This window comes from Sporosarcina sp. FSL K6-2383, from assembly GCF_038618305.1.
GTDB lineage: Bacteria > Bacillota > Bacilli > Bacillales_A > Planococcaceae > Sporosarcina.
Genome location: NZ_CP152017.1, coordinates 1,287,591 through 2,210,336, shown reverse-complemented (window position 1 = coordinate 2,210,336; position 922,746 = coordinate 1,287,591). Strand labels below are relative to the sequence as shown.

Below are 922,746 nucleotides of genomic sequence, written 5' to 3'. Positions count from 1 at the left end.
TGGAAAAACGGTTATACGATTTACAGTTATCTCGTCAAATTACTATCCAAAGTGCACCGCAAATACGAATGATTCAACAGACGAATCAGACGCTTGCAGAGAAAATCCAGTCATCCATTATGACATCCATTCCACTTTGGAAAAACCAAATTGCGATTGCACTGACTCTAAATCGCCAGATGAAGGCTGTCGAGTCACAGAAACTGGTCACCCGAACGACGAATGATTTACTACTAAAAAACTCAGAAATGCTTAAAATCAATTCGATTGAAACTGCCAAAGAAAATGAGCGTGGAATTATCGAAATTGATACACTCAAGCAGACACAAGAAAACTTAATTCAAACAATTGAAGAAACACTTCTAATTCAAGCAGATGGTCGTGCCAAACGGAAATCAGCTGAAATTGAAATTGCACGAATGGAAGAAGAACTGAAGCAGCGCCTTCTTGGCGTTCATGAAAAAATCCAAAACCGCCCTTCATAAGGCGGTTTTGGATTTTTAACTTCATTCAGTAAATGCAGTTGTACTGAAAGCGAAGCGTCAGTTACAGAAGTCTCCCACTTCTATAAGTGGCGAGATGAATGCGAACTAGATTTGTAATTCGGTGGGGGGGCCAAACCACGGCTGAATAGGGGAACTCAGACTATGTTCTCCGCATCCTGCGGCAACGTCTGAGTGACCAACATCCTGTTGGCCCAAATCCTCCGGCGGATGTCACGGATTTTGAAAGGAGTGAATTGAGCAAGCTCAATTCAAAATCCGGACGCAATCACGCCGAGGCGTGATTGATTTGTTTAGCACATCATTACGTGTTTCGAATGACGATTGCCAGTAACTTTCTCAGTATACGTAGTGTCTGATCAGCAAAGCCTTCTACTGAATTAGATGATGCTGTTTTATTGCCAAACATCATGGCAAATAAGGCTTTCTGATCCCCTGTTGGTTCTTCTGTCGATAAAAACAAATGAATAACAGAAATACCTTTTTTCTCCGTTTCCATCACAGCTTCTGCTGTATCAAGAATTCCATTTCGATCATAGCCAAAAGCGGAAGGTTCTCCGTCTGAGAAAACGAGTAAAAATTTATGCTTTTCCTGTCTGGTGTCTAACTGGTCAGCCATCCAGCGAATAGCAAAGCCATCACGATTATCTTCATTCGCATCGAAGGATAAGATGGACATGCCATTATCTTTGTCACGATCTGCAAATGTATGCATGAGGCCGAAGACATTGGGCTGGATTTCTTTTGAGGCATGGTAGGCATCCTCGTAGTATGATGAAATTTCATGACTCACGCTGAGTTGGCGAAGTACATCATGGAATAACAATACAGCCTGCTTCGTTTCATCCAATTTATCGAGCATGGATGCAGAGCCATCGACGAGTAGTCCAAACACTGCATCTAAGTTGATAGAAGGAGCATTTTTTCGATAAAAGGGTTTAGGACGTTCATCCACCACCATCGTTGTCAATTTCGTCGAGAGACGTCCTTTCATAAGCCGCTCCCGTTTAGAATCCTCTTTCAAATCGATTCGTTTCTTCATTTCCTCCACAAACGAACGAACATACGGTTTCTGTTCTTCTCGCCAAATCAGCAGTTTATGACGGTTTTCATGCTCATTATCTACTTCTATGCGCAACTCTTCATAGACTACGTTAAGATGCTCTTTACCAAACATCTTACCTGCCTTTAGCTTATTCTCCCGCTTGTCAGTTTTATCACTTTCCTCATCTGTCCATCGCTCGTTGTCATTGCCTTCCGAATCACCTGAGCCTGTTTCTTCTATGTCGGCATCTTCATTGCCAGGTGTTGCATCGTTTGCATCACTCTTACCCGAACGACCATGCTCAAGTTCGTATTCAAGATGGACACCTGATTCACTTTCATTTTCCCGATGCCATGAGCGAAATACTTCTTCAATTGTTTCTTTTGGACCTTCTTCCCCTTTTTCAGCATCAGCCATTCCTTTATGATAATGAAATACTGTATTTTCTTCGGTAATGGAATCCCCTGCCGAGTAATACTGATGGATAAGGTCTTTGTCGATGGATCTTTCGATAATCCCAACAATCCTGCTGGCAATAAACGTATTTTCTTGCGTATTTTTCACATCGTAAGTATGCTGTAAAACAGATTGGATAAGCCCAATATCAATGACTCCCCAGTCAATAGATGTATTGGCAAACATTCCTTCGTGAAGCGAAACAAATAACTGATTCATCATCGCGTCAGCAAAAAAGCTTTTTTGTAAATTTGAAGACAGCATATTATGATGGAAACTCACATAGGCTTCCCTTCTAATATCAAATGAAGTTGCTGTTCCTGGTCTCTCTTTCGTAATCGCATCAATGAGTCGAAATTCCTCCAGCAACAATAAAAGCTCCATCGCAAATTTCCTGAGTGGGTGCGAGCAATATTGATCTGAAAATGTAAGCCAAGTGCGAACATCGAACCGTTTCCAATACCCCACTGTCAATAAATAAATATCAGAAAGCCTGCCTGCATGAATCACTTCTTCCGTTCGATGGCGCCAAAAAACACTCATCGAAATAATGCCTTCCTGCGGACGAAATTCAAGTAATTTCCGTTCAGTTAACTCAAGAAAGGGTGCATCTGCAAGCGCTCTTCCCAATCGCTCGTACAGTAAAAGCGTCTTGGCATCAACCGTTTCATCATTAAATTGAATGGTTCGATTCATCTTCACCATCGCAATCGCCTCATTTCACCCAAGTATCCACTAATTCCATAACCAGCCTTCGTTCAATTTTATCATCTAGCTTTTCCGCAATGGCATACAGAACTGCACGTTTCACAGGGATATGTTCGGCGAGCCCCATTGCATCAAGTAGACTTCGAACAGATGCGGCTTCATCAGATAACAACCCGTTCATCACTTGTTTTTTTAAATCATTGCCAATCTGAAAAAATGTCTCAACAAGTTGTTGTGGGGCGGTTGGATAAGTATCTATCATGACCGTTTTCAATTGTTCTCCTGTCAAATAAGGAACTGTGAACGACACAAAACGGTTTTTCAATGCTTCATTCATTGGGGATGTTCCCACATATCCTTCATTAATCGCTGAGATAACAGTAAAGTTTTCATGTGCGTAAATGACTTCACCTGTAAATGGATTCGTTAACATCCGGCGATGGTCAAGCACGCTGTGAAGAATCGGCAATGTTTCTGGTCTTGCCATATTAATTTCATCAATATATAAAATATGCCCTTTTTTCATTGCTTGGACAACAGGACCTTCAACGAATTCGATAACAGTCTCCCCGTCTTTGCTAATGATTGTTTTGAAACCAAGCAATGATTCGGCATCGAGATCGACAGAACAGTTGACGCTTTGCATCGGTTGCTGAAAATAATGCGAGATGGTTTGTGCTAGTTTTGTCTTTCCAGAACCTGAAGGTCCTTTTAATAACACAGGTTTTTTCAAGGAAAGTGCAACAAGTACATCCTCCCACAGATGAGCGTCAGGCGAGACATAGCCACCTTGTTGGATTAACAGCTGCGCAGCTGACTCATGATTTTCCTCTGATCGACGTGCATGTTCTTTTTCTATTAATGCATTCATCTAAAAAATTTCCTCCTTATGAAAAGCCCGATACAGTTGTATCGGGCTTTTCGGTTTATTCAAAATAAGTTTTGTAATAGCCGCCGACTTTGCCTGTGTTATCCAAAACGAAAATAAATTCTTCTGTTTCGTTTTTCACTTCGTATTCTTTACCTGGAGTTAATACATTATTCACGACATATTTTGCAGCATCTGCATGTTTGCAGACGACTGTTCGAATTGCCGGAGCAGTTGTCCAATCTTTGAATGTCATTGTTCATCACGCCTTTCAGTTAAAATAAATAAGAAAAAAACGACCCGCAACGAAAGCGGGCCGATTAGATTAAGGCCTACTATATGCCTAAAAGTTATTAAGAACCAAGAAGAAGATCTTCAGGATTTTCGATTAATTCTTTAACCATTTTTAAGAAGCCAACAGAATCTTTCCCATCGATGACGCGGTGGTCATAAGAAAGTGCCACATACATCATTGGACGGATTTCGATATTATCTCCGATTGCTACTGGACGTCTTTGGATTGTGTGCATGCCAAGGATTCCGACTTGCGCACCATTCATAATTGGCGTTGACATCAATGAACCGAATACACCACCGTTTGTAATTGTGAATGAACCGCCTGTCATGTCTGCCATTGTCAATTTGTTATCGCGTGCTTTTTTCGCAAGTTCGACAATTGTTCCTTCGATTTCAGCGAAGTTTTTACGGTCTGCGTCTACCACGTTTGGCACGACAAGTCCGCCATCTGTTGAGATTGCTACACCGATGTCAAAGAAGTTTTTCAAAATGATTTCGTCGCCATCGATTTCCGCGTTGACGTATGGATATTTCTTAAGTGCTGCAACAACTGCTTTTGTAAAGAATGACATAAATCCAAGACGAACATCGTTTTGTTCGAAGAATTGGTCCTTCTTACGTGAACGAAGTGCCATCACATTTGTCATGTCGATTTCGTTAAACGTTGTTAGCATTGCTGTCGATTGTTTAACTTCCAATAGACGTTTAGCAATTGTTTGGCGACGGCGAGTCATTTTTTCGCGTGTAACACGACCATCGTCTTGAGTTGCAACAGACGGTGCTGGAGCTGCCACAGGCTGTGCTTTTGGAGCAGTACCGTGTGCTTCTACATCCTGTACACGAACCCGTCCCATTGGATCTACTGGTGAAACAGCTGCAAGGTCGATTCCTTTTTCGCGTGCCATTTTACGAGCTGCCGGGCTTGCGATTGTGCGGTCAGATGCAGTTGCATCTTCTTCAACTGCCACAGCTGCAACTGGTGCTGCTGGTGTTACTGGCGCTTCAACAGGTGTTGCTACAGGTGTTGCTGCTGGTGCGCCAGATCCTGCGCCAACAATTGCGATAACTTGACCAACTTGAACTGTATCGCCTTCTGCTGCAAGAAGTTCTTGAACGACACCGGCCTCTTCTGAAATCACTTCAACGTTTACTTTGTCTGTTTCAAGTTCAACGATGAATTCACCTTTTTCAACAGTGTCACCTGGTTTTTTCAACCATTGTGCAATGCTTCCTTCTGTAATCGATTCTGCCAGTTCTGGTACTATTATCTCTGCCACAATAAATTCCTCCTCTAATCTACCTTAAAAAGGCGTAAAGCTGTTTTTTTCTAATTATCTATTTCATATAATTACTTTTTCAATGCTTCATCAAGAATACGTGCTTGTTCAATTTTATAAGATTCTCCGTCACCTTCTGATGGACTAGCACGATGAACGCGCCCGACGTAAGAAATATCTTTATCGCCAGCAAGGTCCTTAATATAAGAAAATGCAAATTTCCAAGATCCCATATTTTTCGGCTCTTCTTGTACCCAAACTAATTCTTTTGCATTCGGATAACGGGAAATGATGTCCGCAATTTTATCGGATGGGAACGGGTAAAGCTGTTCCACACGAACGATATGCAAGTGATCAAAGCCTTTTCCATCCTTAATACGTTCAGCAAGATCAATCGCTACTTTCCCACTTGCGAATAAAATCTTCTCAACCTTCGTCGCCTTCTTGCCTGTTCCAGGCTGTTCAAGAACAGTTTGGAAATGGCCAGCAGTTAAATCGCTCACATCCGCACCAACAAGTGGATGGCGGAGTAAAGATTTAGGCGACACAATAACGAGTGGACGCATAGATTTTTCGCCAAGCATTTTAGCTTGTCTGCGAAGAATATGGTAATAGTTCGCAGCACTTGAAAGGTTTGCAACAGTCCAGTTATTTTCCGCACAAAGCTGTAAGAAGCGTTCGAGTCTTGCACTTGAGTGCTCAGGACCTTGCCCTTCTGATGCATGCGGCAATAGCAATACGAGTCCAGACTGTTGACCCCATTTCGAATAACTAGACGAAACGAATTGGTCGAACATCACTTGTGCCATGTTGGCAAAATCACCGAATTGTGCCTCCCAAACCGACAATGTTTTTGGATCCTCTAAGTTATAACCAAATTCATAACCAACAATTGCAGCTTCTGTTAATGGACTATTGTAAGCGACAAACGATGCATTAGCACCGCTAATATGATGCAAAGGAACAAGCTCTTCACCAGTTTTTTCATCATGAAGAACAAGATGGCGATGGGCAAATGTTCCACGTTGGACATCCTGACCAGTCATACGAATCGGGTTTCCATCTTGGAGAATAGCACCAAAAGCCAGTGTTTCGGCATGTGCCCAATCAATTTTCCCTTTGCCATTGAACGGGTCTTCACGGCGTTTTAAGATGCGTGTCAATTTACCGAACACATTGAAGCCTTCTGGATATGCCAAAAGCTCTTCGTTAATACGACGAAGCCTAGATTCGTCTGCACCAGTTTCTAAATCTCTTGGATAACCGGCCAGCACTTCTTCTGGTGTCGCATTTGACAACGCTTCTGTTTGAGCAGACGGCTCTTTCACTTTGTCATATGCTGTTTGCATCGTTGCGATTACTTTAGCATCTAGTGCTATCACATCTTCTTCTGTTAGTACGTTAGCCTCTACAAGCTCTGCTCCGTATAAAGAACGAACCGTTGGATGCTCATGAACAGAATGGTACGTGACAGGATTAGTAACGAGTGGCTCATCCATTTCATTATGCCCATAACGGCGATAGCCGAGAAGGTCTATTAATATATCTTTGCCAAACTTTTGACGGTATTCAAATGCAAATGCCGCTGTTGCAATGACTGATTCCGGACTGTCTGCATTGACGTGTAAAATCGGTACTTCATAGCCCTTTGCTGCGTCTGAAGAATAGTATGTAGACCTTGAATCATAATATTCTGTCGTAAAGCCAATCATATTGTTGGCAATGACATGAATGGATCCACCTGTTTTAAATCCGCGTACACGGCTATAGTTAAATGTTTCAGGAACTATTCCTTGTCCTGGGAATGCTGCATCTCCATGAATGAGTACGGCATAAGCAGTTTCCGTATTTTGCTTTGGAATCCCCGTTTGAGCTGTATTTTCCTGCGCGGCTCTCGTTTGACCCGTAATAATTGGATTGACAACTTCCAAGTGGGATGGGTTATAGGCAAGATAACGTTGCATACCTGTTTCCCCATTGTAAAGTGCACCCATATGGTATTTCACATCTCCAAACCAACCACGCGTCACTTCAAGTGAACCGTCCGTTGGCATGAATGGAGCATCTGGAACACCTGCAAATTGTGCGAACATCATTTCATATGGCTTATTTAAAATATGTGTGAGTACATTCAAACGGCCACGGTGAGCCATTCCAATTAATACTTTTGTCATCTTCTCTTCTTCAGAACGACGAACAAGTTCATCTAGGAAGACAACGAGAGTATCTAATCCTTCGATAGAGAAGCGTTTTGCACCAACGAATGTACGGTGAATGAATTTCTCGAAGCCTTCAATTTTTGTCAATCTTTCGAGCAAAGCTTTTTTGTCGTCTACAGATAGTTGAGTAGATACATTGCCACTCTCAATCTTCGCTTGAATCCAATTTCTTTCTTCTTCATCAATGACATGATCAAACTCATAAGCAATTTTTCCGGTGTACAATGATTTCAAATAGTTAACGGCATCAAGGCCGTGTGCTACATTTGGCGGAGTTGTAATAAAGAATAGAGATGCTGGCATTGCCCGCAAGTCATTATCCGTCAATCCATAATAAGAAGCTTCAATTCGTGTCGAATCCTTTGGACGATCGTTAAGCGGATAAATATCTGCCGCGAGATGCCCATATGTACGAATTGCATCCTGCAATTTATAGGCAGATAGTACTTTACTGAAATCAGCTGGTGCAACCGCTCCGATGGCTTCAGTTTGTTTCCCCTCGTCAATGATAGGCGCACCGAAACGTCGGAACATGTCCGCAAGTTCAGCGTCCACAGACTCAGGTGATACTTTGAACACTTCATACATTTCCATTACATACCCAAGGTTTGGACCCGAAAATACTGCATACGGGGAACGATGGTAGTCAACATTGTTCGACATGTAAAATGACCTCCACATTTGCCTACTGGCATATTGTGATTTTATTTTTTATCCTTATTAATATTACCACGCAAACTCTTTAACTGAAAGGGTTTAGCGTCAATTGTGAAACTTTTGTGCCCGGGACTACATTACACCTGTTTTAAATTACTTGCAACCTATTAATTTTTGTGACTTTATAGAGATTTGTCTGTTCAACTAATTTCGATACAACAAAATCATTTCCACCATCTCTTCGGGTGTTTTTGGTAGCAAAGACTTCTTCATTTTTTCAATTAATTGTTGTTCAGTCTCTAGTAAAACCGAGAATTTTGTCGATAAAGTCCGATTGGTAATTTCCTCTTCTTGGAGTACATGCGCATAGCCAAGCTTTTGAAAATGAGTGGCATTCAAAATTTGATCGCCTCTACTTTTCACAGCTGATAGTGGAATAAGCAGCATCGGCTTCCGCAAAGCCAACAATTCAAAGATAGCATTCGATCCTGCTCTTGATACGGCAAAGTCGGATGCGGCTAAAAGATCCGGTAATCCATCTGTCACGTATTCAAATTGTGTGTAACCCGCCATACTTTCTAACTTGTCATCCACATTATCTTTTCCACAAAGATGAATAACATCAAACTGCTGTAAGATTGCTACTAAATCTTTCCGAATGGCCTCATTAATAACTGCCGAACCTTGGCTCCCTCCCATAATCAGGAGAACTGGTTTATTTCCGGATAAACGAGCGAGCTGCAATCCGTCTTCCCGTATCCCCTCAAATAATTCCGGTCTAATAATTGCTCCAGTACAAGTCGATTTTTCTGCTGGCACATAGTCTAATGTTTGTTCAAAAACTGTGAAGATTTGATTGGAAAATGGTAGCGCCAGTTTATTGGCAAGACCAGGCGTCAAGTCCGATTCATGGACAACAACTGGAACTTTTGCTAGTTTGGCAGCAAGAACTACTGGTACTGAAACGAATCCGCCTTTTGAAAAAATAATTTCCGGCTTTACTTTTCGAATAATTGCTAATGCTTGCATAATGCCTGCACCTACGCGAAACGGGTCCGAAAAGTTTTTCATAGAGAAATAACGCCTTACTTTCCCACTTTGAATAGCATGATAGATAACCTCGGGATGTCCATTGCCAATCAATTCCTTTTCGATTCCAGTATGCGAACCTATGTAATGAATTTCATATCCTTTTTCTTCGAATACAGGAATAAGCGCTTGATTCACGGATACATGCCCTGCCGTGCCGCCCCCTGTTAATAAAACTACCGGTCTTTTCATGACCTTTCACCTCATTTACATTAATAAATAATTGAATAAGATACTTCTTTGCTATTATAGCAAATGAATCATGATACAATGATAGCTATCTGTAGAAAAGGATGATTTATTTGGAAAACACACTTACTCTTCGAAAAAAACCGTTTAAACTTGCGACAATTGTCATGCCGATACTAATTACCCAAGTTGCTCTATATATGATGACGTTTTTCGATATTTTAATGACAGGTCGTTACGATACATACCATCTTGCTGGCGTTACCATTGGATCGTCTTTCTGGGTTCCTGTCTATACAGGGCTTGCTGGGATTTTAATGGGGCTCACACCAATTATCGCCCAACATATAGGGGCACGCCAGCGTGATGAGGTTCGACCTTCTGTACAACAAGGTCTTTATGTTGCAGTCGCACTTGCAGCGATTGTCTATGCCATCATTGTATTCGCCGTTACACCTGTACTAGAAGTAATGCCACTCGAAGAACCGGTTCGCATTGTGGCGGCAAATTATTTGAAAGGAATGAGCATCGGTCTTTTTCCACTATTTGCTTATACTGTATTGCGTTCGTTTTTCGATGGATTCGGTGCAACGCGGGTGTCGATGTTTATCATCCTGCTATCCGCACCCATTAACATCGTCCTTAACTATCTGCTCATTTATGGTAGTTTTGGTTTTCCAGAGCTCGGAGGTGCGGGGGCTGGCTATGCATCAGGGATCACCTATTGGTTCGTATTCTTTATCGCCTGTTCAGTCGCCTGGATACGCAAACCATTTAAAGAATTTACACTATTTAAGGGGTGGGAAAGGATTTCTTTTTCAAGATGGAAAGAAATCCTGTTCATCGGCGTACCAATCGGCATTTCAATTTTTGTTGAAACGAGTATTTTTTCTGCTGTCACATTAATGATGAGTAATTATTCAACAGCAGTCATATCTGCGCATCAGATTGCACTGAATTTCACATCGCTGTTGTATATGATTCCACTTAGTATTTCGATGGGTGCAACCATTCTCGTTGGACAAGCTGTCGGCGCCGGGCAAATGCGCGATGCTAAGCAATATAGCTTTCTCGGCGTCGGGTTGGCCATTGCATTCAGCTTCCTATCGATTGGGATTCTGTTAATATTCAGAGAACCGATTGCTTCCCTTTATACGACAGATGCGAAAATCATTGCATTGGCAATACAGTTCTTTATCTTCGCTGCGTTGTTCCAATTTTCGGATGCGATACAAGCTCCAGTTCAAGGAGCATTACGCGGCTATAAAGATGTCAATATGACGTTCGTTATGGCGATCATATCATATTGGGTACTCGGTTTGCCGATTGGTTATTTGATGGCGACGCACACTGATTTAGGGCCCTATGGATACTGGGTTGGTCTTATTGCTGGTCTAACTGTCGGAGCGATTACACTAACAATTCGACTTATCTACATTCAAAAAAAGAAATTCAATTAAAAATAAAACCCGCGAAGTGAAGCTACATATGCATCGCGGGTTTTGTGCTGTTCAATTCAATATACCAGTTCTTGTGATTTTCGCCTCGACCCTTACATGGATATCGAGCTCAGAAAACGTATCTTGCCATTTTCCCTTTTTCCATAGTCGAGGATGGAAGGCGCGGACAGTTCTGCCAAAGCCGACAGGGTCACTTTTCGCTTCTTGTAATTTTTTAATCACTTCGTTGAAATCCTTTGACAGCTCTTCCGAAAGGAATTTTTCTACTTCCTTCCTTGTTTTCTCTTTATCCAGATGATTATAGGCAAATTCATTGACACTGAATTTCATTTTATATGTCGCATTAATCTTACTGTCCTGTATGTCCCATTTCTTGTCGTATGTGACTAGTGTCACAGTAACCGGATATATTTTACTATCTTTTTTCCACTCATATGTGAACATCGCATACTTTCCAGGTCTCTTCTTAAGAATTTGAACGGTCATCGACTCCTTCGCGTCCAATGTGTGACCTGAAAAAACTTTGTCACTGAACAAAGCGACTCCTGCGACTTCAGGTGTCCCTGTCGTTTCGGACATTTTCATGTAAGGCAACTGAAGGTCAATCGCTTCGTCCAATAGTAATCGTGTAGCTAACTGGATATCACCGTCCGGAATAACGGAGGAATATACAGCAGTTTTCAAATTTTCATCATAGTAATCGGGGAGCTCTTTGCCCATATTTTCTGTCTTCTCCATATAAGGAGCCATTTCCCCTTCCACCACCACGAATCGACTGCTCAACCGGGTACTTGGCATTCTGTAGGCTACATCGAAGGTCTCCGTGAGATTCGTCTTAACAGCTTCTGTAGTGAGAAGTACGATTAGCACTTGTGAAGGATCGAGTGCTTCACTCGTCTTCCGATTTGCATCGAGCCGGGCTTCCTCTACGGAAACACCACTTCCTTCAACAGTCGTAAAACCGATGCTATCTGGGGCGGCGACGACAGCATGTGTAAAGTATCCTGTCCATTTTCCAGGTTCCCCCTCATACCCGATGATCGGAACGATGGTAATATCCTTGTATAGCCGTTCATCCCAACATCCTGCCAGTAAAAAAGAACAGGCGATGGAAATCAGTGTGATTTTCTTCATTTTGATTTCCTCCGATTCGTATTGATGACGATGAACGGAATGAGTATGCCAAAAACAAGATACACATAAATGATAATATCATTTAGTTTTTCGATAGCTTCTTTGGATAAAAAGAGCAATGGTAATAACACGAGTAGTACGTGCCAAATGATTGTATCCCTTTTGTGATGCTCGTTTGTATGAAGCCGGTGAACATACATTGCAGCAAAGGAGAATATGGTCACGGTAACAATGGTCCAAACCGTCCAAATGTATAGAAAAAACAAGTCGAGACGCTCAGCAAAAGTCACTTCTTGGGCTTTCAATAGAAATAAAAGCGGTTCAGGGATTCTTTCTAATCCGGGAAGTGTGAAATATAAGAGCATTAATATGATAGAGAAAAAAAAGAAGATCAGCCACACCAGTTGGTAGACAAATAACGGAAAGCCTTTTATTTTCTGTTTTATGTCAACATGCTTTCTGAAAAACAAATACAATTCAATGCCTATGAAAGCAATCTGTGCTTTGAGAAGCCCTTTAGCCCATTCCCCACCCTTTGATTCCCCCACCGGAAAAAGATTTGTCCACACCAGATCTTTCCAAGCAAACTGTAGGAAAATTAAAAATAGAATGATGAGTGGAATCAGCATAACTGACAAATTGATGACTGTTTCCGCCCTGCTCAAATTTGCATACAGAGATACACTTACGAGTATTGTGATGACAATGATTTGTGGTGTTTCTGGGAACCCCCATACCGCTAATGTATAATCAACATATGCAAGATAAACGACGGTCACAAAAAGCCAGTATCCTTTGTACAACCATCCAACAAATGGACCAATCGTAAAGTGTCTGTAATTTTGTTCATAGAAGAGCAACATCATGTAATGAAAAGCACCCGCAACGAGAAAGATAAGCCATGCATCCCTACCAGATGCATTTATAAATGGGGCTGGGAAGGAGAAGAATGACGACCCTGTCTGGATAATAAAAAGAAGGAGGAAAAACTGATTTCTTGATAAATTGAAGTTCAAGTTTTCTCCACCTTCTTCTGCTTGCTACCACCATGTGTAAATGTTTGTTGTTGTTTATGATTTTTATAATAGGGGATCCTAAAGAAAACATTTTTGAATCTCGATGGGTCAAAGGGTACGACCGGTGACAAATAGGGTTGATTCAGCGAAGACCGATTCATCATATGAATAAATAAGATGAGTGTCCCAATGGCAATGCCAAAAAAACCAAAAAAAGTGGCTGCAAGCATGAACGGAAATCGGATAATCCGTATGGTCGTGTTCATTTCGACACTCGGCACGACAAAACTTGAAATTGCAGTCATCGCTACGACGACAACCATCAAATTCGACACAAGACCCGCATTGACAATCGCATCCCCGATTACTAAGCCCCCGACTATCCCGATTGTAGGACCAATCGGTGCCGGTAACCGGATTGTCGCTTCCCGGATGATTTCTATGAATATTTCCACAATCAGTGCCTCAATAATTGGACGGTACGGGATAAATTCAACAGCTATTTTTACTTTTCTAGCTATATCAAACGGCAAAATTTCCGAATGAAAACCGACCACAGCAATATAAAATGCAGGCAGGAAAACGGCCACCAGGAAACTAGACATCCTAAGAATACGAAAGAAAGTACCGACCAAGACGCGCCCATTAAAATCATCCGGCGACTCGAAAAAAGAAAAAAATGTAACTGGTGCAATGAGTGCTGAAGGAGACTGGTCGGTGAAAATAACGATTTTTCCTTCCAGTAAATTCGCAACAACACGATCCGGCCTTTCCGTATTCAGAAACTGCGGGAAAGGAGACCAAACTGAATCCTCCAAATAATCTTCGATTTGTCCGATACTGTATATTTTAGGTGTATCGATATTTTCAATGCGTGTTTTAACATCCCCTACAACATCTTTTTCGGCGATTGAATCAATATAGAGATACGTAACTTTCGTATTTGTGTCTTTCCCGAGCCGCACATCTTTCACAACTAAATTCGGTATGAATAGATGTTTTCGAATGAGAGAAATATTTTTGGAGGTGTCTTCCACGAAGCCTTCATGAGAACCACGAATGACAAGTTCATTGCTCGGTTCAGACGTTGAACGTACTTCAAAAGAGGGAATTGTAATAATCATTAGCAGATTCGTTGATGGAAAATAAACTGCAACAAATCCGTTTGTAACGCTCTCAATCAATTTTGAGGCTGAAAAGGCTACTACACTTGAGGCTGCTGTTCCCTCCCAATTTGGAAGATCGGCAATGGAGCGATGACGAAGAATTTCAATTTGTCTGTTCACATCGCTGCTTTCCGTCAATGTATTGAAAAAACAGATAGTCGCAACTTCATCTTTCCAAGAAATCTTCCTTACAATCAAATCTGCGGAATTATGAAATAAATTTTGTATATATAAAATCAAGCTATCATTCGATTTTACTTCATCCAAAACATTCACCTCTTGAGAAAGTATGCGCTACGCAAAAATGTTTTAAACGTTCTCTATAAAGAGGTTAGCCATCAAAAAAGAGCCATCCTCTGTCCCGGAACGATTCCGGGACAAAGGATGACTCCTAAATTATATTTATTTTTGAATGAATTGTTGTGTCCAGTAGTTACCGTTTTTATCATAACCAATACCGATGTGTGTATATCCAGGCGTTAAAATATTTTGTCTATGTCCTGGAGACTCCATCCAGCCTTTGACAACTTCCTCAGCTGTACGTTGACCCATTGCGATATTTTCAGCTGCTGCTTTGTACGTGACACCATTAGCCTTCATTTGATCAAATGGAGATCCGTATGTTGGGCTTGTATGTGAAAAGTAATTTTTTGAAGCCATATCTGCTGATTTCTGACGTGCAGAATTCATCAAGTTTTTGTCAGTTTGTAGTGGTTTAAGACCCGCTTTTTGTCTTTCTGCATTTGTTAAGTCTAGAACCGCTTTTTCAATGGCTGAAATAGATGCATCTTGTGGTGTTTCAACTGGTTTCTCCGGTGTTACCTCACTAGGTTTTTCCGGTGTTGGTGCAGGTGTCGGCTTAGTCTGCGCTGGTTTTTCAACTGGCTTAACTGGAGCCGGCGACTCTACTGGCTTACTTGGAGCTGGTACAGTACCCTTCGTCTGTTTGTCTGAAAACTTTTTCCAATGGTTGCGATAGCTATCGATCATCTTCTTATTTGTTTTCGTATCGTAGAGTTGCCCCTTCCATACATAACATTGGAATGGTGAACTTGTCACCTGTACCTTATTTGCTGAATATGAAGCTTCTACACTATTGTTGTTCGGCAGTAAGAGCGCCGAACCGAGCATGAGTACTGCAATCGTTTTTTTCATCTCATTACTCCTCCCTTCGCAAACTATCATACCGTCTGTGAGATTCAGAATTACGGATGTTCTTTCCAATTAGCCCAGTTCTGTAATGAATTGCTTTGTCAAAGAGTCTATTCAACTAAGATTTGGATACTTTTGGTCAACTCTCTTTATATTTCATCCAAATTGGGGTTGACGACCTCATATGATACGTTGTCAATTCCTTCCCCAATGATGACAAGACGTGGCTCCATCTTGACGTATTCAGGTAACCAATTCACCATACCATAAGCATATTGGAATAAATAAGGATTTTTAACTCCCTTAACTGGGACATAGCCCTTCATTCGGTACACCGTATCTGGCAAAGTTCTAATCCAATTTTCAAAGTCTAATTGATCAACACTTTCCGAAAAAGTAACGAGTTTTGACATAAGCGGAAGGCCTTTCCCAGAAATAATAGGCTGATTGTTAGTTTGGTGAGGACCTTGCAATGTTTTTTCGATAAATGAAAAGGCAATTTTCCCACCTGTCGTTTGAACAATAGGAGCAGAAGTATTGAAGTTAGACAATTCAAATGTGACTGTCGCCATTTCTTCGTCTGTCAGAAGATCTGCTTTATTCGCAACAAGTAGATGTGCATGACGAATTTGTTCCATAAATAGCGCTCGTATTTGTGGAGATAGCTTGTCGCGTTCTAGCCAGCGCTTAGAATCTGCGACGGTGACAATTCCTTTAATCGTCAGTCGATCGGCAAATAATGGTGAATAGATCGCATCTAGTGCCTCTACAGGATGAGCTGCACCCGTCGTTTCGATTAAAATAACATCAATATCTTCATTTTCTTCGAGTAGCCCTTGGAGCTGCGCCTCTGTCTTTTCTGAGCCTGTACAACAAATACAACCTTCTAATAGTTCTTTAAGAGGGATATCACCTTCCCCAGCGACCGAATCTGAGTCAAATGGCAAAGCCCCGAATTCATTCATTAGTACTGCTGGCTTCTTGCCTTGTTCTTTTAGTTGTCCAATTGTATGGAGTAATAGCGACGTTTTGCCACTGCCGAGAAAGCCACTAAATAAGTACACATCAACCATTAAAATCCCTCTATTCATTATAAAAAGCGTCCATCCTTTTAAGGCTGGACGCTTTTTAATTATTGTCCTAATTTTTCAAGCAATACTTCTTTTGCTTTCAGTAGCTGTGGATCATCTACTTTAATTTTTGTCCGTAGTTTATTCATCAAACCTATTGTTGTTTCTCCAGCTAAAACACCATTTACTTCTAACTTGAGATCTTCTTGCAATTTTTCAACAGCCTCTGTTGTTTGTTCATCAAACTGCCCATCGACTTCGCCTGGTTCATAACCAACTGCTTCTAGCATTTCTTCCGCTGCTTTAGTTTGAGCGTTGTTCATGCCTTCCTTCATTTCTGCCGCCGGATCGAGGAATGGCAGCATGGCATATGTTGGATACGGTACACTAATCGTAGGTTCAATTCCTTTTTTGTGTATCCAATTCCCGTTTGCTGTTAGCCATTTCGCCGTCGTTAGTTTTAAGTTGGAGCCATCTGTAAGATTTTTCGGTGATTGAACGGTTCCTTTACCGAATGTTGTCACACCAACTAGAGGTACATCCGCAGATTCCTTTAATGCCCCTGCTAATATTTCAGAAGCCGAAGCACTTCCTTCATCAATGACAAGCGTCACGGGAACCGTAACTTTTCGATCACCCATCGCAGTATAGATGATTGGTTTAGACCCTTTTTTCTCGTATTGGAATAAATTCTTGCCATTTTCTACGAATAAATCAGAGATTTCTATTGCAGCATCTAATATGCCGCCCGGATTTTGACGTACATCGACAACTAAGCCTTTCATCCCTTGTGCTTCCATATCGTCGAGTGCAACAAGCAACTCGGCGTAAGTGCCTTCTGAAAAGCTCGTAATATGAATATGCGCAATACCATCTTCTAACATTTCGGTATAAACTGTTTCTATAGGTATGACATCACGAACAATTTTCACATCGACAGGTTCAACTGCTTCTCCGCGTCTAATCGTTAAGGTTACAGTTGTCCCTTTTTCCCCTCGAATGAGTAGTACCGCTTCAGATGATGATAAGCCTTGAATACTTTCACCATCTACAGCAATGATGAGATCATTTGGCAAAATACCTGCATGTTCTGCCGGCGAATTTTTAATAGGAGACACGACGTTGATATACCCGTTTTTCTCCTGAATTTCGGCACCAATACCTTCGAAGCTTGATGAAATGCTTTCATGCAATTGACGGGCTTCTTTTTCATTCAAATAGTCAGAATAAGGATCGCCAAGTGCATCAATCATTCCATTGATCGCCCCGTCAATAATAGCTGTTTCATCTATATCAGCATAGTAATTTTCCTTCATTTCATCATACGTATCGTAAAGCTTTTGAAATTCTTTGCGGTCTACAACTTTTGGCTTTTGTGGATTAACAACTTCGACCACTTTTTCATCACCTGTCGTTAGCACAAAAAACGTGATAGCTGCCGTCGCTAGTACAAGGCCAAATACGAGCATGACGAAGGAAAATGGTTTTAAATTAATCGTTCGTTTGGCAGGTGGCTGCTGCGGTGAATGTTGTTCATCACTGTGTTCTAGTTCAAGATCAGTTTTCTCTTTGTCATCCATCCTATTTCCCACTTTCCATACTTCTTAATCAATGACGCTTCAGCATAATTGCGTCCAGAGGTATTATCAGGGAAGAATTGAACTGCATTCCTCCCTGATAAGAGTTAGTTCAGAAAAGGACCGCTCTAGTGCGGGCGGCCCTTTCTTACAATCAGTCTTGAATTGCTGCCTCTAACGCTACGATAATCATATCGTTAAATGTCGTTTGTCGTTCTTCTGATGATGTCGCTTCCCCTGTGAGGATATGGTCGCTCACTGTTAGAATCGCAAGTGCTTGACGACCAAATTTCGCTGCAAGCGTGTATAATGCCGCAGCTTCCATTTCCACCGCCAAGACACCATACTGCGCCCATTTTTCGTGTTGTGCATGTTCATTATAAAAAACATCTTCTGTAAAGACGTTCCCTACTTTTAGCTCCAAGCCTTTTTCAAGACCTGCTTGATGCGCTTTCAATAATAGATCAAAATCAGCAGTTGGCGCATAGCTGACGCCATTAAAGATAATATCATTCATTTTAGAATCCGTAGATGCACTTTGCGCAAGAATTACATCACGCACGTGTACATCCTTCTGGATAGCACCGCAAGTTCCGACGCGAATCAGTTTTTGAACGTCATATTCTTGCATTAACTCGGTTACATAGATTGAAATAGAAGGTACACCCATTCCAGTTCCTTGCACGGAAATACGTTTGCCTTTGTACGTGCCTGTATAACCGAACATATTCCGAACATCATTGTATTGTGTGACATCCTCTAGAAATGTTTCAGCAATGTATTTTGCACGAAGTGGATCTCCTGGTAGTAAAATAGTATCTGCAATTTCACCTTTTTTTGCGTTAATATGTATACTCATTTTATAAAACCTCGCTTTCAAATTTTCTTTTCTCATCATACCGTCAAATAAGCCATTATGCAAAGAAGATGGCACCTTTTCTTCTATCATATGTACATGATATCATTCATTATTGTTGAGGAAAACGTTCTTCATACAATCTATATAATTCATCGAAAATGGCGGATGGCATTTGCGAATCCGCCTTTTCTTCGATATAGCGTGATAATGTGTCAAAGGACTTTTCTTCCCTTGGAAAGCTTAAATCATTGAACATACTTTCCGCAAAGAGAGCATTTAAATCTCCTTTTACCCCACCGCGGAATGAAAGAACAAAACGGTAAAAAGATCGATTCATCTACTCATTCCCCCTACTTTTAGTCTTGAAATTGTTGCGTATAGGCTTCGTACCCTTCTGCTTCAAAACGGTCAACAGCGACAAAGCGCAGCGCAGCCGAATTTATACAATAGCGCAGTCCATCTTCGCCCGGTCCATCTGGAAATACATGACCAAGATGTGAATCTGCTGTTTTACTGCGCACCTCTATCCGGCGCATACCATGACTACTATCCACATGTTCAATGACTTCTGGCGCATCGATTGGTTTCGTAAAGCTTGGCCACCCACATCCTGCATCATATTTATCCTTCGAGCTAAATAATGGCTTGCCTGATACAATATCTACATAAATGCCTTCTTCGTAATGACTATCGAATTCATTACGAAAAGGTGGTTCTGTTCCGCTTTCCTGCGTCACATAATACTGCATATCCGTTAATGTCTTTTTCAACTGTTCTTTCATGCTTCTTCACCCCAATTGTCAATTTTGAATTGTTCTCGGCCTGAACCAGTTGCATAACGGTTGTAGTGAGTAGGATTTTTCATGTAATAATCTTGATGTCCTTCTTCCGCCGCATAAAATGGCTTAGCTGGAAGGATATCTGTCGCAATCGATTTAGCGAATTTATTCTCAACCTCTAGTGCAGACTTGGATTGCTCCGCCAGCTCCAATTGTTCGGTTGTATGATAATAAATTGCCGTTTGATATGACTCTCCACGGTCGAAAAACTGTCCTCCACTATCAGTTGGATCTATTTGTCGCCAAAATATATCTAAAAGCTCACGATACGAAATAATTGTATCGTCAAATGTAATTTGAACCGCTTCTCGATGTCCAGTTGTGTTTGTACAAACGAGCTCGTAGGATGGATTAGCAATATCTCCACCTGTGTAGCCTGAAACAACAGACACAACGCCTTCATAACGGTGAAATGGTTTCACCATGCACCAAAAACAACCACCTGCAAATGTTGCGACTGACTGTGTCATTCATAGTCCTCCTCATTCATTCGGAATAATAATTTCTAAAATAATCTCATCTTCTGCCAAGTTAAATGTTTTTGCCCTCACTTGTAAATTACCTGAAACAGGGATTTCCGACAAATTGATAAATATTTCTTCTTCCTTCGGGCGAACACTCATCCAAGTGGGGAGCTTTACGGAATCCTTTAATACTTTTAAAATGGCAGAAGGTAGTATGTTTAACTTGCCAATCTCCATCTTCGAAAGCTTCAATATTAAATTACCATCATCATGTACAAACGGATCAAAGTGCATAATGACTGGGAATGTTAACGAGAACATTGTCATTTCCGAGAATAACAGTACCTCGTCATCCACTTTCATCGTTACCGGAATCGGCTCACCTTTCATCGCTTTACGAATATATGTATTAGCGATACCCTCTAAGTTCTCTTTCGTTGCGTTTACAGTTAAGACATTGTCGGTCATGTTCAAGGCATTCATTTCTGGAAAAGGTACGGATTCATTAGAGCTGCTAACGAGTACAATAACAGCAGAAATACCTGCTGCGACAAGACCCGCTAGTAAAAAAAAGCCTACTTTCCATTTATTCATCTTTCTCAGCTCCTACATATCCATTTCCCCATCAGATAGTTCTAGCAAACCACATTTTTTCAATTGTTCAACATAACGTGCCGCCATTCTATCATAGCCTTTTGCATTCGGATGAAAGAAATCGGTGTGGTACACCATGTTTTCGTTAGAATCAAATAAATCAATAACAGGCACGAAACAGGATTTACTGTCTAGCGTTGAACGAACTTCAATCGCTTCGTTCCAATCGTCTATAATTGTTACAAATTCATTTGCTTCATCCGTTACAAGTGTCGTTGGGTTGTAAAGACCTGCCACGACAATGATGACATCATTATTTAAAGCCCGAATGATGGAAAATACTTCATCCAATCTATTTTCAAACTTGCCGAGCTCTATATAAAAAGGCTCTATCTGCAGATTGAAAAGATTGGATTTAACTACTTTCATCATATCATTGCCGCCAATCGTTAAATAAATCATGTCAGCTCTTTTGACAGCTGATTGTATGTCTGGCTCCTCAAGCTGTTTAATTAGCTGGTCACTTCTTCGACCGCGCTTGGCCAAATTGGCGACATCGATTTCTTTTACGCCACGCCACTCAATCATTTCACTTGTCACTCGGCCAAAATAGCCTTCCTTTTTCCGTTCGTCCCCAACACCTTGCGTTAACGAATCACCCAACCCAACGACATGAATTCGTTTTGGGATGAAATAGCCTGGAATGTCCCATGCTGTAAATGCAATGTTTTGCCGTTTTGACAAGGTATCTGGTACTGATACGATGTTTTGTTGGCAACCTAACAAAAACACCGAGAAGGCTATCATGATTATGAACACTCTTCTCATCAGTATTGTTCCCCTTTTCTCTTATAAAGATTCAATTATTTCACTCCGTGTAGTACATAAAACCAATTGCGCCTTCACCAGTATGTGTGCTAATGACAGGTGTAGCAAATGTCAGTTTAACGTCTTTGACACCCGATTCTTCAATCAATTTTTTCAGGGGCTCTGCCATCGCCAAGCCATTAACATGTGCAATGCCGACGCCGCGCACAATTTTACCAGTCGTCTCTTCTCTGAAAACTTTAAACAAATGGGCAACCACTTGTTTATGGCTACGCGCTTTGGCAACAGGTGTATAAACACCATCTTGTAGCGTAGCAATCGGTTTAATATTGAGTAACGAGCCAATCATTGCTTTTCCTTTACCGATTCGTCCACCTTTGACAAGGTTGTCTAGCACATCAACAACAACAAAAAGGGTTGTCTTTTTTCGTATACTAGTCAAGCGTTCGACGATTTCTGCAACTGGTTTTCCTTGCCCGGCCATTTTTGCCGCTTCCAACACTTGAAATGTTAAGGCATGTGTAATATACATCGAATCAATAACCGTCACTTTTGACTGGGTCATATCGGCAGCTACTTGTGCAGACTTTACTGTGCCGCTCATACCACCCGTCATATGAATGGAGATGATTTCACTACCGTCCTCACCTAATCGGTCATACAACTCTTTAAAAGCACCTGTTGCAGGCTGTGAACTTTTAGGCAACTCTACTGTATCCCTCATCATTTCAGCAAATTTATCTGGTTGAATATCAATCCCATCGATATACGTTTCACCATTAATAAGTATCGTTAATGGGACAATATGAATCCCATATTGTTCTATATCCCTTTTTTCCAATTCTGCGGTTGAATCTGTCACAATATAAACTTTTTTCATAACACGAGCTCCCCTCTAATAGTAGCAATCTTTAATTTATTTTAGTATAGTAAAATAAAGGAGGTTATTTTTTGACCACTGCATATGATTTTAAAAATTTCCGGGAAGAATTGTGGAACGCAATTACTCACGGTTTTGGCTTTATGCTCAGTATACCTGCACTTGTGTTCTTGATCATTGTTGGTGTTCAGCACGGGACGGCGGTGCACATTGTCAGCTATACTGTCTTTGGTGTATCTATGCTACTCTTATTTCTTATGAGTACACTGCTCCATAGTATGCCTGTCAAATTTAAGCGCATCTTTTCCATACTTGACCACTCCGCCATTTATATCCTCATTGCGGGGACCTATACACCGTTTCTCCTTGTCACCATTAAAGGTGCACTCGGATGGACATTATTCGGTATCATATGGGGTTTAGCGATTGCTGGTATTTTGTTCAAAGTATTTTTCATTCATCGATTTGAGTTTGTTTCACTCATCTTTTACATTGTAATGGGCTGGCTCATTTTGATTGCGATAAAACCGTTATTCGTTCAGCTAACGATTGTAGGCTTTTCACTGCTAGTAGCAGGCGGCCTACTATACACAGTCGGCTCCATCTTTTATGCTTGGCGAAAAATTCCGTACAACCATGCAATTTGGCATCTATTTGTGATAGCGGGTAGTGCTTCCATGTATTTCTGCGTCCTCTTGTATACTTGAGGACGTTTTTTATATTAAGGCACTAGTTGCATCAATTCAATTGACTGTCTAATTTTCGTTTCTGCATGATCGACGAGTTGCTTTCTTGTCATCAACTGAACTGTTTCAGCATCAATCGGTGGCAAAATATTCACCTGTATACGTGCAGGTTGAATTTTATTGTTATTTTTCTCCATAATTGCTGAAGTTCCGAGCAATGCAATTGGAACAATCGGCACTGTAGCATCTTGTGCAATCTTTGCAAAGCCTGACTTAAACTCTTGAATCCCCGCACCTTTACTGCGCGTGCCCTCTGGAAAAATGATAATCGTATGGCCTTGACGTAGCTTACCTACGGAGTCCTCGAGTACATTCATCGCACTTCTTCTATCAGATCGGTCGATAAAGACACAATTCATCTCGTCCATCCAATCATTAATAATCGGTAGCTTCTTCACTTCCACCTTGGAAATAAAGCCAAAAGGTTTTGGAATCGCACTTATCAAAACAGGAATATCAAAATTCCCTTCATGATTACTAATCAATAGCACTGGTCCTGCTGGCAAATGTTCCGTCCCTGTAACTGAAATAGTACTCCCGGTTCTTTTCATAATGCCTGTTGCCCATATTCGAGGGACCTCGTCGACGTATAAATCCCTCACTTCAGGATCTAATTCGCGACTTAATTTCTTCACTTTCATCAGTCTTCGAATCGTAAATGGCAAGTAGCCAAAAAGATACGAAAACGTTCGGATTGTTTTTAACATGTTAGTTCAAAGAATTCCTTTCGTACACGAGGAATGAATACGGTATTCCATCTGTCGTGATGTGATCTTCTGATGTTGAAATAAGTTTCCATTCAGCTCCGTACTGTGGGAAAAAAGTATCTCCTTCAAACTTTTTCTGAATTGCAGTAATGTATAGTCGATCCGCGATGCCCATTGTTGTTTGGAAAATTTCTGCTCCACCGATAATCATTACTTCGCCCGAAAACGCTTGACCTTTCGCAATGGCTTCCTCTATGTCATGGACAACAACAGCGTCTTGCGCCGTGTACGTAGCGTTACGCGTCACAATAATACTAAGTCTGCCAGGTAATGGTCTCCCAATCGAATCGAATGTCTTGCGTCCCATGACCATCGCCTTACCCATCGACATCTTTTTGAAATAAGCAAGATCTTCGGGAATATGCCAAGGTAGTTCGTTGTTTAAACCAATGACTCGGTCAGGGTCATGTGCGACAAGTAATGAAATCATAATATCCTGCTCCTTTTTAGATAGCTTTCGGTGCTGTAATTTTAGGATGAAATTCGTAATTTTCTAGTTCGATATCGGTTGTTTCTAATTCCAAAATGGATTTATCTCCAATATTCAACTTCAATGTTGGCAATTTTTTCGGCTCACGTAATAACTGTTCATTGACCTGATCGATATGGTTGGTGTAAATATGTGCGTCGCCAAGCGTATGAATAAACTCCCCAACGCCAAGACCACATTCGTGAGCGATCAAATGAACGAGCAGCGCGTAGGAGGCAATATTGAACGGTACTCCTAAGAAAATATCTGCGCTACGCTGGTACAGCTGGCAAGATAGTTTACCATCCGCTACATAAAATTGGAAAAGCGCATGGCAGGGTGGTAGTGCCATATCCTCTACTTCTGATGGATTCCAAGCCGTGACAATATGACGCCTTGAATCAGGATTGTTTTTAATACCTTCAATCAAATTCGAAATCTGATCAATTGCGCCGTCCCCAGTCGTCCAAGAACGCCATTGTTTACCATAAACTGGCCCAAGATCAGCGTATTTGTTTGCGAAATCATCGTCTTCTACAACACGTTTTTTAAATGCATCCATTTCAAGTTTGTAAATTTCCGCAAATTGTTCGTCCTTTGCAGCACGATGTCCGAAATCCGTCATATCAGGACCCGTATATTCAGCACTGTTCACCCACTGCTCAAACGCCCATTCATCCCAAATTGGATTACGGTCTTCAATTAGTGCTTTAACATTCGTATCGCCCTTCAAAAACCATATTAATTCTGAAGAAATTAAGCGAAATGCCGTCTTTTTAGTTGTCATCAAAGGGAAACCTTCATTCAAATCGAAGCGCATTTGATAACCAAACACACTTACGGTTCCAGTTCCTGTGCGGTCTTCTTTTTTTGTGCCGGTTTCAAGAACATGTTTACATAGCTCAATATATTGTTTCATAAAACTTCCCTCCTAATACATGTGTTTAGTATAGCAAAGAAAATCATATGAAGATAATAAAAAAACCTCCTAAGTGGTTAGTTATGATAACCACTTAGGAGGAGTGTTTTTTGACCATTGGATGTCTCCGATTGAATGATGAGCTACAAATCCATCATCGGCAATATGGTAATGGAAATTATAGAAATAACCATCTTGTGGACGATTTTCAGTTCGTACATGAAAACGAATGACATCTTGAGCATTTTCTAAATCGTAAATATTGAAAATTTTCTCGGCGTAATCGCCTGCCGGTTTTTCAGTAATCGCCAATCGACGCTTATGTATGTCTCCAGAACTTGCAAACGTCATGTTAATGGCTTCTTCGATTTTCGGGAAAATAATTTCATCAAATTCATCAGCAATGACCGGACCGATTTTCGATCCGAATTTTACATATGCTAATTCTTTTGCGGTGGCAATGAGAGATTCTTCTGCTGATACAACCGGTTCTTCCGATCGTTCATAGACAAATGCATCTGCTATATCGATTGAATAATCAGCATTTTTCGGTGGTTGCTCTGCGTGTTTTGTTTGGTCTTTATCCTGTAAGCTTGTCCAAAATTGGTGGTTTGGTGAAATTGCGCCAAGTGTTAAAAATGCAACCGCGACAATAAGTGTTTTCTGTAACCATTTTTTCATCAACAATCACCCGCAATTGTGTATATTTTTAAAACTAGTAGACTATCTATTAGACGAAATGATATTGAAAAGGTTTCTTCTTTGTTACTTTCATTGTACAATAAAACTGAAGATAAATGTACGTTTTTTTAAAGGAGGGTATCACTGATGGATATAACTTTGCTAATTGGTATCGGAATGCTCGCATTAATTTTATATTTGAGTTCTTTAAGCTTTACTCACTAATAATCAAAAACGCCGTCATCCCCGATTTGGAGGATGTGACGGCGTTTTTATTTTTCAATAAAACCAAAATGAAATTTAGTATTTGGTCTAATTTTCTGTTCTAGTTTAAATTGCTCAAACACTGGCGAATCAAACCGATCTTTAACAACAACTCGCCGTCGACAAACACGCTGTGCTTGCTCCATCCACTCTTGTGTAAGTAGGCTATGGACACCAACTTGCCGCAGCGCAGTGAAATTAGACGACTCCGTAATCGGCGCATGGAACATGGGATCGATATAGACAATATCCCAAGAAGCATCGGCTTGCTCGCGCAAGAACTTCACTGCCTCTGAATGGATGACGTCAATTCGCCCCATCGCTTGTACTAGTTGTGTCGAATCCGTTAAAAATGTTCGCAAACCACGCCCTGTTATAAATGCGACGGCTGGGTCTGCCTCAACACCCGTAACCTTACCATTATCCCCTGTAATGGAGGAAGCAATTATACTATCCGAAGCTAACCCCAATGTACAATCGAGAAAAGAATCACCATGTTTCAATTGCGACACTTCAACTAAAGGGTCCGACTCACCTTTCAGTAAACGTTTTAATCGAAAACCAGCTGAATTTGGATGAAAGAAAAAGGGCTCGTCCATACCCAACCGATACAATTCGAAGCGATCCTTGCCCGCAACGATGACATCTGACTCATAGTCCTGCTGCAATCGAATAACTGACCGCTTCTTCCGTTCGACAACGGGATATCCTAGAATAGATGCTGCTTGTGCCGCAAGTTGTTCGGACTGTTCATCAAATCGTCCGCCTGTTGTAATAATGACAGTCACTTTTGACAAACTTGTCCAATTACTTCTGTAAGATGGCCTTTAATTTGTTCCATCTCAAAGTTCTCAATCTGTTCCCGTGGGATAAAGTACGCAAGCGCTCCGTCTTTCCACAATGCGATAGAAGGCGAGCTTGGTGGCACCTCTGGGAAATACGCGCGCATTCTTTCGGTCGCTTCTTTATCTTGCCCCGCAAAAACAGTTAATAAATGATCAGGCTTGTACTCTGCTTCTACAATCGCCTCTCTTACTGCGGGCCTCGCAAGACCTGCCGCACAGCCACAAACTGAATTAATAACGACAAGTGCCGTTCCTTCAAGTGCTGTCATCGTTCCTTCAACGTCCTCAGCCGTTGTCAATTCAGTAAAACCGTTGCTCGCAAGCTCTTCACGCATCGGTTTTACGATGCCTTTCATGTACTCATCGTATGCATTCATGTATAAATCCCCCTTCAATTCATTAAAAGATAAATAATAATTTCTTCTGTACGTATTCATTCTACAATGTCTGTGGAAGATTTTCACCGATTGTAGCTTTCCTGCAAGAAAACGGCAGGCACTCATCTGAGCCACCTGCCTTTTTTCGTCAAAGCCTCACTTTACTTCTCCAAGCAATCCACGATCAAGTGCTACAAACAAAATTCCGATTGCATCTGAGTCTGTCAACGTTCCTTCGGATAGCTTTTCACGCCAAATTGGAGACAGCGCGCCTTCTTGCTTATTTTCTAGTCTAATTAACACATCAAGAGTTGAGTTAATAATAATCTGCATAGATGGTTGATAGAGGTGATTTCCACTTTGTTTATACTGTTCTGCGACTTGTTGTTCTTGTACAGATTTTAGTTGCAACTTAAAATAGACTGCTAGTCCTTCCGCAATCGCTTCCCCCTGCGCCTGTAAGTAGTTATCGTCGCGTAATTTAGAAATGTCGATTGTCGAATCCATAAAGCCACCTTCTGTTAAGAACGCAGGCATGGCAGACTCACGTAGCACGTGGAAATTCGCTCTTTTCATACCACGATTGCTAATACCCATCGCCATGACAACACGCGGATGGATAGCTCCTGCGATTTCAAGCGATTTTGGATTGGCCGTTGGGTTGTCCATCGTATACGTCTCAATACCGCTATGCTGACCCCATTGACCGTTCAATGCATTATGGTGAATGGAAGCGTAGACATCTGCCTGCCATTCATTCGCCTGCTTTGTCCTTGTTGCCAGCGGAACATCTGTCTTTCCTGTTGGATCATCGACACGTAAAATGTCCACATTCTCATAGGTTTGTAATTTAGCTATCGCATATTGGGCTACCTTATTGTTAAATGACCACTCCCTTTCGTCATCGGGTGAACGCTTCCCAGGTGTATGAAAGCCATGTCCTGCATCGATTACGATTTTAACCATCTTATTTCCCCCCTCCCTTTATTAGCTTTCAAAAAAGTACTGGCGTATATACTTTTTCTCTTTATATTATTCACGCTAAATTTTTGAATGGCGGCACTTGTCCGATTATGACAGGAATCAATTACGTTTCAGCTAAACGGTTCTGGTTAACTTTGTTTTATCAAAGGGTAATCCTATCCGTTTCCGATAAAAATTGAAGTGATGCTCGACATGTGTCAATAAGTTCTTATTTTTGTCAAACAACCTTAAACTCTCCTCATAATGCTCCCGTCTAACTTCTGTTTTCAAAGACCACATAATTGAATGAAGATGAGGATCTACTAGCTCGTAATTTCTTTTCATAATCGACTCAATCTCAAAAAGCATTTCTTTTGTAATACCATCATATCCATCTCCAGGCACGGTTGCGGAAACAAGTATTTTCAAAATTGGAGTATAAACTTTTTTCAAAATTTCTGTCGTATATTTAACAGATTCATTGCGTATCTCTTGTCTTAATCGAAAATGGTAATTAAAAAAGCTTGTTATGACAATTGTGATGGAAGAACTAACTAAAGCAATGATGACTTCTCGCAACTCTGCTCACATCCTTTTGCTTTATCTTATTCGGTTAGCTGCGAAAGAATGAAAACAGCCGCCTACTCCATTGAGTAAGCGGCTGTCTATTAGATTTCTTTCAAAGTTTTTCTCGCTAGTCCGATATAGGCAAGAACTGCGATTAAACTTGCCGTGAAAATGATAACCCCCATCGGGATCGCCGTCTCTTCACCTGCTATTCCTACAAGCGGCGCTGTAATCGAACCGAGAATGAAAGGTAGTAAACCGAGCAATGCAGAAGCACTCCCCGCAATATGTCCCTGTGACTCCATCGCCAATGAAAAGGAAGAAGTTGAAATAACGCCGATTGAAGCCACGAAAAAGAAAATTGGTACTACAATCGTAAGGAACGGCCCATTCAACAACACCGCAAGTAGTAGCAATGTGCCTGAAGTAATAGACATCAACAAACCAATTTCTAAAAATTTCTTTTCAGATAATACACCCGTTAATCGTCCCACCATTTGCGTTCCCAATATCAGTCCAAGTCCATTCATCCCAAACAGTAAACTAAAGGTCTGCGGCGAAACGCCGTAAATATTTTGGTAGACAAACGGTGTCCCAGCAACATAAGCAAATATACCAGCCATGATAAAACCTTGTGCCAGCGCAAAGCCCATGAATTGTTTATTTTTAAGTAAAGACAGAAAATTTTTCAACATCTTGGATATGCTGCTAGGTGCACGCATTTGCTCGGGATTTGTTTCGTCCATTCTCCACAATACAACGACAAATAGTAAAAAACCGATTGCACTCAGTACAGCAAATATACCCGTCCATTCTGCAAAAGCAAGAATTCCACCACCAAAAATCGGGGCGAGAATAGGTGCTAAGTTATTAATCAACATAAGCAAAGCGAAAAACTTCGTCAGTTCCCTTCCACTATAAACATCCCGAACAACCGCCCTCGAAATGACGATTCCTGCTGATGCTGCAAACCCCTGCATAAATCGTGCGACGATAAAAAATTCAATGGACGGCGCAATTACACATAAAAAAGAAGCAACGAAATAAACCGCAAGTCCAATCAGTAATGGCTTCTTCCGCCCGTGAACATCGCTCATTGGTCCAAGTACGAGCTGGCCTAATCCAATTCCTAACAAACAGGCGGTTAAGCTAACCTGCACTAAGGATGCAGTTGTATCAAAAGCACCTACAATTGTAGGGAATGAAGGCAAATACATATCAATCGATAATGGTCCCATCGCCGCTAGCATTCCAAGTAATACCGCAAAACGAATTCTTTTTGACCCTGTTACTGGTTTCATCAACTAAAAACAACCTTTCTACTGCTAAAAATCAATTCGTGAATGACCACGATTTCGGAGTATAAGTCTCCTACTCTATCACCTGAATGTTCAATTATGAAAGAAGACCGATTCACAACGTTGTGTCCGTTGCGAATCGGCCTCATTTGTATCATCATTATTTTTATTCGTTCGGCGAGACCATGCGTGCTTCCGTCATTTGCTTCCAAACAGACCCTTTGGCGTCTTCGCCTTCTGCAATGCGCGCAATCGCCATACGTATTTGAAGCTTCACTTCAAATTCAGTATCATTTTCAGCATCTTTCAAAGCGGGTAATGCCGTCTCAGTCCCCGTTTCATAAAGGAACATCGCCGCCCGCCAACGGACTAATTTATTTTTATCGTTCAATGCTTCGATTGCCGCATTTTCAAAACCTTCAAAGCCTAAATCACTCATGCAATCTCCCGCTGTTCGACGCACTGCCCAGCTCTTGTCTTTTAGCGCTCGTTCGACATAAGGGATTACTGCTTCGTCTTCAATCATCCCCAAGTAAACTGTTGCAAGGCGTCTAATTGACATCTTATCATCTTCCAGTGCCTCGCCAAGAAGTGGTGCATCAGACATATCTGGATCTGGCATTTGGTCGAGCAATTGGAATCTTGTTTCCCATTCATCCACCGCAAATTCCTCAAGCGATACTTTTTTGCCACGCTGTCCAGTTACCGTTTGTCCTTCAGTAGACAAACGAATAATTTCCTGTAGGCGTTCCTCTGGGTAGGCAGCCTCAATCTCTTGAATAACTGTCTCACCAATTTCAGCTTTTTCCCCGTAACGAATACCATAATCAGCCCATTTACGCAGTAAAATATAGTTTTCAACTTCTGTGCTATGCACAGCTTCCATCGCTTTGACAAAGCGTTCGCTCAGCCCGAAACGTTCCTCAGAAGCGCTATCGAATACTTTCACTTGGAGAGGAACGTCTTTATACGTTTGCACATGGACGTACACTTCACCGTAGCTATCGTCAATTTCCGCTTCAGCTTCCGTTTCCGCGCCTTGTTCTTCATTAAAAACAGCTTGTACATCCGCAAGAATGGATTCCCAAGCAACATTGCCAATTCGTTCAACGGCCATAAAGTTCATGACATGGTAAATCCCTTTAATTCCTGTAATGTTCAAGAGCGCTGCAACTGGATGTGGCGCTGTCGCAGCATCCTCTTTTTTAAAATTAAGCCCAGTGCCTTTTGGCAACTCCGTATCGAGCACAATTTTCATAGAGTTTGGACTTGGTGTTGGTTCAATCGTTACAATATTCACTCGTATTGCCTCCTTATTAAGATTCAGCTAGTTCTTGTAAATAAGTCCAACGTTCCACTAATGTTTCGTATTTTGCATTTAATTCATCAAGCGATGCCGTTAACACACTTAGTTTATCGTAATCAGAACCAACAGCAGCCATTTCTGCCTCGTTTTTTTCAATATCCGTTTCAACTTTCTCAATATCCACTTCAATGGTTTCCCATTCCTTTTTCTCTGCGTAGGTCATTTTCTTCTTTACCTGCTGCGATACTGGCGTAGGTTCAGCTGGTGCAATTTCTACGACTGGTTTCGACTTCACGACCTCTGGAGCCACATAGGTTTCTAGGAAATCGGTATAGATGCCGAACCATGTATCGACGTTGCCCAATCCATCCAACACCCAGAGTTTGGTTGAAGTACGGTCTAGGAAAAACCGGTCATGCGAAATGGTAATGACAACCCCAGGGAATGTATCGATGAATGTTTCCAAAACAGATAGCGTCTCCAAATCGAGGTCATTGGTCGGCTCATCCAGTATCAGGACGTTCGGTTGTTCCATGAGCAATTTCAAGAGATAAAGGCGTTTGCGCTCTCCACCCGATAATTTACCAATTGGCGTACCATGCGCTCTCGTTGGGAATAAAAACCTTTCTAGCATTTGCGAAGCTGAAATGCGCACTCCATCCGCATCTTCAATATCATTTGACGTATCTTGAATATATTCGATAATCCGTTTCTTTTCATCCATTAACGGCGCATGTTGTTGGAAGTGAGCAATTTTCACCGTTGTTCCAACATCAATGACGCCACTATCTGGTTCACTTTTCCCGGAAAGCATATTCAATAATGTCGTTTTCCCTGCTCCATTCGGTCCGACAACGGCTATACGGTCACCTGATTGTAGAATACTTGAAAAGTTATCAATGATTGTTCGTCCATCAAATGTTTTTGAAATCCCAATCGCTTCAATCACCTTTTTACCTAAACGCGTGGATTTCAGTGCCACATCCATTTCTCCAACGCTGTCCTCTTTTTTAACTTTCTCTGCTAATTCGTCGAAGCGACCAATCCGTGCTTTTTGCTTCGTCGACCTTGCTTTCGCACCACGACGAATCCATTTCAATTCAGAGCGGTACTGATTGCGGAGCTTATCGTCTGATGATGCCGCCATTTCTGCACGAATCGCTTTTGCTTCAAGATAATTTCCGTAGTTACCTGTGTGAGCGTATAACGTTTTGTCTGCCAATTCATAAATATTAGTTGATAATTCATCCAAGAAGTAACGGTCATGCGTGACAAAAATGACAGCGCCTTGTTCGTTTTTTAAGTACTCGGACAGCCACATGATTGAATCGACATCGAGATGGTTCGTTGGCTCATCGAGTAGCAATAGATCTGCAGGCTCAATGAGAACTTTTGCCAATGCGACACGTTTTTTCTGTCCGCCCGACAACTCGCCAACCTTCTTATCGAATGTTTCAATACCTAACTTCGATAAAATCGTCCGTGCTTTAGAGTTAATATCCCAACCAGATAGATCATCCATTTGGTTTTGGAATTTTGAATATTGGTCTTGATTATATGTCGATTCAGGATCTGCTGACAAAGCTTGCAATGCGTGCTCGTACTCCAAATTGACCTTGATAATCGGCGCATCACTCATAAACACCGTTTCCATCACCGTCAATTGTGGATCGAATTCGGGCTCTTGTGGTAAATAAACAATACGGTATCTGTTCGGATGGTCCGTTGAAATCGAATCAGCCTCTTCCACACCCGCAAGGATAGACAGTAACGTTGACTTACCTGTTCCATTAATACCAAGCAAACCAACTTTTTCTCCGCTTACAACTGTAAACGCTATATCTTTAAACAATGTTTTCTCCCCAACGGTCTTCGTGAGGTTTTCAATAATCAATTGACTCATAACAACACTTCCATTTCTAATAACAACATTATTCTATCATAGCCGATTTTACTCTATTTTTAAAAGGGTATGTCCTATTCCTTGTAACTTACAGTATGAAAAATGCAAGTTACGTGAGATGCATTGTTCTGACTTGCGCCAAATGGTACGATTCTATCCATAAGATTCCAACTAAAGGATGTGAGTATCATTCGTTTGATAATTAATGAATCCAAGAGCTACGAAGAGGTTGAAATCACGATTAATTGTTCGCATATTGACAATCAGCTAGCACGACTCATTAAACAAATTCGCCAAACAAGTATTACATTAACGGGTACAAGGGAGAACAGGACGTACTCGCTCCTTGTAGATGACTTGTATTATATCGAAACAGTTGATAATCAAACTTTTATTTACACAGAAAAAGAAGTGTATGAATGTGATTTGAAACTGTATAAGATTGAGCAAAAATTAAGCAAGACACACTTTATTCGTATCGGTAAGAACCTGATTGTCAATACAGCACATATTGATAGTGTTCGTGCATTGCTTAATGGCAAGTTTGAAGCGTCTTTGACAAATAAAGAAAAAGTAATCGTCAATAGACATTATGTAAAAGATTTTAAAGAAAAATTTTTATCATAAGGAGGAAACCCTATGAACTTATTAAAACATTACATTTCTACAAGCTGTATTTCATTCACATTCAGTTGTCTATTTTATCTTCTTTTTAGTTTGTTAACTATTTTCCCCACTATGAATGAGGCACTGATTATTCATATGCTGTTTATTTCAATTAGCATCAACGGTCTAATCTTTTTTACACATCGGTTACCCATTCAGAATTCACTTCTTTTACGATTCATCGAATTACTTGATGTCATCATTGTTCTGCTTGTTGCCGGTGCACTGTTTAACATTTTTCCATTCACTTGGCATGTGACAACGTTCGTTGTAGCGACTGGGGTCTTAACTTATTTCATTGTCATCATTGTTATATTTATGGGGAATCAAAAAAGTGCTATACAAATTAATGCTGCCATCGCACGTAAAAAAGGAGGGGCATCTATTGGCTAACATTATTGAGGTAAATGGATTATCTAAGTCATACGGAAAAGTAAGAGCTGTCAACGACATCAGTTTCTATGTAGAGAAAGGATCCCTCTTTTCATTTTTAGGAACAAATGGTGCTGGTAAATCGACGACTATTTCTATCCTCTTGACACTCCTCCAGCAAGACGAGGGGCATGTCACTATCAGTGGTTATACTGTGGGCAAACACGACCAAGCCATTCGCCAAGAAATCGGCGTCGTATTTCAGGACAGCTTGCTCGATCCCTTATTGACCGTCAAAGAGAATTTAGCGATTCGTGGATCCTTTTACGGAATGACGAAGCAAGAACGTAACGCTGCGATTCAAAATGTCATGGAAATCGTAGACGTAACCCCCTTAATAGACCGTCCATACGGAAAATTATCTGGCGGACAAAAACGACGAGTGGACATTGCGCGCGCTCTCATTCATAAGCCCCAAATATTAATATTGGATGAACCAACAACAGGACTCGATCCAGAAAGTAGAAAAAACATCTGGGAAACCATACAACAACTACAAAAGAAAACAAGCATGACTGTTTTTTTAACAACACACTATATTGAAGAAGCAGCGAACTCAGATTATGTAGTTGTCATGAAAGAAGGTAGCATAGTGGCAAAAGGAACACCTGAGCAGCTGAAAAATGACTATTCTACACATCTGCTGACAATTTCTACAGAGAAAGCAGATGAACTGCGTAGCCTACTTACACTAGATGGACTAGATTTCACCGAAGAAAGATCACTTTTGCATCTCCCGCTAAGCCATACAACGGACGCAATACCGATTTTAGCGAAATTCACACCTTTCATCTCTTCATTTGAAGTAAAGAAATCTAGCTTGGATGATGTCTTTATCGCCATTAATGGAAAGGATGTGAATCACGATGTTGGCATTCGCTAAGCGAAATATTTTATTATACTTTCGCGATAAAGCTACGGTCTTTTTCTCATTGCTTGCGGTCATTATTCTCGTCGCTCTATATGTATTATTTTTAGGTGACATGACCGCAAAACAACTGCCTGACTTTCCAGCCAAAAGAGCATTGCTCATGTCGTGGTTCATCGCCGGGATGCTTGCCATAACTTCAATGACAACGACGCTTGGTTCTTTCGGAATTCTAGTCGATGATCGAGCAAATAAAACCTACATGGATTTTTATTCGTCCCCGATTTCTCGGACGAAATTAGTTGGTGGTTATATTATGAGTGCGTTAGTTGTGGGCTTCATCATGTGTCTTTGTACACTGATTGCATCGAATCTATTTCTTGTTGCGACCGGAGAAGCAATGCTGTCATTCGGTAGTATGATAGCTGCAATCGTCGTGATTATCTTAGCGGTGTTGGCAAGCGCATCAATGGTTCTTTTGTTAGTTTCTTTTTTCAAAACCTCCAATGCATTTGCTGCTGCAAGTACAGTTGTCGGGACGCTACTGGGCTTTTTAGCCGGAATTTATATTCCGATTGGGAGCTTACCTGAATACCTGCAAACAATCGTCAAGTTATTTCCCGTATCCCATTCGGCCGCACTGTTCCGGCAAGTACTCATGGAAACGCCTTTGATGAATTCATTTGCTAATGCACCTGCGGAAATAAAGAAGGACTTCCTAATCAATATGGGTGTATTTTATAAGATAAATGGTGAAAAAGCGTCAACGCTATTCAGTGCTTTCTATCTTGGTGCTACGACCCTTGTGTTTTTTATGCTGTCACTGTTGGTTATGAAAAGAAAAAATAGATGATGAAAAAAGCTTGCTTATGCCAGGATTTCTCCTTCGCTTAGGCAAGCTTTTATTCACAAAATTAATTCACCAAACGTCCTTGCATACCTTGTGCTTCCCAATAAGCACCACGAACTTGGACTTTCAAAGTCATTTCAAGTTTCTATTTTTCAACAAACAAATAACACCGAAAGTACAGACTGACGCTAAAAGAGCAACCCATCGAAATTCAATAACAGGCTTAAACATTACTTTTTCAGATGTTATTTCATAGACACCTACCGGTTTAATGGCGATATAGCCACCGCCGCCTTCCCCTTGAGATTTCTCACTTTCTCCGGAGTAACCGCCACCCCCACCCACAGCATAAAGAGCTTTAGCAACGGGCAACACTTTTTTATTTGCCAGTTCGATAGGTTCACCATAAACGAGTGAAACATCCTTATGACGAGCAAATTTCTCGAAGATTACTTTGCTTGGTGATTTGTATTCCACTTGATTCGTTTTCATTATTCCTTCCCCTTTCGATTCGCACTATTGCATTATTTCGATAATAACCTCTCAAAATCCTATGTGTTTCATTAAACAATAATGCCCGGTGTCCAACATCAACTACTAATAATTATATTTCCACTTTTTATCACGAAAAGAAAAAAGCTTACTTACACCAGGTTTTCTCCGTAGCGTAAGCAAGCTTTTATTCTCCTAACCCTTAATTTAGCAGTCTCACAGTCCGTTCATTCCGGATAAATAGACTCTCACTTCATACGGTCGAAGCGTGATATCCTCAGTAAGTTGACTTGGAGCATCATCATAATTGTTTAGCACCAGTTCAACATCACAATCTGGAAGATTGAGCTGGTGTATTTCCTCCTCATTACCACGGAAGTTACAAAGCACGACAGCAAACTGTCCTGACATCGAACGCGTATATACATAGACGCCCGGATGATCCTCATGCTGCACACTATAGTCTCCGTAGACAAATACAGGATTTTCTTTACGTAATTGAATCATTTTTTTATAGAAATGATAAATGGATTGTTCGTCTTGGACTTGTGCAGCGACGTTAATTTCCATGTAATTTGGGTTTACTTTCATCCATGGCGTCCCCGTTGTAAATCCACTATTTAGTGTATTATTCCATTGCATAGGAGTCCTTGAATTATCACGTCCATTACTCCAAATCGCCTCCATTACTTCTTCATGTTGACGTCCCTTGGCCATTTCTATTTCATAAAAGTTCTTCATGCCTACATCGTCGTAATCCTCAATGGAAGGAAATTGAACGTTTGTCATACCGATTTCCTGCCCCTGATAGATGAATGGTGTTCCTTGCATAAGAAAATAGCAGGCGCCCAACATCTTCGCACTTTCGCTCCAATAGGTTTGAACATCTCCCCAGCTCGAAACGCTACGCGGTTGATCATGATTTTCTAAGAAAAGTGCATTCCAACCTTTCCCATGTAACCCTGTTTGCCATTTAGATAATGTTTTTTTCAGCGCAATGACATCGACAGAGTCATTAACTTCCTTATTCCATAATCCTAAATGCTCGAATTGGAACACCATATTAAAGTGACCGTCGTCTTCACCAACCCACTCTTCTGCCTCGTCCACGCCGACACCGTTCGCTTCCCCAACCGTCATAATATCGTACTTTGAAAAAGTTTTTTCTTTCAGCTCCTGCAAATAATCTTGAATTCCAGACTGATTTGTATGCATATCGAAGGCAGCTACATATTGCTCACCCGTAAGATTCGGCATATCTGGCAAAGCTTCTCGCTTCTTAATATGACTAATCGCATCGACTCGGAAACCGTCAATCCCTTTATCCAGCCACCAATTGACCATCGTAAACAATTCTTCCCGCACTTCAGGATTTTCCCAATTCAAGTCCGGCTGCTTGGTCGCAAATAAATGAAGATAATACTGTTCTGTTAATGCATCAAGTGCCCATGCACTCCCCGAGAAAATACTTTCCCAGTTATTCGGCTCTTCCTGCCCTTTGCCATTCTTCCACATATACCAATCCCTTTTAGGATTATCTATAGACGATCGTGATTCAATGAACCAAGGATGTTCATCACTCGTATGATTGATGACTAAATCTAAGATGAGCTTCATCCCACGTGCATGAACTTCCGACAACAAAGTATCAAAATCGTGCATAGACCCAAACTCACTCGAGATATCCTGATAATCGCTAATATCATAACCATTATCCGCATTTGGAGACTTGTAAAATGGGCATATCCAAATAACATCTATCCCTAATTCCTTCAAATAATCCAGTTTTGAAATAATGCCGCGCAAATCACCAACGCCGTCCCCATTACTATCTTGAAAACTTCTTGGGTACACTTGATAACTAACTGCTTCTTTCCACCATGTTTTTTTCATAACAATCATTGCTCCTTCTGAATCCTGCCTCCACGCATCGGATTTGTAATTATGCCAATTAGCCCTTCGTTCCTCCAGCGGTCAATCCTGAGACAAAGAACCGTTGGAATGCCAGGAAAAGAAGTGTAATTGGAATTGCGATTAAAACCGAACCCGCGGCAAACGTCGTAAATTCATTGCCAAATTGTTTTGCTACTAATTCGAATAACCCTACACCCATCGTGAATTTCTCTTCTGTTCGCAACATAATACGAGCGAGGATAAAATCCCCAAACGGAGCAATGAATGAAAAAAGTGCAACAACAGCAATAATAGGTTTCGCAAGCGGTAATATGATCTGTAAAAAGATACGCATATGTCCGGCCCCATCCATTCTCGCGGATTCATCCAAATCCTTTGGAATCGTATCCAAATAGCCCTTCATTAGCCATGTATTCATCGGTATCTGTCCACCAACATAAATGAGAATTAACCCTAAATGAGTGTCAATAAGACCAGTTCTTTGCGCTAAAACGAAAATCGCTATCAATGCCGCGAAGTTAGGAATCATCTGAAGCACCAAAAAAGTTAGCAATCCATTTTTTCTTCCAATAAAGCGATAGCGAGAAAATGCATAGCCTGTTAACGAAACAGCGATGACGGATAACACCATCGTGATGGTACTGATTTTTAAGGAATTGATGTACCACAAAATATAATTTGACTTCTCTAAATCAAACAAGCCAACATAATGCTTCGTTGTCGGATTTGTGGGAAACATAGAAGAACCCGAAAGACTTTGCCCTGGATTGAAAGAAGAACCAATAACCCAAAGCAGTGGATAGATAACGACAACTGCTGCAATAAGTAGAATAAGATATGAAGCTGTTAGTCTAAGTATTTTTTCAGTCTTATTACTCATTACATCATATCCTCCTCTTTAAATGAATTGGTCCTCTTGAACTGCCATAATGCAACTACTATAACGATTAGGGATAGCAGCATGGTAATCGCAGCTGCTTTACCATATTGGCCAGAAGTCATTGTTAATTTGTAAATCCATGATATTAAAATGTCGGTTCCTCCAGCGTTTTGCCCTGGTAACGCAGGTCCTCCACCATTAAAGAGGAAGATGACATTGAAGTTATTGAAGTTAAACGTATATTGCGTAATAAGAATCGGTGCAGTCGCATACAGTACCATCGGCAAAGTAATATTGCGGAACTTCTGCCAAATCGATGCCCCGTCAACGTTTGAAGCCTCGTATAATTCATTCGGAATTGACTGAAGCACTCCAGTCGTCATCGCAAAAATGAATGGGAAACCTAACCATGATTGAATCATAATCAAGGCAACACGAGTCCATAATTCTTCGGTCATCCAAGGTATAGCATCAATTCCAAGGAAATTTAATATACCCGTATTGATCACACCGAAGGATTCATTGAACATGCCGGAAAAAACCATAATGGATATAAACGCCGGTACTGCCCAAGGAAGAATCAAGATTGTACGGAAAACCGCCTTACCTTTCAAATCCTTTTGGTTAACCAAAACAGCTAAAAAGATTCCTATGGCAACTTGCAATGTAGTTGCTCCAAACGTCCAAACAATTGTCCAGCCAAGCACACCAAAAAAAGTTGTTCTCCACAAATCCAATGCAAAAATATCAATATAGTTCTGGATTCCTATCCAATCTACTAGTTTAGCAGGCGGTGTATGATATAAATCATAGTTCGTAAAAGATAGTAAAATAACAAAAATGATTGGGAAAATAACGACAAAAATCAGTAATAAAAAACCAGGTGAAATCATTAAATACGGAAAACCTGAATCCAATAGATTATGGTACTGCTCCCTTACACCATTTAACGTAAATCCTTCATCTCGCTTTTTTCCATTTGTATATGCATCATACAAATTGAATGCATAAATACCAAGGCCAATTGTAGCTACAAGTAACGCGATAATGCCATCAATGAGTAAAAAAATAGAATGGTCGAGCTTTGGAATCGTTCCTAATGTGATTAATCCCCAAAAACCCCAGTTCAAAGTTTGTGAAAAGCTACTAAAAAATGCCGCTGCTAAAACGAAAAGGATGATTCCTTTCATGTACTGCTTATTATAAAATTGTCCGAAACCTGGAATAATTGATAATAAACTAGCGTTTCGTTTGTGTTTTGTTACAACTTTGGTATCCATCGCATATACTGCCTCCTTCTTTCCTATGAATAAAATCAATGCCATTCTTGGTGCAACCGTTTGCCTTGAAACCTATAGATAGGCAAAGCCATGCTTCCAAAATGGAAACATGCCTTCACCTACTATCATTGTCTAGCTCTATTGGCTCCGGGATAAGTTAGTCTAGTAGGGAGGGATCGAACTGACTCCCTCCTTCTGATGATTATCATCTACTGAACACACTTATGCTATTGTTATTCACTTGGGTGATTTGTTTCAATATTCGTACTGATTGTTTTAACTGCATCATCCATCGCAGCTTGTGGTTCTGATTTCCCTGTAGCAATTACCTGTAAAGCAGAGCCAACCGGTTCCCAAACCTCGCCCATCTCTGGGATATTTGGCATTGGTACCGCATACTGAGATTGAAGTGCAACTGCTTTAGCACCTTCATTTTCAGCAATAATTGGATCTTCGATCAATGTTTTGATAGGTGGAATTTCTTGAGTTGTTTCAAAGCGAATTTTTGCATTTTCCTCGTTTGTCAACCACTCGATTAGTTTTGTTGCCCAATATTCATGCTCTGTAAAGGATGTTACATGCCAGCCCTTCACGCCCATAAATGTCTTCATATGTTCGCCATTCGGAAGCGTTGGCATAGCCGCAACTCCAATGTCGATTCCAGCGTCAGTCATACCTTGGAAAGCCCAAGGACCATCCATAACGGAAGCCACTTTTCCTTCATTGAAAAGACCATCTTTCGCCGAACCGCCAGTATCTCCAATGATTCCTTTAGGGAACAAGCCTTCGCTATACCATGATTGAATATATTCTGCACCTGCAACTGCACCTTCGTTGCTTAAACCAATATCATTTCGGTCAAGTGCACCGTCATTATCCTTGAATACATAACCGCCCATACCGCCAATTACGCCGTGAGCAAAGTAAAAGTTATCCCATAATGCTAGGAAGCCGAACTGTTTACCATCGTTAAATTCTGTCGCAAACGCGTGTAACTCATCCATTGTTGCAGGTGCTTCCGACATTAACGCTTTGTTGTAGATGAATACAGGTGTTTCTGTTGCTTTTGGCAATCCATACAACTTACCGTCATATCTCTGTGAACCTACTGATGACTCAGTGAACTTAGCAAGCACATCATCAGCCACATCAATTTCCTGAATTAACCCCTCTGTCACGACCTGACCAATCTGATCATGAGGCAATGTCACGACATCGGCTCCAGTTCCAGATGGTCCATCAAGACGTAGCTGATCACGCATTTTATCAGCCATATTGAGTTCTTTAAATTCAACTTTAATGCCATATTCTTTTTCAAAAGATTCGATTGCTGGTGTTAAACCAATCGATTTGTCAACATCTTCCCATACAACAAGTTTTTCTGGTTTTGCAGGCTCTTCAGTTTCCGCATCACCTTGTTCTTCGTTCCCCTTAGCTGCGTCTGTCGTATCAGTACTTTCGGCTTCGGGCACCTCTCGATCTGGCCCGCATGCAGCGAGTAAACCAATGATTAGTACAAGCATAGCTAGAAATGTTAACTGTTTTTTCATTTCTTCTACCCCTCCTTAGAATGTCAATACCTTTACTAAAGTTGTACAACCGTTTGCATTAGTTTCCGTTGTGAGCAGCATTTGAATACACATCATCGTTCGTACATTACACATAATAACAAAAATACCGAAAACGCATTCCAATGAAACCGGTTGCATAACTTATGAACCTATTATACATTTAATCTCCAATTACACAATCTTTTTTTATATATTTTTAAAATATTCCGGTAAAACGTCGTGTAATTTATAGTCCTCTACTATTCTAAGTTGTGATTTGATAGATAGTTCTCCATCACTTTCTTTGTTTTTAAGCGCAAATAATAACTAGCATGGTCAATCGACTCTTTTGACGATATTGTTCCATCCGCAACCGCATGTAATTCGGTAAAAAGTGGCGCTAATAGCTCCCGACTCTCTTCATCTATTGCACCTGAAATGAGAATAATAGGCTTCTCTTCCCTATTCGCGACTTGTGCTACGCCAAAGGGTGTTTTACCCGATAACGTTTGACTGTCCGTTTTCCCCTCGCCTGTCAGAACCAGATCTGCTTCCGTTACATGTTCAGCAAACGAAATCGCATCTAACACGACTTCAATCCCGCGCCTCATCTCACCTGGAAATAATGCTTGAAAAGCTCCCCCCGCTCCTCCAGCTGCACCTGCACCTTTTCTTCCTTGCAATGAAATACCTGTAAACACTTCTACTACCAATGCCAATTTCGTCAAATTGTGATCTAGCACGTCTACCATTTCAGCTGAAGCACCCTTTTGCGGACCAAAAATAGCTGAAGCACCATCAGGTCCAACAAGCGGATTTTCTACATCACAGGCGATTAAAAAGGTACTTTCAGAAATCCGCTCATCGAAATGAGTTTGATCCATTGAACTTAGCCTATTCAGCGATCCGCCACCTTGTAGTAATTCAGCGCCATTGGCATCCATCAACTTCATGCCTAACGCTTGCAACAGGCCAGCCCCGCCATCATTTGTCGCACTGCCGCCGAGCCCGATGATAAATTTTCGAAAACCTGCATCTAATGCGTGGATAATTAGTTGGCCTGTACCAAACGTAGAAGTGATAAGCGGATTTCTCTCCTCTTCAGTCAATAGCATCAAACCAGACGCTTCCGCAATTTCAATGACACATGTCTCCCCATCCCCAAGGACACCATAACTAGCCTTTACTTTACGACCGAGCGGATCTTGAACAACAACAGTAACAGTCTTTCCGGCAGTTGAACCAACCAAACTGTTCATCGTTCCTTCCCCACCATCAGCCGCCGGAAGCATTACTATCTCAATTGCAGGATCAACGTCACGAATACCATCTGCCATCGCCCGCGCTGCTTGTATAGCTGTCAAACTCCCTTTGAATGAATCAGGTGCTAGTACTATTTTCAACATATATACCTCCTCCAACGTGTTACAACAATTATAAGTAAAGCAAAACCTTTATTCTTAAATCTTCTCTCATATTTTAAGGCCTTTCGATAGCAAAATCATCATTGAACGATCATGAATTTCAATTGCTTGATCAATCAACTCCTTATTATTAGGTAAGAACTTAAAAGACTAACCGTTCAGATTACATATTTCTTCTCCGGTTTTGCAATCAAATAAATAGCTATTAAGGTGATAACAATTCCCACAAGATGGGTATAGGTTATTTCTTCACCTAAGATATTCACTGACAGAATGACACTACTTATTGGTAAAACGCCGGTTAATACGCCAGCTGTACTAGCAGGAACTTTTGAAAGACCTTGGTACATGAGAATAAAAGCAATGACAGTTACAACTATACCAAAATAAAATACTAGCCCCCACTCTTCAATAGATACTTCTTCAAACTTAAATTGATTACCCTCATAGAGGGCAAAGGGTAAAAATAGTACAGCACCAAAGATACTGACAATCGTTGAAATAGCAAGTGGACTAACTCGCTGTGCTATAAACTTCCCAAATATAATAAAAAAAGCTTCACTAATAACAGCACCGAAAATAAGTATATTCCCAAATAAAGGGGATGTTCCACGTTCAACGACTGAAAAAGATCCGAAAATATTGATTGTTAATGTCCCCAACACCGCCAGCAAAATTCCTATTATAACTTTTTTAGTCAGTTTTTCTTTAAGAAAAAAGAAGGCAAGCACCCCTGTGACTGCTGGAATCGTACTTGTAATAATTCCACTTTCAATAGCTGTGGTTATTTTAAGTCCATATAAGATGAAAATATTAAACAAAAATACACCAGATAATGCTTGTAAAAACAGGATCAATAAATCTCTCTTGGTAATAGAAGGGAACCCTTCGAATTTTATCAATATCGGAACTAAAATAATGGTTGCCACAAGGAATCTTAGTTCGGATGCTAAGAACACAGGAAAACTTTGAACGATCAGTTTACCTGCTACAACGGAACTTCCCACAATAATCATAGCCAAAATGATTTTTAATCTTGGGATTAATTGTTCGTTCAATAGGATTTATTTCTCTCTGTTAAAGATGGGTTAATCATCAGCATACATCTCCTTTTTACTAGTTAATCAACTTTAACATGGTAAAATGGTTTATATCAGTACCACTTAATACAACTTTTGATGGTACCACTTTTATTTATGAAAGGGGAAATTATGAATATGCTTTGGATACCCATTGATCGGTCATTAGATATACCTTTAATTAGACAAGTCTACCAGCAAATACGAGAACGAATTTTAAATGGGCAGCTAAAATCAGATGAAAAACTACCATCTACACGTGAACTATCTGCTGAGTTAAAAGTCTCCAGGAATGTAATTTTAGAAGCTTATGATCAATTATTGGCCGAAGGTTTTTTAGTTTCACGGAGGGGTTCAGGGACATTTGTTGCTAGAGGGGCCTTTTTAGAACAGCATGAAAAAGCTCTTTCATTTCCTCCTTTAGATTGGTGTGAAGATAACAAAAAAGATGATAACCTCATCAACTTTCGTTCAGGTATACCAGCATTGGATTTATTTCCACGTAAGACATGGGCAAAGTTATCTTATACGATATGGAATGAAACATCACCTTCTACATTTGGATATGATATTCCAGAAGGACGCCCGGAATTAAGGCAGATTTTATCACAATACTTGCTAAAAACAAGAGGTGTTGACTGTCATCCAAATCAAATTGTGATTACTTCTGGTGCAACTCAAGCTCTGACACTTGTTTCTAAATTACTTTTATCGCCTGAGGATACAGTGATAATGGAAGATCCAATCACTAATGATATTCAAACTATATTTAAAACTTCAGGGGCTACACTTTTCCCCGTGCCTGTTGATGAATATGGAATGGAGACATCTTTACTTCCATTAAACAACAATCCAAAATTTATCTTTATTACACCTTCACACCAGTTCCCGTTAGGAGGAACGTTACCCATTCAACGACGGATTCAATTGATTAACTACTCGAGACAAACAAATTGTTATCTAGTTGAGGATGATTATGACAGCGAGTTTCGATATGAAGGTTCGCCTGTAAGTTCATTACAAGGATTAGAGTCTGACCGTGTGTTATACATTGGTTCTTTTAGTAAAATCTTATCACCAGCCCTTAGAATAGGATATTTAATTCTTCCTTTACACCTCATTGAAAAGTGTCGCAAGCTAAAGTGGTTTTCGGATCTACATACCCCTTCATTAAATCAGCTTATCCTTGCCCGTTTTATTGATGAAGGCTATCTGGAACGACATATTACGAAGATGAAGAAGATTTATAAAAACCGAAGAGACTTCCTCATTCATTGTTTAGAAACAACTTTTTCAAATAAGGTTAATATTTACGGTTATTCAACAGGCTTACACCTAGTTATTGAATTGAATGAAGCCCACTTTACAAAAGAATTACTTGATTGGATTGAACAGTTTGGAGTTAAAGTATCCCCTGTAGAAGACCATACTATTGAAAAAGGAAAATATAATAATCGAATTATTTTGGGTTATGGGCACCTGAAAAATGAAGAAATAAAAGAAGGTGTGACAAGACTACATAATGCGATATATAGTTTAAAATTCAAAAATTAAAGCCGATTATCCCTCGCTATTTATGTGAGTGTCTAGGTATAAACATAAACGGGTACGAACATTGACATCTACATAAAATCATGAAAAAAAGCCTTCAACCGATTTTCCGATTGAAGGCTACATACTTTTCTACCACATATAACTGACTGAGTAGTGCCTGAGTCGCACGAGTGGCACTGTGGCATCGGAGCACACGTACTATTTCTTCTCAACCACAGCTTTCCCTCCAGAATACAGTCCACTCGCAGATAGCCCCATCATCACCCCGACAAGTATCCCAGCTTTTATATCTTCTGGATAAACATAAAAAATGCCCCCAACAATACCAAAAACTAATGCCACAGGCGGCAACAATCGTTTCTTCATCCCATACATCTTCAACAACTCCACCATGCCGATAATTAGCGGGATTAGGACAACATCATATATTTCCAATCATACTCCCCCTTTCTTCACTCTATGAATAAATAGTTGAAGACATGTGCAAGGCTCTATTAAACTTTTCTTATATAACTAATTATTATCTATCGAATAATTATTATTTATTATCTAAATATTTATATTATAAGGAAACATTGTAATACCAACGTTATTACAAATAATCACGTTTTCATTAATTATTTTTGACAATTGAAAACGTTTAATTGTATTATAGTAAAATATGAAGGAGGCATCATGATGTCACAGCTAACAAAAAAACAAATCGTGGAGAGCGTCCCGCAAAAAGGTTTCTTCGGACACCCAAAAGGATTGTTCACATTATTCTTCACGGAATTCTGGGAACGCTTCTCGTATTATGGAATGAGGGCTATCCTCGTTTTCTATATGTACTACGAAGTGTCCAATGGTGGACTGGGGCTAGATAAAACAGTCGCATTGTCCATTATGTCTATCTACGGTTCCTTGGTTTATATGTCAGGAATTATTGGCGGTTGGTTAGCCGACCGGATATTTGGTACATCGAAAGCGGTATTCTATGGTGGTATTTTCATCATGCTCGGGCATATCGCGCTTGCAATTCCCGGCAACATTACATTATTTTTCATCTCAATGGTACTTATCGTTATCGGGACAGGCTTATTAAAACCGAACGTCTCCAGTATGGTAGGTGATGTTTATTCGGAAACAGATAATCGTCGCGACTCTGGATTCAGTATTTTCTATATGGGTATCAACTTAGGAGCTTTCATTTCTCCACTAATTGTTGGTGAATTGATGAAAACAAGCTTCCACCTTGGTTTTGGTGTCGCTGCAATTGGGATGTTTATCGGATTGGTTGTCTTTGTCGTAACCAAGAAAAACAGTCTCGGTCTTGCAGGTACGCAAGTCGGCAACCCATTAGCACCTGATGAAAAGAAAAAAATCTATTCGATTATTGGAATATCAACTGTTGCGCTCGCCATTCTAATTGCTATCGCGATTCCAAAAGGCTGGCTGACATTCGATTCATTTATCGCTATTGTCGGGATACTCGGCTTCCTTATTCCAACGATTTATTTCATCGTTATGTACAGAAGCCCGAAAACAACCGCAGTAGAACAGTCCCGGATTATTGCATTTATCCCACTTTTCTTGGCATCCGTCATGTTTTGGGCAATTGCAGAGCAAGGATCGACCATTTTGGCACTGTATGCAGATACACGAACGAATCTTAATATTTTCGGCTATCAAATTTCACCAGCTTTTTTCCAATCATTTAACCCGTTATTCATTATCACACTAGCACCCGTCTTTGCTTGGCTGTGGATGAAGCTCGGCGATCGCCAGCCGTCAATTCCAAAGAAATTCTCATTAGGTCTACTATTTGCCGGTCTATCGTTCATCGTCATCTTGGTACCTTCGTACTTTGGTGGGACAGATACACTTGTTAACCCAATGTGGCTCATTTTAAGCATCTTCATCGTCGTCTTGGGTGAATTATGCTTATCACCTGTCGGACTATCCGCAACGACGAAGCTAGCACCAGCTGCATTCTCTGCACAAACGATGAGCCTCTGGTTCCTATCGAACGCGGCAGCACAAGGATTGAATGCACAGCTCGTTAAATTTTACTCACCTGAAACTGAAATGATGTATTTCGGAATTATCGGCGGAAGCGCGATTCTACTCAGTATCATCATATTCGCCTTGTCCCCTATCATTCAGCGTTATATGAAAGGTGTTCATTAAGTGAATCAAATAAAACAAGCAGTTCCGTCATCATCGCGGAACTGCTTGTTTTTATGAACATTAACGCGGAATAAGTTTTACCCAGCCCTCCGCCGCGTCCTGAATTATTATTATTTCGATATACCATTTAACGAGTTGAGTGTTTTTTCGAACAATAGTTTTTTTATCGCTTTTAAAATGGTACGATGGTTATATTATCATCTATAAAAGTATAAAGAAAAGGGGCTAAATTATGATACTCGGATTAACGATTATTTTAATACTCGTACTGTTTCTACCATTTACAGTTAAAATTGTCGAACGTAATTTAGAGGTTTTTCTGTTTATTATGGGAATTGCAGCTGTCGTTGTAAGCCAAGTGCTCGACAAAGGCCTTATCTTCAAAGCGTTGGAGGATCCCTTACATATTACATTAGCGGTTATTATCGCAGGAATATTATTCCGTTGGTTCCAAAACCCCATTGAAAAAGGAATACTTGGGATGAGTAAGGCCATGCCAATGCGTCTGTTTTTGGCGTTAATTGTAATTGTTCTTGGGCTCGTCTCAAGTGTAATTACTGCAATCATTGCAGCAATTGTTCTTGTGGCAGTTGTCAGCGTTTTACATCTTGATCGAAAATCAGAAATTCGTTTAGTTATTTTAACGTGTTATTCCATTGGTCTTGGCGCTGTTTTGACACCGATTGGCGAACCACTTTCCACAATTGCCACAAGCAAACTTAATCAGGATTTCTTCTATTTATTTAGACTTTTAGGTACAGATATTATTGTCGGAGTGATTGTATTCGGGGTACTAGCCGCATTGTTGATCAAACCAGAAAAGAAAATTGAACAATTGGCAGAATATCAAGGGACGGAGTCGTATCTCGAAATTATTATCCGCGGCTTTAAAGTATACCTATTCGTCATGGCACTTACTTTTCTCGGTGCCGGCTTCGAGCCATTCATTGAAAAATATTTACTAAGCCTTCACCCGTTTGTTCTATATTGGATTAACATGATCTCTGCGGTGCTAGATAATGCGACGTTAACAGCTGCTGAAATTAGCCCGACGATGGACAATTCAACAATTCGGGCCATCTTACTCGGACTTCTCGTTAGTGGCGGGATGCTAATCCCAGGGAATATCCCAAATATTATTGCTGCTGGTAAACTTAACGTCAAAAGCATTGAATGGGCACGCTTCGCAGTTCCAATCGGCTTGATTGCAATGGTTGCCTATTTCATCGTCATCGTTATACAAACTAATTAAATTCTTTAATATAACATAGATATGCTTGAAAATGAGAGGTGATTTTATTGGACATACAACAATATTTGGAGAGATTCAATGCACCTTCATCAAAAGAGGTGTCTCTCTCCCAATTAACTAAGTTACAACATCAGCACTTACACCATGTTCCATTTGAAAACCTGGATGTCATTCGAAAAGTACCTATCTATCTTAATGAACAAAGTATTTTCAACAAAGTTGTTCGGGAACATCGCGGAGGCTATTGTTATGAATTAAATGGGCTGTTCCATATGTTATTAACCGAGCTTGGGTATGATACTTATCTAGTTGCAGCAACCGTACTAAGACCTAATGGTCAATGGGCGAAGGCAGACACACACGCTACTATCATTGCTCATCTCGACCAGCCCTATCTTGTCGATGTTGGTTTCGGTGCCGCTACGCCCCGCACACCTATTCCATTGGATGAAAGTGAACAAACCGATATCAATGGGGTGTATAAGGTGAAACAGGCTACTGAAAACTCTTTTGATTTGATCCAAGAAAACAAGGCAGGAAGTCGAACATTATATCGTTTTCATGACTCAAAGAAAAACCTTGTTGACTTCCATGAAGGCTGTATCTTCAACCAAGTCGCAAAAGAATCTACTTTTACGCATCATGATATCGTCTCTATAGCAACTGATATTGGACGAATTACATTAGCTGACCATACAATGACTACTGTAGAAAATAGGGTTCAGACAACTTCTGAACTTTCACCAGAAGACAAATTACACATATTACAAACCATCTTCAAAATTCATATATAACAAAAAAAGTGTAAAGAATGAATTATACCTCATTCTTTACACTTTTATTTTCGGTTTATTTTTTCTTCGTCAATCTTCCAATTGCGAATGCCCCTGCTGCTAGTCCAATCATTGTGTTCGTTTTTTTATTGAATACTTGTTTCACAACAAGGTTCAAGTTTTGTGGTCTTTCAGCAAGCCGACGCATGAAATAGCCATACCAGTCTTGTCCAAAAGGTACATACGTACAGAAGTTATAACCTTCTTTTGCTAATTGAAGCTGCATATCTTTTCTAAAGCCATATAACATTTGGAATTCAAACTTCTCATTCGGGATGTTATTTTGCTTCACGAACAGTTTAATATGGTTGATGACATTATGATCATGCGTTGCAATTGATGTAAATTTACCATTCAATAAATGCCATTCAATCAACTTAATATAGTTTTCATCAATTTGTTGTTTTTCTTGATACGCCACATTCGCAGACTCTTTATAGGCACCTTTTACAATGCGAAGGCGGAAATCTTTATACTTATGAAGGTCTTCTTCTGCCTGGAAGAAGTAGGCTTGAATGACTGTCCCTACATTATTATAGTCCTTTGAAAGTTCTTCCATAATATCGAAAGAAGGCTGTAAACGTGCGTGATCTTCCATATCGAAGTTAACAAAAATATCATAGCTGTTTGCCTTGCTAACGATTTCCCGCAAGTTTTCTAAGCAGAAATCATAGTCAATATCTAAACCGAGCTGTGAAGGTTTTAACGAAATATGCGCGTCAACCCCATTTTCACGAATCGCTTCAATAACCGCTAGAATTTGTTCTTTCGCAGCTGTTGCCTCCGACTTTTCAAAGACGAATTCTCCAAGATTATCAACCGTACAAGAAATCCCATGAGCGTTCAGTTCTTTAATGCTTTGAATCGTTTCTTCCACGTTTGTTCCTGCTACGACATTTTGTGCACCTAGCTTTAGGCCATATTTTTTAGCAGCACCATTCAAAAGTTGATTTTGAGATAAACCCATAAAGATATCTTTTAGCATGTTATTAGCTCCTCATTACGATTTTATATTTTAATTATAACATATCCTCGCTAAACTTTTGCAACAAAACATACCTATTTCGCCATGCGATATCTGCCTATATTTAATCACTTTTGACTAAAACTAAAGCGCCTTTCCAACCTACTTTGCCATACTTCAACAAGCACACTAATACCCCAATACACAAAGCCAACAAGAATATATACCGTCAAATAGTCGAATTCTCTTCCACCGACAATTTTAGCCCGTTGAAACAGTTCAGGCACAGTAATCATCGCAGCTAACGACGATGCCTTAATCAGGTCCAATAGCACGTTGGATAAAGGAGGAATTGCAATACGTGTCGCTTGCGGCAAAATGATCGACCACATCGTTTGCCAATATGACATACCAAGCGCCGTAGCCGCCTCCCATTGACCTTTTTCGACTGAATTTAGCGCAGACCGATTGATTTCAGCCATATAGGCGGATGAATGTAAGCTAAAGCCGATTAATGCCGCCGTTACAGCAGTAAACTGAATGCCGATATTAGGTAAACCAAAGTAAAGAAGAAACAGAAATACGAGCATCGGCGTGCCACGCATATAAGAAATGAATAACCGCGCTGGCCATTTGATGATGTGCCATTTCGAGTTTCGTCCAAGCGCAAGGATGAACCCAATAACAAGCCCAATTGACATACCCCCGAACGAAATCAAAATGGTGTAGCCTATTCCCTGTAAAATATAAGGTAATGATGTAATCGCCAGTTGTAAGTCGAAGATGTTGCCCCAGTCAATCGCTCCCACCTTCCAAACCGCCTTTCCAGTTACTCAAAATCAAAATCTTGTTCAACCGAAACATCTTCTCCACCAAAAAATTGCTTCGACAGTTCAGAAACGGTTCCATCAGCATGTAAATCAGCTAACACATTATTCACTTGCTCCAATAATTCTTCATTATCTTTTTTCATAATAATTGCTTGGACATTTGGGTGATATTTAATCGCTGGGTGAATCATAATTTCAAATTCTGGGAATGCGGCAAGCGCGAGCTTTTGTAAATAGTAATCATTTAAAATGACATCCGTACGACCCAAGTCAACATCACGCAAGTAGACATCATTTGTCACATTGTCATAAATGACCTCTTCCGCACCATAGTCACGTCCAACTTGCATATAAACAGACGTCGCAGCCCCAGCCGCTTTTTTTCCTTTTAAATCTTCTAAGGATTCGATACCAGAATGATCCGATTTACGGACGATGGCTGTCCCGTATGAATACTTGTAAGGCTCAGAAAATGTGAATTTCTCTTGACGTTCTTCTGTAATTTCAATATCATTTACCGCAAGATCCACTTGCCCACTATTTAAAGATGTAAGCATACCATCTAAGCCCATCTCTACAAATTTAACATCCAATTCTAAACGTTTACCAATCTCTTTCATAATTTCAACTTCGTAACCTGTTAATTCGTTCGCCTCACTATCATGATAAGAAGCTGGATAGAGTGTTCCTGATGTTGCTACAACCATTTCACCATTTTCGGTGATTTTATCCCAAACAGAGGAAGCTTCTTTTTCCTTGTTCGTATCGTTCCCAGTACTTGATCCACAAGCAGCTAGAACAAGCATTGCTAAAAGTAATGATAAAGACATGGTGATGTGACGAAGGTGACTAACTTTTGTCATGTGTATTCTCCTTTTTAAAAATAGTATGGTACAAATAATTGTCCACTGAAAATTATAATGTATTCCGATAGAAGATGTAACTCTTTTGCTCCTATTAGAGTAGCTGCATTATTAAGAATTGAGCGTCGTTTTCTCCTTATTGAATTAACGCCCAGTTGTTTTTAATGATTTGAAAATAATCTTTCAAACGTAATAAAAAGAAATCCCCAGCAAACGTTTTTTCGCTTTTGCAAGGGGATTTCTTTTTTATAATTTAAATTGACCTACTGACTGTTCAAGTTCCTGCGCCATCTGACTTGTCTCACTTGAGCGTATAGCAACTTCTTCAATCGATGCTGTCGTCTCTTCAACAGCCGCTGAAATATTATTTGTGGAGTCATCAATGACATGAATCGATTGTGCCAACTGATTGATGAGTGCCACAACACGATCTGAACTTTCTGCTTCAGCTGTCGCCAATTTTGAAATCATCTCAATTTCGCCAACCGTTTCTGCTACAGCATCTGAAATATGACCCAACGATTGCGCTGTTAAACGTACTGTTTTTGTTCCAGATTCAACAAGCTTTGTACTCTCTGATGTAGAAATGACAACTTGCCCGATAATTTCTGAAATCCCTTGCACAATTTTTTCTACTTCCAGTACTTCTTCATTGGATTGTTCAGCAAGCTTTCGTACTTCCTCAGCAACAACGGCAAATCCTTTACCATGCTCACCAGCACGTGCCGCTTCAATGGAGGCATTCAAAGCAAGTAAATTTGTTTGCGATGCAATACCCGCAATGGTTCCTGTAATAGCTTGAATTTTCGTTGTAGCTTCAATCAGATTCTGAATGGTATTACCGACTTCTAAAGACGATTTGCGAATTTTTCCAATATCACTACTAATATCATTCGCACGCTGCTGTCCTTCTTCGGCAATCCGCATCGTCCGATGAGAGTTTTCTACACTTTGTTCTGCTTTCATTTTGGAATCCTGTAGATCGTCCGCTAACGATGACAAGATAGCTGCTGCATGTTCTGCATTCGTTGTACCATCAGAAATCGAGGAGGCTGTTTCCCCCATGTTATATGAAACTTGTTCAGCTGCACGCTGCATTTCATTCAACGAAGCAGCTGTTTCAATAGAGTTATGTGTCAATTGAACGGCGGTTGTTTGCACTGTGCCAATCATATTGCGCAAATTTGTCGTCATAACATTCAATGTCTTTCCAAGATCAGCAATTTCATCATTTCCCTTGACTACTGTATCCTCAATCGCAAGGTTGCCGTCAGCAATCTTTTTTGCATGAGTAATCAGATCCGATATCGGTTTCGTTTTCCTTCTGATTAGGTATAGTGTAACAAGTGACGCAAAAATCATTGGAATCAGGCTAATCAGAATACCATTTCTCACAACTTCCCATGTTCGTTCTCCCACAATCGCTCCGTCAAAATCAATAACACTAATGGCTATAATTTCCCCAGTCGGATCATGGTTCTCAAATATTGGCGCATAACCTGATAAACGTTCCAGTCCTTTAAATTCGTATAGCTCTGTGTACGTCGAGTGCTTCTCTTCCAACAGCATAGCGAGAGCTTTTGCGTCTAACGGAACTGAATCCCCCGGTTTAAGTCCTTTTTCACGTAAGTTATCATCGAGGGCTAAAATTTCACCATTTAAATCAAGAATATATTGTGTTTCAAAGATGTTTTTATGCTCAATCGTCCAATTCAATTGCTTACCAACCTCATCCATTATTTGAAGGTCGCCATCGAGCATTTTTTTCACATCATCCGAGCTAATCAAACCAGTAGTAATGTTCGCACAACCATAAGCTTCGATACCTGCTGCATCATATAATTTATCATAAGCTGTTTTATAAGTTGCAATGGATGTAATCGCTAACATCGCAATCATAATTCCGACAATAATTGCACCAAGTTGCACCGTCAATGTATTCTTCATTTTCTTTCCCCCTACTTAAACTTACTGCTAGGTAAATATTACCTACACCAAACTCCAATAATACTATATATTAAAGTAGAAACAAAGCACTAAGTTTCGAAGTTTTGATGAACACTCATAGAGCGACTGCTATTCTCGTGATAATCATCTGTTCTAGCGCTTATCTTGTGTCTCATATTCCCTACAATAGATTAAAATAAACAATCCTATTAAATTTCCCCCTACGTTTCGGGACGACTCTCGCTAGATTGAAGATAGTATCTTTGTACAACAAATATATATGTTAAACTGGGTTAAAAGAAAAGAGGTGATAGAGTGTATGTATTTATTGTCAATCCAAATGCAGGGAAAGGTCACGCTATGGGATTGTGGAGTGAAACAGAACCTATTTTACGACAACGCGGTATCGATTACCGTGTACTCATTAGTAGCTCAGAAACCGATGCACAAAGCTTTATTGAACTACAATTGAAACGTAATACACTTAAAGCCATTGCGGTTATTGGCGGAGACGGAACGGTGGGCTCCGTCGTTCAATGCATAGCGAAGACGGCAATTCCCCTCGCAATCCTGCCAGCAGGCTCCGGCAATGACACAGCACGCATGTTTAGGCTAACGACGCAGCCTGCCCGATTTATCGAGCAATTGCTAGCGCATCAAACAACAGCAATTGATTTACTGAACGTTAACGGACGCTTAGGAATTACAGTCGCCGGCGTTGGTATCGATGCCATGATTGGGCAGCGTGTCAATCAATCTTGGTACAAGCCTATTCTCAATAAGTTCGGAATCGGCTCTTTCGCCTATACTATTGCTACCGTATTAGAATTACTATCCTTTCAGCCTTTTTCAAGTCGGGTGACAATTGACGACACGTACTACCCTTTGAATACTACTTGGTTAATTGCATGTGGCAATACATCCTCCTATGGTGGTGGATTAATCGTTTGCCCTCAAGCAAAGCCAACTGATGGGCAGTTTAACTTAACGATGCTCCATGATGTCGGGCGCATGAGAATTCTATTGCAACTTTTCCCAGCTCTCTTGCGTGGACAACCAGTTAATCATAAAGGTGTAACTTACATAGAAGGAAAAGAACTTTACATACATACGGATCGACCTGTTGCTGTCATTGTAGACGGAGAAATCATCACCTCCACTCCGTTAATGATTTCGATTCAAGTGCAAGCACTCACACTAGTTCTAACAACGTAATATAATCGTTATTTCCGATTATTTCAAACACTATAGTGTTAATTGTTAGAATGTTGTGTTATGATTTAAAAATGTTCAAATGATTAATGGAGGTTATTGACAAAACTATGAATCTTACTCACACAGAACCTAAAACCTTTCATGTAGAAGAAATTCTTATCGCCAACCAGTTATTAAAGGATGTCGTTGCCCATACACCATTACAGAAAAATGAACGACTATCTGAAAAATACGATTGCCATGTATACGTCAAGCGAGAAGACTTGCAGCATGTGCGTTCTTTCAAACTGCGTGGCGCTTACTATAAAATTCAAAGCATTGAAACGGAAGCACGTGAAAAAGGTGTTGTCTGTGCTAGCGCAGGCAATCATGCGCAAGGTGTCGCCTATGCCTGTGCACAATTAGGTATTGATGCGAAAATCTTCATGCCTCAAACAACGCCTAAACAAAAGATTAACCAAGTAAAAATGTTCGGTAAAAATGTCGTTGAAATTGTTCTAGTCGGTGATACATTCGATGACACTTCTGCTCACGCTACTAAATACGCGAGTGAAAACGATCGGATCTTCATCCATCCTTTCGATGACTATGATGTTATCGCAGGACAAGGAACAGTCGCAGTTGAAATGATGAATGATATCGAAGAACCTCTCGACTTTGTATTCGCCAGTATTGGCGGCGGAGGTCTGATGGCGGGTTTAAGCACCTATATTAAAAATGTTTCGCCTCATACACGTATGATTGGTGTAGAGCCTGAAGGTGCTGGCAGTATGAAGGCCGCATTTAATAATGGAGAAGTCACTGTTCTTGATAAAATCGACAAATTTGTAGATGGCGCTGCTGTACAATGTGCAGGACGATTAACGTATGAAATTTGCCGCAAATATTTGGAAGATATCGTGCTTGTTCCTGAGGGTAAAGTTTGTTCGGCAATTTTGAGTTTGTACAATGAGTATGCGATTATTGCTGAACCAGCGGGAGCCTTACCGATTGCAGCACTCGATTTTTACAAAGATGAAATTAAAGGGAAATCGGTTGTTTGTGTCATTAGTGGAGGGAACAATGATATTGGTAGGATGCAAGAAATCAAGGAGAAATCATTACTGTACGAAGGTCTTCTCTATTACTTCATCGTCAACTTCCCGCAGCGCGCAGGAGCTTTACGCCAATTTTTAGATGAAGTCCTTGGACCAGATGACGATATAACTACTTTTGAATATACGAAGAAAAATAACAAGGAAAGCGGTCCTGGACTAGTCGGCGTTGAAATCAAACGAAAAGAAGATTATCACGGTCTCGTTCAACGCATGAATGACTGCGGCTTCTCCTTTAAAGAAGTTAACAAGGATAGCACATTATTTGATCTACTCATCTAAATAACCCCGGTAATCGACGTGATAAAAATCGTTGATCACCGGGGTTATTTTATTTTCATTCAGCAGAAAAGACCTACTGAACGAAAATAAAGCCTCCGGCGGATGTCACAGATTTTGAGAGGAGTCAATCGAGCAAGCTCGATTAAAAATCTGGACTCAATTACGCAGAGGCGTAATTCATTTTTTAGAGCTTGCAATGACAGTCGCAATTCGATCTAAAATGGGTACCGTACTAACTGTTTGGTCTTGTGTCAACACACTAAAAATTAGTAATTCACCATCCGAGTTTTGTGCATAGCCTGCCAGCGCACTAACTTTGTTCAAGTTCCCAGTTTTTGCAAACACCTTTCCCTTTGCCGGTGCTGCTGTTAAACGACTTTTCAATGTTCCACCAATTAAGCGTTCAGGCGAACCTGCAACTGGCAATGCCTGCGAGAACGAGCTATACCACGGTGCTGTACGTACTTGATAGAGTAACTCTGTCAATTGCGCAGAGGTGATTTTATTAGCATGTGACATGCCTGAAGCGTCTTCAAATATCCATTCGTTCGTATCTAAACCAACAGACTGTGCATAATCCTGCATCACCTGTAGACCAGCACCCCAGCTCCCCTCTCCATATTGCTTTTTCCCCATCGCCTTTGCTAGCACTTCCGCATGCGAATTATTGCTCAGTTTCATAAATGGTCGCATTAAACTTTTCAGCGGCATTGAATTTTTAACGACTAGCACTTGGCTGTTCACCGGTGTTTTACCACGAATTGTTTTAGATGAAGGAATAAATGTTATTCCTTTCACCGCTAATGATTTTTTGAAAACATCGAGTGCATAGGCGGTTGGATTGGACACCGTTACCCACTCTCTCTTACCTGTAGAGCCAATCGGCATATTGCCCGTAATGACAATTTTGTTTGTCTTGTACTGGCGTTCAATCTTCACCGTATTTTTATAGCCTTTGGGAACCGTTTTAGCACGATTGACAACTTGTACAACAGCTGTTGCTGGTGTCAAGGTGACTTTGGGCACTTTCCCACGTGTAGTAGGCTTCGCCTCAACAATAACAGTCCCTGCATCATAGTCAGTGTTCGGAGAAACCGTTAAAGCAGAAATTTGCGCTGCATAATAATAGGTCTCATCCATTTTGTCAATACTTGGTGACAGACGAACCGTATCAAACCAGGTATCATCTCCTACTAAATTACCGGCAACTCTTTTCACACCTCGTTTAGCTAGTTGGGTAGCTAAATGATCAAAATCACTTTTCAACAACGTCGGATCGCCTGTCCCACGAACATAGAGATTGCCCTTCAATGTCCCCTTTGCCACTTTTCCATTCGTCAATACTTCAGTTTTAAACTGATAATTTTCACCCAATGTTTCAAGTGCTGCTGCCGCTGTCAATATTTTCAACGTCGATGCCGGCGTAATGGCTTGATCTGCGTTGGATTGATAAATGATCTCTCCAGTGGATGCTTTACGAATCACTACACTGCTCGAGACTCCCTTCATCTTGTTATCCAGTAGAATGGCATCAACAGAGCTTTGCAAACCTGAATAAGCAATTGCTGTCTTGGCCGCCGCATGCTCTGTAAAAAAAGTAAAGGTCATCCCCATTACGAGTGTGAATGCTAGAAATATTTTTATAAATTTCTGTTGCAACAAAATTTCTCTCTCCTCTCAAAACTTGAATATGATAATAGTGTAGCATCTAATTTATCCAAAGTTAACAATTTTAGAATTTTGCGAAAAGAATAGATATTATGTTATCCTTAACATAGATTTAAAACAAATATGTACAGCTTGTAGGATTGTAGTATGAGCTAAAACTTACTATTCATAACAACTTCCTCTCATTTAGGTAGTTATTGTTCTCATTTGAAAACTTATTTTTGCAGTTACAAGTCTATTTTATTGGTATAACTATTCTTTATTTGTTATCATTATCATGTAAGATTTAAAACAATCTGAGGAGTGATGTTAAATGACTGAAAATCAAAAACCAAAATTAACAACTGCAGCTGGTGCACCCGTCGTAGATAACCAAAACTCGATGACTGCCGGCCCAAGAGGTCCAATCCTATTACAAGATGTTTGGCTACTAGAAAAGCTTGCTCACTTCGACCGTGAAGTAATTCCTGAGCGCCGTATGCACGCGAAAGGTTCAGCAGCATACGGTACATTTACCCTCACACATGATATTTCACAGTATTCAAAAGCTAAAATCTTCTCTGAAGTCGGTAAGAAAACAGATATGTTCCTCCGTTTTTCGACTGTTGCTGGCGAACGCGGTGGTGCTGATGCAGAACGTGATATTCGTGGATTCTCTGCACGCTTCTATACAGAAGAAGGGAACTGGGACCTTGTTGGAAACAACACACCTGTATTCTTCTTCAGAGATCCAATGCAATTCCCTGACTTAAACCACGCAGTTAAACGTGACCCACGTACAAATATGCGTAGTGCAAATAACAACTGGGACTTCTGGACATCACTACCTGAAGCACTTCACCAAGTAACAATCGTCATGAGTGATCGCGGACTTCCAAGTTCATATCGTACAATGCACGGTTTCGGAAGCCATACATTCAGTATGATCAATGAACAAAATGAACGTGTTTGGGTAAAATTCCATATGCGTTCACAACAAGGCATCGAAAACCTAACAGATCAGGAAGCTGAGGTCGTTGTTGGGAAAGACCGCGAGAGCCATCAGCGTGACCTTTACGACAACATCGAAAACGGTAACTTCCCGAAATGGAAAATGTATATCCAAGTGATGACAGAAGAACAAGCAAACAACATGCCTTACAATCCATTTGACCTAACAAAAGTTTGGTATAAAGAAGACTTCCCACTTATTGAAGTTGGCGAATTCGAACTAAACCGTAATCCAGATAACTACTTTGCTGAAGTAGAACAAGCTGCTTTCACACCAGCAAACGTTGTACCTGGTATTAGTTTCTCACCAGACCGAATGCTACAAGGGCGTTTATTCTCATACGGTGATGCGCAACGTTACCGTCTAGGTGTAAACCATCACCAAATTCCAGTCAATCAGCCAAGATGCCCTGTTCATAGCTTCCACCGTGATGGTGCTATGCGTGTCGATGGTAATCATGGCAGTAGAATGCATTATGAGCCAAACAGCTATGGTGAGTGGCAAGAACAACCAAGCTACAAAGATCCAGCACTTGATCTATTTGGTTCAGCAGATCAATGGAACTTCAGAGAAGACGATGACAATTACTTCGAGCAACCAGGTAAATTGTTCAATCTGATGAGTCCAGAACAACAGCAAGTGTTGTTCGAAAATACTGGACGTAATATGCAAGGCGTTGACAAGCATATTCAACTTCGTCATATTACCCACTGCTTTAAAGCAGACCCAGCTTACGGACAAGGTGTAGCAGATGCACTTGGTATCGCTTGGAGCGAAGTAGAAGCTGCAGCAACATTCGAAGCAAAATAAGTATTTTAGTATACGGGAGGAGTAGCCAAATGTGGCTACTCCTTTATTATGGTCAGAAGATATCGTTTGATAACTGTAGAAGTCCTCTGAGCCAGGGGGCCTGAAGTGCTCTGTTTTGCTTGGCGGTGGGTCAGTTTGTGGAATTGGTAGTCCAGTTTCGGATAAAGGTAGTTCAGTTTCTCAAATCGGTAGGACAGTTTTGCCGAGGTAGTCCAGTTCGCTGAATTGGTAGTCCAGTTCTGGCTAAAGGTAAACCAGTTTCCTGATTTCGTAGCTCAGTTTCACGAATCTAGTCCAATTCATTCTATTCCACTCTTTATTCCTCGGAAATTACGAGTATTTCCGGGGAAATCGCGTGAAATACGTAAATTCGCCATAAAAATTATCAATATGAGAAAATAATCCGCTTCATCCCCCTCTATATTAAAAATTGCGACAACTTTAATGACTTTTTCGTTAGCTATAGTTAGAATAGATATAGCATAATTGATTATTTCAGGGGGAAATAAAATGACAATCCAATTCACTGCACATAAAGAATTTTTCACATTCCATGATCCCATGCAAGACCAAAAGCTCATTGATCGTCAAACAGAAATCCGTCAAGATCCACTTACGGGTGAAACTTCACGTATTATTTTCGACCCTGGCGCTCCGTTCATCCCAACAGATTATACAGAACTTGCAAAAGAAACTGCTGGCAGTAAATGCCCTTTCTGCCCTGAAAATGTCCAATCATTTACACCGACATTTCCTGAAACATTAGTGACAGGAGGACGATTCACACAAGGCGAAGCAGTCGTTTTTCCAAACCTGTTCCCATACAGTAAACATAATGCCGTCGTTCGCATGTGTGATCAGCATTATATAAAGCTCAATGAATTTACAGGTTCGATGATTGCCAATTCATTTTCTGCCGCGCATGATTATTTGAAAAAAGTCATTGCGCAAGATTCGAAAACAACATATACCTCCATCAACTGGAACTACTTACCACCATCAGGAGGTAGTATTTTGCATCCGCATATCCATGTATTAGCATCCGAACAACCAACGAATTATCAGGCAACAACATCAAAAGCAGCCAGGCAATTTCATGATACACAAGACCAAAATTTCTATGCTGCATTAGTTGAACAGGAGCGCAAAATCGGTGAACGTTTCATCGGAACTGCAGGAACGATTGACTGGTTACATGCGTTCGCACCAAAAAGTCACACCGATTTTATCGGGGTATTCAACGCGACTTCTCTTGAGGAATTAAACGCTAACAACTGGCAACACCTTGCCGATAGTATCACACGCTTCTTCCGTTATTTTGAAACAATCGGTATCACAAGTTTCAATCTCGCACTCTTTATTCCCGTTTCGCAAAATGGCGCTGAACGGGTTCATATCCGACTTGTCCCCCGCCTAACCATTGGCGGACTTCAAACAAGCGATATGAATGTCTTTAACTTCTTGCATAATGAGCCACTGTGCTTAAAAGTTCCAGAACAAATTGCAAAAGAGGTAGCTCCTTTTTTTGCTGTATAACTAAAAAACTGCAGATAGACAACAATTACGCTGTTGTCTATCTGCAGTTTTACGTTAAAATAGTAGGAACAGAAATGGTAGAAAGAATATCAATACCACAATAACAATCAAGGCAGATGGAATCACAACTGTCCAAAAACCCCGCCATCCGGATATTCTATGTGCTTCCGCAACAATCATTACCGTAATGATAAAACTCCATATACCTATCACAATACCAATAAATCCACTGAAAAATTGCCAAATTAGCCGCCAACCTGAGACACTAATATCTTCCAAAAATAATGATTTACCCAGTATAAGGAGATCTGGAATCCATATAAGTCCTCCGATTATGACAGGTATACATGATAGCGCATACGCCATTTTCAGTTCCGCAAAAGTTCCTGTACCGCCAAACCATGTACCAACCATCGTAGCAAGCCCGGCACCAATCCACCAACCTATTAATCCTAATACAGGACTTAATACGATCAACCAGATAATAAAACCAGATGCTGGAATAGTAGTGTCCAGATTATTTTGCGTCATCACGTTCAATACATCAAACAAACTAGCAATTAACACTAACATAAGGGCATACTTCATCGTTTTATGGTCAATTGCATAGCGTACAGTTTCTCTTGGTTCCAGCCAAATAGACTTCCATAAATTCCGTTGTTCTTTCTTATCCAATATTTCATTTCCCTCGCTCATATACAAACACCCCTCTATCACTACCTATTCTACGTATAGTAGAATAAATAAGTTTCATCGAAAATAAAAGGATGCAGAAGTGAATCACCTCTACATCCTTACTGCCACTAATTGCTCAACCATTTTTATATTTCGATTATAACCTTCTGCTCTACTAATCCCTTTGATGAGCTTATTTCTTTTCAATTGCCTTCAACTGTTCCAGTTGAACCAAGCCCTTAATCTCACTACTTTGAACATAGCCAGCTTCCTTACTAATATCAGCCATTTCTTGAATGACCTGCTCATTGACAGCTGTTGTTACTTCAAGATGTGAAAAAGCCACCTGTAATTCTTCTTTATTGATTTCTTTTCCAGTCAAATCCTTAATATGTTTAATGACCAGCTCCTGGCTTTCCTCCGGATTTTGTTTAATAAAATTAACTGCTTTAGTATGTGCTGTTAAATAAGCTGTTAGAAACTTCTCATTGCTCACAAAGTTTTTAGTAGCCGCAACAACTGTATTGGTCGATTCTTTACCCCAAGCAAATGACTCCCAATCTAGCAATAGCTTACCATTCGCCTGTGTTTCTAAAATATAGCCCCATGGCTCTTGCGTCGCTGCCGCATCCACCGATTTTTGAATGAACAGCGTCGCTGTATCCGCAGGTGCAGCCGCGAATAATTCAACTGTTCCCCCATTCGATGTTGGTTTCAACCCTACATCATTCAGTGCTTTACGCAGCATGACGTCTTGTGTACTACCAATGACAGGAATCGCAACTTTTTTACCATCTAAATGTGCAAGATCTGTAATATTGCTATGTTCACTGGCAACAAGCACAGCCCCACCATTGACAGCACCCGAAATAATATGGTAATTCGGATCTTTCACATATAAGTTTAATAATGGACCCGGTCCGACAGTGCCGACATCAATTGATTTAGTCACCATTGCTTCCGTGAACAATCCACCGTTACTCACTGTTTTCGTGTTAATTTTAATATCTTCACCGAATTCTTCAGCAAAATAACCTTTTTCCAAAGCAACGATTGTTGCCATATGTGTTAAGTTCGGAAAATAACCGATATTCACTTCTTTACTGCCAGCTGCACCTTGATTTCCTTTACCACATGCTGTCGCAAAAGCTAATACCAGTATAGAAATAAATCCAACTCTCCATAATTTACGCTTCATTTTTCTCTCTCCCCCGAATGGTATCATTCAACTAATTCCCCACTTCTTCTGAACATTACGCTCTAATCGTAAGAATACTAGATTATCCATAATGGTACCGATAACACCAATGATAATCATGACAGAAATGACTAAATCCATCTGACCAAGCGACCTTCCAGTTTCAAGTAGGTGGCCTAAACCGCCTCCACCACCTAGAAGCTCACCAGCCATTAACGCACGCCATGAAAATGCCCAGGCAATTCGTAAACCTGATATAATTTGTGGTACGGAGGCAGGCAAAATTACTGTTCGTAAAAAATGAAAGCCACTTGACCCTAATGTTTTGGCAACCCGCTGATACAATGCTGGTACATTTTTAAAACCACTTGTCGCACTAATCGTCATCGTCCATGTGGCTCCAATTGTAACGATAAACAAAATCGAAAAGTTATTTAAACCAAACCAAATAATGGCGAGTGGAAACCACACAATACTTGGAATGGATTGAAGAGCTGTTATTAAAAATCCGAGTGTATCCTCGACTAGCTTAGAACGCCAAATTAAGTAACCTAGAAATACACCTATGACTACGGCAATCGAAAACCCAATCAGTAGTCGAATCATACTGGTGACAATAGCTACCGTGATTTGCCCACTAATGATTCCTGAAAAAAGCGTTTGAAGGACCTGGGTTAGCGTTGGAAACATAAAATCAGGCAAGCTTGATAATCTAGATGTTACTTCCCATATCACCGCTAGTAGCCCGATGAAGAGGGTCCGTCTCAAAAATGTAGTCATCCCCCATTTCCTCCTTTAACACTTTCTCTATTTCACCCTGTAACTCCGCCAAGATGACCTTCTCTAAACGAAATGTCACGTCATTTGGCGTGACACCATCTGTTGACGTTTTTATCGTATGCGTCGATTTAATTTTTCCAGGCCGTGTTTCAAAAACAACAATTTTTTCAGATAATAAAACCGCTTCACGTATATTATGTGTGATGAAAAAAATCGTCACTTTCGTTTTCCGCCATATTTCAAGCAATTCATGATGCAAGACCATTCTCGTTTGTTCATCAAGAGCTGCAAAGGGTTCATCCATCAATAAGACTGCTGGTTCCATAACGAGCGCACGAGCAATGGACACACGCTGCTTCATGCCGCCTGAAAGCTGATGAGGATAGGCATCAATATAATTACTCAAATGCACCATTTTCAACATATCTTTCGCTTTATCCTGTGCTTCGTTTTTAGCCATCCCTTTCAACAACAGACCATATGTCACATTATCCAAAACAGTAAGCCACGGGAATAGCCCAGCTTCTTGGAAAACAACGACGCGATCAGGTCCTGCATCTGTCACTTTCTTTCCCTCAATTCGAATTTCACCTTTGTCAGCCTTTTCAAGGCCTGCAATGAGATATAGTAGCGTTGACTTTCCACAGCCAGATGGACCAACAATCGAAATGAACTGACCTTTTTCCACCTCTAACTGGATATTATCCAGCACTTTCACTTGCCCTGTTTCAGCATGCGGAAAACTTTTTTCAATGCCATCAATTGTTAAATACATAGGAATTCTCCTTCCCTTTTCAATACCAACTAAATTGATATGTTTTATATCTTTTGTATATAATCGCTTACTTCCATACCGTTTGTCAACTATTATTCTTAAAACCTTCTATATTTTTTGAATCATAAAAGAAATCTAGATAAATTTATACGTAAACACAAAAGACGCTAGAAAAACACTGTTTAGTGCTTCTCCAACGTCTTATGGGTCTTATTATTCAACACTTTATTACTTAAATAAAAGAACGGAACTGATAATACAGTAATTACACTTATAACAATAAATACCATTGCACCTGCACCAAAACTATCCAATAGAAAGCCGCCTAAACTAGGTCCCGCAATTTTACCAAGCGAGCTTACGCCAGACAATGCAAAATACGTACCTTTTTCATGATCCTCACAAATTTCATCAATATGCACATCGACCATCGTAAACACTAGTACTTCCCCTGCTGTAAAAATAACCATTGAAAAAATCAGAAGTACAATACTTTCGCTTTGACCAAATAAAAACAATCCTAACGATAAACATAAACTTCCAATGATTAAACATGTAGTTGTACTAATGACTTCACCTAATCTATAAACAAAGTATTGAATAACAAGTACAGTAATAGCATTCGTTGTAATGAGCCAAGCAAAATATTTCAATGCAAGTTCATAGTCAAATGTAATCCCTAAAAACTGACTAAACGTGGAATCAAATTGGCTGTAACCAAAGCTAATAAATATTAAAGCAACTATAAAAATAGTAAATCCGTAGTCCTTCCTAAAAACATAAAATGATTGAAAAATGGATACTTTACCTGATTTCTCTGGCACTTTTTCAATAGGATATTTTTTAAATAAAATTGTAAACGTAAAGATATTAATAAGAAAAATAAAACCAACTGTAAAAAATAATAAATCAGTACCAAATTGCTGAAAGAAAACAGATGTAAGTGGAGCTATCGCAGCCGAAATATTGATTAGGAAGTAGCGAATATTAAAAATAAACTTCCTGTTTTCAGGTTCCGTATAAAAACTTAGTAACACACGATATGTCGGCTCTACAACGGCTTGACCAAAACCTAGGATAGCCGCAAACACAATAAATCCAGTATACTGATCAATAAAAGGAAAATACACATAACTACCAAAATAAGCTAGCAAGCCAATAAGGATAACCTTGTTTTTTGGATATTTATCTATGTATGGCCCAATAAAGAAACTAACAATCAACCTAGAAAGTGCCAGTGTAGAAATAATCGTCCCTATCTGAATACCTGTGTAACGAAAATCTTCTAACAAAAACAGAGTAAGATAAGGCAGTACTAAAAATGTTCCAAATCTAGCAATAAAAACACTAGCCAGAATTGTAGATGTTACTACATTAAATTTACTTCTCACATAATACCTCCAGCCATTTAATAAACACTTCCTAAATATACGCTTCTAAAAATACCTATGCAATCATTTTTCTGTATTATGAAAAAACCCTTCGCCCTATTTTTAAGGCAAAAGGTTCCGATTTCAAGTTGTAAATAAATCACTTGATAAGTATCGTTCACCAGAATCCGGTGCAATGCAGACAACCGTATCATTCGGCGTCAACCGTTTAGCAACGGCTAGAGCGGCGTAAATAGAGGCCCCTCCGGAAGGACCGATGAGAACCCCCTCCTGTACAGCAGCACTACGTACAGTAGCATATGCTTCCTCGTCTTTAATCTGGAATATCTCATCGTAGATCTCCGTGTTTAACACAGAAGGGATAAAGCCAGGACTTGTCCCAACAAGTTTATGTTTGCCTGGCTCTCCGCCTGATAAAACCGGTGACCCGGCAGGCTCCACAACATGAACAGTAATACTGGCATCATGTTCTTTCAACGCTTCACCCGTCCCCGTCACCGTGCCACCTGTTCCTGATGTACAGACAAAGGCGGTCAGTGTTCGGTTCACAGATGCCAAGGCTTCAATAATTTCCATAGCCGTTGTCGTCCGATGCGCGTCTGGATTAGCTGCATTTTCAAATTGCATTGGAATGAAACTATTGTCAATTTGTGAAGCTAATTCATTAGCCTTGGCAATGGCTCCCGGCATTCTTTCTTCACTTGGTGTCAGAACAACCTCCGCACCATATGCCTTCATCAAATTTATACGTTCGATTGTTGCATTATCCGGCATGACAAAAATTGCTCGATAGCCCCTCGCTGCTGCATTCATCGCTAAACCAATTCCAGTATTGCCCGAAGTCGGTTCAATAATCGTAGCACCGGCCGTCAATTGCCCACTTTTTTCTGCTTCAACAATCATATTAAAGGCTGCTCGGTCCTTCACACTTTTACTCGGATTAAAATATTCCAACTTTACATAGACAGCCGCCCCATTAGGATCTGCAATTCGATTCAATCTGACTAATGGTGTATGACCAATCAGTTCAGCTATATTATTTACGACTCTCATCGCCATCATCCTTTCAAACTTATCGTTATCTTTTTATTATAACAAATCAATGCACTTAATTCCTACCTTTTCAGTTCACTATAAATCAATTACGCAAGGAAGAATTTGAATCACGAATAGCCGGTTTACTTGGTATCGAATTTCACCATGTAAACCGGCTATATATAGAAGGTAGTCAGATTCAAATAAGCTGATGATGACTCTTTTTTTCAAAGTCACCTAGCATCTCAAGAAACACTTGCTGCATATTATGTGATTGTCGATACGTTTCGTCTGTAACAACTTTCAATAGACGTAGCTTCGTTTGTTCGTCAACTACAGTATTTTTCACTCGATCACGGGCTAGTGCAAGGAAATCTAAATAAGCCTTATATGAGTCGTCATATTTTTCAAACAACTCATCACGAATAACTCTTGCCAATGTAGGACTAGCCCCGTTGGTTGCTACAGTAATGGTTAAATGACCACGCTCTAGCTTGGCAGGTACTTGAAAATCACTTAACGTCTGACTATCCACGACATTAACAAGCTGATGTTCCCCAGCTGACGAGGCAACAAGCTCATTGACATGCGACTGATTCGTTGCGGCAATAACCACAACGGCTAGTTGGAGATCCCCTGGCTCATAAACTTTATTCTTCCACGTAATTTGATCGTTCAAAAACAATTCCTCCATTTTCGAATGAAGGGCAGGGCTAATTACTGTTACATGAGCCCCCGCTTGCAATAAGCTAAGCGTCTTCCGATAAGCAATGATGCCGCCCCCTACAACGACAGCTGCTTTGTTTTTCATATTCAACATCATTGGATATGTTCCCATTACTAAAGCCACCTATCGTTGCAGAGTTACGATAACGAACTACGCATTTGTACTAACTACCTCATCATGAAAATCCATTCCATTATGAACAGCTTTAACATGGCCAGCACGGATAACGAAGTCACCAAAATGCTCGCCTTCCAATCTTTCTTTAGCATATTGGGTTAGCAATACTTGAAGGATAGCCAAAATCTCTTCCTCCCCAATATTTTCACGATAGATTTTGTTCAAGCGATCTCCGGCAAAACCTGCACCTAAATACATATTGTATTTGCCAGGGGCTTTTCCTATAAAAGCAATTTCCCCTAACGCTGGACGCGAACAACCATTCGGGCATCCTGACATGCGAATAATAATCTCTTTGTCCCGTAAGCCCGATTCATCTATAATGACATCGATTTTGTCCAATAGCACAGGTAAATAACGCTCTGCTTCTGCCATTGCTAGCCCGCAAGTCGGAAATGCAACACATGACATAGAACTGCGTCGCAGGGCAGAATGGTGAGCACCATCCGTCATATTATGCAGCTCTAGCAACTCCACAATCTTCTTCTTTTTCTGGCTCGTCACATTGCTAATCACAAGGTTTTGGTTTGGGCTCAGTCTGAAATCTCCCGTATGGATTTTAGCAATTTCGCGTAGACCCGTCATTAATGGATAATCACCCGTGTCACGAACGCGACCATTTTCGATAAACAGCGTATAATGCCATTTGCCATCATTGCCTTTAATCCAACCGTAGCGATCACCATTATGCTCAAAGTGATAAGCACGTGCCGCCTCAAGATCCCAGCCTAAACGGTTATTGAGCTCATTTGCAATCCACTCCAACCCTTTAGCATCGACCGTATACTTAAAACGAGCATTTTTTCGGACAGAACGATTACCATAATCGCGCTGAATTGTAATTACTTTTTCTGCGACTTCAATAATTTTATCGGGCGTACAGAAGCCAATGACTCGCGCCAGTTGCGGATAAGTCGCTGTATCTCCATGCGTCATCCCCATACCGCCGCCAACTGCAATATTGAAGCCTACTAACTTATCCTCTTCTAAAATAGCAATCAAACCTAGATCCTGTGAAAATACATCGATATCATTATTAGGTGGAATCGCCAAGCCTATTTTAAATTTACGTGGTAAATACAGCTCACCGTACATCGGCTCGACTTCTACCTCTTGACTTTTGACCACTTTTTCGCCATCCAACCAAATTTCATGATACGCTTGTGTCCGTGGAGATAGGTATTCACTTAATTCAGCAGATAATTTATACACTTCTGCATGAATGTCTGATTGATAAGGGTTCGGATTACACATGACATTACGGTTAACATCGCCGCAAGCTGCTAACGTATCCATCAAAGATGCGTTAATTTCCTGAATATTTTTCTTCATATTCCACTTTAAAATACCATGCATTTGGAATGATTGGCGCGTCGTTAATTTCAATGTACTATTGCCATATTTATTGGCAACGTCATCCATGACCAGCCATTGTGCCGGTGTAGCAATCCCACCTGGTGCACGCACACGCACCATAAATTGATACGCAGGCTCTAACTTTTGGCGCTGGCGCTCGTTGCGTAAATCACGATCATCTTGTAAATAGCTACCATGGAATTTCATCAGCCGATTATCATCATCATTAATACCTGAGCTGATTTGTTCTACAAGCGATTCTGCAAGTGATCCCCGTAAATAGTTACTTTCTAGCTTAATCCGCTCGACATCACTCGGTTTACCTTCTTGCGGCGGCAGTACGATTTTTTTCGTCATCTAGCTTGCTCCCTTCACACTACACTCAATATACATCTCGCTGATAGCGTTTTTGTTGTTGCATCTCTGCTAAATAATCCGCAGCTTCCTTGGCATTCAAGCCGCCTTCATCTTGCAAAATCGTTTCCAATGTATCATGGACATCTGCGGCCATATGCTTTTCATCACCACAAACGTAAATAACTGCTCCCTCTTCTAACCACTCGAAAAGTTCCTGACTTTTCTCTAGCATGCGGTGTTGTACATAAACTTTCTCATCTGTATCACGTGAAAATGCAACATCTATTTGTGTCAAGACGCCATCTTTCGCCCAACGTTGCCATTCCGTCTGATACAGGAAGTCCGTCACATAATGCTGATCGCCAAAAAATAACCACGTTTTCCCTTCAGCGCCAATCTCCTCGCGCTCTTCCAAGAATGCTCGAAACGGAGCAATACCAGTTCCCGGCCCAATCATAATCATCGGTGTGTTAGGATCTGCTGGTAATCTAAAGTTTTGATTGCTTTGCACATAAACAGGTAAACGATCACCAGCTTGTGCACGTAGCGCAAATTCACCTGAGCAAACGCCAAGTCGCCCGCGACCATGTGCTTCATAACGAACTGTTCCTATTGTCAAATGTACTTCATCTGGATTGGCTTTTAGACTACTCGCGATTGAATAAAGACGCGCAGGCATCTTGCGTAATATTGCGATAAATTCACGTGCAGGAACTTCCCATGGTCCAAAATCACGAACAACATCCAACAAATCACGACCGTATATATAGTCTTTCAATTGTTGCTCCTTACCATCTGCTATTAGTTCCTTAAAAGCAATATGTGAAGTTAACTCTGCTAGCTTTTGTAGCAATGGCTTTGTGAGCACCGTAATTTCAAAGTTAGATAGTAGCGCTTCACGTAATGGACGGAAAGTTCCTTGTCGGTTGACCGCAACAGGGTCTTCAGCATTCCAATCCAATTCTGCGATTAAGGCATCAACTAGCTCAGGCTCATTTTGCGGATAGATACCTAAGCTGTCGCCAGGTTCAAATTGTAAATTTGAGCCCTCCAATGACAATTCAATATGGCGTGTTTCCTTATTCGAGCCGCGTCCATTCAAGTTTAAGTTTTCAAGGATTTCTGCACGGAATGGATTTGTACGTGAGTACTCTTCCTGCTCTATTGCTCCTAAACTACTCGTACCGGGGTGATTAGTCGTCGATTGACTGCCTTGCAGGTCATTTAACTCTAATAAAATAGTTGCAAACCACTCCTCCGCCGGTTCATCGAAGTCTAGATCACAATCGATACGTGGGGTCAGTTGTTTCGCGCCTAATTCGAGTAAACGCTCATCAAACTCTTTTCCCGTGTGACAGAAATAATCATATGAGCTATCTCCTAAAGCGAGGACAGAATATTGGAGATTTTCTAACTTAGGCGCACGATTACCCAAAAGAAATTCATAAAAAGGCAACGCTGTATCTGGTGGATCCCCTTCTCCTTGCGTACTGACAATCAGCAGTAAATTGTCGATTTTCTTTAAGCTATTCGTCTTGAAGTCACTCATTGACGTTAGTGTAACCTTAAAATTCTCTGCTTGTAAATTTTTTGTCAACTTGCCTGCAAGCGCCTGCGAATTGCCTGTCTGTGAACCAAAAAGAATCGTTACCTCTTTCGTACTGACCTTTTTGACAATTTCCTGAGCCTCTAAAACAGCTGTACTACTTGAAGACTCGGCTGTTTGTTGCCCAATTTGTCGGGCACTTAAATAGCCGCCCAACCAAATTTGCTGGGTTTCCGTTAATGCTGGCAACAACTGATTGAGAAGTTCCACCTGCTGCTCGTTAAACGGACTATTCATTACTTGAAGAGTCATTGTATCCACCTCACATTTTAATAGTGTCATGCTTGATCATCATTTAAGCCTAATTTTTTCGTTTTTCTCAATTTGAATAACAACATTATCTTGGACAACCAATGTAATCGAACCATAATTCATCGTCTTCAACATCTCTTGTACTTTGTCAATCGCGAGTTCTACATTGCCTTTTTGATTCCCCATCGTTGGTTTCATCCTTTCAGCAAGCACTAGATTGCCTGCAATATTGCTGGCGTTGCAAGCAAGTCATTCACTCGTTCAACAAGTACATCTTGAACGTATTTGTGATAACCTAAATTTTCACAAAGAATAATCTGTTGGTCGCTCGAGGAATGCTTGGCAATTGTTCTTGTGATACCATTCATGAGAATTCCTGAGAATAATAAATAAGGAATGATAAAAACCTGCCGCTGTGTCGTTTGTTGTAATTGCTCTAAGGCTTCATCAAACGAAGGAGCTGTTCCGTACAGAAAACAAACATCTACTTTTTGAAAGGGGTACTTGTTCGCAAGCAGTTGTGCAATCTCCGTTAAATCGCGCTTTACGGCTAGATCACTGCTGCCCCTCCCTACTAGTAATACCTGCGCTTCTTCGTCAATCGGCATCTGCTGCTCAATCACTCGATCATATAAGCTATCCACAATTTTAGGATGAATACCAAATGCTTTGCCGTATGTAAATTCAAAATCAGGATACATGACTTTACCTACTTCAATTTCAAAGGGAATATCCTCATTAGCGTGATTCGCTGTTAACAATAGGATAGGAACAACGGCAATTTTAGTTGCGCCACGCTCCACACACTTAATAATTCCTTCATCAACGCTTGGTGATGCCAACTCCAAAAAACAGATTTCTTGAATCGGAACGTCTATCATTACTTTACAATTCTCGATAAATTGAATTGCTTCCTCAACACCCGCCTGAATTCGACTACCATGGCCAACATATAAAACCGCCTGCATATTGCTCCCTCCTTATATAGATAATTCTTTCAGCATGTCTGCATTCAAATTATTTTGTTCAAACCACTGAATCTTATCGCGTAATTTGACCACTTCTCCAACTACAATCATGCTCGGATTTTTAATATCAGATTTTTTCACAATGTCAACAATTGTAGCAAGTGTGCCTGTTACTGTTTGCTGCTCTTCCGTCGTTCCCCAGTGGATCAGAGCAACTGGCGTACTAGCGGCTCTACCATGATTGATTAGTTGCTCACAAATATAAGGAAGGTTACCCACTCCCATATAAATTGCTAGCGTATCAATGCCTTTCGCCAAGCTTTCCCAGTGAATAGAATCACTTTTCCCAGCACGCATATGCCCCGTAACAATAGCAAAGCTAGAACTCAACTCACGATGCGTCACCGGAATACCCGCATAGGCAGGCGCTGCAATTCCTGCTGTAATGCCCGGAACCACTTCAAAGGGAATACCGTGATCCACAAGAGTTTCAGCCTCTTCCGCACCTCTCCCAAAAATAAAAGGATCGCCTCCTTTTAATCGCGTAACTATCTTCCCCTGCTTCGCATACTTCACTAAAAAGTGATTAATCGTCTCCTGAATCATGGCATGATAGTTTGGTAGCTTACCGCAATAAATCAAATCGGCCTCGGGCTTCGCATAGCTCAACAGCTCTTTATTAATCAAACGATCATACAATATGACATCTGCCTCTTGAATACATCTCAACCCTTTAACGGTGATCAAATCAACATCGCCAGGTCCAGCTCCTACTAAATAGACTTTTCCCATCTTCTTCTCTCCTCTCACCGTTTTATTTCACAACAAATTTACGAATGAACAACCTGTTTCTGCAATCCGTCAATCAGTACTTCAATTACTTCCGGACGACTAAACGTCGCAGGTGGTTGCTCACCATTGCGCAGCATTTCCCTTACTTTCGTCCCCGACAAAATGACATGGTCACTGGCATCATGTGGACATGTTTTCGGCGTCGCCATGCTCTCACACTTCTTGCAGTAAAAGCTATGTTCGAAAAATAATAAGGTTATCCCTAGTTCTTCGGCTGTAAAATTACTAAATATTTTCTGCGCATCATAGGTGCCGTAGTAATTACCAACCCCTGCATGATCCCGTCCGACGATAAAGTGCGTGCAACCAAAATTCTTTCTCACCATCGCATGAAATACAGCTTCACGTGGCCCTGCATAACGCATTGCCGCTGTAAATACACCTAAAAACACATGATCTTTTGCATAATAGTTTTCTAGCAATACTTCATAGCTTTTCAATCGGACATCTGCTGGCACATCATCCGATTTTGTTTCTCCAACTAATGGATTTAAAAACAGCCCGTCAACAATTTCCAATGCCGTTTTTTGAATATATTCATGCGCACGATGAACAGGATTTCTCGTTTGAAAACCAACAACTGTTTTCCAGCCCAATGCCTGGAACTGTTCACGCGTTTCAGTAGGGTCAAATAGATAATCTGAAAACTCGTTCAACGGACGTCGCTGAATGAGCGTAATCTCTCCCCCTAGATAAACATTTGGTCGCTCAAACAACTTCTTAACTCCCGGATGTTCGCGATCCGTCGTTTGGTACACTAATGCAGCTTCTTGTTCTTTATCAGGTGTGAAAATATCCGATACTTCAAGCACTCCATAGACAACGCCATCTCTTACTAACTTCACAACATTGCCAATCGTAATGTTCTTCGCATTTTCTTCCGTCGTTGGCAATGTAATCGGAATCGTCCACGGCTCACCTGTTGTCAATCTCATTGTTGTAACAACAGAATGGTAGTCTGCCTCAGACAGAAAACCGCTTAAAGGACTGTAAGCACCCGTACCTATCAAATCTAAATCACTACTCGATATCTCATCTAACTCAACGATACTGGTAATCACTTCTAGTTTATAATTAGGATCCCAACGATTAATCAATACTCCACCATGCGGTTGACTCAAAGCCATTATAATTCCCCCATTAGATTCGTTAATTTTTATGCAAGCCACATTCTGTCTTCGTTTGATCAGCCCAGCGGCCTAATCTTGAACCTGTCGTAGTATCTCCAGGCAATGTACAAGGTGCACAGCCAATACTTGGATAGCCCTGATCATGCAGAGGGTTATAAGGCAATTGATGTTGGTCAACATATGCCCAAATATCCTCCCATGTCCAATGAATCAGCGGACAAATTTTAACTGATTGGAATGTTTCGTCTTTATTGATGAAATTCGTCTGACTTCTTGATGGAGATTGCTCCCGCCTGAGTCCTGACAGCCAAGCTGCTGCACCGCTTAACGCTTCACGAAGTGGTATCACTTTTCGTAGATAACAACAACGATCCGGTTGTCTTTCCCATAGCTTATCACCTAGTTTTTCCGCTTGTTGCTCGACGCTATCAGCTGGTTTTTTCAATTCAATTGCCAATTGCGGATAACTTTTTCGCACCTCGTCAATAAGGGCATACGTTTCCTGAAAATGAAGCCCTGTATCTAAAAAAACAACTTTCGCTGTCGGTTTAATTTGCGAGATTAAGTCTATCATCACAATTCCTTCAACACCGAAGCTACAAGCATAGACCAGTTCATCATCATACTCCCCATACGCCCAACGTAAGGCATTTAAAGCACCCTTCGTTTCATTATTTATCTCTAAATCCTGATCCGTTTCTACCCATTCCGTATATGTCAGCTTTACCATAGCCAATCCCCCTTCCTTTATGATTTAAAAAGGCGACTTTAATCCGTCTCCGATTAAAATCGCCTCTGGCTATCCAGTCAGCTAATGATTATTGATTATAATATCCTTATAATTCCTATGTGTCAAGTAGGTTTTAAACTATTCTATGCCCTTTATCTCAAAATGTTGCAACAATATCTACTTTTCAGATATAATTGTTATCCTTTAGATAAGCAATAATAACCTCAACGGATGCTTCAATACTCAATTGGTTTGTATCAATGATGATTTCAGGTTGACTCGGCTCTTCATATGGCGCATCAATTCCTGTAAAGCCTTTAATCTCACCTGATCTGGCTTTCTTGTAAAGCCCCTTTGGATCGCGTTGTTCACAAGTTTCTAAGCTAGCCCTTACATAGATTTCGATAAACTCATCAGCTTCCACCAACTTACGCACCTGATCACGATCTGCTAAATATGGGGATATGAATGCAGTCAACGTAAACAAGCCTGCATCTACCATTAGCTTCGATACTTCGCCGATTCTTCGAATATTTTCTGTTCGATCCTCTGGACTAAATCGTAAATTATTATTCAAACCATACCGTACATTATCACCATCTAGTCGATACGTGTGAAGACCTTGTGCAAACAACGCAGTTTCTAAAGCGACAGAAATCGTTGACTTCCCAGAGCCAGATAATCCCGTAAACCATAAAATTGCACTTTTATGCCCTTTTTGTTGCTGACGATGTTCTTTCGTCACCTCTGATTCATGCCACACAATATTCGTTGATGCTGTCATTATTTCTCCCCCTTATTTGTCAGTAAACTATTTTATATGTACTTAACAGTAAGGAGAATAACGAGAAATGTCAATCATTTTTCAGACTATTTTATAATTCATATCTGTTTAATATGCTTTAAGTTGAAAAAACCGATCAAATGGCTTCTCAACCACTTAATCGGTTTTTCTTTAATTAAAAATCGGTAATGTCACAATAATCATCGCTAAAAATAATATGGCAACATAATTCACTGAAAACAGAAACATCATATGTGCCCATTTTAAATCATTCTTTGTTGTGAAGCCTGTGAAGCTGGCGATTAGCCACGCTACATTCAACAATGTAGCAATGACGATAAAGACAACTCCCAATGAGCTTAAAAAGAATGGGAACGGTAGCAAACAAGCTATATAGACAGTAATTTGCCGCTTCGTAAATGCAAGACCATGAACAACGGGTAGCATGGCGACCTTAGCAGCTTTATATTCATCATACTTCTTCATAGCTATGACGAATGTATGGGGCATTTGCCACACAAATAAAATAAGTGCCAGCACAATCGGGACAATATGATAGCCGGGAGCGATAGCCGTCCAACCAATTAGTGGTGTCACTGCTCCTGACACACTGCCGATAACTGTATTCAATGTGTATTTTCGTTTTGACCACATTGTATACAAAATGACATAGACAAACCAGCCAATAAATGCGTAAATAACGACTTCAAACGTTGTAAAAAATAAGATAATAAAACCTATGATAGATAAGGCAATCCCCAATATCAAAACTGTCTTCAAAGATATATGTCCGGTTACGGTTGGACGATTTTTTGTTCGCTCCATGACAGTATCTATATCAACATCATACCAATTATTTAATATGAGCGCACCAGCCATCACAAGCGTACTTCCCGCCATTGTTAACAAAAAGACAGCCCAGTTTGCTGCGAGTGTCGTATTCGAAAAGTGCAACGCCAACCAAAAACCAGTCAATACTGGCAAGACATTTGCAATCAGGACAATTCCTTTAAACAATGATTTTAAATCAGCAATTTTAGTAGCTATCGTTCGTTCATTCGACAATATAGCTTTCTCTACTTTCCGTTGAGAAGGCATCACAACTTTAGTCATCTATTTTTCTCTCCTCAAAAACGCCAGATACTTTTCCAATGAAATGAATATTTAAATTCTCGGAACACTGACATGCTTGACTTCATTTTACTATTACTCTTCAACTATGACAAAGAAAATTGCACTGTAAATTGAAGCGAATGTGAAGTTATCGTGAAAAAGTTCAAAATTCGTCACTTGATTTATCAATTCCATAAACTTTCACTATCAAATAGTCTCCTATTCATTTTCATCAAGTACAAGAGACCTAAGGACACAGTATAGGATATTTAACCATTTCATGATACAATCGAATTACTAAAGGTAGATGAAGGAGATGTCTTCATGGAGGATAACAAAGGTATATTACTAGAGAGTGGGACAAATGAACTTGAAATCGTAGAGTTTGAAGTAGGAAACAGCAAATTCGGCATCAACGTTATTAAGGTGAAAGAAATTATTCAACCGTTTCCAATCACTTTTATCCCCCATGCACACCCACATGTAGAGGGGATTATTCAATTGCGAGGTGAAGTATTACCCGTTGTCGATATGGTCAAAGTACTTGGCTTGACCACTGACAACCGGCATGCCGAGCAGAAATTTATCGTTGCTGAATTTAATAAACAAACGGTCGTTTTTCATGTAGACAGCGTATCCCAAATCCACCGAATTTCTTGGGAGCAAATTGAAAAACCTTCTGAAATGTATCAAGGTGGTAATTCACAAATTATTGGTGTCATTAAATACCAAGGCGAAATGATTTTGCTACTCGATTTCGAGAAAGTTGTCTTGGACATTAACCCAGACACTGGCATTAATGTCCAAGCAGTGAAAAAACTTGGTAAACGGGAGCGCTCTGATAAGAAAATCGTCATCGCAGAGGACTCACCACTCCTTCGTCAGCTATTGTCTGACACACTGGCTGAAGCCGGATATGTCAATCTTGAGTTTTTTGAAAATGGTAAAGAGGCCTTTATTCACTTAGAAAGTCTTGCCGACAAGGGTGGCAGTATTAGTGATCACGTCCAGTTTGTTATTACAGATATCGAAATGCCACAAATGGATGGCCATCACCTTACTAAAAAAATTAAAACACACCCGGTACTATCCAAGCTACCTGTTGTCATTTTCTCAAGCCTTATCACAGACACCTTACGTCATAAAGGCGACCAAGTTGGGGCAATTGAACAAATTAGTAAGCCTGAAATTGCAGAGCTGATTTTGAAAATTGATCGCCATATATTATAATAAAAATCCAGCCTCTCAAGTGAGAGGCTGGATTTTTTTATTACCTTCTTGTCGCGGCAGTTGCCCATGTGTTTTCAAGCCACTTATCGAAATCAGCGCCCTTATCACCTTCATACGTATCATACAGATCTAATCTCATCTTTTTCAATTTTTCTTTAAAATCTTCATACGTATGATCCGCAGGCAAACTCTTCTTAATTCTTGACCATACTTTATTTGCATCTTTAATCAGTTCATGTTCATTTCTTGTTGGCAATTGAACATCTTCTCCAAAGTTTTTAAGCTGGCGATAAGCCGCCTCTTGCACTTTATAGACAGCATCATTGTTCATTCTATAGACGAGTACATCTATAATTCGTTTATGCTTCCATTTGCCCAACTCTTCGACTGCATCAAAGCGTTCTCTCCAATTTGATGCTCGGTTGATTGATTTCTTTAATTCCTCATAATTGGGTGGCATTTCATTTTTAATTGACAACTATTCCAATCTCCTTCTTTAGCTACATATCGTACTACTTATGAACCCATTTTCCGACGTGCACTACTTACTTTTTTAGCTTGTTGACTTTGCATTTTCTTTGCAGATGAGCCTGCATTTCCTTTAGCATTATTAGTAGCCGTATTATTTTTCTTTGCTTCTAACTGTTTTTGAATTGCTTCTTTTAAACTCATTTTCTTCTGTTCAGTCATTGTATATCCCCCCATTGTTTCTTTATTATACTCGAAATTTGATTAATTCATAGATAATACTTTTTTTGCGTCCTCACGTAATGTTTCTAAACGCTTGCGATCCTCAATTCGTTGCATCGATTGTTCTTCTTTTACTTTTTTATATTCATCAATACCCGAAACAATGGTATCCCACATGTTTTCGATTGTTTCCATTTTAATGCTGGCACTACCCGAACGTTGAGCGATTTCAACGCTTTGTTTCATAATATCACTTGTAACATCCTGTAGCATCTGGTTGGCTCGGTCTTCAAAGGCATTTAAAGAATCGGAATGTACTTTTTGACGCTTAGCGCTAACCGTATTAATAATTCCCATTTTAAAAATCGGAATCGTCGTTACGAAAGCACTATTGATCTTAGCGACTAAATCATTATTCCCTCTTTGCATTGTTTTAATTTGAGGAGCAGCAATAACGGCTACCATTCGCGCCTTTTCTAAATCATCAATTTTACGCTCTAATAGTTCTTTGACACCTACTAAATTTTCAAGCTCCATGCGAGCCATTTGATCGCCACTATCCACTTTTTGCTGGCAGTGTGGGATTAAAGAATTATTAACTTCTTCTAGCTTCATTTCAGCCGCAACTACATATTTCTCTAATTCGAAATAGTATTCAACATCTTCCGCATAAAGACCTTCTAACTCACGATTGGATTGCTTTAGTTCTTCTTCAATAATGGCGAATTGACCGTGAATTTTTTCAATCTCGCCGCCCAAAGTTTGATACTTTTTAAACATCGCTTCCGCCTGTTGCTTAGCACGTTTAAAGAGTTTATTGAAGAAGCTAGGGTCTTTCGTAATTTCATTGCGATCAAATCGCTTCATTAATTTCTCCAACTGATTCAGTAATTCACCAGAGTCATCTAATTTAGACATCGTCATCGTGTTTAAAATCCGATCAGAAAAGCGTGACAGTCGATCTGCTGGCTCTCGTCCTAGTGACAACAATTCCGTTTGATCTCGAATGTCCATCTTGCTGACAATTTGTAACACCTGTGGCTCTTGGCGCATTTGAAGTCGCAATTCGTTAGCAGATTGTTCATTTAACTCTTCTTTTTGCAGTACAACTGGCATCGTCATAATAAAATCTCCTATCTATTTATAATCAAAAAATATTTTTAATGAATTTCTTAAATATTGATTGTTCTTTCGGTTGATACTGCTGATATTCTTGACCAAATACCATATCCTCCAACCAGTGAACATCGTAATTTTCAGGGTTTATATATTCTTCAATATCAGTATGCCCAGCTGGGTTATAAAGGATAATATCCACACCAAACCGGTTAAGGAATAATAGCAAGGCCGCATCTTCGCGCGATGGTGCACCATTGTTCTCCATATTATATAACACAAGTCGCGGCACTTCTTGTGAATAATCAAATCCTTGTAGTAATTGTAAAATTTCTTCTGATAGCATACTTGCTTGTTTAAAAATGAATAACTGTAAATCATACAATGATTCGTGATCCAATTTATGTAGCCTCGGCTGCTCACAGCATTCTTTTATTGTATAGGCAATGGCATTTTGTAGGCCAGCATATAAATGTCCGTAACGCCACCAATTACTTTTCACCATTTTTTCAGGGGATAATAGCCCCTGACGATCCAATGACTGCTGATAATGAAAATGATAATTGGCTTTCGTAGTTGTCGCATAAGGGAATTGCAAAATGCTTAACGCATTCGATTCATTTGTCAGCTGATGCATCCGGTCCCAGTAATCATCCCGGTCACTTGATACACCCTTTATTTTGGCAAATACAACGGGGATCGACACGCGATTTTCTTCGATTTTGAAATCAGGTCGAATCATCGCCTTCTCTTTCGAATAAATAAAAATATCGTCATAGGTCATACGCAAAGTGAGTGCAGTGGGAATATACTCCCTAAATTGCCACGGCTTATAGACACCTGACTGATGATCATTCATCATTTTTTCTAGTTGTTTATTAGCACGATACGCTACAGTGGTTTCACGATCCCTAATTTGCGTTGGAAAAGGCTGCAATTGTCCTTTATCCGGATAGCTGTAGACGACTGAAAATTGATTATCTGAATCTATTTCAGCAAACGAATCCTGCGCTCCTGGATGAAAAATAACTACATCGCATCCGAACTCCATTAACAACAGCAAAAAATATTGTTGACTGCTCGATAACTCCCCGTACCAAACAACTTTGGGGAAATCTTCACCTATGACAAGTGATTCAGACCACTTTTCCCAGTGATTTTTTAACCACTTGACAATATCTATCAAAAACCGGCGAAACTCTGGCGACTGCAAGCCACTATTTTGATGCTGTTGGAAATGATTAACGACTTTTATTGTCGATAATTGCACATGGCGGTTAATCGCAGGGTCCTTATGTTTTGGGATTAAGTTTTTGCCATACATAAATGCAATGAGTCGATTAATCGACAAACCCTTCGGTTCTTTTTGATGCATTTGAAGAATTTCCTGGATCGCTTGAAAATCCTGTGTTTCAATGGTTTTATCTAACTCCTCGCTCAGCACGTGAATGAAGGGCTTGTGATGCATATCAAATAAAGAATTATAATATTCATCCTCCACTAAAGGAACACCTAAAACGCGAAGTCCTATTCTGTTAAACCGAAAAGTCGAGTCATCCACAACATAGGATGGTCGATCTCCTACAGTGGCAATAAACACAGCCAACCAATCCGTTGTTGAAGTATATAAAATAGGTTCTATTTGCAAATTGCTCACCTAACGCCCTCCCTTCCTCAGAGACATAACGCTTACTTCTGTATTGTCATTTGTAAAAGCTGTCTAAGTAGTTCATCCGCAGAATTAGCCCCTTTACCTTTCAACCAAGTCACCATCGAATCATCGCCGTACTGCCTAAACAATTCTCCATGAGCTGGGCTGTAGCTAATTCCTGCTTGTCTAAGCATATCATAATCCATCAATGAATCTCCTGCCGCAACATGTATGTCATAATCCACACAACTTTTCAGATACGTCACTGCCGATGCTTTGTTTAGTTGAATCGGAAGGAAATATAGTTTTCTACCTTGTAGAAACAGTTTCCAGCCAATCGTAGCCAGTTTTCTTTCAAAGTCGATGAGCTCTCCAAAAGGAACGTTTTGTTCATTGATGTGGAACATATAAAAAAACTCATCAACCACATGTTCTTTTAAGACCCAGTCATTATGACGTATTTCAGCAAATAGCTGTAAAAAATCTTCTTTTGAAACAGAGGTTGTAGTTATTTTTTCTTGAATCTTTCGGCCCCATTCGATATCTAGTTGGCCATCCACTTGAATAGTTCCACCATTGCTCATAATGGCATATTTCGGTTGAAGCCATTGCTGAAAAGCTGCAATTCGTTCGTATTGATAAATGGCCCTTGTCGTAACAGGTACAAATAGATGATTTTCATGAAACTGTGAGAGTTTTTCAATAGAATACTGCGACATAAAACTAATTGCTTTTTCACCTTTATATTCAACAGCCGTAACGATATCATCAATCGGATATTTTTTCATCATACTCACTGAATAAAGTAAAGTTCGATCTAAATCAGATGTAAATAAAATCAAAGCTACACTACCTTTACAACTCTTTAATAATGCCGCAACAAGAATACGACATTTCCGTAAATTCTTCAACAGGGACGTTACGATCTTTAGCAAGAAGTAAAATATGTGTTAAATCACTGGAAAAGTTGGGATTGACTAAGATTTTCCACGGCACTCTGCGCAATAACACACGTGTCGTTTCCCCAATCCCTGGTTTGATGAAATGTTGATTATCAATATCGAATTCCTCTTGGATTCGTTCAACAGATTGTATGCCTAGCCACGATGGCCGTGAATTCTCTTGCGTGATAGACGCTAATGTTTTTTCAACAGCTTGCTGCACGTCAGCAAACGTCCGTTCAATCACATCGACATACAAGTTCGATACATCCACACCTGCTAATTCCTCGTAATATTTAGCGCCGTGAAAATCACCCTTCTCCATAAAATTATAATTTAAGACAGTTCGGCTGACTAGCCCAGAAACGGTTGAATTTAAACACGCAGATGGGATTAAAAAATCATCCCTCGTTCCGTAAATACTGACACAATGTCCAGGATCGGCTAATACAGCTAAATTTCCATCTATTTTATCAGGGTGGGTCGCGTTATAGCGCAAACAAGCTTGCTCTAATTCACTCGTAATCGCACCTTTACCTGTCCAGCCATCGACAAACTGAATTTTCGCACCCGGATGATGCTCGAAAATATACTGGATAGCCGTTTCATCAATCCCTCGTCCTCTAATAATAGAAATCGAGTAATGTGGGATAGAAATCCCATACTTGAAGCGGAAATATCTTTTGATAAGCACCCCAATCGGTGTTCCTGCTCTTGCAAGGCTAACAATTACCAACTGCTCTAAGCCATTGCGTTCTCGTATCTGCTCTGCAACTACACCAACGGCAATCCCAATTCGGTTTGCATACATGTCTAATGTACTGTGAAACAAGGTAATATAATCTTGCGTCGGTTGATATTCAACAGGGAGCATTTCTGAATAATGCGTGCCTGTTTGAATAAGACCTTCCCGTTCCTCTGTATTTTTTTCCATGACATACTGGCCAATATCACGGAGTAAAAAAATAACATCATCCGAGTTGTAACTTCCCATCTTGTCCGGCTTCACTTTAGATGTCAGCATCTATTTTCTCTCCTTTCTATATTATTGGCTCTGTCATAGTGACAATTGTAATATGCGAAATCTCTGTTTTCTTTAATTCTTTCAGCAATGAGTCAAATTCATTTTTCTTCGATATTCTTTCTGCAAAAACAAATAATTCATCATACTGATTCGCTGTAATATTGTATAAATAATTTGTCAAACCTGCATTTTCTGGGCTATCAAAAACAAATTTATTCCGGATTGTATAGTCTTTTTTAACTGTTGGATGAATCGGACTGCGAGTCGTCGCTTGAAAATAGACATTCGGTCCCATAGAAGAGGCAACCTGCATGGGTACATACATGAATTCCCCAGTTCCGATAACTAACGTCTTAGCTCCTTTGCGTCGTCCCTTTAGTTCGCTCGCTACCAGCTGAAGCTGTTGATGAAATAAGCGATCCTCCTCAATTGTATGACCAAATCGTCCTGTCATTGCTAAGTAAGGTGCATCATTTCGGCGACTATTTACGCAAATTGACGTCACATTTTCTATAAGATCAGGGTTTAAATAATCATTCATCGACAAATAAGTAATCCTCGGGACACTTTCCATAACTTCCTCAGCAACATCTTCAGTTAAAACAGGCTGCCCCGTAACAGAAATAGTTCCATCTATTAGCGTAACTGCATGAATGGTAATATCTAATTCTTTCTCCAACTGGCGATATCTTTGACGATGTTCAATAGAACGCCAATCCAAAATTGAGACAACCGTAAAGACTTTTTTCAATGGGTATGCAGCGACAATTGTTTGAATAATATTGATAGCAGTCTTTCCTGTTGTAATTTCATCGTCCACTAATACAACTTCACTATCGTCCTGAAAAAAACGTGCGTCACGTGCATAAACCCGGTGACTCGTAGCATGTGAATGCTCTTCTTCAAAGTTGATTACAGAAGGACGTTCATTGATTTGCTCCCTCGTCGTGTGTATATATTTCGCATTATTTTCAAATGTACTAAAGACGGCATGACCAAGAGCAGTAGCTGTTTCTGCAAAACCAACGAATGTAGTAGGCTTTAACAAAGGGATTGGTTCATCGCGAAGCAATTGTAGTAGCTGATCTGTTTGCTCATTTGTCTGAATGGCTTGCGCAATTCCCGAAGCGCGAGGGTCTTGAATCCCGTGAACGACTTCCTGATAACGCATCGCTAGGAGACTGCCAACTAGCAACGGGATATGTGGATTGACGGCGAGATGCTTTCCGAGTACTTTACTAACAAACAGAAAACTTCTTTTTTTATTAATACGGGTCGCCATTTGAAATAGCTCATCTAATGGGAAATGATATGGATTTTTATGAACCGCCACTTCAACTGTTAAGTCATCCAATACATGATAAGTGGCTTTTGTTGCAAGAATGCTCGATGTCATACCTTCACCTCGTAAAATTCCTCTTCAAGCTGTGTATCCATAATAAGGCTTGTAAAATCTTGGTCTTCATTATAAACGCCAAAAATCCGTGCCTGTAGCAGTATTCGTTTTGCCCAATACAAATGTGGCTTCATTTCATTCATTTTATTATTGTATTGACTTTTTAACACACCTAATTGACCTTCACTGTTTGCAATAATACTCAATGCGTCCGAGTACTCTTCATGGCTAACCGTGTACAGTGAGTGCACTGTTTTAATATGAGACGGGTGAATAACTGTTTTCCCAACGATACCGTTCAAACGATCTAATAACACTTCGTTGATCAAACCATCGATATAATGATTGATTATTTCTGTGCGTTTTTGCATCCCCGTTCTTCCATAGCGATCTTGGAAAGGCGTCATACGAAGTTTCGATTTCAAAATGCGTTGATCCTTCGAAAAGTATTCCCATACAGGGCCCGAAACGATATAGCCGCTTTCTTGTCGGTTAAATAGATTCAGGATATCCGTTAAACAATCTCGTATTAACGCAACATCATAAATCGTCGTATCCACATTTCTGCGAATGCCAAATAGACCACAAAAATCAGTAGCTCCTATGCGAACATTTAGAATATAGTCCCGGTAGGCGTCTATTAATTCCTTCAGCTTCAATAACGTTGCAATTCTGGTTTCCTTGTAGATAATGTCAGAGGATTCTAAAATAGGCATACCGTATAGCAACATGCCATCACGGTTGTTTGCTTCGAGGATGGCTAAGTATTTTTTTCCAGTTTCATAAGAAAACTTTGGAAAAACATAACCTGTTAATACACGTTGATAGTTTCCAAGCTCTGTTGTTATTCGTTGCATTTGCTCTGGACTTCTAAGACGTACAAAAATGAGTGGTAAATCGTCAATCGTAATCAATTGTTTGTCGAGGGCGTCAGATAGTATTTGGATTTGATCAAACAGATTACGCTCTGCCTCCTGCAGCTGATCGTCCCCCACGGCATCTTCCAAGTCGATCACCATTGACGTAAGTTCAGCAAGCTTTTTGTCAATTAAATCCTGGGCGATGCTCTTTTTTAAAGCAGGCATATAAAGTGTTGCACCGAGCGCATAAGAAAGCGTTTCCCTGTCTGTGAATTTTGTAAAATGCTCTGGCTCTTGAAAGAAAATCTCTTGTCTTCTTTCAAGTGTTTCGTAATCAAAGTGTTTCATATTTATCCCCTCTCGCAAGTATGTTAACCGCTTTCACTTCAATTAATAAAAAAGGGCTACTGCTTGTACAGTAGCCAGTTTAAAAAAATATTATTTTTCATTTTCCTCTTTTGTTGCAGTTGTTTCTTGCGTAACAACTGTGATCTCATTTTGTGCTTTCTTTTTATTGATAAAATGAACAACAAAAGTTGCCGCAAATGCGAAGATTAGAATTGCGAAGAATGCATAATGATGAAGATCATAGCCAAACGCACCAGCAAACATTTTCGCTGATATAATTCCAATTAAGATAAACGCGGTGCTTTCAAGCTCAGGCACCTTTTCAATCAATGTTAAGAATACCCCGGCGATTGTACGCATCATGAGAATTCCAAGCATACCACCGACTAATAGCACCCAAACTTCTTCGGATACAGCAAATGCAGCTAAGATTGAATCCACAGAAAATGCAATATCCATCAGCTCAACTGAAACAACAGTTGCCCAAAACGTACCAAATACACGAACCATCCAAGATTTTTTGTTAAACTCTTTACCTTCGTCCTCGTCCGCAGCCTTATTTCGGAAGTGGGAAATAACAATCCAAGCTAGATAGGCAGCACCCAAGACTTTAATGAATGTGAATTTAACAAGATAGACACCAACCCCTATGAAGACAAAACGGAAGAAATAAGCACCAAACATACCATACATCAGGGCTTTCTTACGCTGTTTCTCTGGTAGGTGTTTAACTAATACAGCTAAAACAAGTGCGTTATCTGCTGATAACAATCCTTCAATAATGATTAATGTACCAATAAGCCCCCAACTGACTGGGTCCGATAATACCTCTACCCAATGAGCAAAATCAAAAAATAAGGCATACGTACTTAATATCTCATTAATAACATCCAATTTCAGTTTCCTCCAAAAAAATTCCAAATTTAACTAGAGGGGTTGTGCCCTCTAGCATTACATTCCTTATGCATCCAGTCCGTAAGCATGAACTAAAGATTGCAGTCCACCTTGATAGCCTGACCCAACTGCATTAAATTTCCAATCATTCGCATGCCTGTACACTTCACAAAATACGACTGCCGTTTCAACACTAAAGTCTTCACCAAGATCATAGCGAAGTACTTCCGCTCCCGTATCTTCATTCACAAGTCGAACATAGGCATTCGAAATTTGACCGAAATTTTGACGGCGTAGTTCTGCATCGTGAATCGTTACTGTAATCGCCACTTTATCGACATCTTGTGGCACTTTTGACAGAACGACGCTAATATACTCGTCATCACCATCTCCCTCACCAGTTCGATTATCACCCGCGTGAACAACAGAGCCCTCAACGCTTTTCAAATTATTATAGAAAATAAAATCTAGTTCAGAACGACATTTTCCAGTCGTATTTAACAAAAATGCAGATGCATCGAGGTCAAAATCTTGCCCGCCATCGAATTGTTTAACATCCCAGCCTAAGCCGATACCAATTTTTTGTAAAGTAGGATCATTTTTTGTTAAGTCTATGCGCTGACCTTTACTTAATTGAATTGCCATAAGTGATATCTCTCCTTCTATTTATGCAAACATTTTTGATGACCTTTTATCAATCACGCCTCGGCGTAATTGCGTCCAGATTTTGAATTGCGCTTGTGCTCGCAGGATGCGAGTATGCAACCTTTACCGCAGGACGCGGTGAACTTAGGTTGCCTTTCCCTAACTCCCTTCAAAATCTGTGACATCCGCCGGAGGCTTTAACTTGATTCAGCCGAGGTTTGAACCCCCACTGAATTGAATGCATTTTAGCATTCATCCCGCCACTTATGGAAGTGGGAGACTTCTGCTGAAGCAAGTTAAAATCAGCCTACTTGCAGACCAAAATCATTACATAATGCAGCTAGTCCACCTTGATACCCTGAACCAACAGCACTAAATTTCCACTCGCCATTATGGCGATACAATTCACCAACAACAACAGCTGTTTCAATACTGAAATCTTCTCCTAAATCATAACGAACCAGCTCCGCATTCGAATCTTCATTCACAATACGGATAAATGCATTAGAGACCATACCAAAATTTTGGTTTCTTGCTTCAGCATCATGAATCGTAACTGCAAAAGAAACCTTTTCGATATTTGCAGGGATATTATTGATGATGATTTTCACTTGCTCATCATCCCCATCCCCGTCACCCGTTAAGTTATCACCTGAGTGAACAACCGCACCATTTGCACCTGTTGTATTATTGTAAAATATAAAGTCTTCCCCACCCGAAACTTTGCCGCTAGCATTTAACAAGAATACAGATGCGTCTAGGTCAAAATCTTGTCCACCATCGTATTTATTAACGTCCCATCCAAGACCAACGACTAATTTAGACAAGCCAGGATTCGTTTTTGTTAAATCAACCTTTTGACCTTTTGCTAAAGAAATTACACCCATTTAAAAAACCTCCTAATTAGTATAGTTATCCTATCTGTATTTCAGTTATTAAATTATTGGAATCTCTTACTGATTTGCGTTAAGTTTTGATCTGTCGTCCCATCTCCAACAGCACCAAATTTCCATTCTCCACTATGACGATAAATTTCGCCTGTAACAAGTGAGGTTAATCCACCATAATTTTCGGATAAGTTATAACGTACTAATTCGCTGCCTGTTTTCGGATCGACTATACGAATATATGCGTTTTGAAGCATACCAAAATCCTGTTTTCGTTTCGCACAATCATAAATATTAACGACGAAAACAAGTTTGTTTATACGAGTAGGAACTGAATTCAATTCCACCATGATGACTTCATCGTCACCATCGCCGTCACCTGTTGTATTATCTCCAGAGTGAACAACAGATTGACATTCACTTTTCAAATTCCCAAAATAAACAAGGTCATTTTTATTAATGAATTTATCATCCGTTAACATAAACACCGATGCATCACAGTCAATATCCGGTGCAGATTTAAAAGCAGCAAAAAGCCCGCCACCTTTCGCTTTTACTGGGTCCCAGCCTAAGCCCACTTGAATACGATTTAAACCTGAGTTCCCTTTAGTCAAATCAATTCTTTGACCCTTTTGTAAACTAATAGCCATTGGTTTCTTCATCTCCTCATTCAAATATTGAACTACATATAGTCATTGAAATTTATCATACCAAGCAATCTTTCTTAGAGCAAACACTAGGTTTAAATTAGGATAAGCATTTATATATACGTTGCTCGTTCAAAAAAGTTTCATATTTAATTAGAACGTTTCATAATTTTCTCATCGGATTCAGTTTTTCAATGGAACAAATCTACCACTAACTCAAACTGCCTGTTAAATAAGTAAGTGTGCTATTCATTACTTAAAACGAAAGAAAAAGAAACTGATTCGTTTTTGATGTCTCCAAACATTCCTCAGAATGCTTTTTTCATAGAAAAAAAGTGCTGTTGCAGCCATCTGTAAGCCCGCCCATTCCAATAGAAAAAATAACTGACCTTGCCACCCTGCTTCATCATTTTTTTTGCGAGCTCCCTTACTTCTTTCTGCTCATTCACCTTACAATCTGATAAATAAACACCCAATAGGCCACGATTAATCAATTGATGAAATTTTCGATCAGGTAAGACACGCGTGTGATTATCGGCCTGCTGCAAAAAATAGACAAGACGATGACTGAGCTCTTGATTATTCGTATAATAAAAACAAAAATTCAAGTCCCCCTCCGTCCGATCCTCATCTTGGTCAATAAAATAATCCAATAAAATATGCAGCCCTTGAATGTATGGAAAATAACCATTTCGAATTACATCCGCATAGGTCGCTTTAAAATCACTGCGCAACGCATAAGATACAAGACAAAAAATACCTAATGTAGAACCTGAACTAGCTGAAAATTCATACCAGCTCATCTCAGGTAACTTATGTTTGTTCTTTTCATGCCAGCTTTTTAATCGTTCTTCACGCTCTTCTACACTAACATGCTTATGAATTTGTAAATCACAATAATATTGGCACAGTTCATGTAAATTAGGCATGATTATTGCATAATGTGGCACAGTACGTAATACGAACTGGCATGTCTGCACAAGCTCTAGTAAATAACCACCGTCATCCTGATCATCGCGAAAACGATAATAGGATTGTGGCAATGCATCAACAGTTAATGCATCCTTCATGGATTCATGCAGAGCCGTAAAATCTTGTGGGTCGAGTGATGTGCTTCTATCACATAAATTGTCTAAGTAATCACTGATGGTCTGATAGGCAACGATAAATAAAATGGCCGCATTTCTTTCTCCGAGTGCTGTCAAGGCCATAATCGCACCACCTTCACAGTGGAATTTTTTATGCTCAATACTCGCTAACGCCTGCTCTCTCAATTCCCTATTCGGAATAGCCTGCGCTCTTTTTTTCCAATGCGTCAGTTCCTCATGAACAGCAGGCATAATATGTCGATACACTTGGTTCATTAATGAAAGTGAATGTACAGGCAACTTCATTTCCAACACCTCATTTTCTGCTACAAACTAATTCATAGCGGCTTCTGAAGAACCTAAGTTTACGATTAGACAACCGTTTCATACTAACCCTACAGTAATTAGAATATATTGAAAAGTAGTACTTGAATTATTATTTTTCAAAATAATATTGACAGGAGAAAGTTATACTTTATATTTATAATTGAATCTACTTTATAATAGCTTTACTTCTGTCTAGGGGGACTTGTACCGTTGATTCAACAAATTGAATCTCAAAATGAGAGGCGTGATGATTGGGTTGGAAAATAAGCTGAAACTGTATGGCTTTAACAACCTCACCAAAACACTTAGCTTCAACATCTATGATGTAAGCTATGCAAAAAGTGAGCGAGAGCAAAAAGATTATATTGCCTATATTGACGAGCAGTACAATTCTGAGCGACTAACGAACATCCTGTACACCGTAACAGAAATCATTGGAGCACATGTACTCAATGTGAGTAAACAGGATTATGACCCCCAGGGCGCTAGTGTAACTATCCTTATATCGGAAGAGGCTATTCCAGTTGGTTTGATTGATGAGTCTTGCAACCGTGGCGAGGTCGATATATTAAAGACACGCGATACCGTAGTAGGTCATCTAGATAAGAGCCATGTAACGGTGCATACGTATCCAGAGTATCATCCAGATAACTCAATTGCCACTTTCCGTGTTGATATAGACGTTTCAACATGCGGTGAAATCTCTCCTTTAACCGCTTTAGATTATTTAATAGGAAGTTTTGATTCTGATATCATTACGACAGATTACCGTGTCCGTGGATTTACACGTGATGAACGAGGACGTAAATTATTTATCGATCACAAAATGACTTCCATTCAGGATTATATTGACGCCAACACCCTACAAAAATATGATGCGATTGATGTGAATGTCTATCAATCGAATATTTTTCATACAAAACTACTTATTAAAGATATTGATTTGCAAAATTATTTATTCAACACAGATGTCTATGAAATACCGCCAAAGGAAAGACTTCATATTACAAATAACTTGCGTAAAGAAATGATTGAAATCTTTAGCGGTACAAATATATATGAAGATGCGGAGCCATCAAAATGACGGAATACTCACAAAACAAAGTCCCGATCATGGAAGCCCTAAATCAGTACAAAGCAAAGCGGGTCGTCCCTTTCGACGTACCTGGTCACAAACGTGGACGAGGTAACGAGGCACTAGCTGGCTTTTTAGGGGAGCAAGCCTTGAGTATGGATGTTAACTCCATGAAACCATTGGATAACTTATGCCATCCTGTTTCAGTCATTCGGGAAGCCGAGGAATTGGCGGCTGTGGCCTTCGGTGCCAAGCACGCCTTTTTCATGGTAAACGGTACAACTTCAGCTGTCCAAGCGATGGTAATGACAGCATGCAAAGCCGGAGACAAAATTATTATGCCGCGAAACGTTCACCGCAGTGCCATTAATGCACTAATTTTAAGTGGCGCTGTTCCCGTCTATGTCAATCCTGGCGTCAATAGCGAATTAGGTATTCCTTTAGGCATGTCCGTACATGAGGTGAAGCAGGCGATTTTGGCGAATCCAGATGCCAAAGCGATTCTCATTAATAACCCTACCTATTATGGAATTTGTTCAAATTTACAAGCCATTACCGACCTTGCCCATCAACATCATATGCTCGTCCTTGTCGATGAAGCACATGGTACTCACTTTTATTTCGGTGAAGATCTACCTGCATCTGCTATGTCAGTTGGCGCTGATATGGCATCAGTTAGTATGCATAAATCCGGTGGTTCATTGACACAGAGCTCTTTTCTCTTGATTAATAATGGCGTCAGTGAAGGATATACTCGCCAAATTATCAATTTGACACAAACGACGAGTGGTTCTTACTTATTGCTTTCTTCACTAGATATTTCACGAAGGAATCTAGCCCTCAACGGGAAAGAGATCTTCCGAAAAGTTACCGAAATGGCCCAATACACTAGAGATGAAATCAATAAAATCGAAGGCTACTATGCTTTTTCAAAAGAATTACTAAACGGAGATACGATTTTTGACTTTGATGTTACAAAACTATCTGTTCATACACTTAATATCGGACTTGCCGGCATTGAAGTATATGACATTCTTCGGGATGAATATGATATTCAAATTGAATTTGGTGATATTGGTAATTTATTAGCTTATATTTCCGTTGGTGATCGACAGCTTGATATCGAGCGATTAGTCGCTGCTCTCGCGGAAATAAAACGGAGATATGCGAAGGATAAGACTGGGCTATTTGACCATGAATATATTAAGCCCCAAGTCGCTTTAACGCCTCAGTATGCTTTTTATGCACCGAAGGAAAAGATGCCGATTGAGGAAAGTGCAGGTCAGATTTCAAGTGAATTCGTTATGTGTTATCCGCCCGGAATTCCGATTTTAGCACCAGGTGAACGGATTACAGACGAGATACTGGATTATATTCGCTATTCTAAAGAAAAAGGCTGTTTCTTAACGGGAACTGAGGATAGCAAAATTGATACGATTAATATCGTGAAGGAGCGCTAACAATGAATGTATGGTATACAGAGGATCATTCGCCAGGTGTTCGTTTCTCGATGAAAGTGGAACAACATCTTTATTCTGGGCAAAGCGAGTTTCAAAAAATCGACATTTTACAGACGACTGAATTCGGCAAGCTACTTACTCTCGATGGATTGGTCATGGTAACTGAAAAAGATGAATTCATCTATCATGACATGATTGTTCACGTCCCAATGGCTACTAACCCAAAGATTAAAAAGGTACTAGTCATTGGTGCAGGTGATGGTGGCACAGTTCGAGAGCTGACAAAATATGATTCCATTGAGCAAATTGATATGGTCGAAATCGATAAAATGGTCGTCGATGTCTGCATGGAATATATCCCGCAGACCGCTTCAAAATTGACTGATCCACGCGTCAATTTATATTTTGAGGATGGCCTCAAATTTGTACGCAATAAGGAAAATGCCTATGACCTAATTATCGTAGACTCAACAGATCCATTTGGACCTGGTGAAGGGTTATTTACAAAAGAATTTTACGGCAACTGTTACAAGGCATTGCACGAGGACGGCATTCTAGTCAATCAACACGAAAGTCCCTTTTATAGTGAAGATGCACTGGGTATGCAAAGAGCACATCAACGAATTGTAGGATTTTTCCCGATTTGCGAAGTGTATCAAGCGCATATTCCTACCTATCCTTCTGGACACTGGCTGTTTGGCTTTGCATCTAAAAAATTCAATCCGATTCAAGATCTAAATGCGGCAGCATGGAATGACCTTGGCTTGAAAACAAAGTATTACAATACGGACATCCATGTTGGCTCGTTTGCTCTGCCTAACTACGTAAAGGAGCAATTAGAAGATGTTGAATAAAAACATAGAGACCTTTCTCGGTTGTGACAATGACTACGAAGAATCTAGCTTGGTCATTTTTGGGGCTCCTTTTGACTCGACAACCTCCTTCCGACCTGGGACACGCTTTGCTAGCAAAACGATGCGCAGTGAATCGTTCGGAATCGAGACGTATAGCCCCTACCAAGATAAGGATTTAGAGGATATCCCCGTCTTTGATGGCGGGGACTTAGAACTGAGTTTTGGCAATACCGCCAAAGCATTGGCTCAAATTGAAGAATTTACAGCGAAAGTACTTGCGGATGACAAGCTCCCTTGTATGATTGGCGGCGAACATTTAGTGACGTTAGGCGCCATTCGTGCTGTCGCTAAAAAACACCCCGATTTGCATGTCATCCAGTTTGATGCGCATGCAGACTTGCGTGAGGACTATCTAGGCGAATCACTATCTCATGCTACCGTCATTCATAGAGTGTGGGACTTACTAGGAGACGACCGGATTTTCCAATTCGGAATTCGCTCTGGAGATCGCAGTGAATTCAGATGGGGACAAGATCATGTCTTTACCAATAAATTCAACTTCAATGGATTAGAAGAGGTTGTTAAACAACTACAGGGCAAATCGGTTTATTTAACGATTGACCTAGACGTACTGGACCCTTCTGAATTCCCTGGAACTGGTACGCCTGAAGCAGGTGGCGTTAGCTTTATGGAGCTATTGCAGGCGATGCTACAAGTGACTGAGTTGAACATTGTTGGCTGCGATATTAACGAGCTGTCCCCTATCTATGATCAAAGTGGCGTGTCGACAGCCGTCGCATGCAAAGTGTTAAGGGAATTGTTGTTGGCAGTTAAGTCATAATAGACAAAAGTATATACCTATATAAATTTAGCGAAGGCGCCTAACAGGGGTAGCCGAAGTAATAAGACTGGCGGCGAAGCTGCTTGACTTATTGCGGGAGGCATCCCCTAGCGCCGTAGCGGGTTAAAAAGAATTCTCTACTGCAACATATCTAAAAAATACATGAATATGGTGGTGTTTACCTATGGGTAAAGCTTTAATTATTGGTGCTGGCGGAGTTGCTGGCGTTGTTGTGCATAAATGTTGTCAGGTTCCTGACGTATTCGAAGAAATTTGTATCGCAAGTCGTACAATATCCAAATGTGATGCATTAAAAGAAAAATTAGATGGCGGTCGTACTAAAATCCAAACGGCTCAAGTTGATGCAGACAACGTAGAAGAACTCGTTGAACTCATCAATCGCTTCCAACCTGATATTGTCATTAACGTCGCATTACCATACCAAGACTTAACAATCATGGACGCATGTTTGGCAACTGGCGTTGACTACATGGACACAGCAAACTACGAGCCACTCGATACCGCTAAATTTGAATATAGCTGGCAATGGGCATACCGTGAAAGATTTGAACAAGCTGGTATTACAGCTCTACTTGGTAGCGGGTTCGACCCGGGTGTCACAGGTGTCTTTTCTGCTCATGCACTCAAGCACCATTTCGATGAAATCCACACGATTGATATCGTCGATGCCAATGCTGGCGATCATGGTTATCCGTTTGCAACAAACTTTAACCCAGAAATCAACATCCGTGAAATCACAGCAAACGGTCGTTACTGGGAAAACGGCAAATTTATCGAAACACCACCACTTTCCGAAAAACGTGTCTATAATCTGCCAGAAATAGGACCAAAAGATGTCTACCTTCTCTACCATGAAGAGTTAGAATCCCTTGCTGAAAATATTACAGGCATCAAAAAAATCCGCTTCTGGATGACATTTTCTGAAAAGTACTTAACTCACTTACGAGTACTTGAAAATGTCGGCATGACTTCTATCAAACCAATCGAATTTGAAGGTCAGCAAATTGTTCCATTACAATTTTTAAAAGCTGTGCTCCCAGATCCAGCATCTCTTGGGCCACGTACAAAAGGGAAAACAAATATCGGCTGTATTTTCCAAGGTATCAAAGATGGCAAAGAAAAAACGTATTATATCTATAATATTTGCGATCACCAAGAATGCTATGCAGAGGTTGGCTCACAAGCTATTTCATACACAACAGGCGTTCCTGCAATGATTGGCGCTATGATGATCCTAACCGGCAAATGGAAAAAGCCAGGCGTGCATAACATTGAAGAGTTCAATCCAGATCCATTCATGGATGCACTGAACCAATATGGACTACCATGGCAGGAAAGCTTCAATCCTGAATTGATCGACTGAGGAGGACTAGCAAGTGAATATCGATTTAAACGTACTCCCCTCTCCTTGCTATGTAGTAGATGAGGCGTTGCTTATTAAAAATATGGAAAAAATGAAATCCGTCATAGATCGCACTGGCTGCAAGATTCTACTTGCACAAAAAGGTTTTTCGATGTTTTCTGTCTATCCATTAATGGGACAATACTTGAATGGCGTCACGTCCAGCTCCGTACACGAAGCAAGACTAGGCTTTGAAGAAATGGGCAAGGAAGTTCATACCTATGCCCCTGCTTTTTCAGAAGCTGAGTTTGATGAAATTCTGTCATACTCAGATCATATTGTCTTTAATTCTTTTCAACAATGGAATCAATTCAAAGACAAAGTGAAGAATCATTCCAAAGAAATTAGTGTCGGACTTCGCATTAATCCGGAGTACTCTGAAATTGAAGTCGATATGTACAACCCATGCTTTGCACACTCTCGATTCGGGGTCACATTGAACAATTTCGAACCCGACCAGCTTGAAGGTATTGATGGATTGCATTTCCACACGATGTGTGAGCAAAATTCCGATACACTATGGCGGACAATCCAAGTCGTTGACGAGAAATTTGGGGACTACATTAAAAACATGAAGTGGATTAACTTTGGCGGTGGACATCATATTACGCGGGATGATTATGATGTTGAAACACTGATTCGGTCGATTCTTTTTATGAAAGACAAGTACGATATTGACGTCTATTTAGAGCCTGGTGAAGCTGTTGCCTTAAATACAGGCTATCTCGTCGCAACCGTTTTAGATACGCTCGATAATGGAATGCCGATTGCCATTTTAGACACTTCAGCAGCGTGTCATATGCCTGATGTCTTAGAAATGCCTTACCGTCCTGAAATTATCGGTGCGGGAATGCCTAACGAAAAAACTTATACGTATCGTTTTGGCGGACCTACTTGTCTTGCAGGCGATGTCATTGGTGATTATTCTTTCGATCAACCTTTACAGCCTGGCGACAAACTGGTATTTTGCGATATGGCTCACTATTCCATGGTGAAAAACAACACATTTAACGGTGTTAATCTACCTGCTATCGTGTTAAATACAGTGAACGACGACGTGAGAGTTATTAAGCAATTTGGGTACGAAGATTTTAGAAATCGTTTGTCTTAACAGTAAATGCCTTCCCAACAATCTTATTTGATTGTTGGGAAGGCACTTTTTTTCTAATTTAGTACTTTCATTTTCACTTTCTTAACGCCCCACTCCATTGCTTGATTATAAGACGGGATAAATACATCGATTTTATTCCCTTTAATGGCTCCACCCGTATCGCCAGCAATCGCTTCCCCATACCCTTCCACCCACACTTTTGTCCCAAGCGGAATCACCCTCGGATCGACTGCGATCACCTTATGATTGGGATTCGCACGTAGGTCAATACCATAGGCTGTTGTGCCGGAACAACCTTCGCAGTAAGCGGTATAAGCTGTTGCTGTCACAAGTAACTCTTTACCATCGTTATTATCGTAAACAGATTGCGTTTGTGGCGGAACGACAGCTGTTTGTACATTTCTTAACACTGGTACAACTACTTCATCCGCCACCTCTTCTCCACTGACAATTAATTCATCTCCAGGGTGAATTAAAGATCCAGTCAAATCATTCCAATCCATGAGTGAGCTTAACGATATATCATGATTACGCGCAATCCGATATAAGTTATCTCCTTGGTTAACCGTATATATGTCCGGCTCTGGTTGTAAGTCCACAAAATCATCTGCCACGAGATAATCCCGAAAAGGTTCTTCATTTTCTTGTGAGCTTGTATCATCTGAAAGTAAGTGTAAAAGCATATACTCTTCTCCTTGTATAAACGAAGTTGAAAGAGCCGATGCCGATGCGGCCGAGTAGGTCGAAACTACAAGAAACATTGCTAGCAAAAGAATCTTTATTTTCTTCAACATAAATCTCTCCTTTACAGTCTTGTGACAACTTCTAATCTGCTATCACTCATTTGTTTGACCAAGTATTGCCCTGAAACTAGGAAAAACAAACATTCCAAATAAATAAAAAGATACTCTGTTGCCAAACAATGAATATTTGTTTAACAATAGGGAATCTATATTTCGAAAAAAAATTTCAATAAAATGTTAAAAAGTTCTTGTTAATGGAATACACTTTGCTTTATTATAAAAAAATAGTATGTAAGCTTTCATACTAAATGACGATTAAGGAGAGTGGCATGATGAGGAATTACACCAAAGAAGACATTCGAAAATTTGTAAAGGATGACAACGTAAATTTTGTCCGCTTACAATTCACGGATATTTTAGGAATGATAAAAAACGTAGAGATTCCCATCAGCCAGCTCGAAAAGGCACTAGATAATAAGATGATGTTTGATGGGTCATCTATTGAAGGATTTGTTCGAATCGAAGAATCGGATATGTACCTTATACCTGACCTTAACACATGGATGGTATTTCCTTGGCCATCAGGTAAAGGTAGGGTTGCACGACTCATCTGCGATGTATCGCTTGCTAACGGATTACCATTTGCAGGAGATCCCCGCGGTAATTTAAAACGTATATTGAAGGAAATGAAGGAGCTTGGGTTCACAGACTTCAATCTCGGACCAGAGCCAGAATTCTTCCTTTTCAAGCTTGATGACAATAAGCAACCCACAATGGAATTAAACGACAATGGGGGTTATTTCGACCTATCCCCTATGGATCTTGGGGAAAATTGTCGACGTGATATCGTACTGGAGCTTGAGGAAATGGGCTTTGAAGTGGAAGCCTCTCACCATGAATGCGCACCTGGACAGCATGAAATTGACTTTAAATATGCAGATGTACTGACTGCCTGTGACAACATCCAGACGTTCAAACTTGTAGTCAAAACCATTGCACGTAAACATGGCTTGCACGCAACATTCATGCCTAAACCAATTTTCGGCGTCAATGGCTCAGGTATGCATTGCAACGTATCCCTATTTAAAGATGGCAACAATGCCTTCGTTGATGAAGCAGGTGAACTGAAGCTGAGTCAAACTGCTTATCAATTCATGGCTGGTATTCTCGAACATGTTCCTGGTTTTACAGCTGTGACGAATCCGACCGTCAACTCATACAAACGGCTCGTCCCGGGCTATGAGGCACCCTGCTATATCGCTTGGTCCGCTCAAAACCGTAGCCCACTTATTCGGATTCCAGCATCTCGAGGGATTAGCACACGTATTGAAGTTCGTTCCGTTGACTCCGCTGCGAATCCTTATCTTGCAATGGCTGCGATCCTAAAAGCTGGCCTAGACGGCATCAAACGTAAACTCACACCACCAAAGCCTATTGATCGTAATATTTACGAGATGAAGCCTTCTGAGCTGAAAGAACTCGGTATCGGTACATTACCGACGGACCTTGACCACGCGCTTATCGCACTCGGCAAAGATGACGTTATTCAAGAGGCACTTGGCAAGCATATCTTTGAGAATTTTATGGAAGAAAAGAAAGTAGAATGGGAGAGTTATCGAATTACTGTACACCCTTGGGAAGTTGAACATTATATGAAGATGTATTAATGAAAAATGAAAGAAGCTAGGTTCTCAGATATGAACCTAGCTTCTTTCATATTATCTGTTGAAGTATTCACTTAAACTGCCGCTTCCATTAATAACTCTAGATCCTGTTTCGAGAAATGATAGTTTTCATTACAAAAATGACATTGTGCTTCTGCCTGTCCGTCCGTCTGAATCATATCTTGAATCTCGGCGTTGCCTAAACTAATAATGGCATTTGAAATTCTCTCTTCGGAGCATTGACATTGGAATTGGACAGTAACTTTCTCTAAAAATTTCACATTTCCGGCACCTAATACTTGTTCGAGTATTTGTTCAGGTGTCATTCCCTGCTCCACCATTGATGAAATAGGTGTGATATCTTTCAAACGTTCTTCAATCATCTGGATGGTAGCATCGTCTGTTCCAGGCATCAATTGAATGATAAAGCCCCCTGCCGCTTGAATCGTTTGATCTGGATTGACTAAAACACCTACTCCTACTGAGGAAGGTACTTGCTCTGAATGGACAATATATGATGTGAAATCCTCGCCTAACTCACCTGACACAAGAGGTACATAGCCAACAAAGGGCTGTTGTAATCCAATATCCTTTGATACTGTAAGTAGTCCATCTGTTCCAACAGCCCTTTTCACGTCTAATTTACCTTGATCATTTAAATCAAAATGAGTTTGGGGATTTGTCACATAGCCCCTCACTTCTCCTTTGGTGTTTGCATCGACCAAAATCGTGCCGATTGGACCGCCACCGTTAATTTTTATCGATATTTTCTCTTCGCCCTTCAGCATAGCACCGAGTATGACACCAGCTGTCATCGAGCGCCCAAGTGCTGCAGATGCAGTTGGCCATGTTTGATGGCGACGCTCCGCTTCTCCGACAGTTTCTGTAGTAATTGCCGCATAGGCCCGTACTTGATTGTTATAAGCAGTTGCTTTTACTAAATAATCTTTCATTTCTATTCTTCCTCTCTTTTCCTACAATAACTCCTGTGCCAGTAAGCGATATACATTCAAACGCTTCTCTTGAGAATGAGGAATACTACAAATCATTGCTTCCTCAAATCCATAACGTTCTTGCTCTTGCTGTAATCGTGTTGCAATTTCTTTCGAAGATCCTACTAAGTGGATTTTACGACTCTCTTGAATCATCATTCGGTCCATTTCTGTCAACGGATAATCTCGCGCTTCTTCCGGCGTCAAAACTGTCCCGATTCTGCCTGTCATAAACAGTAAACGCCAAATATCTTGAGGTTTTGCCTCAAACTCAGCTTCTTCTCTTGTTTCTGCCGTCGTCACCATATAAGTAACATTGATTTCCGGTTTCTCCAAAAACGGTGAAGGTTGAAAGTTCTTCTTATAAGCCCCCAAAATCGACTCAGATAGCTGGCCGTTAAAAAACTGTGCAAAGGAATAGCCAACGCCCATACGCCCTGCTTGAATGGCACTATTGCCACTCGAACCTAATAGCCAAGCTTCAGGCAAAACAACTTGAGATGGCGTAGCAATTGTTTTATTGTATAGACGATCGCCTGGCACTTCATCGTTGATTAATTGCAAGGCTATGGAAAATTTTTCATACATATTGTTGACCATTGGAGGACGCCCTTCAGATAGAGCATAGATGGAATCATTATCCCCTCCGGGAGCTCGACCCACACCAAAATCAATACGGCCTGGTGAGAAGGCACTCAATGTTTTAAATACTTCAGCCAATTTTAACGGAGAATAATGCATCATCATCGTGCCACCAGTACCAATCCGAATTTGTTTCGTCTTGGCCGCTAAATGTGCCGCTGTCACCTCAGGAGCTGAACTTGCAAAGGTATCTGTCCCATGATGCTCTGCCATCCACATACGACGATAGCCTAGTTCGTCTGCCAAAACAGCCAATTCTTCTGCTTTTTTCAAAGCACCTGCTGCAGTATTGCCCTTTGTAATGGGCGCCTGATCCAAAACACTTAACCTCATGTCGTTAACTTCCTTTCCTGCTGTACTTTTTCTGGTGTTACATCATTTCCAAGTGGATCCAGTACAGTTATGCCCGAAACGGTATTGAGAACCTGTCCTCGAATTTCTCGTAAGTAATCTTGTTGCAACACCGTTTGTTCAACCATTTCAGCATTGGTCAAACCTTCTTGTCGCTGTTTTTTTGCTAATTCATTAATGCGATCTAATCCTTTAATCATCTATATGCCACTTCTTTCATCGTGTATTTGTAGAGAAATGAGGCACCACATATTCGCCTAATTCTTGAATCACTTCTGCTGCCGGGCGCTTACTATTTTTCAAACCAAACATGACATGATTTACGCCGGCATCCTGGTAAGCATGCAAATAATCGATTAAAAACTTATAACCCGATCTAAATCCACCCTGTATCGGTTTGGGTGCTTCATTTGGATTCTCTGATAAGTCTATTGCCAAAGCTTGCGCAAACGGTTTGAATCCCCCAGCTGCTTCTCGCCATTTTTTAACAAGTTCACGCTGCTCATTAACTCCTTGGGAATAAAATAACCAACCATCTGTATGCTTGGCTAGCCATTCAATCGTTTGGCCAGAATACCCTGTACCTAAAATCGGAATGTCCGATAACATTGGTTTGGGAACAATATCACCTTGAAGCATGTCAACACGTTCAGTCTGAATATGTGGAAATGATTCTTGCCAGACTTTTTTCATTACGCCTATAGATTCTCTAAATAACGCTGCTTTTTCGTTAACATCCACTTTAAATACCGGGAATTCAATAGGCCGGTCACCCGTTGCAACACCTACTAGCAATCGCTGACTAGATATTGTATCCAGTGAGGCAGCTGACTTCGCTACGTGAAGCGGATGACGTAATGTCGTCACAATACTCGAAGTACCGAGTGCAATCCGCTCCGTATGTGCTGCTACGTACGCAAGAAAGACCCATGGATCGTATAGTGCTCCAACATCACCAAAATTCGAATCGTAAAGTGGAGAATCTCTAACAAATAAGGAGGCGAACCCTAGACTTTCCGCTTTTTTCGCAAGTAGCATTTGCTCATCCAAATCCATCCTTGGGAAGCTTCCTTTATAAGACTCCAAAGGAAAGAATAGCCCCAGCGTTAATGCATTGTTTTTAAAAGTTCCTGCAAAACCATGATGTGTTTGAAAATTATTCATATATTGACTCTCCTATTTCCTTATAAAACCATTCTTTCTTTTACCCATTCTTTCAATCCATCCATTTTTCCAGGAAAACGATTCGTTGTTTCGGTGTAGAGAGATGCAATGGTTTCACGCTTCAACACCGTTTTCCAAGTTGATTCAGCTTCATCCATTAAATCCGTCAACAAACAGCATTCTTCTTCTTTTTCCAGTTCAAGCATGTCATCGAGAATCCCACTCGGAGAATAAAGAGATTGTTGACCTTCTATGGCAAGATAAACATCATATACTCGAATCTCTTCAGGTTTTTTCTTTAACTTAAACCCACCCTTTACGCCTGCAACAGAGGTAATTAAATCTGCACTCACTAGTTTTCTCAACAGTTTTTGAAAATAAGTCGGTGAGGTTCCCAACTGTTGGCTTATTACTTCTCCTGGTAATACCGCTCGATCTGGCAACATATTTAGGATTAGAATAGCGTAGACTGACTGTTCAACACCTGTTTTCATTTGCATGATGCCCACCCCCTTTTCAAAAGATATTTTTAGTATTTCTCGTGCACAACTAACCTGGATATTAATTATCCAGGTTAGTTTAACTTATCGAAATCTAAAAGTAAAACTTTTTGTCTTATCTGTTAGCAGTCAGAAAATTACCTCTTTCCAATTCTTTAATTTCTATATACACATACAAAAAAATCCCCTCGCTTAAATTTCACGAAGGGATTGACTGAGCTTATTTACTTATATTCTTATACAGTAGCCGGTTGAGCAGCCAATGCTTTTGCGACTTCAGCTACTTTTTCAAGGCCTTGTGCAACGATTTGTTCTGCTTGATCTGGCATAGCATTATGCCCTTCAATGATAACTTCTTCAACCGACATACCGAACACGCCGCCAAATACATTACGCATATACGTTGCCGACATTTCCATTGGTGCCATTTCAGGTGTTGAGTAGATACCGCCACGTGCATTGAGAAGGATTGCTTTTTTCTCTGTCATCAGGCTGATCATTTGACCTTCAGCGCTATATTTAAATGCATATCCTGCTTGATATACATAATCAATAAATGTTTGTAGTGGTGCTGGAATTGTTAGGTTCCACAATGGGAATGCGAAAACAACTACATCAGCAGCAGTTAAAGCGTCCATTGCTTTTTGTTTAGCCGCAACAAGGCGTTTCTCAAGGTCAGATAGTTGTTCACCGTTTTGCATTTTTCCAAATGCGTTGAACAAGTCTTGACCGAAGTAAGGCATATCTTCTGCAAAAACGTCAAACGTAGTGATGTTAAGATCCTTTGCATTCTGGATGTTTTCCATAAATGTTTCATACATTTTGCTTGAGATTGCTTCTGAAGCTGGGCGGTTATTTGCTTTGATTACTAAAATATTCATTATGACTTTCCTCCAAGTTGTTTTCTTTTTTGTGTCTATCTATTTACTATGGACGACAAGAAGTTATTCTAGCATACCCATTACCTTGAAATCTAGCAATTTGACTTCGAACTTTTTAAACCTTTGCTTTATAACCCCCCCTCTGAAGACAGGAATAAAACTAACATTCATTGGGAGCGATATTATTTTTAGAAACGGCTAGCTTTGGATATAATTGAAAGAAGCTAAATTCGTAGATGCACGACTATACGAGGAGGAATTGCGATGCATGTTCTAATTGAATGGACTTATAAAACACCAAGAGGCACAGAAACTATTTTTCGCTCCGAAGAAATGCGTGCATCAAAGGCTTTGCTATTTGCGGAAGACATAGAGCGAACTGGACGTGCCAAAAGTATCCTATTTACAGACCAACTCGATACCATATGGACGGTTAAAGAGATGAGACATTATTTGAAAGAAATTGAAACGGAGCCACATAACATTACAGTCTATTTCGACGGTGGCTTCGACCGCGAGACGAACAAATCCGGGATGGGCTGTGTCATTTATTATGACCAGAACCGCAAGTCTTACAGGCTACGGCGCAATGCCCCTTCTGTCGAACTCACATCAAATAACGAAGCTGAATACGCAGCGCTATATCTATGTCTACAGGAGCTTGAGCTATTGAATGTCCATCATCTGCCCGTCCGATTTATTGGCGATTCACAGGTCGTTATCAACCAATTAAGTGAGGAATGGCCGACACTAGAAAATAACCTGTCAAGGTGGGCAGACCGAATTGAAGCCAAACTAAAAGACCTCAAGATCCAAGCAACATACGAATTAGTCGGGCGAAAACGAAACGCAGAAGCAGATCGTTTAGCAACACAGGCACTACACGACATCTCGATTACTGCAACGAGTGAAATTGTAGAGGATTAGCATCATCCAGTAAAAAAAGTGGAAGGAACCAAGGAGTTGTTAATGGTTTTTGACGAAGAGCTTACGATTCGCGTCAATGATGAAGCATATGCCGTAAGAAGTGGTGATTCCATCCGATTTAAGGCTGACAGGCCGCATAGCTATGAGAATTCGGGGGATATCCTAACGCGATTGAGTATGGTGTTGTAGTATCCAAATTAAGAAAAGAGCCATCCCCTAAGTCACTGACTGTTGGGATGGCCAATTTTTTAAAAAGAAAGATGACTGTTGCAGTAATCAATCATATACTTCGAAAATAGCAAAGTTGCGTCCATTCGCTCCCTATCAGAAGGAAATCTCTCCCTATCCACACTTTTCCGAATATCTATAGCTTCCTTTATAATCGGATGCCATTCCTCCGGCATATGGAGCAAAGCGTATTCACCAGCACCCAGTTTTGAAATAATAGCGTGCTCCTTTAGCGTATAGTATTGGCGTAAAATGCCAAGAACGGACCATTCGATTTCAACATCAATTTCCTCGGTTGTAAATTGAAACATGTTCTCCATGGCTTGTTCGATTTTTTCAATCCGGCCTACCCAGTACGTCTTCATATTTTCCACTACATATTCAACCAGATGCTGTGGGTCGATTTCAAAATTGAGCGCGGTTGGTTGTGGACCAATCATGCTAATCCCATGCTTTTTCAATATCCACCATGTAATCGCGTTAAAATGAGCTCCATAACTCAACTTACCCTCATTATAATAAGGGTAATTCGTATCTATAGCATCTACTACACCAATATCCTCCCACATCAAATAGACGCCATCCATCTCTGGCTTTGGATAAGTACCTGCTATTCCCCTATGGATTTCAGCTAATATCTCGGCCTCTCCCTCTGACAAACGCCGATTGATAATGGCAATAAAATCAATATCACTTGAATTTTCCACATAAGCATCCAATGCAATCGAGCCTTGTAAATAAAAACCTTCAAGCCTATTTGGTAAACGAGCATGGAACAAGGTAATATATTCGTCTAAGACAGTTTGCACGATGACTGGTATTTCTCGCATTAAGCTCTCTCCCATTACTTCTGATACTTTAGATAGACGATTAATCTATCGGAAGGTTCGAATGAATAGCTTCTTGCTACATAAAAATTCCCTATTTCATGTAAAAAGAAGCCAAGTTATGAGTGATTTCAGCTAGTCCTCATTTAGCTTTCAAACTAAAAAGAATCAGTACAATTCCAGCAAACAGACAAATCATTCGAGTCGCCGAAATCTTTTCCGCTAGGCCAAATAATGCAATTCCTGTCGTAATAATTAACACAACTGGCCCCACTAGAGCAAGCAGCGTATTAATATAAAAGGCTTTTTCTAAATCGTTAAATTTATACATCAGCATGGCGGCGGTGATATCTACACTTCCAGAAAAAATTCTCAATATAATTATGATAAAAAGAGCTTTTTCAACCAATAAACCTGACTTCCTCCCCTGAAGTTCTTCTATTAATCACAAATTTTTGAATCACATAGTATTAGCTATAGCGTATGTAAGGCATTCCCTTTTTATTATAAATGTCTTGCAAGACAAATTATTACTCCAACTTGAGTTAATGGGCTATTTTAATTATAATTAGTAGCAATCTTAGCCAACCTATCTTGTGAGGAAATCATTAAAAAGCAGTATAATTTCTAAGATGTTCAACATTCGATTGTAGAAAGAGGTATTCTAGCTATGGAAGAACACACGGATCTAAAACAAGCCGGCTGGAACGACAGTCATCGTTTATGGCCATTACCACATTTACCTTGGACGATGCAGCAGACTTGGAACGATCTTTTGTTTGCGCATTATCCGATTAAACTCGAAGTCTTACAAAAACTCGTACCTGCTATTCTGCCCTTGGATTCTTTTAACGGCATGGGCTGGATTGGTATTGTTCCATTTCATATAACGGATATTCGACTGCGTGGCCTCCCCCCTATTCCAGGAGTTGCCCGATTTCCTGAGCTCAACGTTCGGACGTATGTAACAATTGATGGCAAGCCAGGGGTTTATTTCTTTAGCCTGGACGCTGACAACCGGCTTGCTGTCGAGGTGGCCAAACTGTTCTATCACTTGCCCTATATGAATGCTGACATGATGGTGAGACAGAATGGGTCAACCATTGATTATGAAAGCAGGAGAAGAAGCGGGAATGATGCCAATTTTGAGTGCAGCTATCGACCCATCTCTGAGCCATATTACGCAGTTAAAGGGTCCTTTGATGAATGGATGTCCGAGCGCTATTGCTTATATACACTAAACAATAAGGGTGCGCCCTTCCGCTGTGATATTCTACATCGCCCCTGGCTACTACAGCATGCAGAGGCGGAATTTAGCCAGAACACGATGCTGTCCAAGCAGGGCATTCTGGTTGAAAGTGACCAACCTCTCTTACACTTTTCTAAAAAGATAGAGGCTCGCATGTGGCCTTTGGTTCGTGCTTTGGGTTAATCGAGCTTCTCTACTCTTATCGTATCATCTTGCGCAATAGAACATTCTACGAAGACATCATCAGTAGCAAGTGAGCATTTCATGAATCAAAAAAAGGACTGCTCGGTATGTCGAAACTTTATCGACATACCGAGCAGTCCTTCAGCTAATGTATGAGAACCGTACACTAATAAGAAAATGCATTCTCTTCGAGAAAACCCAAATAGCTTGCAAAAATAAGTCTGCATCAACATCGATTTATGAGAAGTTGATGCAGACGATTTGTCATTTACAGCTTCTTCACAAACTCCGTCTTCAACTGCATAGCGCCAAAGCCATCGATTTTACAATCAATATCGTGATCGCCATCAATCAAACGGATACTTTTCACTTTTGTACCTGCTTTTACGACATTTGAGCTACCTTTTACTTTAAGATCCTTGATAACTGTTACAGAATCGCCATCATTTAAGATATTGCCATTGGCATCTTTGTAAACCTTTTTCTCTTCTACCTCTTCTGCTGCTGATTCTAACGTCCATTCATGCGCACATTCTGGGCACACAAAAAGGTTGCCATCCTCGTATGTATATTCTGAATTACACTTTGGGCAATTTGGTAATTTTGACATAATTTCAATTCCTCCATTCATTCGTGTATATTATAACATAAAAGATGCGCCATTTCTTGAAGTGCAACAGCTTAGCTACGCTTCCCCTTCACATGAACCCATATCATAAGAGGTATTAGCAATAAGGCTAAATACATGCCTACAAATCCTAAAATCGCATAGCTTGAAAACGCCACGATGAGTCCTGATAATAAGCCACCCGCTGTCCCAGCTAATGCCACCCATACATCAACAGTTCCTTGTGTTTTTGCACGTGTTTTCATATCCGTCGAATCAATAATAATAGCCGTCCCGCTAATTAAACCAAAGTTCCACCCAAGTCCAAGCAATATGAGTGCAAAGGCTAGCCAAAATAGAGATCCACCCGGTGCTAAGGCTGCAACGACACCTGCCACAGCTAATGTCACACCCGAAGCAATGACCATAAACGTACGACCGATTTTATCGACCAATATGCCTGTCACCAACGACGGCAAATACATGGCGGCAATATGGAGACCAATGACGAGACCGACCGCACTCAATTGCGCACCATGATTTTGCATTTGAACGGGTGTCATCGTCATAATTCCGACCATCACGGCATGTGAGAGAATAAGAACTAGTGCTCCAACGACAACACCGACACGATTCACCTTACTTTGTAGCACCTGATGTCCATCATTCACCTTGTTCTGCCTTTGTTTATCCTTCTCTATAGCGATTGCTCTTGCCACTAAAAATGGATCAGGGCGTAAGTATACTAAAAAAATTAGACCTGCGATAAGATAAGCAACTGCCGCTAAGATAAATGGACCCGCTAAAGCTGGCATACCAAGTGTCAACGCGAATTTCCCCATCGGTGTGACTAAATTCGGTCCTGCCACCGCCCCCAATGTCGTGGAAACCAGTGCGATACTAATAGCTGTTGCCCGTTGTTTCTCACTTGCTAAATCAGTTCCAGCATACCGTGCTTGTAAATTAGTTGAAGTACCAGCACCATACACAAATAACGCTAAAAATAATAACAAGACATTGTCAATCGTCGCTGCAAGCACAACCGCAAGGGCCCCTATTCCCCCGACGATAAATCCAAAAGAAAGCCCATATCGACGACCAAAGCGCTGTGAAATCCGCCCTACTAAAAAAGCGGCTAACGCTGAACCAAGTGTAAATAATGCAGTCGGCAGTCCAGCATAACTTGCACTCCCTAACATATCCTTCGCAAGGAGTGCGCCGACTGTAATCCCAGCGGCAAGCCCAGCACCACCGAAAATTTGCGACATGATGACCACAATGAGTGAGCGCTTATACAACTTTTGTTGAGCCTCAGCTGAATGGAGATAGTGCTCTACTTCAGTAGAATTTTGTTGCTTCATTCCTTTTTCACACCCCTTTAGTCGCTAGCATTAATAAGTTACTTGTTTCATAGTACCAGACAAGCGAAGAAACCCCAATCACAATTGATTCAATTTCCCTATATAAATGTGATACTCACTATAAATAAATGAATATGCTACAATCAAGAAAATAACAACAGAGGTGAACGCTATGTGTCGCAATATTAAAACCTTATTTAACTTTGAACCTCCAGCTACTGATGATGAGATTTATGCCGCTTCCTTACAATATGTGCGTAAAATCACAGGTTTCAACAAAGTATCGAAGGTAAACGAGGACGCTTTTAATCTGGCTGTAGAGCAAGTGGCAATTGCTACACAACAACTACTTAAGACAGCTGTCACCAATGCAGAGCCCCGTAATCGAGAAATTGAAGCGGAACGTGCACGGGCTCGTTCTGCAAAAAGATTTGGAATCGAGTAAGAATACTTTGCATGCAAAAAGAAATAATTCCTATCCTCATCCACAAAATATCTATATAATAGTTACAGATTCGGCGTGTCCTGATTTGGGGCAGTAAGAACTATTCTTAATGAAGGAAAAGGTGTTTATTAGATGAGTTTATTGACAGTAGAAAATTTAAGCCATGGCTTTGGAGATCGTGCAATTTTTGAAGACGTATCTTTCCGATTATTGCAAGGGGAGCATATTGGTTTAATTGGTGCGAATGGTGAGGGTAAATCGACTTTCATGAATATTATTACACGTAAGCTAGAGCCTGATGCAGGAACGGTGAACTGGTCGAAACGCGTACGGGTTGGTTATTTAGATCAGCATGTTGTATTAAAACAAGGAATGACCATTCGCGACGTGCTGCGAACAGCTTTCCAATACCTCTATGACCGAGAGGCTGAAATGAATGCACTCTTTGAAAAGATGGCAGAAGTAGAACCAGACGAGCTGGAAGCACTTCTAGAGGAGACTGGCCAAATTCAAGAAGAGTTATCGCATAATGATTTTTACATCATTGATTCAAAAGTAGAAGAGGTAGCGAACGGACTTGGATTGAACGAATTCGGTCTGGATCGGGACGTTCATGATTTAAGTGGAGGTCAGCGGACAAAAGTACTGCTCGCCAAGTTATTATTAGAGAAACCCGATATCCTTCTGCTAGATGAGCCGACAAACTATTTAGATGTCGAGCATATCAACTGGCTGCGTAATTATTTGCAGAACTATGAGAATGCATTTATTTTAATATCCCATGATATCCCCTTCTTGAATAGCGTAATTCAGTTGATTTATCATATGGAAAATCAAGAAATCACTCGTTATGTTGGGGATTATGAGGAATTTGTGCGCGTTCATGAGATGAAAAAGCAGCAGGTTGAAGCTGCCTTCAAGAAGCAACAAAAGGAAATCTCGCACCTCAAAGACTTCGTAGCACGTAATAAAGCAAATGCGGCGACGAGCCGAATGGCTATGTCCCGTCAGAAGAAGCTAGACAAAATGGACATTATCGAATTAGATGCAGAAAAACCGAAACCTCAATTCAATTTTAAACTTGCACGGACTCCAGGCAGATATTTATTCCAAACAAAAGAACTTGTCATTGGCTATGACGAACCGTTGTCGAGAGAGCTAGATTTGACGATGGAACGCGGACAGAAAATTGCCTTGTCTGGTGCCAATGGTATTGGTAAAACAACGCTACTGAAGAGTATTCTTGGAGAAATCCCTTCCCTCGCTGGCTCCGTTGAACTTGGTGAGCATTTGGAAATTGGTTATTTCGAGCAGGAGACGAAATCGGATACCAACAATACATGCTTGGAAGAAGTATGGGAAGAGTTTCCGCATTTCACGCAGTATGAAGTGCGCGCTGCTTTAGCAAGATGTGGTTTAACAACGAAGCATATTGAAAGCAAAGTAAAAGTGTTAAGTGGTGGAGAACGAGCAAAAGTACGTTTGTGTAAATTAATTAATCGCGAAACAAATCTGCTCGTTCTTGATGAGCCGACCAATCACCTGGATAAAGATGCAAAAGATGAATTGAAACGTGCTTTACAGGAATACAAAGGAAGCGTTCTGCTCATTTCACATGAGCCTGATTTTTATGAAGGTCTTGTGACTGGTGTTTGGAATGGTGAAAATTGGACGACTAAAATGTTTTAATCCACTACGAAAAACCATCCGAAAGTTTTCACTCGGATGGTTTTTGTATAATTACGGTGAATATCCATTTTACATAGAGTCAAACAACACATTATTCGTTGGGCTTAAAATCAATTGATTTTGCCTGATACATTTTATCTTTGAACATATACGTAATTTCAATAATCCCTATATAGCCAGATGGAGAAATGATTCCCCCCACTTTTGCAACAAGCTGATTGTCTTTGATTTCAAAGTCAACACTATTACCAAAGTATATATCACTAAATAAGACTTCAGGTTGAATTCCTAACGATTTTATATCAATTACGTATTTCTTGTCATCAATACTAACAGTCGCTTTGTTGGGTGATAGCTCGGTCTTCACATTTTTCAACACGATTGCAATGGGATCATCAACAAGCACCTCAACGGGTCCATCAAAAAACATCTTACCTAATCGTTGATCTTGTATATGGAAAACATGAACTTCTCGTTCTAAAACCCCAGTACCAGTACCTCTAGTTAAAATTATGATTAACTCTTTCTTTCCGTCTACATTGATGTTCTCATAGATAATTTCAGGATGCCATGCAGGACTTGTTGTGTTTATCCAGAATGGTCTTGACATAATAACACCTTTAAAATCAATTTTAAAATCTGTATATACGTCATTCATATTCATCCTTGTAGCATAAAGGATAATATCCCCTTTTTCTGACTTAGTTATTTCATCATACTCTACCTTTATTGCTTCATCTTTTGTTATAGCAAAGCCGACTTCAAAAAAATAGGATTTAAAAAGGAAGATAATCATGCCGATTAAGAAGACTACATACATTTTTCTCATGATTGATTGAACCTCCAAAGCGATAACTTTGTTTAGGTTTTCCAAAATGGAATAAATGATACATACTGTTCAAATCCACACAACAACAGAACGTACGTTCAACCCACCTTCGTCAAACTATGCATCAATTGTTTTAATTGATAACGAAACCCCATCTGAAAGTTATTACAACTTTTAGATGGGGTTTTCGTCTACTTTTTATATTTCGTTGCCATCAAGATAATCCACTAGTTGGCTGCTCAAGCGTTCCCAATCACTGACGATTACTTCAATAATGCGATAAGACTCTTCCGCAATGGCTTTGTTCGTATTTTTATGCGCATCATAGGTGATTAAAGCCTTCCATAAAGCCCACCCTCTCGCTCGATTCCATGTTTCTTCATCCATCTGCAATGTGTTCTTAAATATCTTTCGACTCTCATTATCAAAAAAGGTCCAGGCCATCGCCGCATCACAAGCCGGATCTCCTACACCTAGTATTCCAAAATCAATAACGGCACAGAGCTGTCCATCTTTCACCAATAAATTCCCCGGTGCGATATCCCCATGAACCCAAACGGGCTCTGCTTGCCAAGTAGATGCCAATGCCCATTGCCATAACTCTTTCAATAACGATTCGTTAAACATATCACGATTATTGTCAATGGCATTCCTAGCCTCTTCGTCGTAGACAGCTATCGAGCCACCCCTATAAAAGTTATGCTCGCCAGCTAAAGGACCTCCGCTTGCATCAATCGATTGTAAGGCTAATAAAAATGCTCCTAAATCTGTTGCCAACTGATTCAAATCAGTTACATTTTCTAGCGACAAGGCTTCTCCCTCTATCCACTGATTCACAGACCAAGGCCATGGATAAGCCTCACTCGGTTCACCTTTCGCTATGGGTGTAGGAATAAGCAAGGTAAGTTCTTTACTTAGCACGGGTAACCATCGCTGTTCTTTCCCTACTTGCGGAACATAAGACGCCGCGCTCGGTAACCTAACACTCATCTGCTCACCTAAGTGGAACGTTCTATTGTCGTTGCCACTGTGTTTAACAGGTTTAATCGTTAAACTAGCCCATTCGGGAAATTGTTCGGTGATTAATCTTGTGACTACATCGACGTTAATTGGATGCATGGTGTACCCCCTTCGTAAAACCGCAATAGCACCAATAATAGAAGATGCAACAACCAATCCCATTTGAAGAATAGGCAGCATTCTGCTGATTTTTATGAAGGCCTTGTGACAGGCCGATAAGATGGCAAAAATTAGACGATGAAAATATTTTAACCTACTATGAAAAGCAGCACTGTTATTGAGTGCATTTTTGACCAATTTGAAAAGAGTCTAATCAGATCTGCGCTCAGCAATTATACGCCCCTTTGGTTTTCAACTACCAGAGGGGTATATATTGGAAATCACTTATAACAGCCCAATCTCTTTTAAAGCAAACTCAATTCCCTCTTCACTCGACTTTTTCGTTACAAAATTAGCAGCCGATTGTACTCTTTCATTTCCATTCCCCATCGCTACTCCCAGACCTACAAACTCTAACATATCAATATCATTCTCTCCATCTCCAAAAGCAATCGCCTCTGATTTATCAATATCAAAGTATTCCAGTACTTTTCGAATAGCTACCGATTTTGAGACCTCTTCTTGCAATACATTCAACACAAAAGGATGCCACCTTAAAAATGTTAAATGAGGAAAGTGAGAGCTATATTTTTTCACTATTTGATCAGTGGCATACAAACACATTAAATAGACATCCTGACGATATATTAACTCGTCTATTGTAGGGTACTCTTGTAGGAATAATGTTTCCTTCAAGGCCTTTAGAATTTGAGGGTTCTTTACTCCATTCATATAGAATTCTTCAGTATAAAAAGACAGTCCATGATTCTCAGCTTTCGCAAATTCAAATACATCCTGAACGTTCCGTTGATCCATCGCCATTTTATGTATGACCTGCGATTTGTGCTTAGCATAGCCTCCATTCGCTGTAATAAACGTGTCGATTCCTAATTCCTTAATATCTTGACACATCGATAACGGCCGCCCCGTTGCCGCCCCGTTGCCGCCACGACCTTCATTCCTTTTTCTTTTAATGCAAGAATAGCTTCTTTGGTTTTAGTTGAAATACTACCGTCTTGATGATTCGTTATCGTTCCATCGACATCAAAAAACGCAATTTTATAGGTCATTTTTTTCTCCTTTTTAAGTTCCTGCGATAAGACACCGACTATGGTATATTTCTTTCTTGAAGTCGGCATTGCCCCTATTTCTCAGGACTTCGACTTGACTTAATTAACCAGCTCTACCTTACAAACCTCGTTACTCAATTTTCACTAACATGGAAATCTTCTTTTATGATGGAATACATATACAAATCATCGAATTTACCACGTGCAAATTCATAATGCCGCAGCAATCCCTCTCTTATAAAGCCTTGCTTCTCTACTAATTTTTGTGATGGTACATTCACTGGTTCAATTAAAGCCTCTATTCTTTCTAACTGCAAGTGATGATAACCATACTTCACAACAGCTTCCAATGCCTCACTAGCAATTCCTTGTCCCCAGTGATCCTTGCTTAATTCATACCCCACTTCTGCTCGATAATGTTTGGGAATCCTATTCAGAAAGCCACAGCTCCCGATCACCTTGCCAGAATCTTTTAGAGTAATCCCCCATCTAATTCCAGTGCCTTCCTCGTATATGGATGTATACCACTCAATTTCATCCCACACGTCTTTTACTGTTTGGAAAGGATCTAGTCCCATTGGTTTCACAACATCTTCATCAGATAGGTAGTCAAACATATCAGCGGCATCCGTTGTTGTGACTTGTCTTAACATTAATCTTTCAGTTTCAATAATAGGAAACTCTTTTTTCATTGACTCGCTCCCTCTTTAACATCATGCTACAAACAAATCATCGACCCTGCGGCACCACCTTCAATCCCATACCAACTATACAATCTAAAGAACAGCTGGACTCGGTATTCAACAGACCAAGTACAATAAACGCACTCAAACTCGCGAAAGACTTAACAAAAGTGACCATTTTTACGGATAGGGTACTCGTATGCTAGTAAATTATCATCGATAGGAATCATGGGTTGGATTAAACAAATCTTCCTCTGCATTTCTGACAACCGAAAAGTGTTCAACATTGTAATGCCCATGAAGAGTTTTATTATGATGTTTTATGATTTGCTCAGCACTTAAAACATCATTGTCTGTTGTCGAATGTCCATCACCCACTAAAGTAACATCAAAACCACTAATCGTGGCAGTTCTAACAGCACTATCTATACAGTGCTGCGTTGCACAACCCATAACAACAATGTGTTCGATTTCTTGGGATTGTAAATGATTTAGAAGTTCCGTTCCATGGAATGAATTCGTCGCCGCCTTATCAAAAATCACCGCTTCTGTTGGCACATTAATTTCATTGTGAACTTGAAATCCTTCACCTTGCCCTCCTGCAACATCGAGATCCCTTATACAAATAATTAAAACATTACGTTCTCTTGCTTTTTCAATCACTAGATTGATATTCCTAATAAGTTGTTCTTTATTAAAAACAGCACTTTCCTCCTGATTTCCATCCATTAATTCTTGTTGAGCATCGATAATTAATAATGTTTGATTCACAATATTTTTCCCCTTTCAGATGTAAGGAAATGCTATTGACCTTAATCAGTAAGACGTTTTCCCCTTATACATTTTCACGCGACCATATTTTTTGTTTGTCATGATACCTACTCTCTAAAAAAATATTCGTCAAAAATTTATCCCACTGTTCAGAAAATTAATTTTAACATATTCCTCTTAAAGGTGATACCATATCAAGAAAGTTGGATAGCTAAATAAGGAAAACACCCTTAGATAAAAATTATCTAAGGATGTAAACGACGGTACTATACTTAAATGCTTTTGTAGAGTTAGAAAAGTTGTTTCATTTCAAAAAAACAAATCGATTAGATTCGCTTCCCCATTCTTTTATTCCTTATTAAACCACAGTGGATCGTTATCATCAACATCACCATTGTAATTAATTAGAACTTCTTCTCCTGCTTTAATATCCGTATGAGCAAAGAAATCAAATGTCTCATTTTTAAAATTAATCTCATACGTTGCATTCGGTTCATAAGAATGATTAAATAACATGCCGTAACCTAGAAGGATAGCAGATCGCCCCAATCCATACTCAAAAGCGTAATCTGCAAGCGTTGTTTTCTCAATGTATTGATGCTCGTCATTTGGATAAGAAATGACAGGTGCTTCATGTAAAAGTTCTCCTTTTTTATAATCACATGTTGCAAATACGCCTCTATTGAATTCTCCATCACTTACTGAAGACATTTTTACCTCAATCATGTTTTTCGCCTACTTACTTTTATATTGTTCTTTAACTATAACATTAAATTGAATATTGAGCTCCTTTTTAAGGCGATGTTCAATAACTTTATTATCACGAACAATACTGTAAAGTGATTACAGCCACGAGAATGTACCACTTGTGACATATTTATTACCACTGAATGCCAAGAGATTTACCACGCAATGTTACCTCGTGTACCAGAACACTGAACTGAATACTAACTGAAGAGATAACGTTTTTTTAATTAGCATGATTACAAAGCGATATGCGCTGTTTAACAACTTGACACCGAGCCTCCACCGGCATGAGTCCCAAGCCATGAAACCAGCAACACATGCTGACTTGTCCACCAAGACTATCATGCCCGTAACTCTCTGTAAAGTTGTGAGCCTAGAATCGGTTGCCTCCCCCAGCCCTTATGTAGCCTGTATTCACGTCTGCTGCACAAGGAGCAAGTATTTAAAATGTCGCAATGGTAACTACTTGTCATTCGGTGGCACAAAACACGGCAGGGGTGGTACATTTCATTGGCTGTAATCAATCAACTGCTTCCATGGTCGAAGACCTTGCCGTCAGATTGCCACGTTCCGAGTAAAAACTAAATAAAGCCCCCTGAAATGACAGGTGGGCACTATTTCACACTTACGTTGATCGTACCAAGGAGGTGCTACGTTTGGATATGCGTTGTTTGATTAGGGACTTACAGTTAAAATTGAGATAACGTCAGAAGTACGCTATCTTTCGATACCAAGCATAAAAAAGCCTATTTTCTCCGTAAGCGTCAATATAGAAGTCAAATATACAATTTTCAAAATTAATATCATACGTCGCATTAGGTTCATACGAATGATTAAACAGCATACCATAACCAAGAAGGATAGCAGATTGACCTATCCCACACTCAAAAGCTTAGTCACCGAGAACGCTGGCAATTTATGTTATTTTTTTATACATCACGATATGTGGACCGATAGGAGGATATTCAAAAACTTCTCCATATTCTTTAAAACCTAAATTACTATAATATTCTTGTACTGTTGTTCTTCCTTTGCACCATAAAAAGTCAACACTTTGTTCTTTTAATAAATTTTCAGCGTAGTTTACGACTGCCCTTCCAGCACCTAACTTTCGAAACTCATCAAGAGTAGCCATTTGCCTTAAGCGATATTGTTTTTCAATAGGAAAATCAGAATTCTTGTCGACAATAAATGATGCAATACTTATTAGCTTTCCTTGATAAAATGCCCCAACATGAAATGTATAATCTTTATGGTCTGAATCATACTTGCAGTCCTCAATTGTTTGGTGTGGACGTAGGACAGTATGTCTAAGATTGTAAGTCATTTCAGGTCCAATTTTTCTAACTTCAAACATTTCTCCGCTCCTTTTTGCAAATTTTTATTAAATAGACAATTATCCACTTTTTACAACTTCTCTGTTTCTAGTTTCTCAGTACTCAGAATATAAAACATTTTACTAATAAGCATAACTTTCATTCAAGAAGTATTAACGCATATTTACTCTTCCAGTTATTGGTATAGTTCGTATACGTGGATGAACAAGACATACAACTGGTAAGCAAATATAAGTGTAATGCTGCTACCAACACAAAGTAAATTCCTGCCAAGGAACCATTTTTCCCACCTCTTTCTTAATTAATTAAAATAAATTCTTCCACTAGCAACAACAGATACTACATTTTTAACCCAAAAAGTTATAACACCCTCAAACTGGGTTTCTTCATTTGCATTCTTCAATCTCTTCACTGTTTCATCAATTTCATATGTGTTTTCATTAATGTAATGGTCAACTTAAGTCTTTGGTCACACTCATAGTTTAGTTCCGCAACAGATACTGTCAAATCTAATCACTTTGGAGTTTGTATAATTTAAATTTTTCTATTAAAAGTCACGTTTAAGAATAGAAGATTTTTTTCTTTCCCATAAAATCTACCTCCATTTTTAAATTACTAGAAAATACTAACATTACAAATTATAACACATATATAAAATTCGTGAAGTAGTTGAGCGAAGGTTTAGACGATTCTATACACTCTTTTTCAGACTATAAAGTAAGCCCGAATTATAAAAATATGCCTAGCTTTACGGTCCGCATGACAAATAGCCGTCTATGACGATTTTTCAAATCGAATAGACGGCTGATTTTATAGTTTGCTACATATTGATTAGATGGTCTTTGACCAGGGTAAGTACTGATCTAAAATCTCAGGATTTTGATGGATATTGAGATTTGGTAAATCCGTCTGTAGCTTCTTTATATATTCATAGAAAAAGATACCATTACTCTCTGCTGTCTCTGCTAGACTTAAACAAATAGCGTTTGCCCCCGCATCGGCCTCGCTAACGGAATGTATCCAATTTTTGAAAGGTGCAAAAGCCAGCGCAATCGCCTATAGAATCGTGGAAACTGCTAAAATAAATCATTTGAATCCGCTAATTTACTTAACCTATGTATTTGAACAGTTAACTTAATAGATCTGACGGATTCTGAAGCGCTCGATCAACTGCTTCTATGGTCGAAGACCCTTCCGGCAGTTTGCGAGGTTCCAAGTAACATAAAATAAAGCATATAATAAGCGCCCTCTGAAAAGTAGGTAGGCGCTACTTAACACTTACTTTGAAGCGAGTGTTTCAAACGATAACAACTGTTATGTTATGGGTGCAGCATCTATTTTTTCAATATTTTTCGAGCCAAGTATATATACTTTGAACACAGATATTATTTTAGCACTCCAGGCTGTGACGCTAGATTCATTACTTTCTTTAAATGCTTCAATCCCGCGCGTGCTTCATAGCTCGCCGTTCATCTCTTGTCATGAAGAAAACTCCTAACCACAGAACAATTTTATTTGACCAAAGTATATCTATCGTTCCTACGGAACGATAAAGTTTTGCGATAACAACAATAAAAAAACTCTGCCCTATTAAGAATAGTGTTGAAAGAGTATTCAGTAAGTAAATTTTGTTTTTATATTCAATTTAAATACTTTTTAAATTTATCGGAAAAGTGAGCTGACGCTAGAAACTTATCCACAGATTCCAACTTTTTTTGTACAGTTCCAACTTTTTTTGCTCTATACAAATACATTTCCAACGACCAAGCCTCATTCCACCGTAACTGACTTAGCCAAATTCCTCGGCTTATCAACGTCACAGTCTCTTTGAAGGGCAGCATAATAACTGATAAGTTGCATGGGTATCACTGCTACAATCGGGGCTAGCAATTCATGAACTTTAGGTAGTACAAAGCGATCTCCCTCTTCTTCCAGCCCTTCCATTGATAGAATGCAGGGAATTGCTCCTCTTGCAACAACTTCTTTGACATTCCCACGAATATTCGGGCTCACTGCTTGTTGTGTGGCTAATGCAACGATGGGCGTCCCTTGTTCGATCAGGGCAATCGTTCCATGCTTTAATTCTCCACCTGCAAAGCCTTCTGCTTGAATATAGGAGATTTCTTTGACCTTCAGTGCACCTTCCAAGCTAACATAGAAATCTAGACTTCTACCGATGAAGAACGCATTTCGTGACACTGCTAAAAATTCATCTGCGATTTGCGCCATTTCTTCTTTTGAATCTACAAGTGCTTGAATAGCGTTTGCAGCAATCGCAAGCTCTTTCTTCAGCTCAATCATTTCGGTTTTTCCTTTTCCTCGAGCTACAACATCAGCAACAATGGCTAGAACAGCAACTTGTGCAGTGTAGGCTTTTGTCGAAGCTACTGCAATTTCTGGACCTGCGTATAGCAATAATGTATGGTCTGCTTCACGGGAAAGTGTCGACCCAGGAACGTTAGTTAACGTGATAGTTGGGTGGCCAAGCGCTTTCATTTTCACCAATACTTGACGACTATCTGCAGTTTCACCTGATTGGGTAATGAACAGAAATAAAGGTTTTTCCGATAGCAGAGGCATATTGTAGCCAAATTCACTTGATATATGCACTTCTACTGGAATACCTGATATTTTTTCGAAATAATGCTTGCCAATCAAACCAGCATGATAACTAGTACCTGCTGCAATTATATAAAGACGATCTGCTCCCTTACATTCACTGACAATTGCAGCATCCACTGACAGTTCGCCTTTGTCATTTTCATATGATTGAATAATCTTCCGAATAACACCTGGCTGTTCATCTATTTCCTTCAGCATAAAATGAGGATAGGTACCCTTCTCAATGTCGCTCATGTCAAGCTCGGCTACATATGCTGTTCGTTCTATTTTTGTACCATCTAATGTCATGATATCAATCATGTCTTGTCGAACAATGACGACTTCCTTATCATGTAGTTCTACATATTGATCAGTTACTTGCAGCATCGCCATTGCGTCAGAGGCAACAACATTGAAGTTTTCACCTATACCAATTAGTAACGGACTTTTATTTTTAGCAACGAATATAGTGTTTGCTTCTTCAGCATCCAGCATAGCAATCGCATATGATCCATGCAGTAAGGATAACGTATGACGGAAAGCTACTTCAGTTGTCATACCGCCTGTCACGAATTTTTCTATCAGCTGTACAATAACTTCTGTATCTGTATCAGAATTCATTGAAATACCTTGTAAATATTGCTTTTGTAAAGAACTATAATTCTCAATCACACCATTGTGCACAAGGGTAAACCGACTGGATGCACTTTGATGAGGATGTGCATTTGTTTGATTGGGAACGCCGTGGGTTGCCCAACGTGTGTGACCAATGCCGGTTGACGCTAAAATAGTTGTATCAACAGCTACACGCAAGTCTGCAATACGTCCTTTTTCCTTTATAACAGTAATACCTTGTTCATTGCGAAGTGCGATACCCGCTGAATCATAGCCACGGTATTCTAATTTTTCAAGTCCCTTTAATAAAATTTCCTTTGCATCTACTGTTCCAATATAACCAACAATTCCACACATGTCTTTTCCTCCGATGTTTGCAAAATTAGCAACACTTAACTACACCCCAGCTACATGAGCGAAGTGCACTTGCGTATTACTTAAGAACTTTGCCTTTTTGCTTCTTTGTCCGTTCAATTACTCAAACGATTTGCTAGCAAAAATTACAACCGGGCAATTGCGATCGGGAGGCTTCCGCCGAAGATTCGATACTCCTCCACCTCGTCTGCTGAAAATAGATATCGTCCGATTTTTTCAGCACTGGCGCTTTAACTGTTTTCCGATTTACGTTTAACGCGTATTGTTCACTCCTTTCCACGCGGTGACCACAAGGCTTTCCATTCAAAGCAGTTACGGATCAACTTTATTATTTTACTGAACTTGTTATTTCCTTGTCAATAAATAACAAGAAAAAAATAGAATACGAGATGATTCCCTTCGAATTTTTGCCACACTTATTACAATATGCAATACTAAAGTAACATGACAATAACGCAGGACCGTCCACTAAATACGCGTTCAATATGCGACTCTACACATCACAAAAATACCAGCTCAACAGCAATTTACATTTGCCGTGATCTGGTATTTTTCATACTGCTGTAGTAGCCTATTCCTTACTATTTACGTAACTGCATAAGCTCACTTTTCACTCCAGTAATAACCGCCTCATCAATCGGATGCATAAAGCTTCGATTTACGCGAACGGCCGAGCCAAAATGAACCTCTTCCAACCCTGTTGCCTTCACTAACACTGATAACGTTTCCGGACTCATGCCATTGCCCGCCAAAATACGGACTGATGTATTACGGGACTTGTCCACCAATTTTTTCAACTGTTCAGCAGCTTCTGGTGCTGGCGCTTGTCCCCCGGAAGTTAAAATCCGCTGAATCTGCGGGAAACTAGCAATGACCTCTATTGCCTCTAACTGGTCATCAATATCATCAAAAGCGCGATGGAACGTGACTTTCATCTCTCCCGCTTCTTGCAGTAAACGTGATAAGGCTTCCGCATTTACTTTATTGTCCTCATCAAGTACGCCAATCACAATACCTGCGGCTCCAGCCTTCTGAATGTACCTAATATCTGCCAGCATAACCACCAGATCACTTTCAACATACTGAAAAGTTCGGCTATGTGGTCGAACAATGACATGAACTGGTATATCGACCGCTTGCACAACAGCTTTCACCAAACCTAAGCTCGGCGTTAGTCCTCCTTCAGACAAGGCTGCACAAAGCTCCAATCGATCTGCACCACTACGCTCCGCAGCAATTGCATCTGCTACACTTGTTGCAATAATTTCTAGCATCATATTTATTTTCCTCCTTTGAATAAATGCACTACATGAATCCTACAAATAATAACTCAACACAATTAATTCACCCCTACTCCCCATCACTCGGACACCATTGTCAACAAACCCACATTTTATATACAATGCCTGTGCTGGCTCATTTTTCACATTGACGGCTAGGATAATCTCATTAATGCCTACAAAATGTTCAGTGACAAATTCCGGTATAAGCAACAATGCCTGCTTAGCATAACCCTTTCGTTGATGATGAAAAGCAGTTGAAAACGTTCTAATCAGTATAGCATTTGCATTGTTTGAGTAAGGCTCAACTCCCTCACATGTATGTAAAGCAAAAAAGGTGACAAATTGGTCGTTTTCAAGTGCTAAAATCGGATAGTGGTTACCCTCTGTCTTTGAAAATTCAATAGATTCCTTTGGAATTCCCGTAAACTGGAGCTGTTCATTCGTTAATGTATATGATTCAATATGTTTATCCAGCTCTGATTGATAAAAATGTAGTTTCATAGGGTTTAATCCTTTCACAATGTAGATGAGATGATAACAATGCTTTTTCATGTTATTATATCAGCAATTATCGGATTAATCTTGAAATATATTTACTACAAAGAAAATACGACTCTACATTTTCACTTTTCGGATAATAAAACATCTCACTCAACTGAATTGCTCCAGTGAGTGAGATGTTATCCAATTATTCCTTGCCAGTATAATACGCACTTAAATCACTATAATATTTATTCAAAGAAGAAGTAGAAACTTCAAACCACTCAGCAACTTCTTTAATAGTCAGGGGAAGCGGTTCAAATAAGCCGTTTTCCTGACCAAAACGAATCGCTCCAGCGGCAATAGCTACCTCTTTACGAGCATTCGGTTGCTGCTCCACCAAATAATCCTCTAGTACTTCGATCAATTTGTCGGTCTGTCGCTCATTTTTCTCTAAAAAATCGATGGCTTCGAGTAAAACACCCGCCTCGAAATTGGTAAACTCTCCTCCACCATAGCCATCTTCACCGAGTAGTTGCCAAAGTGCAATGCCGTTTTCCTTTAAAAATGTAGCAACGGACTGTTGCTGTGCTTCAAACTGCTTCACAAACTGCCCAAACACTGAATCATGATCAGTTGGGAAAAATATTAAGCTCGAAATTGCTAAATAATGATTGTCCTTCATTATTCCATCTGGCAAGATGAAACAATATAGATGTACCCCTACTGGTACTGGTTTTTCACTTTCACGTCTTAACAGGATTGTTTCATCCCCGAAAATACTTTTTACAGTTAGGTAAATCTCGTCTACTGCCATAACTTCTCCTATGAAGGCACGAGGATTGTTCCATGTTTCCAAAACCTTCAAGACGGATGGACGAACAATCTTCTTACGCTGCTTGTCCAAATACACTGCCCAAATCTCTGGTTTATGATGGAAAAAGAATTCATCCACTGCAATCGCTTCAATCATTTCTTCTATTAAATAGCTTTGCAGGGATTCCTTCCACTTATTCGCGACCTGTAAATAGTCACTCACGTCACGTCTTTCAGGATACTCTTCATAAAAGACTTGCAAAACTCTTTCCAACTCTTCTATCTGTACTTCTTCTATTGAAAAAGCTGCCTTCGATTCACAGCATTTTTTATACTTCTTGCCACTGCCACATGGGCATGGCTCGTTACGTCCTACCATACAAACACGTCCTTTAACTATGAAAATCAATAGTTTAGTGTAACATGTCTTTACATAAAAGATAAGAGACAAAATACACTTTCTATGCTATTTACACAATCATACTTTACAAAAATATCGTACAATAAAAAAACTCCCTCCACAATAATTCATCATGGAGGGAAGTTCGGGGATGGTTTTCCATTACAATCCCCTCATCTTAAAAGGAAAACCAGGCATGATTCTTGGCCCTGCAAAGTGCTAACTTCTCGAAATTTAATCCCTTGGTACAAATGTTTTACAATCCGTCTCTTCACTACTCATTGCCTTTTTTCCTTTTTGGCTAACAACATAAATAGATTTCGCACTGCATTTATCCCCAGCGCTCCAAAACTTACAGTTATTTACTTCGCATAGAATTTCTTGAGCCATCGTATCACACCTCCTTGTCATTAGGATGAACAAAATCGGAAAGAATGATACTTTTTTAAAATTGACTATTACTTGCTGACAGCTTCGCCCTCTCGTCTAAAGAAGCCGAAAATCCCAACTGTTTGAACAATATTTGTAAATGCATTAGGATCGACTTCCTTAATAATTGTTTCCAAATCATATAATTCATAACGCGTAATCACAAGGTATAACATGCTTTTATCTTCTTTTGAATAGGCACCTTTCGCCGGAAGAATCGTAATACCTCGCACTAATTTTTGATGAATCGCTTGCTGCAATTCGTCCGCTTTAAGTGTAACAATCATGGCTGTCACTTTTTCATGACGTGTATGAATCATATCGATAACTGCCGTTGTTACGTATAATGTTAACATTGTATATAATGCATTTTCAGGCTCATAGATAATTCCCGCTAACGCGATAATCACACCATTAAGGAGTAAGAAATACGTACCAATCGGTTTATCTTGTAAACGTGATAGGACCATCGCCACAATGTCCATGCCGCCTGTAGAAGCACCCAACTTTAATGATAAACCGACACCAACACCCGCAATGACACCACCAAATACCGCATTTAAAATAATATCATTTGACACGGATAGCACTGGCAATATCCCCATAAAAATTGTTGCAAAAATAACAGAAACAATGCTATAAATGGTGAACCCTTTTCCAACTTTAAACCATCCCAATATAAAGACAGGAATATTGAATAACAACAATAGGATCCCCGTACTAACACGGATACCTAAAAAATCTGCAAACACACTAGATGTCAGCTGCGCTGCACCCGCAAAGCCACTCGCATAGACATTAGCATTAATCAAAAAGAAATTGAGTGAGATCGCCAATAATAAAGAACCGAAAATAACAACAAGTATCCGTTTTGCCTCGATAAAAAACATATAGACCTCCTACTCGTATGAATAAAGCAACGTTTTCGATGAACTAAACAACACTTTGCCCAAACTACGTAACATTTTCAGCAATTGCTCAACTATTCAACCTGCCTGTGTCGTTATTTATTATAGCTATTATAGCCATATTCAGCAAAATAAAGAAGATATCTTTCCCAATAGTTCATCATTTGGGAAAGTATCTTCTCATTCTTTATGCCATTTTCAACAATGCCTGTTCCCCAGTCATCCCTACATGAATGCCCAGTCGTTCTGCTTCCAATGTAACTGACTCTAGTGGAGCTTGCAGCAATTGCTCAATTGTCTTAACCCCAACTGCCCGCCCCGCAATGATTTTTCGGTCTTGTAGCTGTGTGTTTAGTAGCCCAACATCCAACGCGCCACACATAATATATCCATTATCATTAGAGACTGTTAATAAAGTCGTTTTCGGTAAACGCACTGTCACCGCCGTAAATGAATGACCTTCAATGTCAACAGATGCCGATGAAACCATCTTACCCGCCCCTTTCCTTTCTATACATATGGAAAGGGCTCGTAAGATGTTCATCTGTTACAAACGCATATCAAATAAGCGCTCTCGTTTAACATCATCTGTATCTCTAATCGCAGTAGGCTCAGATTTTTTCCCCTGATAATAATCGACTTCTGCTTTTCCAACTGCCTCTAAATATAATTCACCTAGTACCTGATCACCTTTATCATAAATCATAAGCGCCATTGATTTTTCACCGGCAATAATCGCCTGTACTTCCGTTTTAGTTTTAGCATTTGCCAGTCTCCTACTAACAGATGCACGCTTTTCATTTGCCTCTTCTGCTTTTCTTAGCTTTTCAGGATCAGTTGCACGCAATTTTTCCCGTTCATCTTCAGTTATCATTTCACCACGCGCAATTTTCTTAGCTGTTTGATCGGTAGCTAACTTTTCTACTGCTTTTTTCTTATCCTCCAATAATCTGCGCATTTGTTGCATTTCAGGAGATTGCTCAATAGATTTCTCTTTAAACAATTTATTGTTAGACTTTAACGTACCTTCAAAAGACTTTTTTTGGTGATCAATTAAACCTTTAACCATTTTCACATAAGTTGGACTTCCATTGATTTTCATACTTTCACCCTCTCGCATATAAAGTAACGTGACACTCTTATATACAATATCGGTTGTGTAAATTGTTTTTTCAGCATCAAAGCATTATCCCCGACTTTTATCCGGTGACACCAGAGCATATCTTTCCCATCTTCTGCTTTTCCAGCGGAAGTACATGATAACCGCGCGTGTCCACTCATCCGCTGTAATCGCTAGCCAAACACCGACGAGGCCCATATTTAATTCGAACACTAAAAAATAGCCCAACGGCAAACTCATCGCAATCATTGAAAATGCCCCGATAATCACAGGATATTTCGCATCGCCAGCTGCACGTAACGAAGAAATAACGATAATATTAATCGTCCGTCCTGTTTCTAGTAAAATGCTGAGCACTAATACAGATGCTCCTATTTTAATAATGTCCGCATTATCCGTAAATAACCCCATTAATGGGTAGCGGAATAGGATGACAAGCATTACCATCGTGACTGTAAATAGGAGCGCCCACTTTACACTGGACCAAACACTTGTATAAGCATTTTCTTTTTCATTGCCACCTACAAAACGACCAACGATAATCGCAGTTCCCATACCGATTGCAATAGCAAATAAATACGTGAACATGGAGATATTCACTGCGTACTGCCTTGCCGCTAAAGATTCTGTTCCTAAATACGTCACATAATATAAAAAGACAATCTGGCACCCTTGGTACATAACTTGTTCGAATGCAGAAGGTATCCCAATTTGTAATATTTTTTGAATATATTTTTCGATAATGTAATATAATAGCGCCACTCTATACGGTACTCCATCACTCGATAAAGCAACCAGAAGAATACGAGCAATGCTAGGAAACGACTTGCAACAGATGATATAGCTGCACCTTGTACGCCTAATTCAGGAAAACCAAATTTCCCGAAAATCAGTGCGTAGTTCCCCACTACGTGAAAAATATTCATTCCCACTGACACATACATCGTTTGTTTCGTAAAACCATGTACGCGAATAATTGCTGACAAGGAATTGATAATCGCTTGTAAGAAAATCCCTCCACCTACGATGACTAAGTACTTCGAAGCATGCTCTAAAACATCACCTTGTAAATTCATAGCAACCATCATATGCCTTGAAAATACGACGAAAATAACGCTCATGATTAGTCCAAAAGTTAAGTTCAACGTAACCGCTAATGCTGAAATTTTAGAAGCCTCAAGGTATCTTTTTGACCCTAGATATTGTGCTACAACAATTGCCGCCCCGTTCCCAACAACTTCAAGAATGAGAATAGCAATATGCACATACTGATTTGCCGCTCCAACGCCTGATACCGCGTCATCAGACACAGCGCTTAACATGAATGTATCCGCGATACCCATTAACATAAAAAGAAAAACTTCCAAAAAAATTGGCCACGTTAGATGAAATAAGTTCAGCTGTTTTACGGGACCTTTTTTTGCTGTGCCTGTTGCCATTCAAACGCCTTCTTTTCTCTATACAATTTTCAAATAAGCTTTCGCAATTCTATATTTTTTTGTTCCTTTACCTCATCAGATGCTAAATCATACTTCTTTAACAAATGGAAAACTTCATTTAACATCACTTGATCCAGTGATTCATCTAAAAACAGCTTACACTGTTCATATATGTCTTGTGGCAAAAATGTACTTTGTTCACTTAACTTATTTCTCACATCCTCAAGTGAATGATCTATTGTACATTTACTCATTACGGTATCCCCCATTTCAATAAAATATTGCTTTCATTATATCATGCTAGGTCTTTTTCAAAAAAGTTCGGGTAACCTCATGTATAATAGAGCCATACAATCGATTACATTGACAAATGGGATGTGATTCCTTGAACGACAAAGAACTGGAAGAAATAGATGATGATGAGCTACAAGAGCTTGTGTTAGAGGCGCAGCGACAGGCACTTGCTAACGCTGGGCAAGAGCCGCACAAGCCCAAACACCCTTTCCCTAAATGGTTATTTTGGCTAATTGCGGTGATGATGACCGTCAATACATTTGCAGTAATTTTTGAGGTCTTTTCAATTCCAGCGATTGAATTCGTCAAAGCCTCTGCACGATTATCGGCGCAAGATGATATTGCTACCTATAAAAAGTCCGTAGTTGTCATTACAACAGCCGACAGCAAAGGTACAGGATTCGCTATTTCCAGCGATGGAATCCTTTTAACAAATCATCATGTGGTCGAAGGAAATAACAAGGTAACAGTTTCTTTTCCAGATAAAGGTCTGTTCACCGCCGATGTCGTCCATACATACCCGTCCATCGACCTCGCTGTATTGCAAATAGATGGTGAAGATTTGCCTTATTTGGAGCTAGCGGACCACACAACATTTACAGATGATGAGCCTGTCTACTTTATCGGTAATCCTTTAAAATTTACAGGCATCGCGAATGAAGGAACCATTATTGATTATCACCAATTAAGTGATTGGAATGAACCGGTCATAATGATGAAAGCACCCGTTTATCGTGGGAATAGTGGAAGTCCTGTCCTCAATCACGATGGTCAAGTGATTGGAATTGTCTTTGCTACGTTAGATCATGAAACATACGGCAAAGTTGGACTCTTCGTCCCAATTGATGCGTACTATAACCAGCTGCTGGATGAATGAAAAGAGACTACCCACTATGAGAAGTCTCTTTTCCGATTTCATCAATCACGCCATAGTGTGATTGATAAATGGATTTAAAAAACAGGATATTGGTTAATCAGAAAAATAATTCTCCCGCCATTCCTTCAGTTCTTTTTCATTTAATTGTGCTTCGAGCGTTTTATCCCAATGCCCTAACAACGTATTCCAAACTCGTGCATACAGCACGTCTTCAGCCTTATTGTACAGTCGAAATTCAAGACAAAGCACATCGTCCGTTTCAACATTTGTAGCAGATACTATTTTAGAGATGACAATTTGAGCATTTCCTTCACTCGACTCTATCCCAAGTGATTGCAATGCGCTGATCGCATCTGTTTTGGCGAGAGATTTAACTGTCCAATCGGCAAATTCCTTATGATAGCGGTACGTTTCTTGTCCTTCCACTCCTGAAAGGCTCTCAACATCCCCCTTCAGAAAAGCTGCATGACACGGGCTATAAAGCGCCTTCCTCCTACCATCCTCCGGCTGATGTACAAAAATTCCACTTTCCAGCTGCTGCACTCCCGCTTCAGTCAATTCAAAAGAATCTACCTCAGTGTCAATCACGCCCGTCCTTGACATCTTTTCAATCAAATCATTGATAAACAGCTGTTCAACTAGTAATATGTCACTTAATTCTTCTGCATCAGCAATCGCTTCCGTTTGAAAAGCCAGTAGCATCATCTTCATCAAAATATCCATTTGTGTTCGCTTCACCGTTTGAAATGCAATTTCAATGGTATGAACAGGTAAGTCCCATGATAAAGAATCTAAAATCTTCACATTCAAGTCTTGCTTTAACTCTTTCGTTAACTGCCGTTTTAATTCTTCCATGCAATCTCCATCCTTGTTTCAGCCATTCAGTTATCTTGTATTCTACCATATAGAAAACCACCAAAGGAAAATCCATTCCCATGGCGGTTTACCTATTACTTATTTAATGCGTAGTTCTGTATCGCAATCGAAGAAGTGTGCGTTTGTTAGATTAAATGCAAGGTCAGCTGTTTGGCCAGCAACTACATTGAAACGTGCATCGACACGCGCTACAAAGTCTTGATTATCCACTTTTGAATACATAATAATTTCTGCACCCATTAGTTCAGCAACTTCAACAACTACCGAAATCTTCGTTTCAGGAGAAGAGTCAATGAATAGTGGTTCATCATGAATATCCTCTGGACGAATGCCGAGAATCACTTCTTTTCCAACATAGCCTTGGTCACGAAGCACTTTCAATTTTCCGCCTGGAACAAGAACTTTTACATCACCCATAACAAAATAGTCACCTTCAAGCTTACCATTTAAGAAGTTCATGGCAGGAGAACCGATAAATCCGCCTACAAACACGTTATTCGGCTCATCATACACTTCTTTAGGAGCTCCTACTTGTTGAATAATACCATCTTTCATAACAACAAGGCGTGTAGCCATTGTCATTGCTTCTGTTTGGTCATGCGTCACATAGACTGTTGTTGTTTGTAGACGACGGTGTAATTTTTGAATCTCTGCACGCATTTGCACACGTAGCTTGGCATCCAAGTTCGATAACGGCTCGTCCATTAGGAATACTTCAGCATCCCGAACAATCGCACGCCCTAGGGCAACACGCTGACGTTGACCACCTGATAGCGCTTTCGGTTTACGTGTTAACATATCTTCTAGCCCTAAAATTTTAGCTGCATTGTCCACACGTTTTTTGATTTCGTCTTTTTTCAATTTACGAAGTTTAAGGCCAAATGCCATATTATCGTAAACGTTCATGTGTGGGTATAGTGCGTAGTTCTGGAAAACCATTGCGATGTCACGATCTTTTGGTGGTACATCATTCACTCGTTTGCCACCGATAAAAAGATCGCCATCTGTTATTTCTTCCAAACCGGCAATCATTCGAAGTGTTGTAGATTTACCACAACCAGATGGACCTACCAATACTAGAAATTCTTTATCACGAATTTCCAAGCTAAAATCTTTTACAGAAACAACATCTTTATCATAGACTTTTCTAATATTCTTTAATTCCAAATCTGCCATTTTCTTTTCCCCCTCAGTATGTAAGTGCTTTCATTTACTATTAACAGCATACAATAGTTTAACTATTTGAGTAATGGTGAATATGCACAAAGATTCACATCGTCTTCGTGCATATTAACATATAGGGTTACTTTTTCGCTAATAATGCCAAATAAACAGTCATCGCTTGGTGAAATTGGCGAATATCTATACCCGTCTTCTCGAAAAAACGATCTAGTCGATATTGTAAACTGTTGCGATGCATATGTAAGGCCTTTGAGGTTTCCGATAAATTCAAATTACATTGCACAAACATCTCAATCATTTTTAGCGTTTCTTCATCATCCCTATATTCTTGTAAAATTGTTTGACTCATATCAGAACGGAAGTCTTGATCTGTTTGATGAAGTAGTAAGTAAGGGACAGCATCTATGTAGGTAACAACTGCCTTATTTGAATAGTTAAATACGCTCTTAGCCGCATCGAATAAAGAATGATAATGTTGAGCAATTCCCTCTCCGCCTTGTCGATAAGGACCAACAAAGAAATTGATTTTAACATATAAATCACTCATTAATAGGTCGATGATTTGTTCATAAGAAGTACTTTCTTCAACTGTTGCTTGTTCCTCAATAATAATGCCTTCATAGCCATTAGCCCATAAAATAGGAGCAGGTTTAGTAAAAAACTCCTGTACCGCACTCTTAAAGACAATCGGATCAACTTCATTTTTTTTAATCGAAAAGTAAACAAAACGATATGGGTTTTCCCATTTCAAGCGAGCTTTCGTATCAGTCTCATGGATAGCTGCACTCCACTTTTGTTCTTCATCCGTAGGTATCGGGATATTAATGTTGTAAGGAGTTAAAAAAGTGGCCAATAGGGATGCATCTTTTGTAGCCAGCTCATCTTCATGTATACCAATAATGTCATCATTCACAACAAACCACTTATATGTAAGATTTACATAATCCTGACCTTCCGTATACACAACGAGGGAAGGGTAGATTTTACGCAGTTGATTGATCATTGAAATACCTCCTTCTTTTCAAGAGAACTTTTGAAATATTTTTTATATTAATTTTACCATACTAATTCCTCCGTTCATGAATGATTGAATATAAAAATACCGAAGGGGATTTTACCCTTCGGTATTTTTATGATGAATTGCCACTTAATAGGCACCACTAATTTCCTTATGAACTTCATCCTTATAAAATTGTGCCAGCCTATTCATTTCTACTTCTGTAAAGCCTTCAACATTAACTGTCTGCAAATTATCTTCTACTTGAGCAACATTTTTGAAGCCTGGTATGACAGAGGAAATTGCTTCATGTTCTAAAATCCACTTCAATGCCGCCCGTGTCATATTTCCTCTATTTCCAGCAATCCAATTCACTTTGCTACTTAATTCCACACCCTTTTCAAAATCTATACCTGCAAACGTTTCTCCGATATTAAACATTTTTCCATGACGATTAAAATTTCGGTGATCATCCTCTTCAAACTTAGAATCCACATTAAATTTACCCGTTAACAGACCACTTGCTAATGGAACACGTGCAAGGATACCTACGCCCCGTTTCCCCGCTAGCGGTAATAAGGCTTCTATCGGCTTTTGGCGAAACAAGTTAAAGATGACTTGTAATGTTTGAACGTTTGGTTGTTCAAGGCAAAATAATCCCTCTTCAACCGTTTCTACACTCACACCGTAATGACGAATTTTCCCCTTTTCTTTCAAACGGTCCAATACACCAAACACTTGGCCATCCTTCAATATTTCCATCGGGGGACAATGGATTTGAAATAAGTCAATTTGCTCACGATTGAGCCGTCTTAAGCTATCCTCACAATACTTCGTCACCGTTTCCAGAGAATAAGTTTTAGGATCATGTATATCCCCTGCACGACAAAATTTTGTCGCAATATGAATATCGGTATGTTTCCCTCGTGTCGCTTTTGCTAAGAGCTCCTCACTATGACCATCTCCATACACATCTGCTGTATCGAAAAAGTTTACACCATTACCAATTGCATAATCCAGAGCTCTTAGCGCCTCTTGATCATCTGTTTTTCCCCAAGATCCTCCGATTGCCCAAGTCCCAAAACTTAGTTCACTTATCTTTAAACCCGTGTTGCCCAGTTGACGGTAATTCAATTTCAACACTTCCTCTTGTAATATTTCAAAATAAGGAGTCCTTATTAGTTTCTATTTTCATTAAGAAAAGCCAAAGATTAATGGCTTTGGCTTCTATAACTATATAACTCTATTTATTTTTATTGAGCACGTCAAATGCAACCGCACCTAATAAAACCAGACCTTTAATCGCTTGTTGCCAATCAATTCCGATACCCATAAGAGACATCCCATTATTCAATACTCCCATAACCAGTGCACCAATGACAGCACCGAAAACAGTACCTATACCACCCGTAAAGGACGCACCACCAATTACTGCTGCAGCAATTGCATCTAACTCAAACAAATTTCCTGCTTGTGGTGTTGCAGCATTTAATCGACCAGCGAAAATAAGTCCGGCAAGCGCAGCCAATGCACCCATATTAATAAAAACAAGAAACTTAGACCTCTTAGTTTTAACACCCGATAATTGCGCGGCTTTCGCATTACCACCAACAGCATAAACGTGTCGTCCATGTGCTGTTTTATCCATAAGAAAAGTATAGCCTATTACTAGCGCGACCAATACTATTAAAACGTATGGAATCCCTTCATAAAGCGCTAATACATACGTAAATAAGTTAATAATAGCTACTAATACTGCAAGCTTTGCAATAAATAATGGTAAAGGAATTATCTTAAAACTATACTTGATATCAGTTTTACGATGTTTCAACTCATTAATAATAAAGATAGCCGAAAATACAATTCCAATCAAAATACTAAATAGGTGGATATCGTCTCCTCCAAAAACATTCGGGACAAAGGATGAACTTAAATTTCGAAAACCATCTGGAAACGGCGCTAATGTTCGTCCTTGTAATACGACCAACGTGAATCCTCTAAAAATTAACATTCCAGCTAGAGTAACAATAAACGATGGTATATTTACATAAGCTACCCAAAATCCTTGCCAAGCTCCGATCAATGCTCCTAGAGCCAAACATAATAAAATCGCAACATAGACTGGTATATCAAAAGTTACAAGTAATACCCCAGAAACGGCTCCTATAAATGCAGCTACAGATCCTACAGATAAATCAATTTCACCAGTAATAATAACTAACATCATCCCAATAGCAAGTACTATTATATAACTATTTTGCATAATAATGTTTGTCACATTTAATGGCGTTAATAGAATCCCTTCCGTTAATATTTGAAACAGTACAATGATGCTAAATAATGCAATAATCATTCCGAAACGGCGCATATTACTTTTTAGAAGGTGCTTAATCTCTTCCATTTTTACAACCCCTTACTATCTGTCATGTATGTCATTAAGTTCTCTTGGTTAGCATCCACTTTATCTATTTCTCCTGTTACTTTTCCTTCATTTAACGTATATATTCGATCACACATACCTATTAGCTCTGGTAATTCTGAGGAAATAATAATAATACTTTTACCTTTTTCAGCCAGTTCATTAATGACCTTATATACCTCAAACTTCGCGCCAACGTCAATTCCCCGAGTAGGTTCATCCAAAATTAAAATATCTGGATTTGCATATATCCACTTCCCCAAAACAACCTTTTGTTGATTTCCCCCACTAAGATTCATGACTGTTTGATTAATCGAAGGCGTTCTAATATTAAGTCTTTCCTTGAGTGACTCCGCTTCAGTAATTTCCTTTCTTCTATTTAATATTCCTTTCTCCAAAATTCCATCTAAATTTGCCAATGTTAGATTACGTTTTACATCATCTATTAAAACAAGTCCGTACTCTTTTCTATTTTCTGAAACGTAAGCTAAACCACCCTTAATAGCTTGATCGACATTGTTAAAAGTTACTTTTTCACCATTTTTATAAAGCTGACCTGTTATTTTTCTACCATAGCTCTTTCCAAAAACACTCATTGCCAATTCCGTTCTTCCTGCTCCCATCAGTCCAGCTATACCGATTATCTCCCCCTCTTTTACATTCACATTTACATTATCCAATACTTTTCTCTCTGAATTAATAGGATGGTAAATTGACCAGTCTTTAATTTCAAATACAATATTTTCTTTAATATTACTAACTCGGTCTGGAAATATATTTGATAAATCTCGACCAACCATGTCCTTAATTATTCGATTCTCTGTAATTTCATGTTCCTTCATGTCATATGTATCAATTGTTTTTCCATCACGCAATATCGTAATACTGTCAGATACCTGCAGTAATTCTTTCAATTTATGGGAGATTAAAATAGAGGTCATACCTTGATCTTTGAATTCAAGTAGTAGTTTTAAAAGGTTGGCACTATCTTCCTCATTTAAGGCAGCTGTTGGTTCATCTAGAATTAGTAATTTCACTTTTTTAGAAAGTGCTTTTGCAATTTCCACTAATTGCTGTTGCCCTACACCAATATTTTTAATTTGCTCCTCTGGATCTACTTTCAATCCAACTTTTTCAAGCAATACCCTCGTGTCAACAATTGTTTTGTTCCAATTAATAATCCCGTTTTTCGTTTGCTCATTACCCAAAAATATGTTTTCAGCAATTGTTAATTCTGGAATTAAGGCTAGCTCTTGATGGATGATAACTATCCCAAGGTCTTCACTTTCATTAATGTCTTTGAATTTACAAAGGTTATTTTCGTAGGTTATATCGCCAGTGTAGGAGCCGTGCGGATGTACTCCACTTAAAACTTTCATTAGTGTTGATTTTCCTGCTCCATTTTCACCAATTAATGCATGTATCTCGCCTGATTTGACTTCTAAATTTACATCATTTAGTGCTTTGACACCCGGAAACTCTTTTATTATATTAGTCATTTTTAATATAGTTTCGGTCATTACACACACACCTTTACTGATTTTTTATAGAAATTTAGCAGTGTTGAGCATAAAAACACTGCTAAATTCTATACGTAAAATTATTTTAAATCAGCATCTGAAAAATATCCTGACTCAACAAGAACCTTTTGATAGTTACTTTCATCTACAGATATAGGTACTAACAAGTATGACGGGACAACTTTTTTCCCATTATCATAAGTTTCCGTATCATTAATTTCCGGCTCTTCTCCTTTAAGCACAGAGTCTGCCATGTCAACTGCCTTCTCTGCCAACGCTCTTGTATCCTTAAAGATTGTTTGAGTTTGTTCCCCAGCAATAATTGATTTAATAGAAGCAAGTTCAGCATCTTGCCCTGTAACAATTGGCATTGGATTATTACCTGAACCATAACCAACAGCTTTAAGTGAGGAAATAACACCACGACTTATACCATCAAACGGAGAATAGATAACGTCAATTTTCTCTCCAGAGTAATGAGCACTTAACAAATTATCCATCCGTTCCTGCGCCAATGAACCATCCCAACGTAATGTAGCCCCTTGTTTGAAATCAGTTTGTCCACTACGAACAACTAGTTTACCTTCGTCGATATAAGGTTGGAGTATCGACATTGCGCCATCCCAGAAGAAATAGGCATTATTATCATCGGGAGAGCCAGCAAATAGTTCAATATTGAAAGGACCCGCTTCATTTTCTAATCCCAATTGTTCTTCAATATACCTACCTTGTAATACACCAACCTCAAAGTTATCGAACGTAGCATAGTAACTCACATGATCACTATTCATGATCAAGCGATCATAAGAAATTACTGGAATCCCCTGGTTTTCAGCCTTATTCAATACTTCTGTAAGTGCTTCACCATCAATTGATGCGATTACCAGAATATCTACTTTCTTTGTAATCATATTTTCAATTTGAGCAACCTGATTTTCCACAACATCTTCTGCATATTGCATATCGACTTTATAGCCTAACTCTTCAAATTTCTCCTTCATATTATCCCCATCTTTTACCCATCTTTCAGAGGATTTTGTTGGCATTGCCAACCCAACAGTCTTTTTATCTCCCCCGGCATCCTTATCTCCATCATTTCCACAAGCGACTAAAGAAATAGCCAGAATTAACATCAACACAATCCAACTAAGTTTTTTCATTCTTCTTCCCCCCTCATTTTGTCTTAGACTTCACACAAAATCACCAATAGATAGCGCTTACATATACACTTGTAAATAGCCCTATCAAATACAAGGTTGTCCGTATAACAAATATGAAAGTGGTCCCCCTTGTACGTATAACTACTATAATACAAGTAAATAACTTTTGCAACAAAAATTTAAAGTTTTCACCTTATTTTGTTTTCTTGAAAAACATCAATATAGTGCAAATGAAAATGACAGCTTTTAAGATGATGTTAAAGCATAAATAAACATCATCATATTTCAACTGTCATTGCATAATTTCATCTTATTTAAATTTAGTATATTAAAATCCATTATTATTCATCTACAAATGATTTACTTTCTTTGTCGAACTTCTAACCATAAGCTCTGGCTCATATATTTTTGAATTTGCATTAAAAGTGTCTACATTGCTATTTCTCGACTTAACTAAACCGATGATTGTATCAGCAGCAAACACGCCCATCTCGCTTTTCGGATGCATAACAGAAGTTAACTTCACTTCTGATATATCCGCTAATAAGGAATCATCATGTCCTACAATAGATATATCATCTGGCACTTTAATATTTTTCATTCGTAATAGGTCCATGAATTTCATTGCTAGCTCGTCATTGTAACAAACTAAACCCGTAATAGATTTATTATTTTCGATTAGGATCTTCTCTAATTCTTCAACAGGTTTTGTATCTTTTTCCTCCGTATTATAAGTGATAATGTATGAAGGATTTATTGGTACATTATTTTGCCGATGTGCCTTCAAAAAACCTTTCATTCGCTTTATCCCTTGTGTATCATCAGTTTTAAAACAACCCACAATCTCTTTATGGCCTAATTTAATTAAGTGCTCCGCTTGTAAAAATCCACCTTTTTCATCGTCCATTACAATACTTATCGGCTCTAATTCATCATAGTAAGCGTTAATCATAATGTAAGGAATTGAAAGATGTTCAAGGTTTAAGTAATAAGTAATATTAGGGTTTGAATATGCACTTTTAGTCGGCTCAACAATAACGCCGTCAAATTGTTGAGACAGTATTTTTTCTAATATATTTCGTTCATTCTCATGATTATTATTTGTACTAAATATACTAACTTGATACCCCTCATCACTGAGCCTAGATTCCGCACCTCTTATAATAGATGGGAATATGTAATCCGAAAGATAGGTTGTGACGATTGCAATACTTTTTTGAGAACTTACTCCTTGGTTATTAGTCATTTTGCTTCTATCTGCACAAAACGTTCCAGAACCTTGCTCCCGATACAACCATCCCTCAAGTACTAAATCTCCAATAGCCAGCCTAACTGTATGGCGGCTGACACCAAACTCTTTCATTAATTCGCTTTCTGAACTAATTTTTTGATTTGGCGTGTATGTCCCATCAATAATTTTCGATTTCACTGCTCTTTTCACCATATTATATTTAGTTGTCATCTTTCACACCTCAGATTCACGTCAATTTGAATAAAATCAATTACGCCTCAGCGTAATTGCGTTGGGATTTTGAATTGTGCACAGCACAATTAACTTCCTTCAAAATCCCTAACATCCGCCGGAGGCTTAACTTGAGTCAGCAGGGAGTTTGAACTCCCTCTGATTGAAATACTTTTCTGGCATTCATCCAGCCACTTATAGAAGTGAGGGACTTCTGCTGAATCAAGTTAAAATAACTCATTCGTATATGTTAAACATAACATACTCATTACTGGTTTCACATTATTTCATTTATCTAAAACACAAAGACTTGCCATTAACAAGGCAAGTCTTTGTGTCAAACTGGGCCTTACTGCCAAACTGCCGCGCCCAACTTCAATTGACTTCTCAACTGTCTGACATTCGTATCCTTATCAATCACAACACATTCAATATTAGCCATATCCGCAAACTCATATAATTGTTCTACCGTAACATTTAAAGAAAATACAGTATGGTGTGCTCCCCCCGCATAAATCCATGATTCAGTTGCTTCAGCAAGCGAAGGTTCTGGTTTCCACAACACTTTTGCTACTGGTAAATTCGGTGTTTCTTCTGTCGTATGTTGTGCTTGCACCGCATTGACAACAAGACGATACCTGCCGCCTAATTCGATAAGCGAAGCAACAACTGCACTTCCGCTTTGTCCATCAAATACGAGCCGAGCTGGATCCTCTTTACCACCAATACCAAGAGGTTGAACAACAATTCGAGGCTTCGTTGCCGCAATTGTCGGACAAATTTCCAACATATGTGAACCTAATACCATTTCATTTTCGGGCTCCAAATGGTACGTATAATCTTCCATAAACGAAGTCCCTTCGTTATTGGCAATGACTTTCATCATGCGTAACAAGGCTGCCGTTCTCCAGTCTCCTTCTCCCGCAAAGCCATAGCCTTCTGCCATTAAACGTTGAGCCGCGAGTCCTGGTAGCTGTTTCATGCCATGCAGATCCTCGAAATTAGTTGTAAATGCATTATAATTGCGGGCTGATAAAAATGACTTCAATCCTAATTCAATGCGAGCTTGTTCTAAGATAGAGTCTCTGACAGCACCCGGCTCACTTGCTTCCGCAGGTAGTTCATATAACGTTTCATACTCTTTATACAAATTAGCAATGGCATCATCCGATACTGTCGCCATTTCCGCGACTAAATCTCCAATACCGTAATAATCTACTGTCCAACCAAACTTAATTTGCGCTTCTACTTTGTCACCATCAGTTACAGCAACGTTACGCATATTATCACCAAAACGCGCCACTCTAATGTTCGTACCTTCTGTCACAGCAACTGCCGTGCTCATCCAGCTAGCTACTTTTTCTGTCACGTCTTTATTTGACCAATGACCAACAACCACTTTACGCGAGATGTTCATACGTGTGCCGATAAACCCATATTCACGGTCCCCATGTGCAGATTGATTGGTATTCATAAAGTCCATATCAATTGCTTGCCAAGGAATATCGCGATTAAATTGCGTATTCAAATGAAGTAATGGCTTTTGCAAGGCAGCCAGACCCGCTATCCACATTTTTGCCGGAGAAAATGTATGCATCCATGTAATAACACCTGCACAATTTTCATCACTATTTGCTTCTAACATTACTTTCCGGATATCATTGGCATTCGTTAAAATTGTTTTAAACGCGATATTGTATGGAAGATTTCCATTGTCATTTAACTGTTTCGTAATTTCTCTTGAGTTATTTTCCACTTCCAGCAACGTTTCTTCACCATAAAGGTTCTGACTTCCTGTTAAAAACCAAAATTCATAGGGTTTAATTGCTAGCATCGTTATTCCTCCAATTAGTAGATTACTTTACTTCAGATCGAATGGCACGCAGTCGCTTCATTACATCATTTTCTCCACGACCAAAATACTCATGTAAAATCGAATACTCTTGATAGATTTTTTCATAGACAGCTACGTTTTCCGGAATCGGTGTAATGACCTCATCTTTAATACGTGCCATTTTCTTTGTCGCATCTAATATAGAATCAAATCCACCATTCGCAGCACCTGCAGCAACCGCACCAAACATCGCCGCCCCTAACGCTGGCGTTTGGAACGAGTCTGCCACTTTAATCACACGATTCGTAACATCCGCATAGATTTGCATGAGCAACTGATTTTTATGTGGCAATCCTCCACAAACGTATAGCTCATCGACAACTAATCCACTATTCGTAAAAGCATCGACAATTTTACGCGTACCAAATGCCGTTGCTTCTAATAGCGTTCGGTAAATCTCTTCTGGTTTTGTTTGCAACGTCATTCCAAGAAGTAGCCCGCTTAAATCAGTATCTACTAATGTAGAACGATTGCCATTCCACCAATCTAGCGCCAATAATCCAGTTTCACCCGGTTGATAGGCAGCCGCTTTTTTCTCTAGCGACTGATGAATATTGAGTCCTTGTTCTGCAGCTTCTTGTTCAGCTGAAGCTGGGACAGCATGATTGACATACCATTCAAAAATATCTCCAACTGCTGACTGACCTGCTTCATAGCCATAAAACCCTGGAATAATGCCGTCTTCAACGACTCCGCACATCCCCTCTACTTCCTTCTCTTCTTCACCTAGCAACAAAGAACAAATAGAAGTACCCATGGTCATCACAAGTTTCCCTGCCTCAGCTACCCCCATCGCCGGGACAGATACATGGGCATCAACATTGCCGACGGATACAGCCATTCCCGCATTTAATCCAGTTATTTTAGCCATCTCTTCTGTCAGTTCGCCAGCCTTTGTCCCAATAGAAACGACTTCACCGCGAAGTTTCGTATCCGTCAGATATTCTAAACGAGGATCGAGCGCTTTAAAGAACTCTTTACTCGGATAGCCATCTTTTTTATGCCAAATTGATTTATAACCTGCCGTACAGCTATTACGCACTAAATTGCCCGTTAATTTTGACGTTACCCAGTCAGTCGCTTCAACAAAGCGATCTGTTTGCTCATAAATTTCTGGTGCTTCATTTAAGATTTGCCAAATTTTTGCGATCATCCACTCTGAAGAGATCTTGCCGCCATATCTTTGTAAAAAAGCTTCTCCTCTTTGTTCTGCAATCTCATTCAATTTGTTAGCTTCATTTTGTGCCGCGTGATGTTTCCAAAGCTTTAACCAACTATGTGGATTGTCTTTTAACGCTGGATTATTCGATAAAGGCTCACCTTGTTCATCAATCGGCAACATCGTGCACGCCGTAAAATCGATGCCTAGTCCAACGATATCATCTGGATTGACACCCGATTGTTGCAAGACCGCCGGAATGGAGTTCTCTAACACTTCAAGATAGTCTTGCGGATGTTGTAAAGCCCATTCATAGCCCAACTGAATAGCCGTTCCAGGCAGTTTTTCATCTATTACACCATGGCGATAAGGTGTGACATGGTCAGCAACTTCCTGCCCGTTTGCTAATGAAACAAGTACTGCACGACCAGATTGCGTTCCATAATCGACACCAATCGCATATTTCTCAGTCATTTGTTAACCCCCTCAATTCTTTTGTCCGTAATAAGCTTTCGCTCCATGTTTTCGAAGATAATGTTTATCCAACAATGTTTGGTCCATTTCAGGTGTGTTTGGATTCAATTGGTACGTCTGTAAAGCCATTTTAGCGACTTCTTCTAACACAACCGCATTATGTACTGCCTCCTCAGGGTCTTTCCCCCAGGAAAAAGGTGCATGACTATGAACTAGTACGCTTGGTGTTTCATTTGGATTGATGTCTGTAAACGTTTCAATAATGACATTACCCGTTTCATGCTCATAAGAACCATTGATTTCATCCTCAGTCATCGCTCGCGTACAAGGTATTGTGCCATAAAAGTAATCCGCATGTGTCGTTCCTAAAGCAGGTAGACTTCTTCCTGATTGAGCCCAACTTGTTGACCAAGGCGCGTGGGTATGAACGACGCCACCAATATCAGGGAAATTTTTGTATAAGACAATATGAGTGGGCGTATCAGATGATGGTTTTAACTTACCTTCTACTACATTCCCGTCAAAATCTACAACAACCATATCCTCTTTTGTCAACTCATCATAAGGTACACCACTTGGTTTAATGACAATAAGACTATCTCCCCTACTGATACCGCTTACATTTCCCCATGTAAACGTAACTAAATGATGTTTAGGCAATGCTAAATTCGCATCTAGCACCTGCTGCTTCAACTCTTCCAACATGTGTACTCCCACCTTTCCAGAACCAATATGTACGTACATCTTATTGTACTTGTTTTCATAATAATACAAAACGTACGTACAATCAATGAAATTATACTTTTTTACAGATAAATTTGAATATCTAAGCATTAAATACGCGAGTATACTTAAATAGTACGAAAGCATTTTACAGCAGCTCCAACTCATCAATAAGTTAAACATTATATGGCATATCTTCACTTCACCTAATCGAGTCAATTTCATAATTGCTTCTTCTTCGAGTAAAGACGAATGATTTTAAAAATTATCCTGCTATTATTCGTCAATATAGAGGGCCACTCTCGTTGATTGTAGCGTAAGGTGGCGACTCCAGCGGGAACAGCGCGAGCTGAAGACCCTGCTGGAAGAGCCGTGACGAAGAACGGCTTTTGCGACCGAAAAGCAAAGCGTTTGGGAGCACCTGGGTAGATGCCTTAATTTCTACAAAAAGACGTAGAAATATGGCAAATCGAACCCTAAGCTGTTCGATTGGCTGATGCCGTGCCCGCGTAAAGCGTCCACCTGAAGCGGAAATCAACATTGTTCGTGTTACCTGCTTAATTTTTCTATTATGAAATTGATTCAATCTACAAACAAAAAAATAACATCTACGTACTCATCACACTTAACTAAGTGCAATTGTACATAGACGTTACCTATTGTTATTTATTTCACTATCAAATCTTCACTTCTTGCCCATTTTCAAGATCGAGGGAAATTCCATTATGAGAAATAGTTAACCCCTCTCCCTCAACAACTAAATAACTAACCGCATCTCTTTCTAGGTGAACCTTTAGCAATCTGCCTTGGTATTGCAGATGAAATTCGAGGGAATTCCATTCATCTGGTAGTGCTGGCGCGAAGGATAGTCCACTTTCTTTCACACGAAGACCAACAAATCCAAAGACAATGGCAAGCCATGTACCGCCCATATTCGCCATATGCAAACCGTCTTTCGTGTTTCCATGTGTGTTATCTAGATCGAGTCGAGCTGTTTCATTAAAATAATTATAAGCTTTCTCTTTATAGCCTAATTTAGATGCCATAATGCTATAGACACAGCTAGATAATGATGAATCATGTGTCGTAATTTCCTCATAGTAATCATAAGAATTTTGCATTGTTTCAAAATCCTGTTCGTCCTCTAATAGAAAATGCCCCAACACAGTATCTGCTTGTTTACATACTTGATACCTATACAATGTTAACGGATGATAATTCAACAGAAGTGGGAATTTATCTTTTGGCGTATTTTCTAAATCCCAACGCGCCTTTTGTAAAAAGCTATCGTCTTGTGCATTTATTTTGTATGTTTCATCATAAGGGAGATACATCTTCTCACCTGCATCCGACCATTCCTCTACTTCTAGTTCTGTCAGTTCTAATCGGTTAACTAATTGTTGGAGATCGTTGCTATCCTTTTCTTTTAGATGACGATATACCTTAGCAGCCCAAAGTAAATTATGCTTGGCCATGACATTCGTATAGTAATTATTATTCACAATACATGTATACTCGTCCGGACCTGTTACACTATCAATTCTAAATTGACCTTCATGCATATGACCTGTATCCGCCCATAAACGAGCTGTTTCAAAAAGAACTTCAGCCATATAATCCTTTAAAAACATCTCGTCCTGCGTGACTAAATAATATTGAATATAGCTATACGCCACATCTGCACTAATGTGATACTGAGCTGTGCCTGCCGGGAAAAATGCTGAGCTTTCCGGTCCCGTAATCGTTCGCCATGGGAATAGAGCGCCTTTTGTATGCCCTAAATCCTTGGCTCTTGCTCTTGCACTATCTAAAATGGAATAGCGGTGTAACAATAGATTTTTTGCAATTTCAGGATTAGTCATTAAGAACACCGGGAACATATAAATTTCAGTATCCCAGAAATAATGACCTTCATAACCTTCACCTGATAATCCTTTTGCCGCAATATTGCTAACCGGATCTTTTCCAACAGACTGCAATAGTTGGTACAAGTTAAAGCGAATTCCTTCTTGCAAACGTGCATCTCCATCTATCGCTACATCCGATTTGCTCCAAAAACGATCTAAATAGTTTTTTTGCTCTAGCAGAAGTTCCTCAAATTTTGTTGCTGAGAGTTGCTGTTGAACTGCAACTGCTTTATCGACAACAGCTTCACCATGTCGTAGTGTATCCGTATACACACTATACTTGGTAAAGTGAATCGTCTCATCGCCTTCAAATAGATAGGTTTGCTCCACACCACTATCTGTTGTATTACTTTCATACTGATAGTTTTCAGGTGATACCTGCGACGAAGCTACACAAGCCACTTCCAGTTCCGTTTCATATGTGCGGTTTTTGACAATAATCCATTGCTCCTGCTGTCGAGCTTCTATTACATGGAGCCGCTTCGCATGACCCGAAGCAATTCGTGGATCCGTTTTATCGACAAAATTAGAAACGTCACCATTCACAGTTGAAATCACTTTAATTTGTTGAATCGGACTTACAGGAACGATTTTAATATCAACCGCAAGTAATTCCTTTGTGATAAAAGAAACGAGCCGTTTAAAGTGGAGCCGAACTTCACGCCCTTTCGATGATTTCCAATGAATGATGCGTTCAGCAAATCCTTTATCCATATGCAATTTCCGTTCAAAGTGAATGACTTCCCCTTCGAACAAAGAGAAGACTTCATCATCTAGCCAAATTTGTACCGATTGCCCATCAATTATATTGACTATTTTTTGCTGTATGTCAGGGAATCCATGTAACTTCTCCCCGTATTGCAATTCTATTTCATCATGAAAGGCATTTATGTATGTCCCTCGAATCGATTTATATGTCTGTGGATAGCCTTCTTCAAAATTCCCTCGTACACCTAAATAGCCATTTCCCAAAGACAACAGGCTTTCATTTTGCAAAAGACTGTCATTATCCAGCTCTGACTTCGTTAATGTCCAGCTCATGCTTCTCACTCCCTATTTCTTGCTCGTTTTTCTTTATAACAGTTAATAATTTCCCCAAAAATCAACTGGGAAGTGTCGACTACTAAATAATCTGCTTTGCCCAACTGTTCAGCTGACCCGACACCTACTGAAAACATCATTGCACCATTAATTGCCTCTACCCCAGCTTCTGCATCTTCAATTCCGATGCACTCTTCATAGGATACTCCTAAGAAATCAGCAGCCGTCGTAAACGTTTCAGGGTCTGGCTTACCTTTTTTCACCTGTGATGCATCGACAATATAGTCAAAGTAATGTGCAAGTCCAAGCTTATCTACTATATTTTTCGCATTATTACTCGCTGAACCGAGCGCGATTTTTATTTGATGCTCTTTATTTTTTTGTAATAACTGCTCGATGCCAGGTAAAATATCATCTGTATTAACGGTTTCCACCAACTCTAAATAATGGCTATTTTTTTGATTAGCCAGTCTGTCCTTTTCATCACTTGCTAACGCCAAAAGAGAAGGCTTTAAAGCTAAAATTCTCTCCAAAGACTCCATGCGGCTAATTCCTTTCAGCTGTTCATTAAACTGACGGTCAATCGTTATCCCGAGTTCCTCCGCCAGTTTTTTCCATGCCAAAAAGTGAAATTCTGCCGTATCTGTAATGACGCCATCCAAATCATAAATAAAAGCCTTTGGGTATTGTGACAATGTTCTCTTCCTTTCCACTCAGATCATTCGAACGCTTTGTCGTTCCATTAACTGATGTTCCACATAGACATGCTGTCGTTCCAGCTTATTGTCTATCAAATCTTGCAGTAATAATGCAGCCACCTTGCCAATTTCCATAAAGTTTTGTCGGATAGTTGTCAACTGCGGCTGCGTATAGGCACTAATGACCAAATCATCAAACCCCGTCAGCGAAATGTCCTCTGGAATCCTTAAACCGGCCTCATTGATTGCCTTCATGACGCCAAATGCCATTAAATCACTAAAGCATAAGAAGGCAGTCGGTTGTTTCGTTCGCAAATATTCCTTCGCCACTTCATATGCATTTTGCTCAGAAAATTGAGCGTAAAGCACTTTATCATCACTTAATTCCAATTCTTTTGCTTTAAAAGCTTGCTGCACGCCTTTCATACGCTGTACATTGACATAAGTTTCCTTCGTCCCAGCCACAACGACTATGTCACGATGATTATGTTCCAATAAATGAGTAGCTATTTCCTTACCAGCAACCGCATTATTAATCGACACACTGCCGATCAAGCCATTATCCGTTTCCGTCATAATATCGAGTACCACACACGGTATATTCGTTGTGATCAATTCCTTATAATAAGAATCATCTATCCGAATTCCCTGCAACAATGCCCCCCCAATATTGCGTTCACGGCAATATTGAACATAGCTTTTTTGCTTTTGCTCCTGCGAATCAATTAAGTAGATCGACAGTTCAAACGGACTCGCAGAAACTGCGGAATAAACCCCTTTGAATATATCAAATGCATTATTATCCTTTTCATTGTCATTAAAAACACCTGATGAGATTAAGCCAATAGTCATTTGTTTTTTTGACGATAGATTTTTAGCGATGACATTCGGTGTATAATTCAATTCTTTTGCAATTTCAAAAATCCGTTTCTTCGTTTTCTCACTGACATCTGGATAATTATTAAATGCTTTTGATACAACACCAATGGATACGCCTGCTCGCTTCGCAACATCTTTTATCGTCGTCACTTGACCGCTCCTTCTCCAATTCCTTTAATAATATGCTTTTGTGCAAGCACATAGAAAATAACAACTGGAATAATGGTTAGCATCAGACCTGCCATCGCTAAATTCCACTTAATCGTAAACTCACCAAAAAAGTAAAAAGTAGATAGAGGAATCGTTCGCAGCCCTTTATCCGTCAATGTTAAAGAGGGTAATAGATAATCATTCCAAATATTAATGACGTTTAAGATCATCACCGTCACCGTAATTGGCTTGAGCATCGGGAAAATGATTCGCCAAAACACTCCGAACTTTGAAGCACCATCTATTGTTGCCGCTTCCTCTAATGTAATCGGAATGGACTTAATGAAACCGTGATATAAAAAGACCGAAATACTTGAACTAAATCCCACATGCATGAAAATTAACCCTTCGCGTGTATTGAACATCGGAATATGTAGTTCATTCGTGATCGTCCCCATTAATTGCATTAAAGGCATCATCAATGTTTGAAAAGGAATGAGCATAGTCGCAATAAATGTCATGAAAATAATTTTACTGAGCGTATTATCTGTTCTAGCTAACATCCAGGCAGTCATGGAAGATAGTACAACGATAATGAGGACTGAAAGTATAGTAATATACAAAGAATTCCCGAGTGCGCTTAAAAAACCCATTTTTTCCATCGCTTCAGCGTAAAATTGAAAACTAAATTTCTCTGGCAATGCTAGCGCATTGTCATAGAGTTCTTGACGACTTTTAAAGGAGTTGACAATGATGATATAAATAGGAGATAAGAAGAAAAGAGCTGCAAGAAAAAGTAATACTTCCTTTGAGTACTTACTAAGCATTTTCATCACATTTCTACCTCCCTTTTCTTCGTAATATACACTTGAGTCAGCGTAATAGCTGCAACCACAAAGAAGAAAATAATTGCTTTCGCTTGACCAAATCCATAATTACCATAACCAAAAATTTCATTATAAATATTCATCGCGAACATTTCTGTCGAATTTGCTGGACCGCCACCTGTTAACGACAAGTTGACATCGTAAATTTTAAAGGCAGAGGATAATGTTAAAAATAGACTAATTGTAAATGCAGGCATTAGTAAAGGAACTGTAATTTTTTTGAAACGTTGCCAACCTGTTGCTCCGTCGATTTTGGCTGCTTCAATAACATCGTTTGGAATGCCTTGAATTCCCGCGATGTAAATGATCATGACGTATCCCGCCATCTGCCACGTAAAGACAAATACCATTGCGTATAAGGCGTAATCCATATCCATCAGCCAGTTGAAAAATAATCCGTCTAGCCCTGTGATACTACCGATTAGCGTAAAGACATCTAAAAATATAAATTGCCAAATATAACCAAGAATTAATCCGCCGATTAAATAAGGCATAAATATCATTGTTCGTGCCGCATTCGCTATTCGAAGTTTTGATGTTACAAGCACTGCAGCTGTAAGGCCAACGATATTCACTGAAATAACAGCTAATATTGTAAACAATGTTGTTATCCATGTAGATTTAAGAAAACGTGCATCGTCGAATAGACGTAGGAAATTGTCTACCCCTACAAACACTTTGGGATTTGCCGCAATTCCATCCCATTCAAAAAAAGAGTAATAGATCCCTATTATAAAAGGAATGATTACTACTGTCGTAAAAATAACTAATAATGGAGCAGTAAATAACAAATACCAGCCTGTATTTCCTTTTTTCATCACGAAAATCACCGCTTTCTCGTAGATATACTAGCTAAACTTATGAGTAGTAATGTGAGTCCAACGAAATTACCTTCTAGAGAAGAAATCCCTATTTCATAGGAATCCTTTGTCTGTAAAGAATTACTGGGCATACTTCTCCAAGTATGCCCAGCTATTCACCGTCTGTTTATCATTATTTTACTGCATTTTTCCAAGCGTCGTCTAACTTGTCAATCAATTCTTTCCCTGTCATATCTTTAGACAAGAAGAATTCTTGTGCAGCAGGTGTAAAATCATTTGGAACAATATTCGCTGGGAAGTAGTTTTGTGCCCAAGGAATCGTTTGTCCTTTATTCGAAGCATCTAACACATCTTGTGATAGTGGATCTAGATCACCAGCGTCAATATTCGTTAATGCCGGTACAAATCCGAACTCTTCTACAATATAACGGTGACCAATTTCACTTGTTGACATCCAATTTAAGAAGTCATTGGCTGCTTTTACTTCAGCTTCGTCTTTTGTACCATTAATTGCCCAGTTATTCCCCACACCGACAGCCATTTTGTCATTGCCCAATAATGGGAATGGTAGCATACCTACTTCAAAATCGAAATCGAATTCTGAAAGCATTCCGTAAGCCCAGTTTCCTTGGTGAATCATTGCTGATTTACCCGCTGCAAAATCACCGATTTCTTTATCATACGTTACATCTAGTGGACTAGGTGTATTGTTTTTAATTGTTTCCATGAAATCCCCAAACTCTTGGAATTCCTTTGTATCTGCCATCGTTACTTCACCACTTGTTAATTTGTCGATAAACGCGTAGTGGTCTGGTTGGATAGAGAATGGATAGTTACTAATATGACCGATTAAGAAATAAGCGTCTTTTGCAAGACCAAGTCCGTTAATGCCTTCAGCATTAAATTTCTCCATTGTTTTCACAAAAGATGCATAGTCAGCTACATCTTCCGGCTTCACTAAATCTTTGTTATACACTAAGCCAAATCCTTCAACACCGTATGGAACACCGACAATTTTGTCGTCAATCTTCAATTCCATACCCGGAGCAATATAGCTCACGTACTCTTCAGACGATAAATCATACACATACGATTTCAATTTTTCAGCTTCCAATACATGTTGAAGGCTAAAAATAGATGGTCCTTGGTTACTGTTCAAACGAATTTGTAGTTGTTGGAAGTAGTCATCACCTGTTGTTCCCCAAACTTCTACTTCAACGCCTGTTTCTGCTGTATATTCTTTTGCAAGCGCTTCTAGCTGATCAGAAATTTCAACTTTACTTTGGAAGATTGTAATTTTTTGATCAGTTACCTCTTCCGGCTTGTCAGTGCCCCCAGTGCTTTCTTTGACCGGTGCTGTTCCTTCATCCTTCGTGCCACCACCACATGCAGCTAAAAGAAGTAATAATGCGATAAGTAACAGACTACCAAATGTTCTTTTTTGTAATTTCATGTCAATTCCTCCCCTTCTATTTTGAACTTCTATAGTGAATAAAATGAGCAAGTCATTTTATAACTACCAAAATGGTTAACACTTAATAGGTACTTCTACATAATCATCACATATATACACTGTTCCATCCGTTTCAAACTTGATTTGTTCGTTGTTGGTTACATTGACAGTCAACATAGATGATGTGATAACAATCTTGACAGGTTGACCACGCCACTGGATTGTAAACGCCATCTGTTGCCAATGCTTGGGTATTCTTGGGTTTATATGCAGTTTCCCATCAACAAGTCTGATGCCTGCAAAACCAAAGATTGCCGATTTCCAGATCCCACCGACAGAGGCAGCATGAATGCCATCATCAGATGTATCCATCAGTGGGCCCAAATCGATTTCACAAGATTTTTTAAACAAGGAGTAAGCTAAATCTGTCTTGCCGAGATCATTGGCAAGTATGGCATGTGTTACTAAGCTAAGTGATGAGTCATGCAATGTGCGCGGTTCATAGTAATCGAAATTAGCCTGTTTAACAGCCTCTGAAAGGCGAACATCTTCCTGTAAAAAAGTTTGTTGTAGTAAGTAAAATAGTATCAATGTGTCTGCCTGTTTTGTTACTTGAAAAGAATTGATTTGCTCAGGATTATAATCTCGATAAATCGTCCTTACCTGTTGCTGGTTTTTATACTTTGTTAGGTCAATTTCCGTTAGCTGCAAATAGGTGTCATCCTGTGGAATAACTAAATCCTCTTCACGTGGATTTGGTAAAAAAATTTGCTCTACTTTTGATCGCCATTGCTCGTAAGCATTCGTTAGATCTAGTGCTGTCGTCATTTGTTGAAGAAGAGCTGGATTTTCATGCTCAATCTTTTCATAATAGCGAATTGCAAGTTTCATATTAAAATAGGCCATATAATTCGTAAACGCATTATTATTGACATGTTCCTTGTATTCATCAGGACCAATGACATTCGAAATCTCGTAGTGCTGTTTCTCTTCGTGCCATTCAAGACGGCTCGCCCAAAACCTTGCCGTATCAAATACCATTTCATAACCGTAGTGTTCCATGAATAACTGATCACCTGTCACACTATCGTATTGATAAACAGCAAATGCTATATCTGCTGAAATATGCTGTTCTATAAATCCCGACCAAATTTTCGTTTGTTCGCCAGTTACAATATCAATATCTCCCCATACGGGCGTTACTTCACCATCCGTCGGCCAAGCCATTTCCCACGGATACATCGCACCTGTATAGCCATTATCGGCAGCTTTCTTCCGAGCTCCTACTAGACCATGATAGCGATAGAGTAACAGCGATTTTGCAACTTCTGGGTTTGAGAAAGTAAAAAAGGGTAGAATGAATAATTCTGTATCCCAAAACGAATGCCCTTTATAGCCTTCTCCACTCAATGCTTTCGCAGCAATCCCCATTCGATCATCATGTGCAGGTGTCATAATCGTTAAATGATAGAGTGAAAAATGCATGGCTAGTTCATCAAAGTTATCATCACTCATAATTTCAATATTATAAGCATTCCAGATTTTGCTCTGCCACGCTTCTTGATGCGAAAGGAATAGTGAATCATAGCCTTTAGCTGCACAATTTTTTAATTCTTGTAAGGAAAGGTTGCGTAGTTGCTGAAGATTGTACTGTGCATTGTCAATTTCCTTATCCCGGCTCGTATAAACCGTCGTTAACTTTTCCATGATGAGCGTATCAGTTGGCTGGAGATTAACGTCATATGTCAGCCATACTTTTCGCCGGCTCATGTTCATCTCAGGAATGTCAGGGCTTTCTACACCGTTTATAAGTATGTTATGAGTCGTATTTATCACAATATCAATATTCGATTCACTTGTTGTTTGGATTAACTGTATAAAACGATTGTCAAAGATCCTTCGTTCCCCTTCAATGCAATGTTGTGAGCCGGAATTAGTCATTTGGGCATTGATACCTGAGTCGAATGCAATGTGAACAGGATGCGTGAGACTTTCAATTTCCATTGTCATGCCGATTAAATGCAGATCATCTAGCGAGACAAAGCGTTTGAATAGAAAACGCAATTCTTTCCCTGCAGGCGAAGTCCATTCAAAGCTTCTTGTCAGCTCAGCCGTTTTTAAATTTAATTGGCGTATGTATTCCTTTGTTTCTCCAAATTCAAGACTAAATCGTTCTCCATCTATACGTAGATCAATCATTGTAATATCTGCTAAGTTCGGTAACTCAGTTACTTCATTCTCCTGCGCTTTATTAAACGTACCACTTACAAACATATTCCTTGTTTCTTTACTATATGGCTCCTCCATTGCAGATCGCAATCCCATATAGCCATTGCCGAGATACATGATTGCTTCATTTTTGCCAAGTGTATCAGGAGAAAAAGCTATTTCTGAAACAATCCAGTTTTTAAGCTCTTCTTTCCCCCGCGAATAGTCCATCATGTTATGGCTGCCTCCTTTTACGAAAACGTTTTTGTTACAGAGTAAAAAAATCTATTTTGGTTACGTTATCTATTTAAAATTATTTACGAAAACGTTTTTGTTTCGGATTAAAAAATAATAGTTATACTTTGGTTGCGCTTACACCGATAGTATAGATGATGATTTTCTTATTGTCAATCACTTTTTTATTTTTCGATAAACTAAAAAAAGAACGCCTATATACATTTGTAAACAAGCGTTCCCTATAATATATTATTATTGTTCGTCAACAAACCCTGGTTTTTTTAGCATTCTAAAGATATTTTTCTTATACTCTTCTACCCCTGGCTGATCAAAAGGGTTTACCCCTAGCAAGTATGCGCTCATCGCACAGGCAGTTTCAAAGAAATAAATAAGATAACCGATATGATAAGCATCATGCTTGCCAACTTGGAGTAGAATAAGAGGAACTCCACCCGCTTCATGCGCTTGCATCGTTGCTCGCAATGTAACTTCATTAATTTCATTCATTGTTTTATCGGCAAGATAGTTCAATCCATCTAAATTATCAGTAGATGTAGGGATTGCACTGTCTTCTACGGATTCCACAAATTGAACAAATGTTTCGAATAGCTCACGTCGCCCATCTTGCACATATTGTCCCATCGAGTGTAAATCGGTTGGATACGCTACAGATGCTGGGTAAATCCCCTTGCCATCCTTACCTTCACTTTCGCCAAAGAGTTGCTTCCACCATTCGTGGAAAGTTGCAAAGCGTGGAGCAAAGCTTGCTAAAATTTCTATATTGAATCCCTCATCTAACAAATGATTACGTAGTGCTGCATATTGATATGCACTATTTGAGGAAATATCCGCAGTAGAAAACTCTTGTACAGCGTCTTTCGCTCCTGCAAGCAATTGCTTAATGTCGATTCCTGCTACTGCAAGCGGTAGCAGTCCTACGGGTGTAAATACTGAAAAACGACCGCCTACATCATCTGGCACAACAAAAGATGCAAATCCTGAACGATTGGTCAACTCTCTCAATGCTCCGGCTGATTTGTCCGTAATTGCAACGATTCTTTCGCTGGCTGAAGTCCCATAACGCCCCTCCATATACTCCAAAAGGATTCGGAAAGCAATTGCCGGTTCTGTCGTTGTTCCTGATTTTGAAATAACGATAACTGCAACTTCTTTGTCACTGATATACTGTAACAATTGTTTCATATACGTGCCACTTAAATTCTGACCCGCGAAGATGACTTCAGGGTCATCCCCACTTTTTTCAAAATAAGGAGAGAGTGCATCTTGAACTGCTTTTGCACCCAGATAAGATCCCCCAACACCGATGACAACAACCACTTCAGCAGCTTTTCGTAGCTTTTCTGCTTCCGCTAAGACACTTTCCAAATCATTTTCCAATGCATCATTCGGAAGATTACGCCAACCTAAAAAGTCGGCACCTTTAGATGTTCCGTTAGCCATATCGCTATGAAACTTTTTCACTCGTTCTCCAAAAACTTTCTCCAACTCACTTATCGCCGTCAGCGACTGATTAAGTGCTACAGGTGATGCCATTTCAACATTCCTCATTTCATTTCATAATGATCCAGCTATGACTTTTTCTACTATCGCCATGACATCCGTTTTGATTGCCAATAAACGCTCGTCACTTTCTGCTTGTGTGTCTGCCTTTACACCAAAATAAAACTTAATCTTAGGTTCTGTTCCAGATGGACGGATGGCAAACCATGTCCCATCTGCTAGTTTAAATTTTAACACATTTGCTATAGGTAAATCGAGTGAATGCTGAATTCCTGTCTTTACATGGAAGACATAGCCAGCCGAATAATCTTCAATAATCGCTATCGGTTGGACAAACCCACTTTCAAATGATGCCGTACGGAAATAGTTCATGATTTCGTCAATCTTTGCCATTCCTGTTTTCCCTTTTAGCTGAATTGACTCTAATTCTTCCAGATAAAATCCATATTGTTCAAACAATGCATGTAACCCTTCCAACAGGGTTTGGCCATTTGCTTTGTAGCGAGCAGCAACAGAGGCTATTAAAACTGAAGCCTGGACAGCATCTTTATCCCGAACAAAATCACCTATCAAATAGCCGTAGCTCTCTTCGTAACCAATTAGAAAAGTTGATGCTGCATTTCGTTCAAAATCCAACACTTTTTCACTAATAAATTTAAACCCTGTCAGTACATTTTGCGTTTGAACACCATAGCTGTCTGCAATTGCACGACCGAACTCTGATGTAACAATTGTTTTAAGCACAACACCATTTGTCGGTAGTATACCTCGCTTCAATTTGTCCTCCAACAAGGCATGGACAAGTAATGCACCAATCTGATTGCCTGTTAAAAAAACATAATTATTTTGTGCATCCCGAACAGCCACACCCATTCGATCCGCGTCTGGGTCTGTAGCAATGAGTAAATCAGCTTTCACCTTATGACCATATTCCAACGCTAAGTCAAAGGCTTGTGCCTCTTCAGGGTTCGGGTACTTGACGGTTGTAAAATCAGGATCCGGAATGGCCTGCTCATTAACCATCGTTACATTAGTAAATCCAGCAACCTCCAGCCCTTTAGAGACTAGTTTTCCACCAGCTCCATGAAGTGGAGAGTAGACAATCGTTAATTGTTTATCGAGCTCACCATTTAATAAAATTCTATCCAATTGCTTTAAATATCGATTACTCATATCGTTATCCAAATAAGTCAATAATCCTTCTGATAACAGACTGGCTTCTTCCATGACCTCTACTGAAAATAGATTCTTAATACTCTCCGCATAAGCCGTAATCGCAGTTGCCGCCTCCAATGTAACTTGTCCACCGTCTTCTCCATACACTTTAAATCCATTATATTCCGCTGGGTTGTGACTTGCCGTAATCACAACACCCGAAAATGTATTCAACTCCCTAACCGAGTAGGATAGTAATGGAGTCGATTGAAGTTCATCAAACAAAAAAGAGCGAATACCATTAAATCCAAGAACTTTCGCCACTTCAAGACCAAATTCAGCCGATAGATGCCTAGAATCATAAGCAATGGCGACACCCCGATTTCTAGCGGCTTCCCCATGACCTTTTATATATAAAGCAAGCCCTTGTGCCGCTTTCCTCACCGTGTAAATATTCATCCGATTTGTCCCAAAACCAAGTTCACCACGTAGACCTGCTGTACCAAATGATAAGTTTTTATAAAAACTATCTTCTAATAATGCTTGATTATTTTCTTCATTCAACAACTGTTGCTTTAGTGTCGCTTCTAAGTTTTCTTGATGTAACCATTTTGCTGCCTCTACTTGCCATGTCATACAAAAAACCTCCTAAACAATATGTAGGGTATATTATACAGGTTCAAATAAATCAACCAATAGTAGTGACACAGCTCCTAACAGAGTTGAATCTTCACCAAGCGTCGTAATGACTACTTTGGTTTGCTTCGCCTGTGGCGTCAAGGCCCGCTTTTCAATCGTTTTTACTATTTCCGGCAAAATAAGTGACCTTGATTTTGTAACCCCGCCACCAAGCACGATTTTTTCCGGGTTAATAATATGGATCAGATTAGTCAAGCCAATCCCAATAATCTTTCCTGTTTCCTTAAAAAGAGCAGCAAATTCCTCATGTCCACCAATGGCATGCTCATACATTTTTTCACCTGTTAACTGCTGTTTCATACTACTTTCTTGTGCTATCGTTTTTTGGGCTCGCCTGACAATCGCAGGACCTGTTATAAATGTTTGTAAACAGCCTCGATTACCGCATTCACACACTTCCCCATGCAGATCAATCGTCATATGCCCCACTTCACCTGCAAGATCTTGTGCCCCGTGATAGAGCTTTCCATCAATGACAAGCCCAGCACCTACACCACGACCAATGTTGACAGCTAACATACTATCGACTTTATTTTGATTACCAAACCAGGATTCACCTAGTGCCATTGCTCTGGCGTCATTCTCCACTTTAACACTTAACATAAATTCTTTTTCAAGTTCTTTTTTAATTGGGATATTTGTCAAACCTAAAATAGGTGCAACTAAGGATGTACCTGTTTCCACTTCCACAACCCCATGCATCGCTACTCCAATTCCAATGATTTCCCCCATAATCATTGGAGTAGATTGCATACATTCATGAATACAATCTTTTAAAATCGTAAGATATTGTTCATTTGTAATCGGTACTGTCAGCTTACTTGAAGAACGCTGAATAATACTACCTGTTAAATCAACAAGAATACAGTCAATTTTTGCCGGTCCAGCATCCACTCCAATAACGTAAAAAGCCCGATGGTTAATGAGCAACATTGTTGGCTTTCGACCACCCTGAGATTCACCAAGTTTACTTTCAATAACAATTCCCTGTTCAATCAATTCTTTTACATTACTACTTACCGTTGGGGGCGTTAGTTTTGTATCCTTCGCAATTTGTGCTCTAGAAATAGGTGAGTCTGTCCGAATTTTATTAAGTATAATCGATTTATTAACAGACTTCATCCATTGGAATGTACCTGGTCGCATCAGAAAACTCCCTTCTTTCAATCTAGTGTTTACCTATTATGTAGAAACGCACGGTGCCTGCGGACCACAATCCAACTCCGATAATTAATTAACTTAATTAAATGATATCACATCTTCAATACAAAAAAGATAGCCCGTCATTCAAAATTCGAATAACAAGCTATCATTTTTTACTTGATTCAACTTTTTAAACTGAAGACACTTATCTCTTCATTAACCCATATTATTTTATTTCGCGCACTTTTCAACACTTTTAGCCTTTAACAGACCCTGCCAACAAGCCTCTGACAAAGTATTTTCCTAGGAAAATATAGACCAATAAAGTCGGTAAAGCTGCAAGCAATGCGCCAGCCATTTGTACATTCCACTGGACAATTTGACTGCCCGATAAGTTTTGCAACGCAACCATGACAGGTTGCTTCGTGCCCGTAGTAATCGTTACAGCAAACAAGAATTCATTCCAAATATTCGTGAACTGCCAGATTGCTACAACAACAAAACCCGTTATAGATAGAGGGATAATAATATGCCTAAAGATACCTAAAAAGTTTGCGCCATCTATTTGCGCAGACTCAATCAGCTCATCAGGAATACTTGCGTAAAAATTTCGGAACATCAGTGTCGTGATCGGTAAACCATAGACCACATGAACGAGGATGAGCCCAGGAATCGTATTATAGAGCTCAATCGTCCGCAAGAATTGAATCAATGGAATTAAAATACTTTGATAAGGAATAAACATTCCAAATAATATAAACGTAAACAGCGCATCCGATCCTCTAAACTTCCACTTTGATAATATATAGCCATTCATAGCGCCCAATAAGGCAGATAACAATGTGGCAGGGATGACCAAGTAAAAGCTGTTCAGTAAGTTCGGAGCTAAGCTGTCGAAAGCCAACTTGTATGAACTAAAATCGAGTGCTGTTGGTAATGCCCACATTTGGTCAATCGACACCTCTTGAATTGGCTTGAGGCTCGTGACAATAATGACATAAATAGGTGTTAAGAAAAGGAGTGACACGATGATTAATAAAGCATATTTGATGAAGCTTGATATTCGGATAGAAGCCATTAGTTATCACCCTTTCTACTATTCCATAGGTATGGAACAATAAATATGGCTACTAACAGCAACATAATGATTGCGATGGCAGCGCCATTTGCATAATAATTTCCTCTAAATGTCGTTTCAAACATATACAAGCCAGGTACATCTGTTACAAAATTAGCACCTGAACCTGTCATCGCATATATCAAATCGAATATCTTCAACGAAATATGCGCCATAATAATGACAACACTCATGGTGATTGGGAGTAGTAGCGGTAAAACAACTTTCATATAAACTTGAAACTCCGTTGCTCCATCCATTCGAGCCGCTTCTCGTAACTCATCGCCAATACCACGCAATCCTGCTAAATACATCGCTAGCGAAAAGCCCGTCATTTGCCAAACTGCAGCGATGACAACTGCGATAATGGCAGCAGGTAAGCCAAACTCAATGCTACCCCATTTAAAGCCTGCTAAAATAGTCGTATCCGTATACCATTTAGGCTGTATACCAAACAAATTAAAAAATTTATTAAAGCCAGTCGATGGATGCAATAACCATTGCCATACCACACCTGTGACAATAAAGGACAATGCCATCGGAAATAAAAAGATGTTTCTAAATATAGATTCTCCTTTTGTCTTCTGATCAAGTAAGATGGACAGCACTAAACCGAGCAAAATGACGACAGCAATAAATAAAATCGTGAAAAATAACGTATTTCGTAAATCTGCCCGAAAGCGGAAATCATTAAATAAGTAGAGATAGTTTTTTAGACCTGCAAATGAAAAGTCAGGCACAATGGTATTATAATTACTTAATGAGATATACCCCGTCCAACTGATAAATCCATAAACAAAAACAATAATAAAAATGATGGAGGGCAGTAAAAAGACCATTGCTGTTAACTGATCTTTTGAAAGTTTCTTTTTTCTCTTGCTCTGCATTTCTTTCTCCATATTACATCCTCCTCAGTTTGAGGCTTCCATCATGCTAAAAAAATAAGGTGCCGCCAATCAAAAGGCAGGCACCCTCATTTTTTTACATATCTGGTGCTGCGTTTTGTAGGGCATCGACAAAGTTTTGTACATCTCTTTGTGTCACAAAAATATTGACCGCTTGGTTCGCTTTTGTGACGAAGCCTTCAGAAGCAGCTGACCCGTGTGCAAGACTCGGGAACAAATTCGCTGTTTTGAAATCTTCAATCGTATCCTTCCCATAGGCATCATATTTAGAAGGATCTGCATCGACCCGCGCTGGGATAGAACCCTTTAGAGGATTAAATGCATCTTGACCTTCAACTGAGCCAAGTACTGTTAAGAATTGTTTTGTAGCCTCTACATTTTCAATGCCTTTTGGCAAACCAAATGTGTCTGTAATAACTGCAAAGTCACCAACTGTACCTGGAAATGCAAAGTAACCAAAATCTTCATTTGTTACAAGCTTTAAGTCATTGACGAAATAACCTTTCGCCCAATCTCCCATATTAATCATCGCTGCTTTTCCTTCAGCCACTAGCTGAGCGGAGTCTTGCCAGTTACGTGAAGCATGGTCTTCATTGACATAGTCAAGAATTTCTCCGAATTTCTCCGCTGCTGCAACAACTCTTGCATCAGTGAAATCAATTTCACCAGCGAATAGTTTAAGATAATCATCTCTTCCCAATTCAGCAGCTAAGACGTTTTCAAAAATTTGTGTCGCTTCCCATGATTCTTTATCCCCCAGTGATAGCGGGACAACGCCAGCAGCTTGTAATTTGTCAGCTACTGCAAAAAACTCATCTAATGTTGTCGGAACTTCAATTCCGTGTTCCTTGAATACTTCCATGTTATAGAAGATGACATTTCCACGGTGAACGTTAACCGGAACCGAGTAGATATTGTCGCCATTGCTGACCATTTCAATTAATGCATCCGGGAATTTATCCATCCATCCATTTGCTTCGTATAAGTCATTGAGTGGAGCCATTTTGTCAGCTGCAACCCAACTTTTGTTCAATTCTTCCCCACCATGTACTTGGAAAGTTGACGGTGGATCATTCCCTTGCATTCTTGTGGCGAGCACTGCTTTCGCATTTGTTCCCGCTCCACCAGCGACTGCCGCATTTTCTATTTTGATTTCAGGATGAAGCTCGTTAAATAGGCTAATCAGTGCAAGAAGTCCGTCTTCTTCTCCCGCACCTGTCCACCAACTAAAGATTTCGACTGAACTCTCCTCACCCTTGTCCGCTGAAGTATCCTTAGGCTTGTCAGTTGAGCCCGGATCCGAGGTTGACTCTTGATTTGAATCTGATGTACAAGCTGATACGACAAGCGCAAGTGCGAGTAATACAAATAAGCCAAAAAACTTCTTCATAATGCTACCCCCTCTTTTCTATTGATAACGCTTACATTTAATATTGTATGATGATTCTGATATATCAAGTTATAAAAAACCTGTACTTTTTTACGTTTTCCTTCACTTTTCAAAGATACTATCTTGAAATTGTCTTGGTGAGCTATGAAAATACTTTTTAAACACTCGACTAAAGTAGTTAGGATCTTTGTAACCAACCATGAAACTAATTTCTTTTAGTGAATAGCAATTTTCTTCAATGAATGATTTAGCACTTTCCATTCGTGTTTTCGTTAAAAATTCAATAAAAGTTTCATCAAACTCTTCTTTAAAAAGATTAGAAAAGTAGTTAGGACTTAAATTGACAAAATCCGCCACCTCCTCTAGCGTAATATTTTTTGCATAACGTGCTTCTATATAGTCCTTTGCCCTCATCATTGATTGTTTGGAGTGGCAATAATCGTTCATAATCATACAGCAGACATTCAAATACGTATGCCAATCCTTGTCAGACTGTAAGGAAGAAATAGAGCTACGTACTGTCGAAATATTGCGCTTCGAAAAAATATTTTGTATCCGAAAATATAAGTTTTCCTTATCCGCAATAGTTAATAATACTTGGTTGTCTGAATAGGTCATAATAGTTTCATCATAATTGCCCTTCTCTACACCTTGTGCAATTTCGGCCACAACATGTACATGCCCATTATACTGAGGATTTTCCTGTAAAAAGCCATACGTACTTTTATGATTCTTTTTCAGCTGAAAGCTCGCCGTGTAAGCTTCGCGATATGATAACGATAGACTGTCAAGCGAGTCGAATGCATGTCCAATACCAATAAATAAAGGAGCACTTAGCCCCATTTGGATATTTCTTACCGCATTTAGTTGCTCTGCCTTTTGGATTAAATCGTCGGAGAGCACTAGGACAACAATCACATCATTTGCTTCATATAGAATGAATGGATGATGAAGCTGCCTGTCAAACTGCTGTCTGATTTGCAGCACATCATAGGTCTCATCAGCACTAAACACCAAAAAATAACTAGCCTTCATTGTCGGGTATAGTTGCTTTTGCAAGTCAACTGTTTCTTGATCTATCAATTGCTTTATCAATCTCCTGATGAACCTTTCTTTTAGCAATTGCCGTTTTTCCTCTTCAATTGTCTCTTCATGTGAAATTTCTTTCCGCACACGAAGCAACGCATGACTGATTTCCTCTTTTTTCCCCGGCTTTAATAAGTAATCCTTAATACCATATTGCATAGCCTGTTTAGCATATTCAAAGGTATTATAGGCCGATACTAAAATGAATTTAACAGAAGGTTGTGCGGCGTAAATCTGTTCGATTGCCTCCAAGCCATTTATACCAGGCATTTTGACATCCATAAAAATAACATCCGGCTGCATCTTTTCGGCTAGCTCAATCGCCATGCGCCCATTTACTGCCTCTCCCACAACGTCCATATCACTAAAATTCTCGCGGATAAATTTCTTCATCGCCTGGCGTTCAAGTAGCTCATCATCAGCGATTAAAATTCTCATCAATATCCCCCTCAAACATTTTAGGTAATAGCAAACGGACCATCGTCCATTGCCCTTTTTCAGATTCAATTTCCACCACATGCTTCGTTTGATAAAACAGCTGTAAGCGTCGAATAACATTCGCCAATCCGATACCTGTTGAGTGCCCTACATGGTCATCTCTAACTGCCACGGGCGATAATAAATCTGCAATTTTTCCGGGTTCTATTCCTCCGCCATTATCTTTTACCTCAACGATGACCTGATCAACGATTTGTCGAACTGTAATAGCAATCATTCCCCCATCCTCACGTTCCTCAATACCATGAATAAATGCATTTTCAACTAATGGCTGCAGCGTTAAGCGCGGTATTTTCATAGCCAGGCAGGTTTCGTCGACTTCTGTGATAAATTGAACACGCTCGGAAAAGCGACTTTTTTGTATATTAAAATAGTCTTCAACAATCGCCACCTCATCTCCCAACGTCACATGTTGATCAATTTCACCTAGACTATGTCGCAATACAGCCGCGACCGAATCGATAAGACCCGAAGTAGCATCTGCATCCTCTAAATATGCCATTTTTGATACAGCATTCAACGTATTAAACAAAAAGTGCGGGTTGATTTGATTTTGTAAATGCTTTAACTCCATCTCTTTCAACAATTGATCTAATTCAGATTGATCCCTTATTTCCTGCACCAAGCCATGGATATTAGAGCGCATATGATTAAAGGCGTCTCCAAGTACCCTTAACTCATCATTCGATTGAACTTCAATCGGCGTTCCAACCAAATCACCTTTAGCAACTTCCTTCGCTGCTCGAGATAGCTTATTCAACGGACTCGTGATGCCGTTAGCAAACCACAGCGCAAAAAAGATAGCAAGCACAATCGTCATTAAAAATAAATAGAAAATAAATGTGACAAAGTTTCCATTCCGTACTTGTAAATCTAAATAGAAAGACTGATAAGCTGTCAATTCAACATCTATTAGCTCAAGAGCCGATTCTTGAATGTAACCGGCAGCAATACGGGCTTCCTCCAGATGAGCTGTATACTTTTCAATATCCCCTTTCAATACAAATCCTATGGTCAGCTCACTCTCATGTAAAAATGTATCGATTAAATTGATATAATTTTTTACTTTGATCTTTTCGATATAATCGAATGCCTCTGCAAGTTTTTCTTTGTCAGTGGCAAGTTGCTCTTTTTTTGCAAAGTAATCTTCAGCATTTTCCTCCTCCGGCTCAATAACATACCGTTGAGTAAACGCATACAATTCATTGGATTTTTGAGAGATCGAATTGAGTAAAAGAAATCGTTGAAAGCTATTATCGTAGTTATTAATAAGCTCTTTTGAACTGACAAAAATAGAGATGGCGGTCACCTGAAATAATATGACGAAAACAAAAAAGTATATGAATAACTTACCGCGAATAGTTTTCATCTATCGTCCTCCCGCAGAAATGTATCGGAGTTCTCTTTCTCTACGACGATTGTTCTCGTGAAAATTTCATTTTCCAATAAGCTATGCTGTTGCAATTGAATCATCACTTCAATAGCCTCAAAGCCCATCTCCTTTGGATATTGAGCGATTGTCGCATTGATTTCCCCCTTGCGGATCAACGCTAATGTTTCCGGCAAAATATCAAAAGCTGTCATATAGACATCCTTATTCGGAGCAATTTCTTGTAACCCTTCTACCATTCCAATACCATCTAAGGCACTAAGCCCTACCAAGACTGTAATGGAGGGATGTTCCCTTAACAAAGAGTACGTTGCCTGAGCTGCCCCAATTTGAGTAATATTGGATTCCTGCATTCCGACAATATGAATACGTCCTGTTGTTTGAATCGCTTCCTTAAACCCTTCCAGCCTCTCTTGCTGATTAATCGAATCAAAGCGACCTGTTACAATGCCTACATATTGTTCTCCAGTCGTATTGTTAATCACCGTTTCCCCCGCAAGCTGACCAGCATAGAAATTATCCGTTCCTACATAAGCTTTTCGTGCGCTGCTTTTAACATCGGTATCGACAGTTAAAATAGGAATTCCACGTTCCACACTTTTTTGCACTAGATCCACAAATCTTTTCCCTTCAACACCTTGTGTAATAATGCCGTCCACCTTCACTGAAACCATTCGATCTATTAACTTGAGTAGTTGATCATTATCAGCCTTTAGCGGACCAACATATTCCAAGTAAATATTATGCTTAGCCGCCGCCTCTCTTGCCCCCTGCTCAATAAGGCGCCAGTACTCATTATCAATTTCCTCGGAAACTAACGCAAAATGATAGCGGTAATCATTCGATGGGACAATCTTTTCCTCGATATAAAAGGTTTTATAGCCATAAATATTCATACCAATAAAACTTATAACGAAAAGAGTTCCTCCAAGAATCAACAATATAATTTGGGGGGATTTTTTCATGATACACCAACTTTACTTAATATTCTCTCAATCTATTGTCTAGCGAATTGTGACTTTTGGCAAGCATTCATTCAAAAAAAAGGAAATAGCCCTCCTATATTATTCAACCATAGGAGGGCTACTCAAATAAAATCAGCTATCAAATTTAAAATAGATATCTTGCCAAATAAATGACTAGTGAAACTGTAATTGCACTAATTAATGTAGAAAATAAGACAATTTGTGCTGCAAGATCAGGATGATTATCATATTCTTGTGCAATTACCGCACTGTTTACCGATGTAGGCATTGCCGATCCAATCAATAAGGCCTGTGCTACGATTCCATCCACTTTGAATACCAATATAATAGCTAAAGCAATCATGGGCCCTACAGCTAATCTAAGTAATAAACTATAGTAAACTGAGGATAATCCTGCTTTAAATTTAATCTGAGCGACTTGAGCACCCAGTGTAAATAAAGCGAGTGCAATCATAGCGTCAGCAATATAATTAGCAGGCACCCAAATAAATGACGGCACCGTAATATTGAATACATTTGTGGCCACCCCAGCCAACATCGCATAGAGCACCGGCATTTTGAAATAACCAAGTGCAGCCTTCAATTTCCCTACTTGCACCGCTTGAAGTGAAAAAATACCATATGAAAACAGAAAGATATTTTGTAAGGTCAGCATAATCACTTGAATTGACATGGCTAACGGATCACTTTTGAATACTAAATCATTTACGGGAACACCGTAATTACCCGAGTTAAAAAACATGACACTGTTTGAAAAAGTTGTCTTTTCTCCTTTTTCCAACCGGATTACTTTTCCCACAAAGTGGGATATACAATAAAGAAGCACGACATAAAGTATGAAAAAGAGCAATATATTTCCGAATAAGCTTGCAGAAATTTGTGTGCTATGTAACTTAACAAAGATGAACCCCGGTACGAGAAAGTAAATATTCAATCTAGCTAATGTTTGTAAGTTTAGACTAAATTTCAATTGCATTATAAATCCAATACCCATAATCACAAAAATAGGTAACAAAATCTCTTTTAAAATAACAAATAATTCTACCAAGTAGCCCCCTACCTTCTAATTACTCCTTGAGTTGCATCCACACTTGTTCATATACTTTTTTCAACGGTATTTGATGCTGTTCAGCAATTTTTTTACACTCTTCAAATTCTGGAGAGCTTTGAATGACCTGTCCATCATAAATACCTTCCTTCACCGTAACTGTTCCCCACTTCGTCGTTACGGTTCGAAATCTTCTTTCAAGACGATGCACAGATAACGGATAATAGCGTATACCTAATGTCGTCGTTTGTGTAAATAATATATGCTTCATTTTCTCAAGATTTTCTTGTGAACAAAGCAATTGAAGCAGCGTTCCTGGTCTGTTTTTCTTCATATAAATGGATGTATAGTAAACATCATTTGCACCAGATTCAATGAGTAAATCCATCAGATAACCAAGCACTTCTCCTGAAATATCATCCAGATTTACTTCCATTTTGAACATTTCGTGATCGATGTGTTCATGATTTGGAGGATGCTTGGAAGCCATCATTATCAGCCCTCTTCCTTCTGTTGTGCCAAACGATGAATTAAAACTGCACTGAATGCCCCACCAAATCCATTATCAATATTGACGACACTAATGCCGGAAGCACAGGAATTCAACATCGTTAACAGGGCAGCCATGCCATTAAAGCTTGCGCCATAACCAACACTTGTTGGTACAGCAATTACAGGATGTGAAACGAGTCCGCCTACTACACTAGGAAGGGCACCGTCCATTCCAGCCACCACTATAGAGACTGTCGCCTGCTGAATTTCTTCTATATTATCAAATAAGCGATGAATACCAGCTACACCCACATCATAAAATCGACGGACTTCACAACCGAATGCTTCAGCAGTAATTGCAGCTTCTTCAGCGACAGGTAAATCTGATGTACCTGCACATACTACTGCAATGTACCCCATTTTAAATTCTGGTTTTATTTTCCGCTCGGAATAAATAATTTGTGATTGCTCATCGTATAATAAGTCGGTATGCTGTTCGAGCACTTCCGTCGCTTTCCCTTTCGGCATACGTGTAACTAATACAGCATTCCCTTTTGCTTTAATCGCTGTAATAATCGCAATAATCTGCTCGACAGATTTCCCCTCACCATAAATCGTTTCGGGAAACCCTTGACGCTTCTCGCGATGATGATCAACTTTAGCAAATCCTAAATTTTCGTAGGTAGCTAACTTTGCCTTCGCCTCTTCTACGCTAAGTACCCCTTGTTGAACTTGTTTCAAAATGTCTTCCATCTACTCCACTCACCTTGCCCTGTTTAATTTTGGTCAAAAGTACTTAGCTAAATCCCTAGAAATATTCACATATTTCTTAAACGCTTCTGCGTATACATTATGATTTTGTTGGTTGGGTTTAATAATTGCTTCAATCGGAATATTTTTCCTGATATCTTCAAATGAATCTACTTTTTCAATGGCGACTAATGCCGTCCATGCCGCTCCCCACGCCGCGCTATGATGGCTTTCTGAGAGATAAACTTCTTTTCCGAAAACATCAGCCAACATTTGTACCCAGAGTGGAGATCTAGCGAGTCCACCATTGACAAAAATCTTCTCTGGTTCCCCTGCTTGGCGTTCCAATGCTTTTCCAATATGATATAGATTATACGTAATCCCTTCCAATACCGCACGAACTAAGTGTTCTTTTTTATGTGTAATTGAAAGTCCAAAGAAGTTGCCTTTTGCCTCCTGATTCCATAGTGGTGCCCGTTCTCCATTAATATAAGGTAAAAATAACAAACCTTCTGCCCCTGGAGAAACTTGTTCCGCTTCAGCAGTTAATTCTTCAAAACTTCCTTCATACTCAATTAGTTCCTTCAACCATTGCAAGGCAATTCCACCGTTATTTGTAGGACCACCGATAATTGACAGGTCTCTTGTAAATGCATAACAAAAAGTCTCTTGCTGCTCACTGACCTGAAAGCCAGTAATCATTTGTCGTATCGCGCCACTTGTACCCGCAGATATCGCCACTTCACCTGGAGAAATCGCACCACTTCCAAGATTCGCTAATTGACCATCTGCAGAGCCAATAACAAATGGCATATCACTTGAGATTCCCATCTCATTTGCGATAGCTTTGTCGATTCCAGTTAATATTTCCGTTGGTGGAACGATTTCGGACAACTGCTTGTTATCAACCCCAGCAAGCGCCAATGCTTGTTCATCCCAATCGAATGTCTTCATATTAAATAGGCCTGTTGCAGATGCCATCGAATAGTCAATAAGTCTGCGACCAAACCACTTTTGAATGATATATTCTTTTGCCGACATAAAATAGGTTGCTTGCTGATAGGACTCAAAAGCTGTTTCCTTCATCCACAACAATTTACTGAATGGCGACATCGGATGATTGGGTAACCCCGTTTTAGCATAGATCTCATCACCATTTGCTTTCTTTAATGCTTTCGCTTGCAAATTACTTCTGCCATCCGCCCAAATAATCGCTTGTGATAAGGGTTCGTAATTCGTATCTACGCAAATAAGTGAATGCATAGCACAAGAAATACCTAACGTTAACAGTTCTTCTGATTTAATATTCGCCTTGTTAATGACATCCTTAATTGCCCCGACAGAAGATCGTTCCATTTCAACCGGATCTTGTTCAACCCAGCCTGGATGCGGATAATGGGACGTAATCATTCTTTCCGCTTCAGCCACTAATTTACCGTTCAATTCAAAAATTACCGCTTTAGCACTTGTTGTACCAATATCAAGTGCAATTACAAGTTCCCTCGACATGTCTACTCTTCCTTCCTATGTAAAAAAGTCATTTAATATAGAAAAAGCTTTGGATTCTCCTCCAAAGCTTTTCTACTTATCTCATAACACCGCTTAAATCGTCATACTTCCAAATCCGCCATCCACTCGAATAAGCGCTCCTGTAACAAAACTTGATGCACGCTCAGATGCAAGCCAAATAACCGTTCCACCCAATTCTTCTGGTTCACCGAATCGATTCATAGGCGTATGGCCCATAATCGATGCAATTCGATCTTCACTTAAAATTTTACGATTTTGTTCTGCTGGGAAGAATCCTGGAATAATCGCATTGACCCGAATGCCATGAGGCGCAAATTCACGCGCTAAAAACTGTGTCATGCTATTAATACCCGCCTTTGAAACAGAGTATGTAAATACTTTTGACAATGGCGTTGTCGAAGACACAGATGATATATTAATAATGCTTCCTGTACGTTTTTGTTCAATCATACGCTTCGCAAATACTTGCGTTGTTAACACAATTCCTTTTAGGTTAACATCCATAATATGATCCCATTCTTCTTCTGGAATGTCGAAAAATGGTGTCGGGCTATTTGTACCAGGAGCATTCAATAAAATATCCCAGCCGCCTGACCACGCCTCAATTTCCTTGGCAACATTTTCTAACGATTCTTTTGAAACGACATCTGCCTGAAAGGCCTTGGCAATTCCGCCGCGTTCTACAATTTCCTGTGCTACTTTCTCAGCTGTTTCTAGATTACGACCAACAATTGCTACTTGTGCGCCTTGATCTGCTAATCCATTAGCCATTGCTGATCCAAGTACACCATTTCCACCTACAGCAACTGCTGTTTTCCCCGTTAAATCAAATAAGTTTTTCAATTATATTCCTCCTTGATATTTCAGACCAAATTTCCGTTTTCATCAAACTTCAGTTCATATAAGTCTGTTATTGGTGTTAAAAAGTCATTGCTTTCTACCTCAGTTAACAATGCTTCTGATACTTCAATCTCACTCAGTTCTAGTGTGTTCTTAATGCGAACCATTTTAACTGTCGTAAAATCCAAAATATTACATGTTTTAATGGCTGCTTTCAACGCTTGTTGATCATTTTCCAATGTTGTTGCTGCCTTTGTTGGGGCAACAACTGTTGAAGTAAGCCCGTTCGCATAAGTAGCCGCCCAATCCGTCTTGTCAATTAAACGACGTGTCGTAAAGTCAGCCGTTCCTACGCCATTCGCATTTCCTTCTGTTTCAGGTGTCAAATCTAGTACAACCATTTTATTGACGACAGGTCCACCATGCGCATACGGTGTTGGATAACGCCCCGTGATATTTGGATCCATGCCATCTCCACTAATGTTCTTACCAATTTCATCAATGACAAGCACATCAATATTGGCAAAATCAATTTTCGGTAATAAGCTTTTAGCTAACTTTTGTAATTCTGTTTCTTTTTCTTCAATTTCATGCGGCAACAATACTTCAACTCTCGCAACTTTATCAAAAGCATTTTCAATGGTTCCAACGCCAAAAAGGATGGGCATTTTTTCAATAATCATAGTAGACATTTCGATAATATGTTTTCCCATATGCTCAAAGCCTAATTGATGGCAGGCTTCAGCACCCTTTTGTTTTCCTAGCCCAATCGCAATCATTTTCATAATGCCACTCTCAACCGTTCCTCTGAAAGCCGTATGCGGTTTTATCCGATTGATAACGACAATCCCGTCAGCTTGCGAAGCGAGTTTATCAATGTAAACTGGTAAACCATTCGGTAATTTCCCAATTTCAATTACTTCCATTGAAGAACGAATTTCTGCATGAACAGTTTCTTCCGTGACACCCAAATGTGCTAACACAGCTGTTTGTCCTTCGGCAGATGCGCCTCCATGGCTTCCCATACTCGGTACGATGAATGGCTTTGCACCAAGCCCCTGCAAAAATTTCACCGTGCGTGCTGTAATCTCAACAATCTGGTCAACGCCCCTGCTTCCGACAGCTACAGCTATTTCCATTCCAGGTTTAACAGTTTGTCGAATTCGTTCTTCCTCCAACAATGCTTGCAGTTGCTCACCAGCATTGTCCAATTGTTCTTCATTAAAAGTTTGTCTTACTTTCACCATCTTCGGCAATGGAATATCTTTTAACAATTGTTGAATAATATCCATTCAATTCACTCCTATTTATTATGATAAAAAATATGCTTAGTTGGATGAAAGCCCTTCCAACCTTTAATTTGTTTAACGACCAAACTAATAACTAATTATAGAATAGCATTTAACTGAATTTTCGTCAATAATCATTTCTTTTATAAGAATCCCATTTTCACTTTTCATTTAGTTGGTACAGTTTTCGAAATCATACTATAATTAAGTCACAGATTTTCCAACTAGGAGTGACCTAATATGAATCAAATGGATATTTTTTCAGCGAGTTTTAAAATACATCATCTTACTAATTTAAATACATATATCTTAGATCGAAACGGTGAATTTGTTTTTCATCATGAGATTATTTCTATTCCCGCTTTCATGCCTGGGTCTAAGGATGAGGATATATTCAATTTTTATAATGAAATGACACAGAATAATCAATTGTACATTTTTACAAACGAATGGGGCTTGTATTACTTAGGTTATTCTTTTTCACTAGAAGCTGATTACAGCATCATGATTGGTCCCTATCTTCAGTTAACGCCTAATCTACATCATTTAGCGAAAACATACCAACTGAATCATAATAACAGTGAAGATTTAAGTATTTTCTGCAATCAAATTCAGCTAGTAGGAGCGGAAAAGGCGTTGAGTTTCGCTAGCCTACTCCAACTTTTCAATATAATTGTAGAAAAAGATGTACTGCCAAAACAGATTGAACAAAACAAAGATCATGCCGAAAGTAATAGTTCAAATCAGCAATATAATATCATTGAGGATGTCGGTAATATCGTTGATTTAAGATATAAAATAGAAGCAGATTTCTTACATGCAGTTGAACTAGGCGATAAGACTAAAGCCCTTGAATTATTTGGCCCTGACAACTTGTTATTCTCCTTTTCCGAACGTTTTCCCAATCAACCTTTACGCAGACTTAAAAACTTAATCATTGTTATTAACACGTTATTACGTACAGTAGCCGTAAAAATGAAGGTCCCGCCAATTCTAATTCACCGAACATCTGAAAAATTTGCAGTTCAAATTGAAAATAAAACTCGATTAATAGAATTACGGCAATTACAAAATGAAATGATTGAAGAATACTGCGAATTAGTAGTCACAAATTCATTCGTACATTACTCAAAAATCATACAAGAAGTTATCGCCTATATTATGACTAATTATAATAAACGAATAGATATTAACGAATTAGCATCCCTTAACTTTACACACCCTAGCCATCTTTCTCGAAAATTTAAACAAGAAACAAATTTAACAATTACAGCCTATCAGCAACAAATTAGAATGCGCCAAGCAAAATACTTACTCAAAAATGAAAGCTTACCCATTGAAGAAATTGCTTGGAGAGTCGGATACGAAGATTCTTCTTATTTTTCAAGAGTCTTTAAGCAGGAAACAGGATATACACCATCGCAGTTTAGAACCATATAAAAAATGCCAGCCCCATATATAATTGGAGGCTGGTATTTTATTAAAAAACGAAGTTAGTCGTTTCCTTTTTCACTATTTTTCTGATATAGCATATCTAATTTATTCGACATTCTTTGTTCAGCTAAATCAATAGCAAGCTGATTCGTACGTTTCTTGTTCAATGGATAGAAAAATACTAGCATTAAAAACATCAGGATAAATGTAACCGCTGGCACTAAAGTAGCTAGCGTGTAAATCCCATTTAGTGTATCTTGCGTTTGTACATCTAGACCTGAATTATAGCCCACTGCCGCGATTGCGAAACCACCGAGGCCACCTGCAATAGCTTGACCCACTTTACGGGCAAATGAATAGATCGAATATACGGTTCCATCTTCTCGTAAACCTGTTAAATATTCATGATAATCGATCACATCTGTTACAAATGCCCAAATGACTAAGTTGAAGAATGCATAGCCAAACATCGCTATCGTCAATAAGCTAATGAATTGAGTAGTTGACAAGTTGGGCAAGAAATATAACAACGAGTAGATAACTGCTGAAAGTAACGCTCCTGCTGCAGCAACCTCTTTCTTACCAAACTTATTAACTAGAGCTCGCACCATCGGCATGGCGACAAATACAGTACCTGTTTGTAGAAACCCTACCATGCTTAATGCTTTTGCGTTACTAAAATACTCTTTGAACAAGAAGACATTCACTGCACCAATAAGCATAAAACAAATCATAAACATAAGTGAGATGATTAGAATCCAAATTAATGGTTTATTTTTCACAAGACCTTTTACAGTCTTACCAAAATTCCCTTTTTCTTTTACTCTTACTGGCGCGATAATACGTTCAGTCGTCATTTTATAACAGGCCATATAACAAGAGATAGAGAGGACACCAAAAATGATTGCTCCTAATAGAAATCGATTTGCATCTGCATCATTGTCTACAAACAAAATCAATGGTCCAGCTACATTAATGATTAAACCTGCTAAGTTAGCACCCAAAGTTCTATACGTAGATAATGTTGTCCGTTCAACAGGATCAGAAGTGATGACGGAAGCCATGGAACCATAAGGAATATTGACTGTACTATATAAAGTTCCCCATAGAATATATGTGACAAAAGCATAAGCCAGATAAAATCCATTAGTCATACCTGGGATATACACGAACATTAAAATACCAGAAATAACGAGTGGAAAAGACATTCTGAAAATCCAAGGTTTAAATTTACCCGCTTTCCCAGCATTCCTAGTATCTATAAAGCGTCCCCAAGTTACATCAGCAATGGCATCCCATAATCTTGCAATTAAAAACAATACCCCCACAGTCGCTGGGTGTATGTGTAAAATATCCGTATAATAAATCATTAGGAATGAGGCTACTAGAATGAAGAAGAAATCATTCCCAAAGTCACCAAACATATAGCCCACTTTATCTCTCATCCCGAATTTTCTGAATTCGGAATTTGTAGCAGTCTTATTTAATTGTGCAGCTTGTTTCATCATTTTTTCCTCCATTGCTTTAAAATTGGAATTCAGCAAATTCTCTTAGAAGTAAATACCACTATGGGATTCTTTAAACAATACAAAAATTTCTACCCATTTGATGAACGCGCTTCCAATCACAGGTTTAAAACCCAATATTGCAACATCCCTCTTCATGACTAGGAAGTCTTCTTTATCAATCTACCTAGTCATGAAGCTGTGTCTATTACACATTATAGGGATTATATTTTCTAGTTCAGTTTAGAACCAGTCTGCATAACCTAGTTTCCTCAAATTATCTGCTGATGTTTTCAAGCAGTCCAATGGATCACGGCCATACGTATCATCTTGTTCGACTAAGAAATACTGTGCGCCACTAGCAAGTCCAGCTTCAATAATCGCTGGTATATCTAAGTTCCCTTCACCGACTTCTGCAAATTCAATCAGATTAGTAAATTTAGCAAAGAATTTACCCATGTCTTTTAAATCATCTTCATTTATATCAAGTTGTCCGATACGATAATCTTTCAAATGTAAAAGAGCGACGCGCCCTTCATATTCTTTAATAAACTCCACAGGGTTTACACCGGCTCTTTGGATCCAGTGAACATCTAATTCAAAACCAAGTGTAGATGTATTATGTTTTATCAAATCCAGCAAATATTCACCATCATACTTTTGGAATTCAATATGATGCGTATGATAATATAATTCGATTCCCTGTTCAGCTAGTCTCACGGCCATTGCTTCTGCCCTTGTGATAAACTCCATAATTTTATCTTTATCACCCATTACCGTAAGCGGAAGCATACCAATCCGAATAAAGTTACAATTCAGCGTTTTGCAATCGCTAACAATTTTATCAAAGTCATTCGTTAATGTTTCACCTGGAGCCCCTGGCAACATTGGATCTAAGCCAGCTGAAATGGCAGCAATTTCTATATTAAAATCTTCACTAGCTCTTTTTAACTCCGCCACATTTTCTGTTGTCATTGGAATTTGTGATACTTCGACAGCTCCATAGCCTAGCTCATGTAACTTTCTCATTGTTTCATATGCCCCAAGTTCTACAACTTTATCTTTAAGCATCATCATTTGGACGCCAATTTTACCTTTTTTCATTGTTGTACCTCCGCTCTTATTTCAGATGATTTACGTATTGCGCCAATCATTTCCATGGAAGCCTGCGCATCCTTTACGTGGATATAATTATCAGTGTCATTTTCTATGCATGTATAAAAATGATTGATCAGCTTTGCATGACTTGCACCATAGTAAAACTTCGATCCGGGAAGTTTTGTATCTTCTATCACTTCCACTTTCTTACCTTCATCATTTTCTGTAGTTAATATACTATCCTTAATCGTTAGCTTCCCTTTTTCCAGAATAACCTGAAACTCGACGGAAGAATTTGTTGCATTTGTGACAGTTGCAAAAAACAATCCTGTCGCTCCGTTCTTAAACTGAATATTAGCCGTAGCAGTATCCTCGACGTCATAGCCATAATCAAATAGATTGTCGATTGATCCCCTAATGGTGTCAATTTCTCCACCTATCAGCTGCATTAAATCTAGTGTGTGGATTGCCTGGTTAATCATGACACCTCCACCGGCTCTCGCCATAGTGCCACGCCAAGGCTTAGTATCATAATAAGCTTTTGGCCTAAACCAAGTAACCAAACCTTTTAAGCCGATAACCTTTCCATATGCACCGCTGTCAACCATCTCTTGCAGTTTCTCAACTGTCTCGTTAAAACGATTTTGAAAGGATACACAGATTTTAACGTCTGGATGTGCTTCTTCTAATTTAACTAAAGCCATACCCTCTTCAGCATTACGTGCTAATGGCTTTTCTTGAAAAACGTGAACACCCTTTTCAACGCAAGCTTTTGTTGCACTATAATGAAGGTCATGTGGTAAACAAATATGGACACAATCCAACGTTTCATGTTCGAGCATTGTATGATAGTTCGAATAAAAATTTACTTCAGGTACAGTACCTTTTAGCGATTCATCGATATCGCACACTGCCACTAATTCGACATTAGGATTGGCTTGAATAGCTGGAATATGAATATTTGAAATATCACCAAGTCCAATAACCGCAATTTTTAGCATTGGCCTTACTCCTTTATAAATAGGAACTTGTGATTCTAGTAATCAAAAGTTCCTATTTTCAATTTATTTTTTTATCGGATTAAGCTTTTCGTGTTCAATCTTTTTGTTTAACTCAGCTAGGTATAACTCTTCGTCCAACGGTAGTTCTACTTCTTTTTCTAACCAGCTTGATAGATGGATTGCGTTTGCTAATGCTACACCGTGAATCCCATCACTACCCGGAGCAAGCAATGGCGTTCCATCTAGTACGTTTGCTGCGAAGTTTTCCAGCACAGCAATATGTTGGCCACCCCATACACTTTCGAACTCTAAAACTTCTTCGCTGTATATATCAGCAACGTCTCCACCCATAAATATTTTCATAACATCGCTCATATCCATGGATGCGCTCATTTCAGCTTCAGGTGTTTTGAGTCGTTTAATCGTTACTTTCTTGCTATCATCGACAACGATTTTTCCTTTATCTCCTAAAATCTCAAAACGATCTGTCCCCATAATGTCATGTGTACATGTCACAAATACGCCTGTCGCACCATTACCATAGTCAAGAATTGTCGTCACTTCATCTTCTACTGCGATATTTCTTTGATAACCGTATTTCACGTTAGAGTAAACTTTCTTCGGCATACCTGCAATCCATTGAAGCAAGTCCAGCTGATGCGGAGCCTGATTGACAAGAACACCGCCACCTTCACCTTCCCAAGTCGCTCTCCAAGAACCGGCATCATAGTAACCTTGTGGTCTCCACCATGTTGTAATAATCCAGTTCGTACGGCGGATTGCACCGATTTCACCATTATCAATAATTTCTTTTACTTTTTGGTACAGTTCGTTCGCTCTTTGGTTAAACATAATACTGAATGTTAGCTCAGGCTTTGTAGCCGCAAATTCGTTTAATTCTCTAACCTGTTTCGTGTAAACACCAGCTGGCTTTTCTAACAATGCATGGATGTCTCTTTTTAGTGCTTCAATCCCCATTTCAGGATGTAGGTTATGCGGTACACATGTAATGATTGCGTCCACGTCACCACTTTCAAGCATTTCTATATAGTTTGTATAGAAAGGAACTTCTGGATATTTTTCCGCAGCAACTGCTTGTTTTTCAGGATCAATGTCACAAATCGCACCAATTTCTATTCCACTTACTTTTCCTTCTGAAATGAAACCTGCGTAAGTACCGCCTTGCTGACCCAAACCAATAATACCTAATCTTACTTTTTTCATAATCCATTCTCCTCACATATTTTTATAGTTGTTGACAGTGAAATTATCTTTTAATACGGGATAAAGCCCCATTAACTAAACAATCGAACTTGAAAGTGCTTACATTTTTTATATTAGTTCAATTCAGAACAAATTAACAGGATTAAAATTGCATATCAAGGAGTAGAACAACAAATTAGATTCGATTTATTGTTGTTCACTCAATCGTTGCTTAGGAAAAAAATCCACCTTTCACAAATTTTTATGTTAACTACTCAATTATAACTTGGATCCAAATTTCAGATAACGTAGGATATTTACTTAAACGATATTTTTTTTACCATCTAACATAAACTAAGGTTTTCTTGCCAGAACCGTGCTATATTTCAGATAGAAGACCTCGTATAACTTGGCAACAGCATTACATTTTGGTCGATGCCTTTGCCCTACATTAGTTAAAACGAAATATAGGAGGAATGATCATGCAATTAGGTGGATTTTCTGGTGGAATTCTTTCACTTTGTAATTGGTTCGCAAGACTTGCCTACATCAACATATTATGGATTTTATTTAGTCTAGCGGGACTAATTGTTTTTGGTTTTTTCCCTGCAACAATCGCTATGCTCGCAACACTAAGGCAGTTTTTGCAAAAGAATGACCCGCCCGTATTTAAAACATTTTGGAAATATTATAAAGCTGAATTTTTTGCTAGTAATAAGCTTGGGGCTATTATTGTGGTCATTGGCCTTATTCTTTTTACAAATATCAACTTTTTACAATCAATGGATAATAAGTTATCAGAAATGTTCTATTACTCAACCATTGTATTGAGTTGCATCTACTTGCTGTCAATTTGTTATCTGCTCGCATCCTATGTCGAATTCGAACAAAATTTAAAGACACACATCAAAAACTCTTTATTGATAATGGTATACAATCCGCTATCAAGTCTGTTTATTATTTTTGGTTTTACAATTGTCTATTATGCAGTCACCACTTTATCTGGACTAGGTTTCTTTTTCAGTGGCAGCCTGTTAGGACTCGTTATCCTTTCTTCAACTTCACTTACTTATCGGAAAATCGAGCGTAAACAAGCGAATTTACAGACGGAAGAAAAAACTGCATAGTTCTTTACGTTAACAAACATCCCCCTTTTATCCTAAAGCAATAGGAAGAATTTACTCACACTCCCCTGCAAGTAAATTCTCCCTATCGCGTTTTATTATTTGAATTGTGGAATATTTTTCAGGATACCTCGATTATTTAATAGCTTCTTTATATTTATAAGATTTAGGCGACATTCCAAATTGCTGCTTAAATGTTTTCAAAAAATAGCCTTTGCTATCAAAACCGACCTCTATCGCAATCTGCTCAACAGATCTAGTTGAATTGTCCAACAATTCTTTTGCCTTCTCCATTTTTATTCGCGTTACAAATTCAACAAAACTTTCACCCGTCTCCTTCTTAAACAACCGACTAAAATAACTTGCATTCAAATGAAGAAGATCTGCAACATCTTTTAATGCTATTTTTTCATTTAAATGTGTTCGAATGTATATTTGTGCCTGAAGAATGTATTCATTTTTAGGTGTTGCATCAATTTGTTCAACACGATCCATTAGTTTTATCAATATATCTGTCACCAATGATTGTAAATGTTCAAAGGTCTCGACATTTTGCACAAGTTGGTCCGTCATCGTCATAAAATTTTCTTCTTCACTATAAACCTGCGTATTTAAAAACATATTTATATCTAGAACGAGTTTAATTGCCCAATCTTTCACGGCAGCTGGTGCAAACTGTTCTATTTTTATCCTTGCAATATAGCTCTGAATATATTCCTTAACTCGTACCTCTTCCTTATTCATAATCATATGCCTTAGTTCTTGAAGGACATCGATATAATCTTGGAAGATTGACTCTTTTGTATACACAATCGGTTGATAGTATTGAATTGTTCCATGTGGATAATAAAAACGTTGCCCCTTATTATTCAACAACGACTTCATCGATTCGACTAACCCTTGACGCAACAGATTTTCGCCAGCAATAACGGAGGTGACACTAACTTTTAAAAACGTACTCATTTTACTTTGCATTTCTTTTACTGCTTGTTCAACAAGTCGCTGCATGTCCAATTGTTTTGTCTTCATCAACGGAAACATAACGAGAAATTTCCCGTTTAAAAAGAAAACTTGAATATCCTTCTGAAATTCTGCTAGCACTTCTTCGATTACATTATTAAAACTAAATTGTAGTAATATTTCTTTTCCATACCGGTCAATTGCATCCTGGTATTGATCAATAAAGCAAAGCACAACCGTGTATCGCTCAGAAGAAAAGTCCATGTCCAATAAATCCTCTTGCTCACTCCACCAATTATCATCTTCAATATATTGATCTTCCATCAGCTTTTCAATAAATGTTGTTTTTAATGACATATTATTTTGTTTTAAAAACTGTGTGATTTTCACATGACGATGCTTTGCTTGAAATTCATGATCCATTGCTATTTTAAGCCTTTCGAGTAACTCAACGACTTTCTCTTCCTCTATGGACTCTTTTAAAATATAATCAAATACTTCTAATTTTAATGCTTTTTGTGCAAAATGAAAATCATCATGACAGGACAAAATAATATTGTACGAGTTAAAATCCTCTTCTTTCAATTTGGAGATTAATTCTATCCCATTTAATCTGGGCATTCCAATATCCGTAATTAGAACATCATATTTGTTTTCTTGTAAATATTCATATGCTTGTAAACTATCATTAAAAGCTGCCGTCACATGAAATCCATATTGCTGCCAAGGTATTATTTTTTCCATAAACTCTGTTACTAGTACATCATCATCGAGCAAAACTACTTGGTACATCGATTGTCACAACTCCTTCTCAATCGGGATATAAAAGGTAAAGGTGGTCCCAACGCCTACCATACTCTCTATCTCCAATTTGAAATCATCACCATAAATAATTTTCATTCTTTGGAATACATTCAGTACACCGATACCATTAAAGGAGCGAGTATTTTTACTTTTTTCTTGATTTTTGGGAGCAAAAGCTTCTCTTTTTAAAGCTTCTAAGGTCGTTTCATCCATACCACTTCCATCATCCGTTACTTGCAACTGCAATAAATTATTGTCTTTTAGAGTCGCTACAATAATGATGATACCTTCGTTTTGATTATATCCATGTATAAAAGCATTTTCAACAATTGGTTGTAAGAAAAATCTAGGAATTTTGATTTCTTCGACTTTTCCGGTGGTAATAACTTCTAATTCGATATCATCTTGATGTCTAAAATTCATAAGCTGCAGATAATGCCTTACAATGGTTATTTCTTCACTTAACGGGATAAATGCATTGTTCCGATTAATCGTCATTCGAAGTAAAGCAGACAAAGAATAAATCAACTGAGCACTGTCTTTATCACCACTTAATCGAATTTTTAATCGAATCGAATTTAACACATTAAAAAGAAAGTGTGGATTGATTTGCGCTTGCAGCATTTCGAGTTCTGCCATACGCTTTTCTTCTTCACGTTCTTTTACTTGCTCAATCATCTCTTCAATTCGATCAAGCATATTATCAAAAGAATGAGCTAATTTTGCCACATCACTATTTCCGGCCACATTTGCTCGAACATCCAAATTCCCCTGTTCAACCGATTTAGTAACGAAACTTAATTTTGTTACAGGTTTCGTTATTTCACGGATTAAAATAATTAATGCCAATAGAAACAGCAGCAACAAAGCTCCTTGAATAAGAATTGTTGTTCTTGTCACAGTATTGATCGTACCGATTGTTTCTTTATAGGGAACTAAACTTACTAATCGCCAATTTGCATAGGAGACGGGATAAGAAACGAGTAGATGATCCTCATCATTATATTCAACAATCTGGTGCTCTTTACTCGTGATATCATATGACAAATGACTCCCGATTTTCTCAGTGTCGAGACTAGAATAGATCTTGCCCTTATTATCAGTCAAAAAGAACTCTGCTTCTGTATCGTTTTTAAAATTATTGAAAAACTCTCGAACTTCTTTTTCCTCAATACTTATAATTAGATAGATATTCGAGTGATTTGATCCCTTAATCGTTCTTGCCATACTAATTAAATAAGGGTTCGATTCCTTGTCTGATTGAATATAGGTTGGATGTACGCCAATCCAATTCGTCTGATAAAACTGCAAATCTTTTAATTCCGTAAACCACGGTTTATCTCGAAATGTTAGTGGATTATTTTCAGATATTGGATAATTCGTATAGTACAAACCATTTTCGAAAAGAAGCGTCACATATGTATAAGAAAACATGTCCGTAATGTCTGTCAACATCTTTGAAACTTGCAAATAATGTAGCGCATTTCCAACGTTAGCAGATTCCGGTGATTGTAGATCAAACGGCTTGTTAGATTTTAATAAACGATTAAAGTTTGTATCGAATTGAATAAAATTGGATGTATACATCACATCATCAAGGATTCTTTTCATGCTCATTTCAATCATACTTAACGTATCCTTTGATTGTTTTGCTGCGCGTACTTCTAAAACGTCTTTCGTAAAATAATTAGAAACTATATAAGTGCTTATCCAGGGCAATAGAATACAAAGAATAATAGCAACCAATAGTCGACTGCGCAACGTCATTTCTTTTAATCTTCCCACTATTCTCTTCACTTTTATCACTAGCCCCTTTTCAAAAGGTAAAAATAGAGAGGGAACTGTATTGTCCCCTCTCCATTCATCATATTCTATTTATTGATTTGCATCAACGACGGCTTGAATCCTTTTCTTAACATTTTCCATCGTCTTATCTAAATCCTGTTCTCCTAGTAGATACATCTCAGCTTCCGCACCATATTCTCCATTTACCTCTGTAATATACGGTGCTGGTGCAAATGTTTTATTTGGTTGAAGAGAAGTCAACGAATGTTTTAATGATGGTAAATGGATAGCTTCAGGATTTGGAGTTCCACTTACTAAAGTATTTAGCACTGCGTCTAAGTCAGCCTCTTTCCAAGAAGGTGTCCACACACCTTGTTCTACAATACCTTCTGTCGACATCCAACGCATAAAGTCATATGCCTCTTGTTTATGGTCAGAAGTCTTGGAAACACTGAGTAAATCACCTGACATAGTTGTAAAGTTTGTTCCTTTTTCATTTTGTGGCCATGGCGCCCATGCAATTTCAAAGTCTGGTGTGAATTCTCCCCACTCCGTAATCATGAAACTAAAAGTCGGAATCATACTTGCTTCTTGTGAGAAAAATTGCTGACGATAATTTAATTTTTGCGAGAATGTTTCAAAGTATGGAACAGATGATTTGTCTACTTGTTCTAGTTGATAACGAAGCTCCAGTGAATCCCGTAGCAATGGATCCTCCGCATTCGATGAACCATCTTCTTTTAGCAGTAACGTTTCTTCTGCTTTACTGACTAATTTCAACGCTGAATATGTCTCGTGCCATGTGTGTAAATAAGAGCCATAATGTTCATCAGTCGTCAATTTCTTTGCATAGTCACGATAGTCATCCCATGTCCATTCTGTCGGGATTTCTAAGCCTGCTTCATCTAAATGACCTTTATTCATCATAATTAGGCCAGAAATATTTTTCATTGGCAAACCATAATATTCGCCATTTACTGGTGCATATGCATTATTATAAACCTCATTAATGTCAATGCCTTCTGCAGCCAAAAATTCATCAATTGGTGCTACTAGGCCAGCGTCAATTCTTTTTGCGAGATCGTTTGGATTATTAAACATGATAATATCAAGCTTTTCTCCTGCCGATGCCATCAAATCTAATTGTTTAAAATAATCTAGAGCAGTCATGTTATCGACTAGTGGTATCGATTCAATCTTTATCCCTGGATGTTCAGCCTCATATTTATCAATGACAGGCTGCCATTTTCCTACACCTTCATTAATCCAGTGTACAAATTTTAATGTGATTTCCTCTTCACCTGACTTACTAGCACCATCGCTAGATTTGTCCCCTGCGGAGCTGTCACCTGCTTTATCCCCAGAACATGCTGCTAAAACAAGCATTGCGATAAGTGTAACTATCCATACTAGACCCCGTTTTTTCTTCAATACAATTGCCCCCTCTGTTGTTAGATTAGTATATGAAACCCCTTTTTTCAAAAAAGGTTAAATATCAGTATTTTATCCTTTTACGCCGCCAAGCTGAATGCCTTCGATAACATGTTTCTGCCCAAGGATAAAGATGATTAGTAATGGAATTATCGCGGATACAGATGCTGCCATCATCAACGAGTAAATACTACCATGCTGATCCGCAAAGCTTTGTATCCCAAGTTGTATCGTATAGAGTTCTTTTGTTCTCAAGAAAATTAATGGATTTTGGAAATCATTCCATGTCCAAATAAAACGCAGGATAGCATAGGTTGCGATTGCTGGTCGGACGAGTGGTAATGCAATCGATGCAAAAATACGGAAATGCCCGGCCCCATCCATTCGTGCGGATTCAATCAGCTCATTACTGATGCCTAGATAGAATTGGCGTAACATAAATGTACCGAATACACTGAAACTGTTTAATAGAATCAGACCCATATGTGTATCATAGAGTCCCAGCCATCTGAATAACAAAAACTGTGTAACGAGTAATGTTTGCGGCGGAATCATAAATGTCGCTAATATGATTAGGAACAAGAAATTTGAACCTCTAAAATTAATTTTAGCAAAGCCGTATGCAGCTAAAGATGACACGGTGACAGAAGTAATTGTTGTTAACACTGTCACCTTGATTGAGTTCCAATAGAGTAAAAGAAATGGCATTGTCCCTGTCCAAACGCTCTTATAGTTCTCAACAGCATTCCATGTTTCTGGAATCCACTGTATCGGATAGGTTAGAACATCCGTTTCAACTTTAAATGATGCAGAGATCATCCAGATAAATGGCATTAAGAAAACTATACCTAATATCGCCATGATGATTGTCACAATTAATTTTTTTATATCGATTCCTTTTGTTGTTGTCATCATACTGCCCCCCCTTTGAATTAATAGTTTACCCATTTCTTCTGAACGATGAATTGAATATAAGTAATAATGAGTATTAGGATAAACAATACAAGCGAGATCGCTGATGCATAACCTGTTTTCAACTCGAGAAATGCTTGTTGGTACAGATAGACGACTGGTGTTAGCGTTGAATTTGCTGGTCCACCACCTGTTAATACAATGATTAAGTCAAACACCTTAAAGCTCGAAATAACACCTGTAATTAATAGTAAAAAGGTTGTCGGTGATACTAATGGAACTGTTATTTTAGTAAATTGATACCAAGCTGACGCTCCGTCCATCTGTGCAGCTTCATACAATTCTTTCGGAATATTTTGTAGTCCTGCTAAATAAATGATTAAGTTAAAACCAATCCCTGTCCAAATCATGATGAGCATAACTGAAGGTAATGAAAATGAAATATCTGCAATCCACCCTGGAGGGTTTTCAACACCTAATGACATGAGCACTTGATTAATCGGTCCTTTGGATGGATGGAATAACACTTGGAACACTACCGCTACCGCAACAACACTGGAAATAAACGGCATGAAATAAATGACTTTAAACATATCTTTGAGATAAACATACTTATTAATGACTACTGCAAGTCCTAATGAAATGATGAGCATAATAGGTACGGCAAGTAACAAAATAAAGTTGTTGACTAGCGCTTTGTGAAATAAGTTATTGGTTAGCAACTTTTGGAAATTTTCGAACCCTACAAATTTAGCGCCATCATAACCAGATACAAAATTCCAATTTGTAAAACTCAATGCTAATGATGAGATGATTGGAAATAAGACTAATACAGACGTTCCTATAAACATGGGTGCAATGAATAAATAACCTGCCACATTCTCTTTCCAACCACCAAAAGGAGTTTTATTACGTCTTTTGGATTTTTTGCGCATTTTATTGGGCTTTGTTTTGACTTCTGCTGATTGCGCATTTGATACGCTTTGCATCGCGTTCACCTCAGTTTCTTTATGTTAGGGTTAATTATAGGGAGTGTAATCGCTTTCAACAATGTACTATCTTTACCCTATTGACAAAATCTTTACCTAATTGAGATATCTCTCCGCATTTAATTTTACGTTTTTTGTTCTATAATCCTATATCTATCTACAAATAAGTACATTCACATCTATAAAAAACTGGCTTGTTCACTGGATTATTTCTGGTTTGCTTTTGGCAAATTTATTCATGACATCATTACCGTGGAGTGAGTGTATTTAGAAATGACTTCGTCATTTCTAAATACACTCTTTTGGTAATCTTGTTATGAATAATCGCCTGTTGCATTCCAGAAATGTTTTAGTGAAAAATGCCGTTACTTGGAAAAGAAAGAATAGATAACTTTCTACAAGAATGTAAGTGCTCGAAGATACAATTTCGGGCACTTTTGCACGTTGTACAAAGTGTCTCCATTTTACTTTTTGAAAGGTTTATAGAAAAAGTTATAACTCCTTCAAATAACAATGAAAGACGCCATGACGAAAGCTTCAGCAGCCAAAATTGTATCTTTGGCTGCTCACTCCAGTTAAGAAGTCTTCTATTCTCTCATCCTTAAAAGCATTTGCACTTCGTGTACTTGTATTTTTAGAAAGCGACGGATGAACGATCACCATACAATTACCGAAAAAACGAATAGGGATGCGACGAAGTCGCATCCCTATTCATAAAATTACAAGGTTATTGTTATAGAGGTCGTTCAATCCAAAAGCGACCACAAACAGCTATACACGAAGTTCCTAATGTTTAATTAAGAATGCAATAGACGTGGTTTACTTAGATACAACTATTGCTTGTTCTTGTGCAAGTAAGCATAGTTCGGCTGCTTTAAAGGCATGAGCCTGCGTCATTGCTTTTTCTGTGCGATGAATACAATCTAAAATAAGTTCCCCAAAGAAAGGAAATCCAACCTCACCTGATAACTTATAATGTTTCTCGCCATCTTTATTCACTAAGAATAGATGATCTCCTGTTGCTTCCCTTGCAACATCGACGTATTTACGGATTTCAATCGTTCCTTCTGTTCCCGTAATAAACGTCCGTCCATCTCCCCATGTACTTAACCCATCTGGCGTAAACCAGTCCACTTTGAAATATTGTGTTGCGCCATTGTCACCAACTAATGTGGTATCACCATAATCCTCTAATTCCGGATATTCAGGGTTATTATAGTTCGCTACTTTACTATGCAATATTTCAGCATCCTTACAATCTGCGTAATATAAGAACTGTTCAATTTGATGGCTCCCAATATCGCATAGAATTCCACCGTATTGTTCCTTATTAAAGAACCAATCTGGTCGACTTGAAGCATTTAAGCGATGTGGGCCAAAACCAGTCACTTGAAGTACGCGACCAATTGCCCCATCTTTAATCAAGTCGCCGGCGAAAACTGCCCCTTCAACATGGAGACGCTCACTGAAATAGACCATATATTTTTGTCCAGTTTGTTTGACAACCTTCTTTGTTTCTTCTAATTGAGCCATCGTTGTAAATGGTGTTTTATCTGTGAAGTAATCCTTACCAGCTTCCATTACCCGATTTCCAAGTGCACTGCGCTTAGATGGGATTGCAGCAGCAGCCACTAACTTAATCGTTTCATCAGTTAAAATTTGTTCGAGCGAATCTGTTACCTCGACGTCGGGATATTTTTCAACGAAGTCTGCCACTTTTTTCTTATCAGGATCATATACATATTTCAATGTAGCACCTGCTTCTACTAGACCATTACACATCCCATAAATATGGCCATGATCAAGCGCAGCAACTGCAATCACAAATTCCCCCTCTTTTACAACCGGATTTGGCTTACCCTTTGGCGCATATGTCATTCCATCCTTACTCATCATTCATCTACTCCCTTACTTTTGATTAAACCGAATTTTTCGTCAACCATTTATTTTGTTTATCCGACAAATTAATTATTTATCTATAGTTAGATTATATGTAAACGCTCTACTTTTCAAGTTTTTTATTACTCGGTGTCCAATTACAGACTTGATACACAAATATACCCCACTACAATTAAGTAGCAGGGCATATTTGATATTTCCTGAAAATTATTGTGCTAATTTTGATTCTAACACTTCTTCAGATAACTCTTCGTTCATGCTTCCTGTGCGGTATCCACGTAAATCCAATGAAACATATGCAAAACCAAGTGAAGTAAGTTTTAGTTGGATTTGATCGCGATGCTTCACTAATTCCGTGATTTCTTCTGGTGTGACTTCAATGCGAGCAACATTGCCATGATGACGGACACGTACTTGAGCAAATCCAAGTTTAGCCAAAAAGATTTCGGCCTGATCGACTTGTTCAATTTTATGCTTATCAAGCTCAATACCGTAAGGAATTCTTGATGCAAGGCTGCAAGATGCAGGTTTATCCCAAACTGGGAGTCCTAATTGACTTGCAAGTTCACGAACTTCATGCTTAAATAATCCGACTTCTTGAAGCACACTACGTGCCCCTGCCTCTGTTCTTGCTCTCATTCCTGGGCGGAAATCGTCTAAGTCGTCCATAATCATGCCATCTAGCACATACGGATAACCTAACTCCCCAGCTAAATCATTGAGATGAGAATAAAGCATTTTCTTACTGTAATACCAGCTATCAGGCGTGTTCGCTGCAATGTCTGGATTTTCTAATTCTTTAATTTCTGTTTTGTATACTTGAACACCCATGTCTTTAGCCAATTGGACTGCATCCTCAAATTCCTGTTTGCGGAACAATTCTGATGCAACAACAACAGCTAGAACTTGGTCGCCAAGCTCTTCCTGTGCACGTTTCAATACTAATGCACTGTCAACACCACCGGAAAAAGCGACGATAACGCGTCCCATCTCTGTAAGTACTTCACCAAGATGACGGTTCTTGTCATTCATTACTTCGCTCATGCTCTTTCGCCTCACTTTTCTTGATTTTTATAAGATTCTACCGTAACCTTACTTTTCAAAGCTCAAATTGTCAATCAAAAATAGTTTTCATTTTAACTAGCTACTCCTGTATATGGAGTAGCTAGTTAAAATTTTATTCTTGACTTCACAGTCCTAGTAGATCGATATGCTTCCCGATATGGTTAACGAGTGCCGCCCGATAATCTGCTTCATGTACATCCAGTGTTTTAAATAATTCATCTCTAAATACAAATTCACCTTTTTTATCTTTTGCAGTCAAAATCAAACCATATGTGACGTGAAACAGCTGGCGTGCCGCATCATTATTCATATATTCCACAAGCTGATTATCCGCAACACTTTCAAGTGAAACAACGCTGTCTAAGTCAGGTGTTACATGGTAGTATTTCAGCGCTTCTTCAAAGTTTTCCAGTGCAAATTTATGCATACGTCTATATAAGCCAGGATTTGTAACCGCGATGACTCGGATAGCTTCAAGCCAGTTTGTGCCAGCCGTTTTTACATGGAAAATTCCTTTTGTATATTTCGCAATAATTGGGAACACCTTAAACTTATCGCTGCCGGAGTGGATACTTAACTTATACCCGAAATGCTCAGCAATTAACGCATGTTCACGCAATTCAACTTCAAATTGAACTACGTCTCCGATATAGTCAATTCCTTTTTGGAATTCTCCACAGAATCTCGGAGCAAGACTGACGACTGTCACGCCTCTTTCGATCAGTTCATTAGCAACGAAGAAATGAGAAATCGGTGCTGTAACAGTTTCCGTTTCATCAATTGAAATTTCAAAGTCAATCGCACGGTCTTCTTTACTGATGTACTCATTGTAAACATGTGTTGTGTACGTAATAGCTTCATCATACAGCAAGATGTTTCTCATTAATGAGGTTTCATCGAAAGATAAAGATAGACCGTTCACTTCAAAAGTTTTATTTAAATATTTCTCAAAATATACTTGTTTAACGTCTTCTGGAACTTTAGCAAACTCTTTTGCAATGACTTCATCGGTTGCTTCCTCGATTGTTTTGTCGATTTGATCTGAGCAATCCAAAGTAATCATGGATACACCAAGTGATAAGGCATATTTAATGTCTGATTCAAGCTTGATATGATCGCCGTCTGCACCGTATCCGCCTGTATAACCTTCTTGGAAAACCGCATATGCAGCGGCATCTAGCATATCAGTCATGGAGCGATTTGTTAGTGTCAACTCACGAATACTTTGTTGGGCAAGCACTGGTTTTATATTTCTTCCATTGACCGTTTCAATATGTCCAGGGGATGCTAAACCTAAGCGATCTCCTAAACCTATCGTTGCAATTTTTGTACCAAATGCTTGCGGAGCCGTATAAGGGAAATAGCGATTCAAAACAAGTCGGTTTCCATAAGTCAATGAACATACTTTTCCTTTTCCTTCAACATTTGTCCCTGCTAATTCATCGTAAATGGAACCGCTTCCAGTTGCTAAAATAAATTTTTCACCGTTCACTTTAACCATCAATAAATGGACATTTTCATGATTTGTATACGATTCTTGATAGACCGTCACTTGCTCCGTTTGAGCTGCTACTTTTCCTTGTTCTAATAACTCAATCGTTGGCAATAATTGCTTCATTCTAATCAATCCTTTGTATTTTATTTGAATTATTTTTACTTGAGTACTAAACTATTCGAAAATCAATTGCCATACTACACCCTCTCAATAAGAGAGCTTTTTATCTACTTTTTTTATGAATACGATACGTATAACAACAAAATAACAACGTTGTTATTTTCATGATAATTGATTTTCAAAGAAAGAGCAAGTAATTGTTATACTTTTAATCCGTAGATTCTAAAATATCAATCTATATTAATCTTTCTAGTTGAAATAACAATCAAAGATCATTACACTCAAAATAACAACGTTGTTACTTAGAGCGATTAATTAATGAGATGGGGTTTGTTTCTTGCATTCATCGGGTCGGTTATCTTATGGACAGCTAAGTGCTTTTTTTATTCCGCTAGGTGTCTCGGCAAGTTTAACTTCAATTACACATGTGATTATTAACGGTACATTAAGTAGAGGTGAGCATGCTGCTTTTATTATCGCTTGTTATGCAATTGCAATGTCCTTATTCAGTATTCTAGAAAGACCGATGATTGTGTTCCGACAAACATCCTCAGCATTGGTCACTGATAAAAGGTCATTTAAATTAGTAAGCATATTTTTTATTTATGTCTTAGTAGCCACAATGTTAATCAGTGTAGTTATTGCATTTAGCCCATTAGGTCACTGGATTTATACAACCATTTTCGGAGCAACGGCGAATATGGTCGGGGCAGTTTCACTAGCTTTTAAAGTTATTATTTTAGTCATTATTTTCTCTGGAATCCGCGGCTTATATCAGGGCATTATCATTACACAACTAGCGACGAATTGGTTAACAATTGGCGTTGTCGCTAGACTGATTGCGATGTTTATAACTGCTTATTTAATGGTAAGTTACGATTTCATTACGAGTGCCAGTGGAGCGATTATCTTTCTTGTAGGAATGCTCATTGAATGTCTAGTTAGTATTTACAAAGGGGATTCACTGCTAAGAAATGGATTAGATCCAGTCGATTCTCCCCCATTGGTCAAAGCAGATATTTCAAAATTTTATTTTCCGTTGATGTACTATTTTCTTATGCAAACGATTCTTACTCCCGTTATCTATATTTTATTAGCGAAATCGGGTAATATCGAAATGAGCATTGCATCATTTGCCTTAGCGTTTAGTATTACCAATTTGATTTTAGGATTTTTCATGTACACGCATCAATTAGTGCTACAATTTTATGCTGTGAACAAACAAAAAGTCGTGAAATTCGTGATTTTTGCTAGTATCATTCCGACGTTATTATTGTGCCTATTATGCTACACTCCCCTTGGAATGGCATTTATGCAAGGTGTTATGGGTGCTGATGAAGCCTTATCCTTAGCAACAATTACAGTATTGAAATTCTTCATCATAAAAACACTTGTTTTTCCTTGGGTTGATTTTCTCAATGGATTTTTGATGCTTAGACGACAAACAAAGAAAATGCTTTTTGCTCAAATGGCAAATTTGGTTGTTGTGGTTTCGACGATGGTAATACTCATTCAGCTATTTCCTCAGTTAAACGGAGTGAACGGTGCGATTGCAGCATCCTTGGGTGAGCTAGCTGGGCTAGTGATTGTTGGAATCATCATTTACCGAATGAGTGACCATTTCAAAAACAAGAAACTTCTGAGTGAATAATTTCTAATCTACTGCAAGGGGTATCCCACTATAAGGATACCTCTTCTATCATTTTACATAGCTAGATAGACTACAATTCAATTCTTTAATTTCCTGATAAACTAACCTTGCCATTTCTTTTGCCCCTTGTTCAGTAAAATGGGTACAATCCGTTCCATTCACGGTTATCATATACAGTTCTTTTGCACGATCGTAGCCAATGGATGAAAGGTAATCAATACTTTTTGTCATCAGATCAATGATGAATACATCATTAGCTTCTGCAACTTCTTTCATCGCGTTGCAGTAATCCCCAAAATCCATCAAAAATTCTCCATTCACATAATGAAGCCTACCAACTGGAGTAACTAACAGCGGAATCGCCTTTTTAGCTCTCGCCTTATCAATATATTGCTGTAAGTATATTTTATAATCATCATACGCTTCCGTATAACGTTCTGGACGATTTTTCGTTGAATCATTATGCCCGAACTGAATAAACAAATAATCGTGTTCTTCGATTGCATCCATTATAGGATCGAGCAACCCTTCTGTAATGAATGTTTTTGAGCTTTTCCCTCCCACTGCATGGTTTTCAATCATCACTTCAGCTGTTAAATAATCCGCTATAAATTGCCCCCAGCCGGCTTGCGGGTATTCACTAGCATCGTAATTCCGTACAGTTGAATCTGCTGCCAAATAAATGCTTATTTTTTTCTTCAATATGAATCACCTTCCTGTTTAAAAAAATTATAGCATACCTCTTTTATATACTACTTTAGCCCCCATCTACACTGTTTTCCTTGTAGTGGGGGCTAGGGCTTTGAACATTAGATCCATCACGCCCCGGCGTGATTGCGTCCGGATTTTGAATTGAGCTTGAGACCTACAGGATGTAGGTCATGCAGTCGCTGCGACAGGACGTCGCGAACTTAGACAGCCATCCTTAACTCCCTTCAAAATCCGTGACATCCGCCGGAGGCTTGGGCCGACAAGACGTTGGTCATGCAGGCGTTGCCACAGGACGTGGCGAACTTAGCCTGCGTTCCCCCATTCTGCAGGTGTTTGAACCCCACTGAATTACAAATCTAATTCACATTCATCTCGCCAATTATACAAGTGGGAGACTTCTGTAGCTGACGCTTCGCTTTCAGTACAAAAGTATTTGCTGAATAAAGTTAAAATTGAATTAAATCGTCTAACTTAACTGCTTGGCCTGTTTTCAATGAAATATTGCCTGCAATTCCAGTTAGAATTGATGTTGCCCCATCTATATGAGAGGCAGCACGATTGAATTCATCTTCTGTTGGCGTACCGAAGAGATCTTGCAATAATATCGGATCCCCTCCACCATGTCCGCCTTCCCCTTCAATGATTTCTACTTCATAAGGCTCTCCGAACATCGGTAACACCCTTACTGATTTTTCCTTTAACTTGCCTTCATCTTCTTTCGAACCGCCAGAGTTAATATACGATTGTTCACGAACTTCTACTTCAATTCTCCCTTTACTGCCATTAAAGGACACAATAAACCCTTCCCAAGGCAAATAAGCATTGAGTGAATATGTTAAAATCGCTTTGTTTTTATACGTCACCATTACACCTAATGTGTCTTCAATATCAATGCCATCCCCGAAAACACTTTGATCGCGTTGATAACCATCATCTTTTTCCGCATCTAAGTAAAGCGACTTCAAGTGAGGATTGTCCTCCAACTGAATGGCGAAAGGATCATTTTTGGCATTTTCACTGCCATGTGCACGCTGGTAAAACTTTGTTTCTCCTCGTTTTTCAGCATTTTCTTTGCCGTAAAAATGTAAACCACCCGTAGCGTAAACCGTTTCAGGTGTTGTATTTAACCAAAAATTCACTAAATCAAAATGATGTGTGGATTTATGAACGAGCAAGCCGCCACTATTCGCTTTATTACGATGCCATCTACGGAAGTAATCCGCGCCGTGCTGCGTATCCAATGCCCATTCAAAATTAACAGAATAGACATCCCCAATAACACCGTCTCGAATAAGCTCTCTAATTTTTGTATTATGCGGCGCGTAGCGATAGTTAAACGTGACACGTACTTCTTGACCTGTTCGCTTAATCGCATCAATAATTTCCTGTGTCTTCTCAGCATCTATCGTCATTGGTTTTTCAGTAATGACATCACAACCTAGCTCCAATGCCCTAATAATATATGTATGATGCGTGCGATCCACCGTTGTCACAATGACGATATCTGGTTTTTCTTTCGCGATCATCGTTTCAAATTCACTAGCTAAATAAGTTGCAATTTGAGGATGATCATACTTTTCTTCCAATAAACGGTTTGAGTAATCCATTCTTGTTTGATTGACATCACAAAAAGCGACTAACTGACAAGTATCCTTAAAATCCCTTACCATTGCCCCGTAAAAAAATTCCGCTCTTCCACCTGTACCTACTAATACATACTTTTTACTCATTTCCCCAGCTCCCATATCTTTTTTTGTCATTATGCTTCTACAGATTGTGTCTCTATTCCTTCTTCCTTTCCTATTGATTGCGTTAACTCCATCTTCCGAATTACCTTATACACAAGCCACATCATCATATACGATAAAAGGCTAACACTGAAAAATGGAATAATTCCTGGTATTGAGATGCAAAGGTAATACAGAGCTACAATCCCGGCCATTAAGATAAAAGTATAATGCGGATACGATATCCCAATTAACAGTGCATACTTAATGTATAGTCTTTTACTCCAATCGTAATGTACATAAATCGGGAAAATATAGAGTAACAAGACAACATACAAAACCCCGCATAGAAATAAAGCAATTCTCAATAATGTAAATAAACCACCTGTTGGTGAAAATGCCAAATCAATATAAATAATGTAACCGATTACAAAAAGCATTACACCAAATAATGTTGACTTGAAAAACTCTTGGCGATAAGTCTTCCAAAATGTTTTAAACACAGGAATATCCTTATCCCCCATCACCCACTTACGAGTCACCGTAAACAATGCAACAGTAGCAGGCATAAATCCAAAGATCCCCAGTCCGAGCAGCGTGAATAAAATCCACAATAAATTTACATAAGCCATTCTGGTAATCATTTCACTAACTCTTAAAAAGCGTCCAGCTATGCCTTCTAACTCCATTTCAATCACCCCTTCTACTTCTATTCTTGAACAAGTCCCTTCAAAACTGAAAAGGCCATTTCTTTATTCTTTGTGTATTTAGGAATAATCGCAACAAGTTCAATCGGATCAGAACCAACTTCATATTTCTCCATATAATTGATGTGGATTGCGTTAGGATAAATTTGTTCTATATTCACCTCTTCATCAGCTGCTTCCAATGCCACTATTTCAAAATCAGTTAATGCAACTGTGTTGCTGTCATCTCTAAAGTCATCTAATGCGTGAAGCTCTTTGGAATCATATGCTGTTGCCAATAGTTCTCGATCCATAATTAAAATATCTCCCGCGTGGCGAACAATTTCTATCATGAGCCTTTCAGCTACAGATGGGTACAATACAATCTCAACGTTTTCCAACTCAAGCTTCATATCCGCCTGCATATCTGTCAAGGTTTCCCTTGATATATTCGAGAAAACGAGAATTTGAAACTCTTCATTATCCGTCTGCTGTTGACAGCTTACTAAAATAATTAAACAAGCAAGCGCTATAAATACAACTACTGGCCTCAAGTTATTTTTTTTCATCATACTCAACATTGCCCCTCATTTTCATTGTTGGCTCTCATTTTAGCGCAACTTACCTATCACATCTATAATCATCTAAACTGGTTAACTAGAAAAAGTGAATCACTTTTCTATTTAAAACAATATCAGTACATTGTTATAAAAGAAGACTAAAAATGCACACTGTATTTCAGTAATCCATATGTTATAATTAAGTTTACTTGACAAACTAATTCTTCTAAAAATAATTAAATATGATTCATATTTAAATGTTTCTGAACAAAGGAGACCATTTGATGAAAAATCGAAAGAAAATTTATACGAAGCTATTGACTATTGTCACAATCTTAGCAACACTCCCCGTTATTATAGTCGGTTTATTTTCTTACTTAAAATCAGCGGAAATTATTCAATCCAATGTTGCCGAAGAAAAACAACAAAGCATCTATCAGATTCAAACTAACTTTGAACAAGTTTTGCAAACAGTCGATCTCTCTGTTACGACATTTGTAACATCACACCAACTAAATAAAACATTGAAAGAACCATTAACAACTTATCAATTTCAGCTCTATCATCAAACAAAAAAAGAAATCAATCAGCTACAACGATCCGATAGTGGAGTTTCTAACTTTTTATTGGTCAGTCTTGAGCAAGGGTGGCGTATCAATAACAACGGCCTTAGAAGATTGGGAGAAGGACAGGCCAACGATATTATTGAAAAGTATTCTGATTTACCTTATAAATCCTCTTGGATAATCGAAAAAGAAGATCAGGTTTTGTATGACTCAAGTGAAGGTAATTCATGTAATCATTATATTAGTCTCGTAAAAAAGTTGCCCCTTAATTCAAATAAAAAAACTGGAATTGCCATTGCCTATGTACCTGTTTGTGATTTCACAGATATGCTAACGAGTCATTTAGAATCAGAATCCTTAATGGTTTTAGATGAAAATTATACCGTCATTGCACATAGTGATTCTAAAGAAATTGGCACCAATTTTTCAAGCCAATCCTTTATCTCAGAACTAAATGAGCTTCAAAACAATAAAGGACAGTATGATATCGCACTAAATGGAAGCGATTACAAGGTTACCTATAGAAAATCTGCCTATAATAACTGGACCTATATTTCTATGATTAAGATTAGCGAATTAAATAAACAGTCAAATTCAATCGGCTGGTTTACGCTACTCATTAGTACTGTCATTTTACTTGGTGCCATTCTACTTTCCTTAATCGCATCACATAGACTTTACGCACCGATTAATCGCATAACCTCTACGCTTTCGAATTCACTTTCAAGTATCTCTCAAAGCGGTAAGAAGATTGATGAGTTTAGTATGATAGAAAGTCAAATTCAACATGTACTCGAACAAAATGATGAGTTAGAATCTAGGCTCCACGGGCAAATTGTACAGTTAAAACAATTCTTTATGGCTCGCCTTCTACAAGGAAATATTAGCAATGAAGAATTGCCAAATAAGCTGCAATCATTTGGGTATACACAAAGCTGGAAAAGGTTTTCGGTGCTTACACTTCAAATTGATTCGGTAGAAGATACAGAATACAATATCGACAATGAAGAAATCTTATTATTCACGGTGAATACGATGATTGAAAAATTAATTCCGTCAAATAAAAGAATGACCCCTATTGTCATAAACAAAACACAAGTAACACTATTTTTGGATGATGAAATAGAAGACAGACACTATGCAGAATCGCTTACTACGATGATTAAAGATATTAAATTAGAAGTACTAAATGATTTAGGTATATCAATCAGTGTAGGTATTAGTCAGACATACGAGGCCCTGACGGATGCACATGAAGCATTTAAAGAAAGTCGTGAGGCACTTAGGCATGTGCTTAAATTTGGGCCGGGCTCCATCATTTTTTATGAAAACCTACAAAGTGACTCTAGCTTCTTTACATTTTATCCAAAGCATATTGAAAATGAACTATTTAACGCCATTAAAATGGGAGATAAACTTGAAGTCGATCAAAATTTGGATAAGCTTTTAGAATCTCTATTCAATGAAGAATTAAGTAATACACAACATGAAATTGCCATTGTACGCTTACTCACGAATTTAATAAAATTGACTGAAACACTTGGTGTAAACGTCTTAAAATATGATGGTCATAAATCTTTATTCAATCAACTATACGAATTTAGAACGCTTCCTGAAGTAGTCAATTGGTTTAAAAATCTAATCATTTATCCGATGATGGATGAGTCTGAAGAGCGAACACAGTCTCAATACAAAAATATTTCAGATGAGATTATTCACATCGTTCAACAAGAGTTCGATTCGGATTTAACGTTGAATTATATTGCCGATAAGCTACATTACAATGCAAATTATTTAAGCAGCATCTTCAGAAAAGAAACAAATACATCATTTAGTGATTATTTGGCGTTATATCGAATTAATGTTGCGAAGAAATGGTTAGAAGAAACGAATAGCACAGTGAAAGAAATCGCTGAAAGACTAAATTATAAAAACTCACAAAATTTTATTCGATCCTTTAAAAAGGTTGAGGGAATAACTCCTGGAAAGTATCGTGAAGATAAGCAAGGATAGGTTTTCAAGTACACACCAGGTGCTTTAGGTTCACTTGCTTTTGGTTCGCTTTGGATTGAACGACCTCTATACAATATCCGTGATGTTTTTATGAATAGGGATGCGACTTTGTCGCATCCCTATTCATTTCTTTCGGTAATTGTATGGTCGTCGTTCATCCACCGCTTTCCAAAAACGTAGATACATGAAGTACAAATACTTTTGGGGATGAGTGAATAGAAGACTTCTTAACTGGAGAGAGCCGCCAAAGATACAATTTTGGCGGCTGAATGTTTCACCATGGTCTTATCCTTTATTATTTCAGGAAGTATAGAGCTTGCTAAAAGTAAAGTAGACACACCTTGTATAACGTGCAAAAGTTCCCGAAATTGTATCTTCGGGAACTTACATTCTTATGGAAGGTTATCCATTCTATTCTTTCCTTTTCAAGCAACGGCATTTTTCACTAAAACATTTCTGGGATGCGACAGGCGATTATTCATAACAAGATGACCAAAAAAGCATGGCTAGAAATGAGGAAGTCGTTTCTAGCCATGCTTTTTCTGTGGTAATTATGTCTTGAATATTTCGCCGAAAGTAAATCAGAAATAGTCCAGCAAAAATGGGGTTCAAGCCTTTGCTGAGCAGCAATTTATGCAAGCAAATAGTTAATCAACAGATATGTCAATTATTATGCAATTGATAGTTGACGGATTAGCCATTCAAATGATTTTTCTCCGCTTATTTCGTGTCCGCCCTCGAATATATGCGAGGAAAACGATGCTTCTGTATCTAACGCTTTATAAATATTCGCTAGTCTCTCGATCGCAACTAACGACTCTTTCATTGGAAAAAGATGATCGGTCGTACCTGCTTCAATAAATAAAGGCCTTGGTGCGATTAATCCAATTAAATCAGGCATTTCAGTATACATTAATAGCCCCGGTATATAATTATCCAAACAGTGTCTTCTATCCATAATACTGCCTTTAAATGTGCTGGTATAACCACTTATAACTGTAGCTTTTATTCGTTCATCCAGAATAGAGGTAAATGAAGCAACAAGCCCCCCACCAGATATCCCGATACAACCAATTTTCCCTTCATCCACTTCCTCAAGCGTTTGTAAATAATCGATGACACGTCTGCACTCTTGTACCCTGAGACCTGCCAGTGTCTTTCCAAGTAAGAGTAATTGGCTTGCAATCATATAGCATGAGTTGTCTGTAGGAGAGCCATTCCCCTGATCAGACTGTAATTTACGATCTCCGAAGCCAATTAACTCAGGGACAATGACAACAACACCTTTTTTGACAAGCTCAATTGCAAACTGCTTATGATAGCCTTGATTTTTTCTTTTCGAACCATCTGGATTTAAGCCAACAGCCTCTTTACTCCCATACCCATGTCCATGAAGTGCGAGTACTGCCGGCAATTTAGTCTCTTCCCTATTTTTAGGGATTAATAGATACACAGGCATTCTCAACGAATCGATCGTTGAAAGTTCGACCCGTAATCGAAGATAAGAGCCCATATCTGCTTGTTCCACTAACAGAGGTTCTAAATTTTTTTTCTTTTCTTCAAAATTTCCTAATAATTGTTGGAATTTATTTTTCAAATCTAACTTCGCTGCTTTTTCGTTCACATTATTGTGAGATTTCATACTTTCCTGATACAAACTATTCAAATATTGATCGGCAGACCACATCTAGTATCCCCCTCTCACAACCAGCTGAGTCCATTTATTCTTTTACAGAACCCAGCAAGGCTCCCTTTGCAAAATGCTTTTGTAAAAATGGATACACTATCAGAATTGGAATCGTAGCGACAACGATAACCGCCATTTTTACTGATTGGGATGGTGGTGGAACATCTGAGTACTCCGCACTGTCAAATGAAATCCCAGTCGCTAACACAACAATTTGGCGTAGAAGAACTTGCACTGGCCATTTAGCTGCATCACTTAAATATAAAATAGCGTGCATATAAGTATTCCAGTAAGTTACGCCATAGAAAAGTGAAATTGTTGCAATTGCTGGTAACGAGCAGGGAATCACAATCCGAAACAGCACAGCGAAATCACCAGCACCATCAATTTTTGCTGACTCTTCCAATCCGGAAGGTAGGTTTTGGAAAAACGTTTTTAATATAATCATATTAAATACGTTAATAGAAACTGGGATAATTAGAGCTGCTAACGAATCCAATAAGCCCGTTTTTTGTACGATGATGAACGTTGGAATGATTCCTCCGTTAAAGAGCATCGTGAAGATAATGAAAAACATAATATATCTTCGACCAGGTAAATCTTTACGCGATAGCCCATATGCAGTCATAGTAGACAGAAGCATACTCCAAGTCGTCCCTACGACAGTTACAAAAATAGAAACTCCAATAGATTTTAGAATTGTATCTGTAGAAAATATATATTTATAGGCGCTTAATGTGAACTTGGTCGGAAATATCAAAAAGCTTCTACTTGCTATTTCTGCACCTGTTGCAAATGAACTACCTAAAACGTGAATGAAAGGTAGTACCGTTACTAAAGCAATGATTGTTAGTATTGCCGTATTCGTAAAATTAAATAACCGACTACCAACTGATTTGTCTTGAATCATGGGTACACCTCCTTAAACCATTAATAAATGCCTTCTTCTCCATTCTTTTTCGCCAACCAGTTAGCAAAAATAACAAGTACAAGTCCTACAAATCCTTTAAACAACCCAACCGCGGTTGCATAACTAAATTGACCTTGTCGTAACCCTGCTACATAGACGTATGTATCAAAAATTTCAGCTACATGACGATTTGTCGAATTCAATAATAAGAAAACATGTTCAAATCCCAGTTCTAATACATCACCTATTTTAAGAATAAGAAGGATGACAATGACACTTCTAATGGCCGGGAGCGTAATATGCCACATCTGCCTGAATCGATTAGCACCATCCATCTTCGCAGCTTCATATAATTGCGGATCCACTGAAGCAACTGCTGCAAGGAAAATAATTGTTCCCCAACCAGCTTCACGCCAAATCACTTGTCCGATGTACATAGGACGGAACCACTTGGAATCCAATAAGAAGTTAATTTGTTCTGATCCCATTGATTTCAGCAAGCCGTTTATAATTCCACCATCCATCGTAAACAAAACATAACTGATGGAAACAACAACAACCCATGACATGAAATGCGGTAAGTAAATAAACGTTTGAACAAGCTTTTTATATCTTTCGTTCATTAACTCATTCAACATTAAAGCGATAATAATCGGTATTGGGAAATAGATAAGAATTTGCAAACCGAATAGTACGAGCGTATTCTTTAAAATCATCCAAAAATCCGAAGAAGTAAACAATCGTTCGAAATGCTTTAGCCCTACCCATTCACTTCCGGCTATCCCCAAGTAAGGTTTGTAATCCTGGAAAGATATAATCATTCCAAACATAGGAATATATTTATAGATAAATAAATATAACAAACCAGGAGCAATCATTAAGTAGAGCATTTTATGCTTTGCTAATCTTTTTCGTAAGCTCTTTTTCTCTATCGGCTCACTTTTCTTGGCTCGAGTAAATAAACTGCGAGTACGAGCTACAATTTTTTTTCTTAAGCTCTTTCTCACAATCGGTTTACTCGTCGATTCCGAAACAGTAATCTGATTACTCATTGTTATCACCCTTTCTGAGGTAGGTAGAATTCTTACCTTTTCATATATATCTACCTTATCAAACAACATATTGTACATATGTTTTGAAAAGGATTTCTTTCATACTAAGGGGTTATATTATCGCAACAAGGAGGGATTAAAATCCCTCCTGTGCGACTCCATTAATTATCTTGATGCATTAAACTCTTCAATAATTTTGTTTCCGCCTTCAGATTTCCATTTTTCTACTTCCTTATTAAATCCAGCTTCATCAATTCCGCCTAGCATATAGTTATACGTCGCATCATTAATGATAGCTTGTAAGCGATCTCCATCTTGAATATACGTTTCTGAATCTAATGTAAGCGTTGGATCTTGAATTAAGTGACTATCATTTTCCAAAATTAATGTCTCAGCTTTTTGACGTGGTTCATAATCAAAGCGTGACTCGTATCTTCCGTTTGTTTCTGCTTCACCAATTCCTAGCATATTGTACGCAAATACTTCTTTATTGATTTTATCTTGATCACTATCAATTACTGCATAACCATCTACAATTGAATAGTGCTCACCTTCTACACCCCATTGAACAAGGTTAGAAAGTTCTGGTGTCATCATCAAATCGAAAAATGCTAAAATATCTTTCAACTCTTCTTCTGTTTTGATTGCAGATTTAGGAAACAGGATTTCGTTGTTATATCCTGGATTCGACCATACAGTAAATTCACCAGTAGGACCTGCAACGTAGTTGTGTACATCAAATTCTAAATCTGGGTTAAGCTCAATCGCATCATTGTACAACCCTAGAATGTCAACCATTGCACCGATATAAATACCAGCTGTACCGTTTTTCAACAATGCCTGCTGATCTTCTTTACTTGTTACAGGGAAATCTTGGTTCATATACTTATCATCGCGTAAATCTTTTATAAAGTTCATGGCACTCATATACTCCGGGAACATGAATTCAGGTAATAATTCACCGTTTTGCTCTCCCCAGTTATTTGGTGTTCCGTACCAAGATGCAATCGTTTTAAATGCACCGTAGATTAAATCACTTCTATCTGTTAAGCCGATTGTGTCATTTTTACCATTTCCATCAGGATCGTCTTCAGTAAACGCTCTTGCCATTTCATAAAACTCATCTACTGTTTTTGGTGCTTCTAAACCAAGTTTATCAGCCCAATCTTTCCGATAAATCATTCCTTGACGTGAGAGTGGTCGACCTTGGTAAAGTGAGTATACTTTTCCGTCTACCATTGTATTTTTAACGACTTCATCTTTTAATTTGCCTAGGTTGCTAAATTCACTGAGGTAAGGTCCGATTTCCCAGAACTGTCCATCACGAATTGCACCTTTAAATTGATCTACTTGATCCGATCCCATCGTTACAGCTTGAGCAAATGTTCCAGTAGCAAATGCAGTGTTCAGTTTATCACTGTAGTTATTGTCTGGAACCCACTCCATTTTGATTTCTACATTTGCGGCTTCTTCTACTAATTCAAGTATTTTCTCACTCGGTACTTCTGCAGTGTGAAGTTTTGTCATAATAGAGATTTTCGTTTTCTCTTTGTCTTTTACGACAGCGTCCCCTTTATCGCTCGAGGAGTCCGATGAAGCGCTTTCATCTTTATCATCGTTATTACTACACGCAACTAATACCATCAAAACCAACAGCATCGAAAATAAAGCCATAAAACCTTTTCTCAAGTTCATATTAACAAACACCCCTTCTTCTATTTTTTACTACACATTTAGCATAGATTATGAATGCCTATATCGTATATAATCAATTTCTTATACTCCTCACAAACCCAGCTACACCAACATGAAAACGCTTCCATCATAACATACTGATTATTCTTTATATAGGTAATTTGCTTCAATAATGAAAACGTTGTTATTATATGTTACATTAAGAATACATACTACATATCAAAGCAGGTGATGAATTTTGAACGTAACCATCAAAGATATTGCGAAAGTTGCCAAAGTGAGTTATTCCACTGTGTCAAAGGCATTAAATAATAGTCCCTTAGTTAGGGAAGATACGAAAAGAAGAATCGTCGAGATTGCAAAAGAATTAGGTTACGAGCCTAATTTTGCCGCACAAAGACTTGCTTCTAAACAAACGAGAATTATCGGGCTCATTTGGCCAACAATTGAACGGGTTGTCCTATCAACATTGGTGACAAAAATTAGTGATAAGATTAACGCAACACCTTACTCCATGATTCTATCTGTCGATCCTGTACAAATAGCTTTAGATACATTTAAAAGATTTCAAACAGATGGTATCATTTTATTTGAAGAGAATACGGATATATCTATTGATACAAGTTCAATTCCATTGCTTTCCTATGGAGTTGCAGGTAAAGAAAACTCCCCTTATCCGATAATTGATGCGAATCATGAGCAAGCCATGTATGAAGCGGTACATTACTTAACTCAATTAGGTCATACAAATATCGTTTATATCGGGGACTTATCATCTACTGACCCAATGCAAATCGAGAAATACAATGGATTTAAGAAGGCAATGACTCTATTTGGTTTGCCAGGAGACAATGATCAGTTAATCGATACGGCTGGACTGAATGCATACGATGGTTATCTCGCAACCTTAAAAACTCTTGCCAATTCTACTCACCCTACAGCGATTGTTGGGGGGAGCTTTGATATTAGTGGTGGCATTATTCGGGGCATTAAGGAGAGAAACCTAAAAATCCCTGAAGATATCTCCATTATTAGTTATGATAATATTCCCCAAATGGCCGATATTGAAATCCCATTAACCTGTATTGGTGTACCGGTTGATACACTGGCGACAGAAATAGTTACAACTATAATCAAGTTCATTGAAGAGAAGGATGTACACCCCCTTGTGAAGAAACTGACACCAATTCTAAATGAAAGAGCTAGTTGTGCGGCTAAAAAGTGAGTTTCGTTTTAATAGTAAAAACTGAAAAACTAACTACCTTTTTAGATGAGTGGTAGTTAGTTTTTTCACTTTACTAAAGTTGTCCATGATTATTTTTTCCCTTTTTGCAAATAATCATGAATGATTTCCTGTTGAATGGCTGGATGACAAGTTATTGTAGATTCATTTGTCAACAAAGTAACGGGTGCCCCGTCTAAATTAGTAGTGACAGCACCAACTTCCTTCGCAAGAATAATACCTCCTGCAATATCCCATGGTGCAAGATTCATTGTTAAATATCCATCTATAATTCCTTCAGCGACATAGGCAAGCTTTAAAGCTGCTGAACCATAAGTTCTTGAGCCACGTATTTTCTTGACCAGTTGCTGCATAGTCCGCTCATCCATGACACTATTTTCGCATAACCAATGATGATTGAAGCCGAGCATTGCCTCGTCAAGTACCAATTCTGGCTTTAAAGGTGGTAACTTTACATTATTTTTATAGGCTCCTTCATTTCTTTTAGCACTATACAGAATATCAGCCATGACATCGTAAACAAAGCCAATCTCACCAATTCCTTCTTGAAAGATACCGATGGAAATAGCAAAGTTCCTCTTTTGCTGTACAAAGTTCATTGTGCCATCTATTGGATCAACAATCCATACAACCCCATCCAATGATGTGACATCATCTCCATAGCCTTCCTCACTAAACAACAGATGATGCGGATACGTTTTTTTGATATTTGTAGCTAAAAAATATTCCGTTTCTTTATCCATCGTCGTAACAAGATCTTTTGGGTTAGACTTCGTATCAATAATGAGTGGATCATTAATTTTTGTACGAATGGTTTCGCCAGCCTTTAAGATCCATTCTTTTGCATGCTGAAAAATGTCATCACGCAGGTTTTTATCCATGTAACTTCCCTCCCCTATGTTAAGCTCGTTTGTATTTCTCCTTTAAAAACGCAATGCTATTATTAATATAGGGCTCTCTTGTGTTCTCCAACAATACATTGATATACGGTTTCCTCGGCTTTATTAATTTGAAGATTGCATCATAATTTAGTAGTCCTGTACCTACTGGCACCATTTTGATCCAATCGTCTTCAATGATAAAATCTTTGGCGTGCATAATGACCATTCGATCGCCAAAAAGATCCATCGCTTCTTGAAAAACTTCTTCCTGCCTATGATAGTTTGTCGGATTCAAGAAATTTGCCGGATCAAAGATGACTTGAAGATTTGGCGAATCGATGCTATCCAATAGTCTTTTTAATACTTGCGGAGAATGAACAGGATGATTAATGCCTCCTTCTATAGCAACAATGACACCAAATTTCTCCGCTTCTGCCACCAATTCGCTAACGCTCTCTACTACATCTAGAAAAGGTTGTTCTTCGTAATTGTCTACCGTATAGCCTGTTTTTTCATAGACATTACCGGTTTCAGTACCAACAATACTACAACCAAAATCCCTTGCAAAGCGAATATGCTCTTTAAATCGATCCAATTCTTGTTTTCTTTTGTCTTTATCAGGATGGATCATGTGAATATAGCAGCCTAACACAGCTATTTGAACATCTTTCTTCCGAAATGCATCCCCGATATGGCGAGCAAAGCCAGGGCTTAAACTGCCAACACTCGTATTCATCTCTGTAAAGGATTTGCCTAGCGCTAGCTGCACAGATGTTAGTCCCTTACCTGCGATTTCTTCTACTAGCCCCTCTATTGTCGTCTGATTTTCAATATCATGTGCACGAATCCCTAAATTCAATTCCATGTTTATCCCCTCTTTACTAGTTTTATATACGTAATACGCCGTATCACTACCAGTGATACGGCGTATTTGAAGAATATTATCTCGACAACCATCCGCCATCGACAGCAATAATGGAGCCATTCATATAATCAGACGCCTTACTTGCTAAGAACACGACCGTTCCCATTAAGTCTGCTGGGTCGGCCCAGCGTCCTGCTGGAATGCGTGCCAATATTTCACTATTACGTTTTTCATCTGCACGAATAGGGGCAGTATTTGCTGTTCTTACATAGCCAGGTGCAATCGCATTTACTTGAATTCCATGTTCCGCCAATTCATTGGTGAATGCTTTCGTTAGTCCGACAACACCATGCTTACTCGCCGTATAAGGAGGGACAAATTTCCCACCTTGGAATGATAACATGGAAGCAATATTAATGATTTTACCACTCTTTTGTTTAACCATTAAGTGAGCAACTTCCTGACTTAAGAAAAACATGGAATTGAGATTGAGTTCCATTACAGCATCCCAATCTTCACCCTTGTATTCAAGTAGTGGAGCGCGTCGAATTGTTCCAGCGTTGTTGACTAAAATATCCACTTGTCCATAGATTTCTTGACATTTAGCAACTAGTTCTTTCACTTTTTCTCTATTTGTCAGATCCGCCTGGAAAAACTCAACTCTACGTCCTTGTTGTTCGATTAACGCTCGCGTTTCATCCCACTCATCGCCATGTGTCACAATGAATAGATCTGCACCGGCTTTAGCAAGTGCAACTGCATATCCTTGGCCTAATCCTTTGTTTCCACCCGTCACAATGGCAACCTTGCCTGCCAAAGAGAAAAAATCTAGTGAGAATTCATTTAACTGGTTCGTCATGCGTATAGTCCTCCCTAATTAACTTCGTTTTATCTCAAATCTGCCATCGCGACATGGTCCATATCGTCATATGTGATATTCTCTCCACACATGCCCCAAATAAATGTATAGTTACTCGTTGCAGTTCCAGTATGAATCGACCAGCTTGGTGAAATAGCCGCTTGTTCATTTTTCATCACTAAATGTCTCGTTTCATCTGGTTCACCCATGAAGTGGAATACTCTTGTTTCTGGCTCCATATCGAAGTATAAATAAACTTCCATCCGGCGCTCATGCGTATGGCAAGGCATTGTATTCCAAACACTTCCAGCCTGCAACATTGTTAAGCCCATTTGCAACTGGCAGCTTTCACAATTATTCGGATGAACATATTGATAAATTTTACGAACATTTAATGTACCTGGCTCACCCATTTCAAGCGGTTTAATATTATTAATATCAATTTTCACCGTTGGGTACGTATGATGTGCCGGAGCAGAGTTAATGTAAAACTTTGCAGGATTACTCGCGTCCTTAGAACGGAATAACACTTCTTTTGTTCCTCTCCCAACATATAATCCGTCTCGACCAACCATTTGGTACTCCTCACCATCTAAGATGACAGAGCCTTCTCCACCAATATTAATAATGCCTAGTTCACGACGTTCAAGGAAATAAGTAACCCCTAGTTCCTTATCTAGCTTAATTGTTAACTCCTCATTCGTCGGCGTAACGCCGCCAAAAATCATTCTGTCTACGTGCGTATACGTTAAATGAACCTTTCCAGCTTCAAAAAGTGTTTCGACAAGAAAATGCTTTCTCAACTCATCTGTATTGTATCTCTTTATTTCTTCTGGGTGATTTGCATAACGTGTTTCCATTTTCCATCCTCCTATTTTATAAATCATTTTAATCTTATAAGTTAACGAATGATACGACCTGAGCCGTTTTCAATAAAACCATTAATTTCATCTACGGAAAAGACATTACAATCTCCATGCACAGTATGTTTTAATGCAGACGCAGCTGTTGCAAATGAAACAGTTTGTTCAGGAGATTGCCCATTTAGTATTCCATGTAAAATCCCTGCGGCAAAAGCGTCCCCCCCGCCGACACGGTCGACAATGGGTTCAATATGATGCTCTTTGGAATGATATAAAATCGCATCTGTATATAAGTTGCCTTGTAATGTATTGGCAGAGGCAGAAATCACTTGTCGGAAAGTCGAACTCATATACGTAATGTTCGGGTACATTTCTTGTATTTGCTCGTAATAGTATTGCAGCTTCATCTCTTTGCTTAGCGAAACAGGAGCCTCTGCAATTCCAAGTAAATGAATCGCATCCAATTCACCGCAAGAACAAATATCGACATACGGTAAGAGTGGTTTAATAGCATCCGCTGCTTCCTTTTGATTCCACAGTTTTGAACGATAATTAAAATCAAAGCTTGTCATCACACCGTGAGCTTTTGCTCTTTGTAACGCTTGTAATGTTAACTTTTGTAAGGTAGGAGATAAAGCAGGTGTAATACCCGAAACATGAAAAAGGTTTACCCCCTGAAAGATTTCATCGAAGTCGATTTCCTCTTCTGTCAGTTCAGAAATACTAGAATATTTCCGGTCATAGACGACCTGCGCACTTCTTTCTCCTACCCCACTTTCTAAATAGTAAGTGCCTAATCGTTCACCGCCACGCAAGACATGACTTGTGTCAACACCATACAGGCGCAAATGTCTTTCTGCTGCATGACCGAGTGGGTTATTCGGCACTTTACTTACAAAACGGACAGTATGACCAAAATTGGCTAATGATACTGCTACATTTGCTTCAGCACCACCATAGTGCATCGTTAGCTCACTCGCTTGAACTGCCCGTACTCCAATTCTAGTAGAAAGACGTAATAAGATTTCTCCAAACGTAATTATTTTTTTCATCCTTACGCCTCTCTAGCTTGTTGTACTTTTTCAACAAACTTTCTTGCGTCTATTGTCATTTTTTCAAACTCACCCGTTTTGGCATGTGCTACTAAACTGCCGCCTACACCTACAGCAACGCAACCATTTTTAATCCACTGCGCTACATTTTCCAGATCTACTCCACCCGTTGGCATAATATTCACTTGTGGGAGTGGAGCCTTCACACTTTTGACCCAATCTGGCCCAAAAGTGTTTCCAGGGAATAATTTAATAATATCAACGCCTGATTTAAGTGCTTGCTTCATTTCAGTAATCGTCATACATCCTGGCATATAAGGAATTTGGTACAGATTACATAACTCAGCAGTTTCTTGGTCGAAAGTTGGACTGACGATGAACTCAGCTCCAGCTAAAATAGCAATTCGCGCTGTAATTGCATCTAAAACTGTACCCGCCCCAATAACAACGTTGTTATTTTGTTGGTAAAGAGCCACTAATTCGCGAATGATTTGATCTGCACCCTGCACGGTGAAAGTGATTTCAATTCCTGTAATTCCGCCTTCTATACACGCTTCCGTGGTGTTCATCGCTTCTTCTTTTGAAGTCGCTCGAACGACAGCAACGACGCCACAGCTCGTAATCTTATTCAATACTTTCAGTTTATTCATAACAAACCTCCCGATATATACTCTCTTCGTTTGAAATAATTCAGTGATTGTTATTTCAAAACTTTCAACCTAATTGTATAGATTATAGTAAGCGTTTTCAAGGCATATCATTCTAGTTTGCTCTTAATAGTGAATAATTGAGTCAATCCCAATGAAATGATTATATGGTTATTCATGTTACGACCGAAAAGTATGCCGTTCTATCATGAAATATCATGTACAGCCATACAAGCTAAGATAAAGGCACCCATTCCATGCAAATCATTCTCTGAAGTCGGACGCGATACATAATACTCATATTCTCCAGCAGAAGTTCCAATACAAATGCCACTTAACTCGAGCCTTTGATCATCAACTTTCACCATATGTTCCAGCAAGCCATTATATGCTTTTTTCACAACTTCTTGATAAGTATCCTCTACATAACCCGCTTTTAATGCTTTTGCAATCGTATAGATAAATAACGCCGAACAAGAAGACTCTAACCAGTTATCCTCACGGTCTCCTTTATCTACAATTTGATACCATAAACCTGAGTCTGCATCTTGGTGCGAAACAATTGCAGGGATAAAGCGTTGTAATTCTTCGACCCACACTTCCTGACCATGTTTTTGTCCTTCTATCTGTTCTAATAAATCAATGAGTGCTGTTCCATACCAACCGACTGACCGGCCCCAAAATTCTGGCGAGCATCCTGTTTCTTTGTTTGCCCAAGGCTGAATTTTCTTCTCGTCCCACGCATGATACGGAAGGCCAGATTGTGGATCCCTCATATGTGATCTCATTAATTTCTCTTGCAGCAATACAGATTGAATAAGCTCTGGTTCTTGGAATTGTTTATCATACATGAGCATGAATGGCCCCGCCATAAACAATCCATCTAACCACATTTGATAAGGGTATTTATCTTTATGCCAAAAACCACCCTCAAATGTTTTGTTAATTGTATGCAGTAGATTTCTCAATTTTTTCGCTGCAATCATATATTTGCGATCTTTCGTTTCCTCATACAAAGGAAATAGTAAAATACCTACTTGAATCGAGTCCAGCTCATCCCTTGCAAACAAGAAATTCCCTTCATCATCTAGTAAGTTATCAACATAGGCCTTTGTGTAATCAAAATAATCCTGCTTCCCTGTTGCTTCCCAAACACGCAACATACCATACAAAAAAACACTTTGGTGGTAATGCCACCTATTAGCTGGTGGTAGCTCTGCTGGACTATATGTGTTCATAATTGTCTGACAGGCTTTTTCTGCAATAAATAATGGATTATTCTGTGTCATAATTAACATCTCTCCTTAAATTTTTTGTATATATTAAGGTGAACGGAAGAATTCTATCAATAACGTCCGGCACTTGGAAAATGCCTTCGCGGAGATTAATTGAAATCATCAGTTCACCAAATATAGCAATAGATCATAAAAGAATGTAGGCAATAATTGTTCCTATCCCACCGAGCAGGAGCGCAAACGGTAAATTATTTAAAGTGATTCGATAGGGACTTTGATTGGTATCCATTGCCGTCAGTGTTACAACTAATCCATATGTCCCGACTGTCAATGTAGCAATCGCACTTGTTACCATGACAATTGAGAGACTTAGCGGATTATACACATCAAGCAAACTTCCGATTAAGCCTGTCAATATCCCAATTGTTGCAATCGGGTGAATCCCGAACAGACTTAGGAAGATAAAAATAACTTGAATTAGCAGAAAGACTACTAATGGATACTGTGCAACGAGTAGAATTGGCTTCTCAATGACTTCTAAAAATGAAGAGTTGCTAATACTATTTGAGAAAAAGGATAGTGAAATGAATAAGATAATAAAGTTTTGCATTGTATTCGCTTTCATTTTCCAATTATGCCAACCGATGACCCAAAAACTTCTACCCCTTTTTATGATTGTAGACCATATTAGCGTAAAGGGAAAGATGAGAAGTGTCACAGTCAATATGAAATCGATTTCAAAAAATGTACCACAGACAATAACTAGGGCTAAAAATAGCACTAGTGCACTTGCCAGGTGAGCAATTTTTTTAGCTATCCCTTTGACATTCATTTCCCTAGACTGTTCACCGCTTTGGTTTGCATACGCATACTTTCTGAAATGATAGCGGCCCCACAAAGCGTCAAGTATAAATGTTAGCACCGCAATTAATAACAACCAAGGGAGTATAGCTACGTAAGAAACGCCAGTTACAAAAATAGATAGGACGACTAGTATTTCAAGTGGGCTCCATAGTAAGGCTAAGGAAAACCCTCTCAATGTTGATGTACTGATGAATGAATCTCGCACTTTTTTATTGAAATGCGCTAAATTATCTTTCAGCACGTCCTGTGAAATGGTAACCGCCGATAAATTTAAAAATGCAGCTAGCGTAAACGTTGTCGCTGAACCACGCGTATACATTTTGCCCACATCTGATACATTCGCCTTCATTAAGCTGTTTAAGCTCCGGTCAAACCGACCACTTCTAACAACACTATTCATCCACGGTAACATCGCTAAAAGTGTGAGTAAGGCTATATTAGCCGTTAAAGCGCTAGGTATAGCCAAAACTGATTGTCCTGATGTAGCATATAAGCAGCCTCCTATCACAATGAAGGAGGCACTTAGTATTCTAAATAATTTCGATGCACTCGCAAAAGAAATGACTAACATGACTAAAGCTAATAAGCCAATCACATAATTCAAACGATCGCTAGCGATAAATATATTGGCGATGTGAAGGACAAATACGAATGTGTAAAAAATATATACATACTGAAATACCGAATGCAGTTTCATCTTTACCTCCAAAAACGCCATTCCGTTATTTACCTAATTATTCAATGGTGATAGTTATTCTTCTCCGATAATCACTCGGAGTACATTTGGATGCTTTGGAAACGTTTTAGTACCTGCTCCGTAGCCAATGGATTGAACCTTCATAGCGGGTAATGTACAAAATGCTTCGGCAAGTACCGCTACAATGGCTGCTCCTGTAGGTGTTGCTAACTCCCCTTTGACTTGGCTTTCTGCAATAGGAATACCGAGTAAAATTTCTAATGTAGCAGGTGCTGGAACTGGATAAATGCCATGATCAATATGAATTTTCCCCGAACCAACTGGAACGGCAGATGATTTAATACGGTCTATTTGCAGTTGTTCAAGAAGTATAGCTGCACCTACAATATCGATAATCGAATCCACAGCTCCTACCTCATGAAAATGAACGTCTTCAAGTGCTACACCGTGGATTTTCCCTTCAGCTTGTCCTATCTTCTTGAAAATGCTGAGCGCATGTCCTTCCACTCGATTAGAATAACCTGCCGATTGAATAAGCTCAACAATTTTTTTATAAGAACGATGATCATGATTATGGTTGTGATGATGACGGTCGCTATGTTCATGGCCATGGTCGTGACTATGTTCATGACTGTGATTATGCCCGTGGTCATGATCGTGGCTATGTCCGTGATTATGATTATGCCCGTGGTCATGAGCATCACTCGTTAATAAAACATCAAACTTTGTACTAGTAATGCCGTTTTTCACGACTTTATTGAATGTTAATTCATACTCATTTTCCATATTCAGTTTTTTTAACTCCGTTTCTAAATGAACAGGATCCCCTCCTGCATCAATAAGGGCCCCAATAACCATATCACCACTAATTCCTGAAAAACAATCGAAATATAATGTTCTCATACGTAACATTCCTTTCTATGCTATAATAAATTAACTTCGCAATTACTTTGTCCACACAACAAAGTAATTTTTATTACACTAAATAAACCATTTTTGCATTCGTATAATTATAATTAATTCGGGGGTAAATAGATGATTACTGGCGACGGTGCTTACATAAAAAAAATCAATAGAAGTATTATTTTAAGTAAAATAGTTGAGCATGGCATGATATCAAGAGCTGACCTATCCAAAATTACCGGATTAAACAAAGCTACTATTTCAATTCAAGTTGCCGATTTACTCAGTGAAAACTTAATTTGTGAAACAAGACTGGAGCATAATGTCGTAGGTAGAAGACCGATCATGCTTTCGATAAATAAAGATGCAGGCTATGTGTTAGGCATCGACCTAGACTATAACCATATCCAGTATATGGTTTCCGATTTAGGTGGTAATCCTGTCCAACATGACTCCATAGAGTTGGAAATCGATAGTTATGAAGAGTTAGTACATTTACTTATTAAGCAAATTAAAAAATATAAAAATGATTATTCAAAAAAACATTATGGTTTAGTTAGTGTAATGATTGGGATTCACGGGACAGTAAATAAAGATGAGAGCATCTACTTTGTACCTAGTCATCAATGGCAAAATAAATCCTTGAAAACCGATCTTATGAAAGAGCTAGATATGGACATATCCATTCAAAATAACGCAAACTTATCGGCTTATTCCGAACGTGTCTATAAACACCATGAGAGTAATCATTTACTTTGTCTTCTCTTCTCTTCTGGAATTGGATCGGGAATAATGATTGATGGGAAACTCCATAAAGGATTTCACGGCTACGCCGGAGAAATGGGCCATATGATTATTTCCAAGGATGGAGAAGCCTGCCGATGCGGTAACAGAGGTTGCTGGGAGCTCTACTCATCTGAGCCTAGCCTACTTGCACGTTTGGCAATGCAGTTAGGTGTTCCAAAAGTAACACATGATGACATACAATCCCTACTGGCCAAGCAAGATCCCACTATTCTCCAACTAATGAAACAATATATCATCGACCTTTCAATCGGTTTAAATAATATTATCAATATCTACAATCCAGAAACATTGGTGTTGACGAGTGAACTGTTAAAAATGTATCCAAATGCAATCGAGGAAATTAAAAATAATTTGAATTCCGCAGTAAGTCAATATGGTGAATTAGTAATCTCCGATTTTGGGAATAGTTCCTGTGCCCTTGGTGCATGTGCACTAGCGATTCAGCGTTTTCTAGAGGTACCGGAGCTCATCTTAACACTGACAGAGGATACTGTTTTAGTCAAATAGGTATAAAAAAAGATCTCCCTATCCATGGGAAAGAGAGATCTTTTTTTTATTTACTTTACTACTTTTTATTTAGAACCAGTTCGTATGGAAAGTTCCTTCTTTGTCTTTACGTTGATACGTATGAGCGCCAAAGTAATCGCGTTGTGCTTGAATTAGATTTGCAGGCAGATTTTCTGAACGGTAGCTATCATAATAAGCAATTGCACTTGCGAAAGAATGAACAGGAATCCCTTGTTTAACCGCAACAGATACGACTTCGCGTAATGCTGATTGGTAACCTTCTACAATTTCTTTAAAATAACTATCTAATAATAAGTTTTCTAAATCAGGTTCTTGGTCATAAGCTTCTTTAATATTTTGTAGGAACTGTGCACGGATAATACAACCCCCACGCCAGATCATTGCAATCTCTCCATAATTCAAATTCCAATTACTCTCCGCAGATTGTGCACGCATTTGAGCAAATCCTTGTGCATAAGAACAAATTTTACTCATATACAATGCTTTACGAACTGCTTCTATGAGTTCCTCTTTATTGCCGTCATATTGGCTTACTTGAGGTCCAGACAATACTTTACTTGCACGGACACGCTCTTCTTTCATCGAAGAAATACAACGTGCAAATACAGACTCTGTGATTAACGGAAGTGGAACACCTAGATCTAAAGCATTTTTACTCGTCCACATGCCTGTTCCTTTTTGACCTGCTTTATCTAAAACAACATCTACAAGTGGTTTACCTGTTTCTTCATCTATCTTTGTAAAGATCTCTGCAGTAATGTCAATTAGGTAACTATCTAATTCACCTTTATTCCATTCTGAAAATACTTCATGAAGTTCTTGTGCATCCAACTCAAGGACATTATCCAAAATCGCATATGCTTCAGCAATCAATTGCATATCTCCGTATTCGATACCATTGTGCACCATTTTCACATAATGACCTGCACCATCAGGACCGATATAGGTACTACAAGACTTCCCATCTACTCGTGCTGCAATCGAATCAAAAATGGGTGCAACTAAGTCATAGGCTTCTTTTTGACCACCTGGCATAATAGAAGGACCTTTTAGTGCACCTTCTTCCCCACCAGATACCCCTGTTCCGATGAAATGGATACCTGTTTTCTCTAGCTCTTTATTACGACGAATCGTATCTTCGAATAGCGTGTTCCCACCGTCAATTAAAATATCGCCCTTTTCAAGATACGGCTGCAATGATGCAATTGTTGCATCTGTTGCAGATCCAGCTTGAACCATTAGCATTATTTTACGGGGTACTTCTAATGAGTTAACAAACTCCTCAATGCTCGTAGCACCAAAAAAGTTCTTGCCTACCGCTTCATTTGCTAAAAATTCCTCTGTTTTTGAAGTTGTACGATTGTAGACAGAAACAGAGTTCCCTCTGCTCTCGATATTTAACGCTAAGTTTTTTCCCATAACCGCTAGGCCAATGACACCGATTTGTTGTTTCGACATTTTTTTCTTCCTTTCTATATTTCGAATTTACAACGCTGTTAAACAAGTAGATCATTCTTAAAGTCTAAAATAACGCTTTGCATTATCATAGCAAATGTTTGTCACATACTTCTCTAATAATGCCATATCTTTCGGTACTTTACCTTCTTCTACCCACGTTCCAAGTAAATTACACAGTATCCTTCTGAAGTATTCATGTCTTGGGAATGAAAGGAAACTTCTCGAATCCGTTAACATGCCAATAAAATTGCTAATTAGCCCAATATTAGCTAATGTTTTCATTTGGTCTTCCATGCCATCGATGACATCATTAAACCACCAAGCGGTTCCAAACTGAACCTTCCCTGCAATTTCAGAGCTTTGATAATTACCCGCCATGGAAGCTAACACAGCATTATCATTCGCGTTTAAGCTATACAAAACGGTTTTAGGTAATTTATCTTTGCTTTCTAACGCATTTAAAAAATTAGAAAGTTTATTGGCAATAAGCAGGTCACCTATTGAGTCAAAACCGGTGTCTGGACCAAGTAGATTCAACATTCTTGTGTTATTATTTCTCAACGCACTTAGATGAAGTTGCATTACCCAGCCTTTGTCAGCGTATAATTCACCTAGTGTTAGTAATGTATATGTTTTATATTGCTCAATTTCTTTTGCAGTCAGTTTTTCACCTTGTAAGCGTTTCTGGAAAACGGATGCTGCTTCCTCTTTTGTAGCCTGCTCGTAAAACATAACATCAATACCGTGGTCGGAACTTCGGCAACCATGCTCATCAAAATAATCGACTCGGCTTATGAAAGCATCTAATAGTGCATCATACGTTTCAATCGTAGAATTTGTTGCCTGCTCCAATTTCCCTACCCATGATAAAAACTCATCTTTTTCAATATTCAACCCTTTATCTGGTCGGAATGAAGGCGATACAGTAATTTCAAATCCTTCTTTATGTAACGCTTTATGGCTTGCTAAATCGTCTGTTGGATCATCCGTTGTTCCAACAAATTCAACTTTATCTTTTTTTAGAAGTGATCGAATGGACATTTCCTTTGTCGCTAACTTCTTATTTGCTTCTTTCCAAATAGCTGGTGCTGATTTTTCATCCAAGACCTCATCTATATCAAAATAATGAAGGAGTTCTAGATGAGTCCAGTGATACAATGGATTGCCAAATGTGTTTGGAACGGTTTTAGACCACGCTAAAAATTTCTCATATCCACTTTTATCTCCTGTAATATAAGCTTCATCAATGCCATTAGCGCGCATCGCTCTCCATTTATAATGATCCCCACCTAGCCAAATGTCAGACAGGCTTGTAAAATTCTTATCTTCTAAAATTTCTTTTTGATTTAAATGGTTATGATAATCGATAATCGGTAAACCTTTAGCCGTACCATGAAATAGGATTTTTGCTGTTTCATTGAATAGTAAAAAGTCATCTGTAATAAATGTTTTCAACGTAATCATCCTTCCATCCTTATTAGTTTGTATGGCAAACAAACTGAATAGTATCTATCATATATAATAGATGTAAACGTTTTACTTTACAAGTCTTTATCAAACCTTCGAAGTATTCTTGCTATATCTCCATGAAATAACAAATATATTTAACTTTATATATGAGTCAATTTCATAATTGGACAACTTAATTTAAAACCCGAACAAGGTTGATTTCCGCTCCAGACGGACGCTTTCCGCGGGCACGGCTTCAGCCTCCTCGCCGCTGCGCTTCTGCGGGGTCTTCAGCTCGTGCTGTTCCCGCTGGACTCGCCGTCTTCCGCTCCAATCAACGAGAGTAGGATATCGATTTAACAAGTATTAAAATAAATAACTATATAATCGTTCGCTTTTCCAGTCAAAACAAGTAATTATGAAATTGATTCATATTGGATTGCATATTTTTAGAGTACTCCGACATACTGTTTTCATGAAAGACATACCTTTAACTATACTTCTCTATAAAACCATAAACAGCTCCTAAAAGATTTGCATTTTGACGAAATTTACACGTATTAACATGCGGTTTAATCTTTGCAAGATTGATAGTAGTTATTATTTTATCGAGTTTTTCATCTATTTTCACTATTAAATCTTCCCGTGCACTTATTCCTCCACCAATTAAAATAATTTCAGGATCATAAATATACTGTAAGTTATAAATGCCTATCGCTAATAGATGATAAAATTCATCGATTGCCTGCTTACAATCTTCGTCCCCTGAATCTGCTAGCATAAAGATTTTTTCACCGGAAAGTGAATTCATATCTACCTTTTTTTTCTGAGCGACTTTTTTAACAAGTGCTTTTGTAGACGCTACTCTGCTCCAAACATCGTCACTCCCTTTGACATCAGATGTTAACAGCATATAACCAAATTCCCCGCCATGTAAGTTGGCTCCTTTATGCAATAGACCATTTTTAATGATTGAACCCCCAATTCCTGTACCAATTACGATGACAAGAACATCTTTTTTCCCTTTAGCTGAACCATCCCATAGCTCCGAATAGGCAGCACAGTTAGCATCGTTTTCAATAAAAACTGGTAATTTCACATTTTCCCCAATCAACTCCTTAATATTGGGTCCATGTAGATAGCGTACTGCACTTGAACCATAAATAATTCCTTCGTCAGATACAGCTCCAGGGCAACTCACTGCTACTCCAATCACTTCTTGATGAGAAAAACAAACTTCCTTAATGAAGTTTAATAATTCATCTAGAGTACCTGGTGTTTTAACTGTATTTGTTTCCAGAATTACTGCATTTTCACCAATTACCCCATACTTTAGAAATGTTCCACCAATATCAAAAGATAAGTATTTTTTCATTGTTTTATCCTCCACATTTTTATTTATTAGTTATACATGGCAAACGATACTAATATAAAAATATTTCGTTGCCTCTTCGAGATGACAACGAAATATTTTTATATCTTGCTCTTTTATTAATCATTAAATAGTTAGAAATGCCATTCATACTTTGAAAATCATTTGATGAAATTATCATCTACAGCCTCAAACTGTTCCGTTTCTATTAGTTGCTTATACCAGTAAGCAGATTTTTTCATGGCACGATTCCTATTATTCTCCAAATCAATCTCAACTAATCCATACCTGTTTTTAAATGCATTCATTGGTGAAACATTATCTGAAAAAGCCCAAAGCATGTAGCCAATACAATTTGATCCAGCTTCAATTGATTTCAATAACCACTTCAAATGGTCACTGATAAATTCAATTCTATAATCATCTTGAATCACATTTTCTTTGTTTTTGTACTTATATTCATCTTCCACACCCATACCATTTTCGGCGATAAACCATTCGATATTACCGTATTCTTCTTTCATTCGCATGCCCATATCAAACATAATTTTCGGATATATTTCCCATCCACGAAATGGATTCATTTTTCTACCTGGAAGATCGAACTTGTCATAGTAATATTCAGGATGAAACGGCGTATCTTCATTCCAAGATGAAGAACGAGACTTTACACGGGCTGGAAAATAAAGATTTATCCCAACATAGTCTACAGTATTCCCCTTTATCAGTTCCAATTCTTCTTCAGTAGAATCAAATGTAATATCATGCTTTTCCATTAGCTCAAACAACTCTTCAGGGTACTCTCCTTTGATAGCTGGATCCAAGAATACTCGATTGAAAAACAAGTCATGAATTCTTGCCGCCTTTTGATCATGTTCTGCTGATGAACGGGCATATGTGACCTCGGGGTTTAAAATAACTCCTATTTTAGATCCGGTCTTTTCCTTTAAACCCATTTCCTTAAATAGTTTAACTACTTTAGCAGTGGCTAATCCTTTGTTGTAGTTCCACTGCATCCACTTTTTAGTATTTTGTTCAAATGGCCAACGGATGGCGTCTAAATATACACGAGTTTGAACAACTACTGGCTCATTAAATGTAAACCAATGCTTCACACGGTCTCCATAGCGCTCAAAAACTTTTTCTGCATATTTAACAAATAACTCCACAACATGTTTAGATCCCCAACCACCATAGCTCTCAAATAAAACTCCTGGAGTTTCATAGTGTTCCAAGCAAATCATTGGCTCAACGCCACTAGCAATTAGTTCATCGATAACGTTATCGATGTAACTCGCGTATTCTTCATCGACTTCTGCATTTTCATAATCGACTAAAAAACGGGACCAATTAATCGACGTTCTAAAATGTGTAAGCCCAATTTCTTTCATATACCCTATATCTTCTTTGTAACGATTACGAAAATCTGTGGCAACTGCCGGACCATATCCTTCATGCCAGACATGTTTATTGTTTTTGTACCAGAGGTCAATATATGAATCTTGAAATTCCTTTTTACCTGACCATCCTTCTGTTTGCCAAGCCGATAGCGCTGCGCCAATCATAAAATCTTCTGGTATCTTAACTGTAATAGTGCTCATCTTTGTTTTCCCCCCGATTTTGTCTTGAGTGAATTTTATACTGAAATATTTTCATTCACGTAACTTCTTATTTTGTCATCATTAGCTTTCGATATGTCATCGGTGTCAGATTTGTAAATTCTTTGAACACTTTAACAAAGTATTTATACTCCTTGAAACCAACAAGTTCTGCTATCTCATGCACCTTAAATGGCGTTTCACTAAGTAATTTTTTTGCTTCTTCTATTCTTAAATCATTTATATACTCATTGAAACTTTTACCTGTCTGTTGATTGAATAGGGAACTGAAGTAATTCGGCGAAATATTTATAATATCGGCTACTTCATGTGCTCTAATATTGGATTTATAGTATTCTTTTATATATTCTTCAGCTTTTCCAATCAACCAGTCCGTTTTATCATTATTTTTCAAATTTAACTGACCGATACTCGTGGAAGAATGAACGATAATAACATTCTCTTTTAGATCCAAATGACTTATCATATCGGTTAATTTCTGCTCGTTTCCTATTTCTTGTGTTAATTTAACGACTCTACTCACTAGCTCTTCTATGTTAACCGGCTTTAATAAGTAGTCCTTTACACCTAGTTGAATCGCTTTTTGAGCATAGGAGAATTCATCATAACCACTAACCATTATCATTCGAATCGTAGGGTAATGTTGATGAATAAAGGCAGCCAATTGTAGACCGTCCATATTTGGCATCCTGACATCAGTGATAACAAGATCGACATTCCCATGATTTTGCACTTTTAGAATCGCATCTTGACCATCATGAGCAATATCAACCACTTCAATATTGTATTTCTCCCATGGAATCGTATCTCTTAAACCGCGACATATAATGGGCTCATCATCGACAATTAGCATTTTGAATATCATGGGTTATTCACCTAATCCTCTTTTATGAGTACTTTTAAATTATCTCCATCAAGAAGTGGAAGAACTAGCCGAAATGCTGCCCCTTCTTTCGTTTCTAGTAAGATCAGACTATACTCTTCCCCAAAGGCAATATTTAAGCGATCCCTTAGGTTTTTTAAAGCATATCCGGTAGATTCACCAGATGTAGGTTGGAATCCCCAGCCATTATCAATTACATCAATCCACAATTGATTATCTACTTGATAACATCGAATGTTGATAATCCCTTGTTTAAAATAATTATTAAAGCCGTGCTTAATACAGTTTTCTACTAACGGTTGGATAATTTGTTTCATAATAAACTTTTCTTTAACCTGATTATCTATGAATATACTGAAAGCCAAACGGTCTCCTAAACGACTTTTTTGCAATTCAAGATAAGCTTTTATATATTCAATCTCTTTTTCCAAGGGTATCCACATTTTCCCGTTATTTAGATTCATCCGAAAAACTTTAGAAAGCCCTTCAATTAAATTTCCAGTTTCCATCGCATTTTCCAAACGTGCTGTCCAGCGAATCATATCTAAAGTATTATAAAGAAAATGTGGATTTATCTGACTTTGAAGTGCTTTTAATTCAGATTCTTTTTGTTTAATTTTCAGTTTATATTCTATATCAATAGATTTTTGTATTGTTTTCACCATTTTATTAAATTGCATTCCCAATATACCAATTTCGTCTCTAGTTTTCACATCCACACTAGCCAAAAAATTTCCCTTTTCAACTTGCATTGTTTGCCTTGTCAATTCTGTTATTCGCTTGATATAGGATCGATAGAAACCTATAAAAGCAATTATTCCTAATACCAAAAGTAGAACTATCATATTTTTTATAGAAGCCCGAACGGCATAAAGTTCCTTTACAAGTTCTCCCTCGTCTACAACTGCTACAGATAACCAATTCGTACCTTCTAGTTTCTTTTTAACACTAAGGTAGCCACTTTTATCTTTTTTATAACTATAAGCTGAATCCTTACCATTTATAACCCAATCTTTCAGCTCTTCATTTGGATATTGCTTGCCAACAAGTGATTGATCGTAATGAAGAACAACATCTCCTCTTGTCGACAGCACAAAATAGTTCCCTTGTTGTAGAGGGCGTTTTGCTTTAATATCATTAAATAGTATTGATTGGTCTATGCGGATTCTTACCCCTCCGATAGGTTCGTTAATGTGATGAAGATCATTAATAACTCTAGTCAAACTAATGATATGTTTTCGACCACCCCAGCCACTAGTAACCTCGTATGAGTCACTCCATACTGGAATTCCTTTCCCCTGAATAGCTGTCTCATTCGAAATTTGCCCTTTTTCTGTAATTGGCTCACCTACCGTTATCATATTGCCGTCTTTCCCCATTAACGAAACTGAAGAAATGTAATCACGAGACATAAGTTGGAAAGTGAAATAACCATTTATTGATTTGATTGCATTTTTATATTCAATCTGGGACAAATCTTTTTGGGATGTCTTAAAAAAGGTTCGAAAGCTTTCATCATAAATCATATAAGAAGTCATACTTTCAAGTTCTGTTATGATTGATGTAATATGCTGCTCATTCTTATCAAGTCTTTCCACTATATCTTCTATCGCTTGGTTTTTTAGAGCTATAGTTGTTTGATAATAAATAAATAAACTAAATAAAACGGTTGGTAGTGTTATTAACACTAAAAAAAGTACAACAAACTTCTTCTTCAAGCCCCAGTTTTGCAACATTATACATCAACCTTTACCATTTGCTCCCTTCAGCTTACCCTTTTACAGCACCTGCTGTCATACCTTTTACGATTTCTTTTTCCAAAAGTAAATAAAAAATAACGATTGGAACTAACGACATCGTCAATCCTGCCATTTGTGCTCCATAATTAGTTGTAAATTGACCAGCAAAGTTCGCTAATCCTAATGGCAAAGTTTGTAATTCAGGATCATTAATCAATACTAAAGCAAATGAAAATTCATTCCAATTATAAATAAAATTAAGTATAACGACAGTTGCTAAGGCTGGACGAGACATAGGCAGTATGATTGACCAGAATACACGAAATATCCCACAACCATCCATAATGGCTGATTCTTCTATATCCTTTGGAAACGCCTTCATAAAGCTTGTTAAAATAAAGATCGTAATCGGTAAATGAAACGCGATATATGGAAATATCAATGTTATCGGAGTATCAAGCAAACCAAGATTTCTCATTAATATAAACATAGGTACTAATGTTGCATGTATAGGTATTAATAATCCAAAAATGAAGAAGCTATAAATAAACTTATTCATTTTGAAAGTAAACCTAGATAAAAAATAGGAAGCTAATGCTCCTAGTAAAACAGTTATGCCTGTAGCGGTAATGCAAATAAAGATACTGTTTTTAAATAAAACCCCTAAATTAGCAATATCCCAAGCATTTATGTAATTTTCCAAAACAAATACCTTTGGAAAGCCGAATTGGTTTACAACGAACTCACTTTCCGACTTAAATGAGTTAATGACCATCCAAACAATCGGATAAGCATTCACTAAAGAAAATATACCTAGTATAGTGTAAATAATAGTGTTTTTTATGCTTTTTTTCTTACTAGTTAAATCCTTTGTCCTTGTATCTTTTTTGGACTTTACAACTGTTTCCACTATAATTCCTCCCCCCTTATATCATTTTACCCTTAAACACTTTTGTGACGATAAATATTAAAATAAGACTGAAGAAAAATATAAATACAGAAACAGCACTACCATATCCGTAATTTAGTTTACTAAATGTCTCATTAAACATATATAACGCCATAACTTCTGTAGAATGTGCTGGACCACCATTTGTCATTACATAAATTAGATCGAATGTTTTCAAACTACCTGATATACATAAAATCACTGCAACGATGATTGTACTCCAAATCATCGGTATTGTAATTTTAAAAGTAGTTACCCATTCTGAAGCACCATCCATTTTTGCAGCTTCTAATACTTCCTCCGGGATATTTTGTAAGGCAGCTAGGAATATAATTAAGTAAAGCCCAATAAATTGCCAAATGATTGTGACTAGAACTGCAAACATGGTCCATTTCGTATCGCCTAGCCAATTTTGAGTCAATCCATCCAATCCAACAGTTCTTAATAATTCATTAAGCATTCCATTTTTGGAATTATAAATAAGACTCCAAGTTAATGAGATAACAACTGTAGACAAAACAACTGGCAAAAAGCCAATTGTTCTAAAAATCCTAACACCTTTTAGTTTTCTATTTAATAGAAGTGCTATGAATAATGCTATTGGAATTTGCCCTAAAACAGATGCTGTAACTACATAAACGTTATTCTTAACCGAACTCCAAAATAAGGGCTCTTGAAATAACCTTTTAAAATTATCAATCCCCACAAATGTCATATCAGAGATGCCATTCCATTCCATTAAAGAATAATAGAAGGATTGAATAATCGGTAATATCGCAAACAAAATATAAAGTACCAAAGCTGGTAGCAATCCAATAATTATGGCTACCTTACTTTTCTTAGTTAAGTGCAAGGTCTCGCCTCCTATAATTCACAGGTCGCCGAAAATGGCGACCTGTACAATTTCCGCTTTATTACTACTACTTCTTTTTCTCCCATTCTTTTTGCATTTCCTTAGCTAATTCCTCTGGTGTTTTTTCACCTAATGTAATTGATTGGAGCCCGTTATTAATCATATCTGTTAATTCTGGTGTCAGGGTTGCATCATACACTGGTGACAAACCACCCTGTGCATAGCTATTTGCATCACGAAAAACTTGAGGTATACTATCATCCATTTTCACATCTGCCGGAACAATAATATTTGCTTTTACAAGTTGCTGATACAGCTCATCGCTATAGTAGTATTTCAAAAATGTAAAGGCTGCCTCTTGCTCTTCATCGCTTAAATTACTATTAACTGCAATTCCACCACCTGCGACACCTGATATTTTTGAAGCGTCTCCCTCTCCACCTTCGAATGTGGGAAATGGAGCGACTCCTATATTATCTAAGTTTTCTACACTCCCAATAATTGGACCAAGCGCCCATGATCCTGCAAAGTGCATTGCCGTTTCTCCTTTGATAAATTCACTTCTTGACTGTGCTTCATCAATCGTATTCATATCTTCATTGAATGCATTTAATTTAGTCAATTCATCTATCACAGATAGGGACTTAATGAATTGTTCATTTTCAAAAGATACAGTTCCATTTAATGCTTCTTTCAAAAAGTTGCTCCCAGTATGACGATCAGCAATAGTAGAAATATATACGGATTGCAAAGGCCAAATTGATTTGTTACCAAGTGCAATTGGAGTAATATCTTTGTCGTTTAGTGCTTGTATCAGCTTTTTCAACTCTACATAAGTAGATGGGAATTCATCATATCCAACTTCTTGTAACAAATCTTTAAAATAGTAAATCAAACTCGTTTCACTAATATTAGAAGGTATCGCGTAGTAATTTCCATCTAAAGCATAATCCTGTAATATAGAATCTGGAATTACTCCATCCCAATGATCAATGATCGAATTAAGCGGAAGTAATGCGCCACCTTCCGCAAGCGGAGCAGTTCGAGCCCCCGGCCAGACCCGCATCATATCCGGAAGTTGTTTTCCTGCGGCTTGCGTTCTTAGTTTTGTTTCATATTGATCATGTGGAATACTTTCTACTTTAATTCGAATGTCCTTATGTTCTTCATTAAACTTAGCAATAATTTCTTTATAAACTGTATTTTCCGGTCGATCTTCAGTCCAATCATTCCAAAGCGTCAATTCAATTACACCATCTGTAGAGGAATCTTTATTACTGCCACAGGCTGCTAAACTTAACACCATGAATACCCCAAATATTATTAATCCAATTCTCTTCACAAAACTTCTCCTCCTTAATGTAAGCGCTTAAATAGATTTTAACGCTTTTTCTATTAATTTATATCCTATAAACCTATGAATTCATCCAATATTCTCTGAATACTAATTTCTCTCATAGTTTAACTAGTCTGAAAAGCATGTTTTGGAGTTGCTATATAGCAAAATCAAGATCAAATTGTTTGGCACCGCCCAAAATGGCTTGTGATATATGTATTGCTAACCATCAAAGGACACTCTTCTTGATTCATAGTTACATAGACATGGTTTGATTTCAACTTAGCACGAAAATATTTCTTTATGAGTCCATTTGGGAAGCAACCACTATCATATTTAAGCAGTATTGAATATTCACTCAAAGTAGCGTATACTCTACTTAATTAAATTAATTTATTAACTTAAGAGGAGGTATAACTTTGAAGCTGGATTTACGGAAAGAGTTTCAAACTATTTTTGACAGCACTGAAATTCCACGTATATTTTTTGCACCCGGTCGCATTAATTTGATTGGTGAACATACAGATTATAACGGTGGCCACGTCTTCCCTGCCACGATTTCATTTGGTACATATGCACTTGCACACAAACGTGATGATCAAAAGTTACGCTTTTTCTCACTAAATTTTACGCATACTGGAATTATTGAATGTGATCTTAGCCATTTAGCTTATGACGAAGCGCATGACTGGGCGAACTTCCCTATTGGGATGATTAAGTTCATGCGTGACAGCGGATTTATAATTTCTTCAGGGATGGACATTTTATTTTTCGGAGACATCCCCAATGGTGCTGGGTTGTCCTCCTCCGCTTCAATTGAAATGGTCACTGGCGTTTTGTTGGAAGGATTATTTGACCTAGAAATAGATCGTGTCAAGATGATTCAGCTTGGGCAGCAAGTAGAAAATAATTATATTGGTGTCAATAGTGGCATTATGGATCAGTTTGCAATTGGAAAAGGAAAAAAAGACCATGCAATTCTATTAAATTGTCAAACATTAGATTATCAATATGCGCCCATCCAATTGGAAGACCATGTGATTATGATTATTAACACGAATAAGCGACGTACTTTAGCTACTTCAAAATATAATGAACGACGGACACAATGCGAACAAGCATTAGCAGACTTGCAACGGGAACTTTCAATTGAAAGTCTAGGTGATTTAACAAAGGAACAATTCAAACAACATATGTACTTAATTCAGAATAAAACAAACCTAAAACGTGCAAAGCATGCAGTCTATGAAAATCATCGGACGTTAGAAGCTCTGCAGCAGTTACAACAAGGACATATAGACGCCTTTGGTCAATTGATGAATCAATCACATCTTTCACTTCAGCTAGATTATGAAGTAACAGGTATTGAGTTGGATACAATCGTTCATACGGCATGGGAGCAACCTGGCGTGATTGGGGCCCGTATGACAGGTGCTGGATTTGGTGGCTGTGCAATTGCCATTGTTGAAAAGGAGCAAGTGGAACACTTTAAGAACACTGTCAATACTATCTATCATCAAAAAACAGGCTACGAAGCAACTTTTTATACCGCGACAATTGGGGACGGGGCTAGAGAACTTATTGAAGGAGTGATTTAAATGAGTGTATTAGTTTTAGGTGGAGCAGGCTATATTGGATCACATGCGGTTTATCAGCTAATGGACCAGCAATTGGATGTTGTCGTTATTGATAATCTCCAGACAGGTCATAGAGAGGCTGTCCATCCTGGTGCAACCTTTTATGAAGGGGATATTCGTGATATTGCCTTTATGCGTAGTGTCTTTACGAAGGAATCCATTGAAGCCGTTGTCCATTTTGCAGCGAATTCCCTTGTTGGTGAATCTATGGAAATGCCACTGGAGTATTTTGATAATAACGTTTACGGCACACAGGTTTTATTGCAAGTGATGCAGGAATTTCAAGTGAAGAAAATTGTTTTTTCATCGACAGCAGCTACTTATGGGGAGCCTGAAGCAGTGCCGATTACAGAAGACATGCCTACTAACCCGACAAGTACATATGGGGAAACGAAGCTGACGATGGAAAAAATGATGAAATGGTGCGAGCAAGCTTATGGCATTCACTATGTCGCCTTACGCTACTTCAATGTTTCAGGTGCACGTGAATCTGGGAAAATTGGAGAAGATCATCATCCCGAGACACATCTTGTTCCAATCATTCTCCAGACAGCGCTCGGACAACGAACACATATTACTATTTTCGGGGAGGATTATGATACGCCAGATGGTAGCTGTATTCGTGACTATGTACATGTAGAAGACCTAATCCAAGCGCATCTTTTAGCCCTTCAATACTTAAATAATGGGGGGAAAAGCGATATTTTCAATTTGGGGAGCAATCAAGGCTTTTCTGTTAAAGAAATGATTGAAACAGCACGCGCAGTGACGGGCAAAGAAATCCCAACACAAGCAGGTGTGCGTCGCGCAGGTGATCCAAGTATTTTGATCGCTAGTTCTGAAAAAGCTGCTTCCTTATTAGGATGGCAGCCAACACGCACTTCTATTGATAAAATTATTCAAGATGCTTGGAACTGGCATGTCAATCACCCCACCGGCTACCAAAAGGACGTGACAAACGAATGATTTATCAACAGATTACGGGACTTATTCGACAAGCACTTCAGATCGAGCTAATTGAATATGCTGACCAAATCTACGCCACAAACCAGGTGCTTGCCTTACTCCATCTCAAAGCAATGCCGGCACAAATTGAAAATTCGATAGACGATACCATTCCCAATTTACTTGAACAAATCATTGATTATGCTGTTGAACAGGGTATCATTGAAGATGTCTTTGATGACAGAGAAATCCTATCCGCCAATATCATGAATTGCTTTGTGGCAAGACCTTCTGTTATTAATAACATTTTTCAAGAGAAGTATCGCCATTCCCCACAACAAGCAACCGATTATTTTTATGCATTAAGTAAAAATAGCAATTATATTCAGATGAACCGAATCCAAAAGAATATCCAATTTAAAACTGATACAATCTACGGTAAATTGGATATTACGATTAATCTATCAAAACCTGAGAAAGATCCAGAACAAATTAAACGTGAGAGCCAATTAAAGCATACGGTGAATTATCCAAAATGTCTCTTATGCATCGAAAACGAGGGCTACGCAGGTCGAACTGGTTATCCCGCACGCGCCAATCACCGTGTGATAAAAATATCACTCACTAATGAAAACTGGTATTTACAATATTCACCGTATGTCTATTATAACGAGCATAGTATTTTGCTAGCTGAAAAACATCGTGATATGAAAATTGGTAAAGCGACTTTTGAGCGATTGCTTCATTTTATCAGCAAGTTTCCACATTATTTTATTGGTTCAAATGCTGATTTACCGATTGTCGGTGGATCTATTTTAAGCCATGATCATTATCAGGCTGGTAGATATGACTTTCCAATGACTGCTGCCGCCACTGCTTTGTCGTTCGAACTCGATCATTTCTCAGATGTATCAGCGACTATTTTGGAATGGCCACTAACGACCATTCGCTTACAAGGTGTCAGCACCGAGTCATTGATTGAAGCGGCAGACCATATCCTCTCAATCTGGAAAAATTACAATGATGAGCAAGCAAGTATTAGTGCTTTCAGTGGAAATACGCCACATAATACCATCACACCGATTGCCCGTATGCGTGATGGACAGTTTGAACTTGATTTAGTGTTACGTAATAATCGAACAATTGATGAACATCCATTAGGGATTTTCCATCCACATGCTGATGTTCATCACATCAAAAAAGAAAATATTGGGCTGATTGAAGTGATGGGGCTCGCTGTTCTACCCGCTCGTTTGAAGGATGAATTAGTAGAAATTAAGGCATTTTTACAAGATCGACCAAGTACTGTTGCCCCCTACCATCATCAATGGGCGGACCAGCTTAAAGAAAAATATGGACTGTTGGGTGATCTTGTACAAATTGATGCATTTTTAGAACAAGAACTAGGAGCTAAATTTGCTAAAGTACTTGGAGATGCGGGCGTCTTTAAAGATAACCATGCATGTGAACGATTTATCAACAGTATCAATAAAAGGGCGGACGATTGAATGAATATAGACATACAAAACACCGTGAATAACTGGAAATTATTCACACTAACCAATCAGCAGAACATGAGCGTCAGCTTGCTAAACTATGGTGGCATCATTACTGCTATTAACGTTCCAGATCGTCATAACAACATCGAGAACGTCGTACTAGGTTTCAAAAACCATGCAGACTATACCCAGAACCTTAACTTTCTTGGTGCGATTATTGGTCGTGTAGCAGGAAGAATTCAAGCAGCTACTTTTGCCATAGAAGATCAATCCTATAGATTAGAAGCAAATGAAGAAGCCCATCATTTACATGGCGGTGCTGGTGGGTTGCATCAAGTCATTTGGACAGCTGCCCCCTTTCAAACAGAGGATACAGTAGGAGTGGCTTTGTCACATACGAGCGTAGACGGTGAAGGAGGCTATCCGGGGACAGTGGAGATTACTGTTACTTATACATTGACCAATAACAATGAGCTAATTGTCGATTACGTGGCAACTTCCGATAAAAATACTGCACTTACTTTAACCAATCACTCATACTTTAATTTATCTGGGAATATAGGACGGACGATACACGACCATCATGTCACAATCGCTAGTGATGAATTTATTGAACTCGATAATGAATTAATTCCAACGGGTAACAAGCTCGAGGTCACGCATACACCATTTGATTTTCGGACTGGGCAATTGATTGCCGATGGGATTGACTCCACATTCTCACAAAATATCATAGCAAGTCATGGTTATGACCATTATTTTATTTTGAATCCTCAACAACAGGAAGCAATTTATGTTAAAGACGAAGTCAGTGGGCGTGTTATGACAATCAAGACCAATCAACCGGGTGTAGTCATGTACACAGCCAATAATCTGACTGAAGGGCTGGAGCTAACAGAGGGCACATCTAAACGATATGACGGCATTTGTTTTGAAACACAAGCCTCCCCCGCTTCCTTGCATCATGAAGGCTTTCCAACTGTACGGCTAGATGCGCATATCCCCTATGATAAACAGACCGTGTTTTCATTTGGCGTGCTACTAGATTAGATTGCTCAAAATGGACATAATCAATTACGCCTTGGCGTAATTGCGTCGGGATTTTGAATTGAGCTTGAGACCAACAGGATGTAGGTTATGCAGTCGTTGCGACAGGACGTCGCGCACTTAGACTTCCTTCTTGACTCCTTTCAAAATCCCTGACATCCGCCGGAGGCTTTATCTGAGTTCAGCCGGGGTTTTCTGCTGAACTCAGACAAAAGCGTAAAATAGTACCTACCTATTTTACGCTTTTTCTTTTGATAACACTTTCATAAATGCATCATATGTTTTCACATTAATTAACTTTTCGACAAGTGAACTATCATGAATAATTTCCCCTAGCAAATCATACATCCCTTGTAAATCTTCTTGACTATTCTTTTTCACACTGAGTAAACAAATAAATTGTACAGGTTTACCATTCCACATAACGGGTTTTGTTAATGTACAAACCGCTAGAAAGGTTTTATCCGAATTGGGTGTTATAGGATGTGGAATCGCCACTAAATTTCCAAATGATGTCGGTGCTACTTTCTCTCGCTCATAAATTGCATCGAGAAATGTTCCATCAACTAATCCTTTATCCAATAATGCAGTATGCAAAAATTCCAATGTTTCTTCTTGGGATACAAAACTTTTAGTTAAAAACATAAGCTCCTCTTGGAAAAAAGCGTTAAACTTTTGCTTTGAATGCACGATAAATTGTTCTATTTTTCTTATATCTGTATCTCCTAAAATAGCGTTAACGATAATAACAGGGACTGGAAGCTGTTCTTGAATTGGAATAGAACTTACGATAAAGTCAATATCCAGTAAATTATATTGATGTAGCTTATAATATTCAGTAGTGCCTACAAGCTCTAGTCCTTCTCCGAACTGATTCTTCAATTTATAGTAAATTAATTGTGCAGTTCCTAATCCTGAAGCACAAACGATTAAACATTTCTTTGGACCAATCTTCGATTTCCTTCGTTCAATGGCAGCTCCTATGTGAAGCGCAAGATAGCCTATCTCATTCTCGTCAACTTCCATGGCAATCTGCTCATTGATAGTTGCCCCCGCAATAACCCCAGCTTCAAAAGCAAGGGGGTAATTTTTCTTAATATCTTCAAGCATTGGATTCCTAACATTCATACCATATTTAAAACGATTGACTGCAGGCTTTAAATGTAAGCTTAATGCGATAATAAGCTCTTGATCCTCGCTCACCCCTAGGTTTAGCTTGGACTCTATTTTGTCCAACATTTTTACGACTACCTTTGAAATATCTTCCTCTACAACTTCTTTAATAATCTTATTCGTAGCATTCATTTGTAATAAGATTTTCGTACCTAGTAAGTGTAGTGCGATATATGCCGTTTCTTCTTGAGGAAACTCAACTTGAAACCGCTCCTCAACTTTCCTAACAATTTCGCTAGCCACCTGATATTCCTTTTGTCCAAGTATTTCATCTAGATCCGTTTTATATAAAGTAATGTGATAGCCATCTTTTATTCTTTTATAGGCGATAGCCATATGAATCACTAGATTATTAATCGCAATATCCGACACAGTAATTTGATGAATATTGATTTGACTTACAATGATTTCTAATAAAGAATCCAATTCCCCTTGTGATAGCAGCGTAAAGTGAGAGCCGAATAGTTGCCGAGCTATCCCCTCTCTTCGCTCAAATATATATTCAGCCATACAAAAACGGAGCTTTAATTCATCGGCACTGACTTTCAATCCATAATTAGGACGTGCTTCTAAACGAATGTCATACAATGACAGCTTGTTTTTAACATGCACTAAATCATTTTGAATGGTCGATTTGCTAACGTACATTTCGTCAGCTAGATCATCTAGCTTAATGTATCTCTCACTTAAAAGGAAGCGCTTTATGAGATAAATAATTCGCTCCTCTGGTAATTTAGGAATCACTTTTCCAAGTGTAGAATCATCGCCAGAAATTCTTTTTAAATAGCTACGAAATAATTGCTCATCTGTAATCCTTAATTTATATCCTTGCCCCATTATCGAATCAATATTCGCTCCATTATCGACGAGCAATAAATCAAGGGTTTTTATGTCTTCTCTTATTGTCCTAGAAGTAACTTGGTTGATAGTTGCCAAATATTTACCTGTAATAGGTGTTGCTACGGCTACCAATTCTCGAAGGATTGTTTTTATTCTTAAGGTCAACATCAAAGCCAACTCTCCTTACTAGTGAAGCTAAAAAGGCTTTGACCTACAAGTAAGTCAAAACCCCTCCAAAGCTCACTTAATCACTGTACCGAAGGATTATGAAGCTTGAAAATTATTGATGGCTCATAATCCATAATTAGAAACCATTATTTTCGGAAACAGTTTTTATCCAATGGGCGCTCTTTTTAGGAGTTCTTTTCTGTGTTTCAATATCTACTGAGATAAAGCCATAACGATTTTTATAAGCATTCATCCATGACCAATTATCCATAAATGACCACATGTGAAAACCTCGAACATTACATTGCTCTTCGATTGCTTTATGCAACCATTTCAAATGACCACCAATGAATTCAATCCGGTAATCATCCTGAACTTCACCATCGACTATAAACCGTGACTCGTCTTCAACACCCATTCCATTTTCAGCAATAAACGACTCGACATTTCCATAGTTTTCCTTTAGGTTCATCATTATATCATAAATGCCTTTTTCGTATATTTCCCATCCACGGTACTTATTCATTTTCCTACCTGGCATTTCATAATTATCAAAGAACCAATCAGGCATAAATGGACCGTCTGTGTTAGGTAAATGTTCCTTTGCTTTCACTCGTCGTGGTTGATAATAGTTTACGCCAAGAAGATCGACAATCCCTTCTTTTAATAATTTGCTATCACCTTGTTCCGTCACAGGCAACTGATCGTGTTCTCTCAGTATATCAATCAACTCAGCTGGATATTCTCCTAATACGGATGGATCTAAAAAACTACGATTGAAGAATAAATCAGCTCGATTGGAAGCCTGTAAATCAGCCGGATTCTCACTTCTCGGGTAAGATGGCGTTAAATTTAAAACAATCCCAATTTGCCCCTCTTCAAATGAAAATGTGCGATATGCTCTTACAGCTTGAGCATGAGCAATCATCGTATGATAAGCCACTTGGACTGCACGCCTTGCATCAACAACATTAGGATAGTGGAAATCGTACAGATAGCCTCCCTCAACCGGAACAATTGGTTCATTGAACGTGAACCATTTTTGCACGCGATCACCAAATAGGCGGAAACATTCTTTAGCATAGTCTGTATAAGCCTCGACAACTTCCCTATTTTCCCAACCACCTTCTTCTTGAAGTTCCAGTGGCATATCAAAGTGATAAAGAGTAACAAATGGCTCGATATCATTGGCAATCAATTCATCAATGACATTATTATAGAACTGTACAGCTTCGGCATTTACCTTTCCACGTCCAGTTGGAATTAAGCGGGACCATGAAATAGACATTCGAAATGTATTATGACCAATTTCTTTCATCAAACGAATATCTTCTTTATACAAATGATAGAAATTAGAAGTAGACTCAGGACCAACATTATCGAAAAAACGATTCGGTTCTGTTTTATACCAATGATCCCATATATTTAGTCCCTTTCCTCCTTCATTTGCAGCACCTTCAATTTGTGTTGCTGACGTTGCGCTTCCCCACCAAAAACCTGTCGGGAATTTATATTGTACTGACATGCGAATACCTCCATTATTTATTGCGATAAATTTCAACAATTTCTATTGCTAAATCTCTAACAGTCATCGCCGTCATTAAATGGTCCTGAGAATGGATAAGCATCACAGTGATAGGATTCTCTTCACCACTAGCTTCTTTTTGCAGTAATTTAGTTTGATAGCTATGCGCCTTCCCCAACTCTTCTCCAGCTTCTTCGATGAGACGATCAGCCTCTTCAAAGTTTTTTTCCTTCGCTGCTTGTATAGCTTCCATTGCACTCGATTTTCCATTCCCAGCATTTAAAATGATTTGGAATGCTATTTCTGTTATTTTATCCATAGGTTACTCCTTCTTGAAACGATTCCGTAATTTTCCGTTTCACTGTAATCTCTAGCAATGGCGTCAACTGGGGCACCGATGCGAATTAAGACTAATCATGTTTTTTCAAACTTCCTTAATCGCGGGAGGCATCCCCAGACGCCAAGCATTGGTGTAAGGTTCTTTATTTCACCTTAATATCGTAATTATTTTTGAACTTGTTCATTTTCATAGTATTTTTTGTCCATGATTCGTAGGAATGGCCACCAAATAAGCATAACAACAAATAGATTAAAGGCTTGTAACACTCCACCCTGCCATGCATTTCCTGTTGCCAAGAATCCATTCAAAATCGGTGGTGTTGTCCAAGGTACGATAATTCCTGCTGGTGGTGGAACTAATCCTGTTGCCATGGCAAAATACGTAGTTAATGTGACAACAACCGGCGCTACTAGCCATGGAATCACTACTAAAGGATTCAAAATGATAGGTAGCCCAAAGATAATCGGTTCGTTTACATTAAAGATACCCGAAGGTGTTCCTAATTTAGCTAACTCCTTCAATTGTCTACTTCTACCAATTATGAAGATTAGAATAATGACAGCTAATGTCATACCTGATCCGCCCATTCCAACTAGGAATGAATCTATGAATTGCTTTGTAATAATATTTGGTAATTCTGTTCCCGCTTGGAACGCAGCTAAGTTTTGTTCATTCAATGTATACCAGATTGGATCGAAAACAGAGTTTACAATAATTTGACCATGTAAACCGAAGAACCAGAATACTTGAATGAGTAGCACTGCAACAATTGTAGCAGGTAATCCACTTCCTAAGACAGTTAACGGTCCTTGAATGACAGTATAGATAAAGTTCTGTACCGTTTCAAATGTAGTATAACTAAATAGAATTCGGATGATTAAAAATATAGTTAATGTTAACGTAACGGGAATTAATGCACTGAATGATTTTGCTACAGCACCAGGAACACCCGGGGGCATTTTAATTGTCCATTCTTTTTTAACAAAGAAGCGATATAGTTCTGCTGAAATAAAGGCAGTAAATATTCCTAAAAACATCCCCTGAGCCCCGAGGCTTGCAGTCGGGATAACACCTGAAACACCGTCTAAAACTTGTGGTGTCATAATAAGTACAGAGGCTAATGCGATCACACCACCATAAATGGCTTCACCTTTGTAGTGTTCAGTTAACTTATAACCGATACCTACAATAACAAATAGTCCCATTAAACTTAATGTCGCAGCTGAAGCTGGCCCCAAAGCATTTTGATAGGCTGTTAATGCTTCTGCACTTATCACTTTATCAAGAAACGGAAGATTTGCAATAACAACAAATATCGATCCGAAAATAATCAATGGTAAAGCTATCATAAATCCGTCACGCAATGAAGTTAAATAGCGATTATTATTTAGTTTATCTGCTATTGGAAGTAAGAAGTTTTCCAAAAAGCGCATAAATTTATTATTTTCCATCCTGCTCTCCCCTTTATCTGTTAGATTAGTTTTCCATCAATTCTAGCGCTCTATTCAACACTGCTTCACCGTCTAATCTGCCATATGCTAATGTATCAATGACTTCTAACGGTATTCCTTGCTCTTCTGTAACACTTGAAAACTTTTTCTTCAAAAATCTCATTTGCGGACCAATTAATAGAACATCAGCCTTTTCAATTTCCTTCATTGCCTTGTCCTGTGAAACTGCCCAAATATTCACTTCAATTCCTTTGCTCTGTGCAACCTCCTCCATTTTCTTTACGAGTAGGCTTGTAGACATCCCTGCTGAACAAGCTAATAAAATGTTTTTCATCTAAAACACCTCCCTTTCTCTACCAATTAATTGAACATACTATGATTATAGATTGCGAGCGCTTACAACTACACATACTGTTTTTCCATTAGGTGGAGGAAAAGAGTAAGTATTCTAATTTTTAAAGTTGCTAATGAAGAACTACTATGACACAATAATAACGAATCATAATTCTAAAGCAGTATTTATTTACTAAGAAGAGGGGGATTGCACTATGAAATTTGGTATCATCGGAACGAATTGGATTACAGATCGTTTCATTGCAGCAGCTAACGCGCATCCCGAATTTAGCATTGGCGCAATTTATTCAAGAGCTGAGGAAACGGGCAAACATTTTGCAGATAAATATGACGTCAAAAATGTCTATACGGATATGGAAAAGATGTTTCAAAGTGGAGATATTGATGCTGTTTATATTGCATCGCCGAATCTTTTTCACGCAGAGCAAAGTATTTTAGCTATAAAAAACGGCATTCATGTCCTTTGCGAGAAGCCTGCAGTAACATCCGTAGATGAAATGGATCAAGTCATTCAAGCTGCGAAACAGTACCAAACAACGTATATGGAAGCAATGAAGTCGACTGTTACACCAACGTTTCTCAATTTGAAAAAGCATTTGCATAAGATTGGTCCACTCCGCCGATTTGTTTTTCATTATAACCAATACTCCTCACGTTATGATAAGTACAAGGATGGGATTATTGAAAATGCCTTCAAGCCTGAGCTTGGTAATGGAGCGAGAATGGATTTAGGCGTCTATACAATTGCCCCGCTGATGCACTTAGTTGGCGAGCCGAATTCTGTGCTGAAAAATGATTATTTATTGTCAACGGGTGCGATTGGTCAAGGAAGTATGATTTTAGTGTATGAGCAATTTGAAGCAGTGTTAATGTACTCTAAAATTACAGACTCCCATTTCCCGAGTGAAATACAGGGAGAAGATGGTGTAATTGAAATTGATCAAATTAGTGACCCAAGCCATATTTTGATTAAATATCGAGATGGACAAACTGAGGATATTTCCGTCCAGCATGACTATGATTCTATGTATTATGAAGTTGCGGAGTTTATAGCTTGTGTGAATAACAAGCAAATTGAATCTACGATTAATACGCATGAGATCTCCCGTGCTGTAGCAAAGTTACTGACTCACTAATCTCCTCAGCTAACAATAAAAAAAGTCGTCATGTATGAATCTTAAACTCATACACGACGACTTTTTAGATTATGCAGCCATTATTCAATACTTACACTATTTCCTGTTTCGGCAGCTTCGATAATGCCTAAAACTACTTTTAACGAGGCTAATGCAGCTTGCCCTGTAACAATAGGTTCTTGATCCAAACGGACACTGTCAATGAATGCATTAATCACACCACTATTCATTTGGTTATCATTCGTCTGGATAGTTTCAAGCTCGTAGTTGATCCTTCCGCCATTGTTCATGATTACTTCAATTTGATAGTCAGGATTATTATAAATCTTCAGTATGCCATTTTTGCAGTAAATCGTCGTACTATTATCTTCTTCACCGTAATATGTCCATGAGAAGGTTGCTGTTCCGATTCGTCCTTGTTTTGTTCTTAGTAGACAAACCATATTGTCACATACTTCGATTGGGTTTCCGTCTTTATCTACTTTATCAAGTGCTCCTTGCATAGCGTTTACCTGTTCAATTTCATCATCTAGTAAGTATTGCAGTAAGTCTAATTTGTGGATACCTAAATCACCTGCTACTCCAAAGCCCGAACGATCTTTTTTAAAGAACCAAGTGGAGTTTGTTTTATTAACCCCCCATTTCTCCGGTCCTGAATGTCCGAATGTTGTTCTAAACGTGAGCACATCCCCTAGCTGATTGTTCTCTATAATTTGTTTCGCCATTTGATGCGCACGAGTCAAACGCTGATTATGATCAACCATGAGTTTTTTTCCTGAAATACGCTGGGCTTCGATTATTTGTTCTGCATGTTCAACTGTTAAAGCAATCGGTTTTTCACATAATACATGCTTGCCACTCAGCAATGCTCGAGAAGAAAAAACATGATGGGATTCATTTGATGAGCAATCGCTAATTACTTGGATTGTAGGATCATTCAGTAGCTCCTCTAGGGTTTCTGCCACACTTCCCCCAAATAGATCAGCTAATGCCTGAGCTCGCTCCCTATTTCTATCATAAAAAACAATTTCACTTACAAAGGGATTTGCTTTATATTCCGGCGCGTGGCGCAGCTTAGCGATTGAGCCACATCCAATAATTCCAGCTTTTATCTTCAATTGAATCGCTCCCTTCTTATTCTCTCTTTTGGAATACGACTGCGACGATAATGATTAGTCCTTTTACAAATCCTTGAAGATGTGGAGAAACGTCCATCAAGTTCATCATATTATTTAAAATACCTAAAATGAGTACCCCAAAAAATGTACCAACAATCTTTCCACGCCCGCCTGTCATTCTTGTCCCTCCAATAATGACTGCGGCAATTGCATCCAATTCATAGGACATCCCGGAACTAGAAGAGGAGATAGAATTTAAACGTGATGTTTCGATAATTGCTGCCACACTGACTAACAAGCCTGCCAAACTATAGACTCCGATTTTTACACGATCCACTCTAATTGCCGATAAAAGAGTCGCTTTTTCATTACTTCCGAGTGCATATACATAACGTCCAAAGCGTGTTTTGTGCATTAAGATGTAGACGAGAGCAGTCATAATTAAGAAAAAAATTATTGGATATTGAATCGTCCCTAGTTTACTATTGGCAATAAGTGTGAAGTTTGAAACTTCTCCCGAGATGCTTCCTCCATTAGCTATATACAAGGCAATGGAACGTGCCGCTGCCATCATTCCTAATGTTGCAATGAATGATGCAATCTTCCCTTTGGCAACCATTAAACCATTTAAAAATCCTGCGAAGATTCCCATTGCAAATGCCACTACAATAGCAATTAGTATACTGCCAGATGCATTTAACGCAAGAACAGTCATTACTCCTGTCAATGCGAGAACGGATCCCACCGATAAATCAATGCCCCCCGAAATCATGACAACCGTCATACCTAAGGCGATAATTCCAATGATTGAAACTTGCATTAAAATATTAAATTGATTATTAATATCGAGAAATCGTGGACTTATAATAGATGCAGCTATAAAAATAATTAAAAATGCGATAATGACGCTATACTCTGACCATATCCAGGACAGCTGGTCCCTTAGTTTGGATTTATTGGATGTTGGATTACGTTCTTTTAATTCGCCATTAGCCATTAATATCAGCCTCCCTCTTTGAGCCAGTAGCATAACTCATAATTTGGTCCTCTGAAGTTTCTTCCCCTTTAAATCGGGCTGTTATTTCACCTTGGTACATCACATATACATGATGACAAATTTTCAATATTTCTGGAACTTCAGAAGAAAGGATGATGATGCCTTTTCCTTGCTCAGCTAAACTAATAATATGCTGATAAATCTCTTGTTTCGCACCAATATCTATCCCTTGTGTCGGATTATCAAAAATCAGTATATCTGCATCCACTTCAAGCCATTTGGCAATAATAACTTTCTGTTGATTACCTCCACTTAATTTATCAATCGTAATTTTAGGGTTATGGACCTTAATATTCAATTGTTGTTTGTATGATTGGAATTTTTCTAATTCTGTCTTTCCTTGTATAAAACCAGATCTTTCGAAATGCCCTATTGAAGATAGACTCATATTATGTAAGACACTTAAATCTTTAATAATGGCATTTTCTTTTCTATCCTTTGGGACAAATCCTATACCTGCTTCCAATGCTTTACTTGGATGATCAATTTTTATGAGTTGATTCTTGATTTTTATCTCACCTGTATATTTTTTCCGATAGCCAAATATACTTTCAAACAGTTCTGTTCTCCCATCCCCTGCCAAACCTGTAAAACCAACAATCTCCCCTTGTCGTACTTGGAAGGAAATATTTTTAAACAATCTATCACTTGTAAGATTGTTTACTTCAATTACTCTGGGTCCTAATTCATGTCCTTGTGTGAATCGATCTTCTGAAACAGATTTACCGACCATTAATTTGGTGATATTATCTAGGTTTTCATCTTTGATAGAGCCATTGCCCACTACTTCCCCATCCCGTAACACCGTATAGCGATCACAGATTTGCTGAATTTCCTTCAGTTTATGGGAAATGTAAATAATCGAAACCCCTGCTTCTTTCAGATTTTTCATTAAAGAAAATAACCGTTCAATCTCATGATCAGCGAGTGCTGACGTTGGCTCATCCATAATAATCAGTTTAGAATTATGCAGTAGTGCTTTGGAAATTTCAATCAATTGTTTGTATGAGGTATCCAAATTCCGTACGTACTCTTTAGGATTAATATCTACGCCTAATTTGGAAATAACTTCACTTGTTCGTCTACACATTTCTTCTACTTTTAAAAAGCCGTATCGAGTGCATATCTCTGAGCCCAAAAACATATTTTCATAGACTTTTAAATCTGCTACCACATTTAATTCTTGATGAATAAAGCTTATGCCATATTGTTGAGATATCCTTGGATTTATCATTTTCACTTTGTTACCATTAATCTCTATAGTGCCTTTATCCGTCTGATGAACGCCACCCAATATATTCATGAGTGTAGATTTTCCTGCACCATTTTCGCCAAGCAAAGCATGAATTTCACCTTGTTCTACTTGTAAAGATACACCCTTTAATACCTGGACATTTTGAAAAGATTTTTCAATATGGTTCATTGTTAACAAAGAAGAATTCGACACTTAATGCCCCTCCCTTCTACAAGTAAGTATTGAATCCATGTACGAACTGACTGTATGCACCTTAGTGCCATAAGTCTAAGCTGGTTGCTAGACTTATGGCTGAAGGCATTCCGAAAGCAAATAAAAAACTACTTGAATTCAACTTATTAAATGCGTTAAAATTTGGATTCTGGATCGTAATAGTCATCAACATTGTCTATTGTTACTTGCGTAGCGTCTATGATGACCATTGTTTCTCCTGGATCTTCACCCTTCGCTATTTGCCCAGCAATCTTAATCCCTTCCATCACCATTGTTGGTGAGTATAAAAATGTAGCCTTTATTAAACCATCCTCTTTCATATTGGTGAAAACTTCTTTAGCTCCAGCTGCACCTGTTATGAATTGGATATCCTCACGACCAGCTTCTTTAATTGCTTGGAGTACACCTAGTGCCATTCCATCATCCTGAGTGAAAACAGCGTCTATTTCTGGTTGGGCTTGCAATATATTTTGCATTACCGCTAATGATTTTTCAGTTGAAAAATCTCCACTTTGCGAAGCAACGATTTCAATTCCTGGCTCCCCTGCCATGGCTTCTTTAAATCCTTTACCACGTTGTTCTGTTACAGAACTTGGAGGACCTGTAATTTCAACAACCTTTCCTTTACCGTTTAATTGTTCAAGGAAGTATTTACCTGCGTTAACGCCAATTCCTTCATTATCACCCTTTACAACGACGGTAGCAGCATCATTTTCTAATTCTCGGTCAATAATAACTAATGGGATACCAGCATCCTTTATTTTTTGACCAATTGGAGTAAGTGCCGCCGACTCAATCGGAAGCATCACAATGACATCTACTTTTTGGGCAATGAGATCGTCAATATCATTTGCTTGTTTATTTGGATCTGCTGCATTTGTCATGACATAGTCAATGCCGTCACTTTCTTTCAGCTCTTTCGCCTGCTTTTCGGCACTATCAATAAGTGCACCCATCCAGCCATGCGTCGCAGATGGCAATGAAATCCCGATTTTAAGATTTCCTTCTCCACTATCCCCTTTATCGTTACAAGCTGATAAAGTTAGCGCAGTTACTAAAGCTACACATAAAAAGATTAATTTCTTCAACAAAATCCCTCCTCTTATTTTATAGGCTTTCCAAAAATGTAATCGATATCATTTACAATTAAGGTTAGCGCTCTAGTATTAATCGTACTTGTTTAATACCAGAGCGCTACTCTTAGTAACTTCTATCCTGACGTAGATCCGCGTATCACCAACTCATGATCTAAAATCACACTTTCTACTTGTTCTCCTTTAATTTTTTTAATCAACATATTTGCAGCCGTTGTTCCCATTTGATACATCGGTTGAGCAATTGTTGTTAGCGTAGGATGTGTCATATTTGAAAAATCAATTTTGTCGAACCCAATGATTGCAATATCATTCGGGACATTCAACCCCATCGCATTTATTTCTTTTAATGCCCCGATGGCTAGCAAATCCGATACAGCAAAAATAGCAGTCGGTCGATCTTCCATCGCCAATATTTTTCTCATCGTTTGTTGACCGTAGTCAAATCCTATCCCCTTATTTTGATAGATATACTCTTCCTTTACTTCAATACCATGTTGTTCTAGTGCTTTTTTATAGCCCATTTTACGTTGCCTTGCATATAAATATGTTTCATCTGAATTAATCAACGCAATTTTCTCATGCCCTAGTTGAATTAAATGATTAACTGCTTGATAAGCGGCACCCTCATTATCAATCGTTACGTATGGAATTCCACTATCTAACGAATATTCACTACATTGGATAATCGCATGCCTTTCAGCCAGTTTTGTTAAGGTTTCTATGTTGACAGCCGGATCCATCGAAATAATACCATCAGCCATTTTTTTTCGAACTAAATTAAAATAGATATCTTCTCTTGCAGAACTAGAATCAGTTTCACATAAAAGAATATTATGATTATGTTGAATCGCAGTACTTTCAATACCCTTAATTATTTCGAAATAGAATGGATTTGAAATCTGGGGGATTAGAATTAACAGTAAACGACTTTTCGAATTCCTTAAATTCCGACCTAGCATACTTGGTTCATAATTCAATTTTTCAATTGCAACTTCTACCTTCATCCTCGTTTTAGCCGTTACAGAATTTTGTCCATTTAACACTCTTGAGACGGTTGCTACGGATACTCCGGCCTCTTTTGCGACTTGCTGAATGTTCGCCATCTTGATTGTCCTACTTTCTTCAAATGTAATCGATTACATTTTGAATGATAGTATATTATAAATAATCTGTCAAGTGTTCTAAAATAAGTTTCAAGCCTCACTATAGTTGAAAGTAATTAAAGAAGGACCATTAAAAAAAGTTATGCTGTATGAAGATTGAACTCATACTGCATAACTTTTTTAGTTCGAAAATCTTTAATAATGAATCAAAACTGTACGGCCTTCCCTGTTTCTGCCGACTCGTAAATAGCGTTGACGATTTTTTGAATGATAAGCCCTTGTCCAGGTGTACTTAATGGCGTCGTCCCTTCCAAACAACACGCAACAAATTGGTTAATTTCAAGTTGATGTCCGTTTGTTTCCGGTAAATAAGCAGGTGTACTATCAATAAGTGTATTGTATTTCTCCTGATATATTTTCAATGGAAAAATATCAGCTCCCCCTTTATTGCCCATCAAAGACACTTGCATCGTATCATCATTTTCAACGTTTGCTGCAAAAGCTGCCTCCAATGTTAAGGTGGCACCATTTTTGAATGTCACCATTCCCACAGCCATATCCTCGACAGTATAGTTTTCATGATCCCACTCACCAAATAGTCCAACACCCTTTTTATGACCAATCTGCTGATGTGTTTTTCCCAATACAACGTCAGGCTCTGGGTAGCCCATGAGATAGAGTGCGGTATCTAACATATGCACGCCAATATCGATTAACGGACCGCCGCCTTGCAGGTCCTTATTTGTGAATACTCCCCAGCCTGGAATCCCTCTCCTACGAATCGCATGAACACGTGCTGAGTAAATATCGCCCATTTCTCCTGCATCGATAAATGATTTTGCGATTTCCACTTCAGGACGATAGCGATAATGGAAGCCGTACGTTAAAATTTTTCCAGCATCATTCGCTACCTTCACCATTTGTTCCGCCTCCTCCACAGTCATCGCAGGCGGTTTTTCGCATAGCACATGACAGCCCGCTTCAAGCGCCGCAATCGTTGCTTCAGCATGAAATTTATTTGGCACACAAATACTAACGGCATCCACTTTTACTGTTGCAAGCATTTTTTGGTACGAATCATAGACATGTGGAATCGCAAACTTATCCGCAACTTCCTGTGCCCGTTCGACCGCAACATCAGCAATCGCAACGATTTCTACCTTGTCCCCACTAGCCAAATAACTAGGTATATGTACATCTCTTGCAATACCACCCGCACCGATAATTCCTACTCTTAATACAGTCATATAGAACACTCTTCTCTTTGTTAGATTAAAACTACTGAAAAAAGTTGTGTTGTATGAATTTTTTCATACAACACAACTTTACTTATTTATGATTCAAGTTACACCCACCACATATCCGCTGGTTGATCCTTGATCAAAACCGTTTTCAAATTCGTGACAGCGCGTGAAAATCCTTCGTCAATCGACATTAATGGATCCTCATGCTCAATGCTGACTACATAATCATAGCCATACGTGCGTAACGCACTCATCATATCAGACCATTCCTGGATACTATGCCCACAACCTACGGATCTAAAAGTCCAGGCACGTGTTTGCACATTTCCATAAGACTGCATATCCGTTAGACCATGCATATTGACATTGTCTTGATCAATAAACGTATCCTTCGCATGGAAATGGTGAATGGCGTCTTCTTTACCTAAAATTTTGATAGCTGCCACAGGGTCAATCCCCTGCCACCATAGATGACTCGGATCCAAGTTCGCTCCGATAGCAGGTGATGTCGCTTCTCTTAATTTCAGTAACGTATACGGTGTATGTACGGAAAAACCACCGTGCAACTCAATACCAATTTTCACGCCATGCTCTTCCGCAAATTTCCCTTGCTCTTTCCAATAAGGAATCAGTTTTTCTTCCCATTGCCAGTTATAAATATCTGTGTACTCCGTTGGCCACGGGGAAACCGGCCAGCTCGGCTGCTTAGAATCCTCATGCGCTCCGGGCGTTCCTGAAAACGTGTTGACGACTGGGACACCTAATAGACTTGCTAGCTTCACCGTCTTAACAAATATTTCATGCGCCTCTTGCGCCACTTGTTGGTCAGGTGAAACAGGATTACCATGACAGCTAAACGCGCTAATCGTTAATCCGCGTGATTGCACTTTATCCAAATAGTCCTTACGCTTGTCTTCGCTAGCTAATAGCTCATCTACATTACAATGAGCATTGCCCGGATAGCCACCCGTCCCAATTTCAATTGCTTCTACACCTGCATTTTTCACATGATCCAACATGTCTTCAAATGATTTTTCTGAAAATAACACTGCAAATACGCCTAATTTCATGAATGATTCCCCCATCCGTTATATTTTAGCGAACTGTTTTTTCTCCATTGATGCCAACGCTGCAAGAATAACCTCCAGCGATCTCATACCTTCTACTCCATTAATAAGTGGCTCCGTATTTTGAACAATTGATTCTATAAAATGCTCAATCACATGTGTCGTCGTTTGACCGTCTTCTGCATTCGATTGAATCGCACCTAATGCGTAGTTTACGACTTCCCCATTTTTATATTGGACGATTAGTGAATAGTCTGGATCATCCTCTAAACGTAATATAGCATGTTCACCGTAAATAATCGTTGAATTATCCTCTTTTGCTGTGTAAGCCCAACTTGCTGCCAGTGTACCGATCACACCACTCTCAGATTTTAAAATACAAACCGCATTGTCATCGACATCTGTATTTTCCTTCGCACTTGTTTCGATAAAACCAGCGACCTCGACGAACTCTTCACCAAGTAAATAACGGAGTAAATCAGCCTTATGTACACCTAAATCACCCATTGCACCTATAAAAGCCTGTTCTTTTTTGAAGAACCAGCTATTTGCACCGTCTCTACTCCACTGCTCAGGTCCTCCATGACCAAAAGCCGTTCTAAAGCTATAAATTTTCCCGATTTCTCCACTGGCAATTAACGCCCTAGCCTTCGCATGTGACGGCACAAAGCGTTGATTATGGGCAATCATTAGCTTTTTGTCATTCGATTTAGCTGCTTGAATCATAGCTTTTGCTTCTTCTTTTGATGTTGCCATTGGCTTTTCACATAATACGTGACAGCCTGCCTCTAAAGCTGCGATAGATACAGGTGCATGTAAATAGTTTGGTAAACACACACTAACTGCATCGATTTGTTCAACTTCAAGTAGTTTTTTATAATCTGTATAAGCTGTAGCACCGTATTGCTGAGCCGTCTCTTGTGCTCGTTCTTCAACAATGTCACAAACTGCAACAATCTCTACTGCCGAATGATTATCATATTCCCCTAAATGTCTAAATTTCGCAATGCTTCCACAGCCAATTACTGCAACGCGTAAAGTTGTCATTTGTTTCACTCCTCTTGGTGTTATTCATTATGATTCGCAATTTTTTCTAACGGCTTTGCATTACCGTAAATCGGTGTTGGTGAATTTGAATTCGCAGCCCATTTCACTGCGTTGCGAATGACCGTTTGTACATCCTCATTGTAATATGTCGGATATGTTTCATGTCCTGGACGGAAGTAGAAGATCTTTCCTTTGCCACGTTTAAACGTTGCCCCGCTTCTAAAAATTTCTCCACCTTCAAACCAACTCACAAACACTAACTCATCAGGTGCTGGAATATCAAAATGCTCGCCGTACATTTCTTCTTTTTCAAGTTCGATATACTCGCCAATTCCGGCTGTAATCGGATGACTAGGGTCGACTACCCATAAACGCTCTTTCTCATCGGCTTCACGCCATTTTAAGTCACAAGTTGTGCCCATTAACGTTTTGAAAATTTTAGAAAAGTGTGCAGAGTGTAGAACAATGAGTCCCATGCCTTCCAGTACGCGCTGCTTCACTCTAGTTATCACTTCATCATGTACTTCATCATGCGCAAGATGTCCCCACCAAATGAGTACATCTGCAGCTTTCAGTACTTCTTCCGTTAAACCATGCTCTATTTCATCTAGCGTTGCAGTTGTTACCTGATTATCATCTTGACGTAGAAATCCCGCAATCGCCCCATGAATCCCTTCCGGGTAAATCTCAGCGACCGCTGGATTTTTTTGCTCATGACGATTTTCATTCCAAACGACAATATTCATAATAACTTCCTCCTTGTTTTATTGCACGAATTTAAGCAATCGGTTGCATTTTCGAATGAAATTTCGTATTTCCCCTAGTCACAGAGGTAAACACGAATTTCTTTCCACAATAACGGTTGGAATGATAACACTTTTTTTAAACATTGTTGGCTCTTTTACCAATTCGATTAAGCAATTCGCTGACTCATAGCCTAACTGAAAAATTTGAGTATCTACTGTTGTTAGAGATGGATTAGATACCTTAGCTATGACAGAATCATTAAAAACAATCATGCTCATATCATCAGGTACTTTAATTCCTCTTTCACTTAAAGCTGTTAGCACAATTAATGCATTTAAGTCATCCGACACGACTAATGCAGTTGGCGGTTCAAGCAAATCTAATAATTCGCCAATGATTTGCCTCCCATGGTTAGGGTTGAATGCTATATTTTTAATATAACTCTTCGGAACGGTAAGGTCTCTCCCTTTAATTGCCTGACTAAAACCGTTAAGCCTTGCTTCACTTACTTCAAACTGTTCATCTTCTCCAATAAACGCAATTTTCTCATGACCCAAGTTCAGTAAAAAGTCCGTTGCTTCTTTTGCTGCTTGAATATTATCATTATCGACAAACATAATTTTACTAGATTCAATTAGTGGTTTACCGATGACGACGAAAGGAATGCCCGATTCAATTAAATAAGGGACTACTTTATCCTCTTTTTTGGAATATAAAACAATCATGCCATCTACTCGTTTTCCACGGACCATCTTGACTGTATCATTAAAAATTTCTTCCTCAGATTCCCCTGTCGTTAAACTGATACTGAAATCATACTTACTACATAATGCACTTATTCCTCTAATAACTTCTGGGAAAAATGAATTATGCATAATCTCTGACGTCGAGTTTTTCATAATAATCCCAATCGTTTTGGTGGATTGTGTCGCGAGCATTTGTGCACTGTAATTCAGATGGTAGCCCATTTCATCCATTACTTTACGCACTTTTTGCTTTGTTTTATCACTAATATGCGGACTATCCGAGAGGACACGTGAAACCGTAGATGGGGCTACCCCCGCCCTTGCTGCAACATCTTTAATCGTCACTGACATAACTCTACATCCTTCGTCTAATTTATTTAACAGCACCTTCTGATACGCCTTCAATAATTTGTTTTTGCGCAAAGAAATAACCGATAATCACTGGAATGATTGCGATTGTCAGACCAGCTAACGCTAAATGCCATTGTTTCGTATATTGACCAAAAAATAAATACATTTTTAAAGGAATGGTCGCACTTGAATCTGCCAAGATGAGTGAAGGGAGTAAATAATCATTCCAGATCCAGATAACATTCAGTATACCAACTGTCACTGAAATAGGCTTTAATAATGGAAAAATAATTTTCCAAAATACTTGGAATTTATTCGCACCATCAATAATAGCAGCCTCATCCAACGAGCTCGATATACCTGTCATGGCACCATGATACAAGAATATGGATAGACTTGATCCAAATCCTAGATACATAAAGATCAAACCTGTTTTATTAAGCATATCTGCTTTACCAAAAAGTGAAACGAGTGGAATCATCACTGATTGAAATGGAATGAGCATTGCAGCAACAAATACTAAAAAGATAATACCACTCAATCGACTCTTATTACGCGCCAGTGCATAGCCTGCCATTGAGGAAAAGATAATAATGACACTGACACCTAGAACGGTAATAAGTAGCGAGTTGAAAAGTGACCTCATAAAATCTAAGTCGGCAAAAGCCTTCACAAAATTATCCATCGTGTATTCTTTTGGTAATCCAAGTACATCCGTAAAGATTTCCCTTTTCGTTTTGAATGCATTGACAATCATTAAGTAAAAAGGAGATAGCCATAATAAAGCAAGCAACAGGCCAAATAACTCAATGAGATACAAATTACGTTTACTTCGCTTCATTACAAGTCTACCTCCCGCTTTTTATTATAATAAACTTGTGTGATGGCAACGGCCGCTATAATGATGAAGAAAATAACTGCTTGTGTTTGAGCATAAGCCATTTTATTTTCGGTAAAAGCCGTTTTAACAATACTCATCGCAACCATTTGTGTAGAATTATAGGGCCCACCATTTGTCAACGACAAGTTTTGATCGTAAATTTGAAATGAGTTGGACAATGTTAAAAACATACTAACCGTAAATGCCGGTGCAACAAGCGGAAAAGTGATATTCCTAAAGCGCTGAAAACTAGATGCACCGTCAATTTCCGCAGCTTCTAATAAATCCTTTGGAATGTTCTCCAAGTAAGCAATGTAAATAATCATAATGTACCCTGCCATTTGCCAAGATGTCAAAATGACTAATCCCCAGAAACCAGTTGCGGTCGTAGATAACCAACCTGTTAATGCTTCAATTCCAAGTAAATCTCCTAAACTACCAAAAACGCTGATGAATACAAACTGCCAAATAAACCCTAAAATAAGGCCGCCAATTAAATTCGGCATAAAGAAAACCGTTCGCATTAAACTACTTGTCTTCATCTTCCGAGTAACAAGTAAAGCGAGACCTAATCCTAAAAAGTTAAGTAGTATAACGGAAGTTATTGCAAACTTCGTCGTAAACCAGATCGACGCTCTAAATTCGGCATCTTTAAATAAGGTGATGTAATTCTTAAAGCCGAGAAATTCAGTAGCCACCATCCCGTTCCAATTGGTAAAGGAGTAAATAAAACCATACACAAACGGCACGATAATGACGATTCCCAAACTTAAAATGACTGGCATCAAAAATAACCAAAATGAAACATCACGGTTACGCATAGCTGGCACCTCCAATATGTAGTACAGCTAACAAAAACTTTTTCATCGTTTTTGTTAGCTGTATTGTGCTATCTTTATTATATACGCCACGATAGCTTTAGTATCTCAAACTTATTTTCGTTCTTCTTCCCATTTCGCTCTTGATTGTGTCATGACTTCGTCCCACTCTATTCCACCACTTAAATACTTTTGTATATTTGCACCTAGTGTTTCTTGATTCCATCCGGTTGGGCTTGCTTGATATACCCATCCTTCAATGGTATTTCCCGCTTCAGCATATTCATAGATTTTTTGTGAAAGTGGATCAGAAATTTTAGTTGCATCATACCCTTTATATGCTGGAATAAATTTAAAGTCTTCTAGTACAGCAGTCTTTCCTGTTTCAGATGTATACATCCAATCTAAGAAATCTTTACTTGCCTGTACCTTTGCTGGATCACTTTTGCCGTTAACAGCCCAGAACATTGGTACGCCTGCTGGAATCTTACCTTCAAAGCCCTCAACCGGAACCGGAAGAATACCGATACCGTTTTCCGCTAGCTCTGAATCCATGTCATAAACAGAATTATAGACCCAGTTTCCTTGTTGGATCATTGCTACTCTTTCCAGTGAGAATAATTGCTCAACTTGCTGAGAATAGTCCAAGCTCAGAACTGGCTGAACAGAATATTTGTTTTGCAAGTCAAGATACCTTTTCAACTCATCGCCTTTTTCAAATGCAATCGTCTCAGCTTTATAAGCCTCTGAAATATCATTATTGAATTCTGGTGCGATAAACATATTTGAAATGTGATCGCCTAGAACCCACAGTTCTTTTGCTGGTAACGCGAATACTGCATCAATACCTAAATCAGCTTTTTTACTATCTAGTAATTCAACCGCTTCCTCCAAATCAGCAAATGTAATAATTTCATCCGGGTTAATACCGGCTTTATCTAAAATAGCTTTGTTGAAAATTAAACCGTAACCTTCCTGGTTAAATGGTAATCCAAGAACTTTATCACCATCTTGTACTGCAGTTAGCGTTCCGTCTAGAGATGCAGCAACCGCTGCCGTGTCAGATACATCTGCTAAGTACTCTTTGTATTCTTCAACAGCTGATGGTCCACCTACGTTAAAAATGTCTGGCTCTTCACCAGAAGAAAATGATGTTTTTAAACTTGCACCATAATCATTTCCGCCTCCGACAGTTTTCACATTAATTTTTACATTGGGATTTTCTTTTTCATAAACTTTAACTAAACTTTCAAATTGATCTTTAATCTCTACTTTAAATTGAAATATATCTATTGTTACCTGATCACCGCTAGCTGTTTCCTTATCCGAGTTCCCTGTTTCTCCATCTTCCGCTGGTGTACAGCCAACTAATGCGAAAATAGACAGGAATATTACAGACAACATGCCAATCAAATACTTTTTGTTCTTCATACAATCTCCCCTTTTCTTTAAAATGAATACGGTTGCACAGTTTCAAAGAAGTAATTTCTAGACAGTACTTTCATTCTAGAAGCGCTTTATGAAACCGGTTGCATTGAATTGCAATTCCAGACTAACACGAAATGTAGATTTGTGCAATACAAATATTTATTGTTTTCTGATACATCTATTCGAATGGGTCTAGAAACTACAGAAATCTTATGCTACAGTTAATTTGCTAACTTGTTAAAATAATGAAGAATAAGGTGATTGCGATGAACGTATTAGCGATTGATATTGGTGGTACAAATATTAAAATGTGTCTAGTGGACAATAATGGACAGGCTTCTGCATTTAAGGAAATTGAATCTGGAGCTATAAAAGGTGGGCAATACTTAGTCGACAATCTGATGCAGGTAATTGCAGAGACGTATACAGCGTTTGATGCCATTGGGATTAGTACAGCAAGTCAGGTAAACAGCGAAGAAGGAATAATTATTTATGCGAATGAAAACTTCCCCGGCTATACAGGCATGAATATGAAAGCGATTTTTGAGGGGCGTTTTGATGTTCCTGTAAAAGTTGAAAACGATGTCAATGCAGCAGCTCTGGGAGAAAATTATTTTGGAGCTGGTCAATCATTTAAAGATTTCTTATGTTTGACGTATGGAACAGGTATTGGAGGCGCAATCGTCATTGATTCCACAGTTTACAAAGGGATGAATGGCATTGCAGGTGAATTTGGACATATGATGCTACACCCTGGTGGCGAGAAATGCAATTGTGGTTGTATTGGTTGCTATGAAATGTATGGCTCTACAACAGCTCTAGTAAAAAAAGCGTCGGAGCTGGACAGTAAATATAGCAACGGTCGCATGATTTTCGAAGGTATTGAGCAAGGCAACCAGCAGCTAGAAAATGTATTGAATGATTGGGTGCTTGAAGTAGCCAATGGACTTGTTTCACTCATTCATATCTTTAATCCACCAGCGATTATTATTGGTGGCGGTGTGATGGAGCAGAAAAAACTCGTGGCTGCTGTTTCTAAAAAAGTACAACAATTGGCGATTAGCAGTTTTTCTGACGTTCAAATTATTAGTGCAAGTCTTGGAAATAAGGCTGGATTACTTGGAGCAGCATCTTTGCACTTGTACGAGTAATGGCGTTTGCAGCTTAGAGGAGGTGCACAAGTATGACTAATCATTCTGGGTTAATGGGTGGTTTGTTTGCTATCAGTGAATGGATTATGAAGTTTTCTCTTACAAATCTATTCTGGATACTATTCAACTTACCCATCGCCTTTTTATTATTAAATCTATTATTCGTTGAAAAGCTAGAAGAAGTATTGTTCTTTCTTATTCCTTTAGCACTTTTGATGCCTATGCTATTCTTCCCCGCGACTACCGCGATGTTTGCCGTAGTTAGGGGTTGGATTATGAAAACCGAGGATAGCGAAAAGCTTTTCCGACCTTTTTTACGTTTTTACAAAGAAAACTATAAAAGAAGTGTAGGAAATGGATTATTCGTCACACTGATTTGGCTCATTTGGGCAGTCGACCTTTACTATTTCTTAGATAAAAATAAAATAATGGTTATTGTTTTTATCGTGTTAGGAATGCTACTATTCGTCTTCACAATCAATCTTTTTTCCGTAACTGTTCATTATCATATGAAATGGCTACCTTCTTTAAAAAACACGTTTTTTATAACGATTGGAAGCCCACTATTATTTATTGCAGTCGCTTTATGTAGTGGCATCATACTCTATATAAGCTTTAACGTCTTTACATTTTTATTACCCTTTCTCACTGGTTCACTCATTGCTTTTCTATCATTTTCCGCATTTTACCGGAATTTCTTAACGCATACCAAAAAAGAAGAGGCGCCAACGTCTACAGAACTGTAGATGCTGGCGCTCTTTATATTTCATTATACTGTCTAAAGCCGTTATTCTTTTTAATATTCTCTAACAGACGACCATACATCGCTCTCGAGCTTGGATGCTTCGTTCTCATAGTAAACATTTCAGAACTTCCTATAATAATAAGTAGCTCACGCGCCCGCGACAACGCTACGTTTAGCCGCCTATAATCGCGTGCGAATCCGATGTCGCCGCCCTTTTCCCCATGATTTCTCACGAAGCTTAAAATGATAATATCCATTTCCATCCCCTGGAACTTATCGACAGACCCTGTTCGGCAATGCAAATGCTGTGGCACTAAGTCCTGTTGAATTAAGCGATCGATACGCTTCACCTGTTCCCCGTAAAAACTAATGACACCGACACTTTTTTTATCTTCTGGCTTCATCTTACCTTCTATTTTTGCCTTGTCAGTAGCTTGTTCCAAATCGACTAATACATTTTTAACCATCTTTAACTCGGCTTCGTTAAAACGACTTGTTCCGCCCTTCACCTTTTCCTCAAAATACGCTGGTTTATTGGGCATATCAAACCAAAGAAGATGGTCTTTCCGTTGAATATAACGAGAATCAATCATATGATCACGTACCGTATCAGAATCCGGCAATCCACATTGCAAACTGTAATCGCCTTCTTCATAAAAAGGCGTGATTGTCTGCATAATGCTTTCATGCATTCGATACTGAATACCAAGCATTGTCTTATTTTGCTTCGGTAATGTTCTGAATAGACGCTCGAATAACGACTCATTCAGCAATTTTTCAAATTCCTTCTTCTCTTCCTGCATATCGATTTCTTCAAGGAATTCCTCCATCGTTTCCTGTCCAACGAGTGGGGGTAACTGATGATGATCCCCTACTAAAATAACCTTTTTACCTTTTAACATCGGCAATAGTAACTCAGGCGGAGTTGCCTTTGATACTTCATCAATAATGACGACATCAAAGGTTGGATATTCTTCCATAAAATCGCGTCTTGCTGACGCCACACATGTTGTACCAATGACGTTAGCATGTTTAACATATAGCTTTCGTATTTCATCCAAATCATAGTCATTGGCTTCTGTCAGCAGGGATAGCCATTGCTGTTGTAAAGCCTGTTTAATTGGCAAACCACGTTGTTCTTTCTCCAATTCCTTCAGCTCGGCCAGTGCCGCTTCCATAATTGCAACTACTTGGCGATACTCCACTTCAGGCTGCTCTTGCAAAATTTTTGCCAACACTTCAAGTCGCTGTTGCGGTGCCACTAGTTCTTCATTCAAGCTAATTTTTTCATCAGCCAACTTCTTTAACATTGATGTATTGTTTATCAGTTCTTCAGTAGTTAACTGAGCCGCAGTCTGTTGTTGCTTCAACTCAGATCCAGTGGTCTCTACTGTTACCTTCGTTCGTTGGTAAGCAGCATACATTTTTTCTTTTTCCATCATTTCTGCCTGCATATCACTTAATACGGTTATTTCATCAACAACACCAAGTTGCTCCAACAATTTCATGCTCGCTTGTTGAAGATCAATTAGCTTCAGCCGCTGTCTGTCACATTGCTGTTGCATGACCGCTGAATTCTGTTCAACAGTTGTAATATCTTGCTGTAAAGCGTGAATGATTTCCTGTCGAATAGTCATAAATAATGCTTTCGATTGACCAAGTAGCCCATTTTGCTTTTCAAAGCCTGCTAGCTTTATCGAGGTAAAACTTTTTTGTTGACGCAGCATATGTAAAGCGATCGCAATTTTTTCAAGGTTTTCATATTTCTCAGCTGAGTAGCTTTTAATGGCTAGGCTCTGCTTCGTTGTCGATGCAACAAGGAATCGTGCGATATTATCAACCAGTCCATTGATTTCCGCTACTGTTATATACGAACGACTTACCGTTTTCTCGCCTGAATGCTTCAAAAACCCATGCTCTTTTAACAAATCCTCTATCATCTTAATCGCAGTGGACAACCTATTAGCGAGTTCTGCCCATTCTGTATAGCCATCCTCTGATTGACTAGCGGCAATATCGGCAAGTAACTGATTTAAATCGATTATCTTTGGCTTCGTCCCGTACGGTACGTCAACTCCTACCTCAGCTAGCCGTTGTTCGAAAATAACTAGCTCCATGATCCCTCCAAGTTCATTGACCAAATGCTGGAGCTTGTCTGTTTTTTGGCGGTTTACCGTAAGGTTCTGTTGGGTCGCCGCAAGGGATTGCTGGGTTTCGTCTACTTTTTGCGCCGTTTGACGATAGTCAATGTCACCGCATAGCTTCAGTAGTTGTTGTTGCAATTTATCAATTTGTTCAGTAGACTGCATCCCACTACTTTGTGATTGCAAAAGCTGTTCCAGTCGTTGGATTTCAGTCGTAGCTTCTTCGACTATTTTTTCTAACTCCGATTGACGCTGCAATAAGCCCTCGCGCTCTGCGGTAATAGCATTCATTCTTATTGTCAGCTGACTAACCTGTTCAGAAAGCGTTCGTTGTTCAACTTCAGTCGCCTGCTTCAACCGTACTTTTTCCGCAATGACAGTTAATTGCTCTTGTAATTCTATTTGCTCAGCCACACCACGCCTGATATCCTCTGTCAGTTGCGCTTCTCTTTCACTATGTGCACGCAGTTGTTCATTGACGGCATCTAAGGTCTGATCTTTCCAATTAAGCGCCACGTTTTCTTCGATGAATTTCTTTCCTTCTTCTTCAATGCTCTCTGTTCGACCATAGCGTAAAATTCGAATGTCTTGGTGCGACAATAAGCGGCCAAGCGCATTATCGACAGCTAAATTCGCTTGAGAAGCGACCAGCGTGCGTAGTCCAGCCTTAACATTTTGATGGCAAATTTCAGAAATCACCGTTGTTTTCCCTGTTCCCGGAGGCCCTTGAATCACATATAAATCATGCGAGGTCATAGCTCCAGTGACGGCTTCCCTCTGGAATTTATTTAACTCATTATGAAATTCTAGTTGCTGCTGTTGCTTGGAAATACGGACAGTTGGTCGCTCTTCAAATAAAACTTTCTCCAAATTGGCGTTAGCAGCTAGACCATCCTGCAAATCCTTGAAGCCCTTACGCAGTCGTCTCACTTGGCTTAATTCCAAAAAGTTACTGAATGTCACTGCCTTGAACGATTGAGGCTGCCATTTATGCTGTCTTGCCAGCTCCCTGTAATGGCGATTCAGTTCAATTTCGATTAGACTTTTCGAGCGATCGGCATTCAGTACACTCCCAATATCCTGTGAAGTCCCTGCCATCTTGGCGCTGAAGCCTTTAATCGCATGCCAATCAGGGCCTTTTAAATCATTGCACACTAAGCGGAGCTTACTAAAATCCTCGCTAAAACTGGCACGCGAAAAAGCCGATGTCACATCTGCAACATCTGCATTGCGTTCCTGTATCCGTAAATAGCCTTCCCAGCTAGAAATTCTTTTCTTCACATACTCAGAGCGCTCTTCTGCAATCGGTAGCTCCCGAAGACTCGTATACAAGTCAACAGGCATCGTCGCTCCCGTATTACGACCGAGCAGGAACTTTAAACGAGTTGGTAAACGGCGGTTGGTGCGGACGACTTCCTTACGGCCTCTGACGTGAAAACCTGTAGCTAAAAAACCATCATGCTGATATACACATTCCATGACAGCCACCTTGCCTTGTAGCCGTTTTGCAAGCACTTCATTCGTATCGTTGTCAAAGAAAAATGAAAATGACATATTGCCTTGTTTATTATTGGGCCGTTTTTCAATATAGATGTCAAAAGCATCCTGTAACGCAAAAAAAGCATGTTCTCCTGTTACGATTTGCGCCATTCCTTTACGCGCGTTCTCCGTCATGCCGAGGCCACAGCGCAACACTTGTTGTTTAGTTAATTGTCGGGTCACAGGAATGCCTTCTTTCTACAACAAACAGAAGTCAGCCTCCCTTTACATCTGAGATGACTGACTTTGCATTATTTTTATCGTTTCCTTTTATACAAGCTAATGTTCCTATTATAGTGTATTTCGAATGAAATGTCCCGTGATTTTGGATTCCCGGCATGGTATCATTACAATTAGATTAGTGATTATATAGCTGGGAGCGAGCATTTTGGATAAAAAACAACAGCAATTAATGGCATATTATTATACTAAGTTTACAGAACAGACTTTTGACGAAAAAGACCTGTATAGTTTTTTAATGATTGTTAGAAACGATGTGCATGATAATAATGTAATTCAAGAGATTAGTAACTTTCTACTCCAACGGGAAAATAACACAGGCTACGTCAAGGATTATCTTGAAGAATGTAAACAAATTATTACTCATTTAGAAAAGACAAAGAACAGAAAAAAGATTGAAGACCTGTTTTCATTTAAAGAAATTCGAAATAGCTTTAACGCATTATTCAGTAGCTACGGTTTTGACAAGCTATCGAATGAAATCATCAATGACTTCATTTTATGTATCATCTCTTTATTACAAAGCGTAGCATTGGTCTCCGGAACGTTGAAAAAAGAAGTCGGGCATTTAAGTTTTGCAGCCTCGAGTAAAGAAATCTTTTTAATGGGGAATATGAAGACACTTAGCAATGGTCGCTACATTCCTGTGACGTTTCCTGTATTGTCTGTGAAGAATATATACGAAAATATAACGCCGCAGGACAGCAATGACACGCCTTATCTTTTCAACGATGCACTCATCGAAGTTATCAATGTAGAGGGACAGTTAGTGATCTCATTTCCTGATATTTCATAAGAAAAGAACCAAGTACCGAAACCATTCAGTGCGTTATGGACTTGGTTCTTTTCATTATTTTGTACTGCTCTTTTTATTTTTCGCGACCTTATCTGCTTTTTTATATTCTTCTTGGTAGAGCACTTCTTGCGCTGAAGATAATCCATTATTTTTATTGGTCATTTGTTCATGCGGAGGCTTTTTCTCGCTCATTTACGAAAGCTCCTTCCCGTAATTTTTTACCTTATAGTTCTACAAACACTTACCTATTTAGTATTTTTCTTTTTCGCCGCATTTTCTAGTTTACTTTTTGGTGCCTCCGCGAATTCCGTATCCGTATATCCTTGCGGCGTTACACTAATCGCTTTCTTTCCCTTATCAGCATTATTATTTTTCGCCATGTGCTTCACCTCCAACTAGACATTTCAACTCACGCTGTAGTATGTCCAAACGGGACGAATGCACTCCTGTATTTTTACATAAGCGATTCAGTTTTATAATAGAACAATTAACCTTAAAATCCGAACTAGGTTGATTTCCGCTCCAGACGGACGCTTTCCGCGGGCACGGCTTCAGCCGCTTCCCTCGCTATGCTTAGTCCAGGGTCTTCAGCTCGCGCTATTCCCGCTGGAGTCGCCGTCTTGCACTTCAATCAACAAAAGTAGAATTTTATATTTATTAACAAATAAATTAGTATTCATACAAATATGTGTCTTTTTAATTGGAATAGGTAATTATGAAAATGTTTTAAGTAAACAGCTACCTTATATTCAACAGAAAAATAAAAGGTTAAAGATTCCTTAATATAACTAAAATGCGATTTGAATTTCACTCCGCCCACTTTAACATCACTTATTTTCCATTTAGCAAAATAAATAAAATTACTACACCCAAAGCCATGTTAAGACCAAGAAATCCTCCTACTATCATATATAACTTCTTGAACAAAAATCCCCGATGGTCCATTTGTTCTTTTGATAATGTTTCAATCATAGTTCTATTCTCATTGACATTGCTAAATAATTCTTTAATTGACTTATTTGATTCATTCATGTATTTTTCATATTTTTGATCAAAGCCCGAAAGATCATCCAATGTATTTTTTTGTAATTCTTCTAAGGACTTTTGTTTGTGTTCAATTCCTTGTAGAATTGATTGGTAAAGTGATAATTTTGTCGTTGCAAGTTCTTGATGTGCAACCATATTGTCTTTCGATTGATCCATAATATCGGTCGTTCTTGTGATTTCATCTTGGAATCGTTCAATCAATTCCAAGTATTCGGACGCCTTCTTAATGCTTTTTAATTCTTTTCCAAAGTCTTCAATATATTCTTCAAGTAGTTCTATCTGATCTAAATCTCCCATGGGTACCCTCCTACTTTTTGATTCTGTACATTCGTATGAAGTGTTTGTATCATGTGACGATAGCTAATCGGGTCTTCAAGGACTGCGTGAATTTCCTTTAAATCATTCATCGCTTCAAATCCGTTTGAAATCAGCACGTCACTCAATTGATCTCGCTTTTCATTGTCATAATACGAATTAAATGTATGCAAAATAGATATGAGTATTTTCCTTCTTTTCACCATATCCATTTTTACAATATCCCGAATGGCAGAAGCCATCCGTTTCCTCCCATCTATAGTTTCAAAGCGACCTTGTTGTAATTCCAGCATACCTGATATTAAATTTAATGCTGGGTCATGATTATTATCCTCTAAGAAACGACTACATGTAATAGATAAATTTTTAAATGAAGCAATTGGCCTTGGCTGTAGTTTTTTTCCCTCTTCTTCAATAAAAAATATTTCGAACCATTTTTCAAGATTACTCTCACTTGCTACTATTTTCTCTAAAAAGTAGACATCATCATTTCTCTTAAAATATGTTTCAATTTTTTGTTGCAATGCAGCACTATCAGTAAATTCATCTGCGTACTGTTTCATTAAAAGTAAAGAACGTTTTCGCGAATAACTAACATTATCGTTATACCATTTTAAAAGTACATATAAAATTCTTTTCAAAAACGGCTCTTCACTTCCATAGAAATATTCAATTGTTTTATTAAAAACGTCCTCCTTAGATTCTTTCATTTCAAATGTGAAATTATACTCGTATTTTTGAATATGACGCTCCAGAGTCTTAATAACTGACTGCTCTGTCCACTCTGTCATTTCTACTTCAATTCTTTTCTTATTCCAATCAATAGTCCAATCCTCTACTACCCCAATAAGTGCTAAACGATAAATAAAACGCTCTTTCTTCCCTAAATCAAATTCATCAAAATAAGGAATGTCAATCGATTGATTTACATCCAAAAGGTAATTAACAAAAAAATCAAAAAGCTCATCAACTTCAACTTGAATATCCATCAAGGAATTCTTTAAGAAAAACAACGAAGTATTTAAATCTCCCGACATTTCTTTCTGATATTTTTCTAGTTTATTTAAATCTGTTTCAGTACCAAATATATCTTCTATTTTCTGATCATCTAATATATCAGGACTATATAAAATAAAGCATTCAGATGGTTTTTTGTCCCGCCCAGCTCTACCTGCCTCTTGATAAAAAGACTCCAATGAACTCGGAATTCCATAGTGAATCGTTCGTCGAATATTGCTTTTATCAACGCCCATTCCGAAAGCTTTTGTCGCAACAAGTACATCTATTTTATTATCCATAAATAATTCCTGAATCTGTTCTTTATGCTTATTAAAGTTATTAGACTCAAATTTTTTAGGTTTTCCTCCTGAGTAAAAATTCGTCGAAAGACCAGTATTTTTACTAATCAAATTGCTTAATTCGAAGCAACCACTACTCCCATTAATTACTGAAGTGAATACAAGAGTTGGCCCTTCAACAGTACTTTCTACTTGATTTGAAACACCTACTAATTCCAATAGCTCTTGCGATTTCTTTGCCTTTGCAACATTCTTTATATCAAAAGTTAATTCTTTACGAGTAAAGTCTGATATTGTTTTTACGTTATGCGATTCAATTTTTAATTCTGTCATAATATCTTTCAATACTTTGGAAGATGCAGTTGCTGTCAATGCCAAAAAGCGAGCAGATGGTGCAAAACGGCGTATTGTATCCGCCAATATCAAATAAGAGGTTCTAAAATCATGACCCCATTCAGATAGACAATGAACTTCATCAATTGTAGCTAAGGCAATTGCTTTTGTACGATTGATGAGTGACAATTCATTACGGAATTTCTGTATTTGAAAACGTTCAGGAGAGATAATAATAAATAAGTACTTACCTGCACCGAAATCATGTAGTGCCCTACTTGATTCTTCTACCCTCAAATCACTATTAATATAGGTGGCGTGAGTAATATGATGCTTCGTTTTCATATTTCGTATTTGATCCAACATCAGGGATTTAATTGGCGCAACTACGAAACTAATAGCGGGTTGTAATAGTGTACAAATTTGATATGTTAGCGATTTCCCTCCACCCGTAGGCAATAGTCCAACAGTGTCCTCTCCGTTGAGAGAGTTCACGATTATTTCTTTTTGGCCATCACGAAATTCTGAAAATCCAAATAGATTTTCCAAGATAAACTCTAATTGAACAGGATGTGAGTCCTTCCCTATCTCATATGTGACAGGCTCATTTGTTTTTACTCTATAGTAATTGGCATTATCATCAAAATCCGTTCTAATCGTATAGACATTCTCTTTGTTTATTGTCTCGTCCCATCGTTTGAATAGGTTAAAGTCTATATTGATGTGCTTCTGATCTAAGGGAAAATCTTCTTCCCTTTCAAAAATGGTGATATGAACTTTAGGTAACGAAATTTGAATATTTAAGAGTGCAGCCACATTATCAAACCAATTTTCTAAATCTTTTAATGCTATTTCCAAATACCGTTCAGCACCTTTTGCAAGTATATTAAACCTCCATACACGGTTGGTAAATGAAATAACTCCTCGATCCAATAATTCTAGTATTAAAACTTGAATACGGGCAATTGAGGTAAGTAGAATTTGTGTTTCAATCTGTGAATGTGGTGTTGCCAAACCACTCCCATAGTGATTAATGATTTTTTTATTTTTTATATACACCTTACGAAAAGCCTTTTTAAAAGGTTCATAATTTTTGTTACGAATATCATCAGTATTAATTCGAATAACCGCAATGCCATTTCGTTCAAATAATTTATCACGCTTATTATCTAACTCTTTTTGAGCAATATCTTGGTGTCCACTCCCATCTACTTCAATGACTGTTTTAAGCAATGGGATGTAAAAATCAACTTGTTGTTCATGGAATGCATCGCTTACTTCCGGCAAAATGTCTTGAACTTTATATTCTGCAATCGTTAAGTTCTTAATAAATCCAACACTTTTTAGTATTTCCGATAAATCACTATAAAGCTCATCGGCGGGATAATCTGCACGACTGATATCTCCCTTTATTGTTTGTGACCAATTAAGATCTTCATTTGACAAAAAAATAACTTCAGCAAGTGTATCAAGATAATTTCGATTAAGTAGTAGCTCTTTACGAATATAAGAAGAGGCAATAGTTGGATTGCCACGTGTCAATAAATTTTGTACAATTCGTATAAGGTTTGTATAAGCACCACTGTTGGGATACTCAGGTAAATTCGTAATAATAAAATTTGAATTTGACTTGCAATAATTGGCTGTGAATTTCTTCAATAGACTCAATCCCCTAACTTTATTATCTTCATAGAAATTTTGTCACTTCTATAAAATTTAATTCATCAAGTACTTCGGTTTTTGAAATCTATACAAACATTTTTATACTTAAAACCTTCGGAAAGTTTCGTAGTTCTATTCTACCACAACATTCATTTGTTTTATTACTGCAGGTCACTTTCGTTATCATCTATCTTACTGAAAAATCGAATGGTTGCTCGTTTACTCAATTAACTTCCAGGGGTATAATATTCTAATCTCGTTGATTGTAGGGGAAGGCGGCGACTCCAGTGGGAAAATCTTGAGCTGAAGACCCTGGACTGAGCACAGCGAGGGAAGCGGCTGAAGCCAAGCCCGCGGAAAGCGACCGACTGAAGTGGAAATCAACCTTGTTCAGATTTCAAAACTTATTGTTTTATTTTAAATGGATTCAATGTAGATATTCATTTCAACCTAGCTATTTCTCCTTGTGTTAGCGAACGCCATTGACCAAGCGGTAATGTTCCTAACGATAATTCCTTGATTCTCACACGTTGCAACCGTGTGACCGTATATTGAAAGCGTCGGCACATGCGTCTAATTTGTCGATTCAACCCTTGTGATAACGTAATTTTAAAACAATAATCATCTAGTTGAACAACTCGGCAAGGCTTCGTTTGAACATTCCCCTTTTTTCTAGGATTGTAAATGTCAACGCCACTCGCCATATCTTCTATAAATTCAGGTGTTATTTTTTTATCGACCGTCACAATATAATCTTTTTCATGCTCATTTTCTTCCTTTAACAGCTCATTGACAATGCTGCCGTCATTCGTCAGTAAAATTAAGCCCTCAGATTGCTTATCGAGCCGCCCAACGGGAAAAATACGTTCCGGATAATTAACAAAATCAATAATATTCCCTTCAATTCCACTCGCCGCCGTACAAGTTACATCAGGTGGCTTATTGAGCATTAAATAAACATCATTTACTTTCGCTTTAATAAGCTGCCCATCCACTTCAACGCGATCTCCTTCACTCATCACATAACCAAGTTTAATTTGCTCTCCATTCACCGTCACTATCCCTTCCTTAATTAACTTATCCACCTTACGTCTCGAACAAAATCCTGAAGCACTAATAAATTGATTCAATCGCATAACTTTTCCTCCATTTATAGCTTACGTAACAAAACCACTATACCTTTACATAGGGCTTAGTGGTTTTGGTCGCTATATTCTTTTTTCTATTCGCAAAATCCAATTCGATAATAACGGAAAATACGTTTTGATATTCATTTGGATTTTAATCGCTACTTCTTCGTTATATGTACGGACAGTTAGATTCCTATCGTTTACCATCTACAATGCAAGAATCGTTTCTTCATCATCAAATAGCGTTATTTCCCGACAGCTTCGAATGACGCCTTTTGGTGAGCCAATATCTATGCCCTCCATATCATACAAATATTGTTTGGCCGCTTTCCAAGATGCCTCAAATGTGAATTCAAATCGTTGAATTAGCGCATCTCGTTCTACATCGTCCGGATGTTCAATCACAACAAGTTTCTGTAAGGAAGCTAATGCTTTTTTGGCAGATACTATTCGTTCTTGTAGTCTTTCCAAATGACTCCCTCCCTTTTGACATTTTGAATTAAAGCCGAACTTGCATCTGCAAGATTAACAATATCTACATTGTATGGAATAATGGATTCTTCAATCCGATCATGTAACTCCAACCACTTTGAAGGGGAAAGCTGATGACGGGATTCCACAGCTATATCAATATCCGAGCTTTGCTTTTCTTCATTTCTCGCCCATGAACCAAACAAGTATACTTTCACATCTTCATTGCACAAAGTTTGATCAATAATATTTTTTAACTCGCTCAAAATTTGCCCACGTAACTCCAGCCGAGTAGCCATTTCCCCCACCCCTTTCAATTATCATAGCATAGTTCCAATTTGGAACATCAAAAGTCATCAATCCAACGTATAATACCCCTTGCACCATAAAAAAATAAACGAAATGGCAAAAAGATTAACTCGGGAATCCAAAATACTATATCAAAAAGGAAATCAGCTTTTGAATAAGGCTCATTATTGTTCTTTCTTTTCTTCTTACGTCGCAATGTGAACAAAAGATCATCCACCTTTCATTTCGAATAAAAGCATTGCCGAGAAAATCATTTCAAAGTTAAGAGCTCAAACAATATGCAGGAATCCATCCTACCTCCCCATTATTTCTCTTAATAAGCGTATACCCTTCGCATGTGTCATCAACAATAAACACGCTCTCACCTTTTTCCACTGATAAAAAGGTTATACTTAGGTCATCTTTACAGTATGGCTGCCCATCTTCAACAAGTAGATATTCATTTTTAATCCATTGCTGAATACCGAGATTACTATTTTCGCAAAGTGTAAAAAACTCTCCCTGCTCTATTATTTTCATTTGGTAATTCGGATAAGTAACGGTTCCAATTCTTTCCGTTGGGTCCACGTGATCCTGTTGCACAATCATTTCATGCGTTAACTCATCAACATATGTATAAGAATAAGTGCCATTCTCAATAATTAGGGCATTTAGCTGACCATCTACTTTTATTTGGTTTCCGCCATCCAACGCAATCATATGTTTTTTTAGATCAATCAATGGATTATGTGAACTAATTTGTTTTGCTCTATAATTCACGACTGGCCAGTGTCCTACAATAACTGTTTTATTGGCCTGGTGCCCTTTTTCATAAAATGCAGATGCAGATAAAGCAAATTGTTCATCTGTCAGCTGCCAATCTTTAATATCTTCAATGCCCGCATGAATGATAATAAAATCATCCGTTTCAAATGCCGCCGGAAGTGCATCAAGCCAATCTAGTTCTTCCGAAAAATAGTGTTGGTAAAAATGGGCTAGCTCTTGTAGGTCAGCAAAGTCTTCCAATGATTTACCACATTTTGAAAGCATCTCGTTTAAAATAGAATCCTTTCGTCTATCCATATACGAAATAATTCCTTCATCTCCGTTGTATACATATCTAAATACAACATCACAATTTCCTTTTGTGATAAAGACATTCGTTGACTCTTCGGACATGTTGCGCACATAGTCAACCACCTCTAAACTTGCCGGTCCTTTCTCACACAAATCTCCATTAATGAACAGGTAGTCTTCGGATGTATACTGTAATTTGGTTAATAATTTCTTGAAAAGCTGTAGATTCGCGTGGATATCTGAAATTACAATCGAACGTTTTGTTTTATCTAACTGCAAATGTTTTACTTCAATCAAAAGATCATCTCCTGGCTAGTGCTGCAGATGCAAAATAGGAATAACCGCTACGAGATTGAATTCTCCTGCTCTCATAGCGGTTATTGGTATTGATTCAAAACCTATGCCTGGTGCTTTTCTAAAAACTCCAACATCAAACTATATACTTTAATTTCGTTGTCCTTTTTCGAGAAGCCATGTCCTTCATCCTCTAGAACAAGATACTCAATATTGCGACCCATTTCCTGTAATTTGGCAACAATTTGGTCTGATTCTTCTTTTACGACACGCGGATCTTTTGCTCCTTGGATGACGAGCATTGGCTTGATCATGCCATCTAAATACGTAACAGGTGAATCTTTGATAAAACGATCTTTATCGTGCTCAGGATCTCCAAGCCAGCGTTCCATGATTGGCTTCCAATGTGGAGGCACAGAATTGACGAATGTAAATAAATCAGATGGCCCGAAAATATCAACAACTGCTTTGAAAAAGTCCGGATGACGACCATGTAAGAGCAGTGCCATGTATCCGCCATAGCTACCACCGACAAGGAATAGCTTATCCCGATCCGTCAATCCATTGTCGAACAACCACTCAATTCCAGCAACACAGTCGAGCCGTGGTCCTTCACCCCAATCTTGTTCAACCAGTTTTGTGAACGCCGATCCGTAGCCTGTGCTCCCCCTGAAATTCGGCGCAAAAATCGTATAGCCTCGATTGATGAAACATTGAAACATCGAACGGAACATTTTTCGCTCCGCTGCCTGCGGTCCACCATGTGGCCAAAAAATCGTATAACCATTATCATTTTCAGGCTTCGCTTTGAATAATAAAGCCTCGATTTCCATTCCATCAAATGATGTATACGAAACAATATCTGGCTCCACCATATCTTCCTGGCCTAAACCTAAAACACGGTTATTCGTCAATTGCTTCCATTCTAGTCCATTTGCTGATTGATAGATATTATGCGGTATCGTCGCGCTTCGTCCTAAAATATAAAGCGTTCCTGATTTAGCCACATGGATTTGTTCAATAATATCAACAGGTAAGGAACATTTCTCTAATTTATCTTCAGAAATGACGTATCGATATAAGACATCCGTAACACCTTTGACAGTCGTTAAATATAATACATCATTTCCTTTATCCCAACTAATAGATTGAATGCCTTCACCTTCGATTGCTAACACTTTTGAAAACACTTTTGATGTCAAATCGAACTTGGCCAAATACAGATCGTCGCTATCGTAATCAGTCACAAAGTAAATGGTGTCATTATCTGTAAAGACTGGTTCATATGCAACATGAATCTTCTCTGGATCTGGTGTAAGGTTGAATGTTTCCTCTCCTACCTTCACAAAGCCAACGACATACGTATTCGCAAATGCTCGTAAATAGACAGATGCTTGTTCATTCTCGGATACTGCTGCTAGTTCAGTATGAGATACCTCTCCAACGTTTAACAACGTATCTCCTCCGTTTTCCAGTTCACGGACGTGCGTATTTAAAAAGGATGGGTTCTCTTCAGAAGTCACATAGTAAAGACGTTTGCCATCTTTACTTAAATGGCCGAAATAATACTTTTCAGATGCAACGCCTGTTATTAGTGGCTCTGGTAATCCACCTTCACTTGGAATCGCATAAATTTGATAATTCTCATCCCCATCTTTATCAAATCCCGCAAGTACATAGCGATTTTCCGGATCAAATTTGATAAAATTACAAGATTCATCCCGATGAGCAAATAAATACGGATACGTGTCAGGCAAATCCATCGCCCATAAATTCATTTTCCCATTCAAGTTGGCATTAAACACTAATCGCTTTTCATCACTACTCACCGCAAAGTTTGTAATCGTGTACGTACGGAAAAATTGTTCAACTGTTGGTTTTGGGAAATTAATCATTGTTTGCCCCCTAATTAATAATCAATGCTTTCATTTTATCCCATTAATACATGTTCTGTCTAATAAGATAGAATACTTGAAGTTTTCTACGATTTAAAAATCTTACAGTGTATAGACAGCCAAAAAATTTCGTTTCTCAAAGTACTTGTTTTCTAGCTATTCGAGACTATAATTCAATACAGAAGATAAAATTATAAAAAGTGTGGAGATCATATGCGGACTTATAATGAAAAAATCAGTATTTATCATGGAATGGCATCGACGATTGCATTAAACTTCTCAAATAACTTCTTTCCGATTTTTGCGATTACCATTTTAGGCGCGACAAATTACCAAGTTGGGCTTATCAGCTCCCTTCCCCCATTGATGGCATTGCTGATGACAATTCCAGCTGCTATTTTACTCAACCGGGCCCACGCACAGAAAAAGCTTGTCGCGATGTCAGTCTTACTTGCACGTTTAATGTTTTTATTCATCATTTTCCTTGTCTATTTACCATCTACAACACTTCAAGCATGGACATTTCTCATCGTGATTGCTGTTATGAGTATGCCGAATACTGTCGCCAACATCGGATGGCAAACACTGATTGGGGGCTTAGTTAGTGATTCAAGACGAGGAGCATTTTTTAGTGACCGTAACCGAATGCTCACGATAGTCGGCCTTATTTCAACGCTGTTGATCGGGATTATTATGAAAGATATGTCTGACAATGTCACGGCTTATCAAGTATTATTCGCCATCGCCTTTTGTTTTGGTTTAGTAGAAGTATTTTTATTGATGAAACATGAGGAGGAGCCCGTAAAACGGGATGGGCCAATCGAAAAAAAGAAAGCGATGGATTGGTCCATTTTTCAGAACTCCCGCTATGTATCCTTTTTAGTTGCTGCCCTATTTTTTAACTTTACGTGGCAAATGGCATGGGGGATTTTCAATATCTATCATGTTCGTATCGTAGGTGCAACGATTTTTTGGATTAGCATGTTTTCTGTCGGTAGTATGCTCATGCAAATTTTAACGTTTCCCCTTTGGAAGAAATGGGCAGAAAAAAGATCCAATATCCAAGTGTTCGTTTGGGCAGCTATTGGTATGGCAACGACTCCGTTTTTAACGATATTGTCTACAAACTTGTATTATCTAACACTTGTGCAAACAACATCAGGCTTTTTCTTATCAGGAACTATACTCATTTTGTTCAATTTACTGCTTGAACAATCACCAGAAGCATCAAGAACGTATTGCATCACGACCTATAATGTTTTGCTCGCGGTCATGGCCTTTATCGCACCGCAAATCGGGATTTGGTTACTGGAAATGTGGGGTGTTGAAATAGCAATGACCATCAATTCCGGGTTACGCTTTTTAAGCGCTGCTCTCTTCTTCATTGTGTATATTCGGTTTGCTCGGAATTCAAAGGCTTTAAATAAATAGATAAAAAAGCAAGGTCAATTTTTCGACTTTGCTCTTTTTATAATTATACTAGCTTACTCATTCCATAAGATAAGTAATTAGAACACCAAGAATGAGTCCAACTAAGATAGCTGCACCGTACAATAATGCTCGCTTCAATACTTCATCCTTTCTATTTTGATGTTTCTCTAGTTTATGGATGAAGTTAGAAACATATTCGCAGGCAAAAAAAGACGCATCAAGCTTCAGCAATAGGCTGTAACTTGATGCGTCTCATTTACTTATTCAGCTTTTTCCACTGTATGAATCGTCACACCATTTTTTAACGTATTGCCAATTGTACAGGCTCTTTCAACTGAAATGATTAATTTCTGCTTATATTCCTCAGTGAAATGTTCAGGAAATGCGATAGACACATCAAATTTTCCGAAGCGCGTTGTAATATTTTCCTCTTTAGAAGCCACTACCTCAATCGAAATATCCTGATCTTCCACTACAATATTGTCTCGCTCAAACATTTTTTGCAGCGAAATAGACACACATAACCCTAATGATGCTTCCAACAATTCTCGTGGAGATAGTCCATTTAAATTAGGTGCTAAGCTTCCTTCTAGCTGCAATCCAGCCTCGTTATAGATGCCATTTACGCCATTAATCTTATTGATAATTGTCAAAATAACTTCCTCCCATTATAATATACACCTTGATTTCGGAATGTATATTCAAAAAAATATTTTCATGCTGCGAAGAACTTGATTTATCAGCTTATTATCAGTGCTCGTTAGACATGCATAATTATTGATTCACAGGAACGAAGGATAACGGAGCAAGCCGTCAACTCTTTTGCGACTAATTCCAATCGTATTACTTCTTTAATTATCCTTAATTAATTTATCTTGAATTAAATATAAACATAACATCCATTCATTTAATCTGTCAATTCTTTAGTCCCTGTTAAATAATATCTAAGTAAAAACGGATACGGGTGCTTTCTATACCGTATGTCATGATGGTTATTAAGAAAACCGACCTTTTCTACTAGTTCCACCAATACTTCATTTCTTTAAATGTAACATCCCATAACTTTACATTCCCTTTAATTGTTATTGTAAGTTCATTTACCTCATCCATATAAGATTCGGAAGAGCCTTTATTAGAATGGGTTTCTACCTCTTTCCCATCAACAGAAATAATTATCATACCATCATAGTCACTAGCATTATCAGGAATCCCATAGTTTAAAGAAAGCACAATGTCTTTACCATCAAATGAATAGGTAAATACTTCCACGCCATCACCTTCGCTACCATACAAGTTTATTTTTGGTTCAATTTTTTCATGGTCAATTTCGAAACTTTGGAGATATTTATCCATCTGTACATTTCTGTTACTATCCAGTTCATTTAAAGCCATAATCGGCCCTTCTATTTTTGTGAAAGATTTGTTTAGCAATTCCGAGAAAACCATTACCCCTATTGAAAGGATAACAACGGACATGGCCGTGACAACAAGTTCTTTTCGAATTCCCTTGAAACGAAATCCAATTTTGTATGCACAAAATCCTACTGCTGCACCTAATGAATTCACTATTACATCATTTATATCAAAACTACCGAGAAAAGTTAGCATTTGCACGGTTTCTATTATCAGGATTGACAGGAGAAATAATGAGATAAACCTAAAAAAATTACAGCGATATAGCATAGGAATCAGTATACCAAAAGGTATAAATCCTGCAAAATTACCAAAGGTGAAAAATCGAAAATATTTCAAATCTGAAATGGCTGGAATATCTAAATAAATTATATTTGGAATTAAATTAAATCGATATTCGTGAATGCTTATTGCTGCACCAGGTCTACCAACACCAAAAAACAGAAAGTATAATATCAAAGCTGTATAAATTATTAATATGGTGAAAATTATCTTATGTTGTTTTGTTCTCATAATTTCTCCTGTCTTTATAAATAATATATAGCACTTATTAATATAGCATTCAGTATTGTGATTGCAAATATTAGAATAAAAAGACTATATAATTATGTTTTACTTTTTACAGTCTACTTACATTTAAGAAAGTACCTGGTGAAAAAGTGCGTACTTACAAAGAATAAATATTGCCGATATACTCAAAGAGCAAAACCACAACAATTAAGGAGGAAACACATTTATGAAAACACTTGTGATTGTAGCTCATCCCAATATAGAAACATCTGTAGTAAATAAACGGTGGATAGAAGAACTTAAACAATATCCAGAGAAATATACAGTGCATGAGTTGTATAAAGATTATCCAGATGGAAAGATAGATATTGAAAAAGAACAAAAATTAATTGAATCACATGGCAGTCTGGTTTTACAATTTCCTATCTATTGGTTTAACTGCCCTTCTGTTTTGAAAGAATGGCTGGATGAAGTTTTTACTTACGGCTGGGCGTTTGGTTCAAATGGTGGTGATCATTTGCAGAATCGTAAAGTGGCTTTAGCCGTTTCTGCTGGAGCAAAACAATCCGATTATAGTGAAAACGGGAAATATCGGCATACGTTGGAACAAATATTAATTCCGTTTGAAACAACACTATTTTATTGTGATGCTGATTATCGCTCAATCTATGCGTTTTATGGAAATGAGGGAGCTACTGAAGAGGATATCGAGCCAGAGAAAAATGAATTAACGAAAAGTGCAAGAGGGTTAGTAAAATTTATAGACAATTTATAGATGCTTAAAAAACCTATCGTATTATAATGGAAATAGTGAAGGGCTGTTACAAAAGGTCATAAAAATGACAGGTGGAACAGCCCTTTTTCTTACGTCTACATTAATAGCTCGGTCGGCAAACAATTTATTTAAGCCCAATAAGTGGTATAGACTGTGGCTATTGGCCCGACTACTACTTGCTAATGTTTGGATTTGAAAAAACTTATTTGACTAATTACCGATTACTTTCTCCCCATTGACACATCATATCCACTACTGGAATCAATGATCGACCACGCTCAGATAACGAATATTCAACTTTGGGAGGTATCTGTGGGAATTCCTCACGTATGACTAAGTCGTCAGCTTCCAATTCTTTTAACATAACGCTGAGTGTTTTAAAAGATATAGTATCTATATTTCGTTTTAACTCGTTGAACCTAATGACTTTATTTTCATATAGCCAATATAAAATGAGTATTTTATATTTACCCCCTATTAAGGACAACGTATAACCAAATCCAGTATTCGGTAAGTCAACACCCGACGGTAAACAAGTTTTGACCGTTTCACTTTGCATATAGTTACTCTCCCTCCTTTGATTGATTAGTAAAGATGACAAGCAACTTTATGCTTTGGATGAATTTCCTTGTACTTAGGAACAACCGTTTTACAAATATCCATCGCAAAAGGACATCTTGTGTGGAATGTACAGCCCGATGGAGGGTTTAATGGCGATGGAATTTCACCACGTAAGACAACTCGCTCCTTGATCTTCGTTCGATCCGTACTCGGTACTGCTGAAAACAGCGCCTGCGTATAAGGATGTAGTGGTGTGGCAAACAAGCTATCCGTGGGTGCCTCCTCCACAATATTACCTAAATACATGACGCCAATGCGATCAGAAATATGGCGTACAACACTAATATCATGAGTGATGAACAGATAAGTCAGCCCGAATTCTGCTTGCAATTGCTTTAACAAATTAATAATCTGCGATTGAATCGACACATCTAACGCCGAAACTGGCTCATCACAAATAATAATTTTCGGGTTAACAATTAGCGCACGTGCCAAACCTAATCGTTGCCGTTGACCGCCCGAAAACTCATGTGGAAAGCGGTAATAATGCTCCGGCTGTAGACCAACCTTCTGTAAAATATCAAATACATGCTGGCGTCTCTGCTGCTTATCGCCACCAATTCCGTGAATAATCATCGGCTCTTCTAACATTTGTCCAATTCGGATGCGTGGATTTAAAGAGGAATATGGATCTTGAAAAACCATCTGTAAATCCTTACGAATTCCCCGTAGTTCTTTTTTTGACAAACTAAATATATCCTGTCCTTGATACAATACTTGTCCATTCGTTGCCTCAGTTAAACCAAGAACTGTACGTCCTGTCGTACTTTTTCCACAACCAGATTCGCCAACAAGGCCATACGTTTCCCCTTCATACAATTGGAAGGATACATCATTGACAGCTTTAACATGGTTTTTCACGCCGCCTAAACGTCCCAACTGACTCATCACCGGAAAATACTTTTGGAGGTTGTGCACATCAAGTATTGGTTCTTTAGTTACTATTTCATTCTGACTCATGTGTCACGCCCTCCAACTGATTGATTTTTTCATAATGCCAACATCTCACTCTATGATCTCCCTGATGTATCCGCAATGCCGGTTCCTCTTCTCTACATAGATCATCGGCAAATGGACAACGTGCCGCAAAACGACAGCCTTTTGGCACATTATTCAACGAAGGAACGGTACCTTCGATGACATGCAATTCTTGTGAGCGATCGCCTTCCAATAGCGGAATGGATTGTATTAAACCTTTCGTATAAGGATGTAAAGGCTTCGTAAAAAGACTTTCCGTATCAATTTCCTCAACAATTTGCCCCAAGTACATCACCATTACTTTTGAACAAATTTCAGCCACTACACCTAAATCATGCGTGATGAATAGCACGCCCATACCGAGCTCTTGATTGAGATTTACGATTAAATCTAAAATTTGTGCCTGAATTGTTACATCTAAAGCTGTCGTTGGTTCATCAGCTATTAAAAGCTTTGGCTGGCAAGACAACGCCATTGCAATCATAACACGCTGCTGCATACCTCCTGATAATTGATGTGGATATTCATTAACACGTTGCTCGGGCGAGGGGATTCCCGTCAGCCGTAGCATATCAACTGCTTTGGCATAGGCCTCTTTTTTCGTTATTTTTTGGTGCAATAAAATCGATTCTCTTATTTGGTCACCAATTGTATACACAGGATTTAATGAACTAAGTGGATCTTGAAAAATCATTGAAATATCATTCCCCCGTACCTTTCGCATACTGGATCTTGATAATTTCAATAAATCCTTCCCTTCAAAAAGAACTTCCCCTTCATATTCCACTGTATTTCTTTCATCAAATAAGCGCATAATCGATTGGGACATCACACTTTTCCCACAGCCAGATTCGCCAACGACACCGATAATTTCACCCGCATTGACACGGAAGCTAATGTCATCGACAGCCGTTACTTGTCCCCTATCTGTGTAAAAATGCGTCCTTATATTTTTCACTTCCAAAAGGGGCTCTTTCTCCATGGATGTACGTACCTCCCTCTATCAAATAATCCTTATTTTTTATTTTTCTTAGACGTATGTGGGTCGATGAAATCGCGTAAACCGTCCCCTAACAGATTCAGTCCTAAGACAGATAGCACAATAATAGCCGCTGGGAATACAACCATCCACCACGCTTTAAAAATTACCAATTTACCAGCGAAGAGAATATTTCCCCAGCTCGGCTCTGGAGCCGGGATTCCCGCGCCTAAGAAGCTTAGCGCCGCCTCAGAAATAATGGCTTCCGCAAAAACAAAAGTAGCTTGGACAACGAGCGGTGAAATCGTATTCGGTGCAATATGTCGCCAAATGATACGCATCGTACTCGCACCTTGCGCATGCATGGCCTCAATATATGTTTGCTCTCGAATAATCAATGCCGAAGACCGCACAATGCGCGCAATATTCGGCGTAAAAACAATTGAAAGCGCGATAATGACATTTGTAGAAGACGGACCAAGTGCCGCCATCAAGGCAATCGCCAATAAAATACCAGGGATTGACATGAGACCATCACAAATCCGCATCAAAATATGATCTAGCAAGCGATAATAACTTGCATATAAGCCAATGATTAAACCAGCAGCGGAGGAAATAACCGTTACTGCAAGCCCTACCCCCATAGACACCTTGGCACCGTAGACAATTCGCGTCAAGAGATCTCGCCCAAATTCATCAGTCCCTAGCCAATGCACTGCGCTTGGCGCTTGTAAACGTTCCGTGACTTTCATTTCATAGGGGTCAAAAGCCATTAAATAAGGGCCGATAAGCGACATAAATGCAAATACAATAAAAATAATGCCCCCGAAAACCATTAATTTATTCGTCAACAGTCGCCTCATCATTAATTGGCGCTGTTGTTTTTTTAATCTTAATGCCACTTGCTGAATATCAGCAGCTTTGTTTGCAGCAGACATATGTATTCACCCCTACTTCCTCTCTAGCCTGACTCGCGGATCCACAATCCCATATAACAAATCAATGACAAGATTGATGGTTACATAGATGAGTGAAACGAATAACACAACGCCTTGAATAACAGCAAAATCCCTGCGAACAATAGAATTTATAATCAATTGACCCAATCCAGGAATATTAAAAATCGTCTCTACAACTACTGCTCCTGTCACCAGCGTTCCAAAAGATTGACCTATGACTGTTAAAATCGGCAGAAACGCATTACGCAGTGCATGTTTAAGCACAACTTTATATTCATAAACCCCTTTAGAACGAGCCGTCTTAATAAAATTCGCATCTAGCACTTCTAGCATGGATGCTCGCGTCATACGTGCCACAAGTGCCGCCTGAATAGCTCCCAAAGAAATCGCCGGTAAGATCAAGTACTGAAAATGCTCCCATAACCCTTTACTCAAAGGCTTATAGCCCGCAACTGGTAGCCATTGTAAGTAAACTCCGACAAATAACATCAGTAACAAAGCTAGTAAGAAACTAGGCACCGCCATACCTATTAATGACACACCCATTAGTGATTGATCGACCATCGTGCCTCGTCGATACGCCGCAAAAATACCAATCGGAATCGCAATAACAAGTGCAACAATTTCAGCCAAAATTGCAAGCGATGCTGTCGGACCCAAATGACTCCAAATTGCCTCTGTAACTGACTCTTTCATAAAATAAGACTGTCCAAAATCCCCCTGTAGCACACCCGAAACCCACTGGATATACTGTTGATACAACGGTAAATTAAGCCCCATTTGTTCGTTTAACTCCGCAATTTGTTCTTGCGTCGCTTCAATGCCTAAAATAGTAGCAGCTGGATCGCCCGGTGTTAAATGGATGATAAAAAAAATAGCAATCGATACGACAAAAAGAACCGGAATGAGCGATAAAATGCGTTTTAGTATGTAAATAATCAAGACGAACCCCCTCTTCCCATTACTTCAATAAAAAACGGAATCCTCCATCACTAAAATCGCAATGGAGGAATCGTCTTATTTAATCACTTTTGTATTCCAAATAATCGGTGCTTCAAACACAGTAAAGCCTTCCAATTCATTGGTCGAAGCAATTAGACTCTTATAATGTCCAATGACAGACGACGGTAAGTACTCATATAAATACCCTTGCAGCTCATCCCACTTCGCTTGCGCTACTTCTGGAGATTCCGCCGAGCGAATCGCCGTCAATAATTCAGTGATTTTCGGGTCTTTCGTTCCTGCCCAGTCAGGTGTAACCGCTAATAATTGTGGCGGTGTCAACTGATAGCCTGTGCTCGCTACAAAAATATCCCATTTGGCAAAATCATTTTTCCGCTCAAGAAATGTTGGAAAATCGAAATTCTCTACTTTGACATTGACACCCATTTGACGAAGCTGCTCTTGAATGACAATCGTCGCTGTATACATTTCCCCGTAATCTTTCGTTGTCAGCAATGTTACTTCTTCACCATTATACCCAGCATCTTGCAGCAATTGTTTCGCTTTTTCGACATCGCCTGCATTATAAATCCCTTCACCCGCATTAGTAGCCCACTGCGTTTGGTTTGGGTTCATATATCCTGGATTAAGTGAGAAAAGATCCGCATCTGCAAAGCTTGCCAATAGAATTTCATCCATTTTCAATCCAGTTGTAATGGCTTCGCGGATTTTCACATTCGACAATAAGCCTTCATTCGTATTATAAAAAGCAGTTAATGCACCACCATCATACGAATGGACTTTAACATCATTAGAGCTATTCAATTGCTCATAACTTTCCAATGGAATACTTTCTGCAATATCATACTGCCCTGTTTGAATCCCCGCAATTCGAGTTGAATGATCTGTTACAAAATGATAATAAACATCTTCAACAAATGCTTCCTTCTTTCCTGACAGACCACTTGCTTCAGCTTCTACTGCTTGATACTCTTCATTTTTAACAAGGTGAATGTATTGGTCTTGTTTCCATTCTTCAAATTGGAATGGGCCTGTCCCAATATATTCATTGACACCTTCAGCACTAGCCGCCGCCACGATGTCAGCTGGCATAATGGCCGGGAATTGCGCTTTCGTCGCAAGGATAATTAACACATCTGATGTTGCCTTTTCAAGTGTTAACACGACAGTTGTTGGATCTTGAACTGTAAATTCTGCATTTGTTAACAATGATTTAGCACGTGATGATGTCGTCACCCAACGATTCATAGAAGCGACAACATCCTCTGCCGTCATCTCTTCCCCATTATGGAATTTGACTCCTTCTCGCAGTTTGAACGTATAGATCTTGCCGTCCTCACTTACCTCTACTGATTCAGCAAGCATCGGAACGGGTTCATAGTTCGCATTTAACGTATACAAGGTTTCGAATACATTGCCTGCAATATTGAGTGCCACTTGCGACACAGTCATCGATGGATCTAATGTAGGTGGCTGTGCAGTCACTGCCACATTTATTTCAGATTTATATTCTGTATTTCCCGCATCTCCCGGGCCTTCTGATTTACTATTTTTATCAGCTTTATTGCCGCATCCCATCAAGGCGATGACCACAACAAATAATGCTAATACTAGACTGATTTTCTTTGACTTCATTTGTTACTCCCCCTAAATTATGCGATTTCGTCGTTGTAGCATTTCCATTTCTTTGCAGGCTCCTACTGTCTTTATTGGAAATAAAATCAATTCATACTGTACAGGTTTGTTTTGTATGATATGAAGAATACTAACGTAATCGATATACGTTGTCAATGCTTTGACTTGATTCAAAAAGAATGATTAATTCGAAAGATTCTACACTTAATTATAGATGATAGACATTGTAAGAACAACTTTTGGATTAGTGTCGAAAAATGAAATTTAATCATCTAAACAAAAAATCAGCCATTTACGTAAATGACTGATCTTCCTCTACATATTTACATAGTAATAAGCCGCCCTTATATTTCAATAACGACTGGCAGAATCATCGGTCTTCTTTTTGTTCGCGAATAGAGCAGTGTTTCAACCGACTTTTTTATATGTTGTTTCAGATTAATTCTTTGGTTTCTATCAGCACTTTGTATTTTTTTAATGGTTGTACTGACTAGCTGATTGACCTCTCGCAACAATGCCTCCGAATCGCTACCGTATACGAAGCCACGAGAGATTGCATCTGGATCAGAAATGAGCTGGCCATCCGTTTTATTCAACGTAATGACAATGACTAGCATCCCCTCTTCAGATAACAGTTTTCGATCACGTAATACGATATTTCCAACATCTCCAATCCCCATGCCGTCTACGAAAATATTACCCGATTGGACTTTCCTTGTTTGACGAGCAACTTGATTCGTAATATCAACGACATCTCCATTATTAATAATGAAAATATTTTCTCTTTGCACACCAACGGATTCGGCTAATAAGCGATGCTGATACAGCATTCTGAATTCTCCATGGATCGGAATGAAATATTTCGGTTTCATGAGAGTTAACATAAGCTTCAGTTCTTCCTGACAGGCGTGACCTGAAACATGCATACCTGTAACTGTTCCTGACCCATAAATCACTTTGGCTCCTAAAATAAATAAATTATCGATGATACGCGCCACACTTTTTTCATTCCCCGGGATTGGTGTTGAAGCAAAAATAACTGTATCTTCAGGCTCGACTTCTACCTCCCGAAAATTTGAACTCGACAAGCGAGAAAGTGCTGCCATTGGTTCTCCTTGGCTCCCTGTACAAAGTATCACAACTTTCTCAGGATCCATGCCCTTGATTTCATTCTTCTCGATTAACATCCCTTCCGGAATCTTCAAATAGCCGAGTTCCGATGCAACCGCAACAACATTCACCATGCTTCGCCCAAGCAAGGCAAGTTTACGGTTTGTTTTTTGTGCTGCATTTACTACTTGCTGGACACGATGGACGTTAGAAGCGAAGGTGGAGATGAATACCTTCCGACTCGCTTGGCGGAAAGCTTCTTCAATATGCCCCCCTACAAGCCGTTCGGACGGATTAAAACCTGGGCGCTCCGCATTAGTGCTTTCCGATAATAAAAGTAAGACACCCTTATGACCGATTTCGGCCATTTTGTGAATATCCGGATAATCATTATTCACCGGCGTTAAATCGAACTTAAAATCACCAGTATGGACGACTGCCCCCTCTGGCGTATGAAATACAACGCCTAGACAATCCGGAATACTATGGTTTGTTTTGAAAAATGTTAGTCTCACTGCACCAAACTCTAGGTCCGACTCATCATTTACTAAAACTAGCTCAGTTGACCTAAGAAGACCATGTTCTTTTAACCGAAGCTGAATTAAACCTAGCGTTAATCGTGTTGCATAAATCGGTATATTTAATTGTTTTAGAAAGTATGGGATACCTCCTATATGGTCTTCATGCCCATGTGTAACAAGTAATGCACGAATCTTATCCTTATTTTGTTTTAAATAAGAAATATCTTGGATAATTAAATCGATACCAAGTAGAGTTTCATCAGGAAACTTAGACCCACAGTCGATCACAAAGATATCGTCTTCATATTGTAAAACATACATATTCTTGCCGATTTCATTAATACCCCCTAATGCAAATACGGATAATTTATTGTCAGTTTTAGTCAACGGTAAAATCCTCCTACTTTGAAATAATAGTCAAAGTATGCCCAGCAGGGATTTTTTTATGATTTTATATTCTTGAAAAAAGACCGTAATAAACGATTGAACACCTTCTACCCAAAAGTTATTTATTCGGAATAATACAACATTAAATATTTTGTATTATTTAAGACTTTGGTATTGATTTCACTCTCATCTATCTATTAAAATAGAATTAATGATAGCCATACTATCATTTTCGGTAAAATAATTTATCATTTGATAATAGGAGGATTAGCTATGCCAGCAAAAAAACCTGCACAATGGAATGAAGAAGTAGATGTAGTTGTTTTAGGTACAGGCGGCGCTGCATTTGTATCAGCCATTTTAGCTGCTGATCAAGGCGCAAAAGTGTTAATGCTAGAAAAAACACATCAGGTCGGCGGAACGACTGCTTTCTCTGGTGGAATACCGTGGATTCCAATGAACCGCTACATGAAAGAAGCGGGCATCGATGATAGTCGTGAAGCAGCTATCGCATTTATTAAACGCTTAACACTAGGCAAAGAACCTGATTCAAAATTAATTGACGTATTTGTTGATAATGGACATGTCATGATCGATTATTTACATGAAAATACACCATTACGTTTTGAAATGCCTGAAGGCTATTCTGAATACTATGCACATCTTCCAGAAGCCTTGCACAAAGGAACACGTTCAATGGATCCAGTACCATTCGATTTAAATACAGTTGGCGAATGGGGTCCACTTGTCCGTCAAAACCCGGTTTTCCCACCCCTTACGTTAGCTGAGGGTGGAGCAGTTGGCGGAATCGACTTCGCTAAACTTGGTGAGCGCATGGAAAACAATATCGTCACAATGGGGCGTTCTCTTATCGGAGCACTATTAAAAGGTGCGCTTGATCGCGGTATCGACATCAAAGTGAGCACTCCAGGTACAGAACTTGTACTAGACGATGACGGCAAAGTAATTGGTGTGGTCGCTGAAAATGCAGATGGAGAAAAAATCTTCATCGGCGCTCGAAAAGGTGTTGTACTCGCATCTGGTGGCTACGAATGGAACCAGGAATTAATTAAAACATTCCTAAAAGGTCCAATTACTCACCCAATGTCACCTCCAGGTAACGATGGAGATGGCTTAATCATGGCAATGGAAGCTGGAGCTGCTCTTGGCAACATGAGTGAAGCTTGGTACTACCCAACGATGCAAGATCCAACGTTTGAATATGAGGATCATGTCATGAATCAAACAGGTGGCGGACGTTTCGGCCCGAACAGCATCATTGTTAACAAATATGGGAAGCGCTTTGTACACGAAGGCACAACGTACAATGATATGCCTCGTGCTACTTTCGAATTCGATGCTGCTAAACTAGAATATCCGAACGAGGGACCTGTTTGGATGGTATTCGACCAACAGTTAAAAGATAAGACGATGATTATTACGATGATGCCAGGTGAAGAAGCTCCTGAGTGGGTAGACCAAGCCTCTTCTTTACGCGAACTTGCTGAAAAAATCGGTGTAGACGCTGATGGCCTAGAAGCATCTGTTGCACGTTGGAATGATCACTGTGACAAAGGGGAAGACCCTGATTTCCATCGTGGAACGACTCATTTTGAAAATATTTTAGGTGGCGGCGGAAATGCTGAAGCTAACCTTGGAAAAATCGAAAAAGGACCATTCTATGCAGTCCCTGTATATGCAGGTGCACTTGGCACAAATGGTGGCCCTCGCATTAACGAAAAAGGCGAAGTAATGAGCCTTCGTGGAAAAGCAATTGACGGCCTATACGCAGCGGGTAACGCAGCGATGAGTATCCTAGGACCTGTCTACCCAAGTGCTGGAGGTACAATCGGGCCTGGTATGACAATGGGTTATATCATCGGTAAAGAAGTCGGTTCAAAAGCTGCACGTGAAATTTAATTTTCAAACAATAATCTTAACTAACAAGAAAAGTGAGCGTGACTAATTATGCCTAACGGAACACATACAGTAGAACTTCAAGTACCTATCGAAAACATCTGGAATTTCGTCAGTGATATGAATAAATGGGCACCGTTAGTACCTGGTTATATCGAGCACGAAATTTTAAGCGACAAGCAGTCAACTTGGAAATTTAAGGGCGATTTAGGCTTCATGAAAAAAACAGTTAAACTTCAAATTGATATCCAAGAATGGATCGAGCCATCAAAAGTAACTTTTGATTTAAAAGGTTTGTCGGATAACTTTACAGGCGGCGGTTATTTTATCGCTGAAAAGATTTCAGATTCCTCTACAAGCATGGCTGGTCACTTAGACATTACAGCAGGCGGTATGATGGGTGCGATGGTTAACACCATTCTGAAAAACTTTGTGCCTGAAACTGCGCAACAATTAACTGAAGCAATTGCTGCGAAAATTAATGAAATTGAAAGTGTCAACGTTTAAGACCACTAACAATTTTAGTTAAGGAAAGCGTAAGCGCCTAGGCCAGGAGTCTGGACAGTAAGAAAAAAGACTACACAAGAGATTAATCTTGTGTAGTCTTTTCTGGTTTTAAATAATCGAGAAAGATGTTTTTAACAAGAATTGCTTGTTCAATCGGTAAAATGACGAGATTTCCCATCCTTACACTTTCAAAAAATGAAAGCTTTCTTGTAAAAAGACCAAAAATATTTGAAATCGCGCCTAATGTTTCCTCTATAGAAAGATCTTGCCGAATTGATAAGTCTTCTTTGCCCTCTTTAATAATGTCCGAAATAACATTTACAATATCCGAATAGGCTCTATGATAGTTCGCTATATCTTCCATTGGTTCTTGTGAAAAAGCAGCATAGACTTCAAATGCTTCTAGCAACTTCATGCTATCCATCAATTCTGGCTTCGATGTCCCAAGATAATGATCCAGCAGCATCTCAAATTTTTGTAAGCAGTTACCCTCGCTCGCTAATATGTGTTCAAATGCCGGTAGCCTACCTTCCAGGATGTCTACCATGACAGCAATAATCAACTTGTTTTTTTTAGGGAAATAACGAAAAACTGTTGCTACCCCAAGTTCCGCTTCATCTGCCACGTCTTGCATCGTCGACCATTCAAATCCTTTACGCGAAAAAACTGAAAATGCTGCCTGTAAAATATGTTGTGATCGACGTTCTTTAAAAGTCATTTTTTCTCAAATCCTTCAGTGAAAATTAAAGTTTTTTAGAAAAGAGTTGTTCCCCTATCTATTCTATATGCTTTAATGTATTTTACCAAGTAATTAGCTAAACTGCATCACGTGATAAATAAGAGATAGAAAATCCCTTATCCAGCTGTATGGATAAGGGCATGAAAGTTGTTTATATTTTTATAAATTGTCAAGCTGAGATAGCCCAATCTATTGTATAATCTACAATCGTTAAACGTTTTTATAATCCGCTTCCACAGATAACAATGTATCTTCAAGGAAATCCATTAGCTATTCCTTTTGCTGCTCCAAATACTCAATTGCTTTTTTCAATCGTTGTAAACCTTCTACTACCTTGGATCGAGGGCAGCCTACATTCATTCTGATAAAGTGCTTCCCTTCATCCCCATACGTATCCCCAGACATAATCGCTACTTTGCCATGGTGAACAAGTGCAGCTTGCAACTGTTCGCTTGAATAGGGCAGCTGTGATACATCAATCCAAGCGAGGTAAGTAGAGTCGGGTATCGTCAAATGGAGAGTCGGTAAATGTTCAACTAAAAAGTCTTGAATGGTTTGCAAATTGACGTGAAGATAGCTAACTAATTCGTCTACCCAATCTTCGCAATCATTATACGCAGTCATGGTAGCAGTAAGCCCAAGCACGCTAGCACTTGATAAGCCATCCTTATTTTTTAAAGCTAACAGAAATTCTTTTCTAATCTGTTCGTCAGGAGTAAGCAGATAAGAACCACCCAATCCAGGTATATTAAATGTTTTACTTGCCGAAGTACAAATGCACACTTTGCTCACATCTATCGCAGCATCTGTAATTGGGATATGGCTATTTCCTCCATGAATGATATCCATATGAATTTCATCAGAAATAATATAGACATTGTACTGATTGCAAAGCTGAACTATTTTTTCTAGTTCAGCTCTTGTCCAAACACGACCTGAAGGATTATGTGGACTACAAAGAAGTAGCACTTTTGCTTTTGAATGCGATAGCTTATCAGCTAGATCGATAAAATCAATAGAATATTGTCCATCCTGGTAGATCAATTCATTGCGTGAAATGATACGATTATTGTCTTGAATCGTTTTATAAAAAGCGTCATAGGCAGGTGTTTGGATGACGATATGATCCATTTCATCTGTTAATAGCCCAATCATTTTTGAAATAGAATAGATAACAGAGGGACTATAAATAATCCACTCTTCTTGTATCGTGCTTGAAAATCGTCTTTGGTACCAGCTACGGATAGACTTTTTATAGTCATCATGATTCCAGCGTGTATACCCAAAAACACCATGTCGTAGTCGTGCTTCAAGTGCTACTAATATCGCTTCCGGTGAACGAAAATCCATATCAGAAATAGAAAATGGCAAGAGGCCCTTTTCGCCAAATCGATCTTCAATATAATCCCACTGTGTACAAAATGTACCCTGTCGATCAATCACTTCGTCAAAGCTCTTCATCTTTTATCACCTACTTTTAGATAATCTTCTCAATTTGTGATTTTAATATCCCTACTTGCGGGCCAATCACAACTTGCACATTCTGTTCATCTAGTTTTACAACTCCAAGGACTCGGCATTGTTCTTTCAATACCTTCTCATCGACCTTGTCCATATCTTCCACAACAAGACGCAAGCGAGTCACACAATTATCCAGTGATTGAATATTTTCTTTGCCGCCTAATGCTCGTAAAACCTGTTCAGCATAACTCGATCCATCATTCGCAGTTGAGCCTGCTTCTTCCTCAGGATTCGCCGCTTCACGCCCCGGTGTTTTTATATTAAATTTCGCGATTGCATAGCGGAAAACAATATAATAGATTGCAAACCAAATCGCACCTACTACGAGTACAAGATACCATCTCGTATTCACCCCTTGCATCACACCGAAAATCATGAAGTCGAGTATGCCACCATCCGTATTTCCAATGGTAACCCCTAACACGCTCATAACCATAAAACCTAAACCTGTCAAAAATGCATGAATCACAAATAATGCAGGTGCAACAAATAAAAATAAGAACTCAATTGGTTCAGTGATGCCCGTTACAAAAGTAGCAATCACACCGGAGATTAATAAGCCCTTAATTTTCTTACGATTTTCTGGGCGAGCTGTATGGTAAATCGCAAGGGCTACAGCTGGTAATCCAAACATAAAGGTTGGCATTTTTCCTTGTGATAAAAATGCCGTTGCCGAAGGACTGATTCCTACTCCACTTTGCAACTGTGCGTAAAAGATATTTAAAGCACCAGAGATAGTTTGACCATTGACTACTTCTGTACCACCAGCCTCAGTAAAACGAATCATCGCCACTAAGATATGGTGTAGCCCAAATGGTAGCAAAAAGCGTTCACCAGCGCCGAATAAAAACGGACCAAACATACCCGCCTTTTGAATAATTGTTCCAATGCCCGTAATACCTAGCGCAAAAACTGGCCAAATCATCGGAATAAGAATACCCACAATCGACACAGTAAGTGCTGTGATAATCGGTACGAAACGCGCTCCGCCAAAAAATGCAAAAGCATCTGGTAACTTAATTGCATAGAAACGATTATGTAATAGGTAAACGATTATACCGACGATAATACCACCTAGTACACCCATCTCTATTGTCTGAATCCCCATTACCATTCCTTGACCTGCCTGACGTAATTGATCAGCATCCACTAACTTTCCAGTTTCTGATAAATAAAAATTAATTGATAAGTTCATGATCACATAGCCGATAAACCCTGAAAAAGCAGCAACACCTTTTTCATAGCGAACAAGCCCCATTGGAATTGCCATTGCAAACAAAACTGGTAGGTAAGTAAATGCAAAGCCCCCAATAGTGCTCATAAAGCTAAATAACACTTGTAAAATAGGATGTCCCAAAAATGGAAAAGCATCAATCGTAGAAGGACTAGTAAACGAGCTACCTATCCCCAAAACAAGCCCCATAAATGCTAACAAAGCAACCGGTAGCATAAATGTTTTCCCAAGACCTTGGAAGAATTCCCATAATCGAGATTTCATAGATCTATTTTTCATCATTCATTCTCCTTTTCGAATAGAAGTTGTATTCAATTATCAGTATACTTTGACTACATTTTAGTAAGCAAGCGCTTCCAAGTCTTTGTACGTACATACATTTTTTGTACACACACTCTCTTTTCTACCCAATTAAACCACGCCTGTTGATTAACTAAACATAACTTACTCAAACGCAAAGCACTCTATATTCAACCGTCTTGGATCATTTTGGATTGAACGACTTCTATACAGTACTGTACTGTATTTATGAATAGGGACGCGGCGAAGTCGCATCCCTATTCATTCTTTTTGGTGATTGTTATGAAGGTGGTTTTCAAGCCTTTGCTTACTTGCGATTTACACAAGGAAATAACTAGTGAACAGACGCACAATTAAACAAGAAAAAAACCGTAGAAGTAATTCTACGGCTTTACTTATTTTTAAACTGATCAAGATACGTTAGAATGATAAAATCTAAAAGCATGCTTAACGGAAATCGTGAGCTCATATCTAATTCTCCATAATAACAGTTCGTTACGTGTGCTTGAAGGGAGATATCTGCTAGTTGTTGTAATCTATTTTTTTGTTGACCAGTAATCGCAATCATCTTCACATTTCTGTCCTTCAATAAAGAAGCGTACTCTAGCATATTGATGGTTTCTCCACTATAGGAAACCAAAATCGCCAAATCTCCTGTCGTTAAACTATTGGCAACACTCCGTAGCTCATCCCAATCTTCTCGAGCACTCGTTATTTTCCCCGAAAACATGAGCTTCCTTGCCGCATCAATGCAAACTGGAAGAGAATTCCCCATTCCAATGAACTCCACATGGGTGCTTTCATGAATACATTTTGCAACTTCAGTTATTAGTTCCTCATTAACCAACTGCAAAGTACTTGTCATTTCATTTTGGATTCTACTGATATGGTCAACTAAAACACCAGCATTCGATGAACCACTCAGCTCTTTTTCTTGACCAACTTCTTTACTTAAAGAATATTTCATATCTTGAAAACCACGAAAACCTAGCTGCTGACATGTCCTACTAATAGTGGCCGTAGAAACAAAGAGCTTTTTTGCTAGCTGATCCACATTCAAATCTACAACTATTTCCGGATAGTGCAAAATGTAATCTAACACTTCGATTTCCAAACGACTCAAGCGCTCACGATGTTGGGTTAACCGTTTTAAAAAAATTTGCAAGTCTATCACCACTTATCAGTTGAATTTCATTTATTTAGCCCAAGCCTTTTTTATCTGTGGCTTACTTTAAAGTTATTCTCTCATCATCCGTTTAGAAGGCGAAGTGGACACCCTAAAAATCTCGCTAAAAATATATGGTCATAAATCTTAACCCTTTTAAATTTTAGCTTCGCCAACTCATTCGTGTGATACTATCATTTCTAAACTTCCTTCAATTTCATAATTCGTAATCTTTGATGGCAACATAAAGTTATCCCCTTTTTCAAGCGGGAATGAATGACCATTAACAGTGATTTCCCCCGTACCATTCACAATACTAACTAGCAGATAATCCGTTTGTAAAGGCATCGCGACCTTGCCAGCCAACTTCCAATGGTAGACTGTGAAATACTGTTCCTTTACTAATTGCACAGTCACTAAATCATCAATTGTCTCCTCTACTTTCTGCGTTGTAGTTGTAGAGTGAGGATAATTCGTTACGTCAATTGCAGACTGAATATGGAGTTCACGTGTTTGTCCTGCATCATCCTTGCGGTCATAATCATAGACACGATACGTAATATCTGAGCTTTGTTGGATTTCTAGAATGACAATCCCCTTACCAATCGCATGGATCGTCCCACTTGGAACATAAAAGAAATCACCTTTTTTCACGGGAACGTTAATGAGTAAATCATCCCATTCGCCAGCATCTACCCGACGCTTAAACTCTTCTTTCGTGTTGGCACGATGACCAAAAATAATTTCGCTATCCGGCTCACAATCCAACACATACCAACACTCCGTCTTACCATATGGTTCATTTTCTACTTTTCTAGCATACTCATCATTCGGATGGACTTGTACTGACAAATTATCATTGGCATCCAATATTTTCACCAATAACGGAAAGTCACCATCGGACGTTTCTTTACCAAATAATGATGGGTGTTCTTGCCACGCCTGTGCTAAGTTTTCCCCCTGTAATGGACCATTGAGGATCGTAGATGGACCGTTTTTATGAGCTGAAATCACCCACGCCTCACCCGTTAAGTCATTTGGAATCGCATATCCAAACAATGTCTGCAGTTTACTCCCACCCCAAATACGTTCTTGAAATACTGGTTTCAAAAAAATGGGTTCTTGATACATCTTGAATTCCTCCATAAAAAATAATATTTATTTGATAATATCAATAAAATGCTTTAAAATCCTGGCGGTTAACCCCCAGATAGTATATTGCTTATAGTCAAAAAACCATTCCTCCATTCCAATACTTCTCCACTGATACTGGGTACCATTCATGATTTTATCAAAGGGAAAGTTGGATGCAGGCGTTGCTTGAACGGAAACGACATGCATATACGGCTCATAATTCAAAAGCCATTTAATCGGAACTGTAAATACCTCTTCCACTTCTTCAGTATTGTAAGAATGAATAATTTCACTATATTCGATAATCGCTACAAATGGGTAAACTACAAAGGCAGGCGAAGCAATGTAGGGACTTAATTGTCTAATGACTGTAACCGTTTTAGGATCAACACCCAATTCTTCATGCGTTTCCCGTAATGCCGCTGCCAATGGCGTTGGGTCTGTGATGTCGATTCGACCTCCTGGAAAACTAATATCCCCTGGCTGTCTACGCATCGTGAATGAACGAATTTCGAAAAGGATATGCCATTCTCCATCTACCTGCACAATTGGGATTAGCACAGCCGAACGAAAAGCTGTTTCCTCCCCTATAAAATGAAACTCATTTTCTTTTAACTGCTTCAATTTATCTAGGAACACAGAAATCCCCTCACTTTAACAGTTGTACTCCTATTATCCTATCACTTAATGGATAGGGGAAGAAAGTATTATTACTATTTCCATCAGCTTTTGGATGAGCACGTATTTTTGGATGGAAATCTAGAATCACTTTATGAGTTCCAATTATTCGCAAACGTGAGGTTGCATAACTTGTCGTGGATGTTGTGTATTTCGGGATGCCCATTTATACTACATTACAAGTAAAGTTTTTAATTTGTTGGGAGGTGGAAGTATGAAACTAGGGGCATTTTCTGTAAGTCTTAGTGTAAAAGACATTCACAAATTAAAAATGCCAGTGTTAGTGGCATTTTAAGTGATATAGATTTTTATTTGGAATCCTTTTTCGGAGATGTGGATTGATCAACAAATTGATCGACTTGTAAAGTCAGTTCTTCTACCAGCTCTTTAAGTAACTGTTTTTCCTCAGCTGATATTTTCCCTTTTACATCATCTAAATCTACCCCGTTTTTACTTAGAGTATTACTTACTATTAAATCAATAACCTTGTCGGAAATTGCATTCGTCTTTTTAGGTAAATCGCTCAAGCTACCGCTCCTTCTTGTGATATCTCTCGTATTATTTATATGCAACTATCAATTAAAAGGAGACGTGGAATATTTTCGTATTCCCACCCACTTTTATATCGGAATTACATTATAAATAATATTCAACGCAACAAAGAAATTTATTTGTTGCGTTGGTGAAAATTCACCATAAATTTTTCAGTAAATATTCTTTTGAAGTTAATACACCGTAGTTCTATTTGATATAGCAGTAAATTATAGAACATCTAACTTCGCTACTAAAGTAACAAGGATTTGAAGTAATGCTTGGATGTTTACTGCCAAGTCAGTATCGGTTGTTGTAACTGTTATATTTCTTGATCCCTCAACAATCGTTTTTTGAACGTTTCGTTGTTTTGTTTTTATAAATTGCTTCATATCTTGTGCGACCGCTTTGCCTTGAACTGTATCTCCGATAGTAATGCTAATGACTGCTGCAATAGCGGCTTGAATTCCTAGTTGTAATGACAATGCTGCTTGTGTATCTGTTGTGTGTATATCAATATGTTCGGAATCCTTTACGACGATCCATTCATAAGATTGCTGCTTATTAGATACTGATTGTTCTCCATTTTGTTGAACATCCGCGCTGTTTCTTCTATTGTTATTGCAATGATCTAATGCCCTCCATTTGTTTCCACTCATTTTTTCCACCTCTTTTCGTTGTTAAATCTATTACACCTCGCGCCTAAAGAAGCAGGACATGCAGTTGGGGTTTGAACCACAATGAATTGAATGCTTGTCCAGCATTCATCCCGCTACTCATGGAATTTGGGGACTTCTGCAACTGACGACTCACTTTTGGTACAAAAACGTTTACTGAATCAAATTAAAGTACATCTAACCTAACTACTAACGAAACCAGCACTTGTAACAATGCCTGAATATTCACAGCCAAGTCTGTATCAATAGTCACAACATTAACGTCATTCGAGTTATCAATATAGATCCTTTGTTTATTCGTTTGTTCGTCATTAAATTGCTGAAAGATGTCTTGTGCAACAGCCTGTCCCCGATCAGAGTCACCAATTGCGATACTTACAACTAAAGCAATCGCAAGTTGTAAGCCAACTTGAAGAGATACCGATGCTTGCGTATCTGTTGTTTGAACGCTAATGTTGCAAGAATCCTTAATCCATATGACTTCATCGGAATTTTGATATACGGATGCAAGTTGATCGATGTCCTCAAAAACCATCGCATCATTAAAGTCATTGTAAGGATTATCTTCCAGCGTCCTCTCCTCAGAATGATAGTTGTTACATCGATTGCAGTTTTTTACTGGACCCATATTTTCATAACTACATCGTCTACATTTCCAGCTACTCATTTCATAACCTCCTCCCCATTTATTAGCCAGATTGAAATATGCTTTACAACCTTGCTTCTCTAACATATGAACAAATTTATTATTGAAATAGTTTATTTGACTATAGGCTGTCCAATTATTCACTTGCTTCTTTATCAGGGACCTTGAGTTACCCATACATCTTTGATACATTCGTCGTTTTAAGAATCACTCCCAGCATATGCAATCATCCTTTCATTGCCGATAGGTATAGAATAAGAGGTAAGTAAAAATAGTTTGACCGGAAAAGGATAAAGAGAGTGTAAAGAAACCCATTTAGAGTACTCATACAAATCCAAATTATGTGAGTACCTCTTATCGATAAAAAAACGGTACCCGTATCCAAAACAATTCGAAATTGTTTTGGATACGGGTACCGTTCACTAATTTTTATGAATTAAAATCATATATTTGACCTTTAATCAGATAGGCCGCACTTTCAGCGATATTTGTCATATGGTCTGCCGTTCTCTCAAGAAAACGATTGACAAATAATAATTGCACAAGCTGATTTGTGTCTTCTGGATGTTCACTTAGATAAGTAGTCAATTCTTTATAGGTTTCATCACTATATTGGTCCACTTCATCCTCTAAGTTGCCAACTTCTTTAGCAAGTGCGATATTTTCCTCTAAAAAAGATTGGAGTGCTTTTCGGAGCATTTCAATGGATAATTCTTTCATCTTCTCTAGATGCGTAATGTCCAATAAAGATTTTGTATGACCAATTTTAATCGTTGCTTTGGCAATATTCACGGCGAAATCCGCAACTCGTTCAATTTCAGACGAAATTTTAAGTACACCAATAATCTGGCGTAAATCCCTTGATATAGGTGCTTCTTTCGCCATTATCCAGATAGCAAACTGGTTAATTTCCGTTTCCAGATTATCAACTGTTGTATCGCCCTCAATAACTTTTAAAGCTCTCTCAATATCTTGCGTTTTCAAAGCTTTAAAGGATTTCTCTAGGGCAGTAATGGATAGTTCACCCATTTCGGTGATTTTACTTTTTAATTCCTCTAAGTTTTTCTCGAAGTTTTCACGCATAGCCATTAGTTACCCCCCTATTATCCGAATCGACCCGTTACATAATCTTCAGTTCTTTGATCTTTTGGTGTGGAGAAAATGTTATCAGTATCATCGTATTCAACAATTTCACCATTTAAGAAAAACGCTGTTTTATCAGAGATTCGTGCAGCTTGTTGCATGTTATGAGTAACAATAACAATTGTGAACTCTTTTTTCAAGGTTGAGATGAGTTCTTCTACTTTTAACGTAGAGATTGGGTCTAGTGCAGAAGTAGGTTCGTCCATTAATATAACATCTGGTTTCATCGCAATTGCACGTGCAATACAAACACGTTGCTGCTGACCGCCAGACAAACCTAGTGCTGATGTTTTAAGACGGTCTTTTACCTCGTCCCAAATCGCTGCTCCACGCAAACTCTCTTCCACAATTTTATTTAATTCTTTTTTATTTTTTATGCCTTGTCCTCTTGGACCATAAGCAACATTATCATAAATACTCATCGGGAATAAATTCGGTTTTTGAAAAACCATTCCCACTTTTGTACGTAATTTGATGACATCATTTGAATGATAAATTCTTTCATCATCAATGACTACTTCACCTGTAATTTTCACACCATCAATTAGATCATTCATGCGATTTAATGTTCGTAAAAAAGTTGATTTACCACAACCTGATGGACCGATTAAAGCAGTAACCTGTTTTTCATGAATAGCAAGATCTACACCAAACAGCGCTTGTTTCTCACCATAGAATAAATTTAAATCTTTCACATTAATTTTCGATGTACTTTCTTTAAGTTTCTCCATATGCGATAATACCTTCCCTACTTGGTTTTATTTGATCGTTGATGTATGTGACGACCTTCTTATTTGTTGGTCGCTTTATTTAATTTTTTCGAAATATACGTTGCTGAGAGGTTAATGGCTAAAATAATAACGATTAGGACAATGCCAACTGCCGCAGCTAATTCAATGTCTCCCGATTCTTGCGTAACTAGATAGGAATGTACTGTTAACGTTCGAGCTGATGAAAAGATGCCCTCCGGCATGGCAGCAACAGTTCCAGCAGTTAAGAAGATGGCAGCTGATTCTCCAACAATTCGTCCAATAGAGAGGATGATACCAGATAGAACTCCCGGCATTGCAGTAGGTAAAATCACCTTGTATAAGGTTTGTAGCTTCGTGTTGCCAAGTGCTAACGAACCTTCCCGATACGAAGTCGGCACTGTTTTTAATGCTTCTTCTGTTGTCCGAATGATGACAGGTAAAACAATAATCGCTAAGGTTAATGATGCAGCAATAATAGACATCCCTAACTTTAACGTTGTTACAAAGAATACTGCACCAAAAAGACCATAAATAATCGAAGGAATTCCTGTTAAACTTTCTGTTGCAAAACGTATAATTTTTACTAATCGTCCTTGCTTAGCATATTCTTGCAAGTAAACGGCCGCTAAAATTCCAATTGGTGTGGCGATGACTAATGAAATAACAATTGTGTAGACAGTTGTTACAATCATTGGCCAAATCCCACCGCCTCGAGTTGGTGAATAATCGCCAAAAATGAAGTCGAAACTTATTAAACCAAATCCTTTATAAAAGATAAATCCTACAATCATGACGAGGACAGCAACCGATAAGAAAGCTGATAACCATAAGAATCCACGTAACAAGTTATCTTTAAATTGTCTCATCTTAATTGCCACCCTTCGCACTTATTTTTGCTAATACAAAATTCAAAATTAATATAAATGAGAATAAAACAATTCCCGTCGCAAATAACATTTCTTGATGGGTACCGAAGGCATAGCCCATTTCCAATGCAACATTTGTCGTCAGTGGACGAACACTGTCTGTTAGGCTTGTAGGCACGATTAAACTATTACCTGCTACTAAGATAACTGCCATCGTTTCTCCGATTGCTCTACCTAAACCTAATACGATTGCCGTCATAATTCCCGATTTAGCTGCAGGTACAATGACTTTGAAGATGGTACCGATCTGGGATACACCAAGTGCTAGTGATCCCTCGCGATATGTTTGAGGAACAGCACGAATCGCCGTCTCTGCTACAGTCACAATTGTTGGTAACATCATGATGGCTAGTACAAGAATAACAGCTATTAAGCTCTGTCCTTTCACTAAACCAAACGTATCTTGTAAAAATGGAACAATGATGGCAAGGCCAAATACACCATATAAGACAGATGGGATACCCGCTAGCAATTGAATGGCTGGCGAAATTATTTTAGCTACCCTTTTAGATGCAATTTCTGCTAAGAAAATAGCTGTAAATAAACCTATAGGAACCCCGATAATTAAGGCTCCAATTGTTGCATAAATGGATGCAACAATCATTGGAAAAATACCGAATTTATCTTCACTTGGTACCCAATCAGTACCGAAAATAAAGTCTATAAAGCTATAGCCCTCTGCTACAAAAGGATGAGCTCCTTTGTAAAAGACAAATCCAATAATTAACAATAAAGTTATGACTGAAAGAAGTGCACAAATCATGAAAATTTTTGAAGACACTTTCTCCAACATATACTTCCTTTTATTCACTTTACCAATTTCTACGGCCTGCTTATTAGTTGTTAGGATAGACACACTTTATTCCTCCAAAATCACGCTCAAAATTATGTTTTGTCATTCTTTATTTTATAGGAATGGCTCCTGCTTCTGCTGCAATGAGTTGTCCATCTTCACTTAAGATAAAATCTATAAATCGTTGACCAGCATCTGTTAATTGACCTTCTTTATAGACAAATAAGAAGGGTCTAGACAAACTGTATTGTTCTTTTAGTACATTTTCTGCATTTGCTGCCACTCCATTAATATCGATTGTAGAAATGGATTCATCGATATATTCAAATGAAATAAAGCCCACTGCATGTTTATTGTTCCCAACTGTTGTTTTAATATTGCCGTTACCACTTGCGATAATTGCATTTCTGATTAATTCACCAGAGCTGTAATCTACAATTTCTTGGAAAGCATCACGCGAACCTGAACCATCCTCACGAGAGACAACAACAATTTCTAAATCATCTCCACCAAGTTCTTTCCAGTTCGTCACTTCACCAGTAAAAATCTTCTTTACTTGCTCCATCGTAAGATCTTTTACTTTGTTAGTTGGATGAGTCACGACTACAATTCCGTCGTAAGCAATAACTACCTCATTCAATCCACTAGCTACTTCTTCTTCCTTTAAATCACGTGAAGACATGCCGATTTCAGACACTCCACTGATTGCGTTGGTAATACCCGCAGATGAACCAATTTGATTGACTTCAATATTTGTATTATCTTGCTCTGAATATTTGTGAGCTAATTTTTCAGCAAGCGGTCCTACGGATGTTGATCCTGAAATAGCCACTGTTGTGTTGCTACCTTTTGACGATTGTGCGGTATTATCATCGCTTGTACATGCTGAGAGTACAGTAAGTAGAGACAGCATTAGAAATCCCATTTTCACTTTTTTCAAACTGATCATTTGGTACCTCCAAGATAAATAGGTTATGTATATTAGCATAAAGAATCATTCCGACAACGCTCGGCGCTTGGGGATGCCTTTGCTGTGGGTTATCTAGAATCATTAGTTCAGTAAGAATAAAGTCTTTTCTATGTCGCATTTTGTCTACTACTAGAATAAATTCCTTATGTAAATTATCGACTGGTTTCTTGTAAAGGTTTTGTAAATTTCGTTAAAAGCAAGCTGGTTTATATTAATATTTGTAAATTTTCAGTGTTTAACAAGATAGCTTAGGGTGAGTTGAAATTGAAACTTTAATACCTACTATTTATCCTTGAAATAAAATTAGGCTACCTAACACCTATAAAACAGGGTGTCATGGTAGCCTAATTTAATTTGTGCATTATTCAAAATTGGCGCAAAAACGCCACTAGATCCTGATGATTCTCAGGCGTGACACCATGACCGTCATTGTATGACTTAAAGGTCACATTGGCATCTAGCGATTCAAAGTACTCCTTACTCTCCCTCCCCCAATGTGGCGGAATGATGTAATCATACTCTCCATGTGAAATAAAGATGTTCAAATGATCGACTGCACGAATTTCATAATCCGTCTTCACAAAATCTGGCACATAGCCACTCAATGCTACAACGCCACGTATTACGTCGCCCATTGTTACCGCTAAAGACTGAGCAAGGATCGCACCCTGACTAAATCCAAGTATGTAGATTTGCTCCTCATCTAGCCCAAATTCCGCAATCGCCTCGTGAATAAAAGATTGAATATACGTTAGCACTTCATCAAATACCGAGCGAATCGGCTTTCCTATCTCTTCAATTGTAAAATAGGAATAACCCGGTTTCGATACAATAGGACCACGCAAACTAAATATATGGTGGCTATCTTTAAAATCTTGGACAAGCTGTGGCAAATCCTCTTCGTTACTCCCCATGCCATGTAATAAAAAAATAGCAGGTTGCTTTCCCGACTCCGCTGTTGGTGTTGTATGCGTAAATGTAAATGGTGATTTCACCAAGAACACTTCCTTTCTAAATTAAAGTATGTCTATTTTATCATGAAATTAAGATATCTGGCTCTACTAACACTCCAATTAGATAGGAGGATTGAAATGTATAGATACTTTCTTCAAGTATTACTATGAACAAGATATTCAAAATTGAATTAGCAAATGTTTTAGTATTGAAAGCGAAGTGTCAGCTACATAAGTTACCCTTTGACTGCCCCACCGGTCAAACCTGCGATAATGAAGCGCTGCATGATTAATGCTATGACGAGCACAGGCAATGTGATGATCACAGATGCAGCCATTAAACCTCCCCAGTTAATGTCGGAATAGGAAAGGAAATTAAATACCGCGATTGGCAGGGTTTTGGTCTTTTCTCCCGCAAGAATAAGCGAAAACATAAAATTGTTCCACGAAAAAATAAAGGCTAGAATAGAGGATGTGATTATTCCAGGACCAGAAATGGGTAAAATTACTCGAAGAAAGGCACCCGTAGTCGTACAACCGTCGATTCTCGCTGATTCTTCCAATTCCCCCGGCATACTTTCGAAAAAAGGAATCATTACCCAAATGATGAATGGCATCGTTACGAGCGTATGACTAAGCGTCAAAGCTGTATATGTATCGATGAGTTCTAGCCTTGAAAAAATGATAAACCAAGGAATCAAGAACGAAATTCCTGGAACAATTCGAGCAATTAAAATCAACAAACCCAGTCCGTTTTGTTTATATTTTGCAATGGCATAAGCGGCCGGTAATCCAAGTAAAAGACCTAAAAAGGTGGATGCCACTGCTATAAGAAACGAGTTAACGATGAAATCCATAAACTCATATTTAGTAAATACGCTTATATAGTTATCAAAGTTTGGCGTAAAACCGAAGAGATTGGATGTATCCAAAATCTGTTGCTGGGTTTTAAATGAAGCCAAAATCATCCAAAGAAACGGCAAGATGAAGAGAATTAGAATGACGTAAATTGCTATATTCGTAGAAATCAATTTCATCGTGTTTTTCTTCCGTTTATTCATAATGCAGCACCTGCCTTTTTACGTAAGGAGATTACCAGAATACTAAGAGAGAGAACAATCGCAAAAAACACCATCAATAAAGCGGATGCCTTCCCGATTTGGAAATATTGAAACCCTAACACATACCCGTAAATATTCAGCGTTTGGGATGAGGTTCCCGGTCCCCCTTGCGTCGTCGCATAGATAATATCAAATGTTTTCAACGCATCAATTAAACGAAGTAGTACAGCTGAGTAAATAGCCGGCTTCAATAACGGCAGAGTGATATTCCAAAAAACCTGAAAACCGCTAGCCCCATCCACAATGGCCGCTTCATAAGGATCTTTAGGCAAGGAAACTAGACCTGCAAGGACGATAAGGGCAATCATCGGCGTCCATTCCCATACATCAATCAGGATTAAGGACGGGATTACAAGGTCGGGGGATGCAAGCCATTCCTGTACCGGCAAACCGAGTGCCTGCAAAAAGATATTCGCAACGCCAACATTAGGTTCGTAAATCAAGACCCAAACTAAGCCAACAGCCACTGGTGTCGCAATCATAGGAAGAAGAAAAAGTGTCTTGACAAGGCCCTTACCAATAATATGTTTGTTCATCAATAGAGCAAGGAGAATCCCGAGCACCGTCTGCACCCCGACAGCAACAACGGTAAAATAAAACGTAATCCAAAGCGACTCACGAAACAGCTCGTCTTTAAAGAGAGACATATAGTTATCGAGGGCGACCCATAAAGGAGGCGTAATATTCGACATGCTCCATTCATGGAAACTTAGCCAAAACGTATAGCCTATCGGAAAAATCATCATCAAGCCAACAAATAAAACCGCCGGCAGAGGGTAAATCCATTTCACATTCTTGTCAATCCAGTACAACATTCAACTTCCCCCTTTCTTCGAAAGTTTATTTGGTAGATAAAAAGAGGAGGATGACTTCCAATTGTCAGCAAAGGAAACATCCTTTAGCAATCGAAAATCATCATCCATATTGCTGTTATTCTTTATCTAGAATGGCTTGGAACGCCGCATTGGACTTATCTGCAGCGGCTTTTACATCTTTACCTTCAATCGCAGCATTGATGACATCACCAATCGCATCACGTGCCTCACCTACGTTAATGATGGCTGGACGGTCATATGGCACGCCGTGTTTGTTGTTTTCCACAATCGCTTCTGTTAAGTCTTCCGGAAAATGAGCAACACCTTCTGGCATTTCCCAAACCGATGTGAGAGCCCCTGTGATTCCGTCGGCCTGAAGATCCAACACGATATCTTTACTCGTAACCCATTTCACGAACTGCCATGCAGCATCTTTCTTTTCAGAGTTGGCACCAATGGCGATAGCCCAAGCTGGAGGGGCTGCCACTTTATTTCCACCAGGGCCGGCTGGGAACGGTGCAAAACCAACTTCCTCAGCTACCCCTGACTTCGAGGGATCCGTTGCATTTGTATAAAGGGCAGATGCATCTGTATAGAAAACTGCTTTTCCTTGCGTGAAGACAGCCATCGCTTCCGGCCAGCTCATATTCAACGTTCCAGGAGGACCATAATCTTTTAACAACCCACCGTAATATTCAAAGGCTTGGATTGCTTCAGGTGTATTCAAAGTCGCTTGTCCATCCTCCATGAAATCAGCGCCATGGCTGTAAAGGAAGCTTGAAAACTGAGTAACCGCTGGAGAACGTTTCCCACGTGCGACAAACCCATACAAGCCGTTTTGAGGATCACTCAATTTCTCCGCCTGTTCTTTCAATTCATCCAACGTCTTTGGTGGTTGAAGACCTGCCTTTTCTAAGATATCTTTACGGTAGTATAAAACCGTCGATTCAGTTACAACTGGAAGCCCGTACAGGTTATCCCCGTTTTTCACACTGCCAAGAGCGGACGGAACAAAATCATCCGTGGAATTCCCCTCTTGAGAAACATAGTCATTCAAAGAGGCAAAGTACCCATTCTTCTCAAACTGTTTCCCATCTTGAAGTGGACGGAACAGCACGACGTCGATACTCTTTGCGTTTGCCGCAAACTCAACAGAAGTCTTTTGGGATAGCTGATCTTCGAAATAACTGTCTACTTTCACCGTAATGCCTGTTTCCTTTTCAAAATCAGGTAGCATTGGCATAATGGCTTCGGTCCATGGGTGATTAGCAGCAACCAATCTGATTGTTTGAGGCTCGTTCCCAGATGACTTTTCTCCGGTAGTCACTTCATCTTCTTTTTTGTCACCACTACAAGCAGCCAGAGCAGCGCTTACCCCGATCAGAGCCACCAGCGAGAAACCGACCTTCTGAAAGCAATTCCATTTTTTCTTCATTACAATCCCCCTCACTATTTTTATATTTAGATACTTTCTAAGAGCCTCCATTCACTCAATCTTCCTACAATCAATAAATTACTTTGACGTTTCAAGTTATTTCTAGATAATGGTCTTGAAATCATTTAAGCAATTCCCCTTATAGCTTGATTATATGAGTAAGACTATTTTCCAGTTTACGACTGACCGCCATCCCTCTTTGGATAGTATGTTTTACTTTCACTGCTTAGAATCTCCAGCCCATAAAACAAATCCGACGATGACCCAACATAATGGGATGTCTCTTAGCTTGAAAGTATCGATAAAGTTGTCCGATACAACCTATCGGCCGAAACATCTTCTAGCGCGCGATTGTAATAATCAAGGTTTTAGACCTGCTTGGCATGCGAAAATAAAAACATGAAAAAAAGAGCAATCCATAAGTCAAAAAACTTAGGGATTGCTCTTTTTAGTTAGTCAAGTTCAACCTATTTCAGTAGGTCATCTTCCAAAATCCATGATTAATAAGATGTACTTACTTTTCGTGATTGTCCTCTTTTTGCTCATTTGGTTCATCGCTGCCACGATAACGATGGTAAGGGAGAAGGTTCCAAATCCGCTCTTGGAAATGCTCATCAGTGAGCACCTTCGGAATGTCCGCAAGAATCTTTTTAGCGACATCAAGTTCGCTTCGGGAATCTTCTTTATCCTGATATAAGAATTCATCGGAAGCGGTAGCTGATGCTTGAGTCACTTTCTCCTCCAAATCCTGAATGACCATCTCCTGATGAACACGCATTGACTCCCGGGCATCTGCAATCCATTCTGGCTGTAAACTACGATTGACATCACCAACACTACTAAACTCATCAAAAATGTCTCGATAGATTCGATCCGCATTGGTCCGGACATCCAAGTTCGCCGCTTCCAAATCAAGGTTCGTTAGTTCCTCTACTGTCAAAGGTGTAATGCGCTTTCTTCCACCGAGCCTTGTCCTTTCTAAATAGAAAGGGAATATACTTTTAAGCGTTTTGCCGACTGGTGAAATGGATCTTCCAAACTCATCAAGTCCTTTCGGCTGAACTCCTTGTATCGCAATGCGAGCTGATTCAGGACGCACAATTTCCTTCGGTGGCATAATCCCATGGCGAAGCATTTCCCGTATACCCGTACCAGAAATATTAATCCGATACTGTTCATCATGCGGACAGGACTGCCCTGTAGCTGGGCTATCACAACGTGTGCAGTAAAAGACTTCATGAAACAGTCGAATCTCTATCCCTAACTCTTCTGGTTTAAACTCGTCAAATATACTATGACTCGCATACTTATCATAATAATCGCCAATTCCTGCATGATCTCGCCCTATGAGCGCGTGCGTACATCCATAGTTTTTCATTATTAAGGCATGTAAAACAGTCTCCCGTGGCCCTGCAAAAATATACGTTACCCGCAAAGGAGCGAGAATCGAGCGGCCTTGCGGATAATACGTATCCAAAACGCTTCGATAAGACAACATACGGAATTCATGACGGGTATACTCACGTTTGGCCATCTCGACTAAAGGTTGAAGAAGCAAGCCATCTAATTCTTCTAAAGCGTTCTTATGAATATACTCATGGCCTCTATGCAATGGATTGGCTCCTGTTATAAAACCTGCCGCAGTGCGAAACTTCTTCTCCTCATAAAATGTATGCCACGTATCTTTTGGTTCCAGGCGAAGCTTCTCAAATGGTCCCCAATCCATTCGCCGCAATAATCGAATAGGCCCACCTAAAGAGACATCGCCCATTCTTCTATAAATTGCATCTACCCCTGGGTGGTTTCGATCAGTCGTACCGAAAAGAGATGACGCACGCTTTTCCTTATCATATTGAAAAATATCTTCTATTTGCAAAATAGCAACAGGCTCATTGTTTTCATCCGCAAGTGTCACCTCATCCCCAAGCTTAAGTGACTTCACGATATCTTGGTTCCGATTACCGATTGGCGCAAAACTTAGCGGCGCAGGCCATATGATGCCATTGGTTAACCGCCCTGTCGCAAGAACGGAGTTATAATCTGGCTCGTTCATAAAGCCCTCATTCGGAGACAAAACCCCTGTCGCAATCATTTCAAGCGTAATTGAAGCCTCCATGTCTACCATAATCGTTGGTAGTTGCTTGGCTCTGACAAGCTCTTCTTCTCGCTCTTTTCCCGTCACTACTTTATCCACCAATTTGCCCCCATGAGGCTGTTGTGGATAGTTCAAGAACTTGTTTTTCACTGGCACATTTACCATCCCATTCCCTCCCACTTTTTAAATATTTATCTACATACGGAAAACATTTAGCACTTTCAATATTACTATAAGCTTATATTCATAAAAATCAAATACTCTGACACTTACACTATTATTCAAGCCATTCACACTTATATGGATGATTTTAGTTCACGCTTAGCGATCAATTACTTTTTCACCCCAAAAGAAAACTTGCCTTATCTTTCAGTCTCGGTAATCTCTAAGCTAGGAATACCTTCTACGGCTAGGAAGTTGGCATCCAACCCCCTCTCTAGCCTGCCAAAGCAATCTCCTTTGCCTAGGATTTCAGCCCGATGCGCAGTAAGCATTGCCAAAATTCTAGTACATTACTTGAAACAAATAAGACTTTTCCGACTTTCAAAAGAATAATGGAATTATCGGCATCATAAGTAGGCTTACTGTCGTCCTATTTGTAAGAACTCATAAGAAGCGAGTGGATGATATGAAAAAGAAGATAGTCATTGCTGGTGGAACGGGCTTTATAGGACACTATTTTGAGGAGAAGTTTGCGGACTTAGGATATGAAGTAATAATCATTTCAAGGCAACCACAACATCTTTCTTGGACGGATGAGGCAAGTATCGTGAAGGCTCTGGAAAATGCAGAAATGCTCATCAATCTTGCAGGCAAGTCCGTCAACTGTCGCTACACCGAGAAGAATAAGAAAGAAATCATAGATTCCAGAACAGAAACTACTCACATTCTCGGTCACGCACTGTTAGCTTGTAAAAATCCACCCTCTTTATGGATTAACTCAAGTACTGCAACGATTTATCGACATGCGCAAGATCGTCCTATGACAGAAGCGAGTGGTGAGATTGGAACTGGTTTCTCCGTTGATGTGGCTAAAGTTTGGGAGGAATCCCTATTTAGTTTCGACCTTCCTCAGACAAGGACAGTCGCCTTAAGAATAGCCATCGTACTTGGTAAAGATGGCGGAGTAATGGAGCCTTACCGTAACCTAGTTCGCTTCGGCCTCGGTGGTGTACAAGGAACAGGCAACCAAATGTTCAGCTGGATTCATGTAGAAGATGTATTTCGGATTGTACTATTTCTTCAAGACAATAAACAGTTGGACGGAGTTTTTAATTGCTCAGCTCCTCAGCCTATCTCAAATCGAGAATTCATGTCGCAGCTGCGAAAATCGATGGATCGAAAGATAGGCCTCCCATCACCGAAATGGATACTTGAAATGGGTGCGGTCTTTATGCGAACCGAAACAGAATTGATTTTAAAAAGTCGTTGGGTTGTTCCGGAGAGGTTGGAAAAGGAAGGGTTTCAGTTTACATTTTGTGTAATCGAGGATGCGCTTCAAGATATATTAAAAGGCTAGGAGTAGGAGGATGCAATAGCGGGCAAGGTGTCAACACAATTAGAGTAGTGAAGGTTCTAAAACAATTTCGAATTGTATTAGAACCTGTTACTACAAATTAATTCTAAACTGCCAGTTACCACCAAATACGCATGTCAGGTAGAAAATGCTTCATTCAATATCCTCTACAATTCAAAAAAACAGCCCACACCAGTAGAGAATAGTTTGATCCTTTCACATCATTGTCCCTCTATGGAATACATTAAAATCATTTCTATTACAACAATCATACTAAATACAATAGCCAGTTTACCTTTTCCTTACACAAATAGAGCCGTAATCGCAAGTACAAATACGATTATTTGAAGTAGTATTCGAATAGGAATAGTTACCGGGAAAGTCGCTTTCGAAGCAATGCAAGTTCCCCAAAATATTGCAACCGCTAGTGGTGTTCCAATTCCGAGTATCGTATTGATGAGCCATCCTTTGTTCATGTGAAAACCCCAGTAAGAAAAAGCACCGAGCACACATAATTCCATAACAAAAAACAACCTAAATACTGTATATTTGAATATCAATATCCCTATTGACCTTCTAGCATTCTCTCCATAATCTTCATGTATTCCTCTAGTTGATCGGAAGGTTGAAACACTGTATTTCCATGACACACTTCTAGCCGCTTTGGTTTTAATTGGCTTATTATACTAGCACTTGCTACAGCTTGTTTCATATCTGCTGTGAACGCAGGCATAGGTTGCTTGAGCTTCCCCTTTTTAGATGTAAACAGATCTCCAGCTAATAATACTTGGTCTTGTTCATGGTAATAGGCGACGTGACCTGGAGAATGCCCTGGTGTGAAATAAGGGGTAAGTCCCCCGATTTTCTTTAAATTCCCTAAGCCATCTTCTAAAAGGGGGTTGGTTAATGTCTTTGGTAAATTGGTTTCCAACTTTTTACGTTTTGGGTAAACGACTTCGCCCTCCATATAAGGGATTTCAATTTGATGAGCATACACCGGAACTTTATACTTTTTCAAAATTCCCTTTACTGCCCCGACATGATCAGAATGTCCATGTGTTAAAAGTATTCTCAATAAAGGACCGGCATTTAATCGTTCCATAAATTGAATGATGCGGTTTGTCATCATTGGCATTCCTGCATCTACTAATGTAATCCCTTCCCCATCCTTTACGACCCATACATGAATAGGAATGATCATCCAAGTTTTCAGACACCATATATGCTCAGAAATCTTTTTCACCTGCATCGTCATACCCCCTTACTTTAATTTTTCTTGGAAACCTAAAAGTAAAATTTCTATTGCTAGATTAAATGTTGGTCTCAATCGTTCCATTAGTAAATCATGCGGTTCATGCTGATAAGAATAGGTACTCAATACTCCATTCAATTGGTAATAATAAATTCGAGAAAATGCCAAAAGTTGTTCCTCATTCGAAATAGAGAGATTTTCTTGAATGATAGATTTCAATAGATTAAATATTTCTATTCGAAGCTGATTGACCTCTAATTCAGGCTTTTCATCCACTCTCGATGATTTAGCATTGAAAAAAACATCATACATACTGCGGTTCTTCAAACAAAAGGACATGTATTCTAAACTTATTTCTTTTAGCTTGCTTTCGGGTGATAATGAATCCAACTTTGAGATAGCCTGTAATTTTTGATGTAACTGATGCAATGGTGGCAAAGACAACTGGTGAAGTAATGTTTCCTTATCCCTAAAATATAGATAAATCGCTGTATGTGAACAGCCCGCATTCTTTGCAATTTCCCGAATCGTTACGGCATCATATCCTTTTTTCGCAAATAAATTTGCAGCAGATTCCAAAATCAACTTTTGGGTTTCCTCTGAACGTTGCTCCTGTCTACTTTTCATATTATATGACCTCTTTCCACCAAACTAACCACTGGTTATATTATAACCAGTGGTTAGTTTGATGTCAAAAAAAGAGCAGCTCATAAGTAGAAGATGTACTCTGCAAAAAAAGATGATTAAATTAACGATATCAATCTTGTAATGAATGGAAATTATGAAATAAAGTCTTTTCAAGCATGCTGCTTGCTAAGCGACACCCCTTTTGAAACAATAGAATGGAAATGATACAAAGAAAGGAAGTCATGGCTGATGAAAGTATTGTTAATCGGGGCAAATGGACAGATTGGTAAACATGTTGTCAAACTACTGCAAGAAAGCAATGAACATACTGTGCGAGCAATGGTGCGAGATGAGGCTCAAGTTGCCGTTCTTCAAGAAAAAGGGATAGAAGCGATTGTAGCTAATTTGGAAGGTTCTGTCGATGAAATTGCCAATGCTGCACAAGGCTGTGACGCTGTTATTTTCACGGCTGGTTCGGGTGGTCATACAGGTCCAGATAAAACGTTATTAGTTGATTTGGATGGGGCAGTAAAATCGATGGAAGCTGCGGAAAAGGTCGGTGCAAATCGGTATGTGATGGTAAGTGCAATTCAGGCACAAAACAGGGAAAGCTGGGCAACCAGTCCAATCAAACCCTATATGGTTGCAAAACATTTTGCAGACAGAGCACTTGTTGGTAGTAAATTAAACTACACAATTGTTCGTCCCGGTGGCTTAGTAAATGAAGCCGGAACTGGAAAGGTTTCTGCGGGAGAGAATTTACAACGGGGATCTATTTCACGTGAAGATGTCGCAAAAACACTAGTTGCAGCACTAAATGAGAAAAACACCTATAAACGTTCATTTGATCTTGTCACCGGTGAAACAGCCATTCCAGACGTATTGAAGAATCTATAAGTAAGCCGTGAGGTTCTAACACAATTCGATAGTGCGCTAGAACCTCAAATTAATTGGGAATGGCGTTCACTTTTAATAATTTCCCCCATCAACTTCATTTTAAATACATATCGTTTCGCAAAGTCTGGTTCGTTGTCACTTTGTACTTCCACATGAACCAACACCCACTTTTCCTCCCCATCCTTTAGATATACTTTGGCCAGTTGGTCGGTTATTTTCCGTCCTTTCTTTTATAATCTGCTGAAATAGCTCTTGCTGCAAAAAATCCGCCTCTCTCATTCAATCAAAGTCACTCATTGGAACTAATCTGCCTTTGTTATCAAATGTCCCCACCCATATGTTCAATCAATTCATTTCTATCATTTCTTCAAAAATACTTGCAGGTTACGCTACGTCACCATTTAATCTAAATACATACCACTAAGTATTTGGAGGAATCGAATTGAACAATCAAAAATCATTTTTCACTCAGTCACCCTGGTCGTGGAAGGAATTTATTCAGCTTCTGATTCTTGTGTTAGTTTTAGTACCTTTTTTCGTTGAGTATTTATTGATGAATTACTTGTCGGAGGCATTTCAAAATGACCTGTATGCCGGAACTTTAGTTGGTTTTATCATGTCTATCATTTTTATGTCGGGGCTTTATTTTATTGCGTTAAAGCCTAAACGACTCTCCTGGCATGATGTGGGACTAAATCGTTTCCCTTTGAATTATTGGGGGCCGATTGCTGGATGGACAATTATTAAAATTGTCGTTAGTATTTTGTTAGTCTTAGTCATGGAACTAATGGGGATAGGCGTGGAGAATAGTAAAACAGAGAGTATCCAATCTCACATGACACCTTTAACTTTCCTGATTGCTTTTGTGTCAGCATGTATCATTTCACCTATATACGAAGAGATATTTTATCGAGGGTTTCTTTATAGACTGTTGAGAAGTAAACTTGGTATTGCTGCTGGAATGCTCGTTAGTTCTTTTATTTTCATGATTGTTCATCTTCCAACATATAACGTCTTGCCAGTCACCTTTGTATCTGGATTAGTCTTTTCTTGGACCTATGAAAAGACGGGTTCTGTGATTCCAGGCATGATTATTCATGGCACCTTTAATGGAATTGCTCTTATACTCACTGCCTTTTCATGAATAAACACCACTTGCAATCGCAAGCGGTGTTTACTCATTTTTCGACTTGGAGAGCCTGCTCGATATATTCGATGATGGCGGGTTTAATTGGATAGAGCCTTAAATCCGCTGATGCTTTTTCAGATTTTCTAACTTCCCAGAACTTATCCATCAGTTGCTGATCTCCCTGAAATGTTTCTTCTGACAGGATAGTAATATCCTCCATAATGAGCTGCATGTCTACCGATTGTGGAGACACCTCCCTATCCATACACATTTCAATTCGTTTCATTATATTCACCCACTTTTTTGTGGTTGAATCGTCATTTTCAAGTTTGGGTAGTTGCTCTCTCAATAGTTGTTTTTCATCTTCCGTAAAATATTGTTGCCAATCACGTTCATGTTCTTGATGGACAACTAAAGAGAGCAGGTCTTCCCAATTGATGGTTCCTTCCAATTTCAAAATATTTAATAAGGAAGTTGTATGTTGAATCGATTTTTGTATGCTGTCTACTTGTTCTTCCAATAAAGATTTATGTACCAATAAGATGGATGTAATCGATTTTTCCGTTACGATTTTTTTACTGTCTTCAAGGGAGAGTGACAGTGATTTCAAAAGTAGAATTTTTTCTAGTGCTAAAATATCTTCCGGCGAATAAAACCGCTTGCCTCCCTCCCCTTTCTTGGAAGGTTGGACAAGACCAATCTGATCATAATACCTTAGCGTTCTGACGGACACTTTTAAACGTTTCGACAATTCTCCTGTTGATAAATAGGTCATCATATACCCCCTAGTCTTTATACGGATCAAGCTCATTAGCACCTGCCATACAAACACCAACTGGTTTAAGGACATGTAGAATATCAATCGTATCTTGATGTGCATCCAGTACAGTTTGTAGTTTTCGATACACAAATGGACTTTCGTCCGTTCCTCCCCCGCGTAGCATGACGCCATATTCTTTCACTGCATCATCCATTTGCTGCTGGGATATTGCCCCGCCAGAGCGAGTACGCTTTTTCCAATTCATCTTCCCAGCTGCCCGCGTACGACTCATAATCCGACCTGCACCATGAACCGTACTGTAAAATGCTTGTTCATTGTCTTCACAATCTTTCCCTTGCACGATTACCGAAATATCTCCCATACTGCCTCCGATAAAACCTAACTGTCCCGGCGCAGAAGGCGTTGCCCCCTTCCGAACAACGACAGTTTCTTTCCCTTGGTGCGTCTCTTTCCATGCATAATTATGGTGATTATGCACTTCAAATAACGCTTTAGCTCGCAGCGTATGAAGTACTTGGTCGATGACATAATCCCTTCCTGCATACGCATATTTTCCGGCCAACGTCATCGCTCGATAATACATATCGCCTAGCTCACTATCCAAATCAATCAATGTAGGAGCTTGCTCCATTGATTCACCGGGGGCACGGTCTGAAAACCCACGATCATTAGCTAAGTTTAAAAACCCACTCGCTGTCTTATGGCCAAATCCCCTACTGCCGAAATGGTTGGCGATCCATAAATCACCTGTCTGTTCTTCGACGAGAAGATCGACATAGTGGTTACCAGAACCGACTGTCCCTAACTGATCGATGGCCAACTTTTTTAGAGTATCATGTTCATGTTTACCAATCTGACTAAAAACATTCCAGTCCGGATCATCAAACAACTCATGGTCTACCGGTTTCTTGTTCTTTCGACCAATACCGAAAGAAATTTTTCCCGCAATTTCATCCATCACACTCGGAAGAATATTTTTAATCTCTTCGTACTTAATATTCGTTCTAACAGCCTTATTGCCACAAGCAATGTCATAACCGACGCCAGATGGAGATATTTGTCCATCATATACAACAACTCCGCCTACTGGCTGACTATAGCCATAATGTCCATCCGCACACAACACGCCACCGATAACATTTCCAGTTTCCAAGCAATTTTGAAACTGACGTAGTGTATTGTCTTCGTGTTCTCCAAAAATGATTGTTTGCATGAAAGCATTCCTCCATTCATTTGAGCACTAAGCTCCCTTTACTTAAATTCTCTATAATTCAAGTATATAACAGATTTAGACTATATACACCTGTTCTTCTAGACAAAATATGCGTATTCTTATGATTATGAATATAATAACAGAGAAACTTATAACTCATTTCATTCGTGTATGCGTTCTTTTTTTGTAATCAATTATAGAGATTCGGCATGGACGACTGAAAGGGGGCTTGGATATGAACACTACGGATTCACAATATTCTAACCAAGAAAAGCAAGTTCACTTTTTTAATGAATCCTTTCAACATCTACGTAGACCATGTTCGAAATTGTCTTTGAACCCTACATTCGCATGACAAGGGGTTTTCATTTCCACAAAAAAAGCATCCCGAAGGATACCTTTCATTACTTTTTCAACGTATGCTTTTTACCTTTCACATCCACAATGTCAATTCCAGTGTCTGTTACTGTCATATCTTTCGCTTGAACGCTTGTTAGCCTTGTCGATTTGCCATTAATCAAATCATATTTAAAGACACCCTTTTTATTGAAGTAGTACATTGCAGAATGGTCGTATTTAACAGATTTATTGTCTTGGCTGATGGTTGGCTTTTTTATGTATCCGCCAACATCTTCAAAGATAACACGTGTATTGATTGTAGCTTCTAATTTCGGGTCGCTTCCATTCAACTTAACTGAATAAAAGTCCAGCGGCTCATCAATATTGACTGTTTCATCGAAAATCTGGTTTAAATCAGTTGATTTTTGCTCAACTGTATAGTAAATTCTATCGTTCCATACATACACATTTCGATTAGCACCAGAATTAAACTTACGTCCCTGCAAGTCAATCTCTTCGTATTTTCCTTCATTTGTCGAAGTCTTCATCAGGCCGTATGATAGAGGGAGATCAGTTGCCTCACCAACACTGCTCCAATATGGAATGAACAACTCATTGTTGTATAAGACAATCGGGAACCCATCTTGAAGTCTCACCTGATAGAGAGCATCAATATAAGAGAAGTTCGTTTTGGAAAGCATTACAACCTCTTCTTTTGTCTTTTGGTTGATTTTAACAAGTTTAGAACCTTTAATCGTGTACAACCATCCATTTTGCTCTATTTCAGTTCCTTTTTGACCAACGTAGGATTTATAAGAACTTACTTTCATCTTATCATCAAGCGCTCTAACGAGGAACGAAGAAAATTGCGCTCGTGTTACTGAATCCGCAGGCTTGTATGTACCATCTGGATAGCCACCTGTAATTCTATTCTTCGCAATGCTATTGATATCTGAGGAGAACCCATTTAAAGGCGATACATCTACAAAGGTTGCCTGTTTTTCTAGCGGTAAATCAAACGCCCTCCTTAAAACTGCAGCCATTTGCCCCCTTGTTGTTGGTTCGTTCGGACGCATATAGCCATTGTCCCCACGTAGAATACCCTTTTCACTAACCGTTGCCATAACTTTATAATAACCAGATTTATTCGTCACGTCTTTGAAGTTAACTGTTGGATTGTCAATCAATTCATAATCCAATGCCTTCACTAACATCGATGATACTTGCGCTCGTGTAATTGGCTGATTCGGCTTGAATGTCCCATCCTCAAAGCCACCGATGATATTTTTTTCATACAAATACATAATATCATTCTTTGCTCCGATTCCTTCTAAGTCCGTAAACCGCTCTTTTGCCTCGACCTGCATGCTAGGAATCATAGTGGCAGTAAGTAATAATGTACCTAGTGTTGTAGCCATAATTCTTTTCATTTTTTCATACTCCCTCTTATAGTGATTAAAAATGGGACCAAATTCTAATAAAACTCGAAATTATATTGGAATCAGCACCCAAAATTTAGTGAATGAAAAACCAGGTTGATGTCCCTATATCGTAAGCGGTTGGTTGACGGCTACTTCTTCTGGACAACTACCAATCTGGTTTTCAAAAATTACGTCGGGGTTCCCATCCCCTTCGCTATTCTGCTATCACCCAACGATCTGAGCCCGCATCCCGCTTCATCGTAAATACCCGATCTACTACCCCTTCTCGCCCATATTGGTAGCGGATTTCAACCTCATTGTCAGAAACAGGAGTCGTTTTTCGATAAGATGCCTCTACAAACAGTTCACCCAACCGGCTAATTTCTGTAAACCCAGGCGTTTTCGGCAAATTGCCGAAGCCCAACAGATCGTCATATAAATACAAATCAAAATATTGCTCCGGTGTATAGTCACCCGTCAGCTGTCCAGATAAATAATCCATATAAATCGAATGGGTGCGCTCTACCGTTGCTACGCCTACAACTTGCCCATAAATTTTATGCACAGGCGTAATCGTTGCCCCCTGCACCGTTTTACTTGCAGGGAAATGGTTCAATAAAAAATATTCCCGTGCATTCAACAGCTGGTCGTACCCCCCTGCAATCGTGATTCCCTGTTTTTCATAACGATCCATAATGTCAGATGGTAACGGTTTTCCGTTTATCTCCATCTTGCCGTTTTTCAGCACGACACGATCCCCCGGGACCGCAATTACCTCATAATAGACATCCATATAGGTCGGTAAATGGCTTGTCGTATTAGTCATCGTGCGTACAATATCGCCCGCCTCATAGACAACCTCATCGAATAAATTCACTTTACGCTCAATGACCGTGTGCATTGTTTCCGAACTCCCTTGTAGTGAAAACGTTTCTTTATCCACATAATACAGACCATCGACTTCTTCAAAATGCGGAAGTGTCGCAAATTCCTCATAATCAACGGCTGACAGTTGCTGCTTCTTCTGCAGTGCAGAGATTTGCGCCAAATCATCCAGCGGATCATATGGAATGCCAGGCCCCTTATCTGAAGAAAGATAATTCGTAGGGTCAATTGTGAGAATAAGAAACAGTGCTACTATAGGAAGCGCCGCCGAGACAAACAGCACTTGCCAAGAAAACGTTTTAGCCGGTTTCTGTAAACGTTCATGCACACGCTGCTTTATCCGCCTTTCCTGCTTCGATGTATCACCCATCATTTGATCGAGCTTACGTTTGAAATCGCTCAATTGCTCACTCCCTCCCCGTCCTCTTCCTCAAAAAATTCCTTTAGCTGCTGCTTTGCCCTTCGCAACCGTGTTTTCACGGTATTTTCATTCAGCTGCAGATAGCTTGCTATTTCCGCTATCGATTGCTCGTCATAATAAAATAATAGTAATGGTTCACGGTATTTTAATGGAAGCTGGAAAAGATTTTTTTCAAGTGTGGCCAGCCGTTCTTGCTCCAACACGACTTCTTCTGCGCCTCTTGTCGAAGCAAAGATGGTATCGAACAGCACATCTTTTTTATGCTTCCACGAGCGCAAATAATCTTTTGCACGATTGGCTGTCATTTTCGTTAAATAGGTCTTCAATGACGCCTCATTGCGGAACTGGTCACTCTTTTGAAAATACGTAACAAATACTTCCTGTACAATATCCTCTGCAGTCGACCAATTCTTCACATATAAATAAGCGATGCGCACTAAATAACGCGAATGCTCATCGATTATTTGATCGATAGTACTCATTTACGAACCCTCGCCCCCCTCTATGATGGCCACGTCATGTTCCCCTCCATATACGTAACAAATTGCTCAAACGACTTTTTCTCTGTTATTCCATATCGGCGTACTTCATAATTGGATGTCTTTCGATTGGCATACCCTTCGGTCGTAGTAAAACCGATCAACAACCCTGCCTCTTTAGCCGCCGCGATGAAATCCTCATGATAATGCCCAAACGGATAGGCTAATGAAACGGCTGCCGGTACTTGCTGGATATTCTGCTGTAAATCTAAAAGAATCTTTTCTTTTGAATGATCTAACGCAACCCCAACACCCAAATCCTCATCAAGTGAATGCAATTCATATGTATGTGCTTCGAACTGGAAAACATCCGCCAGCTCTTCTAAATCCGTAGCGGTAAAAAACTGCAACGGACCTTCCACATCAAACAGCTGCGCTCCCTGTGCCCGATCCGTACGTGAGGAAATAATGTGCTGAAGCGCAGTAAACCCGTATTGCTTTAAAATGGGATAGGCATATTCCTTCGTCGATAATAACCCATCATCGAATGTAATGAGCACTGCTTTGCTCGGGACAACAAGGCGCCCTTCCAAATAATCATACAACTGATATGCCGTCAGCGTCTCGAAATGATGATCCGCCAAGTACCCCATCTGCTGCTCAAACGTTTCCAAGGAAATCGTACTTGCCATCGTTCTCATCAACTCGCGTGGCAAAACTTGATGGTAGACAAGCACAGGAAGGCCTTCGTCCAAAGCAACGGACTGCTTAGCAACATATCCCGGCCGCTCTCCTATTGCGAGGATATACCAATCCTCTTCCTCCCCTATGACCGGATAACGATAGCCTTCTTCCATCTCTAGTATAACGCTGCTCTGCAAGTCAGCATACTCGTAAACCGCGGTCTTTTGAAGCGTATGAATCGCAGCAGACCGCTCCGTATGTAAAACTGTCAAAAGCTTCTTTTTTTCAACCGTCGCCTGCCCCTTACGAACAAAAGCAGTCATATTTCCCAATCGAAGCTCATAATACGCCTCATCCTCACCTGTGATTGCAACAGGCTGATTCGCCTTCAACTCGCCAATCTGCGTCAAGGCCTCCCCTTTCATATAAATCGGCTGACGCTCCTGCAATGTCAACACCCGCTCAAATACCCGCTTCGTGACAAACTGATCCCTTTCCTGCGCGAACACCCTTCCTTGCGATTCAACTAAAATCCATATCGCACCAACACTTATTATAAATACAATCAAGCACACAAGTAATGGTGTTTTTCTAGAAATCTTCTTCATACATTTTCCCCCACAGTCAATTAAGTAACCTACAGACGGAGATTTCCGGAAAAAGTTTCAAAGATTTTTAAAAAGTTTCTTTTTGAAGGTACGCCGACATATCCATAATACGGGGTCGCCTAGAAAGCCAATTTCCACTGACTTTCTGGACACCCCCCTATGTTGACCAGATGCTCATTTGTTATAGATAATAAGATTCGTAAGGCTTAGTTCCATTGCTCCTTATGCCGTTGCAACCCTTCTTCTCCGTAAAGTGTACGTACAAAATGTTCTTCCGCTTTTTTGGTCCGTATATGAATGGATGAATGGTCTTCGCAAACAATACAATTCCCGTAATCCTGGTCTCCTTCAAGTCTCAAATAAAAATAGTCATCTTTCACTTGCGAGAAGTCCTCTTGCAGCCATTTATCCAAAATCGCCTCTAACTTCGGATCCTTCTCCACAAAACGTTTCAAATAAAGGATGTTTTCCTTAGCCATTTGCCCGAGTGAATGGCCTGCCGGATAACTATTCACTTCCGCCCAGTCACCATATAACACGTCCGTAATGAGATAATCGGATGGATTATCTGTTACCTTTTGCCGAAGCATTCGCAGCATCGTATTGGCCATCGTACTGGAATCCCTCTCCAACTCCTGTGCAGAAATGCTCGCAAACTGTCCCCGAATCCGCTGCGCCGGTGCCGCAGGATCAATCGGATCATTCATATGCACCAACCGATATAGAAATACGGCATAATGCACTCTTGTAACGGGTTTATCGGGATTGTAGAACCCCCAATCACCTGTTGTAATGCCATTAGAATAAAGTGCCCTGATGTATTTGCTCGCAGGATGGTCTTTTGGCACGTCCATGAAATCCAAATCCACTTTCACTTTCAAATCAAAAGCCACGGCCAGCAACTTTGCCATCTCCGCACGGCTGATTGGTTTATTCGGAGTGAAGTTGCCTTTCGAATCCGGCTCAAAAAGCCCAGCCTGCTGCAATTTCTTCACGTCATTGAAGAAGGCATTCTTCGTGGATACGTCCTTGAACGGAACGAACGGCTTTGTTGCTGGCAATGTGACAGCACGGTTGACGAGGGCTGACGCATGTTTTCGTGTGATAACTTCAGTCGGCCTGAATTCCCCGTTTTCGTAACCACTGATAATATGCTGGTCCCGCATTTCATGGATGATTTCATAATATGGGCTGTTCTTGGACACGTCCTTAAAAGGACTCTTCACTGCCGCTTCTGCCTGCATTGGTAAAACGATGACAGGAACAGCAATAGCTGCCGCTATGGTTGCGATAAACATTTTGTACCCCTTCATTTGACTTCCTCCTATTTCAACTTCCATTGTCATGCAAACAACCTACAGACGTAGTTTTTCAGGAAAAGTTTCAAAAGTTTTTTTATAAGTTTTGGGGAATGGGAGATTGTATGCTGAAGCGGGCGACTGCACGTAAAGAAGAGGGTACTTGAAATTAAGGGTGCCTGTCATTAATATATTAAAGCAATTTATATCCTGTCTCTCATTTATATAGGCAACTGGAATTATTGGATAAGTCATCTATCAATAGGTCCTATCCATCCTCAGCCCTTCCTACAACACTTTTTATACTTCTTCCCACTGCCAGAAGAACAAGGTTCAGCTATACAATTTAGTTGAGAACAATAGGGCCACAAACTATTCTTATATCTCCATCCCACCAGCCAGCAACTTCGCCTGCTTTACAACCGTATCCACCGTCAAGTTCTTCACTAGTAATTGTTTCAAGTAGTGATTTTCTTGCCTCAGTTTCTCCATTTCATCTTTCATATCAATCCCTCGATTTACTTGATGTATACTGTTATATATATCCTAGTTAGTTAAGAAATTATCAAAGGAAGGTGCTTTTTATGAAGCTAAAAGTAACCGAATTGAAAAAAACTGCTGAAAAACTACGATCAAAAACAACTCATTCAATTGGTAGCGGATCTTTACAAAATCAATAAGGACGTACAGTCTTATTTGTCAGTTCAATTTCTAGGGGAGCAAGCAGTAACTGAACTTTTCAATGAAGCAAAAATTAAAGTCGGAAATGAATTCTTTCCCGCTAAGGGACATGGTAAATTACGTTTGAGTGAGGCGAAAGAGGCCATTTCCAATTTCAAAAAAACAACAAACAATCTCTTACTAACAACGGAGCTTATGCTTTACTACGTCGAACAAGGCGTCGAGTTTACAAATACGTACGGTGATATTGATGAACGTTTTTATACCAGTATGGAAACAATGTATGAAAAGGTCATTACGATTTGCAATGAGGAAGAGGAGTTTATCCAAATTTTCAAAGAAAGATTGAGGGAAATTGTAACAGATACAGATGGAATCGGTTGGGGGCTGCTTTGTTTGCCGCTCTCATCAAAACAAATAATTAAATCTGTAGTCTTAGACTCATTCATATAAGTACTCACCTGCCTTCCTTGACAAAATGTATGTATTCTTGTGATAATGAATATAATAGCAGAGAAACGTATAACTCATGTCACTCGTACATGCGTTTGAGTATCGGAGAAAAGGAACTCATGTCATTCGTACATGCGTTCCTTTTTATTTGAATCGATTTATCTAAATTCACTTCTATATTGTCATTCCTCTGATTGCAAAGTGTAATCGTTCATCACACCCCAAAAGAACACACGCTCTTAATTCTATCCTATAACAAATTAGACTGTTTATACTAATAAATCAAAAGCATTAATCTATTATCTCATCACCAAAAACCTCAGCATTCATTTCTGAATACCAGGGCCTTAAACTATTACGGGGTGCCTGTGTTAGAATTAATTCAGAAATCTTTGTTACACAGGCACCCTGGCATAATCTCCTTTCAACTGTATCTCGATGTTGATTTATTCCCCTTTATCCGTTAAAATTCGAAAATCCATTTCGGAAGATTTGTCATTAGCATGAGAGGGTTCGACATATGGACTCGTCAACTCTACAGAAATAATTGCATAAACAGGGTCGGTGGTCACTTCCATGCCTGACACTAAAGGAAATAATCCTCCAATTCAAAAGGTACATGTTCCTATATAATTCTGAATTAAGTATGAACCAGGCACCACAAAAAAATCTAACATGCAAAAGCAGGATTCCCGATACCATCGAGTCCTGCTTTTTATGAAAATCACATTATACTATTACTTCAAATAAAACGTCGACCCATCACTCATCTCAACATCGTCCCTATTTTTAACCTCTTTAATAACGTTAAAACAACAAATCATTCAACTCTCCAACAAAACTAAATCATTCTTCGTAATTTCTTTTTCGAGCGCAAGCCTATTTTGTTTATTGCTCGCCACAGCCATTCGATAATCGACTTTACGCGTCATTTCTTTCGCTATTTTTTTAGCAAGACCGGCATTTCCGAAATGACTATCTCTACGCGCATAAATCTCTTCATAGTGACGAACTAATGCACGCTTTGCTTCATCTGTTATGCCGTACCCTTTACTATAGAGGTCGGTAATCTCCATTAATTCCTTTGGTGTATAATCTTCAAAATGGAACGTTAGTCCGAAACGTCGACGGAGTCCGGCGTTGCTGTCTAAGAAATGATTCATTTCTTTTTCGTACCCTGCGGCGATTACTAGGAACTCGCCTTGTCGATCGGACATTTTTTTCAGCAACACGTCCACTGCTTTTTTCCCGAAGTCATTCTCTCCACCACTCGCAAGTGTGTACGCTTCATCAATAAATAACGCACTACCCATCGCTCGTTCAATCAGCCCGGCTGTCAGCTTCTCCGTTTCACCAATATGACTACCGACTAAATCGCTACGATCTACTTCAATCAGATCGCCTCGTTCTAATAATCCAAGCGCTTGATAAATACCAGCGAGCACACGACCGACCTCGGTTTTACCTGTCCCTGGTTTACCAATCAACAGCGTGTGGTTCATCAATTTCTCTGTAGAATGATTTTCTCGTTTGTAGTATCTCATTAATTCAATCATTTTATCTATTTCAGCCTTCACAGAACCAAGGCCGATAAACTGATGGAGTTCTGCACGTTTATGGGCGAGTAGTACTTCATCGATTGGAACTTCGTACGTCTTCACTCCACGCTCTTGTACCGCTTTTACAACGTCTTGTTCTTCAATCGTCGTCAATACCTTTTCCGTCCACTCTTCACGCGGAAGTTTCGCAATTCTCATCGACTGAGCAAGCCCGATTTGATCGTATAGTATACGTGCCATTCGAGCGTTACTAAATGTTTCATCGCGCATACGATAACGTTCCACGAACTCCTCATAAACTGCTTGTTTGGCAGCAGGAGTAAGCACATAGCTTCCTTCACACTCGCTTAAGAAGATTTGAAGCAACTCATCTGGTGTATAGTCTTGAAAGTGAATCTTTTCAGTAAAACGATCTTTCAATCCCGGATTAGACGCTAGGAAACTGTTCATTTCTTCGGTATAGCCTGCCGCGATGACAATGAATTCACCTCGAGAATTTTCCATTGCAGGAAGCAACGTTTCAATTACTTTTTTACCGAAATCATTACTAGAATTGCCCCCTGCTGCAAGCGTATACGCTTCGTCTATAAAGAGGACGCCACCCATAGCTTCCTTAATAATTACTTTCGTTCGTTCTTCTGATTCACCAACATGCGTTCCAACGAGATCTTCCCGCTTCACTTCAGTTACGTGGCCTGTCTTTAATAAACCTAGTTCCTTAAAAATCTTTCCTATAAGTCGAGCGACTGTCGTTTTACCAGTACCCGGATTACCTTGAAAGACCATATGAGGCGCTATCATCGGATTAGCTTTCATTCCACGCTCTAATTTGAATTGATTAATGTCGCTTACGTTTTTAAACTCCTGGATTTTGTCTTTCACATCTTCCAGTCCAATAAACCCGTTCAAACCACTCATGAAAACATCCATCTGATCAGTAGGTGATGAATCTACAGTAGAGGAATGTCCAGCACTGCCGCCTAATTTACTAGTGATTGGTGGAACCTGCAAGTCCGTATCGGTAAGCAAAGGAACACTGTCATCAAAGCGGACTAAATCTCCTGCTTCGTTGTTCTCAAAAGAACAGTCGTTAAGAACCGGAACCGAACGCTCGAGCCTCAGTCCAGCCTTCTTCCCATTCATCACTTGCACCCCAGTGAATACAGCATCTGAACAATCTTGCAAGATGATTTGATCATCACGATGACCATGTACTCGAGTACCCGTCACTTCAGTACGCTCCACCTGACTCAAGACGATTCCTGACGATTGACCGTCATAGATTTCACATTCCGTTATAAAGACTTCTGCAGATTCCGTTGCTCTTATTTGTGGCCTTTTATGATTGAACAAAATTGACCGTTCTACTGAAATAACTACTTCAGGACCTGCAAGTATGCCGTTTTTATCGCCACCCGATATTCTACAATCGGTAATTTCTGCTTTAGCCGCAGCACTGAGTAAAACGTTGGATCCCTTATGACCGAAGATGATGCAATTGGCTGCCGTCAACTTGGATTCTTTCACAACTATCCCTACACTATCCCCACTCTTTACTCCGGTCGCCGACAAAATTACTTCCGATTGTTCAGAAGCAAAAATATGTACACCACTATGATGGCTAATAAGAGAATCCGAAATAGTCACTTGACTACTTGTCACGTAAACTCCTTTATTGTTTCCACTCTCAACTTCACAACCCAGAATCGTGAACACGCTTTGAGTAAACGCTGAGAGTTGCGTCATCTGATTGTACTTCACTTCAGATTCGATGAGTGTACACGTGGAATTTTCGGAAACAATTCCTCTAGACTCACCCGAAAGAATCTGAGTTTTTGTAATCGAGAGTTTGCTTTGTTCGTGACAGGAAATTTGGTCTCCTTTTTGGTTTTTAAACTGTGAGTCGGATAGCTCAACTGATGAACCACTGACGTTCATTCCTTCAGCCTCACCATTTTCAAACGTACTTGCCTCGACTTTAATATGGGATCCATTCGTAAATGCTACATGCTCCAAACTTTGGTTTTTAAAGACACAATTTTTCAGGACACCCTTAGATTGATCACAATAGATTCCTTGGACATGTCCAAAATAAAAATTCGTACTTTCTACGTGCATAGAACTGTCTTGTTCCAAACGAAGTTGAACCCCGCGATTTCCGATGAATGAACTTTGGGTGATTGTTGCACGACTCGTTTCATACAAGCAAAGGCCAGCATCTTGCCCACTTAAAATTCCGGAATTCGTTACCGCGACTTCTCCTCCCGCGCACACACTAATTTGTGCAGACTTGATCGTGTCTTCTACTATGCATTCGAACAAAGCCAAACGCCCTACTACCTCAATCCCTTGTATGTTTTTTTGAAAGTTCGAATGCTCTGCGGATACTTTTGCAGCTGCATCAACTCGCATTGCAACTCCTTGAATCTCAGAGAAAAGACAGTGGTGAAGCGTTACATCTCCTGATTCGATATGTAAACCATAGTCCACTGGACCAGTGCCTCCTCCAATACTGATCGATTCGATACGCACTTCTTCCGTTGTCGCGATACGAACACTTCCTGTTAGACGAGCTGAGCTCGCTTCACCTTCTGAACTTCGAAGAACGAGCAGCTTATCGATTGTTACATGTTCATCATAAACACCTTCATCAACTTCCACTGTATCTCCTGGTAGAGCTGCCTCTACTGCAACCTGAATGGCTTTGTAGTTGGATCCTTCACGCTGAGACACTTGAATAATTGCCATGTATCTTCCCGCTTTCTAATCGTAAATTCAATTGATTTCTATACTTTGTATTTTTCTAAACACAATTATACGAATGAGTTCCATCATCAGTTAAGTATACTAGTAAGCCTAGGGATAGAGTAAAGAACTGCTTGTGAACAAGAGTAGATAGCAAAATTTTAAGGTACCCTTCAAATCACTATGTTCTTGTACTTAAAATAGACATTCTTTAAATACTTCAAAACCATCACTTTGAGACTCCAAAGTGATGGTTTACAAGGTGTTACGGATGTCTTTTTCGCTCGTCCTTATTCCCCATATGAAAGAGGCTCCAACGAGAGACACAACGGTCTTCTAAGACGCTATATCCCGAAGGGGAAAGCAATTTCTGATTACTATAAGCAAGCTATCAAACGCTAAATAATTTACCAAGAAAGATTCTAGACTACCAACAACCCGCAGTCCTTTTTGAACAAAAATTAGCTAGATTAGCTTAACGTATTAGAAACAAGTTCAAATTCAAAACAACTTTATTAGGGGAGCGTACACATCCCTGCCCCAAAATACACTGAATTTTATCTAAGTGGCTAACTTAATATTGCAATTTAGGCCCATAAAAAAGCCACCAATCATCATTCAAACACGGTGATTGGTGGCTTCTTAAAACAGCAGTTATGACTACTGAGTGAGTGAGAGTGTGTGTCTTCTGTATGTGCAGGGATACCTTTCAGTTTTTTCTCCCAACTGTCAACAAGATATGACCACTTCATTTTCTTCATTTAAAACGACTAAACTCTTATCCCAGGAAATTTTCGTTAGCTAAAATTTGATGAGTCCATTGATTCACTTGAAGAGTACACCCTCCTTCTCCGGCTACTCATTTTTAAACTGTTGATTCCTCATTACTTAAAATTATAACAGAATGCAACCCGATGAATTCAATAAAGATGCTCTATCCAACATTGAGTTAATTTTCTTGAAAGTTAATTTTTTTACTGTAATAAATTAATCTGTTTTCAATTATTATCTCTGAAAAAGTTCGTGTCATTAGTTGGAAAAATAATTGCTTGTACTATTGTATTGATATATTCATCACCTTGCTTAAAAGAGGTGTTTGTGGAATTAATAATTCCGAATTTCACTTCATTTAAATCAATTAGCTTGAATATAAAACTTTCTCCTTGCCCTCGGAAAGAGTTTGTTTTAAATACAGCATGCCCCAATCCTTTAATATCTTTAACACGAATTCTATAAATTGAATCCATATTAAAATCGCTTAAGCTATCTATATGTGTATCAAATATAAGCTGTTTAGTAAAACTCATCATGCTTAACAAAAGTTCTTGTTTCTCCAAAAAGTTTATTTCATCTTGGTTTAAGGCCAATCTATTTCTGAGTTCTTTATTTTTTTTATCAAATGGTAATTTCCCTCTTTCACTCTCATATACGCTCAAATGATTTTGAAAGTTGCTTTGATTCAAAATACACCATTCGATAAAACCAGTTCTTTGAATTTGCACCTGTAGGTCTTGCAATATTCTTTTTAATTTAGGCGGGGTATCTATATCTCCAAATGTTTTCACTATTTTACTTTGTAATAGCTCTAAAGTTAACTTTTCCAGACTTTCACCTACATTTTTACTAAGCACAACGAGCTCTTCCATGGTTCTACTGTCAAGGATTTCTCTAGCCACTCTCCCCCAGTATTCATTGTCTAAGTTCTCTTTCATCAATTCATAAGAATTAACAACACTAAAAAAATGATTACCAAATCCTGAAATCTGATTTCTATTTAGAGTACTCATAAAACCACTTAAAGAATTTTCGGAAATCTCTTCTTTTAATTTTTCCAACAATTCCAAATAGCGTTTTCCTTCTATTGTTTTTTTGAATATTTTCCCTACCTTATATGCACATTCTGGTACGTTCATTTTTATTATTCCGCCCTTTCTTGCATCTTGAAAAATAACAAAATACCAATTATTGTATTTACATATTCTATCTTTTTTAAATCAATGTCAGGGATTGATCTTCCATGAACCAAGTCATTTCTTTGACTTCTAATAGTTTCGATGTACTCAATATCTACTTCAGTCAAAGGTATTAATAATCTTGCGACCAAGTGTCTTAGGTTTTCCATCAATGGTGGATTTGACAAAGAGCCTGCTATTATTTGTTTTACTTTAATAGCTTTTGGTTCTGCATCCGCTTCTAAATAAATTTCTTTAAATTGTTTCATTGCCTCATTAACAAAACGTCTTCTAAAAGTCCTCGCCAGTAATTCCTGAGGTTTTTCATCTTCAAGTAAAAACTCCAACGCAATGCTAGTAAATATTAGTTTATCCTCCAAATTAGGAATGTCCCAGCTTTTCCTTAAATACCTTAAAGCGATAAAAAGTGTTTTAACATTCGATTTTGATTCTTCTTCCATATCCATTATTAGAAGTTTTTCGTACCACTCCAATTTTTCTAATAATATTTCAAACCGATTATCAAGGTCCAAAAACGTTGGTTGTCTAATTAAATCAAGGCTGGTTATCATAAATTCATTTGATACAATATCTTGGATAAATATTAATTCATCTGAACTTACTACAGGACCATAGTTTTTTCTATTCCAAGATAAATTTTCAACTTGTTTATCAAAGAATAAAGAATCATGATTTTTTAAATGATAAATTGAATCTATGGCTTTTTCAATTTGATTTATAGCTAAATTTGTGGCTTCCCAAAAATTAAGACCTTCAACTAAAACTTTAGCATAAGAATCAAAAATAACATTTTGTTTCTCCACGTGCATCATCAAATCATCTATTCCAGTTATATAAGATTTATTAACTATTTCAACATTTCCAAGTCCAACACTGTTAGCGACTTTCAAATTATTGAGGGGAACTATACATTGGAAAGTTCGATTTCTTCCCTTAAAATCTTCGATACTGTAATCAATTGAGCTTTTAGCTAAAATAAAGTTAAGCAACTCTAGTGGCTCTCTAATTCTTGATTCCATAAAGGGCTGGATTGCTGTCTTTAAATAATACATAGCACTTGAATATTTAAATATATAGTTACTATTATTCTTTTTCATTTCTAACAATATATTTGTAGAAATATGATTTTTTTGGAATGAATCATTAATATAAATTTTAAACTCTTGAAGCAATCTCATTTTGGATAAATGCAGATTTTCTTCACTTATTTCAATAGTTCCTTCCACATCATTATTTCTATAATTAAATGAATGGAATTTTACTGGTTGTATAAATTCTCCTTTTATGAACTCTAGATCAAAAGAATATTTTTCAGTATTATTAATATCTTTTGATACTAATATATATAGTGGGCCATTGTTAATAATTTTGTTTCCATTATCCAATGGTGGAATATCATCCATAATAGAATTTAGTAACTGACAAATATCCGAAAATTTCTCTTTATCTTCCTCATCTAACTTTGTAATTATCGATAAAAGATATTCATAAACACCTTTTATTTCGTTAATATTCACAGGTGTGATTTCATCATTTTTCAAACAATGACTCATTAATAACATTTCTTTTTTGCTTAAAGATTCAATAAATAAGAATTTCGAACATTTATTATCTTGATATATTATTATTTCCATACATATTGTCGATTTTCGAAAAAAAGGAAGTCTGTTAAGATCTATATTCACAAGTTTATTCAAAGAGGTTTGAAATAACATATAATTCAACTCCTATTAAAATTATTTACTCAATATACCAAATAATTTACAGAAAAATAAATAAACAGAATACCCCCTCTGTTTATTCAATACATAGAATTGACTTTTAGATTAAGCATATTAATATCTTAACTCTCAAGTAAAATTATCCTTTAAACTGTTCAATGTGATTAAAATAACTAGTGCATACCAAGGTAAATCGGGTAAGTTTATTTATATTAAATGAATCGATAAATTTCAACTTAAGTAAAACTACCTAATATTCTTCCACAACAATTCTAAAATAAAATAGATCTTTATCATCTGCTGGATAATAGGCATATTCACAACTAACAAATCTAATTGATACATTAGTTATTTTCCATGAAGTTCCATAATCTTTGATTTAAACTGTGGTGCCAGTCACTCGAAATTTCATGGCAATTTGAATAAATAGGAATGTTACAACTTCCGCGGTTGAATGTGTGACTGGCACGGATCAATTAGGTGGATAGCCGTACTTCTTCAGCAGTCTCCGAACTGTAATCCTCATCTTAGCTCTCGCCGAATCTCGCAAATTCCAGTCGATGCTCATCTTCTCTTTGATCGCCTTCGTCAGCTCATGCGCGATTACTTTCAAGATGGCTGTCACCTATTACTTGTTCCGCCGTATCCTGTGTGGCCAGGGCATCATAGAAGGCCACTTCTTCTTGAATTAACCCCGATGCTTCTCCTGCTTTATAGAAATCTTTCATTTCCTTTGCCAGTGCGATGAGCTCTTCAATGACTTTGGAAGTTTCAAAGGCACGTTTATTGTATTTATTGATGGTGTTGTTCAGCATGTCAGTGAATTTTTATTCCTTCACTAAGTTCGTTCGTTACACGTTTTTCACTTTGGCTTGCAGCAAACGATTTAATAAATCTACCACCAAATTCTTCTGTAGCAAGTCGCGTACTTCTTCTAAAAACTCATCGGACAGAATCGAGATATCAGGATTTTCGATGCCAAGTGAAGTGTAAATATCAATCACTTCTTCGGAAATGACGGCTTTTGAAATGAGCTGGTTTAGCTGCTCGTCGATTTGTGAAGAAGTTTTTTTGCTCCTTCTACAGGAATCAGTTTCATGATGCCCGCTTTCACTGCTTTAAAAAATCCGATTTCGGCATTCAACTCTTGCACTTCTGGCTCTGTTGCACACAGTGAGAATTCCATTGTCTAATGTTCCACTGGACAAGCTATTACATTCACGTTCTATATTCTTCTCTCTCGTCCACTAAATATAGTGATTGCTGCCTCTTCTGGCGATAGAACGTAACTTTTTCCAATCTCTCTTTTAAATAAGCTTGTAACGTAGGGTCAGTACAATAAACAAAGCAGCCCTTCTGTCCACGAGTCATTAATGTTCTATACGTGTTACGAATAATTGGATCAGCTAATAAATGTGCTTCCTCAGGGTCTTCTTTTGCAATCTTTTTTATCCCTTTTAAGGATTGGTCTGTCTTTGCACGCTTCGTGTGATCTGTGATGATTTGACCATTCTCATATCGCAAATCATCGCCAATAATAACACCTACATGATCGAACTCCAATCCTTGGGCAGTATGGATACAGCCTGCTTCTCTCACTGAAGAGCTCTCAATGGCCCAGGTGTTTTCGATATTCCAACTCATTCCAAAATCATGTTCAGGAATGGCAATGTCATGATGATTTACGTCTTGCCGATTGTTCTTTGGCCATTCCCAACAATACCCTGCCATTACACGGGATTTATTGTTTCTTTTATTCAGACTTTCGATTTCCGCAAGCATTTCATTCGGGTCATCGTAAATCCGTATATCATAGTCCATTCCTAATTCATGCATATTCGCCGTATTTCGAATCTGCAACACATCATCTAACCAAGCAATGTAACCATCAGATCCATCACAACGGAATTGGGATGTTAGTTCATGCAAAATAATATCGGCATTGAATTGTTTTGCATATTTTTTTATTATCTCCACACTACCGATATCACTCAAAGTCACCTTTTGGTTTTCATCTATAAAAAATATAGTGAACCTAGAGCCTTTGATTAATTCCTTAACTTGATTTTCTCCTTTATTACGAAACATACCGGACTTTTCATTTAAACGATGCGCTTCATCTATGATTAGTACATCAAATTCATTATCTTCAACCTCTGTAAAACTACCGGAGCCCTTAAACAGATTATCAATATGAGTCTTTTTAAAATCTCCCTTTAACTTTGAAGAATATATGTTACGGGGCGCAGAGTTTTTTGTAACGTACATCGCGACGAGTCCTTGGTCAATTAGTTTTACTAGTAAGTTTATAGCCAATACAGATTTCCCTGTACCGGGCCCTCCTTGAACAATCATCACTTGCTTTGTATTTGTTTTTGCACTCTCCAGAGCAAGATAAAATGCTTCTTCATAGAATACTTTTTGTTCGTCAATCATTATAAATTCTTCATTGCCTTTCAACATATTATTTAATGAATCTTGCAATGATTTTGATGGCCGAATTCTTCCATTTTCTATTTGATATATTAGTTGGTTTTGATCCCCTAGTTTAATGAACTTTTTAATAAACGAACGAAGTTTCTCTATTTCACCCTTTGTAAATACAGGTGCCTTTTCAAGATGGTCATTATAATGCATATCTGTTAATGGATCATCTTCGACTTTTCTATAATTATGTAGATATGCACAGGGCCTTAATTGTATTTCTTGTTTTTGCACATTCTCGTTAAAATCTTCAATTAGTGCAGCATAAGACCAAGCTTGATAGGATGGATGTGTTATTTCACGATTCCCTTTTCCTATATATGTTTTTACGATTCCATCTCTTGTAGCTATTTTTTCAACACTTTCCCATTGCTTCAGTTCTACAATAACTACATGATCTTGAACTCCATCGTTTCCTGCAATAAGGAAGTCTACTCGTTTGGATGTATTGGGAATATTGAACTCAATTGCAACAGAAGCATCATTTGGAATGTCATCATCTTGCATAACATTAGACATTTTTTGCAAAGAATTTTCCCATGAACGTATCTCAGATTTAGACGTGCGACCAATTTTCTCCTGATAAGAATTGTATAATCGATCAATTAGAAGTTCATTTACTATATCACCCACGAATTGCTCTTTTGTCGACTCATATATAATCATAAACACACCAACTTTTATTTTTATAATAAATTTTACTAGTATTACAGAAAATAGCGCAGACGATGATTTCTTTTTCGTTTTTCTATTAGTTTCATATTACCATATATAAATAGGAACAATAGGAAAGCTCCTTATTTTAAGGTTCTCGACATTACCCAGTTATTGTAGGAAAATATTATTCATTAATAAGGTTAAACTTTAAACAATGATGTCTTCAGTTCCATTTCTTCATTTTTTCCCTATTATGGATATAATTATATTCGCTCAATAACTCATCAAAAACGTGCACAATGTATCTCCCTTTTGTAATAGTTATTCGTTCATTCAAAATTCCGTCCCTAAATAGTAAAAGCACCGTCCAAAGACAGTGCTAATTCATGGCCTAAATCGACCTATATAAGTTTTTTCTTTTTCCGTTTTCTCAGGAAAAGTCCACCAATGGCTACACCTGCCACTGGTACGGCAATTCCCGCAGTAACCATCATTTTCTTTTCATTTTCCTGATTCCTTAGTTCTTGTCCTTCTTGGAATAAAGAATCATATAATGCGATAGATTCTTCATTCAACTTAAATTCCTCGGGAATGACGTACTCTGAATTAGTGTGACCATTTTCAAAAGCCGTCTCTTTGATCTGAACAGCAACTTCATTTGATTCAAAGCCTTCTTTATGCCAATCCATTAGCTCTTGGTTATCGTAATCGCTTGTTTCTTGATAGTTCATATTGATAAAAGCGGATTGATGTCCTTCTACTAAGACTTCATCTTTTCGTTCGGACTTTCCTTCTTCATACCCCTGCTTATAGGAATCCACGAATCTGCTATCGAGAGAGGCAATCGCTAGTGATGATAAGGCGTATCCATCCTTATTTCCTAACTCCAAATGCTTATCATTTTCTTCCTTTGTTCGCTTTTCATAGCCTATTTTATAATGGGACTCAAATGCCTTTTTTACTGTTTCATCTTTGGATAAATCGGCGGGAACTGCTAATTTTGCTAGAGAGTAGCCAGAGTCACTCCCTAATTTCTCAGCGTTTTGTACTGTCTTTTCATAATCAAATGATTTTATGAATGCTGCTTTATAGGCATTATTCCAATCATCGGATTTAGAATCATTAGTTGGTGCTTCTTTATTCTCGCCTTTTCGAAGAGATGCTTTCCCATCATTTTCTCCTGAAGTAGTCCCATACACTATATCTTCCTCTTTAATTTTCTTGAGCCCTTCATTGTAACCTGCTTCATATCCTGAGACATACCCTTTTTTATAGCCTTCGTTGCCTATGTCAGTGATAGAATTATTGTTCGTTCTGCTATAACCATCTTCATACCCTTTTGATTGACCACTAGTTTTTCCTTCATCCACATCCGCTTGGCTATAGGTTGGTTCTGGTTTAGAAGTAGTTGTGGTTGCACTAGAACTAGAGCCACCTCCATTATGATAGTGATATTCACCTGTATTCAAACCCCATTTTGCGCAGTTTGTTCTACAGGTATGACCTCCACTACCATCTGTTCTACCTGGATGAGCCGATACATTGCTAGCAAAAAAGGATAAGGTGAACAGTATTAAACTAAAAGTTACAAATAATTTCTGCATTATTCTTCTCCTTGAAATAATATTTATTGTAGTACCTATGTCATCTTATATGTACTATACAAGTTTATCAATTTATTAATTCTGAATTAATAAATTACACACTTGTATATCGCTCTATATTTTTATAAAACCTCTCCTTCAATAAGCTGAAATTATTGAGTACTTATTTATAAATATAACCACTTCACCCACCTCTTCAACTCCACAGAATCTAAAACGGAAAGCCAAACATGCTATCATATAATTAACAGATTTTTAATCTAAACAAATGGAGATGATCCTCATGCCAATCTACAACAAACTTGTACGTGACAACATCCCAGAAATTATTGAAAAGTCTGGCAAGATATTTACAACTCACTTATTAAACGACGATGAATATATAACAGAAATCAATAACAAAATGGGCGAAGAATTAGCCGAGTACCTGGAAACAACGACGACTGCAGACGCGCTGGAAGAACTTGCGGATCTGTTGGAACTTATTCATGCCGCTACTGTATATCATGGCTCTACATTTGAAGAGCTTGAAGAAGTGAGAGTTGAGAAAGCAGTAAAACGTGGAGGATTCAATGAACGTATCTTTTTGCTAGAAGTAGAAGATGACTAAAGTTCATTTACTGGCGTCAAATTTAATTGATACAATCCGTTTGAGAGCCGCATGATGAAATTGAAGTGATATTTTTGGACCTAGGCAGAGCAGTAGGTCATTTTTGAAGAATCGGCTTCCTATGTCACGAAACAAGCGCCACTGACGCCGATTTAACGAACAAAAAGCTATTAATCGATATCCATCGAAGTATTTTATTGGAATGTGACCTAGGTGAGATCAAATATGTAGCGAACACGACAAAAGAGTTTTTGGAAACAATCGATAACAAATAAGAAAAGTGCCTAGCATTCATCCAGATTAAAATGGACAGATGCTAGACACTTTTTTCACTTTGATTCTATTCAATTGTTAATTCATCCCCCACCAGCTGTAGCAGCTAGCACCTGTACACTTCCCTGCTCAAACACTTCAGCCTCTAATCGCCTCACTAACCGTAAGCTTCTTCCCTTTAATCGTAGTTTCTTTCATCGCTTGCAAAACCAATAACCCCTTACCATTCAGCATATCAACATAAGTCAAACTATCCTCTATAGTAATCACACCAATATCATCCGCTGTCACTCCAGGAATCCTCGCAATCGTTCCAACAAAATCTACAGCCCGAAGCTTCTTCTTTTTTCCACCGTTGAAATGGAGCTTCATCGTATTATTGTTGCTGACTCCCCGACGACCAGCTAGGTTTTCCTCGGAAGCGTTTTTCCCAACAGCTACTTTCTGCTGCGCTGGTGCTTCCCTTACAGGTATCTCAAAGCCAATGTATGTTTCAATTGTTGAAAGGGCCTCCCTGTCAGTAGGCGTTGCAAACGTAATCGCCTTTCCTTTTTTACCCGCACGACCGGTTCTGCCTGTTCGGTGGACATAGCTCTCCTTTTCCATTGGAACGTCGTAGTTGATGACTAGTGAAATATGCTCTACATCGATTCCTCTTGCTGCCACATCGGTCGCTACGAGATAACGGAAATTGCCCAATTTGAATCCTTCCATAACCGCAAATCGATGTTCTTGTACGATTCCACCGTGAATTTTTTCACAGGAATAATTGGATTTCTTCAACTCTGCAAACACTGTGTCCACTTGTCTTTTTGTTTTGCAGAAGATAATGCAGCTAGCAGGTTTCTCAATAGCTAAAATGTTTTTTAGCAATGCCATTTTCCCTGCTTCTTTCACTTTAAACATGCTATGTTCAATCGCACTCGTAGTGACTGCTGTAGAAGCAATTTGGATATCTATGGGATTGCTCATATATTTACGGCAAAGTTCTTCAACAGTTGCAGGCCATGTAGCGGAAAAGACCATCGTCACTCTACTGGAAGGTAATTTCTCAATAATCGCTTCTACTTGGGCAGCAAAACCCATGCTTAGCATTTCATCTGCTTCATCTATAATTAAATATTTTACGTCATCTACATTGAACGTTTCCTTGTCAATATGGTCCCGCATACGCCCGGGTGTACCGACAACAATATGCGTTTTCCGTTCCAATTCTTCCTGCTGTTTTGCAAATGGTTCTTTACCGTACACCGCCACGGTTCTAATTCCTTTTACTCGCCCGATAGCTGCTACGTCTTCTTGCACTTGAACTGCAAGCTCCCGAGTAGGTGCCAGAATTAATGCTTGCGGATTCTGCCCCTCCCAGTCAATCATTTCACATAGAGGGATACCAAATGCCGCTGTCTTGCCACTGCCTGTATGAGATTTCACGATGAGATCTTGTTTGTCTAAGGCTCGTGGTATGACTTGACTTTGAACCTCTATCGGCGTTTCGTATTTCAATAAAGCTAGGGCTCTTGTGATTTCATTGCTTAACTGATAGTCTTTAAAACTTCTTTCACTCATGTGATTAGCCTCGTTTTTTTGTTAGTTGATGTTGATTTTTCTATACCCATAAGTATAGCCTATTCAGTAGCGCTTTTTTATAAAAATAAACGGGAGGCACTGCTACAATTGATTTCTGTGACCTAGCACCTGCATGGTTGTCCGTGTACCGTTCTTTTTTAGAATAGAGTGTTACTGATATCCATGAAATTATAAAAGTTATATACACTCCGAGCCCTAGTCAAATTAATATCTGTCAATGGATTGTTCTTTTAATTACTGGTATAATCCTCATAAGAAACACATATACTAACTATTACTTTTCGAAAAGAAGGTTGTGGTTGTATGTGTAAGAAGGAGGATGTCGATATGTCTATAAAAGAAATAGTGAAGCCTACTCCTGACTCTCAAAATAATCATGTGATGAATGCCTTAAAAGAGGTTAAATTGATACAAGAGGGAAAACTCCCTAAAAAATCAGCTAGAGATTTCTTAAAAGAATCTCGTCAACAATAAGTAATGAAGTCGAAATTTAGCACGATTACTACGCCAACTTTTGAATCACGGTATCATAAACTTCGAAAAAAATATCCGGAAATTGATGAAGATTTCGAGGCGTTCCTTAACGAGGTTGAACTCGTCGGCGATTTAGGTGAAGACATACCAAACGTTGTAAAAGACGAAAATACCGTGTACCTTTTGGACATATACTCGAAGTCATACCAAGAAGACATTTCAAAAAAGAAGATTTTAAATTTAATAAAAAATAATATTCCTGAAATAACTTTTAAAAGATTTCATTAACTGATTGTCCTTTATATTACTTTGAAAAAGGGTCCATATAGGACTCGTTTTCTTTATTCAGCCTACTTACAGGTACCACCTTATAAATAGGGTAATTATAATTCTGGCCAATAAATTGGTTCAATAGGCGTTTAGTTTAAACTTCCAGATCATCGAACACAAATGATGTCAGTGCATCCCGTGAAAATCGCCTCTTCAATTCATCCCCCACCAGCAGCCCCGGCGGCAGCACCCTGTGCAGCTTTCGCACAATCAATCGCTACAACGAGTGCCACGAGAAGTGGTTCCATTTCGTCATTCATAATTTCCAACTGATAGCTATCACCCCATGTGAACCACTTTTTGCTAACTGCTCCGATCAAATTGCCATGTTGGTGCACTTCGAAATCCATGTCCCACCAATTTCCACGTACTTCTATCCCCGCCGCGTCAATTGAATAGCGTGCTTTCAAAAAAGAAAATTCCTTTTTGATTGTCATCGTTTCTTGACCATGGACATCGACAAGAAAAGTTGGAAGGAAACTAAATGTTTTTTTCGTAATCATCGCCACTTCCTGCCTGGCCGCACTCATAATGGAAAACGTCTTTGGTATTTGCAAAAAGCTTCCCTCGACAAAATACACTTCGTTTTCCAGCTCATCCTTCACCGAAAACTTACCACTCAGGCTCAATACTTTTTGCTTAATATACAACTGTCTCATGCTAATCCCCCCATATCGAAAGACTATTTTCAGTCAATCCTTATATCTTTTATACGATACTGGCAAAGAAACGTTTCAAATTTGGAGGAGTTTCTTTTTTTAGCGCAGTATATGTAAAACCCCGCATCCCTCATGTCTCCCCTTTGCTAAAATCCAATTCAAACGGTTCTGGTTGACTACTTGCTGGCAAATCACTGCCCCTCGATTCCTCCAAATAGTTTTCAAAATTCGTCGCATTGAATAACGTAGAAGGACGTAAATACTTCTGCCAACGTGGATCACCGAGCCATTCCTTCGCTTTCGCATCAATGACTTTTTGGCAATCAACCACTGTATACCCTTCACGTAAACGTGCTGTTACTAATTGGACTGACGCCTTTGAATTCGCTTTAAATTGTTTGCTTGTTTTGTCATTCAAATAATCAATGACAGACACAACGTCGAGTTCATACTCGACAATATCTTTTTTACTACTCTCAGTCTCTTTGGTTATTGCTAGGGGCATTTCGCCTTCTGTAGTGGGAGCAATTTGCGCTTCCTCTTCAGCTGATTTTGCTATCGGCATAATTGCATGCTGCTCCTCTGTATGAAGTTGAAGTTTTTGATAATCAATTCGGTACCATTTCGTCTTGTCCATTTTCATCCGATTATACGAAGCAGTTGCAATAATAAATCCTTTAACTTCTAGTCTACGAATCGCTCGTTTAATCGTATCGACAGACCAAAATGGAAATTCATCGTTTTTCCACTCTTCATATGTTTTATAAACCCATTTATATCCATCCCGAATATTGTTCGAGATAAGCGAGCGAAAATGTAGTTGCTGGAGTACCATTGCCTCGTTCAACCCAACTTGCATTGCGAGCGATGGAAGCACTTGAAGTGGCGACTCTTGTATTAATAAATTCATAACAATTCCTCCTCTTTTTTGAATGCATCTTATCGAAGAAAGCACGATGTCTTTTGCCTAGACGAATGATGCTTTCACCCCCTATATAGAGTTTGCATTCAGAAAAGTGGACAGAGGGATTTTTTTCTTCACCTCGGTTACTCACACAACTCATTTAGAAACGTTAGTTAAAGAGTTACTACTATTGAAAACTTTATATAAGGTCATCAACGAACTTATACTTTTTTGACATTATCATAATATAAAAAATCCCTCACCAGTTACCTAGTAAGGGATTAAAGATTCCATTTTGTTATTACGCTACAAAAGAAAGTCGAGCATTTTTCGGGAAACGTGCGAGGGCTTGTTTGGCTTCTGTTTGATCAGTAAACTCGAAGATTCGGACAAATTTTTGTTCAAATACTGTGACTACCCACATAGTGCATTCTCCTTTTCGATTTCCATATTTGTTGTTATCTCTAGTGTACACCCATTTTGATTGGAAAAACGCTGTATGTGAATCATTTCACAAATCATTCAAATTCAAAGCGCTTACATATGAAGACTTTGTGGCATTGTTAGAAATATACTTTGCATCATGCGGCCGATGACTTTCCATACTGGGAAGGAAACCAACTTTTCAATCCTAAAAACACCCCTGAAATGATTTTCAGGGGTGTTAAATTGTATTAGATTTTGCTTACAATAATCTCATCATCTACAACATCGACATGAACTTTTTCAATATGCTCTTCCTCTAAAATAAGATCTGTTAATGGATCTTCAATTTTATCTTGAATGACTCTTCGCAGCGGTCGAGCACCGAAACGTTTGTCATAACCTAGTTTAACCAACGCCTGTTTTGCTTCTGCTGAAATCGTTATGTCAATATTATTTTCTTCAATGGCAGCTTGTAAATCTACTAACATCAAGTCAACAACTTCAAGTAGATTTTCTTCTGTTAGTTCATTGAATGTAATAATTGAATCGAAACGATTGAGGAATTCTGGTTTAAAATAGTTCCCCAATGTTTCCATCATCGTGACGGATTCATGTACAGTTTGATTGAATCCGACGCTCACTTTTTTGTCGCCTGTTCCCGCGTTACTTGTCATAATAATGACCGTATCTTTAAAGCTAACGGTGCGACCATGCGAATCCGTTAATCGCCCATCCTCCATAATTTGCAGGAACATATTTTGAACATCCGGATGTGCTTTTTCAATTTCATCTAACAGTAAAATTGAATATGGATTGCGACGAATTTGTTCTGTCAATTGACCAGCTTCCTCATGCCCTACATAGCCCGGAGGAGAACCGATAATTTTGGATACCGCGTGTTTTTCCATATATTCACTCATATCGAGGCGAATTAACGCATCACGCGAACCGAATAACTCTTCTGCAAGCACTTTCGTAATTTCTGTTTTTCCGACACCTGTTGGACCGACAAACAAGAATGATCCAATCGGGCGATCTTTCGCTTTGAGCCCTGCGCGGCTACGACGAATGGCCTTTGCAATTTTATCAACCGCTTCTGTTTGTCCAATGACTTTTTTACTAAGGCTCTCCGTGATGCCTTTCATCTTCGCTTGTTCTGCTGCTTGCAACTTTGTCACAGGAATCCCTGTTTTTTCTTCGACAATCAACTCAATGTCTGCAACAGACACTTCCCCATGTTCTACTTCATCACTTTGTTTTGCCTCTTCTAATTTTTTACGTAATTGAATTTCCTCATAACGTAAATTCGCTGCTTTTTCATAATTTTCTTGTTCCGCCTCCAGCTCTTTTTGCTGAATGACTTCATTGAGACGTACACCGATTGATTTAGAATCAGCCGACGTATGTGCAAGATTTAAACGCGCCCCGACTTCATCCATCAAATCAATCGCTTTGTCTGGTAAAAATCGGTCTTGGATATAACGTTGCGATAAAGTGACAAAAGCTTGCACTGCTTCATCCGTATAGTGAACACCGTGGAACTCTTCATAACGATTTTTAATGCCATTTAGGATTTGAATCGTATCTTCTGCAGACGGCTCTTTCACGATAATCGGTTGGAACCGACGTTCAAGAGCAGCGTCTTTTTCAATTTGACGGTATTCTTTCAACGTTGTTGCGCCAATAAGTTGTAAGCTCCCACGCGCTAAAGCTGGCTTTAGAATATTTCCTGCATCCATTTGTGAACCTTCTGCTTTTCCTGCACCAACAAGCAGGTGAATTTCATCGACGAATAAAATGACATCTTTCCGCGTCTGAAGTTCTTCAATCAATTGTTTCATCCGCTCTTCGAATTGTCCCCGAATACCTGTATTCGTAACTAGTGAAGCGACATCTAACAGATACACTTGTTTGTTCATCAATTTCACAGGTACATCGCCTTCGTGAATTTTCACAGCAAGCCCTTCGGCAATGGCTGTTTTTCCGACACCCGGCTCTCCGATTAACACCGGGTTATTTTTATTTCTTCGATTTAACGTTTCAATGACACGCTTTACTTCCTGATCACGTCCGATAACAGGATCAATTTGTCCATCCTTAGCCTCGTTTGAAAGATTTTTACCAAGTTGGTCTAACAAACCAGTACCTTGATTTTCTTTTGTCTGTCTTGTTTGTGTCCGCGCCTGTTGACTACCGTTCGCTTGGGAAAAATGCTGCGCATCGTTGCTGAATGGTGGCATTTTGCCAGTAGCCAATTGACTTTGGATTTCTTGAAAACATCCGTGACATAAGTTGACTTGCATTCCCTGATGATTCATCTGAAATCTTAAACTCATCGTTGCTTCATTCTGACCACAATGTTGACATTTCATATCTATTTCCTCCCTTTATATATCACAGTTCGACTTTGACTATATTTAACCTTTGATTGTAGTATATACTGACCTATTTTGACTTTCAAGTTACTTGCTCAATTTTCGATTGTAATTTGCCATTTATTTATAACTATAAAAAGGACTTCTCCAGTAAAGTGGTTTTCACCAATTTTTCGGAAAAGTCCCTTTTTATTTTTATATCCTCAGAACCTCTTTCACCCGCTTCACAAACAATTCTCTATCATAATCATGACACAATTGCCCCCCCAATTTTACTGGATCGCCAAAGAAAAAACGTTCATATAATGTCTCGCGCGTACCAAATGCACTCATCGTCAAATCCCATGCCAAACGAAAAATCTTCACTCTATCCTCTGCAGTATCGGCTTTCGATTGCAAATACTGGTCTAAATCTTCCCGAACACTGGACTGGAAGCTATTTTCTGTCGGAATGGACATGAGTCCACTGGCTCCTAGTTGCTGAATGATTTCTGTGAAGCGTGGATAGACACGCGGGAAGTAGTTAATAGCGATTTGGAGTGTTGTTCGATCAGGTCGCACCCATCCCCATTCGTCTAGCTCGGCTTCAACTTCAGATTTGATGACCAATGCCTTCATCGTTTCCAATGCAATGATAATTTCTGTTACCTTCTCTTGCACATGCTGGTATTCGCCGATATTAATGGTGTCGATGACGGATTGGACAACACCTAACACAAATTCTGTTTTTACAATTTGCCTAGAAACGACCTGATGCAGTGCAAACGGTTGAAACGAGCTACAAGTCATGAAGCTGTTCGCAACCGCAATATTGTCATAATAAAACACGCGCTTCCACGGTACAAGTACATTATCAAATACAACGATTGCATCCATTTCCTCGTAACGTGAACTTAATGGATAATTAAATATGGAGTTCCCCCCTACAAATGATTCTCGACAGACAAACTTGAGACCGGCACTGTTACTAGGAATTGCGAATGCGAAACCATTGGCCGCATCATTCACGCCACCTGTTGCAATAACGACGATTTCATCGGTAATGCCGCCCTGTGTTGCGAGTAAGCGAGCACCCTTGATGACGAGGCCGGCCTCATTTCGTTCGACCACTTTTGCAGCAATCGGCTCCCTATCCTCTTCGAAATAGAATTGCGTTCGATTGACTTGTGGATCGATGAACGTATGAGTCATGGATAGATCATTTTCACGCGCATACTCATAAAATTCCACAACATTTTCTGGAAAGCAGTTCTCTTTTCCTTTCAATAAATCCACAGACGAGGCCAACGCCATTATTACGGTATTCATATAATCAGGACTTCTGCCCATCATGCCGTTGTTAGACAGCGCCCACTGTTGGACCATCGCACGTCTTTTCACTAAATCCTCTACGGTCGTTGGTTGTAAATAGGACATACCTACTTGCTGCCCAGTTATCGGGGAGGAATACGTCATACTCATGGTTTCATGCTGTAAATCGTATAAGGCAGCCTGACTTTTCATGACTCCTTTGAAAGCAGGATGCTCAGAAATCTTACCTGTCACCGGTTGCCCATCTACCCAGACATTCGTGTGCAACTCATCGATTCGCTTGATGTAATCTTTACCCGTAATTACCGGCATATAGCCACTCCTAACGGTTGATTTATCTGCAGTTTCTACCTAATTCGCTAGTTTTATAGTATTAAGTTTTCTTATTGATTGTTACGAAATGGAATAGATTTATTGTCTATTCAACAAATTCTTCACAACATTGGTTATGACTCCAAAATATCCCGTTAATTTTACGAATGTGTAATGAACTTGTAATCGAACTGCTGTTGAATACACCTACTTAGTCCACTACTATTGGATATATAGTCATTGACGATTCAATGATTCATAGAAAAGGTGGCTAAAATACATAATGAAAAAAATAACATGTTCACTCATCTTAGCAGGCTCTTTAGCTTTCGGAATGGCAACGACTGATGCAGAAGCAAGTACACACAAAGTCCAATCCGGAGAATCATTGTGGATTATTTCAAAAGCAAACAATGTTTCCGTAGCAGATTTGATGAAATGGAATGACTTAAAGTCAGACGAAATTATGCCAAATCAAGTCTTGCAAACATCGACAAAGAATAGCAACTCAGCAAGTGTCAGCAAAAAAACGACTGTTGCTTCCCCAAAAGTTGTTGATCAAGCGATGAAGCTAATCGGGATACCTTACGTATTTGGTGGGACGACAGTTAAAGGGTTTGACTGTAGTGGATTTATACAATACGCTTACAAAAAATCCGGAAAAAGCATCTCACGCACCACGCTTAGCCAATTTGCACAAACGAAGAAAGTAACCGCTCCCAAGCCTGGTGATTTGGTCTTTTTCCAAAATACCTATCGTAAAGGCATTTCGCACGTCGGTATTTACATTGGCAATAATAAGTTCGTCCACGCTGGAGGCAAAAAATCGCAAGTCACAAGCTTAAGCAACAGCTATTGGAAATCGAAGTTTCATAGTTTTAAACGGTTGTAAACAGGATTCCTTTATCATTTGATTGAATGTGAACTGCCCCGTAAATGTTTGATATCAACTAACATTTACGGGGTGTTTTATATATATAAATATACAGTAGAAATTAAATTACAAGCGGTGGAACGCTATTTAACTGTAAATGAAAGCTACAAAACAAAATCATTACGGAAAGCATTGGCACAGCTAAATCTTTAGTCATTACCTGAGTGAAATTATTTGAAGCTCGAGGTGAAAATGCATAGTATTCTCCTTTGGATGGATTATATTTTACGAACTATAGATAAATAAATTGATGATGCTACACTTTGGAACAAATAAACAATAATCATATAATAAATAAATATTTCTGGTTTCATAACTTTTAAAATCGCAACTAAGGCAAAACCAATAAAAATCCCGGCAGATAGTATAGTGTAAGAAAGGGACTTAACTTTAAATATTAAAAATTGTCCCCTCTCATCTTGAGATTCGTTTTTACGTTCAAATCTTATTTTGTAAATTTCAGATATAAAAACGAGTAAAACTAAAAGCAATATTAACCCCGTAATTACTGACTCCATTATTAATCCTCCTTATAATTAAAGACTTCCATTATGGGTTTTTCAAGCGCATTTGCAATTTTAGCAGCCAAGATAAAAGATGGGTTATATTTATTTTTTTCTAGTGCAATTATTGTTTGTCGACTAACACCCACTTGGTCAGCCAATTGTTGCTGTGTCCACTTTTTTTCTGCCCTCCAGACGTTTATTTTGTTTTCAAGCATATTATCACTCCTTTTTTATTACAATCGGGATTACATGGAAATAAACGACTCATTTTTCAATCTCCTTAAATAATAATTAGATATTGCCCAAATTGTAATATATTTATTACTAAATGTAAAGAATTTATTACAAACAGAGCCTTTCGGCATTCATTTTTTGTAATAAATAACCATTTGTTCGCCGGAATTATATATTTTTAATGTTTTTTTGTTGCACAAAAATTACAAAAAGAAACTTAACTCAATATTCTAAATATAACATATTTTAGTCTGATATCAAGAATTATTGTAACATATTCCATACAATTAGTAAAGAATATATTACTATTTTGTTTTTCTGAAGGAAAAATGGTTACTAATTCGCAACTAAGACCTTAAATAAATCACATCTTGAAAAAAGAAAATTCAGACTATATTACACATATACTTTTAAGTAATTTGGAAGTGATGTAATAATACAGATGTTGTGAAACGTTACACCTTTACACAACAAAAAATGGGAGGTTTTTGTATGAAGCAGAAATTAGCAGCAACAGGATTGGCACTAGCTTTAGTATTTGTGGGGGGCGACATTCAGTTCTGCAACGGTTCAGTCGGCGCCTGTACTGGAAACGCAAGTAGATTTAAAACAAAATTTGCGTCAACTCAAACTAAATTTAAGTTGACTAACATAAATCAGTTGTACTACAATAAATGAGTAAACTATTTCACATTAATGGTTAACCAATTGAAGGAGGATTTCATACGATGCTCGAATCACGTTTCAAATTACAGATGATGATTACATCCGCCCTATTTGCGGCTATCATTGGGGTTTTGGCACAAGTCACAATTCCACTCCCCCTCGTTCCTATTACTGGACAAACTTTAGCAATTGGGCTTGCCGCAACGATATTAGGCGCACGATACGGGACTTTATCTATTGTCATTTATTTATGTATGGGTGCCATCGGACTACCAGTTTTCGCACAAATGACTGGGGGCTTAGGGATTCTTTTCGGTCCTACAGGCGGTTATTTAGTCGGGTTCATCCCCACTGCATTTATCATTGGCTATTATCTTGAGAAGACAAGCTTTACAATCAAAAATGCAATGATCGCAAACATCATCGGTATGTTTGTTGCTTTAGCATTTGGAACTGTTTGGTTAAAAGTGATTGCTAATCTGTCATGGGCTGCTGCATTTACGGGTGGATTCGCACCTTTTCTTATTACAGGAATACTAAAAGCAGCTTTGGCAGCATGGGCTGGTATTGCGGTTAGAAATCGATTGAAATCGACAAGTCTGCTGACAACGCATCGCGCACAAGCAAAATGACAAAAATAAGAAGCATCCTGCAATTCGGTTTGAACTGAGCCCCATTTAATGGACAGTTTAAAAAAACGACGTTTTATTCTATGCAGCTATGAGGTGACTTCGGTATTGTTCCGGAGTCATCTTTTTTAAATCCCATTGCTTACGTGTACAGTTGTAGTGTTCCATGTATTCATCTACCATTATTTTCAACTCTAAAAGATTGGATGCTTCCTTGTAGTCTACATCATCTTTAAAATGACCGAAAAATGATTCGATAGGTGCGTTATCCAGACAATTGCCCCTTCGGGACATCGACTGTGTAAACTGCATCTCTTTTACATGTCTCTGGTATTCTGGGTGCGTATAATGAAAACCTTGATCAGAGTGAATCATCGCCTCTGGGTGTACGTTACCTGCTAATGCATCGTTAAGTTTCCTTAAGGTTCGATAGACAATTCCCATACTTAAGCTGACTGAAAGATCATGCGCGACAATTTCCCGGCTTGCCACATCCTTCACGCAGGAAAGATATGCAGTTTGTCCAGTTTTCATTTGAAGATAAGTGATGTCGGTTACAAAAACTTTGCCGGGCTCATCTTGAGTGAATTGCCGATTCAAGAGGTTTGGCACCGTACGGTGTGCTTGGGTAGTCTTAGCTATATTTTTATAAGGATTCTTTCTTCGAATTTTGGCGAAGAGATTAAATTTACGCATTAAACGAAGAATCTTTTTATGATTCATGGGGGTCTCCAGTAATTCCTCTAATGCCATATAGAAGCCCCGATAGCCGATTTTCCCCTTGTATGCATCATAAATACATTTAAGTAACAGGTAATCTTGATAGTCATTTTCCTCGCGAATGGCATGACTCTCCGATTTTTCGTGCCATGCATAGTAACCACTTCGATGTACTTTTGCGACTCTGCACAGGTGAGCTGTGAATCTCTTTAATTGAAACTTACGAATCACTTCATTGATCACCTGATATTTTTCACTTGATGTTAGTATTATTTCTTCGCCTGCCTCTCTAGTTCCTCTAGCTTTTTTAACAGCTCGACCTCAGCTTCAAGATATTTAATACGTGCTTCAGCTTTTTCAAGTTTCTTCTCAGGAGATAATCCTTTAGTTGATGGACGTCCAGTACTTCCTTTTCCACGACGCTCCTCAAAAAATCCTACTTCGCCGTGGAGCTGATAGGTTCTTCTCCAACGACTAAGTGATTCTTTAGCTTTCTTCGTACCAATCATTTCTATGTCAAATCCATTTTCAATAAAAATTTGTGAAGGACCTTTACCGTTTTGATTCTCTTTGACAGCTAATAATTTAAATTCAGGATTGTATTGGATAGAGCGATCTGAAACTGAGTTCACATATGGATTAGCTTCTAATATTCTACGTTGGTGTTCATTGAAAATTATTTTACTCATTGAAAACACTCCTGTCAGGATAATTATTTTAAGTATACCTAGGTTTTAAGACAGAAAAAAACCCAAATGGGGTCACTTTTTTAAAAGTGTCTACCATTTGGGGTTCAGTTCAGTTCTGACTCACAGGATGCTTCTTATTTTATATTTTACTCATTAGCTGGATATTGTTTCTGCAAAAACGCAACTGACTGGGTAATTAATTCCTTGAGTACTTCTGGATCGATATCATCTACTTTGTTAATATAGACACAGGCTTTTCCAGTTGTATGCTTGCCAAATTTAGCAAGCAGCGCTTCACGTTCAGTATCTCCCGGAGCAAAATACAGACTAATTTTAGCTTTACGCGGAGAGAAACCAACTAGCGGTGCATCTCCTTCATGGCCCGTTTGATAGATATAATGATAGGAGCCAAATCCAATTATACTTGGACCCCACATTTTCGCTTCAAATCCTGTTACTTCATTAAATAATTTGAGCAATCTATAAGCATCTTCACGTTTTTTAGGGCTATCTACTTGTTCAATAAATTCGATAACATCATTATCCGTTTCCTTCGTTTTTTGTTCATACATACTTTTCTCCTCCTTAACTGACTCGCATTTTGGGGTTAACGGAGAACGATGCTAGTGCCGTGGTGCAAAAAGGATAACTGAAACACCTACTAGACAAATGGCAGCACCTATCCAATCGTAGACATCAGGTGCTTTCTTATCGATTCCCCATCCCCACAACACCGCAAGGACAATAAAGACCCCTCCATAGGCTGCATATACTCTACCAAATGAAGGAAACGCTTGAAAAGTAGCGACGACGCCATATAACGCTAGGGTTAGACCGCCAATTAGCCCCCAATAGTACGGCTTCCCTTCTCGTAACCAAAGCCATATCAGATAACCACCGCCTATTTCAGCCAATCCAGCGACTATAAACAAGATGACTGCAACAACCAATTCTTTCACTCCCAAATTCATTCACATGCTGTTAGCTATTTCGAGAGGTTGATTATTGTAGTCCTTCAAATAACAATACTCTTGCTGGTGATGCATCCGTACCAGTTAATTTCAAAGGTGCTGCAACCATGAAGTAGTCACCTTGTTCAACTTCTTTTAAACGAAGTCCTTCTATTATAATGATATTATTAGCAAATAGTGTTTTATGAGTTGGATGACCTTCTTGACTTCTTTCAATGCCAAGCGTATCTATTCCAGTTCCTCGAACACCTATCTCCGAAAGATATTCTGCTCCATCAAGTGCAAGATAAATAAAATCAAAATCAAAGGCTTCCTCAAAAGAGTTTTTTGTTTTAAAGAATAGGAAATCATCTTTGTTAATCTCAAACTTCTCTAAATCCGCTTTTGAGATACCGTCTTCCACATCTGTTAAATCAAGCACTTTACACTGGCCCACAAGACTTTCCATTGGAATGGTCTCAAATGTTTCTCCGTCTACAACCATGTGAAGTGGCGCATCAATATGCGTTCCTGTATGGACATCCAACTCCATACGCGTTTCAGTTACATATCCATTTGTCACCCGATTAAATTTCGGTTGCTTCTCCGCTTTATCTTTATAAACTGTCATACCTTCATAAATCGTTCCTGTCACATCATACATTTTCATAGTAATAACCGCCTTTTTTTTAGTATTTGCCTATAAACCATCTTATCACAAATAACCGTATAGGTTTACTCCCTATATGTAATAAATTTTCAGACTTACATTAATCGAACGCAGTTGGTATACTGTAAACTATTGTGATTATCATTCAGCGCATAAGAACATACTGTATGGAAAGTAGGAGAGAATGGAATATGAATTATGAAAATCCCTCGGAAGGATTTGCTAGGAAAGATAGTTTACATGATTTCCAAGAGGAACGGATTATGCCCAATATGACCTTTGTGTTATTTGGAGCAACTGGAGATTTAGCAAAACGAAAGCTATTTCCTGCATTATATAATTTATTTCTCGATGGCAAAATACCGGACGCTATCTCAATCATTGGTCTAGGTAGAACCCCTTATCTACATGATGATTTCCAATCTGTGGTGAAAAATGCACTTCAGGAATATTCTAGAAGACCTATTCAGACGTCTAGTGTGCAAGATTTTCTAAACCACTTTCAGTACTGCATATTCGATGCAACAAGCGAAGAATCTTATCAGAACTTACATGAACTTATTCAACGTAGGGAAGCTGAATTAGATATACCCGAAAACCGACTTTTCTATTTGTCTGTTGCCCCTCAGTTGGTCGAAGGAATAGCGGCTAATCTTAGTGCTAGCGGCATCAGTCAAACAAAGGGCTGGAAGCGACTCATTGTTGAAAAACCGTTTGGCAGTGACTTGAAATCGGCACAGCACTTAAATAAGTGTTTGAGTATAGCCTTTCATGAGGATGAGGTTTACCGAATCGATCACTATCTTGGAAAACCAATGGTCCAAAACCTTGAGTCATTGGTATTTGCCAATCCGGCGCTCGGTTTATTATTGGATCATACACAAATTGCGAATGTTCAAATCACAGCAAGCGAAACGGTTGGCGTGGAATCTCGAGCTGCCTATTACGATCAAGCTGGCGCCATTCGAGATATGGTTCAGAATCATCTTCTGCAATTAGTCATGATGACAGCACTCAATCTACCAGAGAAATTAACACCCAAAGAAATTGAAAATAAAAAAATTGAAGTAATCACTTCCCTGCGCCCTATCCAAAAAGAAACAGCCTATCAGGATATCGTTCGTGGCCAGTATACGGCTGGTGAAGTTCTAGGTACACCGGTAGTTGGTTATACCGAGGAGCCGGGTGTGGATATATCTTCAATGAATGATACGTATGTTGCAGCACGTTTATATATAGATAATCCCTCATGGAATGGGATTCCTTTTTATATTCGCACTGGGAAAAGGACCAATGAGAAATCGACTCGTATTGTTTTGGAGTTCAAGAGTAAGGTAGATGATGCAAATAGACTTTCAACCGAAGGCATCACCCCGAATTTATTAATAGTGGAAATTGGTCCAAAAGAGAATATATCGTTGCGGGTGAATATGAAAGATCCTTCTACGAACCGATTTACCCCTACCTCCATTAACTTTTCAACTACAGTGGAACATCAACCAGAGGCTTATGAATTACTACTATTCGATGCAATGATTGGAAATGCAACCTTCTTTGCCCACTGGAGGGAAGTTGAATTATCATGGAAGTGGATCCAACCAATCATGGAAGCATTTCAGGAAAACCGGTTGCCTTTACATAGTTACCCTGCCGGTTCGATAGGTCCTGATGCAGCCAACCAACTTTTGCAAGTGGATCAATTTAATTGGTGGTAAGTGATTATAGCAACGTTCAATAGAGAGAGACAGTTTTATTAACATGAAGGAAAGAGGAATCATCATGAGTACACAGCAAATGGGTGTTATCGGTTTAGGCGTGATGGGGATGAACCTAGCCCTAAACATTGAAAGTAAAGGCTACTCTGTAGCGGTCTATGATTACTGGACAGATCGCACGGATGCGTTTTCTAGTAAAGAAGCAAAAGATAAACATATTCTTGGGGCAAAAAGCATTGAAGAGTTTGTCTCTTCGTTAGAAGTGCCACGTAAGATTTTATTAATGGTGAAGGCTGGAGAAACAACAGATGCAGTCATCCAGTCCCTAGTCCCTCATCTTCAACAAGGTGATATTGTGATTGATGGCGGAAATACATTCTTTGAAGATACGAATAGACGTGCAGCTACCTTGAAAGAATCCGGCCTACATTTCATCGGTGCAGGTGTTTCCGGTGGAGAAGAAGGTGCTCGTAATGGTCCTTCAATTATGCCTGGTGGAGCAAAAGAAGCTTACGAACAAGTGAAGCCTATTCTTGATGCGATTTCTGCAAAAGTCGATGGTACCCCTTGTAGCGCCCATATGGGACCTGATGGTGCAGGCCATTATGTAAAAATGGTCCACAACGGCATTGAATATGGTGATATGCAACTTATTTCCGAAGCTTATTTCATTATGAAACATACCCTTGGCCTTGAGGCACAAGATTTGCATGACGTTTTCTCTGAGTGGAACAAAGGTGAACTCGATAGCTATCTCATTGAAGTCACGGCAGATATTTTCACAAAGATGGATGAGGACACTGGCAAACCACTTATTGACCTCATTTTAGACGTTGCTGGTCAAAAAGGAACTGGGAAATGGACGAGTCAAAATGCGCTAGACTTAGGGGTTTCGCTCCCAATCGTCACAGAATCTGTATTTGCTCGATTTATTTCTTCCGTTAAAGAAGAACGAGTTGCGGCAAGTACCCTTCTGAAAGGACCTGCACCCCAAAAGTATGCAGGCAATCCTAGCGATTTGATTGAAGCGATTCGTAAAGCTTTATATATGAGTAAAATTTGTTCTTATGCGCAAGGTTTTGCGCAAATGCGTGCAGCATCTAAAGAGTATGGATGGAATATCCCTTACGGAGATGTCGCGATGATTTTCCGAGGAGGTTGCATCATTCGTGCGCAATTCTTACAAAATATTAAAGAAGCGTTTGACGCGAATAACGACTTGCCTAACCTATTAGTCGATCCATACTTCCAAGAAATCGTCGGCGAATATCAGCATTCGCTTCGTGAAGTATTGGCCGTCGCCATGAAACAAGGCATTCCGGTACCTGCATTATCAAGCGCATTGGCTTACTATGATAGTTATCGAACGGCAACATTGCCAGCAAACCTTATCCAGGCACAACGCGACTATTTTGGAGCACATACCTATGAACGTGTAGACAAAGATGGCCATTTCCATACTGAATGGGCAAAAAACTAAGTAAGAACAAAAGCGCTAAAGCTCCACTGTCCACGTCCCAAGTGTAAATAATTCACTTGGGATTTTTCTTCGCCCTTCGCATGGTTCCACCACAAAAAGTATATTCTTGGATTTCCCTAGAAAACCCGACTACCTTTTTAGCGAACTCAGCTACCTTTCGGACAAACTGGACTACGTATTTCGAAAACTCGACTACCTCGAATGCCTTTTAGTTTAGACGTGAAGGTTCCAACTTATCCAAAGTTCAAAAATTGTATAATTTCCTAGACAATAAAAAAAACAGGAGCCATATCGGCTCCTGTTTTTTTTATTTTTCAATTGTAACTATATGTTCTTCTTTTAATGTAACTTGACCTGATTTATTCAAAACAACTGATTCACCTTCAAATAGATTCGTGAAGATGATTGGTGTTATGATCGAAGTCGCGTGCTCTTGAATATAATCAATATCAACTTTTAGTAATGGTTGTCCTTTTTCAACACGATCGCCTTGTGTGACCAACGCTTCAAAGCCTTCACCTGCTAGTTTAACCGTATCAATCCCCACATGAATCAAAATTTCTCGTCCTGAATCGGATTGAATGCCTACTGCATGTTTTGTCGGGAAGAGTGTGACGATTGTTCCGTTTACTGGTGACACAATAACTCCATCTGATGGAACAACTGCAAATCCATCACCCATCATTTTCCCTGCAAATACCGGATCAGGTACTTCTGACAGTGGTATTATTTCACCTTGCATCGGTGACACGAAATCGTCTGGTTGACCATTTGAAGCAACAGCTTTAACAGGTTGCTTAACTTCTTCTGTACGCGGTCGTTTACCGCTGACGACATCTTGTATTTGTCCTTTAATAATTTCAGAGCGTGGGCCGAAAATGGCTTGAATATTATTCCCCACTTCAAGTACACCCGCTGCACCTAGTTTTTTCAATTCCTTTTTATCGACGTTCTTCACGTCTTTCACAGATACGCGAAGTCTTGTGATACATGCATCCAAATGGGTAATATTTTCTTGTCCACCCATTGCTTCGAGAATGTTATATGGAAGATCCGTGTTCCCTTTCGAACTCATCTCTACCTCATCCGTACTCTCGTCTGTTTCTCGTCCTGGTGTCATTAGATTAAACTTGCTAATCATAAAGCGGAACAAGACGTAATAGATCACTGCAAAGACAAGACCTACTAGAATGACAAGCCACCATGCTTCCTTACCTGGTAAAATACCAAACAGGAAGAAGTCAATTGCCCCACCCGAGAAGGTGTAGCCGACGTGAACTTGAAGGAAAGTAATGATTACGAATGATAAACCATCCAAGATAGCATGGATTAAGAACAGAATTGGTGATAAGAACAAGAATGAGAACTCAAGTGGTTCCGTAATTCCTGTTAAGAATGAAGTTAACGCACCTGATGCTAATAAACCTGCAACGAGCTTTTTCTTTTCAGGTCGTGCAGCATGATACATCGCAAGTGCTGCCGCTGGTAAACCAAACATCATAATCGGGAATTCTCCACCCATGAAGTTACCAGCTGTAAGTTGGACACCATCTTTTAATTGTGCGAAGAAGATTGTCATATCTCCGCGAACTACTGCACCAGCAGTCGTTGTATACGAACCAAACTCATACCAGAACGGTGCATGAAAAATATGGTGCAATCCAAACGGAATAAGCAAACGTTTGATAAATCCAAAGAAGAATACCGCGATATATGTACCTTCTTCAAGTAACCAAAGGGATGCCGTATTCATGCCTGTTTGCACGGGTGGCCAAATAATTAATAATAATAAGCCTGCTACAAAAGCTGCACCAGCCGTCGCAATTGGCACGAAACGTTTCCCTGCAAAGAAACCGAGGAATGAAGGCATTTCAATAGCATGGAATTTATTGTAACAAAAAGCTGCTATTAGACCGACAATGATCCCACCAAATACCCCCGTTTGCAATGTTGGAATTCCAAACACCATTGCATAGCTAGGATCACCAGCCACCATCTCTGGAGTAATGCCTAACCAAGAACTCATCACTTGATTCAACACTAAGTAACCGACAAGAGCTGCAAGTGCTGCCGCACCATCTTTCGCTAACCCAATCGCAACACCGATAGCAAAGATCAATGGTAAGTTACCAAAAATGATTCCACCAGCATCCTCCATCACTTTAGCTGTATGCTGAATCCAATCTGCCGACAAAAACGGCAAATAGTTAAGCATTGTTTCTTGCTGAGCAGCATTACCAAAACCAAGCAGTAAACCTGCAGCTGGCAATAGTGCTACAGGTAACATCAAAGCTTGACCTACTTTTTGTAACACGCCAAAAACTTTTTTAAACATACTTATACCTCCTCTTTTTAGTTATGAAGTCATCGGATTTTAGTGCAACAAAAAAGGCATGAGAAAAGACAATTGAGACTAGCCTACAAGAGTTCCCTCTTGTAACCGTCATCAATCATCTTTGTACTCATGCCTGATCGTATCAGTAACACGTATGCAGATAATAGGTTATTCAATTCTGTGCTTTCTTACAAATCCAATGACTTTATGAAATTATCGTAGCATAGTTACTTTTATTTTACAAACGTATTCTAATTATTGTTCTACTTTCGCTTGAATCCGCTGTAAATGAAGTGTTAAATAAACAGCTTCGGCTTCATAGATTTCCTTTTGTAGGCTCTGCTGCATGACCTTAATCAGCTTCCAGGCCAAATTGTAGCAGACTGGATACTCCGATTTTAACAATAGCGTGATTTTTTTCGGTTCCGCAACTCGCTCTCCACGTACAACCCGCTCAATTGTAAAATGAAGATGTCGAATAAGCCGCATATAATCGATACTATTTTTATCAATGTCGACAGCCAATTGCTCTTCAATCATGTCGACAAGCTGAACAATCAACTCAGAGTGGCGCGTTACATCACGAACATTTTTGTTCACAAGGGCACTGTGAATATGTAAGGCGATGAAACCAATTTCTCCCTCTGGAAGCGCGACCATCAGCTGTTTATTGACCATTGCTGTCACTTCTGCTGCAATTTTATATTCATTCGGATAAAGTGCTTTCGTTTCCAATAAAAACGGATTTCGAATCGCCATGCCACGTCTCATTCGATTAACGGCAAAGACTAAATGGTCTGTCAACGCAACATGAATATGCTCATTCAATGGTTGATTCGCTTCTGCTTGAATCATTTCAACCGCAGAAATAAGCACTTTCAACGTCTTTTCATCAAGAGTGGTGAGTAATTGTTTGTATTGCTCTTGTTCCTCAGGATCATTCAATACAAATAATTTCTCGATTTTTTCTTGTTGAATAAATTCCCCTGCATTCGCACCAAATCCGATACCACGCCCAATTAAAATCACCTCATTGCCACTATTATCTGTAGCAATCAACACATTATTATTCAAAGTTTTTTGAATTACGTAATTTTCCATCCATCTATCCCCATTACTTTTTCTTGACTCCATTCTAGCACTAATCCTTAACAAAGAGGTATATAAAAATGATTACAAAATTCATTCGTCTATATTGTTTTGCTCTTCCAAATAGATAGCCGCAAATGTTTTTGCGATGACTTGCATCGCTGGTTCATGAAAATCAAATTTTTCATGATGATGAGGAAAAACTTTTTCGGCGGCCGCTAGTTTGGCACCGACAAAAAAGTAAGCTCCAGGAAGTTTTTGTAGATAATAAGAAAAATCCTCGACAGGCATAATGGGTTCGGTTTCGATGACGGCTTGCTCTCCGACTACATGTGCAGCAGCACCTCTTACGACATCCATTTGGGCGGCATGGTTCCAAAGCGCATCATAGCCAGACTCAATATGGACGTCTACTTCACAGCCTAGACCACACCCGATGGATTGCGCCAAGTCGCGAAGGCGGTTACTTGCCAGTACGCGTATATTTTCATCGAAAACACGAATCGTTCCTTCTAAAACAGCCTGCTCCGGTATAACGTTATCTGCATCGCCCGCATGAAACTTTCCAATGGTAATGACAAGCTCTTTTAGTGGATCTGCATTTCGACTAACAATCGATTGCAGTGCGACCATAATATGGCTTGCGGCTAAAATAGGATCTGCTCCATTATGCGGCTCTGCTCCATGTGTTCCAGAACCTTTGACTATGATTTTTATCGTGTCTTCTCCTGCTTGTAAATAACCATCACGTACAAAGACTTTGTCAGCATCCATCGTAGATTGCAGATGCGCACCATAGATTGCATCAACCCCGTCAAGACAACCGTCTGCCATCATCGCTCTCGCTCCACCTGGCGGTAATTCTTCTCCGAATTGGTGAATCAAAATAATATCTCCAGACAACTGATCCTTGACGGCATTCATTGCTTTTGCAAAGCCAAGTAAAGCAGCTGTATGACCATCATGCCCACAAGCGTGCATGACTCCCGCTATGGTCGATGAATAAGGCACATCCTTCGAGTCTTCAATGGGTAATGCATCGAAATCTGCTCGAAATGCGATTGTTTTTCCCGGTTTGCCACCTCGAATTCTCCCAATGACTCCTCTACCTCCAACACCTTGTCTCACCTCAATACCTAAATCATTTAAGTAAGCAGCAATATAAGCAGGGGTTTCAATCTCTTGATGAGACAATTCCGGGTGCATATGCAAATGGCGCCGTACTCGAATCATTTCTTCCATACCTGCAGTTATTTCCTCAAAAATAGCGTCTCTCACTCGTACAATCCCCTTCCTAATTAGCATTTCCAATGGACTAAACTCGCATATCGATAGCTTTATTTGTATGTAATCATAGTAACACTAGTAACGACAATCATCATATAAAAAATCATACTCCCTAGTTAGACGCTAATATTCTCATCATTTCACCCTCAAAAAAACCTATCATAATCCGCATTTAAATACCTATACACGCATGAATATTCATGCTATACTCTTCATCATCCCCTCTACAATGAGGTTTCTAATTATAAAATTACTTTTTTTATTGTCAATCTTCTGAAAATATAGTATAGTTTTATTTAATTTCAAATAGCTATTCACATTTGAATAGAATCGTTTGGGAGGAGGAGTCGAATGACAGGATTTTTCTTACATCCAAATTCAAAAGAAGAAATTATTGACTCGTATGAGGAAGATATTATTGTTACGAACCATGCTGGTTTTATCGTAAAGGCCTCTCAAATTAGCGGCCGCCATTATGGAATTCAAGCTGAAGAGCTCCTCGGGAAATCTGTTTATGATTTGGAACAAAGGGGTATCTTCTCTCCGGCGATTACTCCACTTGTTCTTAAACAAAAAAAGAAGATGGTCGTCATACAAACAACTACAACAGGTCAAAAAGTACTCATTACAGGAATGCCTTTTTTTAATGAAGTAGGAGAAGTTGAGTTTGTCCTTAGTTATTCATACGAAGTTTCGGAGCTTCTTGTTATCCATGAATATATGAAGGAGCTCGAACAGGAAATGTTACTCACAAAAGAGGAACTTTCACTGCTTCGCAAAGAACATCTGACAATCGACGGGCTAACAATTGAAAATAGATCGACTCGTATTGCATTTGAAACAGCCCGTAATGCAGCACCCCATGACGTTTCCGTCATCCTCTACGGAGAGCAAGGAACCGGAAAATCCACACTGGCTAAAGTCATTCATAATGAAAGTACTCGAAAAAATGGACCTTTCATCGAGATTGACTGTGAAACAATACCTGAAGCGATGTTTGAACGGGAATTATTTGGCGGTGGCTTTGAACAAAAAGAAACAGGTCTATTAGCGTTAGCGTACGGGGGCACCCTTTATGTAAAAGGGATTGATCAGCTTTCGATTCATCTACAGGGAAAACTTTCAAAAATATTAAAAGAACGTACATACACACCCATTGGTGCAGAAGCGGCTCTTCCACTTAACGTTAGATTGATCAGCTCTTCTGAAACCATATTGACAGAGGCAGTTTCTAAAAATGAATTCCATAAAGATTTGTATTACATGCTCCATATCGTTCCGATTCATTTAAAACCACTACGAGATCGTAAGGGAGATATAAGTGCCCTTATCAGTAGTTATTTGAGCCAATTTTCAATGAAATATCAGACGGTGAAGGAGCTTTCAGATGATGTATTTAACCAACTACTTCATCTCGAATGGTTTGGAAATCATAACGAGCTTATTAATGTGATAGAACGACTGGTTGTTCAAAGCCCTTCTACTCTCATTACAGCTAAAGATCTTCCACCAGAATACCGAAAAGAGACAGACGAAGACTTATCAATGATCCATCTACAAGGTCGGACACTACCTAGTATTTTAGAAAATGTAGAGATGAAGGTACTACGTGATGCGCAAACACGCTATCGTACAACAACTGAAATTGCTAAGTATCTGGGCATCAGCCAACCTTCTGTCGTGCGTAAATTAAAAAAATATACTGATTTTGAATAGGAGGATTTAGCGTGCAACAACATGTAGAGAAAAAACAAGATTGGGTTCATATGGTGAACAATATCGGGAATTTTCTTGCACCAAGCATGGCAAAAGATCATCCAAACTTACCTGTTGTCAAAGCAGAGGGCTGTTATTACTACGGAGTTGATGGCAAACAATACTTAGACTTCACATCTGGTATTGCTGTCGAAAACGTGGGGCATCGGCATCCAAAAGTCGTTCAAGCGATAAAAGATAGTGCAGATCATCTAATACATGGTCCTTCTGGTGTCATTATTTACGAGTCCATTTTAAAATTAGCGGCTGAGCTGCAAACCATTTTGCCTCATAAGCTCGACAATTTCTTTTTTGCTAATAGCGGGACTGAAGCGATTGAGGGAGCTTTAAAGCTTGCAAAATATACAACAAAGCGTCCTTATGTCGTTTCGTTTACGGGTTGTTTCCACGGACGCTCCATTGGCGCACTAAGTGTGACGACATCAAAAAGTAAATACCGGAAACATTTGCAGCCCTCATGGTTAGCCTATCAGTTGCCCTATGCTTTACCAGAGTATCTTCCAGCAGGTGCAGATCCAGAAATTTTCTTCCCTGAAAAACTTGAACAGGATGTCAAAAAACTCTTTAATCACCAAGTTGACCCCGAAGAAGTGGCCTGTATGATTATTGAACCCGTTCTCGGTGAAGGTGGTTACATCATTCCACCAAAGGCGTGGTTAAAAAAGATTCGTGAAATTTGTGATCGCCATGGGATTCTTCTCATTTTCGATGAAGTTCAAACAGGGTTCGGTCGTACAGGTAATTGGTTTGCTGCACAAACATTCGATGTGAAACCTGATATTATGGCAATTGCAAAAGGCATTGCTGCTGGACTTCCCTTAAGTGCAACTGTTGCCTCGAAAGAGCTAATGGATCAGTGGCCACTTGGCTCACACGGCACAACATTCGGCGGGAATCCAATTGCCTGTTCTGCCGCCCTAGCTTCACTTGAAGTGATGAAAGAAGAAAAGCTATTGGAAAATGCAACAACTGTAGGTGCATATGCAATGGAACAATTACTACTCATGAAACAGCGTCACCCTATTATTCGAGATGTGAGAGGCGTCGGTCTGATGATTGGCATAGAGCTTGGCAATCCTGAAACAGGAGAAGCTGATGGTGAAGCCGTCATGACCGTACTCGATGGCTGTCTGCAAAAAGGCGTACTGTTCTACTTATGCGGTAATTCCGGTGAAGTCATCCGAATGATTCCACCGCTAACGATAACGAAAGATCAAATTGATGTTGGGTTGGCTATGTTAGATGAAGTGCTTACCGAGTTTGGCAAATAACAAATTAGAAATGGAGAGATTTATGATGAAAAAATGGTCAGGAATTGCAATCCTCTTTGTCCTTGTGATGAGTGTACTTGCAGCATGTGGAGCAACAGGAAAAGATGGAAACGAAAAATCGGGTTCTTCAGATACAAAGACACTAAAAATAGCTACTTCTGCTGATTACCCACCTTTTGAATATGTCGATACAGCTGTCAGCGATGAAATCATCGGTTTTGACATTGATTTAGCTACGATGATTGCCAAAGAGCTTGGCTATGAGCTAGAGATTGAAGATATGGATTTTAATGGTTTGATCCCTGCTCTCCAAGCGAAGAGCATCGACTTTGTCATTGCAGGTATGGACGGTAATAACGAAGAACGTAAAAAAGTTATTGATTTCTCAGAGCCATATTTTACTGCTACAAACTTAGTCATCACGATGAAAGATAAAAACATTGCGTCTGCCGATGATTTAAACGGTAAAACAATAGGTGCGCAAACGGCTTCTGTTCAGGAAAAAGGTGCAAAATCACTAGAAGAACAATATGGTTATACGGTTGAAAGCCGGGACCGCGTTCCAGATTTATTCCAAGAGATTCGTTCTGGACATCTTGACGCAATTGTAGTGGCGGATGTTGTAGCAAATGGGTATATCGAAGCAAATCCAGACCTTGCTAGCTTTGAATTACCAGAAGAACATAAGTTGGGCTTGTCTATTGCTTTCCAAAAAGACAGTGCTTTAACGGCTGAATTCGACCGTGTTTTAAAAGAGCTACAAGACCAAGGAGAAGTCGATAAATTAGTTGTCAAATGGTTTAGTAACTAATTCATTCGAGAAAGAGAGGGGTATAACCTATGAATTTAGACTTTACCCAAATTATTCCCTCGATACCTTATATTTTACAAGGTATCGGGGTCACCTTAAAAATTGTTGGCCTAGCCGCACTTATTGGCTTTGCCATCGGAATTCTACTGGCATTATGTAAAATTGGACGGATTAAATCATTAACCTGGTTCGCTGATATTTATACGTCAGTCTTCCGTGGAACACCTTTGATTCTCCAACTTCTATTAATTTACTATGGTACCCCACAGCTGTTTGATATTAAAGTCAGCGCCTATACCGCAGCTGTTTTAGCCTTCGGTTTCAATTCAGGGGCCTATATTTCGGAAATTATTCGGGCAGGTATTTTAGCAGTTGATCGAGGTCAGCTCGAGGCTTCTATGGCACTTGGAGTCCCCTATAAAAATATGATGAAGGATATCGTTTTACCACAAGCATTAAAAAATATTTTACCGGCTTTAATGAATGAATTCATCACACTGACGAAAGAATCTGCTATTGTGACAGTGATTGGTGTCACAGATATTATGAGGAGATCGTATATCGTCGGTGGCAACACTTATCGCTATTTTGAATCGCTTATCTTTGCGGGTGTTATTTATTATGTCATGGTGATGGTACTGACACTACTCGGCAAAGCGATTGAAAGGAGGATGAGAAGAAGTGATTAAAATCCAAGACCTTCGCAAAAGCTTCGGGAAAAATGATGTATTAAAAGGCATTACAACGACGATTGAAAAAGGTGAAATCATTGCAATCATTGGACCTTCTGGCTCTGGTAAATCTACTTTTCTTCGCTGTATTAATTTATTAGAAAAACCTACTAGTGGGCAGATTTGGGTCAACGACGATGAAGTAACAAATCCTAAAACTAATATTATGAAGGTCAGACAACAAGTCGGCATGGTGTTTCAACAGTTCAATCTATTCCCACATAAAACGGTGCTTGAAAACATCACGTATGCACCGATGATGGTAAAGTCCATGTCTAAAAGTGACGCAGAAAAGCAAGGACGGGAATTACTGCAAAAGGTTGGGCTGTTGGATAAAGAGCATGAGCATCCTGTCCGATTATCTGGCGGGCAAAAGCAACGTGTCGCTATTGCTCGAGCGTTAGCAATGTCTCCAGAAATGATGTTATTCGACGAACCAACGTCTGCTCTCGACCCAGAAATGGTCAAAGAAGTACTCGAAGTCATTAAGTCCTTAGCACTCACAGGTATGACGATGGCGATTGTGACGCATGAAATGGGCTTTGCGAGAGAAGTAGCGGATCGCGTGTTATTTTTAGACGATGGTCAACTCGTTGAAGACGCCCCGCCTGCCGAGTTCTTCTCATCCCCAAAAAGTAAACGAGCGCAGGACTTTTTAGAGAAAATTTTGTGAGTCTTTATTAGAGACTATCTGCAATGGTTTGGTTCTTGTAAATAACAATAGAAAAGCAGCTTGTTCATCTCCACTTGGAGTAACAAGCTGCTTTTCCTTATCTTGTGACTATGTTCTGAATTTCTGTTCCATCCAGTGTTTCCTTCTTTATTAACAGTTCTACTAGCTGATTAAATTCAGTACTGTATTGTTGAATTAGGCTTTCTGTTTGATGAAGCGCTTTGTCAAAAATGGCTTGCATCTTCGACTCTTTTTGTCCTTCATTGAACGTTAGGGTAAAGCCATTTTCTAGTAAACCTGTATCGACCATTCTTTCGATGATTTCCTTGGCCTGTTGGACATCTCCACCAACGCCAATACTGTGCTCACCAAGATACATACGCTCTGCTACCCCACCCGCCAAAATCATGCTCACTTGGTCGAGCAATTCGCTATACGTCGATAAATGCAGCTCTTTTTGAAAGGGTGCCACATAGCCAAGCGCTTGTCCACGCGGAATAATCGTCGCCTTCCGCACTGAACCTGGTTTCGTAATTGCTGCGATAAGTGCATGACCTGTTTCATGGATGGCTACTCTTCGCTTCGTTTCTTGGTCATTCAGTGTGCGTGAAGTACTTCCCAAGATGGTACGGTCAATGGCAAAGTCTAAATCAGCTTTATCGATTTGCTGACGTCCATCGCGCATTGCCCTTCTACTAGCTGTTTCAAACAGTGAGCTGAGCTCAGCGCCTGAAAAACCTGCTGTACTATCTGCCAAGCCATCCAAGGAAGCCGCAACATTATCCGCTAACAACTTGCCTTTCGTATGAATCTCGATAATCTCTCTCCTGCCTGTCGCATCTGGCAATGGAACTTGGAATGAATAATCAATACGCCCTGGGCGAAGGAAAGCCTCATCCAGCATATCCTTGCGGTTTGTAGCTGCGATGAAAAGTACACCATCGTTGTTATTGCCACCGTCCAACTGGACGAGCAATTCCGTTAACGTTTTTTCTGTTTCTTCCCCACCATGTGTTTTCCGCTTCCCTGCGAGCGCATCAACTTCATCAATGAAAATGACAGCTGGTTTTTGCTTTCTAGCATTTTCAAATAGCGTGCGTACACGTGAAGCACCGACCCCTACAAATAACTCGGTAAAAGCTGCACCACTCGACGAATAGAATGTAGCACCAATTTCACGTGCTATTGCCTGTGCTAATAAAGTTTTCCCAGTGCCTGGCGGTCCATATAAGAGTAGACCTTTTGGTGGAGTGATGCCCAGCTGTTCCGATTGTCTCGGATTTTTGATGATGGATAAAGTTTGGTGAATTTCTTCTTTCATTTCAACTGGCAGTCCACCGATATGTTGTAGAGTAATGTCTGGTAACGGTGTTGCTTTAGCAGCACTGTTTTTCATCGTAGAAGCACCGATGCCGATTTTACCCTTTTTGTGAAGGACGAATAATGTAACTAGTGATGCTATGAGTAATCCACCAATGAGCAAACCGTCGAAACGATTTTGGTTGGCATATTGGTAGGATAAATTATATTTTTCAACTAATTGCTCAACTAACTGACTTTGCGGACGAACTTGCGTCACGTATAATGCGTCTGCCGTCTGCAAGTACAATGAGCCGTCAGATGATTCTTTTAGAGTGATTGCCTGACCTTGTTCATCCTGAATCGTTTTTTCTAATTCAGCAAACGAAATGGTGATTCCTTTGTTCGTATTGACTGTATACAAGCCTATGCTTGCTACCGTTCCCATGACTAAGAGGACTAGAATGACAATCTTTGTTGCAAGCTTCAAGCCTACTCAACTCCTTCTAGGGGATAGCTTTAGTATAAATGATAAATCCAGTATTTTGGTAGGCGAATATAAGGTCTTTCCACCAATAAAACCCAGTGATGTATGATTCCTGTATAGAAACTCGTTTACTCCGCTGAAACTCGACTACCTATTTCGCAAACTGGGCTACCCTGGAACCAAACTCGACTACCTTTCCCAGAAACTCTACTACTCGGCATTAAACTCATATACCCTGCTCGATTTCTCCCTATTAGAAAAAGCCCTGAATTAGATTCAGAGCTACGCTTTACCATATTTTCAAAAACTGGGTAGTACGACTTCTTCCAATTTCCATAAGCTCCTCTTTCTCACCGTCACTCAAATCAAACTGCGTCGCACTAAAACCATCTACTGGGATGAAAATAATATCCTTTTCATGCTTACGAGAAATATAACGTTCATCATGGGCATTTTTCATGGTGGTAAATAAAGCTTCAAATAACTGCAAGGCGTTATGAATCGGATATCCCTGCTGTTGTTCTTCCTGGCCGCGGCTAAGCTTCAGTCCCAGAACGGGGCGCCGCTTTTTACCTTTGTCATCGTCAAAAATCCACATTGGAAAATTACTTAACACACCACCATCGACAACGATTGTATCGCCAGAACCGACTTTCAATTTAACCGGTTCAAAGAAAAAAGGAATACCACAACTCATACGTAATGCGCGTGCAATAGGAAAGCTATCTGCTACGATACCGTATCGTTCTAGATCATCTGGTAAAACAAGCATCTTACCATTCGTCAAATCGGACGCAACGAGCTTCAATGAGCCAGGCTTCACATCAGCAAAAGTATAGACGTTTTTTGCTGCTAATTTTTCTAAAAACCAGTTCTCTAATGCCTTTCCTTGATATAAACCGAGTCGCCAATACAAACCAATCCATTTCATAAGCGGCAATGGCAACAAAGTTCTACGTGGATCTAATAAGGACATCATATCCAATTCATCTAACAGTTCTTCCATTTCATTCGCGGAATAGCCCGCTGCGATAAAACAAGCGATAATCGCACCTGCACTCGTTCCGGCAACACGTTGAAAACGATACCCTTTCTCCTCCAATACCTGATACGCCCCAACTAATGCAAATCCCTTCAAACCTCCCCCTGAAAACACTCCATCTATTAACATCTTTGAATCTCTCCCTTTTCTCGGTGTTGTTACACTGTAAGAACTACGGGCGTATTGTAGAACTAAAAAAATAAGCCCCCAACAATTTTGAGCTGTTGAGAGACTAATTCAATGAATCATTAAGACCATTGAAACGTTCGAGTCTACGTAATTAGCTTTGATGCAATCATCGTTTTTGCAAAGGTATAGCCTTGAATAATTGGCTGTTCACATGTAGATGTATAAGAATAGTCTGAAGTAGCATAGAATGAAATAGCAATCATTCTGGATGCTGTAAATAGCCAAGCGCTATAAACATGCAGCGCCTCCATGCCAACAAAACGCATAGACCATATGTCAAATCTCATCTACTTATATTCATTCAATTCCAAAATTACCTCTATGTATCTCACCTGAAACTTTAGGGGCGAGTCTACGTCTATACTAGTGTATAATTTTCAAGATTACGTGTAACGGAGGAATATAATGAAACGAGCAGAAAACAAGAAACGGAAAAAGTGGCCCTGGATCATTGCGATAATTGGTCTTGTAGTCGGAGGGTTAGCTTTGACTATCTATATAGATTTGACATCGACATTAAAAGATATGTACGAGCCCATCGATCGGGAGCAGTCGACTAAGCGTGAAAATACGGTTATTTTTGATAAAAAAGAACCGTTCTCCGTCCTTATTTTAGGTGTTGATGAACGGGAAGGAGATAAAGGACGCTCAGATACAATGATTGTCATGACGGTCAATCCCACTTTGAAATCGACAAAAATGGTCAGTATTCCACGTGATACGTACACCGAAATTGTCGGGCATGGTACACAGGATAAGTTGAACCACGCATTCGCGTTTGGTGGTATCCAGATGTCACTAGATTCTGTCGAGAATTTATTAGATATGCCGATTGATTATGTGGCAGAGGTAAATATGGAAGGTTTTCAAGATGTAGTAAATGCGGTTGGCGGAATAACCGTGACAAATACAATGGATTTCACACAAGACTCTTTTGATTTTCAAGCTGGTCAATTAACATTGTCTGGCGAAGAGGCATTATCTTATGTACGGATGCGCAAAGAAGATCCAAACGGAGATTGGGGAAGACAGGATCGCCAAAGACAAGTCATTCAAGGTGTCCTGTCACAAGGAAAATCGTTTAATAGCCTCCTTAATTACCGCAGTGTCTTTAGTGCATTGGGCGATAATGTAAAAACCAATATGTCATTCGATGAAATGGTCGATGTGCAAAAGAACTATCGAGATGCGGCTGATAAAATTGAACAATTACATTTTGAAAAAGGGACAGGTCAGCGCATGAACGGCGGGATTTGGTATTACATGATGGATGAAGAGGAACTACAAGAAGTGGTAGATACATTAAAACAGCATTTAGAGTTGTAATAAAGCAAACCGCGGGATTAAATTTCCCGCGGTTTTTCAATGATAAAGGAATTTCAAATTTATACCCGCACCTGTCCATTCCCACGAATCATATATTTACTTGTCGTCAATGCTTTCAATCCCATTGGTCCCCTAGCATGTAACTTCTGTGTACTAATGCCGATTTCTGCCCCATATCCAAATTCAAAGCCATCAGTAAATCGAGTGGATGCATTATGATAAACAGCGGCTGCATCGACGCGAGTTAAAAACATTGCCGCGTGCTGCTCATCATTTGTAATAATCGCTTCCGAATGTTGTGTACCGTATTGATTGATATGAGAAATGGCTTCATCGAGTCCCGTGACAAGCTTAATACTGACGGTTAAGCCAAGATATTCCGTGGACCAGTCCGATTCAGATGCGGCTTGAACACCATGACATTCGCGGACGACGGTTTCATCACCGTAAATCTCCACACCCTCTTGTAAAAGCCTTTCAACTAGCTTCTTGCCATATTGTGCAAACCACTTATCGTGAATTAAAATCGTTTCGATAGCATTGCAAACAGATGGGCGCTGAATTTTTGCATTTAAAGTAATTTCTTCAGCCATGTTTGAATCTGCCGTTTCATCAATATAAATATGACAATTACCGGCGCCCGTTTGAATGACTGGAACCGTTGCTTCACGGATGACCGTATCAATTAGTGTTTTTCCACCACGAGGGATGAGAACATCCAAATAATCGTTTAATCGGAAAAGTTCCTTCGCTGTTTCTCGACTCGTATCTTCGATGAATTGAATAGAATCCTGCGGAATAGCACTTTTAACAAGTGCTGTATGAATGGATTTGACGAGTACGCTATTTGAATATTTTGCGGAAGAACTGCCCCGTAAAATCACGGCATTACCCGTTTTAATAGCTAACGTCGCAGCATCTACCGTTACATTCGGTCTCGCCTCATAAATCATCCCAATTACACCGAGTGACACGCGTTTCACTTCAATACGCAAGCCATTTTCTTTTTCAATCGTCTCCAACGTCTCACCAATTGGATCTGTCAATGCCATTAACAGCTTCACAGCTTCAGCCATGTCTTGAATGCGTTTCTCCGATAACAGTATTCGGTCCAAAATAGCGTCCGTCAGTCCGTTTGCTCGCCCTTCCTCCAAATCTTTTCGATTTTCGGCGAGAATTGCAACTTGGTCATTCAATAATTGTTCAGCAATCAATGCCAATGCCTCATTTTTTTGCTCCGTTGTAACATTGACCAGTGAATAACTTGCTTCCTTTGCCAATTGTCCTTTTTTTACTACTTCGCTCATAATAATCCCCCCTAATCAATTAGGCTTCTGCTGGTTCAAGTTATAGTTGTACCCAGCGATTTCGGTGAATCACTTCAGTTGTCGGTGACAGCTTTTCCTGTTGGCGTTTTTCAATCGCACCGTCCAGTTCATCTGATGAATAACTGACTTCCCCTCTACCTAACAAACCATTCATGCCAAACACTTCCACGACATCTCCCTTATCAAAAGCTCCAGTTACTTTGAACACGCCCGCTGGCAATAGGCTTTTCCCTTTATATAAAATCGCTTCCTCCGCCCCTTGATCGACATATAGTTTGCCTGTCGCTTCCGAATGCAAGACAATCCATTGTCGACTTGTATTGACTTTTGTATAATCTGGATTCGCAATATATGTCCCATCCCCTGCACCTGCTAAAATATCAAGTAACTTCTGCGATCCTTTTCCAGTCCCAATAAAAATAGATACTCCGAGAGAATAGGCTGTTTTAGCTGCTAATAACTTGGATTTCATCCCCCCCGTCCCAACTTTCGAACCAGTATCATCGGCACCCGCCAAAAGAGTATCCGTGATTTCCTCCAAATAATCAAAGCGATGAGCCGTTGGATTACTATGTGGATTAGCGTCATACAGTCCATTAATATCTGTCAAAATAATAAGCCGATCCGCATGAAGCAAGCCACTTACAAGTGCGGATAGCATATCATTATCACCAAAAGTCAATTCATCGACGGAGACGGTATCATTTTCATTGATAATTGGTAAAACACCCCGTTCCAGTAGTTCTGTCAATGTTGCAAAGGCATTTCTATAGCGCCCACGGTTGGAAAAATCACTGCGTGTCAATAAAATTTGTGCAGGCACAAGATGATGCTTACTCAATTTTTCAATATAAGATTGCATTAATAAACCTTGCCCCACCGCGGCTGCCGCTTGTTTGCCTTTAATGGTAAGCGGTCTTGACGGGTAGCCTAAACCCGCAAATCCCGCCGCCACCGCGCCTGAGGAGACAACAATAACCTCATGCCCTGCTTTTCGTAGTGCTGAAAGAGCCTCAATATGATCATCGAACTTCTCCTGATCGATTTCTCCTTTATCATTCGTTAAGGAACTGCTACCTATTTTGACAACAATTCGTTGTTTTTTCATGTCAATATCGCCACCATTTCACATATGATTAAACAAAAAAGCCCAGTCATCCTTAATATTAAGGACGAAAGAGCTTTACTTCCGCGGTACCACCAAAATTGGATGCGTTTAGACGCACCCCGCTTTCCTCATAACGCTGAGGTTCGCGCCTATTTTCACATAGGACTCCAAAGGCAGGTTCCGCGGCTCGTTTATGGCGAAATTTTCCAGCTTATAAATTTCGCTCTCTGGCACAACAAGGGCCCACATACTATTCCTTCATCACCGTTCAATTTTCTAAGATTGTAAATAATCATACAATAAGAAAAAGTTTTGTCAAGTAGGAAAAACACCTTATTTACTGTCAAACTGCATTTCATCGACCATAAACTGCTCCATCACGGTCAAATTCGGCTCATAACCAATGCCATAGCCAGTCGGCACTCGTATATAACCATCCTCGACAACCACCTCTGGTGAAATAATATCTTGCTCCCAATAATGCGATGATCCTGCAGTATCGCCTGGTAAAATAAAGTTCGGCAATGTTGTCAGCGCAATATTATGTGCACGTCCAATTCCAGCCTCCAGCATACCGCCACACCAAACGGGAATGCCTTGTTCCATGCAGTAATCATGAATTTTCTTCGCTTCTGTTAAACCGCCTACGCGTCCAATTTTCACATTAATAATTTTTGTACTCCCGAGTTCAACTGCCTTTCGAGCATCTTCCAAGGACAAAATACTTTCATCTAAACATATAGGCGTTGTCAGTTGTTTTTGCAATACAGCATGGTCGATAATATCGTCATGCGCAAGCGGCTGTTCAATCATCATTAAATTGAATGCATCTAGCTGTTTCAACAGCTCTGCATTCTGTAGCGTATACGCCGAGTTAGCATCTGCCATTAGTAGTACGTCCGGAAAGTGTTTGCGCAGTTCACGAATGACTGCGATGTCATGATTGGGTTTAATTTTTACTTTAATACGTTTATAGCCTATGTTGATAAACTCCTGGACAGCCGCAACTAAATCTGCATGATCATCATGGATACCTATGCTGATCCCGACTTCGATTTTATCGCGTTCGCCACCTAACGCCTGCGACAGTGTTAACTTGTTACGCTTGGCGTAAAGATCCCAAATTGCACCTTCAACAGCAGCCTTCGCCATATTATTTTTACGAATCGTGGCAAACAATGAACTAACATCATCAGGATGCCCAATTTCTTTTCCTAAAACGAGGGGGATTAAAAAATCCTTAATGATATGTAAATTAGTTTCAAGCGTTTCTTCAGTGTACCAAGGCGCACGAAATGCAACAGACTCTCCCCAACCAGTGTTCCCTAACTCATCTTGTACTTCGAGCACAAGAAAGTCCTTCTCTTGCAATGTCCCAAAGCTAGTAGAGAATGGTGTTTTCATCATCATTTGCATTTTACGGATTGTTATTTTTTTAATAATCATAAAAAATCTCCTCACAAGATCAATTTAAATCTATTGTACGCCACTTCCCTATCTTTTCACCAATTATGATAAACTAATAATGCTGGAGGGATATAGATGAGCGAAAATGAAAAAATGCCTGGAAGCGAACGCCGGCAACTCCTTGTGAGTACATTACAGGCGGCTACCAAACCAATGACTGGGAAAGAACTAGGAGACATGACCAATGTCAGTCGCCAAGTGATTGTCGGTGATATTACATTGCTTAAAGCAAAAAACGAACCAATTATCGCAACAAGTCAAGGCTATATTTATATGCATACATCAACAACACCTGGAAAAATCGAGAAAGTTATCGTCTGCAAACACCGACCTGAGCAAACGGAAGAAGAACTAAATATTCTTGTCGATAACGGTGTAACCGTCAAAGACGTCAAAATCGAACATCCTGTTTATGGTGATTTGAGCGCATCCATCATGGTCTCTAATCGAAATGAAGTACAAGAATTTCTCAAAAGAATTCAAGAAGCAAATGCCATTTACTTATCGAAGTTAGCGGAGGAAGGCATCCATCTTCACACCTTGCTAGCTGATAATGAAGGACAACTAAAAAATGCGGAAAAAGCATTACTAAAAGCGGGTATCCTCGTCGAATGACAGATACCCGCTTTTTGTATTTGGGGGATTAATTTCAATAAAATATCCACACCATCACTGGACCTACAATGGAGCCGATGATCGCACATAGCGTCATAGAAACCGAGCTCATCGACGCTTCCTGCTCTCCAAGTTCAATGGCTTTCGATGTACCAAGCGCATGCGCCGCAGCACCTAGCCCGATACCACGCCCCATTGCCATATCCATCCGAGTCCACTTAAACAACAGCGGGCCGAAAATGACACCCGTAAAGCCCGCAATCATGACAAACACAGTCGCCAATGAAGAAATCCCTCCCACTGCCGCTGTAATTTGAATCGCGATAGGTGTTGTAATAGATTTCGGTAATAATGATAAAAGAATAGCTTGCGAGAAACCGAATAACTCGGCAAAAAACATGCCACTTCCCATTCCCGCAAGTACCCCCATCAACACCCCACCAATAATCGGTAACACATTCTTTTTTAATAAATCCTGTTGTTTAAATAGTGGAATTGCCAATGCAACAATTGCCGGACCTAGCAATACATCCAGCCATTTGCCCCCAATCATATATGTTGTATAAGGGACTTTGAACAACAGAAGGATTACAATCATAACAACTGTCGATGTCAAAATGGGAATTAAAAAAGATCGGCGATATTTTACATAGAAAAAATTCATCACCATATACGTAGTAATTGTCATGATGAAAAAAAGGACGGTAAGCAGCATTATTCGCACGGTACTTCCCCCTTCCTTTTAGCCGATTTCCGAGCAATAAGTTGACTTGTATAGCCCGAAATCCACATCGTTAAAAATGTACTGATCATCGTAATTGGGATTAATAGAAAGCCCTTTCCTACGAATATATGACCATAATCCATTGCACCAATTGTCGCGGGTAAAAGAAAAAGTGGGATAAAGGATAAAAGAAAATAAGAGCCTGTTTCAATCCATTGCAGTCGAACAATTTTCAACGACAGAGCCAGCCACAGCAATAACAGCCCAATGATACTGCCTGGAAGGGGTATATGAAATATACTTTGCAACCAGTTCCCTATAAGTACAAAGCCATACAATAAGAAGACTTGTACAATGATTTTTATGTATTTCATTACAATTCCCCTTCCTCTTTGTATAAAATCGAATGATAAGACTATTGGTATGATTATAGAGTCATATATTAAAAATATCAAAGGCATCTATGAATCTTTTTCTAGAAATGAAACGTATAAATGGTATGCTAAATTTATTCAAAGGAGGGATTGTTAATGGGATTTAGTCCATTTGATAACTTTATGTTTTCCGCTATTCCGGTCTTTATCGGCATCATATTTTTTATTGTATTTGGTTTTATTTTGGTAGCAATCATAGGCGGTATTAATAAGTGGAATAAAAACAACAACTCACCAAAACTAACTGTACCCGCTGAAGTCGTGACAAAGCGCACCAAGACATCCGGCGGATCAGGTGATTCTTCTGCTAGCACATGGTATTATGTCACTTTTCAAGTTGAAAGTGGTGACCGCATGGAGTTAGGCATGAAGGGCTCTGAATATGGTATGCTAGCCGAGGATGATATTGGAATGCTGACATTTCAGGGGACGCGTTATTTGGAGTTTAAACGCGTTGTGAAGGACTAAACTAAACTACCATAGTACCAACAGCCCCTATACATAAAATACGGCTGTTGTTAAATTTATTCTAATGTAAAATCCTTTTTTCGCTTTACAAAATATACGAACGTATGTTATTGTTATTCTATAAATAAAAATACTTCTTATGTATCAACACAATATAAAGTTCACAAAATATTGATGAAAGGAGACCTTTTTATGAGTGAAAAACTTTTACTCCAAATTCTTGCAGAAGTAAAGGATTTAAGAACGGATGTAAATGGTATCAAATCTGAGATCACTGACATGAAAGCCGATATCAATGGTATCAAATCTGAGATCACTGGCATGAAAGCCGACATCAATGGTATCAAATCTGAGATCACTGGCATGAAAGCCGACATCACTAGCATGAAAGCGCAACTAGATGAAAACACGCAAATTATTAAAGTTATCCGTGATCGTCAAGAAGAAACAGATGCCAAACTTGAAAACCTCACAATGGACGTTCATCAAATGCGCGGCGAAGTGACTGCCTTAGCCGAAACTGTTGAATTCATCAAAAAAGAACTAGCCTTTACTTCCCATAAAGCATATACGAATGAAAAAGACATTTTCAATTTACTTAATCGTAGCTCCGATAGTAAAATCGGCTAAATAACAAACGCCACAACGACTATTTATCGTTGTGGCGTTTGTTACTCACTATTCCAACCCAACTTCCCTCTCTAACTGCTTCAAAAATCCTACCATATAATCATGCCGCTGCTGGGCTATACGCTTCCCTTCCACTGTCACCATCAAGTCTTTTAGTAATAATAATTTTTCGTAAAAATGTGTAACAGATGCTGTTTCCTTCCCACGATACTCTGCCTCAGACATCTGATCACGTGCTGTTTCATGAGCATCATACAATTTTCTTCCTCTTGCCCCTCCGAATGCAAACGTCCTGGCAATACCAATCGCTCCAATGGCATCCAAACGGTCAGCGTCCCGAACGATGGCCCCTTCAATGGACGTCAATTCTTTTGTATTGCCCCCGCTAAATGATACACTGTCAATGCATGCCAATACTTGCTGCGACAAGTCATCAGATGCACCAATTGTTTGTAAAATATCGGTCGCTGTTTTCTGCCCCACCGTTTGATATTTGGCATCGTCAATATCATGTAATAAGACAGCCAAACGCACAACTTCCTCGTTTGCCGCAACTTCTTTTTGTGAAATCTCTTCCGCATTTTTCAATACCCGTTCGATATGCGCAAAATCATGACTTGCATCAAACTGATTATAAATTCCTTCAACCATTCTCATACATTTATCTACTATTGTTCCCATAAAATCACTCCATTTTTGATTAATAAATTATTGAAAAACTCAGTCAGAAAGTTCAGGCATATCATTGACGCAAAATGTCGATTCATGTATAGTTAAGTTATCCATGCTATGATGGATGGGACATTGAAACGCCGAGGAGGAGTCTACATGTACCAGGGAAAAGTGAAATGGTTCAGCAACGAAAAAGGCTATGGTTTCATCGAAGCGGATGACGGGGAAGATGTGTTCGTCCACTTTACCGGTATTGTATCAGAAGGCTTTAAAACGCTTGACGAAGGGCAATCTGTATCTTTCGAAATTATCGAAGGAAATCGAGGTCCTCAGGCGGCGAATGTCTTAAAATCTGGAGATGAATGATCGAATACAAAATCCCGCTAGCGTAGTTTGCTGCGGGATATTATTTTCCGATTTTATTAATCTCCCGCCCCAGGAACTGAAGTTGCTCCCCGATTGTACAGGTCTTGATACAAAACTGATGTGCACCTGTCTTTCCCCGTTCTTTGGACAGTTGCCTCTTCAAGAAACAGCCTTCACAATAACTAGTTAGAATACTATCTATTTCACTCATAATTATCGTTTTATTCATAACCTTCCCCCCACAAACATGATTCCTCTATTCTAATACGCAGTCTTCGAAGACACAACTATTCAACTAAATTGAGGTGACAAATATGCTTGAAGTATACGTAGATGGTGCCAGCGCTGGCAATCCGGGAAAAAGTGGCATTGGTATCTACATTAAAGGTGAAGGCCATCAGCTAAGAATTTCTGAGCCGATTGCACCGACAGATAATCACTCTGCTGAATTCCAAGCCTTGCTTCGTGGTATGGAAGAAGCAGCCAAACTAACGACCGGGATTGTATCCGTACGTTCTGATTCTCAAATTGTTGTCATGGCTGTAGAAAAAGAATTTGTAAAGAATGAAGCCCATAAACCCATTTTGGCACAAATTCTTGCCATCGCCACAACATTTGATTTCTTTTTCATCAAATGGATTTCCGATGCAGATAATCGTGCGGCGGATGCACTGGCGAGAGATGCCATTCATAGAAAAGACTGAAGCAACTGTGGCTTCAGTCTTTTTCACTATGCTTTCATGAAAGTAACAGTTTGTACCTCCGCATCATACAACAGCCATTCGCAATCACCGACAACTGCCCCGACATTAACGAGCATTTTCTCACCGTCCACACTGTAAGGAATGCCGAATTCGATTTCTTGTTGGATACCATTGCGTGACAAACCTGATTGATGGCTATGTCCATAAAAAACAAATGATTGCTCAACACTCGCATGAACGAGTGCCCATGGTTGCCCTCCCCATTGCCACTGGTGACCGTGTATCACTTGTGCACGACCTATATTAGCTGTTTCCGGCAATGCAGCTAACTTTGCTCGCAGCGGATCTTCTGTTTCAGTTATCCATAATATACGATCCTCTTGATTACCGCTGACAGAAGGAAATGTCAATAACTCGGAAAAGCCTTCCGGTATAAGCATAACTTCTCCAAGCTCTGTAAATTTTTTATCGGTTATATTTTTTTTACTAATGATACATTCAAACAAGTCGCCTGTTCCAACTAACTCGGCTTCCGGTGCTTTATTTAAAATATCTGCAAGTACTTTTTCCAAATCTTTTTTGGATGAATGAATGTCACCTAGTAATGCATAACGCATAAGTATAGTCCCCTCAATCTTTCCCGATGTCGGCGCCTTCCTGTGAAATCCAGTCGCTATAGCTCCCTACATACAAACGAACATTGTCAAAGCCATTATGCTTGAGCATGGCGTATAATGCAGCCGCAGTCACGCCGCTACCACAATAAACGGCTACTTGTTGCACTGGAGCCACTATCTGCGACAGTTGTGCTTTGACCGTTTCATCCATATTATAGATGCCCTCTTTTTTCAGCAATTCCCAGTCAAAGTTCAACGCACCCGGAATCCGACCCGCAATTGGATCTATCGGCTCTTTTTCACCGCGATAGCGTTCAGCAGAGCGAGCATCCAGTAAAACAATTGACGTCTCACCAGCAACCGTCTCCTCGATGAGTTGGCGAGATGCATAGATTCCCTCATCCCAAGCTGGAGAAACTGCAGTTTCGACAGTCTTGGGTACTACACCATCAACCGAAATACCAGCCTGCTTAATCGCTTCAAATCCTTCGAGTGAGATAACGGCATGTTTGAATCCTGCATATTGTAACAGCCACCAAGCACGAGCGGCAAATGGGCTACCGCCATCATCGTAAATCACGATAAGGTCATCTAACGATAGGCCACTTTTACGAAAAAGGTTCGTTAGTGCTTCCTTCTCCGGCATTGGATGGCGTCCCGCCGTTTTTGTCATATCAGACATATCACGTTCTAAATCCCAATACACCGCACCTGATACATGACTTTGCCCATACTTCTGCTGACCTTCCTGCACATCCTGCAAGAAAAAACGCGTGTCTATCCATTTCGCCGTTTTATAGTCTACATCTTTTACAGAAACAAATACCTTCGTCAATTAAACCAACCCCTTCGCCTGTAATTCCCCATACACGGCACGCCATTCCACAAGCTGCTCTGTCCCTTGTAAAAGAGTTCGCTCCGAAGCAATCTGTGTCAAACTTTCCTTCAATAAATGCTGTCTAAGGCCTTCTGCTTCGCTGTCTATCCAGCTATCCGTCCACTTTTCAAGTAATTCTTTTTCATGCCCGAGATAAGTAGAAGCATCTTGCTTCAGCAACTCCTCTAGCTGGTCCTTCAATATATCTCGTTCTCCTTTTTCAAAGAACGCTTTTTGATTTTTGAACAGTTTATTGACACGACCATAGACATTTGGATCTGCATAGGGTACATCAAACGACAACATATCTGCATCTTGCGCCTCGTATGGTGAAGGTGCGATTGAGCTATCTTTGTCATGTAAATGAGCTACCTCAGTGCGTTGACGTTCATTCAATTGCTTTTTCATGAAATTCAACATCCGTAAGTTAGTCACTTTCAACTCCTGTGTCAAATCAAAACCAATCATCTGAACTGTTTCAGCAAGTGCCGCCTTTAGCGCCCGATCTGCCGAATTGTTGACGAAGATGGATGGACTGTATGCCTCTTTGAAAAAATCACCATAGCGTAAAAATACACGTTGCAAAATATAATAGACAAGCTCACTTAGCTCATTATTCGTTGATTTTCTTAATACATCCGCAAAATTATAAGTAAAATGCTGACGCACTTCCCCTTCAATTTTATTCAACTCTTCTAATCGTTCTGTTTTGCGCGTCATATTTATTTCAGTCCGTGAAATTAATGACGACAAGCGCTCAACCGTTTTCACTGTTTCCTCTTCCAACGCCTGTACAGCGAGTCCTTTTAAGTCATTTTCAAGGAAGTGATGAAACTCTTCTTCAAACGGTGACATCAATGGATCCAGTCGATTTTCCACTTTCGCCTCCAGTGCTTGTAAACTTGAAATACCATGGACCCTCGGATTGCGAATGCCAAACATTTGCAGTTCATCCGCAACGAATGCTTTCACTGCTTCTGCCTCCTCTTGGTTGGAAGCCAAGTCAATCGCATTGACGATGAAGAACATCTTATCGAGCTCAAACGCATCTTTCACCCGCCCTAATTGGACAAGGAACTCCCGATCTGCTCTGGCAAATGCATGATTATAATACGTCACGAACAGAATCGCATCAGCATTTCGAATATATTCAAACGCTACATCTGTATGACGCGCGTTTATAGAATCAGCTCCGGGGGTATCAACAAGGGTAATTCCTTTTCGTGTCAATTCACAATCGTAATAAAAATCGATGGATTCAACAAAACAGCTACGGTCTTCTTGCGCGACGAATTTAACAAATTCATCCCGTTCTGCTTTAATAATGGCACCCAACTCATTTTTATAAATTGGGTAGCCTTTTTGGTAAGCAGCAATAAACGCTTTATGAATATGAAGGTTTTCATCCTGCAATTCCGTATGTAGTGCTTCATCTGCCTTTTGAAAGGCCTCATTCAATGTTAAAATGTCTACACCTAGTGCTTCAAAGGAACGACTAACATCCTCTAGCATACGTTCTTCTGTTTTTAACAGAACATCAGCCGTTCCATCTTCTTTACCTACAGAAATAGGTCGAATACGATTAATCGCCGCCGTTGTCGGATTTGGTGACACCGGCAATACTTTTTCACCGATTAATGCATTTGAAAATGAAGATTTACCAGCGCTAAACGCCCCAAACAATGCAATGGTAAACTCTTGTCCATCCAATCGATTCGCCTTTTTGCGTAAATAGTCAGCTGTTTCTAGAAAACCTGGAATATTTTCAACTGAATGCGCAACATGAATCGCCTGCGCAACCACTTTTTCTGAATCTGAAGTCAGGATGCTCATTTCAGATTGTTCAATTGCTTTCGTCGATTCTTTTATTTTCTCTGGACTGATTGTCGCCTGTTCTTCATTGAATTCAACTGTCTCCAACGTTTCACGTGTTTCCCACTGCTGGAGAAGACTATCACGACTTACTATCGTTGCAGTTGAAGGATTATCCATTTGCTGTTCAAGCATCGCCAACTGCAATTCAATTTGTTCTACTTGCTGAATCGCTTGCAGTTTTTCTTCCAAACGGTGTACTTTTTGCTCCAGCATCCCAGCGTTGTCATCGCCGGCTGTCGATGCAATGAGCGCCATATCGTGCTTCCACTCGTCTGTCATTCGACGGAATGCAGCGTGAATGGCCGTCTTCATTCGTTCAGAATAGTTCAGCACAGTGTCACCTGTAATGACATCTGAGACATTAAACTCTTTTTCAATATCAACAAATGGAATGGACAATTCAATACCATCAATTTCAAGCGAGCGTTCGTCCGTTAAAATACCGGCTTCTTTCAGCGACTTTTTCATTAGTGTTTTTAGATGGACTTCAATTTGGGCATGGACAAGCCCACTCATATTATCGGCCAACGCCTGTTTACGCCGTTCTCTTTCTTCAGCAGTCTTTTTCGCACCGAATAGTAACCCGACTTTAAAACGGGATGACAATGACTCTAAATAAACCTTTAACAGTTCACGTGTTTCATAAGGGGTGATGGCAGCGCTTTGCATAAGACGATTACGTTCATTTTCAAACGTCGTAGCAAATTCATCGCCTGATAAAAGGGTTAGCATTTTTTTAGATTCAGTCACTTCTTCTTGAAGCTCAACTTGTCTTTGCCATTCATCATCTGCAATGATTGTAGAATAGGTATTTTTTCGATCCACGATTTCATCGGCTAAAAATTGACTATGTTCATCTTTTAGTTTGAGAAGCGTTTGCTTAGCATTCTCAACGAATCGCTGCTGCCAGTTTTCCATCGAACCATCGACAATCGCTTTCACTGCATCGAAATCATTATGTGGATGGTCTACATCCTTCAATGATGTGTAAAAGATGCCTTTCGGAACAACGCCCCACATTTTAAAGGAGTCTTCAACCGATTGTTTGAAATCTGAAAACGACAACTCACTATCACGGTGTTTGTCGATTTGATTGATTATTAAATAAACGTTATCGTTATAACGCATCAATTCCTTGGTAAAACGGAAATTCAATTCCGATTGCACATGATTATAGTCCATCGTGTAAAAAACGAGATCTGCCAAGTGGAGTGCAGATTCAGTCGATAAACGGTGGGCATCATCTGTCGAATCAACACCAGGCGTATCCATCACAGTAATGCCTTCTGGTAAATGGGATCCCGTATGTCCTATTTCAACAAGCGAAACTGCTGCACCATCTTTACTAAATGATTTGATGGCCGCCGGGAATCCATGTCCACCATATTTTACGGCTGTACCATCTGTCCGGTAAATAACAGCATAGTCAGAGTCTGTCTTGCGGACTTTAACGATATTAGCACTCGTTGGGATTGGACTCGATGGCAGCAAATCATCCCCTGTCAATGCGTTAATCATAGATGATTTGCCTGCAGAGAAATGACCAGCAAACCCGATTGTATATTCTTTATCAATTAACTTTGCGGCAAATAGTTCCGTTTTCTTAAAACGCTCTTCATCATCATGTGTTATAAAAAGCTGACCATAGGTAGCTGCTTGTTGTATTAAATGTGCTAGTTCTTGCATGGTTCACTCGGTCCCTTCATCAATTGCTGTTCCTATCATACCATTTTTCTAACTCAACTAATGGAAAAAAATAAATTGAAGAAAATTGTCGAATATTGCATTGTTTATAATTTACTATGGTATGATTGCACTATTCTTAATTATAAAGGTGGGAACCTAAATGAGTACATCTAAACATGTCCAAATGATCTTAAATGGTACTATTGCCTCTCTAACAACTGTGATTCCAGTTAAATTAGATGTTTTACCTCCATCAATGACCGTACAGCCTTATGAGCAAAAGGAGATTAGTGTACTAATCGGACTTGTTGGCGGTATAAAAGGGCGTTTAATTCTTGAGACAACTACCGAAGTGATTGGTCAAATTGGGCAGGCCATGTTCGGTATGTCCATAGAAGGTGAAATGGTCGAGTCCTTTACCGGTGAACTAGGGAATATGGTTGCCGGAAATTTATGTACGTTGCTTGAAAAAGATGGCCTTATTCTTGATATTTCTCCCCCAACTGTTATGACTGGGACAATGAAGTTCTTTGGTTTCAAACAAGCATTCAAACTTCCTGTGAAACTTGAAGATGGCTCCATGTTGAATGTATTGCTAACGATTGATGAAGCCTAAGACAAAAAGTGCTGTTCATTCACCGATTTTCTCGATGAATGACACAGCACTTTTTTCGATTTACAAATTATATAGCTTTGTATATTTCTCTAGCAAATAGGTAGCTAAATAATTAGCATTTAGACCTTCACCCGTCGTATCTTGAATGATGTCAAGCGGCTTTTTCATTTTACCGTATTGATGAACATGCTTCGTTAACCATGCTAAAATTGGTGCGAAGTCGCCTTGTCCGCATAGCTCATCAAAATTCGGAATATCTTTCAACATCGCAGACTTTAATTGCGCCGCATACATATAACCGAGTGCATAGGATGGGAAATAACCGAAGTCACCACCCGCCCAGTGAACATCCTGTAGAACTCCTTCACCATCATTTTCTGGACGGACCCCAAGATATTCTTCATACTTATCATTCCAAATTCGCGGCAAATCCTTCACTTCATAATCACCGTTAAATAAGCCTTTTTCGATTTCATAACGAATCATAATGTGAAGCGGGTACGTCAGTTCATCTGCTTCAATTCGAATCAATGATGGCTCTGAATAATTAATCGCACGTAAGAAGGATTCTACCGACACGCCCTCAAATTGTTCAGGTGATTGGCTCTTCAATAAATCGAAATTATACGTCCAAAAGTTTTCGTTATGACCGATAAACTGTTCAAAGAATAATGATTGTGATTCATGAATGCCCATTGACGTTCCTTGTGCAATCGGTAACCCTTCAAGTGCTTTATCAATATTTTGATCGTACAATGCGTGACCGCATTCATGGATTGTTCCAAATATAGCTGAACGGAAATCATGCTCATCATATTTGGTTGTAATGCGCACGTCGCCAAGATTTATGCCCATCTCAAAAGGATGAACGGTTTCATCTAAACGACCTGCATCGAAGTCATAGCCAAGCTGCTGCAAAATATCATGGCTAACTATTTTTTGACCCTCTTTAGGAAACTTTTCAAATAAGAAAGAGGTGTCTGGCTGTTTGCCTGATTCTGAAATTTTCTTCACTAACGGCACAATTGTTTCTTTTAACTGGTTGAATACGCCATCGATAATATCTGTTGTCATACCTGGCTCGTATTGGTCGAGCAATGTATTGTAAGGATTGTCATCCTTCACACCCCAGTAGCCGATAAACTTTTTCTTCGTCGCGACAATTTTTTCGAGATACGGCAAAAATCTTTCGAAGTCGGATTGGTCTTTCGCTTCTTCCCATACAGATTCCGCTTGCGATGCCAACACAACAAATTCCCGATGTTCTTCTGCTGGAATTTTTTCACTTCGATCATACTCTTCTTTTACTTCCTCGACCGTTTTCGCAATAATCGGGTCGAGTGAATCGATATTTTTCCCAAGCTCATCCAAATAACCGCCCATTTCTTCAGAGACACTCATTTTAAACAATTCAGATGATAATGTACCAACTGCCTCAGAACGTGTCGCAATCCCCTTTTTCGGTGCTCCCGTACGCATATCCCAGTACATAATGTTCAGCGCCTCAGAATAAGCACTCATTTTTTTCAATAATGCTAAAAAGTTCTGTTCAGTCGTCAAATTAATTCCCCCCTCTGTAACCTATAGTCTCTATTTTACCATGATTGTATACCGTCTTATAGTTTGAGTAATGAACGAAAAAAAGGCCCTCCCAATCGTACTAGGAGAGCCAACTACTATTCATTAGTATTAATTTGTCATTTTCATTTCAACCGGGAAAATACCTTCGATTTCTGCTTTCATTTGTTGCTCTTCACCCTCAAGTAGTAAATGAACCGTTCCAGAATCCGCAGACGTTCGAATCAGACGACCCGCACCTTGGCGTAATCTGAGCAGCATGAAAGGTAAATCCACTTCATGGAAGGGATCCTTCGCGTGCTGACGTCTTGCATCGAATAGCGGATCTGATGGTGGTAACGGCAAGTCATAAATGATGACACGCGTCAACGCATCTTGCGGAATGTCTAAGCCTTCCCATAAGTGATACGAACAAAGAACAGGAACTTGCTTTTGCTGGAACTCACGAACAATCGAGGACAATTCCCGCTCTCCTTCAAAAGCAATACGCTCTTGCCACTCAACAGGTACTTGCTCTCTAAACTGTTGCATCGCTCGCTCTGACTTAAATAGAATGAGCGTCTGTTCGCCGTCTGCCAATAACTCCAGAGCACGCTTCGCTTTACCACCAGCCTCTATATCTGTCGCAAAGACCTCCATCACTTCTTCATAATCAAATGGCGATTCCACTGAAAATGATAGGAAGTCCTGGATACCTAAGCCGTCTGCCAAATAAGTAAACTGCTCTCCTACTGACAATGTCGCAGATGAAAAGACAATCGGTGTTTTCGATGAAAACAATTTTTCTCTTAAAATATCTGTCACAAGACGCGGCATGATGACAAGAGTTGACTCGCCTTCACGTTCTTCCAACCAATCAACCGCATCATTTTGCGACGTGAACAATTCCATCGAATAAATATACTGATCCAAATATTCCTCAACCATTTTCAAATCATACTCTGGAATGATAAATAATTCTCCATCAAAGACGAACTCTTCAAGAAGTGCCGTCGAGATTTGAACAGATTCCTTACCAATCGCTAGTAGTTCAGCCGTTTTCTCAATCGCTTTACGCTCATTATCCGTATCATCAGCTAGCTTATCTAACAGTGTGAAAAAGGCTTCATGTGTATCAATAAGACGCTCCATGAGTTGTAATGTATTCTCACGAAGACCATCTACCATAATGCGCTCTAGCAAATTCAGTAATGTACTATTTTGTACCTCATACGTCAATGCACGCTGCGCTGAGTACTCCAAAAGATGCCCTTCATCGAACACAATCATTGAGGGTTCAGGCAGTAATGGCAATTGCCCTTGACGTTTACGCGATTCCTTCGTCCAAATATGCTCCATATAGAAATCATGCGAACAGATAACCAGTTCAACCGCTTCACGATAATGGTTGCGATGAATCGTTTGCCCACAGCGATTACGAATATCACACGCAGCACATTGCTGAATCGGATGGAAATTCACTGTTTTCCACTGTTCATCACTTAAAGCCGGATAATCCGAACGTTCCCCGTATGGGTGAATGGACTGCAAAGAAGCATTGCCATGAACAAAATCAGGAATACTATCTTCAATCCACTCAATATACTCTTCCGTCGACGTATTGCCCGTCTCCTCCAAGCGTTTCAAGCATAAATATTGGTCGCGTGATTTAGCCAAGCGCACGTCAATATCCAATCCAAGTGCTTCACCCACTTTACGAATATCGCCATCTTCCTTGACAAGCTGGTCAATAAGCGTTTCATCCGCACATGAAATGATGGCTGGTTTGCCCGTATAACGCGCGTAAGCAATCGCAGGAAGCAGATAAGCAATCGTTTTCCCTGTCCCTACACCCGCCTCTGCAAACAACACTTTCTTTTCCTTCAATGCTTGTTCAATTTGGAATGCCATATAAATTTGTTCATCGCGGCATTCAAATCCTTTTTCGGTTAAATCATCGTACAATGTGTCCCCTATCCAATCATTCAATGACTCATAGAATGATTTTTCTTTGGATAAAGGGAATGGCATCTTACTTTTCATATGAAACCCCTTCCTAATTTACATGCAAAAGGAAGAGGGCTTGTCCTCTTCCACATACCTTAATCTATTGACTATTGGCGTTGTCCCCAGAACTGATACAAATCAGTGCGGATAAAGCCATTGAATAATTTTCTCTTTTTCGTTGTTTTTTTTCCATACATCGTCTCAAAGTTTTCCAATGAAGACAGCATATAAACGGACCAAGACGGATAATTCTTCATAATACGCCCTAGCTCCTGTGTAATATCTTCCGCTTCCTCTACTTCACCGAGACGCTCACCATATGGAGGATTGCCCACCATGACACCATTCAAACCATCGACAGTCAAATCTCTTACATCACACTGTCTGAAATTGATCATATCCATAAAACCGGCCTCTGCCGCATTTTCCTGTGCCACTTTAATCATTCGTGGATCATAGTCAGAACCTGTAATATCAATCGGTTGATCGTATTTGGCGATGCTTTCCGCCTCTTCACGGACTTGATGCCAAATATTTTTATCGATCCATGGCCATTGTTCTGCTGAAAAATCACGGTTGTAACCAGGAGCAATATTTTGCGCAATCATCGCCGCTTCAATCGCTATCGTACCTGAACCACAAAATGGATCAACGAAAGGACGGTCCGGATTCCAACGTGTCAATTTGACAAGTGCCGCCGCCATCGTTTCTTTCAACGGCGCATCACCTTGCCCCACGCGGTAGCCACGTTTGTGAAGTCCTGTCCCACTCGAGTCAATTGTCAGCGTCACTTTGTCTTTCAAAATAGAAACTTCCAATTTGAATAAAGGACCTGATTCATCTAAGAAACCAATTCGTTTATAAGCAATCTTCAGACGCTCAACAATTGCCTTTTTAACAATCGCCTGACAATCCGGCACGCTGTATAATGTTGATTTAACAGATTTCCCCGCAACCGGAAAAGCTGCATCTACCGGTAAAAAACGTTCCCACGGAATCGCTTTTGTCTGCTCGAACAAATCATCAAACGTTGTTGCATGGAATTCACCTGCTACAATCCGCACTCGATCCGCTACGCGCAGCCACATATTTGTTTTCGCAATCGCTAATGCATCACCTTGGAAATAAATTTTCCCATTTTCCGAAGTCGTTTGAAAACCTAATGCTTTCACCTCATCCGCAACAATGGATTCTAACCCCATTGCAGACGTAGCGACCAATTTAAATTCACTCATGCCTATCCAGCTCCAATCCTATTCCATCAACTATTTCACTATCGTTTTCATTATTATTGTCTATGCTAAAGGGACTCTATTCGCTAAAGTCATCTAAAATCAAAAAGAAAAGCTCTCCATATTATATAGGAGAGCATTCGATGTAACCATAATACCATAGGAAATTCGATAAGCCATGTTTTGTTTCCCGTGTACTCAAACGGCTTGCGCCTCGTACTTAGGGTGGTAATCATCTATCTACAGACAGTTGTCTGTCCCTTCATCAGTTCAATTCCTTCAGAAGAGTGCCCCTACCATAATTTGGGTTTCTCACTCGTGGGGTTTACCGCGTTCCATCTGACCCGTTTCCGAATCAGCTACGTCACTGTGGCACTGTTCAGAGAACCTCATCCATATCCGAAGACTTAGGATTTATTCCCGCCGTCAACACGCGATGCGTGAAGCCACGGCTTATTTTTTCGCCGAGCACGAACACTACGGTCATCTCAGAGCCGTGTGAGCATGGACTTTCCTCTACAACTTAGGCGTTGCAGCGATTACCTAAATTACACTATGATAAACTTAGTATACCGCACATTTAGTACATTTACAACATCATGCAGATTGATTTTTTATTCCTGATCAAAAAGCTTACTGCCAAATACGTGCTTCTCCAAATTAGAAATGCGCTTTAGTAAATCGAAGTTTGTTGTGCCAGCACTTCCTGCAGACGGACGTTTTTGTGCTTCTGCCAGTTCTTCTTTCATACGTGCGTTTTCAGTACGCAACTCTACAATAGTCTTTTTAAAAGCTTCGTAATCTTGAATGACATCATCAAGGAATAAATCGACTTCTTCTTGCTGATAGCCTCGAAGTCCCACCTTAAATTCCTTTTCAAGAATTGTTTTTGAATCCAGTTTAGTATCCATGAAAAATCGCCCTTCCATCTCTGTTTACATGTCACTCAGTATACCATGATTTGTCTGCTTTTGTCTTAATTAATCTTCACTTGTCATTTTATGCGCTTGCCCGGGAAATAATTTTCTTTTAATCCTTATTTCCCGCTTCGCAAAATCATTTCCTAGACGTTGCTGGAATGCTTCCGTTAAGTCGGTGGCTACTTGCAATAACCAAATTGCCTCTTGTGTTATTTCTAATGCTTTGTTCAGTTCTTTCAGCTTATGCTCATAAAGCTTTGTTAATTCCTCCAGCGCAATAATCCGTTCACGTCCAGTCAAACCATTTGCTGCAATGGTAAAGGAAGCAACAGCATCCTTGTATTGCTGTTCTCTTTTTAAAATAAAACCAAAATGGAAATGCGTTGCGGGATGATCGATGCCGTACGTAGCAATGGCACTTTCAAAAACTTGTTTACTGCGTTCATGAGACTTCAAATCTGCGAACCATTTGCCAATATTCGTATGCGATATCGCTGACTCTGGGGTATCCGTTTTCAACAGTAAGTCCGTAGAACGAATATACAGCGCAACAAGTGAAAGGATATCCCACTCATTATGGACGAGTACCTTCATCAGAAGTTCCGCACGACCATTTTTCACAGCATCTTGATAAATGATGGGCGCCATATGCCCCGGGATATCTCCATCACGTATGAATCCAAGTTTCTCTTCCTCAATCGCCGGTAGTCTAAATGTGCCCATTTCATCTTTCCAAATGCGCCTAGAACCATGCAATAAATCAATCTGTGTATGTTCAAGCAATGGTGGTATTTCCTTGCGATTCATCGTCCAGCGCGTTTCAAGCTGCGGAACATCGAAACTTTTACCGTTATACGTCACAAGCGTTGTTGACGTCTCCCATAGTTTCGATGCATATAAAAAAGCAGCTTCATGGTCTGGCCCCGGTAATACATATTGCGTTAGTTTAAAAGAGCTGTCTGTCTCAACGATAAAACCGAGGAGAAAAATCAGCGTTCCCGCCCCTTTTAAACCAGTTGTTTCTGTATCGAAAAAAACAAGTGGCTTTGAAAAGTCCGGTGACAAAGGATGCTCTTCACCAGACTTTTTCCACTCTTCCAATGTCGACTTCAATCCTGATAGAACCATATTGCCATGTTGATAGTCTTTGGCATATTCCACAATGCGTTTATAAACAATGCCATGCTTGTTCACTTCTTTAGTTAGTCCAGCGTCAAGCCATGCTTGCTCATAAATGGGAGCTTGTGCAACTACTTTGACTGCTTCAGGCACTAGTTTATTATCCGTCTTTTTCAGCATTTTCTTCATCTGCATTAGCTTTTGTTCATAGGACATAGTGAGGTCCTCCTTCTTTTCATGTAGTTGAAAGCCGATATGATCCTAGCTATCGAAAGTTATGTTAAAAAATACAAAACCACCTTATCCATAAAGAATAAGATGGTTAAGTACTTTCTGCAAGCTCCAATAGCTTGACTCGCAGTCTTGACTATACTTTATCTCATATATCAAACATAGCTTGTAGACACGTATTTACCAACTGAATACGTTGAAACTGTTAAGTAAGTTTATTTTACAGATTTGGTTAATTAAATACTAGGCGTTCCGTGTACAGTTGCTTCTGGATTGCTTGGATTGAACGACTTCTATACGATTACGCCCTAGTTTAGATTTCTCAAGCTAGGTCAGTCTCCTTGAGGATGGATTTACACCATCAACATGAATATTCTTCTGCATTACCTAATCGTTTCACCGAAGTGACGTCGTTAGTTACAGACTGAAAGATAAAAGACACGTCCCTAGGTAACGTGTCTTTTATAACTGCCCATCGCCCTCAAGCTCTTCGGCTCTTTACTTGCCTACTTCATGAACTTTTCATTGAATTCCGAATTAAATATGATGCTATCCAATGCCTTATCATCTCTAGAGAAATCCATCAAAGCAACTTCACCATTTTCGCCTGTGATATCAACGGAAATCATATGTTTATAGCTGCCGTTACCATCGGTTTTATAACCCTGACCGATGTATTCAACTGACTTGACTGCGCTGTGAACGACGTTATATTTCTCCGCAAGTTTCTTTGCTAGCACAACATATTCCTGTGGATTTTTATCAATAGCTGGATCAACGGCTGGGTGAACCTTTTCATCCAGCGGGGTGATTCGACCAATGGAAAATAATTCTCCGGTTACAGAGTCCACAGAGAAATAATAACTTTTCTTGTCGTTGATCAACACTTCAGCGGTCCAGACCGTACGGGAATAACTTTCGCTTGCCTGTTGATAGCCCATTTCAATCACCTGACCTTCTAGATTCAGGTCAAATATCTCCCAAAGGGCCTGAGCACCTATTTCAGCTGCATCTACTTTTGCTATGTCTTTACTTGTTGGCATTTGGTTGCGGTACCAATCATCGTCAATTGCACCCACCGTATAATTTGCTTTGGTATAGCCTTCTGGCAAACTGTTTGTCGTATAATCCGCATAGCTTGTAGGGATGGTATTTGTTTTTTTGATTTCCGACTCCGTCATCCCCAATGTGACTCCCTGGAACAGGATTGCGCTGGTTCCAATGGCCACTACAGCCGTCAATATGGTTTTCTTTAAGCCAATTCTTTCCAACTTGTTTACTTTCATCTGAATCTCTCCCTCATCGTTTTGTGTGTGATCACAATACGTAGTATAAGATGGCCATGTTGTAGAATCATCATCAAGTTATTATGAAGTTGTAAAAATTACTTTTGCTGTCGTTCCTTCGCCGGAATGGCTTATAAACTCTAGCTCCGCCCCATGATGCAAAACAATCTGTTTACAGATGGCAAGGCCTAATCCGGTTCCGCCCTCTTTGCGATTTCGTGATTTCTCTGCACGATAAAAAGGTTCCGTAATATGCTGGATTATTTCAGAAGGCATCCCTTTACCGTTATCCTTGATGCTGATAATACTCTTTCCTGCTTTCATGACAGTATTTACGTTGATTTGTCCTCCCGATTCGCACGCCTTGATTGCATTGTCCATTAGGTTGACAAACAGACTTTTCAACAAATAACCATCGCCCCAAATGACATCAATTTCACTATGAAATTCGATTTGAATTTCTTTTTCCATCATCTTTTTATGTAAGGTCTGTTTGACAGACTTAAAGAGATCGGTTATGTTTTGCTCTTCCCAAGCGATTTGATCATTTCTAAGGTTTGCTAGATTGAGCAATTGATTAGCCAGTGCTTGTATACGCTGGCTTTCCGACATAATATAATTGAGTGCGGACATCCTGTCGTCTTCAGTCATGACTGCCTTTTGCAAATATTCGGCGTACCCGTAAATAGCAGTTAAGGGTGTATGGAGCTCATGGGCAAAATTGTCTATGAATTGCTGCTTTTTCTCTGCTGCGGTAGTCAACTCCGCCATCTGATGTTGGACTTCCTCCGCCATATAATTGAAGCTTTGCGCCATTTCAGACAACTCGTCATTTCCGGATACCGGGAGTCTAGTTTCGTAAGCGCCAGTAGCAATATTGCGGGATGTTTGAGTAATTTGTGCCAACGGCTTGAATATACGGTTAAGCAGTAATATAAGACCTAAAGCAAGAAAAATGGAAAGAAAGATTCCCACTAAGAACAACATGTTTTTCATCTTTTCCCATGCTGTGATAGCATCTGTCGCATCATATTGATACACCATTGTATAAGAGTCATATGGTGCAGGTAGCTTTCCAGAAACATTGACATAAGTACGATGGTCTAACTGTTGAAACGAAACTACCCGATTACCATTCTCCAGTGGCTTCATTAAATGGTCCTTCCATACATTTTCCCGTCGATTTGAATAGACAAACTGATCATTCTTATAAAGTACAAATCCAACCTTTTGATCTCCTGAAAAGTTATTATATTGTTGGAGGAGAGAATCTATAGCTCCCTCTAGCTGGATTCCACGGCTTTCAACAGCATTAAAATCTTTTACAACCGAGGATGTGATAATATAATGATCTGCCAGGCTTCTTTCCTCTGCATGTTTAACCGTATCTTTGAACATAGCAAAGGATATAATAAGTATTCCAAGATTAAAGGTAATGAGAAAAAGTAGTAACGTTGTAAAAAAAGTTCGATACTTCATAGATTGACCTCCAGACGGTAACCTACCTTGTAGACCGTCTTTATCACATTTTCCAAGCCTAATTTTTTTCGTAGCTTTTGAATGTGAACATCAATTGTTCGGGTATCACCCTCATAATCATACCCCCACACAAGTTCCAGAAGTCTGTCTCTGGACAATGCAATATTACGATTTTTGACCAACACTTCTAGTAATTCAAATTCTTTAGGGGTACATTCCACATACTGGCCCATATAAAATACCTGATAGCTGTCAAAATCAATCCTCACTGATCCAACTTCAAAACAACTGTTATTTTTTTGGGTTCGCCTTAAGACGGCTTCAATACGAGCAAACAGCTCCAGCATTTCAAAAGGCTTAGTCAAATAATCGTCAGCGCCCATAGATAATCCTTTTACGCGATCTAATAAGCTATTACGTGCCGTTAAGAAAATCGTTGGTGTTTCTTTTACTTTCCCAAACACTTCAAAGCCATCTAACTCAGGCAACATTATATCTAAAATGATTAGATCATATATTTGGGATTGTATTTCGGAAATAGCTGCTTTCCCATCAAAGACCGAAGTGCATTTATGCCCCACAAGTTGCAAATTCTTTTTAATCAATTCATTTATTGATATTTCATCCTCAACAATTAAAATGACCGCCACAATATTTTCACTCCCCTTTTTATACTAATATTACTATCAACTTGTTATAGAGTTGTAAAATTACAATCAAAAGTTGATTTGATTACAAAGCCCGTTTGCTTATAAGAAAAATAGTCCGGCGAATTTAGCCATATAGAACCTTGGTGCAGTAAACGTCCATGAAATGACTTTTCACATAGGAAATTGAATGGAATTTTTTAAAATATGCCCCAAATACATCTGATATATCAATAAAAACGCAGGAGTCTTCAATCTTACCTTCGTAATTCATAATATTTATTGCTTTAAAGGCTTTGGAGAATAAAAACATGAATTCAGCTTCTCCAAATGAAAATACTCTTCCATAATCAGTTGTCGGCAGCTGGAAAAAAGTACAGGTATCAATCGCAAGATAGTTTCTAAATTAATTGAAGAAGAGGGTTTGAGAGAACATTTTTAACGTTCCCTCTCACCCTCTTCATCAATTAGTTTTCCTTTGCCAGTGTTTGGAGCAATGAACCGACATCTTGCTTCATGCCTATCCCAGCCTCTTGCGCCCCAATACAAACTGGACATCCCGACGCACAACGACATGACGATACATGATCGGCTGCTCGACGCAATAATTCATCCCAACGATCAAATATTTTCTCACTTAACCCAATACCACCTGGATAACTATCATAGATGAAGAATGTTGGTTTGCCAGAATGCACTGCCTTCACTTGTGGGACAACGTGAATATCCGTCTTATCGCAGCGCACAAACAGTGGGATGAATGACTGAATCGCATAAGCAGCCCCTGTCATCGCATCAGTTAAGCCGGCACCTGTCCATCCTTCTGGGATATCGAAGGTGTACCAGGTAGACGATGTATGTAACTCTTCTGCTGGTAATGAAATCGGTCCGGAGCCGATATTATCATGAGTATCAAATCGTATTTTTTTGAAAATAGTCGGAATCGCAAGCACGGCAATATCACCGTAAGCCGCCTCTCGTTGTCCAAATGACTGTACTTGGTCCTCATTCATCACCTTTAATTCCACTGCGAGATTAGCATCGGTGAAGTAATCGACATCCACTTCAGTGACGTACGCTTTCTTTTCATCCCAATCCAATATCTCAACTTGAAACTGCGTCCCTTGGTGAATGTAGATGGCTTCTTCATGAAGTAGTGTCATCGCACTGAAACGGTCCATCTCACCAATCACTCTTGTGGCTTTCGGATGGGTTTTGTCGATAATAACAACGTTCTCCTGAGAGGCAGAACGCAGGCTCACTTCACTTGCTGGAAAACGCTCCGTCATCCAATGCCATTTGTCTGTTGTCTTGACAAGGACGCCTTCACTTTCTAGGAAAGCAAGTAATTCCTGCACTTCAAATTCTCCGTATGCTTCGGTCGATGAAAAAGGTAATTCGAACGAAGCGCATTTCAGATGATCCATTAAGATAAACATATTATCCGGATGAATGCGTGCTTCTTCAGGAGATTGGCCTAACAAATAATCAGGATGCTCAATAATATATTGATCGAGCGCGACAGATTGGGCGACATAAATAATCAGCGCTTCTTCCTGTCGCCTTCCTGCACGCCCTGCTTGCTGAAAAGCACTCGCAATATTTCCCGGGTAACCCGTCATAATGCACGCCTGCAATTGCCCGATGTCAATGCCTAGCTCCAATGCATTCGTACTGACAACCGTGCGAATTGTTCCTTCACGTAGCCCTTTTTCAATTTTACGTCGTTCCGAAGGTAAATAACCTCCCCGATAGCCCATCACCGTCTCATCGAACAATTTTTTCTTCGTCAGTTCCTTCATATAAGTGACGAGCATTTCAACTCTTACTCTACTTTTCGCAAAAATAATCGTCTGAATGCCTTCACGATATAGCAGCGCCGCGACATCTCGCACTTCTAGCACTGCACTTCTCCGAATGCCAAACGTCGGATGAACAACAGGTGGATTATAAAATACAAAATGCTTTTTTCCTGCAGGCGCTCCGTTGTTAGCAATCAACTGCATATCCTGATTGGTTAGCGATTCCGAAAGCTCCTGTGGATTAGCAATCGTTGCTGAGGTGCAAATGAACACGGGATCACTACCATAATAGTGACAGATTCGTTGCAGCCTGCGCAGCACATGGGCAACATGACTGCCGAACACACCTTTATACGTATGTAGCTCGTCAATGATGATATATTTCAAGTTCTCAAATAACGATACCCATTTCGTATGATGCGGCAAAATACCCGAATGTAGCATATCCGGGTTCGTCAATACGATATGACCCGATTTTCTCACTTTAGAACGTAGTCCAGGCGCTGTATCGCCATCATAGGTATAACTAAGAATCGTTTCCTCGCTCGCTTCAATTAATTCATGCAGATCTGCTAGCTGATCTTGCGCCAGTGCTTTTGTTGGGAATAAATAAATCGCACGTGAAGACTCATCCTCCAAAATACTTTGCATAACGGGTAGGTGATAACAGAGTGATTTCCCTGAAGCTGTCGGTGTAACTGCCGTGAATGACGCGCCATTGGAAGCCAATTCAAATGCTTCCCGCTGATGGCTATATAACTGGTGAATCCCTTTGGATGCCAATGCTTTGATTATCGAAGGATGAAGCTCATTGGGAAAATCAGCGTAAACTGCCTCTTTTCCTTCAATCGTTTTATAGTGAGCCACATTCGTTGAAAAGTCGGGATCTTGCCTTAACTTTTCCAATACTTCGTGAATAGCTGGTTGCTTCATCATGCCCTAGCCTCTTTATTAGCAACTTCTATTGCATCTAAAATGGTTTTAAACGTATATTCAGCCGAATTAATAGATAAGACAAAACGTTTTTTTCCCGTCTTTTGATAAAAGGACTGCACGATAAATTGCTTCATCGAATCATTTAAGGAGTCAATTTGAACGGGATGAACGTATTTCGGCTTTGCTGTCTTGATGAATTCAGACACTTCCGCTGTCCATTCATCCAACAGCGTATGATATTGATCAGCATATGGTTTAACTTCTATGAAAAAATCAGGCTCTCGATCGAGTTCCCTCATTTGTGCATGGCGTTCGAAACATTCCCTGCAAACTGCAAGTAATCTTTCAGTTTTTTGTTGTAGATTCAATTGGATACACCCTTTCCGGACGTTTCTTTTATTTTAGCAGAAAGGAATGGGATGTACCATCTTCACAAGAACATATATTCCTCAACTTTGATGCAAGATCAATTACGCCTTGGCGTAATTGAGTCCCAATTTTGAATTGCGCTTGAGGCCTACACGAAGTAGGTCATGCAGTCGTTGCGACAGGACGTCGCGCACTTAGACTGCCCTCCTTAACTCCCCTCAAAATTTGTGACATCCGCCGGAGGTTAATTTGAATTAGCGGGGATTTTTCACTTCCGCTAATTCAAATTATGTTCAAATTATGTCATCGTCCATGAGATTTCGGCATTATATGACAAGTGTCACTAGTGCTCTATCCACACCTGGGATACATTAGCGTTAATAGACAGCTTACAATACGCATCATAAAAAGGGAGTCGCTTTATTATGACGAAAAAAATTGCTTGGATTACGGATACTGCTGCACAGCTTGACGAATCTTTTATCCAAAAACATAATGTACATATTTTACCACTAAGTGTTGTATTTGAAGACGGTACTTTTAGAGAAGACATTGATTTAACACAAGATGAATTTTATGAAAAATTAAATATGGCAAAAATACCTCCTAAAACCTCTCAACCCGCTATTGGTGAGATGATGACCCTATATGAAAAATTACAACAACAAGGCTATGATTGCGCCATTGCTTTGCATGTTTCTAGTGGCATGTCAGGTACGATTGACACTGCTCGATCGGCTGCACTAATGGTTGACTTCAATATCTATCCGATTGATTCAAAAATTGGTTCTTATCCAATGGTTAAGATGATTGAAGTCGGCAGTGAAATGATTGAACGAGGGCATGATGTGGAAGAAGTGGTAACCGCTATCAATAAGATGACAGTAAATACCGAGCTAGCCTTCATACCCGTTAACCTAAAACAGCTACATAGAAGTGGTCGAGTTTCCGGTACACAAGCATTTTTAAGTAGTTTACTGAACATCAAGCTCATTATCACATTTGTGGATGGCAAGCCTGTAATGAAAGAAAAAGTTCGGGCATCCAAGCGAGCCAGAAAAAACATCACCGATTTATTGCGCATTGACATGACAAAAGGCACCATTTCAGAAATTGCAGTCATTCACTGCAATAACACAAATGATGCGAGTACTTGGCGAGACGAATTGTTGCTAGAATTTCCAAGTTTAAAAATTCAAGTGCTTCCTCTCAGCGTTTGCGTCGGCGTTCATGCGGGTGAAGGGACAACAGGTTTAAGCTGGGTGTGGTACTGAGTATAGATATCCCTACTAACGAAATAAGCTGACTGCCTTTTATTAAATGGCAGTCAGCTTATTTGTTCTGGCTCTCATATACTTATTTCCCCAAAAATCCAGCCTTCCAATGGTTTATCCAACGGGTCCGAATGTTATTTTGGATCTTGACGGCGGGATACGAAATTCCCTTTGCGGCGAGCAAGGATCAGCATTGGGATGGCTATTAGCAGACCCATTATGACGGTCACTATCGATGCTTCAAGACCAAATTCGCCCCCAGTGAGAAGGGCCGGGCCTGCAACTTCGAGTGTAAAAAGACCCGTAGAAGGATGTCCTGAGACAGGGATACCTAAGAGTCCCTGTATTGTATTCCAAAAGAAGTGGAGGCCAATGACAAACCAAATATTGCGCCGCCAAAGGAAAGCTGCACCTAGTAAAACACCAGCTTCAACGGAAATAGAGAAAGCCCCCCAAATCGTAGCTCCGGGGTTGCCGAGGTGGACAATCCCAAAGAAGATGGATGTCAGGGCCAATGCAATCCAACTCCCAGCCATTTTTTCAATTGCTTGAAAGAACAGCCCCCGAAAGATTAATTCTTCTATCACGGCAGCGCCGAGTGATGCTGTGATAATAGGCAGAACGATAGAACTAACGTTTCCAGCTTCCCATGTGAATGAATACCCATCAAATAAAACGACGATAACTGCTGAAATGACGATAAAGATAAAAGCGACGACACCGCCGAACATTATTTCCGATACCGGACGTTGGTGCAGAAGTTCAGTAACCTGACGTCGCGCCAAGAATTTCATTACGAGCCAGTAAAAAATAATTGCAACACCACATCCAACAATTGCAATTACGATGGATACTAGTGCATTTGAATCTTTGGATATCAAGAGGTATGCCAGATTGATAAGGGCGATACCGAGAGCCCCCACAAACATCCAGATGAGAGGGAACTGCAAGAACGACATAAATTTAGATGTTCTTCTACCACTATAAACCCCATTATCATGCGTATTAGTCTTTTTCATTATAAATTATCTCTCCTTTTCCTTTTACGATTTCTATTCATATTCGATACTTCAGGTTACAAATCATACTATACTTTAAAAAAGTCATACGGCAGGAGTGCCATTTAGTCATCTTATGGTCATATAAATTCAGCAAAATAGATTATTAAAAAAGAGACGATCACTCCCGATTTCTCACACATCGACAAATAATCTACATCAAAAAAACCGACATCCGTTAAGATGCCAGCTTTGAGTAGGTTATCCAATTCTTCTTTATATGGTGTTCTTAACTATCTAAAATCCCTGTTTCCCTAGCCTTTGAGGTAGCTTCTCTTCTTCCTTTTACATTCAATTTTGAATAAATATTCGAGATGTAATTTTTAACTGTACCTTCACTAAGAAATAATGCGTTAGCGATATCCTGATTGCGTAGACCTTGCGCCAGTTTGTGAAGAACATCGACTTCGCGGGCGCTAAGTCCGTATTCATTGTTTTTCTCAAGTAATTTGGGTTCAGAAGTGCTTGTATCTCTAGTCGATTTCAGCATACTTTTAATCATCTTATCTGCCATTTCTTGAGAAATCAATGTACCTCCTGTATTAACCACTCGTATGCCTGCTATAAGGTTTTTGGGATGGATGGCTTTAAGCAGGAAGCCCTCGGCTCCATAGCTTAAAGCTGCCAAAACATATTCAACTTCCTTGTACGAAGTAAGAATAATAATTTTCGTTAACGGGAATCGGGCTTTGATCTTCTCTGTTGCAACAACACCATCCATAACAGGCATATTTATATCCATAAGGATGATATCTGGTTGGAATTTTTCACAATAGCTGATGGCTTCTTCACCATTCTTAGCCAATCCTACAACCTCGATATCGTCTTCCATCTCAAGTACTATATTTAGACTTTCAAGGATCAATTCCTGATCATCGACTATGAGTACTTTAATATTCGGCATACGACTTATCCCCTTTCAATGGTATTTCGCATCTGATTTCAGCACCAGTGGTCTCTAAGGCAGAGATTGAAAAGGTACCGCCCAACATCTCAATCCGATTCTTCATTGTTGTCAAGCCGAATCCATACTCTATCTTATCAAAAGATTTTCCATTATTTTGAATGGTAACATGCAAGGTTAATGGAGTAAAGTGGAGCTTCAGGTCAATTTCCGATGCTTTTCCATGTTTCAATGCATTAGTAAACGCTTCTTGTATCACCCGAAATATCGATTGCCGCACATCGAAGCGGACTGTTCGTTCTGTTCCTATCAGAGTAAGGCGAACTACCGTTCCAGTATATTCCCGAAAGTTGTCGATGAGTTTCTCGGCTTGATTTACTAGACTTATATTCTCTTCTTCCCCCATTTTGTGCACGATGTCTCTCATCTCATCTAAGTTTTGTTCTGTCAGTTCTCTTATACTAATCAGCTTTTCTTTGGCTATATTGGGTTTTTTGTCTAAAAGTACAATTGCAGCATCAAGGCTCATAATAAGGGAAATAAAAGAGTGTCCTAAGGTGTCATGCATTTCCTTGGACATACGATTTCGTTCTTCTAACAGGGTCATCCTTTCAATCTCCGCGGCATATTGAGTTAACAATTTATTCTGTTCATCAATTTCTTTAGCCAATGCATTTTTCTCATGATAGGCACTGGCAATGAAATTGACCCAAATGCCTATAAAAAAGAAGAGTAAGTTATCTATGCTTGAACGGAGTGCCAAATCCCATGTAATTTCCCCAAATAATATGCTGACAAAGGGAAGTAATAATAGTACAGGCGCAATCCAGGCAGTCTTCTTTGTCACTAAGTATCCGATTGCAAGACTCGGAATAAGATAATCGACACTCCCTAAAAAATCGGCTTGCATGAATGATTTAATATAATAGGATCCTCCTAAAAGTAGTTCAAGTAAGATGAACCATTCCTTGTTCATCCTTAGTTGTGGAAACCAGAAAAACATTGGAATAAAATAGGCCGCTAAAATCCAAACGACGTTCACAAGCAATAGAGGTGAATATTCATTTTCATTTAAAATATGTAGTAATAGCAAAAGATAAATATAGGATCGGAGCCCGAATATACCCCAATCCATAAAATAAAAAACTTTTTTCAAAGGTATCCATCCTTTCCACAAAGATTTCTAAAGTCAATCGTTTTATAATGAGCGATGTTCGTCGGAAAATCAGGATTCTGTCGTAGCTTTTCAGCACTTCGTGAATGGCAGACTGCTTTATCTTGTTCTTTCCCCATTGTTAGCCACTTCTATTGCATCTAAAATCGTTTTAAACGGATATTCCGCCGAATTGATAGATAAGACAAAACGCCTCCCCTATTTTAGGGTAAAAGGACTGCGCAATAAATTGCTTCATCAAATCATTTAAGGAGTCAATTTGAACAGGATGAACGTATTTCGGCTTCACTGTCCATTCATCTAACAGCGTATGATATTGATTAGCATAGGGTTTTACTTCTATGAAAAAGTCAGGTTGTCAAACGGATGCTATAAAACCGTACGCCTTCGAATTTCCCCTTCATTTCAAATATACCATCTTGAACTAGTATTCTTATACGATATTCTAAGAAATCATCACCTACATACTGTTCCAAATGTCCGATGACCTCGCCAATCAATCTCATCGCTGGCATAAATTCTTCCGGCCCACATTCACGCTGAAGTTGCCTCGCAAGATTGACGATATAGGAGTCATAATGGTCAATTGATACGCTTTCTATCTTCTCATCCTGATAAATACGCAATAATTCATGACTAGAACTAGACGCCAATGTCATCCATTCCTGTTCAAGTTCCGTCCTTTCAGAATCGCCCAAAGGTTTGTCCAGCTTACTTTGTTCGTAGATTAGCCGCAATCTGTCGGAACTTATTTCACCCGTATGACTACTGATATAGCTCACATCTCTAGTATTGAAAAGTTCACTATAATACTTTGTAGTATTAATAGTAGTGATTGCATTTGTCCGATCTTTCAATAGATGAAGGACAAAGCGCAAACCTGTCTGCTCATGTGCGTTTTCAGCAATCCAAATTGTAATCGGAAGACCTTCCGGAATCGAATGCAATTGTTCCAATGCCTTTTCGAAACTTTCCCTATGGTCGGGCAACTCATTAAATCTATCATTCATATGTTGTTCTAACCAGACGAATCTATTCTCCACCCCATCTTTTTTTTGAAGTTTCTGAATTGGACCTATTGAGAGTATTTCCCAAAGCGAAATGATTGTCTCTGTCTTATGAACACCCATTTTTTTAAGTGCATGCTGCAATGCGCCTGATTGGGATCGACCGAATAAAATATGAAACATATACCTGCCTCCTTTTCAAATGCTTACGTTGACTGCTGTTCGTTCTTTCTTATAGTGTGTAACTATGATTCTAAATAATCTTTAGCGAAAGCGCCTAACAGGGGTAGCCGAGCGTAGTTCAACAGATTACTCCCGTTCAATCTCTCAAGTATAGCCATTATCAGCCATTTTCTCGACTAACCTGTCATACACATGTTCATCATCTTGAAACTTTCCCTCCCTTAATTCGTCCAATTGATATGGTATGATAGTAAAATGCGAGGTGGTAACTATGACAATACGGTATCCGAATGGTAAGAAATACGTGCCCGTTCAGAAAAGTAGTCTGCCGAAAAAAAGCAATCTGTCATTCAGTAATCGTGGGAAATCATTGGAGGATGAATTGAATGACACAAATGAATATTATGTAAGCCACGGCATAGCTGTCATCCATAAAAAGCCCGTGCCTATCCAAATTGTCAACGTCAAGTATCCTGCTAGAAGTGCAGCTGTTATTACAGAGGCCTATTTTCGAACGCCCTCAACAACAGATTTCAATGGGGTATGGCAAGGTAAGTATATTGATTTTGAAGCAAAAGAAACAAAAAGTGTAACGTCTTTCCCATTACAAAATATTCATGAGCATCAGGTCAATCATATGAAAAGTGTGTCAGAACAAGCCGGTGTTGTCTTTTTCATTATCAAATTCACTGTACTTGACCGTTATTTTATCATCCCTTATGATAGTTTCGAGAAATATTGGGAAAGAATGAAGGCAGGCGGAAGAAAATCAATGACTTTGGCAGAGTTTGAGGATGTAGGTATTGAAGTTTTACCCGGTTACAATCCAAGACTCGATTATTTACAAGCTCTATCGCATGTTGCGAATGAAAGGTAGGAAGTAAAATGAGTGATCATATAAATTCAAGAACGGGACGACGTGAAAAAGACAAAGCTGAACGTAGTAATAAGAAAGGCAATAAACCAAAAGGTATTAAGTCAATCATCAAAAAAATCTTTCTTGTGCTTGTCCTTATAGGTTTTGCCGGACTTCTTGGCGGTGCAGGATTATTTGCCTTTTACGCCAGCTCCGCTCCCGATCTCGATGAAAGTCTATTGAAAGACCCACTATCATCTGATTTGCTTGATATTAACGGGAATGTATTTATGAAATCAGGTGCAGAGAAACGAGAATTTGTTCCTTATGCGGAAATTCCTCAATCTGTCAAAGATGCAATTTTAGCAACGGAGGATGTTCGGTTTTATAAACACCACGGTATGGATTTCTGGCGACTTGGTGGCGCCGTCATTGCCAACTTCAGAAGTGGGTTCGGTTCTCAAGGGGCCAGCACGCTCACGCAACAAGTCATTAAAAACTCTTTCCTAAAAGATGAGAAAACATTAAAAAGGAAAGCACAAGAAGCTTGGCTTGCCTTCCAACTTGAACGTAAATATGAAAAAGAAGAAATTTTTGAAATGTACTTCAACAAAATTCTCATGTCTGGAAATACGTATGGCATCGGAACGGCTTCCAAAGAAATTTTCGGTAAAAGTTTGAAGGAGCTTGAACTACCCGAGATTGCTTTATTAGCAGGAATGCCACAAAGTCCAAATGGTTATAATCCTTATAAAAATCCAGAACGGGCAGAAAAACGCCGAAATATCGTTCTTGGATTAATGTATCAGCATAAAAAAATTACAAAAGCAGAAATGGAATCAGCAAAACTAGTACCTATCACATCATTACTTCTTTCTGAAGAAAAAAGACAGGTTAGCAAAACAAAATATCCGGCCTATGTTGATCTTGTATTGGCTGAATTAGAAGAAGCCAATCTATCCCATTTACTTTCCGAAGGTGTGAAAATTCAAACGTCTTTAGACCCTAAAGCACAACAAGCAGTTGAAAATGCGTTAAGTACTTCCGACTTGTTTGAATCAGATGACATGCAAGCTGCTATGACAGTCGTCAATACACAAACAGGTGCTATTGCTGCAGTTGGCGGAGGTCGAAATTATTCTGGACTCGATTGGAACTTCGCTTCAGACCAAAAGCGGCAACCTGGATCTACGATTAAGCCCATCCTTTCCTTCGGTCCGGCAATTGAGAACTTCAGCTGGTCTACCGGTTATACGACTGTAGATGAGCCGTACAACTATAAAGGGACGAACCAAGCAATCCGTAACGTTGACGGGAAATTTTTAGGTAGCATATCCATACGAGATGCCTTATACAAATCTCGTAATATCCCTGCGATTAAAATTTTTGAAGAAGTAGGCACACAAAAAGCCGGAGATTTTGCTAGAAATTTAGGGCTGCCATACGATAAATTAAATTCTTCTAATGCGATTGGTGGCGGAGAATATGATTTCTCTACTGTGCAAATGGCTGGCGCCTTTTCGGCATTTGGCAATAACGGTATTTATACGAAACCTCATGCCATTCAAAAAATTATTTTCAGAGATGGTACATCCGAGCAGAAGATGACACCTGAATCTATCATCGCTATGAAAGATTCCACTGCCTATATGGTGACGGACATTCTACGCGATGTTATGTCCCTTGGTTCTGGACAAAGGGCAAATATTTCAGGGTTAGATATTGCAGGAAAAACGGGAACAACTAACTACCCTTCCGACATTATTAAGAAGAATGGTATGAAGAATACAGATGTCCCCGACTCATGGTTTGCAGGCTACACGACAGATTACACAATTGCTGTTTGGGGTGGTTATGAAAAATATACGACTCCAATTCAAACATACGACAAAGGTAGACATGTACCGCAAAATCTTTTCAAAATGGTCATGAGTGATATTTCAGCCGGAAAAAATACAGCACGCTTCCAAAAGCCTAACACTGTGGAAGAAGCAACTATTGAATTTGGTACCAATCCGCTTCTCTTAGCAAGCAGTACAACACCTGATAATTTAAAGCGTACAGAGTTATTTGTGAAAGGAACTGCACCAACTGAGATGGCTAAAGAAGAAATTACGGAGTTGGAGGCACCCAATAATGTAACAGCTCTGCACGATGTCGACACAAACTCTATTACATTAAATTGGGAACATAACGCACCAGATGTTGAGGAAATTGATGGCATAATTGAATTTACTGTCTTTGCTAATGCTGACGGTGGTGAAATGAAAGAGATGACAACGACACAGGATTTGTCTCTCTCATTCCCAGGTGTTGAACCTGGACGTCTATATTCATTTTCTATTATTGCTAAACTTGGTGAACTCGAGAGTCCTCCCGCAACAACTTCACTTCAAATTGAAGATTTGGAGGAAGAAATTCCCGAGTGGGATCCAAATGACAATAATGGCAACCCGGATGATGGCAGTGATGACGGTCAGCCAAATGATAACGGTAACGACAATAATGGCAACAACGGTAATAATGGTAATAACGGAAACGATAATACTGAGACACCGCCAGATGACACTCCACCAGTCGATGACGGTACGACAAATACCGATCCAGGCGATAGCGATGGAACAACATCCGATAATGGAACACCTTAATAAACAGCAAAAAAAGCGTCCAACTAGGGCGCTTTTTTTGTTACTTTTTCCGAATGGCGAGTCTTGCAACTTTCTTTTTTGTCTCTATCATAAGAGCATCTAACTGAACAAATGCATAGTGACTCGCAATTTTTGCTTTAATAAATTCAAAGCGTTCCTCCCCATTTAAAGGAAGTAGCACGAAAACGGCTTTCTCTTTGCGATCATCATAAGCTGTTCCACCGAGCTCCAGCAATTCACAATAACTCTGACAAGCTATCTTCATTAACTCGACAGCTCGTGAATCTTTCTGATTATAAAATGCTTCTATTTCACCGCGCACGAGTTGCCATTGTTCGAAATAAGGCGTGAACAACTCTTTATCGAATTGATTTTTATCACTTGGCATCAGCTTTCATCCTTTTCTTCCCTTCCCTGCATAATGGCAGGAGTGGACAGACGTTACATCCAGGGTTTTGCGCCTTACAATGGTATCTTCCGAAAAAAATGATTTGGTGATGTGTATCCGTCCATCTATCCATCGGTGTCCATCGCATTATTTTTTCCTCAACAGCTAACACGGAATCCTTCCATCTATTCATGCCGAGACGCTTCGCTACGCGTTCTAAATGGGTATCTATAGCAATAGCCGGTATACCGAAGGCATTGGATACGACAACGTTCGCTGTCTTACGACCGACACCTGGTAATGTCATCATAACATCTCGATTGGCGGGTACTTCCCCATCAAATTGATCGATTAGCATTTGACTTAGGGCTTGAATATTTTTCGCTTTATTGCGGAATAAACCAATTGAACGAATATCTGACTGTAGCTCTTCAATATCTACCGCCAAATAATCCTCTGGTGTTTTATATTTTTGAAATAAATCAGCTGTTACACGATTGACAAGCACATCTGTACATTGCGCTGATAGTAGCGTAGCAATCGTTAACTCAAAAGGATTAGCATGGACCAATTCACAATGTGCATCTGGGAACATGATGCCAAATTGCTCAAGACACACTTCCCATTGTTTTTTTGTAAGCATGTTCTCCCCCCTAATCTCGTTCTTCCAACCAATTATAGAAAGGGACACGTTTGACTGAAACAGTCTTTTGTTGTTGCTGTTCTGCTGGACGAATACCAACAGTCCTAAACGACTTTGTTTGACGTTCCACATCAGACAGGGTCCTGACATTTTTCTTTTTCCATTCGAATAGAATACGATCAATATAGCGAAGACTGATTTTCTGTGCGAGAACTGCTTCTTTCAATGCCGCACGAATAATATCAACACTATGCCCATCGTCATCTAACCACATCGTAATGGATTCACATTCCATTGGCGATAGAAGTCGTCCAAATTCTTGTTCAAATAGCGAAAAGATTTCCCCTTCCGCATTTTTCTGGCTTTCTTTTTCCGCTTTATTGGCCGTATTTGCAATATGTTCAAGCAGACGGTTCCATAAAGGCTGCAAAGAAAATGCCTCATGCAAGACACCGTTATGATCTTCAGTTTGACTAATTTGTAAAAAGCCATGCTGCATTAGTCGTTGTAAAATCATAGAAACTTCATTCTCCGTCATCTGCATCCGGCTCGCAAAATCCATTGGTGTAGGAAAATGATTCCCCGCAGTGGTATAGGCTGTCATATGCATGATTAGCATGGCATCTAAGTCCTTAATGCCTAAGCTTTTATAGTACTGAAAAAAAAGCTGGGGAATAGTAACATTCCCCTGCTCAATCCAAATTCGGAGCCGTTCTTCCTGTTGCATTGTCCGAACTCCTCTCTTCTATTAAGGTATTCAAGTAAGTCAATTTTATATGGCTACAAAATCCTAACGAGGTTGATTTCCGCTCCAGGCGGACGCTTCCGCAGGCACGGCTTCAGCCAATCGAACAGCGTAGTGTTCGATTTGTAATAATTTCTGCGGCCTTTACAGAAATTTTACAGCCTCTGCTCTCAACGCTTCGCTTTTGTTCGCAAAAGCCGTTCTTCGTGACGGCTTTCGCTACAATCAACGAGAATAGAATAGAAAATTATAAAATTGATTCAAGTTTAAGGGTATAGTCTGTTCAACAAACGTGGGAATGGAATTGTTTCACGTACGTGTTCCGCGCCGGAAATCCAAGCGACTGTACGCTCTAGCCCAAGTCCAAAACCAGAATGAGGAACGGCGCCATATTTACATAAATCTAAATACCAAGCGTATGCGTCCTCGTCCAAGTTATGCTCTTTAATACGTTGTTTCATCAGCTCATAGTCATGCACACGTTCTGAGCCTCCAATAATTTCACCATAACCTTCTGGCGCAATCATATCCGCACATAACACAACGTCATCGCGTTCAGGGTGTGGCTGCATGTAGAACGGCTTGATGCCAATTGGGTAATGCGTGATGAAGACTGGCATATCATAGCTTTCGGCAATCGCTGTTTCATGTGGTGCTCCAAAATCATCACCCCATGTAATGTCATTGAAGCCATTATCATGTAAAAACTTAATTGCATCATCATACGAAATGCGTGGGAATGGTGCTTGAATTTTTTCCAACTTGGACAAATCACGACCCAATCTTTCCAATTCAAGTGGGCAGTTTTGCAAGACAGATTGAACAACATGCGTGACATATTGCTCCTGTACTTCCAAGCTTTCTTCAAATTCTATAAATGCCATTTCCGGTTCAATCATCCAAAACTCAATCAAGTGACGACGTGTTTTCGATTTTTCTGCACGGAATGTCGGGCCGAATGAGAACACTTTTCCAAGTGCCATCGCTGCCGCTTCCATGTAAAGCTGACCTGATTGAGATAAAAATGCGTCTTCATCGAAATACTTTGTTTTGAACAACTCAGACGTCCCTTCAGGTGAAGAGCCTGTCAAAATAGGCGGATCGACTTTAACGAAGCCATTCATATGGAAAAATTCATACGTAGCGCGAATGACTTCATCACGAATTTTCATAATGGCATGTTGCTTGCGTGAACGGAGCCATAAATGACGATGATCCATTAAAAATTCAGTACCATGTTCTTTTGGTGTAATTGGATAATCAACAGCCTCATGAATGACTTCAATATCTTTCACTTGCAACTCATAGCCGAATGACGAACGCTCATCGACAGTGATTTCAGCAGTAATATACAATGAACTTTCTTGTGTAATCGATTTTGCTTTTGCGAAGATATCCTCTCCGACGACTTCTTTCACAACGACACCTTGGACGAATCCTGAGCCATCTCGTAATTGCAAGAAAGCAATTTTCCCGCTTGACCGTTTATTAGCAAGCCAACCACCAATGCGTACTGTTTCGCCCGCATGGTTTGGCATTTCATGTATCATAATTGTTTTCATAGTAACCTCCGAAAGTTAACATTCTCTATTTTTATTTTGTCCAGTTTGCTTCTACAAATGCATGAATACGTCGAATCGCTTCTTCCAATAATTCAATCGATGTTGCGTAGGATAGACGTATCGTCCCTGGTGAACCAAAACCAGATCCAGGGATAACGGCAACATTCGCTTGCTCTAGTAAGGCCGCTGCAAAGTCATCCACATTGTCAAAGCCTGTTTTCGTGACAGCTTCAGATACTTCTGGCAGTAAATAAAATGCACCTTGTGGCTTAATAACTGAAAATCCGGGAATCGCACTTAGCTGCGGATAGACACGGTTTAAGCGTGATTCAAAATCCTTCCGCATCGTTTCGACCGTATCTTGTGGTCCGTTGTATGCTTCAATTGCGCCATATTGTGATGTCGTGGTTGGGTTTGATGTCGAATGACTGGCAAGGTCGGTCATCGCCTTGACCATTTCTGCATCGCCTGCGACGTAACCAATTCGCCAGCCTGTCATCGAATGGGATTTAGATACACCGTTAATAATAAGTGTTCTTTTTTTAGCATCATCTGACAGCTGCGCAATCGAATGATGCTTTTCTTCTCCGTAAATTAACTTCTCGTAAATTTCATCAGACACAATCCAAATATCCTTCTCTTGGCAAACCGTAGCGATTTGCTGCAATTCCTCTTGTGAATAAATCATCCCCGTTGGATTGCCTGGAGAATTAATAATAATCGCTTTTGTATTGCTAGTAATAGCATTGCGAATTTGGTCAGCCGTCACCTTAAACTGTGCCGCTGCAGTGCCTTCGATATGTACAGGTACCCCACCCGCTAGTTTGACCTGTTCAGGATAACTGACCCAATAAGGTGTTGGAATGATGACTTCATCGCCCGGATCTAACATGACCTGAAACATTGTATAAAGGACGTGCTTGGCACCAATTCCGACCATAATTTCTTGTCTAGAATAGCTTAAATTTTGATCCTTTTGTAGTTTGTCGATGATAGCATCTTTTAGTGCAGGTAGTCCGCCAGCAGGTGTATACTTCGTTTTACCTTCCTTAAGGGACCTATAAGCCGCTTCAATGATATTATCCGGTGTATTATAATCTGGTTCGCCCGCGCCAAGACCAATCACGTCGATACCGGATTCTTTCATTTCCTTTGCTTTCGCCGTAATGGCAAGCGTTGTTGAAGGTGAAAGTGTGTTCACCCTAGATGCTAATCGTTTCGTCAACTGTATCGCTCCCTTATAGGTTTAAAATTCGTTTCCACCATTGCCCAGTGTCAAAAAAGACATAGACATAATTCAGTTTACCATTGTCACTTGTGAAAGCGACTTCCCAAACTGGGCCTTCTACCTCTAATCCAAGCGTCACATGTAAAATCTTGTTTACTTGTAACTCTTGTTTGACGTTGGCAATCGCTTGCTCAGCAGTAATGCCATCCTTCAACTTTACTTCCTCAAAGCCGTCCACCCTTTGCGGACTTACAAAAACCGCTGTTTCCTCATCTTCTGCATCTACACCATATACTGTGACCATTGGCACCGTTCCATTGAACACATCTGTTGAACTTGCAGAAACAAGTTGTCCCGAGCCCAATACAGAGTCAATCGCTGCCTGTTCAGCCTCTGAAAAAGGCTTATCGGCATTGTATAAAACGGTAATCGTAATGACAGAAGCTAGTGCCACAAGGAAGACGACAATGAATTTAATCCAACCTAGCATAGTAATCCACGTCCTGTGCGTCCAAAGACGATTTTTCCACTCCAAGTGCTTTCCTACTTCACCTATTCAGTATAGCAATTTTCGAGCTCATTCACCATATGTTCGAGCGACACTTTTTTGACAGGCACATCTGGAAGAGAGGCTAAAAAATGTCGGCCGTAAGACTTCGTTTCAATCCGCCGATCTAAAATAATGAAACACCCTTTGTCTGTCGAAGAACGAATAAGCCGACCAAACCCTTGTCTTAACCGCATAACGGCTTCTGGCAGTGCAAATTCGTTGAATGGATTTACCCCAACAGCGGTCAACTTGGCCGCCCTCGCTTTAAAGACTGGCTCATCTGGAGATGAAAACGGCAACCTTACGACGATAACGGCAGATAATGCTTCCCCAGGTACATCCACGCCTTCCCAGAAGCTATTTGTGCCAAAAAGGACAGATTTATTAAATTGTCGAAAAGACTTCAATAATCGAATACGACTTCCCGCACTAATTCCTTGGGCAAACAGTGCATAGTCTTCTAATTGCTCACTTTCTACAATCAAATCATACGTTTTGCGCAGCATATCCTGCGAGGTGAATAGCACAAATAATCGTCCACCCGTCGCCAATACGGTCTGGACAGTTGCATGAGCAACTGCTTCAATATACTCTGACTGCGTCACCTGCTGAATATCTGGCATATCGTCGATGATGACAATTTCAGCCCCCGCATAAAATTCCGGAGGTGCATCGAATGTAAGGAGTGGGATTGAGTCGTCAATGCCCAATTGCCGAGTTATAAAACGCTCATTATCTTGAACAGTCAACGTTCCTGATGTCCAAACAATCCCTGTCTTCTCTGCCTTTAATCTATCGATAAAAGTACGGATGGCAGACGAGCTATCGAGTGAACGTTTAATAACGACTAGACTTCCTGGAATACTTCGCCGATCTTTTTCCATCCAAACTGTGTAGTCCTCTGAATCGTTATCCAGAAAAATTTCCACCCATTCTCCAGCCTTTATCGTCATTTCACGAACCCAATAATTCCATTCGGCTACAACCGCTTGCTCTTTACGTGTTAAATTATCGAGCTGACTAGCTATACTACGGGTAAATTGTTCTGCTTTGCTAATATAATCAGCCATTGCTTCAGCCACTTTTGCAAAACATAGTCGACTGTCTACTAATTTATCGAGCGGGAACACAACACGATTGCCTTGCTGCTTGTTATTCATAGATGGATCAAAAGTCGTTAATATACTAACTGCACGATCAAATGATGTCGTGAACTTGATGAACGCTTCATCTAAATAGGCTTTTTTATGTAAACGTCCCATCATGCCTGTTCTTTTGTTAAGTGCATTGACTTGATGCAATAATTGTCCGGTCGCATCCGAGCCCATTTGCCCCATAACATACTTCCAATTCGTAAAGGAAAATACGGTTTCATTCAAACGGGATGCGGTTTGGACGAATTGATGGGCTTCATCGACGACAAGTCCTGCTAGTGAATTGAAAATCAGTTGTTCACGATTGCCATCTGCCAGCAGCATCGCGTGATTGGTTATAATAATGTTCGACTGTCCGCATGTTTCCAACAGCTTGTAGTGAAAATCTGCCGCTTTTTCATCAACGGCGAGTAAGTTGGAACGCTTGCGGATACGATCCACAAATAGCTGTCCTCCACCCGATACATTCAACTCTGCTAAATCACCCGTCACTGTTTCCGTTAGCCATACAAGCACTTGCATGATGGAAAACGTTTCGTCATACGACTCATCTGTAATGCGTTGCAGTTCTTCAAATTTCCCCAATGAAATATACTGCTCTCTGCCTTTTAACACTGTTGCTGTAACAGTAGAGCCGAGCATTGAACTCACTTTATTAAGCTCCTCGGCCATAATTTTATCCGCTAGATGATTAGTGAATGTACTGATGACGACAGGCTTCCCTACCGCGATAGAATGTATGGCTGCCGGTAGCAAATAAGCGGTCGTTTTGCCAATCCCCGTCGGCACCTCTGCAATCATTTCTGTCTCACTGGTAAGAGAACTCCACACCGCATCCATGAAACCAAACTGAGATTCTCTCCGTTCGAATGCTGGAAATGCTTTTTTCAATAATACCGTTTTCTGTTGCTCATCCACTGGATACGTCGGCGTTTCAAAATGATCGGTAATTGGAACTGGTATTGGACGATACGGAATTCCACGAAACGATGAAAAAACCTTACTCGTTCTGGATGTCCGTGCTCGCTTTAACGCTGCATAAAACAATGTCGATAAGTCCGATTTCAAGCGGAAAGATCTACGATGTAAAAGATTTAACGTTTCTTCCGGCAAGCGATTCATGTTCTCCATACATGCAAGAAAAAGCCTAGCTGTAGCCGCCGCATCATCATCCGCACGGTGAGCAGATGCCAGTGGTATACCTAAATCCTCTGCAATATCCTGCAGTCGATAGCTGGCTGCTGAAGGATACATAATCTTAGACAATTCAACAGTATCAATTTTTTTACCTACCCACTTCCGAATACCACATCTGCTAAACTCATTTTGTAGAAAAGATAAGTCAAAGTCCGTATTATGTGCGATGAAAACCGTCCCTTCCAACAGACTAGCAACTTCCTCAGCAATTTCTTCAAAATACGGTGCCCCAGCAACGTCTTCATCTGTAATGCCCGTCAACTGACGGATAAAAGCCGGAATTTTTTGCCCCGGATTGACGAAACGGACAAACTTGTCTCCAACTTCCCCATCTTTTATAAACACAATTGCTAGCTGAATAATCCGGTCTCCTTTGACCGGTGAATGACCAGTCGTTTCCAGATCAACAACTGCATACGTTTTGTTGTCCACTCAATCATCAACTTTCTTAATCGAATAAGCCTTGGCGTATTCAGAACTTCCCTTACACGTTCTTCTTATATGGTAAATTGTATCACATTTCAGCGTTTGAAAACAAAAAAGCCCCTATGAAATCATCGTCTACCGATTCCATAGGAGTCCTATTACGAGACGTTATGCGTACGTCATCCCTTGCTTCTCTTTGATGACTTCTTTCACGCCATTTTTTTCGTCCATAATAAGAACGGTTGGTTCATGCGTCAACGCTTCTTCGTTTGTTACATAGGCATAGGAGATAATGATAACAATATCGCCACGCTGAACGAGTCTTGCTGCTGCTCCGTTTACACAGATGACACCACTACCACGTTCTCCTGCAATAATATACGTTTCAAATCTTGCACCATTATTATTATTGACAATATGCACTTTCTCATTCGGTAGCATGCCCGCAGCATCTAGCACATCGCTATCAATCGTAATGCTTCCCACATAATTTAAATCGGCCTCCGTGACAGTTGCACGGTGCAATTTACTATTCATCATCATTCTGAACATAACACTCATCCTTTTAGTGGAATAATTATATTATCAATCAATCTTGTTTTGCTAAATTTCACGGCACACGCAAGTATAACTTCCTTGCTAGTCGCATCTGCTTGTGTCAGCTCTGGATACGCCAGCAATGACACATAGTCAATGCTACCTGAACTATTTGTAACAATTGCATCGGCTACTTGTTGCTCTATATCATTCACTGACAAGCCTTCTACAACTAACCCTGCACCTAATTGAAGGGCTTGTTGAATAACAGGCGCTTCCTTACGCTCCGCTTCCGTCAAATGGACATTGCGTGAACTTTTCGCCAAGCCATCCTGCTCACGAACTGTTGGGACACGGACAATCTTCGTTCTCAAATTAAAATCACGGATAAACGTCTCAATAATCGCTAGCTGTTGCGCATCTTTCAAACCAAAATACGAACGATCTGGATCAACGATGTTGAACAACTTCAACACGACTTTTAACACACCATCGAAATGTCCCGGTCTAGATGCTCCGCAAAGTTCTGCTGCTTGGGGACCAGGTAAAATACGAATTCCACCTTCTTGCGGATACATTTCCTCTCGTGTCGGCATGAACAGAATAGTAACACCCGCTTCAGTCGCAAGACGCGCATCACGCTCTATATCACGCGGATACGCCTCAAAATCTTCCCCAGGACCGAATTGAGCCGGATTGACAAAAATACTCATGACAACAACGTCATTTTGTTGCCTAGCCTGCTCCACTAATGACAAATGTCCTTCATGTAAAAAGCCCATCGTCGGGACAAAACCGACTGACAATCCTTGTTGTCGACGTTCAGTCAGCAATTGCTGTAAGTCTTGAATCGTATGCACAATTGATAGTGCTGTCACTTCATTCGCCACCTTTTTTACCTCCGTACAAAGACACCAACTCTTCTGCCTTCATCGTGAAACGGTGATGCTCCGCAGGAAAAGATTGTTCTTTAACGGCTTTGACATACTTTGTGATTCCTTCACCAATGACCGTTCCAACGTCAGCAAATGTTTCGACAAATTTCGGAACGCGATGACTACCATATGTGACTGTATCGTGGAAAACAAGTACTTGTCCGTCTGTTCCTGCCCCTGCACCAATCCCAATGACTGGAATAGATACTGCCGCTGTCACTTCATCTGCTAGCTGATACGGGATACATTCCAATACAATCATGCAAGCTCCCGCTGCTTCACTAGCGCGTGCATCTTCAATCAGTTGCTGTGCCGCCGCAGCCGTCTTTCCTTGCACCTTATAGCCACCTACAACTGCTGCAGATTGAGGAAGTAAGCCAAGATGCCCAACAACCGGAATTCCTACGCTTGTCAACAGACGAATCTTGTCAATCACTTGCCCTGCTCCTTCAACTTTTAAGGCATGCGCACCCGTCTGTTGGAACATGTGGACCGCAGCAGCAAGTGTACTATCGTCAGAGCCATGATAAGAACCGAATGGCATGTCCACGACGATGAATGTATCCGTCGCTCCTCTTTTCACTGCTTTTCCATGATGGATCATATCATCCACCGTGACAGAAACCGTTGAATCATAACCAAGAACGACCATACCGAGCGAATCACCGACGAGCAAAACATCTACCCCTGCTTCTTCCGCAATTTTTGCTGAAGGGTGATCATAAGCTGTCAGCATGACAATTTTCTCGCCCTCTTTTTTCATGTTGATAAAATCAAGTGTACTTTTCATCTTATTTTGCTCCCTTCTCTGGGAGAAAACCGACTATAAAAAATCCTTCCACCCATAATATGGACAGAAGGATTGTATCATCACGTAATGGTTTCCTCCGTCCCTGTCTTAGTAAAGATCAAGGCAGATCCTATTGAATTTTAAAATTTCTAGGTATCACTAACAGGTGCAGTTCACAAACTGATACCGCCCTTCGACACTACTATAACAAATTGACAGATGCATGTATACAAATCAAGTTCAAAAAGTTGTCACAGTTTCTGATTACCTAAAAGTCCTGCCGAATCAACTCGAAACCTCTATATCGGCAGAGTAAATACCACGGATTGAGCCATCATCTAACCGCAATTCTAGTACACCCTCATCGGATATGCCAATTGCAGTGCCTACCAATGTTTCATTCAACATCACTGCACGAATCCGTTTGCCTGTCGTATTGGAATAGCCTTCCCACAACAGTTTAATAGGACCAAAACCATGATTTTCATACATAGTCGTATACAGTTCAAGAAATCCAAGAATTTTTGCAATCAATTGCGGACGATCAACAGGCTTGCCCATTAAAATTTGTAGGGAAGTGGCAATATCATGTAATTCCGCAGGGAAGTCAGCTAGCTCCTGATTGACGTTCATACCAATACCGAGAATAATTGCTTTCACTTGGTCTGGATCTGCCTGCAGCTCTGTCAAAATGCCTGTCACTTTTTTACCATCCACTAAAATATCATTGGGCCATTTGATTGTTGGTTCAATACCCGTTAGCTCTTCGATAGCGCGTGTGACAGCAACTGCTGCTACAAGCGTCATCTGCGGTGCCTGCTGCGGAGTCAACGACGGCCGTGAAATCACACTCATCCAAATCCCTTTACCTGATTTGGAACTCCAAGGACGCGCCATGCGCCCCTTTCCTGCCGTCTGTTCTTCCGAAATAATGACTGTGCCATTTAGCGCAGCATTTTGCGCCTCTTCATGTGCAATAATCTGGGTAGACTCACAGGTTTCAAAATATCGAATATGTTGACCATAATTTTTAGTTGTCAAATGTTGCTGGACATTCGCTGCATTCACTCGATCAGGTGAGCCAATAAGCATATAGCCTTTTTTGCGGATTGTCCCAATTTCATAGCCTTCTTTTTCAAGCTCTTTAACGTATTTCCAAATCGCCGTTCTTGATAAGCCGTATTCATCGGCGATTTCCTGTCCAGATACGGGTTCGCCATTCGCTTCAAATAATCTTTTCAGCAACTCATTTTTCACTCTTGAATTCATTGAAAAACCATTCCTTTATGTTGTTTGGATTATTTTCACATTTCCCATGAAGAACAGCTATCGTGATTTTTCCAATCCATTCACCGGTCCATCTGCCACCACGTAATCCCGTCCAACCTAACAAATCTTTGCCTGTTACAGCTAAATCGGCAACCGATTGAATCGGCAATGACTGTTTCTTAGAGATAACCTCTCTCTTTGTCAACACTTGGCTTGAATGACCCATTACATGAACCCACTTTTCAGCTAACAAAAGGACTGCTACATCGAACTTATAATAATCATCAATCGTAAACAAAGCACTGTATCTTACCGTAGATGCTTGGTGCACCGCCGATAAAAATGTTTTCTCAGCATTCGAGAGCTTATACGCTTTAGCAACCTGCCCTGGGGTAAAACCACCTGCAAGCATTACGCAAGCCCACCCTTCGGTAGCCGTCTCGAAAGGCACCATTTTGTTGATCTTGTCGATACTTTCTGGGAATAAAGGCAAGTGACTAGCAAGTCCCGTTTGTTCGATGAAATGGAATGCCTTTATAGGATTAGCACCTTTAAACAGCTTACCCATCTCTGCTTTTAATCGCTCCACTGAAATATACTGAATCCGTGGCGCATAGCTACGAATCGCTTCAAATGTATCTTCTTCAATTGCGAAATCGAGAACAGATGTAAAGCGTACCGCACGAAACATTCGAAGGGCATCTTCGTCAAAACGATCTGCCGCATGACCAACAGCCCGAATCAGTTGACGCGTCATGTCCTCCTGCCCACCAAATAAATCAATCAGTTCACCATCTTTTGTCATCGCGAGTGCATTCATCGTGAAATCTCTACGTAGTAAATCTTCCCGCAATGAGGTAACGAACTGCACTTCATCCGGGCGACGATGATCGCTATACGTCCCTTCTGTTCGGTAAGTCGTCACTTCAATCGGTTCCCCGTTCATCAATACAAGAACCGTTCCATGCGCTGTCCCAATGTCTACAGTCATTGGAAATAATGCCTTTACTTCTTCAGGCTTTGCCGAGGTGGCAATATCAATATCCGTTGCCGGTTTTCCCAAGACATAATCTCGGACCGCTCCCCCAACAAATACAGCCTCATAGCCCGCTTGTTCAAGTAAACGGATGACTTCGCGACTTGACTCTGTTGCAAAATGGGCTGTCATTGGCTACCCGCCGCTTCATAATACAATTTTTCGTACTGTGTCACAATCGTTGTTGAATGAAATTTATTCGCAACTGTCGCCAGCCCATTTCGCTGAAATGACGCATGCAATTGATCATCCATCAGTAATTGAAGTGCTCTATCAGCAGCCATTGCCACATCACCAAGTTCAACGAGAAAACCATTGACGCCATCTTCAACCACTTCGGGAATTCCCCCAATGGCCGTCGCAACAGAGGGTACTCCACAAGCAAATGCCTCCAATAATACAAGTCCAAATGCCTCTTTTTCTGACAGTAAAAACATAACATCACTAATGGCGAGGAGCTCTGGTAAATCATCGCGCTTGCCAGTGAAAATAACATCATCTTGTAAACCCAACTCACGAACAAGTTCTTCCATCGCCGCTTTTTCCGGTCCCTCACCAACAAGCAACAATTTCGCATTCGATTGTTGAGCGACACGTCGATAGCTTTCAATAATATCAGGAATGCGTTTTACAGCTCTAAAGTTAGAAATATGAATAATTACTTTTTCATCCCGTCCAATGCCCAGTTCACTTTTCAATCTTCCAGGCTCAACTGGATGATATTTGTCTTCATCTATAAAATTGTAAATCGTCAACAAATCTTTTTCCGGTCCAATCAATTCAAGCGTTTCTTGTCGTAGTGATTCAGAAACGGTCGTTGTAATGGTTGATTTATTAATACCATAGCGGACAGTATTACGCAGTGCCGGATCATGTCCTAGAATCGTGACATCTGTTCCATGCAATGTTGTAATGACGCCAATCGTTGAATTGGCCATATCTTTACCAAGCGCAGCGGATACGGCGTGTGGGACAGCATAATGTACATGTAGCAAATCTAATTTTTCCGTTTCAATCACTTGTGCAATGCGATTAGCAAGTGCGATATCATAAGGTGGATATTTAAAAACTGCATAGCCGTCGATTTTAACTTCATGAAAGTGGATGTTAGGATGGGCTTCGAGGAAACGGAAAGGCATACCCGATGTTATGTAATGCATTTCGTGACCCCTATCTGCCATCATTTTCCCAAGTTCAGTTGCCACAACCCCAGACCCTCCTAGTGAAGGATAGCAGATTACACCTACTTTCAATTTTTTCAATTTCAACATTTCCTTTCGTTCTAGCATCATTACTTAATTTCAATTACCGTTTAATCAATAATATTCTCAAGCCCATAAACAAGATCTTTCCTTACAGTCACATCGCGTACCGCCATCAGAATACCTGGCATAAAGCTATTACGGTCAAATGAGTCATGACGGATCGTAAGTAATTCACCTTCGCCCCCCAGAAGCACTTGTTGATGTGCAAGTAATCCCGGTAGTCTAATGCTATGGATTTTCATCCCTTCTACATCCGCACCGCGTGCGCCCGCCTGATGTTCCTGCTCCTCTGGATGACCTTGCAGATGTGGTTCCCTAACGGCTGTAATCATTTCAGCTGTTTTCACTGCCGTTCCTGATGGTGCGTCAAGTTTTCGATCGTGATGCATTTCAAGTATTTCAACATCTCCAAGATAGCGTGCCGCCATAACCGAAAACTTCATCATTAGGACAGCACCTATTGAGAAATTCGGTGCGATAATTGTGCCTAATTGGGCGTCAGTAGACAAGTTGGATAAAATCGAAATCTGTTCTTTGGAAAGACCAGACGTCCCAACAACTGGACGTATGCCAAGCCCTATCGCCTCTTTCACATTCATGAAAACTGCATCTGGGTCCGTCACATCAAGCAGAACATCGGGCTCTGTATCAGCCGCCAATTCGACAAGTGACGTGTAAAACGGTACTCCCACGCGCTCTTCCGTAATGATTGAATTATGTAAGTACATCCCCGCATATTTATAATCAAGGGCAGCGACCACTTCCATATCAGGTGCTGCCGTTATCGCTTGAAGTGCCGTACTTCCCATTCTGCCACGTATTCCTGCAATCGCAACTTTTATCATCAAACTTCCTCCTTTTTTGTCCAGCGATCTGCATCACGATGTTTGAATTTATCTACCACGGTCGTCAATGCCTTTTCTAGGCTAATCCCCTGTGAATTAGCAAAACAGACGAGCACAAAAAACAAATCTCCAGTTTCTTCTTCAAGTGAACGGACTGCCTCACTCGATTTTTTCTTTTTCATCCCATAGACATGTTGAACTTCCCTCGACAACTCACCAAGCTCTTCCGTCAAGCGGGCGAGCAATTCCATCGGCGGGAAATAGCCTTCTTTAAAACCATTTATGTACAAATCAACTTCCTGTTGTAGCTCATCCAACGACTTTGATGACTCCATTTGTATCAACTCCTTATCCTATCGTATAAATTAACGCCACTATTGTCAAAATATAAAATATGACTGATAATAGCACTATTGCTTAAACTGAGAGGTGTGCATTGAATGCTAGACGGAATTAAATTTAAAAATATCTTTTTCATCATACTCGGCGCTGCTATCTTCAGTTTCGGACTCGTCCATTTTAATATTCAAAATGAACTTGCCGAAGGTGGTTTTACAGGGATTACACTTATTTTATTATTTGCATTCAATTGGGACCCCGCTATTATGAACCTTGTTCTCAATATTCCCATGTTCATTATCGGCTGGAAGCTGTTAGGTAAAAGGGTATTCATCTACACTGTTATCGGAACTGTTGCAGTATCTGTCTTTATCAAAATCTTTATGATTTATCAAATTGATATTCATCTAAAAGATGATCTTTTCCTTGTCGCTTTGTTTGCCGGTCTGTTCATCGGAATTGGGCTCGGTATTATTTTTAGATATGGCGGTACAACAGGCGGTGTAGATATTATCGCACGTCTTGCTCATAAATACATGGGCTGGAGCATGGGAAAAACAATGTTTATGTTCGATGCAGTTGTCATACTCGTTTCCTGGGCGGTCTATTTGGATCATCGTTCGATGATGTATACGCTTGTCGCCTTGTTCGTTGGCGCCCGCGTCATCGACTTTGTACAAGAAGGGGCTTATGCAGCAAGGGGAGCATTTATCATTTCTAATGCACAAGACGAAATTGCAGCAAAAATCGCAACAGAAATGGATCGTGGCGTCACTGTCCTAAAAGGCTACGGACATTATACGAAGGCTGACCGAGAAGTTTTATACTGCGTTGTCGGTAGAAACGAAGTGATGCGCTTAAAAAACATCATCACTTCCATCGACCCACACGCGTTCGTATCCCTCATCGACGCCTATGATGTGATGGGTGAAGGCTTCACGCTAGATGACCAGAAACGACCGCTTGAACGATAGCTAAAAAAATAGCACACCTGGTGATTAACCATTTACTTGCATAAATTGTGACTAAATAAAGGCTTAAAAATTTCCTTTTCCACCGGGCTATTTTCGGTTCGCTTTCAGTGAAATATCCAAGACATAATTACCGAGGATCAAGCATGGCTAGAGAGATGACTCCGTCATTTCTAGCCATGCTTTTTCGGTCATCTTGTTATGAATAATTACCTGTCGCACACCTACAATATTTAAGTGAAAAATACAGATGCTTGGGAAGAAAAGAATAGATGACATTGTTAAAGAGTATAAGTTCCCGAAGATACAATTTCGGGAACTCTTGCACCTTGTACAAGGTGTCCTATTTTACTTTTTAGCAAGCCCTATAAGAAAGTGTCACTTTCTAAAATAACAATGGAAAAGACTATGCTGAAAGCTTCAACCGCCAAAATACTTACACATAGAACACCTGATATTTAATTAAGTTATTTTTTGGTTAATCCTCAGGCATGAAAGAATGGCATTAAAAAAATCCGTCGCTCAGTATTTGAGGACGGATTCTCTATCGATTTAGTCTCTATTTGTGAAAATCAATAACAAACGAACCAATTCAAGAACAGCTACTGCCGCGGCTGCAACGTATGTCATGGCTGCTGCGCTCAGTACTTTCTTAGCATGTGGTTCTTCTTCGTTACGAATAATATTTAGCTCTACAATTTGATTCATCGCGCGTGTCGATGCATTGAATTCCACTGGTAATGTCACAAGTTGGAACACAACCCCAACTGCAAGCAATGCAATCCCGATTCCAAGCAACGAGTTCATGCTTGAGAAAATAATACCAATCATAATGAATACCCAAGAAGCATTAGACGTAATGCTCGCAACAGGTGCTAAACGGTGACGGAAACGAAGATATGAATAGGCTTCCTTATCCTGAATCGCATGGCCAACTTCGTGTGCCGCAATAGCTGTACCAGCAACAGATGCTTCGTGGTAATTATGCGAAGATAACGCAACGATTTTTGTCATCGGGTTGTAGTGATCACTCAAAAAACCTTTACTTTCTACGACTTGTACATTTTGCAAACCATTATAATCTAAAATACGACGAGCAACTTCTGCTCCCGTCATACCTGATGTTGAACGGACTTTCGAATACTTTTTATACGTACTTTTCACTTTAAATTGAGCGTAAAGTGGCAGAATAATAATTGCCGCCAAGTAAATCCAAAACGACATAACCGATTTCCTCCCTTTTATCTATAAACTCTATTTTATAACGAGAGCATAGCTACTGCAACTATTTGCATTCATCAGAAGAAGTTCCCTACTGAAGAACGCAAGTATCCGGCTGATGTCACAAATGTCTAATTGTTCCTAGGTATCATTGATTTATCTCAATTTAACAGCAGCTATTCTTTTCCTCCATACCCAACAAGCAAGTAATATACAGGCTATCGACAACCAGAACGTGAAATAACCAATCTGATTCATATATTTCATCAAATCACCGTAGATAGGCATCTGGCCAAACACATAATCAATAACATCATTATGAAGCGTCCAAATAGCCGCTAGCGCAATATGACCAAAGCTGAAGCGATACAACTGGCTATACAGTACAGCTTGAACAGCCATCGCAAAATGCGAACCAACAAGCATCCAGCCAACCCAACTGAGTTCACCTGTCTCGATAAGCGTCAATATATTCATAACGACCGCCCATAAACCGTACTTAACGAGCGTAATGAGTGCAAGCGCTTCTATCAGCTTAAAATTACGTCCAATTAGCCAACCGATAATGGCAAGCGTAAAAAACAAACTTGCTGTCGGGCTATCAGGAACAAAAATCCAAAACTTCGGCTCAGTGATTTCCAGCTGCCACATATACCAATCGTAGCCATACACCGTACCTAATAAATTAATAAATAACAAAATCCAAAGAAATGATTTATGTGAAAGAATGAGCCAAATCCTCTGTATCAATAAACCCATAGACACCTCTCCATAATAATTTTTATATGTATACAAAAAAAGAGTCAGTTTCCTGACTCTTTTTTACGTACTGCTAATTACTCGCTCTTCAACTCTGCGATATATTCAGCAAGAACTTGTAACTCTTCGTCTGTTCCATCAAACAATCCTGCGGCCATAGCACCACGACCATCATGAACGATTGTTGTAATTTCCTCAGCTGACAAACCGGTATCAATTAGTGGTAAGCCAAGACCGCCTTGGAAGGCATCGCCGTGACAGGTAATACATGAAGCGGCTGCGTAGATTTGGTAGCCTTCTGCTTCCATATCAAACTCAGCTTCAACAGGAATAGCTCCTTGAATTTTTTGCTGTTCCCAATCATGGTTCACAACAGATTCCCATGTCAAATAGAACAGAGCAGCAAATGAAAGTAACATAAATGCCGTTGGTAATGGACGTTTGAATGGACGACGTTCTTTTGTCGTATCCATAAATGGTACAAGCATCAATGCTCCAAATGCTAGTCCTGGCATAACAAGTGCTCCAATAATATTATAAGGTCCGGAAGCAAATTCATACTTCAGTAACTGATACATGGAAAGGAAGTACCAGTCCGGAACAGGCATATACATTGTATCCGTTGGGTCCGCTTGACGTTCTAGCGGAGACGGATGGGCAACTGTTAATATTAAATATCCAATCAAGAAAACGGCACCAATCATCCATTCTTTCAAAAGGAAGTTTGGCCAAAAAGCTTCTGTTTTCCCTGGATATTCTGAGTAATCCTTCGGGACGTTCGGCATTTTATTTGTGGCCTTAATGCGCGAATCTCCAACAAATTTCATCCCTTTTCCGCGTTGCATAGTGTCCCCTCCTTTACAATCTCTTTAAAATTCTATGCCTCTTATAGAGGTCCAGAAATACCTTGTCTTCTAATCATGATAAAGTGTGCTGCAAGCAACCCAAGCAAAGCAGCTGGTAAGAAGAATACATGAATTGCAAAGAAACGCGTTAATGTTTGCGCACCTAGAATCGTTGAATCCCCTGCAAGCAGGATTTTAATCGATTCTCCAATGAACGGAACAGAAGCTGCAATCTCGATTCCTACTTTCGTAGCGAATACTGCTTTCATATCCCATGGCAATAGATAACCAGTGAAACCAAGTCCAAGCATAACCATAAAGATTAATACTCCGACAACCCAGTTTAGCTCACGTGGTTTCTTATAAGAACCTGTGAAGAAGACACGCAACGTATGTAGGAACATCATTACAATAACGAGCGAAGCTCCCCAGTGGTGCATCCCACGCACAATCTCACCGAATGCTACTTCATTTTGAAGGTAATAAACGGATTTCCATGCATTTTCAATATCCGGTGTGTAATACATTGTAAGGAACATACCGGAAAGAATCTGAATAACCGTGACGAAAAACGTCAAGCCTCCGAAACAATAAATGAATGCAGAAAAGTGATGTGCAGGGTTTACGTGCTCAGGTACTTCGTGGTCAGCGATATCACGCCATATTGGGGTGATATCCAACCGTTCGTCAACCCAATCATAAATTTTATTTAGCACTTCGGTCGTACCCCCTTACAATTTTAAACTAATGTGTTTGCCTTAACTACTCCAAGATAGACAAATCCGTCAACGATGCTAACTTCATATTCGTCAAGTGGTCCTGTCGGTGGTGTTCCAGGTACATTATTACCATCTTTCGTGTAACGTCCTGCGTGACACGGACAGAAGAACTGATCTGGGTGCTTATCATCTCCACCCCAGTTTACCGTACAGCCTAAATGCTTACAAACAGGAGAAAGTGCAACGACTTCATCGCCTTCTTTATAAACCCAAGCAGTGTTTGACACGTCGGATTTATACCAAGCATCTTTTCGATCCTTAATTGTGAAGTCGACACGAACTGGAATATCTGTAAGGTCGGCCACTTTTTGCGATGTTGGAATGAAATCTCCACCTGTCGATTCTTGCAAAACTGGGTCAATTGCAAATCGAATCATTGGCATCAGCATTGCAGAAGCCATGAATCCACCAGTTCCCATAAGTGTATAACTCATGAATTGGCGTCTTGACACTTTGTTGCTCATCATTTTCCCTCCTCTTACTTAAAGGTCAGTCCAATGGACATATTTTTGCTAATTGTAATACTAGGACATATCTATGATATATCAATACTTAAGGAAATTCAATCATGCTTTCTCTACAGATGTAAGATTGTGAACAAAAATCGAATTTTATCTTCATTCAACAAAAGCCCTCGCTAAATGGGGAACCCAAGCTAAGGTCGCCACTTCCTGTGGTAACGCCTGCATGACCTACATCCTGTTCGCACCGAGCTCGATAAAAGTCCGGACACAATTACGCCGAGGCGTAATTGATTATTGCTGTGACCACTTTTCTGTGAATCTCGGCAACACTTGTCGAAGCTGATCTTCAATAATCGTTTGTCGCAACTGCGGGTCCATGCTTTCCAGCGGGATCGAGGGTAGCCAAATGACTTCTCCACCCGTTTCAATACTTGTCCACGCAGAATCTGTCGTCAAAAAAAATACATGTTTAAAAGAAGTCGCTGAAACATCCTTCGCAAGCGTTGTAGCCATTGCTTGCAAATCCACCGACTGTGTGTAGGCAAATGGAGGCATAAGCATCATACGCCCTTTAAATTGTGTTTCGATAAATGCCGTGAGATGCATGAGAAACTCTGAAGATGACGAACTATTCTTCATCGCCCCCGGTTCCGTCTCCACTTTTAAAAGCGGTATGATCAAGGTATCAATATACTCTTTCTGTTGCAAATATGTATCCATATCCTTAGCTGTCCAGTTCATGACAAAAAACCTCCATAAAAAATACTAAAGGACCCCATCAAGGAAGGATGGAACTTTACCCTTCCCTAATAAGATGGAGTCTTCATTCCTTCGATACCTTCAAATCATTCAACATAGCAGATAGTACGAGAAATCTATCCCGATCATTGGCGTCTAAAGCTTCGTCAACCCTCTTCATCAAGGTATCTACTGTCGCAAAGGCGACACTCTCCTCCAGTAATTGCTGGGCAATTTTACGATCACTCTCGCTCACTTGCAAATAAGCAGGTAGAAATGGATTCTCCTCGCGAACACTCGCATACTGCGGACAAGCATGGCTATTTGGAAAATTAAGTTGAATATACATGTTATCCTCTGGGTGGAGCCTTAAATCATGAAATGATTTTTCGGCATCAGCAGTCATCAAATTCCCTTTATAAAAGCGAAATGGAATACTTTCCGACCCCGTTGTGGACATCACCATCGCACGGGGACAATAATGTGCTTCATCTGTAAAGTGGACATTGTGCAGAAGGTGATCATGGCTAAGAAGATAATTCAATATCCACACACATTCACGGCGCTTCAATTTGTACTGCTTTAAGAACCAGCGAACAAAATCCTTTTTAGCAGCAACAGGAATCATGGCCGTCATGTCACACCTCCTCGTCATTTTGTGCTTCCAGATAAGCTCTCCAATACTCATTTTCAGGAAGAAGATTGACCAATTCCTTCACAACTACAAGTGCCTCTTCTCGCTTTCCTTCTTCTAATAGGAAATTGGCGAAGCTTTCAAGAAACCCGTGATCTTCCTTCATTCCAACATATGCCTTACTATAGGATACGTATGCATCTTCGTATTGTTCCTCTCGCTCATAGGCATAAGCCAGAAAAGCATTGAGTAAGGCGTGATCATCCCACTCTTCTTTTGTATCCGAAAGGAGTTCAAACAGTTTCGTATCTTCTTCTCTTTCATTATACAATGAAGCGAGTGTAATGAGCGCCTCCATATATTCAGGATCTAAGGCGAGTGCTTCAAATAAATGCTCTTCTGCTTCTTCAGGCAAGCCTAGTTTTAAAGCCGATTTCCCCGCCGCTAAGCGAAGCTCCTTATCGAACTCATCTCTCCGTATCCCATCTTTGAACATCGCATACGCTTTTCGATCTTCTCCCATCACAGATAAAGACTGTCCTGCTAGCATATAAGCGGAAAAATAATCCGGATCCATATCGATTAAGTTCGTCAAATGTGCAACTGCTCGTTCTGCGTTACCACTTTGGAAGTAGGCAAATGCCGCCCCGAACAATGTGTCCGGCATAACTTGCTCTTCTAGCATTTCCTCATAATAAGGAATTGCTTCTTCATAAGCCGCGCCTGCACTATATGTCTCCGCAAGCCTTGCCAGTATACTTATTCCGCCTATTTCATCTGTTTCCTCATGCAAATCCAAATATAAACGAACGGCCTCTGCATACTTACCAGAGTCGAGGAGCAGCTCTGCATAAGCAAAGCGAATAACTGGCTCATACGGCACAAGTGCATGTGCTTCTTGAATTTTAGACAGTGCCGCCTCCGCCATACCAGACATTTGATAATAGTCAGCTAGCGCCATCAGTGCTTGCACATACTCTTCGTCATCTGGCCCTACATCTGTCAATAAGAGTAGCGCCTCGTCTTCTTCACCTAATTCAAGTAGCGTACTTGCACGGTCGATTTTAAGCTGCGCTTCATCTGGTAAATGAAGAAGCAATGTCTCATAAATGCGATCCGCCTCACCCATGAAACCGTAATCTGCAAGTAACCCCGCTGCTTCGTATAGCATATCGAAATCAGTCGATTCGTTTAACTGATCGATGAGACGACCTAAAGCGTCTACATCACCTTCCTGAATATATCTTTCAACTTGCTGTAACTGTCCCATATGTTCACCTGTTCTTTCACATTATATACATTCGCTATTATCCTTGAATGTGAACAGGAAAGGCAAGTTTTTCGAGATCATTGAAAAAAGTCGGATACGAAATATTAATGCACGAAGGGTCTTCAATGTTAATCGGGCCCGATGCAACCAGCGCTGCAATCCCTGCCATCATGCCGATACGATGATCACCGTAAGAGGACAGCGTGCCACCTGACAATGCAGTTGGTCCATGAATAATCATTCCATCTTCCGTCTCTTCGATCTTTGCACCTAGCTTTTTCAACTCCGTTGTGACCGCTGTAATACGGTCCGTCTCTTTAACGCGTAGCTCGGCTGCATCTTTAATAACTGTCACACCTTGCGCTTGCGTTGCTAGTAATGCGATGACCGGTAACTCATCAATCAGTCTTGGAATGAGATCACCGCTAATTTCTGTCCCATGCAATCCATCATGTGAAATAGTAACCGTACCATATGGTTCACCTGGTCCGTCTGATTGCTCAAGAATGTCAACCTTGACACCCATTGCCCGTAAGACATCTACTATACCCGTCCTTGTTGGATTAAGCCCCACATCCTTGAACGTCACGGAACTACCTTTAACCATCGCTGCCGCAGCCATAAAAAATGCCGCTGACGAAATATCACCTGGTACACGAACCGCTGTCCCACTCAGGACACTACCGCCCCTGACCCAAACTTTGTTGCCTTCCTTACGAATAGCTACTCCAAATTGTTCAAGCATCCGTTCTGTATGATCACGCGACACGGTCTGTTCGCTGACAGACGTTTCACCATCTGCCGTTAGCCCAGCAAAAAGAATTGCCGACTTTATTTGCGCACTAGCGATAGGCATGTCATAGTCTATAGCAGTTAAAGCACCGCCTTTAATAGTTAAAGGTAACAGATTGCTACTCTCAGATTCGCCTTCAATCGACGCCCCCATCGACTTTAGCGGCAATGACACTCGATTCATCGGGCGTTTCGACAAGTATTCATCGCCCGTTAGGACGGAAGTTATTTGTGAAGCGGCCAATATACCAAGTATAAGCCGTGCTGTTGTCCCCGAATTACCTGCATATAAATTGCCAGAGGGCTGTTTCCAACCATACATCCCTGGGCTTTCCACGGTTACATCTGTACCATTTCTGTCTATGGAGACACCTAGTTGTTTGAAGATATCAATCGTCCGCAAGCAATCTTCACCGTCTAGAAATCCTGTTATGGATGTTGTCCCTTTGGCAATAGAGCCAAGCATAACAGCACGGTGTGAAATCGATTTATCACCAGGTACTGTAATTTCACCTTGCAATATTGGTTTCTCAAACGCTACTTTTTTCATTTCTACCAAAAAGATCCCTCCTAAACAATTTGCATACTATAATCCATCGCTTTAGACAGTGCAGTTTTGGCACGCTCTCGGTCATCAGCACTTTGGAAGCTAATAACCAAAATACCGAAGACGTCTGTGCGTGTTTCAACAATACGAATATTCGTCAAACTAATTCGTTCATCAGCTAGTATTTTTGTGATTTCTGAAATAATACCCGGGTGGTCTGGAATATCGATATGCAGATCAAATGTTGTGTAAAACGCACCTTGTGAAGCAATAGGCAAGTCATCTCGATATTTCTTTGCTTCGGCAAAGTAATCATAGATTTCAGCAGGATTATTTGATGTTAGCATATCCCTTACATTGCCCATTTCTTCCAACCAACCATCCAATTGCTTTAACAGCTCTACTCTATTTTGCGTCGTAATGTCACGCCACATAACAGGGTCTGCTGAAGCGATACGCGTTAAATCACGAAAACCACCTGCTGCCAATTTATTGATGAAAGGCTGCTGTTGTTGCGCTGATAGTCGCCCGACAAGGGATGAGGCGATGAGATGTGGAAAGTGGCTTACAACAGCCGTCATGCGGTCATGTTCTTCCGCTTCCAGCACGACAACTTTGCCCTTTGTTGGTACAAGTAATTGACGTAGTCGTTCCACCTCACTACTAGCCGCTTGTGTATCTGGCGTTAATATGTAATACGCATTTTCAAACAAATGTCCTTTAGCAGCGGTTATGCCGCTTTTATGGGATCCTGTCATCGGATGACCGCCAATGAACGTAATTCCACGGTCGAGCAACGCTTTGGCTGCCTCCATGATTGGACCTTTTGTGCTACCTGTATCTGTCATAATAACATCTTCTTTTACCGTCCAGTCCACTGCCTGCTGCATCATCGCAACTGTCGTATTGACAGGCGTAGCAAAAATAATCACATCTGCCTGCTCACAAGCATTTTCAACGGATGTAGCAATCGTATCAATGACGCCTCTGCGGAATGCCTGGTCTAATGTGCTAAACGAACGATCATACCCAGTTATCTGTACTTCAGGGTCTCTTTTCAAAGCAAGTCCAAGCGACCCCCCTATCAAACCAAGCCCGATAATTGTAACCTGTAATTTCATGTTGCCGAACCTTCTACGACTAATAACGTATCAAACGCAGCGAAGAAATCACTGTTTTGCTGTTCTGTTCCAATCGTCACACGGACATAACCGGGTGTTCCAAGTGCATTACCACTTCTGATGATAAAACCTTGCTGCAATAATTGCTCGGCGGCTTGATCTGCATCGCCTGGCACTTCAATTAGCATGAAATTCGTTTCTGAATCGAAAATATGCAAGTTCTTATCTGCTGCATATTGTGTAAAACGCTGCCGCTGTTCATGATTAACCTGACGACAATGATCGATGAATGCTTGATCTGCCAATGCTTGTTCAGCAACAGCAAGTCCCATCGAGTTATTGTTAAATGGACTTCTCACTTTATTGAGATTCGTAATAACCTCTGGCTGACCAATTGCATAACCAACTCTAAATGCAGCGAGCCCATAAGCTTTAGAAAATGTCCGTAGAATAATAATATTCGGGAAACTTTGTAACCACGTAACCGAGTCAACATGATTAGCCGCAGTAATATATTCAAAATAAGCCTCATCTAGAACTACAAGAACCGTTTCAGGCACTTGTTCAAGAAAGGCTTTTAACCGATCACTCGGAATCAAATTACCTGTTGGGTTATTCGGATTGCATATCCAGACAACGGAAGTTTCGTTATCAATTGCACGAACAAAACTATCTAAGTCATGCTGGCCGTCTTGTAATGGGATTTGCCTGATTTCCGCTCCTTCAATTTTGGCATTATGTGCATATTGCGGAAAGGTCGTCGTTGCCATAATGGTGTTCGTTCCCTTGTCAAGCAGCGCCCTTGCAATGAGCATGATGATTTCGTCAGAACCATTACCAAATAACAATGCATCTTCACTGACACCATGCTTAGCTGCAACCTTACTGCGTAATGTACTTGCATACCCATCCGGATAAATTTCGTGCTGAATAGCATCCGATGTGATAAATTCTTTGACAGATGGTGAACAGCCATAGGGATTTTCGTTTGATGCGAGCTTGACGACTTCCTTCAATCCATAAAGAAGCGTCACTTCTTCAATCGATCTGCCTGGTTTATATGGGTTCATCCCTTCAAGTGCTTGTTTCCAGTTCATCTTAATCCCTCCGGTGCACAATTTATTTTTGTAAATCAGGTCGCAACTTTACAGCTTCATTTTGATAAATATGTTTAACAGAGCGCTGTGGGGTATCCGTATTCACTTGCATCAGTGCTCTAATACAAAGCGGCATTGCACCCGGCACGTCCATCTCATGCGTGCACATTACGGGCACATATGTCCATCCCTCAATTGTGCGAACCGCTTTTGCCGGAAAAGCCGATGTCACATCTTTCGTCGTCGATATTAAAACAGAAATAATATCTTTTGGTGAAACCTTGTTCGCCTCCGCCATTTCAACGACCAATGCTTCCGTCGCTGCAAGAACAGTTTGTTCATCATCCTGTTGAACAGTTGTTGCTCCTCTTAATCCCCTTACCATCATCTTGCCCTATCCCCTTCCACACGTTGCCTCAATTGATCAAAAGCTGTTTCGCATTGCCCCTTCGACAGTTCCCTCACAGTAGGATTACCAACACCGTCTAGTAATACAAAATTCAACTGTCCAAAAGAAACCTTTTTGTCTTTTTCCATATAGCTCATAAATATATCAAATGTAAAATCATAAATCGGTTGGAATGTATAACCCTGTTTAATGGAAAATGCGATGAATCGGTTTGTTAATTGTTCATCAACTGTTCCGTGCCGCTCACTCAAAATAAGGCTATACGCCATACCGATCATCACCGATTCTCCGTGGCTCAAGCCACCAAACCCACATGCAGCTTCCACTGCATGACCAAATGTATGACCAAAATTGAGGTATTTCCTTGTGGAACGTTCGAATTCATCCTCCGCTACAATTTTCGCTTTAACCTCAATACCTTTTAACAATTCAGAAGAAAGCCACTCAATAGCGGGGTGTGAAAACGAGGAATTGGACAATAATTCTTCCGCCCATTCTCCATCCGATATCAATGCATGTTTCAACAATTCTGCCATACCCGACCGAATTTCTTTTGCCGGTAACGTCGTGAAAAGTGTTGTATCAAAGAGAACACCCGATGGTTGATGGAAAGAACCGACCATATTTTTCCCTTCTGGCATATTAATCGCTGTTTTTCCACCGACTGCACTGTCGTGAGCCAAAATCGTCGTTGGGCATTGCAGGAAACGGATGCCCCGCATAAACGTCGCTGCAACAAATCCAGTTAAATCGCCGCAAGCACCACCTCCGAACGCAATGATTAAAGAATCCCGTGTGAACTTTTCATTTAAAAGGAAGGACAGACAATCAACGTAAACGGCTGGACTTTTACAACTTTCACCCGCTGGAACTGTTTTAACGACAATTTCACGATTTGTAAATGCCAACGCTTCTTGAAGAAGTGGTAAATGGATTGCAGCAACTTGTTCATCCGCTAGAATAGCGATCCGATCCACACTTGCAAAAAGTTCCGCGTATTTCGTCGCAAATAACTCATACGTCCGTTGACCTATATGAACATCATATTCATGATTTTTAATATTGACTGTCAGCTTCCCCATATTAAAACTCCTTTACGTAGCGTCTATACTGTGCAATCCCCTGTTTCAAACCATCCATTGTATCTGAACGGAATTCCTCCATGATTGCTTTTGCCATTTCAGTTGCAATGACGTGCTCAGCGACAACAGAAGCCGCTGGCACTGCACAAGGATCTGAACGCTCAATCGTTGCGACAAACGCTTCTTTCGTATCAATATCGACACTTTCCAGTGGTTTGTATAGGGTAGGTATGGGCTTCATAACCCCTCGTACAACAATCGGCATACCGGTTGTCATACCACCTTCAAGTCCACCCAAACGGTTGGATTTACGGTAGTAGCCCTGTTCCTCACTCCAAGCAATTTCATCATGCACTTGACTGCCTGGCATTTTTGCCATATCAAAGCCAAGCCCAATTTCAACACCTTTAAATGCGTTGATGCTCATCATCGCCCCAGCAAGCTTGCCGTCCATTTTGCGATCAAATTGAACATAGCTTCCAATTCCCGGAGGACAACCTTCAATAATCACTTCTACCACACCACCTACCGTGTCTCCACGACCTTTCGCGTCATCGATAGCCTGTACCATCCGTTCGGACGCTTCAGGGTCTGCACAGTAGACAGGATCGTTCTCAATGATTTCACGCAGTTCCTGTGTCCCTTTTCCAGCATATGTATCTGGGTTTGTTGTAAATCCACCAATGTCTGTTACATGGGCAACCGTTTCGATACCCAATTCACGCAAAAACTGCTTGGCTACCGCACCAATTGCTACACGCATCGTCGTCTCACGAGCAGATGAGCGTTCCAGCACATTGCGCAAATCCCGATGACCGTACTTCATGCCCCCAACAAGATCCGCATGACCAGGTCTCGGCCTTGTAATCTGCCTTTTCACATCTTCCGGCTTAACATCCTCCGGCAATGGTTCAACGCCCATAATCGACGTCCAGTGCTTCCAATCGTCATTGACGACTGTTAACGTCACCGGTGAACCTAGCGTCTTCCCATGACGAACGCCAGACGAAATAATGACTTGATCCTTTTCGATTTGCATCCGTCTGCCACGGCCATGCCCTCCCTGTCGTCTTGAAAGCTCTCCATTGATCATTTCAGCCGTCAATTCCATTTGGGCAGGTAGCCCCTCTATAATCGCTGTCAATTGTGGACCGTGTGATTCTCCTGCTGTGAAATACCTCATTTCATTTCCCCCTCCAACTATCTGCTTTATAGCACTTTACCAGAGTAAAGTCTGTTTGACTATATGTTTATATGAAAAATATCCGGAAAGTTACCCGGATACTAATCAATTATTTATATTTTCCTATAAAAGAACGTATCCTCTGACTCGAAATTATATTTAGAGGGATTGAATATTTGTTCCGTACTACCAACAAAAAGAATTCCACCCGTTTTTAATGATTTAGAAAAGTTCATATAAATTTGATCCTTTGCTTCCTCTGTAAAATAAATCATAACATTGCGGCAAACAATTAAATCAAAGCCTGTATCATAGCGATCTTCCAGTAAGTTTTGCTGTTTAAACGTGACCGTTTTTTTTATTTCATCCTTGACCTGATAATAATGACCATCATTATTAAAATACTGTTTCACAATTGGTGCTGGCACTTCCTTCAATGCCCTCTCAGGATAAAGTCCAACCTTTGCTCGCTCAATGACACCTAAATCGAGGTCAGTCGCTAATATAGCAATATCACGCACGGGCACATGCGAAGATAATACCATTGCCAATGAATACGGCTCCTCACCTGTTGAACAAGCCGCACTCCAAATTTTCAGTCTTTTGTTTTGAGCAAGTAAATTCGGGAAAATCTTTTTTTCAAGCACGTCCCATCGCTGGGCATTACGATAAAATTCGGAGACGTTTATCGTCATCCTATCAAGAAATTCTTCAAGTAACTCTTTGTCATTATGTATCGCATCGAAATAATCCTTAAAATTTCGATAGCCTTTTTTCTCATAAAGAGATGTAAGCCTTCTTTTCATTTGGGCCTCTTTATACAGTGATAAATCGATACCCGTCTTCTTTTTAATATTCCCGATAAATGCAGCATAATCCGGCACTGTAATCCCTCCCGTTCATATGTTCTTTCCATTATAGCTGATTGGAGGCAATTACGGAATAACAAAAACAGCCAAGCACGAATGCTTGGCTGTTTTTACGGATTAGTTAATCCAGTTATTCATTGTTTTATCATAAGAAACAAGTTCTTCTTCATTGAAGAAAAGTCCGATTTCGCGAACTGCTGATTCCGGTGCATCAGAACCATGAATAATATTTTTACCGACAGTAACTGCGAAGTCACCGCGGATTGTTCCAGGAGCGGATTCTTTCGGATTTGTTGCTCCCGTCATTAGACGACCAACAGAGATTACGTTTTCGCCTTCCCATACCATTGCAAATACAGGACCTGAAGTGATGAAGTCAACCAGCTCTCCAAAGAATGGACGCTCTTTATGTTCGCCGTAATGTTGTGCAGCAAGCTCAGGTGTAATTTGCATAAGCTTCGCACCTACAAGTTTGAAACCTTTGCTTTCGAAACGGCCGACAATTTCACCGATTAGATTACGTTGTACACCGTCAGGTTTAACCATTAAAAATGTTCTTTCCATTTATAAACACTCCCTCTTGTATGTATCCGGATTTCTCCTTGTCGATCGTACCATTTGATGCTATTTCTTTCAACTAAAACCTTAATCAAATATGCTAGGGGATCACCGTTATTCTACTTAATAACGGTAATTAGTATTTACGTTTACCAATAAACTCAGCGATTTGTACGAATGCTTTTTTTGAATCACCTTTAGGTAACGTATCTAATTCTCGAAGCGCTTTCTGTAAATATAAGTCGCTTACCTTTTGAGCTTTTTCAATCGCGTCCGTCCCCCGGATATAGGACAGCATTTCATCCCGCTCAGATTCGGTTAAAGTCCCGTTAAATGAACGCTCCATATACGGTTGGAATACAGGGTCATCTTTTATGTATAAAATAGGCAATGTCAAATGCCCGTTCAGTAAATCACTACCAGCTGGTTTTCCAAGCTGTTCGTCCGTTGAGGTGATATCGAGAATATCATCCACAATTTGAAAGGCCATTCCCGCATAATATCCAAATCGTCGCATTTTCCAAACCACTACAGGATCTGCTCCCGAAGCGAGGGCACCTAATTCACAGCTAGATGATAATAACAATGCAGTCTTCCGTTTAATACGACGTAAATAGTCACGGATAGTCTGGTCCGTTTTGCGCTGATGATCAATCTGGATGATTTCACCTTTGCAAATTTCAAGCATCGTCTCTGCAAGTAGCTGATGAACTGCAGGCAATCCGATTTCACCGATGGACGTCAATGCACGCGAAAAGATGAAATCCCCCGTATACATCGCAATTCGATTATCCCAACGAGCCCTGACAGTCTCAAAGCCCCGACGCATATCTGAATCGTCAATAACATCATCGTGGACAAGTGACGCCATATGAACAAGTTCAAGAGAGACAGCGACCTTTGACACGTCCTTCAAAGAATAAGTACCGAATTTCGATGCTAGGATTACAAATATTGGCCGTATTCTCTTTCCACCAGCGCGTAATAAGTGCAGTGATGCTTTCTGAATAGTTGGGGAAGATGAATTGACGGAGCGCTCAAGTTCCTTTTCTATATAAGCGATATCCTTACGAAAATCGGCATAAAGTGTCATTAACTTCAATTTCTCCAAAACGATTACCTTCCCCTGCGGTCTTTATTGTTTAAATCCTACGTGGCCTGCCGCCGCACCACCGCTATACGATTTATAAGAAACAGCAGTAAATCCTGCATCTGTAAACAGCTGTGCAAGCTGTTTCATCCCTGGGAAGTCATCCGCAGACTCTTGCAACCAAGAATATTCCTTATAACTCTTCGCGAATATTTTACCAAACAAAGGCATAACAAATTTAAAATAGAATCGAAACAATTGTCTATAAATCGGTATTTCGGTTTGTGAGGTTTCCAAACAAGTAATCATACCGCCCGGCTTGAGAACACGGTTCATCTCTTTCAAGACAGTCAAATAGTCAGGTACATTGCGCAACCCAAAACCTATTGTCACATAATCAAATGAATGATCTGGGAAAGGCAGTAGCATCGCATTTCCTTGTGTAAGCGTAACATTAGGGTAGTTCACGGTTTTAGATTGCCCCACCTCTAACATACCTTCACTAAAATCAAGGCCAGTTACATGACCTGTAGTTCCAGTTGCATCAGCTAGTGCAATCGTCCAATCTGCCGTCCCACAACAGACGTCTAATATTTGGGCTCCTTCTCGAACGTCCATACGCACCATAATATCATCCCGCCATTTTTTATGTTGATTAAAACTGATAATGGAGTTCATCTTATCATAGTCGACGGATACTTTTTCAAACACTTTATGGACCTTTTGTTCTTTAGGTGTTACCAAGAGTCATCCCCCTTTTCTGTCAAATAAGCCTCAATTTGGTTTTTCGAGAAGCGGCAATGCTAGTTTGCGAATCTCCTCTTTTAAAAGCGGCTCTAGAAAATCAGCAGCCTGAAGTACATCCCGCAATTCGGCATGTAGCTGAAGCGCTACTTCACTTGCAGACGACGTTACATCCCCCTTCTCCATCCAAAGAAGTGGCAATGCTACATTGGCAAGCATTGTATATTGTGAAAAACCGAATGTATGTAAAAAATCTGTTATACATCCTGCTTCAATGATTCGGACAGCCTCTACCAATCGCGCGGGTTCATTCGGTACTTTTTGGTGAAGCGATGTCTTCACTTCGTTAATGTACCCAATCGTCCGCGATAATGATTGAATGAAGCCCAATTCTGAAATTGAAGCAAGAAGCCGATAATGAATACCACTGTAATGATCGCCTGATAACACTGTCAGCTGTTGTTGTTTAGACGTCGCATCCGACACATTAATTGCATCATGCGCATCAAACGCAGCATGTACTGCGCCCACCGCGATAGCTGCTGTATGGACATGCTCCGTCCACCTCTCTCCGTTCAACAACGGAAGCAGGAGGAAGAATGCCTTAGCAGCGTCAATCGGTAACCGCCCTACGTCCCTGTCCACAATCGGCTCTGAAAGCGAATGCTCGACATCACTTATATAGTTTTCGATATGCTGTTTAATTTTTTGTCTTTCCATCGTCGGATCTCCATTCAAAGACGTCTCCGGAAGAGTGCGTCGCGGAAGAATTATTCCTTTCCTTCACTTGACACAACACCATATGCCGTATGAACGTCGGCTTTGCCCCGTATTTTCATCGCTGACGTATGTTCAGTGAACTGGGCAATCATCACTTCACCACGATCCAATTTTTCTGTATGGTGAAACTTGGTATCATTGCCCCTCGTCAACCCGATGACGTTCACGCCGTCCTCTTGCGCTTTAATAACAATATAGTCAGGTTGTGTCATACTATACCTCTCCTGTCTGTTATATATTGTCTCATCATATCACAAAAAAGGCTTTGCCCGCAAAGGCGTTAAGTCATTTTAATAAGTGATAGAATTTCAGCTCGTTTTATATCGTCTTGCTCGTAGATTCCTCGTGCCACCGTCGTCACTGTTTTTGCACCCGGTTTCTTAATACCACGCATCGTCATACACATATGCTCCGCCTCAATAACAACATAAACCCCAATCGGATTTAGCATGTCCATCATCGCTTCAGCTACCGTCGATGTAATTCTTTCTTGTAATTGCGGTCTCCTCGCAGTTGTTTCGACTGCCCTTGCCAATTTACTTAGTCCGGCAACAACACCGTCACGTGGTATGTATGCAATATGTGCGTGGCCGAAAAACGGCACAAGATGATGTTCACACATCGAGTGGAATGCTATGTCTTTAACAAGTACAACCTCATCATGATTTTCATGAAACACCGTTTTGAAATAATCTTTTGGATCTTTATTTAAACCTTCAAATACTTCGGCATACATTTTCGCAACCCGTTTCGGAGTATCGATCAGACCTTCACGTTCCGGATTTTCACCGATCGCTTCAAGGATCATTGTCACTGCCTTCTCTATCTTCCCATAATCGACATCATTCATCATACGAATCCTCCTTAATCGGAAATAAAGCTATTCCATCAAAAATAGTAGCATACTCCCTCATTTCCGTACAGTTCCCTTACTTCTTTTAACGATGAATAGTACGTGGAATGGAAAGAAGTCCGACCAAAGTATCTGATAACCAGATACGCCGGACGGACTTCTATGTAAACTTGATGATTATTTTACCGCGTCTTTAAGCGCTTTACCCGCTTTGAAAGCAGGAACTTTGCTTGCAGCGATATCAATTTCTTCCCCAGATTGCGGGTTACGTCCTTTACGAGCTGCACGCTCACGAACTTCGAAATTACCGAAACCGATCAGTTGTACTTTCTCACCATTTGCAAGAGTAGACTGGATTGTTTCGAATACAGCTTCAACAGCTTTTGTAGCATCTTTCTTCGTTAGACCTGCTGCCTCAGCTACAGAGTTAATCAATTCTGTTTTATTCACACCATTCACCTCCTCTCAAAAGGAAATTACTTAATCAATTACGTCTCGGCGTAATTGCGTCCGGATTTTGAATCGAGCATGAGGCCTACACGAAGTAGGTCATGCAGTCGTCGCGACAGGACGTCGCGCACTTAGACTGCCCTCCTTAATACCTTTCAAAATCCGTGACATCCGCCGGAGGCCTTATCTGGGAGGAGTTGAACTTCTTTCCTCCCAGACAAGCTTCAATACTGTAAAAAGAGTATCACAACAAAAACCATGACGCAACAATATTATCATTGTTTTCCTATTATCATGCACATTTTCCCTAAAAAAGCAGAAAAAGATCCGTTTTTGACGGATCTTTTCCTGTTATACGATAAATGTAATCATACCTTTATTTCCATCATTGACCATTTGTTCAATCGTTTCACGTAGACGCTTTCGTGCATTTTGAGGGACGGAAGCAGTTTTAAAACGGATACTTTCCTTCATCACTTCATGAAGTGGTGTCCCAAAAAGTTGCGTTTCCCAGAGTGCTTCTCTGTCATGCAAATAAGCATTTTTCAATTCTTTTAAAAGATGATGACTGTGAAATTCGGAGCCAATTAAAGGGGAGAATTCCGCCTCCATGTCGACTCGAATAATATGAAGTGATGGCGCTGTCGCCTTCATACGAACACCAAAAAAATTATTTTGCTTGATCAATTCTGGGGCCGAAGGATTGAAATCCTCAATCGTCGGAAGAGCTACACCGTACCCTTGTTTTCGAGCAGTATCAATCGCCTCGGCATACATATTATGAGACTTTTTCGCTTTAGCAGCTTCTTTAACAAATAACAGCCAATCCTTTTTCGTACCTATTTCCTGCCCAGTAATACCTTCACAAATTTCACGAAAAGCCTGCTCATCCATATCAATTTTTACGATTGCCCTACCTTTTCCGGCATCCACTTCAATCACTTCAGCATTTCTCACATACTTTTCATCTTTTAGCCGCTCCGCAAGCTCCTGTACCTTACGAATCTTTGACACTTCAAGAAAACCTTCGTTGATTACTCTATCAACATTAGCATTCAATTCATGCTCGCTTCCTAGTACGTCCATCCAATCTGGCTTTTGGAGATCAATATCTGTAATTGGAAACTCGTAAAGTGCTTCCTTTAAAATAAGCTGTATTTCCTGTGCATTGAGCTGATCCGCACTAATGGCGATAACAGGCACGCCATAAGTCTCGTGCAGCTGATTTTTCAACAAGACTGTTCGTTCATTAGCCGGCATCTTGGAGTTCAAAACAATCACAAATGGTTTACCAATGTCTTTCAATTTGTTAATAATCTCTACTTCAGCAACTTCAGCTGCCGCGCGAGGAATATTATTAACTGTGCCATCTGTTGTAACAAGAATACCAATGGTAGAATGATCCCGAATCACTTTATCCGTTCCAATACGCGCTGCTTCTTCAAAAGGAATCGGCTCATTATGCCAAGGTGTGTGAACATACTTCGGACCATCCTCATCTTCATAACCCTTCACACCATCAATGACATAACCGACACAATCAGCAAGCCTGATTTGGAATTTTAACTCTCCATCCCCTACTGCAACAGTCGTGCCTTGTGCAGGCACAAACTTTGGTTCTGAGGTCATAATGATAGGTCCTGGCGAGCTTTGCGGCAGTTCATCCTGTGCACGAATCCGATCAGACGCCTCCGTCATATTCGGAATGACGACTTCTTCCATTACCCTTTTCACAAATGTAGATTTTCCAACACGAACAGGGCCGACAACACCGATGTAAATATCACCGTCCGTACGTCTAGCTAGACTTTCATACAATTCTTCTTTCAAACCATCGTCCTCCTTTTCTGCGCATATTAGTTTATGTATAAAAAAAACGTTTCATGCGCGAAGCATGAAACGTTTTTTATCTTCATTCAGCAAATGCTTTTGTACTGGAGGCGAAGCGTCAGCTACAGAAGACCCCGACCTCTATATGTGGCGAGAAGAATGCGATTTTGTTTCCTGTTTAGCAGATGTTCAAACTCCCGCTGAATGAAGAATGGAAGGCAACCTAAGTTCACCGCTTCCTTCGGCAACGGTTGCATAACCAACATCCTGTTGGTCCGCGGATGTCACAGATTTTGAAAGGAGTCAATCGAGCAAGCTCGATTCAAAATCTGGACGCAATTACGCCAAGGCGTAATTGATTTACTTCAATTTCTTCATAAAAACAGGTTCGTTATTTTCATTCACTGTGTATGGCAGTGAATATGCCGGTAATACAGGGTAGTTATCAGCCAATAAATAGCGGATATCTTCTCCTACTTTCACATCCGGCTGTTGGTCCTTCAATATTCGATTGAGATCGATGGAGTAGTCAATATAAAATACCCCATCTGCTCCGACAACAATCGGCAAAAAGATGTCTGAATAAGGGCTTGGAACTGTTGGTTGTTCCTTGAAGCCCATCGTTTTATAATCGATCGCATATACATTTTCACCAACAGATTCGTTAAAAGGTACATGCCCATTAATATTTTTACGCAAATTTAATTCTCGAATTCGTTCTGCTGAACGTAGATCAACTAGTTTGACTGTTGGATTTTCTTCAACATCCGTCAAGACATATTGATAAATACCACCTGTTTCATAGCTATTTGCAGGCATCTTTTCCGTATAGGCGGGTACAATCTTAGAAAATTCAATAGGGTATTTAATATAAATATCCGTATCTAAGTCTTTTGTTTTAATAGGGAGCAGACCTCCAGAATTTTCCCGGAATGCGTCAACTGCTTTTTGAACGGTCTCCAATTGATCCGGATAAGGAGTCACTTGCGTTACTTTTTCGTCATCCGGTAACATGCAGCCTGAAAGAAGTAGCACAATAGAAGCGAAAAGGGTGACCATTTTTACTTTCACTGTTAACTTCATTATGCTCCTCCTGTCGGGCCATTAAATACGAGATAAACCATCGCTAAAAACGAAAAAATAAGTAAAGCATACGCGATGATGGCAAATAATAATTTAAGTACTTTATTTTGAAGCTTATGTCGGCTCGCATAAATAAGACCCATGGAAATGACCATGAATCCCATTGCATAAAAAGACAACCACATTTTATCCATCGAGGACAAGATAAGTCCCCCCTTTCATCAATTTCGCCTTGGTGTAATTGTGAATCAAACAGTGAAGGGTTCGATTTACCGTATTTCTGTGCACTTTGCAGAAATTAAGGCACACGCAGGACGCGGCGACCTTGGCCTAAGTTCTGCTATTCAGCAGGGTTTGAACTCCTGCTGAATTAAGTTAAAAATTACTGCGAATCAAATAAATCTTCGACTTCTTGCTTTTTCATCCGTGTCATTAGTTGGTCGACTGCTTCTTTCGGTGGAACGTTTTCAAAGACAATCGAATAGAGCGCCTCGGTGAGCGGCATAGATACCTCATGTAGTGCTGCGAGTTGGTGAGCTGCCTTCGCTGTCCGGATGCCTTCTATGACCATCCCCATGCCCGAAACGACCTCCTCAAGGCTATTCCCTTGTCCGAGCATATTGCCGGCCTTCCAGTTACGTGAATGAACGCTTGTACACGTGACAATTAGATCACCAAGACCTGTTAAACCTGAAAATGTTAAGGGATTGGCCCCCATCTTCATGCCAAGTCTTGATATTTCCGCTAATCCACGTGTAATAAGGGCAGCTTTCGCATTATCTCCATACCCGAGTCCATCAGAAATACCAGCTGCAAGCGCAATAACATTTTTAAGTGCTGCACCGATTTCCACGCCAACAATATCAGGATTTGTATAGACTCGGAAATAATTATTCATGAATATGTCTTGCACGCGTTCTGCTGCCGCCAAATTGATAGAAGCGGCCGTCACGGTCGTTGGGTGTCTAAGTACAACTTCCTCTGCATGACTAGGACCCGAGAGCGCTACAATGGCCTGTACTTTGTCTGATGCTAACTCTTCCGCAATCATTTCAGATATCCGCTTCAAGGAATCGGGTTCAATCCCTTTTGAAACGTGTATAACAATTTTCTGACCAACTAGCATCGTATTCAATTCAGCACATACTTGGCGAATCCCTTTTGTTGGAACAGCAATGATGACGATATCGCCATGCATCGCCGCTTCCTTCAGGTCAGATGTCGATTTTAAAGTTTTTGGTAAAGAAGCCCCTGGTAAATAAGCATGATTCGTATGCAAGTCATTGATTTCGGTAGACTGAGCCGCACGTCTTGACCAGAGTAGGCAGTCATGACCGTTCTCAGCAAGAACAAAGGCAATTGCCGTTCCCCAGCTTCCAGCGCCAATAACAGTTACTTTCTCCATTTCATACATCCTTTCTTCAAGTGAGTCAATTTCATAATTGAACAATTAATCTTGAAATCCGAACGAGGTTGATTTCCACTTCAGGCGGACGCTTTCCGCGGACACGGCTTCAGCCAATCGAACAGCGTAGGGTTCGATTGTCCGTATTTCTGCGTTCTTTGCGGAAATTAAGGTATCCTTCTCTCTGCCCTCAACGCCCCGCTTTTGCCTTACGCTCCAATCAGCGAGAATAGAACCTCAATTTCACGAGTAATTGAACAAAGCTTTATATAAATATTTGTCTTTTAAATCAGAATAGGTAATTATGAAATTGAATCAAATTAACTTCTTGCACGTGTAATGAGTCGAATTGGCGTTCCTTCGAAGCCAAATGATTCTCGAAGACGGTTTTGTAAAAAGCGCTCATAGGAGAAGTGCATAATTTCAGGCTCATTGACAAATACAACAAATGTCGGTGGCTTAACTGCAACTTGTGTAGCATAGTAAATACGCAGTCGACGACCTTTCTCTGAAGGTGCTGGGTTTCTTGCAACAGCATCTTCCACTACTTCATTCAGGACGCTCGACTGAATACGAAGTGAATGGTTTTCACTAATCTGTTTGACCTTATCGAATAAAGTCGTGACGCGTTGTCTTGTTTTTGCAGACACAAATGAAATCGGTGCGTAGTCAAGAAATTGGAAATTATCACGAATATCAGCAATATACTTATTCATCGTCTTATCATCTTTTTCAACGACATCCCATTTATTGACGACAAACATGACACCCTTTCCAGCATCCTCAGCATAGCCCGCAATCCGCTTGTCCATCTCACGAATGCCTTCTTCACCATTGATGACAATTAAAACGACGTCAGAACGGTCTATAGCTTTTAATGCACGAAGAACAGCATACTTCTCTACATTCTCATAGACTTTTCCTTTTTTCCGCATTCCGGCAGTATCAATAATTTTGTATTTTTGACCATCATATTCGTAAGAAGTGTCAATAGCATCTACCGTTGTTCCAGGTATATTACTGACAATTACGCGATCCTCGCCCAAAAATGCATTGACCAATGATGATTTTCCGACATTTGGTCGGCCGATTAATGAAAATCGGATGACGTCATCTTCAATCGGTTCAGCACCTGGTTCTGGGAAACTTTTAGCAACTTCATCGAGTAAATCGCCGAGTCCAAGTCCATGAGATCCGGAAATCGGATACGGATCTCCGAATCCTAGTGAATAGAAATCGTAAATCATATCCCGCATATCGGGGTTATCAATTTTATTGACAGCAAGAACGACAGGTTTTTTTGTTTTGTACAAAATTCTTGCAACCTGCTCATCTGCATCTGTTACACCTTCACGACCATTGACGAGGAAAATAATAACATCGGCTTCGTCAATTGCAATTTCTGCCTGTGAACGGATTTGCTCTAAAAAAGGCTCGTTTCCAATATCGATTCCGCCGGTGTCAATCAGATTGAAGTCGTGGTTCAGCCAATCTGCAGAGCTATAAATACGGTCACGGGTAACACCCGCAACATCTTCTACAATTGAAATTCGTTCTCCAACGATTCGGTTAAAAATTGTCGATTTCCCGACGTTTGGTCTTCCGACAATCGCCACTGTTGGTTTAGTCATAATCATACATCCTTCCAGCTTATCTTCTTCATATTATACACAAAAAAGATGATGATGCTATAAAAGCATCATCATCCACGCAAGTACTTGTTCCTATTTTGTTCACACGCCGTCCAAAATAATAGATTTAATTTGAAAATTTCTTAAGCTGATCACCAATGACATCACTCAAAGAAAAACCAGATGCTTCTTCAGGCATTTCATAATCTCCATAGGAGTCATTACTATCTTCTTTTGCTATCAAGTCTTTAATGCTCAAGGATAGTCGTTTTTCTTCATGATTTACTTCCAGCACTTTAACATCAACTTGTTGACCTTCCTGCAATACTTCATGCGGAGTTCCAATATGCTGGTGAGAAATACGAGAAATATGGACAAGCCCCTCGACACCTGGGAAAACTTCAACAAATGCACCGTAAGATACAAGCCGTTTCACAGTTCCTTTCAGAACAGCTCCTTTTGGCGCGCGATCTTCAATTCCTTCCCATGGTCCAGGCAGCGTATCTTTAATAGATAGTGAAATTCGTTCTGAGTCACGATCGACAGACAAAATTTTCACATTCACTTTCTCGCCTTCTTTAAGGAGGTCTGACACTTTGTCAATATGGTCATGTGACAATTGTGAAATGTGGACAAGACCATCTATGCCACCGATGTCGACGAAAGCACCAAATGTAGCAAGGCGTTGGACTGTTCCTTCTAACACTTGACCTTCCTTCAGGCTCTCAAGCACAGCCCCTTTTTGTGAATCTTTCTCTTCCTGGATCACCGCACGATGCGAAAGAATAAGTCGATTTTTCTCTTTATCCATTTCAACAATTTTGAACGTCATCATACGACCTTTATATTCTTCAAATGTTTCAACAAAATAATCTTCGACCAGTGAGGCAGGTATAAAGCCCCGTACACCTAAATCAACGACTAGTCCACCTTTGACAACATCCTTAACCTCTGTTTCAATCGTTACTTTGTTTTTAAATTTCTCTTCAAGAGAATCCCATGAGTCTTCTGCATCGACTTTCCGTTTTGACAGGACATACGTGTTGTCTTCCACCTTCATGATGATCAATTCAAGCTCGTCGCCCTCTACAACTGCATCTGCAGCCTTTTCAATGTGGAGGCTGGACAATTCACTAATCGGAATAACACCATCAAATGGCGCTCCAGAAATTTCAACTGTCACCGATTTATCTTCAATCTTTGTCACTTTACCAGTAACACGATCACCTTCATTGTAGCTTTTCACCGTTTCCAAATTCATCTCTTCAGTCATTATGTAGTCCTCCCCTATAAAGAATTCTACTTCTATATTATGCGAATTGATTCATAAAAACAAAAATTAACCCTTACTTCATTTTTGATGTTGTTCAATTAGTTTGCGAATTTCATTCATGATGACTTCTGTCACTTCTTCGGATGAAGCCCGCCTTTCACGATAAGGGGTTACATCAATCGGTTTTCCGTAAACAACCTTTAATCTGCTAAAACGCTTGTAAGGACCAATAATCGCACAAGGCATAACGACGCCCTCTCCTTTGAGTGCAAAAAAACCAGCACCCGCAAGACCTTTACCTAATTCACCAGTCTTACTTCTCGTCCCTTCCGGAAATAAACCAACAACCTCTCCAGACTTGAGAATTTTCAACGCTTTACGAAAGGCTTCCCTATCGCTCATACCACGTTTCACCGGAAACGCTTTAACACTTGGCAAAACACTCTTCAAAATAGGTACATTAAAAAGCTCTTCTTTTGCCATGAAGTGAACGGGTCTTGGACAACTAATACCAACAATCGGTGGATCGACGTTTGCAATATGGTTTGTACAAAGCAGAACGCCTCCCTCTTTCGGAAAGTTCTCCTGACCGATTACCTGAATGCGATATAGCGGATAAAAGACTACACTACACAACCATTTCCCGAATGGATACAAGTTCATATGCTCTTCCTCTTTTCTGCAAGCTTACTAATTTGGCTTGCCACTTCTTCGATTGACATCGAAGTCGTATCAATGAGCACAGCATCTTCCGCTTGTTTCAACGGAGATACTTCCCTTTCACTATCCGCACGGTCACGCTCACTAATCTCTGCCTGTAATTCCTCAAGAGACGTTTCAATGCCACGCTCATTATTTTCAATATGACGGCGTAACGCTCTTTCTTCAACAGATGCAGTCATGAAAATCTTCAATTCTGCATGAGGTAAAACAGCTGTCCCTATATCTCGGCCGTCCATCACTACACCCGTTCCTTCAGCAAGTTGACGTTGTTTGTCAACCATTAGCCGTCGGACTCCCGAATGAACTGCAACAGCCGATACATGCGCTGTTACTTGCTGTGAACGCAACTCCTCTGTTACATCTACACCATCTACAATGACAGCTTGCCCTGTTCCAGACGGAACTAAAACAATTTCTGTTTCCTGCAACAGATTTTCAAGCTCCTCGCCGTTAGTAGTATCTATGCTTCGACGCAATGCTTTATGCGCAAGCGCACGGTACATCGAACCTGTGTCGATATAAGTGTACCCTAGTTTTTCAGCTGTCATTTTCGCAATTGTACTTTTTCCAGCTGCTGCCGGACCATCAATCGCGATTTTTATAACACTACTCATCTCATCTACCCCCGTACTCTTTTCGACAACATTGTACCATATAGAAAAAGGAAAAGTCCCATTCATGCAGACTTTCCCTTGATAATTATTATGTTCGATTTCTCATCTTTAACTGTCGCTCAAAACAAAATCGAATAATATATTGGGACTCCATCGGCTTGATATCTTCAAATTGTAATGAAGCAATTCGCCGACCACCCTTCTCCCATATTCGTGCAACTTTCGCATGAACTTTCACGTATTTTATTTCTTTATTTTCAAAAGGTAACACAATCGTCACGGCGACAACGTCTTCTGCCGCAAATGGAACGCTTTTAGGAAGATTGAGTGCAACACCACCTGCACTCAGGTCCTCGGCCACAAAATGGCTGAACTTCCCGTTCTGGTCAACCGCAATATCGATTGCCGTCTCTACTCGGACAAATTCACGTCTTTGGATTTTAATCAGTTCTTCATCACCCGGGTAAGATAATTTCAACATCGGAACGCCTTTGTTATGCCGACCACCTACTTCAGTACGAAAAGCATAAGATATTTTCTTTTCTCCAATGAAAGATACAAGTAATTGTGTACCATCTAGGAAAAAAGCCGTTTTCCCTGTCTTAATCTGTGTCGGATAATCAATCATTACAAACCCATCGCCCATATCAATCACTTTACTTTTATATTTTTCACTATCCTTTGTAAAGTCTGTGTCGATGATAATGATTGTCCCAATCGAAAGTAACATTCCAAAACACCTACCATCCATGTCTTAATGTTGTGAAGCATCAGGTGCTAAATAATAGGCAGTAATTGCAACCTTATATTTCTTTACCACTTTTCATCAGCTTTTAAATTCAGGTAATTTCACCCAATAAAATCCTCATGCTCGTCTTACTTTCATTATGTCATGATGGGTAGGATAATCCAATGTTTTTTTATAGAAGTCATATATCCCTCTCGAATGAGCTAAGCTATTGCAACCTTTCTGTTTTAATTACCTCTGATGTTTCGGTATCAACAATTACTGCATATGTGCCAATTTCCCCATTTTCGTCAATCGTTACCGTTAAATAATGTGCTAAACGTTGTTCTAGTCTGTCATTTTCTACATATGCAAGCTCTTCCTTAGCAATCGTGACTGTCGAATGGAAAAATGTTTTCCAATCCTTTTTCGTAATAGGTTGTGGTTTCGTTTTCTCTTTTCGGATATATTCAGCAGCATCAAGCCCCACTATGCCACCATTATCTTTAGCAACCTTCAAATGGATTGTATCGGAAAATACTTTCGCTTTATAGTCAGACTCTACCCGGACATAGACCATATGCCAGGCTGTACTATTTTCTCTTGACTCTTCGTAAACTAAGTCTTTGTAACCTGCATCCTGTAAAAACTTCTCTGTCTTTTTTTGAATATCTTCAAATGGCAGACTTTGCTTACCGAACGGCCTCTCAGAAAGGAAGGACAAAACATGTCCGCCTTTTTCCGTAATATCGATATAACCGAGAGCTTGATTTTCTGCAAAACGGATATGATAAAATGGATAAGGCGAGCCAGGTTCACTCATTTCAATGCCTATTACATCATTAGAAACAGCTGGAAACAGCGTTTTGAAACGTTCAACCGCCCCTTCTTTCGTCACTTTCGCATCTGCCAGATCTTGCAATTCTTTTTTCTTCATCGAATCTGACTCGCTCGCTGTCAACGGAAAATCACTTTCTGTATATTGTTTCACTGCTGTACCCATACCTGCCCAATCATGTCCCTTGTCGGCAGATTCCAGTCTATTCTTCCAATCATCCATCGACAATCTGCCATTCACCATTCCGACGGTCGCGAGCTCCCACTGATCCGCCAGTTCACGAAGATTACTGGAAGCTTGCGACATAACTTTATGGTATGCATCGTCATCTGATTCTCCATTAGCCTCTTTTGCATAATTACCAAGTCGACCAAGATAATTCAGCCATGAAGCTGAGAAACTTTGGTCTAACGGTAATGTCGCTACTGAATTTTTAATATCAGAAGACAAGCGCCAAATATCTTCACGTGCTTTTTCCGAGCCGTCCGATTGATTGAACAGTAATGTCTTCTTCACCGCGGTATCGAGCTCTTCCAGTTTTTCAGATGCATCTGTCATTTGTTTAGCATATTGCCCGCTGAGTGCAATCGAAAGGTTTTCACTTTCAACTGATTTTCCAACAGCAAAGATTGTTAAGGCCGTCAGTGTGTATACTAGGACAAACAGTACTTTTCTCATAATTCGATAAAGAGTCTCCTTTCATCATTTATTTTCAATTACAAAAGATGTGCAAGCCAATTTTCTTTATTTGTGGTCGTGACCAAATCCATTTACTCGTCGCAGTAATTGGATTAAAGTAGTAGGTAGCATTTTCCGATGGATCCCAACCGTTAATAGCATCAAGAACGGCTTCTTTTGCACGTTCATTCGGTTCCAGCCAAATTTGCCCATCCGCTACAGCAGTAAAAGCTAGCGGTTGAAAAATCACACCGCCTACAGTGTCCGGGAAGTCTGGGTGCTCCACCCGATTCAAAATAACGGCTGCAACCGCAACTTGGCCATCATAAGGCTCTCCTCTCGCCTCTCCGTACACAGCATTCGCCATTAGTTGGATATCCTTTTCCGAATACTTGCCTGGTGCTTGGACAGTATTTGTTTTCCCCGTTCCTTTTGTCACTTGAGAGGAGAGCGGTTTTCCACCGTAATGTGTAAATTTATTTCCTTTACTCAAGTTGTCTTTGACAAACTTCTCATCATACTCTGATGCATCGACTAATTTCTTTTTCGTCTTCGCTCCTGCAATTCCATCAATCGGAAGTCCGTATTTCTCTTGAAAGTTGCGCAGTGCCCAATACGTGCCGTAGCCAAACTTACCGTCAATCGTTCCCGTATAAAAACCGATATACTGTAGTCGTGATTGTAATTCTATGACATCGTCGCCATTAGCACCACGCGCCACATTTTGCGAACTAAAGGCTTCGATTTGTACAGGCGAGGTAGCATATACGCACCCAAGGAGCAGGACAATCACGATTATGCGGATGAACCACTTTTTCACTTTCATTCCTCCTTTTTGTGTAGGTTACCCAAAGTTTTTCATTTTATTTATCTTCATTCAGCAAATGCTTTTGTACTGAAAGTGAAGCGTCAGCTACAGAAAACTTCCACCTCCACAGATGGAGAGATGAATGCTGTTTTGTTTCCCAGTTCAGCAGGTGCCCAAACTCCCGCTGAATGAAGAATGGAAGGCAACCTAAGTTCACCGCGTCCTGCGGCAACGGTTGCATAACCAACATCCTGTTGGTCCGCGGATGTCACAGATTTTGAAGGGAGTTAAGAAGGCAGTCTAAGTGCGCGACATCCTAATCATGTGCCTTAATTTCTGCAAAGGCACAGAAATACGGCAAATCGAACCCTTCGCAGTTCGATTCGCAACGACTACATAACCTACATCCTGTAGGCCTCAAGCTCAATTCAAAATCTTGACGCAATCACGCCGAGGCGCGATTGATTAAGAAAAACTCTGTTTTTAACCATAAAAAAATGATTCAGCCTTGGCTGAATCATTTTTTTATCACTCGCGCTTTGCGTCTGAATTGCTGCATCGCAAACGTGTGCGCGTATTTCACTCTCGTTAGTCCAAACCACCAAAGGAATAGCATGAACGGGATGATTAAATATTGTGAAATAGCACTTATCTCAAAAATTCCATTGTACATAAAATGAAGGCAATATGGAGCAAGTAACGCGAGGAACAAGTATTTATTAATATTGGATTCTACTGCAAATTTCGCACGGCCAAAATAATATCCCATGACTACACCGAATAAAGCATGACTTGAAACGGGTAACAAAGCCCGCATGAATGCAACATCAGCTCCAAATGCAAGCAAATAAATCACATTTTCAACGGTGGCAAAACCGAGTGACACACTGGCGCCATATAAAATACCGTCGTAGGCGTCTTCAAACTCAACATGTCTATAAATTGCAATGAGTAGGATGAGCCATTTGAAAAACTCCTCAATTCCACTCGTAAAAATAACATTTCGCATAAAATAGCTAGAAAAAATGTTTTCTTCTTCAAAAACATGCTGAATGAACATAATCGGAAAAGTCATTATAGCGCCATATATAAATGTATGAAATAATGTACGTGATGGTTCTTTCGCAATTTGCTTTCTCAAATAGAAATAGCTGAAGAGCGCCAATCCAGGCGCAATTGCCACTGTAAGCAATATAAACATAGGCGCACCCCCAATCCATACCATTATACCATGAATTACCTTTTATAGGAGGGTCCATTGTGAAAAAAAATATTCTATTAATCCATACGGGCGGAACAATTTCGATGCAGTTAAATACGGAAACCGGTGGCGTTATTTTAAGTGCCGCTAATCCACTTGCATTGGAAATCGACAATATTCAGCAGTTCGCAAATATTACCGAAATCGAAGCTTTCAATTTACCATCGCCCCATATTACACCTGGACATATGCTTGAATTAAAGCTAATGATTGACCAAGGGATTGTAGATAGTAGCTTTGACGGTATCGTTATCACACATGGTACCGATACACTTGAAGAAACTGCCTACTTTTTAGAACTTTCGACGAACTATAACATTCCTATTGTATTGACAGGCGCCATGCGCTCTTCCAATGAAATTGGTGCGGATGGCGTTTATAATTTGATGGCTGCTGTTCGGGTAGCAGCCGCTGATAATGCAAATGACAAAGGTGTTCTTGTCGTTCTTAATGATGAGATTCATACGGCAACAAACGTGACAAAAACGCATAGCAGTAGTGTATCTACTTTCCAAAGTCCACAATATGGCCCTATCGGTATTGTGACGAAATCGGCTATTCATTTCCACCATGCGCCTTTAGCTCGGGTTCATCTTCCTGTAAAGGATATTCAGAAAAAAGTGGCTATGTTCAAAATCTATGCCGGCATGGAACCCGATATGCTCCAGTCGGTAGCTTCACTTGGCTATGATGGTGTCGTACTTGAGGGTCTTGGCCAAGGGAATGTGCCGCCAGCCTTACTCCCAGGTATTCAGCAACTATTGGAGAAAAACATCCCTGTCATTGTTGTCTCTCGTTGCTTTAACGGCATCGCACAAGATATATACGCCTACGAAGGTGGAGGCAAAATGCTGAAAGATTTGGGCGTTCGCTTTGAGCATGGACTAAGCGGTCAAAAAGCACGGCTGAAGCTTCTTCTCGAACTTTGTTTGGGCTGAAGAGCATCGGCGAAACTCGGCTACCTCGGGCAAACTGGACTACGTATTAGTGAAACTGAGCTACCCTTATGCAAAACTGGGCTACGTATCGGCGAAACTCGGCTACCTCAGGCAAACTGGACTACGCATTAGTGAAACTGAGCTACCCCTATGTAAAACTGGGCTAGGTATCGGTGAAACTCGGCTACCCCAGGCAAACTGGGTTACGCATTAGCGAAACCCAACTACCCCAGTAGTTAAACTAAAAAGACTACTCTTCAACCAATTCGGTCGATGAGTAGTCTTTATTTTCCTTAATTCACAGCGGTCTGTTTTGCTTTAATCGCGCGGGCAATCATTCCGCCATGGAACTTACCATTTTCGATAAATATTTCATTCGCATTATTTCCTGCCGCAATGACGCCCGCGATATAGAGCCCCTGTACATTTGTTTCCATCGTTTCCTCATTGAAAGTAGGGCAACCACTTTCCTCATCCGTCGAAATACCGATGCTTTTCAAAAAAGCATAATCCGGATGATAGCCAATCATCGCAAAGACATAGTCATTATCAATAACAACTGTTTCTCCTTGCTGCTCAATCGTCACACTCGACTCTGTAATCGCAACGACATGCGCATTAAAATGCATCTCGATGTCACCCGCGCGGACGAGGCTATCGAATCCAGGTAAAATCCAAGGCTTCACACTCGGCGAATAGTCGGATCCCCTGTAAACAACCGTGACTGATGCACCCGCACGCTCCAATTCAAGCGCAGCATCGACAGACGAATTTTTACCACCTATAACGACAACCTTTTTCCCGAAGAATTGATGAGCCTCTTTGAAATAGTGGAAAACATTCGGTAAATCCTCTCCCTCAACACCAAGTTGATTTGGATTATCATAATACCCCGTAGCAACGACAACATTTGTAGCAAAATATTCATCCTTATTCGTCACCACGCGGAAGCCTTCCATTTCCCGTTGAATATCCTCCACTTTTTCAAAACTTTGAATCGCGATTTCTTTTAGCTCTGCCACCTTACGGTAATAAACTAACGCATCGTTACGCTTCGGCTTATCAATTGCCGTGATGAATGGGATATCACCAATTGATAATTTAATACTTGAACTGAAAAACGTTTGATGTGTCGGGTAATGATAAATCGAGTTAACAATATTCCCTTTCTCAATTACAACTACATTCAGTCCAATTTGCTTTAATTCAATTGCTGCAGACAGTCCACAAGGACCACCTCCAACAACAATGACATCTTTTCGATTCATTTCCTTCATAACTTTTTTTACAGCTCCTTTAGTACACTTTCTTCATAATGAATAGTAATCACATGACATTCAGGTGCCGCACCTAGTCGTAGCGGCACTGTGGACGTGCCATAGCCATTACTTACGAGCTTAGCCCTACCCTGATCCAAACGGAACGCTCCTTTTTCCTGCAAGCCCCATTTACCTAATCGTATTTGCCCACCATGCGTATGACCGGCGAGCATCAGGCGAGGAAGGCACATCTGCTCTACTTTTCGAAACAATGAAGGTGTATGAGTTACAACTATCACTTCTTTATACTGGTCAATGTTGTGGAGAGCCGAGTCAATATTAACATTTCGACTCGATGGATCATCCGTTCCACACAATCCCCAGTCCGAATGGCCAGGAATAGACACCGTTTCATTATCCAAAACCTTACCGCCATAGCGGCCAAGTATTTCCCTTATTGCCGCTTCGCCAACCTCGCGATCATTATTTCCCCACACGAAAAATAGAGGGCCGAGAGTGGAAAGATGACGAATATTTTGTGTGATACGTGCTAACGGGACGCCTCTTTCCGCAAGATCTCCTCCAATAATAACAACATCTATTTCACGGCCTTCACAAATTTTAGCCAGAAGTTTTCCATCTATTTTCCGTCGGTGAATATCAGAGATAAAAAATACCGTCAGCTGCTTACTCGCCTTATTCCCAACACCGAGTTTCATATCATGGTAAATAACATTTCTTTGTTTTGCATTCATAAACATAAAAGTAAAAAACCCCATCGCCATCGAAAGAGCAAGCCATACCATTTTATTGACCGTAATCATGCCTCTCCTTCCAATCAATTACGCCTTGGCGTAATTGCGAATCGAACAGCGAAGGGTTCGATTTGCCGTATTTCTGCGTACTTTGCAGAAATTAAGGCACCTGCAGGACGCGGCGCACTGAGGTTACCTTCGCTTATGTTCATTCAACAGGGGATTCTGCTGAATGAACATAAAAAAAGGCAAAGCAAGACACTTTGCCCCTTTCTTTACTTGTATAGACAATCGAACAACTCAAGGAATCGTGAGCGTCTGTCCGACCATGATATCATTTGATGTTAAACCATTTGCATTCTTTATTTTTTCTATACCAGCGTCTGACCCATAGTAATTGACTGATATACGGTAAAGCGTTTCACCGTTAGCTACCTTATGCGTTTTTACCGTCGACTCTTGCTCCGTCTTACCTTCCGCTTCCTTTTCCGGTGTTGGATTAACGTCTACGACAGGTTTTTCCGGCTTTTCGTCAAGATTTTTTTCAGATTCAGACTCCGGCTCATGATTAACCACTTCATCAACTTTCTCCTCACCTTTATTATCCTCGTCATCTAAAGCAACATCTTGGTCAATATCTTCTTTTTGCTCATCAGGCTTCTTATTTTCTGTTTCTTCATAACTGACAACGGCATCTCCATCTTTCGCCGATGGATTGCTGCCTGGATTATAAAAGTCAGAAACAACATAAACTAAAATAATTACTGGAATCAACGTAAATAATCCGAGAACGATATTAATCATTAAATGACTAGATTTCTTTTTCGGCTTGCTGCCTCTCCTATGCAATTCTGCACGGGATGGTAGACTGTCACTATCCTGAAAAATTTCCTTCCTATGTTCCTCGAACTCAGTTTTATAATTATCCTTTTTCATCAGTACATTCTCCTATCACATCGTGCTATTCCTTTATTATGACGAATTTTGCCGTAAAAATCAAATATGCCTTCGTCTACTTTAGCATTCCAGAAGATTAACCAAGAAGCTTGATTAATCTGTCCTGCCAATCCAATATCTTCCTATCATCAACATGCTGCTTTTGCCGTTCTAACTGCAATCCTTCGGTCAACCCGCAAACAGAACAACAATATGTCGGTCTATCCTCACAAGACTCCCCAAAAAATTCCAAGATAACTTCTCGAAGACATTTTTCAGAATGGACTAATCGTAGCATAATTTGTAGCTGAGTCTCTTTATCACGTACTAATTCTGCGATCCACTGAATAACATCCTCAACTGGCATACGTTCCTTATAATAATCTATGACACGTTTTCCTGTTTCGCTCATTCCAGTTATCGCTGCGGCTTCATCTGGTACTATATTGTTTCCAAGTAGGCCTATATAATGCCTGATTTCTGCTTCCTGTGGAATATCCGCCTGAACAATAAAGCGCATTCTTCTTTCATCATCAGCCGTGAACAATAAGGTGGCCGCAGATTGTTCGCCATCACGCCCCGCTCGACCCACTTCCTGTATATAACTAGCGATAGCCTGTGGTACATGCTCGTGAATGACCTGACGGATATCATCTTTATGTATGCCCATTCCAAACGCATTTGTCGCACATATCCAACTAATTTCACCTGTACTAAATTGCTCTTGGATAAACGCACGGTCTTCCTGTTCCTTTCCCGCATGATAGGAAGCAACCGTTATACCTTGCTGTTGTAAAATAAGAGCGAGCTCATCCGCTCGTTTTCGCGATGCCACATAAATAATACCGGGTCCTATCGTCCCCATAACCCTTTCTTTGACCCATTCTGTCTTCATCATTTCATTCTCCACTTTTACAATTGCATAAGAGATATTCGGACGGTCCAACGACTGACGATGAATGATAGGAGATTGAAGCTGTAAATAATGGATAATATCTGCGGTCACTTTATCATCGGCAGTAGCAGTAAGCGCCAGCACACCGGGACGATTAAATTCACCAAATAATTCACCTATCCGCAAATAATCCGGTCTAAAATCAAAACCCCATTGCGAAATGCAATGCGCTTCATCGACGACAATTAATGCAAGCTGAGTTGTACGCAATAGGGCAATTACATTTTTCTGCAATAGCATTTCAGGTGAAACAAAAATGAATTTATACTTCCCTAATTCAGCCATAATTCGCTTTTTCTCCGAAAATGATAGAAATGAATTTAATGCAACAACCCGCTTTTCACCATTCCTTTTCATAATGGCCACTTGGTCCTCCATTAATGCTACAAGCGGTGAAACAATTAGAACCGCACCCTCTAATTCATACGCTGGCAACTGATAACAAAGTGATTTCCCGATTCCAGTTGGCAAAATCGCAAGCGTGTCCTTGCCCGCAATAACATCACGAATAACCGCTTCTTGCCCAGGTCTAAATTGCTCAAAACCAAATTTCTCTTGCAGTATTTTATGTATATCCATTAGCTTCTTTCCCCCGTCCGCGCACCTAAAATAAGTCGTAGCTGAAAATAAGTCAGCTCCACAAACTCATCCTTCAATATGCGTAGCCTACGCGTTTCAACTTCCTTCACTTTTGCAACGACAGCCTCTATATAATCCTCCGTGACAAACTGCGTAAGAGGAAATTGCGGATCGTTAATAGACATTTCAACAAAATGGTCTTCAATTGTACTCAATTTCAAATTTCTCGTTGTCGCGATATCTTCGATGGACAAACCTCGATTGAAAAGCTGCTGTGTTTTTCTAGAAGAATCAGTCAAATAGGTCGTTACTTTAATATTGTCTGCGATTTTTCGTAAAAAAGACAATTCAGCTGACTGTTCAATTACAACGAGCAACTTATGTAAACCTTCTATAAAAAGTAAATAGACCGAAAATGGCTGTAGCCCTAAATAAGCTGCTAACTGATCCCATGTCCAACCCGTTAGCTTAAAACCGCTTAGTCGATGTGTTACAATAATTTTTTGGTTATCATCCATATCACTACGTTCTATGCAGAGCCTTAGCTCCTCAGCAATATAACGGGCGTATGCAGGATCACTAATTGGTTGCTTATGATATAGATTTCTTATGAATGTCTGGCTATCATAATCTTTTTGAACCGGCATAAATGCATGTTCACCCACTTTAAAATTCGACACCGTCTGGATAGCAAGTGACAGCCTTGCAAAGAAAATCATTTCCCTGCCCCGATAATCCCAACCGTTAAACGCATAGGTAGGTAAATTCTCCATAAGTTGGCGACCACTTGTCGTTATTTTGACAAAAGAATCTTCCCCCGTTGTAATATAGCCGGAATTGCTTAATAATGTGGCTGCTTCGTCAAAGTGCTCGACAGTTAATTTGGGTAATATACCAAAATAAGCTTTTAATCCATAGTATTCAACATCTTGTAATGTCTGTCCCGAGCGTTTCCCACGTAGCAAGTGGAATCCTGCATAAATTGTTCGCTCACCATCTAGCTTCTGAATGATTGTTAATAGGATTGAAGAAAGTTTCATAATAAATTCCTCCACAAAACAAATTCTTTTTGTTGAAAACTGTAGTCAATATCATTAGAATGAAGAATGAAGTAAATTGTTTGTACGGAGAAAAGAGGAGAGAAAGACTATGCCTAAATATACAATCGTCGATCAGGATACATGCATCGCATGTGGCGCTTGTGGAGCAGCAGCCCCAGATATTTACGATTATGATGATGAAGGAATTGCTTACGTTATCCTCGATGATAACACGGGTACAGTGGAAGTTCCAGAAGAACTGCTGGAGGATTTGGAAGATGCATTTGATGGTTGCCCAACCGATTCAATCAAAATCGCAGATGCGCCATTCGATGGCGATGCGTTAAAATACGAAGACTGATTGGCCATTTAAATGATGAAAGCCCGTGTAGAAAATATTCTGCACGGGCTTTCTTTATGGCTAAATTGTGACAGATGAACGACCGCATAAGATTACCGAAAAATGCGTAGGGTGCGATAAAGTCGCATCCCTACGCATCAAGAAATTCCGGTAATTTTATAGCAATAGTAATCCAAGAGTTACTGCACACAGTATACTTAAATTATGACGTTAATCATTTACGCCATCAATTGAGTTCGTTGCTGGATAATCCACTTTTTCATGCTCTTGAAAAGCAACATTGTAATCGCCATAAGCATAATTCCTTTTATTACATTAAAAGGTAGAACTCCCAAGACGATAAAAGTAGATAACTCACTACCTACCATTGCTGGGAAATTCATGAAATATGTGTACATTGGTAAAAACAGTACATAATTCAAAACGCTCATACCGACAGCCATAGCAACAGTTCCAGCAATCAGCCCAGCTGCCAAACCTTTAGATGATTTGAATTTATTGTGGATGAAATAGATGGGCATGATGAATAATACACCTGTCGCGAAGTTCGCAATTTCTCCTACTGGAACGCCTGTTGGACTTCCTGACATAAACCAGTGCATGACGTTCTTGATCAATTCTACAAGAATACCTGCTACCGGCCCCATTGTCATAATGGCTAGTACTGCCGGAATTTCCCCAAAATCGATTTTCAAGAATCCTGGTAATGCTGGCAACGGGAAATTGAATTGCATCAATATCGTTCCAATACTCCCAAGGATTGCGATGAGAATCATCTTTCTTAATTTCTTGTTGTTCATTGTGTTCCTCTCTCCTTTTGCGATTCACTTCAAAAGAGGAAAGGCCGTTCCGTCAATCATATCTACAAAAAATCCCTAAAGCTAAATAAGCTCAAGGGATTGTTAAAGGTATATTTAAAGTAACGTTTTAAAGAAGCCTATTTCTCCTTCTTTAATTCGTACTTAAATAAGCACCCTTTTTGTGGACAACACAAAAAGACGGCCGCACCTTCACCTTCTCCCATCCAGACTATACTGTCGGCTCTGGAATCACACCAGAATCAGCTGTTAAGCTCGCGGGCTAAGAAGAGAAACTCTCCATTTCCGCCGGTCGGGAATTACACCCTGCCCCGAAGATGAATCAATATTTTATTACTACTCTAGTATATACAGCAAAAAGCGCTTTGTAAACTTTATTGTTTACAAAGCGCTTTATTTGTTTTATCTGGGTACAGGATGTGTTTGAATTGCCTCTGATTAATATGATTTTTGTATTCATTTCGCCGATTTTGGAGAAAGGGTTTTCTGTATCTGACGCATCATTTTATAAAATACATCGGTTTATTCTCCAGCTGGTTCTGGTAACACAGTTGTTAAATCATAATGGAGGAAAGTCGGTTGCATCACGTTTTCTAAACGCACTTGCTTGTTAAAGTTTTTAGCCGTTAACATGAACCCTTCTAGCATCGCACTCACTTCATCTTGATTCAAGATGGACAAATTTAGTGGCTCTGTAAAGGTAATTACCGCAACTCCCTCTCTCTCCTGCACAGTATATATAATACCTTTCGGCACATCTTTCATTTCCAAAAGTGCTGCTTCAATTGTTCCTCCATGCTCCATTTCTGGAGTACTAAAAGCTTCGACTTCCCGTGCGTCAGATTTAATTTCAGCACTTTTTTCTTTCACATTATCCATCGACATTTCAGCTTGGATACTTACTGAATCGGCTGACTCGTTAACGCTATCATACATCGCGCTATCATTTTGCTGTAGCATTGAGGGAATAAGTAAACTAAAAACAAGTAATGCCGCTACCGCCACCAAAGCAGCCATCCACTTTTTAGATATTGTTCGACGAGGGGATTGCAGTCGTTCGTCTTGTTTTAATCGTGCCAATATGTCCGACGACAGGCGCTCATCTTGAATATCTGGCATATTGCGCAGAAGGCTGTCAATCTTGCTGTCGTCCCATTTACTGTCGGTCATCTCGTTTCCCCCCTTCTGTAGGAAGAGCATTCAACTTCTTTTGTAATGCTTTGATTGCCCGGTGTTGTGTAGTCTTTACTTTACCTTCTGTCCAACTGAGAATTTCCGCTGTTTCAGCAATCGATAAATCTTGAAAATAGCGCATCGTAATGACCATTTTTTGGTCACCCGTACAAGTATTCAATGCTTGTAAAAGAAGCTTCATCTCTTCACTAAGTGTGACCAATTCTTCCGGTAAAATCCCCGTTGAAACAAGCTCACTTTTTTCCCAGTCAAATTTATCGAATAGATGCTTTTTACGGATAGCATTTTTTCTGAAATGGTCAATTGCAACATTTTTCGCAATGGAAAAAAGCCACGTCTTTTCAGAACTTTTCCCTTCAAAACCGCTATATGCTCGCAATACCCTCACGTACACTTCATGTACGAGATCTTCAGCGTGATCACGATCTCTCGTCAAATAGATGAGAAACTTGAACACATCTTGATGGTATTGCTCATAAAGTCGGTGGAAAACGGAGTCGTCCATGAAATACCCCCGTTCTATACATTAGTCGTTATTCAAGCTAAATAGTTACAACTTTTTCAAAGGCAATGTACAGCTGAAAATAGTACCACTATGTTCTCCTCTGCTCGCCGTGATTGCTCCGCTATGCGAATCAATAATATTTTTAGCGATGGCAAGGCCTAAGCCTGTTCCACCCTTCCCCCTTGTCCTCGCCTTATCCGCCTTATAGAAACGTTCAAAAATATACGGCAGATCTTCTTCTGGAATACCAACACCCGTATCTGTAACTGTCATTTCAATTGTATCGACATATTTCTCAACACGCAATGTGACATTCCCGCCATCGGGTGTGTGACGGATTGCATTGTCAATTAAATTCGTAAACACTTGCTCAATTCGATCTTCGTCAACATTTGAAACGATTTCTTCATCCTTCGGAACATCAAATAACAACTCCACATTAGCATCACGTGCAACTTGCATGAATTTATTCACTATCCGATCGAGGAAAGGAATCATCGACACATCGTCTTTGTACAGTCGCATATGCCCAGATTCCATCCGTGCGAGGTCGAGTAAATCTGTTACAAGTCTGCCCATCCGCTTAGATTCATCATGAATAATTTGGACCATCTCATTACGCTCTTCATCATTCGTCGTAACGCCATCAATTATCGCCTCACTATACCCCTGGAGCATCGAAATCGGTGTCCGTAGCTCATGTGAAACGTTAGCAATGAAATCTGATCGTAGCTTGTCCAGCTTATGCTGATCCGTCATATCACGGAGAACCGCTACTACCCCGCGAATATCACTCCCACTATAAAGGGGACTAATCGAAACTGCGTAAAAGCGACCTCCTAGCTCCAATTCATCCTCAACTTCTTCCGCAAACGTGACGACATGATCAAGCATATGGTAAATTTCCGGTGGAATGGTGTTTTCCTCATCCTGCGCGCCGCTTTTAAAATACCAATTTTGTAATAAGCGCTCCGCCTGCGGGTTGCTCAATAAAATCGTATAATCCCGATTGAACGTAATAACTGCGTCCGTCATAGACGTTAAAATGCTGGAAAGCTGTTCCTTTTCTTGGTTGATTAATTCTACATGATATTTAAGCTGTCTGCCCATTTGATTGAATGCCGTTGCAAGCTGACCAATTTCATCATTTTGCGCAACAGGCAGTCGTGTATCAAAATTGCCTTTCGATAATTCAAAAGCAGCTTGTCTCATTCCGCGTAAAGGAGATGTAATTCTTGTCGATAAGAAAAACGCAAAAAAAGTTGTTAAAACAAAAGCAATAAACGCTGACAAGAATACGATATTTGTTGTTTCCTTCGTCGCTCGATGAACAGCTTCTAAACTTTGATAGATGATAACCGAACCAGCAATTACTTGTTCCTGTTCAAATGGGTAGGCTAGCACAAGATATTGCTCCATTACATCACTTTCCTCGATGGAAGGCAATATCATCTCTTTTACAATTGGCGTAACTTTTTCTTGATTGGACGAGAAGATGGTTTCAGATAGGATTTTACTTTCGATTTGCTCCTTATTCAGCCCCAGCTGGAAAGAATATGTTATTTCCCCATCATTATCTACAATCATAGCATCTACTTCATCACCAAGGATATCTTCAATAATGAGTTGCATCGAAGATTCACTTTCATGATCCACAACAACTTTTCCAATCGTCATAGCATCCCTTCGCAATGAGTCCTCTGCTTGTTGCGTATGAAAATCATCGAGAAATTCCAGCAACAATGCCGTCACAACAAACAGAACAAAGGAAACGAGAAGCAATATGGTTGCCCACAGCTTCCCGACGATTGAATTCCATATTCTATTCATTGTGTGGAACCTCAAATTTATAGCCCACACCCCAAACGGTGACAATCATTTTCGCAGCACGTTCGGAAACACGACTTAGTTTTTCACGCAGCCGCTTAACATGCGTATCGACTGTGCGAAGATCACCGAAAAATTCGTAGTGCCACACTTCTTTTAATAGCTGCTCCCGGTCGAATACTTTGTCTGGTGATTTCGCTAAGAAATAAAGCAATTCATATTCCTTCGGCGTAAGATTCACTTCATTGCCGTCTGCGGTTACACGATGCGCATCGTTATCTATCGTCAACTGCGGGAACACAACAAGATCTTTCGACGAAGAAGCTGATGCGGCCCCGTGAAATGTCACAGATCTTCTAAGAATTGCTTTAACCCGCAAAACCACTTCACGCGGACTGAACGGTTTAACTATGTAGTCATCGGCACCCGATTCAAACCCAGTTACACGATCAGCTTCCTCGCCCTTTGCTGTAAGCATAATAACGGGCGTCATGATTTTCTTTTCTCTTAGCTCCTGCAACACCTCAAGACCATCTTTTTCAGGCATCATTAAATCTAATAAGATACCGTCGTAATGAGTCGTCAATGCTTTTTCAAGCGCTTCAGCCCCATCAACCGCTTCTTCGATTTCATAGCCTTCGCGTGTAAGATACATATTTAACAGACGACGAATCCGCTCCTCGTCATCCACCACTAACAACGTCACTTTTTCTTCCACAACTCATTACCCCTTTCAACATCCATCTATATCCATTGTACAAGCCGCCTTGTAAAAAAGAAACTACAAAGCGTAATCCTACTAATCCGCCGGAGGCTTTGACTAATTTCAGTCAAAAAGACTGCACGGCGTCCAGTGAACAACCGTGCAGTCTCAAGTCAGAAGGTTAAATTAAGCGTATGAATGCAATCCTGCAATGATTAAGTTCACCGCGATCAAATTAAACATAATAATGATGAAACCGATGACCGCAAGCCACGCTGATTTTTCGCCTTCCCAACCACGTGATAAACGCACGTGGAGAAACGCTGCATAAAATAGCCATGTAATAAGTGCCCATACTTCTTTCGGATCCCATCCCCAGAATCTAGACCATGCTTCATGTGCCCAGATCATAGCGAAAATGAGTGCCCCAAGTGTAAAGATAGGGAAACCAATTACAACGGCACGATAACCAATTTCGTCCATCAGCTGTGAATTTGCCTTTTTGGCGAACGGCTGGAACAATGACGCAATCGGACGTCGGAAGATGAGCCTAAGAATGATATACAGTATAGTTCCTATTGCGACTGACCACACGAATGTCGTTAGCGTCTTCGCATTGACGATAGCTGGCATTTCCGCCCATGGCGTCATGGCGCCCGGCGTTAATGATTCAGATTGATTCATACCGAATAACGGTGGATAGTTATAGCTGATTTCGGCTGGCATTTCATTTTTATCGATATATGAAAATTGCGCTTCATAGCCAGTTAGTTTAAATGTTGTCGATGACAATACAAAACCAATCACTAGGATAAGCGTAAACATGACTGCTTCTAACCAAAAGCGTTGTTTTGATTTCTTAGTCATATCAATATTTTTCAGCAAGAAAATGAGTCCAGCAACCGCACTGATAGCAAGGATTGCTTCACCAAGCGCTGCTGTAATCACGTGAATCGTCAACCAATAACTTTGGAGTGCCGGGATGAGTGGCGTAATCTCCTTTGGAAACATGCTTGCATAGGCAATGATAATAACCGCTATCGGCAATGCAAACAATCCAAGTGATGGTGTCCGATAAAGGAAAAATAACAGAATGAATGCTCCGACAAGCATCATGCCAAATGCAGTCGTAAATTCAAACATATTACTAACTGGCGCATGGCCAGAAGCTATCCACCGAGTGATGAAATAGCCAACATGAGAAATAAACCCAATGATTGTAATCGTTATCCCGATTTTTCCCCATCTATTATTTTTATAAGTTGCTTCCGATTTCGCGCCTTTTACCGCACCACTAAAAAATGCTGTTGCGATAAGGTAAGCAATAAATGAAACCAGAAGTAAATTAGCACTTAACGCTGCAAATCCCATTATGATTGCTCTCCTTCCTTATCTTCCAAAATAGCATCTGTATCCTGCCTATCCGTATAAGTAGGTAATGCCGCATGTTCTTTCACCTGATCCAACTCCTGTTTCAACTTGAACCAGTTTTTATTCGTATGTCCAGCAACTAACAGCTCGTTGCCAGTTCCTTGTTGAATCCAAATTCTTCTATGGTTCCAATAGGCACCCTGTGCAACACCAATCATAAAGATAATTCCTCCGAGAAGAATGACGTATAGCGTCTTATCCTTACGAATCGTTAACCCTGAAATATCACGTGTTTCTGCACTGACAAACTTCACTTTATAATCATTTTGCTCGGTTTCAAGTGTTTGCTGGATTGCGACAAAACTTCTTTCACCAGCTGGCTTGTCAGGCGTCTTCATCTCAAAGATAAAAGCAGGATTATTTGGAATTGGCGTTTTCGTATCCGGTTCTCCATCTGTCATAACAAAATCAGGATAATAATCCATCAATGTAACAGTTGCACCGTCTTCCAATTGATAGTTCTTAGCAGGTTCAGCTAAGTCAACCGTGAACTGACCATAGGTTTTATCAGTTTCCTTTTCTGTTAATTGGAACGTCATTGATTTTAATTCATCGAGACGATAATCCATTTGGAATACGTTAAAGCCATCGAATTTCAGTGGTTTGTTAACGATAATAGAATAGTCCTTCACGAATTCAAAATCGCTAGAGCCTACTAGTGCATCATCAGGTATTTTATAAAGCGCAACATCCGTCTGATAATTACTCGCAATCATCCCCACACGTTCTATTGCCTCACCGAATACTTCGTCTGCATCGTCTTGTGTGTAGTTTTCCAAGATGAATTCTTTACTTTCCAAATAATATCCCTCTGCACCTGGGATAGAACGTGTTTCTCCTTCACGGAGCCACATCGTTTCATCTACGTAAAACCCAGGGATTCCTCGTAATAAAACACCAAATAAAAATATGATAATTCCAGCGTGATTGACATAGGGACCCCATCTTGCAAAACGCCCTTTTTCCGCTAATAATGCACCATTTTCGGTTTTGATATTATAACGAAGTTCCTTCAGTTTCTCCTCTGCTTTAAGAAGGGCCGCAGATGGATCCTCAGAAGACCCTTCACCATAAACGCGCTGTTTTTTCATGAAAGAAGGGTGACGCTTTGTGCGTTGCTTTTTCAAAGATTTATACAGTGGTACGACACGATCGACACTGGCAATAATAACAGATGCGCCAAGCATTCCCGTCAACGTGATAAACCACCAACTATTATACATATCATAAAAGCCAAATCGGACGTAAATTGTACCGAAAAATCCGTATAAACCCTCATAATAGGCCAAGTAGTCGTTTATGCCGGCGACCGGTGATAGTGGTACATACAATTTCTGTGGAAAAATGGTTCCGATTGCAGCAGTGACAAGTACGGCAACAATGATTCCAATCCCAACTTTAACACTCGAAAAGAAATTCCAAATCTTATCGACAATCGATTTGTTATACGTCTGTGATCGCCTGGACGAGCCTTCGTAGCGCATGTCAACAAGCTCACTCTTTTTAGCTTCTTCGGTTTGCGGTCTTCCGCATTGTTCACAAAGTACTGTGCCAAATGGATTCTCATGACCGCACTGACATTTGATTTTACTCATTTTGCATGTACTCCTTACTTATGGTTGAATACTTTCCAAATAGGAAATAATTTCAGCCTCAGTCATTTCGCTTGTAATAATTTTTTCGATTTTCCCCTCTTCATTAATCAGAAAAGTCGTGGGGAGTGGTACGATATTATAGGCCTCTTTAACACTTTTATCTTTATCAATCGCGATAGGAAACGTTAGACCATATTGATCTCTGAATGCTTCTACCTTCAACGTTGGCTCTGCGATATTGACGGCAAGTATTTGAACACCCTTCCCTTCAAAAGCAACGTGCTGACTTTCCATATGCGGCATTTCTTTTTTACATGGACCACACCAAGTTCCCCAAAAGTTCAAGAACACACCTTGTCCTTTATAATCGGATAGGCGATGTTTATTGCCATCCAAATCCACAAGTTCAAAATTAGGTGCTTTGTCACCAACCGCTAACACTTTTACTTTATCTTTCGAAGTGATAGTATAACCGACTGCTGCTACAAGCAGTAACAGGACAATTGTCCTTATAATAAGACGGCTTTTCTTCTTATCTACTTTTGCCAAACTCATTTCCTCCTAACGCCATCAATTACACCTCTACGCTCCATTATAACAAATGGATTTCTGTAGATGCTCTTCATAAATGAAAGGATTGTGAACGTTTGATCCAACAAGAAGGCATTGAACTGCCTCCTCACTCATTATATCAAGCCTACGGCGATTAACCGATTTTTCCCGTTTCAGCAAGGACACGAAGCTGTTTCACTTCATGCTTCGTTAGCTCACGTGCTTCTCCTGCATTCAAACCATGGGTCGTCAAATTACCAAATGATTCCCTACGGAGTTTCAACACCGGACAACCGATAGCGTCGAACATGCGACGCACTTGACGATTCCGACCTTCATGAATTGTAATTTCAATCAATGCAGTTCCTGCTTTTTTATCGACTGTTTGCATCTTCACATGCGCCGGGGCCGTTTTACCGTCGTCCAAGTCAATCCCACGTTCTAGTTTCCGTAAGGATTCACGGTCTGGAATACCTTTCACCTTAGCGACATATTTCTTCTTAATGCCAAATTTAGGATGCGTCATTAAGTAAGAAAAATCACCATCATTCGTCATCAGAATAATTCCTGATGTGTCGTAGTCAAGCCGCCCAACTGGAAATACCCTTTCTTCAACAAGAGGAAACAGGTCCAGTACCGTTTTTCTTCCCTTATCATCATTGACAGTCGAAATAACTGATCTCGGTTTATATAAAAGATAATAGACATAATTCTCTTTAACAAGCTGAATGCCTTCCACTTCTACTCGATCTGAATTTGAAACTTTTGTTCCAAGCTCCGTTACGACAACACCGTTTACTTTCACTTTACCTTCTACAATGAGTGTTTCGGACTTTCTCCGTGATGCTACACCCGCTTGCGCCAATACTTTTTGTAATCTTTCCATCTAGACACCTCGTTCTTCATTCTGCAAAAATTATGTCACACTTTGCGTCAAATTAAAAGAAGACTGTCCTATATAGCGGCAGTCTTCTCAAAAACGACACATATTCAATAGGCCATTATGAAATTGACTCTATTGTTTAATAATTATTTCGCTTGCAATGAGGGGCTCATTGTCAAATAAAACTGTCCAAAGCCCTGTACTTTTTTCACTTTTCCCCTTTGGAATTCGGACAATATTTTGCAACTTAGCCTTCTCCCCTTTTTTGAGTAATAGTCGGATTGAATTTTTCAATTCCATTTCAACCCCTGGCAGGATAGCATATGTCCCCTTTTTCGCTACGGTTGTTAATTTGTAACTTGAAAATACTTTATCCGCCAAGTTTTTATGTGTATTCCAATCATCACTATGATTGAGTGTTACGACGATGATATTTTTTCCATCCTTTTCAAAGTATGTTGCCAGCGTCCGACCTGCCGTTTTCGTAAAACCTGTTTTGCCAGCAATCGCAGTTGACTCAGAGTGGAGAAGACGATGTTTGTTGCGCCAGCTATATATTTGATCTTCACCTTCGTAACGATGGTTTTTAGTCATCGCTATTTCACGAAATTTGTCATTGTCCATCGCATAGCGTAGCATGAGCGCCGTTTCATATGCTGTAGACAAATGGTGGTCATCATGTAAGCCAGACGGATTTGTGAAGACAGTTCGTTTTAGACCGTATACTAACGCCTTATCATTCATCAAGTCCACAAAACCTTCTAGCGAGCCACCTGCCTGTTCCGACAACGCATGAGCTGCATCATTACCAGATCTTAGCATTAAGCCATATAACAATGTCTCAGCGTCTATGTGCATGCCCTGCTTCAAGTAAATGGATGACCCTTCGGCTGATGAAGCTTGTGGAGAAATCGTAACATCTCCGAACGAGCTTCCACTCTCGATAAATGTCAAAGCGGTCCAAATTTTCGTCAAGCTAGCGATTGGTAACCGAACGTTTTCATTGTAACCTTCCAATAATCGACCCGTGTCTGCATCAATAACTGCCCATGCGCTACCTGTTGCTGCCGCTTCTTTCGGTACAGCGCTAAGAAATAATGAGAAAAAAAGGACAATAATCATCGTCCGTTTCAACATGCGCTTCCTCCTTAAGAGATTCCCTTTTTAGTCATCTTCCATGGCAAATGCTTCTTGGAATTTAGTCATAAACAAATCAGTATCTCCCGTTGCGCTGTCTTCCTCCTGCTGGAGTGGTGGTAACTCCTGAAGCGATTCCAAGCCAAAGCGATCTAAAAACAAATCTGTCGTACCGTAAAGAATCGCTCGACCACTGCCTTCCGAACGACCTTTCTCCATAATCAACCCCTTCGCAATAAGTGTACTAATGGGGCCTTCTGATTTCACACCACGCAAATCATCAATTTCTATCCGCGTTACCGGCTGTCTATAAGCAATAATCGCCAACACTTCCAAAGAGGCTTGTGTCATCGACTTTGGTGTCGGATTTTCAAGTAACCGTTTAATATCCTCCGCAAATTCTGCCTTCGTTACTAGACGATAAGCACCTCCTAAAAGCTTCACCGTAATGCCACTTTCATTGCGCTGTTCATAGCTCAACCGTAACCATTCAATCGCAGTGTTTACTTCGGCTTCTTGTCGTTCAGTGAGAACGGCTAATTGTTTCACCGTCAGTCCTTCATCCCCCACAAGGAATAAAAAACTTTCAATCATGCCTGACAAACGTTCCTTCTTATCCATTTCACTCATCCTCCCGCCGGAATGCTACTGTCAGTTCATCAAAATTTCCTTGCTGCACCACAGTAATATCCCGACGTTTCATCAATTCTAACAACGATAAAAACGTAACGACAAGATCTGGAGTATTACCTTTGTCAAATAGCGAGTAGAAACCACATTTTCCGCCGCCTCTTTCTAGTATGGCCATAATCGTATCCATTTTTTCACTAATAGATACTTCCATTTTTGTTATACTTGCAGTCATCGGTGCTTTCAGTCGATTTCTGTCGAGCATCTTTTGGAATGCGCCGATCAAATCAAAAACATTCATATTTTCTTCGTTGCTACTTAAGGTTACTTCACCAAACTCAGTCAAATCTTCAGGTGACTTTGTAAAATAATCGGATCTTTCATCCGCAGATTCCTTCAAACTGACAGCCGCTTCTTTATACTTCCTATATTCAATAAGGCGTGCAACAAGCTCATCCCGTGGATCTTCCTCCAACTCGAAATCCATACCTTCGTCGAACTCCTCCCCTTCATGAACAGGGAGTAGCATTTTGCTCTTAATTTCTATTAATGTTGCAGCAAGGACCAAGTATTCACTTAGTTCATCCAACTGTAATACACGCATGGCGTAAAGATGTTCTATGTACTGCGCTGTCAGTTCGGCCATCGGAATATCGTATATATCAATTTCAAGTCTGTTGATTAAATGCAATAATAGATCTAGTGGGCCTTCAAAAGCTTCTAGTTTTACTTTATACGACATACTGCGTAACACCTACCTACTATTTTTCTATTAAGAAAGGACTGATTTCATGCATTTGTATCATCATCCGTTATTCGTTCAGTTTATTGTTTATTTTAATAACAATCAAGACTATTTTGAATGTCACGAAGTGTTGGAGGAATATTGGAAGTCGATTCCTTTAAGTGATAAAGAACATCCGCTGGCAACTTATATACTTCTCGCGACAGGCATGTACCATTGGCGTCGTAATAATTTTGCGGGTGCATCGCGTACATTGCATAAGGTTGCGAAAAGGTTACCTACTTTTTCTACCTCTGACAAAAGTGAAATCGACTTTCAGCAGCTCATTATCCATGTTAACGATAGCGTCGAGCGGGTTGAAAAAGAATACCCTTTTGAATCCTTTCCATTGGCAATCATATCGCCTGCTCTACAAGCAAAAATCGAGCTAGCTCAGCAATCTATGATGCTACTCCCATTTGGCAGCGAAGCGGTCATTCATAAGCATATGCGAAGAGATCGTAGTGATATTCTTCGTGAGCGTGACGAAAAGAAGAAGGGCAGACATTAATCTGCTCCTTCTCCTTTTACTTGACACTTCTTTATGAACAAATCGGTTTCTTCCGTACTTTTACATTCTTTGTCCGGGAAAAGCGCCTGCACTTTCGCTACCATTTCCTTTCCAACCCCTTCTCCCCGAAAGGATGGGTTGACTGAAATATGGTATAACGTGTAGTCTTCATCGGCTAATTCCACGCCAATCAGACCGATAATATCATCCTCTTTTTTAAATAAATAGAGTTGCCAACTATCGTTTGTTTCGTATTGGTGAATCGTTTCCTGTAACTTCTTCGCAGTTTTATCGCCGGGCATATAAGATAGTAGCCCCATCGCAATTTTTTCATACGTTTTCTTATAACGCAAAAGCATCAATTGAATCCCTTCTTTTCTGAGAATCCTTTATCACTCGTCCATTTATGATCCGTTAACGAGGGTCGATAATCGGCATGACAAAGTACCAGTATACAGCTCCCCATGTAATTGCCGCAACTACAATAATTGCGAGAAGGAGGATGTTACGTCTTTTCAAATCTTTTCCTCCCGTCTAACCATTTGTAGTGGGATGTCTAATCTTACGACATCTTCATAGGTCTCTCTCCGGACAACTAGCTGATGTTCTCCGTTTTCACAGAAGACAATGGCGGGCTTTGGCAGTCGATTATAATTACTCGCCATCGAATAGCCGTATGCACCCGTACAAAAAATAGCGATGACATCCCCTTCAGACGGATCGGCAAGATAAGCTTCTTCAATGAGTTTATCCCCTGATTCGCAGCATTTCCCTGCGATTGTTACTTTTTTGTCATGCGCAATACTCATTCGATTCGCTGAAGCAGCCGTATACTTCGCACCATACAATGCCGGTCGGATATTATCTGACATACCACCATCCACCGCTATGTACGTCCGGATACCCGGCACTTCTTTTGTACTACCAGCCGTGTAAAGTGATGTACCCGCATCTCCAACCAATGATCTACCTGGCTCAATCCAAATTTCTGGCACAGGATAGCTATGACTGCGCGTCATCGATAGGACAATTGTCGCCATTTCCTCGATGTAAGCAGAAGGCACAAGTGGCGTGTCTTCTTCCGTATAACGGATACCAAACCCTCCGCCCAAATTCAGTACAGTACAGATGAAGTTATGCTCATCTCGCCAAGCAATCATCTTGTCCATCAATACTTCTGCCGCAAAACGGAAAGCGTCCGTTTCAAATATTTGAGAACCAATATGGCAATGCATACCAAGTAATTGAATATAGGGATGATCATGCAAATGAAGGAATGCCTCATCCGCCTGACCATTTTTCAAATCAAAGCCAAACTTCGAATCTTCCTGCCCCGTCGTAATATAATCATGCGTGTGTGCTTCAACACCTGGCGTTACCCGAATGAGTACATTCATGTGTTCTCTGCGCGATTCCGCGATTTCTTTCACCAACGCAATTTCAGAAAAATTATCAATGACGATGCAGCCTATTTTTTCATCGAAAGCATATTGTAATTCCGTATAGCTTTTATTATTACCGTGGAAATGAATTTTCTCCCGCGGAAAGTCTGCTGCGATAGCCGTAAACAGCTCTCCTCCAGAAACAACGTCAAGTGAAAGCCCTTCTTGCTTAGCCACTTCGTATATAGCAATCGACGAGAATGCTTTACTCGCATAGGCAACCTGTGCACGGATGCCTACATTTTTAAAAGTTTCTTTGAAGGCCAGCGCTCGTTCACGGAACAGAGCGGTATCATAGACGACGAGTGGTGTACCATACGTATGTGCAAGATCAATTGTATCGACGCCACCAATTGTTAGATGGTCTTGCTGATTGACTGATTGTGTTCCGTACAAATGCATGTTGCCTTCCCCTCCCAAATCATATAACTAAAACTTTATCATAACAGAGTGGGTAGTGGCAATCACCTATCAGACACGATCCCTGTCCGGCGAGTCGGTAATAAACGGTCGGGGTTCATCCGCAGTCATCGGAAATCTGATTAAAACACGAAGCATTGCATGTGGAAAAAACGGAACCGCAGGCCATAAATAAGGGACACCCATCGGTTTCAATGAACATAGATAGTAAAAAAGAACAGCTATCGATAAGAAAAATCCTGGCGCTCCAAGTATTGCTGTTGACAGCAATATGCAAATTCTGAAAATCTTAATCGTAATACTTAATTCATAAGAAGGAATGGCAAATGTGAAAATAGCACTAACTGCCACGTACAGTACCACCTCCGGGGTGAATAAACCGACGTCAATGGCCACTTGTCCAATGACGATAGCGGCGACAAGCCCCATTGCTGTCGACATCGGCGTCGGTGTATGAATGGCCGCCATTCGAAGTACTTCAATGCCAATATCTGCGCCAATCAACTGTAAAACCAACGGAATTTCTCCTATATCCTTTGGTCCTATATAACTAAGAAAAGCCGGTAAATATTCTTGTTTTGTGGAAACTAAATACCAAAATGGCAATAGAACAAGGCTCATCGCAGCTCCCCAAAAACGCAGTAGACGAACGAACGTCCCTAAAAGTGGTGCTTGACGATATTCCTCGGCATGTTGTAGATGATGGAAAATCGGAGCTGGCACAAGGATAACAGAAGGTGACGTATCAACGATTATAGCGATGTGCCCTTCCAATAAATGCGCCGCACATATATCGGGTCGCTCCGTGAAACGGACAAACGGCATCGGATGAAAACGCTGTTTGAACAGAAATTCTTCTAGTGATTTATCAGTCATCGTTAGCCCATCATGCTTGATTTCATCGAGTCTATCTCGTATATAGGTGAGATGCTTTTCACTTGCAGCCCCTTTCATATAAGTAATGGCGATATCCGTCTTGCCGTTTACCGTCACTTTATGCATTTCAAAGCGTAAATCTTCAGTCCGTAAACGCCTCCGAACAAGCGCTGTATTTTGAATAAGATTTTCCGTAAAACCGTCTCTTGGTCCTCTTACGACCTTTTCATTGTCCGGTTCTGCTGGTTCCCTGCCTGGATAAGACCTAATATCAATCGTAAACGCATAGCCTTCAGGCGTTATAAATGCTGCTTGACCACTGAGAATCGATGTCAATAATTCATCTTTGTCCTTGATGTTGGATATCGCATGGTATGGGAAAAAGGAGAGGAACTGATCTGTTCCATCTCCCTTCATTTCTGGCCTTTCCGTATTCCCTTGCATTTCCGTTAGTAGAGTCGTGATTGTAGCGCCATCTACTAGCCCATTAATGTACAGTAACAGTGCAGGCATGTCCCAAAGATGCAAAGACCTAGCCGTCGCATCAAACGTCTCGTCTCTTCCAAAACAAGCGGAGAACCACTCTTCTCCTTCATTCATCGACCGAAATAACTTTTTCATGGATTCAATCCGTCCTCACTTTTTTCAATTATGCCTCAGCGTTAACACCCATCCATGATTTGAGTTGCGCTAAAATTTTCTTTTCAAGCCTTGACACTTGCACTTGCGATATGCCAATTCGTTCTGCAATATCACTTTGCGTACAGTCCAAATAATAGCGCATATAAATAATGGTCTGATCGCGTTTATTTAATTTCGAAACGACATCCCGCAGGGGAATATGATCAAATACCCTTTCGGACCGGTCATCTCGTAGCTGGTCCATCAGTGTCAGACTATCTCCTTCACTTTCATACAATTGCTCATGAAGGGAGGCGGGGTCACGCAAGGCATCCGATGCCAAAATAATATCATCCACTGACACTTCCAAAACCGCTGCAACTTCTGAAATAGACGGTGATTTTCCGTGTTTTTTAATATAATCATCTGTTGCATGACGGATTTTAAAACTTAGCTCACGAATAGAACGGCTCACCTTTACCATCCCGTCATCTCTTAAAAAACGTTGGATTTCTCCGACAATCATCGGCACAGCATACGTAGAAAACTTTACCTCGTAAGAAAGGTCGAATTTATCAATCGATTTCATCAACCCTATACAACCAATTTGGAATAAATCTTCCGGGTCAGCGCCACGTGAAGCAAACCGTTGAACAATGGACCAGACCAGTCTTGTATTACCCTCGACCATCATCCTTCTTGCTTCCTTATCGCCTTCTTGTGAAATTTGAATCAGTTCCCTCATCTTCTCCTGCGTCAACAAAGCGGGTTGCACTTCAACAGATGCGTCCATAGGTCACCTCATTCTGCTTACTTCCGTGACCGGAGAAAACGTTTTTTCGAACTTGACAACAGTTCCACTTCCTACAACAGACTCAACAGATAGACTGTCAGAAAAGCTTTCCATAATCGTAAATCCCATACCTGAACGTTCCATAAAAGGTCGCGTGGTAAACATTGGTTCCATCGCCTGCCCTACGTCAAAAATCCCCATCCCTTCATCACGTACCGTCATTGTTACTTTGTTGTCTTGAATAACGGCGTGAAGTGTAACTAGACTTGTACCATCCGTCTCATAGCCATGAATGATTGCATTCGTAACAGCTTCTGAAACAATTGTCTTAAACTCTGAAATCTCTTCGATTGTCGGGTCAAGGGGTGTGATGAAACAGGTCATCGCCATCCTTGCCAGAGCTTCATTTTCTTCAATTGCGACGAATGATAACGTCATTTCATTGTTCATGTAAAACCCCTCCAATTTCCCCGATCGCTTGATCGACCGTACAATGCCTGATAGTTGACCCAAGACCGGAAAAGTTAAAAATCTTTTCCATAGTCGATGCAGGATTCAAGATAAGCGTCTCCCCATTTGACGGCACTAAATCTCGCATCCTACCAAGGATGAGCCCGATTCCCGCACTATCCATAAAGCCAAGTCCTTCTAAATCCCAAATGATTGCTCGCACTTGTCCCGTAAAAATAGATGTGGAAATATGCGTTCGGATTTGATTGGCCTGATGATTATCCAATTCCCCACGTAGTGTCACAATTAAGATGCCATTGTCTAGTATTTTGATGTCAGCCATGCTGAACCCCCTCCTTACTGCGGATTATTCCACATCGGAGAGAGGGAAACCTCTTAGCTGACAAAACTAGTCATAGATAGTGAAAGGTTCCTGCTTTTCGACAATGCCCTTAACTATAGAAAGTATGCACATGTTAGATAGGATTTAGACATGGATGTGGTCGATGTTAAAATAAAAAATGCCATTGAGTACGCTCCGGCGCCAGGGATGCCTCCCACCCTAAGCCAAGCAGCTTCGCCGCTAGTCTTAGGGCTTCGGCTACCCCCGTTAAGGCGCCTTCGCTGGTGATTATCAAAAAGCGGAAGTGTAATTAGTAATTAGGAAAGAAGGTCAAATGAATCCATACAAAAAGAGACGGTCAACTGCTCCGCCTCTTCTTAGATCTTGCTATTGAAATACTCCTGATCACATTCTAGTTGTCGCTTTAATATCTCTCTCCAAAAAGCCTTGCCGTATTCTCCCCGTCCCATTGACACCTTTGTGACTTTATATGTTCCGTCTGCACGACGCTTTCTAAAAAAGTAATGATCGGTTTGTTTGTATAGCTCCCAACCATCGCGCTCGCAAAATCTTTTATGATCGGACGTATTTGACATCGAAAGCGTCTATAATCCTTTTAGCATCATCGGTAATCAAGGCTTTGAGTACAAGGGGAAATTGCTTTTTGAAATTCTTCGTTGGTTGATACATATTTAAATCCTTGTAATAATCTGCAGCAAAATCCAACAGCTGATCTGCTAACTTCTGAACAGCAATTTCCTCTGTCTTGCCCGCTTCAACAAACCAAAAATCATTCATTGTTGCTATATACTCTTCTGACTCCCCATCATATTCAACCTCTACTGAATAGCGAATGCTATCCATTATCACCGACATATATTCTAAATTCATAGACACAAATACATCTCGTTCATTACGTTGGACAAACTTAGGAGACTTATGAATAACCTCATCAACGAATTTAGACCATTCCTGACGGACATCACTCGATTTTTCTGCTAATAGCATAAGTTTCACCCCTCTCTCCCCCCTATCTTAGCATGGTTGTACAAACCGTACAATACGTACGATTACTTATACTTAGTATCAGCGAAGGGTGATTATGCTATTCAAACGAAATAAGTTTTACAAAAGCCAAGGCGTCCTCAAGTCTTCAAAACAGCAGACCATCCAGTCCTTGAAAAAATACAAACGATGCCAGTCGTGCACTTCGAATTGTGGCAGTAACTGAGCACTACACTACACATCACCTTACTAACAGTGCTCCGCATTAGAGATTATGAAGAAAGAGGAAGTTTAACAAGTCACCAGGAAAGTAAATCAAGTGAATCTATACAATCAAGCATCCTCGATTAAGAATGCTTAGTCTCTAAATATTTAAATATTCTTTAATGCACGTCTGTTGATTAACCAAAAATAACTTAGGCGAATAACAGGTGCTTTATATTCAATCGCTTTTGGTTCACTCTGGATTGAATGACTTCTATACAATAATCGTACTCTTTATGTATAGGGATGCGACTTCGCCGCATCCCTATACATTCTTTTCGGTAATCGTATGGTGGAAGTTCATCCATCGCTCTCCAAAAACGCAGATACACGAAGTGCCAATGCTTTTGGGGACGAGGGAATAGAAGACTTTTTCCATAGTTAAAAGCCACCAAAGATCCAATTTTGGCGGCTGTGGCTTTTACTATGGTCTTTTCTTTTTTTATTTTACGAAGCGTCACTTTCTTATAGAACCCGCTAAAAATAAAGAAGAAGGAAGGAATCCTTCCTTTCCTGTACGACACATAATGGTCCTTATAATCTCTATTCGATATATAAGTTTTCTGTATATTGACTTTGTATCTTGTCGAGCGTTGAATTATAGTATCTTTTTAACCACTGATACTTTACTTGAACATTAGGCTTTGATTCATACGCTATTATCGCATTTTCTATAACCACTTTAATGGCAGATAGAGAATCAAAATATTTGCTATTATCATCAATTTCTTGCCATTGGCTCAAAAAGTCAACGTAAAACTGTTCATCAAAATCTTGATTTAGCAAATTCAAGATATATTCAAGCTCTTGGTCGGGGGGATTTACACCATTTTGAATAGCCGTATTGAAAACTTTATCACTAACAATAACTCTTGGGTAGACTGCAACTTTACTTTCTAATTCATACGCCTCAATCATCGCAGGTCCAAAAACAATACTATCATTATGACATAACTCACCTACAGTAAACCCTCCCCTAAATAACACACCTTCTGCTAACATATCTAACTGCAAGTGAACAACATCCATTAACAAGTAAAATACCGCCCCCTCAAGTTTAGTAGGGTATGATATAACTATCGAATCTGAAAAGACGGTAACTTCTTTACCGATTTCTTTTTGAGCAAGTACACCATCTAGATTGTCTTTTTGATAATCATATAAATAATTAAAAACCCTTTTCATTTTATTAAAATATGCAGGATCATTTTTCGTAAGTTTTATATGCTCTGTAAAGCCTAAAATATCAATAAATACAATCACTCTATCTTCATATTTATTAAGTTCTATTGTCATTTTTTCGCCACCCTTTTTGAAAGTAATCATATCATAAAAAGGGGGACAAATCATTTCTCTTTTCTTTATATTATTAATTACTTTACGTCAATTACCATCAACCAAAAATCTAAGACTACTATCATAAAAAATCTCCTTAACTCCAGGCTGAAGCATAGAAGATACTTATAAAACAACATAAAAAATAACGCTAGCTTATGCTGCGTCTGGTCATGAGTCGTTATAGTAAATCGTTATAACCTAACTCATTATTAGCGTCCGAATCCTTAATCGCCTGAACAACATTTAAATCATTATCAAGTGCATGTTGAATGGCATCTCCAAACATACTAACGAAATCAACAATTGATACTCCTACTATATATTCATTTTCCCGGATGATTATTTCAGCTTCATCTCTATCTAAAAAGAAACGAGTTCTAATCCAGTCATCAACATTCATACGTTAGTCCTCCTTGTCATAGTTAGATAGAACGTTCCAAAATCACCATCTATACAACGTAGTTCTATGTTATCGTCTTTCAGCTTAACCTCAAACTTGTTCTGCTGATTTACCGAAAGGGCGCTAAAGGTAGGTTCTGTTACTCTAACCGTCGAATACGCCGCACCAACAGGAGAATGCTTCGACATCATCACAGCCGTGAATGTATATCCTTTGTACCCATTCCCCGGTGCCGGGTAGTAACCCGTCCAAGGATGAGGATAATAAACAATGGCATTGGATGGTACATTTACTTCTGCTACTTTTCCGTTATCGGGATATGTAGCAGTAACCTTTCCCGAACCACTATGATATCCTTGCGGAATGGTATATGACTGCCCTTGACTCGTTAAGGATTGGTTGACTGCCCCTCTATTCGGCATCGTTCCGGGTATTACCCCGTTATCTGTACCAATAGTATTCGGCGCTAGGACTTGTGGTGCTGTAGCGTTTCCATACTCACCCCCTTCACCCTGTTGTAGAAAAGACACTCCATCGTAAACTAGTGTGTATATCAACCCTACTTTGAGAGTACCGGCAGTTAAGGCGTTACCATTTTGTTTCTTAATCGTCTTAGCACCAAGTTCATTCACGTTAACTGTAGCTGCACCAGTATTAGCAACATTAATTTTCAGACGTAAAGAAACACCCTCCTGATAAGCAGAGAGTGCAGGATTTAAAGTTGCTATATATGCGTTTGCTGAACCTGTCGCTATGGCATAACCTGCATGCGACAGATCATCCGCCTTATGACACATAAGGCACTATCACACTCCGCTTTCTCCCATTTTAATAGGCAAAAAACATTCGGATAGATGTTCTAAAGCACGTTAATATCAACGATTGAATAAACCAAGGAAAACATGAATTTGTTTCATATAGTTAATAGAATCAGTAATATTTAGATACTCAGTTTCCACACCGTTCTGTGTGTGTCGTCTAGCACTAACTTACAATAAAAGCGAAAATCAACCTTTTCCGAACTTTATACTTACTCTATTTATAAAATCGACTCATATATATCAAAATAATAATTCCGCACAATCTCCAGCGCAGGCGCCTAACTGGGGTCGCGGGAGGCATCCTCAAGCGCCAAGCGTCGTTAGGAAGATTCTTCTTTCTACTCAATACTCAAATAGCTCACCTAGATAAAATCTCAAAAAAGGCTACCTTAATTGACCCGAAAAGTTCCAGTCAATAAGATAGCCCTTCATAACTATTCAATTCACCCCGTGATCATTTCTCCAATGAGACGCGGGCTTTCTACTGCTTGTTCACCAATTACAATATGTTGTTGTATCAAAGCTATCGAACGTTCCACGTCCTGCGTGTTCGCATGAATGATAGCAAGCGGTTCACCTTGTTGCACAGCATCGCCAATTTTTTTACGCAATACAATTCCAACAGCGAGGTCGATTTCATCTTCCTTCGTTGCTCGTCCTGCCCCAAGAAGCATTGCTGCAACCCCGATATCATCCGCTTCCATCTTCGTAATATAGCCAGATGTCGGTGCTGGTACTTCAATCTGATAGGTTGCTGTCGGCAACAATGCTGGATTATGAATAATCTCCGCATCGCCTCCTTGCGCTTCAATTAGCTTACCGAATAACTCAAGTGCTGAGCCATCTGCGATAACTGCCTTCAGCATGTCACGCGCTTCATCAATCGAAGCCGCTTTTCCACCTGCCACAATCATCTTGCTACCAAGGACAAAACAAAGTTCCGTCAAATCATCCGGTCCTTGCCCTTTTAGCGTGTCAATCGCTTCAATGACTTCAAGCGCATTTCCAATCGCAAAACCAAGCGGCTGACTCATATCCGAAATGACTGCCATCGTCTGTCTACCAACTTGCTTACCTATCGCTACCATCGACTCGGCAAGTGCCTTAGCATCTGCTTCGGTTTTCATAAATGCCCCATCGCCTGTTTTAACATCCAGTACGATAGCATCTGCACCCGCTGCAATTTTCTTACTCATAATTGAACTAGCAATCAAAGGAATGCTGTCAACAGTTGCTGTTACATCTCGCAGGGCATACAGCTTTTTATCTGCCGGCGTCAAATTACCACTTTGTCCGATAACCGCTAATTTCAAGTCATTCACTTGTTTAGCGAATTGTTCTTCTGTCAATTCGATGTGAAAGCCCTCAATCGCCTCTAGCTTGTCTAGTGTTCCACCTGTATGTCCAAGTCCACGACCACTCATCTTTGCAACTGGCACACCACATGCAGCGACAAGCGGTACGAGGATAAGTGTTGTCGTATCGCCAACTCCTCCAGTGGAGTGCTTATCGACTTTAATCCCTTCAATAGCAGACAAATCGATTTGGTCGCCCGATTCCACCATTGCCATCGTTAAGTGACCTTGTTCTTCCGCTGTCATCCCTTTGAAGTAAATCGCCATCAAGAAAGCACTAGCTTGATAATCCGGGATTGACCCGTCTGTGTAACCATTGACGAAAAATGTGATTTCTTCCTTCGACAGCACTTCACCATTCCGTTTTTTTTCAATTACATCAACCATTCTAAACATCATCATCACACCTTCTCTACTAATAAATTCAAGAAACTTTTACCGAATTCCGGTAACTTCACATTAAAATTATCCGCAATCGTTGCTCCAATATCAGAGAATGTTTCCCTTTGCGGCAAAGCTCCGCCGCGCTTGAGGGTAGGCGAATAAACAAGTAGTGGAACATATTCACGTGTATGATCCGTCCCTGGATACGTTGGGTCATTACCATGATCCGCTGTAATGATAAGCAAATCATCTTCATGCAAAGCCGCCATAATTTCCGGTAGCCTTGCATCGAATTCTTGCAGCGCATTACCATAACCAATTGGATCTCTCCGATGGCCAAATAATGCATCGAAATCAACAAGATTGGTAAAGCTAAGTCCCTTGAAATCCTTCTTCATAACATCTAATAATTTGTCAACGCCGTCCATATTACTTACTGTACGAACTGACTCTGTAATGCCTTCTCCATTAAAAATATCCGCAATTTTGCCTACTGCAATCACATCATAAGCAGCATCTACTAGTTCATTCATAACAGTCCGTCCGAATGGCTTCAATGCATAGTCGTGGCGATTCGTCGTACGGGTGAAATTCCCCGGCTCACCAATAAATGGACGTGCAATGACACGACCGACCAAATATTTTGGGTCCAATGTTAATTCGCGTGCAATTTCACAAATCCGGTATTGTTCGTCAATCGGAATAATGCCTTCATGTGCTGCTATTTGCAGTACTGGATCTGCTGATGTATAGACGATTAACGCACCTGTCTCCATATGCTCAGCACCGTATTCGTCAAGAACCTCTGTACCACTTGCTGGCTGATTGCAAATCACTTTACGTCCTGTTCGTTGCTCTAATTCATCAATCAACTCTTGAGGAAAGCCATTTGGATAGACTTTGAACGGCTTGTCGATATTAAGTCCCATAATTTCCCAATGGCCTGTCATTGTATCTTTACCAACGGACGCCTCTTCCATCTTGCCGTAATACGCCCGGGACTCTTCTTCAACTGAAATTCCTTTTATTTTTCCGATGTTTCCAAGACCCATTTTGCCCATATGCGGCATATGTAATCCTTCCATTGCTTCGCCAATGTGTCCAAGTGTATTAGAGCCTACATCGCCGAATAGTTGAGCATCCGGTGCTTCTCCGATACCAACAGAGTCGAGTACGATTACATGGATACGTTTAAATTGTTGTTTTTCCATAGTTATTTCCTCCAATTAAATATACTGTTTCCATTATTTCAAGCCCGTGGGTGAAATTTCACATACACTTCTTTTAACCGCGAGCGACTCACATGAGTATAGATTTGTGTTGTTGAAATATCCGCATGTCCAAGCATTTCCTGAACAGCGCGCAGGTCCGCCCCATTTTCAATCAAATGCGTAGCAAAAGAATGACGCAAAATATGCGGTGTCAATTCTTTTTGTATACCCGCTTCCAGTGCGTGCCCCTTCAATAGCTTCCAACAGCCTTGTCTTGTTAGACGAGCCCCACGCATATTGACAAACAACGCTTCCACTTGCCTCTGCTTGGCGATAAAACCAGGGCGTGCCTCATCTATATACGTTTGACAAGCTTCAATGGCTTTGCCGCCGAGTGGAATAATCCGTTCCTTTCCACCCTTACCGAACACGCGTACAAATCCCATAGACAAATGGATGTCATCCATATCCAGACCAATCAATTCACTCACTCGCATCCCAGTTCCATACAATATTTCCAACAGCGCATGATCCCTTACACCTTGAGGCTTTGAACGGTCTGGGACAGCAATTAGCTTATCCACTTCTACCATGGACAAAACACGCGGTAATTTTTGCTCCAGTTTTGGCAATTCTAAATGTACCGTTGGGTCTTGGGTTGTCACTTTTTCTCGTAAAAGAAACTGATGGAATGAGCGGATTGACGAGATATGCCTCGACACCGTTCGGGATGATTTCCCACTTTCCTTCAAACGGTGCAAATACTCCAAAATAGCAGCACGGTCAACATCATCTATCGTTTTGAAGCCCGCTTGTTCCAAGTGATTCATATATTCATCAAGGTCACGCCTATAAGAAATAATCGTATTCCCCGCTAGCTGACGCTCTACTTTTAAAAAGTGCATATAATCCTCAAGTGCAAAACGGCTATCTTTCATGAATAACGGGAAATGAAAAACAAGCTTTATCTATCATTTGTTTGTCCAAGCCCTTTCCCCCTTCCTATCCAACAACAAAAGGGATAGCGGCGCGCCATCCCCTTGTTCAGACTTCACTATCATCAACATCTGATGTACATCTTTTACAAACACCATGAAACGTTAACCAATGATCTTTTATAGCAAATTGAAAACGGCTTTCAACGATTTTCTCGACATCACCGAGAAGATCCTCTTGAATTTCATCCACTGCTCCACATTCGATACAAATGAGGTGATGATGGAAATGGGCAGCACCTTCCTGCCGAAGGTCATATCTCGATACCCCATCACCAAAATTGATTTTATCGACTACTTTAAGATCTGTTAGCAACTCGAGCGTACGATATACAGTAGCTAGCCCAATTTCTGGTGCTTTCTCTTTGACTAGTAAAAATACATCTTCGGCACTTAGATGGTCTTCCTCATGCTCAAGGAGGACCAAAACCGTCGCTTCACGCTGGGGCGTTAACTTGTAACTTGCCCCATGCAATTGTTTCTTTATCCGATCGATTCGGCTTTCCATACGACGCCCCCCTCAAACTGCTTCCATTATACCAAATGGGCTTTCCTTCTGACAACAGAAAGGAAACGGATAGCTCAAGGTGGACAACTATTCTTTATTGAAGAATGAATCGAAAGACAATAATTTCGATGGCAAGCACAGCCGCCGATAGACCAATTATCGTTGGCAATGCACGCGTATTGCGTCTTTTCCCAAGTGTCGTATTCATAAAGTAAGGGGGGCTTAGAATAGCACAGTACATAAGAAATAGAAAACAGCTGATGAACTGAAATGGAAACCACCAAATCGAATACGCCATTATTTTTGCACCCGAACCGAGAAGATAGGAAGAAGATAGACCAAAAAAGACACATTTCAATGCACCAAAAAACAGCACGAGAAACCGTGTTTTATTGAACGACGCCAACGCAAAAGTAACGATAAAAAACAGAGCCGATGTGCCTATAGGTCTACTATAACCTACCCCATGCCCTCCGACGACACGCGCATCATAGAGCGTAATCACTCTTTCAATCGCAACTGCCGGCATGTAGCGATACAACAAGGCTCCGCCAATATAACTGACTGCTAAAATAATAAATAAGTGGATGAACGATAAAGAACGAACCATAGGCTGCACCTCCGCATAGCTTGTCCCGCTTTCACGGACAACTGTCCTACTCAAGTAAGATCCAACTGTCCCAAAAGCTCGATTGATTCAACATATGCTTGTCCGTTCAAAATTAGGTCACTTTTCTAGAAGTTTTTTTGCGTAGAGTACAGCAAAAGCTGTTTTAGCATCAAATATTTTCCCCGTCGCAACCATGTCCTCCGCCTGCTCAATTGTCACTTCCAACAATTCTATGAACTCATCTTCATCGCCCTCTGCTGGGTTATCAATTGTATAAAGTCCTTGTGCCAAATAAAGATGAATGATTTCATCCGCAAAGCCCGGCGATGTCGCAAACGACTGAATATAGCTGAATTCATTGGCACCATACCCTGTTTCCTCTTCCAGCTCACGGACCGCTGTCACTTCTGGCGCTTCCCCCGGGTCAATCTTCCCAGCAGGTATTTCAACGAGTGAGCGATTCAATGCTTTTCGATACTGCTCAACAAAGATCAATTTCCCTTCTGCAGTAATCGCAATAACCGCAACAGCCCCTGGATGTTTAATCAATTCACGTTTTGCTCGATTACCATCTGGCAATTCAACCTCTTCCACACGTAGTGTAATAACTTTTCCTTCGTAAAGTGTTTCACCTGATAACGTTTTTTCTTCATATTTATTCATCACATTCAACCCCTTCTCCTAGAATTTCTAATGACGACATTGTACCATGGATAAAATAGGGGGTGCTTGATTATGAAGAAAAGAGAGTTAGGCAAGAGTGGTCTGTACGTGTCCGAAATGGGATTCGGTTGTATGTCGCTGCCAAATGATCTAGATGAATCAAAAAAAATCATCGATGCCGCGATCCATGCTGGCATCAACTATTTCGACACAGCCGATTTATACGACGGCGGTCGGAATGAAGAACTTGTTGGCCATGCATTAAAAGGAAGACGTCAAGATATTATCCTAGCTACAAAGGCTGGCAATAAAATGAATCCCGACGGCAATGGCTGGTCATGGGACGCCTCCAAAGCACATATAACAGGGGCTATTAAACAGAGTTTACTTCGCCTCGAAACAGATTATATTGACTTATATCAACTACATGGTGGCGTGATGGAAGACAATGTCGATGAAACAATCGATGCCTTTGAAAGTTTGAAAAAAGAGGGTCTGATACGTCAATACGGCATTTCTTCCATCCGTCCAATTGTCATTAAACGATTTTTGGATAAGAGCTCTGCCATTTCAATCATGATGCAATACAGTTTACTCGATCGTCGACCAGAAGAATGGTTTCCAATGATTCAAGAGGCTGGTGCATCAGTTGTCACAAGGGGTACGATTGCCAAAGGATTTTTGACGGCGGAAGGCATGACAAGAGCCGAACAAGCAAACGGCTTTGTTGACTATGATGCCACTGATCTGACACGCACAGTTCAAGAGCTTAGCGAACAATCAGATGACCTACATGCGGCAGCAATCGCTTACGTCCTGCGAGATCAAACAGTAGCATCTGCGCTCATTGGTGCCCGCACAATCGAGCAATTACTCGATTCTGTTATTGCTTATGAGAAACAAGCGGGGGATGAGGAGATTATTCGGTTGGGTAATATTGCAAGAAAAAACATATATAAAGAACACCGCCTTTAATAAGCATACAAAAATGCATAGATATTAAAATCTATGCATTTTTGTATTTTTTTAGTTCTTCATAAACTTATTGTCTCGTTCGTTGGCAATCAATACTGAGATTATTTAATAGCCTACTTCTAACACCTGCTTGAGTTATTCTGATATCCAAATGCCACCTTCTACGATAATAGGAACTGGAAAAATAGGACGACAATAACATCAAGCAGGATGGTGTAATTGCGCCATCCTGCTTTTCATTACTATCCAGCTATCTGATCAATTACGCCTCGATGTAATTACGCCCTGTAGCTTTATCTGAATTCAGATAAACATTCCCGCAATCGCAGCACTCAATAACGAAGCTAACATTCCAGCTGCCACCGCACGTATTCCGAGCCTAGCAATGTCAGGGCGTCGACTTGGCGCTAGTGAACCTAGCCCTCCAATAAGAATCGCCAACGAGCTTAAGTTTGCAAAACCACAAAGCGCAAAGCTGACAACGATAACCGTTTTGGGGCTAAGGGAAGCAATTTCCGGTGCGAAAGATGCATATGCAACAAACTCATTCAACACAAGCTTTTGACCGATGAAACTCCCTGCAGTGACCGCCTCTGTCCATGGGACTCCAATAGCGAATGCGAGTGGTGAAAACAGGACACCTAAAATCCCCTCAAGCGTCAATGATTCGAAACCGAACCAGGCACCGACTCCACCTAACATGCCATTTATGAGTGCGATAAGCGCAATGAAGGCCAATAACATCGCACCCACATTAAGTGCTAGGCTTAATCCGTCTCCCGCCCCACGAGCTGCCGCGTCAATGACGTTTACCGATTCCCGATCCTTTTCCATCTCAAATTCGACGATATCTGATTCCTCCGTTTCCGGAATGAATATTTTCGCCATAATTAAACCTGCAGGTGCAGCCATGAAACTTGCCGCTATCAAATACTCAAGTGGAACACCTAAAAGTGCATATCCCGCTAGGACGGAACCCGCAACAGAAGCAAGTCCTCCTGTCATGACAGCAAATAGCTCGGATTTCGTCATGTTTGCCAAAAACGGTCGTATAATGAGTGGCGCTTCCGTCTGTCCGACAAATATATTCGCTGCCGCAGACACCGATTCCGCCTTACTCGTACCAAGAAGTTTTGATAAAGCCCCTCCGATTACTTTAATGACCATCTGCATGATTCCAAGATAATATAACACGGATATCAAGGATGAAAAGAAAATAATGATGGTCAACACTTGGAATGCAAAAACGAAACCGAATCCTTCAGCATCTGCCATTGGACCGAAAAGAAACGCAACTCCATCACCAGCGTAATCAATGACATTTTGTACTAGGTCGGAAAACGCTTCTAATCCAGTTCTTCCTGCTTCCCACTTTAGGACAATAAATGCAAACGTCACTTGGAGGATTAACCCAACAATGATTGTCCGGTAATTAATCGATTTCTTTCCGTTAGATAAAAGAAATGCAATTCCTAAGACGACAATAATCCCGAAAAGCCCCCACAATAAATTCAACTGTCACACCTCTTCAATGGAAAGTTTTCCATTTATAATTTTTGTTCCTATAGTCAATCTGTACCAACGCTCGCTTTGCTATGTAAAAAAAGCAGTCGTCTGACATCGGACAACCAGATGATTTTAGCAAACGAAATGCAATAAGTAAACATGGCTGTGTTCAATTAAGATATTGTATGTTTTCAAATAAATGAATCAACGATTAGTATGCCACTCTATGCGCAATTTACTCGTCTTTATTTTGGCGGCTCAATACATTTAAGAACAAAAGCGCTGAAGCGCCTCTGTCCACGTTCCAAGTATAAATAATCCAATCAGGACTTTTTTTCGCCCTTCGCATGGTTCCACCACCAAAAGTATATTCTTAGATTCCTCTGGGAAACCCGACTACCTTTTTCGCGAACTCGCCTACCTTTCCGACAAACTGGACTACGTATGCCGGAAACTCGGCTACCTTGGGGAAACCCGACTACCTTTTTCGCGAACTCGCCTACCTTTCCGATAAACCGGACTACGTATGCCGGAAACTCGGCTACCTTGGGGAAACCCGACTACCAATTTCGCGAACTCGCCTACCTTTCCGACAAACTGGACTACGTATGCCAGAAACTCGACTACCTCAAATGCCTTTGAGTTCAGACATGAAGGTTCCAACTTATCCATAGTACGAAAATTTTATAATTTCCTAGACAACAAAAAAACTATCCCTAAAAGTCAAAAACTGACTAACTTAGAGATAGCTTTATTTTGTTAGTTTCAATAACAAAAGCGTCTATTCACAACTTTTTTAATACACCTGGTCCATCATTCGATAATAACGCCCATTGGCTCTAAAATAAATTTTTCAATCACATGGCAAACGCCCTCTTCATTATTACTTAGCGAAATGTAATCAGCAATTTCCTTCAAGGCCTGAACTCCATTGCCCATTACAACACCTAGTCCCGCCGTTTTGATCAGTTCAATATCATTGTGATTATCACCTATCCCAATCGTTTCTGAACGATCAATGCCCAGCTTGCTCGCCAAATGCAGTAGGGCACTCCCTTTGTTCGCTTCTGGGTGTGTCACCTCAAGATAATTCACAGCAGATTTAGAAATATGAGCCCGCTCTCCAAACAATGCGCGCAATTCGTCTTGTAATCGATCAAGGTTATCAGACCCTTCGATAAAGAGTGCTTTCGTAAACCCTCGGTTAGCAAGCTTACCAAGATCTGGTTCTACCTTATATGGGACCTTAGATTTTTTAGAATAAGCAATAAGCTTATCATTTTCTAATGCACCATACAGAATATCATCTTGATAAACTTGTAAATGCAAGTCTTTCTCATTAGCAATATCCACTAACTGCTGCGCAATATCCGCTGGAATGAGACGTTCATAGAGCACTTCATTGTCAGCAATATTCTTTATAATCGCACCCTGATAAGTTATAACAGGTACATCTATCTCTAGCTGCTGTGCAAATTGTTTTGCCGAAGGAAACATACGTCCTGTTGCAATCGTTACAACCGTACCTAACTCAACTGCTTTTTGAATCGCCTGGATCGTTCTAGGCGTAATCGCTAGCTCATCCGTAAGTAATGTACCATCAAGGTCAATCGCCACTAATTTATACATAAAATCAAATCCCCTTTACTTATACGATATCTAGTTATCCTCGCATGTTGCGATTGTGCTGTCTAGTGAAGATACTTGTTTTCTAGCCAGTTCCTTGCAACTAAAATGTTACATGTTTTGGCTTTTTCCAAAACAGTGCAATAATCGTACCAATGATTAAAACAATCGTCGCAAAATAGTAAGGATAGTTTAAGTTAATGTCGAATAACACTCCACCAATGATTGGTCCGAAAATATTACCAAGACTTGTGAAAGTCGAGTTCATACCACCGACAAAGCCTTGTTCGTTGCCCGCAATTTTCGACAAATACGATGTAATCGCTGGTCGCATTAGGTCAAAACCGATAAACAGGACAAATGTAGTTAATAAAATAGAAATATAAGAACTGACATAAGTCATTAACAAAACAAGAACTGCAGAAATTGCTAAACTGTAGCGTATCAAATTGATTTCACCCATACGTCTTGATAAACGATCAAACAATACGACTTGCGCAATTGCACCCACAATCCCACTACCTGTAATGACGATGGCAATATCTTTAGGTGTAAATCCAAATTTATGGTCAACGAATAAGCTAAATAGGGATTCAAACGCTGCAAGACCAAATGTTGATACGAATATTAAAATAAATGCGATAAAATACATAGGAATGAAAACGCGGCGAATCCCAGTCACTTGCCCAGGTGTCGGTACTTCTTCAGCTGCACGTTCAGGCTCCGTTAAAAGGATGAGTGACAAAATCGCGGCAAATGCTCCTAATACTCCCGCAGAATAAAAAGGGACACGCGTGCCTATTTCAGCTAAAAAACCGCCAATTCCCGGCCCAATAATAAAGCCAGTGCTAATCGCCGCAGACATATAGCCTAATGCTTTCGATCTTGTGGTAGTCGTTGTAATATCCGCTATAAATGCCGTGACTGCAGGCATGATAAAAGCTGCACTCACTCCACCAAGCATCCGCGATATAAACAGCACTTCAACCGATTTCCCAAAGCCAAATAAAAACTCTGAAAAACCAAAGATAAACAGGCCAAGAACAATCATAATTTTCCGGCCATATTTATCCGCCCATCGACCTGCAAATGGCGAAAAGATAAGCTGGGTAATCGCAAATGCTGCCACCATATACCCGACAACCGTACCGGAAATATCCAACTCATTCATAATCGTTGGTAACACAGGGATAACAAGTCCAATACCTAGAAATGCGATGAACAAATTCATCAACAGAATAGCTAATACGCCTTTTTGATTCTTCATATATAAATCTCCTCTAGGTACTTAATTTTCCCCTTTATGTTGTATATCCTTGCATATCCTTCATAGGAAGTCTAGTAAATATTTTTCATTGTATAGCGTACTATACAATCTCGTATGATAGGTACGTTTTACCCAGTGATTTGACGTCCAGAATTCCAGCGGTTGGGGAGACTGAACAGATTGAGTTTTTAAAAATCCTCCAATCTATTTATAGACTGGAGAATCCACTTGATTACATCATATTTTTCTTCCGTGAAGGAAGCATATTAAATAAAATATTCAATACAATCGCTGTTATACTCCCTGCGACAATGCCGTTACTCGTTAAAATCTTCAGACCTGAAGGAAATTGTGCGAACAACTCGGGTGCGACTGTTACACCAAGACCAAGTCCGATTGAACAAGCAATAATCATGGAATTGTCCTGAGAATCGCCAATCACTTTGCTTAACATTTTAACGCCCTGTGACACAACCATTCCAAACATGGCAAGCATCGCCCCGCCTAGAACAGCGACCGGAATAATAGTTGTCACCGCAGCAATTTTTGGTACAAACCCCATTGTAATGAGCATGATTCCCGTAATTAAAATGATTTTGCGTGATCTGATACCTGACATTTGCAGCAAGCCGACATTTTGCGAGAATGTTGTATAAGGAAAGGCGTTGAAAATTCCACCGAGCAAGACAGCAATTCCTTCTGCACGATACCCTTTTTCAAGATCTTCCTTCTTAATATCTCGTTCACAAATATCGCCTAGCGCGAAGTATACACCCGTTGATTCGACCAATGAAACCATAGCGACTAATATCATCGTCAAAATCGCCGACCACTCGAACGTCGGTAGGCCAAAGTAAAACGGCTCTACCATATGAATATACGATGCTTCCCCAACAGCTGTGAAATCCACCATCCCCATAAATGTCGCAGCAACCGTCCCTGCAACTAGCCCAAGTAAAATGGAAATCGCACGCATGAAGCCCGTAGAAAATTTATAGACCAAAATAATAAATAGCAATGTTCCAAATGATAGCGCAACATTCGTCATCGAGCCAAAATCACTTGCTCCTTGTCCGCCGCCCATATTGTTAATAGCAACAGGAATTAGCGTAATACCAATGATCGTCACGACAGAACCTGTGACAACAGGCGGGAAAAACCGTACAAGTTTACCAAAGAATCGACTAATGACGATAACGAACAGTCCCGACACAATGATAGCTCCATAAATCGCGGTAATACCGAATTCGTCACCAATAGCAATCATTGGCCCTACCGCTGTAAACGTACAGCCTAAAACAACTGGTAATCCAATACCAAAGAAACGATTATTCATAATTTGTAAAATCGTAGCAACCCCACACATTAAAATATCGATGGATACAAGATACGTCAATTGTGTCGATGTGAGACCAAGTTCTGCACCTACAATTAACGGTACAAGGACTGCCCCCGCGTACATCGCTAATACATGTTGGAGACCTAATGCCGTAGCCTTTATGGAATTATTCACTGAAGTTTATCCTCCTCAGTAAACGTTACTTGTCCGTTTTCAAGCGAAGCAATTATCGCTAATGATTCCACACGGATACCGCGTTCGCGTAGTAGAACTCCGCCCGGCTGGAAACCTTTCTCTATAACAATACCGACACCCGCCAGCTTCGAGCCAGCCTGCTCAACGATATCTAGTAAGCCCAGTGCAGCTTGTCCATTCGCCAGGAAATCGTCAATCAGCAAAACTGTATCTTCATTTGTAATAAAATCCTTTGAAACGGAAATGTCATTCGTTTCCTTCTTCGTAAAGGAATGAACACTTGCCGTATACAAATGATCAATTAGTGTTAATGACTTCCGTTTACGTGCAAAAATTACCGGAACACCTAGAAGTAGACCTGCCATCATAGATGGAGCAATACCAGACGATTCGATTGTTAATATCTTAGTGATGCCTGCGTCCTTGAATCGTGCCGCAAACTCTTCGCCAATCGCCTTCATCAACGGTGGGTCAATTTGGTGATTCAAAAATGTGTCTACTTTCAATACTTGATTCGATAATACTTTTCCATCCTGCACAATTTTATCTCGCAGCAACTTCATGATGTTATTCCTCCCTGTTGTTTTCACGGTCAGGAGCTATCCACTATACCCCGGCATAATTGACTCCAAAATTTGTGTCAATTCATGCAAAATGGTATAAAAAATAAGCCCCATGACCGTGCATCCATTCATACTACGAGTGGAGCAATGTCATCCGAGCTTATTTGTCGAATGAGAAAGAACAGGAGATAGACTCCTGTCAATTCGTTGCCGCCCATAGTCGATTTGTTTACGGCAAATCGGTAGAAACTCGCAGGCCATATCCCTGCTATTATATGAGTGAATGTTATTAGAATGCTATTAGTATAGCATGTTTCGCAGACTATAATAATTAAAAAATGATTCCATTAATTCAATGAATAAGTATCCCGGAGTGAATATGTTAATATGAGCAATATAACTATATTTTGGAGGCTTTGTTTTGACTACTCAACATGTAACTAGAAGATTAAAGTTCACACGTAATACATGGCTTCTACTAGTAGGTATCGTGTTTATCGCACTGACACTTCGTTCACCGTTAACAACTGTTGGCCCCCTCATTTCTTCCATTAGGGATAGCCTAGGGATTTCGAATGTCTTAGCAGGATTCTTGACAACAATCCCCTTACTGGCATTTGCGATTATTTCACCGTTTGCACCAAAGCTTGCACGACGCTTCGGAATGGAGCTCACCCTATTTGGTTCACTTATTTTATTAACAGCCGGCATTATCATTCGTTCACTAGGCACGATACCCGCTTTACTCATCGGAACGTTTCTACTTGGACTAGCCATCGCCTTCGGAAATGTGCTATTGCCTAGTTTGATAAAACTGAGTTTCCCGTTGCAAATTGGGCTGATGACGGGCATTTATTCCGTATCCATGAATCTCTCGGCTTCGATTGCAATTGGTGTCAGTGTACCACTCGCCCAAACAGCATTTGGCTGGCAAGGTGCATTAGGAATGTGGTCGATACTCGCACTCGTTGCTTTGTTGGTTTGGCTACCGCAATTAAAAAATAAACGCTTGGCAGCTATACCCGAAGTGGCAAAGGAAAAAATTCCTTTATGGCGCTCTCCTCTTGCCTGGAGTGTTACTTTGTTCATGGGTTTCCAATCTCTACTCTTTTATACAACTTCGGCCTGGCTACCTGAAGTATTAAAAGCACAAGGTATCAGCGCAGATAATGCAGGCTGGTTAGTCTCCCTACTGCAATTCTCTCAGCTACCTATTACGTTCATTATTCCTATCATTGCTGGAAAAGTGAAAGCTCAGCGCATGATTGTCGTTGGCGTCACTGTTTTATATATCATCGGATATGGCGGTGTTCTATTAAATATCACTGCTCTTACTGCATTATGGATGATTATGATCGGGTTGGCAGGCGGTGCTGCATTTGGATTGGCGATGATGTTCTTCACATTGCGCACGCAGACGCCACAGGAAGCCGCTAATTTGTCAGGGATGGCACAGTCTTTCGGCTATGCACTCGCCGCCGTGGGACCCGTATTATTCGGTTTATTACATGACTCCACAGGCGGTTGGACAATTCCGATGTTCATTCTCATCTTCGCTTCTGTAATTGTCTTATTATCTGGCATGTCTGCGGGGAGAAATGTATTAGTTACTCTATATAAAAGGTAATACCAATTTTTCTCGGCATACACAAAAGGCATCTGATTCTAAAACAACTTGGAGTTGTTTAGAACTCGATGCCTTTTTCTATTGGATTCAGATAGCTAAGTGCTGTTAGCTTCAATATTCAGTGCTTCTTCTTTCTATATCTATACAGTAGAGTCAAACCTAAAATGGCGATTGTAGCAGCTCCACCTATCCATACAAGCATAGCCGAACCGGATTTTTGGTTATTAACAAGGACGATATCACTTTCACTGCCGGGTTTCTTGGATGTCGACTCTAAAATACCTTCGTAGAAAATCTGACTCTCGGTATTTAAATTTTGAACTTTCCCATCGAAAAACTGAATCATACCATTCGGGCCTGCTACCGGTGTCAGGAATGTAGCTTCATCACTATTCTCTAAAAACAATAGAAACTTCCCACCCTCATTTTGAAATTCATCAGCCCATCCAACATCGAAATGATCGATGCCGACAGTTATTTTGCTTGATACCTCTCCCCTATACACATTTTCAACGTTGAACGTAAATCCTACAAAAATAAAATCACTGGACACCGCTTTACTCGAAAAATCATATCTTCCACTGACGATAACTTCAGCGCGATCACTAACTTCTTGTGGCTCCATGACAATCCAACTGGTTGCGGATACCCTTGTATCTACCATCATTGATATAAAGATAGTAACTGCGAGCAATGCATACACTAATTTCCTCATTATGGCACCCCCTTTGATGGATTGGACGGTTATCCAGTAGGAAGGTTACAAGTCAAAAGCTAATAGACAACAGAAAACACCAGCATAAACAACAATTCAAATTTGTTGTTTATGCTGGTGCCCTTTAAATCGGAAGTCAGAGACTAAAACTGTAGTAAAGTAAATCACGCTTTGTCTACTATCCTAAGTTCATTCACCACGCGTTCATATTCACTATACCATCTCTTCCACTCAGCTTCTCTCGAATGAATGGGTTTCCCATCAAGTAGCGACTTGATAACATCCAAACAAACATGCCAGCCTGCAAGATCTTTGACCCTTTGCTCAGTTAGCGTTTTGAACCGCTCTGTAAAAAGGAGTAAACAACCATTTTGCTCCTGGTGCAACCCAAAACGGACACCATCACCGAACCAATCAAATTCCAGAACAGCATGCTGCGTGTACTCGAAAATTTCAAGTTCCTCAAACTTCCCGTCGGGCATATTGAACTTCATGAACCCACCGTTACGAGGATCTCCGACGCTCAACTCTTGAAACCATTTTTCTAGTTCCTCATTATTCGTCAACATTGCCCAAACATTTTCTATTGGGTGCTGCATAGGGCGCTCATAGCGGGCGATGTAACCTTCTCCAATTGGTTTAATAGTAGCAATCATCTTTTTATCCACCTCTTTCAACTAGAACGATTAGCGTTATTATTGCTTATTTTTCCACCAGATTTAACTGCCAGGAAACACCGAATTTATCCTGTACCCAACCGAGCTCTTCACTCACTGGTGTTGGGGATAGCGGCATAAGAACTTGTCCGCTATCCGATAGTGTTTCGAAAAGCTCATCAACTTCTTCCGCTGTATCACATGTTACAAACAGTGAAATGGCGGGTGTAAAAGTGAATTCATGGTTGATGGCACTATCGATACACATGAATGTCTGCCCCATCTTCTTGGTGAATGGTGTGATTAATTTCTGAATCAGTAAATACCGAAGTATAAAAATTCATCGCTTCCTCGGCTTGTCCCTCAAACATGAGAAATGTTGTGATTTTTTGATTCATCAAAAGTTCTCCTTAAAGTTCAAGTTCCAAAACAATTGGACAATGATCACTGCCCATAATATCTGGATGAATTGTTGCATCTTTAAGTAAAGGTTCCAGTCGATTCGATGCAATGAAATAGTCAATGCGCCAGCCAATATTACGCTCCCGCACTTTATTCATATACGACCACCAGGTATAGGCATCCCCTTGGTTAGGATGAAAATGTCTGAACGTGTCGACAAAACCTTCTGCTAACAACGCCGTCATCTTACCTCGTTCTTCATGAGTAAATCCTGAATTACCAATATTCGATTTAACATTGCGAATATCAATTTCTTCATGTGCTACATTCAAATCGCCACATAAAATAACGGGCTTATGCTGGTCAAGCTCCTTCAAGTATACCCGCATGTTCTCTTCCCATTCCAAACGGAAAGGCAATCTTGCCAAGTCACGCTGAGCGTTTGGCGAATAGACGTTTACCAAATAAAACTCAGCAAACTCTAATGTCAAAATCCGTCCTTCAGCTTCCGCGTCTGCATCTCCCACACCGTATTTCACAGATAGCGGCTGCTCTTGTGTAAACACGGCCGTCCCTGAATAACCTTTTTTAACAGCATAATTCCAATACTGATGATAACCATCCAACTGTAAATCGATTTGCCCTTCCTGCAACTTCGTCTCCTGTACACAAAAAATATCGGCATTTACTTCATTAAAATAGTCTAAAAACCCTTTACGTACGCAAGCTCGTAGGCCATTCACATTCCAAGATATTAATTTCAATTTAGTTTGACCCCTTCTCTATTCACTAGCTACAGATTACCAAACAAGTAGATAGCAGACAACAAAATGACTAGCATCTATGCTATAAAAAGTTGGATAAGCGCTACTGCAATTCGTGCTCTAATAGCGGTAGTATGCTTCATAACGCGATAGAAATATCGACTTATACAGTCCCTCTCTCAATCAGTTTTACGGCTATTTCCTTATTTGATATATCCTCATTTATTGCCTGGAGGAAAAGGTTACTTCCCATCTCTATAACAGGTATTTCTATCGTTGTAATGTTCATCATCTTTGCTATAGGTTGATTGTCAAAACCACAGATAGCTAGATCATTCGGTATTGATATTTGCTGTTGTTGACAGCAGATTACGATACCAGCTGCAACTTGGTCGCCCGTTACTAGCAAAGCCGTGGGAGGGATAGCCATATTTTTCACTTTATTAACGATCTTTTCTCCGTCCTCAAAATAGAAGCAGTCGTCAATAATGTATTCAGGGTTGTATGCTAAACCATGCTTCTTATGAAACTCCCGATAAGCTTGCTCCCTATCAAAACTACTTGGTCCTGAGCTTCTGCCAACAGAATAGCCAATTTTTCTATGACCTTTCTGATATAAATACTCCAATGCATTAAAAAATATTTCATAGTGATTGACAAAGGTAGTCGAAATTGTTTTTCCTTTCACATCTTCGGATAAGACGATTGGACCAAATTGCTGATGCTCTTCTATTAATTGCATATCGCAAGTTCTCGAACAAACTATCAACCCATCGATTTGCTTTTCTTTCAGCATTTGCAATGCTTCCCTTTCTTTTCTTTCCATATAATCGGTTTGAAATAAGACCAGATGATAGTTGTTGACTAATGCTTGCTTGGCGATTCCCTTCAACAACAAAGAAAAATATGAGTGATCAGAAAATGGGAGTACAACGCCTATCAGTTTCGTTTTTCCCCTGCTCAAATGGACCGCATTGATATTTCTATTATAATTCGTAACTTTTATGGCATTTAATACTGCATTCCTTTTTTCCTCACTCACATAGGGATGATTATTTAACACCCGGGAAACTGTTGTTACTGATACCTTAGCTATCTTTGCCAAATCTTTAATATTTGTCATCTCTTTCTTCACCTCGCCCCGATAAGGAATTATCATTTATGGAATAGATTCATTTATTTTTATTAGGAATAGTTTTAGTATGAATTATGAAACGCCTTTCATATCAATTTTAAGCATTTTTAAAAAATTTTAATTTTTCGCTTGCTCTGAAATGGGTTTCATAAATTATACTGTCACTATAGCTAAAGAGGACCCCTTTTTGTTGATAATCCTCTTTATAAAAAAGTTGATCTACTATTGGCGTTACGGTTAGTCCGGCGTGACGATAGCGATCAACTTTTTTCTTTGTACGGGGACAGACCATCCTATCCTAACGCCGCACTATACTTTCTGGCGTAACATTGAGCAAAAAGGGGCTCGGTTCACCTACACTGTAAAGCTGCAAGTGATGCATAGCTCGAGTACAGGCGGTATAGAACAATCGGCGTAGGCTTTCATCGCTGTATACTTGTGCCGAAGCATCATAAATAATGACAGCATCGAATTCGATTCCTTTCGCTAAATACGCCGGGATAACAACAACGCCTTGCTCGTATTCAACGGAACCACTTTTCACAAGTTTAATTTCTTCTAAGCCACTCAGCGCCTCGAACGCTACAGCGCTCTCAGCTGCCGATTTGCATATAATCGCAATTGTATTATACTTTTGCTTCTGCAAGTCTGAAATCTTGGAAGCAATACAACGATGCAATTCGGCATGAGTAGGCAATTGAGCCAGAATAGGCTTGTCGCCATCGCGTTCAAAAGCTGTAATTTGTTTACCATTAGGCACGAGCCCGCGTGTAAATTCGACAATCGGCTTTGTGGATCTATAGCTACGGGTCAAAGTAATTCCTTCCGTTTCTTCCGGTCCGTATAGGCCAGTAAGCGTATGGAAATCGACTACCTCGCTAGCATGCGCGAATATTGCTTGATTAAAATCGCCTAGGGCAGTCATTTTTGCCGCAGGAAATAAACGCTTTAAAAACTCGAATTGGAACGAAGAATAATCTTGCGCTTCGTCTACAAGTACGTGTTTGATAGTACTATTCATCTGAAAGCCATGGATCAGCTCTTTTAACAGTAAAAATGGAGTAGCATCTTCGTAAAACAGTTTGCCTTCATCAAGCATTTCCACTGACAACTGACAAATATCAGCCCACTTCTCAGGGGCATCCCCCTTCATCCACGGTTTCATCTGCATTGGATTGGCGAAAAGCTGCTTGTATATCCCCTTCATGTTGATAAATTGAAGAGCCTGAATCCGTTTGCGCAGAGGTCTCAGCTTTTTACGAACAATTAATCGACCAAGCGTTTCAATCTCATCCTCATAATTATCGAATTCTTCTTCCTTAGAGTTACGTTTTTTCTGTAAATGGCTATGAATCTTTCGATAATCTTCGTCGCTAAGAAGCTCAATTTCTTCCTGCACCCACTGCTTCGTCAGTTCTTGCTTCTCCACTTCATCAATTCGGTCGTTCAGCCACTCCGTTAGTCTCTCAATTCTGTTATAAAAGCGGATCGAAGTGTCTTCGCTATAAAATTTTTCTGTCATTTGTTCAGCGGAAACGATTGATTTCCCCTTAAATTTAATTCCCCTAAAGATCATGCCGGATACTTCCAGTGACTGCCTATATGATTGAATAGCCTCAAAAAAACGAGGCGACGCCTTGAACTGGATACTCGCAACCCTCGTTTTATAGGAAGGTGCTTCCGATTCCGTCAATACAAATTCCAATTGTTCATAAGGATTCTCGACTTGAAATGCGTTACTCAACCTATGATTCAAATATTCTTGGAAAGTGACCTGTTGCATATTCTCTTCTCCGAGCTCAGGCAAAACTGTTGAGACATAGCTGTTAAACATCGCATTAGGCGAAAATAGAATGATTTGATCGGCTCTCAGTCTATCCCGATACTTATAAAGCAAGTATGCAATCCGTTGCAAGGCAGCTGATGTCTTACCACTGCCAGCTACTCCTTGAACGATCAATAGTCTTCCGTGATCGTGCCGGATAATTCGATTTTGCTCCTGTTGGATGGTAGCCACTATGCTGTTCAAATGTTTGTCTGTGCCTTTGCCAAGCACTTTTTGTAAAATTTCATCCCCGATAGTGAGACTCGTGTCGAACAAAGATTCAATAACCCCACCACTGATTATATATTGCCATTTCTTCTCCAACATCCCGTGAATCACTCCTCCGGGTGTGGTATATTCAATCGGACCTGGTCCGTAATCATAGTAGACGCTCGAAATTGGTGCTCTCCAATCGTAGATTAGGAAGTCCTCTCCATTTTCATCCATTAGCGTAGAGACGCCGATGTAAATACTTTCCCTAGTAGATACACCTTCCTCGAGTATATCGATCCGACCGAAATAGGGTACCTTCTCCATGCGACGTAGCTCTGATAAGCGCTTGGAAGCTTGTCTATGAGTACTTTCATTTACCGCTAGCGTTTGACTCTGCTGTCTCAAGCCAATAATCGTTTCCAGATAATCGTCGAATGTATCTGTGTTAATCTTAACGTCATCCCAAAAGTGTTTTCGGAAATCGACAACTTCTTTACGACGTCGACCGGTTTCGTTTTCCAGCTTGCCAATTTGCTCTGTGATGATTTTCACGACGTTGTTCACCCGTTGTTGCTCTTGCTTATTTTCCATATTCATATAAAACACTCCTTTATTAAAATAAGTGTTGACTGAAAAGATTTCATGGTATATAATAAGATTAGGTTAATTATACACACAATAAAATAAAATGAGTTTCTATATTAATTTACCATAGATTTTTATTTTTATCAATGGGTTTTCGTAAACAAAAGGTGCTAGGTTCTGAAATAATTCAGAACCTAGCACCTTTTATTGTAGACATGGCATTCGAGATTAAAAAGGGAATCATCATTCTTCAATTGAAGAGCGACGATTCCTTTTGTTGTTTTACTTTCCGTTAAACGCAACTGCAATTTGCGCACCGATCACTGCGTTATGTTTCACTAAAGCAATGTTAGCATCCAAGCTCTTACCATCTGTCAATTCTTTCACTTTACCAAGCATGAATGGCGTGACATCTTTACCCGCGATACCATTTGCATTCGCTTCGTCTAGTGCTGTTTTAATAATGCCATTGATGAAACTTTCTTCCATTGCATCCGCTTCTGGAATTGGGTTAGCAATGACTGCTCCGCCTTTTAATCCAAGATCCCATTTCGCACGAAGCATGTCCGCAACCGTTTCAGGTTTGTCTGCACGAATTTGAAGTGAAAATTCACTTGTACGTGTATAGAAAGCTGGTAACACATCTGTTCCATAGCCCACAACTGGCACACCTTTTGTTTCTAAATACTCAAGTGTCAAACCGATATCAAGAATTGATTTCGCACCCGCACAAATAACAGCAACGTCCGTTTGCGCAAGTTCTTCGAGGTCAGCAGAGATATCCATTGTTGTTTCCGCACCGCGGTGAACACCACCAATACCACCTGTTACAAAGATAGGAATACCAGCAAGTTCTGCACAGATCATTGTTGCAGCAACCGTTGTCGCACCAAGTTGTTTTGTTGCGATTAAATAGCCGATATCACGACGTGAAACCTTCGCAACTCCTTGACTATTCCCGAACATTTCAAGTTCTTCATCTGAAAGACCGATTTTGATCATACCATCAATAATTGCGATTGTTGCAGGTACCGCACCATTATCACGGATAATTTGTTCCACTTCTCGTGCTGTTTTCACGTTTTGTGGGTATGGCATACCGTGTGAAATGATCGTCGATTCGAGTGCGACGACCGGCTTTCCTTGTGCCATTGCTTCTTGTACTTCTGCTGAGTAAGATAGATATTTTTCCATTAGTATTCCTCCAATTCGATTGTGAGCTGCTCTTTTGTTAATTCTGGTCGTACTGTATAGGATGATTCAAGCGTTTTTGCGGCATTGACTAATCCACAACGAATCGCCTCACTTGTATCCACACCTTCTAAATGTCCGTGTAAAACACCGGAAACAAATGCATCACCCGCTCCAGTAACATCTTCCACGGATACACCACTCATTGCTGTATATCTTTTCACTTCTCCGCCATGTTTTCCTGCCATAACACCCTTCGAACCAGCCGTTACAACAACGTTCTCTGCGCCCGCTTCGAACAATTTATGCACAGCACTTTCCCAATCTGCAGCATTTTGAATCGATTGCCCTGTGTAGGTTTCGGCTTCATCCTGATTACAGATAAACCAAGTCACACCTTCCAAATTATCCGGCATCCGCGTCATTTTCGGTGAAGATACAGGAACAATTGCTAGGTCCGTACCATGTGCTATTGCACGACTTTTCACAAATTCAACCGTTTCTTTCGGACAATTCAAATCCATCACTACTAATGCAGCATTGGCAATCAATCGATCATTGCTTTCAATATAATCAACCGACAACGCATCATAGACATCCATATTAGCCATCGCAACAACCAATTCTCCATCCGTGCTAAGCACCGCCGAATAAGAACCTGTAGATTGTCCTGGCAATAATCCAACTGCCTTAACATCCATAAAATCCGCAGACTCTTGTTCAATCAATTGCCAATCCGCATCATTACCTGCAACTGTTAATAATCGAACTGAGTGATCGAGCCGCCCAAGATTATCTGCGATATTACGAGCAACGCCCCCGACCGCCACGGACATTGCAGAAGGATTTGACGTACCCAATTGTGTGGCTTCTTTCAGATGAAACTTTCGGTCGACATTCGCTCCGCCGATACAAACCACTTCATTATCCTCAGATAAAATATAAGCACGCCCTGTGATAACGCCACGCCTCACCAATCCCGAGATAAGATTGGCAAGCGCAGGTCTTGACATTTCCAATTGATCGGCCATGTCCTGTTGGGTCAAAAATGGATTTTTTCGAAGAAGCATAACAATCGCCGCTTCCTTCTCATTCAATACCACCACCACCCTCTTTAACATTTGTTTATATTATAAACAAATGTTTTGTCGATTGCAAGAAAAAAGCTAATTCTCTTTTCTTTCTACCACCGAGTATCATTCCAGTAGTATACCCAAATTTTCTTTTATCCTTTATTCATGGACTGCCACACCCCAAAATATCCGTCCAACTTTCCATTAGTGATAAAAAGAAAACGACTGTCAGGACTTTTGTCCGTTCAGTCGTTGGTCTTCTTTCCGTAATGACAGTGCTCGTTTTTCACCACTTGTCTTTTTGCGTAGCTGCGTCTGCCTACGGTAGTCATCCATAATTGCATATAAATTTACTAAGTCCATTATCGGTACCCCCCATCCTTCAACTTCCACATAGCTTATGTACTGAAAATGGAAAGGATACTCTTTATGAAAATGAACTATTGTTCTGAAAACATCAATAATTATCGAATTACTTACACAAACGTGATTGTATAAGCTTTTTCGTTTGTTTACTCAATAATAAATTCAGCGAGAAGAGCTAGCCAATCCATCAACTAGTCGCGATAGCTGCAGCAACATCATACAATTCCAAATCAATATCAACTGGTTCACCTAACGCTAGTTGTGCCAACTGCTGTCCTAGAAATGGTCCGACCGTTAAACCAGAAGCTCCAAGTCCGTTGGCCAGAAGTAAACCTTTTACTCCCGGCACTTCGCCAATAATCGGCAGAAATCCTGGTGTAAATGGACGATAACCTACGCGGGCTTCGCTAAATGTAGCATCCTCTAAGCCAGGTGCTACTGACAATGCTTTATCCAACACTTCATGCAAGCCACCTGCCGTGACATGCTGATCAAATTGAACATCATCTTCATGCGTCGCGCCGATTACCACTTTCCCCTCATCAAATGCCAAAATATATTGATCTGTCGGCGGCATAACAACAGGCCATTTATCAGTTTGTGTATGATTTAGTTGCAAATGAACAATTTGTGCTTTTTGGGCATTTATTTGTAAATTAACACCAAGCGGCGTCAACAATTCAGCGGCCCAAGCACCCGCTGTTACAATGACGGTGTTTGCACTAAACAATTGCTCACCTACTTGGACACCCGTGACATGGTTGTTGGTTGCAATAAGCGCAGCTGAGCCACAAGTAAATTTTGCACCATGTTTGTTTGCCCCTTGGATGAGGGCATCCCGCAAAGCTCGTCCATTGACTCGCGCTGCACCACTAACATGAACAGACGAATAATCTGAGGATAGGGGTGGGAATAATGCTGATGTATCCATTGCATTTAATTGGCGAATGTCACCTATTTCAGGCGCATCCTCTCTTCTTGTCATTGCACGTTTTTCCATTTTGCCGAGTTTAACAGAATCCGTATGCAAATTAATGGCGCCAACCGCCCGATAACCTGTGTCCGTTTCGCCATCTTCTTCAAGTTGACTGATGAGTGGCTGATAATACGCCGCCCCCGCTTTCGCAAGTGCATACCAGGCTTTATTTCTCCGCTGGGACAACCACGGACAAATAATTCCAGCCGCGGCATCCGTTGCCTGTCCTGCATCCTTACGATCAATAACTAATACGTCTGCACCAGCTTTCGCCAAATGATACGCTGTCGACGCACCTAAAATTCCAGCACCAATAATAATATATTTCCTCATGATAAACACCTTTTTTCTGTAATAAGTCTCCTTATTATAACAGTTCTCCGGATAGGCATCGCTTAGATAGAATCAGACGATGATATTTGAAAACCGGACTACTTTTTCAAATAAATTCAACTACCTCTGGAAAACTCGACTACCTTCAAGACAAACTGGACTACCTTTCCCCAGAACTCGACTACCCCGAGGAACCTTCTCCAACAAAAAAAGACATAACTCGTTATCAACTACAACAAGTCATGCCTTTTCATATCACACGGACAGCAAAGCTGCGTCACTATTTAATTTCTCACCGCGAATGCGTTGGAATTCAGCCATTAGCTTTTCAATCGTCAACTGCTTCTTCTCTTCAGCTTCGACTTCTAAAATAATTTGACCTTTGTCCATCATAATAAGTCGGTTGCCCAAATCCATAGCCTGCTGCATATTATGCGTGACCATAAGCGTTGTCAATTCATCCTTGTCAACAAGCTGCTTCGTTAAATTCGTGATCAACTCGGCTCTTGATGGGTCAAGGGCCGCTGTATGTTCATCAAGCAACAAAATAGATGGCTGCGTAAACGTTGCCATCAGCAAAGAAAGTGCTTGGCGTTCTCCACCTGATAGCATACCGACTTTGGCATTCATCCGATTTTCTAAATTCAAGTGCAGCGTTTCAAGTGATGAGCGGAAATACTCCCGGCGTTTCTTATCGACACCTTTGCGTAATCCACGCTTTTTATTGCGAGAATAGGCCATCGCCAAATTTTCCTCAATCGTCATCGCAGGAGCCGTTCCCGCCATTGGATCTTGGAAAACTCGTCCAATTTTGATAGAACGTTTGTATTCTGGCAATCTCACAACGTCTTCTCCGTCAATTTCAATCGTACCAAAATCAGGTGTCAATGCACCAGAAATCATATTCATCATCGTCGATTTACCCGCACCATTACTACCAATGACAGTCACAAAATCGCCCGGTTTTAAATGTAGATTAATTTGATCGAGTGCAATTTTTTCATCAGGCGTCGCCTCATTGAATATCTTATTGATTTGCTGGAGTTTCAACAACGGAATCGCCCTCCTTTTTCAGCGTGGTTACGAGCCAGCCAATCGCTCAGCATGACGCTTTTCTTTTCTATTTTTTTCACGTTTCTTCTCAATAAACTGCGGTAAAACTAGCGCAAGAATGACAATCAGCGCAGTGATCAACTTCAAATCTCCCGCATCCAAAAATTCAACTCGCAGAGCCAAACCAATGATAATTCTATAAATAATAGCACCCACAACAACTGCAAGCGTTGTGCGCATAATCGTTTTCGTTCCAAAAATGGCTTCTCCAATAATAACGGACGCTAGCCCAATAATAATCATCCCAATCCCCATTCCAATATCGGAAAACTTCGAGTACTGGGCGATTAAGGCACCTGAAAATGCCACAAGTCCGTTGGATAAACCTAGTCCAAGAATGATTAGCGTGTCTGTGTTCGCCGAAAAACTGCGGATCATTTTTTTATTATTGCCCGTTGCCCGTATCGCAAGGCCAATTTCTGTTTTCAAAAACCAATCGACAACAAATTTAATCACTAATGTCACAACTAGCATTAAAAACAGCGTTCCCCATGTCTTAGGCAAATATTGAACGCCTAAAGAGCCGAAAAACTGATTGATCGCATCGTCAATGCCAAGTGTGCTCCAAAAAATAGTAAACTTGCTAAATAACGTTTCCGCATTTAACAATGGAATATTAGGACGTCCAACAGAGCTTTCGAGCGTTAAGCCCATAATTCTTAAATTAATTGAGTATAAGGCAATCATCATCAAAATTCCCGCTAACAGTGGATTGATTTTGCCTTTTGTATGTAAGAGTCCCGTTACACAGCCTGCGATAAAGCCAATCGCAATAGCAACTGCTGTAGCGAGTAGTGGGTGGTAGCCAAAGAAAATCATCGTGGCCGCAACTGCCGCTCCTGTTACAAAACTTCCATCCACCGTTAAGTCCGGAAAATCTAACACTCGGAATGTAAGATACACTCCGAGTGCCATAATTGCATAGATGATCCCTTGCTCAACTGATCCAAATACAGCTGAAAACATGCAATCTCATCTCCTATTTATTCAGTAAATTCAGCGTTCCATTCATCTTTAATATCAAGACCCAAGATATCAGCTGTTGCTTTATTCATAACAAATCTCAAATTTTGTGGAACTTGAACAGGTATATCAGCTGGCTTACTTTCACCTTTAAGGATTTTAACAGCCATTTGCCCTGCTTCATAACCGATATCGTAAAATTCGAAACCATATGCAGCTAGACCACCACGTTTGACAGAGTCAAATTCACCAACCAACAATGGAAGCTGATTCGAATTCGCGACATCAATTACTGATTCAAGTGCCGATACAACCGTGTTATCTGTAATAATATAGAATGCATCTACTTTTCCAATCAGTGATTCAGAAGCTTGTTTAACATCAGCGGATGTTGCCACAGGCGCTTCTTTCACAGTCATGCCCATATCTTTCAAAATTTCTTTCACTGCATCCACCTGCGCTCGTGAATTTGGCTCTCCCGCGTTAAAAACCATCCCAACATTTTCTACGCCTAATTGTTCTTTCATGAACTTCATAGTTGCCGGAATGGCTTCTGGGTGATTATCAATTGTTCCAGTTACATTGCCTCCAGGGCTTTCATTTGATGCTACAAGCTCGGCACCTACTGCATCTGTCACGGATGTAAAGACAATCGGAATATCTTGTGTTGCAACAGCAGCTGCTAGTGCACTAGGTGTTGAGTTCGCAAATATTAAATCTACGCCTGAACTGACTAAGTCATTGGCAATTGTTGTATTTATACTTTGATCATTCTGTGCATTTTTCTCAACATACTCTACATCAAGGCCTGCATCTGCTAACGCTGCTTTAAAACCCTCCGCCGCCGCGTTCAAAGATGGATGCTCAACGATTTGTGTCATTCCCACTTTATATTTTTCTGTTACCGATGCTGTCTCTTTATCATCGTTTGGTGTATCGGCTACTTTATCTGTTCCACCGCCACCACATGCAGCAAGGACGAATACAACACTCAATAGTGCCACTGCATATTTTAACCAACTACTCTTCATGCCATGTTCCCCCTTTTTTCTATATTGCTCGCTTTATTTTTATTTATTTCGCAGCAATAATTATCCGTAATGGTACACTGTTCAAATGCACTAGTCAACCACTATTTTAAATGTTTAGAAAATTAAAGCGCTTACATATTCTAATTTATTACGCATTTCTAATCATCCATCTTTGCGAATAAATATACACAAATTCATTTTACTAATAATAAAAACGATTTGCTTCATTACTAAAGCAAATCGTTTTTATTAATTACTATTCTGTTCAGGATACAATTTTTTGATATCTATTTAGTAAAGCGTCTAATGCTTGGCTATGAGCGACAACTTCTGGGTGGGTAAAACCAAATTTCTCGGCCTTCAAATACATTATTTTTCTTTTATTACGAATCTTCAACGACAAGACTTTTTTCTTTAATACGATTTTCACAACTCTTCCTCCAAATGATTTATTCTACTTCAGCCTAGTTGTGAGTTCTTTGTTTGTTCTGAAGCAACTTGCTTATCGTACAACAATTAAAGTGAAAATATTGTCGATTAGTGGAAGAAATAAGAATTGTCACAGATTTGTCGTAATTGGGTTGTTTATTCAAGAATAAAGGAAGGAACTCTTGACATTTCACAATTAATTACTTCTATTTCCAATGATTAGGTTGTTATTTTAATGAGCGTCCGGGAAAACCCTTTTGACCATATCGGAAAATTCCTCGAAGAACCCTTCCACTGGTTCACCTGCTCTTATTTTATTTCCATAATCGGTAGTTTGTTGAACAAAATCTGGATTCATCGACACATAAACGTTGTTAAAATCTGCATTGGCCGCTCTAGCTTCCTCCGCAATTTTGTCCTCAATTTGCGTTGTCCCTTCCACCCCTTCATGCAGAACGACTCCTACATAAGCGTTTTGATTTGTGACAATAACGTTTGCACTTTCAACTTCTTCCATTTCCGCAATCCGATCCGCTGCTTCATCTGCAACTTCTAGTCGATTTTCTTCTTTATTGTCTTCCTTGTTGACAGTATTATCATTTGTCGACATATCCGATTCTGTTTGGTCTGTTACCTTATCTTCCACTTTGTCATTTGCAGCATTGTCCTTTGATTTATTCATACCGCACCCCATCAACGAAAGACTAAGGAACAGGGCAGCAGTAATAATTGAAAACTTTTTCAACAGATGACCTCCTTCATTTTTATTTTCTATAGTAGAATGAACATTTTTTGATTTTTTATACAAATTTATAGATCGTGATTTAAATCACAATCTATTTCCGAATGTTCTGATAAAGTTCTATTCATCTAAAAAACAACTATGCAGGAGTGATTTATTTTGTATGGAGCTGAAATGTTAATTCAACTATTGCTAGAGCAAGAAGTCGACACGATTTTTGGCTATCCTGGAGGTGCAGTTCTACCCATCTATGATGCCTTATTTGATTGCGATAATATCCAACATGTACTTGTGCGGCATGAACAAGCTGCGGCCCATGCTGCAGATGGCTACGCTAGGGCGACAGGCAAGCCGGGCGTCACCTTGGTCACAAGTGGACCTGGTGCGACGAACACCATTACAGGGATTGCAACTGCCTATATGGATTCCGTTCCACTTATCGTCCTGACAGGTCAAGTTCCGACACATCTACTTGGCTTGGATAGCTTTCAAGAAGTCGATATTTTTGGCATGACGATGTCCGTCACAAAACAAAATTATATTGTGACAGATCCAGCTGAGTTACCTCGTATTATTAGAGAAGCCTTTCATATCGCAACAACTGGACGCCCTGGTCCCGTGCTCATAGATTTGCCAAAGGATGTTATGACGACATTACTTGCATCCCCTTATGAAAATACCGGAAAACAATCTATTTATATAGAAGGTTATTCACCAAACCTAGAAATAGACGAGGCTAAGCTTGAGACAGTAACTAAACGCTTGTCCACGGCAAAACAACCTATATTAATAGTAGGTGGAGGTAGTATTGCGGGAAATAGTCCTGCCTTACTACAGGAACTAATCAGTCGCTGTAACTTTCCTATCGTGACTACTTTAATGGGGATTGGTGCTTTTCCATCCGAACACCCCCTACATCTTGGAATGCTTGGAATGCATGGAACAGTGGCAGCTAATCGTTCGATTCAAGCGGCGGATGTCATTGTTTGTCTGGGCGTGCGTTTTAGTGACCGTGTTTCGGGAAATCGCAAAGCCTTCTCCCCGCATTCCTTTAAAATTCAAATCGATATTGACAATGCTGAGTTAAATAAAAATATTGAAATTGATATCGCCCTACAAGGCTCCGTGGAACAAGTATTATTAGGGATACTTGCCCGAATTCCAAAGATAGATCATACTGCTTGGCATGACAAGATTCATACATGGGCTAAACATGCTCCAGCATTCAAGCCCTCAGAGAATGGGCAATTGACGCCTCAGGAAGTGATTCGGTGCATCGATAACATGACGAACAGGGACGCGATTATCTCGACTGACGTCGGTCAACATCAAATTTGGACAGCGCATCATTATCAATTTAGGACGCCACGTTCCTTTCTAACATCTGGTGGACTGGGAACAATGGGGTACGGATTACCTGCCGCAATCGGTGCTGCTGTTGCCTTTCCCGACCGACAAGTCGTCTGCATAAGTGGGGATGGTAGTTTCCAAATGAATGTACAAGAAATCATGACAGCTGTTGACCTTGGTTTAAATGTTAAAGTTGCTATTCTCAAAAACGGCTATCTCGGCATGGTCAGACAATGGCAACAGTTATTTCTCAATAATCGCTATTCTGCGGTAAGGATTAGTTCACCGGATTTTTCCAACATGGCTAAAACGTTCGGGGCACACGGCTTGTCTGCCAGGAATTTAGAAGAAGCAGAAACAATTATCGAGATGGCTTTCGCTATTGACGGTCCCGTTATTATGGAATTTGAAGTAACCGAGGAGGCCAATGTCTACCCGATTGTTCCGCCCGGCGCTAGCAATGAAGAAATGATCGAAGAATAATTTTTTAATTAGTGGTTTACCTTCATTCCATCCGGGTATACAGAAACTACAAGGTGAAACAATCGAAGATGTAGACTTGTAGACGAGCTACCTACAAACCTACTTTTCGACTGAACTGCACAACCTTGGCGGAAAATTTGTTTTGCTAGCAAGGTACACTCGTCAGGAATCAGATTTACTATGAAGATTCCTTTCACCAAGTTGTAAACTGAGTAATTTGGTTAATTAGCAAGTGTTACACCGAGCAGTAAAAGTAAGTTTTTTGTGAAAGTGCAACTTGTACACTGACTGCATCAGGAAATGTTCACACCTCACTACTTGTGACAATCCAGCCCATGTGGCTTCGCAGATCAGCCCTATCAAACTGCACTGACGGGCATAATAAGATCGTCGAAAAACAGTTTGTGTAATTGAAAAAACAATCAAATTTTCCGAGTGCACTCCCTTAATTCGGGGATGAAAAAAGCGTGGTCCTTCGTAAAGGAGCACGCTTTTTTCGTATTTTTATGGTAGAAACATTACCGTAGCAGCTATGCCCTCAATATGCTCCTCATCCGCCCAAAGGATAAAATAATTATAATCCATCCCATCAATTGTCATCGGACTTGGGTAAGCAGCAATATAAGCTGCCTGACCATTCATGTCCGCGGGCTGATCGCTGGATGGTAGGATTGTACAGGTCTGTTCGTATGGATTTTGAGATTGCATTATGCGAGGTGTCGAACCATAGGGCATCATTTGTTGGTAGGCTTCTGCATGACAGACTTCCTCAATATTATCTGATCCAAAAAGAGCGGATATTTGAAAAAAGCCATCGGCACCTTCATATCGCACGTCATTAACCCGCTGCCAAGTCGCGGGATATTGAAAATTCACTCCAAAAAGCTCGCTCGTAAACTCCTTTTTTTCCAAGTCCATAATGGGCTTTGGAGACCATTGTAACGCCAGTATTGTCTCCCCCTCCAAAAGTTGAATTGGAGCCGGATGATTTAGATTGACTACCCATATTTCATTGGCAGCTTGCTGTTCCTTACAGCCAGATAGATACGCAAATGTTATGCTATCTGAGGACCAAGTCACGGGTGTCGAAAAGCAATTTGAAATTGCCCAAACTCTATCATTTTCCCCTTGTCGTTCAACCGTTCTCAGTTGCGAGAAATAGCCTCTATCGTCAAAAGCTGTTGCACTATAGGCAATCTGTGATGAATCTGGAGACCAAGTCGGGGAATAATTTTTGGCTAGTGGGCCGCCCTTTATTTCAAATACTCGGCCTGTTGCAAGCTCCACTGTGTAAATAATTGAAATACTTGCACCCGGCGTTGTATAAAGGGCAAATGTTCCATCAGGCGATAGACGAGCATCATGAAGCGGACCGTCCGTATTTCGGGTAATTTGTCGTCTACTTGTGCCGTTTGTTGCAATCTGGAATAGCTGGCTTATCCCAGCGTCATCAGGTGCTTGAAATAATAATTCCGTACCTGTCGGAAACCATCCAACGTCTGATGCGCGTGGCTGCACTATCGTTTTAGCCGCATGAAGCGTGGCGTTATAGAGCATAATGTTGCCCCGGGCTGTATACGCCACACTTGAACTATCCGGGGACCAATCTAGGCTAAAATTTCCTCCTTCATCCAACTGGTCGACGCCTGCGATTAGTCCAGTCGTGACATAAATAACATAGAGCACCCTATTTTCCCCTACAAATGCGATTCGATTACTGTCCGGGGACCACGTCGGTTGTGAGTAAACATCGCCTAGGTTATTTGTCAGTTGTTTTTGCTCACCCGTTCGTAAATTCAAAATCCAAATATCAAATTGACCACCACGATTAGATGTATAAGCAATAAAACCATAATCACCCGCAAAAGCATAAGGGATGGTCAACTTCATTCCCACTTGAATCATTGTAGACGGCAGTTCGTTCACCTTCTGAATTAACCCGGGATCACTGCGTCCTGATGATGTCACATTATAGCGCTGAGCAATAGCATCCAATGTATCACCCGACTGCACAACATAATAAGGAACACCTCGTGGAATTTTTAATATTTGTCCGACATGAAGAATATACGGTGGCATTAGCTGATTGACTTCAGTAATCAACGCAACTGGTACACCGTACTGTTGGGAAATCCGATACACGGAATCTCCTGACTGAACACGATACAAATCGACGCCGGGCGGTATGGACAATTGTTTCCCTATTGAGAGTGTATATGGAGGCATCAAATTATTCGCCGCAATCAGCGATTTCACCGGAAGCTCCCAGCGCCTAGCGATATGCTCCAATGTATCACCCTGGCGAACTGTATAAAAAAATTGCATCACTCACACATCCCTTCTTCTAAAATAGCAAAACGCTAGCCCATTTCTCTACCCATAGCTATGTTATTCGTCTTGTGGGCGAGGTGTTCTACCTTGTAGAATGAATTTAATCGGTAAAAAAACTAACTTCACTCATAATGAGAAAATTAGTTCTTTTAGAATACAATTATTTTTCCAGGCCTGTTGATTAACCAAAAAATAACTTAATCAAACACTAGATACTCTGCGTAAAGTTTTCTTTTGTCTCGCTCTGGATTGAATGACTTCTCTACAATAGCCGAGATATTTTATGTGTAGGATACGACTTCGTCGCATCCTACACATTCTGTTCGGTAATCGTATGGTGGTCGTTCATCCGTCACTCTACAAAAATACAGATACACAAAGTGCTAATGCTTTTGAAGACAAGGGAATAGAGGGTTTTTTAATTGGAGAGGGCCGCCAAAGATACAATTTTGGCGGCTGAATCTTCTACCATGGTCTTTTTCACTGTTATTTTAGGTAGTGTCACTTTCTGATAAAACTTGCTAAAAGTAAAGTGAGAATACCTTGTACAACGTGCAAGAGTGCCCGAAATTTCATCTTCGGGCACTTACAGCCTCTATAGAAAGTCATTTATTCTTTTCTTTTCAAACAACTGTATTTTTCACTTAAACAGTGTAGGTACGCGACAGGCAGCTATTCACAACAAGATGACCGAAAATAATGTATCTAGAAATGACTTCGTCATTTCTAGATACATTAACCTCCTTGGTAATGATGTCGTGAATAGTTAGTCTAGAGTGAACCTGCAACGATTTAGTGAAAAAAGTGATTTTCAAGCCTTTATTTACCTGCGATTTATGCAAGTAAATGGTTAATCAACAGACGTGTTATTTTTCAAAAACTTGATGGAGTACCTCATAAGGTTTACTGTTGTTTAAATTTTTATAAATACAACTTGCAGGCTTTTCTCGCAAGGTTGCAGCGAATGCATTGGCTAGCTCTGCTTCGCCGGCCACATGAATCTCCTTCCATCCACGCTCTTTCTTCAACTTGTCAACAATCTCACCCATCCCTTTATAAAAACGTCCCAAATTTTCTTTCAGTCGAGGTTCTAATTGGTCTACTTTACTGCTTCCAATTGCCGGATGATCATCTTCTGTCACTTTCTTGCGATCGCCCCATCCCTGAAGATTTGGTTCAAAATCATAAATCAGTTCGTCATGCAGGAATCCCATTGCTGTATCTAGTATGCGTACCTCCCCAAAACTCGGCAAGACAATTCCAGCTTCTGGATAAGCCTTATACATATATTCCATCTCTTCTACTACCGGATGATCCTCCCAATGAAAGCTCGTTCGTACATGCACCTGTACATAGTGGACCGACCACAAACTAGGATTTTCTGAAGCAAAAATTACAACTCCTTTGTGCAATTCATTCTGATGACCCTCAATTTCATTCACAACTTTTTCCTTCACTACTTTAAACGCTTTCAGTTCATTGTCATCTTTGGAGGCAGTTATATACTCTTCTATTCGCTTCAAACCACTTTTTAAATGGATTTTCCACGCCCCTTTTAGCTGATCAGGATCGGCTGGATTCGTATTGACATACGCACTTAACACAGAACGATTTGCACACTTGAATTCTTTTAACACCTGTAGTTCTTTATTAATTGACATCTTTGCTGTACCTCCTTCAGTTTTACCACGATACAAGCATACCCCTTCAATGCTTAATTCAAGCCAAGGGAGTTATAAAATACAAACACTATTCCACTCTTAGCGCCCGATAAAAATTCAGTTCTGTAAAAAAAATCATTTTCCTATTGCGTTATACAAATTTAAGTGCTACTATCGAATTAGAAGTTCAATAGCGGATCACATGTTACTGATACGATCAGGCATGGTGGTAAACAGTGGAAGATTTATTTATCTTTCTCGTTACCCCATGCCTTTTTCTGTTCTGTACATCTTGTCCCTCCACTATAATAGTACTACCCTTTGAACCTTCATACTTATAATTATAAAGGAGTTAATAGTCATGCTATCAGGCCTATTCAAAAAACGTAAATTAGAGATTTTCGCACCCGTTAACGGAGAAATCATCCCACTTGACCAAGTGCCAGACCCAGTATTCAGTCAAAAAATGATGGGTGAAGGTGTTGCTGTCATTCCTACTGATGGTACTTTCCACTCACCTGTTGAAGGTACAGTCGTTTTAATCTCTGACTCGAAACACGCAATCGGACTCCGAACAAGTGATGGTACAGAAATTTTAATTCACATCGGGTTGGAAACGGTCACGTTGCAAGGAAAGGGATTTAAAGTTTTAGTAGAAACTGGTGACAACGTTTCACTTGCTCAGCCACTTATCGAAGTCGATTTAGACTATATCCGTGAACATGCGACAAGCATTGTCACACCCATTATCATTACGAATAGCAGTGAAAAGACTATACAATGCACGCATACGAAAGATGGCATTGCTGGGGAAACTTTAGTAATGACTGTCTCTAACAAATAACCCACTTCCACTGAAAATGTAGCTTCATTCAGCAGAAGTTTGGTGATTCACTAAGTTGGGTAACTAGTTTGAAGGTCCTCCTTTCTGACTAGAGGGCTAGACTTCTGTAGATGAGGCTTCGTTTTCAGTATAAAAAGATTTGCCAAATGAGGGCGGATCTACTAAATAAGGGGGGTGATCTTCAGTGAAAGTAAAAAAAATTCTTAATAATAACGCCGTTGTCGTCCTCGATGGCGAGCGTGAAAAAATTGCGATTGGTGCTGGAATCGCTTTCAATAAGAAGCGCAACGACATCATCAGCCCTGATAAAATCGAAAAAATATTCGTTATGAGAGAAAATGATAAGCTCCAGCAACTGCTGAGCCGAATTCCAGAAGAGCATTTCACCATCTCTGAGGAAGTCATTACATATGCAGAAGATCATATGGGTACTAAGTTAAACGAACATATTCATATCGTCTTAACAGATCACCTATCCTTTGCGATTGAAAGAGTAAGGGATGGCATTCATTTAAATAATAAGCTGTTACATGAAATCAAAATCCTCTATAGAAGAGAATTTGAAATTGGTCTTTGGGCAATCCAACATATAAAAGAAAAATGCCAGGTAGAGATGCCTGAAGACGAGGCGGCTTTTATAGCGCTACACATCCATACGATGAAACCACAAGGAGGTGATTTACACGATACGGTCCGGCAAACAACGATTATCCGAGACATGGTTCAGTCGATCAAGAAACATTTAACGATTACGATTGAAGAGGATGATATATCCTACCATCGTCTCATCACGCATCTCCGTTTCACCTTAGCAAGAATGAATAATTATGGCGTGCACACAATGGATGAGGAAATGCTCATTATGATTAAAAAGAAGTTTTCCCTTTCCTATAATTGTGCAGTCGAGGTTGCGAAGGAATTAGTCGCGCAGCATGAAGTAGAGCTACCTGAACAAGAATTGGGTTATATTGCACTGCATATTGAACGGCTACGCAAGCCATAAACAGCATGAATCGGCATCATATTATTTTCTTTGCACTACTTATTTAAAAATTATGAATTGGGGTGGATTTATCATGATGAAATATTTCCAAAGACTCGGAAGTTCTTTAATGCTTCCAGTAGCTGTATTACCTGCAGCTGCTATCTTAATGGGTATTGGGTACTGGATTGACCCTACTGGTTGGGGTTCTGGAAACGTAGCAGCTGCTTTCCTTATTAAAGCAGGTGGCTCGATTATTGACAATATGGCAATCTTATTTGCTGTTGGTGTTGCGCTTGGGATGTCCAAGGATAAGGATGGCTCGGCCGCATTAAGTGGTTTGGTCGGTTTCTTAGTTGTTACAACATTACTATCGACAGGTACAGTATCTATGCTACTTGGTATTGATCCTACCGAGGTAAATGCTGCTTTCGGAAAAATTGGTAACCAATTTATCGGTATTCTATCTGGGCTTATCGCGGCCGCAATGTATAATCGCTTTAGTCATGTACAATTACCAACCGCATTGGCATTCTTTAGTGGTAAACGCTTAGTACCAATTATGACTGCAGCTGCTATGTTAGTTGCTTCGGCCGCACTATTCTTTATCTGGCCACTTATTTACACTGCATTAGTTAACTTTGGTGAAGCAATCAGTGGACTTGGAGCTGTTGGTGCGGGTCTATATGGTTTCTTCAACCGTCTATTGATTCCAACTGGTTTACACCATGCTTTAAATTCTGTATTTTGGTTTGATGTTGCAGGCATTAATGATATTGGTAACTTCTGGGCTAGTACAGGTACAAAAGGTATTACAGGTATGTACCAAGCAGGTTACTTCCCAATTATGATGTTTGGTCTACCAGCTGCTGCACTTGCCATGTATCATACTGCTAAAACAAAACGTAAAAAACAAACTGCATCCTTGATGCTAGCAGCAGGATTTGCTGCATTCTTCACAGGTGTTACTGAGCCAATCGAATTTGCATTTATGTTCCTAGCACCAGCTCTTTATGTAGTGCATGCTGCTTTAACAGGTCTATCTCTATTCATCGCTGCTTCGTTCCAATGGACAGCAGGATTCGGTTTCAGCGCTGGTTTGGTCGACTTTGTCTTGAGTTTAAAAATACCTATTGCCAACCAACCTTTCATGTTAATCGTCCAAGGCTTAGTGTTTGCGGTTATCTACTACGTGATTTTCCGTTTCTTAATCGTCAAATTCAACCTGAAAACTCCAGGTCGTGAAGACGATGAGAATATTCAAGATGTAGACGGTGCAACTGTTGCAGCCGGAGGAAATAAATTCTCGGGAATGGCTGCTACAATTTACGATGGTTTAGGCGGAGACGCTAACGTTACTTCTGTCGATCATTGTGCAACACGCTTACGTATCGAAGTAAAAGATATGGATAAAGTCGATCAAAACAAAATTAAAACTACTGGTGTACCTGGGGTTAATGTTGTCGGGACACAAAGTATTCAAGTAATCGTTGGAACGAGCGTACAGTTTGTAGCTGACGAGATTAAAAAAATGCGTAAATAAGCTATATGAAAAAGATCGGGCACAATGCTCGGTCTTTTTCTATTCACTGGTATATTCTCTAGCAAAAATGACTATACTACTAATCACAGAGGGGCGGCACTTCTCTGTCCCGCGCACAGGGGCACTTTCGACGGAAGGTGGAAAATAATACGACGCATAATCCGACTGGGGATTTGCCCAGCAGTGCCGCGATTTACATAGTAAGTTGCTTGAACAGAAAAACGGGTCCCTCTTGCAGGATCCGTTTTCTTATTTCTTTATGCCTCTACTGAATCTAGTGTCGTTGAGGCATGGTGAGTGAAAACTCTGAGTGTCTGTAGAACTCTTCCGTTTTTATCAGGTAAACTGACTCTCATATAGGTCGCAATAAAAGCCCTTCTTTTGGAGCAGCTCTTCGTGCGTACCAGATTCAATTAAATTCCCATGCTGGATAACTAAAATACGATCGGCATTTTCAATTGTTTTCAGACGATGTGCAATAACAAAACTGGTCCGCCCTTTCGATAATTGATTGAGCCCTTGTAGAATTTCAATTTCAGTTTTCGTATCAATGTTTGACGTTGCCTCGTCAAGAATCAATATATCAGAATCCGCTAAAATCGCTCGGGCAATAGCTAATAATTGGCGCTGACCTTGACTTAAACTAGATCCACCAGAAGTGATTGGCGTTTGATACTGTTCAGGCAAATGCTTGATAAACCCATGTGCCGAAGCCAGTTTAGCAGCAGCCACCACTTCTTTATCCGTCGCTTCTAGACGACCATAACGGATGTTTTCCATAAGAGACCCCGAAAAGAGAAATGTGTCTTGCAGGACAATCCCCATTTTCTCACGCAATTTATTAATTTTATAGTCCTTAATTGTTCGACCATCGATTTTAATTTCCCCAGAATTGATATCATAAAACCGCATTAATAAATTGATGATTGTTGTTTTCCCTGAACCTGTTGGACCTACTAAAGCAATTTTTTCACCGGCTTTTACTTGAAAACTAATATTGTTCAAGATCTGCTTGCCGTCCTCGTAAGAAAAGTTCACATTGGAAAACTCAACATCTCCTTTAAAGGAATCAATCGAAATTGCCTTGTTATTATCTTGTAGATCTACCGTCTCGTCCATAATTTCAAATACTCGCTCCGCCCCAGCTATTGCAGATTGAAACGTATTTAATAGACTTGATAATTGATTAATGGGACGGAAAAACTGACGGGAATACGTAACAAAAGCAGCGATTACCCCAACAGTAGCCATTTCTTGAACCGTCATCAGTGCTCCGATTCCAATAATTAAAGCCAGTCCTAAATTATTGATGAAGTTATTGATAGGCCCAAGAAATCCTGATACTGTGTCCGCAGCCATTGCAGAATGGCGAAGTCTTTCATTTACCGCTGAAAATTTCGTAAAAGTCTTTTCCTCTTGCCCAAAAATCGTAATAACTTCATTTCCAGAAATGGCTTCTTCTATAAAGCCATTCAACTCGCCCAAATCACGTTGTCTTTTGATAAAATTACTGCTGCTATAGGTAATGATTTTTTTCGTCGTAAAGATCATTAAGGGAAGAATAATCAGCGCCACAATGGCAAGCATCCAATTGAGCGAAAACATGGCGATGGCAACACCTGTGACCATTAAAATAGATGAAATGATTTGAATGACACTTTGGCTAAGTGCATTATTCAAACTCTCAATATCATTCGTCACCCGACTCATCAAATCACCATGTGTTCGTTTATCAAAAAATCGTAAAGACAAGGTCTGAAACTTATTAAATAAATCCTGTCGTAGGAGTCGAATCGTTTTTAACGATACCCGCACCATCAAAAATGTCTGTAGCCAAGTGAAAATAGCTGCTGTCGTATAGATAACTGCTAGCCACGCTAACAATCGAAGGGTGCCAGGCATGTCCTTTGGAATGATATAATGGTCAATGATAACCCCCATCAAATAGGGTACGAGTACATTCAACAGCGTAGAAATGACAACAAAAATAATAGAGGCTATCATTGCCAATTTTTGCTTCTCCATATAGCGCCAAATTCGTTTCATCGTCCCTTTTTTATCCTTTGCTTTGACAACGGGTCCCCAAAATCCTCTTGGCCCACGAGCACGTTCCATCGTATTTGAAGCAGGTTGAGTAGAAGCTTTATTCATCATACATGCGCCTCCTTCCCGCTTTGTATCGCGTAAATTCCACGATACACGCTGCTTTTCGCAAGTAATTCTTCATGTGTTCCACTCGCTTCAAGCATGCCATCATCGATGACTAGAATCTGATTGGCATCGATGATTGATGAAATTTTCGAGGAAATGATGAACACGGTCGTAGCAGAGTGATTGCGCTGTAATGCTTGCTGGACAGCAGCCTCCGATAATGCGTCAATAGCTGAAGTAGAATCATCTAAGATTAAAATTTTCGGTTCACGGATAAAAGCTCGAGTCATTGATAAGCGCTGTTTTTGCCCACCAGATAAGTTCGTTGCTCCCTGTGTCAACTCATGCGCAAACTTGCCATCCAATTTCTCGATAAATTCACTTGCAGCTGCAGACTGAGCTGCTCCCTCCATCTCTACAATCGTTGCGTCCTCTTTCCCAAAATTCAAATTCTCCTCAATGGTTCCCGAAAATAATGTAGCTTTTTGTGGTACAAAACCAATCGACTCTCTCAATCTTCCAAGAGGATATTCCCTCGCATTGACACCGTCGATATAAATACCCCCTGAATCTGGGTCATAAAGACGTGGGATGAGTTTAACCAGCGTCGATTTACCACTACCAGTTGAGCCTAAGATACCAATCGTCTCCCCCGCTTTCGCCAGGAATGAAATATTTTTCAGCACATGCTCTCCATTTTTACTGTAACTAAAATTCACATCTCTAAACTCTACTTGCCCTTTCATTTCTGGAAGCACAGCAGGTACACTCGGTTCACGAATATCGATGTTCGTATCGAGGACTTGCACAATGCGATTTGCCGAAGTAAAGGACCGGGCAATCTGCATTAATACATGACTACTCGTCATTAAACCATTCATAATAATCGTTAAGTAATTAATAAAAGCCAAAATGACACCAACTTGCAGCGTGCCCTCATTGACCTTAATAGCGCCCATCCACATACCGATCACAACGCCTATATTCACAACAAATAGCATAATCGGCATCAAAGTAAGAATCACTTGCTCCGCAGACATATTGCGCCTCGTTAATGTATGATTTACCTGTTGGAACAGTTCTTTTTCATAATCCTGTCGATTAAATGCCTTGATGACACGAATCCCTGCAAAGGTTTCCTGCAGCTTGGTATTCACCTGGTCCATCGCTTGTTGTACTTTGACAAATAACTTCCCTGATGTAATAGAAAAAAAGTAAATTAAAATCATCAATATCGGAATCGCCACTAACAATACCGGAAATAATTCACGAGCCGTAAACCAAACAATGACAACAGCTCCTATAAATAATAACGGTCCACGTACAAAAACGCGCAACGTCATCATAAGCGCCTGCTGGACAGATGTCACATCATTCGTCACAATGGTGATTAATTTCCCTGCACCGAATGCATCTGTATTTTTACTAGAAAACTGCTCCGTCTTTTTGAATACATCGCGGCGTATGTCCGCTGCAAAATTGACAGCTGCTTTTGTGCTGTATACCGTACAACCAACTCCCCCAATTAAACCAATCACAGCAGTTAGCAGCATTAACAAGCCAAGCTTAATGACGTAAGTATTATCATGATTCGCAATTCCCACATCAATCATTTGTTGCATAATTGTGGGCTGAAGCAGGTCCATCGCAACTTCAATACACATTAAAAGGGGGGCTAAAATCGCAAAGCGTGTATAAGGTTTTACATATTGAATTAATTTCTTTAGGGGTTGCATAGCATTTCCCTCCCTATTGGTTTTCTTTCTGTAAACGTTCTGTTATTTCCTCCAAAAAAGCAATCAACTTTGTAGATTTTTCTGGATTTTTTCGCGCTTGTTTCATCGCTTTTCGTACTTCGGCTTCCCACTGTTCCATCGCACGCTTTAACTGAACCGCCTCATCAGAATTTTGCCAAACCCATCTGGCTTCCCATTCAGTCCAGAAATCTCCTTCGATTCTGTTCGCGAAATCCTCTAAGCGTTCTTTCCCTTTTTCTTGAAGCACATATGTTTTTTTTTCTGAAGCCGGATCCAAATCAATCATCTCTTGTTCCAGTAATTCTTGAAGTGCTGGATAAACTGTGCCCGCACTTGCAGCATATAATCCGCCCGAACGATGTTCTAATTCCTTCATCATTTGATAGCCATGCATGGACTCTTCCTTCAGTAAATGCAAGATTGCCAGTTGTACAAACCCTCTCCGCCTTTTCATTGCAACCCCTCCTTTTAACTATATCGATAATTTTAGTCGATATATCGATTAATTACAATAGATATAGAGTAGCAATTTTAAATAAATGAATAATCCAGTTTTTCACTTGCATTATTTTGTTTGGGCTTGCTTCATTCACACGGATGTGGCAGAGTAGTAGATGTACTAATCATAAAAAATTCATACAGTTACAATTATGTGGGGGGACCAGTCGAACTGGTTGAGATATACTTTGGAAGTATAGACCCTTAGAACCTGATCTGGTTGACACCAGCGGAGGGAACATACTCATTAGCCATGTCTATTGTTTATGCGTTCTTCGGTTGCCCGGAGAACGCATTTTTGTGTTCAAAAGAGATGTATTTTGTGTTCCTTGGGCAGCCGTTCACTCGTAATTGCTATGAATCCAAGAGGAGGAATAGAGTTGAGAAAAGTTTTGTTGTTCGTCATGCTTTGTTTGTTGCTGGCGGCGTGTGGTACCGATAAGAGTAATGAATCGAAGAAAGATGGCCAGTTAGAGAAAGTCCAATTTGTCCTAGATTGGACGCCAAATACAAACCACACAGGCTTGTATGTTGCACAGGAAAAAGGCTTTTTTGAACAACAAGGTCTAGATGTTGAAATTATGCTTCCAGGTGAAGCAGGTGCTGACCAGCTTGTCGCAGCCGGAAAAGCACAATTTGGCATCAGTGCACAAGAAACGATTACAGAAGCGCGTGCTCAAGAGATCCCAATCGTGTCAATCGCGGCCATTCTTCAGCATAATACGTCGGGATTTGCCTCTTTGAAGAAAGCTGGCATTGAATCACCAAAGGATTACGAAGGAAAAACATATGGTGGCTGGGGTGCTCCTGTTGAACAGGCAGTCCTCTCTTCATTAATGGATAAAGAACAGGCTGACATCAATCAGGTTGAAATTATCAACATGGGGAATTCAGACTTTTTCACAGCCGTCGAACGTGATATTGACTTCGCATGGATTTACTATGCATGGACAGGCATTGAAGCCGAGCTGCGTGGCATTGACTTGAACATGCAGTATTTAAAGGATTTCTCGGACAAGCTGGACTATTATACGCCTGTCATTACGACGAGCGAAAAAATGATTAGCGACAATCCAGATACGGTTCGCGCTTTTGTCAAGGCAGTTACGCAAGGTTATGAATTTGCCATTGACAATCCAGATGAAGCGGCATCGATGTTATCGAAGGCGGTTCCTGATTTGGATGAGGAGTTGGTCACAGCAAGCCAACAATGGATTTCATCAAAATACCAAGACGATGCACCGCGCTGGGGTGAACAAAAACTTGAAATTTGGCAAGGCTATGCAGAATGGATGACTGACAACAATTTACTCGACGGTGAATTTATCGCAGAGGACGCATTTACCAATGCATTTTTACCTAAATAAGGAGGAACTACTATGACAAACGCACTTGTTAGTATTCAAATCATCCCCAAAATGCCCAATGGAGAAGATGTGATTCCCTTGGTAGATGCCGCTATTGCAGTTATTGAGGAAGCAGGTGTCCCTTACCAAGTATCACCGCTGGAAACAACAATGGAAGGTAACTTGACGGAGTTACTAGCGATTGTACAAAAAATGAATGAGCTTATGATTGAAAAAGGCTCACTAAGTATCATTTCGCAGGTGAAAATACTTTATAAGCCAGACGGTGCTTCCATGGACAAACTGACGGAGAAATACCGTTGAAACACGTATTTAAAAAAGGATGGCGACCTCTATTGGTCATCATCCTTTTACTTATCCTTTGGGAACTAGCAGGCCGGCTATTCAATATTCCCGCATGGCTACTCCCCGTTCCTACACAAGTGTGGCAAGAGACCATTCAGGGCTGGTCACTTTATTTCGGTCATATTTTATCGACCATCCGTCTGACACTTACTGGTTATACGATTGGTATTATTGTAGGTCTAGCCGTTGCCATATTGTTATTCCGTCTACCTGTGTTACAGGAAGCCTTTTATCCGCTACTGATTTTATCGCAAAACATTCCAATCATTGTGTTAGCACCTTTGCTTGTCATCTGGTTCGGATTCGGTATGTTACCGAAAGTGATTATTATTGTACTCGTGTGCTTTTTCCCCATCACCATCGCCCTACTGGATGGTTTGCGGCAAACAGACCGAGATTTGCTGCATTATATGAAAATGACGGGGGCATCGAATCGACAAATTTTTTGGAAATTACAGTGGCCCTATGCCCTGCCTTCTCTCTTTTCAGGTTTAAAAATTGCAGCTACCTATAGTGTCATGGGCGCTGTCATTTCAGAATGGCTCGGTGCCAATAAAGGAATTGGTGTCTATATGACACTAGCATCCTCCTCCTTTAAAACGGATCGCGTATTTGTCGCTATTTTGCTTATTATGATTTTAAGTCTAACTTTTTTCGCTATCATTGCAATGATTGAAAAATGGCTGTTCCGCTGGCAGCGACAAGGAGGGAATTCATCGAATGGGTAAATTACAGTTACAGCAGATTTCAAAGTCTTATGATGATCTTCATGTGCTACAAGATGTATCCTTTCATGTCGATGAAGGCGAATTTGTCTCCATTGTCGGACCATCTGGCAGTGGGAAAAGCACATTATTTCAACTCATTGGTGGCCTATATCCACCAGATCATGGCAAGATTATGCTGGATGGCAAAACGCTCAACAACTCGCGTGGCCACATTAGCTATATGCCACAAAATGCTTCGTTATTTCCATGGCGAACGATTTTAGAAAATGTATTATTAAGCTCAGAAATTGCGGGACAAAAAGATACTGCGACTGCATTGGAGCTTATTGAAAAAGCCGGACTCAGCGGCTATGAACAAGCCTATCCACACCAATTATCTGGTGGTATGAAGCAGCGCGTCGCCTTTATTCGCAGTCTTAACAGCCCTCAATCCATCATTTGCTTAGACGAACCATTCTCCGCACTCGATGAATTCACGCGATTTGAAATGCAGGAATGGCTGCTAGCTATTTGGGAGCAATACCGTAAATCGATTGTATTTATTACACATAATATCGAAGAAGCTCTGTATTTATCAGACCGAATTTTAATTCTTTCCGATAAACCAGCGTCCATCCGAAAAGAAATTAGCGTTTCTTTTCCGAGACCGCGGACGGAAGATATGTTATTGAGCGAGCCATTTATGCAGTTGAAAAGGGAGATTCATCATGAACTACGAGGAAAATGACCCACTGCCAATCATTGACGCACATATCCACCTTGACCAATATGATATAGCCGGGCAGAGAGCAATCATCGACGATTTGGAGAGTCCATCCTCTACACTAAGTGGCTTAATCAGTGTGTCAATGGACCTTGCTTCCAGCGTCAACAATTTGAAACTTGCAGAAAGTCATTCAGGCATCTCCCCGGCCTTCGGCTATCATCCGGAGCAAGGGCCACCTTCTGATATTGTCCTGCAGGAGCTATTTTCTTTCATGCATCTACATAAGGATCAGATGGTCGCCATTGGTGAGGTCGGGCTGCCTTATTATTTGAAAAAGAAGAACCCTAACTTGCAACTTGAGCCTTATAAAGAGGCGCTCGAAGCATTCATCCGTCAAGCCAATACTTGGAATAAACCAATCGTGCTCCACGCTGTTTACGAAGATGCTGAAATAGTATGCGATATGTTAGAGCAGTATTCTGTGACACAGGCCCATTTCCATTGGTTCAAGGGCGCATCATCGACTATCGAGCGGATGATACGCAATGGTTACTATGTATCCGTGACACCCGATTGCGTCTACGAGCCAGAAATCCACAGACTCATTGAGCAATACCCTATCGAACGCCTACTAGTCGAAACAGACGGGCCGTGGCCGTTCTCGGGACCTTTTGACAATACGATGACACATCCGAATATGATGCACCATTCCATTGCCAAGATTGCCTCTGTGAAGAAAATGGATTGTCGTGATGTCTATCGACAGGTGTATGACAATACTAAAAGATTGTACTTGGGCTAATTGAAATTGATCCTTTTCGCTATTTCTCCATCGAATAGTTCTTGTGCATTCGGGCATGCTACCTCTTGAATGATTTTTAAACAATAAAGGAGGAAGCGTGATGTCAAAATTCACACCCAAACCAAACGATTCAGCTGATAATGAAGAAAGGCTTAAGAAAACAATTAGTAATCTGGAAGCGGCGGAAGCAGCAATGGAGTTCGCAGAAGGAAAAGAACTGGTTGCTATTCAGGAGAAAAATGCGCGACGGAAAGAAGGCATTGAAAATTTGAAAGATGAAATTATTGCAGAAGACAAATCACGTATTAATGGGTATCTTTAATGGCAAACTAAGCACTCATTCATTATGCTCCGACAATTAGGGATAGCTTTGGCTATCCCTAATTTTTTATAATTTAACGGAAACATCTTTTACTCACTGAATCTTTCGGAAAAAATCATCAATATCATCAATTTTTGAGACTAGATTTGGAATATTCTTGAGTGAAAGGTTATTTAAACAGCTTTTCAAATAATAAATGGTTTCATTTGTATGTTTGTTAAATCGTGTGCTCAATCGCGCATTTATAAATCCATGCTCTTCGACAATCGGATTCATTTCTAAGAATTTTGCAATTTCGTTCGATTTGACAGTATATAACGTGGTATCTTGTTGATTGTTGGAATATTGCCCAGCTAAATCCCCAAAATGGATGTTCCTCTTTACTGTATAAACGTCAATCCACTTTCCTCCAAAGAAGCTCTGAGTACAGGGACGGAAGTTGGGCCTATGCCGTGAAACTGTAAAATCTCTTTTTCACTATATGTGGCTAATTGTTGTAGTGTTGTAATTCCATTATGCTCCAACGCTCTTCTTGCCGGTGCCGAAAGCTTCGCAAGAAATCCATTATCAGGCTTGCGTTCTTGCTCACAGATCGGACAGACGGGGCAATCACTGCTCTTATAGTATTCGTGTCCGTTGCTGCATACCCATAAACTTCTTTTTGAAGTTGTCATGGTCAAATGTCCCCTTTCTTACGATTCATACTTCCCTCATTATACAACACTCCGCGTAGACTTTTTTAATAAAAAATACCGAGTTCCCATTCGGCGAGAACCCGGTACTCCCTACTTATTTCTTCACTCTTGATATCGTCAGCCCATCCCCGATTGGAATCAACAGTGATTCCAATTGCGAATGATTCGCTACCGTTTCATTGAATGTCTTCATCAATTCCGTATAATGTTTCGGTTTCGCCCCTGAGTCTACTATACTACCACCAGCTAGTACATTATCCGTTACGATTAACGCCCCCGCCTTCGCAAGTCGAATACAATAGTCCAAATAATTTTCATAGTTCTCTTTATCTCCATCGATAAAGAAAAAATCAAATCGCTGCTTTTCATGAATGAAAGAAATCTTCATAATACCTTTACCCATCTCGTCCTATTTAAATGATTCGTACCCTACATCAAGGAGATATATTAGTCACTTCCTATACTGCCTTTAGCTGGACACCATTGTTTGTCTCTATAAATGGCCTAGTCAGCGAGGAGAGTAGCTTGACGCTGGATAACGTCTTGTAACAATACTAGATTGTGAATATTATCTATTTTTATATCTAGAAAATGGCGTTGAAGTGCATAGTCAGCAATTGCCCGAAGCTCCTCGTCTGTCCCCCACCTCACCCGCATATAGAATCGTACCAAAACATAAATGACTGCTAGCGATACGGAAAAAAACAGCAACATGTTTTATTTAAATTTCTTCATTCACATGTCGTATAAGTCCTTTCTTTAGAATAAAATCCTATGACACCATTTTACTGGAGGGCTATGGCTATGAATTCAATATTTATCTATTTCTTATTGGGTGTATCTTTAGCTACACCCATTGGACCTGTAAAGACCGTCCTATTAAACACGGGGATTAGAAGTGGTTTTTTTCACGCTTGGTTTTTTAGTCTCGGGTCTTTGACCACCGACGTCATGTATATGTCTATGGTTTATTTTGGGGTTGGTCAATTTATTGATTCGCCTTTATTGAAAATAATCCTCTGGTCGTTTGGCTGTTTTGTCCTTATGTATACGGGTTTAGAAAATTTACTTACGCTTAGAAAAATAGAGACGAACTTGAATTCTGGTAAAAGAGTTCGTCTTAGACAATCAATCGTTACTGGTTTCTTTATGTCATTGTTGAATCCGCTCACAATCCTTTTTTGGCTAGGAATATATGGCTCCATCCTTGCGAAAACTGTTGGAGTCTTAACGGGATATCAAATCGTTTTAAATAGTATTGCTATTTTGATTGGCATTATGTTGGTGGATTTAATCATGTCCTTTTTATCTAGTGGAGCCCGTAGACTATTATCCACTAAGCTATTGAAAATTGTCTCCATTATTTCTTCTTTCTCTATGATTGGTTTCGGGATTTACTTTGGCATACAGGCTTTTAAAGCTTTATTTTTATAAGCGTTTTCAAGGTTTCACAAATATATTCCCCTGCTTTTACATAGTGCTTTTTAGTGTAACTTAATAATTTGAACTACCCCCACCTTCACTTCATTTAGAGGTGGGAGATTCCTAAGAACACCTTCGTAACCGAAAGTTTGGATTAGGCTAGCCCCGCAGTCCCTGCGGTTAGAAGTCTTATTGCTTCTTTTTCAAGATTGATACTTGCATTAATATCCCGGTCATGACGCGAGTCACATTCTGGGCATACCCATTCACGTAATGCGAGATTCTTAACATCTTTATGGTGATAGCCACAGCTTGAACAGAGCTGACTGGAAGGGAAGTTTTTAGCCACGGCGATGACTGTTTTTCCGTACCATTTCGCCTTGTATTCAAGCATTGTACGGAACTGCGACCAACTCACTTCACTGATTGCTTTGGCTAAATTATGGTTTTTCAACATGTTTGATACCTGCAAATCCTCAATTCCGATGACATCGTGGTTTTTGATGATTTCGGTGGAAGTTTTATGCAAGTAGTCATTTCTTTTATTCGCAATTTCTTCATGAATACAAGCGACTATTCTTCGTTGTTTCTGGTAGTTCTTCGCCTCATGTAAAGGTTTTTGTTGCCGGATCGCTTGTTCTTGTCTTCTTGAGAGAATCCGCTGCGCTTTGGTTAATTTCTTTTCCAATGTGCGAAAGAATTTTGGGTTTTCATAGACAGCTTCATCTGACAGAATGGCGAAATCCTTTAGACCCACATCAATACCGATAGAAGTATTGGTTTTAGCTAGCTCACAAACTACTGTTTCAACAAGAATGGAAACAAAATATTTCCCGCTTGGATTCCGTCTGATGGTCGCATTGATGATACGCCCCGTAATCTCGCGGCTTTTGGAAAGTTTAACAAGCCCTAGCTTGGGCAACTTGATGACATTATCGATAACCGCGATATTACCGTTCGTGTGTTTTGTAGTGTAAGACTGGACGTTATTTCTTTTCGATTTAAAACGGGGCGGCTTGTTTTGCTTCTTAAAAAAGCGGTCAAACGAATCTGCAAGATTGCGAACGGACGATTGAAGAGCAATACTATCTACTTCTTTTAACCAAGACAATTCCTTTTTCAACAAGGGAAGGCTAGCTGAACAAGTTCCATAATTTAGTCCTTTACCTGTTTCTTTATAGGCGTGATTCCACCTATCCAAAAAGTGATTAAAGACAAAACGACTGCATCCAATTGTTTTAGCAATGAGAACTTGTTGGTCTTTATTAGGATAGATACGGAACTTATAGGCTTTGTTGATCAGTATGGACTTCCACCTCGCTTCAAAAGAACTTTAATCCAATTATGGAATATATGTTCCTTTAAAGCTAGTATTTTGGGCTGTCGCCCAACTGAAATTCATCTCCCACTTATCACTGGGCTATGCCCTTTACGTGATTGAAGTGAGAGTCTTCTTTCCGAAAATAGATAAACCTTTAACGCATAAAATGAACACGCAAGGAAACCATACCTTTACTAGTCAAAATATGAGTGGTCGAGGTGTGGGTATGAAAAATAATACGAATCAAGTAAGTATATGGTGTATTGTAAGTATGGCTTCGATTCCTCTTATCATGACGCTCGGAAATTCCATGCTCATTCCTGTACTCCCGATACTGGAAGAAAAGATAGGAATCACATCATTTCAGTCGAGCATGATCATTACAAGCTATTCAGTCGCGGCTATTTTTCTAATACCAGTAGCAGGCTATTTATCAGACCGCTTTGGTAGGAAAATGGTGATATTACCGAGTTTACTCTTCGCTTTAATTGGGGGTCTGATTGCCGGATTTGCCTCATGGAGGATGGATGATCCATACACCGTAATTATCATTGGAAGGGTTCTACAAGGTATTGGGGCAGCTGGTGCCATGCCAATCGTATTACCGCTTGTAGGCGATCTTTATCAAGATGATGATGAGAAAACGAGTTCTTGTCTAGGCATCATCGAAACATCGAACACGTTCGGAAAAGTACTAAGTCCCATCTTAGGTTCAATATTCGCCGCCATTTTATGGTTTCTTCCCTTCTTTTCCATTTCTGCGCTCAGTTTAATTTCTATTGCACTTATCTTTTTCTTTGTTAAAGTCCCCAAAGAAAAAGATGAACCAGTGAAGTTTAAGGAGTTTTTAAGTAATACAAAAAAAGTATTCAAGGTGGAAGGAAAATGGTTGTATACCGTATTTCTTAATGGGGTCCTTGTTATGCTGATATTATTCAGTATGTTATTTTTCTTATCAGAAAATCTCGAAAAAGTTCATAATATAAAGGGCATTAAGAAAGGTTTCGTTCTGGCCGTTCCACTTTTGCTGCTTTGCATTGCTTCTTTTATTTCGGGTCGAAAAATTAAAGGCGACCTAGCAACAATTAAAAAATTAATGATTATCTGCTTGATTGCAATGTCCGTCAGCGTCGTTTTCGTAGGATTTACAAGCGAAAAATTGATCTTGCTGTTAATGGTAACAAGTATAGTGGGAATAGCTATTGGCGCATTATTGCCTGCACTTGATGCTATTATTACAGAGAATATTAAAAAAGAGTTAAGAGGCACTGTTTCCTCTTTTTATAGCTCGGCGAGATTTATCGGTGTTGCAGCCGGTCCCCCTATTATGTCACTCGTCATGAAAAACTATCTCAATGTCAGCTATATTACGTCAGGTGTGTTGGGATTCATCCTATTGCTGATTGTCTTTAAGTTCATCAAAGTCGATGAAATTGAAAAAACAAAAGAGGCATAAAAAATAAGGACCTAACTAGACTGACATAGCGATATGAGACACATATAAAACACCTTAATTAGGCTGCTTTGACACCATATTTTATGGGTGTTAGGTAGCCTAATTTTTCTTGGATACGTTCTTCATTATAATAATTTAAATAAGTAATAACCCGCTCAAATACATCTTGGTTGCGTAACGAATTAAATTTAACATATTGAAATTCCTCAGACTTCAAGTTCGAATGAAAAGATTCAATCACCGCATTATCCCAACAGTTTCCCCTACGCGACATGCTGCTGACAAGGTCGTTATCCTTAATGCAGGCCTGATACGCATAAGACGTGTAAAGACTTCCTTGGTCTGAATGCACAATCACACCTTCGGGGTGATTACGAATAGCCAGTGCCTCCTTTAACGTGTCAATTACGAGTGGTGTCTGTTGATGATCGTATAATTTGTAAGCGACAATTTCATTATTGAATAAATCCATAATGGTCGAAAGATATTTTGTTGTACTGCCATATTGGATATATGTGATGTCTGTTACCCATTTTTTGTTGGGTTCGCTAGCGGTGAAATCACGCTTAAGAAGATTAGGGGCAATTATGATACTTTCTCCTTGAGATTTCCACTTCCGTTTTGGCTTAATACGACACTGCAAGTTATGCTTTTGCATTAGAGTCTGAACGGTGTTGCGATGCAATTCAATGTGATATTTCTGTTTTAACATTGCCTTTATTTTTCTATGTCCATTCCGATATTTAGTGCTCTTACATAGTTCCATAATCGCTTCCTCTTCTACTGAAAGCGACTTATCGATGCCTTGAAGACACCACCTATAATAGTTCGCCCGTGGTACTCCTAGCGCGGACAAGATAGCCTTAATCGTATACTTCTTTTTAGATTTCTCTACAATCTGTAGAACTATTTCTTTTTTAACTCCCTTTCGATTTCCATGTACTTTTTTAGAATTTCATTCTCCATCTTTAAATGAGAAAATTGACGTTCTCGTTTGTCCTCTTCGCTGGAGAAATCAGGACCGTGACCAAAAGTGTATTGTTTACCAATCGGCTGATCAAATCGATAGATTTCATTCGAACGGTACCATTTCATCCAAGTCTTAATCTGTGAATCATTTTTAATTCCGTGCTTCTCCATAATCTGCTTGTTCGTCAATTCACCACTTAATTTATCCTTAACAACTGCCCATTTAACTTCGCTTGAATATACGTTTTTGCCCACGCAAAAACACCTCCGATGTAAGTACTTGTTTACAAGTGTACCACTCCGAAGGTGTTTTATATTGTCTCATTAATTTAGGTTAGTCCAAACAGCATGCGTGGCTGAATGGGTCCTTTTTAAAGTCTTATTTAAAAATTGGGCTTTATCCACGGATTATCCATTAATCAGCCCATAAACCTACCGAAATTTTTAAATCATACTTTTTAATATATATGAATAACATTCATTATTTCCGTCTAACAAACAACACCTTATACCACTGATTCACCAAAAATGGCATAACGGACAAACTATACATAAACCCTAATTGTCTCCCACTCAGTGTTGCGACTTCAAACATATCCGTAAGTGATGGGATGAATAATACGGCATGTAAACATAAAAACCCGATTAAAAATGCTAGCCACGTATACATATTGGAAAATACACCAATCGTGAAGATCGATTCAATTGACCTTGAGTTGAAGCCATGTACTAGTCTTGACAAACATAAAGTTGTAAATGCCATAGTGCTTGCTGTTTGCGTATCGCCCGTTGCTAATCCAATTCGAAAAGCAATAACCGTTGAAATTGCTATTAATAACCCTTCGAGCACTACTTGAGTAGTTACTGTTTTATTTAATAAAGGCGTGTGAATATTTCTTGGCTTGTCCTTCATCGTTTTCTTATTATGCGGCTCTAATCCAATTGCAATGGCTGGCAAACTATCAGTCAGCAAGTTAATAAATAAGAGATGCACGGGTGCAAAAGGAACTGGTAAACCTAATACAGTGGCATATAACACTACAAAAATAGCGCCTGCATTCCCCGATAATAAGAATAGAATGGCGTTTTTAATATTCGTATACATGCTTCTGCCATTCGAAATCGCTTTGACAATCGTTGAAAAGTTATCATCCGTTAAGATCATGGAGGATGCATCTTTCGCTACCTCGGTACCAGTTATGCCCATCGCCACCCCGATATCAGCATGCTTTAAGGCAGGGCCGTCATTGACACCATCTCCCGTCATCGCAACGACATGTCCTTTTTCCTGCCAAGCTTTCACGATTCGAATTTTATGCTCTGGTGTTACGCGGGCATAGACAGAGAAATCTTGTACCTGTTCTTGTAGTTGTTGATCTGTTAATCCTTCAATTTCATATCCTTCGATTGCTTCTGATGGATCTTTTAAAATACCAATTTGTTTAGCAATCGCAGTTGCTGTTATTTTATGGTCCCCTGTAATCATAACGGGCTTAATACCAGCATTTATACAACTTTCAACTGCTGCCTGTGACTCTTTCCGTGGAGGATCCATCATCGCCAGTAATCCCACAAAGATGAAATCACTTTCAATCCAGGCATCCATTGGTTGATGCGCCTGGATTTCTTTATAAGCAATCGCTATTACTCTTAAACCATTCATTGAAAAATCACGATTCACGTCTTCGATTTTTTTACGATGTGCTTCCGTCATCGCACGTACACCTGTAGACGTTTCGATTTTCACGATTTTAGGAAGTAAAACATCGACTGCTCCCTTGGTAATCATGATGGTTCGCTGATTGATTCGATTCACTGTCGTCATGAGCTTTCTATCAGAATCAAAAGGAATTTCCGTCAGTCTTGGATAATGATCTCTGGCAATTAATTCATCAAAATTGTATTGTTTCCCTAACTTTACAAGTGCAATTTCGGTAGGATCACCGATTTCTTTCCGATCCCTTTCCACAGCATCATTACATAACAGTGCCTGTAAGATTAATTTCTTTTCTATACTATTTTCTAGTTGGAGTTGATCGTGCGGAATCACTTTTTGGTCCACAAATACGTGTTGCACAGTCATTTTATTTTCGGTTAATGTGCCGGTTTTATCTGAACAAATCACAGAGACACTGCCCAAACTTTCGACGGCATAGAGCTTTCGGATAATGGCATTTTCCTTCGCCATTTTTTGTGTCCCAAAAGCCAGCACAATCGTAACAATCGAACTTAATGCTTCCGGAATGGCTGCAACTGCAAGCGAAACTGCAAACATGAACGATTCGACTAATTCGCGTCCCCTGAACAGATCAATCGTAAAAATAGCTAAACAGATCAACGTGATCCCCAAAGCTAATTTTTCGCCAAAATGATCGAGGCTCACTTGGAGAGGGGTTTTCTTCTCTTTTGCAGTGTCTAGTAAATTAGCGATTTTGCCGATTTCTGTTTCCATGCCAATCGCCGTCACCACAACAATCCCGCGTCCATTGGTGACAAAGCTCCCAGTGAACACCATATTCTTTTGATCCGCAATGGTTACACGGTCTTCTTGAATGGGTATGTTACTTTTCTCTACAGCCAATGATTCACCTGTCAGCGAACTTTCATTGATAAGCAAATTATGACTTTCTACTAATCGTCCATCCGCACTGATATAATCACCAGCGTCCAAATAGAGCAGGTCCCCAACCACAATATCTTCTGATGGAATCTCTATTAGCTGGTTATTCCGCATTACTTTCGCGACTGGAGAGGTCAAATCTTTCAAGCTATCCAATGATTGCTCTGCCTTCACATGCTGTACAGTGCCTAGAATGGCATTTAGCAAGACGACAATCAGTATCACAATCGTACTTTCCACTTCACCTAATAGAAATGAAATGAAAGCGGCAACCAGTAAAATAATGACCAATAAATCTTTAAACTGTCCAAAGAAAACGGCGAGAATACTTGTCCTTTCCCCTTCCGCTAATTCATTCGTACCGTATACTTCCTGCCGTCTCTGAACATCAACGTCACTTAATCCTTGATATGTGACGTCCAAGGTCTTCATAACTTCAACGGATGATTGCTGATGAAATTCTGACATTCGATTCTCCTTTCAGTATGAAATTGACAGTCGATTATGCCATCAAATGGGCCCATTTTAGCTTGTCCTTTTCTATGCAGGTAATTAATTTTGTTCACTGTCTACTCACCAATACTATTCCTTGATCTATTCCAATATGCTAGCAACCGATATTAAAATTGAATCACTTGTTATATTGGCGACGAATATGGAAATAAATGTACACATAACGGATTTACAGAACCCCATAGAATTAAAAGTCTTTATAAACTTGCGATATATTAAAATTACGTGATAAAATAAACCGTTCCAGAAAAAGGATTTTTAATAAAAGAAGGCTACTACCAAAATAACGTACTTGTTCTGAAAATTTAATAGTTCACGGGGTGGCTTGAGGATGAAAACAACGGAGAAAGAGCAAACTATATTTGATCACGTTGGAAAGACAATCACAACCGATAGTGAGATTGATATCATCACGAGATTAGAAGAACCATTGGTAGTCGTTTTAGGAAATGTGTTGAGCCACGAGGAATGCGATGAACTAGTCAGATTGTCCATGGACAAAATGCAGCGTTCAAAAATTGGAGCAACACACGAGGTAAATGAACTAAGAACAAGTAGTGGTATGTTTTTTGAGGAAAGTGAAAACGTAATTGTTGCTAGAGTCGAAAAAAGGATCTCATCTATTATGAATCTTCCCATTGAACATGCAGAAGGTCTGCAAATCCTTCAGTATACGCCTGGTCAAGAATATAAAGCGCACTATGATTTCTTTTCATCAACAAGTAAAGCAGCAAGCAATAATAGAATTAGTACGCTTGTGATGTACTTAAATGATGTTGAAGAAGGCGGAGAAACCTATTTCCCTAAACTGGATTTTTCAGTATCACCGCAAAAAGGGACGGCGGTTTACTTCGAGTATTTCTATACGAATGAGGAGTTAAACGAGTTAACCTTGCACGGTGGCGCTCCCGTTATCTCCGGAGAAAAGTGGGTTGCAACGCAGTGGATGCGGAAGCAAAGAGTACGGTGAAATAATTCTTTGAAAAACTGGATGTTTCTAACTTTATATCATACTAAAAAAACAAGCCATTTCGATTAACTTATTATCGAAGTGGCTTGGTTTATTCACAAAAATAATAGGACATATCATTTCTCAAATCCCTACGAATATCTTTAAAATACTTTTTTTCTATAAATATAAATCGACAACAGCCATGAACAGGTATAGAGTGCGATAGCCGACAAGACGATGAATAAATAGAACTGAGCAGTTTGTAACGTTAATACCATTTGCACAAGCTCATTAGTTTTAACGTTCAAGTTAGGGATATAAGTACTTCTAACGAACACATAAATAAAACCTAACATAAGCGCAACCATTAGTATATATTGACTCTTGAACCTATATACAAACGGAAAAATCAGTGACATCGCTACCATCACAAGACTAATGATTAATAGGATCTCTCTCCATGCTATTATTTCTTGATAAAAGATTAAATTGACAATAAACAGGATGACCGCAACTAAACACGTAATAATACATGCACCCATATATTTTGAACTGACAATTTCTTTTCGGGTATAAGGCAGAGAATTGAGTAGCATATGAATCGAAGATTTTTCATCCATTGTATACACACTCATAATGACGATAATGCTAATTGTAACACCTCCATGGATTGATGGAACTCCAAGCAACAAATAAACCAGTAACAAAATGGTTAACGTTGATTTTTGTAAGATAATATCTTTGCGTATCAAATTAAACATGCTGCTCAGCACCTTTCTTTGTGTAGAACATAATATCTTCAAGCGTTGGCTTCTCAATCAAAACCATTTCTCCAAAAATATTTTCTATACGCGCCTTATTCGCCGTTAAGGCGACAAAACCATGAGCAGATTTTCGAATGGCTATAAATTCCTGTTCTGTATCCCGATCCAGCAGCTCCATTCCGCCTTTTACAATGGCATACTGTTCTTCAATTTGAGTAAATTCCTTCGTGAAAATATGCTCACCATTATGGATAAACGTAATATAGTCTGCAAGACGATCTAAATCTGTCGTAATATGCGTCGAAAAGAAGATGGTTTTCTTCCCATCTTGCATGAGTTCACGTAAAATATCTAGCAACTCTCTACGAAAAGTCGGATCTAATCCAGCCGTAGGCTCATCCATAATAATTAATTCTGCATGGTGTGATAAAGCCATCGTTAACGACGCTTTCATCTTCATTCCTTTGGAAAATGACTTAATCTTTTTATCTAGCGGCAATTCAAATGTTTGAACATAATGATCGAATAGATTGTCATCCCAATTTGAATAAGCTGGTTTTATTATTTTCTTCATTGCAGCTAACGTTATATGTTCATAAAAAACATTTTCCTCGAATACAAAACCAATGCGCTGTTTGATTTCTTTTTCATGGTCCTTATAATTCAAACCGAATATCGAAATCGTTCCGCTATCTGGCTGCATTAAATTCATCAATAATTTAATCGTCGTTGATTTCCCTACACCATTTCCACCGATAACCCCCGTGACGAATCCTTTTTTAACAGTCATTGAAAAATCCTTTAGTTGAAAACCATCAAATGATTTATGCACATGTTGTAATTCAATCACATTTTCCATTAGTCATCCTCCTTATACAATACTGTAAGTATTTCCTTGAGCTCTACTAAGCTCAGGCCCATTTCCTTGCCGTTTTGAATAGCGATTAGCATTTGTTCTTCAATGACATTCATTTTTCTTTCCTTCATCATCTCCATATTTTGCTCCGCAACAAACGAGCCTTTTCCCACAATGGAATAAATAAAGCTACTTTTTTCAAGTTCCTCATAGGCACGCTTCGTTGTAATCACGCTAATCTCTAAATCCTTGGCAAGCTGGCGCATAGAAGGGAGCGACTCTCCTTCTTGCAATTCACCTGTTAAGATCAGCTTTTTGATTTGAACATAGATTTGCGCATAAATCGGCTCTTTTGAACTGTTTGAAATAAGTATTTGCATGTACTCACCTCTCTCCTCTGATTAGTGTATATATACTTTATACACACTATATACAAACCACACTTCTTTTGCAACCGTAATTAGCGTCGAATCAAAAACAGAAAACCGTAGTTTTGCGCTTTAGCTATCTACGGTTTTCTGTTTTGAATTATTTAGTTGATCAGCTAATTAGCCATAAGGATCTGCTTTTTAAATAATTGACTTTCACCCCGAAGGCGTTACTATTAATAGACGAGGGGGTGATAAGGGTGATTAAATCATCATTATCTGTATCCAAAGTATTGAACTCTATTTTTTAATACTTTGGCAGGTGAATATTTTATTTTCCGCTAAAGTAGGACATCACTCCACATGAGAGAAGGAAAATAAAATGACATCACAAATTATACATCCATACGAATTTGTATTTATATCAAAACAAATAGACGGCCTTGTAAATGCTTATCGGTCTGTAAATGATAGGCGCACAATCGAAACATTACAAGGACTTGCGCATGAAAATATAACAATGGTTTTAAACGATGAAAGTCGTTTCTCCCATATAGTTGACCAGTTTATGGATCTGAAATTAACGAAAGCAAAAGCTGCAAAAATCGTAGATGAACTAAAAGAGTTCGTGATCCCTTTCCAGCAACCGTCCGAAAAACAGTTACTAAAACCTTTTAAAAAGGTTAAAAAGTTCAAGCAACCGAATTGGTCGGAATATGATTTAAGAGAGTTTAATTTCATTGGCTGGAACGATAAAGGCACTCAGCGTAAATACATTGTTCTATACCAAAATGGAGAGCTCGTTGGGTTCTCAGATATGCTGTCACCTAACACCCATAAAGGATTTTGCACCATTTGTAATGAAACATCTAATGTCTCTCTATTTTTATCAACAACAAAATCAGCTGGTGATGGAACGTACACGAAAAAAGGGAATTATATTTGCCACGATAGTGTGCGTTGTAACCAGCAAATGTCTAGTTTGGATGGCTTAATGAACTTTATTGATATAATCAGTAGTAGTAAAAGTTAATAGATGTCATCACAATAAAAACAACCTTGGAAATCCTGTTTTAAGGGATTTCTAAGGTTGTTTTCATTTCAGGCCTGCGCGTTATGGCTGATGCCTTTTTAGCATTTGTTGTAAATACTCTTCCGACTTTCCTTTGGGGATACTTAGGCTTTCCCAATCCGCAGCTCTTATTTGTTTCCCAATATAAACGATTTGCCCTATATGATACGCATAGTGAGCCACTTGCCTTTCGATGGCTTCTAGTACCGTATGACGTTCACCACGGATGTATATACTGTTTAATAAATCCTGCTCCTCTAATTCATGTAACGTCTTAAAAAGACTGCTCCAGCCCTTTTCCCAAACTATTAGCAATTCCTGTTTTGACGATATATCATCCTCAAATTCTTGTTCTCGATTCCTGTTGGGCTTTTCCCCATCTGAAATGAAAATATCAGACCATCTGGACACCATATTTCCACTTAGATGCTTTGCGATAATCGCAATACTATTTGAAGCTTCATTTGGCTTCCAATGAATATCGTTTTCCGACAATTGGCTCATTGTCCTATCCCCGAGCTTTTTGACCTCTTTAAATCGTTCTCGCACAACACACAAGTATTCATTGCCTAGATCCATCGTCATTCCCCCATTTCCTTTTTAAAAAGATCAATTTATGATTCTTACGAACAGCTACATGCCTGTAATTATATTTTTTAAAATTGGATGATATAACTAACTCCATTAACCTTCCACAATCGCATAATATTTCAAAATTTCGCCTTCTGATTCTACGAGTAAAATAGGTCCTTCTTTTTCTATAGTTGAAAAAATCTTTGCACCGAGAGGTAGTTTATTCGACATTTTGTTTTCAAAGTTTGTATCTGTATCATTTCTAGTTTCTATTTCCCCAACCTGCTCACCTTTTGTCAAAGTTAGTTCTTCAACCCAATCAATTCCAGTCTGATAAATCACGCCATCGAACTGAAATATATCAGCTTCAGGGTCTAATGTTAAAACCTCTTCCGCATTGGGATTTTCAGTTTTATGAACTTTTTCTTTACCTCCATCCAATGAATTAGAACATCCAACAGCAATTAATAAAACGAAAATAGCCAAACCTAAAAATAATCTTGGCACTTTCCCCTCTCCTCCTCTCTTCACGAACGGAGTTACCATAACGTTGTTTTGAATCGATCTATGCATTTTCTAAACTCCTGGAATTAAGATCGTCATCTCTATTCCATCAGCTGTACCATGAAAGGCATAAACAGGTTGATAATAGCCTTTCAAGTCTAACTCATAGCTGACTTCCACTTTCTCAATATGTAAAGCTTCTATCCCACGACTTTCAGCGTAATATTTAAACTCTCCATCTAGCACTTCTTTATAAGCCTCTTGCCCGCTTTTTATTTGAATATCCCTTACCTTGTCATAAGTTATTAATCGATGATCTATTTCCTTCACCGTGTCATCGTTATAATAATTCACCAGTAAATAACCGTTTAGTAACTGGTTATCGATTACCTTGTAATCTACCGTCCACTTATAAGTACCCGTATCGACCTGTTGAAAATGCGCGTCTTGTGGAATAGCTATGCCGAATTTCGTTATATTTTCTATTAAGGTTTCTTCATCCGTGTCTTTCGGCTTTTTATCCTCGTCAAAGCCTGAAAAATCCTTATAACTATAACTTCCATCTAAATACCGAAACCATATATTATGGGATCTTTCATCTCTAATCCAATAAACACCTTCACTTTGATAAGAAATGACTTCCATATCAAATGTATCTAAATTCATTTCCCCAAAAAAGTCGATGACAAACTCATTCGCAGCAGTTTTCGTATAGCTAGGTACTTTATAAACCGGGACTATTCTACGCTGATCATCCAACTGGACATCCATCGTAATGGTTGCTTGTGTCATATTAGTTTTATGAATGGGTACGATGGAGAGATTTCCAAATTCCTTCAAATAGTAATATGTAAACATGCTGCCGGATAGGATAATCACTAGCAATAACGGTGAAAAGTAGAACAAGGATTGCTTGATTCCCTTTTCTTTGATGGTCATGAAGCCCATTATGATACCATACCCAATGATGGCACCCAGTAGATTATTAAATAAATCATCTACTTCAAAAATACCGTATCCTGTTAGTAACTGAACACTTTCAATGGAAAGAGTAAATAATGCGGCCATTCCGATTGTCCATCCTGCTTTTCGAAAACGGGCATGCAATAATGGCAAAAGGATACCGAATGGTACAAACATGAAGATATTTAAATACAGGAACTGCCAATCCCTTACACTAAAATCATACCAAGCTTCTCGGTACGAAGTAAAAAAAGATAAATTCATACTGCCCTGAAAGTTTGAACCTCTATTCAAAAAAGTCACGCCAATCACCATGATGACATAACCAATAAACAAGCCTACAAGGAATAACTGCTTCTTAGAAAGGCTTTTCTTCCCTCCCGAAAGCTTTTTATAGATAATGAAATACCCTAGAAAAAAGATAACCGCTAAAACAAGTACGGCTATTAATGCCAGTAAAAAATAATCTCTAACGATACTAATGATTTCTTATACTCTCATTTATTCTCTCCTTCTTACTTGACGCCACCATAGCTGATTTAATCACATTCCTCGAATCAAAATCTAGCACCTACAACGCAAATTTATTCAACAAATAGAAAAATATCCGTTCACCAAGTATAAGCGAACAGATGTAAAATATCCAAATATTTAACTATTTCATCCCAAATAGACTAGCTATGTGAAATGACTTCTTCTTCAAATTTGTGGATTATTTTGCGAGACTCGGATGATCCCTTCCAATACAGGAAACCATTTCGGGATTAAAAGTATCTTCACAGTGAACTGCCACATAGAGTACCGTTATCATATCCCCTTCAACACATCTAACGATTCTAAAACATGAGCCAGCAAATCTGCAATATCTGCCATATGTTCCTCAGTTATTTTAGACTTGAATGTCATGTCTATACTATTGAGATAATTGGACACTTGTTGCCCATGGACGAAACTCAATGTTTGCGTTAGCTGGGTATCGGTTTCCCAAATAGCGTTGAGTGCTTGCTCAATCTGCGGGCACTCGATGGCGACATTTTGAACAGTTTTGGTAAAGCGCACGGACAAGGTGCATCCTAGATTTTCTCCAGGTATTTCTAATATTTCTCCTGCTAGCTCTTTGATAGATGCTTGTAGTACAATTTCTGCTGTAACATCTCGTTGATCAACGAGATGAAATTGAATTGCAAAGTAGCGAGAAAGAATAGCAAAGTCCATGCGATCTACCCGATTGATAATCGTTATTTTTTCATCTCTATTATCTAAATCATAAATATGGTTTTCAAACGCTACTTTCAAATTTTCAAAAATGGTTGGATCGTACACATTGATTCCTCTCCCTTACGTCCCGCAATACGTATGATAAGGCCCTTCTGATTCGGGCAAAGTTGCATAATCCGCCTGTTCTGGAGAGTGCGCGTACGGATGTGACAGTACTTCGAGTAACTGCTCCATCACACTATAGTCTTCGTGCTCGACTGCTGCTTCAAGCGCTTCTTCTACCCGATGGTTGCGGGGAATGACTGCTGGATTGCTGCTGCGCATTAGCTGATGAACAAGTTCTTTTGATTCCTGCTGCCTATCGAGTCTTGCTTGCCACAAAGTATGCCACTCAGCAAATTCCGGCGTACCAAATAAGACACTCTCTTCCAACGTATCAAAAGTTAAAGCACGGAATGTATTTGTATAATCCACGCGATGCTGCTCCATCATACGAAGAAGGCTATCAATGAGGGCTGCATCCTGTTGCTCTTCATTAAAGATTCCCAGTTTCGATCGCATGCCAGCAAGCCAATTGGCGTAATAATGCTCAGGAAAATCTGAAATTGCATCCTGCGCTAGTTTTGCACCTTCCCCGTAATCTGTATGCAAGAGAGATATCAGACTTTCAGCGAAACGTGCGAGATTCCAGCCGACAATATTCGGTTGATTGCCATAGGCGTAGCGACTTTGAACGTCAATGGAGCTGAAAACGGTTGCCGGGTCATACGCATCCATGAACGCACATGGTCCATAATCAATCGTTTCCCCGCTAATTGTCGTGTTATCAGTATTCATTACCCCATGAATAAAACCAACTAGTTGCCATTTAGCAACGAGTATTGCCTGGCGCTGGATTACAACCTGTAACAATGCTAAATAGCGATTATCATCCATTTTTATATCAGGAAAATGGCGTTCTAATGCATAGTCAGCTAGCATGCGAAGTTCTTCGTCTGTTCCCCATTTTGCTGCATATTGAAAAGTACCTACACGTATATGGCTACTCGCGATACGTGTCAAAATGGCACCCGAGAGGTCAGTTTCACGGATGACAGATTCGCCCGTTGCCACCACGGCTAAACTGCGTGTCGTAGGAATACCAAGTGCATGCATCGCTTCACTGATAATATATTCGCGCAGCATTGGACCCAGTGCCGCACGACCATCACCACTGCGGGAATAAGCTGTTCGCCCCGAACCTTTTAGCTGAATATCAAACCGTTCACCTGAAGGGGTAATTTGTTCACCAATGAGCATCGCGCGGCCGTCTCCTAACATTGTAAAATGACCGAACTGATGGCCCGCATATGCTTGTGCTAGTGGCATAGCGCCTTCTGGAACTTCATTTCCCGCAAGTGCTACGATACCTTCTTCGCTTTGTAGCGCCTGCGCATCTAGCCCTAAGGATACCGCTAAGGAATCATTGAATATGATTAATTTCGGTTCCTGCACTGGATTCAAGTTCATTTTTGTGAAAAATCTATCTGGTAGATGAGCATAACTATTATCTAAATTCCATCCTGATTCTTGGTGTTTTGTCATGGGATCTCCTATCTTCTTACCTTTTTTAGACACATATATCTGAGTGTTACTTGTTTGTAGTGTCATCTTCTGTTTATTAATTATACCCTCTTTACAATTTACAATTTGATGACAGTAACAGATATTTACTGCTAAAAAACAGGTTCCTATATAGCATCATGGATTATTCTATGTGAGGCAACTCATCTATTTCTACAGACTCTGCACTTCGATATTTATCAGAAAGCACGTAATAATTTTCGTGATGAATATTTTGCCATTCTGTCTTTTTATATTTCACATATTTTAAACGTCTATTCACCTCGGCCATGTCCAAAGGCAAATAGTACTGTTGCTTCGCCCATGTAATGATCGATAAATATTCAGGATGCGTTGGATCTCGAAACACTTTTAAAAACTCCTCGTATCCAGGCGGACCGCCGACATCCTCTGGCGGCGCGGTCCCTTCTCCATCAAGCAATGTGGGATAGCCAAAATAATAATCATCTACAATTTCTTCAAGTACCACCTGAATCCTCCAGTCGTCTCCAAAATCTAAAATAGTTATGCTTTTCAAGATACGCATCGATTTTAATACGCTCTGGTTGCTTGACCGTTTTACCCGCATAACTCTTCCCTTTATATTCCTCTATAATCGATTCATTGTCGGTAATAAAATAATCATCAATCTCCATACCAAAAGAATGATATGGGGATAGCGTGCTTTGAAAATTTGTGACGTTTTGGATTGTTTCATGCAAACGGTTAAATGTCGCACCAGCTGGTAAAACGATGCGTCGCCAAATAAGTGGTGTAATGTCTTCGAAAGACAGTTTTAAAATATATGCTTTCATATGTCACCCTTGTCCTTTCTTCTTATCAAACATTTTTCTTCGACTTACTTCCTATTGAATATTTTAACGCATACTATCCAATACATCGAAGAAAAGACCTCTCGCATGTTCAATGAACATGCGAAAGGTCACGCGTGAATAATTCAGGGTACTGTACAATAACCTAAACTAAATCACTTAATATCTACACCAAGTACAGACACAGTTAGCCGATTTGAAATGAATTCAGTATCTTGCCACGACAAAATATTTTCAATATAGCCTAATGTATCCACATTGGTTGGTCCAATAATACGCTGCAAGGCCAATAAATCAAATTGATAGCTTTTATTATCCGTAATAATTGGATATAAGCCCCCTATGGCAAGGGCTCCACCTTGTACAGGATTTTTTAGTATCCCATTTTCATTGTAATACTGTGATAAATAATCGGATCCCTTAGTGCTGATGTCAATCATGAACAACACGTTAAGCTCGGAACTTTCCACACGCACTTTATAAAAATCCTCGTAATGTACTTGGAATGCGTATGTTCCATTGTAATTATCGACGTTAAACAGTTCCTGTACTCGATTATTTCTGAAGGAATAGATATAAAAGATACCATATCCCCCACTCCCGCCTGTATCCATACTCACCATAATATCAGGGATGCCATCTTTGTTAAAATCGCCAAGGAACAACCGCCCGTTATATCCTGCGTTATTTTTCAGATGAACAGTTGTACTTTTAGTCGACCGGCCATCTTGAATCACAAGCGTAATATTATCAGCAAAGATACCTGGCGGCCCATTGAATTGACCATATAAATAGACGGTGTCTAAAACACCATCCCCGTTTACATCCCCCATCTTCATATCCAGCAATGTACGATTCCCGTTAACCTCAATCCCTCCTGCTCAAATATAATCGTTGTTCATTGTATGATATGTCGATAAGGGCTATTTGATTTTCTTCCAAGGAATAAGTATCTAATTCTTACACATACAAAAAAGACCTTCCCATGTTCAGTGAACGTGCGAATGGTCTTAGCTATTTAGAATAAAATATTTCATTTCAAATAAAACACCCCACCATTGACAACATCAATGCTAATCCTCGCTTCATACTGCTGGTCCATTGCTTCTTTCTCAATCTCATAACAATCCGGCTTGTTGTCCACCTCTTCATAAAAGTATTCCAATACCCTTCGATCCTTTTGCCATCTCTTCTTCGCTTCTTCCGCCCATGAATGATCAGCTTGTTCGATGAAAGTATCTATTACAGCATCCAATCGTTCCAGGGCACGAATCGGCTTGATAATATAAGGGACATGAAACGTATAACCCGAAATCGTTACATCTAAATCTAGCCCACTTAACGATTCCTGAAAGTCTTCTACTACATAGCCCGTTAGTAAATTAATGCCTAATGAATACAAAACTTCTTTCGTTTGATCACTTGAATATGTTACCTTATAATTCACACCTAACCAGGGAGTTAAAATCGTTTGTTGACCAGTTGTATCGGGGACTCGTTCATACATCTGTACAAAAGAACCCATCTCCTTTGTGACTTGAAATAGTTGGCTAAGCCGAGGTGAACCAAAGTGGACAACTTCCCCTTTGATGTTATCCACAAGCTGATTTTTATCTGTAATCAACGTTAGTTTTGCTGGACGAGGTTCTTCACCCGTACTAGCTAAATAGTGCCAGTAAAAGGGACGATTCATTATTTTTTTATCCATCTCAATCGTTAATTGAACGTCGATACAATGATTATTATTACTTAAAATCGGACAGTTGTTTTCATTGAAAAATTGTTGTATATACTTGTGAATTTGCTGTGGGTACATGTTTGTCCTCCTTCAAATCGATTCCTTGTAAGTGGATAAAATATCATCTAACTCACCCACTACTTGTTCAAAGACGCCAATTTTTATATGCAATAAATCCAATATATGGTCTTCGATTGTATGCTGAATGGCTAAATTGTAAATATGAACATCATGCTCTTGCCCTAAACGGTGAACACGCCCAATGCGCTGCTCTAACTTCATGGGATTCCATGGTAAATCGTAGTTAATAACATGGTGGCAAAATTGCAGATTAATCCCTTCACTACCCGACTCCGTTGCTATGAGCACCTGCGCTTGTTCTTTAAACAGTTGCTTCATCCACTCCCGTTTACTTTTACTGAACTTTCCATTGAACAACACACTTGAAATGCCTTTTGAATATAAATACTCCTGCAAATAGTTCTGACTCGCACGATATTCCGTAAAAAGAATGACTTTATCATTTGCTTGCGTAATGATTTCATAAGCCTTTTCTGCTTTTGAATGAATAGCGAGTTCCTTCAATCTCTCCATAATTTCTTCCATTGGAGTAATCGCTTCAGGTTGACTGCATTCTTGACGCATTTTGGTTAACGTTTCGTAGACAGCTTCTCTACTGCTACACATCTCCCTTTGGAGAGTCATTTTGGAGAATGCATTCGAAAAATAATCTAATTGCGAAATCATATCGTAGACTTCTTGCTCCGCTTCGGTAAAATCAATCGGTATAATTTCAACATGCCGATTGGTCCAATCAATGCCTGTATCCTGCCTCCGATTTCGCACCATTACTTGATGCACCAATTCCTTTAAAAATTCATCATGTTCTACAGCATGTTTACGCGCAGAAAATGCCGCTTGGAACGTCTCATAATTGCCAAGATGCCCTGGTTTTAATAATGATATGAGATGAAATAGCTCAAACACATCATTTTGAATCGGTGTGGCTGTTAACAACAAACAAAACTTCTTCTTTAAATTTTGGACAAACTCATAGCTTTTTGTCTTATGGTTTTTTAATTTATGCGCTTCATCAATAATAATTAAATCATATTCTTGCGCATAGATATTTTCTTTATGCGGGCTCCTTTTAGCCATGTCGATACTCATGACGACAATCGCATAGTAGTTCAAATCATAATTTTTCTTATAGGGGAAAGCCGGGATATGAAATTTTTGATTTAGCTCATCCGTCCATTGATTGACAAGAGAAGCCGGGGCTAAAATGAGTGCTTTTTTCACAAGACCCCTAATCAAATACTCTTTCAAAATCAAACCCGCCTCAATCGTTTTTCCAAGTCCCACCTCATCCGCCAAAATCGCTTTGCCATTCATCCTTTCAATGACCGTTTCCGCCACTTCTAATTGATGTTGAAGAGGCGTTAGGTTCGATAAATACTTTGGCGATTGTAGCCCTCTGAAATCGGTTATCAAAGTCGTTTTAGCAACCTCATAACTCATTTTATATAATGTCCAGTTATCCCATGCCTCACGATTTTCTAAACGTTCGGTAAAGCCTTCTTTCCATTCAGACGACCTTTCAATTAACATCTCTATCACCTCATACAACTTTTGCTGTCTTCTAAGGTTGTCCTAAAATGAAGTTCTTATGTGAATATAAAAGTATTGGAAATGTTATGTAATCGTTAGGATTCTTTCATTTTCCACCGTTTTTCTACTATACTAATCATAAGCAACTAGCGTGCTTAAAGTTAGTATAGAGGAGAATGGGTATGATTCGAAAGCATTGGAAGAAGCTACTTGTTCTTTTAGTCATAATCTTCTTGGTGATTCAAGTCATCGGTAGCTTCTTTTTCTACGAGTTAGCCATTAAACGAGGACCAAAAGATTTCTTGCAGAACAATGCAGATTTAGAAGTATCAGATCAAACAATGGAACTCTTTTTGAACGGAGATTGGATAGATTGGGTAAACGTGCAGCAATTTGAACAACTTACGTTAACATCACGTGACGGCTTACAACTGTCAGGCTACTACTTACCAGCCTCCAAGCCAACAGATAAAGTAGTCGTTTTAACACATGGCTATTTAGGTCACGCAAAACAAATGGGGCTATTCGGACAGTATTATCATAACAATCTGGGCTACAATATTTTCATGCCTGATGCTCGAGGACATGGCAAAAGCGAAGGGAATTATTACGGGTTCGGCTGGCCTGATCGGATCGATTTAATTGATTGGACCCAGGCTTTAGTGAAGAAGCTAGGGCCAGATAGTAAAGTAGTCTACCACGGTTTATCAATGGGTGCTGCAACTGTTTTAATGGCTAGTGGAGAAGATGAATTTCCTCACCAGGTTAAGGCTATTATTGCAGACAGTCCATATATGTCTGTCTATCAGTTATTCGCGTATCAAATGAACCGTATGTTTTATCTGCCGGCATTTCCATTGTTAGATAGTACTAGTTTATTAACGAAAATCAGAGCCGGCTATTCATTCAGAGAGGCCAGCGCATTGAAAGCTGTGGAGAAGGCGGATGTCCCGATTTTGTATATTCATGGCGAGAGCGATACATTTGTTCCGACGAAATTGACAAAGGAATTGTATCAGCAAACTTCAAGTGATGCAGAACTTTTTCTTGTTCCGGGTGCGAACCATGGGGAGTCTTTTGCGTTGGCACAGGATGAATACAAAGTGAAAATAGATCATTTTCTTAGTCGTAATAATAATTAGGGTTGAATTGCAGTGAGTATGAGTAAAATATTTAAGGTACCTGGTACTTTTCATTTATTTCTTGAGATATGATTTACTGCATAGAATATAGAATTGGAAGATTCGTGCACACAGTGGATTATGCTAAACTTTTAAAGGAAATAGTACTTCGGAATAGAATAATAAGCTATATGAAAGACAGGGGGTTAGTAGATGAAACAACGCCATGAAATCTTTTTCAAACAACTAGAAAGCTTTAGGGGCTACCTGCTGAAAGTAGCGGATGTTACTGAGGATGAAGCAGAAATTATTCCTAAAGGATTCAATAATAATATACGGTGGAATCTCGGTCACGTTTACGTGGAACAGTATATGTGGATTGAGACTTTAACTAAGGCCACGGTTGACATCCCCAAGCAATTCAACGAATGGTTTGGATGGGGGACTTCTCCAGATAATTTTACAGATGAAACACCTTCGCTCGAAGAATTAATGACTTTACTTAAAGGACAACTTACAGAAATTAAGGGGACATATGGCGATAGATTAGAAGAATTATTTCCACCAACGAAAATGTGGGAGATGACTTCCATTGAGCAAGTCCTTCTTTGGACAAATTTTCACGAGGGTATGCATCTACAAACTATCATAGATATTAAAAAGTGTATGAATGCTTAATTGGGAATTTTTGCGAAATTTATCCACCGCGATGTTAGATTCACCACTCGCTTTGGATGCATTAATTCGCGCCTGCCACATGGCCCGCAGTTAAACTAAAGTACCAGGTTCCAAAACAGTTTGGAGTTGTTTCTGAACCTAGTACTCAAAATTAATTGTCTGAGCGACTGGTACCGGATATTACTAGTTTATTAACGAAAATCAGAGCCGGCTATTCATTCAGAGAAGCAAACGCACTGAAAGTTGTAGAAAAGGCACATGTCCCGATTTTGTATATTCATGGAGAGAGCGATACATTTGTTCCGACGAAATTGACAAAGGAATTGTATCAGTAAACTTCAAGTGATGCAGAACTTTTTCTTGTTCCAGATGCGAACTATGGGGAGTCTTTTGCATTGGTGTAAGATGAAAATGGAAAGGTTTCTTAGTCGGTATATTGAATATTTACTAGAGTGAAGGATGTTCTATTGTTGCATAAAAACTATACCAGGTTCCGTGCGATTTCGGAGCCTGGTATAGTCTTTTTGAAGTGGGGAGCTGTAAATTCTTTACGTGTTACGACATGTGTTTTTCCAAGCTATCTACATAAATAAAAATGTGCAAAGGGGCTACCCTCTTGCACATTTTTATTTACTCTATTATTTCTGTTTCAATGAATATTTCGCGAAACCTTCTTCAGCTGGAGCTAGGTATTCAATACCGCTCCCTTCTTGAACAAAGTCTTTCGCTTTTCCGGACGTTTCGAATGTCACATTGGCATTTTCACCGAATGAAGCAAATGTCCAGTTACCATCCGCAGATGGGTCGATTGTGCCAAGGTCAATCATATAATCCATAATGACTTGACGGTTTTCATATGCATAATCGATTTTCTCAGTTGCATTGCGTACACCAGGGAAATTTCCGCTCGCACGGTAGTTATTCGTTACAACTATGAATTGTTGCTTTGGATTGATTGGTTTTCCATCATATTGCAAATTAACAACTCGATTCGCATTTTCGTTAACCGTGTCACCCGAACCATCATATTTTGCAGGTTGTGTCACGTCGAACTCATAAGTGACGCCATCGATAACGTCAAAGTTATACGTCGGGAATCCGACGTTAATCAAATCTTGCTCTTTCGTTGAAGCAGCGTCTATATGTTTAAATTGACCAGCTGACATTTCAAGCCATTCTTTAATGTCAGCACCTGTCATAACAAGTGCAAAAACTGTATTGTCATAGACATACAAATCTGCAACATTTTTAATCGCGATTTCGCCTGTAGCGATGTCTGTGTAATAGCTTGCGCCCATGCGACCGCCCGCTTTAAACGGTGCGCCCGCAGAAAGAATTGGAAGCTCTCCATATTCCGTTCCTTTGATTTGTTGCTCAACATACCATGTTTGGGCATTATTCAAAATCTGGATAGATGAATCATCTTGCACCAATGCAAAATAGCTAGTAATTGGTGCCGTTGTTTTTCCGACTGGGCCGCGGACATACTCAATTGTTCCTTCGTGTGCTTCTTTAACCGCATCAATTACTTTCTGAACGACTACGTCTGAATCTTTATTGATTTGGCGAATTTCACCTTTTCCACTTACAACTGCCCATTGTTCCCCATCTTTTTTCAGTTCAAGATCGATAATGCCTAAATGGTCACCAAATTTACCTGGCATAACGATAGGCGTACCGTTTAGTGTCCCTTGCTCTTGATTCACATTGGGAAGATCTTTGAAGTCTCCAGGGAATAATGCATGGTTATGCCCTGTAATAACTGCATCGACACCATCAAGCTCTGTTATTTGATAAGCAACGTTCTCTTCGCCAACTTCGTGGATTTCATTACCCATTCCAGTGTGTGCTAACACAACGATGACGTCAGCGCCTTGCTCCTTCATTTCAGGAATGAATTTCTCAACAGAGTTTGCTGCATCTTCAGCAGTCACATCTCCTTCAAGGAGTGTACGATCCCATTGCATGATTCCCGGTGTTACAACACCGATAACACCAATATTCAACGTATGTGCAGCACCTTGTCCATCGATAACTTCTTTTTCAAGAATTACATAAGGTGTGTAACGGTTCTTCTTCGTTACAGCATCATAAATGTTTGCATTCAACATAGGAAATGGAGCGTCATTCAACACTTCGTCTAAATAATCTAGACCATAATTGAATTCGTGATTCCCTAACGTACCGCCATCATAATCAAGTGATGCAAGTGCAGCTATAGCTGGGTGAAGTTCGCCTTTTTCAAGCTTGTCCACAGTTACTTTATAACCAGCTAGCGGCGTTCCTTGAATCAAATCCCCATTATCGAAAAGAAGATTGTTCGGATTTTCCGTGCGAGCTTGTTCAATAAGAATAGCCGTTTTCGCAAGTCCGATGTCATTTGATACTTTGTCTTGATAGTAATCGTAGTGTACAAAGTTCGTATGTAAATCAGATGTTCCCAAAATCCGAAGTGAAACCGAATCTTTGGAAACTACCGGGCTATATACTTTTACCATTCGGTGAATAATTTTTGTAGCTTGCGTTTTCGTTACCAATTGTTCAGGTTTGACTGTACCGTCTTCAAATCCTTGCAATAGTCCAAGTCCAACACCTTTGGCAAGCTCCTTCAAGCTGTTTGTGTCGAAAGTTTTGTGATCTTTAAATTTAGTCAGTATATCAGTAGCATACGTTTCATCAGTTTTGATGGCACGAGATGTGATAATAAATGCATGTTCACGTGTCAACTTTTGATCAGGTTTAAAATTACCTTCTAGCGTTCCTTTTACAAGGCCAGCTTTATACGCAGCCTCCACATACGGTGCTAGTTTTTCATTAACATCCTTAAATTGAGCCGTCGCGCTATTACTAGTTTCTAGTTTAAGTGCATCGACAACTGCAGTAACGAATTCACCACGTGTCACATTTTGCGCCTTGGTAGCTGCGCTTGCTTGTGTTGCGAACGACAAACTACTGAATGTAAGTGCCATGATAGCAATCCACAATCCGGCTTTTTTCAACAAAGACATTGTTCCATCTCCCCTATTCTTCAAATTATCCACCTGCTTTCACACGAATTACCCCTACCAAACCACTTGAATGATAGCGCTTCATCAGTAGCATAACATGGGTTTGTAACTTTTGGATAACATAATTGATGTTCATGAAAGAACAGTTCATATGAACTATTTCGGATTCCGAATAAAACCTATTAACCAAAAGGAAATTGAGTCTTATAACTTATTGAAATTAAATGAAAATTAGATTAAACGATGAATATCATGAAGCGTTAACATCGTCTTTCCATCCGTATACTCTTTCTTACACGAAGTGAATTACTTCTAACAAATGCTTTTTTGCCGTTGGATGTTTCATCATCATGGATGCTTCCATCATTTATAGTAATTCATATTAACCCCTTAATCCTATCAATGTTTCACTAGAGCAACAGGGGCGTTTACTAAAAAGTCTTACCCCTTAAAATATCTTTTTTAAAAGTTTTGTTTAAAATGGTTTAGCTTTATGAAAGCCGGGTATATAAATAATACAAGGCGAAACGACTAGGAAGAACGACATTGTAGACGAGCAACCTACAATGATTTCCTACGATGAACTGCACAGCCTTGGCGGAAAATTTGCTTTACTGAAGATTAGATACACTCGTCAGGAACTGAAAGACCCATGTTCCATTCACTGAAGTGTGAACTATGCAGTAGAAGAAAAGTTTTTTGTGGAAGTGCAACTTGATGCCTGATTACAAAAAGAAAATCACATTGAATAACATGTGACATTCCAAATTGAATCGGCCATATCAAACTGCACAGACGAGTCTTGGGTAACTGATCGTCAGGAAGAACAGTTTGTATGATTGAAAAAAACCAAATTTTCCGAGTGCGACTCCCTTTTGCAGAGGGATAGAAAAAGCATGGTCCCCGGGGGCCATGCTTTTTCTTGTGCTATTATTTCTGCACCGCTGGCTGATAATCGCCCGGAACATTGTTCATAGCGATGGATAAGCGATTCCAGCTATTAATGGTGTTGATTAAAATAATTAAATCTACATATTGTTTTTCATCAAAGTGATTACGCACTTTTTTATATAATTCATCATCTACTCGACTTGTTGCAACGAGTGTCACAGCTTCGGTTAATTCTAATACAACTCGTTCAGCCTCACTATAAAAAGGTGCTTCGCGCCAAGCTTTGAGGCAGTAGATACGCTGTTCGGTTTCTCCAAATGCACGAGCATCCTTTGTATGCATATCTAGGCAATAGGCACAGCCATTCAATTGGGATGCTCGGATTTTAATGAGTTCAATCAATAGCACGTCAAATCCAGTTTTCTTCGCATAAGCCTCGAACTGTAGCATAATTTTATAAGCCTCTGGGGCTACTTGTGCCGCATTGATCCGTTGTTCCATCATTACACACCCCTTTTCATCAATCACGCCCCCGGCGTGATTGCGTCCGGATTTTGAATTGAGCTTGCTCAATTAACTCCCTTCAAAATCCGTGACATCCGCCGGAGGCTTGGGCCAACAGGATGTTGGTTACTCAGACGTTGTCGCAGGACGCGACGAAGTTAGTCTGAGTTCCCCCTATTCAGCCCGGGTTTGAACCCCCGCTGAATTACAAATCTAGTTCGCCTTCATCTCGCCACTTATACAAGTGGGAGACTTCTGTAGCTGACGCTTCGCTTGCAGTACAAAAGGATTTGCTGAATGAAGTTAAAATTTTGATCCACCGTATCCGTGCTCATCGAGTAGTTCCCCGAAACTTTTATTTTTTTCACGTTCTTTACGTTCCTGACGAACTTGCTCTTGGCGCTGTTCTTCTTTTGCTTGTTCAGCAGCAGATAATTGCTGTTTCGCCGCCTTCAATTTCGCAAGAACATCATCGTCAAGTGCATCTGAAAGTGTTAAGCCCTCATTTTCTATCTTTTTCGGGTGTGTTGGTGTTACTTGTTTACGTTTTTTAGCCATTTCCTCTCACCTGCTTTCAGTCATGGTCGCGTAACAATCGTTGCGACACCTTGTCCTCCACCGATGCATAGCGTTGCGAGTCCAGATTTGGCGTCTCGACGCTGCATTTCATGAAGAAGTGTGACGAGAATCCGTGCACCACTTGCACCGATTGGATGGCCAAGTGCGATTGCTCCACCATTAACGTTGAGTTTTTCTTTATCAAATCCAAGTTCTTTATCGACCGCAATCGATTGTGCTGCGAAAGCTTCATTTGCTTCAATCAAATCAATATCGGCTAGTTGTAAATTGGCTTTCCCTAGTGCCTTTTTAACAGCTTGTACAGGACCGATCCCCATAACTGCAGGATCGACACCCGCATTACCATTTGCCGCAATCGTTGCGAGCGGAGTCAAGCCAAGCTCGTCTGCCTTTGCTTTTGACATGATAACTAGTGCGGCTGCCCCATCGTTAATGCCAGAAGCATTTCCTGCCGTAACACTACCGTCTTTCTTAAATACTGGACGCAATTTTCCCAACTTATCCGCGGTTGTGCCAGCTTTGACGTATTCATCTGTATCAAAAATAATTGGCTCGCCTTTTCGTTGCGGAATAGCAACTGGCACAATTTCATCTTTAAATACGCCCGCCTCAATAGCAGCAGCTGCTTTCTGCTGTGACTGTGCAGAAAATGCATCCTGTTCTTCACGTGTAATCGCATAGTGGTCACATAAATTTTCAGCTGTAATACCCATATGATAATCATTAAATGCACACCATAAACCATCTGTAATCATACTGTCGATGATTTTTTGATCCCCCATTTTAAAGCCTTCTCTTCCATTTTTCAATAAGTAAGGTGCTTGACTCATATTTTCCATGCCGCCTGCAACAATAATGTCTGCATCCCCCGCGATGATGGCTTGACGTGCTAAGTGGACAGCCTTTAACCCCGAGCCGCACACTTTATTAATCGTTAAAGCCGGAACGGTTTCAGGCAATCCCGCTTTAATGGCTGCTTGACGTGCCGGATTTTGACCAAGTCCTGCTTGTAGTACATTCCCCATGATGACCTCATCGACACTGTCAGACGCCACTCCTGCGCGCTGCAACGCCTCTTGAATAGCAGTTGCCCCAAGATCTGTTGCTGCTACATCTTTCAGTGAACCTAAAAATGAACCGATTGCAGTTCGAACTGCACTGACAATCACAACTTCTGTTGACATTATTTTTCCCCCATTCTCTTAATTACGTTGCCTGTATACGCATCCCTCAGTACAATATACTAGAGGAGGGATGATATGTTCATTTTACCAAAAAACGTTACGATTATCGAGGTCGGTCCACGAGATGGACTGCAAAATGAAAAAAAATATGTCGAAACAGAGCAAAAACTAGAATTCATTCAGGCACTTCAAGGGGCAGGCATTACAGAAATGGAACTAACTTCATTCGTATCGCCGAAGTGGGTACCGCAAATGGCGGACGCTAAGGATATCATTGCTAACACGCCGCAGGTCGGACAACAATTCGTACTGACGCCCAATGCAAAAGGTGTCGAGCTAGCGCTCGAAGCAGATGTACAAAGTGTCGCGGTGTTCGTAGGGGTCAGTAATTCATTTAACAAAAAAAACATTAACCGTTCGACGGATGAAAGTATGGCTGCGCTTGAACCGGTCATTGCTAATTTAAAAGAAGCAGGTATTTTTGTCCGTGCTTGTATTTCTACTGCATTTTATTGTCCGTATGAGGGGAAGATAGATCCTAAAGATACACTCGCCCTATGCCGGCGCTTCGAAACTTTTGGGGTCGATGAATTAAGCGTGGCGGATACGATTGGTATGGCCAATCCACAGGAGAGTTATAACTTGTTTAGCATGTTGAAGGACGAACTTCCTGATATGCTCATGACAGCGCATTTTCATGATACGCGCAAAATGGCGATTGCTAATATTTTTGCTGCGCTACAGGCTGGAATTGATCGTTTTGACACATCGGCAGGTGGACTGGGCGGCTGTCCATTTGCACCCGGCGCGACAGGGAATGTAGCGACAGAGGATGTCGTACATATGCTTGATACACTTGGTATTACAACGGGCATTGATGTAAAAAAGATTTGTGAAGCAGTCAAAATGATTGCACCACATGTTTCACGGCCAATTGATACTGCTATGTACAGATTATTTGAAAACGGACAACTGTAAGGGGGGAGTGACGATGAGACGGCGTGCTCTATATATTACCGGTATACTTTCTGGTATTTTCACGACGTTGCTAACTATTTTCGGCATTCTTCTAACGAATAAAATGATGTTTTTGAAGCCGAAGAATCCTGATTTAATCATGAGACGTGAGATTTTGTCGAGACGTTTTGATGAATATTGGTATGAGACGGTGTGCAAGGATGATATGTGGATTGAATCACCGAACGGTTATCGTTTAAAAGCAGTCTTTTTAAAACCGCTGGAGACGACAAGGACCGTTGTCATTTGTCATGGTGTTACCGAAAATAAAATCAATTCAATGAAATATGCCCGTCTCTTCGAAAAGCTCGGCTTCAATTCTGTCGTGTTTGATCATCGACGGCATGGGGATTCTGGCGGTAAAACAACGAGTTTTGGCTATTATGAAAAAAGTGATTTGAAAGCAGTTGTCCAAGCGGTTCGCGAACGAATTGGCAAACGTGCATTGCTCGGTATTCATGGAGAGTCTATGGGAGCAGCTACGGCTATTTTGTATGCAGGCACTTATGAAGATGAAGCAAATTTTCTTGTGGCAGACTGCTCATTTTCCGATTTCACTGAACAAATTCTTCATATGTTACGGCTGGAAACCCCACTGCGTACTGCGATGGTTATCCGAATCGGCAATTTATTTTTGAAGATGCGTGATGGCTATTCGACGAATCTTGTTTCACCACGAGAGGTCGTTAAAAATATTACAATCCCTGCGCTGTTCATCCATAGCATGGAGGATGATTTCATCTTGCCTTACATGACTGAAGAATTGTATGAGGCAAAAGTTGGAGATAAAATGCTAAAATTATTCCCAAAAGGTGCTCATGCCAAATCATATAATGATAACCCATTCCAATATGAATTGACGGTTCGAGAATTTTTAGCTCGTTTTGGTTTTTCACAATGAAGAATTTCCCCACTTCGTGTTGATTATGAAGTGGGGCATTCTTGTGCTCAAAATAATCTTTTTTCTAAATAATACTGTTGAAAATCTTTAGTCGGATGTTCTTCAATAATGCCGACGATTTGATAGCCATACTTTTGATAAAAATCGGGGGCTTGAAAGCTGAAAGTATCTAGTTGAATCAGTTTACAATTATTTTCTCTTGCCGTTTTTTCTATCTGATCCAATAATTTTTTTCCGTAGCCTTTGCCTCTCAGTGATTCATCAACCCATAAAAAGTCGATATGCAGATGATACCAAAATATAGTCCCTGTGATTCCCCCGAGTATTTCTTCCTCTTCATTTCTAAGCATAAAGCTAATATTTTTAACTGGATGCTTTACTTCATCAGGTATTTTAGACAGATTATGTTTAATAACCTTTTTTCTAATATAGTCACTATCTTCCTGATTCCACTGCTGATTAATTTGCATATATTTACTCCTCTTTAAAAGTCAGAATTTCATCTTAACATATTGTGTGAAAGTATAGCTAATTTATTGGTAATAAAAAAACCACTCTTCTGTTAATCCCTAACAGAAAAAGTGGTCGATTACATGATGATTATTTCTTTTTCATACCTTTGTCACTAGCTTTGTTCATTTGTGCCATCATTTGATTGATTTTCTTTTGTGATGGCTTTTGCCCCATTTGCATCATCATCATACGTAACATTTCTTCATTAATCGGCGGGTTGTCTTTCAAATATTTCATCATATATTGACGTGCAATGAAAAATCCAAGTGCCACACCTGCTGCTAGCGCAACGATGACTATTATAATCCACCAAATTGTTCCCATCGTTAATTACCTCCTTCACTTCCATCATTCGAGTGTACTCCACCATGATGGATTATACAGTATAGCGGTAGTGAATGGCAATGGTACTACATGAAAAATTCCTTTCATGATATACTGGCAATATCGAAATATTTTTCTGAAAGAAAATAAAGGAAAGGATGTTAGCCATGAGCGAACAGCTTTTGCAACAAATTTTGATTGAGTTTAAAGAAATGAGAACTGAAATGCAAGAGTTTAAGACTGAAATACAAGGATTTAAAACCGAAATGCAAGGGTTTAAGACTGAAATGCAAGGATTTAAAACCGAAATGCAAGGGTTTAAGACTGAACAACAAAGCATGAAAGTACAGCTTGATGAAAATACACAACTGACACGTGCTATCTTTGACAGACAAGAAGAAACAGACGCCAAGCTGGAAAACTTAACAATGGATGTCCACAAACTGCATGGCGAAGTAGCAGAAATAAAAGATATTTTGGATTTCACGTATCAAAAAACAACTCGAAATGAATTGGAAATCTATAAGTTGAAAAAAAATACCGACATGCATGTTCATGAATAACACAAGAGCCACGTAAAAGAGACCCACCAACACGCAAGCGGACCTCTTTTACGTGACTCTATTTATGTTCATAAAAATACGTTTTCTTCCCTCATGCGAAGATCCGCATATTTAACTGGCTTTAACCAGCCCCACTCCCCCTGTCCATCCATTACAGCAAAGAAACGGTCGCCCGAGCCGGATAAGGCAACGAACAGATCAAGGTCCAGCATACGAGAGCCGTCACAAAACACGTTTAATGAATAGGATGAACGTGAGATGAGGATAGACCCCTTAACGGGATGCGTCAACTTATATTCACCATCTCGGCACTCAATGGATGTGAAGCCTTTACCAAGATTCGTCACGATCGCTTCATTGATTAATTCCTCTTCCAGTCGATCACATAAATAATCCACTTCTCGCATACAATCATGTTGCTGTCCATCTTCTTTCAAGAGGTCATACAATAGCCTTTCACGTCCAATGACGAATGGCTGGTACATTTCTTTCACTTTGTAAATTCCGTATGATCGCAATTTCGCCACCCCCTATTACTAAGGTACATTGTTTGGAATGAAAAGGCTGTCATATTGCGGAATAGAACAGCACTATTATTGTCGGAAAAGATAGATAAGTTAAGGTGCTATAAAAAACGTTCCATTATCCCTATTACTATGGGTTAATGGAACGTTTTTATTTAATTAATTACGCCAAGGCGTAATTGCGTCCAAATTTTGAATTGCGCTCGAGGCCTACAGGATGTAGGATGTAGGTCATGCAGTCATTGCGACAGGACGTCGCGAACTTAAACTGCCTTCCTTAACTCCCCTCAAAATTTGTGACATCCTCCGGAGGACTACTAACTTACTTCAGCAAAGGTTTTCTGCTGAAGTGAGTTAGTTATTGAATAGTGCTTTCACTTTTGCAATAACATTTTCTTCTGTGAAACCGAATTCTCTAATTACTGTTTCACCAGGCGCACTTGCACCAAATGTATCGATAGCAATAATTGCACCTTCGTCACCAACATATTTATGCCAGCCTAGTGATACAGCCATTTCGATACCAAGACGTTTTTTAACAGACTTCGGCAAGACGCTTTGCTTGTATGCTTCATCTTGCTTCTCGAAAAGATCCCAAGAAGGCATAGAGACAACAGCTACATCGATACCGTCGGCTGCCAATTTCGCTTGTGCAGCAACAGCTAATCCTACTTCAGAACCCGTTGCAATCAAAATTGCATCTGCTTGTTCTTTTGTAGCAGGTGAAACTGTGTAGGCACCTTTTTTAACGCCTTCCATTGCCAATTCAGCAGATTTCGCTAGTGTCGGCAAGTTTTGACGTGATAGAACGAGTGCAGTTGGTGTACTTTCTGATGACACTGCAATATTCCATGCAGCTGCTGTTTCGTTCGCATCTGCTGGACGGATTACTGATAGACCTGGCATTGCACGAAGTGAAGCTAACTGCTCAACTGGCTCGTGTGTTGGACCATCTTCTCCAACTGCTACACTATCGTGTGTAAATACGTATGTGACAGGAACACCCATAAGTGCTGACAGTCTGATTGCTGGGCGAACATAGTCACTGAATACGAAGAACGTACCGCCGAATACATGTAAGCCACCGTGAAGAGCCATACCGTTTAGCGCTGTACCCATAGCAAATTCACGTACACCGAACCAAATATTGCGGCCAGAGTAGTCCGTTGGAAGGAAATCGCCTGCGCCATTGATTGTTGTTTTGTTAGAACCAGCAAGGTCTGCACTTCCTCCAAAGAATGACGGCAGCATTTTTGCAATCGCGTTGATAGCATCACCAGATGCAGAACGCGATGCATGTGATGTACCCGCTTCATACGCTGGCAAAGAATTTTCAAAGTCAGCTGGTAGTTTACGGTCAATTGCATCTTTCAACTGCTGGGCAAGCTCCGCATGTTCAGTCTCATATTGAGTGAATAGCTCTGTCCATTGTTGTTCCTTTTGAGCACCTAGTGTTTCAGCTGCTTGTTGGAATGTCTCGTAGACACCTTCAGGTACATGGAAATCTTCTTCAAATGTCCATTTATAGTTTTCTTTTGTTAGTTTCGCTTCATCCGCACCAAGTGGCATTCCGTGTGCGTCTGATTTTCCAGCTCTGTTCGGTGAACCAAAACCAATAACCGTTTTCACTTCAATAATTGTTGGACCACCCGTGTTACCTTTTGCAGCTTCAATCGCTTGTGAAACTTCAGCGACATCGTTACCGTCTGCCACTCGGATATAATTCCAACCGTATGATTCAAAACGCTTACGTGTATTTTCAGAGAATGACATGCCAAGATCGCCGTCAAGTGAAATATCATTACTATCATAAAGTACAATTAATTTGTCCAATTGTAAGTGTCCTGCAAGAGAAATAGCCTCTGCCGCAACACCTTCCATTAGATCACCATCACCACAAAGCGCATACGTAAAATGGTCAACAACGTCGAAATTAGGTTTATTGTATGTAGCAGCAAGATGTTTTTCTGCCATCGCCACACCAACTGCCATTCCAATTCCTTGACCTAGTGGACCAGTTGTTGCTTCAACGCCAACTGTGTGGCGGTATTCTGGATGACCTGGAGTTAAAGAGCCCCATTGTCTAAAGTTTTTAAGCTCTTCCATCGGAAGACCATAACCACCCAAATGAAGTAGGCTATATAAAAGCGCCGAACCATGCCCCGCTGAGAGGATAAAGCGATCGCGGTTGAACCATTGTGGATTTGAAGGGTTGTGGTGCATGTGTTTTGTCCAAAGCGTGTAAGCCATTGGTGCTGCGCCCATCGGTAATCCCGGATGCCCTGAATTTGCTTTTTCAATTGCATCGATGGATAGTGTACGGATTGTATTAATTGCTAACTGATCAATCTGTTGAGTCATTGTATACTTCCTCTCCCGTAAAATCTATTTTTCTACAACTCCTAGTTTAGACAATTTGCGCAATGATTGCAAAGGTCAGTTCAAGTATTTGCTATTGCGAGCTTGTTTCACCTTATCCGGTGTCACATCATTGCCATCAGGATCGATTATTTTGACCTGCTCAATTGTACCACGCATGGACGACCTGAATGTTTCCAAGTATTCCTTGCGCAGAAGCGTTTGTTCCTTGGCTTCTTCAAGTGTTAAGCCGGTTGTTTTTGATTTTTTTGAAAGTTCATTAATGCGGTTCATTTTTTCTGGTAATAACATTTGTCTTCCTCCATTTTGTTTCTTGAATACATAAAACGTATACAAAAAGAGCAGAAAGTGCAACCAATCAGCCTTTCTGCTCCCATTCATATTCTTTAAAACGACGATGGACGGTTGCTTTACTAATGTCATGCCCAAGTCCTTTTAACACATCTGTAATTTCTTCATAAGTGAGTCCTTTTGCCCGAAGTGTCACAATTTCCTGGACAGGCACTTCCAGTCGTTCACGACCTTCTGCATTGCCTCTATTTCTCAAGTTACGCTCAGGACGATAACCTTCTCGCACTGCGCGTTTCATCCCCCGCCTAATTTTAGCATTATGTAATTTGCGTTGATATTCCTCGACAATCGCTAAGATTTCAAGCAACATCGTGTCCATTTCGTTCAGTGCAATTGGACCGCTATCATTCCGTGAATAAATAGCTGTATTCGTTTTCGCTAGCAAATGCAACACAGCCATCCGTGCATTACCGCGCCCTAGTCTTGTTTCATCTTGGATTAAAACTGCATCGACTTCTTCATCACGAATAAAATCTAGTAAACCCAGTAGCCCTTCACGATCAATATCAAAACCACTATGTTTGTCCTTGAATACGCCTTGCACATCCAGACCGAGTTCCTCTGCCAACTCGACGAGTTCTTCTTCCTGTCGTACAAGTGACATTTCCTGTGCATCCTTTTCTGTACTGACCCGACAATAGAGCGCACATGTCTTCCCTTCATTCACCGATCATCACCTGCAAGCTGCGTTATTACTTTAAAGTCCTCAACGATTTCAAAGGTTGGTAAAATCAACTCTTCTCCTGTTCTGATTGTAACAGTTGGAAGATCATTTAACCGCATCACTTCTTTCATCCATTGATCCTTAGACGTATTTTCTGCATGATGAAGCGCAAGCCCCCAAAGTGTATCGCCCTCCATCACTGTAATTTCTGTAATCGTGTGCTCTTTCAAAGATTTCGTAGTACCTATAATTGCAAAACCCATACATAAGGCAATAAGTAGTAAAATATAGCTGTTATTTTTAATAAAAGTCATGATAATCCCCCTCTAGAATGTTTGTTCGGAATACTTGTTCTTAGTATAGGAAATATAAAAACAAATGTCAACAGTTTTTTAGAACCTGTGTTTGCCATTTATTCGCAATGCTGATATACTGAACATATTGAAATAAGACGACTGTTCGTGACTAGCTTCACGACTTTCAAAAATGAGTAGAATATGAGTTAAGGGGTGAATGGAATGAAAAAAATTTCGAAGAGGCAGGAAGACATTTTGTCCTTCATTAAAGCTGAAGTAAAGAAAAAAGGTTATCCGCCATCCGTAAGAGAAATTGGTGAAGCTGTTGGTCTTGCATCTAGTTCGACTGTTCATGGTCATCTTGCACGATTGGAAAGTAAAGGCTTCATTAGGCGGGATCCTACAAAACCAAGAGCTATTGAAATTCTTGATCCGGATGGCTTAGAAGCGATGAAACCAGGTGTTCTCAACGTTCCGCTAGTTGGCAAGGTGACAGCAGGTTTACCGATTACTGCAATTGAAAATATCGAGGAATACTTCCCATTACCAGAATCATTTGGGACAACCGAGGACAAACTCTTTATGCTTGAAATTGTTGGAAACAGTATGATTGAAGCCGGCATTTTAAACGGCGACCATGTTATCGTCAAACAGCAACAAACCGCACAAAATGGTGAAATCGTTGTGGCGATGACTGAGGATGATGAGGCTACAGTGAAGCGTTTCTTTAAAGAGAAGGATTATTTCCGTCTTCAACCTGAGAACTCTTCAATGGATCCTATCATCGTTGACAATGTATCTATTTTAGGTAAAGTTGTTGGTGTCTATCGTTATATCCACTAAATCTATCTATGTAAAAGAGCTGTTCCCTTTGAATGGGAACAGCTCTTTTGGTGTGGAAGGATAGGTTTTGGCGACAAATCTTACCGTTTAATCAAACCATCAACTATCAGCTTCTCGACTGAAGACAGCACTGCCGCTTTCACATGCTCATACGTCAATCCACCCTGCACATAGGCTGTGTATGGCGGTCTGATTGGGCCGTCAGCCGTCAATTCGATGCTTGAGCCCTGGATGAACGTTCCCGCCGCCATGATGACGTCGTCAGTGTAGCCAGGCATATACGATGGCTCTGGCGCGTAATGCGCATTGATCGGCGAGTTGGCTTGGATTGTTCGACAGAAAGCAATCATTTGGTCGGCGTTAGCAAAGGATACCGATTGGATTAAATCTGTTCTTTTCTCTGTATAATGAGGCGATGTCGTCAATCCAAAATCTTCAAGCAGCGCTGCTGTAAATAGCGCCCCCTTCACCGCTTGACTAACAACGTGTGGCGCAAGGAAGAAGCCCTGGTACATCTCTAGCAGTGTATCTAGTGATGCCCCAGCCTCCGCCCCAAGTCCCGGTGACGTCATGCGATAAGCACATTGTTCAACAAGATCGGCACGTCCCGCAATGTAGCCACCTGTTCGTACAAGTCCACCACCAGGATTTTTAATGAGCGAGCCTGCCATTAAATCAGCTCCTACCTGCGTCGGCTCTTTCTCCTCAACAAATTCCCCATAACAATTATCGACGAATACGACAACTTCAGGATTAATCGCCTTTACTTTATGAACCATTTCACCAATTTCATCTACCAAGAAGGATGGACGATCCGAATAGCCTTTCGATCGTTGAATCCCAATCATTTTCGTTTTACTATGCATATTTTTGATAACTTCATCAAAATCGACAGAACCATCTTCATTCAGGTCAATATGCTTATATGAAATGCCGTAATCTTGTAATGAACCGGTATCTTTCCCTTTACCGGATACAATGGATTCCAACGTATCATACGGTTTCCCTGTAATATAAAGCAGCTCGTCTCCAGGGCGCAAAATACCGAAGAGGCTGATGGAAATCGCATGTGTCCCAGAAATAATTTGATTGCGCACGAGACAATCCTCCGCCCCGAACACATCAGCATAGACCTGTTCCAGCACGTCACGACCACTATCATCGTATCCATAGCCCGTAGAGCCTGTGAGATGAAAATCACTCACCATATTTTTTCGGAACGCTGCAAGCACTTTCCGTTGATTGTAGAATGCTATTTTTTCAACAGCTTTAAAAAACGGAGTAAGCTTCTCTTCGATTGCTTCCGCTTTGGCAAATAATAATTCATCTTGTTGTTCCAACATCATGTTAATTCCTCATTCCGTTTCAATAGTCACTTCATTATCTTATCAGTCTGTTCGTATAGGTCAATCATTATAGGACTTTGCTTGAAATTCAATCATAAGAAAAGCGGAACGAGGTGACAATCCCCGTTCCGCTTTTCTACATTACTCTTCATCTTTCAAAATTACTGGTTTCGCTGGGACATAAGTAGAAATCGCATGTTTGTAAATCAATTGCTGTTTGCCATCTGATTCAAGTAAAACAGTATAATTGTCATACGATTTAATAAGTCCTTTCAATTGAAATCCGTTGAGTAAAAATACCGTTACAAATGTGTTATTCTTTCGTAACGAGTTTAAAAAAGTTTCTTGCATGTTGCCCTGTGCCATACGTGGAATCCTCCTGTTGGTATGCTTATATTTCTCCTACTCCCCTTACCTTATTCGCTTTCCATGCGCAAAATCCTGCATAATTGTCAAAATTCCCTGAACGATTTCTATAGTCCCCAATTGTGCATCGAACCAATCCACTTCTAGCTTGTTGCGAAAGTAAGTCATTTGTCGTTTTGCATAATGACGTGTATTTTTTTTAATCAGTTCAATAGCCTCATCAAGCAACAGGTTTCCTTCAATCATTTGATGAAGTTCCTTATAGCCAATTGCTTGAACAGATTGCATATCCCGAATACCCGCATCCCATAAGTTTTTCGCCTCTGCAAACAATCCTTTGTCCATCATCATGTCTACGCGGCGATCAATTCGCTCATACAGCACTTCACGATCCATCTCAAGACCAATTAGCAGATGATTGTAAAGCCCTTCATGCCCTGCATTCTCTTCATGATCACCTTTTGTTTTACCCGTCACTTCCATAATTTCAAGAGCACGCACAAGTCGGCGATGATTATTCGGGTGAATTTTTTCAGCACCTGCCGGATCGACTGCCACCAGCCTTGCATACAAAGAGGCAGCCCCTTGCTCTACCAATTCCTGCTCTAGTCGTTGTCGCACCGCGAGATCTGCCGCCTCTTCTGTAAAACGGAAGTCATAGAGCACGGATTGCACGTATAAACCTGTCCCTCCCGCAATAATCGGTGTCTTGCCACGATCTTGAATATCCTTAATCCAATGACGTACAGCCGTTTGATATTCTGCTACCGAAAAGGATTCGTTTGGTTCTTTCACGTCGAATAAATGATGCGGGACACCATCCATTTCCTCAACAGTAATTTTTGCGGTTCCAATATCAAGATTTTTATACACTTGCATCGAGTCACCGTTAATGACTTCCCCACCAATAGCTTTGGCAAGTGCCACACTTAAAGCCGTTTTCCCCGACGCTGTCGGCCCTACAATGGCAATGACTTCCGGTCTCTTGCTCATCGTTGCTCTATCCAATTAGACACAGCTTTAAACACATCTTGACGATTATTTTCATTAAGCATTTCATGTCTACCACCTTCAAATAGCATCACCGTCACATCTTCAATGCCTGCGCTATCATAATGCTGCGCTGCATTCCAAACCCCTTTCCCATGATTACCCACGGGATCCTCAATTCCTGAAAACAACAATATCGGCAAGTCTTTAGGAATGGTGTTAATTTCATCAGTAGCATGTACTTTTCCGATCCCTTCGAATAAATCCGCGAAAAATTTTGTCGTTGGTATAAAACCACAGGCCGGGTCAGCTTCATATTGTGCTACAGCCTTCGGATTATTCGCTAGCCAGTCGAATGGTGTTTTCGGATTTTGTACAGATTTATTGAAACTACCAAACAGTAATTTATTCAAAAAATGATTGGGTTGATCGAAGCCATTTTTCTTACCATGTACATAAGCCAGCACCTGTCCTGCCAAGCGACTTACTCCTGGGTCCCCACCTGTGCCTGAAAATATTGCTAAATCCACTTCGTCACCGTGTAACTGTACATATCTGCGTGCAACAAACGAGCCCATACTATGCCCGAATAATATGAAACGATTAGTCGGATATTGCGTCCGCAATGCTGTTACAATCTCATGGACATCCTGCACAATGCGTTCAAAACCACCTGTATCTGCAAAATGTCCTAATGTACCGTTCAATTCAGCCGTTTTGCCATGTCCTCGGTGATCATGCCCTGTGACGATATAGCCCTGTCCCGCTAAATAATGCGCAAACTCCACGTATCTACCAATATGCTCGGCCATACCATGCAGCAAATGGATATGCCCTTTTGGCTCACTAGTAGGCTGTAAGATGAACGCATGGATTGCAAAACCGTCCGTCATTTCCATTGTCAGGTCCTTCATAATCATCCTCCGTCCTGTTATTTTCACATGACACGTTTAAACATTCTCTCAAGTTCATATGTGGTGAAATGAATGAGTACAGGTCTTCCATGTGGACAAGTGAAAGGATTTTCACATTTCGATAAATCATCCAGCAGCATCTCCATATCCGCTACTGTCAAATAATGATTGGCCTTGATAGAGCGTTTACAACTCATCATAATAGCAGCTTCCTCACGTAGTTTGCCGATATCCACTTTACGTTTTTCCAACACTTGTTCAATGAGTTCTTCGATAATCTCCGTTTCCTGTCCTGCTGGAAACCAGGATGGATATTCCTTTACTGTATAAGAAGCAGGACCGAATTCTTCAAGAAAAATACCAACATCCTGAAGTAATGTGACATTTTCCTGGATTTTCGTTTTATCATCGGCTGAGTAATGAAACATCAGAGGGAGCAATAGTAACTGGCGCTCTCCGTGATTTGGTTTTGCCAACTGATCTCGGAAAAACTCATATTTTATGCGTTCTTGCGCAGCATGTTGGTCAATCATAAAAAAGCCATCTTCGTTTTGTGCCACAATATACGTCCCATGCACCTGCCCAACTGGAACGAGTGAAGGAAACTTTTTTTCTGGCTCAATCACTGGTGGCTCAGAAGCAACTGACGCTTCATTGACCGTCCAAAGGGGTCGTTCACTGACATTCTCTTTGGTTTCCAACGCTTCATATGGTTGATTGGTTGTGGCTCGCTCTGGCTCACTCTTCGGTAAACTCTCTGGGATTGGAGAAGATTTTACAGTATGGAATGAATCCCATATATTCACTTGCTCTGACTGGATTTTCTTAACCGGCTCTTTTTTTATCGCATCTGGCACGATAACGCTTTTTTTAATCGCGTCACGCACTGCTTCTTTAATAACGGTCAACAGATCCCCTTCCTTACTCATACGAATATGCTGTTTGGAAGGATGAACATTGACATCTGTTAAAAAGGGGTCTCCCTCGACATTAATGACAGCGACTGGTGCCCGCCCAATCGGCAAATAGGTGTGAAATGCGTCCAGTACAATATGATTGACGGCGTGACTTTTCACCCATCTACCATTGACGATTAGCGTCATATAATTTTTCGACGCGCGGGTCATTTCTGGTAATGTCACGTAGCCATGTACACTGTAATCCGCGTTTCCACCCGAAAAAGGGACCATTTTTTTGGCAACTGCAATGCCGTATATATCCGAAAGAACGCGACGTTGATCACCATTGCCAGAAGTTTGTAGTAACACTTGGCTATGATGCGAGAGCTTGAATGCAATTGACGGATGGCTAAGTGCCAATCGATTGACGAGGTCTATCGTATGGCCAAGCTCCGTTTGGATGGTTTTCATATATTTTAAACGTGCGGGCGTATTAAAAAATAATTGAGAGACGGTAATGTCCGTCCCTTTACGAAACGCAGCGTTATCATGCTTCGTTAAACGCCCGCCATCCATCTGGACTTCCGTTCCAGACGTTTCCCCATCCGACGTCCACATACTAATTTTGGAGACAGAGGCAATACTAGCGAGTGCTTCTCCTCGAAAACCAAGTGTTCGAATGCGGAACAGATCATGATCGTTGGTAATTTTACTTGTAGCATGACGCTCAAAGGATTGGACGGCATCCTGCCGCGACATCCCTTTCCCATTGTCGGTCACGCGAATGGACGTCAGGCCGGCTTCCTCTAGTGCGATTTCTATGACTGAGCTGTCTGCATCTATGGCGTTTTCAACGAGTTCTTTGACGATGGATGCTGGACGTTCAACGACTTCACCCGCTGCAATTTTATTCGATAACGTATCGTCCATCACTTTAATGATATCCATCCGAATCACCCTTTCTATCAATTACGCCTTGGCGTAATTGTGTCCGGATTTTTTTCGAGCTTGAGGCCTACAGGAAGTAGGTCATGCAGTCGTTGCGAATCGAACAGCAATGGGTTCGATTTGCCATATTTCTGCGTTCTTTGCAGAAATTAAGGCACTTCCTTTCAGGACGTCGCGCACTTAGACTGCCTTCTTAAAGCTCCATTAAAAATCCGTGATATCCGCCGGAGGCTTCATCTGAATTCAGCAGGCGTTTGAACTACTACTGAATGAAATGCTCTTACATTCATCCCATCACTTATTGATACGGGGTTTTCCGCTGAGTTCAGATGAACTAAGCTTTTCTTTCATATCGTAAATGTATTGGAATGCTTGAAGTGGTGTCATATTCAATACATCATACCCTGCTAAAGCTTCGAGCACTTGCTGTTCTACAGCTGAGTGTGCTGGCGGCTCTTCTTTTGATAAATCATCAAAAAAGGTGAGTTGCTGCGGCTCGTCTGCTGGCGTAACTACTTTGTCTGCACTTTCAAATGCGGACAGTAAGTTTTTTGCCCGTTCCAATAGTGGTGCTGGAAGTCCCGCCAGTTCCGCCACGTAAATTCCATAGCTTTTATCAGCTGGACCTGCCATTACTTTATGGAGAAACACTACTTTGCCATCCTGCTCCATCGCAGCGACATGTACATTTTCCAAACGAGATAACTCTTTATCTAAATTCGTTAGTTCATGATAATGTGTCGAGAATAATGTATTGGCCCCAATTTCATGATGAATATACTCCATCATGGCCTGCGCAAGTGCCATGCCGTCATAGGTGGATGTCCCTCGCCCAATTTCATCGAACAATAAGAGACTTTTCTCTGTTGCATTGGCGATTGCATGTTGCGACTCCATCATTTCCATCATGAATGTACTTTGACCCGAGGCAAGGTCATCTGCTGCCCCAATACGCGTGAAAATTTGATCAGTGACAGGCAAAGATGCATGTTCACAAGGTACGTAACAGCCGATTTGTGCCATAACAACCGTCAAAGCTACTTGGCGCATATACGTACTCTTACCGGACATATTTGGCCCAGTAATGAGTAGCATATTCGCTTGTTCTGCTAATTTACAGCTATTTGGCACATAAAGCGAATGATCCATCATCTTTTCAACAACGGGGTGACGACCGTTTTTAATTTCCAAAGCGACACCCTCATGAAATACCGGCTTCACATAATTACGTTTTTCCGACACTGCCGCGAAGGCTAATAGTACATCCAATTCACTTAGGACACTTGCGAGATGTTGAATTTTTCGAATATGCGTTTTCATAGCATCACGGACGCTGCTAAATAGGCGGTATTCCAACTCCTGCCCTTCCGCCTCTGCATTGAGAATTAAGTCTTCCTTGTCTTTCAATTCCGGCGTTATGTAACGTTCTGCATTGGCAAGCGTTTGCTTGCGTTCATAGCGCCCTAAGTCGGCGAGATGAATATTAGATTTCGTGATTTCGATGAAATAGCCAAAGACACGATTATAGCCGATTTTCAGCGTTTTAATACCTGTCCGTTCACGCTCTTCACGTTCAAGCTCTGCCAGCCACACCTTACCGTTTTTTGAAGCATCTCGGTACTGATCAAGTTGGGCATCGTAGCCATCTTTAATAACCCCACCTTCCTTCACAGATAACGGTGGATTTTCGGCTATCGCTGCTTCGAGCGTTGTCAGTGCTTCTTCACAAACGTCAATGCGCTGTGCGAAATGATTCAATAACGGTCGCTGTGCTTCTTGGAGCAAGCGTTTGACCTCTGGTACACGACGCAAGGAGTTTCGTAATTGCGCCAAATCCCTACCACTGGCACTTCCCATTGAAATACGCCCAGCCAATCGCTCCAAATCATAAACTTCCTTCAAGTTCGTTTTCAGCTCATCACTAAGGAAAAACTCCTCCATCAGCTCAGTGACGGTATTCTGTCGATTTTCAATAGCGGTTTGCTGTGCAAGCGGCTGATGAATCCACATTTTCAGCTTACGTGCGCCCATCGCCGTCACAGTTTCATCCAACAACCAGTAGAGTGTGCCTTCCTTACTGCCGTTACGGATTGATTGGACCAATTCGAGATTGCGCATGGAATTAGCGTCTATGGACAGTTTCGCATGCTTTTCGATGAATTCGAATGGGCGGATATGGTCAAGTGCCGTTTTCTGCGTCCGTTTGATGTAGGATACGAGCATCGTACATGCTTCCGTTACAAGCGCAGGAATATTGCCAAACAACTCTATTGTCTCACTTTGTTCATCGCTATGTTCAATAGACAGCACTATATTACGCTTCGCCATGCTATCACTAAGTGCGATATGCAGCCTTTCACCAACAACAATTTCCCTCATCCCGAGCGCTTCAATTTCGGCGATTAACGTCCGTTCATCCCCTTCAACACGCTCTACCTTACCTTCCCCTGTTGCGAGATCAAGATAAGCAAGCGCATAATGGTCGTCATCTAGGCTATCCACAGCACCGATGAAATGATTCCTGCTTGCGTCAATCGTTTTCCCTTCCGTCATTGTACCCGGTGTAATAATTTTTACGACTTCTCTTTTTACAATGCCAATCGCTGTTTTTGGGTCTTCTGTTTGTTCACATATCGCTACTTTATGTCCTTTGCGGACAAGCGTTTCAATATAACCAGCAGCCGAATGATACGGCACGCCACACATTGGAATACGCTCACGCCCCCCTGAGGCATCACGGCTCGTTAACGTAATTTCAAGAATTTGAGATGCCTCTGTTGCATCCGTAAAAAATAGTTCATAAAAATCACCCAACCTAAAAAATAAAAATGCGTCCTCATGCTGTGCCTTCACTTGTAAATATTGCTGAATCATTGGTGTATGTGTTGTCATTTGAATACCTCACTACAGTTACTTTTTTTATCATTATACCACCAAAATCGGGTGACAAAGTACCCAAGTTCTGAAGAAACCTCGTAAACAGGTATCCAACAAAATCAGGAAAGTCTCCAACATCGCGAGAAGTCAAAAAGAAAAAAGCCGGAGTGTTTGCCGGCTCTTAAAAGGATGGTGCATCTTTACCTCTTGGATGTTCGTGCCCGTGACCGCGTCCAGGTCTGTCTTCTTGTCGGGACTCCTCCCGTTTTTCCTGCCGATCGCCATGATTGTGCTCCTGATTTAGTGATGACGATTCATCCCGATAAGGCCATTCTTCTTCAAAATTATGCTGCTCATGGACTAGGACACAAATTTTCGTTTCGCCGATAACCTCCGCGATTAATTCTCGTTCAACGGTAATGATGAATTTTTCCCCGCATTCCGAGATAATCGCTTCTGTACAATTCGGATGCTGGATGACATTTACGATAATTTCTTCATGGCTGGATGTTGGCTCATCACGATAATGTAGACGAATCCTTTCTTTGTACGTCACACATTCTGTGAAAACAGACGTTTTGGAATGATCTTGGTGGGAATACCAGACGTTAACATCGAATTTACCCGTCACTTCAATGTATTTACCAACCTTTTTCGCCTGATGCGTATGGTTGATGACCCAACAGCCTAATATACTTGTGGGGCTATGTGGCGGCTTTAACGTCGCTTTCATTTCAGTCCGCTGCTTCCCTTTTGCAATAATTGTCCTCGCTACGATCTGACGTAAATTTTTCAGCTTGACTCCTCCTCCATTCGCTTCAATCCATTCTATGCAACAAAAGCCCAGAGAGTGAAAAAAATCGGCAGGAAATTTTCCCTGCCGATCTCTTATAGTTTGTCATATGTCGTACTTTTTATATAAGAACCTGTTTCGCCACGTGTTACATCGCCACCTGTTGATCGCATGATTTCATCCGTCACACCGTTAGCAATGGCATTCGATACCAGTTGAAGCAAATCATTAACGTCCATTTGCGATTGCTTGAACTCCTGAACAATCGGCACTCCATCAATGTCAGTTTGAATTTTATCAATTTTACCTTCAACTAAACCCTGTGCTTTTTCTTTCCCATACTGTTGAAAATTAACTGCCTGCTTTTGTAACGTTTTTAAACTCGCAATACTTTCACGGATTTTTTGATTTTCATTAATTTGTGCTTCTGCGCGTTTGTAAAATTCGACTTCTTCTGTATTTGCAATCATCATTGCAATTTCATTGGCTTTTGCGACAATCTCATCTTTTGTATATAATTTTCCCATTAGCTCTTCACCTTTTCCTTTTCTACAACGCCGATAAATTCACCGTCGAGTGACCATGTTTTGGCCTCTGTTATTTTGACATTCACTAGTTTTCCAATGACTGATTGAGGTGCTTTAAAATTGACCAATTTGTTTTTCGCCGTATAGCCTGCAAGTACTTCTGAATTTTTTTTGCTTTCCCCTTCGACAAGTACTTCAACGATTTGATTTTTGTAATGCTTCATCGCCTCTGCCGACCCGTCATTTACAAGCTTATTCAGTCGCTGCAATCGTTCTTTTTTCACTTCCATTGGCACATTATCCTCCATTTTGGCAGCTGGTGTACCATCACGCGGTGAATAAATATACGTGTATGCAATATCGAAGCCGACTTCTTTATATAATGACATTGTCTCTTCAAACTGCTCGTCCGTTTCATTTGGGAAGCCAACAATTATATCCGTCGTCAACGTTACACTCGGAATCGCTTGTTTTATTTTACGGACAAGCCCTAAATAATGCTCGCGTGTATACTTTCTAGACATAATTTTCAAAATATCACTTGAACCCGATTGTACTGGCAGATGGATATGATCGACCAGATTGCCACCTTTGGCAAGTACTTCAATCAAATGGTCATCAAAGTCGCGTGGATGACTCGTTGTAAAACGGATTCTCGCGATATCGATTTTCCGCAAATCATCCATCAAGTCGCCAAAACGGTAGTCAACATCCTCAAAATCCTTTCCATACGCATTGACATTTTGACCTAGTACCGTAATTTCCCGGTAGCCCTGTGCCGCCAATTGGCGTACTTCGTGGATAATGTCCTCAGGTCGTCTACTACGTTCCTTGCCACGCGTGTACGGCACGATACAATACGTACAAAACTTATCGCAGCCATACATAATATTGACCCATGCCTTAATGTTACCGTGACGTACCTTCGGAAGGTTTTCAATAATATCCCCTTCTTTAGACCACACTTCAATAACCATTTCTTTTGAAAGATAAGCTTCGTGTAAAATATGGGGTAGCCTATGAATATTATGGGTACCGAAAATCATATCCACTTGATCGTAAGTCTTCAGGATTTTATTGACCACTGATTCTTCTTGCGACATGCAACCACATACTCCAATAAGTACGTCGGGATTTCGTCTTTTTAGCGATTTCAAATGACCCAGCTCTCCGAACACCTTGTTTTCCGCATTTTCACGAATCGCGCAAGTATTGAGTAACACAACATTCGCATCTTCAACAGTGTCAGTTATTTCATAGCCTAGACCCGTAAAAATCCCTGCCATCACTTCCGTGTCATGTTCATTCATCTGACAGCCGTATGTACGTATATAAAATTTCCGACCTATTCCCATATCGCGAAAGCGTTCGTCGATTTGGAAGTCATCATGATAGGCGATTTCTTCTTTCCCACGCTTTTTCGCGTCTTTCAATGAGGGTGGTGTATAAACAGTTTGGAAATATTGACTATAATCCTTTTCTTCAACTACTGGTTTTACAGATACCGCATTTAAACGCTGTTCCTCATTCATAAAGAACTCCCCTTTCCTACGATCCCTTAGGAATGTACCTATATACTTCTAGTATACTGAATTGAAGGCCTGCTGTACAAGATGAGGCTTCTTTGTCGGTTGTTTGTCACAGGTATAATTTAAAAAATCATAAAAGACCACGGTAAAATAAGCTCCCCGTGGCCTCAATTCTTAAATTTCACTTCATTAACGTGTACGTTTTTCAACGAGTAATTTCAATGCTGTACGTCCCTCACCATTAATCTCAATATCAGTAAAAGCCGGTGCACAGACGAGATCTCCACCACTAGGTGCTACGAACCCACGTGCAATGGCAATTGCCTTTACCGCCTGATTCAAAGCACCTGCACCTACCGCCTGCATTTCTGCATACCCTTGGTCCCGGATAACTGCGACAAGTGCTCCTGCAACTGAATTCGGATTCGAGCGAGATGATACCTTCAATGGATTCACCATTATTCCTCCTTATTGTCCGATATCTATGGAATGGATATCTCCATAAACTATCCTATGAATCGGAGGTGATGTTTAGACGCGAATCATCCTTTGAGGGGACGATCATCATTAATGCTTACACGCTCAACTGCTAATGCTTTTCCAGTTTGATTGTCCAGTTCAACAAAAAGACCGTTCAACTGAGTACGTCCATTTTTAGGTACTTCAAAACGTACAGGCATATTGGTGCGGAATCGGTAAATGACGTCTTCCTTTTTCATCCCTAAAATTTCATCATAAGGGCCCGTCATACCGGCATCCGTCAAATAGGCTGTTCCACCCGGCAAAATGCGATCGTCTGCTGTTTGGACGTGTGTATGCGTTCCTACAACTACTGAAGCCTTGCCATCTAGGTGCCAACCCATCGCAATTTTCTCACTCGTTGCTTCTGCATGGAAATCGACGAATACGAGTGGAGATATCCCTTTCGCTTCGGACACTAGTTCATCCGCTTTTTCAAATGGATCGCCATGTGGCGGTAAAAATGTCCGTCCATGTAAATTAATAATGGACAACGTTACACCATCACGTGAAATCGTCGTCATTCCCCTACCAGGGGCTTCATCCGAAAAGTTCGCCGGGCGAATCAAATAATCTGTCTCGTCGATAAAATCATAAATCTCTTTTTGGTCCCAAGTATGATTGCCCATTGTGACAACATCTACTCCTGCGCGCAGTAAATCGTCAAAAATCGCCTTCGTAATCCCTCTACCCGATGCTGCATTCTCACCGTTTGCAATAATAACATCAGGGCTATATTTTCGTTTCAGCCTAGGTAAATAATCAAACAACATGTCCCGTCCTGGTGAACCTACAATATCGCCTATGAATAATACTTTCATGTACAGTTCTCTCCCAATAGAAAAGGGGGCTTCCGGACCGAAGTGCGCGGAAGCCCCCTTTTAATTATTTTGCGTATTCGACCGCTCGCGTTTCACGAATGACCGTTACTTTAATATGCCCTGGATAATCAAGTTCTTCTTCAATTCGCTTTCGAATATCTCTTGCTAGACGATGCGCGGTAATATCATCAATCTGATCAGGACGAACGATGATTCGAACCTCACGCCCCGCCTGAATCGCAAATGATTTCTCTACACCGTCATAGGATTCTGAAATCTCTTCAAGTTTCTGCAGTCTACGAATGTAGTTTTCCAGTGTTTCACTGCGTGCACCAGGTCTTGCGGCTGATAAAGCATCTGCCGCGGCGACGAGTACCGCAATAACCGAAGTCGCTTCTGTATCCCCATGATGGGATGCAATACTATTAATGACAACTGGATGTTCTTTGTATTTCGTTGCTAGCTCCACACCAATTTCAACATGGCTTCCTTCGACTTCATGGTCAATCGCTTTTCCGATATCATGTAGAAGTCCTGCGCGTCTTGCTAGTGTAACATCCTCACCAAGCTCAGCGGCTAACAGTCCTGACAGGTAGGCAACTTCTGTTGAATGTTTCAAAACATTTTGACCATAGCTTGTACGGAAACGTAATCTACCTAAAATTTTGATAAGATCGGGGTGTAAATTATGAACTCCAATATCAAATGATGTTTGTTCTCCAGTTTCACGGATAAGTTCATCCACTTCACGCCTTGACTTATCAACCATTTCTTCAATTCGAGCTGGGTGAATGCGTCCATCTTGTACAAGTTTCTCTAATGCAAGACGTGCCGTTTCCCGACGAACTGGGTCGAACCCTGATAATATAACTGCTTCTGGTGTATCATCAATAATTAAGTCGATGCCCGTTAAGGTCTCAAGTGTGCGGATATTGCGTCCTTCACGCCCAATGATGCGACCTTTCATTTCATCGTTTGGTAAGTTGACAACTGATACAGTTGTTTCAGCAACATGATCCGCTGCGAAACGTTGCAGTGCGAGTGATAAGATTTCACGTGATTTCTTATCCGATTCTTCCTTCGCACGTTGTTCTGATTCCTTCGTCATAACAGCGATATCTGTAGCGAGTTCTTGCTCCACTTCACTCAGGATAAGTCTTTTCGCTTCATCTCTTGTGAGGGATGATACTCTTTCAAGTTCCGTTTTTTGAACGGCAACAAGTTCTTCCGCCTTGCGTTCCATCTGCTCGATATGCTGTTGTCTTCCGGTTAGCGTTTCTTCCTTACGCTCCAGACCTGCTTCTCTTTTGTTTAGAGCATCATCCTTGCGGTCATGATTTTCTTCCCGTTGTAAAAGGCGGTTTTCCTGTTTTTGCAGTTCCGACCTTCGTACACGGACCTCTGATTCCGCTTCAATTCTCAGTTTGTGAGTTTCATCCTTCGCTTCTAGAAGTGCCTCTTTTTTCATAGCTTCTGCTTCACGCTTCGCCTCTTCGACAATTTGTTCCGCAGTATTTTTGGCACCCGTCACTTTTGAATCATTCACGTTCTTAATAACAAAATAGCTAACACCAGCACCGACAAGCAGACTGACCAAAACGGAGATGATAATAATTTCTAGCATTTAGGCCACCTCCTCTGTCATTCTTTTCATTTTCAGTCGGCTCGTATATCCACATGCAACATACTGCCAAAATCAGTTTAAAGGTATTCAATTATACAATTCTAATTGTATCCGTGTAAAAATGACATGTCAAGGTTTCACAGGTCATCGGGATACAATACTAAAAATAAAAGCCAATCATCCCTTCAAAAAAGGACGATTGGCTTTACTCCGACTTATTTTTTTTCTTCGAGAAGTAATTCTAGTTCTTCATCTTCATCATCTTCGTCATGACCTGCGATAACATAGTTTGCATTCGCAAGGCCATAGGATTCACGAATTTTATTGGAGATTTCTGCACGAATCGCAGGATTTTCCTTCAAAAACTGTTTCGAATTCTCGCGTCCTTGCCCAAGTCGTTCTCCTTCATATGAAAACCATGATCCGCTCTTCTGAACAATTTCGAGTTCAACACCAAGATCAACGATTTCACCTTCTCTAGAAATCCCTTCACCATACATAATATCGACTTCTGCTGTACGGAATGGTGGTGCTACCTTATTTTTTACAACTTTAATGCGTGTCTTGTTTCCAACAATATCGTTGCCCTGTTTAATCGCTTCACCTCGTCGTACATCTATTCGCACAGAAGAATAGAATTTTAGTGCACGTCCACCAGGTGTTACTTCAGGACTTCCAAACATTACGCCTACTTTTTCACGAATCTGGTTAATGAATACGGCTAGTGTATTAGACTTATTAATAGCACCAGAAAGTTTACGTAGAGCTTGTGACATAAGACGAGCTTGCAACCCAATGTGTGAGTCACCCATCTCTCCTTCAATTTCTGCTTTTGGCACGAGTGCTGCAACAGAATCGACAACAATAATATCAACAGCACCACTTCGGACAAGCGCTTCAGCAATTTCGAGTGCTTGCTCACCTGTATCTGGTTGTGAAAGAATTAACTCATCAATATTCACACCTAATTTACGTGCATAAATTGGGTCCAGCGCATGCTCTGCGTCTATAAATGCAGCTGTTCCACCATTTGCTTGTACTTCAGCAATCGCATGGAGAGAAACTGTCGTTTTACCAGAACTCTCAGGTCCATAGATTTCGATAACACGACCTCGTGGATATCCGCCCACACCAAGTGCTGCATCGAGTGCAAGAGACCCTGATGAAGATGTTGAAACTTCTAGGTTAGTCCTTTCGCCAAGTTTCATAACAGACCCTTTACCGAATTGCTTTTCAATTTGTTTTAACGCCATGTCTAAAGCGGCTTTACGATCACTCAAATTATTTCCTCCCTCAAAATAATGTTCTTTTTTTATCAAACACGCCTCAGAGTGTTTGTGTTTGCGTTCAGATTTTCTTACTGTCTCTACTATACTCCGTTATTCAAAAACATTCAACTAAAAACCGAACATTTATTCGAAAGTTTTTTATGAATCTACGTTTTAAATGAGAATAGAGGGCATATATGATTTTTAATTGAGAATAGGGGGCAAAATTAAATTTTGACCTTATTTCTCATCTAGCTGTTGAATGAGATAATAGAGTGCAAATCTTGCTGCTCTTAGACGATTGGCGTTCCTAGAGCCTGATAATAACAATTTATAGGTCACCGGCTCTTCTTCTTTGAAGCAAATGCCAATCCAAACGGTCCCGACCGGCTCTCCGTCATGCGGAGAAGGACCTGCGGCACCTGTAAGACCCACACCGATATCCGTTCCGAACTTACGCTGGATGTTCACCGCTAGTGCTGCTGCACATTCTTCACTCACAATGCCAAATTCATCGAGCAATGTATGATCGATGTCAAGTTGAGCGATTTTCATCTGTTCATTGTAAACGACCATCCCGCCTGCAAGTGATGAGCCAATCCCTGGTTCATTAGCCAACTCCGCCATGAACAAACCAGCTGTTAAACTTTCCGCTGCCGCAATCGTCCAGCCGTTTTGAATTAGTAATTTCGCGGCTTTAGATGATAGTGTTTCATCATCTATCCCGAAGATGAATTCTCCGACAACCGCTCGAATTTCCGCCTCCACTGGTGTGATTAGCTGTAAGGCTTCATCAGCTGAACGTCCTTTTGCAGTTAAGCGTAGTGTCACCGCATCAGCTGTCGCCAAGGGGGCGATTGTTGGATTGGTCTGTTTCTCCAAAATGGATTGGATACGAAATTCAAGCTCTGCCTCTCCAATCCCGTAAAACTTCAGAACACGAGACGTAATAACGTCCTTATTTCCGGTTGCCCCCAACAAATAAGGAATCACTTCATCCCTGAACATCGGTTCCATTTCATGTGGTGGACCAGGCAATAAAATATAGCGCACACCCTCATGCTCTACCGCCATTCCAGGCGCCATCCCCTTACGGTTTGCTAACACAGTAGCCCCTTTAAAAACAAGTGCTTGCTTTTTATTATTATCCGTCATCACACGCCCACTTCGTTCAAAATACTGTTGAATATAGCGAAGTGCTTCCTTATCGCTTACTAATGTCGTGTCAATATGCTTAGAGATCGTCTCTTTCGTCATATCATCCTTCGTTGGCCCAAGCCCACCTGTAAAGATTAATATATCCGCACGTTTCCTAGCAATATCAATGACTTCATCTAATCGAGCAGGATTGTCACCAACAACCGTTTGATAATAAACATCGATACCAATTCCCGCAAGTTTGGATGATATGAATTTAGCGTTTGTATTCGTAATTTGACCGAGCAATAGCTCCGAGCCAACAGCTATAATTTCAGCTTTCATGAATTAACATCCCCTTACATTGAATCGATCAATACACGTCTGTTCTTATAGAAATAGTCAATACCAGACCAAATTGTAAATAGTAGCGCGATATATAGCATAATCATGCCGAATGGCACGCCGATTGATTCGAAAAAGATATTATTCAATAATAGTGATACAATGGCAAGTATTTGCGCTGTCGTTTTAATTTTCCCTAATTGGTTTGCTGCTACAACTTCCCCTCCACCAGCAAGGATCATTCGCAGCCCTGTCACCGCAAATTCGCGGCTAATAATAATAATAACAATCCATGAAGACACTGTTCCCAGTTCAACAAGAATAATTAATGCAGCTGAGACTAATAATTTATCGGCCAATGGGTCTAGAAATTTCCCCATATTCGTTACGAGTCCATGTTTCCTTGCAATATAGCCGTCCAACCAATCTGTAATAGATGCCACAATAAAAATGAGTCCGCCGATCAAATGACCTGTTAGCATTTCAGTGCCTACCACTGTGACAGTGCCCAAACCAAAATCCACAAGCATGAACAACATAAAGACTGGAATAAGTAGCACACGTGATACTGTAATTTTATTTGGTAAATTCATTCGAAATCCCTGTCCTTTCAAAGAAAATAGTCATCTTGGGTAGATGACTATAATTCCTTCTTGTATTCAATAATAATATTTTGTGTTACATCCCCAGTTTCATATTTCAGCAATTCACCATTGACAAAAATTTCGGTAGACTGGGTACGTCCTACACGAATCCTCACTGATTCTGTATCAGAGACGTTTAGTTCAGCCACTCCTCCAGCCTTCATAATAGCAGCATTTGGTACCATCCGTTCTTTCTTGGCACTATCTAATACACCAATCCAAGAATCTCCAGACGTTTTAATTTCAAGGATGAATGTCTCTGCTCCTGTCAATGCATATGTTGACGTTTCTCCATTTGTACTTTCATAAACAAGCGACTGCTCCGGTTTTTCAACCTCTTGATCCGGTTCTTCCTCAATCGAATCCTCTTCAGCACCTTCAACTTCCTTATCAGGCTCTTGCTTTGTAGGAGTTGGTTTCTTTTCAACCGTTACCGGTGGTTCCTCTTGTCCAACGTTGACGTCAAGTTTATTCTTATCTACCCCTGATTGATAAAGGAACCAAAAGACGACAAATATGACAATAATAAATAATGCAACAATCACTTTTGGTATCACTTCATTTAATCGGTTACTGCTTTGCAAGCCTCTTTTCCTCGTCATTGTTGGCGAGGTAATTTGCTGCGTCTCCTCTCTCGAAATAGCCGAAGGAGAGCTGTCCTTATATAACGCTAACATTTCATCGGCATTCAACCCGACTGCCTCTGCGTACTGCTTAATAAAAGCACGGACGTAGAAAGCCCCTGGCATCATACTATATTCTTCGTTTTCGATACCTGAAAGGTACCGTTTTTGTATTTTGGTTATGGACTGTAAATCATCCAATGTAAATCCTTTTGCTATTCTCGCCTCTCGAAGGCGATCACCTAATCCTGTCACTAAAAACACCTACCTGTCAGAAGTTAAATAAGCCCGAACCACCCATTGTCCCTTGGTCGGACATCATATGGTTTTTTTCCATCATATCATATGTAATTTCCTGATCTGGGTCGGTCCTTAGTTCAATAATGTAGTCAAAATCTTCAATGTCATATTCAGAATGTTGTACAAACATATCTGGGTGCTCTACCACTTTTATCGTAGGCATCCGCATCATCTCTCGAACAAGCTGCATATGGCGCTCATCCTCCGCCCGACGCGTCACAATACCATCTAGGATGAAAATATTATCTTCTGAAAACTCGTCACCCATTAAATTATTGCGTACCGTTTGTTTAATCATTGTAGAGGACAGAAAAATCCATTTCTTATTCGCACAGACACTTGCCGCAACAACCGATTCCGTTTTCCCAACACGTGGCATCCCACGAATACCAATCAGTTTATGACCATCCTGTTTAAATATTTCCGCCATGAAATCAACCAAAATTCCCAATTCACTACGAAGAAAGCGAAACGTCTTTCTTTCATCTACATCACGTTGAATATAACGACCATGCCGGACTGCTAAAATATCGCGTAGCTTTGGCTCACGGATTTTCTTCACTTGAATTGTATCCATCGTCGAAGCAATTTGCGCAAAACGTTCAATCTGGTCATCATGATCCGTTCGTAATAACATTCCCCTATGCCCACCATCAACACCATTAATAGTGACAATATTGACACGCAACATCCCAAGTAGCGAAGATATATCGCCAAGAAGACCAGGACGGTTTACTTGTACTTCGTATTCAAGATACCACTCACCCATCCGACACACCCCTTTTGTTAGTAGGACGCACAACAAGCAATATAGTTCTATAATAACGGATATAGTTCATTAAGAAAAGGAAAAAAGAAAAAGAGAGAATTGGGCCAGCAGGACGTTGGTTACTCAGACGTTGCCGCAGGACGCGGCGAACTTAGGCTGAGTTCTATTGCTCCCTTTTGTTCCTTCACATATACCAGCCACCATTTACTTTCATAATGTCGCCCGTTATATAATCGGCTTTGCCACTTAGCAAAAATTGAACAGCTTCTGCGATATGATTGGGTGTACCGGTGGTCATCAATGGAATTTCGTCGACGACCATCTGCCGCTCATCTGCCGGAATAGCATCATTCATACGGGTTTCAATCCAGCCTGGTGCCACCGCATTGACACGTGTTCCTGCTAATGCGGCCTCTTTCGCATACGCTTTCACAAAAGCGTGCTGCGCCCCTTTTACAGCGGAATACATTACTTCGCCCGCCGCACCCGTATTTCCCCAAATCGAACCGATGAACACAATATATGAGGTATCGAGCTGGCGCAATTGAGGCGACACTAAGCTAATAAATCTTGCAGGATTTTGAACATGGACTTTCCATAATGCATCCATGTCCTCCACAGCCGTTTCTGTAAGTAGCTTCAACATAGATTGACCATTGGCAACCACAATTGCAGCTACTTGCCGGACTTGCTTGGCTAGCACTTCCGCACCGACTTCTGAAGCAAAATCGGCTTGCACGACTTGAAAATCTGCCTGTGGGTGAGCTAAGCGTAATTCCTTCTGTAAATTATCCACTTGCGAAGTATTTTCATGATAATGAAGATACAGTGACCAACCAGCAGAGGCTAGCTTGCGGCTGATTGCTTCGCCAATGCCACCAGATGCGCCAAGTACGACGCAGTACTTCCGTTCTTCAATCATTGGTCTTTATTAGCAGGTACAACAGAATACACCGAATGCCCACTGTTATCAGAGAATGTTCTGAAAGCCGCTTGCAAGTCGTCGACTGTCAATTTTTCAAGCGTTGGGACTACATCGAATAAGTTCATATCATTAAATGCATAACGAGTAAACTGATTGGCGATAAATTCCGGTGAATTCAATGAACGCATGAATTGCCCAATTTTCTTCTTGCGCATCCGATCCAATTCCACTGTCGTAATCGGCCAGTGATCTACTGCGTCTTGCACCGTTTTACGAATAGCACTTTCCAACTGCTGTGGCTGATCTGTATCCGAACCAACCATCGCAAAGCCAAAGCCATTTTCAAGCGTAAAATCATAGGAAAACGACTCGTCAATAAGCCCTTCATTGTAAGCTGCTGTATAGAATGTCGAAGTTCGACCAAATAACAAATCCAACACAAGGCTAGATGACAGCTCCTGAATGAGCATCTCTTCCCCAGCAACATTCGTTTTGTTGCACTTCATACCCAGATTGAATTTTGGCTTTGAAATGTCCATTGCCAGCGTACGCTCTGTGCTAGCAATGGCATCGCCTTCTTTGGGAAATATCCGGACAATTTCAGCCGGTTCATCAAATGTTTTAGCATCCTGGTTCTGTTTAATAAATGCCATCATTTCTTCCGGATCAACTGCACCTACTACAAATAGCACCATATTGGACGGATGATAAAATGTTTCATAGCACTCATATAAATGTTCCGCTGTAATATCTTGAATCGATTCGACTGTTCCAGCGATATCAATTTTCACAGGATGTTCATGGTATAAATTTTCAATGGTCCCAAAATAAAGTCGCCAATCAGGTTCATCGTCATACATCGTTATTTCCTGGGCAATAATACCCTTTTCCTTCTCTACCGTCTTTTCTGTAAAATACGGCTCCTGTACAAAATCAAGTAGGATCTCCGTATTATCATAAAGCTTATCCGTCGCTGAGAACAAATAAGCAGTTCTTGTAAATGATGTGAAAGCATTAGCAGATGCTCCATTGACACTAAACTTTTGGAACACATCGCCGTCTTCTTTTTCGAACATTTTATGCTCTAAAAAGTGAGCAATCCCGTCTGGTACAGTTACTTCTTCCTTTTTGCCCCGCGGGATAAATGTTCGGTCAACAGAGCCATATTTCGTTGTAAACGTTACAAAGGTTTTTGAAAATCCTCGTTTCGGCAAAATATAAACATCAAGACCATTCGACAGTTTTTCATTATATAAAGTTTCCTGTAAGGTATCAAAATGGATTTTTTTCATAATTACTTCGCCCCCTTGCCAGATAACAGATAAACAATTTCCAACGAAATTTCAGAAGCCATCTGTTGGACATCCTCTTTTGTTACCAACTTCCAACCTTCGATGAGTTTTTCCGCCGTGAAATACTCGTCTTGTTCTTTGTACTGATCGAACACTTCAATCTGCCCTCTCGCCGAGTCAAAGGCACTTTTAATACCGTTAGCGAGTAAAGCCTTCGTTTGGTCCAATTCTAAATCAGTAATATCTCCTTGCTGAAGCGCCACTAATTGTTCTTTAATGAGCATTACAGCCTTATCTTCCAACTCTGCATCAATGCCTGCCATAACGTAAAGCAAACCATAATGCGAAGCATAAGCACTCGATGCGTAATAGGCCATACTTTCCTTTTCACGTACATTCATAAACAACTTACTATGCGCAAAACCACCGAAAACACCATTTGTCACTTGCATTTTTGCGTAATCGGGATGATGGAATGTCACAGGTGTGCTAAAGCCAAGATGCAATTTTCCCTGCTTCATATCCTGCTGTTCACCAACATGTTGAACAACTGATGGATTGATGACGAACGGCTGAGGAGTTACTTGACGCTGACGGGTATTAAAAGTAAATGTAGCTGTAACTTTTTCGATCATATCGTCGATATCAATATCCCCCACGATGTAAATAGCGATTTCATCGTTATTTAACATGCCGTTGTAAGCCGCAAGTAAGTCAGCAGCTGTCAACGCTTCTACGTCTGCTTCAGTACCATATGACGAAGCAGATGCCGCGCTATTTGGGCGAATCAATTCAAGCATACGTTTTTGAGCATAGCGTGTTTTATCATCATATACTGAACGTATTCGCTCGATGACTGAACGTTTTTCACGATTGACAATCGCCTCATCAAACTGGCCATCCACTAAATTCGGATTGAAAATAGTTGTATGAATAAGTCCAAGTACGTCATCTAGCACACCGCCCTCAGACAAATATTCCTCGTTGACACATTCAGCGTACAAAGAGAAAATATGAGATTCGCCGCGCTTGGTAACATCCGTATATAACACCGTGCCATATAATTCGTCCAACGCGTTGCGAAGCGCAGTCTGCGTCCTATAACGACCATTTGAATCTTGTAAAACATTAGATAACACCGCGCGTTGCGCGGATTTTTTTTCGTCGAGAGCTGTTTTCCATTTCACGGAGAAATTGACCGTTTTAAACTGGTCTGACTGACGGATATATAAGGTAACGCCTTCTTGTAGCTCAACTTTTTTAAACATACAAACACCTCTTGTTTTCGTTAATATGCGGAATCCTCACTTCACTATACATTCCGTTTGTCGAAATATGCAAATAAACTGTAGGTAGAACTATATGATATGTACGAAAGCTCATCTTTACACCTAAAAAGCTGCCCGAAATCTGCAAGTACAAGATTTCGTGGCAGCTCCAATTATTACCTTTCCCCTTTTATATAAGGTTGCCCATTTGCTTTTGGTGCACGCGCTTTTCCAATAAATCCTGCAAGTGCAAGAATTGTTAATACGTATGGCAAAATATGCAAATAAACAGAAGGTACATTTTCTAACATTTCAATGCCGGATGCACTAATGGCGAGTGCTTGTGCAAATCCGAAGAATAAGGCAGCACCCATTGCACCGATCGGATGCCACTTTCCGAATATCAGCGCGGCCAATGCCATAAATCCTTGTCCATTAATCGTTGAGTGGCTAAAATCGTTGGTCATTGTCTGTGAATAAATTGCTCCACCAATACCCGCAAGTCCACCCGAAATAATAACGGCAATATAGCGGATTTTCGTCACATTGATCCCCATTGTATCGGCTGCCATCGGATGTTCCCCAACAGAGCGTAAACGGAGACCAAATGGCGTTTTGAATATAATAAACCAAGCCAAGAACGCTAGCCCAATTGCTAAAAATGATGAACCGTAGACTCCTTTAAAAAACAAAGGCCCTATAAACGGAATCTCATGTAGAAAAGGTACATTGAAGCGTGGAATACTTTGTGTAATAAAATCTGTTTGTCCTTTGTCAAAAATCAATTTCACGGAGAATAATGCAATTGCAACACCAAGCATATTGATAGCTACCCCAGATACAACCTGATCTGCCCGGAATGAAATTGACGCTACTGCATGCATAATCGAGAAGATCGCAGCCACAATCATTGCTGCAATCAATGCAAGCCATGGTGTCCAAGAACCGAATGTTTCAGCGAAAAATAGGTTGAAGAGAATACCAATGAAAGCCCCCATAACCATGAGCCCTTCTAGTCCAATGTTAACTACACCGGAGCGCTCAGAGAACATACCACCAATTGCAGTAAAAATAAGAGGTGCAGCGTATGAAATTGTTAACGGAATAACAAAATAAAGTACGTCAATAAAAGTCATATCACTTCGCCTCCTTTTTCTTCATCTTGCCGATTAGCACCTGGATAATATAGCCCGATGCGACAAAGAAGATGATGAGTGCAATGACGATGGAGACAATTTCAATTGGGACGCCGGCTTCATTCGGCATATTATTTGCACCATATTTTAACGAGCCGAAAAGGCTAGCCCCAAAAATAACTCCAAGCGGCGTATTAGCACCAAGTAATGCAACGGCAATTCCATCAAATCCTATACCGGTAAATGCACCACGCGATACAATATTACCGAATGTCCCTAATGCTTCCATTGCTCCTCCAAGACCAGCAAAAGCACCTGATATCACCATGGATAGGACAATGTTTTTCTTAACATTCATTCCCGCATATTGTGAAGCATGCTCATTAAATCCGACCGCTTTAAGCTCATAGCCCATTTTGGTCTTTTCTAACATGAACCACATGACGACGACCATCAACAATGCGACAATGATTCCATAGTGTAATGTAGAGAAATCAGTCAGATTGGATAAAAATTCTGAACGGAGTGATGCCGTTGGATGAATTTTCTCAGTCTTATAGCCACCACCGGAAACAGTTTTAACAAGCGCGTTAACAGTATGAAGTGCGATATAGTTCATCATAATCGTTACAATAACTTCATGCACATGCAATTTCGCTTTTAATATTCCAGGTATGAATCCCCATAGTGCTCCTGCCGCAGCTGCAGCAAGAAGTGCCAATGGTAAATGAATAATCTTAGGCAATTCAAATGCCACCCCTACATAGGCAGCAGCAAACCAACCGACAATAAGTTGACCCTCTACTCCAATGTTGAATAAGCCTGTGCGGAAAGCAAAAGCAACCGCAAGTCCAGCTAAAATATAGGGACTGATTTGACGAATCGTTTCTCCGATAGAATACGGACTACCAAAAATCCCTTTCCAGAGAGCGATATATCCTGCAACTGGATCATAACCACTTAACAGCATGACAACCGCTCCGACAAGTAATCCTAAAATAATAGAAATAATCGGTACTAATAGTTTGATAGCTCTATTGGACATCGTGCTCTCCACCTTCTTTCAGTACAACTTCATCTTTCGTATGCCCCGCCATCAAAAGCCCTAGCTCTTGTTCGCTAGTTTCTGATGGAATGACCGTATCGACAATCTTCCCATCATAAATAACCGCAATACGATCGGACACATTCATTACTTCATCCAATTCAAACGAAATGAGTAGCACAGCTTTCCCGTTATCACGCTGTTCTATCAATCTTTTATGGATAAACTCAATGGCTCCAACGTCTAGACCACGCGTTGGCAACGCAGCAATAAGTAGGTCAGGATTACGATCTACTTCACGCCCAATAATCAGCTTTTGCTGGTTACCACCGGATAGCGCACGCGCAAGCTCGTGCTCCCCCTGTGTTCGTACATCAAAAGTTTTAATGATCGTATTCGCTTTTTCAGAAATCTTCTTATAATCAATAATGCCATTTTTAGATAGTGGCGCATTATAATACGTTTGTAATGCCACATTATAACCAACAGAAAAGTCTAACACTAAACCATGCTTATGACGGTCTTGTGGAATATGCCCAATACCCGTTTCTGTAATATCACGCGGCTTTTTCCCTGTTACATCTTTTTGGTTAATGAAAATCTTACCGCTTTTCACCTTACGAAGACCTGTAATCGCTTCGATTAGCTCTGACTGACCATTACCGTCGATTCCTGCAATCCCAACAATCTCCCCTTTGCGTACTGAAAGATTCAAACCCTTTACTTTTGGAATGCCGCGATAGTCATCGACAACAAGATTTTCGACGTGAAGGACTTCTTCTTTCGGATAAGCAGGTCCTTTTTCTGTTTTAAACGTCACCTGACGCCCAACCATCAACGTCGCAAGCTCTTCGGGATTCGTTTCAGCTGTTATAACTGTACCAATACCTTGCCCCTTGCGGATAACCGTCACACGATCAGAGACATCCATAATTTCTTGAAGCTTGTGCGTAATGATAATAATCGACTTTCCTTCATCAATCAGTTTACGCATAATTAAAATGAGCTCATTGATTTCTTGAGGTGTCAAAGAAGCCGTCGGTTCATCAAAAATAAGAATTTCTGCTCCCCGATAAAGCGTTTTCAAAATCTCAACACGCTGCTGCATGCCGACCGAAATATCTTCTATCTTCGCATAAGGATCCACTTCAAGACCATATAATTTCGAAATTTCAGCTACTTTTTTCGCTGCATCCTTAATGTTGATTGTACCTCTTTTTTTAGGTTCATTACCAAGAATGATATTTTCAGTTACCGTCAAATTTTCAACGAGCATGAAGTGTTGGTGAACCATGCCAATGCCTAAGTTATTGGCGACGTTCGGATCTGTAATTGTTTCTACCTTGCCACGCACTTTAATTTCTCCACCATCAGGCTGATACAGTCCGAATAGCACGTTCATTAACGTCGACTTTCCAGCACCATTCTCGCCTAGTAATGCATGAATTTCGCCTTTTTCCAATTGAAGTGTAATATTATCATTCGCAACAAAATTACCAAATTCTTTGCGAATGTTCAGCATTTCAATTACATGTTCCACCCGGTTCACTCCCTCGTATTCGTATATGTATGTTCTATTTAGTTTTAAATTAACACAAGAAAAGAATCCCTTACCTACATTCATTAGAATCCTTTCTTCTGTTAATTAAAAGGGAAATCATGAAGGCCATTTGATATCGACCTTCATGATCTCACAATACACTACTTATAATTATTTGAATTCTGGTACTTCAATTTCACCAGATGCGATTTTTTCTGTGAACTCTTGAATCTCAGCTAAAATATCTTCTGGAATTGCGCCACGTGAGTCAGCTAGAGCAATCCCTTCGTCAGCAAGACCGAAAGTTGTTACTTCGCCACCAGGGAAATTACCGGCAGCAGCAAGTTCTGCCGTGTTTTTAACTGCAATGTCAACGCGTTTCAGCATTGAAGTCAATGTGATGTTTGTATCAGCATCTAATTGACCTTCGTCATACTGGTCAGAGTCTACACCGATTACCCATACATTTGCATCTGGATCTGCTTTTTTACGCTCTTTTGCTTCTGCAAATACACCGTTACCTGAGCCACCAGCAGCGTGGAAAATAATATCTACGCCTGAAGAATACATACGGTTTGCAAGGCCTTTTCCAAGCTCAGCCTTTGCAAAGTCTCCTGTGTACTGAATGTCAACTTTGATATCTGGTCTTACTGCTGCAACACCTGCAACAAATCCAGCTTCAAAACGCTCAATTACTGGAATTTCCATACCGCCAACAAAACCAATTTTATCAGATTTCGTCATACGAGCAGCAGCAACACCCGCAAGGAATGCTCCCTCTTGCTCTTTGAACATTAAGCTCGCAATGTTCGGCAGTTCAGACACTTCATCTACAAGTGCAAATTTATTGTCTGGACGTTGTGTAGCAACTTCTTCAAGTGCATCTTTTAGCAAGAAACCAATTCCGTAAATTAAATCGAAGTCACGTTGAACTAGTTTGTTTATGTTTGATGGATATTCCGATTCTTCCTTTGACTGAAGATAGTCGAAACCACCGTCGCCTTTTTCAAGGTTATTTTCCGCACCATACTCTTGGATCCCTTTCCAAGCAGATTGGTTGAACGATTTGTCGTCAACACCACCCGTATCTGTTACCATTGCTATTGAAAAAGCATCCTCTTTCGGTGTGTCTGTAGCTCCTGAACCTTCATTATCTTTTGCTTTATCCGTTCCGCATGCGCCAAGAATTGTACCGGCAGCTAGAACCATTGACAAAGCAAGACCAAATTTACGTTTGCTCATTGTTGGAACCTCCCTGTTTTTCTTTTTATTAGTAGGACGCATTAACGTCTTATACCCTTTTTCGTACAACATGAAAGCTGAATTTATCAGCCCTGAAATAGTTCTTTGAGTAAAGGACCATTTCTCCTTCCTCACTGTAATGACGCTGTAAAAGGACAAGTAGTGGAACATCAACGCCACATCTCAAAATAGATGAAACAACATCATCATAACCAACTGGTTCGATATGAGCGACCGCTTGCGCGATGCGAATAGTGCCTGATTTTTCAATAGCATCGAAAATGGATTCATTCAATAACTCATCCGTCTTTAACGGAATATTTTTTGAAAGCACTTGATCGATACAATAGACAACCGGCTCCTGATCGGCCGTTCTTACTCTTTTTATGGTCACGAGACGATCACCTAAGCTACAGTCGAACTTTTCCATGCTATCCTCGCATGAATCTGTTTCTGTTACATCCAAAAAAATCGTTCCCGGTTCCATACCTGCAGCACGGATCATAGAAGATACACTGGATAAGTGTTCAATCCCTGAGGAAAATAACGGCTTGGGATTCACAAATGTACCGACACCGTGCTTCCGCACAATCACTTTTTCCTCTTCTAGCACGCGAAGCGCTTCCCGAAGTGTTGCACGACTGACGCCTAGCGTCCGAGCTAGTTCAAATTCAGAAGGGAACCTCGCATTCTCTTTGAAAATGCCTAATTCGATGTCGTTCTTCAATCGTTCAATGACTTGAACATAAAGATGTCTTTGATCCGCCTTTACCATCATTTCATCTCTCCCCTCTCGACGAGGTCAGACCTCTGATGTTAAACGTCACTACTAATCATCCATACTATATCACTTTCGTCATGCAAAATAAACAACCATCTTAAAAAAAATATTAATATGTTCGTTTTAAGTACTGTAATGTACCTATTTTGTCATGTTATTCATCAATAATCGTCCACTTCGCCTCTACCAATTAAGACCTGACGTGGCTTACTTCCCTCAGGCGGCCCGACAACCCCGCGTAGCTCCATCTGGTCCACAATGCGTGCAGCTCTTGAATAACCAACCCGGAAACGACGTTGTAACATCGATACTGAGGCGGTTTGCATTTCTGTAACAAGCTGCACAGCTTCATCATACAGCTCATCTGTTTCTTCATGAGCTGGTACTTCTTTAATATCTTGCGGAATCATTTCTTCTTGATACTGAGCCTTTTGTTGTTCAATGACAAAATCAACAACTGCTTCCACTTCACTGTCTGAAACGAACGCCCCTTGAATACGGACTGGTTTGGAAACACCTGCCGGCAGGAATAGCATATCTCCTCTACCTAACAGTTTTTCCGCCCCTCCACTATCCAAAATTGTTCTGGAATCAATCGCAGACGATACGGCAAATGCCACGCGTGATGGAATATTCGCTTTGATGATCCCAGTGATAACATCGACACTTGGACGTTGCGTCGCAATGATGAGATGAATACCCGCTGCACGGGCCATTTGCGCTAATCGCGTGATGGAATCCTCCACATCACTGGATGCAACCATCATTAGGTCCGCCAACTCATCAACAATGACGACGATATACGGCATACGTGGATGTTTTTCTTCATTTTCTTCATTCCACACTTCGATATGATCGTTATAGCCTTCAATATTTCTTGTACCCGTATGCGAAAATAATTCATAACGCCGTTCCATTTCGGAAACTACTTTTTGCAATGCTTGAGCTGCTTTTCGTGGATCCGTAACGACAGGTGCTAGCAAATGAGGCACACCATTATAGACATTCAGTTCCACCATTTTCGGGTCAATCATCATCATTTTTACTTCATGCGGTTTAGCACGCATTAAAATACTCACTATAATACCGTTGATGCAGACACTTTTTCCGCTTCCAGTCGAACCAGCGATTAACACATGGGGCATTTTATTCAACTCGGCTAGCATCGCCTGCCCTGTGACGTCGCGCCCCAGTGAAATCATTAACTTTGAATCCGGTCGATTATTTTCCTTTGCCTCAATGACTTCACGTAGGCTAACAACTGCAATCGAACTATTCGGTACTTCGATACCAATTGCTGACTTACCTGGAATCGGCGCTTCAATTCGAATACCACTTGCCGCAAGTGCCAGCGCGATATCATCTGCTAGACTAACAATCCGGCTGACCTTAACTCCTATATCTGGCAATACCTCATACTTCGTCACCGCTGGACCCAAATGCACCTGCGTCACTTTTGCTTTAACACCGAAGCTTAAAAATGTCCGTTCTAGCTTTTGAGCATTTGCTTGAATAGAATCATATTCCTCCGACTGATCAGTCATTGGAGTTTGGGTCAGCAAAGAGACAGGAGGCAATATATAAGACTCATTCTCTTCCTCACCCGCCACAGCTGCATACGGAACTATCTCATCCGTCGCTAGCTGTTCTGATGGCGAAGAAGAGGGGGCTTCCTCCACCTCCGCTTGCTCATCCCTAACAGGCTTATCTATGCGCTCACTAAAGGCTGATATAATTGGCTGCGACACAACTTCTTCCACTTCCATTTCTGGAACAGCTGGCGTCTCGATAGCTGCAGTTCTTGTCGACTTCTTCGAACGAGTCACTCTCGACTCAGTTGCAGCTTTTGGCGTAGGTTTATCTTTTTTTGCAAATACGTTCGCCAATGACTCCACAAGTTTTGGGAAGTAATCAACTAAGTAGGGTACAAACGCTTTTCCGGTAATTAATACAAGTCCAATTAACAATAATAAAACGCCCGCAACCATTGCACCTGCTGAATCAAACAATGAATGGAACAGGGCGAACAGGATAGCCCCCACCATTCCGCCGCCTAACGCACCACTTCTGGATACAATACCCTCATTCGTCATGAGTATTTTCCATGTTTCTTTCAGTGCTGAGTCCGTCAAAAGCACACGACTTGCATGCAATTCTTTAAATAAGTAGACATGACTGAACAGTACCAAACTTGCGAGGATGAATAAACTCCCCCCAACAATACGGTTTTTCCAACCACCCGCTTTGCGTTTAATCATGAACATTAACGCCTGCACAATAAGTAGCAGTGGAATCGCACTATGCCAATTTCCTAATACAAAACGTGAGACTGATGATAACCCTCTGCCCACAATACCAAATTCAAAAATAATAATAACAGCAAGCCCCATCATCGCAAGGCCAATTACTTCGTATACTAACGGGTTTAAACCAGATGGCTTCTTTTTCTTTGCAGTCGATTTCTTCTTTTTCCTAGCCATTTCCCTCCTCCTTTCGGGTTGCAATGCTCAGCAAAAATTAAACAAAAGGATTTCCCGCCGCTCAGACGGCAAGAAATCCTTCGGATCGGTCTTATAAATTGTTGATTATTAGTATTCCATAATAATTGGAATGATCATCGGTCTTCTTTTCGTTTGTTGATATAAATATGAGCTTAGTGTATCGCGGATCTCTTGTTTAATGTTTGTCCATTCAAACGTCTCTTTATTCACATACTTCTCAACTATTTTCGTTACGAGTTTTGTTGATTCTTCAAACAGCTCTTCGGATTCACGCACATAGACAAATCCACGCGATACAATTTCGGGTCCAGCTGCGATACGTTTTTGCTTGCGATTAAGTGTTATGACGACTGTGAAAATTCCATCCTGTGACAATAATTTACGGTCACGAAGCACGATATTTCCCACATCCCCGACGCCTATCCCATCAATAAGAATATTGCCTGCCTGAACGCGTCCACTCATACGCATTTTATCGTTTTTATATTCGACGATATCACCTTTATCAGCAATAAAGACCTGTGATTTTTGAAGCCCCGTTTCTTGCGCAAGCTTCGAGTGTGCAATAAGCATCCGGTATTCCCCTTGAATCGGGATGAAATACTTCGGTTGCATTAAGTTCAACATAAGCTTCAGGTCTTCTTGACTACCATGACCTGATACATGAACATTTTTACTTGATGTGAGTACTGTTGCACCCGCTTTGGCAAGGTCATTCATCGTTTGGTACATCGACACTTCCATACCTGGCGATGGTGTAAATGTAATTAGCACTGTATCTGTTTCTTTAATGCGAATGTCTTTATGATGTTTACGTACAATACGCTCAAGTGCATCCAACGGTTCGCCTTTATTGCCCGTCACGATAATCACGACTTGGCTATCATCGTATTTGTCAATTTCTTTTACAGGGATGACAACATCATCTTTAATGGTCAAATAACCTAAATTGACACCGACTTCAAAGTAGCTTTCTAAACTTTTTCCAACAACCGCTACTTTTTTGCCGTTTTCAAATGCTTTGTCAAACACTTGCTGGATGCGGATGAAGTTCGATGCGTAAAGTGCGACAAGAATTCGTCCTTCTGCTCCGTGGAATGTTTTAGATAGGTTATTTTCAATTACTGATTCAGAGGTCGTATAACCCGGTCGTTCCGCCTCAGTTGAATCTGACATGAGGATGAAGACACCCTCTTCGCCGATTGCCGCCATCTTCGCAATGTCTGGACGATACTTTCCTTTTGCAGACTGATCGAATTTGAATTCGCCTGTATGCACAATAGCCCCCTCACTCGTATGGAACACGATGCCCAATGAGTCTGGAATGCTGTGCGTTGTATGGAAAAATGTGACGTGTGTACTCTTGAAATTCATCCGACTTTTGTTTGTCACTTCGAAAAACTTAACACTTGGTGATGCTGGCATTTCCTTTAAATGTTCTTTTGCAAGAGCAATTGTCAATTTCGATCCATAGACAGGTGCCTGTACTTTTTGTAGCAAATAAGCAATTGAACCAATTGCATCTTCATGTCCGTGTGTGAGGAAGATCCCTTTGACACGCTCTTTGTTTTCTTCGATATATGAAATGTCTGGAATAACGATATCGATTCCAAGCATTTCTCCTTCTGGGAACATGAGTCCCGCATCGACGATGAATAGTTCCTCATCAATTTCGACGACGTACATTGCTTTCCCAATTTCCCCTACTCCACCGAGAGGGATAATTCTTATTAGTTCATTTTTAGTTTTTACCACGTTGTTTCCTCCTATTACTCATTCCCGTTCATCACGACTATGTTTCATTATACGGGACAGAACCTTTCTGCACAAACAAAAAAAGCCGATGATTGATACCGGCTTTAATTAGGTGGCTGAAATTAAAGAATTCCTTCTAACTCGCTTCGGCGCTTAGGGGATGCCTCCCGCCATAAGCCAGACAGCTTCGCCGCCAGTCTTACGGCTTCGGCGACCCCTGTAAGGCGCCATCGCAGGATTTGTTTAGGTATTCACATAGTCCATTAAATTAATTAAAAACATGTTGGTTTTTTTGATAGTTTTCCCATACTTGATCGAAAGGTATTTGGCCTTCACCGAAATCAACAAGTGGTAATCTCACGCCGCCTGTTTCGAGACCCAATTTTTCAAGTGCATACTTGACTGGCACTGGATTTGGGGCTGAGAATATGGCACGGAATACAGGTAACAATGCGCGATGCATAGCTGCGGCTTGCGCTGTTTTTCCACTGTTAAATGCGTCAATCATCTGTTGCATTTCATTGCCAACTACATGTGATGCAACTGAAATGACGCCGTTACCGCCGATTGCTAATAACGGCAGTGTTAACGCATCGTCACCGCTGTAGACGGAAAATCCGTCATCTGTTCCAGCGATAATCTCCGCCATTTGCTCAAGACTGCCACTCGCTTCTTTCACTGCACAGATATTTTTTATTTTGGACAACTCGATAATCGTTTCGGGTACCAGGTTGACGGTAGAGCGCCCCGGAATATTATACAACAGTACAGGTAGCTTCGTTTCCCCTGCAATATGCGCAAAATGCGCATACATGCCACGCTGGTCAGGCTTATTATAGTAAGGTGTCACCAGCATGATACCATCAGCACCTAGCTTTTCCGCTTGCTTTGTCAGCAAGACAGATTCCGCTGTACTATTTGTACCTGTACCTGCAATGACAGGAATTCTTTTGTTAACTTGCTTCACTGTGAACGACAATAATGCCCTTTTTTCCTGTGCCGTCACAGTTGGCGACTCACCTGTCGTCCCATTAACAATCAACGCATCCGTCCCATTTGCTATCAAATGTTCGATTAACTTTTTAGCCCTTTTATAATCAATGGTGCCCTCTTCCGAAAACGGGGTCACCATCGCCGTGCCTATTTGTCCAAGATTCAATATGATCAATCCTTTACCGTATTATTGTCGAATCAACTGTTCTGCAATTTGCACCGAGTTTAGTGCAGCCCCTTTAAGCAGATTGTCCGAGACGATCCACATATGGAAACCTCCTGCATGATTCGGATCTTTACGGATGCGGCCGACAAATACTTCATCTTTTCCTTCTGCAAATAATGGCATTGGGTACAGTTGTTGTGCTGGATTATCTTGAACGACAACGCCTGGTGCACCTTCCATACTCGCGCGGATGTCTTCCACTGTTACACCCTCTTGGTCGACTTCGATATAAACCGACTCTGAGTGACCTGTTACAACAGGTAGACGTACGCAAGTTGCCGTAACAGACATCTCATAGTCACCAAAAATCTTTTTCGTTTCATTCATCATTTTCAATTCTTCAAGCGTGTACCCTGAAGCATCAAATGCATCAATTTGAGGAATCGCATTGAATGCAATCGGATAATGCTTCGCCGCTGATGCAGAAGGTAAAATTTCCGCTTCGTTCGCTGCACGCCCTTCAAACTGTTGACTTTGACTTCCCAATTCATCAATCGCTTCTGCACCCGCTCCTGAAACCGCTTGGTACGTCGACACAATAATACGACTTAAGCCAAACTTTTCTTTAACAGGCTGTAGCGCAGCTACCATTTGAATCGTCGAACAGTTCGGATTTGCAATGATGCCTGCATGGTTGCTTAGTGCCTGCGGATTCACTTCTGGCACAACAAGCGGTATATCTTCTACCATACGGAATGCGCTTGTATTATCTATAACTACCGCACCTCTTTTGACAGCTTCAGGTGCAAACTTTTCTGAAATCGAGCCACCCGCACTAAAAAATGCGATGTCGACGCCTTCAAATGATTCTGGTACTGTTTCTTCAACGATATAGTTAAAACCACCTGCCGTAATTTCTGTTCCGGCAGATCGTTTGGATGCAAGCAGTTTAATTGATTGAGCCGGAAAATTTCTTTCAATTAGTTTCTCAAGAATTTTTGTACCAACAGCTCCTGTAGCACCGACGATTGCAACATTCACTTTATTCATCTCTATCTCCCTTTCAGCTTTTACGGATGTGATAATAGCACAAGTCCTACTCAGTTCTCTACAACGTTGCAAAAAGCAACATGCTTCGCAGAAAAACTTTAGTCCTTTACACCGTTAGCAGTTCATTGGTGGAATTATATCATATCTACGAATATTCTGTGCTGTATTTTTATATTTTATCATGAATAATTAATAATGGTTGGAGTTGGCGATTGTCAAGAGCTGCTGCCGCAGTTGGTACCATCAGTGTAAAATCGGAGATGAGGGAGTTCGGTTTACGAAATGGATCGTCCTGTCCGAACGGAATAAAAAAGACATTTTTCATGTTTAACAGCTTCATAATGTTCATCGCATTCAATCCAAGTGCGTCATTCGTTGAAATACCGAGAACAACTGGACTCCCATTACGTAATGTTGCTTTGGCCGCCATTAAAACAGGCGAATCTGTCGCGGCATTAGCAAATCTGCTAATTGAATTGCCAGTCATAGGTGCAATAATCATACAATCAACAGGTGTAGACGGCCCGAATGGCTCTGCACCAACAATTGTCGATATCACTTTTTCACCCGTTGCTTCTTCTATACGCGCAATCCACTCTTCCCCCGTGCCAAAACGCGTTGCAGCAGTTAGTACGGAATGTGTAATAATCGGAACAACCGTTGCTCCTGCATCCTTAAGCGAATCAATGACAGGTATTATCGCATCATACGTACAGTGTGACGCCGTAATGCCAAGGCCAATCCTCTTCCCTTGTAGCATCGAGATCCCCTTTCATTTTCTAGACATCCCCTCGACGGTATCCGTCAAAATGGCTGCCGCATCAATCGGAAAATGTTTTCCTGGCAATCCGAGGAGTACTGTATAGTATTCGGACGAAAGGGGTTCCTTTAGGCAACCGGGCGCCGAGGCTAGGTCAAAAATATGCAGCTGGGGATTCGCATTGACTGCAAGCCATTGTGCAGGGATGGTGTTGACTAGATTGCCTGCTACGAGTTCAAAATCAGCTGTTAATGGCTCTGTTCCATAGCCTAAGGCAACAGCTTCACTCAATTGCGTGATCGACCTTGCTACAATGGTCACATGCGCACCAAGCGCAGTCAGTACGTGCGCAGTCATTTTTCCAACCTTTCCAAAACCCGCAACTTTGAAGTGAGTCCCCGCTATTTGACGTTTGACGCGTGCATAATATTCATGAACAAAAGCTTCTGCCGTCAATCTTGCATTTTTCCAGATGAATGATTCATCTTTCACATAAGAATGGAGCTGTAGTCCTGCATCTTCGAAAGGCTTGCGCCATCCCTCCGATGTAACGCCCGTGTACAGCTGTGTTCCTTCGGCAAATATGGTTGGTGGAAGCTTCCCGGCTAGTTGTAATATGGGGAAAATGACATACTTCGGGAACAAGTGCATAATGTGTTCACCTAGTTGCTCCGTATATTGATTCGTCGCGATATGGTGACAGTTATAGCCCCTTTCCTCCAGCATGGCGCAGCAAGTTGCAAGTCTTGGATCTGCCCCAATCACGAGCCAATTATCATCGTTCATCTAAATCCACCTCATCCATGCTATGCGTTTTGCCAAAAAGAATTCGATGTTCCCCTATCAACACAATTTCACTCCATGGGATGAACTCATCCGACTGCTCTTGCCGGTTTTTGAATGAAAAACGTCCAAGTTTCTTCTTAATTTCAAATCCAATAATATCACCTGTTTTACCATTAAAAATAAGGTCGGTCTCCGCCAAAAAACCATAGCGGACCCCATCCTCAACTTGAATTAACTCTTTCTGTGCAAGCTCTGATAGTAGCATCGCCATTCTCCTCTCTTACATTCCATCCATTATATGAATGAAAAGTGGAAAAGCTGACTACTATATTTCAATTACGCCTCGGTGTAATTGCGTCCAGATTTTGAATTGTGCCCACAGGACGTGGGTATGCAGTCGTTGCGACAGGACGTCGCGAACTTAGACTGCCTGCAATTAATTCCCTTCAAAATCTGTGACATTCTTAACTTAATTTAGCCGGGGTTAACCCCCGGCTAAATTAAGTTAAATTTCAATGGTCTTGATAACATCTTCAGGCGCAATGATGGATATTGCTCGCTCATGCGCAAATATCTCATTGGCCATTCTATACACATTAGCTACTTGAACTCCGTCTATCAGTCCGACAACTTCATCCATCGTCTTATGCTCTTGTAAAATCAATTCATTCTTTCCGTTGCGATGCATTCTAGATTCAGAGCTTTCTAAACCTAATAAAAATCCACCTTTTAACTGTTCCTTGGCATTATGTAATTCATTCTCCGTAATGCCGTTCTGTAAAATCGACTCGATAACTCCGTCAATCGTATCCGTTAATATACCTAAATTTTCCGGCGAAGTTCCCCCATAGATAGCGAATACCCCAGTCGACTTGTATGCCGAATAATAAGAGTAGATAGAGTAAGCCAAACCACGCTCTTCGCGAACTTCTTGAAATAAACGTGAAGACATTGTGCCGCCCAGTATACTATCTAAAATAATAAGGTCATGAATGTGTGCATCTTTTACCGTCAGTCCCGGATAGCCGATACAAATATGTGCTTGCTCAATATCTTTTGCTTTGACAGTCATTCCTGCATGGAATGCAGGGGCCTGGATAGCTATCGGCTGTTCAATCTTCGCTTGTCGTTTAAATGAACCAAATTGCACTTTAATGAGTTGAATGAGGCGATCATCGAAATTCCCAGCAATAGAAATCACAATTTGTTCAGGTCTATACATACGCTCCATAAATTGCTCAATCATCAGCTTATCAAATGTGTTTATCGTCTGTTCATTACCTAAGACAGGCTTCCCCATCGCATCATCCGGGTACATTGCGCTCCATAGACGCTCATCGACATCATCATCTGGCGTGTCTTCAACAGCTGCGATTTCATCAAGGACAATCGACTTCTCTTTTGCAATTTCAGCTGAGTCAAACGCCGAATTGAAAAACATATCCGCTAAAACTGTCAGAGCACGTGGCGCATGATGCCCAAGGACCGTCGTATAGTAGCAGGTCATTTCCTTTGACGTAAACGCGTTGACATCGCCACCGATGCGGTCAAATTCCTCCGCAATTGCTCGTGCGCTTCTCGTCGCTGTACCTTTAAATAACATATGCTCGATAAAATGTGCAATGCCTGCTTCCGATTCCTGCTCATCCCCCGAACCCGCGCCAACCCAAATTCCAAGTGCCACGGAGCGTACATATGGCATTTTCTCATGAACAATTCTCACGCCGTTTGGGCAAATATGCTTCTCGATCATCTTGTAAATCCCCCTTTTTGACTCTCTTCTCCTTTACTTTACTGTAAGAACAAAAAGCCTCCATCTTCAACTAACGAAGAGGGGCTTTCCATTCTATTGACCTTAAAATTCAGTTTTTCTCTTTTGCTGCTGCTTCTTTTTCTTCAAGAATGACAGCTTTTCTAGACAAGTTGACACGTCCTTGGTTATCAATTTCAGTTACTTTGACAAACAATTCGTCGCCAAGCTTCAAGACATCTTCCACTACTTTTGTCCGCTCTTCTGCAATTTCAGATACGTGGAGCAGTCCATCTTTACCAGGGAATAGTTCAAGGAAAGCACCGAATTTCTCAACGCGTTTTACTTTCGCCATGTAATATTCGCCGACTTTTGCTTCGCGAACGATATTTTCAATCATCGCTTTCGCTTTCGCATTCATATCGTTATTTGGTGAAGAAATATAAATCGTACCGTCTTGCTCTGTATCGATTTTAACATTTGTTTCTTCAATAATTTTATTAATAACTTTCCCACCAGGTCCGATTACATCGCGGATCTTGTCTGGGTTAATTTTGATCATGATGATTTTCGGTGCAAATTCCGAAAGCTCAGTACGTGGTGTACTAATAGCTGTCATCATATGATTCAAGATTTTCAAACGACCTACTTTAGCTTGCGCCAATGCCTCTTCTAAAATTTGACGAGACAGTCCGTCAATTTTAATGTCCATTTGAAGTGCAGTAATACCGTGTTCAGTTCCTGCTACTTTGAAGTCCATATCGCCAAGATGATCTTCCATCCCTTGAATATCGGAAAGAACAGAGTAGTTGTCCCCTTTTTTCACAAGACCCATTGCAATACCTGCAACCGGTGCTTTCAATGGAACACCCGCATCCATCATCGCCATTGTTGACGCACAGATGGAAGCCTGTGAAGATGAACCATTCGATTCCAGTACTTCTGCTACTAAACGTAGTGTGTAAGGGAAATCCGTTTCATTTGGTAAGACAGCTAGCAACGCACGTTCTCCAAGTGCTCCGTGACCAATTTCACGACGACCTGGTCCACGAATTGGACCTGTTTCTCCAACACTGAAGTTCGGGAAATTATAATGGTGCATGAAGCGTTTTGACTCTTCGATACCAAGACCGTCGATGATTTGGACTTCACCTAACGCGCCAAGTGTACAAACGCTAAGCGCCTGTGTTTGTCCGCGTGTAAAGAGACCTGAACCATGTGTACGTGGCAAAATTCCAACTTCAGAAGCAAGTGGACGAATTTCATCCAAGCCACGGCCATCTGGACGAATTTTTTCATCTGTAATCAAACGACGTACTTCTTCTTTCACAAGATGCTCCAAGACATTTTTCACTTGTTTCATCGTTGCTTCGTCGGCTTCTTCCGCCTCGTAACGTTCAATCACTGTATTGCGTACTGCATTGATAGCTTCTTCACGCGCATGCTTCTCTTGTGTTTGGATTGCACTCACAAGGTCAGCTTCACAGCTATCTTTGATATCAGCTAAAATTGTTTCATCTAATTGGAATAATGGAATATCAAGCTTCGCTTTACCGATTTCCGCAACAATTTTCTCTTGGAATTCGATGAGCTTAATGATTTCTCCGTGACCGAACATAATTGCTTCCAGAACGATGTCTTCCGCAACTTCCTTCGCACCTGCTTCAACCATGTTAATCGCATCTTTTGTTCCTGCAACGACAAGATCAAGGTCACTCTTGTCCAATTGTGCAGGCGTTGGATTGACGATGAATTTCCCGTCGATGCGTCCAACTTGAACACCTGCAATTGGACCTTCAAACGGAATATCCGACACAGACAACGCTAGTGAAGAACCAAGCATTGCAGCCATCTCAGATGAGCAATCCTGATCGACTGATAGTACCATCGAAATGACCTGAACATCATTACGGAAGCCATCTGCAAATAAAGGACGGATTGGACGGTCAATTAGGCGGCTTGTTAAAACAGCCTTGTCAGAAGGACGTCCTTCACGTTTTAGGAACCCTCCTGGAATTTTACCTACTGCATACATTTTTTCTTCGTAATTCACTGTAAGCGGGAAGAAATCCAACCCCCTTGAATTTTTTGAAGTTGTTGCTGTAGAAAGTACTGTTGTATCTCCGTAACGAACGAGTACTGCACCGTTCGCCTGTTTCGCAAGTTGACCCGTTTCAATCGTTAACGGTCGACCCGCCCAATCAAGTGTATAGACTTTTTTCTCTGACATTATAGAACTCCTCTCCATATTCCAGCCTGAACTGTATACGTTATATGTATTAATAGTAGTGTAAGTGATAGCGCTCAGTGAATACAAGTTTAACTTCATTCAGCAGACTTTTTCTGCTGAATGAAGTTAAAGCCTCCGGCGGATGCCACAGATTTTGAAAGGAATCGGGGAAGGCAGTCTAAGTTCGCGACATCCTGAAAGGAAGTGCCTTAATTTCTGCAAAGAACGCAGAAATATGGCAAATCGAACCCTTCTCTGTTCGATTCGCAACGACTGCATGACCTGCATCATGCAGGCCCCAAGCTCAATTCAAAATCTTGGGCGCAATCACGCCAAGGCGTGATTGATCTATCATTTAACCGACACCATGGCACATTTGTACAGTATACCACTTTATTGTGGATTCTAATATAGGTTGGGGGGAATTGGTCAGATTTTTGTTTATTAAGCTTAAAAAACCAATTAACTGTGTCTCTATTTTAAATTATGTAAAATAAAACCCAATTCACACCTCGAATCAACAGGAAATATGATATAATAGACGGGAATGCGCCCCAAAGCATTCTTTTATTAAAAACTAAAAATTGTTCATAAAATCCATGGATAAAAATAGATCCCAACACAATCGAGGTTTACAACTACTAACGAAAGGAATGGTTTACTTGAACAATAATGAACTTAAATTATTGTTAAAAACAGTGATTGATGATGCTCTGCAAGAAGCTCTGCAGCCAATCAAAGAGGATATTCAGTCCCTTAAAACGGATATAGCAGCGCTTAAAACAGATGTACATGAACTCAAAGTCGATGTAGCAGTGCTTAAAACGGATGTAGAAGTACTTAAAACGGACATGCACAAGCTTAAAACAGATGTACAGGTTCTTGAGTCTGGTCAAGGTGAGCTACACCAATTGACACGTGCCATTTACGACCGCCAAGAGGAAACAGACGCTAGGATGGAATCGTTAACAATGGATGTTCATAAAGCGACTGGCAGTGTGATGTCACTTAAACAAGGGCAAGAGCGTCATGAAAAAATTCTTGGCTCATTAGCTCTTCGCTCCCTTGAACAAGAAACTGATCTACGCGAGCTCAAGCACGCTTGATGATTTGAATCCCTATAAAGAGGACAAGCCCCACAGTAAATTTATACTGCGGGGCTTGTATTTTTTGTTATATCTCTTCCGAAAGATGCTAACTCGACTACCTCGACGAAACTGGACTATCTTTTCAAGGAACTCTACTACGAAATACGAGAACTCGGTTACCCCAGTAAAACTGGACTACCTATTCACCAAACTGGGTTACCTTTTCAACAAACTCTACTACGAAATACAGTAACTCGGTTATCTCGGCAAAACTGAGCTACCTTTTCAAGGAACTCAGCTACGAAATACGAGAACTCGGTTACCTCCCCAAAAATTCCCCTAATCTTTTTCAAGAACATAAAAAAAAAGCGAGCACGAGGCTCGCTTTTCAGATTGTCTTATTAACGGCGTAGGCCGAGTTTAGCAATAAGATCACGGTAACGTTGTACTTCTGTATCACGTAGGAAACGAAGAAGTCTACGACGAGTACCAATCATTTTCAAAAGTCCACGACGTGAGTGGTGGTCTTTCTTATGAGTTTTAAGGTGCTCTGTTAAGTTATTGATCTCTTCTGTAAGGACAGCGATCTGAACATCTGCAGATCCAGTGTCAGTATCGTGAATTTTAAATTCGTTGATCAATTCGTGTTTACGTTCTTGTGTAATAGCCATCCTTTTCACCTCCAAATAATGAAATATCCCCTAATCCCGAGCAAACGTTGGTGATTCGTGTTGCCAAGGAATGGTTCGTGCACATTAGCACTCACTTATGATACCATGACTATTTTTGAATTGCAACAATCACTTTAATGCTAATCCGTCGAAGGCTTAACTTGAACCAGCAGGATCTTCTGTTAGTTCAAGGATTTCTCTTGCTTGCTGTTTATCTACAACCATTTGTTTAATCAATGCGTCCACTGAGTCAAACTTCTCCTCTGGTCGTAAATACTGTATCCAATCAACAGCTGCTTCTTTTCCATATAAATCACCGTCAAAGTCAAGGACATTCACTTCTACTATAGGCGGTATTCTCGATTCATGGAAGGTTGGTTTTACACCAACACTGCATACACCATTGCGCGTTATGCCATCTGTTGTGAATCGCACAGCATAGACACCGTTAGCCGGCAACACTGTATCCGGCTTAGGTAAAACATTTGCGGTTGGAAAACCAAGTAGTCGCCCACGTTTTTCGCCGTCAACAACGACACCAACCGTTCGGAACGGCCTGTCAAGCAGCTCCGCCGTTTCCTCAACGTTCCCTTCAGCCAGTAACTGACGAATACGCGTCGAAGAAACTTTTTCATCATGATCCGTCACTTTATCAATAACTGTCGTGCCGAAAGCCCCGTCCGCCAATTCCGCCATCTGTTCCATCGTGCCAGCACCCTTTGAACCAAAGGTGTAATCAAATCCAGCTGTGACGTGCTTAATCCGTAGCCCTTTCATGAAAATATCCACAAACTGCTTAGGTGAAAGCGAAGCAAGGGCCCAGTCAAATGTTACGATAAAAAGTGCATCAATCCCCATTTCCTCCACTAAGCGTGCCTTCTCTGGATATTGCGTAATATAACCCACCTTTTTGTTTCCATCTCCGAATAAATGCGATGGGTGTGGGTCGAATGTCATCACAGCTGAACGAATACCAAGTTCTACTGCCTTCTTTTTTGCTTCAGCAATGACCGTCTGATGGCCTTTATGTAAGCCATCGAAAAAACCAATGGCCAGCGAGTACTGTTCTGTACTATCAATGTCAATCGTTCCCGGATAATGTAATTTGTAAATATCCATTGTTGCTTCCTCCTTACCTAATCAATTACGCCTCGGCGTAATTGCGTCCAAATTTTGAATTGTGCCCACAGGACGTGGGTATGCAGGCGTTGCGACAGGACGTCGCGAACTTAGACTGCCCGCAATTAACTCCCTTCAAAATTTGTGACATCCGCCGGAGGCTAACTTAATTCAGCAGGGATTTGAACCCACTGAATAGAATGGTTATTCTGCATTCATTCCACCATTTATAGAAGTAGAGGACTTCTGCTGAATTAAGTTCAGCGGAAACATCTTCTCTGGCTTCATAAGTCCCGGCTTCGTAGGATGTTTCCTATACACTGCAATCGCTTTACCCTTCGTTGTAAAAACAATGGATTCATCACTTTGCAATAAGGAATGCTCAGGCAATACTTGACCGTTCATCACTTGATCATACAGGTCTTCACCAATTTCAACACTTAGAAAGTCGGTCAAAGCATCTTCAAGAGGACGCAGAATTGTTGCAATGTTGCCTTCTTCTTGTAATTGCCTTACTTCATCTAACGTGCGACAGTCCACTTGTCTGTATGTCCCTGATGATGTCCTAACGAGTGCTGCCATATGCGCTGGGTAACCAAGTAGTTCACCAATCTGAACGGCTAGCGTCCGGATATAGGTTCCTTTGCCACATGCAACACGAATGCGAAACTGAACTTCTTCCCCTTCGTACAATTGTACAGGGTCAAGCAGTTCAATGTCATGAATCAACACTTTACGCTCCGGTCGTTCCACTTCAATTCCTTTACGAGCATACTCATAGAGCCTACGTCCATTAACCTTCACCGCTGAGTACATCGGTGGAATTTGCGTAATTTCACCTGTCAACTGGGCAAGTGCTTCTTCAATTTGACTTCGTGAAATTTGTTTAATTGCTAAGTCAGATGCAACAACCTCTCCATCTGCATCTTCGGTTTCAGTGGCCGTCCCAATGGATACGACCGCAACATACTCCTTACCAGAATCTGTGACATACTCCGCCACTTTTGTTGCTTGTCCAATGCAAATGGGCAACACACCTTCTACACTTGGATCGAGTGTGCCTGTATGTCCTACTTTTTTTGTCCCTAAAATTTTACGTAATTTAAAAACACAATCATGCGAGGTCATCCCTTTTTCTTTCCAAAGAGGAAGTATTCCGTTCACGTGCATTCTCCTTTATATGTAAAGAGAGGAAGCCGGAAAGTCCTCGTGGACACCGACTTCCTCCGTTTTTTATTAGCTAAATTTCTTCTTATTCATCCTGTCCGTTATTCACTTGTCTGAGAAGTGAGTCGATTCGATTACCGTATGCAACGGATTCATCAAATTCGAATTTAACCTCAGGAGTGATACGGAGTCTGATTCGTTGCCCAATCTCCGTGCGAATAAAACCTTTCGCCTTATTAAGACCTTTTAACGTATCTTCCTTTTCCGAATCTTTTCCTAGAACAGAGATAAAAATCGTTGCTTGTTGAAGATCACCAGTTACTTCAACATCAGTTACAGTAACGAAACCAATTCGTGGATCTTTTACTTTGTTGCCGATGATATCGCCAAGTTCTTTTTTCATCTGTTCTGCGACGCGGTTAGCACGCATTGACATGGATGGTCACCCCAATTCCGTATCAGTAATAGTCGAGCGTCAACTCGGACATTTCCCATTCTGGATTTGACTCCAAAAATCGGATTGCCCGTCTGACTTCTCGTTCAGCCGCATCTTTCGATGAAGCCACGGCAACGACCGCGATAGTAGTCCGTTGCCATAAATCCTGATGATCTATTTCCGCGATAGAGACGTTGTAGGCATTTTTCACCCGATCTGTCATCCTTTTCAAAACGGACCGCTTGTCTTTCAAAGAGGCCGCCTCTGAGATGAAGAAACAACATTCCGCGTAGACGATCATACTCGTTTAATTTCTTCCATGATGTAAGCTTCGATAATATCACCTTCGTGAATATCATCGAATTTTTTAATAGTAATCCCACATTCATAACCTTTTGCTACTTCTTTAGCATCGTCTTTGAAACGTTTTAACGTATCTAATTCACCTTCGAAGATGACGATATTATCACGTAGGATGCGGACACTTGAATCACGTGTAATTTTACCCTCTGTTACATAGCTTCCCGCAATCGTACCAATTTTAGACACTTTAATTGTTGCTCGTACTTCAGCTTGACCGATGACCTTTTCTTCGAATTCAGGATCAAGCATACCCTTCATCGCTAATTCGATTTCTTCGATCACTTTATAGATGACGCGATGTAGTCTAATATCGACGCCTTCTTCGTCTGCCGCACGCTTCGCATTTGTATCTGGACGAACGTTGAAACCAATAACAATTGCATTTGATGCAGAAGCAAGGGAAATATCAGATTCGTTGATAGCACCTGCGCCTGTATGGATGATTTTCACGTTAACGCCTTCAACTTCGATTTTCATCAATGAGGCCGCCATCGCTTCAACCGTACCTTGTACGTCTGCTTTTACAATCAAGTTCAATTCTTTCATTTCGCCTTGTTTCATCTGATCGAACAGATTATCAAGCGTAATGCGTGTTTTCTCAACACGTTGCTCTTGTTGTGCTTCGCTTGCTCTTGATTCACCGATTTGACGTGCCGTTTTCTCATCTTCGAATACAACAAAACGATCACCCGCTTGCGGTACATCACTTAAGCCTGTAATTTCAACTGGTGTCGATGGACCTGCTTCTTTGACACGACGACCTACATCATTAATCATTGCCCGCACGCGCCCGAATGTGTTACCAACAACAATTGGATCACCTACATGCAATGTTCCATCTTGTACAAGAAGTGTTGCAACTGAACCGCGACCACGGTCCAATTGTGCTTCGATAACTGTTCCACGTGCACGAATGTTAGGATCGGCTTTCAATTCGCCAACTTCTGCAACAAGTAGAACCATTTCAAGCAATTGATCAATTCCATCACCATTTAGCGCCGAAATAGGTACGAAGATTGCGTCACCGCCCCATGCCTCTGCTACTAATCCGTGCTCTGTCAATTCTTGCATGACACGATCAGGGTTTGCTGATGGTTTATCCATTTTATTGACTGCAACGATAATTGGAACTTCCGCTGCCTTCGCATGGTTAATCGCTTCAATCGTTTGTGGCATAACGCCATCGTCTGCTGCAACTACAAGAATGGTAAGATCCGTCACTTTCGCTCCACGTGCACGCATTGTCGTAAACGCTGCGTGACCTGGTGTATCTAGGAATGTGATTTTTTTGCCTTTTTCTTGAATTTGGTAAGCACCGATATGCTGAGTGATTCCACCCGCTTCGCCTTGTGTTACTTTTGTATTTCGAATCGAGTCCAGAAGTGTCGTTTTACCGTGGTCAACGTGACCCATGATTGTAACAACTGCCGGACGTTCGATTGGATTTGATACAGTTTCTTCAGTTTCCTCAAAATAAGTTTCAAGGTCTGTTACATCGACACGGATTTCTTCTTCTACTTCTACTTCATAATCTGCACAGATTAGCTCAATTGCATCCTTATCCAGTTCCTGGTTAATTGTCGCCATGACACCCACCATGAACAGTTTTTTGATGATTTCAGATGGTTCACGATGTAGCTTCTGTCCAAGTTCGGCAACAGATAGTGATTCGTAGAATGTAATTTTTTCTGGTAATGGCAATTCCACTTTCGGTTGTGGAGCCGGACGGTATCTTCTACGCCCTTGGTTAATACCACGTGCTGGTGGTCGTCCACCGCGACCGCCACCCGGACGACCTGGACCACCGCCGCCTGCCGGACGGTTTTGTCCACCTTGTGCTGGACGATTATTAGTTGGTGCTGTAGCTCCTTGAGCTGGACGGTTTTGACCGCCTTGTGCTGGGCGATTGCCACCTTGTGCCCCTTGAGCCGGACGGTTTTGTCCGCCTTGCGCTGGACGATTGCCACCTTGCGCTCCTTGAGCCGGACGGTTTTGTCCGCCTTGCGCTGGACGATTGCCACCTTGTGCTCCTTGAGCTGGACGGTTTTGTCCGCCTTGTGTTGGACGATTGCCACCTTGCGCTCCTTGAGCCGGACGGTTTTGACCGCCTTGTGCTGGGCGATTGCCACCTTGTTGTGTCGTTTTTTGACCTACAGCTGGCTTACTTGCAGGACGTGCAGATACTGGTGTATCTTTTTGAACACTAGTTTTCACATCTGTTTTTGGTGCTTGTTGATTATTTTTACTGCCACCAAATTTACTATTAAGCTTCGTAACTGCTTCTTTATCAATTGTTGACATATGATTTGCTACACTCACATTAATCTTTCCAAGCTCATCGATAACTTCCTTACTCGACCGATTCACTTGTTTCGCGTATTCGTGTACACGTATTTTCGTCATTAGCCCACCCCCGGTTAAATTCGTTGAGGAGCCCGGACAACTTACGGGCAAACCCGGCGTCCGTTAGCGCGAGTACAACTCGCGACTCTTTTCCGATTGCATGACCGAGGTCTTCACGACTCCCGAAATCATGCTTCTCAACGTTGTAATACAGACATTTATCAGTTAACTTTTTCATCGTATTTTTAGATGCATCTTCTGAAACAATAACGAGATGCGCACTACCGTTACGAACTTCACGTATGACTAATTCCTCGCCCGTGATAATCATCCTTGCGCGAGCAGCCATACCTAGCAGTTGAAAAATCTTTTTTGGATCATTCATTTCAATGCCTCCCGGCGAATTGCATGAAGGAGATCTTCATATACCTGTTCAGGTACAGCAGTTCCAAGTTGACTTTCAATCGCTCGGTTACGACGCGCTGCCTCGACTGCTTCCTCGGATTTTGACACATATGTCCCACGGCCTGATTTCTTACCTGTGAGATCCACTGAAACTTCTCCTTCTTTCGGACGAACGATACGAATCATTTCCTTTTTAGGAAACATTTCACCCGTTGCCGCGCATTTACGCAAAGGAACTTTTTTCATGTTAGCCATGTGTGGTCATCCTTTCTTCTCAGTCTTCGTCGTCCGAATACAGATCGATGGATGTATGATCCAACTCATCTGCCACTTCTTCTTCAACGAAATAAGGATCATTTGTATTTGCAGGCTCCTCTAATTGAGCTTCTGCAACTGACTCGTCGAAGACAGGTGGATAGATGCCTAGTTCACGCGCATCTGTTTCACTTTTAATGTCTATCTTCCAGCCTGTTAGTTTTGCCGCAAGTCTTGCGTTTTGTCCACGTTTTCCAATCGCCAGTGATAATTGGTAATCTGGTACGACAACTCTTGTCGACCTTTCTTCTTCATTGACTTGAACGTCGATTACTTTTGAAGGGCTAAGAGCATTTGCTACAAAGATAGCCGGATCTTCAGACCATTCAACAATATCGACTTTTTCACCATTCAATTCATTCGAAATCGACTGAACACGCGCGCCTCTTGCACCTACACAAGAGCCGACTGGATCGACTTCCTCATTATTCGTATGCACTGAAATCTTCGAACGGTCGCCCGCTTCACGTGCAATCGATTTGATTTCAACGATGCCTTCATAGATTTCAGGCACTTCGACTTCAAATAACCTACGTAGAAGTCCCGGATGTGTCCGTGAAACGAACACTTGTGGACCGCGTGATGTGCGTTCAACTTTTGTAATATACACTTTGATACGATCATGTGGTTGATAGGATTCGGTTGGGATTTGTTCGCCAATCGGCAAAACAGCTTCAACCTTGCCAAGCCCCACATATAAATTACGTGCGTCGAGACGCTCGATAATACCATTGACGATATCATCTTCTCTGTCGACATATTCTTCATAAATAATGCCACGCTCTGCTTCTCTTACACGTTGTGTCACAACTTGCTTAGCAGTTTGTGCTGCGATACGTCCGAAATCACGTGGTGTTACTTCTTGCTCGACGATATCTGCCAGTTCATAAGCCGGGTTAATCTTTTGTGCATCTTCAAGTGAGATATACAAACGATCATCCTCAACCTCCTCGACGACATCCTTGCGGGAATAGACTTTCATCGTTCCTTTATCGAGGTTCAAATCAACTCGCACGTTTTGCGCTTGATTGAAATTTCGTTTATAGGCAGTTACAAGTGCTGCTTCGATTGCTTCTACTAAGACGTCCCTAGAAATTCCTTTTTGCTTTTCGAGGGCTGTCAATGCATCGAGTAGATCACTACTCATGTTAATCACTCCTACATTCAATTATGCGGAAAAGTCGATTGCCAAACGGGCAAGTGCGATTTTTTCCTTGTCAATCACAACAGTCACTTTTCTCGTCTTAATACGCATTTCCACTTCCACAGTATCCACTTCGTTTGCTAATAGATAGCCTTCGAATTCCTTCAACCCGTCGATTGCTTCATACGTCTTAATGAATACAAACTGGCCAATCGCTTTTTGATAATCCTCTTCCTTCTTTAACGGACGCTCCGCACCAGGTGAAGATACTTCAAGGAAATAGTTTTGTGTAATTGGATCTGTTCGATCAAGTTCCTCACTCAATTTCTCACTTACTTGAGCGCACTGATCTATATCAATACTTCCCTCTGGATTATCAATATAGACGCGAAGGAACCAGTCTCTTCCTTCCTTCAGAAACTCAATATCGACAAGTTCCAATTTTAACTCTTCCACAATTGGATTGACGAGTTTCTCAATCTCTTCTGTAATTTTACTCATCTTATCCCTCCAAAAATCTTAATCAAATACGCCTCGGCGCATTTGTGCCGGAGGCCAGGGCATGTTAAGGACCCGTTGAATTGGTAAAAAAATAGTATAGAACAACAGAAAAGAGCGGGAAATCCCACTCTTTTTGCGCAAGACTATTACAAAAGTTGTTCCCATCATACCATACGTTACAAAGGCACGCAAACAATGTGATGCAATTGCGCCTTGGCGTAATTGCATCGGGGGACTTCTGCTGATTCAAGTTAGAACAATGACAATTGATTGGCCTCTGGCATACCTTCCAAACAGCCGAGCGTTGTCATGTACTCCACAACCGTTTTCGACACACGTCCACGTTGCTGAAGGTCTTCCTTCGATAAAAACTCTCCGTCTTTTCTCGCTTCCACAATCGAATTGGCGACGTTTGTCCCAAGTGATGGAATTGAGTTGAATGGAGGAATAAGTGTGTCTCCATCAATTAAAAACGTCGTTGCATCCGATTTGTACAAGTCTGGCTTCACAATTGAAAAACCGCGCTCACTCATTTCCAACGCAATCTCCAGAACGGTCAATAAACTCTTTTCCTTCGGTAATGCATCAAGGCCTTTCGCATTGATCTCTTTAATTTGCGCACGCATTGATGCCGAGCCTTTTGTCATTGTCAGCAAATCATAATCCGTTGCACGTATAGAGAAATACGTCGCATAATATAAAATCGGATGATGTACTTTAAAGTATGCAATGCGCAATGCCATCAGAACATAGGCAGCTGCGTGAGCTTTAGGGAACATGTATTTAATCTTTTTACATGAGTCGATATACCAGTTTGGCACGCTTTGTGCTTTCATCGCTTCTTCAAATTCCGGTGTCAGACCTTTCCCTTTTCGCACAGACTCCATAATTTTAAACGCCATCGAAGGATCCAACCCTTGATAGATTAAATAGACCATAATGTCATCACGACAACCGATAACATCGGATAATTCACATGTCTTATTCTGAATCAATTCCTGTGCATTACCGAGCCAAACGTCCGTCCCATGCGATAATCCCGAAATCTGAATGAGTTCCGAAAACGTCGACGGCTTTGTTTCTTCTAACATCTGACGAACAAAGCGCGTTCCAAACTCCGGCACACCCAATGTTCCTGTTTTACAGCCTATTTGCTCTTCTGTCACTCCGAGTGACGACGTACCACTGAATAGCGCCATAACACCTGCATCATCTGGTGGAATCGTCAACGGATCAATCCCCGAAAGGTCTTGCAGCATTTTAATCATCGTTGGATCATCATGCCCAAGAATATCGAGCTTCAATAAGTTATTATCGATGGAATGGAAATCAAAATGCGTCGTCTTCCAACTCGAATTTGTATCATCCGCTGGAAATTGTATCGGCGTAAAATCGAATATTTCCATATTATCAGGCACAACGATAATACCGCCGGGGTGTTGCCCAGTATTGCGCTTAACGCCTGAACAGCCTTGTACAAGACGGTCGATTTCAGCCCCACGGAAAGTATAGCCATTATCATTCATATAGCCACGAACGTAACCATACGCCGTCTTCTCCGCAACCGTACCAATCGTTCCTGCACGGTAAACGTAATCCTCACCGAATAAATCCTTCGTATAATTATGGGCATGCGCCTGATAATCACCACTGAAATTCAAATCGATATCGGGAACTTTATCCCCCTTAAATCCTAAAAATGTTTCAAACGGGATATCTTGTCCATCTTTTTTGAATTTCGCTTCACAAGAAGGACAAACCTTATCGGGTAAGTCATAGCCCGAGCTGACTGATCCATCATCGAAGAACTCAGTTGCTTTACACGTTGGACAGACATAATGCGGTGGTAATGGATTGACCTCGGTAATTTCCATCATCGTTGCAACGAGTGAAGAACCGACCGAACCACGCGACCCAACGAGATAACCATCATCCAACGACCGCTTGACAAGCTTATGAGATATCAGGTAAATAACGGCGAAACCGTGACCAATGATGGACTTCAATTCCTTTTCAATTCGCGCTTCAATAATTTCCGGCAATTGCTCGCCGTAGATTTGGTGCGCCATCGAATACGTCAACTCTCTTACTTCCTCATCCGCTCCTTCAATCGTCGGCGTATATAAGTCGTCTTTAATCGGCTTCACATCCCCGATTCTTTCCAATATTGAATGTGGATTATCTATGACAATCTCTTCTGCCACCTGCTCCCCAAGGAAGGAAAACTCCGCTAGCATTTCATCTGTTGTTCGGAAGTGAACTGCCGGTAGCGTATAGCGATTCATGGGATTGGCTCCACCCTGCGAACGAACGAGCACTTTACGGAATGTTGCATCGGTTTCATCGATATAATGGACATTTCCTGTCGCACAAACCGGTAGCCCGACCTTTTTCCCTAGCTTGATCATCTTGCGCATAATATCTTCCAAGTTCCATTCATCGCGAATTAATTCCAACTCAATCAGATGAGAATAAACAGGTTTCGGATGGACCTCAAGATAATCATAAAACTTCGCAATTTCTTCAACTTCATCTAAAGACTTCTGCATAAGCCCTTCGAACACTTCACCCTTATCACAGCCTGATCCGACAAGTAATCCCTTTCGGTGCTTAACAAGCAATGAGCGCGGAATACGGGGAACCCGGTAAAAGTAATCCATATGCGAATAGGAAACGAGTTTGAAAAGATTTTTCAACCCTTCATCATCTACCGCGAGCAATGTACAATGCGAAGGTCGCGACCGCTTATAAGCATCCCCTTCCCCAATATGCCGGTTAAAGTCATCGAGGTAAACAATTCCCTTTTCTTCTGACTCCTTCATTAGCCGTAAAAACAAATGGGCTGTTGCTTCCGTATCGTAAATCGCACGGTGATGCTGCGTCAGTTCGATATTATATTTTTTCGCCAACGTATTTAGTCGGTGATTCCTCATTTCAGGGTGAATGAAGCGTGCCAGTTCCAGCGTATCAATTACTGGATAAGCAATCGCTGGTAGTCCCGCCTTTTTAGAAGCTTCGTAAAAGAACCCCATATCAAATTTCGCGTTATGGGCTACTAAAATCGAATCACCAATGAATTCACTAAAGTCCTTCACAACGTCTGCCACTTCAGGCGCATCCTTCACCATGTCATCCGTAATACCTGTCAATTCAGTTGTCGTCGAGGATAGTGGGTGATGCGGATTAGCAAAGCGCTCGAACGTCTCAACAATTTCACCATTTTTTAACCGTACCGCGGCAAGCTCGATAATCGTGTCGTACACCGCTGAAAGACCCGTTGTCTCCACGTCAAAGACGACAAAGCTATCATCCTCTAGCTTACGATGCTGTTCATCAAAAACAATCGGCACGCCATCATCGACTAGGTTTGCTTCCAGTCCAAAAATTACTTTTACACCTTGCTTCTTCCCTTCGGCATACGCTTCTGGAAACGACTGGACGTTGGCATGATCCGTAATCGCAATCGCTGGATGTCCCCATTTTGCCGCCTGACTGACGAGCTTAGATGCGGAGACGACTGCATCCATTTGACTCATTGTTGTATGGGCATGTAATTCAATCCGCTTACGATCCGCCGGTGCCTTATCTTGGCGAATGATAGGTGACACTTCCATCACATCTTGCGCCATCATAATGAGGTCTCGAACGAATGTATCGTTTTGAATCCCTCCACGCGCGCGTACCCAAGCTCCTTTTTTCAATGTCTTCATCATTTCTGCATCTTCATTATCACGCGAGAACATCTTCACTAAAATAGAATCAGTATAATCCGTCACTTTAATCGTTAATAGTGATCGACCACTGCGTAATTCGCGCACCTCTGTATCGAAAACAAATCCTTCAATCGTCACGCGACGTTCTTCATCCAGAATATGTTGAATTTCCATAAGAGGCTCGTCTGCTTTAATAGGCGTACCTAAACGGAATGGTCCGGATACAGTGCCACCATTTTCCTTCTTGGATGATTCTCGTTGCACCAAATCTGCAAGCGCTTTTTGACCGTATGCTTCTTCCTCAGCAGCTCGTTGTGCAAGAAACGCAAGTCGTTCCGCCTCCGCGCCATTATCTTCTTCCGTTAATTTGAAATCTATAAACGGTCGAGCGAAGCCGAATGAATGATAGACATCTGCAATCAAATCCGCATACTTGCCCTTCAAGGTTTGAAGCTCCAAATCATTTGTGCACAACAGCATCAGCTTGCCACCAGACATGACCGGCTGCTGGCTCATTAGCCTTTCTCGAATTGGCGGTGACATATCACTTAACTCTTCAATGACGAACGACCAGTAATCGGTCAACATCGTCTCATCGACTTCCGTCGTGCGACAAGTTATTTCCAAACGAACTGTGGCAATCGCTGAAAAAGCTGCGTTGACGCGTTTGCTAAATTCACGGTAAACAGCCGCTGGTAACGGCTGTTTCAATGTTAAGTTAAATTGCCAAAGTCGTGATTTCCGGTGGATATTTACCCGATTCAGCTCGGCTTGTTCAAAGTGGATAGCAAATTGGTCATCCGTCATATCAATCTGCTGCAACAAAATATACAACTTGTTCATAGCATCCATAATCTCTCACCCCTACTTTTTAGATCCGCCGGAGGCCCACTTGCTTCTACTGAAGCAAGCGAGAAGGGAAGTACCGACAACCGGCCTTCCCTTCTCGATATCTATTTTTTACCCGCCGGAGGCTTTATGTATGTTCAACATGTGCCACACGCTGAACGTAGATAATTACGCCCCGAAAAACGCTTGTAGTTTTTCAGTAATTTCTTCTTTTCGCCACTCAAATGATTCTCCGGTTTGTCTAAACTTCACTTCAACAATATCATCTACTGCTTTTTTACCTACAGTTATCCGAACCGGTAAACCAATCAAATCCGAATCAGCAAATTTGACGCCTGCACGCTCTGGTCGATCATCATAAAGGACATCATAGCGATACGATTTCAAAATCGTATATAATTCCTCCGCCAAGCCGACTTGAGTATCATCCTTCACATTTACCGCAATGACATGAATATCAAACGGTGCAAGCTTTGCTGGCCACTTCAAACCATTGTCGTCATTATATTGTTCTGCAACCGCCGCCATTATCCGTGATACACCAATGCCATAACAACCCATGATGAACGGCTTTGCTTTACCGTTTTCATCCAGATATGTTGCCTCCATCGACTCGCTATACGTTGTGCCTAACTTGAAGATATGGCCGACTTCAATCCCTTTAGCAAACCGAATCGTCCCATTGCCATCCGGCGAAGCATCTCCTTCGCGAATAAAACGAAGATCTTCATAGCGATCAACCGCAAAGTCACGTTCTGGATTGACATTTGTCAAATGGAAGCCATTTTCATTCGCACCACAAACACCATTGACTACCGATGCAACTGCATGATCCGCAATTACTTTTAAGCCGATAGGCAATTTAACAGGTCCAATTGACCCCACTCCACATGACAAAAGCTCTAGCACATCTGCTTCATGTGCTAATTCAACCTCTGTCGCACCGAGTACATTTTTTAGCTTAATATCATTAATTTCATGATCCCCACGACTTAGTACTACAACCAGTTCGTCATCCACTTTGAATATAAGTGTCTTAATGAGCCGCTTTACATCCACTTCAAGAAACGACACTACTTCGTCAATCGTCCGTTGATTAGGCGTTGCGACTTTGGTTACTTCTTTCAATGACTCTTCGAGCTTGTCATAGTTCACCTTTACTTCAGCCATTTCAATATTGGCCGCATAAGAAGAGCTATCACTATAAGCGATTGTATCCTCTCCAATGTCTGACAACGCCATAAATTCATGCGTTCCTGTTCCACCAATTGAACCACCGTCTGCAATGACTGCACGGAAATCTAGACCAAGCCTCGTAAAGATATTCGTATACGCCTGCATCATATCCATATACTTGTCGTGCAAGCTATCCTCCGTCGCATGGAAGGAATACGCATCTTTCATGATGAATTCACGACCTCGTAGCAAACCAAAGCGTGGACGTTGCTCATCCCTGAACTTCGTCTGAATTTGGAACATCGTCAGTGGTAACTTTTTGTACGATTTCACTTCATCTCGAACAAGAGAAGTAATCACTTCTTCATGTGTCGCTCCAAGTGCAAACTCCCGATTATGCCGATCCTTCAATCTGAATAGCTCAGGGCCATATGCACTCCATCTTCCCGTTTCCTGCCAAAGTTCCGCCTGTTGCATAGCAGGCATAAATACTTCTACCCCATCGATGGCTTCCATTTCTTCACGAATAATCGTCTCGATTTTCTGAAGCACTCTTTTACCAAGAGGCAGATAGGAATAAATGCCACTCGTATTTTGTCGGATAAACCCCGCACGTAACAACAACTGATGGGATTTAATATCTGCATCAGCAGGTACTTCACGCATTGTTGGTATGAATGTTCGTGATTGTTTCATTAAAATCCCGCCTCAAGTATTTTTTAACTATTATGGAAAGAAAAAGCGTTGAATGTCATTCCAAGTGACAACTAGCATTAAGACCATTAACAGAACAATCCCTACAAAATGGACCATTCCCTCTTTTTGCTTATCAATTGGCTTACCACGCACTGCCTCAAAGAAGAAGAACAGCAATCTTCCACCATCCAATGCAGGCAATGGTAATAAGTTCATAATTCCTAGGTTAATACTTAACACAGCAGCCCAGTTCATAAGATTGTAAATCCCGTACTGTGCAACTTCCTCTGTCGCCTTGTAAATCCCGACAGGTCCCGATAAGTCGTCAATTGAAAATTGACCTGTTATTAGCGTCCCTAATAATTCGAATATTCGAACAATCCAACTAACCGTTTGATCCGCACCATACGCAACAGCCTTCAGCGGATTTTTTTCCATCGGTCGCGTAACACCGAGTTGTCCATATTCTTGTCCTGATTTATCTTTTATCGTCGTTGGAGTGATGTCCAGCTTCGCTAACGAACCGTCACGTTCCACAACCAATTGTAGCGGTATACCCGGACTAGCTTGGACGACCTCCACAAATTCATTCCAGGTGCTAATCGACTGACCATCAATCTCTGTCACACGATCTCCCGCTTCCACGCCTGCCGTATATGCAACGTTATCACTTTGCACATCTGCAATAACCGCTTCCTTTGCCGGAACACCTTGCATCAATCCAAGTGCAAGGAAGATGAAAAATGACAGGATAAAGTTGAATAAAGGACCTGCGAAAATTGCCATTGCTCGACTACCTACAGATTTCGATTCAAACTGTCGGTCATATGGCGCAATCAGCGTTTTCTGCCCTTTTTCATAAATAACAGCTTTTCTAGAGACATTGTAGCGCACTAATTGCCCTTCATCATCATAGCCTTCGATATACAGCTTTCTTTCCAAGTCGGATGTCTCTACTTCTAGAAATAGTACATCTGGATTGGCAACATTACGATTCAAATAAATTTTTTCAATTTCATCTGAAGTATTGATCAGCAAGCCTACACGATACCCAGGCTGTAATTCGACCTTATCAAAATCTTCCCCCGCCATCCTAACATAACCACCAAGTGGCAACAGACGGACTGTGTATAATGTTTCACCTTTTTGAATACCAATAATTTTCGGTCCAAATCCAATCGCAAATTCGCGGACCATAATCCCAGCCTTTTTGGCAAACAGGAAGTGCCCTAGTTCATGAAAAAAAACGAGAGAACCGAATATGATAATAAACGCAATAACGGTTTCCATGAAAAACCCCTTCACTGACCATCTTGGTCATTAATTATCTGCTGAATCAAGATCAATCACGCCCCAGCGTGATTGCGTCGGGAATTTGAACTTCTGCTGATTCAAGTTAAATAACTTACTTTACCATAGCATACACCATTTTTCGAGCAAGTGAATCTGCTTCCAAAATGGTTTCGAGATCTGGAACAGCACTTGTTTGATGAGCATCCATCACACGTTCAATCATATCCTCGATTTGAATAAAGGGAATACGTCCTTGCATAAATAAAGCCACAGCTACTTCATTCGCTGCATTCATCGCAGTTGGCATCGTGCCACCTTCTCTACCAGCAGCATAGGCTAGCCCTAACGCCTTAAAACGCACAAGATCCATTTTTTCGAAATGCAACTTGCCAACTTCCTCAAGACGCAGCGGCTTGGCGTTTTGCATCGCAATACGGTCTGGGTACGTCAGCGCATATTGGATAGGCACACGCATATCAGGTGAACCAAGCTGCGCCATCACGCTTGTATCTTCAAACTCCACCATCGAATGAATGATACTTTCCTTATGTAGTAGGCAATCGATTTGATCATAAGGCATTGCGAAAAGGTGATGCGCTTCAATGACCTCAAGTCCTTTGTTCATCATCGTCGCAGAATCAATCGTTAGCTTATTGCCCATCGACCAGTTCGGATGCGCAAGGGCTTGTTCCAGTGTCACATTGGACAGTTCTTCACGGGATAGATCCCTAAAACTTCCGCCCGATGCAGTTAAAATCAGTCGGGAAATACGTTTTGGATTTTCTCCATTCAACGCTTGGAACAATGCAGAGTGTTCACTATCTACAGGCAACAATGGTACACCATACTTACGTGCTTCCGCCATGACAATATCCCCAGCAGCGACAAGGGTTTCCTTGTTGGCGATGGCAATTGTAATGCCCGCACGGATAGCCTCAAGCGTCGGCTTAAGCCCAACACTACCGATTACAGCGTTGACTAAGACGTCAGCCCTCGTATGCGCGGCTACCTCAATAAGGCCATCTTCTCCATAGACAAAACAAATGGAGGGAAATTCAGCTTGCAATCTGTCTGCATCCTCACGTCTGATGACGGATACCGTTTGTGGCTGATGCGTGAGGGCAATTTCCCTCACCTTATCGATATTCATACCGGCCGAAAAAGATACGAGCTTAAATTTTTCGGGATTCGACTCGATAATATCGAGCGTCTGAATTCCAATCGAGCCGGTTGCTCCGAGTAGACTAATTTTCTTTGTCATCGTGACACCTATCTTTCCTTAACCTACAAAATGTAGAAAATGTAGTAGTGGCAATACGAATAGTAGACTGTCAAATCTATCTAAAATACCACCATGACCCGGTAACAGTTTACCTGAATCCTTGACCGCATAATGCCTTTTAAGCGCTGATTCAACAAGATCACCCAATTGTCCAACAATCGACGCAATGACCGTCACAGCGACGAGAATTGTGTACGTAGAGGCAATTGGATAGAAATACTGGAAGACAAACGCAAAAACAACAGCACAAACAATACCACCAATAAATCCTTCTACCGTTTTGTTCGGTGATATTTCTGGCCATAGCTTACGTTTCCCCATTTTCCGCCCAACGAAATAAGCTCCTGAATCTGTCGTCCAAATGACCATCAACGCATACACAACGTATTCAATGCCATATAATCTTGTTTCAATTAAATAATAAAACCCAATACCTACATAAAGTGCACCTAAAACGGAAAAGGCAGCATGGTCAAACGTAAAACGATTTTTTACAACGACTGTATGCGTCAATAAAATGAGTACAATAGCGAATGCTATTTCAATTTTCGTAAAGTTCAATGCTTGGTAAACAGCAGACTCCCATCCAACTGGCATAAGTAACACGGCAAGTGCAGCCCATGTTAACAGGCCTTCCACTGATAATAATTGTATTTCCCTCATACGTAATAATTCATATAAGCCGATTGTCGCAATGACATACACAGCCACTGTAAAAGGTAAGCCGCCTACAATAACAAGCGGAACGAATACGGCAGCCGCTACAATTGCCGTTAGTATTCTTTGTTTCAAACGTCCCCTTCTCCTTCCACGCTTCCAAAACGCCGATTTCGTAATTGAAATTCCTCAATAGCGTTCAACATGCAGGTCGCATTAAAATCTGGCCATAATACATCCGTAAATGAAAATTCAGCATAGGCGAGCTGCCAAAGCATGAAATTGGAAAGTCTAACCTCACCACTTGTGCGGATAAGTAAATCCGGCTCCGGTAAATGTGCAGTCATTAAATGCGAGCCAATGAGCGACTCATTAATATCCTCAGATGCTATTTTTCCGTCAGCAACGAGCGCGGCAATTTCTTTGACCGACTCAACGAGTTCTAATCTACTTCCATAATTCATAGCAAAATTCAATGTCAGTCCATCATTATGAGCAGTTGCTACCATCGCTTTCTGGATAGCCTCTTTTGTATGGTTCGGTAACATATCGAAGTTTCCTATCATTTCAACTTTAACATTTTGTTCGACTAGCTCTGGGAGATATGTACTGAGAAATTCCCCAGGCAATTTCATCAAGAAATCTATTTCTAATTTCGGTCGTTTCCAGTTCTCTGTCGAGAAAGCGTAAAGTGTAAGCACCTTAATGCCGAGTTCATTTGCGATACGCGTAATTTTACGAACCGTTTTCATCCCTTCATGATGACCAGCAATGCGCGGCAAGTTACGTTGCTTCGCCCATCTGCCGTTTCCATCCATAATAATCGCCACATGGGTGGGGATTGGCTTGCTTCTGACAACAGCAATCCTGTCCGTTATTGCGGCATCGGACACCGCTATTTTTTTTCGCAAGAGTTTTTCAAGCATGTCGTTTCCTCCACTCAGCTACTTTTCAGAGCAAGTACATACTCTATCGTAACAAATTAGACGATAAATTTCATTTATAAGAAGAACATAAGTGAATAACGTCAATTGAAATAAATAATGCCACTAACAATATTTAGCGCTTTCGCTAGAGTTTAGATAGAATTATTCATTCGACATAGATACAACTTAATCTAATAAGAAAAAAAAGACGTCCTGGAATTAGGACGTCCCGGAATATAGAAAGTTCTTCTATCAGATTTCCATGATTTCATTTTCTTTATCTTTAGCAATAGCATCGACTTTCACAATTGTTGAATCCGTCAACTTTTGGATTTCTTCACCATTGCGACGCAACTCATCTTCTGTAATATCGCTACTTTTTTCAAGCTTTTTGAAATCATCATTCGCATCACGACGAATATTACGAATCGCAATTTTCGCATCTTCTGCTTCTTTTTTCACTAATTTAACAAGCTCTTTACGACGATCTTCTGTCAATAAAGGAATTGCCAGTCGAATAAGTGTCCCATCACTTGATGGCGTAATACCAATATCCGATTTCATAATTGCTTTTTCAATATCGCCAATCGTCGTTTTGTCATATGGTTGGATGACAAGAAGACGAGCTTCCGGTACTGAGATTGCTGCCATTTGGCTAAGAGGCGTAGGCGCTCCGTAATACTCGACAGAAATCCTGTCTAGCAAAGAAGCATTTGCACGTCCTGCACGAATCGATGCAAGTTCCCTTGTATACGCACCTATCGCTTTTTCCATACGATCTTTCGCTTGGTCCATTACTGCTGTTGGCATTATAAATTCCTCCTAACAACCGTCCCAATCGGTTCACCGAGAACGGCTCTTTTTATATTTCCAGTTTCCATAATTGAGAATACTACGAGTGGGATATCATTGTCCATACAAAGGGTTGAAGCAGTGGAATCCATCACTTCAAGACCTTGGCTAATCACATCTAGATAAGCCAATTCTTTGTATTTTACTGCATTTTTATCTTTTAACGGATCGGCTGAATAGACGCCATCCACATTATTTTTCGCCATTAAAATTACATCTGCTTCAATTTCTGCTGCTCGAAGCGCCGCTGTTGTATCTGTCGAGAAATAAGGATTTCCAGTACCTGCCGCAAAAATAACAACCCGTTTCTTTTCAAGATGTCGGATTGCTTTACGACGTATGTATGGTTCCGCCACTTGTCTCATTTCAATTGAAGAAGATACGCGCGTTTCAACACCAAGCTTTTCAAGTGAATCCTGCAAAGCAAGGGAGTTCATAACTGTTGCTAGCATCCCCATATAATCTGCTGTTGCACGGTCCATGCCCATTTCGCTGCCAATCTTACCGCGCCAAATATTACCGCCTCCGACAACGACTGCTACTTCAACATTTAGATCTACTACTTCTTTTACTTGCTCCGCAACTGTTTTGATGATTTCGGGTGATAGCCCAAAACCTTTATCACCAGCAAGTGCTTCACCGCTTAACTTTAGGACGATTCGTTTATATTCTGGGACGCTCATGTATACCCTCCATCTGCTTCGTTTTCTTGAAAAATAGGGAACACACGCATGTGTTCCCCATTAGTTAATCTTATGATGGATCAGTTTTTATTAACTTGACTCATAACTTCTTCTGCAAAGTTATCTTCACGTTTTTCGATACCTTCACCAACAGCATAGCGGATAAATTCTACTAATGTACCGCCAGTTGATTTTACGAAGTCACGAACTTTTTGATCAGAGTTTTTAACAAACGCTTGATCTAATACACAAATCTCTTCGAAATATTTACCGATACGGCCTTCGACCATTTTCGCTACAATATTCTCAGGTTTGCCTTCATTCAACGCTTGCTCAGTTAAAATTTTGCGCTCACGCTCAACTTCTTCTGCTGAAACTTGGTCACGTGATACGTATTTCGGGTTCAAAGCTGCAACGTGCATTGCAACGTCTTTCGCTGCTTCTGCATCAGTTGAACCTTCAAGAACTGTAAGAACGCCAATACGGCCGCCCATATGAAGGTAAGGACCAAATGCGTCTGCATCTGTTTTTGTACGAATTTCAAAGCGACGAAGTGATAGTTTCTCACCGATTTTCGCGACAGCATTTGAAATATGATCAGCAACGGATAGACCGTTTGACATTTTTGATTCAAGTGCTTCTTCAACTGAAGCTGGTTTTGTAGCAAGAAGATGCTCTGCAAGCTCTTGTACTAGTACTTGGAACCCTTCGTTTTTCGCAACGAAATCTGTTTCAGCATTCACTTCTAAAAGGATTGCTTCGTTTCCGTTTACATAGATAGACGTAGTACCTTCCGCTGCAATACGGTCAGCCTTTTTAGCTGCGCTAGAAAGTCCTTTTTCACGAAGGAAATCAATTGCTGCTTCCATATCACCGTTTACTTCAGTAAGTGCTTTTTTGCAGTCCATCATACCTGCACCTGTTTTTTCACGTAGTTCTTTTACCATTTGAGCTGTAACTGCCATTTTATATTCCTCCTAAAATAGTTCGTCATCAATTTTCAAGAAGAGCGCCTAGACACTCGTTAAAAAAGACGATAAGGGTATAAGCCGCTTATCGTCTCGTTGTTTACTGATTTTACTCTGCAGCTACTGCTTCTTCAGTCGTCTCTTCGTCTTCACCTTGTCTTGATTCAAGCAAAGCGTCAGCCATTTTACCAGTTAAAAGACGTACTGCACGAATCGCATCATCATTCGCTGGAATGATGTAGTCGATTTCGTCTGGGTCACAGTTTGTATCAACGATTCCGACTAGTGGAATGTTTAATTTAATTGCTTCTGCTACTGCGATACGTTCTTTGCGTGGGTCAACCACGAACATAACGTCAGGAATTGCTTTCATATCACGGATTCCGCCAAGGAATTTAACTAGGCGTTCGTGTTCTTTTTTAAGCTGTCCAACTTCTTTTTTAGGAAGTACGTCGAATGTACCGTCTTCTTCCATTTTCTCGATTTGTTTCATACGAGCAACACGTTTTTGAATCGTGCCGAAGTTTGTTAGCGTTCCACCGAGCCAGCGTTGGTTGATGTAGTACATTCCAGCGCGTTCAGCTTCTTCTTTGATTGCTTCTTGTGCTTGTTTTTTCGTACCTACGAATAGGACTTTTCCACCATCAGCACCAACTTGACGCATAAATGCATATGCTTCTTCAAGTTTTTTCACCGTTTTTTGTAAATCGATGATGTAGATACCGTTACGTTCTACGAAGATAAATTTCTTCATTTTCGGGTTCCAACGACGTGTTTGGTGTCCGAAGTGTACTCCTGCTTCAAGCAGTTGTTTCATTGAGATTACTGACATTTGTTTTTCCTCCTGTTTGGTTAGATTCCTCCGTGCGCTTCATCCGGTAGAGCGACCTTTCGGCACCTTCTCTAACGTCCATGCACGTGTGTAGTAATACCACTAGCTAATATACCATAGTACTTTTATGTTTGCAACCTCATTCATCTGAATTTCAAAATGAGTTCTACTTCTGTTTTGCCTTTACCTAATGCCTTAGCAATTTCCTCGATGGATTGTCCGGCGTCAAATAATTTTATGGCTTGTGTGCGATCATCATCCACTACGGCAGTTGGTCCTTGCTGGTTCGTCGTCACGGCATTATAGGACTTAAGCGCAACATTTACAGGTATCGTTGGCTTACTAGCACGTAACACTGGTTGAGTGTGTTCTACTGTAGCCTGTTGCTCTTGTTTGATATTCAAAGCACTACTTACTACTTTTTTAGCAGGAGGCTTGCTATCACGCTCGAGAAGTCGTTCAATTAATCGTTCATTCTCATCTTTCAATTCCGATAAATAAGCACCCATTGAATCATCCATTTCAATCATTAGTTTACGTTGCTTCTTTTCAAGGTCGTCAAACTTCGACACCTTTGTATACAGCAATGCCAAAAAATAAAAACTAATGACTTGTACAATAAACAATAGACCTAAAACTATCCATACAATCATTTTATTTACCCTGAGAAATCAACGAATGAGCCTTTGTAAGGATGCACCGTGTTCTTCCTCTCCTCTTCTTTTTGTAGCCGTTGCCGTTCTTCTTCCTCAGCACGTTCTCTTTCACGCTGATCGGCATCGGCATCCGTTTTAGCATATTTCTCTGATTCCAAAACTGTTTCACTATTTTTAATCATTTGCTGTTCCATACGGACGGTAGCCTGATCCTGGTTCATTTGTGTCTGCTGATGCTTCTGCTCCGCAAGTTTCCCCGCATCAAAGGTCTTTGGTATCGCAATTTGCAGTTCAATCCCTTTTAAACTCATAAAATCCCTCCATCTACTATTTCAGATGCTAATAGCTTACGAAGTTTGAATAATGCTTTTGAGTGAATTTGAGATATTCGTGAAGTAGATAAGGATAAAATCTCACCAATTTCCGTCAACGTCATTTCTTCTGTATAGAAAAGATTCAGTACAAGTTGTTCATTTTTATTTAATTCATTAATTTTAGTCACCAAATCACCAATTAGCTCGGTCATCATCATGCGTTGTTCAGGCGTTTTAGTCTCCTGATCCTTGATCACAAATGATTTCAATCCTTCATCGTCATCATCATTAATTTTTTCATCTATGGATAAGATGTTTGAAAAATAATGTTCATGAACGGTTTGATAAACATCATCGACGCTCATTCCCATATGACTGGCAATTTCTTCGGGTGTTGCATGACGTAGTAGTTTCTGTTCAAGCTTTGTAATTTCTTCTTCAAGTTTTTTAGATCTTTCTCTTGAGGAACGCGGTAACCAGTCTTCTTTTCGTAAGCCATCAATGATTGTACCGCGAATCCGGAAAGAAGCATATGTGTCGAATTTCAAATCTCGACTCGGATCGAATTTTGTCAACGCATCGAATAAGCCATGAAGTCCAAGGCTCATAATATCATCACGTGAAACATTACGCGGTAATCCTGAGCTAATCCGCTGCACGTGGTAAGTGACAAGTGGAGTATATCTTTGAACAAGGATATCCCCCGCCTCAGGATCGCGATTACGAATCCACAGGTCCCAACTTGTATCTTCCTCCAACAAATCCTGTTTCGACATCGAATCCCTCACTCTCCAAGATGATTCTAGTTACTTACTATTATAGCAAATAAGCATGAAAAAAGGCGACTGAACCGATCAGCCGCCAACTTGTTTTGTCTAGAACTCCCCACAATCAGACAATAAAACCTGAACATCTTAAAGTTCTTTTGTTCCTTGGTTAACTGTCCGTACACTGAGAATCGCTGTTACCGGGTCAAATTCAATCGTACGACCACTGGATCCACCGGTATCTTCCGCCAAGATAGGAATGGATAATCGCTTCAATTCCTCTTTTACCGCTTCCACATTTCGAGGGCCGATACGAATCGTATCACTTGAGCCGAATTGAAACATTTGAGCACCACCTGCTATTTTCGCCTTAAGTGACATCGGCCTGACACCTTCTACTTTCAGCATTTCCATCAACGCGTAAATACCAGTATCTGCAAACTTTGCTGCATTTAGCTGACTTGATTTACCTAGAGTGGAATCTGGAAGCATAATATGTAACAACCCTGCTATTTTCTTCGTTTCATCATATAATATGACTCCAACACAAGAACCGAGCCCAGATGTACGAATTGTCATTGGCGCTTTGACTACGTTCATATCTGCAATACCAACTCGAACAACTTCTTTTAAGACCATCATCTCACATCACACCCAGTGATTTAAAAATAGTGATATAGGATGAAGGATCCGGAAGCAAGAAAAAGTGTCCATCAATACTTGTGCTGCCAGTTTCTCCTTCTTCACGAATCTGCGTATCAATGACAATCACTTCATCGCTAAAATGGGACACTTCAATGAGCCCAAAACTAACGATGGCTCCTACCATATCCACACTCAGTGAAGGTACCGTCGGATAGATTTTCAAACCCGTAAAATCGGATAAAGCAGACAAATAAGAACCAGAGAGAATATTACCTAGCTCCTGCATAGCAGACACACCTATATCAGGAAGGGTAGAGGCTCCGAAATCGAACGTCTCGTCACCTATTAACCTTCTGATGAAATGATTGGCTGACTCTAGGGACAGAACGAAAAACATGCTCCCTGATAAATCTCCCTCAATGCGAAGGAAAATACCTGCTACAATCGCTTCCGCCCCGCCTGCAAGATCAAACATTTCATCAAATGATACGAGCTTCACATTCGGTACATGCATATCGATTTTGCGATCCAATAGCTCTGACAATGACGTTGCAGCATGTGCCGCACCGATATTACCAATCTCCTTTAGAACATCAAGATGCATATCCGTTATGTGGTTTTCAGAGGTCATCTGAAGTCACCCTCTTAATTGGTTCTAACACTTTATCCAAATTCAACATGACTAGCAGTCGTTTATCAACTTTAGCTACTCCTGAAAGAAAGTCTACCTCAATCGAACCAACGACCTCTGGCTGCGGTTCGATTGATTCTGCTGGAATGTCGAGTACATCATTTGCTGCATCGACAATCAGACCGACATCATAATCTTCTAAAGTGACAATAATAATTCTTGTACTCTCATCCATCTCTTTCGTATCGAGACCGAACCGCGCGCGTAAGTCAACGATTGGCGTAACCACACCTCTAAGATTGAGAACCCCTTTTACATAAGACGGGGTTTTCGGAACTCGTGAAATGGACAGCATCTTCTCGATGGACTGAACAACATCCACACTAATTGCATATTCTTTGTCCATTAGTTCGAAAACAATAACTTTCATTTCATCCTGATTAAGCATCTCAGTCATAATTCTTCACTCCCGCCTATTTGATCAATGAGTTGCAATCAACAATCAGTGCAACTTGTCCATTTCCAAGAATTGTTGCACCCGATATTGCAAAAACACTTTGCAAGTAATTACCAAGGGATTTCAAAACGATCTCTTGTTGACCGATGAACGAATCGACAACTAATCCCGCTAGTTTTTCACCTTTACGGACGATTACTACTGACTGGAAGCTCTCAGATTCATCATGTCCTGGCATCTCGAAAATTTCTTTCAGGTAGACTAATGGTACGATATTACCACGGAAATCAATAACTTTTTGATTATGTGCACTTAGAATATCTGATGTCTGAATGATTGCCGTTTCAATGATGGACGATAGTGGAATTGCATACACTTCTTTTTCTAGCTCTACTAGCATTACCGAAATAATAGACAATGTTAAAGGCAGTTGAACTTGGAAGAGAGAACCTTGCCCTTCTGTCGACTCAATGGAGATATAACCTCCAAGTGATTCAATCGTGTTCTTCACAACATCCAAACCAACTCCACGTCCAGATACATCTGAAATTTTCTCAGCTGTTGAGAAGCCTGATGCTAAAATAAGTTCTGCTACTTGACGATCCGTCATTGTTTTCGCAATTTCTTCCGTAACAATCCCATTTGCAATCGCTTTAGCAACAACACGCTCACGGCTTACGCCGGATCCATCATCCTCAAGCTCTATGAATACATGATTTCCTGAGTGATAAGCACGTAGCGTAACTGTACCTTCTTCGGGCTTTCCTTTGGCAAGACGCTCCGCTGGACTCTCCACTCCATGATCGAGTGCATTACGGATTAAGTGAACGAGTGGATCACCGATTTCATCAATGACTGTACGGTCTAATTCCGTTTCAGCGCCAATGATTTCAAGATTCACTTTCTTATCCAAGTCGCGTGCCAACTGTCGAACCATTTTCGGGAAACGATTGAAGACTGTTTCGACTGGAATCATACGCATATTCAAAATGATACTTTGCAAATCACCCGATACCCTTGTCATACGTTCAACTGTCTCGTTTAATTCTGGATTTTGCAGCTCACTTGCAATTGATTGGAGCCTTCCACGATCAATGACGAGCTCTTCGAATAGGTTCATCAAAATATCGAGACGATCAATATTGACACGAATTGTCTTATTCCCCGATTGTACGCCAGTATTTCGTTTTCCTTTTTGATCAGCTGGTTCTTTCCCCACGTCAGTCCCTTGTTGAACAGTGACAGCGGTTTCTATGGCCTTCAATGCCTCATCATCCTTAGCACGCTTGCCATTCAGCAGATAATCATTTGTTAGTGCAGAAACTGTCACAGCTTCCACTTCTGATACCTTCATCACTTTCTCGCGCAAAACATCTGCTGATTCTTTTGTGATCAACGCTACGGTAAACGTTTCAGCAAATTCCTCATTTTCAAGTTGTTCAACCTTCGGCTCAGATTTGATAATTTCACCGACTTTTTCTAGTATGCCAAACACCATGAAGACCCTTGCTGCTTTTAGCACACAGTCCTCCCGTAATTCAACAGTTATTTCTAGTGCATTAAAGCCTTGCTCAAATGATTGACTAATGACGGTCATTTCATAATCGTCATAGCTTAGCGCAACTTTTTCTTCTGTTACAGTTACCGCTGTTTCAACAACTGCAGCAGTAATGACTGCACCGCCCGCCTCAATACGATTCAGCGAATCTACGAGCTCACGAACATCTTTTTTACCTGTACCGCCGGATGCGATGTCCATAACCATCTCTTCCAGATAATCAACTGCCTGAAGAACAACATCAAAAATTTCAGTTGTGACAGGGATTTTCGAGTTACGAATTGCGTCCAAAACATTTTCCATCATATGTGTTAAGTCGGCTATATCTTCATAGCCCATTGTGGCAGACATTCCTTTTAGCGTATGCGCAGATCGGAATATTTCATTAACAATAGCTAAATCTTGCGGGTTTTTCTCCAGTTCTAACAAATGCTCGTTACAAGATTGAAGATGTTCCTTACTCTCATCAATGAACATTTCTAAATATTGATTTGTATCCATCGTGACGCCCCCTCTAAGACTTTATGATTTCCATAATTGTTTCTGATATATTGTGCAAGTCCACCACTTCATCGGTAAGTCCAGCTTCCTTGACGGCTTTTGGCATACCGTAAACGACAGATGTCTTTGCCGACTCAGCAATTGTCACTGTTCGACCGTTTCGGCGTAGCACTTCCATCCCAACTTTCCCGTCATAGCCCATCCCTGTCATAATGACTGTCAGATAGTTCACATCCGCGTTTTCTGCCGCTGATTCGAGAAGGACATCAACGGATGGACGGTGCCCCATACGAGGTGGATCGACGGCATCCAACTTAACAAAATAGTTCATGCCGCTCTTTTTCATCTTTAGATGCTTTCCCCCTGGCGCAATATACGCCGTTCCATTTTCGAGGAGTTCACCATCTTCTGCTTCTTTCACATGAATGCTGCAAAGACCATCCAACCTATCCGCGAGAGATTTTGTGAATCCTGGCGGCATATGCTGAACTATAAGGATTGGAACGCCAATCGACGCAGGCAGCCCTGTTAAAACTTCTTGTAGTGCCCGTGGTCCCCCTGTCGATGTGCCTATTATAACAAACATCTTACCTATTTTGGAAATCTTAATCTTCGGCCTACTCGTCACCGGGCGTGACAAGCTCTCTGATGAGGGCGATTCCACTGGTTTACTTGCGACTTTCGGTACAATGGATGTCGACAATCGCTGACTAGGCATCTTTTGTGTAAGTGTCGACATTCGAACCCCTAAGGCAGCAATGACTTTTTCTACTATCTCTCCCTGCACCTCATGAAGATTTAAGGAAATTGCACCGCCTGGCTTCGCAACAAAGTCAACAGCACCATACTCCATAGCAAGAATCGTATTTTCTGCACCTATTTTAGTCGTACTGGAAAGCATAACAATAGGGACTGGATGTTTATCCATAATCTCCTTCAGCGCTTCAAGCCCGTTCATGATAGGCATCTCAACATCCATTGTGACAACATCTGGTTTTAATGTTTGTACTTTTTCAACAGCTTCTTTTCCATTGCGCGCAGTTCCGATTACCTCAATATTGGGATGACCTGAAAGAAAATCTGAAATAAGCTTACGCATAAACGCCGAATCATCCACAACAAGCGCTTTCTTTCGATTGCCTGTACCCAAATCATCCACGTCCTTTCGTAAATATGCTTCTCAATTTCCCGAGGAATCCTTCTCCTTGTTTGGACACTTCATCCAAACTTGCTCCAACAAAATTTTCTGCGATGATTTTCATCCGCTTAGAAATAGGTGCACTCGGAAATAGAAGTAAAAATGGTTTTTGTGCAACAACTGCCTTATGAACAACCGGATCTTCCGGAAGAAAACCAAGAATTGTCGTCTGCTTCCCCAAAAACTTTCGCATGGCATACTGGAGTCGGACGACAGCTTCATTTTCTTCTTCATCCCTCGAAACGCGGTTGCTGACCATATGCAACTTTTTATCGGGGTCTTGTAAACAGATAAACTTCATCATAGAGTAAGCATCTGTTATAGAGGTTGGCTCTGTCGTTGATATGACGATGATTTCATCGACTGCAACAATCAATTCAATCGAACGTTGTGTCGCTCCTGCTCCCATATCAAATAAAATGAAGTCATATCTTTGTTGTAAAAACTCAAAGGCCTGAATTAAAAGGTCAAACATATCCTTTGACCATTCCAATACATTCTCAAGACCGGAGCCACCAGAGATGAAGTGCAGGCCTTCTGGGGTCTCGTTAATGATTTCAAACAGTTGTTCCTGACCAAGCAAGTAATCTTTCAAACTATAACGTGGCGCCATCCCAAGAAGGATATGAATATTGCCCATTCCGATATCCATATCAACGATAATAACCCTTTTACCCTTTGCAAGAAGTGCATGGGCGAAATTTGTTGAAAAATTGGATTTTCCAACACCGCCTTTTCCACTAACGATGGCAATGGATCTGGAAAGCTCCCCTTTGGACTTTAACATTCTGAGTCTTAGTGTTTCTGCCTGATCACGCATCATAGGCACCCTTCAGCAGTAAAGAAATCAACTTTTCGCTGGCCGCTTCTGTAATATCCTCAGGTACTTCTTGACCATCTGTATAATAAGCAGTGCCAATTTGATAGTCTTTCATCAAATTAAACAGTGGTCCAATTGAGCTTGTTTCATCCATTTTCGTGAAAATAAACTTTTCGACCGCAAACTGATTGAACTGTTCAATAATTATTTTCATATCTTGTTCTTTTGACGTCATAGAAAGGACGAGGAACGATTCCATATCTAATGAAAAGTCAATGAGCCTTGTCAAATCCTCTACAAATTTTACTTCCTTATAGTTTCGACCTGCTGTATCAATAAAGATGACATCACGGTCAGCAAGATTTGCAATTGCTTTTTCGAAATCCTCACTGTTATAGGCTACCTCTACCGGTGCTTGCAATAAGTTCGCATATGTACGAAGCTGTTCAATCGCTGCGATTCGGTAAGTATCCGTTGTTATAAATCCGATTTTCTTTTTATTTTCTAAAAGAGCTCTTGCAGCAATTTTCGCAATAGTCGTTGTTTTCCCAACACCAGTAGGGCCGAGTACATTTATGAATTTCTTGTTGAAGGAGATGCCTCCAAACGGCAAGTTACCGATTTCTCTTTCTAAAAACTGCTTCGTCATCAGTAGTTGCTCTTCATGTGTGAAATCTTTCTTCTCTGCTTTCATCCGATTATAAATTTCTTCACCAATTTGTGTGATGAGACTTGAAGATAAGCTCTGCTTTTCAAGATGCATCAACAATGGCTTCAACTCATCAGGTAGACGGGAATGACTGGCTGATTGCTGCATATTTTCTAACATTTTTTTCATTTCGTTCATTTCTTTCTTCAATTCCACTGAAGTTTTATCGACACTGACAATAGGTGGCGAACTAAACGGAAGAACCGGTTCTTCCATTTTTGGAGCCGGTTCATCAAAGCCTGCAACAACTTCTACTGATTTCTTTTTAAAAAAGCCAAGAAACCCTTTCGAATTGACAACAGTTGAACTAAGAATAATGGCATCCTCACCAAAATCGGCACGTACTTTTTTCATAGCCTCGACCATTGTTTCTGCACTATATTTTTTCATTTTCATCAGATATCCACCACCCCGACGCTTTGAACTTCAATCGATGCTTCAAGTTCATTATAAGACAATACTGGAATTTGAGGGAAATACCGCTCTGTTATTTGTCTCAAATACATTCGGATTGCTGGTGAACATAGAACGACCGGTGATTGATCCATCAACGCCACACGTTCTACTTCACCCGCTATCGATTCAAGAATTTCTTGCGAATGACCAGGGTCGATTGACAAATAGTTTCCTTGCTCGGTTTGCTGAATATTATCCGCAATCATTTTCTCGATTTTACCAGACACCGTTAGCACTTTAAGTGACTGACCAGACGCTGCATACTGATTGGTAATTTGCCTTGCAAGCGCTTGTCTGACATACTCCGTCAATACATCTATATCTGATGTATATTTCGAATAATCCGCAAGTGTTTCAAAGATAATTGGTAAATTTCGAACCGACACATGTTCGTTCAACAATTTTGCCAATACTTTTTGGATTTCTCCAATTGACAATGGAGTCGGTGTCAACTCGTCCACGAGAATTGGGAATGTCTCACGCACATGATCGACAAGTTGCTTTGTTTCCTGGCGCCCAATCAAATCTGCCGCATTTGCACGAATCACTTCCGTTAAATGTGTCGACACAACACTTGGCGGATCGACAACTGTATACCCAAGGATTTCTGCATCTTCTTTAACATCCTCCGCTATCCATTTAGCAGGTAGACCAAATGACGGCTCAATTGTATCAATTCCTTCGATTGAGTCATCACCACCAGGGCTCATGGCGAGATAGTGGTCAAGAAGAAGTTCTCCCCTTGCTAACTCACTTCCCTTTATTTTGATTCTGTACTCATTTGGCTGTAATTGAATATTATCTCGAATACGAACAACTGGAATAACAAGTCCTAATTCAATCGCCAGCTGCCTTCGTATCATGACGACCCGATCAAGAAGATCCCCACCTTGCGTCGCATCGACGAGTGGAATGAGTCCGTAGCCAAATTCAAATTCGATAGGATCGACATTAAGGAGGTTGACGACATTCTCGGGGCTTTTCATACCTTCCGTTTCAGTTTCTTCTTCCATTTCAAGCATTTCCTTAGGATCCTCTTCTAGATTGCGTGACATCATGAAAGCGCCTATGGCAAGTGCCACCGCAACCGGAATTGTCAACATATCATTGATAGGAGTGGCAAGTCCGAGTAATAAGACCGTCGCAGCACCCACATATAATAGCTTTGGTTGTCCAAGAAGCTGTTTGGTAATATCCGAACCAAGGTTTCCTTCAGACGTTGCTCGTGTAACGACAATCCCTGTTGCTGTTGAAATAAGAAGAGCTGGAATTTGAGAAACGATTCCGTCACCTACTGTCAACTGTGAGAAGAGTAAAGCCGCTTCTCCGAAAGGTAGTCCCATTTGGACAACTCCGATAATCATTCCGACAAGCAAGTTAATGATGACGATGATGATACCGGCAATGGCATCCCCTTTAACAAATTTCGTTGCTCCATCCATCGCACCGTAGAAGTCAGCTTCGTTACTTACTTTTTCACGACGTGTACGTGCATCTATTTCGGAAATCATTCCTGCGTTCAAGTCGGCGTCAATACTCATTTGCTTACCAGGCATCGCATCAAGCGTAAAGCGAGCGGCAACTTCTGATACCCGCTCTGCTCCTTTTGTAATAACGAGGAACTGGATTAGCACGAGGATTGCAAAGACAACGAGACCGACGACAACGTTTCCACCCGTTACGAATGTCCCGAACGTTTCAACAACACCACCCGCATCACCATTCGATAGGATTGCTCTTGTTGTGGAAACGTTCAATCCTAATCGAAATAGCGTTAGCAGGAGTACAAGCGTTGGGAATATAGAGAATTCCAATGCTTCCTTCATATTCATAGATGTCAGTAAAACCATTAAACCAAGTGTAATATTGATAATAATCAGGAAGCTCAGGAGCCAAGTTGGGAGCGGGATGACAAGCATCGCGACAATCATAATAACCGCTGCGAGCACGCCTATATCTCTAAATTTCATGTCATCCCTACTTTCTTCAAATCAGATTTTTCGTTGTATACGGTAGACATACGCCAATATTTCTGCCACCGCTTTAAAAAATTCTTCAGGGATACGTCCCCCAATCTCAACATCATCATACATTGCTCTTGCCAAGGGTCGATTTTCAACCATGACAATTTCATGCTCTTTAGCAATCATTTTTATCTTTTGAGCTACGAAATCGACACCCTTTGCGACGACTATCGGCGCATCCATATTGTCATCCTCGTACTTTAAAGCGATTGCGTAATGTGTTGGGTTTGTAATGACAACATCCGCGTGTGGAACTTCCTGCATCATGCGTCGCATTGCCATCTCACGCTGACGTTGTTTAATCCGAGATTTAATGATGGGATCTCCCTCAGAGTTCTTATGTTCATCCTTAATATCCTGTTTGGACATTCGGAGATTTTTTTCATAGTCATATTTTTGATAGAAAAAATCCAATATTGAAATGAATAACAGAACGAACGCTGCAGTAATTCCCATAAGTGCGGCTAGCTGCGCAACGGTCGTCATCACATCCCAAGGATTTTTGAATGCCAGTGCAAGTACTTTGTCAATATTCGACATGAGAATAAGTACCGTTGTCCCACCGATAAATGAAATTTTTAATACCGATTTCATTAATTCAATAATTGCTCTCATAGAAAAAATGCGTTTAAGCCCTTTAATCGGGTCAATTTTCTTTAAATCGAATTTTAATGGCTCTGTCGTAAACAATAAACCAATTTGAAATAAATTTCCTGCCAAGCCAGCAACTACTGCTGCGAGCATAATAGGCAATAAAATAAAGGCCATTTGAACAAGCATTTCAGCATAAATGAGCATCGCCTTATCTGCATCGAGGTGAGCGAGTGGGACATATTCAATAAATGCCTGTTTGAAAAATATAAAAAAACGGTCTCTCATGAATCCCGCAATAAAAAACAAAAAAAGAAACACAGTGAGGAGAACAATTGCACTTGTTACATCCTGGCTTTTTAATACCTGGCCTTTTTTTCGAGAATCTTGACGTTTTTTCGGAGTGGCTTTTTCGGTCTTTTCCCCTGCAAAGAACTGCAGATCCAACCGTAACATCATGTTAGCCACCTCCAATAAGTATCATCAAGTCCCTCATTGCAATGATCATCACTTCGAATAATTTTTTCATCATCTGCACCATAACACCCATCATAATCGTTAACACCAAAAAGCTGACGCCGATTTTGATAGGGAAACCGATGACGAAAATATTCATTTGCGGCACTGCCCTAGCTGTAATCCCCAGTGCTAAATCGACAAGGAATAGCGTCGCAACAATTGGAATCGACATTTGAAAGGCAATTAAAAACGAGTTTGCGAATGTCCTCACAACAAAATCCACCAAACGTTCTTCACCTAAAGCGGGCCATAGCTGATCCATTGGAATGAATTGATAGCTATAAAAAATACCGTCTAACAACATATGATGGCCATTCAATGCAAGTAATAAAAGAATAGCAAGTGAGTTGAAAAACTGACCGAGTAGCGGTGATTGCGCTCCCGTTTGTGGGTCAATAACGTTCGCAATGGCGAATCCCATTTGAAAGTCGATAAAGCCCCCTGCAACTTGAATTGCTGCCATAATAATGAATGCAATGATCCCAATCGCCAAACCTGTTACCGCTTCTTTGACGACCAGCAAGATAAACGTTCCATCTATTTCTAACACAGGTACATCAATCGAGTAGACAAGTGTCCATGCGATTAAAGCACCAAAAATAATTCGTTGCGTTGTTGGTATTGAACGATATGAGAACAAAGGGACTGTCACAAAAAACGCGGTGACTCGCGTTAAAATAAGTAAATATGCCGCGAGTGAAGGGATTAACTCTTCCATTTAATCACCCGATATACCTGATAAGATTTTCAAAAATATCACCTGCGAATGTCGTTACCTTCGTTAACATCCACGGGCCAAATAAAACAATCCCTACTAGTACAGCCACAATTTTAGGAACAAAGGCAAGCGTTTGTTCCTGGATTTGTGTCGTTGCCTGGAAAATACTGACGGACAAACCCGTTCCTAGTGCAATGATAAGGAGGGGGCCTGATGTCAACAAGATAACCCAGACTGCGCTCTCCGCCAAGCCTATAATTGTTTCCATTGTCATTTTAACCCCTCCTAGAAGCTTTGTAGCAATGATTTAATAATGAGATACCAACCATCCACAAGTACAAATAACAAAATTTTGAATGGTAATGAGATCATAACCGGTGGTAACATCATCATCCCCATAGACATTAGGATACTCGCAACAATCATATCAATAACTAAAAACGGAATGAAAATCATGAAACCCATTTGGAATGCTGTCTTAATTTCACTGAGCGCAAATGCTGGCACTAGCATCGTCAGCGGTAAATCTTCAAGTGATTCAGGAACTTCTGCCTGGTTGTAGCGCAAAAATAATTCCAAATCCTTTTGTCTCGTATGTTTGCTCATAAACTCTTTCAAAGGCATACTTGCATTTTCATAAGCTTCTTCAAGTGTTATTTCATCTGCAAATAACGGTGTTAGCGCTTGTTCATTGACTTGTTGAAATGTCGGGGCCATGATGAAAAAAGTTAAAAAGAGGGCTAGTCCGACAATTACTTGGTTCGGCGGCATTTGCTGTGTCGCCAGAGCCGTTCTAACAAATGATAGAACAATGACAATGCGCGCAAAGGAAGTCATTAAAATAAGAATGGCTGGTGCAAGCGATAAGACTGTCAAAAGGAGCATCATTTTAATAGATGTCGATACGTTTGCCGCATCACTGTCTGAAAAAAACTGAACGAAATCATTCATCTTCGTTTCGCTCCTTTTCTGTCAAGCGGCTCATATGCCGTTTCCTCTCCTCTTTCACCTCATCGAGTTTAGTTTTGAATAGATCACCAAAATCAGTTGACCCCTTCGTTTGAGTTGTTGAGTCCTTCGTCGATACACCGGGTAGCTTACCGAGTAATCGACTCAGCATGCCCACTGGTAATTCCATATCGTCACCTGTATAAAATTCGACGAGTTTGTCAATCTCAGCAGGGTCTGTAATTTCTTTCAACAGACGAATATCATCCCCAACTCCTACTAAATAGTACGAATCTCCGATAATAATGAGCTGAATGGATTTATGTTGCCCAAGTGAAATTCCACCCATATTTTTCATGAAACGATTTTTATCGTATAGGCGATTTTTCCGATTGACCAATTTTAATAATCCGTATAATAGGCCAACAATGAATAGTAATGCTGCCATTACTTTTATGTAGTCACCCGCCGACGAACCAACTGACTCCCCTTCAGATACCGGGTCGGCAATTGGCTCATTGGCGTCAATGTCAAGATTTATTTTATCTGCATCACTTTCATTATCTGGATTACTTTCCTTATCCGTGTCCCAGTAATCCGATACGGATTTATTCGGATCATCCTGTGCTTGGACAGGCATAATAAAGAGTTGTGGCACGAGAAGAATTGCCAAAAGGAATGCTGTCAAATATTTTTGTGCAGTTGCTACTATCATCGTCAATTATCCTAAAGCTTTTTCAATAGCTTCAATCACGCGATCTGCCTGGAAAGGTTTAACAATAAAGTCTTTTGCACCAGCTTGAATCGCGTCAATAACCATTGCTTGTTGCCCCATTGCAGAACACATAATAATTGTTGCTGAAGGATGTTTTTCTTTAATCGCTTTTAGTGCAGCAATTCCATCCATCTCAGGCATTGTAATATCCATTGTGACAAGGTCTGGCTTTAATTCATCATACTTATCAACAGCCTGTGCGCCATCTGCAGCTTCACCGACTACTTCGAAATTATTTTTTGTCAAAATATCTTTGATCATCATACGCATAAACGCCGCGTCATCCACTATTAAAATACGTCTACTCATTCCCAATTACCTCCCGATATTATCTTAAATTATTTAAACGATCTACTTGGCTTACAATATCAGTGATACGAACGCCGAAGTTCTCATCAATGACAACCACCTCACCTTTGGCAATATGGCGGTTATTAACAAGTATATCAACTGGCTCACCTGCAAGCTTGTCTAGTTCAATAATTGAACCACTAGACATTTCTAAAATTTCCTTAACAGAACGTTTTGTTCTCCCTAGTTCAACAGTCACTTGTAACGGAATATCAAGAAGCATATTCAAATTATTCGTTTCAGAAGGATTCAACGAAGGGCTTTCAAAGCTAGCAAACTGTGCTTGTTGAACATTTACTTGTGGTTGCTGCGTACGCATTTGTTGCTGTGGTGCCGGTTGTGCATATTGCTGTTGCATATTATCATAAGCAGGCTGTTGCGTAGCCGGTTGTTGTACTGATTGTTGCATAGTTGGCTGCGTCGGTGCAACTGGCGGTGCCATTTCAGCGACGGCTGCAGTTTCTTCCTCTGCCCCTCCACTAATTAAAGTATTGACTAAGTTTTTACCAAACGTTAATGGAAATAACTGCATAATATTAGAATCAATGAGCTCGCCTACTTTTAGTGCGAATGACACTTTAATAGATAACTCATCCTGCGGGATTAATTCTCTTCCCCGATCAGATTCTATATCTAATAAATCAATAGCTGGTGGGGATATGTCTACTTTTGTATTGAACATCGTCGACATAGAAGTAGCCGCAGAACCCATCATTTGATTCATCGCTTCTTGTACAGCACTTAGATGGATTTCCCCGAGATTCATATCCGGCTCTGTTCCATCTCCACCAAGCATGAGGTCCGCAATAATAGCTGCGTCACTTTGCTTAATAACAAATAAGTTCACGCCACTTAAACCTTCTGTATACTCCACCTTAACAGCTACATAGGGATGGGTGAATTCAGTTTCCAACTCTTCTTTATGCACAACTGAAATTGTCGGTGTTGTAATATCAACTTTTTGGCCAAGCAAACCAGACAATGCCGTTGCTGAACTTCCGAAGGAAATATTACCAATTTCACCCAATGTATCCTGCTCTAACTCATCCAAATAATCAGATGTCACCATTTCCTCGGTGGACGAGACGGTGGAATCTTCAGCCTCAACAGGCTCACCTCGCAGTAACGCTTCGATTTCTTCCTGCGAAAGGATATTATCACTCATCATCTTCATCCCCTCCTATCATTGTGTCAATTATTTGCACAGCCATTCTGTTTCCTAAATGTCCTGGTTGCGCTGTGAACTTTGGTATATCGCCAACTTTTACGACGAGCGGAGCATCAATTTTACGATCAAGTGGAATGACATCTCCAAGTTGTAAGTACAAGAAGTCTTCAATCGTCAACTGACCGTGCCCAAGCTCAGCAACGACAGGTAAGGGTGCTTTCTTCAAGCGCTTTTCAAGCACAACACTTTGTTCTGGTGTCGGTTCTTTCTTATTTGACTGCATCCAATAGCGGACCGACAAATTAGGAACAATTGGCTCTAGCACAACGTGTGGAATACAAATATTAATCATTCCACTCGATTCACCAATCATAATATTAAACGAAATAACGACTACTGTTTCGTTTGGCGATATCATTTGAAGAAACTGTGGATTGACTTCCATCTCTGTTAGGAATGGATCAATATCGATAATACTGGACCACGCCTCGCGTAAGTTATCAAAGGACCTTTCAAATAAGTTGGTCATGATTTTCGTTTCAATTTCAGTTAAGTTATCCGCTTTCCCCGGACTTGTTCCGATTCCTCCCATAAGGCGGTCGAGCATCGAGTAAGCAATATTCGGGTTAACCTCCATCAGGATGTTACCATCCAGTGGTGGTACTTCGAAAATATTAATCAGTGTCATATTAGGAATCGACCGTATGAATTCCTCGAACGGAATTTGGTCGACCGATGCGACATTAATCTGAACGTATGTCCGTAGCTGCGCTGAAAAATAGGTTGTTAACAGTCGCGCAAAGTTTTCATGGATTCGTGTTAAGCTCCGAATCTGATCTTTGGAAAATCGCAGGGCACGTTTAAAATCATACACCTTAACCTTCCGGGGTTCATCATCTTTTTTCATGTCTTCTGCAGACATTTCACCTGTCGATAACGCGGACAGAAGTGCATCTATCTCATTTTGGGATAAAATATCGCCGGCCATATGGTCACCTCCTTGCATTAGGGTTCATGCTTTCATAATAGAACAATAAGTCTTAAAATCTGAAAGAGGTTGATTTCCACTTCAGGCGGACGCTTTCCGCGGGCACGGCTTGGGCCCACACGAAGTGGGTCATGCAGTCCGTTGCCACAGGACGTGGCGTCTTTAGACTGCCTTCTTGCGGGGGTCTTCAGCTCGCGCTGTTCCCGCCGGAGTCGCCGCCTTACGCTCCCAATCAACGAGGGTAGAACTTAATACTTTCGAACAATTGAACAAATAATCATATAACCACTCAGATTTTTACTAAAAAAGGGAATTCCGAAATTGATTTAAGCTAATCTAGTTATTGAATGATGTGTGAGACGATATAGACTTTTTGAATTTCCCCCTGTTGCATAAGTGGGTTCAATTGTGATTTTATCGAATCTTCTAATGCCTGTTTACCGGCTTTACCTTCTAAATCCTGTGGCGTCATTTCAGATAGTTCTTGGATCAAAATATTTTTCACTTGAAAATCTCTTTTCGCCAATTCATCCGCCGCTTTTACATTATCTGTTTGGATTTTTAAAGAGATACGAATAAATTGTTTACCCACTAAATTTGTTGTAATTTCCTCGATATCAACCGAGTTTTCAATAATCTCTTCAATTGTCGGTTCTTTTGCCCCGGCATCAGCTTTGTTCAACTGCATAACGAGTATGAGTGCAACGATACCAATTAGTGTAATACATACTAGAATGATAAGCGATATTGTCAATGCTTTATTCTTCATCTTCTTCACCTCGGATAAACGGATTTGATAACAACTGAACCGATTTGTAAAATTCGATAATCCGGCTGTTAACAAGATCAGCCTTATCGAGGACTACATATTTGGAGCCTGTTGTAAGCGTGATGGTCGTATCAGGGAACGACTCAATCTTCTCTATGTACAGTGCGTTCAAGGTGAACGTACTGCCATTCAAACGTGTAACCTGAATCATATGTAAGGGGCCGGGCTTCAAGAGCCGGCCCGACCCTCCTTTTCTAGTGACAGCTATGGTAGTTTAATTGTTATATTTTGAAATAAAGAATACCATTGAATCCGCTTCGGCGCTAGGGGATGCCTCCCGCCATAAGCCAAGTAGCTTCGCCACTAGTCTTATGGCTTCGGCTACCCCTTTAAAGGCACCTTCGCTTAGTTACTTTTGATATTCATCTATTCAACTAATCTAGTTATCGTTTCAAGTTAACAAGCTCTTGCAGGATTTCATCAGATGTTGTGATGATACGTGTATTCGCTTGGAAACCACGTTGTGCAACGATCATTTCTGTGAATTCTTCAGCAAGGTCGACGTTGGACATTTCTAGGAAGCCTGATTCAACTTTCCCCATTCCTTCTTTAGTACCTACTTGTATTAATGGAACACCAGAGTTCCCTGATTGTTGGAAATAATTCCCTCCAACCTTATCAAGACCACCCGGGTTCGAGAATTTCGCCATTGTCAATTGACCAGCCCATCTAAGTGCCCCGCCTGCATCAACAAACGTAACGGTTCCATCCTGTCCAACGCTCATTGATTGGGCATTTTTGGGGATTCGTATTGGTGTATAAGCCCCTCCTCCATCAGTTGGAAGGTCATCTGGAATCCCATCCTCATTAGTATCGAGATTTGAGGTAGCTGGATCTGTCGGATCGTAAGTACTAGTTACAGCCGCGGCAAGGGGATAATCAGTTCCTACCCCCTCTGGTGTTCCATCCCATCCGATACCTTCCCCAACCAAAAACTTTCCATCCCCGTTCACCAAATAGCCATCACTATCCATATAAAAATTCCCAGCTCTTGTATAGAGTATATTTGTGAATGTTCCAACTCCTGCCCCGTCTACACCAACTCCGTCCGCAACTTGAAAGAATCCATCTCCAGCAATCGCCAAATCCAATGTGTTACCTGTAAACTGTGTTGACCCACCTGTGTGAAGCGTATCTATAGCTGCTATTTGCGACCCAAGGCCTACTTGTTTTGGATTGACCCCACCGCGTGTCTCATTACCGGCTGATGCCCCCGCAACTGTCTGCGAAATCAAATCCTTAAAAATCGTTCTACCTTTTTTAAATCCATAAGTATTAACGTTGGCAATATTGTTCCCGATAACGTCTAGTTTTGTTTGAAAGTTTCGTAGACCTGAGATACCTGAGTACATTGAGCGTAACATAAAATAATTTTCCCCTCTCGGTTTTGAGTGTAGCCGCTTCAATCAGTCCGCGGCTCGTTGGCATCCTTTACGGTCCTGCCAAAATGTTAGCTGAGCACGATTGTGCCGTCGATGTTCGTAAATAATTGATTTTTTGCTTCTGTGCGATCCATCGCTGTAATAACCGTTGAATTCTTTGCACTCACAATCAGTGCTGCTTGGTCCATCAAAACAAGCGACTCTTTTATTCCTTTTGATTTTGCCTCATTCACCATATCCGTCACACGTGCCCATTCGGCATCTGATATGTGGATATTGCGTTCCATTAACCTGTCAGCTGCATGTTTGCTTATTTTAAGCGTTGCGGGCTGTAGTGCATTGTTTAAATGCTCGATAAATGACTGCTTCGGGCTAGGTGCTACTACTTGCGATTGACCCGGGCGAATAAGCGGTTGCGATGGAATGCGATGGAAATTCAGTTTGTCCATACAATCGCTCCGTTCTTAAGTTATGCACTTATTGAAGTGAAGTTTTTACCCTCAATGCGGATATCACCTTCTAAGATGTACTCCAGTTTTCCACCTTTATTTGAAACTGAAATCACTTTACCTGTTTTTTCTTCCTCGCCGTCCATATAGCCTACCGTCTTACCGATTAGCATACTCGCTTCAACAAGGCTATTCGTTTCGCCTGATCCTGCTGTCTTCACTTCTGAGATATTTCCTGGTGTTATCTCTTTGTCATTGTCTAAGATGAACTTGACGTCGCCGTTTTCATACTTGATAGACACAATTTGATTCGTACCTTCTTCAACTTCTAGCTTACCATCTTCGCCTTTAATGGGATTGCCTTGTTCATCTAGCTTTAACTCATGCCATTTGACGTTTTTACCAACAAAACTCGTATACTGAATCATTTGTGCTTGCGTTTGTGCTTCAGCGAACTTTTCGAATGACTTGGACAGGTTCATCGTTTGTTCAAGTGCTGAAAACTGCGCCATTTGTGCAATAAACTCATTATCCTTCATCGGATTTGTTGGGTCTTGGTTTTGCAATTGAGCAATCAATAGCTTCATGAAATCGTCTTTACCTAACGTTCCATCACCTGTTTTACGCTCATCTCGCTGTCTGTTGATAAGATAATCATTTCCCGTAATCGGTTTTTGGCCTTCAATTGCCATTGTTACACCTCCAACTCAATCATATATTCTTCGAATGTTAATTGTTCCTCATCGGATTGCTCTCGCTGACCGTCATTTTCTTGACCATCATTTTTAAATTGCTGATTAAAGGCTTGCTCGCGATCATTTCTTGCTGTATCTTGCAATGTTTGGGAAACGTCGATCCGTTCTACCGGCAAGTTTTGCTGTAGGAACGCTTGTCGAAGCTGATTCAGCTGACTATCAAGCATTTCTTTCCCTAATGCTGTGGATGCAAGAATTCTCGCGGTCATAATACCGTTCACTTGTAGCAATTCAATACGTACTTGTCCAAGATGTTCTGGATATAATTTAATCAGCAGGCGATTTGTGCCACCTATTTGACCAAAATTAGCACGTTTGAAGACATTCTGCATTTCACGGACTAACGCCTCGTTACGTGCAGCATTGTTACGATTTTCTGCCTCTGTAATCGTAAATTCGCCTTTAGGCATTGCTACGTTAGCTGCATTTCCTGAAACTTGCTGGGATGGTTCAGCATTTTTGTTAGCCACCTCATCATCTGCCTGTGATTGCCCCTGATTTGTTTGGATGACCAATCGGACGGTAGACTTCGATTCCATTAGCTGCAGCATGTCCAACTTAGTAGAATTGTTAGTAGTAAGTGTTTCTTCAAATTGTCCGGCTGCTGCTACAAGAGTACTTTGCAATGAGAAAACCTGCTGCTCCTGTTTCAATAATAAGTCTGTTTTAGGTGCAACTAACGCGACTGTTTTCAATAATGTTAACAAGTCAACTGCCTGCTGCTTTGAAAGTTCTCCCTTGCCTGCCAGCTCATCAGATAATTGACCAAAAAACTGTGGTGCTACTTTATCAATAGCATTCAATACGCTCCAAAAATCAGTTGAGTCGGCCAATTCCGATAGATCCTCTTGACTAAGTCCCGCCTTCTCCAACAAAGATAAGATACCTTCCATCAATTGCTTTGGCTCGATGTTTAACAAACTTGCCAACTCTTCTAGGCTGCCTACATTGGTCATGGAGGATAATACTCCATCACCACCTAGCTCTTTTAAAGCAGCCTCCAGTTCTTCAACTGACTGTGCATTAAAAATAGCTAGTATGGACTCTTCAGTAACCTGATCAGCTGACTGCTGTTGAATTGGTACTATTACTGCTGTTTCAGCTGCAACAATACTACCAAAAACTGAACCAAACGTTCCGGTTGCTGCTTGACCACTTTGCACTCCATTCGATAGAGTTTGTAGATTCTGCCCAACCATTGCTTGTAGTGCTGCGATATTCACTCTTTCACCTCCCTTCATGTTTGAGTCAATCAATTACGCCTTGGCGTAATTGCGTCGGGATTTTGAATTGAGCTTGCTCAATTCACTCCTTTCAAAATCCCTGACATCCGCCGGAGGCTTTATCTGATTTCAGCCAGGGTTTTCTACTAAAATCAGATAATACGCTATTGTTCACCTGTCATTAAGGTCGTATACTTTGCCGCATCCTCAGGTGCCATCTTCTCAAGCACAGCAGCTAATGTATCCGGTTTTAAGCTTGCTAAAATACGAATGGCTTCCGTATCTGCCATTTCTGTAATGACTGGCGCTACCGATTTTGCAGACATTTGCTCATAAGTTGTAATGATACTTTTGAATTCTTTTTTTGTATCATCCTGTTCGTTAGTCAGTCGGGCAATTTCATCGATTAGCCTTTGCTGTTCAATTAGTAACTTATCCTGCTCATCGGCCGATTTATCAAAATCACTTTGTAGATTAAATAGTTCGGCTTCTTTTTCCTTGATTTCCGCTTGTAACGACACAACGCGTTCTTCCAAGACAAGATTACCTATTCCTACATCTTCCTCTTTTTTCTCACTTACGAAAGGAAGCGTTTCAGTCCACTCTTTTGCTTTGTCAAATACATTAATATCTGCAAACTTTGCAAGGATAAGTAGGACAGCTGAGACAAAGAGCAATGGGATGAATATCCAAAGTAACAGGATTTGGAATACCCCAGCTGATTTTTTACTTGTCTCTTCGGGTATTGAATTTATTTCTTTCGCCTTTTTCGTCACATTACCACCCGTTTTCTCTTCTACGGAACTTCAACGTTGCTAATTCATCAAGCTGGATGGCTTCCAGCTGTTCCATTTCAGTACGATGATTTTCATGATCTTTTTCTTTCATTTTCTCAAACTTGCGCACTTCAAGCGTTCTTTCAAGCAACTTGTCCTCGAACCAAGTCATTTTTGAACGAGCTTGCATGACCTGCTGTTGCGTCACCGCAATCCTTTTTTCAAGGCTTTCAAGGAAGCGAACATAGTGATGAATTTCATTGACAGAAAAACCAATTTCCATTTTTCCCTCTTGTTCTACAAGCGTGTCTTCCTTCTTTTTCAGTAGGTCATATAGCTGAGTTGCAACAATTTCGAATGCCTGAACGGCTTCTTTATACTCGATTTCAGTTTCTGTTTTTTCTTGTTCACGGTACATCAACACTTTTTCAAAGCGATATTGGTAGGCCTTCACGATACACCGCCTCCAATTCCGAGTGCTATTAGTTCTTCTATACTATCGGCCATTGAAATATTATCTCTAAAGCCTTGCTTCAAAAAATTTGTAATCAGCGGTTCGTATTCAATAGCCTGATCGATTTCTTTTGATGTCCCTCGTTTATAAGCCCCTATATTAATAAGATCTTCGGATTTATTGTACGTATAATATAAATCGCGTAATCTTTCAGCTGCTTTTACATGTTCGGGGTCGGCAATATGGTTCATTAACCGACTGACACTTTTCAAAACATTAATGGCAGGATATTGCCCCTTATTTGCTAGCGTCCGGTCTAAGACAATATGACCATCTAAGATTCCGCGGACCGCATCGGCAATCGGCTCATTCATATCATCGCCATCGACGAGAACGGTATAGAACGCTGTAATCGCGCCGTGTTCATTTGTCCCAGTACGTTCTAGTATTTTAGGGAGTATTGCAAAGACTGAAGGTGTATATCCACGGGTTGCTGGTGGCTCTCCAACAGCTAGTCCAATTTCACGCTGCGCCATGGCAATTCGGGTGACAGAGTCCATCATGAGCATGACGTTCATTCCTTTGTCCCTAAAATACTCAGCAATTGCAGTCGCCGTGTACGCGCCCTTAATACGCATGAGGGCAGGTTGATCTGAAGTTGCCGCAACGACAATGGTCTTTTTCATGCCCTCTGGCCCAAGATCGCGTTCGATGAATTCACGAACTTCACGACCTCGTTCTCCGATAAGCGCGATAACATTGATATCTGCGGTTGTATTACGTGCAATCATGCCTAGTAAGGTACTTTTCCCGACACCCGACCCCGCAAAAATCCCCACACGTTGACCATTACCTACCGTCAGCATGCCGTCAATTGCTTTAACACCTACAGCTAGTTTTTCATCAATGGGTGGACGCGTTAATGCATTCGGTGGATCTTGCTCTGTTCGCACAGTCGTCAGTCCCTTGGGTAGTGGGCTTTTATCAATAGGATTGCCCATCGAATCGAGTACTTTCCCAATTAAATTCATACCGACCTTCACTTCAAGTGGTTTACCTGTACCTTCGACGAGGCAACCGCTTGAAATATCGCGAACGTTCATATAAGGCATAAGGATAACAACTTCTTCCCGAAAGCCTACGACCTCTGCCTTAATGATTGAATCACCTTTACTAGATGTATTCAAATGGATCAGACAGACGTCTCCGATAGAACTCTCTGGACCTTGTGACTCAATCATGAGACCGACAACGCGGGCAACACGACCAAACTTTTTAAAAGTCTTCACTTTTGGTATAAAGTCGGTTAGTTCCTCCGCTTTTTTCATCGTCAATCCCCGCCTTCCATGATTTCTACGAGCCCTTCTCTTAATTCGTTTAGCTGTTCGTCGATACTAACTACAATTCGACCATGATTGGTTTCGATATAACACTGCGCCGCTTCAAACTCTTCGTTGGCAAAAATTAGAAAGGGTACATCTGGCGGAAAAATAGCTGCAAGCTCTGCACGATTGTCAGAAACTAATTCAAAGTAATTGAGAGAAACATATAATTTAATCTCTTTCATTTCTCGTGCTTCCTTGAGCGCCCTTTTTACAACTGTAATATAATTCGTTTCATCTTCCTCTAACACTTGACCCATGATGCGTTCTGCTGTCCTCATACCCAATTCAAGAATGACTCGCTCTTGACTATCCAAATATTGCTGCGCATTTTTATAAGATTGTTCTGTTGCTTCATTAGCAATTCGAACAGCATTATCCATATCTGCTAATGCTTTGTTACGGCCTTCTTCAAAGCCGACTTGGAAGCCTTCGTCATAGGCCTGCTGTTGCAGCACTGTTTTTTCATCCTGCCAAGCTTCCTGCATAGCTGAAATATCCTCGGTCGCAATTTGTCGCATCTGTTCGATTTCCGCTTTTCCCTGCTCAATTTCATGTTTCGCAGCTTTCAACAGACGGTCACGTTCCGCAAGTACATCCTCTAATGTTAGTTCATCCTTTACGTCGAGCTCCTGCGGAATCGTTAAACTACGGATTGAAATTTCTCTCATTTGCCCTTGTTGGGATAACATGTTGAATGAACGAAATACATTAGACAATGATATCATCTCCTCCGCCACGCGCAATGATGATTTCACCTGAATCTTCAAGTCTTCTAATGATACTTACAATACGTGCTTGCGCTTCTTCTACATCACGTAAACGAACAGGTCCCATGACGTCCATCTCTTCCTGGAATGATTCTGCCATACGCTGAGACATATTGCGGTACAACACTTCTTTTACTTCCTCACTAGAAACTTTTAGTGATAGGATCAAGTCTTCGTTCTCACAATCGCGAACAATTCGTTGAATCGAACGATTATCCAATGTGACAATATCTTCGAAGACGAACATCCGCTTGCGAATCTCTTCTGCTAGCTCCGGGTCTTGAATTTCAAGCGCATCGAGAATTGTTTTCTCTGTTGCTCGGTCTACGCCGTTCAATACTTCAACTACTGCATCGACGCCACCCGTTTCTGTAAAGTCCTGTGTCACTGTTGAAGATAGTTTGCGTTCAAGAACCGCTTCAACTTCACTGATGACTTCTGGTGAAGTTGAGTCCATCGTCGCAATTCTTCTTGCAATATCCGCCTGCATTTCCTGCGGCAATGATGATAAAATCATTCCCGCCTGCTCTGCCTCTAAATAGGACAAAATCAACGCAATCGTTTGTGGATGCTCATTTTGTATAAAATTCAAAATTTGAGATGGATCAGCACGCCTAGCAAAGTCAAAAGGTCTTACTTGTAAAGATGAAGTCAAACGATTAATAATCGCTTGTGCATGATCTTTACCCAATGCTTTTTCAAGCACCGTTTTCGCATAGCCAATCCCACCTTGTGAGATATAATCCTGCGCTAATGCGATATTATGAAACTCTTCGATAATCTCTTCTTTTATAGAAGATTCGACTTTTTTGACACCTGAAATTTCAAGTGTTAGGCGCTCAATTTCATCCTCACTCAAATGCTTATATACCGCCGCCGACACTTCCGGACCGAGGGAAATGAGCAGGAGTGCTGCTTTTTGTTTACCAGTCATTCCTTTTTCTTTCTTAACCAAAATTCATCCCTCCGTCATTCGTCGGCAATCCATGTACGTAGTAGCTTCGCAAACTCTTCTGGTTTGTCTTTCGCCATCTTCTCAAGCTGTTTCCTACGGACAGTTCCTTCCGTTTCAAGCTCTTCGTTGATGTCTTCTACACTAAATGTTGCAAGTTGTTCCTCGATAATTGTTTCTTCTTCCAATTCTCGTGCTTTGCGCTTGCTACGGAAGAACATAAAGATAAGAATCCCGATAATGAGAAGCAACGCAGCTCCTACAATATAAACCCATAGCGGAATAACAGGTTGCGTCACAGCAAATGGATCTACATTTCCACTGAATGGTTGAACCGATACGATAATTTTATTATCCAATGTATCTTCAAAATTGATGCCAGCTGCTTCTTTATCTACTGATGTACGAGCAATCGTTTTGAGAATATTTTCGACTTCAACCCTCATCTCGGCTGGTATCGTCTCTGCATTACCGTCCACCATTACTTGAATTCCGATATCTCTAATTTTGTATGGACTTTCAACAATTTCTTTACGAATACGATTCACTTCATTGTTTACTGTCTCTTCGAGTCGCTCGTAGTCACCGTTAGACATTACACCTTCCTGAAACGATGTTCTGTTATCAGTAGGATCTTCTCCTTCTGGCGTACCACCTGCGAATGCACCGTTCCCCGTAAATGTTTCCGTAATACGTTGGACGCTAAGCGCAATCCCTTCCATACTTTCCTCATCGACCGGCAATACAATATTCTCTTCTCGATTTTCGAGCTTGAAGTCAATATCCGTCGTTACGGATACGATTACTCTATCTTGCCCCATCATCGTGCCGAGCATCATTTGTATTTGACGTTGTAAATCACGTTCGATCGTCTTTTTAACTGACATCTGGTCAGTGATATTGGCACCATATGAATTAGTAGTAGTTCCATAATCAAATGACTCAGAGTACTGATTGACAATTGTAATATCATCTGTCGATAGATTTGATACACCATTTGCTACTAAATTATAAAGTGCGTTAATCTGCGGCTCAGTGAATTGATGCCCTGGATTTGTTTTCAGCATGACAGCCGCAGTTGCTTTCTGCGTAGTATCATTGAGGAAAACACCTTGTTTCGGTAACGTGATGACCACGTTTGCGTCTTGAACGCCTTCGATTCCTTTAAGCAAGTTGGCAAGCTCCGTTTGGGTTGCTCCTAACTTAATCATATCGAATTCATTATCCGTTGTTCCGAACCCAGCATTTTCAAAGAAAAAAGCATAGCCAGGCGTACCTGAAGTTGGAAACCCTTCTGCTGCAAGGGATACAAGTAAGTCATCCACTCGCTCTTGTGGTACAAGTATCGACGTGCCACCTGGTGCAATTTTATTCGATACACCTTGACTATCCAACTGTTCTTTAATGCGACCAATTTCCGCCCGGGAAACATCCGAATAGAGTGTCACATAATTTGTCTTTGAGAAATAAAACGTTAGGAAGGCAGCGATTAAAATGACAGCTGCTGCAGAGCCTACATATGTAATTTTTTGTTGTTTTGTGCGACCTGACCAGAACTCTTTTGCATCGGTTCTGATTTTCGCAAATCTTTCATTCATTGTAATCCCCCGGTCAGCTTACGTAATTCAATTATTCGTATCCAATCACCTAAAGTACTCAATTAGACAGGCATCCTAATAATCTCTTGGTATGCTTCAATCACTTTGTTGCGAACTTCCATTGTTGCATTTAAAGCAATCGTTGCTTTTTGAGCCGTAATCATAACGTCGTGAAGTTCGACATTTTCACCCATGACCAATTTCTGTGTCATTAGATCGGATTCTTGTTGCTTCGTGTTGACGCCGTCAATTGCATTCTTTAGTAAGCTACCGAAGTTTTGTTGTGATTCATAAGGTGTTGGTTTCACCTGTGTATCCATTTTTAGCAATCCTGCTGTTGGTGCAGCATTTAAGATTGATTGTATCGCCATTCTGTTACCTCCTTTTCAAATGAGTTATTTTCCAATTTCAAGTGCTTTCATAAGCATTGATTTGTTGGCGTTTAATACTGTGATATTCGCCTCATATGAACGTGTTGCCGACATTAGGTCAATCATTTCCCGTAGTGGGTCCACGTTTGGCATTTCAACATAGCCATCAGCATTTGCATCTGGATGACTAGGGTCGAAGACAAGTTTAAATGGAGTTTCGGTATCTTCCTGAATTCTTGAAACCGTCACACCATGACCTACAGAGCCTTTTATTTGTTTACCTAATGAAGCATTTAACATAGATGAAAATTGTCCTTCACGGGGTTGAAGCGTCACTGTTTTGCGGCGATAAGGCTGCCATTCTCCATCAACCATCCTACCTCGGGTTGTATCAACATTTGCCATATTGGATGAAATAACATCCATACGCATACGCTGTGCAGTTAGGGCAGATGCGGATGTGTTCAAGCTATGAAATATCGTCAATATCAACGGCCTCCTTTAATCACATTTTGTAGCGTATTGAACTTTCCGTTAATTCGATCGACAAGTGCATTATAATAAATTTGGTTTGCTGCAAGATCAGCTTGTTCCTTCTCCATATCAACTCCATTACCATCATGGCGATAGCGTAAGTTCGAGTAGTTAAATACGCCCGGCTGCGCTCCATTTGATTTGAATGCGATGTGACGAGCATCCGTCCGATAGGCTTCTAGTGAGTTCGTCCTAACATCTGCAAACACTTCTTTAAAACTAACGTTTTTCGCTTTATAATTTGGCGTGTCAACATTTGCAATATTTTGCGATATGGCTTTCCCCTTTGTAGCGGAGAAATCTAAACCGCGTTCCAAATGTGAAATTGTCCCTCCAAAAATATTCATCTATTATTCACCCACATTCCCTTTGTTGTAGAATTCAAACACTAGCTTTCAATCTAATTCCCTATTCTCATTTGCTACCAAACTACTCTTTTCTAAACATACTCCTATTGTATCGGATATTGGCGAATCTTGTCTATCAAATACTGTGAATATCTCTTAGTTCTAAACAACCGTTTTCTCAACAGATAATATTTTACAATCAATCCGATAGGTCTATTCTACTCATGCCCAAAGCATGTATTTAACCGTAAGTCCTATACAGTTTTTCCAATAAATCACTTTGTGCTATAACAGAAGACGCCTCTTCCAATTTCAGAAGAGGCGTCTTATTGACTAATTTAAGTTAACTATTATGATTTTTGTTTCTCAAGTTCTTCAAGAAACTTACCATTTAGTACTTTGATATAAGTACCTTTCATACCTAATGAACGAGATTCGATAACCCCAGCACTTTCAAGTTTGCGTAGCGCATTGACGATTACTGAACGTGTAATACCTACACGGTCTGCAATTTTAGACGCGACCAGCAACCCTTCATTGCCATCAAGCTCATTGAAAATATGCTCAATTGCTTCATGCTCACTATAAGAAAGTGAATTGATAGCCATTTGTACGACTGCCTTACTACGTGCTTCTGTTTCAATTTGCTCTGACTTTTCACGCAAGATTTCCATACCAACAACTGTTGCGCCGTATTCAGCAAGAATTAAATCGTCTTCTTGGAACTCTTCTTTCAATCTTGCCAAGATTAGTGTACCCAAACGCTCACCGCCACCGATGATTGGAACGATTGTTGTCAAACCTTCCTTGAACAACTCACGGTTTTCAACTGGGAATACCGTATGAACGCTATCAACATCTAGGTTTGAAGAAGTTTCTCTTACTTCAAACAGTCTGTTTGTGTACTCTTCCGGGAATTTACGTTCTTCAAACATTTTTTTCATGCGATCATTTTCAATTTGATGGTGGATTTCAAGACCCAATAATTTACCTTTTCTGCTGACGATAAAAGCATTACATTCAATAACTGAACTTAGCTTCTCAGCCATTTCCTTAAAGTTTACCGGCTTACCTGCTGACCTTTGTAGCATAGCATTGATTTCACGTGTTTTGACTAATAATGACATTTGTTATTTCCTCCTTGGGATAGTTGTTAATGTGTTTAAAGAATATTCTAAAGGTTTTTAATCATTAAATAAACTAAAACGTTTCAATTACAGTATAAATTGTGACAAATCTTTGTTTTTCGCAATGTTTTTTAACTTTTCATCGACATAAGCTGGTGTTATTTTAATCGTTGTTGGCCCAATATCAGCTGCCTCGTACGACAATTCTTCGAGTAACTTCTCCAAAATTGTATGCAGTCGTCTAGCGCCAATATTTTCTGTATGATCATTCACGTCAAATGCAATTTCCGCAAGCTTGCTAATTGCCTCGTCCGTAAAATCTAATACAACATCTTCAGTCGCTAATAATTTTTCGTATTGACGAATGAGCGAGAAGTCCGGCTCTTTCAAAATGCGTTCAAAATCTTCCTTCGACAATTTTTCCAATTCAACACGAATCGGAAAACGACCTTGAAGCTCTGGTATAATATCCGAAGGCTTCGCGGTGTGAAAGGCACCTGCTGCGATAAACAAAATGAAATCGGTCTTTACTGTACCATATTTTGTCGTAATCGTTGAACCTTCCACGATTGGTAAAATGTCCCGTTGAACACCTTCTCGTGAAACATCGGCTGAAGAACCTCCGCCATTACGACTAGCAATTTTGTCCATTTCATCAATAAAGATAATGCCTGACTGCTCCGTCAATTCAATTGCCCGCCTCGCAATTTCATCATGGTCAATCAGCTTGTCAGCCTCCTCAGCTTCGAGGGCTTTACGGGCATCCTTTACTTTCATCTTGCGCTTCACTGATTTTTTCGGCATGAAGGAAGATAGCGCATCTTGCATATTGGCACCCATTTGCTCCATACCCGATCCTTGTAGTGCATCAAACATAGATGGTTGCTGAGCAGTCACTTCAATCGTAACCATTTGCTCTTCCAATTGCCCCGCTTTTAGGTTTGCTGCAGCAGCAGAGCGCTTGCTCTTTACTTCAGCAATTTCTGCATAATCGGTTTCTTCCGGCTCCGCTTTTTGCCCAAACAGCATTTCAAATGGATTTTGCATACCGCCACCCATTTTCTTCTTTTCAGGAACAAGCAGTTCGACCAAACGTTCCTCCGCTAGGACAGCCGCATGTGCTTTTACAGCTTCGCGTTGTTCTTGTCGAACAATACGTAGCCCTACTTCAGTTAGATCACGTACCATCGACTCAACATCACGTCCAACATATCCTACTTCGGTGAACTTTGTCGCTTCGACTTTAATGAATGGTGCGTTGACTAGCTTAGCAATCCTTCTCGCAATTTCAGTCTTCCCAACACCTGTCGGACCAATCATTAGAATATTTTTCGGAATGATTTCACTTTTCTCTTCGTCTGGCAATAGACTTCTTCTGTACCTATTACGAATTGCTACAGCTACCGCTCGTTTAGCATCGTTTTGGCCGATAATAAAACGGTCAAGATGCGCAGTCAATTCCTTTGGCGTCAGTTCTTGTCTGTTAGTCATTCGAGTACCTCCACAATAATGTTATCATTCGTGTAGACGCAAATTTCAGCAGCCGTTTCCAAAGCCGCTTTCGCAATTTCCGGAGCAGTCAGCGAATGACCGCTATACTTTTTCAATGCCCGACCAGCAGCAAGCGCATAGTTACCACCCGATCCAATTGCCAAAATGCCATCATCGGGTTCGATAACTTCTCCCGTTCCCGACACCAGTAGTAACCGTTCACTATCCATGACGAGTAACATTGCTTCAAGTTTCCGAAGAATCCGATCGCCACGCCATTCTTTTGCCAACTCGACAGAAGCCCGCTCAAGATTACCGTTGTATTCTGTCAGCTTCGCCTCAAATAATTCGAACAATGTGAAAGCGTCTGCCACCGACCCTGCAAATCCCGCCAATACTTTACCACCAAAGATTCTACGCACTTTTTTCGCCGTACGCTTCATAATGACTGCATTTCCTACCGTTACTTGCCCGTCACCTGACATGGCACAAGAACCTTCATGGCGAATGGCAAAAATCGTTGTTGCATGGACTTCCATCTAATCATCCTCCTATGCTCGCGGATGCGTATTCATATACGTTTTCCGTAAATGTTCTTTCGTAATATGGGTATACACTTGCGTTGAAGATAAATGACTATGTCCAAGAAGTTCTTGGACGGTCCTCATATCAGCACCACCTGCTAGCAGATGCGTTGCAAAAGAATGGCGAATCATATGCGGATAGATTTTCGAGTGTAGAGATGCATTTTCCATCATCTTGCTTAGTATATGACGCACACCCCTGTCGGTTAGTGGATCACCACGTAAATTGACAAATAACATGTCATGCTCCTTCTGCTTCATCAAATCCAGCCTACTGTTTTCACGGTAAGCATCCAATGCAGATTGTGCATAACTACCAAAAGGTACATAGCGTTCTTTACGACCTTTCCCCATGATGAGGACAATGCCAAGATGGTCGTCAATATCTTGCATTCGTATGGATAGTAGCTCACTTACCCGTATGCCCGTTGCGTAAAGCAGCTCGAGGATTGCGTAATCACGTAATGATTTCCTATCTTCCCCTTTACAGGACGAAAATAACAATTCCATTTCCTCTTCATAAAAAAAAGCCGGAAGCCGTTCTTCCTTTTTTGGATGATGCAGCGATCGGAATGCAATATCGTTAATGTCGTAGCGAGCATTCGCAAACTTGAAAAAGGAACGAACTGAAGAAATCTTTCTAGAAATCGACGCTCTTGATAATCCTTTATCATACAGACCTGTCACGTAAAGCCTCGCCTCAGAATATGCCACATCGTTCAAATCGGTTATTCCTTCAACCTCTAGGAATTCCAAAAATGCATCGACATCTTTTTCATATTCTAATACTGTATAAAATGAGTAGTTTTTTTCCAAGCGTACATAAGTAATGTATTCATCACGGATATCAGATGGTTGTAGAGCCAATTAATTCACCCCTTAGAATGAAAAGCCTCTGGTATTATAACAAAGTTACGAGTCGTTTGAATAGTAAAACACATTTTACGAAGTATGTTAGCGCTCTGTCTTACAAAGTGATTACAAAATGGCGACTAATTTGCTTATTCAAAAGTCATCCACGATTCACTATACATTATATGATGAACTTCGGGCAACTTTCTTTGCATAAGAAGTCAGACCTCTATTGATTTGGTTGCATTTCCGACACAATTTGTTCATATCTGAAAATTCTACACTACTCGACTGATGCTTTAACGCTAAAGAAAGAAGAAGTTCAGGATTCCCTCCGAACTTCTTCTTTCTATTACCTACTTTCTTCAATACATACGAATCGAGTTAAGACACACCAAAGCACCGCAACTGATTCAGTGAAATCAACTTTATTGCTGTGTATCTTCTTTATAATCACACTCTGTACATTGAATTTGTACGCCTTTTTTCAATTTCTTCTCGACTAGCGTATGCTCACATTTCGGACACGGCCTAGCAACCGGCTTGTCCCATGATACATATTCACATTCTGGATAACGATCGCAACCATAGAAAATTCGCTTCGTCTTACTTTTCCGCTCAACCACTTGCCCTTCTTTACAAGTCGGACAAGTGACACCAATCGGCTTAATAATCGCCTTCGTATTGCGACAATCCGGAAAACCAGAGCAAGCCATGAACTTACCATAACGCCCTAGTTTGAACACCATCGGTAAACCGCATTTTTCGCAATCCTCACCAGCAGGCTCATCTTTAATCTCAATTTTCTCCATCTCGGCATCAGCTACTTGAACATGCTTTTCAAAATCTCGATAGAACAAATCAATGACTTCAACCCATTTGATGTTGCCCTCCTCAACATTATCAAGTCCCTGCTCCATTTGAGCCGTAAATTCTACGTCGATAATATCAGGGAAGTATTGATTGACCGCTTGGTGGACAATTTCACCAAGTTCCGTCGGGATAAAACGTTTAGCATCCAACGTTACATAGCCACGCTTTTGAATCGTGTCAAGAGTTGGCGCAAAAGTGGAAGGTCGACCTATTCCTTGCTCTTCCAACGTTTTGACTAATCTCGCTTCTGAATATCTTGGCGGCGGTTGTGTAAAGTGCTGTTTCGGATCAATATCGCTATATTTCAAGTGCTCGCCTTCTTCTAGCGGCGGCAAAATCCGATCCTTTTCTTCTTCCTTATCGTCATCGCCCTCTACATACACCTTCATAAACCCTTGGAATTTAACTTGTGAGCCGTTCGCTCTAAAACGAACATCATTATTCACAAGATCGACTGTAACCGTATCCAGGATGGCAGGGGCCATCTGGCTAGCGACAAAACGTTCCCAAATAAGCTTATATAGACGCAATTGATCGCGCGATAACACCGTTTTCATAGCAGCCGGTGGGCGCATGACAGATGTTGGTCGCACTGCTTCGTGCGCATCTTGCGTTTTAGTAGTATCTTTTTTTACCGCTTTCGTTGCCGTAACGAATTCTTTTCCATACATCGTTTCAATAAATGAATTTGCTTCCTCTTTCGCACTATCAGCGATTCGAGTTGAATCCGTTCTCATATAAGTAATGAGACCGACATTCCCTTCTTTCCCAAGGTTAATCCCTTCGTAGAGCTGTTGGGCAAGCATCATTGTCTTCCTGGCTCGGAAGTTCAGCTTACGGGCGGCTTCTTGTTGTAAGGATGACGTTGTGAATGGCAATGCTGGATTACGCTTGCGCTCTTTCTTTACGACGTTCGCAATTTCAAAATCACCTTTGTCCAGCTGCGCAATGATTGCATCGACTTGCTCTTTGTTCACAAGCTTCACTTTTTTCTTCGTATCACCATAAAATACAGCTTCAAATTCTTTATTACCTTTTTTAAATTGGCTTGTGATGCTCCAATATTCTTCAGGTACAAAAGATTGAATTTCATTTTCTCGGTCGATAATCAAGCGAAGTGCAACAGACTGAACTCGTCCAGCTGAAAGACCTTTTTTAACTTTCTTCCATAAAATCGGGCTAATGTTATAGCCTACAAGTCTGTCTAGTATACGACGCGCTTGTTGAGCGTCAACTAAATCCATATCAATCGGTCTCGGATTTTTAAACGATTCCTTAATCGCCTCTTTCGTGATTTCATTGAACACGACGCGGCAATCCGATTCGATGTCAACACCAAGCTGATGCGCAAGATGCCACGCAATCGCTTCCCCTTCTCTGTCGGGGTCAGCCGCGAGAAAGATTTTTTTTGCTTTTTTCGCTTCTTTTTTCAAATCCTGAAGAATGGGGCCCTTACCACGAATGGTAATATACTTCGGTTCATAATTATTTTCAGTGTCGACACCCATTTGACTGCGCGGAAGATCACGCAAATGACCAAGTGATGCACTCACTTTATATTTTTTCCCAAGATAGCGTTCAATTGTTTTCGCTTTTGCAGGGGATTCCACGATTACTAAGTAATCTGCCATTATTTATGTGCCTCCTTAAAGAGGTTCCGTATTTATTCTATCAATTATGCCTCGACGTCATTTCGTCTGATTTTGAATCGAGCTTGCTGCCTACAGGATGTAGGTCATGCAGTCGTCGCGCACCTAGACTGCCTTCCTTAACTCCTTTCAAAATCTGCGACATCCGCGGAGGCTTTATCTTCGTTCAGCTCGAGGTTTCCGTTGAATGAAGATAAAAGAATATCTGTTGCAAAATGTATAACAGATTTGAGAATAAAGCAACCTTTTCAATAAGAAGACAATTTATTTAACGATTTAAAACAAGCGATTCAACAATTTGAAAACCATTCCAAAGTGGCTTCGCACCTTCATTTATAAGCTTATTTGGCCCTGTAGATAATGACGACGTGATAGGACCAGGAGCTGCGAAAATATCTTTGCCGTGGTCAAGCGCGTGTTCAACTGTACTCATCGTCCCGCTTTTGTCAGCGGATTCTGTTACAACAACAGCTTCAGACAAGCCACTAATGATTCGATTGCGCATCGGAAATGTCCAACGCTCTGGCTTTACATAAGGCGGATATTCTGTCAGCAATAGCTGGTGCTTTGCCATTTCTTCAGCAAGCAACCGATTTTCTTTTGGATAGAGATGAAATAGTCCATGGCCCAGAACAGCAATCGTTTTACCGCCATATTCAATTGCAGCTTCATGCGCCATTGTATCGGCACCTCTCGCGAGTCCAGACACAATGACAACTTCATTTTTCACCAGGGGTGGCACAATGAGAGACATCGCCTGCTTGGAATAAATCGTGGCTTTTCGAGAGCCGATAATAGCAATTTTTAAGGGTTTGTGTAGCACTTGCTGATCACCTTTCGTATACAGGACAGCCGGCCGATCAATAAGTTCATGTAATTTTTCAGGGTAGTTGGGATGTGAGAATGGGATTGGGGTAATCGCATGGCGTTCATATAATTGTTCATATGGGGTCATGCTATTTTGCTGTAAACTTTCCTTCAATTGAACTGCCTTCTTCAACGAAATTCCGAGTAGGCGAACAAGTTCAATCGGTCGGTACATGTACAACTTTTCGAGAGTGGGGTCGGTCTCGTAAAGTTTGTTCAATCTGTTCAACGGTACCGGAAATACATAGTGGAGCGCTAATAGGCGCTTTTCTACGTCCGTTAGTTCCATTCAACTCCTCCTTTTCGAAAATAAAAAAGATGCAGCGCATAGTATTACACGCCACATCTTTATATTAATGTGTTTTACACTTTTCGTATAGACCTTTTTCTTTAATTACTTTAATAAGTGTTTCGCCGATTACAGATGGCGTGTCCGCAACTTCTACGCCAGCAGCGTTAAGTGCTTTGATTTTCTCAGCAGCAGTTCCTTTACCGCCAGAAATGATGGCACCAGCATGGCCCATACGTTTTCCTTCAGGAGCTGTTTGTCCACCGATAAAGCCAACAACAGGCTTCGTCATGTTTTCTTTGATCCATGCAGCGGCTTCTTCTTCACCTGTACCACCGATTTCACCGATCATGACAACTGCATATGTTTCAGGATCTTCGTTGAACTCTTTTAGTACGTCGATAAAGTTTGTACCGTTTACAGGGTCTCCACCGATACCAACAGCAGTCGTTTGACCGATTCCTGCTTGGCTCAATTGGTGAGTAGCTTCATACGTCAATGTACCTGAGCGTGAAACGACGCCAACGTGACCTTTTGTATGAATGTAACCAGGCATGATGCCGATTTTACATTCGTCTGCCGTGATAACGCCTGGGCAGTTTGGACCGACAAGACGAGTTTTCTTGCCTTCCATATAACGCTTCACATTGACCATATCCAATACTGGAATATGCTCTGTAATACAGATAGTCATGTCAAGATCTGCATCTACTGCTTCCAAAATTGCATCTGCTGCAAATGGAGCTGGTACATAGATAACAGAAACGTTTGCGCCTGTTGCTTTAACAGCCTCTTCAACTGTGTTAAAAACAGGTACGCCCGCCGCTTCAGTTCCGCCTTTACCAGGCGTAACTCCACCGACGATTTTCGTGCCGTATTCAAGCATTTGCTGTGTATGGAAAAGTGCTGTAGCACCTGTAATTCCTTGTACGATTACTTTTGTATCTTTGTTAATAAAAATACTCATCGTTTGTCCCTGCCTTTCTTAACCTACGAGTTCAACAATCTTTTTAGCACCGTCTGCCATTGTGTCAGCAGCAATGATGTTCAAGCCTGATTCTTTCAATAGCGCTTTACCTTTGTCAACGTTTGTACCTTCCAAACGAACAACTAATGGCACTTGAAGACCTACTTCTTTTGATGCAGTGATGACACCTTCAGCGATAACGTCACACTTCATGATACCACCGAAAATGTTAACAAAGATTCCTTTAACATTTGGATCTGAAAGGATGATTTTGAATGCTTCTGTAACTTTTTCAGCCGTTGCACTACCACCAACGTCAAGGAAGTTAGCAGGTGAACCACCGAAGTAGTTGATTGTATCCATTGTAGCCATTGCAAGACCTGCACCGTTAACCATACAACCGACGCTACCGTCTAGTGAAATATAGCTTAGGTCATGCTTTGAAGCTTCGATTTCTTTTGGATCTTCTTCGTCGAAGTCACGAAGCTCTTGGATGTCTTTGTGACGGTAAAGTGCACTGTCGTCAAAGTTAAATTTCGCGTCAAGTGCAAGTACGTCGTCCCCACCTGTTACAACTAATGGGTTAATTTCAACGATAGATGCATCTTTTTCTACGAATACTTTGTACAATCCAAGCATGAATTTCGCTGCTTTGTTGACAAGATGTGTAGGGATGTTCATGTTGAATGCCATACGGCGTGCTTGGAATCCAGTCAATCCTACTACTGGGTCGATGACTTCTTTGAAAATCTTTTCAGGTGTTGCTTCTGCAACTTCCTCGATATCCATTCCGCCTTCTTCTGAACCCATTAGTGTTACACGGTCTGTTGCACTGTCTAGGACAAGTCCAAGATAGTATTCTTTCTTAATGTCAGAACCTTCTTCGACAAGAAGACGTTTTACTTCTTTACCTTCTGGACCTGTTTGGTGCGTTACAAGCGTTTTACCGATCAATTCTTTTGCGTAAGCACGTACTTCGTCAAGATTTTTAGCAATCTTAACACCGCCCGCTTTACCACGACCACCTGCGTGGATTTGTGCTTTTACAACGATGACGTCCGTACCTAGCTCTTTTGCCGCTTTAACTGCCTCTTCAGGAGAGAAAGCAACAAGGCCGTTCGAAACAGCTACACCATATTCTCTTAGTAACTGTTTACCTTGATATTCATGGATATTCATCTTACATCCTCCAATCGAACTTGTATCTCATAATTTACTTGCCTTAACCATTGTAGTAAACATGTCAAACAATGTCCACAACTGAATGTCGAATCTACGGATTTCTTGTACATAAATTAGAGATTTCTCTTCTTTTTTAAGCCATGCTCACGATCCACCTGGTAAATATAGGCAAAAACCTCAGATACTGCTTTATATAACTCCTCTGGTATAGATTCATCGATATTCAATTGCCCTAAAATTTCCACAAGACTTGGATCTTCTTGGATCGGTATATCATGCTCTTTTGCTTTTTCTACGATGTTTTCAGCGATTTTCCCTTTTCCTGTCGCTACTACTTTCGGTGCACTGCTCGAGTTCGGGTCATAAGAAAGAGCAACCGCCTCTTTTCGGACGTGTCTCTCAGTCGTCATATACGGAAATCAACTCCTTGTCCATCCGTCACGCTACTTCGTTTCTTTTTGGACATCTTTTGTTCTTCCTCAACAAAGTTTTTAAAAAAGACAGCCGATAATTTATAGCCCGCCGCATCAAGTCCTTCTTTCAATCTTTGCTGCAGTGGTGCTCCAAGCGCTTTAAGCGAGTCATCTGCATTGAAAACAGTCACCGAGATGACACGGTTTTGTACTTGCATGTCGATGACCGTTTTTTCGATGGAGCCAAGGTCTAGATAAAAGAGAATCCGTGCAAAATCAGGATCGATTTTACCATCGGCTTTCATGCGACCATTCCATTGCAATGTCGCATCAATACGTTTGCCAAAAAACTCTAGTGGAACTTGCATGACAAGCTGATGCTGAACGCCATTTTCTCCCGATTGAAGAAGCGGACCGTTCATTCGCATGACGACAGTTTCTGCCGCCTCACGCAGCGCCGGGGATACAGTCAAATCTTGCATGAGTGATAATAACTGCGGCTTTAACGTTTCCGCTAGACGCCCAACATCGGCATCCCTCCCTAGCAAGCCCGCTTCATAATTAAGCCCCATTGAGCGAATAACCGTTTGCAATGCCTCTTTCACTGCTCTTCCATCGACAGCAGCAGCAACTGCTACTTCAGCCGTTTGAAGTGCTCTTTGAATAGCACCATTGTCTGAGCGTTCTGCCGCTTGCACAAGTGCAGCTAGCTTTTCTGCCCCTTGCTGCGGTAATTGTTGACCGAGTAAATTGAGTAATTGTTCTTTCGCACCCTGTGATGTCGTATGCATCTGTAGCGGTGTCGCAATTACATTCTCAGCTGTCCCGCGAATAAGCGTTTGACTAAATTCCTGAACGAGCTTCGTTGCCGCGTCGGTAGCAGGAGGTGCACCAATAGGACGATTGAGAATTGCCAGCAACTCCGTCTTTTGTACATTCGTTAACGTCGGTTCAGCTACGAGCAACACTTTTAACGCCTCTATAGGGGCTTTCATTTGCATCGGGGACGCATTCCCCAATTGTTTGAGGATCGTTGCTAATTCTTGCAGACTCTGTGCAGACTGCGGCAACGCCTGTGTTGTTTGGACGCTCACTTGCTGGGCTACATTACCATCCAGTGGAGCATGCGTACGCATGCTATCACCAGTTGCTGTCAACAGCGAGGTGAGCACTTGCTGCAAGTTTGCTAGCGAAGCTTGCGGCGGCAAAACTCCAGCATTTTTCAGCATTTGCAAAGTAGAAAACCGGTTTTCCGGGCTTTCTGTATTACTGAGTAATGTGACTAATGCTTGACCAAGAAGTGCCCCGCCTGTCGCCTGCATTAACGGCTTCGCCATCTTGTCGAGTGCGGCAAGGATAGCATCTTTCACTTGTGAGGAAACAGCTGCATCAGCCAACAAACTATTTTTGAGCGAGGCAAGGACTGAGTGGAGCCCTTCCTTCGTTTCAACACCTAATAGGGAGCGGAAATTCGCTTCGGTGAAAGGTAATTTCAATTCAACTATCTTCTGAATAGAGGCGAGTGCTTCGTTGCGCGCAGCGGCTGGTACACTTTTCAGCATCGCTTCCGCTTCGAGTAAGTTCTCCCGTGTCATCGGAATTTTATTTTTCATAACAAAAGTGAGCAAAGCTTGCATTTCAGGCGTCTTCGGCAATTGCATTGCGTCCATTAGCCCGCCTAATTTAGGAGCTTGCCCATCGGTCGCCTGCGTAGGACCTGATATGATTTTCAATTGCAGTTCTGGTTTAACAGCATTTACTTGAAAATAGTAGGAATCGCCAGCTTTCATAGGTACTTCTAGTTTGGCGATTAGCTTTTGATTACCAATTTGCACTTCTGCCATTTGCCCAGGGAATAGCTGCTTAATTTGACCGTGAAACATCTGTCCTTCATTCAAGACAAGTGGCTTCGTTTGACCAGCAGCTGTCGTTACTGGGTTCGTTATCGGCGCCATCGTTGGAAAGCTCATCTGCTCGTCCCCCCTCCTGCTAGCATTGATTTGACTGGTTCAAAAGTTGCGCGATGATGTTCGCATGGTCCGTGTATGCGTAAAGCTTCGACATGTTCTGCTGTTCCATATCCTGCATTTTTTGCGAAATGATACTCGGGAAAATCAATATGCAGCTGATCCATAATCGCATCTCTTGTCGTCTTCGCAAGAATGGAGGCAGCCGCAACAGCTAGGCTCTTCGCATCGCCTTTTATAACAGATGCAGTTGGATACTCTATCCGGAGTGCCATCGCATCGACAATGACAAAGTCTGGTTTGACGGCAAGCTGTTTGACTACTTGTTCCATCGAATCCTTTGTTGCGGCGTAAATATTTAATGTATCTATTTGTTTGGCTGATTGAATATGGGTTGAATAGGTAATCGCAACTTTGCGGATAAGTGTCGCAAGTCTCCGCCGTTCTCCCTTTGAGATAGCCTTCGAATCATCGAGCCCGACTAATTCTGGCACCTCAGACGGTAAAACGACTGCAGCCGTCACTACAGGACCCGCTAACGGCCCTCTGCCAGCCTCATCAACCCCAGCGACCTTCGCGCCTTTAAACGGCGCAAATGACTCGTCAAACACTTTTTTCGCAATATGCTCTTGCAAGATGATTTCTTTTTTGCCATACTGGCGCTGCCAGCTAGCTAATGCATTTTTCACACCTACTCTTGTATCTTGCGCAAGATCTTGCATCCACGGTGCAGGTTCTTCTGTCACGCGTAACTTATCTACAATGTCTTTAATTGTTGTCAGTGTACTCACCTTCCGCAACTCAATTTCCAATTGTTCTACTACATATATCGGCTAATCATAGCGTTTTTCTACCCATTTGTTTTTCTTCACAATTAATAAAAAAGCCGATAGCCTCGGAAATTAATTCCGTATCGGCATCGACTTAGTCATTTTGAATTTGATCAGCTGTGAAGTCAAAAGTTAATTTACCGAGGTATTCGTTGCGAATATCACGCACGATTAGCTCTGCCACTTTATCGTATTCGACCTCTCCGCCAGTTGTATATACCTTACGCAGTGAACCGATTTGATTGAAAACTTGCAGGATATCATCGCCAACCGTTGTCAGACCATAGCGTTCTGACAGTCGCTTTGGATAATGCGTTTCAAGAAAACGTAACCCGTAAACAGCTAGGTCCTCCATGTTGACGATGGAGTCTTTAATTGCACCTGTTAGCGCCAGTTTATAGCCCGCTTCTTTGTCTTCAAATTTCGGCCAAAGAATTCCCGGTGTATCGAGCAATTCTAGTTCTTTTTCAAATTTAATCCATTGCTGAGCCTTGGTAACACCTGGAGTATTTCCTGTTCTAGCGATATTTTTCTTCGCAAGTCGGTTAATAAGCGTAGATTTTCCGACGTTCGGAATCCCTACGATCATTGCTCGGATTGCACCTGGGCGAATACCCCTTTTGCGCATTCTTTCTAGCTTCGGTTCCAGGATCTCTTTTGCAGCCTTAATGACCGTTTGAAGACCTTTTCCCTCGAATGAATTAATGGCAACTGCACGATCACCTTGCATTTCAAAATAGTGAATCCAACGCGCCGTTTCCGTTTCATCCGCAAGATCCATTTTATTCAAAATAAGTAATCTCGGCTTTTGATGGATAACCTCGTCAATCATCGGATTTCTAGATGATAGCGGCAGTCTTGCGTCAATCAATTCAAAAACGATATCGACAAGCTTCAACTGCTCAGTTACTTCACGGCGCGCTTTCGCCATATGTCCTGGGAACCATTGAATCGTCATACTGTGATCACCTTTCTTATTTAACAAAACCAAAATCTTTAATTGGCCAAAATACAATGCTCGTATTGCCGATGATTTCGTCAATTGCTACTGCTCCTATATGTCTGGAGTCTTTACTTTTTCGTCTATTATCCCCGAGGACAAACACATGTCCCTCTGGAACTGTTGTACTTTGAATTTTTTGTTCAAGCGTGAAATCTTCTGTTAACGGGCTATCTACGACTTCTGCTTTGTACTGCTCAAGATAGGGCTCCGGCAACTGTTTGCCATTAACGTATAAAATATCATTCCGATACTCAACTGTGTCACCCGGAAGTCCAATAACTCTTTTGATGTAATCTTTTTGCTCAGGTGCATGGAATACAACGATATCAAAACGATCCGGCTTACCAACCGTATAACCAATTTTGTTCACAATCATCCGGTCACCATTTTCCAATGTCGGCATCATGGATTCTCCATCGACGACAATCGGCGTAAACAGAAACACACGAATAATTGCTGCAAGCCCGAATGCGATTAATAGCGCCTTCGTCCATTCCCATGTTTCGTTTTTCTTCTTCTCTTCATTCATCGACAAAGCCTCCCGCATACTTCTATCCTTATTGTACAGTCTATTCATTTTCTAGGCAAAAAGAAAGGAGGCCGTTTTGTTGGCCTCCTGCATCTTTGTTTTATCGAAGTTCTTTGATACGTGCAGCTTTTCCACGTAGACTGCGAAGGTAGTACAATTTCGCACGACGGACTTTACCACGACGGATCACTTCAAGTAATGTAATTTTTGGTGTGTGTACAGGGAATGTACGTTCAACGCCTACACCGTTAGAGATTTTACGGACTGTGAAAGTTTCACTGATTCCGCCTCCACGACGTTTAATGACAACACCTTCAAATAGCTGGATACGCTCACGCGTTCCCTCAACAATTTTCACGTGCAAACGAACTGTGTCTCCCGCACGGAATGATGGATGATCTGCACGAAGCTGATCTTTTGTAATGTCTGCAATTAGTTGTTGCATATTTTTTCTCTCCTTCTCCACAGACGCTCATGCATCTCTTGCCTTTGCAGCGGAACATCAGTCAATATGTACTCCCTATAGAAGTACATAGTAGATAATATCACAAAGGGCAAGCTGACGCAAGGCGGGTTGTTTATTTTTGTTGACGATTTAATTGTTGAAGCATTTTGCGCTGATGGTCGGTAAGCGGTGCGTCTTCAAGTAAATCCTTTCTCCGTTCGAATGTACGGAGAAGCGATTGTTCCTGACGCCATTGTTCGATTTTCCCATGGTTGCCGGATAATAAAATCTCTGGCACCTCTAAGCCATTAAATGAAGCCGGTCTTGTGTATTGTGGGTGCTCCAGCAAGCCTGTTGAGAACGAGTCGAGCACAGGGGAATCTACATTGCCCAAGACGTTTGGCAACAGCCTAACGACACTGTCGATAACAGCCATTGCGGCAATTTCTCCACCCGTCAAAACAAAATCACCAATGGATAGTTCATCTGTCACTAGATGTTGGCGAATTCGTTCATCATAGCCTTCGTAATGACCGCAAATGAAAATGATATGTTCTTCATCCGATAGCTCTTCTGCTTTCTTTTGTGTAAATCGTTCGCCCTGAGGGCACATGAGAATGACACGCGGCTTTTTTTCTAACCCCTCAGATAACGCTTCTACTGCGGCAAAGAGTGGCTCCGGCTTGAGTACCATGCCCGCCCCACCGCCATACGGATAATCATCGACCTTATGGTGCTTGTCCGTGGAGTAATCGCGGAAGTCCGTCACTTCAAAAGCTACCGCATCATTCGCTTGCGCTTTTTTCATAATGGATGAATGAAGAACCCCTTCAAACATTTCCGGAAACAATGACAAGACATCAATTTTCATCATGACAGCAGACCTTCCATTGGATCGATAATAATTTTTTTATTGTCGATATCAATTTCCAGAACGATGTCCTCGATATATGGGATGTAATGGGGCTTGCCTTTTTCTGGCGTTACCGTCCATACATCATTGGCGCCTGTTTCAAGAATCTCTGTCACTTTACCAATGTCGACACCATCTGTTGTTACAACTGCGCAGCCCACGATTTCGTGATAGTAATATTCGTTTTCATCCAGCTCACCTAGTTCATTTTCTGAGATTTTGAAAATGCCGTTGCGGTATTTTTCAACGTCGTTGACATTAAAATGATTTTCGAATGTCAATAAGTCAAAGTTTTTATGTTGACGATGGCTTGCTACTACTAAGTAAATAGGTGTTTTACTATCGGGCATAAACAGAGCAAGCTTATTGCCTACTGTATAGCGTTCTTCCGGGAAATGCGTGCGAGAAATCACGCGTACCTCTCCGCGAATACCATGTGTATTGACGATTGTTCCTACGTTAAACCATTGCATACATACACCGTCCTTTTTTTAGAGTAATTGCTCATATATATTGATATGAAGAATCTTATCAACAACGCTCGGCGCTTGGGGATGGCTCCCGCGATAAGCCCGATGAAAAATCACTATCAGTCTTATCGCTCCGGTCACCCCTTTTAAGGCGCCTTCACTTAGCTCGTATGTCCGGATTATATAATTGTTTGAACAAAAAAGGAAGGAACATAGGCTCCTTCCTTTTTCGTATCAATCTATAATATCGATATAGACTTTCTTGCCGTGGTGACTGCCTGCTGCTGAATAAACAATAGTTCGTATCGCTTTCGCAACACGCCCCTGCTTTCCGATTATTTTTCCCATATCATCAGGATTTACGGATAGTTTGTAGATGACACGATTATCATGCTCATCCATTGCAACCCGGACATCACCGGGATAATCGACTAACGGTTTGACAATTGTTTCAATCAGCTGCTTCATGTGCACCCCTCCTGATTATTTACCGTGTTTAGCGTTATGGAATTTCTCCATGATACCTTGGTCAGAAAACAGGTTACGAACTGTATCAGATGGTTTCGCGCCATCCTGAAGCCATTTGAGCGCTAGCTCTTCGTTGATTTTTACTTCCGCTGGTTTTGTAAGCGGGTTGTAAGTACCAACTGTTTCGATTTGACGACCATCACGTGGTGAACGTGAATCTGCTACAACAATACGATAGAAAGGAGTTTTCTTTGCTCCCATACGTTTAAGACGAATTTTTACTGACATTTTTACTTGCACCTCCGAATAGTTTCACACAAGATAGTATATTATCAAGCTTTTTGATGTTTGTAAAGTGTTTTTTCTTAACACCTTGAAATTCTTTTTAAAATCAGCGTTTTTATAGCAATTACACCTGAAGTTTTACCTACATCCAGCAGGATTCAGCCCAGCCGAATTTACTTAAATAAAGAGTCGAATCCAGGCATTTTATTTTTCTTTTTACCTTTTTGCATGCCTGTCATTTGTTTCATCATTTTCTTCATATCTTCAAATTGTTTAAGTAATCGGTTGACATCTTGAATCGTCGTTCCGGATCCTTTAGCAATTCGCTTGCGCCGATTGGCATTAATAATTTCGGGCGTATTGCGCTCTGAAATTGTCATGGACTGAATGACTGCTTCTACACGCCCCATTTGACCTTCGTCAACTTTGGCATTTTCGAGCCCCTTGATTTTATTGGCACCCGGCATCATTTTCAACAACTCATCAATCGGCCCCATTTTTTTCACTTGTTGGAGCTGGTCTAGGAAGTCGTCAAGTGTAAAGGATTGCGTTTTGAACTTTTGTTCAAGTTCTTTTGCTTTTTCTTCATCGACATTCTCTTGGGCTTTTTCAATGAGTGACATGACGTCACCCATGCCAAGAATTCTAGAAGCCATACGTTCCGGATGAAACGGTTCCAACGCATCCATTTTCTCGCCCATCCCGACAAATTTAATCGGTTTATCAGTTACCGAACGTATGGAAAGTGCAGCACCACCACGCGTGTCTCCATCCAATTTCGTTAAGACAACGCCTGTAATACCTACTGTTTCGTTGAAGCTTTGCGCGACATTAACAGCGTCCTGCCCTGTCATTGCATCGACAACGAGGAATACTTCATCCGGTTTACTAAGCTCTTGAATATCTTTTAGCTCCTGCATCAGTACTTCGTCGACATGAAGTCGTCCCGCCGTGTCAATGATGACGACGTCATGATGTTCTTTTTCTGCCTCTGCGAGCGCTTGGCGAACGATTTCAACAGGCGATACATCCGTACCAAGTGCAAAGACCGGTACGGTTAACTGCTTGCCGAGAGTTTCCAACTGCTGAATGGCAGCGGGTCTATAAACGTCTGCCGCCACAAGCAGCGGCTTTTTATTATGCCGCTTACGCAGAACGGTTGCCAGTTTCCCAGAGGTAGTTGTTTTCCCCGCCCCTTGCAGACCGACCATCATAATGACTGTCGGAGATTTCCTCGCAAATTGGATTGGATTTTGTTCGCCGCCCATTAAGTTCGTCAGTTCGTCTTTGACGATTTTGACGACTTGCTGACCAGGTGTCAAACTCTTCATGACGTCTTGGCCAACAGACCGTTCACTTACTGTTTTAACAAACTCTTTGACAACTTTTAAATTAACATCTGCCTCAATGAGCGCAAAGCGTACTTCGCGCATCATTTCTTTAACGTCTGCTTCACTGATTTTACCTTTGCCCGTTATTTTCTGTAGCGTCCCTTGCAGGCGCTGGGCTAAACCTTCAAATGCCATGCACAGAGCCTCCCCTACTCATGATCTTTTAGTTCAACCAACAACTCTCTAATTGTTGTCGATTGTTCGTCTGTATCGGTTATGAGCTGTTCCAAACGGTCCACAATTTCTAACCGTTGTTGAAACTTCGAAAATAAGTTTAACTTCGTTTCATAGTCTTCGAGCATTGCTTCCGTCCTACGGACATTATCATAGACAGCTTGTCGTGATACGCCATATTCTCCTGCAATCTCGCCGAGCGAAAGGTCTTCCAAGTAATACAATTGCATATACAGTCTCTGTTTATCCGTCAAAAGCGACTGATAAAAATCAAAGAGGAAGTTAATGCGTGTTGTTTTTGCAAGCACGATAGGTCTTGCCTCCTCCGCTTGTTTCTTCCTATGTCATCATAGTATGACGCTTGTATACTGTCAAGCTAAATTACTTGTCTGATTCATCCTGCTGCTGTTCTAATTCCAGACCATCTGCAAAAAGACCATAAACATACTTTTCCGGATCAAATGGCTGCAAATCGTCTACTCCTTCGCCAAGACCGACGAATTTCACCGGGATATTCAATTTGTGACGGATTGCAAGGACAATACCGCCCTTTGCTGTCCCATCGAGCTTCGTTAAGACTATACCTGTCACATTCGTCGCTTCTTTGAATGTTTGGGCTTGGACTAATGCGTTTTGACCAGTTGTTGCGTCGAGAGCAAGAAGTACTTCATGCGGCGCACCCGGCACTTCTTTACTAATGACACGATGGACTTTTTCAAGCTCATTCATCAGGTTCACTTTGTTTTGAAGCCTTCCTGCCGTATCACAAATTAAGACATCGACATGGCGATTTTTCGCAGCGCGAATCGCATCATACATGACAGCCGCCGGATCAGATCCTTCCGATTGGCGAATCACTTCGACACCAGCCCTCTCTCCCCACACAACAAGCTGGTCGATAGCCCCTGCCCGGAATGTATCGCCAGCCGCCAGCATCACTGTTTTCCCTTCAGCCATTAGCCGAGCAGCTAACTTACCAATGGTTGTTGTCTTGCCGACACCATTCACTCCAACCAATAACACAACTGTCAGTTCGTTTTCTTGAATATTTAAGCTGCTATCAATTTCTTCTCCAGCTTGATAAATTTCAACGAGTTTTTCCGAGATGACGGATTGAATACCAGCCGTATCTTTAATATTTTTCCGTTGCACTTCAAGTTTTAACTGGTCAATGAGTTCCATAACCGTTTCAAAGCCAACATCGGCCTGCAATAGCAATTCTTCTAGTTCCTCGAAGAACTCCTCATCGACTTCACGAAAACGTGCAACGAGATCATTTACTTTCGAGGTGAATGTATCTCTTGTTTTCGTCAAACCATCCTTAAACTTTTCTGTTACAGCTTCATTTGTACCCGTGATTTTCTCTTTTATTTTCTTAAAAAAGGACATGATGATCCGCTCCCTTACATAATAGCTTCTTCCGGCACCTCAGATAGTTTGACCGAAATAAGTCTAGAAACCCCTGATTCCTGCATCGTAATTCCGTACAGCACGTCAGCGCCCTCCATCGTTCCTTTACGATGTGTGATGACGATGAATTGCGTCTTGTCTGAGGTCTTTTTCAAATATTTACTATATCGGATGACATTTGCCTCATCGAGTGCGGCCTCCACTTCGTCAAGAATACAGAATGGTACAGGTCGTACTTCGATGATGGAAAACAGTAAAGCAATCGCCGTCAATGAACGTTCGCCACCTGATAACAAGCTCAAGTTTTGCAATTTCTTCCCCGGAGGACGTGCGACAATTTCCACACCCGTTTCCAGTAAATTATCGGGTTGTGTAAGGATTAAATCTGCATCCCCACCACCAAACATCTCCTTAAACACTTGACGAAAACGACTTTGAACCGCATTAAATGTCGTCGAGAAGCGCATCGTCATTTCGGTATCCATTTCTGACATCGCCTCACGCAACGTATTTTTCGCTTCGACTAAGTCATTGCGTTGTTCAGTTAAAAACGTATGCCGCTCGGATACTTCAGCAAACTCTTCAATAGCACCAGGATTGACTGGGCCAAGAATTGTTAACTGTCTTTTCAGCTCCTCAACTCTCGACCGCATTTGTAGCTCATCAAAATCATTTGGGATGATGCCGCTTGGATACAATCCATAGTCATCCAACAGTCTTTGCGTGACCGCCTCATACTTCACTTCCAACCGTGAAACATCAACAGACAAGGTGTTCAACGCAGCAATCGCTTTCCCCGAACTCTCCCTTAGCTGTCGGAGTAATGCGCTTTGCTCTTCCAATTGGTCGGATAACTTCATGCGGCCAGTTTTTCCAGTCACGATTGCTGTATCAATTAAAGCTCGATCTGCTGTCGCCTTAACAATTTGCTCGCCAATCTCTTCTGCCGTCATTTCACGACCGTCTTCATCACCTGTGAAGTATTGCAATTGTTCCTGCAATGAAGTGATTTTATGCTCTACTTGACCCATTGCACGTTCCATTTCAGCAATAGATGATTGTTGATGCACCTTCTGCTCACGTAGGACGGCCACCTGCTCACGTAGTTCGTTGTAGCGACTTGTTAACGTAGCTTCTTCATTTCGCCAATTAGTTGCGAGACGTTCGAGCGTAGTCACCTCTGCCTGAATCGTGCTCAACTTCGTTTTGACATGTACATGGCTTTCCAGTAATGTCGATTTCCTATCCAATAGCTCAGAGCCTGTATGCTCAGCGCCACGTCTTCCTAAATCAGTCGAAGCAATCTCTGCTTCAACAGCTTGAATGGCGATGGTCGACTCACGAACGCTTGACTCGGCCGTTGCGACTTTGATTTGCAGGCTGTCAGTTAATTTTCGGAATTGATCTGCCTCATGTAGCTCTTTCGCTACATCCATTTTTGTGTTACCAATTGTTGTGGTCGCAGACTGGATGGACTCCGCCATCCGTGCAAGCTGTACCTGTAATGTTTCCAGCTCCGCTTTTCGCGTAAAAACAGAGGCTTGCCCTTTGACACCACCACCGGTTAATGAACCACCTGCGTTGACAATATCGCCATCAATCGTAACGACACGGAAACGATAGCTAAGCGCTTTGGCAATGGCTGACGCACCCGCAAGTGTTTTTGCAACAATTGTATTACCAAGTAAATTTTCAGTAATGATTGCATACGCTGGATCAGTTTGCACAAGGCGATCCGCAGTGCCGATATATTCTGGATGTAGCTCCACAGCGCGCAAGGCTGACGCTTGAATCTTCCGCGACTTCATGACATCTCTTGGTAAAAATGTAGCTCTCCCCGCATTTTTGGCCTTTAAATAAGCAATGGCTTTTCGTGCTTCTAGCTCAGTCGCTGTGATAATATGCTGCATAGCACCGCCAAGTGCTGTTTCCACCGCTTTAATATAGCCATTATCAACGGAGATCAATTCAGCTACCGCACCGTCAATACCAAATAACTTACCGGATTTTTTTGCGATCAGTACTTCTTTTACGCCGGAATAAAAGCCAGAAAAATCAGCCTCCATACTTTCCAAAGCATGTACTCGACCACGCATTTCATGCTGCTTATTCAACGCTGTTTGCACAAGCTCCTGTTGAACATTAAGATCATCTTCTTTTTCCCGCAAAACCTTCGTTACTTCACGATAAGCCACATCAGCCTCAGTCAATTGTCGTTTCAATTCTGTTAACGTAGCTAATTTTACAGACTTTTCTTTTGTGAGTTCTTGAAATCTCTCCTTGAGGATCGTTGTCTGCTGTGTAATTTTTTCCGATGAAGTTTTTTCGCCTTCAAGTCGTTCATCTATATGCTTCAAGTCATTACGGATTGTTGCTTCCTCATTAAGTAGATCAATGTAAGTCGACTTCAACTCTTCAATTTGCTGCTCCGTCTCTTTGACAGAGCGCTTCAAAATTTGAGAAATACCATCCATTTCAACAGTTACTATCCCATAATCTGTCTCCGTCAACGTTAATTTCTCACGAGCTGATACTAATTTTGCTGATAGGACCAGCTTTTCCTCTTCATGCACAACAAGCTCCTGCTGAATTCTCTCAAGCTGTTGGTCCGTATTACGGCGTTTTTCTAAGGACAGCAATCGTCTACCTTCCCACTTTTCCGCCTCTGCACTCGCTTCTACAAGCTGTTTTTGCAAAGTATCAAGCTCTTCATCAATTACATTCAACTGCTGATTCAATGCAACTGACTGTTGCTCTGCCGTTCCCACTTCAGATTCTAACTGTTCTTTATTTTGTACAAATTTTTCGGCTTCCTCTGATTTGGAGACGATGGCATCTCTAAGATTTTGTACATCAAAGTTGAGTAGGTGAACATCTGCCTCGCGCATTTCCTCTGAAAGCACGCTATGTGTTTTAGCCGCCTCCGCACTTTCCTGCAGTGGGCCTATTCTTGAATCGAGCTCCTTCAAAATATCAAGAATACGATCTAAGTTATCTTCGGTTTCAAATAACTTGTGCTCTGCTTTCTTTTTTCTTGTTTTATACTTCAGCACTCCGGCTGCTTCGTCGAAAATACTTCGGCGATCTTCCGGTCGACTATTGAGAATTTCATCGACACGACCTTGCGAAATGATGGAGAACGCTTCTTTACCAAGTCCTGAATCCATAAAGACATCGTTGACATCTTTCAATCGACATTGCTGACCGTTTAGCAAATACACACTTTCTCCTGATCGAAACACCCGTCTGCTAACACTTATTTCAGTATAATCGAGCGGAAATAGCCCTTTGCTATTATCTAAAACAAGTGTTACCTCTGCAAAGTTTAGCGGTTTTCGAGAATCACTTCCTGCAAATATAACATCCTCCATTTTCGCACCCCGAAGTGATTTAGCAGACTGCTCGCCAAGCACCCAACGAATGGCATCTGTAATATTACTTTTCCCACTGCCATTTGGACCGACAACTGCTGTTACCCCTGGAACAAAATCGACGCTCACACGCTCGGCAAACGATTTAAACCCCATGATTTCAAGTCTTTTCAGAAACACAATTAGCTCTCCCCTTCGGCCTGTCGACTCTTAAGCTCTTGAATCGCATGACGGGCTGCTTCCTGTTCGGCTTCTTTTTTCGATTTTCCGAGACCTGTCCCAAGCTCTACATCTCCGAGACGAACGACAGTAACGAATTTTTTAGCATGAGCCGGGCCTTTCTCCTCGATAATTTCATACTGAAGTTGGCCATTGTTTTTTTGCTGAACAATTTCCTGTAGACGACTTTTATAATCCATCACATGCGAAAAAGCACCGATACTGATTTTAGGGAAGACGACTTTTTCAAGAAATGGTACGACTGCTTCCATTCCTTGATCTATGTACAACGCACCGATAAACGCTTCAAATACGTCTGCTAGAAGAGCCGGCCGCATCCGTCCACCTGTTTGTTCCTCGCCTTTTCCTAGAAGAATATAATCACCAAAGTTAAGCTCACTCGAAAACTTAACAAGAGAAGGCTCACAAACAATAGCGGCTCTTAGTTTCGTCAGCTCCCCTTCGCTCATACCAGGCTCTGTGGCATACAGAAACTGAGAGACCCCGAGTTCAAGTACCGCATCGCCTAAAAATTCAAGTCTTTCATTATCAGTGAAGTTTTTTCTTCGGTGCTCATTCACATAAGATGAATGCGTAAATGCATTGTACAAGAGTGCATGATTTTTAAAATGAATATCTAATCTTTGTTGTAGCTCATCAAATTTATTTCGAATTGCAACTGGAAGTGTCGCAGTAATAGTTCTTCCGTTATTTCGTCTACTGTTCATATAACCGATTCTGCCTTTCAAAACATAATGGTTTAATTTTACCCTTTTCGATGCCTTTGTGCAAAAAAATTCGCAGAAAATGAAAAAAGAGACTCCTTCATCCTTTTCTATAGAAAGGATGAAGGAGTCTCAATCGGCATAACTATTAGTTGATTTTTGATTCGATATACGAAACTGTATCTCCTACAGTCGTCACCTTTTCAGCATCATCATCAGAAATTTCCATTTCGAATTCATCTTCTAATTCCATAACTAGTTCTACGACGTCCAATGAATCTGCGCCGAGATCGTCACGGAAAGAAGCTTCTAATTTAACTTCACTTTCATCGACACCAAGGCGATCGACGATTACTTTCGTTACACGTTCAAGTACTGTTGACAAATTTGTCACCTCCCCTCAATGCTATATAAGTTGATCAACCTTCATTACATTACCATTCCACCGTCTACATGGATAGTCTGTCCTGTAATATAAGCCGCATCGTCTGATAATAAAAATGCAACAGTTTTTGCTACGTCTGCTGGACTTCCCAGTTTACCAAGTGGAATTGCCGTTAGCATTTGGGTTTTCACTTCTTCATTCAACGTATCTGTCATATCTGTTGTGATAAAGCCTGGAGCGACCGCATTGACGTTGATGTTGCGTGAAGCTAGCTCCTTAGCTGCCGTCTTCGTAAAGCCGATTACGCCTGCTTTTGCGGCCACATAGTTTGCTTGACCTGGATTTCCCGATACGCCAACTATGGATGCAACGTTGACAATTTTACCAGTACGTTGTCTCATCATTTGGCGTGTAACACCCTTTGTGCATAGGAAAACGCCTTTTAAGTTGATGTTGATAACGTCATCCCATTCATCGTCTTTCATTCGCATAAGCAAATTATCTCTTGTAATTCCGGCATTGTTAACGAGAATATCAATCGAGCCAAAGGTTTCTAGCATTTGATCAACCATCGCTTTTACGCTATCAGCGTTGGAAACGTCTGCTTGGATTGCAAAAGCCTCTCCGCCGGACTCTGTAATTGATTGAACGACTTCATCCGCCTTGTCCTTACTTCCACTATAGTTAACAGCTACGCGCGCGCCTTCCTTGGCCAAAAGCAATGCGATTTCGCGACCAATTCCGCGTGAAGCTCCAGTAACAATTGCTGTTTTCCCTGCAAATTTTCCCATTACGACCACCCTTTCGAAGCTTCGATGACAGCTTGTAACGTTTCTTCATCATAAACTGGCAGTACAGTAGCACTACGGTCTATTTTCTTGACGAGCCCACTCAATACTTTCCCTGGCCCACATTCGATGAAATGCGTAACGCCATTCTCCAACAATGTGCGAACTGAATCCTCCCACAGAACAGGCGAATAAAGTTGTTCAACGAGGAAGCCTTTGATCTCAGTTGAATGAGTAGCCACTGACGCATTCACATTGGCAATCACCGGAATTGCGGCATCTGACATCGTCACTTCATCCAATGCTGCACGTAGCTTTTGTGCTGCGGGTTCCATTAATGATGAATGGAATGGTCCGCTAACATCGAGTGGAATCGCTCTTTTCGCGCCTGCTTCTTTTAGCTGGACACAAGCTTTTTCAACACCTGCCTTCGTACCGGAAATGACAATTTGTCCCGGACAATTCAGGTTAGCTGGTTGAACAGCAAAACCCTCAACCGTAATCGCATCTGTCACTTCTTTTAACTTGTCACCATCAAGCCCTAGGATGGCTGCCATTGCTCCTTCACCTGCCGGAACAGCTTCGTTCATAAATAATCCGCGCTGATGAACGACAGACACACCGTCTGCAAATGACAAAACGCCTGAAGCGACAAGTGCTGTATATTCACCGAGGCTATGTCCTGCTGTATAATCCGGTGTAATACCAGCTTCTACTAATCGTTCCGCAATCATTGAACCGACTGTTAAAAGCGCCGGTTGTGCGTTGTAAGTGATCGTCAATTCTGCCTGAGGTCCTTCTGTAATAAGCTGACTTAGTTGAAATCCAAGGACATCGTCGGCTTGCTCAAAAAATTGCTTACTTTCGGCATAGGTTGCTGCCAATTCTGTTCCCATACCCACTGCTTGTGAGCCTTGTCCTGGGAATATGAATGCTATTTTCATCATTGAATGTCCACCTTCCTTACTGTTTCGCGAATAGTTCCAGAAACATCATATTGCACCATTGTTCTTGCTTGTCTGATGGCATTCAAAATAGCATTGGCATTGGACGAACCATGCGCTTTAATAACAGGAGAATTCAAGCCAAATAACCCTGCCCCACCATATTCTGTATAATCCATTTTATTTTTCAAGCCACGTAAGTCATTTTTTACAAGTGCAGCTGACAATTTTGTTTTTACTGAAGTAGCATATACTTCTTTTAACATCGAGAAGAAAGCGCCCGCGGTCCCTTCGATGGTCTTTAACACGACATTCCCTGTAAAACCATCCGTCACCACGACATCTGCTACACCAGTCAGTAAATCACGTGCTTCTACATTTCCGATAAAATTAATAGGCGCTTCTGACAGAACAGCAAACGAAGCTTTCGTCAGCTCATTCCCTTTACCTTCTTCAGTTCCTATATTGAGTAAGCCCACGCGCGGATTGTCGATGCCTCGTACTTTTTCAGCGTAAATACTACCCATCACTGCATATTGCCCAAGCTGAGATGGTTTCGCATCTGCATTGGCACCAAGGTCTAACATGACAAAGCCTTTACCATCAACCGTTGGAAGTGTCGGGGCGAGCGCTGGACGCTCAATACCATCAATCCGCCCAACAACGAACAAGCCCGCCGCCATCAGTGCACCCGTATTACCTGCGGATACACATGCCGCCGCTTCGCCATCTTTTACAGCTTGTGCCATTCTAACCATGGATGCATCTTTTTTCCGGCGAATGGCTCGAACTGGTTCATCATCCGCCTCAATTTTTTCTGTACAGTGGATAACCTTCAAACGCTCATGTTGTTGTAAAAATGGCGCCATAGCTTGCTCATCACCATAAATATGTATATGTATGTCATCAAATGCAGCGAGACTTTCCAATGCACCCGCAATAATTTCACCAGGTGCATGATCTCCGCCCATTCCATCTAGCGCTATAATCATATGGTTTCTACCTGCTTCCTATCCGTCGTTCGGTACATATAAAACTCTCCCGTGAACACTGTTTCATCACCAACCGTTGAAACAACTTCAACGAGCGTCCTTTTTTCTACTAAGCTTTCTCTCTTCACTTCAGCGCGCGCGACAACTCGCTCCCCTGCCTTCACAGGCTTTAGAAAGTTGAGAGTCGATTTTACTGTCAACGCTAAATCATCATCCATCACGGCAACTGCCAGTGAATTAGCTTGAGCAAAAAGGTGATGCCCCCGCGCAATCCCATTGCGTTGAAAAACATGGTCTATTGTCACATCAAAAATGGACAAAGCCCTTTTATCGAGTACGATATCTATAATATCTCCAATAATTTCATCGGAATGAAGTGACTTCACTTCTTCTTGCATCGTGCGTGTGGCTACAGTTTTTAACCGTTCCCTTAGTTCAGGAATACCGCCTTCCAACCGATCCAATCGAATCGTTTGCACACTCACGGAAAAATGTTCCGCTAATTCCCCATCTGTTAAAAACGGGTTTTCTTCAAGCAACAATCCAAGCTGTCGTTGCCGTTCCTTTTTAGGCATTCTCAATCGTTTCACCTTCCGGATTAGCACTTGGTACTAATAGTAGTATATAAAGATGGAATTAAGAATGCAAGTGAATCAATAGAACAATTAGCCATAGAATCCGAACAAGGTTGATTTCCACTTCAGGCGGACGCTTTCCGTGGGCACAGCCTAAGCCTCCTCGTCGCTTCACTCCTGCGGGGTCTTCGGCTCGTGCTGTTCCCACTGGAGTCGCCGCCTTACGCTCCAATCAACGATAAATTGAAATATAGTGTATTCCTTTAATCCAATCTCTCCATACTAAGCGCACCTGATTGCTCAAGCTGTGATTGAAGAACGGCGTATTCAGGATCCTCCCAAAACTGAGTGGACGCCAATAATCGTTCCGCATCTTTCCTAGCCGTTTCCAATGCTCGATAATCATGAACTGGATCAGCCACTTTAAACTCCGGCATCCCACTTTGCTTTCTGCCGAAGAAATCCCCCGCTCCTCTTAATTCTAAATCCTTTTCTGCTAAAACAAAGCCATCATTCGTTTCCGTCATAATTTGCATCCGTTCCTTGCCTTCCTCCGTTTTCGGATCAGCAAGCAGCACACAATAGGACTGATCCGCTCCACGTCCTACCCGCCCCCTTAATTGATGGAGCTGCGCAAGTCCAAATCGTGTAGCATCATAAATGAGCATAAACGTCGCATTCGGGACGTTCACCCCGACCTCTACGACTGTCGTCGATACAAGGATATTGGTGTTTCCATCACTGAACTCTCTCATAATGGCATCCTTATCTTCTGCATGAAGACGTCCATGCATGAGACCGACCGTATATTTGCCAGCAAAATGAGTCGCCAGTTGGCCGTGCACATCTACCGCATTTTGAACATCCAGCTTATCTGATTCCTCGATTAAAGGACAAATCACATACGCCTGACGTCCTGCGCTCAACTCCAGTTCCATCTTGCGCAATACAGGTAATAGTGAATCCTCCTTCAACCAATGCGTTTCGATTTTCTTCCGCCCTGCAGGCAATTCGTCCAAAATCGATACATCCATTTCACCAAATGCAGTAATAGCGAGCGTCCTCGGAATCGGTGTTGCCGTCATGAATAGGACATCTGGATTCAATCCTTTATCCCTCAAAATACGACGTTGTTCGACCCCAAAGCGGTGCTGCTCATCTGTGATAACCAATCCAGGGTTGCTAAAAATAACATCTGGCTGAATCAGTGCATGCGTACCAATCAACAAATCAATTTCACCGAGCTCTAGCTGTTCTAGCAAAGCTCTTCTCGCCTTTGCCTTTGTCGATCCTGCCAAAAAGGCAACCGTAACACCATGTGGTTCTAGCCATTCCGCAAGTGAAGTTGCATGTTGTTCAGCAAGAATTTCCGTTGGTGCCATAAGTGCCCCCTGGAAACCTGCCGTGATAGCTGCGTATAAGGCGATGGCTGCCACAACTGTCTTCCCAGATCCAACATCTCCCTGTAATAAACGGTTCATTCGGGTTGGGCTTTTTAATTCTGCACATAACTCATTTACGACCCGCTTTTGAGCACCCGTTAACTCAAATGGTAAGCTCGTGATAAAAGCCTTCACTTTCGTCAAATCATAGTCAATCGCAACGCCTTGTTCCGCTTCTTTTCGCGCCTTTTTCATGCCAAGCATCTTTAGTTGGAATAGCAGCAATTCTTCATAGACAAAACGTCTTCTTCCATGCTTAACATCTTCGGGACTCGTGGGGAAATGAACCATTTCAAGCGCCTGCCCGATTTCAGGTAAACGATAAGCCTCACGAATATCAAAAGGGAGTGCTTCTTCATGCTGCCCAACAGCCGCATCCAATGCATTACGCATAAAACGACGAAATGTTTTTTGATGCATGATGCCTTTCAAACTATAAACAGGCTCAAAGTCAGCTTGCTCTGTCTTTGGTCCATCTTTGAAATTACTCACATTGATCACTTGCCTGCCACGGTCCCACTTGCCTGTAACCGTCACAATCATTCCAGGTGCTAGGCGATCCTTTAAATAATGCTGATTGAAAAAGACCGCCTTCACAAGATGGCTGCCAGCAAGAAGACGGATTTGTAGGCGGGATCTATTTTTGCCTAAAAAAAGAACGGAAGGCTCGCTTTCGACCCTTCCTTCAATCGTTACCCGTTCGTTATGTGGTGTTTCAGTTAAATCCTTCAATCTAAAATCTTCATGCCGATACGGAAATGTCATGACAAAGTCGTAAATTGTGGATATCCCGAGTGCTCCTAATTGGTCACCTATCGATTTCCCGACTCCCTTTATCGTCGTGACAGCATCATGAATTGACGAGGTCACTGTTAGCATTACCCTTACCGAAAATTTTCGCCTCTAGCGCTTTTCCTGTTGGCGTCGCAGCTAAACCGCCTTTTGCTGTTTCACGCAGTGCAGAGGGCATAGTTTGACCAATTTTATGCATCGCTTCAATTACTTCATCTGTCGGAATACGACTTACGATACCGGCAAGTGCCATGTCTGCTCCAACGAGTGCCTTAGCCGCCCCCATTGCATTTCGTTTCACACATGGTACCTCTACGAGACCTGCTACCGGGTCACAAACAAGGCCAAGCATATTTTTCATAACAATTGAAAATGCTTCAGCACTTTGTTGTGGTGTTCCTCCTGCCATTTCCACAATTGCAGCTGCCGCCATTGAACCCGCTGATCCCGTTTCGGCCTGACAACCACCAGCTGCACCTGAAATCGATGCATTATTCGCAACGATAAAACCGAAAGCACCCGACGTAAAGAGATAGTTAATCATTTGCTCTCGTGTTGGATTCAATTTATTTTTCACAGCAAATAATGTACCTGGCACAATACCTGCTGCACCAGCAGTTGGAGTCGCACAAATCGTTCCCATCGCAGCATTCACTTCATTCGTGGCGACTGCTTTACTTACTGCATCCAATAGCAAATCACCTGATAAGCCTTTACCTGTCGCTATATAATCTTGCAGAAGAACTGCATCTCCACCCGTTAAGCCTGATGTCGATTGTACGCCTTGAAGTCCTCTATCAATTGCATTTTCCATAACAGTCAAGTTGTTATCCATTTGTGCAATAATATCTTGACGTGATCGTTTCGTTACTAGCATTTCTTGTTCAATCATAATTTCTGAAATCGGTTTTTGTTGCGTTTCCGCAAGTGTTACTAGCTCTTTAACCGTGCCAAATAATATTTCCATATATGTTCTCCTCCTTAGTTCGCTAACGTTGAAACTTGTGTGACGTTCGGCAAAGCTTGTAGTTCACTTAGCAGTGTATCATCAATCATCTGATCAACTTCAATAACCATGAGAGCCATTTCACCTTTTTCTTTGCGTCCCACTTCCATATGTGCGATATTCATACCTTGCATTGCAATGACATTGGAAACGCTTGCAATAACACCCGAACGGTCATCATGAACAACAAGAAGCGCTGGATAATGCCCTGATAAACGTAGCGGAAAGCCATTCAAATCGACAACTTCCATCGTTCCTCCACCAATCGAAATTCCAGTTAACTCCATTGTTCCTTTACTATCTCCAATGACAAGTCGTGCTGTGTTCGGATGATCTGCCTCTTCCTCTTCGGCGATGAATTCAAATGTCATTCCCAATTGTGCAGCTTCATCAAACGCTGTTTTAATACGCTCGTCAAATGTATCGTAATCTAACAATCCCCCAATAATTGCTACATCCGTTCCATGACCTTTATACGTCTGTGCGAATGAACCATACAAATGGATTCTTGCCCATTCAGGCTGGCGACCAAAAAGCGTACGTGCAACTCGTCCAATCCTTGCCGCACCGGCAGTATGTGAAGAGGATGGACCAATCATGACCGGACCAATAATTTCAAAAACGGATCTAAATTTCATTGTATATTATCCCCTTTTAAATGAAGTAGTACCTTCATTCATTTTACATGAATAAATGGTTTAAAACAAAAGATGTTGTTTTTTGATAATATTAATTCATGGACCAATAGGCCGCCTCCTTAATTTAGATCCGCCGGAAGTTCATACTAAAGAAGCAGCGCGCCTATACTGTGGCACACTGCTTCTTTAAACCTTATTCTACTGAAATGATGTACGGATATAACGGCTGTTTTCCATCATATAGTTCAACTTCTGTATGGCTAAAGTTATTCTCCACATAATCTACCATCGTAGATGCATCCTCGGTGCTAACATCTTCACCATATAAGATTGTCACAATTTCATCATCTTCATTAACTAAAGATGCAAGTAATGCCTTCATCGCTTCATCAAGCGAAGGAGTTGAAATAATAATTTTCCCTCCCGCAATCCCCATGAAATCGTCTTTTTTAATCTCAACACCATCGATTGACGTATCACGGACTGCGTGTGTAACTTGTCCTGTTTTAACAAATGATGCCGCTTCCTTCATCGCATCTGCATTGGCAGTCACTTCTGCTTCTGGATTGAACGCTAAAATAGCTGCAAGTCCTTCTGGCACTGTTTTCGTAGGTACAACAGCTGCCTCAATACCAACCACTTCAGCCGCTTGTTCAGCTGCCATAATGATGTTTTTATTGTTTGGTAAAATAAGCACACGTTCTGCGCCGACTTCTTGAATGGCCTTAACAATATCCTCGGTCGATGGATTCATTGTTTGTCCACCCTCAATAACTGCGGATGCCCCTACACTTCTTAGTAAATTAGCAATGCCAGATCCCATCGCAACTGTTACAACAGCGTAGGGATGTTTAACAGCTGGTTTTTGCGCTGTATTTTCTGTCGAATAATTTTCACCGACGATTTCCATATGTTGTTCACGCATATTTTCAATTTTAATTTTGATCAGCGAACCGAATTTTTGGCCATAATTCATGGCATCGCCTGGTTCCTCTGTATGAATATGTACCTTTGCAACTTCTTCATCTGAAATAACAAGAAGTGAATCACCAAATTGACTTAATCCTTGTCGGAAATCAGATTCATCATATGGATTCGTCGCTAATTTATCAGCCTCGAATTTCACCATAAATTCTGTACAATAACCAAATTCAATATCTTCCGTATTCATAAAGCCTTGTACACTACGATGATGCTCAGCATTCACTAGGTCATCCATCGATCCAACAATCGTTCTTTCTGGTAATTCTTCACCTTTTAGACATGCTAAAAAACCCTCGTATACATAAACGAGACCTTGACCACCGCTATCAACAACGCCAACTTCTTTCAAGACTGCCAATAAATCCGGTGTCCGCTCAAGGGACGCTTTCGATTCTTCTACAACCGCTTCCATTACGGCAATGATATCATCCGTTGTTGCGGCTTTTTCCACACCAACATTTGCAGCATCTTTTGCAACCGTAAGTATCGTTCCTTCTACTGGCTTCATCACTGCTTTATAAGCTGTTTCAACACCGTATTTCAAAGCTGCTGCAAATTTTACACCATCTACAGTTGCTTCATTCTCAATCGATTTTCCAAAGCCACGGAATAGTTGCGACAAAATGACGCCCGAATTACCACGTGCCCCCATGAGCAGGCCTTTTGATAATGCATGTGCAGTCTGACCTAGATGAGCAACAGCATTTTCTTCCGTTTCCTTTGCACCCGAAGACATGGACAAATTCATATTCGTGCCCGTATCACCGTCTGGCACTGGGAAAACGTTAAGTGAATCAACATAGTCAGCATTTTGATAGAGATGATGTGCACCCATCTTAATCATTTCTGCAAACTTTAAACCATCTATGGACTTCATTGAAATTACTTCCTCCTTCTACAGGTTAGTCACTCGGACTCCCTGGACAAAAATATTAACCGATTTAACAGGCATACCCACTATTTTTTTCAATGTATACTTTACTTTCGATTGGACTTGGTAGGCAACTTCGGAAATTTTAGTACCATATCCAACAATGACATACATATCAATATGCGTATCATCTCCAACATTACGGACGATGACTCCACGCGAAAAGCTTTCTTTACGAAGTATTTCTGTCAGCCCATCTCGAATCTGATGCCTTGAAGCCATACCGACAATACCGTAACATTCAATCGCCGCCTCGCCAACTACTTGGGCAATGACATCGTTTGTAATATCGATTTTGCCATATTCATTTTTCACTTCAATTGACATGGTTAGGTCCCCCTTGCATCTTTTCTCACTTGCCCCTATTGTACTATATCTACAATCATAATAAAAGAAAGCATTCATATTCTGAATAAAAGCGTAGTTTTTCACTGGATCATTTTCGGTTCGCTTTCGGCTAACTGTTCACGACATAATTACCGCGGGAATAAATGTGGCTAGAAATGACTTCGTCATTTCTAGCCACATTCTTTTCGGTAATCTTGCTGTGAATAATTGCCTGTCGCATACCTACAATGTTTAAGTGAAAAATGCAGTTGCTTGGGAAGAAGGGAATAGATGACTTTCTATTGGAATTATAAGTGCCCGAAGATACAATTTCGGGCACTTTTGTACTTTGTAGAAAGCGTTCATTTCCTTACTTTTAGCAAACCTTGGAAAAGGACATACGGTGCCTGGCATTGACTCAATTCACGCACTTCGAATTGCGGCAGTGCCTGCGCACCACTCACACGGATGATCAAAGATAAGAAACCATATTTTGTGGAAACAATAATGTTATACTTATTATACAAATTGCACCAACTTACAATAAGATCAATCTTCTGCAAACGGGCCATTTAATTGAGGAAGGCTTATCGAACTAACTGGTTTAATAAGAATGTTCCGCAACTTCTCTAAAGCAATGAACGTCCATATGTATTAGAGAGCTGGGATAGTTTGAGTGCTTGGGAAAAACGATATAATTTTTGGTCTCTTTATTTAATACTTATTTGTTTAGGAGTAGCATTCTATTCATTATACTCTAATATAAACAACACTTGGTTAATTTCACCGCCAAATTACATTCTCTTTATAATTAGTGTACTAGCCTTTATTTTAGGAATTAAAGGTCTTAAAGATAAGAGAAACTGGCGGACAAAAACAAGAAGTTGGTTAACGATAACCTTGTCGTCGTTGTTATCTATCACACTTTTTTTAGCACTATCGATTACACTCATTTTTTCACAATTTGGAGCAAATGAACTTATAAAGACGGTGAGTTCTCCAGATAATAGCTATACCATAGATTTCTATCTTTGGGATGCGGGAGCAGCGGGAACATTTGGGATAAGAGGAGAATTGAATGGACCACTTTGGTTTAAAAAGAGAATTTATTATGAAAAAAGAACTGAAAACGCAAATGTTGAATGGAAAAGCAATAATGAAGTTTCGATTAACAATCGTATTTTGAAATTAAATGAAGGGGAAACTTTTGGATATTAGTGTTTCTTAGCAACAAACTTCTTAAACTAACAAGATGCTTTAGTTCTATAACGAACCTCCACAATCGGACGCGATTGTTTAACTTGTGTTCAACAATCGGGCTATTTAATTGTGAAAGAATTGGAGGTGTATGATATTGAAAAAAGTATTACTTCTAACTTTATTTGCCGTTGTTTTGAGTGCTTGTCAATCAGTTAAAGACAGCGATATTGTATTCGAGCAAGGTGAAATAACAAGTAACTTGGATAAACTTGAAGGATTTATAGTAAACGTTAAAAATGAGAAAGCGGATAAAATACGTATTGTACGAAGAACAATAGAGGGTGATCCGATTTTTGATACTTTGGATTATAACGGAGTAAACATTAAATATACTTATGATAATTCCAAGGATAAATTTGGAGGTTCTGACAAAGGAACAGAAAGTGGAACCTGCGTAAAACTCGATAGTGAAAAAAATGAACAGAGAATTAGATACTACTTAACTGAATGTTCTTCTGATAACGGGAAATATTTTGAATTTGAAACCCCAGAATAACATTCTAATAACCTAATAATACATAAGGTGCTAATCCTTAGGAGATAATAAAATCACCTTCTTTTACCGGGTGCGATTGTCATACAACGTTGTGCCAGAATAGGGCCATTTTGCAGTAAACTTTCTTCAAAGGGAATTGGAAAACTGCGTTGAAAAGGTATGATGGATATTTTGTTGGATTGCACTTTAACTATGTAGTCTGTTAGGAAAGTAACACGTAAAAATGGGGTGTAAAAATGGATTTGTTCCTTTGGTTAACTGTTAGTTTCATCGTAATCGGATTTGTTGTTTTTGCTTCTACGGCAAAAGGTATGGAAAGGAAGGTAGCTTTAATAAGAGAAAACGAGGAAAGTATGGTGGGTAAACAGATTTCAACTAAACCCGTTATCTGGTGGATAGTGGGAGCCACGGTATTTGGACTAGTAAGTATGTTTTTAGTAGTACGGTCTTTCTCCATTTATATGTAAAATGAAGTTAGGATGAAGTAATTTTTTTATGAAAGACTGTATTAAAGCAATCGGGCGCGATTGTGAAAGATCATAAGCCCAATTCCTCGTTCACGATGGTTGACGGTGACAGAAAGCCCCGATTACATTTATGCAACGCTAGTGACTTAAAGTAAAGAAAAGACTTTAACAGGCGCTACTACTATCCTGATAGAATGAATGATCATCATTAACCCGGTTGAATGTTCATGGGTATGGTGTTCTACTATCGTTGATTGGAGCGTAAGGCGGCGACTCCGGCGGGAACAGCACTAGCCGAAGACCCCGCAGGAGCGAAGCGACGAGGAGGCTGAGGCTGTGCCCGCGGAAAGCGTCCGCCTGAAGCGCAAATCAACCTTGTACGGATTTATCGAATAGGCGGGAGTGAACATTTTCCGCACTAAAAAAGCGTGTAAAGGCAATTACCTTGAAAGATGTCACAAAAAAGGTTGCAACACTGTATGTCATATGATACATTATTATGGTATGCGAATAACAAGTAAATCGCTTAATCATCATTCGCAAGGAGGTACTAACTATGGCTAAAGTATGTGTTATTTCAGGTCGCAAAGCTCGTGCGGGAAACACGCGTTCTCACGCATTGAACTCAAGCAAACGTACTTGGGGTGCGAACCTTCAAAAAGTCCGTATTCTCGTTAACGGTAAACCTAAACGTGTATGGGTCTCTACAAGAGCCCTTAAATCAGGTAAAGTTCAACGCGTTTAACTTGAAATCAAGTTAAGCCTCCGGCGGATGTCAGGGATTTTGAAAGGAGTTAATTGTGCATTGCACAATTCAAAATCCCGACGCAATCACGCCGAGGCGCGATTGATTTCTATAGGCTAACGCCGAAAAAATGAACGTGAACGGAAATAAAACACCAGGCTGAATTCCTTCAGCCTGGTGTTTTTTCTCTTTTCTTTTTTCTAGTTTTATTACTAGCAGTAGCCTTTGGTAAATCCTCTTTTTGAAAAACAACCAAGCACTTCCGGACGAAACCACTCACAACTTTCGGCATCGTAAATGTATAAACGCGCAATTCCCCACTCCTTTCAGGAATCTGAACTCCTTACCATTAAGCATATGCCCCGATGGAATGAGATAGTACAGACTTCTGCCGTAGGTTCGTTACTCGTAAATTTTGTCATGCCCGTTTCGAGTCTCTCATCTAGTGTTTCGTATTTAAAACCCGATAATGTAAGACCTACAACATCCCCACCGAAAGGGAAAAAAGAAACGTATGGAAAACGATCATCACGTAGGCATTCATGATGACCTGTCAGGAGGATAGACAACTCATTCGTTGTATTGCGTATTGAGAAACGAATCTCCTTATGTTTCATTTGAAGGCGATACAGCAGGTGTAGGGCAGATTCCATATGATCCAGCCTACCTCCCGTGACACCTGTTAAAATAACATGTTCAGGATTATACGTGAGCGCACAGTCGACTGCTAGCTCTGTGTCGGTTTCATTCTTTTCCGAACGAAACCGCCCAACTTTACGAACAGCCGCCACAATTTGATTGTATTCATCGAGGCTCACAGAATCGAAATCACCGACAGCTTCATGTGGAGTAATGCCTTTTTGCAAGAGGTGTAATGCGCCTCTGTCTGCACCAATGAATATCGTGTCATCCTGCAAAAATTCCGTCATATCTACAATTTCCGAGTTTGGTCCTCCTGCACAAATGACGGCAACTGTCATTTTCTTAGCGCACCTTCGCCTGCTAATTTGATGCGTTGTAAAGCCTCCGCACGGTCAGGCGAACTAAAGACAGCCGATCCTGCAACAAGGATTGTTGCCCCCGCTTCGACGCAAGGAATAATGGTTTCTTCATTAACACCACCATCAATTTCAATGTCAATCGGCAAATTACGTTCTCGAATAACATCTGAAAGCTGTTTCACCTTCGGAAGAACTGAATGGATGAATTTCTGACCGCCAAATCCAGGATTTACCGTCATAAATAACACCATATCTACTTCCTCAAGAACATGCTGAATTGTTTCAATCGGGGTATGCGGATTCAATACAACACCCGATTTTATACCGAATGATTTAATGAGTTGCAATGTACGATGCAAATGCGGACAAGCTTCCACGTGAACCGTGATATAATCTGCCCCTGCTTTCGCAAATTGCTCGATATATGCATCGGGATTGCTAATCATCAAGTGGACATCTAAAGGTAGTTTTGTTACCGGTCTAAGTGCCTCCACAACAATTGGGCCCATTGTAATGTTCGGAACAAAATGGCCATCCATTACATCGATATGAATCAGCTCTGCCCCAGCTGCTTCTACTTCTCTCACCTCATCGGCAAGTTTTGAAAAATCTGCTGCTAATATAGAAGGTGCAATTTTAATCATGTTTGTCGTACCTCGGCTTTCTGTCTACTATTTCTTGCATAAATTGCAAGTAGTTATCATAACGATGACGCGGCATTTCACCAGCCTCCACTTGCTCTTTCACAGCACACTTTGGCTCTTTTACATGTAGGCAACCTCGAAATTTACATGATGCAGACAGCTCATCCATATCTACGAAGTAATGGGATAACTGCTCCTTGTCAATATGATCGAAGTCGAGCGAGCTAAAGCCCGGTGTATCTGCAACGAGTCCCTCCGCAACCTCTAGTAGCTCGACATGACGTGTCGTATGCTTCCCACGACCTAGTGCTTCTGAAATTTCACCCGTTTTCAACGCCAACCTCGGTAACACTGTATTCAATAAAGTCGATTTACCAACACCTGACTGCCCAGCTAAAACAGTTGTCTTCCCTTTTAAGTAAGGTTGCAGCATATCCGAAAGAGATTCATCATCAATAAAGGTTTCAATCACATCATAGCCGATTTCTTTATAATAGGCTGCTGCTTCTGCAACCTTCTTGAGCTCCACATCATCCGCTAAATCCTTTTTCGTCAAACAGATGATGGGTTGCACGCCATACGATTCGACGACAACAAGAAATCGATCCAACAGATGTGGACTAAAAGCCGGTTCTACCATTGAAAAAACGAGCAAGGCTTGATCGATATTAGAAATTGGAGGACGCACCAGTTCATTGCGGCGTTCATGGACAGCCGTTATTAGCGCATCATTATCACCATCAGGTACAAATGTCACATGATCCCCCACAAGTGGATGAATCCCACGATTTCTAAACACCCCACGGCTCTTACACTGTATCAATTGCCCATCCTGCTCTACATAATAAAACCCACTAATCGCTTTTCTAATTTGTCCTTCCGGCATCCAATACCTTCTTTCTAATTTTCATTATAATCAACAGATTGCTCAACGATAATTTTGCCATCACGTGAGATCTTATAAGCCCCACGCTGATTCTCTTCCAATTCAAGCTTAATACTCTTTTTCGTATTCTCCACAATTGTGAAAACTTCTACTGGCTTGTCCATCATATTTGTCTTGTCTTGCACATAAATTTTGATTTCCTGCGGAGGTGGTGGGGCTGGTACCCAATTGCCATCCTCATCCACTTCACCTGCATCAATTGCATCAGGTAAATATTCAATCGTTACGTTGTGGACAATAGTCTTAAGTGGTTTTTTCTCTTCACCTTTTGACAACGCAACCTCTACTTTATCCCCAACCTTCATGTCCGTTCCTTGTTTAGGACTTTGCCAAATAACTTGACCTACTGGTACTGTAGGTGAATATTCTTCTCTCACGACCTTAATCGCAAACCCCGATGTCTTCGCATAGTCATTCAGTGCTTCTTTATCATATCCTCTTAGATCTTCAAGTTCTTGAAGTTCTTCCCCTTTACTAATTGTAAAGACTACATCTGTGTCTTCTGGCACTACCCCTGTCCCCTCTACAGGATCCTGCTCCAAAATAGTACCTGGCTCTTTATCCGAAAAAACTTCTTTCGCATCTACTGATTTGTAATCTTTCTTAAGTAAAAATTCGGCAACTCGTTCATAGTCTTGGTCACTATAATCTGCAAACTCAATCTTATCTTTCCCTGTGCTCATATATAACGTAACCGCAGATCCTATATCCCGCTTCTTTCCTTCTTCTGGGATTGTTTTAATAATTTGTCCCTCTTCAAACTCCTCGGATGGTAGCAGTTCAATTGCTTCGTCAACCTTAAAGCCCGCCTCCAGTAAAATATCTGTCGCTTCAGCTTGTGTTTTTCCAGAAACCTCTGGAATGAAGTCCTTTTTAGGTCCTAACAAGCTTGGTAGCAATAACAATAGAAGGACTATAACAAAAGCTCCAGCTATTCCTCCGACAATGAGCGGCCATTTTTTCCGTTTTTTAACAGGGGTTTGCGGAGGTTCAACTACAATAACTGGCTCCACCTTTTTTGTCGCTTCCAAAACTTCAAACTTGGACGCCTCTGTAACAACCGGAATCGCTTGCGTTCGATCATCGTCAAATGGCACACTAAATTTCGGTTCCGTTGCTCGTTCTTGTGATAATGCAGTCAGTAAATCATCATACATTTCATCCGCCGAACGATAGCGATTTGCAGCATCCTTCGTTGTTGCTTTCAAAATGATATTTTCTACACTTTGCGGAATGGATGGGAATAGTGCACGGACAGAGGGCGTTTCCTCCTGTAAATGCTTTAATGCAATTGCAACGGCAGTTTCTGCTGAAAATGGTAGTTCACCTGTCAGTAATTCATAAAAGACAATACCCAGTGAATAAATGTCCGATTTTTTTGTTGCCATCCCACCACGAGCTTGCTCAGGTGATAAATAATGGACTGTCCCCACTACTGAATTTGTTTTCGTATGCGCAGTTGCACTGAGTGCCATCGCAATTCCAAAATCAGCAATTTTCAAATTCCCTTCTGCATCCATCAATATATTTTGCGGCTTAACATCACGGTGCACAATACCATTATGATGGGCATTTGAAATTGCGGAAACAAGCTGTCTCATAATCGGTAATGCCTGCTTAGGAGATAATGGACCATTTGTTTGAATGAACTTTTTCAGCGTCTGCCCTTCGACATACTCCATTACAAGATAGAGCAGTTCCCCCTCCTCACCCACATCATAAATATCAACAATATGTGGATGCGTTAAGCTTGTGGCAGACAGTGCTTCTCGTTGGAATCTACGTTTCAGTTCTTCTTCATTCGCGAAATCATAGTTCAAAACTTTAATGGCTACATCTCGGTTTAAAATGATGTCATGTGCTAAATAAACCTTCGACATACCCCCGTCACCAATACTTTTAAGTATTTCATAACGTCCTCCGATTCTACTTCCAATCATAGATTATTCACCTCCGATTTAGTAGAATCAACCAAAATGACAGATATATTATCCTCTCCGCCCATTTCATTTGCTAAATCTACAAGTTTTTTTGCTTTATCATGTAGCGTAGCATCCGAAAGGACCACTTCACGCATAAGCTGTTGACCGACTTTATTACTCAAACCATCTGTACATAGAAGCAAATACGTTTTATCATCCAATTCAATTGAATAATGGTCAGGCTCAATCGTCTTTTCAGAGCCAATCGCTTTCATAATCCAATTTTTTTGGGGATGAACAGCTGCCTCTGCCTCTGTAATTTCTCCACTATCTAGCAGAGCATTGACATAGGAATGATCTCGTGTGACCTGACAAATACCATTGTCGTTAATTGCATAGACACGACTATCTCCAGTATGTGAAACAAGACAGCTACGCCCGCGAATAAGTACCGCCTCTAATGTTGTTCCCATCCCTTTTAAGTCTTCGTTGTCACTGGCATGATTATAAAGTAGTCTATTAACATGATTGACGACTTCACGGAGCCATTCTATCCAATGTTGGTCCTCTTCAAAGCTGGTACTATCCAGCTTCATAAACTGCTCGCCAATTAGTCGGATAGCTGTTGAACTGGCGTAATCTCCGCCCTGATGACCACCCATTCCATCCGCTATTACTGCAAGAATGATGCCGTTTGGCAATGTGTACACGGCTGCGCGATCTTCGTTAACGGTTCTTTTCCTACCTACGTCTGATAAGATTTCGAATTGCAACGTCCATCCCCCCTTGGTTGTTTCGAGTTCTCTACTATATAGATATCCTAATAATAATGCTTGGCGCTTGGGGATGCCTCCCGCGATAAGCCTGACGGAAAACCACCATCAGTCTTATCACTTCGGCTACCCCAGTAAGGCGCCTTCGCTGGATAATAAATAAATTCAGTAGTTTAGCATACTTATTGCTGTTTTTTACGGAAAGCTGCGACGAAGAATCCGTCGCTGCCAAAGTGTTGTGGCAGTACTTGAAGAGTGTCATCTTCAATCGCTAATTTATCAATTTCATTTAATTGAGCTAATGGAACTTTTTCCATATCTGAATGACGCCCTAGAAAATGCTCTACCATACCACGGTTTTCCATATATTCTACTGTACACGTACTATAGACGATGATGCCGTCTGGTTTGATCAGTTCGCGTGCTGTGTCGAGTAAGTCTGATTGGATTTGTATGAGACCATTGAAGTCAGCTTCTGTCTTGTTGTACTTAATTTCAGGCTTTCTGCGAATGACGCCTAAACCACTACACGGCGCGTCGACAAGGATTCGATCGAAAGAAGATGGAGCGTACAGTTCCGTCAATTTCCGGCTATCACCACTTTTTGCTTGAATGGATGTTAAACCAAGTCGAGTAGCATTCGCTTCAATCAATGCCAGCTTATGTTCGTGAATATCATGTGCGAACACTTCGCCTTTATCCTTCATCTTCTCAGCAATATGGGTCGTTTTTCCTCCTGGCGCTGCACACATATCGAGTACTTTCATGCCAGGTTGTACATCTAGTGCTAAGACAGGTAGCATAGAGCTTTCGTCTTGAATGGTAATCCAGCCCTTTTTATAGGCTTCTGTATTCGCCGGATTGCTGTTGACAGAAACGATACATTCTGGCACAACCTCACCCATTCTTACTTCAATACCTTCCGCTTCAAGAGATGAAATCGCATCAGCAACTGTCGCTTTTGCCGTATTCACACGAACTGTCATCGCAGGTGGGTTATTGTTTTCGTGCGCCATAATCGCTGCTTCCTGTTCACCAAATTGCTCGCTCCAGCGTTTGATGAGCCATTCGGGATGACTTGTTTCAATCGCTGTTTTTGCGATGCCATCCTCCATGTCTTCCAACGAACGAACCCCTTTGCGCAACACGGAACGAAGAATCCCGTTGACTGTTGGCGCAATGCGTTTATGTCCCCGTCTTTTCGCAATTTCCACCGCTTCATGGACAACCGCATGCGGCGGAATTTTTGTTAAGTAGACAATTTGATAAATCGACATTCTCAGTAATTCACGTACCCAACCATCCAGTTTCCCACGGACAAAGGGTTCAAGATAATAATCTAATGCCATGCGATGTTGTAATGTACCATATGTTAGTTCTGTTAGTAACCCACGGTCTTTCGCTTCGATACCGTATTTTTCAATCGTTCGATGTAGCAATAAATTGCTGTATGCTTGGTTATTATTGATTTCCATTAAGATGGACAGTGCTGCGTCACGGACATTGCCGTTCCAAATTTTCTTTTTTGGTCTAGTATTCATTCAAATCGGTCCCCTTCATTCCATTTCGATCCGGTTCCACGAACAAAGACATCCGCTGGCATCCTTTTTTTCCCGGCTGGTTGGAGATCCGTTATAGCGACCGCGACATCATCGCCCGCTTTGACAATAATTCGGTCTGACTCAATTTTAATGATCGTTCCAGGTGTAGCATCTACTTGCGTTGCAACTTTTTCACTCCACCACACTTTAACGTTCTCACCTTGTATCGTCGTGTAAGCAACTGGCCAAGGATGGAGTCCGCGAATTTGATCATAGATGGCCTTGCCGCCCTTTGACCAATCAATACGTTCTTGCTCCCGTGAGATATTACGCGCAAATGTCACAAGTGACTCATCTTGGACGGTTTTGTTATTTGTACCATTTAATATAGAAGGAAGTGTTTCTTTTAAGAGCTGTGTTCCAGCAACAGACAACGCATCGAACAACAGCCCCGTATGATCTGTATCAGCAATCGGCACAACTACCTGTGATATAATATCGCCTGCATCTAATTTTTCGACCATATACATAATCGTCACGCCCGTCTCAGTTTCCCCATCTATAATGGACTGATGGATAGGCGCTCCGCCACGATATTTTGGCAATAAAGAAGCATGAACATTAATGCAGCCGAGCTGCGGCACTTCTAACAATTCCTTTGGAAGTATCTGACCGAAAGCTGCGGTCACAATAAGATCTGGTTTAAGCGCGATAATTTCTGCCAGTTCACTAGAGCCTGTTAATTTTTCAGGCTGAATAACCGGTAAGCCAAGTCGAAGCGCCTCCACTTTTACTGGGGGTGGCGTTAATACTCGCTTACGTCCGACTGGTCTATCAGGTTGTGTGACGACTGCGGAGATTGTATGGCCTTCATCATGCAACATCGTGAGCACTGACACTGAAAATTCAGGAGTACCCATAAAGACGATATTAGTCATCATCACTCTCCTCCTCTTCTTCATCCATTTCTTCAAATTCAGCTGGATCGACGACACGGATAATTTTAGAATCAAACAACACACCATTTAGATGATCAATTTCATGAAGAATGGCCCGCGCTTCATAATCTTCCGCTTCAATTTCGTACAAGGAACCATCCCGCTCCTGCGCCTCTACACGAACGAAGAATGGCCTCTCTACTTCACCGTATAGTCCTGGAAAGCTAAGACAACCTTCTATTTCGACTTCAGAGCCTCCGATAGCCGTCACAACAGGATTGACCATTTCAATAACATCTTGTCCTTCGCCCATATCAACAATGGCAACGCGTATCGCTTCGCCAATTTGTGGCGCTGCAAGGCCCACGCCATCCGCCGCAACCATCGTGTCGTACATATCATCTAAAAGCTTCGCAAGCTTCTTATCAAACTTCACTACTTCTTTACACATTTGTTGAAGCACCGGTGCTGGATGCTCCACAATTTTACGTATTGCCAATTCAATTCCTCTTTTCAATTAAGGTGCCAGTAACTGGCACTGAATTCGTTTCACTTTAATAAATAGACACTGGTTCTAAGTCAACAGTCATTGTTAAACCTGCTTTGATCCAGTCTGTCCGATAATATTTAATGAGCTGTTGCAACGTCTCTGTCAACTTTGGCTCTTTTTTGTATTTTATCAAACATTGGTAACGATATCTATTATTGACACGGCTAATCGCAGCAGCAGTTGGTCCGATGATGACGGTATCTGGTGATAAGTTCCCTTTTAAAAATCTAGCTCCCTTATCTGCAAAGTCAGCTACTTTTAGTAAATCCTCATGGGTAAACTGGACAAGTGCTACAAAATAGAAGGGTGGATAGCCATATTGCCGCCTAGCCGCCATCTCCAAATTATAAAAAGGTTCGTAATGCTGCGCTTTTGCCAGGTCAATGGCATAATGCTCAGGAGAATAGGTTTGTATAAATACTTCTCCGGGTAATTCGTGGCGACCCGCGCGACCACTCACCTGTGTCATTAGCTGGAACGTTTTTTCTGCAGCACGGAAATCAGCCAAATGCAAAGTTGTGTCTGCCGCCAATACGCCGACAAGCGTAATATTCGGAAAATCAAGCCCCTTGGCAATCATCTGTGTCCCAAGCAAAATATCTGCTTGCCCCTCGCTAAATTGTCGTAACAATCGTTCATGAGATCCCTTTTGCCTCGTCGTATCGACATCCATCCGAATGACACGTGCTTCTGGAAACAGTTTCGCAATTTCTTCCTGCGCTTTTTGAGTACCTGTTCCAAAGAATCGAATATAATCACTTTTACATTGTGGACATTCGAGCGGTACATGCTCTTCATAGCCGCAATAATGGCATTTCAACCGTTCATTCGCACGATGGTATGTCAGTGAAATATCACAGTTTGGACATTCTACGACCGTACCACAGTCCCTGCATAAAACAAATGATGAAAACCCTCGTTTATTAAGGAATAACACTGTTTGTTCCCCTCTCGCCAATCGGAGACGAACTGCTTCCGCCAGTGGCAATGAAAACATCGACCGGTTACCATTTTTTAATTCTTCTCGCATATCGACGACCGTTACCGCAGGAAGTTCCTGGTCTTTTGCTCGCCTAGTCAACGTCAGTAATGTATAGACACCCTTAGATGCACGGGCGTAGGATTCCAATGATGGTGTCGCACTGCCTAAAATAACGGGACAACCATAATATTCCGACCGTTTAATGGCAACATCTCGTGCATGATAACGTGGTGTATCTTCCTGTTTATAGGTCGATTCATGCTCTTCATCCAGAATGATGATACCTACATTTTCAAATGGAGCAAATATAGCTGACCTCGCCCCAACGACAACTTTAACTTCCCCGCGTTGAATCTTACGCCACTCATCGTACTTCTCACCTGCCGATAACCCACTGTGCATCACTGCGACAAGTGGTCCGAAGCGCTCCTTGAAACGCGATGTCATTTGCGGTGTCAACGATATTTCTGGTACAAGAACAATCGCTTCCTGCCCTTTATCTAGTACATGTTTAATAGCACGCAAATAAATTTCCGTTTTACCGCTTCCAGTAATACCATGCAAAAGAAATGTCTCCGCTTTTTGCTGATCCACAGAATGTCTAACTGCCTCAAGTGCGATGCATTGCTCTTCAGTCAACTCTACTGGAATTGCCGTATCCTTCAACTGCGGTGCTGCCGGCTCACGATACACTTCCGTCTGCTCTTCAGTAGCAGCGCCTCTGTCAATCACCGCTTTTAACACAGCAGGCTGGATGCCCGATTGCTCCATCAGTTGTTTCGCAAGTATCGCTTGTCCCGCACGCTCTTGCATCCAGCGCAGCAATTCAACTTGCTTTTTCGCATTGGCATGTACGCCATCGAGTACTGTTTGCAGTATTTCAGCATTGGCGATTTGAATCATGCGCACTTTTTTGACAGCTGTTTTCTGATTGACAGCTGTATCGACTGTCACAATGCCCTGTTCAGCATAATGTTTCACTGTTTTCAACAGCCCTAATTGGTCAGCTTCTTTCAATGAAACTCGTTTCCTGCCTGCGAGAAATTGTTGGAAATCTGCGTCTTCAATACGCTCCGTTTCTTCAACAATGATGAATTTTTCGTATTTCGCACGCATAGCAGCTGGTAGCATCACTTGCAGCGCATCAATTTCATAGGCCAATGTTTGCGTAGCCAACCAGCGTGATAACTCTAGCAATTCTTTCGAAATAACCGGCTCCAAATCAATCAATTCATCAATTGGCTTCAATTTGGCAACGTCCAGTCCACTTTCCTCTTTTAAAGCCGTTACATAGCCGAGTACTTTTCGCGGTCCAAATGGTACTTTCACGCGAATACCGGCTTCGATGACCGCAGCCATCGTGTCAGGCACAAGGTAATCGAAAGGCCTGTCAATCGGATAAGCCGATACATCTACAATGACTTCAGCGATCATTGCGTTGTTCACTTTCCTCTTGTAAAATGGCTTCAAATAATACCTTTGCCAATTCTTTTTTCGCCATTGTATGGAAAGGCTGATGTGTCCCATGTTTAGATAGCAGTGTGACAACATTTGTATCTTTGCCAAATCCTGCATCTGGATCCGTAACATCATTGACGATAATATAATCCAGATTTTTTCTCGCTAGCTTATCGATGCCATACTCAACAGCGTTATTTGTTTCCGCAGCAAAGCCCACCAAAATTTGGTGCGTCTTCAATCCACCCATTGTTTTTAAAATATCAGTCGTTCTTTCGAGTTCAATGACCGAATCTCCCACTTGTTTTTTCATCTTTTCTGGATGAATATTCTTTGGGCGATAGTCAGCAACAGCTGCCGATTTGACAACAATATGTGCATCAGCGAACTGGGCTTGCACAGCTTCCAGCATGTCAGCCGCACTTTCCACGTCGATAACTGTCATACCCGTCGGTTTCGCAAGTCCTACTGGCCCAGAAATAAGCACTGTTTCTGCTCCCAACGCAGCCGCTGCTTCCGCCATAGCATATCCCATTTTCCCACTTGAGAAATTCGACACATAGCGTACTGGGTCAATTCGTTCACGCGTCGGCCCCGCCGTTATAACAACTTTTTTTCCAGCTAACGGAAGATCTTTGGACTTCGTAAAGCGTTCTCTAATCAATTCTACGATTTTTTCAGGTTCTTCTAAACGTCCTTTTCCTACATAGCCACAGGCCAAAAAGCCCTCAGATGGTTCAATGAAGCGATAACCGTCCTTGTGTAAAGTATTAATATTTCGTATAACCGCTTTATTTTCATACATATGAACATTCATAGCAGGTGCAATCCACACTTCTGCCGTTGTCGCTAACAATGTTGTCGTAACCATATTATCTGCAATGCCGTTTGCTAGTTTCCCAATGACATTTGCTGTTGCCGGTGCAACTATTACGAGATCAGCCCAGTCGGCCAAGTCGATATGCGCAATAACTCCGGAATCTTTTTCATCAAACGTATCGTAAAACACATCATTACGAGACATCGCTTGGAAGGTTAGCGGGGTGACAAATTGCTGTGCCGACTCCGTCATGATGACTTTTACATCCGCCCCTGCCTGCGAAAGCTTACTAACGAGTGCAACCGCTTTATAAACTGCGATTCCACCGGTAACACAAAGGAGGATTTTTTTATTCAACAGCATGGTTCTCATCCTTTCTAAAATGACAAACTCCCAAAGAAAATTCGTTTCTAAGGGAGTATGGCGTATGCTTATTTTAATGATGGCGCATGGTAAGACTTGACTCGTTTACACTTCGTCTTCGTAGATAATTGAATCATCTTGTTTGGCTTTTGACAAAACGCCAGCTGCAACTTCTTCAAGTGCTTTACCAACATTTTTATGTGATTTATACGAAGTGAGAAGTCTTGTTCCCTCTTCTTGCATTTCACGTGCACGTTTTGAAGCAAGTGTTACGAGTGTGTATTTAGAATCAACTTTTTCTTTTAATGAATCCAGTGTTGGTGTTAACATAGTTTATTCCCCTTCCAGCATAAGTAAGTAGCGTTTTTCTACACGTTCTCTACGGCAATGCTCTGCTAGCACAATAGCATTGACCCGATCACATGCATTTGAAACCTCATCATTTTCGACAACATAATCGTACAAGTTCATCATTTCAAGTTCTTCCCGCGCTTTCGCAATACGCGTTGCAATGACGTCTGCTGGCTCTGTTCCTCTACCAACGAGGCGCTCTTCCAGCTCTGACAAGCTCGGTGGCGCCAAGAATATAAATAGGCCATCCGGGACTTTTGCACGGACTTGCGCTGCCCCTACCACTTCGATTTCAAGGAATACGTCTCTCCCTGCGTCCAGTGTGGCATTGACATAATCGAGCGGAGTACCATAATAATTGCCCACATACTCGGCATACTCCAGCAATTTTCCTTCTTCAATGAGTTGTTCGAATTCCGCTCTCGATTTGAAGAAATAATCAGCTCCATCTTCTTCACCTTCGCGCGGACTTCTTGTCGTCATCGATATAGAATATTCGTAGTTTGTATCAGGTTGAGAAAAAAGCTCTTTACGTACTGTTCCCTTCCCTACACCAGAAGGTCCGGAAAGAACAATCAAAAGCCCACGTTTTTTATACATGCAATCCCTCTTCTTATCTAGTCTACTTTGCAATGTTGATTCGACGCAAACAAGCCTGCTTCAAATTTTCAAATCAAAACAATATGTCTGTATTATACCATACCACACCCATAGAGTGGTAAAATGGGACAAAACGAATTGAAAGAGGAATCAGTATGGCATTTGACGGTTTATTCACCACGGCTATGGTGCAAGAATTGCAAGTTTTAAAAAATGGCCGCATTTCTAAAATTCATCAGCCTAACGCACAAGAAGTAGTATTCTTAATTCGCTCAGGAGGCAAAAATCATAAGCTACTTATTTCTATCCATTCATCCTATTCACGCGTCCAGCTAACCGAAGAAGCGATTACAAATCCTTCTGAACCTCCGATGTTTTGCATGGTGTTACGCAAACATTTGGAAGGCGGGACCATTACAGCTATTGACCAATTTGGCACTGACCGCATCATTACGTTCGATATTCAGGCGAAGAATGAAATCGGCGATGACATTAGTCGTAGATTGTACGTCGAAATCATGGGTCGGCATAGCAACTTGTTAATCGTCGATCCAGATCGTGACATCATCGTCGATAGCATGAAACATTTACCGCCATCGGTAAATAGCTATCGTACAATACTACCGGGACAGCCTTTCATACCTGCGCCACCGCAAGACAAAGTGGATCCATTCAGCGTGACCGAACAACAATTTAATGCACTATACCCACAGTTTGAAAGTGCCCGCGATATTGTAGGAACTCTTTCAGGATATTCACCCATTCACGCGGAGGAATTATTGTTTAGAATGAAGGGCGTCCCTTTAAATGAAACATTTGCAGTGTTTACAGCATTTCTTGCTTCATTTAAAGGGGGAGCAAGTACTCCGAACATCGCAGAAATTGGGACGAAAATGGTGTTTTCTGCAGCGAAGTTATCACATGCAGATAAGACGATTGCTGAGTACGGTACACTTGGTGATTTATTAGATAAAGTCTATTTTGCACGGGCTGAAAGAGAGCGTGTCAAATCGCAGGCAGCGGATCTCGAACGTTGGCTTGATAATGAAATCGCTAAACTGAATTTGAAAGTTAAGAAACTATCGAAGGAACAAGATGCTGCTGGGAAACTAGAAACGTTCCAGTTGTACGGTGAATTGCTGACTGCCAATAGTTACGCGCTTCAAAAAGGGATGATGGAGGCGGTCGTCGACAATTATTACGAAGAAGGAACGACGGTAACTATTCCGCTAGATCCACGAAAAACGCCGATTGATAATGCCCAGCGCTATTATTCCCGCTATGCGAAAGCAAAAACAGCACTCATTATGATTGCAGAGCAATTAGAAAAGGCCGCCGAAGATATCGCCTACTTTGAAATGATTAAGCAGCAAGTCATGCAAGCATCCCCTGAGGATATCGAGGAAATACGCGAAGAACTTGCGGAACTCGGTTTTCTGAAGGCCCGCAAGCTGAAAAAGAAAAGCAAACCGAAAAAACCAGCACCGGAAACGTATGTATCATCCGCTGGCGTGAAAATTTCAGTCGGTAAAAACAATAAGCAAAATGACTATTTAACATTCAAGATTGCCGCGCGGGATCAAACTTGGCTTCATACGAAGGACATTCCTGGATCACATGTATTGATTCACGATACAAATCCTGATGAAGAAACGATTCGAGAAGCAGCTATTTTGTCTGCTTATTTCAGCAAAGCACGCGGCTCATCATCTGTACCGGTCGATTATACGGAAGTACGTCATGTTAAAAAGCCGAACGGGTCAAAGCCTGGATTTGTCATTTATTTTGAGCAGAAGACGTTGTTTGTGACGCCTGATGAGGATGTTGTGATGAAGCTTCGAAAATAATAAAGCAGCTGCTGATTTATTTCACGAGAAATCAGCAGCTGTTTTTAAATTTCCTACTACTACTTACGCATCATTATGCCCGCCATGGACCATTTTATGACCGTCTTAAGCCAGTTTATGACCGGCACGGACTAAGTTATGCCCGCCTTGAGCTAGTTTATGACCGGCACAGGGCTATATTATGCCCAACACCCAAATCTTTCTGCCTACTATAGAACTTTATGACACTGATCTATTTATTCTGCTAACAAAAGCCACTGCATCTCCGACAATCCAGGTGCCTTCACCGCCAAATCAATATCAGATAAACGATTAAAATCACCATAAGCACGCAAACCAAATAACAGAATGGTCTCTACTTCAGGATACTGACTGACAATGTCACGAAGTTGCTTCACTAACAACTCATTCATTGGCATCATAATCTTTCCGATATTTTTCTACAGTTGATGAAATGTCTTTTTCATTTCAGGATAATACCCAACAATGTTTTGTAAAATCCGCCGTGCCATCTCTTCCTCGTATGCATATGAGGCTTCATTTCGATATTTTAGCATTTGCAACCATGCTCGTTCATTTTGGAGCCAGCCTACTTGATAGGCTTCTTTCAATGTTTCACGGGGTGTTTTCGCTTCTATTTCTTCACAGAGTAATAATTTTTTAATATCTTTCAATAAATCCCAACAGTAAATTCAAAACGTTGAATCGTTCCATCTACGATGAGACTATTCCCTTGATCTTCATGTAGGGCTTCTTCTAAACGGTTTAATGCCTTCTGTAGGTTGTCAAAACTCTGCCATAATTTTCGGTTTGTATCTTCCACTCATTATCACTCCTATTTCAATAGCTGCCTCCTTCCAATATATAGCCTTATCAGGATACATACTCTATAAAGCTGTTGGTCAGCGACGCTAACCTTTTATGATTGTGTGCCATACACTCATGAAAAAAGTAATGTTACTCAACTTCTATAGCTTTTTAGTTAATGGAAAGAACACGCAATCCTTAATATTATCGCTATCACTCAGCACCATTAACAATCGTTCAATTCCGAATCCCCAACCTGAAATAGGCGGCATGCCATATTCCATCGCAGTTAGATAATCTTCATCCATCTCCATGGCCTCAACATCTCCATTGTTCCTAAGCTGTGCTTGTGTTTCCAACCTCCTTCTTTGTTCAAGTGGATCGACTAGTTCTGAATAAGCATTTATGATTTCCGCCCCATTCACCACTAACTGAAAACGATCCGTTAGAGCTGGATTATCATCATTTGCTCTAGCTAGCGGTGATAAATCAATCGGGTGCTGAACTAGAAACGTCGGGCGTATCAGATATGGACGACACATTTTTTTATAAAGAAGATCTATAAAATTTCCTCTCCCCATTGATTCAATATCCGAATGGTCCAATAGGATATTTCTTCTTTTCGTTTCTGCATACAGTTCTTGCACAGTTGGATAAAGATCTATATCAATCCCCGTATCGTTTACAATCAGATCTCTGAAAGATACGACGTCCCATTCTAATGAGAAATCAATCGATTGACTTTGGACAGTTAAAATGGTCGTATCGAATGTTCGATCCAAAACATACAAAATCATCTCACGCATTAACTTCATCGTATCTTTATAGTTCCAATAGGCAGCATACCCTTCAACCATTGTGAATTCCTGAAGATGCTGAGGACTTATCCCTTCATTTCTAAAACACCTTGCAAATTCAAATACTTTCGTAAAACCACCGACAATTAGCCTTTTTAAATAAGTTTCTGGGGCTATGCGTAAGTAAAACTCAGAATCCAAGGAGTTATGGTAAGTTTTAAACGGTTTTGCAAGTGCACCAGACGACGTTTGCTGTAAAACAGGCGTTTCAACCTCTAAGAAATTTTGATCCTCAAAGAACCTGCGAATTGAACTGACCATTTTTGTTCGAGCTAATAATCGATTTTGTGTCTCCTTTGTCATGATGACATCCAAATAGCGCTGTCGATAGCGAAGATCTATATTGCTTAATCCATGCCATTTATCTGGAAGAGGACGTATTGACTTCCCAAGAAATACATAACTCTCGATACGAAGGGTCTTCTCATGCGTTTTCGTGCTGTACATTTTCCCCTTCACACCGATAAAATCCCCTATATCTAGCAATTCATGGAACAGTTGAAAGGATTCCTCACCAACCTCTTCTTTCTTCAATAGAAGTTGCAAACTTCCTTGTATGTTTGAAATCGTAATAAAACATAATTTACTAAAATACCTAATACTCATGACTCTTCCAGCTACTTGAACGTTGCTCATACCATCCTCAAGCATTGCCGCTTCATACAGTTCATAATTCGTATGAAAACTTTCAGGGTGCAATGGAATGCCACGCGATTGCATCACATCTAATTTCTCTCTTCTATGAATCATTTGTTCATTACTCATGTTTACCACTCCATTTTCTGTTATCGAGCATGATGACACCAAATATTTCTAACTAGCCATCCATAGCTTTATAAACAACAAAAAACTCCCACCCCCAAGATTATCTATCTTGAGGACGAGAGTTGTGAACTTCGTGGTACCACCTCAGTTTATTGATATGTTGCCATACCAATCTCTTCGGGTACGTCAACGTTCGATTATACCCTATCTCTATAACGGGAGAACCCGTCGCATGATGACTAAGATTTGTTACTTAGTTCCATACGAAGCTCCAAGTCTTTTTTCATTGAGGTTATTATTACTCCTTCACAGCAAACGGAGCTCTCTGAAAATAATTAGCCTCAATTACTCTTCTCTTCATCGCCAGTTAGTTTATATTATACATTGATTATTTTTATTATTATATTTATTGACACGCATATAGTCAAGGACTAAATTTTTCTAACATTTTGGTAGTGGCGCCGATGAATTACTTTTATCAATTCTAAAATACTCGGATAGTTGAACAACCCGAACGTTTTGTGTATTTAATTCATGATAGATTTCCCTACTATCCCAAAACGATATATATTGATCCCGTTCACCTCGGATTAGCTCTTCTGCACTTTCCTTTGACTCCATATGAATAAATCTTCTGATGTAATGATTTTCATCAAAAAAATAAGTTATTTTGAATTCTTTCATGATATTTAACTCCTCGCATGCTGCAAATTACTATATCCCTATCTACAGTTCCATCATCTTTCTCAATATCATATCCATTTCACTTCGTGCCAAGACATTCATCTTCAACTGGTCGGACTTTTATTCAACACAATTTACAACTACTCTTTAAATATTTTGATAACAAACTTCTACTGTGGTTTAATTATAAGAAAAGTTGAATTCGGCAGAAAGCAGGTACATAATATGACACCTAATATTGAATTAAAAAACCTTTCCATCGGCTTACCGAAAAAAATGAATTACGGTAAAGACAAAGAAGTAGAAACGGCTATTTGTAAAGATTCGGTTGAGGAAGTTTTTCTAGCGAAAGATGGATTTCGAGGTGATGGCGTAGCAGATTTACAACATCATGGTGGGCTTGACCGCGCTGTTTGTGTCTATCCGTACGAGCACTATGCATATTGGGCGCAGCAGTTTAACAATCCCCTACCAAGCGCGGCTTTCGGGGAAAATATAACCGTAACGAATATGCTTGAACAAGACATTCATATCGGAGATATTTTTCGTCTTGGAGATGCTGTGATCCAAGTGACACAGGGCCGAATTCCATGCAGCACGATTACGAAAAGAACTGACCTGCCTCCCCTTATGAAAGGGATGGTTGATACAGGATTTACGGGTTATTTGTGCCGTGTACTTGAAGAAGGCATTGTTCGCGAAGATTCGACCATTACATTAGTGGAATCACATCCGCAACAAGTTTCTATCCTTTTTGCCAATCAACTTTATTTCCACCGCCCAAAGGATATTGAAGGTATCCAGCAAGTATTGGCGGTTCAGGAACTAGCGCAAGATTGGCGAGAACGGTTGACGAAGCGATTGGAGAATTTGACGAATCCTGTGTAAAGCTTTATACATTACAAAATGCAAACGTTGATTCCTTTTGAGTGCCCAAAAGGAATCAACGTTTATTTTAAACAAAGGGAAATAAAGGAATTCGAAAAGTATGTTACACTTATGTCGGGTAATGAATGGCTGATGAGAACAGTCCAGATCATTAGGGAATTTACATGTAGTTAATTTGCGGTTTGTTGAACACATATCTTTATCTTAAGGGGGCTAGTGTCGATAATAGATAACTTATTACTACACATTGCACGCCGCTTGACATGGAAGAGGCTATGGTTTTATTGGAAATACAAAAGAGAATTGTCGATAACTTGTATGGATGCACTAAAAAGATAGGAAAATTTATATTCTTTTCTAAAAACCCCATATTACAGCTAGTTCTTTATTCGATGAGGCTATAAAGAACTGCTCTCTTTGTCATTCTTCTTTAATGGAGGACATTACGCTCCTCTCTTCTGGTAATTCTTTCTTATCCCTATTACGCTTACTTATACCCGATTAATTTTTAATCCATATCATATATGGAAAAATTGAGGAGGAATTTAAGAACATGACACTTTTTAAAACGATAACTGGAATTGGAACGGCTGCACTGCTGGCAATTGGACTTGCCGCATGTGGCAATGATGAATCTAAAACAGTTGAAACAACCACATCCGTTGGTGAATCCCTAGACTACACAATTGTAGGGATTGACCCTGGGTCAGGTCACATGGAATTAACGGCGAAAGTACTTCAAGATTACGACCTCCCAGACTGGAATGTAACTTCTGGATCAGGCGCTACTATGACTGCTGCTTTGAAAAGAGCCTACGACAAAGAAGAACCTATTGTCATAACCGCGTGGAGTCCACATTGGAAGTTTTCAAAATTCGATTTAAAGTATTTGGATGATCCAAAACTAATCTATGGGGACGCTGAAGAAATCCACTCCGTTGGACGCATTGGATTGAAAGAAGATCTCCCAGAGGCCTATGCGATTTTCGAGCGTTTCAATTGGGATATGGACGACATGGCTCAGATTATGATTGCCATTGAAGATGGTGTCAAGCCTGAAGAAGCTGCACAAACATGGATTGATGACAATCCAGAAAAAGTAGCAGAATGGACAGATGGAGTCGCTACCGTGGACGGAGATACCATCAAGCTTGCCTATGCCCCGTGGGACAGTGAACTTGCGAGCCATAATATGATGAAAATCGTCCTCGAAGATATGGGTTACACTGTTCAATTATCAATGGTAGAACCGGGTCCGATGTTTTCAGCTGTTGCTGATGGAAGTGCAGATGCAACATTTGCCGCTTGGTTACCGAATACCCATAAAACATATGTAGACAAATTCGATGGACAATTGGACGATATCGGAGTGAATATGGTCGGTGTCAAACAAGGTTTAGCTGTACCGACTTATATGGAAGATGTTAATTCCATTGAAGATTTGAAAAAGTAAACTTTACAAATTCCAACAAAAAAGCGCCTCTGTCCACGTCCCAAGTGTAAACAATTCACTTGGGACTTTTTCTCGCACTTCGCATGGTTCCATATATTCTAGGCTCATCTGAGGAAACTGGACTACCTTTTTTCGAAAACTCGACTACCTCGGGGAAACTGGACTACCTATTTCGCGAACTCGGCTACCTAGCAGGCAAACTGAACTACCTTTTATGAAAACTCGACTACCCCGGGGAAACTGGACTACCTTTTTCGCGAACTCGGCTACCTAGCAGGCGAACTGGACTACCTTTTATGAAAACTCGACTACCTAGCAGGCGAACTGAACTACCTTTCACGAAAACTCGGCTACCTAGCAGGCGAACTGAACTACCTTTCACGAAAACTGGACTACCTTTCATGAAAACTCGACTACCTTGCACAAAAAAAGCGATATCCCAATGTAGAAAATACATGGGATATCGCTTTTTATTATTTCAACAAACCAGCCTTCAATTTACCATGCCACTCCAACAAACTACCGATCGACTCTTCACTAATCGCACCGCTTTCCTGTGCCGCTTCAGCAAGAGCACCGAAATCCGTCAAGCTTGTGTATGTCAGTCCGGCAGATGCGAATGTTTTGTCAGCGCTTTGGAGCTCATATGTAAAGATGGACACGACCCCCGTTACTGCGATACCTTCTGAACGAAGTGCTTCCGCTGCATTCAAGCTACTACCACCCGTGGAAATCAAATCTTCAATGATGATCGCTTTATCAGCTGCATCAATTTTACCCTCGATTTGACGGCTACGTCCGTGGCCTTTTGCTTTCGAACGGATATAGATCATCGGCAAGCCAAGAATGTCTGCTACCCATGCTGCGTGTGGAATGCCCGCTGTTGCTGTTCCGGCAATCACTGTCGTTTCTGGATATTGTGCACGAATGATATCCGCAAGGCCTTGCGCAATTTGTTTCCGCCCAACCGGATCAGACATTGTCAAACGGTTATCGCAGTAAATCGGTGATTCAATGCCTGATGCCCATGTGAATGGCTCATTCGGACTTAATTCAACCGCCCCTACGTTTAATAGAATTTTGGCGATTTCCTTTTTCTGCGTCATCATTCTGTCCCCTTCCACAATGTATTGATTTGTTCATAAGCTGCACGCGGGTCTGCTGCACCGGTAATCGCTCTCCCCACAACAATATGTGTTGAACCTGCCAAGCGTGCTTCTATTGGCGTTGCAATACGTTTTTGGTCATGCGCACCACCGTCAGCAAGGCGAATACCTGGTGTTACTTTGAAGAATTCTTTGCCACAAACTTCCGCAATGACTGCTGATTCATGGACAGAACACACCACTCCGTCTAGTCCTGCCTCTTGCGTCAACTTCGCATATTGAAGGACAGACTCCTGCAAAGAAGCCCCAATTAGCTGTTCTTCCCGAACTTGGCGCTCGTCTGTTGACGTCAATTGTGTAACCGCAATGATTGAAGGACGTGCGATACCGGGCGGTGTGCCTTTATCCAATCCTTCAAGCGCCGCTTCCATCATCGTTTTATTACCTGCTGCATGAACATTGACTAAGTCAACGCCGAAGCCCGCGAGCACTTCCATCGCTGACTTCACTGTGTTAGGAATATCATGTAATTTCAAATCAAGGAAAATATCATAGCCAAGCTCTTTCAAACGAGCGACAATCGCCGGTCCTTCTTTGTAATAGAGCTGCATACCGACTTTGACGTTGACATCTCCGTCAAACGCACGCAGGAAGTCGAACGTTTTGTCAGCTGAATCAAAATCGAGTGCAATAATCGGTGATGTTTTCATAAACGGTGACTCCTTCCTATTAGTTCAGAAATATGATTGATACCAAGCTCGTCCAACTTCGCTGGTAATTCCTCAATGATTTGTGGACAGATAAATGGATTGACAAAGTTTGCCGTTCCTACTGCCACAGCACTTGCTCCCGCAGACAAGAAGTCGATAACGTCGGCCGTTTCTGACACGCCACCCATGCCGATAATCGGAATATCGACCGCTTTACTTACTTCATAAACCATCCGAATCGCTACTGGCTTGACGGCTGGTCCAGATAAACCGCCTGTACCATTGGCAATGACAGGGCGCCCTGTTTTCTGATCCAAACGCATACCAACTAACGTATTAATCATCGTGATACCGTCTGCTCCGCCCACTTCCACCGCTCGAGCGATTGACACGATATCAGTAACGTTTGGAGATAATTTTACATAAACAGGGACTTGAGAAACTTCCTTCACAGCTCTTGTTAACTCTCTCGCCACTTCAGGATCTGTTCCGAAAGTAATACCACCTGCTTTAACGTTCGGACAAGAGATATTCAATTCTAATGCTTTGACGTTTGGAGCTTTGGACACTTCTTTCGCCACTTCGACATAGTCCGCTGTTTCCGTACCCGCGACGTTGGCTATAATCGGCACATCAAACTGTTCAAGCCATGGCAATTCGCCTTCCAATACGCCTTTTAGCCCCGGATTTTGCAGGCCGATGGCATTGAGCATACCTGAAGCGGTTTCTGCCACACGCGGTGTTGGATTGCCAAGTCTTGTTTCCAGCGTTGTTGCTTTAATCATAATCGCACCAAGAAGTGATAAATCATATAACCCACCGTATTCTTTACCAAATCCGAAACAACCAGATGCCGGCATAATCGGATTTTTCAATTGCAAGCCAGGTAATTCAATCGCTAATCTATTCATATTGCCACCACCCCTGCTGGGAAGACTGGACCGTCAGAACATACTTTCACATACGCCTTGTCGCTGCCTTCTGTCGTTTCACAAACACATGCGAAGCAAGCGCCAATGCCACAGCCCATTCGTTGTTCGAATGACAAGAAGCCTTTTTTACCTACGTACATTTTTTCCACAGCATTGAGCATCGGCATAGGTCCGCAGCTATAGTACGTTGCAAACTCAGTACCCAATGTTTCCATAACAGTCGTGACAAACCCAGCAGTTCCTGCCGTTCCATCCACTGTCACGATATGTGTGTCACCAAGTGCCGCAAACTTTTCTTCATAAAATACAACGTTTTCCGATTGAAAGCCGAGTACATGAATACACTTCACGCCTTGTGCCGTCAATTGCTTCGACAATTCATAAAGTGGAGGTACACCAATACCCCCACCAATTAAGATGGCCGTCTCTCCCGATGCCGTTTCTTCCACAGGAAAACCGTTACCAAGTGGACCGAGTACATCGACTTCATCACCAACACGTTTTTGCGAAAGAAGTGTTGTTCCTCGCCCTTCTGCGCGGTAAATAATCGTCATTTCGCCAGCTTCTTGATCAATGGATGCGATTGAAATTGGTCGGCGTAACAGTGGTTCAAAGGAGTCAGCTACCCGGATGTGGACAAACTGACCCGGGGAAGTAATTTCCCCGACCAATTTTCCTACCAATGTCATTTCAAAAATGTGATGGCCAATTTGCCGCTGTGATATGACCTTCATGCGATCTTGAATAATCATAGCTGTTTCCCCATTTCCTCCGTTTGGAACGTCATTGATTCAATAACACGCAGCATGGCATCGGCCGTATCCAGGGAAGTGAAGCAAGGTACGCCATTTTCGACTGATTCGCGGCGGATTCTAAAACCATCGCGCTCAGGCTGTTTGCCCTTCGTCAGCGTGTTGATGACGACTTGCGCTTCTCCTTTTTGAATCACGTCCAACAGTGTCGGTCCTTCAGAGCCGATTTTATCGACAACTTTTACTGGGATGTCAACATTTCTTAACACTTTCGCCGTACCTTCTGTTGCCAAAATACGATAGCCGATTGCAGTAAAGCGTCTCGCGATGCCAACCATTTCTTCTTTATCTTTATCCGACACGGTCATTAACACGGAGCCGTATTCTTTGATTTCCATACCTGCTGCTACAAGGCCTTTGTACAATGCTTTTTCAAGAGTTGTATCGCGTCCCATCACTTCCCCAGTCGATTTCATTTCAGGTCCGAGTGTAATGTCAACCCGACGTAATTTCGCGAATGAAAACACAGGTACTTTGACGTAAACGCCAGCAGGTGCTTCTGCCAATCCATTTTTGTAGCCTTGTTCAATGATTGACTGCCCTAGAATCGCTTTTGTGGCGATATTAGCCATCGGGATATTCGTGATTTTACTTAAGAATGGCACTGTTCGGCTCGAACGTGGATTCACCTCGATGACGTACACTTGCCCTTCTGAAATTACGAACTGGATGTTAAGCAAGCCAACGATTTTCAAGCCCTTTGCCAAGCGCATTGTATAATCAGTGATCGTTTCCATTTGAGAAGCTGACAGATTTTGTGGTGGATAGACGGCAATCGAATCTCCTGAGTGGACCCCAGCACGTTCGATATGCTCCATGATGCCCGGAATCAAGACATTTTCTCCGTCACAAATGCCATCGACTTCAATTTCGATGCCCGTTAAGTAACGGTCAACAAGAATTGGATGGTCAGGACTTGTTTCTACTGCATGCTCCATATAATGAAGTAACTCTTCTTCACGGTAGACGATTTCCATCGCGCGTCCGCCAAGTACATAGGACGGTCTAACGAGTACCGGATAACCAATTTCATTGGCAATTACAACTGCTTCTTCCACTGACATAGCCGTTTTTCCAAGTGGTTGTGGAATGCCGATTTCACGTAGTGCACTCTCGAACTTATCACGGTTTTCCGCACGGTCAATGTCTTCCAAAGTTGTACCTAAAATTTTCACGCCGCGTGCTTCCAGTCCATCCGCCAAGTTGATAGCTGTTTGTCCACCGAACTGAACGATAACACCCTCTGGTTGCTCCAAATCAATGATGTGCATAACATCTTCAATTGTTAGTGGCTCAAAGTATAATTTGTCGGAAATCGAGAAGTCCGTTGACACCGTTTCTGGGTTGTTGTTGATGATGATTGCCTCGTAACCTGCTTGTTGAATCGCCCAAACAGAGTGTACTGTCGCGTAGTCAAACTCAACACCTTGTCCGATTCGAATTGGACCTGACCCTAAAACGATGACACTTTTCTTGTCAGATTTAACGGATTCGTTCTCATCCTCATATGTGCCATAGAAATACGGTGTATCCGATTCGAATTCGCCAGCACATGTATCGACTTTTTTATACACTGGAATGAGTCCTTGCTCTTTACGCCAATCATAGATAGCACGCTCACTCGTATTCCACAGTTCTGCAACTGTTACGTCGGAGAAGCCCATACGTTTTGCTGTACGCAATGTAGCAAAGTCAAATGGATTCGCTTCTAAGACTGCTTCATATTGGACGATTTTTTCAAGCTTACGTAGGAAGAAAACGTCGATTTGGCTCCATTCATGAACCGCAGCAACCGTTACACCTCTACGGAATGCTCCGCCGATGAAAAATAGTCGCTCATCGCCAGCACGACGGATTCGTTTTTCAATCCATTCGTCTGTCATTGTTGCACCATTTTTTAAAGACAAGCCGAATTGTCCTGTTTCAAGTGAACGCACTGCTTTCAAGATAGACTCTTCAAATGTGCGACCAATCGCCATCACTTCGCCAGTCGCCTTCATTTGCGTACCTAAATTCCGTTTTGCTGATTCGAATTTATCGAACGGCCAGCGTGGAATTTTAGTGACAATATAATCAAGTGCTGGTTCGAAGCAAGCGTATGTTGTGCCAGTGACAGGGTTCATCATTTCGTCTAACGTTAAACCTACTGCAATTTTCGCAGCCAGTTTCGCAATCGGATAACCTGTTGCTTTCGATGCAAGTGCAGATGATCGGCTAACCCTTGGATTTACCTCAATGATGTAGTAATCGAAGCTATGTGGATCAAGCGCAAGCTGAACGTTACAGCCACCCTCAATGCCAAGTGCACGAATAATTTTCAGTGATACATTACGTAGCATTTGATTTTCACGGTCTGTCATCGTCTGGCTAGGCGCCGCAACGATGGAGTCCCCTGTATGGATACCGACAGCATCGACGTTTTCCATATTACATACGACGATAGCGTTATCTGCTGAGTCACGCATGACTTCGTATTCAATTTCTTTAAAGCCAGCAATTGATTTTTCGAGTAAACATTGTGTGACAGGGCTATATTTCAACCCACTTGCGACGATTTCCTCGAGATCTTTATCATCATGACAAATCCCTCCTCCTGTTCCTCCAAGTGTGAATGCAGGACGAACAATAACCGGATAACCTATTCTTTCAACGAATGCATAGGCTTCTTCAAGATTGTGGATAATATCACTTTCTGGCACTGGCTCACCGAGTTCGTTCATCAATGTACGGAATAGATCACGGTCTTCCGCTTGATGAATGGCGTTGAGCTTCGTTCCTAGAATTTCAATGTTAAGTTCATCTAAAATACCTGATTCATGCAATTCGATGGCCATGTTTAAGCCCGTTTGCCCACCAAGTGTTGGTAGTAATGCGTCGGGACGTTCTTTACGAATGATACGGCTGACAAATTCAAGAGTGATTGGCTCGATGTACACTTTATCGGCTACTTCTGTATCTGTCATAATCGTTGCAGGGTTCGAGTTAATGAGAATAACGCGGTAGCCCTCTTCTTTTAAGGATAGACAGGCTTGTGTCCCAGCATAGTCAAACTCTGCGGCCTGCCCGATAACGATTGGACCTGACCCGATTACTAGTATAGTTTCAATATCTTGACGTTTAGGCATTGAAATTCCCCTCTCGGCTGCTCGATTTCATGATAGCTGTGAAGCGGTCAAACAGGTGATTCGAATCTTCTGGTCCTGGTGAAGCTTCTGGATGGAATTGGACAGAAAATGCTTCGTACACTGTACTCTTAATCCCTTCCACCGAACTATCGTTTAACGCTTTATGTGTAACTTCTAGATTCGTTCCTTCAAGTGATGCTTCAACAACCGCGTATCCATGCCCTTGAGAAGTTAGTTCTGTACGACCTGTCAGTAAGTCTTTGACTGGATGGTTGCCGCCGTAATGACCATTTTTTAATTTCACAGTACTAGCACCGCAAGCTAGTGCTAACAACTGGTGACCAAGACCAATTCCGAAAATCGGTGCTTTGCCAAGTAATTCTTTGATGGTTTCCACAGCACCTTCAACATCTTCCGGGTTACCCGGTCCGTTTGACAGTACAATCCCATCTGGGAATAAAGATAGAATGTCTTTCGGAGAAGAGTTATAAGGAACAACGATGACGTCGCAATTACGTTTATTTAATTCACGTAAAATACCATGCTTCATGCCGTAGTCAATCAAGACAACACGCTCTTCACTGCCTGGGCTTGCATAGGATTTTTTCGTCGATACACGCTCGACAAGGTCCGTTGGTAACGTGTAGTTAACCGCCTCTGCAATCGTTGCCTCAACGTCTACTTCTTCCCCTGCTGCTGTCAGGATGCCTTTTAGCGGCCCTTTGTCGCGTAAAAGACGCGTTAGCTTTCTTGTATCAATGCCTTGAATCCCTGGAATACCTTTCAATGTAAGCAATTCACAAAGCGTCATACCGCTACGGAAGTTGGACGGTTCGTCTTCCAATTCGCGAACGACAATACCGTTTGCCACTGGCTCGATGGATTCATAGTCGTCTCGGTTAATGCCGTAGTTCCCGATAAGTGGGTACGTCATAACGATAATTTGTCCACAGCCTGATGGATTTGAAATGGTTTCCTGATAGCCTGTCATACCTGTTGTAAAAATTGTTTCCCCAATTGAAGCTGCGTCAGAACCAAATGCAATTCCTTCAAAAATCGTACCATCTTCTAAAATGAGCAACCGTTTTTTCATTATTGTCCATCCTCCCAAACGACTTGTCCGCCGTAAATTGTTGTCACCGGCCAGCCTAAGCACTCCCAGCCGTCAAACGGTGTATTCTTCCCTTGTGATACGAATGTTGTACGGTCTATTTTTTGCTCTTTGTTCAAATCAAGTAATACTAAGTCTGCTGTTGAGCCGACTTCAAGTTTACCGTATGGCAAGCCGAATACGTCCGCCGGTCTTTGCGTCATCCAGTCAATGAGTTGTTTCAGTGTCCATATCCCTTTTTGAACAAAGTTTGTGTAAAGCAATGGGAATGCCGTTTCAAATCCTGTAATACCGAATGGTGCTGTTTTCATGCCATTCGCTTTTTCTTCCGCTGTATGTGGAGCATGATCTGTTGCGATGAAATCCAGTGTTCCATCGAGCAGGCCAGCGCGTAGTGCCTCAAGATCCTCTTGCCCACGAAGTGGCGGGTTCATCTTCCAATCAGCATCGTCACCTTTAATATCATCTTCACAAAGCAGAAGGTGATGAGGGCTTACTTCTCCTGTTACATGGATGCCCGCTCTTTTCGCATCACGGATAACGCGTACAGATTCCTTCGTACTGACATGACACACATGATAATGCGCACCTGCTGCTTCTGCCAACAAAATATCACGTGCGATATGAACCGATTCTGCTATGGAAGGAATGCCTGGCAAGCCAAGCTCTTTGTTTTTCTTACCTTCGTGCATTGCCCCGCCGTAAATTAGCGTGTTATCTTCACAATGGGCCACAATTGGCATACCAATTGCTGCTGCATCTTGCATCGCTTCGTACATCATGCCTGCTGCCTGCACGCCAACACCATCATCCGTGAAAGCAAATGCGCCGTGCTCTTTTAATTCTGCAAGATTTGTACGCTCTTTACCTGCTTCTCTAATGGTAATAGCTGCGTAAGGAAGGACACGGATGCGAGCGTTTTTCCCAATCAATTCATTGACAAGTGTTAAATTTTCTTTCGTATCCGGCACAGGACGTGTATTTGGCATTGCACAAATCGTTGTATAGCCACCTTTTGCAGCTGCATGTGTACCACTTGCGATCGTTTCCTTCTGCTCACCACCTGGTTCACGTAAATGCACATGTACGTCGATGAAGCCCGGCGCTAAGAATAGCCCTTTACCTTCGATGATTTCTGCATTGTCCTTGTCAAGCCCGTTACCAATTGCTGAAATTTTGTCACCGGTGATTTTAACATCCCCAATGATCAATTCGCCTGCTTCATTTAACATTTGTACACCTTGAATCAATTTCTCCATGTTAATTCCTCCCTTTCAAAATTGCTTCTAATACGGCTGCCCGTATGAACACACCATTTTCCATCTGTTTAAAAATTCTTGATTGAGCACATTCTATTAAGCTATCTGCTATTTCAACACCCCGGTTAAAGGGGCCAGGGTGCATAATGATGGCATGTTCTTTCATCTGTTCTGCTCGCCGTTCAGTCAGTCCATATTGTTCATGATAGCTTTCTTCCGTAAAGAGCGTTTCACCTTCATGTCTTTCATGTTGGACGCGTAGGAGCATCACAACATCACTCGTTTCAATCACTTCATCCCATGAATTGACACTCGGGAACTCGCCTGCCCATTCAACCGGGCAAAGGAATGTGACGTTTGCCCCTAATTTCTCTAGGGCATCTGCATTGGAACGCGCCACACGGCTATGTACGATATCTCCTACAATCAAAATATTCAGTCCTTTGAATGAGCCAAACTCTTCTTTTATCGTGAATAAGTCCAATAATGATTGTGTCGGGTGCTGACCTGAACCATCACCACCATTTATAATCGAGATACTTGTCCGACTGACTAGCTCCTCGTAGAAGCCATCTTCGGGATGCCGGATGACCAGTGCATCAACACCGATTGCTTCGAGCGTTTTCACCGTATCATACAAGGTTTCTCCTTTAAGGGTGCTGGAGAAACTCGATTCGAATGGTAATACATCAAGTCCAAGTTTTCTTTCCGCCATTTCAAAGCTCATTTTCGTTCGTGTGCTTGGCTCGAAAAACAAATTACTCACCGTATATTTCCCGGGAAATTCTCGTACACCAAAATTTTTAAAGGTTTCTGCCCGTTCAAGTAGTACCATAATTTCTTCTTCTGACAGTTGCTTCATTGATACTAAGTGATCCATCCCGAATGATCCTCCTTTATGAATAAATCCGTGACATCCGCCGGAGGCTTTATCTGGATTCAACCGGTGTTTAGACAGCCACTGACTGAAATAACTTTTGCTGAATTCAGATAAAGCCTTTCCAAATTACGGAAAGGCTCGTTGTGTATGACGATTCGCGTTCTTTACTTCGTGTAGAGAACGGATGTCAGACGAACCTTTCTTTGCCTCTCTGGGCAATCTTAAAAGGTAATTATTTTGTTTCATCAGCTAGTGTTTCATTTGTTTTTCCTGGTAAGACAAGATTGAGTATCACACCGACGATTGCCGCCAGAGCCATGCCTTCAATTTGGAATGTATCACTAAATTCAATGGAAGCACCACCGATACCAATGACCAAAATGACCGATGCGATAACGAGATTGCGTTGTTGACCAAAATCAATTTTATGATCCACTAGCATACGTAATCCAGATGAGGCGATAATTCCGAATAGGAGAATGGATACACCACCAAGTACTGCTGTTGGAATCGTTGCTATGAGGGCCATTGCTTTACCTAAGAATGAGAAAGCGATGGCAAATACTGCCGCCCCTAAAATAACGTAGATACTATAGACACGTGTTAGCGCTAGTACACCGATATTTTCACCGTAAGTTGTTTTCGGTGGACCACCGACAAACCCACTAATAAGTGTACCAAGCCCATCACCGAGAAGTGATCGATGTAACCCTGGACTTTCTATGTAATCTCTATCCACAATTCGTCCTAAGACGAGCTGGTGACCAATATGTTCGGAAATTGTAACAATCGCAATCGGCACCATAATCATGAGCAATGTAGGCGTGATAACAAAGTCATAATCGATACCTGGAATGAGCATCTTCGGAAACTCAAACATCTTTGCTTCCAGTACTTTTGTAAAATCAAGAATGCCAATGAATGCTGAGTAAATATAGCCAACAATAATCCCTATTAGGATGGGCATTAAGCTAATCATGCCTTTGAAAAACATTAGGCAAATGATAGCCGTCGCAAGTGTCACTAATGCTGCAGAGAAGTGCAGCATACTGTAAACCGCTTCATCGTCGACTGTGATTGTACTTGCCATACTGATAGCAGTCGGTGATAACGCCAAGCCGATGACGATAATAACTGGTGCTACAACAATCGGCGGCAGCACTTTCATAATCCACTGATAACCCGTTTTCCAAATGACCAATGAAACGATTCCGTAAACAAGCGCTACAAACATACTACCAATCATTGCACTACCGATACCGCCTGTTTCAGTTGCCACTTGAATCGGGATGATGAAGGCAAATGATGAGCCTAGGTAAGCAGGCACTTGGAAACGTGTTACGAGTACAAAAACGATTGTTGCAATTCCACTTGTTAGTAAGGCAATTGCTGGGCTTAATCCTACAAGTTGAGGTACTAAAATTGTTGCGCCAAACATGGCAAACATATGTTGTAAACTAAGGATGAGCCACCTATCTGCTCTAGGCTTTTCATGAACATCCAATACTTTTTCAGTCATTGCTAATTTCCCCCGTATCTGATTTTTCATTTTATAGGGGTTTAAATCCCTGCTAGATTTGATCTAATTACATGGAATGAATAGAGACACTATCCTTACCATCTGTCTCTTGTACACTAACGACAACGCGCTCGTCGCTTGATGTTGGTATGTTCTTCCCAACATAATCGGGGCGAATTGGTAACTCTCTGTGTCCCCGGTCTACTAGTACTGCCAGCTGAATGGATGCCGGTCTGCCTAGATCCATCACAGCGTCCATCGCCGCACGTACCGTTCTGCCTGTGTACAACACATCATCGACGAGTACTACTTTTTTATCTGACACATCATGCTTAATGTCCACTTGCTGGACGAGAGGCTCTTCATTATCATGCTTCGGTTGGAGATCATCTCGATATAATGTAATATCCAGTTCCCCTGTTTTGATAGGCTTACCTTCGATTTGCTCAATTTTTTCAGCAAGTCTTTTGGCAAGATAAGCACCTCTTGTTTTAATGCCAACAAGAATGCAATCGTCAATTCCCTTGTTGCGTTCAATAATTTCATGGGCAATCCTTGTGACTGCTCTTCCAATAGCCTGTTCATCTAAAATATTTGCCTTTTCCGTCATTGGCCTATCCTCCATTTCTCCAATTTAAGTCTAAGGCGAAGGAGTTAGGAACATAAAAAAACCTCCTGCCTTAGACGGCGGGAGGGTATATGTGCAGAAAAACTGTACAAAGAAACTGCGCGCAGCAGTTCTGTTGTACTTCCGTGCAACCTTCCCAGCCTCTCTGGACTGATGTTAAAGGTATCGCTATTCAATTTCTTTGTTCAGTATATCCTTCACTCTTCTGTTTTGTCAACGCCTTTTCGCACTTTATCAACTAATGCTTGGAAATCTTCAGGTGGAGGACTTGTAAACTCCATATATTCTCCTGTCGTTGGATGGTTAAAACCAAGTGTCCCCGCATGTAATACTTGTCCGCCAAATTCAAGCGTTTTTTTCGGACCGTATTTCGGATCTCCAACAAGTGGATAACCTATATATTTCATATGGACACGAATTTGATGCGTTCTTCCGGTTTCTAATCGACATTCAACAAGTGTATAATTGCCGCCGAAACGTTCGAGCACTTTAAAATGTGTCACTGCATGTTTGCCTTTATCGACAATAGCCATGCTTTGGCGATCGCGTTGATCGCGACCAATCGGCGCATCGATTGTCCCATTATCATGCGGAATATGGCCATGAACAAACGCTTGGTACACACGTGTGACCGATTTAGCAACTAACTGATCCACTAAGGATACATGAGCTTGATCGTTTTTTGCTACCATTAGAAGTCCTGATGTATCTTTGTCAGTTCGGTGAACAATGCCAGGGCGTAGCACACCGTTAATACCCGACAAGTCCTTGCAGTGATGCATGAGGCCATTGACGACTGTTCCTGTCGAGTGTCCAGGAGCTGGATGGACAACCATACCGCGAGGTTTATTGACAACAAGGACGTCTTTATCTTCATAAATGATATCAAGATTTAAATCCTCTGCAATGACATCAAGTTCCTCTGGTACCGGTTCATCTACAATAATCGTATCGCCTTGCTTCACTTTATAATTCGGTTTAACTTGAACACCGCCTACTAGCACTAAGCCGTCCTTTAGCCATTGCTGGACTTGCGTTCGTGACCAGTCAGGGTTCACTGTTGTTAAAGCCTTATCAATACGGTTATTTGCATATTCTTCTGTTATTACAATTTCAAATTGATCCATTAGGACACCTTTTTCTTATTCTTTTTTTCATCCATAATGACGTGGATGATGATTAAGACTACACCAACAGTCAATGCTGCGTCGGCTACATTGAATATCGGGAAATCATAATTGATAACTGGAATGATGACGTCAACAAAATCGACGACTTCCTTGCGTAGCAGACGATCAATGAAGTTACCAATCGCTCCTCCCAGAAGGAACATCAGACTTAATCCAAAAAGGACAGAGCCTTTCGCTTCTTTATGGAAGAAGTAGATAATGCCTGCTACAACTACGACCGTGACGATATAAAATAACCACATCTGCCCTTCAAGCATTCCCCATGCTGCTCCTCTGTTACGATGGGAAAGCAAGCCCAAATAGGGATCTGCAATACTGATTCTCTCGCCAAGTTCCATGTTTTTAACGACGAGCCATTTTGTCAACTGATCTAAAATAATGACGAATGCCGCCAATCCATAATATATAAACAATCCCGATACCCCCGTCCAACAGATTACGTATTATTTTACCACATTAAGGGGCGAGGGTGTCAGTAACTAGCAAGCTGACGTCGAGATTCTTTTTAGCAAGGCTCAGCACTAGAGATTAGACAGAATAAAACAGCTGTGGCAAGTCTTTGAGTAGACCGCCACAGCTGTTTTTAATTTTACGCGTAATGCTTTTTCACAACATCTGCACAACGTACACATAATGTTGCATGCGTATCATCCTGACCAACCGTTTCAGAAATTGTCCAGCAACGCTCACATTTCTCACCATCTGCTGGTTCCACAAGAACGCTTACTGTGTCTAGCTTCAATGTTCCTTCAGGCATATTCGCAGCATCGCCTTCCGCAAACTTCGATACGATGAAGAATTGCGCAAAGTCAATATCCTCTGCTGCAAAGACACCTTGTAAGTTTTCAGGAACCGCAACTGTCACTTTTGCTTCAAGTGATTTACCGATAACTTTGCTATTACGTGCTTCCTCAAGTGCTTTCAAGACATCATCGCGAACAAGCATTAGTGTTGCAAAACGTTCACGCAATGCTTGCGCTTGTTCTCCAAGATCCTGTGCTTCTGGCATATCTGTTAGCTGGATACTCACTTCATCCTTATGCTCGATATAAGCCCACATTTCATCTGTTGTATGTGGCACGATTGGTGTCAACAATTTCAACATTGCCATCAATGTATCGTACATGACTGTTTGCATCGCACGACGATGTGGATGGTCCACACCTTCGATATAGACAACGTCTTTGGCAATATCCAAGTAGAACGAGCTCAATTCGCCCGTACAGAAGTTATTCACTGCATGGTAAACTGTTGCAAATTCATAGTTGTCATATGCCGCGCGTACTTCTTTGATCAAATCCTGTAATTTCACATAGACAAATTGGTCAACAGGACGCATATCTGCGAATGCGACCGCATCTGTCGCAGGATTGAAGTCAGACGTATTACCATGTAAGAAGCGCAGTGTGTTACGGATTTTCCGATACACTTCAGAAACTTGCTTGAAGTTCGAATCCGAAACCCGCACATCCGCCGTGTAATCAACAGAAGAAACCCATAGACGAAGAATGTCAGCTCCAAGCTGGTTCATCACTTTTGCCGGAACGATAACGTTCCCAATCGATTTACTCATTTTACGTCCGTCTTTATCAAGTGTGAAACCATGGCTTAGCAAGCCTTTGTAAGGTGCATGACCATTAATCGCAACACTTGTCGTTAGGGATGAGTTGAACCATCCACGGTATTGGTCAGATCCTTCTAAATACAAATCAGCTGGGTAAACAAGGTCATCTCTTTCGACGAGCACACCTTGATGCGTTGTGCCTGAGTCAAACCAAACGTCCATAATGTCCGTTTCTTTTGTAAACTCCCCGTTTGGACTTCCTTCGTGTGTGAATCCTTCTGGTAGAAGATCTTTTGCTTCACGTTCAAACCAAATATTTGAACCATGCTCACGGAATAGCTCTGCAACATGATCAATCGTTTCATCTGTAATGATTGGCTCGCCATTTTCTGCGTAGAACACAGGAATTGGAACTCCCCACACACGTTGACGTGAAATACACCAGTCGCCGCGATCACGTACCATGTTGTACAATCGTGTTTCACCCCATGCCGGCGTGAATTTCGTATTGTTGATCGCATCTAGCAGTTCTGTACGGAATGATTCGATGGAAGCAAACCACTGTGCCGTCGCTCGGTAAATAACCGGTTTTTTCGTGCGCCAATCATGAGGATACGAGTGTGTGATGAATGATAACTTCTTCAGTGCGCCTACTTTGTCGAGCGCTTCTGTAATTGCTTTATTCGCATCTTCATAAAATAGTCCTGCAAAGCCAGGTGCCTCGTCTGTCATCACTCCACGATCATCAATTGGCGATAATGCATCAATGCCGTAAGCTTTCGAGATGTAGAAGTCATCTTCCCCGTGACCAGGTGCCGTGTGGACACATCCAGTACCCGCTTCTGCTGTAACATGATCACCTAACATAACGAGTGAATCGCGATCATACAATGGATGTTTCGCAACAACGCGATCCAACTCAGAACCTTTCAACTCACGTTCAACCGCATAATCTTCCCAGCCAATTTCTGTTGCTACGAATGTAAGCAAGTCTTTGGCAATTAAGAACTTTTCTTCTCCTACTTTCACAATAACGTACGTGAATTCCGGATGAACGGAAATCCCAAGGTTGGCAGGAATCGTCCACGGAGTCGTTGTCCAGATTAAGAATTGAACATCTGCATCAATGACACCTAAACCGTCTTTGACAGGGAAACCAACATAGATAGATGCTGATTTTTTATCTTGATATTCAATTTCTGCTTCTGCAAGTGCAGATTCACTTGAAGGTGACCAGTAAACTGGCTTCAAGCCTTTATAGATATAGCCTTTTTTCGCCATATCGCCAAATACTTTAATTTGACGTGCTTCAAAAGCAGGTTTTAATGTAATATATGGATTATCCCAATCTCCACGGACACCGATGCGTTTAAATTGACTGCGTTGGTTATCAATCTGGCCAAGCGCATAGTCCTCACACATTTTACGGAATTCAGCTAGTGACATTTCTTTTCTTTTTACACCTTTGTTCACGAGTGCCTGTTCAATCGGCAGTCCGTGTGTATCCCAACCTGGGACGTATGGTGCGTGGAAGCCTGTCATTGATTTATGACGGACGATCATATCTTTGAGTACTTTGTTCATTGCGTGGCCCATATGAAGATCGCCGTTTGCGTAGGGAGGTCCATCATGAAGGATAAAGTACGGGCGACCTGCTGTCCGTTCTTGTACTAATTTGTAGATGTCCATCTGTTCCCATTTCTCTTGCATTTTCGGCTCGTTCGTTGGTAAACCTCCACGCATTGGGAAGTCTGTTTTCGGCATTAGTAATGTATCTTTGTATTCCATTTTGTATTCCTCCTTTTAATTTTGAGTAATTGATATAAAAAAGTCCATTGAAGCCGCTCTGGCGCTGGGGGATGCCTCCCGCCATAAGCCAGACAGCTTCGCCGTCAGTCTTACGGCTCCGGCTACCCCCGTTAAAGCGCCTTCGCTATATTCATTCCTAAAAACAAAAAAAATCCCCCGCCCCTAAAAAGGGACGAAGAATTATTCTCGCGTTACCACCCTACTTGTAGCAAATGTATTTGCTACCACTCAGACACCGTAACGGGGTGTTTCCGGGATTGTGTATACTTTCCGCAATCCGGCTCAGGAGTGATCTTCATTTCCAATTTGTTGACCGGGCTCTCACCATCCCCGACTCGCTATGCACAAATTTGAAAATTACTATCTCTGTCAATGCCATTCTAAATATATGGAGACAATTATAAGTGTACAATTAGATAAATGTCAAGCTTACTCGTTATCCGCTACCATTTCTAACCGTTCTGTATCAATTTCGTACTCCATTAGACTATCCCAGTCATCAGATTGAATCAAGTCCAGCTGTGCTTCAATCAGCATTTTGAAACGAGTACGGAATACTTTTGATTGCTTTTTCAAATCTTCAATTTCCACCGAAATTCGACGGGCACGTGTGAGTGCTTCATTGACAATTCGATCTGCATTTTTTTCTGCTTCTTTCACAATTAACTTAGATTCTTTCATGGAGTTACGACGCACATCTTCTGCAGCCTCCTGTGCAACTAGGATAGACTTTTGTAGCGTTTGTTCAATTGAATTGAAATGAGTAACTTGTTCAGTCGATTGCTTCAAGCTATTTTTCAGCGTTTTATTTTCTTCAAGAAGATTTTCAAAGTCTTTCATGATTTGCTCTAGAAACTCGTTGACCTCATCTTCATCATAGCCGCGGAATTTACTAGTGAATTCTTTATTATGTATATCAATTGGTGATAGAGCCATTCAACGCATCCCCCTACAACATCATTTACACTCTATTATACATGCTAGAGTGTTAGAAAACAGCATTTTTCAAAAACTATTATCTGAAAAGTCATTCTAACTTTCCAACGACGAGCCGAATTTTATCTTTTCGTGTTCTTCCTTCAATCGCCATCACTTTAAATCTACCGAAACCTCTAACAGATAACATGTCCAACTCTTGCAGTTCAAACGCAGGCTGATCCCGAACTGCCCAATTCACTTTTACTTTGTCCCCATGAATAAGCGATGCTGCCTTTTGTCTTGAGACATTTGCCAGCGCCGCAATAACCGTATCAAGTCGCAAAGAACTGACAATATGCATTTCTTCCGTCCAGCTATCTGTCGAAGCTATCCAATCCTCCGGACTATTACTTTCTTCAACTGTTACTTTTGCTTTGCCGATCGAAACAAAATTAGCCGTCATATAATCCTTCAGCTCATCAGCAACTGCAAATTGTACTTCTTCCTCACCTACACGGATATCGCCAAATTTTGAACGATCAATCCCAAGTGACATCATAGATCCCAGAATATCTTTATGCTCCAGCTGCAAAAATTTCGAAGCGTATTTCACATTGAACATGGCAATTTGATAATCATCCGTTTCGGACACATAATAATCTGGATAGATCAAAATCCGCAGTCGCTCCGCCTCGGCAAATGCCCCGTATGAACCAACCAATAGCATCGAATTACGTGCTAATGATTCAACAATAAACCGCTGTCTCGGATCAAGAAACCCCGTCAATTTAGGGGCATAACTATCCTCGACTTCGCGAATCCAACCAATTGCCATCTCAATGAACGGCTGCTCATCTTTACGAAAATGTTGTAATATGGTTTCCATGATGTACCCCTCTTACACAAAAATCCCCACCAAGGTGAGGATTTGCATTATATTTTAAAAGAAAACAATATTCAATATTGAAATAACACCTGCACGAATTAAGCTCAACGCAAACAACGCAACGATTGGTGAAATATCAATCATCCCTAGTGGCGGGATGAATTTCCTGAAAAAGCTCAAATATGGCTCTACAATCGCCGCAAGAATTTGACCAAATTTCGTGTCACGCGTAGAAGGTACCCATGACATTAAAATATAAATAACTAACGCTATTGTATAAATTTGAAACGCCCAGTATACACCATTATAAATCAAACTAACTGCCATAGTAATTCATACACCTCATTTTACTTAATTCAGCAGAAGTCCCCCATTTCTATAGGTAGGGGGATAAATGCCGTGTTGTATTTCAAATCAGCGGATGTTCATTCACCCTACTGATTTAAGTCAAGCCTCCGGCGGATGTCACGGATTTTTAAAGGAACTTTTCGAGCATGCTCGAAATAATCCGGACGCAATCTCGCGGAGATGTGATTGATATTCTATCGTTCAAAGTAATCGGATATTGCACCCGCTACTTCTACATTTTCAGGCGTGCAAAGGAAAATATCCGTTCCAATGCGTTGAATGTCACCACTTAGCGCATAAACCGTTCCACTAAGGAAATCTACAATACGAATCCCTTGGTCACGCTCAATTCGCTGTAGGTTGACAACGACTGCCCTTTTATTTTTCAAGTGCTCTGAAATATCTTGCGCTTCCGCATAAACACGCGGTTCGATAAGTATCACTTTAGACGATTTTTGAACACTTTGCAGGCTGACGACTGTTGCAGCTTGTTGTGCTTCGCCCATCGGCTGTTTCTGTCTTCTTGGTTGCGCCTTACGCTGCTGTGGTGGTTCTTGGGAAGCACGTGGCTCTTCTTGACGTTGTTGTTCTTGACCAGTCTCTTCCTCATCATCTAAATAAAACCATTTTTCAAATTTATTCTTGATACTCATGCGTCCTCCCCGCTTTCTGCTCCGACAAGTGCAGTCCCGATTCTGACATGAGTTGCACCTTCCTCGATTGCGATTATGAAATCATTGGACATTCCCATAGACAATTGTGTACACGGTGCAAATGGCAATCCTTGAGCCGCTATTCCGTCACGAAGCTCCCGCAACGAACGGAAAACAGCACGGACTCTATCCATATCCTCCGTGAATGGAGCCATTGTCATTAAACCAATGACACGGATTTTATCGTAAGCTCCTACCTGTTCGATGAAATTAGGTAGCTCGGCTGGCGTAACGCCCGATTTAGTCTCTTCACCTGATACATTCACTTGGATGAAACAATCAACAGGTTGATCTGCGCGCTTTTGAACTTCTTTCACGACGTTTATTCGATCTACAGAATGTAAGTAGTCGATGCGATTGATAACATCTTTCACTTTTCGGCTTTGAACATTTCCGATGAAATGCCAAGTTGCTCCGTTTTGAATCGTTTCCTGCTTTTCAAGAAGAACTTCAGGGCGGTTTTCACCAAGATTGGAAAAACCCGCTTCAATCACATCGGATGCTCTTGTCGCTGACACTTCTTTCGTCACGGCAACGACTGTAATTTCTGAGCGCTCTCGGCCCGTTCGATCACAAGCGTCCTGTATATCAAATTCAATTTTTTCGATTCGCTGTTGTAAACTACTCACTATTATCACTACTTTTCATAGTTCTTACACTACATTGTAACAAGTGAGCGGCTACATATCAATAATAAGTCATTTTTTGTCGTCTTTTTTACCAACTAAAACAATATCTTTTCCGATTGTCATAATGTCTTCAAGACGAACTTTTTTCGTGTCCTTATCTTTAGCCTCAAAGAAAAGATTCCTTTCTCCGCCACCAACATGCAATGACTCCACTTTGCCATTCTTACTATCAATCGTTGCATCCTGAACAAATCCAAGGAATGAACCTTTTGTTGCATCAATAACTTCTTTTTTCTGAATTTCCGAAAACCTCATACAAATCCCTCCTTAGAATGACTATATGATTAAAAACGAGATACCATTATGGCATCTCGCTGTAGATGATACTATTTTCATTGGATAATTTTCGGTTCGCTTTTGGCTAAATATTCACGACATGTTTGCCCGAAGTGCTGATGTGAATATTCGCCTGTCGCGCACCTACAGCGATCAGCGGATAAACAGCCGCCATAAGATTACCGAAAGAAATAAATAGAGATGCGGCGAAGTCGCATCTCTATCCATAAAAACAGCTCGGCTATTGTATAGAAATCGTTCAATCTAAAGTGATCAAAAGCGTCTATACACAAAGTTATTTCTTGGTTAATTAACAGATCTCTTATATTTTCTGATCCATGCCATCCCGAATAATTTTCACTGCATTCTTTTCTAATCTCGAAATTTGGGCTTGTGAAATTCCTAACTCTTTGGCAATCTCCGTCTGCGTCTGTCCTAAATAAAAGCGTTTGGAAAGAATCGCCTGTTGCCGCTCATCCATTTCAGATACCGTTTCTTTTACAGCGACATACGTCAACCAGCGTTCTTCTGAAACCGTTTTGTCCTGTAGCTGATCCATCATATAGACGGGGTCTCCGCCATCACTATTAATTGGCTCATGGAGTGACATCGGATCTTGAATCGCATCGAGCGCAAACAAAATATCATCCGCTGGGATTCCCGTTGCGTCCGACAAATCAGAAATGCGAGGTTCCTTCTGATTGTCATTGATGAACTGTTCCTTCGCACGGATTGCCTTATATGCAATGTCGCGTAACGATCTCGAAACTCGAATAGAATGATGATCACGCAGATGTCGTTTAATCTCCCCGACAATCATAGGCACTGCATACGTTGAAAATCGCACATTATGTTTCAAGTCGAAGTTGTCAATTGATTTTAGTAAGCCAATGCAGCCGACTTGAAATAAATCATCCGCTTGCTCTCCCCTATACGCAAAACGTTGAACTAAACTAAGAACAAGTCGCAAATTACCGATGACTAGCTCTTCTCTTGCGGAATGATCGCCGCTTTGCAGCCTAATAAACGTTGCTTTCATCACTTCATTCGTGAGTAATGGCAATTCGGACGTATCGATTCCGCATATTTCTACTCTTGTACGCACCATTCGCTCTTCCTCCGTATTCTGTAGATGACTGTAACAATAGTCTGTCCGCAGTCATCCAGAATATGCGGGAAATCACATCTCCAATTTCACCCATCACACAATGGAATGATTTAATCGTTCACGTAAATCCATAATAATTTTCTTTTCAAGCCGTGAAATATAGGATTGGGAAATCCCGAGCAATTCCGCCACTTCCTTTTGCGTCATTTCCACTTGTCCCGTTAAGCCAAAGCGACATTCCATAATATAACGCTCTCGTTCGTCAAGCGTTCCAATCGCCTCAATCATATGCTGACGTTCAATTTTCTTTTCAACATCATCGGTAATAATATGCTCATCTGTGCCGAGAATATCAGAAAGAAGTAATTCATTGCCATCTGCATCTGAATTAAGCGGTTCATCAAAAGAAATTTCTGATCGCGTTCGATTTGTTTTGCGTAAATGCATGAGAATTTCATTTTCAATACAGCGCGATGCGTATGTGGCTAATTTAATGTTTTTATCAATTTTAAATGTCTCAATCGCTTTGATAAGTCCAATGGCCCCAATGCTAATGAGGTCTTCGATATGTGTATTGGTATTATCAAAACGACGAGCAATGTATACGACGAGACGAAGATTTTTTTCAATGAGTGTGTCTCGCGCATTCATATCGCCCTCCATAAAAGCATGAATCGCCTTCGCTTCTTCCTCACGTGTCAATGGTTTCGGCAGTGATTCATGTCCTCCGATGTAGTATACGCCGTTTTTTCGTTTAAAAAAGCTGGCAATTACCGACATCCACCTCTTCAATTCATGCAACATGTACAGTTCCCCCTTTTAATGATTCCATTGCAGATACGTGTAAAATGGCTTGTGCACCGTCAGGATAGCGACGATCATTTTTGGTCAGCACGATATAACCATGTTGTAGCGGATTGCCGGCTCCAATTGTCCATTGTTCAAATTTTAAGCCTACTGCCCATGACCGTCCTTGAATTGTCAGTAATCGTATCAACCGCAGCGATTTTTGATAATCCTCTGGAAACTCCGATAACGAGGGAGTGCCATCCCAAGTAAGCAGTGGCTCCTTTAAATCATCAGGCATATACTCTTCCACTGCCTTCAACGCTACAAAATGGACGGGTGCGCCCGACAACGGTTCTGTGCAGCTATTACCAGAATCGATGAATACATCCATCGGAATACTCTTCTCCCAAATCTGGAGAACAGACGACGATTTAAGTTCTGATACATGACGAGCTGTCCTCACATCCAGCCATTTCTTTTTCATGAAATAGAGGGCAACATACGCCACAACCGCATAACTCAGGACGTTAAGCGATGAATTGATTGTCGGAATGCGGAAGTGGAATGCCGTTAATAACCCTCCAGCAAATACCGCGCCAATCAACACCATCGTTGCAGATTTCTTCCACGGTTCAAAAGCCTTGCCAAAAGCACAATAGGTCATGCCGATAAAAGACAGAACAACAGCGACAGCGGATGACGAAAAAATGGTGACAGGTAGTGCACCTACAAAGGAAGCGAGCAGGAGACGTCTTCGAGTCGCATGAGCGTTACCTACTTTGTTCGCAAATGACAGGATGGCATAATTGAACAGCATATTCACGCCAATAATGATTTCCCCGTACATAGACCGCCCTCCCTGCAAACAACGATAGCATCTATAGGCTAAAATATTTGTCAGAACAAGGAGGAAAACCTATGAAATAACCGACATATATTGCACTTTTTCTCCATGTTTTTTTGGAAAGAACAAAAGCGCTAAAGCGCCTCTTTCCACGTCCCAAGCGAAAATAATTCAATTGGGACTTTTCTTCGCCCTTCGCATAGTTCCACCACTAAAAGTATATTCTTGGATTTCGCAGGGCAACTCAGCTACCTTTTTCGTGAACTCGGCTACCTTTCGGACAAACTGGACTACGAATTACGAAAACTCGACTACCTCGGGGAAACCCGACTACCTTTTTCACGAACTCGGCTACCTTTCCGACAAACTGGACTACGAATTACGAAAATTTTATAATTTACTAGACAATAAAAAAGCTACGTCCTTATCAAAATTGATAAGGACGTAGCTTTTCTTTTTTTATCGACGACGATTGCGTAAAAATGTTGGGATGTCGAGCGTGTCATCCTGCTGACTGCCCTGTTGCTGGCGCGTTGGTTCCTGTTGCTGAAACGGCGCCGCTTCCTCCCTGCGCTCACGTACAAGCGGCTGTTGTGCTGTTGCTGGCTGTTCAGCAGGCTGTTGACGGCCTGCACCAAAGCCTGCACTCCTTGCAGGTCGTGCTTGTGTAAGTTGCGCTTCGTTAAATCCTGTTGCAATAACTGTAACGATAATTTCATCTTTCAAATCATCATTGATGACAGAACCGAAGATCATATTGACATCTTCATCTGATGCAGAGGCTACAATGTCTGCGGCTTCCTGAACTTCGAATAGACTCAAGTTTGAACCACCCGTAATATTCATCAAAACACCTTTTGCACCGTCGATAGACGTTTCAAGTAATGGGCTTGAAATAGCTTTCTTTGCTGCTTCTGCCGCCCGGTTTTCACCAGTTGCCATCCCAATTCCCATTAATGCTGAGCCTTTATTGGACATAATTGTCTTCACATCCGCAAAGTCGAGGTTAATAAGCCCCGGTACAGCGATCAAATCTGAAATCCCTTGTACCCCTTGACGTAGAACATTATCCGCTTCGCGGAATGCTTCAAGCATCGGTGTATTCTTATCAACAATTTCTAGTAATTTATCATTCGGAATCACGATAAGCGTATCGACAGATTCCTTCATTGCAGTAATACCACCGATTGCTTGAGTGGAACGCTTGCGCCCTTCAAATGTAAACGGTCTTGTAACAACACCCACTGTCAGTGCGCCAAGATCCTTCGCAATTTGTGCAATAACAGGTGCAGCACCTGTCCCTGTTCCACCGCCCATACCAGCCGTGACAAATACCATATCTGCACCGCGTAGCGCTTCTTCTAGCTGTTCCTTACTTTCTTCAGCAGCCTTTTTACCAACCTCTGGATTTGCACCTGCTCCAAGCCCGCGTGTTAGTTTACCACCTATTTGTAATTTTACTTCCGCACTTGATAGGTTGAGAGCTTGTGCATCCGTGTTCACTGCTATGAATTCCACACCTCGTACACCATGTTCAATCATTCGATTTACAGCATTATTGCCACCGCCGCCAACTCCGATTACCTTGATAACCGCAAGTGCGTCGACATTTGTATCAAATTCTAGCATCGTCTCTCCTCCTCATTCACTTATTCAAAGAAATTGTCGAAAACTTTCTTAGCCTTATCCAAAATGCCTGGCTTCTTTTCCTTATTACTTTCCACCGGCTTGTTCTTGTTACTCGAAGCAGGTGCATGATGATCTATCGCTGTCACCGTCTCCGAAGCCGATTCATGACCAAAATAGGCATCTTGCATATGTGCATAACGTATCAGCCCTACTGCCGTCGAATACATCGGCTCTCTTACACCGATATATTCTGGTGTATGAATACGAACTCTCGTTTTCAACACATGTCTAGCAAGCTGTAAAATACCATCAAGCTTCGTAATTCCACCAGTTAGTACGACACCTCCTGGTAAGTCACGTATGCCCATGCGATAAAACTCGTCCAAAATGAGTTCAAAGAGCTCTTCCAGTCGGACACCAATAATTTCCGATATGTATCGTTGGCTATATTGATCTTTTGAATCTGCCCCAATGACAGGTACTTCAAATAACTCATCATCGGAAGCATCATCCGAAAAGGCGTGACCGTATTGATGCTTAATCTTTCTTGCTTGTTCAGTTGGTGTTTTTAAAATAATCGATAAATCTTTCGTAATATGGTCACCGCCTACTGGGATAACCGCCGTTGCCATAAACCGATTTTCTCCGAATATCGCAATTGTTGTAGAACCTCCACCGATATCAATAAAGGCAGTTCCATGATTTTTCTCATCATCCGTCAATGCAAATGTACCTGCGGCTAACGGTTGTAAGTAAATTTCACGAATGACAAGACCCGCACGCTCGACACAGCGCAATATATTATGAACAAGCGTTTTGGATGTCGTAATTAGTGTACCATCCATTTCAAGACGTACACCAATCATTCCACGGGGATCTGTAATTTCATCATAGTCATCAACAATAAACTGCTTCGGAATAATATTAACAATTTCTCGTTCTGGCGGGACGGACATCACTTGCGCCGATTTCATCACTCGTTCCAAATCATCGTCTGTAATTTCCCGATTTTCCGAGTTAACAGCTACAACACCTTTGACATCCTGCAATAAAATACCATTTGCAGGAATACCGAGAATGACTTCGCGAATTTGCATTCCAATCATTCGTTCTGCTTGGTCAACCGCTTTTCGGATAGATTGAACGGTTGCATCAATATCAATAATTGTCCCTTTGCGGATTCCGGCAGATTGGACATTGCCTACCCCAATGACATGTAGGGTCCCACCATCCACTTCACCTATTAACACTTTAACTGTTGAAGAACCTATATCAAGTGATACATATAATTCTGATTGGCTCAAACTAGCACCTCCCATTACAACTATTTCTAAACACTAATATTACATATATACCCCATTCTATTGTATTACAGGCGCATTGTCTAAATATTTTCGACATCTCTTATTCAAATCCTTTTATTCCGAAGCATTTGTCGCAGAATGTTTGCCCCGCTCCGTCCATTTAGTGAGTATAATCCTCCTAATGACGGCGATATTTTGGAATAATCGTACACCAAAGGCAAAAACTGCTGCTAAATACAAATCAACTCCTAAATGTACGCCTAGAAATGCCAGAACAGCCGCAAGAGCAATGTTGAAGAAGAACCCTGACACAAACACCTTATCATCATACACCTGCTGTAAATAGGCCCTGATGCCTCCAAATAACGTATCGAGAGCAGCGAGCACTGCAATCGATAAGTAATTGCTATAAATTTGTGGAATTTGTATGTCTGATAATAAACCAAGTGAAATTCCAAGTATCAGCCCGAGCAAAGGTAACCACATAGTCATTCTCCCTTCGGCAGTTCCTTCAAAAATTGGTTATCGAATTTCTCTGAAAAGCCACGGATTTCCATTTGCGCTATTGGTTTTCCGATATCCAACAGAAGATTGTCCAGATAAAAATCATCGTGAATCGGTGAGGCAGCTAAATAATTGTACATCTTTTCAGTTTCCTTCTGCGATGGTGAAATAATCTTTATAGAAAACGGCGGGGTTGACACGTTCAATCCATTTACCGTCGTCACGCTATTGATATCCCTGATTGAACTTAATGTTGTAAATCGTTTACCGTCAATTTCAAGTGTGAACCCTTTGTAACGACTCACTTCATTGACAAAACGGGTCAGTAGGTCTGGGGAAATATCTTGGATTGGCATGCCGTATGCAATGCTTTCTGCAGATGGTCGTACTTCGATAAGAATACCCGGACCTTCCACATCTGTCATACCCGCCTGTCGATACAAATTGTCTACCGTTTCAGTAAGGGCTTTCCCTGTATTTTCATCATTTAATGATTTGTAGGTATAAATCGTTCTGTCCAACTCGCGGATTTCAGACAGTAATTCGGAGTGTAGCTGTTTTTCTGTGGACAACTCATTGCGAATCGTCCAAATATCTCGTGTATCGCGCTCCTCCGGACTTTTCATCGAACTGTATTGGACGGCTATCATAAACCCAACGATTAGTAAGATTAACGTGAATCTCCAATGTATCACTTTTTTCACCCGTCCAACCTCCTACCTTCAACTATCAGTCCTTAATGCAGATAATTGGATTTCCTTTAGTTGTTCCGTTGTTACAACGATATTATCGCGAATGAGGCTATCTATGACGCCCCCCTTTAAATGCAGTGATGCGGACAGTACATCCATATCTCCAATCGCTTCGATAACGAATGGCGCGGGAAAAGTCCGTCCATCAATCGTAATAACAGGCCCAGTACATTTAATATAAGAATTTGACGTAATTCTTTGTCCATTTATCGCTAATCCTTGTGCCCCCGAAATTTTAAGTTCATTGATGACCCGAAAAATATGGCTCTCATGAACAATATAATCATTCGGATTTTGTTCAACTGGATCATATTCGGCATCTTTAAGCGTAATTTTGACACCTTGTCCAACAGCTGGTATTACACCAAGCAGCAAGCGAAGATCCTGTGCCTCTTCAACGAGACCAGCATGATCTTCCTCCCTAGTAGAAAAAGAACGCTCATACTCATGAATCTCTTCCTGCTTAGCGGCGATTTCATCCGTTAACTCCTTGTTGCGTTCTTGTTGACTTATCAAATCTTCCCGATACTTTTCTTCGTTGAGGAAAGATGCAGATTGAATATTATCAGTTTCATCATGCGTGCCAAGTGTTCGATAGGAAAAGGCTAGTATGAAACCAAGAACAAGAAAGACGACAGAAAAAAGAATATGCCTTCCTCTCTTCTTATACTCATCATTCGTCTTCTTCGTCAACGGGATCAACCTCCTCTTCTTCATCTACAGGACCGTACATCTTACTGAATGGAACAAAGAATGTACCCACCTCCATATCAATAACACCTTTTTCATGGCCCTTCAATTGTGCAGTAATTTCTGGATAGAATGCCATCCTTTCTGCAAATGTCGAAATGATGGCACGGACTTCAAATCCATCAATCATGTAAACGGTAATACTTTCTTCATCTTCCGCCGACTCATCGAAAATGATTTCAGAAATGAGATGGTAGACATCATTTTCCACTTTTAACAACTGAGTCGACATTCGCTTTAGACTATCCGCATTCGTGAAATTATTGAGTATGGGAGCCTCTGCTTCCGGCAATAACACCCCCGCCGGAAATGTATCACCATTTTCGAGCAACAAGCTATATTGTCCGGCCTCTTCAAGATAAGCCACCGTGTCCCATTCAGTAATGACAATTTCGATATCTCTCAGCCATTTCCGAGAAACTGCTACTTCCTCAACACCATTAATAGCCATCAATCGTTCTTCCACATTCGCAATACTGAAACTCCATAAAGGGGCGGCCGTTGTTAACCCACTCCGCTCCTTGTAAAGGGACGACTCATGGAGCACTGCCCCCTTAACACTTATGTCACCGATTTTACTCAGGGCCGATTGGAAATAGAGAATAGCGAGGAGCGCAACAACAAATATCATCAACATGAACAGGAATTTCTTGTTCGTCTTCCTGCGACGCTTCTCCCGCATGGAAGGGATTCGGTCTTCAATATCAATGACTTTGTCCATATCTGCCTCTCCTTTCTCAACCTAGCTTCTTCTTATTATTACTTGTAAAATGCATAATAGTTCCAGCCGCCATCCAAGTCGTCATTAAAGACGATCCCCCGTAGCTGATGAACGGCAGTGTGACACCTGTTACAGGCAATAGTCCCGATACAACGCCTACATTCAAAAAGGTTTGAAAAAGAATCATCGAACCCATTCCAGCGACCATCAGAAATGCATAGCGTCCTTTCGTTCGAATAGCGATACCAAACGTTGTCACCAATAGCATGACAAATAGTAATAACACCACAGTCGCACCGATGAATCCCGTTTCCTCCGCAATAATCGAAAAGATGAAATCATTTTGCGGCTCTGGCAAATATAAATACTTCTGACGACTGTTACCATAGCCATGCCCGACCAATCCACCAGGAGCGATAGCAAATAGCGACTGAATCCCTTGAAAACCTGTTCCACGCGGATCACTCCAAGGGTCAATATATGACTTGATACGATCTAAACGATACGGTGCTGCTGCAATTAAAGCGATAAAGGCAGCAATTCCTCCACCACCTAGAAATGCAAAGAACTTTAATGGGTAGCCAGCGATGAATAATATGACGAAAGCCGAAACAATCATAATGACCGCGGAACCAAGATCCGGTTGAAGCATGATGAGACCTGCCGGCAGGAGGATTAAACCGAAATGACTTAGTCGGAAAATGCCTTTCCCGGCCGTATCATTCATACTGCAAGCCAGCTTGCCGATGAGTGCAACCTTAATGAATTCGGCAGGTTGTATACTAAAGGGACCAAAAGCAATCCAACTTTGAGATCCATTTCTTACGGCCCCGATACCAGGTATAAGGACTGCAACAAGTAGTATGATCATAACCGAATAGAATACCGTCCACATTTTCGGGTTGGATGTTAATGGACTTTTCATTATGACAATGGCAATGCCGATCGATACCGCCATATAAATAGCTTGTTTTACGATGAATGGTGAAGAATCTACGTAATGGACAGCTCCCCAGTATGAGCCCGCTGAATGGACGAAAACCAATCCTATGAATGACAGCGCCACGGCCGAAACGATAAACAACGTTTTCAACTTACTTTCCAGTGAACGCATCCTTCCGCAAAATTACTCAATCATTGTAGCTGCATGACCGCCTCAATAAATTCGTCGCCCCGTACTTCGAAACTTTCATACTGATCCCAACTTGCACAGGCCGGCGACAGCAAAATAATATCTCCCACCTCAGTGAATGGATAAGCCTTTTGCACAGCATCCTTGACATTTTCAGCATAAATAATTTCTTCAATACCACAGGAAGCGGCAAAAACAGCAAATCGCTCAGCAGTTTCTCCTAGTGCGACGACAGCTTTAATTGTTGCCATATAGGGTCGTAGCTCTTCAAATGACTGTCCACGATCCAATCCGCCTGCTAGTAAAATAGTCGGCGCATGAAATGCAGCTAATGCGCTTTTCGTTGCCAGTGTATTCGTCGCTTTCGAATCATTGTAAAACTTACGACCCTGTAACTCTTTGACAAACTGCATTCGATGCCGGACACCTGTAAAGGAGCTAAGCACATTTTCAATGGCTGTTTTATCACAGCCAGAAAGAATCGCTGCAGCAGTAGCCGCAAGTATATTTTCAAGATTATGTTGACCCGGCAACTTGATAATAGAACGTTTTACGTAAGGCTCACCGTTCCAATAGATTAGTTCATCATCCGCTGATATCCCCTGCTCCTTCTTTCCGGTTAGAGAAAAAGGTATTTTTACTGCCAAGGAGCCCGTCACATAGTTGCGAAGCCCTGGCTGATCATCATTGTAAATGACGTAATCCTCTTGTGTTTGGTTCGTCGTGATTGCCGATTTTGCAAAAGCATAAGCCTCAGGCGACCCGTGATAATCGAGATGTGCATCGTACAAATTTGTCCAAATGGCAATATGTGGACGGAACGTTTCTGTCCCCATTAGCTGGAAGGATGAAGCTTCTAGAACGATGATTTGTTCTTCTGTCGCTTTTTCAGCAACCGCGCATGACACTGTCCCAATATTCCCAGCAATTAGCGGCTGCTGCCCCCCAATATTAAGCATATGGTAGAGCAAAGTAGTTGTTGTCGTTTTTCCATTTGAGCCTGTAATAGCAATAATAGGTGCTTCACTAATTCTCGACGCAAGCTCAATTTCTGTCCAAACAGAAATTTCTTTCGCCAATGCTTCTGCTACAACTGTATTACTATAAGGAATACCGGGATTTTTCACAACGACATCAAAGCCTTCATTGAGAATCCCGATTGGATGACCACCACAGATTACTTGAATCCCCTTCGAGCGTAACGTAGCCACCTCTTCACTTCCCTCATCTGGCGAGGCATCATTCACAGTGACAATCGCCCCAAGTGAATGTAGTAGGTGAGCAGCGGCCGAACCACTTTTAGCAAGCCCGAGCACAAGTACTTTCAAGTCATGAAATTGTTCTCTATTTTTCACTTACATCACCTCCAACAAGACAGGAATGATAGCTGCCAGCAATGAAATTCCCCAAAAAACAAGAACAATCTTCCATTCAGACCAGCCTGACAATTCAAAATGATGATGAATCGGGCTCATTTTGAAAACTCGCTTCCCTGTCGTTTTAAAGCTAATGACTTGAATAATGACGGACAACGTTTCAATAACATAGACAATCCCGATGACTAGTAGCAAAAATTCTTGCTTGATCAATACTGACAACATGGCGAGTGCTCCACCAAGTGCCAATGAACCCGTATCCCCCATAAATATTTTAGCCGGCTTAACGTTGAAAATAAGGAAACCAAGCATGGCGCCCGTCACAACAAAAGCAAATAATGCGATATCCTGCTGACCGAAAATCAGTGCTAAAACACCAAATGCCCCAAAGGCAATAGAAGATGAACCTGCAACAAGCCCATCTAATCCATCCGATAAATTAACGGCATTGGAAAACCCAACTAGCCAGAAAATCAGAAATGCTACATAAAATATGCCAAGCTCCATTTCATAATGTGTAAACGGAATTTGAACTATCGTTTCAAAAGGACCAAGCTTTAGAAGGAAGAATGCAATGACTGCAACAATGATTTGACCGATTAACTTTTGGATAGAGGTCAATCCGAGATTCCTTTTCAACACAACGATTATGAAATCATCGAGGAAGCCGATGATACCAAAACCAACGAACACAAGTAACAGGACTATCGTCTGCGTCGTCAAAACATCGTTTATGTATGAAAGTATTAGCGTTGACAAAATGATCGAACCGATAAAAATCAGTCCACCCATCGTTGGCGTACCCGCTTTTTTCAAATGACTTTTAGGTCCTTCTTCTCGAATGCTTTGCCCAAACTTCAATCTTCTGAGGGCTGGAATGATAAAGTATCCCAACAGTGCTGAAATTATGAATGCAACGGCAATGGCCGTTAATATTGTGACGAGTGTCATGATTCTTTTCTCCTTCTATCATTTGAAGCAGCGGCTTCTATGAACAACTTCAGACTCTTCATTCACATCTGCTGTTTCAAATATGTTATTCCGTATATAAGTGGATGATATCGTCAACTGATATTAATGTATCAGCGGCTGGTAATTGAGATTTTACTTGCTTACCACTGCCATGCCATTCGAGACGATACGTATACAATGATCCTGTAATATCCTTTTTGGTCATACCTATCAAGTCGGGGACTCGTTGCGTCATTTCATCGCCCCATTTGTATTTCTTGTCAATTTGTCCTTGCCTTTTCGTAATACCTGCAAGCGGGGCAATTTCTTCCATAATCCTACCAACAATAGGTGCTGCAATTACGCCACCAAACTGGACCGAGTTTTTCGGGCTGTCGATGGCAATATAAACAAGTAATTCGGGATCATCTGCCGGAGCAAAGCCGATGAATGACACGATGTAATCACCGTCTTTATAATGACCATCAACGACTTTTTGTGCAGTCCCCGTTTTACCTCCTACTCGAAGTCCGTCAACAAAAGCTTTTCCACCAGAGCCATTGGCAACAACAGATTCCAATGCTTCCCTTACTTGCTCAGAGGTTTCTTTGCTTATAACACGTCGTTGCATATCTGGAGTGAATGACTGGAGCGTCTTGCCTTTATCATCTGTTATTTCTTTGACAATATACGGGCGATATAAATAACCACCATTTATCGCAGCAGCGACAGCTTGCACTTGTTGAATAGGCGTTACCGAAATACCTTGGCCAAATGCAGTTGTCGCTTGTTCAACGGGACCGAAATTTTTTTCCGAGAAAAGAATTCCTTTCGCTTCCCCTGCAATACCTGATCCTGTCGTTTGCCCAAAACCGAAATCACGGATATATTCATTTAATTTTTTCGGACCTAAACGTTGCCCAATTTCTACAAATCCTGGGTTACAGGAGTTTTCGACGACTTCTAAAAACGTTTGATCCTTATGTCCTTCTCGTTTCCAACAGCGCAATCTCGCATTGGCGACCATCACATAACCAGGATCATAAAACTGTTGTTCCAAATCCACTACTTTTTCCTCAAGTCCTGCTGCCAATGTAATAATTTTAAAGGTAGATCCCGGCTCAAATGTCATCCAAACAGGTAAATTTCGATTATAGATACTTGGATCCACGTCTTGGTATTTCGATGGATCAAAAGTCGGTGCAGAGGCCAATGACAATAACTCGCCCGTTTTAGGATTCATAACAATCGCCAACGCCTGCGTTGCATCAAATTTCTCTATCGCCTGCAACAGCTCGCGTTCAACCACCTTCTGCATATCGATATCAATCGTTAGCCCAATATTAGCGCCTTTGTTACCTATCTTGAAACCATCATCGACATGCGGTAAAGGTATTCCTTTCGCGTCTGTATACAAGCGAATTTTATCGCCAGTTCCTTGCAGGATTTGATCATAGGCATACTCTATACCCGCCAATCCATCATTATCATAGCCTGTAAAGCCAAGCAATCTCGATAATAACTCTCCATTCGGATAGTTCCTAACAAAATCGACCCCAGTATACAATCCGTCAATTTGCAAACCCGCGATTTCATCTGCTTGCTCTTTTGTAATGTTTTTTCCTTCAGGCGCCAATTTTACCATGTAAGCTTTTTCCGACATTTTTTCTGCCAATTTTACCGCATCTACCTCAAGAATACTTGCGAGTGCAGTCGCAGCAGATGTCACCTCTTGATTTTGAGAAGGCATAAAATATAAAGTGGGAGCTAGCCTACTCCCGACAATTAAACTACCATTGCGATCCACAATATCCCCACGCATACCACCAAACGGAATTTCACGATCCCAATTCTCTTCAGCTCGATCTTTCAATAATTCATGTCTAATGATTTGTACGTGGAACAACTTACCAATGACTAGCGCAAGCAAAATAACAAATATCACAAAAGTTGCTCGCAATCTCTTTTTAGATTGTAAACTTATAAAATTCCGCAGCATCTACACCTCACGTTTTTCTATCAACGTATGATGCAGTACGGATGGCTATTCGTTAACCGCCAACTATACTCTCTTCTTCGGTCGTCTCTTCTTCTGGTTTGTAAATATCCACGGGCAGATTCAGTTGGAGAACTACCGGTTCATGGTCACCAATAACCGTTCCCTTTGACAAACTTTGCTCCATTACATATCCATCACCGTTCATACGAATATCTAGCCCGGACAACATTTTAAAGCTCAACACCATTTTCTTCGACCAGCCTGTAAAATCAGGTAGTGAAGTAGCTCCCGCTGTCTTCAATAGAATAACAGCATCTTCTGTGAGTTTAGTACCCGCTTGGGGATATTGTTGTTCAATTCGTCCCCCCTCACCAACTACAACAGGATTGAAGCCATCTTGCTTAAGCTGTGCAATCATTTCGGCTGAATCCATACCAATCGCTTTCCTTACAGTTGTTGCCTCGATAATATTATCACCATTTGGCACGATATTCATATACCTTAAACTACTCTCCGTAATAGAAGTGAACAGTTCTGCAACCGGCACTGAACCATGTACTCCATCCGGTAGCTTTGGTTGTTGCACGATGACGTACGTAATAAGCTCTGGATTTTCAACAGGTGCCATCCCAAGGAATGAATAGAGGTAATTACCACCACCACTTAAATAGCCACCACCCTTTGGATTTGGAATCTCGGCAGTTCCGGTCTTGCCCCCAACTGTATAGCCATTCAGCGCAAACTTTTTAGCTGTCCCTTTTTCTCCAGTAACTGTTGAAGCAAGAACTTCTCTCACTTGCTTAGCCGTAGCTGCTGATATCGGGCTATCATGCTCTTCAGGCTCTTGTTCTATGACGCTTTCACCCGTATTCGGGTTGGTCATTTTATCAATGACATATGGCTTCATCATAACACCATTATTTGCAATGGACGTCGCTGCCTGAATCATCTGCATCGCCGTCACAGTAGAACCTTGTCCATAAGAAGTTGTCAGTCGTTCGGAAGGATATCTATCCAAAATCACACCTGCTGCTTCGTTCGGCAAATCAATTCCGGTCTTTTCCCCAAAGCCAAATTCACGCATATACTCTATGAACGTTCGATCACCTAACCGTTCTAATAAGTAGGCCATCGAAACGTTTGATGATCGTTGGAAACCTTCTAAATAACTAATCGTCCCCCAACCTTCCCTCACAACGTCTCGTATCGTTCGATCATAAATCCTATATTGACCTGATTTGAACAAGGCATTCGGATCCCATTTCCCCTCTTCAACAGCTGCTGCTAATGTGAACATTTTTAGCGTTGAGCCTGGTTCGATTGTCGTTTCGAGTGCATCATTCAACCAGTTCTCCGTCAACCCTTCTCGTGTAGCAGGGTGAAATGAGGGGCGTTGACTCATTGCGAGTATCTCACCCGTTTTTGGGTCCGCCACAACGACAAGCATCTTTTCCGGTGAATACTCACTTTCAACCCGAGTCATTGCATCTTCTACAAAGCTTTGAATCGTCTTATCGATTGTTAGCTGAATATCATAGCCGTGCTGAGCTGGGGTTATGATTTCTTCTGCCTTCGGTAATTTGTTGCCCCATCCATCTGACTGAAAGTTCACTTTCCCATCCGTTCCTGTCAACTCTTTATCGTACGTTGATTCTAGTCCCATTTTCCCGACCGTCGACAAATTCCCATCAGCATCTTCTTCTCGCATGGCAAACCCTATAAGATAAGAGGCAAAAACACCATTCGGATAAAATCGTTTTTGATCCTCCAGGAAAATGATTCCGGATAACTCCTTCTCGTCGAATTCCTTTCGAATTGCAAGAACCGTTTCGTGACTAATATCTCGTCCCGCTTTTCCTAATTCTAATTGGTATTTTTCCCAATCAGAGTACTCATTCAGTTTCGAAAGAATATGCTCCTTTTCAAGCGGTATATACTTAGCCAATACTTCAGCTGTCGCCTCAAAGTTTTCTTTCAAAACGTGGCGCGGTTTTTTAGTCCCTTTACTTGCCTTTTCATCCAAGATGATAAGCATTTTATAGCTCAGCGTATCCGCAGCAATCAAAGCACCATTGCGATCAACAATTGTTCCTCGATCTGCTTTCAATATGGATTCTCTTGCATATTTCGCTTCCGCAAGTGCCGCCATTGCTCTTCCCTCTGCCTGTCCCGTCGCTTGAATAAAAATCATTCTTCCAAACAAAAGAAAAAAGAGCCCTCCGTAAAGAAAAAACATCAGAAAGGCTCCCCATTGAAATCGAAATTTCTTTTTCATTGTCCTGACACGACCTTTACGTTATTGTCGTTCGGGTTCAAACCGAGCTCCTTCGCTTTCTTCCAAATTCGATCATATGTAGATCTTTCTTTCACTAGGATGGACAGTTCCGCGTTTTGCTTGGATATTTCTGCGATGTCCTTCCCTATTGTCTGTACTTCTTTATTGGTTCCATTAATTTGCGCTTGCGTATGTAAAATCATTATTGAAAAAAGGACGAGAGATGTTGCAAACAGCACGAATAAGAATTTTTCTCCAACAGAAAAGACTTTTCGCGAAGGACGTATTTGCGGTTGCTTTTTCGGTACTTCCGGTACTTCAAGCTCACGTACATATGACGTTTGAAATCTTCTTTGTTCTAATGCCATTTACTAACTTCCCCCTTTACTTTTTTTCAGCGACTCTTAGCTTAGCGGATCTTGCACGCTTATTCGCTTCTATTTCTTGATCATTCGGTACAATTGGCTTTCTTGTCACAAGCTTTAATATCGGCTCCATGCCCTCTGGAATAACGGGCAAGTTAGGTGGCAAATCCGGGTAAGAAGATGCCTCTTTGAAAATCGTTTTACAGAGTCGATCCTCTAGTGAATGGAAGGTAATGACACTAATGCGTCCCCCTGGATTTAATAATGTAATCGCATCGACTAATGACTCCTCGGCTGCGCCAAGTTCATCATTGACGGCAATACGGATTGCCTGGAACACCCTTTTCGCCGGATGACCGCCTGTCCGTCTTTTAGCCGCTGGAATGCCCGCCTTAATTAGTTCAGCGAGTTCAGCAGTTGTGCGGATTGGAGCTTGCTCACGCGCTGCCTCTATTTTCCGAACAATGCTCTTTGAAAACTTCTCTTCACCGTAACGGAAGAAAATGCGTACAAGATCTTCAAATGCCCAGTCATTGACAACGTCATATGCTGTTAACGATGCCTCCATATTCATGCGCATATCGAGTGGAGCATCATGATTATAACTAAATCCACGTTCTGGTGTATCGAGTTGTGGTGATGACACGCCTAAATCATACAGTATTCCGTCGACAGATGTGACGCCAATTTTAGCCAATTCCGATTTCAGGTTTCTAAAATTCGAATGGACAAACGTCACTTGAGGAAGATATTCTTTCAAGCGCTCTTTAGCCACCTCAATCGCTGTTGTATCCTGATCGAAACAAATCAATCTACCTTGCGCTGATAATTTCTTCGCGATTTCTTTACTGTGACCCGCCCCTCCGAGCGTACAGTCCACGTAAATTCCATCGCTTTTTATATCCAAACCTTCGACGGCTTCGTGAAGTAATACTGTAGTATGGTTAAACATAGAAACCGCCCACTTTCTTAGATTGTTGTTTCATAACCTGTTCTATTTAGAAATCAAAGTCAATAATGTTTTCTGCGATGTCATTGAAAGATTGTTCAGACTCAACGTAATAAGCATCCCATAATGGTTTTGCCCAAATTTCAATTCTTCCTGAAACGCCGAGGACGACGCAGTCCTTTTCAACTTTCGCATATTGCAGCAATGATGATGGGATATTGATACGTCCTTGCTTGTCCAATTCAACTTCCGTTGCTCCAGAAAAGAAAAAACGAGTAAATGCGCGTGCATCCTTTTTCGTAACAGGCATTGCTTTTAATTTCTCTTCAAGACGTTGCCATTCATCCATAGGGTAACCGAAGAGACAGTTATCCAAGCCGCGAGTCAACACAAATCCATCGCCAAGATGTTCCCGAAACTTTGAGGGAACAATCAGACGACCTTTTGTATCAATAGTATGCTGATATTCGCCCATGAACATACTCTTCACCCCACTATATGAAATTAATGTACCACATCCCCCCACATTCCTCCACCAATTTTCTAACATTCTTCACCTTATTAGCTAAAAATGTGTCAATAGTACTTGTTTCAATGAGATTCTTCAGTCAACAGCTGTAATGTCACTGCTTAATAGATAAAATGACACATGAGGCACACCAACTTTAAACCTAAAAAATAAAAACTCCTATCCACATAATGAATGTGAGTAAGAGTTTTTAAAATCTATGACATCCGCCGGATGCTGATTCATGTTAAAGATAGACGATTTTATGCTTGCCGTCCATTTCAAAAGGCAATTGTAAAAGATCCTTGATAAGTGTTGGTCCATAGCTATTCAAATATGAATAGGGTGTATAGAGACGCTCCTGCAATGATGCTTCAGGGAACAACTCGCCTTCAACTATGTCGAATTGACGAATAGCGACAACATGTTTTAACAACAGTGCATCCTCGGCTTTATCCTTCAAATACTTCAGTTGCTTTGTATGGAACTGGAGGTTTTTTTGTATGAGCTCCTGCATCATCGTTCCTTGCTCTGCTGACAGCTGCGCAATTTGTTCGTATTGGCTATTCAGCATCTTCTCAGTGTCATCCAACGCTGCATTGAAATCCTCATCGCGTAATGACTCGATAAAATGCTCCTTCGCAGTAAACACCTGGCCAGACATAGCATCTTCAACTGTGAAGGATTTTTTGTCTAACACCTGCTTCACTTGTGGACTAACAAGTGTGATGGACATCCGTGGAACGATAATTGGCATTTTCAAACCTAAATGATGAAAAGCTTCTTTTAACACTGCCCAATAAGCAATTTCCCCTGGACCTCCAACAAAAGCAAGTACTGGGAACACCAAATCCTGCATAATCGGCCTTGTTGCAACATTATTGCTCAGAAGCCATGGTTGTTTTTGCGCAATTTCGAGCATGTCAGCTGTCGTAAATCGTAGACCCGTGCTGTCATTGACAAAATAACCATCTTTTCTTGATAGCAGAACACGTCCCGTCTCATGGACGTAAAATAAGTTTGCTGCATCTCTTTCTGCACCGATTGGAGGCTCAAATCCTTGTGCTGTATAGTTTTCTTCCTTTTGCATGATTTTTTCTGCAAGCTGCTCGGACTGTTCGATTAATTGAACAAAATAGTTCGTTTCTAGTTGGCGTAACGGTTTATATGCCGAATCGATGAATAATAAACCTTCATCTCGGAACAGTCCATTCATAAGTCGGACGAAAAATTGCGTGAAGGTCTTTTCCTGCTGTGCCGCTTCCAGCACTTCATCCAACAAGTCTTTCGTATACGAAGTTTCACCAAATTTACCAAAAACACCTTTGACGAATGAAGTCATTTGCACACTGTCATACGTAGCATCTGATGCCATGAGCTTGAGAACAAATTTCTCACGGTATTGCTGCTTCACTGCACGGCCATTCAATTCCGTATACGTATGATTAATTTCATTCAAATCATGATCTTCTCCAGCAACCCAAAAGACTGGAACGACAGGAATACCTAACGCCGCACGTTTTTTTCTTGCAAGCAAAATGACTGTAATTGCTTTGTGGACAGAGTAAAGCGGCCCTGTCAAAAGGCCAGCCTGTTGGCCACCAATAACGGCAACTGCATTTTCTGCCAACTCTTTCATATGCTTGTCTGCATTGGCAGATATACCAAAAGGCTCCATGAATGTACGAACTGCCTCTGCTAATTGACGTCTTTCAAAAGGACGAGTTGCAAGCTCTGCCAGCCTGTCAACATACGAACTTTCTTCCTCATGACCATAATCAAAATAAGTATGTAAAAATTCTTTATCATTAGTATATGCCTGCATTACTTTGTTGTTCCCTTGTAATGCTAAAACTTTCAATTTCATCGTTCATGCCCCTTTGTGACTTTAAGTATGAAAAGAGTATAGCATTCTAAGCTATAGGATTGAAAAACAAACGCTTAGACTACTCACATTTCAAGTCATGTACTCGATGACCTTCATGATTATACCGATAAGCATCAAAAGGATATAGCTTACTGTTAAAACGAGAAAATATAAGCGCCATGTTTTTCGGAGCAGACGTGTAATTTGAAATTCTTTTACTTTCATTCTTTCTAGGACGACGCTAACGATTGCAATGAGCAAAGCAACTCCAACTATATAGACACCTGCTCCTTCTCCGATAATCGTCCGAAAAATGATATACACGGTTATAAATAGAACGGGAGTTGTTATATCAGCAGCAAGACCGATAACCGATGACGGCGCCCTTCCTCTCTTTCTCATAACAATAAGGAAGATGAGCGTGACGACATACGGGAACAACAATAGTCCCCCAAATATCGTTGTAATGACTCCCATTCACATTCCCTCCCCTCGCTGATTTATTGCATAGAGCATCGTTTCAAGCATTGTCAAAAAAGGTAATGATTTATGACGTTCTTTTGCTTTACGAAGGACAGCCGTGACAATCGTATCGATTTCCATCGGACGGGCTGCCAAACAATCTGCCAACATCGATGACTGATTACGCGCCGTCTTTCTGCATACCTCCACCACAGCTTCGTATGTTAAAACCTCTGCCATTTCCGGAAACGCAGTGATTAGTTCATCAAACAAAGTATCAAATAGTTGCCGGCAATAGTCATTTGTAAGCAATTCACCATTTTCCACTTTTAAAATAGCTGTTAATGGGTTAATCATACAGTTAATGAAAACTTTACGCATCATTATTTGTTCAGCATCCACATGATAACGAACAGGAAATTTTTCTGAATGCGCTTGTCCAACGCTGTCAAATAACTGCTTCCCCCCTCTAAATGGAGCAATTGTTAGCATCCCCACCCCATTATGATTAACCGTTCGATTATCCACCCTGCGCGCTCCATGCTCCACCGTGGCGAAAGCGATATGCGGTAAATCGGTTTTCTCTACTAACGTCATATGACCGATGCCATTTTGAACAAATAATATTGGGTTTTTTACTTCCCCTCGCTGCAGTTCGGCAAGGAGATCAGGAATACCTGCATATTTGACAGCTACAATCCACAATGCAGGCGACGCCAGCAGGCGGATGTCCGTCGTTGCCCGTACATCGTAAACACTCGCTGTTCCATCCTGGTTGATGCGTTGAATCCCCTCGTCTCGAATAAGTTGCGCTTGTTCTTCCCTTCTTACATAAAATGTTACTGCCATTCCCGCTTCAGCCAAAAACGATCCTAGTAGCAGACCAATTGAACCTGCACCTGCAATGACTATGTTCATTCGACAGCCCCCTATCAATTACGCCTCTGCGTAATTGCGCCCAGATTTTGAATTGAGCTTGCTCAATTAACTCCCTTCAAAATCTGTGGCATCCGCCGGAGGCTTTAACTTTATTCAGCCGGAGGCTGAATGAAGTTAAAAAGGTCCACCTAAGCACGGCGGACCTTTTTACTTTGATTCAATTATACAGGATATACCGGGTGTTTTCTCGGTGGCTGTGCAATATCTTTTGAGCTATAGAAACGGAATCGCTCTGCCAACACATTTCTCAAGCTTGACGGTGCGACAATTTCATCAATAATCAATTCAGAGGCCAATTTATAAATATCGATTTCCTCTTTGTATTCCTGATGCTTTTCTTGAACAAATGCCAGTCGCTCTTTTGGATCTTCAATCGCTTCGATTTTATTCGAATAGACGGCATTGACAGCTGCTTCTGGTCCCATGACAGCAATTTGAGCTGTTGGTAACGCAATGCAAACGTCCGGCTCAAACGCTGGCCCTGCCATTGCATAAAGACCTGCTCCATAAGCTTTTCGAACGATAACGGAAATTTTCGGTACTGTCGCGGAACTCATCGCCATAATTAGCTTGGCACCATGACGAATAATGCCTGCACGCTCCACTTTCGTACCGATCATGAAGCCGGGTACATCTGCAAGGAACAGTAGCGGAATCGAAAACGCATCACAAAGCGTAATGAATTTCGTCGCCTTGTCTGCCGAGTCAACGAATAACACGCCACCTTTGACTTTAGGTTGGTTCGCTACAATGCCGACGGGTTGCCCTTCGATACGCGCAAAACCAGTAATCAATTCAGGGGCGAACAGCTTTTTAATATCAAAGAAACTGCCTTCGTCAACCAAAGCATCAATCGCTTCATACATATCGAATGGTGCATTTTGATTTTCCGGAATGATTGCTTCAAGCGTCCTACCGGCTTTCGCCTCCACCGTACTCCGGAGTGCAGGCTTCTCTGTAAAGTTCGAAGGGAAGTACGCTAAATACCGGCGAGCTTCCGCAATAGCCTCTTCTTCATTAGCTGCTAGCACATCTCCGCAACCACTAACCGAACAATGCATCCGTGCGCCGCCCATTTCCTCAAGCGTCACTTTTTCCCCAATCACTTTCTCAGCCATACGTGGTGATCCTAAATACATCGATGCATTGCCATCCACCATAATGACAACATCGCAAAAAGCAGGAATATACGCACCACCTGCGGCTGAAGGTCCAAACAAAATACAAATCTGCGGGATAAATCCAGATAACCTTACCTGGTTATGGAATATTTTCCCTGCCCCACGTCGATTCGGGAACATGTCTAACTGGTCTGTAATACGCGCTCCTGCAGAATCGACAAGATAGAGCATCGGCACACGATTTTTCTCTGCAATCTCCTGGATACGAATAATTTTCTCAACAGTACGCGCTCCCCAAGAACCCGCTTTTACTGTCGAATCATTTGCCATAACGCAAACGGTCTGACCGTCTACTTTCCCCATTGCCGTGACGACGCCATCAGCTGGTAAGTCCCCCGCTTCACAGTTAGCGAATCTGCCATCCTCTGTGTACTCTCCATCATCAAACAATAATGCCAGTCGATCACGAACAAAAAGCTTGTTTTGTTCTTTCAATTTGTCATGATATTTTTGATGGCCACCCGCAAAAATCCCCTGTAGCTTTGCTTCCAGTTTTTCATTATAAGCAGTCATTCTGACATTCCCCCATTTCCCCTTAAGCTTCGATTGTCACCAGAACGTCTTCTTCGTTCACGAAATCGCCCACTTCTACATTAATAGCTGTCACTTTCCCAGCTGATTCTGCTTCAATTGGAATTTCCATTTTCATAGATTCCAGAACAAGTACTACTTGCCCTGCTGCTACTTCTTCCCCGACTGCTACATTTACCGTAAATACTGTTCCTGCCATCGTTGCTTTCAATTGAGTCATTATTTTTCCTCCTTTTGTATGTCCAACCAAGCCGGTAATACTGCTGTTGAATAATCACCTGTTTGGAATTCCTCTGATTTCAGGAATTTGTTAAATAACGGGATATTCGTTTTCAAGCCAGCTATGTTTACTTGTGTAAGAAATGTTTGTGAGTGCTGAATCGCTTCATTGCGAGTTTTGGCATGCACAATGACTTTCGCAATCAAAGGATCATAAAACGGCGTCACTTTATCACCTTCGACGTAACCAGCATCAATACGGACGCCCGCTGTATCTCCCCAGTCAAGTGTTGCAATCGTTCCTGGTGAAGGCATGAATGTAACGGGATCCTCTGCATAGACACGAAACTCAATGGCATGACCTGTTGACTGAATCTCCTCTTGATTTTTCACCGGTAACTCATTGCCTTTAGCGACTTCAAGTTGCCAGTTAACAAGGTCGTAACCCATCACTAGTTCTGTTACGGGGTGCTCAACTTGCAGTCTTGTATTCATTTCAAGAAAGTAAATTTTATTGTCTTCATCGACAATAAATTCGACAGTCCCCGCATTTTTATAGTCTACTGCTTTCGCAGCATCGACCGCAGCTTGTAGCAAACGCTGTCTTGCTTCTTCTGGTAAATGAGGTGAAGGTGATTCCTCAATCACCTTTTGATTGCGACGCTGTACAGAACAATTTCGCTCGAACAGATGGACAACATTGCCTTGATGGTCACCAAAAATCTGCACTTCAATATGCCTTGCGTTGGCGATGAACTTTTCAAGGAAAACGACATCATCGCCAAAATAAGCTTTGGCACGGGTTTTGATTGATTGAAAATGTTGACTGAGCGCTTGCTCATTTTCACACCGAACCATGCCGATTCCTCCGCCTCCTGCGCTAGCTTTCAGCATGACCGGATAGCCGATGTCTGCCGCAGCTTGCACTGCTTCCTCCAGCGAGGCAACTCCTTCATCAGTTCCCGGAACGACCGGCACCCCAGCCGCTTGCATCGTCACACGCGAACCAATCTTGTCGCCCATTTTATCAATCGTATCCGCATCAGGTCCGATGAAGACCATACCCGCCTGTTGAATTTTACGTACAAATTCAGCGTTTTCCGATAGTAATCCATAACCCGGATGAATAGCGTCCACCCCTTCACGAATTGCAATATCGATTATATCGTCCGCTTTTAAATAAGATTGTTGAACTTGTGCAGGTCCAAGCAAAAACGCCTCATCTGCTTCTTTGACGAATGGCATCTCCGCATCCGCTTCCGAATAAACAGCAACCGTTTTAATGCCAAGACGCTGACAAGTTTTGATGATTCTAAGAGCGATCTCCCCACGATTCGCAATCAACACTTTATGCATAACCATCCCCCTAACTTGTGAACATGAACTTCCCTTCCTTCTTTAGTGTAAACGATAAATGAAACCGTTTTCAACCCTTGTCTTAAAAAATATTTTTCCATGGCTTAAAAGTGTGCAGTTATTTTTTTGTTAGAAATTGTTCTACTGCCTTATGGTGCGCTTCACTTTCCCATAAAAGCGAGCATTGACGCGCTTCTTCTAACATACGATCACGCATAAAATCAGCCGTCCACTTGCGAATAGCAATGGTTTTATAAGCACGATGAACCGATGGGTGGATCGTCAACATTTTCGTTAAGAAATGTTTCAAGCCCTCTTCAGCATCACCTTCATAGAGCTCCGTTGCCCAACCCGCAGCTAATAACTGGTCTGCTGTATGGACTTCTGCCTCTGACAGCAAACGAAATACTCGGTCATGCTTTCCATCTTTTTCGAATAGTAGTGTTGCGCCTCCCCAACCCGTCGTAATCGCCAATGTCCCCTGGATGAATCCAGCTTTCGTACTCGATGATACGAGTCGATAATCACAGGCTGTCGCAATTTCACAACCACCACCGACGGCCGCACCGTTAACGACAGCAATTACCGGCATTGGTAATGTAGCAACGCGATATAATAGACCCGCCATTTTGCTTAACATCGGGAATGCCTCATCCGCTGTCCGAAAACCGTGAAATTCTGCTAAGTCGCCTCCCGAACAAAAGGCTCGGTCGCCTGCACCTGTAATAACGGCATAAGCAATATCCAAATTATCCTCAATTTGATTAAGGAATTGTTCCAGCCCTGTCATCACGTCCGCATTGACCGCATTGCGCATTTCAGGCCGGTTGATTGTGAATGTAGCAATCCCTTTTTCAATTTCAATCTTATAAGGCATGTCCATTCCCCCTTTTTTATAGTAAGTATACGTGAATCTTTGCTAAAGTGGGCTGAAAATTGTTGAACGGTAGTAAATGGTGTCTATGCGGTAGTATTTGTTTTCTATGCGGTAATAAAAACACTCTATCCGGTAGTAAGCTTTCTAAAATAGAAAAAAGGCTACCGTGAGCCATGGTCTCACGGTAGCCTTATAGACAAATCTTATTATTCGCCTATTACTTCTTTTCCTTTGTATTGACCGCATGATTTACAAATGCGGTGAGCCAACTTGATTTCGCCACAGTTAGTACAAGTAGTCATTCCCGGTACTTGCAATTTATAATGCGTACGGCGCTTGTTTTTAACTGTTTTGGATGTTCTTCTTTTTGGTACAGCCATCTGGGGCACCTCCTTACGTTCGCCTTATTCGTCCTTGGATTCAAAGAATTTTGCCAAACCGGCAAGTCTTGGATCCACTTTCGTTGCCATTTCCTCGCGGAGTTTGGCATTGTACGCCTCGTCGGTTGTATATGACCAGCCTTGTCCTTTTGCCTGCACCATATCATCAGCGTTAGGGCTGAAAATTTGAAGCGGCACTTCAAGGAGGACGAGCTCCTCAAAGACAGGGGTCAGATCGATGGTCTCTCCCACTACGGGATGGATTTCATCGTCTGCTGCGAGAACCGTTTCATCCCAGCTAAATTGTTCATCAGCTTCGATTACAAACGGCAAATCTACGTCTTCCCATGTACGGGAACAAGGCAATGTCATTGTACCTTCAAGCCGGAATCGGCAGGTCAATTTCTTAGAACCGATTGTACAACTTCCGGTAACGCGGACAGGCGTAATATTCCGGATCTCCGGATTCCGTTTCTTAACGGATTCAAGGTCGACAGCTTCGTCAAGCGGCATCGCGCCTTGCCTGTATTTCTGTAATTGATGGATTGACCATTTCATGTCTATCACCTCAAGACAACAATGTTGATTATATAATGGGTGAAAAGGGATGTCAAGATATTTTCTTGTCACTTCATCAGCCACATAGGTATAATTACAATACATTGTAACAAAGGAGGGAGCACTTTGAAAGCAACAGGGATTGTTGTTGAATATAATCCATTCCACAATGGACATGCCTATCACGCCTTGCAAGCTAAAAAAATAACTGGAGCGGATATTGTTATTGCCGTCATGAGTGGTAATTTCCTACAACGTGGAGAGCCCGCATTCGTCGATAAATGGACGCGTACTAAAATGGCGCTGTCTAATGGCGTCGACATCGTTTTTGAGCTTCCTTACGCATTTGCTACAGCTAGCGCCCCAATCTTCGCCAAGGGTGCTATTCAGCTGTTAGACGCTTCACAATGCAGCGCTTTTTGTTTCGGCAGCGAGGATGGAGATATTGAGCCACTAGAAAGAAGCCTTCTCCTTATTCAACAAGCAGGGACTCAATATGAACAAATTATAATAGAAGCAACGAGCCGAGGACTAAGTTATCCAAAAGCTTTAAACGAAGCTTATATCGCAGCTGCCAACTCCACTAATATTCAAGGTGCACTTGCTGATTTGTCAAAGCCTAATAACATTTTAGGTTTTCACTATATGCAATCAGCTTTAGACATCAACTCAACGATGACAGCTACAACAATTCCACGCATCGTTGCGCAATACCATGATGATGCAATTGTTGGCAATCAAATCGCAAGTGCCACCGGCATCCGTAAATCATTTTTCGATTCGGATACGTTGTCAACAGTGTCAGATTTCATCCCACCAATGACACAACAAGGTCTACTTGACTGGCAGGCGACTCAGCAGGCATTCGGTAATTGGTCGTCCTTCTACCCGCTGCTACGCTTCACCATTTTACGTGAAGGGCCCGAACGCCTTAGAACAATTGCTGATATTACAGAAGGCATTGAGAACCTACTATACCGGGCAGCAAGCCATCATGGAACATTCGAAGGGTTCATGAGTGAAGTGAAATCCAAAAGATATACGTGGACCCGTATTCAGCGCATGTTGACACATATTTTTACCGGCTTCACATATGCCATGCGTCGCGATATATCTGATCCATCCTATTTACGACTACTCGGCATGACACAAGCAGGGAGACTTTATTTGAATGAACATAAAAAAAATCTTCAGCTGCCTGTTGTAAGCAGAGCCGCCGCCTTTTCAAACCCATCCTTAACGGCTGATATCCATGCAGCAAATATGTATGCGCTGGGCATCAGTAACGGAACTGCAGATTCCCGAATTGGTACTGATTACGATAGGCACCCCATAATTGTATGAACAATGGCGCCTCACAGGATTTTTCCTATGAGGCGCCATTATCTTTATTTTTCTTCTAAACCATCCAAGTAATCCAGTGCATCATCGATTGTTTTCACGGGTATGATTTTCATCTTCGTACCTATTTTTTCAGCCATTTCGACCGCTTCTTCATAATTTGTGAGAATACCTGGATTTCGCTTTCTCACTTCCTCAGGCAAATCATCATCAGGTGCAAAGAAAATATCAATATCTTTACGAGCGGCAGCAATAACCTTGAAATCCGCCCCACCAATCCGCCCGACAGTGCCATCCTCCAGCATTTCTCCCGTACCTGCGATATTGTAGCCTTTCGTTAAGTCTTCATCGAGCAACTGGTTCATAATCTCAAGTGTGAACATCAATCCCGCAGAAGGTCCACCGATATTGGACGTTTGAAATTCTACCTTTGGATCTGTAATAGGCACTCGGTCTTCCTCAAACTGGACACCAAGTCCTGGACGCCCTTCACTGCCTGGAATTTCTTTTAAAGTAATCGGTACATCCCTTAGCTTATCGTCTCTTTCTACAGAGAGTAAAACTTCGTCATCCATTTTCTTTCCAGACATTTGTTCGAAAAACTGGCCCGATTTTTCAAGAAGAACTCCGTCCACTGCATGGATTCGATCTCCCGCCTCTAACAAACCAGCTGCTGCACCTTCCTCAAGTACCAGCATGACAAAAATTCCGTTAAATTGGATTTCGACAGGTAATTCCGCTTTTTCATAGGCAACAGTAATAGCACTAAACTGCGAACCCGACATCATTCTTTTCTGCCTTATATTATATTCTCTATCGTCTTCCCCGTCTTTTCTAACTTTATTAGCAGGAAGGATTTTTTTCTTATCCGAAAACTTTGCCAATGAATAGGAAAAAGGAGTTGCTTTGGCGACGGAAATTGTCATAAGACTGAAAGTCCCTTCGTCATCGTCATCCCCACCTACCACTTCAACAAACGGCTCCAAACTATATGCACCACCTGGCTGTGATATATAGGTGTCCATCGGATAAACAAGTAAAATTGCTAAAATGACGAGCACAACGCCCATTGCGCCAAGTTTCTTCTTTGCCATTTAGATGCACCTCCGTTAATAGCCTGTACTTTCTTATCATATATATAAGTGTGACAGTAAAAAAAATATAATTTCAGCAATTATATCATACAGAATTCACATTTGAGAGGGGTCAAATGCTTGAAAAATAGAATACCTGCTCGTCTAACAAACACAATAAATATTGCCGTTATTTGGGGATTCATCATTCTTTTCATTTGGCAACCGTCCATCGCACACGATGGAGCTGTGGCCGGCACCCAACTTTTCGTCCATGCATTGCTCCCTTATTTACTCCCCTATATCATTTTGACACAATGGCTATTAAAAATACCAAGTCCAGCACCACAAAAAGCTAAATGGCGCCGCTATGTTAAAGCCTACGTGCTTGGATCATTTGGTGGATTTCCAGTCGGAGCTGTCACGGTGACAGAAATGATGAAGAACGGTGAATTATCGCAGCGACAAAGTAGTTTACTACTCGCTGCCTGCCATGCGCCTGGACCCATGTTCATCATCGGATTCGTCGGCACAGAGCTTTTCGGAGACATTAGCACCGGTTGGAAATTACTAGTCGCCATCCACATCGCCAATATTTTATTTTTTTTAATTTCTCTTTTACTCCTGCTACGGCCAACTGATTCTGACACTCTCCCTAACCAACAACTAAAAAATAATAATAGTATACCACTACTTGACGCCATTAAGGAAAGTTCAACAGTCATTATCCTTGTCGCAACGACTGTTATTTTCTTTTCTTCTCTCGGAATGGTGCTATCAACAATTGGCACTACTGCATTTTCAGTCGATACAGGCATCGCCAATACATTTGCCTTATCTTTTTTAGAAATGACATCTGGCGTTAAATCTGCAACTGACCATTTTTATGGCCAACCCATCTTTCCTTTTCTCATCGCCGCAATCATCTCACTCAACGGACTTAGTATTCATATGCAAGTGTTCGTTATCGCCAAAACCTGCAACATTTCCATGCTTCCTTATATTATCGGGCGAATATGGAGTGTCATTCTAGTCCCCTTTATCTTTTTCTTAATTTATTAATTTAATCGGTGGAAGGTTTCATTCCGTACAGTCGGCGTTTTCCGCCAAATAAAAAAGGTTATGGCGAAAAGTTACTTTCACCATAACCACTACCACTCTTCACACTTCAAATTTCCTTTTCAAAGCTTCTTCAACTTGTTTTGGTACTAGCTCAGATATAGCACCGCCATACTTGGCCACTTCTTTAACAATACTTGAGCTCAAAAATGAGTACTGATTGTTCGTCATGATGAAAAACGTTTCAATCGTTTCGTCAAGCACACGGTTCATCGATGTGATTTGCATTTCATATTCAAAATCTGTAACAGCCCGCAGACCACGAACAACAGCCGTCGCTCCGACTTTTTTTGCATAATCAATCATTAACCCAGCAGATGTCTCTACTTTTACATTTGGAATTGTAGCTGTTACAACTCGAATCAGTTCCACTCGCTCTTCAGCTGTGAAAAGCGAATTCTTTGCTGAATTATTCATAACGACGACATTGACTTGACCAAACACTCGTGCCGCCCGCTTAATAATATCAAGATGCCCATTTGTCAATGGATCGAAACTTCCCGGTACAACCGCTATTTTAGACATTCGTGAAACCTCATTTCTCATAAATAGATACAGCGCTATTTCCATAGACTGAACTTTTAATTTTGTGATAAGAACCATATGATTCTGGTAACACCAATTGCTTATCATGCTCACAAATAATAGCCGCATTATCCGTCAGTAAATCTGCTGCCACGAAGTCCTCTACTAAATCATAAAATGCCGTTTCCGCATAAGGAGGGTCAATAAACAATAACTTTGCCTTCTTAGTCGATGCCTTTAAAACTGCAACCGAGCTCCTTGCATCTGCTCGTTGGATATGTAATTGTTCCGTAAAACGACATTTTTCCGCATTGGCCTTAATAACAGCACATGCTTTTACATTTTTCTCAAATATAAAAGCTTCATCCACGCCTCTTGATAACGCCTCAAGAGACAATGAGCCACTACCGCCAAACAATTCAACTGCTACTCCCCCGTCAAAGTATGGACCTATTCTATTGAAAATGGATTCCTTCACTTTATCGGATGTTGGGCGTGTTTCTGTCCCCGCTAATGATTTCAGAGGAATACCTTTTCGTGTTCCTGCAACAACCCTCACTCTATGACCTCCTCTAGCACCGTTGATAAATTAACGATATCAATTGTCTCTGCCGTTTTATCAATCGTTAGGAGGAATAAGCGCCTAAACCAACTTTCTTCAAAGTAAACTTCATCTGATAACACTTCAAACGGTGACGTTCTAACATCAAATTTCCGTTCATTATATACATAAAACGGCTCTTTTCTTGGAAATCTAAACTTTCTACCTTCTTTTTCAATGTACAGGGATTGTTCGTTTGCCGTAACGGTATAGCCTAGATGACTTAAAATAGACTTTGCAGGATACAGCGATTTGCCATCTTTCAAAACAATACCGATATCTGCATAGCTTGTACCATCCACTCGTACTTCCCGCGTATCTTCAAAAAGGAATAGATGATCTGCCGTGTCTTTTTGAATTGCTGTCTTAAAATAAGATGTCTTAAAGCCCGTCACTTCTTTAATTAAATCATCCAAAATAGTCGCATTCATTTCTTGACCCGCTTTACTATTTACTACTTCTTTTAAAAGAGCAAGCTCTTCTGGAGTAAGTGCGACAATCAGCTTGTCATATGCCTGGCGGGATTGCTCAGCACCTATTGCCTTATCACCTAAAATAGAGGCGACTACCTCAACAAGTAAACGTTCCTGCTGTGGAATTGAATAGCGCGCAGCCATAGCGGATGTTAAAAATAGAGTTGAAGCTTTATCAATATCCGCATTTTCTGAAACGATAAATCGCTGTGATTGAACAGCTATACTCGTCTGATCAATGACGATAGCTGAGTGATCAGCCCCAATCGTCTTTAGAGCCGCGTCAACCGCTTCGAATTGTTCAGTATGGCCTGCAGGTCCATAGACAGCCAACTTTTCCCCTTCATAAACAAGAGGTAAGCTATTTTGCTGCCAATATAAATCCTGTACTCCTCCCGAACCCTGGAAAAAGGTATAATCGATCAGATCCATTTGTTTGGAACCGACTTGCTCCAAACCGTTCACCCACATGCCCCCTGATCTTGTTTCGTCAGTAATATGGAATAAGGTTGAGGTGACTGTTGCTCCTTGAAGTGTTACAAACGGTTCATGGTACAGCATTGCTTGCGACTCGGAATTTTCTTTAGGTATTTTGTATGAAATAGATTGTTTTTCATTATCACCGTCCACGAATGCAGTTAAACTAGCATCTAGACGGCCACAAGAAATGGCATCTAGGGCATAGCACGAACGATCTGCGCTTGCTTCTGGCCAAATAATTTCATGACGTCCTTGCGATAAACCGCTAAAATGATGCCGAATATACAAGGCATCTGAACGATTCATCACTTCAATTTCCTGCTGATATGTTGGCGTGCCTGAGTCCTTCGCAATGACATCTCCCGCTTGCTTATAATGCATATAAACAAGAAGGATGTTTACAATTAGAAGAAGAACAACTGTCCGTCCGATAAATTTCAAGTTCTACACTCCTATGCATGTTATAATTGGCGTAATTTAGAAAGGTAGTGTTATGTATGATATTAAATCAACAATTTATAGAGCTCGGAGAAGGCTTTGGAGATGTGTACGAATTATGTGAGCTTATCCATACAAACAGAAGTCGCTTACATAAGACTTTCATTCTTGCTGCACCTACAGCATCTGGACATGCACTATCATTGGCAGTCGCCTTCGCCCCTGCAAATGAAGGATTTTTCATGCCTGTCTATATTTGTAGGGAGGGAATCATCCAACAGGATCATCTAAAATCGAAACGTAGATTATTATTTGAAGAAGCTGCTGAAAAAGCGGGCAGTACACCTGTTTACATTGAATTGAAGCACTCGTCAGAATTCGAAGAACGCACTTTGTTCTTTCAATATGTGACAGGTATTTTACGGCTAAACAATCTTCTTCCACCTTTACGTTAAATTTTATAATCCAGCCTTATAGTCGTATTCCTTCGCCTTATCTGGCTTGGCATTTTCATATTCAGTTTTCACAAAAGGCCGATAAGATGGTAGCACTTTTTTTACTGAAGGAAGACGTTCTATTTTGCTTATAACAGTATCGACATCCTCCTTATTGCAGTAAAGGACGACGTACTTCATTTTACGAGATATATAATGGACATGCCCATATTTCCGAAATGATTTTGCCTGTTTTAAATGTTGAAGATAGACGATAATTCCTTGTCGTTCGACCATAAATTTCCCCTCTTTCCTTATCCCATACAATACCATAGGAATGCGAAACTAGGCAATAAGTTCACTGTATCCTCATATACATTGCTGACAGCATCATCCTTTTGCCTTATAATAAAAAAGTATATGTAAATGAGGGGGATCCTTAATGGGTAGAAAAACAAAAGTAGCTCTTACGGTAGGTGCAGTAGGTGCGGCAAGTGTCGCTGCTTGGGCCGCCTCTAAAGTGGTTGCAAAACCTATTCCACGTGAAGATAAAGAAGCACTCAACTTTGACAAACCAGTCGTTCTCGCTTATCATGGTGGCCATTTAGAAGCACCAGAAAATACACTAGCCGCTTTTTCAAAGGCGGCGGAACTCGGCGTGCATGGATTTGCCGTCGATATCCGGTTAACGAAAGACGAAGAAATTATAGTCTTCCATGATGAATTTGCTGATCGCACGACAGATTTCTCCGGTAAAATCACTGACTACACACTAAGCGAATTAAAAAAAGCGGATGCAGGCTATCGTTTCGAAGATGAAGCCGGTCACTATCCCTATCGAGGGTTAGGGGAAAAAATCGTCACTTTACGTGAATTATTGGAACAGTTTCCACACATGTTAATCGCTATTAATCTAAAAGATTCACCTGACACGTATGAAGGAAGTTTAATGCCTTCCAAACTGTGGGGACTGCTTAATGAGCTTGACGCTGAAGATCGTGTGGCTGTGACTGGATCTTATGATGAGCAGACGGATAGATTCAATTTATATGCTCAAAACCGGGTAGCTACTGGGGCGGGTGATGGGGAAGTAAAAAAAGCCTATGCAGCCTTCACTAGTAAATTAGGTCATTTATATAATCCGCGTGCCGATTTGTTTAGAGTTTCTGAAAAACTAGGCGTGTTCCCGCTGGGTACAGAAAATTTTATCCACTTCTTAAAACGATTGAATGTGCGCGTCTATTTCGAGGATGTCACTGAGCAAGATTCACTCATTAAATTATTATCCATCGGTGCAAGCGGCTTCATCACCGATCGACCAGCTATGGTCATGAAAATTATTCAAGAGCATATTGGGGAATAATTAAAAGGTTGCCAGCGCATCGACTATCCGATACGATGGCAACCTTTTTCACTTGATCATTTCCGGTTTGCTTTCGGCAATTGATGGACGACAGAATAAACGTGGGAAAGATGTGTCTAGAGATGACTTTGTCATTTCTGGACACATCTTTTTCGGTCATCTTGTTGTACATCATTGTCTGTCGCGTACCTCCAATGATCAAGTGAAAAATACTATTTCTTGAGAAGAAGGGAACAGATTTCTTTGTGTATAGTGAGTAAGTTCCCGAAGATGAAATTTCGGGAACTATAGCACGTTGAACACAGTATTTGCTTCTTAAATCCTCGTAAAGTTAATAAAAAGTTACACCTGATTAGAGATGTACCACTTCCGCCATGCTATTTTCCAGTGATCACCAATAAATCCCACCTTACCGCCAACACATTTAACAATGTGGTAACGCCAAAATGGGCGAATTACAACGTTAATGTTAAGATTTTTAAAAGGTAGAAAAGCCCAATCCATCCGTATTTCCAGAGAGGAATTAGGCTTATGATCTTCCACAATCTCGCCCGATTGTGGAAGTTCGTTATTGAACTAAAGCACCCGATAGTCTATTTCGCCAGTGCCATCACATCTATCACATTGCCCACCATATCTTCAAAATCGTAACCACTACCATTACAACTTGGACATTTTTTTTCAATTTTAACTTCCATAATCCCTAACCCTTTCTTAATTTATCTTCTTTTTCATATTGTTTTTCTTCCCATTTATCATAATCCTTGTTAAATCGGTCAAGATTGCCGCCGTCTTTTTCGAAATATTCTTGGAGATCTGGCATTGAATCGTAATCCCAATTACCTTCTTTATCGTCTGGATGATTGGTGTAATCATTTGGATCGTCTAACATAATGATTTCTTCCCCCTTCATTTTTGCTGAGATTGGTATAACATATATATCTTAACTGGATATAATTGCATGTTCAAGTTCCTCTAATACAAGAAAATTATACTATTATCATTCCTAAAATTCACACTTTTCCCCTTTACTATGTCTATAGCAATTTCTCTAAGCGAGTTTTCTTTTCTATATTTTCCGATTTCTTGTTCAACTAAACTGCTCCGTTAGTTCAATAAGAAAAAAGAGAAGTAGCTCAATGATCTTCAAGTAAAGCTACCCGTTAGTTGAATAACAAGTTTATTTTAATAATTATCAAGTCCTATCTTTCTTTAACAGTTGGATAATTTCCTTATTTTGCTCAACCTGATTTTCGCTATTTTTTTTAATCTGATAAATCCATATTGATAGAAAGACCAATAACACGGGTACTGCAATAGTAATCAATAAAGAAAAAATACCTAACATACTTGCTGCATACATAAATGTCACCTCCAATAAATTTTACCATAACAATTTGATTCCAATTTCTTGTTCAACTAAACTGCCCCGTTAGTTCGATAAGCCTTCCTCAATTAAATGGCCCGATTGCAGCACAAAGTTGTAAACAATCGCGCCCGATTATCGAAGAACGACACTTAAAATTATTTGTAAAATCCCTGCAATAACTAATATCCACATAACTTCTATTCGCATGAATGAATTATATGAACTACGTTTTTTTGTAACTGCTATATCATGTGCAACTTTCAAATTGATTGGTAAAAAGTATAAAGAAAAAATTATAGCAACTGAAAATGAAATACATAAATTAACTAGGAATTGACTAGTTGTTAAACTAGCCACAGCACTGCCAATGATAAATACTGGGACGCCAGCCCAAATAAAAAAAGTTATAGCCAACAAACCAAATGCGATTATAACAAACATAAATTCTCTTTTAAGCACGTTTAAATAACTATTGTAGTAATACCCCACGTTACCCCTCCACTAGTTCATTCAGTAAGTTGGCCTGATTGCAACACAAAGTTGTATAACAATCGCGCCCATTTGTGGCACCTATATTAACCTAATTATTGTTCGCTCTTTTTCTCTATTTTTTTTGCCTGGTACCCTAAAAGAACCCCAATCAATAATGTAAACAAGTAATTGCCATCAAATTCTTTTGTAAATAAACTTATAGCCAACCAAGCAACGAGTATCCCCGCTATTAATGAAAACATGGTTTTAGACATAGTGATACCACTTTTCTAAATGCAAAATATTGATAGTGAGATGATTTATTTTACTGTCCAGAAAGAATAGTATAATGCCACAAAATGGCCCGATTGCAGTAAACTGTGTTTTTTTGAAACTAATCAAAATTGTAAAACAAGTATAACACTTTTATATTCAAAAAAATGATTTCTTCTCTTTGGTCATCTAGAAGGTTTGAAATGGTAAACAGTTTATCATTCCGTGGTGAAAAGTAGGTCAAGAATTGTACATTTCATTTGCTGTAATAAACATTTCCTTAAATAACAATTGAAAAAGCCATTAATCAAAACGACAGCGGCCAAAATTGTATCTTTGGCCGCTTTTACGTAGTTAGAATTCCTCTGTTCCCTTATTCTCAAAAAGCATTAGCACTTTGAGTTGCATTTCCTTTGGAGAGCTACGAATGAACGACAGCCAATCGATTACCGAAAAAATAGGGAGGAATGCGAATACGTCACATTCCTCCCTACTTAAAATATGGTCATTGTACAGCATTTATTCAATCCAATGCGTTCCAAAGTAATAAAACATAAAAGCATCATCATCAAACAAAGTTGTTTATTGTTAAGCAGAACACGAACAGCTTCCACCTGTACCACAACCACTATCGCCACAAGAAGACCCCGAAAAGAATGCACTTTCGGCAGGTACCTTCACCGTATCCGACACTGATTTCGCAACAATCGAACCTATTTGATCGAATAAATATTGGACATCATTTTCTGCCAATCGAAGTGCAGCAACCTGTTCGTTCATGTCGAGATCACGTTTTTGGACACGAATGCTTTTCATTACTATATTATAATCCGGATGGTATCTTCCGAATCGCTGAACTTCCTCATATCGTTCCTTCATCACTGTAAACGTCTGTATCTCTGCGACTAGTGCAGTATCTGAATAGACATCATCATAAGCCTTGCGGTACTCTGCTACCACTTCTGAAGTTAGCAACATCTCTGCCAGCCCTTCAGCCTGCTCAATGATGGTCATCCACTCGTCGGTCATTAGCATCTAATGATCCCTCCCATCACTGCCTATCATAACAGATTGGCAAGCTGTGATGCACCTTTGGAGGATTAATTTCAATCAATTGCGCCTTGGCGAAATTGCGTCCAGATTTTTTTCGAGCTTGCTCGAAAAGCTCCCTTGAAAAATCTGTGACATCCGCCGGAGGCTTAACTTAATTCAGCTTGGGTTTGAAGCCCACTGAATTCGAAGAAGACTGCACATTCATCCCGCAAATTTTAGTAAAGGGGTACTTCTGCTGAATTCAGTTAAAATCTAAAAAAGTTTTCTCAAAAAGGGCGAGCTTAGCTTCTTCAAAATCTGAAAATGGCAGCAGTCCATCCGCCGTATGCTGCGTTTTTTCATGTCCCTTCCCCGCAATGAGTACAGTATCGCCAGGTGCTGCACTAAAAATCGCCTTGCGAATCGCATGTTTTCGATCGAGCATTACTTCAACAGCAGAACAATCACCTCCGAACCCCTCCAATATATCTGTAATAATCGCAAGCGGGTCTTCATTTCTTGGATTATCGGATGTCACAATCACATTCGCCGAATAAAGGACGGCAAGCTCCCCCATCTTCGCCCTCTTCCCTTTATCACGCTCACCACCACAGCCAAACACCGTTATCAGTTTACCGTAACAAGATGTCGAAAGAGTGCATAACACCGCTTGGAGCGCATCAGGGGTATGCGCATAGTCGATATAAACCTTCACGCCATCCCGTTCCAATTGCTGTAATCTCCCCTCAGGAAGTTGCAGCTGCTGACAATGCTGGATAATATCCTCCAACCTGTATCCAAGTACATGTAGTGCACTAATTGCCGCGAGTGCATTCATATAATTATAGTGCCCCCGAATCTCGAAATATTTATACAAATCAGGCACACAAATATCTGACAATGGAGTCATCCCAAATGAAACAACCGGAATTGTCACGTCCTGCATCATTTGCAGGCATTGTTCATCTTCCTGATTGACAATCATCGTTGCCACCATCTGGCTAAGTTGCTTTTTCGCCTGTATATAAGCAAGCTTTCCACCATGTTCTTCATAATGATCCGTACCGATATTCAGCAAAATACCGATATCAATTTCACAATATGCCAAGCGTTTAGTTACCAATCCAAGTGATGAAGCCTCTAGTACAATATGGGTAATCCCTGCCTTTTCACATTTTTTTAATAAAGGATGGAGGTATTCAGCAGGTAACGTCGTCATTTTGGGGCTGTCGATTTCTTGTTTTACACCATCCATAAAAACGCCCGTCGTTCCGATAACCGCCGGACGATTGCCAAGACACTTCAATAATTGACCGATAAAATGGGTCACTGTCGTTTTGCCATTCGTTCCAGTGACTGCAATAACTTTCATACGCCTAGCCGGGTAACCAGCAAGACGTGCGCTCGCATGAGCTATGAACAACTTACAATCCGGTACAATGACAACTGGCACATCGAGCGATAGTTCAGTCAAATCCGTTCGATCAATAACAATCGCAGCAGCCCCTTGCCCAACTGCCTGCCGAATATGAAGTGCTCCGTCATCGCGCCCTCCTTTTCTAGCTACGAAAACGAATCCCTTTTTCATGCGTGATGAATTTTCGGTAATCCCCGTGACTTCCGTTCTAATATCGCCTCCACTTATCGTGCAAGGCCAGTCTTTTAAAAGCTCCGTTAAAAGCAGCACCACTCTCCCCTTCCCGAACATTTTCTACGCCTGCGAATATATTGAGAGCGAACATACTTTATCGTATGAAGAAAGCGCAATGAACGACACGAAGAAAGTTGGGAGCCTTTATGATTATCCAGAAATTCGGTGGAGTTGCGATGAAAGATGAAATGATGAGATTGAATTGCATAGACCATATAAAAAAAGGACTCCAGGAGTTTGGCGAAGTTATCATTGTTGTATCCGCGATTGGTCGCTACGGTGATCCATATTCAACGGACAGCCTATTACAACTTACAGACGCCTTCTCATCCTCTCCAGCAGCAAGCGACCTTGTAGCGTCTTGTGGGGAACTAATTGCGGCAGCAGTATTATCTGCAGAATTAGCACAGGCGGGTGTCACAAATACCATCCTACATGGCGTCAGGGCGGGGATATGGACGGCTGGAGATTTTGGGGATGGTACCATTAGTCATATCGACACTTCCTCAATCGTTGAAAACCTTAGTCAGACTCGCTGTATCATCATTCCGGGCTTTCAAGGCATGGACAAAGAAGGCCGTATCATGACACTTGGCCGTGGAGGCAGTGACTTGACAGCTATCGCACTAGCCGGAGCACTCCACGCCTCACACGTTGAGTTTTTCAAGGATGTACCAGGCGTCATGACCCATGACCCACGTGAAGTCGAAAGTTATCACAAACTAGATCACTTAACAATGGATGAATTTCTCGTGCTTCTCGACTGTGACAGACCGATTATCCAAAAGCGTGCTGCACTTCATGCTATAAAAACAGCGACACCTCTTTATATACGAGGTATCGCTAGTTTAGAGTCAGGAACATGGGTTACACCTTAGGCAGCGAGGTAATTTACCGCTGCCTTTTTTCAACTGTCGACATCCGAACGAAATTCTGTGTGTAGTACTCGCTATATACGCCCGTCCCGAGATGCGTGAAATCCTTATCGAGCAAAACATCACGGTGCGCAGAAGAATTGAGCCACCCATGTACAGCTTCTATTGCATCTACATAATTAGCAGCGATATTCTCCCCCGCTTTGCGATGCTCAATTTTGGCCTCTTTTAACCGATCGGCAAGATTACCTGTCTTAGCAGATTCATGCGACAAATAATTTTGTAGGGCCATATCTTCACTATGTTTTCGAGCTACCTCACCTAAATAATAATCGCTAAACACTTCATCCACTTCATGTTTTTTCCGATATATATTCGTTAATTCAAAAATTTGGCGTTCCATTGCGCGGTCTACCTCCATCTGCATATTCGATGAAGGGCGGCGTGGAGTGACAATTTCACCCATATAGGACATATCATAAGGCTGATGAAGAACAAGTGTCATTGGGTCGATGAAACGCACTGCTTCAAGTATTTCATCGACACTATCTATATACAATTGCGCATAGACACCTTCATATTCAATGAGCAGTCGAGTTTTCACATCATCACCATTCAATGAAAATGTGTAAATGTTGTCATCTATTTCTGTAACCACTTCTGTTTCCACAATTGTCACGCGGTAAATATCTTGTGATTCCTGGCCGATTACAAAAGGAGCGACATCGGAAGAGTCATCGGCCGTATACACTTGGTTCACACGGCCATCGACTACCCCAGCCATAAATTGTTGATTTCGATTATAAATCCACCAGTCATAGCCATATTCAGATGGCTCAACCCGGTCCGGTTTACCCATTTCACTAATAAGTTTCTCTGTTGATTGCCCAATAAATAAGGATAAGCCAGCATCTGGTCTCTCTGCACGTTCTGGTAGTAAGCCATCATTAGTACCTGGTACTGGTATGGCTACGCCATGCTTCACTGGCGATTCCAATGGTTTATTTTCCTTTACTCGATTATCCATGATATAAAAAAGCGCTAACACAACAATTAGTAAAAGCGCTATTTTCCAAAGTACTTTCATTTTTTTGCACCACTTTCAACAATACATAGTTTAATTCATTCGTCGCTCGATTATGCTCAAAATGATACCTTCTTTTATTATACTTCGTCAAAGGGATAAAGATGTTGAGCTTTGACTTACTTCTAACCAAAAATCAAATGATGACACAATGTTGTCATTGCAACTACTGGCGATTTGTTCTATTATAAATAGGTATAGGGAATTGGCTGAACGATATATAAGGAGGATACGAACTATGTATATTGAAGATACAGGCATCGAAAATATTGTTGCCGACCTGGCAATCGTTGATGACATTATGCTAAAACACAATCTGATCCGTGGAGGTCAGTGGGACTACGAAAGAGCAACATTTGATAAAAAATATGTAATTAAAGAAGGTACATATTATTTACGTGTCTTCAGTTACACAATCGATGGTAACGTTGATTCACGTCACGCTGACATGATCCTTAAAAAGCCAGTCATTGGCAAGCATTACTATCCACACGGTGTAGAATACGGCGAAGACGAATATTTCCCTGAAAGTCTTGTCAAAGATTGTGTTGCAACTTTAAAAGCTGTACACGCTGAGTTACTACCCCATAACCTGAAAAAATGAGTGATGAGCGACATGCCGAAGACTTTATTGTCTTCGGTTTTTTTATTTTCATTCAGCGGATGTTCCGCTGAATGAAAATAAAGTCCCCCCAGATATCACAGGTATGAGATGAGTCAATGATACCGTGGTGTAATTGATTTGGTTCCATCAGCGGATTTAAATCAATTGAACTAATGAAACGCCTCTAAATTGGGTATGATTGTACTAGATATGTCGGATATATTGGGGGAATAACTGTTGGCAAAATGGCTTACAAAACGTAATTTCATCTTAACAATAGGTATAATCATGGCGATTCTAATTGCCATTTTTATTATCCCTGTTTCACTTCCCCTCATTTCCGCACTCCTAATGGCCATACTCATGAATCCACTTGTTACGTTTACACAAAAGAAATGGAAGTGGAATCGAAAAATCGCAGTTACTTCTGTCTTTATTTTTATTTTAACAGCTTTTGGTCTCCTCCTTTATTACACGGTTACACAACTCATCGGCAAAATGATTAAGGTGACAAAGATGGCACCTGATTATTTAAATTCACTAGCAGGGCTATGGATAGATAGTCAAAGCAAATTATTTCAATTTACATCTATATTTCCCGACGAAGTCATCAAGCCTATCCGAAAAGAGTTCAAGGACATCTTTGAGTCCATGCGGGAATCAATACTAAATTTACTCAATTACGATAAAATGCTCATGCTCCTAACTGAAATCCCAAACTTCCTGGTCAGCTTTATCGTTTTTTTAGTTGCCTTGTTCCTTCTTATGCTCGAACTTCCTGAATTAAAAAAAATGCTATTCAGGCATTTAACAACCTCAACTGCTGAAAAAGTTCGCTATATGATTAGCAAACTCAACTCTGTCATCTTGGGTTTCTTGAAGGCTCAGCTACTCGTTAGCTTCATCATCCTCATCGTGACATTCATCGGGCTACTGCTCATTGTACCGAAATACGCCGTTATTATGGCGCTTGTCATTTGGTTTATCGACATTATCCCAATTCTCGGCTCCATCATCATTCTAGCTCCTTGGGCGGTTTATTTATACATTAGTGGGGATGTCAGTACCGCAACAAAGTTAACGATTCTCGCCATTATTTTACTCATCATTCGTCGAACTGTCGAACCAAAAGTAATGGGCTCCCAAATCGGACTGTCTCCGCTACCAACACTCATTACGATGTTCATAGGGTTAAAACTATTAGGCATTTTCGGCTTATTTATCGGTCCCTTTATCATGATTCTACTGATGACTGCACGTGAAGCCGGGATGATTAAAATGAACTTTAGAATTTAATAATACTCACAATCACTACGTGTATAGTTGATTTTGGCTCCCTTTGGATTGAACATCTTCTATGCAATGACCGTGTTGTTTTGATATGTAGGTATGCGACAGGCAACTATTCATAACAAGATTACCGAAAAAAGCATGGCTAGGAATGACGAAGTCATTTTTAGCCATGCTTGCTCCTTGGTAATTATGTCGTGAATATTTCTCCGAAAGCGAACCGAAAATGATCCAGTGAAAATGGATGTATCCTAACTGCATGTTTTATTTATAGACCGAAGATTGCCTTGAATACTGATGTTGTCTCTCCGCCTGAATAAATAACATACAGAAGCAAATAGACCGCAACACCTGTAATCGCTGTAAAGAACCAAATGACACTTGCAGTTGGCCCCACTTTTCGGTGTTTCACCAGATTATTTTTCAAGCCCCAAGAAATCATCATAGCTCCTAGCACCGCACCCGTTGTCGCTAAAATAATATGAAAGACAAGGAAAATCGTATAATAGATTTTCAAATGATCGGGACCTGCAAATGCAGTATTACCGACCAGGATGCTTCTAGACATATAGATAATCAAAAAAAGAACCGCAGAAACTGCCGCTGCTAACATCATTTTCTTATGCGCTTCTATTTTCTTTTTTCGAATAAGCCCCCATCCAACTGCTACGAAAACAGCAGAAAGGACAATCAAAAACGTACTAATCGTAGGCAGTAATGGCACAGTCATTTGTTCCGTTCCCCTTTTCTTACAAGCACTTATCTGTAATTTAGTGCTGTTGCATCGCTAATCGTTGTTGTTCAAGATCTGATAACGCTTTTTTTGTAATTTCCTCCGCATTATCTTGCTCTTCCTTATACCACTTTATAAAAATGCTACCAAGAACAACTACATAAATAATTTCTTGGATAACCTTCATAAGAATGCCCCCAAGTTGCTGGTCAGTCAATGTAGCCATATTCGTAAACATCTCAGGACCTGAAAGACCTAACCCCGAAAGTCCAGCTAGCGTACCCGCTGGCACACATAACGCCATCGCTTTAAGCCATGATTCCCCACTTTGATAGGTTTCATAGACAGGTACGTCTACAAAGATAATCAACGAACAGGCTGGCGTAATTAAAATAGCACTTAAAATAATATAACCAATTTTTTTCAATCCATGAAGCTGTGGTTGGCCCTTTAACGTATTCATAACAGGCCACCAAAATAGCATCGCTGCCAAAAACAATGTAATCGTAAAGGCGGTGTGTAATGGGGCGCTTAGTTTTACATTATCCAAAATAATTGGAATGTGATAAATCGAAAACATACCAACGAATAGAATAATGCTAATAATAGGTTTTGTGAAAGTACTAATAAGGTTGGCAAGTAATTTCACATCAAATACTTTTTTCCACATCCAGTTAGGAATCCCGATAATTAATAACGGAGCAACTAATAGTAACAGCAAAGCCATCTGCACCATATGCATCGTAAATAAAATATGTCCTAATAAATCGACTGGTGATCCTTTAACGATATACAGTAAGACCATTGATAAGAGAAAGGCCACAAGTTGTTTGCGTGTAAGTGATTCAGTCCCTTCAAATCGATGGCGCATTTTTGTCGCGAGAAATAAATACAATGCGATGCCCAATATGATAATAAGTAAAAACCATGGGCTCCACAGTGCACGAAATCCAAATATGCTTAAAGGCATCATTGCAATTACTCCTTCCATAAACTCTATCTCCATTATAAAACGAATAGCGTTGTAACTCAATGTACGAACTATGACATTTACTACATCAATTACGCCTTGGCGTAATTGCGTCCAGATTTTTTCGAGCACGCTCGAAAAGCTCCTTTGAAAATCTGTGACATCCGCGGGCTGACAGGATGTCGGTCATGCAACCGTTGCCACAGGACGTGGCGCACTTGGGTTGCCTTCCTTTAATTTGAATCAGAGGGAGTTCGAACTCCCTCTGATTCAAATTAAAAAACAGGAAAAGCCTGTAGAAGATAAAATCTTCACAGGCTTTTGCGACTGTTAATTACCACCAAACAATTGTGGAGAATGTTAACACAACTGTGAACGCAAGCAAGGCACCCGTAAACATAAACATTTGGGGAACGCCATGACCTTTTTCGTTCATATGCATGAAGTAATATAATTGTAATGCGATTTGAACTGCAGCAAATAGTAAGAGTGTCGGGATAATGAAGAATTTCGTGAATCCTTCAACTCCGACTTCAAAAGCTGTAACCATTGTAAATGAGATAAGAGTCAGGAAGATCATAAGAGAAAACATCATAATCTGATTACGCATCGCGCTCTTTGCACGTTTACGTCCTAACTCAAATTCAGCCGGTGACTTTTTATAAACTTGAATGTCCGCCATATTAACCTATCACTCCCATCAAATAGACTACAGTGAAGATGAATACCCAAACAACGTCGATGAAGTGCCAGTACAATGAGAAAGTATAGTACTTCGTCGCGTTATACAAATTCAATCCACGCTTCGCGTTACGGAAAATCAGTAGCGTAATCCATACAAGCCCGATTGCTACGTGGAAGCCGTGAGTCCCGACAAGTGTATAGAATGCAGAACTGAATGCACTGTTATCGAAAGTAAAACCAAGACCAACATAATGTACGAACTCATACACTTCAAGCATCAAGAACCCTAATCCAAGTAGTGCAGTAATAGCAAGCCATAACTGCATTTTCTTGAAATCGTAGTTCTTCATATGATACATCGCATAAACACTTGTCAAAGAAGATGTTAAAAGAAGCATCGTCATAACCAATACAAGTGGTAATTCAAAAAGTTCTTCTGTTGAAAATTCAAAACCACTTGGTCCTTTATTTTTCAATGCCAAGTATGTTGCAAACAGTGTAGCGAATAGGATTGTCTCTCCACCAAGGAAAAGCCAGAAACCAACAAACTTATTCTTTGCTTCCAAAGTTGCTTTTTCCGGGTGTTCCGGCCACGTCTCAGGGGTGAATTTTTTATTCAAATCCATTAGTTTTGACCCCCTTCACGTTTTAAATCCTTCAAAATATCTTCTTTCTTAACATGGTAACCCAAGTCGTCCTTCACAGAACGAAGTGACATTGCGATGAACGTCCAAAGTAAACCAATGATAAGAACTGGTAGACCCCATGCATATTCCGTACGGAACATTGCACCAAATCCAGCGATGAATAACCCAGAGCTCATGAAAAATGGAATAATTGAGCCATGTGGCATGTGAATGTCTGAGACAGGCTCTGCCGGTGTAATGCCTGATTTATTGCCTTCCATTTTCTCAATCCAATACGTATCAAGTCCACGTACCAATGGCGTTTGAGCAAAGTTATAAAACGGAGGTGGTGATGAAATTGCCCATTCAAGCGTACGTCCATCTCCCCATGGGTCATTACCAACACGTACATTTTTCTTCGTTGTAATAATGATGTTTATAACAAGTGTAATGACACCAATCGCCATGAATAGCGCCCCAGCAGAACTGATCGCGTTAGATAAGTTCCAGCCTTGGCCGTCCATATATGTCCAAACACGGCGTGGCATACCCCATAGTCCTAACCAGTGCTGGATTAGGAATGTCATATGGAAACCAATGAAAAAGAACCAGAACTCAATTTTACCTAATTTATCACTTAGCATTGTTCCAAACATTTTTGGCCACCACAAATGAACACCTGCCAAAATACCAAGGACAACTCCACCAACAATTACATAGTGGAAGTGGGCTACGATAAAGTACGTATCATGTAACTGATAGTCAAGAGGTGCTGCTCCTGCCTGAACACCTGTTACTCCACCCATAACGAATGATGGAATAAAACCAAGTGCATAAAGCATTGGCGTTGTAACCTTGATACTACCGCCCCATATGGTGAGCAACCAGTTAAAGATTTTCACACCTGTTGGAATGGCGATGGTCATTGTAGCTACCGAGAAGATTGCATTTGCTGTTGGCCCAAGACCAACTGTAAACATATGGTGAGCCCAAACCATGAATCCAAGGAAACCAATTAACACAGTGGCAAATACCATTGCCGAATAACCGAATAGACGTTTTCTTGAGAAGATAGAGAAAATCTCTGAGAAAATACCGAAAGCCGGTAAAATTAAGATATATACTTCAGGGTGACCAAATATCCAGAAGATATGCTCCCAAATAATTGTGTTACCGCCCATCGTATGGTCAAAGAAGTTACCGCCAAACATTCTATCGAATGTCAGGAAGAATAGTCCAACCGTAAGTGGTGGGAATGCAAATAAAATCATTGCTGACGCAACGAACGTAGTCCATGTAAAGAGTGGCATACGCATGTACGTCATCCCTGGAGCACGCATATTAATAATTGTGACGAGGAAGTTAATCCCCCCCATTAACGTACCACCACCGGCTATTTGTAAACCAATAGCATAAAAATCAACGCCATGGCCTTCAGATGCGAGAGACAGTGAAGCGTAAGATGTCCAACCTGCATCAGGAATCTGTCCGAAGAACCATGAAACGTTCAAGAACAATCCACCGAAGATGAACATCCAAAAACCTAATGAGTTAAGGAATGGAAATGCTACGTCACGCGCTCCAATTTGGAGTGGCATGACAACGTTCATAAATCCGATTAATATTGGCATGGCTGCTAGGAATATCATCGTTGTTCCATGCATGGTAATAACTTCATTAAAAAGTCCTGCACTGATAAAATCATTGTTTGGCTTTAAAAGTTGGATACGAATGATCATGGCTTCAATACCGCCGACTATGAAGAAGAATCCTCCACCAAGGAGATAAAGGATACCAATCTTCTTGTGGTCAACCGTCGTCATCCAGTCCCATAACGTTGCGCCAAAGCTTTTCTTTTGAGCAACTGAACTCAATTTGTTTACCTCCCCTTCAAAATCATGTTAACAACAGTAATAATTATTGTTCAACTTTTAGCCCCATGAGATACGTTGCAAGTGCATCGAGTTCCTCAGTGGAGAATTGCTCGCCATAATTTGATGGCATTGTGTTACCTGGTTTATATTTCTGAGTATCGGAAATCCAGTTTATTAATTCTTCTTTATTATGTTCCATGAAGCCAGCGACGCGATTACGGTCACCGAATGATGCTAAGTTTGGTCCAAGTGCGCCAGTTTCACCAACTGCAGAAGTTGCATGACATCCGATACAGCTTTGTTGGAATAGCTCTTCACCTTGTGTAGTAGCTGCATCCGCAACACGATTATCCGTAGCTTGCATAGCCGTTACCCACTTATCAAATTCTGGACGCGGCATTGATTTCACTTTGAAGTCCATCAGTGCATGCGATGGGCCACAAAGCTCAGCACATTTACCGTAGAACACACCATCTTTTAGATCCTTTGATTCTTTTTCAAAGACGAGATAAAACTTATTCACGTTCTCAACGTTATTATCCATCTTACCGCCTACTGCCGGAATCCAGAATGAGTGTTTTACATCTGCTGAGAGCAGGTTAAAGTATACTTTTTCATCCATTGGCACAACTAATTCTTGTGCAGTAACAATTCCAAGACTTGGGTATTCAAATTCCCACCAGTAAAGCTTAGCTGTTACATCAACGACGAGGTTCTCTGCATTACCGTCCTCATCAACAGCCTCCATTGCCGCCACATCACCAAACTTATATGCGTAATAAACGGTTGGAACCGCAAGAATTATAACGAGTACAATTGGAATAATTGTCCATACTAATTCCAATGCATGACTTCCCTCTACTTGTTCAGGAATATGTTTTTCACCTAGCTTTGAACGTCTAAAACGAACAATTGCAATAACGTAGATGAGTACTACTACAAGGATTACCACAGACATGATTATTACCGTTAACATCAATAAATTAAATTGATCCTGTCCGACTTGACCAGCCGGAAGAAGCGTAGATAGCTCTTCTTGACCACACCCTGCCAAGAACACGGTAAGAGCTGTCAATAAAGAAAAGAGACGCCACTTTTTGAGTCCTTTCATCATAGCTTAATGATACCTCTCTTTCTAAAAATTGTTTTTCTATTACTGAGGACTGTTGACCTCTCTATATGAATTCCTATCAAAAGAAAGAATTCCAGATGTTAGATGAAAATCGAAAAAATAATCATGGCGACAAAAAGGATTGTCATGTAATTCAGCGAATAGATGAACATCCTAGACGCCCACTTGAGATCGTCCTTCGCTTTAAAGCCCCTTAGTGCTAAATAAAGCCATCCTAAATTTAACGCGGTGGCCAGTACGAGAAAGCCAATCCCGAGCTCTGTCAGCAGAAATGGTAATGGGAATAAAAACAATACCCACGCTAACATAGATTTTTTCGTCCTTGCAAAGCCTTTAACAACAGGCAACATCGGGATATTCACCGCACGGTATTCTTCTGTCCGACGCATTGCAAGTGCATAAAAATGTGGAGGCTGCCAAATGAACATGATTAAAAATAATGCCCATGCACCTGCGCCAAGTGCCGGTTCTACAGCTGCCCAACCAATTAAAGGTGGTATAGCCCCCGAAATACTACCGACGATGGTATTGCTAACATGTCTCCGCTTCGACCACATCGAATAGAGTACAACATAACTAAAAATACCTACAAGCCCCCAAAGAGCGGCTGCCGGTGATGCAGCAAACAACATTATTTCTCCAACTACGATAAATGTGAACGCGAGCGCCCACACAGAAGAGGCCTTGAAACGTCCCGTAACTGTTGGTCTAGACTTTGTCCTTGTCATGATTGGATCGATATCCCGATCAATCAAGTTATTAAGCGCAGCAGAACCGGCAATAATTAAACCCGATCCACCAAGAGCAAATACAAGTAAATCTATATGGTGGAGAAAGTTTCTACCAGTGAATTGAAATGCTAAAAACAGCCCAGTAAATGTCGTAATCATGTTAGAATTGACAATCCCGATTTTAATCAATGCCAAAAAGTCCTTTAAAACAGACGTCGTGGCAATATTCGACTCAGTTGCAGAAATAGTTTTATTGTTCGACATAGTTCCCCTCCTTTCAAAGGTGTTAGTAAACACTGCTTTAACTAACTATATCGAAACTTAGGTACTTTTTCTATAGCTAAAACAAACTCTTGCTCTACTCCTACAGAATATCTACATAAGTATTCCTGTACTCTACCTATAGTAAATCATTTCTACATACCTTTTGTGAAGTAAAAACGTCTTTTTTATGAACAATTTGTGAAAAGGGCGACTACCGACCTATTTTTAATCACTTGTCATTGTTTTTCCGTACTATTTTCGTTATCATCAGAAAAGCAGGGACCTTTTGTACAATGGTCAACAATTATAAAGAAGGTGTTTTTCTTTTGCGATACAATAAGTATTTAAAATGGTTTGCTGTTGCTTCAACAATCGGTATGCTCCTCATTCTACTAGGCGGAGCACTCGTTACAAAGACCGATAGCGGTATGGGCTGCGGTAGGCATTGGCCCGGTTGTAATGGACAACTTATTCCTGATGAAATTACTGCCGAAGTACTCATCGAATTTTCACATCGACTCGTTACAGGTGCCGTCGGAATATTTATCGTCATTTTAGCCGTCTGGTCTTGGAAAGCAATGGGACATATTCGAGAAACTAAATTTTTGGCCTCCATGGCTGTGTTTTTCCTCGTTCTACAAGCATTAATTGGAGCTGCCCAAGTATTATGGGGACAAGGCGATTTCATACTCGCATTACATTTTGGTATTTCGCTCATTTCCTTTGCCTCAGTTCTTTTACTAACACTTCTTATTTTCGAGGTAGACCAAAAATTCGATGCGGATACGTTGCGTATCGGCACGAAAATGAAGTGGCATACGATTGGCGTATCCGTGTATTCCTATATAGTTGTTTATACAGGTGCACTTGTCCGCCATACGGAATCTGGATTGGCGTGTGGAGAATGGCCACTTTGTCGAAATGATGTCTTTGAACTCCCAAGAAATCTTTTTGAGTGGGTACAGATGGGTCATCGAGTCGCAGCAGCAATTATCATCATTTGGTTAGCTATCATTATGGTACACGCTATTCGCAATTACAAAGACCAACGCATCATCTATTGGGGTTGGATCATCGCCTTCATCATTGTAGCTCTTCAAGCTACAACTGGGATGCTAGTCGTACTGACGAAGCTAAATCTTTATATCGCTTTACTTCATTCTTTATTCATAACGTTATTATTCGGCTTACTAACGTATATGATTTTACTCGTTTCACGCAGCACATTAAAAAAATAATGCGACAGTCTTTTGTTATTACCTACCAGCGTTGACTGCTACGATAAGAAAAAAGCACTTGGAAATTATCCAAGTGCTTTTTGCGTCTATTAATGTTCTAATTCTATGAGCAAATCACCAGTTGCAATCGATTCTCCTGCTGAAACATAAATATCTTTTACAGTGCCGTCATATGGCGCTTGTATTGTTGTTTCCATTTTCATAGCTTCTGTTATAAGGAGATGTTCCCCCTTCTTCACTTTGGCTCCTTTGGAAACTGCCACTTTCAGCACCGTTCCTGGCATCGTCGCCGCAATATGCGCTTCGTTTGACGTATCTGCCTTCTGTTTACGAATTGTAACAGATTCCACACTCATATCTTCAATGATTACTTCACGGGGTTGACCGTTCATTTCGAAATATAGAACCCTTGTCGCATCGGATTGTGGCTCGCCGATTGATACGAGCTTAACCATCAATGTTTTACCTTTTTCAATTTCTACTTCAATTTCTTCGCCAAGACGCATGCCATATAAGAATTCCGGTGTATTGATGACAGATACATCACCAAATAGATTATTCGTTTGCGAATATTCGTCGAACACCTTCGGATAAAGCGCATAAGAAAGAACTTCATGACTTGTCACAGGTCGTCCTAATTTCTCATTCAATTCATCTCTTAATTTTTCGAAATTGACATCTTCTAGTAATTCACCAGGGCGTACTGTTATTGCTTCACGCTCTTTCAAAATGACCTTTTGAAGCTCTTCTGGGAATCCGCCATAAGGTTGACCAATATACCCTTCGAAAAATTCAATAACGGATTCTGGGAAATCGATTGTCTTCCCACGAACAAGTACTGATTTTTCATCCAAATCATTTTGTACCATGAACAATGCCATATCGCCGACTACTTTCGAAGATGGCGTTACTTTTACAACATCTCCAAATAATAGGTTGACACGGGAATACATATCCTTCACGTCTTCCCAACGCTCGCCTAACCCAACAGCTTTCGCTTGCTGCTGTAAGTTAGAATATTGACCACCCGGCATTTCATGGACATAAATTTCCGAATGCGGACTCATCATGCCACTTTCAAAGGGTTGGTAATATTTCCGAACATCTTCCCAGTAGTAAGATAAGTCTTCAAGTGACTTGACATTACCACGGACATTACGTTTACCGCCCTGTAGCGCGTAATGCAGAGAGCCTGCTGATGGTTGTGAAGTCAGACCCGCCATTGCCCCAAGAGCCGTATCAACGATATCCACACCTGCCTCAATCGCTTTAGCATACATGTAAATACCGTTACCACTTGTATCATGTGAATGTAGATGGATTGGCAAATCTACTGTCGCTTTCAGCTCTGAAATAAGTCGGTAAGCAGCTTCAGGCTTCAACAATCCAGCCATATCTTTAATCGCTAAAATATGAGCGCCGGCTGCCTCTAACTCTTTCGCCATCTCTTTATAATAATTAACCGTATATTTCGCACGTGAGTCATCTAGGATATCCCCAGCGTAACAAATTGCTGCCTCTGCAACTTTCCCTGCATCACGTGTTGCATCAATCGCGACTTCCATTCCTTTGATCCAGTTCAAGCTATCGAAAATTCGGAAAACGTCAATTCCCGCATCAGCTGACTTTTTGACAAACTCACGAATGACATTGTCAGGATAATTTGTATATCCAACAGCATTAGCACCACGGAACAGCATTTGGAACAACACATTTGGAATTTGTTCACGTAGCTTCAACAGCCTATCCCATGGACTTTCTTTCAAGAACCTATAAGATACATCAAACGTTGCGCCGCCCCACATTTCATACGAAAATAAGTCTGGCATTAGTCTTGCAGATTCAGATGCAATCGCAGTAATATCGGAAGTTCTGACACGCGTCGCCAACAGTGATTGGTGCGCATCCCGGAATGTTGTATCCGTCAGCAGCACATCATCTTGCTCTTTAATCCACTTAACAAGCCCTTCAGCGCCACGCTCATCCAAAATTTGCTTCGTTCCCGGTGTAGGTGCTGCTAGCAAATCTACTACCGGCTTTCGAACAGGATGAAACACAGGCTTCGATTGCTTTTCAAGTCCCGGGAATCCATTAATCGTGACATTCCCAATATAATTCAGCATTTTCGTTCCGCGGTCTTTACGATTTGGGAACAGGAATAATTCAGGAGTCGAATCAATAAAACTCGTATTATAATTACCTGTTAGGAAGTTGTTATGCTTCACTACATTTTCAAGGAATGGAATATTCGTTTTAATACCACGTATTCTGAATTCCTGTAAATTTCTGTCCATTTTAGATGCAGCTTCTCGGAAAGTCATGCCCCATGTCGATACTTTTACTAACAAAGAATCATAGTACGGTGTAATAACAGCACCTTGGAAGCCATTCCCCGCATCCAGACGGACTCCAAAGCCTCCACCCGACCGGTAAACCATTAGTTTTCCTGTATCAGGCATAAAGTCGTTGAGTGGGTCCTCTGTTGTGACACGTGATTGAATAGCATAACCGAATAACGGGATATCCTCCTGTGTCGGGATACTCGCTTCCCCTTCGTGCAAACTTTTTCCATCCGCAATATGAATTTGGGAATGGACAATATCAATACCTGTTACCATTTCTGTGATGGTATGTTCCACTTGAATACGAGGATTTACTTCGATGAAATAAAAGCGGCCGTCAGCTACGAGGAATTCCATAGTTCCCGCATTGATATACCCGACATTTTCAGCCAATTTTACGGCAGCATCGCAAATCTGTTCCCGCAAGCCATCTTCTAGTGAAATGGAAGGTGCAATTTCCACGACTTTTTGATGACGACGCTGGATTGAACAGTCTCGTTCGTACAGATGAACGACATTACCGTGTGAGTCTCCGAGTATTTGCACTTCAATATGTTTCGGCTGGAAAACGTATTTCTCAACATAGACTTCATCAGAACCAAATGCTGACTTCGCCTCGGATTTAGCACGCTCATAGGCTTCAACCACTTCATCGGCAGCAGTAACAATACGCATTCCGCGCCCACCACCACCAAGTGACGCCTTGATAATAATGGGGTAACCATTCGTGTCTCCAAAAGTCGCAACTTCTTCGACAGAGGTTACTGGACCATCCGTACCTGGAATTACTGGAATTCCTGCTTTAATGGCCTGTTCTCTTGCCTTCACTTTATCCCCAAACATATCTAGGTGCTTCGATGTAGGACCGATGAAAATGATTCCTTCTTCTTCAAGTCGTCGTGCAAAATCTACGTTTTCTGCAAGAAATCCATAGCCTGGGTGTACAGCATTTGCACCCGAGTCTTTTGCAAGTGCAATAATGCCCTCAATATCAAGGTATGCATCTATCGGCTTTTTCCCTTTTCCTACAAGATAAGACTCATCTGCCTTGTAGCGATGGAATGACCCACTATCTTCTGTCGAATATATTCCGACTGTAGGGATATTCAACTCGGTACAAGCACGGAAAATACGAATCGCAATTTCCCCGCGGTTGGCAACCAAGATTTTCTTAATTTTCTCCATCACAAGGCACTTCCTTTTCTATTTGTTTTTTCATATTTAACGAACATTGAAACGTTCATTAATATTCCTAAAGCTAAAGATAACAGAATAATTGAAGTTCCGCCATAGCTAATAAACGGCAAGGTTACCCCTGTAAGCGGTATCAACCCCGTTAGACCGCCTAAATTGATAAATGTTTGAATTCCGATAAGACTCCCAATTCCTGCTGCTAGCATCCTAGCTTGTGGATCCTGCGCTCGAAGTGCAATCGAAAATGCCCGCATTACAATGAAGCCCAGTCCCCCAATGACAATGAGCGCTCCTACTAACCCTAATTCTTCAGATATAACCGCCATAATAACGTCTGTATGCGGCTCAGGCAAATAACCCATCTTTTGAATGGAATTACCCAGCCCAAGACCTTTGAGTCCACCCGTACCGATTGCAATATAGCCATTCGATACTTGGTAACCAGACCCTTGTTCATAATCGAACGGGTTCATAAAGGACAATAACCGCCCTAGTCTACCATCGTTCATAATATCTTTCCACTTCACAAATAAAATAAGACCCGCGAACAGCATCCCAATCGAAATGATGCCACTTAGTTTAAAAAAGGTTCGTTTTTTAATCCCACTTGCCAGCAGCACAGATAAAGCGACCACGACAATAATAAGTGATCCACCAAGATCTGTTTCTAGCATAATCGAACCAACTGCTACAATTAGTATGGCAATAGGAGGTGCAATCGATTGGTTAATATTGTCAATCGTTCCAGACTCGTATTTCTTTGCGAAAACACTAGAGAAATAAATGATGATGACAATCTTCGCAACCTCCGACGGTTGAAGCTTACCAAATGGCGTTATAAGCCAACTTCTCGCACCGACTTCTTCCTTTCCCCAGCCTATAAAATGAACAAGAAACAATAGTGAAAACATACCTAAAACAGATAAAATCATTATTTTTTTTCGTTTATAGTTTTTATAAGGGAAAAAAGACGCCATAAAAAAGACGGGCAAGGCAATTGCAAGATTTAAAACCTGATTTTGGAAAAAGTTATCCGGTTCTGCTTTATATCTTTCTACAGCAGCTCCCATACTCGCACTATAAATCATCACAAGTCCAAATAAACAAAGCACTAAGTAGGTAAAAAATAACGGGAAGTCAAAGTTTTTTAAAAAACGTTTCATATATGTACTCATTCATAAAACCTCATTTTCAAACAAAAAACTCAAACCTTTATGTCAGTTTGAGTTTTCAGCTTATTTTTTCGTATATAGTTCGTGCAAGATTGTCATTTCCTTCTCGAGCAGAGAAAGAATTTCATTCCCGCCCTGACGATCAATCAGACCTAGCTTAACGGCAAAATCAATTTCACGGGCCAAGCCATACATTTGTGTATCCAACACTTCTTCGTATAGTGGGCACTGCGGCATCGTCAAATGGTCCATTTGGACTTTGATAAGTTGTGCAATCTTATCAGCATCGGCTTGAAGTTGCTTCAATGCCTTTTCCTGATAGGTTTCCTGTAAGTCTATCTCCATGAGGACGCCCCCATCAACCTTTTATTTCTTAATGGTTATTATGAATAAATTGTATCTTTTGAAACAAGAAAATGCAAGTGTTTCCCCTTTAATATCTCACATCTAGTGAGAAATACTTTTCCAAAGCATAGTAAAGCGTTATACTAAAAGGAAATGGTAATTATGCTAGAGCGTAATTGATTATTAGGGGGACATGAACTTGGAAGCAATAATTCCGATTAAAGGCAAGGTACGCTACTCTATCACACTCGATCCAGGTGTTTGGATTTTCGATGATCGCAGGATTGATTTGAAAACATTTTTCACTGAGGACCATGTTGAAAAAGATGAGCTAGAAGAATATAAAAAAGCAATGGGAAAACACTGGTCACGCGAAATTATGGAAGGTGCGACGTTTCCACCAACATTAAAAACCGAAAAGAAATTCGAAAAAACAAAAGTATTAACAGGCACGTATGGAATTCTTTTCAGCCATTTTTTAAAAACTGCTGAACCTGCTGCTGATGCGACAACGATTACTTTTGAAATTGAAGATGGAACAACCCACTCCTTCCCACTCGAACAGGCCGATGACTTCATTTTCAAGTTTAGCGAAGAGGGTAAGCCACTTATTAATGATGGTCTCGTACACGTTCTGTTCAAAGATGGTTCGAACAGCGACACACCTATTCGTGATATCAGTTCGATTAGAATCGACTAAAGGAGGATTTCCAATGCGCGTTAAATGTGTAATTTGCGATGAAATTGGACAACTTCCAGACGATGCACCTATTGCCAAAACGCTGAGAAATCGTCCCATTCATACGTATATGTGCCCCACTTGCAATGATCGAATTGCCGACAAAACAATTGCCCGCATCGCGACAGGCAATTTTGTTTTCCACCGCAGTTCACACTCAATCGAAAAAAACTTCTAGTAATGAATGAAAGCGGAGCACTCCATGTACAGTTTTTTTTGGACCGCTTCGGATTGAACAACTTCTATACGATTACCGGGATGTCTTGATGTGTAGGGATGCGACTTCGTCACATCCCTACACTTTTTTTCGGTAATCTTATGGTAGTCGTTTATCCATCACTCTCCAAATCTACAGGTACACGAATTGCTAATGCTTTTCGGGAAGAGAGAATAGATGACTTCTTAACTTATGATGAGCAGCCAAAGATACAATTTTGGCTGCTGTCGTTTTCTCAATAGTCTTTTATTATTTTACTTTATTTGAGTCAATTTCATAATTACCTATTCCAATTGAACAAGCGAAGCGTTGAGGGCACAGAGATGAGCTGCCTTAACTTCTATAAATACCACAGAAATTAAGGCAAATTGAAGCCGTGCCTGTGGAAGCGTCCGCCTGAAGCGCAAATCGACCTAGTACGACTTTTAAGGTTAATTATTCTATTATGAAATTGATTCAACTTCATAAAAAGACTCAGCTGCGATTAAGCAACTGAGTCTTCTTTTTTATGTTCGTTCATTCTACGAACTCGGTAGATGATTAAAATTAAAGCCGCTACGATTAGTCCTTCGACGATTGGAAGGAAAAATGCTAAGAACGTCAACACCAAACAGCCGATGAACAAAAATATATAAATCACTATGTTTTTTAATAGGGGTAGTTTCTTAGCAAATCCAAGCTTATAAACAATTGCCGACATGAGGAAGATAAGGGCTAAAAGCACGTAACCAGCTATATCGAAATTAGGCATTACCTCATAAATGAACCTTGCAATACCCGACATCCGATCTGCAACGATTGCTTCATCCCCGACAACACTAGCACTCATTCAACACATTCCCTTCTGTAATGCACTTAATATACCAACGAAGCTATGCTCCTATAAAAGGCGCATAGCGTTGTTGGGTAGACTTATTATTTCTTTTTCTGAACGCGCTCGCGCTCGTTCTTATCAAGAATTTTCTTGCGTAGTCTGATAGACTGCGGTGTAATTTCACAATACTCATCATCATCCAAGTATTGTAGCGCTTCTTCAAGTGACATAATTCTCGGTTTTTTCGTTGTTACTGTTTGATCTTTCGTCGCTGAACGAACGTTTGTCGCTTGTTTAGCCTTCGTTAAGTTGATTGTCAAATCGCTTTCACGTGTATTTTCGCCAACAATCATCCCTGCGTATATATCTGTTCCTGCAGAAACAAACATAATACCACGGTCTTCAAGTTGCATAATACTGTAAGGCGTGGCTGTACCATTCTCCATAGAGACGAGAACACCATTTCTACGACCTCCAACTTTTCCTTTTGCCATCGGTTGGTAAGAATCGAATGTATGATTCAAAATACCGTACCCTCTTGTCAGCGTTAGGAACTCAGTTGAATAACCAATCAATCCACGGGCAGGGACATTGAACGTCAAACGAACTTGTCCATTACCATTGTTGACCATATCAATCATTTCACCTTTACGCTCACCCATCGATTCAATGATTGAACCCGTATGCTCTTCTGGAATATCGATTTGCACACGTTCAACTGGCTCTGAACGAATACCATCGATTTCTTTTACGATAACGGATGGTTTCGAAACCTGTAGCTCGAATCCTTCACGGCGCATGTTTTCAATCAAAATAGACAAGTGAAGCTCACCGCGTCCTGAAACCGTCCACGCATCTGGTGAATCAGTTGGATCTACACGAAGTGATACATCTGTTTGCAATTGTGATTCAAGACGTTCTTCAATTTTTCTTGACGTAACCCACTTACCTTCTTTTCCTGCAAATGGACTGTTGTTGACAAGGAATGTCATTTGAAGCGTTGGCTCGTCAATGAACAATTCTGGAAGCGCTTCTGGATGATCGACAGGGCAAATCGTTTCACCAACGTCGATATTTTCCATACCAGATACCGCGATCAAATCGCCTGCTTTAGCTTCTTCAATGTCCACTCGTTTCAAACCAAGGAACCCCGACATTTTTGTTACACGGAAGTTCTTCACAGAACCATCACGTTTCAACACAGAAACTTGTTGACCAACTTTCATCGTACCACGGAAAACGCGTCCAATACCAATACGTCCAACATAGTCACTGTAGTCAAGAAGTGACACTTGGAATTGTAATGGTTCTTCACTATTATCAACTGGCGCTGGAACATGCTCAATGATTGCATCGTAAAGGTCACGTAGCGTGTCCTCTTGTGAAGCTGGGTCAGGAGACAAGCTCGCTGTTCCGTTAAATCCAGATGCATAGACAACTGGGAAATCTAATTGATCATCATTGGCATCAAGCTCGATAAACAACTCAAGCACTTCATCAACCACTTCTTCCGGACGTGCAAATTCACGGTCGATCTTGTTGACAACAACGATTGGCTTAATGTTTTCTTCAAGCGCTTTTTTAAGAACAAAACGCGTTTGTGGCATACAGCCTTCATATGAATCGACAACAAGAATAACGCCGTCAACCATTTTCAAAATACGTTCTACTTCTCCACCAAAGTCAGCGTGACCCGGTGTGTCTAGGATGTTGATTTTTGTATCTTTGTATTCAATTGCCGTATTCTTAGCAAGGATTGTAATCCCGCGTTCACGTTCAATTTCGTTTGAGTCCATGGCACGATCTTCTACTTGTTCGTTTGAACGGAAGATCCCCGATTGTTTCAAAAGTTGATCGACCAGCGTCGTTTTTCCGTGATCGACGTGAGCGATAATTGCTATGTTACGTAAATCATTGCGTGTTTTAGTCATGATTTCACTCCATTATTCTTTTTTCAGGTGATTAACTGTGTTATCATAACACATGATGACACAATACAAAAACATTTTATACGGATAGAGGGATTTTTTTGAAAAACATCAAGTGGATTTTCGTCTTTTATTCCATCGCAGCCGTAGCTTCCATGTCTGCAATTGGTATCTCGGTCGCTATGCGTAGTATACCTTTTGCACTCCTTGCCATCCTTGCATTGATTCTCATTATGGGCTATGGCTTCAAAACGAAAAAAAGAATGCGCGAGCAAGGGATTCTCTAAACTGCTTACAAACAAGAACTTTCCAATTTCACCACTTGGAATAGTTCTTGTTTTTACTATTTCAAACGAATATAATTCGTCAGCATATCCTCATGCAGCCCCGGCCTCGCAACGACGAATGCCTCCTGCCCTAGCAAATGAGGTGCTTCACCTTTCATATTTGTTGTGATTGCACCAACCTCCTGTGCAATGACCATACCTCCTGCAATATCCCATGGCGATAACCGCATCGAAATATAGGCATCTATTCGACCAGCAGCTACATACGCCATTTCAATTGCCGCGGACCCATAAGACCTTGTCCCTCTACAGCGTTGGATGAGCTCGATCATTTTTTCATGGTCCGCATAGCGATTTGGAGCTACCCAACTTGCACTAATGCCAATGACCGCCTGCTCCAAAGGCGTTATTTCTAGTTGTGGCAGCCGTTCGTCATTTAAATAGGCTCCCTTGCCTTTTGCAGCACTATAAAAATCATCGCGCATCACGTCGTAGATGTATCCAAGCATACCAATGCCGTCTACATATATACCAAGCGAAACAGCAAAATTACGTTTTTGATGGACAAAATTCATTGTCCCATCAATTGGATCTAACATCCAGATGACACCATCCAACACTTCAATTTTGTCACCGAATCCTTCCTCTCCTACTATCTTATGGTCCGGAAAATCACGCTTAATCCTACTAATGAAAAATTGTTCAATTTCCCGATCGATATTTGTCACCAGGTCATTGGCATCTGCTTTTGAATCAACGTTTATCTCCGCGAAAAAAGAATTACGGATTTTATGGCCTGCCTCTTTTATTAATGATTTAGCATACCGATCAATATTGTCCCAGTTCATGGCGCCATCTCCCCAGCTTTCATCTCTATTTTATCTTCCTTCAGCGTCCCTACCTGTAGGGACGCTGAAGGAAGATAAAGCCTCCGGCGAATGTCATGGATTTTTTAAGGAAGCTTTTCGAGCCCACTCGAAAAAATCCCGACGCAATTAACGCCAAGGCGTAATTGATATCTATTATAACGAAAAAGACACCCCATTACACATTCTTCGTTTCCGAAGAGGTGCCGGGGTATCTTATTGGGTTAACAAATACAGATTAAACGAAACCATTTAGAATCTCCAACTCATGATGTATCTCCATGAGCCTATGCTTACTTTTCATTTTCTGCTTAGCATCATTTCCTTCTAAAGCGTCAAATAACGTTGCCAATTCATAATCCAATTCAAGATTCAGTAGCTTAACATATTCTTTCTCTACATCCGCTTTTCGAATGACATGGACAACCTGTTTCATAATCAACACCCCTTTTTTTGAATGTAGTCCAAATTTTCCGTTAGTTATAATTATAATATGCTACATTTTTACTTCGCTTTAGTTATAAGCCTTGTTATATAGATTGTTCCCCGTTTTCTGTTAAGATAAACGTTAATATGTAACTTGAAACAGCAGGAAGTTCAAATTCACTGCTGTTTCAAGTTACGCCTCCGGCGGATGTCAGGGATTTTGAAAGGAGTTAAAGAAGGCAGTCTAAGTGCGCGACGTCCTGTCGCAACGACTGCATGACCAGCATCGTGCTGGACTCAAGCACAATTCAAAATCCCGACGCAATTACGCCGAGGCGTAATTGATTAGGAGGAATGACTGTGGGTATCCATTTTTGGGTAAAAGATGATTTTGATGTATTTTTAATTGATGGACTAGAGAAAAGAATGGAAGCTCTACAAAATAGAATCCAACCTAAATTTAGTACACTTGGCAGACATTTTGCGGATCGCCTTTCCGCACATGGAACAGACGAGTTTTTCCCGCATGTTGCTAGACATGCCAGAAGGACCGTCAATCCTCCGAAGGATAGCTGGGTCGCATTTGCACCTGCTAAACGTGGTTATAAGGCATTACCCCATTTTCAAATTGGTTTATGGGGAACGCATCTTTTTATTATTTTAGCTGTCATTTATGAAAATCCTGATAAAAAAGGCATTGCTGAACGTCTTAGTAGCCAGCTTACCAGTTTAACTTCATTGCCAGCAGGTTATATCGTCTCGGGCGATCATATGAAGCCCGATGCGCTTAAAATTGATGCGACAGGATCGGCTGGTATAGAAAGCCTGCTAGAACGACTACAAACCGTCAAAAAAGCAGAATTCCTTGTCGGACGTCATCTGTCACGCGAACAGGCAGCCGATATGTCGGCAGATGAATTTATGGCCTTTGCAGAAGAATCGTTTGACCATCTTCTCCCTATCTATGATATTGTGATAGGCAGGAAATAAGTTTTCACAAACAAAGGGAGTGCAGCTTAACGCCGCACTCCCTTTATCATTTCACCGCCCAAAGCTCCTTTTGCAGCTTTCACGACACGGAAGCTGACATAACCGCTTGCCTCTTCAAACTCCTTATCAAGCGTCTTTTCTTCCGCCATAGAAGGCACTACTTTTTTAAATCCACGATAAGCATCCATTAGCTGTTCCTTCAAAATGCCTGTTTCATACGCTTTTTCTACTGCTTCAAAAAATGCCACAACAGTAATCATTTCCGCAGTTGACCAGTCGTGCCTGATTGGATAATTATAATCCACTCGTCAATTCCCCCTTCATTTCCCAAAATTCCAGCCAGAGCGAATTACCTCGGCTTCTTTGACCATCCGTTCAACTAATTCTCCTACAGTTGGAACGTCATGAATAAGCCCAGTCACTTGCCCCGCCCAGCCAAAACCATGATCGATATCTCCATCATGTATAAAGCGTCGATTCGCTTCCCCGCCAATAAAGTCCTTTAACGCTTCGTAATTCGCTTGTTGCGCTTCCAACCCAATAATTTTTTCCGTCCACATCCCAGTTAATGCACGTGCAGGGGAGCCAAGCGTTCGTTTAATGACAGTTGTATCCATCTCACTACTCGTTAGTAGCGCATCCTTGTATGCCGACGAAGCGTGTACACACTCCCTCGTCGCGATGAAGCGCGTTCCCATCTCAATCCCCTCTGCACCAAGCGCATGTGCAGCCATCCAGCCACGGCCATCTCCAATGCCTCCAGAAGCAATAACTGGAATCGAAACAGCATCGACCACCTGCGGCACGAGCACCATCGTGCCAATATCATCACGACCTAAATGCCCGCCACCTTCCTGCCCAACGACCATAACAGCATCAGCACCTAATTCTTCTGCCTTCTGCGCTTGTCGTTTTGCCGCGACGAGTACAAGCGTCTTAACGTCTGTATGCGCAAGTTGTGCGAAAAAAGGCGCTGGGTTTCCTCCTGTCACGGACATCACTTTAACCCCTTCTTCAAGTGCTGCCTCCACCATATGCGCATATGGACGTCCATGTTGACCGATTGCAAAGTTCACACCAAACGGCTTATTCGTCATCGCCTGCACTTTGCGAATTTCAGCACGCAATGCATCTGGTGATTCTAAACTCATTGCCGTAATCTGACCGAGTCCGCCTGCCTCTGACACCGCAGTTGCTAGTTCGGCGTACGCTAGGTAAGCCAATCCGCCTTGAATAATTGGATATTGAATACCAAGTAGCTCCGTTACCCTTGTTTTCCATTCCATTTTTCAAACACCTCCGTCAGCATTAGTCCTCCACACCTTGAATCGTCGCCGGGTCAATCAAATCATAGCCCTTTGCACGTAATCCTTGAACAATATCCTTTAAGGCAGCAGCAGTCCATTCACGATCATGCATGAGAAGATTTCCACCGTCATGCAGTAGCTCTGTATTGACCATAATGTCTGCTAAAGCATTTGCATCCATATACTGCTTTTCCCAATCATAACCGTACGTCCAGTTCATCAGTAGCATGCTATCTTCTTTGACTAACGCTTTACTGAAATCACTATTGACGCCAAACGGCGCGCGGAAAAACTTCGGACGCTCACCCGTCACTTGTTCAACGATATCACTAACCATTTGAATTTCTTCCCGTTGCTCCTCCTCCGAAATCTGTTTAAGATTGGCATGTGTTTTCGTATGATTGCCAATTGGAAAGCCCATCTCATAAATTTCTTTTAATATAGCCTGTTCTTCTTCAGTGTCGATAAAATGCCCATTAACAAAGAAAATAGCGGGTGCATCGAGTTCCTTCAACGTCTTAGCCATTTCCAGTGCGTATTTGTCCGGCGCATCATCAATCGTAAGTAGAACCGCTTTAGGATTAGCATCACCAATTGGCTCAAATGCCCATACAGCATTTAATGCATAAAGTGGCTCGGTTACTTCATCGACAGACTGCTCTATAGGCTGATCTTGAATAACCTCTTCCCCATCAGGCTCTGACACCACTTCACTCTCTGGCAATTTAGCATCGCTGTCATCATCGTCTGATGCTGGAGCCACTTGTTCCTTCGAACACGCTACTACAAATAAAACCAGCATTATTAGTATGTACAAAAATCTTTTTCCCACAAGACCACTATCCTTTCACTACTGACATAGTAGCATGATTTTAAGTAACAATGTATAGGTAACCCGGAACTGAACTACGCAAACATGAAGCTCAGCTACCTATCCGTCAAACTAGGCTACCCCGGGCGTGAACTGGGCTACCTCGGACAAAATCCACCTATAAAAAGTATCACCAACTGACTTTTAACTACACAAAAAACCGCCTACAAGGGAATTTCACTGCCCCGTAGACGGTTCTATAGTTTACTTATTTTACAAGCATATGAACAGGTCTGCCCAAAGCAACTTCTGCTGCTTCCATTGAAATTTCTCCCAATGTTGGATGCGCGTGAATTGTCATCGCAACATCTTCAAGTGTCATGCCTGCCTCAATTGCAAGGCCAAGCTCAGAAATCATATCTGAAGCATTTTCCCCAACAATTTGTGCACCTAATAGAAGACCGTCTTCTTTACGTGATACAAGCTTAACGAACCCTTCTGTTGCATCAAGTGCAAGTGCACGACCGTTTGCTGCAAATGGGAATTTCCCTGCTACAACGTCATATCCTTCGTCTTTTGCCTGTTGCTCATTCAAGCCAACAGTCGCCAATTCAGGATCTGTGAAGCATACAGCCGGAATTGCTAAATAATCAACTTCAGATTTTTCACCTGAAATTGCTTCAGCAGCAACTTTTGCCTCATAAGAAGCTTTATGCGCAAGCTGCGGTCCAGGTACAATATCACCGATTGCATAGATGTTTGGAATATTTGTACGGCATTGTTTATCCACTTCGATAATACCGCGATCGTGGAATTTAATACCCATTTCTTCAAGACCGATTTCATCCGTATTCGGACGACGACCTACTGTTACTAGTACATAGTCAGCTTCGACTTTTTTCTCTTCTCCGCCAACTTCATACGTTACCGTAACACCAGTATCTGTTTCTTCAACGCCTTTTGCTGAAGCTTTAACAACGATGTCTACACCTTTGTTTTTCAAGCCCTTTTTAACAATTTGCGTCATTTGTTTCTCGAAGCCCGCAAGAATATCATTGCCGCCTTCAATAATCGTTACTTCAGAACCAAGGTTAGCATATGAAGATCCAAGCTCAGTACCGATATAACCGCCACCAATAACGACGAGTTTACCAGGTACTTCTTGTAAATTCAAAGCGCCTGTTGAGTTGATAACACGTTTTGTATATTTAAAAGTTGGGATTTCAACTGGGCGTGCACCCGTTGCGATAATCGCATTTTTAAATTTATAAGTTTGTGCAGCGTCTTCAGTAATAACACGAACTGTATTACTATCTACGAAATACGCTTCACCGTAAACTGTATCGACTTTATTGCCTTTTAGAAGTCCTTCGACTCCGCCAGTCAATTTTTTAACGACGCTATCTTTGAATGCTTGCGCTTTTGAAAAATCAAGCTTCACATCAGATACCGTAATTCCCATCGAATCGGAACCTTTTGCACTTACATAACGATGGCCAACAGAAATCAATGCTTTAGAAGGGATACACCCAACATTTAAGCACACGCCACCAATTGTTTCTCTTTCAACGATTGTTACTTTTTGGCCTAATTGTGCTGCGCGAATTGCAGCGACATAGCCTCCAGGGCCTGATCCTACGACAAGTGTGTCAACTTCGATTGGAAAATCTCCTACTACCATTAGTTCACGCCTCCATTAATAATAATTCTGGATTGCCGAGCAATTTCTTCAGATGATTCAACGCTTGTTGACCTGTTGCACCATCAATCACTCGGTGATCAAACACTAATGACAATGCTAACATAGGTGCCGCTACAATTTCACCATTTTTTACAATAGGTTTTTCTGCAATGCGACCGATACCCAAAATGGCTACTTCAGGATGGTTGATAATTGGTGTAAACCATTGACCACCTGCTGAACCAATATTCGTGATTGAGCATGATGCACCTTTCATTTCCGCCGCTGACAATTTACCGTCACGCGCTTTCACTGCAAGGCTATTAATTTCATCAGAAATCGCAAAGATCGATTTACGATCTGCGTGCTTCACAACTGGAACAAGAAGTCCGCGTTCTGTATCAGCTGCAATTCCGATGTTGTAATAATGCTTTTGAATAATTTCCTGCGTTGCATCATCTAGTGACGTGTTCAACGCTGGGAATTCACGCAATGTAGAAACAAGAGCCTTGACAACGTATGGCAAATACGTCAGTTTGATATCTCTTTCAGCTGCAATGTCTTTGAACTTTTTACGGTGTGCAACAAGTTCCGTTACATCTACTTCATCGATTAACGTAACATGCGGTGCCGTTTGTTTCGAATTGACCATTGCTTTAGCAATTGCTTTTCTCATCCCCGACATCTTCTCACGCGTTTCTGGGAATTCACCTTCAAGATTAACTGGAGCTGATGCTGCCGTTGTGTTATCTGTCTGTTCAACTTCTTCAGTCGCGGAAGGTGCTGCTACTTGTGCTTGTCCACCGTTCAGGAATGTTGCAATATCCTCTTTCAAGACACGGCCGTTTTTACCCGTCCCTGCAATCAGACGAATATCTGCACCTTGTTCACGTGCAAATTTACGCACGGATGGCATTGCAATAATTCGACGATTCGGATCAACGTCTGCTTGGGTATTCACTGAAGGAGCTGCCGCTACCTCTTTGACCTCTGGTTGAGCTGCTTCAACTGGAGCCTGAACAACTGCTTCAGGTTCAGCCTGCGGCTCGCCACCTACATTTTCATAGCCCGGCGCATCAAAAGTAATCAATAGATCGCCTACGATTGAAACTGTGCCTTCTGTAACGTGTATTTCTGTGACAGTACCTGTTACTGGTGATGGTATTTCTACAACAGACTTATCGTTTTGAATTTCAAGAAGTGTATCGTCTTCGTTGATTTTGTCGCCTTTCGCAACAAACCACTTAACAATTTCACCTTCATGGATTCCTTCTCCGATATCTGGTAAACGGAATTCAAATGCCACGTGATTCACCCTTTCTTAATAAACTTACAAATAATCCTAAGGAAGAATTGAACTTCATTCTTCCTTAATTAGAATGTTAATACTTTTTTAGCTGTTTCGATAATATCTTTCACTCCTGGAAGCCATGCGTTCTCACCTTGTGCAAATGGATAGATTGTATCCGGTGCTGTAACGCGTAGTACAGGTGCTTCAAGGCTAAGAATTGCACGCTCAGTAATTTCAGCTACAACATTCGCTGCAATTCCAGCTTGTTTTTGTGCTTCTTGGACAACGATTGCACGATTTGTTTTTTCAACAGATGCAATGATTGTTTCAATATCAAGCGGTTGGATCGTGCGTAAGTCGATTACTTCAAGTGAAATTCCTTCTTTTTCAAGCTCCTCAGCTGCTTTCAAGCTTTCGTGAACCATTGCCCCGTATGTGACAACCGTTAAATCTGTTCCTTCACGTTTCACATCCGCTTTCCCTAAAGGAATTGTATACTCCTCTTCAGGAACTTCCTGTCTGAATGAACGATAAAGCTTCATATGCTCAAGGAAGACAACCGGATTTTCATCACGAATTGCAGAGATTAACAATCCTTTTGCATCGTATGGAGTAGAAGGAATAACTACTTTAATTCCAGGCTGAGACGCCACAAGACCTTCAAGGCTATCCGCGTGCATCTCAGGTGTTGCAACGCCACCACCAAATGGTGAACGAATCGTAACAGGTGCATTGAAGCGACCCGCACTGCGGAATTGCATACGCGCCAATTGACCACTAACCGAGTCAATGACTTCGAAGATAAAACCAAAGAACTGAATTTCCATCACTGGACGAAAACCTGTAAATGAAAGTCCGATTGCTAGTCCACCGATTCCAGACTCTGCAAGTGGTGTATCGAATACACGGTCTTCACCGAATTCTTTTTGTAAACCTTCTGTTGCACGGAACACTCCGCCGTTATTCCCAACGTCTTCACCGAAGACGAGAACGTTTTCATCATTTTTCAGCTCCACGCGCATCGCGTCGGTTATCGCTTGAATCATCGTCATTTGTGCCATCGGTTACTTCGACTCCTTTTCCGTGTAAATCGCAAGCTGCTCTTGTAAGTTAAATGGTAGCTCACCTTTGTACATAATGTTAATGAAATCACTTACTTTTTGCTTAGGTGCTGCGTCTGCTTCTTTGATAGCTTCTTTAATTTCTTCTTTCGCACGTTCAATGACTTCGTTTTCTTTCTCTTCACTCCAAATACCTTTCGCTTCAAGGTATGTACGGAAACGGATAAGTGGATCACGTTTTTCCCACTCATTGTCCGTATCAGATGTACGGTAACGTGTCGGATCATCGCCGGCCATTGTATGCGGTCCGTAACGGTAACACATTGCTTCAATAAGCGTTGGTCCTTCGCCGTTTACTGCGCGCTCACGTGCATCGCGTGTAACCGCATACACTGCTAGAGGATCCATACCGTCAACAAGAATGCTTGGAATACCTGCCGCAATCCCTTTTTGAGCTAGTGTTTTCGCCGCTGTTTGCAATTCACGTGGTGTTGAAATCGCAAATTGGTTGTTTTGAATAATGAAGATTGCAGGTGAACGGTACGCTCCGGCAAAGTTGATGCCTTCATAGAAGTCACCTTGTGATGTTCCACCATCGCCTGTATACGTCATCGCAACTGCTTTTGTACCGCGTTTTTGGAAGCCAAGTGCAATTCCTGCTGCCTGAATATATTGCGCACCAATAATAATTTGTGGTGGGAATACATTGACACCTTCTGGAATCGCGCCACCTTGGTAATGCCCACGCGACCATAGGAATGCTTTAGCAAGTGGTAGACCATGGAATAACATTTGAGGTACATCGCGATATCCTGGAAGGATAAAGTCCTCTGTTTCAAGCGCAAAGTGAGAAGCTAGCTGGGAAGCTTCCTGTCCTGCTGTCGGAGCGTAGAAACCTAAACGCCCTTGACGATTCAATGAAATTGAACGTTGGTCCAAAATTCGTGTATATACCATGCGCGTCATTAGTTCAACAAGTTCATCGTCAGATAAATTCGGATTTGCGTCCTCATTGACGATTTTGCCTTCTTCATTCAAAATCTGGAACATTTCAAACTGGTCTTCAATCGCGTGAAGTGTCTTCACCGGATCGAACTGCTTGTCTTTTTTTGCAACCATTTCGGCAACTCTCCTTTATAACTGTATTATGAATCAATGGTGTATTGATTAGTACAACCTCTTCCCTATTTAGTATACTGAATCAAAACGCAATGGTCAAACATAGGAATCGCATGTTTCATAGTCTACTTTCAATGTCAGAATTGATAGTATCCACCAACCTGTATTAGTACAATATTATCCCTGTGTTATAATAGAATAATAATTAATTCACCTTTCAAAATAAAGAAAAAGGGCAGGGAAACGAGCTTCCTTGCCCTTCTGTTCTATCATTCCCCTTGTTGGAGGCTCGCAAACACATCATCTTTCAAATGATTTACTTGTTCCGTTAGGTCGTTAAATCGAGTAATGTTCAATTGAACTGTTTCGTTTTGTACATTCACTTCATCGACCTGCTTCGTCAATTCCGTCAATTGAGTTCCTTCGGCGCCTAGCATTTCATATAATTGTCGCTGTAATGACGTAAGCTCTTTATAGGAAATGATAAATTCTGCGTGTGACTCATAGCGCTCACCAATGGTCGTCTGCAGCTTCTCAATATCACTCTTTACTTGTTCGTCTGCTTTTTCAAGTATCGTATCCAAATCCTCGGACGAAGCCTTCGCCTTAGTTATGGAAGCTTCTTCTTGTTCCAACTTCTCTAAGCGTTTATCGAGTGACTCTTCAAGCCCGACTACTTGCACCGTCAGTTCCTCTTGCTGTTGTTGTGTCAATTTCATCGTTTCATTGAAGAGCTGTTGTTCAGATTGTTCAAGACTTGTCAATTCAGCTTGTGCATCTCGATAATCTTGTTCCGCCCCATTCATCGCATTCATTGTATCCGCCAATTGTTGTTCAATAGACGAACCAACCGTACAGCCGGCAAGCACCATCGTTAACACAAAGACCATTATTATTTTTTTCAAATTAAACCCTCCGATTCCACTTAGACTATAACTTTTTTCATTTCTATATTCAAGTTCGCGTTGAATTTCTTTCCGTTGCCAAAAACCTATAAAAATCTATAAGTATTGTTTTATTCCCTGTTCTACGTGTCCGATTTTGCCGAAGCTACTTTCGTTTGATGTGACACTCCGAGGGCGTAAATTCGGATACAACGAATCCTACATATTTATAGTTTTTATAGTTTGCAGCGATCTGTCAGTAGCCCCCAATTTCCTATTCGATTATACTAGTACGTATAGTATAACCGAAAGGAAGTTTGTACGATGATTTTAATGGAACATATCGTCCGTGAAGGGCATGCGGCTCTTCGCAAACGTGCGGAAGAAGTACCTTTCCCACTGTCGAAAGCTGACCACCAGCTCAGTGAGGATTTACTGAACTACGTCATAAATAGCCAAAATGATGATATTTGTGAACAATATGGACTCCGTCCTGGGATTGGATTAGCTGCTCCACAAGTAGACGCATCGAAAAGAATTTTTGCACTCCATATTACAGAAGAGGATCGCGAGCCACTTAGCATTATTGCCATTAATCCTAAAATTGTGAGCCACTCTGTAGAAAAGACTTATTTAACTGCTGGAGAAGGTTGCCTCTCTGTCGACCGTGAAGTCGAAGGCTACGTCCCTCGCTATGCACGAATTACAATTAAGGCATTTGATTTAGAAGGTAAGGAATTCAAAAAACGTTTAAAAGGTTTAGCTGCTATTGCTTTTCAGCATGAGCTCGATCATTTGAACGGAGTCATGTTCTACGATCATATCGATAAAGACTCACCCTTCAAAGAAATTCCGAACGCCATTCCTTTTGAACGTGAATAATTCTTGACAGAAGGTTCAGATAACTGTATAATTAGGCTGAGGAAGTGATATAGCCATGTACAAACGTCTGAAACGTAAACTGTTGAAGCGGCTGAATGGCATTCTCGGTAAAAAAACAATCGCCTAATATCTTAGCTCACCATGTAAATTGGTGAGCTTTTCTTTATTTTAAGGAAGTGTCATGCTACTATAAAGAGAATCAGTTCAATCGAACGTAAAAAGGAGAGCAAACGATGATTTATAAAGTTTATTATCAAGAAAACATGCTACAAGTACCTGTCCGCGAAAATACACAAAGCATGTACATCGAAGCGGACTCGGAAAGGTCTGTCCGCGAGAAGTTAAAAAGCCGTAACTACAGTATTGAATTTGTGCAACTTCTTGAAGGTGCACATCTTGAACACGAACAGGCTGCACCCTATTTCGAGCTTGAGCAGGTTTAACAATGAAAGCTATTAAAAATAATGAAACAGCTGTTTTCGCTCTAGGCGGACTAGGGGAAATCGGTAAAAACACGTATGGTGTGCAATTTCAAGATGAAATTATTTTAATTGACGCTGGGATTAAATTTCCAGACGATGAATTACTCGGAATCGACTACGTCATTCCTGATTACACCTATCTTGAACGCAATGTGGACAAGATAAAAGGCCTATTCATCACACATGGTCACGAAGACCATATTGGGGGAATACCTTATTTACTAAGGAAAATTAATGTTCCCGTTTACGGCGGAAAGCTTGCACTAGGCCTATTGCGCAATAAACTGGAAGAACACGGTCTATTACGGACAACAAAAATGATTGCCATCGATGAAGATGATGTCATTAAGTTCCGCAAAACTGCCGTGTCGTTTTTCAGAACGACACATAGTATTCCAGACGCATTCGGTGTTGTCGTCAAGACACCTTCTGGTAACATCGTCCACACTGGTGACTTCAAATTTGATTTTACACCTGTTGGCGAACCAGCAAACTTGACGAAAATGGCTAAAATCGGTAGTGAAGGCGTCCTTTGTTTACTATCTGACAGCACAAACGCTGAAGTTCCAAACTTCACGATGTCTGAGCGGAAAGTCGGCGATAGTCTAAATGAAATCTTTAGAAAAGTTGACGGTCGTATCATTTTTGCAACGTTCGCTTCTAATATTCATAGACTACAACAAGTAATTGAGGCTGCTCAGCAATTCGGTCGCAAAATAGCAGTTTTCGGGCGTAGTATGGATAATGCCATTACAATCGGGCGCGAGCTTGGCTACATCATTGCACCAAAGGAATTATTCGTCGATACGCAATCATTAAATAAGCTACCTGCAAACGAAGTAATGATCCTTTGTACAGGAAGCCAGGGCGAACCGATGGCAGCACTCTCACGCATCGCTAACGGTACGCACCGCCAAGTTCAAATTCACCCTGGAGATACAGTTATTTTCTCATCTTCTCCAATTCCGGGTAATACTTTGAGTGTGAATAAGGCCATTAATGCCTTATCCCGTGCTGGTGCTGAAGTTGTTCATGGTTCTTTAAACAATATCCATACATCTGGGCATGGCTCGCAGGAAGAGCAAAAGCTCATGCTTAGACTCATTAAGCCTAAGTACTTCATGCCGATTCATGGGGAATACCGGATGCAGAAAATGCATACAAAACTTGCAGTTGATTGTGATGTCCCACAGGAAAACACTTTCATCATGGCTAATGGTGATGTTCTGGCTTTAACACAGGACTCAGCACGTCTCGCAGGACGCATCCCTTCTGGCGATGTGTACATTGACGGAAGTGGAATCGGTGATATCGGTAATGTTGTTTTACGCGATCGTAGAGTTCTATCAGAGGATGGTCTTGTCATCGTTGTAGCAACAGTCGATACAAAACGTAATCGCATCGTTTCTGGTCCTGATATCATTTCAAGAGGATTTGTCTATATGCGTGAATCTGGCACAATGATTCACGAAGCCCAGCAAATGCTATCGAAGCAAATGCAACGCAAGCTTACAAGCTCACCAGCTGATATTGCTGCACTAAAAAGCGAAATCATTGATGTCCTTGGTCCTTATTTATACGACAAAACAAAACGTAAACCAATGGTGCTTCCTGTTATTATGGAAGTCTAATCAGAAATGCCCCCTCACATATTTTATTATGAGGGGGCATTTTTTAAGTGCAATATGGCAATCGTTCATCCTGCACTCCTCAAAAAACAGATGCACGAAGTTTGAGAATTAGAGAAAAGAAGGCATGATTTAGTTTCTTTTAGCAATTTTCTCGTTCCCATGTTTAAAGTTTCCTGTAATTTTAGCTAACAATAACTGGACTTCCGTTATATTATCTTCAACTTCTTTAATTCTTGCGATTAGACGTTCAGCCACACTATCTTTTATAATTTTAATTTGTTTACCTTTGTAATAGATTACTACTGTTCCTTTTTTTGTTGTTTGATAAGTAAATGGCTCTTCACTTAATCTATCTCGTTTATCTATCTCACTCACTATATCGTCCCCTTCATTATTTTAATTTCCAACATAATATTTCCATTCTCTTCTTTAACTTTTCTGTCTCATTAATAAAGAACATCTTCACTTATTGTAGAAATATACCCGTTAGCTATACATGGAAATGAGCCAAAACTTATGAATGCAAAACACTATGAACAAAGTATTTCGCATCTTCTGCATCTTTTTTTCTGACAGAAACAATATATTGTTTTTCATAGTTCGTGTTCATTCCGAAACTTCCAAAGTTTCCTCTCGAAGTACCAGATCCCACCCATCTCCCTGAAGAGTCAATAACTTTATTGGTATATTTAATGCCCTTCCTTTGTAAAATTGCTCTTACCTTCGAAAATTCTTCCATTGAAAATCCGGTATAAACATCTTCTTTATTAAAGAAAAAAATATCCATCCCCCCTTTAGTATCGCCAAATGAAACTCCTGCTTTTACACTATTAAACTCCTTATGTCTATAATTCTATTAAGTTGGCAATAGTCCTTTTAATATGACCTTGTTTACTGATATTCATAACAGGATAATTTAAAAAATGTATTTAGAAATGATGAAGTCATTTCTAAATACATATCTCAATGAAGTGCCTTCTTCTCAAACTTATGAATATCTGTGTCAGATCCAATCACAATTAAAATATCCTCATGTTGAATCTTCTCAATCGCCTGAGGGGATACCAAAATATGCTTATCACGTTTAATCGCGACAATATTGATACCATACTTCGCACGAATATTAAGCTCAATCAGTGTAGCTCCTGCCAGTTTGTCATTGGCCTTTATTTCCGCGATTGAATGCTCGTCCGACAATTCTAGATAGTCGAGTATGTTATTCGACACCATATTATTTGCAATTCGAATACCCATATCACGCTCTGGATGAACCACTTGGTCAGCACCGATTTTACGCAATACTTTTTCATGATAATCATTCTGTGCTTTAACCGTAATTTTTCCCACACCGATTTCCTTCAACATGAGCGTCGTTAAAATACTCGCTTGGATATTTTCACCAATCGCCACAACAACATGTTCAAAATTTCGAATCCCTAATGATTTCAAAACTGATTCATCCGTCGTATCGGCTACTACTGCTTGTGTCGCAATTTGTGCAAACTCATCCACCCTTTCAGGTGAAATATCAATCGCCATAACATCCGCATCAAGCTCTATCAATTCTCTAACGATACTCCCGCCAAAACGTCCCAGTCCAATGACCACAAATTCTTTTTTCATATAGTAACTCCCCCATCCGCTTACTGAATGCGATTAGTGTATCACACTGCATACTAAGAAGAAAACCCGATTACGCAAAACTATGCGCAATCGGGTTGGAACTTAGTCTTCTCTTTTCATTTCATCTAAAACACGGTTAACGCGCTTTTCAAGCATTTTCATGCCTCCGCCGCCCGCTTGGAAATGACGTAACTGACCATCTTTATCAAATACATAATAAGCAGGTACATATTGGTTATCAAATTTATCCGTCAATGTTGCTTCACTGTCGACGAAAATCGGTTGTGTAATATCATGCTCTGCTGCTACTGCTGTAATTTGGTCCATATCTAAGTCGTCCTCTGAACGTGGCATATGGACTGCGACGACGTTTAAATCTTCTTTAAAACGGTCTCTGAATTCATTTACCTCTGGCATTGCTTCTTTACATAGATGGCAGCTCACTGACCAGAAGTGAATGAGCGTCGGTTTTTCTCCGACCAATTGGGCTTTTGTTTGTTCACCATTCAACCAAGCAGTTGCCCCATCAAGTTCAGGCATTTGTTCACGTAATTTCATAGTAGTGTCCTCCTTTATTTTCATAAAAAACCCCCACGGCTTATTGTATGCGTGGGGATTCAAATTATAGTGTCTTCTGACCAGGTCTCCAGTTAGCCGGGCAAAGTCCGCCTGTTTGAAGCGCTTGAAGTACACGTAATGTTTCATCTACGTCACGGCCAATATTGTTGTGGAATACTGTTTGGTATTGTAGTTCACCTTCAGGGTTGATAATGAATAGACCGCGCAATGCAATCCCTTCTTCTTCAATCAACACACCGTATTCACGTGAAACTTGGTGATTTGTGTCTGCAGCAAGTGGGTATTTCAATTGCTCAAGACCATTGTCTTTACGGTCTGTATTGATCCATGCAAGATGCGTATGGATTGTATCCGTTGAAACGCCGAAGATTTCTGTATCAAGGTCTTCGAATTCATCGTAACGGTCAGACATTGCTGTAATTTCCGTTGGACAAACAAATGTAAAGTCCATTGGATAAAAGAACAATACTGTCCATTTATCATTTTTCATGTTTTCAGCAAGGCTTACTTTGCCAAAAGATTTATCTGCGAGTACTGCCTCCATTGTAAAATCTGGAGCCTGTTTTCCTACCATACGTTCAACCATTAGAGATCCCTCCAAAATTTCTTTGTGCAAGAACATCCGTCCTGCACTAATCCTTTTTTAGGATATCAAATAGACGATGAAATTTCAAACAGAGTCCCTTGAAAATGCTAAGTATTGAATAACTTTTGTCGAATTAATGACAAGAGTTATTACTATTTCGATATATCTGTCGATTCACTTTTTTCGCTGGTTCATTTTTGGTTCGCTTTCGGCTAATTATTCACGACATAATAACCGTTGGAGTTAGTGTTTCTTGTTGTGAATATTTGCCTGTCGCGTTCCCACAATATTCAAGTGAAAAACGCTGCTGCTTGGAAAGAAAGGAATAGATGACTTTCTATTGGGATTATAGGTGCCCGAAGATACAATTTCGGGCACTGTTGCACTTTTTAGAAAATGTTCCTTCCTTACTTTTAACAAGTTCTATAAGAAAGCGTACTTCTTAAAACGACAGTGCTTGAATGAGGAATTAGGCTTATTATTACCCACAATCGTGCCCGTTTCTTGAACAACCCTAAATTTAAAAGGGAGAACCCAAAACAGGCTCCCCCTTGTCTTACTTTAATCGTTTAAATATTTGATAACAGCCATTTCCTTTCCAAATCGGTCACCATTATCAATAAATCCTAAACTGGCATATAGGTGATGTGCTTCCTGATTTTCTGGATGATAACCAACAACAATCTTTTCTGCATCTGGCAACTTACTCATCTCTGAAATCATTAACTTTGTCGCAGCTTTCCCTATACCTTTACCTTGAAAATTCTCATCAACCATTATTCTAAACACCCAATATCCATCAAGTTCCTCTTTTTCAGTGTTAAACATAAGGAAACCCACTACCTTATCTTCATAGTAAATTGCAAAAGGTTTTAATGACCGTTCAAACTTTGATTGGGCAATTGAAATGGCATTCGATTCCAAGTACTCTGTTTGTTTCTCTGATAATTTCAATTCACAGCATTCATACCAGTTCTCTTCGTTCAATTCTTCGATTTTTACATTAATTGTATGCATATATTTTCCCCTTTCAAATTTCGGGGAACGCTAAGTAAACTTTGTTAGTTAGGCGTTATCCCCTTTAAGTTCTTCAGTAAAAACGTTTTTTTGTTTGTCATAATGAACGCCTCCCTTAACAAGTAATGTCTAAAAACAATAATATGGAAACCTTTAGACAATGTAATTATATCACATTCCATTCCGCAAAATGGCCCGTTTGTCGCAGAATAAGAACACGCGTTACCTATGCAGTCCGTGTTCTTCGGCTAAAGATGGTTCTTCCTAATCCCATGCATGATATCATGATTATTATTGAAATAATGTATCCAAGTTTCCAACTATCAGGACTTTTGATTAGCATGAAAGTGATTAGGACAACTAAGAATATTCCTATTAAAAATAAGGGGATCCTTAATTTTGGTTTGTAGTTTTGTACAGTTACCATATCACTTGCAAGAGAAATATTACTAATTGTCAAGTAACTTGCAGCCTCCACTAAATGAAATAAGGCAAAAGAATAAAAAAAGAAAAATAAAATAGAGTTATTAAACTCAATCGTCAGTAAAAGGAAGGATACAGGAATACCAATAAGCAGATTCACTATTATTCCTGCCATCCCAACATTAAAATACTGTTTACTATTTAGAGTTTGTGCCATTTCTTCATCAATAGGCTGAGGTGTAGAGAAGAATAAATAGAATGGCACATGAACTTTGAAAGGATTGTCTTTGCATTTATATTTTGCATATACGATTCCATGTCCAACTTCATGTAACCAAATCACTAAATATAAAGCACAGTACCCAACTATAAAATAGAAGAAAGTCATTTATTATCACCTCTGTATATATAATATTATTTCTTCAATAGATTGACTCCCTCCTTTAATAAAGTACTTTGACACCAATCTAAACACAACCTGCTTGTTCAACTAAATGGCCCACTTGCTGCACAATGTTGTACGACAAACGCGCCCGATTCTTGGGAGAGGATTGCACTAAACATTCCCCTTTCCTAGCCACTAATACTGAATGTTTTCTAAAACCGAAGGCTTATCTCCTTTTTTTGAATACCTGGCGAAATACTCTTTATCTTCCTCAATGAGGTTCCAAACCATCTTTTCTTGTATCACTATCTTAAATGCTTCTTCTTTGTTTTGATTGTTCGAGTCATATGCCTTAATCCAATGTTCATTGTTGTCTCTTGAATAACCTTTTTGAAAATCAGTTCAATTTGTATAACAAGTATAACATTACCTTTTCCAAAATATGCATTTCCATCTATATATATCATATCCAATAGTACACCCTCTTCCATTGACTTGATTAGCTGAATCAGAATACTTGTTCCTCTCCTCATTTTCATCATACGAAACATACATTTCCATTGCCACATCTTCAATATAAAATCCCTTCCACCGGCATATCAAACTCCATAAAAATATCATCAAACAACGCCTTATCAATCAATTTACGGAACACACCATCAAAATAACCAGGAATATTGCGAATCTCTTTGCGCTTTGTCGCTTGAACAGAAATCTGAAGGGCTTGCATCGCCAACTGTTCAAATAATTCTCCTTGGTGCTCATGAATGCTAAATTTCAACATTCGTAATGACAGTGCACGATAAATGCCGAACAATTGACGAGCTAAAGAACTATCACCAATCGTTGTTGACAATAGTTCTTTCATTCTTCCAAACAATGTTGTAGGTGTAGAAATCGGCTCCGCAGGATACGTATCTGTAAGAGTATGGGTCTTCATGTTTTTAGATTTAGAAGAAAATGCTTCAGATTCGGGAACAACGTCCTCAGTCTCACTGTCACTAGGCTCGTCCACTATTGCCGGAGTGGTCAAAGTCGACTGGTCATTGAAGGGTAAAATAGTGTAAATGTTAGCTCCTAACCCGTTCATAACTGGTCGAATATAATGGATACGCTCGATGATTCTAAGACTTTCCAACTTACGAATCGCGCGCCGAATGGTTACGTTGGACTTGCCAATTGCCTCTGCCATCGTGTCGTGCTTTAAGTGAGCAGCACCGTATTTTACAGAGTAACGACGGATTAGATATAGTACAGCTCGATCCGTATCATTCATCTCGTTCCAGTTTGCAAGAACATGACGTCGCGCCGCCTCGTCCACATATCGTCTTTGTTTGTGAAAAGTGCGTAGTCTTTTAAGTAAGTTATCATGGTGGCCATTCCCCTTTTATTCTTTATATAGCGGGAAATGACCAAATCGAATACACCTTTGAAAATATATTTTAAAAATAGAAAAAATATGATAAAGGCTTCTATTCCATCGTTCCGAACAGCACTATCCCTTCGTGTACCTGTGTTTTGCGAGAGCGACGGATGAACGACCGCCATATGATTACCGAAAAAATAAGCATGGATGCGGCAAAGTCGCATCCATGCTTATAAAACGTGTCACGGTCATCATCGTATAGAAGCCGTTCAATCTAAAGCGATCCAAAGTAACGGTACACCTAGGCATATATTTCGATATATCTATTAGATTTAAATGTTATTTACAATGTGATGGTTTAACAGGTCTTGCGAGACAATATTCGCAGTCTGGATCACTGCAAGATGTTTCTCGCCATTCGTCACATGATTCACAGTAAATAGAGTCATGTTCATCATTATAGGCTAGTCTATCGAGGCAAACTTTACAATGATTGGGCAGTTCAAATAATTCACGGATTTTACCGTTCTTCATGAGAAATACGCCTTCAACTGCTTTCTTTTCTGGCCACTGGTCTTCTAATTCCTCAAAAGTAAAGCCCAGGTCTTTCATCGTCCATTGTCGTTCGTCTGGATCTAAATAAAACACTTTCTTTTTTCCCAATCATACCCCTCCTTACTTGTTATATTATACCTTAATCTGTGTGTAATTCAACGCTGACACCACGCCCTTCCATCATCTAGACGGACTATGTAATTTTTAAATTTATGCAATTAATTTAAACACAAAAATAACGCTTGATTTCCAGGTAGAATTTCGTATAATTAAAAAGGATTTAAGTAAACTAAAAGTATAGTAACAGTAAACTTCAACTTGAGGAAATGTTACAAATTTCGAAGGCAGTTAATTGCAGGCAGTCTAATTTCCGGCACAATGACACTGAGAAATAATTGGTTTAAAATTAATAAGGAGGGGAATTCGTGGAGATAGGTAGTAAAATTAAAAGCTTACGTTTAAAAAAAGGACTGACCCAAGAAGAACTTGGGGAACGCACCGATTTAACGAAAGGGCATATTTCACAACTTGAACGTGACCTCAACTCCCCATCGATTGAAACACTTTTCGCTTTGTTAGAGGTTCTTGGTACAACACCAAAAGAATTTTTTGATGAACCGAAAAAAAACGTCACCGTTGTCTACTCTACGGATGACCAGACGATTTACTCTGATGATGAACTTAAATACAGTATTCGCTGGCTTGTGCCCCGTTCCAATGAAAATGACATGGAGCCTGTTCATATTACCTTCCAGCAACAAGGGGAATTCAAAAGATTTGAGCCGTCTCTCGCTGAAACGTTTATTTATGTTCTGAAGGGAAAGGTTACAATTGAAATTGGCGACACGCACTATAGTGCAGCCAAAGGGGATGCAGTCTATTATGATGCCTCTGAGCACCATCGTTTATCGAATGCACATACCGGAACGAGCGAATTATTGCTCGTTGCTACTGAATCTTATTTATAAGGGGGATTATCGTAATGACACAACCAATCATTCGCTTTGAAAATGTTACTAAAAAATATGATGAACATACAACCGTCTTAAACGGCGTCTCTTTCGAAATGGAGCGTGGGAAGTTTTACACACTACTCGGTCCATCTGGCTGTGGTAAAACAACCATCCTTCGTCTAATTGCGGGCTTTACAGAGGCATCAGAGGGAGATATTTTTTTCAACGGCAAAAAAATCAATGACGTCCCGGCGAATGAGCGCCAAGTAAATACTGTGTTTCAAGATTACGCATTATTTCCTCACTTGAATGTCTTTGAAAATATCGCATTCGGTTTGCGCATTAAAAAAGTAAAGCAAAGCGAAGTAGATCGTCGCGTGCGCGAGGCATTGAAATTCGTCAATCTCGAGGGCTATGAAACACGTGAAATTGCTGAAATGTCAGGTGGTCAGCGCCAGCGAGTTGCCATTGCACGCGCGATTATTAATGATCCAGAAGTTATTTTACTCGATGAGCCACTATCTGCTCTCGATTTAAAGCTACGTTCAGAAATGCAATATGAGCTCCGTGAATTGCAGCAACGTCTTGGGAAAACATTCGTTTTCGTTACGCATGACCAAGAGGAAGCACTCGCCATGTCCGATGAAATTTTTGTCATGGACGGGGGGCAAATTCAGCAATCGGGTACACCACTCGATATTTACGACGAGCCTATTAATCGCTTCGTTGCCGATTTCATTGGAGAATCCAATATTGTACCTGGTGTGATGGTTGAAGACTATGTTGTCCAATTTACAGGCCGGACATTTGAATGCGTTGACCAAGGGCTTAATCCTAATGAAAAAGTCGATATCGTTATTCGTCCAGAGGATCTTGAACTCACTTCTGTCGATAAAGGTAAGCTAAATGTTACGGTCGATACGCAATTATTTCGTGGCGTGCATTATGAGCTATCCACATATGATGCAGATGGGAATGAGTGGCTAGTCCATTCCACGAAAAAAGCAGAAGTAGGCGTAACGGTTGGACTAGACTTTGATCCAGAAGCTATTCACGTTATGCGCTTGAACGAAACGGAAGAAGAATTCGACGCTAGGCTTGAGGCATACGGGGTACCGGACCATGAACAATAAGCCGCTACGTCCGTTATATACCGTTCCTTATGCAGCTTGGATTATCCTTTTCGTCATCGCACCGATTGCCCTCATTGTCTATTACTCATTTTTTGATTTGGCGGGCAATCTTACACTAGACAACTATAAAAGCTTTTTTTCATCCGTCTATTTGAAACTGACGATTAGCTCGTTTTGGTATGCATTTTTAATTACATTTTTCTCGTTATTATTTGCATATCCAACTGCTTACTTTCTAACGAAAACGAAACATAAACAACTTTGGTTATTGCTGATCATTATTCCTTCTTGGATCAACCTACTACTCAAAACATATGCTTTCATTGGACTTTTTGGACTATATGGTCCTATTAATGCCTTGTTGGAAGTGATGGGCATTGGTGAGCAGCAAATTCTATTCACTGATTTTAGCTTTGTCTTTGTGTCTGTTTATATTTTCATTCCGTTTATGATTTTGCCGATTTTCAACGCGCTCGACAAATTAAACCATACATTGATTGATGCATCACGTGATCTTGGGGCCAATGCTTGGACGACATTTAGTCGTGTCATCTGGCCGTTGACATTGAATGGTGTGAAGTCAGGTATCCAAGTCGTCTTCATCCCTGCACTATCGCTATTCATGATTACGCGACTCATTGCAGGCAACAAAGTCATTACGCTTGGAACGGCGATTGAACAACAATTCCTTGTCACACAAAACTGGGGAATGGGCTCAACAATTGCAGTATTCCTTATTCTATTTATGTTCATCATTATGTTAATTACGAATGGGAAAGAAAAGGGGGCGTCCAACAATGGGAAAACTAAGTAAGCTTCCGAAAATCTATTTGACTGTTGTCTTCATCATTTTGTACGCACCCATTTTCTATTTAATTTTCTACTCCTTCAACTCAGGTGGAGGGATGTCGGATTTTGAGTCGTTCTCGCTGGAACACTACGGGGCCGTTTTTGAAGATACCCGCTTGCTCGTTATATTAATCAATACAATCGTCGTTGCCTTATTGTCGGCACTCGTGTCAACTGCAATCGGCGTACTCGGTGCCGTTGCCATTTTGTTCATGCGTAATAAAGCGATGCGTAACGCAGTTTTGTCATTGAACAATATCTTGATCGTCAGCCCAGACGTTATTATCGGGGCATCATTCCTTATTTTATTTACACTGATTGGGGTTAAGCTTGGGTTTGCGTCTGTGCTCATTTCGCATATCGCTTTCAGTATTCCAATCGTTGTCATTATGGTGTTACCGAAGCTACAGGAAATGAGTCCATCACTTATTGATGCGGCGTTAGATCTTGGCGCTACGAAACGAGACGTGTTAACACGTGTCATTATTCCTTTCATTAAACCAGGGATATTGGCTGGATTCTTTTTAGCGTTAACGTATTCGTTGGATGATTTTGCTGTCACATTTTTCGTGACGGGTAACGGCTTCTCGACATTGTCCGTCGAAATCTATTCAATGGCTCGCGCAGGAATCACCTTGACGATTAACGCCTTGTCAGGACTCATTTTCCTTGTCACAGTCGTATTGGTCATCGGCTATTATATGATTAGCCGCAAAACCAAATCACCACTTGCGGGGGTGCGAAAATGAAGGATATACTACGTGGAACAGCTGTCATTCTAATTGTTTCTGTAATTCTACTCATTATCAATGCTAAATTGAATGAGGGTGGAGGCAGTGCAGGGAATAATTCCATTACCGTTTATAACTGGGGGGAATACATTGATCCTGATCTTTTGAAACAATTTACAGAGGAAACAGGTATCAAAGTCGTCTACGAAACATTCGATTCGAATGAAGGAATGATGGGTAAGGTCGAACAAGGTGGAACAGCTTACGATATTTCAATGCCTTCTGAGTACATGATCGAAATGATGAAGGAAAAAGACCTGCTTTTGCCGATTGATTATAGTAAAGTACCGAACGTTAAAAATATCGATCCATACTTCCTTGACTTGCCGTTCGATCCGAACAATGAATACTCCCTTCCCTACTTCTGGGGAACGGTTGGGATTGCCTATAATCCGACGTTACTGGAAGGACAGACATTTGAGAGCTGGGATGATTTATGGGATCCTTCGCTTAAACAGGATGTCATTCTCGTTGATAGCGCAAGGGAAACGATTGGGATGGGGTTAAATTCACTTGGCTTTTCATTGAATTCCACTGATATAGATCAATTGCGTCAAGCAACCGATAAATTGAAGACGCTTAGTCGGAATGTCAAGGCCGTTATTGGAGATGAAGTGACACCGCTAATGATTAATGGTGAAGCGGCTGTTTCCTTAACATGGTCTGGTCAAGCGGCCGATATGATGTATGAAAATGAGGACATCGATTATATTGTTCCTGAAGAGGGCTCTAATCTTTGGTTCGATAATATGGTCATTCCACGTACCTCGACAAATATTGATGGCGCACACGCCTTCATTAATTTTATGCTGGATGCGGAAGTGGCAGCACAAAATGCCGATTATGTTGGCTATTCTACACCAAATCTGGCGGCACTCGATTTCATGGACCCTGAAGTGACGGAGGATGAGCGTTTTTATCCCGATGAAGAGACGCGCAGTCATTTAGAGGTTTATAGAAATTTAGGCCTTGAAATGCTTGGTGTTTATAATGAATTATTTTTGGAGTTTAAAATGGATATGAAATAATAGAAAGTAGCGGGCGCCTTCATGTGCCCGCTACTTTCTATTATTCTTTTCATCCAAAATCACTTGATAGTGTGTTCGTATGTGGCTTATGGTACGATATCCAAATGACATGAAATAGTTTAGAAAGTTGGGATAACAATGGCAGTAAAATCAAATAATTTTGCCCTATATATTTTAATGTTTAATATGTTTATTGCCATGGCTGGAATTGGCCTAATCATTCCCATTATGCCGGAATATTTAGCGACATTCGGCGTTGCCGGGCAAGCACTTGGCTTCATGATTGCTATTTTTTCATTAGCACAATTTGTCTTCTCACCCTTTTCTGGTGATTTGTCCGACAAACATGGACGTAAAAAAATCATAATTATTGGACTCATTATATTCGGGCTTTCACAATTGGCTTTTGGACTGGCCAATGAGCTATGGATGTTGTATCTTGCCCGCTTCTTTTCTGGCTTTGGTGCTGCATTCATCGTCCCTCCTATGATGGCTTTTGTTGCCGATATTACAACTGTGGAAAACAGGGGGAAAGGGATGGGACTCCTTGGTGCTTCCATGTCACTAGGCTTCATGATTGGGCCAGCAATCGGTGGATTTCTTTCCAAAATCAGTTTGGTGTTCCCTTTTTATTTTGCGACAGGAGCAGCACTCTTCGCGGCAATCCTTTCCATTTTAATTTTACCGAATCCTAAGCCTGTTCTAGACGGCGATCCAACGGTGAAGAGAAAACGCGAAAACCTAGTTCAACAATTAGTTCGTTCGACTAAGACTTCCTACTTTGTTGTGCTTATTGTGATGTTTGTCTTTTCATTTGGACTGGCGAATTTCCAGTCTACAATAGCCCTTTATGTTGATCAAAAGTATGGGTATACACCTACGGATATTGCCATACTTATTACAGTAGGTGGCTTTGTTGGTGTCATTGTCCAAACATTTGTTATCAATCCGTTATTTAAACGCTATGGTGAAATGCGCGTCATTCTTGTCAATTTAGTCATTGCGGCATTTTCACTCATTGGCATTATTTTTGTCGATATGTTCTGGTCGATTTTACTCGTCTCCACTATTTTCTCGACAGCGACTTCGCTCCTTCGTCCAGCCGTCAATACGCTCGTTTCGAAATTGGCTGGTCAAGAACAAGGCTTTGCTGCAGGGATGATGAACGCCTATATGAGTTTAGGTAATATGATAGGACCTGCGATTGCAGGTGTCATCTTCGACATCAATATGATCTATCCTTATATTCTCGGTATGGGAATTCTCCTCATTTCATTCGTCATCGCTGCTATATGGGCGAAACGCAATCAGAAATTGCTGGCAGAAACACGTACAAAATAACAAACGCCGTATCATTACCCGTAATTTCTCGGGAATGATACGGCGTTTTTCATTAAGTAAAATTGGATTGCATTAATTACGCTGACTATCCCTCTACCTTTTCCTCTTTGCCTTCAATAATTCTGAAATACTGTCCTGCGCTGTCGGACTTTCTTCAACAATTACTTCCCGAACCCGTTTCGTACCAAATCCTTTAAACATGCCAAAACGGCGTAATGTGATGTCGATGAAGAATAGGATCATTGACGCTAAAATCAGCCATTCTGCAATCGATTTCTTCTCACCACTTTGGAATAACTGAGGACGAAACGCTTCCTCTGGTTGTTCAAGTACTTTGCCACCTGTTCGTTCCGCAATTTTCGTCATCAATGCAGCATTCGGTGCTAGAGGTTTATATTCATCGCTATAAGGCACTGAAACTCCAGCTTCAAATAATCCACCTTTATCATCCGAAACGCCGAAAAATACTAAGCCTGGTTTAGCATCGACAGTAACACGGACTTTGCCTGGGGCGAGTGGCTCAGAGATGAATGGCACTTCCTGTCCCGCCTCGTCGACAATGGCAATATCAATGAATGCGGCCTGGCGCGAGCTGTCCGTCACGGTATACGTACCGCCGCGTTCATGCGTAATCACATAAGGAACTTCCTCATAAGCCGGCAATAACCTCGCCACTGCTGTATTCCAGAAGTTAGCATAACCATCCCATCTTGCCAAATCCCCCGTCCACTTGCCCGTCGAATCAGACGTAAAGGCAACAGTTCGGCCTAACCCATACATCCATTCCGCAATGACTGGATCTTCCTTATGACTTTCCCCGACAATGGTCGCTGTACTTTTAGCTGTCGTAGCAATATATGCATTGATTTGTGGCACACCTTCTTGGAACAATGAAGTCCATTCTGGCACATTGCCCAAAGTCATATAAAACGGGTTATCTTCGATATATGTTCGGGTCAGCATAGATGTTTCTCGCGTTAAAATAGCGGGTACCGTCGATTCATCGACTACATCGTAAAAACGCCCACCACCCGTTTCCGCAAGCTCCTCCAACAACGACCAATCCGCATCCGTACCAATCGCGACTGTTGTCAACGTAATATTATTCTTTTTACCTTCTTCTAACACTTCTTCGTAGCCAAAAGGCATCTCCGATTGACCATCTGTTAATAAAATAATATGTTTGCGCTGCAATTTTAAATCTGTTAAATCCTCATAGGCTTTTTGTACACCTGGGAAAATATTTGTCCCACCTGCCGCTGGAACAGAGAGAATCTGCTCAATGGCTTCTTTTTTATCGCCTAACTTATCCACAGGAATGACTTCCCATACTTGATCGTCAAAGGCAGTGAAACCGAATGTATCATCATCTCGCAGCAACTCAACCGAACGGGCCGCAGCCTCTCTTGCCAAGACAATTTTCGAGCCAGCCATACTGCCCGACCTATCTAACACGATGACAAGACCAAGTGATGGCAGTTGTTCTTTACCAGTCACTTCCATCTCCACAGGCAACAGACGTTCAATCGGCGACTTGAAATAACCACCAAGTCCAAAGCTTTCATCACCACCGACCATCATGAAGCCTGTTCCAAAGTTTTTTACCGCTTGCTCAATGAGTGTCATCTTGTGCTCCCCAACAATATGTCCCGGTACATTATCGAAAATGATAGCACCATAGCCAAGATAGCCCGACAACGTTTCTGGCAATTGCTGTGCATCGATAATATCTACATCCATAGCACTTTGATCAAGAATCGTTGGAATAACAGATGGACTGCGCTCCGTCTGGACAACAAGCACACGCGGAGATTGCTCCATCATCGTAATCGACAGCATCCGGTTATTCTCAAGGAAGCTATCATCTGGTACAATGAGCTTCGCTTCATATTTCAACAGCCCACTTCCCGTAGACGATGTGTGGAAGGATAGTGCATTCTTCCCTGGTTCTAGTAGCACCGCTTCACGAATAATCTCTTTATCATTTTGGTAAATGAACAACTCGCCCGCTGTCCTCGTAGAAGATTCCACTTCCACACGCAATAACTGCTGCTCTCCTTCATACGCAGTTCGTGGTGTATCGAAAATCGAAATAGATGCATCTATGGTACCCGGTCGTTTCAGCAGCACTGTATCAATTGTGACATGTCCCCCACCGCTATACTTAGGCAATAGCTCTTCAACTGAGCCGAGCGTCTCCAACCCGTCTGATAACAGCACTATTCGGGTGGCAAGTTGCTCTTTTGCGATTGCGGCCGCTAGGTCAATCGCTTTAGCAATATCTGTCGCATCCTTCGTCTCCATCTCTTCAACGACCGGTACCGTTAGTGGAGCAATCGTCAGCTGCATATCTGTCCGGAATGTCTCAGCAAATGAATACAAGCCGACAGACTGATTTTCTTTACGCTCTTTTAGACTAGCAGTTAGCCATTCATCCGCAGTATCCTTCGCCCCAGCAATTGATACAGAACGGTCTACGACAAAGAGAACCTGCTCTTCATTGGCGCGCAGTGTAAGATAAGGCGCGGCAAGTGCAAAAACTAATGCCGCAATAGCCGTACAGCGTAATGCAAAAAGAATAGTCCCTTTGCTTAAAAAGCGCATCGCAGAAGATTTCCACGTATAAGCCATATATAAGGCAATCGGTATTAATAACAATAGCCATAACGGCTCATCAATTCGGATATCCACGTCGTCGTTGCACCTCCCATTCTGTCAGCAATAGTAGGAGTAGCGGTATGATGAAGAACCAACCAATCATTTGCTTGCCTTCTTCTGCCTCGTTGACATCTGCCGTTTGTCCAATTCGATACGATGCACCGATGACAAGCTCTTTTTCAGCTTGTTCAAGCTGAACAGCAAATAACTTTTCTGTTCCCCCATCCCGTGCCTTGTAAATTCCTGGTTGCGAAGGAGCTATAAAACTTGAACCATCTACAAACGTTGTGACGTACTCATCCTTCAACGTATAGACTTCCAGTCCATTCGCATTACCACCTGATAGCACCGCTTTTCGTTCATGCGGCACGAATAGCCCTAGGGTGTCCGTGTCGGAACGTAGCTGCTCGGCTGCACTCCAGACGAATAGTGGGAATGAGGGATGTAGAGGCCAATCTGTCAATTCAATATCAGCTAGCACAACAATATCGCCGCGCTTTGAGCGTTGGATGAACGGCTGATCCCCCACCGTCGCAAGCGTCGTATACGATGTAAACGGCGGGTATAATGCGCTAACATAAACATCGCTAATATCCGCAATCGTAAACAGCGGATCTGCGATACTATTCACAGCACCTGAAACAGGTGTAGGCGATTTATCATTACGCCCGATAATAATGACGGGTTTCGACCCTTTTTTCAACAATGAAACGTCATTTGTTACACTTATTGCGCTGTCCTGCGCAGCTACTAATTCTTTAGCAGAACCTGTTGACACTGCTAATCCAACTGCTTCAAATGCCCGCTTCACTAGCTCATGCAATTGCCCATCGACGACTGCTTCTGATACTTCAGCACCTAGTAAAATTGCTGCTGTATTATCCGCCTCGTAGTCATCATCCACACTGATTTCAGCCTGCAGCACTTGACTTTCCGGCAGTTCTTTAAACGATAATAATGCATCTTTTCCAGATTCAACGCTAAACTTTTCTTCAAGTAACACTTCACCTGTCAATAGATTCGCAAGCCGCACATCTCCGGTTTGATTGACATCGGAAGCATTAGTGATTTTGATAATAGCTTCCGTTCCTTGCGGCGTTTTCACCGCACCAAACTTATTAATAGATACATTGACAAGCGCGTCCTCTGAACCATGAATGGTCCACGCAATCTCCTTGTCTCCCTCAGCAAAAGCTGCGCGGTCTAGTGAATCTGTGTAAATATGAATATCCGCTCCACCTGCAGCAGCAATCGACCTCGCAAACTCCAATGCCCTCTCCATATGCTCATGCTCGTAGGACACAGCTAATTTATCAATCGCCGCAAGTAACACTTCTCCATCTGTTTGCTCCCGCACAACAATCGCAGGCTCCTTGCCCGTCGTCACAATCGTAATGGGCTCACCCGAACGACTGACGACAAGCTCTTTCATGGCCGCCTGTTGACGAGCAAATAAGGTCGTTTGCTCCTTGCGTGCTAGCATACTCGCAGACGTATCCACAATTAGAATCGTATGCCCACCAATAGCTTGTTCTTTTGGTAAAAATGGACCTAATAATATGAAGACCAACAGCAACAAAGCAACCATTTGTAAATAAAATAACGCATTGCGCTGTAAATTTTTCAAATACGGAGACACTTTCGTTTCCCGCATTGATTGCTGCCAAAATAAAGTCGAAGAAATAGTCGTCACTTCATATTTTTTGCGAAAGAAGTAGTACAACAAGACGACCAACGGAAAAACAGCCGTCCAGCTATTCACAATATGATTCAATCCCATGTGGTCGCCCCCCTATCGCAGCCAACCTGCATGGCGTATTTTTTTCGTCATCGTTTCCATAACCCCATCAGCTACCTCCGCACGAACCAAGTGAATACCAAACTTGCCCGCCAGTGCAGTTAACTGGGCTTCATGCGTTACCTTAGTAGCTAAATAATCCTGCACAGCACGCCTCGTCATCGTCACCTCAACACCTGCACCACTCTCACTGTCGATCAACCGGACATCCCCTTCATAGGTCGGAGCTTCTTCAGGTTGTGAATGAATCGTCAAAATACGTATATCTCCACAAATACCCGGTAGTCGTCGGAAAAAATGCTCCCACTTAGCTGTCTCTTCAAGACCATCTGTAATAATAAACAGTACCGTCACCGCTTTTGGAATATGCCGCAGTGCACGGTCAGTGAAATTATCCGTCGAGCCTGGGCTATCGATTGAAGTGACAAACTTTGTCAATGAAGCCCGGTGCATAGAACCTTTTCTTCTATAAAAATAATCCTGTTCATCCGACCATGTCGAAAACGATACTGTGTCTCCACTTTTCAACGCAATATGGCCAAGTGCGATGGCTAATTGACGGGCATAATCCCATTTTCCATCTACACCCATCGACTTGGTAGAATCGAGCAGTACATGGATGCGCATTTCCTGTTCATCGAGGAACTGTTTGATGAACGGCTTATCCGTTCGTGCATAGACATTCCAGTCGATATGACGCAAATCATCGCCCGGATGATATTCTCTGAAATCAGAAAAGTCGAGTGATGAACCCGTCTTGCGCGACCGATGTGTCCCTTTATGATGTCCGAGCCGTCCAGATCTAGAAACGATGGATAATGCCCCAAGTCTTTTTGCTAGTCTGTCAGGAAACAATTCGCCACCCATTACACAGAGGCTCCTTGTCGTACTTCTTCCAGCAATTTTGTAATTAAGCCATCAACATCGACGCCTTCCGCTTCTCCTTCATAATTGATGAGGATACGGTGGCGCAATGCCGGTTTGGCAACTGTTTTAATATCCGCGATAGACACATGGTAACGTCCCGCCATTAACGCACGGGCTTTTGCTAATCTAATAATCGATTGTAGTCCACGCGGCCCACTACCATATTGGACGTATTTCGACCAGTCATCTGCAGATCCACTTGTAGCTGTAACTGGATTAGCGGCATTTTTATGTGTGGCTGCAACTAAATCCACCGCATAGTCAATCATGTCATCTGCAATAACAATTTCTTTCACCATCTGCTGCGCCACAACAATCGTTTCGGCATCCATCACTTTTTGAATAGTAGCCGTTGTCGGTCCTGTCGTACGCAAAATAATTTCCTTCAGCTCCGACTTTTCTGGATATGGTAATAAAATCTTACACAAAAACCGGTCCATTTGTGCTTCTGGTAAAGGATACGTCCCTTCCATTTCAATCGGATTTTGAGTAGCAAGTACAAAAAATGGTTTCGCCATTTTCCGTGTTTCACCAAGTACCGTCACCGTTTGCTCACCCATCGCTTCCAGCAAAGCACTTTGAGTTTTCGGCGTCGCACGGTTAATTTCATCTGCTAAAACCATCTGGCTAAAAATCGGTCCTTCTTTAAAAACAAATCGCTGCATGCCCTCTTCATTTCTTTCTAAAATACTCGTTCCTGTAATATCCGCTGGCATTAAATCTGGTGTGAATTGAATACGTGAAAATGATAGATCTAGCACTTCTGAAATCGTTCGAATGAGCATCGTCTTCCCAAGCCCCGGTAACCCTTCCAACAACGCGTGCCCATCTGCAAGAATCGAATAAAGCGAAAACTCAACCGCCTCTTGTTGCCCGACAATAAATTTCCCAATTTCTTCTTTCACCATTCCAAGCTTCCCGCTCATTTCTTCAAACTGCTCTGGTGTAAATGTCATGTGAACAACTCCTGTTCTATATAGATAGATCTTTATTCAATCGAAGAAAAGTAATCCGAAAGAATATGCTGTAAATCTGGTGGCAGCTTCATCTTCTCTGTACTCTTTAAGTAAGAATCTTTGTAGTCGCCTACTACCTCTCTGTAAGGGCGAATTGTCCCCTTTTCGACCGGTCCTTGAGCATCGCGTTCCTCGATGAAATCGCCTTGACCAAGTTTACCATCGACTACTGAAGACTCTCCTTTTTCCCCTATACGGTCATAGGGAACTGATAATAGATTGCGCCCGCCTGATCCTTGTCCTTGGCCTTGACCTTGGCCTTGTCCTTGGCCTTGTCCTTGTCCTTGTCCTTGTCCTTGTCCTTGTCCTTGTCCTTGGCCTTGGCCTTGGCCTTGTCCTTGACCTTGTCCTTGTCCTTGTCCTTGTCCTTGTCCTTGGCCTTGGCCTTGGCCTTGGCCTTGACCTTGACCCTCTACTTGTTCTGTATTCTCTCCCTCACTTTGACCATCACCTTCGCCAGTTGCTTCGCCCATACCTTCACCACTTGTTGTACCTGGTTTACCATCTGTTTCTGAAGGTGATGCATTTGCACCTGCTAATGCTGGTAATGTAGGTGCTTTACCCACTTTATTCAACGCGCTTTGGGCTTTTCCAAGATTTTGAGCTAGTTGGTCCGCCAGCTTTCCAAGTTCCTTTAGTTCCTGCTCTTCTGCATCAGTTAAAGCATCCGCCGGATTATCTGACTTGCCAGCAGCTTCTTTTTTATCCGCAAGACGTTGCTCTTTGAGACGTAATTCTTTTTGTTTTTTGATCAGTTCTTTCAATACATCCTCAGTAAGCTCTGCTGTTAGTAACTTTTCCGCAAGATCTTGCAGTTCTTTTTTCACCTCGGGTAGTGGTTCTTTTTTGATCAATTCCTTTACTTCTTTCTTCACTTCCTCAATCACTTCTTTTTCCTTAACAACTGCTCCCGCCTCTATTTGTGCCTCAGACGGGAAAATAAGCAGGACTGCAAGGCAAGCCGATGCAATCACTATGCCCGCAAACATTTTCACATTGACATAATGCTTATTTCTCTTTTTAAATTCTTCAAATGCCGACACAACTTTCGACTCCGCCACCTGAATTAGCGGCTCAGATAAATGCGTTTCACCTATCTTTTCATCCAATGCTGTAATCAGTAGATTATCCGGCATATAACTATCAAGCCTGTGAACAGCTTCACTTTTCCCAAGTCGTTTGTAAATGATAAAAATAGCTGTTGCCACTACTGCAATCGCCGCAACAATCCAGGCAAGTCGTCCATAATGAGGCAGGACGAATAATCTGGAAGCCCCAACAATAAGTAAGGCTAGTAATACAGCCATAAACACCCCTGTTTGTAGCGTATGGACAGCCCTTTCAAAACGAAGTCGCGTCAGCGTTGCACGGACATACTTTGTTAGTATTGATTTCCCAGCCATTCGCCTACCTCCCTCCCACTATTTGAAACGTTTCATATTCACACGTAATTTTTTTACCGCTAACCATAACGACAGTACTGTAATTGAGATGTAGAAAATAAGATAGCCTATCCATATCGGAAATTTCACCTGCGTCATTTCTGTAATACTTTCTTCCATCCCTGGTGATAAGATCGAAGCAAAAAGCACAGCAGGATTGATGGAAGCCAGTATATGCCCGATGATAGATGGCGGCGGCAAACCTACCCCATTAAAATTAAACCTCGTCACCTGCAACACAATAATTAATAAAAAACCAGTGACAGCTGATAAAAATAGCATTATGCCATACGTTGCAATCATCGACACAATTGTTCGACGAATAAGTGTCGAAAATAGAATGCCGATACTTCCAACCGCTAGAAGTGTGACAAACAAAAAGAGAAATATGCGTACAAAATCCATCGGCGAAATTCCACCGAATAAAAATACCAAGCTATAAATTGGCAACGCAGCCACTGTTAGCAGCATAAAAAAGGCTACAGACGACAATAATTTCCCCAAAATAATTTGAAACGAGCTCTGAGAAGTCGTTAGTAAAATAGGCAGTGTCTGTTTTTCTCTCTCACTGCTAATCGCCCCAGCCGTCAAGCCCGGCGTGATAAATAGGACTAAGCCAAGTTGGATAAATGCCAAGAAAGCAAACAGCAGCATACTTTCAGTCGGTCTAAAATAGGACACACCCGTTAAGCTCATCGTCGTGAAGATAAAGCCGAAGACGAAAACGCACATAGCGGCTAAATAGAATAAAATACCTACAAAACTTTTCGGCGATCGAAACCGTAGTTTTAATTCCTTAAATAACACTGGATTATTAAAATTCATCCTCAATCAGCTCCTTTCGTAATTTCCATGAACACATCTTCCAAATTCGTGACATGTTCCATGAATGAAAGGAGTGAAATATCATGGAGAATCGCCCTTTTTAACAGCCCAACCTGGTCTTCTTCTGTTCCTTTATAGACAAACGTCAAACCAGCTCCCCCATCCAACGTCTGAATAGTAGAGATGAATGGATCCTCCTCGAAAAAGGCAATCGCTCGCTCCATTGCACCCGCCAAGCGAACCGTAATGACTCGCTCACCACGCAACTTATCTTGAATCTCAGCAACAGAACCGTGTGCAATGAGGCGTCCATTGTCAATGACGCCAATCTCATCACACATCTCCGCTAATTCAGGCAAAATATGGGATGAAATCAAAATCGTCTTGCCCATCTTTTTCAACGTTTTTAAAATATCTCTCATTTCAACACGGGCTCGTGGATCAAGACCTGATGCAGGCTCATCAAGAATAAGCACTTTCGGATCGTGGATGAGACTGCGCGCGAGGCATAGCCTTTGCTTCATCCCCCGTGACAATAAATCGACATAGTCATAGCGCTTATGTGATAGATTGACCAGTTCCAACAATTGTGGGATTAAAATTTTCCGCTCTGCTTCTGGAATACCATAACTCGCACCATAAAAGTCTAAATACTCCTCTGCCTTCAATTGATCATAAACACCGAAAAAGTCCGGCATATAGCCAATCATCTTACGCACATCGGAAGGTTTTTCACGTACACTAACACCATTAATGAATACATCTCCCATTGTTGGCTGTAGTAGGGTTGCTAAAATGAGAAAGGTCGTTGATTTCCCTGCACCGTTAGCCCCGACAAAGCCAAAAACAGTTCCTTCCGACAGCGTCAAATTCAAATCATCCAGTGCACAAAACTTGCCATATTTCTTAGTTAGGCCTTTAATTTCAATCATTTTGACACCTCACCATTCAATTTGAGCTCTGGAGCGCGTCCGCCGCTCCCCTGTTGTGTATTTTTCACAACTAAGCGAAGAACGATTGTTCCATCAGAAGTTATATAATCATCTAGCCTGTCAGTAAGCGTAAATTTACTCGCATCCTGCAACTCATATTCACCTGTTTGGATATTTAAAATACTGACCTCATACAATTGTTTTTGAACTTTTGACACCTCAAGTGACGTCCATATCAAATTCATATTTATCAGCTTCTCTGGTATTTGCCAATTTTGTAAATAAGCAGAGTCATTGAAAAAGTAGTCTGTGGTAGGACCCCCCGCTCGATCTGCATCAATCAAAGTCGTTTCAGACACAACCGACATCGTCATCATTTCCGGCTCAACTGTCACAGCATTCGTAAAGAGTACATCTGCTTCAATTGACTGGGCAATCATTGTCAGCGATGAGATAGTCGGCTTACCATTTACAAGCTCTATCGGAACAATCTGCGTATCGGTATAACCAATAATCGCTGGTTGACCCGCCTTATTCATATGCTCTCCCGAGAAGGTTAACATGCTCTCTTTTCTCATTTTCATTAAATCATCTGTCTGCCCTGCTTGAGGGATCATATACGAATTGAATATCGTTCGTCTAGGTAACAACGTGCTTGTTTTCAGGGTTTCATTCACCTGAACAGTTTCTCCTGGCCCTAGATCACCAAGTGCAATTTGCTCTACGCCTGACCAGATGACTACATCCGTCAAAGCGAACGAAAAGTCATTCGTAACAGCCCCTGTCAATTGTTTATCTACAACCTTCAACTGACTTTCAAAGGTACCTACCTTCTCCACTGTTGTTTGTCCATAAATGGTCGCCACATCCCAATAGCCTGTATTGCGAAGATGGACTGTCGAGCCCGTTGCATCTTTTTCTAGCATCGTTCGTTTATGGACAGGTATTGAAGAGGACCCACCGAATATATCGTCTCCACGATTAGCTGCAAACAAAGTTGTCTCTGGCTGTGTTGTAAATGTAAAGTTCCCCGACTTATTCGTCAGTAAAGACTCTGCATAGTAACCCGTCAGACTACCATCCGATGCCACATTCAACATAGCTGTATGCTGAATCTGTGCACGGGCAATCCGATCTTTCGCACCGTAAGCAAAAATGGCAATTGAAGTAACTACTGCAAATGCAGGAATGATCCACCATGTGTATTCCCGCTTATCCTTCTTTTTCAGGATAAAATAAAGGACAGGTATAATAAGAATCATATACAAAATAATAATGCCTAAAATAATGGGTGCAGACACCCTAAAAGATGGAAATAATTCATTTACACTTCCTACTGAATAGGCAATTGCATCCATCGGCCCGTCAGAATAATAATTTGAAGATGGAGAATTTGTCGGTGCAATACGCTCCCCAGTTGCCAACAAAGTATTCCAAAAACCAGTCATACCTTCCATTTCCACTAAAGGTGCATCACCTACCGAGAATGAAGTCTGGAGGATCACACCATCACCCAACTTCTTGTAAGCAACTAACACATCACCTTCCACTTCAAAAAGTGGTTTTGCATCTGCTGTTAGTTCAGCTTCATACGATGTAAAAGTTCCTTCAAAGCCGCCTGATACGACCCAATCAACCAAATGACTAGCATCTATTTCTTTCTGACCATGCAGCTTTAAAGGCAAATACTCAGCAAATACACCTGCCTCAGCTTGACTATTATCAGAGCCACCCATCACTAAAATACCGCCTGTTCGTACCCAGCCAAGTAGTGCCTGCTGTTGCTTCGCTGATAAATCTGCCAATGGGTATTCATCAATGATGACAAAATTGGCAGCTTCCCATCCTATTGCCTCTTCTGGAAACTTAGTTTTTTCCTCAATTTTAGCAGCATCCACCAAAACTAGCGTTGATGAATTGCCGTACCTAACCTTTTTCAAAGCCGTTAAACGGTCAACATTATCGGTAAATTGGACCGCAAACTTATTATCGGCACTCTGTAAAGCAGCAGGGATATTCCGTGAACCTTTATGTTCAATTTCCTTGCCTTTTTGCCAGCCACCTTCATAGAAAAAGATAGATTTTCTCGACTGCAAGCCATAATTGCCATTATCATTCATTTTTTCATTAACAAACGACACTGTTTTTGTCTCACCCGCACCGATTTCCAATGGAAATGCCTGCCCGCTTCCCATTGAATACGTGTAATCCATATCAATAACCATGTCCCCACTAAAAGCTGTTCCCGTATTTTCAATCGTTACTGTAACGGGAGTCCCTTTGCCATACTTTGCTTTACCATCAAGGCCAACCTTCACACTGGCCTTTAGTTCCGGTGCAGCAAAAGCCGTCGTAGTTGGAATGACAACAAGTGATGCCATTAGTAACAACACAAACACGATAAATTTTTTCCACATAGTCATATCCTCCCATCAGTGCCATTTATCTATTCCTGCTTCACTATTAGTACGAACTAAATCTACCAAAGTTCCATTTATTCTTATTATTTGTAATCCTTTCGCAGTCTTTCCGCATGCGTTTGAACAATTTGAGCGAAGGCATCCACTTGTTTTAACGCAAATGAAGACTCGTAGCCAATCAACCACGTATCTCGTGTCAATTCAAACTCTTCTTCACTATTCAGCAACGGCATTTTATTGACATCCTCGTCACCCCTCAATGTAATGGACGGTAAAATAGCGTAGCCAATTCCATTTAACGCTAGTTGTTTACATGTTTCAATTTGATCGACTGTAATTTGACGCCCTGGATTTTTCGGAAAATGACGTTGCCACCAGCGTTGGATTTCCATGAAGTAATTTGAATCACTTTTAAATTGGATAAATGGCCGATCTGTATCCTTCAACTCATCAATAGATGTAATCTCGCGATCTACAAGATAAAGATGGTCACGGAATAAATATGTTTTGTGGCTTTTCCAATCCACTTGCCCACGTACAATGCCAACATGCGCTTCCCCTTCATACAAAGCCTTCACGATTTCCGAGCTCCAGCCTGTCATAAGAGATATTTTTGCATCAGGATACATCTCGACATATTCCTTCAATACTTGTGGTAGCCACGTTTGTCCGATGATAGATGCACAAGCAATTTTCAATGTCCCATGCACCTTATCCGCCATTGAAGCAATCATCGCAAACGTTTCTTCCTTTTTCAAAATAGTTTCCCGCGCATGAGCGATGACCAACTCACCTGCTGGTGTCGGTTCAAGCCCTTTCTGTGAGCGAATGAACAACAAAGTACCCCATTCTTTTTCAATGGTTTGCAAGCGTTGAGACAATGCCGGCTGCGATAAAAATAAACGTTCCGACGCTTTCCGCATATTGCCCTCTTCAGCAAGTGCTTTAATAATTTCAAGTTCAGTCGTTGTCATGTAATAACCCCTTCCCACGTGGAATCCGTAATATAAGAAGAAAACTGATGATTGCAAAAGCTGCAACTGCGATATATACCCATTGCAAGGAATTATCCAATGCATCTTGCAGCATAAATAAATGGTTTTTTGATAACATTTCCCTATTTTCATCCGTCAATAACAAATTGACGTCTTCCAACCCCATAGTTGATTTTTCATTCTCCAAACGGGCCATTAACGAACCATTTAACACAGCTCCAAAAAGTGCAGCACCAATTGTATTACCAAAGTTGCGCATGAACATATTCGCGGCAGTCGCAGATCCTCGACGCTCATGGGGAACCGCGCCTTGTATAGTGACAATGAATGATGTACTGGTCAACCCCATGCCAATACCGACAAAAAAGCTCGCAACTGCAGCCCACCATGGACCGGAGCCCGCATCCATGAACACAAACAACATCGTACCCAAGATGAGCGACAGCCCGCCAAAAAATGACACGGTAAACGTTCCGTAACGGATTAGTAAGTGTCCTGCAACAGAAGATGCAATTGGCCAACCAATGGACATAGCAGTCAATGTAAAGCCAGCGATTATCGCAGGCTGCTCCATCACCCCTGTAACGAAGGTTGGTAAATATGAAGATATCCCTATCAAAATAACACCTGATGTCAAGGACACCAAATTTGCATAAAGAATCACAGGGTTTTTCCAAATGGCAAACGGCATCATAGGATCTTCAGCCTGTCGTTCCACCTTTATGAAAAACATAAATAATGAAATTCCACCTACTATAAGGACGATACTTGTTAAAGAAAGCCGACTAAACGACTGTCCTCCTTCACTCAACCAAAATAAAATAGCAGATAACGATAGAGTAAGTAGTGCAGCTCCTTTATAATCAATTGAAACTTTCTGCTGTCGTTTCGGCTCATGAAGGAATAGTAAAATACCAAGCATCGCTAAAATACCTAGTGGTACATTGACCCAAAAAACAAATTTCCAATTCATATATTGTACGATTAGTCCACCAATGACAGGGCCCGACACGGCGGAAATCCCCCACACACTTGATAAATAACCTTGAACTTTTGCACGCTCTTCCGTTGTATAGATATCACCAACAATCGTCGTCGCAATCGGCATAACAGCACCAGCACCAAAACCTTGAATAAGACGAAAAATGATTAATTGCTCCATTGACACCGCAAAACCACAAAGAATTGAACCGATTAAAAAAAGCGTTAAACCGATGAATAGTATCGGCTTCCTACCAAATAAGTCAGCTAACTTTCCATAGATTAGGACTGTAACCGTACTCATTAATAAATACGCTGAAAATATCCAACTATATCTTGAGAAACCACCTAAATCAGCAGCAATTGCAGGCATAGCCGTCGTTACAATTGTTGCCTCAACCGCCCCAACAAACATTGCCAACATAACGGATATAAGCACTAATGGTCGATTTGTCACTTTGTTTTTGTTCATAGTTCCTTATTCTCCTTCCAACTAAAGAAATGCATAAGGCGCCTGGAGTCTGGACAATCAGAAAAAGGCTCCATCCACGGAGCCTTTCATTTCCTTCTGTACGCTTATTCAACAACGGAATAGATATATTTTTTAAACTGTTTCAAAATAACACGTCGTGTTAATATACCGGCAAACGTTCCATCTTCCTCTACTACACAAAGGAAAGTGTGATTGATAAGAAGATCTAGCCCTTTTTGGAATCGATCAGTCGTCTTTATATAGGGAATATCAGTCTGCATAATTGTGTCGACTTTTAAATCAGCTAAACGTTCATATTCAATACGCTCAAGTCCTAAAATCGAATCCGTAATCATCCCAATCCCAAGTAGACCTTTTAAATGATACTTCGCATCGAGGACAGGCAAAGCCGAATAACCAGTTTTCGTTAGGACGAGCAGTGCATGCTCTGCATTATTGCCTAGTTGGACATGTGCAACCTTCTCTGATGATATAATATAATCCGCAACTGGCGTAAAGAGAAAATCCCTGTTATTTACAGAAATCATGTGAATCAGCTCCCTCTGTAGCCACACTGTTCATGATAGAGGCTACATATCTATCATATCATAAAAAGGCTACGTAGACCCTAAATTGAAAAAACCCCTTCTAATTAAGAAGAAGAGGTTGCATAATAAAATATGACTGTAAACAAGAAAATGGCGTAGATAAAAATGACCCAAATTATCGGGTTCAATGTAAATGGATGATTTTCAATTATTTCTGGAATAGCGCTATCTTGGCCATTTGCAGACGTGTTGGCCTGTCGCGATTTTCGTGCTGACAGTAGCCCAATGGTGCAAATAAGTAAAACAACAATTATCATCGGTACAACCCAAATGTCCATTCAGTCATCACTCCTTTTAAGAGAAGGATGTGCTTAATTAGAAAAGCTATTCAATTAGCTAAAGTCAGAACGGAAATTGGTTCAGCCATTGCCCGCCATCCAGTGTTACGATTTCACCGTTCATATAGGATGCCTTATCAGATATGATGAACGCGGCAAGCTCCGCAATTTCTTCCGGCTGCCCTAATCGACCAAGTGGAATCGAAGCGATTGTACGTTTTGCTGCTTGCTCGGACTCCCACAGTTTCTCTGCTCCGCCTGTACGATCAATCGGACCTGGTGCAATGCCATTGACACGGATGCCATAACTTCTACCCCATTCAACAGCCAGTGTACGCGTTAACGACATGACACCTGCTTTTGCGGCCGCTGAATGCACGACGCCAGGACCTGCATCCCATGCATATGTCGCCAGCATATTCAAAATCGATCCCTTTTGCCCTTTGTCAATCCAATACTTACCGACAGCACTTGAACAATAAAATGTCCCATTCAACACAATATCAATGACAGACTTCCAGCCATTCGCTGACAAGTCCTCTGCCCGTACAATAAAATTTCCTGCTGCATTATTAATAAGCCCATCAATGCGACCAAATTTCTTATCTGTAAAAGTAATCAGTGCTTCAATCGATTCGACATTGCGTACATCCATCTGGAATGGATGTGCATGATTGCCGATTTCCTCTTGCGCTGCCTTTAGTCGATCCAAATCTCTTCCAGTAATGACGACCTGCGCACCTTCATCCGCAAATTTCTTCGCCATATACTTCCCCATACCATTTGATCCGCCCGTCACGATTATCACTTTGTCAGCAAACATACCAATTCCCCCTTTAATTATGAATGAGTATTCACTCATAATTGTAACATGTTCCTTCTAACATGACGAGAAAAAATACGGGTAGTGAGTCATGCTCACCATCCGTATTTCTGATTACATGCTATAGGCAAAATACTTTTCAACAAGTTCATCCACAGGGATTGCCTTACTATACAGAAAACCTTGTGCTTTCTGACAGTTTGCTCCAAGTAAAATACTCGCCTGCAAGTCCTTTTCGACACCTTCTGCGATGACCTCCATTCCAAGATTATGGGCTAGATTGATAATCGTCTTTGCAATGGCTTCATTTTTCACATCTGTTTCAATATCCTTTATGAACGATCGATCTATTTTGATAATATCAATCGGATATTGCTTTAGGTAACTAAGTGAAGAATAACCCGTTCCAAAATCATCCACAGAAATGACAATCCCTATTTCCTTCAATTCATTTAAAATGGTTAGCGTTTCATTTATATTTACCAACGCACTTTCCGTAATTTCCACTTCCAATGACGAAGATCGAATGCCATAAATCGAAATTTTCTCTTTCACTTTCTCCACAAAGTCTTCCATCCTAAATTGCTTTGGAGAGATATTTACAGCTATGCGGACCGGTTTAAACTGCTTGTCCTGCCATTCCTTCAATTGGTTACAAACCTTATCTAGCACCCAATCACCAATACTATGGATAAGACCAGACTCTTCCGCAATTGGGATGAAGTGCGCCGGAGATACAAAACCAAATTTACGGTTATTCCATCGAAGAAGTGCTTCAAAACTTCCAATTTGCCCCGTTTTTAAATCGACTTGTGGCTGGTAATGGATGGCCAGTTCATCTAACTCAATCGCGCGGCGCAAATGAGATTCCATTAACACTTCATCAGGAAACACTGAATTCATTTCTACCCGATAAAAGCGGTAATGCGCACGCCCACGTTCCTTGACATAGGTCAATGCCTGCTCGGATTTTCTTAATAGCTTCTCTAGGGCTTTACCATCTTCTGGGTACACAGAAATCCCAATCGATGCAGAGACAAAATAATCCTGGTGATCATAATAAAATGGTTTTCTAAAATCATTCAATACTTTTTGTGAAAAATTTTCTGTAATTGCAGTAGAATGATTTTTCATAATAACGATGAATTCATCACTGCTGTTGCGATACAACCTAGCTGATGTAGGACAGATCATTTTCAGTCTGTCAGCTACCATCTTCAAAATTTCATCCCCACCGTTTTGACCAAGGGACTCATTAATCAGTTTAAAACGGTCCATTCCGATATGAACTATGGACATATTCTCATTGTTTTTCAGCGCAAAATTGGCCTCTTCAACAAACTGCTCTTTCATTGCCCGGCGGTTCCATAAACCCGTTAGCTGGTCGTGATACGATAAATACAGCAGTTTTTCATCATTTTCACGATGAATAGAAGTATCACGTAAAATCATATGAATTTCTTTAACATCCATATCTACAACAACAGGAATTGCTTTCAAATACGTTGGTATTAAGTAACCATTTTTATGGAATAGCGTTGAGCTTTCCAATTCAAAGGACTCCCCGTTTAATATGCGACGGAAATTCAATTGGAATTCTTCCACTTCTTCTTCACCAATCAGATCCAAAATTGAACGATCAGAAAGCTCTTTGGAGCGATAGCCAAATAGTTGATGAACTGCACGATTAGCATTCACGATTTTAAAATTTTCATCAATCGTAATAATTGGATCGAGATTATGATCAATGACAGATGTATATTTATGTTCTAACATTAGTGAGCTTTCTCTATCCGCAACAATGTCCATCCGTTCACATAACCCCAGACAAATAAATTCATGCCCCAATTCATCTGTATGATGCTGTAAATCTATTTCAAATAATATACTTTCTTTATCTTTTAGAACTTGAATTTCAGTTTTATAAGCGGAGTCCATAGGTAGTTTTCTCAAGTTGCGTTGAATTGGTTTCCAAAGTGTTCCGAAAAATGTAGACGCCGATTCGTTTACTTCCTTCGAAAAGTACTCAATTGCCAATGAATTCGCGTAAAGTACATCAAAATCATTCTGATTTTTTTTACCGATTAGCACAAACATATTAAACGAATGTCCAAATATATAGGACTCAATAATTTTTTCAAAATGATTTTTTACTACAATGTTTCCCATAAGTACCTCCATTTGTTGCGCTAGTATTCTACTGCTAACAACGCTTATCAGTCACAACTACTCATAAATACGTTGCCCGTTACCTTACTTTATAGTCTGCACCTATGACTGGTAAGTATGTATCAAAATTAATACTAGATTGATGCAACTTCTATTAGTATACTGTTTTTCGCAGCAAAATGGTCTATTTTCGACATTTTTTTGTCAGAAGATGTACATTCCGTCACATTCTTGTTATTATCAGAACATATGTAATCATTTATATTTTTAAAGGAGGTCTATTTTTGACAAACGATCTATCCACTCAACAATTAGCCATTGCTATTTATACAGTCAATCGCCATGCAAAAACTGCACCTGATAATAAACAATTATATTCCCTAAAGAAAAAAGCAATCGATAAACTGATTCGCTTAGGTAAAGCTGAAAAAGTCGGATTACATTTTGTTGATAATCCTAAATTCAGTAAGCAGCATTCCACTGTACTTGTGCGTTGTGACAATTTCCTCTTCCATACAATCCCTGAAAAAGAAGACTTCAACAAGCTTCCGCATCTTGGACAACAAGACCCTACTTCTCGGAATCCACAAGAACGAATGAGTTTAAAATTAGCACGCGAACTCCTCTCCCTTTACGTCGATTCCCCTCAGCCGATAACTACGGTCAAACAAAAAACAGTGGTCGCCCCCAAAAAATCTATTCATTCGATGCAAAATAACCACAGTTTCCGTTCTTCTTACTTAGATGGCAAATAAAAAAGTAAAACACCGCCTAGCAGCTAGACGGTGTTTTACTTTTCGAAACAAAATGCACACCCCATTCTGGTGTCCAGTTACTGCCCCAATTCGCGTCCTTCAAGGAACGCATTCTAAGTTCGCCGCGTCCTGCGGCAACGAATGCATGACCAACATCCTGTTGGCCTAATTGGGACAGCAAGCCGAACAACGAAGAGTTCGGTTTGTATAATTTCTGTGTCCTTTGCAGAAATTATATAGTAATTGCAGAGGTACGGCACGTTCAATGTCGTGAAAATGCCTCACCCTCACTACATTCAGTGGGAGTCGTGATATCTCTTGTAAAGAGCCTGCGTTCCTTTATCGCTGTATCCTTGTTCAACGAGTTGGTCGTACATCTGATGTGCAAGCTGAAGACCAGGGAGCTCTAGTTGCATAGCCTCTGCTTCTGCTAATGCAATATTCATGTCCTTTAAAAAGTGCTTCACGTAAAATCCTGGCTCAAAATCTTCCTGTAACATACGAGGGGCTAAGTTCGATAAAGACCATGAACCTGCGGCACCTGAGGTAATAGAAGTTAACACAGTTTCTGCATCAAGTCCTGCATGTTGAGCATAAGCAATTGCTTCGCAAACCCCAATCATGTTCGTCGCTATGGCGATTTGATTACACATTTTTGTATGCTGCCCAGCACCTGCTACACCTTGATAGGCAATTTGTTTACCAAAAACCGAAAGCATAGGCAAAACCTCATCGAATACTCGCTTATCTCCACCACACATAATTGACAATGTACCATTTTTTGCTCCCACATCTCCACCGGATACTGGCGCATCAATTGAAGCCATCTTCAGCATAGCCGCTTGCTCCGCAATGCGTTTAGCAAGCGCAGGACTAGATGTCGTCATGTCGATAACAATCTGACCTTCCTTCCCATTGGCGAAAATACCGCTTTCGCCAAAATAAACCTCTTCTACATCTGTCGGATAGCCAACCATTGTTAGTACCACATTAGCCCCAATCACCGCTTGTCCAACTGTATCCGACCAAACTGCACCTGCCTCCACGAGTGGCTCCGCCTTCGACTTCGTTCTCGTATAAATAGCAACCTCATAGTTCTCACGTAGCAAGTGTCTGACAATACTCGCGCCCATAACACCCGTACCAATAAACGCAACTTTACTGCTTTTCACAAAAAATTCCCCCAAACCATTTTTTATCTTCTTTCTATTTTATCAAAAAACAATTTATTTTCCATTATTTAAGAATCAATTTTGAACAGCCGCTAGGAAATCGCGGCTTAAGTGCGCCACAATTATGGAAGGCAGTCTAAGTACGCGACGTCTCGAAAGTGCCTTAATTTCTGCAGAGTACACAGAAATACGGCAAATCGAACCCTTCGCTGTTCGAAGACCTAGTGCCTTAATTTCTGCAGAGTACACAGAAATACGGCAAATCGAACCCTTCGCTGTTCGAAGACCTAGTGCCTTAATTTCTGCAGAGTACACAGAAATACGGCAAATCGAACCCTTCGCTGTTCGAAGACCTAGTGCCTTAATTTCTGCAGAGTACACAGAAATACGGCAAATCGAACCCTTCGCTGTTCGAAGACCTAGTGCCTTAATTTCTGCAGAGTACACAGAAATACGGCAAATCGAACCCTTCGCTGTTCGAAGACCTAGTGCCTTAATTTCTGCAGAGTACACAGAAATACGGCAAATCGAACCCTTCGCTGTTCGATTCGCAATGACTGCATACTTACATCCTGTAGGCACAAAAAAGGAGGACAGTCCCTGTAATAGGGCTGTCCTCAAAAGGGGGAAATGAGAATGTTGCTGTGTTCACTAGTAATTTCCCCTATTTTTCGACACATTAAACATCTTTTATAAATAATTATTTTTATTTTTCGAACACAATTACTCTTCTTGATTAAGATAAGTCCTTACGCTTGTCAAACTGGTTCATGAGGCTGTCAAGTTTTCTACTTAACTCAAGCGTTTCATCGGCGATTAGACCTTCTTTATCGGCTGCCCCCATCATAGCTTCACGCATCATTTCAATCTCTTCTTCCAAGTCAGACTCCAAGACAATCCCTCCATCAATGGAATAACATATAGCTACATCCCCTATTATACAGGAATCTTCACTTAAAAAGCGACGCTCCTTACTAAACAACTCTTCAAAAAAATATTTACAATCTGCCAATAACGATAGAAATTGAAAACACTTTACGTTACACTATTTTTAAGGCACACTATAAACGATTAACCTAAAGTGATAATCAACCATTTTGACGCCAAGACTAGACTATTCATAAAGGAGTTGTACTAAAATGTTAATTGCAGCGGTCGGCAATATTATCGAATTCAAAGATGGCCTACAAGGGATTGTTGAAAAAGTAAATGAAAACTCAGTCATTGTAGACCTTACATATATGGAAAACTTTGAAGAGCTTGAAATGGAAGAAAAAACAGTCATCAACCACAAACGTTATACAATCATTCATGGTGAAGGCCAAATTAAGGAATGAAACATTAACGAATTGAGTTCGTCCAATTTAGTATAGGAGGGGTTTTCGATGAAGAGCAAATGGAGTTTTTTATATGCAGCAATCGCGACCGCTTTACTACTTACTGCATGCGGAACAGATACCGGTAAGGACAATACCGACGGCAGTACAAATGGAACTGCAAACCCAGTAGAGGATATAGACAAAGGTATTGATGACAAGCAAGAACCAACAGACCCTGTTGCATCGAATAACGAAATGGAAAAAGCGACAGTAACAGATAGTGATGAACAAAACTATACAATCGCTGTCCTTCCCGATTATACATTGACAAGCGAAGAACCTGGTAAGGATAGCCTATTCTTTGATGCAGATGGTTCGCAGTTCATGCGCATCGAAACGATCGCAAACGAGCCAGGTACATATGACCATCTCGTTGAAAACATGATTGCTATCCTTGAAGCGACAAACGAAGCAAGCACGCCAGCTAAATTGACTGATGAAGCTGCAATTCCTACAGGCGAAGGAATTGAAAATGCTACAGTTTTTGCTAATGGATCTGTTACAGGTATTGTCTTTGAGCGTGGGAGCATGATTGTTAGACTAACGATTTTCGACTCTCCAAATAAAGAGCATTTCTTAAACTTCCTGCACATGGGTGAAACGATTGTAACAAAATAAATCAAATCAAATAGAGCCGTATGGAAAACCATTCCATACGGTTTTTCATTAATAAAAAACGGCACTCTTAGCGAGATGCCGTCATTCATGACAAATCTTTCACTGATAGACCTAACTTGCGGATTAAATCAATTGCCAGCCCTTGCTCTTCCACTGTCAAAGCAGACATGATCGACTCAATATGTTCTGCATGTTCCGGAAATATGGAAGTCATTAACTCCATCCCTTTAGATGTAATTGACATATATGTGATACGCTTATCCTCTTTGCAAAATACGCGTTCCAATAGCCCGCGCTGTTCTAGCTTATCCACAACATATGTCATTGAACCACTTCGCAACAAAATTTTCTGACCTATTTTCTGGATCGGTTGTTTCCCCTTATGGTAAAGGAGTTCAAGAACTGCGAATTCAGTCGGATTCAGTCCGTATTTGTTACTCGTTATATTAGCCTCTTCTAAAATTACTTTACTTGCCCTCGTAAGGACAATAAATAACTTTAAGGCTTGTTCTGTATTTGTTGTCATTTTCTGTTCCACCTTTTGTCTCACACTAAAGAGTCGCCACTATTATAACGGTAAGCATCCCCTTCTGTCAAAAGAGAACAAGTGTAGAAACGGTTACTTCATGATGATAATAACTTTTTGTCTTCCTGAACCGGACTCTTCATATGGGAAATAACGAGCGGAAATGTTATGATGAAGGTTGTGCCTTGATCAATCTCACTTTCAACTGAAATGGTCCCCCCGTGTTCTTCAACTACTTTAAGAACAAAAGGTAAACCCAGTCCTGTCCCTTCCGGTTTACTCGTAAAGAACGGCATGAATACCTGATTGATTTGATTGTTATTCATTCCTTTTCCAGTATCAGAAATACTCAGAATTAGTTGCTGCGAATTATCCGACTCAATCGAAGTCGTTAAAATTCCACCAGGAGACATTGCCTCAAAAGCATTTTTAAAGAGATTGAGGAGCACCTGCTTCATTTTGTCTGCATCAGCATTCATCAACGTATTTTGCATACCCGTCTCTTTTTGCTCGATAGAGATTCCTTCCAATATCGCTTTAGGCTGCATGACTCGGACCATATCAGCTACTAATACCTCTAGAGAGAGCAACGTCTTTTTATTCAATCCAGGCTTAGACAGAATGAGCATCTCACTCAATATCGACTCCATTCTTGTTACTTCCCCTTCTATTACTGCAAGGTATTTTATCGCATCACCATTGGCAGATAGCTTCAATAGTTGGACAAAGCCCTTTAGTGTCGTCATCGGGTTTCTAATTTCATGAGCAATACTAGCTGCCAATTCACCAACTGTTGACAATGAACCAGAGTGGGCTAATCGCTCCTCTAAAAGTATTTTCTCTGTTCGATCATTCATACGTATCAAATACATTTTAGTTTTACTATCGAAAAAAGTAGATATATGATAATATCTTATATCGTCAACGGTTCGTTCATATCGTTTTGTTTCTTCTGCATACCCATAGATGTGTACGTCTCTTTTATATTTAAGAAATAGTTCAGGATCCCCCTGAAGTAATGTTGCGAGTACAGATGCATCGTTACCTACAAAATAGTCTTTAGGCATATTTAAAAATGCAGTATGCATATCGTTGACATCTAGGATGATACCTTGCTGATCTACAACGACCATGAAACTGTCCGAGTTATGAAAAGCATGTACATATGCTCTTCCTGCAAGATTATCGTCATAGTTCTGAATGTCAAAAAACGCAACAATCTGATGAACGTCATCTATATACATGAGATGCACTTTTGTAGCATGTATACTACCAGATACGGTTCGAATCTCCACATCTATGATTTTTTGTTCACATTCATGTAAGCAGCCGAGAACTTCATCCCACTGCTTTATAGATTGTTCGTCAATGAACTGCTCAATACTTGTCTCCTCTTGGACACCAAATTTTTTTTTGAATGTATTGTTTACAAATAATAACGTACCTGAGAGATTAAAAACTACACCCGGTCTTTCTACGTCTTTTAATAAAAAAATGATATGTTTCATTACCTTTTCCTTTTTACATTTCAAGTGTATTCCTCCTGATCCTTTTTCAAGACAGTATGAAAAATAGCAATGATTCATGCAGAAAGGTCAAATTTATGCAAAACGCCACTAATTCTGATTATTCCATATCCTTAATGTGTTGGATATAGAACTTTTTGCCTAAATTCAAAAATGAATAATGTGTAATAACTATAATAGAAAAGAGGACTCAAACAATGAACATCATACTTTCAACGTTAAATGCGAAATATATTCATACTAATATCGCCATCCGCTATTTAAAATCATATGCATTACCAGAATATAATTCGACCCTTGCTGAATATACAATTAAGGATCCAACGATAAATATCGTATCAGATTTATATCAAAAAATGCCAGACGTTGTCGGATTCAGTCTCTATATCTGGAATATTGAAGAAACGATTAAAGTAATACGTATGCTTAAAAAAGTAAAACCAAATGTCAAAATTATTGCAGGTGGCCCTGAAGTAATGTATGACTACGATTATTGGTTAGAACGCGTACCAGAAATCGATGTGATTGCTATCGGTGAAGGGGAAAGAACCTTTAAACAGTTGTTGGATGTCTTTGCAGGTAAGGAAGATATTTCGACTGTACAAGGAATTGCCTATCATAAGGAAAACCAGTTGAAAATTACAGCTCCTGGCCCAAAACTAGATTTGCGCGAGCTACCTAGTCCTTTTCGCTTCGAGGAAGATATACCGGAACTAGGCAAACGCGTAACGTATATTGAAACAAGCCGTGGTTGTCCATTTTCTTGTCAATTTTGCCTATCCTCTATCGAAGTCGGCGTACGCTACTTCAATCGGGATGCCATTAAAGATGATATTCGTTATTTAATGGCGAATGGTGCCAAAACCATCAAGTTCGTCGATCGAACGTTTAATATTAGTAGAAGTTATGCCATGGAAATGTTCCAATTTTTAATTGATGAACATGTCCCGGGAACGGTATTTCAATTCGAAATTACCGGTGATATTATGCGCCCGGAAGTCATCCATTTCTTGAATGAAAACGCGCCTGCTGGACTATTCCGTTTTGAGATTGGTGTACAGTCTACAAACGATTTAACGAATGAACTTGTGCAACGACGCCAAAACTTTGAAAAACTATCACGGACTGTGACAATGGTCAAAGAAGGCGGAAAGATTGACCAGCATTTAGACTTAATCGCGGGATTGCCTGAAGAGGATTATGCTTCGTTCCGTAATACATTCAATGAGGTTTTCGCCATGCGACCAGAGGAATTACAACTCGGCTTCTTGAAATTGCTACGTGGAACTGGGCTGCGTATCCAAGCGGAACAATACGGTTATACATTTGTTGATGAAGCGCCTTATGAGATATTCTCTAATAATGTACTATCATTCGATGATATTATACGCATCAAGCATACAGAAGATGTCCTCGAAAAGTATTGGAACGATAATCGCTTGCCACGCACTGTCGAATATCTCGTATCAGAGGTTTTTGAAACACCATTCGACTTCTTCCAACAGTTTGGAACGTACTGGGAAACACAGGGCTGGTCCAGAATCGGTCATCAGCTAGAAGACTTATTCACCCGTCTGAACGATTTTCTTGTGGAACATAATCAGACAGATATGGCCATTACACGTAGTCTCATGAAGATGGATTACTTAGCGCATCAGAAATTCCAACCACGGAAAGTATGGTGGCAAGATGATATGCCTACGGACGAGCTTGTCGCGATTGAACAACAACTACTGAACAATCCGAGTATCCTAGGAGAAAGTTTTGCCTCTTACGGTTTAACTGCACGCAATATCCGTAAACAAACATTCATCACACCCATTGCAGTAAACCCCGCAGACGTAGAAATTGGGGTTGTCGAAAAAGCATTTGGCTACCTTGTAACGGTGTTTAAACATGGTGAGCAAGCAAAGTTTTCGTTCTACAACCAAGCGATAGCTATTTCATAATTAAAACAAGGCTGTCCCAATTCAAAGGGACAGCCTTGTTTTTCATCCAATTATCACACGTTCCTTCGGGAAGCGATAATGCGGTTTTTTCGTTTTTCCCCCTAATGTATAAAGGAATGAAATGAGCCCCACCCGCCCGATGAACATCAATGCCATAATGATTACTTTTCCGACACTCGAAAGATCCGATGTAATCCCCAGCGACATTCCACAGGTTCCGAATGCTGATGTAATTTCAAATAATAGTGCAACAGCCGGTACCCCCGGTTCTGTTATGAGTAAAATAAGCAATGCCGTCATGACCATAACAACTGCAACGATAATGACCGCATAGGAACGGAATACATCAATCAGCTTAATCTCCCTGTTAAACACATTAATCACTTCATGACCACGTGCAAAGTTAATGAGAAATAGGATGGCTATCGCAAATGTTGTCGTCCTTATTCCACCCCCAACGGAGCTTGGAGATGCACCAATAAACATCAGCGAGCTAATGAAAATATCCGTTGCTTCACTAAAATGCGTGATATCATGCGTTGTCAATCCCGCTGACCTAGATGATACCGAGTGGAATAGCGCAGTGAAAATTTTTTCATGCCACGCCATACCTTTAAAGGAGTGAAAAGATTCCAATATAAAAATCATCACAGTCCCCCAGACTAGCAGAAGACCAAATGTCACGGTTGTTATTTTAGTAAATAAAGAAAAACGAAAATGTTGTTCTTTTTTCGAGAAATAACTTTTCACTTCGATTAAAACTGGAAAACCAATGGCCCCAAGGATAATCAAAATCATCGTTATTGATTGAACAAAATAATCATTAAAATAAGGAACCATTGATGCGCCGGTAATATCAAATCCTGCATTTGTAGTTGCCGATACCGCCAAAAAAGTACCATTCAGAAGTGCTTCACTAAACGTATCGTAAAATTGCAACATATAAGCCGTTAAAATTGAGCTTCCTATTATTTCAATCAAAAAAATAATCTTAACGATTTCCCTTATCAGATGCACAACTCCCGCCAAGCTATATTGGTTATGATCGACCATAATCAATTGACGCTCACGCAGACCAATTCGCTTTTTGACGATTAACCAAAAAAATGTGCCAATCGACATGATGCCAATCCCACCAAATTGGAGAACAACCATAATCATACACAGCCCGAAAATCGTATACGTATCCCAAATGTTAATCGTCGTCAGCCCCGTTACGCTAACGGCACTGACCGCTGTAAAAAGACTATCCATGAAACTAATCTTGACACCAGGCTTATAAACGCCAGGTAGATTTAGCAACAGAACCGAAAAGGCAATGGCTAAAAAATAATAAAAAACAATAATTTGTGCTGGTGTAAATCTACGAAGATTTTCACGTGTGAATTTCAACTGGATCGCCTGTCCTTTCAGCCATTCAATGGTGTTGTCCCTATTTTAGAGAAGTTGATACAAAAATGAAAGAAGAAACTAGATAAAATAGAAAAAAAGATACCGTATACGATTCACGGCATCTTCTTCATGCAAACTATTTTTTATCTTCCTTACGACTATTCCTCACACCAAACAAATAACCACCAATAACAATTCCTACAAGGACAATCCAAAATGTCAATTTCCATCCAGTCGAATGTGGGAAACCTACGTCAATGATTTGTAATTTTGGATGCGCTAGCGTAAGCACGACCAATTTGACACCTACCCAACCGACAATCAGAAAAGCGGCTGTTTCTAGAGATGGGAATTTCTCTAATAGAACCACGAATTGACGAGCTGCGAAACGCATAATGATCAATCCGATAATACCACCCAATAGCATAACGATAAATTGACCACCATTGATGCCACCGATATCGAAATTACCTAGCGCTGGAAGTGTGATTGCCAGTGCAACCGCAGCCAGCATTGAGTCTAATGCAAATGCAATATCTGCAAGTTCAACCTTCAATACAGTCATCCAGAAACCAGAACCTTTTCGAGATTTTTCATCCTTTTCAGGATCTTCATCTGCATTCTTTCGCTGGTCTAGAAGACTTTTAATGGATATAAATAACAGATACGCGGCTCCTAATGCCTGTATTTGCCAGATATCTACAAGTAACGTAATCATGAACAACGCTGCAAAACGGAAGACAAATGCACCTAGCAACCCATAAAACAAGGCCTTCTTTTGTTGTTCACGTGGTAAATGCTTCACCATAACCGCCATAACGACCGCGTTATCCGCTGCCAATAATCCTTCTAATACAATCAGTACAACGAGTACCCATGCGTATTCTAATAATATTGCTTCCAAATTCATTCCTCCTACAAATTTTTTCAAACAAAAAAGACCCTCACCTAATAAAAGGCAAAGGTCTCGCAAAGTCAGAATTTTGATTTTCAAAAATCTAGCTATCATAACCGATGGCGTCAGCCATGTATTGACGACTATGAAATAGGTTTCCCTAAAGCTACTCCCCCTTGACATAAAGTCAAAAGTTATTAAGTTGTTGGGTACTTTTGTTTTAGTATACCATCTTAATCATAAATGTAAAACAATAAGTCATCCGATTTTAATATGAAAGTCAGGATTTTTTTTATTTTCCTCATAAAATGCCGTCATAGAAGGAATGGATTCGAGAAAATCAGCACAGCTGATGCCACTTCCCGCAAGTAGACTTTGAGCAATCATTGTATCAAATGTGGCATTCCATGTTAAATAATCAATCGTTTCTGCTTCAACACCTAGTTTACGCTGTAGCCAAATCGAAGATAGCCCAGTTTTAGCTATCGCATGCGGCAATCTTCCCTTTGGCTTTTTCCCCGTCAGCTCGACAACCATCGCCTTATAAATCTCCTCAATTGGATGAGGCGATGGATCCGTTAAATGGACAGTTTGTCCTGCCGCCTCCACTTTGCTCGCAAGAAAGACTGTTGCCTGAATAATATAGTCAATCGGCACGACATTTATACAGGCAGTTGTTTTTCCTACATATGGGATGATAGGCATCCATTTTAGGCGATCAATCATATTCATGAAAAAATAAGGTCCGTCAAATTTAATCGTTTTCCCTGTTTTGGAATGACCACGGACAATGCCCGGACGGATAATCGTCACAGCAACATCCGCTTTTAGCTTTTCAACAAGTAGTTCTGCTTCAAACTTCGTTTCCTCGTAATGATTTTTAAAGGCAGCCGGGCGAACCAATTCAGTTTCGAGTAACAACCCTTCTCGCTTTCCCGCCACATAAGCCGTGCTGAAGTACATATAACGGGCGATAGAGGGATGACTGCGTACAAACTCATTAACCTGCCTCGTCCCCTCCACATTGACGTCCCAGGCGATTTCTGCCTTAACAGCCAAATCGTATATTGCCGCCAAATGCCAAACCGTTAATGTCTCTCCATACAACTGGTTCACAGTCTGTTGAGACATCCCTAAATTCACTTGCGTAATATCCCCTACAATGATGTCAAAAGGAATCCCAACATTCATTTCCGTCATTATCGAAGCTGCTTTATCCTTCGCCAATTGCTCTTGCCCTGCTTGCACCACCGCATACAACTTCCCTACTTGCCCAACACGCACCAATTCCTTGATCAATTCAGTCGCGATAAAACCAGGAAATCCCGTAAAAAAATGTGCGCTCATAAGTCAGCCCCCTGATTATTTTATAAATATAACAAGCCGAACAACGAAGGGTTCGGTTTGTATAATTTCTGTGCACTTTACAGAAATTATACATGTAATGACAATCAAGTGTCTAATTACTAGTAAGCTCATTGAACTAATTACCCCAACGGCTGGCACATCCAATGTACAAAAAAGAGCCTCCCATTACAGGAAGCCCTCCATCACTTATCCCCCACTGCACGCCTTCTCGTTTCTCGGTCAAATAAACTATAAATAATCGGTACAATATAAAGCGTCAACAAGGTCGAAGTGAGCAACCCACCAATGACCGCAATCCCCATCGGTTGATTCATTTCGGTTCCCTCCCCAAGCCCTAGTGCTAACGGTAGCAAGCCTAAAATTGTCGTCAATGCCGTCATCAAGATAGGCCGTACCCGGTCCCTTACAGCGACAATAATCGCATCATACGAGCTCAGCCCCGCCTCTTTACGCTGGTTAATATAGTCAACAAGGACAATTCCGTTATTAACGACAATCCCGACAAGAACGAGTACCCCGATAATTACTGTCACACTAATCGGCGTGTTCGTCATAAACAGCCCTACCGCCACACCAATAACCATCAAAGGAACAGAAAACATGATGACAAATGGGTATTTGAATGATTCGAACTGCGCCGCCATCACAATATAAACAAGTACTACAGCAAGCACCAAAGCCATTAGCATATCGTCAATCGCATTTTCAAATAATTCGCGATCTCCACTATACGTCAATTCAACCTCTTCTGGCACCCCTAATTCTGCAATTAAAGCATTTACTTTCTTCGTCATATCTCCAAGTGATTGTGACGACTCATATTTCACATTAAAAGTAACCGAGTGCGCCTGATCAACACGTTGAATGGAGACAGGTCCTTCCGCAATCGACACAGCAGCTACTTCACTTAGCGGCACAAAAGTCCCTGCTGGTGTTCGTAGTTTCAGTTTTTCCAATTGCTCGATACTATCGCGGAATTTCTTGTCATATTGCACATGTACCGCAAGCACTGCTTCATTTTCACCAATAACTTGTGTGGCAAATGAACCCCGTGTGACACTATTGACCGTTTGCGCAATATAATAGGGTGTCAATCCTTGAGCTGCCGCTTTGTCTCGGTCTAGTTGTATTTGGATTTCATCAACCGTATTTTGTAAATTATTCGTTACTTCCATCACCGCATCAAGCCCAGTGAGTTCTTCGTTCAACTCCAACACAGTTTCATTCAATCGAAACTCGTTCGTATCATTCAATGCAAACGACAATGTATTCGGGCTCGAGCCCGCTGCCGTTTGCATAACAAAGCCAATCGTCGCTTCGTCTCCTACTTCCTGCAACACCTTTGGTTGTACAGCATCCACAAATTCAAAAATAGAACGTTCTCTATCGGCAAGTGGCACGAGTTTTACGTAAATTTCAGCAACATTCGCTTTAGATGATCCTTGCGCCATTCCTTCCTGCGTGCCACCCACAAGGCTCACATATACCTCCACATCCGGCTCATCTTTCAACTGCGCCTCAATGCGCTTTACGACCTCATCTGTCGCTGTTGGAGACGAACCATTCGGTAATTTCACCGAAACGCTCACAAATCCTTCGTCCGTTGACGGCAAAAACTCAGTTCCCACCTTGAATAAACCAAAGCCACTTAGTACCAATAATACCACCGTCATGAATAAGATAATTACGCGATACTTCAATGCCCACTTGACTGATCTTTCAAAGCTACCTAGTGATTTCGAGCGCCGTCTGCGTGCTGCTACATTGCGCTTTGGCTTCTTTAACAAATGGCTTGCCATCATCGGAACAACCGTCAATGCAACGACGAGGGATGCAAATAAACTAAATGAAATCGTCAAGGCAAACTCTGTAAAGATTTGACCAATTAGACCGCTAATGAAAATAACCGGAACAAACACAGCTAACGTCGTCAAGGTCGAAGCTGTAATTGCTCCGCCGACCTCTTTCGTCCCTTCAGATGCAGCATGTTTCGGCTCTTTCCCCATCGCTAAATGCCTTTCAATATTTTCAATGACAACAATCGCATTATCGACTAACATCCCAATACCAAGTGCTAGTGCACCTAGCGTCATAATATTAAGTGAGAAATCGGCAAAATACATCAGCACAAACGTGACAATAACAGAGTAGGGAATGGCAACACCAATGATGATTGGACTTTTCACACCTCGCAGGAACAAAAACAAAATGAGCATGGCAAAAATACCACCCAGTATGAGAGACTGCCCGATATTATTAATGGCCAGCTTGACGTAATCACCTTGATCAAACAAAATAGCCGCTTCAACACCAGCAAATTCTTCTTTTTCCAGCAGTTTGTCCAATGACTCTTTAAATGCAGTGGAAACATCGGCAGTGTTTGAGCCTGACTCTTGCAGGACAGACATCAGAACAGCTCGCTGATCATTGGCACGCGTAGTGGTAGCAGAGTCTGCTTCCACAAGCGAGACATCCGCGACGTCCCCAATCGTCACTTTGGCTCCTGTTAATGGATTCGCACCGACAATAACACCTCGAATGTCAGCAATCGTCGTCAAGGTACTCAAAATACGAGTCGTCAATTGCTGGCCATCTTGCGTCTCAATCGGCTCGCCCGGCATCGACACATTATTCGCTTGGATCATTTGGACGACATCCGATTGTACAAGCCCGTTAGACTCCAGCTTTTGCTGATCCAAAATAATTTGGACTTCTTCTACTAATTTTCCCGAAACCGTTACACTCGCAACGCCTTCTGTCCGTCGTAATTCAGTTTCCAGCTGCTCTGCAATTTTCCGTATATCCGCTTCATCTGTTGTAGCCCTTAACGACAACTGAATCACTGGAAATTGAGACGGGTCAAATTTCATGAAACGCGGTTTATTGGCCCCCTCTGGAACAGGCACTTGATCCACTCGTTGCATAATATCGAGCTGTACATCGTCAATATTCGTCGACCAATCAAACATGAGCAGAATAAAGTTCGAACCTTCCTGCGACGAAGATTGCATCGATTTCAAGCCTGGTGCGGTCGACAAACTATTTTCAAGAGGCTTCGTCAACTTCTCACTAACCTCAGCTGGTGAAGCTCCCGGATAGCTGGTCACAACAACACCTATCGGCGGGTTCAATTCAGGTATAAGTGTCACCGGAATGCGATAAAATGACACCGCTCCAAGAATGATAACGAGAAACATCGTCACAATCGTAAATACAGGTCTTTTTATCGAGAAATCACTTATTTTCATACGCACGGTCCTTTCCTTCAGAACAATCATTAGGTTAATCATATGTAAAGAACAAGCTGACTTCAAACTACAGCTACTTTTTTGATTAAGTATTGCAAAGGGGTGCATTGTATAAACGACAAAAAGTTCCCGAAATTGTATCTTCGGGAACTTACACTCTCAATAAAAAATCGTCTATTCCTTGCTTTTCAAACAACAGTATTTTTCACTTGAACTTTGTAGATATGCGAAACCTTGATATTTCTTGGGAATGAAAGAATAATTAACCTACGTTCTAGACAAAAGTAATTACCTGAACCATCAGTCTTGTATTCGAACTAGCTGTGTTTTTTCGACTTCATACCTTAACCCCTCAGCACTTGGATCTGTGTCGTACTTTAATATAGCCATTGTTTTTTCTGTTCCTGCTAAAGAAGCCCAATCTTCATCATTTACAATTAAAAATAGGTCTGTAAATACTCTTCCTTCCCCAATGACCAAATTACCTTCATCCTTAATGGTGATATTCTCTATTTCCAATTCGTATGCTTTGTCCTTAGTAAAAAGCAATCCTTCGCCTTTAGCTACTTTCGAAAGAGATGAAATTACTTCCGTTTTAGCTTTTGCTTGATTTGTTATTTCACTTATTAATTTTTTCTTTACAAGTGATTGAGCTGTTTTTTCTGCTAAGATCATGATTTCGCGATCATCTTTTATTAACATCTTGAATTTATGCTGCTCTTCTTCTATAAAATCATCTTTTTCTTTTTCTTTCTCCACGGCTTTTACAACTTCCTCTTCTTCTCCATATAAGATTACTCCATTTGCCTTTGCAAACAAACCGCAACCGGTTAGTACCATTACCGCCATAAGTGCTGTGAAGATACCTAGTATTGTTTTTTTCATTTTGTTTAGCTCCTTTTCTATTTGATTACTTTCTCTGTTCTTAATTTCATTATAGGAGGGATATAGGTTTCTAGCCCTCGTTTCAGATGACGTTGACATGACAATATTGCAACCTTGTATGTTTCAGCAATGGGTGGGAGAGACGCTGCAGATAAGAGATTGGAAGTCATTAGACGAAAGCGAACCAGAAATAATCCAAGAACAAAAGCGCTAAAGCACCTCTATCCGTGTCCCGAGTGAATAGTTTATACTATGGACTTTTTTCGCTCTTCGCAAGGAAAACTGGACTACCTATTTCGCAAACTCGACTACCTATATGACAAACTGAACTACCTTTCATGATAACTCGACTACCTCAGAGAAACTGGACTACCCTTTTCGAAAACTCGACTACCTATATGACAAACTGAGCTACCTTTCATGATAACTCGACTACCTCAGAGAAACTGGACTACCCTTTTGGCAAACTCAACTACCTATATGACAAACTGAGCTACCTTTCATGATAACTCGACTACCCTGGGTAAACTGGACTACCCTTTTGGCAAACTCAACTACCTATCTAACGAACTGAACCACCTTTCCCCAAAATTCGACTACCCCGGGGAAATCCCTTTGAGTTTAAATATAAAGACTCAACAAAATCCATAATGAGGAAATTTTATAATTTAATAAGCAATGAAAAAAACCTAGTAAAGCGGTTAGACCGCGTTTACTAGGTTTTTCATCATAACAAGCTATATAACCGGATGTCCGGATATTTATCGTGGAACCAACGCATGGCGAAGTCATTTTCAAATAAGAACACTAAATTATCATAGCGATCCTTCACGAGCATTGCGCGCTGCCCTGTCATCGATTCTTTCACGTCGCTTTCGTTTTCAATCCAGCGCGCTACTTTCGATCCGACGTGTTCCATGCGTACTTCCACATTGTATTCATTTTTCATGCGGTGCTCAAACACTTCAAATTGTAGTTGACCAACTGCCCCGAGCAATACTTCTTCTGTATGAAGCGTTCGGTAATATTGGATAGCCCCTTCTTGGACAAGCTGCAAAATCCCTTTATGGAAATGCTTCGATTTCATAACGTTTTTCGCCGTTACACGCACGAAAAGCTCTGGCGTAAACTGTGGCAATGCATCGAATTGGAAGGATGATTTCCCACCGATGACTGTATCACCAATTTGGTAGTTCCCTGTATCATGCAAGCCGATAATATCGCCAGCTACCGCCTCATCGACAGTTTCACGGTCATCCGCTAGGAATTGCGTCGTCTGTGTCAACTTAAATGTTTTCGAAATACGTGGCACAGTGACGGTCATCCCACGTTCGAATGCGCCTGAAACGATACGGACAAACGCGATACGGTCTCGATGCATCGGGTTCATATTCGCTTGAATTTTGAAGATGAAACCTGAAAACTCTTCCGAATACGGATTGACTTCTGCTTCATCCTTCGTCATGCGTGATTGTGGCGCTGGCGCAAATTGTAAAAATGTTTCTAAAAATGTTTGCACACCAAAGTTTGTCAACGCACTGCCGAAAAATACCGGCGTTAGTTCACCTTTCGCCACACGTTCTTCATCAAAATCATTACCTGCTTCGTTTAATAAAAGAACGTCTTCGAGTGCTTGTTTATAATAAGATGTTTCTGCCATCGGATGTTCTTCAGCAAGTCCACCGTCTTCATTCAACGTAAGAAAACGTTTTTCATCTTCCACGCGAACCTGTTCAATACGATTATTGAAACGATCGTAAATACCGAGGAACTCTTTCCCCATCCCGATCGGCCAGTTCATCGCATAGGATTCAATACCAAGCACTTCTTCCAATTCTTCCATTAATTCAAGTGGCTCTTTCCCTTGACGGTCCATTTTGTTGATGAACGTAAAGATCGGAATCCCACGCATACGACAAACCTTAAATAATTTAATCGTCTGTGGCTCAATCCCTTTGGCCGAGTCGACCATCATGACTGCGGCATCAACAGCCATTAACGTACGGTACGTATCCTCACTGAAATCTTCGTGTCCAGGTGTATCGAGAATGTTGACGCGCTTGCCGTCATAGTCAAATTGCATAACGGATGATGTAACCGAAATTCCACGCTGCTTCTCAATTTCCATCCAGTCAGACGTCGCAAATTTCCCCGTCTTCTTTCCTTTCACTGTACCTGCATCACGAATCGCACCACCGAAATAAAGCAATTTCTCCGTAATCGTTGTTTTCCCAGCATCCGGGTGAGAAATGATTGCAAATGTACGCCGTGATGCAATTTCTTCTTGTATAGGTTTATCCATTTTAAGTTATCTCCTTCTGTTTCGCTTTTCTTAGCATAGACGCATTACGTGGGGATTTCAACAGTTTTTCATTAGAATTTTCAACATACAAAAAGGAACCCCTCCAACCTACTCTCGGTTGATGGAAGGTTCCTTCTGTTGAATACCTCTCTATAAGCGTTCTAGTTCAAGACATACTATGTTTTTTTAGCTCTTCCAGTAAAGAATCACTTAGCATTCTAAACTCAAAATCAAGATGCATATCTGCCATCCAATTCAAATCGATCCTTTGTAGCTTAAACATAGCGCGATTATCAGCAGGATAAAAAAGTTCTATTTGACGTCGACAATCAAATTGCTCGTCAACATTTTTTATTCTGCCTGCTGTGACGCTATCTTCTTGCAAATTCAGTCTTAACTTATTAAACAAAATGCCCACAGCTAAATCATGACTATCATTGCACCAAGCTATTTCCTCTTTCGTTAATGAAACAGACTGACACCAATACGAATACGCGGCTTTGCCAAACTGACTAAAAAAGTTAAGATCTCCACGATTAAAATAGTACGTACTCTGAGTCCTCAACGTTTTGTCAATATCTTTATTGGTAAAAATAGTATATTCCTCACCCGAACTAGAAACCCAAGACTTTGGCATGGAGTAAAATGCCAAATTTAAAATGAAGCGTTCCATTTATCTATCCACTTCCTTTTTCTCTTATAAAAATCCGTTGACCAATAACCAAAAAATTCCGATACCTTATCTTTCCAATATAGCATACATATTTCTAACCCAAAAACGTAAAGTACTCGTACCTAAGGTGAAAAAGACGAAATAATAGCAATTATGATGTAGTGTACTAGTTGTATGCGTAAAAAGGAGGATTTTACTGTTGAATATTTTAATTTTAGGTGCAACTGGGCGAGTTGGAAGTCAACTAGTAACCGCTGCCCTTCATGGCAAACATCATGTTACTGCATTAGTTCGTACTCCAGAGAAGATTCAAATAGATAGTGAAAATATAACGATTATTCAAGGGAATGTTTTATCTAAAAATGATCTAGTACGTGCAATGGACGGGATTGATGTAGTGATTAGTTCTCTAAACACTGATGACACAACTACTTTATCAGGGAGTATGCCATTAATTATCGAAGCAATGGAAAACGAAGGTATACAAAGAATTATCACGATAGGAACTGCGGGAATCTTACAAAGTAGAACGACGCCAACCGTACTCCGTTATCAATCAAATGAATCAAAACGTAAATCAACCCGTGCAGCAGAAGAACACCATAAAGTTTACGATATGCTTAAACAATCAACACTCGAGTGGACGATTGTATGTCCTACGTATTTACCGGATGGAGAAAGTGTAGGTGAATATCGTGTGGAACGTGATTTTTTACCCGTAGATGGCGTTAAAATATCCGTATCAGATACAGCAGAATTTGCATATAAGCAGATTGAAAGTAGCCATTATATAAAATCACGTGTAGGCATCGCCTACTAATCATATTTTCTTACACGATTACTTATGATCACAAGGTACGTTATTAAAATTAATAGTGGGGTGAGGTATCTATGTTATGGTCACTTATTTTTTTGGGTCTGTTTCTATTAGGGTTATTCTTGACGATTGTAGCAATCATTAAAAATGCTGCAAAAATGTATTGGTTAGCTGGATTAGTTATGTATATTGTTAGTTTTTTAGGAATTTGGTCTATTGGCCTCTATCTACTTGTTATCCCTTTCGTTTTATGGTTATTAGCTTTAGCACATTCTTTCGGTTGGGTGAAGAAAGGTTGGAAAAATGCGCCTTTTGTAATCATTGGAATAATACTTTGGTATGTAAGCATTACAAATATTGATGACTATTGGCTGTTTCTACCTTTCGTTTGGTTATTTTAATTAATGTTTTTTAGTGTGATAGATCAAGAATTAAGATACTCTAACTAACCGTGTACTTTAGTAAGATAAACTCTGTAAATATACGTCAAAAAACGCTCAGATTTTTCTGAGCGTTTTCTTCTCATAACAGGATGACTCCCCGCATTTATTTCTCCACTATACCCGTACCAAATTTCTTCTCTGCCTCTGCCAGCGCGATTTCCGCGTCGGAGTGTGGGTATTTTGTAGAACCGATGATTTGATAGTCCTCATGCCCTTTACCGGCAAAAATAAGTATATCTCCACGCTCCGCCACTTCAACAGCATGGCGTACTGCTTCTTCGCGATCGCCGATACAAGCAAAGCCTTTGTGCTGCATACCCGCCGCTAACTCCCCTACAATGGACTCGTATGGCTCGTCACGCGGGTCATCTGTCGTCAAAATAACGTAGTCTGCAACTGATGCTTTTTCCGCCATAATTGGACGCTTCACGCGATCGCGGTTGCCGCCAGTACCAATGACAAAAATGAGCTTGCTGTCAGCCTTTTTATAAGGAAGAACAGCAGCAATCGCTTTTTCTATGGCATCAGGTGAATGCGCATAATCAACATAGATCGTTAATGGCAATTCAGTCTGCACCCGCTCCATACGACCTTTCACAGCAGGTACTTGTGCAAGATAGCCGATGATATCAGCTGTTGCCAGTCCTTTCACAGACAGCGCTGCAATGACAGCCAATGCGTTATACACACTGAATTCACCAATCAACTGCATTGCGACTTTAAATTCCCCATCTGGTGCAGTCAGTGTAAACGATGTTCCATCCGCTGCTAACACAATATCCGTCCCGCGGAACACGGCGTCATTATGGATACCAAAAGACAAGATAGGATACGACGTCATTTCCTTCAACTTCGCACTCCATGCATCATCTGCGTTAACAATTGCAAATTTACGCTTGTCCAAGTCTTGTCCTAGCTGAGAAAATAGTAATCCCTTAGCATGTCCGTATTCCTCCATCGTCCCATGGAAATCAAGATGGTCATGCGTCAAGTTGGTAAAAATGGCAATATCAAATTCCACGCCCGCTAAACGGCCTTCCACAAGTCCATGCGAGGACACTTCCATCGTCATCGTCTTGCAGCCCTCTGCTACCGCCTGTGCAATCATGCCCTGTGTCGTCAGCGTATCCGGCGTTGTGTTATCCGTTTCATACAACGTCCCATCCACATTAAAGCCAATCGTTCCCGATGCAGCCGACTTCTCACCTGCTAACTGCAAAATAGCCTGGATAATACCACTAACACTCGTCTTGCCATTTGTACCGGTTACACCAATCATCATCATTTGCTTGGAAGGATAATTATAAAAACGGGACGCCAACAAACTGATAGCCCGTGACGTATCATCGACAGTGACAACTGCGACTTTATCTAAATCGACTGCAACCGGTTTCGAAGCAACAATTACTCTTGCACCATTAGCTACTGCCTTATCTACATAATCATGACCGTCCACCGTAAAGCCTTCGATGCAGACAAAAACGCCACCGGCACTCACCGCACGCGAATCCACCGCAATATCCGTCACGGTCAGCGGTGTTACTCCCGCCACTTGTTTAACTGCTAATACTGACAATAACGTTGCTGTATCCATCAAAAAACCTCCGTTCAGTCCATCATCGTTGAAGTAACATACGCATAAAGCAATTGCGCAGTTGCTGTCAAAGAATCCATATGTGTCCGCTCCAATGCGTGTGATGATTCAATACCTGGTCCAAACAAAGCATGTCTGACATCAAAGCCTGCCCGAATCGCAGCAGATGCATCTGAACCATAATACGGGTAAACATCTAATTTAAATGGAATTCTGCCTTCTTTACAAAGCCCCGTCAAATGCTGCGTCAACGCATAATGATAAGGACCACTTGAATCCTTAGCACAAACCGACACCGTATATTCATCCGACGTTTGTCCATCTCCAATCGCACCCATATCAACAGCAATATACTCGACTGTTTCCTCAGGAATATTGGAGTTTCCACCAAAGCCAATCTCTTCATTATTAGAAATATAGAAATGCGTTGTATTCGAGAGCGTAGTTCCTTGCTCTTGTAGTGAACGCACAAGCTCTAGCAACAATGCCGTACTCGCTTTATCATCCAAATGACGTGATTTAATAAATCCACTGTCCGTCACTTCAAAACGCGGATCAAAGGATACGAAATCGCCTACCTCAATACCGAGTGCACGACTGCCAGCCGCATCCGTTACCTTTTCATCAATACGTACTTCAATATTATCCGCGCTACGTTCCGCAGTTCCAGCATTTTTATAGACATGGACCGTTGTCTGATGCATCAAGATTGTCCCACGCACCTCTTTGCCACCTGCTGTATGAATAAGGCAATATTCGCCCTCCACCGCATTCCAGTTAAAACCTCCAACCATCGTTAATTTCAACCGACCATCACTTTTAATCTCTTTTACCATCGCGCCAAGTGTATCCGTATGGGCAGTAAGCAAACGATGACGTGCTGTGTCTACTCCCTCGATTGTGGCAATAACCGCTCCTTTATTCGTTTTTTTGTAGGCAACCCCAATATCATCGAATTGTTGTGTAATAAGCTCCATCACTTTCTCCGTATAACCTGATGGACTTGGTGTTTCCACTAGTTTTTTCAATAGTTCGATTGTACGTTTCTCATTCAATTTCATCGTCATTTCCATTACCCCTCTCGTCCACGCTGAATATCATTATTTTATGTAGGCGTGGAATCGTGTATGATATTAGTATAAAGAATTGAATTTAGTCGAGGTGCCTAATGGAACATTCAACCATCATCCATTCACGCAACAAGTTTATTATACTTTTTTTCGTCGCAGGCGTCATTGTTCATCTTATTTTTGTACCCTTTTTACATAATATCTACGAAACAAGCACGGCACTATTCGGAGTTACATCTATCGCTGCGCTCATTATCATGCAACGACTGGACATGAATCCTCTTTCCTTGCGTCTAGTCATCATTATTACCTATAACTTATACATATTTCTCATCAACTTATTCGTACCTGATTTATCGAACTTGCTTTACTTGATATTCCCAATGTTCCTAACAATTATCTACAATGTTTCCCGTATCAACTTCTTTATGACTACTATCACTACCGCCCAACTAGGTTTTTTGTGCTATTTTCATCATGCCAGCTATCTTTCAGGTAGTGGGGCAGTGGAAATTTATCATATTGTGTCCATCTTCTTCATGGTCGCTTTTCTCTGTTTGTTGTATACCTTTAAAATTTCCCCTCAGTGGAATAGCATGTTTACTGAAAACAAAAGAATGGATACTATCCTCATGTCAAAAGAAGGCTATCTCGATCTCTTTTTTGAGCATTCAGAAGACGCCATTGTCGTTTTTGGCTTGGACCAAAAAATTATTAAAGTCAATCCTGCATTTGAAAAAATCTATGGCTGGAAAGAAACGGAATGTATCGGGAAATCACCCAGGTTATTTCCTTCCTCCGAAGATGCGGAAGTCGAAGAACGAACAAGGTCTGTTTTACAGGGGAAAAGCTTTCCCCTACTGCGCACAAAAGAAATGCGCAAAGATGGAGTGATATTTGATGCAGAACTAACCATTACTCCTGTTTATAATAAACAACGAGAGATTGTCGCTATGACATTCATCTCACGTGATATTACACTAAGACTTCAAGCTGAACAATTAGTAATTGATACCGAAAAGGTCAAAGCCATTGGTGAAATTGCAGCAAGTGTTGCCCACGAAGTGCGTAATCCACTGACATCGATTTCAGGCTTCATCCAAATTATAAACAGCGATCCTACCAATCCCTATCGTACATACACAGATATTATACATAGTGAAATCAACCGCATTGATTTGATTGTAAGTGAATTTCTAGTGTTATCTAGACCGAATCTAAAGAAATTCACCGCATTTTTCATCGAGCAAACGCTACGAGATGTTATCGTCATGTTCGAGCCTGAGTTTGCTAAACGGTCCATTGCTTGCAATTCCTCTATTCCTGCCAACACTGTGACGAATAATGGCAATGAGGATGGGATGAAGCAGGTTTTCATTAACTTATTGAAAAATGCCTGTGAGGCAATTGGTGAAAAGGGAGACATAACCATTACTCTGACTCGCGAGATAAACAGCATTTCAATCATAATTCTTGATAACGGATCTGGCATGAATCAGACAACGTTGGACAATCTTTACAAGCCTTTCTTTACGACGAAACTTGAAGGTACAGGGCTTGGTATGATGATTTCGAAAAAAATCATCACTGACCAAGGTGGTACAATGAGCGTTTCTAGCGTTATTAACGAAGGTACAGAGATCGTTCTTACAGTGCCGATAACATAAGTAAAACCGCTGTCCTTAACGGATAAGCGGTTTTACTATTTTTAGTTTTTGACCATATGGAGGAAACGCGATATTCATCGGAATCGTTGTACTTTTTTTCATCATCGCTTTGGCATGTGTAAATGCTTCAAAGCTATATTTCCCATGATAAGCGTTCATCCCTGATGGACCGATACCACCAAACGGTAGGTTCCCATTGCCTACATGCGTAATTGTGTCATTAATGCAGCCGCCACCAAACGGCAAATTATCTGTGAAGTATGTCGAGGCCTGCTCGTTTTCCGTAAACATATAAGCCGCAAGTGGCTTTGGCAGTTGACGGATGCGGTGCACGGCTTCTCCAAGATTATCGTAAGTCAATATCGGCAAAATCGGGCCGAAAATTTCATCTTCCATTGAAGCATTATCCCATGATATATTGTCGAGAATTGTCGGTTCAATAAATAAATCCTTGCGGTCGAAATTGCCCCCATAAACTACATGTGCACGATCCTTCTCAAGAATCGCGAGTAAACGACTAAAATGCTTATTATTGACAATCCTACCGTAATCTAAGCTTTCCGAAGCCACCTCTCCGTAAAACTTGCGAATCGCCACACACATTGCTTTGACGAGCTTTTCTTTCACGGTGTGATGCACCATTACATAATCAGGTGCAACACAGGTCTGTCCATTGTTAACGAATTTGCCCCATACGATTCGTTCAGCCGCTTTTGCTATATCCGCGGTTTGATCGACAAGCGCAGGGCTTTTCCCACCTAGCTCAAGCGTAATCGGCGTCAATCTTTCCGCCGCCGCTTTCATGACTACTTTCCCAACAGCTACACTTCCTGTAAAGAAAATATAGTCGAACGATGCGTGAATAAGCGCCGAGGTTTCTTTCTGCTCTCCTTCAACAACGCGAACAAACTCCGGTGGAAAAATAGCCGTCAAAATCTCCTTCAGGATTGCCCCCGTACGGATTGTAGTCTCTGACGGTTTAACAACTGCGCAGTTACCACCTGCAATTGCACCAACAAGTGGCTCCATCACTAGCTGAAATGGATAATTGAATGGCCCAATAATAAGTACAGATCCGTATGGCTCGCGCACGATGAAACTTTTCGCTGGTTGCAGATGAATAGGCGTCTTGACCACTTCCGGCTCCATCCACTGCTCCAGATTTTTAATCATATGCGATATGCTTGAAAGGACAAAACCTATTTCCGTTACATACGATTCAAAGGGACTTTTTCGTAAATCTAAATGAAGTGCTTCCAAAATTGCTTCCTCATTTAACTGAATCGCTTCCTTTAGCTTTGAAAGCATCGCAATACGAAAAGCTACACTTCGCGTTTCCCCTGTAAAATAAAAATTTCGCTGGCTTGCAATCATCGTCTCTACATCTTGTGCAGTAAAATTCATAACGGTTCCTCCATTCATATTTACTCTAGCAGCTGATCGATCAACCTTTGCACTTCCAGTCCTTCATCAAAGGATACAAGTAGCGATTTTTCACCATTAACAGCTAAAATACACTCATCCGTTAACGAATTCACAGAATCGAAGGATGTCAATATTTCAAAAGGACTGTCTTTTTGTGCTCTGCTAAGTTCCGACCAATTACGCAGTTTCAGAACACCTTCTACTCCATATACTGTATAGGACAGTTCTTCTTGCTGACCAATTCCTGCAATACCATTCACCAAAAAAGGAATGTCGCCTTTTGTTTTTCCGATTGCTAAGACACCCATTTCTGCAAGCGTTTCATCTTCAGGATAAACGGTTTCATGGGAAGTGATCGACAATTGACCAAACATCCTGTACATAAGCTGAAAATAATGCGGAAAAATTTCACGTGTGAAGCCACCTTGTTCACGCGAAGCAATCCAAGGATTTTGTTGCCAGGCGCGCGGCCAATGTGGGAAATGCGTTTGTAGTTCAACTCGAAGGATTTTTCCAATGGCACCTTCATCGACAAGCTGCATCATATGCCGAACTGCCGGATTGTAAAGGAGTGGAAAATGCATTGCCGTCTTGATACTGCTTTTGCCTGCAGCTGCCGTAGACATCACTAGGCCGTTTGCCACATCATGCGCCAGGGGCTTTTCACAAAGCACATTCAATCCTTTGGCAATCGCCTGCTCGCTAAGCCCTGCATGCGACACGGGTGGTGTACCAATATAGACCCAGTCCGGCTTCAGGGAAAGTACTTCATCATAAGAGGATGCCGCATACAGTCCATATGTATCCGCCATTTTTTTCAATCGCTTTCCGTTTTCATCAAACAAAGCAACAATCGTTGCCTCAGTATTTTGTAGTAGTTGTTTAATGATCCGTTCGCCAACAATTCCTGTTCCGACAATGGCAAAAGTAACTTTTCTCATGAGATTATCCCCTTTTTCACGATGATTCATCTTACTTTAATCGAAGGAAAAAGGATAGGCCATACGAATCCTTTTCGCCCTTCTATGTTTTATAGTATAGCATTCAAGGGAAAAGAATGTTCAAACAACAAAGACTATTAAGGAGGAAATAGACATGACAACAACTGAAACTTGGTGGGAAACGATTTTTGAAGGCGACCTTTCACTAGGTATTAATAAAGAACGGTTCAACGAACTAGAGGAAGAAAATTTCCTGTATTTTAACGAGGAAGAACAAGCACAGGAGCTACCACACTGATAGTAAACGGACGAACTGTGCCGATGATCCTCATTTCAAGCGAACCTTAAAACAGCTTTTCCAAATGATTGCGGAAAAGCTGTTTTTTTATGTGGAGACGTAAATTATTCAGCTTTTTGTTCTAACAGTGCAATAAACTCTGAAAACTGTACAACCTAGGACGAACTGTCCAACCAATTACGGGAACTCTACAACCTTTTCCCGAAACTGGACAACGAATCTTGAAAACTGGACTACCTTTACTCAATGCTACGCCATAAATATAAGGCGGCGTAACTTAAATACGGTGACCAATCAGGAAAACGATCTAGCATTTCCTCTTTAGTGGGCTTACGATCCATCCCCCATAGTTTTTTCAAAGCATTTTGCAAGCCAATATCCGCTAATGGAAATAAATTCGGGCGTCCTAGTCCAAACATCAAAAAATTTTGCGCTGTCCAAGGTCCAACTCCCCTAAATGCGACCAACTTAGCCACTACCTCTGCATCATCCATCCTTTTGAATTGTTCAAGGTCTAGCGCCCCCTCTACAATCGACTGCGACAAACCAATGATATATTCCGCCTTCCGTGTGCTAAACTGCCTGTCACGCAACTCTGAGACACCCAGTAAAGCAATTCGTTCAGGCGACGGATAGCGCCATACACCGTCCACTTGCTCTCCAAACGACTCTACAAAACGCATAGTCAAGGTGTGGGCGAATGATAGATTTAACTGCTGATGGATAATACTCGTCATAAGATCTCCATATAACGAAAAACTTCTAATGAGCGGAGTCCCTGCATGATCTATAAAAAGCGACTCCAAATCCGTACCAACAAAATGCGCTTGAACGCCGTCAAGAGCCCTGTCGAAGTGAAAAATCATTTTGATCTCTTCAAATTGTAAATCACTGAACACCCCTTGCATCGTGAAAACTGGTTTCTCTGTTGTTCCCGTCCCTCGAAGCGTTACAACATTCCCTTCTTGCATCGGAATGCGAATCAGTCGCTGCGCGCAATCAACCGCATTAACAGGGTTGGTTGCAAGCCTATCCAGCGCACGGTCAAAATCATAAACAAATGGTAGTTCAATTTGTCTTTCGATTGAAAACACCCCTTTTATCTAATTCTATCGTTTATTATACCCCACAACCCGAGACATCCGTCGAAGGCTTGATCTAAATCCAGATCAATTGTTTTGAAAAAGTGTTGACTTCTTTTACAGATTGGCTATAATAGAATTTGTGCAGTAAGCAGATGCACACGATAACTTCCCAGGTTCCATAGCTCAGCTGGGAGAGCACTACCTCGACAAGGTAGGGGTCGGCGGTTCGAGCCCGTCTGGGACCATACTTAGAAAGTCATACGTACCAAGAGTTTATAGAAAACATCATCCTTTAGAGGTTGGTGTTTTTTTGTTTTAAATATTGGTAACTGGGAATAGAGTTATATACAAATCTAGGAGTGATGAATAAATGGGCTTACTATGGACTTTAATTGTTGGTGGTGTACTTGGTTGGTTTGCAGGAATGATTATCGGAAGAGATATACCTGGAGGAATTATTGGTAACATTATTGCAGGTTTGATAGGTGGCTGGTTAGGTTCTATCCTGCTAGGTTCGTGGGGACCAGAAATAGGTCGATTTTTCATTATTCCTACTTTAATCGGTGCTATTATCTTTGTACTAATTGTTAGCTTTATTTTAAAGACATTAAAAAAGTGACCTTTCAAAGGGTCACTTTTTTGAATATTAGCTACTGGGCACTTAACTCACCTGAATAGCTTTCATACCTTCTAAAAGAATCTTGGCATCTGCATTTAAATAGAGGCGAATATCTTTTTTCATCAGTAAATCCGCATTATTTTTGACTGATAATCTGAGGCCTCGTACATCAAATCGAGTGGCATAAGTGTTGATGGTGTTAATCATGTGGAGTTCGCGGCGATTATAATTGTTTGTCGAAGAATTAGACTCACTTTGAAGGTAATCAAATAATTCTCTTGCATTTTTGGAAAGATGATGTCTGTTTTTTCGTAACAACTCTAGATTTTCCTCAATATATCTTCTTGCCGATATCAAATCTAGATTTTCGATACTCTGATTAATTTTAACTAATAATTCTTGTGCTTCCATTACTTTAACTCCTTTCAACCTATTTTTAGCTCTATACACTTCATAGTCGTTTAGTATTAATACAGATAGTATACAATGGTATTTAGAACTAGTAAATTTAAATGCACTCAAGTACTTATATTTTCCCCGCAATAGCAATTATCCTTTTTTCCCTCTCTGGTCAACAATGACTTTCAATGCAAGTGCGTCGTCTAGTGACAGCTTTCCTTCCTTAAAGTCAGTTAACCATTTCTCCGTCAATAAACCATCCTTAACAGCATCTGCTAAGTATTGTTCGAAGGCAATTTTCAACGTGGCAGAACTTGGACTAAACATGCGTATCCCCTCCTTTGATCCTATAGATGTATTCGTATTCAATTCAGTCAGGCGTTTTTCAATCGCGTTATGGACAGAATTCATACGACCTTCTCCAATGATACGGTGCGGGCATTGTTTACCACTCCAATCCCGGTGCCATTTAACTCGATTCGCATCCCAGCCAAATTGTTTGAGTAAACGAGCAATATATTCAATGGCATTTGCTTCGGCCGCCTTATAGGTAGCACCGCCTGATTTCGAGTAACAAATTTCAATCCCAATAGATTTGCGGTTGCCAGTCCCATTACCATCCCCAGCATGCCATCCGTTACGATTGAATGGAATTCCTTGCACAGCGTGTTTATCGTCAATTGCGACATGGAACGACGTGGCATTCTTATTACGTATCATATAAGCAATCTCGTTAATGGCCGCCGCATCATTGGCAGTATTATGGATTGTAATGTATTCCGGCACCATAACATATGGTGCTTTGAGTGGATAGAGTGATGTCGGAACAAAGTTATTAATGTTTGTATAGGCCATATATTTTTCCCTCCCTTCCTACTAAGGTCTGATTACCATATGTAGTAACAACACCTTGTTTACTAGCATATGGCATAAAGTAGACAACCCCTATGACAATGCTACATAACCTTAAAAAAAGGATTAAAAAATATCTCCCACATCCATTTCTGGTTGTAGGAGATATTTTCTATTTTAATTCAAATTATATTTTATATTTTCGAATCGCTTCGCTTACTCTTTCGCTTAAATCCGTTAACCCTTGTGCAAGCTTTGTCACACTCGCAATTGCTTGTGATTGTTCATCCACAGATGCAGTCACTTCTTCCGCAGATGCAGCAGTTTGCTCCGCAATTGCTGATACATTTTGAATAGCGTCAGTGATAACTGTACTCTGTTCAGTTACTTGCAGAATTTCAACGTTTAACTGTTCCATTGCTGCTGAAGTTTCTTGGACTGATGCTGCAATTTTATTGAACTCATCTTCTGTATCCTTCACAGCTGTGTTCAATTGATTGGAAATAGTCGTTGTTGTCATCATCGCCATCACAGTGTCTTCTACTTCTTTTTCGATTCCAATAATCATCTGCTGAATTTGGTTCGTTGAGACACTTGATTGCTCTGCTAATTTTCTTACTTCCTCAGCTACAACCGCAAAGCCCTTACCATGCTCGCCCGCCCGCGCAGCTTCAATACTAGCGTTTAATGCCAGTAAATTCGTCTGTGAGGATACATTAGTAATCGCATCTGTAATCGTCGAAATATCCTTTAATTTCGTATAAAGATTAGTAATCCCAACACTGATTTGATCAGCTGCTAACGTCGATTCATCATTTGACTTTTTTAGAACCGCAACAATGTCTTGTCCTTTTGCCGTTGCATCCTCAGAAATCGCACTAATTTCCTTAATATGCTGATTTTGATCATTCATTTTACCAACAGAAGCTACTAAAAGGCCTAGGCTCTTATTTGTATCCTCTAGATTAGTCGCTTGTCCAACTGCACCAGTCGTAATTTCCATCATGGCAGCGCCAATTTCATCGCTACTTGCAGACGTTTCTTCTGACACAGCAGACAGCTCACTAGCCGAAGTCACTAATAATTTACTAGTTTCTTGTACATCTGTTAGCAATGCACGCAGATTAGTCGTCATCTGGTTGAAAGAGACACCAATCTTACCAATTTCATCAGTCGATTCAGGAAGCTGTTTACCCGTTAAATCACCATCGGCAATTAGTAGAGAGTTTTGCGAGATATCACTTAATAGGGCAACCTTTTTCCTTATGACACCATAGAAAATAGCTGAACCAATACCTACCACGACCAAAATTAGAAGTACTATATCAAATTTCCCACTCATGACTACTATATCCTTTTTAGCAAATTGATAGCTTGTTAAACCAATTACAGTACCAATTATAGCGTTTAACAAGACGGTGAGTATCCATAATTTGAATGAAATTTTACTGGTAGCACCTTGTCTCTTTTGCTCTTTTTGTTTTGCTTGCATCTTTGGTTTTCTTTGCTTCTTCTGCATTTACCCATCCCTCTTCTCATCTTTCTTTATGTCTAAAGTATTATATGCTGAACATCGACTATATATTTATTTCGGTCTAATTGCAAGTGAGAAAATACCGATTTATGTGAAAATTGAATTACCCGGGTATCGTTAAAAAATATTCATTGACTCATAATACAAGTCTTTTCACTTTTGACGCTTGTCACGGGCACAACAGTAACGCCATATATGTAAAATTTGCACGTATTCGCTGTTTTGTCGATGGGTAACATTGTTCCATCGACAATCAACTATCTTCTAAATAATAACTCTCTCTTTTTCTTCATATGTATAAAGTACTCTTTCATCTCCTATAGTAGAAGCATATCAAATTTTATCACATTATAAAAACAAATTTTGGACTTTTTTCAAAATAGCCCTACTCCGAGATTGATTCACTCCTAAAATAAGTAGAACCCCCTCCACTATAAATAGCGAAGGGAGTTCTGCCATTTTATTTAAGAAGCAACTGCAACTTTATTATTGTCTTTATTCCTAGACAACCATTGAATCACAAACATTGTTGCGAAAAGAACCAAACCAATAATATCCGTAATTGTTTCAGGATAGATAAGGAGCAATCCAGTTCCGAGCGCAATAATACGCTCAATCCAATTACATTTACGATACCAATAGCCAATCATTCCCGCACCAATCGCAATCATTCCAATAATCGCCGTGGCAACAACCCAAACAATTTCAGGAATGGAGGCGCCAATCATTAGCATCGCAGGATTGAATACAAACATATACGGAATGATAAATGCTGCAACAGCAAGCTTCGCTGACACAACACCGGTTTTAATAGGATCCCCGCCTGAAATACCAGCCGCGGCAAACGCTGCAAGCGCAACCGGAGGTGTTATATCTGCTATAATCCCAAAATAGAATACAAATAGATGCGCCGATATAGCTACAACAAGCGGAACTGCTGCATCTGGATTATCTAGCATCAATAGCGTAATAATCGCTGGAGCCGCGATTGTCGATGTTATGACATAGTTTGCTGTAGTAGGAGAACCCATTCCTAATACGATAGCTGCGAGCATCGTAAAGAATAGCGTAAGGAAAATGTTTCCTCCCGCGGCTGAAATAAGTCCTGTCGCAAGACTTAAACCGAGTCCAGTCTTTACAACAACCCCTACTATAATCCCTGCACAAGCTGTTGCTGCTGCAACGGCAAGTGCCGTACGTGCACCATCAACGAGTGCATGAATCATATCCTTCAATCCAAGACGTGTAGACTTGTCGAACGCACTCACGACAATTGTTAAAACAATTCCGAGAAGAGCGGCTTTCATTGTTGCAATACCGGCTAATAGGAATACAATAATCCCAATAATCGGTAACAGCAAGTAAATTTTCTTTAATGTTTCTTTTCGATCAGGAATCTGATCTTCAGCCATTCCTTGTAAACCTACGCGCTTCGCTTCAAAATGTGTCATGATCCAAACACCTGTGAAATAAAGAAGAGCTGGAATCGCAGCAGCTTTGGCGATTTGCCAGTACGTAACGCCACCTATAAATTCAACCATCAGGAATGCGGCTGCCCCCATAATTGGTGGCATAATTTGACCACCCGTTGAAGCGGCTGCTTCAACACCGCCTGCAAATTCTTTTCGATAACCTAGTTTTTTCATCATTGGAATGGTATAAGAGCCCGAGCCTACAACGTTGGCTACCGAACTTCCCGAAATTGTACCTTGTAAAGCACTTGAGAAAATAGCGACCTTTGCAGGTCCCCCCACTAAACGACCCGCCAACACCACTGCAAGGTCATTGAAATAAGCCCCAACACCTGTCTTGACCAAGAATGCTCCGAATAACAAGAACACAAATATGAATGTCGCAGATACGCTAATCGGTGTTCCTAAAATTCCATCCGTCGTATAAAACATCAGTTGAACTACACTTTTCAAATCTTGCCCGCGGTGTGCAAGGAATCCTGGGAAATAGGGTCCCAAAAATGCATAGGTTAAAAATGTCACCGAAATAATTGTAATCGGCAATCCTACCGCGCGCCTTGCAGCCTCTAAAGTAAGTAGAATAGCAATAACACCTACAACCATATCCAGTGGCGATACACGACCAACACGCAGTACAAGTTCCTCAAGGAATAATGGCCAATACAAGCCAACTCCTATTGCAAGAAGTGACAGGATTATATCGTAAAAAGGAACCTTATTCCTTTTGACTCCAACTTTTTTTCTTGCGGGGAATAGGATAAAAATAAGTGCCAATGCAAATCCTAAGTGAATCGAGCGTTGAATATAGGCGGTGAAAGGTGTTCCAATCGATGTATACAATTGGAAAATGGAAAATGCAAGTAAACCGAAAAAGACAATTTTCTTAAAAATTCCAGTAACATTGCGCGTATTCGATTCTGGATCATACTTTTGAAGTATTTCTAACTGTTCTTCTTCTGACAGCATTTTAAATTCTTCTTGTTCAACTTCTAGGATTTCTGAATCATTCTGCTTTGTCTCTTTTCCCATTCATATTGACCCCCTTCAGCATTTGATAGACGGATAGTTTTTTCACGCAAAATGTGTACGACTTTCCTCTAACTAGCTGTTTTTTTAAGTTTAGTTCAGTTCCAACATATCGAAAAGCTAAGTCTGCATCTACATTACCAATTAGCATGATAAAAGAGTCAATCACATTATCATCATATGTAAGCGTGTACACTCCATCATTCACTGACAATGTTTCCCCTTCTTCTGCATAGCCTGGTAAACCAATTGCTAGATCCTCATATTGCATTGAAACGAGTCGAATTTTTTGATCCGCCGTTATTTCATAGGATTCGATAACATCTGTTAGATGAATAGAATGGACATACCGAATTTGAAAGTTATCGTTGCTTTTTGTTGGAATATAGAAGAGTTTTGGATTTTCCGTTCTGTGCTCGGTAAACGTAAATGCTTGTTTAATAGGCAAAAAAAACGAAACAACCATAATCAAAAGAATGAGCGGAACAATCACTTTGTATTTCATCCGCCTCTTCCTCCCGTATCATATTCAGCTAAATGAAGATAAAAAAATGGGACGGCAGAAGCCTAATGCCTCACCGCCCCCTCAGATTACAATGTATTATTTATTTACTTCATCAAAGTATTTCTGTGCACCAGGGTGAACCGGAATACCAATTCCATCAAGTCCTGATTCAGCTTTGATCAATTTACCCTTAGCATGCTGAAGTTTTGATGCATTATCATAAATCGCTTTCGTAATTTCATAGCCTAGATCTTCAGGAATTTCATTTTGAATAACAAGCATAGCACCTACAGAAACTGCTTGTGTATCCTCAGTCAATCCATATGTTCCTGCCGGAATTGTTTCTTTTGCATAATAAGGATACTTTTCAATCAATTCTTCTGCTTTAGCATTTTCAACTGGAACAACGAAAACGTCTGCAACTGCGTTCAATCCTTCAACAGCACCTGTAGGCGTACCTGCAGTGATGAATGCTGCATCGATTTGACCAGACTGCAGGCTTTCCTGCGACTCCCCAAAATCAAGGTTTTGTGGTTTAATATCATCCATTGTCAGACCATGAATTTCAAGAAGTTGTTCCGCGTTAGCATACGTACCTGACCCAGGTGCTCCAACAGAAATTTTCTTTCCTTTCAAATCTTCATATGTTTTAATGCCATTCTTCTCTAACGTGATTAATTGAACAGTTTCTGGGTACAATGCACCGATAGCGGATACATTATCAATAATCTCACCGTCAAACATCAGCTCACCTTTTGAAGCGTAATAAGCGATATCCGTTTGAACGAATGCGATATCAGCATCACCGTCTTGAAGAGCTGTCATATTTGCAGCCGAAGCTTGTGAAGATTCTGCTGTTGTCTTAACCCCCGTTGCATCTGTAATATAATCTGCAAATGATCCACCTAATGGATAGTACGTCCCCTGCGTTCCACCCGTTAAAATACTAAGGAAATCGTAATCCTCTTTTGTTTTGGCGGTTTCAGTCTCTTTCTCTGGGCTACCCGAATCACTAGAACTACCTGAGTCACCAGAATTACATGCAGCTAGCACAAGTAGTGCCATTAACGTTACAAATCCCAACAAACGTAATTTCGTCTTTTTCATTTGATTATTTCCCCCTTTATTAAACTAAAAGTAAACTTAAAATTCATTCTACCATGATTATCAAACATTTAGCTATCACTTTTATGACTACTCAGTTTTTTGCAAGCGTATACAACCTTTTTGCCAATAAAAAGCAGGCAGAAAAGGAGCCCTCTCTGCGCTACTCACGATAATATATGGATGCATTCGATTCAGATATGTGTACCCTTCACTTTCGTTTCAGGCATCGTTTCATCGGGTTTAATATCTTCAAACGTTTCCCCGGCTTCTTCTAAATCACGGGTTCTATGCGCAATGCGTGAAGCCGCACATGCTGCAATACTTGCAACAAGATCATCGAGGAATGTATGGATACCTCTTCCTACCTTCGTATCAAGCTCATTAATGATACCGGTTTTATTTTTATCCAGATGCCCAAATGTCGTTACCGCAATAGAGCCATATGTAAACACAGCACCGAGTGCAATCGTTTCATCCACACCAAATAGTCCTTCATCCGACTCTACAATTTGTTGCAATGGCGCCGACAATTTCCCTTGCTCTGCAAGCTCATCCAACTCGATGCCAACCAGTATCGCATGTTGCAATTCCCGTTTGCGTAACACACCTTCAACTGATTCGATACAATGCGCCATTTCAAGTCCTTTATTATACGGTTGCTGTAATTCAAAAACGATTTCAGCTACCGCCTCTATTGTTACCCCACGTCTCTCCAGCGCCGCTTTCGTCGCTGCTGTTACTACTTTTGAATGGACACTCTCTTGGTTATTAAACAATTCTGTTCAGCTCCCTTTTTTTAATCTTTTTAAAAATAGAATATAACCATTATACCTGTAGTTAACGATATGTTACACTTTCAGTACACATACTCTTCTAGGGGGTCTTTCAAAATGAAATATGGAAAAATTGAAGATATCACAATCTACAGCAAAGAACTTGACGAGGAGATGCAACTACTCATTCACTTGCCCTATAACTATTCTCCCTTATATAAATACTCAGTGCTCATCGCATCAGACGGCAAAGATTATTTTCAATACGGACGAATTGGTCGCGTTGTCGATGAGCTGATGGATGCTGGTGACATTGAAAACGTCATTGTCGTGGGTGTCCCTTATAAAAGCGTTTCGGAACGGAGACGCATGTATCATCCAGAAGGTGATCGCCTCGAGGCTTATATCCGCTTCCTAGCTCATGAGCTCGTTCCTTATATGGATGACAATTATCCGACGTATCAGATTGGCGCCGGTCGCGGACTTATTGGAGACTCGCTAGCAGCAACCGTTTCTTTACTAACAGCATTAAAATACCCAAATAGCTTTGGACAGGTCATTCTTCATTCACCTCTTGTCGATGAACGCGTACTCGAAGCTGTCGAAACGGCACAAAGCCCTTCGCATTTATCGATTTACCATGTCATTGGACAAGGTGAAACAGAAGTGAAAACAACGGTTGATGGTGTTCGTGATTTCCTCTCTCCGAATCGCGTTTTAAAAGATTTGATCGAAAGAAAAGGGTTTCCGTACTTCTATGAAGAATTTGAAGGAGACCATACTTGGAAGCATTGGCAGCCCGATGTCCGACGTGCTATTCAAAAAACATACAATTTGTAAAAGCGACCATACTTCAGTTAATTGATTTCGGACAAAACGGACATTTTCCCAAGCATTCTGGTATAATCAATACTAATAAAAGCCTTTACCAAATCATTCTTACTAGGAGGTAACATTATGAAATACGGCGTTGTTGCATTCCCATCAAAGAAACTTCAGGACCTGGCAAATGCTTACCGTAAAAGATACGACCCGCATTATGCACTTATCACACCGCATATGACAGTTAAAGGTGTATTCGAAGCGAACGATCAAGAAATTGCAGAAGTGGCCAAAGCGATTAAAGCAGTCACAAATAAGCATAAGCCTTTTGAATTGAACGTTTCAAAGGTCAGCTCATTTGCTCCTATTACAAATACGATTTACTTCAAAGCAGAATTAAACGATGATTTAGAAGCATTGCATAAAGACCTAAACTATAATTTCCCTGGTGATGAACCTGAGTTTGCATTTGTTCCGCACGTGACAATTGCACAAAAACTCACTTCTGGTGAACACGATGATATTATCGGTCAACTTAAAATGATTGGCGTGGATCACACAGAAACGATTGATCGCCTCCATCTTCTCTATCAGCTTGAGGACGGTTCTTGGACAGTGTACGAGACATTCCGCCTCGATGAGGATAATTAAGAATTGGTTACAGTAAGAATTGTGACTTCTGACCTTGAGCGGGAAGATGCATTTTCTGTCAGAAGAAAAGTTTTTGTAGAAGAACAAGGCGTTCCACTCAATCTTGAACTAGACGATTTCGACAAAGATGCCGTCCATTTCGTCGTCTATTCCATGACGACAGCCATCGGCGCAGGTCGTTTGCGTGAAACAAACGCAGGTATTGGTAAAGTCGAACGTATCTGTATTTTGGAAGAATATCGAGGACAGCACTTAGGCAATCTCATTATGAATGCACTTGAAAAGCATGCAAAAGAAACCGGGATGCATAAAATTATTTTAAATGCCCAAACCTACGCAGTTCCTTTCTACGAAAAGCTAGGATATGTCATCACCTCACCTGAATTTATGGATGCAGACATCCCACATCGTGCAATGGAAAAGATTATTATCGAATAAAAAAAGGTTCGCCATGCTTTTTTACAAGCAGTGCGAACCTTTTTGATATTATTTAATCTTGAATCAAGATAAAGCCTCCGGCGGATGTCACGGATTTTTAAGGGAGTTAATGATGGCAGTCTAAGTTCGCGACGTCCTAATCATGTGCCTTAATTTCTGCAAAAGCACAGAAATACGGCAAATCAAACCCTTCGCCGTTCGATTCGAAACGACTGCATGATCTACATCCTGTAGGTCTCAAGATCGAAAAAATCCGGACGCAATTACGCCGTGACGTAATTGATTAAACGTACGCATTTACAGATAGTCCTTTTCCGACTGCCTGTGAAATTGCGGGTGATAGATTGGCAGGATTCGGGTAGATAAAACCCTTAGATGCTAAAGGAGGTGCGGAAACACGAGCGCTCGCCATTTCCTTTTCCTCCTTCTCCTCTTGCTCCTGATCCTGCTGAAATGCTTCATGTGAATCCTCGGAAAACTTGAAATCGAATTTGATCTTGCCTACACGATTGATATGTGCAAAATTATACGAGTCTGCATTCATCCGATTTGCATATTGCTGAGATTGAATTGGTTGAATTGGTAATAGGTAGCCCATTGTCTACACCCCTTTCCTAATAGTTTCTAATTCTATTACTAGTATACCCAGTTAGCCGATTTTTAAACCATTTATCTCTTATTCTTTTATTGTCTGCCAATCATATTTTGGATATCTTGTATATTAACAGATTTACCATCCTTGATGATTGACCGAACGAGCTCATCTTCCGTATGCTGAGGTACTTCGCGCTTTGCCAGCTTGCCAACCTTTTGAATAATTTTCCTCACTTGCCGCTCATCATTGAAATCTGCGAATTGGATTGCATTGGCCAGGGCGAATACTTCGTCCATCGGGACACCCGTTTTTGATTCGATTTTCCGGAAAAATGAATCATTCATCTATAATCCTCCCCTCCTATAAGAAACTTTTGCCCACGATAATGAGCAAGATGAAGAGAACAACAATTAGAACAAATGTCGAACCGCCATAGTTATAGCCTCTTCCTCCATCGAATCCACCGCATCCGTATCCGCCATAATAAGGATTGTATCCTCCATACATGAAAAACCCCTCCTTCCCTTCCACATATCCTATGCGGAGAAGAAAGAAAGGATTGGGGAAAATGTCCCTACATTTTTCCCTTTGCTTTAAAAATGAAAGCAGCTATAAAGCCAAATAAAATAGCTGCGCTAATTCCTGAGCTTGTCACTTCAAACATACCCGTCAACACACCGATGAAACCATGCTTTTCTGCTTCTGCCATGGCACCATGTGTCAACGAATTACCAAAAGAAGTAATTGGTATCGTTGCACCAGCACCTGCAAAATCAATTAGTGGTTCATAGAGTCCAAAACCATCTAACACGGATCCTACGACGACTAATATACATAATGTATGAGCTGGAGTCAGTTTCGCTACATCAAATAAGAGCTGTCCAACGACACAAATTAATCCACCCACAATAAACGATGTTATAAAAATTGAAATCATTATACCCACTCATTTCATCGTTAATTCAACTGCATGCGCTATGCATGGAATCGTATCACCTTGTTGGAACGACATGGGCGACAACAGCGCACCCGTCGCAATAAGCAAAACGCGCTTATACTCACCCGCCACCATTTTTCCAATAATTTCGGTGAAATAAATCGCAGCAGAACAACCTGCCCCACTCGCTCCAGATAAAAATGTCGGATCATTACTATAAAATTCCGCACCCGCATCTCGAAACTTGTCCGTCACCTCTACTCCTTTATTACCTAATAATTGTTTATACAATTCAAATCCTGTCTTGCCAAGGTCACCTGTCATAATACAATCATAGTCACTTGCTTTCATACCATGCCCTGTAAGATGGCGTGTGACTGTATCCGCCGCTGCTGGCGCCATTGCCGCTCCCATATTTAGTGGATCTGTCATACCAAGATCCGTGACACATCCGATGGTCGCACATTTAATAGAAGGAACTCCTTTTTTATAGGGGGTGACAGCCGCCATTCCTGCCGCTGTCACTGTCCATTGTGCTGTTTCACCCTTTTGCGCACCATACTCGACAGGATAGCGAAATTGTCGCTCAATCGCATTGTGCTGACTTGCTGCCCCTGCAATCGCACAGTTCGACATGCCTGCTTCCGTCAACAATGCCGCCATCAGCAAAGAAGACACCGATGTCGCACATGCTGAAAACAAACCGATGTACGGGATGCCCAACGTAGAGGCACTAAAATTGGAGGGGGTCATTTGATTCACAAGATCACCGATCAATAAAAAATTAGCATCACTTGGTATAAGATCTATTTTACTCAACGCAATCATGCAGGCGTCTTCAATCATTTTGGCATGAGCATGTTCATTCGTCTTTAAACCGCAGCGTTCATCGTCATACACTTTATCAAATTGATGAACAAAAGGACTTTTCCTTTCCAATGGTCCAGCTGTCACACCCGTTGCGACAATGGATGGAGTCGTCTTAAATGTCAGTAACCCGCGCGCTACCATGATACGACACCAAACTTAACAAGAATTGTTTTCACTAGCGCAACGGCAAATGCGGAAAACACACCAAAAAGAATGACTGATCCCGCCAGCTTGAACATATTCCCTCCGACTCCAAGTACATAGCCCTCGGACTTATGCTCAATAGCCGCAGAAATGACCGCGTTACCGAATCCCGTAATAGGCACTGCACTCCCCGCCCCACCAAATTGACCAATTTTCTTATAGTAACCAAAACCAGTTAAAAGCATGGCGAAAAATACCATCGTCGCGACAGTTGGATTACTCGCAGTCCGTTCTGTAAAATCAAAAAACACCATATAAAAAAGAGCAACAAATTGACCAATCAAGCAGATTGTTCCGCCTGTCAAAAAAGCAAATATGACATTGCGTAGCAAAGGTGTTTTCGGTGACATTTGTTGTTCTAATTGTGCATATTTTTTTTCATCCATTACGTCTCTTCCTTTAACAATAGTTTTAGCTTATCGATTTTTTCAGTCAATTCTTTTTTTTGACCTGATTTTATAAGCTTATTGGCTTCCAACCATATTTTTCCATCTGCCGATACGGTAATGTCTAACTCCGGGTATTCTTTTTCTAATTGCTTTTTTAACTCTTTTTCAATCTTTTCTTTTTTGAACCTTGAAAATGTTTTAAGCGTAACTCCCATCAATAGATTATTTTCATGAAATACGGTGACGGCCCCTGTAAGATGTGGATCGGTCTTAAATACTTGTTCAGCCTTTGTGGGGTCCTCACTCGAATCATTATGAATCCGAATTCCATTTTCTGAACAACCAGCTAGCAGAGTAAGTACAATAATCATTAGGCCAAGTTTCCGGATATGCGTCCCTCCATTTTTTTTATAGTATGCCTTTTTCATCTGAACTTTATTCATAACCGGTTCGTCCGCCCTAACATGGCGGACTCTAGCGCATAAAGTATAAAGAATTGAGAGAAGGAGGTGGAATTAATGGGATGTGGAAGAAATGAAGATGTGGCGGATATTCGCCGCCATGATAACTGTATTTGCGAGGTCGTCCGTGCGATTCGACGAATACAGGATATTCGAGATGACATAGATTGTGACGATTGCAGAACTGATTGTTTCTTAACCCCGCTTGGTAGCCTTGTTAGTCCTTCACGACAACGGGCAAATACACGGGTATTCATGCTAATGAATGATGACGGTGATCCTTTCAAAGCAATGTTCAATCAAAGAAGAAGACGCCGTGATAACGACAGAAATCTATCGAACGAACAAGGGAATGAAAAAGATTGTAATAGCTGCTTCTCAGTCTTCTTTAGAGTACAAAATGTATTTGACAACTGCTGTGCAACATTACAAGTTCTCGAGCCACGCGATCGTCACGGCAGAAGAGTCAACTTATTTAAACATGGCAAACTTGATTTTGATGCAATTTGTGAAGTTGAACGCTTTGAGGCGACTGGTTCATGTGTCACAGTCGACTTAAAATGCTTCTGTGCCATTCAATGTGTCAAAGACGTTTTCATTGATTGTGACGAAGACTGATTATACTAAAGCTATGAATGATTGACTAACCTGCGATGCCCAGCCTGCCCTTTCGGTTCTTATCGATTGGGCAGGCGTTTTGTTTCACATAATTTTGAACACTAAAAAAGCAGCACGGATGCATCCGCCCTGCTGATAACATTTAGTCCTCGACAAAAGGATCACCGCGCCAAAGGATTTCTTCGATTTTAGCCATTTCCACAGACACTAATTCACTCGCGTCCTCCCCGATGCCTATCAAAACCGTCTCACCTTCAATTTTTTCAATAGAGCCCGTTAACGTCTCATCATCTAATACAAACTGTAGTGGCCGGTAAACCTGTCGCGAAAATGGTGACCCTAAATACATAATCTTTTTCACTAAAGAAGGTTCCGCCACTTTTACAGCTGTCGGCTGCTCTTGTTCTATTTCAATTTCCACTTCACTACTCACCATTTCAGGTTCTTCTCCACTTAAACTAAAAACCGACGTGCTCTCCTCTTGTCTCTTTACCACTTTAATATAGACAGGTGGTCCCTGAACAAATAATAACGGCTCATTGTTCAACACAATTGGCACATCCTTTTTTTCTATAGTATATGCGCCCATAATATAGGTGTTCATTAGAAATTTTTATTCAAAGAAAAGAAAAAATGTTCACCAGCAATTTACAATTCGCTGATGAACATCGTTGCAAGACCAAGGTAGATAATGACACTGATAATATCATTCAATGTCGTGATAAAAGGACCAGAAGCAACCGCAGGGTCAATTTTCAACTTATGCATGACCAGTGGGATGAATGAGCCAGATATCGTTGCGACAAAAATGGATACAAAAATCGCTACCCCCACTAGTAGACCAATTAAGAATTCATGCTTCCAAATATAAATGAGTCCAACAACAAATAATGCACAGGCTCCTCCTGTCATAAGCCCTGTTCCTGCTTCGCGTAGCAGTAGCTTAAATTTGCTCTCATCCTCGACATCTCCCGTCGCAATACCACGTACTGCAACTGCTAGTGCTTGCGTTCCACTATTCCCAGCAGTCCCCGCAATGAGGGGAATAAATGCTGCAAGAAGTGCCACTTTTGAAATTGTTTCTGTAAACAAATCGATTAAATTTGCAGTAAGCATTCCAAGCACAAGTAGAATAATGAGCCATGGCAATCTTTTCTTCATTGCCGAGAATGAATTTTTGTCAAAAGTATCCATATTAGAAACCCCGGCGAATTTAGCGTAATCATCCGAAGCCTCTTCATCAAGAACATCGATAATATCATCGACTGTAATAATCCCTAGTATATGTTGCTGAAAATCAACAACTGGCACAGCTAGGAAATTATAATCCTTAATCGTCCGCGCGACGTCTTCCTGATCATCTGACACAAGTGCACTCACAACACGTTCGCTCATAATCGAACTGATTAGTGTATCTTCGTGCGCAATAATTAAATCACGGAGTGACACAACGCCAGTCAAGCGATTATCATCATCCACGACAAATACATAATAGATCGTTTCCGCTTTTGGAGCTTCATTGCGTAAAATCGTCATTGCAGAACGAACAGTAGAGTTTTGAGGAACAGTGACATATTCCGTTGTCATGATGGAACCCGCTGTATACTCCTCATAATGGAGGAGCGCTCTAATTTCTGTGGCCGCCACTTTGTCCATTAATGTTAAATAACTAACTGTTTGCGATTTATCGAGTTCCTTCAGGACATCTACCGCGTTATCCACAAACATGTAGGAAATCATGTCTGCAGCATACGTCGTGTCCATCTCCTGAAGGAACTGTTTGTATTCATCCTCATCGATTTCACTTGTCTCAAAAATTTCTGCAAGTTCTTTCGGAGATAAATATTGGTACATCGTCTTCCGAAGATCGACCCCAACTTTCTCATAGAAAATCGCACGGTCGTAAGGGTGTAGGAGAAGATACTCAGCTCGGAAGGCTTGTATATCTTCGTTAACAAGCGTTTCCAACAATTTCTCTTCGTTCAAAATTACCTCTTCTTTGTATTCTTCATGTGCGTTCATAGCTACACCTTCCTTTCCAGTGTACATTCCCCTAAATAGGGTATTATAATAGCATATCTTTCATACTAAAGGGTGGGATAAATGATGAAATTTGATATTATTGGAGATATTCATGGCTGTTTTGATGAACTCATTACTTTGATTGAAAAACTGGGCTATTTAATGGACAGCGGTATTCCCGTTCATTCAGACGGTAGACAGCTAGCATTTGTCGGGGATGCAATGGACAGGGGACCCGACTCAATCAAGACTTTGCAGCTATTATTCGATATGCAAGATGCACATCCCCTCCATTATTCCCCGGGAAATCATTGCAATAAGCTGTATAGATTTGCGAAGGGCAATCATGTGCAAGTGACACATGGACTTGAGACGACAGTAGCTGAAATTAACACATTATCCAAAGAACAGCGCAAGCAATTCCTCAACAGATACCGCCAGTTTTATGAAGCATTACCCTTATATCAAAGCCTGGACGACAGTAAACTAATTATTGCACATGCAGGTATTCCCGAACGACTAATAGGTGTTCCTTACTCAGAAAAAGTACGTGTTTTTGTTCAATACGGCGATATTACAGGGGAAACATTACCGAATGGTAAACCAGTAAGACGCGATTGGGCAAAGCAATACAATGGACGGGCTTGTATCGTTTATGGCCACACACCTGTCAGGGAAGCCCGTCATTTACAGCACACCGTTAACGTCGACACAGGATGTGTTTTTGGCGGCAAGCTTACCGCCTTACGCTACCCAGAAATGGACATTGTATCTGTGCCATCACAGCAACAATTCATGCCTGAAAAATTCACAGACTTCTACTAATTTCTTGCATATCCATTGGCAAATCACTTGTAAATTGTATATCAGCCCCTGTCAGTGGATGTGCGAAACGAAGTATCGCACAATGTAACGCCTGACGTCCTATCCACTTCTTTGTGCCGCCGTATAAATCATCGCCAGCGAGTGGATAGCCTGCCCATTGTAAATGCACACGAATTTGGTGCGTTCTCCCTGTATGTAACATTAACGCTACAGTTGTCAGTTCATGTCCATCTTTTTCGAAATGACGCTGCACTTCTACGTCTGTCCGAGCGAATTGTCCATCCTCGCACACCATTCGTTCAATAATACTGCCATCTTTTCTACCAATGGGTTGTTCAATCGTGAATCTTTTTTCCTGCACCCGACCTTCCACAATCGCGACATATTGACGATGAAAACCGGATGCTATCATCTGTTCACTAAGAAGATGATGAATATGCCGGTTCTTTGCGATGCAAATTAAGCCCGATGTATCTTTGTCCAAACGCGTCACGACGTGCACTGTTGCAGGTAAATCGTCATGAACAAATTTGCCAGCGACTAGATTCGCCACCGTTCCCCCTGGATGATCGCGAGAAGGTATCGTACTTTGCCCTGCTGGTTTATTCAAAACAAGCAACGCTTCATCCTCATAAATAATATCAAGCACACCATTTTCCGGCTGCAATCCCTCACTTGGCTGCTCCGGCGGGAAAATAACTACTACTTCATCTCCAACCTGCAACCGATGCCTGACATTTTGCTCGATACCATTGACCGTTAGTTGACCACCTTCATATTTCGTCGCCGTCAACGTCCTTTTTGAAATTCCTTTCGAATGAAGAAATTCCCGTAGTAAAATCCCTTCTTCATCCACTAGAAATACGAGACGAAAACGCAAATCTTTCACTATCATGTTAAATATCACTGTCGATGAAGGAATCATGCACCCGTTTCCAAAATGGGAAAGGACGGAATCGGGCAAAGCGCACTCTTTCCTGCGCAACGACATATTCAACCGATTTGACATCTTTATGAAGGAGCTGTAAATGATCGATTGTCAACATGAAATCGGGTCCTTTAACAGGCGTTAACACACATTTATGATGGTTGGGTAACACAAGTGGCGCGCCAACCGTTCGGAAAACACGATTATTGATGGATGCCATTTCCGCCAGTTGCATCGCTGGCAACGAAGGATGGATGATTGCCCCTCCCAACGCCTTATTATATGCTGTCGATCCAGATGGTGTAGACATACATAGACCATCTCCCCTAAAGCGTTCGAAATGTTCGCCATTCAGTTCAACATCTACGACAAGCGTTACTTCAGATGATTTAATCGTTGACTCATTCAACGCCAAATAGGTAGCGCTTTTTTCCAAATTACGGTAATTGATTGTTACTTCCAGCAGCGGATATTCGATGACTTCATATTCAGTACGAGCAATCGAAATGACCAGTTTCTCCATTTCTTCCGGCTTCCAGTCCGCATAAAACCCTAAATGCCCCGTATGAATTCCGACAAAAGCCGTATCCTGCAAACGATGCTGATACTTATGAAATGCATGCAGTAATGTTCCATCGCCGCCGATAGACAGCACAATTTCAGGTTCATCCTCATCAAATACAAGTCCAAAATCAGTCAAATAACCTTTCGCCTCTTCCATCAGACGATTCGATAGCTGATCATTGCGTGATTGGATTGCGAATTTCATAGTTGTCACCTCTTTCTTCGATCCTTTTCGTCATAACTTCCAGTTTCCTTAAAGGCGCTGAAATACTGTTGTGCATCTTGAATCTCATCACGAATTTGCGACATTTCTTCATCCAATTGAAAGGCTGCTTCCGCCGCCCTTTCAAGGCGTAAACGAATTTCATTCGGCATTTCCCCTTCATATTTATAATTCAAGGAGTGCTCGATAGAGGCCCAGAAATTCATTGCCAATGTGCGGATTTGGATTTCTGCCAAAATTGTTTTCTCTCCATGAATCGTCTGAACAGGATATTTAATAATCATATGGTAGGACCGATAGCCGCTTGGTTTTTTATTTGAAATATAATCGCGTTCCTCAACGATTTCAAGGTCTTTTCGTTGGCGTAACGCTTCGACAACGGTGCCAATATCATCTACAAACTGGCACATCATGCGAAGCCCCGCAATATCGGGCAATTCCGTCGCAAGCTCGTCCGAAGGCTCAAAAGGGATTCCTTTTTCAAGTGTTCGATCATAAATACTTGCAAGTGGCTTCACGCGACCTGTCACAAATTCAACAGGTGTATGTACATCTTCCAAGTCATATTGGGCACGTAACCCTTTAAACTTTATCTTCAACTCATCTACTGCTTGTTTATAAGGTTCAAGAAATTGTTTCCATTGCCTCATCTGGACCCCTCCCAGCTGTTAGTCTACATCGCTAAGTATGTCATGGAATGCTTGTTCAACTGCTAAGGAAAATGCTTCCCCATAGTTATCATTTCCCTCAATATTATAAATAAGCATCGTCAGCTCATCTTTGAATCCAATAAGCGACACAGCCTGATCTTGCCATACTAACACTGGTTCCACATCCAACTTCAGCACTTCCACCATAAGTGGCCACACTGCCTGTGCAAAATGAAGTTGACGATAGCCTTCTTCGATTTCCAATAAATACACAAAAGATAAGTTTTCAGAATCTGTAATCATTTTACCCGACGGTATTCCTTGTGGTTCATCAGCCGTTGCGGCCAATAAAAAGCGGATTTCTTCTGCGTCACGGATTCCGCTGTCAATTTGAATTTGCATGCTCACAACTACGTCTTCCCTTCATATGTCATTACGTTCAGTTTACCATACAGAGCACGGCCTTGCAGTTTGAAATATGCGTTTTCTTTCGAGTATTGGTATACTGATTAGTAGAGTGCTATTTCGAAAATGACAGCCCTATTTGCAGAAAGGAAAGATCATGATGGATATACGTGCAATTCGTACATTAATGGAGATCAATGCCTTACAATCTTTTGGCTCTGTTCAATCGAGTGCAGAACAAGATTCTCCTACATCTCTATTTCAAATGATGTTAGAAGAATTAGGAGGACAATCATCTGTCACAGATTCCTTATCTTCCATTTCCTCATCGATGCTCAGCAATGCTAATCAGATAGAAAGCTTACGATATACAGGAAATAATCGTGTTTTTGAGCCCTCCACGCTTGCCGCAATACTTGGCTCAACACAACAGTCGGTGTCTCAAGCTAGTTCGATGAATACTAATCAATATAGCGATATCGTCAGGCAAGCAGCAGACAAATTTGGGCTACCTGAAAATTTAATCAACGCAGTTATTAGACAAGAATCGAATTTCAACAACAGTGTTGTCAGTCGCGCAGGTGCTGAAGGACTTATGCAACTAATGCCTGGCACAGCGAAGTTCCTCGGCATACAAGATAGTTTCGACCCCGTTCAAAATATTATGGGCGGAGCAAAATATTTAAAACAAATGCTTAATCAATTCGACGACAATATTGAATTAGCCCTTGCTGCCTACAATGCAGGTCCTGGAAATGTGAAGAAATATGATGGCATTCCACCTTTCAAGGAAACACAGCAATATGTCCAAAAAGTGCTAAATTACACGAAAGTTTAACAGGCTTGTTGCTATAGTGGGGATTAGCTCGGTACGATTTATTTGAGAAAATCACATCAGGTTGGTAGAATATCAGTACAGTCAGAGCAAAGGAGATTGACATAATGATGCGAAAACCTTTGATCCCTTATGAGGAGATCGGTGCTGAAAAGTTGTCGGAACTTATCGACTTATTTTACGCTAAAGTGGCTGTTCATCCAGATCTATACCCCATTTTTCCGGGTGACTGGGCAGAAACAGCACGTAAACAGAAACAATTTCAAACACAATATTTAGGTGGACCCAATTTATATACAGAAGAGCACGGTCATCCGATGATGAAAGCTCGTCATAATCCTTTTCCAATCACACCAGTACGAGCGGAAGCATGGCTTTCTTGCATGGCCCAAGCAATGGACGAAGTCGGACTTGAAGGGAAATTACGGGATATGTATTACAATCGCCTCGCCTTAACTGCGAACCATATGGTGAACAGAAGCGGGGAGGATTATCTGTGAACCGAGAAACATTAATGGAAAATTCGATGATCCCTTCTTCATGTACAAGACCCATCGAATTATATGTTTTCATTGATCCTTTGTGCGAGGATAGCTGGTCTCTTCAGCCTGTTCTACGCAAACTGCAACTTGATTATGATCGCTACTTCACGCTGCGAATTGCATTGCGTACTTCATTACCATCGATGAATCTACAATGTACAAAGAAACAAGAGGATGCCCTTGCTTGTAGCAAAGTCCATCCTACCTTCCCGAGCATTGCCGTGAAGGCAGCCGAATTCCAGGGTAAGCGTGCCGGAATGCGCTTCCTAGCCAAATTGTTTGAGTACTCTTTTTTAAAATCTCGAAATGTTTCCTCCTTTTCAGTACTCGTTGAAATTGCTGAAAAGTTAGAGCTCGACGTAGATGAGTTTATCCAAGACTTTTCTTCCAAAAATGTCTTACGCTCCTTACAGGTTGATTTGTATATGGCTAAAGAAATGGAAGTCGATCAACCTGCTACATTCGTTTTCTTTAATGGAAATATTGAAGATGAAGGATTAAAAGTAAGCGGCTTACACAGTTACGACGTGTACGAACAAATTTTAGAGGAGTTAATCGGCATGACGATTATGCCAGACATTCCCCCACCACTAGAAGACTTGTTCCGTCGATTCGACACGCTCACCACAAACGAAATTGCCGATATTTACAGTATGACTGAAAAGTCAGCCGAACGTGAACTCAAAAAACGCCTTCTTCAACAACACGTTGAACGACTTTCATTCCAAGACACTACACTTTGGCGTAAAAAGCAACCATAACAACTTATATGATCACCCCACTCCCCAAGGATTTGCCGGGGAATGGGGTGTTTTTTGTTCGGACTTCTGGTTTTCGCCATTGACATGACAGTTTTTTCATTTGCCGTGACAGTTCAGCCAAATGCCATTACAGTTTGGCGTCTCCATTACAGTTTCTTCATTTGTCATGACAGATCCGCCGATTGCCATTACAGTTTCCACTTTTCACATGACAGTTCGGCGTCTCCATTACAGTTTCTTCATTTGCCATGACAGTTCCACCGATTGCCATTACAGTTTTTAATTCGACAGTTAAAAGAGCCCTTCTTAGTATGAAAGACTCCCGCTACCTATTAAGGACGGTTTAATTTACTGCCTGAAATATAAAACGTCGCTGTCGATTGACCTTTTTTGATGAGATTAGATTTCGATATAATATATCGAGCTGCATTTCCATCTTTTAAATTCAAAAAACTTCGACATTCACTACTAGTCATCGAATTTTTAACAAGCATAAACCAATCCCGAATTCCATCGTTATAAGGATCTTCGGCTTTCTTTGAACAACGCTGACAATACCAGGTTTCTCTGTTTTTCTGTTGAAGTTGTCCATGACAATCGCGACACAACAGACCTTTTCGTAAATCATTGGGAGAAATATGATAATAGGAACATAAAGGAAACGGATTAAATTGCTGTTGTTCAGCATGGATCTGCTTTGCTAGTTCTTGAATTTGATTAACCGTAAGGATATTTTCAGCCGGTCTTAACTTTTGCAAATAAAAAGGAATTTGTTTTTTATAAATGATAGGAAAATCGTTTGGGGTATCTATCACTTTCGTGTTTGGATTTGCGAGAACGAGGAGACCAAGCGTTTTTAAATGAATTCCACGTTGTCGAAGCCATTCATCGAGATTCGACTTATTCGATTCAATTTGATAGACCGGACAATCGAGAACCACTTCGTCGCCGGTTTCAAGTATTTGCACAAGATGGGGAGGATTGGGTATAAATTGGACTGAATCCTTCAGATTTTTCACTTCGATAATAAGGATGTATTGCTCTGTAAGTATCAAAGTATCAATCTGAAATGTGAACTTTGGGGAATTACACAAATGGACATCCGTAAAAATTTTCATACTATGAGGGAATTGCGTTCGCTCAATATAAGAATCAACATTACATTCTCCTGAGTAGCCGGCACCAATTCGATAAAGTTGTTTTTGCAAATACTGGACTTTTCGATGATCAGGGGGAAGCCGGGCAATCAGACGGGGAATTCCTTGAAGTAAAATAGGCTTTTTCCTGTGGATAATAGTACTTATGAGATTCATCTCCTTTCCACGTTTATAAACTGATAATTCCATTTAATTATACAGAAAAGAATAGATATTGACAATAGCTGTAAGATTTATCTATGACAAAACACGAAATCCTACAAACAAAAAAGAGCATCCTACTCCTGGGGGGGAGTGAATGCTCTTTTACAAAGGGAATGGGAGAAATGTTCACGTTCAAACAAAAGGGGTGTATGTTTGGTATGTGATCTATTTCACATCCTTACTTTATCACAAAATAATAGTAACAGCAACTTTTCACAATACATTTCACATGAATGTCACATTTTAATTTTCCAGCAGAAGCAATCACTAATAGTTATAGAACAGGTATCATTACTATATAACAGATCATTCCGATTTCTTGGAAATGAATTTAATGTTATTACAGAATAACAAAAAGCCCCCTTCGTCCACTAAATTAGACAAAGAGGGTGATCACAAAAATGATTTATTTTTTCAGAAGAAGTGATTCTAGCTCATTCAATTTTTCTTCAAAGACGCGACAAGCCTCTTCAATTGGAGCAGCGCTTGTCATGTCGACACCCGCTTTTTTAAGCACTTCAATCGGATAATCCGAAGACCCTGCCTTCAAGAAGTTATTAATATAACGCTCAACTGCTGGTTCACCTTCTGTTAGTATTTGATTGCTAAGCGCTACTGCCGCACTATAACCTGTCGCATACTGATAGACATAATAATTATAGTAGAAGTGTGGGATCCGTGCCCATTCAAGACCAATTTCTTCATCGACAACTAGATCCTCACCAAAATATTTTTTATTGAGTGCGTAATACTCCTCTGTTAGCTTTTCAGCTGTCAAAGCAACACCTTGCTGTTCCAACTGATGAATCAAGTGCTCAAATTCAGCGAACATCGTTTGACGGAAGACCGTTCCACGGAACCCATCCAACCAATAGTTCAGAAGATAAATACGTTTTTGCTCATCGTCAATCGTTTTCAGTAAGTGATCATTCAAAATAGCCTCGTTCACTGTCGATGCAACTTCTGCTACGAAAATGGAATATCCGCTGTAAACGAATGGCTGGCTTTTACGTGAATAATAACTATGGACACTGTGCCCAAATTCATGTGCTAATGTAAACAAGTTGCTGACGTTATCCTGCCAGTTCATTAAAATATATGGGTTTGTACCGTAAGCGCCAGAAGAATAAGCACCTGAGCGCTTGCCTTTGTTTTCACGAACATCTACCCAACGATTATCCAATCCTTCTTGAACAATTGAAACATAGTCAGAACCAAGTGGATGGAAGCTGTCGAGCATCGTTTTTGCTGCCTCTTCGTAAGGAATTTCCATGTCCACATCTTTGACAAGTGGTGCATACATATCCCACATATGAAGTTCTTCAAGTCCGAACACTTTTTTACGCAATGCTACATAGCGCTGTAGCAAGTGCACATTTTTATTAATTGTCGATACAAGATTTTCATAAACCTGTTCTGGAATATGATTATTTGACATGGCTGCTTGACGTGCAGATGAGTAATTACGAATACTTGCATTGACATTATCACGCTTCACATTTCCCGACAATGTCGATGCAAACGTATTTTGAAATTCTCCATATTTTGAGTACGTCGCTTTAAAAGCATCCTCTCGAACACGAGCATCATCGCTTTCCAAAAATCGAATATAGCGACCATGTGATAATTCAACTTCTTCCCCATTTTCGTCTTTCACTGCCGGAAATGTTAAATCTGCATTATTCAACATGCTAAACGTTTCTGAAGATTTTCCAGTCACCTCAGATAGCTGTGCTAAAAGAGCCTCTTGCTCAGCTGGCAAAATATGCGGGCGCTGTGTATTAATTTCTTCGAACTCTTGCTTATAAAGGCGTAATCCTTCATGCGATTCAACTAGCTTGTCCAATTCGGCTTCATCCATCGCCAATAGCTCCGGTAGGAAGAAGGATAAGGCTGTGGACACTTTTACATACAAAGATTTCACACGGCTATCCATCGCTTGGTAGAAGCTGTTTGTCGTGTCTTGGTCAGACTTCAAATGGGCATACGTATAAAGACGGCGCAATCTCTCCGATAACGTATCACGGTAAGTGAGTGCAGCGTAGAGTGCTTCTGCTCCGTTATGCAGTGTACCTTTAAAATCCGCGGATTTATTAGAAAACTCCTCAACTTCAGTATAGGCTTTTTCCCATGCTTCATCCGATGCGAAAATATCCTCTAAACGCCAAGTTTCCTCCACCTTTACCTCATCACGCGTCAATACTTTGTTTTTCGTTTCTGCTGTCATCTCTATTCCCCCTTCTCCCGTTACTTCGGGAAGCGAATCAGTTCTATTTTCTCAATTTTCATACCGCTTTGCAAGTAATCTTTCTGACAATAGCCTAAAAATAATCATTTCATCAATAACCTGGTGATTTTGAAAGGACTCAATGCCTTCTGCAATTAGAAAATCGCGATATACTTGGCAGGCTTTTTCTTGCCCAATGGTTGGCACTTCCATTCTACGTACAAAACGGTGAATTTGACTGTTCGTCAACTCCTTAAAACTAATCCCTTTACGTCTCATAAAGTAAATGAGATTCAATTGCCACTCACAATCATGTTCACGAAATGACTCGCTATGAGCCACTGGTAACCCAACCCACTGCGGAAGATTCGTTGGATGCATACGCATTTCATAACACATTTTTAAAAAAGGGTCATTTACACCCCTTCTACTCAATAAAATACGAGATTGTAGAAATTCATTGCGCATTGCCAAATAGATGGATATATATTGCTCGAGTTCTTCTTTAGTTGGCGTTTTCGGCCGTGCAAAAGGAAATACTTGCTTGTCTACTGATAACGAACGGTGGATGCCAATATATCGTTTACCAGCAACATGGATAAGATTTGAAAAATAATGGAAGCGTTCTTTTTGGGGTTTATATGTGAGTAAGGTATAGCCTTCAGGATGTATGTGGGTAAAAAAACTTTCGTGGAACTTCGAAAAATGAAACAGGCCGACACCGTAAGCGATTCCAGTGAATTTTGTTGGGGTATGCAAAATCCATATCGGCTTCATGCCTATACTGCGATAACCATTAGATCTCGATTCCATTTCCGAAATAGGAATCGTACTACATTGAAACTCGATGGGCATCGTATCGGATTCTGTCATCACGAGAATGTCGGGACGCTGTGATAGCATACGCAAAAAGGGTTCGAGTTCAACATGCTTTGTTCGTTTCTTTAACAATAAATACAATTGTTGTTTTCCCATCAAATGTTCTGGAGTTTCACCTTCTGAAAAAGTAGTCGAACAAGCTGCGTCTTTTTTATGAGCAAAATGCGGAATGACGATGTCTCCAACCTTCAAGTTAACAGGCGCATTGCATTGTGGACATAAGAATGTTCGTGAATTTCGCCATTTCTTTAACTGATCCCTTTTTAGCTCTGGCGTTAAAATGAGTAATTCTCCATTTTTCAATTTCGCTGTTAGTATTGTAATCTCCTCCCTCCGCTCAATTTTACAAATATTCCAATTTAATTGCAAGAAAAAAACAGCTATCCTATACTTAGATAGCTGCCTTTTTGTTATTTAGTTCCAAAATAGTGTTGAATAGTTGTGAATACGTCTGAATCCATCACGACCTTACCGTATTCCTTAAGTCGATGGATCGTTAGATTGGATGGCATTCCAAATTCAGACACTACACTATATAAATCTGTTTTGCGTCCTTCATCCATCGTTTCATCCTCATACGCCACATGTAAGTAGTAGTGGTTATCATATGAATAGAGTGATGTGTTAACGTTATAACCATCCATTCGATCTACGAGTGGAATGATATCATCAAATTCTTGGAAGACAAATACATTGTCGAGCCATTCTAATGTACCACCATTCATATCCGGAATTGTTTCTTCCTCTTCACCGAATACTTCACCTTCATGCGGAAACATTTTTCTTGGATCGGCCATGCCAAAAGGTGATTCTATTGGTTCACCATCGTCGGACATTTGCGCCCGAGTCACTGTCACTTCAATTCCACCGCTCATAGCATGGACTTGAATCCAAAGTGGCCCCTCGATTTCGAACTCAGATTCATCATTGATTTCGTCCATCATTTCCCAAAAAAGTTCCTCACTTTTGTCGCGATTATACCAGACTTCCTCACGCGTAAAACCGCGTTCTTCAATATCGATATATGATAGAAAAAATTTAACTGTATTTTCGTTAATGCGCTCTATTTCCATTTTTTATTCTCTCCCTTCCTATCAATTACGCCTCTGCGTAATTGCGTTGGGATTTTGAATTGTGCTTATCTAAGTGCCTTAATTTCTGCAAAAAACGCAAAAATACGGCAAATCAAACCCTTTGCTGTTCGATTCACAATAAACTCTCCTCAAAATCCCTAACATCCGCCGGAGGCTTAACTTGAATCAGCAAAAGAATTTGCTGATTCAAGTTAAACAGGATCTGACCGTCCCCTTCAATCAATGTTTGTAAAAATCCTGCAATGCTTATACTTAATATATGACCATCCTGCCAAATTTGAAAGGGTTCTGCCTCAGGATGAATAATTTTGATAGTAATAGCATTGTAGAAAACATCCACCGGGAAAGCAAGAGAAATCAATTACGCCCCCAGCGTAATTGCGTCCGGATTTTTTTCGAGCGGGCTCAAAAGGCTCCCTTCAAAATCCGTGACATCTGCCGGAGGCTTGGGCCAACAGGATGTTGGTCATGCAGGCGTTGCCGCAGGACGTGGCGACCTTAGCCTGCGTTCCTCTTATATTCAGCAGATGTTTAAACATCTGCTGAATATAAATAAAAAAACTGACAGGTTTACGGCATTTTTCAATGTCAATTCCCATCAGCTTTACACTATTGTCAAATTAGTTTACCATGCGCCGCGCTTCAAGCAGCTGATAGGCTCTTACTTTTCTCGGTAGGAAACGACGAATCTCATCTTCATTATACCCTACTTGTAACCTTTTTTCATCAAGAATAATTGGTCTTCTCAATAAGCCAGGATGTTCTTGGATTAACTCGTATAGACGCTGTAGTGGTAAGCTTTCTACATCGACATTGAGTTTTTGGAAAATCTTCGAACGTGTTGAAATAATTTCGTCTGTACCGTCTTCAGTCATGCGAAGAATTTCTTTTATTTCGTCAATATTCAAAGGTTCCGAAAAAATATTTCGTTCTGTGTACGGAATATCATGTTCCTCCAACCATGCTTTAGCTTTTCTGCATGATGTACAGCTTGGAGATGTAAATAATGTAACCATCATATGCTGACACTTCCTTTCAGTTGGATCGAATGGTAAAAATTATATTTGTACAATTAAATTAGAATAATTTTAATGTGGTTATTACTAAAGCCTATTATACACATATTCATTACTGATGAATACACTTTTTGAAAAAAATTTACTAAACAACAGAGGTTTGTCACAATTTCTCAATAGTTAGTGGCTTTATCACGATTTTACTTCATGCTTATTTCGGCTCTATACTGTTATACCCAGCACACCGAACATTTAAACATCTGATTTGTCAAATAAAAACTTTTCTCATTTAGATGAATCCTAATTGAAAATTATTAGCTACCCTTCTCTTATATAATACGTTTCTCAATGGTCAAAGGTTTCATTTAAAATCGAAAAAGTCCAGAATCTTTCTCTGGACTTTCCTTTTTACGGTTTATAATTAACACCTTCCGAATAACGATTTCCTGCGTTCCACAATAAATACTCATCAATGCCGTTATCCTTCAACCCTTTAATCTGCGCCTCGACTTCTGCTTTTCCATATCTCAAAAAATTACCTTTTCCGAGCCATGGTGCGCTAAAGTCTTGAATCCACGGCCGTGACACTGGCGGATTATTGAGTTCAGCCAATTTTGTATTCTCGACCTTAGCATATTCAGACACTAATTTATATGGCTCAAGATCCGGTTTCGCGATACCAAAATAGGATGTCCAGTGACTCGGATAAATCATTGAGGAGATGACATCTACATTTTCGGAAATCTTCAAGAAGTTTTGACCAATCCCTGGAGCCTCTGGGAGCGTTGCTGCATAGCCGAATATATCTACAGATACTTCAACTCCATATGGCTTTAACTGCTCCCGTGCATAGGCTACGAAGTCCGTAATCGCTTCTACTCTTCGTTGGACCGGATCGAGATCTGATTCTTCATATGTTTCAAATGAATATTTCAATGTATCGTGCCGCTTTTCAAAACCCTCTGGAAAGCGCACATAATCGAACTGTATTTCTTGGAAGCCCATTTTGGCTACTTCGATGGCGATCGCGATGTTATGATCCCATACTTCCTTCATAAAGGGATTGACAAAGGATTCACCGCGTCCATTTTTCCATACTTCATCACCATCCACGAAAGACAGCTCAGGGCGTTTTTCTGCTAGCACACTATCTTTAAAGACAACAATACGCGCAATCGGATAAATTTCTTTTTCTTCAAGTGTTTTCAACATTGCCTGCGGATCTTTAATGTAAGGTTTGCCGATATCCAGCACTTTGAGTGGAGAATCATCAGCCGGTTTATATGTAATATTGCCATAATCATCTTTAATATCTATGACCATTGCATTGAGGTCTGTCGTATCAAGTAAATTCGTCAAATACGAAAAGCGCTCTCCACCTGCTGAGTGCCCTGTCACGTAAACGCCGCGTACTGCATCTGGATACGTAAAGGTTAGCCCAGAATCAAAGCGGAATAGCGCTGACGAGGCAATCAGTTGCTCATCAATTACTTCAAATCCATATGTACGTTGTGTAAAACCTTCTACCTGCTGCTGATTTTCTTCTGCGTAGGCCACCATTGGAATTGCCAATCCAGTAGCGAGAAGCATGACTGACATCCACTTAACTATTTTCATATTTGCACGACCTTTCTATTCATCTATTCTAACAAAGGAAATAGACGAATAATAGAGAAAAACATGAAAAGACCGGTTCTCTTGTCGAAAACCGGTCCCGCTACTCATTATTTTTTAAAAGTTTCAAATTCACGTTGTGAACAAAGAACAAAATGTCCCGGTGTCACTTCACGCATAATTACTTCTTCATCCGGACCATACTCATGTACTTTCGGATCGTAGCTTTTCCGTACACGATTTCGTTCATAGTCAGGATCCGGTAACGGGATTGCTGACAGCAAGGACTGTGTATAAGGATGCAATGGTGCAGTGTACAACGTTTCAGCCGGACCAAGCTCAACTAGTTTTCCGAAATACATCACACCGATTCGGTCGGAGATATATTTAACCATCGACAAGTCATGCGCGATGAATAAATACGTCAATCCTTTTTCCTCTTGAAGCTCTTTCAATAAGTTAACCACCTGTGCTTGGATGGAAACATCTAACGCAGAAATCGGCTCATCCGCAATGATGAATTCTGGTTCAACAGCCAACGCACGAGCGATCCCAAGACGCTGACGTTGCCCCCCGGAAAATTCATGCGGATAACGATTGGCGTGCTCACGGTTCAATCCTACTGTTTCTAACAGCTCATGGACACGCGCCGTCCGCTCCGTCGGATTCTTAACTAATCCGTGGATATCAAGCCCTTCCGCAATAATATCCAATACTTTCATGCGAGGATTCAGTGATGCATAAGGATCCTGGAAAATCATTTGCATTTTGCGGTTAAACGCCTTCAGCTCTGTTTTTGATTTCTTTGTATGGACATCAATACCGTCGTAAATAACTTCCCCACCCGTTGCATCATACAAACGGATAATGGTACGACCTGTTGTTGATTTACCACAGCCGGATTCTCCTACAAGACCGAGTGTTTCACCTTTGTAAATATCAAATGTAATGCCGTCAACCGCACGTACTTCATTCTTTTTACCAACGTTGAAATACTGCTTTAAATTTTTAATTTCAAGTAATTTTTCAGCCATTACTGAACACCTCCTGCATTGCCTTCGTAATAACGGCTACCCGGGAATCTCTTCATACGTTCGATAACCGCCGCTGGTGGGTCCACTTGCGGTGCATCTGGATGGAGCAACCATGTTGCAGCATAATGTGTTTCACTCACTTTGAATAACGGTGGCACTTGTTCCATATCAATTTGCATCGCGTATTCACTACGCAGTGCAAAGGCATCCCCCTTTGGCGGATTCAACAAATCCGGTGGCGTGCCAGGAATAGCATATAACTTTTCTTCATTTGCATCTAGCGAAGGCATTGAACTTAGCAGTCCCCATGTATATGGATGTTGTGGATTATAGAAAATTTCATCCACTGTCCCCACTTCTACAATACGTCCTCCGTACATAACCGCTACACGGTCAGCAACGTTGGCAACAACACCAAGATCATGTGTAATGAAAATAATCGATGTATCAATCTTTTTCTGTAGATCCTTCATCAACTCAAGAATTTGAGCTTGAATCGTCACGTCTAGTGCTGTCGTCGGCTCATCCGCAATAAGAACTTTCGGATTACACGCTAGTGCCACAGCAATTACAATCCGTTGACGCTGACCACCTGAAAATTGGTGAGGATATTGCTTCATACGCATTTCCGGTTGCGGCATTCCAACAAGCCCTAATAGCTCAACCGCCTTTTTCCACGCTTCTGCTTTTCCAAGCTTTTGGTGTTTAAACAATGGTTCCATAATCTGCTTGCCGATTGGCATCGTTGGATTTAGCGAAGTCATCGGGTCTTGGAAAATCATCGAAATATCTTTCCCACGTACCCTTTGCATATCTCTTTCAGATATTTTCAACAGATCTTTCCCATCGAATAAAATCTCACCATTCTTATATTCCGTGCTCGATTTTGGTAGAAGTCGCATAATCGATTTCGTTGTCACCGATTTACCCGACCCAGACTCACCAACGATGGCAAGTGTTTCCCCTTTAAATACTTCAAAATTGACGCCTTGGATTGCTTTCACTTCTCCTGCAAAGGTATGGAAGGAAAGCTCCAGGTTTTTCACTTCAACAATTTTCTCCATTTTGCTTTCCTCCTTTAATCTTTCATTTTCGGATCAAGTGCATCACGCAAGCCGTCCCCAATTAAGTTGAACGCAATCATCAGTAAACTCAACACCAATGATGGGAATAGCAACATATACGGCTGATAGGCAATAAACTTGTACCCATCATTAATGAGCGTCCCTAGTGATGCATGTGGTGCCTGCAATCCAAGTCCGATAAAGCTTAAAAATGCTTCAAAGAAAATCGCAGTCGGAATCGTAAACATCATATTAATAATGACGATTGCCATCAAGTTCGGCAGCAAGTGCTTACTAATAATACGCGTGTTACTAGCACCTAGTGTTTTAGCTGCAAGGACAAACTCCATATTTTTATATTTCAGTACTTGTCCACGGACTATCCGAGACATTCCAATCCATCCGGTTATCGTTATCGCGATGATGATGGATAATATGCCGGCCTCCATAATCATAATCATGAGAATCACAATGACTAACGTTGGGATACCGACTAATATTTCAACAATACGCTGCATGACATCATCGGTTCTTCCTCCATAATAACCGGAGATTCCCCCGTAAATAACACCTACAACCACATCAATGACGGCGGCAACGAAGGCGATAAGCAAGGAAATTTGTGTCCCTTTCCATATACGTGAAAACAGGTCACGTCCAAGGCTATCCGTTCCAAACCAGTAGTACTCATCTATTTTTTTCAACTCATAAAGATCAAGTGTTTTCGAACCTAGTTTACCGACCCCATCGAATATCCCTAGCTTTTCAAGACCAGGTACTTTTGGCGGTAAATTGGCATGTGTTACTCTTACATCCTCTGGATCATGTTCAACCATAAACGGTCCAGCAAAAGCCATGAACACGATAAAAATGAGGATAAACATACTGACAATCGCCGCTTTATTTTTACGAATACGTAGCCAAGCATCTTGCCAAAAGCTTAAACTCGGTTTTGTGATTTTTTCCGCATGTGAGCTATCGACTGTAATCCGCTCAAATGAGTCTTTCGGTAATTTCTCCATATTATTCGTCATTACTTGGAACCTCCAGACAAACGGATACGCGGGTCAATAACCCCATAAAGAATATCCACAATTAAAATAATCACTATCAAGAAGATTGAGAAGAAGATCGTCGTTCCCATAATAACGGCAAAGTCATTCGAGTTAATAGATTTTACGAATTGCTCACCGATCCCAGGCACTGCGAAAATCTGCTCAACAACAAGTGAACCTGTTAATAGTCCTGCGGCAACTGGACCGAGTATCGTAATAAGCGGAATCAACGCATTACGAAACGCGTGTTTGAAAGCGATTTCAAACCCATTCGCGCCCTTCGCTCTTGCTAATAAAATATAATCCGAGCTTAATACTTCAATCATTTCAGTACGGATAAACCTCGCAGCAATTGCGACTGGTCCCATAGCTAATGCGACAGATGGCAGAATACTCGACTTCCATCCTTCCCATAAACCAACAGGCAGCCATTGAAGCCACACTGCAAAGACATATTGTAAGAGCACTGCGAAAACAAATGAGGGAACGGATATACCAATAATCGCAATGATTGTACTGCCGTAATCCCAAACCGTATTTTGTTTTAATGCTGCAATCATTCCGAGAACAATTCCGATTAACGTCCCAAAAATAAGTGCTTGGCTACCTAGTAGAGCTGAGTATTTCAATTTTTTTACGATTAAATCCTTTACATCGGCACTTTTATATTGGAATGATACACCGAAGTCGCCTTTGGCTAAATTCCCCATATACCGAACATATTGCACTGGAATTGGATCATTCAAGCCATATTTTTCATAGACAACTTCCCTTTGCTCAATGGATAATTTTGCTGCGGAAGCTAACGGGGACCCTGGAAGCAGTTTCATAAGCACAAATGTAAATGACGCAATGAGAAATAGTGATAGGAACATATAAACTATACGTTTTGTAATATACTTTGCCATGTTTGCACCTCCTGGATATCTTCAATACACTCCATAACTAACTGTCAATTCTCACAATCTAATCAATTACGCAAAAGCGTAATTGCGTCCGGATTTTTTCGAGCTCGCTCGAAAAGCTACCTTTAAAATCCGTGACATCCATCGGAGATTTTATCATCGTTCAAGATAACCGATGAACAGTAGACCTACCTACATTCACCCCACCACTTATAGAAGTGGAAGTTTTCTGCTGAACGAGGATAATACAATGAATTTTGAGACAGTTTGATTTCAGTGAAAAAGAGAGTACATGGGCTGTAACGACCATATACTCTCTTTTCTATGAGATTTCAAACTTTCAAATTCTTACTTCGCTTCTGGAGCCATATATGTCCATTTGTAGCTATAGTCTCCACCGAATGGGTGTGTAGCAAGACCTTGTACATTAGGATTCATAAGAACCATTCTTCCGCGTTGGTACTGAGGAATAACAGCTGTATCTTCATCTAGAAGTAGTTTCTCAGCTTTTGCAAATGCTTCGAAACGTGCAACTGGATCGTTCGCAAGTGTAGTTTTTGTAGATTCTACAAGTGCATCGTACTCAGCGCTAGAGTAGTTCATTTTGTTTTGTGGGCTAGTTGTTACAAACAATTCGATGAATGAAATTGGATCCTGGAAGTCAGGGCCCCATCCAGCTGATTGAATGTCGTAATCGCTAGTATCATCAAGTTCAAGACGTACTGCGAAAGGTACTTCTTTAAGTTTGATTGTCAAACCTGGAAGATTTCTTTCGAATTCTGATTTAAACCATTCTTGTTGTTTCTTAGCGTTTTCAGTGTCTCCACCAAGAATTTCAATTTCCAAGCTGTCTACGCCAAGTGTAGCTAGACCTTTTTCCCAGTATTCTAGTGCTTCTTCAGGGTTATAAGCAGTGTGCTCTCCGCTATAATCACGGAAGTCTTTACCGTTTTCATCAAACGTGAAGTCTGATGCAACTAGGAAGTTAGCAGCGATAGAACCGTTCGCAAGTACTGCTTCTGCCATTTCTTCTTTATTGAATGCACGTGCAAGTGCTTTACGGATATCTGCATTTGCAAGCGGTGTAGCTTTGCCACCACGTTCTTGGTTAAGTTTGAAATAGAATACTGCTGTTTCAAGCTCATTGATGATGTTTGGATCATCAGCATATTGCATTGCATATTCAGCAGAAAGTGTTACACGATCTTTTTTACCTTGTTCATATAATTGAACAGCTGTTGAAGTTTCTTTTACAACGTCAACATTGATTTCTTCAAGTTGTACTGTTGCAGCATCCCAGTACTTTTCATTTTTAACATATTTCCAGTTACCAGTACCATCCCAGTCAGCTAATGAGAATGGACCGTTATAGATCATACTGTCAGAATTTGATGCATACGCATCACCTTGAGCAGTTACGAATTCTTCGTTAAGTGGATAGAATGTTCCGAAAGACATTAATGATAAGAAATAAGCAACCGGGCGTTCAAGTTCAACGACGAGTGTTTTGTCATCTTCTGCCGTGATACCAAGATCTGCAATTTCTGCAGTTCCTTCACCGATTTCAGTTGCGTTTTTGATCATACCAGCCATCAAGTATGGTCCATAAGGAGAACCAGTAGCTGGATCGATTGCACGTTGCCAAGCAAATACGAAATCGTTTGCAGTAACAGGTGTACCATCAGACCATTGTGCATCACGAAGTTTAAATGTATACGTTAATCCGTCTTCACTAATTTCTGGCTCACCATCAGCCATACCAGGTGTTGGAAGGCTATCTGCATCTAGACGGTAAAGCCCTTCCATGATGTTGTTTAGTACGTTGAAACCAACAGCATCCTCTGAAACTGATGAGTCAATAGAAGGAATTTCTGCAGATTCAATTAAGTTCAAAACCTGTGCTAAGTCTTCTTCCGGAGTCTCTGCAACCGGTTTGTCTTCTTCTTTGACTGGATCTTTAGTGCCTGCATCTTCTGTTTTGTCGCCACACGCCGCAAGGAACGCGCTTAGTACAAGCAAAATGCTTACAAGCCACATAAATTTGTGGTTTTTCAAATCAATGACCTCCTCAAAATTGTCTGAAAACTACTTACAATAATATTATACAATGATTATTGCAGTTGTACATCCCTTTTTTATATTTTATAGTGTTCTAAGACAGATATTCTATTAAGAAACTGATTATATCAGCATTCATGATGTTATATTCCAATATTTCTGATTTCGTAATAAATAGCGATTCATTGATTTTTCAATAATAATCCTTTAAGATTATTCAGAACTGAGGTGGGAATTTGAAAAAAATGACACGAAATTTCTTCATTGCACAACTCATAATTGCCTTGATTATGCTCGCGTATTTTAAAGAACTAACATTACTCTCCTATATAAATTCATCTTTTCTTATTGGAGGAACGATTACGTTTATCGGTTTAGTTATTTTTGTATTTTCTACTGGTTTCTTTGATGTATTCACTGTTACAATGCGAAAAATGCTAACACCGAAAAGACGGATGGAGGATGTCATGTCCATGCGAACGCCTTCTGAAATTTTCTCAGCACCTGTTTTTCCTTTTTTAGGAACTGGCGCCCTCGTTTTAATCGTCATGGGGATTGGGCTTGTTATTTTTTACATCTAATAGAATCCGCCGGAGGCTTAATTTGATTCAGCAGTGAACTTCTGCTGAATTAAGTTATGTCTATTGCAAACTAATCATGGACGTATTATAATCTTGAAAACAGTTGAGCGAATGGCAATGACGGAAATAGTATTTCAGTAATCGTTTTATAGAGAGCCTGTGGTTGGTGCAAACAGGTAAACGATATTGAAAGAATGGGTTCCCGAGCCTGACAAGTGAAATTTTTTGATAGCTTGTCACGTCCCCCCGCGTTAAGGGTATTTGAGTGGCCTTCGGGCAATTCGGGTGGTACCACGGTTGATATAAACATCAGTCGTCCCTTTTACGGGGACGGCTGATGTTTTTTCGTCTACAGGATGTAGATGTGCGGCTTTTGCGACAGGACGTCGCGCACTTTAGCCGCGTTCCTTAGCAACTTTCAAAAATTGAGGAGGAGATTTATTCATGAAAACCATTTTTTCAGGCGTACAGCCTACAGGAATCGTGACACTCGGCAACTATATCGGAGCTTTTCGACAATTTACGGAGTTGCAGCACGAACAGCAATGCTTATTTTGTATTGTGGATCAACATGCGATTACCATTCAACAAGACCCAGCAGAGTTAGCGAAAGCGATTCGCTCGCTTGCTGCACTTTATGTTGCAACTGGAATTGATCCAGAAAAAGCAGTGTTGTTCATCCAATCCGAGGTACCAGCACACGCACAAGCTGGATGGATTATGCAATGTATTTCGTACATCGGCGAATTGGAGCGGATGACACAGTTCAAAGATAAATCCGATGGAAAAGAAGGCGTATCATCAGCTCTTCTAACGTATCCGCCACTAATGGCCGCTGATATCCTTCTATATAACACGGATATCGTCCCGGTTGGTGATGATCAGAAGCAGCATGTTGAATTGACACGTGATTTGGCTGAGCGCTTTAACAAACGCTATGGCGATGTCCTGACAATTCCAGAAATCCGCATTCCGAAAAACGGGGCACGAATTAAGTCACTTCAAGAACCACTCAAAAAAATGAGTAAATCTGATCCGAATAAAAAAGGAACGATTTCCCTTCTTGATACACCGAAAGAAATTGAGAAGAAAATCAAGAGTGCAGTCACTGACTCAGACGGTGTTGTAGCTTATGATGTGGAAAATAAACCAGGCGTATCCAATTTATTAACTATTGAATCCGCTCTAAGTGGAGTTTCCATTGAGGATCTTGTTGCGAAATACGAAGGTCTTGGCTACGGTGCATTCAAAGCCGGTGTCGCTGAAACTATCATTAACCATTTATCTCCTATCCAAGAAAAATACTTTGCGCTACTCGAATCGCCTGTCCTTGACGACATACTCGATAAAGGTGCTGAGAAAGCACATGCCATTGCTGCCGCTACCCTCGGGAAGATGGAAGCCGCGATGGGACTCGGACGTAGACGGTAAGAATAAGTATCAACACGGCTAGTACAAAGAGCGTGAAGTCAGCAGTATGCAAGATATAGTAGATAATCTGTTGCCATTCATATCCAAGCGCTCGATAATTAAAATATAAAATCATATTCGATACGGTAACCACAATTAGTCCATAACTGATAAGAAACAGAAATAGTCGTGTCAATATACATCGTCCTTTGAATTTTCTTTAAATATATGACGACATTGCCCCCTTTAGACGAAGGGGGCTTTTACTTCGAATGAATTCAGGAGAAGTTGCGGGTTGTCAGCGCAAACACGCATTGTCACGGCAATCGCGTTAACTCTAATGGCAAACAGGAACTGTCATGGCAAATTGGCATTCTGTAATGGCTAGACCCGAAACTGTCACGGCAATCGCGTTAACTCTAATGGCAAACAGGAACTGTCATGGCATATTGACATTCTGTAATGGCTAGACTCGAAACTGTCATGGCAATCGCGTTAACTCTAATGGCAAACAGGAACTGTCATGGCAAATTGGCATTCTGTAATGCCTAGACTCGAAACTGTCACGGCAATCGCGTTAACTCTAATGACACACTTTCCACCTCGCAACCACCTCCGCACAATAAAAAAAGACGTCCCATATAACTGGGACGCCCTATCCAAATTCAAATTTAGATTTTCTTAAAAACAAGTGATGCGTTATGTCCGCCGAAGCCGAGTGAGTTGCTCATCGCATACTCGATGTCCGCCTTGCGCGCACCTTCCGTCACATAATCAAGATCACATTCTGGATCAGCATTGACAAAATTCGTTGTCGGAGGCAGAATCCCTTCCTGCAACGCCTTCACCGTGAAAATTGCTTCCAGTCCACCTGCCGCACCCAATAAATGACCCGTCATCGATTTCGTCGAACTCATCGCTAGCTTATACGCATGTTCACCGAAGACCGTTTTAGCTGCCATCGTTTCGAATAAATCATTGTATGGCGTACTCGTACCATGTGCATTGATGTAGTCGATTTGATTTGGATCGATGCCGCTTTGTTCAATCGCTTGTGCCATTGCGCGTGCGCCGCCTTCTCCACCTGGAGCTGGTGCCGTAATATGATGCGCATCGCCAGTTGAACCATAGCCAACCAGTTCCGCATAGATTTTCGCACCACGAGCGACTGCATGTTCATATTCTTCAAGAATCAAAATACCCGCACCCTCACCAATAACAAAACCATCCCGCTCTGCATCGAATGGACGTGAAGCCGTTGCTGGATCTGGATTCAATGACAAAGCCGTATTGGCACAAAAGCCCGCAACCGACATTGTTGTAATCGGTGCTTCAGCACCGCCCGTAATCATCACATCTGCGTCACCTCGGCGAATCACTTCAAACGCGTCTCCGATTGAGTTTGTACCAGATGCACAAGCTGTTACTGTACAGGAGTTAATACCCTTCGCACCTAGATGAATTGACACTTGACCTGATGCCATATCTGGAATCATCATCGGCACGAAAAATGGACTCACGCGACGATAACCTTTCTCGAGGAATGTCTTGAATTGCTGTTCATGCGTTTCCATACCACCGATTCCAGAGCCAATCCAAACACCCGTCCGTAATGCCAAGTCACCTTCCAATTCAAGGTTGGCATCTTTCATTGCCATAACGGAAGCTGCTAATGCGTAATGCGTAAAACGATCCATTTTACGCGCGTCTTTCCGCGGAATATATTCTTCTATGTCAAAATCCTTTACTTCTGCTGCAACTTTCACTGGAAACTGCTCACTATCAAGCCTCGTTAATGGCCCAACACCAGATTTCCCAGCTAAAACCGACTCCCATGACTCCTCAGCCGAATTCCCGACCGGAGAAATAGCTCCGATTCCCGTTATAACTACACGTCTTTTTTCCATGTGATAATACTTCCCTTCTATCTAGTTAATGAACCCATTCCCCATAGTTCCCCATTTTTTCATTTCGTTTAATTAGTTTTATCTTCCCCACTTAATGCACAAAGCACCCCATGTGAGTCCCCCGCCAAATCCGACAAGAACAATTATATCATCATCTTTCACTCGACCTTCAGCCAGATCATCGACAAGCGAAATTGGAATTGATGCTGCCGAGGTATTGCCATATTTATGAACCGTCTTCGACATTTTTTCAACCGATAAACCAAGGCGTTCACGAGAAGACTCCATAATACGGATATTCGCTTGATGGGGAATTAAGAAATCAACATCTTCCTTTTCAAGTCCCGCTTTTTCAATGACATTAATCGCCGATTCACCCATTTGACGGACGGCGAACTTGAACACTTCGCGACCATTCATCTGAAGATACTTATCTTGGTATAGATGTTTACCGCCACTGCCATCCGCTCCAAGTTCAAATGATAGAATTCCTCGACCATCGCTAACTTTACCGATAATCGCTGCTCCAGCACCATCACCAAATAAAACAGCTGTATTGCGATCTTCCCAGTCTGTAATTTTCGATAATTTTTCAACGCCTACGACAAGTACATAATCATAAACACCTGACTCGACAAATTGCTTCGCGGTCACAACCCCATACATGAAACCCGCACACGCTGCAGAAATATCCATTGCTGCAGCATTCTTTGCACCTAATCGCTCTTGAATCATCGTTGATACAGACGGAAATGGTCGATCTGGTGTAACCGTTGCAACGAGTATTAAACCGATTTCCTCCGGTTTAATGCCTGCACTTTGAATTGCATCTACCGCTGCATTGTATGCCATATCAGATGTGTCAGTCGAATCATCTGCAATACGTCGCTCTTCTATACCCGTCATCGTCCGAATCCATTCATCCGACGTATCCATGCGCTTTTCAAGATCCGCGTTCGTCACGATATGTGACGGTACATATTTACCGATGCCTATTAGACCCGCATTCATGCCAACATCTCCGTTCTTATCATCTATTATTAGTACCTGGTATCAATCATAAAAGAAATCCGCTCATTTTACAACCCACCGACACTTTTCCGCCAAATAAAGTGACGATTTACGTGGATATTTGTTTCTACAATGGAATAGCTATGATATGATGGATGATGAAATAGTATTGTAGAGGTGAATTCATTGAGATATCTTATGACATTTTTCTGGTCTTTCGCTTTAGTAGCTATGTTAAACTACGTTGCCGGCGCAATTGCTAACGTTGAATTCGATTTTGTACCAGGTGCAATTATGTCGGTAATCGCAGCCCTATTGGTCATCTTCATTGGTGAATCTCTCCCTGAAGGCGAAATTGCAGACCATTAATCAACATGAAAAGACCATCTCCTGTTCATTCCGGGGATGGTCTTTATCTATGCCCATAAAAAAGCTGTACGACTTGAAATCGGTCATACAGCTAGATCTATCTAATTATTTATCGAACACCTAACGCCATTTTCGCGTAACGTGACATCATATCTTTTGACCAAGGTGGATTCCAAATGACATTGACATCCACATCTTTTACTTCTGGAAGCTCTACCAACTCTTGTTTAATATTCGCAATAATTTGCGGCCCCATTGGACAGCCGATAGATGTAAGTGTCATCGTCACTTTTGACGTACCTTCTTCATCCAACTCAACATCATAAACGAGACCTAAGTTGACAATATCGACACCTAGTTCCGGGTCAATGACGTTTTCAAGAGCACCCATCATACTTTCTTTCATCGCCTCATCCATCTTTATCCCTCTTTCTATTCAATTGATACCTTTATCATAACAGAGTTCGCTTCAGTCTTTCAAATGACACGCAAACCAATCTGCTGCCTTTAGCATTCCCGTTCTCGAAACAGCATGCCCCGCTGTATCATCTGACACAAATTCAAATAGCTCTGGCGTATCCGCGTAATCCTTTTTCACCGCTTCGTAGAAATGATATGTCGGCTCAAAAGGCACAACCGTATCTTGCTTCCCATGCCAAAAATAAACCGGTCGATGCTCCAAAGCATCAACATGTTTTGTCAAATCAAATGTCGATAATGTATGAAGCATCCCTTTCTTTTCCTCATCAGTGATTGGTAATTTGAATCCTCGACGTTCAAATTGGGACATTTGTGCCTCAGCTAACTGTACAAAGCCCGGTGCCCCCATCATAACAGCTGCTGTATCAATCCAGTCATATACAGTCAAACAGCCAAGTGTTGTTATACCGCCCATTGACGTCCCACCGACCCCGATTTTCTCTGGAGTAATAAGCGCTTGTTTGACAAGCTCTTCACGCAAATATTTTACTTCCTCAATCGACGTCAACACTATTTCCCAAAAACGCAAACTGAGCTGCGCTTCGTCTAATTGTTCCGTGCGCGCACCATGTAAATGCGCATCTGGCAATAAAACCCGCATTCCTTTTTTAGCGATATTATGTGCATAATGTAAATTATGCTCTTTCGCACTCGTAAAACCGTGCAGGAAAATGACAACAGGCACCTGTTTGTCCTTAAAATCTTCTTCAACTATATGCAATAAAGGGATATGACCCCATTTTTCTTCACGAACAATCACATGCAACCCACCCTTACTATTTCAATTAAGCCTATCAAAGTTTTTCTAAAAAAACAAAAAGGATGTTTTGCTTAACAAATTTTTTTGACTTGGTTCCCCTGTTAGCGATAGACTATTTAAATAGAAGGAGGCGTTTTTTTGAAACCACATTTAATCGTCCTTGACTTAGATGGGACATTGCTAACAGATGAGAAAGTTATATCCGATACAACCTTGAACACCCTAAAAATAGCGGAAGATCAAGGTCATCATGTCATGATTGCAACTGGTAGACCTTATCGTGCAAGTGAAGTGTATTACCGTCAACTCGGACTTCAAACACCGATTGTTAATTTCAACGGAGCGTTCGTCCACCATCCTAACAATGCGGCTTGGAAAACGATTCATGAAACAATCTCCTTGCCTGTCGTCAATGAAGTTGTAGATGCCCTGCAACAATTTCCTGTTCAAAATATCGTGGCAGAAGTGATGGATGATGTCTACATGCATTACCATGATGAAAAGCTACTCGATATTTTCAACTTTGGAAGTCCACAGATTACGGAAGGGGATATCCGCAATCACTTACAGGTAGATCCAACGAGCTTGCTCATTCAAGCGGAAGAACAATCCGTCGATGCCATTCGCCGCCATCTGGGCGAAGTACATGCAGAGGTCATTGATCATCGTCGTTGGGGTGCTCCATGGCATGTTATTGAAGTCATTCGACATGGTTTACATAAAGCAGTCGGGATTTCACATGTTGCCAAATGGATGGATATTCCACAAGAACGGATTATTGCATTTGGAGACGAAGATAATGATCTTGAAATGATTGACTACGCGGGTGTTGGTGTCGCAATGGGCAACGCCATTGATCGTTTAAAGTCGATTGCTGATGAAGTAACCGCAACGAATAACGAAGATGGTATTGCGCAGGTGCTTAGAGAGAGGTTACACTTGAACTAATCAATTACGACTCTGCGTAATTGCGTCCGGATTTTTTTCGAGCTTGCTCGAAAAGCTCCCCTAAAAATCCGTGACATCCGCCGGAGGCTTTATCTTTGTTCAGCAGGTGTTTGAACACCCATTGAATAAGAAATAAAGCAATAAATACTTTTTTACCTAGGGGAGCATCTTCTGTAGCTGACGCCCTGCTTTCACTACAAATACATTTGCTGAACAAAGATAACAAGTTTCCATTGGAGGGATTATTTTGAGAATTTTTGCTGATAGCGCTTGCGATTTACCTAAATCATTTTTTGATGAAAATGATGTCACTCTTTTTCCATTGCATGTCCTAATTGATGACAACGATTATGAAGATGTTTTGGGCATTCATCCTAAAGAAGTATACGATGCAATCCGTGAGGGCAAACATCCGAAAACCTCACAAGTTTCTCCGGAGTTATTTCTGAAAACGTGGGAGGAGCTTGCGACCTCTGAAGAAGAAGGTATTTACATCGCCTTTTCTTCTGAATTATCAGGTACGCATGATACAGCTGTCATGATTAGTAAACAAGTACAAGAAACAAATCCAGCGATGAATCTAGTTATTATCGACTCGAAATGTGCCTCACTTGGCTACGGCTTACTAGTGCAAGAAGCTGTTCGACTCCGTGATGCCGGAGAAAGTTTGCAGTCCATTGAAGAAAGAGTTCGTTTTATGGCCGAGCATATGGAGCATTTGTTCACAGTGGAAGATTTGGATTATATGGCGCGCGGTGGACGTGTTTCCAAAGCGAGTGCATTCATTGGCGGATTATTGAACATTAAGCCACTTCTTCACGTTGAAGCTGGTAAACTCGTACCGATTGAGAAACACCGTGGGCGTAAAAAAGTACTGCGCCGCATGACAGAGCTAATGGCAGAACGTGGCGACCATCTATCTGAGCAAACAATCGCCATAAGCCATGCAGATGATGAAAATATCGCCCTTGAATTGCAAGGTTTAGTGGATGAATTATTCCGACCTAAAAAAATTGAGGTCCATATGATTGGCTCCACCATCGGCGCCCATACAGGTCCCGGCACAGTCTCCATCTTTTTCTTGAATAAACTACAATGAATCAAAAACTCCAAGCGTGGCAAATTGCCATTCTTGGAGTTTTCTATGTTATGCGTCTACATTATTTTTTCTACCTTGCTTCCCTTTTTTCCAAACGATAAAGAGGAACCCGAGGAAGAACACGTAAATTAAAATCGATGCGATAAGGTAAGGAATATTAAAGCCTTTATCCTCATCCGCAATATAAATTTCTGCAACTTCACGTTCGAGCACGATGCGGAACATACCATCTTTTGCTTCCCGCACTAAGTCACCATCAAGTACACCACGTAATTTTTTATTATCCCCGATAACTTCTTTTGGTATAGCAAAATTGGACGTATGCGTTGTATTATTTATAGCTATAATCCAAGTTTCTTTATCAGATGAACGTTTAAAGACTGAAAAGCCATCTTCATTATATAAGATCTCGAAATCACCAGTTCGGAACGTTTCAGATTCGTTACGTAATGTATTTAGATCAGCAATATGCTCAACTAATTCCTGTTCAATCTTATAATTCATAAGCTGATGATTTTCCGGCGCTGCCTTACCATTCACCGCAATTTCAGTTCCATAAGGTACAATAGGTGTCCCCGGCATACTAAACAGCGCTGTTGCTGCTAGTCTCCATCTTGTTGGAGGGAACATTCTCGCTTCTACAATATCGTATGTGTAACGGGGTCCCGTTAAATCATCAAGCTGAACCAAGCCATTAGATGTTCCTTGCGTAAATAAATTCAAAGATGAAGCATCCGCATCGGCTACAACAAAAGAATTTCTTAACGCATTCATCTTTTCGGTACTAAATGTAGCGTCAAAGTTTGCATCACTTTCTTCATTCGTCAATACATAAGCTTTTGGATTGGCTGCCTTAACAGCTGCAATGACGTCATTGACGAAAGTGGTGTCGTATTTCGCGGTTTTTGTTAGGCGAATACCATCTAATTTATTTGTTTCTAAAAAGTTGACGACGGCTTCCTTTAACGCTTGTTGCACGGCTTCATCCGTATGATTCCAGTCGATTGTTCCATCTGTTGCCGGAATCGCCTCGAACTTTCCTTCTTGCGCCCATACATGATTGGCGCTGACACCCGCAAATGGGAAGTCCGCAATAGCAGCGATATCTCTTTTATGAATAGCCTTCATCATGCTACTAAACTCCGCGTCTGTTCCAAACTGCGGCTCAAGCTGTGTGTAATCGAGCACCTTGCTACCATCATAGGATTCTGTGACAAATATCGGTCCAAGTGAAATAACCGTGAAGCCCATTCCTGCGATATGTTCTAATCTCGTTTCAATTCCGGTGAAATCTCCACCGTTGAATGCACTTAGATCTTGTGTATCGACATTATAATCATTACGCCCATCGCCATTGTTAAAACGGTCGACAAGTAAATCATATATACTTTCATCCTCTATTGTCCGATCTGCCTTTGCAAAAACCCCCGCTGGATAAAGAGTAGATACAAGAAGCAGTGAAGTCACAACTAGTCCAAACCATTTCTTCACCTTCACAAAAAAGCCTCCTCAAAAAATCATTAGAAAACTTGGCGATTGCCAAGCCTTTAGGCGACGGCAGGGCCGTAGTTGCCCTTATAAGGTCATCAAACGAACTTTTACTTTCTGACGTTACAAAATAAGCTGTCATCCTCCACTTTACCAAACGATACAAGTGACTGCCATAGTTTCAATTTGAATTTGAAAACCTTACGTTGTAAATAGGTCTATATTGTGAATAACAGAAAAACCCGCTAGCGCAATTGGCCAGCAGGTTTTTCATTCATCATACATATTGTCATCTTGAATGGGAGTTTTTCTTCTTGAAAGAACGAAGACGGAGATTGCAAATAGTGCCATCAGCATCAACACAACTATAAGTAAAATCGGTCCGATACTTGTTTCCATCCTCATACCTCCTGTTTATTATGCTAAGAAACTAACCCCAATGCCTATTCCAAACCCGAGGAATAGTGTTGCTAATAAGAATACGAAGAACAGAATCCAAAAAACTTTAACACTTTTTTCTTTAGCCGAACGAACAAGAACCATTTCCATCATACCGATTGTCAGAAGTCCGAGTAAGAACTTAACCCCGTAAAGAGCTGCATCGATACTAGAGTATTTCATGAATAACATGAATCCTGATAGTAGGATGAGCACGTAAAATAGACGTGCAATCATATGTCCAATTTTCTTACCTTTTGTACCTTTTTCCAATCCTGCCGTTACAATGAAAATAATAATTCCTGCTACCCATGTAAGAATGTGGAAATGTGTTGTGCTTGCTAAAAAATCCATAATAGTCACCTCATTATTTTATTCTTCTTAAATAATCTTAACATATTATAAAACTACTGGATAGAAATTTGGTTACAAGGTTAAGTATCGGTACCCAGGTACCAAAAAAAGCATAAACGGTGCCAGGTGTAGACGTAGACACCATTCACAACATTCGAATTGTGACTACACCTTCACCACTTCTCTTAAAAGATTCTCTACATAACTCATGTCACTTTACGATGTCAATTCAACTCTTTCAACTTCTCAATAGCTTCCTTATCCAATTCAGTAATTTTAGCAATAACATCCACCGAAAAACCTTCCCTCAACATTTCAAGTACAACTTTCTTAATCCCTTGTTCAATTCCCTTCTGAATCCCTTTCTGCTCCCAAGAATTCGGTAGTTGTGTGAACTTGAATTCTCCTTCGGTTTCCAATCTGTTGACTTCCCGCATCAGCACTTCCTCCTCCTTATCATCTAATTTCAAGTATTGTTCAAAAAAATCATTGATAAATCTTGTGCGTGCTGGGTCCAATTCCATTCTAACTAGCATTTTCAAAAACTCAATCTTCACTTGTACTTTTTCTTCTTCGCGATAACCCATTTTCCCCAACAATGCTGCGGCTACGGGGTTATCCGACTTGATATAATCCCGCCAATTTTTCTTCTTTAATTCTAACATAAGGAAGTTAAATGTCAGCACATGAAAGAACGGAAATTCGATTGTAAACCGGTCAACTTCTGTATGCTTACTATCATAACTAAAAATGGCGATTGGCAAAATTGGCTTTCTATACTTATTGTAAAGCAAACTAAAATACAAATACATCCGATTATGAAACTCATCTTGGTATGTGCTTTGTGGCTCCATATGCACAATAATTAGCGTATCCGTTCCTTTTAACTTTGCTTCAATTACAATGTCAACTTTGCGATTTTCTCCCATTATTAAATCCGTATACAGCTCTTCAGACAACGGCTTAATCGAATTAAAATCAATTCCTGCATGAACCTCCGGAAAAAATGCGTCCATAAATTCTACAAAAAAGTTGTTAATCAGCTCTTTAAAAATCTGGTCATGCTTTACATAGTGCTTCTTCTCTTCTTGGATAACCATTGCCGTTGAATAAGGCAGCCTGGATTCTTTTGCACACGACATTACAGCCAACTCAACACATCCTTTTATTAATGATAACGCAGTTGTCAACGTCACATTTTCTAGAATAAAACTTGTTTTTAATTCAATAAAGAACAGGACATCTATTCCTAAAACTAGATTAAAATAGAAGATACATTCTGTAAATTGTGTCCAAAAACCAAATATTAAACTTGCCACCTTTTCGGCTCTTAAATATGTGATTTATGCGATGGGATTTATAGGGAAATAGACTTTAAAGCTCTCTAGGAAGGGTTTTCCAATGAAATTGGACACCCCTCAAAATTAAATTTTACGCTTTATTGGCTCGTGCCGTTAATCCACTACAAAAAAGCACGCTAATCGGTAGTTAATACCTACCAATTAGCATGCTGTACACTGGCCTTTCCTATTTTCAAATAAACTTTTTGATATTTGACACTCAGATAGACACTTAAAAAAAGAGCACAAATGATGCCTGGTATAGACACCATTCGTACTCTTCGTATTGTAGCCGCGCCACGCTTAATTAAAACGATTCACCAACGTACCAATACCCTCAATCGAGATCTTCACCGTATCGCCTTTTTTTAAGAATGTTGGAGGCGTCATACCTTTGCCTACACCCGCTGGAGTACCTGTTAAAATAATATCACCTGGTTCAAGCGTTACAAACCGTGAAATCTCCGCAATCAGTTCATCGATTTTGAAAATCATAGAAGCTGTATTGCCATTCTGTCTCACTTCATCATTGACTTTCGTAACGATCGATAAATTATGCGCATTTGGGATTTCGTTTTTCGTGACAATATAAGGACCGATTGGACAAGAGCCGTCTAAGCTTTTTCCGAGGAAAAATTGACCGTGGGCGGCTTGGACATCACGTGCAGTCACATCGTTAGCAATTGTGTAACCAAAGACGTGATCATAGGCTAACTGTTTCGGGATATGACGCCCCTTTTTACCAATGACTACTGCCAGTTCGCCTTCATAATCTAAGCTACTCGTCACATCGTCATGGATGGGTAAATCTTGTTCATCCGCCGCAATAGCTGTTGGAGATTTTGTAAAGATCATTAGTTTTTCAGGTGGAGCATCTGCACCCATTTCTGCCGCATGATCTGCATAATTCTTGCCAACACACAGGACATTTTTCGGTGTTCTTGGTACTGGAGATAGCCACTCAATTGCTGTGAATGCATATTTAAAACGATCAGAATTAGCATCTGTTCGCGCTTGTTCTGCAAGCTTTCTAACACGTTCAACAAAATCCATTCCGTCTGCAATGCCTTCTGTGATTGTTTGTGGAAATTCAGTATCTTCGTATGCTTCCGCTATCGCCAACATATCCCATACCGCATCTTCCCTCTTCACTTTCGGACCGAATAATGTCTGACCTTCGTAACGGAACGACAATAGTTTCATCTCTTAACCCATCCCCTCAGTAAGTGTTTTCCCTTATTCTTTACTGTTACGACAAGTGATGACCTTTTCCCTCTTTATTCGACAACTTTTTTCCGTATGTCGCTTTTCGCCAGAGCCATTCCAGTGGCCCCATACTGAACTTCATCAACCAAAGCTCTGCAATAATAACCTGAATGACGAAGACTCCAACTGCAATCCATACACCTGTTTCCAAGTCGACTTTGCCATACATGCCAAATCCGTAGGAATAAAAGATTGTTGTCGCGACAACTGACTGCGTAATATACGTCGTTAGAGACATTCGCCCTGCTTTAGATACGGGTCTAAATGCTGTACGGAACAACGGAATTTGGCTGAGTAGCAATAACACTCCGACATAACCAGCAGCTAAGATAGGTCCCCCGAACACTGATTGCAGCATTTGAGCCGATAAAGTTGGCTCTCCCGTAAACGGTGCTGCTTTTAACCAAATTCCTACCGCCAATGTAAGGACAGTCATAATTGCAATGCGTCCTTTCATCTCTCCAGCACGCTCGAAAATTCTCCTTTTGGACAGCCCAGCACCCAGCATTATGAGTGGTAAAATAAGAATAAGCCCACTCAATGCACTTAACAAGCCAAATGTTAACCATTCAAAAAAGCGAAAGCTGAAAATCTCACCATAAGAACCTAAACCATAAGCACTAATCGCCATTTCAATTTGCTGGATATCCACATAGCCTGCCAACGCTGAATTGGGACTCACTGCTTCTAAAAAGCGAGTGGCTACATAAAGGAAAGCATTTGGAATGACATACAAAATGGCCGCAATCGGCAAAATCCACTTTTTAGATATTTTTAAAAACGCAATCATAATAAAGCCCATCACTGCGTATGTGAACAATACATCGCCCGACCAAATGAACAATGCGTGAAGCAATCCGAAACCAAGCAATATCGCCAATCGGCGCGCCATCATTGGTGCAAAAGCTGACCCATTTGCCAATGTTTTTTCATACTGCATATTCAACCCGTAACCGAACAGCATCGCAAAAATCGGATAAAAACTGCCCTCTATAAATATATCAATCCCCTTAAATGTGACCGCATCACTTGGACTAATAAACCATGTATAGGGATCTACATACAAATAAGGTGATTGAAAATGAACCATATTCGCAATAAATATACCTAGCAAAGCAAAGCCTCGTAGTAAATCAAGCACTTCAACACGATTATCCAGTGTTGTTGGTGTTATCTTCAAAATCATTCCTCCCGAATTGTGACGGTCCTCTGTCCATCAAATAAATAAAGGACCATTTCTTTTATATCTATTTTCATTATCGCTTCAATTGCCTTCTTGTACAAATTCAACTGAATACCATAACGCTTCTGCATTTCAACTTCTACATCCTCATTCGAACTAAATCGTTCAAGAACTTTATCCGTTTTATAATCGAGCAACACCCAACCATCTTGTTCTTCGAATAAACAATCGGCAATCCCCTGCAAAATTTGATAATCCCCATCTACATCACTTTGTGCATACGTAAAAGGCAATTCACGCAATACCTGTTCAGCATTTTGTAACCTTTTGGCAATCGGCAACTCAAAAAAGGTTGTAACTGAATGAACATCAATCATTTTCGCTTCTTCAGTTGTGAGTAGCTGTCGATTCGTTAACTCCACGACCAGTTGCTCAACCTCTTCAACCGTACATTGTTTTCCGATTGCGATATGCTGCATAACCGTATGCATGGACGTCCCGATCTCTGCGGCGGATAATGCTCTTGATTGCATGAAGGCTGGACGATCATGTAAATAAGCCGTACTCACTGCATCACTTTTCACGACAGCAATATCATCCACCTGCTGCTCAAGAATCGCTAAACGCTTCAGCTCACTCACCGTTTGCTTGGATTTTTTCGAAACAGAAGCGGCAAACGAATATTTCACATCAAAGCGTCGTTTCACCTCTGCCAATAAATCGACATCGACCTCTTCTGGTACAAGATCCACTTCGCCTTCCTCAGTCATTTCCTCACTATGTGTCAGCAATGAAGATACCGGAAATGCATCAATTTGCCAAACAGAAGGATCCACCATCAGCTGCCCCCCTGGAATCCCTCCGAATTTCTCAAACTCGGCATGCCTTGCAACCGCGGGACCAATCCAATCCAAATAGCCATTGGCACGTGACCGGGTGTATTCCGGTAACATCAACTGTGGGTCTATTAACTGCGCAGCCTGCCATTTTCCAATCTTCTTCTCGATATCCTTGACCGACGCAATAATTTCAAGATGCTCTTTGGCACGTGTCATCGCAACGTAAAGCACACGCATTTCCTCAGAACGCACTTCTAATTCCTTCTGTTCTTTCATCGCAAGGAATGGCAAGGACGTGTACGTAATCCGGTTATCCGGGTCAATTGCTTTCACCGCAAGCCCAAAATGCTGGTCAAATAAATACGGTTCATTGAAATCCATCTTATTAAATTTCCGCCCTGCCCCTGCGATAAACACATAAGGGAATTCCAATCCTTTGGATGAATGAATCGTCATCATGCGTACAACATCTTCCTTATCACTCATCGAGCGCGCAGCACCTAAATCATCCCCCCGTTTTTGCATCCGATCTATAAAACGCAAGAAACGGAATAATCCACGGAATGACGTCTTTTCATAATCAATCGCGCGATCATGCAAAGCGCGTAAATTGGCTTGCCGCTGCTTACCATTCGGCATCGCTCCCACCATTTCGTAATAATGCGTATCTGCATATACTTGCCAGATTAACTCCGACAATGAACCGCGGCGTGCCAAGTTGCGCCAATCCTCAAACTGTCGGAAAAAGCGTTGCAATTTCTCCTGCGTGTCATTCGCCATACCTGATCCACCTGTTCGTACAAAGCGCTTCAACGCTTCAAAAAACGGCTCATTTTTCGCAGTTAATCGAATTTGCGCCAATTCATTTTCCGTCATGCCGATAAACGGAGAACGTAACACAGAAGCCAACGGGATATCCTGATACGGATTGTCAATCACCCGCAATGTGTTCAGCATTATCATCACTTCAAGCGCATCGAAATAACCGCGTGACAATTCCGTATAAATCGGAATACCTGCCAGCTTAAATTCCTCTGCAATTTCACCTGACCACGTCATTGAACGCATTAAAATAACGATATCTCGGTATTCCATCGGGCGTTTTTTCCCACTAAATGCATCCGCTACTTCAGCGCCGGATTCTATCAAGGCTTGAATTCGCTTAATCATGAAGCGTGCTTCTGCCTGTGAGCTTTTCAAACTTTGTTCTGGTAGCTCTGCTGATTCTTCCAATTCTTCTTCCACATCTTCATATAGCAACGTCAAGCCTGCCGTAACAGTCTTTTCTGGATACTGCGCTCCATATTTTAATGCCGCCGCATCATCATAATCGATTTCCCCAACACGTGCCCCCATCACTTGCGCAAAGACAAAATTCGTCGCATCCAGTACTTCTTTACGACTGCGGAAATTGGCGTTCAAGTCGATTTTTAAACCTTGCTCTCCGTCGTCCTCCGTAAAACGATTATATTTCCCGAGAAATAACATCGGCTCAGCCAGACGGAAGCGGTAAATGGACTGCTTCACATCGCCGACCATGAACAAATTACCGTCCTGCTCCCCGCCGCGCTTAATCAGCTGAATAATCGTCTCCTGCAACAAGTTAACATCCTGATATTCATCGACGAGCACTTCCTCAAAACGCTTGCGATAGTCCTCCGCGATATCCGATGCTACCAGCTTGCCGTCCTGTTGTTGCGATAAAATACGCAATGCGTAATGCTCTAAGTCAGAGAAATCGACGATGCCTCTATCAATTTTCAACTGCTCGTAACGTTGGCCAAAATCAACAACCAGTTCAATGAGCGTATGCATAGTCGGTGCCATTAAGCGGATTTCGGTGAGCAAACGGGCCGGTGTTCTTGTGAAATAGGATTCTTTCAATGCATTAATAATCTTTTTTACCGCATCGCGTAGCGCTTTCGCTCGCTTAGCTAGCTCTTCATCACACGAATCTTTCCGAATCGTACCTGCTTTCGCCCATTTCAAAGAGCCGAAAAAGTCATATGTTTCCTGCCAAGTACCCTCTGATATACGGCGATTCGCCTCATTTATCCATAGTAAATCTGCTTCTGCAGTTGCCGTAAGCGGTTCTGGACCATCCGGCATAAGTGCAATGTGCTTCATATCGCCCGTCAATGCCGCCGCTTCCTCCAACGAATGACGAATCGCCATTTTAAGCGGCTCCATAAAGTTCAGGTCGTCAATCGTAGTCGTCTCTTCAAGCTCATATTGCTGTGGAATGAGGCGCAGCCATTGCTCTGGCGCTGGGTGGACACGAGAATAGTCATACAGTCGGTCTATGAGCGTCTCAATCGACTGATCATTACGGTCCGATGTGAAGCTATCCGCTAGCCGATACATTGCATCTGGATTTTCAGCGCTATACGCTTCCTCTAATACATCCCCAATCGTATCGTCGCGCAATAGCGCCGCTTCAGTACTATCGGCAATGCGAAAGCCCGGGTCAATATCGAGTAAATAAGCATACTGCCGCACAACATTTAAACAGAATGAGTGCAGTGTAGAAATCTGTGCTTTATTCAATAAATTCAACTGCCTACGTAAATGAACGGACCCCGGTTTTTCAGCGATGGCTTCTTCTAACGCTTCTGCCATCCGGTGACGCATTTCCGCAGCAGACGCATTGGTAAATGTCACAACAAGTAATTCATCGACGTCGATTGGATTTTTTTCATCCAATACTTTTTCAATCATCCGAGTGATTAATACTTTCGTCTTGCCCGAGCCAGCCGCAGCAGAAACGAGAATATCCTTCCCCTTCGCCCAAATCGCTTTCCACTGTGCATCCGTAAACGTCAGTCCCTCAGGTTTCACGGGTATGTGCATCATCCGTCACCTCCATGCGCATTTTTTCTAGTGATAATTCCGGATCCAGTTCCGCATACGAACGATGGGATTGTGTCGGATCTGTTGGATCGAATTGACAAACAGAACGATACGAACAAAATTGGCAGGGCATTTTATCTCGTAATTTGTATGGATAGACCCTCGTATCCCCCGCAAGCATGGCATCCCCTGCTTTTTGGTGCCGCGTTCGCACGTAGGAGCGCATCATCTGCAAATCATCCGATGACAATACCTTCGATGATTTTGCAAAACTGCCGTCCATTTTAATCGAAGCAGGTACGATAGCAGATGAACGCCCAATATCCGCGTCCATGCCGATGACCACTTCTTGATTATCTAGTAAATAGCCCCTCATCTTATACGATTTCGCAATTTCGGCTTCCAGTAATTCCTTTGTTAATTCCGAACCAGAACGAATCATCGGGTTATGGATATGCATATACAACACACCTGCTGGATCTGCATGAAATCCAAGCCATTCGTCGGCATTTTCAAGTGCCACATCAAGGTAAGTCATCATTTGTAACGACAAGCCATAATACACTTCCGTCAAATCAAGACCCCGTGCCGATGATTTATAATCGACGACACGGACGTAGTTTTTGCCGCTAATTTCAGAGGCATCCACCCGGTCAATACGCCCCCGTAGCCTCATAGAATCGCCACGGCGTAATGGAATTTCAAGCGCAGGTAATTCTTCGCCTGGTCCAAAAGCCGCTTCAATCGCAACCGGCTTAAACACCGTCGCTTTCGCCTGTGTACTCAACGAATAAATCGTCCGCTGAATAATATGCATGAGCTTGCGCTTAATATAAACATAACGGCTTGTGGACAATAAAATCCGATTGAAAAAATACGGAGAAATATCGTCAACTGCTGCCCTTGCTAACTGCCAGCACTCTTCCCGCGTCAACTCCGCCCATGATTTTCCGAGACGCATCGTTTCATCAGATACCCATTTTAGTGCCGCGTGGAATAAATCACCGATAGCCGGTGC

Annotated in this window: 868 protein-coding genes, 1 tRNA gene, 1 other RNA gene, 12 pseudogenes, 3 riboswitches and 3 other annotated features (2 of these 888 running past the window's edge); of the genes and pseudogenes, 154 read left to right on the top strand and 728 right to left on the bottom strand. The window is 40.6% G+C overall.

Annotated features, from left to right (window positions below):
- Positions 1-485, top strand: the 3' end of a protein-coding gene (locus tag MKZ10_RS10835; protein WP_342504970.1) for a toxic anion resistance protein. The gene continues 700 nt to the left of window position 1, outside the view; the window shows 485 of its 1,185 coding nt (coding positions 701-1,185); the start codon falls outside the window, past its left edge; its stop codon occupies positions 483-485.
- Positions 486-807: 322 nt separating this feature from the next.
- Here MKZ10_RS10835 and MKZ10_RS10830 read toward each other — a convergent pair whose 3' ends face one another.
- From MKZ10_RS10830 to MKZ10_RS10805, 6 genes are all read right to left on the bottom strand, one after another.
- Complete coding sequence (locus MKZ10_RS10830; protein WP_342504969.1) at positions 808-2,709, bottom strand: hypothetical protein; 1,902 nt, start codon at positions 2,707-2,709, stop codon at positions 808-810.
- A 10-nt stretch (positions 2,710-2,719) separates the two neighbouring features.
- Positions 2,720-3,583 carry an AAA family ATPase gene (locus MKZ10_RS10825; protein WP_342504968.1) on the bottom strand — a complete coding sequence of 288 codons (864 nt, stop codon included), beginning with the start codon at positions 3,581-3,583 and terminating at the stop codon, positions 2,720-2,722.
- Between the two features lie 55 nt (positions 3,584-3,638).
- Complete coding sequence (locus MKZ10_RS10820) at positions 3,639-3,836, bottom strand: DUF6501 family protein (protein WP_340737955.1); 198 nt, start codon at positions 3,834-3,836, stop codon at positions 3,639-3,641.
- Positions 3,837-3,933: 97 nt separating this feature from the next.
- On the bottom strand, positions 3,934-5,154 hold the full coding sequence (odhB, locus tag MKZ10_RS10815; protein WP_342504967.1) for a 2-oxoglutarate dehydrogenase complex dihydrolipoyllysine-residue succinyltransferase: 1,221 nt from the start codon (positions 5,152-5,154) through the stop codon (positions 3,934-3,936).
- A gap of 71 nt (positions 5,155-5,225) precedes the next feature.
- Positions 5,226-8,036, bottom strand: a complete 2,811-nt coding sequence (locus MKZ10_RS10810; RefSeq protein ID WP_342504966.1) for a 2-oxoglutarate dehydrogenase E1 component — start codon at positions 8,034-8,036, stop codon at positions 5,226-5,228.
- A 198-nt stretch (positions 8,037-8,234) separates the two neighbouring features.
- Positions 8,235-9,311 (bottom strand): undecaprenyldiphospho-muramoylpentapeptide beta-N-acetylglucosaminyltransferase, encoded by a 1,077-nt coding sequence (locus tag MKZ10_RS10805; RefSeq protein ID WP_342504965.1) that lies wholly within the window; start codon positions 9,309-9,311, stop codon positions 8,235-8,237.
- Positions 9,312-9,421: 110 nt separating this feature from the next.
- Here MKZ10_RS10805 and MKZ10_RS10800 point away from each other — a divergent pair, with 110 nt between their 5' ends.
- Positions 9,422-10,768, top strand: coding sequence for an MATE family efflux transporter (locus MKZ10_RS10800; protein WP_342504964.1), 1,347 nt, complete (start codon positions 9,422-9,424; stop codon positions 10,766-10,768).
- A 51-nt stretch (positions 10,769-10,819) separates the two neighbouring features.
- On the opposite strand, the gene MKZ10_RS10795 is transcribed toward MKZ10_RS10800, so the two are convergent.
- From MKZ10_RS10795 to MKZ10_RS10735, 13 genes are all read right to left on the bottom strand, one after another.
- Positions 10,820-11,902 (bottom strand): Ger(x)C family spore germination protein, encoded by a 1,083-nt coding sequence (locus MKZ10_RS10795; RefSeq protein WP_342504963.1) that lies wholly within the window; start codon positions 11,900-11,902, stop codon positions 10,820-10,822.
- On the bottom strand, positions 11,899-12,918 hold the full coding sequence (locus tag MKZ10_RS10790) for a GerAB/ArcD/ProY family transporter (RefSeq protein ID WP_342504962.1): 1,020 nt from the start codon (positions 12,916-12,918) through the stop codon (positions 11,899-11,901). Before MKZ10_RS10790 ends, MKZ10_RS10795 begins: the two co-directional genes overlap by 4 nt.
- On the bottom strand, positions 12,915-14,351 hold the full coding sequence (locus MKZ10_RS10785) for a spore germination protein (protein ID WP_342504961.1): 1,437 nt from the start codon (positions 14,349-14,351) through the stop codon (positions 12,915-12,917). The genes MKZ10_RS10790 and MKZ10_RS10785 overlap by 4 nt, the downstream gene beginning before the upstream one ends.
- A gap of 135 nt (positions 14,352-14,486) precedes the next feature.
- Complete coding sequence (locus MKZ10_RS10780) at positions 14,487-15,239, bottom strand: CAP domain-containing protein (protein WP_342504960.1); 753 nt, start codon at positions 15,237-15,239, stop codon at positions 14,487-14,489.
- A gap of 146 nt (positions 15,240-15,385) precedes the next feature.
- Positions 15,386-16,309, bottom strand: coding sequence for a CobW family GTP-binding protein (locus tag MKZ10_RS10775; RefSeq protein ID WP_342510152.1), 924 nt, complete (start codon positions 16,307-16,309; stop codon positions 15,386-15,388).
- Positions 16,310-16,368: 59 nt separating this feature from the next.
- Positions 16,369-17,886: a S41 family peptidase gene (locus MKZ10_RS10770; protein WP_342504959.1), complete on the bottom strand. Its 1,518-nt coding sequence runs from the start codon at positions 17,884-17,886 to the stop codon at positions 16,369-16,371.
- A 151-nt stretch (positions 17,887-18,037) separates the two neighbouring features.
- Entirely contained in the window at positions 18,038-18,742 is a 705-nt protein-coding gene (deoD, locus tag MKZ10_RS10765; RefSeq protein WP_342510150.1) for a purine-nucleoside phosphorylase, read from the bottom strand.
- A 109-nt stretch (positions 18,743-18,851) separates the two neighbouring features.
- Positions 18,852-19,079 carry a YozE family protein gene (locus tag MKZ10_RS10760; RefSeq protein ID WP_342504958.1) on the bottom strand — a complete coding sequence of 76 codons (228 nt, stop codon included), beginning with the start codon at positions 19,077-19,079 and terminating at the stop codon, positions 18,852-18,854.
- A 19-nt stretch (positions 19,080-19,098) separates the two neighbouring features.
- Positions 19,099-19,524 (bottom strand): peptide-methionine (R)-S-oxide reductase MsrB, encoded by a 426-nt coding sequence (gene msrB, locus MKZ10_RS10755; protein WP_342504957.1) that lies wholly within the window; start codon positions 19,522-19,524, stop codon positions 19,099-19,101.
- Positions 19,521-20,051, bottom strand: coding sequence for a peptide-methionine (S)-S-oxide reductase MsrA (gene msrA, locus MKZ10_RS10750; RefSeq protein WP_342504956.1), 531 nt, complete (start codon positions 20,049-20,051; stop codon positions 19,521-19,523). The genes msrB and msrA overlap by 4 nt, the downstream gene beginning before the upstream one ends.
- Before the next feature lie 12 nt (positions 20,052-20,063).
- Positions 20,064-20,639, bottom strand: a complete 576-nt coding sequence (locus MKZ10_RS10745) for a YpmS family protein (protein WP_342504955.1) — start codon at positions 20,637-20,639, stop codon at positions 20,064-20,066.
- Between the two features lie 12 nt (positions 20,640-20,651).
- The gene (locus MKZ10_RS10740) at positions 20,652-21,467 is read right to left on the bottom strand and encodes a GDSL-type esterase/lipase family protein (protein ID WP_342504954.1); all 816 of its coding nucleotides are present in this window, start codon (positions 21,465-21,467) and stop codon (positions 20,652-20,654) included.
- Between the two features lie 40 nt (positions 21,468-21,507).
- Positions 21,508-22,347, bottom strand: a complete 840-nt coding sequence (locus MKZ10_RS10735; RefSeq protein WP_342504953.1) for a DegV family protein — start codon at positions 22,345-22,347, stop codon at positions 21,508-21,510.
- 71 nt (positions 22,348-22,418) lie between these two features.
- Here MKZ10_RS10735 and MKZ10_RS10730 point away from each other — a divergent pair, with 71 nt between their 5' ends.
- On the top strand, positions 22,419-23,054 hold the full coding sequence (locus MKZ10_RS10730) for a hemolysin III family protein (protein WP_342504952.1): 636 nt from the start codon (positions 22,419-22,421) through the stop codon (positions 23,052-23,054).
- A 14-nt stretch (positions 23,055-23,068) separates the two neighbouring features.
- Here the strand turns inward: MKZ10_RS10730 and MKZ10_RS10725 are convergent, their stop codons facing one another.
- The 11 genes from MKZ10_RS10725 to MKZ10_RS10675 all read right to left on the bottom strand — a co-directional run bounded on the left by MKZ10_RS10725 (position 23,069) and on the right by MKZ10_RS10675 (position 33,452).
- Positions 23,069-23,800: a lysophospholipid acyltransferase family protein gene (locus tag MKZ10_RS10725; RefSeq protein ID WP_342504951.1), complete on the bottom strand. Its 732-nt coding sequence runs from the start codon at positions 23,798-23,800 to the stop codon at positions 23,069-23,071.
- Between the two features lies 1 nt (position 23,801).
- Positions 23,802-24,290, bottom strand: a complete 489-nt coding sequence (locus MKZ10_RS10720) for a dihydrofolate reductase (protein ID WP_342504950.1) — start codon at positions 24,288-24,290, stop codon at positions 23,802-23,804.
- A 16-nt stretch (positions 24,291-24,306) separates the two neighbouring features.
- Positions 24,307-25,248: a thymidylate synthase gene (locus tag MKZ10_RS10715; protein WP_342504949.1), complete on the bottom strand. Its 942-nt coding sequence runs from the start codon at positions 25,246-25,248 to the stop codon at positions 24,307-24,309.
- An 81-nt stretch (positions 25,249-25,329) separates the two neighbouring features.
- A complete protein-coding gene (locus MKZ10_RS10710; RefSeq protein WP_342504948.1) occupies positions 25,330-25,929 on the bottom strand; it encodes a YpjP family protein in 600 nt (199 codons plus the stop codon).
- A 272-nt stretch (positions 25,930-26,201) separates the two neighbouring features.
- Positions 26,202-26,981, bottom strand: a complete 780-nt coding sequence (locus MKZ10_RS10705; protein ID WP_342510148.1) for a class I SAM-dependent methyltransferase — start codon at positions 26,979-26,981, stop codon at positions 26,202-26,204.
- Positions 26,978-27,415, bottom strand: a complete 438-nt coding sequence (locus MKZ10_RS10700) for a BrxA/BrxB family bacilliredoxin (RefSeq protein ID WP_342504947.1) — start codon at positions 27,413-27,415, stop codon at positions 26,978-26,980. Before MKZ10_RS10700 ends, MKZ10_RS10705 begins: the two co-directional genes overlap by 4 nt.
- A 156-nt stretch (positions 27,416-27,571) precedes the next feature.
- Positions 27,572-28,381 (bottom strand): N-acetylmuramoyl-L-alanine amidase, encoded by an 810-nt coding sequence (locus MKZ10_RS10695; protein WP_342504946.1) that lies wholly within the window; start codon positions 28,379-28,381, stop codon positions 27,572-27,574.
- 132 nt (positions 28,382-28,513) lie between these two features.
- A complete protein-coding gene (locus MKZ10_RS10690; protein WP_342504945.1) occupies positions 28,514-28,957 on the bottom strand; it encodes a hypothetical protein in 444 nt (147 codons plus the stop codon).
- Between the two features lie 89 nt (positions 28,958-29,046).
- Entirely contained in the window at positions 29,047-30,246 is a 1,200-nt protein-coding gene (locus MKZ10_RS10685) for a Bcr/CflA family multidrug efflux MFS transporter (protein WP_342510146.1), read from the bottom strand.
- A 163-nt stretch (positions 30,247-30,409) separates the two neighbouring features.
- Positions 30,410-31,543 (bottom strand): conserved virulence factor C family protein, encoded by a 1,134-nt coding sequence (locus MKZ10_RS10680; RefSeq protein WP_342504944.1) that lies wholly within the window; start codon positions 31,541-31,543, stop codon positions 30,410-30,412.
- Between the two features lie 16 nt (positions 31,544-31,559).
- Complete coding sequence (locus MKZ10_RS10675) at positions 31,560-33,452, bottom strand: ABC-F family ATP-binding cassette domain-containing protein (protein WP_342504943.1); 1,893 nt, start codon at positions 33,450-33,452, stop codon at positions 31,560-31,562.
- Positions 33,453-33,647: 195 nt separating this feature from the next.
- Between MKZ10_RS10675 and MKZ10_RS10670 the strand changes: the two genes are divergently transcribed.
- From MKZ10_RS10670 to MKZ10_RS10655, 4 genes are read left to right on the top strand one after another with little or no spacing between them, the layout of a single operon-like run.
- A complete protein-coding gene (locus tag MKZ10_RS10670; protein WP_342504942.1) occupies positions 33,648-34,079 on the top strand; it encodes a LytTR family DNA-binding domain-containing protein in 432 nt (143 codons plus the stop codon).
- A 12-nt stretch (positions 34,080-34,091) separates the two neighbouring features.
- Positions 34,092-34,511: a hypothetical protein gene (locus tag MKZ10_RS10665; RefSeq protein ID WP_342504941.1), complete on the top strand. Its 420-nt coding sequence runs from the start codon at positions 34,092-34,094 to the stop codon at positions 34,509-34,511.
- Entirely contained in the window at positions 34,504-35,433 is a 930-nt protein-coding gene (locus MKZ10_RS10660) for an ABC transporter ATP-binding protein (RefSeq protein WP_342504940.1), read from the top strand. The genes MKZ10_RS10665 and MKZ10_RS10660 overlap by 8 nt, the downstream gene beginning before the upstream one ends.
- Positions 35,417-36,271 (top strand): ABC transporter permease, encoded by an 855-nt coding sequence (locus MKZ10_RS10655; protein WP_342504939.1) that lies wholly within the window; start codon positions 35,417-35,419, stop codon positions 36,269-36,271. The genes MKZ10_RS10660 and MKZ10_RS10655 overlap by 17 nt, the downstream gene beginning before the upstream one ends.
- Before the next feature lie 129 nt (positions 36,272-36,400).
- On the opposite strand, the gene MKZ10_RS10650 is transcribed toward MKZ10_RS10655, so the two are convergent.
- From MKZ10_RS10650 to MKZ10_RS10620, 7 genes are all read right to left on the bottom strand, one after another.
- Positions 36,401-36,760: a hypothetical protein gene (locus tag MKZ10_RS10650; protein ID WP_342504938.1), complete on the bottom strand. Its 360-nt coding sequence runs from the start codon at positions 36,758-36,760 to the stop codon at positions 36,401-36,403.
- Positions 36,761-36,976: 216 nt separating this feature from the next.
- Complete coding sequence (locus MKZ10_RS10645; protein WP_342504937.1) at positions 36,977-38,653, bottom strand: alpha-glucosidase; 1,677 nt, start codon at positions 38,651-38,653, stop codon at positions 36,977-36,979.
- A gap of 58 nt (positions 38,654-38,711) precedes the next feature.
- Entirely contained in the window at positions 38,712-39,554 is an 843-nt protein-coding gene (locus tag MKZ10_RS10640; RefSeq protein ID WP_342504936.1) for a sugar ABC transporter permease, read from the bottom strand.
- Positions 39,554-40,834, bottom strand: a complete 1,281-nt coding sequence (locus tag MKZ10_RS10635; RefSeq protein WP_342504935.1) for a sugar ABC transporter permease — start codon at positions 40,832-40,834, stop codon at positions 39,554-39,556. Before MKZ10_RS10635 ends, MKZ10_RS10640 begins: the two co-directional genes overlap by 1 nt.
- A gap of 233 nt (positions 40,835-41,067) precedes the next feature.
- Entirely contained in the window at positions 41,068-42,384 is a 1,317-nt protein-coding gene (locus tag MKZ10_RS10630; protein WP_342504934.1) for an extracellular solute-binding protein, read from the bottom strand.
- Positions 42,385-42,644: 260 nt separating this feature from the next.
- The gene (locus tag MKZ10_RS10625; protein WP_342510144.1) at positions 42,645-43,787 is read right to left on the bottom strand and encodes a glycerate kinase; all 1,143 of its coding nucleotides are present in this window, start codon (positions 43,785-43,787) and stop codon (positions 42,645-42,647) included.
- Positions 43,788-43,966: 179 nt separating this feature from the next.
- Positions 43,967-44,866, bottom strand: a complete 900-nt coding sequence (locus MKZ10_RS10620; protein WP_342504933.1) for a DMT family transporter — start codon at positions 44,864-44,866, stop codon at positions 43,967-43,969.
- A gap of 159 nt (positions 44,867-45,025) precedes the next feature.
- Here MKZ10_RS10620 and MKZ10_RS10615 point away from each other — a divergent pair, with 159 nt between their 5' ends.
- Entirely contained in the window at positions 45,026-46,441 is a 1,416-nt protein-coding gene (locus MKZ10_RS10615) for a PLP-dependent aminotransferase family protein (protein ID WP_342510143.1), read from the top strand.
- Between the two features lie 198 nt (positions 46,442-46,639).
- On the opposite strand, the gene MKZ10_RS10610 is transcribed toward MKZ10_RS10615, so the two are convergent.
- Entirely contained in the window at positions 46,640-46,876 is a 237-nt protein-coding gene (locus MKZ10_RS10610; protein ID WP_342504932.1) for a hypothetical protein, read from the bottom strand.
- A gap of 243 nt (positions 46,877-47,119) precedes the next feature.
- Here MKZ10_RS10610 and MKZ10_RS10605 point away from each other — a divergent pair, with 243 nt between their 5' ends.
- From MKZ10_RS10605 to MKZ10_RS10595, 3 genes are all read left to right on the top strand, one after another.
- Complete coding sequence (locus tag MKZ10_RS10605) at positions 47,120-48,610, top strand: peptide MFS transporter (protein ID WP_342510141.1); 1,491 nt, start codon at positions 47,120-47,122, stop codon at positions 48,608-48,610.
- 232 nt (positions 48,611-48,842) lie between these two features.
- Positions 48,843-49,862, top strand: a complete 1,020-nt coding sequence (locus MKZ10_RS10600) for a DUF1646 family protein (RefSeq protein ID WP_342504931.1) — start codon at positions 48,843-48,845, stop codon at positions 49,860-49,862.
- Between the two features lie 47 nt (positions 49,863-49,909).
- Positions 49,910-50,656, top strand: coding sequence for an arylamine N-acetyltransferase (locus MKZ10_RS10595; protein WP_342504930.1), 747 nt, complete (start codon positions 49,910-49,912; stop codon positions 50,654-50,656).
- A gap of 55 nt (positions 50,657-50,711) precedes the next feature.
- Here the strand turns inward: MKZ10_RS10595 and MKZ10_RS10590 are convergent, their stop codons facing one another.
- The 4 genes from MKZ10_RS10590 to MKZ10_RS10575 all read right to left on the bottom strand — a co-directional run bounded on the left by MKZ10_RS10590 (position 50,712) and on the right by MKZ10_RS10575 (position 55,299).
- Positions 50,712-51,680, bottom strand: coding sequence for a proline dehydrogenase family protein (locus MKZ10_RS10590; protein WP_342504929.1), 969 nt, complete (start codon positions 51,678-51,680; stop codon positions 50,712-50,714).
- A gap of 107 nt (positions 51,681-51,787) precedes the next feature.
- Positions 51,788-52,468, bottom strand: coding sequence for an amino acid ABC transporter permease (locus MKZ10_RS10585; RefSeq protein ID WP_342504928.1), 681 nt, complete (start codon positions 52,466-52,468; stop codon positions 51,788-51,790).
- A 20-nt stretch (positions 52,469-52,488) separates the two neighbouring features.
- Positions 52,489-53,352 carry a transporter substrate-binding domain-containing protein gene (locus MKZ10_RS10580; protein ID WP_342504927.1) on the bottom strand — a complete coding sequence of 288 codons (864 nt, stop codon included), beginning with the start codon at positions 53,350-53,352 and terminating at the stop codon, positions 52,489-52,491.
- A gap of 246 nt (positions 53,353-53,598) precedes the next feature.
- Positions 53,599-55,299 carry a methyl-accepting chemotaxis protein gene (locus MKZ10_RS10575; RefSeq protein ID WP_342504926.1) on the bottom strand — a complete coding sequence of 567 codons (1,701 nt, stop codon included), beginning with the start codon at positions 55,297-55,299 and terminating at the stop codon, positions 53,599-53,601.
- 315 nt (positions 55,300-55,614) lie between these two features.
- Here MKZ10_RS10575 and MKZ10_RS10570 point away from each other — a divergent pair, with 315 nt between their 5' ends.
- A complete protein-coding gene (locus MKZ10_RS10570) occupies positions 55,615-56,514 on the top strand; it encodes a diacylglycerol kinase family protein (protein ID WP_342504925.1) in 900 nt (299 codons plus the stop codon).
- Positions 56,515-56,621: 107 nt separating this feature from the next.
- A complete protein-coding gene (gene ilvA, locus MKZ10_RS10565) occupies positions 56,622-57,890 on the top strand; it encodes a threonine ammonia-lyase IlvA (RefSeq protein ID WP_342504924.1) in 1,269 nt (422 codons plus the stop codon).
- A gap of 177 nt (positions 57,891-58,067) precedes the next feature.
- On the opposite strand, the gene dacB is transcribed toward ilvA, so the two are convergent.
- A complete protein-coding gene (dacB, locus tag MKZ10_RS10560) occupies positions 58,068-59,552 on the bottom strand; it encodes a D-alanyl-D-alanine carboxypeptidase/D-alanyl-D-alanine-endopeptidase (RefSeq protein ID WP_342504923.1) in 1,485 nt (494 codons plus the stop codon).
- 319 nt (positions 59,553-59,871) lie between these two features.
- Here dacB and MKZ10_RS10555 point away from each other — a divergent pair, with 319 nt between their 5' ends.
- Positions 59,872-61,359, top strand: a complete 1,488-nt coding sequence (locus tag MKZ10_RS10555; RefSeq protein WP_342504922.1) for a catalase — start codon at positions 59,872-59,874, stop codon at positions 61,357-61,359.
- Positions 61,360-61,869: 510 nt separating this feature from the next.
- Positions 61,870-62,895, top strand: a complete 1,026-nt coding sequence (locus tag MKZ10_RS10550; protein WP_342504921.1) for a hypothetical protein — start codon at positions 61,870-61,872, stop codon at positions 62,893-62,895.
- A 54-nt stretch (positions 62,896-62,949) separates the two neighbouring features.
- On the opposite strand, the gene MKZ10_RS10545 is transcribed toward MKZ10_RS10550, so the two are convergent.
- The 16 genes from MKZ10_RS10545 to cyoE (MKZ10_RS10470) all read right to left on the bottom strand — a co-directional run bounded on the left by MKZ10_RS10545 (position 62,950) and on the right by cyoE (MKZ10_RS10470) (position 78,801).
- Positions 62,950-63,591 (bottom strand): Yip1 family protein, encoded by a 642-nt coding sequence (locus MKZ10_RS10545; protein WP_342504920.1) that lies wholly within the window; start codon positions 63,589-63,591, stop codon positions 62,950-62,952.
- Between the two features lie 172 nt (positions 63,592-63,763).
- Positions 63,764-64,768: an aliphatic sulfonate ABC transporter substrate-binding protein gene (locus MKZ10_RS10540; protein ID WP_342504919.1), complete on the bottom strand. Its 1,005-nt coding sequence runs from the start codon at positions 64,766-64,768 to the stop codon at positions 63,764-63,766.
- Positions 64,769-64,795: 27 nt separating this feature from the next.
- Positions 64,796-65,548 (bottom strand): ABC transporter permease, encoded by a 753-nt coding sequence (locus MKZ10_RS10535; protein ID WP_342504918.1) that lies wholly within the window; start codon positions 65,546-65,548, stop codon positions 64,796-64,798.
- The gene (locus tag MKZ10_RS10530) at positions 65,481-66,323 is read right to left on the bottom strand and encodes an ABC transporter ATP-binding protein (protein ID WP_342504917.1); all 843 of its coding nucleotides are present in this window, start codon (positions 66,321-66,323) and stop codon (positions 65,481-65,483) included. Before MKZ10_RS10530 ends, MKZ10_RS10535 begins: the two co-directional genes overlap by 68 nt.
- 182 nt (positions 66,324-66,505) lie before the next feature.
- Positions 66,506-67,714, bottom strand: coding sequence for an MFS transporter (locus tag MKZ10_RS10525; RefSeq protein ID WP_342504916.1), 1,209 nt, complete (start codon positions 67,712-67,714; stop codon positions 66,506-66,508).
- A 123-nt stretch (positions 67,715-67,837) separates the two neighbouring features.
- Positions 67,838-68,767, bottom strand: a complete 930-nt coding sequence (gene cysK, locus MKZ10_RS10520; RefSeq protein ID WP_342504915.1) for a cysteine synthase A — start codon at positions 68,765-68,767, stop codon at positions 67,838-67,840.
- Positions 68,768-68,948: 181 nt separating this feature from the next.
- Positions 68,949-69,587, bottom strand: coding sequence for an NAD(P)-binding protein (locus MKZ10_RS10515; protein ID WP_342504914.1), 639 nt, complete (start codon positions 69,585-69,587; stop codon positions 68,949-68,951).
- A 39-nt stretch (positions 69,588-69,626) separates the two neighbouring features.
- Positions 69,627-71,366: an assimilatory sulfite reductase (NADPH) hemoprotein subunit gene (gene cysI, locus MKZ10_RS10510; RefSeq protein ID WP_342504913.1), complete on the bottom strand. Its 1,740-nt coding sequence runs from the start codon at positions 71,364-71,366 to the stop codon at positions 69,627-69,629.
- A 25-nt stretch (positions 71,367-71,391) separates the two neighbouring features.
- Positions 71,392-73,224 carry an assimilatory sulfite reductase (NADPH) flavoprotein subunit gene (locus MKZ10_RS10505; RefSeq protein ID WP_342504912.1) on the bottom strand — a complete coding sequence of 611 codons (1,833 nt, stop codon included), beginning with the start codon at positions 73,222-73,224 and terminating at the stop codon, positions 71,392-71,394.
- A gap of 39 nt (positions 73,225-73,263) precedes the next feature.
- Complete coding sequence (locus MKZ10_RS10500; protein WP_342504911.1) at positions 73,264-73,410, bottom strand: YezD family protein; 147 nt, start codon at positions 73,408-73,410, stop codon at positions 73,264-73,266.
- A 26-nt stretch (positions 73,411-73,436) separates the two neighbouring features.
- On the bottom strand, positions 73,437-74,192 hold the full coding sequence (locus MKZ10_RS10495; RefSeq protein ID WP_342504910.1) for a sirohydrochlorin chelatase: 756 nt from the start codon (positions 74,190-74,192) through the stop codon (positions 73,437-73,439).
- A 12-nt stretch (positions 74,193-74,204) separates the two neighbouring features.
- Positions 74,205-74,984 carry a uroporphyrinogen-III C-methyltransferase gene (gene cobA / locus MKZ10_RS10490; protein WP_342504909.1) on the bottom strand — a complete coding sequence of 260 codons (780 nt, stop codon included), beginning with the start codon at positions 74,982-74,984 and terminating at the stop codon, positions 74,205-74,207.
- Positions 74,985-75,022: 38 nt separating this feature from the next.
- Positions 75,023-76,171 (bottom strand): sulfate adenylyltransferase, encoded by a 1,149-nt coding sequence (sat, locus tag MKZ10_RS10485; RefSeq protein WP_342504908.1) that lies wholly within the window; start codon positions 76,169-76,171, stop codon positions 75,023-75,025.
- Positions 76,172-76,193: 22 nt separating this feature from the next.
- The gene (locus MKZ10_RS10480; protein ID WP_342504907.1) at positions 76,194-76,904 is read right to left on the bottom strand and encodes a phosphoadenylyl-sulfate reductase; all 711 of its coding nucleotides are present in this window, start codon (positions 76,902-76,904) and stop codon (positions 76,194-76,196) included.
- Positions 76,905-77,088: 184 nt separating this feature from the next.
- Complete coding sequence (cysC, locus tag MKZ10_RS10475) at positions 77,089-77,688, bottom strand: adenylyl-sulfate kinase (protein WP_342504906.1); 600 nt, start codon at positions 77,686-77,688, stop codon at positions 77,089-77,091.
- A gap of 171 nt (positions 77,689-77,859) precedes the next feature.
- Positions 77,860-78,801, bottom strand: a complete 942-nt coding sequence (cyoE, locus tag MKZ10_RS10470; protein ID WP_342504905.1) for a heme o synthase — start codon at positions 78,799-78,801, stop codon at positions 77,860-77,862.
- A 324-nt stretch (positions 78,802-79,125) separates the two neighbouring features.
- On the opposite strand from cyoE (MKZ10_RS10470), the gene MKZ10_RS10465 reads away from it, so the two are divergent.
- Positions 79,126-80,031 carry a chemotaxis protein gene (locus MKZ10_RS10465; RefSeq protein ID WP_342504904.1) on the top strand — a complete coding sequence of 302 codons (906 nt, stop codon included), beginning with the start codon at positions 79,126-79,128 and terminating at the stop codon, positions 80,029-80,031.
- Between the two features lie 40 nt (positions 80,032-80,071).
- Here the strand turns inward: MKZ10_RS10465 and MKZ10_RS10460 are convergent, their stop codons facing one another.
- From MKZ10_RS10460 to MKZ10_RS10400, 13 genes are all read right to left on the bottom strand, one after another.
- Positions 80,072-80,491, bottom strand: coding sequence for a HEAT repeat domain-containing protein (locus MKZ10_RS10460; RefSeq protein WP_342510139.1), 420 nt, complete (start codon positions 80,489-80,491; stop codon positions 80,072-80,074).
- 56 nt (positions 80,492-80,547) lie between these two features.
- Positions 80,548-80,721, bottom strand: coding sequence for a hypothetical protein (locus MKZ10_RS10455; RefSeq protein WP_203247742.1), 174 nt, complete (start codon positions 80,719-80,721; stop codon positions 80,548-80,550).
- Between the two features lie 42 nt (positions 80,722-80,763).
- Complete coding sequence (locus MKZ10_RS10450) at positions 80,764-81,843, bottom strand: toxic anion resistance protein (protein ID WP_342504903.1); 1,080 nt, start codon at positions 81,841-81,843, stop codon at positions 80,764-80,766.
- 25 nt (positions 81,844-81,868) lie between these two features.
- The gene (locus tag MKZ10_RS10445) at positions 81,869-83,494 is read right to left on the bottom strand and encodes a YceG family protein (protein ID WP_342504902.1); all 1,626 of its coding nucleotides are present in this window, start codon (positions 83,492-83,494) and stop codon (positions 81,869-81,871) included.
- A 32-nt stretch (positions 83,495-83,526) separates the two neighbouring features.
- Positions 83,527-84,330, bottom strand: coding sequence for an HAD family hydrolase (locus tag MKZ10_RS10440; protein WP_342504901.1), 804 nt, complete (start codon positions 84,328-84,330; stop codon positions 83,527-83,529).
- Between the two features lie 13 nt (positions 84,331-84,343).
- Positions 84,344-85,453, bottom strand: a complete 1,110-nt coding sequence (locus MKZ10_RS10435) for a cysteine protease StiP family protein (RefSeq protein WP_342504900.1) — start codon at positions 85,451-85,453, stop codon at positions 84,344-84,346.
- 16 nt (positions 85,454-85,469) lie between these two features.
- Positions 85,470-86,849 (bottom strand): phosphoribosyltransferase family protein, encoded by a 1,380-nt coding sequence (locus tag MKZ10_RS10430; protein WP_342504899.1) that lies wholly within the window; start codon positions 86,847-86,849, stop codon positions 85,470-85,472.
- On the bottom strand, positions 86,846-88,057 hold the full coding sequence (locus MKZ10_RS10425; protein ID WP_342504898.1) for an HpcH/HpaI aldolase/citrate lyase family protein: 1,212 nt from the start codon (positions 88,055-88,057) through the stop codon (positions 86,846-86,848). The genes MKZ10_RS10430 and MKZ10_RS10425 overlap by 4 nt, the downstream gene beginning before the upstream one ends.
- Before the next feature lie 90 nt (positions 88,058-88,147).
- On the bottom strand, positions 88,148-88,951 hold the full coding sequence (locus tag MKZ10_RS10420; RefSeq protein ID WP_342504897.1) for a TerC family protein: 804 nt from the start codon (positions 88,949-88,951) through the stop codon (positions 88,148-88,150).
- A 66-nt stretch (positions 88,952-89,017) separates the two neighbouring features.
- Positions 89,018-89,596 (bottom strand): TerD family protein, encoded by a 579-nt coding sequence (locus MKZ10_RS10415; protein WP_342504896.1) that lies wholly within the window; start codon positions 89,594-89,596, stop codon positions 89,018-89,020.
- Between the two features lie 302 nt (positions 89,597-89,898).
- Positions 89,899-90,483: a TerD family protein gene (locus tag MKZ10_RS10410; protein WP_342504895.1), complete on the bottom strand. Its 585-nt coding sequence runs from the start codon at positions 90,481-90,483 to the stop codon at positions 89,899-89,901.
- 53 nt (positions 90,484-90,536) lie between these two features.
- On the bottom strand, positions 90,537-91,133 hold the full coding sequence (locus MKZ10_RS10405; protein WP_342504894.1) for a TerD family protein: 597 nt from the start codon (positions 91,131-91,133) through the stop codon (positions 90,537-90,539).
- A gap of 305 nt (positions 91,134-91,438) precedes the next feature.
- On the bottom strand, positions 91,439-92,524 hold the full coding sequence (locus tag MKZ10_RS10400) for a tetraprenyl-beta-curcumene synthase family protein (RefSeq protein WP_342504893.1): 1,086 nt from the start codon (positions 92,522-92,524) through the stop codon (positions 91,439-91,441).
- Positions 92,525-92,792: 268 nt separating this feature from the next.
- On the opposite strand from MKZ10_RS10400, the gene speD reads away from it, so the two are divergent.
- From speD to nspC, 6 genes are all read left to right on the top strand, one after another.
- Positions 92,793-93,629: an adenosylmethionine decarboxylase gene (gene speD / locus MKZ10_RS10395; RefSeq protein ID WP_342504892.1), complete on the top strand. Its 837-nt coding sequence runs from the start codon at positions 92,793-92,795 to the stop codon at positions 93,627-93,629.
- A complete protein-coding gene (locus MKZ10_RS10390; protein ID WP_342504891.1) occupies positions 93,626-95,080 on the top strand; it encodes an aminotransferase class I/II-fold pyridoxal phosphate-dependent enzyme in 1,455 nt (484 codons plus the stop codon). Before speD ends, MKZ10_RS10390 begins: the two co-directional genes overlap by 4 nt.
- A gap of 2 nt (positions 95,081-95,082) precedes the next feature.
- Positions 95,083-95,934: a polyamine aminopropyltransferase gene (speE, locus tag MKZ10_RS10385; RefSeq protein WP_342504890.1), complete on the top strand. Its 852-nt coding sequence runs from the start codon at positions 95,083-95,085 to the stop codon at positions 95,932-95,934.
- Positions 95,924-96,775, top strand: coding sequence for an agmatinase (speB, locus tag MKZ10_RS10380; RefSeq protein WP_342504889.1), 852 nt, complete (start codon positions 95,924-95,926; stop codon positions 96,773-96,775). Before speE ends, speB begins: the two co-directional genes overlap by 11 nt.
- Before the next feature lie 184 nt (positions 96,776-96,959).
- Positions 96,960-98,159, top strand: coding sequence for a saccharopine dehydrogenase family protein (locus MKZ10_RS10375; protein ID WP_342504888.1), 1,200 nt, complete (start codon positions 96,960-96,962; stop codon positions 98,157-98,159).
- A 13-nt stretch (positions 98,160-98,172) separates the two neighbouring features.
- The gene (gene nspC / locus MKZ10_RS10370; RefSeq protein ID WP_342504887.1) at positions 98,173-99,309 is read left to right on the top strand and encodes a carboxynorspermidine decarboxylase; all 1,137 of its coding nucleotides are present in this window, start codon (positions 98,173-98,175) and stop codon (positions 99,307-99,309) included.
- Positions 99,310-99,362: 53 nt separating this feature from the next.
- Here the strand turns inward: nspC and MKZ10_RS10365 are convergent, their stop codons facing one another.
- The gene (locus MKZ10_RS10365; protein WP_342504886.1) at positions 99,363-100,103 is read right to left on the bottom strand and encodes a 3D domain-containing protein; all 741 of its coding nucleotides are present in this window, start codon (positions 100,101-100,103) and stop codon (positions 99,363-99,365) included.
- Between the two features lie 281 nt (positions 100,104-100,384).
- Here MKZ10_RS10365 and glnA point away from each other — a divergent pair, with 281 nt between their 5' ends.
- Positions 100,385-101,719 carry a type I glutamate--ammonia ligase gene (gene glnA, locus MKZ10_RS10360; RefSeq protein ID WP_342510137.1) on the top strand — a complete coding sequence of 445 codons (1,335 nt, stop codon included), beginning with the start codon at positions 100,385-100,387 and terminating at the stop codon, positions 101,717-101,719.
- Between the two features lie 71 nt (positions 101,720-101,790).
- On the opposite strand, the gene hslO is transcribed toward glnA, so the two are convergent.
- From hslO to MKZ10_RS10330, 6 genes are all read right to left on the bottom strand, one after another.
- The gene (gene hslO, locus MKZ10_RS10355) at positions 101,791-102,669 is read right to left on the bottom strand and encodes an Hsp33 family molecular chaperone HslO (RefSeq protein ID WP_342504885.1); all 879 of its coding nucleotides are present in this window, start codon (positions 102,667-102,669) and stop codon (positions 101,791-101,793) included.
- Between the two features lie 21 nt (positions 102,670-102,690).
- Positions 102,691-103,683, bottom strand: a complete 993-nt coding sequence (locus MKZ10_RS10350; protein ID WP_342504884.1) for an LLM class flavin-dependent oxidoreductase — start codon at positions 103,681-103,683, stop codon at positions 102,691-102,693.
- Positions 103,680-103,901 carry a DUF896 domain-containing protein gene (locus MKZ10_RS10345; RefSeq protein WP_342504883.1) on the bottom strand — a complete coding sequence of 74 codons (222 nt, stop codon included), beginning with the start codon at positions 103,899-103,901 and terminating at the stop codon, positions 103,680-103,682. The genes MKZ10_RS10350 and MKZ10_RS10345 overlap by 4 nt, the downstream gene beginning before the upstream one ends.
- A gap of 16 nt (positions 103,902-103,917) precedes the next feature.
- Positions 103,918-104,865, bottom strand: coding sequence for an LLM class oxidoreductase (locus MKZ10_RS10340; protein WP_342504882.1), 948 nt, complete (start codon positions 104,863-104,865; stop codon positions 103,918-103,920).
- A 20-nt stretch (positions 104,866-104,885) separates the two neighbouring features.
- On the bottom strand, positions 104,886-105,365 hold the full coding sequence (locus tag MKZ10_RS10335; protein ID WP_342504881.1) for an Rrf2 family transcriptional regulator: 480 nt from the start codon (positions 105,363-105,365) through the stop codon (positions 104,886-104,888).
- A gap of 236 nt (positions 105,366-105,601) precedes the next feature.
- A complete protein-coding gene (locus tag MKZ10_RS10330; RefSeq protein WP_342504880.1) occupies positions 105,602-106,246 on the bottom strand; it encodes an FMN-dependent NADH-azoreductase in 645 nt (214 codons plus the stop codon).
- A 264-nt stretch (positions 106,247-106,510) separates the two neighbouring features.
- Here MKZ10_RS10330 and MKZ10_RS10325 point away from each other — a divergent pair, with 264 nt between their 5' ends.
- Positions 106,511-107,173: a ribonuclease H family protein gene (locus MKZ10_RS10325; protein WP_342504879.1), complete on the top strand. Its 663-nt coding sequence runs from the start codon at positions 106,511-106,513 to the stop codon at positions 107,171-107,173.
- A 21-nt stretch (positions 107,174-107,194) separates the two neighbouring features.
- Positions 107,195-107,362: pseudogene (locus tag MKZ10_RS10320) on the top strand (cupin domain-containing protein); the annotation flags it as partial.
- Between the two features lie 59 nt (positions 107,363-107,421).
- On the opposite strand, the gene MKZ10_RS10315 reads toward MKZ10_RS10320, so the two are convergent.
- On the bottom strand, positions 107,422-108,231 hold the full coding sequence (locus MKZ10_RS10315) for an aminoglycoside adenylyltransferase domain-containing protein (protein ID WP_342504878.1): 810 nt from the start codon (positions 108,229-108,231) through the stop codon (positions 107,422-107,424).
- Positions 108,232-108,370: 139 nt separating this feature from the next.
- Positions 108,371-108,637, bottom strand: a complete 267-nt coding sequence (locus MKZ10_RS10310; protein WP_342504877.1) for a YqhV family protein — start codon at positions 108,635-108,637, stop codon at positions 108,371-108,373.
- A gap of 261 nt (positions 108,638-108,898) precedes the next feature.
- On the opposite strand from MKZ10_RS10310, the gene MKZ10_RS10305 reads away from it, so the two are divergent.
- Positions 108,899-109,660, top strand: a complete 762-nt coding sequence (locus MKZ10_RS10305) for a DUF2071 domain-containing protein (protein ID WP_342504876.1) — start codon at positions 108,899-108,901, stop codon at positions 109,658-109,660.
- Positions 109,661-109,928: 268 nt separating this feature from the next.
- Here MKZ10_RS10305 and MKZ10_RS10300 read toward each other — a convergent pair whose 3' ends face one another.
- Both MKZ10_RS10300 and MKZ10_RS10295 read right to left on the bottom strand, forming a co-directional pair.
- Complete coding sequence (locus MKZ10_RS10300; protein WP_342504875.1) at positions 109,929-110,270, bottom strand: zinc ribbon domain-containing protein YjdM; 342 nt, start codon at positions 110,268-110,270, stop codon at positions 109,929-109,931.
- A gap of 71 nt (positions 110,271-110,341) precedes the next feature.
- Positions 110,342-111,628, bottom strand: coding sequence for an MFS transporter (locus tag MKZ10_RS10295; protein ID WP_342504874.1), 1,287 nt, complete (start codon positions 111,626-111,628; stop codon positions 110,342-110,344).
- Positions 111,629-111,800: 172 nt separating this feature from the next.
- On the opposite strand from MKZ10_RS10295, the gene MKZ10_RS10290 reads away from it, so the two are divergent.
- Positions 111,801-112,073, top strand: coding sequence for a DUF2277 domain-containing protein (locus tag MKZ10_RS10290; protein WP_342504873.1), 273 nt, complete (start codon positions 111,801-111,803; stop codon positions 112,071-112,073).
- Positions 112,074-112,205: 132 nt separating this feature from the next.
- On the top strand, positions 112,206-113,762 hold the full coding sequence (locus tag MKZ10_RS10285) for an ABC-F family ATP-binding cassette domain-containing protein (RefSeq protein WP_342504872.1): 1,557 nt from the start codon (positions 112,206-112,208) through the stop codon (positions 113,760-113,762).
- Between the two features lie 91 nt (positions 113,763-113,853).
- Here MKZ10_RS10285 and MKZ10_RS10280 read toward each other — a convergent pair whose 3' ends face one another.
- The 8 genes and pseudogenes from MKZ10_RS10280 to MKZ10_RS10245 all read right to left on the bottom strand — a co-directional run bounded on the left by MKZ10_RS10280 (position 113,854) and on the right by MKZ10_RS10245 (position 120,338).
- On the bottom strand, positions 113,854-114,591 hold the full coding sequence (locus tag MKZ10_RS10280; RefSeq protein WP_342504871.1) for a hypothetical protein: 738 nt from the start codon (positions 114,589-114,591) through the stop codon (positions 113,854-113,856).
- A gap of 198 nt (positions 114,592-114,789) precedes the next feature.
- A complete protein-coding gene (locus MKZ10_RS10275) occupies positions 114,790-115,710 on the bottom strand; it encodes an aminoglycoside phosphotransferase family protein (RefSeq protein WP_342504870.1) in 921 nt (306 codons plus the stop codon).
- A 285-nt stretch (positions 115,711-115,995) separates the two neighbouring features.
- Positions 115,996-116,780 (bottom strand): annotated as a pseudogene (locus MKZ10_RS10270) (Cof-type HAD-IIB family hydrolase).
- Between the two features lie 134 nt (positions 116,781-116,914).
- A complete protein-coding gene (locus tag MKZ10_RS10265; protein WP_342504869.1) occupies positions 116,915-117,472 on the bottom strand; it encodes a GNAT family protein in 558 nt (185 codons plus the stop codon).
- A 204-nt stretch (positions 117,473-117,676) separates the two neighbouring features.
- Positions 117,677-118,234: a cysteine hydrolase family protein gene (locus MKZ10_RS10260; RefSeq protein WP_342504868.1), complete on the bottom strand. Its 558-nt coding sequence runs from the start codon at positions 118,232-118,234 to the stop codon at positions 117,677-117,679.
- 348 nt (positions 118,235-118,582) lie between these two features.
- The gene (locus MKZ10_RS10255; RefSeq protein WP_342504867.1) at positions 118,583-118,960 is read right to left on the bottom strand and encodes an SET domain-containing protein; all 378 of its coding nucleotides are present in this window, start codon (positions 118,958-118,960) and stop codon (positions 118,583-118,585) included.
- Positions 118,961-119,687: 727 nt separating this feature from the next.
- Positions 119,688-119,891, bottom strand: a pseudogene (locus MKZ10_RS10250) (hypothetical protein); the annotation flags it as partial.
- Positions 119,892-119,897: 6 nt separating this feature from the next.
- Positions 119,898-120,338: a GNAT family N-acetyltransferase gene (locus MKZ10_RS10245; RefSeq protein ID WP_342504866.1), complete on the bottom strand. Its 441-nt coding sequence runs from the start codon at positions 120,336-120,338 to the stop codon at positions 119,898-119,900.
- A 1,013-nt stretch (positions 120,339-121,351) separates the two neighbouring features.
- Here MKZ10_RS10245 and MKZ10_RS10240 point away from each other — a divergent pair.
- Positions 121,352-121,456, top strand: a pseudogene (locus MKZ10_RS10240) (transposase domain-containing protein); the annotation flags it as partial.
- A gap of 632 nt (positions 121,457-122,088) precedes the next feature.
- Here the strand turns inward: MKZ10_RS10240 and glmS are convergent.
- From glmS to MKZ10_RS10190, 10 genes and pseudogenes are all read right to left on the bottom strand, one after another.
- Positions 122,089-123,891: a glutamine--fructose-6-phosphate transaminase (isomerizing) gene (gene glmS, locus MKZ10_RS10235; protein ID WP_342504865.1), complete on the bottom strand. Its 1,803-nt coding sequence runs from the start codon at positions 123,889-123,891 to the stop codon at positions 122,089-122,091.
- Positions 123,892-124,490: 599 nt separating this feature from the next.
- Positions 124,491-125,186, bottom strand: coding sequence for a copper homeostasis protein CutC (locus tag MKZ10_RS10230; RefSeq protein WP_342504864.1), 696 nt, complete (start codon positions 125,184-125,186; stop codon positions 124,491-124,493).
- Positions 125,187-125,225: 39 nt separating this feature from the next.
- Positions 125,226-125,693, bottom strand: coding sequence for a GNAT family protein (locus MKZ10_RS10225; RefSeq protein ID WP_342504863.1), 468 nt, complete (start codon positions 125,691-125,693; stop codon positions 125,226-125,228).
- A 187-nt stretch (positions 125,694-125,880) separates the two neighbouring features.
- Complete coding sequence (locus MKZ10_RS10220) at positions 125,881-126,867, bottom strand: SEC-C domain-containing protein (RefSeq protein ID WP_342504862.1); 987 nt, start codon at positions 126,865-126,867, stop codon at positions 125,881-125,883.
- Positions 126,868-127,122: 255 nt separating this feature from the next.
- A complete protein-coding gene (locus MKZ10_RS10215; protein ID WP_340737714.1) occupies positions 127,123-127,278 on the bottom strand; it encodes a DUF1540 domain-containing protein in 156 nt (51 codons plus the stop codon).
- Between the two features lie 68 nt (positions 127,279-127,346).
- Positions 127,347-128,207, bottom strand: coding sequence for a YitT family protein (locus MKZ10_RS10210; RefSeq protein ID WP_342504861.1), 861 nt, complete (start codon positions 128,205-128,207; stop codon positions 127,347-127,349).
- A 205-nt stretch (positions 128,208-128,412) separates the two neighbouring features.
- On the bottom strand, positions 128,413-128,715 hold the full coding sequence (locus MKZ10_RS10205; RefSeq protein ID WP_342504860.1) for a DUF1805 domain-containing protein: 303 nt from the start codon (positions 128,713-128,715) through the stop codon (positions 128,413-128,415).
- A gap of 57 nt (positions 128,716-128,772) precedes the next feature.
- Complete coding sequence (locus MKZ10_RS10200; RefSeq protein WP_342504859.1) at positions 128,773-129,327, bottom strand: hypothetical protein; 555 nt, start codon at positions 129,325-129,327, stop codon at positions 128,773-128,775.
- Positions 129,328-129,411: 84 nt separating this feature from the next.
- Positions 129,412-130,784, bottom strand: a pseudogene (locus tag MKZ10_RS10195) (MATE family efflux transporter).
- Between the two features lie 29 nt (positions 130,785-130,813).
- Positions 130,814-131,038 carry a hypothetical protein gene (locus MKZ10_RS10190; RefSeq protein WP_342504858.1) on the bottom strand — a complete coding sequence of 75 codons (225 nt, stop codon included), beginning with the start codon at positions 131,036-131,038 and terminating at the stop codon, positions 130,814-130,816.
- 131 nt (positions 131,039-131,169) lie between these two features.
- On the opposite strand from MKZ10_RS10190, the gene MKZ10_RS10185 reads away from it, so the two are divergent.
- Entirely contained in the window at positions 131,170-131,955 is a 786-nt protein-coding gene (locus MKZ10_RS10185; protein ID WP_342504857.1) for a serine protease, read from the top strand.
- Positions 131,956-132,048: 93 nt separating this feature from the next.
- Here MKZ10_RS10185 and MKZ10_RS10180 read toward each other — a convergent pair whose 3' ends face one another.
- The 33 genes from MKZ10_RS10180 to MKZ10_RS10020 form a co-directional block, all read right to left on the bottom strand.
- The gene (locus MKZ10_RS10180; RefSeq protein WP_342504856.1) at positions 132,049-132,810 is read right to left on the bottom strand and encodes a hypothetical protein; all 762 of its coding nucleotides are present in this window, start codon (positions 132,808-132,810) and stop codon (positions 132,049-132,051) included.
- Positions 132,811-132,909: 99 nt separating this feature from the next.
- Complete coding sequence (ugpC, locus tag MKZ10_RS10175) at positions 132,910-134,007, bottom strand: sn-glycerol-3-phosphate ABC transporter ATP-binding protein UgpC (RefSeq protein WP_342504855.1); 1,098 nt, start codon at positions 134,005-134,007, stop codon at positions 132,910-132,912.
- A gap of 127 nt (positions 134,008-134,134) precedes the next feature.
- On the bottom strand, positions 134,135-135,016 hold the full coding sequence (locus MKZ10_RS10170) for a helix-turn-helix domain-containing protein (protein WP_342504854.1): 882 nt from the start codon (positions 135,014-135,016) through the stop codon (positions 134,135-134,137).
- A 144-nt stretch (positions 135,017-135,160) separates the two neighbouring features.
- Positions 135,161-136,144 (bottom strand): aldo/keto reductase, encoded by a 984-nt coding sequence (locus MKZ10_RS10165; RefSeq protein WP_342504853.1) that lies wholly within the window; start codon positions 136,142-136,144, stop codon positions 135,161-135,163.
- Between the two features lie 109 nt (positions 136,145-136,253).
- Positions 136,254-137,411, bottom strand: a complete 1,158-nt coding sequence (gene mmsB / locus MKZ10_RS10160; RefSeq protein WP_342504852.1) for a multiple monosaccharide ABC transporter permease — start codon at positions 137,409-137,411, stop codon at positions 136,254-136,256.
- 2 nt (positions 137,412-137,413) lie between these two features.
- Positions 137,414-138,949 carry a multiple monosaccharide ABC transporter ATP-binding protein gene (gene mmsA, locus MKZ10_RS10155; protein WP_342504851.1) on the bottom strand — a complete coding sequence of 512 codons (1,536 nt, stop codon included), beginning with the start codon at positions 138,947-138,949 and terminating at the stop codon, positions 137,414-137,416.
- A gap of 80 nt (positions 138,950-139,029) precedes the next feature.
- Entirely contained in the window at positions 139,030-140,109 is a 1,080-nt protein-coding gene (gene chvE, locus MKZ10_RS10150; protein ID WP_342504850.1) for a multiple monosaccharide ABC transporter substrate-binding protein, read from the bottom strand.
- A gap of 349 nt (positions 140,110-140,458) precedes the next feature.
- Entirely contained in the window at positions 140,459-141,571 is a 1,113-nt protein-coding gene (locus tag MKZ10_RS10145; RefSeq protein WP_342504849.1) for a GntR family transcriptional regulator, read from the bottom strand.
- A gap of 349 nt (positions 141,572-141,920) precedes the next feature.
- A complete protein-coding gene (gene araA, locus MKZ10_RS10140) occupies positions 141,921-143,405 on the bottom strand; it encodes an L-arabinose isomerase (RefSeq protein WP_342504848.1) in 1,485 nt (494 codons plus the stop codon).
- Between the two features lie 22 nt (positions 143,406-143,427).
- Positions 143,428-145,098 (bottom strand): ribulokinase, encoded by a 1,671-nt coding sequence (locus tag MKZ10_RS10135; protein WP_342504847.1) that lies wholly within the window; start codon positions 145,096-145,098, stop codon positions 143,428-143,430.
- 12 nt (positions 145,099-145,110) lie between these two features.
- Positions 145,111-145,803 (bottom strand): L-ribulose-5-phosphate 4-epimerase, encoded by a 693-nt coding sequence (gene araD / locus MKZ10_RS10130; RefSeq protein ID WP_342504846.1) that lies wholly within the window; start codon positions 145,801-145,803, stop codon positions 145,111-145,113.
- Positions 145,804-146,498: 695 nt separating this feature from the next.
- Positions 146,499-148,769, bottom strand: coding sequence for a glycosyl hydrolase family 65 protein (locus tag MKZ10_RS10125; RefSeq protein ID WP_342504845.1), 2,271 nt, complete (start codon positions 148,767-148,769; stop codon positions 146,499-146,501).
- Positions 148,770-148,774: 5 nt separating this feature from the next.
- Positions 148,775-149,464, bottom strand: coding sequence for a beta-phosphoglucomutase (gene pgmB, locus MKZ10_RS10120; protein WP_342504844.1), 690 nt, complete (start codon positions 149,462-149,464; stop codon positions 148,775-148,777).
- Between the two features lie 18 nt (positions 149,465-149,482).
- Positions 149,483-150,496 (bottom strand): LacI family DNA-binding transcriptional regulator, encoded by a 1,014-nt coding sequence (locus tag MKZ10_RS10115; protein WP_342504843.1) that lies wholly within the window; start codon positions 150,494-150,496, stop codon positions 149,483-149,485.
- Positions 150,493-151,329 carry a carbohydrate ABC transporter permease gene (locus MKZ10_RS10110; RefSeq protein ID WP_342510135.1) on the bottom strand — a complete coding sequence of 279 codons (837 nt, stop codon included), beginning with the start codon at positions 151,327-151,329 and terminating at the stop codon, positions 150,493-150,495. Before MKZ10_RS10110 ends, MKZ10_RS10115 begins: the two co-directional genes overlap by 4 nt.
- Positions 151,329-152,201 carry a sugar ABC transporter permease gene (locus MKZ10_RS10105; protein ID WP_342504842.1) on the bottom strand — a complete coding sequence of 291 codons (873 nt, stop codon included), beginning with the start codon at positions 152,199-152,201 and terminating at the stop codon, positions 151,329-151,331. The genes MKZ10_RS10110 and MKZ10_RS10105 overlap by 1 nt, the downstream gene beginning before the upstream one ends.
- A 175-nt stretch (positions 152,202-152,376) precedes the next feature.
- Positions 152,377-153,657: an ABC transporter substrate-binding protein gene (locus MKZ10_RS10100; protein ID WP_342504841.1), complete on the bottom strand. Its 1,281-nt coding sequence runs from the start codon at positions 153,655-153,657 to the stop codon at positions 152,377-152,379.
- Between the two features lie 75 nt (positions 153,658-153,732).
- Positions 153,733-156,099, bottom strand: a complete 2,367-nt coding sequence (locus tag MKZ10_RS10095) for a glycosyl hydrolase family 65 protein (protein ID WP_342504840.1) — start codon at positions 156,097-156,099, stop codon at positions 153,733-153,735.
- Between the two features lie 255 nt (positions 156,100-156,354).
- A complete protein-coding gene (locus MKZ10_RS10090) occupies positions 156,355-157,656 on the bottom strand; it encodes a glucose-6-phosphate isomerase (protein ID WP_342504839.1) in 1,302 nt (433 codons plus the stop codon).
- Positions 157,657-157,677: 21 nt separating this feature from the next.
- The gene (locus MKZ10_RS10085) at positions 157,678-159,414 is read right to left on the bottom strand and encodes a phospho-sugar mutase (protein WP_342504838.1); all 1,737 of its coding nucleotides are present in this window, start codon (positions 159,412-159,414) and stop codon (positions 157,678-157,680) included.
- 33 nt (positions 159,415-159,447) lie between these two features.
- Entirely contained in the window at positions 159,448-160,623 is a 1,176-nt protein-coding gene (locus MKZ10_RS10080) for an ROK family transcriptional regulator (RefSeq protein WP_342504837.1), read from the bottom strand.
- A gap of 253 nt (positions 160,624-160,876) precedes the next feature.
- The gene (locus MKZ10_RS10075) at positions 160,877-161,698 is read right to left on the bottom strand and encodes a carbohydrate ABC transporter permease (RefSeq protein WP_342504836.1); all 822 of its coding nucleotides are present in this window, start codon (positions 161,696-161,698) and stop codon (positions 160,877-160,879) included.
- Positions 161,698-162,624, bottom strand: coding sequence for a sugar ABC transporter permease (locus MKZ10_RS10070; RefSeq protein ID WP_342510133.1), 927 nt, complete (start codon positions 162,622-162,624; stop codon positions 161,698-161,700). The genes MKZ10_RS10075 and MKZ10_RS10070 overlap by 1 nt, the downstream gene beginning before the upstream one ends.
- 94 nt (positions 162,625-162,718) lie before the next feature.
- Complete coding sequence (locus MKZ10_RS10065; protein WP_342504835.1) at positions 162,719-164,032, bottom strand: ABC transporter substrate-binding protein; 1,314 nt, start codon at positions 164,030-164,032, stop codon at positions 162,719-162,721.
- 102 nt (positions 164,033-164,134) lie between these two features.
- The gene (locus MKZ10_RS10060) at positions 164,135-165,556 is read right to left on the bottom strand and encodes a response regulator (protein WP_342504834.1); all 1,422 of its coding nucleotides are present in this window, start codon (positions 165,554-165,556) and stop codon (positions 164,135-164,137) included.
- Entirely contained in the window at positions 165,537-166,985 is a 1,449-nt protein-coding gene (locus MKZ10_RS10055) for a sensor histidine kinase (protein WP_342504833.1), read from the bottom strand. Before MKZ10_RS10055 ends, MKZ10_RS10060 begins: the two co-directional genes overlap by 20 nt.
- Positions 166,982-167,971 carry a substrate-binding domain-containing protein gene (locus tag MKZ10_RS10050; protein ID WP_342504832.1) on the bottom strand — a complete coding sequence of 330 codons (990 nt, stop codon included), beginning with the start codon at positions 167,969-167,971 and terminating at the stop codon, positions 166,982-166,984. The genes MKZ10_RS10055 and MKZ10_RS10050 overlap by 4 nt, the downstream gene beginning before the upstream one ends.
- 145 nt (positions 167,972-168,116) lie before the next feature.
- Positions 168,117-169,040 (bottom strand): AEC family transporter, encoded by a 924-nt coding sequence (locus tag MKZ10_RS10045; protein ID WP_342504831.1) that lies wholly within the window; start codon positions 169,038-169,040, stop codon positions 168,117-168,119.
- A gap of 19 nt (positions 169,041-169,059) precedes the next feature.
- Complete coding sequence (gene larC, locus MKZ10_RS10040; RefSeq protein WP_342510131.1) at positions 169,060-169,530, bottom strand: nickel insertion protein; 471 nt, start codon at positions 169,528-169,530, stop codon at positions 169,060-169,062.
- A 5-nt stretch (positions 169,531-169,535) separates the two neighbouring features.
- Entirely contained in the window at positions 169,536-170,285 is a 750-nt protein-coding gene (gene larB / locus MKZ10_RS10035) for a nickel pincer cofactor biosynthesis protein LarB (RefSeq protein WP_342504830.1), read from the bottom strand.
- Between the two features lie 33 nt (positions 170,286-170,318).
- Positions 170,319-171,791 carry a gluconokinase gene (locus MKZ10_RS10030; RefSeq protein ID WP_342504829.1) on the bottom strand — a complete coding sequence of 491 codons (1,473 nt, stop codon included), beginning with the start codon at positions 171,789-171,791 and terminating at the stop codon, positions 170,319-170,321.
- Positions 171,792-171,884: 93 nt separating this feature from the next.
- Positions 171,885-172,655 (bottom strand): SDR family oxidoreductase, encoded by a 771-nt coding sequence (locus MKZ10_RS10025; RefSeq protein ID WP_342504828.1) that lies wholly within the window; start codon positions 172,653-172,655, stop codon positions 171,885-171,887.
- Between the two features lie 20 nt (positions 172,656-172,675).
- The gene (locus MKZ10_RS10020) at positions 172,676-173,944 is read right to left on the bottom strand and encodes a lactate racemase domain-containing protein (protein ID WP_342504827.1); all 1,269 of its coding nucleotides are present in this window, start codon (positions 173,942-173,944) and stop codon (positions 172,676-172,678) included.
- A 237-nt stretch (positions 173,945-174,181) separates the two neighbouring features.
- Here MKZ10_RS10020 and MKZ10_RS10015 point away from each other — a divergent pair, with 237 nt between their 5' ends.
- Positions 174,182-175,381 (top strand): AraC family transcriptional regulator, encoded by a 1,200-nt coding sequence (locus tag MKZ10_RS10015; RefSeq protein WP_342504826.1) that lies wholly within the window; start codon positions 174,182-174,184, stop codon positions 175,379-175,381.
- 53 nt (positions 175,382-175,434) lie between these two features.
- On the opposite strand, the gene MKZ10_RS10010 is transcribed toward MKZ10_RS10015, so the two are convergent.
- The 4 genes from MKZ10_RS10010 to MKZ10_RS09995 form a co-directional block, all read right to left on the bottom strand.
- On the bottom strand, positions 175,435-176,883 hold the full coding sequence (locus tag MKZ10_RS10010) for a glycoside-pentoside-hexuronide (GPH):cation symporter (RefSeq protein WP_342504825.1): 1,449 nt from the start codon (positions 176,881-176,883) through the stop codon (positions 175,435-175,437).
- Between the two features lie 240 nt (positions 176,884-177,123).
- Complete coding sequence (locus tag MKZ10_RS10005) at positions 177,124-177,984, bottom strand: sugar phosphate isomerase/epimerase (protein WP_342504824.1); 861 nt, start codon at positions 177,982-177,984, stop codon at positions 177,124-177,126.
- The gene (locus MKZ10_RS10000) at positions 177,981-178,979 is read right to left on the bottom strand and encodes a Gfo/Idh/MocA family oxidoreductase (RefSeq protein WP_342504823.1); all 999 of its coding nucleotides are present in this window, start codon (positions 178,977-178,979) and stop codon (positions 177,981-177,983) included. The genes MKZ10_RS10005 and MKZ10_RS10000 overlap by 4 nt, the downstream gene beginning before the upstream one ends.
- Before the next feature lie 63 nt (positions 178,980-179,042).
- Entirely contained in the window at positions 179,043-180,203 is a 1,161-nt protein-coding gene (locus MKZ10_RS09995; protein ID WP_342504822.1) for a Gfo/Idh/MocA family oxidoreductase, read from the bottom strand.
- Positions 180,204-180,664: 461 nt separating this feature from the next.
- Here MKZ10_RS09995 and MKZ10_RS09990 point away from each other — a divergent pair, with 461 nt between their 5' ends.
- Positions 180,665-181,309: a DUF624 domain-containing protein gene (locus tag MKZ10_RS09990; protein WP_342504821.1), complete on the top strand. Its 645-nt coding sequence runs from the start codon at positions 180,665-180,667 to the stop codon at positions 181,307-181,309.
- Positions 181,310-181,441: 132 nt separating this feature from the next.
- Here MKZ10_RS09990 and MKZ10_RS09985 read toward each other — a convergent pair whose 3' ends face one another.
- The 8 genes from MKZ10_RS09985 to MKZ10_RS09950 form a co-directional block, all read right to left on the bottom strand.
- On the bottom strand, positions 181,442-183,058 hold the full coding sequence (locus tag MKZ10_RS09985) for a helix-turn-helix domain-containing protein (RefSeq protein WP_342504820.1): 1,617 nt from the start codon (positions 183,056-183,058) through the stop codon (positions 181,442-181,444).
- 6 nt (positions 183,059-183,064) lie between these two features.
- Positions 183,065-184,867, bottom strand: a complete 1,803-nt coding sequence (locus MKZ10_RS09980; RefSeq protein WP_342504819.1) for a histidine kinase — start codon at positions 184,865-184,867, stop codon at positions 183,065-183,067.
- Between the two features lie 78 nt (positions 184,868-184,945).
- On the bottom strand, positions 184,946-186,286 hold the full coding sequence (locus MKZ10_RS09975; RefSeq protein WP_342504818.1) for an extracellular solute-binding protein: 1,341 nt from the start codon (positions 186,284-186,286) through the stop codon (positions 184,946-184,948).
- A 72-nt stretch (positions 186,287-186,358) separates the two neighbouring features.
- Complete coding sequence (locus tag MKZ10_RS09970) at positions 186,359-187,198, bottom strand: carbohydrate ABC transporter permease (RefSeq protein ID WP_342510129.1); 840 nt, start codon at positions 187,196-187,198, stop codon at positions 186,359-186,361.
- Between the two features lie 20 nt (positions 187,199-187,218).
- Complete coding sequence (locus tag MKZ10_RS09965) at positions 187,219-188,133, bottom strand: sugar ABC transporter permease (RefSeq protein WP_342510127.1); 915 nt, start codon at positions 188,131-188,133, stop codon at positions 187,219-187,221.
- A gap of 873 nt (positions 188,134-189,006) precedes the next feature.
- The gene (locus MKZ10_RS09960; RefSeq protein WP_342504817.1) at positions 189,007-190,083 is read right to left on the bottom strand and encodes a Gfo/Idh/MocA family oxidoreductase; all 1,077 of its coding nucleotides are present in this window, start codon (positions 190,081-190,083) and stop codon (positions 189,007-189,009) included.
- A gap of 210 nt (positions 190,084-190,293) precedes the next feature.
- Positions 190,294-191,130, bottom strand: coding sequence for an ATP-dependent sacrificial sulfur transferase LarE (gene larE, locus MKZ10_RS09955; protein WP_342504816.1), 837 nt, complete (start codon positions 191,128-191,130; stop codon positions 190,294-190,296).
- A 145-nt stretch (positions 191,131-191,275) separates the two neighbouring features.
- Positions 191,276-192,769 (bottom strand): tagaturonate epimerase family protein, encoded by a 1,494-nt coding sequence (locus MKZ10_RS09950; protein WP_342504815.1) that lies wholly within the window; start codon positions 192,767-192,769, stop codon positions 191,276-191,278.
- A gap of 334 nt (positions 192,770-193,103) precedes the next feature.
- On the opposite strand from MKZ10_RS09950, the gene MKZ10_RS09945 reads away from it, so the two are divergent.
- Positions 193,104-194,417: a multi antimicrobial extrusion protein MatE gene (locus MKZ10_RS09945; protein WP_342504814.1), complete on the top strand. Its 1,314-nt coding sequence runs from the start codon at positions 193,104-193,106 to the stop codon at positions 194,415-194,417.
- Between the two features lie 48 nt (positions 194,418-194,465).
- Here the strand turns inward: MKZ10_RS09945 and MKZ10_RS09940 are convergent, their stop codons facing one another.
- The 4 genes from MKZ10_RS09940 to MKZ10_RS09925 form a co-directional block, all read right to left on the bottom strand.
- Positions 194,466-195,119, bottom strand: coding sequence for a rhamnogalacturonan acetylesterase (locus MKZ10_RS09940; RefSeq protein WP_342504813.1), 654 nt, complete (start codon positions 195,117-195,119; stop codon positions 194,466-194,468).
- A 455-nt stretch (positions 195,120-195,574) separates the two neighbouring features.
- A complete protein-coding gene (locus MKZ10_RS09935; protein WP_342504812.1) occupies positions 195,575-196,858 on the bottom strand; it encodes a Gfo/Idh/MocA family oxidoreductase in 1,284 nt (427 codons plus the stop codon).
- Between the two features lie 29 nt (positions 196,859-196,887).
- Positions 196,888-197,544: a YesL family protein gene (locus MKZ10_RS09930; protein ID WP_342504811.1), complete on the bottom strand. Its 657-nt coding sequence runs from the start codon at positions 197,542-197,544 to the stop codon at positions 196,888-196,890.
- Between the two features lie 20 nt (positions 197,545-197,564).
- The gene (locus MKZ10_RS09925; RefSeq protein WP_342504810.1) at positions 197,565-198,113 is read right to left on the bottom strand and encodes a hypothetical protein; all 549 of its coding nucleotides are present in this window, start codon (positions 198,111-198,113) and stop codon (positions 197,565-197,567) included.
- A gap of 272 nt (positions 198,114-198,385) precedes the next feature.
- On the opposite strand from MKZ10_RS09925, the gene MKZ10_RS09920 reads away from it, so the two are divergent.
- Positions 198,386-200,680, top strand: coding sequence for a helix-turn-helix domain-containing protein (locus MKZ10_RS09920; protein ID WP_342504809.1), 2,295 nt, complete (start codon positions 198,386-198,388; stop codon positions 200,678-200,680).
- A gap of 670 nt (positions 200,681-201,350) precedes the next feature.
- Here the strand turns inward: MKZ10_RS09920 and MKZ10_RS09915 are convergent.
- From MKZ10_RS09915 to MKZ10_RS09900, 4 genes are all read right to left on the bottom strand, one after another.
- Positions 201,351-202,367 (bottom strand): alpha/beta hydrolase family protein, encoded by a 1,017-nt coding sequence (locus MKZ10_RS09915; RefSeq protein ID WP_342504808.1) that lies wholly within the window; start codon positions 202,365-202,367, stop codon positions 201,351-201,353.
- 34 nt (positions 202,368-202,401) lie between these two features.
- A complete protein-coding gene (locus tag MKZ10_RS09910; protein ID WP_342504807.1) occupies positions 202,402-203,277 on the bottom strand; it encodes a carbohydrate ABC transporter permease in 876 nt (291 codons plus the stop codon).
- A 20-nt stretch (positions 203,278-203,297) separates the two neighbouring features.
- On the bottom strand, positions 203,298-204,167 hold the full coding sequence (locus MKZ10_RS09905; RefSeq protein ID WP_342510125.1) for a sugar ABC transporter permease: 870 nt from the start codon (positions 204,165-204,167) through the stop codon (positions 203,298-203,300).
- 327 nt (positions 204,168-204,494) lie between these two features.
- The gene (locus MKZ10_RS09900) at positions 204,495-206,024 is read right to left on the bottom strand and encodes an extracellular solute-binding protein (protein ID WP_342504806.1); all 1,530 of its coding nucleotides are present in this window, start codon (positions 206,022-206,024) and stop codon (positions 204,495-204,497) included.
- 238 nt (positions 206,025-206,262) lie between these two features.
- Here MKZ10_RS09900 and MKZ10_RS09895 point away from each other — a divergent pair, with 238 nt between their 5' ends.
- Positions 206,263-207,249 carry a LacI family DNA-binding transcriptional regulator gene (locus MKZ10_RS09895; RefSeq protein WP_342504805.1) on the top strand — a complete coding sequence of 329 codons (987 nt, stop codon included), beginning with the start codon at positions 206,263-206,265 and terminating at the stop codon, positions 207,247-207,249.
- A gap of 89 nt (positions 207,250-207,338) precedes the next feature.
- Here MKZ10_RS09895 and MKZ10_RS09890 read toward each other — a convergent pair whose 3' ends face one another.
- The 9 genes from MKZ10_RS09890 to MKZ10_RS09850 all read right to left on the bottom strand — a co-directional run bounded on the left by MKZ10_RS09890 (position 207,339) and on the right by MKZ10_RS09850 (position 216,133).
- Positions 207,339-208,148, bottom strand: a complete 810-nt coding sequence (locus MKZ10_RS09890; protein WP_342504804.1) for an inositol monophosphatase family protein — start codon at positions 208,146-208,148, stop codon at positions 207,339-207,341.
- A 19-nt stretch (positions 208,149-208,167) separates the two neighbouring features.
- Positions 208,168-209,013, bottom strand: a complete 846-nt coding sequence (locus MKZ10_RS09885; RefSeq protein WP_342504803.1) for a sugar phosphate isomerase/epimerase family protein — start codon at positions 209,011-209,013, stop codon at positions 208,168-208,170.
- 76 nt (positions 209,014-209,089) lie between these two features.
- A complete protein-coding gene (gene kduD, locus MKZ10_RS09880) occupies positions 209,090-209,872 on the bottom strand; it encodes a 2-dehydro-3-deoxy-D-gluconate 5-dehydrogenase KduD (RefSeq protein ID WP_342504802.1) in 783 nt (260 codons plus the stop codon).
- 29 nt (positions 209,873-209,901) lie between these two features.
- Positions 209,902-210,732, bottom strand: a complete 831-nt coding sequence (gene kduI / locus MKZ10_RS09875) for a 5-dehydro-4-deoxy-D-glucuronate isomerase (protein WP_203247583.1) — start codon at positions 210,730-210,732, stop codon at positions 209,902-209,904.
- A gap of 41 nt (positions 210,733-210,773) precedes the next feature.
- Positions 210,774-211,787, bottom strand: coding sequence for a sugar kinase (locus tag MKZ10_RS09870; protein WP_342504801.1), 1,014 nt, complete (start codon positions 211,785-211,787; stop codon positions 210,774-210,776).
- A gap of 2 nt (positions 211,788-211,789) precedes the next feature.
- On the bottom strand, positions 211,790-212,437 hold the full coding sequence (locus MKZ10_RS09865; RefSeq protein WP_342504800.1) for a bifunctional 4-hydroxy-2-oxoglutarate aldolase/2-dehydro-3-deoxy-phosphogluconate aldolase: 648 nt from the start codon (positions 212,435-212,437) through the stop codon (positions 211,790-211,792).
- Between the two features lie 203 nt (positions 212,438-212,640).
- Positions 212,641-213,723, bottom strand: coding sequence for a glycoside hydrolase family 88 protein (locus tag MKZ10_RS09860; RefSeq protein WP_342504799.1), 1,083 nt, complete (start codon positions 213,721-213,723; stop codon positions 212,641-212,643).
- Positions 213,724-213,856: 133 nt separating this feature from the next.
- On the bottom strand, positions 213,857-215,230 hold the full coding sequence (locus tag MKZ10_RS09855) for a hypothetical protein (protein WP_342504798.1): 1,374 nt from the start codon (positions 215,228-215,230) through the stop codon (positions 213,857-213,859).
- Between the two features lie 54 nt (positions 215,231-215,284).
- Positions 215,285-216,133: a LarC family nickel insertion protein gene (locus MKZ10_RS09850; protein WP_342504797.1), complete on the bottom strand. Its 849-nt coding sequence runs from the start codon at positions 216,131-216,133 to the stop codon at positions 215,285-215,287.
- A gap of 132 nt (positions 216,134-216,265) precedes the next feature.
- Here MKZ10_RS09850 and MKZ10_RS09845 point away from each other — a divergent pair, with 132 nt between their 5' ends.
- Positions 216,266-217,447: an ROK family transcriptional regulator gene (locus MKZ10_RS09845; RefSeq protein ID WP_342504796.1), complete on the top strand. Its 1,182-nt coding sequence runs from the start codon at positions 216,266-216,268 to the stop codon at positions 217,445-217,447.
- A 69-nt stretch (positions 217,448-217,516) separates the two neighbouring features.
- Here the strand turns inward: MKZ10_RS09845 and gndA (MKZ10_RS09840) are convergent, their stop codons facing one another.
- The 9 genes from gndA (MKZ10_RS09840) to MKZ10_RS09800 all read right to left on the bottom strand — a co-directional run bounded on the left by gndA (MKZ10_RS09840) (position 217,517) and on the right by MKZ10_RS09800 (position 229,132).
- The gene (gene gndA / locus MKZ10_RS09840) at positions 217,517-218,926 is read right to left on the bottom strand and encodes an NADP-dependent phosphogluconate dehydrogenase (RefSeq protein ID WP_342504795.1); all 1,410 of its coding nucleotides are present in this window, start codon (positions 218,924-218,926) and stop codon (positions 217,517-217,519) included.
- 57 nt (positions 218,927-218,983) lie between these two features.
- Positions 218,984-220,381 (bottom strand): glucuronate isomerase, encoded by a 1,398-nt coding sequence (uxaC, locus tag MKZ10_RS09835; protein ID WP_342504794.1) that lies wholly within the window; start codon positions 220,379-220,381, stop codon positions 218,984-218,986.
- 484 nt (positions 220,382-220,865) lie between these two features.
- On the bottom strand, positions 220,866-221,750 hold the full coding sequence (locus tag MKZ10_RS09830) for an ROK family protein (RefSeq protein ID WP_342504793.1): 885 nt from the start codon (positions 221,748-221,750) through the stop codon (positions 220,866-220,868).
- A gap of 158 nt (positions 221,751-221,908) precedes the next feature.
- Entirely contained in the window at positions 221,909-223,348 is a 1,440-nt protein-coding gene (locus MKZ10_RS09825) for a glycoside hydrolase family 1 protein (RefSeq protein ID WP_342504792.1), read from the bottom strand.
- A gap of 67 nt (positions 223,349-223,415) precedes the next feature.
- Positions 223,416-224,231: a response regulator gene (locus tag MKZ10_RS09820; RefSeq protein ID WP_342504791.1), complete on the bottom strand. Its 816-nt coding sequence runs from the start codon at positions 224,229-224,231 to the stop codon at positions 223,416-223,418.
- A gap of 11 nt (positions 224,232-224,242) precedes the next feature.
- Positions 224,243-225,985: a histidine kinase gene (locus tag MKZ10_RS09815; RefSeq protein WP_342504790.1), complete on the bottom strand. Its 1,743-nt coding sequence runs from the start codon at positions 225,983-225,985 to the stop codon at positions 224,243-224,245.
- A 34-nt stretch (positions 225,986-226,019) separates the two neighbouring features.
- On the bottom strand, positions 226,020-226,898 hold the full coding sequence (locus MKZ10_RS09810) for a carbohydrate ABC transporter permease (RefSeq protein WP_342504789.1): 879 nt from the start codon (positions 226,896-226,898) through the stop codon (positions 226,020-226,022).
- Between the two features lie 16 nt (positions 226,899-226,914).
- Positions 226,915-227,790, bottom strand: coding sequence for a sugar ABC transporter permease (locus MKZ10_RS09805; protein ID WP_342504788.1), 876 nt, complete (start codon positions 227,788-227,790; stop codon positions 226,915-226,917).
- Between the two features lie 67 nt (positions 227,791-227,857).
- On the bottom strand, positions 227,858-229,132 hold the full coding sequence (locus MKZ10_RS09800; RefSeq protein WP_342504787.1) for an extracellular solute-binding protein: 1,275 nt from the start codon (positions 229,130-229,132) through the stop codon (positions 227,858-227,860).
- 413 nt (positions 229,133-229,545) lie between these two features.
- Between MKZ10_RS09800 and MKZ10_RS09795 the strand changes: the two genes are divergently transcribed.
- Genes MKZ10_RS09795 through MKZ10_RS09780 form a run of 4 tightly spaced genes read left to right on the top strand, consistent with a single transcriptional unit; the run spans position 229,546 to position 234,257 of the window.
- Positions 229,546-230,724 carry a galactokinase gene (locus MKZ10_RS09795; RefSeq protein WP_342504786.1) on the top strand — a complete coding sequence of 393 codons (1,179 nt, stop codon included), beginning with the start codon at positions 229,546-229,548 and terminating at the stop codon, positions 230,722-230,724.
- On the top strand, positions 230,725-231,729 hold the full coding sequence (galE, locus tag MKZ10_RS09790) for a UDP-glucose 4-epimerase GalE (protein WP_342504785.1): 1,005 nt from the start codon (positions 230,725-230,727) through the stop codon (positions 231,727-231,729). It abuts the gene before it with no gap.
- Positions 231,726-233,216 carry a UDP-glucose--hexose-1-phosphate uridylyltransferase gene (galT, locus tag MKZ10_RS09785; RefSeq protein ID WP_342504784.1) on the top strand — a complete coding sequence of 497 codons (1,491 nt, stop codon included), beginning with the start codon at positions 231,726-231,728 and terminating at the stop codon, positions 233,214-233,216. Before galE ends, galT begins: the two co-directional genes overlap by 4 nt.
- Positions 233,217-234,257, top strand: coding sequence for an aldose epimerase family protein (locus MKZ10_RS09780; protein ID WP_342504783.1), 1,041 nt, complete (start codon positions 233,217-233,219; stop codon positions 234,255-234,257).
- A 234-nt stretch (positions 234,258-234,491) separates the two neighbouring features.
- Here MKZ10_RS09780 and MKZ10_RS09775 read toward each other — a convergent pair whose 3' ends face one another.
- The 5 genes from MKZ10_RS09775 to MKZ10_RS09755 all read right to left on the bottom strand — a co-directional run bounded on the left by MKZ10_RS09775 (position 234,492) and on the right by MKZ10_RS09755 (position 240,085).
- Positions 234,492-236,435: a BglG family transcription antiterminator gene (locus MKZ10_RS09775; protein ID WP_342504782.1), complete on the bottom strand. Its 1,944-nt coding sequence runs from the start codon at positions 236,433-236,435 to the stop codon at positions 234,492-234,494.
- Positions 236,436-236,571: 136 nt separating this feature from the next.
- Positions 236,572-237,960: a glycoside hydrolase family 1 protein gene (locus MKZ10_RS09770; protein ID WP_342504781.1), complete on the bottom strand. Its 1,389-nt coding sequence runs from the start codon at positions 237,958-237,960 to the stop codon at positions 236,572-236,574.
- 13 nt (positions 237,961-237,973) lie between these two features.
- Complete coding sequence (locus tag MKZ10_RS09765) at positions 237,974-238,279, bottom strand: PTS lactose/cellobiose transporter subunit IIA (protein WP_342504780.1); 306 nt, start codon at positions 238,277-238,279, stop codon at positions 237,974-237,976.
- A 185-nt stretch (positions 238,280-238,464) separates the two neighbouring features.
- The gene (gene celB / locus MKZ10_RS09760; protein WP_342504779.1) at positions 238,465-239,751 is read right to left on the bottom strand and encodes a PTS cellobiose transporter subunit IIC; all 1,287 of its coding nucleotides are present in this window, start codon (positions 239,749-239,751) and stop codon (positions 238,465-238,467) included.
- A 25-nt stretch (positions 239,752-239,776) separates the two neighbouring features.
- On the bottom strand, positions 239,777-240,085 hold the full coding sequence (locus tag MKZ10_RS09755) for a PTS sugar transporter subunit IIB (protein WP_342504778.1): 309 nt from the start codon (positions 240,083-240,085) through the stop codon (positions 239,777-239,779).
- Between the two features lie 214 nt (positions 240,086-240,299).
- Between MKZ10_RS09755 and MKZ10_RS09750 the strand changes: the two genes are divergently transcribed.
- Complete coding sequence (locus MKZ10_RS09750; RefSeq protein ID WP_342504777.1) at positions 240,300-241,241, top strand: Gfo/Idh/MocA family oxidoreductase; 942 nt, start codon at positions 240,300-240,302, stop codon at positions 241,239-241,241.
- An 80-nt stretch (positions 241,242-241,321) separates the two neighbouring features.
- Here the strand turns inward: MKZ10_RS09750 and MKZ10_RS09745 are convergent, their stop codons facing one another.
- From MKZ10_RS09745 to MKZ10_RS09685, 13 genes are all read right to left on the bottom strand, one after another.
- A complete protein-coding gene (locus MKZ10_RS09745) occupies positions 241,322-242,359 on the bottom strand; it encodes a Gfo/Idh/MocA family oxidoreductase (RefSeq protein WP_342504776.1) in 1,038 nt (345 codons plus the stop codon).
- A gap of 16 nt (positions 242,360-242,375) precedes the next feature.
- The gene (locus MKZ10_RS09740; protein WP_342504775.1) at positions 242,376-243,356 is read right to left on the bottom strand and encodes an ABC transporter permease; all 981 of its coding nucleotides are present in this window, start codon (positions 243,354-243,356) and stop codon (positions 242,376-242,378) included.
- A complete protein-coding gene (locus MKZ10_RS09735) occupies positions 243,349-244,863 on the bottom strand; it encodes a sugar ABC transporter ATP-binding protein (RefSeq protein WP_342504774.1) in 1,515 nt (504 codons plus the stop codon). The genes MKZ10_RS09740 and MKZ10_RS09735 overlap by 8 nt, the downstream gene beginning before the upstream one ends.
- 155 nt (positions 244,864-245,018) lie before the next feature.
- The gene (locus MKZ10_RS09730) at positions 245,019-245,972 is read right to left on the bottom strand and encodes a substrate-binding domain-containing protein (RefSeq protein ID WP_342504773.1); all 954 of its coding nucleotides are present in this window, start codon (positions 245,970-245,972) and stop codon (positions 245,019-245,021) included.
- Positions 245,973-246,094: 122 nt separating this feature from the next.
- Entirely contained in the window at positions 246,095-247,084 is a 990-nt protein-coding gene (locus MKZ10_RS09725) for a LacI family DNA-binding transcriptional regulator (RefSeq protein WP_342504772.1), read from the bottom strand.
- Between the two features lie 206 nt (positions 247,085-247,290).
- Entirely contained in the window at positions 247,291-248,331 is a 1,041-nt protein-coding gene (locus MKZ10_RS09720; protein WP_342504771.1) for a Gfo/Idh/MocA family oxidoreductase, read from the bottom strand.
- Positions 248,332-248,429: 98 nt separating this feature from the next.
- Positions 248,430-249,398 carry a sugar phosphate isomerase/epimerase gene (locus tag MKZ10_RS09715; RefSeq protein ID WP_342504770.1) on the bottom strand — a complete coding sequence of 323 codons (969 nt, stop codon included), beginning with the start codon at positions 249,396-249,398 and terminating at the stop codon, positions 248,430-248,432.
- An 18-nt stretch (positions 249,399-249,416) separates the two neighbouring features.
- A complete protein-coding gene (locus tag MKZ10_RS09710) occupies positions 249,417-250,442 on the bottom strand; it encodes a Gfo/Idh/MocA family oxidoreductase (RefSeq protein WP_342504769.1) in 1,026 nt (341 codons plus the stop codon).
- A 20-nt stretch (positions 250,443-250,462) separates the two neighbouring features.
- Entirely contained in the window at positions 250,463-251,188 is a 726-nt protein-coding gene (locus tag MKZ10_RS09705; protein WP_342504768.1) for a ThuA domain-containing protein, read from the bottom strand.
- A 78-nt stretch (positions 251,189-251,266) separates the two neighbouring features.
- Entirely contained in the window at positions 251,267-252,286 is a 1,020-nt protein-coding gene (locus MKZ10_RS09700; RefSeq protein WP_342504767.1) for a LacI family DNA-binding transcriptional regulator, read from the bottom strand.
- A gap of 22 nt (positions 252,287-252,308) precedes the next feature.
- Positions 252,309-253,127, bottom strand: a complete 819-nt coding sequence (locus MKZ10_RS09695; protein ID WP_342504766.1) for a carbohydrate ABC transporter permease — start codon at positions 253,125-253,127, stop codon at positions 252,309-252,311.
- Positions 253,127-253,987, bottom strand: a complete 861-nt coding sequence (locus MKZ10_RS09690) for a sugar ABC transporter permease (RefSeq protein WP_342504765.1) — start codon at positions 253,985-253,987, stop codon at positions 253,127-253,129. Before MKZ10_RS09690 ends, MKZ10_RS09695 begins: the two co-directional genes overlap by 1 nt.
- A gap of 111 nt (positions 253,988-254,098) precedes the next feature.
- Positions 254,099-255,415 carry an ABC transporter substrate-binding protein gene (locus MKZ10_RS09685; protein ID WP_342504764.1) on the bottom strand — a complete coding sequence of 439 codons (1,317 nt, stop codon included), beginning with the start codon at positions 255,413-255,415 and terminating at the stop codon, positions 254,099-254,101.
- 263 nt (positions 255,416-255,678) lie between these two features.
- Here MKZ10_RS09685 and MKZ10_RS09680 point away from each other — a divergent pair, with 263 nt between their 5' ends.
- Together MKZ10_RS09680 and MKZ10_RS09675 are read left to right on the top strand one after the other, a co-directional pair.
- The gene (locus tag MKZ10_RS09680; RefSeq protein ID WP_342504763.1) at positions 255,679-256,563 is read left to right on the top strand and encodes an ROK family protein; all 885 of its coding nucleotides are present in this window, start codon (positions 255,679-255,681) and stop codon (positions 256,561-256,563) included.
- A 32-nt stretch (positions 256,564-256,595) separates the two neighbouring features.
- Entirely contained in the window at positions 256,596-257,309 is a 714-nt protein-coding gene (locus tag MKZ10_RS09675; protein ID WP_342504762.1) for a DUF624 domain-containing protein, read from the top strand.
- A 13-nt stretch (positions 257,310-257,322) separates the two neighbouring features.
- Here MKZ10_RS09675 and MKZ10_RS09670 read toward each other — a convergent pair whose 3' ends face one another.
- Positions 257,323-261,174, bottom strand: a complete 3,852-nt coding sequence (locus MKZ10_RS09670) for an AAA domain-containing protein (RefSeq protein ID WP_342504761.1) — start codon at positions 261,172-261,174, stop codon at positions 257,323-257,325.
- A 205-nt stretch (positions 261,175-261,379) separates the two neighbouring features.
- On the opposite strand from MKZ10_RS09670, the gene MKZ10_RS09665 reads away from it, so the two are divergent.
- Positions 261,380-262,027 (top strand): hypothetical protein, encoded by a 648-nt coding sequence (locus MKZ10_RS09665; RefSeq protein ID WP_342504760.1) that lies wholly within the window; start codon positions 261,380-261,382, stop codon positions 262,025-262,027.
- A gap of 54 nt (positions 262,028-262,081) precedes the next feature.
- Here the strand turns inward: MKZ10_RS09665 and MKZ10_RS09660 are convergent, their stop codons facing one another.
- The 9 genes from MKZ10_RS09660 to MKZ10_RS09620 all read right to left on the bottom strand — a co-directional run bounded on the left by MKZ10_RS09660 (position 262,082) and on the right by MKZ10_RS09620 (position 271,837).
- The gene (locus tag MKZ10_RS09660) at positions 262,082-262,189 is read right to left on the bottom strand and encodes a YfhE family protein (protein ID WP_342510124.1); all 108 of its coding nucleotides are present in this window, start codon (positions 262,187-262,189) and stop codon (positions 262,082-262,084) included.
- Positions 262,190-262,272: 83 nt separating this feature from the next.
- Entirely contained in the window at positions 262,273-262,407 is a 135-nt protein-coding gene (sspL, locus tag MKZ10_RS09655) for a small, acid-soluble spore protein L (RefSeq protein WP_342504759.1), read from the bottom strand.
- A gap of 451 nt (positions 262,408-262,858) precedes the next feature.
- A complete protein-coding gene (locus tag MKZ10_RS09650; protein ID WP_342504758.1) occupies positions 262,859-263,371 on the bottom strand; it encodes a hypothetical protein in 513 nt (170 codons plus the stop codon).
- On the bottom strand, positions 263,359-266,679 hold the full coding sequence (locus tag MKZ10_RS09645; protein ID WP_342504757.1) for a RecQ family ATP-dependent DNA helicase: 3,321 nt from the start codon (positions 266,677-266,679) through the stop codon (positions 263,359-263,361). The genes MKZ10_RS09650 and MKZ10_RS09645 overlap by 13 nt, the downstream gene beginning before the upstream one ends.
- 443 nt (positions 266,680-267,122) lie before the next feature.
- Entirely contained in the window at positions 267,123-267,818 is a 696-nt protein-coding gene (locus tag MKZ10_RS09640) for a pseudouridine synthase (RefSeq protein ID WP_342504756.1), read from the bottom strand.
- A 201-nt stretch (positions 267,819-268,019) separates the two neighbouring features.
- Entirely contained in the window at positions 268,020-268,283 is a 264-nt protein-coding gene (locus tag MKZ10_RS09635; protein WP_342504755.1) for a nucleotidyltransferase substrate binding protein, read from the bottom strand.
- Entirely contained in the window at positions 268,259-268,582 is a 324-nt protein-coding gene (locus tag MKZ10_RS09630) for a nucleotidyltransferase domain-containing protein (RefSeq protein WP_342504754.1), read from the bottom strand. The genes MKZ10_RS09635 and MKZ10_RS09630 overlap by 25 nt, the downstream gene beginning before the upstream one ends.
- A gap of 271 nt (positions 268,583-268,853) precedes the next feature.
- Entirely contained in the window at positions 268,854-269,945 is a 1,092-nt protein-coding gene (locus MKZ10_RS09625) for a metallophosphoesterase (protein WP_342504753.1), read from the bottom strand.
- A 101-nt stretch (positions 269,946-270,046) separates the two neighbouring features.
- The gene (locus MKZ10_RS09620; protein WP_342504752.1) at positions 270,047-271,837 is read right to left on the bottom strand and encodes a S9 family peptidase; all 1,791 of its coding nucleotides are present in this window, start codon (positions 271,835-271,837) and stop codon (positions 270,047-270,049) included.
- A 213-nt stretch (positions 271,838-272,050) separates the two neighbouring features.
- Here MKZ10_RS09620 and MKZ10_RS09615 point away from each other — a divergent pair, with 213 nt between their 5' ends.
- Positions 272,051-273,268 (top strand): MFS transporter, encoded by a 1,218-nt coding sequence (locus tag MKZ10_RS09615; protein WP_342504751.1) that lies wholly within the window; start codon positions 272,051-272,053, stop codon positions 273,266-273,268.
- Between the two features lie 260 nt (positions 273,269-273,528).
- Here MKZ10_RS09615 and MKZ10_RS09610 read toward each other — a convergent pair whose 3' ends face one another.
- Both MKZ10_RS09610 and MKZ10_RS09605 read right to left on the bottom strand, forming a co-directional pair.
- The gene (locus tag MKZ10_RS09610) at positions 273,529-273,921 is read right to left on the bottom strand and encodes an OsmC family protein (protein WP_342504750.1); all 393 of its coding nucleotides are present in this window, start codon (positions 273,919-273,921) and stop codon (positions 273,529-273,531) included.
- Positions 273,922-274,285: 364 nt separating this feature from the next.
- Positions 274,286-275,194: a VanZ family protein gene (locus MKZ10_RS09605; RefSeq protein ID WP_342504749.1), complete on the bottom strand. Its 909-nt coding sequence runs from the start codon at positions 275,192-275,194 to the stop codon at positions 274,286-274,288.
- A gap of 223 nt (positions 275,195-275,417) precedes the next feature.
- On the opposite strand from MKZ10_RS09605, the gene MKZ10_RS09600 reads away from it, so the two are divergent.
- Positions 275,418-275,966 (top strand): NAD(P)H-dependent oxidoreductase, encoded by a 549-nt coding sequence (locus MKZ10_RS09600; protein WP_342504748.1) that lies wholly within the window; start codon positions 275,418-275,420, stop codon positions 275,964-275,966.
- 214 nt (positions 275,967-276,180) lie between these two features.
- On the opposite strand, the gene MKZ10_RS09595 is transcribed toward MKZ10_RS09600, so the two are convergent.
- From MKZ10_RS09595 to MKZ10_RS09565, 7 genes are all read right to left on the bottom strand, one after another.
- Positions 276,181-276,525, bottom strand: coding sequence for a helix-turn-helix domain-containing protein (locus tag MKZ10_RS09595; protein ID WP_342504747.1), 345 nt, complete (start codon positions 276,523-276,525; stop codon positions 276,181-276,183).
- A 26-nt stretch (positions 276,526-276,551) separates the two neighbouring features.
- The gene (locus tag MKZ10_RS09590; protein WP_342504746.1) at positions 276,552-277,547 is read right to left on the bottom strand and encodes a dipeptide ABC transporter ATP-binding protein; all 996 of its coding nucleotides are present in this window, start codon (positions 277,545-277,547) and stop codon (positions 276,552-276,554) included.
- Positions 277,534-278,547, bottom strand: coding sequence for an ABC transporter ATP-binding protein (locus MKZ10_RS09585; RefSeq protein WP_342504745.1), 1,014 nt, complete (start codon positions 278,545-278,547; stop codon positions 277,534-277,536). Before MKZ10_RS09585 ends, MKZ10_RS09590 begins: the two co-directional genes overlap by 14 nt.
- 32 nt (positions 278,548-278,579) lie before the next feature.
- Positions 278,580-279,482, bottom strand: a complete 903-nt coding sequence (locus tag MKZ10_RS09580; protein ID WP_342504744.1) for an ABC transporter permease — start codon at positions 279,480-279,482, stop codon at positions 278,580-278,582.
- 12 nt (positions 279,483-279,494) lie between these two features.
- Positions 279,495-280,445, bottom strand: a complete 951-nt coding sequence (locus tag MKZ10_RS09575; RefSeq protein ID WP_342504743.1) for an ABC transporter permease — start codon at positions 280,443-280,445, stop codon at positions 279,495-279,497.
- A gap of 75 nt (positions 280,446-280,520) precedes the next feature.
- Entirely contained in the window at positions 280,521-282,101 is a 1,581-nt protein-coding gene (locus MKZ10_RS09570; RefSeq protein WP_342504742.1) for an ABC transporter substrate-binding protein, read from the bottom strand.
- A gap of 344 nt (positions 282,102-282,445) precedes the next feature.
- Positions 282,446-284,119: a ribonuclease J gene (locus MKZ10_RS09565; protein ID WP_342504741.1), complete on the bottom strand. Its 1,674-nt coding sequence runs from the start codon at positions 284,117-284,119 to the stop codon at positions 282,446-282,448.
- Positions 284,120-284,392: 273 nt separating this feature from the next.
- Here MKZ10_RS09565 and MKZ10_RS09560 point away from each other — a divergent pair, with 273 nt between their 5' ends.
- Both MKZ10_RS09560 and MKZ10_RS09555 read left to right on the top strand, forming a co-directional pair.
- A complete protein-coding gene (locus tag MKZ10_RS09560) occupies positions 284,393-286,039 on the top strand; it encodes an FAD-binding protein (protein WP_342504740.1) in 1,647 nt (548 codons plus the stop codon).
- Between the two features lie 48 nt (positions 286,040-286,087).
- Positions 286,088-286,543, top strand: a complete 456-nt coding sequence (locus MKZ10_RS09555; RefSeq protein ID WP_342504739.1) for an SRPBCC family protein — start codon at positions 286,088-286,090, stop codon at positions 286,541-286,543.
- Positions 286,544-286,625: 82 nt separating this feature from the next.
- Here the strand turns inward: MKZ10_RS09555 and MKZ10_RS09550 are convergent, their stop codons facing one another.
- The 19 genes from MKZ10_RS09550 to MKZ10_RS09460 form a co-directional block, all read right to left on the bottom strand.
- Complete coding sequence (locus MKZ10_RS09550; protein WP_342504738.1) at positions 286,626-287,261, bottom strand: TetR/AcrR family transcriptional regulator; 636 nt, start codon at positions 287,259-287,261, stop codon at positions 286,626-286,628.
- A 291-nt stretch (positions 287,262-287,552) separates the two neighbouring features.
- The gene (locus tag MKZ10_RS09545; protein ID WP_342504737.1) at positions 287,553-288,743 is read right to left on the bottom strand and encodes a MalY/PatB family protein; all 1,191 of its coding nucleotides are present in this window, start codon (positions 288,741-288,743) and stop codon (positions 287,553-287,555) included.
- Positions 288,744-288,759: 16 nt separating this feature from the next.
- Positions 288,760-290,319: a maltose/glucose-specific PTS transporter subunit IIBC gene (gene malX / locus MKZ10_RS09540; RefSeq protein ID WP_342504736.1), complete on the bottom strand. Its 1,560-nt coding sequence runs from the start codon at positions 290,317-290,319 to the stop codon at positions 288,760-288,762.
- Between the two features lie 409 nt (positions 290,320-290,728).
- Entirely contained in the window at positions 290,729-291,502 is a 774-nt protein-coding gene (locus MKZ10_RS09535; RefSeq protein ID WP_342504735.1) for a MurR/RpiR family transcriptional regulator, read from the bottom strand.
- A 177-nt stretch (positions 291,503-291,679) separates the two neighbouring features.
- Positions 291,680-292,633, bottom strand: a complete 954-nt coding sequence (manA, locus tag MKZ10_RS09530) for a mannose-6-phosphate isomerase, class I (protein ID WP_342504734.1) — start codon at positions 292,631-292,633, stop codon at positions 291,680-291,682.
- 27 nt (positions 292,634-292,660) lie between these two features.
- On the bottom strand, positions 292,661-293,275 hold the full coding sequence (locus tag MKZ10_RS09525) for a CoA pyrophosphatase (RefSeq protein ID WP_342504733.1): 615 nt from the start codon (positions 293,273-293,275) through the stop codon (positions 292,661-292,663).
- A 347-nt stretch (positions 293,276-293,622) separates the two neighbouring features.
- Entirely contained in the window at positions 293,623-293,841 is a 219-nt protein-coding gene (locus MKZ10_RS09520; protein WP_342504732.1) for a spore coat protein, read from the bottom strand.
- A 234-nt stretch (positions 293,842-294,075) separates the two neighbouring features.
- On the bottom strand, positions 294,076-294,504 hold the full coding sequence (locus MKZ10_RS09515) for a spore coat protein (protein WP_342504731.1): 429 nt from the start codon (positions 294,502-294,504) through the stop codon (positions 294,076-294,078).
- 184 nt (positions 294,505-294,688) lie between these two features.
- Entirely contained in the window at positions 294,689-295,189 is a 501-nt protein-coding gene (locus MKZ10_RS09510; protein ID WP_342504730.1) for a spore coat protein, read from the bottom strand.
- Between the two features lie 408 nt (positions 295,190-295,597).
- On the bottom strand, positions 295,598-296,257 hold the full coding sequence (gene phoU, locus MKZ10_RS09505) for a phosphate signaling complex protein PhoU (RefSeq protein WP_342504729.1): 660 nt from the start codon (positions 296,255-296,257) through the stop codon (positions 295,598-295,600).
- 14 nt (positions 296,258-296,271) lie between these two features.
- Complete coding sequence (pstB, locus tag MKZ10_RS09500; protein WP_342504728.1) at positions 296,272-297,042, bottom strand: phosphate ABC transporter ATP-binding protein PstB; 771 nt, start codon at positions 297,040-297,042, stop codon at positions 296,272-296,274.
- 59 nt (positions 297,043-297,101) lie between these two features.
- Positions 297,102-297,929, bottom strand: a complete 828-nt coding sequence (gene pstA, locus MKZ10_RS09495) for a phosphate ABC transporter permease PstA (RefSeq protein WP_342504727.1) — start codon at positions 297,927-297,929, stop codon at positions 297,102-297,104.
- Position 297,930: 1 nt separating this feature from the next.
- On the bottom strand, positions 297,931-298,845 hold the full coding sequence (gene pstC, locus MKZ10_RS09490) for a phosphate ABC transporter permease subunit PstC (RefSeq protein ID WP_342504726.1): 915 nt from the start codon (positions 298,843-298,845) through the stop codon (positions 297,931-297,933).
- A 46-nt stretch (positions 298,846-298,891) separates the two neighbouring features.
- Positions 298,892-299,731, bottom strand: a complete 840-nt coding sequence (locus tag MKZ10_RS09485; RefSeq protein ID WP_342504725.1) for a phosphate ABC transporter substrate-binding protein — start codon at positions 299,729-299,731, stop codon at positions 298,892-298,894.
- Between the two features lie 386 nt (positions 299,732-300,117).
- Positions 300,118-300,747: an esterase gene (locus MKZ10_RS09480; RefSeq protein ID WP_342504723.1), complete on the bottom strand. Its 630-nt coding sequence runs from the start codon at positions 300,745-300,747 to the stop codon at positions 300,118-300,120.
- Positions 300,748-300,941: 194 nt separating this feature from the next.
- Positions 300,942-301,766, bottom strand: a complete 825-nt coding sequence (locus MKZ10_RS09475) for a carbohydrate ABC transporter permease (protein ID WP_342504722.1) — start codon at positions 301,764-301,766, stop codon at positions 300,942-300,944.
- Complete coding sequence (locus tag MKZ10_RS09470; RefSeq protein ID WP_342504721.1) at positions 301,763-302,641, bottom strand: sugar ABC transporter permease; 879 nt, start codon at positions 302,639-302,641, stop codon at positions 301,763-301,765. The genes MKZ10_RS09475 and MKZ10_RS09470 overlap by 4 nt, the downstream gene beginning before the upstream one ends.
- Before the next feature lie 115 nt (positions 302,642-302,756).
- Positions 302,757-304,076 carry a sugar ABC transporter substrate-binding protein gene (locus MKZ10_RS09465; RefSeq protein ID WP_342504720.1) on the bottom strand — a complete coding sequence of 440 codons (1,320 nt, stop codon included), beginning with the start codon at positions 304,074-304,076 and terminating at the stop codon, positions 302,757-302,759.
- Positions 304,077-304,590: 514 nt separating this feature from the next.
- A complete protein-coding gene (locus tag MKZ10_RS09460; RefSeq protein ID WP_342504719.1) occupies positions 304,591-306,336 on the bottom strand; it encodes a sulfate adenylyltransferase in 1,746 nt (581 codons plus the stop codon).
- 463 nt (positions 306,337-306,799) lie between these two features.
- Between MKZ10_RS09460 and MKZ10_RS09455 the strand changes: the two genes are divergently transcribed.
- Complete coding sequence (locus MKZ10_RS09455) at positions 306,800-307,690, top strand: TIGR01777 family oxidoreductase (protein WP_342504718.1); 891 nt, start codon at positions 306,800-306,802, stop codon at positions 307,688-307,690.
- Between the two features lie 299 nt (positions 307,691-307,989).
- Here the strand turns inward: MKZ10_RS09455 and MKZ10_RS09450 are convergent, their stop codons facing one another.
- Genes MKZ10_RS09450 through MKZ10_RS09440 form a run of 3 tightly spaced genes read right to left on the bottom strand, consistent with a single transcriptional unit; the run spans position 307,990 to position 309,566 of the window.
- Complete coding sequence (locus MKZ10_RS09450) at positions 307,990-308,208, bottom strand: YrdB family protein (protein WP_342504717.1); 219 nt, start codon at positions 308,206-308,208, stop codon at positions 307,990-307,992.
- A 44-nt stretch (positions 308,209-308,252) separates the two neighbouring features.
- Positions 308,253-308,936, bottom strand: a complete 684-nt coding sequence (locus MKZ10_RS09445; RefSeq protein ID WP_342504716.1) for an MBL fold metallo-hydrolase — start codon at positions 308,934-308,936, stop codon at positions 308,253-308,255.
- Positions 308,937-308,948: 12 nt separating this feature from the next.
- Complete coding sequence (locus tag MKZ10_RS09440; RefSeq protein WP_342504715.1) at positions 308,949-309,566, bottom strand: TetR/AcrR family transcriptional regulator; 618 nt, start codon at positions 309,564-309,566, stop codon at positions 308,949-308,951.
- A gap of 249 nt (positions 309,567-309,815) precedes the next feature.
- On the opposite strand from MKZ10_RS09440, the gene MKZ10_RS09435 reads away from it, so the two are divergent.
- Together MKZ10_RS09435 and MKZ10_RS09430 are read left to right on the top strand one after the other, a co-directional pair.
- Entirely contained in the window at positions 309,816-310,463 is a 648-nt protein-coding gene (locus MKZ10_RS09435; RefSeq protein WP_342504714.1) for an SDR family oxidoreductase, read from the top strand.
- A 442-nt stretch (positions 310,464-310,905) separates the two neighbouring features.
- Positions 310,906-311,607, top strand: a complete 702-nt coding sequence (locus MKZ10_RS09430) for a type II CAAX endopeptidase family protein (protein WP_342504713.1) — start codon at positions 310,906-310,908, stop codon at positions 311,605-311,607.
- A gap of 34 nt (positions 311,608-311,641) precedes the next feature.
- On the opposite strand, the gene MKZ10_RS09425 is transcribed toward MKZ10_RS09430, so the two are convergent.
- The 8 genes from MKZ10_RS09425 to MKZ10_RS09390 form a co-directional block, all read right to left on the bottom strand.
- Positions 311,642-312,370, bottom strand: coding sequence for a MerR family transcriptional regulator (locus MKZ10_RS09425; protein ID WP_342504712.1), 729 nt, complete (start codon positions 312,368-312,370; stop codon positions 311,642-311,644).
- A 7-nt stretch (positions 312,371-312,377) separates the two neighbouring features.
- The gene (locus MKZ10_RS09420; protein ID WP_342504711.1) at positions 312,378-313,586 is read right to left on the bottom strand and encodes an RtcB family protein; all 1,209 of its coding nucleotides are present in this window, start codon (positions 313,584-313,586) and stop codon (positions 312,378-312,380) included.
- Between the two features lie 404 nt (positions 313,587-313,990).
- Positions 313,991-315,355, bottom strand: coding sequence for an S-layer homology domain-containing protein (locus MKZ10_RS09415; RefSeq protein WP_342504710.1), 1,365 nt, complete (start codon positions 315,353-315,355; stop codon positions 313,991-313,993).
- A 205-nt stretch (positions 315,356-315,560) separates the two neighbouring features.
- Positions 315,561-316,634 (bottom strand): S26 family signal peptidase, encoded by a 1,074-nt coding sequence (locus MKZ10_RS09410; RefSeq protein WP_342504709.1) that lies wholly within the window; start codon positions 316,632-316,634, stop codon positions 315,561-315,563.
- Entirely contained in the window at positions 316,631-317,134 is a 504-nt protein-coding gene (locus tag MKZ10_RS09405) for a sigma-70 family RNA polymerase sigma factor (RefSeq protein WP_342504708.1), read from the bottom strand. The genes MKZ10_RS09410 and MKZ10_RS09405 overlap by 4 nt, the downstream gene beginning before the upstream one ends.
- Before the next feature lie 20 nt (positions 317,135-317,154).
- Positions 317,155-318,423, bottom strand: coding sequence for a polysaccharide deacetylase family protein (locus MKZ10_RS09400; RefSeq protein ID WP_342504707.1), 1,269 nt, complete (start codon positions 318,421-318,423; stop codon positions 317,155-317,157).
- Positions 318,424-318,629: 206 nt separating this feature from the next.
- Positions 318,630-319,736, bottom strand: coding sequence for an S-layer homology domain-containing protein (locus MKZ10_RS09395; protein WP_342504706.1), 1,107 nt, complete (start codon positions 319,734-319,736; stop codon positions 318,630-318,632).
- Between the two features lie 363 nt (positions 319,737-320,099).
- Complete coding sequence (locus MKZ10_RS09390) at positions 320,100-320,225, bottom strand: hypothetical protein (RefSeq protein ID WP_342504705.1); 126 nt, start codon at positions 320,223-320,225, stop codon at positions 320,100-320,102.
- A gap of 147 nt (positions 320,226-320,372) precedes the next feature.
- Between MKZ10_RS09390 and MKZ10_RS09385 the strand changes: the two genes are divergently transcribed.
- Positions 320,373-320,855 (top strand): DUF6155 family protein, encoded by a 483-nt coding sequence (locus MKZ10_RS09385; RefSeq protein WP_342504704.1) that lies wholly within the window; start codon positions 320,373-320,375, stop codon positions 320,853-320,855.
- A gap of 824 nt (positions 320,856-321,679) precedes the next feature.
- On the opposite strand, the gene MKZ10_RS09380 is transcribed toward MKZ10_RS09385, so the two are convergent.
- The gene (locus tag MKZ10_RS09380) at positions 321,680-325,162 is read right to left on the bottom strand and encodes a right-handed parallel beta-helix repeat-containing protein (RefSeq protein WP_342504703.1); all 3,483 of its coding nucleotides are present in this window, start codon (positions 325,160-325,162) and stop codon (positions 321,680-321,682) included.
- A 270-nt stretch (positions 325,163-325,432) separates the two neighbouring features.
- Here MKZ10_RS09380 and MKZ10_RS09375 point away from each other — a divergent pair.
- A pseudogene (locus MKZ10_RS09375) lies at positions 325,433-325,638 on the top strand (IS30 family transposase); the annotation flags it as partial.
- A gap of 519 nt (positions 325,639-326,157) precedes the next feature.
- Here MKZ10_RS09375 and MKZ10_RS09370 read toward each other — a convergent pair.
- The 7 genes and pseudogenes from MKZ10_RS09370 to MKZ10_RS09340 all read right to left on the bottom strand — a co-directional run bounded on the left by MKZ10_RS09370 (position 326,158) and on the right by MKZ10_RS09340 (position 333,598).
- The gene (locus tag MKZ10_RS09370) at positions 326,158-327,072 is read right to left on the bottom strand and encodes a hypothetical protein (RefSeq protein WP_342504702.1); all 915 of its coding nucleotides are present in this window, start codon (positions 327,070-327,072) and stop codon (positions 326,158-326,160) included.
- 5 nt (positions 327,073-327,077) lie between these two features.
- A complete protein-coding gene (locus tag MKZ10_RS09365; protein ID WP_342504701.1) occupies positions 327,078-328,847 on the bottom strand; it encodes a hypothetical protein in 1,770 nt (589 codons plus the stop codon).
- A 478-nt stretch (positions 328,848-329,325) separates the two neighbouring features.
- Positions 329,326-329,530, bottom strand: a pseudogene (locus tag MKZ10_RS09360) (type I restriction enzyme endonuclease domain-containing protein).
- Positions 329,531-329,869, bottom strand: a pseudogene (locus MKZ10_RS09355) (type I restriction enzyme endonuclease domain-containing protein); the annotation flags it as partial.
- A gap of 23 nt (positions 329,870-329,892) precedes the next feature.
- Positions 329,893-330,039, bottom strand: a complete 147-nt coding sequence (locus MKZ10_RS09350; protein ID WP_342504700.1) for a hypothetical protein — start codon at positions 330,037-330,039, stop codon at positions 329,893-329,895.
- Between the two features lie 32 nt (positions 330,040-330,071).
- Positions 330,072-332,003, bottom strand: a complete 1,932-nt coding sequence (locus tag MKZ10_RS09345) for a DUF2075 domain-containing protein (protein ID WP_342504699.1) — start codon at positions 332,001-332,003, stop codon at positions 330,072-330,074.
- Positions 332,004-332,395: 392 nt separating this feature from the next.
- Positions 332,396-333,598: a YHYH domain-containing protein gene (locus MKZ10_RS09340; RefSeq protein ID WP_342504698.1), complete on the bottom strand. Its 1,203-nt coding sequence runs from the start codon at positions 333,596-333,598 to the stop codon at positions 332,396-332,398.
- A 283-nt stretch (positions 333,599-333,881) separates the two neighbouring features.
- On the opposite strand from MKZ10_RS09340, the gene MKZ10_RS09335 reads away from it, so the two are divergent.
- Complete coding sequence (locus MKZ10_RS09335; RefSeq protein WP_342504697.1) at positions 333,882-334,208, top strand: nucleoside triphosphate pyrophosphohydrolase; 327 nt, start codon at positions 333,882-333,884, stop codon at positions 334,206-334,208.
- 411 nt (positions 334,209-334,619) lie between these two features.
- On the opposite strand, the gene MKZ10_RS09330 is transcribed toward MKZ10_RS09335, so the two are convergent.
- The gene (locus MKZ10_RS09330; RefSeq protein WP_342504696.1) at positions 334,620-336,047 is read right to left on the bottom strand and encodes a DEAD/DEAH box helicase; all 1,428 of its coding nucleotides are present in this window, start codon (positions 336,045-336,047) and stop codon (positions 334,620-334,622) included.
- Between the two features lie 348 nt (positions 336,048-336,395).
- Here MKZ10_RS09330 and MKZ10_RS09325 point away from each other — a divergent pair, with 348 nt between their 5' ends.
- Positions 336,396-336,542 (top strand): hypothetical protein, encoded by a 147-nt coding sequence (locus MKZ10_RS09325; protein ID WP_342504695.1) that lies wholly within the window; start codon positions 336,396-336,398, stop codon positions 336,540-336,542.
- 488 nt (positions 336,543-337,030) lie between these two features.
- Here the strand turns inward: MKZ10_RS09325 and MKZ10_RS09320 are convergent, their stop codons facing one another.
- The 5 genes from MKZ10_RS09320 to hpaB all read right to left on the bottom strand — a co-directional run bounded on the left by MKZ10_RS09320 (position 337,031) and on the right by hpaB (position 342,859).
- The gene (locus MKZ10_RS09320; RefSeq protein ID WP_342504694.1) at positions 337,031-337,531 is read right to left on the bottom strand and encodes an LURP-one-related family protein; all 501 of its coding nucleotides are present in this window, start codon (positions 337,529-337,531) and stop codon (positions 337,031-337,033) included.
- 130 nt (positions 337,532-337,661) lie between these two features.
- Positions 337,662-338,441 (bottom strand): conserved phage C-terminal domain-containing protein, encoded by a 780-nt coding sequence (locus tag MKZ10_RS09315; RefSeq protein WP_342504693.1) that lies wholly within the window; start codon positions 338,439-338,441, stop codon positions 337,662-337,664.
- 295 nt (positions 338,442-338,736) lie between these two features.
- Positions 338,737-338,859 carry a hypothetical protein gene (locus tag MKZ10_RS09310; RefSeq protein WP_342504692.1) on the bottom strand — a complete coding sequence of 41 codons (123 nt, stop codon included), beginning with the start codon at positions 338,857-338,859 and terminating at the stop codon, positions 338,737-338,739.
- A gap of 250 nt (positions 338,860-339,109) precedes the next feature.
- Positions 339,110-341,233 carry an AAA family ATPase gene (locus MKZ10_RS09305; RefSeq protein WP_342504691.1) on the bottom strand — a complete coding sequence of 708 codons (2,124 nt, stop codon included), beginning with the start codon at positions 341,231-341,233 and terminating at the stop codon, positions 339,110-339,112.
- Positions 341,234-341,431: 198 nt separating this feature from the next.
- The gene (gene hpaB / locus MKZ10_RS09300) at positions 341,432-342,859 is read right to left on the bottom strand and encodes a 4-hydroxyphenylacetate 3-monooxygenase, oxygenase component (protein WP_342504690.1); all 1,428 of its coding nucleotides are present in this window, start codon (positions 342,857-342,859) and stop codon (positions 341,432-341,434) included.
- A gap of 283 nt (positions 342,860-343,142) precedes the next feature.
- Between hpaB and MKZ10_RS09295 the strand changes: the two genes are divergently transcribed.
- On the top strand, positions 343,143-343,751 hold the full coding sequence (locus MKZ10_RS09295) for a LysM peptidoglycan-binding domain-containing C40 family peptidase (RefSeq protein ID WP_342504689.1): 609 nt from the start codon (positions 343,143-343,145) through the stop codon (positions 343,749-343,751).
- A 260-nt stretch (positions 343,752-344,011) separates the two neighbouring features.
- Here the strand turns inward: MKZ10_RS09295 and MKZ10_RS09290 are convergent, their stop codons facing one another.
- Positions 344,012-344,311, bottom strand: a complete 300-nt coding sequence (locus MKZ10_RS09290) for a hypothetical protein (protein WP_342504688.1) — start codon at positions 344,309-344,311, stop codon at positions 344,012-344,014.
- Positions 344,312-344,313: 2 nt separating this feature from the next.
- Positions 344,314-344,514, bottom strand: a complete 201-nt coding sequence (locus MKZ10_RS09285; protein ID WP_342504687.1) for a helix-turn-helix transcriptional regulator — start codon at positions 344,512-344,514, stop codon at positions 344,314-344,316.
- A 511-nt stretch (positions 344,515-345,025) separates the two neighbouring features.
- Between MKZ10_RS09285 and MKZ10_RS09280 the strand changes: the two genes are divergently transcribed.
- Positions 345,026-345,211 carry a hypothetical protein gene (locus MKZ10_RS09280; protein WP_342504686.1) on the top strand — a complete coding sequence of 62 codons (186 nt, stop codon included), beginning with the start codon at positions 345,026-345,028 and terminating at the stop codon, positions 345,209-345,211.
- A 50-nt stretch (positions 345,212-345,261) separates the two neighbouring features.
- Positions 345,262-345,831 (top strand): biotin transporter BioY, encoded by a 570-nt coding sequence (locus MKZ10_RS09275; protein WP_342504685.1) that lies wholly within the window; start codon positions 345,262-345,264, stop codon positions 345,829-345,831.
- Between the two features lie 78 nt (positions 345,832-345,909).
- Here the strand turns inward: MKZ10_RS09275 and MKZ10_RS09270 are convergent.
- The 4 genes from MKZ10_RS09270 to MKZ10_RS09255 all read right to left on the bottom strand — a co-directional run bounded on the left by MKZ10_RS09270 (position 345,910) and on the right by MKZ10_RS09255 (position 348,857).
- A protein-coding gene (locus tag MKZ10_RS09270) for an IS3 family transposase (protein WP_342504684.1) occupies positions 345,910-347,237 on the bottom strand; the annotation gives its coding sequence in 2 pieces (ribosomal slippage) (positions 345,910-346,859 and positions 346,859-347,237; 1,329 coding nt in all).
- A gap of 146 nt (positions 347,238-347,383) precedes the next feature.
- Positions 347,384-347,809, bottom strand: coding sequence for a DUF1801 domain-containing protein (locus MKZ10_RS09265; protein ID WP_342504683.1), 426 nt, complete (start codon positions 347,807-347,809; stop codon positions 347,384-347,386).
- Between the two features lie 51 nt (positions 347,810-347,860).
- Positions 347,861-348,187, bottom strand: a complete 327-nt coding sequence (locus MKZ10_RS09260) for a YnfA family protein (RefSeq protein WP_342504682.1) — start codon at positions 348,185-348,187, stop codon at positions 347,861-347,863.
- A 52-nt stretch (positions 348,188-348,239) separates the two neighbouring features.
- A complete protein-coding gene (locus tag MKZ10_RS09255) occupies positions 348,240-348,857 on the bottom strand; it encodes a cyclase family protein (protein WP_342504681.1) in 618 nt (205 codons plus the stop codon).
- A 263-nt stretch (positions 348,858-349,120) separates the two neighbouring features.
- On the opposite strand from MKZ10_RS09255, the gene zwf reads away from it, so the two are divergent.
- Positions 349,121-350,572, top strand: a complete 1,452-nt coding sequence (zwf, locus tag MKZ10_RS09250) for a glucose-6-phosphate dehydrogenase (protein ID WP_342510122.1) — start codon at positions 349,121-349,123, stop codon at positions 350,570-350,572.
- 64 nt (positions 350,573-350,636) lie between these two features.
- Positions 350,637-352,052: an NADP-dependent phosphogluconate dehydrogenase gene (gene gndA / locus MKZ10_RS09245; protein WP_342504680.1), complete on the top strand. Its 1,416-nt coding sequence runs from the start codon at positions 350,637-350,639 to the stop codon at positions 352,050-352,052.
- Between the two features lie 307 nt (positions 352,053-352,359).
- On the opposite strand, the gene ptsG is transcribed toward gndA (MKZ10_RS09245), so the two are convergent.
- The 3 genes from ptsG to MKZ10_RS09230 form a co-directional block, all read right to left on the bottom strand.
- Positions 352,360-354,387, bottom strand: coding sequence for a glucose-specific PTS transporter subunit IIBC (gene ptsG / locus MKZ10_RS09240; RefSeq protein ID WP_342504679.1), 2,028 nt, complete (start codon positions 354,385-354,387; stop codon positions 352,360-352,362).
- A 255-nt stretch (positions 354,388-354,642) separates the two neighbouring features.
- A complete protein-coding gene (locus MKZ10_RS09235) occupies positions 354,643-355,488 on the bottom strand; it encodes a transcription antiterminator (RefSeq protein ID WP_342504678.1) in 846 nt (281 codons plus the stop codon).
- An 81-nt stretch (positions 355,489-355,569) separates the two neighbouring features.
- Positions 355,570-356,754, bottom strand: a complete 1,185-nt coding sequence (locus tag MKZ10_RS09230) for an amidohydrolase (protein ID WP_342504677.1) — start codon at positions 356,752-356,754, stop codon at positions 355,570-355,572.
- A 360-nt stretch (positions 356,755-357,114) separates the two neighbouring features.
- On the opposite strand from MKZ10_RS09230, the gene MKZ10_RS09225 reads away from it, so the two are divergent.
- Genes MKZ10_RS09225 through MKZ10_RS09205 form a run of 5 tightly spaced genes read left to right on the top strand, consistent with a single transcriptional unit; the run spans position 357,115 to position 362,025 of the window.
- Entirely contained in the window at positions 357,115-358,479 is a 1,365-nt protein-coding gene (locus tag MKZ10_RS09225) for a sigma 54-interacting transcriptional regulator (protein ID WP_342504676.1), read from the top strand.
- An 11-nt stretch (positions 358,480-358,490) separates the two neighbouring features.
- Complete coding sequence (locus MKZ10_RS09220) at positions 358,491-359,810, top strand: aspartate aminotransferase family protein (RefSeq protein ID WP_342504675.1); 1,320 nt, start codon at positions 358,491-358,493, stop codon at positions 359,808-359,810.
- Positions 359,811-359,832: 22 nt separating this feature from the next.
- Entirely contained in the window at positions 359,833-360,621 is a 789-nt protein-coding gene (locus MKZ10_RS09215; protein ID WP_342504674.1) for a transporter substrate-binding domain-containing protein, read from the top strand.
- Between the two features lie 29 nt (positions 360,622-360,650).
- Complete coding sequence (locus MKZ10_RS09210; protein WP_342504673.1) at positions 360,651-361,310, top strand: amino acid ABC transporter permease; 660 nt, start codon at positions 360,651-360,653, stop codon at positions 361,308-361,310.
- Positions 361,303-362,025, top strand: coding sequence for an amino acid ABC transporter ATP-binding protein (locus MKZ10_RS09205; protein ID WP_342504672.1), 723 nt, complete (start codon positions 361,303-361,305; stop codon positions 362,023-362,025). The genes MKZ10_RS09210 and MKZ10_RS09205 overlap by 8 nt, the downstream gene beginning before the upstream one ends.
- Before the next feature lie 97 nt (positions 362,026-362,122).
- Here the strand turns inward: MKZ10_RS09205 and MKZ10_RS09200 are convergent, their stop codons facing one another.
- The 3 genes from MKZ10_RS09200 to MKZ10_RS09190 all read right to left on the bottom strand — a co-directional run bounded on the left by MKZ10_RS09200 (position 362,123) and on the right by MKZ10_RS09190 (position 365,329).
- On the bottom strand, positions 362,123-363,772 hold the full coding sequence (locus MKZ10_RS09200; RefSeq protein WP_342510120.1) for an AAA family ATPase: 1,650 nt from the start codon (positions 363,770-363,772) through the stop codon (positions 362,123-362,125).
- A 328-nt stretch (positions 363,773-364,100) separates the two neighbouring features.
- The gene (locus MKZ10_RS09195; protein WP_342504671.1) at positions 364,101-364,982 is read right to left on the bottom strand and encodes a patatin-like phospholipase family protein; all 882 of its coding nucleotides are present in this window, start codon (positions 364,980-364,982) and stop codon (positions 364,101-364,103) included.
- Between the two features lie 143 nt (positions 364,983-365,125).
- Positions 365,126-365,329: a hypothetical protein gene (locus MKZ10_RS09190; RefSeq protein ID WP_342504670.1), complete on the bottom strand. Its 204-nt coding sequence runs from the start codon at positions 365,327-365,329 to the stop codon at positions 365,126-365,128.
- Positions 365,330-365,447: 118 nt separating this feature from the next.
- Between MKZ10_RS09190 and MKZ10_RS09185 the strand changes: the two genes are divergently transcribed.
- Positions 365,448-366,368, top strand: a complete 921-nt coding sequence (locus MKZ10_RS09185) for an LCP family protein (RefSeq protein WP_342504669.1) — start codon at positions 365,448-365,450, stop codon at positions 366,366-366,368.
- A gap of 59 nt (positions 366,369-366,427) precedes the next feature.
- Here the strand turns inward: MKZ10_RS09185 and MKZ10_RS09180 are convergent, their stop codons facing one another.
- The 3 genes from MKZ10_RS09180 to menC all read right to left on the bottom strand — a co-directional run bounded on the left by MKZ10_RS09180 (position 366,428) and on the right by menC (position 370,250).
- A complete protein-coding gene (locus MKZ10_RS09180) occupies positions 366,428-367,675 on the bottom strand; it encodes a glutamate-5-semialdehyde dehydrogenase (RefSeq protein WP_342504668.1) in 1,248 nt (415 codons plus the stop codon).
- A 40-nt stretch (positions 367,676-367,715) separates the two neighbouring features.
- Positions 367,716-368,804, bottom strand: a complete 1,089-nt coding sequence (proB, locus tag MKZ10_RS09175; protein WP_342504667.1) for a glutamate 5-kinase — start codon at positions 368,802-368,804, stop codon at positions 367,716-367,718.
- Between the two features lie 333 nt (positions 368,805-369,137).
- A complete protein-coding gene (menC, locus tag MKZ10_RS09170) occupies positions 369,138-370,250 on the bottom strand; it encodes an o-succinylbenzoate synthase (protein WP_342504666.1) in 1,113 nt (370 codons plus the stop codon).
- Positions 370,251-370,346: 96 nt separating this feature from the next.
- On the opposite strand from menC, the gene MKZ10_RS09165 reads away from it, so the two are divergent.
- Positions 370,347-370,886, top strand: coding sequence for a transcription repressor NadR (locus MKZ10_RS09165; RefSeq protein ID WP_342504665.1), 540 nt, complete (start codon positions 370,347-370,349; stop codon positions 370,884-370,886).
- A gap of 34 nt (positions 370,887-370,920) precedes the next feature.
- Here MKZ10_RS09165 and MKZ10_RS09160 read toward each other — a convergent pair whose 3' ends face one another.
- Both MKZ10_RS09160 and MKZ10_RS09155 read right to left on the bottom strand, forming a co-directional pair.
- A complete protein-coding gene (locus MKZ10_RS09160; protein WP_342504664.1) occupies positions 370,921-371,610 on the bottom strand; it encodes an LrgB family protein in 690 nt (229 codons plus the stop codon).
- The gene (locus MKZ10_RS09155) at positions 371,601-371,984 is read right to left on the bottom strand and encodes a CidA/LrgA family holin-like protein (protein WP_342504663.1); all 384 of its coding nucleotides are present in this window, start codon (positions 371,982-371,984) and stop codon (positions 371,601-371,603) included. The genes MKZ10_RS09160 and MKZ10_RS09155 overlap by 10 nt, the downstream gene beginning before the upstream one ends.
- A gap of 156 nt (positions 371,985-372,140) precedes the next feature.
- On the opposite strand from MKZ10_RS09155, the gene MKZ10_RS09150 reads away from it, so the two are divergent.
- Positions 372,141-372,512 (top strand): DUF2500 domain-containing protein, encoded by a 372-nt coding sequence (locus MKZ10_RS09150; protein WP_342504662.1) that lies wholly within the window; start codon positions 372,141-372,143, stop codon positions 372,510-372,512.
- A 192-nt stretch (positions 372,513-372,704) separates the two neighbouring features.
- The gene (locus tag MKZ10_RS09145; RefSeq protein WP_342504661.1) at positions 372,705-373,142 is read left to right on the top strand and encodes a hypothetical protein; all 438 of its coding nucleotides are present in this window, start codon (positions 372,705-372,707) and stop codon (positions 373,140-373,142) included.
- 48 nt (positions 373,143-373,190) lie between these two features.
- Here MKZ10_RS09145 and MKZ10_RS09140 read toward each other — a convergent pair whose 3' ends face one another.
- Complete coding sequence (locus MKZ10_RS09140; protein ID WP_342504660.1) at positions 373,191-373,823, bottom strand: HD domain-containing protein; 633 nt, start codon at positions 373,821-373,823, stop codon at positions 373,191-373,193.
- A 147-nt stretch (positions 373,824-373,970) separates the two neighbouring features.
- On the opposite strand from MKZ10_RS09140, the gene MKZ10_RS09135 reads away from it, so the two are divergent.
- On the top strand, positions 373,971-374,180 hold the full coding sequence (locus MKZ10_RS09135; protein ID WP_318617431.1) for a cold shock domain-containing protein: 210 nt from the start codon (positions 373,971-373,973) through the stop codon (positions 374,178-374,180).
- Between the two features lie 40 nt (positions 374,181-374,220).
- On the opposite strand, the gene MKZ10_RS09130 is transcribed toward MKZ10_RS09135, so the two are convergent.
- Entirely contained in the window at positions 374,221-374,409 is a 189-nt protein-coding gene (locus tag MKZ10_RS09130) for a zinc-finger domain-containing protein (RefSeq protein WP_342504659.1), read from the bottom strand.
- Positions 374,410-374,494: 85 nt separating this feature from the next.
- Between MKZ10_RS09130 and MKZ10_RS09125 the strand changes: the two genes are divergently transcribed.
- Positions 374,495-374,884, top strand: coding sequence for a ribonuclease HI family protein (locus MKZ10_RS09125; RefSeq protein ID WP_342504658.1), 390 nt, complete (start codon positions 374,495-374,497; stop codon positions 374,882-374,884).
- A gap of 26 nt (positions 374,885-374,910) precedes the next feature.
- On the opposite strand, the gene MKZ10_RS09120 is transcribed toward MKZ10_RS09125, so the two are convergent.
- Genes MKZ10_RS09120 through MKZ10_RS09110 form a run of 3 tightly spaced genes read right to left on the bottom strand, consistent with a single transcriptional unit; the run spans position 374,911 to position 379,939 of the window.
- Complete coding sequence (locus MKZ10_RS09120; protein ID WP_342504657.1) at positions 374,911-375,501, bottom strand: metallophosphoesterase family protein; 591 nt, start codon at positions 375,499-375,501, stop codon at positions 374,911-374,913.
- Between the two features lie 13 nt (positions 375,502-375,514).
- Entirely contained in the window at positions 375,515-376,336 is an 822-nt protein-coding gene (locus tag MKZ10_RS09115) for a sulfurtransferase (RefSeq protein WP_342509950.1), read from the bottom strand.
- A complete protein-coding gene (locus MKZ10_RS09110; RefSeq protein ID WP_342509948.1) occupies positions 376,337-379,939 on the bottom strand; it encodes a dynamin family protein in 3,603 nt (1,200 codons plus the stop codon).
- 160 nt (positions 379,940-380,099) lie between these two features.
- Between MKZ10_RS09110 and MKZ10_RS09105 the strand changes: the two genes are divergently transcribed.
- Positions 380,100-380,555 (top strand): chemotaxis protein CheX, encoded by a 456-nt coding sequence (locus MKZ10_RS09105; RefSeq protein WP_342509946.1) that lies wholly within the window; start codon positions 380,100-380,102, stop codon positions 380,553-380,555.
- A 60-nt stretch (positions 380,556-380,615) separates the two neighbouring features.
- On the opposite strand, the gene MKZ10_RS09100 is transcribed toward MKZ10_RS09105, so the two are convergent.
- The 11 genes from MKZ10_RS09100 to MKZ10_RS09050 all read right to left on the bottom strand — a co-directional run bounded on the left by MKZ10_RS09100 (position 380,616) and on the right by MKZ10_RS09050 (position 394,139).
- On the bottom strand, positions 380,616-382,115 hold the full coding sequence (locus MKZ10_RS09100; protein WP_342509944.1) for a carboxypeptidase M32: 1,500 nt from the start codon (positions 382,113-382,115) through the stop codon (positions 380,616-380,618).
- A gap of 129 nt (positions 382,116-382,244) precedes the next feature.
- Positions 382,245-384,155: an ATP-dependent DNA helicase gene (locus MKZ10_RS09095; RefSeq protein ID WP_342509942.1), complete on the bottom strand. Its 1,911-nt coding sequence runs from the start codon at positions 384,153-384,155 to the stop codon at positions 382,245-382,247.
- A 71-nt stretch (positions 384,156-384,226) separates the two neighbouring features.
- Positions 384,227-385,354, bottom strand: a complete 1,128-nt coding sequence (locus MKZ10_RS09090; protein ID WP_342509941.1) for a class I SAM-dependent RNA methyltransferase — start codon at positions 385,352-385,354, stop codon at positions 384,227-384,229.
- Positions 385,355-385,518: 164 nt separating this feature from the next.
- Positions 385,519-385,902, bottom strand: an RNA gene (gene rnpB / locus MKZ10_RS09085) — RNase P RNA component class B.
- 63 nt (positions 385,903-385,965) lie between these two features.
- Positions 385,966-386,262, bottom strand: a complete 297-nt coding sequence (gene gpsB, locus MKZ10_RS09080) for a cell division regulator GpsB (protein ID WP_203246496.1) — start codon at positions 386,260-386,262, stop codon at positions 385,966-385,968.
- A 69-nt stretch (positions 386,263-386,331) separates the two neighbouring features.
- Positions 386,332-387,606 (bottom strand): ribonuclease H-like domain-containing protein, encoded by a 1,275-nt coding sequence (locus MKZ10_RS09075; RefSeq protein ID WP_342509938.1) that lies wholly within the window; start codon positions 387,604-387,606, stop codon positions 386,332-386,334.
- Between the two features lie 521 nt (positions 387,607-388,127).
- Positions 388,128-388,907, bottom strand: coding sequence for a hypothetical protein (locus tag MKZ10_RS09070; protein ID WP_342509935.1), 780 nt, complete (start codon positions 388,905-388,907; stop codon positions 388,128-388,130).
- A gap of 81 nt (positions 388,908-388,988) precedes the next feature.
- Positions 388,989-390,386: a HAMP domain-containing sensor histidine kinase gene (locus MKZ10_RS09065; protein WP_342509933.1), complete on the bottom strand. Its 1,398-nt coding sequence runs from the start codon at positions 390,384-390,386 to the stop codon at positions 388,989-388,991.
- A complete protein-coding gene (locus MKZ10_RS09060; RefSeq protein ID WP_342509932.1) occupies positions 390,383-391,036 on the bottom strand; it encodes a response regulator transcription factor in 654 nt (217 codons plus the stop codon). Before MKZ10_RS09060 ends, MKZ10_RS09065 begins: the two co-directional genes overlap by 4 nt.
- Positions 391,037-391,500: 464 nt before the next feature.
- A complete protein-coding gene (locus MKZ10_RS09055) occupies positions 391,501-393,771 on the bottom strand; it encodes a DEAD/DEAH box helicase (RefSeq protein ID WP_342509930.1) in 2,271 nt (756 codons plus the stop codon).
- The gene (locus MKZ10_RS09050; protein WP_342509928.1) at positions 393,768-394,139 is read right to left on the bottom strand and encodes a YppE family protein; all 372 of its coding nucleotides are present in this window, start codon (positions 394,137-394,139) and stop codon (positions 393,768-393,770) included. Before MKZ10_RS09050 ends, MKZ10_RS09055 begins: the two co-directional genes overlap by 4 nt.
- A 426-nt stretch (positions 394,140-394,565) precedes the next feature.
- On the opposite strand from MKZ10_RS09050, the gene MKZ10_RS09045 reads away from it, so the two are divergent.
- Positions 394,566-395,414 carry a DegV family protein gene (locus MKZ10_RS09045; RefSeq protein ID WP_342509926.1) on the top strand — a complete coding sequence of 283 codons (849 nt, stop codon included), beginning with the start codon at positions 394,566-394,568 and terminating at the stop codon, positions 395,412-395,414.
- Positions 395,415-395,548: 134 nt separating this feature from the next.
- On the opposite strand, the gene MKZ10_RS09040 is transcribed toward MKZ10_RS09045, so the two are convergent.
- From MKZ10_RS09040 to MKZ10_RS09020, 5 genes are all read right to left on the bottom strand, one after another.
- Positions 395,549-396,433, bottom strand: a complete 885-nt coding sequence (locus MKZ10_RS09040) for a type II CAAX endopeptidase family protein (RefSeq protein WP_342509924.1) — start codon at positions 396,431-396,433, stop codon at positions 395,549-395,551.
- 268 nt (positions 396,434-396,701) lie between these two features.
- Positions 396,702-397,376 carry a response regulator transcription factor gene (locus tag MKZ10_RS09035; protein ID WP_342509922.1) on the bottom strand — a complete coding sequence of 225 codons (675 nt, stop codon included), beginning with the start codon at positions 397,374-397,376 and terminating at the stop codon, positions 396,702-396,704.
- Complete coding sequence (locus MKZ10_RS09030; protein WP_342509920.1) at positions 397,363-398,532, bottom strand: sensor histidine kinase; 1,170 nt, start codon at positions 398,530-398,532, stop codon at positions 397,363-397,365. The genes MKZ10_RS09035 and MKZ10_RS09030 overlap by 14 nt, the downstream gene beginning before the upstream one ends.
- Positions 398,529-398,669 carry a hypothetical protein gene (locus tag MKZ10_RS09025; protein ID WP_342509917.1) on the bottom strand — a complete coding sequence of 47 codons (141 nt, stop codon included), beginning with the start codon at positions 398,667-398,669 and terminating at the stop codon, positions 398,529-398,531. The genes MKZ10_RS09030 and MKZ10_RS09025 overlap by 4 nt, the downstream gene beginning before the upstream one ends.
- A gap of 231 nt (positions 398,670-398,900) precedes the next feature.
- Positions 398,901-399,740 (bottom strand): DUF1835 domain-containing protein, encoded by an 840-nt coding sequence (locus MKZ10_RS09020; RefSeq protein WP_342509915.1) that lies wholly within the window; start codon positions 399,738-399,740, stop codon positions 398,901-398,903.
- A gap of 271 nt (positions 399,741-400,011) precedes the next feature.
- Here MKZ10_RS09020 and recU point away from each other — a divergent pair, with 271 nt between their 5' ends.
- Both recU and MKZ10_RS09010 read left to right on the top strand, forming a co-directional pair.
- Positions 400,012-400,617 (top strand): Holliday junction resolvase RecU, encoded by a 606-nt coding sequence (gene recU, locus MKZ10_RS09015; protein WP_342509914.1) that lies wholly within the window; start codon positions 400,012-400,014, stop codon positions 400,615-400,617.
- 8 nt (positions 400,618-400,625) lie between these two features.
- The gene (locus tag MKZ10_RS09010; protein ID WP_342509912.1) at positions 400,626-403,244 is read left to right on the top strand and encodes a PBP1A family penicillin-binding protein; all 2,619 of its coding nucleotides are present in this window, start codon (positions 400,626-400,628) and stop codon (positions 403,242-403,244) included.
- A gap of 40 nt (positions 403,245-403,284) precedes the next feature.
- On the opposite strand, the gene MKZ10_RS09005 is transcribed toward MKZ10_RS09010, so the two are convergent.
- The 15 genes from MKZ10_RS09005 to MKZ10_RS08935 all read right to left on the bottom strand — a co-directional run bounded on the left by MKZ10_RS09005 (position 403,285) and on the right by MKZ10_RS08935 (position 418,149).
- The gene (locus MKZ10_RS09005; protein WP_342509910.1) at positions 403,285-403,632 is read right to left on the bottom strand and encodes a YpoC family protein; all 348 of its coding nucleotides are present in this window, start codon (positions 403,630-403,632) and stop codon (positions 403,285-403,287) included.
- Entirely contained in the window at positions 403,622-404,275 is a 654-nt protein-coding gene (nth, locus tag MKZ10_RS09000; RefSeq protein WP_342509908.1) for an endonuclease III, read from the bottom strand. The genes MKZ10_RS09005 and nth overlap by 11 nt, the downstream gene beginning before the upstream one ends.
- Before the next feature lie 10 nt (positions 404,276-404,285).
- Entirely contained in the window at positions 404,286-405,002 is a 717-nt protein-coding gene (locus MKZ10_RS08995; protein WP_342509906.1) for a DnaD domain-containing protein, read from the bottom strand.
- Positions 405,003-405,286: 284 nt separating this feature from the next.
- Positions 405,287-406,582, bottom strand: a complete 1,296-nt coding sequence (gene asnS / locus MKZ10_RS08990) for an asparagine--tRNA ligase (RefSeq protein WP_342509904.1) — start codon at positions 406,580-406,582, stop codon at positions 405,287-405,289.
- 31 nt (positions 406,583-406,613) lie between these two features.
- Positions 406,614-407,807, bottom strand: a complete 1,194-nt coding sequence (locus MKZ10_RS08985; RefSeq protein WP_342509902.1) for a pyridoxal phosphate-dependent aminotransferase — start codon at positions 407,805-407,807, stop codon at positions 406,614-406,616.
- Positions 407,808-407,820: 13 nt separating this feature from the next.
- Positions 407,821-408,300, bottom strand: coding sequence for a DUF5590 domain-containing protein (locus tag MKZ10_RS08980; protein WP_342509900.1), 480 nt, complete (start codon positions 408,298-408,300; stop codon positions 407,821-407,823).
- A 62-nt stretch (positions 408,301-408,362) separates the two neighbouring features.
- Entirely contained in the window at positions 408,363-411,143 is a 2,781-nt protein-coding gene (gene dinG / locus MKZ10_RS08975; protein ID WP_342509897.1) for an ATP-dependent DNA helicase DinG, read from the bottom strand.
- Positions 411,144-411,305: 162 nt separating this feature from the next.
- On the bottom strand, positions 411,306-411,689 hold the full coding sequence (gene panD / locus MKZ10_RS08970) for an aspartate 1-decarboxylase (RefSeq protein ID WP_342509895.1): 384 nt from the start codon (positions 411,687-411,689) through the stop codon (positions 411,306-411,308).
- A 5-nt stretch (positions 411,690-411,694) separates the two neighbouring features.
- Complete coding sequence (panC, locus tag MKZ10_RS08965) at positions 411,695-412,564, bottom strand: pantoate--beta-alanine ligase (protein WP_342509893.1); 870 nt, start codon at positions 412,562-412,564, stop codon at positions 411,695-411,697.
- Positions 412,554-413,399 (bottom strand): 3-methyl-2-oxobutanoate hydroxymethyltransferase, encoded by an 846-nt coding sequence (gene panB / locus MKZ10_RS08960; RefSeq protein WP_342509892.1) that lies wholly within the window; start codon positions 413,397-413,399, stop codon positions 412,554-412,556. The genes panC and panB overlap by 11 nt, the downstream gene beginning before the upstream one ends.
- A 285-nt stretch (positions 413,400-413,684) precedes the next feature.
- A complete protein-coding gene (locus tag MKZ10_RS08955) occupies positions 413,685-414,668 on the bottom strand; it encodes a biotin--[acetyl-CoA-carboxylase] ligase (protein WP_342509890.1) in 984 nt (327 codons plus the stop codon).
- Entirely contained in the window at positions 414,646-415,836 is a 1,191-nt protein-coding gene (locus MKZ10_RS08950) for a CCA tRNA nucleotidyltransferase (protein ID WP_342509888.1), read from the bottom strand. The genes MKZ10_RS08955 and MKZ10_RS08950 overlap by 23 nt, the downstream gene beginning before the upstream one ends.
- Positions 415,833-416,975, bottom strand: a complete 1,143-nt coding sequence (gene bshA, locus MKZ10_RS08945; protein ID WP_342509886.1) for an N-acetyl-alpha-D-glucosaminyl L-malate synthase BshA — start codon at positions 416,973-416,975, stop codon at positions 415,833-415,835. Before bshA ends, MKZ10_RS08950 begins: the two co-directional genes overlap by 4 nt.
- A 41-nt stretch (positions 416,976-417,016) precedes the next feature.
- On the bottom strand, positions 417,017-417,817 hold the full coding sequence (gene dapB, locus MKZ10_RS08940) for a 4-hydroxy-tetrahydrodipicolinate reductase (protein ID WP_342509884.1): 801 nt from the start codon (positions 417,815-417,817) through the stop codon (positions 417,017-417,019).
- The gene (locus MKZ10_RS08935; protein ID WP_342509882.1) at positions 417,814-418,149 is read right to left on the bottom strand and encodes a nucleotide pyrophosphohydrolase; all 336 of its coding nucleotides are present in this window, start codon (positions 418,147-418,149) and stop codon (positions 417,814-417,816) included. The genes dapB and MKZ10_RS08935 overlap by 4 nt, the downstream gene beginning before the upstream one ends.
- A gap of 105 nt (positions 418,150-418,254) precedes the next feature.
- Between MKZ10_RS08935 and MKZ10_RS08930 the strand changes: the two genes are divergently transcribed.
- Positions 418,255-419,127 carry a YitT family protein gene (locus MKZ10_RS08930; protein WP_342509880.1) on the top strand — a complete coding sequence of 291 codons (873 nt, stop codon included), beginning with the start codon at positions 418,255-418,257 and terminating at the stop codon, positions 419,125-419,127.
- Between the two features lie 549 nt (positions 419,128-419,676).
- Here MKZ10_RS08930 and MKZ10_RS08925 read toward each other — a convergent pair.
- The 34 genes from MKZ10_RS08925 to prsW all read right to left on the bottom strand — a co-directional run bounded on the left by MKZ10_RS08925 (position 419,677) and on the right by prsW (position 450,220).
- Positions 419,677-420,348 (bottom strand): zinc metallopeptidase, encoded by a 672-nt coding sequence (locus MKZ10_RS08925; RefSeq protein ID WP_342509878.1) that lies wholly within the window; start codon positions 420,346-420,348, stop codon positions 419,677-419,679.
- Positions 420,349-420,501: 153 nt separating this feature from the next.
- A complete protein-coding gene (locus tag MKZ10_RS08920; RefSeq protein WP_342509876.1) occupies positions 420,502-421,104 on the bottom strand; it encodes a DUF1405 domain-containing protein in 603 nt (200 codons plus the stop codon).
- Between the two features lie 77 nt (positions 421,105-421,181).
- On the bottom strand, positions 421,182-421,949 hold the full coding sequence (locus tag MKZ10_RS08915) for a c-type cytochrome (protein WP_342509874.1): 768 nt from the start codon (positions 421,947-421,949) through the stop codon (positions 421,182-421,184).
- Positions 421,950-421,990: 41 nt separating this feature from the next.
- On the bottom strand, positions 421,991-422,665 hold the full coding sequence (locus MKZ10_RS08910; RefSeq protein ID WP_340738598.1) for a cytochrome b6: 675 nt from the start codon (positions 422,663-422,665) through the stop codon (positions 421,991-421,993).
- Between the two features lie 23 nt (positions 422,666-422,688).
- The gene (locus MKZ10_RS08905) at positions 422,689-423,195 is read right to left on the bottom strand and encodes a ubiquinol-cytochrome c reductase iron-sulfur subunit (RefSeq protein WP_342509870.1); all 507 of its coding nucleotides are present in this window, start codon (positions 423,193-423,195) and stop codon (positions 422,689-422,691) included.
- 288 nt (positions 423,196-423,483) lie between these two features.
- Positions 423,484-423,933: a DUF2487 family protein gene (locus tag MKZ10_RS08900; RefSeq protein ID WP_342509868.1), complete on the bottom strand. Its 450-nt coding sequence runs from the start codon at positions 423,931-423,933 to the stop codon at positions 423,484-423,486.
- Positions 423,934-424,015: 82 nt separating this feature from the next.
- Positions 424,016-424,567, bottom strand: a complete 552-nt coding sequence (locus MKZ10_RS08895) for a ReoY family proteolytic degradation factor (RefSeq protein ID WP_342509866.1) — start codon at positions 424,565-424,567, stop codon at positions 424,016-424,018.
- 1 nt (position 424,568) lies between these two features.
- Positions 424,569-425,834: a tetratricopeptide repeat protein gene (locus tag MKZ10_RS08890; protein ID WP_342509864.1), complete on the bottom strand. Its 1,266-nt coding sequence runs from the start codon at positions 425,832-425,834 to the stop codon at positions 424,569-424,571.
- Between the two features lie 37 nt (positions 425,835-425,871).
- Positions 425,872-427,176 (bottom strand): 3-phosphoshikimate 1-carboxyvinyltransferase, encoded by a 1,305-nt coding sequence (gene aroA, locus MKZ10_RS08885; protein WP_342510118.1) that lies wholly within the window; start codon positions 427,174-427,176, stop codon positions 425,872-425,874.
- A 20-nt stretch (positions 427,177-427,196) separates the two neighbouring features.
- Positions 427,197-428,294 carry a prephenate dehydrogenase gene (locus MKZ10_RS08880; protein ID WP_342509862.1) on the bottom strand — a complete coding sequence of 366 codons (1,098 nt, stop codon included), beginning with the start codon at positions 428,292-428,294 and terminating at the stop codon, positions 427,197-427,199.
- Positions 428,291-429,391: a histidinol-phosphate transaminase gene (hisC, locus tag MKZ10_RS08875; protein ID WP_342509860.1), complete on the bottom strand. Its 1,101-nt coding sequence runs from the start codon at positions 429,389-429,391 to the stop codon at positions 428,291-428,293. Before hisC ends, MKZ10_RS08880 begins: the two co-directional genes overlap by 4 nt.
- 22 nt (positions 429,392-429,413) lie before the next feature.
- The gene (aroH, locus tag MKZ10_RS08870; protein WP_342510116.1) at positions 429,414-429,776 is read right to left on the bottom strand and encodes a chorismate mutase; all 363 of its coding nucleotides are present in this window, start codon (positions 429,774-429,776) and stop codon (positions 429,414-429,416) included.
- Positions 429,776-430,882 (bottom strand): 3-dehydroquinate synthase, encoded by a 1,107-nt coding sequence (gene aroB / locus MKZ10_RS08865; protein ID WP_342509858.1) that lies wholly within the window; start codon positions 430,880-430,882, stop codon positions 429,776-429,778. The genes aroH and aroB overlap by 1 nt, the downstream gene beginning before the upstream one ends.
- Before the next feature lies 1 nt (position 430,883).
- The gene (gene aroC / locus MKZ10_RS08860) at positions 430,884-432,065 is read right to left on the bottom strand and encodes a chorismate synthase (protein ID WP_342509856.1); all 1,182 of its coding nucleotides are present in this window, start codon (positions 432,063-432,065) and stop codon (positions 430,884-430,886) included.
- 113 nt (positions 432,066-432,178) lie between these two features.
- Positions 432,179-432,949: a protein-glutamate O-methyltransferase CheR gene (locus MKZ10_RS08855; RefSeq protein ID WP_342509854.1), complete on the bottom strand. Its 771-nt coding sequence runs from the start codon at positions 432,947-432,949 to the stop codon at positions 432,179-432,181.
- A gap of 102 nt (positions 432,950-433,051) precedes the next feature.
- Positions 433,052-433,498 carry a nucleoside-diphosphate kinase gene (ndk, locus tag MKZ10_RS08850; RefSeq protein ID WP_342509852.1) on the bottom strand — a complete coding sequence of 149 codons (447 nt, stop codon included), beginning with the start codon at positions 433,496-433,498 and terminating at the stop codon, positions 433,052-433,054.
- Positions 433,499-433,628: 130 nt separating this feature from the next.
- The gene (locus tag MKZ10_RS08845; protein WP_342509850.1) at positions 433,629-434,603 is read right to left on the bottom strand and encodes a polyprenyl synthetase family protein; all 975 of its coding nucleotides are present in this window, start codon (positions 434,601-434,603) and stop codon (positions 433,629-433,631) included.
- 24 nt (positions 434,604-434,627) lie between these two features.
- On the bottom strand, positions 434,628-435,326 hold the full coding sequence (locus MKZ10_RS08840; RefSeq protein ID WP_342509848.1) for a demethylmenaquinone methyltransferase: 699 nt from the start codon (positions 435,324-435,326) through the stop codon (positions 434,628-434,630).
- A gap of 30 nt (positions 435,327-435,356) precedes the next feature.
- Positions 435,357-436,046, bottom strand: a complete 690-nt coding sequence (locus tag MKZ10_RS08835; RefSeq protein ID WP_342509846.1) for a heptaprenyl diphosphate synthase component 1 — start codon at positions 436,044-436,046, stop codon at positions 435,357-435,359.
- Positions 436,047-436,096: 50 nt separating this feature from the next.
- Positions 436,097-436,318: a trp RNA-binding attenuation protein MtrB gene (mtrB, locus tag MKZ10_RS08830; protein ID WP_203246458.1), complete on the bottom strand. Its 222-nt coding sequence runs from the start codon at positions 436,316-436,318 to the stop codon at positions 436,097-436,099.
- Positions 436,319-436,386: 68 nt separating this feature from the next.
- Positions 436,387-436,956: a GTP cyclohydrolase I FolE gene (gene folE, locus MKZ10_RS08825; protein ID WP_342510114.1), complete on the bottom strand. Its 570-nt coding sequence runs from the start codon at positions 436,954-436,956 to the stop codon at positions 436,387-436,389.
- Between the two features lie 180 nt (positions 436,957-437,136).
- A complete protein-coding gene (locus MKZ10_RS08820; protein ID WP_342509843.1) occupies positions 437,137-437,409 on the bottom strand; it encodes an HU family DNA-binding protein in 273 nt (90 codons plus the stop codon).
- Between the two features lie 351 nt (positions 437,410-437,760).
- Positions 437,761-439,239 (bottom strand): stage IV sporulation protein A, encoded by a 1,479-nt coding sequence (gene spoIVA, locus MKZ10_RS08815; RefSeq protein ID WP_342509840.1) that lies wholly within the window; start codon positions 439,237-439,239, stop codon positions 437,761-437,763.
- Between the two features lie 360 nt (positions 439,240-439,599).
- Positions 439,600-440,322: a hypothetical protein gene (locus MKZ10_RS08810; RefSeq protein ID WP_342509838.1), complete on the bottom strand. Its 723-nt coding sequence runs from the start codon at positions 440,320-440,322 to the stop codon at positions 439,600-439,602.
- Positions 440,322-440,525: a DUF2768 domain-containing protein gene (locus MKZ10_RS08805; RefSeq protein ID WP_342509836.1), complete on the bottom strand. Its 204-nt coding sequence runs from the start codon at positions 440,523-440,525 to the stop codon at positions 440,322-440,324. Before MKZ10_RS08805 ends, MKZ10_RS08810 begins: the two co-directional genes overlap by 1 nt.
- Positions 440,526-440,704: 179 nt before the next feature.
- Positions 440,705-441,727, bottom strand: coding sequence for an NAD(P)H-dependent glycerol-3-phosphate dehydrogenase (locus MKZ10_RS08800; RefSeq protein ID WP_342509833.1), 1,023 nt, complete (start codon positions 441,725-441,727; stop codon positions 440,705-440,707).
- Between the two features lie 320 nt (positions 441,728-442,047).
- Positions 442,048-443,358 carry a ribosome biogenesis GTPase Der gene (der, locus tag MKZ10_RS08795; RefSeq protein ID WP_342509831.1) on the bottom strand — a complete coding sequence of 437 codons (1,311 nt, stop codon included), beginning with the start codon at positions 443,356-443,358 and terminating at the stop codon, positions 442,048-442,050.
- 127 nt (positions 443,359-443,485) lie between these two features.
- Positions 443,486-444,631 carry a 30S ribosomal protein S1 gene (gene rpsA, locus MKZ10_RS08790; RefSeq protein ID WP_342509829.1) on the bottom strand — a complete coding sequence of 382 codons (1,146 nt, stop codon included), beginning with the start codon at positions 444,629-444,631 and terminating at the stop codon, positions 443,486-443,488.
- 78 nt (positions 444,632-444,709) lie between these two features.
- The gene (locus MKZ10_RS08785) at positions 444,710-445,294 is read right to left on the bottom strand and encodes a lysophospholipid acyltransferase family protein (protein ID WP_342509827.1); all 585 of its coding nucleotides are present in this window, start codon (positions 445,292-445,294) and stop codon (positions 444,710-444,712) included.
- Positions 445,291-445,968, bottom strand: coding sequence for a (d)CMP kinase (gene cmk / locus MKZ10_RS08780; protein WP_342509825.1), 678 nt, complete (start codon positions 445,966-445,968; stop codon positions 445,291-445,293). The genes MKZ10_RS08785 and cmk overlap by 4 nt, the downstream gene beginning before the upstream one ends.
- Before the next feature lie 88 nt (positions 445,969-446,056).
- A complete protein-coding gene (locus tag MKZ10_RS08775) occupies positions 446,057-446,698 on the bottom strand; it encodes a flagellar brake domain-containing protein (RefSeq protein WP_342509823.1) in 642 nt (213 codons plus the stop codon).
- A 226-nt stretch (positions 446,699-446,924) separates the two neighbouring features.
- On the bottom strand, positions 446,925-448,211 hold the full coding sequence (locus tag MKZ10_RS08770) for a PepSY1/2 domain-containing protein (RefSeq protein WP_342509821.1): 1,287 nt from the start codon (positions 448,209-448,211) through the stop codon (positions 446,925-446,927).
- Positions 448,212-448,245: 34 nt separating this feature from the next.
- Positions 448,246-449,037 carry a spore cortex-lytic enzyme gene (gene sleB, locus MKZ10_RS08765; protein WP_342509819.1) on the bottom strand — a complete coding sequence of 264 codons (792 nt, stop codon included), beginning with the start codon at positions 449,035-449,037 and terminating at the stop codon, positions 448,246-448,248.
- Positions 449,038-449,536: 499 nt separating this feature from the next.
- Positions 449,537-450,220 (bottom strand): glutamic-type intramembrane protease PrsW, encoded by a 684-nt coding sequence (prsW, locus tag MKZ10_RS08760; RefSeq protein ID WP_342509817.1) that lies wholly within the window; start codon positions 450,218-450,220, stop codon positions 449,537-449,539.
- A 59-nt stretch (positions 450,221-450,279) separates the two neighbouring features.
- Here prsW and MKZ10_RS08755 point away from each other — a divergent pair, with 59 nt between their 5' ends.
- The gene (locus MKZ10_RS08755) at positions 450,280-451,218 is read left to right on the top strand and encodes an asparaginase (RefSeq protein WP_342509815.1); all 939 of its coding nucleotides are present in this window, start codon (positions 450,280-450,282) and stop codon (positions 451,216-451,218) included.
- A 293-nt stretch (positions 451,219-451,511) separates the two neighbouring features.
- On the opposite strand, the gene MKZ10_RS08750 is transcribed toward MKZ10_RS08755, so the two are convergent.
- The 5 genes from MKZ10_RS08750 to MKZ10_RS08730 form a co-directional block, all read right to left on the bottom strand.
- Positions 451,512-452,486: a YpdA family putative bacillithiol disulfide reductase gene (locus MKZ10_RS08750; protein ID WP_342510112.1), complete on the bottom strand. Its 975-nt coding sequence runs from the start codon at positions 452,484-452,486 to the stop codon at positions 451,512-451,514.
- Positions 452,487-452,503: 17 nt separating this feature from the next.
- Positions 452,504-453,301, bottom strand: coding sequence for a metallophosphoesterase (locus MKZ10_RS08745; RefSeq protein ID WP_342509813.1), 798 nt, complete (start codon positions 453,299-453,301; stop codon positions 452,504-452,506).
- Between the two features lie 231 nt (positions 453,302-453,532).
- Entirely contained in the window at positions 453,533-454,168 is a 636-nt protein-coding gene (locus MKZ10_RS08740) for a LysM peptidoglycan-binding domain-containing protein (RefSeq protein WP_342509811.1), read from the bottom strand.
- 97 nt (positions 454,169-454,265) lie between these two features.
- The gene (locus tag MKZ10_RS08735; protein ID WP_342509809.1) at positions 454,266-455,702 is read right to left on the bottom strand and encodes an ATP-dependent DNA helicase RecQ; all 1,437 of its coding nucleotides are present in this window, start codon (positions 455,700-455,702) and stop codon (positions 454,266-454,268) included.
- Complete coding sequence (locus MKZ10_RS08730) at positions 455,702-456,742, bottom strand: helix-turn-helix domain-containing protein (protein WP_342509807.1); 1,041 nt, start codon at positions 456,740-456,742, stop codon at positions 455,702-455,704. Before MKZ10_RS08730 ends, MKZ10_RS08735 begins: the two co-directional genes overlap by 1 nt.
- A gap of 109 nt (positions 456,743-456,851) precedes the next feature.
- Here MKZ10_RS08730 and MKZ10_RS08725 point away from each other — a divergent pair, with 109 nt between their 5' ends.
- A complete protein-coding gene (locus tag MKZ10_RS08725; RefSeq protein ID WP_342509806.1) occupies positions 456,852-457,103 on the top strand; it encodes a ferredoxin in 252 nt (83 codons plus the stop codon).
- Between the two features lie 218 nt (positions 457,104-457,321).
- Here MKZ10_RS08725 and MKZ10_RS08720 read toward each other — a convergent pair whose 3' ends face one another.
- From MKZ10_RS08720 to MKZ10_RS08665, 12 genes are all read right to left on the bottom strand, one after another.
- Positions 457,322-457,903, bottom strand: a complete 582-nt coding sequence (locus MKZ10_RS08720) for an ECF transporter S component (protein WP_342509804.1) — start codon at positions 457,901-457,903, stop codon at positions 457,322-457,324.
- A 208-nt stretch (positions 457,904-458,111) separates the two neighbouring features.
- A riboswitch (FMN riboswitch) is annotated at positions 458,112-458,244 on the bottom strand.
- Between the two features lie 199 nt (positions 458,245-458,443).
- Positions 458,444-459,091 carry a hypothetical protein gene (locus MKZ10_RS08715; protein WP_342509802.1) on the bottom strand — a complete coding sequence of 216 codons (648 nt, stop codon included), beginning with the start codon at positions 459,089-459,091 and terminating at the stop codon, positions 458,444-458,446.
- Positions 459,078-459,620, bottom strand: coding sequence for an RNA polymerase sigma factor SigX (gene sigX, locus MKZ10_RS08710; RefSeq protein ID WP_342509800.1), 543 nt, complete (start codon positions 459,618-459,620; stop codon positions 459,078-459,080). The genes MKZ10_RS08715 and sigX overlap by 14 nt, the downstream gene beginning before the upstream one ends.
- 45 nt (positions 459,621-459,665) lie before the next feature.
- Positions 459,666-461,450: an ATP-binding protein gene (locus MKZ10_RS08705; protein ID WP_342509798.1), complete on the bottom strand. Its 1,785-nt coding sequence runs from the start codon at positions 461,448-461,450 to the stop codon at positions 459,666-459,668.
- On the bottom strand, positions 461,443-462,165 hold the full coding sequence (locus tag MKZ10_RS08700) for a response regulator transcription factor (protein WP_342509796.1): 723 nt from the start codon (positions 462,163-462,165) through the stop codon (positions 461,443-461,445). Before MKZ10_RS08700 ends, MKZ10_RS08705 begins: the two co-directional genes overlap by 8 nt.
- Before the next feature lie 171 nt (positions 462,166-462,336).
- Complete coding sequence (gene ccsB, locus MKZ10_RS08695; RefSeq protein ID WP_342509794.1) at positions 462,337-463,521, bottom strand: c-type cytochrome biogenesis protein CcsB; 1,185 nt, start codon at positions 463,519-463,521, stop codon at positions 462,337-462,339.
- Positions 463,521-465,176, bottom strand: coding sequence for a cytochrome c biogenesis protein ResB (locus MKZ10_RS08690; RefSeq protein ID WP_342509792.1), 1,656 nt, complete (start codon positions 465,174-465,176; stop codon positions 463,521-463,523). Before MKZ10_RS08690 ends, ccsB begins: the two co-directional genes overlap by 1 nt.
- Before the next feature lie 18 nt (positions 465,177-465,194).
- Complete coding sequence (resA, locus tag MKZ10_RS08685; RefSeq protein WP_342509790.1) at positions 465,195-465,731, bottom strand: thiol-disulfide oxidoreductase ResA; 537 nt, start codon at positions 465,729-465,731, stop codon at positions 465,195-465,197.
- A 151-nt stretch (positions 465,732-465,882) separates the two neighbouring features.
- A complete protein-coding gene (locus tag MKZ10_RS08680) occupies positions 465,883-466,614 on the bottom strand; it encodes a pseudouridine synthase (RefSeq protein ID WP_342509788.1) in 732 nt (243 codons plus the stop codon).
- 129 nt (positions 466,615-466,743) lie between these two features.
- On the bottom strand, positions 466,744-467,748 hold the full coding sequence (locus MKZ10_RS08675) for a D-alanyl-D-alanine carboxypeptidase (RefSeq protein ID WP_342509786.1): 1,005 nt from the start codon (positions 467,746-467,748) through the stop codon (positions 466,744-466,746).
- Positions 467,749-467,775: 27 nt separating this feature from the next.
- Positions 467,776-468,369: an SMC-Scp complex subunit ScpB gene (gene scpB, locus MKZ10_RS08670; protein WP_342509784.1), complete on the bottom strand. Its 594-nt coding sequence runs from the start codon at positions 468,367-468,369 to the stop codon at positions 467,776-467,778.
- Between the two features lies 1 nt (position 468,370).
- Positions 468,371-469,120 carry a segregation/condensation protein A gene (locus MKZ10_RS08665; protein WP_342509782.1) on the bottom strand — a complete coding sequence of 250 codons (750 nt, stop codon included), beginning with the start codon at positions 469,118-469,120 and terminating at the stop codon, positions 468,371-468,373.
- 49 nt (positions 469,121-469,169) lie between these two features.
- On the opposite strand from MKZ10_RS08665, the gene MKZ10_RS08660 reads away from it, so the two are divergent.
- Positions 469,170-469,673, top strand: a complete 504-nt coding sequence (locus MKZ10_RS08660; protein ID WP_342509780.1) for a DUF309 domain-containing protein — start codon at positions 469,170-469,172, stop codon at positions 469,671-469,673.
- Here the strand turns inward: MKZ10_RS08660 and MKZ10_RS08655 are convergent.
- The 16 genes from MKZ10_RS08655 to MKZ10_RS08580 form a co-directional block, all read right to left on the bottom strand.
- Positions 469,670-470,032 carry a GNAT family N-acetyltransferase gene (locus MKZ10_RS08655; protein WP_342509778.1) on the bottom strand — a complete coding sequence of 121 codons (363 nt, stop codon included), beginning with the start codon at positions 470,030-470,032 and terminating at the stop codon, positions 469,670-469,672. The two genes, MKZ10_RS08660 and MKZ10_RS08655, sit on opposite strands and share 4 nt — an antisense overlap.
- A 156-nt stretch (positions 470,033-470,188) precedes the next feature.
- Positions 470,189-471,517 (bottom strand): diaminopimelate decarboxylase, encoded by a 1,329-nt coding sequence (lysA, locus tag MKZ10_RS08650; RefSeq protein ID WP_342509776.1) that lies wholly within the window; start codon positions 471,515-471,517, stop codon positions 470,189-470,191.
- Positions 471,518-471,586: 69 nt separating this feature from the next.
- Positions 471,587-473,032 (bottom strand): spore germination protein, encoded by a 1,446-nt coding sequence (locus tag MKZ10_RS08645; protein ID WP_342509774.1) that lies wholly within the window; start codon positions 473,030-473,032, stop codon positions 471,587-471,589.
- A gap of 28 nt (positions 473,033-473,060) precedes the next feature.
- Positions 473,061-473,825: a SigF/SigG family RNA polymerase sporulation sigma factor gene (locus MKZ10_RS08640; RefSeq protein WP_342509772.1), complete on the bottom strand. Its 765-nt coding sequence runs from the start codon at positions 473,823-473,825 to the stop codon at positions 473,061-473,063.
- Positions 473,826-473,828: 3 nt separating this feature from the next.
- Positions 473,829-474,275, bottom strand: a complete 447-nt coding sequence (gene spoIIAB / locus MKZ10_RS08635; protein ID WP_342509768.1) for an anti-sigma F factor — start codon at positions 474,273-474,275, stop codon at positions 473,829-473,831.
- Positions 474,265-474,618: an anti-sigma factor antagonist gene (locus tag MKZ10_RS08630; protein ID WP_342509766.1), complete on the bottom strand. Its 354-nt coding sequence runs from the start codon at positions 474,616-474,618 to the stop codon at positions 474,265-474,267. The genes spoIIAB and MKZ10_RS08630 overlap by 11 nt, the downstream gene beginning before the upstream one ends.
- Positions 474,619-475,191: 573 nt before the next feature.
- Positions 475,192-475,626, bottom strand: coding sequence for a hypothetical protein (locus tag MKZ10_RS08625; protein ID WP_342510110.1), 435 nt, complete (start codon positions 475,624-475,626; stop codon positions 475,192-475,194).
- A gap of 804 nt (positions 475,627-476,430) precedes the next feature.
- Positions 476,431-477,183, bottom strand: coding sequence for a hypothetical protein (locus tag MKZ10_RS08620; protein ID WP_342509764.1), 753 nt, complete (start codon positions 477,181-477,183; stop codon positions 476,431-476,433).
- A gap of 220 nt (positions 477,184-477,403) precedes the next feature.
- The gene (locus MKZ10_RS08615) at positions 477,404-477,625 is read right to left on the bottom strand and encodes a hypothetical protein (protein WP_342509762.1); all 222 of its coding nucleotides are present in this window, start codon (positions 477,623-477,625) and stop codon (positions 477,404-477,406) included.
- Positions 477,622-478,422, bottom strand: coding sequence for a hypothetical protein (locus tag MKZ10_RS08610; RefSeq protein ID WP_342509760.1), 801 nt, complete (start codon positions 478,420-478,422; stop codon positions 477,622-477,624). Before MKZ10_RS08610 ends, MKZ10_RS08615 begins: the two co-directional genes overlap by 4 nt.
- A gap of 467 nt (positions 478,423-478,889) precedes the next feature.
- Entirely contained in the window at positions 478,890-480,197 is a 1,308-nt protein-coding gene (locus tag MKZ10_RS08605; protein ID WP_342510108.1) for a pyrimidine-nucleoside phosphorylase, read from the bottom strand.
- 5 nt (positions 480,198-480,202) lie between these two features.
- Positions 480,203-481,396, bottom strand: coding sequence for a phosphopentomutase (gene deoB / locus MKZ10_RS08600; protein ID WP_342509758.1), 1,194 nt, complete (start codon positions 481,394-481,396; stop codon positions 480,203-480,205).
- A 38-nt stretch (positions 481,397-481,434) separates the two neighbouring features.
- Entirely contained in the window at positions 481,435-482,334 is a 900-nt protein-coding gene (gene xerD, locus MKZ10_RS08595) for a site-specific tyrosine recombinase XerD (protein WP_342509755.1), read from the bottom strand.
- Positions 482,335-482,440: 106 nt separating this feature from the next.
- Positions 482,441-482,899 (bottom strand): Fur family transcriptional regulator, encoded by a 459-nt coding sequence (locus tag MKZ10_RS08590; protein ID WP_342509753.1) that lies wholly within the window; start codon positions 482,897-482,899, stop codon positions 482,441-482,443.
- Positions 482,900-482,993: 94 nt separating this feature from the next.
- Positions 482,994-483,509: a hypothetical protein gene (locus tag MKZ10_RS08585; RefSeq protein ID WP_342509751.1), complete on the bottom strand. Its 516-nt coding sequence runs from the start codon at positions 483,507-483,509 to the stop codon at positions 482,994-482,996.
- A 117-nt stretch (positions 483,510-483,626) separates the two neighbouring features.
- Complete coding sequence (locus MKZ10_RS08580) at positions 483,627-484,172, bottom strand: NUDIX hydrolase (RefSeq protein WP_342509749.1); 546 nt, start codon at positions 484,170-484,172, stop codon at positions 483,627-483,629.
- A gap of 72 nt (positions 484,173-484,244) precedes the next feature.
- Between MKZ10_RS08580 and MKZ10_RS08575 the strand changes: the two genes are divergently transcribed.
- Positions 484,245-485,147: an aldo/keto reductase gene (locus MKZ10_RS08575; protein WP_342509746.1), complete on the top strand. Its 903-nt coding sequence runs from the start codon at positions 484,245-484,247 to the stop codon at positions 485,145-485,147.
- 303 nt (positions 485,148-485,450) lie between these two features.
- Here MKZ10_RS08575 and MKZ10_RS08570 read toward each other — a convergent pair whose 3' ends face one another.
- The 5 genes from MKZ10_RS08570 to MKZ10_RS08550 all read right to left on the bottom strand — a co-directional run bounded on the left by MKZ10_RS08570 (position 485,451) and on the right by MKZ10_RS08550 (position 491,643).
- Positions 485,451-486,662, bottom strand: a complete 1,212-nt coding sequence (locus MKZ10_RS08570; protein ID WP_342509744.1) for a NupC/NupG family nucleoside CNT transporter — start codon at positions 486,660-486,662, stop codon at positions 485,451-485,453.
- Positions 486,663-487,466: 804 nt separating this feature from the next.
- Positions 487,467-488,282: a Cof-type HAD-IIB family hydrolase gene (locus MKZ10_RS08565; RefSeq protein ID WP_342509742.1), complete on the bottom strand. Its 816-nt coding sequence runs from the start codon at positions 488,280-488,282 to the stop codon at positions 487,467-487,469.
- A 100-nt stretch (positions 488,283-488,382) separates the two neighbouring features.
- Positions 488,383-489,546 carry a multidrug efflux MFS transporter NorA gene (gene norA / locus MKZ10_RS08560; RefSeq protein WP_342509740.1) on the bottom strand — a complete coding sequence of 388 codons (1,164 nt, stop codon included), beginning with the start codon at positions 489,544-489,546 and terminating at the stop codon, positions 488,383-488,385.
- Between the two features lie 232 nt (positions 489,547-489,778).
- Positions 489,779-491,047: a nucleobase:cation symporter-2 family protein gene (locus MKZ10_RS08555; protein ID WP_342510107.1), complete on the bottom strand. Its 1,269-nt coding sequence runs from the start codon at positions 491,045-491,047 to the stop codon at positions 489,779-489,781.
- Between the two features lie 8 nt (positions 491,048-491,055).
- On the bottom strand, positions 491,056-491,643 hold the full coding sequence (locus MKZ10_RS08550; RefSeq protein WP_342509737.1) for a xanthine phosphoribosyltransferase: 588 nt from the start codon (positions 491,641-491,643) through the stop codon (positions 491,056-491,058).
- A gap of 197 nt (positions 491,644-491,840) precedes the next feature.
- A riboswitch (purine riboswitch) is annotated at positions 491,841-491,942 on the bottom strand.
- A 122-nt stretch (positions 491,943-492,064) separates the two neighbouring features.
- On the opposite strand from MKZ10_RS08550, the gene MKZ10_RS08545 reads away from it, so the two are divergent.
- Positions 492,065-493,270 carry an MFS transporter gene (locus MKZ10_RS08545; RefSeq protein WP_342509735.1) on the top strand — a complete coding sequence of 402 codons (1,206 nt, stop codon included), beginning with the start codon at positions 492,065-492,067 and terminating at the stop codon, positions 493,268-493,270.
- 118 nt (positions 493,271-493,388) lie between these two features.
- Here the strand turns inward: MKZ10_RS08545 and MKZ10_RS08540 are convergent, their stop codons facing one another.
- The 15 genes and pseudogenes from MKZ10_RS08540 to MKZ10_RS08470 all read right to left on the bottom strand — a co-directional run bounded on the left by MKZ10_RS08540 (position 493,389) and on the right by MKZ10_RS08470 (position 507,785).
- Positions 493,389-493,985 carry a hypothetical protein gene (locus tag MKZ10_RS08540; RefSeq protein ID WP_342509733.1) on the bottom strand — a complete coding sequence of 199 codons (597 nt, stop codon included), beginning with the start codon at positions 493,983-493,985 and terminating at the stop codon, positions 493,389-493,391.
- Between the two features lie 164 nt (positions 493,986-494,149).
- Complete coding sequence (locus MKZ10_RS08535) at positions 494,150-494,641, bottom strand: SRPBCC family protein (RefSeq protein ID WP_342509732.1); 492 nt, start codon at positions 494,639-494,641, stop codon at positions 494,150-494,152.
- A gap of 46 nt (positions 494,642-494,687) precedes the next feature.
- Positions 494,688-495,039, bottom strand: a pseudogene (locus MKZ10_RS08530) (VOC family protein).
- 12 nt (positions 495,040-495,051) lie between these two features.
- Positions 495,052-495,807 (bottom strand): exodeoxyribonuclease III, encoded by a 756-nt coding sequence (locus MKZ10_RS08525; protein ID WP_342509730.1) that lies wholly within the window; start codon positions 495,805-495,807, stop codon positions 495,052-495,054.
- 163 nt (positions 495,808-495,970) lie between these two features.
- Positions 495,971-496,930, bottom strand: a complete 960-nt coding sequence (locus tag MKZ10_RS08520; protein WP_342509728.1) for a LacI family DNA-binding transcriptional regulator — start codon at positions 496,928-496,930, stop codon at positions 495,971-495,973.
- Between the two features lie 310 nt (positions 496,931-497,240).
- The gene (helD, locus tag MKZ10_RS08515; RefSeq protein WP_342509726.1) at positions 497,241-499,577 is read right to left on the bottom strand and encodes an RNA polymerase recycling motor HelD; all 2,337 of its coding nucleotides are present in this window, start codon (positions 499,575-499,577) and stop codon (positions 497,241-497,243) included.
- Positions 499,578-499,847: 270 nt separating this feature from the next.
- Positions 499,848-500,759 carry a pseudouridine-5'-phosphate glycosidase gene (locus tag MKZ10_RS08510; RefSeq protein ID WP_342509724.1) on the bottom strand — a complete coding sequence of 304 codons (912 nt, stop codon included), beginning with the start codon at positions 500,757-500,759 and terminating at the stop codon, positions 499,848-499,850.
- On the bottom strand, positions 500,759-501,859 hold the full coding sequence (locus MKZ10_RS08505; RefSeq protein WP_342509722.1) for a PfkB family carbohydrate kinase: 1,101 nt from the start codon (positions 501,857-501,859) through the stop codon (positions 500,759-500,761). Before MKZ10_RS08505 ends, MKZ10_RS08510 begins: the two co-directional genes overlap by 1 nt.
- 198 nt (positions 501,860-502,057) lie before the next feature.
- Positions 502,058-502,192 carry a hypothetical protein gene (locus MKZ10_RS08500; RefSeq protein ID WP_342509720.1) on the bottom strand — a complete coding sequence of 45 codons (135 nt, stop codon included), beginning with the start codon at positions 502,190-502,192 and terminating at the stop codon, positions 502,058-502,060.
- A gap of 190 nt (positions 502,193-502,382) precedes the next feature.
- A complete protein-coding gene (locus tag MKZ10_RS08495) occupies positions 502,383-503,504 on the bottom strand; it encodes an FAD-binding oxidoreductase (protein ID WP_342509718.1) in 1,122 nt (373 codons plus the stop codon).
- A 255-nt stretch (positions 503,505-503,759) separates the two neighbouring features.
- Positions 503,760-504,557 (bottom strand): ABC transporter ATP-binding protein, encoded by a 798-nt coding sequence (locus MKZ10_RS08490; protein ID WP_342509716.1) that lies wholly within the window; start codon positions 504,555-504,557, stop codon positions 503,760-503,762.
- Positions 504,558-504,584: 27 nt separating this feature from the next.
- Entirely contained in the window at positions 504,585-505,583 is a 999-nt protein-coding gene (locus tag MKZ10_RS08485) for an ABC transporter permease (RefSeq protein WP_342509714.1), read from the bottom strand.
- A gap of 17 nt (positions 505,584-505,600) precedes the next feature.
- Complete coding sequence (locus tag MKZ10_RS08480) at positions 505,601-506,611, bottom strand: ABC transporter substrate-binding protein (protein ID WP_342509712.1); 1,011 nt, start codon at positions 506,609-506,611, stop codon at positions 505,601-505,603.
- Between the two features lie 265 nt (positions 506,612-506,876).
- Entirely contained in the window at positions 506,877-507,041 is a 165-nt protein-coding gene (locus MKZ10_RS08475; RefSeq protein WP_342509711.1) for an aspartyl-phosphate phosphatase Spo0E family protein, read from the bottom strand.
- Between the two features lie 231 nt (positions 507,042-507,272).
- Positions 507,273-507,785 carry a YhcN/YlaJ family sporulation lipoprotein gene (locus MKZ10_RS08470; RefSeq protein WP_342509709.1) on the bottom strand — a complete coding sequence of 171 codons (513 nt, stop codon included), beginning with the start codon at positions 507,783-507,785 and terminating at the stop codon, positions 507,273-507,275.
- Positions 507,786-507,956: 171 nt separating this feature from the next.
- Between MKZ10_RS08470 and ilvB the strand changes: the two genes are divergently transcribed.
- Positions 507,957-509,615 carry a biosynthetic-type acetolactate synthase large subunit gene (gene ilvB, locus MKZ10_RS08465; protein ID WP_342510105.1) on the top strand — a complete coding sequence of 553 codons (1,659 nt, stop codon included), beginning with the start codon at positions 507,957-507,959 and terminating at the stop codon, positions 509,613-509,615.
- Between the two features lie 504 nt (positions 509,616-510,119).
- On the opposite strand, the gene MKZ10_RS08460 is transcribed toward ilvB, so the two are convergent.
- Both MKZ10_RS08460 and MKZ10_RS08455 read right to left on the bottom strand, forming a co-directional pair.
- Positions 510,120-511,940, bottom strand: coding sequence for a LysM peptidoglycan-binding domain-containing protein (locus MKZ10_RS08460; RefSeq protein WP_342510103.1), 1,821 nt, complete (start codon positions 511,938-511,940; stop codon positions 510,120-510,122).
- A gap of 872 nt (positions 511,941-512,812) precedes the next feature.
- Entirely contained in the window at positions 512,813-513,607 is a 795-nt protein-coding gene (locus MKZ10_RS08455) for a VLRF1 family aeRF1-type release factor (RefSeq protein WP_342509707.1), read from the bottom strand.
- 361 nt (positions 513,608-513,968) lie between these two features.
- Here MKZ10_RS08455 and MKZ10_RS08450 point away from each other — a divergent pair, with 361 nt between their 5' ends.
- From MKZ10_RS08450 to nagE, 3 genes are all read left to right on the top strand, one after another.
- Positions 513,969-514,451: a PTS glucose transporter subunit IIA gene (locus tag MKZ10_RS08450; RefSeq protein ID WP_342509705.1), complete on the top strand. Its 483-nt coding sequence runs from the start codon at positions 513,969-513,971 to the stop codon at positions 514,449-514,451.
- Between the two features lie 184 nt (positions 514,452-514,635).
- On the top strand, positions 514,636-515,454 hold the full coding sequence (locus tag MKZ10_RS08445; protein WP_342509703.1) for a PRD domain-containing protein: 819 nt from the start codon (positions 514,636-514,638) through the stop codon (positions 515,452-515,454).
- 73 nt (positions 515,455-515,527) lie between these two features.
- Positions 515,528-516,976 (top strand): N-acetylglucosamine-specific PTS transporter subunit IIBC, encoded by a 1,449-nt coding sequence (gene nagE, locus MKZ10_RS08440; protein ID WP_342509701.1) that lies wholly within the window; start codon positions 515,528-515,530, stop codon positions 516,974-516,976.
- A gap of 336 nt (positions 516,977-517,312) precedes the next feature.
- Here nagE and MKZ10_RS08435 read toward each other — a convergent pair whose 3' ends face one another.
- From MKZ10_RS08435 to MKZ10_RS08425, 3 genes are read right to left on the bottom strand one after another with little or no spacing between them, the layout of a single operon-like run.
- Entirely contained in the window at positions 517,313-519,091 is a 1,779-nt protein-coding gene (locus MKZ10_RS08435; RefSeq protein ID WP_342510101.1) for an ABC transporter ATP-binding protein, read from the bottom strand.
- Between the two features lie 35 nt (positions 519,092-519,126).
- On the bottom strand, positions 519,127-520,863 hold the full coding sequence (locus tag MKZ10_RS08430) for an ABC transporter ATP-binding protein (protein WP_342509699.1): 1,737 nt from the start codon (positions 520,861-520,863) through the stop codon (positions 519,127-519,129).
- A gap of 13 nt (positions 520,864-520,876) precedes the next feature.
- Positions 520,877-521,338 (bottom strand): PadR family transcriptional regulator, encoded by a 462-nt coding sequence (locus tag MKZ10_RS08425; RefSeq protein WP_342509697.1) that lies wholly within the window; start codon positions 521,336-521,338, stop codon positions 520,877-520,879.
- Between the two features lie 190 nt (positions 521,339-521,528).
- Positions 521,529-521,637: riboswitch (TPP riboswitch) on the top strand.
- A gap of 125 nt (positions 521,638-521,762) precedes the next feature.
- Here MKZ10_RS08425 and MKZ10_RS08420 point away from each other — a divergent pair.
- From MKZ10_RS08420 to MKZ10_RS08395, 6 genes are all read left to right on the top strand, one after another.
- Complete coding sequence (locus tag MKZ10_RS08420; protein WP_342509695.1) at positions 521,763-522,749, top strand: ABC transporter substrate-binding protein; 987 nt, start codon at positions 521,763-521,765, stop codon at positions 522,747-522,749.
- 12 nt (positions 522,750-522,761) lie between these two features.
- Positions 522,762-523,052, top strand: coding sequence for a thiamine-binding protein (locus tag MKZ10_RS08415; RefSeq protein ID WP_342509693.1), 291 nt, complete (start codon positions 522,762-522,764; stop codon positions 523,050-523,052).
- Positions 523,049-523,822, top strand: a complete 774-nt coding sequence (locus MKZ10_RS08410; RefSeq protein WP_342509691.1) for an ABC transporter permease — start codon at positions 523,049-523,051, stop codon at positions 523,820-523,822. Before MKZ10_RS08415 ends, MKZ10_RS08410 begins: the two co-directional genes overlap by 4 nt.
- On the top strand, positions 523,815-524,549 hold the full coding sequence (locus MKZ10_RS08405) for an ABC transporter ATP-binding protein (RefSeq protein ID WP_342509689.1): 735 nt from the start codon (positions 523,815-523,817) through the stop codon (positions 524,547-524,549). The genes MKZ10_RS08410 and MKZ10_RS08405 overlap by 8 nt, the downstream gene beginning before the upstream one ends.
- On the top strand, positions 524,530-525,330 hold the full coding sequence (locus MKZ10_RS08400; RefSeq protein WP_342509687.1) for a TatD family hydrolase: 801 nt from the start codon (positions 524,530-524,532) through the stop codon (positions 525,328-525,330). Before MKZ10_RS08405 ends, MKZ10_RS08400 begins: the two co-directional genes overlap by 20 nt.
- A 100-nt stretch (positions 525,331-525,430) precedes the next feature.
- Complete coding sequence (locus MKZ10_RS08395) at positions 525,431-525,652, top strand: small, acid-soluble spore protein tlp (RefSeq protein ID WP_342509685.1); 222 nt, start codon at positions 525,431-525,433, stop codon at positions 525,650-525,652.
- A 380-nt stretch (positions 525,653-526,032) separates the two neighbouring features.
- Here MKZ10_RS08395 and MKZ10_RS08390 read toward each other — a convergent pair whose 3' ends face one another.
- Positions 526,033-526,326: an RNA polymerase alpha subunit C-terminal domain-containing protein gene (locus tag MKZ10_RS08390; protein ID WP_342509684.1), complete on the bottom strand. Its 294-nt coding sequence runs from the start codon at positions 526,324-526,326 to the stop codon at positions 526,033-526,035.
- A 115-nt stretch (positions 526,327-526,441) separates the two neighbouring features.
- Positions 526,442-526,714 (bottom strand): annotated as a pseudogene (locus MKZ10_RS08385) (O-methyltransferase); the annotation flags it as partial.
- A 437-nt stretch (positions 526,715-527,151) separates the two neighbouring features.
- Between MKZ10_RS08385 and MKZ10_RS08380 the strand changes: the two are divergent.
- Positions 527,152-527,781 (top strand): LysE family transporter, encoded by a 630-nt coding sequence (locus MKZ10_RS08380; RefSeq protein WP_342509683.1) that lies wholly within the window; start codon positions 527,152-527,154, stop codon positions 527,779-527,781.
- 142 nt (positions 527,782-527,923) lie between these two features.
- Here MKZ10_RS08380 and tnpB read toward each other — a convergent pair whose 3' ends face one another.
- Positions 527,924-529,075: an IS200/IS605 family element RNA-guided endonuclease TnpB gene (gene tnpB / locus MKZ10_RS08375; protein WP_342510099.1), complete on the bottom strand. Its 1,152-nt coding sequence runs from the start codon at positions 529,073-529,075 to the stop codon at positions 527,924-527,926.
- Between the two features lie 241 nt (positions 529,076-529,316).
- Here tnpB and MKZ10_RS08370 point away from each other — a divergent pair, with 241 nt between their 5' ends.
- Positions 529,317-530,546: an MFS transporter gene (locus tag MKZ10_RS08370; protein WP_342509682.1), complete on the top strand. Its 1,230-nt coding sequence runs from the start codon at positions 529,317-529,319 to the stop codon at positions 530,544-530,546.
- Between the two features lie 58 nt (positions 530,547-530,604).
- Here the strand turns inward: MKZ10_RS08370 and MKZ10_RS08365 are convergent.
- Together MKZ10_RS08365 and MKZ10_RS08360 are read right to left on the bottom strand one after the other, a co-directional pair.
- A protein-coding gene (locus MKZ10_RS08365; RefSeq protein WP_342504998.1) for an IS3 family transposase occupies positions 530,605-531,770 on the bottom strand; the annotation gives its coding sequence in 2 pieces (ribosomal slippage) (positions 530,605-531,494 and positions 531,494-531,770; 1,167 coding nt in all).
- 226 nt (positions 531,771-531,996) lie between these two features.
- Positions 531,997-534,603 carry a cation-translocating P-type ATPase gene (locus MKZ10_RS08360; RefSeq protein ID WP_342509679.1) on the bottom strand — a complete coding sequence of 869 codons (2,607 nt, stop codon included), beginning with the start codon at positions 534,601-534,603 and terminating at the stop codon, positions 531,997-531,999.
- A gap of 376 nt (positions 534,604-534,979) precedes the next feature.
- Here MKZ10_RS08360 and MKZ10_RS08355 point away from each other — a divergent pair, with 376 nt between their 5' ends.
- Positions 534,980-535,618: a 2OG-Fe(II) oxygenase gene (locus MKZ10_RS08355; protein WP_342509678.1), complete on the top strand. Its 639-nt coding sequence runs from the start codon at positions 534,980-534,982 to the stop codon at positions 535,616-535,618.
- Positions 535,619-535,761: 143 nt separating this feature from the next.
- On the opposite strand, the gene MKZ10_RS08350 is transcribed toward MKZ10_RS08355, so the two are convergent.
- From MKZ10_RS08350 to MKZ10_RS08340, 3 genes are read right to left on the bottom strand one after another with little or no spacing between them, the layout of a single operon-like run.
- On the bottom strand, positions 535,762-536,361 hold the full coding sequence (locus MKZ10_RS08350; RefSeq protein ID WP_342509676.1) for an ABC-2 transporter permease: 600 nt from the start codon (positions 536,359-536,361) through the stop codon (positions 535,762-535,764).
- Positions 536,354-537,223, bottom strand: coding sequence for an ABC transporter ATP-binding protein (locus MKZ10_RS08345; RefSeq protein ID WP_342509674.1), 870 nt, complete (start codon positions 537,221-537,223; stop codon positions 536,354-536,356). Before MKZ10_RS08345 ends, MKZ10_RS08350 begins: the two co-directional genes overlap by 8 nt.
- Entirely contained in the window at positions 537,223-537,600 is a 378-nt protein-coding gene (locus MKZ10_RS08340; RefSeq protein ID WP_342509673.1) for a GntR family transcriptional regulator, read from the bottom strand. The genes MKZ10_RS08345 and MKZ10_RS08340 overlap by 1 nt, the downstream gene beginning before the upstream one ends.
- Before the next feature lie 370 nt (positions 537,601-537,970).
- On the opposite strand from MKZ10_RS08340, the gene MKZ10_RS08335 reads away from it, so the two are divergent.
- On the top strand, positions 537,971-538,621 hold the full coding sequence (locus tag MKZ10_RS08335; protein ID WP_342509670.1) for a FusB/FusC family EF-G-binding protein: 651 nt from the start codon (positions 537,971-537,973) through the stop codon (positions 538,619-538,621).
- 81 nt (positions 538,622-538,702) lie between these two features.
- On the opposite strand, the gene MKZ10_RS08330 is transcribed toward MKZ10_RS08335, so the two are convergent.
- From MKZ10_RS08330 to MKZ10_RS08285, 10 genes and pseudogenes are all read right to left on the bottom strand, one after another.
- Positions 538,703-539,239, bottom strand: coding sequence for a DUF1572 family protein (locus MKZ10_RS08330; RefSeq protein ID WP_342509668.1), 537 nt, complete (start codon positions 539,237-539,239; stop codon positions 538,703-538,705).
- A gap of 105 nt (positions 539,240-539,344) precedes the next feature.
- A complete protein-coding gene (locus MKZ10_RS08325; RefSeq protein WP_342509666.1) occupies positions 539,345-539,806 on the bottom strand; it encodes a hypothetical protein in 462 nt (153 codons plus the stop codon).
- Positions 539,807-539,809: 3 nt separating this feature from the next.
- Positions 539,810-541,036 (bottom strand): VanZ family protein, encoded by a 1,227-nt coding sequence (locus MKZ10_RS08320; protein WP_342509664.1) that lies wholly within the window; start codon positions 541,034-541,036, stop codon positions 539,810-539,812.
- 471 nt (positions 541,037-541,507) lie between these two features.
- Positions 541,508-542,023, bottom strand: coding sequence for a hypothetical protein (locus tag MKZ10_RS08315; protein WP_342509662.1), 516 nt, complete (start codon positions 542,021-542,023; stop codon positions 541,508-541,510).
- A 15-nt stretch (positions 542,024-542,038) separates the two neighbouring features.
- A complete protein-coding gene (locus tag MKZ10_RS08310) occupies positions 542,039-543,502 on the bottom strand; it encodes a YdiU family protein (protein ID WP_342509660.1) in 1,464 nt (487 codons plus the stop codon).
- Positions 543,503-543,665: 163 nt separating this feature from the next.
- On the bottom strand, positions 543,666-544,010 hold the full coding sequence (locus tag MKZ10_RS08305) for a hypothetical protein (protein ID WP_342509658.1): 345 nt from the start codon (positions 544,008-544,010) through the stop codon (positions 543,666-543,668).
- The gene (locus MKZ10_RS08300; protein ID WP_342509656.1) at positions 544,000-544,335 is read right to left on the bottom strand and encodes a hypothetical protein; all 336 of its coding nucleotides are present in this window, start codon (positions 544,333-544,335) and stop codon (positions 544,000-544,002) included. The genes MKZ10_RS08305 and MKZ10_RS08300 overlap by 11 nt, the downstream gene beginning before the upstream one ends.
- 173 nt (positions 544,336-544,508) lie before the next feature.
- Positions 544,509-545,192: an FG-GAP-like repeat-containing protein gene (locus MKZ10_RS08295; RefSeq protein ID WP_342510097.1), complete on the bottom strand. Its 684-nt coding sequence runs from the start codon at positions 545,190-545,192 to the stop codon at positions 544,509-544,511.
- A gap of 194 nt (positions 545,193-545,386) precedes the next feature.
- Positions 545,387-546,169 (bottom strand): YqhG family protein, encoded by a 783-nt coding sequence (locus tag MKZ10_RS08290; RefSeq protein WP_342509654.1) that lies wholly within the window; start codon positions 546,167-546,169, stop codon positions 545,387-545,389.
- Positions 546,123-547,702, bottom strand: a pseudogene (locus MKZ10_RS08285) (SNF2-related protein). The gene MKZ10_RS08290 and the pseudogene MKZ10_RS08285 overlap by 47 nt, the downstream one beginning before the upstream one ends.
- A gap of 182 nt (positions 547,703-547,884) precedes the next feature.
- On the opposite strand from MKZ10_RS08285, the gene MKZ10_RS08280 reads away from it, so the two are divergent.
- The 3 genes from MKZ10_RS08280 (at position 547,885) to MKZ10_RS08270 (ending at position 549,836) form a co-directional block, all read left to right on the top strand.
- On the top strand, positions 547,885-548,844 hold the full coding sequence (locus tag MKZ10_RS08280; protein WP_342509652.1) for an alpha/beta hydrolase: 960 nt from the start codon (positions 547,885-547,887) through the stop codon (positions 548,842-548,844).
- Positions 548,845-549,036: 192 nt separating this feature from the next.
- Complete coding sequence (locus MKZ10_RS08275) at positions 549,037-549,501, top strand: DinB family protein (RefSeq protein WP_342509649.1); 465 nt, start codon at positions 549,037-549,039, stop codon at positions 549,499-549,501.
- A gap of 155 nt (positions 549,502-549,656) precedes the next feature.
- Positions 549,657-549,836 carry a hypothetical protein gene (locus MKZ10_RS08270; protein WP_342509647.1) on the top strand — a complete coding sequence of 60 codons (180 nt, stop codon included), beginning with the start codon at positions 549,657-549,659 and terminating at the stop codon, positions 549,834-549,836.
- Positions 549,837-550,139: 303 nt separating this feature from the next.
- On the opposite strand, the gene MKZ10_RS08265 is transcribed toward MKZ10_RS08270, so the two are convergent.
- The 4 genes from MKZ10_RS08265 to MKZ10_RS08250 form a co-directional block, all read right to left on the bottom strand.
- Positions 550,140-552,509 (bottom strand): bifunctional 2',3'-cyclic-nucleotide 2'-phosphodiesterase/3'-nucleotidase, encoded by a 2,370-nt coding sequence (locus MKZ10_RS08265; protein ID WP_342509645.1) that lies wholly within the window; start codon positions 552,507-552,509, stop codon positions 550,140-550,142.
- Positions 552,510-553,439: 930 nt separating this feature from the next.
- The gene (locus MKZ10_RS08260; protein ID WP_342510095.1) at positions 553,440-553,901 is read right to left on the bottom strand and encodes a carboxymuconolactone decarboxylase family protein; all 462 of its coding nucleotides are present in this window, start codon (positions 553,899-553,901) and stop codon (positions 553,440-553,442) included.
- A gap of 306 nt (positions 553,902-554,207) precedes the next feature.
- Positions 554,208-554,462 (bottom strand): YqkE family protein, encoded by a 255-nt coding sequence (locus MKZ10_RS08255; RefSeq protein ID WP_342509643.1) that lies wholly within the window; start codon positions 554,460-554,462, stop codon positions 554,208-554,210.
- A 20-nt stretch (positions 554,463-554,482) separates the two neighbouring features.
- Positions 554,483-555,667 (bottom strand): acetyl-CoA C-acetyltransferase, encoded by a 1,185-nt coding sequence (locus MKZ10_RS08250; RefSeq protein ID WP_342509641.1) that lies wholly within the window; start codon positions 555,665-555,667, stop codon positions 554,483-554,485.
- Positions 555,668-555,742: 75 nt separating this feature from the next.
- On the opposite strand from MKZ10_RS08250, the gene MKZ10_RS08245 reads away from it, so the two are divergent.
- Positions 555,743-556,645 (top strand): hydroxymethylglutaryl-CoA lyase, encoded by a 903-nt coding sequence (locus MKZ10_RS08245; RefSeq protein WP_342509639.1) that lies wholly within the window; start codon positions 555,743-555,745, stop codon positions 556,643-556,645.
- Between the two features lie 13 nt (positions 556,646-556,658).
- Positions 556,659-557,585 carry an alpha/beta fold hydrolase gene (locus MKZ10_RS08240; protein WP_342509637.1) on the top strand — a complete coding sequence of 309 codons (927 nt, stop codon included), beginning with the start codon at positions 556,659-556,661 and terminating at the stop codon, positions 557,583-557,585.
- A 47-nt stretch (positions 557,586-557,632) separates the two neighbouring features.
- Here MKZ10_RS08240 and MKZ10_RS08235 read toward each other — a convergent pair whose 3' ends face one another.
- Both MKZ10_RS08235 and MKZ10_RS08230 read right to left on the bottom strand, forming a co-directional pair.
- Complete coding sequence (locus MKZ10_RS08235; RefSeq protein ID WP_342509635.1) at positions 557,633-558,055, bottom strand: GNAT family N-acetyltransferase; 423 nt, start codon at positions 558,053-558,055, stop codon at positions 557,633-557,635.
- A gap of 130 nt (positions 558,056-558,185) precedes the next feature.
- Positions 558,186-558,422: a YneF family protein gene (locus MKZ10_RS08230; protein WP_342509633.1), complete on the bottom strand. Its 237-nt coding sequence runs from the start codon at positions 558,420-558,422 to the stop codon at positions 558,186-558,188.
- 167 nt (positions 558,423-558,589) lie between these two features.
- Between MKZ10_RS08230 and MKZ10_RS08225 the strand changes: the two genes are divergently transcribed.
- On the top strand, positions 558,590-558,985 hold the full coding sequence (locus tag MKZ10_RS08225) for a hypothetical protein (protein WP_342509631.1): 396 nt from the start codon (positions 558,590-558,592) through the stop codon (positions 558,983-558,985).
- Between the two features lie 68 nt (positions 558,986-559,053).
- On the opposite strand, the gene sirA is transcribed toward MKZ10_RS08225, so the two are convergent.
- The 5 genes from sirA to MKZ10_RS08200 form a co-directional block, all read right to left on the bottom strand.
- A complete protein-coding gene (sirA, locus tag MKZ10_RS08220; RefSeq protein ID WP_342509629.1) occupies positions 559,054-559,503 on the bottom strand; it encodes a sporulation inhibitor of replication protein SirA in 450 nt (149 codons plus the stop codon).
- A gap of 360 nt (positions 559,504-559,863) precedes the next feature.
- Positions 559,864-561,870: a transketolase gene (tkt, locus tag MKZ10_RS08215; protein ID WP_342509627.1), complete on the bottom strand. Its 2,007-nt coding sequence runs from the start codon at positions 561,868-561,870 to the stop codon at positions 559,864-559,866.
- A gap of 75 nt (positions 561,871-561,945) precedes the next feature.
- The gene (locus MKZ10_RS08210) at positions 561,946-562,179 is read right to left on the bottom strand and encodes a DUF896 domain-containing protein (protein ID WP_342509625.1); all 234 of its coding nucleotides are present in this window, start codon (positions 562,177-562,179) and stop codon (positions 561,946-561,948) included.
- Positions 562,180-562,246: 67 nt separating this feature from the next.
- Positions 562,247-562,906, bottom strand: coding sequence for a recombinase family protein (locus MKZ10_RS08205; RefSeq protein WP_342509622.1), 660 nt, complete (start codon positions 562,904-562,906; stop codon positions 562,247-562,249).
- On the bottom strand, positions 562,903-563,217 hold the full coding sequence (locus tag MKZ10_RS08200) for a LysM peptidoglycan-binding domain-containing protein (protein ID WP_342509621.1): 315 nt from the start codon (positions 563,215-563,217) through the stop codon (positions 562,903-562,905). The genes MKZ10_RS08205 and MKZ10_RS08200 overlap by 4 nt, the downstream gene beginning before the upstream one ends.
- Before the next feature lie 204 nt (positions 563,218-563,421).
- Here MKZ10_RS08200 and lexA point away from each other — a divergent pair, with 204 nt between their 5' ends.
- Positions 563,422-564,042: a transcriptional repressor LexA gene (gene lexA, locus MKZ10_RS08195; RefSeq protein WP_342509619.1), complete on the top strand. Its 621-nt coding sequence runs from the start codon at positions 563,422-563,424 to the stop codon at positions 564,040-564,042.
- Positions 564,043-564,122: 80 nt separating this feature from the next.
- Here lexA and MKZ10_RS08190 read toward each other — a convergent pair whose 3' ends face one another.
- From MKZ10_RS08190 to pnp, 34 genes are all read right to left on the bottom strand, one after another.
- Positions 564,123-565,388 carry a methionine gamma-lyase family protein gene (locus MKZ10_RS08190; RefSeq protein WP_342509617.1) on the bottom strand — a complete coding sequence of 422 codons (1,266 nt, stop codon included), beginning with the start codon at positions 565,386-565,388 and terminating at the stop codon, positions 564,123-564,125.
- Between the two features lie 141 nt (positions 565,389-565,529).
- Positions 565,530-565,754: an RNA chaperone Hfq gene (hfq, locus tag MKZ10_RS08185; RefSeq protein ID WP_342509615.1), complete on the bottom strand. Its 225-nt coding sequence runs from the start codon at positions 565,752-565,754 to the stop codon at positions 565,530-565,532.
- 45 nt (positions 565,755-565,799) lie between these two features.
- Complete coding sequence (gene miaA, locus MKZ10_RS08180; protein WP_342509613.1) at positions 565,800-566,747, bottom strand: tRNA (adenosine(37)-N6)-dimethylallyltransferase MiaA; 948 nt, start codon at positions 566,745-566,747, stop codon at positions 565,800-565,802.
- Positions 566,744-567,658: a lysophospholipase gene (locus tag MKZ10_RS08175; RefSeq protein ID WP_342509611.1), complete on the bottom strand. Its 915-nt coding sequence runs from the start codon at positions 567,656-567,658 to the stop codon at positions 566,744-566,746. The genes miaA and MKZ10_RS08175 overlap by 4 nt, the downstream gene beginning before the upstream one ends.
- Before the next feature lie 23 nt (positions 567,659-567,681).
- Complete coding sequence (mutL, locus tag MKZ10_RS08170; protein WP_342509609.1) at positions 567,682-569,505, bottom strand: DNA mismatch repair endonuclease MutL; 1,824 nt, start codon at positions 569,503-569,505, stop codon at positions 567,682-567,684.
- Between the two features lie 294 nt (positions 569,506-569,799).
- Entirely contained in the window at positions 569,800-572,397 is a 2,598-nt protein-coding gene (gene mutS, locus MKZ10_RS08165) for a DNA mismatch repair protein MutS (RefSeq protein ID WP_342509607.1), read from the bottom strand.
- A gap of 166 nt (positions 572,398-572,563) precedes the next feature.
- Positions 572,564-573,115, bottom strand: coding sequence for an outer spore coat protein CotE (gene cotE / locus MKZ10_RS08160; protein WP_342509605.1), 552 nt, complete (start codon positions 573,113-573,115; stop codon positions 572,564-572,566).
- Between the two features lie 155 nt (positions 573,116-573,270).
- On the bottom strand, positions 573,271-573,702 hold the full coding sequence (locus MKZ10_RS08155) for a RicAFT regulatory complex protein RicA family protein (protein WP_342509603.1): 432 nt from the start codon (positions 573,700-573,702) through the stop codon (positions 573,271-573,273).
- Positions 573,702-575,234 (bottom strand): tRNA (N6-isopentenyl adenosine(37)-C2)-methylthiotransferase MiaB, encoded by a 1,533-nt coding sequence (gene miaB, locus MKZ10_RS08150; RefSeq protein WP_342509601.1) that lies wholly within the window; start codon positions 575,232-575,234, stop codon positions 573,702-573,704. Before miaB ends, MKZ10_RS08155 begins: the two co-directional genes overlap by 1 nt.
- Before the next feature lie 186 nt (positions 575,235-575,420).
- A complete protein-coding gene (locus MKZ10_RS08145; RefSeq protein ID WP_203246292.1) occupies positions 575,421-575,687 on the bottom strand; it encodes a stage V sporulation protein S in 267 nt (88 codons plus the stop codon).
- 86 nt (positions 575,688-575,773) lie between these two features.
- A complete protein-coding gene (locus tag MKZ10_RS08140; protein ID WP_342509599.1) occupies positions 575,774-576,571 on the bottom strand; it encodes a TIGR00282 family metallophosphoesterase in 798 nt (265 codons plus the stop codon).
- Between the two features lie 64 nt (positions 576,572-576,635).
- Positions 576,636-578,195, bottom strand: a complete 1,560-nt coding sequence (gene rny / locus MKZ10_RS08135; protein WP_342509597.1) for a ribonuclease Y — start codon at positions 578,193-578,195, stop codon at positions 576,636-576,638.
- 215 nt (positions 578,196-578,410) lie between these two features.
- Positions 578,411-579,475, bottom strand: a complete 1,065-nt coding sequence (recA, locus tag MKZ10_RS08130; protein ID WP_342509595.1) for a recombinase RecA — start codon at positions 579,473-579,475, stop codon at positions 578,411-578,413.
- A gap of 228 nt (positions 579,476-579,703) precedes the next feature.
- Complete coding sequence (locus MKZ10_RS08125; RefSeq protein WP_342509593.1) at positions 579,704-580,945, bottom strand: competence/damage-inducible protein A; 1,242 nt, start codon at positions 580,943-580,945, stop codon at positions 579,704-579,706.
- Between the two features lie 14 nt (positions 580,946-580,959).
- On the bottom strand, positions 580,960-581,538 hold the full coding sequence (pgsA, locus tag MKZ10_RS08120; protein ID WP_342509591.1) for a CDP-diacylglycerol--glycerol-3-phosphate 3-phosphatidyltransferase: 579 nt from the start codon (positions 581,536-581,538) through the stop codon (positions 580,960-580,962).
- Positions 581,539-581,585: 47 nt separating this feature from the next.
- Positions 581,586-582,467, bottom strand: coding sequence for a RodZ domain-containing protein (locus tag MKZ10_RS08115; protein ID WP_342509590.1), 882 nt, complete (start codon positions 582,465-582,467; stop codon positions 581,586-581,588).
- Between the two features lie 16 nt (positions 582,468-582,483).
- Positions 582,484-583,281, bottom strand: coding sequence for a DUF3388 domain-containing protein (locus MKZ10_RS08110; RefSeq protein ID WP_342509588.1), 798 nt, complete (start codon positions 583,279-583,281; stop codon positions 582,484-582,486).
- A 184-nt stretch (positions 583,282-583,465) separates the two neighbouring features.
- Positions 583,466-584,203, bottom strand: a complete 738-nt coding sequence (locus tag MKZ10_RS08105; protein ID WP_342509586.1) for an SDR family oxidoreductase — start codon at positions 584,201-584,203, stop codon at positions 583,466-583,468.
- Positions 584,200-585,498, bottom strand: a complete 1,299-nt coding sequence (locus MKZ10_RS08100; RefSeq protein ID WP_342509584.1) for a pitrilysin family protein — start codon at positions 585,496-585,498, stop codon at positions 584,200-584,202. The genes MKZ10_RS08105 and MKZ10_RS08100 overlap by 4 nt, the downstream gene beginning before the upstream one ends.
- 2 nt (positions 585,499-585,500) lie before the next feature.
- Complete coding sequence (locus MKZ10_RS08095) at positions 585,501-586,766, bottom strand: pitrilysin family protein (RefSeq protein ID WP_342509582.1); 1,266 nt, start codon at positions 586,764-586,766, stop codon at positions 585,501-585,503.
- 176 nt (positions 586,767-586,942) lie between these two features.
- On the bottom strand, positions 586,943-587,902 hold the full coding sequence (locus MKZ10_RS08090) for an ABC transporter permease (RefSeq protein ID WP_342509581.1): 960 nt from the start codon (positions 587,900-587,902) through the stop codon (positions 586,943-586,945).
- Position 587,903: 1 nt separating this feature from the next.
- Positions 587,904-588,947 (bottom strand): ABC transporter permease, encoded by a 1,044-nt coding sequence (locus tag MKZ10_RS08085; protein WP_342509579.1) that lies wholly within the window; start codon positions 588,945-588,947, stop codon positions 587,904-587,906.
- Positions 588,937-590,487: an ABC transporter ATP-binding protein gene (locus MKZ10_RS08080; protein ID WP_342509577.1), complete on the bottom strand. Its 1,551-nt coding sequence runs from the start codon at positions 590,485-590,487 to the stop codon at positions 588,937-588,939. Before MKZ10_RS08080 ends, MKZ10_RS08085 begins: the two co-directional genes overlap by 11 nt.
- Before the next feature lie 171 nt (positions 590,488-590,658).
- On the bottom strand, positions 590,659-591,729 hold the full coding sequence (locus MKZ10_RS08075; RefSeq protein WP_342509575.1) for a BMP family protein: 1,071 nt from the start codon (positions 591,727-591,729) through the stop codon (positions 590,659-590,661).
- A 49-nt stretch (positions 591,730-591,778) separates the two neighbouring features.
- Positions 591,779-592,507 carry a GntR family transcriptional regulator gene (locus MKZ10_RS08070; protein WP_342509573.1) on the bottom strand — a complete coding sequence of 243 codons (729 nt, stop codon included), beginning with the start codon at positions 592,505-592,507 and terminating at the stop codon, positions 591,779-591,781.
- 164 nt (positions 592,508-592,671) lie between these two features.
- A complete protein-coding gene (locus MKZ10_RS08065; RefSeq protein WP_342509570.1) occupies positions 592,672-594,990 on the bottom strand; it encodes a DNA translocase FtsK in 2,319 nt (772 codons plus the stop codon).
- Positions 594,991-595,098: 108 nt separating this feature from the next.
- Positions 595,099-596,766 (bottom strand): ribonuclease J, encoded by a 1,668-nt coding sequence (locus MKZ10_RS08060; protein ID WP_342509568.1) that lies wholly within the window; start codon positions 596,764-596,766, stop codon positions 595,099-595,101.
- Positions 596,767-597,034: 268 nt separating this feature from the next.
- Complete coding sequence (gene dapA / locus MKZ10_RS08055) at positions 597,035-597,925, bottom strand: 4-hydroxy-tetrahydrodipicolinate synthase (RefSeq protein WP_342509566.1); 891 nt, start codon at positions 597,923-597,925, stop codon at positions 597,035-597,037.
- Positions 597,926-597,946: 21 nt separating this feature from the next.
- The gene (locus MKZ10_RS08050; protein WP_342509563.1) at positions 597,947-598,975 is read right to left on the bottom strand and encodes an aspartate-semialdehyde dehydrogenase; all 1,029 of its coding nucleotides are present in this window, start codon (positions 598,973-598,975) and stop codon (positions 597,947-597,949) included.
- 169 nt (positions 598,976-599,144) lie between these two features.
- A complete protein-coding gene (locus tag MKZ10_RS08045; RefSeq protein ID WP_342509561.1) occupies positions 599,145-599,735 on the bottom strand; it encodes a dipicolinate synthase subunit B in 591 nt (196 codons plus the stop codon).
- 12 nt (positions 599,736-599,747) lie between these two features.
- The gene (locus MKZ10_RS08040) at positions 599,748-600,521 is read right to left on the bottom strand and encodes a hypothetical protein (RefSeq protein WP_342509559.1); all 774 of its coding nucleotides are present in this window, start codon (positions 600,519-600,521) and stop codon (positions 599,748-599,750) included.
- On the bottom strand, positions 600,511-600,786 hold the full coding sequence (locus MKZ10_RS08035) for a YlmC/YmxH family sporulation protein (RefSeq protein WP_342509557.1): 276 nt from the start codon (positions 600,784-600,786) through the stop codon (positions 600,511-600,513). Before MKZ10_RS08035 ends, MKZ10_RS08040 begins: the two co-directional genes overlap by 11 nt.
- Before the next feature lie 240 nt (positions 600,787-601,026).
- Positions 601,027-602,274, bottom strand: coding sequence for a pitrilysin family protein (locus MKZ10_RS08030; RefSeq protein ID WP_342509555.1), 1,248 nt, complete (start codon positions 602,272-602,274; stop codon positions 601,027-601,029).
- Positions 602,275-602,383: 109 nt separating this feature from the next.
- Positions 602,384-604,504, bottom strand: coding sequence for a polyribonucleotide nucleotidyltransferase (gene pnp / locus MKZ10_RS08025; RefSeq protein ID WP_342510092.1), 2,121 nt, complete (start codon positions 604,502-604,504; stop codon positions 602,384-602,386).
- A gap of 659 nt (positions 604,505-605,163) precedes the next feature.
- On the opposite strand from pnp, the gene MKZ10_RS08020 reads away from it, so the two are divergent.
- Positions 605,164-605,607 carry a hypothetical protein gene (locus tag MKZ10_RS08020; RefSeq protein ID WP_342509553.1) on the top strand — a complete coding sequence of 148 codons (444 nt, stop codon included), beginning with the start codon at positions 605,164-605,166 and terminating at the stop codon, positions 605,605-605,607.
- Positions 605,608-605,990: 383 nt separating this feature from the next.
- Here MKZ10_RS08020 and rpsO read toward each other — a convergent pair whose 3' ends face one another.
- The 87 genes from rpsO to MKZ10_RS07585 form a co-directional block, all read right to left on the bottom strand.
- Positions 605,991-606,260 (bottom strand): 30S ribosomal protein S15, encoded by a 270-nt coding sequence (rpsO, locus tag MKZ10_RS08015; protein ID WP_342510090.1) that lies wholly within the window; start codon positions 606,258-606,260, stop codon positions 605,991-605,993.
- 156 nt (positions 606,261-606,416) lie between these two features.
- The gene (locus MKZ10_RS08010) at positions 606,417-607,379 is read right to left on the bottom strand and encodes a bifunctional riboflavin kinase/FAD synthetase (protein WP_342509551.1); all 963 of its coding nucleotides are present in this window, start codon (positions 607,377-607,379) and stop codon (positions 606,417-606,419) included.
- A gap of 204 nt (positions 607,380-607,583) precedes the next feature.
- Complete coding sequence (gene truB, locus MKZ10_RS08005) at positions 607,584-608,543, bottom strand: tRNA pseudouridine(55) synthase TruB (protein WP_342509549.1); 960 nt, start codon at positions 608,541-608,543, stop codon at positions 607,584-607,586.
- 88 nt (positions 608,544-608,631) lie between these two features.
- Positions 608,632-608,982 carry a 30S ribosome-binding factor RbfA gene (rbfA, locus tag MKZ10_RS08000; RefSeq protein WP_342509547.1) on the bottom strand — a complete coding sequence of 117 codons (351 nt, stop codon included), beginning with the start codon at positions 608,980-608,982 and terminating at the stop codon, positions 608,632-608,634.
- 22 nt (positions 608,983-609,004) lie between these two features.
- A complete protein-coding gene (locus MKZ10_RS07995; RefSeq protein WP_203246264.1) occupies positions 609,005-609,283 on the bottom strand; it encodes a DUF503 domain-containing protein in 279 nt (92 codons plus the stop codon).
- Positions 609,280-611,748 carry a translation initiation factor IF-2 gene (infB, locus tag MKZ10_RS07990; RefSeq protein WP_342509545.1) on the bottom strand — a complete coding sequence of 823 codons (2,469 nt, stop codon included), beginning with the start codon at positions 611,746-611,748 and terminating at the stop codon, positions 609,280-609,282. Before infB ends, MKZ10_RS07995 begins: the two co-directional genes overlap by 4 nt.
- Positions 611,696-612,073: a YlxQ family RNA-binding protein gene (locus tag MKZ10_RS07985; RefSeq protein WP_342509543.1), complete on the bottom strand. Its 378-nt coding sequence runs from the start codon at positions 612,071-612,073 to the stop codon at positions 611,696-611,698. Before MKZ10_RS07985 ends, infB begins: the two co-directional genes overlap by 53 nt.
- Complete coding sequence (locus MKZ10_RS07980; RefSeq protein ID WP_342509541.1) at positions 612,070-612,348, bottom strand: YlxR family protein; 279 nt, start codon at positions 612,346-612,348, stop codon at positions 612,070-612,072. The genes MKZ10_RS07985 and MKZ10_RS07980 overlap by 4 nt, the downstream gene beginning before the upstream one ends.
- A gap of 19 nt (positions 612,349-612,367) precedes the next feature.
- A complete protein-coding gene (nusA, locus tag MKZ10_RS07975; protein WP_342509539.1) occupies positions 612,368-613,555 on the bottom strand; it encodes a transcription termination factor NusA in 1,188 nt (395 codons plus the stop codon).
- Positions 613,556-613,576: 21 nt separating this feature from the next.
- The gene (rimP, locus tag MKZ10_RS07970; RefSeq protein WP_342509538.1) at positions 613,577-614,053 is read right to left on the bottom strand and encodes a ribosome maturation factor RimP; all 477 of its coding nucleotides are present in this window, start codon (positions 614,051-614,053) and stop codon (positions 613,577-613,579) included.
- A 251-nt stretch (positions 614,054-614,304) separates the two neighbouring features.
- A complete protein-coding gene (locus MKZ10_RS07965; RefSeq protein ID WP_342509536.1) occupies positions 614,305-618,618 on the bottom strand; it encodes a PolC-type DNA polymerase III in 4,314 nt (1,437 codons plus the stop codon).
- Between the two features lie 165 nt (positions 618,619-618,783).
- Positions 618,784-620,487: a proline--tRNA ligase gene (locus MKZ10_RS07960; RefSeq protein ID WP_342509534.1), complete on the bottom strand. Its 1,704-nt coding sequence runs from the start codon at positions 620,485-620,487 to the stop codon at positions 618,784-618,786.
- A 30-nt stretch (positions 620,488-620,517) separates the two neighbouring features.
- On the bottom strand, positions 620,518-621,777 hold the full coding sequence (gene rseP / locus MKZ10_RS07955; protein WP_342509532.1) for an RIP metalloprotease RseP: 1,260 nt from the start codon (positions 621,775-621,777) through the stop codon (positions 620,518-620,520).
- A gap of 115 nt (positions 621,778-621,892) precedes the next feature.
- Entirely contained in the window at positions 621,893-623,041 is a 1,149-nt protein-coding gene (locus tag MKZ10_RS07950) for a 1-deoxy-D-xylulose-5-phosphate reductoisomerase (protein WP_342509530.1), read from the bottom strand.
- 18 nt (positions 623,042-623,059) lie between these two features.
- Positions 623,060-623,854 (bottom strand): phosphatidate cytidylyltransferase, encoded by a 795-nt coding sequence (locus tag MKZ10_RS07945; RefSeq protein WP_342509528.1) that lies wholly within the window; start codon positions 623,852-623,854, stop codon positions 623,060-623,062.
- The gene (locus MKZ10_RS07940) at positions 623,851-624,645 is read right to left on the bottom strand and encodes an isoprenyl transferase (protein ID WP_342509525.1); all 795 of its coding nucleotides are present in this window, start codon (positions 624,643-624,645) and stop codon (positions 623,851-623,853) included. Before MKZ10_RS07940 ends, MKZ10_RS07945 begins: the two co-directional genes overlap by 4 nt.
- 252 nt (positions 624,646-624,897) lie before the next feature.
- Entirely contained in the window at positions 624,898-625,455 is a 558-nt protein-coding gene (gene frr, locus MKZ10_RS07935) for a ribosome recycling factor (protein ID WP_203246252.1), read from the bottom strand.
- Positions 625,455-626,180 carry a UMP kinase gene (gene pyrH, locus MKZ10_RS07930; RefSeq protein ID WP_342509522.1) on the bottom strand — a complete coding sequence of 242 codons (726 nt, stop codon included), beginning with the start codon at positions 626,178-626,180 and terminating at the stop codon, positions 625,455-625,457. The genes frr and pyrH overlap by 1 nt, the downstream gene beginning before the upstream one ends.
- An 80-nt stretch (positions 626,181-626,260) precedes the next feature.
- Positions 626,261-627,145, bottom strand: coding sequence for a translation elongation factor Ts (tsf, locus tag MKZ10_RS07925; RefSeq protein ID WP_342509520.1), 885 nt, complete (start codon positions 627,143-627,145; stop codon positions 626,261-626,263).
- A gap of 112 nt (positions 627,146-627,257) precedes the next feature.
- Positions 627,258-627,980, bottom strand: a complete 723-nt coding sequence (rpsB, locus tag MKZ10_RS07920; protein ID WP_342509518.1) for a 30S ribosomal protein S2 — start codon at positions 627,978-627,980, stop codon at positions 627,258-627,260.
- Between the two features lie 143 nt (positions 627,981-628,123).
- Positions 628,124-628,633 (bottom strand): hypothetical protein, encoded by a 510-nt coding sequence (locus MKZ10_RS07915; RefSeq protein WP_342509516.1) that lies wholly within the window; start codon positions 628,631-628,633, stop codon positions 628,124-628,126.
- A 5-nt stretch (positions 628,634-628,638) separates the two neighbouring features.
- Positions 628,639-628,947, bottom strand: coding sequence for an RNA polymerase subunit sigma (locus MKZ10_RS07910; RefSeq protein WP_342509514.1), 309 nt, complete (start codon positions 628,945-628,947; stop codon positions 628,639-628,641).
- Entirely contained in the window at positions 628,944-629,726 is a 783-nt protein-coding gene (locus MKZ10_RS07905) for a FliA/WhiG family RNA polymerase sigma factor (RefSeq protein ID WP_342509512.1), read from the bottom strand. The genes MKZ10_RS07910 and MKZ10_RS07905 overlap by 4 nt, the downstream gene beginning before the upstream one ends.
- Before the next feature lie 138 nt (positions 629,727-629,864).
- Complete coding sequence (locus MKZ10_RS07900) at positions 629,865-630,359, bottom strand: chemotaxis protein CheD (RefSeq protein ID WP_342509510.1); 495 nt, start codon at positions 630,357-630,359, stop codon at positions 629,865-629,867.
- Between the two features lies 1 nt (position 630,360).
- The gene (locus MKZ10_RS07895; protein ID WP_342509507.1) at positions 630,361-630,993 is read right to left on the bottom strand and encodes a chemotaxis protein CheC; all 633 of its coding nucleotides are present in this window, start codon (positions 630,991-630,993) and stop codon (positions 630,361-630,363) included.
- Entirely contained in the window at positions 630,983-631,450 is a 468-nt protein-coding gene (locus MKZ10_RS07890) for a chemotaxis protein CheW (protein WP_342509505.1), read from the bottom strand. The genes MKZ10_RS07895 and MKZ10_RS07890 overlap by 11 nt, the downstream gene beginning before the upstream one ends.
- A 16-nt stretch (positions 631,451-631,466) precedes the next feature.
- A complete protein-coding gene (locus MKZ10_RS07885; RefSeq protein ID WP_342509503.1) occupies positions 631,467-633,509 on the bottom strand; it encodes a chemotaxis protein CheA in 2,043 nt (680 codons plus the stop codon).
- 13 nt (positions 633,510-633,522) lie between these two features.
- Positions 633,523-634,659 (bottom strand): chemotaxis response regulator protein-glutamate methylesterase, encoded by a 1,137-nt coding sequence (locus MKZ10_RS07880; protein WP_342509502.1) that lies wholly within the window; start codon positions 634,657-634,659, stop codon positions 633,523-633,525.
- Between the two features lies 1 nt (position 634,660).
- Positions 634,661-635,530 (bottom strand): MinD/ParA family protein, encoded by an 870-nt coding sequence (locus MKZ10_RS07875; protein ID WP_342509500.1) that lies wholly within the window; start codon positions 635,528-635,530, stop codon positions 634,661-634,663.
- Complete coding sequence (flhF, locus tag MKZ10_RS07870) at positions 635,520-636,632, bottom strand: flagellar biosynthesis protein FlhF (RefSeq protein WP_342509498.1); 1,113 nt, start codon at positions 636,630-636,632, stop codon at positions 635,520-635,522. The genes MKZ10_RS07875 and flhF overlap by 11 nt, the downstream gene beginning before the upstream one ends.
- Positions 636,632-638,662, bottom strand: coding sequence for a flagellar biosynthesis protein FlhA (flhA, locus tag MKZ10_RS07865; RefSeq protein ID WP_342509495.1), 2,031 nt, complete (start codon positions 638,660-638,662; stop codon positions 636,632-636,634). Before flhA ends, flhF begins: the two co-directional genes overlap by 1 nt.
- Positions 638,663-638,683: 21 nt before the next feature.
- Positions 638,684-639,766: a flagellar biosynthesis protein FlhB gene (gene flhB, locus MKZ10_RS07860; protein WP_342509493.1), complete on the bottom strand. Its 1,083-nt coding sequence runs from the start codon at positions 639,764-639,766 to the stop codon at positions 638,684-638,686.
- A 1-nt stretch (position 639,767) separates the two neighbouring features.
- The gene (gene fliR, locus MKZ10_RS07855) at positions 639,768-640,544 is read right to left on the bottom strand and encodes a flagellar biosynthetic protein FliR (protein ID WP_342509490.1); all 777 of its coding nucleotides are present in this window, start codon (positions 640,542-640,544) and stop codon (positions 639,768-639,770) included.
- Between the two features lie 4 nt (positions 640,545-640,548).
- Positions 640,549-640,818 carry a flagellar biosynthesis protein FliQ gene (gene fliQ / locus MKZ10_RS07850; RefSeq protein WP_342509487.1) on the bottom strand — a complete coding sequence of 90 codons (270 nt, stop codon included), beginning with the start codon at positions 640,816-640,818 and terminating at the stop codon, positions 640,549-640,551.
- Positions 640,819-640,829: 11 nt separating this feature from the next.
- Entirely contained in the window at positions 640,830-641,495 is a 666-nt protein-coding gene (gene fliP, locus MKZ10_RS07845; protein ID WP_342509485.1) for a flagellar type III secretion system pore protein FliP, read from the bottom strand.
- A complete protein-coding gene (locus MKZ10_RS07840) occupies positions 641,488-642,207 on the bottom strand; it encodes a flagellar biosynthetic protein FliO (protein ID WP_342509483.1) in 720 nt (239 codons plus the stop codon). Before MKZ10_RS07840 ends, fliP begins: the two co-directional genes overlap by 8 nt.
- Positions 642,208-642,213: 6 nt before the next feature.
- The gene (locus tag MKZ10_RS07835; protein ID WP_342509480.1) at positions 642,214-642,576 is read right to left on the bottom strand and encodes a response regulator; all 363 of its coding nucleotides are present in this window, start codon (positions 642,574-642,576) and stop codon (positions 642,214-642,216) included.
- A gap of 19 nt (positions 642,577-642,595) precedes the next feature.
- The gene (gene fliY / locus MKZ10_RS07830) at positions 642,596-643,783 is read right to left on the bottom strand and encodes a flagellar motor switch phosphatase FliY (RefSeq protein WP_342510089.1); all 1,188 of its coding nucleotides are present in this window, start codon (positions 643,781-643,783) and stop codon (positions 642,596-642,598) included.
- Positions 643,776-644,774 carry a flagellar motor switch protein FliM gene (fliM, locus tag MKZ10_RS07825; RefSeq protein ID WP_342509478.1) on the bottom strand — a complete coding sequence of 333 codons (999 nt, stop codon included), beginning with the start codon at positions 644,772-644,774 and terminating at the stop codon, positions 643,776-643,778. Before fliM ends, fliY begins: the two co-directional genes overlap by 8 nt.
- A gap of 340 nt (positions 644,775-645,114) precedes the next feature.
- Entirely contained in the window at positions 645,115-645,543 is a 429-nt protein-coding gene (gene fliL, locus MKZ10_RS07820) for a flagellar basal body-associated protein FliL (RefSeq protein ID WP_342509476.1), read from the bottom strand.
- Positions 645,533-645,754, bottom strand: coding sequence for a flagellar FlbD family protein (locus MKZ10_RS07815; RefSeq protein WP_342509474.1), 222 nt, complete (start codon positions 645,752-645,754; stop codon positions 645,533-645,535). The genes fliL and MKZ10_RS07815 overlap by 11 nt, the downstream gene beginning before the upstream one ends.
- A 232-nt stretch (positions 645,755-645,986) precedes the next feature.
- A complete protein-coding gene (locus MKZ10_RS07810) occupies positions 645,987-646,967 on the bottom strand; it encodes a flagellar hook-basal body complex protein (protein ID WP_342509473.1) in 981 nt (326 codons plus the stop codon).
- Positions 646,968-647,053: 86 nt separating this feature from the next.
- Positions 647,054-647,434, bottom strand: coding sequence for a TIGR02530 family flagellar biosynthesis protein (locus tag MKZ10_RS07805; RefSeq protein WP_342509471.1), 381 nt, complete (start codon positions 647,432-647,434; stop codon positions 647,054-647,056).
- Positions 647,435-647,454: 20 nt separating this feature from the next.
- Positions 647,455-648,126 carry a flagellar hook assembly protein FlgD gene (flgD, locus tag MKZ10_RS07800; RefSeq protein WP_342509470.1) on the bottom strand — a complete coding sequence of 224 codons (672 nt, stop codon included), beginning with the start codon at positions 648,124-648,126 and terminating at the stop codon, positions 647,455-647,457.
- 2 nt (positions 648,127-648,128) lie between these two features.
- The gene (locus tag MKZ10_RS07795) at positions 648,129-649,412 is read right to left on the bottom strand and encodes a flagellar hook-length control protein FliK (protein WP_342509468.1); all 1,284 of its coding nucleotides are present in this window, start codon (positions 649,410-649,412) and stop codon (positions 648,129-648,131) included.
- A 164-nt stretch (positions 649,413-649,576) separates the two neighbouring features.
- Complete coding sequence (locus MKZ10_RS07790) at positions 649,577-650,188, bottom strand: hypothetical protein (RefSeq protein ID WP_342509467.1); 612 nt, start codon at positions 650,186-650,188, stop codon at positions 649,577-649,579.
- Position 650,189: 1 nt separating this feature from the next.
- Positions 650,190-650,642: a flagellar export protein FliJ gene (fliJ, locus tag MKZ10_RS07785; protein ID WP_342509465.1), complete on the bottom strand. Its 453-nt coding sequence runs from the start codon at positions 650,640-650,642 to the stop codon at positions 650,190-650,192.
- Positions 650,639-651,970 carry a flagellar protein export ATPase FliI gene (fliI, locus tag MKZ10_RS07780; protein ID WP_342510086.1) on the bottom strand — a complete coding sequence of 444 codons (1,332 nt, stop codon included), beginning with the start codon at positions 651,968-651,970 and terminating at the stop codon, positions 650,639-650,641. Before fliI ends, fliJ begins: the two co-directional genes overlap by 4 nt.
- Positions 651,971-651,972: 2 nt before the next feature.
- Positions 651,973-652,743, bottom strand: coding sequence for a flagellar assembly protein FliH (gene fliH / locus MKZ10_RS07775; protein ID WP_342509463.1), 771 nt, complete (start codon positions 652,741-652,743; stop codon positions 651,973-651,975).
- Complete coding sequence (gene fliG / locus MKZ10_RS07770; RefSeq protein ID WP_342509461.1) at positions 652,736-653,749, bottom strand: flagellar motor switch protein FliG; 1,014 nt, start codon at positions 653,747-653,749, stop codon at positions 652,736-652,738. Before fliG ends, fliH begins: the two co-directional genes overlap by 8 nt.
- A gap of 14 nt (positions 653,750-653,763) precedes the next feature.
- Entirely contained in the window at positions 653,764-655,344 is a 1,581-nt protein-coding gene (gene fliF / locus MKZ10_RS07765; RefSeq protein ID WP_342509459.1) for a flagellar basal-body MS-ring/collar protein FliF, read from the bottom strand.
- Positions 655,345-655,406: 62 nt separating this feature from the next.
- Entirely contained in the window at positions 655,407-655,715 is a 309-nt protein-coding gene (fliE, locus tag MKZ10_RS07760; RefSeq protein ID WP_342509457.1) for a flagellar hook-basal body complex protein FliE, read from the bottom strand.
- A gap of 24 nt (positions 655,716-655,739) precedes the next feature.
- Positions 655,740-656,201 carry a flagellar basal body rod protein FlgC gene (gene flgC, locus MKZ10_RS07755; protein ID WP_342509454.1) on the bottom strand — a complete coding sequence of 154 codons (462 nt, stop codon included), beginning with the start codon at positions 656,199-656,201 and terminating at the stop codon, positions 655,740-655,742.
- 2 nt (positions 656,202-656,203) lie between these two features.
- Positions 656,204-656,596: a flagellar basal body rod protein FlgB gene (gene flgB, locus MKZ10_RS07750; protein ID WP_342509452.1), complete on the bottom strand. Its 393-nt coding sequence runs from the start codon at positions 656,594-656,596 to the stop codon at positions 656,204-656,206.
- A 350-nt stretch (positions 656,597-656,946) separates the two neighbouring features.
- A complete protein-coding gene (gene codY / locus MKZ10_RS07745; protein ID WP_342509450.1) occupies positions 656,947-657,723 on the bottom strand; it encodes a GTP-sensing pleiotropic transcriptional regulator CodY in 777 nt (258 codons plus the stop codon).
- 87 nt (positions 657,724-657,810) lie between these two features.
- Positions 657,811-659,214, bottom strand: a complete 1,404-nt coding sequence (gene hslU / locus MKZ10_RS07740) for an ATP-dependent protease ATPase subunit HslU (RefSeq protein WP_342509448.1) — start codon at positions 659,212-659,214, stop codon at positions 657,811-657,813.
- Positions 659,211-659,753, bottom strand: coding sequence for an ATP-dependent protease subunit HslV (gene hslV, locus MKZ10_RS07735; protein WP_342509446.1), 543 nt, complete (start codon positions 659,751-659,753; stop codon positions 659,211-659,213). Before hslV ends, hslU begins: the two co-directional genes overlap by 4 nt.
- A 12-nt stretch (positions 659,754-659,765) precedes the next feature.
- Positions 659,766-660,665, bottom strand: coding sequence for a tyrosine recombinase XerC (gene xerC, locus MKZ10_RS07730; protein ID WP_342509444.1), 900 nt, complete (start codon positions 660,663-660,665; stop codon positions 659,766-659,768).
- A 413-nt stretch (positions 660,666-661,078) separates the two neighbouring features.
- On the bottom strand, positions 661,079-663,154 hold the full coding sequence (gene topA, locus MKZ10_RS07725; protein WP_342509442.1) for a type I DNA topoisomerase: 2,076 nt from the start codon (positions 663,152-663,154) through the stop codon (positions 661,079-661,081).
- A 286-nt stretch (positions 663,155-663,440) separates the two neighbouring features.
- Positions 663,441-664,328, bottom strand: a complete 888-nt coding sequence (gene dprA, locus MKZ10_RS07720) for a DNA-processing protein DprA (protein WP_342509440.1) — start codon at positions 664,326-664,328, stop codon at positions 663,441-663,443.
- A gap of 64 nt (positions 664,329-664,392) precedes the next feature.
- On the bottom strand, positions 664,393-665,295 hold the full coding sequence (gene sucD / locus MKZ10_RS07715; RefSeq protein WP_342509438.1) for a succinate--CoA ligase subunit alpha: 903 nt from the start codon (positions 665,293-665,295) through the stop codon (positions 664,393-664,395).
- An 18-nt stretch (positions 665,296-665,313) separates the two neighbouring features.
- Positions 665,314-666,474: an ADP-forming succinate--CoA ligase subunit beta gene (gene sucC / locus MKZ10_RS07710; RefSeq protein ID WP_342509436.1), complete on the bottom strand. Its 1,161-nt coding sequence runs from the start codon at positions 666,472-666,474 to the stop codon at positions 665,314-665,316.
- Positions 666,475-666,590: 116 nt separating this feature from the next.
- The gene (locus MKZ10_RS07705) at positions 666,591-666,887 is read right to left on the bottom strand and encodes a FlhB-like flagellar biosynthesis protein (RefSeq protein WP_342509434.1); all 297 of its coding nucleotides are present in this window, start codon (positions 666,885-666,887) and stop codon (positions 666,591-666,593) included.
- Complete coding sequence (locus MKZ10_RS07700) at positions 666,884-668,860, bottom strand: hypothetical protein (RefSeq protein WP_342509431.1); 1,977 nt, start codon at positions 668,858-668,860, stop codon at positions 666,884-666,886. The genes MKZ10_RS07705 and MKZ10_RS07700 overlap by 4 nt, the downstream gene beginning before the upstream one ends.
- Positions 668,857-669,648: a ribonuclease HII gene (locus MKZ10_RS07695; protein ID WP_342509429.1), complete on the bottom strand. Its 792-nt coding sequence runs from the start codon at positions 669,646-669,648 to the stop codon at positions 668,857-668,859. The genes MKZ10_RS07700 and MKZ10_RS07695 overlap by 4 nt, the downstream gene beginning before the upstream one ends.
- A gap of 133 nt (positions 669,649-669,781) precedes the next feature.
- A complete protein-coding gene (gene ylqF, locus MKZ10_RS07690; protein WP_342509427.1) occupies positions 669,782-670,645 on the bottom strand; it encodes a ribosome biogenesis GTPase YlqF in 864 nt (287 codons plus the stop codon).
- Between the two features lie 16 nt (positions 670,646-670,661).
- Positions 670,662-671,219 (bottom strand): signal peptidase I, encoded by a 558-nt coding sequence (gene lepB / locus MKZ10_RS07685; RefSeq protein WP_342509425.1) that lies wholly within the window; start codon positions 671,217-671,219, stop codon positions 670,662-670,664.
- 100 nt (positions 671,220-671,319) lie between these two features.
- Positions 671,320-671,664 carry a 50S ribosomal protein L19 gene (rplS, locus tag MKZ10_RS07680; RefSeq protein ID WP_318615551.1) on the bottom strand — a complete coding sequence of 115 codons (345 nt, stop codon included), beginning with the start codon at positions 671,662-671,664 and terminating at the stop codon, positions 671,320-671,322.
- Between the two features lie 133 nt (positions 671,665-671,797).
- Positions 671,798-672,535: a tRNA (guanosine(37)-N1)-methyltransferase TrmD gene (gene trmD, locus MKZ10_RS07675; protein ID WP_342510083.1), complete on the bottom strand. Its 738-nt coding sequence runs from the start codon at positions 672,533-672,535 to the stop codon at positions 671,798-671,800.
- Complete coding sequence (gene rimM, locus MKZ10_RS07670) at positions 672,535-673,050, bottom strand: ribosome maturation factor RimM (RefSeq protein ID WP_342509418.1); 516 nt, start codon at positions 673,048-673,050, stop codon at positions 672,535-672,537. The genes trmD and rimM overlap by 1 nt, the downstream gene beginning before the upstream one ends.
- 231 nt (positions 673,051-673,281) lie before the next feature.
- Positions 673,282-673,515: a KH domain-containing protein gene (locus MKZ10_RS07665; protein WP_203246202.1), complete on the bottom strand. Its 234-nt coding sequence runs from the start codon at positions 673,513-673,515 to the stop codon at positions 673,282-673,284.
- Between the two features lie 15 nt (positions 673,516-673,530).
- Complete coding sequence (gene rpsP / locus MKZ10_RS07660; protein ID WP_342509413.1) at positions 673,531-673,803, bottom strand: 30S ribosomal protein S16; 273 nt, start codon at positions 673,801-673,803, stop codon at positions 673,531-673,533.
- Between the two features lie 170 nt (positions 673,804-673,973).
- Positions 673,974-675,326, bottom strand: coding sequence for a signal recognition particle protein (ffh, locus tag MKZ10_RS07655; protein WP_342509411.1), 1,353 nt, complete (start codon positions 675,324-675,326; stop codon positions 673,974-673,976).
- A 14-nt stretch (positions 675,327-675,340) separates the two neighbouring features.
- The gene (locus MKZ10_RS07650) at positions 675,341-675,673 is read right to left on the bottom strand and encodes a putative DNA-binding protein (protein ID WP_342509409.1); all 333 of its coding nucleotides are present in this window, start codon (positions 675,671-675,673) and stop codon (positions 675,341-675,343) included.
- 73 nt (positions 675,674-675,746) lie between these two features.
- The gene (gene ftsY / locus MKZ10_RS07645; protein WP_342509407.1) at positions 675,747-676,754 is read right to left on the bottom strand and encodes a signal recognition particle-docking protein FtsY; all 1,008 of its coding nucleotides are present in this window, start codon (positions 676,752-676,754) and stop codon (positions 675,747-675,749) included.
- 14 nt (positions 676,755-676,768) lie between these two features.
- Complete coding sequence (smc, locus tag MKZ10_RS07640; protein ID WP_342509405.1) at positions 676,769-680,326, bottom strand: chromosome segregation protein SMC; 3,558 nt, start codon at positions 680,324-680,326, stop codon at positions 676,769-676,771.
- A gap of 2 nt (positions 680,327-680,328) precedes the next feature.
- The gene (gene rnc / locus MKZ10_RS07635) at positions 680,329-681,093 is read right to left on the bottom strand and encodes a ribonuclease III (protein ID WP_342509403.1); all 765 of its coding nucleotides are present in this window, start codon (positions 681,091-681,093) and stop codon (positions 680,329-680,331) included.
- A 145-nt stretch (positions 681,094-681,238) separates the two neighbouring features.
- Positions 681,239-681,475: an acyl carrier protein gene (locus MKZ10_RS07630; protein WP_203246195.1), complete on the bottom strand. Its 237-nt coding sequence runs from the start codon at positions 681,473-681,475 to the stop codon at positions 681,239-681,241.
- A 44-nt stretch (positions 681,476-681,519) separates the two neighbouring features.
- On the bottom strand, positions 681,520-682,266 hold the full coding sequence (gene fabG / locus MKZ10_RS07625) for a 3-oxoacyl-[acyl-carrier-protein] reductase (RefSeq protein ID WP_342509399.1): 747 nt from the start codon (positions 682,264-682,266) through the stop codon (positions 681,520-681,522).
- Positions 682,266-683,210: an ACP S-malonyltransferase gene (fabD, locus tag MKZ10_RS07620; protein WP_342509397.1), complete on the bottom strand. Its 945-nt coding sequence runs from the start codon at positions 683,208-683,210 to the stop codon at positions 682,266-682,268. The genes fabG and fabD overlap by 1 nt, the downstream gene beginning before the upstream one ends.
- Complete coding sequence (gene plsX / locus MKZ10_RS07615) at positions 683,207-684,199, bottom strand: phosphate acyltransferase PlsX (protein WP_342509395.1); 993 nt, start codon at positions 684,197-684,199, stop codon at positions 683,207-683,209. The genes fabD and plsX overlap by 4 nt, the downstream gene beginning before the upstream one ends.
- Entirely contained in the window at positions 684,196-684,780 is a 585-nt protein-coding gene (gene fapR, locus MKZ10_RS07610) for a transcription factor FapR (RefSeq protein ID WP_342509393.1), read from the bottom strand. Before fapR ends, plsX begins: the two co-directional genes overlap by 4 nt.
- Positions 684,781-685,037: 257 nt before the next feature.
- On the bottom strand, positions 685,038-687,095 hold the full coding sequence (gene recG / locus MKZ10_RS07605; RefSeq protein ID WP_342509392.1) for an ATP-dependent DNA helicase RecG: 2,058 nt from the start codon (positions 687,093-687,095) through the stop codon (positions 685,038-685,040).
- On the bottom strand, positions 687,067-687,975 hold the full coding sequence (gene sdaAA, locus MKZ10_RS07600) for an L-serine ammonia-lyase, iron-sulfur-dependent, subunit alpha (RefSeq protein WP_342509390.1): 909 nt from the start codon (positions 687,973-687,975) through the stop codon (positions 687,067-687,069). The genes recG and sdaAA overlap by 29 nt, the downstream gene beginning before the upstream one ends.
- Positions 687,976-687,989: 14 nt before the next feature.
- Positions 687,990-688,652 (bottom strand): L-serine ammonia-lyase, iron-sulfur-dependent subunit beta, encoded by a 663-nt coding sequence (gene sdaAB / locus MKZ10_RS07595; protein WP_342509388.1) that lies wholly within the window; start codon positions 688,650-688,652, stop codon positions 687,990-687,992.
- 193 nt (positions 688,653-688,845) lie between these two features.
- Positions 688,846-690,513, bottom strand: coding sequence for a DAK2 domain-containing protein (locus MKZ10_RS07590; RefSeq protein WP_342509386.1), 1,668 nt, complete (start codon positions 690,511-690,513; stop codon positions 688,846-688,848).
- An 18-nt stretch (positions 690,514-690,531) separates the two neighbouring features.
- The gene (locus MKZ10_RS07585; protein ID WP_342509384.1) at positions 690,532-690,894 is read right to left on the bottom strand and encodes an Asp23/Gls24 family envelope stress response protein; all 363 of its coding nucleotides are present in this window, start codon (positions 690,892-690,894) and stop codon (positions 690,532-690,534) included.
- Between the two features lie 672 nt (positions 690,895-691,566).
- Between MKZ10_RS07585 and MKZ10_RS07580 the strand changes: the two genes are divergently transcribed.
- The 4 genes from MKZ10_RS07580 (at position 691,567) to rpmB (ending at position 693,862) form a co-directional block, all read left to right on the top strand.
- Positions 691,567-692,112: a DUF5412 family protein gene (locus MKZ10_RS07580; protein WP_342509382.1), complete on the top strand. Its 546-nt coding sequence runs from the start codon at positions 691,567-691,569 to the stop codon at positions 692,110-692,112.
- Between the two features lie 136 nt (positions 692,113-692,248).
- On the top strand, positions 692,249-692,650 hold the full coding sequence (locus MKZ10_RS07575; protein WP_342509380.1) for a DUF4362 domain-containing protein: 402 nt from the start codon (positions 692,249-692,251) through the stop codon (positions 692,648-692,650).
- A 236-nt stretch (positions 692,651-692,886) separates the two neighbouring features.
- Positions 692,887-693,117, top strand: a complete 231-nt coding sequence (locus MKZ10_RS07570; RefSeq protein ID WP_342509378.1) for a hypothetical protein — start codon at positions 692,887-692,889, stop codon at positions 693,115-693,117.
- Between the two features lie 556 nt (positions 693,118-693,673).
- On the top strand, positions 693,674-693,862 hold the full coding sequence (gene rpmB, locus MKZ10_RS07565) for a 50S ribosomal protein L28 (protein WP_342509376.1): 189 nt from the start codon (positions 693,674-693,676) through the stop codon (positions 693,860-693,862).
- A gap of 169 nt (positions 693,863-694,031) precedes the next feature.
- Here the strand turns inward: rpmB and spoVM are convergent, their stop codons facing one another.
- The 13 genes from spoVM to gmk all read right to left on the bottom strand — a co-directional run bounded on the left by spoVM (position 694,032) and on the right by gmk (position 706,751).
- On the bottom strand, positions 694,032-694,175 hold the full coding sequence (gene spoVM / locus MKZ10_RS07560; protein WP_342509375.1) for a stage V sporulation protein SpoVM: 144 nt from the start codon (positions 694,173-694,175) through the stop codon (positions 694,032-694,034).
- Positions 694,176-694,188: 13 nt separating this feature from the next.
- Positions 694,189-694,842: a thiamine diphosphokinase gene (locus MKZ10_RS07555; protein WP_342509372.1), complete on the bottom strand. Its 654-nt coding sequence runs from the start codon at positions 694,840-694,842 to the stop codon at positions 694,189-694,191.
- Positions 694,839-695,507: a ribulose-phosphate 3-epimerase gene (gene rpe / locus MKZ10_RS07550; RefSeq protein ID WP_342509370.1), complete on the bottom strand. Its 669-nt coding sequence runs from the start codon at positions 695,505-695,507 to the stop codon at positions 694,839-694,841. Before rpe ends, MKZ10_RS07555 begins: the two co-directional genes overlap by 4 nt.
- On the bottom strand, positions 695,500-696,393 hold the full coding sequence (gene rsgA / locus MKZ10_RS07545) for a ribosome small subunit-dependent GTPase A (RefSeq protein WP_342509368.1): 894 nt from the start codon (positions 696,391-696,393) through the stop codon (positions 695,500-695,502). The genes rpe and rsgA overlap by 8 nt, the downstream gene beginning before the upstream one ends.
- Positions 696,394-696,407: 14 nt before the next feature.
- Entirely contained in the window at positions 696,408-698,393 is a 1,986-nt protein-coding gene (pknB, locus tag MKZ10_RS07540) for a Stk1 family PASTA domain-containing Ser/Thr kinase (protein WP_342509367.1), read from the bottom strand.
- Positions 698,390-699,148 (bottom strand): Stp1/IreP family PP2C-type Ser/Thr phosphatase, encoded by a 759-nt coding sequence (locus MKZ10_RS07535; RefSeq protein ID WP_342509365.1) that lies wholly within the window; start codon positions 699,146-699,148, stop codon positions 698,390-698,392. The genes pknB and MKZ10_RS07535 overlap by 4 nt, the downstream gene beginning before the upstream one ends.
- Before the next feature lie 182 nt (positions 699,149-699,330).
- On the bottom strand, positions 699,331-700,689 hold the full coding sequence (gene rsmB / locus MKZ10_RS07530) for a 16S rRNA (cytosine(967)-C(5))-methyltransferase RsmB (protein WP_342509363.1): 1,359 nt from the start codon (positions 700,687-700,689) through the stop codon (positions 699,331-699,333).
- Positions 700,686-701,627, bottom strand: a complete 942-nt coding sequence (fmt, locus tag MKZ10_RS07525; protein ID WP_342510081.1) for a methionyl-tRNA formyltransferase — start codon at positions 701,625-701,627, stop codon at positions 700,686-700,688. The genes rsmB and fmt overlap by 4 nt, the downstream gene beginning before the upstream one ends.
- On the bottom strand, positions 701,620-702,126 hold the full coding sequence (def, locus tag MKZ10_RS07520) for a peptide deformylase (protein ID WP_342509361.1): 507 nt from the start codon (positions 702,124-702,126) through the stop codon (positions 701,620-701,622). The genes fmt and def (MKZ10_RS07520) overlap by 8 nt, the downstream gene beginning before the upstream one ends.
- A 55-nt stretch (positions 702,127-702,181) precedes the next feature.
- Complete coding sequence (gene priA, locus MKZ10_RS07515; RefSeq protein ID WP_342510079.1) at positions 702,182-704,593, bottom strand: primosomal protein N'; 2,412 nt, start codon at positions 704,591-704,593, stop codon at positions 702,182-702,184.
- Entirely contained in the window at positions 704,583-705,800 is a 1,218-nt protein-coding gene (gene coaBC / locus MKZ10_RS07510; protein WP_342509359.1) for a bifunctional phosphopantothenoylcysteine decarboxylase/phosphopantothenate--cysteine ligase CoaBC, read from the bottom strand. The genes priA and coaBC overlap by 11 nt, the downstream gene beginning before the upstream one ends.
- Positions 705,801-705,905: 105 nt before the next feature.
- On the bottom strand, positions 705,906-706,130 hold the full coding sequence (gene rpoZ / locus MKZ10_RS07505) for a DNA-directed RNA polymerase subunit omega (RefSeq protein WP_342509357.1): 225 nt from the start codon (positions 706,128-706,130) through the stop codon (positions 705,906-705,908).
- A 3-nt stretch (positions 706,131-706,133) separates the two neighbouring features.
- Positions 706,134-706,751 (bottom strand): guanylate kinase, encoded by a 618-nt coding sequence (gene gmk / locus MKZ10_RS07500; protein WP_342509355.1) that lies wholly within the window; start codon positions 706,749-706,751, stop codon positions 706,134-706,136.
- A 155-nt stretch (positions 706,752-706,906) separates the two neighbouring features.
- Between gmk and MKZ10_RS07495 the strand changes: the two genes are divergently transcribed.
- Complete coding sequence (locus MKZ10_RS07495) at positions 706,907-708,598, top strand: NFACT RNA binding domain-containing protein (RefSeq protein WP_342509353.1); 1,692 nt, start codon at positions 706,907-706,909, stop codon at positions 708,596-708,598.
- Positions 708,599-708,834: 236 nt separating this feature from the next.
- On the opposite strand, the gene MKZ10_RS07490 is transcribed toward MKZ10_RS07495, so the two are convergent.
- The 4 genes and pseudogenes from MKZ10_RS07490 to MKZ10_RS07475 all read right to left on the bottom strand — a co-directional run bounded on the left by MKZ10_RS07490 (position 708,835) and on the right by MKZ10_RS07475 (position 711,711).
- Positions 708,835-709,011, bottom strand: a complete 177-nt coding sequence (locus MKZ10_RS07490) for a nucleotidyltransferase domain-containing protein (RefSeq protein ID WP_342509351.1) — start codon at positions 709,009-709,011, stop codon at positions 708,835-708,837.
- Between the two features lie 27 nt (positions 709,012-709,038).
- Positions 709,039-709,421, bottom strand: a pseudogene (locus MKZ10_RS07485) (HI0074 family nucleotidyltransferase substrate-binding subunit).
- A 145-nt stretch (positions 709,422-709,566) separates the two neighbouring features.
- Complete coding sequence (gene lysS / locus MKZ10_RS07480) at positions 709,567-711,027, bottom strand: lysine--tRNA ligase (protein ID WP_342509349.1); 1,461 nt, start codon at positions 711,025-711,027, stop codon at positions 709,567-709,569.
- A 108-nt stretch (positions 711,028-711,135) separates the two neighbouring features.
- Positions 711,136-711,397, bottom strand: a binding site (T-box leader).
- A 71-nt stretch (positions 711,398-711,468) separates the two neighbouring features.
- On the bottom strand, positions 711,469-711,711 hold the full coding sequence (locus tag MKZ10_RS07475; RefSeq protein ID WP_342509347.1) for a hypothetical protein: 243 nt from the start codon (positions 711,709-711,711) through the stop codon (positions 711,469-711,471).
- 225 nt (positions 711,712-711,936) lie between these two features.
- Here MKZ10_RS07475 and MKZ10_RS07470 point away from each other — a divergent pair, with 225 nt between their 5' ends.
- A complete protein-coding gene (locus MKZ10_RS07470; protein ID WP_342509345.1) occupies positions 711,937-712,599 on the top strand; it encodes an MOSC domain-containing protein in 663 nt (220 codons plus the stop codon).
- Positions 712,600-713,152: 553 nt separating this feature from the next.
- Entirely contained in the window at positions 713,153-714,052 is a 900-nt protein-coding gene (locus MKZ10_RS07465; RefSeq protein WP_342509343.1) for a glycine betaine ABC transporter substrate-binding protein, read from the top strand.
- Positions 714,053-714,525: 473 nt separating this feature from the next.
- Here MKZ10_RS07465 and pyrE read toward each other — a convergent pair whose 3' ends face one another.
- From pyrE to MKZ10_RS07240, 45 genes are all read right to left on the bottom strand, one after another.
- Positions 714,526-715,158, bottom strand: coding sequence for an orotate phosphoribosyltransferase (gene pyrE, locus MKZ10_RS07460; protein ID WP_342510077.1), 633 nt, complete (start codon positions 715,156-715,158; stop codon positions 714,526-714,528).
- The gene (gene pyrF, locus MKZ10_RS07455) at positions 715,158-715,868 is read right to left on the bottom strand and encodes an orotidine-5'-phosphate decarboxylase (protein ID WP_342509341.1); all 711 of its coding nucleotides are present in this window, start codon (positions 715,866-715,868) and stop codon (positions 715,158-715,160) included. Before pyrF ends, pyrE begins: the two co-directional genes overlap by 1 nt.
- A complete protein-coding gene (locus MKZ10_RS07450) occupies positions 715,865-716,779 on the bottom strand; it encodes a dihydroorotate dehydrogenase (RefSeq protein ID WP_342509338.1) in 915 nt (304 codons plus the stop codon). The genes pyrF and MKZ10_RS07450 overlap by 4 nt, the downstream gene beginning before the upstream one ends.
- Positions 716,776-717,552 (bottom strand): dihydroorotate dehydrogenase electron transfer subunit, encoded by a 777-nt coding sequence (locus MKZ10_RS07445; RefSeq protein ID WP_342509336.1) that lies wholly within the window; start codon positions 717,550-717,552, stop codon positions 716,776-716,778. The genes MKZ10_RS07450 and MKZ10_RS07445 overlap by 4 nt, the downstream gene beginning before the upstream one ends.
- Complete coding sequence (gene carB / locus MKZ10_RS07440; RefSeq protein WP_342509333.1) at positions 717,549-720,737, bottom strand: carbamoyl-phosphate synthase large subunit; 3,189 nt, start codon at positions 720,735-720,737, stop codon at positions 717,549-717,551. Before carB ends, MKZ10_RS07445 begins: the two co-directional genes overlap by 4 nt.
- Positions 720,730-721,830 carry a carbamoyl phosphate synthase small subunit gene (locus MKZ10_RS07435; RefSeq protein ID WP_342509331.1) on the bottom strand — a complete coding sequence of 367 codons (1,101 nt, stop codon included), beginning with the start codon at positions 721,828-721,830 and terminating at the stop codon, positions 720,730-720,732. The genes carB and MKZ10_RS07435 overlap by 8 nt, the downstream gene beginning before the upstream one ends.
- Positions 721,830-723,107, bottom strand: a complete 1,278-nt coding sequence (locus MKZ10_RS07430; protein WP_342509329.1) for a dihydroorotase — start codon at positions 723,105-723,107, stop codon at positions 721,830-721,832. Before MKZ10_RS07430 ends, MKZ10_RS07435 begins: the two co-directional genes overlap by 1 nt.
- 1 nt (position 723,108) lies before the next feature.
- Positions 723,109-723,987: an aspartate carbamoyltransferase catalytic subunit gene (locus MKZ10_RS07425; protein WP_342509327.1), complete on the bottom strand. Its 879-nt coding sequence runs from the start codon at positions 723,985-723,987 to the stop codon at positions 723,109-723,111.
- A 232-nt stretch (positions 723,988-724,219) separates the two neighbouring features.
- On the bottom strand, positions 724,220-725,506 hold the full coding sequence (locus tag MKZ10_RS07420) for a solute carrier family 23 protein (RefSeq protein WP_342509324.1): 1,287 nt from the start codon (positions 725,504-725,506) through the stop codon (positions 724,220-724,222).
- 67 nt (positions 725,507-725,573) lie between these two features.
- Positions 725,574-726,116, bottom strand: coding sequence for a bifunctional pyr operon transcriptional regulator/uracil phosphoribosyltransferase PyrR (gene pyrR, locus MKZ10_RS07415; protein WP_342509322.1), 543 nt, complete (start codon positions 726,114-726,116; stop codon positions 725,574-725,576).
- Positions 726,117-726,331: 215 nt separating this feature from the next.
- Positions 726,332-727,261 carry an RluA family pseudouridine synthase gene (locus MKZ10_RS07410; protein ID WP_342509320.1) on the bottom strand — a complete coding sequence of 310 codons (930 nt, stop codon included), beginning with the start codon at positions 727,259-727,261 and terminating at the stop codon, positions 726,332-726,334.
- The gene (lspA, locus tag MKZ10_RS07405; RefSeq protein WP_342509318.1) at positions 727,261-727,737 is read right to left on the bottom strand and encodes a signal peptidase II; all 477 of its coding nucleotides are present in this window, start codon (positions 727,735-727,737) and stop codon (positions 727,261-727,263) included. The genes MKZ10_RS07410 and lspA overlap by 1 nt, the downstream gene beginning before the upstream one ends.
- Positions 727,738-727,913: 176 nt before the next feature.
- The gene (ileS, locus tag MKZ10_RS07400) at positions 727,914-730,676 is read right to left on the bottom strand and encodes an isoleucine--tRNA ligase (protein ID WP_342509316.1); all 2,763 of its coding nucleotides are present in this window, start codon (positions 730,674-730,676) and stop codon (positions 727,914-727,916) included.
- 186 nt (positions 730,677-730,862) lie between these two features.
- Positions 730,863-731,079 (bottom strand) — a binding site (T-box leader).
- A 47-nt stretch (positions 731,080-731,126) separates the two neighbouring features.
- The gene (locus MKZ10_RS07395) at positions 731,127-731,633 is read right to left on the bottom strand and encodes a DivIVA domain-containing protein (RefSeq protein ID WP_203246159.1); all 507 of its coding nucleotides are present in this window, start codon (positions 731,631-731,633) and stop codon (positions 731,127-731,129) included.
- Positions 731,634-731,724: 91 nt separating this feature from the next.
- The gene (locus tag MKZ10_RS07390; protein WP_342509313.1) at positions 731,725-732,501 is read right to left on the bottom strand and encodes an RNA-binding protein; all 777 of its coding nucleotides are present in this window, start codon (positions 732,499-732,501) and stop codon (positions 731,725-731,727) included.
- 54 nt (positions 732,502-732,555) lie between these two features.
- Positions 732,556-732,828, bottom strand: coding sequence for a YggT family protein (locus MKZ10_RS07385; protein WP_342509312.1), 273 nt, complete (start codon positions 732,826-732,828; stop codon positions 732,556-732,558).
- Between the two features lie 215 nt (positions 732,829-733,043).
- Positions 733,044-733,502, bottom strand: a complete 459-nt coding sequence (locus tag MKZ10_RS07380; protein ID WP_342509309.1) for a cell division protein SepF — start codon at positions 733,500-733,502, stop codon at positions 733,044-733,046.
- Positions 733,499-734,191: a YggS family pyridoxal phosphate-dependent enzyme gene (locus tag MKZ10_RS07375; RefSeq protein WP_342509307.1), complete on the bottom strand. Its 693-nt coding sequence runs from the start codon at positions 734,189-734,191 to the stop codon at positions 733,499-733,501. The genes MKZ10_RS07380 and MKZ10_RS07375 overlap by 4 nt, the downstream gene beginning before the upstream one ends.
- Positions 734,192-734,260: 69 nt before the next feature.
- Entirely contained in the window at positions 734,261-734,506 is a 246-nt protein-coding gene (locus MKZ10_RS07370; protein WP_342509305.1) for a YlmC/YmxH family sporulation protein, read from the bottom strand.
- 343 nt (positions 734,507-734,849) lie between these two features.
- Positions 734,850-735,635, bottom strand: coding sequence for an RNA polymerase sporulation sigma factor SigG (sigG, locus tag MKZ10_RS07365; protein ID WP_342509302.1), 786 nt, complete (start codon positions 735,633-735,635; stop codon positions 734,850-734,852).
- Positions 735,636-735,728: 93 nt separating this feature from the next.
- Complete coding sequence (sigE, locus tag MKZ10_RS07360) at positions 735,729-736,439, bottom strand: RNA polymerase sporulation sigma factor SigE (protein ID WP_342509301.1); 711 nt, start codon at positions 736,437-736,439, stop codon at positions 735,729-735,731.
- A complete protein-coding gene (locus MKZ10_RS07355; protein WP_342509299.1) occupies positions 736,429-737,271 on the bottom strand; it encodes a sigma-E processing peptidase SpoIIGA in 843 nt (280 codons plus the stop codon). The genes sigE and MKZ10_RS07355 overlap by 11 nt, the downstream gene beginning before the upstream one ends.
- A 456-nt stretch (positions 737,272-737,727) precedes the next feature.
- Positions 737,728-738,897 (bottom strand): cell division protein FtsZ, encoded by a 1,170-nt coding sequence (gene ftsZ, locus MKZ10_RS07350; RefSeq protein WP_342509297.1) that lies wholly within the window; start codon positions 738,895-738,897, stop codon positions 737,728-737,730.
- Between the two features lie 20 nt (positions 738,898-738,917).
- Positions 738,918-740,201, bottom strand: a complete 1,284-nt coding sequence (gene ftsA / locus MKZ10_RS07345; RefSeq protein WP_342509295.1) for a cell division protein FtsA — start codon at positions 740,199-740,201, stop codon at positions 738,918-738,920.
- A gap of 114 nt (positions 740,202-740,315) precedes the next feature.
- The gene (locus MKZ10_RS07340) at positions 740,316-740,687 is read right to left on the bottom strand and encodes a small basic family protein (protein ID WP_342509294.1); all 372 of its coding nucleotides are present in this window, start codon (positions 740,685-740,687) and stop codon (positions 740,316-740,318) included.
- A 2-nt stretch (positions 740,688-740,689) separates the two neighbouring features.
- A complete protein-coding gene (locus MKZ10_RS07335) occupies positions 740,690-741,409 on the bottom strand; it encodes a DUF881 domain-containing protein (RefSeq protein ID WP_342509292.1) in 720 nt (239 codons plus the stop codon).
- A gap of 18 nt (positions 741,410-741,427) precedes the next feature.
- Positions 741,428-742,156: a DUF881 domain-containing protein gene (locus MKZ10_RS07330; protein WP_342510074.1), complete on the bottom strand. Its 729-nt coding sequence runs from the start codon at positions 742,154-742,156 to the stop codon at positions 741,428-741,430.
- Complete coding sequence (locus MKZ10_RS07325) at positions 742,131-742,928, bottom strand: cell division protein FtsQ/DivIB (protein WP_342509290.1); 798 nt, start codon at positions 742,926-742,928, stop codon at positions 742,131-742,133. The genes MKZ10_RS07330 and MKZ10_RS07325 overlap by 26 nt, the downstream gene beginning before the upstream one ends.
- Positions 742,929-742,944: 16 nt before the next feature.
- Positions 742,945-744,042, bottom strand: a complete 1,098-nt coding sequence (ftsW, locus tag MKZ10_RS07320) for a putative lipid II flippase FtsW (protein WP_342509288.1) — start codon at positions 744,040-744,042, stop codon at positions 742,945-742,947.
- A gap of 20 nt (positions 744,043-744,062) precedes the next feature.
- Positions 744,063-745,415 carry a UDP-N-acetylmuramoyl-L-alanine--D-glutamate ligase gene (gene murD, locus MKZ10_RS07315; RefSeq protein WP_342509285.1) on the bottom strand — a complete coding sequence of 451 codons (1,353 nt, stop codon included), beginning with the start codon at positions 745,413-745,415 and terminating at the stop codon, positions 744,063-744,065.
- Positions 745,416-746,387 carry a phospho-N-acetylmuramoyl-pentapeptide-transferase gene (mraY, locus tag MKZ10_RS07310; protein ID WP_342509283.1) on the bottom strand — a complete coding sequence of 324 codons (972 nt, stop codon included), beginning with the start codon at positions 746,385-746,387 and terminating at the stop codon, positions 745,416-745,418.
- 85 nt (positions 746,388-746,472) lie between these two features.
- A complete protein-coding gene (locus tag MKZ10_RS07305) occupies positions 746,473-748,386 on the bottom strand; it encodes a penicillin-binding transpeptidase domain-containing protein (RefSeq protein WP_342509281.1) in 1,914 nt (637 codons plus the stop codon).
- 52 nt (positions 748,387-748,438) lie between these two features.
- Positions 748,439-750,622 carry a penicillin-binding protein gene (locus tag MKZ10_RS07300; RefSeq protein ID WP_342509279.1) on the bottom strand — a complete coding sequence of 728 codons (2,184 nt, stop codon included), beginning with the start codon at positions 750,620-750,622 and terminating at the stop codon, positions 748,439-748,441.
- A 35-nt stretch (positions 750,623-750,657) separates the two neighbouring features.
- Positions 750,658-751,029: a cell division protein FtsL gene (ftsL, locus tag MKZ10_RS07295; protein WP_342509276.1), complete on the bottom strand. Its 372-nt coding sequence runs from the start codon at positions 751,027-751,029 to the stop codon at positions 750,658-750,660.
- A gap of 16 nt (positions 751,030-751,045) precedes the next feature.
- Complete coding sequence (gene rsmH / locus MKZ10_RS07290) at positions 751,046-751,978, bottom strand: 16S rRNA (cytosine(1402)-N(4))-methyltransferase RsmH (protein ID WP_342509275.1); 933 nt, start codon at positions 751,976-751,978, stop codon at positions 751,046-751,048.
- Positions 751,979-752,024: 46 nt separating this feature from the next.
- Positions 752,025-752,456 (bottom strand): division/cell wall cluster transcriptional repressor MraZ, encoded by a 432-nt coding sequence (gene mraZ / locus MKZ10_RS07285; protein WP_342509273.1) that lies wholly within the window; start codon positions 752,454-752,456, stop codon positions 752,025-752,027.
- Between the two features lie 274 nt (positions 752,457-752,730).
- Positions 752,731-754,350: a bacillithiol biosynthesis cysteine-adding enzyme BshC gene (gene bshC / locus MKZ10_RS07280; RefSeq protein ID WP_342509270.1), complete on the bottom strand. Its 1,620-nt coding sequence runs from the start codon at positions 754,348-754,350 to the stop codon at positions 752,731-752,733.
- A 90-nt stretch (positions 754,351-754,440) separates the two neighbouring features.
- Complete coding sequence (locus tag MKZ10_RS07275) at positions 754,441-754,827, bottom strand: DUF3397 family protein (protein WP_342509268.1); 387 nt, start codon at positions 754,825-754,827, stop codon at positions 754,441-754,443.
- Positions 754,828-755,730, bottom strand: a complete 903-nt coding sequence (locus MKZ10_RS07270; protein ID WP_342509266.1) for a 2-dehydropantoate 2-reductase — start codon at positions 755,728-755,730, stop codon at positions 754,828-754,830.
- 182 nt (positions 755,731-755,912) lie between these two features.
- Complete coding sequence (locus tag MKZ10_RS07265) at positions 755,913-757,445, bottom strand: acyl-CoA carboxylase subunit beta (RefSeq protein WP_342509264.1); 1,533 nt, start codon at positions 757,443-757,445, stop codon at positions 755,913-755,915.
- 22 nt (positions 757,446-757,467) lie between these two features.
- Positions 757,468-757,683 (bottom strand): biotin/lipoyl-containing protein, encoded by a 216-nt coding sequence (locus MKZ10_RS07260; RefSeq protein WP_342509262.1) that lies wholly within the window; start codon positions 757,681-757,683, stop codon positions 757,468-757,470.
- Positions 757,683-759,038 carry an acetyl-CoA carboxylase biotin carboxylase subunit gene (locus MKZ10_RS07255; RefSeq protein WP_342509261.1) on the bottom strand — a complete coding sequence of 452 codons (1,356 nt, stop codon included), beginning with the start codon at positions 759,036-759,038 and terminating at the stop codon, positions 757,683-757,685. Before MKZ10_RS07255 ends, MKZ10_RS07260 begins: the two co-directional genes overlap by 1 nt.
- A 118-nt stretch (positions 759,039-759,156) precedes the next feature.
- The gene (locus tag MKZ10_RS07250) at positions 759,157-759,915 is read right to left on the bottom strand and encodes an enoyl-CoA hydratase/isomerase family protein (protein WP_342509259.1); all 759 of its coding nucleotides are present in this window, start codon (positions 759,913-759,915) and stop codon (positions 759,157-759,159) included.
- Between the two features lie 206 nt (positions 759,916-760,121).
- Positions 760,122-760,295, bottom strand: coding sequence for a 50S ribosomal protein L32 (gene rpmF / locus MKZ10_RS07245; RefSeq protein WP_179391303.1), 174 nt, complete (start codon positions 760,293-760,295; stop codon positions 760,122-760,124).
- Positions 760,296-760,319: 24 nt separating this feature from the next.
- Positions 760,320-760,853, bottom strand: a complete 534-nt coding sequence (locus MKZ10_RS07240; protein ID WP_342509255.1) for a YceD family protein — start codon at positions 760,851-760,853, stop codon at positions 760,320-760,322.
- Between the two features lie 126 nt (positions 760,854-760,979).
- Between MKZ10_RS07240 and MKZ10_RS07235 the strand changes: the two genes are divergently transcribed.
- Positions 760,980-762,197, top strand: coding sequence for a nucleotidyltransferase (locus MKZ10_RS07235; protein WP_342509253.1), 1,218 nt, complete (start codon positions 760,980-760,982; stop codon positions 762,195-762,197).
- A 44-nt stretch (positions 762,198-762,241) separates the two neighbouring features.
- On the opposite strand, the gene MKZ10_RS07230 is transcribed toward MKZ10_RS07235, so the two are convergent.
- Positions 762,242-763,288, bottom strand: coding sequence for a SepM family pheromone-processing serine protease (locus MKZ10_RS07230; protein WP_342509250.1), 1,047 nt, complete (start codon positions 763,286-763,288; stop codon positions 762,242-762,244).
- Between the two features lie 120 nt (positions 763,289-763,408).
- Between MKZ10_RS07230 and MKZ10_RS07225 the strand changes: the two genes are divergently transcribed.
- Complete coding sequence (locus tag MKZ10_RS07225; RefSeq protein ID WP_342509248.1) at positions 763,409-764,329, top strand: hypothetical protein; 921 nt, start codon at positions 763,409-763,411, stop codon at positions 764,327-764,329.
- Between the two features lie 99 nt (positions 764,330-764,428).
- Here the strand turns inward: MKZ10_RS07225 and coaD are convergent, their stop codons facing one another.
- Genes coaD through MKZ10_RS07210 form a run of 3 tightly spaced genes read right to left on the bottom strand, consistent with a single transcriptional unit; the run spans position 764,429 to position 766,906 of the window.
- A complete protein-coding gene (gene coaD, locus MKZ10_RS07220) occupies positions 764,429-764,911 on the bottom strand; it encodes a pantetheine-phosphate adenylyltransferase (RefSeq protein WP_342509246.1) in 483 nt (160 codons plus the stop codon).
- Positions 764,912-764,921: 10 nt separating this feature from the next.
- Positions 764,922-765,470, bottom strand: coding sequence for a 16S rRNA (guanine(966)-N(2))-methyltransferase RsmD (rsmD, locus tag MKZ10_RS07215; protein ID WP_342509244.1), 549 nt, complete (start codon positions 765,468-765,470; stop codon positions 764,922-764,924).
- Positions 765,467-766,906: a hypothetical protein gene (locus MKZ10_RS07210; RefSeq protein ID WP_342509242.1), complete on the bottom strand. Its 1,440-nt coding sequence runs from the start codon at positions 766,904-766,906 to the stop codon at positions 765,467-765,469. The genes rsmD and MKZ10_RS07210 overlap by 4 nt, the downstream gene beginning before the upstream one ends.
- Positions 766,907-766,962: 56 nt before the next feature.
- Between MKZ10_RS07210 and MKZ10_RS07205 the strand changes: the two genes are divergently transcribed.
- Complete coding sequence (locus MKZ10_RS07205) at positions 766,963-767,358, top strand: methylthioribose kinase (RefSeq protein WP_342509240.1); 396 nt, start codon at positions 766,963-766,965, stop codon at positions 767,356-767,358.
- A gap of 3 nt (positions 767,359-767,361) precedes the next feature.
- On the opposite strand, the gene MKZ10_RS07200 is transcribed toward MKZ10_RS07205, so the two are convergent.
- Positions 767,362-767,634, bottom strand: coding sequence for a DUF2129 domain-containing protein (locus MKZ10_RS07200; protein WP_342509238.1), 273 nt, complete (start codon positions 767,632-767,634; stop codon positions 767,362-767,364).
- Between the two features lie 145 nt (positions 767,635-767,779).
- Between MKZ10_RS07200 and MKZ10_RS07195 the strand changes: the two genes are divergently transcribed.
- Positions 767,780-768,700, top strand: coding sequence for a glycerophosphodiester phosphodiesterase family protein (locus MKZ10_RS07195; protein ID WP_342509236.1), 921 nt, complete (start codon positions 767,780-767,782; stop codon positions 768,698-768,700).
- A 703-nt stretch (positions 768,701-769,403) separates the two neighbouring features.
- On the opposite strand, the gene MKZ10_RS07190 is transcribed toward MKZ10_RS07195, so the two are convergent.
- From MKZ10_RS07190 to MKZ10_RS07165, 6 genes are all read right to left on the bottom strand, one after another.
- Complete coding sequence (locus MKZ10_RS07190; protein ID WP_342509233.1) at positions 769,404-769,592, bottom strand: hypothetical protein; 189 nt, start codon at positions 769,590-769,592, stop codon at positions 769,404-769,406.
- Between the two features lie 303 nt (positions 769,593-769,895).
- Positions 769,896-770,063, bottom strand: coding sequence for a hypothetical protein (locus MKZ10_RS07185; protein WP_342509231.1), 168 nt, complete (start codon positions 770,061-770,063; stop codon positions 769,896-769,898).
- Between the two features lie 138 nt (positions 770,064-770,201).
- Positions 770,202-770,558, bottom strand: coding sequence for a hypothetical protein (locus MKZ10_RS07180; protein ID WP_342509229.1), 357 nt, complete (start codon positions 770,556-770,558; stop codon positions 770,202-770,204).
- Positions 770,559-770,653: 95 nt separating this feature from the next.
- On the bottom strand, positions 770,654-770,815 hold the full coding sequence (locus MKZ10_RS07175) for a hypothetical protein (RefSeq protein ID WP_342509228.1): 162 nt from the start codon (positions 770,813-770,815) through the stop codon (positions 770,654-770,656).
- A 586-nt stretch (positions 770,816-771,401) separates the two neighbouring features.
- Positions 771,402-771,848: a YlbF family regulator gene (locus MKZ10_RS07170; RefSeq protein WP_342509225.1), complete on the bottom strand. Its 447-nt coding sequence runs from the start codon at positions 771,846-771,848 to the stop codon at positions 771,402-771,404.
- Positions 771,849-772,107: 259 nt separating this feature from the next.
- Positions 772,108-773,535 carry a UDP-N-acetylmuramoyl-L-alanyl-D-glutamate--2,6-diaminopimelate ligase gene (locus MKZ10_RS07165; RefSeq protein ID WP_342509222.1) on the bottom strand — a complete coding sequence of 476 codons (1,428 nt, stop codon included), beginning with the start codon at positions 773,533-773,535 and terminating at the stop codon, positions 772,108-772,110.
- 107 nt (positions 773,536-773,642) lie between these two features.
- Here MKZ10_RS07165 and MKZ10_RS07160 point away from each other — a divergent pair, with 107 nt between their 5' ends.
- A complete protein-coding gene (locus MKZ10_RS07160; protein ID WP_342509220.1) occupies positions 773,643-774,374 on the top strand; it encodes an aspartate kinase in 732 nt (243 codons plus the stop codon).
- A 13-nt stretch (positions 774,375-774,387) separates the two neighbouring features.
- On the opposite strand, the gene MKZ10_RS07155 is transcribed toward MKZ10_RS07160, so the two are convergent.
- On the bottom strand, positions 774,388-775,458 hold the full coding sequence (locus tag MKZ10_RS07155) for a CAP-associated domain-containing protein (protein WP_342509218.1): 1,071 nt from the start codon (positions 775,456-775,458) through the stop codon (positions 774,388-774,390).
- 235 nt (positions 775,459-775,693) lie between these two features.
- On the opposite strand from MKZ10_RS07155, the gene MKZ10_RS07150 reads away from it, so the two are divergent.
- Both MKZ10_RS07150 and ytvI read left to right on the top strand, forming a co-directional pair.
- Positions 775,694-776,059 (top strand): YugN family protein, encoded by a 366-nt coding sequence (locus MKZ10_RS07150; protein ID WP_203246112.1) that lies wholly within the window; start codon positions 775,694-775,696, stop codon positions 776,057-776,059.
- A 237-nt stretch (positions 776,060-776,296) separates the two neighbouring features.
- Positions 776,297-777,355 (top strand): sporulation integral membrane protein YtvI, encoded by a 1,059-nt coding sequence (gene ytvI / locus MKZ10_RS07145; protein ID WP_342509215.1) that lies wholly within the window; start codon positions 776,297-776,299, stop codon positions 777,353-777,355.
- Between the two features lie 262 nt (positions 777,356-777,617).
- Here ytvI and MKZ10_RS07140 read toward each other — a convergent pair whose 3' ends face one another.
- The 7 genes from MKZ10_RS07140 to cyoE (MKZ10_RS07110) form a co-directional block, all read right to left on the bottom strand.
- On the bottom strand, positions 777,618-778,079 hold the full coding sequence (locus MKZ10_RS07140) for a DUF420 domain-containing protein (RefSeq protein WP_342509213.1): 462 nt from the start codon (positions 778,077-778,079) through the stop codon (positions 777,618-777,620).
- Between the two features lie 40 nt (positions 778,080-778,119).
- Positions 778,120-779,184 (bottom strand): cytochrome c oxidase assembly factor CtaG, encoded by a 1,065-nt coding sequence (ctaG, locus tag MKZ10_RS07135; RefSeq protein WP_342509211.1) that lies wholly within the window; start codon positions 779,182-779,184, stop codon positions 778,120-778,122.
- Positions 779,185-779,386: 202 nt separating this feature from the next.
- On the bottom strand, positions 779,387-779,734 hold the full coding sequence (locus MKZ10_RS07130) for a cytochrome C oxidase subunit IV family protein (RefSeq protein ID WP_342509209.1): 348 nt from the start codon (positions 779,732-779,734) through the stop codon (positions 779,387-779,389).
- 1 nt (position 779,735) lies between these two features.
- Complete coding sequence (locus tag MKZ10_RS07125; protein ID WP_342509207.1) at positions 779,736-780,362, bottom strand: cytochrome c oxidase subunit 3; 627 nt, start codon at positions 780,360-780,362, stop codon at positions 779,736-779,738.
- Positions 780,362-782,236 carry a cytochrome c oxidase subunit I gene (locus tag MKZ10_RS07120; RefSeq protein WP_342509205.1) on the bottom strand — a complete coding sequence of 625 codons (1,875 nt, stop codon included), beginning with the start codon at positions 782,234-782,236 and terminating at the stop codon, positions 780,362-780,364. Before MKZ10_RS07120 ends, MKZ10_RS07125 begins: the two co-directional genes overlap by 1 nt.
- Positions 782,237-782,279: 43 nt before the next feature.
- Complete coding sequence (coxB, locus tag MKZ10_RS07115; protein WP_342509203.1) at positions 782,280-783,350, bottom strand: cytochrome c oxidase subunit II; 1,071 nt, start codon at positions 783,348-783,350, stop codon at positions 782,280-782,282.
- Positions 783,351-783,448: 98 nt separating this feature from the next.
- The gene (cyoE, locus tag MKZ10_RS07110; protein ID WP_342509200.1) at positions 783,449-784,363 is read right to left on the bottom strand and encodes a heme o synthase; all 915 of its coding nucleotides are present in this window, start codon (positions 784,361-784,363) and stop codon (positions 783,449-783,451) included.
- 326 nt (positions 784,364-784,689) lie between these two features.
- Here cyoE (MKZ10_RS07110) and MKZ10_RS07105 point away from each other — a divergent pair, with 326 nt between their 5' ends.
- A complete protein-coding gene (locus MKZ10_RS07105) occupies positions 784,690-785,601 on the top strand; it encodes a heme A synthase (protein ID WP_342509198.1) in 912 nt (303 codons plus the stop codon).
- Positions 785,602-785,690: 89 nt separating this feature from the next.
- On the opposite strand, the gene pyc is transcribed toward MKZ10_RS07105, so the two are convergent.
- Genes pyc through MKZ10_RS07090 form a run of 3 tightly spaced genes read right to left on the bottom strand, consistent with a single transcriptional unit; the run spans position 785,691 to position 790,654 of the window.
- Positions 785,691-789,128, bottom strand: a complete 3,438-nt coding sequence (pyc, locus tag MKZ10_RS07100; RefSeq protein WP_342509196.1) for a pyruvate carboxylase — start codon at positions 789,126-789,128, stop codon at positions 785,691-785,693.
- The gene (locus tag MKZ10_RS07095; protein ID WP_342509193.1) at positions 789,128-790,312 is read right to left on the bottom strand and encodes an FtsW/RodA/SpoVE family cell cycle protein; all 1,185 of its coding nucleotides are present in this window, start codon (positions 790,310-790,312) and stop codon (positions 789,128-789,130) included. Before MKZ10_RS07095 ends, pyc begins: the two co-directional genes overlap by 1 nt.
- A 60-nt stretch (positions 790,313-790,372) precedes the next feature.
- Positions 790,373-790,654: a YlaN family protein gene (locus MKZ10_RS07090; RefSeq protein WP_203246101.1), complete on the bottom strand. Its 282-nt coding sequence runs from the start codon at positions 790,652-790,654 to the stop codon at positions 790,373-790,375.
- A gap of 199 nt (positions 790,655-790,853) precedes the next feature.
- Between MKZ10_RS07090 and MKZ10_RS07085 the strand changes: the two genes are divergently transcribed.
- Both MKZ10_RS07085 and MKZ10_RS07080 read left to right on the top strand, forming a co-directional pair.
- Positions 790,854-791,354: a peptidyl-prolyl cis-trans isomerase gene (locus MKZ10_RS07085; protein WP_342509191.1), complete on the top strand. Its 501-nt coding sequence runs from the start codon at positions 790,854-790,856 to the stop codon at positions 791,352-791,354.
- A gap of 13 nt (positions 791,355-791,367) precedes the next feature.
- Positions 791,368-791,571, top strand: coding sequence for a YlaI family protein (locus MKZ10_RS07080; RefSeq protein ID WP_342509189.1), 204 nt, complete (start codon positions 791,368-791,370; stop codon positions 791,569-791,571).
- A 523-nt stretch (positions 791,572-792,094) separates the two neighbouring features.
- Here the strand turns inward: MKZ10_RS07080 and MKZ10_RS07075 are convergent.
- Positions 792,095-792,439 carry a YlaH-like family protein gene (locus MKZ10_RS07075; RefSeq protein WP_342509187.1) on the bottom strand — a complete coding sequence of 115 codons (345 nt, stop codon included), beginning with the start codon at positions 792,437-792,439 and terminating at the stop codon, positions 792,095-792,097.
- Positions 792,440-792,525: 86 nt separating this feature from the next.
- Positions 792,526-794,355 (bottom strand): translational GTPase TypA, encoded by a 1,830-nt coding sequence (gene typA, locus MKZ10_RS07070; protein WP_342509185.1) that lies wholly within the window; start codon positions 794,353-794,355, stop codon positions 792,526-792,528.
- Between the two features lie 98 nt (positions 794,356-794,453).
- Between typA and MKZ10_RS07065 the strand changes: the two genes are divergently transcribed.
- Entirely contained in the window at positions 794,454-794,639 is a 186-nt protein-coding gene (locus tag MKZ10_RS07065) for a YlaF family protein (protein WP_342509183.1), read from the top strand.
- Positions 794,640-794,695: 56 nt separating this feature from the next.
- On the opposite strand, the gene MKZ10_RS07060 is transcribed toward MKZ10_RS07065, so the two are convergent.
- Both MKZ10_RS07060 and MKZ10_RS07055 read right to left on the bottom strand, forming a co-directional pair.
- Positions 794,696-795,487, bottom strand: a complete 792-nt coding sequence (locus MKZ10_RS07060; RefSeq protein ID WP_342509181.1) for an inositol monophosphatase family protein — start codon at positions 795,485-795,487, stop codon at positions 794,696-794,698.
- A gap of 256 nt (positions 795,488-795,743) precedes the next feature.
- Entirely contained in the window at positions 795,744-795,941 is a 198-nt protein-coding gene (locus MKZ10_RS07055; protein WP_342509179.1) for a hypothetical protein, read from the bottom strand.
- Between the two features lie 350 nt (positions 795,942-796,291).
- On the opposite strand from MKZ10_RS07055, the gene MKZ10_RS07050 reads away from it, so the two are divergent.
- Complete coding sequence (locus tag MKZ10_RS07050; protein ID WP_342509176.1) at positions 796,292-796,921, top strand: DUF1054 domain-containing protein; 630 nt, start codon at positions 796,292-796,294, stop codon at positions 796,919-796,921.
- A 26-nt stretch (positions 796,922-796,947) separates the two neighbouring features.
- On the opposite strand, the gene MKZ10_RS07045 is transcribed toward MKZ10_RS07050, so the two are convergent.
- The 8 genes from MKZ10_RS07045 to MKZ10_RS07010 all read right to left on the bottom strand — a co-directional run bounded on the left by MKZ10_RS07045 (position 796,948) and on the right by MKZ10_RS07010 (position 805,096).
- On the bottom strand, positions 796,948-797,226 hold the full coding sequence (locus tag MKZ10_RS07045; protein ID WP_342509174.1) for a UPF0223 family protein: 279 nt from the start codon (positions 797,224-797,226) through the stop codon (positions 796,948-796,950).
- A gap of 15 nt (positions 797,227-797,241) precedes the next feature.
- Positions 797,242-798,207: a nitronate monooxygenase gene (locus tag MKZ10_RS07040; protein ID WP_342509172.1), complete on the bottom strand. Its 966-nt coding sequence runs from the start codon at positions 798,205-798,207 to the stop codon at positions 797,242-797,244.
- Between the two features lie 22 nt (positions 798,208-798,229).
- Complete coding sequence (locus tag MKZ10_RS07035) at positions 798,230-799,045, bottom strand: polysaccharide deacetylase family protein (protein ID WP_342509170.1); 816 nt, start codon at positions 799,043-799,045, stop codon at positions 798,230-798,232.
- Positions 799,046-799,307: 262 nt separating this feature from the next.
- Positions 799,308-800,720 carry a dihydrolipoyl dehydrogenase gene (gene lpdA / locus MKZ10_RS07030; RefSeq protein ID WP_342509168.1) on the bottom strand — a complete coding sequence of 471 codons (1,413 nt, stop codon included), beginning with the start codon at positions 800,718-800,720 and terminating at the stop codon, positions 799,308-799,310.
- Between the two features lie 4 nt (positions 800,721-800,724).
- Positions 800,725-802,026 carry a dihydrolipoamide acetyltransferase family protein gene (locus MKZ10_RS07025; RefSeq protein ID WP_342509167.1) on the bottom strand — a complete coding sequence of 434 codons (1,302 nt, stop codon included), beginning with the start codon at positions 802,024-802,026 and terminating at the stop codon, positions 800,725-800,727.
- 68 nt (positions 802,027-802,094) lie between these two features.
- A complete protein-coding gene (locus tag MKZ10_RS07020; protein WP_342509165.1) occupies positions 802,095-803,072 on the bottom strand; it encodes an alpha-ketoacid dehydrogenase subunit beta in 978 nt (325 codons plus the stop codon).
- 3 nt (positions 803,073-803,075) lie between these two features.
- Positions 803,076-804,191: a pyruvate dehydrogenase (acetyl-transferring) E1 component subunit alpha gene (gene pdhA, locus MKZ10_RS07015; RefSeq protein WP_342509162.1), complete on the bottom strand. Its 1,116-nt coding sequence runs from the start codon at positions 804,189-804,191 to the stop codon at positions 803,076-803,078.
- A gap of 269 nt (positions 804,192-804,460) precedes the next feature.
- Positions 804,461-805,096 carry a YkyA family protein gene (locus tag MKZ10_RS07010; RefSeq protein WP_342509160.1) on the bottom strand — a complete coding sequence of 212 codons (636 nt, stop codon included), beginning with the start codon at positions 805,094-805,096 and terminating at the stop codon, positions 804,461-804,463.
- 303 nt (positions 805,097-805,399) lie between these two features.
- On the opposite strand from MKZ10_RS07010, the gene def (MKZ10_RS07005) reads away from it, so the two are divergent.
- The 3 genes from def (MKZ10_RS07005) to MKZ10_RS06995 all read left to right on the top strand — a co-directional run bounded on the left by def (MKZ10_RS07005) (position 805,400) and on the right by MKZ10_RS06995 (position 808,070).
- Positions 805,400-805,957, top strand: coding sequence for a peptide deformylase (gene def / locus MKZ10_RS07005; protein ID WP_342509158.1), 558 nt, complete (start codon positions 805,400-805,402; stop codon positions 805,955-805,957).
- A 233-nt stretch (positions 805,958-806,190) separates the two neighbouring features.
- The gene (locus MKZ10_RS07000) at positions 806,191-806,400 is read left to right on the top strand and encodes a DNA-directed RNA polymerase subunit epsilon (protein WP_203246083.1); all 210 of its coding nucleotides are present in this window, start codon (positions 806,191-806,193) and stop codon (positions 806,398-806,400) included.
- A gap of 2 nt (positions 806,401-806,402) precedes the next feature.
- Positions 806,403-808,070, top strand: coding sequence for a ribonuclease J (locus MKZ10_RS06995; protein WP_342509155.1), 1,668 nt, complete (start codon positions 806,403-806,405; stop codon positions 808,068-808,070).
- A gap of 129 nt (positions 808,071-808,199) precedes the next feature.
- Here the strand turns inward: MKZ10_RS06995 and MKZ10_RS06990 are convergent, their stop codons facing one another.
- From MKZ10_RS06990 to MKZ10_RS06950, 9 genes are all read right to left on the bottom strand, one after another.
- Positions 808,200-808,445, bottom strand: coding sequence for a hypothetical protein (locus tag MKZ10_RS06990; RefSeq protein WP_342509153.1), 246 nt, complete (start codon positions 808,443-808,445; stop codon positions 808,200-808,202).
- A 139-nt stretch (positions 808,446-808,584) separates the two neighbouring features.
- Positions 808,585-808,857 carry a hypothetical protein gene (locus MKZ10_RS06985; RefSeq protein WP_342509151.1) on the bottom strand — a complete coding sequence of 91 codons (273 nt, stop codon included), beginning with the start codon at positions 808,855-808,857 and terminating at the stop codon, positions 808,585-808,587.
- Between the two features lie 176 nt (positions 808,858-809,033).
- Positions 809,034-809,693, bottom strand: coding sequence for a TrkA family potassium uptake protein (locus MKZ10_RS06980; RefSeq protein ID WP_342509150.1), 660 nt, complete (start codon positions 809,691-809,693; stop codon positions 809,034-809,036).
- Between the two features lie 102 nt (positions 809,694-809,795).
- Positions 809,796-810,251, bottom strand: coding sequence for a TlpA disulfide reductase family protein (locus MKZ10_RS06975; protein WP_342509148.1), 456 nt, complete (start codon positions 810,249-810,251; stop codon positions 809,796-809,798).
- A gap of 64 nt (positions 810,252-810,315) precedes the next feature.
- Complete coding sequence (locus MKZ10_RS06970) at positions 810,316-810,858, bottom strand: peroxiredoxin (protein WP_342509146.1); 543 nt, start codon at positions 810,856-810,858, stop codon at positions 810,316-810,318.
- Positions 810,859-811,419: 561 nt separating this feature from the next.
- A complete protein-coding gene (locus tag MKZ10_RS06965; RefSeq protein WP_342509144.1) occupies positions 811,420-811,875 on the bottom strand; it encodes a GNAT family N-acetyltransferase in 456 nt (151 codons plus the stop codon).
- Positions 811,876-812,101: 226 nt separating this feature from the next.
- Positions 812,102-812,686, bottom strand: a complete 585-nt coding sequence (locus tag MKZ10_RS06960) for a hypothetical protein (protein WP_342509142.1) — start codon at positions 812,684-812,686, stop codon at positions 812,102-812,104.
- Between the two features lie 568 nt (positions 812,687-813,254).
- On the bottom strand, positions 813,255-814,004 hold the full coding sequence (locus MKZ10_RS06955; RefSeq protein WP_342509140.1) for a helix-turn-helix domain-containing protein: 750 nt from the start codon (positions 814,002-814,004) through the stop codon (positions 813,255-813,257).
- A 384-nt stretch (positions 814,005-814,388) separates the two neighbouring features.
- The gene (locus MKZ10_RS06950) at positions 814,389-814,712 is read right to left on the bottom strand and encodes a hypothetical protein (protein WP_342509138.1); all 324 of its coding nucleotides are present in this window, start codon (positions 814,710-814,712) and stop codon (positions 814,389-814,391) included.
- A gap of 317 nt (positions 814,713-815,029) precedes the next feature.
- On the opposite strand from MKZ10_RS06950, the gene MKZ10_RS06945 reads away from it, so the two are divergent.
- From MKZ10_RS06945 to MKZ10_RS06920, 6 genes are all read left to right on the top strand, one after another.
- Complete coding sequence (locus tag MKZ10_RS06945) at positions 815,030-815,572, top strand: XRE family transcriptional regulator (protein ID WP_342509136.1); 543 nt, start codon at positions 815,030-815,032, stop codon at positions 815,570-815,572.
- 14 nt (positions 815,573-815,586) lie between these two features.
- On the top strand, positions 815,587-816,690 hold the full coding sequence (locus tag MKZ10_RS06940) for an ABC transporter ATP-binding protein (RefSeq protein WP_342509133.1): 1,104 nt from the start codon (positions 815,587-815,589) through the stop codon (positions 816,688-816,690).
- Positions 816,680-817,504, top strand: coding sequence for an ABC transporter permease (locus MKZ10_RS06935; protein ID WP_342509131.1), 825 nt, complete (start codon positions 816,680-816,682; stop codon positions 817,502-817,504). The genes MKZ10_RS06940 and MKZ10_RS06935 overlap by 11 nt, the downstream gene beginning before the upstream one ends.
- The gene (locus MKZ10_RS06930) at positions 817,488-818,288 is read left to right on the top strand and encodes an ABC transporter permease (protein ID WP_342509129.1); all 801 of its coding nucleotides are present in this window, start codon (positions 817,488-817,490) and stop codon (positions 818,286-818,288) included. The genes MKZ10_RS06935 and MKZ10_RS06930 overlap by 17 nt, the downstream gene beginning before the upstream one ends.
- Entirely contained in the window at positions 818,285-819,358 is a 1,074-nt protein-coding gene (locus MKZ10_RS06925; RefSeq protein WP_342509127.1) for an ABC transporter substrate-binding protein, read from the top strand. The genes MKZ10_RS06930 and MKZ10_RS06925 overlap by 4 nt, the downstream gene beginning before the upstream one ends.
- A 138-nt stretch (positions 819,359-819,496) precedes the next feature.
- Positions 819,497-820,699, top strand: coding sequence for an MFS transporter (locus MKZ10_RS06920; protein ID WP_342509125.1), 1,203 nt, complete (start codon positions 819,497-819,499; stop codon positions 820,697-820,699).
- Between the two features lie 93 nt (positions 820,700-820,792).
- Here MKZ10_RS06920 and MKZ10_RS06915 read toward each other — a convergent pair whose 3' ends face one another.
- The 14 genes from MKZ10_RS06915 to MKZ10_RS06850 all read right to left on the bottom strand — a co-directional run bounded on the left by MKZ10_RS06915 (position 820,793) and on the right by MKZ10_RS06850 (position 839,043).
- Entirely contained in the window at positions 820,793-823,390 is a 2,598-nt protein-coding gene (locus tag MKZ10_RS06915; protein ID WP_342509124.1) for a VWA domain-containing protein, read from the bottom strand.
- Positions 823,374-825,137 (bottom strand): BatA and WFA domain-containing protein, encoded by a 1,764-nt coding sequence (locus tag MKZ10_RS06910; RefSeq protein WP_342509122.1) that lies wholly within the window; start codon positions 825,135-825,137, stop codon positions 823,374-823,376. The genes MKZ10_RS06915 and MKZ10_RS06910 overlap by 17 nt, the downstream gene beginning before the upstream one ends.
- 12 nt (positions 825,138-825,149) lie before the next feature.
- Positions 825,150-826,022 carry a DUF58 domain-containing protein gene (locus MKZ10_RS06905; RefSeq protein WP_342509119.1) on the bottom strand — a complete coding sequence of 291 codons (873 nt, stop codon included), beginning with the start codon at positions 826,020-826,022 and terminating at the stop codon, positions 825,150-825,152.
- Positions 826,022-827,038: a MoxR family ATPase gene (locus MKZ10_RS06900; RefSeq protein ID WP_342509117.1), complete on the bottom strand. Its 1,017-nt coding sequence runs from the start codon at positions 827,036-827,038 to the stop codon at positions 826,022-826,024. Before MKZ10_RS06900 ends, MKZ10_RS06905 begins: the two co-directional genes overlap by 1 nt.
- A gap of 32 nt (positions 827,039-827,070) precedes the next feature.
- Positions 827,071-828,501: a hypothetical protein gene (locus MKZ10_RS06895; protein ID WP_342509115.1), complete on the bottom strand. Its 1,431-nt coding sequence runs from the start codon at positions 828,499-828,501 to the stop codon at positions 827,071-827,073.
- Positions 828,502-828,519: 18 nt separating this feature from the next.
- On the bottom strand, positions 828,520-829,371 hold the full coding sequence (locus MKZ10_RS06890; RefSeq protein ID WP_342509113.1) for an ABC transporter permease: 852 nt from the start codon (positions 829,369-829,371) through the stop codon (positions 828,520-828,522).
- Positions 829,368-830,297, bottom strand: coding sequence for an ABC transporter ATP-binding protein (locus tag MKZ10_RS06885; RefSeq protein ID WP_342509111.1), 930 nt, complete (start codon positions 830,295-830,297; stop codon positions 829,368-829,370). The genes MKZ10_RS06890 and MKZ10_RS06885 overlap by 4 nt, the downstream gene beginning before the upstream one ends.
- Entirely contained in the window at positions 830,294-832,714 is a 2,421-nt protein-coding gene (locus tag MKZ10_RS06880; RefSeq protein WP_342509109.1) for a hypothetical protein, read from the bottom strand. Before MKZ10_RS06880 ends, MKZ10_RS06885 begins: the two co-directional genes overlap by 4 nt.
- A gap of 86 nt (positions 832,715-832,800) precedes the next feature.
- The gene (locus tag MKZ10_RS06875; RefSeq protein ID WP_342509106.1) at positions 832,801-833,691 is read right to left on the bottom strand and encodes a LysR family transcriptional regulator; all 891 of its coding nucleotides are present in this window, start codon (positions 833,689-833,691) and stop codon (positions 832,801-832,803) included.
- Positions 833,678-835,165 carry an MDR family MFS transporter gene (locus MKZ10_RS06870; protein ID WP_342509103.1) on the bottom strand — a complete coding sequence of 496 codons (1,488 nt, stop codon included), beginning with the start codon at positions 835,163-835,165 and terminating at the stop codon, positions 833,678-833,680. The genes MKZ10_RS06875 and MKZ10_RS06870 overlap by 14 nt, the downstream gene beginning before the upstream one ends.
- Positions 835,166-835,269: 104 nt before the next feature.
- Complete coding sequence (cbpB, locus tag MKZ10_RS06865) at positions 835,270-835,713, bottom strand: cyclic-di-AMP-binding protein CbpB (RefSeq protein WP_342509101.1); 444 nt, start codon at positions 835,711-835,713, stop codon at positions 835,270-835,272.
- A 104-nt stretch (positions 835,714-835,817) separates the two neighbouring features.
- Positions 835,818-836,051: a hypothetical protein gene (locus MKZ10_RS06860; protein ID WP_342509099.1), complete on the bottom strand. Its 234-nt coding sequence runs from the start codon at positions 836,049-836,051 to the stop codon at positions 835,818-835,820.
- A 64-nt stretch (positions 836,052-836,115) separates the two neighbouring features.
- Positions 836,116-836,874, bottom strand: coding sequence for a 2,4-dienoyl-CoA reductase (gene fadH / locus MKZ10_RS06855; protein WP_342509097.1), 759 nt, complete (start codon positions 836,872-836,874; stop codon positions 836,116-836,118).
- A 114-nt stretch (positions 836,875-836,988) separates the two neighbouring features.
- Positions 836,989-839,043 carry an EAL domain-containing protein gene (locus MKZ10_RS06850; RefSeq protein ID WP_342509095.1) on the bottom strand — a complete coding sequence of 685 codons (2,055 nt, stop codon included), beginning with the start codon at positions 839,041-839,043 and terminating at the stop codon, positions 836,989-836,991.
- Between the two features lie 284 nt (positions 839,044-839,327).
- Here MKZ10_RS06850 and MKZ10_RS06845 point away from each other — a divergent pair, with 284 nt between their 5' ends.
- On the top strand, positions 839,328-839,798 hold the full coding sequence (locus tag MKZ10_RS06845) for a YkyB family protein (protein WP_342509094.1): 471 nt from the start codon (positions 839,328-839,330) through the stop codon (positions 839,796-839,798).
- Positions 839,799-840,094: 296 nt separating this feature from the next.
- Here MKZ10_RS06845 and MKZ10_RS06840 read toward each other — a convergent pair whose 3' ends face one another.
- The 3 genes from MKZ10_RS06840 to MKZ10_RS06830 all read right to left on the bottom strand — a co-directional run bounded on the left by MKZ10_RS06840 (position 840,095) and on the right by MKZ10_RS06830 (position 841,862).
- Positions 840,095-840,970 carry an NAD(P)-dependent oxidoreductase gene (locus tag MKZ10_RS06840; RefSeq protein WP_342509092.1) on the bottom strand — a complete coding sequence of 292 codons (876 nt, stop codon included), beginning with the start codon at positions 840,968-840,970 and terminating at the stop codon, positions 840,095-840,097.
- A gap of 75 nt (positions 840,971-841,045) precedes the next feature.
- On the bottom strand, positions 841,046-841,552 hold the full coding sequence (locus tag MKZ10_RS06835) for a hypothetical protein (protein WP_342509090.1): 507 nt from the start codon (positions 841,550-841,552) through the stop codon (positions 841,046-841,048).
- Positions 841,553-841,706: 154 nt separating this feature from the next.
- Complete coding sequence (locus MKZ10_RS06830; protein ID WP_342509088.1) at positions 841,707-841,862, bottom strand: aspartyl-phosphate phosphatase Spo0E family protein; 156 nt, start codon at positions 841,860-841,862, stop codon at positions 841,707-841,709.
- A gap of 247 nt (positions 841,863-842,109) precedes the next feature.
- Between MKZ10_RS06830 and MKZ10_RS06825 the strand changes: the two genes are divergently transcribed.
- The gene (locus MKZ10_RS06825) at positions 842,110-842,307 is read left to right on the top strand and encodes a DUF2187 family protein (RefSeq protein WP_342509085.1); all 198 of its coding nucleotides are present in this window, start codon (positions 842,110-842,112) and stop codon (positions 842,305-842,307) included.
- 48 nt (positions 842,308-842,355) lie between these two features.
- The gene (locus tag MKZ10_RS06820) at positions 842,356-842,967 is read left to right on the top strand and encodes a hypothetical protein (protein ID WP_342509083.1); all 612 of its coding nucleotides are present in this window, start codon (positions 842,356-842,358) and stop codon (positions 842,965-842,967) included.
- Positions 842,968-843,052: 85 nt separating this feature from the next.
- On the opposite strand, the gene MKZ10_RS06815 is transcribed toward MKZ10_RS06820, so the two are convergent.
- Positions 843,053-843,493 (bottom strand): MarR family transcriptional regulator, encoded by a 441-nt coding sequence (locus tag MKZ10_RS06815; protein ID WP_342509082.1) that lies wholly within the window; start codon positions 843,491-843,493, stop codon positions 843,053-843,055.
- 98 nt (positions 843,494-843,591) lie between these two features.
- Positions 843,592-845,025, bottom strand: coding sequence for an ATP-binding protein (locus MKZ10_RS06810; protein ID WP_342509080.1), 1,434 nt, complete (start codon positions 845,023-845,025; stop codon positions 843,592-843,594).
- 191 nt (positions 845,026-845,216) lie between these two features.
- Between MKZ10_RS06810 and MKZ10_RS06805 the strand changes: the two genes are divergently transcribed.
- Positions 845,217-846,968 carry a radical SAM protein gene (locus MKZ10_RS06805; protein WP_342509078.1) on the top strand — a complete coding sequence of 584 codons (1,752 nt, stop codon included), beginning with the start codon at positions 845,217-845,219 and terminating at the stop codon, positions 846,966-846,968.
- A 42-nt stretch (positions 846,969-847,010) separates the two neighbouring features.
- On the opposite strand, the gene MKZ10_RS06800 is transcribed toward MKZ10_RS06805, so the two are convergent.
- From MKZ10_RS06800 to MKZ10_RS06770, 7 genes are all read right to left on the bottom strand, one after another.
- Positions 847,011-848,360, bottom strand: a complete 1,350-nt coding sequence (locus tag MKZ10_RS06800; protein ID WP_342509076.1) for a potassium transporter TrkG — start codon at positions 848,358-848,360, stop codon at positions 847,011-847,013.
- A gap of 136 nt (positions 848,361-848,496) precedes the next feature.
- The gene (locus MKZ10_RS06795; protein WP_342509074.1) at positions 848,497-849,264 is read right to left on the bottom strand and encodes a TerC family protein; all 768 of its coding nucleotides are present in this window, start codon (positions 849,262-849,264) and stop codon (positions 848,497-848,499) included.
- Positions 849,265-849,513: 249 nt separating this feature from the next.
- A complete protein-coding gene (locus MKZ10_RS06790) occupies positions 849,514-850,602 on the bottom strand; it encodes an SDR family oxidoreductase (RefSeq protein WP_342509072.1) in 1,089 nt (362 codons plus the stop codon).
- Between the two features lie 203 nt (positions 850,603-850,805).
- Positions 850,806-853,871 (bottom strand): efflux RND transporter permease subunit, encoded by a 3,066-nt coding sequence (locus tag MKZ10_RS06785; protein ID WP_342510072.1) that lies wholly within the window; start codon positions 853,869-853,871, stop codon positions 850,806-850,808.
- Between the two features lie 300 nt (positions 853,872-854,171).
- The gene (locus tag MKZ10_RS06780) at positions 854,172-854,756 is read right to left on the bottom strand and encodes a lipoprotein BA_5634 family protein (RefSeq protein WP_342509070.1); all 585 of its coding nucleotides are present in this window, start codon (positions 854,754-854,756) and stop codon (positions 854,172-854,174) included.
- 727 nt (positions 854,757-855,483) lie between these two features.
- Positions 855,484-857,058 carry a peptide chain release factor 3 gene (locus MKZ10_RS06775; RefSeq protein WP_342509067.1) on the bottom strand — a complete coding sequence of 525 codons (1,575 nt, stop codon included), beginning with the start codon at positions 857,056-857,058 and terminating at the stop codon, positions 855,484-855,486.
- Between the two features lie 166 nt (positions 857,059-857,224).
- The gene (locus MKZ10_RS06770) at positions 857,225-857,731 is read right to left on the bottom strand and encodes a hypothetical protein (protein ID WP_342509065.1); all 507 of its coding nucleotides are present in this window, start codon (positions 857,729-857,731) and stop codon (positions 857,225-857,227) included.
- 199 nt (positions 857,732-857,930) lie between these two features.
- Between MKZ10_RS06770 and MKZ10_RS06765 the strand changes: the two genes are divergently transcribed.
- Both MKZ10_RS06765 and MKZ10_RS06760 read left to right on the top strand, forming a co-directional pair.
- The gene (locus MKZ10_RS06765) at positions 857,931-858,551 is read left to right on the top strand and encodes an SDR family oxidoreductase (protein WP_342509063.1); all 621 of its coding nucleotides are present in this window, start codon (positions 857,931-857,933) and stop codon (positions 858,549-858,551) included.
- Between the two features lie 71 nt (positions 858,552-858,622).
- Complete coding sequence (locus MKZ10_RS06760; RefSeq protein ID WP_342509062.1) at positions 858,623-858,949, top strand: hypothetical protein; 327 nt, start codon at positions 858,623-858,625, stop codon at positions 858,947-858,949.
- Between the two features lie 145 nt (positions 858,950-859,094).
- On the opposite strand, the gene MKZ10_RS06755 is transcribed toward MKZ10_RS06760, so the two are convergent.
- Both MKZ10_RS06755 and MKZ10_RS06750 read right to left on the bottom strand, forming a co-directional pair.
- Positions 859,095-860,585: a UDP-N-acetylmuramoyl-L-alanyl-D-glutamate--2,6-diaminopimelate ligase gene (locus MKZ10_RS06755; RefSeq protein ID WP_342509059.1), complete on the bottom strand. Its 1,491-nt coding sequence runs from the start codon at positions 860,583-860,585 to the stop codon at positions 859,095-859,097.
- A gap of 14 nt (positions 860,586-860,599) precedes the next feature.
- Complete coding sequence (locus MKZ10_RS06750) at positions 860,600-861,652, bottom strand: M42 family metallopeptidase (RefSeq protein WP_342509057.1); 1,053 nt, start codon at positions 861,650-861,652, stop codon at positions 860,600-860,602.
- Between the two features lie 101 nt (positions 861,653-861,753).
- Between MKZ10_RS06750 and MKZ10_RS06745 the strand changes: the two genes are divergently transcribed.
- Entirely contained in the window at positions 861,754-863,322 is a 1,569-nt protein-coding gene (locus MKZ10_RS06745; RefSeq protein ID WP_342509056.1) for a PAS domain S-box protein, read from the top strand.
- A gap of 15 nt (positions 863,323-863,337) precedes the next feature.
- Here MKZ10_RS06745 and MKZ10_RS06740 read toward each other — a convergent pair whose 3' ends face one another.
- Both MKZ10_RS06740 and MKZ10_RS06735 read right to left on the bottom strand, forming a co-directional pair.
- On the bottom strand, positions 863,338-864,726 hold the full coding sequence (locus MKZ10_RS06740) for an aldehyde dehydrogenase (protein ID WP_342509054.1): 1,389 nt from the start codon (positions 864,724-864,726) through the stop codon (positions 863,338-863,340).
- 20 nt (positions 864,727-864,746) lie between these two features.
- The gene (locus tag MKZ10_RS06735; protein ID WP_342509052.1) at positions 864,747-865,688 is read right to left on the bottom strand and encodes a Gfo/Idh/MocA family oxidoreductase; all 942 of its coding nucleotides are present in this window, start codon (positions 865,686-865,688) and stop codon (positions 864,747-864,749) included.
- Positions 865,689-865,842: 154 nt separating this feature from the next.
- Between MKZ10_RS06735 and MKZ10_RS06730 the strand changes: the two genes are divergently transcribed.
- Positions 865,843-865,986, top strand: coding sequence for a hypothetical protein (locus MKZ10_RS06730; RefSeq protein WP_342509049.1), 144 nt, complete (start codon positions 865,843-865,845; stop codon positions 865,984-865,986).
- 239 nt (positions 865,987-866,225) lie between these two features.
- On the opposite strand, the gene MKZ10_RS06725 is transcribed toward MKZ10_RS06730, so the two are convergent.
- Positions 866,226-867,071 carry a DNA-3-methyladenine glycosylase gene (locus MKZ10_RS06725; RefSeq protein ID WP_342510070.1) on the bottom strand — a complete coding sequence of 282 codons (846 nt, stop codon included), beginning with the start codon at positions 867,069-867,071 and terminating at the stop codon, positions 866,226-866,228.
- Between the two features lie 172 nt (positions 867,072-867,243).
- Here MKZ10_RS06725 and MKZ10_RS06720 point away from each other — a divergent pair.
- Both MKZ10_RS06720 and MKZ10_RS06715 read left to right on the top strand, forming a co-directional pair.
- Positions 867,244-867,316, top strand: a tRNA-Val gene (locus tag MKZ10_RS06720).
- Between the two features lie 125 nt (positions 867,317-867,441).
- Positions 867,442-867,690: a GlsB/YeaQ/YmgE family stress response membrane protein gene (locus MKZ10_RS06715; RefSeq protein WP_342509048.1), complete on the top strand. Its 249-nt coding sequence runs from the start codon at positions 867,442-867,444 to the stop codon at positions 867,688-867,690.
- 42 nt (positions 867,691-867,732) lie between these two features.
- On the opposite strand, the gene MKZ10_RS06710 is transcribed toward MKZ10_RS06715, so the two are convergent.
- The 7 genes from MKZ10_RS06710 to MKZ10_RS06680 form a co-directional block, all read right to left on the bottom strand.
- On the bottom strand, positions 867,733-868,101 hold the full coding sequence (locus MKZ10_RS06710; protein ID WP_342509045.1) for a hypothetical protein: 369 nt from the start codon (positions 868,099-868,101) through the stop codon (positions 867,733-867,735).
- Positions 868,102-868,239: 138 nt separating this feature from the next.
- Complete coding sequence (locus MKZ10_RS06705; protein WP_342509044.1) at positions 868,240-868,944, bottom strand: N-acetylmuramoyl-L-alanine amidase; 705 nt, start codon at positions 868,942-868,944, stop codon at positions 868,240-868,242.
- 184 nt (positions 868,945-869,128) lie between these two features.
- Positions 869,129-870,460, bottom strand: a complete 1,332-nt coding sequence (locus MKZ10_RS06700) for a methyl-accepting chemotaxis protein (RefSeq protein WP_342509041.1) — start codon at positions 870,458-870,460, stop codon at positions 869,129-869,131.
- A 479-nt stretch (positions 870,461-870,939) separates the two neighbouring features.
- Positions 870,940-872,976, bottom strand: coding sequence for a TRAP transporter permease (locus MKZ10_RS06695; RefSeq protein WP_342509039.1), 2,037 nt, complete (start codon positions 872,974-872,976; stop codon positions 870,940-870,942).
- A complete protein-coding gene (locus MKZ10_RS06690) occupies positions 872,951-873,478 on the bottom strand; it encodes a DUF1850 domain-containing protein (protein WP_342509037.1) in 528 nt (175 codons plus the stop codon). Before MKZ10_RS06690 ends, MKZ10_RS06695 begins: the two co-directional genes overlap by 26 nt.
- Before the next feature lie 96 nt (positions 873,479-873,574).
- Positions 873,575-874,585: a TAXI family TRAP transporter solute-binding subunit gene (locus MKZ10_RS06685; RefSeq protein WP_342509035.1), complete on the bottom strand. Its 1,011-nt coding sequence runs from the start codon at positions 874,583-874,585 to the stop codon at positions 873,575-873,577.
- A gap of 191 nt (positions 874,586-874,776) precedes the next feature.
- Positions 874,777-875,361: a phosphatidylglycerophosphatase A gene (locus MKZ10_RS06680; RefSeq protein WP_342509033.1), complete on the bottom strand. Its 585-nt coding sequence runs from the start codon at positions 875,359-875,361 to the stop codon at positions 874,777-874,779.
- A 114-nt stretch (positions 875,362-875,475) separates the two neighbouring features.
- Between MKZ10_RS06680 and MKZ10_RS06675 the strand changes: the two genes are divergently transcribed.
- The 3 genes from MKZ10_RS06675 (at position 875,476) to MKZ10_RS06665 (ending at position 877,269) form a co-directional block, all read left to right on the top strand.
- Complete coding sequence (locus MKZ10_RS06675; RefSeq protein ID WP_342509031.1) at positions 875,476-876,198, top strand: esterase family protein; 723 nt, start codon at positions 875,476-875,478, stop codon at positions 876,196-876,198.
- A gap of 117 nt (positions 876,199-876,315) precedes the next feature.
- Positions 876,316-876,831: a YjcG family protein gene (locus MKZ10_RS06670; RefSeq protein WP_342509029.1), complete on the top strand. Its 516-nt coding sequence runs from the start codon at positions 876,316-876,318 to the stop codon at positions 876,829-876,831.
- A 3-nt stretch (positions 876,832-876,834) separates the two neighbouring features.
- Positions 876,835-877,269, top strand: a complete 435-nt coding sequence (locus tag MKZ10_RS06665; RefSeq protein WP_342509027.1) for a GNAT family N-acetyltransferase — start codon at positions 876,835-876,837, stop codon at positions 877,267-877,269.
- A gap of 283 nt (positions 877,270-877,552) precedes the next feature.
- Here the strand turns inward: MKZ10_RS06665 and MKZ10_RS06660 are convergent, their stop codons facing one another.
- The 7 genes from MKZ10_RS06660 to MKZ10_RS06630 form a co-directional block, all read right to left on the bottom strand.
- Entirely contained in the window at positions 877,553-877,867 is a 315-nt protein-coding gene (locus MKZ10_RS06660; RefSeq protein ID WP_342509025.1) for a hypothetical protein, read from the bottom strand.
- An 86-nt stretch (positions 877,868-877,953) separates the two neighbouring features.
- Complete coding sequence (locus tag MKZ10_RS06655; RefSeq protein ID WP_203246025.1) at positions 877,954-878,208, bottom strand: stage VI sporulation protein F; 255 nt, start codon at positions 878,206-878,208, stop codon at positions 877,954-877,956.
- A gap of 16 nt (positions 878,209-878,224) precedes the next feature.
- Positions 878,225-878,371: a YjcZ family sporulation protein gene (locus MKZ10_RS06650; protein ID WP_203246024.1), complete on the bottom strand. Its 147-nt coding sequence runs from the start codon at positions 878,369-878,371 to the stop codon at positions 878,225-878,227.
- Between the two features lie 67 nt (positions 878,372-878,438).
- The gene (spoVAE, locus tag MKZ10_RS06645; RefSeq protein WP_342509021.1) at positions 878,439-878,801 is read right to left on the bottom strand and encodes a stage V sporulation protein AE; all 363 of its coding nucleotides are present in this window, start codon (positions 878,799-878,801) and stop codon (positions 878,439-878,441) included.
- Between the two features lie 9 nt (positions 878,802-878,810).
- A complete protein-coding gene (locus MKZ10_RS06640; RefSeq protein ID WP_342509018.1) occupies positions 878,811-879,812 on the bottom strand; it encodes a stage V sporulation protein AD in 1,002 nt (333 codons plus the stop codon).
- Positions 879,806-880,261 (bottom strand): stage V sporulation protein AC, encoded by a 456-nt coding sequence (spoVAC, locus tag MKZ10_RS06635; RefSeq protein WP_342509016.1) that lies wholly within the window; start codon positions 880,259-880,261, stop codon positions 879,806-879,808. Before spoVAC ends, MKZ10_RS06640 begins: the two co-directional genes overlap by 7 nt.
- Entirely contained in the window at positions 880,261-880,707 is a 447-nt protein-coding gene (locus MKZ10_RS06630) for a hypothetical protein (protein ID WP_342509014.1), read from the bottom strand. Before MKZ10_RS06630 ends, spoVAC begins: the two co-directional genes overlap by 1 nt.
- Before the next feature lie 75 nt (positions 880,708-880,782).
- Between MKZ10_RS06630 and MKZ10_RS06625 the strand changes: the two genes are divergently transcribed.
- Entirely contained in the window at positions 880,783-881,343 is a 561-nt protein-coding gene (locus MKZ10_RS06625; protein WP_342509012.1) for a CotY/CotZ family spore coat protein, read from the top strand.
- Between the two features lie 142 nt (positions 881,344-881,485).
- Here the strand turns inward: MKZ10_RS06625 and MKZ10_RS06620 are convergent, their stop codons facing one another.
- Both MKZ10_RS06620 and mgtE read right to left on the bottom strand, forming a co-directional pair.
- Positions 881,486-881,893 carry a hypothetical protein gene (locus tag MKZ10_RS06620; RefSeq protein WP_342509010.1) on the bottom strand — a complete coding sequence of 136 codons (408 nt, stop codon included), beginning with the start codon at positions 881,891-881,893 and terminating at the stop codon, positions 881,486-881,488.
- 98 nt (positions 881,894-881,991) lie between these two features.
- Positions 881,992-883,365: a magnesium transporter gene (gene mgtE, locus MKZ10_RS06615; RefSeq protein WP_342509008.1), complete on the bottom strand. Its 1,374-nt coding sequence runs from the start codon at positions 883,363-883,365 to the stop codon at positions 881,992-881,994.
- An 84-nt stretch (positions 883,366-883,449) separates the two neighbouring features.
- Between mgtE and prpE the strand changes: the two genes are divergently transcribed.
- Positions 883,450-884,190 carry a bis(5'-nucleosyl)-tetraphosphatase PrpE gene (gene prpE, locus MKZ10_RS06610; protein ID WP_342510068.1) on the top strand — a complete coding sequence of 247 codons (741 nt, stop codon included), beginning with the start codon at positions 883,450-883,452 and terminating at the stop codon, positions 884,188-884,190.
- Here the strand turns inward: prpE and MKZ10_RS06605 are convergent.
- Genes MKZ10_RS06605 through MKZ10_RS06590 form a run of 4 tightly spaced genes read right to left on the bottom strand, consistent with a single transcriptional unit; the run spans position 884,174 to position 886,957 of the window.
- Positions 884,174-885,085, bottom strand: a complete 912-nt coding sequence (locus MKZ10_RS06605) for an RluA family pseudouridine synthase (RefSeq protein ID WP_342509006.1) — start codon at positions 885,083-885,085, stop codon at positions 884,174-884,176. The two genes, prpE and MKZ10_RS06605, sit on opposite strands and share 17 nt — an antisense overlap.
- A gap of 1 nt (position 885,086) precedes the next feature.
- Positions 885,087-885,887 (bottom strand): NAD kinase, encoded by an 801-nt coding sequence (locus tag MKZ10_RS06600; RefSeq protein WP_342509004.1) that lies wholly within the window; start codon positions 885,885-885,887, stop codon positions 885,087-885,089.
- 5 nt (positions 885,888-885,892) lie between these two features.
- A complete protein-coding gene (locus MKZ10_RS06595) occupies positions 885,893-886,555 on the bottom strand; it encodes a GTP pyrophosphokinase family protein (protein WP_342509002.1) in 663 nt (220 codons plus the stop codon).
- An 18-nt stretch (positions 886,556-886,573) separates the two neighbouring features.
- Positions 886,574-886,957: a hypothetical protein gene (locus MKZ10_RS06590; protein WP_342510066.1), complete on the bottom strand. Its 384-nt coding sequence runs from the start codon at positions 886,955-886,957 to the stop codon at positions 886,574-886,576.
- A 160-nt stretch (positions 886,958-887,117) separates the two neighbouring features.
- Here MKZ10_RS06590 and MKZ10_RS06585 point away from each other — a divergent pair, with 160 nt between their 5' ends.
- The 3 genes from MKZ10_RS06585 (at position 887,118) to MKZ10_RS06575 (ending at position 889,098) form a co-directional block, all read left to right on the top strand.
- On the top strand, positions 887,118-887,798 hold the full coding sequence (locus MKZ10_RS06585) for a lytic transglycosylase domain-containing protein (protein ID WP_342509000.1): 681 nt from the start codon (positions 887,118-887,120) through the stop codon (positions 887,796-887,798).
- Positions 887,799-887,902: 104 nt separating this feature from the next.
- Positions 887,903-888,295 (top strand): globin, encoded by a 393-nt coding sequence (locus tag MKZ10_RS06580; protein WP_342508998.1) that lies wholly within the window; start codon positions 887,903-887,905, stop codon positions 888,293-888,295.
- The gene (locus MKZ10_RS06575; protein ID WP_342508996.1) at positions 888,292-889,098 is read left to right on the top strand and encodes a DsbA family protein; all 807 of its coding nucleotides are present in this window, start codon (positions 888,292-888,294) and stop codon (positions 889,096-889,098) included. The genes MKZ10_RS06580 and MKZ10_RS06575 overlap by 4 nt, the downstream gene beginning before the upstream one ends.
- 332 nt (positions 889,099-889,430) lie before the next feature.
- Here the strand turns inward: MKZ10_RS06575 and MKZ10_RS06570 are convergent, their stop codons facing one another.
- The 12 genes from MKZ10_RS06570 to MKZ10_RS06515 form a co-directional block, all read right to left on the bottom strand.
- Complete coding sequence (locus MKZ10_RS06570) at positions 889,431-890,306, bottom strand: nuclease-related domain-containing protein (RefSeq protein WP_342508994.1); 876 nt, start codon at positions 890,304-890,306, stop codon at positions 889,431-889,433.
- 559 nt (positions 890,307-890,865) lie between these two features.
- On the bottom strand, positions 890,866-892,686 hold the full coding sequence (gene pepF, locus MKZ10_RS06565; RefSeq protein WP_342508992.1) for an oligoendopeptidase F: 1,821 nt from the start codon (positions 892,684-892,686) through the stop codon (positions 890,866-890,868).
- Positions 892,687-892,737: 51 nt separating this feature from the next.
- Positions 892,738-893,934 (bottom strand): competence protein CoiA family protein, encoded by a 1,197-nt coding sequence (locus tag MKZ10_RS06560; RefSeq protein WP_342508990.1) that lies wholly within the window; start codon positions 893,932-893,934, stop codon positions 892,738-892,740.
- 41 nt (positions 893,935-893,975) lie between these two features.
- Entirely contained in the window at positions 893,976-894,638 is a 663-nt protein-coding gene (mecA, locus tag MKZ10_RS06555) for an adaptor protein MecA (protein WP_342508988.1), read from the bottom strand.
- 133 nt (positions 894,639-894,771) lie between these two features.
- Positions 894,772-895,020, bottom strand: a complete 249-nt coding sequence (locus MKZ10_RS06550) for a hypothetical protein (RefSeq protein ID WP_342508986.1) — start codon at positions 895,018-895,020, stop codon at positions 894,772-894,774.
- 259 nt (positions 895,021-895,279) lie between these two features.
- A complete protein-coding gene (spxA, locus tag MKZ10_RS06545; protein WP_203246566.1) occupies positions 895,280-895,675 on the bottom strand; it encodes a transcriptional regulator SpxA in 396 nt (131 codons plus the stop codon).
- Positions 895,676-896,083: 408 nt separating this feature from the next.
- Positions 896,084-897,292: a putative glycoside hydrolase gene (locus MKZ10_RS06540; RefSeq protein WP_342508984.1), complete on the bottom strand. Its 1,209-nt coding sequence runs from the start codon at positions 897,290-897,292 to the stop codon at positions 896,084-896,086.
- Positions 897,293-897,399: 107 nt separating this feature from the next.
- Positions 897,400-898,323 carry an ATP-binding cassette domain-containing protein gene (locus MKZ10_RS06535; protein ID WP_342508982.1) on the bottom strand — a complete coding sequence of 308 codons (924 nt, stop codon included), beginning with the start codon at positions 898,321-898,323 and terminating at the stop codon, positions 897,400-897,402.
- A complete protein-coding gene (locus tag MKZ10_RS06530; protein WP_342508979.1) occupies positions 898,323-899,387 on the bottom strand; it encodes an ABC transporter ATP-binding protein in 1,065 nt (354 codons plus the stop codon). Before MKZ10_RS06530 ends, MKZ10_RS06535 begins: the two co-directional genes overlap by 1 nt.
- A 14-nt stretch (positions 899,388-899,401) precedes the next feature.
- Positions 899,402-900,421, bottom strand: coding sequence for an oligopeptide ABC transporter permease (gene opp3C, locus MKZ10_RS06525; RefSeq protein WP_342508977.1), 1,020 nt, complete (start codon positions 900,419-900,421; stop codon positions 899,402-899,404).
- Positions 900,421-901,350, bottom strand: coding sequence for an oligopeptide ABC transporter permease (gene opp3b / locus MKZ10_RS06520; protein WP_342508975.1), 930 nt, complete (start codon positions 901,348-901,350; stop codon positions 900,421-900,423). Before opp3b ends, opp3C begins: the two co-directional genes overlap by 1 nt.
- A gap of 345 nt (positions 901,351-901,695) precedes the next feature.
- A complete protein-coding gene (locus tag MKZ10_RS06515) occupies positions 901,696-903,402 on the bottom strand; it encodes a peptide ABC transporter substrate-binding protein (RefSeq protein ID WP_342508973.1) in 1,707 nt (568 codons plus the stop codon).
- 248 nt (positions 903,403-903,650) lie between these two features.
- Between MKZ10_RS06515 and MKZ10_RS06510 the strand changes: the two genes are divergently transcribed.
- Together MKZ10_RS06510 and trpS are read left to right on the top strand one after the other, a co-directional pair.
- Positions 903,651-903,986, top strand: a complete 336-nt coding sequence (locus tag MKZ10_RS06510) for a DUF3899 domain-containing protein (RefSeq protein WP_342510063.1) — start codon at positions 903,651-903,653, stop codon at positions 903,984-903,986.
- 108 nt (positions 903,987-904,094) lie between these two features.
- Positions 904,095-904,310, top strand: a binding site (T-box leader).
- Positions 904,311-904,430: 120 nt separating this feature from the next.
- On the top strand, positions 904,431-905,417 hold the full coding sequence (trpS, locus tag MKZ10_RS06505; RefSeq protein ID WP_342508971.1) for a tryptophan--tRNA ligase: 987 nt from the start codon (positions 904,431-904,433) through the stop codon (positions 905,415-905,417).
- Between the two features lie 650 nt (positions 905,418-906,067).
- Here trpS and fabF read toward each other — a convergent pair.
- Both fabF and MKZ10_RS06495 read right to left on the bottom strand, forming a co-directional pair.
- Complete coding sequence (fabF, locus tag MKZ10_RS06500; protein WP_342508969.1) at positions 906,068-907,303, bottom strand: beta-ketoacyl-ACP synthase II; 1,236 nt, start codon at positions 907,301-907,303, stop codon at positions 906,068-906,070.
- A gap of 78 nt (positions 907,304-907,381) precedes the next feature.
- Positions 907,382-908,314: a beta-ketoacyl-ACP synthase III gene (locus MKZ10_RS06495; protein WP_342508967.1), complete on the bottom strand. Its 933-nt coding sequence runs from the start codon at positions 908,312-908,314 to the stop codon at positions 907,382-907,384.
- Between the two features lie 186 nt (positions 908,315-908,500).
- On the opposite strand from MKZ10_RS06495, the gene MKZ10_RS06490 reads away from it, so the two are divergent.
- Positions 908,501-908,683: a YjzD family protein gene (locus MKZ10_RS06490; RefSeq protein WP_342508965.1), complete on the top strand. Its 183-nt coding sequence runs from the start codon at positions 908,501-908,503 to the stop codon at positions 908,681-908,683.
- Positions 908,684-908,792: 109 nt separating this feature from the next.
- On the opposite strand, the gene MKZ10_RS06485 is transcribed toward MKZ10_RS06490, so the two are convergent.
- Positions 908,793-909,101: a metal-sulfur cluster assembly factor gene (locus tag MKZ10_RS06485; RefSeq protein ID WP_342508963.1), complete on the bottom strand. Its 309-nt coding sequence runs from the start codon at positions 909,099-909,101 to the stop codon at positions 908,793-908,795.
- A 51-nt stretch (positions 909,102-909,152) separates the two neighbouring features.
- Positions 909,153-909,923 carry a prolyl oligopeptidase family serine peptidase gene (locus MKZ10_RS06480; RefSeq protein WP_342508961.1) on the bottom strand — a complete coding sequence of 257 codons (771 nt, stop codon included), beginning with the start codon at positions 909,921-909,923 and terminating at the stop codon, positions 909,153-909,155.
- A 138-nt stretch (positions 909,924-910,061) separates the two neighbouring features.
- Between MKZ10_RS06480 and MKZ10_RS06475 the strand changes: the two genes are divergently transcribed.
- The gene (locus MKZ10_RS06475) at positions 910,062-910,871 is read left to right on the top strand and encodes a Cof-type HAD-IIB family hydrolase (RefSeq protein WP_342508959.1); all 810 of its coding nucleotides are present in this window, start codon (positions 910,062-910,064) and stop codon (positions 910,869-910,871) included.
- A gap of 247 nt (positions 910,872-911,118) precedes the next feature.
- Positions 911,119-911,970: a DegV family protein gene (locus MKZ10_RS06470; protein ID WP_342508956.1), complete on the top strand. Its 852-nt coding sequence runs from the start codon at positions 911,119-911,121 to the stop codon at positions 911,968-911,970.
- Between the two features lie 48 nt (positions 911,971-912,018).
- Here MKZ10_RS06470 and MKZ10_RS06465 read toward each other — a convergent pair whose 3' ends face one another.
- The 8 genes from MKZ10_RS06465 to addB form a co-directional block, all read right to left on the bottom strand.
- The gene (locus tag MKZ10_RS06465) at positions 912,019-913,467 is read right to left on the bottom strand and encodes an alpha-amylase family glycosyl hydrolase (RefSeq protein WP_342508955.1); all 1,449 of its coding nucleotides are present in this window, start codon (positions 913,465-913,467) and stop codon (positions 912,019-912,021) included.
- A gap of 261 nt (positions 913,468-913,728) precedes the next feature.
- Positions 913,729-913,857, bottom strand: coding sequence for a hypothetical protein (locus MKZ10_RS06460; protein ID WP_342508952.1), 129 nt, complete (start codon positions 913,855-913,857; stop codon positions 913,729-913,731).
- A gap of 18 nt (positions 913,858-913,875) precedes the next feature.
- On the bottom strand, positions 913,876-914,250 hold the full coding sequence (locus MKZ10_RS06455; protein WP_342508950.1) for a YisL family protein: 375 nt from the start codon (positions 914,248-914,250) through the stop codon (positions 913,876-913,878).
- A gap of 224 nt (positions 914,251-914,474) precedes the next feature.
- Positions 914,475-915,569, bottom strand: a complete 1,095-nt coding sequence (locus MKZ10_RS06450; protein ID WP_342508948.1) for a DUF4351 domain-containing protein — start codon at positions 915,567-915,569, stop codon at positions 914,475-914,477.
- Between the two features lie 324 nt (positions 915,570-915,893).
- Positions 915,894-916,793 carry a fumarylacetoacetate hydrolase family protein gene (locus tag MKZ10_RS06445; RefSeq protein WP_342508946.1) on the bottom strand — a complete coding sequence of 300 codons (900 nt, stop codon included), beginning with the start codon at positions 916,791-916,793 and terminating at the stop codon, positions 915,894-915,896.
- Positions 916,794-916,839: 46 nt separating this feature from the next.
- Positions 916,840-918,036, bottom strand: coding sequence for a DUF418 domain-containing protein (locus tag MKZ10_RS06440; protein ID WP_342508944.1), 1,197 nt, complete (start codon positions 918,034-918,036; stop codon positions 916,840-916,842).
- Positions 918,037-918,038: 2 nt separating this feature from the next.
- Positions 918,039-921,728, bottom strand: a complete 3,690-nt coding sequence (gene addA / locus MKZ10_RS06435; protein ID WP_342510062.1) for a helicase-exonuclease AddAB subunit AddA — start codon at positions 921,726-921,728, stop codon at positions 918,039-918,041.
- On the bottom strand, positions 921,706-922,746 hold the final stretch of the coding sequence (addB, locus tag MKZ10_RS06430) for a helicase-exonuclease AddAB subunit AddB (protein ID WP_342508942.1). Its footprint extends 2,457 nt past the window's final position; only the last 1,041 of its 3,498 coding nucleotides appear in the window; its start codon lies off the right edge, out of view — the gene reads right to left on this strand; the stop codon is at positions 921,706-921,708. The genes addA and addB overlap by 23 nt, the downstream gene beginning before the upstream one ends.

What these genes read in the sequence shown, in the direction of transcription:
- MKZ10_RS08175 (WP_342509611.1), bottom strand. Translation starts at nt 567,658, where the DNA reads ATGAAGGACCTGACAATGGAAATGACGGACGGTTTTGCAATCCATGCG.
- galE (WP_342504785.1), top strand. Translation starts at nt 230,725, where the DNA reads ATGAGTGTATTAGTTTTAGGTGGAGCAGGCTATATTGGATCACATGCG.
- MKZ10_RS06750 (WP_342509057.1), bottom strand. Translation starts at nt 861,652, where the DNA reads ATGACGATGAAATTGAATGAGAAACGTACAATCGAACTATTGAAAAAA.
- aroB (WP_342509858.1), bottom strand. Translation starts at nt 430,882, where the DNA reads ATGGGGAAGCTGACAGTCAATATTAAAAATCATGAATATGATGTTCAT.
- MKZ10_RS08045 (WP_342509561.1), bottom strand. Translation starts at nt 599,735, where the DNA reads ATGCTACAAGGGAAGAGGATTGGCCTTGGCATTACGGCGTCACACTGT.
- MKZ10_RS08690 (WP_342509792.1), bottom strand. Translation starts at nt 465,176, where the DNA reads ATGAGTAAAATCAAATGTCAGTGCGGTCATGAGAATCCATTTGGCACA.
- pdhA (WP_342509162.1), bottom strand. Translation starts at nt 804,191, where the DNA reads ATGGTTGCAAAAAAAGACAAGCAGTTCGATCCGGTGAAGACACTTCAC.
- MKZ10_RS07265 (WP_342509264.1), bottom strand. Translation starts at nt 757,445, where the DNA reads ATGACTGCTTATAATGAAAAACTGGAAGCAAAGCTACAGGGGATTTTT.
- MKZ10_RS07305 (WP_342509281.1), bottom strand. Translation starts at nt 748,386, where the DNA reads ATGCTGCGGAATTTTATAAGTTTACAATCTAAAAAGAGATTGCGAGCA.
- miaA (WP_342509613.1), bottom strand. Translation starts at nt 566,747, where the DNA reads ATGAGCAAGAGACCGGAAGTCATTGCCATTGTAGGGCCGACAGCGTCG.
- MKZ10_RS10325 (WP_342504879.1), top strand. Translation starts at nt 106,511, where the DNA reads ATGCATGTTCTAATTGAATGGACTTATAAAACACCAAGAGGCACAGAA.
- ilvA (WP_342504924.1), top strand. Translation starts at nt 56,622, where the DNA reads ATGAATCTTACTCACACAGAACCTAAAACCTTTCATGTAGAAGAAATT.
- msrB (WP_342504957.1), bottom strand. Translation starts at nt 19,524, where the DNA reads ATGAAAGAACAGTTGAAAAAGACATTAACGGATATGCAGTATTATGTG.
- MKZ10_RS07175 (WP_342509228.1), bottom strand. Translation starts at nt 770,815, where the DNA reads ATGTCTAAAACCATGTTTTCATTAATAGCGGGGATACTCGTTGCTTGG.
- MKZ10_RS08345 (WP_342509674.1), bottom strand. Translation starts at nt 537,223, where the DNA reads ATGGAAAATGTGATTGAATTACAACATGTGCATAAATCATTTGATGGT.
- MKZ10_RS07040 (WP_342509172.1), bottom strand. Translation starts at nt 798,207, where the DNA reads ATGGAATGGAAAACAAGGGTAACGGAGCTACTTGGTATTCAATATCCA.
- MKZ10_RS09570 (WP_342504742.1), bottom strand. Translation starts at nt 282,101, where the DNA reads ATGAAGTCAAAGAAAATCAGTCTAGTATTAGCATTATTTGTTGTGGTC.
- MKZ10_RS06590 (WP_342510066.1), bottom strand. Translation starts at nt 886,957, where the DNA reads ATGCAAATTCAAATTGACAGCGGAATCCGTGACGCAGAAGAAATCCGC.
- MKZ10_RS09915 (WP_342504808.1), bottom strand. Translation starts at nt 202,367, where the DNA reads ATGTGGTCTGCCGATCAATATTTGAATAGTTTGTATCAGGAAAGTATG.
- MKZ10_RS09720 (WP_342504771.1), bottom strand. Translation starts at nt 248,331, where the DNA reads ATGACTGTATTAAGAGTAGGAATTATCGGTGCGGGTGGTATTGCAAGA.
- MKZ10_RS06850 (WP_342509095.1), bottom strand. Translation starts at nt 839,043, where the DNA reads ATGGGAAACATTGTAGTAAAAAATCATTTTGAAAAAATTATTGAGTCC.
- opp3b (WP_342508975.1), bottom strand. Translation starts at nt 901,350, where the DNA reads ATGGCAAAGTATATTACAAAACGTATAGTTTATATGTTCCTATCACTA.
- MKZ10_RS07910 (WP_342509514.1), bottom strand. Translation starts at nt 628,947, where the DNA reads ATGAGTTTAAAAGGGATTGAACTGCAAATTGCGATACCAAAGACCTTT.
- MKZ10_RS07240 (WP_342509255.1), bottom strand. Translation starts at nt 760,853, where the DNA reads ATGAAATGGTCAATCCATCAATTACAGAAATACAGGCAAGGCGCGATG.
- rpe (WP_342509370.1), bottom strand. Translation starts at nt 695,507, where the DNA reads ATGATTAAAATTGCACCTTCTATATTAGCAGCAGATTTTTCAAAACTT.
- MKZ10_RS07200 (WP_342509238.1), bottom strand. Translation starts at nt 767,634, where the DNA reads ATGGTCGAACGACAAGGAATTATCGTCTATCTTCAACATTTAAAACAG.
- MKZ10_RS09580 (WP_342504744.1), bottom strand. Translation starts at nt 279,482, where the DNA reads ATGTCTGCTGCAAACAAAGCTGCTGATATTCAGCAAGTGGCATTAAGA.
- MKZ10_RS10480 (WP_342504907.1), bottom strand. Translation starts at nt 76,904, where the DNA reads ATGGTAAAGCTGACATATACGGAATGGGTAGAAACGGATCAGGATTTA.
- pyrF (WP_342509341.1), bottom strand. Translation starts at nt 715,868, where the DNA reads ATGAAAACATCACCGATTATTGCACTCGATTTTGATTCAGCTGACAAA.
- MKZ10_RS09700 (WP_342504767.1), bottom strand. Translation starts at nt 252,286, where the DNA reads ATGTCAGTGACGATTAAAGATGTTGCAGCAAGGGCGGGGGTAGCCCCA.
- MKZ10_RS08105 (WP_342509586.1), bottom strand. Translation starts at nt 584,203, where the DNA reads ATGATTGAAGAACGGAAGTACTGCGTCGTACTTGGCGCATCTGGTGGC.
- MKZ10_RS09420 (WP_342504711.1), bottom strand. Translation starts at nt 313,586, where the DNA reads ATGCAAACAATCATTTTTGGAGAACACGAAGACAATACACTACGTCAG.
- MKZ10_RS06775 (WP_342509067.1), bottom strand. Translation starts at nt 857,058, where the DNA reads ATGGATAAACCTATACAAGAAGAAATTGCATCACGGCGTACATTTGCA.
- MKZ10_RS10715 (WP_342504949.1), bottom strand. Translation starts at nt 25,248, where the DNA reads ATGAAACAATATATTGAGCTATGTAAACATGTTCTTGAAACCGGCACA.
- MKZ10_RS07805 (WP_342509471.1), bottom strand. Translation starts at nt 647,434, where the DNA reads ATGGACAAACTGAATTTCCATCGCATTCCATCGCAACCGCTTATTCGC.
- MKZ10_RS06905 (WP_342509119.1), bottom strand. Translation starts at nt 826,022, where the DNA reads ATGGGTGGCGAATTGTTTCCTGACAGACTAGCAAAAAGACTTGGGGCA.
- MKZ10_RS08350 (WP_342509676.1), bottom strand. Translation starts at nt 536,361, where the DNA reads ATGTTTAATTTGATACGCAAAGATATTATCTTACAAAAATCAACGTTA.
- MKZ10_RS06510 (WP_342510063.1), top strand. Translation starts at nt 903,651, where the DNA reads ATGACACGAAATTTCTTCATTGCACAACTCATAATTGCCTTGATTATG.
- MKZ10_RS10740 (WP_342504954.1), bottom strand. Translation starts at nt 21,467, where the DNA reads ATGAGAAGAGTGTTCATAATCATGATAGCCTTCTCGGTGTTTTTGTTA.
- MKZ10_RS10390 (WP_342504891.1), top strand. Translation starts at nt 93,626, where the DNA reads ATGACGGAATACTCACAAAACAAAGTCCCGATCATGGAAGCCCTAAAT.
- glnA (WP_342510137.1), top strand. Translation starts at nt 100,385, where the DNA reads ATGAGGAATTACACCAAAGAAGACATTCGAAAATTTGTAAAGGATGAC.
- MKZ10_RS08880 (WP_342509862.1), bottom strand. Translation starts at nt 428,294, where the DNA reads ATGAAATTACAGGTTACAATTATCGGGCTTGGTTTGATAGGGGGGTCG.
- MKZ10_RS06910 (WP_342509122.1), bottom strand. Translation starts at nt 825,137, where the DNA reads ATGGGATTGAATCATATTGTGAATAGCTGGACGGCTGTTTTTCCGTTG.
- MKZ10_RS06970 (WP_342509146.1), bottom strand. Translation starts at nt 810,858, where the DNA reads ATGGTTGAACGTATGGTAGGAAAACAGGCTCCAGATTTTACAATGGAG.
- MKZ10_RS08955 (WP_342509890.1), bottom strand. Translation starts at nt 414,668, where the DNA reads ATGAATTCAAGAGTGAAAAATGAGTTGCTGAAAAGATTATTTGAAGCG.
- spoVAE (WP_342509021.1), bottom strand. Translation starts at nt 878,801, where the DNA reads ATGATTTCAATTTTTATAACATCGTTTATTGTGGGTGGATTAATTTGT.
- MKZ10_RS08715 (WP_342509802.1), bottom strand. Translation starts at nt 459,091, where the DNA reads ATGACCGACAGTAAATGGGACGACAGCAAGATTGACAGCCTTCTGCGC.
- MKZ10_RS07155 (WP_342509218.1), bottom strand. Translation starts at nt 775,458, where the DNA reads ATGAAAGTACTTTGGAAAATAGCGCTTTTACTAATTGTTGTGTTAGCG.
- MKZ10_RS10315 (WP_342504878.1), bottom strand. Translation starts at nt 108,231, where the DNA reads ATGCGAGAAATACCAGTCATCGTGCAAACTGTCTTAGACGAATATATT.
- fliY (WP_342510089.1), bottom strand. Translation starts at nt 643,783, where the DNA reads ATGAGTGATAATATCCTTTCGCAGGAAGAAATCGAAGCGTTACTGCGA.
- MKZ10_RS09340 (WP_342504698.1), bottom strand. Translation starts at nt 333,598, where the DNA reads ATGCAGAAATTATTTGTAACTTTTAGTTTAATACTGTTCACCTTATCC.
- MKZ10_RS10465 (WP_342504904.1), top strand. Translation starts at nt 79,126, where the DNA reads ATGGAGGATAACAAAGGTATATTACTAGAGAGTGGGACAAATGAACTT.
- MKZ10_RS06710 (WP_342509045.1), bottom strand. Translation starts at nt 868,101, where the DNA reads ATGGAAGCACAAGAATTATTAGTTAAAATTAATCAGAGTATCGAAAAT.
- MKZ10_RS09310 (WP_342504692.1), bottom strand. Translation starts at nt 338,859, where the DNA reads ATGTGGGTAGTCACAGTATTTGAACAAAAATTTGTCCGAATCTTCGAG.
- MKZ10_RS09675 (WP_342504762.1), top strand. Translation starts at nt 256,596, where the DNA reads ATGACTAATCATTCTGGGTTAATGGGTGGTTTGTTTGCTATCAGTGAA.
- sdaAB (WP_342509388.1), bottom strand. Translation starts at nt 688,652, where the DNA reads ATGAAATTTAGATCCGTTTTTGAAATTATTGGTCCGGTCATGATTGGT.
- tkt (WP_342509627.1), bottom strand. Translation starts at nt 561,870, where the DNA reads ATGACTCAACAGATTGATCAGTTAGCAATTAATACAATCCGTACACTA.
- MKZ10_RS08335 (WP_342509670.1), top strand. Translation starts at nt 537,971, where the DNA reads ATGACATCACAAATTATACATCCATACGAATTTGTATTTATATCAAAA.
- MKZ10_RS10200 (WP_342504859.1), bottom strand. Translation starts at nt 129,327, where the DNA reads ATGAAAATCAATGGAAGTCCAACTTATGTGAAAATGGTTAAAGGTTTA.
- MKZ10_RS09425 (WP_342504712.1), bottom strand. Translation starts at nt 312,370, where the DNA reads ATGATGACCTATTTATCAACAGGAGAATTGTCGAAACGTTTAAAAGTG.
- MKZ10_RS06780 (WP_342509070.1), bottom strand. Translation starts at nt 854,756, where the DNA reads ATGAAAAAAACAATACTAGGTATCTTCACAGCACTTATGGCGGTAATG.
- MKZ10_RS08950 (WP_342509888.1), bottom strand. Translation starts at nt 415,836, where the DNA reads ATGACAGCCCATTTTGCAACAGAGTCAAGTCGCGAAGTCATCCGTTTA.
- miaB (WP_342509601.1), bottom strand. Translation starts at nt 575,234, where the DNA reads ATGAATGAGGAACAGCGTTTAAATGCGGTATCTGTAAAACCAGTAGTT.
- MKZ10_RS08510 (WP_342509724.1), bottom strand. Translation starts at nt 500,759, where the DNA reads ATGGAAAAATATCTATCTTACTCAGCAGAAGTACAAGAAGCAATGGCA.
- MKZ10_RS07160 (WP_342509220.1), top strand. Translation starts at nt 773,643, where the DNA reads ATGATTATCCAGAAATTCGGTGGAGTTGCGATGAAAGATGAAATGATG.
- MKZ10_RS10065 (WP_342504835.1), bottom strand. Translation starts at nt 164,032, where the DNA reads ATGAAGAAGTTTTTTGGCTTATTTGTATTACTCGCACTTGCGCTTGTC.
- MKZ10_RS10600 (WP_342504931.1), top strand. Translation starts at nt 48,843, where the DNA reads ATGATACTCGGATTAACGATTATTTTAATACTCGTACTGTTTCTACCA.
- rimM (WP_342509418.1), bottom strand. Translation starts at nt 673,050, where the DNA reads ATGCAATGGTTTAACGTAGGAACAATCGTCAATACACATGGTATTCGC.
- MKZ10_RS10710 (WP_342504948.1), bottom strand. Translation starts at nt 25,929, where the DNA reads ATGAAAAAATGGTTACAGAAAACACTTATTGTCGCGGTTGCATTTTTA.
- MKZ10_RS08090 (WP_342509581.1), bottom strand. Translation starts at nt 587,902, where the DNA reads ATGACTTTTATTGACGTACTTTATTTTGTTATTCCGTTAACAATTTCA.
- mraZ (WP_342509273.1), bottom strand. Translation starts at nt 752,456, where the DNA reads ATGTTCATGGGCGAATATCAGCATACTATTGATACAAAAGGTCGTCTG.
- MKZ10_RS07490 (WP_342509351.1), bottom strand. Translation starts at nt 709,011, where the DNA reads ATGAATGAGTTGTTAGTGAAGCAACTTCGTGACATTGTCAGTCAGTAT.
- MKZ10_RS07585 (WP_342509384.1), bottom strand. Translation starts at nt 690,894, where the DNA reads ATGTCAATTGAAGTGAAAAATGAATATGGCAAAATCGATATTACAAAC.
- MKZ10_RS07075 (WP_342509187.1), bottom strand. Translation starts at nt 792,439, where the DNA reads ATGAGTGCTAGTGTTGTCGGGGATGAAGCAATCGTTGCAGATCGGATG.
- MKZ10_RS07060 (WP_342509181.1), bottom strand. Translation starts at nt 795,487, where the DNA reads ATGAACTGGGACAATATTGATCGGTATGCTAAATCATTAATAAAAGAG.
- rplS (WP_318615551.1), bottom strand. Translation starts at nt 671,664, where the DNA reads ATGCAACAACTAATTGCAGACATTACAAAAGATCAGCTTCGTGCAGAT.
- MKZ10_RS09455 (WP_342504718.1), top strand. Translation starts at nt 306,800, where the DNA reads ATGAAAAAGAAGATAGTCATTGCTGGTGGAACGGGCTTTATAGGACAC.
- MKZ10_RS10080 (WP_342504837.1), bottom strand. Translation starts at nt 160,623, where the DNA reads ATGCGACCAGGTACATTCCAATGGATGAAGTCTGTTAATAAATCGATT.
- kduD (WP_342504802.1), bottom strand. Translation starts at nt 209,872, where the DNA reads ATGACGAACCAGTTAAATGAATTCTCACTAGATTTTTTCTCTTTGGCA.
- fliQ (WP_342509487.1), bottom strand. Translation starts at nt 640,818, where the DNA reads ATGACAATGGAAACAATTATAGGCTTGGCGGAGAGCGCAGTCTGGGTT.
- MKZ10_RS10290 (WP_342504873.1), top strand. Translation starts at nt 111,801, where the DNA reads ATGTGTCGCAATATTAAAACCTTATTTAACTTTGAACCTCCAGCTACT.
- sucC (WP_342509436.1), bottom strand. Translation starts at nt 666,474, where the DNA reads ATGAATATCCATGAATATCAAGGTAAACAGTTACTAAGAGAATATGGT.
- MKZ10_RS08725 (WP_342509806.1), top strand. Translation starts at nt 456,852, where the DNA reads ATGCCTAAATATACAATCGTCGATCAGGATACATGCATCGCATGTGGC.
- MKZ10_RS06460 (WP_342508952.1), bottom strand. Translation starts at nt 913,857, where the DNA reads ATGGAAACAAGTATCGGACCGATTTTACTTATAGTTGTGTTGATGCTG.
- MKZ10_RS08920 (WP_342509876.1), bottom strand. Translation starts at nt 421,104, where the DNA reads ATGGGTTTATTGATACAGAGGATTTGGCTCATTCTTTCACATAAATCA.
- fliP (WP_342509485.1), bottom strand. Translation starts at nt 641,495, where the DNA reads ATGAATGATTTCGTTCAGTTTTTTTCAGACAGTGATGCGGCAAACGTA.
- MKZ10_RS07590 (WP_342509386.1), bottom strand. Translation starts at nt 690,513, where the DNA reads ATGAAGTCCATAGATGGTTTAAAGTTTGCAGAAATGATTAAGATGGGT.
- MKZ10_RS08745 (WP_342509813.1), bottom strand. Translation starts at nt 453,301, where the DNA reads ATGATTACGGTCAATAAAATGGTATGGCTTGCTCTTTCGATGGCGATG.
- MKZ10_RS09020 (WP_342509915.1), bottom strand. Translation starts at nt 399,740, where the DNA reads ATGTTTCATATTTTATTCGGTCGATCCCAATCAGGCGCATTGCAGCAT.
- MKZ10_RS09275 (WP_342504685.1), top strand. Translation starts at nt 345,262, where the DNA reads ATGCTCGAATCACGTTTCAAATTACAGATGATGATTACATCCGCCCTA.
- MKZ10_RS08645 (WP_342509774.1), bottom strand. Translation starts at nt 473,032, where the DNA reads ATGAAAAAGTTATTTCGGTCGATGAATGAAGGAGAAGAGTGGTTCTCC.
- MKZ10_RS09815 (WP_342504790.1), bottom strand. Translation starts at nt 225,985, where the DNA reads ATGTTGCAAAACTGGGGCTTGAAGAAGAAGTTTGTTGTACTTTTTTTA.
- MKZ10_RS07495 (WP_342509353.1), top strand. Translation starts at nt 706,907, where the DNA reads ATGGCATTTGACGGTTTATTCACCACGGCTATGGTGCAAGAATTGCAA.
- sleB (WP_342509819.1), bottom strand. Translation starts at nt 449,037, where the DNA reads ATGAAAGTGAAAAAGTGGTTCATCCGCATAATCGTGATTGTCCTGCTC.
- pyrR (WP_342509322.1), bottom strand. Translation starts at nt 726,116, where the DNA reads ATGACGGAAAAGGCAAATATTTTAGATGAACAGGCTATTGGAAGAGCA.
- MKZ10_RS09335 (WP_342504697.1), top strand. Translation starts at nt 333,882, where the DNA reads ATGCCAATCTACAACAAACTTGTACGTGACAACATCCCAGAAATTATT.
- scpB (WP_342509784.1), bottom strand. Translation starts at nt 468,369, where the DNA reads ATGGATAAGAAGGAACGTTTGTCAGGCATGATTGAAAGTTTTTTATTC.
- MKZ10_RS09590 (WP_342504746.1), bottom strand. Translation starts at nt 277,547, where the DNA reads ATGAGTCAGAATGAAATAGTAACTAAAGAACCAATACTTGATGTGCAC.
- MKZ10_RS10635 (WP_342504935.1), bottom strand. Translation starts at nt 40,834, where the DNA reads ATGGATACCAAAGTTGTAACAAAACACAAACGAAACGCTAGTTTATTA.
- MKZ10_RS10000 (WP_342504823.1), bottom strand. Translation starts at nt 178,979, where the DNA reads ATGCTAAAAATTGCGGTTATTGGACTTGGTGATATTTCAAATATTCAT.
- MKZ10_RS09440 (WP_342504715.1), bottom strand. Translation starts at nt 309,566, where the DNA reads ATGAAAAGTAGACAGGAGCAACGTTCAGAGGAAACCCAAAAGTTGATT.
- frr (WP_203246252.1), bottom strand. Translation starts at nt 625,455, where the DNA reads ATGCCAACAGCAGTAATGGACCAAGCGAAAGATCGTATGGAAAAAGCG.
- MKZ10_RS07950 (WP_342509530.1), bottom strand. Translation starts at nt 623,041, where the DNA reads ATGACAAAGAAAATTAGTCTACTCGGAGCAACCGGCTCGATTGGAATT.
- MKZ10_RS09185 (WP_342504669.1), top strand. Translation starts at nt 365,448, where the DNA reads ATGAAACGAGCAGAAAACAAGAAACGGAAAAAGTGGCCCTGGATCATT.
- MKZ10_RS06735 (WP_342509052.1), bottom strand. Translation starts at nt 865,688, where the DNA reads ATGAGAAAAGTTACTTTTGCCATTGTCGGAACAGGAATTGTTGGCGAA.
- MKZ10_RS10170 (WP_342504854.1), bottom strand. Translation starts at nt 135,016, where the DNA reads ATGATCAATCAACTGCGTAAAATCTACCCTTCCCTCGTTGTGTATACG.
- MKZ10_RS08085 (WP_342509579.1), bottom strand. Translation starts at nt 588,947, where the DNA reads ATGTCCAATAGAGCTATCAAACTATTAGTACCGATTATTTCTATTATT.
- MKZ10_RS07980 (WP_342509541.1), bottom strand. Translation starts at nt 612,348, where the DNA reads ATGGCTAACATGAAAAAAGTTCCTTTGCGTAAATGCGCGGCAACGGGT.
- MKZ10_RS09345 (WP_342504699.1), bottom strand. Translation starts at nt 332,003, where the DNA reads ATGATTATATATGAGTCGACAAAAGAGCAATTCGTGGGTGATATAGTA.
- flhF (WP_342509498.1), bottom strand. Translation starts at nt 636,632, where the DNA reads ATGAAAATGAAAAAATATAGTGCAGAAACAATGGTCGAGGCTATGAAA.
- MKZ10_RS10505 (WP_342504912.1), bottom strand. Translation starts at nt 73,224, where the DNA reads ATGACTCTTCAAGTAATGAATAGTCCGTTTAACGAGCAGCAGGTGGAA.
- MKZ10_RS08485 (WP_342509714.1), bottom strand. Translation starts at nt 505,583, where the DNA reads ATGTTTTCAGCTGTATTTGGATCAGTTGAGCAAGGGATCATCTATGCA.
- chvE (WP_342504850.1), bottom strand. Translation starts at nt 140,109, where the DNA reads ATGAAAAAACTTAGTTGGATTGTGTTGATGTTAATTCTGGCTATTTCT.
- spoVAC (WP_342509016.1), bottom strand. Translation starts at nt 880,261, where the DNA reads ATGGATGAAAAAAAATATGCACAATTAGAACAACAAATGTCACCGAAA.
- MKZ10_RS10335 (WP_342504881.1), bottom strand. Translation starts at nt 105,365, where the DNA reads ATGCAAATGAAAACAGGTGTTGAACAGTCAGTCTACGCTATTCTAATC.
- MKZ10_RS06770 (WP_342509065.1), bottom strand. Translation starts at nt 857,731, where the DNA reads ATGGAACGCTTCATTTTAAATTTGGCATTTTACTCCATGCCAAAGTCT.
- MKZ10_RS08155 (WP_342509603.1), bottom strand. Translation starts at nt 573,702, where the DNA reads ATGGGAAAATTATATACAAAAGATGAGATTGTCGCAAAAGCCAATGAA.
- MKZ10_RS10580 (WP_342504927.1), bottom strand. Translation starts at nt 53,352, where the DNA reads ATGACAAAAGTTAGTCACCTTCGTCACATCACCATGTCTTTATCATTA.
- MKZ10_RS09910 (WP_342504807.1), bottom strand. Translation starts at nt 203,277, where the DNA reads ATGATTCAAGACAAATCAGTTGGTAGTCGGTTATTTAATTTTACGAAT.
- MKZ10_RS08480 (WP_342509712.1), bottom strand. Translation starts at nt 506,611, where the DNA reads ATGAAGAGTAGTTGGTTAAAATATGCAGTGGCACTATTGAGTGTTGTA.
- MKZ10_RS08640 (WP_342509772.1), bottom strand. Translation starts at nt 473,825, where the DNA reads ATGGACGCATCTGTTGAAGTGCAACCCGCTTTGTTGACGCAGGAGAAG.
- MKZ10_RS07275 (WP_342509268.1), bottom strand. Translation starts at nt 754,827, where the DNA reads ATGGGAGTCATTACAACGATATTTGGGGGACTATTGTTGTTCCCGTAT.
- MKZ10_RS08585 (WP_342509751.1), bottom strand. Translation starts at nt 483,509, where the DNA reads ATGGTTCGTTCTTTATCGTTCATCCACTTATTTATTATTTTAGCAGTC.
- MKZ10_RS09215 (WP_342504674.1), top strand. Translation starts at nt 359,833, where the DNA reads ATGATGAAAAAATGGTCAGGAATTGCAATCCTCTTTGTCCTTGTGATG.
- MKZ10_RS08605 (WP_342510108.1), bottom strand. Translation starts at nt 480,197, where the DNA reads ATGTTTAGAATGGTTGATGTAATTGAAAAAAAACGGAATGGTGAAGTG.
- der (WP_342509831.1), bottom strand. Translation starts at nt 443,358, where the DNA reads ATGACTAAACCAACAGTGGCGATTGTCGGAAGACCAAACGTCGGGAAA.
- MKZ10_RS08980 (WP_342509900.1), bottom strand. Translation starts at nt 408,300, where the DNA reads ATGCTAGGTTGGATTAAATTCATTGTCGTCTTCCTTGTGGCACTAGCT.
- MKZ10_RS07195 (WP_342509236.1), top strand. Translation starts at nt 767,780, where the DNA reads ATGGGTAGAAAAACAAAAGTAGCTCTTACGGTAGGTGCAGTAGGTGCG.
- MKZ10_RS06650 (WP_203246024.1), bottom strand. Translation starts at nt 878,371, where the DNA reads ATGTATGGAGGATACAATCCTTATTATGGCGGATACGGATGCGGTGGA.
- aroA (WP_342510118.1), bottom strand. Translation starts at nt 427,176, where the DNA reads ATGAAAAAAGTAGCGTTTGAGAAACCAATATTGCAAGGTGAAATTACA.
- MKZ10_RS09545 (WP_342504737.1), bottom strand. Translation starts at nt 288,743, where the DNA reads ATGAAGAGCTTTGACGAAGTGATTGATCGACAGGGTACATTTTGTACA.
- MKZ10_RS10515 (WP_342504914.1), bottom strand. Translation starts at nt 69,587, where the DNA reads ATGGGAACATATCCAATGATGTTGAATATGAAAAACAAAGCAGCTGTC.
- MKZ10_RS09870 (WP_342504801.1), bottom strand. Translation starts at nt 211,787, where the DNA reads ATGAAAAAAATAATTACGTTTGGAGAAATCTTATTACGTCTTTCTACT.
- MKZ10_RS06995 (WP_342509155.1), top strand. Translation starts at nt 806,403, where the DNA reads ATGAAAGCTATTAAAAATAATGAAACAGCTGTTTTCGCTCTAGGCGGA.
- MKZ10_RS09890 (WP_342504804.1), bottom strand. Translation starts at nt 208,148, where the DNA reads ATGGATAAAAACCTGCGTGATGACATTTTTCAGCATGCAAAAGAATGG.
- MKZ10_RS09235 (WP_342504678.1), bottom strand. Translation starts at nt 355,488, where the DNA reads ATGGAAAATTACGTAATTCAAAAAACTTTGAATAATAATGTGTTGATT.
- MKZ10_RS10550 (WP_342504921.1), top strand. Translation starts at nt 61,870, where the DNA reads ATGACAATCCAATTCACTGCACATAAAGAATTTTTCACATTCCATGAT.
- MKZ10_RS08610 (WP_342509760.1), bottom strand. Translation starts at nt 478,422, where the DNA reads ATGTGTCATAAGGCGGATGATCTGTCGCATGCAGGTTATGCCATAGCG.
- MKZ10_RS10640 (WP_342504936.1), bottom strand. Translation starts at nt 39,554, where the DNA reads ATGAGTAATAAGACTGAAAAAATACTTAGACTAACAGCTTCATATCTT.
- MKZ10_RS10810 (WP_342504966.1), bottom strand. Translation starts at nt 8,036, where the DNA reads ATGTCGAACAATGTTGACTACCATCGTTCCCCGTATGCAGTATTTTCG.
- def (WP_342509158.1), top strand. Translation starts at nt 805,400, where the DNA reads ATGATTTTAATGGAACATATCGTCCGTGAAGGGCATGCGGCTCTTCGC.
- asnS (WP_342509904.1), bottom strand. Translation starts at nt 406,582, where the DNA reads ATGAAAACAATTATGATACATGAAATGCCAAACCATGCGGGCGAAACA.
- MKZ10_RS10665 (WP_342504941.1), top strand. Translation starts at nt 34,092, where the DNA reads ATGAACTTATTAAAACATTACATTTCTACAAGCTGTATTTCATTCACA.
- lexA (WP_342509619.1), top strand. Translation starts at nt 563,422, where the DNA reads ATGAAAAAAATTTCGAAGAGGCAGGAAGACATTTTGTCCTTCATTAAA.
- spxA (WP_203246566.1), bottom strand. Translation starts at nt 895,675, where the DNA reads ATGGTTACATTATTTACATCTCCAAGCTGTACATCATGCAGAAAAGCT.
- hslO (WP_342504885.1), bottom strand. Translation starts at nt 102,669, where the DNA reads ATGAAAGATTATTTAGTAAAAGCAACTGCTTATAACAATCAAGTACGG.
- MKZ10_RS10085 (WP_342504838.1), bottom strand. Translation starts at nt 159,414, where the DNA reads ATGACATGGCAAGTAGAGGCAGCAAAATGGTTACATCAAGAAAACTTA.
- msrA (WP_342504956.1), bottom strand. Translation starts at nt 20,051, where the DNA reads ATGACACAGTCAGTCGCAACATTTGCAGGTGGTTGTTTTTGGTGCATG.
- ptsG (WP_342504679.1), bottom strand. Translation starts at nt 354,387, where the DNA reads ATGTTTAAAAAAGTTTTTGGCGTGTTACAAAAAGTAGGTCAAGCTTTG.
- MKZ10_RS08070 (WP_342509573.1), bottom strand. Translation starts at nt 592,507, where the DNA reads ATGATGGTAAAGGCGGATCAAAGACATCTTTATGTTCAAGTCATTGAA.
- menC (WP_342504666.1), bottom strand. Translation starts at nt 370,250, where the DNA reads ATGATTATTAAAAAAATAACAATCCGTAAAATGCAAATGATGATGAAA.
- MKZ10_RS06455 (WP_342508950.1), bottom strand. Translation starts at nt 914,250, where the DNA reads ATGGATTTTTTAGCAAGCACAACACATTTCCACATTCTTACATGGGTA.
- kduI (WP_203247583.1), bottom strand. Translation starts at nt 210,732, where the DNA reads ATGGAAACACGTTATGCAAATCACCCAGAAGAAATAAAGAGATACAAT.
- MKZ10_RS06790 (WP_342509072.1), bottom strand. Translation starts at nt 850,602, where the DNA reads ATGAGCGCACATTTTTTTACGGGATTTCCTGGTTTTATCGCGACTGAA.
- speB (WP_342504889.1), top strand. Translation starts at nt 95,924, where the DNA reads ATGTTGAATAAAAACATAGAGACCTTTCTCGGTTGTGACAATGACTAC.
- MKZ10_RS08930 (WP_342509880.1), top strand. Translation starts at nt 418,255, where the DNA reads ATGCTAGACGGAATTAAATTTAAAAATATCTTTTTCATCATACTCGGC.
- MKZ10_RS08275 (WP_342509649.1), top strand. Translation starts at nt 549,037, where the DNA reads ATGAAACAACGCCATGAAATCTTTTTCAAACAACTAGAAAGCTTTAGG.
- rpoZ (WP_342509357.1), bottom strand. Translation starts at nt 706,130, where the DNA reads ATGTTAACACCAACACTGGATTCATTAAAAGAAAAAGTTGATTCTAAA.
- MKZ10_RS10145 (WP_342504849.1), bottom strand. Translation starts at nt 141,571, where the DNA reads ATGACAACTAAATATAATATGGTGAAAAGAGCAGTGAAATCGAAAATT.
- MKZ10_RS09925 (WP_342504810.1), bottom strand. Translation starts at nt 198,113, where the DNA reads ATGATGAAAAAAAATAACTTGAGGCCAGTAGTTGTATTTATAGCGCTT.
- MKZ10_RS07965 (WP_342509536.1), bottom strand. Translation starts at nt 618,618, where the DNA reads ATGGATGCTATGAACAAGTTGTATATTTTGTTGCAGCAGATTGATATG.
- MKZ10_RS06685 (WP_342509035.1), bottom strand. Translation starts at nt 874,585, where the DNA reads ATGAAAAAGACGAAATTACGTTTGTTGGGATTTGTAACGTTAATGGCA.
- rimP (WP_342509538.1), bottom strand. Translation starts at nt 614,053, where the DNA reads ATGAGTAAAATTACAGAAGAGATTGAGAAACTCGTCAATCCAATTGTG.
- MKZ10_RS07410 (WP_342509320.1), bottom strand. Translation starts at nt 727,261, where the DNA reads ATGGATCAATTTGAAATTGTAATAACAGAAGAATATGCAAATAACCGT.
- MKZ10_RS10530 (WP_342504917.1), bottom strand. Translation starts at nt 66,323, where the DNA reads ATGTATTTAACAATTGATGGCATTGAAAAAAGTTTTCCGCATGCTGAA.
- MKZ10_RS07355 (WP_342509299.1), bottom strand. Translation starts at nt 737,271, where the DNA reads ATGTACGGGGAAATCATTATTGGCGTGAATATGCTGTTCAATTATGCC.
- MKZ10_RS07380 (WP_342509309.1), bottom strand. Translation starts at nt 733,502, where the DNA reads ATGAGTATCAAGAATAAATTTGAAAAATGGTTTTATTTAGATGATGAG.
- cobA (WP_342504909.1), bottom strand. Translation starts at nt 74,984, where the DNA reads ATGGGAAAAGTCTATTTAGTAGGAGCTGGACCTGGCGATGTTGATTTG.
- mmsB (WP_342504852.1), bottom strand. Translation starts at nt 137,411, where the DNA reads ATGGAAGAGATTAAGCACCTTCTAAAAAGTAATATGCGCCGTTTCGGA.
- ylqF (WP_342509427.1), bottom strand. Translation starts at nt 670,645, where the DNA reads ATGACGATTCAATGGTTCCCAGGACATATGGCGAAAGCGCGCCGTGAA.
- MKZ10_RS08405 (WP_342509689.1), top strand. Translation starts at nt 523,815, where the DNA reads ATGGGTAAATTACAGTTACAGCAGATTTCAAAGTCTTATGATGATCTT.
- infB (WP_342509545.1), bottom strand. Translation starts at nt 611,748, where the DNA reads ATGACGAAAATACGTGTACACGAATACGCGAAACAAGTGAATCGGTCG.
- recG (WP_342509392.1), bottom strand. Translation starts at nt 687,095, where the DNA reads ATGCTAACAGTGACCTCGTCAATTCATGATGCTGTCACGACGATAAAG.
- MKZ10_RS08360 (WP_342509679.1), bottom strand. Translation starts at nt 534,603, where the DNA reads ATGTCAGAATTTCATCAGCAATCATCCGTTGAAGTTATGAAGACCTTG.
- rsmH (WP_342509275.1), bottom strand. Translation starts at nt 751,978, where the DNA reads ATGTTTAACCATACTACAGTATTACTTCACGAAGCCGTCGAAGGTTTG.
- ndk (WP_342509852.1), bottom strand. Translation starts at nt 433,498, where the DNA reads ATGGAAAGAACATTTTTAATGGTTAAACCTGACGGTGTACAACGTAAT.
- MKZ10_RS09130 (WP_342504659.1), bottom strand. Translation starts at nt 374,409, where the DNA reads ATGAATAAAACGATAATTATGAGTGAAATAGATAGTATTCTAACTAGT.
- MKZ10_RS09660 (WP_342510124.1), bottom strand. Translation starts at nt 262,189, where the DNA reads ATGACCAATAAAAATAATGGATTATCTTCAGCGCAAGAAGTGCTCTAC.
- MKZ10_RS10255 (WP_342504867.1), bottom strand. Translation starts at nt 118,960, where the DNA reads ATGATTGAGGTAAAAATGTCTTCAGTAAGTGATGGAGAATTCAATAGA.
- MKZ10_RS10030 (WP_342504829.1), bottom strand. Translation starts at nt 171,791, where the DNA reads ATGTCGAGGGAACTTGTAATTGCACTTGATATTGGTACAACAAGTGCT.
- MKZ10_RS08615 (WP_342509762.1), bottom strand. Translation starts at nt 477,625, where the DNA reads ATGAATGTTGATGACTGGATTAGAACTCGTTTCTTTTTAGATAGAGAT.
- MKZ10_RS09985 (WP_342504820.1), bottom strand. Translation starts at nt 183,058, where the DNA reads ATGTACCAAGTAGTTTTGCTCGATGATGATGTACTAGTAACAGAGTTT.
- MKZ10_RS10005 (WP_342504824.1), bottom strand. Translation starts at nt 177,984, where the DNA reads ATGAAAAAAGGTAAAATTGGCGTCCAAATGATGATGCTTAAAGATAAA.
- mraY (WP_342509283.1), bottom strand. Translation starts at nt 746,387, where the DNA reads ATGACACTCGTCACAATATTAACGGCCATTGCCGTTGCATTCATAATT.
- ftsY (WP_342509407.1), bottom strand. Translation starts at nt 676,754, where the DNA reads ATGTCCTTTTTTAAGAAAATAAAAGAGAAAATCACGGGTACAAATGAA.
- MKZ10_RS08730 (WP_342509807.1), bottom strand. Translation starts at nt 456,742, where the DNA reads ATGAAACTTTCTTCAATCCTATTAACAATCATTCAGAAGCTAGATGGT.
- MKZ10_RS10105 (WP_342504842.1), bottom strand. Translation starts at nt 152,201, where the DNA reads ATGAAAAAAGGAAATACAGGCTGGTATTTGTTATTTACTGCTCCATTA.
- MKZ10_RS08125 (WP_342509593.1), bottom strand. Translation starts at nt 580,945, where the DNA reads ATGAAAGCTGAAATTATAGCTGTTGGCTCGGAGCTATTGCTCGGTCAA.
- MKZ10_RS07205 (WP_342509240.1), top strand. Translation starts at nt 766,963, where the DNA reads ATGATATTAAATCAACAATTTATAGAGCTCGGAGAAGGCTTTGGAGAT.
- MKZ10_RS09225 (WP_342504676.1), top strand. Translation starts at nt 357,115, where the DNA reads ATGACAGGATTTTTCTTACATCCAAATTCAAAAGAAGAAATTATTGAC.
- fliI (WP_342510086.1), bottom strand. Translation starts at nt 651,970, where the DNA reads ATGAAAAAAGCGGAGGAACTAACCGACTTTATACCAAAAGTGAAGACT.
- MKZ10_RS10720 (WP_342504950.1), bottom strand. Translation starts at nt 24,290, where the DNA reads ATGATTTCATTACTTGTCGCACATGACCCTGACCGAGTCATTGGTTTA.
- MKZ10_RS07430 (WP_342509329.1), bottom strand. Translation starts at nt 723,107, where the DNA reads ATGGAGAAATTGATTCAAGGTGTACAAATGTTAAATGAAGCAGGCGAA.
- MKZ10_RS06535 (WP_342508982.1), bottom strand. Translation starts at nt 898,323, where the DNA reads ATGGCTGAAAAATTACTTGAAATTAAAAATTTAAAGCAGTATTTCAAC.
- cyoE (WP_342504905.1), bottom strand. Translation starts at nt 78,801, where the DNA reads ATGACTAAAGTTGTGATGCCTTCTCAACGGAAAGTAGAGAAAGCTATA.
- mgtE (WP_342509008.1), bottom strand. Translation starts at nt 883,365, where the DNA reads ATGAACGCACATGAAGAATACAAAGAAGAGGTAATTTTGAACGAAGAG.
- pknB (WP_342509367.1), bottom strand. Translation starts at nt 698,393, where the DNA reads ATGATTGGAAGTAGAATCGGAGGACGTTATGAAATACTTAAAAGTATT.
- MKZ10_RS09930 (WP_342504811.1), bottom strand. Translation starts at nt 197,544, where the DNA reads ATGGAGTTAGAAGGCATAGCTGGACGCTTTTTAAGAGTTAGTGAAATG.
- MKZ10_RS07140 (WP_342509213.1), bottom strand. Translation starts at nt 778,079, where the DNA reads ATGACTGTGCCATTACTGCCTACGATTAGTACGTTTTTGATTGTCCTT.
- MKZ10_RS10090 (WP_342504839.1), bottom strand. Translation starts at nt 157,656, where the DNA reads ATGGCATCACCTGTAGCACTTAATCAGTCGCTGACGGCGATAAGTGAG.
- codY (WP_342509450.1), bottom strand. Translation starts at nt 657,723, where the DNA reads ATGTCATTATTAGTCAAAACACGTGAAATCAATGCTATGCTACAAAGG.
- MKZ10_RS10775 (WP_342510152.1), bottom strand. Translation starts at nt 16,309, where the DNA reads ATGGTTGATGTGTACTTATTTAGTGGCTTTCTCGGCAGTGGCAAAACG.
- MKZ10_RS07130 (WP_342509209.1), bottom strand. Translation starts at nt 779,734, where the DNA reads ATGGCGGACATTCAAGTTTATAAAAAGTCACCGGCTGAATTTGAGTTA.
- MKZ10_RS08200 (WP_342509621.1), bottom strand. Translation starts at nt 563,217, where the DNA reads ATGACTTTTATTAAAAATAACAGCTATATTTTACTACTTATTGCCTTA.
- MKZ10_RS10450 (WP_342504903.1), bottom strand. Translation starts at nt 81,843, where the DNA reads ATGACGATGCCAGTTGTACTGCAAAAAGAAGAGTTAAATGAACAATCT.
- aroH (WP_342510116.1), bottom strand. Translation starts at nt 429,776, where the DNA reads ATGGTAAGGGGATTAAGAGGAGCAACAACTGTTCAACAGGATGATGAA.
- MKZ10_RS09860 (WP_342504799.1), bottom strand. Translation starts at nt 213,723, where the DNA reads ATGACACAGAATAATCCATTATTTATTGCAGAAAAAGCCTGTCAGACA.
- prsW (WP_342509817.1), bottom strand. Translation starts at nt 450,220, where the DNA reads ATGTTTATATTGCTTACAGTGGCAATTGCGCCTGGATTGGCGCTCTTC.
- MKZ10_RS09010 (WP_342509912.1), top strand. Translation starts at nt 400,626, where the DNA reads ATGAGTGATCATATAAATTCAAGAACGGGACGACGTGAAAAAGACAAA.
- MKZ10_RS06885 (WP_342509111.1), bottom strand. Translation starts at nt 830,297, where the DNA reads ATGATTGAAATTAAAGGCCTAACTAAGAAATATGGCAAGTTTTGTGCA.
- folE (WP_342510114.1), bottom strand. Translation starts at nt 436,956, where the DNA reads ATGAATGATGTCGATTATGGGAAGATAGAGAAGGCAGTGACAATGATC.
- panD (WP_342509895.1), bottom strand. Translation starts at nt 411,689, where the DNA reads ATGTTCAGAATGATGATGAATAGTAAATTGCACCGTGCAACTGTCACG.
- MKZ10_RS09780 (WP_342504783.1), top strand. Translation starts at nt 233,217, where the DNA reads ATGAATATAGACATACAAAACACCGTGAATAACTGGAAATTATTCACA.
- MKZ10_RS08210 (WP_342509625.1), bottom strand. Translation starts at nt 562,179, where the DNA reads ATGTTATTACCAGAAAAAATGAACCGCATTAATGAACTTTCAAAAAAA.
- MKZ10_RS10350 (WP_342504884.1), bottom strand. Translation starts at nt 103,683, where the DNA reads ATGAGGTTAAGTGTTTTGGATCAGGCGCCCATTACAAAGGGCAATACT.
- coxB (WP_342509203.1), bottom strand. Translation starts at nt 783,350, where the DNA reads ATGATGAAAGGACTCAAAAAGTGGCGTCTCTTTTCTTTATTGACAGCT.
- MKZ10_RS09070 (WP_342509935.1), bottom strand. Translation starts at nt 388,907, where the DNA reads ATGAAAGTAAACAAGTTGGAAAGAATTGGCTTAAAGAAAACCATATTG.
- MKZ10_RS09990 (WP_342504821.1), top strand. Translation starts at nt 180,665, where the DNA reads ATGCAATTAGGTGGATTTTCTGGTGGAATTCTTTCACTTTGTAATTGG.
- MKZ10_RS08040 (WP_342509559.1), bottom strand. Translation starts at nt 600,521, where the DNA reads ATGAACGATGATAATTGGCTCGTGATTGGGGCAGATCCAAGACTTGCA.
- priA (WP_342510079.1), bottom strand. Translation starts at nt 704,593, where the DNA reads ATGATCGCTGAAGTCATTGTAGATGTATCGGCTTATCCGATTGACAGG.
- MKZ10_RS09265 (WP_342504683.1), bottom strand. Translation starts at nt 347,809, where the DNA reads ATGTATGAACAAAAAACGAAGGAAACGGATAATGATGTTATCGAATTT.
- MKZ10_RS06705 (WP_342509044.1), bottom strand. Translation starts at nt 868,944, where the DNA reads ATGGCCTATACAAACATTAATAACTTTGTTCCGACATCACTCTATCCA.
- tsf (WP_342509520.1), bottom strand. Translation starts at nt 627,145, where the DNA reads ATGGCAGTTACAGCTCAAATGGTAAAAGAACTACGTGAAAAAACAGGT.
- MKZ10_RS06880 (WP_342509109.1), bottom strand. Translation starts at nt 832,714, where the DNA reads ATGTGGAAAAAATTTATCGTGTTTGTGTTGTTACTAATGGCATCACTT.
- MKZ10_RS08300 (WP_342509656.1), bottom strand. Translation starts at nt 544,335, where the DNA reads ATGAAAGCATATATTTTAAAACTGTCTTTCGAAGACATTACACCACTT.
- ileS (WP_342509316.1), bottom strand. Translation starts at nt 730,676, where the DNA reads ATGGAATACAAAGATACATTACTAATGCCGAAAACAGACTTCCCAATG.
- MKZ10_RS08235 (WP_342509635.1), bottom strand. Translation starts at nt 558,055, where the DNA reads ATGCAAATTAATCAGCAGTGGAATCAGGAAGATAGTGACTATATTAGA.
- nusA (WP_342509539.1), bottom strand. Translation starts at nt 613,555, where the DNA reads ATGAGTAGTGATCTACTCGATGCATTGACAGCCCTCGAAAAGCAAAAA.
- MKZ10_RS09820 (WP_342504791.1), bottom strand. Translation starts at nt 224,231, where the DNA reads ATGATATTCAAAATGCTAATTGTCGATGATGAGCCCATTATATGTCGC.
- MKZ10_RS08705 (WP_342509798.1), bottom strand. Translation starts at nt 461,450, where the DNA reads ATGAATAGAATATGGAATTCAATCGTCGGGAAGCTGTGGGCAACCATA.
- MKZ10_RS08460 (WP_342510103.1), bottom strand. Translation starts at nt 511,940, where the DNA reads ATGCAATTTTTTTATACAGTTCGCCAGGGTGATACATTGGAGCATATC.
- MKZ10_RS10280 (WP_342504871.1), bottom strand. Translation starts at nt 114,591, where the DNA reads ATGAGAAAAATGTATGTAGTCTTCTTAATCGGCATGATTATCTTCCTT.
- MKZ10_RS09620 (WP_342504752.1), bottom strand. Translation starts at nt 271,837, where the DNA reads ATGATTAATTTCCCAAAACCAACAGTTGAACAATTTTTCCGTACGTAC.
- larE (WP_342504816.1), bottom strand. Translation starts at nt 191,130, where the DNA reads ATGAGCGAAGTAATGAATGACAAGAACCGTCATCTTGGTGAAGTACTT.
- MKZ10_RS09680 (WP_342504763.1), top strand. Translation starts at nt 255,679, where the DNA reads ATGAACGTATTAGCGATTGATATTGGTGGTACAAATATTAAAATGTGT.
- MKZ10_RS09765 (WP_342504780.1), bottom strand. Translation starts at nt 238,279, where the DNA reads ATGGATAAAATAACAGAAATAGCATTCCAAATCATTTTAAATGCTGGG.
- MKZ10_RS10135 (WP_342504847.1), bottom strand. Translation starts at nt 145,098, where the DNA reads ATGACTGAGAAATATGCGATTGGTGTCGATTATGGAACGCAATCTGGT.
- MKZ10_RS09995 (WP_342504822.1), bottom strand. Translation starts at nt 180,203, where the DNA reads ATGAAAAAAGTAAGATTAGGTATTATTGGTTTGGGTCAGCAAGGCGGT.
- MKZ10_RS07080 (WP_342509189.1), top strand. Translation starts at nt 791,368, where the DNA reads ATGCGCGTTAAATGTGTAATTTGCGATGAAATTGGACAACTTCCAGAC.
- MKZ10_RS06690 (WP_342509037.1), bottom strand. Translation starts at nt 873,478, where the DNA reads ATGAAATACAAAGTGATTGTTCCGCTCATTCTTTTGATTATGGTTGTT.
- MKZ10_RS06595 (WP_342509002.1), bottom strand. Translation starts at nt 886,555, where the DNA reads ATGAGGCAATGGAAACAATTTCTTGAACCTTATAAACAAGCAGTAGAT.
- panB (WP_342509892.1), bottom strand. Translation starts at nt 413,399, where the DNA reads ATGAAAAGTACACTTGATTTTATCAACATGAAAAAAGAGGGCGAGAAA.
- flhB (WP_342509493.1), bottom strand. Translation starts at nt 639,766, where the DNA reads ATGATGTTACGGTTGGATCTGCAGTTCTTTGCAGGGGAAAAGACCGAA.
- nagE (WP_342509701.1), top strand. Translation starts at nt 515,528, where the DNA reads ATGATGAAATATTTCCAAAGACTCGGAAGTTCTTTAATGCTTCCAGTA.
- MKZ10_RS09865 (WP_342504800.1), bottom strand. Translation starts at nt 212,437, where the DNA reads ATGAATAAACTGAAAGTATTGAATAAGATTACGAGCTGTGGCGTCGTT.
- ccsB (WP_342509794.1), bottom strand. Translation starts at nt 463,521, where the DNA reads ATGGGATTTGCAGCGTTAAGTGCTAATTTACTTCTGGTTTCATTTATT.
- MKZ10_RS09475 (WP_342504722.1), bottom strand. Translation starts at nt 301,766, where the DNA reads ATGAATAAACGGAAGAAAAACACGATGAAATTGATTTCTACGAATATA.
- MKZ10_RS07940 (WP_342509525.1), bottom strand. Translation starts at nt 624,645, where the DNA reads ATGCTTGAAAAACTCTTGCGAAAAAAAATAGCGGTGTCCGATGCCGCA.
- MKZ10_RS08895 (WP_342509866.1), bottom strand. Translation starts at nt 424,567, where the DNA reads ATGACGGCCATGATTCCTGTTGCTGCTAAAAAGGATTTTGTTCGCTGG.
- MKZ10_RS09845 (WP_342504796.1), top strand. Translation starts at nt 216,266, where the DNA reads ATGATTACTGGCGACGGTGCTTACATAAAAAAAATCAATAGAAGTATT.
- MKZ10_RS09110 (WP_342509948.1), bottom strand. Translation starts at nt 379,939, where the DNA reads ATGCAAGAACTAGCACATTTAATACAACAAGCAGCTACCTATGGTCAG.
- MKZ10_RS09920 (WP_342504809.1), top strand. Translation starts at nt 198,386, where the DNA reads ATGAAAAATCGAAAGAAAATTTATACGAAGCTATTGACTATTGTCACA.
- MKZ10_RS10745 (WP_342504955.1), bottom strand. Translation starts at nt 20,639, where the DNA reads ATGAATAAATGGAAAGTAGGCTTTTTTTTACTAGCGGGTCTTGTCGCA.
- MKZ10_RS07260 (WP_342509262.1), bottom strand. Translation starts at nt 757,683, where the DNA reads ATGACTCAATTGAAAGCAACGATGGCAGGAACAGTATTTACGGTAAAT.
- carB (WP_342509333.1), bottom strand. Translation starts at nt 720,737, where the DNA reads ATGCCTAAACGTCAAGATATTGAAACTATACTAGTAATCGGGTCAGGT.
- MKZ10_RS09560 (WP_342504740.1), top strand. Translation starts at nt 284,393, where the DNA reads ATGCCAGCAAAAAAACCTGCACAATGGAATGAAGAAGTAGATGTAGTT.
- MKZ10_RS08310 (WP_342509660.1), bottom strand. Translation starts at nt 543,502, where the DNA reads ATGACAAAACACCAAGAATCAGGATGGAATTTAGATAATAGTTATGCT.
- pstB (WP_342504728.1), bottom strand. Translation starts at nt 297,042, where the DNA reads ATGGAGAAACTTAAAGAAAGTACATCGAAAATTAATGTGAAAGATTTA.
- cysI (WP_342504913.1), bottom strand. Translation starts at nt 71,366, where the DNA reads ATGACGAAAAAAATCGTACTGCCGCCGCAAGAAGGTAAACCGAGTGAT.
- lpdA (WP_342509168.1), bottom strand. Translation starts at nt 800,720, where the DNA reads ATGGTAGTAGGAGATTTTCCAATCGAAGTTGACACACTTGTCGTAGGA.
- MKZ10_RS09005 (WP_342509910.1), bottom strand. Translation starts at nt 403,632, where the DNA reads ATGCCAAGTGATAAAAATCAATTCGATAAAGAGTTGTTCACGCCTTAT.
- MKZ10_RS08915 (WP_342509874.1), bottom strand. Translation starts at nt 421,949, where the DNA reads ATGCAACGCGGAAAAGGGATGAAATTTGTTGGAGATTCGCGCATTAAG.
- MKZ10_RS08520 (WP_342509728.1), bottom strand. Translation starts at nt 496,930, where the DNA reads ATGACAAATATTAAAGATTTGGCAAAGATAGCTAAGGTATCAGTAACA.
- deoD (WP_342510150.1), bottom strand. Translation starts at nt 18,742, where the DNA reads ATGAGTATACATATTAACGCAAAAAAAGGTGAAATTGCAGATACTATT.
- fabG (WP_342509399.1), bottom strand. Translation starts at nt 682,266, where the DNA reads ATGGGAAAATTTGCAGGGAAAACAGCAATTGTTACTGGAGCTTCACGC.
- MKZ10_RS08770 (WP_342509821.1), bottom strand. Translation starts at nt 448,211, where the DNA reads ATGAGAAAAGTACTGTTTGTCCTAGTATACACACTGACGGCCTTAACA.
- MKZ10_RS09140 (WP_342504660.1), bottom strand. Translation starts at nt 373,823, where the DNA reads ATGGGAACAATAGTAGATAAATGTATGAGAATGGTTGAAGGAATTTAT.
- MKZ10_RS10695 (WP_342504946.1), bottom strand. Translation starts at nt 28,381, where the DNA reads ATGGTTAAAATCGTAATCGATGCAGGACATGGCTTTCATACACCTGGG.
- fadH (WP_342509097.1), bottom strand. Translation starts at nt 836,874, where the DNA reads ATGTTTGCTGACAAAGTGATAATCGTGACGGGCGGATCAAATGGTATG.
- gndA (WP_342504795.1), bottom strand. Translation starts at nt 218,926, where the DNA reads ATGTCGAAACAACAAATCGGTGTCATTGGCCTAGCGGTTATGGGAAAA.
- MKZ10_RS10100 (WP_342504841.1), bottom strand. Translation starts at nt 153,657, where the DNA reads ATGAAATTACAAAAAAGAACATTTGGTAGTCTGTTACTTATCGCATTA.
- mecA (WP_342508988.1), bottom strand. Translation starts at nt 894,638, where the DNA reads ATGGAAATAGAGCGCATTAACGAAAATACAGTTAAATTTTTTCTATCA.
- cyoE (WP_342509200.1), bottom strand. Translation starts at nt 784,363, where the DNA reads ATGTCGAACAATAAAACTATTTCTGCAACTGAGTCGAATATTGCCACG.
- MKZ10_RS07995 (WP_203246264.1), bottom strand. Translation starts at nt 609,283, where the DNA reads ATGATCGTCTACGCGGAATGTTGTTTCTTCATCTCAGAGGCGGCCTCT.
- rsmB (WP_342509363.1), bottom strand. Translation starts at nt 700,689, where the DNA reads ATGAATACTAGACCAAAAAAGAAAATTTGGAACGGCAATGTCCGTGAC.
- MKZ10_RS06930 (WP_342509129.1), top strand. Translation starts at nt 817,488, where the DNA reads ATGGGAAAACTAAGTAAGCTTCCGAAAATCTATTTGACTGTTGTCTTC.
- MKZ10_RS10770 (WP_342504959.1), bottom strand. Translation starts at nt 17,886, where the DNA reads ATGGATGACAAAGAGAAAACTGATCTTGAACTAGAACACAGTGATGAA.
- cysC (WP_342504906.1), bottom strand. Translation starts at nt 77,688, where the DNA reads ATGACAGCATCAACGAATATTGTGTGGCATGAATCAGAGGTGACGAAA.
- MKZ10_RS09770 (WP_342504781.1), bottom strand. Translation starts at nt 237,960, where the DNA reads ATGTCAGTACAATATAAATTCCCGACAGGTTTTTGGTGGGGAAGCGCA.
- sigX (WP_342509800.1), bottom strand. Translation starts at nt 459,620, where the DNA reads ATGGACGACTCCGTTTTCCACCGACTTTATGAGCAATACCATCAAGAT.
- MKZ10_RS10535 (WP_342504918.1), bottom strand. Translation starts at nt 65,548, where the DNA reads ATGACTACATTTTTGAGACGGACCCTCTTCATCGGGCTACTAGCGGTG.
- lepB (WP_342509425.1), bottom strand. Translation starts at nt 671,219, where the DNA reads ATGAATGAAGAGAAGAAGAAAAACGAAACATGGGAATGGACGAAGGCG.
- rsgA (WP_342509368.1), bottom strand. Translation starts at nt 696,393, where the DNA reads ATGCCGGAAGGACAAATTAGAAAAGCGATTAGTGGGTTTTATTATGTA.
- MKZ10_RS06815 (WP_342509082.1), bottom strand. Translation starts at nt 843,493, where the DNA reads ATGACAACAAATACAGAACAAGCCTTAAAGTTATTTATTGTCCTTACG.
- MKZ10_RS08240 (WP_342509637.1), top strand. Translation starts at nt 556,659, where the DNA reads ATGAGACGGCGTGCTCTATATATTACCGGTATACTTTCTGGTATTTTC.
- MKZ10_RS09095 (WP_342509942.1), bottom strand. Translation starts at nt 384,155, where the DNA reads ATGAAAAGTAAGATGCCATTCCCTTTATCCAAAGAAAAATCATTCTAT.
- MKZ10_RS10055 (WP_342504833.1), bottom strand. Translation starts at nt 166,985, where the DNA reads ATGAAAACTATTCGCGGTAAGTTATTCATATACTTTTTTGTTTTCGTC.
- MKZ10_RS09330 (WP_342504696.1), bottom strand. Translation starts at nt 336,047, where the DNA reads ATGAGTGAAAGAAGTTTTAAAGACTATCAGTTAAGCAATGAAATCACA.
- MKZ10_RS08370 (WP_342509682.1), top strand. Translation starts at nt 529,317, where the DNA reads ATGAAAAATAATACGAATCAAGTAAGTATATGGTGTATTGTAAGTATG.
- MKZ10_RS09105 (WP_342509946.1), top strand. Translation starts at nt 380,100, where the DNA reads ATGAGTACATCTAAACATGTCCAAATGATCTTAAATGGTACTATTGCC.
- MKZ10_RS08590 (WP_342509753.1), bottom strand. Translation starts at nt 482,899, where the DNA reads ATGGAAAGCCGAATCGATCGGATAAAGAAACAATTGCATGGGGCAAGT.
- prpE (WP_342510068.1), top strand. Translation starts at nt 883,450, where the DNA reads ATGAAATTTGATATTATTGGAGATATTCATGGCTGTTTTGATGAACTC.
- MKZ10_RS08390 (WP_342509684.1), bottom strand. Translation starts at nt 526,326, where the DNA reads ATGACAACTTCAAAAAGAAGTTTATGGGTATGCAGCAACGGACACGAA.
- MKZ10_RS09775 (WP_342504782.1), bottom strand. Translation starts at nt 236,435, where the DNA reads ATGTTGACCTTAAGAATAAAAACAATCCTTCGAGAATTGGTAGCCGTA.
- MKZ10_RS08380 (WP_342509683.1), top strand. Translation starts at nt 527,152, where the DNA reads ATGAATTCAATATTTATCTATTTCTTATTGGGTGTATCTTTAGCTACA.
- topA (WP_342509442.1), bottom strand. Translation starts at nt 663,154, where the DNA reads ATGGCAGATTACTTAGTAATCGTGGAATCCCCTGCAAAAGCGAAAACA.
- MKZ10_RS09450 (WP_342504717.1), bottom strand. Translation starts at nt 308,208, where the DNA reads ATGGAATTATGTGTGCTCGGTGCTTTTTCTTACTGGGGTTTTCACATG.
- MKZ10_RS08190 (WP_342509617.1), bottom strand. Translation starts at nt 565,388, where the DNA reads ATGATGTTGGAACAACAAGATGAATTATTATTTGCCAAAGCGGAAGCA.
- MKZ10_RS09970 (WP_342510129.1), bottom strand. Translation starts at nt 187,198, where the DNA reads ATGACAACAACAAAAGGAATCGATATAAAAAAATTAATTGTGACAATC.
- MKZ10_RS09755 (WP_342504778.1), bottom strand. Translation starts at nt 240,085, where the DNA reads ATGAAAAACATTTTATTAGCTTGTTCAGCAGGGATGTCTACAAGCCTA.
- MKZ10_RS07470 (WP_342509345.1), top strand. Translation starts at nt 711,937, where the DNA reads ATGACACCTAATATTGAATTAAAAAACCTTTCCATCGGCTTACCGAAA.
- hisC (WP_342509860.1), bottom strand. Translation starts at nt 429,391, where the DNA reads ATGAACTGGAAACAAGCACTTGAAGGGATGAACCCATATAAACCAGGC.
- MKZ10_RS09515 (WP_342504731.1), bottom strand. Translation starts at nt 294,504, where the DNA reads ATGAGTGGAAACAAATGGAGGGCATTAGATCATTGCAATAACAATAGA.
- MKZ10_RS06655 (WP_203246025.1), bottom strand. Translation starts at nt 878,208, where the DNA reads ATGAATGATTCATTTTTCCGGAAAATCGAATCAAAAACGGGTGTCCCG.
- MKZ10_RS07095 (WP_342509193.1), bottom strand. Translation starts at nt 790,312, where the DNA reads ATGAGTACATATATGAAACGTTTTTTAAAAAACTTTGACTTCCCGTTA.
- cysK (WP_342504915.1), bottom strand. Translation starts at nt 68,767, where the DNA reads ATGAGAGTCGTAAATAATATAGCTGAACTGATTGGTCATACACCATTA.
- MKZ10_RS07435 (WP_342509331.1), bottom strand. Translation starts at nt 721,830, where the DNA reads ATGAAAAAACGGTTGCTCATTTTAGAAGATGGTACGATTTTTGAAGGA.
- MKZ10_RS07370 (WP_342509305.1), bottom strand. Translation starts at nt 734,506, where the DNA reads ATGAGGTTTTCGGAAATTCAGAAAAAAGAAGTTATTGATGCAACAAAA.
- MKZ10_RS09555 (WP_342504739.1), top strand. Translation starts at nt 286,088, where the DNA reads ATGCCTAACGGAACACATACAGTAGAACTTCAAGTACCTATCGAAAAC.
- fmt (WP_342510081.1), bottom strand. Translation starts at nt 701,627, where the DNA reads ATGACTAATATCGTCTTTATGGGTACTCCTGAATTTTCAGTGTCAGTG.
- MKZ10_RS06630 (WP_342509014.1), bottom strand. Translation starts at nt 880,707, where the DNA reads ATGAATAAAGTTCAGATGAAAAAGGCATACTATAAAAAAAATGGAGGG.
- MKZ10_RS09150 (WP_342504662.1), top strand. Translation starts at nt 372,141, where the DNA reads ATGGGATTTAGTCCATTTGATAACTTTATGTTTTCCGCTATTCCGGTC.
- cmk (WP_342509825.1), bottom strand. Translation starts at nt 445,968, where the DNA reads ATGAGTAGTGTTATAAAAATCGCGATTGATGGTCCGGCAGCAGCTGGA.
- larB (WP_342504830.1), bottom strand. Translation starts at nt 170,285, where the DNA reads ATGGAAGACATTTTGAAACAAGTTCAACAAGGGGTACTTAGCGTAGAA.
- MKZ10_RS08935 (WP_342509882.1), bottom strand. Translation starts at nt 418,149, where the DNA reads ATGGAGTCATCAAAGTCGTTGGATGAGCTACAACAGGAAGTTGATTTG.
- fabD (WP_342509397.1), bottom strand. Translation starts at nt 683,210, where the DNA reads ATGATGAAAATAGCATTCATATTCCCAGGACAAGGCTCACAAGCAGTG.
- MKZ10_RS09210 (WP_342504673.1), top strand. Translation starts at nt 360,651, where the DNA reads ATGAATTTAGACTTTACCCAAATTATTCCCTCGATACCTTATATTTTA.
- MKZ10_RS06965 (WP_342509144.1), bottom strand. Translation starts at nt 811,875, where the DNA reads ATGCATACAATTAATGTAAAAATCGAAGAATTGAACGAAGAGAACTGG.
- MKZ10_RS10210 (WP_342504861.1), bottom strand. Translation starts at nt 128,207, where the DNA reads ATGTTTTTTATCGAGGCAAAACGGATACTTGTTGTTATTTTCGGTTCT.
- fliF (WP_342509459.1), bottom strand. Translation starts at nt 655,344, where the DNA reads ATGAATGAAAGATTTGCGAAAATCAGAACCGATGCAAAAGAGTTCTGG.
- MKZ10_RS09705 (WP_342504768.1), bottom strand. Translation starts at nt 251,188, where the DNA reads ATGAATATTGTCGTTTGGAATGAAAATCGTCATGAGCAAAAAAATCCA.
- xerD (WP_342509755.1), bottom strand. Translation starts at nt 482,334, where the DNA reads ATGAAAGATAGCCGTTTTGCACTTGAGGATTATATGCACTTTTTAAAA.
- MKZ10_RS10805 (WP_342504965.1), bottom strand. Translation starts at nt 9,311, where the DNA reads ATGAAAAGACCGGTAGTTTTATTAACAGGGGGCGGCACGGCAGGGCAT.
- bshA (WP_342509886.1), bottom strand. Translation starts at nt 416,975, where the DNA reads ATGTTGAAATTGAAAAAATTGAAAGTAGGTGTAATCTGCTATCCTTCA.
- MKZ10_RS09290 (WP_342504688.1), bottom strand. Translation starts at nt 344,311, where the DNA reads ATGGAGTCAGTAATTACGGGGTTAATATTGCTTTTAGTTTTACTCGTT.
- pstA (WP_342504727.1), bottom strand. Translation starts at nt 297,929, where the DNA reads ATGAGACAATTTAAAGATAACTTGTTACGTGGATTCTTATGGTTATCA.
- MKZ10_RS06975 (WP_342509148.1), bottom strand. Translation starts at nt 810,251, where the DNA reads ATGAAATTACGTGAACAAATGCCTGAACTTGATGGGGCAACTGCTTGG.
- MKZ10_RS09650 (WP_342504758.1), bottom strand. Translation starts at nt 263,371, where the DNA reads ATGGGAGATTTAGATCAGATAGAACTACTTGAAGAATATATTGAAGAC.
- MKZ10_RS07125 (WP_342509207.1), bottom strand. Translation starts at nt 780,362, where the DNA reads ATGGATTTGAATAAAAAATTCACCCCTGAGACGTGGCCGGAACACCCG.
- MKZ10_RS10675 (WP_342504943.1), bottom strand. Translation starts at nt 33,452, where the DNA reads ATGAGTCAATTGATTATTGAAAACCTCACGAAGACCGTTGGGGAGAAA.
- speD (WP_342504892.1), top strand. Translation starts at nt 92,793, where the DNA reads ATGATTGGGTTGGAAAATAAGCTGAAACTGTATGGCTTTAACAACCTC.
- pepF (WP_342508992.1), bottom strand. Translation starts at nt 892,686, where the DNA reads ATGACAGCAGAAACGAAAAACAAAGTATTGACGCGTGATGAGGTAAAG.
- fliE (WP_342509457.1), bottom strand. Translation starts at nt 655,715, where the DNA reads ATGGCGATACAATCAATCTTAAATGCTGCACCAACAGCAGGATTGCTA.
- MKZ10_RS08030 (WP_342509555.1), bottom strand. Translation starts at nt 602,274, where the DNA reads ATGATCGAGAAGCATATTTGCCCAAACGGCGTGAGAATTGTTCATGAG.
- MKZ10_RS09180 (WP_342504668.1), bottom strand. Translation starts at nt 367,675, where the DNA reads ATGAGCGAAGTAGTAAAAAAAGGACAATTGGCAAAGGAAGCAAGTTAT.
- MKZ10_RS09145 (WP_342504661.1), top strand. Translation starts at nt 372,705, where the DNA reads ATGAGTGAAAAACTTTTACTCCAAATTCTTGCAGAAGTAAAGGATTTA.
- MKZ10_RS08575 (WP_342509746.1), top strand. Translation starts at nt 484,245, where the DNA reads ATGAAGAAAAGAGAGTTAGGCAAGAGTGGTCTGTACGTGTCCGAAATG.
- MKZ10_RS07150 (WP_203246112.1), top strand. Translation starts at nt 775,694, where the DNA reads ATGTATATTGAAGATACAGGCATCGAAAATATTGTTGCCGACCTGGCA.
- MKZ10_RS09255 (WP_342504681.1), bottom strand. Translation starts at nt 348,857, where the DNA reads ATGAAAATGTATGATGTGACAGGAACGATTTATGAAGGTATGACAGTT.
- rpsP (WP_342509413.1), bottom strand. Translation starts at nt 673,803, where the DNA reads ATGTCAGTAAAAATTCGTCTTAAACGTATGGGAGCAAAGAAAACTCCT.
- MKZ10_RS06900 (WP_342509117.1), bottom strand. Translation starts at nt 827,038, where the DNA reads ATGACATTTACACCAGAGCAGTTTGAAGAAATGAGCGGGAAGCTTGGA.
- MKZ10_RS10205 (WP_342504860.1), bottom strand. Translation starts at nt 128,715, where the DNA reads ATGGTTTCATCGGCATCTGTTGACATTGAAGGTCATTCATTTACGGCG.
- MKZ10_RS06495 (WP_342508967.1), bottom strand. Translation starts at nt 908,314, where the DNA reads ATGAATGCGGGTCTAATAGGCATCGGTAAATATGTACCGTCACATATC.
- MKZ10_RS08890 (WP_342509864.1), bottom strand. Translation starts at nt 425,834, where the DNA reads ATGGGACAGTTACAGCAAGTTGAAAGATATATTCAGGAAGGTGATGTA.
- MKZ10_RS08250 (WP_342509641.1), bottom strand. Translation starts at nt 555,667, where the DNA reads ATGTCAACAGAAGTTGTGATTGTCAGTGCAGTTCGAACTGCAATCGGT.
- MKZ10_RS09695 (WP_342504766.1), bottom strand. Translation starts at nt 253,127, where the DNA reads ATGAAGCGAAGTAAACGTAATTTGTATCTCATTGAGTTATTTGGCCTG.
- bshC (WP_342509270.1), bottom strand. Translation starts at nt 754,350, where the DNA reads ATGAAATTGAAAGTTTTAGCATTACAAGGGAACAACAAAGTAATGCAG.
- MKZ10_RS07230 (WP_342509250.1), bottom strand. Translation starts at nt 763,288, where the DNA reads ATGGCAAAGAAGAAACTTGGCGCAATGGGCGTTGTGCTCGTCATTTTA.
- MKZ10_RS08095 (WP_342509582.1), bottom strand. Translation starts at nt 586,766, where the DNA reads ATGTTTAAAAAAGTTGAGCTACAAGAAGGCGTTACCTTATATATCCGT.
- nth (WP_342509908.1), bottom strand. Translation starts at nt 404,275, where the DNA reads ATGCTTACAAAAAAACAATGGGAAGTGTGTCTTGAGCAATTTGGCATC.
- MKZ10_RS08740 (WP_342509811.1), bottom strand. Translation starts at nt 454,168, where the DNA reads ATGAAAAAGGATAATTATAAAACTGAGTTCGAGGAACATAGGAAGGAA.
- trmD (WP_342510083.1), bottom strand. Translation starts at nt 672,535, where the DNA reads ATGAAAATTGATGTCTTGTCATTGTTTCCGGAAATGTTTGAAGGGGTT.
- MKZ10_RS09605 (WP_342504749.1), bottom strand. Translation starts at nt 275,194, where the DNA reads ATGAGAACAAAACAACATAAGATAATTTTCACCATATTAATAATTTAT.
- MKZ10_RS10190 (WP_342504858.1), bottom strand. Translation starts at nt 131,038, where the DNA reads ATGAGTAAATGTACAATAGATCATTCACTTGAGGATGTGAGAAATAAG.
- MKZ10_RS07960 (WP_342509534.1), bottom strand. Translation starts at nt 620,487, where the DNA reads ATGAAACAATCACGAACATTCATACCAACAATGCGTGAAGTACCTGCT.
- MKZ10_RS07020 (WP_342509165.1), bottom strand. Translation starts at nt 803,072, where the DNA reads ATGGCACAAATGACGATGATTCAAGCGATAACCGACGCGATGCGCGTG.
- MKZ10_RS09370 (WP_342504702.1), bottom strand. Translation starts at nt 327,072, where the DNA reads ATGAACGTACCAGAATGTGCATATAAGGTAGGGAAAATATTCAAAAAA.
- MKZ10_RS10700 (WP_342504947.1), bottom strand. Translation starts at nt 27,415, where the DNA reads ATGAATGCATACGATGAGTACATGAAAGGCATCGTAAAACCGATGCGT.
- MKZ10_RS09585 (WP_342504745.1), bottom strand. Translation starts at nt 278,547, where the DNA reads ATGGAGAAAGAGCCCCTTTTGGAAGTGAAAAATATAAGGACGCATTTT.
- sigG (WP_342509302.1), bottom strand. Translation starts at nt 735,635, where the DNA reads ATGGTGCGTACAAGAGTAGAAATATGCGGAATCGATACGTCCGAATTG.
- MKZ10_RS09710 (WP_342504769.1), bottom strand. Translation starts at nt 250,442, where the DNA reads ATGACAACTTTACGCGTTGCAGTAATTGGCTGTGGAAGCATTGCGAAA.
- MKZ10_RS06760 (WP_342509062.1), top strand. Translation starts at nt 858,623, where the DNA reads ATGTTATGGTCACTTATTTTTTTGGGTCTGTTTCTATTAGGGTTATTC.
- MKZ10_RS08720 (WP_342509804.1), bottom strand. Translation starts at nt 457,903, where the DNA reads ATGAACAACAAGAAATTAAGAAAGATGATTCTCATCGCAATCCTTGGG.
- proB (WP_342504667.1), bottom strand. Translation starts at nt 368,804, where the DNA reads ATGAAAAAACAACGAATTGTTGTCAAAATAGGTAGCAGTTCCTTAACG.
- MKZ10_RS08295 (WP_342510097.1), bottom strand. Translation starts at nt 545,192, where the DNA reads ATGAAGATGGGGGATGTAAACGGGGATGGTGTTTTAGACACCGTCTAT.
- MKZ10_RS10060 (WP_342504834.1), bottom strand. Translation starts at nt 165,556, where the DNA reads ATGAGAATTTTAATCGCTGATGATGAGCTACTTGAACGCCAGGCGATG.
- MKZ10_RS09750 (WP_342504777.1), top strand. Translation starts at nt 240,300, where the DNA reads ATGAAATTTGGTATCATCGGAACGAATTGGATTACAGATCGTTTCATT.
- MKZ10_RS07250 (WP_342509259.1), bottom strand. Translation starts at nt 759,915, where the DNA reads ATGCCTTATAAGATTGAAATTGAAAAAGGGATTGCTACATTCACAATC.
- MKZ10_RS08075 (WP_342509575.1), bottom strand. Translation starts at nt 591,729, where the DNA reads ATGAGCAAACGTAAATTTGGTCTTGCTTTGTCAATGGTTCTAGCTGCC.
- MKZ10_RS10780 (WP_342504960.1), bottom strand. Translation starts at nt 15,239, where the DNA reads ATGAAAAAAACGATTGCAGTACTCATGCTCGGTTCGGCGCTCTTACTG.
- MKZ10_RS09025 (WP_342509917.1), bottom strand. Translation starts at nt 398,669, where the DNA reads ATGGGGAAAGAACAAGATAAAGCAGTCTGCCATTCACGAAGTGCTGAA.
- mtrB (WP_203246458.1), bottom strand. Translation starts at nt 436,318, where the DNA reads ATGACACAACCTGACTATATTGTTATTAAAGCGCAAGAGGACGGCGTG.
- MKZ10_RS10095 (WP_342504840.1), bottom strand. Translation starts at nt 156,099, where the DNA reads ATGATGGACTATTCGCGGGGGAAAGAAGAGCTTAAAAACTGGATTGTT.
- MKZ10_RS10590 (WP_342504929.1), bottom strand. Translation starts at nt 51,680, where the DNA reads ATGCTAAAAGATATCTTTATGGGTTTATCTCAAAATCAACTTTTGAAT.
- MKZ10_RS07465 (WP_342509343.1), top strand. Translation starts at nt 713,153, where the DNA reads ATGACACTTTTTAAAACGATAACTGGAATTGGAACGGCTGCACTGCTG.
- MKZ10_RS09165 (WP_342504665.1), top strand. Translation starts at nt 370,347, where the DNA reads ATGAGCGAAAATGAAAAAATGCCTGGAAGCGAACGCCGGCAACTCCTT.
- deoB (WP_342509758.1), bottom strand. Translation starts at nt 481,396, where the DNA reads ATGGAAAAACAACAATTTAAACGTATCCATGTAATCGTACTCGACTCT.
- MKZ10_RS10820 (WP_340737955.1), bottom strand. Translation starts at nt 3,836, where the DNA reads ATGACATTCAAAGATTGGACAACTGCTCCGGCAATTCGAACAGTCGTC.
- MKZ10_RS08540 (WP_342509733.1), bottom strand. Translation starts at nt 493,985, where the DNA reads ATGAGGAAATTAGTGTATGCATTGCTCGCAGTTACTATCTTTATATCA.
- MKZ10_RS09855 (WP_342504798.1), bottom strand. Translation starts at nt 215,230, where the DNA reads ATGAAACTGCATTCGGTATTTCAGTATGTATATATTTTTTACACATTC.
- MKZ10_RS10405 (WP_342504894.1), bottom strand. Translation starts at nt 91,133, where the DNA reads ATGGCTATTAGTTTACAAAAGGGTCAAAGAATTGATTTGACTAAAGGG.
- MKZ10_RS06980 (WP_342509150.1), bottom strand. Translation starts at nt 809,693, where the DNA reads ATGAAAAAAGAATTTGTGGTCATTGGACTGGGACGTTTTGGCGGGAGT.
- MKZ10_RS07810 (WP_342509473.1), bottom strand. Translation starts at nt 646,967, where the DNA reads ATGTTACGCTCAATGTACTCAGGTATCTCAGGTCTACGAAACTTTCAA.
- MKZ10_RS08900 (WP_342509868.1), bottom strand. Translation starts at nt 423,933, where the DNA reads ATGAACTGGACAGCTAAGGATATGGATACATATTTGCAACAGAAAGAG.
- MKZ10_RS07885 (WP_342509503.1), bottom strand. Translation starts at nt 633,509, where the DNA reads ATGGATACAAATCAATATTTAGAAATGTTCATTGATGAGAGTAAGGAA.
- MKZ10_RS10345 (WP_342504883.1), bottom strand. Translation starts at nt 103,901, where the DNA reads ATGATTAAAGGATTAGATCGCATTAATGAATTAGCAAAAAAACAGCGA.
- MKZ10_RS10825 (WP_342504968.1), bottom strand. Translation starts at nt 3,583, where the DNA reads ATGAATGCATTAATAGAAAAAGAACATGCACGTCGATCAGAGGAAAAT.
- MKZ10_RS07700 (WP_342509431.1), bottom strand. Translation starts at nt 668,860, where the DNA reads ATGAGCTTTCCAACGATGGCGCCGATAACGAACCCAGTAACGACAGCT.
- MKZ10_RS09965 (WP_342510127.1), bottom strand. Translation starts at nt 188,133, where the DNA reads ATGCGCAAAAAATCCAAAAGACGTAATAAAACTCCTTTTGGTGGTTGG.
- MKZ10_RS09320 (WP_342504694.1), bottom strand. Translation starts at nt 337,531, where the DNA reads ATGAGACAGTTGTATATTAAGCAAAAAGTATTGAGCCTGAGTGGTAAG.
- MKZ10_RS06935 (WP_342509131.1), top strand. Translation starts at nt 816,680, where the DNA reads ATGAACAATAAGCCGCTACGTCCGTTATATACCGTTCCTTATGCAGCT.
- MKZ10_RS10655 (WP_342504939.1), top strand. Translation starts at nt 35,417, where the DNA reads ATGTTGGCATTCGCTAAGCGAAATATTTTATTATACTTTCGCGATAAA.
- MKZ10_RS09715 (WP_342504770.1), bottom strand. Translation starts at nt 249,398, where the DNA reads ATGAAATTAGGCGTATTTGCAGTGTTATTTTCAGAAAAATCATTTGAA.
- fabF (WP_342508969.1), bottom strand. Translation starts at nt 907,303, where the DNA reads ATGGAAAAAAGACGTGTAGTTATAACGGGAATCGGAGCTATTTCTCCG.
- MKZ10_RS10265 (WP_342504869.1), bottom strand. Translation starts at nt 117,472, where the DNA reads ATGAAAAAAGAGTTTCCTATTATTGAAACTGAAAGATTAATGTTAAGA.
- MKZ10_RS08995 (WP_342509906.1), bottom strand. Translation starts at nt 405,002, where the DNA reads ATGCAACAGGAAGAACGGCTCCGAATTTGGATTGAGCAGGGGAATGTT.
- MKZ10_RS09280 (WP_342504686.1), top strand. Translation starts at nt 345,026, where the DNA reads ATGAAGCAGAAATTAGCAGCAACAGGATTGGCACTAGCTTTAGTATTT.
- MKZ10_RS07705 (WP_342509434.1), bottom strand. Translation starts at nt 666,887, where the DNA reads ATGACGACTGAGAGACACGTCCGAAAAGAGGCGGTTGCTCTTTCTTAT.
- MKZ10_RS06485 (WP_342508963.1), bottom strand. Translation starts at nt 909,101, where the DNA reads ATGGATGAGGCGATGAAAGAAAGTATGATGGGTGCTCTTGAAAACGTC.
- MKZ10_RS09035 (WP_342509922.1), bottom strand. Translation starts at nt 397,376, where the DNA reads ATGCCGAATATTAAAGTACTCATAGTCGATGATCAGGAATTGATCCTT.
- manA (WP_342504734.1), bottom strand. Translation starts at nt 292,633, where the DNA reads ATGTATCAAGAACCCATTTTTTTGAAACCAGTATTTCAAGAACGTATT.
- sspL (WP_342504759.1), bottom strand. Translation starts at nt 262,407, where the DNA reads ATGGCGAAAAATAATAATGCTGATAAGGGAAAGAAAGCGATTAGTGTA.
- MKZ10_RS09400 (WP_342504707.1), bottom strand. Translation starts at nt 318,423, where the DNA reads ATGAAGAAGATTTCTAGAAAAACACCATTACTTGTGTGCTTGATTGTA.
- MKZ10_RS09305 (WP_342504691.1), bottom strand. Translation starts at nt 341,233, where the DNA reads ATGAAATGTCAACATTGTGGTCAGAATGAAGCAACGATGAGTTTAAGA.
- MKZ10_RS09935 (WP_342504812.1), bottom strand. Translation starts at nt 196,858, where the DNA reads ATGAGTAAAAAGTATGTATTAGTAGGTACAGGTGGAAGAGCGGAATTT.
- MKZ10_RS10555 (WP_342504922.1), top strand. Translation starts at nt 59,872, where the DNA reads ATGACTGAAAATCAAAAACCAAAATTAACAACTGCAGCTGGTGCACCC.
- MKZ10_RS08655 (WP_342509778.1), bottom strand. Translation starts at nt 470,032, where the DNA reads ATGCTTTTGCGTTATAAGAAAACGTATGAAAAAATTGCGATGGGGCTA.
- gmk (WP_342509355.1), bottom strand. Translation starts at nt 706,751, where the DNA reads ATGTATAAAAAACGTGGGCTTTTGATTGTTCTTTCCGGACCTTCTGGT.
- sigE (WP_342509301.1), bottom strand. Translation starts at nt 736,439, where the DNA reads ATGTTGCATGAATTGAAGAGGTGGATGTCGGTAATTGCCAGCTTTTTT.
- MKZ10_RS08415 (WP_342509693.1), top strand. Translation starts at nt 522,762, where the DNA reads ATGACAAACGCACTTGTTAGTATTCAAATCATCCCCAAAATGCCCAAT.
- MKZ10_RS10400 (WP_342504893.1), bottom strand. Translation starts at nt 92,524, where the DNA reads ATGAAGTTGCCTGTACATTCACTTTCATTAATGAACCAAGTGTATCGA.
- MKZ10_RS10180 (WP_342504856.1), bottom strand. Translation starts at nt 132,810, where the DNA reads ATGGAAGAATTAAAACGGCAGTTAACGAAAGAGTTAAAGCAAGACTTG.
- MKZ10_RS06895 (WP_342509115.1), bottom strand. Translation starts at nt 828,501, where the DNA reads ATGGCTGGGAAATCAATACTAACAAAGTATGTCCGTGCAACGCTGACG.
- mmsA (WP_342504851.1), bottom strand. Translation starts at nt 138,949, where the DNA reads ATGACCGAAACTATATTAAAAATGACTAATATAATAAAAGAGTTTCCG.
- rseP (WP_342509532.1), bottom strand. Translation starts at nt 621,777, where the DNA reads ATGGAAACCGTTATTGCGTTTATTATCATATTCGGTTCTCTCGTTTTT.
- MKZ10_RS10010 (WP_342504825.1), bottom strand. Translation starts at nt 176,883, where the DNA reads ATGATGAAACAAGCTGCACAATTAAATAAGACTGCTACAAATTCCGAA.
- MKZ10_RS09510 (WP_342504730.1), bottom strand. Translation starts at nt 295,189, where the DNA reads ATGAGTAGCTGGAAATGTAGACGATGTAGTTATGAAAATATGGGTCCA.
- MKZ10_RS06445 (WP_342508946.1), bottom strand. Translation starts at nt 916,793, where the DNA reads ATGAAACTATTGTCGTTCCGTTACGAAGGTCAGACATTATTCGGTCCG.
- MKZ10_RS07185 (WP_342509231.1), bottom strand. Translation starts at nt 770,063, where the DNA reads ATGTATGCAGCAAGTATGTTAGGTATTTTTTCTTTATTGATTACTATT.
- MKZ10_RS10020 (WP_342504827.1), bottom strand. Translation starts at nt 173,944, where the DNA reads ATGGATATTATTCAACAATTGTTAAAAGATATTCCATTGCCGAAGATG.
- phoU (WP_342504729.1), bottom strand. Translation starts at nt 296,257, where the DNA reads ATGGCTATGCGTGAAAACTTCGAGAAAAACTTAGAGGAATTAAAAAGT.
- MKZ10_RS08620 (WP_342509764.1), bottom strand. Translation starts at nt 477,183, where the DNA reads ATGACAATAGAACTTAATAAATATGAAGATAGAGTGATTGTATTTATT.
- MKZ10_RS08425 (WP_342509697.1), bottom strand. Translation starts at nt 521,338, where the DNA reads ATGAAAAGGCGGAGAGGGTTTGTACAACTGGCAATCTTGCATTTACTG.
- MKZ10_RS06730 (WP_342509049.1), top strand. Translation starts at nt 865,843, where the DNA reads ATGACAACAACTGAAACTTGGTGGGAAACGATTTTTGAAGGCGACCTT.
- MKZ10_RS07300 (WP_342509279.1), bottom strand. Translation starts at nt 750,622, where the DNA reads ATGTTTTTTCTTTACGGAGGGCTCTTTTTTCTTTTGTTTGGAAGAATG.
- MKZ10_RS09090 (WP_342509941.1), bottom strand. Translation starts at nt 385,354, where the DNA reads ATGAGTGAATTTAAATTGGTCGCTACGTCTGCAATGGGGTTAGAATCC.
- MKZ10_RS10275 (WP_342504870.1), bottom strand. Translation starts at nt 115,710, where the DNA reads ATGCATCCAATTAACGTCGATGTAGTCACAAGATTAATCACCGAACAA.
- addA (WP_342510062.1), bottom strand. Translation starts at nt 921,728, where the DNA reads ATGCACATACCCGTGAAACCTGAGGGACTGACGTTTACGGATGCACAG.
- MKZ10_RS08565 (WP_342509742.1), bottom strand. Translation starts at nt 488,282, where the DNA reads ATGTATAAATTAGTGGCGATTGACCTTGATGGTACATTACTTACGGAT.
- aroC (WP_342509856.1), bottom strand. Translation starts at nt 432,065, where the DNA reads ATGAGGTATTTCACAGCAGGAGAATCACACGGTCCACAATTGACAGCG.
- MKZ10_RS09900 (WP_342504806.1), bottom strand. Translation starts at nt 206,024, where the DNA reads ATGAACTTGAGAAAAGGTTTTATGGCTTTATTTTCGATGCTGTTGGTT.
- MKZ10_RS10425 (WP_342504898.1), bottom strand. Translation starts at nt 88,057, where the DNA reads ATGAAACACTTTGATTACGAAACACTTGAAAGAAGACAAGAGATTTTC.
- trpS (WP_342508971.1), top strand. Translation starts at nt 904,431, where the DNA reads ATGAAAACCATTTTTTCAGGCGTACAGCCTACAGGAATCGTGACACTC.
- cbpB (WP_342509101.1), bottom strand. Translation starts at nt 835,713, where the DNA reads ATGATTTCTGTAAATAACAGGGATTTTCTCTTTACGCCAGTTGCGGAT.
- MKZ10_RS10685 (WP_342510146.1), bottom strand. Translation starts at nt 30,246, where the DNA reads ATGAAACCAGTAACAGGGTCAAAAAGAATTCGTTTTGCGGTATTACTT.
- MKZ10_RS07395 (WP_203246159.1), bottom strand. Translation starts at nt 731,633, where the DNA reads ATGGCTCTATCACCAATTGATATACATAATAAAGAATTCACTAGTAAA.
- mutS (WP_342509607.1), bottom strand. Translation starts at nt 572,397, where the DNA reads ATGACAACACATACACCAATGATTCAGCAATATTTACAAGTGAAGGCA.
- coaD (WP_342509246.1), bottom strand. Translation starts at nt 764,911, where the DNA reads ATGTCTAAAATAGCGGTTGTACCGGGAAGTTTCGATCCATTGACAAAT.
- MKZ10_RS06755 (WP_342509059.1), bottom strand. Translation starts at nt 860,585, where the DNA reads ATGGATACAGCAACGTTATTGTCAGTATTAGCAGTTAAACAAGTGGCG.
- MKZ10_RS10495 (WP_342504910.1), bottom strand. Translation starts at nt 74,192, where the DNA reads ATGCAGGCGGTTTTATATGTTGGCCATGGTAGTCGAATTCAGGCGGGT.
- MKZ10_RS07475 (WP_342509347.1), bottom strand. Translation starts at nt 711,711, where the DNA reads ATGAAAGAATTCAAAATAACTTATTTTTTTGATGAAAATCATTACATC.
- MKZ10_RS08355 (WP_342509678.1), top strand. Translation starts at nt 534,980, where the DNA reads ATGAAAACAACGGAGAAAGAGCAAACTATATTTGATCACGTTGGAAAG.
- MKZ10_RS07450 (WP_342509338.1), bottom strand. Translation starts at nt 716,779, where the DNA reads ATGAATAGATTAGCGATTGAATTACCTGGCTTGCAATTGAAAAATCCG.
- MKZ10_RS07875 (WP_342509500.1), bottom strand. Translation starts at nt 635,530, where the DNA reads ATGATGCGTGATCAGGCAGAAACACTAAGACTCAGAATGTTAAAGTCC.
- MKZ10_RS09885 (WP_342504803.1), bottom strand. Translation starts at nt 209,013, where the DNA reads ATGGAATTGAATTTAGGGATTCGTGCACATGATATTGAAAATCAGACG.
- MKZ10_RS10215 (WP_340737714.1), bottom strand. Translation starts at nt 127,278, where the DNA reads ATGGCTCAAGAAATTCTATGCGAAGTAAATAACTGTAAGTTTTGGAGC.
- MKZ10_RS09960 (WP_342504817.1), bottom strand. Translation starts at nt 190,083, where the DNA reads ATGATGAGTAAGGATGGAATGACATATGCGCCAAAGGGTAAGCCAAAT.
- typA (WP_342509185.1), bottom strand. Translation starts at nt 794,355, where the DNA reads ATGACTAAAACACGCAATGATTTACGTAACATAGCAATTATCGCTCAC.
- MKZ10_RS08245 (WP_342509639.1), top strand. Translation starts at nt 555,743, where the DNA reads ATGTTCATTTTACCAAAAAACGTTACGATTATCGAGGTCGGTCCACGA.
- hpaB (WP_342504690.1), bottom strand. Translation starts at nt 342,859, where the DNA reads ATGCCGGTAATTACGGGTAAAGATTACATCAAGCGAATCGATGAGTTG.
- MKZ10_RS06820 (WP_342509083.1), top strand. Translation starts at nt 842,356, where the DNA reads ATGAAGAGCAAATGGAGTTTTTTATATGCAGCAATCGCGACCGCTTTA.
- MKZ10_RS08810 (WP_342509838.1), bottom strand. Translation starts at nt 440,322, where the DNA reads ATGAAGTTAACAGTGAAAGTAAAAATGGTCACCCTTTTCGCTTCTATT.
- MKZ10_RS09120 (WP_342504657.1), bottom strand. Translation starts at nt 375,501, where the DNA reads ATGCGTTATGCATTACTAGGTGACATTCATTCATCCAAAAAAGATTTG.
- MKZ10_RS09395 (WP_342504706.1), bottom strand. Translation starts at nt 319,736, where the DNA reads ATGAAGGGGTACAAAATGTTTATCGCAACCATAGCGGCAGCTATTGCT.
- MKZ10_RS09055 (WP_342509930.1), bottom strand. Translation starts at nt 393,771, where the DNA reads ATGATGAAGCAACCAGCTATTCACGAAGTATTGGAAAAGTTAAGGCAA.
- rpmB (WP_342509376.1), top strand. Translation starts at nt 693,674, where the DNA reads ATGGCTAAAGTATGTGTTATTTCAGGTCGCAAAGCTCGTGCGGGAAAC.
- MKZ10_RS08140 (WP_342509599.1), bottom strand. Translation starts at nt 576,571, where the DNA reads ATGAAAGTATTATTCATAGGCGATATTGTAGGTTCACCAGGACGGGAC.
- MKZ10_RS09380 (WP_342504703.1), bottom strand. Translation starts at nt 325,162, where the DNA reads ATGGCAATTATTCAAGTGTCTCAGCGTGAAGGATCCAACTACAAAGCC.
- MKZ10_RS10225 (WP_342504863.1), bottom strand. Translation starts at nt 125,693, where the DNA reads ATGAAACTACATTTTTATCAATCAGAGCTGGATAAACATATTGAATCA.
- rnc (WP_342509403.1), bottom strand. Translation starts at nt 681,093, where the DNA reads ATGAACAGTAGACGAAATAACGGAAGAACTATTACTGCGACACTTCCA.
- MKZ10_RS07665 (WP_203246202.1), bottom strand. Translation starts at nt 673,515, where the DNA reads ATGAAGCAGCTGATTGAAACAATTGTCAAACCGTTAGTCGATTATCCC.
- celB (WP_342504779.1), bottom strand. Translation starts at nt 239,751, where the DNA reads ATGGAAAATAATAAATTTATGCGCTTTTTGGAAAACTTCTTACTTCCA.
- MKZ10_RS07815 (WP_342509474.1), bottom strand. Translation starts at nt 645,754, where the DNA reads ATGATTCAGGTTACACGTTTGAATGGCAGTACGTTCACCTTGAACGCA.
- MKZ10_RS06640 (WP_342509018.1), bottom strand. Translation starts at nt 879,812, where the DNA reads ATGGTAGCGCGCGGGTTACTGACATTTAAGACGACTCCATCCATTGTC.
- MKZ10_RS07325 (WP_342509290.1), bottom strand. Translation starts at nt 742,928, where the DNA reads ATGGACAAAGTCATTGATATTGAAGACCGAATCCCTTCCATGCGGGAG.
- MKZ10_RS09190 (WP_342504670.1), bottom strand. Translation starts at nt 365,329, where the DNA reads ATGAGATTTGACATATGGTCTATGCGTTTTGTTGGCATGGAGGCGCTG.
- MKZ10_RS09595 (WP_342504747.1), bottom strand. Translation starts at nt 276,525, where the DNA reads ATGCAAAGTGAAACGGTCAAAACTTGTTTACCGTCGGGTGTTGACTTA.
- MKZ10_RS07445 (WP_342509336.1), bottom strand. Translation starts at nt 717,552, where the DNA reads ATGATTATTCAAGATCGCATGAAGGTCATATCACAGCGGCAAATTGGC.
- hfq (WP_342509615.1), bottom strand. Translation starts at nt 565,754, where the DNA reads ATGGCACAGGGCAACATGCAAGAAACTTTTTTAAACTCGTTACGAAAG.
- MKZ10_RS07090 (WP_203246101.1), bottom strand. Translation starts at nt 790,654, where the DNA reads ATGGAGATAGACTTACAGGAAACCTATCAGGAAAAGGCATTGAAGCAA.
- MKZ10_RS06700 (WP_342509041.1), bottom strand. Translation starts at nt 870,460, where the DNA reads ATGCAGAAGAAGCAAAGAAAACCAAAGATGCAAGCAAAACAAAAAGAG.
- MKZ10_RS07390 (WP_342509313.1), bottom strand. Translation starts at nt 732,501, where the DNA reads ATGGAAACCATATTACAACATTTTCGTAAAGATGAGCAGCCGTTCATT.
- MKZ10_RS10605 (WP_342510141.1), top strand. Translation starts at nt 47,120, where the DNA reads ATGTCACAGCTAACAAAAAAACAAATCGTGGAGAGCGTCCCGCAAAAA.
- mutL (WP_342509609.1), bottom strand. Translation starts at nt 569,505, where the DNA reads ATGGATATCATTAAAGTGATGGACGATACGTTATCGAATAAAATTGCA.
- MKZ10_RS06715 (WP_342509048.1), top strand. Translation starts at nt 867,442, where the DNA reads ATGGGCTTACTATGGACTTTAATTGTTGGTGGTGTACTTGGTTGGTTT.
- MKZ10_RS10830 (WP_342504969.1), bottom strand. Translation starts at nt 2,709, where the DNA reads ATGGTGAAGATGAATCGAACCATTCAATTTAATGATGAAACGGTTGAT.
- MKZ10_RS10430 (WP_342504899.1), bottom strand. Translation starts at nt 86,849, where the DNA reads ATGACATCGAGCATTCTTGCAACAAAAGCCACTTATCATGTATTGGAT.
- MKZ10_RS06740 (WP_342509054.1), bottom strand. Translation starts at nt 864,726, where the DNA reads ATGAATTTTACTGCACAAGATGTAGAGACGATGATTGCAAGCCAGCGA.
- MKZ10_RS10415 (WP_342504896.1), bottom strand. Translation starts at nt 89,596, where the DNA reads ATGGCAATTCAATTAAGTAAAGGTCAGCGCATAGACTTAACAAAAAAT.
- lysS (WP_342509349.1), bottom strand. Translation starts at nt 711,027, where the DNA reads ATGAGTAATGAACAAATGATTCATAGAAGAGAGAAATTAGATGTGATG.
- MKZ10_RS06600 (WP_342509004.1), bottom strand. Translation starts at nt 885,887, where the DNA reads ATGAAATTCGCAATCCAATCACGCAATGATCAGCTATCGAATCGTCTG.
- MKZ10_RS06925 (WP_342509127.1), top strand. Translation starts at nt 818,285, where the DNA reads ATGAAGGATATACTACGTGGAACAGCTGTCATTCTAATTGTTTCTGTA.
- MKZ10_RS07895 (WP_342509507.1), bottom strand. Translation starts at nt 630,993, where the DNA reads ATGACCTCTGAAAACCACATAACGGATATGCATCTTGATGTTCTAAAG.
- MKZ10_RS09135 (WP_318617431.1), top strand. Translation starts at nt 373,971, where the DNA reads ATGTACCAGGGAAAAGTGAAATGGTTCAGCAACGAAAAAGGCTATGGT.
- MKZ10_RS09315 (WP_342504693.1), bottom strand. Translation starts at nt 338,441, where the DNA reads ATGAATTTATTAATACAAGAGTCGCCACTTCAAGTGCTTCCATCGCTC.
- MKZ10_RS09390 (WP_342504705.1), bottom strand. Translation starts at nt 320,225, where the DNA reads ATGAAAGATGAAATGGAGAAACTGAGGCAAGAAAATCACTACTTGAAA.
- ilvB (WP_342510105.1), top strand. Translation starts at nt 507,957, where the DNA reads ATGTTAATTCAACTATTGCTAGAGCAAGAAGTCGACACGATTTTTGGC.
- rny (WP_342509597.1), bottom strand. Translation starts at nt 578,195, where the DNA reads ATGCTAGAAATTATTATCATCTCCGTTTTGGTCAGTCTGCTTGTCGGT.
- MKZ10_RS08675 (WP_342509786.1), bottom strand. Translation starts at nt 467,748, where the DNA reads ATGTTGAAACGGACGATGATTATTGTCCTTTTTTTCTCATTATTTCTT.
- MKZ10_RS06860 (WP_342509099.1), bottom strand. Translation starts at nt 836,051, where the DNA reads ATGGACATTTGGGTTGTACCGATGATAATTGTTGTTTTACTTATTTGC.
- MKZ10_RS10540 (WP_342504919.1), bottom strand. Translation starts at nt 64,768, where the DNA reads ATGAAGCGTAAATTATGGAGAGTTGGATTTATTTCTATACTGGTATTA.
- MKZ10_RS09040 (WP_342509924.1), bottom strand. Translation starts at nt 396,433, where the DNA reads ATGAAAAAGACTAATACGCATGATAATGGGGTTTATAGTGGTAGAAGA.
- pyrH (WP_342509522.1), bottom strand. Translation starts at nt 626,180, where the DNA reads ATGAGCGTCCCAGAATATAAACGAATCGTCCTAAAGTTAAGCGGTGAA.
- MKZ10_RS10725 (WP_342504951.1), bottom strand. Translation starts at nt 23,800, where the DNA reads ATGTTAAAAACAATCCGAACGTTTTCGTATCTTTTTGGCTACTTGCCA.
- coaBC (WP_342509359.1), bottom strand. Translation starts at nt 705,800, where the DNA reads ATGCTGTTGAATAAAAAAATCCTCCTTTGTGTTACCGGTGGAATCGCA.
- rpsB (WP_342509518.1), bottom strand. Translation starts at nt 627,980, where the DNA reads ATGTCAGTAATCTCAATGAAACAACTGCTTGAAGCAGGAGTACACTTC.
- MKZ10_RS10455 (WP_203247742.1), bottom strand. Translation starts at nt 80,721, where the DNA reads ATGACTGAACAGAAGAAAATGAGTTTAAAAGAAGCAATTCAAAAACAG.
- MKZ10_RS10500 (WP_342504911.1), bottom strand. Translation starts at nt 73,410, where the DNA reads ATGGGGAATCAAAAAGGCAATGTAGAACTCGCGATTGACAAAGTACAA.
- MKZ10_RS06585 (WP_342509000.1), top strand. Translation starts at nt 887,118, where the DNA reads ATGATGGATATACGTGCAATTCGTACATTAATGGAGATCAATGCCTTA.
- MKZ10_RS06540 (WP_342508984.1), bottom strand. Translation starts at nt 897,292, where the DNA reads ATGAAAATAGTTAAGTGGATGTCAGTCATGCTTCTCGCTACTGGATTG.
- MKZ10_RS07900 (WP_342509510.1), bottom strand. Translation starts at nt 630,359, where the DNA reads ATGATGGTCTTAAAAGAAGTTGTTCGAGTTGGTATTGCAGATATGAAC.
- MKZ10_RS07170 (WP_342509225.1), bottom strand. Translation starts at nt 771,848, where the DNA reads ATGCTAATGACCGACGAGTGGATGACCATCATTGAGCAGGCTGAAGGG.
- MKZ10_RS10305 (WP_342504876.1), top strand. Translation starts at nt 108,899, where the DNA reads ATGGAAGAACACACGGATCTAAAACAAGCCGGCTGGAACGACAGTCAT.
- rpmF (WP_179391303.1), bottom strand. Translation starts at nt 760,295, where the DNA reads ATGGCTGTACCAAAAAGAAGAACATCCAAAACAGTTAAAAACAAGCGC.
- MKZ10_RS08580 (WP_342509749.1), bottom strand. Translation starts at nt 484,172, where the DNA reads ATGAATAAATATGAAGAAAAAACGTTATCAGGTGAAACACTTTACGAA.
- MKZ10_RS08050 (WP_342509563.1), bottom strand. Translation starts at nt 598,975, where the DNA reads ATGAATAAAGTGAATGTTGCAATCGTCGGTGCTACAGGAGCTGTTGGT.
- MKZ10_RS09155 (WP_342504663.1), bottom strand. Translation starts at nt 371,984, where the DNA reads ATGAAATACATAAAAATCATTGTACAAGTCTTCTTATTGTATGGCTTT.
- MKZ10_RS09485 (WP_342504725.1), bottom strand. Translation starts at nt 299,731, where the DNA reads ATGATCAGTTTGAAAAAAGTGAAAATGGGATTTCTAATGCTGTCTCTA.
- MKZ10_RS07905 (WP_342509512.1), bottom strand. Translation starts at nt 629,726, where the DNA reads ATGTCGAAACAGGATTTGTTGGAGGAAGATACAAGTTGGGACCTGTGG.
- MKZ10_RS08450 (WP_342509705.1), top strand. Translation starts at nt 513,969, where the DNA reads ATGCTATCAGGCCTATTCAAAAAACGTAAATTAGAGATTTTCGCACCC.
- MKZ10_RS08260 (WP_342510095.1), bottom strand. Translation starts at nt 553,901, where the DNA reads ATGGAACAACGGATCAATGCGGCACAAGTAGCCCCAGAGGCTTATAAA.
- MKZ10_RS08775 (WP_342509823.1), bottom strand. Translation starts at nt 446,698, where the DNA reads ATGTTACTTTCGATTGGGACAATCATTATCATCGACACAGACTTTACA.
- MKZ10_RS09550 (WP_342504738.1), bottom strand. Translation starts at nt 287,261, where the DNA reads ATGACTTTTAAAGAACGTCGATCACAACATATTTTACAGGCAGCATTT.
- ugpC (WP_342504855.1), bottom strand. Translation starts at nt 134,007, where the DNA reads ATGGCAGATTTGGAATTAAAGAATATTAGAAAAGTCTATGATAAAGAT.
- MKZ10_RS06675 (WP_342509031.1), top strand. Translation starts at nt 875,476, where the DNA reads ATGAAATATGGAAAAATTGAAGATATCACAATCTACAGCAAAGAACTT.
- MKZ10_RS06805 (WP_342509078.1), top strand. Translation starts at nt 845,217, where the DNA reads ATGAACATCATACTTTCAACGTTAAATGCGAAATATATTCATACTAAT.
- MKZ10_RS08495 (WP_342509718.1), bottom strand. Translation starts at nt 503,504, where the DNA reads ATGAGGAAATATATTATTATTGGTGCTGGAATTTTAGGTGCGTCGACA.
- MKZ10_RS10015 (WP_342504826.1), top strand. Translation starts at nt 174,182, where the DNA reads ATGAATCAAATGGATATTTTTTCAGCGAGTTTTAAAATACATCATCTT.
- MKZ10_RS08800 (WP_342509833.1), bottom strand. Translation starts at nt 441,727, where the DNA reads ATGGAGAAAGTAACTGTTATTGGCGCTGGAAGCTGGGGAACGGCAATT.
- MKZ10_RS08550 (WP_342509737.1), bottom strand. Translation starts at nt 491,643, where the DNA reads ATGAAGTTGCTGCGAGATAAAATTGTGCAGGATGGAAAAGTATTATCG.
- MKZ10_RS10615 (WP_342510143.1), top strand. Translation starts at nt 45,026, where the DNA reads ATGCTTTGGATACCCATTGATCGGTCATTAGATATACCTTTAATTAGA.
- MKZ10_RS10365 (WP_342504886.1), bottom strand. Translation starts at nt 100,103, where the DNA reads ATGTTGAAGAAAATAAAGATTCTTTTGCTAGCAATGTTTCTTGTAGTT.
- MKZ10_RS09950 (WP_342504815.1), bottom strand. Translation starts at nt 192,769, where the DNA reads ATGAAGCAATTATTGCCAACGATTGAGTTATTAGAACAAGGAAAAGTA.
- norA (WP_342509740.1), bottom strand. Translation starts at nt 489,546, where the DNA reads ATGAAGAATCAAAAAGGCGTATTAGCTATTCTGTTGATGAATTTGTTC.
- MKZ10_RS10760 (WP_342504958.1), bottom strand. Translation starts at nt 19,079, where the DNA reads ATGAATCGATCTTTTTACCGTTTTGTTCTTTCATTCCGCGGTGGGGTA.
- MKZ10_RS08265 (WP_342509645.1), bottom strand. Translation starts at nt 552,509, where the DNA reads ATGTCTTTGTTGAAAAAAGCCGGATTGTGGATTGCTATCATGGCACTT.
- MKZ10_RS06530 (WP_342508979.1), bottom strand. Translation starts at nt 899,387, where the DNA reads ATGGAGAAAATTGTTGAAGTGAAAAACCTGGAGCTTTCCTTCCATACC.
- MKZ10_RS07420 (WP_342509324.1), bottom strand. Translation starts at nt 725,506, where the DNA reads ATGACTGAAAAAGTATTGGATGTTCATGAAAAGCCTAGAGCAGATAGG.
- MKZ10_RS10075 (WP_342504836.1), bottom strand. Translation starts at nt 161,698, where the DNA reads ATGGCTTCTATCCGAATATCAAGCTTCATCAAATATGCTTTATTAATC.
- MKZ10_RS09435 (WP_342504714.1), top strand. Translation starts at nt 309,816, where the DNA reads ATGAAAGTATTGTTAATCGGGGCAAATGGACAGATTGGTAAACATGTT.
- MKZ10_RS10230 (WP_342504864.1), bottom strand. Translation starts at nt 125,186, where the DNA reads ATGATGCTAGAAATTATTGCAACAAGTGTAGCAGATGCAATTGCTGCG.
- MKZ10_RS08330 (WP_342509668.1), bottom strand. Translation starts at nt 539,239, where the DNA reads ATGGATCTAGGCAATGAATACTTGTGTGTTGTGCGAGAACGATTTAAA.
- MKZ10_RS07340 (WP_342509294.1), bottom strand. Translation starts at nt 740,687, where the DNA reads ATGTGGTTACCTTTGCTCGGGCTGATACTTGGAATTTCACTTGGTTTA.
- MKZ10_RS07385 (WP_342509312.1), bottom strand. Translation starts at nt 732,828, where the DNA reads ATGGCAGTTAGTTTGATTTATAATGGTGTATACTGGGCGTTTCAAATT.
- malX (WP_342504736.1), bottom strand. Translation starts at nt 290,319, where the DNA reads ATGATGAAAAATAGATCTATGAAATCTCGATTATGGGAATTCTTCCAA.
- MKZ10_RS09690 (WP_342504765.1), bottom strand. Translation starts at nt 253,987, where the DNA reads ATGCGTAACCGTGATGTTTCATTTTGGTTATTTTTGATGCCAGTCATT.
- MKZ10_RS08535 (WP_342509732.1), bottom strand. Translation starts at nt 494,641, where the DNA reads ATGATTGCTACTATTAAACCAATTGGAGAAGGTTACATCGCCCGCTAT.
- MKZ10_RS09125 (WP_342504658.1), top strand. Translation starts at nt 374,495, where the DNA reads ATGCTTGAAGTATACGTAGATGGTGCCAGCGCTGGCAATCCGGGAAAA.
- MKZ10_RS10220 (WP_342504862.1), bottom strand. Translation starts at nt 126,867, where the DNA reads ATGGTAGGACGTAACGAGCCATGCCCATGTGGCAGTGGCAAGAAGTAT.
- MKZ10_RS06625 (WP_342509012.1), top strand. Translation starts at nt 880,783, where the DNA reads ATGGGATGTGGAAGAAATGAAGATGTGGCGGATATTCGCCGCCATGAT.
- MKZ10_RS08925 (WP_342509878.1), bottom strand. Translation starts at nt 420,348, where the DNA reads ATGTCGTTTTGGATTTACTTGGCGGCAATTATTATTCTGCCACTTTAC.
- MKZ10_RS10245 (WP_342504866.1), bottom strand. Translation starts at nt 120,338, where the DNA reads ATGTTTGAAGTTAGAAAAATTGGACCTGAAATGACTTACAATCTTAGA.
- MKZ10_RS06670 (WP_342509029.1), top strand. Translation starts at nt 876,316, where the DNA reads ATGAAATACGGCGTTGTTGCATTCCCATCAAAGAAACTTCAGGACCTG.
- MKZ10_RS09065 (WP_342509933.1), bottom strand. Translation starts at nt 390,386, where the DNA reads ATGAAGTATCGAACTTTTTTTACAACGTTACTACTTTTTCTCATTACC.
- lysA (WP_342509776.1), bottom strand. Translation starts at nt 471,517, where the DNA reads ATGCATTTGTACGGAACACAATCAGTCAATCAGCAAGACCATCTAACA.
- MKZ10_RS07000 (WP_203246083.1), top strand. Translation starts at nt 806,191, where the DNA reads ATGATTTATAAAGTTTATTATCAAGAAAACATGCTACAAGTACCTGTC.
- rpsO (WP_342510090.1), bottom strand. Translation starts at nt 606,260, where the DNA reads ATGGCTATTACACAAGAACGTAAACACGAATTGATCAACGAATTTAAA.
- MKZ10_RS09045 (WP_342509926.1), top strand. Translation starts at nt 394,566, where the DNA reads ATGACGAAAAAAATTGCTTGGATTACGGATACTGCTGCACAGCTTGAC.
- MKZ10_RS08630 (WP_342509766.1), bottom strand. Translation starts at nt 474,618, where the DNA reads ATGGCTGACATCAAAATACTAGACAATGGCATCTTAATTGTGACACTA.
- MKZ10_RS10125 (WP_342504845.1), bottom strand. Translation starts at nt 148,769, where the DNA reads ATGAGCTGGACATTAACGAAGTCAGAGCTGGATAATGACAGTCTTTTG.
- ffh (WP_342509411.1), bottom strand. Translation starts at nt 675,326, where the DNA reads ATGGCATTTGAAGGTTTAGCCCAGCGCCTGCAAGGGACGCTACAGAAA.
- MKZ10_RS08225 (WP_342509631.1), top strand. Translation starts at nt 558,590, where the DNA reads ATGAGCGAACAGCTTTTGCAACAAATTTTGATTGAGTTTAAAGAAATG.
- MKZ10_RS08625 (WP_342510110.1), bottom strand. Translation starts at nt 475,626, where the DNA reads ATGCTATTAGCAGAAAAATCGAGTGATGTCCGTCAGGAATGGTCTAAA.
- MKZ10_RS08100 (WP_342509584.1), bottom strand. Translation starts at nt 585,498, where the DNA reads ATGAAAAAAATCCATTTTGATACCTTACAGGAAACTTTATATAATGAA.
- MKZ10_RS07985 (WP_342509543.1), bottom strand. Translation starts at nt 612,073, where the DNA reads ATGAATGATCCAAAAAAGATTTTTCAACTGCTAGGTATGGCTGCTCGC.
- fliM (WP_342509478.1), bottom strand. Translation starts at nt 644,774, where the DNA reads ATGGCCGGCGATATTTTATCCCAAAATGAGATAGATGCACTTCTGTCC.
- resA (WP_342509790.1), bottom strand. Translation starts at nt 465,731, where the DNA reads ATGAGTTTGGCAAAAGTAGATAAGAAGAAAAGCCGTCTTATTATAAGG.
- MKZ10_RS08905 (WP_342509870.1), bottom strand. Translation starts at nt 423,195, where the DNA reads ATGATGAGCAACAAAGTGTCAAGACGCCAATTCATGAGTTATACACTT.
- MKZ10_RS09405 (WP_342504708.1), bottom strand. Translation starts at nt 317,134, where the DNA reads ATGAGTACTATCGATCAAATAATCGATGAGCATTCGCGTTATTTAGTG.
- sat (WP_342504908.1), bottom strand. Translation starts at nt 76,171, where the DNA reads ATGGCTTTGAGTCAACCGCATGGTGGAGTATTGATTAATCGTTGGGAT.
- MKZ10_RS06940 (WP_342509133.1), top strand. Translation starts at nt 815,587, where the DNA reads ATGACACAACCAATCATTCGCTTTGAAAATGTTACTAAAAAATATGAT.
- MKZ10_RS10330 (WP_342504880.1), bottom strand. Translation starts at nt 106,246, where the DNA reads ATGAATATTTTAGTAATCAAAGCAAATAACCGCCCAGCTTCAGAAGCA.
- spoIIAB (WP_342509768.1), bottom strand. Translation starts at nt 474,275, where the DNA reads ATGAACAATGAAATGACGTTATCATTCGTCGCAATTGAAGAAAATGAA.
- MKZ10_RS08255 (WP_342509643.1), bottom strand. Translation starts at nt 554,462, where the DNA reads ATGGCTAAAAAACGTAAACAAGTAACACCAACACACCCGAAAAAGATA.
- pyrE (WP_342510077.1), bottom strand. Translation starts at nt 715,158, where the DNA reads ATGACGCAGAAAAAGGAAATCGCCAAAATTCTATTAAACGTAGGGGCG.
- MKZ10_RS10110 (WP_342510135.1), bottom strand. Translation starts at nt 151,329, where the DNA reads ATGAAAATGCTTAGTAAGTACTCAAAGGAAGTATTACTTTTTCTTGCA.
- MKZ10_RS09740 (WP_342504775.1), bottom strand. Translation starts at nt 243,356, where the DNA reads ATGGCTAATGGCGAATTAAAAGAACGTAATCCAACATCCAATAAATCC.
- MKZ10_RS09830 (WP_342504793.1), bottom strand. Translation starts at nt 221,750, where the DNA reads ATGAAAAAATACTTATCTTTTGATATTGGTGGAACATTTCTAAAGTAT.
- MKZ10_RS08500 (WP_342509720.1), bottom strand. Translation starts at nt 502,192, where the DNA reads ATGGACTTAGTAAATTTATATGCAATTATGGATGACTACCGTAGGCAG.
- MKZ10_RS08455 (WP_342509707.1), bottom strand. Translation starts at nt 513,607, where the DNA reads ATGTCAATTAATAAAGAACTACAGGTGTTAAAAGAATTCAAGTGTGCA.
- MKZ10_RS08435 (WP_342510101.1), bottom strand. Translation starts at nt 519,091, where the DNA reads ATGGAACGTGCTCGTGGGCCAAGAGGATTTTGGGGACCCGTTGTCAAA.
- plsX (WP_342509395.1), bottom strand. Translation starts at nt 684,199, where the DNA reads ATGATTATAGCGCTAGATGGAATGGGCGGAGATCATGCACCTGGTGAA.
- MKZ10_RS06960 (WP_342509142.1), bottom strand. Translation starts at nt 812,686, where the DNA reads ATGACTTTCTTCTATTTTATAGTTGGGTACTGTGCTTTATATTTAGTG.
- MKZ10_RS06695 (WP_342509039.1), bottom strand. Translation starts at nt 872,976, where the DNA reads ATGGGAAAAGAGACAAAGCAGAATGATTCAGAAATCCTAGAAGTTGAA.
- hslV (WP_342509446.1), bottom strand. Translation starts at nt 659,753, where the DNA reads ATGGAAGTCCATGCAACAACGATTTTTGCCATTCGCCATGAAGGTTCT.
- rbfA (WP_342509547.1), bottom strand. Translation starts at nt 608,982, where the DNA reads ATGTCAATGCGTGCTAACCGCGTCGCAGAACAGATGAAAAAAGAACTT.
- MKZ10_RS10650 (WP_342504938.1), bottom strand. Translation starts at nt 36,760, where the DNA reads ATGAAAACGAATCAAGTGGAATACAAATCACCAAGCAAAGTAATCTTC.
- ftsZ (WP_342509297.1), bottom strand. Translation starts at nt 738,897, where the DNA reads ATGCTAGAATTTGATACAAATGTCGACGCACTTGCGGTTATCAAGGTA.
- MKZ10_RS09075 (WP_342509938.1), bottom strand. Translation starts at nt 387,606, where the DNA reads ATGTCCTATGAACAAAAGCTAATGCAGATGAAGAAAATGCTGAAAAAG.
- MKZ10_RS09850 (WP_342504797.1), bottom strand. Translation starts at nt 216,133, where the DNA reads ATGAGAACATTATATTTCGATTGTTTTTCAGGAATTAGTGGTGATATG.
- MKZ10_RS08750 (WP_342510112.1), bottom strand. Translation starts at nt 452,486, where the DNA reads ATGAATCGAAAAGATGTCATTGTTGTTGGAGGTGGTCCTTGTGGACTG.
- zwf (WP_342510122.1), top strand. Translation starts at nt 349,121, where the DNA reads ATGCCCAATATGACCTTTGTGTTATTTGGAGCAACTGGAGATTTAGCA.
- MKZ10_RS09445 (WP_342504716.1), bottom strand. Translation starts at nt 308,936, where the DNA reads ATGCAGGTGAAAAAGATTTCTGAGCATATATGGTGTCTGAAAACTTGG.
- MKZ10_RS06785 (WP_342510072.1), bottom strand. Translation starts at nt 853,871, where the DNA reads ATGAAAATAAGTGATTTCTCGATAAAAAGACCTGTATTTACGATTGTG.
- MKZ10_RS09365 (WP_342504701.1), bottom strand. Translation starts at nt 328,847, where the DNA reads ATGTTATTTCAAACCTCTTTGAATAAACTTGTGAATATAGATCTTAAC.
- MKZ10_RS09905 (WP_342510125.1), bottom strand. Translation starts at nt 204,167, where the DNA reads ATGCTCTACTTAATGATTGCTCCTGGTTTGTTATATTTATTTATCTAT.
- fliL (WP_342509476.1), bottom strand. Translation starts at nt 645,543, where the DNA reads ATGAAGAATAAAGCATTGACAATATCGCTTATCATTCTAGTATGTATT.
- MKZ10_RS10295 (WP_342504874.1), bottom strand. Translation starts at nt 111,628, where the DNA reads ATGAAGCAACAAAATTCTACTGAAGTAGAGCACTATCTCCATTCAGCT.
- rpsA (WP_342509829.1), bottom strand. Translation starts at nt 444,631, where the DNA reads ATGACTGAAGAGATGAATTTGGAAACGGTGAAAAGCTACAATGAAGGT.
- MKZ10_RS09295 (WP_342504689.1), top strand. Translation starts at nt 343,143, where the DNA reads ATGAAAAAAATAACATGTTCACTCATCTTAGCAGGCTCTTTAGCTTTC.
- hslU (WP_342509448.1), bottom strand. Translation starts at nt 659,214, where the DNA reads ATGACTAACAGACAAGAACTGACGCCAAAGGAATTGACTGCGCATCTT.
- MKZ10_RS08230 (WP_342509633.1), bottom strand. Translation starts at nt 558,422, where the DNA reads ATGGGAACAATTTGGTGGATTATAATAGTCATCGTTGCGCTAGCAGCA.
- MKZ10_RS09615 (WP_342504751.1), top strand. Translation starts at nt 272,051, where the DNA reads ATGCGGACTTATAATGAAAAAATCAGTATTTATCATGGAATGGCATCG.
- MKZ10_RS10575 (WP_342504926.1), bottom strand. Translation starts at nt 55,299, where the DNA reads ATGAAGAATACATTGACGGTGCAACTTGGTGCAATTATTGTCGGAATT.
- MKZ10_RS08290 (WP_342509654.1), bottom strand. Translation starts at nt 546,169, where the DNA reads ATGTACCCACAGCAAATTCACAAGTATATACAACAATTTTTCAATGAA.
- MKZ10_RS10410 (WP_342504895.1), bottom strand. Translation starts at nt 90,483, where the DNA reads ATGGGTGTAATTTCTTTAGCAAAAGGTCAAAAGGTTGATTTAACAAAA.
- MKZ10_RS06660 (WP_342509025.1), bottom strand. Translation starts at nt 877,867, where the DNA reads ATGGGCTACCTATTACCAATTCAACCAATTCAATCTCAGCAATATGCA.
- MKZ10_RS07915 (WP_342509516.1), bottom strand. Translation starts at nt 628,633, where the DNA reads ATGATTGTATGGATAGTTTTAGGTCTATTGTTTATTGTACAAGTCATT.
- MKZ10_RS09640 (WP_342504756.1), bottom strand. Translation starts at nt 267,818, where the DNA reads ATGCGATTGAATCAATTTATTAGTGCTTCAGGATTTTGTTCGAGACGT.
- MKZ10_RS08110 (WP_342509588.1), bottom strand. Translation starts at nt 583,281, where the DNA reads ATGGGTGAGTGGTATCTTGAATACGAAGTACAAGTAAACCGTCCTGGT.
- opp3C (WP_342508977.1), bottom strand. Translation starts at nt 900,421, where the DNA reads ATGACGAATAATATGGAGAAATTACCGAAAGACTCATTTGAGCGGATT.
- recU (WP_342509914.1), top strand. Translation starts at nt 400,012, where the DNA reads ATGACAATACGGTATCCGAATGGTAAGAAATACGTGCCCGTTCAGAAA.
- MKZ10_RS09465 (WP_342504720.1), bottom strand. Translation starts at nt 304,076, where the DNA reads ATGAAGAAAAAATGGAATTGCTTTCAGAAGGTCGGTTTCTCGCTGGTG.
- MKZ10_RS06870 (WP_342509103.1), bottom strand. Translation starts at nt 835,165, where the DNA reads ATGAACAAAAACAAAGTGACAAATCGACCATTAGTGCTTATATCCGTT.
- MKZ10_RS09470 (WP_342504721.1), bottom strand. Translation starts at nt 302,641, where the DNA reads ATGTTGTACTGGATTGACAAGAATGTGAAATGGATTTACCCTCTGCCG.
- flgB (WP_342509452.1), bottom strand. Translation starts at nt 656,596, where the DNA reads ATGAATATTTTTGGAGGGACAATTTCACATTTGGAACGCGGTTTAGAT.
- MKZ10_RS09200 (WP_342510120.1), bottom strand. Translation starts at nt 363,772, where the DNA reads ATGGGAACGGTAGCAAGCATAGGCTTGTATACAGTCAATACGAACAAA.
- larC (WP_342510131.1), bottom strand. Translation starts at nt 169,530, where the DNA reads ATGGCTTCCAAGCATCCTCCAAATCATGAACACATCGATCACGAAATG.
- glmS (WP_342504865.1), bottom strand. Translation starts at nt 123,891, where the DNA reads ATGTGTGGAATTGTTGGTTATATTGGAACAGTAGATGCAAAGGAAATT.
- ftsW (WP_342509288.1), bottom strand. Translation starts at nt 744,042, where the DNA reads ATGCGTTCACTGGAAAGTAAGTTGAAAACGTTGTTTATCGTTTCGGCC.
- MKZ10_RS09350 (WP_342504700.1), bottom strand. Translation starts at nt 330,039, where the DNA reads ATGGAATTCTCACTGTGTGCAACAGAGCCAGAAGTGCAAGAGTTGAAT.
- MKZ10_RS07835 (WP_342509480.1), bottom strand. Translation starts at nt 642,576, where the DNA reads ATGAGTAGACGTATTTTAATAGTGGATGACGCGGCGTTTATGCGTATG.
- MKZ10_RS08280 (WP_342509652.1), top strand. Translation starts at nt 547,885, where the DNA reads ATGATTCGAAAGCATTGGAAGAAGCTACTTGTTCTTTTAGTCATAATC.
- MKZ10_RS09415 (WP_342504710.1), bottom strand. Translation starts at nt 315,355, where the DNA reads ATGAAAAGAATTATGGCTACAACACTAGGTACATTATTACTTACTGCC.
- ftsL (WP_342509276.1), bottom strand. Translation starts at nt 751,029, where the DNA reads ATGGCATTAGAACAAAGAAGATTTCAAACGTCATATGTACGTGAGCTT.
- MKZ10_RS06825 (WP_342509085.1), top strand. Translation starts at nt 842,110, where the DNA reads ATGTTAATTGCAGCGGTCGGCAATATTATCGAATTCAAAGATGGCCTA.
- MKZ10_RS08035 (WP_342509557.1), bottom strand. Translation starts at nt 600,786, where the DNA reads ATGCTACTATCAGAGCTTGCACAGAAAGAGTTAATTCAAGTTGAGGAT.
- sdaAA (WP_342509390.1), bottom strand. Translation starts at nt 687,975, where the DNA reads ATGGAAATATTATTTGGCACGGTTAAAGAGCTAGTAACACTTGCGGAA.
- MKZ10_RS07055 (WP_342509179.1), bottom strand. Translation starts at nt 795,941, where the DNA reads ATGAAACAGGTTGTCCATGTCATTCGAAAAGCGGATGTAGAGAAAGAA.
- MKZ10_RS10435 (WP_342504900.1), bottom strand. Translation starts at nt 85,453, where the DNA reads ATGCTGACATCTAAAGTGAAGCCGGACAAGATGGGAAGTTACAACTCG.
- MKZ10_RS08010 (WP_342509551.1), bottom strand. Translation starts at nt 607,379, where the DNA reads ATGGATATTTACAAATTACATTATCCGGGAACGATTGACATTGATAGT.
- gndA (WP_342504680.1), top strand. Translation starts at nt 350,637, where the DNA reads ATGAGTACACAGCAAATGGGTGTTATCGGTTTAGGCGTGATGGGGATG.
- MKZ10_RS06605 (WP_342509006.1), bottom strand. Translation starts at nt 885,085, where the DNA reads ATGATAGTGAAAGATTTGCGTTTTCGTCTCGTATTTCTAGTGGATGAA.
- MKZ10_RS09600 (WP_342504748.1), top strand. Translation starts at nt 275,418, where the DNA reads ATGAAAACACTTGTGATTGTAGCTCATCCCAATATAGAAACATCTGTA.
- MKZ10_RS06745 (WP_342509056.1), top strand. Translation starts at nt 861,754, where the DNA reads ATGGAACATTCAACCATCATCCATTCACGCAACAAGTTTATTATACTT.
- MKZ10_RS09725 (WP_342504772.1), bottom strand. Translation starts at nt 247,084, where the DNA reads ATGGCGAACATTCAGCAAGTCGCAAAAGAGGCCGGAGTATCCGTAGCA.
- MKZ10_RS10050 (WP_342504832.1), bottom strand. Translation starts at nt 167,971, where the DNA reads ATGAAAAAATCCCCCCAAATTATATTGTTGATTCTTGGAGGAACTCTT.
- MKZ10_RS08325 (WP_342509666.1), bottom strand. Translation starts at nt 539,806, where the DNA reads ATGCATAGATCGATTCAAAACAACGTTATGGTAACTCCGTTCGTGAAG.
- MKZ10_RS07270 (WP_342509266.1), bottom strand. Translation starts at nt 755,730, where the DNA reads ATGAACATAGTCATTGCAGGTGCAGGTTCAATTGGTCTGCTACTAGGA.
- MKZ10_RS07425 (WP_342509327.1), bottom strand. Translation starts at nt 723,987, where the DNA reads ATGGATCACTTAGTATCAATGAAGCAACTGTCAGAAGAAGAAATTATG.
- MKZ10_RS06580 (WP_342508998.1), top strand. Translation starts at nt 887,903, where the DNA reads ATGATGCGAAAACCTTTGATCCCTTATGAGGAGATCGGTGCTGAAAAG.
- MKZ10_RS07190 (WP_342509233.1), bottom strand. Translation starts at nt 769,592, where the DNA reads ATGTTAGACGATCCAAATGATTACACCAATCATCCAGACGATAAAGAA.
- MKZ10_RS07555 (WP_342509372.1), bottom strand. Translation starts at nt 694,842, where the DNA reads ATGACAGTTGCCGTCATTTGTGCAGGAGGACCAAACTCGGAAATTGTA.
- MKZ10_RS08835 (WP_342509846.1), bottom strand. Translation starts at nt 436,046, where the DNA reads ATGGAAAGACAAAAAATTAAACAGCATATCGAAAACTATATAAGTGAT.
- MKZ10_RS10070 (WP_342510133.1), bottom strand. Translation starts at nt 162,624, where the DNA reads ATGCAGAGCAAGAGAAAAAAGAAACTTTCAAAAGATCAGTTAACAGCA.
- MKZ10_RS09195 (WP_342504671.1), bottom strand. Translation starts at nt 364,982, where the DNA reads ATGTTAATAGATGGAGTGTTTTCAGGGGGAGGTTTGAAGGGATTTGCA.
- MKZ10_RS08065 (WP_342509570.1), bottom strand. Translation starts at nt 594,990, where the DNA reads ATGGCTAGGAAAAAGAAGAAATCGACTGCAAAGAAAAAGAAGCCATCT.
- dprA (WP_342509440.1), bottom strand. Translation starts at nt 664,328, where the DNA reads ATGGAACTAACGGACGTAGAAAAGCGCCTATTAGCGCTCCACTATGTA.
- MKZ10_RS08400 (WP_342509687.1), top strand. Translation starts at nt 524,530, where the DNA reads ATGAACTACGAGGAAAATGACCCACTGCCAATCATTGACGCACATATC.
- MKZ10_RS08430 (WP_342509699.1), bottom strand. Translation starts at nt 520,863, where the DNA reads ATGCAACCCCTAAAGAAATTAATTCAATATGTAAAACCTTATACACGC.
- MKZ10_RS08665 (WP_342509782.1), bottom strand. Translation starts at nt 469,120, where the DNA reads ATGTCGTATAAAGTAAAACTAGAAGCTTTTGAAGGCCCACTAGATCTA.
- MKZ10_RS10460 (WP_342510139.1), bottom strand. Translation starts at nt 80,491, where the DNA reads ATGCCACCCAATTATGAGGAATTAAAGAAATCAATCAACCGAGCATCA.
- MKZ10_RS10545 (WP_342504920.1), bottom strand. Translation starts at nt 63,591, where the DNA reads ATGAGCGAGGGAAATGAAATATTGGATAAGAAAGAACAACGGAATTTA.
- sucD (WP_342509438.1), bottom strand. Translation starts at nt 665,295, where the DNA reads ATGAGTATTTTTATTAACAAAGATACAAAAGTAATCGTACAAGGAATT.
- MKZ10_RS06920 (WP_342509125.1), top strand. Translation starts at nt 819,497, where the DNA reads ATGGCAGTAAAATCAAATAATTTTGCCCTATATATTTTAATGTTTAAT.
- MKZ10_RS09825 (WP_342504792.1), bottom strand. Translation starts at nt 223,348, where the DNA reads ATGAGCACTATTACAGTTAAGATACCAGAAGATTTTATGATTGGCGCA.
- speE (WP_342504890.1), top strand. Translation starts at nt 95,083, where the DNA reads ATGAATGTATGGTATACAGAGGATCATTCGCCAGGTGTTCGTTTCTCG.
- MKZ10_RS09630 (WP_342504754.1), bottom strand. Translation starts at nt 268,582, where the DNA reads ATGGCTACTCGGCTGGAGTTACGTGGGCAAATTTTGAGCGAGTTAAAA.
- MKZ10_RS07890 (WP_342509505.1), bottom strand. Translation starts at nt 631,450, where the DNA reads ATGACTGAGATGCTTAATCAGGATGAAATGAAAGTTATTGTTTTCGAA.
- flgD (WP_342509470.1), bottom strand. Translation starts at nt 648,126, where the DNA reads ATGGCAATTGAAGGCCAAAAACCGATTACGGGAAATGATTATCTTATC.
- MKZ10_RS10645 (WP_342504937.1), bottom strand. Translation starts at nt 38,653, where the DNA reads ATGAAAAAAACATGGTGGAAAGAAGCAGTTAGTTATCAAGTGTACCCA.
- pyc (WP_342509196.1), bottom strand. Translation starts at nt 789,128, where the DNA reads ATGGAGAAAATTAAGAAAATCTTGGTTGCCAACCGCGGGGAAATTGCG.
- flhA (WP_342509495.1), bottom strand. Translation starts at nt 638,662, where the DNA reads ATGAAATTTAGAGATATAGGCGTGCTCGCAGCGGTTATTATGATTGTC.
- MKZ10_RS06875 (WP_342509106.1), bottom strand. Translation starts at nt 833,691, where the DNA reads ATGACAACGACTGAACTTGAAATTATTAAAGCACTTGCTGAAGAGGGC.
- MKZ10_RS09285 (WP_342504687.1), bottom strand. Translation starts at nt 344,514, where the DNA reads ATGCTTGAAAACAAAATAAACGTCTGGAGGGCAGAAAAAAAGTGGACA.
- MKZ10_RS08340 (WP_342509673.1), bottom strand. Translation starts at nt 537,600, where the DNA reads ATGCAAATACTTATTTCAAACAGTTCAAAAGAGCCGATTTATGCGCAA.
- MKZ10_RS10795 (WP_342504963.1), bottom strand. Translation starts at nt 11,902, where the DNA reads ATGAAGAAAATCACACTGATTTCCATCGCCTGTTCTTTTTTACTGGCA.
- MKZ10_RS08660 (WP_342509780.1), top strand. Translation starts at nt 469,170, where the DNA reads ATGCATTTGTATCATCATCCGTTATTCGTTCAGTTTATTGTTTATTTT.
- MKZ10_RS10375 (WP_342504888.1), top strand. Translation starts at nt 96,960, where the DNA reads ATGGGTAAAGCTTTAATTATTGGTGCTGGCGGAGTTGCTGGCGTTGTT.
- araA (WP_342504848.1), bottom strand. Translation starts at nt 143,405, where the DNA reads ATGCTAGCAATTAAACCCTATGAATTTTGGTTTTTAACAGGAAGTCAG.
- helD (WP_342509726.1), bottom strand. Translation starts at nt 499,577, where the DNA reads ATGAATATGGAAAATAAGCAAGAGCAACAACGGGTGAACAACGTCGTG.
- pgsA (WP_342509591.1), bottom strand. Translation starts at nt 581,538, where the DNA reads ATGAATTTACCAAATAAAATTACAGTATCACGTGTGCTACTTATTCCA.
- MKZ10_RS08680 (WP_342509788.1), bottom strand. Translation starts at nt 466,614, where the DNA reads ATGGAAAGATTACAAAAAGTATTGGCGCAAGCGGGTGTAGCATCACGG.
- MKZ10_RS07840 (WP_342509483.1), bottom strand. Translation starts at nt 642,207, where the DNA reads ATGATAGTAGCAACTGCACAAAAATATTTGACAGCATTCCTTTTGGCA.
- gpsB (WP_203246496.1), bottom strand. Translation starts at nt 386,262, where the DNA reads ATGGATACTAAACTGGATTCAAAAACAATTCTTGAAAAGGAATTTAAG.
- cotE (WP_342509605.1), bottom strand. Translation starts at nt 573,115, where the DNA reads ATGAAAGCGACGTTAAAGCCGCCACATAGCCCCACAAGTATATTAGGC.
- MKZ10_RS08785 (WP_342509827.1), bottom strand. Translation starts at nt 445,294, where the DNA reads ATGAACTTGTATCCATTCGGGAAATGGTTGTGTAGTGTAGTCTTTTAT.
- MKZ10_RS10630 (WP_342504934.1), bottom strand. Translation starts at nt 42,384, where the DNA reads ATGAAAAAACAGTTAACATTTCTAGCTATGCTTGTACTAATCATTGGT.
- fliR (WP_342509490.1), bottom strand. Translation starts at nt 640,544, where the DNA reads ATGGAAGAGTTAATCCCTTCACTCGCGGCATATTTACTTATTTTAACG.
- MKZ10_RS07255 (WP_342509261.1), bottom strand. Translation starts at nt 759,038, where the DNA reads ATGCATAAAGTGTTGATTGCGAATCGTGGGGAGATCGCTCTTAGAATC.
- galT (WP_342504784.1), top strand. Translation starts at nt 231,726, where the DNA reads ATGATTTATCAACAGATTACGGGACTTATTCGACAAGCACTTCAGATC.
- araD (WP_342504846.1), bottom strand. Translation starts at nt 145,803, where the DNA reads ATGTTGGAAGAGTTGAAGCAGCAGGTGCTAGATGCGAATTTAGCATTG.
- MKZ10_RS10340 (WP_342504882.1), bottom strand. Translation starts at nt 104,865, where the DNA reads ATGAATAATTTTCAAACACATCATGGTTTTGCAGGAACTTTTAAAAAC.
- MKZ10_RS09685 (WP_342504764.1), bottom strand. Translation starts at nt 255,415, where the DNA reads ATGAAGAACAAAAAGTATTTGATTGGCATGTTGTCTGTAATATTCCTG.
- MKZ10_RS09460 (WP_342504719.1), bottom strand. Translation starts at nt 306,336, where the DNA reads ATGGTAAATGTGCCAGTGAAAAACAAGTTCTTGAACTATCCACAACAG.
- MKZ10_RS10285 (WP_342504872.1), top strand. Translation starts at nt 112,206, where the DNA reads ATGAGTTTATTGACAGTAGAAAATTTAAGCCATGGCTTTGGAGATCGT.
- MKZ10_RS08735 (WP_342509809.1), bottom strand. Translation starts at nt 455,702, where the DNA reads ATGGATATACATAAAATACTGCAAGAGAAATTTGGTTTTGAGCAATTT.
- MKZ10_RS06985 (WP_342509151.1), bottom strand. Translation starts at nt 808,857, where the DNA reads ATGGATATTTTTTTCTTTAATAAAGAAGATGTTTATACCGGATTTTCA.
- MKZ10_RS08395 (WP_342509685.1), top strand. Translation starts at nt 525,431, where the DNA reads ATGTCAAAATTCACACCCAAACCAAACGATTCAGCTGATAATGAAGAA.
- MKZ10_RS10300 (WP_342504875.1), bottom strand. Translation starts at nt 110,270, where the DNA reads ATGTCAAAATTACCAAATTGCCCAAAGTGTAATTCAGAATATACATAC.
- MKZ10_RS10735 (WP_342504953.1), bottom strand. Translation starts at nt 22,347, where the DNA reads ATGAAAAAAGTTTATATTGTGACAGATTCAACCGCAGAATTGGAAAAA.
- MKZ10_RS07570 (WP_342509378.1), top strand. Translation starts at nt 692,887, where the DNA reads ATGGATTTGTTCCTTTGGTTAACTGTTAGTTTCATCGTAATCGGATTT.
- MKZ10_RS09325 (WP_342504695.1), top strand. Translation starts at nt 336,396, where the DNA reads ATGTCTATAAAAGAAATAGTGAAGCCTACTCCTGACTCTCAAAATAAT.